The 922,746-nt window shown below is 34.1% G+C and carries 830 protein-coding genes, 4 tRNA genes, 1 other RNA gene, 2 pseudogenes and 2 riboswitches (2 of these 839 cut by a window edge); of the genes and pseudogenes, 483 read left to right on the top strand and 354 right to left on the bottom strand.

From position 1 onward, the window contains the following. Positions 1-876, top strand: partial view of an alpha/beta fold hydrolase gene (locus JHL15_RS19410; protein WP_200248452.1) — the 3' portion only. It extends 768 nt beyond the left edge of the window; the window shows 876 of its 1,644 coding nt (coding positions 769-1,644); its start codon lies off the left edge, out of view; the stop codon is at positions 874-876. Here the strand turns inward: JHL15_RS19410 and JHL15_RS19405 are convergent, their stop codons facing one another. Further along, positions 877-1,737: a glycoside hydrolase family 25 protein gene (locus JHL15_RS19405; RefSeq protein WP_200248450.1), complete on the bottom strand. Its 861-nt coding sequence runs from the start codon at positions 1,735-1,737 to the stop codon at positions 877-879. A 68-nt stretch (positions 1,738-1,805) separates the two neighbouring features. Between JHL15_RS19405 and JHL15_RS19400 the strand changes: the two genes are divergently transcribed. The 5 genes from JHL15_RS19400 (at position 1,806) to deoC (ending at position 6,278) form a co-directional block, all read left to right on the top strand. Continuing rightward, complete coding sequence (locus JHL15_RS19400) at positions 1,806-3,065, top strand: NAD(P)/FAD-dependent oxidoreductase (RefSeq protein ID WP_200248447.1); 1,260 nt, start codon at positions 1,806-1,808, stop codon at positions 3,063-3,065. Beyond that, positions 3,062-3,733 (top strand): tRNA (guanosine(37)-N1)-methyltransferase TrmD, encoded by a 672-nt coding sequence (gene trmD / locus JHL15_RS19395; RefSeq protein WP_200248445.1) that lies wholly within the window; start codon positions 3,062-3,064, stop codon positions 3,731-3,733. Before JHL15_RS19400 ends, trmD begins: the two co-directional genes overlap by 4 nt. Before the next feature lie 340 nt (positions 3,734-4,073). Then, positions 4,074-5,009, top strand: a complete 936-nt coding sequence (locus JHL15_RS19390) for an endonuclease/exonuclease/phosphatase family protein (RefSeq protein WP_200248443.1) — start codon at positions 4,074-4,076, stop codon at positions 5,007-5,009. Between the two features lie 48 nt (positions 5,010-5,057). Next, on the top strand, positions 5,058-5,528 hold the full coding sequence (locus tag JHL15_RS19385) for an Lrp/AsnC ligand binding domain-containing protein (RefSeq protein ID WP_089027712.1): 471 nt from the start codon (positions 5,058-5,060) through the stop codon (positions 5,526-5,528). Positions 5,529-5,534: 6 nt separating this feature from the next. Further along, a complete protein-coding gene (gene deoC, locus JHL15_RS19380) occupies positions 5,535-6,278 on the top strand; it encodes a deoxyribose-phosphate aldolase (RefSeq protein WP_200248440.1) in 744 nt (247 codons plus the stop codon). A gap of 57 nt (positions 6,279-6,335) precedes the next feature. On the opposite strand, the gene dusB is transcribed toward deoC, so the two are convergent. Together dusB and JHL15_RS19370 are read right to left on the bottom strand one after the other, a co-directional pair. Continuing rightward, positions 6,336-7,331, bottom strand: a complete 996-nt coding sequence (gene dusB, locus JHL15_RS19375) for a tRNA dihydrouridine synthase DusB (protein ID WP_200248438.1) — start codon at positions 7,329-7,331, stop codon at positions 6,336-6,338. Between the two features lie 103 nt (positions 7,332-7,434). Continuing rightward, positions 7,435-10,632, bottom strand: a complete 3,198-nt coding sequence (locus tag JHL15_RS19370) for a hypothetical protein (protein WP_200249222.1) — start codon at positions 10,630-10,632, stop codon at positions 7,435-7,437. Positions 10,633-10,810: 178 nt separating this feature from the next. On the opposite strand from JHL15_RS19370, the gene JHL15_RS19365 reads away from it, so the two are divergent. The 4 genes from JHL15_RS19365 to JHL15_RS19355 all read left to right on the top strand — a co-directional run bounded on the left by JHL15_RS19365 (position 10,811) and on the right by JHL15_RS19355 (position 13,524). Then, positions 10,811-11,653, top strand: a complete 843-nt coding sequence (locus JHL15_RS19365) for a T9SS type A sorting domain-containing protein (protein WP_200248435.1) — start codon at positions 10,811-10,813, stop codon at positions 11,651-11,653. 110 nt (positions 11,654-11,763) lie between these two features. Continuing rightward, entirely contained in the window at positions 11,764-11,955 is a 192-nt protein-coding gene (locus tag JHL15_RS21380; protein ID WP_394369205.1) for a DUF5993 family protein, read from the top strand. Positions 11,956-11,961: 6 nt separating this feature from the next. After that, complete coding sequence (locus JHL15_RS19360) at positions 11,962-12,531, top strand: disulfide bond formation protein B (protein WP_200248434.1); 570 nt, start codon at positions 11,962-11,964, stop codon at positions 12,529-12,531. Positions 12,532-12,753: 222 nt separating this feature from the next. Further along, complete coding sequence (locus JHL15_RS19355) at positions 12,754-13,524, top strand: carbohydrate binding domain-containing protein (RefSeq protein WP_200248432.1); 771 nt, start codon at positions 12,754-12,756, stop codon at positions 13,522-13,524. Positions 13,525-13,618: 94 nt separating this feature from the next. On the opposite strand, the gene JHL15_RS19350 is transcribed toward JHL15_RS19355, so the two are convergent. The 11 genes from JHL15_RS19350 to JHL15_RS19300 form a co-directional block, all read right to left on the bottom strand. Beyond that, positions 13,619-16,411 (bottom strand): aminopeptidase, encoded by a 2,793-nt coding sequence (locus JHL15_RS19350; protein WP_200249221.1) that lies wholly within the window; start codon positions 16,409-16,411, stop codon positions 13,619-13,621. An 83-nt stretch (positions 16,412-16,494) separates the two neighbouring features. Further along, entirely contained in the window at positions 16,495-17,862 is a 1,368-nt protein-coding gene (gene pyrF / locus JHL15_RS19345) for an orotidine-5'-phosphate decarboxylase (RefSeq protein ID WP_200248431.1), read from the bottom strand. A gap of 123 nt (positions 17,863-17,985) precedes the next feature. Then, complete coding sequence (locus JHL15_RS19340) at positions 17,986-18,333, bottom strand: YkvA family protein (RefSeq protein WP_200248429.1); 348 nt, start codon at positions 18,331-18,333, stop codon at positions 17,986-17,988. Positions 18,334-18,416: 83 nt separating this feature from the next. Continuing rightward, complete coding sequence (locus tag JHL15_RS19335; RefSeq protein ID WP_200248427.1) at positions 18,417-18,956, bottom strand: TlpA family protein disulfide reductase; 540 nt, start codon at positions 18,954-18,956, stop codon at positions 18,417-18,419. 29 nt (positions 18,957-18,985) lie between these two features. Beyond that, entirely contained in the window at positions 18,986-19,549 is a 564-nt protein-coding gene (locus JHL15_RS19330; protein WP_200248426.1) for a thioredoxin family protein, read from the bottom strand. A gap of 16 nt (positions 19,550-19,565) precedes the next feature. Continuing rightward, on the bottom strand, positions 19,566-20,636 hold the full coding sequence (aroC, locus tag JHL15_RS19325) for a chorismate synthase (protein ID WP_200248424.1): 1,071 nt from the start codon (positions 20,634-20,636) through the stop codon (positions 19,566-19,568). A gap of 127 nt (positions 20,637-20,763) precedes the next feature. After that, entirely contained in the window at positions 20,764-20,967 is a 204-nt protein-coding gene (locus JHL15_RS19320) for a hypothetical protein (protein WP_200248423.1), read from the bottom strand. Positions 20,968-21,505: 538 nt separating this feature from the next. Further along, positions 21,506-22,966, bottom strand: a complete 1,461-nt coding sequence (locus tag JHL15_RS19315) for a tetratricopeptide repeat protein (protein WP_200248421.1) — start codon at positions 22,964-22,966, stop codon at positions 21,506-21,508. A 412-nt stretch (positions 22,967-23,378) separates the two neighbouring features. Further along, entirely contained in the window at positions 23,379-25,010 is a 1,632-nt protein-coding gene (locus JHL15_RS19310) for an LIC_10190 family membrane protein (RefSeq protein WP_234047814.1), read from the bottom strand. Positions 25,011-25,063: 53 nt separating this feature from the next. Beyond that, the gene (locus JHL15_RS19305; RefSeq protein WP_200248418.1) at positions 25,064-25,621 is read right to left on the bottom strand and encodes a YMGG-like glycine zipper-containing protein; all 558 of its coding nucleotides are present in this window, start codon (positions 25,619-25,621) and stop codon (positions 25,064-25,066) included. Positions 25,622-26,623: 1,002 nt separating this feature from the next. Continuing rightward, a complete protein-coding gene (locus JHL15_RS19300; RefSeq protein ID WP_200248417.1) occupies positions 26,624-27,484 on the bottom strand; it encodes a DMT family transporter in 861 nt (286 codons plus the stop codon). A gap of 96 nt (positions 27,485-27,580) precedes the next feature. Here JHL15_RS19300 and JHL15_RS19295 point away from each other — a divergent pair, with 96 nt between their 5' ends. The 3 genes from JHL15_RS19295 (at position 27,581) to JHL15_RS19285 (ending at position 33,437) form a co-directional block, all read left to right on the top strand. Then, positions 27,581-28,027: an Lrp/AsnC family transcriptional regulator gene (locus JHL15_RS19295; protein ID WP_200248415.1), complete on the top strand. Its 447-nt coding sequence runs from the start codon at positions 27,581-27,583 to the stop codon at positions 28,025-28,027. A gap of 301 nt (positions 28,028-28,328) precedes the next feature. After that, positions 28,329-32,099: a fibronectin type III domain-containing protein gene (locus JHL15_RS19290; RefSeq protein WP_200248413.1), complete on the top strand. Its 3,771-nt coding sequence runs from the start codon at positions 28,329-28,331 to the stop codon at positions 32,097-32,099. Positions 32,100-32,354: 255 nt separating this feature from the next. Beyond that, positions 32,355-33,437, top strand: coding sequence for a hypothetical protein (locus JHL15_RS19285; RefSeq protein ID WP_200248411.1), 1,083 nt, complete (start codon positions 32,355-32,357; stop codon positions 33,435-33,437). 692 nt (positions 33,438-34,129) lie between these two features. On the opposite strand, the gene JHL15_RS19280 is transcribed toward JHL15_RS19285, so the two are convergent. The 7 genes from JHL15_RS19280 to thrA form a co-directional block, all read right to left on the bottom strand. Continuing rightward, a tRNA-Cys gene (locus tag JHL15_RS19280) sits at positions 34,130-34,200 on the bottom strand. Positions 34,201-34,250: 50 nt separating this feature from the next. After that, entirely contained in the window at positions 34,251-34,766 is a 516-nt protein-coding gene (locus tag JHL15_RS19275; RefSeq protein WP_200248410.1) for an RDD family protein, read from the bottom strand. Positions 34,767-34,794: 28 nt separating this feature from the next. Then, entirely contained in the window at positions 34,795-36,159 is a 1,365-nt protein-coding gene (locus JHL15_RS19270; protein ID WP_200248408.1) for a DUF4403 family protein, read from the bottom strand. Positions 36,160-36,192: 33 nt separating this feature from the next. Beyond that, positions 36,193-36,561 (bottom strand): dihydroneopterin aldolase, encoded by a 369-nt coding sequence (gene folB / locus JHL15_RS19265; RefSeq protein WP_200248406.1) that lies wholly within the window; start codon positions 36,559-36,561, stop codon positions 36,193-36,195. After that, positions 36,558-37,871, bottom strand: a complete 1,314-nt coding sequence (gene thrC / locus JHL15_RS19260) for a threonine synthase (protein ID WP_200248404.1) — start codon at positions 37,869-37,871, stop codon at positions 36,558-36,560. The genes folB and thrC overlap by 4 nt, the downstream gene beginning before the upstream one ends. Positions 37,872-37,886: 15 nt before the next feature. Further along, positions 37,887-38,816, bottom strand: coding sequence for a homoserine kinase (locus JHL15_RS19255; protein ID WP_200248403.1), 930 nt, complete (start codon positions 38,814-38,816; stop codon positions 37,887-37,889). Positions 38,817-38,827: 11 nt separating this feature from the next. After that, the gene (gene thrA, locus JHL15_RS19250; RefSeq protein ID WP_200248401.1) at positions 38,828-41,284 is read right to left on the bottom strand and encodes a bifunctional aspartate kinase/homoserine dehydrogenase I; all 2,457 of its coding nucleotides are present in this window, start codon (positions 41,282-41,284) and stop codon (positions 38,828-38,830) included. A 550-nt stretch (positions 41,285-41,834) separates the two neighbouring features. Here thrA and JHL15_RS19245 point away from each other — a divergent pair. From JHL15_RS19245 to JHL15_RS19225, 6 genes are all read left to right on the top strand, one after another. Further along, the gene (locus JHL15_RS19245; protein ID WP_200248400.1) at positions 41,835-41,993 is read left to right on the top strand and encodes a bacteriocin-like protein; all 159 of its coding nucleotides are present in this window, start codon (positions 41,835-41,837) and stop codon (positions 41,991-41,993) included. Between the two features lie 45 nt (positions 41,994-42,038). Beyond that, positions 42,039-42,233: a bacteriocin-like protein gene (locus tag JHL15_RS19240; RefSeq protein WP_200248398.1), complete on the top strand. Its 195-nt coding sequence runs from the start codon at positions 42,039-42,041 to the stop codon at positions 42,231-42,233. A 131-nt stretch (positions 42,234-42,364) separates the two neighbouring features. Continuing rightward, positions 42,365-42,550, top strand: a complete 186-nt coding sequence (locus tag JHL15_RS19235; protein ID WP_200248396.1) for a hypothetical protein — start codon at positions 42,365-42,367, stop codon at positions 42,548-42,550. 13 nt (positions 42,551-42,563) lie between these two features. Then, entirely contained in the window at positions 42,564-42,758 is a 195-nt protein-coding gene (locus JHL15_RS21405) for a bacteriocin-like protein (protein WP_449508520.1), read from the top strand. Positions 42,759-42,880: 122 nt separating this feature from the next. Beyond that, the gene (locus JHL15_RS19230; RefSeq protein WP_200248394.1) at positions 42,881-43,033 is read left to right on the top strand and encodes a hypothetical protein; all 153 of its coding nucleotides are present in this window, start codon (positions 42,881-42,883) and stop codon (positions 43,031-43,033) included. 221 nt (positions 43,034-43,254) lie between these two features. Further along, positions 43,255-43,434, top strand: coding sequence for a hypothetical protein (locus JHL15_RS19225; RefSeq protein ID WP_200248392.1), 180 nt, complete (start codon positions 43,255-43,257; stop codon positions 43,432-43,434). 40 nt (positions 43,435-43,474) lie between these two features. Here JHL15_RS19225 and nadA read toward each other — a convergent pair whose 3' ends face one another. The 3 genes from nadA to JHL15_RS19210 all read right to left on the bottom strand — a co-directional run bounded on the left by nadA (position 43,475) and on the right by JHL15_RS19210 (position 46,109). After that, entirely contained in the window at positions 43,475-44,494 is a 1,020-nt protein-coding gene (gene nadA, locus JHL15_RS19220) for a quinolinate synthase NadA (RefSeq protein WP_200248391.1), read from the bottom strand. A 104-nt stretch (positions 44,495-44,598) separates the two neighbouring features. After that, complete coding sequence (gene gmk / locus JHL15_RS19215; protein WP_200248389.1) at positions 44,599-45,162, bottom strand: guanylate kinase; 564 nt, start codon at positions 45,160-45,162, stop codon at positions 44,599-44,601. Between the two features lie 89 nt (positions 45,163-45,251). Next, on the bottom strand, positions 45,252-46,109 hold the full coding sequence (locus JHL15_RS19210; RefSeq protein ID WP_200248387.1) for a YicC family protein: 858 nt from the start codon (positions 46,107-46,109) through the stop codon (positions 45,252-45,254). 93 nt (positions 46,110-46,202) lie between these two features. On the opposite strand from JHL15_RS19210, the gene miaA reads away from it, so the two are divergent. After that, positions 46,203-47,117, top strand: coding sequence for a tRNA (adenosine(37)-N6)-dimethylallyltransferase MiaA (miaA, locus tag JHL15_RS19205; protein ID WP_200248385.1), 915 nt, complete (start codon positions 46,203-46,205; stop codon positions 47,115-47,117). A gap of 345 nt (positions 47,118-47,462) precedes the next feature. Here miaA and JHL15_RS19200 read toward each other — a convergent pair whose 3' ends face one another. The 4 genes from JHL15_RS19200 to JHL15_RS19185 all read right to left on the bottom strand — a co-directional run bounded on the left by JHL15_RS19200 (position 47,463) and on the right by JHL15_RS19185 (position 54,221). Next, positions 47,463-48,875: an efflux transporter outer membrane subunit gene (locus tag JHL15_RS19200; protein WP_200248383.1), complete on the bottom strand. Its 1,413-nt coding sequence runs from the start codon at positions 48,873-48,875 to the stop codon at positions 47,463-47,465. Between the two features lie 21 nt (positions 48,876-48,896). Next, the gene (locus tag JHL15_RS19195) at positions 48,897-52,073 is read right to left on the bottom strand and encodes an efflux RND transporter permease subunit (protein ID WP_200248381.1); all 3,177 of its coding nucleotides are present in this window, start codon (positions 52,071-52,073) and stop codon (positions 48,897-48,899) included. A gap of 41 nt (positions 52,074-52,114) precedes the next feature. Beyond that, positions 52,115-53,275: an efflux RND transporter periplasmic adaptor subunit gene (locus JHL15_RS19190; protein WP_200248379.1), complete on the bottom strand. Its 1,161-nt coding sequence runs from the start codon at positions 53,273-53,275 to the stop codon at positions 52,115-52,117. A 349-nt stretch (positions 53,276-53,624) separates the two neighbouring features. After that, on the bottom strand, positions 53,625-54,221 hold the full coding sequence (locus tag JHL15_RS19185; RefSeq protein ID WP_200248377.1) for a TetR/AcrR family transcriptional regulator: 597 nt from the start codon (positions 54,219-54,221) through the stop codon (positions 53,625-53,627). 166 nt (positions 54,222-54,387) lie between these two features. On the opposite strand from JHL15_RS19185, the gene JHL15_RS19180 reads away from it, so the two are divergent. Further along, positions 54,388-54,942 (top strand): thioredoxin family protein, encoded by a 555-nt coding sequence (locus tag JHL15_RS19180; protein ID WP_200248375.1) that lies wholly within the window; start codon positions 54,388-54,390, stop codon positions 54,940-54,942. Positions 54,943-55,283: 341 nt separating this feature from the next. On the opposite strand, the gene JHL15_RS19175 is transcribed toward JHL15_RS19180, so the two are convergent. Next, positions 55,284-56,183 (bottom strand): AraC family transcriptional regulator, encoded by a 900-nt coding sequence (locus tag JHL15_RS19175; RefSeq protein ID WP_200248373.1) that lies wholly within the window; start codon positions 56,181-56,183, stop codon positions 55,284-55,286. Positions 56,184-56,306: 123 nt separating this feature from the next. Between JHL15_RS19175 and JHL15_RS19170 the strand changes: the two genes are divergently transcribed. From JHL15_RS19170 to JHL15_RS19160, 3 genes are read left to right on the top strand one after another with little or no spacing between them, the layout of a single operon-like run. Beyond that, positions 56,307-57,536, top strand: a complete 1,230-nt coding sequence (locus tag JHL15_RS19170; protein ID WP_200248371.1) for an MFS transporter — start codon at positions 56,307-56,309, stop codon at positions 57,534-57,536. A 1-nt stretch (position 57,537) separates the two neighbouring features. Then, positions 57,538-59,016: a trehalase family glycosidase gene (locus tag JHL15_RS19165; protein ID WP_200248369.1), complete on the top strand. Its 1,479-nt coding sequence runs from the start codon at positions 57,538-57,540 to the stop codon at positions 59,014-59,016. Positions 59,017-59,032: 16 nt separating this feature from the next. Next, positions 59,033-61,477, top strand: a complete 2,445-nt coding sequence (locus JHL15_RS19160; protein WP_200248367.1) for a TonB-dependent receptor — start codon at positions 59,033-59,035, stop codon at positions 61,475-61,477. Between the two features lie 367 nt (positions 61,478-61,844). Here JHL15_RS19160 and JHL15_RS19155 read toward each other — a convergent pair whose 3' ends face one another. Then, on the bottom strand, positions 61,845-62,483 hold the full coding sequence (locus tag JHL15_RS19155; RefSeq protein ID WP_200248365.1) for an MBL fold metallo-hydrolase: 639 nt from the start codon (positions 62,481-62,483) through the stop codon (positions 61,845-61,847). 71 nt (positions 62,484-62,554) lie between these two features. Between JHL15_RS19155 and JHL15_RS19150 the strand changes: the two genes are divergently transcribed. Both JHL15_RS19150 and JHL15_RS19145 read left to right on the top strand, forming a co-directional pair. After that, the gene (locus JHL15_RS19150; RefSeq protein WP_200248363.1) at positions 62,555-63,766 is read left to right on the top strand and encodes a type IX secretion system plug protein; all 1,212 of its coding nucleotides are present in this window, start codon (positions 62,555-62,557) and stop codon (positions 63,764-63,766) included. Between the two features lie 390 nt (positions 63,767-64,156). After that, positions 64,157-66,136: a M4 family metallopeptidase gene (locus JHL15_RS19145; protein ID WP_200248361.1), complete on the top strand. Its 1,980-nt coding sequence runs from the start codon at positions 64,157-64,159 to the stop codon at positions 66,134-66,136. A 72-nt stretch (positions 66,137-66,208) separates the two neighbouring features. Here the strand turns inward: JHL15_RS19145 and hemH are convergent, their stop codons facing one another. Genes hemH through JHL15_RS19130 form a run of 3 tightly spaced genes read right to left on the bottom strand, consistent with a single transcriptional unit; the run spans position 66,209 to position 68,668 of the window. Beyond that, positions 66,209-67,243, bottom strand: coding sequence for a ferrochelatase (gene hemH, locus JHL15_RS19140; RefSeq protein ID WP_200248359.1), 1,035 nt, complete (start codon positions 67,241-67,243; stop codon positions 66,209-66,211). A gap of 15 nt (positions 67,244-67,258) precedes the next feature. After that, on the bottom strand, positions 67,259-67,786 hold the full coding sequence (locus JHL15_RS19135; protein ID WP_200248357.1) for an NADPH-dependent FMN reductase: 528 nt from the start codon (positions 67,784-67,786) through the stop codon (positions 67,259-67,261). A 3-nt stretch (positions 67,787-67,789) separates the two neighbouring features. Further along, a complete protein-coding gene (locus JHL15_RS19130) occupies positions 67,790-68,668 on the bottom strand; it encodes a NifU family protein (RefSeq protein ID WP_200248355.1) in 879 nt (292 codons plus the stop codon). Between the two features lie 153 nt (positions 68,669-68,821). Here JHL15_RS19130 and JHL15_RS19125 point away from each other — a divergent pair, with 153 nt between their 5' ends. After that, complete coding sequence (locus JHL15_RS19125; RefSeq protein WP_200248353.1) at positions 68,822-69,337, top strand: gamma carbonic anhydrase family protein; 516 nt, start codon at positions 68,822-68,824, stop codon at positions 69,335-69,337. Between the two features lie 107 nt (positions 69,338-69,444). On the opposite strand, the gene JHL15_RS19120 is transcribed toward JHL15_RS19125, so the two are convergent. Continuing rightward, entirely contained in the window at positions 69,445-69,891 is a 447-nt protein-coding gene (locus tag JHL15_RS19120; protein WP_200248351.1) for a hypothetical protein, read from the bottom strand. 83 nt (positions 69,892-69,974) lie between these two features. On the opposite strand from JHL15_RS19120, the gene JHL15_RS19115 reads away from it, so the two are divergent. After that, positions 69,975-72,101 carry a helix-turn-helix domain-containing protein gene (locus JHL15_RS19115; RefSeq protein WP_200248349.1) on the top strand — a complete coding sequence of 709 codons (2,127 nt, stop codon included), beginning with the start codon at positions 69,975-69,977 and terminating at the stop codon, positions 72,099-72,101. Positions 72,102-72,140: 39 nt separating this feature from the next. On the opposite strand, the gene JHL15_RS19110 is transcribed toward JHL15_RS19115, so the two are convergent. Then, positions 72,141-72,983, bottom strand: coding sequence for a M12 family metallopeptidase (locus JHL15_RS19110; protein ID WP_200248348.1), 843 nt, complete (start codon positions 72,981-72,983; stop codon positions 72,141-72,143). Between the two features lie 385 nt (positions 72,984-73,368). On the opposite strand from JHL15_RS19110, the gene JHL15_RS19105 reads away from it, so the two are divergent. Both JHL15_RS19105 and ribB read left to right on the top strand, forming a co-directional pair. Beyond that, entirely contained in the window at positions 73,369-74,373 is a 1,005-nt protein-coding gene (locus tag JHL15_RS19105; protein ID WP_200248346.1) for an LLM class flavin-dependent oxidoreductase, read from the top strand. A 67-nt stretch (positions 74,374-74,440) separates the two neighbouring features. After that, entirely contained in the window at positions 74,441-75,562 is a 1,122-nt protein-coding gene (gene ribB / locus JHL15_RS19100; RefSeq protein WP_200248345.1) for a 3,4-dihydroxy-2-butanone-4-phosphate synthase, read from the top strand. A 39-nt stretch (positions 75,563-75,601) separates the two neighbouring features. On the opposite strand, the gene fmt is transcribed toward ribB, so the two are convergent. The 5 genes from fmt to folK all read right to left on the bottom strand — a co-directional run bounded on the left by fmt (position 75,602) and on the right by folK (position 81,899). Further along, the gene (gene fmt / locus JHL15_RS19095; RefSeq protein ID WP_200248343.1) at positions 75,602-76,549 is read right to left on the bottom strand and encodes a methionyl-tRNA formyltransferase; all 948 of its coding nucleotides are present in this window, start codon (positions 76,547-76,549) and stop codon (positions 75,602-75,604) included. A 319-nt stretch (positions 76,550-76,868) separates the two neighbouring features. Continuing rightward, entirely contained in the window at positions 76,869-78,770 is a 1,902-nt protein-coding gene (locus JHL15_RS19090) for a RecQ family ATP-dependent DNA helicase (RefSeq protein ID WP_200248341.1), read from the bottom strand. 78 nt (positions 78,771-78,848) lie between these two features. Further along, on the bottom strand, positions 78,849-80,300 hold the full coding sequence (locus tag JHL15_RS19085; RefSeq protein WP_200248340.1) for an OmpA family protein: 1,452 nt from the start codon (positions 80,298-80,300) through the stop codon (positions 78,849-78,851). Between the two features lie 49 nt (positions 80,301-80,349). Further along, positions 80,350-81,462, bottom strand: a complete 1,113-nt coding sequence (locus tag JHL15_RS19080) for an OmpA family protein (RefSeq protein ID WP_200248338.1) — start codon at positions 81,460-81,462, stop codon at positions 80,350-80,352. A 17-nt stretch (positions 81,463-81,479) separates the two neighbouring features. Then, a complete protein-coding gene (gene folK, locus JHL15_RS19075) occupies positions 81,480-81,899 on the bottom strand; it encodes a 2-amino-4-hydroxy-6-hydroxymethyldihydropteridine diphosphokinase (RefSeq protein ID WP_200249220.1) in 420 nt (139 codons plus the stop codon). Between the two features lie 19 nt (positions 81,900-81,918). On the opposite strand from folK, the gene sppA reads away from it, so the two are divergent. Continuing rightward, the gene (gene sppA, locus JHL15_RS19070) at positions 81,919-83,673 is read left to right on the top strand and encodes a signal peptide peptidase SppA (RefSeq protein ID WP_200248336.1); all 1,755 of its coding nucleotides are present in this window, start codon (positions 81,919-81,921) and stop codon (positions 83,671-83,673) included. A 72-nt stretch (positions 83,674-83,745) separates the two neighbouring features. Here sppA and JHL15_RS19065 read toward each other — a convergent pair whose 3' ends face one another. From JHL15_RS19065 to rpmB, 7 genes are all read right to left on the bottom strand, one after another. Beyond that, entirely contained in the window at positions 83,746-84,000 is a 255-nt protein-coding gene (locus JHL15_RS19065) for a GlsB/YeaQ/YmgE family stress response membrane protein (RefSeq protein WP_089027653.1), read from the bottom strand. 68 nt (positions 84,001-84,068) lie between these two features. Next, positions 84,069-85,022 (bottom strand): signal recognition particle-docking protein FtsY, encoded by a 954-nt coding sequence (ftsY, locus tag JHL15_RS19060; protein WP_200248334.1) that lies wholly within the window; start codon positions 85,020-85,022, stop codon positions 84,069-84,071. A gap of 10 nt (positions 85,023-85,032) precedes the next feature. After that, positions 85,033-85,506, bottom strand: coding sequence for a RidA family protein (locus JHL15_RS19055; RefSeq protein WP_200248333.1), 474 nt, complete (start codon positions 85,504-85,506; stop codon positions 85,033-85,035). Positions 85,507-85,616: 110 nt separating this feature from the next. Continuing rightward, on the bottom strand, positions 85,617-86,561 hold the full coding sequence (locus JHL15_RS19050) for an MBL fold metallo-hydrolase (RefSeq protein WP_200248331.1): 945 nt from the start codon (positions 86,559-86,561) through the stop codon (positions 85,617-85,619). 104 nt (positions 86,562-86,665) lie between these two features. After that, positions 86,666-86,818, bottom strand: coding sequence for a DUF4295 domain-containing protein (locus JHL15_RS19045; protein WP_002976755.1), 153 nt, complete (start codon positions 86,816-86,818; stop codon positions 86,666-86,668). A 20-nt stretch (positions 86,819-86,838) separates the two neighbouring features. Next, entirely contained in the window at positions 86,839-87,021 is a 183-nt protein-coding gene (gene rpmG, locus JHL15_RS19040) for a 50S ribosomal protein L33 (RefSeq protein WP_200248329.1), read from the bottom strand. A gap of 7 nt (positions 87,022-87,028) precedes the next feature. Then, a complete protein-coding gene (gene rpmB, locus JHL15_RS19035) occupies positions 87,029-87,268 on the bottom strand; it encodes a 50S ribosomal protein L28 (RefSeq protein ID WP_007841810.1) in 240 nt (79 codons plus the stop codon). 238 nt (positions 87,269-87,506) lie between these two features. On the opposite strand from rpmB, the gene JHL15_RS19030 reads away from it, so the two are divergent. Next, positions 87,507-89,216, top strand: coding sequence for a T9SS type A sorting domain-containing protein (locus JHL15_RS19030; protein WP_200248328.1), 1,710 nt, complete (start codon positions 87,507-87,509; stop codon positions 89,214-89,216). A 142-nt stretch (positions 89,217-89,358) separates the two neighbouring features. Here the strand turns inward: JHL15_RS19030 and lnt are convergent, their stop codons facing one another. Beyond that, positions 89,359-90,999, bottom strand: a complete 1,641-nt coding sequence (gene lnt / locus JHL15_RS19025) for an apolipoprotein N-acyltransferase (protein ID WP_200248326.1) — start codon at positions 90,997-90,999, stop codon at positions 89,359-89,361. 55 nt (positions 91,000-91,054) lie between these two features. On the opposite strand from lnt, the gene JHL15_RS19020 reads away from it, so the two are divergent. Further along, on the top strand, positions 91,055-91,477 hold the full coding sequence (locus JHL15_RS19020; RefSeq protein WP_200248324.1) for a VanZ family protein: 423 nt from the start codon (positions 91,055-91,057) through the stop codon (positions 91,475-91,477). 141 nt (positions 91,478-91,618) lie between these two features. Here JHL15_RS19020 and proC read toward each other — a convergent pair whose 3' ends face one another. The 4 genes from proC to JHL15_RS19000 all read right to left on the bottom strand — a co-directional run bounded on the left by proC (position 91,619) and on the right by JHL15_RS19000 (position 95,227). Continuing rightward, positions 91,619-92,422 carry a pyrroline-5-carboxylate reductase gene (gene proC, locus JHL15_RS19015; RefSeq protein WP_200248322.1) on the bottom strand — a complete coding sequence of 268 codons (804 nt, stop codon included), beginning with the start codon at positions 92,420-92,422 and terminating at the stop codon, positions 91,619-91,621. A gap of 89 nt (positions 92,423-92,511) precedes the next feature. Beyond that, entirely contained in the window at positions 92,512-93,525 is a 1,014-nt protein-coding gene (gene murB, locus JHL15_RS19010) for a UDP-N-acetylmuramate dehydrogenase (RefSeq protein WP_200248320.1), read from the bottom strand. After that, positions 93,515-94,012 (bottom strand): hypothetical protein, encoded by a 498-nt coding sequence (locus JHL15_RS19005; RefSeq protein ID WP_200248318.1) that lies wholly within the window; start codon positions 94,010-94,012, stop codon positions 93,515-93,517. The genes murB and JHL15_RS19005 overlap by 11 nt, the downstream gene beginning before the upstream one ends. A 9-nt stretch (positions 94,013-94,021) precedes the next feature. Beyond that, positions 94,022-95,227 (bottom strand): pyridoxal phosphate-dependent aminotransferase, encoded by a 1,206-nt coding sequence (locus JHL15_RS19000; protein ID WP_200248316.1) that lies wholly within the window; start codon positions 95,225-95,227, stop codon positions 94,022-94,024. A 295-nt stretch (positions 95,228-95,522) separates the two neighbouring features. Between JHL15_RS19000 and JHL15_RS18995 the strand changes: the two genes are divergently transcribed. The 6 genes from JHL15_RS18995 (at position 95,523) to JHL15_RS18970 (ending at position 101,599) form a co-directional block, all read left to right on the top strand. Further along, positions 95,523-97,310: a T9SS type A sorting domain-containing protein gene (locus JHL15_RS18995; protein WP_200248314.1), complete on the top strand. Its 1,788-nt coding sequence runs from the start codon at positions 95,523-95,525 to the stop codon at positions 97,308-97,310. Positions 97,311-97,435: 125 nt separating this feature from the next. Beyond that, positions 97,436-97,891: a DUF1801 domain-containing protein gene (locus tag JHL15_RS18990; protein ID WP_200248313.1), complete on the top strand. Its 456-nt coding sequence runs from the start codon at positions 97,436-97,438 to the stop codon at positions 97,889-97,891. Further along, positions 97,869-98,525 carry a YiiX/YebB-like N1pC/P60 family cysteine hydrolase gene (locus tag JHL15_RS18985; protein WP_200248311.1) on the top strand — a complete coding sequence of 219 codons (657 nt, stop codon included), beginning with the start codon at positions 97,869-97,871 and terminating at the stop codon, positions 98,523-98,525. Before JHL15_RS18990 ends, JHL15_RS18985 begins: the two co-directional genes overlap by 23 nt. 160 nt (positions 98,526-98,685) lie before the next feature. Next, positions 98,686-98,997 carry an NIL domain-containing protein gene (locus JHL15_RS18980; RefSeq protein WP_200248309.1) on the top strand — a complete coding sequence of 104 codons (312 nt, stop codon included), beginning with the start codon at positions 98,686-98,688 and terminating at the stop codon, positions 98,995-98,997. Between the two features lie 115 nt (positions 98,998-99,112). Further along, positions 99,113-99,667: a LemA family protein gene (locus JHL15_RS18975; RefSeq protein WP_200248307.1), complete on the top strand. Its 555-nt coding sequence runs from the start codon at positions 99,113-99,115 to the stop codon at positions 99,665-99,667. 3 nt (positions 99,668-99,670) lie between these two features. Next, positions 99,671-101,599, top strand: coding sequence for a DUF2207 domain-containing protein (locus JHL15_RS18970; RefSeq protein ID WP_200248305.1), 1,929 nt, complete (start codon positions 99,671-99,673; stop codon positions 101,597-101,599). Positions 101,600-101,675: 76 nt separating this feature from the next. Here the strand turns inward: JHL15_RS18970 and murA are convergent, their stop codons facing one another. Next, positions 101,676-102,983 carry a UDP-N-acetylglucosamine 1-carboxyvinyltransferase gene (gene murA, locus JHL15_RS18965; RefSeq protein WP_200248303.1) on the bottom strand — a complete coding sequence of 436 codons (1,308 nt, stop codon included), beginning with the start codon at positions 102,981-102,983 and terminating at the stop codon, positions 101,676-101,678. Next, positions 102,984-103,646 carry a DUF4290 domain-containing protein gene (locus JHL15_RS18960; RefSeq protein ID WP_200248302.1) on the bottom strand — a complete coding sequence of 221 codons (663 nt, stop codon included), beginning with the start codon at positions 103,644-103,646 and terminating at the stop codon, positions 102,984-102,986. It lies immediately after the preceding gene. A gap of 189 nt (positions 103,647-103,835) precedes the next feature. Between JHL15_RS18960 and JHL15_RS18955 the strand changes: the two genes are divergently transcribed. Then, the gene (locus JHL15_RS18955) at positions 103,836-105,269 is read left to right on the top strand and encodes an alpha-amylase (protein ID WP_200248300.1); all 1,434 of its coding nucleotides are present in this window, start codon (positions 103,836-103,838) and stop codon (positions 105,267-105,269) included. A gap of 223 nt (positions 105,270-105,492) precedes the next feature. Here JHL15_RS18955 and JHL15_RS18950 read toward each other — a convergent pair whose 3' ends face one another. After that, entirely contained in the window at positions 105,493-105,906 is a 414-nt protein-coding gene (locus JHL15_RS18950; protein ID WP_200248299.1) for a thiol-disulfide oxidoreductase DCC family protein, read from the bottom strand. Between the two features lie 12 nt (positions 105,907-105,918). Then, complete coding sequence (locus JHL15_RS18945; RefSeq protein ID WP_200248297.1) at positions 105,919-106,380, bottom strand: heme-binding domain-containing protein; 462 nt, start codon at positions 106,378-106,380, stop codon at positions 105,919-105,921. 286 nt (positions 106,381-106,666) lie between these two features. Here JHL15_RS18945 and katG point away from each other — a divergent pair, with 286 nt between their 5' ends. After that, positions 106,667-108,943, top strand: coding sequence for a catalase/peroxidase HPI (katG, locus tag JHL15_RS18940; protein ID WP_200248296.1), 2,277 nt, complete (start codon positions 106,667-106,669; stop codon positions 108,941-108,943). 268 nt (positions 108,944-109,211) lie between these two features. After that, positions 109,212-110,522 carry a ribosome biogenesis GTPase Der gene (gene der, locus JHL15_RS18935; RefSeq protein WP_200248294.1) on the top strand — a complete coding sequence of 437 codons (1,311 nt, stop codon included), beginning with the start codon at positions 109,212-109,214 and terminating at the stop codon, positions 110,520-110,522. 145 nt (positions 110,523-110,667) lie between these two features. Here the strand turns inward: der and JHL15_RS18930 are convergent, their stop codons facing one another. Together JHL15_RS18930 and JHL15_RS18925 are read right to left on the bottom strand one after the other, a co-directional pair. Beyond that, positions 110,668-111,156, bottom strand: a complete 489-nt coding sequence (locus tag JHL15_RS18930; RefSeq protein WP_200248293.1) for a GNAT family N-acetyltransferase — start codon at positions 111,154-111,156, stop codon at positions 110,668-110,670. A 14-nt stretch (positions 111,157-111,170) separates the two neighbouring features. Further along, positions 111,171-115,091: a Pls/PosA family non-ribosomal peptide synthetase gene (locus tag JHL15_RS18925; RefSeq protein WP_200248291.1), complete on the bottom strand. Its 3,921-nt coding sequence runs from the start codon at positions 115,089-115,091 to the stop codon at positions 111,171-111,173. Positions 115,092-115,234: 143 nt separating this feature from the next. On the opposite strand from JHL15_RS18925, the gene upp reads away from it, so the two are divergent. After that, positions 115,235-115,885 (top strand): uracil phosphoribosyltransferase, encoded by a 651-nt coding sequence (gene upp / locus JHL15_RS18920; RefSeq protein WP_200248289.1) that lies wholly within the window; start codon positions 115,235-115,237, stop codon positions 115,883-115,885. A gap of 1 nt (position 115,886) precedes the next feature. On the opposite strand, the gene JHL15_RS18915 is transcribed toward upp, so the two are convergent. The 3 genes from JHL15_RS18915 to JHL15_RS18905 all read right to left on the bottom strand — a co-directional run bounded on the left by JHL15_RS18915 (position 115,887) and on the right by JHL15_RS18905 (position 119,013). Further along, positions 115,887-116,576: an alpha/beta fold hydrolase gene (locus tag JHL15_RS18915; protein WP_200248288.1), complete on the bottom strand. Its 690-nt coding sequence runs from the start codon at positions 116,574-116,576 to the stop codon at positions 115,887-115,889. Between the two features lie 200 nt (positions 116,577-116,776). After that, complete coding sequence (locus tag JHL15_RS18910; RefSeq protein WP_200248286.1) at positions 116,777-117,430, bottom strand: ComF family protein; 654 nt, start codon at positions 117,428-117,430, stop codon at positions 116,777-116,779. Positions 117,431-117,528: 98 nt separating this feature from the next. After that, complete coding sequence (locus JHL15_RS18905) at positions 117,529-119,013, bottom strand: helix-turn-helix domain-containing protein (protein ID WP_200248284.1); 1,485 nt, start codon at positions 119,011-119,013, stop codon at positions 117,529-117,531. Between the two features lie 126 nt (positions 119,014-119,139). On the opposite strand from JHL15_RS18905, the gene aceB reads away from it, so the two are divergent. The 8 genes from aceB (at position 119,140) to JHL15_RS18865 (ending at position 127,284) form a co-directional block, all read left to right on the top strand. Next, positions 119,140-120,714, top strand: coding sequence for a malate synthase A (aceB, locus tag JHL15_RS18900; RefSeq protein ID WP_200248282.1), 1,575 nt, complete (start codon positions 119,140-119,142; stop codon positions 120,712-120,714). Between the two features lie 431 nt (positions 120,715-121,145). Further along, entirely contained in the window at positions 121,146-122,426 is a 1,281-nt protein-coding gene (gene aceA, locus JHL15_RS18895) for an isocitrate lyase (protein ID WP_234047813.1), read from the top strand. 184 nt (positions 122,427-122,610) lie between these two features. Continuing rightward, a complete protein-coding gene (locus JHL15_RS18890) occupies positions 122,611-123,189 on the top strand; it encodes an OmpH family outer membrane protein (RefSeq protein ID WP_200248280.1) in 579 nt (192 codons plus the stop codon). A 147-nt stretch (positions 123,190-123,336) separates the two neighbouring features. Beyond that, positions 123,337-123,720 carry an acyl-CoA thioesterase gene (locus JHL15_RS18885; RefSeq protein ID WP_200248278.1) on the top strand — a complete coding sequence of 128 codons (384 nt, stop codon included), beginning with the start codon at positions 123,337-123,339 and terminating at the stop codon, positions 123,718-123,720. A gap of 169 nt (positions 123,721-123,889) precedes the next feature. Next, positions 123,890-124,336: a 6-pyruvoyl trahydropterin synthase family protein gene (locus JHL15_RS18880; protein WP_200248276.1), complete on the top strand. Its 447-nt coding sequence runs from the start codon at positions 123,890-123,892 to the stop codon at positions 124,334-124,336. 25 nt (positions 124,337-124,361) lie between these two features. Next, a complete protein-coding gene (locus JHL15_RS18875) occupies positions 124,362-125,153 on the top strand; it encodes a UDP-2,3-diacylglucosamine diphosphatase (RefSeq protein WP_200248274.1) in 792 nt (263 codons plus the stop codon). A gap of 171 nt (positions 125,154-125,324) precedes the next feature. Further along, positions 125,325-126,314, top strand: coding sequence for a LuxE/PaaK family acyltransferase (locus JHL15_RS18870; protein WP_200248272.1), 990 nt, complete (start codon positions 125,325-125,327; stop codon positions 126,312-126,314). Between the two features lie 424 nt (positions 126,315-126,738). Then, positions 126,739-127,284 (top strand): hypothetical protein, encoded by a 546-nt coding sequence (locus JHL15_RS18865; protein WP_200248270.1) that lies wholly within the window; start codon positions 126,739-126,741, stop codon positions 127,282-127,284. A gap of 47 nt (positions 127,285-127,331) precedes the next feature. Here JHL15_RS18865 and aqpZ read toward each other — a convergent pair whose 3' ends face one another. Next, positions 127,332-128,048, bottom strand: coding sequence for an aquaporin Z (gene aqpZ, locus JHL15_RS18860; RefSeq protein WP_200249218.1), 717 nt, complete (start codon positions 128,046-128,048; stop codon positions 127,332-127,334). Positions 128,049-128,264: 216 nt separating this feature from the next. Here aqpZ and JHL15_RS18855 point away from each other — a divergent pair, with 216 nt between their 5' ends. The 12 genes from JHL15_RS18855 to JHL15_RS18800 all read left to right on the top strand — a co-directional run bounded on the left by JHL15_RS18855 (position 128,265) and on the right by JHL15_RS18800 (position 141,364). Next, complete coding sequence (locus JHL15_RS18855; RefSeq protein WP_200248268.1) at positions 128,265-128,885, top strand: DUF5715 family protein; 621 nt, start codon at positions 128,265-128,267, stop codon at positions 128,883-128,885. A 200-nt stretch (positions 128,886-129,085) separates the two neighbouring features. Beyond that, a complete protein-coding gene (locus tag JHL15_RS18850; RefSeq protein WP_200248266.1) occupies positions 129,086-129,814 on the top strand; it encodes a hypothetical protein in 729 nt (242 codons plus the stop codon). A gap of 6 nt (positions 129,815-129,820) precedes the next feature. Beyond that, positions 129,821-130,444: a hypothetical protein gene (locus JHL15_RS18845; protein ID WP_200248264.1), complete on the top strand. Its 624-nt coding sequence runs from the start codon at positions 129,821-129,823 to the stop codon at positions 130,442-130,444. Between the two features lie 62 nt (positions 130,445-130,506). Next, positions 130,507-131,208 (top strand): sensor histidine kinase, encoded by a 702-nt coding sequence (locus tag JHL15_RS18840; protein WP_234047811.1) that lies wholly within the window; start codon positions 130,507-130,509, stop codon positions 131,206-131,208. After that, on the top strand, positions 131,192-131,869 hold the full coding sequence (locus JHL15_RS18835; protein ID WP_200248262.1) for a response regulator transcription factor: 678 nt from the start codon (positions 131,192-131,194) through the stop codon (positions 131,867-131,869). The genes JHL15_RS18840 and JHL15_RS18835 overlap by 17 nt, the downstream gene beginning before the upstream one ends. Before the next feature lie 146 nt (positions 131,870-132,015). Then, on the top strand, positions 132,016-133,320 hold the full coding sequence (locus tag JHL15_RS18830) for a T6SS phospholipase effector Tle1-like catalytic domain-containing protein (protein WP_200248260.1): 1,305 nt from the start codon (positions 132,016-132,018) through the stop codon (positions 133,318-133,320). A gap of 159 nt (positions 133,321-133,479) precedes the next feature. Then, a complete protein-coding gene (locus tag JHL15_RS18825; RefSeq protein WP_200248258.1) occupies positions 133,480-135,417 on the top strand; it encodes an ABC-F family ATP-binding cassette domain-containing protein in 1,938 nt (645 codons plus the stop codon). An 82-nt stretch (positions 135,418-135,499) separates the two neighbouring features. After that, positions 135,500-135,856 carry a hypothetical protein gene (locus JHL15_RS18820; protein ID WP_200248256.1) on the top strand — a complete coding sequence of 119 codons (357 nt, stop codon included), beginning with the start codon at positions 135,500-135,502 and terminating at the stop codon, positions 135,854-135,856. 241 nt (positions 135,857-136,097) lie between these two features. Next, positions 136,098-138,491, top strand: coding sequence for a TonB-dependent receptor (locus JHL15_RS18815; protein WP_200248254.1), 2,394 nt, complete (start codon positions 136,098-136,100; stop codon positions 138,489-138,491). 18 nt (positions 138,492-138,509) lie between these two features. After that, the gene (locus JHL15_RS18810) at positions 138,510-139,091 is read left to right on the top strand and encodes a hypothetical protein (RefSeq protein WP_200248253.1); all 582 of its coding nucleotides are present in this window, start codon (positions 138,510-138,512) and stop codon (positions 139,089-139,091) included. A gap of 140 nt (positions 139,092-139,231) precedes the next feature. After that, positions 139,232-140,566, top strand: coding sequence for a trigger factor (locus JHL15_RS18805; RefSeq protein ID WP_200248251.1), 1,335 nt, complete (start codon positions 139,232-139,234; stop codon positions 140,564-140,566). A 114-nt stretch (positions 140,567-140,680) separates the two neighbouring features. Then, a complete protein-coding gene (locus tag JHL15_RS18800) occupies positions 140,681-141,364 on the top strand; it encodes a hypothetical protein (protein ID WP_200248250.1) in 684 nt (227 codons plus the stop codon). A 63-nt stretch (positions 141,365-141,427) separates the two neighbouring features. Here JHL15_RS18800 and JHL15_RS18795 read toward each other — a convergent pair whose 3' ends face one another. After that, positions 141,428-142,012, bottom strand: coding sequence for a DUF3109 family protein (locus JHL15_RS18795; RefSeq protein WP_200248249.1), 585 nt, complete (start codon positions 142,010-142,012; stop codon positions 141,428-141,430). An 8-nt stretch (positions 142,013-142,020) separates the two neighbouring features. Next, on the bottom strand, positions 142,021-142,926 hold the full coding sequence (locus JHL15_RS18790) for a DUF6427 family protein (RefSeq protein ID WP_200248248.1): 906 nt from the start codon (positions 142,924-142,926) through the stop codon (positions 142,021-142,023). A 42-nt stretch (positions 142,927-142,968) separates the two neighbouring features. On the opposite strand from JHL15_RS18790, the gene JHL15_RS18785 reads away from it, so the two are divergent. Continuing rightward, positions 142,969-143,202 carry a DUF6341 family protein gene (locus JHL15_RS18785; RefSeq protein WP_200248247.1) on the top strand — a complete coding sequence of 78 codons (234 nt, stop codon included), beginning with the start codon at positions 142,969-142,971 and terminating at the stop codon, positions 143,200-143,202. A gap of 79 nt (positions 143,203-143,281) precedes the next feature. Here the strand turns inward: JHL15_RS18785 and JHL15_RS18780 are convergent, their stop codons facing one another. The 5 genes from JHL15_RS18780 to JHL15_RS18760 form a co-directional block, all read right to left on the bottom strand. After that, on the bottom strand, positions 143,282-143,719 hold the full coding sequence (locus JHL15_RS18780) for a universal stress protein (RefSeq protein WP_200248246.1): 438 nt from the start codon (positions 143,717-143,719) through the stop codon (positions 143,282-143,284). A 59-nt stretch (positions 143,720-143,778) separates the two neighbouring features. Beyond that, a complete protein-coding gene (locus tag JHL15_RS18775; RefSeq protein ID WP_200248245.1) occupies positions 143,779-144,384 on the bottom strand; it encodes a fumarylacetoacetate hydrolase family protein in 606 nt (201 codons plus the stop codon). Between the two features lie 72 nt (positions 144,385-144,456). Continuing rightward, the gene (locus JHL15_RS18770) at positions 144,457-144,855 is read right to left on the bottom strand and encodes a putative signal transducing protein (RefSeq protein ID WP_200248244.1); all 399 of its coding nucleotides are present in this window, start codon (positions 144,853-144,855) and stop codon (positions 144,457-144,459) included. A gap of 3 nt (positions 144,856-144,858) precedes the next feature. Next, positions 144,859-145,623 carry a 3'-5' exonuclease gene (locus JHL15_RS18765; RefSeq protein ID WP_200248242.1) on the bottom strand — a complete coding sequence of 255 codons (765 nt, stop codon included), beginning with the start codon at positions 145,621-145,623 and terminating at the stop codon, positions 144,859-144,861. A gap of 90 nt (positions 145,624-145,713) precedes the next feature. Next, positions 145,714-146,412 carry a CDP-alcohol phosphatidyltransferase family protein gene (locus tag JHL15_RS18760; RefSeq protein ID WP_200248241.1) on the bottom strand — a complete coding sequence of 233 codons (699 nt, stop codon included), beginning with the start codon at positions 146,410-146,412 and terminating at the stop codon, positions 145,714-145,716. 88 nt (positions 146,413-146,500) lie between these two features. Here JHL15_RS18760 and JHL15_RS18755 point away from each other — a divergent pair, with 88 nt between their 5' ends. From JHL15_RS18755 to JHL15_RS18715, 9 genes are all read left to right on the top strand, one after another. Beyond that, positions 146,501-148,429: an LTA synthase family protein gene (locus tag JHL15_RS18755; RefSeq protein ID WP_200248240.1), complete on the top strand. Its 1,929-nt coding sequence runs from the start codon at positions 146,501-146,503 to the stop codon at positions 148,427-148,429. 150 nt (positions 148,430-148,579) lie between these two features. Next, positions 148,580-148,999, top strand: coding sequence for a DUF2147 domain-containing protein (locus JHL15_RS18750; RefSeq protein WP_200248239.1), 420 nt, complete (start codon positions 148,580-148,582; stop codon positions 148,997-148,999). Positions 149,000-149,109: 110 nt separating this feature from the next. Further along, a complete protein-coding gene (locus JHL15_RS18745) occupies positions 149,110-150,093 on the top strand; it encodes a pyruvate dehydrogenase complex E1 component subunit beta (protein WP_200248238.1) in 984 nt (327 codons plus the stop codon). Positions 150,094-150,196: 103 nt separating this feature from the next. Continuing rightward, entirely contained in the window at positions 150,197-152,188 is a 1,992-nt protein-coding gene (locus tag JHL15_RS18740) for a KUP/HAK/KT family potassium transporter (RefSeq protein ID WP_200248237.1), read from the top strand. Positions 152,189-152,253: 65 nt separating this feature from the next. After that, on the top strand, positions 152,254-152,727 hold the full coding sequence (locus tag JHL15_RS18735; protein ID WP_089027587.1) for a Fur family transcriptional regulator: 474 nt from the start codon (positions 152,254-152,256) through the stop codon (positions 152,725-152,727). 3 nt (positions 152,728-152,730) lie between these two features. Then, positions 152,731-154,476: an OstA-like protein gene (locus JHL15_RS18730; protein ID WP_200248236.1), complete on the top strand. Its 1,746-nt coding sequence runs from the start codon at positions 152,731-152,733 to the stop codon at positions 154,474-154,476. A gap of 105 nt (positions 154,477-154,581) precedes the next feature. Beyond that, entirely contained in the window at positions 154,582-155,763 is a 1,182-nt protein-coding gene (locus JHL15_RS18725; RefSeq protein WP_394369202.1) for an aspartate aminotransferase family protein, read from the top strand. A 189-nt stretch (positions 155,764-155,952) separates the two neighbouring features. Then, positions 155,953-156,339, top strand: a complete 387-nt coding sequence (locus JHL15_RS18720; RefSeq protein ID WP_172280173.1) for an START-like domain-containing protein — start codon at positions 155,953-155,955, stop codon at positions 156,337-156,339. Between the two features lie 73 nt (positions 156,340-156,412). Further along, positions 156,413-157,222, top strand: a complete 810-nt coding sequence (locus tag JHL15_RS18715) for an aminotransferase class IV (protein WP_200248235.1) — start codon at positions 156,413-156,415, stop codon at positions 157,220-157,222. A 321-nt stretch (positions 157,223-157,543) separates the two neighbouring features. Here the strand turns inward: JHL15_RS18715 and JHL15_RS18710 are convergent, their stop codons facing one another. Beyond that, the gene (locus JHL15_RS18710; protein ID WP_200248234.1) at positions 157,544-158,092 is read right to left on the bottom strand and encodes a YqgE/AlgH family protein; all 549 of its coding nucleotides are present in this window, start codon (positions 158,090-158,092) and stop codon (positions 157,544-157,546) included. A 24-nt stretch (positions 158,093-158,116) separates the two neighbouring features. Here JHL15_RS18710 and pdxH point away from each other — a divergent pair, with 24 nt between their 5' ends. Continuing rightward, entirely contained in the window at positions 158,117-158,758 is a 642-nt protein-coding gene (pdxH, locus tag JHL15_RS18705) for a pyridoxamine 5'-phosphate oxidase (protein ID WP_200248233.1), read from the top strand. 208 nt (positions 158,759-158,966) lie between these two features. Here the strand turns inward: pdxH and JHL15_RS18700 are convergent, their stop codons facing one another. Next, positions 158,967-159,257, bottom strand: a complete 291-nt coding sequence (locus JHL15_RS18700; protein ID WP_034682524.1) for an HU family DNA-binding protein — start codon at positions 159,255-159,257, stop codon at positions 158,967-158,969. Positions 159,258-159,654: 397 nt separating this feature from the next. Here JHL15_RS18700 and panD point away from each other — a divergent pair, with 397 nt between their 5' ends. From panD to JHL15_RS18685, 3 genes are all read left to right on the top strand, one after another. Then, positions 159,655-160,005: an aspartate 1-decarboxylase gene (panD, locus tag JHL15_RS18695; protein WP_172280165.1), complete on the top strand. Its 351-nt coding sequence runs from the start codon at positions 159,655-159,657 to the stop codon at positions 160,003-160,005. Positions 160,006-160,008: 3 nt separating this feature from the next. After that, the gene (locus tag JHL15_RS18690; RefSeq protein ID WP_200248232.1) at positions 160,009-161,037 is read left to right on the top strand and encodes a lysylphosphatidylglycerol synthase transmembrane domain-containing protein; all 1,029 of its coding nucleotides are present in this window, start codon (positions 160,009-160,011) and stop codon (positions 161,035-161,037) included. Between the two features lie 114 nt (positions 161,038-161,151). Then, entirely contained in the window at positions 161,152-161,727 is a 576-nt protein-coding gene (locus JHL15_RS18685) for a TerD family protein (RefSeq protein ID WP_200248231.1), read from the top strand. A 66-nt stretch (positions 161,728-161,793) separates the two neighbouring features. Here the strand turns inward: JHL15_RS18685 and JHL15_RS18680 are convergent, their stop codons facing one another. Continuing rightward, positions 161,794-162,231 (bottom strand): GNAT family N-acetyltransferase, encoded by a 438-nt coding sequence (locus JHL15_RS18680; protein WP_200248230.1) that lies wholly within the window; start codon positions 162,229-162,231, stop codon positions 161,794-161,796. 66 nt (positions 162,232-162,297) lie between these two features. Further along, positions 162,298-163,305 carry a zinc-dependent alcohol dehydrogenase family protein gene (locus tag JHL15_RS18675; RefSeq protein WP_200248229.1) on the bottom strand — a complete coding sequence of 336 codons (1,008 nt, stop codon included), beginning with the start codon at positions 163,303-163,305 and terminating at the stop codon, positions 162,298-162,300. A gap of 89 nt (positions 163,306-163,394) precedes the next feature. On the opposite strand from JHL15_RS18675, the gene JHL15_RS18670 reads away from it, so the two are divergent. Continuing rightward, positions 163,395-164,249: an AraC family transcriptional regulator gene (locus JHL15_RS18670; protein WP_200248227.1), complete on the top strand. Its 855-nt coding sequence runs from the start codon at positions 163,395-163,397 to the stop codon at positions 164,247-164,249. 26 nt (positions 164,250-164,275) lie between these two features. Here the strand turns inward: JHL15_RS18670 and JHL15_RS18665 are convergent, their stop codons facing one another. From JHL15_RS18665 to JHL15_RS18650, 4 genes are all read right to left on the bottom strand, one after another. Continuing rightward, the gene (locus tag JHL15_RS18665; RefSeq protein WP_200248225.1) at positions 164,276-166,654 is read right to left on the bottom strand and encodes an outer membrane beta-barrel family protein; all 2,379 of its coding nucleotides are present in this window, start codon (positions 166,652-166,654) and stop codon (positions 164,276-164,278) included. Positions 166,655-166,895: 241 nt separating this feature from the next. Beyond that, complete coding sequence (locus JHL15_RS18660; protein WP_200248224.1) at positions 166,896-167,549, bottom strand: NAD(P)H-dependent oxidoreductase; 654 nt, start codon at positions 167,547-167,549, stop codon at positions 166,896-166,898. A gap of 79 nt (positions 167,550-167,628) precedes the next feature. After that, positions 167,629-168,453, bottom strand: coding sequence for a helix-turn-helix transcriptional regulator (locus JHL15_RS18655; protein ID WP_200248222.1), 825 nt, complete (start codon positions 168,451-168,453; stop codon positions 167,629-167,631). A 39-nt stretch (positions 168,454-168,492) separates the two neighbouring features. After that, on the bottom strand, positions 168,493-169,113 hold the full coding sequence (locus tag JHL15_RS18650; RefSeq protein ID WP_200248220.1) for a TetR/AcrR family transcriptional regulator: 621 nt from the start codon (positions 169,111-169,113) through the stop codon (positions 168,493-168,495). 92 nt (positions 169,114-169,205) lie between these two features. On the opposite strand from JHL15_RS18650, the gene JHL15_RS21330 reads away from it, so the two are divergent. Together JHL15_RS21330 and JHL15_RS18645 are read left to right on the top strand one after the other, a co-directional pair. Then, positions 169,206-169,337 (top strand): hypothetical protein, encoded by a 132-nt coding sequence (locus JHL15_RS21330; protein ID WP_262895642.1) that lies wholly within the window; start codon positions 169,206-169,208, stop codon positions 169,335-169,337. 154 nt (positions 169,338-169,491) lie between these two features. After that, positions 169,492-169,701 (top strand): hypothetical protein, encoded by a 210-nt coding sequence (locus tag JHL15_RS18645; protein WP_200248218.1) that lies wholly within the window; start codon positions 169,492-169,494, stop codon positions 169,699-169,701. Here the strand turns inward: JHL15_RS18645 and JHL15_RS18640 are convergent. From JHL15_RS18640 to JHL15_RS18630, 3 genes are all read right to left on the bottom strand, one after another. Further along, positions 169,698-169,838 carry a hypothetical protein gene (locus JHL15_RS18640; RefSeq protein ID WP_200248217.1) on the bottom strand — a complete coding sequence of 47 codons (141 nt, stop codon included), beginning with the start codon at positions 169,836-169,838 and terminating at the stop codon, positions 169,698-169,700. The genes JHL15_RS18645 and JHL15_RS18640 overlap by 4 nt on opposite strands. A gap of 151 nt (positions 169,839-169,989) precedes the next feature. Then, the gene (locus JHL15_RS18635) at positions 169,990-170,655 is read right to left on the bottom strand and encodes a hypothetical protein (RefSeq protein ID WP_200248215.1); all 666 of its coding nucleotides are present in this window, start codon (positions 170,653-170,655) and stop codon (positions 169,990-169,992) included. Between the two features lie 104 nt (positions 170,656-170,759). Then, positions 170,760-171,149, bottom strand: coding sequence for a VOC family protein (locus tag JHL15_RS18630; RefSeq protein WP_200248213.1), 390 nt, complete (start codon positions 171,147-171,149; stop codon positions 170,760-170,762). 270 nt (positions 171,150-171,419) lie between these two features. Here JHL15_RS18630 and JHL15_RS18625 point away from each other — a divergent pair, with 270 nt between their 5' ends. Beyond that, a complete protein-coding gene (locus tag JHL15_RS18625; RefSeq protein ID WP_200248211.1) occupies positions 171,420-171,983 on the top strand; it encodes a TetR/AcrR family transcriptional regulator in 564 nt (187 codons plus the stop codon). A gap of 39 nt (positions 171,984-172,022) precedes the next feature. Continuing rightward, the gene (locus JHL15_RS18620) at positions 172,023-173,420 is read left to right on the top strand and encodes an MFS transporter (protein ID WP_200248209.1); all 1,398 of its coding nucleotides are present in this window, start codon (positions 172,023-172,025) and stop codon (positions 173,418-173,420) included. Positions 173,421-173,442: 22 nt separating this feature from the next. Here the strand turns inward: JHL15_RS18620 and JHL15_RS18615 are convergent, their stop codons facing one another. The 3 genes from JHL15_RS18615 to JHL15_RS18605 all read right to left on the bottom strand — a co-directional run bounded on the left by JHL15_RS18615 (position 173,443) and on the right by JHL15_RS18605 (position 176,650). Continuing rightward, on the bottom strand, positions 173,443-174,549 hold the full coding sequence (locus tag JHL15_RS18615) for a TlpA family protein disulfide reductase (RefSeq protein ID WP_200248207.1): 1,107 nt from the start codon (positions 174,547-174,549) through the stop codon (positions 173,443-173,445). A 118-nt stretch (positions 174,550-174,667) separates the two neighbouring features. After that, positions 174,668-175,468 carry a 4-hydroxy-tetrahydrodipicolinate reductase gene (gene dapB, locus JHL15_RS18610; protein ID WP_200248206.1) on the bottom strand — a complete coding sequence of 267 codons (801 nt, stop codon included), beginning with the start codon at positions 175,466-175,468 and terminating at the stop codon, positions 174,668-174,670. Positions 175,469-175,498: 30 nt separating this feature from the next. Beyond that, a complete protein-coding gene (locus JHL15_RS18605; protein ID WP_200248204.1) occupies positions 175,499-176,650 on the bottom strand; it encodes an Atu1372/SO_1960 family protein in 1,152 nt (383 codons plus the stop codon). 68 nt (positions 176,651-176,718) lie between these two features. Between JHL15_RS18605 and JHL15_RS18600 the strand changes: the two genes are divergently transcribed. Further along, positions 176,719-177,531 carry an AraC family transcriptional regulator gene (locus tag JHL15_RS18600; protein WP_200248202.1) on the top strand — a complete coding sequence of 271 codons (813 nt, stop codon included), beginning with the start codon at positions 176,719-176,721 and terminating at the stop codon, positions 177,529-177,531. 1 nt (position 177,532) lies between these two features. On the opposite strand, the gene JHL15_RS21275 is transcribed toward JHL15_RS18600, so the two are convergent. From JHL15_RS21275 to JHL15_RS18570, 7 genes are all read right to left on the bottom strand, one after another. Then, the gene (locus tag JHL15_RS21275; RefSeq protein WP_234047810.1) at positions 177,533-177,733 is read right to left on the bottom strand and encodes a YqaE/Pmp3 family membrane protein; all 201 of its coding nucleotides are present in this window, start codon (positions 177,731-177,733) and stop codon (positions 177,533-177,535) included. Positions 177,734-177,766: 33 nt separating this feature from the next. Continuing rightward, positions 177,767-178,849, bottom strand: a complete 1,083-nt coding sequence (locus JHL15_RS18595) for a serine hydrolase domain-containing protein (protein WP_200248201.1) — start codon at positions 178,847-178,849, stop codon at positions 177,767-177,769. A gap of 130 nt (positions 178,850-178,979) precedes the next feature. Next, on the bottom strand, positions 178,980-179,363 hold the full coding sequence (locus JHL15_RS18590) for a tetratricopeptide repeat protein (RefSeq protein ID WP_200248200.1): 384 nt from the start codon (positions 179,361-179,363) through the stop codon (positions 178,980-178,982). A 69-nt stretch (positions 179,364-179,432) separates the two neighbouring features. Further along, on the bottom strand, positions 179,433-180,329 hold the full coding sequence (locus tag JHL15_RS18585; RefSeq protein WP_200248199.1) for a hypothetical protein: 897 nt from the start codon (positions 180,327-180,329) through the stop codon (positions 179,433-179,435). A gap of 92 nt (positions 180,330-180,421) precedes the next feature. Then, on the bottom strand, positions 180,422-181,153 hold the full coding sequence (locus JHL15_RS18580) for a class I SAM-dependent methyltransferase (protein ID WP_200248198.1): 732 nt from the start codon (positions 181,151-181,153) through the stop codon (positions 180,422-180,424). Between the two features lie 213 nt (positions 181,154-181,366). Further along, positions 181,367-181,888 carry a hypothetical protein gene (locus JHL15_RS18575; RefSeq protein ID WP_200248197.1) on the bottom strand — a complete coding sequence of 174 codons (522 nt, stop codon included), beginning with the start codon at positions 181,886-181,888 and terminating at the stop codon, positions 181,367-181,369. A 280-nt stretch (positions 181,889-182,168) separates the two neighbouring features. Next, complete coding sequence (locus JHL15_RS18570; RefSeq protein WP_200248196.1) at positions 182,169-184,187, bottom strand: M3 family metallopeptidase; 2,019 nt, start codon at positions 184,185-184,187, stop codon at positions 182,169-182,171. A 185-nt stretch (positions 184,188-184,372) separates the two neighbouring features. Between JHL15_RS18570 and JHL15_RS18565 the strand changes: the two genes are divergently transcribed. Continuing rightward, a complete protein-coding gene (locus tag JHL15_RS18565) occupies positions 184,373-184,903 on the top strand; it encodes an SRPBCC family protein (RefSeq protein WP_200248194.1) in 531 nt (176 codons plus the stop codon). 34 nt (positions 184,904-184,937) lie between these two features. On the opposite strand, the gene JHL15_RS18560 is transcribed toward JHL15_RS18565, so the two are convergent. Then, a complete protein-coding gene (locus JHL15_RS18560; protein ID WP_200248192.1) occupies positions 184,938-185,294 on the bottom strand; it encodes a DUF805 domain-containing protein in 357 nt (118 codons plus the stop codon). Positions 185,295-185,363: 69 nt separating this feature from the next. Between JHL15_RS18560 and JHL15_RS18555 the strand changes: the two genes are divergently transcribed. Then, on the top strand, positions 185,364-185,813 hold the full coding sequence (locus tag JHL15_RS18555) for a hypothetical protein (RefSeq protein WP_200248191.1): 450 nt from the start codon (positions 185,364-185,366) through the stop codon (positions 185,811-185,813). A gap of 171 nt (positions 185,814-185,984) precedes the next feature. Beyond that, the gene (locus JHL15_RS18550; protein WP_200248189.1) at positions 185,985-186,497 is read left to right on the top strand and encodes a nitroreductase family protein; all 513 of its coding nucleotides are present in this window, start codon (positions 185,985-185,987) and stop codon (positions 186,495-186,497) included. A 38-nt stretch (positions 186,498-186,535) separates the two neighbouring features. Here the strand turns inward: JHL15_RS18550 and JHL15_RS18545 are convergent, their stop codons facing one another. Continuing rightward, on the bottom strand, positions 186,536-188,155 hold the full coding sequence (locus JHL15_RS18545; RefSeq protein WP_200248187.1) for a serine hydrolase: 1,620 nt from the start codon (positions 188,153-188,155) through the stop codon (positions 186,536-186,538). Between the two features lie 228 nt (positions 188,156-188,383). Here JHL15_RS18545 and JHL15_RS18540 point away from each other — a divergent pair, with 228 nt between their 5' ends. Together JHL15_RS18540 and rimM are read left to right on the top strand one after the other, a co-directional pair. Continuing rightward, the gene (locus tag JHL15_RS18540; protein WP_200248186.1) at positions 188,384-188,956 is read left to right on the top strand and encodes a 30S ribosomal protein S16; all 573 of its coding nucleotides are present in this window, start codon (positions 188,384-188,386) and stop codon (positions 188,954-188,956) included. A 12-nt stretch (positions 188,957-188,968) separates the two neighbouring features. Then, positions 188,969-189,511, top strand: a complete 543-nt coding sequence (gene rimM, locus JHL15_RS18535; RefSeq protein ID WP_200248184.1) for a ribosome maturation factor RimM — start codon at positions 188,969-188,971, stop codon at positions 189,509-189,511. 31 nt (positions 189,512-189,542) lie between these two features. Here rimM and JHL15_RS18530 read toward each other — a convergent pair whose 3' ends face one another. Continuing rightward, positions 189,543-190,346 carry a helix-turn-helix domain-containing protein gene (locus JHL15_RS18530; protein ID WP_200248182.1) on the bottom strand — a complete coding sequence of 268 codons (804 nt, stop codon included), beginning with the start codon at positions 190,344-190,346 and terminating at the stop codon, positions 189,543-189,545. Beyond that, positions 190,346-191,272 carry a helix-turn-helix domain-containing protein gene (locus tag JHL15_RS18525; protein ID WP_200248181.1) on the bottom strand — a complete coding sequence of 309 codons (927 nt, stop codon included), beginning with the start codon at positions 191,270-191,272 and terminating at the stop codon, positions 190,346-190,348. Before JHL15_RS18525 ends, JHL15_RS18530 begins: the two co-directional genes overlap by 1 nt. Before the next feature lie 104 nt (positions 191,273-191,376). On the opposite strand from JHL15_RS18525, the gene JHL15_RS18520 reads away from it, so the two are divergent. From JHL15_RS18520 to rpoN, 5 genes are all read left to right on the top strand, one after another. Beyond that, complete coding sequence (locus tag JHL15_RS18520; protein ID WP_200248180.1) at positions 191,377-192,042, top strand: LA_2272 family surface repeat-containing protein; 666 nt, start codon at positions 191,377-191,379, stop codon at positions 192,040-192,042. 9 nt (positions 192,043-192,051) lie between these two features. After that, a complete protein-coding gene (locus tag JHL15_RS18515; RefSeq protein ID WP_200248179.1) occupies positions 192,052-192,681 on the top strand; it encodes a hypothetical protein in 630 nt (209 codons plus the stop codon). A gap of 12 nt (positions 192,682-192,693) precedes the next feature. Next, positions 192,694-193,293 carry a CDP-alcohol phosphatidyltransferase family protein gene (locus JHL15_RS18510; RefSeq protein WP_200248178.1) on the top strand — a complete coding sequence of 200 codons (600 nt, stop codon included), beginning with the start codon at positions 192,694-192,696 and terminating at the stop codon, positions 193,291-193,293. A gap of 136 nt (positions 193,294-193,429) precedes the next feature. Beyond that, the gene (gene asnS / locus JHL15_RS18505; RefSeq protein ID WP_200248177.1) at positions 193,430-194,878 is read left to right on the top strand and encodes an asparagine--tRNA ligase; all 1,449 of its coding nucleotides are present in this window, start codon (positions 193,430-193,432) and stop codon (positions 194,876-194,878) included. A gap of 158 nt (positions 194,879-195,036) precedes the next feature. Continuing rightward, a complete protein-coding gene (rpoN, locus tag JHL15_RS18500; RefSeq protein ID WP_200248176.1) occupies positions 195,037-196,500 on the top strand; it encodes an RNA polymerase factor sigma-54 in 1,464 nt (487 codons plus the stop codon). Between the two features lie 57 nt (positions 196,501-196,557). On the opposite strand, the gene JHL15_RS18495 is transcribed toward rpoN, so the two are convergent. From JHL15_RS18495 to JHL15_RS18485, 3 genes are all read right to left on the bottom strand, one after another. Beyond that, positions 196,558-198,183, bottom strand: coding sequence for an AMP-binding protein (locus JHL15_RS18495; RefSeq protein WP_200248175.1), 1,626 nt, complete (start codon positions 198,181-198,183; stop codon positions 196,558-196,560). Positions 198,184-198,244: 61 nt separating this feature from the next. Beyond that, positions 198,245-198,919 carry a beta-carotene 15,15'-monooxygenase gene (locus JHL15_RS18490; RefSeq protein ID WP_200248174.1) on the bottom strand — a complete coding sequence of 225 codons (675 nt, stop codon included), beginning with the start codon at positions 198,917-198,919 and terminating at the stop codon, positions 198,245-198,247. Continuing rightward, positions 198,912-199,403 (bottom strand): RNA polymerase sigma factor, encoded by a 492-nt coding sequence (locus tag JHL15_RS18485; RefSeq protein WP_172280093.1) that lies wholly within the window; start codon positions 199,401-199,403, stop codon positions 198,912-198,914. Before JHL15_RS18485 ends, JHL15_RS18490 begins: the two co-directional genes overlap by 8 nt. Positions 199,404-199,641: 238 nt before the next feature. On the opposite strand from JHL15_RS18485, the gene rnpB reads away from it, so the two are divergent. Continuing rightward, an RNA gene (gene rnpB, locus JHL15_RS18480) (RNase P RNA component class A) lies at positions 199,642-199,964 on the top strand. 50 nt (positions 199,965-200,014) lie between these two features. Here the strand turns inward: rnpB and JHL15_RS18475 are convergent. Continuing rightward, on the bottom strand, positions 200,015-200,884 hold the full coding sequence (locus JHL15_RS18475) for a PPK2 family polyphosphate kinase (protein WP_200248173.1): 870 nt from the start codon (positions 200,882-200,884) through the stop codon (positions 200,015-200,017). A gap of 78 nt (positions 200,885-200,962) precedes the next feature. After that, the gene (locus tag JHL15_RS18470) at positions 200,963-201,433 is read right to left on the bottom strand and encodes a DUF1573 domain-containing protein (protein ID WP_200248172.1); all 471 of its coding nucleotides are present in this window, start codon (positions 201,431-201,433) and stop codon (positions 200,963-200,965) included. A gap of 128 nt (positions 201,434-201,561) precedes the next feature. Between JHL15_RS18470 and JHL15_RS18465 the strand changes: the two genes are divergently transcribed. The 5 genes from JHL15_RS18465 (at position 201,562) to JHL15_RS18445 (ending at position 207,597) form a co-directional block, all read left to right on the top strand. After that, positions 201,562-204,177: a valine--tRNA ligase gene (locus tag JHL15_RS18465; RefSeq protein WP_200248171.1), complete on the top strand. Its 2,616-nt coding sequence runs from the start codon at positions 201,562-201,564 to the stop codon at positions 204,175-204,177. A gap of 257 nt (positions 204,178-204,434) precedes the next feature. After that, entirely contained in the window at positions 204,435-205,070 is a 636-nt protein-coding gene (locus JHL15_RS18460) for a DUF4241 domain-containing protein (RefSeq protein ID WP_200248169.1), read from the top strand. A gap of 57 nt (positions 205,071-205,127) precedes the next feature. Then, entirely contained in the window at positions 205,128-206,021 is an 894-nt protein-coding gene (locus tag JHL15_RS18455; protein WP_200248167.1) for a ribokinase, read from the top strand. Between the two features lie 90 nt (positions 206,022-206,111). Further along, positions 206,112-206,960, top strand: coding sequence for an alpha/beta hydrolase family protein (locus JHL15_RS18450; protein ID WP_200248165.1), 849 nt, complete (start codon positions 206,112-206,114; stop codon positions 206,958-206,960). Further along, entirely contained in the window at positions 206,953-207,597 is a 645-nt protein-coding gene (locus tag JHL15_RS18445; RefSeq protein WP_200248163.1) for an HD domain-containing protein, read from the top strand. Before JHL15_RS18450 ends, JHL15_RS18445 begins: the two co-directional genes overlap by 8 nt. Here JHL15_RS18445 and JHL15_RS18440 read toward each other — a convergent pair. Then, a complete protein-coding gene (locus JHL15_RS18440; RefSeq protein WP_200248161.1) occupies positions 207,594-208,829 on the bottom strand; it encodes a hypothetical protein in 1,236 nt (411 codons plus the stop codon). The genes JHL15_RS18445 and JHL15_RS18440 overlap by 4 nt on opposite strands. Before the next feature lie 59 nt (positions 208,830-208,888). Between JHL15_RS18440 and JHL15_RS18435 the strand changes: the two genes are divergently transcribed. Continuing rightward, positions 208,889-209,482 (top strand): hypothetical protein, encoded by a 594-nt coding sequence (locus JHL15_RS18435; protein WP_200248159.1) that lies wholly within the window; start codon positions 208,889-208,891, stop codon positions 209,480-209,482. Positions 209,483-209,581: 99 nt separating this feature from the next. Here the strand turns inward: JHL15_RS18435 and JHL15_RS18430 are convergent, their stop codons facing one another. From JHL15_RS18430 to JHL15_RS18420, 3 genes are all read right to left on the bottom strand, one after another. Further along, on the bottom strand, positions 209,582-209,812 hold the full coding sequence (locus JHL15_RS18430; RefSeq protein WP_200248157.1) for a hypothetical protein: 231 nt from the start codon (positions 209,810-209,812) through the stop codon (positions 209,582-209,584). 189 nt (positions 209,813-210,001) lie between these two features. Continuing rightward, entirely contained in the window at positions 210,002-210,892 is an 891-nt protein-coding gene (locus tag JHL15_RS18425) for a DUF72 domain-containing protein (RefSeq protein ID WP_200248155.1), read from the bottom strand. Between the two features lie 96 nt (positions 210,893-210,988). Then, positions 210,989-213,025, bottom strand: a complete 2,037-nt coding sequence (locus JHL15_RS18420; protein ID WP_200248153.1) for a T9SS type A sorting domain-containing protein — start codon at positions 213,023-213,025, stop codon at positions 210,989-210,991. A gap of 427 nt (positions 213,026-213,452) precedes the next feature. On the opposite strand from JHL15_RS18420, the gene JHL15_RS18415 reads away from it, so the two are divergent. Further along, the gene (locus JHL15_RS18415; protein ID WP_200248151.1) at positions 213,453-216,638 is read left to right on the top strand and encodes a TonB-dependent receptor; all 3,186 of its coding nucleotides are present in this window, start codon (positions 213,453-213,455) and stop codon (positions 216,636-216,638) included. 146 nt (positions 216,639-216,784) lie between these two features. Here JHL15_RS18415 and JHL15_RS18410 read toward each other — a convergent pair whose 3' ends face one another. The 3 genes from JHL15_RS18410 to JHL15_RS18400 form a co-directional block, all read right to left on the bottom strand. Continuing rightward, complete coding sequence (locus tag JHL15_RS18410; protein ID WP_262895641.1) at positions 216,785-218,476, bottom strand: ribonucleoside-diphosphate reductase subunit alpha; 1,692 nt, start codon at positions 218,474-218,476, stop codon at positions 216,785-216,787. Between the two features lie 26 nt (positions 218,477-218,502). After that, entirely contained in the window at positions 218,503-218,790 is a 288-nt protein-coding gene (locus tag JHL15_RS18405) for an antibiotic biosynthesis monooxygenase (protein ID WP_200248147.1), read from the bottom strand. A gap of 94 nt (positions 218,791-218,884) precedes the next feature. Further along, positions 218,885-219,859 (bottom strand): ribonucleotide-diphosphate reductase subunit beta, encoded by a 975-nt coding sequence (locus tag JHL15_RS18400; RefSeq protein WP_200248145.1) that lies wholly within the window; start codon positions 219,857-219,859, stop codon positions 218,885-218,887. Between the two features lie 426 nt (positions 219,860-220,285). Between JHL15_RS18400 and JHL15_RS18395 the strand changes: the two genes are divergently transcribed. The 47 genes from JHL15_RS18395 (at position 220,286) to JHL15_RS18165 (ending at position 272,471) form a co-directional block, all read left to right on the top strand. After that, positions 220,286-220,975 (top strand): ABC transporter ATP-binding protein, encoded by a 690-nt coding sequence (locus tag JHL15_RS18395; RefSeq protein ID WP_200248143.1) that lies wholly within the window; start codon positions 220,286-220,288, stop codon positions 220,973-220,975. A gap of 45 nt (positions 220,976-221,020) precedes the next feature. After that, positions 221,021-222,250, top strand: a complete 1,230-nt coding sequence (locus JHL15_RS18390; RefSeq protein ID WP_200248141.1) for an ABC transporter permease — start codon at positions 221,021-221,023, stop codon at positions 222,248-222,250. A 59-nt stretch (positions 222,251-222,309) separates the two neighbouring features. Further along, positions 222,310-223,581 carry an ABC transporter permease gene (locus JHL15_RS18385; protein WP_200248139.1) on the top strand — a complete coding sequence of 424 codons (1,272 nt, stop codon included), beginning with the start codon at positions 222,310-222,312 and terminating at the stop codon, positions 223,579-223,581. Between the two features lie 31 nt (positions 223,582-223,612). Continuing rightward, positions 223,613-224,806 (top strand): efflux RND transporter periplasmic adaptor subunit, encoded by a 1,194-nt coding sequence (locus JHL15_RS18380; protein ID WP_200248136.1) that lies wholly within the window; start codon positions 223,613-223,615, stop codon positions 224,804-224,806. Positions 224,807-224,967: 161 nt separating this feature from the next. Beyond that, a complete protein-coding gene (locus JHL15_RS18375) occupies positions 224,968-226,488 on the top strand; it encodes a glycosyltransferase family 39 protein (RefSeq protein WP_200248134.1) in 1,521 nt (506 codons plus the stop codon). Between the two features lie 25 nt (positions 226,489-226,513). Next, complete coding sequence (bla, locus tag JHL15_RS18370) at positions 226,514-227,269, top strand: subclass B1 metallo-beta-lactamase (protein ID WP_200248132.1); 756 nt, start codon at positions 226,514-226,516, stop codon at positions 227,267-227,269. Between the two features lie 146 nt (positions 227,270-227,415). After that, a complete protein-coding gene (locus JHL15_RS18365) occupies positions 227,416-228,321 on the top strand; it encodes an NAD(P)/FAD-dependent oxidoreductase (RefSeq protein ID WP_200248130.1) in 906 nt (301 codons plus the stop codon). A gap of 258 nt (positions 228,322-228,579) precedes the next feature. Continuing rightward, positions 228,580-229,845: a serine hydroxymethyltransferase gene (glyA, locus tag JHL15_RS18360; protein WP_200248128.1), complete on the top strand. Its 1,266-nt coding sequence runs from the start codon at positions 228,580-228,582 to the stop codon at positions 229,843-229,845. A 59-nt stretch (positions 229,846-229,904) separates the two neighbouring features. Next, positions 229,905-230,366 (top strand): regulatory protein RecX, encoded by a 462-nt coding sequence (locus JHL15_RS18355; RefSeq protein WP_200248126.1) that lies wholly within the window; start codon positions 229,905-229,907, stop codon positions 230,364-230,366. 476 nt (positions 230,367-230,842) lie between these two features. Continuing rightward, on the top strand, positions 230,843-232,792 hold the full coding sequence (locus tag JHL15_RS18350) for a polysaccharide biosynthesis protein (protein ID WP_200248124.1): 1,950 nt from the start codon (positions 230,843-230,845) through the stop codon (positions 232,790-232,792). Positions 232,793-232,896: 104 nt separating this feature from the next. Further along, positions 232,897-233,703 (top strand): polysaccharide biosynthesis/export family protein, encoded by an 807-nt coding sequence (locus tag JHL15_RS18345; protein WP_200248122.1) that lies wholly within the window; start codon positions 232,897-232,899, stop codon positions 233,701-233,703. 137 nt (positions 233,704-233,840) lie between these two features. Continuing rightward, positions 233,841-234,632 (top strand): polysaccharide biosynthesis/export family protein, encoded by a 792-nt coding sequence (locus JHL15_RS18340; protein ID WP_234047809.1) that lies wholly within the window; start codon positions 233,841-233,843, stop codon positions 234,630-234,632. Positions 234,633-234,640: 8 nt separating this feature from the next. Beyond that, complete coding sequence (locus JHL15_RS18335; RefSeq protein ID WP_200248121.1) at positions 234,641-236,983, top strand: GumC family protein; 2,343 nt, start codon at positions 234,641-234,643, stop codon at positions 236,981-236,983. 2 nt (positions 236,984-236,985) lie between these two features. Further along, positions 236,986-237,954 (top strand): SDR family oxidoreductase, encoded by a 969-nt coding sequence (locus tag JHL15_RS18330; protein ID WP_200248119.1) that lies wholly within the window; start codon positions 236,986-236,988, stop codon positions 237,952-237,954. Between the two features lie 15 nt (positions 237,955-237,969). After that, the gene (locus JHL15_RS18325; protein WP_200248118.1) at positions 237,970-239,808 is read left to right on the top strand and encodes an acyltransferase family protein; all 1,839 of its coding nucleotides are present in this window, start codon (positions 237,970-237,972) and stop codon (positions 239,806-239,808) included. Beyond that, entirely contained in the window at positions 239,808-241,100 is a 1,293-nt protein-coding gene (locus JHL15_RS18320; RefSeq protein ID WP_200248117.1) for a nucleotide sugar dehydrogenase, read from the top strand. Before JHL15_RS18325 ends, JHL15_RS18320 begins: the two co-directional genes overlap by 1 nt. 3 nt (positions 241,101-241,103) lie before the next feature. Continuing rightward, positions 241,104-242,153 (top strand): dTDP-glucose 4,6-dehydratase, encoded by a 1,050-nt coding sequence (gene rfbB / locus JHL15_RS18315; RefSeq protein WP_200248115.1) that lies wholly within the window; start codon positions 241,104-241,106, stop codon positions 242,151-242,153. Next, positions 242,153-242,710, top strand: coding sequence for a dTDP-4-dehydrorhamnose 3,5-epimerase (gene rfbC, locus JHL15_RS18310; protein WP_200248114.1), 558 nt, complete (start codon positions 242,153-242,155; stop codon positions 242,708-242,710). Before rfbB ends, rfbC begins: the two co-directional genes overlap by 1 nt. 16 nt (positions 242,711-242,726) lie before the next feature. Then, on the top strand, positions 242,727-243,584 hold the full coding sequence (rfbA, locus tag JHL15_RS18305) for a glucose-1-phosphate thymidylyltransferase RfbA (RefSeq protein ID WP_200248112.1): 858 nt from the start codon (positions 242,727-242,729) through the stop codon (positions 243,582-243,584). A 5-nt stretch (positions 243,585-243,589) separates the two neighbouring features. Further along, on the top strand, positions 243,590-244,024 hold the full coding sequence (locus JHL15_RS18300) for a serine O-acetyltransferase (RefSeq protein ID WP_200248111.1): 435 nt from the start codon (positions 243,590-243,592) through the stop codon (positions 244,022-244,024). After that, positions 244,014-244,916 (top strand): hypothetical protein, encoded by a 903-nt coding sequence (locus JHL15_RS18295; protein ID WP_200248109.1) that lies wholly within the window; start codon positions 244,014-244,016, stop codon positions 244,914-244,916. The genes JHL15_RS18300 and JHL15_RS18295 overlap by 11 nt, the downstream gene beginning before the upstream one ends. After that, on the top strand, positions 244,909-246,309 hold the full coding sequence (locus JHL15_RS18290; protein ID WP_200248107.1) for a lipopolysaccharide biosynthesis protein: 1,401 nt from the start codon (positions 244,909-244,911) through the stop codon (positions 246,307-246,309). Before JHL15_RS18295 ends, JHL15_RS18290 begins: the two co-directional genes overlap by 8 nt. Beyond that, the gene (locus tag JHL15_RS18285) at positions 246,306-247,496 is read left to right on the top strand and encodes an EpsG family protein (RefSeq protein ID WP_200248106.1); all 1,191 of its coding nucleotides are present in this window, start codon (positions 246,306-246,308) and stop codon (positions 247,494-247,496) included. Before JHL15_RS18290 ends, JHL15_RS18285 begins: the two co-directional genes overlap by 4 nt. After that, positions 247,496-248,602 carry a glycosyltransferase gene (locus JHL15_RS18280; RefSeq protein WP_234047807.1) on the top strand — a complete coding sequence of 369 codons (1,107 nt, stop codon included), beginning with the start codon at positions 247,496-247,498 and terminating at the stop codon, positions 248,600-248,602. The genes JHL15_RS18285 and JHL15_RS18280 overlap by 1 nt, the downstream gene beginning before the upstream one ends. Then, complete coding sequence (locus JHL15_RS18275) at positions 248,599-249,483, top strand: glycosyltransferase family 2 protein (protein WP_200248104.1); 885 nt, start codon at positions 248,599-248,601, stop codon at positions 249,481-249,483. The genes JHL15_RS18280 and JHL15_RS18275 overlap by 4 nt, the downstream gene beginning before the upstream one ends. 167 nt (positions 249,484-249,650) lie before the next feature. Then, entirely contained in the window at positions 249,651-250,085 is a 435-nt protein-coding gene (locus JHL15_RS21355) for an LbetaH domain-containing protein (RefSeq protein WP_317193054.1), read from the top strand. Then, on the top strand, positions 250,057-250,890 hold the full coding sequence (locus tag JHL15_RS18265; RefSeq protein WP_234047806.1) for a glycosyltransferase: 834 nt from the start codon (positions 250,057-250,059) through the stop codon (positions 250,888-250,890). The genes JHL15_RS21355 and JHL15_RS18265 overlap by 29 nt, the downstream gene beginning before the upstream one ends. Then, a complete protein-coding gene (locus JHL15_RS18260) occupies positions 250,887-251,969 on the top strand; it encodes a right-handed parallel beta-helix repeat-containing protein (RefSeq protein WP_200248100.1) in 1,083 nt (360 codons plus the stop codon). Before JHL15_RS18265 ends, JHL15_RS18260 begins: the two co-directional genes overlap by 4 nt. Further along, positions 251,966-252,868: an NAD-dependent epimerase/dehydratase family protein gene (locus JHL15_RS18255; RefSeq protein WP_200248098.1), complete on the top strand. Its 903-nt coding sequence runs from the start codon at positions 251,966-251,968 to the stop codon at positions 252,866-252,868. The genes JHL15_RS18260 and JHL15_RS18255 overlap by 4 nt, the downstream gene beginning before the upstream one ends. Before the next feature lie 28 nt (positions 252,869-252,896). Continuing rightward, positions 252,897-253,448 (top strand): sugar transferase, encoded by a 552-nt coding sequence (locus JHL15_RS18250; protein ID WP_200248096.1) that lies wholly within the window; start codon positions 252,897-252,899, stop codon positions 253,446-253,448. Positions 253,449-253,545: 97 nt separating this feature from the next. Beyond that, positions 253,546-254,682 (top strand): DegT/DnrJ/EryC1/StrS family aminotransferase, encoded by a 1,137-nt coding sequence (locus JHL15_RS18245; protein ID WP_200248094.1) that lies wholly within the window; start codon positions 253,546-253,548, stop codon positions 254,680-254,682. Between the two features lie 215 nt (positions 254,683-254,897). Then, a complete protein-coding gene (locus JHL15_RS18240; RefSeq protein WP_200248092.1) occupies positions 254,898-255,437 on the top strand; it encodes a sugar transferase in 540 nt (179 codons plus the stop codon). A 29-nt stretch (positions 255,438-255,466) separates the two neighbouring features. Continuing rightward, a complete protein-coding gene (locus JHL15_RS18235; RefSeq protein ID WP_200248090.1) occupies positions 255,467-256,093 on the top strand; it encodes a DUF3575 domain-containing protein in 627 nt (208 codons plus the stop codon). A 137-nt stretch (positions 256,094-256,230) separates the two neighbouring features. Next, positions 256,231-258,648, top strand: coding sequence for a GumC family protein (locus tag JHL15_RS18230; RefSeq protein WP_234047805.1), 2,418 nt, complete (start codon positions 256,231-256,233; stop codon positions 258,646-258,648). Beyond that, positions 258,648-259,679: a polysaccharide biosynthesis protein gene (locus JHL15_RS18225; RefSeq protein WP_200248088.1), complete on the top strand. Its 1,032-nt coding sequence runs from the start codon at positions 258,648-258,650 to the stop codon at positions 259,677-259,679. Before JHL15_RS18230 ends, JHL15_RS18225 begins: the two co-directional genes overlap by 1 nt. After that, positions 259,676-260,527 carry a dTDP-4-dehydrorhamnose reductase family protein gene (locus JHL15_RS18220; RefSeq protein WP_200248086.1) on the top strand — a complete coding sequence of 284 codons (852 nt, stop codon included), beginning with the start codon at positions 259,676-259,678 and terminating at the stop codon, positions 260,525-260,527. Before JHL15_RS18225 ends, JHL15_RS18220 begins: the two co-directional genes overlap by 4 nt. Before the next feature lie 5 nt (positions 260,528-260,532). Continuing rightward, complete coding sequence (locus JHL15_RS18215; protein ID WP_200248085.1) at positions 260,533-262,053, top strand: oligosaccharide flippase family protein; 1,521 nt, start codon at positions 260,533-260,535, stop codon at positions 262,051-262,053. A gap of 6 nt (positions 262,054-262,059) precedes the next feature. Then, positions 262,060-263,211, top strand: a complete 1,152-nt coding sequence (locus JHL15_RS18210; RefSeq protein WP_200248083.1) for a glycosyltransferase family 2 protein — start codon at positions 262,060-262,062, stop codon at positions 263,209-263,211. Beyond that, entirely contained in the window at positions 263,211-264,251 is a 1,041-nt protein-coding gene (locus tag JHL15_RS18205; RefSeq protein ID WP_200248081.1) for an EpsG family protein, read from the top strand. The genes JHL15_RS18210 and JHL15_RS18205 overlap by 1 nt, the downstream gene beginning before the upstream one ends. Next, entirely contained in the window at positions 264,226-265,038 is an 813-nt protein-coding gene (locus JHL15_RS18200; RefSeq protein WP_200248079.1) for a glycosyltransferase family 2 protein, read from the top strand. The genes JHL15_RS18205 and JHL15_RS18200 overlap by 26 nt, the downstream gene beginning before the upstream one ends. Further along, a complete protein-coding gene (locus JHL15_RS18195) occupies positions 265,011-266,249 on the top strand; it encodes a hypothetical protein (RefSeq protein ID WP_200248077.1) in 1,239 nt (412 codons plus the stop codon). The genes JHL15_RS18200 and JHL15_RS18195 overlap by 28 nt, the downstream gene beginning before the upstream one ends. 12 nt (positions 266,250-266,261) lie before the next feature. Beyond that, positions 266,262-267,290: a glycosyltransferase gene (locus JHL15_RS18190; RefSeq protein WP_200248075.1), complete on the top strand. Its 1,029-nt coding sequence runs from the start codon at positions 266,262-266,264 to the stop codon at positions 267,288-267,290. A gap of 296 nt (positions 267,291-267,586) precedes the next feature. Continuing rightward, the gene (locus JHL15_RS18185) at positions 267,587-268,531 is read left to right on the top strand and encodes a sugar transferase (RefSeq protein ID WP_234047804.1); all 945 of its coding nucleotides are present in this window, start codon (positions 267,587-267,589) and stop codon (positions 268,529-268,531) included. A gap of 140 nt (positions 268,532-268,671) precedes the next feature. Then, complete coding sequence (gene rimO / locus JHL15_RS18180; protein ID WP_200248073.1) at positions 268,672-269,973, top strand: 30S ribosomal protein S12 methylthiotransferase RimO; 1,302 nt, start codon at positions 268,672-268,674, stop codon at positions 269,971-269,973. A 408-nt stretch (positions 269,974-270,381) separates the two neighbouring features. Beyond that, complete coding sequence (locus JHL15_RS18175) at positions 270,382-271,032, top strand: hypothetical protein (protein WP_200248071.1); 651 nt, start codon at positions 270,382-270,384, stop codon at positions 271,030-271,032. 20 nt (positions 271,033-271,052) lie between these two features. Continuing rightward, a complete protein-coding gene (locus JHL15_RS18170; RefSeq protein WP_200248069.1) occupies positions 271,053-271,766 on the top strand; it encodes a hypothetical protein in 714 nt (237 codons plus the stop codon). 333 nt (positions 271,767-272,099) lie between these two features. Further along, positions 272,100-272,471: a septal ring lytic transglycosylase RlpA family protein gene (locus tag JHL15_RS18165; protein ID WP_200248067.1), complete on the top strand. Its 372-nt coding sequence runs from the start codon at positions 272,100-272,102 to the stop codon at positions 272,469-272,471. A gap of 52 nt (positions 272,472-272,523) precedes the next feature. Here JHL15_RS18165 and JHL15_RS18160 read toward each other — a convergent pair whose 3' ends face one another. The 4 genes from JHL15_RS18160 to JHL15_RS18145 form a co-directional block, all read right to left on the bottom strand. Beyond that, entirely contained in the window at positions 272,524-273,288 is a 765-nt protein-coding gene (locus tag JHL15_RS18160; protein ID WP_200248065.1) for an exodeoxyribonuclease III, read from the bottom strand. 87 nt (positions 273,289-273,375) lie between these two features. Then, entirely contained in the window at positions 273,376-273,753 is a 378-nt protein-coding gene (locus JHL15_RS18155) for an MliC family protein (RefSeq protein WP_200248063.1), read from the bottom strand. A gap of 117 nt (positions 273,754-273,870) precedes the next feature. After that, positions 273,871-275,415 carry a T9SS response regulator signal transducer PorX gene (gene porX / locus JHL15_RS18150; protein ID WP_200248061.1) on the bottom strand — a complete coding sequence of 515 codons (1,545 nt, stop codon included), beginning with the start codon at positions 275,413-275,415 and terminating at the stop codon, positions 273,871-273,873. A gap of 134 nt (positions 275,416-275,549) precedes the next feature. Next, on the bottom strand, positions 275,550-276,956 hold the full coding sequence (locus JHL15_RS18145) for a S41 family peptidase (protein WP_200248059.1): 1,407 nt from the start codon (positions 276,954-276,956) through the stop codon (positions 275,550-275,552). Between the two features lie 319 nt (positions 276,957-277,275). Between JHL15_RS18145 and JHL15_RS18140 the strand changes: the two genes are divergently transcribed. From JHL15_RS18140 to JHL15_RS18105, 8 genes are all read left to right on the top strand, one after another. Beyond that, positions 277,276-278,502, top strand: a complete 1,227-nt coding sequence (locus tag JHL15_RS18140) for an HD domain-containing protein (protein ID WP_200248057.1) — start codon at positions 277,276-277,278, stop codon at positions 278,500-278,502. A 72-nt stretch (positions 278,503-278,574) separates the two neighbouring features. Beyond that, positions 278,575-279,606 carry a UDP-3-O-(3-hydroxymyristoyl)glucosamine N-acyltransferase gene (gene lpxD / locus JHL15_RS18135; RefSeq protein ID WP_200248055.1) on the top strand — a complete coding sequence of 344 codons (1,032 nt, stop codon included), beginning with the start codon at positions 278,575-278,577 and terminating at the stop codon, positions 279,604-279,606. Further along, a complete protein-coding gene (locus tag JHL15_RS18130; RefSeq protein WP_200248053.1) occupies positions 279,599-280,996 on the top strand; it encodes a bifunctional UDP-3-O-[3-hydroxymyristoyl] N-acetylglucosamine deacetylase/3-hydroxyacyl-ACP dehydratase in 1,398 nt (465 codons plus the stop codon). Before lpxD ends, JHL15_RS18130 begins: the two co-directional genes overlap by 8 nt. Further along, complete coding sequence (lpxA, locus tag JHL15_RS18125) at positions 280,997-281,785, top strand: acyl-ACP--UDP-N-acetylglucosamine O-acyltransferase (protein WP_200248051.1); 789 nt, start codon at positions 280,997-280,999, stop codon at positions 281,783-281,785. A 32-nt stretch (positions 281,786-281,817) separates the two neighbouring features. After that, a complete protein-coding gene (gene efp, locus JHL15_RS18120) occupies positions 281,818-282,381 on the top strand; it encodes an elongation factor P (RefSeq protein WP_089027479.1) in 564 nt (187 codons plus the stop codon). Positions 282,382-282,449: 68 nt separating this feature from the next. Next, the gene (locus JHL15_RS18115) at positions 282,450-283,352 is read left to right on the top strand and encodes a UDP-3-O-(3-hydroxymyristoyl)glucosamine N-acyltransferase (protein WP_200248049.1); all 903 of its coding nucleotides are present in this window, start codon (positions 282,450-282,452) and stop codon (positions 283,350-283,352) included. 90 nt (positions 283,353-283,442) lie between these two features. Further along, positions 283,443-284,315: a succinate--CoA ligase subunit alpha gene (sucD, locus tag JHL15_RS18110; protein ID WP_089027477.1), complete on the top strand. Its 873-nt coding sequence runs from the start codon at positions 283,443-283,445 to the stop codon at positions 284,313-284,315. A gap of 16 nt (positions 284,316-284,331) precedes the next feature. Then, on the top strand, positions 284,332-285,000 hold the full coding sequence (locus JHL15_RS18105) for a porin family protein (RefSeq protein ID WP_200248047.1): 669 nt from the start codon (positions 284,332-284,334) through the stop codon (positions 284,998-285,000). Between the two features lie 76 nt (positions 285,001-285,076). On the opposite strand, the gene JHL15_RS18100 is transcribed toward JHL15_RS18105, so the two are convergent. The 3 genes from JHL15_RS18100 to JHL15_RS18090 form a co-directional block, all read right to left on the bottom strand. After that, entirely contained in the window at positions 285,077-286,387 is a 1,311-nt protein-coding gene (locus JHL15_RS18100) for an ABC transporter permease (RefSeq protein WP_200248045.1), read from the bottom strand. 4 nt (positions 286,388-286,391) lie between these two features. Continuing rightward, complete coding sequence (locus JHL15_RS18095) at positions 286,392-287,303, bottom strand: ABC transporter ATP-binding protein (protein WP_200248043.1); 912 nt, start codon at positions 287,301-287,303, stop codon at positions 286,392-286,394. A 105-nt stretch (positions 287,304-287,408) separates the two neighbouring features. Continuing rightward, positions 287,409-287,759: a T9SS type A sorting domain-containing protein gene (locus tag JHL15_RS18090; protein ID WP_200248042.1), complete on the bottom strand. Its 351-nt coding sequence runs from the start codon at positions 287,757-287,759 to the stop codon at positions 287,409-287,411. A 119-nt stretch (positions 287,760-287,878) separates the two neighbouring features. Between JHL15_RS18090 and hemB the strand changes: the two genes are divergently transcribed. Continuing rightward, positions 287,879-288,868, top strand: coding sequence for a porphobilinogen synthase (gene hemB / locus JHL15_RS18085; protein WP_200248040.1), 990 nt, complete (start codon positions 287,879-287,881; stop codon positions 288,866-288,868). A gap of 85 nt (positions 288,869-288,953) precedes the next feature. Here the strand turns inward: hemB and JHL15_RS18080 are convergent, their stop codons facing one another. Both JHL15_RS18080 and JHL15_RS18075 read right to left on the bottom strand, forming a co-directional pair. Next, entirely contained in the window at positions 288,954-289,682 is a 729-nt protein-coding gene (locus JHL15_RS18080) for a hypothetical protein (RefSeq protein ID WP_200248039.1), read from the bottom strand. 67 nt (positions 289,683-289,749) lie between these two features. Continuing rightward, positions 289,750-290,043, bottom strand: coding sequence for a TM2 domain-containing protein (locus JHL15_RS18075; RefSeq protein WP_200248038.1), 294 nt, complete (start codon positions 290,041-290,043; stop codon positions 289,750-289,752). A 104-nt stretch (positions 290,044-290,147) separates the two neighbouring features. Here JHL15_RS18075 and lptB point away from each other — a divergent pair. Next, a pseudogene (lptB, locus tag JHL15_RS18070) lies at positions 290,148-290,873 on the top strand (LPS export ABC transporter ATP-binding protein); the annotation flags it as partial. A gap of 347 nt (positions 290,874-291,220) precedes the next feature. Here lptB and JHL15_RS18065 read toward each other — a convergent pair. Continuing rightward, positions 291,221-291,670 carry an Rrf2 family transcriptional regulator gene (locus JHL15_RS18065; protein WP_200248034.1) on the bottom strand — a complete coding sequence of 150 codons (450 nt, stop codon included), beginning with the start codon at positions 291,668-291,670 and terminating at the stop codon, positions 291,221-291,223. A 6-nt stretch (positions 291,671-291,676) separates the two neighbouring features. After that, positions 291,677-292,879: an NO-inducible flavohemoprotein gene (hmpA, locus tag JHL15_RS18060; RefSeq protein WP_200248032.1), complete on the bottom strand. Its 1,203-nt coding sequence runs from the start codon at positions 292,877-292,879 to the stop codon at positions 291,677-291,679. 347 nt (positions 292,880-293,226) lie between these two features. Between hmpA and JHL15_RS18055 the strand changes: the two genes are divergently transcribed. After that, positions 293,227-294,306, top strand: coding sequence for a baeRF3 domain-containing protein (locus JHL15_RS18055; RefSeq protein WP_200248029.1), 1,080 nt, complete (start codon positions 293,227-293,229; stop codon positions 294,304-294,306). Between the two features lie 180 nt (positions 294,307-294,486). Next, positions 294,487-296,214: an ABC transporter ATP-binding protein gene (locus JHL15_RS18050; RefSeq protein ID WP_200249207.1), complete on the top strand. Its 1,728-nt coding sequence runs from the start codon at positions 294,487-294,489 to the stop codon at positions 296,212-296,214. 57 nt (positions 296,215-296,271) lie between these two features. Here the strand turns inward: JHL15_RS18050 and JHL15_RS18045 are convergent, their stop codons facing one another. Both JHL15_RS18045 and JHL15_RS18040 read right to left on the bottom strand, forming a co-directional pair. Next, positions 296,272-296,733: a carboxymuconolactone decarboxylase family protein gene (locus tag JHL15_RS18045; RefSeq protein WP_200248027.1), complete on the bottom strand. Its 462-nt coding sequence runs from the start codon at positions 296,731-296,733 to the stop codon at positions 296,272-296,274. A 78-nt stretch (positions 296,734-296,811) separates the two neighbouring features. Further along, positions 296,812-297,381: a Crp/Fnr family transcriptional regulator gene (locus JHL15_RS18040; RefSeq protein ID WP_200248025.1), complete on the bottom strand. Its 570-nt coding sequence runs from the start codon at positions 297,379-297,381 to the stop codon at positions 296,812-296,814. A gap of 99 nt (positions 297,382-297,480) precedes the next feature. Between JHL15_RS18040 and JHL15_RS18035 the strand changes: the two genes are divergently transcribed. Both JHL15_RS18035 and JHL15_RS18030 read left to right on the top strand, forming a co-directional pair. After that, on the top strand, positions 297,481-298,455 hold the full coding sequence (locus JHL15_RS18035; RefSeq protein ID WP_200248024.1) for a helix-turn-helix transcriptional regulator: 975 nt from the start codon (positions 297,481-297,483) through the stop codon (positions 298,453-298,455). Further along, on the top strand, positions 298,452-299,552 hold the full coding sequence (locus tag JHL15_RS18030) for a linear amide C-N hydrolase (RefSeq protein ID WP_200248022.1): 1,101 nt from the start codon (positions 298,452-298,454) through the stop codon (positions 299,550-299,552). Before JHL15_RS18035 ends, JHL15_RS18030 begins: the two co-directional genes overlap by 4 nt. A 115-nt stretch (positions 299,553-299,667) precedes the next feature. Here the strand turns inward: JHL15_RS18030 and JHL15_RS18025 are convergent, their stop codons facing one another. Continuing rightward, positions 299,668-300,165: a DinB family protein gene (locus JHL15_RS18025; RefSeq protein WP_200248021.1), complete on the bottom strand. Its 498-nt coding sequence runs from the start codon at positions 300,163-300,165 to the stop codon at positions 299,668-299,670. A 184-nt stretch (positions 300,166-300,349) separates the two neighbouring features. Between JHL15_RS18025 and JHL15_RS18020 the strand changes: the two genes are divergently transcribed. From JHL15_RS18020 to JHL15_RS18000, 5 genes are all read left to right on the top strand, one after another. After that, complete coding sequence (locus tag JHL15_RS18020; RefSeq protein WP_200248019.1) at positions 300,350-300,931, top strand: hypothetical protein; 582 nt, start codon at positions 300,350-300,352, stop codon at positions 300,929-300,931. 122 nt (positions 300,932-301,053) lie between these two features. Then, positions 301,054-301,623, top strand: coding sequence for a cob(I)yrinic acid a,c-diamide adenosyltransferase (locus tag JHL15_RS18015; RefSeq protein WP_200248018.1), 570 nt, complete (start codon positions 301,054-301,056; stop codon positions 301,621-301,623). Continuing rightward, on the top strand, positions 301,613-302,260 hold the full coding sequence (locus JHL15_RS18010) for a thiamine diphosphokinase (RefSeq protein WP_200249206.1): 648 nt from the start codon (positions 301,613-301,615) through the stop codon (positions 302,258-302,260). Before JHL15_RS18015 ends, JHL15_RS18010 begins: the two co-directional genes overlap by 11 nt. A 147-nt stretch (positions 302,261-302,407) precedes the next feature. Further along, positions 302,408-303,280: a tyrosine-protein phosphatase gene (locus JHL15_RS18005; RefSeq protein WP_200248016.1), complete on the top strand. Its 873-nt coding sequence runs from the start codon at positions 302,408-302,410 to the stop codon at positions 303,278-303,280. Positions 303,281-303,410: 130 nt separating this feature from the next. Continuing rightward, a complete protein-coding gene (locus tag JHL15_RS18000; protein WP_200248015.1) occupies positions 303,411-304,802 on the top strand; it encodes a type III PLP-dependent enzyme domain-containing protein in 1,392 nt (463 codons plus the stop codon). A 69-nt stretch (positions 304,803-304,871) separates the two neighbouring features. Here the strand turns inward: JHL15_RS18000 and JHL15_RS17995 are convergent, their stop codons facing one another. After that, complete coding sequence (locus JHL15_RS17995; RefSeq protein ID WP_200248013.1) at positions 304,872-305,534, bottom strand: HAD family hydrolase; 663 nt, start codon at positions 305,532-305,534, stop codon at positions 304,872-304,874. A gap of 233 nt (positions 305,535-305,767) precedes the next feature. Between JHL15_RS17995 and speB the strand changes: the two genes are divergently transcribed. From speB to JHL15_RS17980, 3 genes are all read left to right on the top strand, one after another. After that, entirely contained in the window at positions 305,768-306,622 is an 855-nt protein-coding gene (speB, locus tag JHL15_RS17990; protein ID WP_200248011.1) for an agmatinase, read from the top strand. Between the two features lie 68 nt (positions 306,623-306,690). Then, entirely contained in the window at positions 306,691-307,530 is an 840-nt protein-coding gene (locus tag JHL15_RS17985) for a bifunctional helix-turn-helix domain-containing protein/methylated-DNA--[protein]-cysteine S-methyltransferase (protein WP_200248010.1), read from the top strand. Positions 307,531-307,902: 372 nt separating this feature from the next. After that, entirely contained in the window at positions 307,903-308,511 is a 609-nt protein-coding gene (locus tag JHL15_RS17980; RefSeq protein WP_200249205.1) for an alpha-ketoglutarate-dependent dioxygenase AlkB family protein, read from the top strand. 90 nt (positions 308,512-308,601) lie between these two features. Here JHL15_RS17980 and JHL15_RS17975 read toward each other — a convergent pair whose 3' ends face one another. The 4 genes from JHL15_RS17975 to JHL15_RS17960 form a co-directional block, all read right to left on the bottom strand. Further along, on the bottom strand, positions 308,602-310,461 hold the full coding sequence (locus tag JHL15_RS17975; RefSeq protein WP_200248008.1) for a CocE/NonD family hydrolase: 1,860 nt from the start codon (positions 310,459-310,461) through the stop codon (positions 308,602-308,604). A 128-nt stretch (positions 310,462-310,589) separates the two neighbouring features. After that, a complete protein-coding gene (locus tag JHL15_RS17970) occupies positions 310,590-313,370 on the bottom strand; it encodes a TonB-dependent receptor (RefSeq protein ID WP_200248007.1) in 2,781 nt (926 codons plus the stop codon). A gap of 75 nt (positions 313,371-313,445) precedes the next feature. Then, positions 313,446-313,865: an SH3 domain-containing protein gene (locus tag JHL15_RS17965; RefSeq protein WP_200248005.1), complete on the bottom strand. Its 420-nt coding sequence runs from the start codon at positions 313,863-313,865 to the stop codon at positions 313,446-313,448. A gap of 6 nt (positions 313,866-313,871) precedes the next feature. Next, positions 313,872-314,354 carry a BON domain-containing protein gene (locus JHL15_RS17960; protein WP_200248004.1) on the bottom strand — a complete coding sequence of 161 codons (483 nt, stop codon included), beginning with the start codon at positions 314,352-314,354 and terminating at the stop codon, positions 313,872-313,874. A gap of 199 nt (positions 314,355-314,553) precedes the next feature. Between JHL15_RS17960 and JHL15_RS17955 the strand changes: the two genes are divergently transcribed. After that, positions 314,554-315,804 carry a dicarboxylate/amino acid:cation symporter gene (locus tag JHL15_RS17955; RefSeq protein WP_200248002.1) on the top strand — a complete coding sequence of 417 codons (1,251 nt, stop codon included), beginning with the start codon at positions 314,554-314,556 and terminating at the stop codon, positions 315,802-315,804. Positions 315,805-315,814: 10 nt separating this feature from the next. Further along, on the top strand, positions 315,815-316,543 hold the full coding sequence (locus tag JHL15_RS17950; protein WP_200248001.1) for a phytanoyl-CoA dioxygenase family protein: 729 nt from the start codon (positions 315,815-315,817) through the stop codon (positions 316,541-316,543). Positions 316,544-316,692: 149 nt separating this feature from the next. On the opposite strand, the gene JHL15_RS17945 is transcribed toward JHL15_RS17950, so the two are convergent. Continuing rightward, positions 316,693-319,494, bottom strand: a complete 2,802-nt coding sequence (locus JHL15_RS17945) for a GH92 family glycosyl hydrolase (RefSeq protein ID WP_200248000.1) — start codon at positions 319,492-319,494, stop codon at positions 316,693-316,695. Between the two features lie 94 nt (positions 319,495-319,588). Between JHL15_RS17945 and JHL15_RS17940 the strand changes: the two genes are divergently transcribed. After that, positions 319,589-321,931 carry a TonB-dependent receptor family protein gene (locus JHL15_RS17940; RefSeq protein ID WP_200247997.1) on the top strand — a complete coding sequence of 781 codons (2,343 nt, stop codon included), beginning with the start codon at positions 319,589-319,591 and terminating at the stop codon, positions 321,929-321,931. 38 nt (positions 321,932-321,969) lie between these two features. Here JHL15_RS17940 and JHL15_RS17935 read toward each other — a convergent pair whose 3' ends face one another. Then, positions 321,970-322,431, bottom strand: a complete 462-nt coding sequence (locus JHL15_RS17935) for a hypothetical protein (protein ID WP_200247996.1) — start codon at positions 322,429-322,431, stop codon at positions 321,970-321,972. Between the two features lie 158 nt (positions 322,432-322,589). Between JHL15_RS17935 and JHL15_RS17930 the strand changes: the two genes are divergently transcribed. The 5 genes from JHL15_RS17930 (at position 322,590) to JHL15_RS17910 (ending at position 327,624) form a co-directional block, all read left to right on the top strand. Beyond that, positions 322,590-323,699, top strand: a complete 1,110-nt coding sequence (locus JHL15_RS17930; RefSeq protein WP_089027444.1) for an Mrp/NBP35 family ATP-binding protein — start codon at positions 322,590-322,592, stop codon at positions 323,697-323,699. Positions 323,700-323,743: 44 nt separating this feature from the next. Then, positions 323,744-323,992: a NifU family protein gene (locus JHL15_RS17925; RefSeq protein WP_200247994.1), complete on the top strand. Its 249-nt coding sequence runs from the start codon at positions 323,744-323,746 to the stop codon at positions 323,990-323,992. 111 nt (positions 323,993-324,103) lie between these two features. Continuing rightward, complete coding sequence (locus JHL15_RS17920; protein ID WP_200247992.1) at positions 324,104-324,673, top strand: NfeD family protein; 570 nt, start codon at positions 324,104-324,106, stop codon at positions 324,671-324,673. A gap of 28 nt (positions 324,674-324,701) precedes the next feature. Further along, positions 324,702-326,285 (top strand): flotillin family protein, encoded by a 1,584-nt coding sequence (locus JHL15_RS17915; protein WP_200247990.1) that lies wholly within the window; start codon positions 324,702-324,704, stop codon positions 326,283-326,285. Positions 326,286-327,009: 724 nt separating this feature from the next. Then, positions 327,010-327,624 (top strand): response regulator transcription factor, encoded by a 615-nt coding sequence (locus JHL15_RS17910; RefSeq protein ID WP_200247988.1) that lies wholly within the window; start codon positions 327,010-327,012, stop codon positions 327,622-327,624. A gap of 96 nt (positions 327,625-327,720) precedes the next feature. On the opposite strand, the gene JHL15_RS17905 is transcribed toward JHL15_RS17910, so the two are convergent. From JHL15_RS17905 to JHL15_RS17885, 5 genes are all read right to left on the bottom strand, one after another. Further along, positions 327,721-330,762, bottom strand: coding sequence for a choice-of-anchor I family protein (locus JHL15_RS17905; RefSeq protein WP_200247986.1), 3,042 nt, complete (start codon positions 330,760-330,762; stop codon positions 327,721-327,723). A 272-nt stretch (positions 330,763-331,034) separates the two neighbouring features. Then, positions 331,035-331,694 carry an NAD-dependent epimerase/dehydratase family protein gene (locus tag JHL15_RS17900; RefSeq protein WP_200247984.1) on the bottom strand — a complete coding sequence of 220 codons (660 nt, stop codon included), beginning with the start codon at positions 331,692-331,694 and terminating at the stop codon, positions 331,035-331,037. 299 nt (positions 331,695-331,993) lie between these two features. Further along, positions 331,994-332,878 (bottom strand): Ppx/GppA phosphatase family protein, encoded by an 885-nt coding sequence (locus JHL15_RS17895; protein ID WP_200247982.1) that lies wholly within the window; start codon positions 332,876-332,878, stop codon positions 331,994-331,996. Next, positions 332,875-334,947 carry a polyphosphate kinase 1 gene (ppk1, locus tag JHL15_RS17890; RefSeq protein ID WP_200247981.1) on the bottom strand — a complete coding sequence of 691 codons (2,073 nt, stop codon included), beginning with the start codon at positions 334,945-334,947 and terminating at the stop codon, positions 332,875-332,877. The genes JHL15_RS17895 and ppk1 overlap by 4 nt, the downstream gene beginning before the upstream one ends. Before the next feature lie 204 nt (positions 334,948-335,151). Further along, positions 335,152-336,783 carry an autotransporter outer membrane beta-barrel domain-containing protein gene (locus JHL15_RS17885; protein ID WP_200247979.1) on the bottom strand — a complete coding sequence of 544 codons (1,632 nt, stop codon included), beginning with the start codon at positions 336,781-336,783 and terminating at the stop codon, positions 335,152-335,154. Positions 336,784-337,346: 563 nt separating this feature from the next. Between JHL15_RS17885 and dnaK the strand changes: the two genes are divergently transcribed. After that, entirely contained in the window at positions 337,347-339,242 is a 1,896-nt protein-coding gene (gene dnaK, locus JHL15_RS17880; RefSeq protein ID WP_200247977.1) for a molecular chaperone DnaK, read from the top strand. Between the two features lie 86 nt (positions 339,243-339,328). On the opposite strand, the gene JHL15_RS17875 is transcribed toward dnaK, so the two are convergent. From JHL15_RS17875 to JHL15_RS17865, 3 genes are all read right to left on the bottom strand, one after another. After that, the gene (locus JHL15_RS17875; RefSeq protein ID WP_200247975.1) at positions 339,329-339,682 is read right to left on the bottom strand and encodes a cupin domain-containing protein; all 354 of its coding nucleotides are present in this window, start codon (positions 339,680-339,682) and stop codon (positions 339,329-339,331) included. Positions 339,683-339,700: 18 nt separating this feature from the next. After that, entirely contained in the window at positions 339,701-340,120 is a 420-nt protein-coding gene (locus JHL15_RS17870) for a DoxX protein (RefSeq protein ID WP_200247974.1), read from the bottom strand. Between the two features lie 272 nt (positions 340,121-340,392). Further along, positions 340,393-341,181 carry an AraC family transcriptional regulator gene (locus tag JHL15_RS17865; RefSeq protein WP_200247973.1) on the bottom strand — a complete coding sequence of 263 codons (789 nt, stop codon included), beginning with the start codon at positions 341,179-341,181 and terminating at the stop codon, positions 340,393-340,395. A 425-nt stretch (positions 341,182-341,606) separates the two neighbouring features. Between JHL15_RS17865 and JHL15_RS17860 the strand changes: the two genes are divergently transcribed. Next, a complete protein-coding gene (locus tag JHL15_RS17860) occupies positions 341,607-342,716 on the top strand; it encodes a heparan-alpha-glucosaminide N-acetyltransferase domain-containing protein (RefSeq protein WP_200247971.1) in 1,110 nt (369 codons plus the stop codon). A gap of 146 nt (positions 342,717-342,862) precedes the next feature. On the opposite strand, the gene JHL15_RS17855 is transcribed toward JHL15_RS17860, so the two are convergent. Next, positions 342,863-343,426: a hypothetical protein gene (locus JHL15_RS17855; RefSeq protein ID WP_200247970.1), complete on the bottom strand. Its 564-nt coding sequence runs from the start codon at positions 343,424-343,426 to the stop codon at positions 342,863-342,865. Between the two features lie 135 nt (positions 343,427-343,561). Between JHL15_RS17855 and JHL15_RS17850 the strand changes: the two genes are divergently transcribed. Then, positions 343,562-344,083 carry a thioredoxin family protein gene (locus tag JHL15_RS17850; protein WP_200247969.1) on the top strand — a complete coding sequence of 174 codons (522 nt, stop codon included), beginning with the start codon at positions 343,562-343,564 and terminating at the stop codon, positions 344,081-344,083. Between the two features lie 64 nt (positions 344,084-344,147). Here JHL15_RS17850 and JHL15_RS17845 read toward each other — a convergent pair whose 3' ends face one another. From JHL15_RS17845 to JHL15_RS17835, 4 genes are all read right to left on the bottom strand, one after another. Continuing rightward, complete coding sequence (locus JHL15_RS17845; RefSeq protein ID WP_200247967.1) at positions 344,148-344,546, bottom strand: DUF7674 family protein; 399 nt, start codon at positions 344,544-344,546, stop codon at positions 344,148-344,150. A 53-nt stretch (positions 344,547-344,599) separates the two neighbouring features. Beyond that, positions 344,600-344,731, bottom strand: coding sequence for a hypothetical protein (locus JHL15_RS21325; protein WP_262895640.1), 132 nt, complete (start codon positions 344,729-344,731; stop codon positions 344,600-344,602). A 136-nt stretch (positions 344,732-344,867) separates the two neighbouring features. Continuing rightward, the gene (locus JHL15_RS17840; protein ID WP_200247965.1) at positions 344,868-345,224 is read right to left on the bottom strand and encodes a DUF7674 family protein; all 357 of its coding nucleotides are present in this window, start codon (positions 345,222-345,224) and stop codon (positions 344,868-344,870) included. 1 nt (position 345,225) lies between these two features. After that, complete coding sequence (locus tag JHL15_RS17835) at positions 345,226-345,390, bottom strand: hypothetical protein (protein WP_234047802.1); 165 nt, start codon at positions 345,388-345,390, stop codon at positions 345,226-345,228. 203 nt (positions 345,391-345,593) lie between these two features. Between JHL15_RS17835 and JHL15_RS17830 the strand changes: the two genes are divergently transcribed. Further along, complete coding sequence (locus JHL15_RS17830) at positions 345,594-346,607, top strand: nucleoid-associated protein (RefSeq protein ID WP_200247963.1); 1,014 nt, start codon at positions 345,594-345,596, stop codon at positions 346,605-346,607. A gap of 176 nt (positions 346,608-346,783) precedes the next feature. Here the strand turns inward: JHL15_RS17830 and JHL15_RS17825 are convergent, their stop codons facing one another. From JHL15_RS17825 to JHL15_RS17805, 5 genes are read right to left on the bottom strand one after another with little or no spacing between them, the layout of a single operon-like run. After that, on the bottom strand, positions 346,784-347,533 hold the full coding sequence (locus JHL15_RS17825) for a succinate dehydrogenase/fumarate reductase iron-sulfur subunit (protein ID WP_200247961.1): 750 nt from the start codon (positions 347,531-347,533) through the stop codon (positions 346,784-346,786). Between the two features lie 12 nt (positions 347,534-347,545). Continuing rightward, the gene (locus tag JHL15_RS17820; protein WP_200249204.1) at positions 347,546-349,462 is read right to left on the bottom strand and encodes a fumarate reductase/succinate dehydrogenase flavoprotein subunit; all 1,917 of its coding nucleotides are present in this window, start codon (positions 349,460-349,462) and stop codon (positions 347,546-347,548) included. Positions 349,463-349,474: 12 nt separating this feature from the next. Further along, positions 349,475-350,131: a succinate dehydrogenase cytochrome b subunit gene (locus tag JHL15_RS17815; protein WP_200247959.1), complete on the bottom strand. Its 657-nt coding sequence runs from the start codon at positions 350,129-350,131 to the stop codon at positions 349,475-349,477. 20 nt (positions 350,132-350,151) lie between these two features. After that, on the bottom strand, positions 350,152-351,582 hold the full coding sequence (locus JHL15_RS17810; RefSeq protein WP_200247957.1) for an anion permease: 1,431 nt from the start codon (positions 351,580-351,582) through the stop codon (positions 350,152-350,154). A gap of 20 nt (positions 351,583-351,602) precedes the next feature. Next, a complete protein-coding gene (locus JHL15_RS17805) occupies positions 351,603-352,760 on the bottom strand; it encodes a porin (RefSeq protein ID WP_200247955.1) in 1,158 nt (385 codons plus the stop codon). Between the two features lie 532 nt (positions 352,761-353,292). Here JHL15_RS17805 and JHL15_RS17800 point away from each other — a divergent pair. From JHL15_RS17800 to JHL15_RS17790, 3 genes are all read left to right on the top strand, one after another. Then, a complete protein-coding gene (locus JHL15_RS17800; protein WP_200247953.1) occupies positions 353,293-355,485 on the top strand; it encodes an ATP-binding protein in 2,193 nt (730 codons plus the stop codon). A gap of 26 nt (positions 355,486-355,511) precedes the next feature. Next, positions 355,512-356,063: a biliverdin-producing heme oxygenase gene (locus JHL15_RS17795; RefSeq protein ID WP_200247952.1), complete on the top strand. Its 552-nt coding sequence runs from the start codon at positions 355,512-355,514 to the stop codon at positions 356,061-356,063. A 141-nt stretch (positions 356,064-356,204) separates the two neighbouring features. Continuing rightward, a complete protein-coding gene (locus tag JHL15_RS17790) occupies positions 356,205-357,131 on the top strand; it encodes a malate dehydrogenase (protein WP_200247950.1) in 927 nt (308 codons plus the stop codon). Between the two features lie 69 nt (positions 357,132-357,200). On the opposite strand, the gene JHL15_RS17785 is transcribed toward JHL15_RS17790, so the two are convergent. The 8 genes from JHL15_RS17785 to JHL15_RS17750 all read right to left on the bottom strand — a co-directional run bounded on the left by JHL15_RS17785 (position 357,201) and on the right by JHL15_RS17750 (position 366,893). After that, the gene (locus JHL15_RS17785) at positions 357,201-357,929 is read right to left on the bottom strand and encodes a DUF3108 domain-containing protein (protein ID WP_200247949.1); all 729 of its coding nucleotides are present in this window, start codon (positions 357,927-357,929) and stop codon (positions 357,201-357,203) included. Between the two features lie 83 nt (positions 357,930-358,012). Continuing rightward, positions 358,013-358,921, bottom strand: coding sequence for an alpha/beta fold hydrolase (locus tag JHL15_RS17780; RefSeq protein ID WP_200247947.1), 909 nt, complete (start codon positions 358,919-358,921; stop codon positions 358,013-358,015). Positions 358,922-359,040: 119 nt separating this feature from the next. Next, positions 359,041-359,559: a hypothetical protein gene (locus tag JHL15_RS17775; RefSeq protein WP_234047800.1), complete on the bottom strand. Its 519-nt coding sequence runs from the start codon at positions 359,557-359,559 to the stop codon at positions 359,041-359,043. A gap of 115 nt (positions 359,560-359,674) precedes the next feature. After that, entirely contained in the window at positions 359,675-360,595 is a 921-nt protein-coding gene (locus tag JHL15_RS17770; RefSeq protein ID WP_200249203.1) for a helix-turn-helix domain-containing protein, read from the bottom strand. Positions 360,596-360,608: 13 nt separating this feature from the next. After that, on the bottom strand, positions 360,609-361,508 hold the full coding sequence (locus JHL15_RS17765; protein ID WP_200247944.1) for an NmrA family NAD(P)-binding protein: 900 nt from the start codon (positions 361,506-361,508) through the stop codon (positions 360,609-360,611). A gap of 140 nt (positions 361,509-361,648) precedes the next feature. Beyond that, on the bottom strand, positions 361,649-362,830 hold the full coding sequence (locus tag JHL15_RS17760; RefSeq protein WP_200247943.1) for a phosphatidylinositol-specific phospholipase C domain-containing protein: 1,182 nt from the start codon (positions 362,828-362,830) through the stop codon (positions 361,649-361,651). A gap of 22 nt (positions 362,831-362,852) precedes the next feature. Further along, complete coding sequence (locus JHL15_RS17755; RefSeq protein WP_200247942.1) at positions 362,853-365,705, bottom strand: TonB-dependent receptor; 2,853 nt, start codon at positions 365,703-365,705, stop codon at positions 362,853-362,855. A 147-nt stretch (positions 365,706-365,852) separates the two neighbouring features. Beyond that, positions 365,853-366,893, bottom strand: coding sequence for an AraC family transcriptional regulator (locus tag JHL15_RS17750; protein ID WP_200247941.1), 1,041 nt, complete (start codon positions 366,891-366,893; stop codon positions 365,853-365,855). A 444-nt stretch (positions 366,894-367,337) separates the two neighbouring features. On the opposite strand from JHL15_RS17750, the gene JHL15_RS17745 reads away from it, so the two are divergent. Next, a complete protein-coding gene (locus tag JHL15_RS17745; protein ID WP_200247940.1) occupies positions 367,338-368,351 on the top strand; it encodes a DUF2268 domain-containing putative Zn-dependent protease in 1,014 nt (337 codons plus the stop codon). Positions 368,352-368,440: 89 nt separating this feature from the next. On the opposite strand, the gene JHL15_RS17740 is transcribed toward JHL15_RS17745, so the two are convergent. The 6 genes from JHL15_RS17740 to JHL15_RS17715 form a co-directional block, all read right to left on the bottom strand. Next, entirely contained in the window at positions 368,441-368,686 is a 246-nt protein-coding gene (locus JHL15_RS17740) for a hypothetical protein (RefSeq protein ID WP_200247938.1), read from the bottom strand. A 219-nt stretch (positions 368,687-368,905) separates the two neighbouring features. Beyond that, positions 368,906-369,958: an aldo/keto reductase gene (locus JHL15_RS17735; RefSeq protein ID WP_200247936.1), complete on the bottom strand. Its 1,053-nt coding sequence runs from the start codon at positions 369,956-369,958 to the stop codon at positions 368,906-368,908. 7 nt (positions 369,959-369,965) lie between these two features. Further along, a complete protein-coding gene (locus JHL15_RS17730) occupies positions 369,966-370,703 on the bottom strand; it encodes an SDR family oxidoreductase (RefSeq protein WP_200247934.1) in 738 nt (245 codons plus the stop codon). 67 nt (positions 370,704-370,770) lie between these two features. Continuing rightward, complete coding sequence (locus JHL15_RS17725) at positions 370,771-371,355, bottom strand: TetR/AcrR family transcriptional regulator (RefSeq protein WP_200247932.1); 585 nt, start codon at positions 371,353-371,355, stop codon at positions 370,771-370,773. Between the two features lie 131 nt (positions 371,356-371,486). Further along, positions 371,487-372,026 (bottom strand): GNAT family N-acetyltransferase, encoded by a 540-nt coding sequence (locus JHL15_RS17720; RefSeq protein WP_200247930.1) that lies wholly within the window; start codon positions 372,024-372,026, stop codon positions 371,487-371,489. 25 nt (positions 372,027-372,051) lie between these two features. Further along, positions 372,052-372,873: a DUF6896 domain-containing protein gene (locus JHL15_RS17715; protein WP_200247928.1), complete on the bottom strand. Its 822-nt coding sequence runs from the start codon at positions 372,871-372,873 to the stop codon at positions 372,052-372,054. 51 nt (positions 372,874-372,924) lie between these two features. Between JHL15_RS17715 and pafA the strand changes: the two genes are divergently transcribed. Then, positions 372,925-374,571, top strand: coding sequence for an alkaline phosphatase PafA (gene pafA, locus JHL15_RS17710; RefSeq protein WP_200247926.1), 1,647 nt, complete (start codon positions 372,925-372,927; stop codon positions 374,569-374,571). Between the two features lie 71 nt (positions 374,572-374,642). On the opposite strand, the gene JHL15_RS17705 is transcribed toward pafA, so the two are convergent. The 6 genes from JHL15_RS17705 to JHL15_RS17680 all read right to left on the bottom strand — a co-directional run bounded on the left by JHL15_RS17705 (position 374,643) and on the right by JHL15_RS17680 (position 377,985). After that, on the bottom strand, positions 374,643-374,951 hold the full coding sequence (locus JHL15_RS17705) for a barstar family protein (RefSeq protein WP_200247924.1): 309 nt from the start codon (positions 374,949-374,951) through the stop codon (positions 374,643-374,645). Further along, a complete protein-coding gene (locus tag JHL15_RS17700; protein WP_234047798.1) occupies positions 374,948-375,595 on the bottom strand; it encodes a matrixin family metalloprotease in 648 nt (215 codons plus the stop codon). Before JHL15_RS17700 ends, JHL15_RS17705 begins: the two co-directional genes overlap by 4 nt. Further along, complete coding sequence (locus tag JHL15_RS17695; protein WP_200247922.1) at positions 375,549-376,034, bottom strand: ribonuclease domain-containing protein; 486 nt, start codon at positions 376,032-376,034, stop codon at positions 375,549-375,551. Before JHL15_RS17695 ends, JHL15_RS17700 begins: the two co-directional genes overlap by 47 nt. Before the next feature lie 89 nt (positions 376,035-376,123). Then, the gene (gene nadE / locus JHL15_RS17690) at positions 376,124-376,915 is read right to left on the bottom strand and encodes an NAD(+) synthase (RefSeq protein ID WP_200247920.1); all 792 of its coding nucleotides are present in this window, start codon (positions 376,913-376,915) and stop codon (positions 376,124-376,126) included. 12 nt (positions 376,916-376,927) lie between these two features. Then, positions 376,928-377,455 (bottom strand): GNAT family N-acetyltransferase, encoded by a 528-nt coding sequence (locus JHL15_RS17685; protein ID WP_200247918.1) that lies wholly within the window; start codon positions 377,453-377,455, stop codon positions 376,928-376,930. Then, positions 377,452-377,985, bottom strand: a complete 534-nt coding sequence (locus tag JHL15_RS17680) for a GNAT family N-acetyltransferase (protein ID WP_200247916.1) — start codon at positions 377,983-377,985, stop codon at positions 377,452-377,454. The genes JHL15_RS17685 and JHL15_RS17680 overlap by 4 nt, the downstream gene beginning before the upstream one ends. 162 nt (positions 377,986-378,147) lie before the next feature. On the opposite strand from JHL15_RS17680, the gene gldB reads away from it, so the two are divergent. The 11 genes from gldB to JHL15_RS17625 all read left to right on the top strand — a co-directional run bounded on the left by gldB (position 378,148) and on the right by JHL15_RS17625 (position 388,117). After that, complete coding sequence (gene gldB, locus JHL15_RS17675; protein WP_200247914.1) at positions 378,148-379,134, top strand: gliding motility lipoprotein GldB; 987 nt, start codon at positions 378,148-378,150, stop codon at positions 379,132-379,134. 80 nt (positions 379,135-379,214) lie between these two features. Next, a complete protein-coding gene (locus JHL15_RS17670) occupies positions 379,215-380,117 on the top strand; it encodes an ABC transporter ATP-binding protein (protein ID WP_200247912.1) in 903 nt (300 codons plus the stop codon). 10 nt (positions 380,118-380,127) lie between these two features. Continuing rightward, positions 380,128-382,326 carry a thioredoxin-like domain-containing protein gene (locus JHL15_RS17665; RefSeq protein WP_200247910.1) on the top strand — a complete coding sequence of 733 codons (2,199 nt, stop codon included), beginning with the start codon at positions 380,128-380,130 and terminating at the stop codon, positions 382,324-382,326. Between the two features lie 24 nt (positions 382,327-382,350). Further along, positions 382,351-382,677 (top strand): gliding motility protein GldC, encoded by a 327-nt coding sequence (gene gldC / locus JHL15_RS17660; protein ID WP_089027369.1) that lies wholly within the window; start codon positions 382,351-382,353, stop codon positions 382,675-382,677. A gap of 83 nt (positions 382,678-382,760) precedes the next feature. Then, the gene (locus JHL15_RS17655) at positions 382,761-383,900 is read left to right on the top strand and encodes a cystathionine gamma-synthase (protein WP_200247909.1); all 1,140 of its coding nucleotides are present in this window, start codon (positions 382,761-382,763) and stop codon (positions 383,898-383,900) included. A 16-nt stretch (positions 383,901-383,916) separates the two neighbouring features. Beyond that, positions 383,917-384,396: a DUF4440 domain-containing protein gene (locus tag JHL15_RS17650; protein ID WP_200247907.1), complete on the top strand. Its 480-nt coding sequence runs from the start codon at positions 383,917-383,919 to the stop codon at positions 384,394-384,396. Between the two features lie 17 nt (positions 384,397-384,413). After that, complete coding sequence (locus tag JHL15_RS17645; protein WP_200247905.1) at positions 384,414-384,866, top strand: GNAT family N-acetyltransferase; 453 nt, start codon at positions 384,414-384,416, stop codon at positions 384,864-384,866. An 85-nt stretch (positions 384,867-384,951) separates the two neighbouring features. Further along, positions 384,952-385,458 (top strand): DinB family protein, encoded by a 507-nt coding sequence (locus tag JHL15_RS17640; protein ID WP_200247904.1) that lies wholly within the window; start codon positions 384,952-384,954, stop codon positions 385,456-385,458. Positions 385,459-385,494: 36 nt separating this feature from the next. Beyond that, the gene (locus JHL15_RS17635) at positions 385,495-385,923 is read left to right on the top strand and encodes a hypothetical protein (RefSeq protein ID WP_200247902.1); all 429 of its coding nucleotides are present in this window, start codon (positions 385,495-385,497) and stop codon (positions 385,921-385,923) included. A 141-nt stretch (positions 385,924-386,064) separates the two neighbouring features. Further along, a complete protein-coding gene (locus JHL15_RS17630; RefSeq protein WP_200247901.1) occupies positions 386,065-386,613 on the top strand; it encodes an L-threonylcarbamoyladenylate synthase in 549 nt (182 codons plus the stop codon). Positions 386,614-386,698: 85 nt separating this feature from the next. Beyond that, entirely contained in the window at positions 386,699-388,117 is a 1,419-nt protein-coding gene (locus tag JHL15_RS17625) for a CCA tRNA nucleotidyltransferase (RefSeq protein ID WP_200247899.1), read from the top strand. A 381-nt stretch (positions 388,118-388,498) separates the two neighbouring features. Here the strand turns inward: JHL15_RS17625 and JHL15_RS17620 are convergent, their stop codons facing one another. From JHL15_RS17620 to JHL15_RS17610, 3 genes are all read right to left on the bottom strand, one after another. After that, positions 388,499-389,572, bottom strand: coding sequence for a hypothetical protein (locus JHL15_RS17620; protein WP_200247897.1), 1,074 nt, complete (start codon positions 389,570-389,572; stop codon positions 388,499-388,501). 13 nt (positions 389,573-389,585) lie between these two features. Continuing rightward, positions 389,586-391,415, bottom strand: a complete 1,830-nt coding sequence (locus JHL15_RS17615) for a TonB-dependent receptor plug domain-containing protein (protein WP_200247896.1) — start codon at positions 391,413-391,415, stop codon at positions 389,586-389,588. Between the two features lie 34 nt (positions 391,416-391,449). Then, positions 391,450-391,626: riboswitch (cobalamin riboswitch) on the bottom strand. A gap of 135 nt (positions 391,627-391,761) precedes the next feature. After that, positions 391,762-392,244 (bottom strand): cytidine deaminase, encoded by a 483-nt coding sequence (locus JHL15_RS17610; RefSeq protein ID WP_200247894.1) that lies wholly within the window; start codon positions 392,242-392,244, stop codon positions 391,762-391,764. 102 nt (positions 392,245-392,346) lie between these two features. On the opposite strand from JHL15_RS17610, the gene namA reads away from it, so the two are divergent. The 3 genes from namA to JHL15_RS17595 are packed head-to-tail and all read left to right on the top strand — an operon-like array spanning position 392,347 to position 394,056. Continuing rightward, complete coding sequence (namA, locus tag JHL15_RS17605; protein WP_200247893.1) at positions 392,347-393,399, top strand: NADPH dehydrogenase NamA; 1,053 nt, start codon at positions 392,347-392,349, stop codon at positions 393,397-393,399. 24 nt (positions 393,400-393,423) lie between these two features. Further along, the gene (locus tag JHL15_RS17600) at positions 393,424-393,714 is read left to right on the top strand and encodes a DUF2752 domain-containing protein (RefSeq protein WP_200247891.1); all 291 of its coding nucleotides are present in this window, start codon (positions 393,424-393,426) and stop codon (positions 393,712-393,714) included. Between the two features lie 21 nt (positions 393,715-393,735). Next, the gene (locus JHL15_RS17595; RefSeq protein WP_200247888.1) at positions 393,736-394,056 is read left to right on the top strand and encodes a CCC motif membrane protein; all 321 of its coding nucleotides are present in this window, start codon (positions 393,736-393,738) and stop codon (positions 394,054-394,056) included. A gap of 133 nt (positions 394,057-394,189) precedes the next feature. Here the strand turns inward: JHL15_RS17595 and JHL15_RS17590 are convergent, their stop codons facing one another. The 3 genes from JHL15_RS17590 to JHL15_RS17580 form a co-directional block, all read right to left on the bottom strand. Then, positions 394,190-395,992 carry an endonuclease gene (locus JHL15_RS17590; protein ID WP_200247886.1) on the bottom strand — a complete coding sequence of 601 codons (1,803 nt, stop codon included), beginning with the start codon at positions 395,990-395,992 and terminating at the stop codon, positions 394,190-394,192. Between the two features lie 192 nt (positions 395,993-396,184). Then, entirely contained in the window at positions 396,185-396,712 is a 528-nt protein-coding gene (locus JHL15_RS17585; RefSeq protein ID WP_200247884.1) for a DUF4136 domain-containing protein, read from the bottom strand. 1 nt (position 396,713) lies between these two features. Continuing rightward, on the bottom strand, positions 396,714-396,896 hold the full coding sequence (locus JHL15_RS17580; RefSeq protein WP_089027353.1) for a DUF5522 domain-containing protein: 183 nt from the start codon (positions 396,894-396,896) through the stop codon (positions 396,714-396,716). Between the two features lie 38 nt (positions 396,897-396,934). On the opposite strand from JHL15_RS17580, the gene JHL15_RS21265 reads away from it, so the two are divergent. The 11 genes from JHL15_RS21265 to JHL15_RS17530 all read left to right on the top strand — a co-directional run bounded on the left by JHL15_RS21265 (position 396,935) and on the right by JHL15_RS17530 (position 407,208). Next, on the top strand, positions 396,935-397,261 hold the full coding sequence (locus JHL15_RS21265) for a hypothetical protein (RefSeq protein ID WP_234047797.1): 327 nt from the start codon (positions 396,935-396,937) through the stop codon (positions 397,259-397,261). 73 nt (positions 397,262-397,334) lie between these two features. After that, positions 397,335-398,243, top strand: a complete 909-nt coding sequence (locus tag JHL15_RS17575) for a 1-aminocyclopropane-1-carboxylate deaminase/D-cysteine desulfhydrase (RefSeq protein ID WP_200247882.1) — start codon at positions 397,335-397,337, stop codon at positions 398,241-398,243. 17 nt (positions 398,244-398,260) lie between these two features. After that, positions 398,261-399,313, top strand: coding sequence for a glucosaminidase domain-containing protein (locus JHL15_RS17570; protein ID WP_200247881.1), 1,053 nt, complete (start codon positions 398,261-398,263; stop codon positions 399,311-399,313). Between the two features lie 14 nt (positions 399,314-399,327). Next, positions 399,328-400,299 (top strand): WG repeat-containing protein, encoded by a 972-nt coding sequence (locus JHL15_RS17565; RefSeq protein WP_200247880.1) that lies wholly within the window; start codon positions 399,328-399,330, stop codon positions 400,297-400,299. 21 nt (positions 400,300-400,320) lie between these two features. Further along, positions 400,321-401,604, top strand: a complete 1,284-nt coding sequence (gene hemL / locus JHL15_RS17560; RefSeq protein WP_200247879.1) for a glutamate-1-semialdehyde 2,1-aminomutase — start codon at positions 400,321-400,323, stop codon at positions 401,602-401,604. Between the two features lie 160 nt (positions 401,605-401,764). Beyond that, a complete protein-coding gene (locus JHL15_RS17555; RefSeq protein WP_200247878.1) occupies positions 401,765-403,099 on the top strand; it encodes an amidohydrolase in 1,335 nt (444 codons plus the stop codon). A 62-nt stretch (positions 403,100-403,161) separates the two neighbouring features. After that, positions 403,162-404,007, top strand: coding sequence for an AraC family transcriptional regulator (locus JHL15_RS17550; RefSeq protein WP_200247877.1), 846 nt, complete (start codon positions 403,162-403,164; stop codon positions 404,005-404,007). A 79-nt stretch (positions 404,008-404,086) separates the two neighbouring features. Next, entirely contained in the window at positions 404,087-405,331 is a 1,245-nt protein-coding gene (locus tag JHL15_RS17545) for an amidohydrolase (protein ID WP_200247876.1), read from the top strand. Positions 405,332-405,623: 292 nt separating this feature from the next. Then, positions 405,624-406,151: a hypothetical protein gene (locus JHL15_RS17540; RefSeq protein ID WP_200247875.1), complete on the top strand. Its 528-nt coding sequence runs from the start codon at positions 405,624-405,626 to the stop codon at positions 406,149-406,151. Between the two features lie 155 nt (positions 406,152-406,306). Next, positions 406,307-406,726, top strand: coding sequence for a hypothetical protein (locus JHL15_RS17535; protein WP_200247873.1), 420 nt, complete (start codon positions 406,307-406,309; stop codon positions 406,724-406,726). 44 nt (positions 406,727-406,770) lie between these two features. Continuing rightward, positions 406,771-407,208, top strand: a complete 438-nt coding sequence (locus JHL15_RS17530) for a hypothetical protein (RefSeq protein WP_200247872.1) — start codon at positions 406,771-406,773, stop codon at positions 407,206-407,208. An 84-nt stretch (positions 407,209-407,292) separates the two neighbouring features. Here JHL15_RS17530 and JHL15_RS17525 read toward each other — a convergent pair whose 3' ends face one another. Both JHL15_RS17525 and JHL15_RS17520 read right to left on the bottom strand, forming a co-directional pair. Next, positions 407,293-408,516 (bottom strand): hypothetical protein, encoded by a 1,224-nt coding sequence (locus tag JHL15_RS17525; protein ID WP_200247870.1) that lies wholly within the window; start codon positions 408,514-408,516, stop codon positions 407,293-407,295. 30 nt (positions 408,517-408,546) lie between these two features. Continuing rightward, entirely contained in the window at positions 408,547-411,159 is a 2,613-nt protein-coding gene (locus tag JHL15_RS17520; protein ID WP_200247868.1) for an outer membrane beta-barrel protein, read from the bottom strand. Positions 411,160-411,346: 187 nt separating this feature from the next. Between JHL15_RS17520 and JHL15_RS17515 the strand changes: the two genes are divergently transcribed. The 14 genes from JHL15_RS17515 to JHL15_RS17450 all read left to right on the top strand — a co-directional run bounded on the left by JHL15_RS17515 (position 411,347) and on the right by JHL15_RS17450 (position 429,008). Continuing rightward, complete coding sequence (locus tag JHL15_RS17515; RefSeq protein ID WP_200247866.1) at positions 411,347-412,024, top strand: response regulator; 678 nt, start codon at positions 411,347-411,349, stop codon at positions 412,022-412,024. A gap of 52 nt (positions 412,025-412,076) precedes the next feature. Next, on the top strand, positions 412,077-413,108 hold the full coding sequence (locus JHL15_RS17510; protein WP_200247864.1) for a sensor histidine kinase: 1,032 nt from the start codon (positions 412,077-412,079) through the stop codon (positions 413,106-413,108). A 133-nt stretch (positions 413,109-413,241) separates the two neighbouring features. Then, positions 413,242-413,838, top strand: coding sequence for an IS1096 element passenger TnpR family protein (locus JHL15_RS17505; protein WP_200247862.1), 597 nt, complete (start codon positions 413,242-413,244; stop codon positions 413,836-413,838). A gap of 233 nt (positions 413,839-414,071) precedes the next feature. After that, entirely contained in the window at positions 414,072-415,418 is a 1,347-nt protein-coding gene (locus JHL15_RS17500) for an alpha-amylase family glycosyl hydrolase (RefSeq protein WP_200247860.1), read from the top strand. Between the two features lie 130 nt (positions 415,419-415,548). Then, positions 415,549-415,989, top strand: coding sequence for a hypothetical protein (locus JHL15_RS17495; protein ID WP_200247858.1), 441 nt, complete (start codon positions 415,549-415,551; stop codon positions 415,987-415,989). Next, on the top strand, positions 415,990-416,631 hold the full coding sequence (locus JHL15_RS17490; protein ID WP_200247857.1) for a hypothetical protein: 642 nt from the start codon (positions 415,990-415,992) through the stop codon (positions 416,629-416,631). Between the two features lie 171 nt (positions 416,632-416,802). Then, a complete protein-coding gene (locus JHL15_RS17485) occupies positions 416,803-417,597 on the top strand; it encodes a thymidylate synthase (protein ID WP_200247855.1) in 795 nt (264 codons plus the stop codon). A gap of 89 nt (positions 417,598-417,686) precedes the next feature. Beyond that, the gene (locus JHL15_RS17480; RefSeq protein ID WP_200247854.1) at positions 417,687-418,514 is read left to right on the top strand and encodes a hypothetical protein; all 828 of its coding nucleotides are present in this window, start codon (positions 417,687-417,689) and stop codon (positions 418,512-418,514) included. 59 nt (positions 418,515-418,573) lie between these two features. Next, positions 418,574-419,893, top strand: a complete 1,320-nt coding sequence (locus tag JHL15_RS17475) for a serine hydrolase domain-containing protein (protein WP_200247852.1) — start codon at positions 418,574-418,576, stop codon at positions 419,891-419,893. Positions 419,894-419,896: 3 nt separating this feature from the next. After that, positions 419,897-420,124: a hypothetical protein gene (locus tag JHL15_RS17470; RefSeq protein ID WP_200247850.1), complete on the top strand. Its 228-nt coding sequence runs from the start codon at positions 419,897-419,899 to the stop codon at positions 420,122-420,124. A gap of 17 nt (positions 420,125-420,141) precedes the next feature. Further along, positions 420,142-422,652: a M1 family metallopeptidase gene (locus tag JHL15_RS17465; RefSeq protein ID WP_200247849.1), complete on the top strand. Its 2,511-nt coding sequence runs from the start codon at positions 420,142-420,144 to the stop codon at positions 422,650-422,652. A 149-nt stretch (positions 422,653-422,801) separates the two neighbouring features. After that, positions 422,802-424,130: a hydroxymethylglutaryl-CoA synthase family protein gene (locus JHL15_RS17460; protein WP_200247847.1), complete on the top strand. Its 1,329-nt coding sequence runs from the start codon at positions 422,802-422,804 to the stop codon at positions 424,128-424,130. A 429-nt stretch (positions 424,131-424,559) separates the two neighbouring features. Further along, on the top strand, positions 424,560-427,460 hold the full coding sequence (locus JHL15_RS17455; RefSeq protein WP_200247846.1) for a SusC/RagA family TonB-linked outer membrane protein: 2,901 nt from the start codon (positions 424,560-424,562) through the stop codon (positions 427,458-427,460). 18 nt (positions 427,461-427,478) lie between these two features. Next, on the top strand, positions 427,479-429,008 hold the full coding sequence (locus tag JHL15_RS17450; protein ID WP_200247844.1) for a RagB/SusD family nutrient uptake outer membrane protein: 1,530 nt from the start codon (positions 427,479-427,481) through the stop codon (positions 429,006-429,008). A 54-nt stretch (positions 429,009-429,062) separates the two neighbouring features. Here the strand turns inward: JHL15_RS17450 and JHL15_RS17445 are convergent, their stop codons facing one another. Together JHL15_RS17445 and JHL15_RS17440 are read right to left on the bottom strand one after the other, a co-directional pair. Beyond that, on the bottom strand, positions 429,063-430,007 hold the full coding sequence (locus JHL15_RS17445) for an alpha/beta hydrolase (RefSeq protein ID WP_200247843.1): 945 nt from the start codon (positions 430,005-430,007) through the stop codon (positions 429,063-429,065). A 23-nt stretch (positions 430,008-430,030) separates the two neighbouring features. After that, positions 430,031-430,954 carry an AraC family transcriptional regulator gene (locus JHL15_RS17440; RefSeq protein WP_200247841.1) on the bottom strand — a complete coding sequence of 308 codons (924 nt, stop codon included), beginning with the start codon at positions 430,952-430,954 and terminating at the stop codon, positions 430,031-430,033. 178 nt (positions 430,955-431,132) lie between these two features. Between JHL15_RS17440 and JHL15_RS17435 the strand changes: the two genes are divergently transcribed. Further along, a complete protein-coding gene (locus JHL15_RS17435) occupies positions 431,133-432,662 on the top strand; it encodes an aldehyde dehydrogenase family protein (RefSeq protein ID WP_200247838.1) in 1,530 nt (509 codons plus the stop codon). Between the two features lie 248 nt (positions 432,663-432,910). Further along, on the top strand, positions 432,911-433,294 hold the full coding sequence (locus JHL15_RS17430) for a DUF779 domain-containing protein (RefSeq protein ID WP_200247836.1): 384 nt from the start codon (positions 432,911-432,913) through the stop codon (positions 433,292-433,294). A gap of 209 nt (positions 433,295-433,503) precedes the next feature. On the opposite strand, the gene JHL15_RS17425 is transcribed toward JHL15_RS17430, so the two are convergent. Further along, positions 433,504-434,709 carry a dicarboxylate/amino acid:cation symporter gene (locus JHL15_RS17425; RefSeq protein WP_200247834.1) on the bottom strand — a complete coding sequence of 402 codons (1,206 nt, stop codon included), beginning with the start codon at positions 434,707-434,709 and terminating at the stop codon, positions 433,504-433,506. Between the two features lie 94 nt (positions 434,710-434,803). Between JHL15_RS17425 and JHL15_RS17420 the strand changes: the two genes are divergently transcribed. Genes JHL15_RS17420 through JHL15_RS17410 form a run of 3 tightly spaced genes read left to right on the top strand, consistent with a single transcriptional unit; the run spans position 434,804 to position 436,594 of the window. Then, positions 434,804-435,721, top strand: coding sequence for a DnaJ C-terminal domain-containing protein (locus tag JHL15_RS17420; protein ID WP_200247832.1), 918 nt, complete (start codon positions 434,804-434,806; stop codon positions 435,719-435,721). Positions 435,722-435,724: 3 nt separating this feature from the next. Continuing rightward, positions 435,725-436,027, top strand: coding sequence for a chaperone modulator CbpM (locus JHL15_RS17415; protein ID WP_200247830.1), 303 nt, complete (start codon positions 435,725-435,727; stop codon positions 436,025-436,027). A gap of 42 nt (positions 436,028-436,069) precedes the next feature. After that, a complete protein-coding gene (locus JHL15_RS17410; protein ID WP_200247828.1) occupies positions 436,070-436,594 on the top strand; it encodes a hypothetical protein in 525 nt (174 codons plus the stop codon). Positions 436,595-436,631: 37 nt separating this feature from the next. Here the strand turns inward: JHL15_RS17410 and JHL15_RS17405 are convergent, their stop codons facing one another. Beyond that, positions 436,632-437,615 carry a PLP-dependent cysteine synthase family protein gene (locus tag JHL15_RS17405; protein ID WP_200247826.1) on the bottom strand — a complete coding sequence of 328 codons (984 nt, stop codon included), beginning with the start codon at positions 437,613-437,615 and terminating at the stop codon, positions 436,632-436,634. A 132-nt stretch (positions 437,616-437,747) separates the two neighbouring features. Beyond that, entirely contained in the window at positions 437,748-438,977 is a 1,230-nt protein-coding gene (locus tag JHL15_RS17400) for an ABC transporter permease (protein WP_200247824.1), read from the bottom strand. Between the two features lie 4 nt (positions 438,978-438,981). On the opposite strand from JHL15_RS17400, the gene JHL15_RS17395 reads away from it, so the two are divergent. Further along, entirely contained in the window at positions 438,982-440,178 is a 1,197-nt protein-coding gene (locus JHL15_RS17395; RefSeq protein ID WP_200247822.1) for an exo-beta-N-acetylmuramidase NamZ family protein, read from the top strand. Here JHL15_RS17395 and JHL15_RS17390 read toward each other — a convergent pair. Genes JHL15_RS17390 through JHL15_RS17380 form a run of 3 tightly spaced genes read right to left on the bottom strand, consistent with a single transcriptional unit; the run spans position 440,175 to position 442,201 of the window. Next, positions 440,175-440,381, bottom strand: coding sequence for a hypothetical protein (locus tag JHL15_RS17390; RefSeq protein WP_200247820.1), 207 nt, complete (start codon positions 440,379-440,381; stop codon positions 440,175-440,177). The two genes, JHL15_RS17395 and JHL15_RS17390, sit on opposite strands and share 4 nt — an antisense overlap. 4 nt (positions 440,382-440,385) lie before the next feature. Beyond that, positions 440,386-441,018: a DUF3575 domain-containing protein gene (locus tag JHL15_RS17385; protein ID WP_200247818.1), complete on the bottom strand. Its 633-nt coding sequence runs from the start codon at positions 441,016-441,018 to the stop codon at positions 440,386-440,388. A gap of 7 nt (positions 441,019-441,025) precedes the next feature. Then, positions 441,026-442,201 carry a thioredoxin family protein gene (locus JHL15_RS17380; protein WP_200247816.1) on the bottom strand — a complete coding sequence of 392 codons (1,176 nt, stop codon included), beginning with the start codon at positions 442,199-442,201 and terminating at the stop codon, positions 441,026-441,028. A 749-nt stretch (positions 442,202-442,950) separates the two neighbouring features. Between JHL15_RS17380 and JHL15_RS17375 the strand changes: the two genes are divergently transcribed. From JHL15_RS17375 to JHL15_RS17365, 3 genes are all read left to right on the top strand, one after another. Continuing rightward, the gene (locus JHL15_RS17375; RefSeq protein ID WP_200247814.1) at positions 442,951-443,541 is read left to right on the top strand and encodes a helix-turn-helix domain-containing protein; all 591 of its coding nucleotides are present in this window, start codon (positions 442,951-442,953) and stop codon (positions 443,539-443,541) included. Between the two features lie 167 nt (positions 443,542-443,708). After that, positions 443,709-444,728 carry an alpha/beta hydrolase gene (locus tag JHL15_RS17370; RefSeq protein WP_200247812.1) on the top strand — a complete coding sequence of 340 codons (1,020 nt, stop codon included), beginning with the start codon at positions 443,709-443,711 and terminating at the stop codon, positions 444,726-444,728. 3 nt (positions 444,729-444,731) lie between these two features. Further along, entirely contained in the window at positions 444,732-445,412 is a 681-nt protein-coding gene (locus JHL15_RS17365) for a hypothetical protein (protein WP_200247810.1), read from the top strand. Positions 445,413-445,471: 59 nt separating this feature from the next. Here the strand turns inward: JHL15_RS17365 and JHL15_RS17360 are convergent, their stop codons facing one another. From JHL15_RS17360 to JHL15_RS17320, 9 genes are all read right to left on the bottom strand, one after another. Beyond that, positions 445,472-447,676 carry a peptidase domain-containing ABC transporter gene (locus tag JHL15_RS17360; RefSeq protein WP_200247808.1) on the bottom strand — a complete coding sequence of 735 codons (2,205 nt, stop codon included), beginning with the start codon at positions 447,674-447,676 and terminating at the stop codon, positions 445,472-445,474. Continuing rightward, complete coding sequence (locus JHL15_RS17355; protein WP_200247806.1) at positions 447,673-450,741, bottom strand: lantibiotic dehydratase; 3,069 nt, start codon at positions 450,739-450,741, stop codon at positions 447,673-447,675. Before JHL15_RS17355 ends, JHL15_RS17360 begins: the two co-directional genes overlap by 4 nt. Next, complete coding sequence (locus JHL15_RS17350; RefSeq protein ID WP_200247804.1) at positions 450,719-451,705, bottom strand: LLM class flavin-dependent oxidoreductase; 987 nt, start codon at positions 451,703-451,705, stop codon at positions 450,719-450,721. The genes JHL15_RS17355 and JHL15_RS17350 overlap by 23 nt, the downstream gene beginning before the upstream one ends. Next, positions 451,702-452,877, bottom strand: a complete 1,176-nt coding sequence (locus JHL15_RS17345; RefSeq protein ID WP_200247802.1) for a lanthionine synthetase LanC family protein — start codon at positions 452,875-452,877, stop codon at positions 451,702-451,704. The genes JHL15_RS17350 and JHL15_RS17345 overlap by 4 nt, the downstream gene beginning before the upstream one ends. Next, on the bottom strand, positions 452,867-454,030 hold the full coding sequence (locus tag JHL15_RS17340) for a lanthionine synthetase LanC family protein (protein WP_200247800.1): 1,164 nt from the start codon (positions 454,028-454,030) through the stop codon (positions 452,867-452,869). Before JHL15_RS17340 ends, JHL15_RS17345 begins: the two co-directional genes overlap by 11 nt. Before the next feature lie 87 nt (positions 454,031-454,117). Continuing rightward, entirely contained in the window at positions 454,118-454,291 is a 174-nt protein-coding gene (locus JHL15_RS17335) for a class I lanthipeptide (protein WP_200247799.1), read from the bottom strand. Positions 454,292-454,375: 84 nt separating this feature from the next. Beyond that, on the bottom strand, positions 454,376-454,549 hold the full coding sequence (locus JHL15_RS17330; protein ID WP_200247797.1) for a class I lanthipeptide: 174 nt from the start codon (positions 454,547-454,549) through the stop codon (positions 454,376-454,378). An 83-nt stretch (positions 454,550-454,632) separates the two neighbouring features. Further along, on the bottom strand, positions 454,633-454,806 hold the full coding sequence (locus tag JHL15_RS17325) for a class I lanthipeptide (protein ID WP_200247795.1): 174 nt from the start codon (positions 454,804-454,806) through the stop codon (positions 454,633-454,635). Between the two features lie 140 nt (positions 454,807-454,946). Further along, the gene (locus JHL15_RS17320; protein WP_200247794.1) at positions 454,947-457,343 is read right to left on the bottom strand and encodes a TonB-dependent receptor; all 2,397 of its coding nucleotides are present in this window, start codon (positions 457,341-457,343) and stop codon (positions 454,947-454,949) included. Between the two features lie 346 nt (positions 457,344-457,689). Here JHL15_RS17320 and JHL15_RS17315 point away from each other — a divergent pair, with 346 nt between their 5' ends. Next, entirely contained in the window at positions 457,690-458,445 is a 756-nt protein-coding gene (locus tag JHL15_RS17315) for a response regulator transcription factor (RefSeq protein WP_200247792.1), read from the top strand. Between the two features lie 113 nt (positions 458,446-458,558). Here JHL15_RS17315 and JHL15_RS17310 read toward each other — a convergent pair. The 5 genes from JHL15_RS17310 to JHL15_RS17290 form a co-directional block, all read right to left on the bottom strand. Continuing rightward, positions 458,559-458,631 (bottom strand) — tRNA-Phe (locus JHL15_RS17310). A gap of 144 nt (positions 458,632-458,775) precedes the next feature. Further along, entirely contained in the window at positions 458,776-460,122 is a 1,347-nt protein-coding gene (locus tag JHL15_RS17305) for a DUF3472 domain-containing protein (protein WP_200247790.1), read from the bottom strand. Positions 460,123-460,382: 260 nt separating this feature from the next. Then, a tRNA-Phe gene (locus JHL15_RS17300) sits at positions 460,383-460,455 on the bottom strand. Positions 460,456-460,562: 107 nt separating this feature from the next. Beyond that, on the bottom strand, positions 460,563-462,404 hold the full coding sequence (locus JHL15_RS17295) for a lysophospholipid acyltransferase family protein (RefSeq protein ID WP_200247789.1): 1,842 nt from the start codon (positions 462,402-462,404) through the stop codon (positions 460,563-460,565). A 22-nt stretch (positions 462,405-462,426) separates the two neighbouring features. Beyond that, positions 462,427-463,665, bottom strand: a complete 1,239-nt coding sequence (locus JHL15_RS17290) for an aspartate kinase (protein ID WP_200247787.1) — start codon at positions 463,663-463,665, stop codon at positions 462,427-462,429. A gap of 393 nt (positions 463,666-464,058) precedes the next feature. Between JHL15_RS17290 and fbp the strand changes: the two genes are divergently transcribed. Next, a complete protein-coding gene (gene fbp / locus JHL15_RS17285; protein WP_200247786.1) occupies positions 464,059-465,075 on the top strand; it encodes a class 1 fructose-bisphosphatase in 1,017 nt (338 codons plus the stop codon). Then, positions 465,076-466,080, top strand: a complete 1,005-nt coding sequence (locus JHL15_RS17280) for an o-succinylbenzoate synthase (protein WP_200247784.1) — start codon at positions 465,076-465,078, stop codon at positions 466,078-466,080. A 234-nt stretch (positions 466,081-466,314) separates the two neighbouring features. On the opposite strand, the gene JHL15_RS17275 is transcribed toward JHL15_RS17280, so the two are convergent. Continuing rightward, on the bottom strand, positions 466,315-467,448 hold the full coding sequence (locus JHL15_RS17275; RefSeq protein ID WP_200247783.1) for an alpha/beta hydrolase: 1,134 nt from the start codon (positions 467,446-467,448) through the stop codon (positions 466,315-466,317). Positions 467,449-467,611: 163 nt separating this feature from the next. On the opposite strand from JHL15_RS17275, the gene JHL15_RS17270 reads away from it, so the two are divergent. Then, entirely contained in the window at positions 467,612-469,285 is a 1,674-nt protein-coding gene (locus JHL15_RS17270) for a glutamine--tRNA ligase/YqeY domain fusion protein (RefSeq protein WP_200247781.1), read from the top strand. 56 nt (positions 469,286-469,341) lie between these two features. Here JHL15_RS17270 and JHL15_RS17265 read toward each other — a convergent pair whose 3' ends face one another. Next, on the bottom strand, positions 469,342-470,238 hold the full coding sequence (locus tag JHL15_RS17265; RefSeq protein ID WP_200247780.1) for a 3-hydroxyacyl-CoA dehydrogenase: 897 nt from the start codon (positions 470,236-470,238) through the stop codon (positions 469,342-469,344). Positions 470,239-470,573: 335 nt separating this feature from the next. On the opposite strand from JHL15_RS17265, the gene JHL15_RS17260 reads away from it, so the two are divergent. Together JHL15_RS17260 and JHL15_RS17255 are read left to right on the top strand one after the other, a co-directional pair. Next, entirely contained in the window at positions 470,574-471,752 is a 1,179-nt protein-coding gene (locus tag JHL15_RS17260; RefSeq protein ID WP_200249200.1) for an MFS transporter, read from the top strand. 23 nt (positions 471,753-471,775) lie between these two features. After that, positions 471,776-473,806, top strand: coding sequence for a TonB-dependent receptor (locus JHL15_RS17255; protein WP_200247778.1), 2,031 nt, complete (start codon positions 471,776-471,778; stop codon positions 473,804-473,806). Between the two features lie 181 nt (positions 473,807-473,987). On the opposite strand, the gene JHL15_RS17250 is transcribed toward JHL15_RS17255, so the two are convergent. Further along, positions 473,988-474,959 (bottom strand): YpdA family putative bacillithiol disulfide reductase, encoded by a 972-nt coding sequence (locus JHL15_RS17250; RefSeq protein WP_200247777.1) that lies wholly within the window; start codon positions 474,957-474,959, stop codon positions 473,988-473,990. 66 nt (positions 474,960-475,025) lie between these two features. Between JHL15_RS17250 and JHL15_RS17245 the strand changes: the two genes are divergently transcribed. Next, complete coding sequence (locus JHL15_RS17245) at positions 475,026-475,667, top strand: hypothetical protein (protein ID WP_200247775.1); 642 nt, start codon at positions 475,026-475,028, stop codon at positions 475,665-475,667. On the opposite strand, the gene JHL15_RS17240 is transcribed toward JHL15_RS17245, so the two are convergent. From JHL15_RS17240 to JHL15_RS17205, 8 genes are all read right to left on the bottom strand, one after another. Then, the gene (locus JHL15_RS17240) at positions 475,664-477,043 is read right to left on the bottom strand and encodes a glycosyltransferase family protein (protein ID WP_200247774.1); all 1,380 of its coding nucleotides are present in this window, start codon (positions 477,041-477,043) and stop codon (positions 475,664-475,666) included. The two genes, JHL15_RS17245 and JHL15_RS17240, sit on opposite strands and share 4 nt — an antisense overlap. Before the next feature lie 18 nt (positions 477,044-477,061). Then, a complete protein-coding gene (locus JHL15_RS17235) occupies positions 477,062-479,599 on the bottom strand; it encodes a YfhO family protein (RefSeq protein WP_200247772.1) in 2,538 nt (845 codons plus the stop codon). 31 nt (positions 479,600-479,630) lie between these two features. After that, positions 479,631-479,858 (bottom strand): hypothetical protein, encoded by a 228-nt coding sequence (locus JHL15_RS17230; protein WP_200247771.1) that lies wholly within the window; start codon positions 479,856-479,858, stop codon positions 479,631-479,633. Positions 479,859-479,883: 25 nt separating this feature from the next. Then, positions 479,884-480,930 carry a DUF6263 family protein gene (locus JHL15_RS17225; protein ID WP_200247769.1) on the bottom strand — a complete coding sequence of 349 codons (1,047 nt, stop codon included), beginning with the start codon at positions 480,928-480,930 and terminating at the stop codon, positions 479,884-479,886. A gap of 10 nt (positions 480,931-480,940) precedes the next feature. Beyond that, positions 480,941-482,059, bottom strand: a complete 1,119-nt coding sequence (locus JHL15_RS17220; protein ID WP_200247767.1) for a serine hydrolase domain-containing protein — start codon at positions 482,057-482,059, stop codon at positions 480,941-480,943. Positions 482,060-482,062: 3 nt separating this feature from the next. Further along, positions 482,063-482,812: a 23S rRNA (guanosine(2251)-2'-O)-methyltransferase RlmB gene (gene rlmB / locus JHL15_RS17215; protein WP_200247765.1), complete on the bottom strand. Its 750-nt coding sequence runs from the start codon at positions 482,810-482,812 to the stop codon at positions 482,063-482,065. 69 nt (positions 482,813-482,881) lie between these two features. Then, positions 482,882-483,274, bottom strand: coding sequence for a four helix bundle protein (locus JHL15_RS17210; protein WP_200247763.1), 393 nt, complete (start codon positions 483,272-483,274; stop codon positions 482,882-482,884). A 34-nt stretch (positions 483,275-483,308) separates the two neighbouring features. Further along, positions 483,309-483,779: a DinB family protein gene (locus JHL15_RS17205; RefSeq protein ID WP_200247761.1), complete on the bottom strand. Its 471-nt coding sequence runs from the start codon at positions 483,777-483,779 to the stop codon at positions 483,309-483,311. 331 nt (positions 483,780-484,110) lie between these two features. Here JHL15_RS17205 and JHL15_RS17200 point away from each other — a divergent pair, with 331 nt between their 5' ends. From JHL15_RS17200 to JHL15_RS17120, 17 genes are all read left to right on the top strand, one after another. Beyond that, the gene (locus JHL15_RS17200) at positions 484,111-485,784 is read left to right on the top strand and encodes a T9SS type A sorting domain-containing protein (protein WP_200247759.1); all 1,674 of its coding nucleotides are present in this window, start codon (positions 484,111-484,113) and stop codon (positions 485,782-485,784) included. Positions 485,785-485,786: 2 nt separating this feature from the next. After that, positions 485,787-488,606, top strand: a complete 2,820-nt coding sequence (locus JHL15_RS17195) for a hypothetical protein (RefSeq protein ID WP_200247757.1) — start codon at positions 485,787-485,789, stop codon at positions 488,604-488,606. Positions 488,607-488,685: 79 nt separating this feature from the next. Then, positions 488,686-492,375, top strand: a complete 3,690-nt coding sequence (locus JHL15_RS17190; protein ID WP_200247755.1) for a DUF6443 domain-containing protein — start codon at positions 488,686-488,688, stop codon at positions 492,373-492,375. A 14-nt stretch (positions 492,376-492,389) separates the two neighbouring features. Then, positions 492,390-492,743 carry an enoyl-CoA hydratase gene (locus tag JHL15_RS17185; RefSeq protein WP_200247753.1) on the top strand — a complete coding sequence of 118 codons (354 nt, stop codon included), beginning with the start codon at positions 492,390-492,392 and terminating at the stop codon, positions 492,741-492,743. Between the two features lie 426 nt (positions 492,744-493,169). Continuing rightward, on the top strand, positions 493,170-493,409 hold the full coding sequence (locus tag JHL15_RS17180; RefSeq protein ID WP_200247751.1) for a hypothetical protein: 240 nt from the start codon (positions 493,170-493,172) through the stop codon (positions 493,407-493,409). Positions 493,410-493,428: 19 nt separating this feature from the next. Continuing rightward, on the top strand, positions 493,429-493,728 hold the full coding sequence (locus JHL15_RS17175; RefSeq protein ID WP_200247749.1) for an NTF2 fold immunity protein: 300 nt from the start codon (positions 493,429-493,431) through the stop codon (positions 493,726-493,728). 495 nt (positions 493,729-494,223) lie between these two features. Next, entirely contained in the window at positions 494,224-494,610 is a 387-nt protein-coding gene (locus tag JHL15_RS17170; RefSeq protein WP_200247747.1) for a hypothetical protein, read from the top strand. A gap of 235 nt (positions 494,611-494,845) precedes the next feature. Next, a complete protein-coding gene (locus tag JHL15_RS17165; protein WP_200247745.1) occupies positions 494,846-495,850 on the top strand; it encodes an AAA family ATPase in 1,005 nt (334 codons plus the stop codon). Positions 495,851-495,854: 4 nt separating this feature from the next. Beyond that, positions 495,855-496,313 (top strand): GNAT family N-acetyltransferase, encoded by a 459-nt coding sequence (locus tag JHL15_RS17160; RefSeq protein WP_200247743.1) that lies wholly within the window; start codon positions 495,855-495,857, stop codon positions 496,311-496,313. A 100-nt stretch (positions 496,314-496,413) separates the two neighbouring features. Continuing rightward, entirely contained in the window at positions 496,414-497,277 is an 864-nt protein-coding gene (locus JHL15_RS17155; RefSeq protein ID WP_200247741.1) for a DUF58 domain-containing protein, read from the top strand. A 71-nt stretch (positions 497,278-497,348) separates the two neighbouring features. Then, positions 497,349-498,245: a BatD family protein gene (locus JHL15_RS17150; protein WP_394369198.1), complete on the top strand. Its 897-nt coding sequence runs from the start codon at positions 497,349-497,351 to the stop codon at positions 498,243-498,245. Continuing rightward, positions 498,238-499,230 carry a vWA domain-containing protein gene (locus JHL15_RS17145; protein WP_200247739.1) on the top strand — a complete coding sequence of 331 codons (993 nt, stop codon included), beginning with the start codon at positions 498,238-498,240 and terminating at the stop codon, positions 499,228-499,230. Before JHL15_RS17150 ends, JHL15_RS17145 begins: the two co-directional genes overlap by 8 nt. Further along, positions 499,230-500,237, top strand: a complete 1,008-nt coding sequence (locus JHL15_RS17140) for a vWA domain-containing protein (RefSeq protein WP_200247737.1) — start codon at positions 499,230-499,232, stop codon at positions 500,235-500,237. The genes JHL15_RS17145 and JHL15_RS17140 overlap by 1 nt, the downstream gene beginning before the upstream one ends. Positions 500,238-500,335: 98 nt before the next feature. Beyond that, the gene (locus JHL15_RS17135; RefSeq protein WP_200247735.1) at positions 500,336-501,082 is read left to right on the top strand and encodes a tetratricopeptide repeat protein; all 747 of its coding nucleotides are present in this window, start codon (positions 500,336-500,338) and stop codon (positions 501,080-501,082) included. Next, positions 501,082-502,815: a BatD family protein gene (locus JHL15_RS17130; RefSeq protein ID WP_200247733.1), complete on the top strand. Its 1,734-nt coding sequence runs from the start codon at positions 501,082-501,084 to the stop codon at positions 502,813-502,815. Before JHL15_RS17135 ends, JHL15_RS17130 begins: the two co-directional genes overlap by 1 nt. 43 nt (positions 502,816-502,858) lie before the next feature. Next, the gene (locus JHL15_RS17125; RefSeq protein WP_200247731.1) at positions 502,859-503,461 is read left to right on the top strand and encodes a MarC family protein; all 603 of its coding nucleotides are present in this window, start codon (positions 502,859-502,861) and stop codon (positions 503,459-503,461) included. Positions 503,462-503,466: 5 nt separating this feature from the next. Next, entirely contained in the window at positions 503,467-503,661 is a 195-nt protein-coding gene (locus JHL15_RS17120; RefSeq protein ID WP_200247730.1) for a hypothetical protein, read from the top strand. Between the two features lie 89 nt (positions 503,662-503,750). Here JHL15_RS17120 and JHL15_RS21320 read toward each other — a convergent pair whose 3' ends face one another. From JHL15_RS21320 to JHL15_RS17075, 11 genes are all read right to left on the bottom strand, one after another. Then, complete coding sequence (locus JHL15_RS21320; RefSeq protein ID WP_262895639.1) at positions 503,751-503,885, bottom strand: hypothetical protein; 135 nt, start codon at positions 503,883-503,885, stop codon at positions 503,751-503,753. A 96-nt stretch (positions 503,886-503,981) separates the two neighbouring features. Then, positions 503,982-504,113 carry a hypothetical protein gene (locus JHL15_RS21315; RefSeq protein ID WP_262895638.1) on the bottom strand — a complete coding sequence of 44 codons (132 nt, stop codon included), beginning with the start codon at positions 504,111-504,113 and terminating at the stop codon, positions 503,982-503,984. Positions 504,114-504,363: 250 nt separating this feature from the next. Continuing rightward, positions 504,364-504,570, bottom strand: coding sequence for a hypothetical protein (locus JHL15_RS17115; protein ID WP_200247728.1), 207 nt, complete (start codon positions 504,568-504,570; stop codon positions 504,364-504,366). Positions 504,571-504,710: 140 nt separating this feature from the next. Next, entirely contained in the window at positions 504,711-505,685 is a 975-nt protein-coding gene (locus tag JHL15_RS17110) for a chorismate-binding protein (protein ID WP_200247727.1), read from the bottom strand. Between the two features lie 23 nt (positions 505,686-505,708). After that, on the bottom strand, positions 505,709-506,596 hold the full coding sequence (locus tag JHL15_RS17105) for a hypothetical protein (protein ID WP_200247725.1): 888 nt from the start codon (positions 506,594-506,596) through the stop codon (positions 505,709-505,711). A gap of 20 nt (positions 506,597-506,616) precedes the next feature. Further along, entirely contained in the window at positions 506,617-507,714 is a 1,098-nt protein-coding gene (locus JHL15_RS17100; protein ID WP_200247723.1) for an RNA polymerase sigma factor, read from the bottom strand. A 2-nt stretch (positions 507,715-507,716) separates the two neighbouring features. After that, positions 507,717-508,679, bottom strand: coding sequence for a hypothetical protein (locus JHL15_RS17095; protein ID WP_200247721.1), 963 nt, complete (start codon positions 508,677-508,679; stop codon positions 507,717-507,719). 103 nt (positions 508,680-508,782) lie between these two features. Further along, on the bottom strand, positions 508,783-509,214 hold the full coding sequence (locus JHL15_RS17090; RefSeq protein ID WP_200247720.1) for a PaaI family thioesterase: 432 nt from the start codon (positions 509,212-509,214) through the stop codon (positions 508,783-508,785). A gap of 62 nt (positions 509,215-509,276) precedes the next feature. Next, a complete protein-coding gene (locus JHL15_RS17085) occupies positions 509,277-509,876 on the bottom strand; it encodes a 1-acyl-sn-glycerol-3-phosphate acyltransferase (protein ID WP_200247718.1) in 600 nt (199 codons plus the stop codon). 311 nt (positions 509,877-510,187) lie between these two features. Next, positions 510,188-511,906, bottom strand: coding sequence for a PspC domain-containing protein (locus JHL15_RS17080; protein WP_200247717.1), 1,719 nt, complete (start codon positions 511,904-511,906; stop codon positions 510,188-510,190). Between the two features lie 11 nt (positions 511,907-511,917). Next, positions 511,918-512,247, bottom strand: coding sequence for a PadR family transcriptional regulator (locus JHL15_RS17075; RefSeq protein ID WP_200247715.1), 330 nt, complete (start codon positions 512,245-512,247; stop codon positions 511,918-511,920). Positions 512,248-512,541: 294 nt separating this feature from the next. Between JHL15_RS17075 and JHL15_RS17070 the strand changes: the two genes are divergently transcribed. Both JHL15_RS17070 and JHL15_RS17065 read left to right on the top strand, forming a co-directional pair. Continuing rightward, the gene (locus JHL15_RS17070) at positions 512,542-513,228 is read left to right on the top strand and encodes an FG-GAP repeat protein (protein WP_200247714.1); all 687 of its coding nucleotides are present in this window, start codon (positions 512,542-512,544) and stop codon (positions 513,226-513,228) included. Between the two features lie 4 nt (positions 513,229-513,232). Next, positions 513,233-513,823, top strand: a complete 591-nt coding sequence (locus JHL15_RS17065; RefSeq protein WP_200247713.1) for an HD domain-containing protein — start codon at positions 513,233-513,235, stop codon at positions 513,821-513,823. 213 nt (positions 513,824-514,036) lie between these two features. Here JHL15_RS17065 and JHL15_RS17060 read toward each other — a convergent pair whose 3' ends face one another. Beyond that, positions 514,037-514,420 carry an acyl-CoA thioesterase gene (locus JHL15_RS17060; protein ID WP_089027276.1) on the bottom strand — a complete coding sequence of 128 codons (384 nt, stop codon included), beginning with the start codon at positions 514,418-514,420 and terminating at the stop codon, positions 514,037-514,039. 114 nt (positions 514,421-514,534) lie between these two features. Further along, positions 514,535-514,714, bottom strand: a riboswitch (cobalamin riboswitch). A gap of 53 nt (positions 514,715-514,767) precedes the next feature. Then, the gene (locus tag JHL15_RS17055; protein WP_200247711.1) at positions 514,768-515,568 is read right to left on the bottom strand and encodes a hypothetical protein; all 801 of its coding nucleotides are present in this window, start codon (positions 515,566-515,568) and stop codon (positions 514,768-514,770) included. A gap of 252 nt (positions 515,569-515,820) precedes the next feature. On the opposite strand from JHL15_RS17055, the gene JHL15_RS17050 reads away from it, so the two are divergent. After that, the gene (locus tag JHL15_RS17050) at positions 515,821-516,924 is read left to right on the top strand and encodes a GEVED domain-containing protein (protein ID WP_200247710.1); all 1,104 of its coding nucleotides are present in this window, start codon (positions 515,821-515,823) and stop codon (positions 516,922-516,924) included. Between the two features lie 48 nt (positions 516,925-516,972). On the opposite strand, the gene JHL15_RS17045 is transcribed toward JHL15_RS17050, so the two are convergent. After that, positions 516,973-519,120, bottom strand: a complete 2,148-nt coding sequence (locus JHL15_RS17045) for an endonuclease MutS2 (RefSeq protein WP_200247708.1) — start codon at positions 519,118-519,120, stop codon at positions 516,973-516,975. Between the two features lie 107 nt (positions 519,121-519,227). Between JHL15_RS17045 and JHL15_RS17040 the strand changes: the two genes are divergently transcribed. Together JHL15_RS17040 and JHL15_RS17035 are read left to right on the top strand one after the other, a co-directional pair. Then, positions 519,228-519,731 carry a GNAT family N-acetyltransferase gene (locus JHL15_RS17040; RefSeq protein ID WP_200247707.1) on the top strand — a complete coding sequence of 168 codons (504 nt, stop codon included), beginning with the start codon at positions 519,228-519,230 and terminating at the stop codon, positions 519,729-519,731. A gap of 183 nt (positions 519,732-519,914) precedes the next feature. Beyond that, positions 519,915-520,556: a uracil-DNA glycosylase gene (locus JHL15_RS17035; RefSeq protein ID WP_200247705.1), complete on the top strand. Its 642-nt coding sequence runs from the start codon at positions 519,915-519,917 to the stop codon at positions 520,554-520,556. On the opposite strand, the gene JHL15_RS17030 is transcribed toward JHL15_RS17035, so the two are convergent. From JHL15_RS17030 to JHL15_RS17020, 3 genes are all read right to left on the bottom strand, one after another. Beyond that, positions 520,543-521,040 carry a hypothetical protein gene (locus JHL15_RS17030; protein ID WP_200247703.1) on the bottom strand — a complete coding sequence of 166 codons (498 nt, stop codon included), beginning with the start codon at positions 521,038-521,040 and terminating at the stop codon, positions 520,543-520,545. The genes JHL15_RS17035 and JHL15_RS17030 overlap by 14 nt on opposite strands. 12 nt (positions 521,041-521,052) lie before the next feature. After that, entirely contained in the window at positions 521,053-521,547 is a 495-nt protein-coding gene (locus JHL15_RS17025) for a DUF456 domain-containing protein (RefSeq protein WP_200247702.1), read from the bottom strand. Positions 521,548-521,621: 74 nt separating this feature from the next. Beyond that, positions 521,622-522,812: a carboxypeptidase-like regulatory domain-containing protein gene (locus JHL15_RS17020; RefSeq protein ID WP_200247700.1), complete on the bottom strand. Its 1,191-nt coding sequence runs from the start codon at positions 522,810-522,812 to the stop codon at positions 521,622-521,624. A gap of 271 nt (positions 522,813-523,083) precedes the next feature. On the opposite strand from JHL15_RS17020, the gene JHL15_RS17015 reads away from it, so the two are divergent. The 11 genes from JHL15_RS17015 to JHL15_RS16965 all read left to right on the top strand — a co-directional run bounded on the left by JHL15_RS17015 (position 523,084) and on the right by JHL15_RS16965 (position 533,386). Further along, entirely contained in the window at positions 523,084-523,452 is a 369-nt protein-coding gene (locus JHL15_RS17015; protein ID WP_200247699.1) for a hypothetical protein, read from the top strand. Between the two features lie 285 nt (positions 523,453-523,737). Continuing rightward, positions 523,738-524,781, top strand: a complete 1,044-nt coding sequence (locus JHL15_RS17010; RefSeq protein WP_317193052.1) for a mechanosensitive ion channel domain-containing protein — start codon at positions 523,738-523,740, stop codon at positions 524,779-524,781. Between the two features lie 185 nt (positions 524,782-524,966). Then, positions 524,967-525,686: a pyridoxine 5'-phosphate synthase gene (locus tag JHL15_RS17005; RefSeq protein WP_200247695.1), complete on the top strand. Its 720-nt coding sequence runs from the start codon at positions 524,967-524,969 to the stop codon at positions 525,684-525,686. Positions 525,687-525,812: 126 nt separating this feature from the next. Continuing rightward, positions 525,813-526,592 carry an alpha/beta fold hydrolase gene (locus JHL15_RS17000; protein WP_200247693.1) on the top strand — a complete coding sequence of 260 codons (780 nt, stop codon included), beginning with the start codon at positions 525,813-525,815 and terminating at the stop codon, positions 526,590-526,592. A gap of 113 nt (positions 526,593-526,705) precedes the next feature. Beyond that, positions 526,706-526,981, top strand: a complete 276-nt coding sequence (locus JHL15_RS16995) for a microviridin/marinostatin family tricyclic proteinase inhibitor (RefSeq protein ID WP_200247691.1) — start codon at positions 526,706-526,708, stop codon at positions 526,979-526,981. A gap of 40 nt (positions 526,982-527,021) precedes the next feature. Further along, entirely contained in the window at positions 527,022-527,225 is a 204-nt protein-coding gene (locus JHL15_RS16990) for a microviridin/marinostatin family tricyclic proteinase inhibitor (RefSeq protein ID WP_200247689.1), read from the top strand. Positions 527,226-527,315: 90 nt separating this feature from the next. After that, positions 527,316-528,266 (top strand): MvdC/MvdD family ATP grasp protein, encoded by a 951-nt coding sequence (locus tag JHL15_RS16985; protein WP_200247687.1) that lies wholly within the window; start codon positions 527,316-527,318, stop codon positions 528,264-528,266. Then, positions 528,266-529,273: an MvdC/MvdD family ATP grasp protein gene (locus tag JHL15_RS16980; RefSeq protein ID WP_200247685.1), complete on the top strand. Its 1,008-nt coding sequence runs from the start codon at positions 528,266-528,268 to the stop codon at positions 529,271-529,273. The genes JHL15_RS16985 and JHL15_RS16980 overlap by 1 nt, the downstream gene beginning before the upstream one ends. Positions 529,274-529,483: 210 nt before the next feature. Then, positions 529,484-530,497, top strand: a complete 1,014-nt coding sequence (locus JHL15_RS16975; RefSeq protein WP_200247683.1) for an NAD-dependent epimerase/dehydratase family protein — start codon at positions 529,484-529,486, stop codon at positions 530,495-530,497. Next, on the top strand, positions 530,497-532,260 hold the full coding sequence (locus JHL15_RS16970; protein WP_200247681.1) for an AMP-dependent synthetase/ligase: 1,764 nt from the start codon (positions 530,497-530,499) through the stop codon (positions 532,258-532,260). Before JHL15_RS16975 ends, JHL15_RS16970 begins: the two co-directional genes overlap by 1 nt. Before the next feature lie 67 nt (positions 532,261-532,327). Further along, on the top strand, positions 532,328-533,386 hold the full coding sequence (locus JHL15_RS16965; RefSeq protein WP_200247679.1) for a diphosphomevalonate/mevalonate 3,5-bisphosphate decarboxylase family protein: 1,059 nt from the start codon (positions 532,328-532,330) through the stop codon (positions 533,384-533,386). 424 nt (positions 533,387-533,810) lie between these two features. Here JHL15_RS16965 and JHL15_RS16960 read toward each other — a convergent pair whose 3' ends face one another. Continuing rightward, positions 533,811-534,893: an endonuclease/exonuclease/phosphatase family protein gene (locus JHL15_RS16960; RefSeq protein ID WP_200247677.1), complete on the bottom strand. Its 1,083-nt coding sequence runs from the start codon at positions 534,891-534,893 to the stop codon at positions 533,811-533,813. A 479-nt stretch (positions 534,894-535,372) separates the two neighbouring features. On the opposite strand from JHL15_RS16960, the gene JHL15_RS16955 reads away from it, so the two are divergent. Both JHL15_RS16955 and gloA2 read left to right on the top strand, forming a co-directional pair. After that, complete coding sequence (locus JHL15_RS16955) at positions 535,373-535,819, top strand: nuclear transport factor 2 family protein (protein WP_200247675.1); 447 nt, start codon at positions 535,373-535,375, stop codon at positions 535,817-535,819. Between the two features lie 7 nt (positions 535,820-535,826). Further along, positions 535,827-536,204 carry an SMU1112c/YaeR family gloxylase I-like metalloprotein gene (gloA2, locus tag JHL15_RS16950; RefSeq protein ID WP_200249196.1) on the top strand — a complete coding sequence of 126 codons (378 nt, stop codon included), beginning with the start codon at positions 535,827-535,829 and terminating at the stop codon, positions 536,202-536,204. 7 nt (positions 536,205-536,211) lie between these two features. On the opposite strand, the gene JHL15_RS16945 is transcribed toward gloA2, so the two are convergent. Next, positions 536,212-536,595, bottom strand: a complete 384-nt coding sequence (locus JHL15_RS16945) for a DUF1634 domain-containing protein (protein ID WP_200247673.1) — start codon at positions 536,593-536,595, stop codon at positions 536,212-536,214. Further along, on the bottom strand, positions 536,592-537,422 hold the full coding sequence (locus JHL15_RS16940) for a sulfite exporter TauE/SafE family protein (protein ID WP_200247671.1): 831 nt from the start codon (positions 537,420-537,422) through the stop codon (positions 536,592-536,594). The genes JHL15_RS16945 and JHL15_RS16940 overlap by 4 nt, the downstream gene beginning before the upstream one ends. Positions 537,423-537,510: 88 nt before the next feature. On the opposite strand from JHL15_RS16940, the gene JHL15_RS16935 reads away from it, so the two are divergent. Beyond that, positions 537,511-538,059 carry a DUF1543 domain-containing protein gene (locus JHL15_RS16935; protein ID WP_200247669.1) on the top strand — a complete coding sequence of 183 codons (549 nt, stop codon included), beginning with the start codon at positions 537,511-537,513 and terminating at the stop codon, positions 538,057-538,059. A 229-nt stretch (positions 538,060-538,288) separates the two neighbouring features. After that, complete coding sequence (locus JHL15_RS16930) at positions 538,289-539,401, top strand: 5-(carboxyamino)imidazole ribonucleotide synthase (protein WP_200247667.1); 1,113 nt, start codon at positions 538,289-538,291, stop codon at positions 539,399-539,401. A 46-nt stretch (positions 539,402-539,447) separates the two neighbouring features. On the opposite strand, the gene JHL15_RS16925 is transcribed toward JHL15_RS16930, so the two are convergent. From JHL15_RS16925 to JHL15_RS16910, 4 genes are all read right to left on the bottom strand, one after another. Then, positions 539,448-540,080, bottom strand: coding sequence for an HdeD family acid-resistance protein (locus JHL15_RS16925; protein ID WP_200247665.1), 633 nt, complete (start codon positions 540,078-540,080; stop codon positions 539,448-539,450). Positions 540,081-540,244: 164 nt separating this feature from the next. Then, positions 540,245-542,368 carry a cation:proton antiporter gene (locus JHL15_RS16920; RefSeq protein WP_200247663.1) on the bottom strand — a complete coding sequence of 708 codons (2,124 nt, stop codon included), beginning with the start codon at positions 542,366-542,368 and terminating at the stop codon, positions 540,245-540,247. A gap of 7 nt (positions 542,369-542,375) precedes the next feature. After that, positions 542,376-542,942, bottom strand: a complete 567-nt coding sequence (locus JHL15_RS16915) for a hypothetical protein (RefSeq protein ID WP_200247661.1) — start codon at positions 542,940-542,942, stop codon at positions 542,376-542,378. A 117-nt stretch (positions 542,943-543,059) separates the two neighbouring features. Then, positions 543,060-543,965, bottom strand: coding sequence for a DMT family transporter (locus JHL15_RS16910; protein ID WP_200247660.1), 906 nt, complete (start codon positions 543,963-543,965; stop codon positions 543,060-543,062). 198 nt (positions 543,966-544,163) lie between these two features. Between JHL15_RS16910 and purE the strand changes: the two genes are divergently transcribed. Next, positions 544,164-544,667 carry a 5-(carboxyamino)imidazole ribonucleotide mutase gene (gene purE / locus JHL15_RS16905; protein ID WP_200247658.1) on the top strand — a complete coding sequence of 168 codons (504 nt, stop codon included), beginning with the start codon at positions 544,164-544,166 and terminating at the stop codon, positions 544,665-544,667. A 50-nt stretch (positions 544,668-544,717) separates the two neighbouring features. On the opposite strand, the gene JHL15_RS16900 is transcribed toward purE, so the two are convergent. From JHL15_RS16900 to ahcY, 6 genes are all read right to left on the bottom strand, one after another. Beyond that, a complete protein-coding gene (locus JHL15_RS16900) occupies positions 544,718-546,046 on the bottom strand; it encodes a BspA family leucine-rich repeat surface protein (protein WP_200247656.1) in 1,329 nt (442 codons plus the stop codon). A 21-nt stretch (positions 546,047-546,067) separates the two neighbouring features. After that, positions 546,068-547,822 carry a BspA family leucine-rich repeat surface protein gene (locus JHL15_RS16895; RefSeq protein WP_200247654.1) on the bottom strand — a complete coding sequence of 585 codons (1,755 nt, stop codon included), beginning with the start codon at positions 547,820-547,822 and terminating at the stop codon, positions 546,068-546,070. A gap of 8 nt (positions 547,823-547,830) precedes the next feature. Further along, positions 547,831-549,471 carry a BspA family leucine-rich repeat surface protein gene (locus JHL15_RS16890; RefSeq protein WP_200247652.1) on the bottom strand — a complete coding sequence of 547 codons (1,641 nt, stop codon included), beginning with the start codon at positions 549,469-549,471 and terminating at the stop codon, positions 547,831-547,833. A 148-nt stretch (positions 549,472-549,619) separates the two neighbouring features. Further along, positions 549,620-550,012 carry an inner membrane protein YiaA gene (yiaA, locus tag JHL15_RS16885; RefSeq protein ID WP_200247650.1) on the bottom strand — a complete coding sequence of 131 codons (393 nt, stop codon included), beginning with the start codon at positions 550,010-550,012 and terminating at the stop codon, positions 549,620-549,622. 263 nt (positions 550,013-550,275) lie between these two features. Beyond that, positions 550,276-551,070 (bottom strand): hypothetical protein, encoded by a 795-nt coding sequence (locus JHL15_RS16880; RefSeq protein WP_200247649.1) that lies wholly within the window; start codon positions 551,068-551,070, stop codon positions 550,276-550,278. A gap of 111 nt (positions 551,071-551,181) precedes the next feature. After that, positions 551,182-552,498, bottom strand: coding sequence for an adenosylhomocysteinase (gene ahcY, locus JHL15_RS16875; protein ID WP_200247646.1), 1,317 nt, complete (start codon positions 552,496-552,498; stop codon positions 551,182-551,184). 166 nt (positions 552,499-552,664) lie between these two features. Here ahcY and JHL15_RS16870 point away from each other — a divergent pair, with 166 nt between their 5' ends. Continuing rightward, positions 552,665-553,195, top strand: a complete 531-nt coding sequence (locus tag JHL15_RS16870) for a pyridoxamine 5'-phosphate oxidase family protein (RefSeq protein WP_200247645.1) — start codon at positions 552,665-552,667, stop codon at positions 553,193-553,195. 188 nt (positions 553,196-553,383) lie between these two features. Next, positions 553,384-553,998, top strand: a complete 615-nt coding sequence (locus JHL15_RS16865; RefSeq protein ID WP_200247643.1) for a 4'-phosphopantetheinyl transferase family protein — start codon at positions 553,384-553,386, stop codon at positions 553,996-553,998. Here JHL15_RS16865 and JHL15_RS16860 read toward each other — a convergent pair. From JHL15_RS16860 to porU, 3 genes are all read right to left on the bottom strand, one after another. Continuing rightward, positions 553,979-556,243, bottom strand: coding sequence for an FUSC family protein (locus tag JHL15_RS16860; protein WP_200247641.1), 2,265 nt, complete (start codon positions 556,241-556,243; stop codon positions 553,979-553,981). The two genes, JHL15_RS16865 and JHL15_RS16860, sit on opposite strands and share 20 nt — an antisense overlap. 77 nt (positions 556,244-556,320) lie before the next feature. Further along, positions 556,321-557,484, bottom strand: coding sequence for a type IX secretion system outer membrane channel protein PorV (gene porV / locus JHL15_RS16855; protein WP_200247639.1), 1,164 nt, complete (start codon positions 557,482-557,484; stop codon positions 556,321-556,323). Positions 557,485-557,544: 60 nt separating this feature from the next. Then, positions 557,545-561,429: a type IX secretion system sortase PorU gene (gene porU / locus JHL15_RS16850; protein WP_200247637.1), complete on the bottom strand. Its 3,885-nt coding sequence runs from the start codon at positions 561,427-561,429 to the stop codon at positions 557,545-557,547. Between the two features lie 164 nt (positions 561,430-561,593). Here porU and gldJ point away from each other — a divergent pair, with 164 nt between their 5' ends. Then, the gene (gene gldJ, locus JHL15_RS16845; RefSeq protein ID WP_200247635.1) at positions 561,594-563,195 is read left to right on the top strand and encodes a gliding motility lipoprotein GldJ; all 1,602 of its coding nucleotides are present in this window, start codon (positions 561,594-561,596) and stop codon (positions 563,193-563,195) included. A gap of 65 nt (positions 563,196-563,260) precedes the next feature. Next, on the top strand, positions 563,261-564,532 hold the full coding sequence (locus tag JHL15_RS16840; RefSeq protein WP_200247633.1) for a UDP-N-acetylmuramoyl-tripeptide--D-alanyl-D-alanine ligase: 1,272 nt from the start codon (positions 563,261-563,263) through the stop codon (positions 564,530-564,532). On the opposite strand, the gene JHL15_RS16835 is transcribed toward JHL15_RS16840, so the two are convergent. Then, on the bottom strand, positions 564,525-565,136 hold the full coding sequence (locus JHL15_RS16835; RefSeq protein ID WP_200247631.1) for an NUDIX hydrolase: 612 nt from the start codon (positions 565,134-565,136) through the stop codon (positions 564,525-564,527). The two genes, JHL15_RS16840 and JHL15_RS16835, sit on opposite strands and share 8 nt — an antisense overlap. Positions 565,137-565,165: 29 nt before the next feature. Here JHL15_RS16835 and JHL15_RS16830 point away from each other — a divergent pair, with 29 nt between their 5' ends. After that, positions 565,166-565,555 carry an orotate phosphoribosyltransferase gene (locus tag JHL15_RS16830; RefSeq protein ID WP_089027236.1) on the top strand — a complete coding sequence of 130 codons (390 nt, stop codon included), beginning with the start codon at positions 565,166-565,168 and terminating at the stop codon, positions 565,553-565,555. A gap of 30 nt (positions 565,556-565,585) precedes the next feature. Here the strand turns inward: JHL15_RS16830 and JHL15_RS16825 are convergent, their stop codons facing one another. The 5 genes from JHL15_RS16825 to JHL15_RS16805 all read right to left on the bottom strand — a co-directional run bounded on the left by JHL15_RS16825 (position 565,586) and on the right by JHL15_RS16805 (position 570,691). Further along, on the bottom strand, positions 565,586-566,629 hold the full coding sequence (locus tag JHL15_RS16825; protein WP_200247629.1) for an anhydro-N-acetylmuramic acid kinase: 1,044 nt from the start codon (positions 566,627-566,629) through the stop codon (positions 565,586-565,588). Between the two features lie 6 nt (positions 566,630-566,635). Further along, entirely contained in the window at positions 566,636-567,226 is a 591-nt protein-coding gene (gene lptC / locus JHL15_RS16820) for an LPS export ABC transporter periplasmic protein LptC (RefSeq protein ID WP_200247628.1), read from the bottom strand. Between the two features lies 1 nt (position 567,227). Continuing rightward, complete coding sequence (locus JHL15_RS16815) at positions 567,228-568,502, bottom strand: hypothetical protein (protein ID WP_200247626.1); 1,275 nt, start codon at positions 568,500-568,502, stop codon at positions 567,228-567,230. Between the two features lie 334 nt (positions 568,503-568,836). Then, positions 568,837-570,156, bottom strand: a complete 1,320-nt coding sequence (gene mdlD, locus JHL15_RS16810) for an NAD(P)-dependent benzaldehyde dehydrogenase MdlD (RefSeq protein ID WP_200247624.1) — start codon at positions 570,154-570,156, stop codon at positions 568,837-568,839. 100 nt (positions 570,157-570,256) lie between these two features. Next, positions 570,257-570,691 (bottom strand): organic hydroperoxide resistance protein, encoded by a 435-nt coding sequence (locus tag JHL15_RS16805; RefSeq protein WP_200247622.1) that lies wholly within the window; start codon positions 570,689-570,691, stop codon positions 570,257-570,259. A 209-nt stretch (positions 570,692-570,900) separates the two neighbouring features. On the opposite strand from JHL15_RS16805, the gene JHL15_RS16800 reads away from it, so the two are divergent. The 6 genes from JHL15_RS16800 to JHL15_RS16775 all read left to right on the top strand — a co-directional run bounded on the left by JHL15_RS16800 (position 570,901) and on the right by JHL15_RS16775 (position 578,605). Next, positions 570,901-572,019, top strand: coding sequence for a DNA polymerase III subunit (locus JHL15_RS16800; protein WP_200247620.1), 1,119 nt, complete (start codon positions 570,901-570,903; stop codon positions 572,017-572,019). A 203-nt stretch (positions 572,020-572,222) separates the two neighbouring features. Beyond that, positions 572,223-573,440 carry a tail fiber domain-containing protein gene (locus JHL15_RS16795; RefSeq protein ID WP_200247618.1) on the top strand — a complete coding sequence of 406 codons (1,218 nt, stop codon included), beginning with the start codon at positions 572,223-572,225 and terminating at the stop codon, positions 573,438-573,440. Positions 573,441-573,790: 350 nt separating this feature from the next. Further along, positions 573,791-574,417, top strand: a complete 627-nt coding sequence (locus tag JHL15_RS16790) for a TetR/AcrR family transcriptional regulator (protein WP_200247616.1) — start codon at positions 573,791-573,793, stop codon at positions 574,415-574,417. Further along, complete coding sequence (locus JHL15_RS16785; protein ID WP_200247614.1) at positions 574,401-575,723, top strand: TolC family protein; 1,323 nt, start codon at positions 574,401-574,403, stop codon at positions 575,721-575,723. The genes JHL15_RS16790 and JHL15_RS16785 overlap by 17 nt, the downstream gene beginning before the upstream one ends. 15 nt (positions 575,724-575,738) lie before the next feature. Then, positions 575,739-576,851 carry an HlyD family secretion protein gene (locus tag JHL15_RS16780; protein ID WP_200247612.1) on the top strand — a complete coding sequence of 371 codons (1,113 nt, stop codon included), beginning with the start codon at positions 575,739-575,741 and terminating at the stop codon, positions 576,849-576,851. Between the two features lie 176 nt (positions 576,852-577,027). After that, complete coding sequence (locus JHL15_RS16775) at positions 577,028-578,605, top strand: DHA2 family efflux MFS transporter permease subunit (protein WP_200247610.1); 1,578 nt, start codon at positions 577,028-577,030, stop codon at positions 578,603-578,605. 48 nt (positions 578,606-578,653) lie between these two features. Here the strand turns inward: JHL15_RS16775 and JHL15_RS16770 are convergent, their stop codons facing one another. The 3 genes from JHL15_RS16770 to JHL15_RS16760 are packed head-to-tail and all read right to left on the bottom strand — an operon-like array spanning position 578,654 to position 581,054. After that, positions 578,654-579,664, bottom strand: a complete 1,011-nt coding sequence (locus tag JHL15_RS16770; protein ID WP_200247608.1) for a TQO small subunit DoxD — start codon at positions 579,662-579,664, stop codon at positions 578,654-578,656. Between the two features lie 55 nt (positions 579,665-579,719). After that, positions 579,720-580,079, bottom strand: coding sequence for a hypothetical protein (locus JHL15_RS16765; protein WP_200247606.1), 360 nt, complete (start codon positions 580,077-580,079; stop codon positions 579,720-579,722). 60 nt (positions 580,080-580,139) lie between these two features. After that, positions 580,140-581,054 carry an alpha/beta hydrolase gene (locus tag JHL15_RS16760; RefSeq protein ID WP_200247604.1) on the bottom strand — a complete coding sequence of 305 codons (915 nt, stop codon included), beginning with the start codon at positions 581,052-581,054 and terminating at the stop codon, positions 580,140-580,142. 206 nt (positions 581,055-581,260) lie between these two features. Here JHL15_RS16760 and JHL15_RS16755 point away from each other — a divergent pair, with 206 nt between their 5' ends. The 4 genes from JHL15_RS16755 (at position 581,261) to JHL15_RS16740 (ending at position 584,170) form a co-directional block, all read left to right on the top strand. Then, entirely contained in the window at positions 581,261-582,076 is an 816-nt protein-coding gene (locus tag JHL15_RS16755) for an SDR family oxidoreductase (protein WP_200247602.1), read from the top strand. A 307-nt stretch (positions 582,077-582,383) separates the two neighbouring features. Continuing rightward, positions 582,384-583,298: a helix-turn-helix domain-containing protein gene (locus JHL15_RS16750; RefSeq protein WP_200247600.1), complete on the top strand. Its 915-nt coding sequence runs from the start codon at positions 582,384-582,386 to the stop codon at positions 583,296-583,298. Positions 583,299-583,301: 3 nt separating this feature from the next. Then, complete coding sequence (locus JHL15_RS16745; RefSeq protein WP_200247598.1) at positions 583,302-583,619, top strand: nucleoside triphosphate pyrophosphohydrolase family protein; 318 nt, start codon at positions 583,302-583,304, stop codon at positions 583,617-583,619. Next, positions 583,619-584,170, top strand: coding sequence for a DNA-3-methyladenine glycosylase I (locus JHL15_RS16740; RefSeq protein WP_200247596.1), 552 nt, complete (start codon positions 583,619-583,621; stop codon positions 584,168-584,170). Before JHL15_RS16745 ends, JHL15_RS16740 begins: the two co-directional genes overlap by 1 nt. Positions 584,171-585,900: 1,730 nt before the next feature. Here JHL15_RS16740 and JHL15_RS16735 read toward each other — a convergent pair. Then, positions 585,901-586,269: a winged helix-turn-helix transcriptional regulator gene (locus JHL15_RS16735; protein ID WP_200247594.1), complete on the bottom strand. Its 369-nt coding sequence runs from the start codon at positions 586,267-586,269 to the stop codon at positions 585,901-585,903. Between the two features lie 92 nt (positions 586,270-586,361). On the opposite strand from JHL15_RS16735, the gene JHL15_RS16730 reads away from it, so the two are divergent. Both JHL15_RS16730 and JHL15_RS16725 read left to right on the top strand, forming a co-directional pair. Next, positions 586,362-586,892 (top strand): NAD(P)H-dependent oxidoreductase, encoded by a 531-nt coding sequence (locus JHL15_RS16730; protein WP_200247592.1) that lies wholly within the window; start codon positions 586,362-586,364, stop codon positions 586,890-586,892. A 78-nt stretch (positions 586,893-586,970) separates the two neighbouring features. Further along, complete coding sequence (locus tag JHL15_RS16725; protein WP_200247591.1) at positions 586,971-587,501, top strand: NAD(P)H-dependent oxidoreductase; 531 nt, start codon at positions 586,971-586,973, stop codon at positions 587,499-587,501. 141 nt (positions 587,502-587,642) lie between these two features. Here the strand turns inward: JHL15_RS16725 and JHL15_RS16720 are convergent, their stop codons facing one another. Further along, positions 587,643-589,229, bottom strand: a complete 1,587-nt coding sequence (locus JHL15_RS16720; RefSeq protein WP_200247589.1) for a patatin-like phospholipase family protein — start codon at positions 589,227-589,229, stop codon at positions 587,643-587,645. A 216-nt stretch (positions 589,230-589,445) separates the two neighbouring features. Beyond that, positions 589,446-590,345: a magnesium transporter CorA family protein gene (locus tag JHL15_RS16715; protein WP_200247587.1), complete on the bottom strand. Its 900-nt coding sequence runs from the start codon at positions 590,343-590,345 to the stop codon at positions 589,446-589,448. A 72-nt stretch (positions 590,346-590,417) separates the two neighbouring features. On the opposite strand from JHL15_RS16715, the gene JHL15_RS16710 reads away from it, so the two are divergent. Then, positions 590,418-591,440 (top strand): 3-oxoacyl-ACP synthase III family protein, encoded by a 1,023-nt coding sequence (locus JHL15_RS16710; protein WP_200247585.1) that lies wholly within the window; start codon positions 590,418-590,420, stop codon positions 591,438-591,440. Between the two features lie 65 nt (positions 591,441-591,505). Here the strand turns inward: JHL15_RS16710 and JHL15_RS16705 are convergent, their stop codons facing one another. Together JHL15_RS16705 and JHL15_RS16700 are read right to left on the bottom strand one after the other, a co-directional pair. Then, complete coding sequence (locus JHL15_RS16705) at positions 591,506-592,666, bottom strand: thioredoxin family protein (protein ID WP_200247583.1); 1,161 nt, start codon at positions 592,664-592,666, stop codon at positions 591,506-591,508. 200 nt (positions 592,667-592,866) lie between these two features. Further along, a complete protein-coding gene (locus tag JHL15_RS16700; protein ID WP_200247581.1) occupies positions 592,867-593,064 on the bottom strand; it encodes a hypothetical protein in 198 nt (65 codons plus the stop codon). Positions 593,065-593,216: 152 nt separating this feature from the next. Between JHL15_RS16700 and JHL15_RS16695 the strand changes: the two genes are divergently transcribed. After that, positions 593,217-594,029 (top strand): helix-turn-helix domain-containing protein, encoded by an 813-nt coding sequence (locus tag JHL15_RS16695; RefSeq protein WP_200247579.1) that lies wholly within the window; start codon positions 593,217-593,219, stop codon positions 594,027-594,029. Positions 594,030-594,267: 238 nt separating this feature from the next. Here the strand turns inward: JHL15_RS16695 and JHL15_RS16690 are convergent, their stop codons facing one another. Next, the gene (locus JHL15_RS16690; RefSeq protein ID WP_200247577.1) at positions 594,268-594,486 is read right to left on the bottom strand and encodes a cytochrome C551; all 219 of its coding nucleotides are present in this window, start codon (positions 594,484-594,486) and stop codon (positions 594,268-594,270) included. 1,226 nt (positions 594,487-595,712) lie between these two features. Beyond that, complete coding sequence (gene pruA / locus JHL15_RS16685) at positions 595,713-597,338, bottom strand: L-glutamate gamma-semialdehyde dehydrogenase (protein WP_200247575.1); 1,626 nt, start codon at positions 597,336-597,338, stop codon at positions 595,713-595,715. A gap of 392 nt (positions 597,339-597,730) precedes the next feature. Here pruA and JHL15_RS16680 point away from each other — a divergent pair, with 392 nt between their 5' ends. The 13 genes from JHL15_RS16680 (at position 597,731) to JHL15_RS16620 (ending at position 609,340) form a co-directional block, all read left to right on the top strand. After that, positions 597,731-598,093, top strand: coding sequence for a hypothetical protein (locus JHL15_RS16680; RefSeq protein WP_200247573.1), 363 nt, complete (start codon positions 597,731-597,733; stop codon positions 598,091-598,093). Positions 598,094-598,241: 148 nt separating this feature from the next. Beyond that, complete coding sequence (gene ureA / locus JHL15_RS16675) at positions 598,242-598,544, top strand: urease subunit gamma (RefSeq protein WP_200247571.1); 303 nt, start codon at positions 598,242-598,244, stop codon at positions 598,542-598,544. Between the two features lie 9 nt (positions 598,545-598,553). Beyond that, positions 598,554-598,922, top strand: a complete 369-nt coding sequence (ureB, locus tag JHL15_RS16670) for an urease subunit beta (protein ID WP_200247570.1) — start codon at positions 598,554-598,556, stop codon at positions 598,920-598,922. A 1-nt stretch (position 598,923) separates the two neighbouring features. Then, positions 598,924-600,645 carry an urease subunit alpha gene (gene ureC / locus JHL15_RS16665; protein WP_200247568.1) on the top strand — a complete coding sequence of 574 codons (1,722 nt, stop codon included), beginning with the start codon at positions 598,924-598,926 and terminating at the stop codon, positions 600,643-600,645. A gap of 71 nt (positions 600,646-600,716) precedes the next feature. Next, complete coding sequence (locus tag JHL15_RS16660; protein WP_200247566.1) at positions 600,717-601,376, top strand: hypothetical protein; 660 nt, start codon at positions 600,717-600,719, stop codon at positions 601,374-601,376. Beyond that, positions 601,373-601,885: an urease accessory protein UreE gene (gene ureE, locus JHL15_RS16655; protein ID WP_200247565.1), complete on the top strand. Its 513-nt coding sequence runs from the start codon at positions 601,373-601,375 to the stop codon at positions 601,883-601,885. The genes JHL15_RS16660 and ureE overlap by 4 nt, the downstream gene beginning before the upstream one ends. Before the next feature lies 1 nt (position 601,886). After that, on the top strand, positions 601,887-602,576 hold the full coding sequence (locus JHL15_RS16650; protein ID WP_200247563.1) for an urease accessory protein UreF: 690 nt from the start codon (positions 601,887-601,889) through the stop codon (positions 602,574-602,576). 160 nt (positions 602,577-602,736) lie between these two features. Continuing rightward, positions 602,737-603,375: an urease accessory protein UreG gene (gene ureG / locus JHL15_RS16645; protein WP_089027199.1), complete on the top strand. Its 639-nt coding sequence runs from the start codon at positions 602,737-602,739 to the stop codon at positions 603,373-603,375. After that, entirely contained in the window at positions 603,376-604,164 is a 789-nt protein-coding gene (locus JHL15_RS16640; protein ID WP_200247562.1) for an urease accessory protein UreD, read from the top strand. A 10-nt stretch (positions 604,165-604,174) separates the two neighbouring features. After that, a complete protein-coding gene (locus JHL15_RS16635; RefSeq protein ID WP_200247560.1) occupies positions 604,175-604,876 on the top strand; it encodes a hypothetical protein in 702 nt (233 codons plus the stop codon). 186 nt (positions 604,877-605,062) lie between these two features. Next, the gene (locus JHL15_RS16630) at positions 605,063-605,956 is read left to right on the top strand and encodes an urea transporter (RefSeq protein WP_200247558.1); all 894 of its coding nucleotides are present in this window, start codon (positions 605,063-605,065) and stop codon (positions 605,954-605,956) included. A 21-nt stretch (positions 605,957-605,977) separates the two neighbouring features. Beyond that, entirely contained in the window at positions 605,978-608,230 is a 2,253-nt protein-coding gene (locus JHL15_RS16625) for a TonB-dependent receptor (RefSeq protein WP_200247557.1), read from the top strand. 222 nt (positions 608,231-608,452) lie between these two features. Further along, positions 608,453-609,340, top strand: a complete 888-nt coding sequence (locus JHL15_RS16620) for a helix-turn-helix domain-containing protein (protein ID WP_200247555.1) — start codon at positions 608,453-608,455, stop codon at positions 609,338-609,340. A gap of 52 nt (positions 609,341-609,392) precedes the next feature. Here the strand turns inward: JHL15_RS16620 and JHL15_RS16615 are convergent, their stop codons facing one another. The 3 genes from JHL15_RS16615 to JHL15_RS16605 are packed head-to-tail and all read right to left on the bottom strand — an operon-like array spanning position 609,393 to position 611,135. Next, complete coding sequence (locus JHL15_RS16615) at positions 609,393-610,496, bottom strand: DNA topoisomerase IB (protein ID WP_200247553.1); 1,104 nt, start codon at positions 610,494-610,496, stop codon at positions 609,393-609,395. 12 nt (positions 610,497-610,508) lie between these two features. Continuing rightward, positions 610,509-610,676, bottom strand: coding sequence for a phosphatidate cytidylyltransferase (locus tag JHL15_RS16610; RefSeq protein ID WP_200247552.1), 168 nt, complete (start codon positions 610,674-610,676; stop codon positions 610,509-610,511). A gap of 21 nt (positions 610,677-610,697) precedes the next feature. Further along, a complete protein-coding gene (locus tag JHL15_RS16605; protein WP_200247550.1) occupies positions 610,698-611,135 on the bottom strand; it encodes a DUF6526 family protein in 438 nt (145 codons plus the stop codon). Positions 611,136-611,529: 394 nt separating this feature from the next. Between JHL15_RS16605 and JHL15_RS16600 the strand changes: the two genes are divergently transcribed. The 19 genes and pseudogenes from JHL15_RS16600 to JHL15_RS16515 all read left to right on the top strand — a co-directional run bounded on the left by JHL15_RS16600 (position 611,530) and on the right by JHL15_RS16515 (position 635,067). Next, positions 611,530-613,299, top strand: a complete 1,770-nt coding sequence (locus JHL15_RS16600) for an aminopeptidase P family protein (RefSeq protein ID WP_200247548.1) — start codon at positions 611,530-611,532, stop codon at positions 613,297-613,299. Between the two features lie 2,189 nt (positions 613,300-615,488). Continuing rightward, positions 615,489-616,055, top strand: coding sequence for a Crp/Fnr family transcriptional regulator (locus JHL15_RS16595; protein WP_200247546.1), 567 nt, complete (start codon positions 615,489-615,491; stop codon positions 616,053-616,055). A 56-nt stretch (positions 616,056-616,111) separates the two neighbouring features. Then, positions 616,112-617,128, top strand: coding sequence for an NAD-dependent epimerase/dehydratase family protein (locus tag JHL15_RS16590; RefSeq protein WP_200247544.1), 1,017 nt, complete (start codon positions 616,112-616,114; stop codon positions 617,126-617,128). Beyond that, positions 617,125-617,703, top strand: a complete 579-nt coding sequence (locus JHL15_RS16585; protein WP_200247541.1) for an NAD(P)H-dependent oxidoreductase — start codon at positions 617,125-617,127, stop codon at positions 617,701-617,703. Before JHL15_RS16590 ends, JHL15_RS16585 begins: the two co-directional genes overlap by 4 nt. Positions 617,704-617,886: 183 nt before the next feature. Continuing rightward, the gene (locus tag JHL15_RS16580) at positions 617,887-618,807 is read left to right on the top strand and encodes a DUF4421 family protein (protein ID WP_200247540.1); all 921 of its coding nucleotides are present in this window, start codon (positions 617,887-617,889) and stop codon (positions 618,805-618,807) included. A gap of 99 nt (positions 618,808-618,906) precedes the next feature. After that, positions 618,907-620,292, top strand: coding sequence for a tRNA uridine-5-carboxymethylaminomethyl(34) synthesis GTPase MnmE (gene mnmE / locus JHL15_RS16575; protein WP_200247538.1), 1,386 nt, complete (start codon positions 618,907-618,909; stop codon positions 620,290-620,292). A gap of 435 nt (positions 620,293-620,727) precedes the next feature. After that, positions 620,728-622,347 (top strand): T9SS type A sorting domain-containing protein, encoded by a 1,620-nt coding sequence (locus tag JHL15_RS16570; protein WP_200247536.1) that lies wholly within the window; start codon positions 620,728-620,730, stop codon positions 622,345-622,347. A gap of 5 nt (positions 622,348-622,352) precedes the next feature. Then, entirely contained in the window at positions 622,353-625,160 is a 2,808-nt protein-coding gene (locus JHL15_RS16565; protein WP_200247534.1) for a hypothetical protein, read from the top strand. A gap of 7 nt (positions 625,161-625,167) precedes the next feature. After that, entirely contained in the window at positions 625,168-629,244 is a 4,077-nt protein-coding gene (locus JHL15_RS16560; protein ID WP_200247532.1) for a DUF6443 domain-containing protein, read from the top strand. 2 nt (positions 629,245-629,246) lie between these two features. Beyond that, on the top strand, positions 629,247-629,852 hold the full coding sequence (locus JHL15_RS16555) for a hypothetical protein (protein WP_200247530.1): 606 nt from the start codon (positions 629,247-629,249) through the stop codon (positions 629,850-629,852). Between the two features lie 70 nt (positions 629,853-629,922). Next, positions 629,923-630,021 (top strand): annotated as a pseudogene (locus JHL15_RS21375) (hypothetical protein); the annotation flags it as partial. A gap of 12 nt (positions 630,022-630,033) precedes the next feature. Next, complete coding sequence (locus JHL15_RS16550; protein WP_234047796.1) at positions 630,034-630,345, top strand: hypothetical protein; 312 nt, start codon at positions 630,034-630,036, stop codon at positions 630,343-630,345. 5 nt (positions 630,346-630,350) lie between these two features. Continuing rightward, positions 630,351-630,677, top strand: a complete 327-nt coding sequence (locus tag JHL15_RS16545) for a hypothetical protein (RefSeq protein ID WP_200247528.1) — start codon at positions 630,351-630,353, stop codon at positions 630,675-630,677. A 171-nt stretch (positions 630,678-630,848) separates the two neighbouring features. Further along, positions 630,849-631,208, top strand: coding sequence for a helix-turn-helix domain-containing protein (locus tag JHL15_RS16540; RefSeq protein ID WP_200247526.1), 360 nt, complete (start codon positions 630,849-630,851; stop codon positions 631,206-631,208). A 784-nt stretch (positions 631,209-631,992) separates the two neighbouring features. Next, positions 631,993-632,292, top strand: coding sequence for a hypothetical protein (locus JHL15_RS16535; protein ID WP_200247524.1), 300 nt, complete (start codon positions 631,993-631,995; stop codon positions 632,290-632,292). A 242-nt stretch (positions 632,293-632,534) separates the two neighbouring features. Then, positions 632,535-632,759: a hypothetical protein gene (locus JHL15_RS16530; RefSeq protein ID WP_200247522.1), complete on the top strand. Its 225-nt coding sequence runs from the start codon at positions 632,535-632,537 to the stop codon at positions 632,757-632,759. Positions 632,760-632,765: 6 nt separating this feature from the next. Beyond that, positions 632,766-633,254 (top strand): hypothetical protein, encoded by a 489-nt coding sequence (locus JHL15_RS16525; protein WP_200247520.1) that lies wholly within the window; start codon positions 632,766-632,768, stop codon positions 633,252-633,254. 561 nt (positions 633,255-633,815) lie between these two features. Continuing rightward, positions 633,816-634,289, top strand: coding sequence for a CPCC family cysteine-rich protein (locus JHL15_RS16520; protein WP_200247518.1), 474 nt, complete (start codon positions 633,816-633,818; stop codon positions 634,287-634,289). A gap of 295 nt (positions 634,290-634,584) precedes the next feature. Then, positions 634,585-635,067: a DUF6896 domain-containing protein gene (locus JHL15_RS16515; protein ID WP_200247517.1), complete on the top strand. Its 483-nt coding sequence runs from the start codon at positions 634,585-634,587 to the stop codon at positions 635,065-635,067. A gap of 607 nt (positions 635,068-635,674) precedes the next feature. On the opposite strand, the gene JHL15_RS16510 is transcribed toward JHL15_RS16515, so the two are convergent. The 4 genes from JHL15_RS16510 to JHL15_RS16495 all read right to left on the bottom strand — a co-directional run bounded on the left by JHL15_RS16510 (position 635,675) and on the right by JHL15_RS16495 (position 639,417). Beyond that, on the bottom strand, positions 635,675-637,102 hold the full coding sequence (locus JHL15_RS16510) for a T9SS type A sorting domain-containing protein (protein ID WP_200247515.1): 1,428 nt from the start codon (positions 637,100-637,102) through the stop codon (positions 635,675-635,677). Between the two features lie 443 nt (positions 637,103-637,545). Next, positions 637,546-638,031 (bottom strand): hypothetical protein, encoded by a 486-nt coding sequence (locus tag JHL15_RS16505; protein ID WP_200247513.1) that lies wholly within the window; start codon positions 638,029-638,031, stop codon positions 637,546-637,548. A gap of 127 nt (positions 638,032-638,158) precedes the next feature. Further along, entirely contained in the window at positions 638,159-638,626 is a 468-nt protein-coding gene (locus JHL15_RS16500; RefSeq protein WP_200247511.1) for a cupin domain-containing protein, read from the bottom strand. 92 nt (positions 638,627-638,718) lie between these two features. After that, complete coding sequence (locus JHL15_RS16495) at positions 638,719-639,417, bottom strand: DUF1826 domain-containing protein (RefSeq protein ID WP_200247509.1); 699 nt, start codon at positions 639,415-639,417, stop codon at positions 638,719-638,721. A 240-nt stretch (positions 639,418-639,657) separates the two neighbouring features. Between JHL15_RS16495 and JHL15_RS16490 the strand changes: the two genes are divergently transcribed. From JHL15_RS16490 to JHL15_RS16475, 4 genes are all read left to right on the top strand, one after another. Further along, positions 639,658-640,641, top strand: a complete 984-nt coding sequence (locus JHL15_RS16490) for an alpha/beta fold hydrolase (protein ID WP_200247507.1) — start codon at positions 639,658-639,660, stop codon at positions 640,639-640,641. A gap of 243 nt (positions 640,642-640,884) precedes the next feature. Beyond that, the gene (locus tag JHL15_RS16485; RefSeq protein WP_200247505.1) at positions 640,885-641,769 is read left to right on the top strand and encodes a helix-turn-helix domain-containing protein; all 885 of its coding nucleotides are present in this window, start codon (positions 640,885-640,887) and stop codon (positions 641,767-641,769) included. A gap of 108 nt (positions 641,770-641,877) precedes the next feature. Then, positions 641,878-642,549, top strand: coding sequence for a DsbA family protein (locus JHL15_RS16480; protein ID WP_200247503.1), 672 nt, complete (start codon positions 641,878-641,880; stop codon positions 642,547-642,549). Positions 642,550-642,702: 153 nt separating this feature from the next. Continuing rightward, positions 642,703-643,359: an NUDIX hydrolase gene (locus JHL15_RS16475; RefSeq protein ID WP_200247501.1), complete on the top strand. Its 657-nt coding sequence runs from the start codon at positions 642,703-642,705 to the stop codon at positions 643,357-643,359. Between the two features lie 105 nt (positions 643,360-643,464). On the opposite strand, the gene JHL15_RS16470 is transcribed toward JHL15_RS16475, so the two are convergent. From JHL15_RS16470 to JHL15_RS16450, 5 genes are all read right to left on the bottom strand, one after another. Then, positions 643,465-643,941 carry a nucleoside deaminase gene (locus tag JHL15_RS16470; protein ID WP_200247499.1) on the bottom strand — a complete coding sequence of 159 codons (477 nt, stop codon included), beginning with the start codon at positions 643,939-643,941 and terminating at the stop codon, positions 643,465-643,467. 70 nt (positions 643,942-644,011) lie between these two features. Next, on the bottom strand, positions 644,012-644,887 hold the full coding sequence (locus JHL15_RS16465) for a helix-turn-helix domain-containing protein (RefSeq protein ID WP_200247497.1): 876 nt from the start codon (positions 644,885-644,887) through the stop codon (positions 644,012-644,014). A 111-nt stretch (positions 644,888-644,998) separates the two neighbouring features. Next, complete coding sequence (locus JHL15_RS16460; protein ID WP_200247495.1) at positions 644,999-645,364, bottom strand: DsrE family protein; 366 nt, start codon at positions 645,362-645,364, stop codon at positions 644,999-645,001. Positions 645,365-645,614: 250 nt separating this feature from the next. Further along, complete coding sequence (locus JHL15_RS16455) at positions 645,615-646,703, bottom strand: NADH:flavin oxidoreductase (protein WP_200247493.1); 1,089 nt, start codon at positions 646,701-646,703, stop codon at positions 645,615-645,617. A gap of 256 nt (positions 646,704-646,959) precedes the next feature. Next, positions 646,960-647,376 carry a thioesterase family protein gene (locus JHL15_RS16450; RefSeq protein ID WP_200247491.1) on the bottom strand — a complete coding sequence of 139 codons (417 nt, stop codon included), beginning with the start codon at positions 647,374-647,376 and terminating at the stop codon, positions 646,960-646,962. Positions 647,377-647,741: 365 nt separating this feature from the next. Between JHL15_RS16450 and JHL15_RS16445 the strand changes: the two genes are divergently transcribed. The 3 genes from JHL15_RS16445 to JHL15_RS16435 all read left to right on the top strand — a co-directional run bounded on the left by JHL15_RS16445 (position 647,742) and on the right by JHL15_RS16435 (position 652,156). After that, on the top strand, positions 647,742-648,359 hold the full coding sequence (locus tag JHL15_RS16445; protein ID WP_200247489.1) for a phosphatase domain-containing putative toxin: 618 nt from the start codon (positions 647,742-647,744) through the stop codon (positions 648,357-648,359). 338 nt (positions 648,360-648,697) lie between these two features. Next, positions 648,698-651,571: a glycosyl hydrolase gene (locus JHL15_RS16440; RefSeq protein ID WP_200247487.1), complete on the top strand. Its 2,874-nt coding sequence runs from the start codon at positions 648,698-648,700 to the stop codon at positions 651,569-651,571. Positions 651,572-651,661: 90 nt separating this feature from the next. Further along, complete coding sequence (locus tag JHL15_RS16435; RefSeq protein ID WP_234047795.1) at positions 651,662-652,156, top strand: nuclear transport factor 2 family protein; 495 nt, start codon at positions 651,662-651,664, stop codon at positions 652,154-652,156. 86 nt (positions 652,157-652,242) lie between these two features. Here the strand turns inward: JHL15_RS16435 and JHL15_RS16430 are convergent, their stop codons facing one another. Together JHL15_RS16430 and JHL15_RS16425 are read right to left on the bottom strand one after the other, a co-directional pair. Continuing rightward, positions 652,243-653,697 (bottom strand): sigma 54-interacting transcriptional regulator, encoded by a 1,455-nt coding sequence (locus JHL15_RS16430; protein ID WP_200247485.1) that lies wholly within the window; start codon positions 653,695-653,697, stop codon positions 652,243-652,245. A gap of 109 nt (positions 653,698-653,806) precedes the next feature. Beyond that, a complete protein-coding gene (locus tag JHL15_RS16425) occupies positions 653,807-654,949 on the bottom strand; it encodes a vWA domain-containing protein (protein ID WP_200247483.1) in 1,143 nt (380 codons plus the stop codon). Between the two features lie 382 nt (positions 654,950-655,331). Between JHL15_RS16425 and JHL15_RS16420 the strand changes: the two genes are divergently transcribed. The 7 genes from JHL15_RS16420 to JHL15_RS16390 all read left to right on the top strand — a co-directional run bounded on the left by JHL15_RS16420 (position 655,332) and on the right by JHL15_RS16390 (position 662,828). Continuing rightward, positions 655,332-656,162, top strand: coding sequence for a helix-turn-helix domain-containing protein (locus tag JHL15_RS16420; RefSeq protein WP_200247481.1), 831 nt, complete (start codon positions 655,332-655,334; stop codon positions 656,160-656,162). 79 nt (positions 656,163-656,241) lie between these two features. Next, positions 656,242-656,652 carry a hypothetical protein gene (locus tag JHL15_RS16415; protein ID WP_200247479.1) on the top strand — a complete coding sequence of 137 codons (411 nt, stop codon included), beginning with the start codon at positions 656,242-656,244 and terminating at the stop codon, positions 656,650-656,652. A 319-nt stretch (positions 656,653-656,971) separates the two neighbouring features. Further along, on the top strand, positions 656,972-657,496 hold the full coding sequence (locus tag JHL15_RS16410; RefSeq protein ID WP_200247477.1) for a hypothetical protein: 525 nt from the start codon (positions 656,972-656,974) through the stop codon (positions 657,494-657,496). Positions 657,497-657,577: 81 nt separating this feature from the next. Then, positions 657,578-658,381 carry a fimbrial biogenesis chaperone gene (locus JHL15_RS16405; protein WP_200247475.1) on the top strand — a complete coding sequence of 268 codons (804 nt, stop codon included), beginning with the start codon at positions 657,578-657,580 and terminating at the stop codon, positions 658,379-658,381. Then, complete coding sequence (locus tag JHL15_RS16400; protein ID WP_200247473.1) at positions 658,374-659,402, top strand: hypothetical protein; 1,029 nt, start codon at positions 658,374-658,376, stop codon at positions 659,400-659,402. Before JHL15_RS16405 ends, JHL15_RS16400 begins: the two co-directional genes overlap by 8 nt. 63 nt (positions 659,403-659,465) lie before the next feature. Next, positions 659,466-662,201, top strand: coding sequence for a COG1470 family protein (locus JHL15_RS16395; protein WP_200247471.1), 2,736 nt, complete (start codon positions 659,466-659,468; stop codon positions 662,199-662,201). Positions 662,202-662,279: 78 nt separating this feature from the next. Further along, on the top strand, positions 662,280-662,828 hold the full coding sequence (locus JHL15_RS16390) for a hypothetical protein (RefSeq protein WP_200247469.1): 549 nt from the start codon (positions 662,280-662,282) through the stop codon (positions 662,826-662,828). Positions 662,829-662,942: 114 nt separating this feature from the next. Here the strand turns inward: JHL15_RS16390 and JHL15_RS16385 are convergent, their stop codons facing one another. Further along, positions 662,943-663,359 (bottom strand): hypothetical protein, encoded by a 417-nt coding sequence (locus JHL15_RS16385; protein ID WP_200247467.1) that lies wholly within the window; start codon positions 663,357-663,359, stop codon positions 662,943-662,945. A gap of 226 nt (positions 663,360-663,585) precedes the next feature. Here JHL15_RS16385 and glsA point away from each other — a divergent pair, with 226 nt between their 5' ends. Further along, a complete protein-coding gene (glsA, locus tag JHL15_RS16380) occupies positions 663,586-664,599 on the top strand; it encodes a glutaminase A (RefSeq protein ID WP_200247465.1) in 1,014 nt (337 codons plus the stop codon). Between the two features lie 245 nt (positions 664,600-664,844). Here the strand turns inward: glsA and JHL15_RS16375 are convergent, their stop codons facing one another. Further along, complete coding sequence (locus tag JHL15_RS16375; protein WP_200247463.1) at positions 664,845-666,332, bottom strand: serine hydrolase; 1,488 nt, start codon at positions 666,330-666,332, stop codon at positions 664,845-664,847. An 87-nt stretch (positions 666,333-666,419) separates the two neighbouring features. Then, complete coding sequence (locus JHL15_RS16370) at positions 666,420-666,989, bottom strand: helix-turn-helix transcriptional regulator (protein WP_200247461.1); 570 nt, start codon at positions 666,987-666,989, stop codon at positions 666,420-666,422. Between the two features lie 212 nt (positions 666,990-667,201). On the opposite strand from JHL15_RS16370, the gene JHL15_RS16365 reads away from it, so the two are divergent. Continuing rightward, positions 667,202-668,098: a CPBP family intramembrane glutamic endopeptidase gene (locus tag JHL15_RS16365; RefSeq protein ID WP_200247459.1), complete on the top strand. Its 897-nt coding sequence runs from the start codon at positions 667,202-667,204 to the stop codon at positions 668,096-668,098. Positions 668,099-668,148: 50 nt separating this feature from the next. Here the strand turns inward: JHL15_RS16365 and JHL15_RS16360 are convergent, their stop codons facing one another. The 4 genes from JHL15_RS16360 to JHL15_RS16345 form a co-directional block, all read right to left on the bottom strand. Then, a complete protein-coding gene (locus JHL15_RS16360; RefSeq protein ID WP_200247457.1) occupies positions 668,149-668,370 on the bottom strand; it encodes a hypothetical protein in 222 nt (73 codons plus the stop codon). 396 nt (positions 668,371-668,766) lie between these two features. Then, positions 668,767-669,297: a hypothetical protein gene (locus tag JHL15_RS16355; RefSeq protein WP_200247455.1), complete on the bottom strand. Its 531-nt coding sequence runs from the start codon at positions 669,295-669,297 to the stop codon at positions 668,767-668,769. A 271-nt stretch (positions 669,298-669,568) separates the two neighbouring features. After that, positions 669,569-670,588, bottom strand: a complete 1,020-nt coding sequence (locus JHL15_RS16350; RefSeq protein WP_200247453.1) for a chymotrypsin family serine protease — start codon at positions 670,586-670,588, stop codon at positions 669,569-669,571. A 128-nt stretch (positions 670,589-670,716) separates the two neighbouring features. Further along, positions 670,717-671,370 (bottom strand): hypothetical protein, encoded by a 654-nt coding sequence (locus JHL15_RS16345; RefSeq protein ID WP_200247451.1) that lies wholly within the window; start codon positions 671,368-671,370, stop codon positions 670,717-670,719. A 439-nt stretch (positions 671,371-671,809) separates the two neighbouring features. Here JHL15_RS16345 and JHL15_RS16340 point away from each other — a divergent pair, with 439 nt between their 5' ends. The 3 genes from JHL15_RS16340 (at position 671,810) to JHL15_RS16330 (ending at position 674,374) form a co-directional block, all read left to right on the top strand. Continuing rightward, positions 671,810-672,580 (top strand): 4-hydroxy-tetrahydrodipicolinate reductase, encoded by a 771-nt coding sequence (locus JHL15_RS16340; RefSeq protein ID WP_200247449.1) that lies wholly within the window; start codon positions 671,810-671,812, stop codon positions 672,578-672,580. 117 nt (positions 672,581-672,697) lie between these two features. Continuing rightward, positions 672,698-673,564 carry a helix-turn-helix domain-containing protein gene (locus JHL15_RS16335; protein ID WP_200247447.1) on the top strand — a complete coding sequence of 289 codons (867 nt, stop codon included), beginning with the start codon at positions 672,698-672,700 and terminating at the stop codon, positions 673,562-673,564. A gap of 87 nt (positions 673,565-673,651) precedes the next feature. Next, complete coding sequence (locus tag JHL15_RS16330) at positions 673,652-674,374, top strand: FAD-binding oxidoreductase (protein WP_200247445.1); 723 nt, start codon at positions 673,652-673,654, stop codon at positions 674,372-674,374. 30 nt (positions 674,375-674,404) lie between these two features. Here the strand turns inward: JHL15_RS16330 and JHL15_RS16325 are convergent, their stop codons facing one another. The 5 genes from JHL15_RS16325 to JHL15_RS16305 form a co-directional block, all read right to left on the bottom strand. Then, positions 674,405-674,815 (bottom strand): hypothetical protein, encoded by a 411-nt coding sequence (locus tag JHL15_RS16325; protein ID WP_200247443.1) that lies wholly within the window; start codon positions 674,813-674,815, stop codon positions 674,405-674,407. 390 nt (positions 674,816-675,205) lie between these two features. Further along, positions 675,206-676,045, bottom strand: coding sequence for a helix-turn-helix domain-containing protein (locus JHL15_RS16320; RefSeq protein WP_200247441.1), 840 nt, complete (start codon positions 676,043-676,045; stop codon positions 675,206-675,208). Between the two features lie 477 nt (positions 676,046-676,522). After that, positions 676,523-676,990, bottom strand: a complete 468-nt coding sequence (locus tag JHL15_RS16315; RefSeq protein WP_200247440.1) for a thioredoxin family protein — start codon at positions 676,988-676,990, stop codon at positions 676,523-676,525. 9 nt (positions 676,991-676,999) lie between these two features. Beyond that, positions 677,000-677,701: a peroxiredoxin-like family protein gene (locus tag JHL15_RS16310; protein ID WP_200247438.1), complete on the bottom strand. Its 702-nt coding sequence runs from the start codon at positions 677,699-677,701 to the stop codon at positions 677,000-677,002. Positions 677,702-677,786: 85 nt separating this feature from the next. Next, positions 677,787-679,091: a spondin domain-containing protein gene (locus tag JHL15_RS16305; RefSeq protein ID WP_200247437.1), complete on the bottom strand. Its 1,305-nt coding sequence runs from the start codon at positions 679,089-679,091 to the stop codon at positions 677,787-677,789. Positions 679,092-679,675: 584 nt separating this feature from the next. Between JHL15_RS16305 and JHL15_RS16300 the strand changes: the two genes are divergently transcribed. From JHL15_RS16300 to JHL15_RS16245, 12 genes are all read left to right on the top strand, one after another. Beyond that, positions 679,676-679,891: a RebB family R body protein gene (locus tag JHL15_RS16300; RefSeq protein WP_034684366.1), complete on the top strand. Its 216-nt coding sequence runs from the start codon at positions 679,676-679,678 to the stop codon at positions 679,889-679,891. An 18-nt stretch (positions 679,892-679,909) separates the two neighbouring features. After that, positions 679,910-680,443, top strand: a complete 534-nt coding sequence (locus JHL15_RS16295) for a hypothetical protein (protein ID WP_200247435.1) — start codon at positions 679,910-679,912, stop codon at positions 680,441-680,443. Beyond that, the gene (locus tag JHL15_RS16290; protein ID WP_200247433.1) at positions 680,443-680,685 is read left to right on the top strand and encodes a hypothetical protein; all 243 of its coding nucleotides are present in this window, start codon (positions 680,443-680,445) and stop codon (positions 680,683-680,685) included. The genes JHL15_RS16295 and JHL15_RS16290 overlap by 1 nt, the downstream gene beginning before the upstream one ends. Beyond that, a complete protein-coding gene (locus JHL15_RS16285; RefSeq protein WP_200247431.1) occupies positions 680,669-681,478 on the top strand; it encodes a hypothetical protein in 810 nt (269 codons plus the stop codon). The genes JHL15_RS16290 and JHL15_RS16285 overlap by 17 nt, the downstream gene beginning before the upstream one ends. Before the next feature lie 54 nt (positions 681,479-681,532). After that, positions 681,533-681,973 (top strand): hypothetical protein, encoded by a 441-nt coding sequence (locus JHL15_RS16280; RefSeq protein WP_200247429.1) that lies wholly within the window; start codon positions 681,533-681,535, stop codon positions 681,971-681,973. 27 nt (positions 681,974-682,000) lie between these two features. Continuing rightward, the gene (locus JHL15_RS16275; protein ID WP_200247427.1) at positions 682,001-682,243 is read left to right on the top strand and encodes a RebB family R body protein; all 243 of its coding nucleotides are present in this window, start codon (positions 682,001-682,003) and stop codon (positions 682,241-682,243) included. A 1,597-nt stretch (positions 682,244-683,840) separates the two neighbouring features. Further along, a complete protein-coding gene (locus JHL15_RS16270; RefSeq protein WP_034684380.1) occupies positions 683,841-684,110 on the top strand; it encodes a RebB family R body protein in 270 nt (89 codons plus the stop codon). Positions 684,111-684,196: 86 nt separating this feature from the next. After that, positions 684,197-684,460: a RebB family R body protein gene (locus JHL15_RS16265; RefSeq protein WP_200247425.1), complete on the top strand. Its 264-nt coding sequence runs from the start codon at positions 684,197-684,199 to the stop codon at positions 684,458-684,460. Positions 684,461-684,542: 82 nt separating this feature from the next. Continuing rightward, the gene (locus tag JHL15_RS16260; protein ID WP_172279382.1) at positions 684,543-684,812 is read left to right on the top strand and encodes a RebB family R body protein; all 270 of its coding nucleotides are present in this window, start codon (positions 684,543-684,545) and stop codon (positions 684,810-684,812) included. A gap of 60 nt (positions 684,813-684,872) precedes the next feature. Then, the gene (locus JHL15_RS16255; RefSeq protein ID WP_089027138.1) at positions 684,873-685,142 is read left to right on the top strand and encodes a RebB family R body protein; all 270 of its coding nucleotides are present in this window, start codon (positions 684,873-684,875) and stop codon (positions 685,140-685,142) included. 86 nt (positions 685,143-685,228) lie between these two features. Next, a complete protein-coding gene (locus JHL15_RS16250) occupies positions 685,229-685,495 on the top strand; it encodes a RebB family R body protein (protein ID WP_034684388.1) in 267 nt (88 codons plus the stop codon). Between the two features lie 103 nt (positions 685,496-685,598). Next, positions 685,599-686,285, top strand: coding sequence for a hypothetical protein (locus tag JHL15_RS16245; RefSeq protein ID WP_200247423.1), 687 nt, complete (start codon positions 685,599-685,601; stop codon positions 686,283-686,285). A 249-nt stretch (positions 686,286-686,534) separates the two neighbouring features. Here JHL15_RS16245 and JHL15_RS16240 read toward each other — a convergent pair whose 3' ends face one another. The 4 genes from JHL15_RS16240 to JHL15_RS16225 form a co-directional block, all read right to left on the bottom strand. Beyond that, positions 686,535-687,215, bottom strand: a complete 681-nt coding sequence (locus JHL15_RS16240; protein ID WP_200247421.1) for a response regulator transcription factor — start codon at positions 687,213-687,215, stop codon at positions 686,535-686,537. Between the two features lie 366 nt (positions 687,216-687,581). Then, positions 687,582-688,334, bottom strand: a complete 753-nt coding sequence (locus tag JHL15_RS16235; RefSeq protein ID WP_200247419.1) for a sensor histidine kinase — start codon at positions 688,332-688,334, stop codon at positions 687,582-687,584. Then, positions 688,304-688,951 carry a hypothetical protein gene (locus tag JHL15_RS16230; RefSeq protein ID WP_234047794.1) on the bottom strand — a complete coding sequence of 216 codons (648 nt, stop codon included), beginning with the start codon at positions 688,949-688,951 and terminating at the stop codon, positions 688,304-688,306. Before JHL15_RS16230 ends, JHL15_RS16235 begins: the two co-directional genes overlap by 31 nt. Continuing rightward, positions 688,935-689,642 carry a hypothetical protein gene (locus JHL15_RS16225; RefSeq protein WP_200247415.1) on the bottom strand — a complete coding sequence of 236 codons (708 nt, stop codon included), beginning with the start codon at positions 689,640-689,642 and terminating at the stop codon, positions 688,935-688,937. The genes JHL15_RS16230 and JHL15_RS16225 overlap by 17 nt, the downstream gene beginning before the upstream one ends. Positions 689,643-690,066: 424 nt before the next feature. Here JHL15_RS16225 and JHL15_RS21260 point away from each other — a divergent pair, with 424 nt between their 5' ends. From JHL15_RS21260 to JHL15_RS16175, 10 genes are all read left to right on the top strand, one after another. Next, on the top strand, positions 690,067-690,972 hold the full coding sequence (locus JHL15_RS21260; protein ID WP_234047793.1) for a RebB family R body protein: 906 nt from the start codon (positions 690,067-690,069) through the stop codon (positions 690,970-690,972). Between the two features lie 244 nt (positions 690,973-691,216). Continuing rightward, positions 691,217-691,543, top strand: a complete 327-nt coding sequence (locus tag JHL15_RS16215) for a nucleotide pyrophosphohydrolase (RefSeq protein WP_200247413.1) — start codon at positions 691,217-691,219, stop codon at positions 691,541-691,543. 10 nt (positions 691,544-691,553) lie between these two features. Continuing rightward, complete coding sequence (locus JHL15_RS16210; RefSeq protein WP_200247411.1) at positions 691,554-693,734, top strand: DNA/RNA helicase domain-containing protein; 2,181 nt, start codon at positions 691,554-691,556, stop codon at positions 693,732-693,734. 184 nt (positions 693,735-693,918) lie between these two features. Continuing rightward, positions 693,919-696,888 (top strand): RNA-dependent RNA polymerase family protein, encoded by a 2,970-nt coding sequence (locus JHL15_RS16205; protein ID WP_200247409.1) that lies wholly within the window; start codon positions 693,919-693,921, stop codon positions 696,886-696,888. A gap of 54 nt (positions 696,889-696,942) precedes the next feature. Further along, positions 696,943-697,578: an immunity protein Imm33 domain-containing protein gene (locus JHL15_RS16200; RefSeq protein ID WP_200247407.1), complete on the top strand. Its 636-nt coding sequence runs from the start codon at positions 696,943-696,945 to the stop codon at positions 697,576-697,578. Further along, positions 697,571-698,281 carry a hypothetical protein gene (locus JHL15_RS16195; RefSeq protein ID WP_200247405.1) on the top strand — a complete coding sequence of 237 codons (711 nt, stop codon included), beginning with the start codon at positions 697,571-697,573 and terminating at the stop codon, positions 698,279-698,281. The genes JHL15_RS16200 and JHL15_RS16195 overlap by 8 nt, the downstream gene beginning before the upstream one ends. A gap of 9 nt (positions 698,282-698,290) precedes the next feature. Beyond that, on the top strand, positions 698,291-698,617 hold the full coding sequence (locus tag JHL15_RS16190; RefSeq protein ID WP_200247403.1) for a hypothetical protein: 327 nt from the start codon (positions 698,291-698,293) through the stop codon (positions 698,615-698,617). Positions 698,618-698,848: 231 nt separating this feature from the next. Continuing rightward, positions 698,849-700,015, top strand: a complete 1,167-nt coding sequence (locus tag JHL15_RS16185) for an NUMOD4 domain-containing protein (RefSeq protein ID WP_200247401.1) — start codon at positions 698,849-698,851, stop codon at positions 700,013-700,015. Between the two features lie 624 nt (positions 700,016-700,639). Then, positions 700,640-701,071 (top strand): MarR family transcriptional regulator, encoded by a 432-nt coding sequence (locus tag JHL15_RS16180; protein WP_200247399.1) that lies wholly within the window; start codon positions 700,640-700,642, stop codon positions 701,069-701,071. Positions 701,072-701,124: 53 nt separating this feature from the next. Further along, a complete protein-coding gene (locus JHL15_RS16175) occupies positions 701,125-703,335 on the top strand; it encodes a S9 family peptidase (protein ID WP_200247397.1) in 2,211 nt (736 codons plus the stop codon). 63 nt (positions 703,336-703,398) lie between these two features. Here the strand turns inward: JHL15_RS16175 and JHL15_RS16170 are convergent, their stop codons facing one another. The 5 genes from JHL15_RS16170 to JHL15_RS16150 form a co-directional block, all read right to left on the bottom strand. Next, a complete protein-coding gene (locus JHL15_RS16170) occupies positions 703,399-704,571 on the bottom strand; it encodes a T9SS type A sorting domain-containing protein (RefSeq protein ID WP_200247396.1) in 1,173 nt (390 codons plus the stop codon). A gap of 386 nt (positions 704,572-704,957) precedes the next feature. Next, a complete protein-coding gene (locus JHL15_RS16165; RefSeq protein WP_200247394.1) occupies positions 704,958-705,299 on the bottom strand; it encodes a hypothetical protein in 342 nt (113 codons plus the stop codon). A 239-nt stretch (positions 705,300-705,538) separates the two neighbouring features. Continuing rightward, the gene (locus JHL15_RS16160) at positions 705,539-706,012 is read right to left on the bottom strand and encodes a GNAT family N-acetyltransferase (protein ID WP_200247392.1); all 474 of its coding nucleotides are present in this window, start codon (positions 706,010-706,012) and stop codon (positions 705,539-705,541) included. Further along, positions 705,996-706,763: a methyltransferase domain-containing protein gene (locus tag JHL15_RS16155; protein ID WP_200247390.1), complete on the bottom strand. Its 768-nt coding sequence runs from the start codon at positions 706,761-706,763 to the stop codon at positions 705,996-705,998. The genes JHL15_RS16160 and JHL15_RS16155 overlap by 17 nt, the downstream gene beginning before the upstream one ends. Positions 706,764-708,369: 1,606 nt before the next feature. Then, complete coding sequence (locus tag JHL15_RS16150; protein ID WP_200247389.1) at positions 708,370-708,840, bottom strand: Lrp/AsnC family transcriptional regulator; 471 nt, start codon at positions 708,838-708,840, stop codon at positions 708,370-708,372. A 143-nt stretch (positions 708,841-708,983) separates the two neighbouring features. Here JHL15_RS16150 and JHL15_RS16145 point away from each other — a divergent pair, with 143 nt between their 5' ends. Together JHL15_RS16145 and JHL15_RS16140 are read left to right on the top strand one after the other, a co-directional pair. Beyond that, a complete protein-coding gene (locus JHL15_RS16145; protein ID WP_200247387.1) occupies positions 708,984-710,372 on the top strand; it encodes an MFS transporter in 1,389 nt (462 codons plus the stop codon). A 42-nt stretch (positions 710,373-710,414) separates the two neighbouring features. Further along, positions 710,415-710,999, top strand: coding sequence for an LOG family protein (locus tag JHL15_RS16140; RefSeq protein ID WP_200247386.1), 585 nt, complete (start codon positions 710,415-710,417; stop codon positions 710,997-710,999). On the opposite strand, the gene JHL15_RS16135 is transcribed toward JHL15_RS16140, so the two are convergent. Continuing rightward, positions 711,000-711,758 carry an AraC family transcriptional regulator gene (locus JHL15_RS16135; RefSeq protein ID WP_234047792.1) on the bottom strand — a complete coding sequence of 253 codons (759 nt, stop codon included), beginning with the start codon at positions 711,756-711,758 and terminating at the stop codon, positions 711,000-711,002. A 106-nt stretch (positions 711,759-711,864) separates the two neighbouring features. On the opposite strand from JHL15_RS16135, the gene JHL15_RS16130 reads away from it, so the two are divergent. Further along, complete coding sequence (locus tag JHL15_RS16130) at positions 711,865-713,067, top strand: CynX/NimT family MFS transporter (protein ID WP_200247381.1); 1,203 nt, start codon at positions 711,865-711,867, stop codon at positions 713,065-713,067. Positions 713,068-713,252: 185 nt separating this feature from the next. Here the strand turns inward: JHL15_RS16130 and JHL15_RS16125 are convergent, their stop codons facing one another. Further along, positions 713,253-713,891: an alpha/beta hydrolase gene (locus JHL15_RS16125; RefSeq protein WP_200247379.1), complete on the bottom strand. Its 639-nt coding sequence runs from the start codon at positions 713,889-713,891 to the stop codon at positions 713,253-713,255. 217 nt (positions 713,892-714,108) lie between these two features. Between JHL15_RS16125 and JHL15_RS16120 the strand changes: the two genes are divergently transcribed. From JHL15_RS16120 to JHL15_RS16100, 5 genes are all read left to right on the top strand, one after another. Beyond that, complete coding sequence (locus JHL15_RS16120) at positions 714,109-715,026, top strand: helix-turn-helix domain-containing protein (protein WP_200247377.1); 918 nt, start codon at positions 714,109-714,111, stop codon at positions 715,024-715,026. Between the two features lie 230 nt (positions 715,027-715,256). Beyond that, positions 715,257-716,402 carry an efflux RND transporter periplasmic adaptor subunit gene (locus JHL15_RS16115; protein WP_200247375.1) on the top strand — a complete coding sequence of 382 codons (1,146 nt, stop codon included), beginning with the start codon at positions 715,257-715,259 and terminating at the stop codon, positions 716,400-716,402. A 9-nt stretch (positions 716,403-716,411) separates the two neighbouring features. After that, the gene (locus JHL15_RS16110) at positions 716,412-719,552 is read left to right on the top strand and encodes an efflux RND transporter permease subunit (RefSeq protein WP_200247373.1); all 3,141 of its coding nucleotides are present in this window, start codon (positions 716,412-716,414) and stop codon (positions 719,550-719,552) included. Positions 719,553-719,569: 17 nt separating this feature from the next. Next, positions 719,570-720,991, top strand: coding sequence for an efflux transporter outer membrane subunit (locus JHL15_RS16105; RefSeq protein WP_200247372.1), 1,422 nt, complete (start codon positions 719,570-719,572; stop codon positions 720,989-720,991). 55 nt (positions 720,992-721,046) lie between these two features. Beyond that, complete coding sequence (locus JHL15_RS16100) at positions 721,047-721,607, top strand: DUF2652 domain-containing protein (protein WP_200247370.1); 561 nt, start codon at positions 721,047-721,049, stop codon at positions 721,605-721,607. A 162-nt stretch (positions 721,608-721,769) separates the two neighbouring features. Here the strand turns inward: JHL15_RS16100 and JHL15_RS16095 are convergent, their stop codons facing one another. The 5 genes from JHL15_RS16095 to JHL15_RS16075 all read right to left on the bottom strand — a co-directional run bounded on the left by JHL15_RS16095 (position 721,770) and on the right by JHL15_RS16075 (position 728,211). Next, positions 721,770-724,031 (bottom strand): glycoside hydrolase family 3 C-terminal domain-containing protein, encoded by a 2,262-nt coding sequence (locus JHL15_RS16095; RefSeq protein ID WP_200247368.1) that lies wholly within the window; start codon positions 724,029-724,031, stop codon positions 721,770-721,772. 357 nt (positions 724,032-724,388) lie between these two features. After that, positions 724,389-725,198 (bottom strand): methionine ABC transporter substrate-binding lipoprotein MetQ, encoded by an 810-nt coding sequence (gene metQ, locus JHL15_RS16090; RefSeq protein ID WP_200247366.1) that lies wholly within the window; start codon positions 725,196-725,198, stop codon positions 724,389-724,391. A 312-nt stretch (positions 725,199-725,510) separates the two neighbouring features. After that, positions 725,511-726,167: a methionine ABC transporter permease MetI gene (metI, locus tag JHL15_RS16085; RefSeq protein WP_200247364.1), complete on the bottom strand. Its 657-nt coding sequence runs from the start codon at positions 726,165-726,167 to the stop codon at positions 725,511-725,513. After that, on the bottom strand, positions 726,160-727,188 hold the full coding sequence (locus tag JHL15_RS16080; protein WP_200247363.1) for a methionine ABC transporter ATP-binding protein: 1,029 nt from the start codon (positions 727,186-727,188) through the stop codon (positions 726,160-726,162). Before JHL15_RS16080 ends, metI begins: the two co-directional genes overlap by 8 nt. Before the next feature lie 21 nt (positions 727,189-727,209). Continuing rightward, positions 727,210-728,211 (bottom strand): EamA family transporter, encoded by a 1,002-nt coding sequence (locus JHL15_RS16075; RefSeq protein ID WP_200247360.1) that lies wholly within the window; start codon positions 728,209-728,211, stop codon positions 727,210-727,212. A gap of 481 nt (positions 728,212-728,692) precedes the next feature. Here JHL15_RS16075 and JHL15_RS16070 point away from each other — a divergent pair, with 481 nt between their 5' ends. From JHL15_RS16070 to JHL15_RS16010, 13 genes are all read left to right on the top strand, one after another. Continuing rightward, on the top strand, positions 728,693-730,150 hold the full coding sequence (locus JHL15_RS16070) for a hypothetical protein (protein WP_200247358.1): 1,458 nt from the start codon (positions 728,693-728,695) through the stop codon (positions 730,148-730,150). A 304-nt stretch (positions 730,151-730,454) separates the two neighbouring features. After that, entirely contained in the window at positions 730,455-730,961 is a 507-nt protein-coding gene (locus JHL15_RS16065) for a M15 family metallopeptidase (RefSeq protein ID WP_200247357.1), read from the top strand. 331 nt (positions 730,962-731,292) lie between these two features. Further along, entirely contained in the window at positions 731,293-733,470 is a 2,178-nt protein-coding gene (locus JHL15_RS16060) for a hypothetical protein (RefSeq protein ID WP_200247355.1), read from the top strand. A 9-nt stretch (positions 733,471-733,479) separates the two neighbouring features. Next, positions 733,480-735,384, top strand: coding sequence for a hypothetical protein (locus JHL15_RS16055; protein WP_200247353.1), 1,905 nt, complete (start codon positions 733,480-733,482; stop codon positions 735,382-735,384). 11 nt (positions 735,385-735,395) lie between these two features. Then, positions 735,396-736,538 (top strand): hypothetical protein, encoded by a 1,143-nt coding sequence (locus JHL15_RS16050; protein ID WP_200247351.1) that lies wholly within the window; start codon positions 735,396-735,398, stop codon positions 736,536-736,538. Positions 736,539-736,548: 10 nt separating this feature from the next. Further along, positions 736,549-737,172, top strand: coding sequence for a hypothetical protein (locus JHL15_RS16045; RefSeq protein WP_200247350.1), 624 nt, complete (start codon positions 736,549-736,551; stop codon positions 737,170-737,172). Positions 737,173-737,330: 158 nt separating this feature from the next. After that, positions 737,331-744,245: a hypothetical protein gene (locus tag JHL15_RS16040; protein WP_200247348.1), complete on the top strand. Its 6,915-nt coding sequence runs from the start codon at positions 737,331-737,333 to the stop codon at positions 744,243-744,245. An 11-nt stretch (positions 744,246-744,256) separates the two neighbouring features. Then, entirely contained in the window at positions 744,257-750,436 is a 6,180-nt protein-coding gene (locus JHL15_RS16035; RefSeq protein WP_200247346.1) for a PQQ-binding-like beta-propeller repeat protein, read from the top strand. An 81-nt stretch (positions 750,437-750,517) separates the two neighbouring features. Continuing rightward, the gene (locus tag JHL15_RS16030; RefSeq protein ID WP_200247345.1) at positions 750,518-751,978 is read left to right on the top strand and encodes a hypothetical protein; all 1,461 of its coding nucleotides are present in this window, start codon (positions 750,518-750,520) and stop codon (positions 751,976-751,978) included. Positions 751,979-751,980: 2 nt separating this feature from the next. Beyond that, on the top strand, positions 751,981-753,438 hold the full coding sequence (locus JHL15_RS16025) for a hypothetical protein (protein ID WP_200247343.1): 1,458 nt from the start codon (positions 751,981-751,983) through the stop codon (positions 753,436-753,438). A gap of 5 nt (positions 753,439-753,443) precedes the next feature. Next, positions 753,444-753,977, top strand: a complete 534-nt coding sequence (locus JHL15_RS16020) for a hypothetical protein (RefSeq protein WP_200247341.1) — start codon at positions 753,444-753,446, stop codon at positions 753,975-753,977. Between the two features lie 181 nt (positions 753,978-754,158). Next, positions 754,159-754,452 carry a GNAT family N-acetyltransferase gene (locus tag JHL15_RS16015; protein ID WP_200247340.1) on the top strand — a complete coding sequence of 98 codons (294 nt, stop codon included), beginning with the start codon at positions 754,159-754,161 and terminating at the stop codon, positions 754,450-754,452. A gap of 175 nt (positions 754,453-754,627) precedes the next feature. Next, a complete protein-coding gene (locus JHL15_RS16010; protein ID WP_200247338.1) occupies positions 754,628-755,593 on the top strand; it encodes a sterol desaturase family protein in 966 nt (321 codons plus the stop codon). Here the strand turns inward: JHL15_RS16010 and JHL15_RS16005 are convergent. Together JHL15_RS16005 and JHL15_RS16000 are read right to left on the bottom strand one after the other, a co-directional pair. Next, on the bottom strand, positions 755,575-756,285 hold the full coding sequence (locus tag JHL15_RS16005; protein WP_200247336.1) for a LytR/AlgR family response regulator transcription factor: 711 nt from the start codon (positions 756,283-756,285) through the stop codon (positions 755,575-755,577). The genes JHL15_RS16010 and JHL15_RS16005 overlap by 19 nt on opposite strands. Then, complete coding sequence (locus JHL15_RS16000; RefSeq protein WP_200247335.1) at positions 756,282-757,379, bottom strand: sensor histidine kinase; 1,098 nt, start codon at positions 757,377-757,379, stop codon at positions 756,282-756,284. Before JHL15_RS16000 ends, JHL15_RS16005 begins: the two co-directional genes overlap by 4 nt. A gap of 200 nt (positions 757,380-757,579) precedes the next feature. On the opposite strand from JHL15_RS16000, the gene JHL15_RS15995 reads away from it, so the two are divergent. Then, complete coding sequence (locus JHL15_RS15995) at positions 757,580-759,697, top strand: type IA DNA topoisomerase (RefSeq protein WP_200247333.1); 2,118 nt, start codon at positions 757,580-757,582, stop codon at positions 759,695-759,697. Positions 759,698-760,137: 440 nt separating this feature from the next. Further along, the gene (locus tag JHL15_RS15990; protein ID WP_200247331.1) at positions 760,138-760,560 is read left to right on the top strand and encodes a PaaI family thioesterase; all 423 of its coding nucleotides are present in this window, start codon (positions 760,138-760,140) and stop codon (positions 760,558-760,560) included. 179 nt (positions 760,561-760,739) lie between these two features. Here JHL15_RS15990 and JHL15_RS15985 read toward each other — a convergent pair whose 3' ends face one another. The 3 genes from JHL15_RS15985 to JHL15_RS15975 all read right to left on the bottom strand — a co-directional run bounded on the left by JHL15_RS15985 (position 760,740) and on the right by JHL15_RS15975 (position 764,347). Further along, positions 760,740-761,474 (bottom strand): hypothetical protein, encoded by a 735-nt coding sequence (locus tag JHL15_RS15985; protein ID WP_200247329.1) that lies wholly within the window; start codon positions 761,472-761,474, stop codon positions 760,740-760,742. Between the two features lie 83 nt (positions 761,475-761,557). Beyond that, positions 761,558-762,904, bottom strand: coding sequence for an MFS transporter (locus JHL15_RS15980; RefSeq protein WP_234047791.1), 1,347 nt, complete (start codon positions 762,902-762,904; stop codon positions 761,558-761,560). 6 nt (positions 762,905-762,910) lie between these two features. Next, positions 762,911-764,347 (bottom strand): mannitol dehydrogenase family protein, encoded by a 1,437-nt coding sequence (locus tag JHL15_RS15975; RefSeq protein WP_200247327.1) that lies wholly within the window; start codon positions 764,345-764,347, stop codon positions 762,911-762,913. 165 nt (positions 764,348-764,512) lie between these two features. On the opposite strand from JHL15_RS15975, the gene JHL15_RS15970 reads away from it, so the two are divergent. Next, the gene (locus JHL15_RS15970) at positions 764,513-765,523 is read left to right on the top strand and encodes a LacI family DNA-binding transcriptional regulator (RefSeq protein WP_200247325.1); all 1,011 of its coding nucleotides are present in this window, start codon (positions 764,513-764,515) and stop codon (positions 765,521-765,523) included. A 383-nt stretch (positions 765,524-765,906) separates the two neighbouring features. Here JHL15_RS15970 and JHL15_RS15965 read toward each other — a convergent pair whose 3' ends face one another. Continuing rightward, entirely contained in the window at positions 765,907-766,158 is a 252-nt protein-coding gene (locus tag JHL15_RS15965; protein WP_200247323.1) for a hypothetical protein, read from the bottom strand. Between the two features lie 220 nt (positions 766,159-766,378). Between JHL15_RS15965 and JHL15_RS15960 the strand changes: the two genes are divergently transcribed. From JHL15_RS15960 to JHL15_RS15950, 3 genes are all read left to right on the top strand, one after another. Continuing rightward, positions 766,379-766,723 (top strand): phage holin family protein, encoded by a 345-nt coding sequence (locus tag JHL15_RS15960; protein ID WP_200247320.1) that lies wholly within the window; start codon positions 766,379-766,381, stop codon positions 766,721-766,723. Positions 766,724-767,676: 953 nt separating this feature from the next. Then, positions 767,677-769,671: a S9 family peptidase gene (locus JHL15_RS15955; protein ID WP_200247318.1), complete on the top strand. Its 1,995-nt coding sequence runs from the start codon at positions 767,677-767,679 to the stop codon at positions 769,669-769,671. 89 nt (positions 769,672-769,760) lie between these two features. Beyond that, positions 769,761-770,252, top strand: a complete 492-nt coding sequence (locus JHL15_RS15950; protein WP_200247316.1) for a DNA-deoxyinosine glycosylase — start codon at positions 769,761-769,763, stop codon at positions 770,250-770,252. Positions 770,253-770,688: 436 nt separating this feature from the next. On the opposite strand, the gene JHL15_RS15945 is transcribed toward JHL15_RS15950, so the two are convergent. From JHL15_RS15945 to JHL15_RS15920, 6 genes are all read right to left on the bottom strand, one after another. Next, positions 770,689-771,723 carry a phosphotransferase enzyme family protein gene (locus JHL15_RS15945; RefSeq protein WP_200247314.1) on the bottom strand — a complete coding sequence of 345 codons (1,035 nt, stop codon included), beginning with the start codon at positions 771,721-771,723 and terminating at the stop codon, positions 770,689-770,691. Further along, positions 771,699-772,625, bottom strand: a complete 927-nt coding sequence (locus tag JHL15_RS15940) for a nucleotidyltransferase family protein (protein WP_200247312.1) — start codon at positions 772,623-772,625, stop codon at positions 771,699-771,701. The genes JHL15_RS15945 and JHL15_RS15940 overlap by 25 nt, the downstream gene beginning before the upstream one ends. After that, on the bottom strand, positions 772,615-774,006 hold the full coding sequence (locus JHL15_RS15935) for a Gfo/Idh/MocA family protein (RefSeq protein ID WP_200247310.1): 1,392 nt from the start codon (positions 774,004-774,006) through the stop codon (positions 772,615-772,617). The genes JHL15_RS15940 and JHL15_RS15935 overlap by 11 nt, the downstream gene beginning before the upstream one ends. A 97-nt stretch (positions 774,007-774,103) precedes the next feature. After that, positions 774,104-775,177 (bottom strand): serine hydrolase domain-containing protein, encoded by a 1,074-nt coding sequence (locus JHL15_RS15930; RefSeq protein WP_200247308.1) that lies wholly within the window; start codon positions 775,175-775,177, stop codon positions 774,104-774,106. 103 nt (positions 775,178-775,280) lie between these two features. Next, positions 775,281-776,816 carry a M61 family metallopeptidase gene (locus tag JHL15_RS15925; RefSeq protein ID WP_200247306.1) on the bottom strand — a complete coding sequence of 512 codons (1,536 nt, stop codon included), beginning with the start codon at positions 776,814-776,816 and terminating at the stop codon, positions 775,281-775,283. Positions 776,817-776,884: 68 nt separating this feature from the next. Beyond that, positions 776,885-777,577 (bottom strand): AIM24 family protein, encoded by a 693-nt coding sequence (locus tag JHL15_RS15920; protein WP_200247304.1) that lies wholly within the window; start codon positions 777,575-777,577, stop codon positions 776,885-776,887. 179 nt (positions 777,578-777,756) lie between these two features. On the opposite strand from JHL15_RS15920, the gene queA reads away from it, so the two are divergent. The 5 genes from queA to JHL15_RS15895 all read left to right on the top strand — a co-directional run bounded on the left by queA (position 777,757) and on the right by JHL15_RS15895 (position 782,996). Next, positions 777,757-778,806 carry a tRNA preQ1(34) S-adenosylmethionine ribosyltransferase-isomerase QueA gene (gene queA, locus JHL15_RS15915; protein WP_200247302.1) on the top strand — a complete coding sequence of 350 codons (1,050 nt, stop codon included), beginning with the start codon at positions 777,757-777,759 and terminating at the stop codon, positions 778,804-778,806. Positions 778,807-778,883: 77 nt separating this feature from the next. Then, complete coding sequence (gene rlmN, locus JHL15_RS15910; RefSeq protein ID WP_200247300.1) at positions 778,884-779,918, top strand: 23S rRNA (adenine(2503)-C(2))-methyltransferase RlmN; 1,035 nt, start codon at positions 778,884-778,886, stop codon at positions 779,916-779,918. A gap of 75 nt (positions 779,919-779,993) precedes the next feature. After that, entirely contained in the window at positions 779,994-780,920 is a 927-nt protein-coding gene (locus JHL15_RS15905) for a sterol desaturase family protein (protein WP_200247298.1), read from the top strand. 145 nt (positions 780,921-781,065) lie between these two features. Further along, on the top strand, positions 781,066-781,944 hold the full coding sequence (locus tag JHL15_RS15900; protein ID WP_200247296.1) for a hypothetical protein: 879 nt from the start codon (positions 781,066-781,068) through the stop codon (positions 781,942-781,944). 74 nt (positions 781,945-782,018) lie between these two features. Then, positions 782,019-782,996 carry a polyprenyl synthetase family protein gene (locus tag JHL15_RS15895; protein WP_200247294.1) on the top strand — a complete coding sequence of 326 codons (978 nt, stop codon included), beginning with the start codon at positions 782,019-782,021 and terminating at the stop codon, positions 782,994-782,996. 196 nt (positions 782,997-783,192) lie between these two features. Here JHL15_RS15895 and JHL15_RS15890 read toward each other — a convergent pair whose 3' ends face one another. Further along, positions 783,193-783,486: a hypothetical protein gene (locus JHL15_RS15890; protein ID WP_200247292.1), complete on the bottom strand. Its 294-nt coding sequence runs from the start codon at positions 783,484-783,486 to the stop codon at positions 783,193-783,195. Between the two features lie 137 nt (positions 783,487-783,623). On the opposite strand from JHL15_RS15890, the gene JHL15_RS15885 reads away from it, so the two are divergent. Beyond that, positions 783,624-786,056, top strand: coding sequence for an alpha-ketoacid dehydrogenase subunit alpha/beta (locus JHL15_RS15885; RefSeq protein WP_200247290.1), 2,433 nt, complete (start codon positions 783,624-783,626; stop codon positions 786,054-786,056). 72 nt (positions 786,057-786,128) lie between these two features. On the opposite strand, the gene JHL15_RS15880 is transcribed toward JHL15_RS15885, so the two are convergent. Then, on the bottom strand, positions 786,129-786,290 hold the full coding sequence (locus JHL15_RS15880; protein ID WP_200247288.1) for a bacteriocin-like protein: 162 nt from the start codon (positions 786,288-786,290) through the stop codon (positions 786,129-786,131). Between the two features lie 127 nt (positions 786,291-786,417). Here JHL15_RS15880 and JHL15_RS15875 point away from each other — a divergent pair, with 127 nt between their 5' ends. Then, positions 786,418-786,897, top strand: a complete 480-nt coding sequence (locus tag JHL15_RS15875; protein ID WP_200247286.1) for an ASCH domain-containing protein — start codon at positions 786,418-786,420, stop codon at positions 786,895-786,897. Between the two features lie 102 nt (positions 786,898-786,999). On the opposite strand, the gene JHL15_RS15870 is transcribed toward JHL15_RS15875, so the two are convergent. Next, on the bottom strand, positions 787,000-788,202 hold the full coding sequence (locus JHL15_RS15870; protein WP_200247284.1) for a C1 family peptidase: 1,203 nt from the start codon (positions 788,200-788,202) through the stop codon (positions 787,000-787,002). A 211-nt stretch (positions 788,203-788,413) separates the two neighbouring features. Here JHL15_RS15870 and JHL15_RS15865 point away from each other — a divergent pair, with 211 nt between their 5' ends. From JHL15_RS15865 to JHL15_RS15830, 8 genes are all read left to right on the top strand, one after another. Then, the gene (locus JHL15_RS15865; protein ID WP_200247282.1) at positions 788,414-788,917 is read left to right on the top strand and encodes a GbsR/MarR family transcriptional regulator; all 504 of its coding nucleotides are present in this window, start codon (positions 788,414-788,416) and stop codon (positions 788,915-788,917) included. A 7-nt stretch (positions 788,918-788,924) separates the two neighbouring features. Beyond that, the gene (locus tag JHL15_RS15860; protein WP_200247280.1) at positions 788,925-789,614 is read left to right on the top strand and encodes a hypothetical protein; all 690 of its coding nucleotides are present in this window, start codon (positions 788,925-788,927) and stop codon (positions 789,612-789,614) included. Positions 789,615-790,151: 537 nt separating this feature from the next. After that, complete coding sequence (locus tag JHL15_RS15855; protein WP_200247278.1) at positions 790,152-790,964, top strand: thiol-disulfide oxidoreductase DCC family protein; 813 nt, start codon at positions 790,152-790,154, stop codon at positions 790,962-790,964. Next, positions 790,957-791,406: an SRPBCC family protein gene (locus tag JHL15_RS15850; protein ID WP_200247276.1), complete on the top strand. Its 450-nt coding sequence runs from the start codon at positions 790,957-790,959 to the stop codon at positions 791,404-791,406. The genes JHL15_RS15855 and JHL15_RS15850 overlap by 8 nt, the downstream gene beginning before the upstream one ends. Beyond that, a complete protein-coding gene (locus tag JHL15_RS15845) occupies positions 791,403-792,107 on the top strand; it encodes a YqjF family protein (protein ID WP_200247274.1) in 705 nt (234 codons plus the stop codon). The genes JHL15_RS15850 and JHL15_RS15845 overlap by 4 nt, the downstream gene beginning before the upstream one ends. A gap of 48 nt (positions 792,108-792,155) precedes the next feature. Then, positions 792,156-793,049, top strand: a complete 894-nt coding sequence (locus tag JHL15_RS15840; RefSeq protein WP_200247273.1) for a TIGR01777 family oxidoreductase — start codon at positions 792,156-792,158, stop codon at positions 793,047-793,049. 541 nt (positions 793,050-793,590) lie between these two features. Continuing rightward, complete coding sequence (locus tag JHL15_RS15835; protein ID WP_200247271.1) at positions 793,591-795,033, top strand: alpha-L-fucosidase; 1,443 nt, start codon at positions 793,591-793,593, stop codon at positions 795,031-795,033. 149 nt (positions 795,034-795,182) lie between these two features. Next, positions 795,183-795,443, top strand: coding sequence for a hypothetical protein (locus JHL15_RS15830; protein ID WP_200247269.1), 261 nt, complete (start codon positions 795,183-795,185; stop codon positions 795,441-795,443). 196 nt (positions 795,444-795,639) lie between these two features. On the opposite strand, the gene JHL15_RS15825 is transcribed toward JHL15_RS15830, so the two are convergent. Continuing rightward, positions 795,640-796,014 (bottom strand): hypothetical protein, encoded by a 375-nt coding sequence (locus JHL15_RS15825; protein WP_200247268.1) that lies wholly within the window; start codon positions 796,012-796,014, stop codon positions 795,640-795,642. Positions 796,015-796,417: 403 nt separating this feature from the next. Here JHL15_RS15825 and lpdA point away from each other — a divergent pair, with 403 nt between their 5' ends. From lpdA to JHL15_RS15810, 3 genes are all read left to right on the top strand, one after another. Next, positions 796,418-797,806 carry a dihydrolipoyl dehydrogenase gene (gene lpdA, locus JHL15_RS15820; protein WP_200247266.1) on the top strand — a complete coding sequence of 463 codons (1,389 nt, stop codon included), beginning with the start codon at positions 796,418-796,420 and terminating at the stop codon, positions 797,804-797,806. 64 nt (positions 797,807-797,870) lie between these two features. Next, a complete protein-coding gene (locus tag JHL15_RS15815) occupies positions 797,871-798,470 on the top strand; it encodes a hypothetical protein (RefSeq protein WP_200247264.1) in 600 nt (199 codons plus the stop codon). 158 nt (positions 798,471-798,628) lie between these two features. Next, positions 798,629-799,429, top strand: a complete 801-nt coding sequence (locus JHL15_RS15810; protein WP_200247263.1) for a patatin-like phospholipase family protein — start codon at positions 798,629-798,631, stop codon at positions 799,427-799,429. A 35-nt stretch (positions 799,430-799,464) separates the two neighbouring features. Here the strand turns inward: JHL15_RS15810 and JHL15_RS15805 are convergent, their stop codons facing one another. The 12 genes from JHL15_RS15805 to JHL15_RS15750 form a co-directional block, all read right to left on the bottom strand. Continuing rightward, a complete protein-coding gene (locus JHL15_RS15805) occupies positions 799,465-799,902 on the bottom strand; it encodes a hypothetical protein (protein WP_200247261.1) in 438 nt (145 codons plus the stop codon). A 100-nt stretch (positions 799,903-800,002) separates the two neighbouring features. Further along, a complete protein-coding gene (locus JHL15_RS15800) occupies positions 800,003-800,698 on the bottom strand; it encodes an ABC transporter ATP-binding protein (RefSeq protein WP_200247260.1) in 696 nt (231 codons plus the stop codon). An 82-nt stretch (positions 800,699-800,780) separates the two neighbouring features. Continuing rightward, positions 800,781-801,335: a hypothetical protein gene (locus JHL15_RS15795; RefSeq protein ID WP_200247259.1), complete on the bottom strand. Its 555-nt coding sequence runs from the start codon at positions 801,333-801,335 to the stop codon at positions 800,781-800,783. 397 nt (positions 801,336-801,732) lie between these two features. Further along, positions 801,733-802,266: a hypothetical protein gene (locus tag JHL15_RS15790; protein WP_200247258.1), complete on the bottom strand. Its 534-nt coding sequence runs from the start codon at positions 802,264-802,266 to the stop codon at positions 801,733-801,735. Between the two features lie 7 nt (positions 802,267-802,273). Then, positions 802,274-803,527, bottom strand: coding sequence for a condensation domain-containing protein (locus JHL15_RS15785; RefSeq protein WP_200247257.1), 1,254 nt, complete (start codon positions 803,525-803,527; stop codon positions 802,274-802,276). After that, a complete protein-coding gene (locus JHL15_RS15780; RefSeq protein ID WP_200247255.1) occupies positions 803,524-804,795 on the bottom strand; it encodes a condensation domain-containing protein in 1,272 nt (423 codons plus the stop codon). The genes JHL15_RS15785 and JHL15_RS15780 overlap by 4 nt, the downstream gene beginning before the upstream one ends. A gap of 56 nt (positions 804,796-804,851) precedes the next feature. Further along, positions 804,852-806,126: a condensation domain-containing protein gene (locus JHL15_RS15775; RefSeq protein ID WP_200247253.1), complete on the bottom strand. Its 1,275-nt coding sequence runs from the start codon at positions 806,124-806,126 to the stop codon at positions 804,852-804,854. 4 nt (positions 806,127-806,130) lie between these two features. Continuing rightward, positions 806,131-808,536, bottom strand: a complete 2,406-nt coding sequence (locus JHL15_RS15770) for a glycosyltransferase (RefSeq protein WP_200247252.1) — start codon at positions 808,534-808,536, stop codon at positions 806,131-806,133. After that, a complete protein-coding gene (locus JHL15_RS15765) occupies positions 808,529-809,329 on the bottom strand; it encodes an alpha/beta fold hydrolase (RefSeq protein WP_200247250.1) in 801 nt (266 codons plus the stop codon). The genes JHL15_RS15770 and JHL15_RS15765 overlap by 8 nt, the downstream gene beginning before the upstream one ends. Then, complete coding sequence (locus tag JHL15_RS15760) at positions 809,320-809,592, bottom strand: acyl carrier protein (protein WP_228409819.1); 273 nt, start codon at positions 809,590-809,592, stop codon at positions 809,320-809,322. Before JHL15_RS15760 ends, JHL15_RS15765 begins: the two co-directional genes overlap by 10 nt. A gap of 14 nt (positions 809,593-809,606) precedes the next feature. Then, positions 809,607-813,839: a type I polyketide synthase gene (locus tag JHL15_RS15755; RefSeq protein ID WP_200247248.1), complete on the bottom strand. Its 4,233-nt coding sequence runs from the start codon at positions 813,837-813,839 to the stop codon at positions 809,607-809,609. Positions 813,840-813,858: 19 nt separating this feature from the next. Beyond that, positions 813,859-820,887 (bottom strand): type I polyketide synthase, encoded by a 7,029-nt coding sequence (locus tag JHL15_RS15750; protein WP_200247246.1) that lies wholly within the window; start codon positions 820,885-820,887, stop codon positions 813,859-813,861. Positions 820,888-821,748: 861 nt separating this feature from the next. Here JHL15_RS15750 and JHL15_RS15745 point away from each other — a divergent pair. The 3 genes from JHL15_RS15745 (at position 821,749) to JHL15_RS15735 (ending at position 824,308) form a co-directional block, all read left to right on the top strand. Then, positions 821,749-823,074, top strand: coding sequence for a retropepsin-like aspartic protease (locus JHL15_RS15745; protein WP_200247245.1), 1,326 nt, complete (start codon positions 821,749-821,751; stop codon positions 823,072-823,074). Between the two features lie 126 nt (positions 823,075-823,200). Next, positions 823,201-823,701: an RNA polymerase sigma factor gene (locus JHL15_RS15740; protein WP_200247243.1), complete on the top strand. Its 501-nt coding sequence runs from the start codon at positions 823,201-823,203 to the stop codon at positions 823,699-823,701. Position 823,702: 1 nt separating this feature from the next. Further along, on the top strand, positions 823,703-824,308 hold the full coding sequence (locus JHL15_RS15735; protein ID WP_200247241.1) for a hypothetical protein: 606 nt from the start codon (positions 823,703-823,705) through the stop codon (positions 824,306-824,308). 50 nt (positions 824,309-824,358) lie between these two features. Here the strand turns inward: JHL15_RS15735 and JHL15_RS15730 are convergent, their stop codons facing one another. The 3 genes from JHL15_RS15730 to JHL15_RS15720 form a co-directional block, all read right to left on the bottom strand. Next, positions 824,359-824,598, bottom strand: a complete 240-nt coding sequence (locus JHL15_RS15730) for a hexameric tyrosine-coordinated heme protein (protein WP_200247240.1) — start codon at positions 824,596-824,598, stop codon at positions 824,359-824,361. A gap of 68 nt (positions 824,599-824,666) precedes the next feature. After that, on the bottom strand, positions 824,667-825,296 hold the full coding sequence (locus JHL15_RS15725; RefSeq protein WP_200247238.1) for a Crp/Fnr family transcriptional regulator: 630 nt from the start codon (positions 825,294-825,296) through the stop codon (positions 824,667-824,669). Between the two features lie 30 nt (positions 825,297-825,326). Further along, positions 825,327-825,968, bottom strand: coding sequence for a FadR/GntR family transcriptional regulator (locus JHL15_RS15720; protein ID WP_200247236.1), 642 nt, complete (start codon positions 825,966-825,968; stop codon positions 825,327-825,329). A 242-nt stretch (positions 825,969-826,210) separates the two neighbouring features. On the opposite strand from JHL15_RS15720, the gene JHL15_RS15715 reads away from it, so the two are divergent. The 3 genes from JHL15_RS15715 (at position 826,211) to JHL15_RS15705 (ending at position 829,764) form a co-directional block, all read left to right on the top strand. Next, a complete protein-coding gene (locus JHL15_RS15715; protein ID WP_200247235.1) occupies positions 826,211-827,377 on the top strand; it encodes a cupin domain-containing protein in 1,167 nt (388 codons plus the stop codon). Positions 827,378-827,676: 299 nt separating this feature from the next. Continuing rightward, positions 827,677-829,185, top strand: coding sequence for an amidohydrolase family protein (locus JHL15_RS15710; RefSeq protein WP_200247233.1), 1,509 nt, complete (start codon positions 827,677-827,679; stop codon positions 829,183-829,185). Positions 829,186-829,407: 222 nt separating this feature from the next. Further along, complete coding sequence (locus tag JHL15_RS15705) at positions 829,408-829,764, top strand: hypothetical protein (protein WP_200247231.1); 357 nt, start codon at positions 829,408-829,410, stop codon at positions 829,762-829,764. A gap of 157 nt (positions 829,765-829,921) precedes the next feature. On the opposite strand, the gene JHL15_RS15700 is transcribed toward JHL15_RS15705, so the two are convergent. Beyond that, positions 829,922-830,098, bottom strand: coding sequence for a hypothetical protein (locus JHL15_RS15700; RefSeq protein ID WP_200247229.1), 177 nt, complete (start codon positions 830,096-830,098; stop codon positions 829,922-829,924). Between the two features lie 350 nt (positions 830,099-830,448). Here JHL15_RS15700 and JHL15_RS15695 point away from each other — a divergent pair, with 350 nt between their 5' ends. Then, positions 830,449-831,201 carry a hypothetical protein gene (locus tag JHL15_RS15695; protein WP_200247228.1) on the top strand — a complete coding sequence of 251 codons (753 nt, stop codon included), beginning with the start codon at positions 830,449-830,451 and terminating at the stop codon, positions 831,199-831,201. Between the two features lie 374 nt (positions 831,202-831,575). On the opposite strand, the gene JHL15_RS15690 is transcribed toward JHL15_RS15695, so the two are convergent. The 5 genes from JHL15_RS15690 to JHL15_RS15670 form a co-directional block, all read right to left on the bottom strand. After that, the gene (locus JHL15_RS15690) at positions 831,576-831,836 is read right to left on the bottom strand and encodes an Ada metal-binding domain-containing protein (RefSeq protein WP_200247226.1); all 261 of its coding nucleotides are present in this window, start codon (positions 831,834-831,836) and stop codon (positions 831,576-831,578) included. A 76-nt stretch (positions 831,837-831,912) separates the two neighbouring features. Beyond that, positions 831,913-832,626, bottom strand: a complete 714-nt coding sequence (locus JHL15_RS15685) for a 2OG-Fe(II) oxygenase (protein WP_200247224.1) — start codon at positions 832,624-832,626, stop codon at positions 831,913-831,915. 137 nt (positions 832,627-832,763) lie between these two features. Further along, positions 832,764-834,533: a hypothetical protein gene (locus tag JHL15_RS15680; protein ID WP_200247223.1), complete on the bottom strand. Its 1,770-nt coding sequence runs from the start codon at positions 834,531-834,533 to the stop codon at positions 832,764-832,766. A gap of 508 nt (positions 834,534-835,041) precedes the next feature. After that, positions 835,042-836,118 carry an alpha/beta hydrolase family protein gene (locus JHL15_RS15675; RefSeq protein WP_200247221.1) on the bottom strand — a complete coding sequence of 359 codons (1,077 nt, stop codon included), beginning with the start codon at positions 836,116-836,118 and terminating at the stop codon, positions 835,042-835,044. Positions 836,119-836,258: 140 nt separating this feature from the next. Further along, positions 836,259-838,661: a hypothetical protein gene (locus JHL15_RS15670; protein ID WP_200247220.1), complete on the bottom strand. Its 2,403-nt coding sequence runs from the start codon at positions 838,659-838,661 to the stop codon at positions 836,259-836,261. Positions 838,662-839,210: 549 nt separating this feature from the next. Here JHL15_RS15670 and JHL15_RS15665 point away from each other — a divergent pair. From JHL15_RS15665 to JHL15_RS15635, 8 genes are all read left to right on the top strand, one after another. Continuing rightward, positions 839,211-839,372 carry a class IIb bacteriocin, lactobin A/cerein 7B family gene (locus JHL15_RS15665; protein ID WP_200247218.1) on the top strand — a complete coding sequence of 54 codons (162 nt, stop codon included), beginning with the start codon at positions 839,211-839,213 and terminating at the stop codon, positions 839,370-839,372. 23 nt (positions 839,373-839,395) lie between these two features. Continuing rightward, positions 839,396-839,557: a bacteriocin gene (locus JHL15_RS15660; protein ID WP_200247217.1), complete on the top strand. Its 162-nt coding sequence runs from the start codon at positions 839,396-839,398 to the stop codon at positions 839,555-839,557. A gap of 183 nt (positions 839,558-839,740) precedes the next feature. Continuing rightward, on the top strand, positions 839,741-840,205 hold the full coding sequence (locus tag JHL15_RS15655) for a CPBP family intramembrane glutamic endopeptidase (protein ID WP_200247215.1): 465 nt from the start codon (positions 839,741-839,743) through the stop codon (positions 840,203-840,205). 787 nt (positions 840,206-840,992) lie between these two features. Then, the gene (locus tag JHL15_RS21370; protein WP_200247213.1) at positions 840,993-841,499 is read left to right on the top strand and encodes a CPBP family glutamic-type intramembrane protease; all 507 of its coding nucleotides are present in this window, start codon (positions 840,993-840,995) and stop codon (positions 841,497-841,499) included. A 184-nt stretch (positions 841,500-841,683) separates the two neighbouring features. Further along, the gene (locus JHL15_RS21310) at positions 841,684-841,815 is read left to right on the top strand and encodes a hypothetical protein (protein ID WP_262895637.1); all 132 of its coding nucleotides are present in this window, start codon (positions 841,684-841,686) and stop codon (positions 841,813-841,815) included. Between the two features lie 433 nt (positions 841,816-842,248). Further along, on the top strand, positions 842,249-842,419 hold the full coding sequence (locus JHL15_RS15645; RefSeq protein WP_200247211.1) for a hypothetical protein: 171 nt from the start codon (positions 842,249-842,251) through the stop codon (positions 842,417-842,419). A 598-nt stretch (positions 842,420-843,017) separates the two neighbouring features. Next, positions 843,018-844,100, top strand: a complete 1,083-nt coding sequence (locus JHL15_RS15640) for an HlyD family secretion protein (protein WP_200247209.1) — start codon at positions 843,018-843,020, stop codon at positions 844,098-844,100. Positions 844,101-844,145: 45 nt separating this feature from the next. Then, entirely contained in the window at positions 844,146-846,308 is a 2,163-nt protein-coding gene (locus JHL15_RS15635; protein WP_200247207.1) for a peptidase domain-containing ABC transporter, read from the top strand. A gap of 72 nt (positions 846,309-846,380) precedes the next feature. Here the strand turns inward: JHL15_RS15635 and JHL15_RS21305 are convergent, their stop codons facing one another. From JHL15_RS21305 to JHL15_RS15620, 4 genes are all read right to left on the bottom strand, one after another. Beyond that, positions 846,381-847,037: a serine hydrolase domain-containing protein gene (locus JHL15_RS21305; protein ID WP_317193069.1), complete on the bottom strand. Its 657-nt coding sequence runs from the start codon at positions 847,035-847,037 to the stop codon at positions 846,381-846,383. 35 nt (positions 847,038-847,072) lie between these two features. Next, complete coding sequence (locus JHL15_RS21300; RefSeq protein ID WP_262895636.1) at positions 847,073-847,432, bottom strand: serine hydrolase; 360 nt, start codon at positions 847,430-847,432, stop codon at positions 847,073-847,075. Positions 847,433-847,471: 39 nt separating this feature from the next. Continuing rightward, complete coding sequence (locus tag JHL15_RS15625) at positions 847,472-848,407, bottom strand: alpha/beta fold hydrolase (RefSeq protein WP_200247205.1); 936 nt, start codon at positions 848,405-848,407, stop codon at positions 847,472-847,474. Positions 848,408-848,566: 159 nt separating this feature from the next. Further along, positions 848,567-849,691: a helix-turn-helix domain-containing protein gene (locus tag JHL15_RS15620; protein ID WP_200247203.1), complete on the bottom strand. Its 1,125-nt coding sequence runs from the start codon at positions 849,689-849,691 to the stop codon at positions 848,567-848,569. Between the two features lie 188 nt (positions 849,692-849,879). Here JHL15_RS15620 and JHL15_RS15615 point away from each other — a divergent pair, with 188 nt between their 5' ends. From JHL15_RS15615 to JHL15_RS15600, 4 genes are all read left to right on the top strand, one after another. After that, positions 849,880-851,208 carry an ATP-binding protein gene (locus JHL15_RS15615; protein WP_200247201.1) on the top strand — a complete coding sequence of 443 codons (1,329 nt, stop codon included), beginning with the start codon at positions 849,880-849,882 and terminating at the stop codon, positions 851,206-851,208. A 29-nt stretch (positions 851,209-851,237) separates the two neighbouring features. Beyond that, positions 851,238-851,933 (top strand): ATP-dependent endonuclease, encoded by a 696-nt coding sequence (locus tag JHL15_RS15610; protein ID WP_317193068.1) that lies wholly within the window; start codon positions 851,238-851,240, stop codon positions 851,931-851,933. Between the two features lies 1 nt (position 851,934). Then, complete coding sequence (locus JHL15_RS15605) at positions 851,935-853,818, top strand: UvrD-helicase domain-containing protein (protein ID WP_200247198.1); 1,884 nt, start codon at positions 851,935-851,937, stop codon at positions 853,816-853,818. A gap of 63 nt (positions 853,819-853,881) precedes the next feature. Then, entirely contained in the window at positions 853,882-854,274 is a 393-nt protein-coding gene (locus JHL15_RS15600; RefSeq protein ID WP_200247196.1) for a hypothetical protein, read from the top strand. Positions 854,275-854,323: 49 nt separating this feature from the next. On the opposite strand, the gene JHL15_RS15595 is transcribed toward JHL15_RS15600, so the two are convergent. Continuing rightward, positions 854,324-854,635: a helix-turn-helix domain-containing protein gene (locus JHL15_RS15595; RefSeq protein ID WP_200247194.1), complete on the bottom strand. Its 312-nt coding sequence runs from the start codon at positions 854,633-854,635 to the stop codon at positions 854,324-854,326. Between the two features lie 90 nt (positions 854,636-854,725). Between JHL15_RS15595 and JHL15_RS15590 the strand changes: the two genes are divergently transcribed. Further along, positions 854,726-855,271 (top strand): hypothetical protein, encoded by a 546-nt coding sequence (locus JHL15_RS15590; RefSeq protein WP_200247193.1) that lies wholly within the window; start codon positions 854,726-854,728, stop codon positions 855,269-855,271. Positions 855,272-855,560: 289 nt separating this feature from the next. Here JHL15_RS15590 and JHL15_RS15585 read toward each other — a convergent pair whose 3' ends face one another. Then, positions 855,561-856,778: a hypothetical protein gene (locus JHL15_RS15585; RefSeq protein ID WP_200247192.1), complete on the bottom strand. Its 1,218-nt coding sequence runs from the start codon at positions 856,776-856,778 to the stop codon at positions 855,561-855,563. Between the two features lie 610 nt (positions 856,779-857,388). Here JHL15_RS15585 and JHL15_RS15580 point away from each other — a divergent pair. Further along, positions 857,389-859,302 (top strand): amidohydrolase, encoded by a 1,914-nt coding sequence (locus JHL15_RS15580; protein ID WP_200247191.1) that lies wholly within the window; start codon positions 857,389-857,391, stop codon positions 859,300-859,302. A gap of 171 nt (positions 859,303-859,473) precedes the next feature. Here the strand turns inward: JHL15_RS15580 and JHL15_RS15575 are convergent, their stop codons facing one another. Continuing rightward, complete coding sequence (locus tag JHL15_RS15575) at positions 859,474-859,986, bottom strand: AAA family ATPase (protein WP_200247190.1); 513 nt, start codon at positions 859,984-859,986, stop codon at positions 859,474-859,476. 158 nt (positions 859,987-860,144) lie between these two features. Between JHL15_RS15575 and JHL15_RS15570 the strand changes: the two genes are divergently transcribed. From JHL15_RS15570 to JHL15_RS15555, 4 genes are all read left to right on the top strand, one after another. After that, entirely contained in the window at positions 860,145-860,816 is a 672-nt protein-coding gene (locus JHL15_RS15570) for a hypothetical protein (protein WP_200247189.1), read from the top strand. Positions 860,817-861,770: 954 nt separating this feature from the next. Further along, a complete protein-coding gene (locus JHL15_RS15565) occupies positions 861,771-864,275 on the top strand; it encodes a PIG-L family deacetylase (RefSeq protein WP_200247188.1) in 2,505 nt (834 codons plus the stop codon). 100 nt (positions 864,276-864,375) lie between these two features. Then, on the top strand, positions 864,376-866,067 hold the full coding sequence (locus JHL15_RS15560; RefSeq protein ID WP_200247187.1) for a sodium:solute symporter: 1,692 nt from the start codon (positions 864,376-864,378) through the stop codon (positions 866,065-866,067). A gap of 22 nt (positions 866,068-866,089) precedes the next feature. Then, positions 866,090-866,608: a DUF2911 domain-containing protein gene (locus JHL15_RS15555; RefSeq protein WP_200247186.1), complete on the top strand. Its 519-nt coding sequence runs from the start codon at positions 866,090-866,092 to the stop codon at positions 866,606-866,608. Between the two features lie 123 nt (positions 866,609-866,731). Here JHL15_RS15555 and JHL15_RS15550 read toward each other — a convergent pair. Continuing rightward, positions 866,732-866,805 (bottom strand) — tRNA-Arg (locus JHL15_RS15550). Between the two features lie 59 nt (positions 866,806-866,864). On the opposite strand from JHL15_RS15550, the gene JHL15_RS15545 reads away from it, so the two are divergent. Genes JHL15_RS15545 through JHL15_RS15535 form a run of 3 tightly spaced genes read left to right on the top strand, consistent with a single transcriptional unit; the run spans position 866,865 to position 870,642 of the window. Beyond that, positions 866,865-867,911, top strand: a complete 1,047-nt coding sequence (locus JHL15_RS15545) for an ABC transporter substrate-binding protein (protein WP_200247184.1) — start codon at positions 866,865-866,867, stop codon at positions 867,909-867,911. Positions 867,912-867,953: 42 nt separating this feature from the next. After that, positions 867,954-868,598, top strand: coding sequence for a monofunctional biosynthetic peptidoglycan transglycosylase (gene mtgA, locus JHL15_RS15540; RefSeq protein WP_200247183.1), 645 nt, complete (start codon positions 867,954-867,956; stop codon positions 868,596-868,598). Positions 868,599-868,611: 13 nt separating this feature from the next. Then, on the top strand, positions 868,612-870,642 hold the full coding sequence (locus JHL15_RS15535) for a recombinase (protein WP_200247181.1): 2,031 nt from the start codon (positions 868,612-868,614) through the stop codon (positions 870,640-870,642). Here JHL15_RS15535 and JHL15_RS15530 read toward each other — a convergent pair. From JHL15_RS15530 to JHL15_RS15515, 4 genes are all read right to left on the bottom strand, one after another. Further along, positions 870,620-870,913 carry a hypothetical protein gene (locus JHL15_RS15530; RefSeq protein ID WP_200247179.1) on the bottom strand — a complete coding sequence of 98 codons (294 nt, stop codon included), beginning with the start codon at positions 870,911-870,913 and terminating at the stop codon, positions 870,620-870,622. The two genes, JHL15_RS15535 and JHL15_RS15530, sit on opposite strands and share 23 nt — an antisense overlap. A gap of 112 nt (positions 870,914-871,025) precedes the next feature. Further along, positions 871,026-871,400, bottom strand: coding sequence for a four helix bundle protein (locus tag JHL15_RS15525; protein WP_200247178.1), 375 nt, complete (start codon positions 871,398-871,400; stop codon positions 871,026-871,028). 145 nt (positions 871,401-871,545) lie between these two features. Further along, positions 871,546-872,625 (bottom strand): DNA replication/repair protein RecF, encoded by a 1,080-nt coding sequence (recF, locus tag JHL15_RS15520; protein WP_200247176.1) that lies wholly within the window; start codon positions 872,623-872,625, stop codon positions 871,546-871,548. A 3-nt stretch (positions 872,626-872,628) separates the two neighbouring features. Next, complete coding sequence (locus tag JHL15_RS15515) at positions 872,629-873,384, bottom strand: UbiA prenyltransferase family protein (protein WP_200247174.1); 756 nt, start codon at positions 873,382-873,384, stop codon at positions 872,629-872,631. An 18-nt stretch (positions 873,385-873,402) separates the two neighbouring features. Here JHL15_RS15515 and JHL15_RS15510 point away from each other — a divergent pair, with 18 nt between their 5' ends. Beyond that, positions 873,403-879,306, top strand: coding sequence for an alpha-2-macroglobulin family protein (locus tag JHL15_RS15510; protein WP_200247172.1), 5,904 nt, complete (start codon positions 873,403-873,405; stop codon positions 879,304-879,306). A 41-nt stretch (positions 879,307-879,347) separates the two neighbouring features. Further along, complete coding sequence (locus JHL15_RS15505; protein WP_200247170.1) at positions 879,348-879,836, top strand: ecotin family protein; 489 nt, start codon at positions 879,348-879,350, stop codon at positions 879,834-879,836. A gap of 107 nt (positions 879,837-879,943) precedes the next feature. Here the strand turns inward: JHL15_RS15505 and JHL15_RS15500 are convergent, their stop codons facing one another. The 5 genes from JHL15_RS15500 to JHL15_RS15485 all read right to left on the bottom strand — a co-directional run bounded on the left by JHL15_RS15500 (position 879,944) and on the right by JHL15_RS15485 (position 883,864). Continuing rightward, a complete protein-coding gene (locus tag JHL15_RS15500; protein ID WP_200247168.1) occupies positions 879,944-882,043 on the bottom strand; it encodes a peptidase domain-containing ABC transporter in 2,100 nt (699 codons plus the stop codon). Beyond that, positions 882,030-882,551, bottom strand: coding sequence for a redoxin domain-containing protein (locus JHL15_RS15495; RefSeq protein WP_200247166.1), 522 nt, complete (start codon positions 882,549-882,551; stop codon positions 882,030-882,032). The genes JHL15_RS15500 and JHL15_RS15495 overlap by 14 nt, the downstream gene beginning before the upstream one ends. 88 nt (positions 882,552-882,639) lie before the next feature. After that, positions 882,640-883,302: a hypothetical protein gene (locus JHL15_RS15490; RefSeq protein WP_200247164.1), complete on the bottom strand. Its 663-nt coding sequence runs from the start codon at positions 883,300-883,302 to the stop codon at positions 882,640-882,642. Between the two features lie 206 nt (positions 883,303-883,508). Next, positions 883,509-883,643, bottom strand: coding sequence for a hypothetical protein (locus JHL15_RS21295; protein WP_262895635.1), 135 nt, complete (start codon positions 883,641-883,643; stop codon positions 883,509-883,511). A gap of 56 nt (positions 883,644-883,699) precedes the next feature. Further along, on the bottom strand, positions 883,700-883,864 hold the full coding sequence (locus JHL15_RS15485; protein ID WP_200247162.1) for a hypothetical protein: 165 nt from the start codon (positions 883,862-883,864) through the stop codon (positions 883,700-883,702). A gap of 497 nt (positions 883,865-884,361) precedes the next feature. Between JHL15_RS15485 and JHL15_RS15480 the strand changes: the two genes are divergently transcribed. The 22 genes from JHL15_RS15480 (at position 884,362) to JHL15_RS15375 (ending at position 901,359) form a co-directional block, all read left to right on the top strand. Beyond that, positions 884,362-884,937: a GNAT family N-acetyltransferase gene (locus JHL15_RS15480; RefSeq protein ID WP_200247160.1), complete on the top strand. Its 576-nt coding sequence runs from the start codon at positions 884,362-884,364 to the stop codon at positions 884,935-884,937. 2 nt (positions 884,938-884,939) lie between these two features. Beyond that, positions 884,940-885,812 carry a helix-turn-helix domain-containing protein gene (locus JHL15_RS15475; protein ID WP_200247159.1) on the top strand — a complete coding sequence of 291 codons (873 nt, stop codon included), beginning with the start codon at positions 884,940-884,942 and terminating at the stop codon, positions 885,810-885,812. Between the two features lie 330 nt (positions 885,813-886,142). Continuing rightward, entirely contained in the window at positions 886,143-887,552 is a 1,410-nt protein-coding gene (locus JHL15_RS15470; RefSeq protein WP_200247157.1) for a TolC family protein, read from the top strand. A gap of 20 nt (positions 887,553-887,572) precedes the next feature. Continuing rightward, a complete protein-coding gene (locus JHL15_RS15465; RefSeq protein WP_200247155.1) occupies positions 887,573-888,529 on the top strand; it encodes an HlyD family secretion protein in 957 nt (318 codons plus the stop codon). 10 nt (positions 888,530-888,539) lie between these two features. After that, complete coding sequence (locus JHL15_RS15460) at positions 888,540-889,745, top strand: ABC transporter permease (RefSeq protein ID WP_200247153.1); 1,206 nt, start codon at positions 888,540-888,542, stop codon at positions 889,743-889,745. A 210-nt stretch (positions 889,746-889,955) separates the two neighbouring features. After that, on the top strand, positions 889,956-890,411 hold the full coding sequence (locus tag JHL15_RS15455; RefSeq protein WP_200247151.1) for a DUF1569 domain-containing protein: 456 nt from the start codon (positions 889,956-889,958) through the stop codon (positions 890,409-890,411). 118 nt (positions 890,412-890,529) lie between these two features. Further along, positions 890,530-891,000, top strand: a complete 471-nt coding sequence (locus JHL15_RS15450; RefSeq protein WP_200247149.1) for a hypothetical protein — start codon at positions 890,530-890,532, stop codon at positions 890,998-891,000. Positions 891,001-891,057: 57 nt separating this feature from the next. Beyond that, entirely contained in the window at positions 891,058-891,429 is a 372-nt protein-coding gene (locus tag JHL15_RS15445; RefSeq protein ID WP_200247148.1) for a VOC family protein, read from the top strand. Positions 891,430-891,437: 8 nt separating this feature from the next. Further along, positions 891,438-891,980, top strand: coding sequence for an SRPBCC family protein (locus JHL15_RS15440; protein WP_200247147.1), 543 nt, complete (start codon positions 891,438-891,440; stop codon positions 891,978-891,980). Positions 891,981-892,016: 36 nt separating this feature from the next. Beyond that, complete coding sequence (locus tag JHL15_RS15435; RefSeq protein WP_200247146.1) at positions 892,017-892,466, top strand: VOC family protein; 450 nt, start codon at positions 892,017-892,019, stop codon at positions 892,464-892,466. Positions 892,467-892,630: 164 nt separating this feature from the next. After that, the gene (locus JHL15_RS15430) at positions 892,631-893,029 is read left to right on the top strand and encodes a DUF1398 domain-containing protein (protein ID WP_234047790.1); all 399 of its coding nucleotides are present in this window, start codon (positions 892,631-892,633) and stop codon (positions 893,027-893,029) included. A gap of 25 nt (positions 893,030-893,054) precedes the next feature. Further along, entirely contained in the window at positions 893,055-893,405 is a 351-nt protein-coding gene (locus JHL15_RS15425; protein ID WP_200247145.1) for a hypothetical protein, read from the top strand. Then, positions 893,402-893,827 carry a nuclear transport factor 2-like protein gene (locus JHL15_RS15420; protein ID WP_200247144.1) on the top strand — a complete coding sequence of 142 codons (426 nt, stop codon included), beginning with the start codon at positions 893,402-893,404 and terminating at the stop codon, positions 893,825-893,827. The genes JHL15_RS15425 and JHL15_RS15420 overlap by 4 nt, the downstream gene beginning before the upstream one ends. A 32-nt stretch (positions 893,828-893,859) precedes the next feature. Next, entirely contained in the window at positions 893,860-894,534 is a 675-nt protein-coding gene (locus tag JHL15_RS15415; protein ID WP_200247143.1) for a DUF2490 domain-containing protein, read from the top strand. An 18-nt stretch (positions 894,535-894,552) separates the two neighbouring features. Further along, entirely contained in the window at positions 894,553-895,557 is a 1,005-nt protein-coding gene (locus JHL15_RS15410) for a bestrophin family protein (protein ID WP_200247142.1), read from the top strand. Between the two features lie 75 nt (positions 895,558-895,632). Further along, positions 895,633-897,246, top strand: a complete 1,614-nt coding sequence (locus JHL15_RS15405; RefSeq protein WP_200247141.1) for a Na+/H+ antiporter — start codon at positions 895,633-895,635, stop codon at positions 897,244-897,246. 26 nt (positions 897,247-897,272) lie between these two features. Then, positions 897,273-897,701, top strand: coding sequence for an SRPBCC family protein (locus tag JHL15_RS15400; protein WP_200247139.1), 429 nt, complete (start codon positions 897,273-897,275; stop codon positions 897,699-897,701). A 58-nt stretch (positions 897,702-897,759) separates the two neighbouring features. After that, positions 897,760-898,143: a VOC family protein gene (locus tag JHL15_RS15395; RefSeq protein WP_200247138.1), complete on the top strand. Its 384-nt coding sequence runs from the start codon at positions 897,760-897,762 to the stop codon at positions 898,141-898,143. A gap of 35 nt (positions 898,144-898,178) precedes the next feature. Next, positions 898,179-899,201 carry a glutaminyl-peptide cyclotransferase gene (locus JHL15_RS15390; RefSeq protein WP_200247136.1) on the top strand — a complete coding sequence of 341 codons (1,023 nt, stop codon included), beginning with the start codon at positions 898,179-898,181 and terminating at the stop codon, positions 899,199-899,201. 74 nt (positions 899,202-899,275) lie between these two features. After that, positions 899,276-900,259, top strand: coding sequence for a hypothetical protein (locus tag JHL15_RS15385; RefSeq protein WP_200247135.1), 984 nt, complete (start codon positions 899,276-899,278; stop codon positions 900,257-900,259). A gap of 41 nt (positions 900,260-900,300) precedes the next feature. After that, positions 900,301-900,915, top strand: coding sequence for a deoxynucleoside kinase (locus tag JHL15_RS15380; protein ID WP_200247133.1), 615 nt, complete (start codon positions 900,301-900,303; stop codon positions 900,913-900,915). A 93-nt stretch (positions 900,916-901,008) separates the two neighbouring features. Further along, positions 901,009-901,359, top strand: a complete 351-nt coding sequence (locus JHL15_RS15375; RefSeq protein WP_200247131.1) for an ArsC/Spx/MgsR family protein — start codon at positions 901,009-901,011, stop codon at positions 901,357-901,359. Between the two features lie 51 nt (positions 901,360-901,410). On the opposite strand, the gene JHL15_RS15370 is transcribed toward JHL15_RS15375, so the two are convergent. Next, positions 901,411-901,716 (bottom strand): DUF493 family protein, encoded by a 306-nt coding sequence (locus tag JHL15_RS15370; RefSeq protein ID WP_200247130.1) that lies wholly within the window; start codon positions 901,714-901,716, stop codon positions 901,411-901,413. A gap of 41 nt (positions 901,717-901,757) precedes the next feature. Continuing rightward, positions 901,758-902,435 carry a DUF4197 family protein gene (locus tag JHL15_RS15365; protein WP_200247128.1) on the bottom strand — a complete coding sequence of 226 codons (678 nt, stop codon included), beginning with the start codon at positions 902,433-902,435 and terminating at the stop codon, positions 901,758-901,760. A gap of 376 nt (positions 902,436-902,811) precedes the next feature. On the opposite strand from JHL15_RS15365, the gene JHL15_RS15360 reads away from it, so the two are divergent. From JHL15_RS15360 to JHL15_RS15305, 12 genes are all read left to right on the top strand, one after another. Beyond that, positions 902,812-905,628 carry a SusC/RagA family TonB-linked outer membrane protein gene (locus JHL15_RS15360; RefSeq protein WP_200247126.1) on the top strand — a complete coding sequence of 939 codons (2,817 nt, stop codon included), beginning with the start codon at positions 902,812-902,814 and terminating at the stop codon, positions 905,626-905,628. Between the two features lie 12 nt (positions 905,629-905,640). Next, positions 905,641-907,059: a RagB/SusD family nutrient uptake outer membrane protein gene (locus tag JHL15_RS15355; RefSeq protein ID WP_200247125.1), complete on the top strand. Its 1,419-nt coding sequence runs from the start codon at positions 905,641-905,643 to the stop codon at positions 907,057-907,059. Positions 907,060-907,132: 73 nt separating this feature from the next. After that, entirely contained in the window at positions 907,133-908,515 is a 1,383-nt protein-coding gene (locus JHL15_RS15350) for a glucoamylase family protein (protein WP_200247123.1), read from the top strand. 99 nt (positions 908,516-908,614) lie between these two features. Continuing rightward, a complete protein-coding gene (locus JHL15_RS15345; protein ID WP_200247121.1) occupies positions 908,615-909,325 on the top strand; it encodes a carboxylesterase family protein in 711 nt (236 codons plus the stop codon). Positions 909,326-909,515: 190 nt separating this feature from the next. Further along, complete coding sequence (gene bglX / locus JHL15_RS15340; RefSeq protein ID WP_200247119.1) at positions 909,516-911,846, top strand: beta-glucosidase BglX; 2,331 nt, start codon at positions 909,516-909,518, stop codon at positions 911,844-911,846. Between the two features lie 112 nt (positions 911,847-911,958). Beyond that, positions 911,959-912,372, top strand: coding sequence for a hypothetical protein (locus tag JHL15_RS15335; protein WP_200247118.1), 414 nt, complete (start codon positions 911,959-911,961; stop codon positions 912,370-912,372). A 194-nt stretch (positions 912,373-912,566) separates the two neighbouring features. Beyond that, positions 912,567-913,994: an adenylosuccinate lyase gene (gene purB, locus JHL15_RS15330; protein WP_089026996.1), complete on the top strand. Its 1,428-nt coding sequence runs from the start codon at positions 912,567-912,569 to the stop codon at positions 913,992-913,994. Between the two features lie 46 nt (positions 913,995-914,040). Beyond that, positions 914,041-915,003: a WG repeat-containing protein gene (locus JHL15_RS15325; RefSeq protein ID WP_200247116.1), complete on the top strand. Its 963-nt coding sequence runs from the start codon at positions 914,041-914,043 to the stop codon at positions 915,001-915,003. 29 nt (positions 915,004-915,032) lie between these two features. After that, positions 915,033-918,728, top strand: a complete 3,696-nt coding sequence (locus JHL15_RS15320; protein ID WP_200247114.1) for a phosphoribosylformylglycinamidine synthase — start codon at positions 915,033-915,035, stop codon at positions 918,726-918,728. Next, the gene (locus JHL15_RS15315; RefSeq protein WP_200247112.1) at positions 918,706-919,122 is read left to right on the top strand and encodes a ribonuclease inhibitor; all 417 of its coding nucleotides are present in this window, start codon (positions 918,706-918,708) and stop codon (positions 919,120-919,122) included. Before JHL15_RS15320 ends, JHL15_RS15315 begins: the two co-directional genes overlap by 23 nt. Positions 919,123-919,135: 13 nt before the next feature. After that, entirely contained in the window at positions 919,136-919,762 is a 627-nt protein-coding gene (locus tag JHL15_RS15310) for an SGNH/GDSL hydrolase family protein (protein ID WP_200247110.1), read from the top strand. Then, complete coding sequence (locus JHL15_RS15305) at positions 919,763-920,095, top strand: gamma-glutamylcyclotransferase family protein (RefSeq protein ID WP_200247108.1); 333 nt, start codon at positions 919,763-919,765, stop codon at positions 920,093-920,095. It begins immediately after the preceding gene. Between the two features lie 240 nt (positions 920,096-920,335). Here the strand turns inward: JHL15_RS15305 and JHL15_RS15300 are convergent, their stop codons facing one another. Then, the gene (locus tag JHL15_RS15300) at positions 920,336-920,692 is read right to left on the bottom strand and encodes a diacylglycerol kinase family protein (protein WP_200247106.1); all 357 of its coding nucleotides are present in this window, start codon (positions 920,690-920,692) and stop codon (positions 920,336-920,338) included. Between the two features lie 200 nt (positions 920,693-920,892). Between JHL15_RS15300 and dnaN the strand changes: the two genes are divergently transcribed. Together dnaN and pheT are read left to right on the top strand one after the other, a co-directional pair. Next, a complete protein-coding gene (dnaN, locus tag JHL15_RS15295) occupies positions 920,893-922,023 on the top strand; it encodes a DNA polymerase III subunit beta (protein WP_200247104.1) in 1,131 nt (376 codons plus the stop codon). Between the two features lie 208 nt (positions 922,024-922,231). After that, on the top strand, positions 922,232-922,746 hold the beginning of the coding sequence (gene pheT, locus JHL15_RS15290) for a phenylalanine--tRNA ligase subunit beta (protein WP_200247102.1). 1,888 nt of this gene lie beyond the right edge of the window; 515 of the gene's 2,403 nt are visible here — the first part of the coding sequence; the start codon lies at positions 922,232-922,234; the stop codon falls past the right edge of the window.

The raw sequence follows: 922,746 nt of genomic DNA, 5'->3' as shown, positions 1-922,746 counted from the left end.
TGGCAAAAAGTGACGTTAGCTGCACCTGCTATAAATATCGATGTAAAAGTGGACAAGAATGGAAAAAATATGAAAGATGAATCCGAAGTCTCCGATGAAAGCCTTGCTGATCTTATTCCTGATCTGAGTCCTTATAAAATAGCATCGGAAAATTCAATATATGGAAAGAATACTTCTGCAGGAAAATTCCTGAAAGGAAACCATGCAGATCTGTATTATGAGACTTATGGTGAAGGCGAACCCTTAGTTTTGCTTCATGGAAACAGCGGGAGTATTAAAGATTTTTATCAACAGATTCCTGTGCTTTCTCAACACTATAAAGTAATTGCTTTAGACACCAGAGGGCAAGGGAAGAGTACTGATACTTCCAAAAATGATCTAACTTATTCTATTTTCGCGGATGATGTCAAAAAATTGATTGATGAGCTGGGAATTAAAAAGATCAATATAGTGGGCTGGAGTGATGGTGGAAACACCGGATTAGAATTTGTTTTAAAGTATCCGGAAAATGTTAATAAACTTATTACTATTGGAGCAAACAGCAAACCTGATGGAGTAGACGTACGTCTTTTCAATAGTATGAAAACAGAACTTCAGGTTTTAGAGCTTGAAAATAAACCAGAAAAATTCAATCAGACCAGAATTTTAAAAATCATGATTAAGGAACCTAATATTAGCAAAAGTTCTTTACGTAAAATTCAAAAACCAGTTTTGGTCATAGCAGGCGAAAATGACGTGATAAAAAAAGAAGAGACTGAATTTATTGCTAAACAGATTCCTAATGCTAAACTTAAGATCTATAAAAAAGCCACACACTTTATCCCCTTTGAAAATCCAGATCAGCTGAATAATGATATCCTGGAATTTTTTAAATAATTAATCTAAAGTAAGCCGTTTCAAAGACCAGGAACTACCATTATAAATATCAAGATCAACCTTGGTATTAATTCCATGTACGATCCCGTTTTCTGTAAATTGCCAAAAATCCCATTCATCATCTGGAGAAGGGGTAGGGACATCATTGTAATTAGCCAACCACAGCGTGTATCCGTCAAACTCCCCTTTCAGAAAATCTTTATAATAATGGTAATAGGTGTAAATGATAGGTTTTTTTCCATACGTTTCCTCTATGATTTTACACCAAACCTTTAAATCTTCAATCAGCTTTTTATTTGTTTTGCGTTTCGGGATTTTTTCGATATCCAAAATAGGAGGAAGATCGCCGCTTTCTAATTTTACATTAGCTAAGAAGTTATTTGCCTGTATAATTGGATCTTCATCTGCTCTGTAGAAATGGTAGGCGCCTCGCACGAGTTCATGTTTTTTTGCCTGTGTCCAGAATTCATCGAAATGTTTATCCGCATTTTTATTTCCCATAGTTGCCCTCATGACAACAAATTCTAAAGGAATCGTTTTATTTCCAATACTTAAGCTATCCCATTTAATATCTTCTCTGTTTTGATAATGCGAAACATCAAAGCCATAGGTTTTATCCAGATTGTCTGTAAGGATCTTTTGAATTCTCAAAGTCTCCTTTTCATTGTTATGAAGTTTTTTATGAGTGAATTTATTAAAGTATAAAGCGTAGTAATAGCTGATAGATTGCTTTAGATAAAACCCTGTTCCAATAAGAGTCAGGATAAGAATAGCAAGTACGACTTTTCGACGAAAAAAATAGTTTTTCCGTCTTTTCTTATGAACGTTTTTGGCAGCTTTTTTGGTGTACTTTTTTCTCATTATAAAGTTTTGCAAAACTAACTTTTTAACAAGTAAAATGCTAAATAAAATCAGTAAATTTGTATACTATGGAAACACGCGAAAAGATCATCATTATCGGAGGAGGTTTTGCGGGACTACAACTTGCGAAAACATTGAACAATAAAAATAAAAAAGTAATTGTTCTTGATCGGGTAAATCATCATATGTTTCAACCGCTTTTTTATCAGGTAGCGTGTGGGAGGATAGAACCTTCCAATATTTCCTTTCCATTCAGGAAAATTTTTCAACAATCACGGAATATTCAGTTTCGATTAACTGATGTAAAAGAAATTGACCCTTCTCAGAATAGGGTGATTACTGATGAAGCAGAGTTCCGGTATGATAAATTAATTATTGCAACTGGATGTAAAACCAATTTTTTTGGAAATAAAGATCTTGAAGGCAAAGCCTTTGGAATGAAAAATACTCAGGAAGCCATAGGTATCAGAAATCATGTTTTGATGACTTTTGAGAAATTAATTCTTGAAAAAAGCAGAAGTGATGATGGAAACTGGAATATTGTTATTGTAGGAAGTGGTCCAACAGGGGTTGAACTGGCTGGAGCTTTCGCGGAAATGAAGAAGGAAATCCTGCCTAGGGATTATCCTTATATGAACTTCGATCACCTTAAAATTATCCTGGTAAGTTCTACCGATAAACCTCTTGCAGTGATGAGTACTGAAGCTCAGGAGAAATCAGAGAAATATCTTAAAGATTTAGGGGTGACGTTTTTAAGCGGAGAGATTGTTACCGATTATGATGGTGACAAGGTGATTATGAAGAGTGGAAAAGAAATTCCTTCCAATAATGTAATATGGGCCGCAGGTGTAACAGGAAATGTCGTAGACGGATTTCCGGAAGAAAAATTAATTAGAAACAGATATATAGTAGATCGATATAACAGAATAATAGGTTACAATAATATTTTTGCCATAGGAGACATTGCCTACATGGAAACTCCCAAATATCCGCAAGGTCACCCTCAGGTTGCTAATGTGGCTATTAATCAGGCAAAGAATTTAGGTAGAAACCTGTTACGAAATGATAATAATTGGAAAGAATATGAATATAAAGATCAGGGCTCTTTAGCAACTATTGGAAAACACAGAGCAGTTGTAGATTTACCTTTTATAAAGTTTCAGGGCTTTTTAGCATGGTATTTCTGGATGTTTTTGCACTTGATGCTTATTTTAAGTGTCAGAAATAAACTTGCTGTGTTCTTCAACTGGATGTGGAGCTATTTCAATAAAGATTCATCTTTACGATTAATTATCTCTCCTACTAAGAAAAATGGAACATTACAATGAGAATTGATATTATAAGCGTACTTCCTGAGCTGATGGAAAGTCCTTTCAAAACTTCTATTTTGAAAAGAGCAATGGATAAAGGATTGGTAGAAGTACATTTTCACCATTTAAGAGAATGGGCAATAAATAAACATAGGCAGATCGACGATGAGCCTTATGGAGGCGGAGCTGGAATGGTGATGATGGTTGAACCTCTGGATAATTGTATCTCAGAGCTCAAAGCACAGAGGACATATGATGAGGTTATTTATCTTACACCAGACGGTGTCACATTGAATCAGAAAATTGCTAATTCTCTTTCAATAAAAAATAATCTGATCTTTCTATGTGGACATTACAAAGGAATAGATCAAAGAGTAAGGGATCTGCATATTACTAAAGAAATTTCAATCGGAGATTATGTTCTTACAGGTGGAGAGCTTGCTGCATGCGTATTGGCAGATTCTATAATCAGATTAATTCCTGGTGTTCTCAATGATGAGCAAAGTGCTCTTACAGACAGCTTTCAGGATGATCTTCTTTCCCCCCCTATTTATACAAGACCTGAAAACTATAAAGGATTAGAGGTTCCTAAAATTCTATTGAGTGGGAATTTCAAACAGATTGAAGAATGGCGTCACGATGAAGCCGTAAGGATAACAAAAGAGAAACGTCCTGATTTACTGTGATTTATTGATGGTGCATTCTTATTGATATGTTGTTTTTTTTCTTTTTTTGAATTTTTATATAAAATGGAATAATAATTGTAATAAAAAGCGAAATAATAAAATAAAAACAATTATCTTTTGATGTTGTTTTTAATAAAGTAAATATTATTTGTCGTTTTGATTTTGTTTTGAACAATTTGAAAGCGAATTTGTTAAGGGTTTTCATGTATTGTATTTATTAAAATGTCCTTAAAATATTATTTTTAGTACAAAATCAAAAACAATATTTCGTAATTTGCCCCACGAAAAATTTGCAATCTCAGAATCAAGGCTATTTTATTATGAATAGAAATATGTGTAGATGGAGCTTTTCACTTTTTATAATGTAGAAAATTTATTTTTACCGGATGTAAAACCTGTCCATAAATTTGATCCAACGAAATCTGGTTTAAGGAACTGGGATGAAAGGAAATATAATAATAAGCTTTCGAAAATTGCACATGTTTTTCAATTAATAAAAGAAGAAAATGGGGTATTACCATTTTTAATTGGTTTATCTGAAGTTTCTGGAAAGAAAGTTTTAGAAGAGCTTGTAGCAATGGAACCTTTTAATTCACAATTTGGAATTGTACATTACAATTCTATGGATGAAAGAAAAGTAGATGTTGCCTTATTATATGATAAAAGTAAAATAGAAGTGATAGATTCAGAAGCTATTACATTCTTTTTTGAAATTAAAAATAAAAACACAGAATATTACGATACAACTAGAGATGTACTCTATTCAAAATTGAAATATAAAGAGGAGATTATTAATGTTTTTATCGCTCACCTCCCCTCAAAGAGAGAAAAAGACGTTAATAAACCCAAAAGAGACTTTATATTGCAGGAGGTTCATAACAGAATTTCGAACATTGTGAATAGTAATAAAGAACATGTCATTTTGTGTGGTGATTTTAATGAAAATCCGGATGATGAAAATCTTACTAATATTCTTTATGATAGCAATCATAATAAAATACTAGAAAATCCGTTTAATGAATTGTTTTCTTCAGGAAATTTTTCTACTTTTCATTATAAATCTGGCTTATTGTTTGATCAGATTATATTATCGAAATCATTTTTTAATGATCAGATTAACGTAGGATTATCATTTCAAAGTGCCGAAGTATTCAAATCTGAAAAGATTAGTAGCCGAAATAAGCAATTTGCAGGAAGACCATTCAGGACTTATGCAGGTACGCGTTATTTGGGAGGCTACAGTGATCATTTTCCGGTTTTTGTGAAATTTAAATAATAAAAAAAGCATAAAGAACAAAAAAAACATAAATTAAAAAATTACAAGATGAAAAATTCAACAAATGCTAGCTATCATTTAGACTCAATCGACAAAGAAATTATCTACATGCTAATGGATAATGCAAAGACTTCTTTGGCACACATTTCAAAACATGTAGGGATTTCTACTACAGCTGTACACCAGCGAATTAAGAAACTTGAGCATGCAGGGGTTATTGAGAATTCAATTTCCTTTTTGAATCCTAAAAAAATAGGATACAAAGTAATATCTTATATTGGTATCTTCTTAGATCAGCCTAGCCACTATCCTGATGTAGTGAAATCTTTAAAAGACGTTAATGAAGTTGTAGAAGCTCATTATACCACAGGAAATTATACTATTTTCCTAAAAGTTCTTTGTAAAGACAATGATCACTTGATGCAGATCCTTAGTAAACTTCAAAAATTAAAAGGAGTAACAAGAACAGAAACCTTCATCTCTTTAGAGCAAGGTATAAGCAGACAATTGAAAGTATAATTAGTTATGAATATTGCCCAATATTTGGATTCCACTTATTTGAAAACGCCTTTACAATCAGGGCTTTCAGAAAGTGAAACTTTACAAAAAGATATAGATCTTACTCAGGAAGCTATTGATAATGGTATTTTTGCAGTAATGATCCGTCCGGATTACGTATCCGAAATTAAAAAATATATCAACGAAAAGAATTCAAATGTTGTAATAGGTACTGTAATTGGTTTTCATGAAGGAAATTATTCTATCGAAGAGAAGATTACAGAAGCTACTAAAGCAATAGAAGACGGAGCTGATGAGTTAGATTTTGTTATTAATTATAATGCTTACCTAAACGGAGATCTGGAACTAATAAAAGAAGAGTTTGTAAAATGTACTTCTTTATGTGTACAAAATCATAAAGTTGCTAAATGGATTATTGAAATTGCAGCTTTAACCGATATTCAAATTGCTGATCTTACTAAATATATTTCTGAATGGGCAGAAGAGAACTTTCTTGAAAAGGATTTAGCTTCTATCTTTGTGAAATCTTCTACAGGATTTTATGAAACCACAGATGGAAAACCCAATGGTGCTACATTTGAAGGCATACAGATTATGCTTGATAATGCCGGAAAACTTTCCGTAAAAGCTGCTGGTGGAGTAAGAACTCCTGACGATGCTGAAAAAATGATCAGTATGGGAGTGAAAAGAATAGGAACTTCTTCTGCATTATCTTTAATTAAAAATCAATCTGCTACGGGAGGTTATTAAAATAAAATCAATTGAATAATAATAAAAAAACCATCAATAATTTGATGGTTTTTTTATTTATACTTGTTCCTGATATTCTTCGTAGAATTGTTGGGTTTCTTTTATTAAAGCATCCATTTCAACTAATGTGAAAACTTCAAGAAACTTTTTTCTGAATTCCTTGAAATGAGGAACTCCTCTGAAATAATTGCTGTAATGCTGTCTCATTTCAATAAGACCCAGTTTTTCACCTTTCCATTCAGCACTCCATTCAGCATGTTGACGTACTGCTAATAATCTGTCTGAAATGGTAGGTTCAGGAAGATGTTCACCCGTTTTGAAAAAATGCTTGATTTCATTAAAGATCCATGGATAACCAATGGCTGCACGGCCGATCATGATCCCATCACAGGCGTATTTCTGTCTGTATTCCAATGCCTTTTCAGGTGAATCTATATCACCATTTCCAAAAATAGGGATTTCAATATTAGGGTTTTGCTTAATTCTGGAAATATGTTCCCAATCTGCTTCTCCTTTATACATCTGCCCTCTGGTTCTCGCGTGTATGGTTAAGGCTTTGATGCCTGTTTCCTGTAAACGTTCTGCAACTTCATCAATATTAATAGATGTACTGTCCCACCCCAAACGGGTTTTTACAGTTACTGGTAAATGAGTAGAACTTACAACAGCTTTTGTCAGGCGTACCATCAGATCAATATCTTTTAATACACCAGCTCCTGCTCCCTTACAAACTACTTTTTTCACTGGGCAGCCAAAATTAATATCAACTAAATCCGGGTTTACAGTCTCCACAATTCTTGCAGACATCGCCATAGCCTCTTCATCACCTCCAAAAATCTGAATTCCAACTGGTCTTTCATAATCGAAAATATCCAGTTTTTTTCTGCTTTTTATGGCATCACGAATAAGGCCTTCAGAAGAAATAAACTCTGAATACATCATATCTGCACCATGCATTTTGCACAGACGTCTGAATGGAGGATCACTTACATCTTCCATCGGTGCCAGTAAAAGCGGAAATTCCGGCAGTTCTATATTGCCTATTTTTATCATGGTGCAAATTTACGAAATTCTAAACTTTCATAGAGACTGATATTTTCTATGAAAATTATTAGTGTGGAATTGATATGCAAATGGAGCTTACATCTTCTCTAAATTAAAAGCTTGCTTTCACCTGCATACTTCCGATGTGTATCGTTCTATCACCTGAATTTCGACCTTCGTAATTTAAATTCAATTGTAAGAATGAATTGATGGCCTGCTGTATAAATACACTCCAAACCTGATTCTTTCCAGGCTTTAATCCATCCAGCATCTGGTTTCCTACAATACTGAAGTTATTTCCTGTAAAATTGTTATTGATAAAAGAGAAGTTACCTCTGATAGATGTCTTTTTACGTTCCCACTGTATGGTTCCGGTAATATCAAAAGCCTTTAATAATTCTTCACCATCAATTCTCTGTTTTTGTCGGAAAGCAGAAGAAAGTTCAGCTTGTATCGCATCTGTAAATTTATAAGTCGCCTTTGGCTTGGTTTCGAAATTATTTAATCTGTAATCTCTTGTTGAGAATAGCTGCGAAGAGTTTTTAATATCATGAATAGAGTTCTCCCAATCCACCCTGAATTCTTTATTGAACCAATATCCTAGATTTATGAAATGAGAGGTTTGCTCTCGTTCCTCATTACTAAAGTTTGCGTTGATGAGATTGTCATTGGATATAAATCGATAATTTCCGTTCCAACCAGATTTTTCCGTAGGATTAAATTGTACAGAGGTCAGAACATTCTGATTCTTTAAGATCTGATCAGCATTTTTTTCAAATGGATTGATCACCAGAACCTTATCTTTTTTATAGAAGGAATTTTGAGAGTTTAGTGAGATATTAAAATTCCATCGTTTTAAAAATGCATTTTCCGAATTAAAGACAATAGCCGGATTGACGAATAGAGCGAGCTGTAGTTTGTTTTTATTAGAAGGGATATAGCGGACTGAATTAGTGTATACCCTAATATATTTGGCTAAATCAGAATACTCTGCAATTTCAAACTCATCCAGCTGCTGGACACCATCACCATTATAATCCGTCCATTTATAAATTCCCTGGCCATCTGTTACCTTTATATACTGAAACTCTCTCTGAGCCTCCTGTCCGTTTCCAAGTTCATAGAAAGCCTGTAAGCGCATCCCATTTCTGAAAAGCTGTTGATTGTACAGGATGTTTCCAACAACGAAATCATTGTTTCTGGCTGCAGCCATATCTGGAGTCTGATAGAAAAATTTTCTATAATGTATTAAAGCATTTAAAGTCGTCTTTTCTGTTTTTATCAGTTGACTTTCAGCCATGATCCCCAAAATATTATTCATATTCTGAAGTCTGTTGTCACGTACTGAGTCATTGTCTCTCATGTATACTTTTGCCAATAATTTTGTTCTCGTACTATCACCGATCTTCTTTTGAACAAATAGTTCCTTCCAGCTGAAACTTGTGACATCCATAAGTTGAGAGTCATTGTATTTCTTTTCATTGTGCTCCATGCTTCCTCCGAAAGCCCAACTTCCTTTTTTACCCGTATACTCTGTAGATGCTCCACCTCTGATAAACTTGGTGTCTTGTGAAATAGCATTAGTGCTCAGGTAAGATAAGTTTCCTTTTGTGAAAAACTTGCCTTTGATCCATCCAAAATCCAGATCATTTTTAAAACCTTTATAAGAATTCTGCTCATCCAGATAGTTAAGACGATAATTAAGCGTAGACTTATTATTCCATTTATTGAGGAAGCTAAAAATAAATCTGTTTTGGGTTTTCTGGCTGAATTCCTGAGTTAAGTTGAAATCTCTGGAGAACTCCACATCATTTATTCTGTCAAGAATATGAAACTGTTTATCAATATATTGATATTCAAAACTTGGTGTTCCTTTCCAGTTGTTTTTCGTAAATGTTTTGTTCCCGTAAATACGACCAGCATATCCGATATTCTGATCGGAATCTTTAGAAGAAAATAAATTGAGGTCATAATTACTTAAAGAAATGTCTGCACCGATTTTTCCCTCTTTCAGCAGGAATTCTGAATTCACTGAAAATACCTGGGATTTTTGTGGAGAAGGTAGTTTTCGTACTGCTCTGTAATCTCCTGAGTTAGGTCCTACATATTCAAAAACACGTCCGTTATTAGTGGTCTGTGATAATTTATAGTCTCCAAGATTGGGTCCAAAATAGGTGAAAGAAACCTGGTAAAGGGTTTCAGTCGAATTGGTAGAAAACTCATAATGATTACCTCCTCCGGCTTGAACTAATCGGTATAAGATTTTATTGACATCATATTCGGTAATAACACCGGAAGGGGCGTACATCAGATCGGTATTGTTTCCTGCGTTTGCTAAAATCTGTTCATCCTCTTTAGATAAATTTAAAGCAAGTGGGGCATTTTTATTATCATTCTCCATGAACCAGCTTAAGCCCACTTTCATTTTCTCTCTTCGATGTTCTACCTTTCCGGTAAAAAGATATCTGGAATAATTTCTATTCGTATAATTATAAGAGATGGTAATGAAATTCTGTTGGAAAATAGGTCTGAAACTGGTAAAAGTAACTTCCCCTGTGTTATAATTAATAATATAATCCTGGTTTTCACCACGCTTCATTAAAATACCATCGATAAATACCTGTTCAGATCCTGAGATTAATGTTATAAACTGTTCCCCATTTTTACCTGTTAAACGATAAGGACCCTGATTACCTTCGACTCCCTGAAAACGGATTCTGTGAAATTCACTTCTTGCAACACCCATGGAAACATCAACGAAAGTCTTGTTTTCTGTTCCAAATTCGGTCTGAAATTGAAGACCCATACTTCGTCTTTGATATTTTGCAAAATAATTTTTGGCTTCAACCAAATCCAAATGCCCCGCTCTAAGGATCGACTTATCCTTAATATTAAGCTGCATGTAAATTTTATCAAATTCTTCCAGGGTCTGTGTATAACCGTCTGCCTGAATGGGAAGGTTGTGATCTGAAATACTCGCTAAAATAGTAACATCTTTTGAAAGCCTTCCTGAGATTTGAAGATCCATTGAACTTTGTACGGATTGCCCCTGATTATTACCAAATGTAATTCCACGGATAATAGAACCCTTAGAATTTAATTCCCCTAAGAATCTCTTTTTATCATTTTTGGCAAGAACAGCTTCGTCTACTATAACTCTGTTTCTTGTTCTTACAAAATCCAGGGTGTCTTTAGCAAAAATATCCTGTTCAAATCTTGCGGCGAGAATACTATCCTTCTTGATAGAGTCCTGTTGAAGATTGGGATTCTTCCATGAGAAAATCTGAGCATTTGTTGCCAATGTGCCCATGAAAAGAAACAGGAGTAGTAGAATAAAATTCCGCAAATTTTCCAAAATAATTGGTAAAAATACTTAAAAAATGTTAAAGGTGGATGGTTTAGCTTTATTAACAAAAAATTCCCATAATTATTGTTATTCGTCAGAAAATACACTTAGATTTACTATGAAAAATTATTAAAACACAATTATGAAAAAGATTTATTCTCTATTGGTTGCTATGGCAACCACTACAGTCATGTATGCACAAACGACTATTACACAATGGAATTTTGACGGAAACACCAATGATGCCACAACGGGCTCTGGAACAGCTGAGATAGTGGGGGCTACGGGTACTCCAACTTTTCAGGCTGGAAATCCGAGCTCTGGTAGGTCATGGCGGGTGTCCGGATTTCCCGCTCAGGGATCTGGTTCCGGAACAGCAGGGTTTATGTTTGCTGCAAGTACAGAAAGTTATACAGGAATAATGGTATCTGCGGATATTACAGGAACCAATACAGGATCCAGATATTTTCAGATGCAATATACTGTAAACGGATCCACATGGAATGATGTGGGGGACGTAATTGTAATTGGGCCAACTTCAACTTCCGGGTGGACTTCCGTTAATAATTCGATTCCACAAGAAGCAAATAACAATACTAACTTTGCGATGAGATTAGTATCTGTATTTGATCCTGAAAATAATAATGCATTTAAAGCAATCGGTACTACTTCTACTTATTCTGTAGGAGGGGCCATAAGAGTTGATAACATTACAATATCAGGAACGCGACCTACATTATCAATTTCTGATATTAACAATGAAAAACCTAGTTTTATAAAAAATACTTTTGTTAAGAATGGAGAGATTATTTTCGGAGTTCAGGCCAAAGATGTTAAGGTTTATAATATGTATGGGCAGGTTGTAAAAAAAGCGTCTGTGAAAATTAATGAAACTTTAGATGTGTCCGAACTTCAGAAAGGAAATTATATTGTTACAGGAATAGTTAACAATATTCCTGTTTTCAAGAAAATTCTGAAGGATTAATTTTTGCGAATGTACCAAAAATTGATTCAGTATTAAGATGATATTTTATGTTATTGATGATTACTACTTATAAGTAAGCTGAAATTATATAAGATTATGATTTGTCTTAAATGATTTTAGAATACTCAACTATTAAAACACAAAAAATGATGTCTCTATGTTTTTTATCGGCTGCAATTTCTTATTGGTTTATTTGGAAAAAGAAAAGAAAATATGCTATAATCATGTTTGTAGTAACCACTTTATTAATTATACTGGTTGCGAAGTATCATATCGTAGATGAAATTAACTTACAATTTTAACTTATTATGAAAAATCAAATTATAAGATACATTAACATTTTAGGAATCTTTATTGTTTCTTTTATTTTAATGGGAGCTTATTACTTTCAATTTGCACTTAATGAATACCCTTGCCCTCTTTGCTTATTACAACGATTATGTTTCTTTGGTGTAATTTTCGGATTACTTCTCAATTTAAAATTCGAATTCAAATCAACCCATTATGGATTGTCCATCATAAGTGCATTGCTAGGTATCGCAATTTCTTTTCGTCAAGTATTATTACATATTTGTCCTACACCTAATGATGAGGGTTATGGTACTCCTGTTTTGGGAATGCATCTTTATAGTTGGGCCTTAGTAGCTTTTATTATAAGCATCTTAGTCATTAGTTTTTTATTACTTTTTTCCAGGCAATTTGATGCTAATGATAAAAAGGATCAACCATATTGGATGATTGTGTTGGTTAATGTATCATTTTTTGCGGCATTTATATTGGTAACAAGCAATGCCGTTTTTACCTTTATGGAATGTGGATTTGGATTTTGCCCGGATGATCCTGTCAAATATATGATTTTGCATGGAGAATGGTGGTAACAAAGATGTTTTGATTGTATAAAATATGAATTGGAATAAAAAAATGTAATAAAGATTGTATTGCAAAAATAGAAATTGATGATTTAGATCTTCTGATTAGAAATCGAATAAAGTGTCATTGATTATTAATAGAAAGTTAATCTGTTCGTAATTTTCTCGTTTTGAAATAAATGTAATTTTGTCATGGAAATGTCAAAAAGACAAAAAGGAAAAACAAGAATTATGAGAAAAATCTTTACAATTTTAAGCATTACTAGTTCATTAGTTTTTGCTAACGCACAAAATTTGGTTCAAAATCCAGGTTTTGAAACAGGGACTTTGTCACCATGGGCTGCAGGTTGGAATTCAAATTATACAGCACCAAATGTTATAGCGGATGCTCATACCGGTGGTTTTGGAGCTAATTATGCAGCAACAGCTACTACTGGTTTTTTTCAAAATGTAAATGTTACAGCTGGACAACAGTATACATTAAGCTTTTGGTACAAGATAAGCGGAACTGGTAATGGAGGTAGAATATGGAGCAATTTCTTAGATGCAGGAGATAATCCGATTTATCTTGTTACAGATTCCGCAAATGATCCATTGAGAAATAATAATCAGTTTCTAACGAAAAGTACGACATGGCAACAAAAAGTAATTACATTTACTGTTCCGGCTAATGCTACAAGATTACAATTACACCTACGTGCATACAGCAGTTCAAATGTTAGTTTTGATGATTTTTCATTAACAACCGGGACGCTGGCAGTTGGAGAAGTTGCCGCATCTAAATATAGACTTGTTAAAAATACTTTCATTAAGGATAACGGAATTACTTTCGGAGCAAATGTTAAAGATGTAAAGGTTTACAATATGTATGGACAGGTTGTAAAAACAGCTTCTGTAAAAGAAAATGAAATTTTAAATGTTTCTGAATTACAGAAAGGAAATTATATCGTTACAGGTTTGGTTAACAATGAGCCGGTTTCTCAAAAAATACTGAAAGATTAATTTTATTTTTTTAGATAGAAAGCGGTCACTTATACAAGTGACCGCTTTTGTTTTGTTATGATTTAATTAATATAAAATATCAGATTACGAATTTTTAATACCAACCTCTTCTTGCTGCATTAATAATGGAACCCAGATTAAGCACTAAAGTATATCTGATTCGTCTTCCATAATCTTTAAACGCTGGTTCAAAACCCAAAGAAGATTGGATAGGAAAATAAACTTCCAGGAAGTCAGGAACTATTTTGATCTTTATTCCACTATCCCAGATAAATTTGGTAGGGTAGTTCTTGTTTTTATAGATCCCTCCATCAGCATAAATATGGAATATTTTCCATACGCTGGTGTCTACATTTATGGAAGTTATCCATTGATTGACGGTTCCGGGGATAAAAGATTTAAAACCTCCATCTGCTAGAATAAACTGTTGAGATAAAAGCCCACTATTCGCACTTTCTCCTAAAAGATTGTAAGAAAAAGAATAATTTGAAACTCTTGATATCCCATAATTAAATGTATTGTTTCGGGTTTCATTTCTCGCAAAATAACCAGCAAATACCCTTAGACTTAACTTTTGCCTTGGTGCAAATTCCCATCTGTAAAATCCTTCTGCCGTTATTTTGTTGAAATCTTCCATTCCCTGAGTACTAATGCTGAAGCTCTTTTCATGGATCATCTGGCTATCCGTATACCCATATCCTACACTCCACAAATTGTATTTATCATAATCTCCATTGGCTGCCCGTAAAGGACTAAGATCTCTTTCAAAATAATTATATGATGCACTGATTCCTCTGCTTACCGTACTTCTGGGATTTTTTCTGAAATTGATATTTGAGAATATAGAACCCTTTCTATAAGCAAGATTATAATCGTAGTGGAAATAAGCCGCTGAAACACCAAAAGTAAGACTTCGGATAATACTTTCTGCTGGAAGAAAAGAATAAGATACAGCTCCTGATCCGGTCAGTTTTCCTGTTCCTGTACTATAAGTAGGAGTAAAGGAGTAGAGAAATTTCTGATCAAAGAATGACTGGTTCTTCAGATTAAAACCTAAAAGAAATTTATCATACGTATTATTAAAGCGAATTCTCGGGCTGATATAAATTTCATTAAACTCCGGATTTGGAATATCTTTTATCAGTTTTAATTTAATTTTTTTTGCATTTGAGAACAAACCTTTTGAATACAGGAAATTATCCCTGTATGTTGACTCCGGAAAAATATAATCATTATTAAGTGTGATCTTATAAATATCAAGAGCTGGAATTGAAACTGTTTTTGTCATTTCACTTCCATCAGTTTCTACCCAATATTCTTTCTTTTCTTCCTCAGTTGTTTTGGTTTCTAATTTAACAGGAATAGGAGATAAGGTATTTTTATTGATCTTAATATGCAATGAATCATCCTGTTTTTTAAATTTCTGCAATTTAAAATTAACTCTGTTTTTCTGTTTTAAGAAGTCTGTTAAGTAGCTTGTCCTATTATCTCTATCGGCAAGATTTTTTAAAAAGTCTTTTGGATCTACTTGTCGATCGGTGTTTTTAGCTATATAACTTTTCAGTAGGTCGTTGAAATTTTCATATCCCATTTTATCAGCAGAGTAGTTGAAGAGACTTCCTGTTTCAAAACTACTTATAGCCATTACATTGAAATTACTCAATACGGCAAACTTTTCTCCGATTTTCTGATCGAGATTTTGAGACATGATATATTGATAGGCTAGACCATATCGATCAATCAGTTTTACATTGGATGCATGAAATAGCTTCAATGGTTTTATTCCCAGGATTCTTGCTTCAGGAAGTTTTCCTAAAAGTTTTGTTTCTCCATAGAACTTTTTTAGATATTGAATTTCTATGTAAGATTTCAATCCGTTTTTAAACCAGTGATTATCCTGTTTATCGGTAATGATGCTTTCATCAAGAACTTTTTTTGCGATAATCCCCAAATAGTCAAGATCTACTTTTTCTGCATCACTAAATAATTGAAATTTGAATTTCCAAAAGGTAATATCATTGTTTCCAAAAAAATCTTCATCAGCTCTGAATTTTTCGGAAATAAATAATCGTTCAGGAAGATGACCAACCTGCTCTTTGATAAATTTTAAATGTAATGGAAGATAGAACTCTAAGTTCTCTTTTTCCTGTGGTGTTAAAGGGTATCCAAACTGGATCTCAGTATTGATTTCACCTGTTTGTACTTTTATGGAAGGATATTCATTCTGTGAAATTAAAAACTCAGGATCTGAATCTAAATATCCTTTAAAAGAATTGTTTTCTGTTTTATGAAGATTACTTTCAATAAAAGTAGTAGGCGGAAGGTCAAAATTAACTGTCCAATAAGTATTGAAGCTAATAGACTCTTCAATATCATGATAATTTCTTTTTACAATATTGTCCGGATCAAAATGATCCGGAACAATAAAGAAATATTTTAAGGCTATATTTTTACCAGATGTCCCGTATCCTGTAAATCTCTTGTCAGGAAGCTGCATCTGATATTGCAATTTTAATCTGATACTTTTGCCAGGCTGTAATGGCTCATCCAGAGGAATAAAAAGATTTTCTGAAGATATATTGTCACTTAAAACAATAGCATTATCGTTATCTTTTATAGTAAGCTGGAGAAGCTTGCCCAGCTGCTCCGGTTTTGCAAAATGCAGATCAGTATTTCTGTCTTCCAGTTTTCTGTATACTAATGAAGTTCCTCTTCTTTGATAGGCAGAAACCCAGTTCAAGAGTTTTATTGTACGTAATTCCTTGCTAGAATTATTATAATAAACCACTTCCTGGCTGACATCCAGTATCTTTTTGTCTGAAGATAATTTCGCTTCTATGTAGATGCTGTCTTTTTGTGCAGAAACCTGCACAATTCCAAAAAACAAAATAAGACAAATGCTGATCTTTCCCAATACTGTGATAAAGCATCAAATATAACTCATTTTATACAGACTTTGGAAATTTACTGTTAAGCTTTTTTTAAAGAATTTACATAAGCTTTCCATCCTTCATTTTTGTATGTCACTGCAGCTTGTTCTGGGTTTTCAGATTTATAAATACCTCTTCCTACAATAATGAAATCGGAATGAAGGTTTTTGAAAACGTGCTCTGGAGTATTGTATTGCTGTCCTTTTCCGTCTCCTGAATCTGCTAAATTAACCCCTGGAGTAAATAATAAAAGATCTTCTGGAATTTCATTTTGAGAGACACCTCCGATCACATTAGGGTGGGACAATGATATTTTAAGAGCTTCTTCACGGTAGCTGTTAGTTGTTAATGTTCCTTTAGAAGACATTCCTATAATGGCAACAACACCTACATTTTTAAAACAGTCCAGAGATTCAAAACCTCCGATAACCTGTGATGTCACAAAGTCTGCCCAATCTGTGATTTTAAAAACTCCACTTGTAAATTGTAATTCCTGCGTATTTCCGATATCTGCAAATTTTCGATCTTCCATTAATAAAAACTGATGCTTTGCAGCCAATTCTTTTAGTGGAGTGATGGTTTTTTTGTAATCAAAATCAGAAATGATATCAATGTGCGTTTTTAATGCGATAATATGTGGTCCTACTTTTTCAGCGAATTCCAGCAATTCGTTTGTTGTGGTAACATCTGCTGAAGCAATAAGATTGGATTGTTTATTAATAGCTGTTTCTAATAATTTTTTTGAAACAGAATGTTGAGCTGTCTTTAATTTCTGCTCATAAGAGCTTCTTGTTTTTTCTTCAAATTGAATATGGTTTCCAAGAAGGAAATCCTGAATTCTTTTTACTTCTTCATCTGAAAGTTCACCATTTTCCTGTAGAATGCTGCAAACCTCTGAAATGTTGAATAAAGTATGAACTCTGAATCCTTTGTTTTCTAAAAGCTGTTTTCCTCCCTGCTCTCTGTCAAGTACTACAACGATATCTGCTACTTTTAGATCTTCCTGTTCAACTTCAGCGATGGTTTCTAATAAAGATTTCCCGGAAGTGATCACATCTTCTACCAAAAGGCAGTTTTGTCCTTTCTGGTAAATCCCTTCGATCATTTTTTTTGTACCATAATCTTTTGCTTCTTTTCTTTTAATAATAAGTGGAATGTAGCTTTCCAATGACATTGCAGTCGCCATAGGAAGGGCAGCATAAGGAACTCCACAGATTAAATCAAAATTATCCAAAGGAAGCATTTCCAGTAAATAATTAGCAAGATTTTTTAAAATTTTAGGATCAGAAGCTAAAGGTCTCAGATCTACATAAAACGGACTTTCTATACCGCTTTTTAAAGTGAACCTCCCGAATTTAATGATGCCTAGCTTATAACATTCCAAAAAGAATTCTTTTTTACTTTCCATTATTTTTTATTAGATGTTGCAAATTTAAGGATTTGAAATAAGGCTTAAAAATTTATAATTAAATTATAAACAAAAAGCCATCCCAAAAATATCGGATGGCTTTACATTATATTGTTCTGCAAATTATTCTACGATTTGCGCATTGATTACTTTCGTATTTCCAGCATTTAATTTCTGCTCAGCTTCCCAAAGTAAAAACTTATCGACTTCTTTGATCAGCTTAGGGATAACTAAATATAAAACAGCTAAGTCATCTAAGACTCCCAGTACCGGTACGGCAACTTCAGGAATTAAATCAATTGGAGAAATGATATAAAGAATACCCAGCATTGGTAAGATGATATCGATGGACCTCATAGGGTAAATCCCTTTTTTCCAATATTTAACCATTCTGAAAATGTCAGGTATTTTTTTGACAAAACCTTTATGGTTGATGGCCTCTTTAGCCAAATTTAATTTAGAATATTTCATTTTGTGTTTGGTTTAAATAAATTCTTGACTTTACAAAATTCGCAAATTCTATACCAAATAATTATAAAAATTCGTTAAAAGATTTATTTAATAATATTGTCAATAAACTGATGAACAGATTCCGTATTCCAGTCTCTGTAAGCATCTTCTTTTATAAGGATCCTTCCTGATTTATCTAATAAGAATGTAGTGGGGAAGGCCTTTGGTAATAACTTTTCAGAAATTGGGCTTTGTGCAATATAGACTGGAACTGAGTAGTTATTTTCTTTAAGAAACTTACGTACTGCAGATTCTTCATCTTTCATCGCAATAAGTACAAAATCCACATTTCCTTTTCTTGTATCATAAAGTTTCTGGATAGTAGGCCATTCCTTTCTGCAAGGAGGACACCATGTTCCCCAGAAGTTTAGAAAGATGGGCTTATCTGTAAAATTCTTAAGATTAGTACTTGGAACATTGATTCCCTGAAGGTCAATATTATAATCTTCCTTATTGATAGTAACTGCATTCTCGATTGTTGCAATCGGGAAAAACAGATCCTTAAGGGAATTTCTTATCCCCGGAACGAAAGCTATGATTCCGATGATAGCAATAAGTACAATGTAGACTATATTTTTTTTCATCCTGTTTTTTTATTGTTTGGGTAGATGTTTTATAACAATTCAAGCATTTCCTGAACTGCATCCTTTCCTCTGTTTTTAGCATAGTAAATCTGCAGATCATTATAAAACTGATCTTTGGGATATCCTTCAGGATCTGCTTTATATTTTAACAATAATTCTTTGCCATATTTAGGACGTGGTCCCCAAGAATTTTTTACCGTAAAATCATCATTTAGGATAATAACTTTCGGTATTGATTCTGTTCCATTGGTCAGAAACTGATTGATTAAAGTTTTATCACCGTCTCTAAGAAAAATTCTAACTTCATTGTGACCTTCAAAAAACTTAACAAAAGCAGGAACAGATGCACTTGCGTCTCCGCACCATACTTCGGAAATAATTAAAATTTTGCCATTGAAGTTTTTAGATTGTAATGCATTGAGCTGTTCTTCATCCGGAACATACTTTTTTAAAGTTCTGTCCATTCTTTGAAGCCCCAGTTCATAATATTGTTTATAATCAATGTCATGTTGGTTGTCAGGTGTTTCCAGTCTTTGTCTTCCAATATGAACATATTCCTCAAAAGTGATTCCTTTATCCCAATAATCTTTCATTGCTAAATTATTTGTGTTAAAATTGATTTAGGTTTCTTGTTTTGTTAATTAAAAACAAATCAGCCAATACAAATGCTGCTAAACTTTCCACAACAGGTACTGCTCTTGGAACTACACAAGGATCGTGTCTTCCTTTTCCTTCCACAATAACAGGATTTCCATCTCTATCGATGCTGTCCTGAGGCCTTAAAATAGTAGCTACCGGTTTGAAGGCTACACGGAAATAGATATCCATACCATTGGAAATTCCACCTTGAATCCCACCAGAAAGATTTGATTTTGTGGTGAAATCAGGGTTGAAAGCATCATTATGTTCCTTACCTGTCATTTTAGCTCCACAGAATCCACTTCCATATTCAAAACCTTTACAGGCATTGATGTTAAGCATTGCTTTGGCAAGCTCGGCTTGTAATTTAGAAAATACAGGCTCACCAATTCCAACAGGAACATTTTTTATAACACAAGTGATGGTTCCTCCGATTGTGTTTCCTTCTTTTTTAATTTCTTTGATCCTTGCGATCATTTTTTCAGCAGTCTCTGTATCCGGACAACGTACATCATTGCTTTCTGTTTTTGAAAAATCTAAATCCTGATAAGGTTTTTCACAGAAAATGTCCCCTACAGACGAAACATAAGCATTAATTTCTATGTTCGATAAAAGCTGCTTGGAAAGTGCGCCAGCTACTACCCAGTTCATTGTTTCTCTTGCTGAAGATTTTCCTCCGCCACGATAATCTCTTATCCCGAATTTTTGATCATAAGTAAAGTCTGCATGACTCGGGCGGTATGCACTTGCAATATGATCATAATCTTTTGATTTTTGATTTTCATTTTCGATGATAAAGCCAATAGGAGTACCTGTTGTCTTTCCTTCAAATATTCCTGAAAGAAATTTCACTGTATCACTTTCCTTGCGCTGAGTAACAATAGCTGACTGGCCAGGCTTGCGACGATCCAATTCATATTGAATTTTATCAAAATCTACTGTTAAACCTGCCGGAAAGTTATTGATTATTCCACCATAAGCCACACCGTGACTTTCTCCAAATGTTGTAAGACTGAGAAGATTACCTAAAGTATTGAACATAGGTACAAATTTACAGCTTTTTCTTAATATAATAGTGTCTTTGTATATTGTTCTGTTAATCGATGTTAGTGATAGAATTGATGACGTATTTTCTTTTGCTTTTGGTAGAATGAAATGCTATTCTATACTAACTTACAATATCATTTAAATTTTTATTGAGAGACATTTGTATGGACTGTATATTTTTGTCTGATAAATACGGAAGAGAGAAGTATAAGGTAATTACCTGATTATTATGTCTTCTTATTTTGACAATAAGATATCTTAGAAGTACAATTTTTTTGATTTCACTGCTGATGATTTTATCTAAAGGCAGTTCCATTTTCTCCATAAAATACGGGTTAAAAAGGAAATGCAAAAAATTATAATTACTTATGATAACTACCTCACCTGAATTTTCGAAATTAAAAATTTGCAGTTGAAAATTGAAAATGAAAATTGCAAAAAGAATAATTGAGCCTGATATGTACAGGATTGATCTGGTTTCAGGAAAGAATGTATACATAAGCGTCAGAATCGCAAGAGTAATAATTGAGAAAACTATGCTGCTTATCCAGATGAAAATGATGGAGGGATGATTGGTTATTTTTCGGATGCTCATAATGTGTGTAATTAGTTGGGATCATTATGATTATCCTATAGAATAAATTTTTCTCATAGTGCAAATAGTACATGGTTATTAAAAAAAGAATCAGGCAACTCGAAAATGTATTCTGATTTGTGCTTTTAAATGGGTCATTTCCTTTGTCAGCCTGTTTCTTTTGCTGGCAAATATATAAAGAGAGCTGATAAATTCGGCTATCACATAAGTATCTCAATGACTACAAATCGTCTTTTGTAGAGGATCGTAAAAAAGCAGACTAGTAGTATTATGAGAGATTTTTCATCCATAAATAGATATCTTCATCAGAAGATATATTGAGTCTTTTCCTTAATCTATTTTTACGGAGCTGAACGGCTCTTGGGGTTACAAAAGTATACTGGGCAATATCTTTGGAAGAAAAATTTAAGTATAAATAGGCACAGAATGTAAGTTCACTGGTTAATAATTTAGGATTATTTTTTAACAGCGCAGAAATAAAATTGGGGTAAACTTCTCTAAATCGTGTAAGGAATTCAGGATTGTTTTCTTTAGCCAATTGAATAACAATTTCGAAGGCTTCATTTACTTTTTGTTCCAGGAGATAAGCCTTTTGATTTTTATTGGCAATAATTTCCTCTTGGGAGTTGATCGTTTTTCTTGCTGTACGGTGTTTGATGAAAAAATAGTATAAAAAAAATAGTGTCAGAGAAACAATAATGATTATAAGAATAATGATGTTCCTGTTTGTTGTTTTTTGTGTATTGTTTTCCTGCTCATCAAGGAGGGTGTTAAGAGTTGTTTTTGGAAAATCTATATATTCCTGACTGAATTTTTCTCTTAGTTCATTTGTCTTTGTTTTATATTCGTTTGATTTTTTTATGTCTCCAAGAGCTAGATAGGTTTCCGATATACAATGACTTGCCCACGGAATGAGACTTGAATAGTGTAATTCTTCCATAACATTCAGAGCTTTCATGAAATGAATGAGAGCAGAATCATTTTTTTTTCTTTGAAATTCAGAAAGACCCCATGCCATTTCGGTCATTGCAGTGTTCTTATAATGATATTTTTTTCCAATGTTTAGAGATTTTTCAAAATAATAGTTGGCGGAATCATATTGTTTTTTTACTGCATGAGAAAATCCCAAAAGTGAATAGAAGTTCGTGAGTTGTTGTGGAGGCGTATTTTCTTCTTTTAATGAATGTAGTACATGGTTCGCTTCCATTAAATAATAAGATAATGAATCTATATCGTTTTTACCCATGTAAAAAGCAGCAAGATTTGTATAAGCTTTTACTTCAGTTATAGCTTTATCCTGCTTATTGGTAATCTTGTTTAAAAATAGAAATCCTTTTTTTTGTTCTTTTAAAGAGTAGTCTGGTGAGATCATTGAATACAGCCTGCTTCTTACTACAAATATTTCGGCCATAAGCAAAGGGTCTGTTTTTGTATAATCTTCTTTCTCTGCTAATGATAAGCATTTTAATGATGTATTTAATTTTCCCAGATCACACAATGCCTGGCCAATATAAAAATTACTATACGCAATTCCGTATGAATAATTGATTTTTGTACTTGCATCAAGTGCTTTTTCTGCATATGCATTGCTGGATTCCAGATCTGCTTTAAGAAAGGCATTATGAGATGATTCTATAAGTTGTATAATCTCCTTTTCCTGCAACAATCTTTGAGACTGCAAGGTTAGTGGAAGAAAGAATGCAACAAATAAGTAGAGGATGTGTTTCATTTTACAAGATTATAATAACCTTTTATTTAAGCTGAATTGTTTACAGATTATAATTAGTTCGTTAAAAAAAATAATTATAACCTTTTAAAATTACATATTTTATTCTTCGAATTTTAAACAATATAGGTTGTTTTTAAACTTTGCAAATGTATTGAGTCTTGCGAATAAAATAGCCTGTTTATAATGGCTTTTCCATGATGTGATATCTGTGTGATATCTTTTTTTGCCAGTGAATAAGTGAGATTTTTATATATCCTTATTATTTTTCCCTTTTGTGAGAAGTGTAGGATAAGAAGTGAGCTGCTTTGAAATCTCTTTAGGTTTTGATTTTATAGTAGTGCTGAAAGTACAAATGTTCTTTTTATCATTTTATAATAAAAGTTTAGAGAATTAACAAAAGTGTTAAGCTGTTTTAATTGTTTTTGGTTATGATATCAGAAACCCGATCAGCTTCTTTTTTCCCCGGGCTATCCAGTCGTTTCCAGATAAATCCCTTCCCCAAATTATTTTTGTCAATTGGTTGTGGAAAAATATTAGCTTTTATATCATCAAGAATATAACTGTGAGATATCGCAGGAACGGGTGTCTTAAAATTATAAGGATAGTTTTTGGAAACATTGAATTTTAAATCTCCAATCTTGAAAGTTTCAAAGGCTGTGGATGGGTATTGAGAGGGCTCGTAAATTTGTTGTTTTTCAAAATTACCCATGAAACCTGCCATTTTATAACTAGGCAGGTGAGTGGCAACAAATGATGGGAATGATAAAAAAGCAATGATGCAAATGCTTCCTGCTAAAAATGTAATCACAGATCTTTTACGATTAAAATACTGATAGAATAGAATGAAAAATATCACAAAAAATACATCCATAAAAAACCGATACTGAGCAGAAAATGAAAGAACCAGAATTACCTTTACTAGTAATGAAATAACAATTAAGTAGATCGTTGTATTTTTCTTTTTGATTGAGTATACAATAAGAACAAGAAGGCTAAGAATGAATAAAATATTGATCTTCGATTTAATTCCATTAAGAAATAACCAATTTTTTATATAATCCAGAGATGAGAACTTTTGAATTTCTTCAAAAGTATATTGCATATCATAGGTTTTTTGAATGGCGAATTGTGATGATTTTTTTAATATTTCCGGATTGGGTTTCCAGTATACTCCAAGGTCAGCTATGGGAACAGGAAAAACCGGATATCCAAAAGTCCAGATATTTTTGATGAAAAATAGAATGAGCAGTGAGAAGCCAAATATCAGATTTTTTATGTTCGATTTTACAATAAGGACAGAATAGAGCAAACTCAAAACAGGAAGCCATATCATGGTCGGCTTTATCGTAAAAACAAACATCGAAAAAGCAAACAGTAGAGATACATTCTTATTGGCTGAAATTATTTCATTTAAAATGATTAACGAAAAAATAAATACGGGCAGATCAGGACTTGGTGATTGAGAGAACAAAAACATAATTGGAAGAAACGCTAGCTGAACCCATGATTTTTTCTCAACAATATAAATGGTATATACAATTAGAATAATAGCATTGATTCTTAAAAATGGATCTGCAAAATTAGAAAACCCAGCCTGGAATATATGCCAGACAGACATCTGTCCCAATGTAAGATCCAAATTAGAAATACCTTTTACTAGACCATATTCTGTTAGCCATTTGATAGAAGGGACATAATATCCAAAATGATCTAGTATATAGGGGTAATAAGAGCTACAGAAAAGTATAATTAATGATATGGCAATAATCAGTATTGTATCTTTCTTTGAAAAGGTATACAACTCATGATACAATTTTTCTTTAAAAAAGAAGAAAAGACCAATGATTATAGTGAATATCTCTACATATAAGTTGATGGGAATAAAAAAAGCCAGAAGAGTCCATGCTATGCTTGTTAGTAATACTCCGGCAAAAATTTTTCCTGATAATCCCGGAAGTAGATTTCCAAAACAGTATTCCATAATTCTTCCAACACCCAACAGGGTTGAAACAATGATAATGAAAGAAAATAGAATTAAGATCATAAAAAAAGATTGCCTAAAAATAAGCAATCTTTTATTCTTTTATAGTATAATTCTTAATTACGAGGTTGCACTCTTCCATCTTTTCTATCCCCAGATCGTCCAATTGCGTATCCGGTTGCTCCACCTACAACACCTCCAATTACTGCACCCAAACCTCTGTTGTTTTTACTGATAATGGCACCAGCGGCAGCACCACCCACGGTACCAATAATGGTTCCTTTGGCTGCTTTACTCATCCCTTTCTTCTTAGTAGTTCCCTGGCTGGTTCCTTGTGAAGAATTATTATCATTATTAGCATATGATCCATTATTGTTGGATTGAGATTCTCTGTCTCTATATACTGTTCTTGTTTTTGTAATTACTCTTGGTTCAGAATTTCTTGAAGCTGTTGCTTTTGATTTACTTGCTTCAACAATGCTGTCTGCTTTTTTCTGAGATTCATAGACCATTTTTTCCTTTTCTATGGCTAACTTCTGTTTCTCTATATCAAGCTGTTTTGCTTGAAATTCAATTTTCTGCTGTTCTAATGACTTTTCAGCCACCTGATCATCTTTCTTACAAGCTGTCATCAAAAATACTGACAATAAACCTGTTAATACAATATTCTTCATAATTCAAATTTTATTAGGTTGCCAAATCAAAACGATTACAGCTTTATAGTTGTTTTCAATTATGAAGCCAAATTTTAGTTAAGTGATGTTAAAAAATCAAAAAGAAATCAAAAAAAATGAATAATTACTTTAAAAATTTCTGTGAATATCTTCTTTTCATATGATAAACGATTGATTTACTTGTGAATAGAATTATTTTAGTTATAATTAATTCCTAAGAAAGTTAATTTATGGGTTGAGTTGTTAAATTATAATATCTCAGGCATGGAAATTGCGGCAGTATTAATAAGCTTTTAGTAGTAGAAAAGTTTATAGTCTTCTAAAATATTATTCATCAAGATCCCCGGTTATTCTGGGGATCTTTAATTAATAATGTAACCTTCATTTAATTGTGGGTTCTAATTAAATTCATAGAAAAGAATTATTTTTGATTAACAAAATGTTGATCATTGTTTTTTTATAATCAAAATACATTCAGCCCATCTTTAATGTTCGGTGTAATAATAACATTCATTTAAAAACTTTACCTTTTAATGATCGAATGAAAATAATTAGGAAGATGATCAATAATTTATTTGAATAAGATGCGAATAGAATTCCTTTATAACAGGTGTTTGATGGTGTATTTATTCACTTATATTAGAAATAAATAATGTTTTTTAATTTTTAAAAACTATATTTATAGAAATTTTTGATTATTCGTTTATTTTTGATTAAGTTATTGTATTTCTTTGGGTAATATTTATAGTTCATCTTTTTGTGATTGTTAGAAAAAGATTTAAATCGGGATTATGATTTACCACATTTCAAAGGAATATTTAAAAAGATAATAGTAATATTAAAGATATTCTATTTCAATTCTAGAAATAGATTTTTTTCATCATTTGTGTTTTTTGCGGCCTCTCAGGAGGCCGTTTGTTATTTTTAAAATATTATTAAATGTAACTTTTAGTTATTAAGTGTTATTTTTTGAGGAATTACTAAAATAAATAATATTTTAACTTAAATAGCTTCCTTTCTTCTTTTAGCATAATATATCCCAGTTAGAATAATGATAATTCCTAAGACTTCCTTTAAAGACAATGTTTCTTCAAAAAGAAAATAAGCATAAACAGCCGCAAATACTGGTTGGCTAAGAATAATAACCGAAGAAAGCATAATGCTTATTTTCCCTAAACAATAGCTTAGTAATCCTTGTCCAAGTAATTGGGATAATAATGCTAATCCCAATAATATAGAGATTTCTTTAGGTGTTACAGGATATTGTAGTCCTTCAAATAGTATTGTGCCAAGTAGTAATACAGGAATCGATCCTAGCCCACTGATAAACATAATGGTAGGGGCATCAACTTTTAATCGTACTTTATATACACTGAGAAGAAATAAACCATAAAAAATAGACGCACTAAATGCCAGAAGATCCCCTTTATAATTTCCACTGTTTGTAATACTAAATTTTCCAGACATTAAAATAATAATGCCTATGATACAGATCACAAGACCTAATAAAAAATTTTTGCTTGGTTTTTCCTTGAAAATAAAATAAGATAAAGGAATGGTAGTGAAAGGGACTAGATTTACAAAAAGATTTGCATTCGCTACTGATGTAAATTGGAAAGAAGTATTCCAAAGGATCAGATCTACAGCAAGGAAAACACCACTGAACAAAATTATAATCCATGATTTCCTGTCTACCATTCGTATTTTCTTATGAATAAACGGAATTAAAAAAATTAAGGAGAAGATAACTCTGTATAAGGCTGTATTTATTGGAAGCAAACTGCTCAATTTTACAAAAATTCCACCAGTTGCAAGACTCATTACTGCCAGAAAAGCTAAAAGAATATTGATTTTAAATTTCATCAGATTGTTTTATATAGCAAATTTCAATATTTGATCAAAAGGAATAACTTTTGTAATTAAAGATTTTAATTACAAAACTTTAATTTCTAAATAATTATGCAATTAGATCAACTTCATTACGCTATTTTAAACGAATTACAAAGAAATTCCCGTTTATCCAACGTAGAAATAGGACGCAAAATTGGATTAACATCGCCTGCTGTTGCAGAAAGGATAAGAAAATTGGAAGAGGCAAAAATTATAAAGTCATTTACTGTAAATTTAGATTATGAAAAACTAGGGTTTAATGAAAATGTTATAATAGGAATTGATATTCCCTATTGTGACATTCCTCCATTTTTAAAGGAAATTGAAAATATAAACGGTATTTTGAAAGTTATGAAGTCTACCGGAGAATTTTGTCTAATCATACATTTAGTTACTAGGAGAATTTTTCAACTGGAAGAAATCATAACTCGTTTCAGTAAACATGGAAGAACCTCAACATTTCGTATACTAGCTTTTCCTTTAGAAAGGGATTTTGTTCAAATTGAGGGAAGTTAATTTACCATTCCTTTCTTCCCAAACTAAATTTTTCACTATAAATTTTTCTACAATTTTCTTTCTCATTTACCTAGCCCCCAAATGATTAAATGAAAAAATTGAGGTTCTTTTCTTGTTTACTATGATTAGCATTCTGCATTTTAATGTATTAGGCTTTTGAAATGTATTTGATGTTAGTCGTTTTTATAATTTAAAATGAAGTTAGGCTTTTGAAAAATCTCATAAAAAATATCCATCTGCATAATAAATGTTATGAAAAAACGATTTAGATTTGTAGGATTAATATTAATAATGACAACTTATGAAGAGATTTTCTATTTTTTTAATACTTCTTCTGTGTTTGATCGATGTGGGACTTTATGCACAGGCACCCGCAACATTGCCATATGCTCAGGATTTTTCGACGGCAAACGATCTTACACTGGTTAATGGAAGTCAAGTTAATAAGTGGGAATACGGCTCAGCTACTGGAAATGCGGGCAGTTCCATTTATATTTCGAACACCAATGGGACAACCAATGCATATAACACAGGGACAACCAGCTATGTTCATGCCTACAGAGATGTTATCATTCCGGCAGGAACTAGTGTTGCTACCTTCTCATTTGATTGGAAGGCAGATGGAGAAAGCACGTGGGATTTTTTAAGAGTCTGGCTAGTTCCATCATCTTATGCCCCAACTGCAGGAAGTCAGATTACTACTGGTGGAGGAAGAATCCAGGTAGGTGGTAATTATAACCAACAAACGAGCTGGCAGACTTACTTTAATACCAATTTAGATTTAAGCAGTTTTGCGGGTACTACAATGCGTTTGGTTTTTGAATGGACAAATGACAGTAGTGGAGGAACTCAACCTCCTGTAGCTATAGATAATATTAACCTGGCTATCCCGACATGTATTGTTCCTTCAGCTATGGTAGTGAACGGAATAACTTCTTCAGCCGCAACATTAAGCTGGACTGCACCAACTCCGGTGCCAGCGAATGGATATGCTTATTATCTAACCACAACGAATACTCCTCCTGTTGCAGGAACTCCTCCAACGGGGACAAGTACTACAACGTCAGTAAACTTACCTACTCTTACGCCCAATACTACGTATTATTGGTGGGTGAAGTCTGTTTGTAGCTCAACGGATAGTAGTTTCTGGGTAGGTGGACCTACTTTTAGTACCACACAGATACCGGCAACACTTCCATATAGTCAGAATTTCTCTGCAGGTAATGATTTAGGATTTACTAGTGGAACTCAGGTCAATAAATGGGCTTATGGTTCTGCTACAGGTAATCCGGCTAATTCTATTTATATTTCCAATACTAATGGAACGACTAATGAATATGCGACAGGTTCAACCAGTTATGTTCATGCGTACAGAGATGTTATCATTCCGGCTGGGACTACTGCTGCTACTTTATCTTTTGATTGGAAAGCAGATGGAGAAAGCAATTGGGATTTTTTAAGAGTATGGTTAGTTCCATCATCTTATATGCCAGTTGCAGGAAGTCAGATTACAGCTGGTGGAGGAAGAATTCAATTAGGTGGTAATTACAATCAACAAACAAGTTGGCAAACCTATTTTAATACCAATTTAAACTTAAGCAGTTTTGCGGGTACTACAATGCGTTTGGTTTTCGAGTGGACAAATGATAGTAGTGGAGGAACTCAACCTCCTGTAGCTATAGATAATATTAATCTGGCTATTCCTACATGTATTGTTCCTTCAGCGATGTTGGTAAATGGTGTAACAGCTACTGCAGCAACATTAAGCTGGACAGCACCAACTCCGGCACCAGCAAATGGATATGCTTATTATCTTACCACAACGAATATGCCTCCTGTTGCAGGAACTCCTCCAACAGGAACAAGTACTACAACATCAGTAAACTTGACAACTCTTGCCCCAAATACAACTTATTATTGGTGGGTAAAGTCTGTTTGTAGTTCAGCGGATAGTAGTTTCTGGATTGGCGGTCCAACTTTTACCACAACTCAGATACCTGCAACTATTCCATATAATCAGAATTTCTCTGCAAGTAATGATTTTGGATTTACAAGTGGAACTCAAGTTAATAAATGGGCTTATGGTAATGCTACAGGTAATCCTGCTAATTCCATTTATATTTCCAATACCAATGGAACAACAAATGCTTATAACACAGGTTCTACCAGTGTAACACAGGCATATAGAGATATTGCTGTTCCTGCGGGAGCTTCTATTGCTACTTTATCTTTTGATTGGAAAGCAGACGGAGAAAGTACTTACGATTATTTAAGAGTATGGCTGGTTCCGGCATCTTTTATGCCTACAGCGGGAGTTCAGATTGCTGCAGGAGCTGGAAGAATTCAGCTAGGAGCCAATTACAATCAACAGACTACATGGCAATCATACCTTAACTCTACATTAAATATTAGTAGTTTTGCGGGTACTACAATGCGTCTGGTTTTTGAATGGAGAAATGATAGTAGTGGAGGTACTCAACCCCCTGCTGCTATAGATAATATAAAACTATTGATCTGTAGTACTGCAACACCTGTAGTTGCAGTGAGTGCTATTACGCATAATACGGCAACTTTAACATGGCCACAAGATAGTGGAGGTGCTTCTTACAATATAAGATACAGACCTGTAGGTTCTACTACATGGTTATTGGCAAGTGTAGCTGCTGTAGCTGCTCCTGCAACAAATAATACTTATAACTTAGCAGGATTGTTACCGGCAACTTTATATGAGGTGGAAGTAGCAGCGGTTTGTAATAGTGTTCCGGGAGTATATTCGCACAATCAGTTTACGACAAGATGTGATCCTACACCTCCGAATGTTACAGTAAGTAACATAACAACTACGTCTGCATTGATTACTTGGGGACCGCTTGCTGTTAGTTCAACATATAAAATGAGGTATAGAATTGTAGGTAGTGGTGCAGGAGGATGGAGTGCCGATATTCCATTACCAGCAGCGCCAACCAATACTTATCTGTTGTCAGGATTGAATGTTTATACTACTTATGAAGTTCAGATTGCTAATAAGTGTGACAATGAAACTACATTCAACGGATGGTCTAGTCCAAAAGTCTTTACAACGGAGAGAACTTGTGATCTGCCTCCTCCGGGACTAACGATAACTCAATTAACAACCACTACAGCTACAGTAATCTGGGATCCTTTCCCTGGAGCTACCTATGTGTTGAGATACAGAAAAGTAGGTATTCCAAGTTGGACAACTGTTACGGTAACGAACAATAACTATATCATTACAGGGTTATTGGAATTGACGAAGTATGAAATGGAAGTGGCTAACATTTGTAATGGAACACCAGGAACATATACGCTTCCTTACTATTTCACGACACCAACAGTGGTTTATTGTCCAATGGCATCTACAAGCTCAGCATCTGAATTTATTTCAAAAGTTACTGTGAAGCCTACGAATAAACCAACTATGGAGAGTAGTACAGGTGCAAGTACCTATTCAGACTTTACAGCGGATGATACTAAATTTATACAGCTGATTCAAGGATCAACAGGTAATGAGATCTCTATTGAGAAGTCATGGACAGGAACTACCTATGATGAAGGTATTGCCGTATGGATTGACTTTAACAGAAACGGATCTTTTGATATTAATGAAAGAATTCTCGTTTCTTCACAAAATACTACAACTCCAATTAAGGGAACATTCAGTGTACCTACTGATGCATTTGTGAGTACAACAGACTACAAATATGTTGTGATGAGAGTAGCAATGCAGAGAGAAGGAATTCCTGTAAATTGTACAGGTTTTGCTAACGGTGAGGTAGAAGATTATACAGTGAAAATTTCTAAAAATCCTGTACCTAACCCAACTAATCAAACGGAAATCCTTATTTTCCCTAATCCGGTTAGTTCGATATTGAATGTTAAAAATATTAGCAAAAGAGCTAATTACAAAATATACAATGCTGCAGGTCAGCTTATCACCAGCGGAATTATTTTAAATAATAAAGTTGATGTAAGCAGTCTGATCCACGGAGTATATGTTATAGATATTGATGATGTTCAGGGTACAGCCCAAAAGAAATTTATCAAAGAATAATATTAAAATAATTGTTAAATAAAAATAAGCTCTCAGAAATGAGGGCTTATTTTTTTTCTCTTATTTATTATTTTATTAAAAATAAATCAATAATATTAGAATTATTTAAAAATAAAATATTATCTTTAATGTAGTGGTAATCAGTTGATTATTTTGCTGTTTTACAAGGGTGTTTTGATTGTTTTCGTTTGCTTATTTTATAATTGGCCATTAAAATTCAATTTTACATTAAAGTATAACATAAAAACTATTCAAATGAAAAACAAAATTATTCTATTGGGAATCTTTGGGTGTATTACCTTATTTAAGGCGCAGGTTGGTGTAAATACGACTGTTCCTGCTGCTACTTTAGATGTTGTTGCAAAAAATATATCAGCAACAAGCGTTGATGGCATTATTGCACCTAGAATTGATAGGTTAAGAGCTTTTACCATGTCTGGGGTTCCAAATGGAACATTAATTTATATCAATGATATTTCAACGGGGGCTGCAACGGGACAAACTGCTAATATTAATGCAACAGGCTATTATTATTTTGAAGGGACTGCATGGCAGAAATTTGCAGGGAGTGGGGGTGGAGGAAATAATATCTATGATAGTGATGGAACCCTTGCGGGAAATAGAAATGTAAACTTGGGAGGTAATAGTTTGGGATTTACAGGTACCGGAAATGTTGGAATTGGTATTGCAGTTCCAAATAGTGATGCTATATTAGAAACTTCAGCAACAAATAAAGGACTTCTAATGCCAAGAGTAGCCCTTACAAGTACCACTTCTCCTATTCCTTTAACCTCGCATACTGCGGGAATGCTTGTATATAATACAGCTTCTGCCGGAATATCGCCCAATGATGTAACTCCCGGCATATACTATAATGATGGGTCAAAATGGTACAAAACGAATCAGTCATCAGGAACCCAAAGTGGGTCAAGTGTGAATTATCAGGGATTCATTAATGCGAATACGGTTACCAATTCTGTTGTTCAGCTGGGAGACCTTCAAGTGAGGTATAACGGTACGAATACCGCGGGCACGATCTCGTTTAGAAATATGACCAATCATCCAATTTATGCTTACTATTTTGCCGTTTGGGGGCATACAAGTAATTCCAGTACAACTTACAATGGTCCCTATACACTACAACCAAACACGTGGATAGAAACCTATAGTTATGGAGCTCAAAATTCTGAGGGTACTATAATGCAGTTTGATACTTATGATCCAGCTCCTATTGATGGTACCACGGTAAAATCTTATAATCTTTCTACAAGGATGTTTTATGCTTCCGAAGTAGGAGCAGTGGGTGATTATATGTTTATGAGATTCTTTAGAAATTAATAATTTTAATTTCAAATGAGATAATGTATAAATGATATGAAATAAAAGTTTGAATTGTATAAAACCTCTTGTAGCAATACCTGGGGTTTTATTTTTGATCAGAAGTTTGAATAAATGATTAATATATTAAGAGATGTGTGTTGAAAAATAAAACTTTCTATAATATGTATTTCTGGTCTAATGATGCTGGAAAAGATAGAATTTTTATGCACTATTTCATCTTTTCTCTTAAAATAAAGTTAAAATAGTCAGGAATAGAATTATTGGCACGATATTTCAATGTACAACGCAACTCATGTTTAATTTGAGTTTTCATGGTTATTAGTTTTTATCCTCAACTTCGGTTGGGGATTTTTTATTTACAAAAAAAGGAGCCCTTTAATAAAGGACTCCAGAGGTATATTATTTAAAAAGTGTTTCATATAAAGCTTCCCTAATCGGGAAGCGATAAAATATAAATGACGGGTTACTAGTTTATTTCAAATTTAGTAAGTATTTGAATATCAATTGTATGATCGTAGTCATAAGTACTACAGTAACGTTTAAAGAAAAAAGGGATGAGATAAGAAACCCTTGGTATCGTTCTTTTTTAAGTGTTTTGTATAATAAAAGCTTGTTGGAATTATGTTGAAATTCATAAAAACAAAAAATCCCTAATTAGCTTGTTGTAAAGCCCTTAGGGATTTTAAGTGAGGTACCTAGCGGATTCGAACCGCTGTAGATGGTGTTGCAGACCACTGCCTAGCCGCTCGGCCAAAGTACCATTTTTGAGGTGTGCAAATATAAAAATTTTTCTGAATGAAACAAAGTTTTTTAGATAATTTCTTTCGTTCCCAAGGTGTTTATATCGCTTTTCAGCTGTAACTCAGCCTCATAATCTTTCTTTACAATAACGCAGGTTTGGCTCCATTTATCGTGAAGTCCGCTTTTATCAGCCAAAAATGATAAAGGATCTACAAATGGGATTCCTCGGATAATATTTCTTAATAGAAAATTGCCTACTGAAGGGGAGGTTCCGTCAATCATAATTACTTTGGTTCCTGTAATCAATTTACCAAGGCTTCGTCCTTTCGAAATGGTTTCAGTGAGAAACATCACAAAAAGATAAGCTGATAAGGTAATTAACCGATCCAGCATTGGATTCATGTTTTCCATTCTATAGCCTATTTCTTCTACGGTACTGCCTGTAATAAACGCATAGGTAATACCTGACAATCCTAACAATATAAGTACGAAGATATAACTAACAATGAAATCTATAATGTAATTAGCCAGTCTAAGACCTTGCGAGGCTCTGTGCCTGTCAACAATTTGTAAATATTTTCTCATGGTTATAGTTTAGTTTTGGTTTTATTATTTAGATTCCATTGATGATTAATTTTAATGAGGCGTTGGTATCAATGACAGCGGTAATTCCAGAAGTTCCTAAAAGGATTTGGCTAGGTTTCAGGTTGAAAACTCTTCCATTCATTTTTAGCCCTTTGTAATATTCCTTATTAAAAGCGGCTTCAATACTTTTTTTAGAAGTATCCACCAACTCCTGTGTTGGAATGCCATATTCTTCTTCGATCATCCTTACAATTTTTCCCTGGAACAGTAAACTTGCTGTTTTTTGAAGAATGTTCATTGTTTTCAGCTTGAATTTGGTATCTGATAAGACAATTTTTTTCTTAGCATCATCATAAACAGGAATTCCTGAAATGAGAGCTGTCCCTTTTATATATCCTTCCGTTTGAGCTTCAATCATAATTCTGTTTTCAATCCCGTATACTCTGATATCAGTAATCTTTACCTTTGAGTCCCGAACATCATATTCTTTCCCAAGAAACATTTTTCTGGCAATATTGGAGGCTTCTGTAAAAGGAACATTAGCCGTAGTCTGAAGAGAAAACTGATCCCCAAGAACCGGTATGAAATTAAAATTACCAGCCGTTTTTATAGGCAGTGAAGCCGCAGGTTTATTCCCTGTAAACGTTTCAGAATAAATATCAATCCCGATATTCGCATCAATCTGATTCCCATAAAATTTCAATGGAGTAATATTTACATTTACTGGTGTTACTTTTAACCATGTATTATATTCTTCAGAAATATTAAAAGGTTGAGAAAAAACATTCCATGCCATTACAGCGTATTGTTGAAAATTCAGCTGAGTGCCCATTTGCTGGTCTATTGTTTTACAGAATTTCTCCTGTTGTTCTTTCAGGCTCTTCTCCACAAGAGGTGTGATAGGAATTTGAATTTTTCCATAATCCAAAACAGGTTTTGTTACCCATTTGAATCCCATTGGCTGAGTATTGGTGACAATCGTCCAGTTATTTTTGAAGTTTAAGGTGGTGTTGAAATACATTACCGTTTCAAAAGTAGTATTCTGATACGAATAGATTCCCAGAGTACCAATCCCTTTCTCTGCCCATATTTTCAAAGGAACTTCGATCAGAAGATTTTGATTAGTTCCTCCTACCAATCTTATTGGACGGGTTTTCCAAACCTTTACTTTAAATTGATCATTATTATTATCCGTATAGGAGTCATCCTGGTAGATCAGCTCTTTTACAGAAGCATTGACCATATTTCCAATTTCAGAAAGAGGAATTGTTACCGGCATCGTAATGCTGGATTTTATCTTCGGAAAATTGTAATCTGCTAATTGATTATCAACTTTTGTTTGTCCAAAAGCATTGATGCAAAGCAGTATAAATAATATTTTGATGGATTTCAATTCTTTAAATTTTAGAGAGTGAAATTAAGAATTTTAATTATTTAGGTTGAAATTTTTTTCAAGTTCAATACTTGCCCCCTTCATTTCTCCCTTCATAGGAGGTGCTGTTTTGGTAATTTTTAGCTTAATATAAGAAATTTCAGGAAAATTTTCATGAACTTTTAAGATGATTCTCCCTGCAACATGTTCTAAAAGTTTAGATTTAATTTTCATCTCATTATGGATAATCTCATTGATATCCACATAACTAATGGTATCATTCAGATCATCAGATTCAGAAGCCTTCCATAAATTTGTATGGATTTCAGCATTGATTATATAATAAGTACCAATGATGTTTTCTTCAGGTAAAACACCATGGTACGCATATATTTTGACATCTTCTAAAAAGATTTTGCTCATAAATTTGAATTTTTATTCAGCAAAAATCGTTTTAATTCTTCAAAATCAGAATTAATTTCAACTGTTTTTTTCTCCCTGCTCATTAAATCAGCTAACGACTCTGGAATATTGATTTTTTCACCAATGGCTTTTTCTACAGATTCGGGAAATTTTACAGGATGAGCTGTCTCTAAAATAAATCCTTTTTTACTTGGATTTTCCTTAAGATAATCCTTAAGTGCCACATAAGCAACTGCTCCATGAGGCTCGAGAAGATAATGATCCCTTTCATAAACTCTTTTAATGATGTTTAAAGTATTTTCATCGCTTACAGAATATCCTGAAAGATGGGCACTGAGATTTTCAAACTGATGTTGGAATAATTCTAAAATCCGAACAAAGTTGCTGGGATTACCTACGTCCATTGCATTGGAAAGGGTAGCTATTGTCTCTTTGGGTTTTAAAATCTTTGTCTTTAAATAATTTGGAACTACATCGTTTGTGTTACAGGCCGCAATAAAATGTTCAACAGGTAATCCTCTAAAATGAGCAAGAATTCCAGCACAAATATTTCCGAAATTTCCGCTTGGAACGCAAATGACAGGATTTCCTGTCTCAGTTTTCTGCCACTGTTTCAGAGCCAGCAGATAATAGATCTGTTGAGGTAACCATCGTGCAATATTGATGGAATTGGCTGAGGTAAGGAAAAGGCTTGAAGTAATCTCTATATCTGAAAAAGCCTGTTTTATGAGATTCTGACAATCATCGAAACTGCCATCCACTTCCAATGCTGTGATATTTTCTCCCAAAGCTGTAAGTTGTTTTTCCTGTACTGCACTCACCCTGTTTTTAGGATAAAGAATCACGACATCAATTCCATTGACTTTGTAAAAACCATGAGCAACCGCACCTCCGGTATCTCCTGAAGTGGCAACAAGAACAGTCACTTTTTTATTTTCATCTTTTAAAAAATAGGATAAGCAGCGGCTCATGAAACGTGCTCCAATATCCTTGAAAGCTAAAGTGGGACCATGAAATAATTCTAATACTGAAATGGTATCATTGATTTTTTTTAAAGGAATTTCAAAAGAGATGGTCTCTGAAATGATACGACGAAGATCCTCTTCCGGAATCTCATCACCCACAAAATCTTTCATGCAACGAAAGGCAATCTCTTCATCTGAAAACTGATTCAGATTCTCAATAAAATTTTTGTCAAATAGAGGAATCCTTTCTGGAAAGAATAAACCTTTTTCTTTTCCCTGCCCTTTAATGGATGCAGTTTTAAAATTGACCTGTTCTTCTTTATCTTTTAAATTATAATAATTCATTTTACTTAATTATGATTAAAAATTTTGTTCTTCAATGCTAATTCCTGTTTTATTAACATCAGACACATATACGAAGCTGTCTATATCAATTTGATCATAAACTGATTTCATCATATGGGCAAGTTTTTGTGCAGTTTCTTTCTTTTCTGCAAGCATAAAAATAGATGGACCGGATCCTGAAATTCCACCTCCCAATGCTCCGAGTTCCAAACTTTTTCTTTTGATCGTTTCAAATTCAGGGATCAGAATACTACGAACAGGCTCTACAATCACATCATTCAGACTTCTTCCAATTAAGGACAGATCATTTTTCTCAATACCGGCGATGAGCCCTGCAATATTGCCCCACTGCGTAATGGCATCTTTAAGTTGAATATTTTTTTTCAATATCTGTCTGGCATCTGAAGTTTTCACTTCCACTTGTGGATGAACTGCTGCAACAAATAAAGCAGGAGCATTTAAAGAAATAATATCGATGGGATCAGAAGATTTCACGAGTGTTATTCCCCCATAAATACAGGGTGCAATATTATCGGCATGTCTGACTCCGGAAGCCAGCTCTTCTCCAAACATAGCAAAATGAACGACCTCTTCTTTGGTTAAAATATTTCCCAGCAAAGCATTCGCTGCGAAAGCTGCTCCTGCAGCACTTGCAGCACTTGAACCCAGTCCACTTCCCGGTTTGATGTGTTTATGAATAGTAAGTTCAAATCCATTTTTTATATTCAGATGTTCCTGAATTTTCATAAGTACAATGCCGGCTACGTTCTTTGAAGCTTCTACTGGAAGACCGAAATCATCTGTGTGATGTATAATAATATCTGATGTTTTCAATAACTTTACTTCCATTTTGTCATAAGGTTCATTGATAGCCATTCCAAGGATATCAAAACCACAAACCAGATTGGCGATAGTTGCCGGGACTTTAATTTTTATATTTTTCATATTTCTTTTTTTTACACAGAGCGTACAATATCTGCAAAAACACCACTCGCAGTGACCTCAGCACCAGCACCAGCTCCTTTTACTACGAGCGGTTGCTCAGAATACCTCAAAGTTTTGAAAATAACGATATTGTCCTTTCCATAGAGATGATAAAGGTCGCTGTCAGGAGCTATATGTTGTAATCCTACTTTTGCTTTCCCATTATTAAACTCGGCAACGTATTTTAAAATTTTGCCATCCCTCTTAGCCTGATCAAATAAGTTTTTAAAGTGGTCATCATATTTAACAAGCATTTTGTAGAAATGTTTTACATCTCCCTGCATGCATTCTTCCGGTAGAAATCCAATATTTTCAATTTCATTGAAGTCTAATGGAAAACCTGCCTCACGGGCAAGGATTAATATTTTTCGTGCCACATCTGTTCCTGCTAAATCAAGTCTTGGATCGGGTTCTGTGAATCCTTCTTTTTGGGCCTGTGCTACAACTTCAGAGAATAGTTGAGTGCCATCATAATGATTAAAAACAAAATTCAAAGTACCGCTGAGCACTGCCTGAATAGAGGTAATAGCATCACCACTTCTTACCAGGTCATTAATTGTTCCTATTATGGGGAGTCCGGCGCCCACATTTGTTTCAAAAAAGAATTTGCAGTTGTGGTTTTTGGCCAGGCTTTTCAACTTTTTATAATTTTCATAATCTGAGGCGGCAGCAATTTTATTACAGGCAACGATATTGACACTCTTCTTTAAAAGATCTTCATAGATTTCCGGGACTTCTGCATTTGCAGTGAGATCAACAAAGACCGAATTTCTTAGGTTTCGGGTTCTGATTTCATTGCTAAACTTATGTGCCGACGCTATTTCTCCGTTTTCAAGAAGATCAGCATATTCATTTTCTGAAATTCCCTGATTAGAAAGAACCATTTTTCGGCTGTTAGATAATCCCACAATTCTAAGATTCATGGAAAGGTGCTCCTTCAGATATTTGTTCTGAGCGTAAACCTGTTGGATTAATTTAGTACCCACATTACCAGTTCCGCAAATGTAGAGATGAATCTGTTTTACTTCTGATTCAAAAAATTCTTCATGAAGGATATTAACTGCTTTTTTAGTGTCGTTTTCTGAAATGACAATGCTTATGTTTTTTTCCGAAGAGCCTTGTGCAATAGCCCGGATATTAATCCCATTATTTCCAAGACAACCAAACATTTTTGCACTTACACCGCTTCTGCTTTTCATATTTTCTCCAACAAGTGCTACAATAGAAAGCCTGTTTTCAATTTGTACAGGTTCTATTCTTTTTAGTCTCAAATCATCTTCGAATGCAGAATTAATTGCATTTTCAGCGTGGAAAACCTCCTTCTGATCAATTGCGATGGTGATGGAATGTTCTGATGAGCTTTGGGTAATAAGGATCACATTTATTTTTTCATGACTTAAGCATTGGAATAATTTTGCTGAGATACCGGGAACACCTACCATACCACTTCCCTGTAAAGTAAGAAGTGCAATATTATTCATGTTGGAAATACCAACAGCTATTTGTTGCTGTTCCTGATCTTTACCATAAGATGGTAAGCAGTGTGTAACTAAAGTTCCGGAAGCTTCATCATCAAATGTATTTTTAATCCGTAGATCTATATTTTTGATCATGACCGGCTGAATAGTTGGAGGATAGAGGACTTTAGCTCCAAAATGGGAAAGTTCCATCGCTTCCTGATAAGATATTTCAGGAATGATTTTGGCCTGGGATACAAGTCTTGGATCAGCAGTCATCATCCCACTTACATCAGTCCATATCTGAAGTTCCTGAGCATCAATTGCTGACGCAATAATAGAAGCGGAATAATCTGAACCCCCTCTTCCCAAAGTTGTTCTGTTGCCATTCTCATCACTTGCTATAAATCCGGGAGCAAGAAAAATCTGATTATGATTCTTTTCAAAATAATTTTTTAGATTCTTTTCAGAAGTGATAAAATCAACCTTCGCATGTGTATAGTTGCTATTTGTCTTTATATGATCAGCAGAATTCATCCATACAACATCCAATCCTGCAAGTTGTAATCTTGCTGCAATAATATTTGAGGACAGAAACTCCCCATAAGAGGTTAACTTATCTTTTGTTCTGGGAGTCAGCTCACCCAGAATAAAGATACCATTGCACAGATCCTCAATATCGTTGAAATGTTTTTTTACAAAACTTAACCATGAACTCTGCCCGGAAATAGGGAAAAGTTCTTTTACGATTGCTATATGTTTTTCTTCTAGATCTTTTAAGTGTTGTAGATAATTTTCATCACTTTGAGAAGCGAGTTCTGCTGTGTTAATCAGTACATCAGTAACTCCATGTAAGGCAGAAACAATAACGACGATCCGTTGATTAGCAGATTCTTTTTTAATGATTTTTTCGACTTGTAGAACTGCCTGTGCATTTGCTACGGAAGTTCCACCAAATTTTAAGACTTTCATCATTTATTTTTTAAGGTTATGAAAAATTAAAAGAGCTACTCTTAAAAAAAGAGTACCAGGTACCTGAAATTATATGTGAAAATCTACCCCGTTATGGGGTTGTAGATGTAGAAATAATTGTAATAGATGATGCAGCCGGAATAGAAAACTCCGGGTAAATAGTTACAGATATGTTTTGTACTAATTGCATCTTTTGAAGTGACAAATGTAGAGGTTATTTTGAGAAATAAAAATTTTTTTATTCCTTTATTGTATTTTTTTTCAGGAACAGATTATATAAAATACGCTGTATTTATTTGGTATCCAGTATTACGAGAAATAAGAGACTGGTTTTTTGCTGACCATCTTTAGACAATAAAAATTATAGCTTTTGTTTCTTTTTAATCATTGAAAATACAAAAACTATAAAAATATTGACACTTATTCGTTGATTGTCTACAGATATTAAGTCTTGCTTTGTTTTGTCATTTTTGTGTCTCACTTTTGAGTGATAAAGTAAGAGAGTGTAGATCGATCATCCTCTATATATTAACAATAGAAAATCAGAATTATGAAAAAACTTTCGAGACAAGAACAGAAAAAAGTAAATGGTGGATTTACCCAATTTCAAATAGATACATGTGGTGGAGCAGCTTATGTATGCTTTCGACAAGGAGGTTGGGGGTGCTGGCGTACACCAGGAGGAACTTGTTATCCACCAATGGTGTAGTTTTTAGAAATAAAGAATTTAAATCGTTTAATACATATTTTTAGTATGAAAAAATTATCAAGAACAAATTTAAAAGCAATTAATGGAGGTGCATGTCCTGGTGGTTGCCCGGCAGGAAATACCTATGGACCTCCAGGCACAGGCGCAGCTCATTCATGTGCAGCATACCAATTATTATCACAATGCTGTAAAAATCAAGCATTTCTCAATCCCGCATGTGTCGGGCCGGTTATATCATAAAAATAAAATGAAGGCTGTTCAAAATTAGACAGCCTTTGTTGTGTTTTTTTCATATTATTTAATATTTGTTTAAATTTTATTCAGAATCGAATGGAATTATTATATTTATAATTCAAACTAAATTGATATATATGAAAAAATCAAACAAACTAAACAGAGAAAATTTAAAGTCAATTAATGGAGGAGCAACTTGTAATTTTGCTTGTCCTCCAGGACCCTATGGACCAGGATTCCCAAGATCTTGTGCTGATTATGATGCATTACCAGCATGTTGCAAGCCTAAAGTTTTATTAAGCTTTGAATGCGCTCCTGATTAATTTAAACTTCTAAATGACAAATAATGTTATGATGAAAAATTTAAAAAAATTAAACAGAGAAGGTCTAAAAATGATTAATGGTGGTAGCACTTGTAATCATAATTGTCCTCCAGGACCTTATGGGCCAGATCCTCAATCATGTGCTGCTTTTGATGCTCTACCTGCGTGCTGCAAAGCAAGAGTAATTGAACTTCCCGATTGTTTATAATAAAAGTACTGTTTTACAGTACTTTTTATGTATAGAGACTTCATAAAGGATCTTAAGGTATATTTTTAAACTAAACAAAAATGAACGATATGAAAAACTTAAAAAACTTACGTAGGGAAAATTTGAAGCTAATTAATGGGGGAACAGGCTGCGATGAAAATTGCCCGGTTGGACCTTATGGTCTTGGGTTTCCAAGGTCTTGTGCAGACTTTCAGGCATTACCTAAATGTTGTGAAATTTATGTAAAGGTAAGCATGGATTGTTTTCCTCAATAGGGAATTAAAAGTCCTGCGAAAGCAGACTCTTATTTCTCATTTTAGACGTCTTAAGATTAAATGGTGGAGGAGCACTCTTAGATGAGTGTCAGGTAGATCTTAGTTGTGGACCGACTGGTTGTGCCTGGTGTACAGATTTAAGTGGTAGTAAGATTTGTCTTTACTTAACAACGAACCCTTTAGGTTGCCCCCTGATGTTAATTAATAAATAATAAAATACTATGAAAAAATTATCAAGATTAAAATTGAAAGAAATTAAAGGTTCCCTGACTTGTGGAGGATGTCCGGTTAATAATAGTTATGGACCAGGTCCTGAGTACACGAATACCTGCGACCATTATTTTGCTTTATCTGAAAATTGCAAGCCTTGCGTTGATATAAGCGCATATTGCTTCGAATAATGATACATAAAAAAAGCACTGTGAAAACAGTGCTTTTTTATTATTTTATACTTTTTGATAGATCCAACATCGCCTCAATCGGCTTCAATGCTCTCAAACGAAGTTCTTCGTCGATAAGGATTTCCGGAAGTTCGTATTTCATACACAAATACAATTTTTCCATTGTATTGCGTTTCATATAAAAACATTCAGAACAGTTGCAGCTTTCATCAAAAACCAAAGCAGGAATCAGTTCTTTATGAGGAGCACGTTTTCTCATTTCGTGAAGAATTCCTTCTTCAGTTGCAATAATGAATTTTTGACAGTCATCTTTTTCTACATAATTTAATAATGCAGATGTAGAACCGATGAAGTGTGCTAGTTTTAAAACAGCTTCTTCACTTTCAGGGTGCGCAATTAATTTTGCATCCGGATTGTCTGCCAGCTGTTGTGCAATTCTTTCCATAGAGAAGGCCTCATGAACGATACAGCTTCCATCCCAAAGGATCATATCACGCCCTGTTTTCTTTGAAAGATATCTTCCCAGGTTTTTATCAGGTGCGAAAATGATAGGTCTGTCAGTTGGTAAAGCTTCAATTACTGTTTCAGCATTTGAGCTTGTTACAATAATGTCACTTTCTGCCTTCGTTTCTGCATTACAGTTGATATAGGTTGCAATTAAAGCATTCGGATGTTGCTCACGCATCTTTCTCAATCCTTCACCACTACAGCCATCAGCTAAAGAACATCCTGCCATAGTATCTGGAAGAACTACTTTTTTCGTCGGATTTAAAATTTTTGCTGCTTCGGCCATGAAATGGACACCACAGAAAACGATCATGTCAGCGTTTGTATCCTTTGCCTGTCTTGCCAACTGTAAAGAATCTCCGAGAAAATCAGCAATATCCTGAATTTCTCCTGGCTGATAATAATGCGCTAAAATAACCGCATTTTTTTCTTCTTTAAGCTTAAGAATAGCTTTCACTAATTCTTCTCCTTGAGGAATAGCTATATCTTTTAGATCTAAAAATCCCCTTACAGGAATTGCAGATTTAGCTCTTTCTAATGTTTCGGTACTCATATCAACCTCAATTTTTTTATTATCAGAAGCTAGCGGTTAGAAATTAGAAGTTGGATTTTGAGTGCATTATAATACTCCCATCTTCTTGCTTCATCTTCCAGCCATTAATTACCGATAAAACTTTTTATTAAACTTTCTATTTCTATTTTTGCTTCGTCAAGATCCGTGTTGATCACAATTTTATCAAATTCATTAGCGTAAGCCATTTCTTCTTCTGCCTTTTCTACACGGGTTTTAATGGTTTCAGCATCATCTGTATCTCTTGAAATCAATCTTCGTTCCAATTCTTCAATGGAAGGCGGTTCGATAAAGATGGATAATGCTTTTTCACCAAAATATTTTTTCAGGGAAATTCCTCCCTTTACATCTACATCAAAGATAACTACTTTACCTTGATTCCAGATCTTTTCTACTTCGGATTTTAATGTACCGTAATATTTATCTGTATAAACCTCTTCATACTCCACAAAAGCTCCTTCACTGATTTTTTGTCTGAATTCATCCGGAGTTAAAAAATGATAATCTACCGCATGAACTTCTGTTCCCCTGGGCTGTCTCGTAGTACAGGAAATGGAGAACTTAAGTTCGGGAAATATATCTAAAGAATGTTTTACTAATGTTGTTTTTCCGCTCCCCGATGGTGCTGAAAATATGATAACTTTTTCCATGTTTGATGGGTTTCGTGTTGCGGGTTCCGAGTTTTAGAGTTGGGTTTTAATGTGTACCGATTATCTCGTCTCTCGTACCTCGAAACTACCTATAATACATTTAACGTTTGTTCTTTAATTTTTTCCAGATCATCCTTCATCATTACCACTAATTTCTGAATTTCAGCATGGTTGGCCTTTGAACCTAATGTATTGATCTCTCTTCCGATTTCCTGAGAAATGAAACCTAATTTCTTTCCATTGAAATCTTCATTATCCATAACCTCTTTATAATATTTCAAGTGTTGGGCCAGTCTTACTTTTTCTTCAGAAATATCCAGTTTTTCAGTAAAATATGCCATTTCCTGATAGAAGCGGGTTTCATCTACGTTTTCGAATTCTTTTAAAGTTTTTTGATAACGCTCTTTTACGCTATTAACTCTCACTTCTTCAAAAGGAATAACTTCAGATAGATATTTATCAATATTCTGGATGTTTTTCTCTAATTCAAGATGCAAGGTTTTACCTTCTGTCTTTCTGAATTCTTCAAATTTGTCAACAGAACTATTAACGATTTTTGCCAGATTCTCCCATTCACCTTCCACCAATTCATCAGGTCTTGATGTAATAGCATCAGGAAGTCTTACGGCCATTTTAAGATATTCAAAGTCGGGTCCGTCTGACGCAATGGTACGAAGCTCGTTCATATAAGAATCAATAAGATTTTTATTGATCTTTACATCGTTGGTTTCTTCAAGATTCTCCACTGAAATGTAGCAGTCTACTTTTCCACGAATAATTCTATCATTAAGAATTTTTCTGATTTCGAATTCTTTTTCCTTATAGCGTAACGGTATTTTGATATTTAAATCGAAGCTCTTGCTGTTCAGCGATTTAATATCTACGCATATTTTTTTTCCTTCAAAAACATCTTCGGCTCTACCGAAGCCAGTCATTGATAAAATCATAGTTTTTTATTGTCGTACAAAGATAAACATTTAAATTAGCACTGTGAAATCTCTAAAGATTCCATCTGACCGATAAAAAATGAAAGTGAACTGATGAAAAATTTGATTTCTGTAGTAGGACCCACCGGAATTGGAAAAACAAGATTGGCAATTGATTTGGCAAAGCGATTCAATACGGAAATTATTTCCTGTGACTCCCGTCAGTTTTTTAGAGAAATGAAAATAGGTACAGCCTCACCTTCAGCAGATGAACTGGCAGAAGCTCCTCATCATTTTATAGGAAATCTTTCTGTTAAAGAATATTATTCTATCGGGCAATATGAAGAAGATGCCTTGAAAAAGATCAACAAACTTTTTGAAAAATATGATACGGTGATTCTTGTGGGTGGAAGTATGATGTATGAAAAAGCTGTTATTGAAGGATTGAATGATTTACCAGAAGCGAATGTAGAGAACCAACAGAAATTACAGGAAATCCTCGATACTGAGGGGATTGAAAAGCTTCAGGAAATTTTGAAAGAATTGGATCCGGAATATTATGCTGTGGTAGATTTTCACAATCACAGAAGGCTTTTGAGGGCTATTGATATTATTTGGCAGACTAATAAAAAGTATTCAGAACTCATTGCAATTTCACAGGACTCCAGAGATTTTAATGTAACCAGAATCGGAATTGAAGCTCCGAGGGAAGAGCTATATGACAAGATCAATAGGAGAGTGGATATAATGATGGAGAAAGGTTTACTGGAAGAAGCAAAAGGTTTGGAAAAATTTAAAGATCTTACAGCTTTGAATACGGTTGGCTACGCCGAATTATTTAAATATTTTGAAGGGATCTGGAGTTTGGATTTTGCTGTTGAAGAAATCAAAAAGAATAGCCGCAGATATGCAAAGCGACAATTAACCTGGTATAGAAAAGCTGATGATATTCATTATGTGAAGGTGGGGTATTCACAAGAGGATTTTGGGAATTTAATTGAGTATATTAATAAGAATATCCTACAATAATTTCTTTTTAAACCATTAAAATCTTATTAAGCTTTTAAGAGCGTGAAGTTTAGCTATGCTTTATGCTAAAAAATCTATGTGATTTCCTTAATGAAGCTTAATTTCTCAACTATTCTTAACGGTTTAATTATATATAGCTTTTAAAAGAACAATATATTTAAACCGTTAAGAGTTAATTAAGTTTTTAAGGGTATTAAGTTTAGTTTTGCTTTGAGTTTTAAATCTATTTGATTTTTCTTTATAAAGCGTAATTTCTTCAATATCCTTAATGGTTTCATCTAAAATGTAACAATAAAAAAGTGCGATCCCGAAAGACCGCACTTCAACAATATTAAATTTAATTGACTACTTCCATCCCCCGCCTAAGGCTCTATACAAATCAACAATACTGCTTAATCTTTGTCTTTTTACAGACGCCAGGTTTAATTCTGCCTGAAGAGAGTTGGCTTGTGCCGTAATCACTTCAAGGTAATTGGCTAAACCTCCTTTATATAACATTTGAGCACTTTTGATTCCATCTTTCAATGTTGTTACCTGCTCAGTTGCTTTTTGTTCCTGAACTTTCAGACTCTCATTGGAAACCAATGCATCAGAAACTTCACCCATCGCATTTAAAACTGACTGGCGGAATGCCAATACATTTTTCTCTCTTTGAATTTTAGCAACTGCTAAATCAGTTTTCAACTGTCTCTTTTGGAAAATAGGCTGAGTAATTCCTCCTAAAACCGATCCGAATAATGAAGCTGGAATCTGAAACCAGTTGTCAAATTTGAATGAATTTATTCCTCCATTCGCGGTAATTTTAAGAGAAGGATACATGTTAGCCTGAGCAATTCCTACCAATGAGTTGGATTCAAGTAAAACCAATTCCTGCTGACGTACATCAGGGCGACGGCTTACCATTTTTGCAGGAAGTCCTGCAGATAGATCCTGAGATAATGATGTATCAGATAACTCAATTCCTCTGGTTACTTTATTAGGTGCCTCACCAACTAAAATACTCAACGCATTTTCCTGAATTGCAATATTTTGTTCTAATTGAGAAATTAAAAGTTCTGTAGATTGCTTCTGCGCAGTTGCCTGTTGAACTCCCAGGGAAGTGGTATCTCCACTTTCCCACATTTTCTCTGTAATAGATAAAGTATTACTGCTTAATTCTAGATTAGATTTAGCAATATCCATTTGCTTATCAAGCATCAGGAGATTATAATATCCCTGAGCGATAGCTGCTACTACCTGGGTTTGAATAGCCTTGGTTGCTTCATAAGTTTGCAGATATTGCATTCTTGAAACTTCCTGTTGATTTTTTATTTTTCCCCAGATATCTGCCTCCCATGAAAGATTGAATGCTGCATTATAATCTTCTACGTGGTTTTTTCCTATAAATAAATTAAGGCTTTGTCCATTCATGCTATTCTTCGAAGGTCTTGAGATCTGTCCTGAAACTGTAAAACCAACATCCGGATATTGAAGATATTTAGCCTGTAGTAATTTTTCCTGTGATGATGCTACTTGCTTTAAAGCAATTTGCAGATCAAGGTTATTAGCAATTCCTTTTTCTATCAATCCCTGTAATATGGGATCTTTAAAAAAATCTTTCCATTGTAAATTCGCAACACTGGCTGTATCAGCCGTCGCAGTGAAGCGAAAGTCTTCCGGAAGCTGTAAGTCTGGTTTCGTGTAAGCAACCTTAGTTACACACGAAACCGCTATTACAGCCAATATAAAAGTTAGAAAAATATTCTTTATTAATTTCATTGTTTTTCTTTTAAGTAGACCTTAATGACCAGTTGTTAAAGCCTGTTCATGAATTTGTTTCTGAAGTCTTCGGTTTTTTCTGCTTGGCATTTTTTCATGCAGATATTGGAAAATCACATACATTACCGGGATAATGAAGATTCCGAATATAACTCCTGTTAACATTCCCCCTACAGTACTGATACCGATAGAGTGGTTACCTTTTGCAGAAGCTCCTTGTGTCCAAACCAACGGAAGCATACCAATGATAAAGGCAAATGACGTCATCAAAATAGGTCTTAGACGTAATCTTGAAGCCTGAAGGGCAGATTCTATTAATGTTTTACCTGCTTTTCTTCTCTGAACAGCAAACTCTACAATCAAAATCGCATTCTTCGCTAACAATCCGACAAGCATGATCAATCCCACCTGTACATAAATGTTATTGTCAATTCCTGCTAATCCAGTGAAGGCAAATACTCCAAATATCCCTGTTGGAACCGTCAGAATAATAGCAAAAGGAAGAATATAGCTTTCATACTGAGCAGCCAATAAGAAGTAAACAAACAAGATACTTAACATGAAGATGAAAGCAGTTTGTCCACTTGTCTTAATTTCCTCACGGGTAATACCTGTCCACTCATAACCGTATCCACGAGGAAGGGATTGTTTTGCTACCTCTTCCACAGCTTTAATTGCATCTCCGGTACTGTATCCAGGTTTTGGAGTTCCATTGATCGTTACTGCATTAAACAAGTTGTTTCTTGTTACTGTTTCAGGTCCAAAAGTTCTTTTCAACTTCACCAACGTTTTTGTTGGAACCATTTCTCCTTGCTTGTTTTTAACATAAATTCCTTCAAGAGAATTAGTGTCTGTACGGTAAGGAATGTCCGCCTGAGCCATTACTCTGTAGTACTTCCCGAATCTGTTGAAATCTGAAACGAAGCTACTACCATAGTAGATCTGCATTGTTTGCATTAAGTCTGTAACAGATACTCCAAGCTGATTGGCTTTATCCGCATCTACCTCAATGGTATATTGTGGATTTCCCGCAGCATAAGTGGTGAAAGCGAATGCAATTTCCTTACGCTTCATCAATTCACCGATGAAGGCTTGCGTATTAGCTCCCAATTGTTCAAAAGATCCATTAGTCTTATCCTGCAACATAAATTCAAATCCACTTACGTTACCGAAACCTTGAATAGTAGGGAAGTTAAAGAAGAATGCACTCGCATCTTTTACCTGACTTACTTTTCCTGTTAAACCAGCCGCTATCTGATCAGGATCCTTAACGTCTCCTCGTTTGTCGATATCTTTTAATTTAATAAACCCGGCAGAATAAGGAGAAGCATTGGCATTACTGATGAAGTTTACCCCATCTGCTACCCACAAGTGGTTGGTTGCTTTTTCTCCGTTTACGATTTTATCGATTTGTTTTGTTGCACGTTGTGTTCTTTCTAATGAACTTCCCGGAGGAGTATTTACCGCATATAAAACGAAACCTTGATCTTCAGTTGGAATAAATCCTGATGGTGCTTTTTTAATTAAGATAACACTTGCAGCAATTAATATCGCTAAACCACCTACAGCAACCCATTTATTTTTAATTAAAAATTTAAGGCTATAGATATACTTTTGCGTCATATTATTAAAGCTGGTATTGAATGCATTGAAAAATTTAGCACCAAATCCTTTTTTCTCATGACCATGCTCTCCATCCTGAGGATCTTTTAAGAAAAGAGCACATAAAGCAGGACTCAACGTTAATGCATTTACTGCTGAAATCAAAATTGCAATAACCAATGTGAAGGCAAACTGTCTGTAGAATACCCCGGCAGGACCTTGCATGAAACCAACAGGGATAAATACCGCACACATTACCAAAGTAATGGAAATAATCGCTCCTGAAATTTCACTCATAGAGTTTACAGTTGCATTCTCTACCGGCATTCCTGTACGTTCCATTTTTGAATGGACGGCTTCTACTACCACAATGGCATCATCCACTACAATACCAATGGCCAGAATCAATGCAAATAATGTAAGCATGTTGATACTGAATCCAAATAACTGGAGGAAGAAGAATGTACCGATGATCGCTACCGGAACTGCAATGGCAGGAATTAATGTAGATCTGAAATCCTGAAGGAAAATATATACTACAATAAATACCAGGATAAATGCAATCACTAAAGTTTCTACTACCTGATCAATAGAAGCATCCAGGAAGTCTTTAGAGTTATACATGATGATCGGATTTACTCCTTTTGGCAGGGTAGTCTTCATCTCATCAACCTGCTTTTCAATTTCAGTCAGAATCTCATTAGCATTGGAACCTGCTGTTTGCAGGATAGCAAAACCTGCTACTGGTTTTCCATCTACTCTGTTCGTTGCCGTATAGGTATAAGAACCAAATTCTACTCTTGCAACATCTTTTAATCTAAGGAATGAACCATCCGTATTAGCTTTAATAGCAATGTTTTCGTAGTCCGCATTCTTATTCAGTTTTCCTTTATATTTAAGGATATATTCATAAGTTTCCTTACTTCCCTGACCAAGACGTCCGGGAGCAGCTTCAAGGTTATGGTCTTTGATAGCTGCCATTACCTCCTGTGGAGATAAATTATTGGCTGCCAAACGGTCCGGTTTTAGCCAGATACGCATTGAATAATCCTGTGTACCAAATACCTGAGCCTGTGCAACACCAGGAATACGTTGGATTTGTGGAATTACGTTGATCTTAAGATAGTTTTGTAAAAACAGTTCGTCATATTGTTTTGGATCCTCACTGGACAATCCCATAAACATAATCATACTGTTTTGTACTTTCTGGGTTGATATTCCGGCCTGTACAACCTCCTGCGGAAGTTGGCTCATTGCCTTTGATACCCTGTTCTGAACGTTTACAGCTGCATTATCGGGATCAGCTCCCTGCTTAAAGTAAACACTCAAAGTCATCGAACCATCGTTACTTGAGTTGGAAGTCATGTAAGTCATGTTTTCAACCCCGTTCACTGCTTCTTCAATAGGAACAGCTACTGAACGTGCCACCACTTCCGCATTAGCTCCTGGATAAAATGCCGTTACCTGAACGGTAGGAGGAGCAATATCGGGAAATAACGTAATCGGAAGATTGAAAACCGAGAGTATTCCCAATAATAGGAGTATGATGGAGATGACCGTAGAGAGTACGGGTCTTTCTATAAATTGTTTTAACATAAGAAGTTTATTTTTTTAAGTCTTCTGTATTGGAAAATAGTTTATAAAGGTCTTGCTTTGAAGATGCTATCAGAAGATACCGCTTTAGGCTGTATTGTAGCACCGTCTTTTAAATTACCAAGCCCCTGATATACGATTTTATCGCCTACAGAAAGTCCGCTGGAAATAAAGTAATAGCTTTCTGTTTTTCCAGAAATAGTTATTGGTTTGCTTGTTACCTTTTTATCCTTTCCTAGGACATATACATATGTTTTATCTTGAATCTCAAAAGTAGATTCCTGTGGAATAACCAAAATATTGTTAAGAAGCTGAGGCATACGAACTCTTCCTGTATTTCCTGTTCTTAATGCTCCCTGAGCATTTGGGAATACAGCACGAACGCTGATTGCTCCGGTACTTTTATCAAACTGACCATCCACAATACTCATTTTTCCTTTCTCAGGATAAATGCTGTTGTCTGCAATTACCAATTCTACCATTGGCATATTTTTCAGTTTCTCTTCTAAAGAAGCTCCAGGATATTTATTTTGAAAAGCAATAAAATCCAATTCGCTTAGAGAGAAGTAAGCATATATTTCGCTGATATCAGATAATAAAGTCAAAGGATTTGGATCCGTTCTTGAAATTAAGCTTCCCTTTTTAAAAGGAATTCTTCCAATATAACCACTTACTGGTGCTGTAATAGTTGTAAATCCTACATTGATTCTTGCACTTCCAACAGAAGCCTGTGCTTGTGATGCTGCTGCAACTGCTGCTGCGTAATTGGCTTTTGCCGTTTTAAGTTGTACATCAGAAACTACTTTTGCAGCTACCAATGGCTGAAGTCTGTCAACCTCTACTTTGGCTTTCTGAATATTAGCGTTGGCAGCTTGTAAATTCGCCTGAGCCATATTCACTTGTTCACCATAAGCTCTCGAGTCAATTTTGAATAAAGGTTGTCCCGCTCTTACAAAAGCTCCTTCTTCTACATATATTTTATCCAGGTACCCATCTACCTGAGATCTGATTTCTACATTGTTTTTTCCTTCCAATGCAGTAGGGAATTCCTGATATGTTGTAGCTGGAGATGTAATTACAGTATAAACCGGTAATTCTGGTGCAGGAGGGGCCTGATTCGTATTTTCTGCGGCCTTACTGCAGTTCTGTAAAAGGATAATACTTGTTATAAGTAATAGAATCCTAATTGTTCCAGGTATTTTCATTAAAATTTAATTTGTTTTGTTAAGTTTTGAAAATTTAATAATGTTGTTTTTTTTAATAATTCATGTTATTTTTTCTAACGGTGTTAATGGTAAGTTCAAAAAAAATTACAGAATTATTAATAATAGAATTAGATCGTCATTTCCATAATCATAGATTTTTTTAATGTTGTTTTGAATATATAAAGGTGAGGTGTGTCGCGTTAAATTTACTAACAGTGTTAATGGCTTAAGTTGATGTTATGATACTAATTTGTAAAGCCTTTGAAATTCTTATTGGTTATTCTATTTAAAATGTTGGTTTAGACTTGCTATTTTTCCTAACAGTGTTAACATCTGGTTCAAAAAAAATTTACAAAGATTTAATAAAAGCCGAAACCGTTTCGTCCAATGTCGTTTTATTCATTGTTGCAGGAATATCAGAATTACGCATCATCATAATAGATATTAAACCATGTACTGCAGAGAATAATGCATGTGACATATGGCAGGCATTATCTGGATTAGAACCGTTTTTTATAATAATATTGTAGGTGCATTCGTAGATCATATCCTGAAATGATGAAAATTCTTCTTTCATTTGACCTTTACCACTACATTGCATTCCTAATCCAAACATTAATTGGTAATATTCCTTATTTTTAAAAGCAAATTTCCAATACGTATCTACAATAGCAGTCAATTGTTCTTCTGGAGTGTCATATTTCTTTTGAGCTTTTAATAATTCTTTGTGTAAAAGATTGAATCCATTTATAGAAATTTCAAATAAAATGGCTTCTTTATTTTCAAAGTAATCATAAACAACTGGTGCACTGTATTCAATCGCGTCGGCTATCTTCCTAATGGAAAGTGAAGCCCAACCCTCTGTTTTAGCCAAAGTGAAAGCCTCCTGCAAAATGTTTGCACGGATAGACTCCTTTTCTCTTTGACAACGTTCATGTAATCCCATGATATTTTTTTACTAACAGCGTTAGCAAAACTACGAAGATTAACTTATATCTTCCAAATAATTTCAAATAATATTTTAATTTTAACATTTAACGCAACTTTATAAAAGCGTAAATTGGACAATGATAAAAGAAACTTTATCTTTGTAGTCAAAGAAAATAAAGGATATGAATACTCCCTCAAATATGTTGGCATTAGGAACAAGAGCTCCTTTTTTTGAGCTTCCTAACCCGTCAAAAAGTAACGAAATTCAATCATTGGATGATCTGAAAGGAGAAAAAGGAACGTTGGTCATTTTTATGTGCAACCATTGTCCGTTTGTTCTTCATGTGATTGATAAGATTAATGAATTGTATGAAGATTATCAGGAAAAGGGAATTGAATTCATTGCAATCAATGCAAACAATATTGAAAAATATCCGGCAGACTCTCCTGAAAAGATGATCGAATTTCAGATTGAAAGAAACTTCGACTTTCCTTATTTATATGATGAGAGCCAAAGTATTGCAAGAGCTTATGATGCCGCATGTACTCCGGATTTTTATTTCTTCGATGATAAACTGGATCTTATTTACAGAGGGCAAATGGATGATTCAAGACCAGGAAATCATAAGGATGTAACAGGTGAAGATTTAATTATTGCATTTGAAAACCTTTTGTTGGGAGAACCACAGGAAGAGATTCAGAGACCGAGTATGGGTTGTAATATTAAATGGAAATAGTTTTTGAGTTGAAAATGGAAAATTGAAAATGTTTTTGGATATTTTTCTTTTTCAATAAATAATAGAATTATAGGGCTGTTCTTTTTTTTAGGACAGCTTTTTTTGTACTTCTAATTCTCTCGCAGATTGAGCAGATCTTTTTAAATGATTTAATGAATTGTGAATATAAAGAGGTTAGTATTAGCAATGTCATACAGAGCGAAGCGAAGTATCTTTTTTATACCTATATATTATATAATGATATATTTTGCTTGAAATTATTTGATTAAAAGAACCAAATTTTAAAACACCATCATCTGCTCAGCCAAATCATCGAGATCATAATATATCCATTTAAATATCTAAAAAGATTTCTGAACGACCTTTATCGGTGAATCCACACTTTCAATCTTATCATGTGATGCATTCTTAATAAACTCTGAAGGGGTCTTTTCAGTATATTTTTTAAACATCCTGTTAAAGTAAGTCACATTATTAAAACCACAACTGTAGCAGCATTCGGAGATACTTGTATCCTGAACCATTAATAGGCAGGCTTTATTAATCCGATAACGGTTGACAAATTCTGTAAAAGTGATTTGAGTTGCTTTTTTAAAAAAGTTGCAAAATGCTGGTAAAGTAAGATTGGCAAGTTTAGCAACATCTTCGATATTAATATCTTTATCATAGTTGTGCTCAACATAGGTGAATATATTTTCCAATCTTGCCTTATTTTTTGAAATAATGGTATAAGGCATAATCTCCTTATTTAAAAGATCATAATCTTTACGTGTTGAAAGTTCAAAAAGAATATCCAGTAATAACAGATACCTCTTGTAACCTTCGGATTCCAGCATTTTTTTGAGCTTGGGGAGCATGGCTTTTTTAGTGACTGCGCTGAAGTGAATTCCATATTTTGAAAGTTCCAGAAGGTTTTTAATAGACCGGGCTTCTATTTCTTGTTCAGGAAATTGCAGGATTTCTTCCCGAAACTGAAGCACTATTTCTTCATGCGGATCTATAGAGTTCAGACCAAATCCTGAATGAGGAATATTTGAGCCAATAAGAACAAGATCCCCATTAGTATAATTGCTTTTGTGATAGCCCACATGGCGGGTCCCACTTCCTGATACTACACATACCAATTCAATTTCTGGATGGTAATGATATTCCCATTTGAATTCAGAAATAGGGGAGTTATTGTGCAATGTTCGAAAGGAACTTTTCTCGCTAGGCATCACTCTTTCAAAACTAACTTTCATTAGATTAATGATATTTATAGTATAAAAATAATAATTATATTAATATAGTTCAAATATTTGTTTACTATGTTAAATTAACGTTAAGGCAAATGCTTCTATCTTAGCCACCAAGAAATTAATTTAATGCGAAATTTCAATATAAAAGCCATTCTATTTTTAAACTATTTTGTTTTTGCAATTCTTTTGAATTCGGTAGGAACAGTTATTCTACAGGTTCAGCAGAATTTCGGGATTTCAAAATCTTCTGCAAGTGTGCTGGAAGGATTTAAAGATCTTCCGATTGCAATATGTTCATTTATTCTGGCTTCATTTTTACCAAAAATTGGAATTAAAAATTCTATGCTAATTGCCCTTTTTCTGGTAAGCTGTATGTGTTTCGTGATGCCGTTTTCAAATGATTTCTGGTTCTTTAAATTGTTATTTGCTATTGTAGGAATTTCATTTGCGTTAATTAAGATCTCAGTTTTTACCTCTATTGGGCTTGTGACAAATACTGATAAGGAGCATTCCAGTTTTATGGGATTTCTGGAAGGGTTTTTTATGATTGGAGTATTAGCTGGAAACGTGCTTTTCAGTTTGTTTATAGATGACCATAATCCAAAATCTACCCATTGGCTGAATGTATATTGGGTATTAGGAGGTTTATCGACTCTGTCTTTTTTGTTTTTGTTTTTTTCTAAATTGAATGAGAAAGAAGCAAAAAGTGAAGCAACCGATCTTATAGGAGATATTAAAAACAGTGTAAGTTTATTCAGTTATAAAAAAGTATTATTCTTTTTAGTGTGTGCTTTTCTTTTTGTTTTGGTGGAGCAAAGTTTCCAAACCTGGACACCTACATTTTATAAAGAAATTCTGAAGTTACCCACTTCGATGAGTATACAGGCCGGAGCTGTTTTAGCCGGAGCTTTTGCATTGGGTAGGTTTTTATCCGGATTCTTTTCTAAGAAATTCAGTTGGATCTATGTAGTCTCTTTTTGTGTGATCGGTTTTGCTGTAAGCCTGTTGTTTGTTTTACCGTTGACTCATAATATTAGTATCAATACAAATACTACGTGGCTTAACGCTCCGATTGTGGTGTATTTATTTCCATTAATGGGAGGATTGTTAGCACCGATTTACCCAAGTATTAATTCCGTTATCCTGGCCTCGATACCAAAGTATCTGCACAGTGCGATGTCTGGATTGATCGTGGTTTTCTCAGCAATAGGCGGAACTATCGGTTCAATAATTACGGGTTTCGTATTTCAGGAATTCAGCGGACAACGCGCTTTTTATCTTTCGCTGATACCGCTTTCATTGCTTATTGTATCAGCGATCATTATGAATAAATTAAAAATAAACCCTAAAAAATAAAATGAATACACAACTCTATATTAAAGATATTCAGGCTCTTTTTGATGATGTTCAGAGATCTCAGATTTTCGAGGATCAAAAGATGATGACGGATGCTGTTCCTTTATTTTCAATAGCTGACATCAATGAAAAGTATGAAAGGGAAAAAGCTGCTGCAGGTTTTGATTTGAAAGCATTTGTGCTTGAGCATTTTGATTTTTTAGGAGCTAAAATTTCGATTCAAAGAGAACATCATTTACCAATTGGAGAGCATATAGAAAAGCTATGGGATGAACTTACCAGAACTTCATATGAAGAAAAAGGAACACTTTTAAAACTCCCAAAACCGTATGTCGTTCCTGGTGGGCGTTTCAATGAGTTTTTCTATTGGGATAGTTATTTCATCATGCTTGGATTACAGGTTTCAGGGAGAATTGAGATGATGAAGAATATTGTCGAAAACTGCTCATACCTTATTCAAAATGTCGGGTTTGTTCCGAATGCAAGCAGAACCCATTTTCTAAGCCGCTCACAACCCCCTTATTTTTCGTTGATGCTTGAATTGCTTGTAGAGACTACAGGTGATGAAAATCTTTACAGGGAATATCATGATACATTAGAAAAAGAATATCATTTCTGGATGAATGGGGAAGATGAACTGGATAATGATACGCAAAGTAAAAGGGTATTGAAAACTATTAACGGAGATATCCTGAACAGGTATTATGATGCTGAAAATACACCACGTCCGGAAAGTTATCTGATCGATATTGAGGATCATGAAAATGCTTCAGGGGAAGAATTTTATAGAAATATCAGAAGTGGATGTGAATCTGGCTGGGATTTTTCCAGTAGATGGTTTTCAGACGGAGAAACGATACAAACAATAGAAACCCTGAATATTGCTCAGGTTGATGTCAATTGCCTTTTATGGCATCTGGAAAAAACCTTAGCTACATCTTCAGGTCTCCAAAATCTTAAAGAAAAAGAAAATTATTTCAGTGAAAGAGCAGCGAAAAGGAGAAAGGTAATCGATATCTATTTTTGGGATAAAGAATCCAAAACATACAAAGATTATCATATTAAAAAACATAAAAATACAGCATCTGAACATATTGCTGCTCTTTATCCACTGTTTTTAGGTTTGGCTAATGAGGAACAGGCAAAGGCAGTTTCAGAAATTATTGCTGAAAAGTTTCTTTACAAAGGTGGACTTGTTACCACAACGAAGAAATCAGGTCAACAATGGGATCTGCCTAATGCATGGGCTCCCTATCAATGGCTTGGATTTATTTCCATGAAAAACTATGGCTTTACACAATTAGCTGATGAAATAAAAAATAACTGGTGCTCTAATGTCGAGAGAGTTTATAATAACACGGGCAAACTAATGGAAAAATACAATGCATTAGATAATGAAGCAATTGCCGGAGGGGGAGAGTACCCTAACCAGGATGGATTCGGTTGGACAAACGGAGTTTATTTAAAATTAAAACAATAATTAAAACTATAAGGGTATGAAAAACAAATCAATCTTTTTACTCGCGGGCGTTGCTACGCTATATTTTAATAATGCGTATGCACAGGAAACTGTTCAGGATTCTACCAGAACAGCATCCATTGATCAGGTTGTTATTACGGGTAACTCAAACCCGAAAAAGAAAATAGAGTCCAGTACAGCAATTTCTACGTTTAGTGCAAAAGAAATTCAGAAGCAGAATCCTATCAGTGCAGCTGCTTTATTACAAAGAGTTCCCGGTTTTGCGGTTGAAACTTCTGGTGGTGAGGTAGGAAATAACCTTTTTGCAAGAGGGATTCCGTCTGCCGGTGCTTACGAATTTGTACAGGTGCAGGAGGATGGTTTGCCGGTTTTTGAAGATGGAGCGTTGCAGTTTGCCAATGCGGACAATTTCTTCCGCGTTGATAATTCTGTAAGTAGATTAGAAGCGTTGAGAGGAGGTTCAGGATCTATTTATGCCAATAACTCTCCTGGTGGACTTATCAATTTTATTACAAAAGAAGGAAGTAATACTTTCAGAGGAACTGCTAAATTGGAAACCAGTACATATGGACTTATGCGTACGGATGTGAATGTAGGTGGAGCTCTGGTTCAGGACAAATTGTTTTTTAATGTAGGAGGTTTTTACAGAACTGATAACGGAATTAGAAAAACTGGATTTAATGCTAATAATGGCGGTCAGATCAGAATGAATTTAAAGTATGTCTTTGATAAAGGTTATGCTAAAGTATATTACAAAAAGCTGGATGACAGAAATACCTTTTTCCTGCCCATTCCTTTATTGCAAGATGGGAATAAGCTAAAAGAATTCCCTGGATTCAATGCTAACTACGGAACGTATAGTTACAGAACAATAGGACAACTTAATATCCCTCAGGCCGGAGGAGGATTCTTCAGCAGAAATCTTGAAGATGGTATTCATCCAAAGGTTGACGTTGTAGGGGCAGAATTTAAATATGATCTTGGAAATAACTTTACTGTTTTAAATAAAACAAGGTATACCAATATCAATATGAACTATACTGGTATTTTCCCGGCGGGTGGGCCACAATTATCCAGTGCTTTTGCAAATAGTAATGGTATAGCAGGAAACAATTACCAATATTCTTTGGTGAGTAATGGTGCTATTGTAAATCCACAATATGTACAGAAATTAGGATTCTGGGCTATTGATAAACAGATGAATAATTTCGTTAATGATTTACAATTCAATTATAAATTTGATAAAGGAAATGTAACAGCTGGGTTTTATAAATCCAACTGGAAATCACATCAATACTGGAACTGGAGTAATATTTTAACGACAGCTACAGACAGACCTCAACTTCTTAATTTAGTAGATACCTCATTAAGCCCAACCGATGTTGGATATTCTAAAACCTATAATGGAGTTACAAATATGTCCTTCCTGACCAGAGATTCTCAGATTCAGGGAAGCTTAAATGACGTTTATTTAAATCTGGATTATAATATTACCGATGACCTAAGTTTTAATGGAGGGATTCGTTACAGCCGCGATTATTATAAAGGATATGGTGTAAATACAACTACCGGCAATCTTAATAATTCAGGGCTAACAACAGATGGAACCCACAGTTTTGCAACGACTACTGCTGATGACAATATGTCTGTGCTAGGGAACAAATACACTTACTGGTATTACGATATTAATAAAGTATCGTTTACGGTTGCCTCCAATTATAAGATCAATAGTGAGAATGCAGTGTATGCTCGTTTTTCTAATGGTTTCAGATCTCCTAACGAAGAATCGTACTATAATAATATGGCAGATTTAAGCCAAATCAAACCGGTACAAACTAATCAGCTGGAAATCGGTTACAAGTATTATACACGAACATTTGATATTGGAATAATTCCTTTTTATTCAACGCTTAAAAACCTTTCATTTACTGATGTATATTCCGATGGAACTTCTGAAAATAAATTTGCAAACACAACCAATATGGGGGTGGAGCTTGAAGGGTTTGCAAGATTATTTAATAATTTATTGGAGCTGTCATTTAATGGTACTTTCCAGAATCCGAAATATAAAGATTTCACAGGTCGAAATGGTGATGGAACAACATTCGATTATGATGGTAACCAGGTAAGAAGAATCCCTAAATTCTATTTTAATATTTCACCTGCTGTCAATATTACCAAACAATGGAGAGCATACGTAAGTTATAATTATTACGGAAAACGATTCCAGGATGAGGCGAATAGTGATAAAAACATTTTACCTTCATTCAGTGAGGTGGGTGCAGGAACTTCTTATCAGCTAGGAAAAATACGTTTTGCTATCGATGGAACCAATATCTTCAATACTATTGGTATTACTGAAGGAGATCCAAGATCACCACTATCAGGAACAGGAGATATAAGAATGGCAAGACCAATTATGGGTGCTGCTGTGAGAGGATCTATTACTCTGGATTTCTAAAAGCTATTTCTTTAAAAAAAACCGTCAGAATCTTCTGACGGTTTTTTTATTTTTTGACTATCATCTCTGTCATTCAGAATGCAACGAAGTGGAATGAAGAATCTACAAGAGAACAAGAGATTTCTCCTATCGTCGAAATGACATGACTGTTATTTTGGTGTTATGAAACATTACGTTCAATAGGTTTAGATTCTTGCAGAATGACAAAAGTTGTAGATCATTTGATCCCTCATCTCAAACCTCGAACCTCGCATCTCGCAACTCGAACCCCGCAACTCGCAACCCGAATCTTATAACTATCATCCAGTAAACTAATAACTAATAACTAATAACTAATAACTAGCAACCGCAACCCGAATCTCTACTCTTACCTCAGAAACGGATTATACTGCTTCTCAAAACCTATACTCGTTGGATTTCCATGCCCCGAGAAGACCTGAGTTTCATCATCCAGTACGAAAAGCTTAGTTTTAATTCCATTAATTAATTGATCGTAATTTCCTTTATATAAATCAGTTCTTCCAATACTTCCTTCGAATAGAACGTCTCCTGAAATCATGAATTTTTGATTCTCGTTGTGGAAAATAATACTTCCGGGAGAATGGCCGGGAACATGATATATTTTGAATTTCTCACCATCAAAATCTAATTCATCGCCTTCATTGATGTATTCAACATCTACTTTTACAGGATCGATGTTTATCCCGAATCTCATTCCGCTCATTTGGAGCATATCCAGTATTTCCTGATCTGCCTGATGCATATGGATGGGAAGCTTAAAAGTATCATGAGCCCATTGTAGACCGAAAACGTGATCAATATGAGCGTGGGTAAGAAGTATTTTCTGGATTTTTAATTCATTGTCTTTGATGAAATTGCTGATCAGGTTAGTCTCTTGCTCATTCATATTTCCTGGATCGATTAGCCAGGCGTTTTTATTTTCGTTGTAGAGGATATAGGTATTTTCGCTTGCAAAATTGAATACGAAAGCTTGAATCTGAAGCATATTCTGATTGTTTTTTTGCCAAAAATACGATATTCTTAAGAAAGTGATGATTTTTCGTTACCTTCGTCATAATGAAAACTTTGCGAATATTATTACTTTCTCTAGGTGGATTGGTTTTTGGACAAAACATCCAAAGCATCCAGCTATTCAATCCACAAACGAATGATGAAACTCCGGTGATCAACTTTAATCAGACATTGGTTTTAAGTTTTGATGACCTTACGAATGCAAGTGAGATTTATCGTTATACCATAAAGCACTACGACCGAAACTGGAATGATGACAATCTTTTCTTTACAGAAATAGCGAATGGAAGCTTAAATGCCTTATTGGATAAATTCGAATATTCATTTAATACACTTCAGGCTTATACACATTATAAGTTGGTATTTCCCAATGAGAAAATACAACCCAAAATTTCAGGGAATTTTGAGATTATTGTGTATAAAGATTCTGCAGAAAAGCCACTTTTCAAAAGGAGATTTTATGTAGTTGAAGATAATATTTCTTTGGCTCTTAATGTATCCAGAATAACAGACAAAAATCCTAATATTAATCAAAGAGTAGAGGTGCAGGCTGTAGCGAAAGGAAATGATTTATCATCTAATGTCAATTCAATAAGTTTGAATGTGATGCAGAATAATAATTTCAATGTGTCTGTTAACAATTTAAAGGCAAGCTCTACCCTTGGAAATAAGCTACTTTTTCAACAAATGAATCTGGCATTTCCGGGAAATAATGAGTTTTATTATTTTGATAATAAGAACATGAATATGGCTGCTGATATGGTTCGTGCAACAGAAGTGAAAGATGGGGTAAACCAAACATATTTGCATCCTGTATGGGCTTTTCCTTTGAATTATCAATATCAACCCGATGTAAATGGAGCTTATTATTTCAGAAGAAATGATTTGGGACTTGAAAGGAATGCGGAAAGGGAAGCTGATTATTCGTGGGTATATTTTTCTCTGGATTCAGATCCGGTGGATAAAGAAATTTATGTTTTGGGAGGGTTTAATAATTTTATTCCAAGCAAAGAAAATCAGATGCAATACGATGCGGCTGCTAAAAAGTATGTTGCTAAAATATTTTTAAAACAAGGATTCTACAACTATATTCTCGCTACTAAAGAAAGTAACGGAACATTAAATTTTGGCGAAGTGAATGGGAACTTCTGGCAAACAGAAAATTTGTATCAGGCCTTTTTATATTATACTCCTTTTGGGAGAAATTATGATGGTCTGATGGGCTACGGAGAGTTCAGAACTCCCATCGGAAAATAGAAAACATAGGATTTTTATTAAAAATTCAATAAAAGAAGATAAAATTACATTTACGTAAAAAATATGCAAAGCTATCTCATCGAGATGGCTTTTTGCTTTGTAAGGCTTATAAATAAAGAGATATTCGATTATTTTCATTTGTTTAGTCTACTAAAATAGTATGCTATACATAATGAAAGAATTTAATTCACTATAACATGAATTTCAGTGAAATTTATTAATTAAAAAGTAGTTGTGTGATTAAATAATGGTTAAATAATTTCTTTTATTTCGAAATAATCATTGTATTTTATTTACCATTTCAATGTATAAATTGAATAATATTTACATAATTAATCTTTTTATTGTGAAAAGTTTATAAATTTGTTTCCACATCAAACAAATATTTTTATGAAAACAAAATTTATCTTAGTGGCAAGTGTTGCCGCTTGCTCTTTCGTTTTTGGGCAAGACAAACCATCAAAACTAATTTCCGGTAAAGACGGATTACACGCAGAATTTTTGAGATTTGATAAAAATGGACCTTCTTTCCAGGAAAGTCCCCTTTTATTCGATGAGGTTTCTCAAAGATATGTTCCGGGTGAGGCCCGTAAATTAGGTGTTGAAAAAGACCAATTGGGTTTTGAGACTCATAGATTCCAGCAGACAGTGAATAATATTCCTGTAGAATATGGAATGATGGCTGTTCAAACTAAAGGAGGTAAGGTGGTAGGAGAAACCGGAAAATGGATTCTTAAAGTTCCTGAAAAGGTTGAGAAGCAAGCTAATATTTCTGAAAGTATAGCGCTTCAAAATGCCCTGTCTTTTGTTGGGGCAGATTCATATAAATGGCAAAATAAGCAAGAAGAGGATTTCATTAAGAGAGAATCTAATGATCCTAATGCAAGCTTTACTCCAAAAGGAGAGCTTGTGTATTTCTCAGACCCTACGGACGATAAACTTCGGGATCTGCAATTGGCTTATAAATTTGATATTTATGCTGAAAAACCACTAAGCAGACAATACGTTTTTGTAGATGCTAAGAGTGGAAAAATATTGGGAACAAATGCTATCATTCATGATGTAAATGCTCCTGGAACGGCCACTACGGGTTACAGTGGAAACAGAAGTATTGTGGCAGACTCATATAACGGAAGTTATAGATTGAGAGAAACCGGAAGAAATGCCGGAACAGGTTCAGGAACTGCTGTGGAAACCTATAATTTGAAAAAAGGAACCAGTTATTCATCTGCTGTAGATTTTACGGATACGGATAACAATTGGAATAACGTCAATTCAAATAAAGATCAATATGCTACAGATGCCCATTGGGGTGCAGAAATGACGTTGGATTATTACTATGCAAAATTTAACAGAAAGAGTATTGATAATAATAATTTTGCTATAAAATCTTATGTTCATTATTCTACTAATTACACCAATGCATTTTGGGATGGCTCCAGAATGACATATGGTGATGGTGCATCTACTACTACTGGTGGATTGCCACTAACTGCCTTGGATGTTTGTGGACATGAAATTACTCACGGGATGACTTCTAAAACGGCTAATCTTGCTTACCAAAGGGAGTCAGGAGCATTGAATGAAGGCTTCTCTGATGTATTTGGAAATTCAATAGAACTTTGGGCGAGACCTTCACAGGCAAGCTGGAAATTAGGAGAAGACTTTAATTATGTAATAAGAGATATGTCTAACCCTAATGCGTATCGTCAGCCGGATACTTATAAAGGAACATATTGGAAAGATGCAAGCAGCTCTTGTACTCCTCAGGGAAATCCTAATTTACCTGGATATAATGATTCTTGTGGGGTTCATACCAATTCAGGAGTTCTTAATTTCTGGTATTATTTATTGGTAGCAGGTGGAACAGGAACCAATGATAATGGTTTTGCCTACAATGTTTCCGCAATAGGCCTGGATAAAGCAGGAGCTATTGCTTACAGAACATTGACTTCTTATCTTACTTCTTCGTCTAATTATGCCAATGCAAGAACTTCTTCTTTACAGGCAGCAGCAGATCTTTACGGTACGGGTAGTAATGAAGTAACACAGGTAACCAATGCATGGAATGCTGTAGGTGTTGGTGGAGGTACATCTTCTGCCGGACGTGTGGCTACTGAACCAAGTGCTACTCTATTTACGATCAGTCCAAATCCGGCAACAGACAGATTCACTGTAACATTTGAAGGAAAAGCAGGAAATGGAGTAGTAGAAGTGGTAAGCTTAACAGGTAAAAGAGAAATCTCTGAAAAAGTTGAACTTACAGATGGGGTAAATAAACTTGGGTTACAACTTCCATCTACAATGCTTCCTGGAGTATATGTGATTGTAGTAAACGGACAGAAAGCAGGAAACTTAATTAAAAAATAATTCTTTAATATATTTATATTAGAAAGGACACAAGTATTTCTTGTGTCCTTTCCTTATTTATTTGAGAAGATTTTATACGAAATAAAATTCATTCAGTTTTTCTTCACATAGCGTTTTTACAACTTCAATCCATCGATCTTCATCATTTAAACATGGGATATAATGGAAATTCTCACCACCTCCGTGTAAAAACTGCTCTTTACCTTCCACTGAAATTTCTTCTAAAGTTTCAAGGCAATCTGAAACGAAAGCGGGACAAACGATGGCTAAATTTTTTATTCCTTTTTTAGGAATTGTTTCCAATGTTTCATCGGTGTATGGTTCTATCCATTTATCCTTTCCTAATCTGGATTGGAAAGAAACAATGGTTTTTTCTTTAGGTAATCCCATTTTTGCAATCACCGTTTCTGTTGTTTTGTAACACTGATGTCTGTAGCATCGGGCATTATGTGCTTCTATCTTGCTGTTGATACAATTGGCATCATCTATTTTACATGTGTTGGATGGATCCGTTTTGTAGATATGTCTTTCCGGAACACCATGATAAGAGAATTGTAGGGCATCAAAATTTTCAGGAAGTTTTTCTTTGATGCTTTCAGCTAAACAATTGATATAAATTTCTCTATCGTAAAAAGGCTGAATATAATTGATTTTTACAGTCGGGAATTTTTTCTTTCTTACCTCTTCAGCTTTCTCAATGACCGTCTCCGTTGTACTCATTGCATATTGTGGATACAATGGGAAAAGAACAATTTCAGTAACTCCCTGATCAACTAGTTTTTGAATCCCTGCTTCAATACTCGGTTGCGCATAACGCATTCCGATTTCTACAGGAACATCTACCAGTTTTTGTAATTTCTTCTGGATTTTTTCAGTAATGACAACCAATGGCGAACCTTCATCGGTCCATACTGTTTTATAGGCTTCAGCAGATTTTGCTGGTCTTGTATTGAGAATGATACCACGAACCAAAAGGGCTCTGAAAATCCATCGATAATCAATTACCTTCTCATCCATTAAAAACTCATCAAGATATTCCTTTACATCTTTTACCTCCGTAGATTTGGGTGAACCAAGATTTACCAGTAAAATTCCTTTATTAGCCAATATTTTAAATTTTAATTATGAAATAGAATTTTCGAAATTCAGTATCAAGTTTTTTACTTTAACAAAGGTATTACTTTCAATAATACCATCATGATCAACTTTGCCTTTTATTCCTTTTATAAGCAATTGATGATCATCTTTCACAGAGGCTCCGAGAGTTTTTAAAATTAATAATAACTCTTCATGGCCTTTTTCTCCATTGGCTGCTGCAGTAATTACAGCAGTAGGTTTTTCAGAGAAAACCGTAGTGGAGACACACCATTCCAGGATGTTTTTTAATCCACTGGGAATGCTGAAAATATATTCTGGTGTGGAAAATATAACACCTGCTGAGGTTTTAATATCTTCTCGGATGTTTAAAATTTCAGCAGGTGTATTGTGGTCTGTTAATTCTGTATTGAAATGTGGGAAAATAGAAAGATCATCATATATTTTGAAATCAATATTATCATTAACTTCTATGGCCTGCTGTATCAATCTCCCGTTACTGGAGTTTCTTGTAGCACTACCAATGATTATTACGATGCTCTTTCTTAGGGACATTTATTATCCGTTTACAGCTTCCACTCTTTCTACTAAATCAGGAACGAATTGTTTTAAAATATTTTCGATCCCATTCTTCAATGTAGCTGTAGAACTTGGACATCCCGAACAAGCACCTTGTAAAAGCATTTTAGCTGTTTTACTGGACTCATCATATTCCATTAAAGAAATTTTTCCACCATCGTTTTCTACTGCAGGAGCTACATATTCATTTAATATATCAGAAATCTTTTGCTCATCATCCGTATAATCTCTATTGATGATTTTTTCCACAGGATTTTCATGTTTCTGTGGTTCAATAGTAGAGATCTCTCCACCATTTTGAAGGTATTCAGCAATAAATCCACGTACTACCATCATTACCTGATGCCATTCTACAGAATCATTTCTTGTTACAGCAACGAAATTATCTGAGATAAATACCTCCTTCGCAAAATCAAACTCTTTAAAAATAGCTTCTGCTAAAGGAACTCCATCCGCTTCAGTTCTTGATTTTACTTCTACAAAACCTTCCAATAATAATTTACTGGAAACAAACTTCATTACATTTGGATTGGGAGTCATTTCTGCATAGATCTGATACATTTCCTTTTTCTTCTGAAGGTAAATTCTTGGATTAGCAAGTAATTCGTCTTCAATTACATTTTTCAGACTTTCAGCAACATGTTCCCATTCAATGGTATCTTGTTTTGCTACAGCAACAAAATTAGCTGTAACAAAAATTCTTTCTACAAACGGATAATTAAAAAGTTCCTGAGCAAGAGGAATTTCTGAAATATCTGAACTTCTGTCCAACTCAAGAGAACCTGGAATCAAGTTGTAGTCAGCAACAAATTTCATCACTTTTGGGTTTTCTGTTGGCTCTATAAGTATCTTACGCATTTTTTCGTTAAATTTGAGATACAAAAATACGCAATTAGAAGTTAGAAGTTGAATCGAAGCAGTTAGATTTTTGCTATCGCTGTAATTTAAAAATAGTGACTGAACTTATTTACTTTTCGAATTAGCTCATTTTCAAAATATCAAATTAAAAATATGGCACTTATAAAAGAACTTTTAGGCAAAACACCACAAATCGGAGAGAATACTTTTCTTGCAGAAACGGCTACCATCATTGGAGATGTTACAATGGGAAAAGAATGCAGTGTTTGGTATAACGCAGTAATAAGAGGGGATGTGAATTACATCAAAATGGGTGATAAAGTAAATGTACAGGATAATGTTATGTTGCACTGTACGTATGAGAAGTTTCCTTTAGTAATCGGAAATAATGTTTCCATCGGGCATAATGCAATTGTACATGGATGTACAGTTGAGGATAATGTTTTAATTGGAATGGGGGCTATTGTTATGGATGATTGCCTCGTTGAAGAAAATTCAATCATTGGGGCGGGTTCTGTTGTTACTCAGGGAACTCACATCAAATCGGGAGAAGTTTGGGGTGGTGTTCCTGCAAGAAAGATCAAGGATATTTCATCACAGCTGTTAGAAGGAGAAGTGAACAGAATTGCAGATAATTATGTGAAATACTCTTCGTGGTATAAAGAATAATGTTCTATTGTTTATAAATAAAAAAGTTCTGTCAGTCGGCAGAACTTTTTTTTAAGAATCCTTAGTGATAAACTCCTGGTCGAGTTTAGTGTATTATATAGGTTTATTTATTGTCCGGCATATATGAGTTCTGCCTTTCCATTATTACATTGTATTCCTTGGGGTTCTGCAATCACAGAACAATCTGAAGTTATGCCATATTTGGTGTTGAAATCAGCCTCCCTTTTATTGTAATCTTCTATTTTGGGTAAGATTTGATCTTCCATTGTTTTAGGATAGGCAATGTAGGATTTTGGACCACCACATGCTTTAGATCCTATTGGTGCTGATTTCCAATCATCAGGATTAGTACATTTTTCTTTTGCGATTTCAGATTCTATGGCAGATTTTATTTTTTCCAATTGAACTTCATCATACTTCTTGCTGTTTTCATCAGCTGGTCTTTCTGAAATATCTTTTGGTAAATTATCGGTGACATTTTTTGTTCCACAAGAAACTAAAGCCAGTGTTAAGCATAGTGTTATCGCAGAAATTTGCGTTTGTACTTTTCTCATATTAGTTTTTCCCTTTAAAAAACGGACTCAAAAGTTATGCCATAAGACGGTTTTCAAATTCATTTTCCGTAATTTTGGCAGCGATGAACAATCATTTTTTTGACATAATAGAACATACCAACAGAAGTGTTTTCCTTACAGGAAAAGCAGGGACAGGTAAAACGACTTTTCTTAACGATTTTGTAAAAAGAACAAAGAAAAAATACATTGTAATTGCACCTACAGGAATTGCTGCCATAAATGCTGGGGGAGTGACCATTCATTCGATGTTTGGTTTACCACTTCGGACTTTTCTGCCAACTACTGACAGAATAGATGGAAGCTTAGCGAATAATATTGCTGACCTGATGCATCATTTTAAATATCGGAAAGATAAGCTTAAGCTTTTAAGAGAGGTAGAGATCATCATCATTGATGAGGTTTCTATGTTAAGAGCTGATGTTTTGGATATGATGGATTTTTCCTTACGGTTTGTGAGGAGAAATAATCAGAGATTTGGTGGTGTTCAGATGTTGTTCATTGGAGATCTTTATCAGCTTCCGCCTGTAGTGAGAGATGAGCATGTTTTAAAGCAATATTATCAGTCTCCTTTCTTTTTTGACAGTCTTGCCATTAAGGAAATCCCTTTGATCACCATTGAATTAACAAAGGTGTATAGGCAGTCTGACCAGGAGTTTTTAGAAATTTTGAATGCTATCCGGGATGGAGATGTTGCTAATATTGATTTTGATCATCTCAATGAACGATATGATCCTGATTTTGAAACAGGGCAGGATTCTTATGTCTATTTATGTTCTCATAATAAGATGGCAGATGAGATCAATCAGCAGAAACTTGGAGAAATAAAAGTGGATGCCAATACCTATGAAGCTAAACTTTTCGGAGAATTTAAAGAAAATCAATTTCCCAATGAGCAGTTTTTGGAATTAAAAATTGGAGCTCAGGTGATGTTTATCAGAAATGATATTTCTCCGGAGAAAAAGTATTTTAATGGAAAGCTTGCTGAAATTATTGGATTGGATGAAAACGAGATCCGTGTTGTTTTAGAAGGAAGTGAAAGAGAGATCACAGTAAAAAGAGAAGTCTGGGAACAGAAGAAGTATTTTCTTGATACCGATAAAAATATTAAAGAGGAAGTTCTGGGAAGCTTTGAACAGTTTCCGATTAAGCTGGCGTGGGCCGTGACTATTCACAAAAGTCAGGGATTAACTTTCGATAAGGTAATTATTGACGCAGGAAAAAGTTTTACTGCAGGGCAGGTATATGTTGCATTATCCCGTTGCAGAACGTTGGAAGGAATTATTTTGAAATCTAAAATAACTCCTGAAGTAATATTTAAGGATAATAGAATTCTTCAGTTCCAGGGTGATACTTTTGCTAATGATCATGTTGAAGATATTTTAAATAAAGAAAAATACGATTACAGCATCAAAAAAGTACTTCGTACTTTGGATAGTCTTTGGTTCTTAAAAGAAGTTGAAGATTGGAATAATCTTTCTATCACGACAAAAAGCATCGATCATGTAAAAACCAAGCAGCTTTATATTCAATTAAAACATGAGATCGTACAGCTTGGAAAGATCTTTGGGAAATTAGAGCGGATCCTGACTCAGAAAATAGGATTTTTTGTTGATAAGAAAGAGGAATGGTCTGAAATTGAAAGCAAAGCAAAAGGAGCAGTTAATTTCTTTTTCACAGAAATTCGGGATAAAGTTTTCAATCCTTTAAAAGAATTTTATGCTGAAATAAAGGGAGCAAAGGGATTAAAACAATATAACGAAGAATTTAAAAGCTGGCTGGAAGATATCGAAGAATATTTAAATGGATTGAAAGATGTACACTTGCTGGAAACTAAGCTTTTAGATGAAAAAAATGATAAGGAAGTTAATTTGAAAATAGCCAAAGTTCCTTCTCAGGTGCTTACTTTTCAATTATTTGAACAGGGGAAAACAATCGGAGAAATCTCCTTGGAAAGAGGACTGGTGAAAGAAACCGTAATCGGTCACTTAGCAAAATTTGCAGAACAAGGATTGTTGGATATTTCAAGAGTGATTACCTCTGATAAGATCAAAGCTTTTGAAACAGAGTTTTATAAAAATCCTCATGAAACCCTTACGGAATGGAAGAGTGCTTTACCAAATGATTTTGAGTTTAATGAAATTAGGATCTTGATCAATCATTATAATTATAAAAAAGGAAAGAATTCTTAAAAATTCTTTCCTTAAATTATATGATAAACCTTTTATAAATTAAGGATACATAGAATTGATCGTATTCAGATCCCCAGTTGTAAAGCCGGTTCTGTTATAGGTAAAATTAGTGCCATTTGCTCTTTTGATAGTGGGTTGCCCATTTTTAGAGTAGGAATTTGGCCAATACATCATTACGGAATTGATATTGAAAGGACCTATATCTGTTCCCGAATTATAAATATCGAAATTATAGGCCTGTCCATTTTGAATATTATTCCACTGGATACTTACATATTGATCTCTGTCTTTACGGCAATGTTCGTGGTAAAGTCCCACAGTATGGCCCATTTCATGAATGACAGACGCTAAATCGATATTTTGATCCAAAGAAATATTCTGTTTTCCACCTTGATATCCTATATGAGCCCATCCATCATATCCTGATGAGCTTCCAAAAATAAATTCCACATAATTAGTTTGATTAGTTCGGGGAATCCACTGGGTATTGGTTTTATTATTATATTCATTAACGGCATTGGTAATTTTATTTGCATTAATAGAACCCATGTTGCTGGCAACGGTATAATAGATTTTACCTGATGGCCATCTTGAAAGAGTAGCTCCTCCTTTATTATGAGATTCATTTCCTGCTAACTGTTCATCAGAAAGTACAATATCTCCCTGGAAAAAATTCATTCCATTTTTTCTTTCGTAGGTAATGGCTTGGCCTCCCAATTGTCCCTTTTTAATGTTTTGAGAATTGATGGAATTAGTTTGTGCTTCCTCCATAATTCCTTCGTTCTTATCACAAGAAGCCAGGGTAAGGACTGTTATAAAACTCAAAAGAATTTTTTTTTGTGGCCATACTTTCTGGAGTAAGCCATTTAGGTTTTTGTTCATAATAATACTTTTTGGTGTTGAAATTTAAGTTCTTATACAAATATAACATTTTATTTCTCTTATATATGAATTATTAATAATGAAAATCTAAAATTTTTGATAATTAGTTGTTTTGTTTCAGTGATTTAAAAAAGAGACTGATGATGCAATGAAAAACTTAGAGCAAATTCTTTTTTATATATCTCTGCTTACTTACAAAAGATATCTTTAAGATTTAAAATTTTTCAATAGTTTTTGCCTGAAATAGGCAATCAGACTTATCAATTACAAAAAGTAACTAATACAATTTTTATGTATTAAATTTGTTTGATTTTTTAGAACTTAAATTCATAATATGAAATCTGTAAGTAAGCTTTCATATTACCTAAAAAAATAATTTCTCAATATGAAAAATTTTGAAATATCTGTTTTAGATCTTGCTCCAGTAAAGCAAGGGAAAAGCATTCATGATACCTTTCAGGACAGTTTGTCCTTAGCAAACCATGCAGAAAATCTTGATTATAAAAGATTTTGGCTTGCAGAACATCATAATATGGCTAGCATTGCCAGCTCTGCGACGTCCGTTCTTATCGGTTTTATCGCCAATGGAACTAAGAAAATAAGAGTAGGTTCAGGAGGGGTTATGCTTCCAAACCATAGTTCTTTGGTTATCGCTGAGCAATTTGGAACCTTGGAATCTCTTTTTCCCGGAAGGATCGATCTTGGTTTGGGAAGAGCTCCCGGAACAGATGGTATTACTGCGCAAGCATTAGGAAGAAATCCTGCTATTATTAATGAGCAGTTTCCAAGACAGATTTTAGAATTACAAAAATATTTTTCTAAAGAAAATTCTGAATCTCTGGTTCGTGCTATTCCCGGTGAAGGACTGGATATTCCATTATACATTCTTGGATCAAGTACAGATAGTGCTTGGCTTGCTGCAGAATTAGGACTTCCTTATGCTTTTGCCGGACATTTTGCTCCGGAGCAAATGGAAATGGCTTTTAATATTTACAGAGAACATTTCGAGCCTTCAAAACATTTAGATAAACCTTATATTTTAGCCTGTGTAAATGGAACAGCAGCTGAAACTTCGGAAGAAGCCCATCAACTATCCACCACATTATTTCAGGCATTTCTTAATATTATCAGAAACGATAGAAAGCCATTTGCTCCACCAGTTGCTGATATGGATGATATATGGTCTCCAATGGAAAGATCTGCTGTTTTACAAAAACTGAGATATAGTTTTATTGGCAATCAATCTGAGGTAGAGGAAAAGATGAAAAGTTTTCAGGAGAAGTTTAATGTAGACGAACTGATCATCAATTCTCATATTTATGATCATCAGAAAAGACTTGATTCTTATAAGATTTTCAGAAAAGCTAAAGACTCTTTAATCAAAGCATAACAAACCATTTATATTAATTGGCAGATGCCTATTTTTATAAGTATCTTTGCAAAAATTTAAAGTAAAAATGTCTGATATTAAATTAAATACTATTCCTGAGGCTATTGATGACCTTAAAAATGGTAAAATAATCATAGTAGTAGATGATGAGAACAGAGAGAATGAAGGTGATTTTCTTTGTGCTGCTGAGCTTACGACTCCTGAACTGATCAATTTTATGGCTGTTCATGGTAGAGGGCTTATCTGTATGCCTCTTCCTGAGAAGAGATGTGATGAGCTAGGCCTGGATATTATGGTAAGCAGAAGCAGTGATCCAAAAGAAACAGCTTTTACAGTTTCTGTTGACCTTTTAGGAAACGGAACTTCTACTGGTATTTCTGCTGGTGACAGAGCTAAAACAATTCTTGCTTTGATGGATGATAAATCCAAACCAACTGACTTCATGAGACCAGGACATATTTTTCCGCTTCGTGCAAAAAAGGGAGGAGTATTAAAAAGAGCAGGACATACTGAAGCAGCTATAGATCTTACCCATTTAGCAGGATTAAAAGAGGGTGGTGTTATTTGTGAAATCATGAACGAAGATGGAACAATGTCTCGTCTTCCTGATTTATATGCATTTGCTCAAAAGCATGATATGAAGATTGTTTCTATTGAGGATCTTATTCATTATCAGCTTAAAAAAGGAAATCTTGTTGACAGAATTGAAGAGAGAAAAGTAAAAACTCATTATGGAGAATTTGATTTTTATGCTTTCAGAGAGACTTCTAATGAGCAGATTCATTTTGTATTGACAAAAGGAGCATGGACTGTAGATGAGCCTGTATTGGTGAGAGTTCAGTCTTCTGATTCTTATTTTGATGTATTGACAAGGCTAAATAATGGTGAAACTCCTTTATTGGAGAAAGTAACTAAAATGATCAATGAAGAAGGAAAAGGGGTTATTATCTTTATTAATAACGTTTCCAATTCTGAAAATACATTAAAGAAATTACAACAATTTTTGGACTACCAGGCTGGTCAGCAACAGCATCCTACTTTAGCTTATAACTATAGAGACTATGGTATCGGGACTCAGATTTTGAAAAATTTAGGAATCAATAAATTTAAAGTATTGACTCAAAATCCAGATGTAAAACCTCAGGTGGGTGGTTACGATGTAGAAGTTACAGAAATGGTTCAGTTATAGAATCATGAATTTAATAATATAAAAAATGGCTTGAGTATATCAAGCCATTTTTATTTCGTCAAAATTTCTGAAACCATTCAGGAAATCTTTAATATTCATTCTTTTTTTGCCTTCCAACTGGAGTTCTAATGGCTCGTAGATTCCGTCTTCGGTATATATTTTAAAAGTATTTTTAGATATTTCTAATGTTCCTGTTGCTTTGTCGTGATTTAAAATTTCGAATTTACCTCCGAATATTTTTAGTCCTTTATCTTCTTCTCCAATTTTCAAAGTTGTAAAAGCTGCTGGGTAAGGAGACATTCCAAGTATGAACTGATGAATTGTTTTCGATGGAGCATTCCAGTTGATTTTAGTATCCTCTTTAAAGATTTTAAAAGCATTTTTAGGATGTTCAACGTTTGGCTGCGGTCTTTCTTTAATAGAATCTTCAGCAAGCCCATCAAGAGTGCTTACAATGAGTTCAGAACCAATATTCATTAACCGGTCATGAAGACTTCCGACATTTTCGTCAGGTAAGATCTCTAATTCCTTCTGAAGTAAAATATTTCCTTCATCTATTTTCTCATTAATGAAAAATGTAGTCACTCCTGTTTTCTCTTCACCGTTGATTACAGCATAATTAATAGGTGCTGCACCTCTGTAATCGGGAAGGAGAGAAGCATGAAGGTTGAATGTTCCTATTTTAGGCATTTCAAAGAGAACTTTAGGCATCATTCTAAAGGCAACCACCACAAAAACATCTGCATCGAGCTCTTTTATCTGCTGTAGAAATTCCGGATTTCTTAATTTTTCTGGTTGAAAAACAGCAAGATTATTTTCATCTGCATATATTTTTACAGGAGATTGGTGGATTTTCTGGCCACGTCCGCTTGCTTTATCAGCAACTGTTATCACGCCTACCACTTCATGATGAGATTGATGGATAGCTTCTAATGCAGTTTTTGCAAACTCAGGAGTACCCAGGAAAACGACTTTCAATGATTTCATAATACAAAGATAGGGTTTTAGGTGAAAGTTGAAAATGGAAAGAGTACAGTTGATAGTTGATAGTTGATAGTTGATAGTTGATAGTTGATAGTTGAAAATTGAAAGTTGAAAGTGGGAAGTTTAAGTCCTTAGTAAATATTAATAGCTTAACTATGAATTATGAATTATTTTTGCTAAACCCTAAACCCTAAACCCTAAACCCTAAACCCTAAACCCTAAACCCTAAACCCTAAACCCTAAACCCTAAACCCTAAACCCTATTTCCATAATCCATTTTCAATTTTCCACTTTTCACTTTCCACTTTTCACTTTCAAAGAACTATGCTAAAGTATACGTCCTAAAGTTCAGCATTTTTACCTTTCCGGAATCCAGAAGGAAAATAAGATTTTCCAAAATGTTCTCTTTTGAATGATAGCTTAGTTGTATAGAAAGTTCTTCAATAGTTGAAGGCTTCTTACCCAGTAATGAGATAAGGTGTGCAGAAATATTTTTTCCAAAAATGGTTTGTTTGTTTTTTTCGCATACAGAACATTGTCCACAGGTTTTGGAATTTTTTTCTCCAAAGTAAGAAAGAATGAGTTTCATTTTACAGTAGTCTTTATTCTCGACATAAAACTTCATTTCTTCCCATTTCTGAATTTTATTTCTCTGAATATGTTCAAAAAGTTTCCAGTAGGTTCCATTAATTGTTCTTTCATCTCTGGGTTTTAAAAATTTAATACTTGATAAAGCTCCGTCTACATATTCGAGATAATTCTTTTGTTGTAGTTCTTTAAGGCGTTCTTTGATTAATGGGATTCCTACTCCGATTTTGTTGCTTACATTTTGTTCGCTAAACATTACTTTATGTGTTGTAATCCCCGAAATGGTACGGAGCATTAACTCAATGAAATAAGCATCTTTTTTGGGTAGCTGTTCTATTTCATCTGCCTGCATTAATAATTCCAGAGAAGACAGGCTTTTGTTATCGTTGTAATAGATTATCTCCTGGTTATGCAGGAAATTAAGAACATTTTTAATTTTTGCTATTGATAATTTTGTGAAATTCTGAATACCATTGATGTTCAATTGGAATACTTTTTCAGGAAGCTCATATTCTGCAACCTGGAAAATGGAATATAGATAGGTTATGATTTTCAGAAATTCCACCTTGTTAGGAATCTGATTTTTCAAGATCTGTTCAAAATTGGCAATCTCTTGCTTATTCCAAAGTAGAAAAGCAAAACTATCTTGTCCATCTCTTCCAGCTCGTCCTATTTCCTGATAATAATTTTCTAATGATGGAGAAGGAGAGTAGTGGATGACAAAGCGAACATTATCTTTATCGATCCCCATACCGAAGGCATTCGTTGATATCAAAACATAATTATTACGGGTATTCCATAAATTTTGTTTTGCATTTTTTTCTTTTGTTGTTAGCCCTGCATGGAAGTAGTCTACATTTTTCAGTTGATTTTTATGTAAAAACTCAGTGAGTAGTTCTGCTTCTTTTCGGGTACGAACATAGATGATTCCTGAGCTGTTATTATATTTTAAAATATTATAAACACGCTGATATTTATCAGAAACTTCTTCGGTAAAGATTCTGATATTATCTCTTTTAAAACTCTTTTGGAAGACAACTGGATTTTTCAGTTCCAGTTTATTCTTTATCTCTTCTAAAACTTTTGGAGTTGCAGTAGCTGTAAGCGCCAGACATGGAATATCAGGATTGTTTTTTCTGAACTCTTTTATATTCTGATAACTGGGACGGAAATCCTGACCCCACTCTGAAATACAGTGAGCCTCATCTACAGCGATAAAAGAAAGCTGTATTTCCTCCATATTTTGAAGGAACTGCCTGTTGGTTAATCTTTCGGGAGATATGTAAAGTAATTTAGTTAAACCATCTTTACATCTGTTGAAGATTACTTCTGCATCATAATCATCGAGCTCAGAAGATAGGTACTCTGCTTCAATACCTCTAAATTTAAGCTGGTTTACCTGATCTTTCATCAGAGCAAGTAAAGGAGAAATTACGAGACATACTCCTTCTTTAAATAAAGCAGGAAGCTGATAACACAGAGATTTTCCTGCTCCTGTAGGAAGCAGAACCAATGTGTCCTTTTCGTTGATGATAGAATTAATAATTTCTTCCTGAGAATCTCTGAAATTATCGTACCCCCAAAAATATTTCAGGGTTTTATATTTTAACTGGTCAAAATCGCTGGAAGAAATCATGGTATAAAAATAAGGAAAGTATCATAACAAAAAAAGTCACGCACTGCGTGACTTTTATATAATTGAATAAATAGCTTATTATTTAGCCTCGAAGTAAACTCTTCTGTTAGCTCTGTTTTTCCATTCAGGGCATTTAGTAGCTGGTTCACATTCAGGATATTTAAGATCTTTTTCTCCTTTACCTACAGCACTTAATTTACCTGTTTGAACACCATTTTTGATTAAGTAGTTCTTAACGTTATTAGCTCTTCTTTCAGATAATTTTTTGTTGTAAGCATCAGTTCCTCTTGTATCAGTTGCTCCAACTACAGTATAAGAACCAGTAGATGAATTGATATAAGTAACTGCATTGTTAAGGATAGGTGTATTTGAAGGTAGGATTCTATCAGAATTTAAATCAAATTCAATTCCTTCTAAAGTTCTTTCCTCTTCTTTTACCGGTCCGGTAGTTGCCGTAGGACAACCGTTGTTTTCAACAGGTCCAGGAACAGTAACACACTTATCGTAAAGGTCGATTACACCATCTAAGTCAGTGTCAAGGGCTACACCAGCACCGTCAACTCTTGCACCAGCAGGAGTATCAAGCTGTCTGTCCCAATCGTCACAAACTCCATCGTTATCAGCATCTCCTTTTTTACAAACTTCAATATCCTGGTTTTTATTAGCCAAAACATCTAATTTATAATAGATCTCCTGTAATGGGTCATGCCACATTAAGTGAGATTCGTGTTTTCCTAATTTTAAAGAAACCCCTAAAGTAGCGTTGAAGAAGTTATCAGATGTATTTTCCTCACGTTGGTTAATTGCACTGTATGGTGCACCTCCACCGTCGAATGAATCATCACCTGTAACTACATACATTACTCTACCTTCGATATCAAGACTTCTGTTTACTTTGAACTTAAGACCTGCACCCGCCTGACCGAATAAAGAGTTAAATTTGAAAGGTTTAACTTCAGTCATTAATCTTTGAGTATTCGAAGCGTCTTTCAAATATGCTCTGTACGCTAAAGTACCGATACCAGCATATCCGTGAAGTGCCCATCTATAAGTTGAATGATTATCTACTCTTCTTAATAGATTAGAGAAATTTACATCCCCTAAGATAGAGATCGCATCATATTGAGTTCTTGCACCAAGTCTGTCTGCTACAGCTAAATCTGTAGGAGCAGAATTTTTGGAGTTGAAGAATCCTTGTCTGGTTTCTCCCCTGTCATACTGCAAGTTAATACCAAAAGCGTGAGTAATTGCTTTGTCAATACTTACATATGCAGAATATCCGAAAAGATTTTTACCATTACCATTTTTGATAGATGTTAAATCTGCTGACTGCATCAATGGTACACCAGCACCAAATGAAATTGCCCAGTCATTAAATCTCTTAGACTTTTGCGTAAAAGGGGAAACATTAGCAGAACCTGAAGAAAATGTATTTGGATACTCTCCTTTTGAAACTGCCGTTGAGTCTTGCGCAAAGGAAGCTGTTGGTACAGCTAATGCTAATGCTACAATTGCTAAACTTAATTTCATAGTGTATTTTTTTATTTAGTTAATTAAATGATTTATTTATTCAGAATGATTACTTTCCAGTTGGACATCCATTGTTTTCAGGAGGTCCTGGAACTGTAACACATTTATCATACAAGTCAATAACTCCGTCAAGGTCCATGTCTAATGCAACACCAGCACCATCTACTCTTGCACCAGCAGGAGTATTAAGCTCTCTGTCCCAATCGTCACAAACTCCGTCATTATCGTTATCACCTTTTTCACAAACTACAAAGTCTGTTGTTTTGCTTTCAAGTACACCTGTTCTGTAGTAAGCTTCTTGCAAAGGATCATGCCAAGCTAAGTGAGACATATGTTTTCCTAATTTGAAAGATACCCCTAAGTTTACAGTCCACATATTATCAGATCTTGATTTGTTGATCATGTTATATTTGGAAACTTTAGAAGCTGGATCGTAATCTGCAGGACCTGCATTACCTCCACCATCAAATTCATCATCACCACTTAAGATATACATTGTTCTTGCTTCAATATCAATAAGTCTTGAAACATTATATTTCACACCAAATCCAAACTGGTAGAAAATAGAATTAATATCAAAGTCTTGTTTAATAAACAATGGAACTCTTCTTGGAGCATTACTCCATCTGAATTCATTGTTATCATGTAAGGATGTTTTATATCCCATAACACCTACTCCAGCATAACCGTGGAATGCCCATCTGTAAGGAGAATGGTTGTCAACTCTTCTTAATAGATTTGAGAAATTAACATCTCCCAATAAAGCCAGCTGGTCGTATCTTGTGTTGGCAACACCTACGCCTGCAGCTACACCGGCAGCACCGTCTAATTTTGCTTTTTGATTAGTTTCCCCTCTCTGGTAGATAAGGCTTACACCGAAAACGTGAGAGATCTGTTTGTCCAAACTGATATATGCATTGTATCCCCAATTGATCTTTCCATCATAAAATGAGGTAAGGTCAGCATGTGGCATAAATGCAGCACCACCACCGATTGAAATAGACCAATCGTTAAATCTTCTTGCCTTATTATCAAAAGGCTGAACATTAGCGGAACCCGAGGAGAATGTATTAGGGTACTTGTCCGACATCTTTACTGTAGTACTGTCCTGTGCATAAGTAGCAATAGGCAGCGCGGCCAATAATAATAAACCTAATTTCATACAATATGTTTTATGTTTTATTTGATAAAATCATTTAATAATACTCTGGAAAATTCCCTTTCAAAAAGATGTTTTTTATGAGGGATTTCCAACCTTTCTGATATAAAATTTAAATCATCATATTTAACAATATCAATATCTATGATGCGGTCACTATAACCTCCTGAGACTTTTGAATCGTTAATTCTTCCCATTTCAAATTCAATACTTTTAACAAAATCAAGCAGTTGAATAGGAGAAAGATGTGTACGTATTATTGTTGCAATATTACAAAAAATATTAGAACTAACAAACTCTACGGGCTCAGATGTTAAAAAAACGCTAAATTTTAACATTTCGTTTCCACCCTCTTTTATCTTTTCCAGAGCCTCCTCTATATTTTTTTTTCCATCTCCAAGGTTACTCCCTAGTAACAAAATGACCTCATGCTGCGACATATTAAAAAATGATTGATATATGAAAAGTTTTTTTAAAAATGTTTTAGCAAATATAGTGGCAATTGTCATACTATGTGCTGTATTTTTCTTCTTTTTTATCATAATGCTGGTGTTTAGTTCTATGAGTAGTGATAAATCCGTAACGGTAAAGAAGAACTCTGTTTTAACCATAAATTTAAAAACTATTATTATTGATAGTCCCACAGAAGAGCAAACAGGGATATTTAATATCAATAACCAGAATAAGAGCATATTAATATATGATGCGTTAGAAGCTATAGAAAAAGCAAAGACGGATGATAATATTAAAGGAATCAGTATTGAGGCTGATGATCTGAATGCAGGTATTACGCAAATCGATGATTTAAGAAATGCGATACAGGATTTTAAGAAGAGTGGAAAGTTTGTATACGCGTATGGAAATGCTGCATCACAGATATCATATTACTTGGGGTCTGTAGCCGATCAATATTTTCTTAACCCATCAGGAATGATTGAATTGAAGGGATTAGCTACTGAAGTTACTTTCTTCAAGGATTTCGCAGATAAGTATGGAATTGGAATTGAAGTAATCCGTCATGGTAAATTTAAATCTGCAGTTGAGCCATTTTTGAGAAATGATATTTCTCCTGAAAACAAAGAGCAATTAAGTACTCTTTTAAATGATATCTGGAAAAACACGTCAACGAAGATTGCAACTTCCAGAAAAATTGACTCAACCCAATTCAGAACGATCGTAGATAGTTTGTATGGAATGATTCCTGAGCAAAGCTTAAAATATAAATTAGCTGATAAACTTATTCAGAAGACAGAATATGATGAACTTATTAAATCTAAATTAAGTTTAAAGGAAAAAGACAAATTGAATAAGATCTCATTGGGTAAATACATCAATTCTTATTCTGAGGACGATAAATCAGGTGATAAAATTGCGGTATTATATGCGTCAGGATCTATTAATAACGGAGATGGATACAATGAGATTTATTCTGAGAAGTATATTAAGTATATCAAAGAGCTTCAGGAGAATGATAAAGTAAAGGCTGTTGTATTCAGAATTAATTCTCCGGGAGGAAGTGCGAATGCTTCAGACGAAATTCTATTTGAGCTTCAGCAGTTAAAAAAGAAAAAACCTCTTGTAGTTTCTTTTGGTGATTATGCTGCGTCAGGTGGTTATTACATTGCGATGGCTGCGGATAAAATTTATTCGGAACCAAATACTTTAACCGGATCTATTGGTGTTTTTGGTGTAATACCATATTATAAAGATATTGCTAATAAAAACGGAATTCGCTCAGACATTGTTGCTACGAATGCGAACTCGCAGTATTATTCCGGATTAAATGGTGTAACACCATATGGAGTTAGTATGATTACAAGAAGTGTAGAAGGAACTTATAAAAGATTTGTACATTTCGTTACTCAAAACAGAAAACAAAGTTTTGAACAGATTGACAGCATAGGAGGGGGAAGAGTATGGAGTGGTACCCGTGCTAAACAAATAGGTTTGGTAGATGAACTTGGAACATTAAATGATGCGGTGAAATTTGCTGCGCAAAAAGCAAGACTGAAAAACTACAATGTAGCTTCTTACCCTAAGAAGATGTCTCCGTTCGAACAAATCTTTAAAGACCTTAATGAAGATGATATCTCTGCGCGAGTGATAAAGAGTAAAATAGGAAAGGCTAATTATGAAATCCTGCAACAGATCACTGATGAAAAATTAAGATCTGAAGTGAAGATGGAAATGCCTTATCAAATAAAGATCAACTAAATTATATATTGTTTTAAAAAAAGACCGGCTTGATTTTCAAGTCGGTCTTTTAATTTTAATAAGAATATTTTTTTAGCTCTTCTTCGAGGCCATTCCAAAAATCCAAAGGACTATAAGTGAACCTCCAACAGCTAATAGCATGCTTCTAAAATCAAAGTTCTCAACTGTTCCCCAGCCGATTAAACTTCCAACAAATCCACCTACGAAAGCTCCAACGATTCCTAATATGATAGTCATCAACCAACCACCACCTTGTGTTCCAGGCATAATAAGTTTTGCAATTGCACCTGCGATAAGACCAAAAATGATCCAAGTTAAAATTCCCATAGTTCTAAATTTTAATTGTTAATATGTATGAAATGTGTTTTGCGAATTTCAAGACAATATGATATAAATCATCTTTTCTTGAAGAATGAGTCAACAAATTCCGTACCATTAAACAATTGCAAATCCTGCATTTTCTCTCCAACCCCTATATATTTCACGGGAATTTGGAACTGATCAGAGATGCCAATAACGACTCCTCCCTTAGCAGTTCCGTCTAATTTTGTAACAGCTAAAGCATTTACTTCAGTGGCTGCTGTAAACTGTTTTGCCTGCTCAAAAGCATTTTGTCCTGTAGAGCCATCAAGAACCAATAAGATCTCATGAGGAGCATCAGGAATCACCTTTTGCATTACTCTTTTAATCTTTGAAAGTTCATTCATTAAATTAACTTTATTGTGAAGCCTACCTGCAGTATCTATGATTACTACATCAGCTCCCTGTGCAACCGCACTCTGAACAGTATCAAAAGCAACAGAGGCTGGATCGGATCCCATATCCTGTTTAACAATGGGTACACCAACTCTTTCACTCCAGATGGTTAACTGATCTACTGCCGCTGCTCTAAAGGTATCGCCGGCACCAAGTACGACTTTTTTACCTTCAGATTTAAACTGATGAGCCAACTTTCCGATAGTGGTTGTTTTTCCCACTCCATTTACTCCTACCACCATAATGACATATGGTTTTTTAGAAGTATCTATATTACCTGTCCCTGCGTGAGGATTCTCCAGCAGTAGGTTTGAAATTTCATCTCTGAGTATTTTATCGAGTTCACCTACGTTTACGTATTTGTCTTTCGCAACACGATCTTCAATTCTTTGAATAATTTTAATCGTTGTAGAAGCGCCTACATCCGAAGCAATAAGTATTTCTTCAAGATCATCCAGTACTTCGTCATCTACTGTGCTTTTACCGACTACGGCTTTTGTTATTTTTTCAAAGAAACCCTGGCTGGATTTTTCTAATCCCTTATCTAAAGTTTCTTTTTCTTCTTTTTTGAAAATATTTTTAAACCAACTCATAGTTCCGTTCTTATTTGCTTTTTTTAATAACTGCAGTGGCTTCTACTTCAATAAGTACATCGTCTCGAAAGAGTCTACTTACTTCTATAAGACTGCTTACGGGAGGGTTTTGGAGATTGATATATAGATCTCTGACTTTTCTGAAGTCAGGGGTTTTGGAAATGTCGGTAATGAATATTCCAAGCTTTATAATATCTTTTCCTGTTCCTCCATATTCTTTTAAAATAATCTCAATATTTTTAAAGATCTGTTCTGTTTGTTTTTCAACACTATTGCTCCCCACTAAATTTCCTTTTGCATCCAGAGGAACCTGTCCTGACAGAAGGATCATTTTTGTAGTTCCACAGTCTACACTTACAGATTGTGAAAGTCCTTTGATCGTAAAAACTTGGTCTGAGTTTTTATATTCTATACTATTCATTGTGTTTTGACTGAATGAAAACAGGAACATTGATGTAAAAACCAGAACGACAATCTTTTTCATATCCGATTGATTAAATTATCTGGTGAACAAAGATAACAAAAAAACTTCCTGAAAGCTGTCTTTTTTGGCTAAGCTTATTACAACCATTCTAAAAGACAATGTATATAAAATTATAACTCTACAATATCACCCATTCTTGCAATATTGTATCCGTTTTTAATAACAGTTTTGCTTTCTTTGCTATCCGGATTTAATAACCTATTGGTATGATTAAAATGAATGAAATAGACCCTTTTCTTATACTCCGGACTTAAATTGTTAAACAATTGCATACTTTCTTCAACCAATGGATGAGGAATCGTTGAGATATCCCGGTTATCAAGTTCTTTAACATTATAAAATGTTGCGTCAATAAAAGCATAATCTACCTTTTTTATAAAGTCAGTAATGCTGTATTTCCACTTCCCCCATTTATCTATATCAGGGATAAATAAAGCTTTTTTCTCAGGACCCTCTATCAAAAAGCCAACGGTTTCTGAAAATTCGTCACGATGAGGAACCTGAATAGGAGTGATCTTTAGATTAGGGCTTAAGATAACAGGTTTTTCATTTTCCACTTCATTAATTACAATGTTTTTTTGAGTCACCAATTGTGACCATGGTCCATTGTTACTTAAAAAGTGTGCTAATTTGGGCATTGAATATACAGGAGTATTTTGCGTAGATGCTGCTTCTTTTCCCAGGTACATTAGTCCTGTATAATGTCCTATGTGAGCATGTGTAATAAATACACCGTCAATTATTTTTGAAGTTTTGTTTTCTTGCTGCAACAATTGTAACTGATAAGAAATATCAGGACTTGCATCAAGAAGATAGTTCTTTTGATTTTGATGATCCATCACTCCCAATGAAATGATCTTTCTTTTTAGATCAGGATTTTTCCAGAGGTCTTTACAGCACTCTTTGTTGCATCCTAATTGAGGAGAGCCTGCATCCTGAACATTTCCTAATACAATGAGCTGTACTCCTGTTGTATTTTTGGTTGCGGTAGGTGCTTTTCTACTATTGCAACTCATTGTAAGCAGGAGGGATGCATATAAAATGAAATTTTTCATCGGTATTTTTTTACTAAAATAAAGTGTTCTGGCTTAGATGTGATAAGAAGCAAAAAAACTACTCATATTCTGAGTAGTTTTTATATTGTAAATAAAGTAGGGGATTATTTTTTCAAATAACCATCAACTTCGTCTGCATTCATTACTTTTTCTTCGAAAACGTAAGCACCTGATTTAGATGACTTCACCATTTTCACAACTTTAGTCATTTTTTTTGACTGACCGCTTTGTAGGGTTGCTACTACTTTTTTTGCCATGGTAAATTATATTTTATAAATTACTTGATTTCTTTATGAAGAGTATATTTCTTAAGAACCGGATTGAACTTCTTAAGCTCTAATCTTTCTGTAGTGTTCTTTTTATTTTTAGTAGAAATGTATCTAGACATTCCCGGCATACCGCTTTCTTTGTGCTCTGTACATTCAAGAATTACTTGAACTCTATTTCCTTTTTTTGCCATGATTTAATTACTTTTTAATCAATCCGTTTCTTACAGCTCTTTCTAGAGCTTCTTCGATTCCAATCTTGTTAATCACTCTCAATCCATGAGCTGATACTTTCAGTGTTACGTGCTTATCTTGCTCCGGAAGGTAAAACTTCTTCTCCAATAAGTTAATTTCAAAACGACGCTTCGTTTTGTTATTAGCGTGAGAAACGTTGTTACCAACCATTGCACGCTTTCCTGTTATTTGGCAAATTCTTGACATATCTCGATGTTCTTATTTGTATAATATTTGAGGTTGCAAAATAACGAAGAATTTTTTAGATAGACAAATCTTTTGCAAAATATTTACAAATAACATCTTGATTAATAATATTGAAGATCGCCCATATATTATGCTATTCCTGACAGGGAGCGGGAACTGATAAATTTCATATAAATATAGTGGAGAACGAGAAATTAATCTTATATCTTTGTTTTTAATTAATCTAAATAAAAATAACATGAAGAAGGTCTATGTTTTATTATCTATGTTACCTGTTGGCCTAATGGCACAAACTTTTTCTGAAGTTCAGACGGATATGAAGAATTTTTATTATTCTGCAAGTGATATAGGGAATATAAATAATGACGGATTTCAGGATATAGTTGTAAATGGTGCTATAGATACTGATGGAGATGGAAGTGCTGATACATCATTTAATGAAGTTTATAAGAACAATGGGAGTACATTAACTCCTTATGCTAACTTGGGAACAGATGCGACTCATTTGGGGGATATAAAATTTATAGATTATAATAATGATGGTCTTGCAGATATTATTTCTACGGGATTGAGTTATATGGATATCGTTAATTATAAACATTACCGATTTAGAAATACAGGTTCAGGGTTTGTGAAAGATGCTGAGCTCCCGGGAAAAATTTATGGTTCTATGGAAGTTTTTGATTTTAATCATGATGGATTGCAGGATTATGCAATTAATGGAACCCAGTATATCGATGGAATAGGCTTCGTTAATAAATTGGATTATTACCAGAATTCGGGAAGTGGATTCCAACTTTTTCCAGGTTGGATGGAAGGAACTCAAAATAGTAGCTTTAAAATGGTAGATCTGAATAATGATCACCTTCTTGATATGATAATTTTAGGATATGATATTAATACTAATCCTATTTTTAGAGTTTATTTGAATAATGCTGGTACGCTTACATTATCGCAAACATTACTTCCTCTTGCGAGTGGAAAACTTGAATTTGCGGATTTCAATGCGGATGGTTATCAGGATGTGGTTGTGGCTGCTCAGGATGAAAATTATGCAGGATATCTTGGTGTTTTGATGAATGACGGAACCGGACATTTGAACATCCAACAGCTTACTGTTCCTGAAATTGCAGAACCTTCTCTGGCGACAGGGGATATGAATAACGATGGTTATTATGACTTTATAGTGTCTGGAAATGACGAGGATAATAATGCACTTGCGAAAGTGTTTTTATTTAACCCGGCCAATCAGGCATTTACTGAAAATACAACTACAGGTTTGCATACTTTAGGAGGCCCTGGCTTTGTGCATTTACTTGACTATAACAATGATCATCACTTAGATGTTCTATTGTCCGGATTTGATTGGGCAGATCCGGGAATGCCTTCATTAACTAAAATCTTCAAAAATGTTTCTACAGAAACAAATTTAAAGCCTTTGCCTCCTACAAACCTAAGTCTTACCAAGACAGGAAACCGATTTAATTTCTCGTGGACGGGAGCTGGTGATGATAAGACACCAACTAATGCTTTGCGATATGAAATTACGGTCGGAAAGACCCCGGGAGCCCATGATATTGCGAAATATGTGGTTACAACACCTTCCTGGTTTTTAGATCTTCCTGCTGTGCAAAATGTATATTGGAGTGTAAGATCTATAGATGCCTCTAAAGTGTATTCTGATATTTCCTCAGAAGGTACTTTGGGAGTTCAGGATATTATTAAAGAACAGGGCTTCCAAATATACCCAAACCCGGCGTCTGAAAAAGTATTTATTAAGGGACAAAAAGTTACGGATGTAGAACTGTATTCGATGGACGGTAAAAAACTATCTATTGTTATAAATCCTGATCAGTCTGTTAATGTATCTCATCTTATAAAAGGAGCTTATCTCTTGAAAGTAAAAATAAAAGACCAATGGACCACTAAAAAACTCATCATTAAATAATTGAACGTTTTATCAATAGAAAAACCAGACGTCCAGCTGGTTTTTCTTTTTATTGTTTGTATTTGTTTGTATCGGAACTTCGGGTAATGATCGAAGTAACGAATATCGGGAAGCTTTTAAAGCTTCCCGTTTTTATTCATAATTAACTTTTATTCTTTTGAAATCTGCTCTGTAATCTTTTAATTAGAAAATAAAACAATAAAAAGCCCAAAGCGAAAATTGAGAATCTTGACAAGAGGTCTCCAGCTCTGGTGTAGAAAGTTTGTTGATCATAAAGATTTACTTTAGCAAATAGGGCAGTTTGATCTCCGTAAAGAGTATCCTCAACAATTTCCCCTTTTGCATCGATATGAGCTGATATTCCACTGTTGGCTGCACGGGCAATCTCTCTTCTTGTTTCAATGGCTCTTAGTTTAGCGTAGGAAAGTAATTGTTTATGTCCTTCCGTAACACCCCACCATGAATCATTCGTCACAATAGCTAAGAAATTAGCTCCTTTCTTTACATAGTCGGTTACGAATTCTCCATAAATACTTTCATAGCAAATAATAGGTGCAATTTTTCCTTTGTTATAAGGATTTGAAAAAGCGACCCTTTCTTTATCTGTTCCTAATGAAACTACTGATCCTCCCAGATTAAGCATGGCATCCCCTAAAAGAGGTTTTAAAACACTCATGTAAGGAAAGATTTCAACGCCAGGAACCAGCTTTCCTTTATGGTAGACTTCTACTTTTTGATTGGGAACAACCTGAATGGCCGAATTATAGCTGGCAACCCAAAGTCCAGGATTGATCTGATATGCTTCTTTAGGAATATTATTTTGATTTAAATAAAACCGATGTGAGGAAATTCCTGTAGTAAATACAGAGCCTGGATGTTTTGAGAGAAATCCTTTGATATTATTTAAAAGTAAACTTTTCTCAAATGCAGTCTCGGAAATAGAACCTCTTCCTGGAAGTGCTGTCTCCGGAGCAATATAATAATCAATCTTTCCTGTGGAATTTTTTTCTGCAAGATTTAATAGATCATTCTCGATTATTAAGCTGTCTTTTGAATATTTTTCAGCGTAAGGATCAAGGTCAGGTTGAAGCATTAAGGTATTAACCTGGCCAATAGGTTTTTCATCAAAATTATTATACTTAATAACAGAAATGATCATTGGTGCAATAATTAATACTGCAACAATTGATGTATTTCTGATCAGGTCTTTTCTTTTTCGTCCCGCTTCCCATGTTCTTATAGTATAGAAAATGAAAATGTTTATAATCAGTATCCAGAAACTACCTCCGGTTGCTCCCAGTGTATCATACCACTGAATTAATTTTGGATAGTCGGCAAATACATTTCCAAGGTTTAACCATGGCCATGTCAACTCCCAACTCATATGAAATTTCTCAAAGCCCATCCAGATGGCAACAAGAAAAGCTAGTCCCCAATAAGTTCCCTGTGCGTTTTTATACCAATGATAGCATTGAAATACCAAAGAATATAAAAGAGAGTTTACCAGAACCGGAAATACTACAGCCATTAATGAGTGGCTTCCGTCCGGATTTTTTGATCCATACAACCATCCGGTTGTTACGATATTCCAGATTACAAAACATAGATAGGAAAGTCCAAAAACTACCCAACTCTTTCTTTTGAAACTTGAAAACTTAGAAACTCCATGTTCCATCATCAAAAGTGGAACAAGGGCAAAGAAGATAAAGAACGGGATCCCGTAAGTTGGCCATGAGATGGACAACAGCATCGCTGAAATGAGCGTAAGTAAAACGTATTTCATTCAATTAGATTAACACACAAATTTAATGTTTTTGAAATGAATAAATTTGCAATTGATGTTAAAGAAATTTTATAAAATTATTATTCTCCCTTATACTTTAGTTTTACTCTATCTTATGTTTTTAGGAATGGGTCGGGTTCAGTATGAAGACAATGTGGTAAGGATCGAACCTGTTTTATCAACAATATGGTATATTAAAGAAACGATCCGGTGGGAAGATATTATAAGAGTCGTATTAGGAAATGTAGTGATGTTTATTCCATTTGGATTTTTAGGTTGGCTTTTCCCTAAATTTAATGATCTTAAAACATTGCTTTTTGCCTTTATTTCAGCAATAACAATTGCAGAAGCACTTCAATATTTTACAAGAATGGGGATTTTTGAAGTGGATGATATTCTCATGAATACTTTCGGAGTGATTTTAGGATTTTTCATGCGAAAGTTTGTTGAGAAACGATTCAGGAATTGGGTATTTTAAATAACCTAATCACACCATAGATTGTGGCCCAGAGGGCTTGTCATTCTGCAGGAATCTATGTGCAGTATTAGAGGTTTAATTAAAAAATAATTGCTTAGATTTCTGCAGAATGATAACTACCCGTTGAAAAAGGTTTGATTATTACCCATTCAATTCCTTCGCACGTTTTTCTGCATTCAGGATTCCTTTCTTTAAAACTTCTTTAAAATTATTTTCATCAAAGGTATGTAACGCAGCTTCGGTAGTTCCTCCTTTTGAGGCAACATCTTTTATGAGTTCTTCTAAATTTCTTTCTGAATTATTCATCAAATGATAAGCTCCAAGCATCGTTTGTTTAACGAAGAGTTTAGATAAATTTTCTTCGATTCCCATTTCAACACCTGCTTTTATCATAGCATCAACTATATAATAGAAATAAGCGGGACCGCTTCCTGAAAGAGCCGTTACTCCATCCAGTAATTCCTCGTCCTCTAAATACACGGATCTGCCTGTGCTGTTGAGTAATCTTTCTATATTAATAAGCTGACTGAAAGAAATGCCATCCGCTGCCGTATATCCTGTAATCCCCATCCCTAAAAGAGTAGGTGAGTTAGGCATAGCTCTTACCACCATTGGATGGTTTAGTAATTTTTGGATTTTCTCGATTTTAATACCCGCCATAATGGATAAGACCATCTGATTTTCCTTTAAAGAGAACTGGATTTTATCAACAACATGCTGAAAATCCTGTGGTTTTACAGCAATGATGATGAGATCTGCATCTAATTCTTTAACATCTGCGAAAGTTGAAACTTGAGAGCGTGGAAATTCTTCTGAAATTTTAGAAAATTTAGAATCATTTCTTGTGATCAAATGAAGGTTTTCAGCTTTTATTAATTCATATTTCAAAAAAGATTTTGAAAATGATAATCCCATATTGCCTGCTCCCAGAATAGCTATTTTCATATTGTGTCTTCTAATTTTCAAACGAAAATAGTGTTTTTATCGTAAAATAATGATAAAAATGAGAGTTATTATGAACTGTCTTTATTATACTATATGATATTGACTTCCCTTTCCAGCTCTATTCCAAATTTCTCTTTCACAGAATCAATGATCTGTGTTGAAAAATCAAATATCTCTTTTCCGGTAGCATTTCCGGTAGCATTAATGATAACAAGGGATTGTAACGCATGAGAAGCTACATTTCCAATTTGCTTGCCTTTCCAGCCACATTGTTCGATAAGCCATCCTGCGGGAACTTTTACCATATCTTCATTTGGATAACCTTGGATTGTTGGGAATTTAATTTTCAGATCTTCAAATTGAATTATAGGAATTGTTGGGTTTTTGAAAAAGCTGCCTGCATTTCCAATGACCTTAGGATCCGGAAGTTTGCTTTGTCTGATATGAATCACTGCTTTAGAGACGTCCTGAATCGTAGGTTTTTCAATATGTAATTTCTCTAATTCGGTTTTGATAGCTCCATATTCGGTTTTAATCATATGATCTCTTCTGGTTAACCTGAATGTAACATCCAGAATCACATATTTGCCTTTTCCTTCCTGTTTAAAAATAGAATCTCTGTATCCGAACCTGCATGTCTCTAAATCAAAGATCTCAATTTCCAATGTCTCTAAATTCAGAACTGTACAGCTCACGAAAATATCTTTTATTTCCGTACCATAAGCACCAATATTTTGCATAGGTGATGTACCGACATTGCCTGGTATAAGCGATAAATTTTCTAACCCGCCATAATTTTTATTTAAAGAATACATCACGAACTCATGCCAGTTTTCGCCGGAATTCGCTGTTACCAGAATATGGTTCTCATCTACAACTTCCTCAGTAATTCCTTTTAAATTGATCTGAATAGCTAAGCCTTCGAATTCTTTTGTAAGCAACACATTGCTTCCACCACCCAAAAAAAGAATAGGTAAAGAATGAGAAGTGGCAAAGCGAATAGCTTCTTTTAGCTCTTCAATGGTAGCGATTTCCGTGAAATATTTTGCTGTAGCCTCAACACCAAAAGTGTTGTAAGGTTTTAGAGAAAAATTACTTTGCATAGGTTTGTTGGTATTCTTTCGGGAGTGTTTCTTCGATTCTGTTTTTAAGAGTTTGCAGTTGACCATAGTGAATGGTATCCTGGTAGGAATTCACATAGACATGGGATCTTTTGGGTGTTCTGATTTGAAACGTTTCATCCACGCCATCTACTGATTGGGCACTTGGTGAGCTTTTGATTGCATTCAGGGTCTTTACATCAATAGCAGAAACCAATTGCTTCCATTTTTCTTTGCTGATCGAAGAGCTCCAATATTTATGTGTTTTTTTGGCTGTGACGCCTTGCTCTAACGAAATAGAGTCTTTAGAAATTTTGATGATCCTGTAATTTCCAAGAATTCCACCAATATTGGATACACTGATAAAGGTAATTTCATTTGGATTTTTTGGGACAGAAACTTTTTCTTGCTTTTTGTGACAGGAAAAAAATGCCAGCAATAAAAACATTGAAAATGGAATTTTCAAACCAAAGTTTCTTATTGCTGACATCTTTATATTTTATAGATTGAATTCTAATTTGTATTGTTTCAATGCCTCTTTAAGGATTTCAACACTTCTTCTTAGATCCTGCTCCTTCAATACGTAGGCAATTCTTACCTGTTTTTTACCTAATTCAGGGTTGCTGTAGAAACCACCTGCTGGTGCTACCATAATGGTCTCATTATTAAGAGAGTATTTTTCCAATAACCACTGAGCAAATTTTTCTGTATCATCTACAGGAAGCTGTGCTACACAATAAAAAGCACCTTTTGGTTTAGGACAAATCACTCCTGGAATAGCATTTAATAAATCTACCAGCACATTTCTTCTGTGAGTATATTCCTCTCTTACGGCACGGATATAAGCTCCATCATTCTGATGTGCTGCTGTTGCTGCAATTTGTCCTAAAAGAACCGGGCTTAATCTTGCCTGGGCAAAAAGCATTGCTGCATCATGAATTTTCTTAGAACGTGTAATCATGCATCCGATTCTTACACCACACATAGAATAACGCTTGGATTCAGAATCGATAATAATACAGTTTTCTTTTAATTCTGGAAAAGCAAGCATTGAAATCTGCTGTTTTCCATCATATACATACTCTCTGTATACTTCATCAGAAATCACAACGATATCATATTTTAAAGCAATTTCGGCTAATTTCTGAAGCTCCTCACGAGTGTAAAGATATCCTGTAGGATTTCCAGGGTTACAAATAACAATAGCCCTTGTTTTCTCAGTGATCTTTTTCTCGAACTCTTCAATAGGAGGCAAAGCAAAACCTGTTTCTATCGTAGATGGAACTGCGACTACATTCACATTAAACGTGCTTGCAAATCCATTATAATTGGCATAATAAGGTTCAGGAATAATAACTTCATCCCCATCATCACATAAAGTAGAAATGGCAAAGTTTAAAGCTTCAGAACCTCCATTGGTTACAATGAAATTATCAGGAGTAAGATCATTAAAATCTAAAGAATGGTAATATTCTGTCAGTGCTTTTCTGTATTCCAGATTTCCTTCAGAAAGTGCATATTCCAATACTTTTAAATCAATGTTTTTTAAAGCATTTAATGCCGTTTCCGGAGTTTCAATATCCGGCTGTCCGATATTAAGGTGATATACTTTTATTCCTTTCTGTTTTGCTTGAAGGGAAAAAGGAACCAGTTTTCTTACCGGCGACGGCGGCATATGTTGTGCTCTGTTTGAAATGTTCGGCATTGTTTAAAAATTTGTATGGCAAAAATAAGATTTAATTTTTCAATATTAAAATTATGGAGAATACTATGCTCTTATATTTGTTGTTTTAACTTTTTTTCTGATTTAAGATGGTATAATAATCTGATTGTCTTTTACATGTTGATATATCTCCATTAAAATTAGTGTCTCCTTTTATTTTTTTACTTTTATTATTGTTGATTATATACTGTATGATATTAAATTGTTATATATTGTTTATATAAAGTTGTTTTGTGTTGATTTTTTTATAAATTTACCATACTAATGTTAAAATACTATGAAAATAAATCGACTTTTTGGAGCTTTCGGTACGGTTGCTCTGTTTTTTGCGTCTAATGTAGCAGCGCAAAATTTTCAAACGATGCCTGTTCAGTCAGGTTATACAGCAGATGTTATTGCTAATGGGATAGGTTCTTCCATGACTTCTACAAGTACAGATGTAGATGGGGTGTCTTTTGCTTTTGTTGCACGGGATTTTCAATTAACTTCTACAAGTTCACCACTTACGTACGGGATTCCCACTAATGGAACTATTAATTCAGTAGCCAGTGCTACGCCTGGATTGAGTTTTCAATTAGGGAATCTAAGTGGTAACAATTCATTGAGGCTTGTTACAACAGGGGAGACGGGAACATTGGTGTTTGGTACTCCAAAAGCAGCTTTTAAATTATACCTGCTTTCTACCAGTGGAAGTGGAACATCTACAGTAAGTGCTACCATAACATTTACAGATAATACAACACAGGTGCTTTCCAGCATCAGTCTTTCAGATTGGTATGGAGGTTCTAATTTTGCTATACAGGGAATTGGAAGGATTAACAGAACCAATGATGTTCTTGAACCTAATAGTACTAATCCCAGATTATATCAATCTGTTTTGAATATTGATGCAGCCAATGTAACAAAACCTATACAAAGCATTACAATTGCGAAAAGCGGAGGAACGGGAATTTCAAATATTTTTGCCATATCAGCTGATGCTTTTACAGATTGTTCAGCTCCGACTCTAAGTCCTGTGGGTACACTTTCTTCTAATTCAGCTCAGGTATCCTGGACGATCCCTCCAACTACTACCGCAGCAAGTTATGATGTGTATTACAGTACAAGCAATACACCTCCTACAAGTACAACTACCCCTAATATGACCGGAATTACCGGAACATCAACAACGATTGGAAGCTTATCATCTTCAACTACTTATTATTATTGGGTAAGAACCAATTGTACTACAGCGACAAGTCAGAGCGGATGGTCAGTTGGTGGTTCTTTTACGACTTTATGTGGTGCAATGATACCAGCATATACCAATACATTTAGCCCTTTCCCAGGAAACTGCTGGGTGAATAACCTTTCAGGAGGAACTCCTGCAACAGGACCATCAGGGACTTCAACATATTGGACTGAAGATGGATTTTTAAATGTTACCACTACAGGATCTGCAAGAATTAATCTTTATTCTTCCAATCGTGCAGGGTGGTTGAAAACGGTTCCGTTTGATCTTTCAGCTGGTGGATATAGAGTGAAATTTGATTATGGAGCAACAACGTATTCAGGAACTGCTGCTTCTCCGATGGGATCTGACGATGTAATATACTTTATGGTTTCTAATGATGGTGGAAGCACATGGGATATATTGAAAACATGGGATGTTAATAATGCTGCATCTAATGTATCTACGACATATTCTTATGATTTAGCCAACAATACGGGTGCAAATACTGTATTTGCATTTTATGGAAATGACGGACCGGTAGATGATGCTCCGGATTATAATTTCTATGTTGATAACTTTACAGTAGAAGCTGCTCAGTTAAGTACCTCTGAAGTTAATGGAAATAAGAAAGCAGTTACTGTTCATCCAAATCCATTCAAAGATGTACTGTATATTTCAGATACCAGAGAAGTGAAATCTGTAAACGTTACTGATGTTTCAGGAAGGTTATTAAAAACAATCGAAAATCCAACAAAGGAAATCAACCTGAGTACATTAAACGCTGGATTGTATTTCGTGAATATTCAATTCAAAGACGGTTCAAAAACAACTGTTAAGGCGATCAAACAATAGGATTGCATTACCTCATAAAAAAAGAGACAGTTATATTTGTATAGCTGTCTCTTTTATTTTGCACATAATCATATAAAATTGTTTTTAAATTTTGTTAATTTGAAAACCAATAAAACTAAACTAAAATGCAAATCCATACCCATTCTATAGAAGATTATATTTCACAAATTCCTGAGGAGAGAAAAGAGGTTTTCAGAAAGCTTTTTGATACCGTTCAGGATAATCTACCCAAAGGATTTATAAGCAATACAAGCTATGGGATGGTAGGCTGGGCGGTGCCCCTGGAGATCTATCCGGCGGGTTATCACTGTAGCCCAGGATCTCCATTGCCATTTATAAGTCTGGCTTCCCAAAAGAATTTTATTGCATTGTATCATATGGGAATATATGCAAAACCAGATCTTCTTGATTGGTTTGTGAATGAATTTCCAAAACATTCAAAAAGAAAACTGGATATGGGGAAATCTTGTATCCGATTTAAAAAGATGGATGAAATTCCGTTTGATTTAATTGCTGAAGTAAGTAAGAAAATGACCGTTGAAGACTGGATTGAATGTTATGAATCAAATTTTAAAAGATAAGTCGATGAGGTCGATTATGTTTGTTGTCCTTCTGTTTTTGATAGTAGGATGTAAAAGTAAGAGTTTATATACTGATGATCTTAAAAATGGAGATCTGCTTTTTGTGACCGCAAAAGAAGAAGGGCTTTCAGGAGCTATTAATAATGTGACACAAAAAGAAAAAAATGCTTCATTTGATCATATTGGTATTTTAAAGAAAGAAGGGAAATCATTTTTTGTACTTCATGCTGCTCCGAAAGGAGGGTCGCAAAAGCAAACGTTAAAAGATTTTGTTAAAGATCAGGCTGAAGATAAACAAAATATTGTCATATACCGACTAAAGGCAAATTTTCGGAATTCGATTCCTTCTGCACTTGCAAAAGCAGAATTGATGGTAGGAAAGCCCTACAATTTTAATTACATTCTGGATGATAATTCCTATTACTGCTCAGACTTCATTGAAAGGGCATTTAGAGAAGATCATATTTTTAAATTGGAGCCAATGACATTTATTGATCCGAAAACAGGAAAAACAAATGTATTCTGGGAAGAATTTTATAAGAAGAAAAAGCTGAAAGTCCCTGAAGGAGAGCTTGGTTGTAATCCAAATGGATTGGCTACTTCAGATAAATTAGAAAGAATAAAAGAACTATAAATAGTAAAGAGAAGCAAGTTGCTTCTCTTTTTTTTCAAAAAAAATAAAAAATATTAGTCTACTAATTTGGTGGACTAATATTTTTTTATATTTTTGTCAAAGATTTAACGCAATAAGAAAATGTAAAATCAAGAATAGTCTAACCAAAAAAAAATTAGTGATGATTACAACCACTCCGAACCCGCAGGTTTTGCAAAATAAAATAGGCCTGCCAAAAAAAGAATTGATATTAGAAATAGAATTGAACGGAAAAATGAAGTTTGAGAATATTTTGAATGTCATGTACAATCAGTTCGGAATTTATCACAGAGTGCTTTCTGCCAATATAGAATATATTGAGGGTCGCAGTTTTGGTTCTGTTCAGTTATATATCAATGCCAATTCAGATGATTGCCGACAGCTGGAGCTTTATCTGAATAAAAATAAACTTTTGAGTACCAGTGTAGAGTATATCTGCAGGAAGTATTCTTAGGGGAGATTCATATAGTTTTAATTACGAAAGTGTTCAGTTTACTGAGCGCTTTTTTTTATATGGTAAGTAGTATCTGAAAAAATAGTATTTTTAGCCTAATTAAAACCAATAATTTATGATCACAATTATTATCATTGTTGCAGTAGTTGTTCTTTTTCTTTTATATGGAGTTTCTATCTATAACCGTTTGGTGAAATTAAGAAACCTTGTACAGGAAGGATGGAGTAGTATAGATGTGATGTTGAAAAAGCGTCATGATCTTATTCCCAACCTTGTTGAGACTGTAAAAGGATATGCTACCCATGAACGTGAAACTCTGGATAGTGTTACAAGAGCGAGAACCCAGGCAGTAGGAGCTAATTCTGTTGAATCCAAAGAAGCTGCAGAGAAAAATCTTAATCAGGCAATGATGAACCTTTTTGCTGTAGCTGAACAGTATCCGGATCTTAAGGCAAATGCTAATTTTCAGCAGTTACAATCTGAATTAACCTCTATCGAAAATGATATTGAAAAATCCAGAAGATATTACAATGGAACTGTTCGTGAAAACAATACATTGGTAGAATCTTTTCCAAGTAATATCATTGCAAATATGTATAAATTTGAGAAATCTCCTTTCTTTGAATTGCAAAATATAGCTGAGAGAGAAGTTCCAACTGTGAAGTTTTAAGCAATGAAAAAGTTTTTGCTGCTTTTTAGCCTCCTCTTTTTCATTGCAGGTTTTGCCCAGGAAGAAGCTCGTCGTGTAGATCAGATGACGATTGTAGAAAGCCCTGAGAAAATTCTTTCTTTTCATTCTGATATTGATGTCGATAAAAATTCTGGAATTACAGTAACAGAGAATATTAAAGTACATAGTCTCGGTGAGAATATTAAAAGAGGCATTTATCGTGCATTACCACTCTCAAGGAATCTGAATAATAGAACTCAAAAAGTCAAGTATACTATTGTTTCCATAAAGAAAAATGGATCAGATGAAGATTATCATGAAAAAATAGAAGATGGTTTTCTAAAGATTTATGTTGGAAATAAAGATATTATCCTGGATCCTGGAGATTATGAATATGAAGTCAGGTACACGGCAAAGAACCAGATAGGTTTCTTTGATAAATATGATGAGCTGTACTGGAATGTAAATGGTACCTATTGGGATTTTGATGTAGATTCTGTTTCTGCAAAGATTACTCTTCCTGAAGGAGCAAAGATCCTTCAAAATTCTTGCTACACTGGAGCTTATGGAAGTAATTCGCAGAATTGTAAAGTAAGTGTATTGTCAGATCGATCAATAGAGTGGAGTGCTGCCAATCTTAAAGCAAATGAAGGTCTTACTGTAGCGGTAGGTTTTAACAAAGGAGTTATGATTCCGCCACCACCTCCAACTTTTCTGGAGAAATTTGGAATTTTAATTGGTGGATTTATTATTTTCCTCGGTCTGATTTTTTATTACTATTCCACATGGAGGAAATATGGTGTTGACCCTGAAAAACCAATAGTTTATCCACAGTTTAATGTTCCGGAAGGACTTTCCCCTGCTTCTATTGGATATATAAAGACTGAGGATTTTAAAAACAAATATTTAACAGCTGCTGTTGTAAATCTTGCTGTAAAAGGATATGTTCAGATAATTGAAGGAGAAGATTCCGGGATTCTGGGGTTATTTAGCACCAAGACCTTTACTTTGAAAAAATTAAAAGAGGCTAACGAAGCTTTACCGAAAGAAGAGATCAATTTAATGAATACTCTTTTTTCTGATGGATCCGGTTCTGTGAAATTCGATGGAAAATATGACTCCAAGATTGAAAGAGTGGTTAATAACTTTAAGCAAACTTTGGCCTTTCAGTATGATAAGTTCTTAAACGAAGGAAATAATAGAGGCAAGCTTATATTACCTACTTTATTAATTATGGTAGTATATGGAATAGGATTGTTTTTAAGCTATTCCATATATCCTGAAGCCGAAAAAGTAGCTATTGGGATAGCGATATTCGGTGTTCTTCTGGTAGCATTTGTGCTTGTGACTTTCTTATTTAAAAATCTTTCCTGGAAATTTCTGATACCTATTCCTTTTTGTTTGTTGATTGGTATGGGAAGTTTAATAAACAACAGTCATGAGGTTGTGGAAAGTAATAATTTTAATGTTTGTTATATTTTTATTGTGCTGGCATTTACTTCATTAATGATTTATCAATATCTCATCAAAAAACCTTCCGAAGAAAAACTGAAGAAAAAATCTTTAATAGAGGGTTTTAAAATGTATATGGGTGCCGCTGAAAATGAACAATTGAAGTTTCACAATCCACCACAGATGACACCACAGGTTTTTGAAGCTCTGCTTCCTTTTGCTATGGTATTAGGTGTAGATGACATCTGGGGGAAAAAGTTTGATGACCTATTGAAAAAAATGGCCACAGGAACAGAATATGTTCATACGTGGTATGTAGGTAATTCAATCAATCATTTAAGTTTCGCAAATACGCTGAACTCAAGCCTTACCAATTCCATTAAGTCTGCAGCTACACAGCCTTCCAGTTCCAGTAGTGGATCTGGGGGTGGTGGATTCTCCGGCGGAGGTGGCGGCGGAGGCGGTGGAGGCGGCTGGTAAGTCGAAATGTTTATAAAATAAAAAAGCGTTCAGATTATTGAACGCTTTTTATATTTTTTTGAATTTTGATTGAATATTAAATTCTTTCAATATCAGCACCGATTGCTTTTAATCTTCCATCAATATTTTCATAACCTCTGTCGATCTGCTCAATATTGTGGATAATCGATTTTCCTTCTGCAGAAAGAGCTGCAATTAGAAGAGCATTACCAGCTCTGATATCCGGAGAAACCATCGTTGTTCCACGAAGTGGAGCCTCTTGATTCAAACCAATTACCGTAGCTCTGTGCGGATCACATAAAATGATCTGAGCACCCATATCAATTAATTTATCTACAAAGAATAATCTTGATTCGAACATCTTCTGATGAACAAGAATACTCCCTTTTGCCTGAGTAGCCACTACCAAAATAATAGATAATAAGTCAGGCGTAAAACCTGGCCACGGAGCATCCGAGATCGTAAGAATAGATCCGTCAATAAACTTTTGGATTTTATAATTTTCCTGAGCCGGAATGAAAATATCATCATTGCTTTGCTCGAGTTGGATTCCAAGTTTTCTGAAAGTATTAGGAATAACTCCTAATTGATTCCAGTTTACATTTTTTATCGTAAGCTCAGATTTGGTCATGGCAGCAAGACCAATCCATGATCCTATTTCTACCATATCAGGAAGCATTGTATGCTCTGTTCCTCGTAAATGGCTAACCCCTTCAATAGTTAAAAGGTTGGAGCCTATTCCTGAAATATTAGCTCCCATTCTGTTCAGCATCTTACAAAGTTGCTGAAGATAAGGCTCACAAGCTGCATTGTAAATCCTTGTTTTACCTTTTGCTAAAGCAGCAGCCATTACAATATTAGCAGTACCTGTTACGGAAGCCTCTTCCAATAAGATGAATTTACCGTTAAGTTCTTTTGCCTTTAGAGAATAGAAATACTCCTCTTCATCATAGTGAAATTCAGCACCTAATTCTACCAATCCCTGGAAATGCGTGTCCAGTCTTCTTCTTCCTATCTTGTCACCGCCTGGTGTAGGCATGTAAGCTTCACCATATCTCGCCAACATGGGTCCCATAAGCATAATCGAACCGCGAAGCTTTGCGCCATCCTTTTTAAACTCGTTAGACTTTACATAATCAAAATTGACATGATCAGCTTTAAAAGTATAATCTCCCTGTCCATTTTTGGTGATTTTTACCCCAAAGTCGCCTAAAATTTCAATTAACCTATTAACATCGTGAATATCGGGAATGTTCTTAATTCTTACCTCCTCATCCGTTAATAAAACTGCACATAAAATTTGTAAAGCTTCATTCTTTGCTCCCTGTGGAGTAATTTCACCTTGCAGTCTTTTTCCTCCTCTTATTTGAAACGTTCCACTCATTTACTTTCTGTTTTTATGGTTGTTGTTATTGTTATGTCTTCTTTTGTTGGTTTGGTTTTTATTATTGCTGTTGCGATTATTGTTGTTATTGTTATTGCGATTATTGTTGGTCGTATAGTAAATCTTGCTTTTTTCCAAAGATTCTATACCCGTAAGATCAAGCCTGTTTTCAGATAGCTCTTTCAAGTGACGGAAAATCACATCATCAGTAACATGTTCTTTATTATAAACATTATAAGATTTCTTCATATTGTTGGCAATAACTTCTATCAGAGCCTCTTTTTCGTCTCCGGCTTCAAGCTCTATTGCCTTTTCAATTAATTGAAGAATACTTTTTCCATAAAATTTAAAATCACCCTGAAGTTTTGGATATTCCATTCTTTTAGGTTTTTCTTCAAGCTGCTCTTTTGTAGGAAAAGGATAAGGAGAATCCACATCCAAATCATGATTAGCTAAAATATATAAATGATCCCAAAGTTTATGTTTATAATTCTCTTCATCACGAAGTTGTGGGTTTCTTTGTCCCATAAAATCAATGATTGCCATCGCCATTTCGTTTCTCTCCTCTTTAGAAGGAAGCTCTTTGCAACGCTCAACCAACTGTTGTATAATTCTGCCGTATTCCGGCATATTAAGTTGCGTTTTTTGGGTGTTATATTCCATAATATGCAAATATATGGATTAAAAGAAAAATTGTCTTGATAATCTTAAAAGTTTATGATTTTTTAATGAAAATTTATGATAGGATTTTTGAGTAAATCTTTAATGTTGAATAAATTTATTCACATTGTATAGAATTTATTTTAATAAAAGTGTATTTTAGTTATTATATTAATAATTAAAATGCCGGCTATGAAAAAAACATATTTATTATTTTCATTAATTACTTTAGGAGTAATGAGCTCTTGTGAGACCAGTGATGAAAGAGTGGGTAAAAGTTCAAAAGAATCGGAAGTTCATTCCAAAACGGTACAGGTTACCCATCATGATGGGAGGCCTTTCAGTACAGGGAAAGAATCTGTTAATGGTAAATTCGTTGCTGGCCCAGGTGGAGGAGTTTTGATGCAAGGGTTTTATTGGGATGTTCCGGATGGTGGCAACTGGTGGAATACCGTTAAAGATAAATTGACGAACTGGTCAAATGCCGGGATCAGTGCAGTATGGCTACCTCCTGCTTCAAAGGCACAGAATGGCGCGTTCTCAATGGGGTATGATCCTACCGATTACTATGATTTTGGAAACTTTAATCAAAATGGGAGTGTGGAAACCCGTTTTGGTTCAAGAACAGAATTAGAAGCATTAATCACAAAAGCACATGCTGAAAATATGCAGGTCTATGCAGACATTGTGATCAATCACAACAGTGGTGGGCAATCGGAAGCCAATCCTTATACAGGAACCAATACCTGGACTAATTTTTCCGGAGTTGCCTCGGGAAAGTTTACCAGAAATTACAATGATTTTTATAAGAATGCGTACGGAAATAATGATGAAGGAGCTTTTGGTGGTTTCCCTGATTTGTGTCACGCGAATCCCCATGTACAGGATTGGTTGTGGGGAAGAGATGATTCTGTAGGAAAATACTACAAAAACGTAATGAAGTTTGACGGATGGAGATTCGACTATGTAAAAGGTTTTGGAGCCTGGGTGGTTAATAACTGGAATTCCAAGGTAGGCGGTTTTTCTGTTGGAGAATTATGGGATTCCAACGTAAATATATTGGAGTCCTGGGCTAATAATGCCAATAGTTCTGTATTTGATTTTGCAGCTTACTATAAAATGGATGAAGCTTTTGATAATGGAAATCTCAACGTTTTGAACGATGATATGATGTGGAAAAGAAATCCATATAAGGCTGTTACGTTTGTAGCCAATCACGATACTGATATTATTTATAATAAAATGCCTGCGTACGCCTATATCCTGACTCACGAAGGTTATCCGACTATATTTTACAGAGATTACGAAGAGTGGTTGAATAAAGAAAGGTTAAATAATCTGATCTGGATCCATAATAATAAAGCAACAGGAACTACTTCTATTCTATATACAGATAATGATGAATATATCGCAAGACGAAACGGCTATAATGGTAACCCGGGACTGGTCGTTTATATTAATACTTCTTCAAACTGGCAGGAAAGATGGGTAGATACGAACTGGAGTAATCAACAAATCAAAGATTTTACAGGAGCATCGAGCTGGTATCCTACCACACAAGCGGATAAGAGGGTGAAAATTCAATGTCCTCCAAATAGTTATTCTGTTTGGTCGTTGAATCAATAGTTTTTTTGGCGGAAGGGCTGAATTGCAAAATCGCGGATTTGTGAAATCGTAAAACTGTGGATTTGTGAAATTGTTTAATATTGCCTTGTCATTCAGAACGGAGCAACGCGAAGTGAAGAATCTCAGTAATTCCACGTGAAAAATAAACAGAGATTAATCAATGACAAGTATTGTGAAAACCATCATGATGCTTGTCATTTCTGATTTAGTAACAAAACAAGTTCTAAACCTCTATAAACTTTCTTTTCTGATTCTGATCAGGGAGAAAACATTTTTGAGCAGCTAATTTCATTCTGTTTCTTGAGATTAGATCATATACCTGATCACTTAAAAATGTAGGAATAATTTTCCCTGCGGCTATTAATTGATAAACACCACCGAGTAAGTGTGCAATGTGAAGTACTGCTCGGGATTTTACCAAATAATATTCATTGGGTTTCCATAGATACATGGTATTGAATACAGTTGTTTCCAATCCTCTTTCGGAAAGAAACTTCTGGCCAAAATCGGATTGTAAAGAAGCAAATAAGAATTTGTTTTTTGTGTCGCGTTCAAGGATCCATTGTACCCAGAAGTTACAAACCCCACAATCTCCATCAAAGAAGACAATATATTTATCTTGCCAATTTTCCTGCATAACGGTTTTATTTTAAAATACCATTGATCTTTCGGTTTCTCCTTTTACTTTCTTAAAGTACTCTATCAGCTGTTTTCTTTGTTCAGTTGTTAATTTTGCATCCTGATGACCAACGATATAAGATTCCAAAGGCATTTCCTCTTTTTCGATCATTTCAATACATTCCTGCAATTTGTGTGCCTGCCTTTTAGTTTCGTACATTGCAAAGGTAGAGAAATTTAGATGTTTTCTTCCTTCTGTAATGTGATTTTTTAAAAACCACGAAGAAGGGGCAATACTTGAATACCATGGATACTTTGTTTCATTAGAGTGACAGTCGTAACAGGAAGTATTGATCATCTTCGCAATTTCGGGTGGTGTGTTTTTTATTTTTAAAAAATCCATGCCCGGATTTAAGGGTGGGTTCGTCTTGTCAATTGGGAAAAACTGAATCATTATAAAAGCTACCAAAAGAACGATCAATACTTTTTTCATACCACAGAATTTAAGTGTTTGTAGGATAAATGTAGTCATTTTTTTTCTTATCATAAAAGCTAGAATCATTCTAAATAAAGCACTTATGTTCGTTTTTCAATTTATTTCTAATGAAATATAACTAACTTATTGCAGTTAACGAGACAAGAATTACCAGGATTAAATTATAGTTTTTAACTATTGTAAAAATATTATCAATAGATCAAATTTATTGGAAAGGTTATTGTAAGTTTGTCTTGTTCAGATCAAGTAAACTGTATTTATCAATAATAAAATTTAAACAACAATGGAAAAAGATTCAAATGACATCAGTAAATGTCCGTTTCATAATGGAACGATGAAACAAAGTGTAGCTGGTGGAGGAACTCAAAATCAGGAATGGTGGCCCAATCAGCTAAGAGTTGATATTCTACGTCAGCATTCTTCTTTATCAGACCCTATGGATAAGGATTTTGATTATGCTGAGGCATTTAAAAATTTAGATCTTGAAGCAGTAAAAAGAGATCTTCATGCATTAATGACAGATTCACAAGATTGGTGGCCGGCAGATTTTGGACATTATGGTCCTTTATTTATCCGTATGGCATGGCATAGTGCTGGAACTTATCGTGTAGGAGATGGAAGAGGAGGTGCCGGAGCTGGGCAGCAACGCTTTGCACCATTAAATAGCTGGCCAGATAATGTAAGTTTAGATAAAGCCAGAAGACTACTTTGGCCGATTAAACAAAAATATGGTAAAAATATATCTTGGGCGGATCTTTTGATCCTTACCGGTAACATCGCTTTAGAGTCTATGGGCTTTAAAACATTTGGATATGCCGGAGGGCGTGAGGATGTTTGGGAACCGGATATGGATGTATATTGGGGCTCTGAAACAACCTGGTTAGGAGGAGATTTGCGTTATGCTCATGGATCACCAGGAGTAGTGGAAGGCCATGGTGTACTTCCTACAGATGATGATGCAGATGGTGATGTTCATTCCCGTAATCTTGAAAAACCATTGGCAGCTGTGCAAATGGGACTTATTTATGTAAACCCCGAAGGACCGGACGGAAACCCTGATCCAATTTTGGCAGCTAAAGATATCCGTGACACGTTTGGACGTATGGCGATGAATGACGAAGAAACAGTAGCACTTATTGCGGGTGGACATACTTTTGGTAAAACTCATGGTGCAGGTCCCGCTGATCATGTAGGCAAAGAGCCGGAGGCGGCTGGAATCGAACAACAAGGACTAGGCTGGAACAGCAGTTTTCGCAGCGGAAGCGGAAAAGACGCAATCAGTAGTGGCTTGGAAGTAACATGGACTGAGACGCCTACACAATGGAGTAATTATTTCTTTAAAAACCTTTTTGAAAACGAATGGGAACTTACCAAGAGTCCGGCAGGTGCACACCAATGGGTTGCAAAAGGAGGTGATGAAATTATTCCTGATGCATTCGATTCTTCGAAAAAACACAAGCCAACAATGCTTACAACGGATCTTTCTTTGAGATTTGATCCGGTTTATGAAAAGATATCCAGACACTTTTATGAAAACCCCGATGCTCTTGCTGATGCTTTTTCACGTGCGTGGTTTAAACTGACCCATAGAGATATGGGACCTCGTGCCCGTTATTTGGGTCCTGACGTTCCTGCTGAAGTATTAATTTGGCAAGATCCTATTCCTGCTGTAGATCATGCATTAATTGACAATGCTGATATTGAAACTTTAAAAGCAAAGATTCTAGATTCAGGATTGAGTTCGTCAGAGTTGGTAATGACTGCCTGGGCTTCCGCTTCAACCTTTAGAGGAAGTGATAAACGTGGGGGAGCTAATGGAGCAAGAATTCGTTTGGCCCCACAAAAAGATTGGCAGGTAAATAACCCGGCTCAGTTACAAAAAGTACTCAATGTGCTTGAAAATATTCAATCTGAATTTAATGCTTCACAGGCTTCAGGTAAAAAAGTTTCTTTGGCCGATCTTATTGTATTGGCAGGAACAGCCGCAGTAGAAAAAGCAGCGAAAAATGCCGGTCACGATATTTCAGTTTCTTTCACTCCTGGCCGTATGGATGCTTCACAAGAGCAGACTGATGTTGAATCTATGGGATATCTTGAGCCTGCAGCTGATGGTTTCCGTAATTATTTAAAAAGAAAATATACCGTTTCTACAGAAGCATTATTAATAGATAAAGCACAATTATTGACGCTTACTGCTCCGGAGCTTACCGTATTAATTGGTGGAATGAGAGCTTTGGATGCTAATTTTGATGGTTCTAAAAATGGAGTATTGACACAGCGCCCGGGATCGCTTACGAATGATTTCTTTGTAAATCTTTTAGACATGGGAACTCAATGGAAAGCTACTTCAGGAGATAATGAACTGTATCTTGGTACAGATCGTAAAAGTGGACAACCAAAATGGACAGCGAGCCGTGCTGATTTGGTATTTGGTTCCAATTCAGAACTGAGAGCTATTGCCGAGGTGTATGCAAGTGCAGATGCACAGAGTAAATTTGTAAAAGATTTTGCAGCAGCATGGACTAAAGTAATGAATCTGGATAGATTTGATTTAGTTTAAATTTTGATAATATATAAATGGAAAACCATCCCGATAAAGGGTGGTTTTTTTGTGGATTCTAAATGAATTTAGACTCTATATGATATGTTTGCTTGTGATTATGAATTGATATACAGGGTTTTAATAATACTTAGGATAGCTGTTGTGGCTTTGTTTTTTTATTACTAAATAATAAAGCCTTATCTTTGCAAAAAATTGAGCTCCAAAAGTTGGAGTAACTCATTAATAACATATCCTGAGCGAGCCGAAGGATTATTAAACATTTTTTATGTCAAACATTGTTGCCATCGTTGGGCGTCCTAACGTAGGAAAATCCACATTATTTAACCGTTTTCTGGAAAGAAGAGAAGCTATCGTAGATTCTACTGCCGGAGTTACTAGAGACCGTCATTACGGAAAATCAGATTGGAATGGAGTAGACTTCACCGTAATTGATACCGGAGGATATGATGTAGGTACTGAAGATATTTTCGAGGAAGAAATCCGTAAACAAGTACAATTAGCTGTAGACGAGGCTACTTCTATCATTTTTATGTTGAATGTAGAAGAAGGCCTTACTGATACAGACCTTGAGATTCACGAGCTTTTAAGAAGATCGAATAAGCCGGTTTATATTGTAGTTAATAAAGTAGACTCTTCAAAAGAAGAGTTGGCAGCTACAGAATTTTACCAGTTAGGAATAGAAAAATATTACACACTTTCTTCAGCTACAGGTTCAGGAACTGGAGATCTATTGGACGATATCGTTAAAGATTTCCCGACTACAGATTATCAGGATCCTTTTGAAGGATTACCTAAAATTACAATTGCCGGTCGTCCGAATGTAGGGAAATCTACTTTAACGAATGCATTGTTAGATGTTGAGAGAAATATTGTAACTGATGTTGCGGGTACCACAAGAGATAGTATTCAGACTCTTTATAATAAATTCGGACACGAGTTTGTATTAGTAGATACAGCAGGAATGCGTCGTAAGGCTAAAGTCTCTGAAGATCTGGAATTTTACTCTGTAATGAGATCAATCCGTTCAATTGAATATTCAGATGTAGTGATCATTATGGTAGATGCTACACAAGGATGGGAATCTCAGGATATGAATATTTTCGGTTTAGCACAGAAGAACAGAAAAGGAATTGTGATCCTAGTTAATAAGTGGGATTTGATCGAAGATAAGCAAACCAATACAATTCGTGATTTTGAAAAAGCGATTAAAGATAAGATAGGACAGTTTCAGGATATTCCAATTTTGTTCGTATCTGCCTTGACGAAACAGAGAATTTTAAAAGCTGTAGATGTTGCAATGGAGGTTTATGAAGACCGTAAGAAGAAAATCAAAACTTCAAAATTAAATGAAGTGATGCTTCCTATTTTTGAACAAACTCCACCACCTGCAACCAAAGGAAAATATATTAAAATTAAATATTGCGTTCAGCTTCCTACACCTTCTCCGCAGTTTGTATTTTTCTGCAACCTGCCACAATATGTGAAGGAGCCGTACAAGAGATTTACTGAGAACCAATTGAGAAAAGAATTCGGATTTACCGGAGTTCCTATTGAAGTTTATTTCAGACAAAAATAATCACTTTGTTTCAGGTATCAGTATACGAATGATACCTTAGAAAGCGAAGTATTAAAATTCTGGTAGAGATCATTTCTTTACCAGAATTTTTTTTGAAATCTATATTACAGTTTTTAAAACAATTTTACGATTCTGCAATTTTTCATCAGTAATTTCGCCATTTCTCATACAACAACCTTACAGGCTTATATCCTTGCTTGTCAAGCCAGCTTTGCATGGTATAATTGTTACATAATGTAAACCTGTATATCTTTCGGATATTGAAATCTTTATAGGTTTCTTCAAATGCTTTATTAAGCGCTGAATATACTCCTTGTTTCCTGTACTCCTGTTTTACATATCCCTCAGAAACATAGAGGTCGTCAGCATCTCCCAATTCAAAATTACTGTCATCTTTTTCATCAATATATCCAAACAGGAAGCCTATTGCTTTTCCATTGACGTCTGCGATGAGAAATGTTCCATCATTCTCTTCTTCACAATCAGACATAAAGCGTAAATAGTGCTTTTTAATCTTACTCCAGTCTGCAGTCTTTTCGTTCATTTCTTTTTCAGAAATATGAAGTTCGCCTACCAATTCATCAACAATAGGAAGATGGTCTGATATTTTTATTTTTCTGATGGTAAAATTCATGATGTATGTTTTAGTTATTTTCCGCGTATCGGGCTTCCATGCCATGATGTATTATCAGAGAGAGCTTCACCTTTCATAATCAGGGAAAGTGCATCAATGTTCACATCATTGCCAATCTCGGTATCATATAGAATAATGGTTCTTGAATTAATAGTGGTTCGTTTACCAATTTTTACACCTCCTATTTTCATAATCCTGTCTTCAAAAAGATGGGTTTGTGGGCCGCAATCTTCATTGAGCATGGCTTCGTCATCTATGCTTACCATATCATATTCTGTGATATCAGTGGTGTTAAGCCATACTCTTTTACCAATTTTTACTCCCAGGAATCTCATAAAAAAAGGAAGCCATATAGTACCACGTAAGAAGTCCAGAAAAAATATGACTGGAAGGGCTTCATATATTGTGGTAATTCCTTCACTCAACCAAACCTTCAGGCTGTACATAGGCATTTCTGTCTTTTTGTATTTTCCAACCAGAATCCATTTAAGTAATACCATAAAGAAAAAGGAGGGAAGAGCTACAATCCCAAGATAATAAAATGGTGAGAACAATAATAGAAGGTGAATTTTTCCTTCCAGGTAATTACTGGTATAAGCAATAAACAATACACTGCAAATGATAATTACGGTTTGTGGAAGAATAATTCTTATTCCTTCAACAATACCTCTTGCCAGCTTAAGACCAAAAGAGGGATTGTAAGTAAGGCTGTCTTCAAAGCCATCGGATTTTTGTCTGGTAGGAAGCCCTATTGGAGGAGATCCGAACCAATCTTTTTCTGAAGAGTTTTTTAATTGCTCTTCAGTAGGAGCTTTGCTTAATACGCCGATCAGCATATTGTCATTTAATTCATATCCTTGAGGGATGAGACCACTATTTCCTACAAAGCTGTTATTTCCGATTTTCGTTTTTGCAAGGATCAATTTCTCATTTCTTACATCATGTTCACCAAGGATTACGGCATCAGCAATAAATGAACCTTCGCCAATTTCAAGAAGATTGTGAGAGACATCACTGGCTGTAGAAATCTCAGAGTTTTTTCCAACCTTAGCCCCCATCATTCTGTAAAATTTACTGATATAAATAGAGGCAAAAAGAGGATGTACAACAGTAAGAGCAAGATTAAATATTTGATCTTTCACCCATTTTCTATAATACATAAAACTGTAAACAGGATATATTCCGGGTTTCATATTGTACTGTAAAAATCTTGTAATAATACTTACAACACTAATGAATATAAGAATATATACAGTGGAGAGAATAGGAGCTTGCCACAGGTAATAAAAGCTGTAATCCGCTGAACGATCATCCAGGTAGTAAAGTGTATATAAGGTAGGGGCTAAAGGTAAAACGATCAATAAAGGAAAGAAAAATAATGAACAGGCATATAAAACAGCATATTTATTTCTCTTTGAGGAAGAAACTAATGTTGGATTTTTCACCTCTTCTTCACTTTTTACACGTAATTTCTCAGCTGGGCTGCCGTCCCATACTTCACCAAATCCAATTGTTTTTCCCTCATTCAGACAGCTTAGATCCTGTAGTTCTCCAAATTCTTCAATAACAGTGTCTCCGCATACTATTGCTGAAGAGCCAAGATAAGCATGAGCCTTAATGTGTACTTTTCTTATTTTAAGAAGACCATTCTCAACGGATGCGTTGTCAATGCTGCATCCGGAGCTGGTCGTCACATTTTTATCTATCGTTACCAGATCTTCAGCAGCAATAGGTAAAAGACTGAGCTGTGCACTGGGATGAACATTTACACCTAATAATTTCAAATACTTCGGATATAAAGGAGTTTCAACAATGAATTCCGAAGGCAGCAGTCTTTTCACTGTTTTCCAAAGCCACCATCTGAAATAATACCAACCCCAAAGCGGATAATCTCCTTCTTTTATTTTTCCAATAACTAACCATTTTGTAAATAGAATAATAATGGAATAAACGGGTGGAATCAATGTGTATAAAAGTACGGCACTGAGCAGCGCAAGACCAGTTCCATAGCCATTAAGCTGAAAATAATAATAGCTTAAATAAGGGAAAAATATCTGAATACTCAATAAGGCAAAAACAGCAAATAAAGCAAGAGTTTGGGCAACATTACAGGCATAATATTGAAAAGTTGAAACCCTTGTAAAAGGTTCCTGATCTGATGTTTTCGTTGTTTGTTTATTCTTAAGACAATCTGCATAGGCAGAAAGCGGACGATTTTCATAAATGTCTTTTAAAGAAGCGTAAGGAATTCCTGCCTTTTGTCGAAGGTGGGAAACTAGAGTGGCTGCTAGCAAAGAATGCCCCCCTAAATCAGTAAAGAAATCCTGACTAAGATCGATGTCTTTAGCTGGAAAAACCCATTGAAGAGTTTGCAGAAGTTTCTCTTCTACCGAAGCTTTAGGATTTATTTCTATATTTTCATTTTCTTCATGACTGGTAAAACTTTCTGGAACAGGGAGTTTTTTTCGATCGATTTTTCCGCTGGGCATTCTGGGCATTTCTTTCATTTTGATGATCGAAATCGGAACCATATACGGAGCGAGAAATTTTGCCAGTTCTTTTCGCATTGTATTCTCATCGAATGATGAATCATTTTTCATCATAGCGTATCCTACAAGCTGGCCTTGCCCGTTTGCGTCTTCTTTTACTGCTACGGCTGCCGAAGAAACATCAGGAAGCTGATTCAGGCGGGTCTCAATTTCACCCAGTTCAATCCTGTAACCTCGAAGTTTGATCTGATCATCTATTCTTCCCTGGAAATCTATAAATCCATTTTCCCTGATAATAACTGCATCCCCTGTTTTATATATAGTGTCTCCGGGAAATTCCGGGAAAGGATTTTTCAGGAATTTTTGTTCCGTCAATTCAGGTAAATTAAAATACCCGCTACTTACTCCAGGTCCTGAAATGATCATTTCACCACGTTCGCCTCGGGGAACAATATTTAAATGCTCATCTATAACAGCAATATGGTAATTGGGTAAGGGGTGTCCGATGGTAAGTTCTTCTTTGCTCGTTAACTTAGCCATATTTGAAGATACAGTTGTTTCTGTCGGACCGTAGCTATTGATAAATGTTCTGTAGGGTTGTGCCCATTTTTCCTGTACCTGTTTGGTACATGCTTCACCACCTGTGTTGATAATTCTTATGGAAGGAACTTCATCAATAATTGCTAAAATGCTCGGAACAGCATGGAGAACAGAAATTTTATTCCGAATCAAAACATCACTGAGTTCATCAATAGCTTTTACTGTAATGGCATCGGCAATCCAAATAGTTGCTCCCGAAAAAAGGCTGATCCATACTTCTTCGCACCACATATCGAAAGAAACTGAAAAGCCCTGATAAACAATATCAGTATCTTTTATTCCGATAAAATCCTCTTCAGATCTTATAAGATGACAGATGTTTCTGTGTGAAATTGGAATTCCCTTAGGGTTTCCAGTACTTCCAGAGGTAAATAAGACATACGTCCACTGGTCTGGCGTAATATGGTTAATAGATACTGATACCGTGCCTGATGGCTGGGGATCGATATTTAAAGGAGAGCAGTGGATTCCGGCGTCCGTATCTGAAAAATAGGTTTTCACATGAATATCTGTGAAAACTTTTTTTATCCGGTCTTCAGGCATTTCTCTGTCCAGCGGAATGTAAGAAGCTCCTGCTTTTAATATTCCCAAAATAGCAACCGGAAGTTCCATACTTCTGGGGTACCATACCCCGACACGATCACCGGGTTCTACTCCCTCACGCTGAAGCTGTAAAGCAATTGCATTACTCCAGTTATCGAGTTCTTCATAGGATATTTTTTTTTCATTAAATATAAACGCTGTTTTGTCTTTATATTTAATGAAAATAGGTGCTAGTAGCTCTGGTAGTGTTTCTTCTTTTAAGAATTCAGGAGCTATTTTGCCTAAAATTAAGCTTTTCATCATCTAATATATTTTATTACGGAAACGGATAGGGAAACTTTCATAAATATACTTTATTTCTACTTACGTTGCATCTATCATTTAGTTTTTTAATTGTAATTTTGCTGGAATTAAAGCTGACTCACTCTAATTAAAATTTAAAATTCATGCTTACTATTTTATCAGAAAATTTTTCTCTTGTTAATGAATGGATAAACGAACTTCGTAATGTAGAGGTTCAACATGACCGATTGAGGTTTCGTCGGAATATGGAACGTATTGGAGAAATTGCAGCTTTTGAGATCAGTAAGGATTTAGAGCAAAGAGAAGTTGAAATTCAGACTCCTTTAGATACAATAAAAGTTAGAGAGATTGCTGTTCAGCCTGTTATTACTACAATACTAAGAGCTGGAGTTCCTTTGTTTCAGGGGATTTTAAACTATTTAGACAAGGCAGATTGTGGATTTGTAGCTGCTTACCGAAAGCATGATGCAAACGATTATTTTTCAATCAAACAAGATTACCTGACATGTCCAAGTATTGAGGGCAGACCATTGATTGTTGGAGATCCCATGTTGGCAACCGGGGCATCGTTAATTGAGGCGATCAAAGACTTATTAACCCACGGAACACCTACTCAATTGCACATCGTAGCAGCAATTGCTTCCAGACAAGGGGTGGAAACAATTGAAAAAGCCTATCCTCAGGCTAAAATCTGGGTAGGGGCAATTGATGACCAGTTAACCTCCAAAGGGTATATCACTCCCGGACTTGGAGATGCCGGAGATTTGAGCTATGGTGAAAAACTACAACGATAATCTAGGATAAATTCCAGAAATCTTTCATGATATCAAGTACCAATGTTGGACGGGTTCTGTCCATCGGGTGCTTTGTGTCCGGAAGTACAGCTAGTCTTGCATTAGGAATGTCCCGATGGGTTTGCATACTTTCTTCTATGGTAACCATATTGTCTTTATCACCTACCATAATCTGAACAGGGATTGTAAGGTTGGCTAATGTAATCTGATTTAAAGGAGAATTTTTTCCTAAAGAGATCATCATATTGGCAACAGCCGGAAGGAGTTTTTTCCATTGAGTACCATGTTGTGTCTCCAATTGTTCAGCATATTTGGGGATTTTTGCAAGGATAACTTCGGGATCCAGCATTTTACTTTCCTTTATGGCTTGCTCCTCTGTCCAGTCAAATTTTGTTCCCAGTGTTAAAACAGAATTTACATTACCGGGTTGCTGTAAAGCGTAGCAAAGGCCCACATAACCACCCATGCTGTGTCCGAAAATATAGACATCTTCTAATTTTTCCTGTTGACAATATTCAGTCAGCTCTTGAGTATATTTTTCAATACTGATCCCTTTTTCTGAAATTTCAGTATTTCCATGTCCTGAAAACAATGGGGTATGTATATTAAAATGTTTTGATAATACTTGCTTGTAAGGTTTGAAAAGGTCACTATGTCCTAAAGCACCATGCAACAAAAGCAGGTTTTTCATAAATATTAGTTTGGTGGGAAATTATGAAAAAAATTGAAATTAAAAGTTATGAATTATGAATTATGAATTATGAATTATGAATTATGAATTATGAATTATTTTTGCTAAACCCTAAACCCTAAACCCTAAACCCTAAACCCTAAACCCTAAACCCTAAACCCCATTTCTCTCTTTTTTAACTTTCCTCTTTCAATTTTCAATTAATAATCCACTGCCATCACCAAAACACTCACCTTATTTTCTCCAGCATTCAAAATCTCCCATGCAATAGTCGAAATTGTATTTCCAGTCGTAAACACATCATCAATTAATAGAATATGTTTTTCTGAAATTTTTCGTGTGAGTGAAAATGTATTTTCATTTTTTAAACGGTGTTTTTTATCTTGTAAAGCCTGAGCTTTCGAATAATGATTTCTTTTGATTAGATGATGATCAAATGGAATATCATAAAATTGGGATAGTGTCTCAGTGAAAAGATGGAGTTGATTATATCCTCTTTCTTTTTCTTTTTTAATATGAAGTGGAACGCTTACTAAAAGATCTGGTTTTTTATCATCAAAACTGAGTTTTTCAGTCACCCATTTTGCGATTATTTTTCCTGTTTTCTCCCGATTTCTGTATTTCAGTTCATGAATGACTTTACGGCTGAGGTTTTTTTCTTCAAATTGCATGAGTGCATAGGTGTTTTCCACTGGAAATAAGAGTTTACATTTCTCTTTAATAATATTTTCCTCAAAATAATCGAAATGAGTAAAATGGATGTGTTCAAAACAAATTTCACATATCAATAGATCGGAATGAATGATCCGGTTGCAATGGATGCAACGGTTGGGGAAGAGAAGATCGAGAATCATTTGTGTGCTTTTTTACTAAGATAGTTTTATTAGTTGAAAATTGAAAATTGAAAGTGGAAAGTTGAAAATGAAAACTGAGAAGAAAGAAGTTGGGAGTTTTAATTTTCGGATTCGATTTCTTTTCGGATTTTTTCAATGGAGCTTTTCATGCTTTGGTTGAAATATTCCTTTTCCAGTCGTACCGGCGGTGCTTGTCGTACTTCACAGTCGGCAATACTGCAAGATTCACAGGTTACACCTACATTGATGGTAGGTAAGCTGGGAGATTTTATGAAGTTTATTTTCTTTATTGTTTGAGAATTGAGTAGAATTCCCAGACAATAACTTCTATTGCTGCCATCAGAAAATGGATTTTTCTGGGATGTAGAAATAACCAGATAACTTATTCCCTGATCTTTATAATGAGAAATCTGGGCGTCGGTTAATGTTTCGTTTTCTCTTAGATCCTGAAGGTTTTTAACAGCGATCCATCTTCTGCAATAATGTTCATTCATTGCATTGGCATGTGGAGCTTGCTGATGATTCAGATGTAACTCTTTTAAAATTTGGATTTTGTCTGAGTTCTTCTTTTTAACTAAACACAAATAAAACAGATCTTTAATTCCTAATTCTGATGACAGAACATTCGTAAGCCTGTAATAAAAGGTTTCAGGAGAGTTGGTGAAACTTTCAATAAGTTGGATGAAATTTTTAGGTTTCCAACTGTTTTGCAAAAAGAAATCAGAAGTGTTTTCGATGATCTGATCTTTTGAGATCAGTAACGCACCTGCGAAATAAGATGCATAAAAATTATTCAGTATTTCCTCGAAGCTTCCAAAGTCCAACCATGAATAAGTATTCGGTCGGTTTTTTAACTCCAATACATTAAAGGCAATCTCTTTAGCCAGGATAAAAGTCTTTTGGTCCTTTTCTAATTTGATATTGAGAAGTAAAAGTTTTTTCTCAGGAATAAATAATGAGCGTAAATGGGTTGAGGTTCCATAAGGTTCAAAATCCCTTGACTGAATGATGTAATTGAACTTTTCAACTAGGATGTTTTGTAGAATTTCGGGATTAAGATTTTTGTTGAGCTTTAGCTGATGTTCCTTTGCAAATAATTGAACTTTTTCTTCGATCTCTGGGAAGTAATTATCATAGAGTTCCTGAAAAGATCTCAATACGGCAAAATAAAAACGTTCTTTTCCTAAGTTGTAATTCTGTGATATTTCAATCAATGCATTGATGAAAGCTGTTACTTTTTTTGGGGCATCGCTGATGATACTTATAAGATTATTTTTATTGATTCCGAAAAGATCTAATGGAACCTCTTTAAAAAAATCTGACTGTAAAATTTCGTTGAATGGAGCCAGGCTTTTATCAAGTTTTGTAGATACCAGATCATCAAAAGTACAGTTCAGGGATTCTGAAAGCTGAATGATCTTATCATGCTTGGGGTATTTCTTCCCATTTTCAATTTCATTAAGATAAGATTTTGATAAACCGGTTTTTACAGCAAGATCTTGTAGAGACCAATTTTTCTTTTGTCTCTGCTGTTTTAGTTTTAGCCCAAAAACTGTTTTAATAAAGTCGCTCTCTGCATTCATTACTCAAATATAAATAATTGATTGCGATTATTCGCATAATAATTTTTAAAAATAATTAGCGAACGTTCGCTGTTTGTGAAAATTTTTATTTATGTTTGTAATATCAAATCACAAAATCAAGGAGTTATGGAAACCACAACCCAATTAAAAATAAAGGCACAAAGCCAGTTTGAAGAAATCTTCAGTCCTGAATTGGTAGAATTTCTGGTTGAGCTTCATCAGAATTTTAATAGCAAAAGATTAGATCTTTTAGAGGAGAGAAAAGAAACTCAATTGGATTTGGACAGGAGGCATCTTCCTAAGTTTTTACCACAAACGGAAGAAATAAGAAATGGAAACTGGGTGTGCTCACCGCTTCCAAAAGATCTGTTGGATCGTAGAGTTGAAATTACAGGACCTGTAGATCGTAAAATGATCATTAATGCTCTTAACTCAGGAGCTTCTACCTTTATGGCGGATTTTGAGGATAGCAATTCGCCTACCTGGAAAAATTGCATGGAAGGGCAGATTAACCTTACTGATGCGATTAACAGAAAAATAGATTTTACGAATGAACAAGGGAAATCTTATCAACTGAATGATAAAACGGCTGTTCTGCTTATCCGTCCCAGAGGTTTGCATCTTTCTGAAAAACATATAGAGATCAATGGTGAGGAAGCTTCCGGTTCTTTGATTGATTTTGGAATGTACTTTTTTAGAAATGCCAATCAATTGTTGGCAAATGGTAGTGGACCCTATTTCTATCTTCCAAAATTGGAACATTATAAAGAGGCTCGTTGGTGGAATGAAGTTTTTGATTTTGCTCAAAATTATCTTCAGATCCCAAGAGGAACCATTAAAGCAACGGTTTTAATAGAAACGATCACCGCATCATTTCAAATCGATGAAATTTTATATGAATTAAAAGATCACAGTTCAGGATTAAACTGCGGCCGATGGGATTATATTTTCTCATTTATTAAAAAATTCAGAAACCTTCCTGAGTTTATTATTCCGGATAGAGATCAGGTGACCATGACTTCACCATTTATGACAGCTTATTCCAAAAAGGTAATTGAAATCTGTCACAAAAGGAATGTTCATGCGATAGGGGGAATGGCTGCGCAGATTCCTATAAAAAATGATGATCAGGCAAATGATATTGCATTTGGAAAAGTAAAAGCGGATAAAGAACGTGAGGTGAAAAATGGTCATGACGGAACCTGGGTGGCACACCCGGCCTTAGTTCCAGTAGCAAAAGATATTTTTGACCAATATATGCCCTCAGCCAACCAAATTGATAAAAAAGTTGATTATCAGATCAAAGAAAGTGACTTACTGGAAATTCCAAAAGGAGAGATTAGTGAAAAAGGTGTTCGCAAAAACATCAATGTTGGGATTTTATATCTCGAAAGCTGGTTGATGGGTGTAGGTGCTGCCGCCATTTATAATTTAATGGAAGACGCTGCAACCGCAGAAATTTCAAGAACGCAGATCTGGCAATGGCTGAAAAATGAGGCAGTACTGATAGATGACCGGGTATTAACGCGAGAAATGGTTCTTCAATGGGAAAAAGAAGAAATGGATACTATTGAAAAATATGTAGGTGAAGAGCGTTTTAAAAATGGCAAATTTAATTTGGCTAAAGAGCTTTTCAACGAATTGATTTTCTCTGAGAAGTTTGAGGAGTTTCTGACGTTGAAAGCGTATCCTTTTATTTAAGAGATTTTTTGAGTTCGGGAGTTGTAGGGTTTGATAGTTTGAGTGTAATAGAGTTTGAGAGCCTTAATGTTTTTGGCAATAATTACAATAAGGTCGTCACTTCGAGTAGATTTTGAAAAAATCGTATCGAGAAGTTGTCGATATATGTGAAATTTTAACCATTAATGTCTATTAAGAAGGCAAGTTTAGTTAAGGAAAATCATGAATGATTTTTAAGTTTTGTATTAAAGATCTTATTAGCGAAGCTGAACTTATTATTCTTAAAACCTTAATGGTTCAAATAAAAAAAAGTTCTCGATACAAAATGACTCTCCATTGCATTACAAATCATTTCACTCAAACTGGCGGAAAATCATTTTAACTCGCGTCCTGAACCTCGAACCTCGTATCTCGATCCCCAAACCCCAAAACAAATACAAAATCAAAATATTATGAAAACAAGACAAGAAAAAATTCAGGCTATAGAGCAGGATTGGCTAAACAATCCGCGCTGGAAGGGAGTGCAAAGACCTTACACTGCGGAGGAGGTATTAAAACTCAGAGGGTCTTATACGATCGATTATACGATCGCTACAGAAATGTCTAAAAAGTTCTGGGAGAAATTGACGACTCAGGATTTCGTAGCCGGATTAGGAGCATTAACTGGAAATCAGGCTGTACAGGAAGTAGATGCAGGTTTGGAGGCTATTTATCTTTCAGGATGGCAGGTAGCGGCTGATGCCAATTTATCTGGTGAAATGTATCCGGACCAATCTCTATATCCTGCCAATTCTGTCCCATCAGTAGTGAAAAAAATCAATAATGCTTTGTTGAGAGCAGATCAGATACAATCTGTAAGTGGAAACGGAGATAAGGAATATCTGGTTCCTATTATTGCTGATGCAGAGGCTGGTTTTGGAGGTAACCTGAACGCTTTTGAACTGATGAAACAGATGATTGAAGCCGGAGCAGCAGCGGTACATTTTGAAGATCAGTTGTCTTCTGCAAAGAAATGTGGGCATTTAGGTGGTAAAGTATTGGTACCTACCCAGGAAGCGATCAATAAATTAATTGCAGCTCGTTTGGCATCGGATGTAACCGGAGTTCCAAGTGTGATCATTGCAAGAACAGATGCCGATGCAGCAGATCTTTTGACTTCTGATATCGATGACAGAGATAAAAAATTTGTAACCGGTGAAAGAACTTCCGAAGGCTTTTATGTGGTGAAGAATGGAGTAGAACAGGGAATAGATAGAGGTTTGTCTTATGCACCATATGCTGACCTGATCTGGATGGAAACTTCCAATCCGGATCTGGAGCAGGCCAGAAAATTTGCAGAAGGAATCCATGCTAAATTTCCCGGGAAAATGTTGGCTTACAATTGTTCCCCCTCTTTCAACTGGGCAGCAAAATTGAGTGTTGAAGAAATGAAAACTTTCCGTGAGGAATTAGCAAAAATGGGATATAAATTCCAATTCATCACATTAGCAGGTTTCCATGCTCTGAATACGGCGATGTTCGAATTGGCTTTAGCTTATAAAGAAAAAGGAATGGCAGGATATTCTGAGTTGCAGGAACGTGAATTTGCTTTACAGCAAAAAGGATTCAGAGCGGTAAAACATCAGTCCTTTGTTGGGACAGGTTATTTTGATGAGGTGCAAAATGTAGTAACAGGTGGTTCTTCAGCTACGGTAGCGATGAAGGATTCTACTGAAATAGCACAGTTCCATTAAAATTCATTTTTTACATTATACATATTGTTTGAAAGCCTCCTCTTTTTTGAAGAGGCTTTTTTACGGTTTGCAGTCTAATCTATGATCTAATGAGATCAGGTTTTACAGTGATCATGATGATCAAAATTTGTATTATATTTGAACACGAAAAAAACAAAAGTTTTTAAAATAATTATTAAAGAAAATGAAGTTAATTAAAGTACTATGTATTGCAGCGGGATTAACCCTTACTGCTAACGCCGCAAATGCTCAACAGAAGATAGGTCATGTAAACTCAGATGATATTTTTGCAAGTATGTCTGAAGTGAAAACAGTAACCGCGACGATTGAAACTCTTACAAAAGGAAAACAAGCTGAAATAGAAAAACTGATTGGGGAATATCAAACCAAACTAAAGGCAGCTCAGGATAAAGAAAAAACATTGAGTGAAGCTAATAAAGAGGCTGTAACTAAAGAACTAATCGCTGCGCAAACAGAATTACAAGGATTAGGCAAAAAAATAGAAGATGCAAGAGGACAGGCTGCTAAGGAAGTTTCTGCTAAACAGACTGAATTGTTCACCCCTTTACAGCAAAAAATACAAAATGCTATTTCTGCTGTGGCTAAAGAGAGAAGTTTAAGCTATGTATTTGATACTTCATCAGCACAGGGAGCTAATAATCTTGTATATACAGACGGGAGCGAAGATATCACGCCTGCTGTAAAGACAAAATTAGGAGCTACAGCAACACCTGCTGCTAAGCCGACAGGAAAATCTAAATAGTAAAAAATAAAATACATTAAACGGAATCGGATCAAAATCTGATTCCGTTTTTTTACGAACATAGTTGATGAAGGTATTTAAAAAGGATTTGTAGTTTCTTTGAGATTTTATTTTTAAGCCCTATTTTTGAACAAATTTTGCAGTGGGATGAGTTTAGTTTATCAAAAAGAAATAAAGGTAACAGAAGAGAATATCGATCAGAATAAGCACGTGAACAATGTCCAGTATGTAAGCTGGGTAGAAGAAATTGCAACCGAGCATTGGGATTCTGTAAAACATCTGACCGAATATCCTGAAGATATATGGATGCTGCTCGATCACCACATTCAATATAAAAAGCAAGTCTATCTTGGCGACATCATCACTGTAAAAACATATCCTAAAAATCCGGAAGGAATCAGGCAACCCAGAAAAGTAGAGTTTTACTGTAATGGTCAGTTGGTTGTAGATTCATTAACTCTTTGGGTATTGATTGATTCTAAAACGCAGAGGGTTCAAAGATTGAAAAGTGATTGGCTGGAGAAGATATAGATAAAATATTTGGTGTCTGTCTTATTGATTGTAGTAGATATTAAATTAGATTTCATACTTATTTTTCTGTATTTTAATTAATGAAGATTGTCATCTCATTGGATTGTGATCATATCGAAAGATGTTTTCGTATATCCCATACTCACCCCAAATTGCTTATCTTTGCACCATGATACGTATTACAAAGATTTTTACATTCGAAACAGCGCATGTGCTGTATAATTACGATGGAAAGTGTAAAAATATGCATGGACATTCCTATAAGCTGTTTGTAACAGTGAAAGGAAAGCCTGTTAATGATTTGGAGAACCCTAAAAATGGGATGGTAGTGGATTTTGGTGATATCAAAAGTATCGTAAAATCGGAAATTGTAGATGTTTGGGATCATGCTGTTTTAATTAACGGATTGTCTCCACATAAAGAATTGGGTGAAGAGCTGGAAGGAAGAGGTCATAAAGTGATCTATTGTAATTTCCAGCCGACTTGTGAGAATATGTTGTATGCTATCGCTGCCAAAATAAAATCTAAGCTTCCGGCAGATGTTTCTCTTGCTTATCTTAAACTTCATGAAACCGAAAACTCTTACGGAGAATGGTTTGCTGAAGATAATGTATAATTGTATCCCATAAAAAACTCAGCCGGTGTTAAAGACGACTATTAATTTACAGCCTGGAAAAAAAGTATATTTTGCTTCCGATCAGCATTTTGGAGCTCCTAATCCTAAGGAAAGTAAAGTGCGTGAGGAAAAGTTCATCCGATGGATGGACGAAATAAAAGAAGATGCGCAGGTGTTGTTTTTGATGGGAGATCTTTTTGATTTCTGGCATGAGTGGAAATATGTTATTCCTAAAGGATATGTTCGTGTGCTTGGAAAAATTGCTGAGTTAAAAGACAGAGGGATTCATGTCTATTTTTTTGTGGGTAATCACGATTTATGGATGAAAGATTACCTGGAAGAGGAAATAGGCTGTACCGTATTTTACAAAAAGCAATATTTTGAAATGGGTGGGAAGCAATTCTTACTGGCACACGGGGATGGGTTAGGTCCTGGAGACAAAGGGTATAAAAGGATGAAAAAATTATTCACCAATCCTATTGCACAATGGGCTTTCAAATGGCTTCATCCTGATATAGCGATGAAAATTGCCTTATATCTTTCTCAGAAAAACAAAATGATTTCCGGAGAAGAAGATAAAGCGTTTTTAGGAGAAGATAAAGAGTTTCTGATCATCTATTCAAAAGAGAAGCTGAAGACTGAGAAGATTGATTATTTTATCTATGGACATCGTCACCTTCCTATGGTTTTAGATTTGGAGCAGAAAGCAAAATATATTAACCTTGGTGACTGGATTTCCTACTTTACCTATGGTGTGTTTCAGGAGGATTTTGAATTAAAAACTTTTGAGGAAAAGACAAAAAAAAATTACCTCTAAAAGAGGTAATCTTCGAGCAAATAAATTTACTCTGTTTTTAATCCATATTCCGAAAATATTATTGCAAGAATTTGACCAAAAAATTCAATTTATATTAAAAAAATATTAAAAAGATAGGGTGTTGAGGTAATCGACTAAAAATGAGATCGTAAGACTTTTAAAAACTAAAAATTGGAAAATATATTCAACATACGGACCGAGCAGGATTTTTTAAATGCTTCATTGAAAACATTTCGTTATCAATACGATAACGTTGATATATACAGGAAATTTGTAGATTATCTTAATATTGATCCAAATACCATTGATACAATAGCAAAAATCCCATTTTTGCCTATTGAGATGTTTAAGAATCATCAGATTTTAGACAAAAAAGTGGTTGCAGATCTCTACTTCCAAAGTTCAGGAACTACTCAGATGAACCTGTCCAAGCATTTTATTGCTAATGAAAATCTTTACCGGGAAAGTATTTATAAAAGTTTTGAACAGTTTATAGGAAAACCGGATGATTTTATTTTTCTGGGCTTACTTCCAAGTTACCTGGAGAAGAAAAACTCATCATTGATCTACATGGTGGACTATTTAATGAATGTTTCTGCTAAGCCTGAAAACGGATACTTTCTTTATAATCATTCAGACCTATTTGAACTTCTGAAAACCCTAAAACATAAAAAGGTTATTCTTTTTGGTGTTTCTTTTGCGCTTTTGGACTTTCTTGATTATTGTCAATCAGAAAGAAGTGACGAATCACTTGATTTTTCTGAAAATCTGGTGGTTATCGAAACAGGTGGAATGAAAGGAAGAAAAGAAGAAATGACAAAAGATGAATTGCTAATCATTTTGCAAAGAGGTTTTAAAACGAATGCCATATATTCCGAATATTCAATGACGGAACTTCTTTCACAAGCATACTCTCTTGGAAACAATGAATATGAATGTCCAAAATGGATGCGGATTTTAGTGCGAAATGCAGAAGATCCGTTGACTTATGAGAAAGAGGGGAGAACCGGAGCGGTTAATATCATTGATCTGGCCAACTTTTATTCGTGTTCTTTTATTGCGACACAGGATTTAGGAAAAACACTTCCAGGAGGTAAATTTCAAGTCTTAGGAAGGATTGATCATTCTGATATCCGGGGATGTAGTTTGTTAGTGAGTTGATTGGAGAGGGGTTCGAGATTCGAGATACGAGGTTTGGAATGTGAGATTAGAGATTCAGGATTCGAGTTGTATTGGTTTTGTAAAATGGGTATTTCCGTCAGTTCGAGTGAAATAATTCGTAATGCAATGGAGAATTATTTTGTATCGAGAACCTTTTTATTTGAACCATTAAGATTTTAAGAATATTAAGTTTAGCTTCGCTAATAAGACTTTAATACAAAACTTAAAAATCATTCTTGATTTTCCTTAACTAAACTTACTTTCTTAATAAACCTTAATGGTTAAAATTTTACATATATCAACAACTTCTCAATACGATTTTTTCAAAATCTACTCGAAGTGACGACATCATTGCAAACTTAGTTTTTAGATTAAAAGGGTTTCACTCTTTCTAACTTTAAAATACTCAAACTCTTATAAGATTATGCTAAAAATAGAAGAACTGGTTCACGCATTTATTCATTCTCATTGTGATTTTGAGAAAGAAATTGTCTTGACCAATCATTTTCATTCTGATTGGGAGGCTGATGTATTGATCATTGATGCAATGGGGCTGAGCCATGAAATTGAAATTAAATTATCTAAAAGTGATTTTAAGAATGATTTTAAAAAATCCTATCTCAATGCAGCTACCGGGGAGAAATTTTTAAAACACGATAAGGTCTCATCTGGTGATTATGTTTGCAATGCATTTAGCTTTTTGCTTCCTATGGGAATGATTGAGCATAAAATGATTCCTGAGCATTGCGGCATTATTGAATTCTATCATAATGTAGACACCTGGGAAACTGAATTTTATCTCATAAGAAAACCGGTTCGGGTGCATGAAGATTCATATTGGAAGCTTAATGACAAAGATCTATTTATTCGGAAAATGGCTTTGAATTTACTTCAACGAAAAATGGAGATCAAAGGAAAGCACGAAGAACTTATCTTTAAAAACCCTTTTGAGATTAAAAAAAGAAAATAAAAAAATCCTGTCAGCAATGACAGGATTTCTTGTGTATATATTTTTCATTAGGCAGCTACCTCGTTATCCGATCGCTGAAGTAAAAATTTGTAAATTAATCCGCCTGCAACTCCACCGAGGATTGGAGCTACCCAGAATAACCAAAGTTGAGACATCGCAGCACCTCCTACGAAAAGAGCCTGGGAAAGTGATCTTGCCGGATTTACAGAAGTGTTGGTAATAGGAATAGAAATTAAATGGATAAGCGTTAAAGCAAAACCGATAGCAATTCCAGCAAATTTTCCGTTAGCCCACTTATCTGTAGCTCCCATAATAATGATAAGGAAGAATGCGGTCAATAGAAATTCTGCTAAGAAAGCTGCCTGCATGGAATAACTTCTGTTATGATAGCCTGGCATATCATAAAAATTCGTGGCAAAGGCGCCAGGTCCTTCAGCGGTAAATGCTCCGGCACCATTCAGGATGATGTAAAGACAACCTGCTGCTGCAATCGCTCCTAAACATTGTGCTACAATGTATGAAATCAAATCTTTGAATGGGAATCTTCCTCCGGCTAAAAGCCCAAAGGTAACTGCGGGATTGAAGTGCCCTCCTGAGATATGGCCTACAGCATAAGCCATTGTAAGAACAGTTAAACCAAATGCTAAAGCAACACCTAAAAGTCCGATTCCGATATCGGGAACTCCGGCAGCAAAAACTGCGCTTCCGCAACCTCCAAAAACAAGCCAAAATGTGCCGAAAAATTCAGCAAAAAATTTTTTTATCATAATGTTTATTTTTATATTGAACCAAATTTATAGTTTAAATTTCAAATTTTCAAATTAATTTTTAAAAAGAATTAAATTAATTTGATCAACAAGTGTGAATGTGTTAATTTAATTGAGGATTTGATGAATAATATGTTTTAATGATACATCTCCTAGCGTTGAATTGTATCACATAAATGGTTATTTTCGTTTTTAAATTAAAAAGCTCTGCGAATGAAAAAGTTTCTGTGTCTAATTTTTGGATGTTTTATGTGCTGTTTTCACCATGCGCAATCATCGAAAAAGATAGGATCTTGTTATGATCTTACAGAAGTTCTGAAAGTAGAACCTACTGCTTTATACAAACCCCATCTCGATGCATCCAAAAGCTTTGGTGTTAAATTGCTGAAGGATTCTAAAACGGTTCAGAAATACATCAGCAACGGAAAATTCCATAAAATAAAGAAGGCGGGAAAAGGATATCGTGTTCAGAAACTGGATTACAGCAGGCCATATATGGTTTCCAAAGCTAAAACAACGCTTGAAAAAATGGGTGCTAAATTTAGCAAAGAAACGAAAGGACATACCTTCACAGTTTCATCAATAACAAGAACGCTGGAAGATCAGTGCAGATTGAGAAGGGTGAATTCTAATGCCTCTTTAGGAATCAGTTCTCATAATTATGGAAACTCTTTTGATATCTCTTACGTAAGATTTAATGATGTTCTCAAATATAATCCTAAAATGGAGATTGCTTTAGAAAAAGTCTTAAGGTATTACGCTAATGCCGGAAGAATCTATTACATAAAAGAAAGACAACAAAGTTGCTATCACGTCACTGTAAGAAATTATTGATCATTATTTTTTATAGAATTGAAGGTGTGAAGAATGCAATATCCATATGCGTATGTTATAGATAAATTGTGGTATTGATGAAAAATTCAGAGTGGATATTGTTTTATTTTAAATAGCATTAATAAATCTTCAATTATTAGTGAGGTATTTGCATACGTTGTTTAGTTTGTATAATTTTATGCAACTAAAACCATGTAAATATGACAATTTTAAACAGAGAAGAGTATGCCGCTGCGATCGCTGCCTGGGATACCAGTTCTAAGGATTATTCAACAATACAAAAACTGATTCCTCCCAATTATGTTTTTACCCTTTCACTAGACCAGATCGAGTGGGTGAAAAAAAATAATAAATGCAAAGATTTCTGTTCTGAAATGGGGGTTTATAAGAGTCAACTAGTGCTTATTCTTTGCCCTCTTGAAGCAAACGGACAGAAAATTTCTGTAAATGAATATCCTTATAGTATCCTTGCAGAGCTGACTACAAATCTTACATTGGTAGAAACAAAGGGATACACCTTAGTAAAAAATGCTGTTCTTTCTAAAGATCTGCAAAGAGTAGATCAAACTGCAGATATGTATTTTCCTGTAGCAAATATGCCTATCATGGAACAGGACAAAGCAGTGGCCGCTATAGAGCTTTGGAGAGATGAAGGATCTACCTGGTTTTACAGAGAATGTGACGAATTTAAAGGAACAAGAATTTTTAAAAGATTTTATGTTCCTTCCGAAGATTTAAACCCACCAAAAGAAGGACTTAGCTATATTGTGTGTTCTTTTGGAATTAAATTTTCAGAAATCTATCAAAGAACATTGGTAACATTGATTTTTATCTCTTTTTACCAGGATCTACAAAATACAGGAAGCGTGGAAGTGATCTCCAATACTTACGATTGGTCAAGACCATGTCCTCCTATTTGTCAATTATAAAATAAAATGCACAGCTATTTCATCACTACCTGGGGGATCACAAATTTTTTACTTCTTATTTCTTTTATTTTTGGAATTGCAAAATATTCTGCTTTAAGAAAGGAAGAAAAACAATATGTATTCTATATTGGATTTTTATTACTGATAGAAGCTGCTACCAATTTTTTAACAGTTGTCCTTCATTATAAAGATACCTCATTTCTGTATCCGATTTATATAGCTGGCGAATTTTTCCTGTTGACAAGTTTATTCATTAGGAAGTTAGGGATATCAAAATATGGACTGATTCCCTTAGCGATATTGGCACTTGGCTTTTTAATAATGAATAAGGTTTCTAAAACTTATTTTAATGATGATGTTGTAAAAGTAACTTCCAACATCATCATTGTCTGTTTTGCAGGATATACTTTATTACAGCAGATTAAGAACAGTAAAGTGATCAATCGGTTTACACTGGTAGATGCCTGCATCTTTTTTTATTATTCCGTTTCTGTTTTTATTTTTATTATCCAGCATCAGATAGCCTCTTTATCAGAGGATAATTACTATGCAATTTTAGGAACCAACAACATACTGTCAAGTATTCTGTATGGTTCATTTATATATACTTTTATCAAATTAAAGAAATAACCTTACATATTGATTTTTTAATACTGATAATTGTTACCATAGCAGTTATTGTATTATTTATTTTGCTTGCTTACAAAACTTTTGTAAACAGGATTATAAAAGAACAAAATGTACAACATGAAGCAGAAGTTCTTTATCAGAAAAACCTTGTACTGGAGAATATCAAGGCACAGGAAGAGGAGCGAAAGAGAATTGCAGTAATGATTCACGATGACATGGGGAATCGTCTCAACATACTTTCCTTATGGTTAAATAATCTGGATACCAAAGGAGATGAGCTGATCAAAAAAAATATTTACGGACAGATGTCTGCATTAATAGATTCTGCAAGAACAATATCTCATTCCTTATACCCGGTGAATCTGGAGTCAGTAGGGCTTGTCCTGTATATAGAAGAATTAATTGCAAACCTGTCTCATAAAATTAATATCTCGTTACACGTAGCTCCGGGTTATAAAAAGAAAGATATATTCATAGAAGTTCAATTGTATAGAATTATACAAGAATTTACTACCAATGTTATCAAGCATTCTGAAGCTACTCAACTTTGGATTTATCTTAAAGATTATCCAAACAGTACAGTAGCGATTATTTCAGATAACGGACAGGGGTTTGATTATGAACTGGTGAAAAAAGGGATGGGGATTAAAAATATTGAGTCCCGGGTAAAATCCATCAATGCAATGCATAAATGGAAAAATGTACTGAATAAAAGAAGTCGTTTAATCATTAAAATTCCATGTAATAATGAGCTCCAAGATTAAAATAGCGCTAATAGATGATGAACAGTTAATTCTGGAAGGGGTAAAACTATTATTATCTAATGAACAAAATATACTCGTCAACCTTACAGCAGATAACGGACCCGATTTTATAAAAAGTTTAGAAGATTTTTCAATAAATGATTTTCCGGATATTGCATTGGTTGATGTACAGATGCAACCGATGAACGGTTTTGAGCTGGTAGGAATTCTAAAAGAAAAATACCCTGATCTTAAAATAATCATTCTTTCTTCCCACTATAAAAGTTCTATTTTGGGATATATGGTAAAACTTGGAGTGTCTGCTTTTCTTCCGAAGAATTCAAACAAGAAAACATTTATTGATGCCATTACGATGGTATTCAAAAATGGTGTTTACTTTACAGCTGAAGACCATCAGATGCTGTTTACCTATATGAATAGTTCCAGTAAAAAGAAATCTTTATTCGAAATGGAGGATGAGCTTTCTGAACGGGAAAAAGATGTGGTAAAGCTTATCTGTCAGGAATATACCAATAATGAGATTGCAGAAAAACTTTTTATCAGTCCCCGAACCGTGGAAAGCCACAGGCAACGGGTACTGGAAAAGATCGGTGCCAAAAATACAGTTGGTATTGTAATCTATGCTATTATCAACAATATTTATTCGCTTGAAAAAATATAATTCCGTAGAAATACGGAATTTTTAATTTGGTAGCTTTTACTCTACTAATCTTAGTTTTTTCATGGTTACTTTGAGATGTTATCTGATCAGATAGTTGGGTTTGCAACCCATTAGAAGAGATCGATAATGACATAAAAATTGTTACCATGGAAAATAATATTATATCTATTGGCATTTTTTTCGATGGAACTGGAAATAACGGAATTAATGCAACTTCAGGGAAAGAGATATTAACCGACTATGAAAGCTATCATGCTGTACCTACCAATATTTATAAACTTTTTGAATTATTCAGCGGGAATGAAAAAATATATATTGAAGGAATAGGGACGGTAACCGGCGCTGAGGATAGTGACTTTGCCAAAGCGACCTGTAAAAACCCTGCCGGATGTTCGGGATATTCCTCGGATGATAAACTTCGAAAGGCTTATGTTTTTATTGATGAAAAAATGAAGGATAAGACGAATGAATATCAGTTTTATGTATATGGTTTTGGTAGAGGAGCTATGTTGGCAAGAAATTTTTGTCATGAATTACTAAAAGCAGGTTCATTAATATCAGGAAAAATAAAAGTAAGATTTCTGGGAGCTTTTGATACTGTAGAATCTGCCCCCTTCAATAATTATAATGTAAACTTACTGCCGGGTATAGAAAATGCCCTTCAAATATGTGCAGTAAATGAATGCCGATATTTTTTCCCGCTAACCGGTTTCTTTGAAGAATCCAGGAGTAAAATAGATTCAGAGTTGATCATTGGAAATTCTGTATGGAAAGAAATTTTTGTTCCGGGCGTTCATGCTGACATTGGCGGCGGATATCTGGATAGTTCGCAGTCTGTATATGTTTCCAATAGTTATTTTGATGTTTCGGATGTCAATGATTATGTTTCCAATATTGAGGATACTGCAAAGGATTCTGAGGGAAATGAAATTTGGGATCCTGTGCTGCGAAATTTTCATATAGATAAAGGGGAGGTTCTTTCTCAGGGATATGTAGAAAGAGAAATGGTATACAATGATCTGTCGAAAGTCTACGGAAAGTTAATGGTAATGCAAACGAATGCTATACATCCGATTTTTAATACAGATTTTAGTGAAACCAATTTCAAAATTGATGACAAGCATTCCTTCTTGGGGACGTTTTACCTGTCTCTGGCAAAATATATCAGTAATCTAACTCCACAAACGAAGCCTTTTTATGATTATAAAAAACTGGCTGACTACACTCATATCTCTGCCAACTTTGGTTTGTATAAAAAAGGAAATCTTCAAAAATCCACAGACTCGATGCATGCAGAGATGATCAATAACAGTTTAAATGTTCCGAGTAAATCATTAGTCAATAATCCTCATCCCGAAATGCATATACTGGATGATGTGGTGATTACAGATTTTGCCTACGGAAGTAATATTCCAAATAATGATGATTGGTCCCGTTCTATATTAATTTAATAATCTTATATATTAAATATTTGTATTTTTTTTCAGTTTTCTCTTATGTAATATAGCTTCTCAAATGAGGAGCTTTTTTATTTCTGGTCTATTCATTTCTTTTTCCGTATTTTTGCACCCGAAAAATATTCAGTATTAATTCTTAAATTATATCATTAAATGCTTTCGGTTCAAGGTCTAGGGTTACATCATTCGGGAAACTATTTGTTTCAAAATGTGAATTTCACCATTAAAAGGGATGATAAAATTGGTTTGGTAGGTAAAAATGGAGCAGGAAAATCCACTTTATTGAAGATGCTTTCCGGAGAAATTACATTCTACGAAGGAAATGTTGTGCCTGATGGAAATATTACAATCGGTTTTCTAAAGCAGGATCTGGATTTTGTAAAAGGAAGAACTGTCTGGGATGAAACCATGCAGGCTTTTGAACAAATCAATGCATGGAAAAATGAGCTTGAAGAAGTAAATCACCAGATGACTGTAAGAACAGATTATGAAAGTGATGCGTATACTGATCTAATCAATAGAATGACTGAGCTGAATGATCTTTTAATGCACCATGATGCCTACAACTTGGAAGGTGATATGGAGAAAGTATTATTTGGATTAGGATTCAAAGCTGATGATTTTAAGAAAATTACGGATGAGTTTTCCGGAGGTTGGAGAATGAGAATTGAATTGGCAAAACTGCTTCTTCAAAAAAATGATGTTATGCTTCTCGATGAGCCTACCAACCACCTTGATATGGAATCTATCATATGGCTGGAAAGCTTCCTTAAAGATTATCCGGGAGCTATTGTATTGGTAAGTCACGATAAGCAGTTTATGACGGCTGTTTGTAACAGAACCTTTGACGTTAACAACAAGAAAGTAGATGATTACAAAGCTGATTATACCAAATATCTTGAATTAAGAAAAGATAGAAAAGAAAAACTGATCCAGGCTAAAAAGAACCAGGATGCTGAAATAAAACATACCGAAGAATTAATTAATAAATTCCGTGCAAGTGCCTCTAAAGCAGCTTTTGCTCAGTCCTTGATAAAAAAACTGGATAAAGTAGAGCGTATTGAAGTAGAAAACGATGACGTTTCCAAGTTCAATATCCGATTTGTGCAGTCTGTTGTTCCTGGGAAAGTTAATTTTGAAGCTGAAAAATTAGGAAAAGCATACGGAAATAAGCAGATCTTCAATGATGTGGATTTTATTGTTCAACGTGGAGACAGGATTGCTCTTTTAGGCCAAAACGGACAAGGTAAAACGACTTTAGCAAAAATTCTTGCCGGAGAAATTAAAGATTATACCGGAACCTGGAATTTAGGTCACAATGTAAATATCGGATACTTTGCCCAAAATCAGGAAGAAGTATTAACACCAAACAAAACTGTTTTGGAAGAGGCAGAGGATGCTGCGACAGAAGAAACAAGACCAAGAGTAAGAGATCTTTTAGGATCGTTCTTGTTTCAGGGAGAGGCTGTTACAAAGAAAACCAAAGTACTTTCAGGAGGGGAGAGAAACCGTCTTGCGCTTTGTAAATTATTGTTGCGTCCTTTCAATACCTTGATTATGGATGAGCCAACCAATCACCTTGACATCCAGTCTAAGGAGATTATCAAACTTGCATTGCAGAAGTTTGAAGGTACGTTGATCGTAATTTCTCACGACAGGGAATTCCTACAAGGACTTTGTGATAAGATTTTTGAATTCCGTGATGGGAAAATGAAGGAGTTTTTAGGAGATATCAACGAATATCTTGAATACAGACAGAAAGAAACGATTAGGGAGATATCTGCAGAGAAAGCAAAGCTTCATGATGATGTAAAGGTAGAAGTAAAGCCTAAAGCAGAGGTAGTAGAAAAAGTAGAAACAGTATCTCAATCAAAATCTGGTTTTGTAAGTAAAGAGCAGAAGAATATCCAGAATAAAATAAAAAAAGTAGAGGAGAGAATTTCAGAACTGGAAACAAAGTCTGAAGAAATGGAAACCTCTTTTGCGAAAGAAAACCCTTCTGATGATACATTGGAACAATACAATAAAGTAAAAGCCGATCTTGAACTTGCCTTACAGGAATGGGAGCATTTGGCTTCTCAGTTGGAGTAAACTGTAACATGCAGTCACATGATTTAATGTAGGCTATTATTTTTTATTGAATAATTACAATTATTATTGTTATTTTTGATGCATGATTTTTAGAGAAAGTAGACAATTTAAGAATTTTATCTCAAGACTTTTGTTTGGGATTTATTTTCTTGCCCTGTTTTCTCAGAGTTTTCACCACCATGATCCGGTAGATAACTTTAAAATTTTCAATCTTAAAAAATCAGACAATACCATTACAAAAAATGTAGCTAAGGAAAAAGCCGGCGATTGTTTGGCTTGTCATTTCTTAGCTACTGGTAATACCTTAGTGCCCGAAGAATTTAGTTTCTCTTTTGAAGGGTATACTCAGGAAATAAAACAGATTATTACAGTTCAGGAGATCATCTGGTCTCAGACTAAATTTACTTTTCAACTTCGGGGACCGCCCACAATTTCATAATTCATAGATTTTATCGGATTTGTCTTATGCTTATAAAGCTTACATGACTTCTTAATAGAAAATTGAACTATTAGGATCATTAAGTTGATTGAGAATAATGCTGCCGGATGTATTCGTAGAAATGTACTAACATTAATACATGATACATTTTACTTTGTACAATTTTAAACTGTACAAAAAATAAAGCAACAAACTTTTTACGAAAACGTACTTTTTGAAGTACTCAATCTATCTATTTACAATGAAATTGATATATAGCTTATTACTAATCTTTTGTGGATTGGTATTAACAAACGCACAAAAAACTTACACAGTTGAAGGAACTGTTCAGGATTTTCATGATAAAAGCATGCTGGAAAATGCTGTTGTGAAAATAGGGAACTTTACTGCTAAAACAGATGCAAAGGGTAAGTTTTTATTCAACAAAATTCCTGCGGGATCCTATAATCTCATTGCTAAACATCCTGATTGTAATGATTATACTGAAAATATAGGAGTTAATCAGGATCTTCACTTAACTATTATTCTGGAACATCATATTCAGGATATTGAAACGGTGACTATTCATGGGAGCCATAAGAATAATGGCAGCATGGTAGTGAAAACACTGGATAAAGTGGTGTTAGCAAGAAATGCTACTGAGAATTTAGGAAACCTGCTTACTAATATTTCCGGGGTTAATGTCCTTAAAACAGGAAATAATATTGCAAAACCGGTTATTCATGGCCTTTATGGCAGTCGGGTTGCTATCTTAAATGATGGAGTAAAGTTGGCAGAACAGGAATGGGGAGTAGAACATGCTCCAAATGTAGATGTTAACAACTTTGAACATATTGATGTGATCAAAGGGGCTTCAGCTCTAAAATACGGAAGTGGTGCTATAGGAGGCGTAGTAGTTTTACAACCACAGATTTTACCTAAGAAAGATACATTAATGGGAGCAGTTTCTCTTTCGGGAATATCCAATGGAAGGGGTGCGAACCTTAACGTTAAATTGGCTAAGACCTGGGAAAATGGTTGGGCAGTTAAAACGAATGGAAGCTTTAAAAAATTAGGTGATCTCGATGCTCCTGGTTACGGATTAATGAATACTGGCGTTCAGAATTCCGGATTTAACTTTGGTGTTCAGAAACTCACTTTTAATAGGGGAATTTCATTTGACTATTATTTAACGAATAGTTCTATTGGAATTTTGAGAAGTTCACATGTAGGATCTGCTGAAGATTTATATGAAGCGCTTTCCAGTCAGGAACCTATTTATAAAAGAGCTTTCAGTTATGATATTGATAATCCCCGACAGGATATAGAACATCATATTGCTAAAATTTCTGCTTATCAGAGGTTCAAGGATTTTGGGAAGATTACGGCTACTTATAGTTTTCAGTATAATCATAGAAAGGAATATGATATCCGACGAACTGAAGAATTAAGCAAAAAACCAGGATTGGATTTAGAGCTGATCACCAATGATTTAAATATTAACCATCTTATTGAAAGGTCAAAATGGAATCTTGAGACCGGAATTAATGGCGGTTATCAAAACAATTATTCTAATCCTGATACAGAAGCCAGACGTCTTGTTCCTAATTATGATAGATTTTATGCGGGGATATATTCTGTATTCAAATATAAAGTCTTGCCAAAATTGGATTTAGAAGCAGGTGCCAGATATGATTTTGATCGTTATGAAGTGACTAAATGGTATGACCTTAGTGACTGGAATAAATTATACGCGGCAGATTATTCTAGCTTTGTTGTAAGAATTAATCAAAACAGGATTCTTACAAAGCCAGAGTTAAATTACAATAATGTCTCTGCTAATGTTGGGGTTACTTTTCATCCATCAGATAATTTTAACCTGAGATTTAATTATGCGAGAGTTGCAAGATCTCCTAATGTTGCTGAACTTTTTTCAGACGGTCTTCACCACTCAGCAGCAATTATAGAAGAAGGGGATATGAGAATTAAAAGTGAGACTGGGAATCAATTCAATTTAATTGCTGATGCAAAATTGAATGTTCTTGGTGGATTAAATCTTTCAGTAAATCCTTATTTCTTTTATACTAAAAATTTCATTAATGAGGTGCCTACCGGTTACCGTAATACGCAATGGGGTGGAGATTTTGTGGTGTATGGGTATCAACAGATCGATGCCAGAATGTATGGTGTAGATGTAGATGTAGCACTCAAAATCAATAATAATTTAGGATATAAAGGAAGTGCTTCATATGTATATGGACAGGATCTAACGCATGATGTTCCGTTGATTATGATGATGCCTCCTAATTTCAATAATTCATTGGAATTCAATAAAAAAGAATGGAATAACTTTTATTTTAATGTAAGTAATAATACTGTTTTAAAACAAACAAGATTTCCAATTTACAATATTCTAATTACCAGATATGATACAGATGGAAATGCTTACAAACAAGAAGTAGATATTTCTACTCCGCCAAAAGCGTATTCTCTGTGGAATCTGCAAGCAGGTGTTAACCTGTCTAAAAACTTCGGAGTTGACTTCTCCGTTCGAAATGTATTCGATAGCGCTTATAGAGACTATTTAAATAGGTTGCGCTATTTCTCCAACGAAATGGGGAGAAATTTTATACTAACTCTTAGATATCAATTTTAATTATTCAAAATCAAAAAAATGAAAAATATTTTTAAAAATACAACATTAATTTTAGGACTTTTAATAATCGCTTTTTCTTTAAGCGTAACTTCTTGTAACCGTAGCGATGATGAATCTGATGATCTTCCTCAGGAAGAGCTTTCAGATGTATTGCTAAAAGTAACAGATGTAGCTACTGGTGTTCCGGTAATTTATGATTATCAGGTAAATAGTACAACTAATCCAAATGTTAAGCTAATAGACACGCATACTTATAATGTTGAAGTTATTTTCAAAAATGGAGAAGAGGATGCTACACAGGAAATTAAAGATGCAATAGATGCACACTTTTTAGTGTTTAATTTTCCGAACTCTGATATCGCATTAACGCGTACTGATGCGGAGACAAGAAAAGATGGAAAACGCGTAGGTCTCAAAACTAAATGGGTGGTAAATAAAGCGGTAAAAAATGCATCCACAGAAAGTCAGCTTGTTTTGACTTTATATCATGAGGCAGTATCTGTTTCCGAAGCTTCTTCAGTAAGTGGAAATGGAGTTGTATTCGGATCCCACACAGGAGGAGAAACTGATGCTCAGGCTACTTATAAAATTAGCAACTAGTAATAATAAAGTCTCAATAAAAAACCACTGAAATTTTCAGTGGTTTTTTATTTATAAATATTTGATGCCGAAGAATTGATCTTTAGTAGTTTATTTTGATAAAAATTTCATATTTTTGCAACCTAAAATTTTAATCAATAATGAAGGTTACCGCACAAAACCATGATGACGTAAGTGCATTACTTACTGTAACATTGGAAAAATCTGACTACAAAGACAAAGTAGAGAAGCAGTTGATTAATTATGCTAAAAATGCGCAAGTTCCTGGATTCAGAAAAGGAAAAGTGCCTTTAAGTATGGTTAGAAAACAATATGAAGCAGGTATTGCATTCGAAGAGATCAACAAGCAAGTTTCTGAAGCTTTAAATAACTATGTAAACGAAAGCAAGTTAAGATTAGTTGGCCAGCCTGTTCCTCAGCCTGTAAATGATTTCAATCATAATGCAGATCAACTGGAAGTTGCTTTTGAAGTAGGGTATGAGCCTGAATTCACAATAGATTTAACTAAATATGAAGCTCCTCACTATAAAGTAGAAGCTTCTGATAAAGAAATCACTAAGAGCATTGAAAACATGCAAAAGCGTTTCGCTGAGCAAGTTCCTCAAGATAAGATCACTAAAGATTCTTATGTTGCTTTAGAAATTTCTCAGGTAGTGGAAGAGGATGCTGAAGGAGAACACCACCACCACCCAAAGAATGCTACTATTACTGCTGAAAACAAAGAAGCTTTCAAATTAGTTAAAGCTTTGAAAATGGATGGATCTGTAAAAGTTTCTAAAGAAACTCTTGCTGGTGATGAAGAATTAGCTAAAGAATTAGGATTTACTAAAGAAGAAGTTGAGCATCTACACCATGCTGAAGTTGAAGTTAAAGTAAAAGATTTCTATAGCTTAAACTTAGCAGAACTTAATCAGGATTTATTTGATAAAGTATACGGAGAAGGAAACATCAAGTCTGAAGAAGAGCTTAAAGATAAAGTGAAGACTGAATTAGATGAGTATTTCCAACAAAATGCTGATGTTCACTTTGTAAACAAAGTACTTGAGCAAATTACAGAAAAAGAAGAAGTAAAACTTCCTGAAACTTTCTTAGTAAAATGGTTATTATTCTCTAATCAGAATATCCAATCTGAAGAGCAGGCAAAAGAAATCTTAGAAGCTGAGAAAAAACAATTGAGCTACCAGATCATCGAAGGTAAATTGATGAATGATAATGATATCAAGTTGGATTACGCTGATGTTCTTGCACAAGCTGAGCAGTTAGTAAGAAACCAATTGGCTATCTATGGAATTCACCATTTAGGAGATGAGGAAGTTCAGAAATATGCTGTTGAAATGTTGAAAGACCAGGAGCAGGTAAGACAAATTTCTTCTGAAGTAGCTATGACTAAACTAAAAGATGTAATTCTTGAAAAAGCTAGCAAAAAAGAAACTGCAATTTCTCACGACGAATTTTTAGAAGAACTTAAAAAGTAATTTCTTTTTAAGATATAAATATTTAAAACCACCAATTTTTGGTGGTTTTTTGTTGCGAAAATCATAGATTCTATATCAATCAATATTCCTATATTTACGTATTAAATTAAATATATGAAAAAGATAATCATTCCATTTTTCTGTGCCGTACTTTTTTCCACTTCAGTAGCAGCACAGCAAAAAACAACTGCTGTAAAAACAGAAGCAACCAAGTCGAAATTAACACCTAAAGATGTAATTGATAATTATCTTAAAGCCTTAGGAGGTAGAGATAAATTAGAGGCGATAAAAACTACTATCATCGATAATTCATTAACTGTTCAGGGAATGGATATTTCTATGAGTACAAAAAAGATGGGTAATAAATTCAAATCTGTACAAACTGTAATGGGGCAACAGATGACGCAGGTTTTTGATGGTGAAAAAGGAACTTTTGACCAGATGGGCCAAAAAATGGATATCCCTGCTGATAAAATTGCTGATCTTAAGAAAAGCAAAACAGTTGATGCATTAGGATATGATCCTGCTAGTTTTCAAACTGTAAATGTTGAAAAAATAGATGGGAAGGATTATAATGTATTGTCTTCTGATAAAGGGAAATACTTTTTTGATGCAAGCACAGGTTTATTATATAAATCAGAATCAAAAGAAGGGACTGCTATTGTAAAAAGCTACATGACAGTAGATGGATTAAAATTCCCAGGAGAAATAGATGCAGAAGGGAATGGACAGAAAGTAATTATTAAAACAACTAAAATTGTACTTAACTCAGGAGTAACAGATGCTGATTTTAAGTAATCTGTTAATTGTTAAAGTATCAACTATTTAAAAAAAAACCGCAGATCGATCTGCGGTTTTTTTTTAATTTCCATATTCTTTTTTCCATACTTCAGCGGCATCACTTAAAACATTATAGAATTCATCGCCGTATTTTCTTATCAGTGGTGTTTTTAAGAACTTATAAACAGGAACCTGTAATTCTTTTCCAAGAGTACATGCGTCACTGCATACAGACCATTCGTGGTAGTTTAAAGCTGTAAAGGACGAGTATTCTGTAATACGGATAGGATACAGATGGCATGAGATCGGTTTTTGCCAATCAACAGCTCCATCTTCATAAGCTTTTTCAATTCCACATTTTGTAATCCCTTTTTCATCAAAGGTAACATAAGCACATTCTCGGTCTTCTACCATTGGTGTTACATACATGTTATCAGAAGGGTCTGTTGTCCATGTTCCCTGCTCTTCAAGGGCCTTTATCCCCTCTTTTGTAAGGTAGGGCTTTATTTTGTCAAAAATGCGGTCTAAAATTTCCAGCTCATTTTTATCTAATGGAGCTCCTACATCTCCTTCTACACAACATGCACCCTTACATTTTGTAAGGTTACAAACGAAATCTTCGGAAAATATTTCCTCAGAAATTAATTTATCGTCTATCTGAATCATAATCTTTTTTAAAATAAATTAAAATATGTACCTATTTTAAAGGTAACCAAACTAATAATAATCAGCCATAAGCCGACTTCCTGCATCCAGTATTTGGGTAAAAAACGCATCATCCTGCTCAGTATAATACTTGAAGGAAATGCCAGGAGCAGTAAATATTCGTAACTCTTATTCATATAGAGAATAATAGTAACCAGCTGAGCCAGGGAAAAGACAAGCAGGAATGTATATTTATATCTGCTTATCGGGCTCTTTTTATTGTAATTTTTGAAATGATCATACACTGCATAGATCAACATCAATGCGATCGGTATTAAAGGAATTATGCCTGTGTAGTCTGTTATCAATTTCATCTTTCCAAATGGGAAATAATCGAGATTCCAGGTCGTGAAATCTAAGAAAAACATCACAGAGAAGTAAGCAAAAACGATCAGGACAATCCCCAGTAAAAATCTGAAAATATTTAAACTGATTCTTTCAGAAGTTGCAATAACGTGTACAACTACAAAAACAGCCATGGGCCAGGTTGTCGGTAGAAAAATAAAATTTAAAGCAACGATGGCTCCTACTAATACATATGATTTTTTCCGTGTGTCTTCATTTGCACTCGTAAGAAGTAACAAAAGAAAGGAATTGGTAAGAAGAGAAACCGCAATTCCAATATCTAAATTTCCGGGATAAAGTCCGAAAACGAAAAAAGAATACAGAAATAAAGGAAGGTGGGTTTGATAATTAAGCGCAATGCTGTGGAAGCAAAAATATCCCAGAGCAATTCCTAAAAATGTAATCCCTGCAACAATTGCTTCATAAGTGTTGAAATTCAGTATGTTAAATATTATTACTATTAAAAGAAGAAAACCAATATAAACAGGAATTGAAAAAATATTGCTTTCTTTTGAAAGTAATTTAAACATTTTTTATAAATTTGTACAAAGTTAATTTAAAAAAGGAAAATAATGACGTCTTTCTTTCTATTCTTAAGCAAAGTTTTCAAATGGTCTTTTGGTTTTTTTGATACCTTTGGAAATGTATTAAACTGGATTCTATTTGTTGTTTGCTGCGTGCTATTCACCTATTGGTGTTACGTTCTAGTGGTGACACTAGGGGGTGATAAAGATAAAGACTATTATTCTCCTACAGAGGGTAAACATCCTTACTACGATCCTAGTATCTATAAAAAAGAAGGTTAATTAATTGGTTATATAGTAAAAAGCCGATCAAATAAAATATTTGATCGGCTTTTTTATAACGATTAAAATTTACTTTTTACTATTCATGAATAGGAAGTACCAAGACAGGAATGGTCGAGCTCTTTGTTATGCCCTTTGTCAGACTTCCTACAAAAACATCATAAATTCCACTTCTTCCGTGGGAACCCATTACAATGTAATTGGCATTTTTTTCTTTAGCATATTCCAGGATGATATCTTTGGCAATGCCCTGCTTTAAAAGATGTTCACATTCTACATCATGGGAGATGATCCTTTGTTCAAGCTTGTTGAGCTGTACCAATTCTTCTCTTATTTCATTTTCTTCAACTTCAGGAAAATACTGGAATCCCATATCTCCAATGGCAAAGCCAATGTCTGTAGGTGCGATATGGATAAGATGGATCTTACCATTTACCTCTTTGGCAAATTTTATGGCACCATCTACAAGTTGTTCCGTTTTATCCCCAAAATCTACGGGCAATACAATGTTTATCATAACCTTTAAATTTGTTAACTAAAGATAACGAAAAAAATGTAAAATAGGCTGTTAAATACTTATAATATTCGGATATCCAGTATTTTTTCTTCTTCAAGGAACGCCTCCATGATGTCATTTTCTTCTACTTTACCAACCCCTTTTGGAGTTCCTGTGAAAATAAGATCACCTACCCTTAATGTGAAGTATTGAGAAGCAAATGCAATGATATCATCAAAAGTGAAAATCATATCTTTTGTGTTTCCATCCTGAACTTTTGCTTTATTCTGTAATAATGAAAACTGCAGATTTTCAAGATCGTAATTTTCCTTTTTAAAGAAGTTTCCCACTACTGCAGATCCATCAAAACCTTTAGCAAGCTCCCATGGAAGACCTTTTGATTTAAGCTCAGACTGAAGGTCTCTGGCTGTAAAATCTATTCCTAAACTGATTTCGTCATAATGTTTATTTGCAGATTCTTTTTGAATATACTTTCCTCCTTTTGAAATCTTCAAAACAACCTCCAGTTCATAATGCACATCCTTAGAGAATTCCGGCAGATAAAAATCATTACCCTTTAAAACGGCAGTATCAGGTTTGATAAAAATAACTGGTTTTTCGGGAATTTCATTTCCTAATTCCTTAGCATGCTCACTATAATTTCTTCCGATGCAGATAATTTTCATATTCTTTTTATTTTGTCATTACGTGGGATGAAACAGTCTATTATTAATCCCTTTTATTTAATTGAATCTTTTTTAATGCATAAACTCATTTTCACAATAATAACAAACAAACTTATGACTTGTTAAAATTGAAACGCCAAAAAAGCTGGTAGCACTATCATCTCTATAAATGTGATTTGAACCACATTTCGGACATACGAAATCAAACTCTGGATCTTCTATAGTATGTTCTACTTCTAAAGAGTATTTTTCATTTTCCTTATAATCCTCTAATGCCTGTTTTGCTTTTTCTATATCTTCTTCAAAGACCTGTAACTGGATTCCACCTACGGCCTGAGAGAGTAACCAATCCGATTGAATAAGTTGCTCATTAGCAATAAAACTCTGAATGCCTCTTTCTGCTAAGATTTGTTTGTCTCTGTTAGCTTCTAGGGCATTTTCATAAAACTTAAAACGAGTCAGGTTTGACATATTTTAGAATCTACTTGATAATTGAATTTTTGTAAAGACTTTCTTTGTGTATAATGGAAAATCAGCATTTTGCAACCAACCGTAATATCCTAAGTCCTTTTGGAAAACAGCTTTTACGCCCTGTCCTTTGTATTTACCGAAGTTGAATACTTCTTCCATTTTTTCATTGAACCCAATAAACCCTGCTAAATCTGCATTTTTATTATGGAATGTGAACTCGCTTAGAGCTGCAATTTCATTCGGAACATCATCATATTTTCCAACCTGGGCATCCAAAACTTCGAAAGTAGCCATTACATCTGCTTCAGCTGAATGGGCGTTTTCCAAAGTTTTACCACAATAGAATTGGTATGCTGCTCCCAGGTTTCTCGGTTCTTTTTTGTGGAAAACAGTTTGTGCATCCACCAGTTTGAATTTATTAAGGTCAAAGTCAATTTCTGAACGCAATAATTCTTCTGCTAAAAGAGGAACATCGAAACGATTAGAATTGAAACCACCTAGGTCTGAACCGGAAATCATTTCCATCACTTTAGAAGCGATTGATTTGAAAGTAGGAGCATCTTTAACATCTTCATCATAGATCCCATGAATTTGGCTGGATTCCAGAGGGATAGGCATTTCAGGATTGATGCGCCATGTTTTGCTTTCTCTTGATGCATCAGGATTTACTTTTAAAATACAGATTTCAACAATTCTGTCTTTTCCGATATTCGTTCCTGTTGTTTCAAGGTCAAAAATACATAGAGGTTTATATAGTTTTAAATTCATGTAGTAAAGTTATAAGTTGAAAGTTATGAATTATGAGTTGATTTAATTTAATGCTATCATTGCATATAACTGATCACTCAAAAATTATATCTATTTAAGTTGTTTTTGAAATAATAATGATACTAAGATATAGTAAATAATGACTATCGGAATTCCAATAGTTTTAAATATTATTAAAATTATAATCGCCCCGATCAATAAAACAAGTTTTGGATAATTGTCCTCTAATTTCATTGATTTGAATTTCATCGCGATCATTTTTATTGGGCTTACTAAGAACCATGAGAAGATGACGGTTAAAGCGATCATCATATAATAATTGCTGAATATAAAATCAAAGCTTTGAGTTTCTTTGAAAGCATAGTATAATCCAAAAATTAAAATGGTATTGGACGGTGTATTAAGTCCTTTGAAATAATACTTCTGATCTTCGTCGAGATTAAATATAGCTAATCTCAGGCATGAAAATGCTGTAATTAAAAATCCCAGATAAGCATACCACGGAATATCGGTGTATACATTATTCGAAAGTGCAACAAACATTGTTAATCCAGGAATAAAACCAAAACTTACCATGTCTGCAAGTGAATCAAGCTGAACTCCAAGATTAGAATTAGCCTTTAGAGCCCTGGCAACAAAACCGTCGAAAAAGTCCAGAACCAAAGAAAGAATAAGACAAATAGCAGTAGTGTGGTAATCACCTAAAACAAGATGAACCGCGCCCACGCAGCCGGAAAACAAATTTCCTAGAGTTAATGCGTTGGCAAGATTGTTTTTGATAAAATTCATAGACACAAAATTACATTTTTAAAAATTCTGTATCAAAATATTCCTGACTAAAAAATACAGTAATACGAATTTGATGTAAATTTGCCGAATGAAATTTTTTAAAGAATTTAGAAAACAAGAAGTTCTGGTACTATTATACAGAATTTTTTTGGCATATGTTTTTTATCAGATCGCCAGATTTCTATTCTGGTATTTTAATAAAGATCTCATTAAAGTAGAATCTGTTTCAGACTATTTCAGCCTATCCTTTCATGGGATCGCCTTTGATACGACTGCAATTTTGTATGTAAATTCTTTGTTTATTTTGTTAAGCCTTATTCCTATTATTATCAATACAAAGAAGGTATATCAGAAAGTCTTATTCTGGCTTTACTTTATTACAAATGGAATTGCTTATGCAATGAATTTTGGTGACTTTATATACTTTAAATTTGCGCAAACAAGACTGACATCTGCTGCATTTCAGGTTGCAGAACATGAATCTAATATTGGTAAAGTATTTATGGCTTCTATTGCACAGAACCCATTTGTTTTAATATGGTTTGTGGTTTTAATGGCGTTATGGATTTTTCTTTATAAAAGGGTAAAAGTTACAGAACGTAAGCCAGTAAAACTGATCCCTTACTTTATTTTATCTATCCTTTCTCTTTGTGGTATTACTGTATTGGTAGTAGGAGGTATTCGTGGGGATTTTAAGCACAGCACAAGACCGATTAATCTCGTGGATGCTAATCGCTTTGTGAAAGTTCCATCTCAGGGAAATCTGGTCTTGAACAGTACATTTTCATTTTTCAGAACATTGGGAACCAATAGTTTTAAAGAAGTTCATTTTGTTGATGAAAAATTTATCAATGAGAATATCCAACCCTACAAGCAGTATGACCGGAAGGTTGCCAATCGTCCCAATATTGTTATTTTTATTGTTGAGTCTTTCAGTAGAGAATATTCAGGAGCATTTAATAGAGGTAAAAATATAAAAGATTATGTTTCTTACACTCCGTTTATTGATAGTCTTGCGGATCAAAGTTTGATCTTTCCTAACACTTTTGCGAATGGAAGACAATCTATTCATGGGATGAGTAGTGTTCTGGCAGGGATTCCAAGTCTTACAGATGCTTTTACAAGCTCTCCTTATTCTAATCAGAAAATACAATCTATTGTTTCTATTTGTAATGATTTAGGGTATGATACTTCCTTCTATCACGGAGCTCCAAATGGATCAATGGGATTCCTTGGTTTCGGGAATATTTTAGGATTTAAACATTATTTTGGTAAAACTGAATATAATAACGATGCCGATTTTGATGGAATGTGGGCGATCTGGGATGAGCCTTTTTTACAATATTTTGCTAAAAATGTGGGGAAGACACAACCTTTTATGGCCACTGTTTTTACAGCCTCTTCTCACCATCCATTTAAAATTCCTGAAAAGTATCAGGGGAAATTTAAAAAAGGCAAGAATCAAATGCATGAGCCTATACAGTATACAGATTATTCCATAAAGAAATATTTCGAGACAGCTAAAAAACAGCCTTGGTACAATAATACTATTTTTGTTTTCACAGGTGACCATACGAACGAGATCTATTATCCGGAATATCAAAAAAGTATGAACCGTTTTTCAGTTCCGATTATTTTATATTCTCCTAATCCTGAATATCAATTGAAAGGAGTGAATCAGGAGGTCGCACAGCAAATTGATATCTATCCAACTTTGGCTGATTTGATAGGTTATAATAAAAGAATAAGAAGCTGGGGGAGAAGCCTGGTAAGTGAGAAACAATATCCTGCTATCATTGCTAACTCAGATGGAGGTGTAGAGCAGTTTATCATCGGGAACTATATCTATCGTTTTGATGGCAAAAATGTAGTTGGCATTTATGATAAAACAGATTTAGGATTAGAAAAAAACCTTGTAGATCATTTAAATACTCCTGAAACCGAAAAAGGAAAAGAAATTGCAAAAGCATGGTATCAGGATTATATGGATAGAGTGATCAACCGTAAACTCAATTAAAATTTAACAAGTGTTTAATTTTCAGAATTGGTATGTCTCTTGTTATATATGCCTAGGATAACAAATATTTTTGTTTGTTTAAAATTAATTTATATTTTTAACAGAGAATAGATAACGAAAATATTGTATCAAAATTAAAATAACAAGCATATGAGAAAATTATTATTTACCCTGGCACTTTCTTTAGCAAGTGTAATGTCTTTTGCACAAATAGAAGGCAAATGGAGAACAATAGACGATGAAACTGGAAAACCTAAATCCATTGTAGAGATTTTTAAAAAGACTGATGGAAAGTATTACGGTAAGGTAATTCAGTTATTGATAAAGCCTCAGAATCCGAATTGTGTAGATTGTAAGGATGATAGAAAAGATAAGCCTATTTTAGGAATGGAAGTAATCAGAGGTCTTAAAAAAGATGGGGATGAGTTCAATGGTGGTACAATTACCAATCCTAAAAATGGTAAGACTTACAAATGTTTTGCTACCAGAAATGGAGACAAGCTTACAGTAAAAGGATATATTGGAATATCACTGATCGGAAAAACCCAAACTTGGGAAAAAGTAGACTAATCAGTTTTAAATAAAATTAATTAACGGCATTTCATTTAAATGAGATGTCGTTTTTATTATGTGTGTAATAAAAAAACACTATTTTTGTACTCTAAATTTTTCAAAGAAATATGGCAGAATATACTTTTCGTGAGGTAATTGCACAGGCAATGAGTGAGGAAATGCGTAAAGACGAATCCATTTACTTAATGGGGGAGGAAGTTGCAGAATACAACGGTGCTTATAAGGCTTCAAAAGGAATGCTGGATGAATTTGGTCCTAAAAGAATAATCGATACACCAATTGCTGAACTTGGTTTCACTGGAATATCAGTAGGTGCAGCAATGAATGGGAACAGACCCATCGTAGAATTTATGACATTCAATTTCTCTTTGGTAGGAATTGATCAGATTATTAACAATGCGGCAAAAATCCGTCAGATGAGTGGAGGACAATGGAACTGTCCAATTGTTTTCCGTGGTCCTACTGCTTCTGCAGGACAATTAGGAGCTACACACTCTCAGGCTTTTGAAAGCTGGTACGCAAACTGTCCGGGACTTAAGGTAATTGTACCTTCTAATCCTTATGATGCGAAAGGATTGTTGAAATCAGCAATTCAGGATAATGATCCGGTAATTTTTATGGAATCTGAGCAGATGTATGGCGATAAGATGGAGGTTCCTGAAGAAGAATACTACATACCTATCGGAAAAGCAGATATCAAAAAAGAAGGGAAAGATGTTACTTTAGTTTCTTTTGGTAAAATTATGAAAGTGGCTATTCAGGCTGCTGAAGATTTAGCTAAAGAAGGTATATCTGTAGAAGTGATCGATCTTAGAACGATTCGTCCATTAGATTACGATGCTATTTTAAATTCTGTTAAGAAAACAAACAGACTGGTTATTTTAGAAGAAGCTTGGCCATTTGCGTCTATCTCTTCTGAAATTGCATATATGGTTCAGCAAAAAGCTTTCGATTATTTGGATGCACCTATCAAGAGAATTACTACTCCTGATACTCCTGCTCCTTATTCAGCGGCTTTATTTGCAGAATGGTTCCCTAAACTTGAGAAAGTAAAAGAGGAAATTAAAAATGCGATGTATATTAAATCATAGAGAAAAACTTCCGAAAGGAAGTTTTTTCATTTATTCTATGCATGAAGAAAAGTTCATGACGTCATAAAATTAGTGTAGATTTGCGCTTTTAAAATTAGCTGATATGTCAGAAGTTACAGAGGGTGGTCATCATTTTGACCTAAAGAAACTTTCATTTGTAGGGGTTATTGTATCCCTCGGAATTGTTTTTGGGGATATTGGAACGTCACCATTGTACGTAATGAAAGCAATTGTGAATGCCCGAAAAGATGGTGCAGCAATGCCATTCGATGAATATATTGAAGGTGCATTATCATGTATCATCTGGACATTGACCCTTCAAACTACTATAAAGTATGTGATTATTGCTTTAAGAGCAGATAATAAAGGAGAGGGAGGAATCCTTGCACTTTATTCACTGGTAAAGAAGCTCAAGAAGAAATGGCTCTATGTGGTCGCCATTATAGGAGCGGCAACACTAGTTGCAGATAGTGTAATTACTCCTTCACTAACGGTTATGTCTGCTATTGAAGGGTTGAAAATATATAATCCCGAGACACCCGTAGTTCTTATTACCCTGGTCATCCTGTTTGTAGTTTTTGTGGTACAACAGTTTGGAACTGCCTCTATCGGGAAATTCTTCGGACCGGTTATGGTAACCTGGTTCCTGGCTTTAGGAGTTTTCGGATCAATCCATCTTTTTGATCACATCGAAATTGTAAGAGCATTTAACCCGATATATGCCTACAATCTTATTACACACTCTCCAAGTGCTATTGTAATCATGGGAGCTGTTTTTCTTTGTACAACCGGAGCTGAAGCCTTATATTCCGATTTAGGACACTGTGGGGCTAAAAATATTAGAATAAGTTGGGTTTTTGTTAAGCTGATGCTTATTCTTAATTATTTAGGACAGGGAGCTTGGTTATTAGATAATTATCATCAGGTATTCAATGGAGTGAATCCATTCTTTGGAATTATGCCGCAATGGGCTGTTCTACCTGGTGTTATTCTTGCAACAGCAGCGGCAATTATTGCCAGCCAGGCTGTAATTACCGGATCATTTACGATGTTCTCAGAAGCGATGTCTGTTTCATTCTGGCCTAATCAACATATCGAATACCCCTCAGGGATAAAAGGACAAATGTATATTCCTGGTGTAAACTGGGGATTGATGGCATTCTGTTTTGTAGTAGTGATATTCTTCAAGAAATCTGAACGAATGGAGGCGGCTTATGGTTTAACGATAACCATAACGATGTTGATGACAACTATCTTGCTACTGTTCTGGCTCAGTCGAACACGGGTTAGTAAATTCTTTATCATAGGATTTGGTGCGGTGTATCTTTTCCTTGAATCAGGGTTCTTCTATGCGAATGTAATCAAGTTTGTTGATGGAGGTTGGTTAACAATGGTATTGGGTGGATTTATAATGGTTTGTATGTACGCCTGGTATAACGGAAGATTAATCAAGGCCAATTTTATACAATACGTCAAGATCGATAAATATGTGTCGATTATTAAAGACATGAAGCTGGATGAAAGTATTCCTAAGTATGCTACTAATCTTGCTTACTTAAGCCGAGCCAAAAGAAATGACGAAGTAGAATCTAAAATCATTTATTCAATTATTAAAAAGCAGCCAAAACGAGCTGACCACTACTTTGTTTTAAGTATCGTCAATCAGGAAGATCCATATACTTTCAAATATACTGTAGACGAAATATTACCGGGAACCGTTTTTAAAGTTAATTTCCTTTTAGGGTTTAAAGTAGACCGCAGAATCAATGATTATTTTGGTATGGTCTTAAAAGATCTTATGGCAGACGGAACCATTCCATCAAGAAGCAGTCACCCATCGCTTAGAGCTCATAATATTCCGCCAGATCTTAAGTATGTGATTATAGATAATACGTATATCAACGATATACTTTTAACTGTGAAACAGAAGATTATACTTAATATTTACAATTTTGTGAAGTATATCGGAAGTGATGACTTTAAGGCATGGGGAGTTACTTCTCACAATGTTGTAGTAGAATCTGCACCGATTACTGAGGAAACATTATATGATAAAAAAATAGAACAAGCCGGATTTTTGCGTCATAACTTCTAAGCTTCACTCAGTAAGCATACTATCTATTTAAATAAAAATTAATAAATTTGTAGATAATTATTTTAATGGATACTATACAAAAAGAAAAAAATATAGCTCTTATCAAAGATGTTTTGAGAAACTACTTATTAGAAAAAGGTTTCCGAAACACTCCTGAGAGATACACCATATTGGAAGAGATCTATAATATGGATCATCATTTCAATGTGGACGATCTATATCTTTTAATGATGCAGAAGAAATATCATGTTTCTAAAGCAACGATTTACAATACAATCGAGATTTTTCTTGATGCCGGGCTGATTCGTAAACATCAGTTTGGAGAAAAAACATTAACGTCTTCATCTTATGAGAAGTCTTATTTTGATAAGCAACATGATCATTTGGTGATCTATAAAAAAGATTCTGATAAAGAGATCGAAGAAATTATCGAGTTTTGTGACCCTAGAATTCAAGGGATCAAAGAAGCAATTGAAGACGCTTTTGGCGTAAAAATTGATTCTCATTCGCTATATTTTTATGGCATTAAGAATGACTAATCAATGAGACTGATTCTTTTTCTGGTATTTTTTGTTTCTACATTTAGTTTTGCGCAAGATCAACAAAAACCTGCGCAAAGGGATCCTTATCTAAAAGTCCCTGTAAAAAATGCACCCCCACAGCAAGCGAGACCCGAGGATAAAATAAAAATTATCCATGCAGATTTTGTCAAAAAAGACCCAGCAAAATATGATGGGAACCAATATCTTGAAGGTAATGTGAAAATTGAGAATCAAGGCTCTATTCTTACTGCTGACGAAGTAGTGCTATACAGTGAAGAAAACTTTGCAAAGGCAATAGGGAATACCAGACTTCAAAATACAGATGGTTCTGTCATTACAGCTGGAGAGATGGAGTATGATGGTAATACTCAGAAGGGAGTTGCCAGAAAGAATGTGGTACTTACAGATCCCAAGCAGACAATCAGAACGGATATCCTGTACTATGATAAGCTTGCTAATCTTGCCTATTTTAATACCGGAGGAACGATTTCTGATGGTCAGAATGTAATGTATACGAAATCTGCCACCTACTTTCTTGATACCAAATTGATCGACTTTGTAGGTAACGTAAAGATAGATACACCGGATTATGTAATTGAAGGTCCCAATATCAAACAAAATCAAAATACGAAAGTTGCAGAATTCTTTGGCCCAACTACCATAACAAATCGTGTCAATCCTAAAAATTATATTTATACCGAACGTGGTACTTATAAAATGAATTCTAAAGAGGCTTATCTTAATAAGAATTCAAGGATACACTATAATGATAAGATACTTACCGGCGACGACATGTACTTTAACCAGCTAACTGGTTTTGGTACTGCTACAGGAAATGTGAAGCTGGATGATCCCAAAGAAAAAAGATATGTGATAGGAGGTTATGGAGAAATTTTTCAAAAGAAAGATTCTTCTATGATTACTAAAGGTCCGTATGCTGTAAAAATTCTTGAGAAAGATTCTATCTATTTTGCTGCGGAAAAAATTGTTTCTTATCAGAAACCTGATGAAACAGATGTTACTAAGAAAAAGAGCTTTTTAAGAGCTTTCAGAAAAGGAAGATTTTATAAATCCAATGCTCAGGGAAGAGCAGATTCCATTGCATTTAATGAAACGGATGGAATCATGCATATGTATACAGCACCTATTCTATGGAGCGGAGAAAAACAGGTAACAGGAGATAAGATTGAAGCTTATTTTAATACAACCACAGAAGATCTGGATTCTTTAAAAGTAATAGGAAATGCATTCGCAATCAGCAAAGTTGATTCATTGAATCTTAAAGATGAATTCAATCAGGTGAAAGGAAAGCTGATGACCGTCTATTATGAAAAGAGTGAAGTCAGAGAAACGAAGGTAATAGGAAATGCCCAGTCTATAAGTTATGCAGATGATTTTAATGAAAAGACGAAACAAAATGAAAGGATTGGGATTACACTTACTTCATGTGGAATTATTGATGCCATGTTTGAAAACAGAGTGCTTCAGATTGTTTCCTGTAATATTGGAGCAAATTCAGATACTTATCCGATGAGTAAAATTGAACCTGCCAGGCGAAAGTTTGCAGACTTTAACTGGAATACAAAAGACAGGATTCGGAAATGGCAGGATATACTTGTAGATACACCAGGATATGAAGAGATCAAGTATGAAGCTGATAATAAATTGTATGACCAGGCAAAAGAGGCTATTGATAAAGAAAAGGCAAAAGAGGAAGCTAAAAAGCCGAAAAGAGTAAGAAAATAATCTTTAGATAAAATAAAAGACCAACCAGAAAGTTGGTCTTTTTTGTGTCTTGATAATTTCGGTGTTTACTGAATGTTTTTTAGCTTTGCTAAAATTTTTATTGAAATGGAATTGCAGAAAGATTTCTTTACTTATCAGGCACAGACTACTCAATTTGCTGCAGGATTCGAAGTAGAAAGAGCAGAGGGTAGTTATATTTTCGGAACAGATGGGAAGAAATACCTTGATTTTGTAGCAGGGGTTTCTGCTAATACATTAGGGCACTCTCATCCGAAAATAGTAAGTGCAATCAAAGAACAGGCTGATAAATATCTTCATGTCATGGTATATGGAGAATATGCACAGGATAAACCTGTAGCCTTATGTAAATTACTGGCAGAAGCTACTCCGAATCCTCTAGAAATTACTTATTTAGTTAATAGTGGAGCAGAAGCTATCGATGGAAGTTTGAAATTAGCTAAAAGATACACAGGACGAGAGGAGATCATTTCTTTTAAAGATTCTTATCATGGAAATACCCATGGAGCTTTGAGTGTTTCTGGGAATGAATATCATAAAAGGGAATTTCGTCCCTTGTTACCTATGGTGTCATTTATAGAATTCAATAATGAAAAAGAATTAGATAAAATCACGGAAAAAACAGCTTGTGTTATTCTTGAAACCATTCAGGGAGCGGCTGGATTTTTAGTTCCGCAAAATGACTATTTGAGGAATCTGAAAAAAAGATGTGAGGAAGTCGGAGCTTTGCTTATTCTGGATGAGATCCAGCCTGGATTTGGAAGAACAGGAAAGTTGTTTTCATTTGAGCACTATGGAATTGTTCCGGATATTCTGGTTATGGGAAAAGGAATGGGAGGAGGAGTTCCCGTAGGGGCTTTTATGAGCTCTAAGGAAATTATGAGTTCTTTGTCTCATTCACCAAAATTAGGACATATTACTACTTTCGGAGGAAACCCATTGATTGCTGCTGCCAGTTATGCCACATTGAAAGAAGTTTTAGAAAGTGGTTTGATGGACGAGGTTGATGAGAAAGAAAAGCTTTTTAGGGAGCTATTGGTGCATCCTAAGATCAAAAATGTAAATGGACGAGGATTGATGCTTGCAGTGAACTTAGGAAGTCCGGAATATACCTTAAATGTCGCCAAAAAATGTATGGAAAAGGGGCTTGTGGTATTTTGGCAATTATACAGAAATGAGTATTTGAGAATTTCACCACCATTAACGTTATCTCTTGATGAAATTAGAGAAGGATGCCAGATTATTCTTGAAGTTTTGAACGAAAATTAAATATAAATCTCTTCTTAAAAAGAAGAGATTTTTTTATGCTCAGCATCACATATTTTGCTTTTAAAACTCTGTTTGATTTTGAGAAGTGATCAGTGACAAATATCATGCAGATTGTATAAAAAAGTAAATACATTTTTGTGTAATAAAAAAATTAATTTATATATTGCGGGACGATAAAACAAAGATTATATGGCGAAACTTAAAGTCCATTACGAATTTCCAATGCACTGTCTTTCAGAGATTTTATATGAGTATCTGGCGACTGCAGAAGGATTATCTGAATGGTTTGCGGATGAGGTAGTAGAGAAAGGAGATGACTTCTTTTTTAGCTGGGGTGGAGGCCCTGCTGAAAAGGCCACTTTGATTAGATATAAGCCAGAAGGTTTCGTGCGTTTCAGATGGGAAGAAGATGAAGGGACAAAGAATTTCTTTGAGATGACGATCACAATTGATGATATTACTGAAGATTTAGCTTTAAATATTACAGACTTTTGTGAAGAAGGAGATGAAGAGGAAAATGCAATGTATTGGGAGAATCTTATAGAAAATCTAAGAATAAAACTAGGTGCAGCTTAATGATAGGCTGTATAAAATGGTAAAACTGATGAACGATTTATCGTTCATTATTTTTTTATAAATAAATCAGACATTGGAAAATCAATATTTTACATCAGACGAATTGAATGTGAAGAACAGAGCATTTCTGATAGGAGATGCTGTAAAGGTTTCTTTTTTTATACGGAAAGCTCAACTTATCATGGATGAAGAATGCTATTTCTTTTTAATGGCATCTATGAGAAAGATGAGAATGAACATTCCTCTGACTTATACCCTTGAATTTTTTCAATCCCTTTTTCAAAGAGAGGTGATTGAAGGAAAAGGCATAGAAAATGGGATCATTAATTTTCAGGTTTTTAGAAATTCAGATGGAGTGACATTGTCAAAATCATCAATCTCCTATTTTTACGAAGTGGATGAAAAGGATGATGTATTGGCTCTTCATACAAGACCTCTTGAATTGGACCTGACCAAAGAAATCAATGTAAACAACAATTTATTAAGCAACATCAGAGTTCATTGCCCTGAGAATATCTATGGACAAATTTACGCTCAGGAAAATGATTTAGATGATGTTATCCTGCTTAATCCTAATAAAAGGATCGCAAGATCCACTTCTGGAAATCTTTTGTTTTTAGAAGGCAATGTGATTAAAATTCCAAAACAATCTGAAGGTGCTTACATCTCTCCTTTGATGGAAAATTTTGTTACTTTTTTACATAAAAATAACCTTGCAGATATTCAGGAACATGAAATTATTGCTTTTGAATCTCAAAAAGCTGAAGAAATTTTAATGATTTCAGATGAAAAAGGCATGTTTTCTGTAGGAAAGATAAGAAATAAGACTTTTGAAAGTTCCCGCTTTTTAGAACTGGTGGGAAAATGGAAAGAAAGTTTTTAAATTGACAAACCCGGTAAACAACAAAAGTTCCAAAGTCCTTTACCGGGTTTTATTCTGAATAAATCAGAAATTGTATTTTTTAAAATTTGTTGAGATAAACTCGAAAATTTACTACAATATTTATTTCTTGTCTCGTTTCACCTTTATAGGTTTCAGAGTTAAAAATACATCCGGAAAGAAAAATAAGATAAGTTGATTTAAGACTTTCATTTCAGTAACTTTTTAGTTATTCAAAGAACGTGAATTCTTTGTTAAAAATTGGTTAAAGCATGCTTAAAATTTGTTAATTTTTTTGATGCTATGGTTTTGAATAATAAGGGATTAGTTTAGAGAAATGTCTTCCGGGGAATTGGCCCAAAGTAAATATTCACCTCCAAGATTCTGCATGATGGATTTCCATAATGTCTGATCGTTTGGTAAAGTGTAGTCCAGGTTATAAATATCTACTACGGTCCACATTTTTCTCTGTACTTCATCATCTAATTGATTAGCTGTCCAGCCAGAATATCCTGAAAAGATTTTTACATTATCGATAAGAAGTTCACCACTGAGAACAGAGCTGATGATATTTTCAATATCCTCTGTCAGATAAAATCCTTCAGAAATATCAGTATAGATCTCTGTCACCTTCTTACCTTTTACAATAAAGAATATCTTTTCGTTTTCTACGGGACCGCCGTCATATACTTCAATTTTAAAATCGAAGAAATTTTTGAACTTGCCACTCATCTGATTATTCTTCTTGTTTAATATTAAACCAAATGCGCCACTTTCGTTATGTTCTACGATGAGGACTACTGATCTGGAAAAAATATCTCCGGAAATATCAGGTGTGGAAATTAATATTTTACCTTTGTATGAGTAATGCATACTCAAATTTAATAAAAAATATTTATGGAAAACCTTCACGATAAGAGAAAAGTGTATGAGAAATCCCAACTTATTGAAAGTGAGATAAAACAAAATCCTATTGAACAATTTAGAGATTGGTTTTTGGAAGCATCAGAGAATCCAGGTATTTCTGAGGCAAATGCCATGGCAATTTCAACACTGGAAGAAGATGGTTGCCCCAGAACAAGAATGGTCTTATTAAAGGCGTATACGCACGAGGGATTTATTTTTTATACCAACTACGACAGTAGAAAAGGAAAGGCTATTGAAAAGAATCATAAAGCCTGTCTTCATTTTTTCTGGCCTATGCTCGAAAGACAAATCATCATAAAAGCAGATTTAGAAAAGATTGCTGGTAATTTGAGCGACGGGTATTTTCATTCAAGACCAAAAGGAAGCCAGCTTGGAGCTGTGGTTTCTCCACAAAGTCAGGTAATTCCCAATAGAGAATTTCTGGAAGAAAAATTAAAAGAGCTGGAAAAGCAATTTGAATCCGATGAAATCCCAAGACCTGAAAACTGGGGTGGATATATTGCAAAGCCTTACGAAATAGAATTCTGGCAAGGCAGGCCCAATAGGCTTCATGACAGGCTTATTTATCAATTAGAAGATCTTGATTGGAAAATATCTCGTCTTGCTCCATAGGAAAGAATAAAATCAACTCATAATGGTTTATTGTTAAAAAAACGAGAATGTTAAATTGGCTGCAATTAGGTTTTATGAATTAGAATAATTTATGCTATTTCTTATGAACCTTTAGTGTGGAAATTGTAAGGATTAATGGCGGCTTTTAAAGTATAGATATAAAAAAACCTCATCAAAAGATGAGGTTTGAATTTTGTAATCTGAATGATTATTTTTTCTTAGCTCCAGAAACTGCAGTAGATAGATCAGCTCCAGCTTTGAATTTAGCAACTTTTTTAGCAGCAATTTTAATTGGTTTTTTAGTTGCAGGGTTGATACCTTGTCTAGCAGCTCTCTCAGCTACTGAGAAAGTACCGAATCCTACTAAAGAAACTTTTCCGTCTTTTTTCTTTAAAGTAGTTGTTACGTTAGAAATAAAAGATTCAAGAGCAGACTTTGCTGCAACTTTTGTAATTCCTGCATCTTTTGCGATTGCGTCGATTAATTCAGACTTGTTCATAATTTTTAATATTAAAGTTGGTTCGTAATTATAGCAAATATAATACTATTTTCTAATTGTGCAATTTTTTAATTAAATATTGTGTTATTTTTTTGATTTTGATGAAAAAACATCAAAATATGATAATTCACTTTTTCACCAAAAATCTACGTTACCCGTTACTAAAATCATGCCAAATGCTTATGTGTATTGACTTTAGCTAAAATCAAATATTATTTTCTATATTTATTAAATCCTAAATTCGTATTAAGTATTAATGTATTTAGCGATATGATTGTAGATTTAGTAAGTAAAATCCAAATATTTTAATTTTAAAAAAATTAAATACCTGTGTATCTGATGCTTTTAAAATACTTTTAAACTTCAAATTATAAATTTTTATTAATAAATTTGCAACATGTTAATAGAAGTTTTCAAGTCAAAGATTCATAGGGTAAGAGTTACAGCCTCGGACCTTAATTATATTGGAAGTATAACGATAGATGAAGATCTTATAGAAGCTGCCGGATTGGTAGTAGGTGAGAGAGTTTATATCGTTAACGTAAATAATGGTGAGCGTTTCGATACGTATATCATAAAAGGTAAGAGAAAGTCTGGTGAAGTTTGTTTAAATGGGCCTGCCGCAAGAAAGGTTCAGAAAGATGATATCATTATCATTATCGCTTATGCACAGATGACTCCAGAAGAAGCAAAGAGTTTCCAGCCGAAAATAGTTTTCCCGGATGAAAAAACAAACCTTCTTACCTAATTCATGGAGAAAAAACAAACGAATCCTTTAAAGTCAATAATTACGATCGTAATTTCGCTTGCTTTTGCAGGCTTTTTTCTATGGCTCGCTTTAAGAGGGCTTGATTTTAAAGTAATACAAAAATCATTGGCTAAAGCAAATTACCTGTGGGTTTTGTTTGCTTCTGTTTTCGGAATGCTGGCGTATTGGTTCCGTGCTATCCGCTGGAATCTTTTATTAGAACCAATGGGACATCAGATCTCAAACTCCAACTCACTATGGTCTATTTCTTTTGGATACCTGATGAATCTTACGATTCCAAGGAGTGGTGAAGTGGCAAGAGCTACGGCATTATATGGAGTAGAAGGAGTTCCTGTAGATAAATCCTTTGGAACTATTATTTTGGAAAGAGTAGTAGATCTTATCTGTATGTTAGGGTTTTTAGGATTAACGCTGATTTTTAAGTATAAAGCTATTTTATCTTTTTATGAAAACTCTGGAGTTAATATCAATCCTAATAAGATTCTGATAGGTTTTCTAATACTTGCAATAGGGACAATACTTTTTTTTGCACTTAAAAAGAAATTAATTGCTGTTCCATTTTTAGGGAAAGTTATTGGATTTATTGATGGGATATTTTTAGGGATTACGTCAATTTTTAAACTAAAGCAAAAAGGCAAGTTCATCATATATACAATAGGAATATGGATATCCTATTATTTTGCAGCCTATCTTGTATGTTTTGCACTTCCGGAAACTTCAGATTTTACAATAGCAGATGGTTTTTTCATTATCGTTGTAGGAACATTGGGTATGATTATTCCTGCAAGTGGAGGGATAGGAGCCTTTAATTTAGCAATGAAATTTGGTTTTATGGCCTTGTTTATCTCTATGGGTAAAAGCGCGGAATTAGGAGGTGAAATGGGGCTTACTTATTCCTTTATTTCCTTACCACTTCAGATTGTTATTATGCTTGTAATGGGATTGATTTCTATTCCTATGCTTGCAAAAGCAAGAAATAACAGGATGAGCCACGGTGAGATTAAAAGTTAGAAAAAGACCTACCTTTAGTTAATATATGCCTGATCGAATTTGATCAGGCTTTTTTATTAAAATATTTGGATAATTCAGAAATCGAATTTATCTTTAGATATATAAGAAATTACTATGGCAATTAACCTACAGAAAGGACAGAGAATAGATTTAGGACTTACGAAAATGACCATCGGTTTAGGATGGGATCCTAATGATGGGAGAGGATATGATTTTGATCTTGATGCCTCTGCAATTATGATTGATTTAGAGAGAAAGCTGGTTAGTGAGGACTATTTTGTATTTTATAATAACCTTAATTCTCCGGATGGAGCGCTGACTCATACAGGAGATGATCCGAGTGGTAAGAACAGTGATGGTGACGATGATGAATCTATTATCATTGATCTGGAAAAAGTAGATGAAAGAGTAGAAGAAATTCTTTTTGTTGTAACTATTGAGGATTTTGAAAGGAGAAAACAGAACTTTGGACAGGTAAGAAATTCTTATATAAGGATTATCGATAATAACAGCAATCAGGAAATAGCTAAATATGAACTGGATGAAGATTTCTCCATAGAAACAGGAATAGAGTTTGGAAGATTGTATAAACGAAATGGAAGCTGGAAATTTGAAGCTTCAGGAATAGGATACAGGGCGGATCTATCTTTCTTTTTGGAAAAATATTATAAAGGACAGATCATTAAATGATAATTGCTTTCATGCATTTTCATCTTCGACTAATAAATAAAAAGTATGCTGCAAAGCATACTTTTTCTATTTAGAAAATTTCATCATGAAAGAATTTTGGTCTTCATCAATAATTTTAAAACCTAAGGTGGTATAAAGTTTCTGTGCTCTATTGACTTTTAATACACTTAAAGAGACTGTTTTCTGAGCTGCTTTGGCTTCATGAATGATATCTTCCAAAATAGATTTTCCAATTCCTCTACCTTGTTGATCTGGGTTGATCTGAAGCTGCAGCACATCTATATTTTCATCTGTTCTGTCTATTTTTAATAATCCAATAGGTTGATCACCTACAATTATAATATGAGCTTTTTCAAATTGATACAGCACCCTTTGTAATGCAGACTCTTCTGTTATAGGGAGATTAGAATTGATATAATGTTCGGTCATAGTTCTTATCCTTAGATCGAGTAAGAAATCAATATCATTTTCCTGAGCTTGTCTGTATTGTAATTTAAAGTTCATTATATAGTAATCCTTTTCATAAACTAATATATTAAATTAAATATGGAAAGAACACGTTGTTTGACTTTACTTGATATGAACAACCACTTTACCTTTTGCTTTACCTTGTCTTACTATTGAATGAGCTTCGTCGATATTGTCAAAATTGTAATCTCCCGGATGAAGACGTACATTAAGTTTTCCACTTTCAACAAGTCTGGTAGCTTCACTGAGAATATCTCCATGGTGCGCTTTACCTTTTCCAGTAATTAAAGGGAGTAAGGTAAATACACCGGAATAAGTTGCTCCTCTAAATGAGAGAGGGGCTAATGCGTGGGTTCCCCATCCTAAAGAGGTTACCACATGCCCGGTGTAAATTTTAACAGCCTTAAATGCTGCATCAAGGAAGGTTCCACCAAGTGTATCAAATACAATGTCAAAACCCTTACCATTCGTATAGGTATCTATGTAAGATCCTGATTCCATTTCAGCAAAAGAAATTGGGGTGGCGCCATAACTGCGTATTAAATCATAATCTTTTTCAAATGCGGTTGCATATACAGTTGCTCTAAATGCTTTCGCAATTTGTATAGCCATGTGGCCAACTCCTCCTGCTCCTGCCTGTATAAAAACGGTTTTATTTTGATCCACCTTCGCCCGATCTACCAAACCTTCCCAGGCAGTAATGAAAATTAATGGTAACGCTGCAGTCTCTACCATATTCATATTAATAGGTTTTTTGGCTAAGAGATCCTCATCTACCACTATAAACCGGGCAAGTGTCCCCTGGTTGCCACCTACGCCACCTGCAAGCCCGAAAACTTCATCTCCAATCTCAAATCTTGTCACGTTATTTCCTTTTTCAACAACCTTTCCAGCCAGATCCATACCTAAAACGGCAGGTAAAAGTTGTTTTGCATGTTCTGCCTGACCCAACCATATTTTGGTATCTAAAGGATTGATCCCGCTGGCATAAATCTCTATTTTAACCTGATTGGATTCTATGGTAGGAAGATCAATTGTTTTCTTGATAAAGTTTCCTCCAATCTGTTCTAAAACCATAGCGGTAGTTGTCTGTATTTTTTCTGTAGTCATTTTTTCTTTTTTTTAATGATAGACAAAATTATACATCTGTATGATTTGTTTTAGTGTATAATATTTACAATTAGTTGTACCTTTGCTCCATGAAAACGGACAATCTATATGAGCCTTATGAGCTTGCAATAACTGATATGATTGATGAGTGCCCGCGAGGTATTCATACGCATACTTTTTTTGAATTTGTCTATGTGATGAAAGGCAGTGGATTTCAGAATATAAATGGAGACCGATTTGATTATAAGCCAGGACATCTTTTTCTATTGGCTCCTCAGGATCATCATACTTTTGAAATCAAAGCAATAAGCCAGTTCTTTTTTATCCGGTTCAATGCTGCTTACTTGAAAACCAATACTGCTACGAAAGATTTGATCAACAGACTTGAAATGATCCTGCGAAATGTGAGTAAACAATCTGGCTGTATTTTAAAACGGGAAGATGATAAGCATATCATTCAGTCGTTAATGCATTTTATTATCAATGAACATGAAAGAAAAGATTTGTTTCATAAGGAAGTGATTGACCAATATATCAATACCTTATTGGTTATTGTATCGAGGAATATTTCACTTACTTTACCAGAGAAGATGGATGAGAATAGTGATAGTAAAGCTCTTGATATCTTAAATTACATTCAAAGGAATATTTCAGATCCGGATAAACTTAAAGCTGAACATATCGGTAATACCTTTGGGATAGCAGAAGCTTATCTTGGTCGGTATTTCAAGCATCATACAGGAGTGGGGTTTCAGGATTATATAATGGATTATAAACTCAAACAGGTTGAAAATAAACTTCTTCATAGTACAATGCGTATTTCTGAAATTGCTTATGAATTCGGTTTTACAGATAAAAGTCATTTGAGCAAGGCCTTTAAAAAGCATACCGGAAATAATCCAACTGAATTTCGCAAAAACTATGTGAATACAACAAAGGCGTAGGATAAATGTTTTGTTGAAAGAAATTTTTAATTCCCCCCATTTTCACCAGCTCTTTTTGATTCCTCAAAATTGACTTGCTTTGTTGTTCCTTTTACATTATTATTTCCGAACTTATATGTTACAGAAAGGTACATATTTCGGGAAGTTCCTTTGGTGTAATATTCTACATTATAATCAGGATAGTATTCTGTTCCTTTGTTACGATCAATGTTTAGAATATCATTCATATACAACGTGATCATAAGATTTTTCTGCATCAGGTTAAGCTTCACCCCTGAATATACAGAAGAATTTCCTTTAAAATAGGTATTCCCTTTTCTGTAGGGAATGCTGCTCCACATACCAAGGATGAAAGTGAATGTTTTTTCTTTGTTCAGGAAAAAGTTATTGTCGAAATTGAGATTACCACCAAATCCTGCAGGTGCGGCCATCGCTTCCGGAAGAAATGATTTGGATTTAGCGTAAAATCCATTTACAAAAACATTGGATTCAAGCCATTTTAGTTTGTTGTAATTATAGCTGATATTGATTCCGGCCTGGTCTTCATTATAAAAGTTTTTAACAACACTGTATTTAAGATTGTCCTGCACCATCTGAATCCTATCCCAATCATCTTTATTATAGTTGTAATATAAGGTGACATTAAAATTATTTTTCAACACATATCCGAATTCAAAATTATCTGAGAATGAAGGAAGGAGATATGGATTACCGGTAGTATATTCAAATTCTGAAGTATAATTTTTGAATGGATTTAGATTCCCAAAATAAGGACGGGTAATTCTTCTTGAGTAGTTCAAAGAGAGCGTATTATTTTCGTCAGCTTTATAGCTTAAATAGGCAGTTGGGAAAAATTTTCCATATTTGATCTTTGCAGAAGAATTATCATTTAGTGAGATTCCTTCTAAAGAAGTATACTCATATCGGAGCCCTGCTTTGGCATCCCACTTATCATTAATTTTAAAACTGGTAGATGCATAGATGGCATAATTCTGCTCCTTGTAATTGAAAGAGTTTGTTCTATCCCTGTTTACGATATATTGTCCATTTTCAATATCAAAAAAATTGAAATCGGAATTGTTTCTGATCGTGGTGTATTTCAGACCGTATTCGGTTTTTATTTTAGCAAAGTTCTTTTCTAAATCTGCCTGTCCGGAATAGATTCTGTATTTATTAACAGGATTGCTAAAGGTAGAAATTGTTTTGTCAGTAACTGTATTATAAAAATTTCGGGCATCCGAATTATTGATCAGCAAATTAGCAGACAAGCTCAATTTACTTCCCATTGTATCAAGTTTTAAATCATAGAATGCGGTTGTATTGTGAACGTTTCTGTGATCTTTAGTTTTACTGTCTGAAAATAGATTGAGGTTCCTCTTTTCATTAAAAATAGAAGTATAGTTTGAAGACTGATCCAAAGGGTTACCAAAAGAATAGTTGTAATTGAAGCCAACGAGGCTTTTTTCATTAATCTTATATTCTCCCTTGAGATTTCCTCCTTTATATTTGTTATTATTTACCTCTTTAGAATCCGTATTCCAGTAGTTTGAATTGGTTGTTCCGGTTAAGTAATTATAAGCAGTAGTTGCCCAATAATTATCACCTGAAGATAAATTAGCAGTCAGGGATATTTTTTTTCCCTGATAATTAAAACCTGCTCCATTTCGTGTACTCACAGTAGTTCGTCCATAGAAATAACTTCCAGAGGTCTGTAAAGAGCCATTCCATCCCAGATTCGTATTCTTCTTATGGATAATATTGATCAATCCACTTTTTCCCTCGGCTTCATATTTTGCCGGGGGAGTGGTAATCACTTCAATTTTAGAAATATCATCGGAACGAAGTGTTTTTAAATAATTAATAAGTTCCTGTCCTGATAAATTTAAGAGACGGTCATCTATCATTACAGCCACATTATTTTTTCCTGCAATGCTAATGGCATCATCAGTTGCACGTACCATTGGTGTTTTTGATAATGCTTCCATCACATCTGTTCCCTGAGCCGCCACCGAATTTTCAACATTGAAAACCAATCGGTCTATTTTTCTCTCAAATAGTTTTTTCTTTACCTCAACAACTACTCCTTCTATCTTTTGTTCTACAGGAGATATTTTTTTTAATCGAAAATGTTTATTTATATCTCCTGTAACAGATAGCTTTTCACTTTCTACTTTTACACCATCTTCTATAATTTCCAGTAAATAATCTCCGTTCTCTTTTAGGGCTATTTTAAATACTCCGTTTCCATCGGTTATAGCAGAGTATTTTTCTTTGTCTTTTGTAACAAGTACTTCAACTTCTGAAACAGATTTATCTTCTTTACCAGTAACAACCCCTTGAATGCTTTGAGCAAAAATAAAGGGAGATGATACCATGCATAAGAAGATAATAATGTTTCTGTTCATATCAAATGATTACTTGTGCGACAATTCAACAAATAGTGATATTATATATGTGGTAAATATAGAAATATTTTATTCAGTTATTAGTGAATTGTTTTGTGTTTAATTGGTTTTTTTAATATTTAACGTATAATTACAAGTATATTACATTTTTTTGCATAAAAAAAGTCCGGACAAATTTGTCCGGACTCCATATATTGTATTACTATTTCTTTATTGAAGTTAACATCCACGAAGTTTCTGCTTAGGATAGATGAATAGATCCCAGCTCACCATTTACTTTTTCAACTTCATTTTGAGCGAAATTTTCAAAACGAACTGAAATTTCCATATAGGTATTTATGATCTGTTCTTTCCAGATTTCAAGTTCTTCAGGAGTAACTCTGTCAGCTTTATCAAAGAAAAAATGTTGATTGATCTCAAATCCACAGTACGTAAAGATTCCTTTATCAGAAGTAAGAGAAAGGGCTTTATCCATTCCAATACGTTCATATTCTTCGTGAGACTTGCCGTGGGTATTGATAATTACCGTTTGCTTGCCGGTTAATAGCCCTTTTTGTACTCCCTGATCATAACGATAAGCGTAACCATAGCTGAAAACCCTGTCTATATATCCTTTCATGATAGCTGGCATTCCCGTCCACCATATAGGATAAATAAAGGTAACGTGTTCTGCCCAGGAAATGAATTCTTGTTCATGTTTAATGTCATCGGCTAGAATTCCCTTTCTTTGTTCCTGTATATCTTTAAGAGAGGAAACGGGGTCAAAATTAATGGCGTACAGATCTCTGATAACTACTTCATGATTTTGAGAAGTAAGACTTTCAACTACAGTTTGTAAAAGATTATGATTTAAACTGTTTTCGTTATAATGTGCGTAAATAATTAAGTGTCTCATTTTTTCTACTTTTTAATTTGTTATAGGACAAAGGTAGAAGAGCAGAGCATGTGAAAATTGTAAGAAAACGAAACGAGGATTATTCTGATTTTGGATTACAGATGTCCTGTTGGAATTTCAGGTACTGAGAAGGGGATAGATGAATAAAATGTTTAAAATCATGGATAAGTTGACTTTGATCGTAATAATTACATTCATCAATAATGGTAAACCACTCCACTTTATTTTGATTGGCAATCTTCTTTTCAATGAGTTGAATCGCCTTCGAAAAGCGGTTATAACGATTGATCTCTTTAGATGAATATCCAAACTGTTGTTTTTGCTTTAGCTGAATATTCCGCTCACTTTGATTGGTTTTCTCAGCAATCGTTTTGATTGGATTTAAATTATCATAGGTAAAGTTACTGAGCAGTTGGCTTGTGGTATCACGACTTTGCAAATAAGGTTTACAGAATTCCAGAATGTGATCTACCTGTTTCTGTGTAGAATTTAATGCTGAAATTTGGTACCATAAATTAGTAAAACAGTTTTCGTCGAGAAGGTCATCCGGATTCATCGCTGCATTATATGAAATGCATGCTTTTCCAAAAAAACGATAAAAAGCATCATCCTTAAAATTAGCTACTAAAATAGAGGTCTTAGCTGGTAATGTATAATCAAAGGAATTTCTGATAGGACCAAATACAATACATTTATCAACCGTTATCTTTGTTTTTTCTTTAGTGACCATTGAGGCGCTTTCTCCAAAACAAAATAATAAAATGGTCTGATAAGTAGGTAATAATGTTTTGGTAACCGCCTCCTCAGACATGTTTTCTGCAAAATAAAAATGGGAAAATATGGTTTCAAATTCCGGAGGAACTGAGATTCTGTAACCGTTATATTCTGGAAGCTTTTCTTGCATAAAATTATGATTGTTTGCTTGCTTTCTAAGTTGATGATTTTACTGGATGTAATTTAATTGATACAGCTCCTGTTGTTCAACGCTTAGTAAAGGATAAAATAAGTTCATCTGGATGAGACTATAATGTTGTATAGCTTCTTCTTTTGGCAACTTTAAAGTTAAGCTATTATACGAAATCCAGTTGTCAGCAATAATAAATATTTGGGTGCTGAGGTTTTCAATGATAAAATCAGGTATGTTATCCTGGAATATTTTATTCTTTTGGAAGTCAGAGAATATGGATTGAAACTCAATTTTCCTTTCCATATTGATCTTTTCATAGAGGACTTCTATCTCAGGAATCTTTTTTAAAATATCCACAAAATTGAGAAAGAGGAAACGATAGGAATAGAATATCTCATAGGTATGAAAGGTAAAGTGGTATAGACTTTCTAAAGTTTTAGCCTTAGTTTCATAAAGTTTGTTCATCATTTCATCCATCTCAATAATTAATTCAGAGAAAATGGCCTTTACAATGTCTTCTGAATGTTTAAAATGGTAATGCAAATTTCCAGGGCTTATATTCATTTCAGCAGCAATGTGTCTTGTTGTAATGGTATTGTAGCCTTGATCGTTGAAAAGCTGAAGAGCTGTTGCTGTAATCCTTTCCTTGGTTTTCATGAATCAAATATAAGGGAGATTTTTTAAATATTTAAAAAATTAGAACAATTGTTCTAATTTTTGTATATTTGCATTATTCAAATCAAAATGTAATGGAAGGGAAACAAAAATTTGATTACGAAAAAGCGGCGGAGATAGGAGAGAATAAAAATGATTTCCAGGAAGTGATGGTCAAAGTACTTCAGGTTATCCTGGGAATTATCATGGCAATCTTACATGCTTAGAGAATATAAAATTTCGAATTGGTTTTTACTTGGCTTACTATCCTGGTTAGGCATAATCATTCTTCGGAAAAACGGGATAATTATTCCTTTTATAAATGCCTATTTTACGGATCTTATCACCATCCCGATGTATTGCTATCTCATACAGTATGTGATGAACAAAATATTAGGCTTCCATTGGAAACCTAATTTGAAATTTATCATTACATCAATTGTATACCTGTCAATTTTGTTTGAAGTTCTTTGCCCTTCTATTTCGGATAAATTTATAGGAGATATCTTTGATGTTGTGGCTTATTTTATGGGTGGAATAGGATATTATTTTTTTCAAATCCACCCTCAGAAATCTAAACTGTTTTTTTAATTTCCACCATTTCCACCAGCTCTATTTGATTCTTCAAACTTTACCTGTTTTGTTGCTCCTTTTACATCATTATTTCCAAATTTATAGGTTACAGAAAGATATACATTGCGTGTAATTCCTTTGGTGTAATACTCCACGTTATAATTTGGATAATATTCAACTCCTCTGTCACGATTGGTATTGTGATATTTTACTCTTAAGACAACTTTAAAGAAAGTTATATTACATAGTAAAATGCAGAAAATGTGTATAATACATTTAGAAGATGTAAAAATAAAGAGCGGATCGCTAGTCCTGCAGTTTAATAATAGGATCCTTATAATATCGGGTAAGATCATATAGCTCTCCAAAATGTACAGAAAGCATAGATTCGGATCCATACAGATATTCATTTCCCGAATTTTTGGACCCGGAGTTGAATTCTTCCTCAGCGAATGAGTATAAAGTGGTGAAATCAGGCTTTAAAAAATCCATTAGGAGCATTTGACTGTTTTCCTTTCCATGAGACTGATTGATCAATCCGGTAAAAAATATTCCATAAATGAGAAAGGGGCTAAGAGTGTCCGCACTGAATTTATAATCTAAAATACTTTGGGAATGTTTTTGATAGTCTGAGATAATTTGATTAAAACTCGGAGTGTCTGTTGATGGAATTTGATAAAACTGATCGATACCGTTAATAAAAAGCTGGTTAATAATTTCTTCTTTACAAGCAATAGGATCTGTTTTTTTATCATCATATTCGGTCTGAAACCAATGAAAAATACTTCGCAGCTCTTCAGGGCTGAGATTTTCAACACTATCTTTCACCTTTGCTTTGATAATTTCCAGACTTGTTTTCTTATCCTCGTCCAGATATTGAAGTACAGCATTTTCTTCAGAACAAAGTTTATTGTACAAATTAATTTTGGCAATAGTGGGATTGGTTTTTATGAAATAAATTTCTTCTGCCATAATTTTGTATCAAAAAATTAACAATAAAGGTTTAGTTGTACTTTAAAGATACAAATATGTAGGGATATAAATTAAATATATTTTAGTGTTTTGTATGCTGTACTTTATTCTCTATTCTTCAAAGTTTGATGAAGCGCAATTCTATTCCCTTCAGAATCTTCAAATTCAGCTACTGCACAGCCGTATTTTTCGTTAAATGTTTTTGGATATAAAACCTTACCGCCATTTTCTAAAACTTTTTCTAAAGTAAGATCAATATCTGCTGTAGTAAAGTAGATGATAACTCCATCCTTGGTTGGTTTGTAAACATCACCTTTGGCTAAGGCTCCAGTTATTCCACTGTTTTTTTCCTCAAAAGGAAATATAGACATTTCATAATGATCAATGATTTCTTTTTCAAAACTAAAATGGAATACGGAAGTATAGAATTTCTCTGCACGCTCTATATTGTTCACAGGAATTTCAAAATAGACAACGGGATTACTGATGCTCATAGTTTTAGTTTATTTTTCTGTAGGTTGGCATAATGCAAAAAGAAGTATGAAAATTAATAAAAATAAATTTATCCGGATTGTGTTCATAAATAAGATTTTTAATTCAGCAACTCAAAAATTTTATATGTAGTGAGTATTTATTAGGAAGATAGATAAATACAGCTGCCTGTTACAACAAAATAAACTTAATTAGCTTTATTTTAATTTTTATAAAAATTAAAATAGATAGGTCTATCTATTTTTTTATTTAACTTTGTGAAAATTTTTGAAATGGAAAAGGAAAAAGTAAAAGACAGAATTATCAGAGTTGCTTCAGATCTTTTTTATAAGCAGGGTTTTAATTCTACGGGGATTAATCAAATTATTGCTGAAGCAGATATTGCCATTGGGTCCTTGTACAATCATTTTTCATCTAAAAATGAACTGCTGAAGGTGTATTTAATCAAAGAAGAATTAAAATGGTTCGATGGATTTGAAAAACATTCTTCAAAACTTATAAAGGCAAAGGACAAAATTTTTACTTTGGTTGATTATCGTAAGGAATTGCAGAATTCTTCAGGATTTTCCGGATGTCATTTCATTAAGATTAATGCTGAACTGGGAGACAGCAATCCTGTGATTTCTGAATTTGTTATGAAGCATAAAGAAAAACAGAAAATAATGATCAAAGAATTGATTACTGAATATAACAAAGAAGACGGTTCAGTGAATGCAGATGCGATAACTGAGAATATATTTTTGCTTTTGGAAGGAGCTGTGGTTATTTCTACAATTAATAAAAATGCAGATGCATTCGATCAGACAAAAAAAATAATTAAGGGCTTGCTGCCTTAATTTTTTTATGGATTTAAAAATAGATATATCTATATAAAAATGAAAAATAATGCAATACAATTAATTGTGATCCTTTTTGCACAATTACTTACGATCATGGACATTTTTATTATTAATGTTTCCATTCCTTCTATCCAAAAAGATATTCATATCACCAATAGTGAAATGCAACTGATCATTGCTTCTTATCTTATAGGTTTTGCTTCTTTTCTGATAACCGGAGGAAGAATGGGAGATCTGTATGGAAGAAAAAGGATCTTCATTATAGGGTTGGTTTTCTTTATGATAAGCTCAATAGCTTGTGGATTATCTTCCAATTCTGTTTTTCTTATGGTTTCGAGGTTTGTACAAGGTATCAGTGCGGCATTAATGTCACCTCAGGTTTTATCCATGATCCAGATTCTATTTCCGGAACAGGAAGACAGAACCAAAGCGATGGGATGGTATGGAATTACAATTGGTATTGGAACACTTTCGGGGCAATTTCTTGGAGGTTATTTTTCATCACTGACTTTTATGCCGGAATCATGGCGATTGATTTTTCTGATCAATATTCCTATTTGTTTATTAGCCATTTTTTTTGGGTGGAAAGTCCTTGATGAATCTAAAAATGATAACAATAATCGGTTTGATTTTTACGGTGTTCTTTTATTGGCGAGTGCTCTTTTTTGTTTTACTTATGCCTTGACCATGATGGAGCATAATGGGGAAAGGGTCAAAAATATATTTTTGCTTGTTATTTCCTTGGTAGTCCTATTTCTTTTCATTAAAAATCAAAAATCCAGAATACAACATGGGAAACCTTATCTGATTGATCTTAACCTTTTTAAATTTAAAAATTTTAACATAGGAATTATTGCTGTTTCTTTTTTCTTTATCATGCTTGATTCTTATTTTTATATTTTATCGCTGTTTTTTCAGGATGGCTTGAAGATCAGTCCTCTGCATGCTGGGGAAATTATTGTTTTTCAGGGGTTGGGATTTATTCTAGCATCAATAATATCACCCAAACTTATATTATGTTATGGAAAAAAAGTCCTGATAGTTGGGCTACTTGTAATCATCAGTGTATTGATTGCACAAGGGTATTTATTTTCAAAACAATCTTCATCTTTGCTGCTGTATGCGTTATTGTTTATTCACGGAATAGGCGTTGGCTCTATCATTCCTTCGCTGGCTAATATTGCTTTATCAGGTATTCCAGAGAAATTGGCTGGAAATGCTTCTGGTGTATATATTACATTTCAACAATCAGCCGCTATTGTAGGAATCATTGTTATTGGGAGTGTGTTCTATTATTATCTGGGAACACATCCTGGCTTTATTGATTACCAAAAAGCATTTGTTGCTGCTTTATTGGCCAATATTTTATGCCTGATCATAGTGATTATTTGTATTTGGAAAACTCCGGCGGATGTTCTTATTAAAAGAAAATGACAGCAAAAGGCTGTCATTTTTATTATTGAATATGTTTTTCTATTTCTGCTGCAATCTGATCAAGCTCTCCGAATTTTCTGGCTATGATTTTTCCATTCTGATCTACAAGAATTTGTAGTGGATAACCTGTGGCATGTAATTTTGCGGGAAATTCTTTATTCAGATCAAAATAATTTTTCCACGTCACTTTATTTTCGCCCAATATTTTATTAGCCCGGTCCATTCTATCTTTCACAGTATCATCGGCAACACTTATAAATTGGACCCCTTTAGATTTATAATTTTCATGTAAACTTACCAACTTAGGCAAATCTTTAATGCATGGTTTACACGTAGTCGCCCAATAATCTATTAATGTGAGCTTATAGTCTGAAAAGCTTGATTTACTTATTTTATCAGTGGAATTGAGTTTTAGATCCGGAAAAGTTGCCCCTACATTCGTGGAATTTTCCAGTTTCAATATTTTATCAAATTCCTGATAACTGAATGTTTCCTTTATCTTTTTTGAGAATAATGGCATATTCTCAACATAACTTCTATTGAATCCATACTTCGAATAATCACTCACTATTTCCCAAAATGCAACATAAGAGTTCTTATTTTTTAAAATATAATTTCGTAATAACTTCTCTTTATATTCAATATTGATGGGATTGTTATCTACAAAAGGCTTCAGTTTTTTATCAGCTATTTCAAGCTGCTTTTTCAATTTTTTGTATTCTATATTTGTAGGTGTATCAGAATCTGGAGTAAAGTCCATATTCTTGTTATTGATCTTAATCTTATAATTTCCACTTTCAATAAAGAAAACATCAGATCCATAAGCTCCATTTTCAACAGTATTAAAATAACTAAATAATATAGGCTGTGGATAATCTATTTGGCCGGTCATTACATTTTGATCATTGATTCTTATGAAAGCACTGTTGAAACTTTTCATAAACCTGACATTCTTATCCTGATTTACAACAAATTTGTATAAGGTGTGAATACCTCCCATACCCATTATTGGTCCAATGGATATTGAATCCTTTTCAAAATCCGGAGCACTGATCTCCATCTTAAAATTGGTTTGAGAATAAGCAAGACTAAATGATAAAAGGAGTACAATCTGTGAAATTCTTTTCATGTATATTTTTTAATTCCGAAAATTAAATATAAGATTATTGATGATAATATCTCCTATTTTTTTGAATAAAAAAAGAGACTGAAAAGCCTCTTAATTGTAGTTTTATTCGGGGAAATACTTAGAAATCCATTACGGTATCTAAACCTCTTCTAAGACCCTTAAACGTTCCTATTTTTTCGATAGCCAACAGACCTCCTTTTACATAAGGCTCAGCACTGGTTCCGGAATCGTGTCTTATCGTTAGCCTTTCATCTTTTAATCCAAAGATTGTTTCTACAGCGATAACGTATCCGGGGAGTCTTACAGAGTGAACATGCACTCCTTCCATATCAGCTCCTCTTGTTTCCTTTTCACCCACTAATTGATCAGTAGGAATGTGAACAGTTGGCTTTTGAACCTGGGCAAGGCGGTGTGCTAATTCTCTTACAGTACCACTTGGAGTGTCTATTTTATGTTCATGAGCATAGTCGATGATTTCATAGTTGGGAATGTATTTTGCAGCAATCTCTGCAAACTTTTGCAATAGAACAACCGTAATAGCAAAATTTCCTACAGCCAATACAGAAGTATTATTTGCAAGTGCTACTTTTTCTATTTCTGAATAATCTTCAGAAGTTAATCCAGAAGTTCCAACGATTACTTTTTTCCCTTTTTTCAAAGCTGCAAGAATGTTGGTCTTGGCAATATCTGGTTTTGTATAATCAAATAATACATCAAAATCAATCGTTTCCAATGCCTTTTCAATGGTGTCAAAAACAGGAATATCTCCGTCACCTAAATTAAGGATCTCAGCCAGATTCTTTCCATTGTTGGATCGGGACAGTCCACCCACCAATTCCATTCCTTCTTGTTTAAATACTCCTTTGCTCAATTCGGAGCCAGCCCATCCTGTTGCTCCTGCTATAAATACTTTGATCATGATTTTTTTGTTTAAATTAAATAATAATTGTTATTCCACTTCAAATACCGCCTGTATTTCTACAGAAGAATTAACAGGAATTGAGGATGCTCCAAATGTTGCTCTAGCATGTTTTCCTTTTTCACCAAAAACATCAACAGCAAGATTGGAAGCCACATTCATAAGATCAGCATGTTTGGTATAATCATCTTTTGTATTGAAAATTCCTGTAAGTTGTACACAACGTTTTACACGATTAAGATCACCCCCGACAGCTTCATTTAAAACCGCAATAACATTCAGCATCGTTACTTTTGTTGCTTCTTTTACTTCTTCCTCAGAAATTCCAGCTCCCAATTTCCCTGGATTTAGAATCTTACCATCTTTCAGCGCTACCTGATTAATGAACACAAGATTTCCTGAACGTACATAAGGTTGATAATTTCCAGCCGGTTTGGGCACTTGAGGAAGAATGATTTGTTTTTGTTTTAAAACTGTATTGATGTCGGCCGATTTTTCAATGACAGAACCGTTAGCAGTGGTCTTATTCGAGAAAGTACCTTTTAAAGCGAATGCTATCTTTGCAAAGTTTTCTCCTTGTAATCTAGCCATGTAGCGCTCACTTTTACTGGGACGTTCTACATTTTTTACAGAGGCAAGACTTGTTACCCCCAAAACAGTGTTTCCCTGAGGTGTATTTTTATCTATGTTTTCAACGCCACGAATACCATTGGATACCAAAACCATCCCATGAACCGCTAAACTGTTCCAAAAAGACTGGATGGCCAATTCTTTTCCCACGCCACTGCCAGCGGACATAAATACAGTAGCAGGCATTCCTTCCAGGGAATGATTGGTCCACAAACTGACAGTTTTGGATAAAAATTCACTCATTCCGGTGCTGATATTTCCAAAATAAATAGGTGAGCCAAAAGCTATTCCATCATAAGACGAAAGTTCGTCAACGGTTGCAACCGGAATATCTTTGAGCTTAGGATTTGATGAGGTTTTCACCTGCTTGATGATAGCCTGTGCATTTCCCTTACTTTCAATTCCTTTTGATATTTCTTTTGCCAGCTCATAGGTTCCACCATTATCAGAATAAAAGAGCACCAATACTTTGGCTTTATGTTCTTGTGCTGTCATAAATTGGGTCATTATAAGTAATAAAAAGATAGGGATTATCTTGTTTAATTTTTTCATAATTTTTAAATCTAAAATTCAAATACAAAATTAATAATGTCGTTTTTATTAAATTTGCCAAAAACAATATGCAAAGCGCCAAATTAAAATGCGGACTGATTGAAGAGAAAAAAGGCTTTTATAATGATGCTATTTCAAAAGATGCGTATGTGTGGTATGAAAAGAATTGGCAACACGACGAATATGAGCATATACACGAAAGGGCTCAGCTGACTTATGTAGAAGAAGGGTATCAATATTTGCATATTGAACAAAAAATTTATCTGGTTCCTAAAAATCATGTGATCTGGATTCCTTCCGGAGTTAAGCACCGTACAACATCTGAGGCAAGCACGGTTAATTTAATGGTGGTTCTTTTTAAATCGGAGATACAATCAGATTTTTTTAGAGAAGTACATGTCTTCGCAGCACCTCCGGTTTTAAAAGAGATGCTTTTATATGCTTCAAAATGGAATAAACTGGCTGACGAAGATGAAGAGCAGACTTTATTTCTGAAAGCTTTACTAAATAGCTTACCGAATTTTTGTAATGAAAGCAGGTTTTTAGAAATTCCGGTTCCTGAAGATCATCGCCTGATTCCTGTCTGCGATTATATCAATACTCATTTTCAGGAAAACCTGAATATTGATGATATGGCTGATCTCGCAAAAATGTCCGTCAGAAGTCTGCAAAGAATATTTAAAGATGCTACGGGTATTACACTACAAAAGTATGGACAGCTGATCAGGATCCTGAAAAGTGTAGAACTCATAGATACCCGGCAATATACATTGAGTGAGATTGCTTTTAAAGTGGGGTATAAGAGCTTGTCAGCTTTTACTTCTTCCTATACTTCTATTATGAAAGAAGGTCCGAAAGTGAAGAGAGAAAATAATTTTTAATCTATCTTTGACTTTCTCGTACTGCTCTTATGAGTTCTCGATTTCGTTTATCTGCTCTTTCATTATTTAATGATAAAGCGGCCCAAATTGCTGCCGGGATCCAACCAATCAACGTGATTTGTAAGATCAGGCATAAAATTCCTGTTAAGACTTTTCCACGAACAATGAAAGATAGAAAAGGTAATAAAATAGCTAGTAACATGATGTTTGGGTTTAAATGTTGATAATTTTTATATTAATTTCGTTTAGTGTTTTCCAGAGCCAGTTTGGCTATATTTCTGATGATCTCTGTTGGTGAATGACAATCACAGTTGCTAAATCCAATGACATAAATATCCTTTGAAGGAATATATACACCCATGGATTTAAATCCAAAAATACTTCCACCATGTTCTCTCGTACTGATTCCATTGATGTCCTTAAGATGCCATCCATAGCCATAAGTGAACTCTTCTCCGTTATTCAGTTTGTATTTTTGAAATGCTTTTTTAGTCTCTTGTGAATTTAGTAAAATATTTTTGTTTAAAGCATTCTGCCATTTTAGCATGTCTTCTGCTGTTGACATTAATGAACCAGATGAAAAAGGAACACTAAAACTAATTGCAGTTTTATTTACATACCCGTATTCTTTCTTATGATATCCATAAGCTCTTTTAGGGATGATTTTCCTGTCAGTAGCATAATAGGAGTGAATCATTCCTGCTTTATCAAAAATATTATTTTTAATAAAGTTTTCATAAGTATCTCCTGAAACCAATTCTATCAAATATCCTAATAACACATATCCTGAATTGTTATAGTCAAACTTTTCTCCGGGAGCAAAATCAACAGGCTCGTTTTTGAAAAAATCAACCATCATTTCAGGTTTCATATCTTTTTGAGCAATTGTTGAGATTGATTTCATTTTTGTGAAATCTTTGATTCCTGAAGTATGAGTGAGTAAATGATGAATGGTTATTTTGTCTCCATTCGGGTAATCTTTGATATACTTGGAAATAGGATCGTTGACATTAAGTTTTCCCTGTTGTTCAAGCATTAAAATGGCTACAGCCGTAAATTGCTTGGTCATAGAGCCAATTTGAAAAACATTTTCCGGATTTAGGTTAACATCAAGTTCCAGATTAGCTTTTCCAAAAGCCTTTTGATATAAAGTTTTTCCCTTTTGAGTAACTGTAAATACGCCACCGGGACCTTTAGGGTCATTAAATTCTTTAAGAATTAAACTATCGATTCTCCTTTCTAGACCTTGTGCAAAAAACATACTGGAAAAGAATAAAAGTAGGAGGGTAAGCCAAAGAAAAGTTCTATTTGAGTTCATAGTTATATATTGTGTTATGCAAAGATATAATTAATTATTATTACTATGTAATACAATGTAGTGATTTGTAAAAATATTTTTTATATGAACGAAAACAAAAGAAATTACGGAGCTATATGAATAGGGAACCTTAATGAGATTGGGGATCAAAATAAGCCTTAAAAGTAAGCGGATCTTCAATTTTATCTTCAGCATCCTCAAGATATTCAAGATACTCCGCCTGATGTTTTTCCATGTAGATCATGACAATGGCCAGATTTACAAATAAGTTTTTATCCTCGGAACCTAATGCTAATGCGGTCTTCAAATATCGTACTGCCTCTTCATTTTCACCCATATCAGAATAAATCGCTCCTATATTAATTAAAGCTGAAGTATTTTCAGGTTCAATAAGTAAAATTTCTTCTAATTCTTTGATTAAAAGCTCATTGATTGCGTCCCAATGATCTTCATTTTCCCATCTTTTGGCTTGAAGTTTTTTTACGTTTTCTAATCTTTGAGTTATGTTATTCATTTTAAAATTAATGAAGGCTTTATTTAATTCAAAGTTCGGAATAAAAATGGGATTATTTTAATATAGTTTTTAAGAGGGTTGTAAGATCCATTGTATTAGACTTTCGCGTTCTACAATATTCCAGGAGTGAGGGTGTTTTTGCCCATTAGCTCTTATTCCACGGTTCTTTGTTTTTATAAATTCCACGTTTTGGCTTCCCATATCTAGTAAAGAATGGTATGCTTTTTCCAGTTTATAGGCATTGAGATCTTTGTATTGTCGCTTCTTATTTTTCAATTGCCATTCCAGATCGGGCTCACAATACAATCTTACTTTACTATTTTTTAAATATTTAATATGGTCTGTGGAATTGGATGAAATGAGATAAGGTGAGAAGATTTTATATTTTTCGATATCTTTTTGAGGGGTTCCTATTTCTTTTTCCAGAAGGTCGATTAGGAATTTCCCTTCAGCTACAGCCTCTGCATCTTTATTTTTTTGAACATCACTTTTCGCTCCTTTGTATAATTCTTCAAGATCAATAGGAGAGTCCACCACCAGAATTCCTTTGGGCTGAATGGAATTTTCTGTTTTTATAAGATAACTCGAGAGTAAAATGGCGACATTACCACCACTGGAAAACCCACCAATAAAAATATTTTCTTTTTTGATATTATTTTCAGTGAAAATAGTATGTAGCTCCTCTGTGTATTCTTTCTTTTTGGCTTCTGTTAAATAGAGTTTTTGGTTATAATCCAACAGTAAAGTACTGATACCTTTCTTTTCAATATCTTTTAAAAACTTTGCTTCTGTCTGAGTATGTTCGATGTTACAAGGATAACATGGAAATAGGATGAGTATTGCTTTTTGCTGAGGGGCCAATTTCAGTTCAAAATGGTCTCCTTTAATCGTTTTTATTTCCTGACTTTTTACTAGACTAGATATAAGAAGACATAATAGAAATATAATAAGGGTGTTTTTGAGCATAACAGTTCTTATAATTTAGATGGGACCTAAAATAGAAAAAGCTTTTGAACTTCAAAAGCTTTACTATCATTTTAGAGTTGATAAAAATAGTGTCATTTTTCTACCGAAATCAACAACATCATGGGTCGGCGTAATTCATCTTTCATTTCTGAAAATTGCTTCAGCATTTCTTCGCTAGGTTCTGCTTCAGTTACTTCTTTAATTTTGAATCCCTGTTTTAAAAGAGTATTTAAATAAGAAGTTAAAGTTCTATGGTATTTTATGACGTTTTCGCCTAAAAACGTAGTATTTCGTTTCCCTTGGATAAAATAATTATCTACAGGCCAGTGTTGTTTTTCACCATGTGTTCCATAAGCCCAATCCTGAGTTCCTTCAGCGGTAAATACAGGATGCTCTACTGAAAATACAAAATGACCTTTAGGTTTTAGCCATTTGTAAATATGTTCAGCCATCATATCAAATGATTCTACATAATGGAAAGTCAAAGAGCTTAAGACCACATCAAAACTTTCATCTGTGTACTCGACATCTTCAAGAGCTTTTCTTATATATTCAATGCCTTCCAGATTGTTGATTTCTCTGGCTTTTTCAAGCATTTTTTCTGAAAGATCAATTCCAACAACGGATTTTGCGCCTTGTTCAATAGCATACCGGCAATGCCAACCGAATCCACAACCCAGATCCAAAACCGTTTTCCCTATAAAATCGGGTAACATCTTTTGTAATATGTACCATTCTCCTGCTCCCTCTAATCCTTGTTGGGAACGAAGCATTTTTCCATATTGTTCGAAAAAGGAATTATTGTCGTATTTGTTTTCTTTCATAACAAAAAATTTATTCTTTAAAATGTTGTTTTTTGGTTTTCTCTGAATAAAATTACAAAAAAGAGAGATAGCTGGAGAGGTGGCACTTTTCCCTAAGTTCTGGTTGATGCAATTTAAAAACCTAAATAATTAATATAGATTATTTTAACAGAGTATTACATTATTAGTATTGTTGTTTAGGACATATTCATAATGTTCTTTTCGTTCAATTGATCACTTTTTTCTGGCTCCAGTTGTTTTTTTAGAAAAGATAAGAATAATAATTACGAGCCCTAAAACAACAAATATAAGTGCAGCTATGCTTGTTATCATATTATAAAATAGTGATCCCTGAAAGTAAAAATAGTCAGTAGATAAAAACAATTGAGTCTCTTCGGGGTGGCTTGTATTCTTGAGAATAATGTAATCCTTATTTTTAATTTTTTCTGCTACTGATTTTGAAAATTCATTGACCAAATCCTCAGTTTTTCTTGTATCCCAGATGGCGTAATATTTTTTTAGGGCTTCAGTTTCTGATTTTTTATATAGTTTTCCGGTGCTTTGATACTCATAATAAACAGTGACATAAGAATTTCCTCTCCGTTTATACCCTGTATCCCAGAACGAAGCCGATTTAATTAATGAAGGATTTATAATCTCCCATTTGATATGAGATAATTTAAATTCTTGAATTTTTAGAAACGGGGAAACTGATAATAGAGTAATCAAAGATAAATATACGATACTGAATACCATTAAAAGTTTAGTTGAAAATTTTTTAAAATCAATTCTTAAATATCGAAAGCTTTTAAAATTTATAAAGACTGTTATGAATAAAGCATAGCAAAAGTACCTAACTGGATTTTCTACAAAAACGAGAAACAATATCAACGTAGCGATCCCCACAAATCCTAAAAAACTCAAAAAGAGATTAGTGATTTTTTTGACTTTATCAATCATAAATAGGGTTGTTAGTTATATTATTAAAGAAAAAATAGTCCCCAGAGATTTAAAATCAGGGGACTATTATTATTTTTTATCCAAAAGCTCTTTTCAATAAGCTCTCTACTTTCGGTTCGCTTCCTCTGAAACTTTTATACAGTTCCATTGGATCTTTTGTTCCTCCTGATGAAAGAAGGATTTTATATTTTGCTGCAATTTCAGGATTGAAAATTCCGTTTTCCTTAAAATATTGGAATGCATCTGCATCTAAGACTTCTGCCCATTTATACGAATAATATCCCGCAGAATATCCACCCTGGAAAATGTGAGAGAAACTTGGGCTCATCGCTGTTTCAGGGTTAGTTGGATAGAGCTGTGTAGCTTTTGTATATTCATCTTCAAACTCCTTTACACTCTTACTCTCTAATTCTCCAACCTTAGTATGGTACATCATATCCATGATTCCGAAACCTAATTGTCTCATCGTCTGATAACCTTCCATGAAATTTTTAGACTGTTCTATTCTTTGGATTTTTTCATCCGGAAGCACTTCACCGGTTTTATAATGTTTAGCGAAAGTCTTTAAGAACTCAGGTTCGTAGCAGAAGTTTTCCAAAAACTGAGAAGGTAATTCCACAAAATCCCATTTCACAGAAGTTCCTGAAAGACCTGGATATTGAGTATTGGCTAACATTCCGTGTAATGCGTGGCCAAATTCATGAAATAAAGTGGTAACCTCCTGGAATGTCAATAAACTTGGAGTGTCTTTTGTAGGTTTGCTAAAGTTGCAAACAATGGAAATATGTGGACGTGAATTTTCACCGTCTTTTTTGTATTGATTTTTGTAGCTGGTCATCCACGCTCCGGCCCTTTTCCCTTTTCTTGGAAAATAGTCTACATACAACAAGGATTTGTACTCCCCGTTTTCTTTTACTTCATAGGTTTTTACATCTTCATGGTATTTTGGAATATCATTTCTTTCTTCAAAAGTTAATCCGAATAACTGCTTAGCCAATCCAAATACGGCATCCTGAACCTGATTCAATGGAAAGTAGGGTTTCAGTTCTTCATCATTCAAATCAAATTTAGCTTTACGAAGTTTTTCAGCGTAAAATGGATGATCATAGCCCTGCATTTCTTCAATACCATCAGTTTTTGCTAAAGTTTTCAATTCTTCGATTTCTTTAGCTGCATAAGGTTTTGCCTTCGTTAAAAGTTCATTTAGAAAATCCAACACTTTTGTTGGAGACTTCGCCATTCTTTCTTCCAATACAAAATCCGCATAATTTTTATAACCAAGTAATCCTGCTTTTTGTTGTTTTAAATTTAGAATTTCTTTAATAAGGTTTTGATTGTCAAATTCGCCACCGTCAAAAGATTTCTTACCGTTAGCAAGAGCCAGTTCTTTTCGTAACTCGCGGTTTTCTGCATAGGTAATAAATGGAACATAGCTTGGATATTGTAATGTTAAAACCCAACCTTCAAGATTTCTTTCTTTTGCTTCTTCAGCATATTGTTCAAGAATGGCATCAGGAATTCCGGCCAGATCTTCCTTGTTAGTGATGTGTTTAAAATATGCATTAGTTGATGCAAGTACATTTTGTCCGAATTTCAGGGATTTTAAAGACAAATCCATATTGATATTCTTTAATTTTTCTTTGTCTTCATCATTGAGCAAAGCTCCACTTCGTACAAAACCTTTATAAGTTTCCTCTAAAAGCATTTGTTGCTCTTGATTGAGGGTATATTTTTCTTTGTCCTCGTATACTTTTTTGATCTTATTGAATAGAGGCTCATTTTGAGATATTTTTGAAGAATATTCGCTTAAAATAGGAGAAACATCCTCAGCAATTTGTTGTAATTCATCATTCGTCTCTGCAGAATTTACATTGAAAAAAATATTGGATAGAATATCTAATTTTTCACCTGAGTAGGCTAAAGCTTCAATAACGTTCTGAAATGTTGGTGCTTCAGTATTCGCAACAATCGAATTGATTTCTTCTTCAGATTGCTGAATTAATTCTTTAAAAGCAGGAAGATAATCTTCATTTTTTATACGGTCGAATGGTGCGGTATGGTATGGTGTATTGAAATTTTCTGTTAAAATATTCATTTTTCTATTTTTTATTGATGTAAATTTAATTGATGTGAAAATTGATAAAGCATGAAATCCTCAAAAATAATGCCTTAATGATCGGTTGTGACAAAAAAGTAACGTAATATACTAATCTTGTCATAGGAAAAGAAGGATTATAATCGGAATCTATAATTTTGGCTTAACATTAAAATATAAAAACTATGAAAACAATTTTGAAAATTTTAGGAATCATTATCGTACTTGTGCTCTTATACGCAGTATTTGCCATGTTGGCTTTCAGTAAAGATTATCATTTTGAAAGATCTGTGGTTATTAATGCACCAAAAGAGAAAGTGTGGGAGCATGTAGGGTCTACAAAAGCTTTCAATACATGGAACCCTTTTGCGAAAATGGATAAAAATATTGTCATTACGTATTCCGGAACAAGTGGTGAAGTTGGCGATTCTTATACATGGAAGGGAAATAAAGATGTAGGTGAGGGTGTTCAGACAGTGACTGCGATAGTGCCAAATGAAAAAATGACCAGTGATCTCCATTTTATACAGCCTTTTGATGGTAAGGCAGTTGCTAATTTCATTCTGACTCCTGAAGGAAATGGGACTAAAGTAACCTGGACTATGGATAATGAACTCAATACCATGATGAAGTTGATGAAGCCTATGATGGATAGCCAGATGGGTAAAACATTTGATGAGGGACTTGGTGAGCTTAAGAAGTTATCGGAAAAATAAAAGTAAAAGCCCTGCGTCAGCAGGGCTTTTTTATTTAGTATTCTTTTTTGCCAATTTCGTTGATGGATTGATAGTTTCCAACTCCTTTTGGGTTGGGTCCATATTCATTTGGACCAGGATCGCTGTCAGCAAAAAGCATCCATAGACTGTAAAAAGGGATAATCTGATACCATCCCGAATTTCCTCTGTCGTGACATCTTTTAGCTCCTTGAGCAATCATGAACCATATAACAGGTAGGAGAAGAGCTAAAAAGATAATAGCTACAGCTAGAGAATCGGTAATTTCTCCCAATATTCTAAATGGTAATGCAATAGCGACATAAATAAGATAAGATAATCCATACTCCGTACGTCTTATCCTTCCTTCAAATGAGAATGGATTTTTAAACATGGTTTTTAATTTTTTCGAAGGCAAATATATTATTTAAAAAAATATTATCTTTATGTAAAGATTAGATTTATGGAGAAGATCGTATTTGAGAAAAGTGACATAAGAAATTATGTTAAAAACGTGATCGCCGAAAAAATTGAGAAACTAAAAAACTTTATAGAATTCACTTTAGATGCGAGCCGCGATATTAAGAAGACACCAAAATATGATAGTATGCGAGAGGAAATGCAGGAAGAAATTTATCAGATGCAAAAACAACTGGGTGCCCTTAATGACCTTAAGAGAAACATGTCAAAAGTTTTAAATAATACCACTGAAAGAGTACAGTTAGGCTCTTTAGTTATTACTAATAAAGCAAGGTTCTATATTTCAGTTTCGTTGGGCGAGTTCTTTTTTGAAGGAGACCGTTTTTATGCCATTTCACCGGAAAGCCCAATGGCTAAGAAAATGATGGGGATGAAACCAGGCGACGCTTTTACTCTGAATAATATTCATCAGGAAATTGTAGAAGTACTGTGATGTTGTAAAATGTGATAAAATGTAAAATGTACAATGTATTCATGTATTCATGATTACAAACGAGCGCTCAATCTCCTGTGATTATTGAATAAGAGAAATCAATAATTATAATTGAAAAGAAACTGCTTATTATCAATCGTCCCACATCAACTTTTTCGTAATTTTGCCTCTATGAACAAAGCAGAAATTCTAAAAGAAATCATAGAACAAAGAAGAAGTATTTTCCCTAAAGATTATACCGAAACAGAAATCTCTCAGGACATCCTTGATGAGATTTTGCATTCCGCAACATTAGCTCCTAACCATAAACGTACAAAACCCTGGCGTTTTAAAACCTTCAAAGGAGAAGATAAGGCTCAGCTAGCTGTAGAAATGCAGAGTATTTATAAAGTAACCCAACCCGAACAAACATTCTTACAGAAAAAATATGATGATATAGGCTTTAAAATCAATAAAGCTGATGTTGTCGTTTCCATAGTGGTCAACTTCAGTGGAATGGTTCCGGAATGGGAGGAAATAGCAGCTGTTTCAATGGCTGTACAGAATATGTATCTTACTTGTACAGCCAATGAAATAGGGTGTTATTGGAGTTCTCCGGGAATTGTCAATCACCTGAAAGATTCTTTAACCATAGAAGAAAACCAAAGATGTTTAGGGCTTTTTTATATGGGAAGACAGGATTAAGTTAATAATGCCTGTGAAATTAATTCTACTGCAGGAAGTTATTTTTTAATCACCTGATAGGTAGGATTAATTTCATTGGTCATATCCAAAATTATATCATAAGTTCCGGCTTGTACTTGTATGTTATTACCACGTTCTACAAGGTATCCATTTTCGTTGATACCCATATCCAGAGCCCACTCGTCATTACTTCTGAACTTTATTTCACCTGATTTCAAAAGGATATTTTGAGCTTTCAAAACAGTATTGTTCCCATTTTCAGAAATTAATTTTATATCTGGTCCTTCCCATCCGTTTGGAGTAGCACTTCCCGTAATTCCCCAAGAAAAAGAATCACTAATCTTTTTAGCTTCTGTGATTTTCCCATCTGGAGAGGTTATTTTTAATAAATTGACTTTTCCGTCTTTATCAGATTCAAATTCAAATCGAATTTTGTCCCCATCATTATTTTCAGTATAAAACTTCCTATCATTTTCCGGAAAAAAAATCTTAAAGTTTCTTGTACTAGATTCAACAAGATTAACTATACCATCATTAACAGAAATATAAAAATTAGAATCCGGGGTATTGTAAATTCCTTTTAATTGATTTAGCTTGTTGGTATCAATTTTAATATGGGTAGGAACCTCATAGGGCAGGTTATAAAAAATAGAGACTATTTTGTTTGGCATTGGATAAAGGCTTTCATCCCGCAGATTACTTAATACGATAATGCTAATGTTGTCTTGTGGAATTGTAAAGAATCTCGAAACGAATCCAGGGCCGGCGCCATCATGCCCAACAGTTTCTTTTCCTTTTATCGGAGACATATCCCAACCATAACCATAATTGTAATTATGAAATGGTTTTTGTGCTTTTTCTAAAGTTTCTTTTTTCAGAATTTTATAACTCTTAAGTCCTTCCTCGTATTTATACAAATCCTCTACCGTAGAGTACATTGCTCCTGCAGCATGAGGATGATCATACTTGTTATAGGCTACACCTTCTTTAAAATTGTTTTTTGATAAAAATTCATACCCTGTTGTTTTGTTTTTATTTTTTAATTCGTTAAAACCAAAACCTGTATTGGACATTTTCAAAGGATTGAGAATGTACTTTTGAATAGCTTTCTGGTAAGACATTCCAGCAGTCTTGTTGATGATATATCCTAATAAATAATAGTTGGAATTACTGTAATTCCATTGGCTGCCAGGAGAAAAATCCAGGGGTTGAGCTTTTATAAAATTTAGAAATGTTTTCTCATCTTTTGTATCTTCAGGATTGGTATTATTCTGAATTCCGGAGGTGTGGGTTAATAATTGTTCAATAGTAATGCTGTCTCCTTTTGGAAAGTTAGGAAAATACTTTGTTAATTTATCGTGTAAGGATAATTTTCCCATGTCATTTAATAGTAAAATTGTAGTGGCAGTAAATGACTTTGTTGTAGAGTATATTCTGTAGATACTTTGATTAGTGTTTTTTTCCTGTGTTTGGAAGTTTTTGATACCATAGCTTTTCTCAAATAATATTTTCCCTTTTTGTGCAACTAAAACACTACCATTAAAACGGGTTTGTTGGTTATAAGAATTAATTAATTGACTTATTTTCTCTTCTTTAGTTTGTGCGAATGCCTGAAAGCAAAAGAAAATTGCTATAATTACGAATACATTTTTCATCATATGGAGATTTTTAAGGCCCAAATATCTTAAAAAATATTAGAAATAATTGATATAAAAAAATAGTCGTTCAACTGGTTGTTTAGCTTACTATAATATCTGTCTTTTTTTGTCATTGTTCCATAACTATCTTGATAAATTATAACATTTTTATTGATACATTGGAAATTTTATTTATCTTTGCACACTTAAATATTTAACTGGGACGAGTTCCCTTAAAATTCAAACATTATGTCAGTAAAAATCAGATTACAAAGACACGGTAAAAAAGGAAAACCTTTTTTCCACATCGTGGTTGCAGATGCTAGAGCTAGAAGAGATGGTAGATTCATCGAGAAACTAGGTACTTACAACCCAATTACTAACCCTGCAACTATTGATTTGAACGTTGATTCTGCTGTGAAGTGGTTAAACAACGGTGCTCAACCAACTGATACTGCAAGAGCTATCCTTTCTTACAAAGGTGCACTTTACAAAAAACACTTACAAGGTGGTGTTGCTAAAGGAGCTTTTGATGAGGCTGAGGCTGAAAAAAGATTTGCTGCTTGGGTAGATGCTAAAGAACAAAAAGTACAAGGGAAAGTAGAAGGTTTATCTAAAGCTCAGGCTGATGCTAAAAAAGCTGCTTTAGAAGCTGAAGTAAAAGTAAACGAAGCTAGACTTGCTGCTGCTGCACAAGCTGAGGCTGATGCTAAAGCTGCTGAAGAGGCTGCTAACGCACCAGTTGCTGAGGAAGTTGTTGCTGAAGAAACTACAGAAGGAGAAGCTCCTGCTGCTGAAACTGAAGAAAACACTGAAGCTTAAGAAACAACCGGTATGCGTAAAGAAGATTGCTACTTTTTAGGTAAAATCACACGCAGACACGGCCTTGCGGGAAATGTTATCCTTAAATTGGATACCGATCAACCCGAACTTTACAATAAACTGGAATCAATATTCGTTGAAATCAACGGATTATTGGTTCCTTTTTTTATTGCAAAATCATCCTGGAGTAAATTAGATGCTTTGAATATTGCATTTAAAAATTCTTCCGAAGCGCTGGTAGATCAATCTTTAGGGAAAAGTGTCTATCTGCCGTTGGCTTCATTGCCAAAACTTTCCGGAAAACAATTTTATTACCACGAAGTAGTAGGTTTTGATATTCTTGATGAAAATGATAATAACTGTGGTGTTATCAGATCCATTAATGATCAGACTGCTCAGAACTATTTTGTAACCAATTTAGATGGGAAGGAAGTGGTAATTCCTATTATCAAAGACTGGATTATTGAAGTGAATAGAGACGAAAGATTCATTAAAATGCAATTGCCTGAAGGTCTTATTGATGTCTTTTTAGTTCCTTCTAAAAAAGACGAATAATAAAGAGTTTACTTCTCTTTTTATTACTATACTATTTTAGCAAATTTCTATATTTTAAAGGTGTAATGCCTATATTTTCTCTGAAACAACGGATGAAATGACTTTGGTCAGAAAATCCACATTCCAGTGCTATATCTGTTAGAGATTCATTGTTGTTATGAAGAAAATCAAGTGATTTATTGACTTTCAATTTTCTGATATATTCTCCCAGATTGCATTGGAAATACTTATGAAAATCCCTGCTAAGATGCATTGGATGGATATCTAAAATTTGGGCAAGTTGTGTAAGATTTAGCTTTTCAGTAAAACTTTCATGTAATAATTCATTGATCCTTCGAACCCAAACCGGATTTTTTTCCGGATTTTGAGAGTGTTTATTTGTTTGATTGAAAATACACAATAATAACTGGTGAACTGATAATTCAGTATGAAAGTCGTTTAGCTTTGTTTCTTTAAAGATCTGATAAGTAAGAAGCTTTATAGCGGGATCTTTAATATTAATGCTTCCTTCAATACTGTCCTTTAAAATTTCATGATTCTCAAACCAATCTTTTGAAACTTCAATGTGAAAACCTCGAGTAAATACATCTGGTTTTATATTGTAGTGAGAATCTTCCCAACAATGGTATAAAAGTGTTCCTGGAGTGCATTCATAGACCTCTTTTTTATTTCCTTCGGTAACATTTCCTTGAAGAAGAAATGTAAAATAGGCATTTTCATGATAATGCCAATCCACATAAGAATGAGTGTACTCTGTATCCGTAAAGGTGAGCCCTCCGAAATCAAGGGTTTCATTGGTTTGTCCAAAAAATTCACCATTACGAAGTGGGTCCATTATAATTTTTCCTTTAAATTTTCAATTTGCTGATACATCGTATTAAAGAACATTTTTCTATCTCTGTTTCCTGAAGTGTTCAGTGATCTGGAATTTTTAATCTGATGCTCAAAGTAACTTAATGAGTCCTGGCAAGTCATCTTGTCATTGGTCATCATATATCCAAACATACTGAACGGAACAAAGAAAGAGCACTGTTGATCATTCTTAAATAAAATACTATTGTTTAAAATTACTAAATCATTAGCAAATATTTGGAAATTTGATTTTTGAAGGGTTTTGTTTTCTAAATCTTCTAAGAGTTTTTTGAGGTCTTCCAGGATCAGAATAGCTTCTTCTTTTTTTAATAATCCAATTTCGGAGTAAAAAGAAATTTGTCTTAAAGCGCTCATGATTGTGGTGTCATTCCAGATTTCTGTGACATTTTGTTTTTCATACAATTCGATCAGCATCTCATTTTTGGGAGAATGGTACTCCATTTTGAATTCATTAAACGGGCTCAGAAACTGATCCTGATTTAATAAATTCATCCATACATAAAATTTAAAGCGGGATAAAATAGAATCTGAAATCGTATAGAAAAATGGGATGTCCTTTGCAGAATAAAAAACCTGGGAATTGGTAATGTTGTGGAAAACATCGAGAATCTTAAGCGAGTTTTCAAAATAGTTTAACAAATCTTCTGTGGTTCGTACCGGCTGTGTTCTTCTTACGACCAGTTGGTTCTCAGTTCCTAAAAACTGGTCCAAAGAAATCTGATAGTGCTTAGCCAGTTCCAATGCCTCCTCAAAACTAAATTTAGCTTTTAAAGAAGTTCTCCTATGAGCTGCATCATAACTTATATTCAGAATATTGGCGATCTCATCATTCAATGAGCGATCGCCTATTTTTCTTCGGATCTCCTTTAGTAATGCTTCCTGATGCATAATTTGTGATTTTCACAAATGTAGTATTTTTTTTAATTCCTTTTCACATTGAGACTAGACTGTTCTGCTGATAATTTTGAATTGTAATTTTAAAGTAATCAGCTATGAAAACAATCATTTTTTTTATAATCAGTGCTTTTACAAGTAGCGTATTATACGCTCAGGATAGCATTGCAGTTTTAGAAACGAAAACGAAAATAATTGCATTTACTCCCTTGAAAAAAGATATCAAAGAAGTAGATGGAATTGCTATCGGAATGGGCGATGCTTTTGATGATCATAAAGGAGGGGTGAGGAAGATCAATGGAATTAATTTAGAACCTAACCCAGTGGGTGTTTTGATCTGGATGTTATTTGACCCTTCAAAATCTACGAATGCAATGCCCCATCTTGTGGTAAATGGTCTTACTATTTCCGGTGCCGGATATGGAAGAGGTACAAGCCATAATGGGATTACTATTTCATTATATAATTATGGGCATACTATGAAAGGCCTTTCAATAGGAGGTTTGTCTACTGATATTGATAAAGGAAGTGGAATACTGATTTCTGGTCTGGGAGTAAGCAGTGGAGAACTAAATGGGATAAGTGTTTCAGCATTCAACGATGCGAATCAGCTAAAAGGAGTACAGATTGGCATTTACAATAAAGCTCATGATGCAAGAGGGATGCAGGTTGGTTTGTTTAATAAATCCCGTAAGATGAAAGGATTGCAGATAGGTTTTTGGAACAAGAACGGTAAACGAAGTCTGCCTTTTATCAACTTTTAAATCTGTACTATGAAAGTTTTAGCTCTTTGTGCATTAATGGTAGTCAATCTACATGCACAGGTACTTACGGAATCGACAAAGAAGGAGAGGAGATCAATGGTCGAAGCGGGGAGTTTTCTTAGTTTTTCATCTTATAAAGAGAGCCAGATGCCTGGTGTATATGTAGGTTACTGGCATAGGTTTCCTATTGATGAAAATAAAGCTCATCTTGAATTCGGGTTAAATTTTTATCATAGTACAAGCATATACGATTTTGATTATGGTAAAAACGGAGAACTTTATCATGTCAGATCTAAAGAATTTTTATTGAACATAGGATTAAGAATGGTAAAAGAATATCCGGTCCGGAGTAACAGCTTAGAATGGGTGAGTGAACTTAGTATGCATAACCTTTTCTTTAGTGGTAACGGTATTCCTGGTGATAAGCCAGAAAAAGACAATGGAAATACGATATATGTCGATACAAACACAAGAAGTATTGCATCCATAAGGATGGGTCAAGGGATAAGATTTTGGAAGAATAATTTTGGACTGGGGATACAAGGATCTTATATGCCTTTTAGGCTTTTACAGAAAAATGCAGTTCCATCTGGTTTTAATTCCTTTTCAATAGAAACAAGTATATATTTTAAATTTTAAAAACATTAGATCATGAAAAAGTTACCATACATACTTATCACAATACGGTTTTTTATAGCTCCAACTGTTCTCTTATTCAGTTATTTGAAAGGTGAGGAATCCAGGTCTTTAATCTTAGTATTGATGTATATTGGATTATTAACAGATATTTTTGACGGAATTGTTGCCCGAAAGACAGGTGTTTCCTCTGAAAAACTGAGAAGGTTGGATAGCCAGACGGATCTTATTTTTTGGCTTTCTTTAGGATTCTCATCTTATATTCTGAATCCTGAACTGATAAAAAATGAATGGACTGGTATTCTTCTGATTTTCATTATGGAGGCTCTGTGTTATATAATTAGCATCTGGAAATTTGGAAAAGAAACCTGCACACATGCTTTTCTTGCAAAAATGTGGGGGCTTAGTTTGCTGATTGCTTTTACTTATCTGATTGGATTTCAGGAAATTGGTTGGGCATTTTATCTGGCCATCGGTTTAGGATTGATTTCCCATATCGATGTGATCCTAATCATTTTACTGCTTCCAAAATGGGAATATGATGTTCCAAGCTCCTACCATGCCTGGAAAATAAGAAGAGGTAAACAGAGGAAAAAAACGATATTCTTTAACTAAATTAAACATGAACCGTAGATTTTTTTATTAAATAATTGATTAATGATTTTTTTAAAGGCAGCGCAATCATCAACTTGCGCTGTTTTTTTGTAACTTTGCAGACGTTAATTTTTATACGAAAATTTATAATCAACAAATGAAAAAGCAGACGATTAAAGAAATCCTACAGGATTACAAAAAAGTACTACATCATGACATTACCGTATACGGCTGGGTGAAATCCTTCCGTGCAAACCGCTTTATAGCGCTTAATGATGGATCTACAATAAATAATTTGCAAATAGTTGTTGATTTTGAAAATTTTGATAAAGAGATTATTAATAAAATAAGCACGGCTTCTTCTCTTAAAGTGATTGGTGAGGTTGTAGAAAGTCAGGGAGCAGGGCAAACGGTAGAAATTATCGCTAAAAAGATAATTATTTTAGGAGATAACTTTACAGAAGAATTGCAAAATACAATTCTTCAGCCCAAGAAACACAGTTTAGAAAAGCTTCGTGAGCAAGCGCATTTAAGATTCAGAACCAATTTGTTTGGAGCTGTATTCAGAGTGCGTCATGCAGTAACTTTTGCGATTCACTCATTCTTTACCAAAAATCATTTTTTCAACATTCATACACCAATTATTACAGGTGCTGATGCAGAAGGAGCGGGTGAGATGTTTGGACTTACGAGCTTTGATCTTAATAATGTTCCAAAAACTGAAGATGGCCAAGTAGATTACAGCCAGGACTTCTTTGGTAAGCAAACAAACCTTACCGTTTCAGGTCAGCTGGAAGGAGAGACCGCGGCTATGGGATTAGGGAGAATTTATACATTCGGTCCTACTTTCCGTGCTGAAAACTCTAATACAACACGTCACCTTGCTGAGTTCTGGATGGTAGAACCTGAGGTTGCATTCAACAACCTTGAGGATAACATTGATCTTGCAGAAGACTTCCTGAAATATGTGATCCAGTATGTATTGGATAACTGTAAGGATGATCTTGAATTTTTAGATAAAAGATTTGCTGAAGAGCAAAAATCTAAGCCAGAAAAAGAAAGAGCAAAAGAAGGTCTTATAGAGAAATTACAAAATGTAGTAGCTAAACGTTTTATGCGTGTGAGCTATACAGAGGCTATTGATATATTATTAAACTCTAAAGAAAACAAAAAAGGCAAATTCCAATTCCCGATTGAAAGTTGGGGAGCTGATCTTCAGTCTGAGCACGAAAGGTTCCTTGTAGAGAAGCATTTTGAGAGCCCGGTAGTTTTATTTGACTATCCAAAAGATATCAAAGCATTCTATATGCGTTTGAATGATGATAATAAAACAGTGAGAGCAATGGATGTTCTTTTCCCTGGAATTGGAGAGATCATTGGAGGTTCTGAAAGAGAAGAGCGTATAGAAGTTCTAAGACAGAAAATGAAAGAAATGCATGTGGAAGAGGAAGAACTTTGGTGGTATATGGATACAAGAAAATTTGGTTCAGTACCTCATGCTGGTTTCGGATTAGGTTTGGAAAGACTTATTCTTTTTGTAACCGGAATGACGAATATCAGAGATGTAATTCCTTTCCCTAGGACACCGAAAAGTGCCGAATTCTAGATACAAAAAAAGCCTTAAATTAATTTTAAGGCTTTTTTATTTTAATAATAGCTTATTATGTTAAATTATATAATGCAAAAATCGTGCTAAATAGAGATTTTGTAAAAAAAATTCATTAATTTCGTGGAATATCTTATGTTAAAACACAAAGAGTAAATATGCTTAAACAACACTTACAACTCAAGTTAGGGCAAAAGTTGGCTCCGCAGCAGATTCAATTGATGAAGCTGATTCAACTTCATACTTTGGAATTTGAAGAGGAATTGGAAAGAGAATTAGAAGAAAACCCTGCCTTGGAAATTGCTAAAGAAGAATCTAAGGAAGATGATTATGCATCTCTTGAGGATTCCTATGAGAATGAAGGAAATGAAAGCATTGAAACGGATTTTGATGTGAATGAATATATCTATGATGATGAACCAAGCTATAAAACGGCTTCCAGTAATTATTCAGCTGATGATGAGGAATTTGATAATGAAAGCTTACTGACTGAAGGTCAGTCTCTATATGACTATTTATTAGAGCAGATACATTTGGCTAATATTAATCCTGAGGATATAAAAATTGCAGAATATATTATAGGAAACCTGGATACGGATGGCTATCTGAGAAGAGAGATCAAATCGATCGTTGATGATTTAGCTTTCTCTCAGGGAATTTATACCACGATAGAAAAGGCAGAAGATATTTTAGAAAATTATGTTCAGAAGCTTGATCCACCAGGAGTTGGAGCAAGAGGTCTTCAGGAATGTCTTTTATTACAAATCGAAAAGAAGGTGAGTTCTGATAAAGCTGTTTCTTTAGCAGCTAATATTCTTAGACACCAGTTTGATGCATTGACCAATAAGCATTATAATAAAATCATCCAGAAATACGATATCGAAGAAGAAGACCTTAAAGATGCTTTGGAAGAAATCTCCAAATTATCTCCGAAGGTAGGTGGTAACTTTGATACTCAAACCATTACCATTAATCAGGAAATTATTCCAGATTTTGTAATTCAGGTAAAAGATGGAGCAGTTATTCCAATGCTTAACAGTAAAAATGCACCGACATTAAGGGTTTCTGAGGAATATAAAGATATTTTGACAACCTATTCTCACGATAAAAACTCTTCTGAGCACAAACAGGCTGCTTTATTTATCAAGCAAAAACTGGATGCGGCAAAATGGTATATTGATGCGATTAATCAACGTCAGAATACTTTATTGCAGACCATTACAGCTATTGTTAAATTCCAGAAAGAGTATTTTATTACGGGAGATGAAAAATCTTTAAAACCAATGATCCTTAAGGATATTGCGGATATTACTGGTTTTGATATTTCTACAATTTCCAGAGTAGTAAAAAGTAAATATGCAGATACCCCAAATGGTATTGTATATCTTAAAGACCTGTTTTCCGATAGTTTGACGAATGATGATGGGGAAGAGGTTTCTACGAAGGAGATCAAAACACATCTTCAGGAAGTGATCAGTAAAGAAAACAAAAGAAAGCCATTGACAGATGATGCATTGGTCGTGATCCTGAAAGAACAGGGATATAACATCGCCCGAAGAACAATCGCAAAATACAGAGAACAACTTAATATTCCTGTAGCTAGATTAAGAAAAGAGCTTTAATTCAGCTTAACATATTGAAAATGCCCGGACCATCCGGGCGTTTTTTATGATTAAAAATTAGTTATTTTTTAAATGATTGAGATTTAATTCTTTGACTGAAATTTCCCGCATTTCCACTTTTCGGATCTTTCCTGAAATGGTCATCGGGAACTCATCTACAAACTTCCAGTATTTTGGAATCTTATAATGAGATATTTTTGACTTACAGTAATCGAGAAGTTCTTCTTCAGATACTTGGAATCCGTTTCTTACTTTGATCCATGCCATTACTTCCTCTCCAAATTTTTCACTGGGAACTCCTATTATCTGTACATCCAGAATATTCGGATAAGTGTACAAAAAGTCCTCGATTTCTTTTGGGGAGATATTTTCCCCTCCACGGATAATAAGATCTTTTATTCTACCGGAAATGGTAATATAACCTTCAGCATCCATTACTGCCAAATCACCTGTATGCATCCATCGTGCATCATCAAGGACTTTGCGCGTATTTTCAGGATCATTCCAGTATTTTAACATAACAGAATATCCTCTGGTACAAAGCTCGCCATGCTCACCACGTTCTACAATTTTTCCATGCTCATCTATGATTTTTATTTCAAGATGATCCTGAACGGTTCCAACCGTACTGACTTGCTTTTCCAAAGATGTTCCGATTAATGTCTGAGTGGAAACAGGAGAGGTTTCTGTCATTCCATAGCAAATACTCATTTCCTTTATATTCATAAGGCTTTCTACCTTCTTCATGATTTCCGGTGGACATACAGATCCTGCCATAACTCCTGTTCTAAGGTTTGAGAAATCATAAGTGTCAAAGTTCTTTACAGCCAGTTCGGCAATAAACATGGTCGGCACTCCATATAAAGAAGTACATTTTTCATCAGAAACCACTTTCAGGGTAATGTCTGGATCGAAACTTTCATTGGGAATGACGATACACGCACCATGAGCGGTACAGCAAATATTTCCAATGACCATTCCAAAGCAATGATAAAATGGGACAGGAATACAAACCCTGTCTTTCTCGGTATAATGTAATCGTACTCCTATGAAGTAACCGTTGTTTAAAATATTGTGATGAGAGAGTGTAACTCCCTTAGGAAATCCTGTTGTTCCTGACGTATATTGAATATTAACAGGATCATCGAATTCAATATTTTCTTCAAAACTTTGTAAAAGTTCATCAGAGACAGATGTGCCGTTTTTCAAAAACTGATCCCAGCTTTCATCAAAGAATATAGCTTCATCTAAAGTTGGACATACTTCCTTGGCATATTCTACCATTTCCTTGTAATTACTGGTTTTAAAGGACAGAGAAGAAAAAATAAAACGAACTTCCGACTGATTGAGTACATAGGTAAGTTCATGGGTTCTGTAAGCCGGATTGATATTGACTAAAATGGTTCCTATTCTGGCAGTGGCATATTGTAACAATACCCATTCATATCGGTTGGCTGACCAGATTCCTATCCTGTCTCCAGATTTTGCACCTAAATGGATGAGTGCTTTGGCAACTGATGTTGTCTGATCATAAAACTCTTTATAGCTTGCACGATAGTTCTGTTGCACAGAAACCATTGCTTCATGATCAGCATATTTTTCAACCGTTTTCTTTAGATTGCTGCCAATCGTTTCCCCTAATAAAGGAATATTCGAAGCTCCGGATACATAAGATAAAGCCATATCAAAAGATTTATTTAATTAAAAATAACAAATAAATTTTAAGATAGCTGCCTGTGAATAGTTAATTTTCCTGGGAATCTATATCTCGTAGCTGTGTAAGGTTTTTATCCAGCTTTCTCATAATAATTCCATACACCAATCGATAATATAGCCAGATCAATAATACACATAATCCTGTACTAAGGACAGTTCCTATGATAAAAATGGTAAGTGCTGAATTGGCAGGTTCAATATTTTGAGAGTTTAGGGCATAAAATATAAAAACAGTAAAAATAGAAGTAAACGCAACCAATAATACAATGCTTATTAGAATAAATGCATTGACTGTTTTCTTGAATTTAATAATTCTTGTAATTAAACCCTTGAGGTTTTCCTCGATTTTTATTTTACGGTAATTTTGATAGAATTTATAAACAAAATAAGCTGTAACCAGTAAGCTTAAAACTTTAAGAATAAGATAGATCGTATCGAAGGTATTTTCTACTTCAGGGGTTTTTCTGGCTCCCAATTTTTCGAGAACATTCAGGAAGCCATTGGTTTCCTCTCCCTGAAAGAAATAAAATAATCCCATTACTGAGAACAGTAAAAACTCAAAAACACTGATCCAGAAAATATATTTCACGTAATTACGTGACTTTCTGTTTAGCATTTTAAGAATTTCGCTATTATCGTATTTTTGCTGAACAGGCTGCTCCTGCCATGTTTTCTTAAAGCTGTCTAAATCAAAATCAGGCATATTTTTCCATTTGTTCTTTAAGGGTTTTCTTTAATCTGTTCATCTTCACACGTGCATTTACTTCAGTTATCCCGAGGTTTTCTGCGATATCCTTATAAGGCAAATCATCTAAATACATCATTACAATAGCTCTTTCTACATTAGGTAATGTTTTGATTACGGTATATAGAAGAGAAATTTGTTGTTGTTTTTCATCATCATCTTCAATAAAATCTTTATGGTTGATGTCCAACTCATTAGTGGGCAGGCTTTTGCTTTTTTTTCTAAAAAGAGTGATGGCTGTATTAAGGGCTACACGGTACATCCATGTAGAAATTTTTGAATTTCCTTTAAAGGAATCGTAGCTTCTCCAAAGCTGTAAAACAATTTCCTGAAAAAGATCCTCTTCATCTTCCAAAGAATTGGTATAAAGACGCGAAACTTTAATAATCAGTCCCTGATTATCTTTTATAAGTTGTGCGAATTCTTTTTCTCTGGAAATCAAAATTAGATGTATAACGGCACGAAGATAGTAATAATGTGTTAATTAGTGAAGAGTTATGAATTATTAATTATAAGTTTTAAAAATTTTGGTTTTTCAGAATCAATGTTGACTATATTTTACTTTTTACAACATTTAAAAACTTCAATAAACTGTTTATCTTCAAGTTAAAAAAAAGTGCCTGGCAACTCATCATTTATAACTCACAACTTATAACTCATAATGTGTATCTTTGCACCCACGAGAAAGTCGGCTTGTTGATCTCTGCTTCGGCAGGGGTAGGAAAGTCCGGACACCATAGAGCAGCAAAGCGGATAACATCCGTCACCCGTGAGGGTAGGACAAGTGCAACAGAAAGCAAGTACAGTTCGGCTGTAGTGAAACCAGGTAAACTCTTTGCGGTGCAATGATAAGTATATCGGTTCTTTTCAGTAATGAAAATAGGAGTAGCTCGCTCTGAAAGCCGAGGGGTAATCAGCAAAAGTTTTGCAGCAATGTAAAACGCAGATAAATAACAGGCACTTCTTAGAAGTACAAAATCCGGCTTATAGATTTTCTCGTGATTTTTTCTTTAAGCTACATTGCTGTTATAAAACCTCTGATTTTTCCTGTTTTTATTCTTTTTCTAGCGTTTTTTTTGATTCTTCTAAAGCTTTCAGGTCTTTAGCGGAGAGTTGAGGATATTTAAGATTCATTTTCTCCAATGTGTCTATAATAATCTGAATCGCAGCTACTCTTGCAAACCATTTGTTATCGGCAGGAAGTACATACCAGGGTGCATAATCCTTTGATGTTTCATTAATCGCTGTTTCGTAAGCTGTCATATACTGATCAAACAAAGCTCTTTCAGGAAGATCGGCAGATGAGAATTTCCAGTTTTTTTCCGGTTCATTTATTCTATCCAGAAGTCTTTGCTTTTGCTCTTTCTTTGAAACATTTAAGAATATTTTGATAATCTTTGTCCCGTTTTGAGAGAGGTGCTTTTCGAAATTTCGTATACTCTCATATCGGTTTTCCCAGAATTTATTGTCAAAATCTTTTACGGAGCTCCATGTCTTTTCACTCAGATTGTATTCGGGATGTACTTTACACACCAAAACACTTTCATAGTGGGATCTATTAAAAATACCAATCATTCCTTTTTGTGGCAATGCAAGATACTGTCTCCATAAAAAGTCGTGTGAATATTCTCTTGAACTAGGTGTTTTAAAACTTGTAACATTACACCCCTGAGGGTTTACTCCACCGAATACATGCTCAATAAGGCTGTCTTTTCCGGCTGCATCCATTGCCTGTAAAACTACAAGAAGAGATTGGCTGCCATCTGCATATAGTTTTTCCTGAAGATTACGAAGTTTTTCCTTTTCTACAACCAGCAGTGCTTGTCCTTCCTGTTTAGTGAGTGGCCCCTGGTATTCTGTAGAAGCTTTTTTCATTGAAAACTTACCCTTTATTTCAAAATCATCCGAGAAATTGGTGTCCATAATTTATTTATTTAAAATAAATGTAATAAAAAAAACCGTCTCCACGAAGACGGTTTTTTATTTTTTTCTGAGTAAAGCTTATTTCGCAGCAGCTACTTTTTTAGCAGCCTTAGCAGCTTTCTTAGCAGCTTTAGCATCAGCTGGAGTTTCTACTTTAGCAGCTACAGCAGCTACTTCAGGAGCGTTAGCTTGTACATCACCTTTAATGTAGATTACACTTCTGCTGTTTGCAGGGTCATTAGAAAATACTTCGATCATTTTGTTGAACGGCCCATTAAGAGTAGTGTTATATCCAACTTTGATTTTAGCAGATTTTCCAGGCATAACAGGATCTGTACTGAATTCTGGAGTTGTACATCCGCAAGAAGGTTTTACATTAGAAATAACCAAAGGCTTATCACCAGTGTTAGTTACTGTAAAAAATCTAGTACCATCAGCACCCGGCTTAATAGTACCATAATCGAAAGTAGTTTTATCAAAAGTAATTGTTTGTGCAGATGCAAGAGCAAATGTTCCAAATAGTGCAATTCCTGCAATTAATTTTTTCATATTCTTGAATGTTAATACGTTTGTTAGATAAATTTTGAAAAACAAAGTTAAAAATTATTTTAATTCATACTTAATTTTTTTTTTCTTTAAGCTATTTTTGCAAATTGTAAGCTAAAGAAATAGAATTTATGCAGATTTCAGAAAAGTATAATCCACAGGAAACAGAACAAAAATGGTACAACTTCTGGTTGGAAAACAAATTTTTCCATTCAGAGCCTAATGACAAGCCACCATATACGATAGTAATCCCTCCTCCAAACGTTACGGGGATACTGCACATGGGGCATATGTTGAATAACACCATTCAGGATGTTCTGGTCCGCCGTGCAAGAATGCAGGGCTTTAATGCCTGTTGGGTTCCGGGAACAGATCACGCTTCAATTGCTACTGAAGCTAAAGTTGTTGCTAAATTGAAGTCTGAAGGGGTCAATAAATCAGATATTACCCGTGAAGAATTTTTAAAGCATGCGTGGGAATGGACCAACAAATATGGAGGAACTATTCTTGACCAGTTAAAAAAACTGGGCTGTTCTTGTGATTGGGACAGAACGAGATTTACATTAGAAGACAAACTGTCTGCTCAGGTTATCAAAAGTTTTGTTGATCTTTATAACAAAGGTTTGATCTACAGAGGATATAGAATGGTCAATTGGGATCCTGAAGCAAAGACCAATATTTCTGATGAAGAAGTAATATTTAAAGAACAAAATGGAAAACTTTATTTCCTGAAATATAAAATAGAAGGTTCAGAAGAGTTTCTTTCTGTAGCTACTACACGTCCTGAAACGATTTTTGGTGATACTGCTGTATGTATCAATCCGAATGATGAGAGATATGCTCATTTGAAAGGGAAGAACGTAATTGTACCTATCGTAGACAGAGTAGTTCCAATTATTGAAGACGAGTATGTTGATATCGAATTTGGAACGGGAGCATTAAAAATTACTCCTGCTCATGATACGAATGACTATGAAATTGGGCAAAAACATCAATTAAAAATGATTGATGCGTTAGATGACGACGGAAATCTTAACGAGCATGGATTACATTATGCCGGAAAAAATAGATTTGAAGTTAGAAAGCTAATTGCAAAAGAACTGCAGGAAAAAGATCTTCTTTTAAAAGCCGAAGATTATGTAAATAAAGTAGGAACTTCTGAAAGAACTGGTGCTGTAATTGAACCTAAAGTTTCAGTTCAATGGTTCTTAAAAATGTCTGAGATTGCTCAACCCGCTTTGGATGTAGTAATGGATGATGAGATTAAATTCTACCCTGAAAAGTTTAAGAATACCTACAAACACTGGATGGAAAACATCCGTGACTGGAATATTTCCCGTCAGTTGTGGTGGGGACAGCAAATTCCAGCTTATTATTATGGAGAAGGAGACGAAGAGTTTGTTGTTGCTGAAACCAAAGAAGAAGCTTTAGAGTTAGCAAAACAAAAGACAGGAAATCAAAATCTGACGGCTGATAGTTTAAGACAAGATCAGGATGCTCTAGATACATGGTTCTCTTCTTGGTTATGGCCAATGTCAGTATTTGATGGGTTGCTTGATCCTGACAATAAAGATATTCAATATTATTATCCTACTGCTGACCTGGTTACCGGACCGGATATTATTTTCTTCTGGGTGGCCAGAATGATCATGGCAGGATTGGAATATAAGAAAACAGTTCCGTTCAAGAATGTTTATTTTACAGGAATTGTAAGAGATAAGCAAAGAAGAAAAATGTCTAAGTCTTTAGGAAATTCACCGGATCCTTTAGAACTAATCGATAAATATGGTGCTGATGGTGTTCGTGTTGGAATTTTATTAAGTGCTGCTGCGGGTAATGATTTACTTTTTGATGAAGATCTAATGCTTCAGGGAAGGAATTTCATGACGAAAATCTGGAGTGCTTTCCGATTGATTAACATGTGGAATCATGAAGATAAACCAGCTAATGCAACAGAAAATCAGACTATAGAGTGGTTTGAAAATAAATTAAATAAAGCGATTGCTGAAATTAATGATCAGTTTGAAAAGTTCAGAATTTCTGATGCTTTACATTTACTCTATAAATTAATTTGGGACGATTTCTGTGGATGGTACCTAGAAGCGATAAAACCTAATTATGGAGAAGGTATCTCTAAAGAAGTTTACTTGAAAACAGTTTATTTCTTTGAAGAATTAATGAAGCTTCTACATCCGTTTATGCCATTCCAGTCAGAAGAGATATGGCAATTAATTTCTGAACGAAGTATAGATGAAGCTTTAGTAATTGCTCAGCAGAAAAAAGAAGAAGAATTTAATGAAACTATTATTAAGAACTTCGAAATAGCTCAGGAATTAATTTCAGGAGTTAGAAACTACCGTCAGACAAAAGGAATTTCACCTAAAGAAGCAGCTGAAATTTATACAAATGCGTCCGAATTTGCTAATGAAGCAGTAGTTAGAAAACTTGCTAATATTTCAGAAATTCATTTTGGCGAAAAAACAGATAAACCAAGTTTTACCTTCCTTGTTGGTGCGACAGAAGTTTCCATTCCTCTAAGTGAAAATCTGGATCTTGGAGAAGAGAAAACGAAAACAGAAGAGGAGGTTAAATACCTGAAAGGATTCTTAATTTCTGTAGAAAAGAAGCTTTCTAATGAAAAGTTCGTTGCCAATGCTAAACCTGAAGTAGTAGAAGCAGAGCGCAAAAAACAGAAAGATGCTCAGGATAAAATTGCCATTTTAGAAGAGAAACTGAAGAGTTTATAAATCTTTTGGCACTTATCTTGAAATAAGACTTATATCAATCCGGAAAAATTCCGGAAAACAATATCCATAAAAGAAGACTTGTTGAACTTGTCTTCTTTTGTGAGTTTAATGAGATAGTTCAAATGATAACATTTGAAAAACAATTGAAAGGTTGGAGCCAATAGAAAAAGAAGCGATTATTAATGATAACCGGAAGAGATTTGTCAAGATAATAGTCATTCAGCAAATGCCTGACAATAAAATAACAATTAAAGAAAATGACACACATAGAAAATATAAAGAAACTATTCTCAAGAGACTTTGTAGAAAGTCCTTTGTTAGAAAGTTTTGAAGTTGGAAAGATTTATCTTTCCAGTGGAAGATTGGTGGCTTGTGATCCTTTGATCACAAATGATATGCAGCCTTTTTCGACAGAATTTCCAAAAGGAGATTTTTCCGTTTTACTACACAAAGAAAGGGAGAGTAATTGTGTGGCATATGCTGAGATCATTTTCAGCAATTCTGAGATATCCGAATGGAAATTGGCAACCACTGCAGGTCAGAATATAAAAGATCTTGCTGAAGAAGAGATTTTTGGTTACCCTGTAGAAAGTGGGATGGGATGTTTTATGGATGTAGATACTCAGGAAAAGCTTAACGACCTTGAAAAAAGATTATACCATAGCAAAGGGGTTGATTTTATGGGAATTTATGAAGAGTTCTTTCATGAATATTTTTTTGATGAAAATGGAGCTATCGACCAATATGCATTTTTAAAACCGGCTGATGAACATCCGGGAACTATCTTTGCTTTTGAGACTGGATATGGGGAAGGTTTCTATGCCAGTTACATCGCATATGATAAAAATAATACACCGGTAAAGGTGGTTACAGAATTTATTGAAATAAGTTAATTATTCTTATATTAGTATTCCTATTTTAATATTTTTATATAAATCAATTTTACGACAATGAACTTCTCCTCAGTACAACCCAAAATAATAGTTGTTGGCAGCTCTTCAATAGATTTAGTCTTAGAAACTGAAAAACTTCCTGCTCCTAATGACACTGTTCTGGCCATTAATTCGGATAGTTATTTTGGTGGAAAAGGAGCCAATCAGGCTGTAGGAACTGCCAGATTGGGAGCAAGTGTTTATTTCATTGGATGCGTTGGTATGGATCCCTTAGGACAGCAGATCATGAGGAATCTGGTCAATGAGAACGTAAATGTTGGATTTGTGGCAGAAACAGATAGAGAGGCAACAGGAACTGCTTATGTAACGAGTTCTGATGGTAATGCTGCTATTGTAGTGGTACCAGCAGCTAATAAACTTTTAAGTACAAAACATATTGAGGATGCAGACAGATACTTTCAGACCGTAGACCTTATTCTTGTTCAGCTGGAGGTTTCTTTGGAAGTGGTAGAATATACTATTAGAAAAGCAAAGAAGTACGGAAAGAAAGTTGGATTGTATGCTTCACCCGCTATGAAATTGAACGAAGAGATTTTAGAAAACGTTGACTTTGTAGTGGCCAAAAGCAGTGAACTTTATATTGTTTTTGGAGAAGAAGAAAAAGAACAGGTTCTTGAAAAGTATTTCAATAAAGTGTTTGTAAGAGATGATACCAATTCCACCATTTATTTTGATGGTACAGAAATGAAATATTTCAGAAATCATAATGATAATAAAACAGTACACAAAATGGGAATGGGCGATGCTTTTACTTCTGGATTTGCTATTGCTTTTTGTCACAATAATTCTATTGAGGAATGTGTAAAATTCGGGAATGAGGTTTCTTTAAAAGTTTCTACAAAAAAAGGATCACAAACAGGATTACCAAGAATGTCAGATTATACTGCTTAAAGCTATTTACTGCATATCGAAAGTATTTCAATTAACATAAAATGAACAGTAAAATTTCCACTTTTGAGTGGATTTTTTTCTTTTTAAAATATGGAAGAACTAACGCTTACAACAACGGATCAGGTCTCTATTATTGCACATCTATTCTTGCCTGAGCATAGTAATAACAAATTGTTGTTGATTAATTCGGCAACAGGAGTGAAGCAGCAAGTTTACTTTTCTTTTGCTAAATATTTTTCAGAGAAGGGGTTTACTGTGATCACTTACGACTATCGTGGTATTGGGTTGTCGAAACCGGAGCATATGAAAGGTTTTAATGCATCCATGAGGATTTGGGGAACCAGAGATTACAAAGCAATAACGACCTACGTTAGAACGCGTTTTGCTGGATATGAAAAATATTGCCTTGGACATTCTGTAGGTGCTTTGATTCTAGGAATGAATGAAGATTCTGAAATTTTCAAAGAATTCTTTTTTGTTGGAACACAAAATGCTTTTGTTGGAAATCTAAAATTTAAAACTAAAATAGAAGCTTATCTTGGTTTTGGAATTGCACAGCCATTGACTACACAGCTGTTGGGATATTTTCCTGCTCATTGGTTTGGACTAGGAGAAAGTCTCCCTAAAAATTGCGCTTATGACTGGAGAACCTTAATTTTGAATAAAAAATCAACCAACGGTTTATTGGAGAAAATTGATGATTATTCTAAAGAATTAACACAGAAAGTTTTTGTAATAAGAGCTGAAGATGATGTCTGGCTGACTGATAAGGGAGTTAAGAGTTTATTAAATGGTACTTATCCCAATCTTAAGCCTACTTATCGCCTGGTAAAGACCTCCGAATCAGAAAAAGGGGAAATAGGACATGTTAATTTTTTTAGAAGCTATAACAAGAAGCTTTGGAATATTATTTTAAACGAATTAATGCATAATGAGTAGTACAATTGAAAAGACAATAGAGTTTGTAAAAGAGAAGTTAGAAGGAGCAGAAGCCGGACATGACTGGTTTCATATCGAAAGGGTCTGGAAGCTTTCAAAAAAGATTGCTGAAAATGAAAATGGTAATAAAGAAGTAGTAGAACTTGCAGCGTTACTTCATGATATTGCAGATCCTAAATTTCATAATGGTGATGAAACAATTGCCTTAAAAGTTTCCCGTGAGTTTTTGGAGCAACAAGAGGTTTCAGAGGAAATTATTGAACAGGTCCTTTTTATTATTAAAAATATTTCATTCAAAAATAGGGGAGAGGTTCCTCAGAATTTGCCGATCGAACTGAAAATCGTTCAGGATGCTGATCGACTGGATGCAATTGGAGCCATTGGTATCGCCAGAACATTTAATTTTGGAGGGTTCAAAAATAATCTGATGTACCATCCGGATATTGAGCCCAAACTGAATATGTCTAAGGAAGAATATAAAAAATCCAATGGAACTACGATCAATCATTTTTATGAAAAACTATTACTTTTAAAAGATTTAATGAATACTGAAAAAGGAAAAAAAATAGCCGAGGAAAGGCATAAATATATGTTACTTTTCCTCGACCAGTTTTATAAAGAATGGAATGTAGATTAGAAAATATTATATCCGAATATTATAGATACATATTTTATATCTGCAGTTTGAACTTCTGAATTATCAACAATATTATTATTGGTATTGTATTTAATTTCAATGCTGTATTTGTTATTATAAGTATATCCTATACCAAAAGAACAACTATTAAAACTTTGAGTTGAAGATAATTTTATATTATCATAAATATAGTTATTATAGTCTAAGTCGAAACTTTTAGCCTTACCTGATTTAAACGTAAGAGCATTAACTTGAGCATTAATAAAAATTTTAGACTTATTATTTAAGTACATATAATGGCGTACTCCTATTGGAAGATTAATAAATGAATATCCATCCATACTTATATTATAAAGTTTATCATTGCTTGGTATAGTCATTTTTTTACTCGAGTAAAAAGAATACGTAGGTTCAAAAATAATGCTCCATTTATTTTTATTAAAAGGTAAAACTAATTCGGCTTCAATACCTATTCTAAGTCCTGACTTGGATTCGAATCCTTCATTTGCAGGGCTTCCCTGCATTTCTAATGGTGAATACAAATTAATACCTGGTCTGATGCTTAGGTTGAATTTTGGATTTACTTTTGTAGCTTGAAGTTCTTTTGTAGAAAGCGTTGGGGATTTTTCGTTATGAAGCTGAAATATTTTTGTCAGGCTGGTTGCAGTATATTTTGTTTGGGTAACTAATGATTCTACATCAGAATCATCTTTAAAAATATTTTTTAGCTGATTGAGATATGTATCATTTGTTGCAACAAGAAGCGTGTTTCCTTCAGGATTATATTTTTTATAAACTAAAGGTTTGATGTCAGAAGATATATCTGAGTAGAAATATTTATTAGTATTTTGTGCTGTATAGGCATATAAATTTTTATCTCCAGATACAAGGATTTTTAAAAAAACATTTGCTTGTTTAAATTCAGGTTCATAGGTATTGGATAGATCCGAAAGCTTTTCCGGAGAATATTCTATAGGACCTTTATAAGCAATATATTTTGAGTATCCGTAAACTCCGAATTCTTTTATGTCATTAATTGTTCCTATTGATTCTGAAGATTGTTCATCGACTTTGTAACTAAAATTTTCCACGTTATTGATCCAATCCAGATTTTTAATCAACACTTCTTTTCGTTCATTATTAGTCATTATTATATAACCCTTTTCAAATCTAGATTGGGCGCTGATAATTATAGCTGTTAATAATGCAACAAGTGAAAGAATTTTTTTCATAGTTAAAGATTTAAAAATTTGAGTGCAAATATATATAAAAAAGTATCTTTGTAGACTGTATGACATTTGTAATAGTTATTATATTTTTTGCATCTATCCTTTCTCTTATTTTATCCAAAGTAAAATCGGGAAAAGGTGCCGAATGGGCAAAATTATTCCGTATTGCAACACTTATTTTTTCAATATCTGTTTTTACTTACTGGTTCATCAAAAAAAGTGCAGTTGGGGTTGTAAACAATTCTGTCGGATTACAGGTTGTTAATAAGCTTCCTCAGACACTTGATTTTTATGTTATCAATGTAAATAACCCGGATAAAAATGAAAGACATGAGGCAAAACATATAGGGAAAATACGACCGGAATATTATCGGATAGAGTACCTGAAAATGGATAAGTCCGATGAGTATTGGGTGATAGGATATTTAGGTAAAAAGAATTTGGTGTATTTTTCTCAGCATTCGGTTCCCAACAAGAATATAGATCAGATCGTAGAGGTTAATAATTACATCAATCAGAGTGCAAAGCTATCAGAAATTGCTAAAAAACAGATTGAAGCCTATAACTACGATAATGTAAAACTTGGAATTTGGGTGACATTGGACTTTCTGTTGTTATTTCTCAACCTGGTCTTAATATTGAGAATAAGAAAATAAGATTGTGTTTTCAATCCAATTAATAGAAAGATGATTTGTTGATTTCAACAAACCATCTGTTCTCTTTAGTTAAATATAGTTTTCATGGTTTTTAAAAGATCAGGGATAATTTAGAATGATCATGATTTTTTCTTTAAGTTCTTCAGGGCAATTTCTAATAAGTTTATCTTTACTCTGACTGCTTATCTGGTCATTCTTAAGCCATTCGGTTACATCTGAATGGAGACTGTCACTATCATAATTTCTTTTTATAGTTTGGTCTTCATAAAACGTGTAATTGTCACCAAACGAATCGCTTGTAATACTGATTGTACATATTTCCTTTTCCATAACTTTAATGTATTTATTGTTTGATATAAGGGTTTTGTACTTCCTAATATATCATTTATTAGTGAAAAAAATAATCTATTGTGAATAAAAATATTTTTACACCGAACGGTGATATATTTACTGTTAAAAACAAAAAAATAGCTATAAAATCCTAAAGAAAACGATTAAATAGCTAAAAATTTTTTTACACTAAAATAAAGATTGAGTACCTTCTGTTGCCATTTTTGGGACATGAAGGTTAGTTTTCCACTCTTCATTCATTTTTTTTATCATATAAGCTGATAGTAAAGGAGATGCTTTTTCAATGTTTTGGTGAACGAAAAAGTAAAGATTTTGAAGACCTTCTTTTTTCCACTGTGCAGCACGTGTCAGCCAATCGTCTAACCTTTCGTAATCACTTTCTGCATTAGCACCTACATAACGAATAAAGGCATTTGGCGTGGTAAGCCGCATATGGAGCATATCTCTTCTTCCTGCAGTATCTACAATAATGTTGGTAATGTTATGGGCTTCAAAAAGATCACATGTTGTGTTGAAGATATCTTCATCCGTAAACCATTCTGTATTTCTAAGTTCTATGGCCAAAGGAGCTTCTTTCGGCCATTCTTTAACGAATTTTTCCAGTCTGTCGTAATCCTTCGGTTTGAAATTATCATGTAACTGTAAAAACGCCATACCCAGTTTTTCATCAAAATTAAGAATTGAAGATGCAAATTGCGTGACAGGTTCAGTAACATCAATCAGTCTTCTGAAATGAGAAACAGTATTGGTGATTTTCGGGAAGAATTTAAAATCTGCCGGAGTTTTTTCTTTCCATGTTAATACCTGGTCGGGAGTAGGCATTCCGTAGAATGTAGCATTGAGTTCAATAGAATTGAATTGAGTTGCATAGTAAGTCAATTCATCCTTAGTTCCTTTTGGGTAAAATCCTTTAAGGTCGGTTTTGTTCCATTTTGCACATCCAATAGAAATATTTTCTAAACCTTTTTTATTTTGTTTTAAAATTTCTTTAGTTCTGGAGTGGTCTTTAGGTAATGTAAAATCTATTTTTGAAGGATCTTCTACTTGTCCGAATTTCATATTTGAAGTTTTTAAGAATTAACTGTATAACAAATATAAAATAAAAACCATAGAAATTTCTATGGTTTTCTTGTTTTATAGTGATGTACAAAAAGATCAATCTTTCAGCAGTTTTTTAGAAATTTCTGATGTATTTGTTTTTATTTTTACGGTATAAATTCCCTGGGCATAATCTGAAATATCTATTTTCAGTACAGTTTTATTAAAATCCTGATTCAGTAAAACCCTGCCCGTAGAATCAAATATTTTTACATTTTTAATGGGCTCGTCAAATTTTAATTGGAAGAAATCTTTTACAGGATTAGGGAAAATATGTAAATCTCTATTTATGGTGTTTACCTTAGAATCCCTCGTCCTTAAAACGTTGTTACAGTTTGTGGTGAAATTAATATCCGGATATGCTGTTTGCATATCAGTTAGCTGATTGGCATCTACACAGACTGCCAGATTTTGATTGTATCTTGAGAGTTCATAATACTCTTCTAGGGAACCATTTTTGATGTTCAGATAGGTTAATCCGGGCATATTATCAAAACTAAAACCTTGCAGATTGGAGCTATTAGATAAGTCTAGGCTTGTAATAAGTGGATTAGAATTGAGTGTTACATTCTTAAGATGGGTACTTTGCGAAGTATTTATCGAAGCTAATAAAGAATTGTTGCTAATTTCTATCAGTTCCAATAACGGGCATTGTGAGAGATCCAAAGAGGCAATTTTTGTGAAGCTAAAGCCAAGTTCCTTAAGTCCTGTACATTGATTAATATTCAAAGTATTGAGTTCCGGACATGAAATATTTCCGGGTAAATAATTGCCAAAATACAAAGTTTCTATGCTTGAACAGTTTTGCAGATTCACATTTTTCAAGTTTTGATTTCCTCCTATTTTTAAGTTAGCTAAGGCGGTACAGTTTTGTGCATTGATCTGTTGCAGATTGAGAGGAATGTTTGAAGAATTTAAACTATTGGGAATATCCGCTTTTAGAGTATGAAGATTGGGAAGATTGCTTATGTTCAAAACAGTTGCATATCCACAGGAGTTAGTTATATCTATATTTTCTAATGTATTCGCAACACTGAAATTCATGGTTCCGATAATAGGTTGATTGAAAACCTTTACTACTTTTAGCTTTGGAAGGCCTGATAGGTTTAAAGAGGTTACATTACCAAAGCTAACTCCAGAAGTTGTATAATAATCATATCTATTATAGAATGATGCATCCAGTTCTTCCAGATTTATTAATCCTGAATTGGAAAAATTAATAGAAGGAGAATTGAGGCCTTTAATTCTTTTTAATGAAACACAGCCATTAAGGTTAGCTGATGTAAAATAGGCACCGGATGAATTGTAATGATCAGTATCGGCAATAACTTCTTCTAAATTTGTACAATCATTTGCGATAAGCTCTATGTTTTGATTATCACTGCTCAGTCCCGTTATGTTCGTTCCCAAAACTTCTATTTTTGTTAATACACCTGTATTTGGGATACTTATTTTTTCTAAATACTTACAGGAAATGAAGGTCAATGTTTTCACATTGCAATTTTCGATGTAAAGGGCTTTTATTCTTTTATTGTCTAAAGTGATGTTGTCTTTGATCAGAGGACAGTTTTTATACCTTAGAATCGGGGATGGATTGTAAGGGCTCGCATTAATATCTGTAACAAAGTCATTGATGTTTTGTACTGAAGAGCAATGATCAAATGAAAAGTCTATTGGTGTGCTATTATATGTCCCTGAAATATCAGTAAATCCACCAGAACCCATGTAAACTACTTTTTTAATAACATTATTATTGACAAAGCTGATTATTGCAGATTTTGAATCCACAACATACAGCTCTTCCAGATTGGGGAAAAGAGTTGCATCTGTAATTGAGTCAGGAAGATTATTGTAGGTTGGAGTTCCTATTGATTGAATATTCAGGACTTTTACCTGTTGTGCTTCGGATAATTGTATCTGGCCATCACCATTCGAATCTATTGCGATAAAATTTCCGTTAAGGTCTTTTGCTATATTATTGCTTGTAGAGGAACCGAGCAATAAAGCTTTGAATTTCGAATCTGTAAAATTAAGATTCTGAGCGTAAGCTATACAAGAAAAGCTTACACAAAAAGTAAATAACAGTTTGTACATATTGTGTTTTTAAGGGGTTATTTTTAAGCCAGATTCTATAAAGGGAATTGTAAAACCTGATGCTACAAAAATACTATAATTTTAGAGCTGATAACCTAGAAATAATACTATAGTGATTGTACTATATTTTTAATCGTATTAATACGTAATGCTTCGTTTAAGTATCTTCCTGTTTTTAGAAAGAAGACTTAATTTAATAAAACTAAAGCCGTTCATATTGCGTTCATTTATGATTAAAAGATTTTAATTTATTAAAGCATTTGTATTTAATGGATTATTATAAATTGAAATAGTGAATTATGTAAAAGTCTTTAAGTTTTTTTTAAGGAAATGTTAAACATTATGTTATATAATGTTAACTGTATGTTACCACAATTCCTGTTTGTTGCTTCTAATTTTGCCGTACAATTTAGAAGTATAAAAAAATATGAAGAGAAAAATAATCTGTGCTTTTGCTCTCTTGTCATTTGGCTTAGCATTTTCGCAGGAAACCAGCTCTAAAATTTTCGGGAGATTAAAAGGAATTAATTCTGAAGTTACTGTAAAAGTAGTTCACGTTCCCACCAACAGTACCTTTGAAACTAAAAGTAACAACAAGGGACAGTTCAGTTTGGATAATCTACAACCCGGAGGACCTTATACGATAGAGATTTCTGATGGTTCAAACGTTATCTATTCGAATACCAATGTACAGCTTTCATTAGGAAGTAATGATTTGCCAGTAGTGGAAGTTAAGAACAGAGAAAAAGTAATCGATGAGGTAAAACTTACTTCTAAGAGAACCGTGGTGAAAAATGGAACAGGCATCAGCCAGGCTCAGATTTCAGGACTCCCTAATATCAACAGAGGGATTCAGGATGTTACTAAGTTGGTTCCTCAAAGTGCCAACAACTCTTTCAACGGAACGAACTTTCGTTATAATAACGTAACGATTGACGGATCAATTAACAATGATGCTATTGGTTTCAGTCCATCTTTAGGAGGTCAAACCGGAACATCAGGGATGCCAGGAAGTAGTACCCGTTCTAACTCCATAAGTTTGGATGCTATTCAGGATGTACAGGTTTACATCGCTCCTTATGATGTTAAATTAGGAAACTTCTTAGGGGGAAGTATCAACGCAGTTACCCGTAGTGGTAGTAATAATGTAGAGGGGTCTTTTTATGTTTACGGGCGTAATGCTTCTATTACCGGAAGAAACAGGGTAGGTGATAATTCAAAGATGCCAAGCTCTTTCCAGGATTTTATTTATGGAGGTAGAGTGGGATTACCTATTATAAAAGATAAAGTGTTTTTATTCACTAACCTTGAATATACAAAGAGAAAAGATCCTGTTTTTTATAATGCCGATGATCCTAACGGATTAGTAAATACTGGAGTTGCTCAGCAAATTTCTGATTTTGTTCGTAACAAGTATGGCTTTAATGTGGGAAGCTTCAATCAGTACACCAACTTCTCAGAAAGTGCTAAACTTTTTAATAAGTTAGATTGGAAGATCAATGATAAGCATACCTTATCCATTAAGAATAATACTGTGTTTTCGCAAGCTTCAAATTTGGAAAGAGATGGTGCTAACTTTAGATTTTCCAGCATGGACTATATCCAAAAGAATAATGCTTCAACCACCACTTTGGAATTAAAAAGCCGCTTTAATGATAAATGGAATAATAACTTAGTATTAGGATATTCTTCTATTAATGATTACAGAGATCCTACTTCTTCTAATGCTATGTTTCCACAAGTGGAAATAGGATATAATGGAGGAACTATTTTATTAGGAAATGATAGAGAGGCAACGGTTTTCAATATGAAGCAGAAAACTTTTGAGATCACTGATAATTTAACATATAAGACAGGAAATCATACTTTCTTATTAGGAACGCACAATGAATTATACAATATCGATTATGGTTTTGTAAATGCATTGAACGGAAGAATCTCTTATAAGAATCTTGATGATTTCTATAACTCAAAACCAGCAAGGATAAGAGGAACTTATCCATTTAATGGAGAAAACAGAGAAACGCTTTTCAACAATCCATATGCTTCGTATAAAGTAAATCTACTTTCATTATACTTGCAGGATGAGATCAATTGGGGAAGATTACGTTTGTCACCAGGAGTAAGAGTAGATTATACAGATTTGCCAAACAAACCTCTTTTAAGTTCGCAGGTTAATAATTCTCCTGTGGATCCAAATATGGGGAATACGTACAGTTATACACCTCTAAATCAACTAACCAACAAATATCTTAATAAGCCAACAATATCTCCGAGATTAGGATTTAGTTTAGATCTTACAGAAAACAGATCGGTTGTACTAAGAGGAGGTTCTGGTATTTTTGTAGGAAGAATACCTTTTGCATGGCTAGGTTATGCTTATTATAACGATGGAGTCGGTTTCGGAAGTTATGATTACAATGGTCCAACAGCAGCTCAAATGGCAGCTAACGGAGATCCATTGGTAAGCGGAAACTTTGCTAACTGGCAAAACTCTTCCAAAGTACAGGTAGACCTTATTGACAACAACTTTAAAATGCCTAAAGTTTGGAGAAGTTCATTAGGAGTAGATTATACTGTTGGAGGATATAAACTGACATTAGAAGGTATTTACACTAAAGTACTTTATGACCTGAAATTCCAACAGGTTAATAAGACTGATAATGTAACGTATTTTAGCTATGACGTAAACCACGAAATGCCTATTTATACGACTAACATCAATAGTAATTTCTCCAATGCTTATATGTTATCCAATACTAAACAGGGATACAGATATAATGTAACTGCACAGATCTCTAAAGCCTATAATTTTGGATTTAACTTCTTCGCAGCATATACCTATGGAGATGCTAAAGATATCACGAATGGTATCAGGAATTCTATGGAAAGTAACTGGCAGATGAACCAGTCTTTGACTCCTAACAATCCTCAATTAACAACTTCTAACTTTGCGATCAAAAATAGAATTGTAGCTAATCTGGGATATGGTTTCAATGTTTCACAATCGAATAGATTATCTGCGAATGTATATTTCAATGCACAATCAGGAAATCCTTTTTCTTGGGGCTTTATCAACAGTACAATTGCTAATACGGGACAAGCAGCAGGATTGGCTTATATCTTCAAAGATGCCGCAGAAGCAGCTAAGTATATAGTTCCAATAAAAGATGGGGCGGGTAATATTTTAGTAACGGCTCAACAACAGGTTGCTGATTACGAAAGCTTCGTTAATAACAATAAGTATCTAAGCAGTAGAAGAGGAACATTCACTCAAAGAAATGGTGATGTTACACCATGGAACATTCAGGCTGATATCAGAATTATGGATGAAATCAGATTAAGTGAGAAGTCTAAAAATACGTTACAGATTTCTTTAAGCATCATTAACTTCACGAACCTCTTAAATAAGGATTGGGGTAAAGTATATTTTGTACCTAACACCTTCAACTCAACAGCGAGCGTAGGATTAACGAAAGTTGGAAATGTTGCTACCGGACAACCTGGGGCAGGAGATCCAACCTATAACTTCAAATCTCCTGGTTTACCATATACAATTGATCAGTTTGCATCAAGATTCCAGGCGCAGATTGGAGTTCGATATAATTTTTAATTTTTACTTTATATATTCTTTCAAGAGTCCGGATTTTCTTTCCGGGCTTTTTTGTTTTATATAATCAGACAATGTATTGGATTTAATGAAACAAAAAAAGCACGTTTAAAACGTGCTCAATATATAAATTGTTTATTATTTGCTGTCTAAGCTTCGCAGCTTGAACAAGATACAAAGTTCACCATCATTTCTTTAGATACTGATGAGCTTCTTTGATAATATAAAGTTTTTACTCCTTTTTTCCATGCTTCGATGTAAAGGTAATTAACATCTTTTACTGGCATAGTAGATGGAATCTGTAAGTTTAATGATTGTGCCTGATCAATATACTGTTGTCTTTGAGCAGCCTGAGAAATAATCTCCATTGGAGAGATCTCTTTGAATGTTTTGAATACTGCTTTTTCTTCTTCAGTTAACTCAGTCAAATGCTGAACAGAACCGTGATTCAACATGATCGTTCTCCACGTTTCTTCATTATCTAATCCTTTCTCTTCTAATAGTTTTGCTAAATATTTGTTCTTACGCATAAAGTTTCCTTTAGCCAAACCAGCTTTGTAATAATTAGATGCAAAAGGCTCAATTCCAGGAGAAGTCTGTCCTAAAATGGCTGAACTTGAAGTCGTAGGAGCAATAGCCATTACTGTGGTATTTCTTAATCCGTAACCTTTCAATAATTCAGGTTCTCCATAGATATTCGCTAATTCTCTTGATGCTTGTTCTGCCTGTTCTTTGATGTGTCTGAAAGCTCTTGCATTAAACTGAGTAGCCTCGAAGCTTTCAAACGGAATCATGTTTTTCTGTAAATAAGAATGATATCCTAAAGCACCTAGTCCAAGAGCTCTGTGACGCATAGCGAAATTTCTGGCTCCTTGCAGGTAATAGTTTCCTTCTGTTTTATCAATAAATTCAGTTAGAACGGCATCTAAGAAATAAACAGCTAATTTTACAGCATCTGTATCCTTCCATTCGTCATACAATTCTAAGTTCATGGAAGACAGACAGCAGATAAATGATTCTTCTCTTGTAGAAGGAAGCATAATTTCAGAACAAAGATTACTTGCATTTACAGTTAATCCCAAATCCTTATAAACTTGTGGCTTATTTCTGTTTACGTTGTCTGTAAAGAAGATATAAGGAAGACCTTTTTGCTGACGGCTTTCTAAAACCCTTGCCCAGATCTTACGCTTATCCATATCACCATCTATCATATCCTGCATCCAGTAATCAGGAACACAGATTCCTGTAAACAAATTCTGGATCGGGCTTCCGATATCTTTGATTGATAAAAATTCTTCAATATCTCCGTGGTCGATATCTAAATATGCAGCAAAAGCACCTCTTCTTACCCCTCCTTGTGAAACCACATCCATTGCAGTATCAAACAATTTCATGAAAGAAACAGCTCCTGAAGATTTTCCATTATCAGTTACCGCAGTACCTCTGTTACGAAGCTCTCCGAAATATCCTGAAGTTCCACCTCCAATTTTTGTCTGCATGATTACCTCACCCATTTTGTGGGTAATACCCTCAATACTATCCGGAATGTGAACGTTGAAACAAGAGATAGGAAGACCTCTTTGAGTTCCCATATTTGCCCAAACCGGAGAAGAGAAACTGATCCACCCTTTAGTGATCATTTCCTTGAAAGCTGGTTGTAATTCTGGTTTATATAATTTTTTGGCAGCAGCGGTGGTAATTCTGTCGATTGCTCCGTCTACAGTTTCCCCTTTTAACAGATATCCTCTGTTTAGCATTTGCTCAGACTCCTCGTTGAGCCACCATATATTAGTATTTTGTTCCTCCATAGTTGTTATATTTTCAAATTCCCGGATATCCATGTCGCATATCCAGGAATTTTGTGTTATTAAATTGATTCTAAAAATTCTACCTTGTGGGAACCGTTAAGTCCACTCTCATCTCTCAGTCTCTGAAATTCTTTGAAAGACGGTGTATTCAAAACTTCATGTTGTACCTCCTCATTCCTGTAATTAGAGTAATGTAAAAATGTAATACCATCCTCTTTTGCATACACTTTATATTCAAATGTAGATTGATCCAATTGCTTGAAGTCATTCAAAAACTTTTGAATATTTGCTTTGTTTTCTGAAACAAATTCGGGTTTTACAGTATAGGTTACAATTACGTTGATCATCTTTGTGTTTGGAATTTATTATCATTTCCAGAAAAAAGGATCTTTTTCCGGAATGACAGATCATTATTCAATTACTTGTCAGAAATTGTTTTAATTAAAACAAATCGTTCGCTGTAATACTCTTATCGTGTTTTGTATAGTCTACAGGTCTTTTAGCAAAGAAATCATCCATAGAGTTTGCAAATACTTCTTCTTCAAACCATTTCATAGGACGGTATTGTTCCGGAGAAATGTTGTAACGGGTTTGCATATTGATTTTCTTTAAACTGTCATCAACACGGTATTTCATGAAGTTTAATAAATCTTCTTTTGAGAATACGCTTATTTCTCCTAATTCGAATATCCAGTCCAAAATTTCACCTTCTAATTCTACAGATTGATCTACCAATGTGTAGATATCTTCAATATCAGAATCAGTTAATAACTCAGGCTGTTCTTCACGAATTTTATTGATTAAATAAATTCCTGCGTTAGCATGAATTTGCTCATCCACAGAAGTCCAGGCAATAATATTAGAAACGTTTTTCATATATCCTTTAAATCTGGTGAAAGAAAGGATGATTGCAAATTGTGAGAAAAGAGATACATTCTCAATCAGAATACTGAATAATAATAATGAAGAAACATATTCTTTAGGTGTAGAAGAATTAGCATGTTTAAGAACATTTGACAAAAAGTCAATTCTCTTTTTCACAGCCGGAACTTCTATTACATTACTAAATTCCTCATTATATCCTAATACCTCTAATAAACGGGAATACGCTTCTGAGTGGCGAAATTCACATTCTGCAAAAGTTGCTCCCAAACCATTAAGTTCAGGTTTTGGCATATGATTATATAGGTTTCCCCAGAATGTCTTTACAGACACCTCGATCTGTGCAATAGCAAGTAATGCATTTTTCACAGCATTTTTTTCGTGCGGTTCTAACTGCGAATGAAAATCCTGAATGTCTGCAGTAAAATCCACTTCTGAATGTACCCAGAACGACTTATTAATCGCTTCTACAAATTGAAGAACCTCAGGGTATTCAAAAGGCTTGTAACTTACTCTCTTATCAAAAATTCCCATATTAAAAATGTGTTTAAATTAAAATAATTAGATCACTGTGGATAAAACTCAAAGAATAAATAACGGCTTGATTTGTTGGAACTTATATTTAAAAGTTTTTCACAAGAAAAGTGTTTTTATTATTTGTTAGTGCGAAGCACAAAGTTCGAAAAAAAGAAACGATTTTGAAAGAGGTAAACACTAATTGGTTGACTTTTAACCGTAAAAGTTTTCCACATTTACATGAAACAAGCACTGATATTGGTTTAACTCCACTAATACACAGTAAATAAATATTTTTGATAAGTTACAGTTAAACAAAAGTTTTTAAATGTCTATTAATAAAGGTTTAATATGTTAAACAGTAAAAAATTGCAATAAATTTTTATTCTTGTAACAAATTGAAAGTATATACTACTTATAGGAGTATAAAACATAGATCACTTAATGTTAGTAATTCAGGATTTAAATAAATCATACGATACAGGGAAAAGTAAACTGCACGTTCTCAAGGGAATTAATCTTAATATTTCCGAAGGTGAGTTTGTTTCTATCATGGGAAGTTCCGGTTCGGGAAAGTCTACGCTTCTTAATATTATAGGTATTCTGGATGAAAAAGATTCAGGGACTTATGAGCTGGATGGCGTTCCTATTGAACATTTATCCGAAGTAAAGGCTGCTGAGTACAGAAGTAAATTTTTAGGATTTATTTTCCAGTCTTTTAATCTTATAGGATATAAAACCGCTTTAGAAAATGTAGCTCTTCCTTTATACTATCAGAATGTACCCCGAAAAGAACGTAATCAGATCGCAATGGAATATCTGGAGAAAGTGGGGCTTGCTCAGTGGGCGACCCACCTTCCTAATGAACTTTCAGGTGGACAGAAGCAAAGAGTAGCTATTGCAAGAGCTTTGATCACCAATCCTAAAGTTGTATTAGCTGATGAACCTACCGGAGCTTTGGATTCAAAGACGACTCATGATATTATGAAATTGCTGCAGGATATTAATAATGAAGGGAAAACGATCATAGTAGTAACTCACGAACCTGATGTTGCAGCACAGACAAAAAGAAATGTGATTTTAAAGGATGGAGTTATCGAAAGTGATGAATTTATCAAGCAGGTTGTTCTGTAAATAGTGAACCATACATTGACTTTAAAAAAGTAAAAAAATAAAATTATGTTTGACCTGGATCGTTGGCAGGAAATATTCAGTTCTATTCGCAGTAATGTATTGCGAACGGTACTTTCCGGTTTTACTGTAGCACTGGGGTTATTTATCTTTATCGTTCTTTTTGGAATTGGTAAAGGTCTTCAAAATGCTTTTACAGAAGGTTTTGCAAGAGATGCCCAAAATTTGATTTCCATTTTTACAGGGAAAACAACACTGGCTTATAAAGGATTACAGTCGGATCGTAATGTGACCATGAATAATGCTGATTATGATTTTTTGGTTAAAGCAGATAAAGAAAAAGTAGGGTATTCTACTCCAAGATATCAAACCAGTTTGCTGGTAAAATATGGAAAGGAAAGTGGTAACTACCAGGTCAACGGAGGAGATCCCGAAGAAAAGTTTATAGAGAACAGGAAAATTCTTGAAGGCCGATACATCAATCCTTCCGATCTTGAAAGGAAGCAAAATGTTGCTGTGATCGGACGAATGGTTCAGAGGGATTTGATCAAGAATGGAAGTCCTGTAGGAAAAGAACTTAATATCAACGGAACAATGTTCAAGGTCGTGGGAGTATTTTCCGATGATGGGGGAGACTGGGATGAAAGACATATTACTGTTCCTATCACTACTTTACAACAAATGAAAAAAGGCTCAGATACGGTAACTACGGTATATATAGCCTACAACGAAAAGCTGACGCCCCAGGAAGCTATAAAATATGGGAATGAGCTAAAAGATAGATTAAAAGCCAGGAAAAATGTTTCTCCCGACGATGAAAACGGGGTCCGGGTATGGAATAATGCTGAAAATATGAATGATACATTTATGTTTATGGCAGTACTTACCGGTATTGTTGGGTTTATCGGAATGGGAACTCTGATCGCAGGGATCATTGGGATCAGTAACATTATGGTTTATATTGTTAAAGAGAGAACAAAGGAAATCGGTGTCAGAAAAGCTATTGGTGCAAAACCTAGAAGTATTGTAGCACTTATTGTACAAGAGAGTGTTGTCATTACAGTGATTTCAGGTCTGATCGGAGTAGGTTTGGGTGTTTTAGCCCTTAGCCTTATGGGAGACAGGCTTGAGGAGTTTTTTATAAAGAACCCTAGTGTGGGCTGGGCGGAGATCTTTATGGCATTTCTTGCATTGGTTTTTTCAGGACTTATTGCCGGTTTTGTTCCTGCTTACAGAGCGTCGAAAATTAAGCCTATAGAAGCATTACGAACAGAATAAATGTTGCTGCTCATTAATAATAATTTAAAAAGTATAAATCAACCTCATAACTAACACCAATGAACATCTTATTTAAAAAGGATACCTGGCAGGAAATTTATTATTCATTGAGAAATAATAAACTTCGGACATTCCTTACCATGATCGGGGTAGGTTGGGGTATGTTTTTATATGTAAGTTTGCTGGGAGCAGCAAAAGGAATGGAGAACGGTTTTGATAAATTATTCTCGGGTTTTGCAACAAATTCTATTTTTTTGTGGGCTCAGAAAACTTCAATTCCTTATGAAGGTTTTCCAAAAGGAAGAGAGATGAAGCTACATCTTCCCGATATGGAAATGTTGAAAAGAAAGGTTCCTGAAATAGACTACATTTCGCCGCAAAATGCTCGGGGAAGTTTTACAGGAACACCGGGAGAATCCATGTCAAAAAATGGAAAAAGTGCCACTTATTCTCTTACCGGAGATTATCCTGTGGGAAATAAAATTTCAGAGAAGAAACTTATTTTCGGACGCTATATTAATGATGCAGATTTATCAGGAAATAAAAATGTGGCTGTGATAGGAGAAGAAGTTTATAAAAACTTTTTTGATTCTAAAAAGAAAGAAAATCCTATTGGAAAATCTATCAATATAAAAGGTCTCTTTTTTAATGTTATTGGTGTTTTCAGAGTGAAAAAAGGCGGCGGTTTTGAAAATGACCGTACTGTTTTCATTCCTCTTTCTACATACACGAAAATGTATAATGCGGGAGATAATATCGATATGTTTGCTATTGTCAGCAGGCCTGATGCCGATTTAAAGATTGTAGAAGAAAAAGTAAAACAGGTACTGAAGCTTAAGAATAAAGTTTCACCCGAAGATACGAACGCATTCGGGAGTTTCAACCTGGGAAAAGAATTCGGAAAATTGACAGGATTTTTAACCGGAATGCAGCTCTTAACAATTATCGTGGGAACACTTACGATCCTTGCCGGAGTTATTGCCATCTCAAATATCTTATTGATTACGGTAAAGGAAAGAACAAAAGAAATCGGAATCAGAAGAGCCTTAGGAGCGAAGCCTTCGGAAGTTAGAAATCAGATCCTCCTGGAAAGTGTTGTTATTACATTATCTTCAGGATTATTAGGATTCATGTCGGGAATATTTGTCCTCATGATTCTTAATATGGCAACACAGAATCAGGATGCCTTTCCATTTTATAATCCTACGGTAAACTATGGGAATGTATTTGCTGCCATGGCAGTAATGGTAATTTTAGGATTGATTATCGGAATGATTCCAGCTCAGAGAGCAGTGAAAATTAGACCTATTGAAGCATTAAGAACTGAATAAAAACCATTTAAATAAAAAATAAACTAGATATATGAAAAAGAAATTCACTTGGAAAAAAGCCATTTATATACTGTTGGGGCTTTTATTTGCAGTGGCATTATTCTCGGGAATTGGTTACTTGATCAAATCCAACTCTAAAGAGAGTGAGGCGTTCCTTACGCGAAAACCAACGGTCCAAAACATGGATGATAAAGTCATGGCGACAGGAAAAATTATACCAAAAGAAGAAATAGAAATCAAACCTAACATTGCAGGTATCATTGATAAAATTTTAGTGGATGAAGGAGATAAAGTGGTTGCAGGGCAATTGGTTGCGACTGTTAGAATTATCCCGAATATTGCTGATGTAAACAACGCACAGCAGGAAGTTCAGAATGCGGAGCTTCAGATCAGTAATGCCAAACTGAATGTGGATAATATGCAGAAACAATTTGATATGCAACAGAAATTATATAGTCAGGGAGTTATTTCCAAGCAAGATTATTTAAATTCTCAGCAGCAGTTATATTCCCAGCAACAAACTCTTAAAAATGCAAATCAGCAGTTCCAGACAGCACAAAAGAGATTACAGATCGTGAAAACCGGAGCAACTCCTGAGTTACAGGGTTTTGCTACTACCCAAATCCGTTCTAAAGCTGCAGGAACCGTACTTGATGTCCCTGTAAAAGTGGGAAGCCAGGTAATTGAAGCTAACTCCTTCAATGCAGGAACAACAATTTGTTCTATTGCAGATCTTAACTCATTGATTTTTCAGGGAGAAATTGATGAAGCTCAGGCTGGAAAACTGAAACAAGGGATGCCAATGAATATTGTAATCGGTGCTTTACAAAATAAGACTTTCCCTGGGAAATTAACAATGATTGCCCCTAAAGGAAAAGATAATTTAGGAACGATTAAATTCCCGGTTGAAGGTGATGTGAGTAATCCTAACAATGAATACATCAGAGCTGGATTTTCGGCAAATGGAGAGATCGTATTAAATTCTCAAAAGAATGCTTTGTTATTGGATGAATCACTTGTTCAATATGAAAAGAGCAATGGAAAGGATAAATCTTTTGTTGAAGTGAAACAAAAAGACGGGAAGTTCAAGAAAGTATATGTGAAATTAGGAGCCAGTGATGGTATCAATGTTCAGGTGCTTTCAGGGATCGATAAGAATTCTGAAGTGAAAGTCTGGAACCCTTCTGATAAAGATAAAGAAGAGCTTAAAGAAAAGAAAAAATAATAAACTAACCAGATACATTTATCTAAGATCCCGGAAAGTAATTTCCGGGATTTTTTGTTGACTGATTAAAGTTGCTGTTCTATTCTGTTAAATTAAACTGTTCAAAGATGTAATGAAAAAGAAGTTTAAAATGTCTTAATTTTAATTCCAAACTTTAACCTATGAAGAAAAGTTATCTGATTCTTTTTGTTTTTATCATTGCGAAATTTATTCTTCAATATATACTGATTAGTCCTGAATACGAATTGCACCGGGATGAGTTTCTGCATATTGATCAGGGAAATCATCTTGCATGGGGCTATTTGTCAGTTCCCCCTTTTAGCTCATGGTTTGCATGGCTAATTCAGATATTGGGTGGATCTGTATTCTGGGTTAAATTTTTTCCTGCTTTATTTGGAGCATTAACGATAGTTGTAGTCTGGAAAATCATTGAAGAATTAAAAGGAGGGTTGTTTGCTCAGGTTCTCGCTTCTCTTGGATTGCTGTTTTCTGTGCTTTTACGATTAAATATGCTTTTTCAACCTAACTCCTCAGAGGTATTTTTATGGACTTTGTTTTTTTATATTTTAATTAAATATATGAATACAGAAAAAGTAAAATGGCTTTATTTCGGAGGGATAATTTTTGGTCTGGGCATTTTAAATAAATACAATATTGCTTTTCTTGCATTGGGTTTTATCCCTGCACTTTTGTTAACAAAACAAAGAAAGATCTTTAAAAACAAACATACATATTGGTCTGGACTTATAACTTTAGTTATTATTTTTCCTAATTTATTATGGCAGTATAATAACAACTTTCCGATTATTCACCATATGAAGGTGCTTTCAGAAAACCAATTGGTGAATGTGAACAGATTTGATTTTTTTAAGTCTCAGTTATTATTCTTTATAGGTGTTACGTTTGTTATATTAATTAGTTTCTACGCCTTGTTATTTTATAAACCATTTGAAAAGTTCAGATTCTTTTTCTGGGGATATGTAATTGCAATATCACTGTTTGTATTTTTTAAGGCTAAAGATTATTATGCGATAGGTCTTTATCCTGTGTATGTAGCTTTTGGATCGGTTTATTTGGATCACATTTTGGAAAACGGCTGGAAACGATTTCTCAAACCAATCTGTATTCTGCACCCTATCATATTATTTATCCCTATGTATCGTATTTCATTTCCTAATAAGAGTCCAGAGTTTATTGTGAATAATCCGGAGCGGTATAAGAAATTTGGATTGTTACGGTGGGAAGATGGAAAAGATCATTCATTGCCTCAGGATTTTGCAGATATGCTAGGGTGGAAAGAATTAGCTCAAAAAGTAGATAAAGAATATTCCAAATTATCGAAGACTGGGAAAACACTCGTTCTATGTGATAATTATGGGCAGGCTGGAGCCATTAACTACTATTCAAAGATGGGAATAAAAGCTGTCTCATTTAATGCCGATTACATCAATTGGTTTGATCTTAAAGACAAATATTTTAACTTGATAAGAATAAAAAACGATGATAATGACGATGAGCTAAAAGAGACTGGGCCTTACTTTGAAATTTCAAGAAAAGCTGATTCTATTACCAATCCTTTTGCCAGAGAAAAAGGGACTCTTATTTTTAGTTTCAGTCGGGCAAAAATAGATGTGAGAGCAAAAATAAAGAGTGAGATTGATGAGGGCGAAAGTGAGTTTTAGAATATTTTTATTAAAAGAATAAAGAATGAAATCATTATTTAAAATTTTGAGCGTGTTGTTGACGATAGTTTTTTTTGGGTGTATTTCTCAGAAATCTTCATCTGTTAATTCTAAGGTGGTTTATAAATCCCATGATCTCATTATTAAAAAGTTGTCAGCAAGCGTTTACCAGCATATTTCCTATATAGATACAGAAACATTTGGACGGGTTCCCTGTAATGGAATGATTGTAAAAGATGGTGATGAAACGGTAATTTTTGACACTCCAACTAATGATAAGAGTTCAGGTGAATTAATTAAATGGATCAATAACAATCTGAATGCAAAGATTAATGCCGTTATCGCCACCCATTTTCATAATGATTGTGTAGGTGGATTAAAAGAGTTTACTAAAAGTGGTATTCCATGTTACGCTACTTACAAAACCATAGCATTAGCAAAAGAAAATAAATTCAATGTTCCTGACCATGGATTTGATAATAGTTTGACTTTAAATGTTGGTAAGCAGAAAGTATATGCGACATTCTTTGGTGAAGGCCATACCAGAGATAATGTTGTGGGCTACTTTCCGGGTGAAAATGTGATGTTTGGTGGCTGTCTGATTAAAGAAGTTGATGCCAGTAAAGGATACCTTGAAGATTCAAACGTTAAAGCATGGGTCGGAACCGTAGAAAAAGTTAAAAATACATATCCTAATGCGAAAATAGTTATTCCGGGGCATGGAGAAGTTGGTGGTCAGGAATTATTGGATTATACGATAAAGTTATTTAAAACAGAATAGATAATAAAGGTCTTTGTCTTGAAGTATCAAAGGTTGTTTAAATATGGCTGATTGTTTTTGATCAGCTTTTTTATTATTTTATTATCGCAATAGTGTTGCGTTATTGAAAAAATATTGTATCTTTGTCTTATATTTTATTTTAAACCATGGGAGGAAATCTTTTTGATGTCATAATAATTGGAGGAAGTTATGCCGGGCTTTCCGCGGCAATGGCTTTAGGGAGATCTTTAAGGAATGTATTGATCATTGATGGAGGAAAACCTTGCAATGCGCAAACACCTTATTCTCATAATTTTCTGACACAAGATGGCAAAACCCCTAAAGAAATTAGCAATGAGGCTACATCTCAGGTGAAAAAATATAGTTCTGTAGAATTCTATGATGGTCTGGCTATAAAGCTTTTGAAGACTGACAGCGGATTTGAAGTCGAAACACAATCAGGACAAAGATTCAAATCTAAGAAACTGATCATAGCTACAGGAATTAAGGATATAAAACCGGATATTTCAGGATTCGATGAATGTTGGGGAATTTCTGTTTTACATTGTCCTTACTGTCATGGATACGAGGTTAAAAATGAAAAAACAGGAATTATAGGAGATGGAGATTTTGCTTTTGAATTTTCCAAAATGATTTCGCACTGGACAAAGGATCTTACCCTGTTCACCAATGGGAAATCAACATTATTAGAAGATCAGATAAAAAGGTTGAAGGAAAAAAATATTTATCTTGACGAAAATGAAATTAGCAGTATTGAACATATCAATGGAAAGGTCGAGAATATAATTTTCAAGAATGGAAATCAACATCCTGTAAAAGCTATTTACGCAAAAGTTCCTTTTGAACAGAATCTGAATATTTCTGGAGATTTGGGAATTGAAATAGCTGAATCTGGTCATATAAAAACAGATGCTTTTTATAAAACCAATGTGTATGGAGCTTATGCATGTGGTGATAGCTCCTCAATGATGCGATCGGTAGCAAATGCTGTGGGATCGGGAAATTTTGCTGGAGCTATGGTTAATAAAGAGCTTATTGAAGAAGAATTTTAATTAAATTTTAAGTGTTTTAGTGTTCCCTGCCGTACTTGTACAAAAGGGAACTTTTTTATTATAAGATAAACGAAGATCTTTCTGCTGGTCACTTTAAAAATAAGTAGACAAATTATTTTCAGATTATAGCACTAGATAGGGATTGAGAATAAAGAAGATTTCTTGAAATTTTATTCCAAAAATCATAGGTAAGGTTACTGAAATCTTGCAGGAAATTCCGTACATTTGGACTGAAAAATCTTAAAAACTTAAAGTAAAATGGATATTATTTTCGACCTGATTGAAAAGGAAAAACAAAGACAGACTCATGGCTTGGAGCTCATAGCATCAGAGAATTTTGTTTCTGATAATGTAATGAAAGCAATGGGAAGTGTATTGACTAACAAATATGCAGAAGGGTACCCCGGTAAGAGGTATTATGGTGGATGTGAAGTAGTAGATGAGGTCGAAACTTTAGCAATAAACAGAGCAAAAGAACTTTTTGGAGTTGATTATGTAAACGTTCAGCCTCACTCAGGTTCTCAGGCAAATGCAGCTATTTATCTTGCAGTTTTAAAGCCAGGAGATAAAATTATGGGAATGGACCTTTCTATGGGAGGGCACTTGACTCATGGTTCTGCGGTTAATTTTTCAGGAATTCAATATAATGTGGTTTCTTACGGAGTACAACAGGAAACTGGTTTGATCGATTATGATCAAATGAGAGAAGTTGCTTTAAGAGAAAAACCAAAAATGCTTATTGCTGGTTTTTCAGCATATTCAAGAGATTTAGATTATGCAAAATTTAGAGAAGTCGCTGATGAAGTAGGAGCTACTCTTTGGGCAGACATTGCACATCCTGCAGGTCTTGTAGCAAAAGGATTATTGAATTCTCCTTTTGAACATTGCCATGTAGTAACCACTACTACTCATAAAACATTAAGAGGTCCGAGAGGAGGAATGATCATGATGGGTAAAGATTTTGAAAATACTTACGGACACAAGACTCCAAAAGGTGAGATCAAAATGATGAGCCAAGTTCTGGATGGTGCTGTTTTTCCAGGAATCCAGGGAGGTCCGCTGGAGCATGTTATTGCTGGTAAGGCAATTGCTTTTGGAGAGGCTTTGGATGTTCAGTTTGAAACCTATGCTAAACAAGTTAAATCTAATGCTCAGGCTTTAGCAAAAGCTATGATCAATAGAGGTTTTGATATTGTAAGTGGAGGTACGGATAATCACCTGATGCTTGTAGATCTTAGAAATAAAGGAGTAAATGGAAAAGAAACAGAAAAAGCATTAGTATTAGCTGATATTACATGTAATAAAAACATGGTTCCTTTCGATGATAAGTCACCGTTTACGACATCTGGTATAAGATTAGGAACTGCTGCAATTACAACCAGAGGATTGAAAGAACAGGATATGGAAACTATTTCAGAATTGATCTCTGAAGTTGTTGATAATATTAAAAATGAAGAAGTTCTTTCATCTGTAAGAAAGAAAGTGAATGAATTAATGGAAGGGAAAGCTTTGTTTAATTACTAATTTTTACCTAAATTAAAATATAAAGAATGAGCATATGCTCATTCTTTTTTTATAAATATATGGATAAGAAATCTTATACTTTTATCGAAATCAAGCAAAAATTGGTTAACTATTGTGTTTACCAGGATCGTTGTCATGCTGAAGTAGAGCAGAAGATGAGGGAATTTACATTAATCCCTGAAGCCAAAGAGGAGATTCTTTTATACCTGCTACAGGAAAATTATTTAAATGAAGAAAGATTCGTAAGAAGCTATATTAGAGGAAAGTTTTATATAAAACATTGGGGGCGAAATAAAATTCGAATCAATTTAAAGCAAAAACAGATTTCCGAAAAACTGATTAATGCATGCTTTGATGAGATAGATGAAGATGATTATTTTAAGACAATTTCAAAAATTTTTGAGGATTATTATTCTAAACAAAGCGGATTGAAAGAATATCAAAAAAAATCAAAAGCTATCAAATATTTAATGGGAAAAGGTTTTGAATATGAAATTATTTTACAAATAATGGAAAGTTAACATATATATAATTTTACCACTGATTGTTTTAGATTAAAAAAAAATAGTTTTGCTTAAACTTAAATGTACCGTAAATAGTTTTTTGAAAATGTGGATTCTTCCCATGATTATTTTATTGCTTTGTTCCCAAACTGTATAATTTTTATAATATAAGCCATTTATATGTAATGTCTTATATGATTTTATTAAAAAAAAATTAAAGTTTAGACTTGTAATGCAATAAGTGGCACGAAAAATGCATGTGGTTTGCAATATTTATATTTCGAATTTATATCTAAAAAAGGGTAAAAATACGGTGGTAATTGCGAAAAAAATATGTGAATTTTGTACTATATTTTTGTTATTAACAATAATATAAATTAGAAAGATAAACCTGTAAGAAATAGATAACATAGAAAAAGAAATTAATTTTTGCATTTAAAAGTATGAGTTTTATCTATTACCTTTGCCAAGCTAATAAAATCACCTGATGTTGAATGAAAAAGTTGCATGAAGCTTTTAATGCTCTTTACAATGGCGATAACATTGTGAAAATCACCAAGTTGAGATATATACCAAGATGGTTAGTTATTGTTATTGATATTCTTATTATATTATTCTCTATATTGCTTTCACGTCTGTTTTTAAGAAATTTAGATGTTAAGGTTAATTTTCCAGAATACACTTTCCAAAAAAGAATTTTACTTATTGGAACAAATATTATATTTATGTATGTCTTTAAAACCTATGCGGGGATTATAAGACATTCTACCTTTTTTGATTTTTTCAAGATTATATTATCATCCGGAAGTACCCTGGTAACACTTTTAATAGTAAACTATTTTTCGCAGCTGGCAATGGGTACGTCATTGTATTTATACCCTAACCTTTTTTTATATTTTCTTATTTCAGTATCCATAATGTTCTTCTTTAGAATGATCACTAAGCAGTTCTTTAATATTCTTATTGATATCAAAGGAGCTTCTTCTAAGGTTAGAATTGCTGTTGTAGGAGTAGGTGAGGCATCAGTAGCATTGGCACGGGCTATTATGCATAATCCAAATTATCCCTATCGATTACAGGGATTTCTTACAGGAAGATCCGATTCTAATAGAGCATTATTATTAGGATATAAAATCTATAATAAAAATCAGTTTTTTGCAAGTGAAAAATTAATAAAGCAATTTGATGCTGTATTATTAATTAAAGAAATCATGACAAAGCAGGAAATCGAAGAATGGATGACCTTGGCTTTGGATAAGGGATTGCGAGTTTTGAAAGCTCCAACTCTTAGTAAAATGAGAGATAGTGATCTGGTAGGAGGAATTAGTCAGCTTCAGATTGAAGATTTACTTAACCGTAAACCTATTAAGATCGAAAGTGAGGATGTTACAAAAAGACATTTTGAAAAGAATGTTTTGGTAACAGGCGGTGCTGGGTCTATCGGAAGTGAGATTGTAAGACAGGTTGCACAGTTCAGCCCTTCGTTAATTGTTGTACTTGATCAGGCAGAATCTCCTTTGTATGAACTTGAGTTGGAGCTTATTGAAAAGTTTCCTCATCAGAAATTTAAATTTGTACTGGCTGATATCTCGAATAGTTATAGGTTAGAAAAAGTATTTGAAGATTATCAATTTTCAATGGTTTATCATGCAGCAGCTTATAAGCATGTTCCATTAATAGAAGAGAATCCTCATGAAGCAATTTTTGTAAATATTTTAGGAACAAAGAACCTAGCCTTATTATCAAAGAAATATAAAGTCAATAGATTCGTAATGGTATCTACAGATAAAGCTGTAAACCCAACTAATGTAATGGGTGCATCCAAAAGAGCAGCTGAATTATTTGTACAATCATTACAGAATTCACCTGGAAATACTACAAAATTTATTACAACACGATTTGGTAATGTATTAGGTTCCAATGGTTCGGTTATTCCACATTTCAGAAAACAGATAGAAAAAGGTGGACCGGTAACTATTACACATCCGGATATCATAAGATACTTTATGACTATTCCTGAAGCGTGCGAACTCGTGCTTCAGGCAGGTACAATGGGTAATGGTGGAGAGATCTATGTATTTGATATGGGTGAACCAGTTAAAATCCTGGATCTGGCAAAAAGAATGATCAAATTATCAGGTTATACACCTGATGTAGATATCAAAATTACATTCATAGGACTTAGACCTGGTGAAAAACTATATGAAGAACTTCTAAGTAATAATACTGTTACAATTCCTACTCATCATGAGAAGATTCTTATCTCAAGAGATCCTTTAATGGAGTTTGAAGAGGTGGATATTTTATGTAAGCAGATTATCTTGGCGGCTGTGAAGAGAGATAAGTTGCAGGTTGTTAGGATATTAAAAACGATAGTTCAGGAATTTATTAGTAATAATTCTGAATTTGAGATTTTAGATAGAGAGCCTTTAGTAGAAGAATAAAGTAAATGATACTTGATGTATCAATAAAGTAATAAGTAAGTATAAACCATCGCATTTTTTGCGGAAAAATTAATTATCCTATTTTTGTGGAAAAATTATCAGGAATGAGTTTGAAATATATTATTTATGGGGCTATAAGTCTGGCTATGTTTTCTTGTGCTACGAAGCAGGATATTAATTACATGAAAGATATTGATGGTATAGCATTAGAAAATTCTATTAAGAATAGCAGAGTTGATTTTCAACCTGGAGATCAATTGATTATTACCGTCTCAGCAAAAGATATGGATGTAGTTAAGCCATTTAACCAAAACTATGCTTCAAGTACTACCATTACACAATATTCAATACCAAGTTCTAATAATCTTCCCCAGCAAACTCCTCTATCAGGACCAACATATAATATAGATACAAACGGGGATATTATTTTCCCCCAAATTGGAAAAGTAAGTACAAAGAACGAAAATATTGAGACATTAAGAGCTAAACTAACTGGACTGCTATCAGAATATGTGAAAGCCCCTATTGTAGATATAAAGCTTATTAATTTTAAAGTTTCTGTACTTGGAGAAGTTACTAAACCTGGAACTTATGTAATTCCTGATGGAAATACGACCTTATTCGGAGCTCTTGGTTTAGCTGGAGATTTGACCGCATTTGGTGTTAGAAATAATGTTTTAATTGTTAGAAATATAGATGGACAGATTAGTAAGGAAAGAATAGATCTTACCAGTGCAAATTTTATTAATTCTCCTTATTACTATCTTAAGCAAAATGATGTGATTTATGTTCAGCCAAATGCTAATAGAGAAAAAGCGGCAAGAGTAGATCCAAACACAGGATTATACATTTCTGTAGCTTCAGTAATAGCTTCGATCACTGTTGGGATCTTAGCTTTAATTAAAAATTAAGATTTATAATAGAAATATTTTATAAATGCTCGCACTTTGGTGAGTGTTATGTTACAAATTAATTGAAAAAAGGAGTTGGTTCAAAATATAATATTCATTTATGATATATTGAACTAATACTTACAGTAGACTTAAATATGATGAATAAAACAATTATCAAATATCTTTTAATTCTGTCGGTAGTTTTGGTATCATGTAAACCAAAGCAGAATATGGTATATATGTCGCAGCATAATATGGAGGAAGAAGTTGCCAAAGCTAAATTTCAAGGATTACATATTCAAGAAAGTGATGTGCTTTTGATTCTCGTTTCTGCACTTGACGAAAATGCAGTCAAACCTTTTAACCTTAACACAGTAAACAAGGTAGGAAGTGAGTCTACGACTGGTGTAAATCAATATGTACAGCCGAGCGAGTATTTAGTTAATGAAGAAGGATATATTAATTTTCCAGTATTAGGGAATGTATATACTAAAGGTATGACACAAGTACAATTAAAACAGGATCTTGAAACTCGGTTAAAGAGATATCTTACAGATCCTTTAGTGACAATTACTTTAAAGAATTTTAATGTAAGCGTTTTAGGAGAAGTTAAAGTTCCTGGCCAAAAAGAAAGCAGCACACAGAAACTTAATATTTTCCAGGCATTAAGTTTGGCTGGAGATATGACGGATTTTGGGGATCGTACAAAAGTGAAATTAATACGTCCTGGTGATGATGGGGTAGATCAGATTGTTAATTTGGATTTGTCCAGATCAGATATTGTGAATTCACCTTATTATTATATGAAACAGAATGATGTACTTTATGTAGAACCTGACAAGAACAAGCAGGTTCAAGCTAATTCCAATCCAAACAGAGCCCTTACTTTCCAGATCATTGCTTCTGCATTGGCAGCAGCAACTCTTGTTATTTCTTTAACCCGATAAATAAAAACATGCAACAGATAGAACTTCAGGAGAGTGAAGAAACATTGAATTTGAGGAAGATTATTGGAAAATACCTTAGTAAGTGGCCATGGTTTGTTGGGTTTATTTTTTTATTCCTAATTGTGGCATATATCTATCTCAGATATTCAGTGCCTCAGTATCAGTCAACTACTACTCTTAAATTTGATAAGAAACAAAATGATATAACTGGTGCACTTGCAGACTTGGATAATCTTGGGTTAGGCTTGGGGAACGCTGACGAACTGAAAAGCGAAGTCGCAGTAGTTACTTCAAGACCAATACTTATGAAAGTTGTAGAGAACCTTAACCTTAATGTACAGTATTATAATTCAGGAGAAATTAAGGATTCGGAATTATTTACAAAAATACCAATTACTGCTAAAGTTATTTCTTATAATGATGATAAAAAGTTTATATCTTCTGAATATATTGTAAAAGAAGTAAACGGAAACAATTTTATTCTTGAGACTGAGGAAAAAACGGATGTTAAAGGAAGTTTTGATAAAGTTTTGAAATTGAATTTTGGAACTGTAATTTTACAAAAGACACCAGGACTTTCTTTTCGTTCAAAATATAAGATTGTTTTTTGGAATCCTTTAGAGAAGGTTAAAAAATTAGAAAAGAAAATACAAGTTAACTTACCAGATCAAAAAGCAATGTTGATGAACATCAGCCTGGTGGGTACTGTTTCTGAAAAATCAGAAGCTATTCTTAATGAAGTAACAAAGCAATATAATCTTGATGGTCTTAAGGATAAAAATTTACAGGCACAGAATACACAAGAGTTTATAGATAAACGATTAGAGGTTATCACTCGCGATCTTTCCGGAGTAGAGAATCAAAAAGAAGATTTTCAAAATCGCAATCGTATTGTTGATTTGCAAGCCCAAGCGCAATTAGCTCTTCAAAATACAAGTGATAATACAAAGGCGCTTCTTCTTCAGCAAACTCAACTTGATCTTTTAAACTCTCTCCAAACAGAGGCGTCTAAAGGAGGAAATCAAATTATGCCTTCTAACTTAGGTCTTAATCCATCATTAGAGCAGGCTATTTCGCAGTACAATACACTTCTTATCAGTAGAAATAAGACATTGAAACAAGCAACTATGGAAAACCCTGCTGTAGTTGAAATGAATAAAGAGATCACTTCATTGAAAGAAATTGTTCGAGATAATATTCGTCAACAAAAGGCAACAATGGAGGCTTCAATAGCTCAGTTAAATGGACAAATATCAACAAGTACAGGAATGATAGAGAAAGTCCCTGGACAATCAAAGGTCTACAGAGGTATAGAACGTCAACAAAACCTTAAGGAACAACTTTTTCTTTTTCTTTTACAGAAAAGAGAGGAAAATGCAATTAATCTTTCAGTCAATGTTCCTAAGGCTAAAATTGTAAACCCTGCATTTACAGAGGATATTCCTGTTTCACCTAAGAAAAGTTTAGTTCTTTTGGGAGCTATTGTGTTAGGAGTATTAATTCCTTTTGCAATATTTTATTTCTTCTTTATGTGGGATGATAAGATTTACAGCCGATATGATATTACAGATCGAACATCACTTGGAGTTCTTGCTGATATTCCATCATTGAAAGATGAAGAAAATCACCTGGTTCAAAAAAATGATTTTTCTGAACTTGCAGAAGCTTTTAGAGTACTGGTCTCTAATTTGAAATTTGTTTTACCTTCTAAGGATTTAGCAAAAGTTGTCATGGTAACCTCTTCAGTAAAAGGAGAAGGTAAGACCTTAGTTTCTGTTAATCTGGCACTTACATTGGGGAATAAAAATGGAAGATCTCTTCTTATAGGTTCGGATATTAGAAATCCGCAGATTCAACGATATGATAATGAACCTATAAAAAGAAAAGGATTAACAGAATATTTATATGATGAGTCAATCAACATTGAGGACCTTATCCTTACATCTGATACGAATCCAAATTGTGATGTAATTTATGCGGGAAGTATTCCTCCGAATCCCCAAGAGCTTTTATCAAACGGCAGATATAAGAAGTTGATAGATCAAGTTCGACCAAACTACGCTTATATTGTGATAGATTCAGCACCATTAATGCTTGTTTCAGATACGCTCAACATTGCTGATACTGCCGATGCAACGCTTTATGTAGTAAGGTCTGGAGTCTCAAGAAATATATTAATTGATTTTGCTAATGGATTAGTAAAAGAATCAAAATTATCTAACGTCTCATTTGTAATTAATGATGTTTCTAAAAATGCTGGAGGTTATGGCTACGGATACAACTACGGTTACGGTTATGGCTATTCGAGTGAAAAGAAGAAAACATGGTGGCAAAAAATATTTAAATCATAAACATGTATAAAGTTTTAATTACAGGTGGAGCAGGTTTTATCGGTTCTAATTTAACAGAGTATTTTTTAAGTAAAAATTACAAGGTTGTTTGTCTAGATAATTTTGCAACTGGGCATCGTCATAATATTGAACCATTCTTTCAGAATCCTAATTATACTTTAATAGAAGGTGATATTCGTGATTTGGAAGTTTGCAAAAAGGCTGTAGATGGAGTGGATTATATTTTACATCAGGCTGCTTTAGGTTCTGTACCACGTTCTATTAAAGATCCTATTACAAGCAATGATGTTAATGTTTCAGGTTTTTTAAATATGCTAATTGCTGCACGTGATGCAAAGGTTAAACGTTTTGTGTATGCAGCTTCATCTTCTACATATGGAGACTCAGAATCTTTGCCAAAAATTGAAGAAGTTATTGGTAAACCATTATCTCCTTATGCTGTTACAAAATATGTAAATGAGTTATATGCAGATGTATTTAGTAAAACTTATGGAATGCAATGTATTGGATTACGATATTTTAATGTTTTTGGGCGACGTCAAGATCCAAATGGTGCCTATGCAGCAGTTATTCCTTTGTTTGTAAAACAGCTTATGAATCATGAAGCTCCTAAAATTAATGGTGAAGGAAATTATTCTCGAGATTTCACCTATATAGATAATGTCATTCAAATGAATGAATTAGCAATGCTGACAAATGATGCTGAAGCCATCAATACAGTATATAATACAGCAGTTGGTGATCGAACTACTCTAAATGATTTAATTAAATATTTAAAAGAATACTTAAGTGAATTTGACATTGAAATTAGTCAAGTTCAACCTATTCATGGTCCAAATCGGGTAGGAGATATTCCACATTCTTTAGCGTCAATAGAAAAAGCTAAAGCATTATTAGGATACAAGCCTACTCATACAATTGATAAAGGATTAAAAGAAGCTGTACAATGGTATTGGGAAAACTTAAAATAGATATGATTATTTAAAATGCAATTTAGAAATGATATTCAGGGATTAAGAGCTGTAGCTGTTGTATTGGTTTTTCTATTTCATTTAAATACTAATATACTAACAGGGGGATTTATAGGAGTTGATGTTTTTTTCGTAATATCAGGATATTTAGTATCTAATATAATCCTACACAAAATTGAATCAGGAAAATTTAATTTAATAGAATTTTATATCGGAAGATTTAAACGACTTCTTCCTGTTTATTTATTTTTTTTGATTTCGATCTTATTAGTAGGGGGGATTGTTTATTTAAATTTAGACATCAACGGATTAAAAAATAATGTATTTCATTCATTACTGTTTAATTCAAACAATTACTTAGCAAGCCTAGATAACTATTTTGGAGCAAAAAGCAGTGAGAATCCATTATTGCATACTTGGACATTGTCAATCGAGATGCAATTTTATTTTCTACTTCCTTTGTTTCTGTTGTTAATTAGAAATAAGAGATACCTGTTTATCATAACAGTTTTAATTGTATTAGGTTTGTTAGGGTATTCATATTTTAATAGTACCTATTTGAATAATAAAAATTTGATGTATTTTTCTTTTATTTCTAGATTTCCAGAATTTTTAATAGGATTGATTTTTGGACTTAAAGAAAATGAAATAAAAAAAATAATAGGTAATTATAAAAGTGTAATTGGCATAATTTGTTTGATGTTGATTATTGGTTCAGGATTTTTTATATCCGAATCTTCTAATTTTCCAGGATTTCTAGTTTTAGTTCCCTGTCTTTCAACTGGTACTTTGTTAGTTTTAAATGAAAATGTGGTTAACCAAAAAATTTTAAATAACAAGGTATTAGTTCACATAGGAGAAATTTCTTATTCTGTTTATTTATGGCATTGGTCTATAATGGCACTTATAAGGTATTATAATGCCGACTATAATTTTAATTTGATAGAGAGTATTGCAATTATAACTATTACCTATTTTCTTTCCCTTTTTAGTTATTCCTTTATTGAAAGTAAATTTAGAAAATTTAGTAATAAAAAATTCTTTATTACTACTTTGATAAGTATTTTACTCCTAATGTTTTTCTACGTAAATATTACAAAAGTTAATAATTATTTTAGTGCTATTCCAATTAAATATTCAAAACCAAGCTTTGGTATGAACTCACACGCCTCCTCTTTTAAAAATGTTGAAGTCATAGGAAGTGGACATTTAGATAAAGAGCAATCTTTCCTATTAATAGGTGATAGTCATGCATTGGTTTACAAAAGCTTTTTTGACGAAATAGGTAAGAAGAGAAATTTTTCTCTTAAAACAATAACCAATAATACCTATCCAAATATACAGGGAATTAATAGGAGTGATTTTCCTAATGAGGAATTATACAATCAGTATACTAAACTGGCCGATGTGACTAATATAGAAATTAAAAATTCTAAATATATCATTTTAGCAAGTTCTTGGTCTGATAAAATCACCTCTTTACCTTCTGCTTTAGAAAATTTTGTAAGTAAACTACCAAAAGATAAAAAACTAATCATTTTATCTGATTTTCCTGTTCTTGACAGAAATCCAATAAAAGTAAATAGAGATTATATTAAGGATAAGACTAAGAATAACACTTATAAGGTTGAAATAAATAAACTACCAAATTATGTTTCTAGTTTATCAAAAAGGTATCCAAATGTTTCCATTATAGATATTGATTATAGTGATTTAATTAGTCAGATTCCTTTTCATAATAATATAGTAATGTATTATGATGAGGGGCACTTAAATGATTATGGAGCTAGAATCATAGCAAATAAAGAAGAAAGTCAAATCATATATGAATTTAATAAAATATTAGAACAGTAATGAGTACACATAAAATTGCCATTATAGGGCTGGGTTACGTAGGACTACCATTAGCACGATTGTTTGCTACAAAATATCCCGTGGTAGGTTTTGATATCAATCAAAAACGTATTGAAGAATTAAACCAGGGAAGTGATCATACATTAGAGCTGGAAGATGAAGTTCTTCAGGCTGTATTAGTAAAAGAAGTTCCTTTTGGAGATTCTGTACATGGATTATATTGTTCATCAAATTTGGATGATATTAAAGATGCAAATGTTTATGTTATAACAGTTCCTACTCCAGTAGATAAACACAACCGTCCAGATTTAACTCCATTATACAAATCATCAGAGACTGTTGGAAAAGTTTTATCGAAAGGAGATATCGTTATTTATGAATCTACAGTATATCCAGGTGTTACTGAGGATGAATGTATTCCTGTATTAGAAAAAATTTCAGGGCTTAAATTTAATGAGGACTTTTATGCTGGATATTCGCCAGAACGAATTAATCCAGGAGATAAAGAGCATACTGTTGAGAAGATTTTAAAAGTTACTTCAGGTTCTACTCCTGAAATAGGAACTGTTGTTAATGATCTTTACAAATCTGTTATTACAGCAGGGACTCATTTAGCACCAACAATTAAAGTTGCAGAAGCAGCAAAGGTTATTGAAAACTCTCAAAGAGATATAAATATTGCTTTCGTAAATGAATTAGCAAAAATTTTTAATTTATTAGAAATTGATACTCATGCAGTTTTAGAAGCAGCCGGAACAAAATGGAACTTTTTGCCATTTAAACCAGGATTAGTAGGAGGACATTGTATTGGAGTAGACCCTTATTATTTAGCTCAAAAAGCACAAGAAAAAGGGTATCATCCAGAGATTATCCTAGCAGGAAGACGCCTTAATGATTCTATGGGACAATATGTAGCATCTCAAGTTGTCAAAACAATGATTAAGAAAAACATCAAGGTTAATGGTGGTAAAGTGTTAAACTTGGGAATTACATTTAAAGAAAATTGCCCAGATGTACGTAATACCAAAGCAGTTGATGTTATTAAAGCTTTAGAAGATTATTCATTAGAGGTTACCACTTATGATCCTTGGGCAAATGAAGGTGAAGTGGAGCATGAATATGGTATAAATTCTATAAGCACTATCGATGGAGTAGTAGAAAAATATGATGCTATTGTTCTTACTGTTGCTCATAAGGAATTTTTAGACTTGGATTTAACACAGTTTTTAAAAGAAAATAGTGTTATTTACGATGTTAAAGGGATTTTAGAGGAGTGTGATTCAAGACTATAGATTATGGCAAAGAAAATAGTAATCACAGGAGGTGCTGGTTTTATCGGTTCCCATGTTGTAAGACAGTTTGTTATTAATTATCCTGATATCAAAATCATCAATGTTGATAATCTTACCTACGCAGGTAATCTAGAGAATTTAAAGGATATTGAAGAGGAACCTAATTATCAATTTATTAAGGCAGACATAACTGATTCTAAACATATTTTGGAAATTTTCGAAGAATTTCAGCCAGATGGAGTTATTCATCTTGCAGCAGAATCTCATGTGGATCGTTCAATTACCAATCCACTGGACTTTGTAATGACCAATGTAGTAGGAACCGTGAATTTATTAAATGCAGCAAAGCATATTTGGAAAGATAACTTTGAAGGTAAGCGGTTTCACCATGTTTCAACTGATGAAGTTTTTGGAGCTCTTGGAGATAAAGGCTTTTTTACAGAAGAAACAAGCTATGATCCGCATTCACCATACTCAGCATCCAAAGCATCTTCAGACCATTTTGTGAGAGCCTATGCAGATACATATGGATTACCCATTATAGTGACAAATTGTTCAAATAATTATGGACCTAATCATTTTCCAGAAAAATTAATTCCATTATGTATTCATAACATTATCAATAACCGACCCCTACCAATCTATGGTGATGGTAAATACACCCGTGACTGGTTATTTGTTATTGACCATGCAATAGCAATTGATTTGGTTTTTCATGAAGGTAGAACTGGAGAGTCATATAATGTAGGAGGCTTTAATGAATGGAAAAATATTGATTTGGTAAAGGAGCTTTGTAAACAGATGGACGAAAAACTTGGGCGAGAAACAGGTACTTCTGAGCAATTAATTACTTTTGTGAAAGACCGTCCCGGGCATGATTTACGTTATGCTATCGATGCAACAAAAATTAATAAAGAGTTAGGCTGGAAGCCTTCAGTTAAATTTGAACAAGGATTATCAAAAACAATTGACTGGTTTTTAAATAATGAAACATGGTTAAATAATGTTACTTCTGGAGATTATCAAAATTACTATCAAAAACAATATAAATAATGAATGCTATCGAAACAAAACTGAAAGGATGTTTTATATTAGAACCTACTGTTTTTGAAGATGAAAGAGGTTATTTTTTTGAATCATACAATAGTGGTAAATTAGAACAAATTTTAGGATATAAACCTAACTTCGTACAAGATAATCAGTCAAGATCGTCTTATGGTGTTGTGCGTGGTTTACATATGCAAGAAGGAGAGCATTCACAGGCAAAATTGGTGCGAGTTATAGAAGGCTCTGTTATAGATGTTGTAGTTGATGTAAGATCTGAATCGCCAACATATGGAGAATCTGTTGCTGTAGAACTAACGGCAGAGAATAAAAAACAATTGTTTATCCCAAGAGGCTTTTTGCATGGTTTTTCTGTGATTTCAGAAAATGCAATTTTTTTCTACAAATGTGATAACGGGTACAATAAAGCCTCTGAAGATGGAATTAATCCTTTAGATATTGAGCTAAATATAGATTGGAAAATTCCTATAGAGCAAATGATTATTTCCGATAAAGATAAAGAAGCTCAGATGTTTCGTGACTTTAAAATTAAGAATTTAAAATAATTTAAATCGAAATAAAGTGAAAGGAATTATTTTAGCAGGTGGCTCAGGTACACGCTTACATCCGTTAACTTTGGCAGTTTCTAAACAATTAATGCCAGTTTATGATAAGCCAATGATATATTATCCATTATCGACTCTTATGTTAGCTGGTATTAATGAAATATTAATTATTTCAACACCTCATGACCTACCTCATTTTGAAAAATTACTAGGCGATGGTTCACAAATGGGTTGTAAGTTTTCATACAAAGAGCAGCCTAGTCCAGATGGTTTAGCACAAGCTTTTATTTTAGGAGAAGAGTTTATTGGTGATGATAAAGTAGCCTTAATTTTAGGAGATAATATTTTTTATGGAAGTGGGATGTCTCGTTTGCTACAAGATTCTGCTAACCCTGATGGAGGAATTGTTTTTGCCTACCAGGTAAATGATCCGGAACGTTACGGAGTAGTTGAATTTAATGAACAAAATGAAGTGGTATCAATAGAGGAAAAACCAAGTGATCCTAAATCGAATTTTGCTGTTCCTGGTCTATATTTTTATGACAATGATGTCATTGAAATTGCAAAAAATATTAAGCCCTCATCTCGTGGGGAGCTGGAAATTACTGATATCAATGCAGAATATCTCCGAAGAGGTAAACTAAAAGTAGGTGTTTTTGATCGGGGTACTGCTTGGTTAGATACTGGTACTATAAAATCACTGATACAGGCTGGACAGTTTATGGAAGTAATTGAAGAACGTCAGGGATTGAAAATAGGAGCAATAGAAGAAGTTGCATATCGTATGGGTTATATCGATAAAGAACAATTGATAAAAATTGCTGAGCCTTTACGCAAAAGTGGATATGGTGAATATTTAATGAAATTAAAGTAGCTTTTATGAGTGAACCTAATCTGATAATGAAGAGTATACGGCTAATGCAGTTTCTTTATAATAAAAAGATTCCATTATTGCCTAAAATAGTACAATGGTTTATTAGAATAACATGTTCAGCAGATATTCCAGTTAATATTTCAATTGGTAAAGGAACAGTTTTAAAACATAATGGTTTAGGAGTCGTTTTCCACGAAAAAGCTTTAATAGGTAGTAATGTCACTATTATGCAAAATGTTACATTAGGAGGGAGAAATGGGAGAGGAGCGCCTGTTATAGGTGATAATGTGTTCATAGGAACAGGAGCTTGTGTATTAGGTGGAATAATAATAGGGAAGGATGCTATGATTGGAGCCAATGCGGTTGTAATAAATGATGTTCCTGATAAGGCGGTTGTAGGAGGTATTCCTGCTAAAATTATTAGAATTGATGATAGATAAAAAAGGAAAAAAACTGATTATTTACGATTCGTTAGATTTCTTTATTCCATATATGGAATCTGAAAATATTGATGTTTTTAGGTTGTATAGAAAAAGGGATTTTTTAGTAAGTAGTCTGAAGAAGATTTTTCTGAAATTGGATTTATTTGCTCCTTTTTGGTATGAGAAGTGGATAAGAAATATTGTCTTATATAATGAGATAATAATTTTTGCAACCAAAGATTATACTTTTATTAGAAAAATAAAGAAAAGAAATCCCAATATCAAGATTGTTTTTTGGTATTGGAATCCAGCATTTAGAATGGGAATTCCTAGAAAAGAAATTTATTCCCTCACTGATCTATGGTCTTTCGATGAAAAAGATTGTGAACAGTATAAGATGAAGTTTAATACAACCTTTTACTTTAATAGTATTGTTTTACCAACAAAACAAATTAAGTACGATTGTATATTCCTAGGCATTAATAAGGGAAGAAGAAGATATCTTGAGGAAGTAAATGCAACGTTAAATAATTTAAATATTAAAAGCTTCTTTCATATAGTGCCTGATAAAGGAGAAAATAATCCGAATAATATTAAAACAATTCCTTATAAAGATTATTTGGAGTTGGTGTCAGAATCAAAGTGTATAATTGATATTTTGCCAGAAGGGCAAACCGGTCAAACACTTAGGCCTATGGAATCTATTTTTTTTGAAAAGAAACTGATTACAAATGATCGTTCCATTCGTGACGAATTATTTTTTGATGAACAAAATATTTTTATTTTAGGAGAAAACAATATCTCGGAAATTGTAGCTTTTATAGAATCTCCGTATAAAAAAATAGAATCCGATGTAGTAAATTATTACGATTTTACAAATTGGTTAAAAAGATTCGAATCTAATGAATAATTTTTTAAAAGCATTTCTTTCATTTGGATTGGCAACCTCAATTGAAAAATTATTAGGATTTATTATTTTGCCGATTTATACCAAATATTTTAATACTACGGAATATGGTATTATAGATATGGTAGGTACTATTCTACAGGTGGCTTGCATTTTTGGTTTGCTACAATTGGAAACTTCTTTACAGAGGTATTACTATGAATATAGCTCTTTAAAAAGAAAATTACTGGTTTCAACGATCTATTATTGGATCGGGTTGTCTTCAATTGTAATTGGAGTTATTATATTTTTCCTTTCAGATTTCTTATCGCAAAAGCTTTTTGGAAGCTCTGAATATGCAATACTAATTAAAACAGTATCCATTCAGCTTCCTCTAACCAATATTAGTATGTTGGGTCTTGTTTTATTGCGTTTTGAAAAAGAGAATATTAAGTTCTTAACTGTTGTTATAACAAAAGTAGCATCCACTTTACTTTTTGTTTATGTATTTGTTATTTACCTAAAGCTTGGATTAAAAGGGGTTTTTATAGCACAGGTTAGTGCCATTTTTTGTTCCACCTCTTTAGTTACTTTTTATGTGCGTAAGCAATTTGTCACTAAACTATCTAAAATAATGTCGCGGAAAAATTTACAATATGCCTTGCCACAGTTTCCTGCAAGAATTGGAAGTATGCTTCTGGCACAAGCTAACCGATTTTTTATGCTGGGTTATTTGTCTTTGGCGGCAATTGGAATATATTCTGTATCTCTAAAACTAGCTTCATCTATACAGCTTGTAAATACTGCTTTTATTATGGCATGGACTCCGTTTATGCATGAGCAGTTCAAGAAAGAAAATAATAAAGTGATTTTCGCAAATGTATTTCCTATAGTTGTTGGAGTTACATTGCTATTTGTATGTTTGATCAGTTTATATTCTGTGGAGATGATTAAATTATTGGCAACAGGAGAATATGTATCTGGAGCTAAATATATTGGTGGTTTATCATTTTTCTTTGCTTTTTATATTATTAAAGAAACTATTGACATTGGCCCAAAGATAAGGGAGAAAACCAAATATTTATCATTAACATTTTTTCTTTCTGTCATAGTTAATATTGCAAGTCTATTTATATTGATTAGATACTTAGAAATAAAAGGTGTTGTTATATCAATGATGATAACCAATTCTTTTTTGGTTGGATTTTCTTGGTATATTTCAAACAAGCTTTATTATATTCCTTTTAGTATCTTTAAATTTTTAATTTTCCTAATTCCAAGTTTAATAATTATTATAGTATCAATGTATTATGATTTAAGCTTTTTAGTTAGGTTGTTAATAAGTGTAGTAGTTTTAATTTATTTTGGATTTCTAATTTATTTCGATTTTTGTAAAATTAAACTCATTCTTAAATGATTTACTATATACTATTAGGTTTGTTGTTTATATTGGCTTTCTTTTTTGATTATGTATACATTAAAGGAAACCGTAAATTATTCTATTTACTTTGCCTGTTGTTTTTTATATTACTGTCAGGATTAAGGTGGAAAGTAGGAGGTGATACCTATAGCTATCAATTTAGTTTTGAAAATGACGTTCCTACATTAGCAAATATTGATAAAAAGTATTTATTTGAGTACAAATGGGAACCATTATTTAAACTCTTAATGTCTTTTTGTAAAACCATTTCAAAAAATTTCTTTGTATTTCAATTAGCTCATTCTTTAATTTTAAATATTCTATTATTTAGATTTTTCAAAAAATATACTAAGAATATTTTCACAAGTCTTCTTATATATGCTTTTTTTTCCTATTTATATTTTAATACTGAAATCTTAAGAGAGTCTTTGGCAATAGCCATTTTTACCTTGATGTATGATTATTATAATAAGAAGAATTGGAAAATTTATTATATACTAGGAATCATTGCCTTAGGATTTCATACCTCTGCTTTAATTACACTTTTATTTCCATTATTTAGAAATCAAAAACTAAATCAAAAAGGAATAATTGCATTAGTTGCCGTGTTCGCTTCTTTTGTTATATTGCAAACCTTATTACCAATTAATCAGGTTTTAGCTTTATTAGGAAGCTCTGTTGCAGATAAATATGAATTTTATTCTTCGGTCTTAATGAATATTAATGGAATGATTTATAAAGCATTTCTCTTTATTATTTGTCCTTTACTCATTCTTAAAATTAGAAATAGAATTTCCTTTAATAATACAAACACTTTTGAAAATATTTTATTTATTTATTTTCTTTTGGCAATACTTTATGTTGCAATTTCTGGTTTTGGACGTTTTCAAAATTATCTGGTTCCAATGATGACTGTCTATTATGCAGATTCTTTAATTTTAATTCTAAAACATAAAAAATTAAAACCGTATGCATTTATGCTGGTGCCATTAGTTTTAATAATCCCTTTCTATTATAAGTTAACTTATTATACTACTTCTACTGATAAGTATTATCAGGGAACAACTAATTTTTCACGTTATTACCCTTATTCTACCGTTATAGAGAAAAAAGAATATGATTTTAGAGAGATTATATACAGACAAGGGATGAGTGATGCATATCAAAATTCTTTAAACAGGTAATGAAAAAGATACTAACAGTAAACAATACAATCTTCTACGAAGAGAATAATAAATTGTTTTTAAATAAAGAGACTGGAGGGTTCTTTGTAAAATTGGCAGGATTGGGTAATCACGTAAGTGCATTTCAGATTAGTCAAAAAAAAACAGATAAGGACACTTTCGCTAATTTTTCGCTATCCGATACCAATATTAGAATTCATGATGTAAAAAGGAGAGGTAGTCGTTTTCTGCCTTTTTTAAAATCGTTTTTTGTTATTCAAAAAGTGATCATGAAAAATGATTTTGTTTATATATTTTATCCGGGTCCAATTTGCCAAATTATAGCTTTGTTGTGTATTTTTTATCGAAAGCCTTATGGTCTTTATATAAGAGGTGAACAGGGAATAGAATCTAAGTTATCGCAAATTATTCTTAAAAAGGCAAAAACGATTTTTACAATTTCCCCAAGTTTCACTCAAAAAATATTAAGTTATAATAAACATACTCAAACTATCCGCCCAATGATTGGTTTTGAAGAATCTGATATCATTGCTCATAGAAAGATAGATTTTAATAAAAAAATAGAATTACTATATGTAGGAAGATTGGTTTTTGATAAAGGACTTTTTGAGTTATTGGAGGCGTTAGAAGTTTTAAAAGCAAAAAATTACAATGTTCATTTGAAATTAGTAGGCGGAGGGACAGACCATGATGCTTTGGTAAGTTATGTTGAACAAAAGAAATTAGAAGAAAACGTAACATTCTTTGGAATGATTTCTGATAAAGATAAGCTGATTACTATATATCAAGAGAGTGATATTTTTGTATTACCTACCTATCATGAAGGGTTTCCTAGGGTTTTATATGAAGCAATGATGATGCATATGCCAATTATAACAACATTTGTTGGGACAATTAATTACTTGATGAAAGATAATTCTAATTGTTTAGAACTGATTCCTAAGGATAGTAAGAGCATTGTAGATCAAACAGAAAAATTAATAAATGACTCCGATTTAGCACAAAATCTGGCAGATAATGGATTAAAAACAATTATTTCCTACCTGAACGATAAAAAAATGAATCATGCTGAGCAGTTAGATCAATTTATACAGAAATTTTTATGAAAGTTAGTGTGATTATACCATTTTATTCAAATGTTGGATGGCTAGAAGAAGCAGTAGAAAGTGTTTTGGACCAAACCTTTTCTGACTATGAAATAATTATAGTTAATGATGGTTCGCCGGAAGATGACAATGACTTCACAAAAAAGTACGGTGGTCATATTAAAGTCGAATACTTTAAAACAGAAAATAAAGGACCGGCACATGCAAGAAATTATGGAATTAGCAAATCGAAAGGAGAGTATTTGGCTTTTTTAGACTCAGATGACCTTTGGTTGAATGAGAAATTAGAAAAACAGGTTAAGCTGATGGAGGATTCTAATTTGAATTGGTCTCATACTAAGTATTCCGTTTTTGATGAAGTTTCCAATAAAGAAGAAAGAGTGTATACCGAAATCGAGAATGAAGATTTCAAAGGAGTGGTATATCCAAAATGTTTAACAAAACTTCATATTGGAACGCCATGTGTTATGATTAGAAAGGCCTATATTTTAGAAAATGATTTTATACGATTTTCAGAAAAAATGAGATTTGGGCAGGATGGATATTTTTGGATTTTAATGGGTGTTAAGAACGAATTAGGATACCTCAATGAAAATTTAACTTTGGTTAGAAGAGCAGGCACGAATGCAGTACAAAGAGCAAGAGTTCACTTAAATGTAAGAGGTAATTTAAATAAGAATTTAATAAAAAGACTAAATGCTTTCTATCCTGATATAAAGGTGAGTGGATTAACGAAAATAACATACAGTTATTGTGAAGCAATGAATAACCTCATTGATCAATTATTTGGAACAAAAAATTTAAAACGAAGATCTGCTGAATTAGTTTCGAAAATGGCGTATTTACCAGCTTATGTAATGTTTAAAAATATAATTAAATAAAGATGCTTAAAACATATGGCTTACTAGGGTTAATACAATTACTATATTTTAAGGTAAGGACTAAATTTGTTTTTAGTAAGGCTAGAATAATAAGATTTCCTTTCCGGATAAGAGGGAAGCAGTGTATTACAGTAGGTGATGGTTTTACTACTGGTTTTAATTGCAGATTGGATGCCTTTAACATTAATAACAGATCAGAGCCACTTATTACGATTGGTAAGAACGTTCAAATTAATGATGATGTTCATATAGGAGCAACTGAAAAAATAGAAATTCATGATAATGTATTAATAGCCAGTAAAGTTTTTATTACTGACCATAATCATGGTAAATACTCTGGCCCAGGTGCTGACTCACCAAAGACCATACCAGATGACAGACCTATCTATTCTAGTCCGGTTGTTATTGAAAAGAATGTTTGGATAGGGGAGTTTGTTTCTATTTTACCAGGAGTGACGATTGGAGAGGGGTCCGTTGTAGGAACAATGTCGGTAGTTAACAAAAGTGTTCCTCCCTTTTGTATTGTGGTTGGATCACCAGCGAGAATTGTGAAAAAATTTGATTTTGATAAAAATGAATGGATATCCGTTAAAAATGATTAATCTATCAATTGTCTTATATAACACTTCAGAAGAAGATATTCAGAATATATTCAAGTCACTAGAAGCGGTAAAATCTCAGTATAAATTATATATAGTAGATAACTCACCTACTGATACTTTGATATCTTTCTTTGAGAATAGGGACGAGATTGAATATATACATAATCCATCAAACCCAGGTTTTGGTGCTTCTCATAATATAGCCTTAAAGAAAACATTAGAAGATAATATATCTTATCATTTTGTAATCAATCCTGATGTATATTTTACCAGTGACATTATTACTCCAATGGTAGAATATATGGCTAGTAATCATGAGATAGGTATGATGATGCCGCAGATCTTAAATTTAGATGGCACTGCACAACACCTTCCTAAGTTATTGCCTTCTCCAATAAGTCTTTTGCTTAGAAAAATAAAACAACCGAAGTTTATATATGATACTTTTATTGAAAAGTATGAGTTGAGGAATATACCAGAAGAACAGATATATACGGCGCCGATTCTCTCAGGATGCTTTACATTATTTAATGTAAAAGCCCTACAAGAAGTAGGTTTATATGATGATCGTTTCTTTATGTATTTTGAAGATTGGGATATCTCTCGAAGAATGAATCAAAAATTTAAGACTATTTATTTTCCAATAGTCTCAGTCTATCACGGATATGAATCAGGTGCAAATAAGAATAAAAGATTATTTAAAATATTTATAAAATCTGCAAAGTCTTATTTTAACAAATGGGGCTGGATTTTTGATATGGAAAGAAGAAGAATAAACAAAATCACATTAAACCAATTCAAATGAAAAATAAGACTTTTTTACTTATCATGTTGTTTGCAAGTTTATTTGTTAACGCTCAGAATTTCGCTGTAAAAAAAATCAGTCCTGAGACCGTTAATACTTACCTTAATAAAACAGCATTCAGTAGTGATTATAATCAGTATGTAAAGCAAGCTTATTCAGTAGTAAGCAATTTACCACAGAATTTTCAGAAGGATACCTCTATGGATGGCACCTCTTATATACAGGATGCTTTAGATAAACATAATGTTGTTTTACTCCCTAACTTTACTGTTAAAATCAATGATAAAGGATTAAATTTAAATAGTAATCAGGTTCTGCTATTTCAACCAAATTCTAAATTGGTGTTGATACCAACTGCCAAAAACAGCTATAACATGCTAAAAATCTCTAGTGTAAATAATATCAAGATTTTTTATGCTAATTTAGAAGGAGATCGGGATGGCCATCTTGGGACTGATGGACAATGGGGTTTTGGGATTGGAATTAAAGGATCAGATAATATAAGACTCTATTCACCTTACATAAAAAATACGTGGGGTGATGGTATTTACTTAGGACAGGCAGGAAATAAAGCATCTAGTAATATTTATATCAGCAATGCTGTTATAGATAATGTAAGGAGAAATGGTATTTCTATTATTTCAGCAAAAAAAGTCGACATTCTAAATAGTTATATCGCTAATACTAATGGGAACAGTCCACAAAGCGGTATTGATATTGAACCAAATACAATTGAAGACGATTTGGATACAGTTAATATTAAAAATTTAACAACCTTTAATAATAAATGGGCAGGAATTCTTTTAGTGTTTGAACAATATAAGTCTAGCCAGAAGAAAACGGTATCAATTAATATTGATGGTCATACTGATTCTTATTCTACTTATGGGATAGCCTTTCACGGCTTTAAAAATGATACCCAAGCAAGCAATCTGGATGGTCTGATTAATCTTACGAATACAAAATATGGCAACAATAAAGATAAGTTCTATTTTTATAAATCAAACCTATCAAAACTTAATTTAAATACGAGTGATTCGACACTAAAAACTAAGTTTAATAATTTAAAAATTAAATGAAAGTCATTATCACAGGAGCCTCAGGATTTGTAGGTAAAAATTTAAGTCAATATCTTATTTCTAATTCTGCTGAAGTAGAAGCTTTATCATTAAGAGAACAGGGTTGGAAAGCTAAAGTAAATTTTCAGGCCGACGCTATCATCCATTTAGCTGGTAAAGCACATGATACATCTAACACTTCTGAAGATAAAGAGTATTTTAAGATAAATAGAGATATTACGATAGAATTATTTAACGAATTCTTAAACTCGGACATTCAGCAATTTTTTTATTTTAGCTCTGTAAAAGCAGTGGCTGATATAGTGGAAAGTGTTTTAACAGAAGAAACTGAGTCAAAGCCCTATACTCCATATGGTAAGTCTAAGAGAGAAGCTGAAGAGTATATTCTTAATCAGTCATTACCTGCAGATAAAAAAGTATATATAATTCGGCCATGTATGATTCATGGACCTGGTAATAAAGGGAATCTAAATTTGCTTTATAAAATTGTTAGTAAAGGATTGCCATGGCCATTAGCTGCTTTTGAAAATAAAAGATCATTTTTAGGCATTGATAATTTAAATTTTCTAGTTGATCAAATGCTTAATTATGAAAATTTACCATCTGGGATCTATAATTTTGCTGATGATAAAGCTATATCTACTAATGAACTCATTGAGACGATTAACTATGCTTTAGGCAAAAAAGCTAAGCTTTGGAATATATCGAAGAGTATGATTGAAAATGTTGCAAAATTTGGAGATAAATTACATTTACCATTAAACTCAGAAAGATTAAAGAAATTAACAGAATCTTACGTAGTTTCAAATAAAAAAATAAAAACTGGATTAAAAATAGAGTCTCTACCTGTAACAGCTCAGGAAGGATTGATTAAAACTATACAAAGCTTTACTATTTAATTAAACTCAAAACCTTAAACAACTTACAATGATACGCATACTTGACTTCTTATTCTCCTTTTTTGGGATTCTTTTTTTATGGCCAATAGGACTAATTTTATATATAATTGGTTTATTTGATACAGGATCTCCTATTTTTATTCAGGAAAGGGTTGGTAAGCAAAAAAAACCATTTAAATTGATGAAATTCAGGACAATGTATGTTGATACAAAATCTGTTGCGACACATCTTTCCAGTACATCATCAGTAACAAAATTTGGAGGTTTTTTAAGGAAATCGAAGTTGGATGAGCTACCTCAATTAATCAATGTTTTAATGGGAGATATGAGCTTGGTTGGACCAAGACCTAATCTTTTTAATCAAACAGATTTAATTGCTGAGAGAGAAAAAAGAGGGGTATATAATTTTCTTCCAGGAATTACAGGATTAGGGCAAATAAGTGAAATTGACATGTCTACTCCAGTTGAATTGGCTGAAAAAGATGCAGAGATGCTTAGAAATTTAACGGTGTCTGATTATTTAAAGTATATTTTCGCTACTGTAGGAGGAAAGGGTCAGGGGGATAGGATAAAAAAATAAATGGAAATTATCCCTTTAAAATTATTCATTACTAATGCACCTGCATAAATTGAAAAATTCATTAGGAAAAGTTATATTTGCTTCTCAATAACACAAGATGCAAGATAAAATTTGGCTTTCTTCCCCTCATCTTTCTGGAAACGAATTGCAATTCATTGAAGATGCTTTTCAAAAAAATTGGATAACATCAATAGGGGATAACATTGATGAATTTGAATTTAGCCTGAAAAACTTTCTTAATAATGATACAGAAGTTTGTGTCCTGAATTCTGCAACCTCAGCTATACATTTAGCATTAATATTATTGGGGATTACTAAAGGAGATGAGGTACTCACATCTACGTTCTCATTTATTGCCTCAGCAAATCCAATTGTATATTGTGGAGCAGCTCCTATTTTTATTGATAGTGAGCCTGAAACATGGAATATGTGTCCCATTGCATTAGAAGAAGCTATCAAAGATCGAATTTCTAAAGGAAAAAAGCCTAAAGCTATTCTTTTAATTCATCTCTATGGCATGCCTGCTAAAATGGATGAAATCTTAGCTATTGGTTCAAAATATGGAATACCTATAATCGAAGATGCTGCTGAATCTCTAGGATCAAAATACAAAGGAAAGCCTTGTGGTGTTTTTGGGCAGTTTGGCATTCTATCATTTAATGGAAATAAAATTATTACAACTTCCGGGGGTGGAGCATTAGTGTGTCATTCTAAAGAAGATAAAGAAAAAGCTATATTTCTTTCTACACAAGCAAGAGATCTAGCTCCTCACTATCAACACTCAAATATTGGGTATAATTATAGAATGAGTAACATTATTGCTGGAATAGGGAGGGGGCAAATGGAGGTTTTAGCAGAAAGGGTACAGGCACGTCGGAAAATGCATGATTTTTATTTTACACTATGTAAAGATATAGATGGAATAGAAGTGTTTTCTGAACCTAATAATGACTTTTATTCTAATCATTGGTTATCCGCAATTATAATAGATGTAAAAAAGACAGGAAAAACACGTGAAGATTTACGTCTTGCATTACTTGATGAGAATATAGAATCAAGACCATTGTGGAAACCTCTGCATATACAACCTGTTTTTTCAAATACTTCTTATTATGGGAATAAAGTAGCTGAAACCCTCTTTGATAATGGATTGTGTTTGCCTTCGGGTTCCAATCTTACAGATAATGACAGAAATAGAATTGCAAACGTATTTAAGAATGTTTTCTCAAATTAAAAATGATATTCTTTGAGGATTTTTATGAAGGTTATAACTATCAAATGTCAAAATAAACTTCATGATTGAATTTTTCGAATACCTTTAATTAAGCTTAATGTTTATTAAGAAAAAGCGGTTATTCAAAGTTTATATTTATTTCTTTTTTAAACATATTTTATATATTTGCGGTCAATACAAATATTTTGAAAAAATACCCTTTTTGGAAAATGCTGATGGACTACAGTATCGCAATTTTTGCTATCATAATACTGTTGCCTTTATTTCTTTTTTTATTAATTATAACCTCTTGGGATACAGGATTTCCTGGTATTTTTACTCAAGAGAGAATTGGCCTTCAGGGAAATGTTTTTACCATTTACAAATTCAGAACCTTAGATCCCAAAACCTTTAAAAAATCATCTGTAGGTGCCTGGATGAGGAAAACCAAATTAGATGAGCTTCCACAATTATTTAATATCTTAAAAGGGGATATGTCATTGGTAGGTCCTCGTCCAGATATTTCAGGATACTATGACAGACTTGAAGGAGAAGAGTGCCTAATTCTTCAACTTAAGCCCGGGCTCACAAGTGAGGCTGGAGTTAAATATAGAAATGAGGAAGAACTATTAGATAAGCAAAAGAATCCTTTAGCATATAATGACCAAGTACTCTTTCCTGAAAAAGTAAAAATGAATCTTGATTACTACTATAATCTTTCATTTAAAAATGATTTTTCCATTTTAATAAAGACTTTCTCAGTTCTAACAAAATAATACCACACAAAATAAAAATAATATTGAAAATGAAATCTTTGTATAAAAATCTATTCCTGCCAGGAAGTTTGTTTTTTATTAATTTATTCAATGCCCAAACAGAGGTTAAGATAAATACTCTTTTCGTGCCATTAGGTATGTATAATATAGCAGTTGAAAGACCTATTAGTAGTAAAATTACTCTTCAAGCTGAAGCTTTCGTATCGCCCTGGAAATCTTTTGCGGGTAGAAATTTGCAGATTTATATGGGAACAATCGAAGGAAGGTACTACTTTGGGGAAAAAATGAAAAAATGGTATGTTGGACCCTATGTTTCTATGGCATCATTTAATCTACAAAAATGGAATTATTGGAATGATAAACCCGTAAAGGATGAATTTGGACATCCTGAAATACTTCCTGACGGAAGTGTACGTGTTACGGGTAAATATCAAAAGGGACTTGCGTTTATTTTTGGAATAAGTGGAGGGTATCACTTTACAATCAATGAAAGTTGGGGATTGGATGTATATGCAGGAATAGGGACTACTCAATCATTTTATAAAGGCTACTTCAAAGACAATAATCAGAGATATGAAGGTGCTACGAAATTTAATAAAAGCGGGGAGCTAATTCCTACACGAGGAGGTTTGATGTTGACATATAAGTTGAAGTAAAAAACACTAATAATTATTTGAATTTTATTGTATTTTAAATAATGATAAACTTTTAATGATTAATATAACTTAAAAAAGAAACCCCCGTTAATATATTAGATAAATTCCTGCACTGGATTTATAAAATATAAATATATTTGCAAGGTTTATTTATAGATTCTAAATTATTCACTTCTTTAAAAAAAAGTATGGAGAAAGCCAATAGCGTTGATTTAAATGTCCGAGAAATTTTGAAACCTTATTTACAGAAATGGCTTTTGTTTCTTATCAGTATATTTTTAATGTTAATACTGGCGGTATATATAATTAAATCATCAGTTCCAGTTTATAAAACGAGATCGACAGTTCTTATCAAGGATTCACAAAAAATGTCATCAGCTTCTGGAGATTTTGGAATCTTACAAAGCTTGGGGGCAATGCCAGGTATGGGAACCAGCAGTATCGAAAATGAGATGGATATTTTTAGATCAAAATCTATTATAGAGGATGTTTTAAAAAATGTTAATTTTCAAACCCCTGTTTATGCAAAACATTTATTGTATAATACAGAGCTTTACGCAGAAGATCTTCCAATAATTATAAGAATTGTTAATGAAAAAATAGATACCGAGTTTTCTGGGGAGCCTATTGATATTAAAATTCAAGGTAATAATGTAATGCTTCATTCAAAGGATTTTAAAAAAGACTTTGTTTCACCATTTAATAAAATAATTCATCTCCCGTTTGCAGATGTAATCATTTCTAAGAATAAAGATTTTAAAAGCACTAAAAAGAATTTAAAGAACTTATCAAACTTGTTTTTCACATATAGTGATTTTGATAGTACAGTAGATTCGTTTCAGAAAGCTCTGATGGTTAGTCTGTCAAATAAAGAAGGAACAATCATAGAATTGTCTTTAGATTATCCTGAAAAAGAAAAGGCTAGGATCTTTTTAAACAAAATTGTCCAACAATACAATCTATATGCTATTGAGGATAAAAATATTCAATCAAAACGCAGCAAAGATTTTATTGATGAGCGTATTAATTTGATTTCAAGAGAATTAGGGGATGTTGAAACAAAAAAAGAAACTTTTAAATCAACAAATAATATTGTGGACCTTGCCACTGAAGCGAAAATGAGCCTTCAGGTGAAAGAAAGTACAAAGGCAAGATTATTAGATATTGATACTCAATTGGAGCTTAATCAAGATTTACAGAATTTTTTGGGTAAGAAAAGTGTTTCTGATGTATTGCCTGTAAATATTGGTCTTAACAATGATGCAGCAGCAAAAGGAATTATGGATTATAATGAATTGGTGATCCAACGAAATAAGCTTCTTGAAAATGCGACTCATGAAAACCCGTTGGTGAAAGAAATTGAAAAGCAATTGGAAATGCTTAAATCATCTGTCAACCAGAGTCTTTCTAAAAATAAAGTATCATTGGAATTTGCTCGTCAAAGAGTATTTACAGAGATGGGATACTCAGAAAACAAAATTAGTCAGATTCCCTTTCAAGAAAAGCTTTTTAGAAATATTGAACGTCAGCAACAGATAAAGGAAAATTTATACTTAATCTTATTGCAAAAAAGAGAAGAAGCAGCAATAACAATGGCAGTAACCTCTGAAAAGGCAAGAATTGTAGATCAGGCTTATGCATTAAAGAAACCAGTATCTCCTAAAAAGATTTGGATTTTAGGAATAGCATTAGCACTTGGCTTAGTTCTTCCATTCCTTTATATCTTCTCTAAAATTCTGTTAAAGAATAAAATTGAAAAAGGCAGTGAATTAACTAAAAACTCGCAAATACCATTATTGGCTGAAATACCAAGGTTAGCCAGAAAGGAAAAAGAGTATATTGAGACAAATGATACTTCTCAAATGGCGGAGGCGTTCCGAATTTTAGTTACTAATCTAAAGTATATGCTTCCAACGAAAGATTCAGCGAAAGTTGTTCTCGTTACTTCATCCGTTAAAGGGGAAGGGAAAACATTTGTATCAGTAAACCTTGCTTTAGCATTATCATCTGGTTTAAATAAAGTTTTAGTAATTGGCTCTGATATAAGAAATCCACAATTACAGAGATTTAATGTAAATATGAAAAGCGCAAGAGGGCTTAGTGAATATTTACATGGAGAAATTCAGGATGTAGATTCCATTATTCATCCAAGTAATTTTCATTCAAACTGTGATTTCATTTATTCAGGTAGTATTCCTCCCAATCCAGCTGAGCTTCTTGAGAATGGAAGATATCAAAAGCTTGTAAATGAAGTTTCTAACCGTTATAGTTACATTATTCTTGATACGGCGCCTTTAATGTTAGTTACAGATACATTATTGATTTCACAAATTGCAGATGCTACAGTCTATGTTGTAAGATCTGAGTTTTCTGAAAAAGAGTTTTTACATTTTGCAGAAGGAAAAATCAATAGTGAAAAAATTAAAAAAGCAGCATTTGTTCTTAATGATGTTCATGCTTCTAATCTGGGTTATGGTAATAAATATGGATATGGCTATCATGCAGAGGTTGAAAAATGGTGGCAACGATTATTTAACTTTAAAAGAAATAACTAATGTATAAGGGTAAAGTTTTAATGATTACTGGTGGTACAGGATCTTTTGGAAACGCTGTTTTAAAAGGTTTTTTGCAATCTGATTTGAAAGAAATACGTATTTTCAGTCGAGATGAAAAGAAACAGGAGGATATGCGTCTTGAATATAAAAATGAAAAGATTAATTTTGTTTTAGGTGATATTCGTAATTTTGATGATGTTAATCATGCTATGGCGGGGGTTGATTACGTTTTCCATGCTGCTGCACTTAAGCAAGTTCCTTCCTGTGAATTTTACCCAATGCAGGCGGTTCAGACTAATATTTTAGGTGCAGAGAATGTTTTAGAAGCAGCGTCTCGGAACAAGGTTTCCAGAGTAGTTGTACTTAGTACTGACAAGGCTGTGTATCCTATTAATACAATGGGGATGTCCAAAGCGATCATGGAGAAATTAGCTATTTCTAAGGCTAGGGATCCTAGAGTGAAAGACATTGATGCAGTGTATACAGCTACAAGATATGGGAATGTAATGTACTCTAGGGGATCTATTATTCCATTGTTTATCAAGCAAATAAAAGAAGGTAAGCCTCTTACAATTACCAACCCAACAATGACGCGATTCATGATGTCATTAGATGATTCTGTAAATTTGGTAATGTTTGCTTTTGTTCATGGGAAACCAGGTGATATTTTCGTTCAAAAATCGCCCGCTGCAACAGTTGCTATTTTAGCACAGGCCTTAAAAGAATTATTTAAAGTTGATAATGAAATAAAAATAATAGGGGCAAGGCATGGTGAAAAAATTTACGAAACACTTTGTTCTACTGAAGAAATGTCTAAAGCTGAAGATTTAGGTGAGTTTTACAGAATACCTGCAGATTTGAGAGATTTAAATTACACAAAATATGTAGAAAATAACTCAAATGTTATGCTGGATGATGAATATAATTCAAATAATACACGTCTTCTAAATGTTGAGGAAATGAAAGAGCTTCTATTAACATTAGAAGAGGTTAGAACTGAATTAGACCAATTTCATAACTCTACCAAATGAAAAAGATTTTAATACTTGGTGCAGCTGGTATGGCTGGACATGTAATTTATAATTATTTTAGATCTAAAGGCGAATATGAAGTTTTTGGAAGTGTCAATAGAGAACCATTTGATGATATTAAATTAAAAATTGATATTTCAAATATAGATCAGGTACGAAATGCAATACAGGACATAAAACCAGATATTGTAATAAACTGTATAGGTATGCTTATAAAAAGCTCAAAAACAAATCCTGATAAAACGATTTATGCAAATTCCTATTTCCCTCACTATCTAGCAAAATTAAGTAGTGAGCTTTCATTTAAATTGATTCATATTTCTACTGATTGTGTATTTTCAGGTAAATCTGGAGGCTATGTTGAAGACTCTTTCAAGGATGCTTCAGATATATATGGCCTTTCCAAGTCGTTAGGTGAAATAGATGACCAGCATAACTTAACAATACGAACATCAATAATAGGCCCGGAAATTAAAAAAGAGGGAGAAGGGCTATTTGATTGGTTTATGAATCAAACAGGAGAAATTAGTGGTTATAAGAGCAATTTTTGGTCTGGTGTAACCACCTTGGAATTGGCCAAATTTATTGATTGGCAAATAAAGAACCCTAAAACTGGTCTTTTACATCTGACAAATAGTATAAAAATATCAAAATATCAGTTATTACAATTGATCAATCAGATATATCATAAGGATATTGTAATTAACTCTGATAAAGATTATGTATGTGATAAGTCTTTTTTAAACACAAAGATAAAAGGATATGAAGTTCCTTCTTATGAGAAGATGTTAGAAGAGCAAAAAGCATTTATAGAGAAAAATTCGGTACTATATTCATATCTATTTTAAGATTAATGGAATCTAACTTTTTAAGAATTTTATCAAATTATGGTGCTAAAATATTAAATATTTTCTCGGTATTTATTTTTATACCTATTTATATAAAGTTTCTTGGAATTGAAAATTTTTCTGTTATAAGCTTTTATACTTTAATTTTAGGAATTGTAAGTTTTGCCGACTCTGGAATTTCTTCTGCTGTTATAAAAGAATTTTCATTAGATAATACACCTAATTATAAGTATACTCTATTTCGTAATGTTGAAAGACTTTATATTCTAATTTGTATTGCTTTATTGACTATACTTATTCTCAGCTCAAAATTAATTGCGGTAAACTGGCTTAATACAAAGACAATTCCAGTGGATGATCTCGCATATTATATTAGACTTATTTCTTTAGGAGTAACACTTCAGCTCTTTTCGTCAGTTTATTTTGGGGCATTATTTGGTCTCGGAAATCAGATAATTACAAATACTTTTCAAATTGTATGGAACTTAGCTAAAAGTGGCTTGGTTATCTTGATGTTTATTTTTTATAAGAATACTCTAGAGGTGTATTTTGTATGGCAAATCGTTGTAAATATTATTTATTTGATCTTGTTAAGATATATCTTAATTGTAAAATTAAAAAAGAAAAGTAATGAAAAGCTGTTTATTACTGAAAGAAAAATTCCAAAGCATGTTTTATCTTATATCAGTGGAATGTCTTTAATAGCAATTATTTCTGCTTTCAATATTCAGATAGATAAAATTGTTGTCAGTTCATATTTTACGTTGGATATGCTAGGGTATTATTCAATTTCCTCCATTTTATCACAGACACCGGTGATGGCTTGTACCCCACTGGTTTTTTTTATTTTCCCTGTATTTTCCAAACTTTCTTTTGATCAAAATCATAATTTTTTGAAATTGCGAATCGTCTTTAAAAAAATTACCTATTTTTTATTGATTTTATCCATTCCAATTTTAATAACTATTTTACTTTATGCAAAAGAATTGCTGCTTTTGTGGATTGGGCATAAAACTATTACAAGTAACCTGGATGATATTGTAGTTGTTACAAGACTATTAATTACAGGTTCTTTTTTTATGGTATTACAGCTACCTCTTTTTTATTTTTTGTTATCAAAGAATAAGACAAGATATATGATGATGCAAGGTATCGCTCAAATTATAATTGAAGTTCCAATTTTAATTTTGTGTATCAAATATTTTGGAATAAAAGGAGTGGGAGTTCCATGGATCATTATTAATGTTTTCGCATTAATCTACTTGATGTATATTGTTTTTAATAAATATCTTCCTAAGGATATTTTTATATTTTCTTTAAGATCTTTTTTTAAGATTTTGAGCCTAGCTATAATTGCTTTTGTTCCATTGTATTATAGTTATATTTATAATAATTACTATTTTATTTATAATATTTTAATTTCATCTTTTGTATTTGTTTTAGGAATTTGTTATTTGGACAAGAAATTTCTACGAAGTAAGAATAAAAAAGACATTTTTAGAAAGATTTTTGAATTTCCAAATTAATTTCTCATGACAAAATTATTAAGCATAATTATAGCTACAAGAAACAGAGAATATTACTGTATTGAAGCAATTAAATCAATCTTAGCCCTAAACAGTGATTGTATAGAAATATGTGTTGCAGACAATAGTGAGTCTGATGAAGTAGAAGATTTTGTAAAAGATCTCAATTCAGATATAATAAGATATATACACAATCGAGAGAAATTAACTTTTATAGAAAATTTTAATTTTGCAGTTGGACTTGCACAAGGTACTTATCTTGTAAACATTGGTGATGATGACAGCATACTTCCGGAAATCATCAATGTAGTTCAGTGGGCTAATGAAAACAATGTTGACACTATTACACCAAAAAATACTATAGCTTATTATTGGCCAAATGCAGATAAAAATTTTCCTTTGGGATATATGACAATTCCTTTCTATGAAAAAAAATTAAGAAAAGCTGACAGTAAAGGCGCTTTAAAAAAGTTATTAGAAAATGGGATCGTAAATTATATGTTTTATGATGTTCCAAAAATATATCATGGTATTGTTAAGCGTGATATTATGGAAAAGATAAAAAATATTACTGGGTCATATTTTGGAGGATTAAGCCCTGATATATTCTCTGTGATATGTATTGCTTTGATTACCAGTAACCACTATGTTATGGATTCTCCACTTACTATTGCAGGAGTTTGTCCTTCAAGTGGATCCGCGGACCAACTTAAAGGAAAACACTGTGGAGAGCTATCAGATATGCCGCATATTCAGAATCGTAAAGAACCATACCAATGGGATAAAGATATACCTGAATTTTATAGTGTGACAACAATATGGGGAGATAGCGGATTAAATGCTATTGACTCTATGAAATTTAGTGAATTTAGAAAATATTTTAATGTATACCCTTTAATTGCACAAGCTTTATTGATGAATAGAAATCAGATATTGCAATTAATGTTGAAAAAAGCAGAGAAGTTACGAACAGGAAAAGGTATAGGTAAATTGTCTTTCTGGAGTGGGGTGATTTTTAATATTATTAAGCAAATTATCAATAAAATTCAACGTGTTTATACAGAGAAAATGATTAAACGCACTACTTTTGTCAATGAAGTAAATGATATTCACAAAGCCATCAGTATTTTTGAAAAATCCGTTCAAAAGAACAAATAATGGATGTAGCTATATATTTAATACCTTTTTTGATTCTATCTCTGGTTTCCAGTGTAGTGTATCTTTCGCGTTTTGAACTGAAAAACTATTGGCTCATTTTATTTGTTGCGCTTTTTCCTGCTATATTAGTTGCCATATTAAGCGGGGATAGTGGAACCGATAAGGCTTATTATTATGTGTGGATTGAAAATACATATAATGGTAACTTTGACGAAGTAATTTACGAGCCAGGATTTAAATATTTAACATATTTCATATCCTTAATAAAGCCTAGTGAATATTTTATTATTCCCGTAGTAGCTTTTATTACAACCCTATTTCTTATATTTTCCTTTTCGGAAAATAAGTGGCAATTACTTGTATTTACATTTATCCTTTTTCCTTTTTTTTATTTTGATATGACGATGAATGGATTGCGATATGGACTGAGCTTCGCAATGTGTGCATTTGCTGCAAAAAAACAGGCTGAAAAGAATACACTTCTCTTTTTTTTATTTGGAATTCTAGCTGTTAGCATGCAGTATTCGTCTGTTATTATTGTTATCATTGTATATTTTTCTCAGGTCCAATTGAAGAAAATACATCTATTACTTTTATTAGTCTTAGGCTATGTAATTTTCCAATTATTAGATTTTTCATATTTTGATAATAAGGTTGATGTTTATAAAGATTTATCCCGGCCATCTGGTATTTCAGGATTATCACCATTAGTATTGTTTTTAATTATTTTTGGAATTAATTGGTATTTAAATAAAAAAGTAAAAACTATATTTTTTATTATTTTAATTTTAGAAGTACTATCATTCCTTATATCATTAAAGTCCTATTCAGGGCTTCGGTTCCAAAATCTTATTATTTTTACTTTAATAATTTTTATATCTTTCTTTCAAGAAATTCAGCCATTTAGAAAGCGAAATATAATGTTGTTTTTTCTTATAGGCTTTTTAAGTTTTGGATTGAAAATTCGTAATTTTATGAACGAAGATGAGGGAGCAGTAACTCCATTTTTACCATATGAATTCTATTGGGAAAGAAAATAAAGTATCTATTGTCCTTCCTCTGTACAATGCAGAGTCTACAATAGCATTTTCAGTGGGTTCGGTTCTAGAACAAACCTATAAAAATTGGGAACTTATCATTATTAATGATGGATCTATAGATAACAGCTCTGATGTTTTAACTGATTTTATCAATAAACAGACAACCGAGATTAAAGATAAAATTATCTTTATATCCCAAGAAAATAAAGGACCTTCCTATACACGTAATAAAGGGATCAAATTGGCTACGGGTGATTTCATCGCTTTTCTAGATTCAGATGATTTGTGGGTAAATGAAAAATTACATTGGCAGATAGATTATCTTAATAAATTCAAAGATATAGGAATCATAGGTGGAGGTTTTAATACAGCTCATTTTTCAAAACAGGGGGATTTTATAAAAGTATCTTATCACAAATTATTGTTTAGGAATTTTTTTCTAACACCTACTGTTATGATTAGAAAAGATTTTTTGGATCAAGAAGATTATTATTTTAATGTTAATAAAAAATTTTGTGAAGACCAGGATTTATGGTTGCGCCTTACATACAAAAGAGAAGGTATTTGTTTGAATAGAATTTTAGCTAAGAATATTGTTGGAAAGGCTAATTTTGGAGAAAGCGGATTATCAGCAAACCTTGATCTCATGCATAAGGGAGAAATCGAAAATTTTATTTCTCAGTATAAGCAAAAACATATTTCTATTATTACTTTATTGATCATAAGTGGTTTTTCATATTTAAAATACTATAGAAGAAAATGGATTACAAGAAAAAGAAATTTTTAACTTTTATAATGTTGTGCTTGGCATTTTTAGTATATGGAATTCCTCATTGTGAGAACCATACTATAAAAAGACTGTCAAAAGATGATACTGGAGAATTACAAAACAGGATAAATCAACTGAAAAAAGGAGGTATTCTGGATGGCGGAAATAGAACTTATTATGTTACGTCACTTTGGTTAAAGTCAAATATGGTAATTCAGAATATGAAATTAGTGTCTATTCCTACAGATGTTTCTGATGTCAGTGTACTTAATATTGGGAATGATTTACTGACAAATATTTATAACTCTTCAAAGGAAGGAAAAGAACATTACGAAATTTCAAGAACCTATCCTGGATTCAGTAATATTTCTATTAAAAATATTGAAATAGATGGGAATAGAGCTAATCAAAAAAATTTAGACATAAGAGATGGAGGAAAACATGGAATTAATATTAAAGGGTTTGCAAACCATATTAAATTAGAGAATCTCAATATACATGATTGCGCTACAGATGGGATAGCAATTTATAGAGGTCTTCACACTAATCTTTTAAGTAATACAGAAATTTTTGCAGCAAAAAATATAGAACTATACAATGTAACCTCAACTAAAAATAGACGTCATGGGGGCTCAGGCGATTCTATTTCTGATTTTAAATGTTCTGATTCTAAATTTACGGAAAATGGAAAGTCTTATGGAGCTAATCTGAAAGAAGGCCATGGCTTAGAAGGAGCTAGATATAATGGTAATTTATATGGAAATGGTTGGGATATGGAAGGCTATGGACTTGGGTCAGCAATTAGTAATATGCATTTTAAAAATACAAGTTTTACAAATAATATGGGAGGAGGTGTTGTGTTTTATGATACTACAAATAGTAATGAACGGCAATTCGTACCTAGAAAGAATATTGTAATTGAAAATTGTATTATAGACGCTGGAGAAAATAATCCTTCAGGATACTTTTCATTGGTTTTTTCAAGTACCATAGAAAGTAAAAAAAATACAACAAAATTATACTCTGATTTGAGAATTATAAATACAAAATTGTACGGGAAAATATTGTTGAGATCAGTAAATAATATTTATCTAGAAAACACGACAATATTTAGTAAGGATAAATACAGTGGATTGTTAGATAATGTTAGTAATCTTTCCTATACGTTTTCTGGAAAATTAAAAACTAATTTTTTGTGGGAAAAGTATGATTTTGTTAATGTAAAATAGATTCAAGTTATAATGAAAATCTTACACGTTATTACTCGTTCTGATTTAGGAGGTGCTCAATCAGTTGTTATTAATCTTGCTAATTCTATGTGTGTCAACCATGATATAACTGTTGTTGCAGGAGAAGATGGCCCAATGTGGGATGCATTAGATGCTAGAATAAAGAAAATAAAGGTATACGAAATAGTAAGGCCAATTTCTATTTTCAAAGATCTAAAAGCTTTATTTAAATTAAAAAAGCTATACTCATCAGTTAAGCCTGATGTTATTCATCTTCATTCTTCAAAAATTGGTGTATTAGGTAGATTAGCATTTCCAAAAAGTAAAATTGTATATTCCGTTCATGGGTTTGATTCTATTAGGTTAGCTTATAGAAAATATCTTCCATTAGAAAGATTACTTAAAAACCGTTGTAAAGCTATTGTTTTGGCGAGTAATTATGATAAACAGAATATTATAAATGAAGGAATTACTAATAACTTACACGTGGTATACAATGGTGTGCATACTCCCAAAATAGAGTCGGAATTATCTATTAAAGGAATAGAAAACTACAGAAAAGTTATCATGTGTATTGCACGAATTTCACCCCAGAAACGTTTTGAAAGCTATATTGAGATCGCTAAAAAACTTCCACAGTACGCTTTCGTGTGGATAGGAGCAGAAAAAGAGTATGAGGGTCTCCCTAGTAATGTTTTTTGTTTGATGGGGGTTTCTAATGCCAAAAAATATATACAACTCGCAGATCTTTTTGTTCTTCCAACCAATTATGAGGGAGTTCCTATTGTTGTGATTGATGCTTTGAGCTATGGCAAGCCCATTGTCTCCTCTGATGTTGGTGGTATATCGGAAGTCGTTCTAAATGATGTAAATGGATTTGTTGTTGAAAATAATGATGCTATTTTTGTTGAAAAAATAAATTATATTTTAACAAATGATAATGTCTATAATAGATTTTCAGATAAATCTTTGAAAATATTTCATGAAAATTTATCAATAGAAAAAATGGTCAATGAATATAAAAATGTATACAAGTTATAAATTCGATAAAATGAATAGCTGCATGCAAGATTTCATATTATTATGGATTTATAGATAAGAATGAATTATTTTTTGGTGTTATATTTTTTGTTTATCTTCATGTGGAAAATAAGAGTGAGGAAAAATCAAAAAATAAATATCCCGATAAATAAAAAATATTGAAGAAGTTGCGATAAATTAACACACTTTAGGTGTACTATCAAAAAAAACTTCTTAGATTCGCAGGAATTTTTTAAATACACGTACGATTAGAAAATGTATAAGAGATATATAGATTTGTACTTGCTTAACACAAAATGATGAAGATTTCAAAATTATCAACTCCAAAAAGGCTCCTTTTTGTAAATGTTAGTGATATTACATACAAACTTATAAAAGAGGCGCATTTTGTTGAAAATAATAAATTTATTTTCTTTAATACTGAAACAGAGAAAAGAAGTATTTCAGAATATATTTTAAAACTAAAAATTAAAACTGTAATCATAGAAACTTCAAACATTAATCATATTTCAGAAAAAGTTACTAATGAGATAATTGAAAGCAGAATTAAAGGGGTTAAAGTTTATGATGCCCAAGAATTTTATGAAATTGTAAATAAACGAATCCCGCTTGTTAAATTTGAAAGTAATGAATATTTTGCTGATAATGTTTTTTCAATTGGGCTTAAACGAAATTCTGAAATATTTAAACGTATATTTGATATATTGGTAAGTTTAATAATTTTACCATTTGCTTTACCATTGGTTATAATTGGGTGTATTTTGGTTTTCTTTAGCTCCCCTGGGAATATGTTTTTTACGCAAAAAAGAGTAGGGAAGAACTCTACACCTTTTAGAATTTTTAAAATCAGGACAATGAAAATTAATCATCATGGGGATTTTACAAAGAAAAATGATGATAGACTTCTAAAGGTTGGAAAATTCTTAAGAATTACCAAAATAGATGAGTTGCCACAATTGTATAATGTTTTAAATGGAGATATGAGCTTAATTGGTCCAAGACCAGAAAGGCCAAAGTTTGTAGAGGAATCTGTAAAAGAAAATGCTTATTTTGATCTAAGGCATTTGGTTAAGCCAGGCGTTACGGGTTGGGCCCAAGTTCATTTACCTAAGGCTACACCAAAAGATAATTTAAAAAAACTAGAATACGACCTTTATTATATTAAACATTATAGTTTTGGATTAGACATACATACTCTTCTGAAAACAGTAAAAGTTGTATTAACAATGAACAGTCATTAGCAATTAGCAATTTATTTCAATGTTTAATAGAGTATCTTAAGAAGAAGATAATATATTAAAAACCACTTTACTAAAGTGGTTTTATTTTTTGATTTAAACTTTTTATTATTTCGTATCTTTGCAAACTCAAAATCAAAAAGATGCGCACAAAATCTGTAGGTAAAAAGAAAATCAATATCGTAACACTTGGTTGCTCTAAAAATGTTTATGACTCAGAAGTTCTGATGAGCCAGTTGAAAGCAAACGGTAAAGAGGTAGTACATGAAGATAGAGGAGATATTGTGGTCATCAATACATGTGGTTTTATAGACAATGCAAAAGAGGAGTCTATTAATACTATTCTGGATTATGTAGATGCAAAGAATAGAGGAGAAGTAGAAAAAGTTTTTGTTACCGGATGTCTTTCTGAAAGATATAAACCAGATTTAGTTAAAGAGATTCCTGATGTAGATCAATATTTTGGAACGAGAGATCTACCTATCTTATTAAAACATTTAGGTGCAGATTATAAGCATGAACTGGTAGGGGAGAGATTAACTACAACACCCAAACATTATGCTTATCTTAAAATATCTGAAGGTTGCGATAGGCCATGCTCTTTTTGTGCAATCCCTTTAATGAGAGGAGGGCATGTTTCTACACCGATCGAAAAATTAGTTCGTGAAGCTGAGAAATTGGCTAAAGTGGGAACAAAGGAATTAATTTTAATTGCGCAGGATCTTACTTATTATGGATTAGATATTTATAAAAAACGTGCACTTGGTGAGCTTTTAAAAGAATTGGTAAAAGTTGAAGGAATTGAATGGATTCGACTTCATTATGCTTTTCCTAGTGGTTTTCCTGAGGATGTTTTAGATATTATTCGTGAAGAGCCTAAAGTTTGTAATTATATTGATATTCCTCTTCAGCATATTAATTCTGATTTGCTGAAATCTATGAAAAGAGGGACGACTCATGAGAAAACAGATGCTCTTTTAGCGAAATTTAGAGAAAAGGTGCCAGATATGGCTATCAGAACAACCTTAATTGTAGGATATCCTGGGGAAACAGAAGAAAGATTTCAAGAATTAAAAGATTGGGTAAAAGAGCAAAGATTTGATAGATTAGGATGTTTCACTTACTCTCATGAAGAGAATACAACTGCTCATGTTTTGGAAGATGACATCCCTCAGGAAGTGAAAGAAGCACGCGTAGAAGAGATCATGGAACTCCAATCTCAAATTTCTTGGGAAAAGAACCAGGAAAGAATAGGGGAAGTGTATAAATGTGTATTTGATAGAAAAGAAGGAAACTATTTTATCGGTAGAACAGAATATGATTCGCCAGATGTTGATAATACAGTTTTAGTTTCTGCTGACAATACCTATATTTCCATTGGAGAATTTGCTATGGTAAAAATAACTTCTGCTGAAGAATTTGACCTTTATGGAGAGCTTATTTAAAAAAAATACAAATAATTATATTTTTTGTAAGAAAGATGTAGAGTCAATAGATTTTACATCTTTTTTTTTACCAATTAGTTTATAATTAATTTTTTAGTGTGAAATTTACTATTTTGTGTTTAATGGCGTATTTTTTTTAACTTGTTTTTAATGAGTTGGTTATGTCTTAAAAAAGCATTGCTTTTATTCCCGTTTTTGAGGACGGTTATGAATTTTAAATAATTAAACCTTAACTTTGTCTCTAGAATAATCCCTACCAATCTGTATCATTAAATCGCAAAATAATTTGGAAATACAAATAATATTGCTGTTTATTTTAGATTTTATATTGATTAGGTTGGGATTGGTTTAATTCATTTTTATATTAAAAGATATTGATGAAAAAGTATTAAAAAAATTCAAACATTTATGAAAAGAAATTTATTAACAGCAACAATGCTTGTTTCCTTTGGAATATTTTCACAGGCACAACAAAGAGGGGTTGGTATTAACACAACCAAACCAGCAGCTACCTTAGATGTAGTAGCTGATATCAGAGAGAATGCTATGCCAGATGCTATTTTAGCACCACGTATGACCGCAGCTCAATTGCTAGCAAAAGACAATACTTCTGGTACCTATGGTGCTCCCCAAAATGGTGCTATTGTATATATTACCTCTGGTTCAGGTAATACGGACAGAACAAGTAAGATAAGAGGTGCAGGGTTTTATTATTTTGATAGCACTGTTCCTGAATGGAAAAATTTAGGTGGAGGATCGGCAGTTACATCCAGTTCTTTTAGATTAAATTTAGCACAAGCTGCTTCTCCATCCTATAATTGGGATAATTCCGATTTTGATTTTTGGGAGTTTACCTCAGGAACTCAATTGACTTTACCAACTCCAGCTTCTTATAATGGAAGAACTATTCATATAAGAAACCAAACAGGAGGGACTGTACAATTTTCAGGAACAGATGGAATTGGTACTCCTAAAGGAATAGGATCTTTTACTGGAACATCAGCTCTTCAGATTCACAGTAATGGTACAAATTGGTATATGGTTTCAGGAAGAAGTTAATAATTAAAAACACAATTAAAATGAAGAATATTTTATTAAACCTAATGGGCGCTTTCTTATTGTTTTTAGGAGAAACAACTTATGCTCAACTTAATAGCAATGGAAATATAAGTTCAACATTATCTAACACCAACTATTTTATGGATGCCAGTAACTTTGAAGGGCTGGCTAATAAAAACTATGGTAGAGGACTGGGATTTCCCAGAACCGACTTAACGAATTTTATATTCAATAAGGATGCAATGGATAATGAAGTAATTGTCTCTGATTTTGATGGTATGGTAGTTTATAATAATGCTACGGGAAATACTGCTCCAGGGCAAGGGCTAACAACAGCAGTAGCTCCAGGATTCTATTACTTTTCAAATCCAGGAAATCCAGGAAATCTTACAAAGGGAAAATGGATAGCTATTGGTGGTAACTCTGATAAAACTAATATAACGACTACTGAAACTGCTACTCATACTTTAATAAATAATGAACAAGTGTATGCGGTTAAGGGAACATTTTCTACTAATGGAACATCAACTGCTGTTAATATTCCTTCACCTTCCGGAATGACAGGTATGTATGGAATTACAATCTACAAGGCTGGTTCAGGAAACGTTTATTCTAGAGACTTATATTCATATACATTAGGAAGTAATGGAGGAAATGCAGTTACTGGATCTCAAAGTATGTCTGTGGTATATCCGGCAGGTACATATGATTATGTATTAGAATATTTAAAATAAACGAATAATTACTTACCTATTTATGAAAAAGCCAATGAAGATTTCATTGGCTTTTTTGGTAGATTTTATAGAAAATTTGTATTTTTAACATATTGGTTTTCAGGTGTTTTTAAATGTAATCAGAGACTGGTGAAAAGAAATACGTTAATTATGTTAACTTTTAAGGTTTATTTTTAACACTTTTTAACAGTGTGCTCTAAAAGCCCTGTTTGTAAAGGGTTACAAGTGTCGTTAACTTTAAATTGATTTTTTGTTAACACTTTTTAACATTTGAGCTATGGTGCTAAAAAGTTTCATGATACATTTGCCAAGTCAAAACCAATAAAATTCAAAATGATGAAAAGATTCATTCTCGTAATCATAATGATGATTTCAACCTTTGGTATTTATTCTTTCAAGAATAATGCCATAGATGCGAAAAAAACAAGTTATGCATCGTTCTACCACGATAAGTTTAATGGTAGGAAAACCGCAAACGGAGAAATTTTTGATAATTCAAAATTCACCGCTGCAAATAGAACGCTTCCATTTGGAACTAAAATTAGAGTTACCAATTTAAGCAATGGAAAAGAGGTTACAGTAAGGATAAATGATAGAGGACCTTTCCATTCATCAAGAGCACTAGATATTTCTAGAGCCGCGTTCAATGAAATCGGAAATACCAATCTTGGTACCATTCCGGTGGAATATGAAATTGTCGATTAAATTTATGATTTATTAAATTTTAAAGCCAACTGATTCAGTTGGCTTTTTCTTTTTAAACATCCAATTCCAATAAAGCGGGACAATGATCGGAATGTACTGCTTCTTTTAAAATGACAGCTCTTGAAAGCTTATCTTTTAAGGCATAGGAAGTGAAATTATAATCCAATCTCCACCCTTTATTATTAGCTCTGGAATTCTGCCTATAGCTCCACCATGTATAATTGCCAGGATCATTATTAAAGAATCTGAAACTATCAATTAATTCGCATTCCTCAATAAAATTGGTCATCCATTCTCTTTCCATAGGTAGAAAACCGGAAACATTTTTTAATCTGATAGGATCATGAATATCAATAGCCTCATGGCAAATATTAAAATCTCCGGAAATAATAAGATGGGGAATCTCATTTTTAAGATTTTTAATATAGTTCAGAAAATCGTGACAGAATTGCATTTTAAAATCCAGTCTTTCTATATTGGACGCAGATGGAACATATACAGAAATTACAGAATAACCATCAAAGTCTGCACGTATGATTCTTCCTTCATTATCATAACTTTCAATTCCGCAACCATATTCTATATGATTAGGCTTTATTTTAGAAGCTATTCCGACGCCACTATATCCTTTTCTTATTGCAGAGTGCCAATAACTATGATAGCCCAGTTTTTGAAGACTATCGATGTCTATTTGATCGTTTCCTGCCTTACTCTCCTGAATGCATATAACATCTGGATCTGCAATCTTTAACCAACCCAAGAAATCCTTGGTAAAAGCGGCTCTAATCCCATTGACATTGTAAGTGATTAATTTCATAAACAAAAATAAATTTTTTCAAATGTAGCGAAATAAAAAAGTCAGCTTTGAATTTCAAAACCGACTTTTATCATTTAATAACGACTTTTATTTTTTAAAAACTGTTTTACCGTCTTTTGTAAGCTCTATTTCTTCACCTTTTCCTCTTAGTTCATAATGATCATTCTTATACCAGATTCCTGATGCTGGTTTTTGCCCTTGTAATTCAATTGTTTCTTTGTCAAAGACTACTGTTGCCGTATTTTTAGTGTTATTGAAACTCATTTCCAATGTTTTTCCCTTACTGTCTTTTGCTGTACTTGTAACGATTTCATCCTTATTAGACGAAACAGTAGCGGAATCAGATGGCTTTGAAGAAAGGGTGTCTGTAATTGCAGATGAAGTATCTGTAGTACTCTTTTCTTTAGTGCACGACGTTAAAAATAATGCTACTAATGCTGTAGCAACGAAAATGTTTCTTTTCATAATATTATAGTATATGTGTGTTTCTTAGTATACAAAATGAATGCCTCAATAAAAAAGGCGGAAAAAATCAATTAATTTTTTCCGCCTTGAACCCGAATTAATAAACTATGAAAAAAACTATTTGGGTTCTAAAATGCTGATTGGAATAATACATTCTTCTAATGATATTCCTCCATGTTGGTAAGTTTCTTTATAATAGTTTACAAAATGATTATAATTCTTTGGATAAGCCAGGAAGATATTATTCTTCGCAAAAATATACTTTGAACTTAAATTTCCTTTTGGTAAAAATAATTTCTCAGGATTGGTAATAGCCCATACATCTCTGTCATCATAGGTTAAACTTTTCCCTGTTTTGTATCGGATATTAGTAGATGTTTCTCTATCACCAACAACCTTGCTTGGTTTTTTTACATAAACAGTTCCATGATCGGTCGTAATAACTAATTTGTAACCATTTTCAGCTGCTAGTTTAATGATTTTTACAATAGATGAATTTTCAAACCAGTTATACGTTAGGGATCTGAAAGTTTTATCGTCACGAATCAACTGATCCACAATATGGTTGTCTGTTTTTGCATGAGATAAAATATCAATGAAATTGTAAACAATTACGAGTAGGTCATTATTTTTGTGCTGATTGAAGTCATCATAGATTTTTCTTTCAAAATCAGCATTTAAAACTTTTAAATACTTCATTGACTTTGAACCTAGACCTATTCTCTTCATCTGATCTTCAAGAAAATCACGTTCGAATTCATTTTTATTACCATCTTCATTATCATTAAACCATTTATCTGGAAAACGTTTTTCTATTTCTGAAGGTAAAAGTCCTGCAAAAAACGAATTTCTTGCATATTGAGTTGCAGTTGGAAGGATACTATAGTAATAATCTTCAGATACCTTATTATAATACTTGGTGAATAGAGGTTCTACCACTTTCCATTGATCATATCTGAGATTATCCACCATCAATAGAAGGACTTTACTTTTTTCCACTTCAGGTTTTACTTTATCTTTAAAAAGAGTGTGACTCATCACTGGTTTATCACTTCCTCCTAACCATTCTTCATAATTATTTTCAATAAATTTTGCGAATTGGATGTTAGCTTCTTCTTTTTGAGATTGTAGAAGATCAGCAAACTCATTATCTGTGACTTTATCAAATTTAATTTCCCAGTTTAAAATTTTCTTATAATATTCTGCCCATTCCTGATAAGACTTTAAATAAGAAAGTTCCATAGATAGGTTTCTAAATTCCTGTTGATATTGTAGGATTGTTTTTTGCTCAACCAAATTGTCCTCTTGTAGGTTCTTCTTAAGAGAAAGAAGGATCTGATTAGGGTTTACTGGCTTAAGGATATAATCTGCAATTTGAGAACCAATTGCTTCTTCCATAATATGTTCCTCTTCACTCTTAGTTACCATAACTATTTTTAAAGAGTTATCTCTTTCTTTAATCATAGGAATAGCCTCTAATCCTGAGATGCCCGGCATGTTTTCATCAATTAATGTCAATGCAAATTTCTCGGAATCTATTAACTCTAGCGCTTCATTTACATTATTAACGGGGGTTACGTGGTAACCCTTTTTTTCTAAAAATACAATATGAGGTTTAAGTAAATCTATTTCATCATCTATCCATAATATTTTTTCCGACATAATATTTATTTTTTACATGGTTATCGTATCAAAAGTGTGACCAAATCATTATAAAATCTCTCAAAATGAAAGGCTTAAAAGTTAAATTATAGTTAAATGAAAGCCCTTTATTTTTTTTAAGCTAGAGATTTAGTCTAATGGCCTGTTTTTATATATTCTAAGGCTCTTTCAAGAACCTCATCTTTTCCCGATTTTATTCCTTCTAAAGTTGGTTTTATAATAATGTCAGGGATAATTCCAATTCTTTGAGTCTCTCTTCCATCCGGATAATAAGCACCAAGACCGGTAAAGCTGGTTTCTAAACCTGCAATTTTAAACCTGATAACATCTCCGTTGGCTCCCGAAGAATAACTTCCAATAGTTTTAGCCTTTGGATGTTGCTTCAACATCATTGCTGTTGTTTCCGCCTGGCTTTGCGTATTCTCATCTATCAAAACTACTACATTTCCTTTATAATATTCACTATTTTTTCTTCCAATACTGTTTTTTCTACTATAAAATAAACCGGGGTAGGTAGTCTCAGGAAAATTAAACTCATAATAAATTGCTGTTTCAGGAAGAAATAGCAGGCTTAAAGGTCTTATAGTTTGTCTAGGGTAATTTCTAAGATCGAAAATAATAGATTCTGTTGTTTTCAGATTTTGGTACATTTCATCTAAATCTTCTCTTTCAATAATTCCCATATTGACATATCCAATTTTTTTCTCCTGATCGTAGTATTTCCATTTTTCCGGAGCTTTTTGTCTTTCATACATGATGTCTCTTGGAAGATATGTTTTCAGTTTAAATACCATATTTTGCCCGTCTCTTTGTACTTTAACTTCTATGCTGTCATTATTTGAAAAAAGAAAAAGGTTTTTTACTTTTTTAATCTTCCCCCAGGAGTTTGAAGCTGGAATGTATTTTGAAAATCCATTGACCATTTGAGGAATAGTTTTATTATTGATATCATAAATGATATCTCCTGTTTTTAAAGTAGATTCTTGCTTATCAATAGTGGAATTAATTTTAGTAACAATCAATTTGCCTTCTGCATAGGAATAGTCTGCTGGTACTTTTCTTCTCCCATACTGATTTAAACTAATTAAAGGTGAAAAGAGAAAAGCGTGAGAATCATCAATTTTTGTCACTAGCTCGGCCAATGTTAAATGATAATTTGTATCATTGTTTATATTGATAAATTTAGGGATCATTTCTTTCAAAACATCATTCCAGTTCTGATCTGTTTCATATTTATAGGGAAAGAAATATTCAACGAAATTCCAATATCTAAATAATTCTAAAAGAGCAATTTGTTTAGAAATAAATTTTGAGCCATAAGAATCATCATTTCTGAAAAATATTTTCCTTCCTCCTTTCCCGAAATAGTAAGGTTCATCAATGTATCTGTTTTCTTCAATAAATTGAAGCCTTTTAATCACATCTGTTGTAAATACCTTTTCATCTTTGATCCAGTTCAGATCAAAATTTTTACGAAAATATACTTTCCCCAAGACTATCAAGCCATTCTGAATATAGAATGTTGAGTTGATTTTTATCATGAATATTTTCAAGCTCATCTATTTTTTGAAGTAATTGTTTATCCCAGTCAAATGAGCCTTTCGCAACATTTGGGTGATAATACTTTAGGAAGCCCCAAACTTTACAAAGAGATTCCAGCTTTTGAATTTCGGAGACCGTTTGAGCAGAAAATAAAGATGTACTTAAAAAAAAGATTAAAACAGAAATTGCTCTCATTAAACTTGTCCATTAATTATGTTTTCAAAGATATAAATCTCTGCCTTATGAGGTATTGTTTCCGGAGTGAAAACCTAAGATTAAATTTCCCTAACTTTGTTTGCTAATACTTTCAGTCTTCAAATGCAAAATAAGCTAAAAATTATCAACGATCCCGTTCATGGATTTATTAAGATCCCACACGAAATTTTATTTGATATTATTGAACATCCCTATTTTCAAAGGTTAAGAAGAATTTCGCAAACGGGGCTTCTCAATCTAATCTTTCCAGGTGCTACCCATACAAGATTCCATCATGCTATCGGTGCGATGCATTTAATGTTCACCGCTCTTGAGACTTTAAAACAAAAAGGAGTTAAAATATCAGACGAAGAAGAGAAGGGTGCTATGTTAGCCATCTTAATGCATGATATTGGTCATGGTCCATTTTCTCACGCATTGGAAAGTATGCTGATGGATGACTGGCATCACGAGAATCTTTCATTATTATTAATGAATAGATTGAATGAACAGTTTGACGGCCAATTGTCGACTGCAATTGAAATGTTTCAGGGGAAATATCACAGAAAATTTTTCAACCAGCTGATTTCTTCCCAATTAGATGTAGATCGTTTAGACTATTTAAAAAGAGATAGTTTTTTCACAGGAGTTTCTGAAGGAAATATTAATACACAACGAATCATCTCTATGATGAATGTTTGTGAAGAAGGTGAATTGGTAATAGATGCGAAAGGGATCTATTCAATAGAAAATTTTTTAACCGCCAGAATGTTTATGTACTGGCAGGTGTATTATCATAAGACATCGGCATTAGCAGAATTTATTTTGGTGAAAATTTTAGAAAGAGCAAAATACTTAGTTTCACATGGAATAGATTTGCCGGCGACTGAGAATTTAAAATACTTTTTATACAGAGGAAAGAGTACTGCAACAGATGAAGATGTGGAAAGATTTACCCAGTTGGATGATAATGATGTGATTCAGGCAATGAAACTTTGGCAGAATTCCGATGATTTTATATTGGCATATTGGTGTAAATGTGTGATAAAGAGAGATCTTCCTAAAACAATTATTTCATCTCATCCTTTCGAAAAAGCTTTTGTTGAAGAAAAAATAAAAAATACCAATGAGTTTTTTGGAATTGATAATGGTGCTGAACTTGTTCATGAAATTAAGAGAAAACTTTTGCCATACAATACCAAAATGCAGCCCATTTATTTATTACAGAAAAATGGAGAAAAAATAAGGCTGGATGAGTCGGAAGATCAGCTTTTGTCGGGACTTATTGTCAATAAAACGACCAGATATATTTTAACATTCCCCAGAGATTTTTCTAAAATAATTTCTTAAAGAATATTAAAATTATCGATCCGAAAACTAAAAAATGTTTACGAATAATAGAATTTCTTATCTTTGCAGAATATGGAATTTACAGCTTCGCAAATTGCAAGTTTTATTGACGGAAAAATAATAGGTGATGAAAATGCACTTATTAATGGCGTTTCACCAATTGAAAATGGGGAATCAGGACATCTTTCTTTTATAGCTCAAGATCGATTTTCTCATTATTTGGATACTTCAAAGTGCTCCGTAATTATTGCTTCTGAAAAACTTATTGTAAAAGATAGTTACAATCCCACTATTATTGCCGTAAAAGATGCTTATTTATCTTTTCAGGTTCTGATGAATTTATATCAGGAAATGCAAGGGAAAAAGGAAGGTATCGAAGACGGTGCATCTATTCACGATACTGCTGTAATTGCTGAAAAAGTATATATTGGAGCTTTTACGTATGTTTCAGAAAAAGCTAAGATTGGAGAAGGAACACAAATTTATCCACAGGTTTACATTGGAAAAGGTGTGAAAATTGGAAAAAACTGTAAAATCGATAGCGGAGCAAGAATATATGATTACTGCATAATTGGAGATAATTGTGTGATTCACTCCAATACTGTTGTAGGTGGAGACGGATTTGGATTCCAGCCAACAGCAGAGGGCTTTAAGAAAATTCCTCAGCTTGGAAATGTTATTATTGAAGATGATGTGGAAATTGGTTCGAATTGTAGTATAGACAGAGCTACTATCGGTTCTACCATAATCGGAAAAGGAACTAAAATAGATAACCTGATCCAGATAGCACATAATGTAAAGATTGGTCAGAATAATGTAATTGCAGCTCAGGCAGGAATTGCAGGATCTACAACTATAGGAGACTGGAACCAGATTGGAGGTCAGGTAGGAGTAGTTGGCCATATCAAAATAGGCAACCAGGTGAAAATTCAGGCGCAGAGTGGAGTGAATTCCAGCGTTAGTGATAAAGAAACATTGTACGGCTCTCCGGCAATCAGTTACAATGACTACCTTAGAAATTATGTTCATTTCAGAAACTTTACTGAAATCGTAGGACGAATAAATAATCTTGAGAATACCTCAAAAGATCATACTAATGAGTGATATGCAAAAAACACTTCAGCAAGAGGTTACTCTTTCTGGAATTGGCCTTCATACTGGTAAAGAAGTAAAACTTACCATTAAACCTGCTAAAGAAAATACAGGTTTTGTTTTTGTAAGAACCGATTTAGAGGGGCACCCTCAGGTTGAAGCAGATGTAAACTATGTTGTAGCAACTGAAAGAGGAACAACCTTAGAAAAACTTGGAGTAAAAATCAATACTTGTGAACACCTTCTTGCTGCTTTGGTAGGATGTGATGTAGACAATGCTATATTAGAGATGGATGCTTCAGAACCTCCTATTTTGGATGGATCTTCAAAGTTTTTTGTTGAAGCTATCGAAAGTGTAGGAGTAATAGAGCAGGCAATTGCCAGAGAATACCTGGTAGTGAAAGAAGTTCTTAGTTATACAGATCCTGCCACAGGTTCAGAAATCACAATTATTCCATCTGATAATTACGAGATCACAACAATGGTAGATTTTGGAACCAAAGTATTGGGTACCCAAAATGCTACTCTTAAAAATATTTCAGAATTTAAAGAAGAGATTTCATCAGCAAGAACTTTCAGTTTTTTACATGAGTTGGAAATGCTTTTGGATCACGGCTTAATTAAAGGAGGCGATATTTCTAATGCCATTGTATATGTTGATAAAGATCTTACACCAGATACCACTGAAAAATTAAAGAAAGCATTTGGAAAAGATAATGTTTCCATCAGACCAAATGGTATCCTTGATAATCTTACTCTAAACTACCCTAACGAGGCTGCAAGACACAAATTACTTGATGTGATTGGTGACTTGGCTTTAGCAGGTGTTAAAATAAAAGGGAAAGTAATTGCTAATAAACCAGGACATTTTGTAAATACTCAGTTTGCAAAGAAACTAAACCGTCAGTGGAAACTGCAAAAAAAGAAAAATGTTCCTGACTTTGATCTGACAAAAGAACCCGTTTTTGATATCAATGGAATTATGAAATTGATGCCACACAGACCTCCGTTCTTATTGATAGATAAAGTTCTTGAGCTTTCTGATTCTCACGTTGTAGGGCTGAAGAATGTTACCATGAACGAACCTTTCTTCGTTGGACACTTTCCGAAAGAACCTGTAATGCCAGGAGTTTTGCAAGTGGAAGCTTTAGCACAAACAGGAGGGATATTAGTATTAGCAAGCGTTCCGGATCCAGAAAATTATTCTACTTATTTCATTAAAATGGATAAAGTAAAATTTAAGAGAAAAGTAGTTCCCGGTGATACTATGATTTTCAAAATTGAGTTGATAGAGCCTATCAGAAGAGGTATCGTTCATATGCAAGGATACGGATATGTAGGAGATACTGTAGCTGTAGAAGCTGAGTTAATGGCTCAAGTTGCAAAAAATAAAGTTGACTAAATGGTTCATCAATTAGCTGCCGTAGATAAGCGTGCAAAAATCAGCAAAAATGTAATTGTAGAACCTTTCACTACCATTGCAGGGGATGTAGAAATTGGAGAAGGTAGTTGGATTGGTCCCAATGTTACTATTATGGATGGTGCCAGAATAGGAAAGAACTGTCGGATTTTTCCCGGGACTGTAATTTCTGCAATTCCACAGGATTTAAAATTTGATGGTGAAGATACTCAGGTAATTATCGGAGACGAGACTACTATCAGAGAATGTGTTACAGTAAACAGAGGTACCAAAGCTCTTGGATATACCAAAATCGGTAAAAACTGTCTTATTATGGCAACTTCTCACATTGCTCACGACTGTGTTATCGGTGATCATGTTATCATTGTAAATGGTTGTGGTATTGCTGGTCACGTAGAAATTGGCGATTATACTGTAATGGGAGGATTAAGTGCTGTACATCAATTTGGAAAAATTGGAAAACATGTGATGATTTCCGGTGGAACCCTGGTAAGAAAAGACATCCCGCCTTACGTAAAAGTAGCAAGAGAGCCAATGTCTTATGCAGGTATCAACTCGGTAGGTTTAAGAAGAAGAGGTTTTACCAATGAGAAGATTTTTGAGATTCAAAAAATATACAGAGCCATTTTCCAAATGAAAATGAATGTTTCTCAGGCAATCACCCACATTGAAAAAGAAATGCTTCCAACCGCTGAAAGAGATGAAATTCTTCAATTTATCCAAAACTCTCCTAGAGGTATTGTAAAAGGATACGGAACAGGAAAGGAATAATGTAATAAAATAAAAAGATAATATAAAAATTAATGGCAACAAGTAACGATATTAGAAAGGGACTTTGCATTGAATATAGCAACGATATTTTCAAAGTAATTGAATTTTTACACGTAAAACCAGGAAAAGGACCTGCTTTTGTAAGAACAAAATTAAAATCAGTAACGAATGGGAAGGTAATTGATAATACTTTTTCAGCTGGTCACAAAATAGATGAAGTAAAAGTAATCACAAGAAAGTTTCAATATCTTTATGATGATGAAAATGGATTTCACTTCATGAACAATGATGATTTCTCTCAATTGTATATCAATAAAGAAATGATCGAAAATGCTCAGTTTATGAAAGCAGGAGAAGAAGTGACAATCATCTTGAAAGAAGCTGATGAAACTCCACTTTCTGCAGAACTTCCTCAGTCTGTATTTTTAGATGTCATCGAAGCAGATCCTGGAGTAAAAGGAAATACAGCTACGAATGCTCTTAAAAATGCAATTGTTGAAACAGGAGCAAGAGTAATGGTTCCACTGTTTATAGAGCCAGGAGACAAAATCAAAGTAAGCACTGAAGATGGTTCTTACTTAGAAAGAGTAAAATAATAATACAAATTACATAGATTCGGTCTGCACCAGCAGTCCGAATTTTGTTTTATAAGAAATACATTTTTATGAGATTCCATTCTCCACAAAAATTGAAAACAATTGCTGAATTAATTTCAGCAAAATTTGTTGGTGCCGAAGATTTTGAAGTATTGGGAACCAATGAGATTCATATGGTAAAGCCGGGAGAGATTGTGTTTGTCAATCATCCGAAGTACTATGATAAAGCTTTGAATTCTGCTGCGACAATTATTCTGATTGATAAAGAAGTTGATTGCCCGGAAGGGAAAGCTCTTTTAATTTCAGAAGATCCATTCAGAGATTTCAATGCTATTAATACTCACTTTACAAGAATATATAATTTTACTGAAGAATTGCATGATGTAGAAATTGGTGAAGGCACTAAAATTCACTCTACAGCAGTGATTGGTAACAATGTAAAAATTGGAAAGAATACCCTTATTTTTCCAAATGTTGTGATCGGAGACAGAATAGTAATCGGAGATAATGTAGTTATCCAATCTGGGACAGTATTAGGAGGAGATGCTTTTTATTACAGAAAACTGAACGGTAATTTTGACCGTCTTATTTCTGTAGGTAATGTGGTCATTGAAAATAATGTAGAGATAGGAAATAATTGCACAATCGACAGAGGGGTTACAGATTCAACGATTATCGGTGAGGGTTCTGTATTAGATAACCAGATTCAGATCGGTCATGATACCATAATCGGTAAAAAATGTCTTATAGCTTCTCAGGTAGGTATTGCAGGTTGTTGTGTGATCGGTGATGAGGTTACATTATGGGGACAAGTGGGTATTGCTTCAGGAAACAAAATTGAAAGTGGATCTGTCTTACTGGGAAAAACGGGAGTGAACAGAGATCTGGAAAAAGGAACCTATATTGGTATGTTTGCGGAAGACTTTAAAACCTATCTGAAAAAAGAAGTTAAGCTGAGAAATCTCAAATAAACAAATTGAAAGTTTTGTCTGAAATCAAAGAAATTTAAGTAAATTTGTGAGCATTAATAAAATAGTAAATAAATTAAAAACAACAATAAAATGTCAATTTTAGTAAACAAAGATTCTAAAGTAATTGTACAAGGATTTACAGGGAACGAAGGTACTTTCCATGCAGGTCAGATGATTGAATACGGAACAAATGTAGTAGGTGGAGTTACCCCAGGAAAAGGAGGAAGCGAGCACTTAGGAAAGCCTGTATTTAATACTGTAGCTGATGCTGTTCAAAAAGCTGGAGCTAACGTAAGTATTATTTTCGTACCACCTGCATTTGCTGCTGATGCTATTATGGAAGCTGCTGAAGCTGGAATTAAAGTTATCGTATGTATTACTGAAGGAATCCCTGTAGCGGATATGGTAAAAGTAAAATCTTACATTGCAGACAGAGACTGTAGATTGATCGGTCCAAACTGCCCTGGAATTATTACTTCAGACGAAGCTAAAATTGGTATTATGCCAGGTTTTGTTTTCAAAAAAGGTAAAGTAGGTATCGTTTCTAAATCTGGTACTCTTACTTACGAAGCTGCAGATCAGGTTGTAAGAGCTGGTTTCGGTATTTCTACTGCTATTGGTATTGGTGGAGATCCAATCATTGGAACTACAACAAGAGAAGCATTAGAATTGTTTATCAATGATCCTGAAACAGAAGCTGTAGTAATGATCGGTGAAATTGGTGGAGGATTAGAAGCTGAAGCTGCAAGATGGTATAAAGCAAGTGGTTCTACTAAACCAGTAGTTGGTTTCATCGCTGGACAAACTGCACCTAAAGGAAGAACAATGGGACATGCAGGAGCTATCGTAGGTGGAGCAGAAGATACTGCACAGGCAAAAATGGAAATCATGAGAGAAAACGGAATTAACGTTGTAGATTCTCCTGCTGACATTGGCGCTACTGTTGCTAAAGTGTTAGCTTAATCATAAAACAAAACATATGAAAAAACTTTTATTAGCCTCTGCTTTGGCTTTTTCTACCTTATCTTTTGCACAGATTAATTTCAAGAACACAAGATTTGGTATTACGGCTGGAGGCAATTATTCCCGAGTGCAAAATGCACACAACCCTTCCGGACCCAGATATACTGTACAGGCTGGTGCTCTAGCGCTGATACCTGTTGGAAAAGGAAATCAGTTTTATATTCAGCCGGAAGTATTATACTATGGTGCTGGAGAAACTGGAAAAGATAAAGACGTTAAAGGAAGAGATGGTTACGATGCAGTATATGCAAATAATTATCTTAGTGTTCCTCTTTATTTCAAAGGATACTTTTCAGAGGCAGAATCTGAGTTCTTTGGAATGATAGGACCTCGATTTAACTTTTTGCTGAACCAAAATGTTAAAAACGCTCCTGTAAGCAGACCTTATTATGATCCTGATGTAACTGATCCTAAATATCCTGGAGTTAATGGAAAGGCAAATAGCTTTAACTTTGGATTAGGTGTAGGTGTGGGATATAGCTATAAAAGACAGTTGGAATTAGCTGTAAAATATGACTATGGATTTTCCAATACATATCCTAATCTCGGAAAAGAACCTGGGGGGACTAGCAAAGGAAAGTCTGAACAAGTTCTTAGCGTAAGTTTAAGTTATATCTTTCAATAAGAATCTTTCATTCAAATAAAAAATAAACCCTGAAACTAAGTTTCAGGGTTTATTTTTTATTTGAATACTTCAAGTGTTAATTTCTTATCCACTTCCAAAGTTCTTTTAAAGTAGCTTTATTTCCATACATTAAGATACCTACCCGGTAGATTTTTCCCGCTAAAAATATCATAAAAATAGTCGTCAGGACTAATAGTGTTATAGACAATGCTATTTGCCATGCTGGCACACCGAAAGGAATTCTTGCAATCATGGCCACAGGAGAGGTAAAAGGTATCATAGATAACCAAAAGCCCAGAGGACCATCAGGATTGTTCATTAATGAAAAACTACCATACATTCCTAAAGTCAGTGGTAATATAGCAAATAAAGTAAACTGTTGTGTTTCTGTTTCATTGTCAACAGCAGAACCAATAGCGGCGTAAACAGAGCTGTAAAAGATATAACCAAGAAGGAAAAATACAATAAATACAAAAATGATTAATGGAAAATTAAGTTCCAGTAAACTGTGAGAAACTTGTGTTGCGATCTGGGCTACATCCAATTTGCTTGTAATTGCCTCACTTCCTCCAGGGATATTTTTCTGAATGGAGGAAAAACCTGTATTCAGTACCAATGCTCCCACCACAGACATGGTGATCCATATAATAAACTGAGTTAAAGCTACCATTGTTACTCCTAAGATCTTCCCCATCATCAGTTCAAATGGCTTTACAGAAGAAATAATAATTTCCACAACGCGGTTATTCTTTTCTTCCAGAACACTTCTCATTACCCTAACCCCATAAATAATGATAAACATAAAGGTAACATACATCAGGACCATGCTTAATCCTGTTTTTACTCCAAAAGTTAAGTCTGAATCCTCTTTATTATCTTCCGAGACATTAATTGTCTTTAAAGTGAAATTTTTATCCAGATCACTAAGCTGAGTTTCGGCTATACCTAATTGTTTAATTTTTTCTTTTTTAATAACATTACTGATGTCAGAAATGATGCGTTGCTTTGTATCAAATCCAATTTTGCTATTAATAACCAGTCTTGTATTTTTTTCCAGGTCATCATAATTTTGGCCGTTCAGCTCGGGTAGAATTAGAATCCCATCTAAAGATTCATTGCCTTTTAACTTGCTTACTTTGGTTTTCTCTTCCGCGGATGGTATAAAGGTATAGTTCAGTTTGGAATCTGAATGTAATTGATTTTTGAACAATCCACTTTTATCAACGACTTCAATAACACTGTGAGACTCATTAGCCTTAAACATAAGCCCGATAACTGCACCAAAGGCAATAATCATAACCGGAGCCAGTAAAGTGAGTATAATAAAGGATTTTTTCTTTACCTGTGTAAGGAATTCCCTTTTTGTAATTAAAAAAATATTGTTCATAAAATTAAGAATGATTACCTACTGCGTTAATAAATACTTCATTCATGCTCGGAATTCTCTCGTCAAATGATCTTACCTTTCCTACATGCACTAAATCTAAAAGAATGTTATTTTGATCACTTTCATTCTTCAGATCAAAAGATACCAGATCATTTTCATTGGAAAAATTAAAAAGTTCATATTTATCTTTGAAAGTTTCAAAATTGGGATGGTTTACTTCGGAGAGAGTGATTCCAAAAATATTTTTCTTAAACTTTTCTCTTACGTCGAACACTCTGCCATCCAATATTTTTTTAGAATTATCAATAAGGGCAACATAGTCACACATTTCTTCTACACTTTCCATTCTATGTGTTGACAGGATGATCGTGGTACCATTATTTTTAAGATCAATAATCTGATCTTTGATCAGGTTGGCGTTCACAGGATCAAACCCAGAGAAAGGTTCATCCAGAATCAATAAATGAGGTCTGTGAAGCACTGTAACTACAAACTGGATCTTTTGAGCCATACCTTTTGAGAGTTCAGATAACTTTTTCTTCCACCATTGATCAATATTAAGTTTTTCAAACCACTTCTTTGCCTCGCTTAATGCATCATTCTTGCTCATCCCCTTTAATTCAGCGAAATATAGGATTTGATCTCCAACGTTCATGTTTTTATACAATCCTCTTTCTTCCGGCATGTACCCGATATTCTTAATATGATCTGGATTGAGCTTTTCCCCATTGATGAATATATTTCCGGAGTCAGCCTGGGTAATTTGATTGATGATACGGATGAATGAGGTTTTCCCTGCTCCGTTTGGTCCTAGAAGACCATAGATACTCCCTTTTGGGACATGTATGCTAAAATCATCCAATGCTATCTTTTTTCCTGCATTGTAGGTTTTAGTAATATGTTCAGCTTTTAGCATTAAATTGTTTTTTACAATTAGTATGAAAATGTCTCGAAAGTTACGGAATAATTAAAAGAGAACTCATGCAAAAGAAAAAATCCTGATGATTATCAGGATTTAATTTTATTGTTTTACTATTTGGGTAACTTTTTGTGTGTTGTCACTTAATATGTAGCGGATTAAATATTTACCGGGTTTTAATTTTTCGATATTTATTTCTCCTGAATTCATATTAACTGCATAAGTGGCAACCTGTGTACCTAATATAGAGTAGAATGTAACATTTTTGACCTTTAAAGAAGGATCCTTTGCCCTAATGATAAGGAAATCCTTTGCAGGATTGGGATAGGCAATAAAAACTCCATCATCAGATTTTTGTGAGATGGAACCAGGCTCTCTAAGTTGAGCTTTTACATTGCTGGAAAATCCAACAAAAGTGCCTACGAAAAGAATTAAAAGTAAAAGTTTTTTCATCAAAATATAATTTCTCAAGTATTTAAAAACAAAAATATAAAAAATCTACCACTCTGCGATATATTTTTTCATATAACTTGTAGTAAATTTGCATAAACTTATTCAAAAAGTATTCCAAAATGATACATTCAAGAAATAGAAGGCTAAGAGTTAATGAATCAATGAGAAGTTTAGTAAGAGAAAATAACCTTACAACTAATGATTTCGTAATGCCAATCTTCGTAATGGAGGGTGAAAACAAGGAAGAACCAATTGCATCAATGCCAGGTATATTCAGGCGCAGCATAGATTTGACAGTAAAGGAGTGTAAAGAATTATTTTCACTGGGAATAAAATCTGTCAATTTGTACATGAAAGTTTCTGACCATTTAAAGGATAATACAGGAAAAGAAGCATGGAATAAAGATGGTCTTATGCAAAACACCATCAAAGCAATAAAAGATGCTCTTCCGGAAATGATCGTAATGCCTGATGTTGCTTTGGATCCATATTCTATTTATGGACATGATGGGATTATCGAAAACGGTAAGATTGTGAATGATGCGACTGTCGATGCATTGGCAAGAATGTCTGTATCTCACGCAGAGGCTGGAGCTGACATCGTGGCACCCAGTGATATGATGGATGGCCGAGTTTTAGGTATTCGTGAAGCTTTAGAAGAAAGTGGTTTTACAGACGTTGGTATTTTAAGCTATTCTGCGAAATATGCCAGCTCTTTCTATGGTCCTTTTAGAAGTGCGTTGGATAGTGCTCCTAAAGACAATATGGAAATTCCAAAAGATAAAAAAACATATCAGATGGATTTTCACAATTCAAGAGAAGCATTGAATGAAGTATTTAAAGATATTGATGAAGGAGCTGATATTATTATGATAAAACCAGGACTTCCTTATCTGGATATTGTATCCAAGATTCGTGAAGCTGTAGACCTTCCGATTGCAGTATATAACGTAAGTGGAGAATATGCGATGGTAAAAGCAGCAGCACAAAATGGCTGGCTGGATAATGATAAAACAATTATTGAAAGCTTAACGTGTTTCAAAAGAGCAGGAGCTGATATGATCTTTACATATTTTGCGAAGGAAGCTGCAATTCTTTTAAATAAATAATTAATAGTTACATATAATAAAAACACCTCTGATTCAGAGGTGTTTTTACTTTTATAGGATATAAGATATTGGCTCAATGTTATTTTTACATAATATTAAAATCCTTTCCCTTTGTAAACTTAGCTGCGAAAGGAGCCTGATTTCCGGAATATTTTAAAACAAAATGTTTTTTAGTATCCGTATCCAATTTTGCATCTACTTCCACATCTTGAGTCTGAAAACTTACATCCAGACCAACTGAAGATTCTTTTTCCAGATAGATTTCTACACTTTCAGCATAAAACAATGAAGTGCTTAAATAATTGAATTTAATATTTCTTCTGTACGTCTTGGTTTGATCATCAGTAAAAATTGAATAATTTTTTAAAATTTCAATTCCCGGAGAATCAATATTCGTAATTCTGGATTTGGTAACTCCATTTACTCTGACGGAAAAGCTCTTCGCATCTTTAATATTACCATTGACTCCAATATTAAATAATGATGGTAAAGAAAGACCATATTCGATCATACTGTCTTTGGTAAATTCAAAATCAGGAATTAAAGCCGGATGTTTTGGGGTATTGATCAATTGGTTTTTGACCGTATTTAATTTCTCTTCAGAAAATAGATATCCAATGAGATTATTACCTGTTGTTCTCCAGTTTCTACCATCCCATTCGAAGATTTCACATAGTAAAGTGTCTGTTGACGAATGGGGAAGGAGATCCATATCCTGCCATTTAAAAACTTCCTTCGCATATGGTCTTCGGTCAACGAGGTTGATTCCCAGGTCTAATGCTAGAAGTTCTGTCAGTTCCTTATTGTTTTCCATAAAAATTTAATTGTTGATTGGTGCTATAAATGTATTGAAATAAAGTAGATTATTATTTTATAAATTTTTATAGCCAGCCTTTTTTGCTATATACATAAGTATCGTCAAATTGCTTATCACTCATGAACAAATACAAGATACCTTCTATAAAAGGAATGATGGATGCTGCTCCAAATGTGAAAATATTTAAGATGATCTGAATAATTCCTTCTTTTGTGTATCCCAGATAAAATTTATTTAAACCAAGCCATCCTACAAGAATTCCCAATAATGCTGCAGGGATTTTTTTCTCAGAACGATAAGACGTTGTGGCCTGCTGGTTTTGATTGTTTTCTGTTTTTGTGTAACCGTAATTTTCCATTTTAGTATTTTTTATGATAATGTGAATTGTTTTTAACATAAGTCGAAGAAAAATATGAGTAGTTACAAAATCATAACTTAAAACAAATTTATATCTTTGCCACTATGATTTTACGAGGAGAAAACTTAATCAAAGAATACGGTCCGAAAAAAGTTGTAAAAGGCGTTTCTGTACAGGTTCAACAGGGAGAAATTGTTGGTTTGCTGGGTCCTAACGGGGCAGGTAAAACTACTTCATTCTACATGATCGTAGGGCTGGTTAAGCCTACTTCCGGTAAAATTTTCCTCGATAAACAGGAAATTACTACTGATGCGATGTATCGCAGAGCACAAAAGGGAATAGGTTACCTTGCTCAGGAAGCTTCTGTTTTCAGAAAACTTTCAGTAGAAGAAAACATTATGGGAGTTCTACAGCTCACTAATCTTTCAAAACGTGAACAACAAATAAAATGTGATGAGCTCGTAGAAGAGTTCTCATTACAACATGTGCGTAAGAACAGAGGAGACCTTCTTTCAGGGGGGGAAAGACGTAGAACAGAAATTGCACGATGTTTAGCAACTAATCCCAATTTTATTCTTCTGGATGAGCCTTTTGCCGGGGTTGACCCAATTGCGGTTGAAGACATTCAAAAAATTGTAAGAAGTTTAGTTGATAAAAACATTGGAATCCTGATTACCGACCACAACGTTCAGCAGACACTTGCTATTACGAATAAAACATACATTATGTTTGAAGGAAGAATCCTGAAAGAAGGTCTTCCTGAAGAACTGGCCAATGACCCACAGGTAAGAGAAGCTTATCTGGGTGAGAATTTCGTTTATCAAAGTATTTTAGATAAACCAAAAAAGAAAAAATACGCTTACAATATCTGGGCAGGGAATTTTGATTCCAAATCGCAGCTTCAAAGTTTTGTAGACCATCAGTTTTCGCAGTTTGATGACTTGAGATTGATGTATGGCTTTGAAGATATTAGTTTCGCATCCCTGGCGAATTCAGAAATCGAGCATATCTTTAACGATATAGTTGATAAGAATGCTAATAATTCATTTGTTTTTCAGAGAAAGGAAATCACTTCGCAGTATTCTTTAGAACAGGCCGAGGCTGAATCTAAAGAAGGAAGCAAACCAGAGTTGCATTATCTTACTACTTACATATACGAAGGTTAGGAACGAAAGGACTAAGCAGATGGTTTCGTTGTATTGTGCTGACTGCTGAAAATAATTTCCCAATTATTAAAAACCAGATCCGATAGATAATGCTGATTCATACTGGTGATGAAGGCCTGATAAGCAATATCTAAAAATGATTTTAGCTTACAGTTAAAGGACATAAATATACATGGTTTTGAATGGCAATTTATAATTGGGCTGTCATCCTGTTCTAATAAATGTATAAGATCTCCTAATCCGGTTGTATTGGCTTTTTCGGAGATAAGAATTCCTCCGTTTTTTCCTCGTTTAGTTACAACCAATTCTTTTTGAGAGAGAAACTGAACCACTTTAATGAGGTGATTACGCAGTATATTTAGTTTTTCGGATAGTTCATCCAAAGAACATGATTTTGGGTTACTTTGATTTAAATAAATAAGAACCCGTAAGCTGTAATCGGTAAAGTGGTTCAGTTTCATTGATTGTTAATTTAAATGAAGAAGTTGCGGCCCGAATTCCTCGTAAAGAATATTTTCTTTAGCAATACCCAGTTGCATCAGTGAATCATATTGCACTTTTATAAATGCTTCGGGACCACAAATATAATATTTTGCTTTATCAATAAGAATTTCTTCTTTAATTTCATGAAGGTTAATTCTTCCCTTTTTTACAAGATTGTTTTCTTCCTTTTCTATATTTTCATAGAAGATATGGGTAGTAAGCCAATTATTATTTTGATCCAAGTGATTCACGTGGTCTTTAAATGCATGAACTTTTTCATCCCGGCAGCTATGTAGCCATACGACAGTATTTTTCTGAAGATTATTTTTGTTTGTTTCCAGCATGCTGAGAAGGGGAGTGGCTCCGACACCGCCACTTATGAGTACCAATGGATCTTCTGTGACAAGATCCGCATGGAATATCCCTGAAGGAGCGGTTGCCTCTATTTCATCACCTATAGATTTTTGATGTAAAAGATTGGATACAATACCATCCGGGGAATGCTGATTTTTTTCCCTTTTTACGGATATTCTATAGTATTTAGGATTGAATGCTGATGACAGACTGTATTGCCTAGGTTGTTCATACCCTAAAAGCGGAACAAATGTTTTCACAGAAATGTATTGTCCTGGAAGATAATCTGCAATGGGCTTAGAATCCTTTGGTGTAAGGTAAAATGATTTGATTTCACTGCTTTCTTCTATAATATCAGCAATAACAAATGTTCTCCAGCCTTTCCATCCACCTACTTTTTTTAAAGTAGATTCATACATCTTGTCCTCCAGCGATATCATTATTTTAGCCAGTTCGTTGTATGCAATAGTCCAGGCTTCTATCAAATCTGTACTGGCAGCATCTCCAAGTACTTCTTTTATGGAGGAGATTAAATGCAATCCTACAATATCATATTGTTCAGGACTTATATGTAAGCTTACATGTTTGTTGCCAATAGACTGTAATGCATTGATAAGGACTCCAGGATTTTCGATATGCTCAGCGTAAGCTAGTACAGCACCAGCGAGAGCGTTTTGTTGTTTACCACTTGCCTGATTACTCATATTGAAAAGGTTTTTGAGTTCAGGATTGTGTGTAAACATTCTTGAATAAAAATGTTTTGTCAGATCAGTACCATTCGTTTTTAAAACAGGAACGGTGGCTTTTACCAAAGCTTTTTGTTTGTCATCCATCTTATTGTTTTTTAAGGTTGAAACAAATGTACAAAAAAATCATATTGTCGTATTTTAAATACAACAATTAAAAAATGACATTTATCAATTCAAAGAAAATGGGTTTTAAAAATGTTCCTGGGTAAAAGTTCTACAATAGAGTAATAGGAAATGTTTTCTATCTAATTTATCATTACATTAAAATAATGCTGACATTCTATCAAAATAGTGTAATATTTAAAATTCAATTTTAAATATTTGATATTTAAATGAGCGTTTAATTATTTTTAAGGTCTGGTTTTTGTATTTAATACAGCTAAAGTGATAAAATAATTCACTAAATTTCATTATTAATTAAAAATACAAATATGTCATTACAAGAAAAATTACAAAAACTAGCCAATGAAAGAAATGAACCTTGTGTAAGTATTTCATTAAATACACATCGGACTTTTCCGGAAAACCAACAAGATGAAATTATTTTAAAAAACCTCATCAAAGAAGCTGAAAACAGAGTTATTGATGAATATGGAAAAAGACCCGCGGCAGAAGTTCTGGAAAAATTAGAGAATATTGCAGGTAAAATAGATCATCAGTACAACCTTGATAGTCTGCATATTTTTTTATCCAAGGATACGGAAGAAATTATCAAATCTACATGGTCATCAAGAGGAAATGTAGCTGAAATAGACGAAAAATTTGCAGTAAGACCTCTTATCAAGGCGGCAGTGAGAGCGCAGGAATATCTTATTTTATTATTGACACAAAGTGGAACAAAGTTGTATGAGGCCTTAAATGATTCTATTATAAAGGAAGTTCGTGAAGAAGGATTTCCATTTCCTCAAAATCCGTTCTATATCACACACTCTGATGTGAGAAGCGATTCAAAACAGGTAGATAACCAAATCAAAGAATATTTTAACAGAGTTGATAAATCTGTTGTTGAAATTTACAAGAAAACAAATCTGAATGTTGTGGTTATCAGTACAGCGGATAATTACAGTAAACTTCTTGAAGTTGCTGATGTTCCTAAAATTTATATAGGACATGATAATAAAAATTATGTTTCTGCTGAAGAGCATCACATTGTTGAACAAGCCTATGAAATTATCAAAGCTAAGCAAAAAGAAAATCGTGCTTTGGCCATTGAAGAAATTAAAGAAGCTGTTCCCCATGGAACTGTTCTTACTGACTTACAGGAAATTTATCAGGCGGCGCTGGACGGAAGAGGGGATCTGCTGATCGTTCATCAGGATTATGAGCAACCTGTGAAAATGATAGATGACCGTACATTTGAATATATAGATGATTCCAAAGAGCAAGGTGTTGTCGATGATATTGTGTCTATTATTGCATGGGAAGTATTTTCTAAAAAAGGCAGAGTTCATTTTACCCATCAGGATGAACTTTTGGATCTTGGAAAGATCGTTTTAAAAACGAGATATTAAAAATAAATTATCCTCGATAAAATATAAGCTGGCATTAGTCCAGCTTTTTTTATGGATTGTTTTAAAAAAGCTTTAATTTTACTAAAGATCTTAGTAAGAATGGCGAAACCCTTTAACAGAACAATTACCTTATTCGGAATATATAAACAACTTATTCCGTTTATAAGGCCTTATCGTTTAATGATCTATGGAACATTGTTTCTTACTTTTTTAGGAGCACTGGCTGCACAGGTCAATCCGTTGGTTTTAAAATATACAGTAGATGAGGTCACACAGCTTACCCATCTTCCACATCCTATGACCGAGGGGATTCATGTGTTGGTTGTGATTTCTATTATTTTATTAGGAAAAGAATTATTGAATATTTTCATCAATTTCGGACAGAAATTCTATGGAGAGAAGATCAGGATTAATGTAAGTTCAGTCCTGGCGCAATCAGCGATTGATAAGATACTGACCTATAGGGTTGCTTATTTTAATGATGAGAATCATGAATCAGGAAAGTTGCAGATAAGGATCGATCGTGGAATTGAAAGCTTAACAAAACTGGTCCAAAACTTTTTCATCGATATTTTACCACTTTTCTCGAATGCTATTATAGCATTGATCATCATGTATATGCAGAATGTGTATGTAGGAATAGTGTCTACGATAATTGTTCCCATTTATTTTTACATCAGTTCGCTACAGGCCGGTAAGTTGGGAGGAGTTCGGCGCCAATTGAGAAATCAGCGGGAGCAGAAAACTTCTGGATTGCTCAACCTGATCAATTCTATTATGGTCATTAAAAGTTTTGTTCGTGAGAAATTTGAGGGTAAAAAGCAATACGACCTGCAAATGCAATTAATGGAAAGCCAGATGTTCACAAGGAAAACCAATTTTATTTATGATGGACTGAAGACTTTTATAGAACAATTCGGAGTGGTTCTCATTATTTTATTAACTGTTTATCTGGTTCTGGATCAGCAAATGACGATTGGAGCTATTATGCTTCATATTATGCTTTTCAATAATGTTTCTTCACCGATTCGTCAGCTTCATCGTATTTATGATGATATGAATGATGCTATGATCTATGCAGAAGGTTATTTTGACATTTTAAATGCAGATGATGAAAAAGAACAAAACGGAACATTTGTAGAAAAAGAAATTAAAGGAACATTCGAACTTAAAAATATAGATTTTACTTACCCTAACGGGACTAAAGCTTTGCATGATGTTTCTATGAAGATTGAGAATGGAAAAACGACAGCCTTAGTAGGATTAAGTGGTGCCGGAAAATCAACAATTATCAACCTTTTATGTAAGTTTTATCTTCCGGATTCTGGTGAGATTCTATTGGATAATGTTGATTTAAATAATTATGATAATACTTTTTTAAGAAACGATATAGGATTGGTGTTGCAGAGGAATCATATTTTTCAGGGAAGTATTGAAGACAATATCCGTTATGGAAATATGAATGCCAGCTTTGATGAAATTCAGGATGCTGCGAAAAAGGCGTATCTGCACGATCAGATCCTGGATTTGCCGGATCAATATCGTCACGATGCAACTCAGCTTTCCGGAGGTCAACAGCAGAGAATAGCTATTGCAAGATTGTTTCTAAAGAATCCGCCCATTATATTCCTCGATGAACCTACCGCAAGTCTTGATGCAATTGCAACAGAACAGATCAAAAATTCGTTAGATGCAATTAAAGAGGGACGAACAGTGATCATTATATCGCATTCCCTATCCCAGATCCTGGATTCTGATAAGATCTATGTCATGAAAAAAGGAAGGGTAGTTGAAAGTGGAACCCATACTGAGTTGGTTCTGCAAAATGGAACATACAGAGAGATTTTTGATGCCGCGGCAAGAAGTCTTAATCTTGATAAATTGGTGAACACATTTAAAGAAAACTAAAAAAAATAAGCCCGTTAAGGAAAATTATCGGGCTTGTTTTTTCTGGTGAATATTGATTTAGTTTTTTTCAGGAACCTGATAGGTACCGACTTCTGCACCGAATGCTATATTTACCCTGTTATAACTGTTAATAGCAATAACAGCCATTGTAAGATCTACCATTTCAGTTTCTGAAAAATGAGCGCTTACTTCCGTATATATTTCATCTGAAATTTCTTTTCCATTTAAAGCAGTAAGCTTTTCCGCCCATAGTAAAGCTGCTTTTTCTTTTTCAGTGTAAAAAGGGCATTCTCTCCATGCGCTTACTAAAAATATTCTCTGTTCTGTTTCGCCTTTTGCTCTTAATTGTTTAGAGTGCATATCCAGACAAAAAGCACAGCCGTTCATCTGTGAAACACGAAAATAAAGAAGTTCCAGAAAGGAATTATCCAATGATGAATTTTCTACATGGTATCCCATTGTGTGAAGTGCATTTACAGCTTTGTTTCCCATAGCGAATGCGTTGATTCTTTGTGACATAATTTTGTTTTTTATTGATTAATTATGTAGCAAATGTAGATGGGTTTTAATTCAGATTTTTTTACAAATGATAAAAAATCATTTTTGTGCACGAATTCTGCTTAATGATACCTGAGTAATTCCAATATAGTCTGCCAAGTCCCCAAGACTGATCCGCTGAATAAGCTCAGGCTTTTGTTTTAAAAAGTTATGGTATCTTTTTTTGCCGTCGTCTTCCAGCATTTCACTTATTCTTCCCATCATATTAACAGGAGCTTTTGAATACAATTTGCTGAAAAGAGTTTCTGCCGAATGATACTTTTTACAGAGGGTATCGACAATATTTTTACGGATAGAGTAGACCTGAACTGGTTCTAAAGCTACAAACATATATTTTGAAGGTTTGCCTGTCAGAAATCCACTGAGTTCTGTGAAAAACGAATTTTCAGAGAAAAAAGTCATAATAAAATCTTTATCCCCATTATCAAAGAATAGTTTCACTAGTCCTTTTTCTAAAAAATAAAAATGTTTACAGGTTTCATCAGATTTTAGTAAAAAATCACCTTTTCTATAATTTTTTAATTCTAAATTTGAAATTAATTCATCAATGACCTCCTGTTCGAGGTTGGAAATTTTTTCAATAGTCTGTAGGAAATTGGTGTAACTCATTATTAATACAATAGGATTCTTGGATAGCTAAATATAAGTAAAATTGTTGTTTACTTTTATCTGGAATTCTTATCAAAATTTCAAGAATGATCGGATACAATGAATGACCATTATCTAAAGAAGCTCGATAGAGTAACAGCAATTCTTACCCAATTACAGTCCAGACCACTGGTAAGAGCTCAGGATCTGGCTGAAAAATTTGAAGTAAGCATCAGAACTATTTATCGTGATGTGAAAACATTGGAGAATGCCGGAATCCCTATTTTAGGTGAAGCGGGAAGCGGTTATTCTTTAATGGATGGTTATAAGCTTCCACCAATAATGTTTACCAAGGAGGAAGTTTTAAGTTTTATCACCGCTGAAAAGCTCATGCAAAGATATTCGCATCAGAGTTTGGGATCCCATTATCAGACCGCAATGGAAAAAGTGCGTTCGGTTTTGAAAAATTCTGATAAGAATTTAATTCAAACGGTCGAAAAGCAGGTTGATATCTTTAATTATCATGCGCCAACCACCGATAGTATTAAAAACATAATTCCTACTATTCTTGAGAGCATTGCAGAAAAGACTCAGCTATCAATAGAATACAAGAGTATTGATTCTAAGGTTTCTAATAGAATGATTGAAGCCGTGGGGGTTTTTCTGGAGTTTAATTACTGGTACATTATGGCTTTTTGTACATTAAGAAAAGATTTCAGACAATTCAGGGTTGATCGTATTTTGCAGGTTGCCAAGACCCATAATCCTTTTTCGCAGGAATATGGCGGGATTAATGACTATCGTAGAAATTCGAAAAATGAGGTCACAAAAGTGAAATTATTGGTAGAAAAGAAAATAATGAATCACCTGGCCAATGCAAAAAAATATTATGGATTAATAGAAGAAGTAGAAACAGATGAAGGGATGTTATTAACTTTTGAAACCGAATGGATTAAGGATGGTTTTCCACGATGGCTGATTACATTTGCCGATTATGCTGTGATTTTGGAGCCTGAAATACTTAAAGTGAGACTCAGAGATCTTATTAATGATATCTCTGAAAGATATAAAGACATTCAAACGAAAAGATTATGAAATTTTTATTTTCACGCTGTTTACTTTTGTTTACCATTACATATGGTACATTGGCTTCTGCCTGTTCAGCATTTTTATTAAAAGGAAATGATTATTGTGTAGTAGGTTTCAATGAAAACTGGAAAACGATGCCGGGAATGATCGTTGTGAACAAACGTGGTGTCACCAAAAGGAATATCAGTTGGGAGAATCTTACGACAAACAATTTGGATGCAGCGAACAAATGGAATTCTCAATATGGTTCCGTTACCTTCAATCTTCTTGGGTACGATTTTCCATGTTATGGAGTCAATGAAAAAGGTCTTTTTTTGGTTGAGCTTTCCCTGGATGAAACCACAAAAGTATATAATCCGAAACAGCCCAATATGTTTTGGGCACAATGGATACAATATCAATTAGACAATTACAAATCTGTAAAGGAGGTCGTAGATCATTTGAATGAAGGACCTAATATAGATTGGTGGCCGAGTGCAGGAGGAAGTCATTTTTTTCTGAGTGATGCCAAAGGGAATACAGCCAATATTGCATTGCTGAATGGGAAATATAGAGTAATCGGAGGTAAAGATATGCCGATGCCTCTTTTGTGCAATAACCAATATAAAAAGGATTTTGATAATATTCAGAAATTCGATTTTTTAGGAGGGAAGGAAAAGTTTGACCTTACTCAGCAAAATAAATGGGAGGACCGATATAACAAGGCTTATTACATGCTGAATAATTACAAGTATGATAAAAAGCCTGTTGATTATGCCTGGAACATTCTTAATTCTGTATATGCAGGAGAGTGGCAGACGGTAATCAACGTGAAGAGTATGAATCTCTATTTTCGATCAGATCTGAAGAAAGAAATTAAAACCATTGATCTTAATAAACTTGATTTTTCTAAACAGGCATCCGTGAAGTTTTTGGATATTCATACGGATGAATTGGGTAGTGTAAATGATAATTTTCAGACCCTAACTTTACAGAAAAATAATGAGTATGTGGAAAAAGGATTTCCTATCGGATATGACAATAAGGAATTCGGAACTTCAGAAAGTTTTTCTAAGCTTAAAGACAATATTGTTCAGTTTTTTAAAAATATTTTACCAGACTAAATAAAAACAAAACTTTCAGAGATTGCTCTGAAAGTTTTTTATTGGCAAATGACTGAAGAATTGGTCGCCTTATGCTGAATAAGCATTTTTAGTTTTAGCAAAGGCATTAATGGTGCTAAAATCTCTCCCAAAAAAAAGGGGGCTCAATTCCTAAAGATCGTAAATAAACATAACCTTGTCCACGGTGGTGAATTTCGTTATCGATGAAATACAGGATGTTCTGATAAACCGGAAATTCATACTGACCGAATAAATTAAAATTTTCCTGCATACGTTCTTCAGAAATCTGATTGAAATAATGATTGATCACTTCAGTTTCTTCATCCCATTTTTTTAGAATATCTTCTTTTGTGGTAGGATTAAAGCCTTCCTCGTTGTAAGCATCCATATTTTTTTCAGTGATTCCTTTTAAAGCAGGTCCTGCAATGCTGATTAATTCTACTGCTAATTTTGCAAATGGTCTCATTCCTGCAACAGAAAATTCGAATAGTTCTTTTTCAGGGAAAGCATCGATAACTCGTCTTGTCAGATTTCTGTGTCCCTGCCAGTGTTCTAATAATTGTGCTGAAGACATAAATTGCTTTGTTGCCGGGGTTGTTGCTGTAGTTGTCATAATATTTTTGTTTTTAGTTTGTTATTGTTGATACAAAGATAAGAGCGAGTTATGACAACAGTTTGTCAGTAGGATTTTGTAGATTGAAAAATATTTATTTTTATTTCAAAATATCATTCAATTTTTTCCGTTTATAAAAGAGAAGTATCGTTCAAAACGGATCATTATTCATAATTTCAGAGAAATGAAGAAGTCAATTTTAATCGTTACAAGTGCCTTATCATTACTAGCTTGTAATAAAATCAATGAGAAAATAGATCAGACTGTTCAGGAAACTACCGAAACAGTAAAACAAAAAACTCAGGCAGCCGTAGAAGAAAGAGTAAAAAAGACGGTGAATGAATCTATAAAATCGCTTACCAATTCCGAAGATATTCAGTTCAATCAGGTTTTTCCTAATTCAGGAGGGTTTATTTCTGCTGAAAGTGGAAAAAAGTTTGTGTTTCCTAATGGAACAAAAGGATACATTTTTAAATATAAGGCAGATAAGGCAGAGCTGATCCCTTTTTTGGAAAGTCAGCCTACTACCGACGAAGCTCGTTCTGATAAAAAAGCGCGTAAAGTAGATGGACAGAACATTGTTGACAAAATAAGTTTTATAGAAAAATTTCTTCCTGAAAATACCATTGATCAAAGTATACTAGACGATATAAAAAATGACGAAAGTATTGAATATTATAAATTGAAGAGATTTCCCAATAACAGTACGATCATTTATAATTCTAAAAACAGGACGGTGCTGCAATATGTAGAAGTAAATAAATAATTTGTGAGTGGTCGGTTTTTATCGGCCATTTTTTATGGAATCAACACCACCTTTTAAAAGATCTAAAGAAAACAAAACTTCAAAGTCTTGTAGAGATAATTTTAAAAAAGTAATTTAGTACTATGAAAATTTATACTAAAACAGGAGATAAAGGACAAACTGCTCTTTATGGTGGAAACAGAGTTTCAAAAGCCAGCGCAAGAGTAGAAAGTTATGGAAATATTGATGAATTGAACTCTTTCATTGGCATTGCAAAAAGCCATATTGAGGATAGTGAAGTTTTACATCAACTAAAGAAAATTCAGTTTGATCTATTTACAGTTGGTTCTGAAGCTGCAACACCCGTTGATAAATTAATGCTTGCTAACGGAAAATCCCGTCTTCCTCTAATCATTTCTGAAACTGAAATCGAAGAGCTTGAGCAGTGGATGGATAATTTTGATACAGAATTGGAACCGCTTCAGTACTTTATACTTCCTGGTGGAGGTAGAGCTGCTACTTTTTTACATGCTGCGAGAACTATTTGCAGAAGAGCAGAACGTTCTTTAGTGTTTTTAAACGAAGCAGAAGAAGTACGTCCTGAACTGATCAAATACCTCAACAGGCTTTCAGATTATCTTTTTGTTTTGGCACGTTATGTTTCAAAACTAAATAATGAACCGGAAGAATATTGGAATCCGAATGAAAGATAAAGCACTTCTTTTCATCAACGGAGATCCTCCGAAATCTTTTCCAACTTTACATGATTATGGTTTAATTGCCTGTACTGATGGAGCCTTTCATTATTTAAAAAGATTAGGCTTTCCTTTGGATCAATTAGACTTTATTTCCGGTGATTTTGATTCGCATACAGGATCTGATGAAAATGTATATCAGGAAAAATTCATTCTTACCTTAGATCAGGATAAAACAGATTTTCATAAGGCTCTTGAAATTATTTTGGAGAGAGGATTTCACACGATAGATGTTTTCGGTGCAAGTGGAGGAGAGCAGGATCATTTCCTGGGAAATCTTACGGTTGCTTATTCTTTTAAAGACCGACTGAATCTTAAATTTTATGATGAATTTTCAGAATATTATTTTATACCTAAAAGCTTTAAAGTAAATCAGGTTAAAAATAAAATGATTTCTCTTTATCCATTTCCTTCTGTAGAAAATATTACTACGAAAGGATTGAACTGGCCTTTAACAAATGGAAGTTTAAATATTACTTCAAGAATAGGAACCCGAAATTTTGCAATCGAAGATGAAGTTTCTATTGAATATGAATCCGGAGATTTATTATTTTTTGCAGGGCTTGAAGAAATAGAATATCCATCAATATATTAAAAAGCTGAACGAAGTTCATACGATTAATAGGAACGGGCTTTAGCCCGTTTATAATTTATAATAGGTTCCAACCGGCTTTAGCCAAAACCTAGGCATTAAATAATCTCCAAAAACTTTTGTACCTTTTGTGGACAAACTTTTATCATATTGAAAAAACTACTCAAAATATCCTTTCTAGTCATCATATCACTATGTGTTTTCTCCTGTAAAACACAAAGTTTCACGGTACCTGAATATGGTAAAAACGAAACGGAAAAATTACATATAAAGAAGGTGCATAATTTCAGAACGGTAGGAGATATTAAAAATGCTGATGGAAAAACATTGCGGAAGGGAGTATTTTACAGAAGTGGACATCTTAATAATCTTAAGAGAAAATCCTTTGATAAATTTCAACGATTAGGAATTAAAGAGGTTATTGACCTTAGAAACGAAAGAGAAATTACCGCAAATCCGGATCACCTTCCCGAAAACCTTATGTATAAAAAATATTCCGCTTTTGAAGATCAGGGAGACCAGTTATCACAAGCTAAAAAATTAGTTTTAAAAGGAAAGGTAAATGCTAATGATGCCGATAAAAGGATGATTGATTTTTATCGCGAGTATGTGACGGAAAATCCGGAAACCATAAAAAAGATCATCACAGAAATTTTAGATTCAGACCAGCCTGTTTTATATCATTGTACTGCCGGTAAAGACAGGACAGGAATTATTACAGCCCTTATTCTGAGCATACTGAAATTTGATAAAGCCACAATTTACAATGATTACCTGTTATCAAATAATTTTAGACAAAAGCTCGTGATGAAGAGGCTTCGCCTTGCTCATAATTTACATTTTCTATATCCTAAAATGGATGTGAAGGTATTAGAAAAATTAAGTTGGATAGAAAGTGATTATCTGGATGCGGCATTTAATGAAATTGATAATAAATATGGTTCTATTGATGTTTATATTCAAAAGGTATTGGGAATATCTGAGGATAAAAGAGAATCCTATATTCGTAAGTTTACGTATTGATAAATGAGGAGATTGCCGTTCCGGTTTTGATGAGAGGCTTTCATAAAGATGCACGAAAATTATAATAATTTTAACATCAAAAAATCAAACTTTTTTAGCAATTTTGCATTCTTAATTCACTTGTTAAAAAATGAAAATAAAATACTCGGAACTTATTGATCAGACATTATATTTTCCAACGGAAGAATTTAATGTTTCTGAGAACAATTTGTTGTTTCACGATATTCCATTAATGGATGTTGTTGAAAAGTTTGGAACACCTTTAAAGGTTAGTTACCTCCCGAAGATTTCTCAAAATATTCAAAAAGCAAAAGGCTGGTTCAAAGAGGCTTTTGAGAAAATCGAATATAAGAAAAATTACAGATACTGCTACTGTACGAAATCCAGTCATTTCAATTTTGTGATAGAAGAAGCTTTGAAGAACGATATTTCAATCGAAACATCTTCAGCTTATGATATGGACATTGTAAGATCTCTTTACAAAAAAGGGAAAGTAGATAAAAATATTGAGGTGATCTGTAATGGATTTAAAACCGATGATTATCTGGCGAAAATTTCAGAAATGATCAATAATGGTTTTGAAAATATTACTCCGATTCTGGATAACTACAGAGAGCTTGATAAGCTTACAGAGAGCATAGACAGTACTTTTGATATTGGTATCAGAATCGCTTCCGAGGAAGAACCTAAATTCGAATTTTATACCTCAAGATTGGGGATCGGATATAAAGACATTATTCCTTATTATAGTCAGAAAATTGCCGAGCACCCGAATGCACGATTGAAGATGCTTCACTTTTTCATCAATACAGGGATAAAAGATACAGCCTACTATTGGAACGAATTATATAAATGTCTTCGTGTATATGCACGTTTGAAAAAAATTGCTCCGGAAGTTGATTCATTGAATATCGGTGGTGGTTTTCCTATTAAGACTTCTTTAAACTTCGATTACGATTATCAATATATGGTTGAAGAGATCGTTTCCCAGATTAAGAAATTCTGTGAAGAAGAAGGAGTTGAAGAACCTAATATTTACACTGAGTTTGGAAGTTTCACTGTTGGTGAAAGTGGGGCCAATTTATATAAAATTATCTCTCAAAAACGTCAGAATGACAGAGAAAAGTGGAATATGATCGATTCATCGTTCATGACTACACTTCCTGATACCTGGGCGATCTCAAGACACTTTATCATGCTTCCATTGAACAGATGGGAAGATACTTATGAAAGAGTTTTCCTTGGAGGATTAACATGCGATTCAGATGATTATTACAACTCTGAGCAACATACCAATGCAATCTATTTACCTGTTTTCAGTGATACGAAGCCTCTTTATATTGGTTTCTTCCACACCGGAGCTTACCAGGAGACCATCGGGGGTTACGGAGGAGTGCATCATTGTTTAATGCCTCAGCCAAGACATATCTTGATTCAGAAAGATGAAAATGGAGAATTCCAATACGAAATATTTCGTGAAAGACAAGAGCCAGAAGATGTTCTTAAGCTTTTAGGGTATTAAAATAATATCGACTGTCATTTTTATATGAGACCATATAAATAAAAAAGGTTCTCAATTGAGAATCTTTTTTTATTTAAAATAATTTGAAATTTTATCTAATTCCAGTTCAGTGTAATCTGAAACAGTAATATTGGCTAAAGTGTAATCCTGATTAAACGAATGTTCACTTTTATAAGCCGCACAAAAGATCTCTGCATTATGAGCTGCTAAAATTCCATTAGTCGAGTCTTCAATTACCATGCAGTTCTGTTTAGGCACATTAGCCTTTTCCGCAGCTAAAAGAAAAACTTCAGGATGAGGTTTTGATTCCTTAAGCTCAGCGCCACTCACTTTTCCATTAAAATATTTCTCTAGTTCAAACTTTTCAAAAACCATATTAATGGTAACCATACTTGCAGATGATGCTACAATTAATTGGATTTGATTTTCATAATAATGGTTAATGAGTTTTCTTACTCCCGGTATCAGATCGAAATCGGGATCATGATAAAAATAATCCTTAAAATAATTCCTTTTTATATCGATAAGTTCCTGATAATTATAATTGAGTCCGTATGTCTGAATTAATATTTCACAAACTTTTTTGGTGGAATATCCGGTGAATGAAGTGTAAAGGTCTTCGGAAACTTCAATTTTAAGATCTTCAAACATTTTGAAATAAGCTTTTCTGTGCAGCGGTTCTGTATCTACAATCACCCCATCCATATCGAAAAGCACTGCTTTTAAGGACATATTTTTTGTTTGTGCAAAGGTAATCAATTTTAGGTAGAAGGTGAGAGTAGCCATTTGAAAGTTAGGAGTTGAAAATTTAGATTTGAAAGTTGAAAGTTTGAAATGTGTTTTTATCTTCTGATACCTGATCCTTCTTTCAAAAACTTCCAGCCTCTTGCTTCCGACTTCCAACTTCTTTGTATCTTTGCCACAAGTATTACATTTTATAAATCATTTAATTTTTAAATAAAAGCATGAAAACATACGCGGGAATTCCTGAAGAAAATGCATCATTAGAAAACTCAAAAGTAATGTTGGTAACTGTTCCTTACGATGGAACTTCTACATGGGGAAAAGGAGCTGATAAAGGTCCTGAATTATTCCTTAATGCCTCTGAAAATATGGAGCTTTATGATATTGAAACAGGAACTGAACCTTATTTGGATGGTGTTTATCTTGCTGGAGAAGTTTCAGAAGATTCTACACCGGAAGCAATGACAGAAGCTGTTTATCAAAAAACAAAAGAGCTTTTACAAAATGATGGTAAATTATTTACACTTTTTGGAGGTGAGCACTCTGTTTCTATTGGTTCTATTCGTGCAGTTGGAGAAAAATATGAGAATTTAACAGTATTACAATTAGATGCTCATACCGATCTACGTCCTGAATTCCATGGTTCTACCTCTAATCATGCGTGTGCAGTGTATGAAGCTAGCCAGAAACATAATCTGGTTCAGGTGGGAATCCGTTCAATGGATATTGAGGAATATCAATATTTACCGGAGGGACAAGTGTTTTTTGCGCATGAGATTGCAGTAAATGAAAACTGGATCAATGATGTATTGGAAAAGGTATCCGGAAATGTGTATATTACTATTGATCTTGATGCTTTTGATCCTTCCATCTGTCCTTCTACAGGAACTCCGGAACCAGGAGGATTACAATGGTATCCAACATTAGAATTACTAAGAAAGGTATTTGAAAAATGTAATGTAGTTGCTTTTGATATTGTAGAATTAATGGATTCTCCAATGGCTAAGCCAAGTGCTTTTCTTGCAGCTAAATTATACTATAAAATGTTAGCTTATTATCACATCAGCCAAGATTAGAATTCCACAAGAATCGGATTTTTTCTGCGGAATTTTCTTTGGAAATTTGTGAGATAAAATACAAAGATATGTCTACACAAAGTCAAATAGATTATAACAGAATTGCGAAAGCGATCGAGTATATTCAAAGCAATTTTAAACTTCAGCCAAGCTTGGAAGAAGTTGCAGAAAAAATACATTTGAGTCCTACCCATTTTCAGAAGATTTTTACAGATTGGGCAGGAACAAGTCCGAAAAAGTTTTTACAGTTCATTAGTCTTGAACATGCTAAAAACTTGTTGAAAGAAGAAAAATTAAGCGTATTTGATACAGCTTATGAGACAGGATTTTCCAGTACAAGCAGACTTCATGATCTGTTTGTAAAAATAGAGGGAATGTCTCCAGCAGAATATAAAAATGGCGGAAAAAGTCTGGCTATCAATTACAGCTTTTCAGAAAGTCCTTTTGGAAATATCATTGTAGCTTCCACTGAGAAAGGGATTTGCCATTTGGCTTTCGAAAACGATAAAGAAACAGCATTAGGGAATTTGAAAATTCAGTTTCCTAATGCTTCTTTTTTTGAAAGACAAGATGAACTTCAGAAAAATGCCTTATCTATTTTTGATAAAGACTGGAATAGTCTAAATACTATAAAACTTCACCTAAAAGGAACAGACTTTCAACTTAAAGTCTGGGAGAGTCTTCTTACCATTCCATTGGGGAAATTATCTACTTATGGCAATCTTGCTCAAAAAATTGGTAATGCCAAAGCTTCCAGAGCTGTAGGAACTGCAATAGGAAGTAATCCTGTAGCATTTCTCATTCCATGTCATCGTGTGATTCAGTCTTCCGGAAATATGGGCGGCTATCGTTGGGGAAGTGAAAGAAAGCAACTGATTATTGGTTGGGAAGGCTCGCAAATTTATTAACAAAATGAATTTGGTAATTGAGATTCTAAAAATCTAAGATTTTTATCTTTAGTGGGATTTATGCTTTCAATCTTATTAAATTTAAAAGTAGCTGAAAGTATGAAAGCTTTTGTGACTTTTTCCCACAGATTTCTCAGATTTGCACAGATTATTTGTAGCTATTTTTTAGGATTGGACTTTAAATTATCATTGGGAAAAATCTCAGATTTTTACAGAACTTATGTGTGCTTTTTATGCATCATGATGTAACTTAAGATACTAAAGTGTTAAAAACTTTTGTGACTTTTGTGGTTTAAAATTAGAAAACCCTTTTAGTTTTCAACTTTGTACAAATATTTTTTATTAAAAACATTCATTTAAAAAATTAATATGATGAATCTGTTTGAAGAAATATCAGATTTTCCGATCAATATCCTTCCCGGTGATGGAATCGTTAATTATTATGGCGCAATTTTTTCCCAGAAAGAATCAGATTTTTATTATGATTATTTATTCAATCAGATTCCATGGGAAAACGATGAAGCGATCATTTATGGTAAATTAATTGTAACCAAGAGAAAAGTAGCGTGGTTTGGAGAAAAAGCATTCGAATACACGTATTCCAACAGAACAAAGTATGCGAAACTATGGACTCCTGAGCTATTGGAATTAAAGCAAAAATGCGAAGAAGTTTCTGGAGAAACCTATAATTCATGTCTTCTTAATTTGTATCATGACGGAAGTGAAGGTATGGCCTATCACAGTGATAGTGAAAAAGATCTGAAAAAGCATGGAGCAATTGCTTCCGTAACTTTTGGAGCAGAAAGAAAATTTCTGTTTAAGCACAAAGTGACCAAAGAGAAAGTAGAGATCTTTTTAGAAAAAGGGAGTTTATTGGTAATGAAAGGAACAACCCAGGATAATTGGCTTCACCGGCTTCCTCCAACAACTAAAGTAAAAACTCCGAGAGTCAATTTGACATTTAGAACTATAGAGGAATAAAAAAAAGTGGCTGAGATTTTCAGAGCCACTTTTTTTGTAAATAAATTTATGAAAACATGGTGATTGAGGTTCTCGAAATCACCAGTTTATCTATTTTATAACATCCGCTTCAATTGCACTATCGTTATAGATTTTAATAAAAGCTTTCGTGTAATCTTCTTTCGTTGCCATATTCGGGTTATCCATAAATTTCTGTGGATTTACAGAGAAAAGAGGGAACCACGTACTGCTGATCTGAATTTGGATTTTATGTCCTTTTTTAAAGGTATGAACCACATCCTGTAGTCTAAAGTTAACTGCTGTTTTCTGATTAGGAACTAAAGCTTCAGCTTTCTCTCTTGAATTTCTAAACCTTGCAGGCATTATCTCGCTTCTTACCATCTGATGGTAATTGTTATAAATTACACCACCTTTTTTCTCTGCAGGTTTAAAATCTTCAGGATATACATCAATTAATTTTACTGCAAAATCAGCGTCTGTAGATGTTGATGCAATATTTAATTTTGCCATAATTTCACCGGCAAACGCCATATCTTCTGTTAAAACATCAGTTGTAAAAGTAACTACATCAGGTCGCCCTTCTGCGAATCGCTGATCCTCCGACATATAATTTCTTGGTGTAAAACCATTGAAATCTTTCAGGCTGGAAGAACTTAATACTGGATTATTTGGATCGCTGTAATATTCTGAGAAACCCTGGTCTGAAACATTCTTCAATGTTCCGTTTGCAAGATAAAAATTTACTTTTTTAGCCTCTTTTGGTGGATAAGTTGCAAATTCTTTCCATTGCTTTGCTCCTGTATCATACATTGTTGCTTCAGGAAGACCTGCATCCTGTTTGGTATTTCCTTTTAGATAATGGTTGAAAAATTTAGTTTCAATATTTTTCTGATAGTAGGTTGCAATACTATCTCCGAAATAGATCTCATTATGGAAATGTTTTCCCTGTTCCTGAGACCATCCACCATGAGAGAAAGGTCCCATAACAATTGTATTTTTTGCTTTTGGGCTTGTCTTTTCAATAGTTTTATAAATATTAAGCGGACCGGATAAATCTTCTGCGTCGAACCATCCACCTACTGTCATTACAGCATGGTTTACATTTTTAAGATGAGGTAGAAGACTTCTTTTCTGCCAGTAATCATCATAGTTAGGATGATTCATTATTTCCGTCATAAAGAAGTTGTTTTTATAATATTTGTCGTAACCATCTTTTACAGTTCCCATGTCTCTATAAAACTTTAAACCATCTTCAGATGTAGGCTTTATAAAAGAATCCATATACCAGGCTTGTTTTTCAGCTTTGGTTTTCTGTACTCCAAACACGGGGAATGTTCTGAAATAACCAAGCATAAATTTTCCGTTGTGAAGAAAATCATCATTCCAGAAATCTGAAATAGGAGCCTGAGGTGATGAAGCAACCAAAGCGGGATGATCAGCAAGTATTCCTACTGCTGTATAAAAACCAGGATATGAAGTTCCGAATTGCCCTACCTTTCCATTGTTATTTTTAACGTTTTTCAATAGCCATTCTATCGTGTCATAGGTATCTGTACTTTCATCTACATCTTTTTTTGTTTTGCGTTCTACCTGTGGTGTCATATTGGTGAATGTACCTTCACTCATATATCTTCCACGTACATCCTGATATACAAAAATGTATTTGTCCTGCATCAGGTATTGATTAGGACCAACCTTTACCTTATATTCATTTTCACCATAAGGTGCAATGCTGTAACAGGTTCTCTGCATTAAGAATGGATATTTGTTCTTATTCGAAATGTCTTTGGGAATGTATACTGCTGTAAAAAGCTTAACACCATCACGCATAGGAATGTAAAATTCCTGTTTTGTAAAATTATCTTTCACAAAAGTGTCCTTTTGTGTTGCATTTTGGGCGTTCCCAAGAATAAAAAAGAAAATAAACAAAATTGAAATATGGATCTTCATAAATAAAATTTGGAGCTAATTTAAAAATAAAAACGCGTTTATGGTGATAAATATTACTAATCAAGGGCGATTAATAAAAAAAAATGACCGGAATCTATCCGGTCATTTTAAATTTATTTTCTAAAAAGCTATTTAGCCTGTACTTTTTTTCCTGCAAATTTGTTGAGTTTCATACTCAAAGAAAACATCACATAGCGTTTCAGAATAAGATCATCGCGATCCTCGAAATAAGAATTGGTGATTGTTCTTCTTACACTTTGATTTTGATTAAGTACGTCATATACTTTAACCTTTGCTGTAAGCTGTTTGTTAAAAAAAGAATATCCTAGACTGGCATTCCAGAAATAGAAATCTCTTTTAAACCCGGGAGCAATATTAGAGCTCGTATTATATTCGAAGTCATTTCCTATCACCAGATTACTTTTGAAAACATAATTAGTCAGCTGCAGTTTTAATGCCTGATTGGTCGTTTCAACTCTTTCAATACTGTAATTGGTATAATTGGAAAAGTTATATCCGATCGAATAGGAAGGTTTTATGGTGAACTTGTCTTTAACTTCATAGGTAAGATTTAAGCCGGGATTGATACTATAAGATCCGCTACTGAACTGCTGCCCATTGATAAATCCTCTGTTATAGCCATAGTTCATATTGAATCGTGGACTGATGATAAATTTCTTGTCTTTCCATTTGAAGTTTTTACTGAAACCACCTCCTGCATTAATACTTTTATTTCCACTTACATTGGCATATGTAACAAACTGTTTTCCGGAATTATCGTAATAAGAATAATTGGTAACATCATTATTGCCATAAGTAAAGCCTATGTTTACATAATAACTAATATCCTTTACCATATTGAAATTATTGAAATATAGATAGGTTCTGTTTGTCCAAGTGTTTTTTAGATCCGGATTTCCCTGATAAGTAATTAGTGGATTTGAAAGATCTTCATAAGGGGTCAGCTGTTGTGCTCCCGGAATATTAAAATCTGCATAATTGTATAAACTCAACCTTTTATTTTGAGAAAACTCATATTGTAGATTGATATTATAATTGGGAAGAACAAAGTTTTTTTGGAGATCATACTGTTTGCCGTTAAATACAGAACCTACTTTCATATCAGAGATTTGTAAAGTAGCAGATGACCAGATGTTGATTTTCTTTTTGTTAAGTTCAAAATTCAATTCAGGAGAAATCTGGTTGATTCTTTGATCCATACTGTTGGAGAGAACGGTGTTGTATTTAGAATAGTCTCCTGTATTGATATCGAAATCATTAACGTTTCTCAGATTTTTTGAAAATTTTGAGTCATAATTTACACTCAGACTGATGTTGATGGAATCAGAAATTGGCTCAGTATATCCAACACTGAAATTATAATTATTATTTTGGGTTTTATTTTTTGCAAGCTGATTTCTATTATCAGTGGTGTCGATAGTACCATTGTTTTTATAGAAAGTATTCTGTGATTTATTCAGATCATCATTTTTAGACTCAGAGATTGAGCTGTTCATATTTGTATAAACAACACGACCTTTCTTCTTGAATTTTTTGGTAAAGTAGATGTTGGGATTAAATGAATTGCTCTCAGAGTTGGTGCTCATATAAGAATCGCTTTCATTAAGCAGGGTGTTATTCTTTAAAGTGGATGATTTTGAATTATTAAAACTAAAGCCTTCTGATCTTGAAAATGAAGGAGAGATATAAATACTCGTTAAAGAATCCAATTTGATGTTTGCAGCAGTATCAAAATTGTATTGTTTCGTTTCGCTTTCGCCATTACTTTCAGAGTTGGTTTTTAGCGTATAGTCTGGTAATAAAGTCGTTCTTGAAACTTTAGATCGTGTTTCCAAATTGTTATCAGAATGCATCACGCTAAAAGTATCAAGATCCGCATCTTTCCCAAATTTATCACTGTAATTCATTCCAATCGTCGTCGACCTCTGAATACCTTTGGTATTATTTCCTCCTGATGAATAATAAGTATTTCCACCACTTGTCGTTACACTTCCTCCCTGCATCATCCATGAGTTTCTTCCATTTCCCATGCTATCAAAAACCTCATCATTAGAAAACCCCTGAGAATTGATATTATTAGAGGAGGCTAAAAGACTGATTTTCGTATCTTTTTTAAAATAACTAATCAATCCACTTCCTTCATATCTTTTATCAGAACCATAACCCAGGGTTAATCTTGAGATGAGCCCTTTATTTTTCTTTTCATCGATCGTAAAATTTATTGTGGTATTTTTTGACTTTGCTGTTTTTCCGCTCAGTTCCTCTTCTTTGGTCTTTGTCGTTGTAAATTGGATATTTTTTATAATATCGGCCGGAAGGTTTTGTAAAGCGATTTTGCCATCTTTATCAAAGAAAGGTTTTCCGTTAATCATAATCTGATCTACATCTTTACCATTTACTGTAATTTTTCCCTCGTTGCTGATCTCAACACCTGGAATTTGTTTAAGTAGTTCTTCGATTTTACTATCAGGACGCACTTTGATCGATGCTGCATTGAATTCGATGGTGTCTTTCTTGATTTTAACAGGAGAAACAGTAAGCTTTATTTCTTCAATATTAAAAACGGAATTTTTCTCTAATTCTATGGAGCCTAAAGATAGAGATTGATCAATTTTTTCGAAATTTTTAGAGTATGATGTAAGTTTGTCAGCATCGATCTTTAGAACAGTTGGTTCATTAATCTCATCTGCTTTTAAAGAAAATTTACCCTCTTTATTTGTGGGTGTATAATTTATTATAGAAGAGTCTTTTTGTTTGAGAAGATAAACGGTCGCATTTTCTACAGGTTTCTTTTCAAAATTCATCACTTTACCATCGATGGCAAGTTTTTGACCATTCAGGATCGCGATATTGATTAAAATTATCAATACCAACAATATTTTCTTCATCTTATATTTTTTCAGCTCAAAAGTAAAAAAAATCCCTGAAAGAAATTTCAGGGATTCAATATTTATTATAATGAATTAAGCTCTCAAATATCTTGAATAAGCATATCCTTCTTGTCCATCAGCAGTTTTTACTTTCCACCAATCATCTGAAGTTTGTTCAATTAAAGTTACAGAAGATCCTTTTGAAGCTTTACCTACTACAGCAGCTTCAGTAGAAGGCTCTTGTCTGATGTTTAAGTTTGAATCCTCAGTAGCTACTGTAAGTGATGCTCCTGAAGCAAGACCTGCAACCTGCACATCAACATTGATGTCTGAAGCTGAATAAGTAGAATCAATAGTTCCTAAAGCATTCCAAACTGCATCTTTTGCTGCAGTATTAGCAGCAGCTCCTGAAATATATAAAATTCCATCCTGCTCCTGAACCTGAAGATTTGAAATTCCTGCAGACTGAGCTGCTGAAATTACTCCTGAATATTTATCTTGTAATGTACTCATTTTAAATTATTTTACAGTATAGTTATAATTTACTTTTCCAGCTTTTAAAGCATCTACAGACTGCTTGATTTTTCTAGCTTGTTCTTTAGATACATTTCCTGTAAGGGTTAATTCGCCGTTTACAACCTCAACTTTTACAGAAGGGAAATCTTTAACAGCGTCCTGAACTTTTTTCTGCACAGCCGGATCTACTGCAGAAGTAGTCGCAACCGGAGCCGGAGCTTCAGCAATAGTTGACATATCCATTACATCTTTTACTCCGTTTACAGCTTTAAGTTGCTTGATCATTGCATCTTTAGAAGCCTGATCTGGGAATGTTCCGCTTAAATGTGCTACACCATCTTTTACTTCAACAGAAGCACTTGGGTTAGATGTTACAATTGTAGTTGCTTGAGTCTGAAGATCAGCATCAGAAACTTTCTTTTTACAAGAAATAGCTCCGAAAGATACTGCCAGAGCAAGGGCAGCCATTGCGATTGTTTTTTTCATAGTTGTATATTTAATTAATGTATTGATACTATAAATGTAACAATAAAATTTATACCAAATGATTAAAAATTGACTAAATGTTTCTTAATTTTTTTACAAAGTTTTTAAAATCAATATTTTAGTTTTAGCAATGTTCGAATTTAATAAGTGCGGATACACAATTTAAAAACTATTATATTTGCGAAGTTGAATTATTTATATGAAAGGACAAAATAAGCTGTTTATAGCAATTATTATTGCATTGATCTTGGGTGTAGGAATTGGAGGAGTTGTTCACGTGCAGTATCCAGAGAGTGCAGAACCTTTTTCTAAAAATATTAAATTACTAGGAACTATTTTCATTAGACTTGTTCAAATGATTATTGCTCCATTGGTATTTACCACATTAGTAGTTGGTATTGCTAAAATGAGTGATATCAAAATGATCGGGAGAGTTGGAACAAAGGCGATGTTGTGGTTTATTTCTGCATCCTTGATGTCTCTTTTCATTGGATTAATGTTAGTGAACTGGCTTGAACCAGGACATGTAACCAAGCTGCCTATTCAAGATGCTGCTTCTGCAGAAGAACTTTTGAAGAGTAGTAAAGGATTTTCTCTTGAAGATTTCGTAAAACACGTAATTCCTAAAAGTTTATTTGAAGCTTTTGCAACGAATGAGGTTCTTCAGATCGTTGTATTCTCAATTATGTTTGGGGTTGCATTAGCTAATTTAGGTGAAGAATATTCAAAGCCGGTTGTCAAACTATTTGATATCGTAGCTCATGCTATTTTAAAAATGGTAGGATATATCATGTGGTTTGCACCATTCGGAGTACTTGGTGCTATTGCAGCGGTGGTCGCAACCAATGGTTTTGAGATCTTTAAAGTATATGCAGTTTATCTTAGAGACTTCTTCTTTGCCTTAGCCGTTCTTTGGCTGGTTCTTTTATTAGCAGGTTATCTTATTTTAGGAAACCGTCTTTTTGAATTATTGAGAAGAATTAAAGCTCCTTTATTAATTGCTTTTTCAACTACAAGTTCTGAGGCTGTATTTCCAAAATTAGTTGAGGAACTGGAAGCTTTTGGATGTAACAGCAGAGTAGTATCCTTCATTTTACCACTAGGATATTCATTCAACCTGGATGGAAGTATGATGTATATGACTTTTGCTTCAATCTTTATTGCTCAGATCTACGGTATTGAAATGACATTGGGACAGCAGATCACAATGCTTTTGGTTTTAATGCTTACATCAAAAGGAATTGCCGGAGTACCAAGAGCCTCTTTGGTAATTATTGTAGCAACCTGTTCAATGTTTGGAATTCCACCAGAAGGTATTGCCTTAATTTTACCTATTGACCATTTCTGTGATATGGGAAGAAGTATGACCAATGTTTTAGGAAATGCTTTAGCTACTTCAGCTGTTTCTAAGTGGGAAGGACAATTGGAAGATCCTGTGGTTAAGGCGTAAACAAGTTCTGATGAGAACATATAACTTGGAGAGCCATCAAAATGAGGTTCTGGAAAAAGGTTTTACTATAATTAATGCTGTTTTTTCTGAGAAAGAGATTGAAGGTATAATCCATACTATTGAAAATATTGATACTTCAAAAGATACTTTCAGGAAGTCTGAAGATTTGTTTGCGATAAGACAGTTTTTAAAAGAAGCTCCTGAGTCAGTAGATTCTATTTTCATTGATCGTATTAAGGAAATCATAAAAGATATTTTTGGTGAAAAATACTTTGTAGTGAAAAGTATTTATTTTGATAAACCAGAGAAATCCAATTGGTATGTAGCTTATCACCAGGATCTGACGATTTCTGTAGATAAAAAAGTGGATTTACCTGATTTCGGACCCTGGACTACAAAGCAAAATCAATTTGCCGTGCAACCACCATTAGATGTACTTGAAAATATTTATACACTTAGAATTCATTTGGATCATACTGATGAAGAGAATGGAGCCCTAAAAGTAATTTCAAATTCCCATGCTAAAGGAATCTACAGACCGGAAACAATTGATTGGACAATAGAAAAAGAAGAGATTTGTAAAGTGGAAAGAGGAGGAGTTATGATTATGAAACCCCTGCTTCTTCACGGTTCAAATAGAACAACTAACGGAAAGAAAAGACGCGTGATTCATATTGAATTCTCGGATATAGAGCTTCCTGAAGAGTTACAGTGGTCTGAAAGAATGCATATAATGTAATGAGTGTCATTCAGAACGAAGTGAAGAATCTGATTTTTAAAATAATAAGAATCATAAAAATAACAAGGAAATTTCTCCTGTTGTCGAAATTACAAAAATAAAAGCATCCTTCAATTTGAAGGATGCTTTTATTTTAAACTAAGGAAAAACTACTTTGCAGAAATCTCATCGACAAAAATATAAGAATCTCCACCGGCACCCTGATGCCATTCCGGAAGTTTTCCAAAGTGATATGCTTTTACTTTGATGTAGCGGGTTTCCGTAGGTAAAATATCAGCTTCAAAATCTTTGATCTGAACTTTTTCATCTTTTGGATCAACCGTATTGTCAACCGTTTTCAGTAGTATGAAATCTTTACCATTCATAGAGGCGTAGTATTCTACTTTTTTAGGCATTAAGACCCACGCCCGGCTGTCCTGAAGATAGGTAGAAGATAACTTTGTAAATTGTTGAGGAGATTTAAAATCCAGAACGGCCTCAAAAGTCTGGCCTTGATAGCCCTGCCATTCTCCTTTTCTCCAATTTATATCTCCATTAATTCCATCAATAAGAGCAAGTTTTCCACCTGCCATATATTGTGGATTTACTTTTGAATTTATTGTAATATCCCAATGGTTGGGTCTTCTGTTGAAATTTGCGGTAGTAACAGAACTTTTTATTCCCTTTCTTTCAGCGTATGCAGAAATCTGAGTGGTCTTATTGATTGTAAAAGGTCCTTTATAAGCTGTGAAGGCTTTCCTTGCATTTTTATCATTGTCATCCAAAGTCATATAATAAACTTTGTCTTTTTCATTGAGTGGAGTGATTTCTACTTTTGTAGAGAAATCAAAAAGCCTGTCCGCAGCAATTACAGGTGCAGCAGTTTGTTCAATATAGTTAAATTCTTTTGCAGGCTTAACGTTTTCAAACCCTAACTTCTTAAGCTCATCTTTGCTTGTAGCTTTTGTGATTGTTTTGGTTGTTCCATCTTCCAAATGAATTTTAACTTCATCAAAATAAGGAGTTACCGTTTCCCATTCAGGCTTCCCCGGAGTTACAGAATAGATACCCAGAGAGCTTAAAACATACCAGGCACTCATTTGCCCACAATCTTCATTTCCAATCAATCCGTCTGGAGCATTTTTGTAGAAATGATCAAGGATATACTTTATTTTTTCTTCAGTTTTTTGTGGCTTGTCGACAAAATTATACAAATAGGCAATGTGGTGGCTTGGTTCATTTCCCTGCGCGTATTGTCCTATAAGACCAGTGATGTCTACCTGCTCCCTTCCTGTTGTTGTATTAGGTGCCGAGAAAATTGCATCAATAAACTGCTCAAACTTTTCTTTACCACCATGAGCCTGAATTAAGCCTGGAATATCCTGGGGAACAAAATAAGAATAATGCCACGAGTTTCCTTCTGTATAATTGTTGTTAACCTCTCTTGGTTCAAAAGGCTCATACCAGTTTCCGTTTTTTCTGGCCTGCATAAAACCATTTTTCGGATTATACAGATTTTTCCAGTTTTGAGAGCGTTTCATGAAATATTGGTACTCTTCTTTTTTGTTTAAAATTTTAGCCATTTGTGCTATACACCAATCGTCATAAGCATATTCCAATGTTTTCGAAACACTTTCATGTTCATCATCAATACTGATATAGTTGTTTTGTTTATAGGCATTCAGTCCAAAAATATCCTGCATCGCTGAATTTTTAGAAGCTTCATATGCCTTTTCGTAATCAAAGCCTGTAATTCCTTTTGCCATTGCATCGGCAATTACGGAAACCGAATGATAACCAATCATACATTCTGTTTCATTGGAAGCCAATTCCCAAACCGGAAGTTTTCCACCCTGCTCGTATTGTTTAATAAATGTATTGATAAAATCAGTTGTTCTTTTTCTGTCGAGTAGTGTCATTAAAGGATGAGCAGCTCTGAAAGTATCCCAGAGTGAAAAGACAGAATAATAATCAAATCCTTTTGCTGTATACAATTTGTTATCCCGCCCTCTGTATTTTCCGTCAACATCCATATTGATATTAGGTTGAGTGAACACATGATACATAGCAGTATAGAAAATACTAAGTTTGTTTTTATCATCGGATTTTACTTCAATTTTTGACAACTCTTTATTCCAATCACCATCCGCTTGCTTTCTTATCATTTCAAAATTATTGGACTGACCTTCAGCGATCATATTTTTTTCTACTCCCTCATAACCTGTAGGAGAAATTGCAACCTTCACATTTATTTTTTCTCCCTTTTTTACGGAAGTTGAAAATGCCAGCGCTAATTTTGTTCCCGTATAAAGACGATCTTCCTGCTTTCCGTTAGTTTCCTTTTTTGAAATTTTCATAGGTTTTGAAAACTCAATTCTCGCATAGATATATTGATTTGTTGCCCAGGCTTCACTTCTTCTGAAAACTTCAATGGTTTTATCATCAATGATCTTTACTTCACCTTCAAGCAACTTGTCCCTATGATTTAAATCTAAAATAATATTGGCATTGCCACCATTATTAAAAGTGTATTCATGATATCCAACTCTCTTTGTTGTTGTCAGACGGACATCAATATTATTCTTATCCAATTTTACAGCATAGAATCCTGCTGTTGCTTTTTCATTTTTATGAGAAAATTTTGAAGAGTAATCCTGGTTATTAAGGCTAGGATTTCCCAGGGTTGGCATCAGCATAATATCTCCATAATCTGAAACGCCTGTCCCATTAAGATGGGTATGAGAGAAACCATAAATTACTGAATCGGAATAATGATAACCGCTACAGCCATCCCAGCTGCCATCCACTCTTGTATCGGGTGATAACTGTACCATTCCAAAAGGAACAATAGCGCCCGGAAAAGTATGTCCATGACCTCCGGTTCCTATAAAAGGATTCACATACTGAGAGAAGTTTTGGGAATATATAATTTGGGTGACAAGTAGTGAGAATAATGCTAAGCTTTTTTTCATATCATAATTTTATACAGGCGAATATATTGAAAAACTATAGAATGAGAGGTAATAAATGAGGGGGTTGTATTGTCTTATTAAAAACTATTATTATATGAAGAAAACATTACTTTCACTGATTATGCTATTTCCGGTTCTTGCTTTATCACAGAACATATCAGGGAAAATAAGTCAGAATGGGAATATCGTTTCAGAGATAGAAATTGTTGCAATCAAAGATCAGAAAAAGCAGGCTACGGTCTCGGATGAAAAAGGGAACTATTCTTTGAAACTTTTTGAGAATGGCAATTACAGAATCAAATTTATTCAGGATGGAGAAGAAATATGGGCTACAAACCTTGATGTAAATGGGAATGTGAAGCAAGACTTTTTCATTGAGAAAAAACGTGAGAAACAAATTGAAGAAGTTACTCTCACTAAAAAGAAAAAATTAATTGAAAGGAAGGCTGATAGACTTGTTTTCAATGTTTCTAATTCTGTTGCATCACAAGGAATGGATGGTACGGAAGCACTGACAACAACTCCTCTTGTAAAAGTAGATGAAAATTCAGGAGTGTCAATTGTAGGAAAAAGCGGAGTTGCCGTAATGATCAATGAGAGAATACTGAACCTTTCAGGAAGCGAATTGGTGAACTACCTTAGAAGCTTAAGATCCGAAAATATAGAAAAAATAGAAGTGATTACTACTCCTCCTGCAAAATATGAAGCTCAGGGGAATAGTGGTCTTATCAATATTGTTCTGAAAAAAAATCTAAACCTTGGATGGAGTGGAAGTCTTACGACAAGTCTTCAGCAACAAACTTATACCGGATATTCAAATAACGTCACAGTTAATTATCAGAATGAAAAGCTTCGTTCTTCATTGAAGTTGAGACATTATGATTACGAAAAACATTCTTATGAAAATTATAGAATAGAAGGAGCAGATGGTCTTAAAAGTTCAGATGACAGAAGAGATTTCGGAAATGGATTGGGAGCTAATTTAAGTGTTGATTATCTGTTTAATGATAAATCCAATGCCGGGTTTATCTATGATTATGGTTTTGCACATTCCAATATGGATATTGTAAACACTTCAGACTACTTCCAGAACGGCAATTATACCAATACTTTATCCACCAATGCTGAACATAGGGGAAAGAGCAAGCAGCAAACAATAAGCGCTTATTATGATCTTAAATTTGGTAAAAAAGATAATAAACTAAGTATCACAGGAAATTATTTTTCCAATGTTCCAGATTCTAATATTGATTTTACTACAATCGGAAATTCAGGAACCCCTTCAGTGGTAAAGACTCCTTCGGTGGTTGATTATAAAATATATTCAGGACAGGCTGATCTTACTTTACCTTATGAGTTTGCAAAAACTGAGATGGGAGTAAAATTCACGAATTTTGATAATAATTCTGATATATCGTATCAAAACCTGATCAATGGTGTGTATATTATCGATCCTGCCAAAAGTAATGTTTTTGAGTATAACGAAAAAAATTATGCTGCTTATGTCAGTTTTGAAAAATCATTCAACGAAAAGTGGTCAGCCAAAGCAGGACTTAGATATGAGTATTCTACCGTGAACGGGAACTCTGTTACATCTGGCCAGCAGACAGAAAATTCATATGGAAAATTTTTCCCAACTGCTTATATTTCCTATAAAGCCAATGATAATAATACATTTAATATCAACTACTCCAAGAGAATTAATAGACCCGGATTTAGGGCGATCAATCCTTACAGATGGTACATCAATATCAATTCTTACTTTACAGGAAATCCTCTCTTAACACCTTCTGTTAATCATAATTTTGAACTTTCGTATGTATATAAAGGGAAGTTATCTGTATCCTCTTATTTTCAGAGAACCGTGGATGCATTTGACCAGCTGGTGAACCTTGAGGGAGAAAACAGGATCAGTACGTTTGCCAATTTTTATAATCAAAACAGTATGGGATTTTCACTGAATTATTCAGATACTTTCTTTAAAGCCTGGGAAGCTAATTATTCAGCGGATCTTTCTTACATGGAAACTAAAGTTTTTTTAACTGATGCCGCATCGAGAAAAGGGAATAGCTATGATTTTAATTTACAGAACAATGTGTCACTTAATAAAAGTAAGACCATTCAGTTGATTTTTAATTACTGGTTCCGCCTACCGTCAAACTCTGGAAATGTTTATATGGAATATGCCGGGAATTTTACCTCAGGACTTAAGCTAAGTTTAATGGAGAAAAAATTACAAATGAATCTTATTGTATCAGATATATTCAAGCAGTCAAGAAGCCGGGGACAGATTTACTATACAACGGGTACTCATTTTTATAATAACTATTATGATGCAAGAAGACTTACACTTTCTGCGACTTATACTTTTGGAAATAAAAAAGTGAAAGGAACAGATCGTGATGTGAAATTTGATGAAAAAAACAGAGCTAACTGATACAGTTATTAATGTCTTTGTTTACAAAGTCAATATTTTTATACTTCTCCTTCAAAAAAGGATTGTAAATAATCCTCTTTATCACTTTCTTCCTTCAATGATCCAAGATACCTTTTCCAAGCCTGGGATTCATAATATACAATTCCCATTTCCCATACGCAGTAGGTTGGGAGATGGGTTTTATTTCTGTCCCAGATTTCAAATTTTCCTGAGCCGTCATAATACACACTTTCCCATAATTCATTTTCACTTCTCCATGTACATACCAGGAGTAGATAATTTTCACCACAACGGTGAAGAATGACAAAACCCAAATCATCAATATCCTGAAATTTTTCCTCTGCATTTTCTATACATGCTTTAGCATCGATGATGTCTTTAGAAGAGACATTTTCGAGATTATCTGCCAGATTATACCATTTGAAATTTGTTTTTCCAACTTTAAAAACACCCTGTGAATAGGCAAATTTAGATGGATATGGAGCTAGTTTTGTGTTCATTTTTCTATGGTTGAGTTTTTTGTTTTTTGTATTTCAAGGCTAAAAAAATTACATAAGCTATTTTTAGTCATGCGATTTATCACCTTGAGTTATAGATTTTATTCATTCTAAATTATAGAAAAAATCCGTAAATTTGTAGACAATTTTATAGCAATTTTATGTTGACGAAAGAAAAGGTTCAAGATTTCCTTAAAGAAATAGAAGTAGATGATTTAGTAAGTAATCTTCAGATTGTAGGGAATGATGTATATATAGACATGACAGCTCACTCACCGGCTATGCATGAAAAGAAAAAATTAGAAGCTGCGATGAAGCAGGCTTTTGCCAGTGAGTTCGGAGAAGAAGTTCATTTAAAACTTAAAATTGTTTCTCCAGAGCCAAGCGAAATTCAGCAAAGCCAGATCAAAGGAAAACAAATTTCAGGAATTCAAAATATTATTGCAATTGCTTCCGGAAAAGGAGGAGTAGGTAAATCTACTGTTTCAGCAAATATGGCTGTTACTTTAGCTAAAATGGGCTTTAAGGTGGGTTTACTAGATGCTGATATTTATGGACCATCTGTTCCTACCATGTTTGATACTGAAGGACAGAAGCCTATTTCTGTAGAAGTAAATGGAAAAAACCTGATGAAGCCTGTAGAGAACTATGGTGTGAAAATGCTTTCAATAGGCTATTTCTCAGGAGCTAACCAGGCCGTAGTTTGGAGAGGTCCGATGGCTTCAAAAGCACTTAATCAAATGATCAGAGATGCTGACTGGGGAGAACTGGACTTTTTATTAATTGATTTACCTCCGGGAACAGGTGATATTCACTTGTCAATTATTCAAGAAGTACCTGTAACGGGTGCTGTAATTGTAAGTACACCTCAGCATGTTGCTTTGGCAGATGTAAGAAAAGGAATTGCAATGTTCCAGATGGAAAGCATCAATATTCCGGTTCTTGGATTAATCGAAAATATGGCGTATTTTACACCAGAAGAATTACCTGACAATAAATATTATATCTTTGGAAACCAAGGAGCACAATATTTAGCTGATGATCTGGGAATTCCTGTACTGGGAGAAATTCCGTTGATCCAGAGTATCAGAGAGGCGGGAGATGTTGGAAGACCAGCAGCACTACAGGAAAATTCTAAAATTGCAGATATTTATACTGAGACAGCACGTAAAATGGTAGAAAGTCTTGTAGAAAGAAATAAAAGCCTTCCACCTACTGAAGCTGTAAAAATTACAACAATGGCCGGATGCTCACCAAAGGCAAAAAAATAATATTTCAAATTAAATTTTGAAACAACCGAATTGAATTGAAAAATATGGAAACAAACGTAGCACACGAAGATACTGTAACGAGAGTAATGGAAGCTTTAGAAAGTATTCGTCCGTTTTTAAATAAAGACGGGGGAGATATCGAGCTTATTGATGTGAAAGACAATGTGGTTTATGTCAAACTTTTGGGAAACTGTTCCGGATGTTCTTTGAATTTCTCAACGCTGAAATTAGGTGTTGAAAATACAATCAAGCAACATGCTCCGGAAATCCAAAAAGTAATAAGCGTAGAGTAATACAACGATTTATAGATATTAAAGACAGGCTTAAAAAAGCCTGTCTTTTTTGTTGGGGCTCTCCTTGAAATTGTAAAATAGTTTCGTTATATTTGTGAGAAACACACACTTATGTTTGGATTTTTAGAGAATTTAGAACCCCTTAACCAAGGCTTTTGGTATATTGCTTTAGGTGCCAGTTTAATATTTTTAATTCAGACAGTTCTTACTTTTATAGGGGGTGGTCATTCTGATGGACTTCATACGGATTTCACAGGTGATGTTAGCCATGGAGATACTCCTTTTCAGTTATTCTCGTTTCGAAATTTAGTTAACTTCCTTCTGGGATTCGGATGGAGTGGTGTAGCATTTTATAATTCTATAGGAAGTAAGGTATTGCTCTTTTTTGTGGCCATTCTCGTTGGAACAGGTTTCTTGGTTTTATTTTTTATTCTTATTCTTCAGATTTTAAAATTAACGGAGGACAATACTTTTAAAATGGAAAATCTCATCGGAAGAACTGGGGAGGTTTACCTAACAATTCCTGCAAAAATGAGTGGAAAAGGAAAAATCTTAATCTCTGTAAATGGTGCCAATCACGAACTTCCTGCAATGACAGAAGCCGAAGAAAGTATCCCATCCAGTCATTCAGTAAGAGTGATATACATTTATGACAAAATCCTTGTCGTTGCAAAAGTCTAATTGATGATCAATAATTTATAAACTATATATGGAAATTCCCGGAACTCTTATTTTAACAGTTGTAATAGTAGTCGTACTATTCGTTACTTTTCTTGCGCTTATTTCGCGATACAAAAGGTGTCCTTCAGATAAAATTCTGGTTATTTATGGTAAAACAGGAGGGAGCTCTGCAAAATGTATTCACGGAGGTGGAGCTTTTGTATGGCCTGTAATTCAGGATTTTGCTTATCTGGATCTGAAACCAATTTCTATCGAAGCTAATCTTACCAATGCGCTTTCGCGTCAGAACATTCGTGTCGATGTACCATGTCGTTTTACCATTGCTATTTCTACCGAGCCGGATTCTATGGGAAATGCCGCAGAACGTTTGCTAGGATTATCTCCTGAGCAAATTCAGGAACTTTCCAAAGATATATTATTCGGTCAGTTGCGTTTGGTGATTGCTACGATGACTATTGAAGAAATTAACTCTGACAGAGATAAATTTTTAGATAACATTTCTAAAAACGTTGATACCGAATTAAAGAAAATTGGTTTAAAGCTTATTAACGTTAACGTAACGGATATCAGAGATGAATCCGGATATATTGAAGCATTAGGTAAAGAAGCGGCGGCTAAAGCTATCAATGAAGCTATTATTAGTGTAGCAGAACAAACTAAAATTGGTGAAACAGGAAAAGCAATTGCCGACCGTGAAAAAGATACACAGATTGCTGAAACCCAGAGAGACCGTGATGTTAAAATCGCGATCACACAAAAAGACAGAGAAGTAAGTATTGCTGCTGCTGGAAAAGATGAAGCAATTGGTAAAGCCGAAGCTGCAAAGGAATCACGTATTGCAACTTCCCTGGCTAACTCCATTGCTGTAAAAGGGGAAAATGAGGCAAAAATTACGATTGCCAATTCTGATGCCGAAAGGAGAGAAAGAGAAGCTGAAGCTTTAAGAATAGCTACTGCTGCAGAAAAAGTACAGGCTGCAAGATCCTTAGAAGAATCCTATGTTGCAGAGCAAAAAGCCGAAGCGGCAAGAGCAGAAAGAGAACGCTCCACACAACTGGCAAACATCGTAGTTCCTGCTGAGATTTCTAAACAGAAAATGATTATTGATGCGCAGGCCGAAGCTGAAAAAATAAGATTACAGGCAAAAGGAGAAGCTGATGCTATATTTGCAAAAATGGAAGCCGAAGCAAAAGGACTTTATGAAATCCTGACAAAACAAGCTGAAGGGTACGATCAGGTAGTAAAAGCAGCAGGAGGTGATGCAAATAGTGCATTCCAGTTGTTACTACTTGAAAAGCTTCCTGAGTTGGTTAGAACGCAAGTGGATGCTGTTAAAAACATTAAGATCGACAAGGTTACTGTATGGGATAGTGGTAATGGTAAAGATGGAGCTAATTCCACTGCAAACTTTGTTTCCGGAATGATGAAAACGGTTCCGCCATTAAATGATCTGTTCAATATGGCCGGACTTAACTTACCAGATTATTTAAAAGGAAAGCCGGAAGAGGTTCAAAAGGAGATCATTAAGATCGTTGAGAAAAAAGAAAAGAAGAATTTTGATGATATGACCTTGGAAAATGAACCTCCAAAAGAGGGTTCTTCAGAGGCATAAAAATGGAGTTCATATTTGTATATATTTAAATATTTATAGTGAATTATTATTTTTAATAAATTATTCTATTAAAATAATGTAATATGTTTAAAGACAGGTTTTTAAGACCTGTCTTTTTTTATGTGTTTTAGCCTGTTATTTTGGGTATGTAAAGTAGAATTAATATTAAATTCATATAGAAATAATTCTATGTTTTTGTGAGTTTTATTAATGCTACTTTTGTAAAAAATTTATTTACAACACTATATGAGGTTCTTTTTGCTTCTGTTATGTTTTTTCTTTTCCTATTTTAATGTACAGTACTCCTTAATGCGGTTTCTGGTTCATCACAGATTTACAGAAAAAAGACTGAAAATCATTAAAGAAGACAAATCTGGCTTTATACAGTTCGTAAATATAAATGCTGTTTCCATGAATCGTGATCTATATTAATTGGCAATACAACCAAAAACCGTGTACTGAATAATTTTTTATACAGATAGAAGTTTGAATGCATTTAGGGAATAGTAGAGTTACCAATTAGAGTTATAAATCTTCTCAAAAACTAAATAAATTATTAGAAAATAGTGTGTAAAACCTTTATTATAAAGAAATTTATTTTTAAAAGATCGTATCGGCCTACAAGTTGTATAGCATTTTATTGCTAAAAATCGGAAGAGGAAATACTTTCCAAAAAGTCAAATAACAGATCCCTTTTGGAAATTATGATCAAAAACTAAGAACTATGAAAAAAATACTCATTGCGGATGACCATTATATTGTGAGAACGGGTACTGCGCTGCTGTTGGAATCGAAACTTCAATATCCTTGTGTGATAGATTTTGCAGAAAACTATATTGAAACCAAGGAAAAAGTCTCTAAAGAACAATATGATCTGGTTATACTTGATATAGATATGCCAGATGGCGTTTTTAAAGCAATGGTAAAGGAACTAAAAGAGAAACAGGATCATCTTAAAATCATGATATTTTCTACTTATGATGAAAGTATAGGGATTCAGTATATTGAGGAGGGAGCGGAAGGTTTTCTTAATAAAGGAGCATCAGAATCCGAAATATTAAGAGGAATTACCGCAATATTTGAAGAAGGCTATTATTATCCCTCTAAAATGGTTAATAAGTTACTGTCCCATTCTAAAGATAGCCGTACTGTAGAGAAGCTTTCAAAAAGAGAGTTTCAGATATTTAAATTATTAGCAGAAGGAAACGGAAACATAGAAATTTCTAATATCCTCGATCTTAAAATGTCGACCATCAGTACGTATAAAAAGAAAATTTTTGATAAACTGAAAGTCAAAAATATTGTAGATCTTGTTCGTATATATGATGATATGCATTGATAGATAAAGCGGATATTCATTCAAGTTGTCTCATATAGAAAATTAAAAAAGCTCCGGACAATCCGGAGCTTTTTTGAATCAACTAAATAATATATTCTACTTTACAATTATTCTTTTTATAGTGCCTTCTGAGGTTTTTACCAGATATACTCCGGTAGACAGTCTGGAAGTATCTATTGTTAAAGCATTCTTTTCTTTTCCAATTAATTTTCCGGACATATCATACAATTCATAATCCTGTGCTCTGTTGAAGTATAGTGTATTTCCTTTCGCAACAGGATTCGGGAAGATATTGAAAGTGGCTTTTTCAGTTTTCACTTCGCCTGTTCCTAGCGTTGGTGATTGTGCAACCTCATACATGGATAAAGTTCCGCTGATCTCATTGGCGATCACGACATATCCTTTTCCTGTGGTTGTATTTTGAGGAGCGATGTAAATAATACCCTCCGGTCCATTATCCCCTCCATAAGCAGAAGTAGATCGGGAGTTCTTATAATCCGTAAATGTTACGTTATTAGGATCCGTAATATTATAAACCATAACACCACCGGTTCTTTCTAAAGTGATAAAAGCAAAAGTTTGTCCGTTGATCGTTCCCAATGCTACACCTTCAGGTTCAGGACCTTTTGCACGGCTTCTGTTTTTAGCACCATTGGTTTCATTATCAGCATTAAATATCAACGGGTGATTAGCAGCAATATATCTTTCGAATTTGTCACCACTGTCATAGACAATCTGTTTTGTATCAGCATTAAAAATAGAGAAAGAACGAGCTCCCATTGCATTGATTTCTTCATACTCAGCATCACCGTCTGTATTTCCATTTACGTTCGTCACTCTGAATCTTCCTAGATTATGAGAAGCTTTTAATATCGATGAATTTGGGAAGATGGTTGCATCTAAAGCATAACCATTAGCTCCTACAGTAGTTCTTTCACTAAAGCCGGAAAGATCCTTTTCATCTCCTTCATTAGCCGTTACAATGTAATTGATACCACCTACTTTATAGTTTTGCACAGCATCCGGAGTATAGAATGTTTTTACCGGCCAGTTGGCAATTAAAATTTCACCATTATTGTCTGAAGCATCAAATCCATTTCCTGGCAGGCTCATATCTTTTTTGCCTAATCCCCAAATACTTGTTATCGTTTTTGTTGCGAGGTTTACTTCAGCAATTGCATTATTTTCCTGAAGAGTAACCCATGCTTTTTGACTGTCTGAACTTACCGTAACATATTCAGGCTCTAAGTCCTGAGCTAGTGTACTTGTAGCCTTTACTTTTCTCAACCCGGTTGCAAAAAGTGCAGCCTCCTGATTGTTGAAATTGGTGAAATTAAGAGTGGTAACGTTAGCCTGAGTGACATTGTTTACACCTCCTGAAATATCGATAATACTAATTGAACCTTCCGGATCTACAGTATAAGCATCATTCGGTTCTCCCTCATTTGCCGTGATTACTTTTGTTCCATCAGGAGTGAAAGTGATCATATCAGGTAAAGCACCTACCGTTACTTGTTTAAGGAAGTTTCCGTTGATATCAAAAAATATCACAGAGCCATTTTGTTGAGGATTGGCATTTGGAGAGGAAACTGCTAAAATTCCATTCTTTACAGCTATACTTGTGATTCCTCCATAAGGAGCCATATTTACTGTGTTTGTAACTACAGGAGTCGTTGGATTACTGAAATCAATAATATCAAAAACATCTGTCAAAGAACTGATGGTAAATAATTTATGACTTGTAGGATCATGAACTACAATTTCTGTAGAACTGTTGTTATTACCCGACGGATCGAAGCTTCCAATATAGTTTAATTGGATCTGATTAGAAGGAACCGGAGCTGCTTTGTCATTATCTATAATGTATATCGTTGCTGAATTGTCTCCGATGATGGTTGCCCCAACTGGATTTTCAAGGCTTACTACAAAATATTCTGCCTGCTGCTCCTCTAGTGTATCGTCAATAATTGGAATGTTTACAATATAACTGGTCGTGGAAGGAGTGATGTTGATCGTCTGATTACTTAATGTAAAATCATTATTTCCAGCCGTGCTGAAGGGTGCGGGTTTTACAACAAGATTGACCGTCGAAGTGGATGGATTATTAACATTAATTTTAAAACTTAAGTTCCCTGCATTTTCATTTACTTTGATGAAATTCTTCTCCAATGAAATACTCGTACCTGCAGTCGTAAAAACAGTTGATGTTGTAGTCGTAACAGCGTTATCACTAAAATCTTCGACTGTATTTGGTTTTAATGCTAAATAATAGGTTTGGTTAGGAATTAAACCGGCAGTTGGGATTACAGTAATCTTATTATTATTGAAAGTTGTTGTAAAAGGAACCTGCGTTCCTGAAGCATTTCCTAAACGAAGTTCAACAAGATTTTGAGCATTTGTATCAGTGATCGTAGAATTGTCGATCAATCTTACGTTTTCGTTAAAAGAAATCGTAGGATTTACTGTTGTAGAAGCATTATTTGTATTGTTGGTTGGAAGATAAGCTACGGAAGGTGGAGTCGTATCAGTACCAGTTACAGCTGTTGCGTCAACTGTAAAATTATCAAAACGATTGTTACCAACATTTCCTCCTGTTCCGGTAGAAAACTCAACCTTTAATTTAAAATTGGGATTGTTGGAAACTCCTGCAATAGCTGAAAAATCAAAAGTAACTAATTGAGGATTTCCATCCTGAGGACTTACCGTTTGATAAGATGTAAAAGTCGTACCGTCAAGTGAATAAGACCAGGTCTGTGTTCCTGCTCCGGAACCTGACCTTCTTGTTGTGAACTTGACAACAACATTATTATATCCCGTAGTTGGTAATGAAAACTGAAGAGCTCCTCCAATAGGATTATTAAATCTTAAATGAGTTCCTGCCGGATCATTATTTCTGGTATTTAGATTATCAACATTGAAGTTTTGCCCAGTTCCTCCGGCAAAATCAATAAGACTTGTTCCACCTGCAATAGCAACGAGTGAAGTACCGTTTACTAAAGATGAAGTAGGAGTGGTGATAGAAGTTTCTGAAGCATTGTTATTGAAATTCCAATAATGAATCAATGATTGTCCAAAAAGGCTGCCCTGAAACAAAACAGCGATAGGGAGGAAACCTCTAAAAAAGTAGTTTTTAGTCATTTTTACTTTAAATTTTGATTAATGCAAAAATGGACTTTATCCTTTGTAAATATTTTAATAGAATTTTAAGAAATGATTAATAATATGTAATAATATTAATATAATCATCAATCAATTAGGGGGCAGCTATTTTTGGGTTTTATTTTGTTGTATCCATGGTTTTTCATTTGAGATTTTTTCTAACGGATGTTTCTGGGTGTATAAAAACCCAGAAATTGCAGTCAGAACCAAAAGGATGAAAATAACAAGGATAATTCTTTTTAGCATTTCTCTCATATCGCAAGTTTTTTAATGTCTCGAATTTCTAAAGCTGAAGTCGGGTATCCTTTGTTCACCACATTGATCATCGCTTTTCCGACCTCATGCAGTGTCAAAGATTGAGAAGGCAACAGGACAGGGAATAGCCATATAAACGGTTTGAAAAACCATCGTACATTGACCTGTCCATCCACTGGTTTCATAAATCCCGGGCGAAAGTTGTATGCTGCCCGAAATCCTAATTTCTTCAAAGAGTTTTCTGTTTTTCCTTTTACTCTTGCCCACATGGTTTTTCCACTTTCTGTGCTGTCAGTATGTGAACCGGAAACATAATTGAAAACCATATTGGGGTTTTGATCCATAACAGCTTTGGCAAAATGAAGGGTCGTCTCATAGGTTATTTTAGTATAGTCTTCTTCATTCATACCAATACTACTGATCCCTGCACAGAAAAAACAGGCATCATAGCCTTTCAGGTTTTCATCATTTGAGTCAATATTCATAAAGTCAGAAACAATATATTCCTTTAGCTTAGCATGTTTTTTTCCCGAAGGTTTTCTACTCACACTTAAAATTTCCGATACAGCAGGATTTTCAAGACACTCCATCAAGACGCCTTCTCCTACCATTCCTGTTGCTCCTGTGATGATTATTTTAATTGGATTTGAACTCATGTTATTGCGATTATACTTTTATAACGATTGGGCATTTAAATTTACTTTAAAAAAAATTAAGTTTTTAAAATATTTTTAAACGTTAATGTATATTTTAGTTTATTACAGAAGAGAAAGACTTTGTAAGTCAGGAAAATATTCTGTTTTTGCGAAAAATGAATTTATTAAACATAACATTATTTTAAGTAAATTTTAATAAATTTTGTTTCAAAAAATAAACTATTAAACATTTATACCTGAAAATAAAAAACCAGTTGTAGGTACAACTGGTTATATTATCGGTGATTTTCAAAATAAAATCATTTTTTCTCATGCAGCTGAGCGTAGATATTATGGATAAGACCATCAGCTACCGAAATTTTTGGAACAAAGATCCTATTGATATCAGACCATGCCATCACACTATTGAAAATTTTTAAAGCATGAGCCAGAACGTCTGCTCTGTCTTCTCTCAGATTGTGTTTCGTCATTCGTTCATCTATGCTCATCTGATCGAATTCTTTATGAACTTTTTTGAGATGGGCCAATGACATCGGTTTTCCGTCTTTAGTTTTACTCATAGAGAACACTTTATTAATGTTTCCTCCTGATCCGATCGCAACGATTGGCTTTTTACTAATGATATTTTTCTTTACCTCCTGCTTCATTTCATACCAATTATCTGCGGTAACAAGATTATTGAGTAAACGGATCGTTCCAATATTAAAAGATTTCTCGTACACCATTTTATCATTTTCATAGAAAGTAAGCTCTGTAGAACCTCCTCCTACGTCGATGTATAAATACGCGAATTCTTTATCAAGACCTTCTGCAACATGGTTTTCGTAAACTAAAGTGGCTTCTTCATCTCCGGAAATAATTTCGATATTGATTCCTGATGTCTTCTGTACCTGTTCAATGATATCGTGTCCGTTTTTTGCATCACGCATCGCGCTTGTTGCACATGCTCTGTAATGGTCGACCTTATAGATTTTCATAAGGTCACTGAAAATTTTCATTGAATCGATGACCATCTTCTCTCTTTCCGGGCCGATTTCGCCACGGGTAAATACATCCATTCCTAATCTCAAAGGAATTCTAAGAAGATTAAGTTTTATAAATTCCGGATGCTTACCATTGGTTTTTACTTCATTTATTAATAGTCTGGCGGCGTTACTTCCTATATCTATTGCTGCAATCTTCATTTGGTTTTGGTTTTAGCTTTTAAATATTTATAAGTTTCTATTTGAGAACGACATTCTTCCTTATCATTCCTTACATATTCGTTGCTCAGTTTTTTATCTAAAATTCTGGCCTTTACATTATCTCTCAATTGTATATCCAGAATATCTTTCAATTCCTTCTTTAATTCTTTGTCTGTAATTTTAGCTGCTGCTTCAATCCTATAGTCAAGATTTCGGGTCATCCAGTCCGCGGATGAGATATACATATCTTCTGCACCTTTATTATAAAAATACATAACTCTGGCATGTTCCAGATATTCGTCAACGATACTTACTCCTTTTATTTTTTCTTTAAACTCTTTTTGATTTACAGCACAGTAGATTCCTCTCACGATTGTTTTAACAACAACTCCTGCCATGGCTGCCTCATATAATTTTGTAATTAAAATCCGGTCGCTTACGGAATTGGCTTTAACAATAATTTCTGCTCTTCTCCCTGCTTTTGCTTCATCAATTTCTTTGTCAATATGATGTAAGATCCTTTCACGCATAAACTGAGGACAAACCACCAGACTTTTGCAGGTTTTTAAAACTGCTATATAATCTTCTTTTGGCTTTTTCAGAACATTAAAAACTTTATTGATGTCCGCCATAACACCTCTGTCAGCTGTCATAAGAAGATGGTCTCCATAAATTCTGGCTGTTTTTTCATTAAAATTTCCTGTACTGATAAAACCGTATTGGATGGTTTTGTTATGTGCTCTCTTTTTAATAACACAAAGTTTAGCATGCACTTTTTTATCCGGAATACCTACTAGTACGGTGATACCTTCAGGCTCCAGCATTTCTTTCCATTCAAGATTGGATTCTTCATCGAATCTTGCCTGAAGCTCAAGCATTACCGTAACTTCCTTACCGTTTCTTGCGGCATAGATCAATGCATTAATGATCTTTGAGCTGCTTGCCAGACGATAGGCTGTAATCTGTATGGATTTTACATCCGGATCCATTGCTGCCTCACGAAGAAGGTCAATGACAGGATTGTATTTGTGATAAGGGAAGGTAAGAAGCACATCATTTTTTAGAATAACATCAGTTACTCTTTCACCATGCTCAAATGCAGGGTGGGTGAATGAAGTTCTTTCTATTGGTCTTGCATAGGCTTCAAAAACATCTGGGAAATCCATGAAATGTTTGAAATTATGGATTTTTCCTCCCGGTATGATACTGTCTTTTTTGGTCAGATTAAGCTTGCGGATCAATAATTCCAATAATGCCTTATCCATATCTTTATCAAAGACAAATCTCGTTGGTTTTCCTTTTCTACGGTTTTTAAGGCCTTTTTCTATTTTTTCCGCAAAATTGGTTTTGATATCATTATCCAAATCCATTTCAGCGTCTTTCGTTACTTTAAAAGCATTAGCCGCAAATTCATCATATCCAAAGTAAGAAAAAATGTGGGGTAAGTTGAAAGTGATAACATCTTCCAACAGCATTACATTTTTTTCCTGTGGATCTTCAGTAGGAAGCAGAACAAATCTGCCTACAAACCTGGATGGAATTTCTATAATGGCATAATTACTTTGGTATTGCCAGTCTTTTTTCCTCATAGCAACCCCCAGATAAAGACTTTTGTCTCTTAAATAAGGCATTGATGTGTTTTCGTGAAGAAGAATAGGAATTACATTGGATTCTACGACTTCATCGAAGTATTTTCTTACAAACTCCTTTTGTAATGCGGTTAAGTTCTTTGCATTTTTAATAAAAACATTCTGGTCGGCCATTTCACTCTGAATCTTCTTCCAGGTTTTATCAAAATTCTGTTGCTGTCTGATTACAATTTCGTTGATCCGCTGCAGAATTTTTGAAGGTGGCTGATAAAAAGATTCGGCAATTACTTTTTCTTTAAAATCCATTGCTCTCTTTAATCCGGCAACACGTACTCTGAAAAATTCATCTAAGTTGTTGGAGAAAATTCCCAGAAAACGTATTCTTAAATGCAATGGTACATTCTCGTCCATTGCTTCTTGTAAAACCCTTTCATTAAAAGCCAGCCAGGTAATATCCCTCGGATTAAAGTGTATTGACATATTTGTGCATAAAATTTATCAAAAATAAGGATTAATACATATCAAAAGTCTATAAACAAGGTTAAACTTTGATTAAGAATATATTTTTGTAGAAAATTTTAATGCGACTTTAAAATTATAGTTTTCTTTGAAAGTTTTTTTAATAAAAAAGACCGTCATTTATAGACAGCCTTTTTATTAATTCTTTGGATATTGGATTATGATTTAATGGGTTAAAACGTATTCCACAGCTTTTTCTAAAATATTACAGAATAATCTGGAGTTATTGTTTTCTGTACAACTGCTGCTTCCTCCTGTGAATCCATCTGGACGATCTCTATTGATGTACCAGTTGATATCTCCAATAATAATAAGATTGTCATTTATGATTCCAGTAGTTCTTCCTCCCTCAGTATTCATAAAAGGAGATGCAGAAGATGGATGAGAGATAGCTCCTATGTATCTGTTCAAGAATATTGTAGATCCTGTTGGGATATTTCCAAAGATACCACTTGTTGGGCCTACATTTGAAGCAGATGTTTTTGCATTTCTTCTGTTATTAGGAGTGCTTTGAAATGAATATCCTGCAAAACTGGTAAATGGAAAAAATGAATTATGACCATCGGCTCCGAGGTAAAAGAATTTTTTCTTTTCAGCAATCTTTTGAGCAAGAATATTTCTTTTAGATTGAGGGAAGTTTCTATTGGTTATATAACCAACCCATATAATATCGGCATTATCAATAGCATCACGGAACGCCTGATCACTACTATTGGAAACATTTACTGTTCTATAATTAAAACCTTCAATTTTTACCGTTCCAGAAGGACCAAAGTTTGAGCTGTTGTTCAATTTGGATCTGGCAACACTTGTATACGAATCTGAAGATAAATTAGATCTCCAGTTATCAGGTGTAAGGGATAAGATGGTTATTCTACGGGCAGTTTTTGGCTGAACTGTAATACTGAATGTACAGCTTTGTCCTCCAAAATTCACTGTAAAGTTAGCGGTTCCACTATTGGATGGAGTTCCGTTAATAGTTAATGTAATGCTTCCGTTTGCATTGGTTAATGTTCCTGCAGGTGATGTAGCGGTAAGTCCTGTCACTCCTGTAGAATTAATACTTATCGCTCCGTAAGGACGACCGTTTCCTCCGGTATAGTTAATTACTTTAGTCTCATTGCTTACTAGTGTTCCCTGGGTATAGGTTCCTGTTAATGCTCCATTTGTACAGTTTAATGTTGCTACTACAGGACCGTTGTTTCCTACATTGATTGTAAAAGTACATGACTTTCCTCCTAAGTTTATTGTAAAGCTGGCAGTACCTGACGTATTTGGTGTACCTTCAATTTGTAGAGTGATACTTCCATTGCCATTAGCGAAAGTACCTGCAGGTGCTGTGGCTGTAAGACCTGTTACGCCAGTAGATGAAACATTGATAGCTCCATAAGCTTGTCCACTTCCTCCAGTATAGTTAATGACCTTGGTTCCATTGCTTGTTGTTCCTTGTGTATAAGTTCCGGCTAATGCACCATTTGTACAATCCAGCGAAGTGATCGGGACTACAGTAGTGCCATCACAACTGTCGCATAGACAGTTTGACCAGCCTGTAGATTTATAAACTTTTACACAATCTGCCGTGGAATCATATATAATAGTTCCGATAGCTACATTTCCTCCTTGTGGATTGGCTATGTTTCCCGTACTTGAATTAGTTGGAAGAACCAGACCATGAATATTAGTGGTAGGCTTATTAATATCAAGGGCTCCTCTGGGATTAGGAGTTCCTATCCCTATTTGTGCATATGTCGTTTCAAATAATGCAATTAACAGTAGAAATAGAGTTTTTGTTTTCATTTGTGTGTATTTATAAGTTATTGTACAATAGTGTACTAAAATGTTGACATAGAAAAGAACATTACAAAATAAATATAGCTAGAGTAGGGCACCCTTGCGATATATTTTAATTTGAAATGTTGCAGATCTGAATACGTGTATACTATTAAATATAAAAGAGAGGGAACTATTTATACTTAATAATGGATTAAATCGGATTCAGAATTTAGATGATCAATAATTATAGTAATTGGATAATCGATCTGGATGATGGTTTGGGTGATTATGAGAATGGGAATAATTAATTGTATTTTTCATCGTGTGTGTTTGTGTTAGAATATCCGTCATTTATTATCAATTGGTATGCCAAAATAAGCAAATTCGACATTAAAATAGATTAAGTGAAAATTTTCATAAACTATTGATATATAGGTTAATATTTTATTTTTTAATTCTAATGATCTCCGTCTGAGTCTTTGTTTTCAAAGGTCGTGTGTCAATTTGTCATATAATTTTGAATGGTACGAATATTGAGAAATGTAGAGTGTAAATCAAATTAAAAATTAGAAAAAATTAAAAATATTATGAGTAAAATAATTGGAATTGACTTAGGAACGACCAACTCTTGTGTTGCTGTAATGGAGGGTAAAGACCCTGTTGTTATTCCTAACGCAGAAGGTAAAAGAACGACTCCTTCTATCGTAGCGTTTACAGAAGATGGTGAAAGAAAAGTAGGAGATCCTGCAAAAAGACAGGCTGTAACGAATCCAAAAAAGACAGTATACTCTATCAAAAGATTTATTGGAACTCATTTTAAAGATGATGGAAGTGAAATTTCAAGAGTACCTTACGAAGTTGTAAAAGGTCCGAATGACACTGTAAAAGTTAAAATTGACGATAGAGAATATACTCCACAGGAAATTTCTGCAATGATCCTTCAGAAAATGAAGAAAACTGCTGAAGATTATCTTGGACAAGAGGTAACAAGAGCGGTAATTACTGTTCCGGCTTACTTTAATGATGCACAAAGACAAGCTACTAAAGAAGCTGGAGAAATCGCAGGTCTTAAAGTAGAAAGAATTATCAACGAACCTACCGCTGCTGCATTGGCATATGGTATGGATAAAAACCACAAAGATCAAAAGATCGCAGTATATGATTTAGGTGGTGGTACTTTTGACGTTTCAATCCTTGATTTAGGAGATGGAGTATTTGAGGTATTATCTACTAACGGAGATACACACTTAGGAGGTGATGACTTTGATGATGTGATCATCAACTGGATGGCAGATGAGTTTAAAGCTGAAGAAGGAGTAGATTTAAAATCTGATGCAATTGCATTACAAAGATTAAAAGAAGCTGCTGAAAAAGCAAAAATCGAATTGTCTTCTTCTCCTCAAACTGAAATCAACTTACCTTATATTACAGCTACTGCTACAGGTCCTAAACACTTAGTAAAGACTTTAACAAAAGCTAAATTCGAGCAGTTATCTGCTGACCTGGTAAGAAGATCTATGGAGCCTTGTAAAAAAGCTTTATCTGATGCAGGTCTTTCGATCTCTGATATTGATGAGGTAATCTTAGTAGGTGGTTCTACAAGAATCCCTATTATCCAGGAAGAAGTTGAAAAATTCTTTGGTAAAAAACCATCTAAAGGAGTAAACCCGGATGAAGTTGTAGCTATTGGTGCAGCGATCCAGGGAGGAGTTTTAACAGGAGATGTAAAAGATGTTTTACTTCTTGACGTTACCCCACTTTCTTTAGGTATTGAAACAATGGGTTCAGTATTCACTAAATTAATTGATGCGAATACTACAATCCCAACAAAAAAATCTGAAACATTCTCGACAGCTTCTGATAACCAACCAGCAGTAAGCATCAGAGTAGGACAGGGAGAAAGACCGATGTTCAACGATAATAAAGAGATTGGTAGATTTGACTTAACAGATATTCCACCAGCACCAAGAGGAACTCCTCAGATCGAAGTAACTTTCGATATTGATGCGAATGGTATCCTTAGTGTTTCTGCAAAAGATAAAGGAACTGGTAAAGAGCAGTCTATTAAAATCCAGGCTTCTTCAGGTCTTTCTGACGAAGAAATCGAAAGAATGAAAAAAGAAGCTCAGGAAAATTCTGCAGCAGATGCTAAGAAAAAAGAAGAAGTTGAAATCTTCAATAAAGCTGACGGATTGATCTTCCAGACTGAAAAGCAATTGAAAGAATTTGGTGATAAATTATCAGCTGATAAGAAAGCAGCAGTAGAAGCGGCAGCAGCTGAATTGAAAACAGCATTCGAATCTAAAAATTCTGATGAGATAAAAGCTAAAACAGAAGCTTTAGATGCAGCTTGGATGGCAGCTTCAGAAGAAATGTATGCAGCAGGACAACAAGCTCAGGGTGCAGATGCAGGTGCTCAGAATCCTGGTGGAAATGCAGGAGGTGAAGATGTACAGGATGCAGACTTCGAAGAAGTAAAATAAATAGTTGTAAGTAATACTTACACTTCATATACAACCGCAGTGAAACAATTTTGTTTCACTGCGGTTTTTTGTTGGAAATTGATCTGTTAAAGAATTTCTACTTCTTCCGGGATCATAAAATAAATGAGACATCCATTTTCAGACTTTACTGAATGTTTAAAATTAGGTGGAGTATAAAGATAATCTCCTTTTTCTAAGCGAGCCCCAGCTATAATTGCTTCCCCTTCCATAATAAATAACTCTTCTCCTGCAGGATGATTGTGGTAAGGATAACTTGCTCCGGGTTCAAATTTTAAAAGAATCGTTGTAGATCTGTTTTTCTCTGGATCAAATTTCAGAGATTTTACGAATATTCCTTCGTAGTGAATTCCTTTTTCAATTAAAGGTTGCCATTCTTTTTGTTCTGTTTTTACGATGTAATCGTGAATGTTTGTGTTCATGATATTGTATTTTAATTGTTATTGATTTAAAAAATTTTGTAAAGTCCATTTATAATTAGGGAAGGTGCTAAGTAAAAATGCTCCGGCACTGAAAGCAAAGACTGAATAATCTAAAGGCTCTTTACAACCAAAAGAGACCACCATTGCTACTGCAAATGATAAAGTGAGAATGGATGCTAATAAAGCCATTTTACTTACCTGATAACCAATAAGCAATGAAATGCCAATTGATACTTCCAAAATGGTTGATACTATTGCAATAGAGGGAGCAAAGGATTTAGGTAAAAAAGAATTGGTTTCAGCAGTATAACTGACAAAGTTTTTCCAACCAGAAGACCTGGTTCCCCAAAGTCCAAACCTACTTGCTGTAGCGGATAAAAAACCAGTTGCCAAAGCGATGCGTAGGAGAAAAACAGCTATATCTTGTTTAGTTTTCATACTTATAATTTTTATCTCTTTAATTACAAGTACAAAGTTCGGTTAAGAGCAGGGCTTAAAGAATAGACAATTCCGGGAAAAGCATATAATATTTGGAAGGGTGGGAAGATGGAAAATGGAAGATGGAGGAGGGAAGATGGAGGAGGGAAGAGAGAAGTTTTTTTAGTCGGATAGGTGCTGGAATTCATTTGATAGAAATGAATTTGGTTAAAGTAAAATGGACTGATTTATTTGTTTGAGACTTTTGGATGATTGCTTGTTCAGGTTTTATTTTAATTTTTCACTGTTTTCTGGTAATCTTTTGGGGATAAGGAAGTGTGCTTTTTAAAGAAATTAGAAAAATAAAAAGGATCATTGAATCCTAATTGGTATGCAATTTCTTTTACACTCAGTTTTTCATATAGTAATAAACGCTTGGCTTCAGAAACAATAAGGCTATAGATAACATTCATAGCCGTTTTATTGGTGTGTAATTTTGAAACTTCATTCAATTTTGCCTCTGTTGTTCCCAGCATATCTGCAAAATGAGATACAGGGTAGTTGTCTGCAAAATGAGTCCGCACACTTTCCAGGAATTTTAAGAATAAAGCATCAGGTTTCCATATTTCGTCTCCGTTTGCTATTTTACTGCGATTGATTTCTATTAATAATAATTCAACAAGTGAATGGGTTGAAATTAAATACTGATAAGATTTCTCCTGAAGTTCATTTTCAATTAAGCTTAGTGTTTCTGTAAAAAATGTTGGACGGCTAACAGTAATCATTTCATTCATTCCGAAATGGCAGAAAAGTCCATTATGGAAAATAAGCTCAATATCGCTGTCACTTTTACTAAAAAAATCAAGGGTAAATTCCAATGCCGTCAATTCACCTTGCACATTGATCAGTTGATGAAACTGTCCCGATGTAATGGTTACAGTTTGACCGGCCTTTAAAATGAAAATATTTTCGTCAATCAGGATTTCAGAAGTTCCACTATTGCACCAAAACAGCGTATACTTAATTACACGTCTTGGCTCGGAATGTCCTGCCTGATCTGAGTATTTTTTTATTTCAATCATTTTTTAAATGCATTAGGGTAGTATACTTTATTAATCATGAATCCATTTCATGTTATGGATGTAAGCTTTACTAAAATCTAAATTACAAAAAAAGCTAATGTAAAATATTGTGTACATGCGATTTCAGAAATATTCAATCAATAGAATTATTACTTTATTCCCACTGAAGATATTATAACGCTCTCATTAACTCTTGTTTTGAATGAAATACTATAATAATTAAAAAGGATGAATATGTGGTTAGGAAATTTTTTAAACTAATTAAATTATTTGTTTTTAATCTGTATATTTGTTTTTATTTATTCTAAATAAGAATATTATTAATTTTAAAACTTATTCATCCTATTAACATTATGATTATCGGGTAATTACAATCATTTAATTATAAATATAATTTGTAGCCCACTTATAAAAACTGAAAAATTATGGAACAACAAAGTAGAAGAATTCTGGCACTCGACATAATAAAAGGAATGAGTGTTATAGGTATGATCATTATACATACCTTACTCATATATGCCAATGTAAAATCACAATATGAAACGGCAGTTGGTAGTTTTATTGTCTTTTTAGGAAGAGGTACTTCTATTTTTATGATTTGTATGGGGTTTACATTTATGACCTCCAGTCATCAAAGCCTTAAAAGTTCGATAAAACGAGGAGGCTTACTCTTATTAGCTGCCTTTTTTATGAATTTTATGAAGTTCATGATTCCTGTAATTTTTGGTTTTGCTCCGGATAATTTTATTCAAAAATATGGCTGGCATGCGCCAATAGAGCAACAATATGTATATCTGGTGCAGCTTGGGGATATTTTACAATTAGCGGGAATGTCCTTACTGGTTATTGGGTTTATCAGAAAATATGTGAAAAATAAATATGGGATTCTGGCTATAGGATTATTTGTGGCATTAGTATCCAGAGAGGTGAATGGAATTAATACTGATGTTCCGGTCATCAATTATGTTTTAGATCTTATTTTTAATAATGATTATCCTGCCTATGTCTATTTTTCTGTTTTCCCTTGGATGTCCTTTATTATCATCGGGATGTTTTTCGGGAAATGGTTTCAGGAACTTAACTACGACAGTAAACAATTGTTTAAGAAAATGTTATATGTCGGACTTTTGTTTGTAGCGGTTGGTGCCCCATTGGTTTTTCTATATGGTGACTATAATTACAATGGTTTTTATCACATGGGACCTGGAGGCGTTATTTATTTTGCAGGATGGACATTGATTTTTCTTTGGGCTATTTTCAATATTTCTTCGAGGATTAAAGAAAATAATTTTATGAAAATTCTAAAGTATTGCAGCAGAAATCTAACATCGATGTATATGATACAGTGGATATTAATATCCTGGGGGAAAGGTATCTTTGGCTACAGACAACATGGAATACCATTCGTTTTACTACTCATCGTACTTTATATTATTCTAACATTTTTAGTTCAGAACCTGTTGGATATCTTAAGAAAGAAAGAGCCTCTGTTTTTCTTTAGACGGATCTCAACTGATGAAACTGTTCTGAAATAAATATTACTATTCAAAATAAAAATATTTTTATCAATCAGGGTTTCAAGAGCAATAGCTAGGTCAAAATAATAAATTTGATGGCTATTTTGGTTTGGAGGTTCTGATTGATTTAAATTTTTTATCTGATTTTTATTAACGTAATTCCGTCATCGGTAATCCCGATCTATTTTTTCCATTTCCCTTTGATAAAATTTTAAATCCTTTCGTGTAAGATTTCTATAATTTTCTTCTAATTCTAGTAAGGTTTCCTTCATTAGATTTTCAAGTTTCCTATTTTTATTCTGTTTTGTTAACTCATCTCTCATTGTAAGTATTTCATCAGTGCCATATACTTCATCATTCAAAAATTGTGTGATATGCTTTTTTGATTTTGTGCAGCCTGCTTGATAGTTAATTAACATTGGATTTTCAGAATAGAAGCGATATAATTCCAGAAATCTTTTATCATTTCTTTTGAATAATTCCTGACTTGAATAAATTTTTAATGAGTTACTTCCATGTTTGGCAAAAAAATAAAGTTCATCATTATTAGCTACTTTCGATAATTTTTTAAAATAATTATAAATTTTACTTTCTCGACCATCTATATCAATATGTGGTGATTCAGCATAAGAAATCGTATCTAAACTCTTTGATAATTCTCTTACATTATCTGAAATTTGAGCATTACAAAGAGGAAATAGAAGAATAAAAACTATTTTTAGTCTCATAGTATTGATTCATAATGAACCAAATCTACTACTTAATTATTATTTCTAAATATTAATTATAGAAAAGAATTTGTCCATAGAATAAAAAGAAAAAATAAGTACATTCGTTTAGTTAAATTTTAAAACAACATTCAAATGAAGTATTCTAAAATTATTGTAATATTTACCTTATTCTTATTCCAATTCGGATTTGCACAGGAAAAAGCAGATGTGGTACTGAATAAAGCGCTTACTGAAGCTAAAAAAAATAATAAAAATGTTCTTTTGGTATTTCATGCTTCGTGGTGTCAATGGTGCAAATTGATGGAGAAAAATATGAACCTTCCGGAAACAAAACCTTTATTTGATAAAAACTATGTTACCGCTTATCTTGATGTGCAGGAAAGAGGTGAAAAGAAGGCACTTGAAAATCCAGGTGGAGAGGCAATGATGAATAAATACAAAGGAGAAAATGCAGGTCTTCCTTTTTGGCTGGTACTCAATCCTAAAGGTGAAGTTCTTGCAGATTCTTTTAATGACAAAGGAGAAAATATGGGATCCCCTGCAACTCCTGAAGAAGTGGATGTATTTTTAGCAAAACTGGAAAAGACAACGAAATTGAATAAGCAGGAACTTGAAACTATTCAGAAAGTCTTCGTAAAGAAGAAAACTCAATAGAAAAGCTCTGCAAAGTATTAATTATAAAACGCCCCGGAATCGAAAGATTCCGGGGCGTTTCTTATTATTTTTTACCAAAAAATATTTGATCCTTTTTTTGTTGTTCCAGATAGATCTCCTGGAAATTGACAGGCATGTATTGGAAAATGGCATTCCAGTGCTGTATTTTAGTATGCTTCTTAAAGCTTTCAAAAGATCTTACGAAAAGATTTTCGATAATGTCTTTTACATAGGCATCTGCATTCCGATAGATCCCTTCCATCAGTTTGATGTGATGGCCGATAATATTAATTTTAGATTCCCGTAAAAGGTTCTTTAAGTAGTTAACTGTTGATTGGATAATACCTGCAAAGTTTTTTTGCACCGATAATTGAGTGATCTCTCTTCTAAGTGTCGGATAGAAAAATTTTAAATACTCCACAGCTGTCTCTTCATTAATAGTTTGCATTGGCTCGTTCATCATAAATAATATTTTATTTTTCAAACTCTTTTACAGCCGCCAAAACTGTACCAAACTTATAAACATGCAGCAAAAATAAATACGCCAATAATCAATGCGATATGAGTAGCCATGATTTCAATATTGTGTCTGGAATTCGACTCTTTCCACTGTTTCCAGTCGAATTGTTTTCTGATTTTTGTTCTCATAATAATGATAATTTTGTAATGAAATAGTTGAAAAATGTAATAAAAAATTCATGTGTCAGTTTTTCAGAATCTTCTTTTACCGGAAAGTCTGACTTTTATGACGGAATGTTTGATTTTTTCTTCTCGATTACTGCCATTATATACCATGGGTATAAATCTGCTTGGCATAAATTTTCTGCAAATCTTTAGACATATGATTAAAAATAGCCTTTCGGTATTCCTCACTGCAGTAGCTGGTAACATTGTCCAGTGAATAGATGAAAGTACATTCTATCGCATTTTTGAGTACGACATCGCCATTTTTGTAAATGTTGCCCATCTTTTTTAAACATTTAAATAATAAAGTTCTATCATTATGTCGGATCATCTTTCTGATATGATCTGTAAAAGTTTTCATGACACTGTAAGAACTTTGTGTCTTAGCTTCATCTAATTCATACTGTATACTAGGAATTACTTCTGTAATTTCCTGAACGGCTTGTAAATAATTCATATTAATAATGATTTTGTTCTAAAAATTTTATAAATCCTCCAAAAATAAAAAGCACTAAGAATGCGATAAACAGCAGGTGATATGGTTTCATCCATTTCGGAGTTTGTGGTCCTCTGCTTTTTAATCTTCTTAATCTGTCGATTCTGTTTAAAGTCTTTAAGTCCATTTTTTATGTTTTGAGAATGATGATGCCAATTGTATTCCTTTGAATTTGAATTTGATTTAAAGTGTTTTAAATCAAATTGTTGCGAATTTCCGTTTAAATTTTTTGTGTTAAAAACCTATTCAAAATGATAAGGTTATTATCAAAACGAAATGCTGCCCGATGTTTGAGATTATTAATATCTTTGCAATCCATAAAAATCAAAAATGTTTTCAAAAATTATAGTACACAGAGTAGGAAATAAAATCAATGGTGAATCATTAACGCTTTCCCAGGAAGAGTTACAGCTGGAAGAGGGAATGGCAGAAATGCTTGAAGAATATTTTTTAGGCTCTTTTAAAACAGAGGAAACCTACCAGTTTTATAGTGATACTTATTTAGTAAATAATCCTGTTTACAGCTCGGTATCTGAGATTTTTGAGGATAAAGCCAAATTCCTTTGGGAAGCAGAAAATATTGCTAAACATCTTTTTGAAGCTGCTGAAAATCCGAGGGTTCAGGGAGGTGAACTATTTATCGTTTTCTTTGAAGATGAAAGAGAGGGAGATGAAAAAGTGGATAAGATCGGAATTTTTAAAACTGAAAAAAGAGAATCTTTCTTAAAAATATTCCCTCAGGATGAGACCTTTGGATTAGAAAAAGATCAAGGAATTGGGTTGTCAAAAATTGATAAAGCTGCTTTGATCTACAATAATCATAAAGAAAATGGATATGTATTATCTGTAGTTGATAACAACAAAAACGGAGATATGTATTACTGGTTCGAGGATTTCTTGAAAGTAAAACAGCGTGATGATGAATATTTCCATACTCAGGAAGCGCTGATGGTGTATAAAGATTACATCACAAAACAACTTCCTCAGGAGTTTGAGGTTTCAAAAGCGGATCAGGCTGACTTTCTAAATAAATCCATTAATTTCTTCAAAGAAAAAGAAGAATTCAAATTGGATGATTTTGCAGCTGAAGTTTTAGGAGATGAACACGTGATTGAAAGTTTTAATAATTTTAAAACAGATTACGAACAAGACATGCAAATCAATATTGCTGAAGAATTTCCGATCAGTGAAGCAGCTGTTAAAAAGACACAGAGACACTTCAAAAGCATTATTAAATTAGACAAGAATTTCCACATCTATATCCACGGAGACAGAAAAATGCTGGAACAGGGACAGGATGAGAAAGGGAAGTTCTATATGCTGTATTTTGATAAAGAGGTGTAGGAGATGAAAGGCAAAAAGGCGAAATCGCTGAAAGGCAAAATCGCGGATTTGTAAAATTGTAAGACAGTCGGAAGATAGTTGGTAAGAGAAATATAAGTAAAAAGGGTAAAAGCAATTTTGCCCTTTTGCCTTTTCGCTATTTAACGATTTTACAAATCCGCTAATTAACTTTTTGCCTACTTTTTGCCGAAAAATAAAGCTCTGCTGTATTCATAATTCATTCTGGCAATATTGAGAACGGAGATTCCTTGCGGGCATTCTACCTCACAGGCTTCTGTATTAGAACAGTGTCCGAATAATTCTTTGTCCATTTGTGTAACCATATTGATAACGCGGGTGCTTCTTTCTTCTTTTCCTTGCGGAAGCAATGCCATGTGTGTAATTTTAGCAGATGTAAACAAGGCAGCACTTGCATTTTTGCAGGTCGCTACACAAGCTCCGCATCCAATACATGCAGCAGAATCAAAAGCTTCTTCAGCAGTTTGATGAGTAATAGCAATTGCCGTTGCATCAGGAGCTTGCCCCGTATTTATAGAAACGAAACCTCCTGAAGAAATAATTCTGTCAAATGCTGAACGGTCTACTTTTAAATCTCTTTTTATAGGAAATGCTTCTGCACGAAACGGTTCTATAACAATCGTTTCTCCATCTTTGAAGGAACGAAGATGCAGTTGGCAGGTTGTGGTATGTTCCAAAGGACCATGAGCTAGCCCATTGATCATCATTCCACATTGCCCACAGATTCCTTCACGGCAGTCATGATCGAACTCTACAGGTTCTTCACCCTCCACAATGAGTTTTTCATTTAAAGTGTCAAGCATTTCAAGAAAAGACATATGGGAATTCAATTCTTTTAAATCATAATTTACCAGCTTCCCCTCACTTTCTTTATCTTTCTGTCTCCATATTTTAAGATGTAAATCCATAATTTTTGTTTTTTATTTATAACTTCTTACCGTTGGCTGTATTTCTTCAAATACAAGCGGTTCTTTAATTAATTCAGGTTCATTGTTTTCTCCTTTCCATGCCCATGCAGAAATAAATTGAAATTCATTATCATTTCTTAATGCTTCTCCATCAGCAGTTTGATATTCCTCCCGGAAATGAGCGCCACATGATTCATTTCTGGTTAGGGCATCATAGCACATCAGTTCACCGATTTCAAAATAATCAGCTACGCGGCCTGCTTTTTCTAATTCGGTATTCATATTATTTCCGTGTCCGGAAACTCTTACGTTCTGATAAAATTCTGATTTTAGCTTTTGTATTTCTTCAATAGCGTATTTCAGTCCTTTCTCATTTCTTGCTAAACCACAATAGTCATATAGCAACTTTCCTAAAGTTTTATGATAATGATCAACGGTTTTTGTTCCTTTGATATTTATAAGATCTTCTATCTGTTTTTTTACATCACCTTCAGCTCGTTCAAATGCAGGATCTTCCGTTGGTATTTTTCCAGTATGAATCTCATTAGATAAATAATTGGCAATGGTGTAGGGCGCAATAAAATAGCCATCCACTGAAGCCTGAAGAAGAGAATTAGCCCCAAGTCTGTTAGCTCCATGATCGGCAAAGTTCGCTTCTCCTAAAGCAAATAATCCGGGAATAGTAGTCATCAGTTCATAATCCACCCATAAACCACCCATTGAAAAGTGAGCAGAAGGAGAGATCATCATCGGCTCTTTATAAGCATCATAACCTGTAATTTTAAGGTACATGTCAAATAAATTTCCATACTTCTCCTGGATCTTCTCTTTTCCCTGTTCTTTAATAGCTTTGGAAAAATCCAGATAAACGGCATTTTTTAAAGGACCAATTCCAAATCCGGCATCGATTCTTTCTTTAGCGGCTCTGGATGAGATATCTCTCGGAGCCAGATTTCCAAAAGCCGGATATCTTCTTTCAAGATAGTAATCCCGTTCATTTTCAGGAATATCATTGGGATTCCTGGATTCATTTTCTTTTAAAGGAACCCATATTCGGCCGTCATTACGGAGCGATTCAGACATCAAAGTTAATTTCGATTGATAATCTCCTGATTGGGGTAGTGAAGTAGGGTGTACCTGAATCCAGCTTGGAGATGCCATCAAAGCTCCTTTTTTATGGGCTCTCCAGATGGCAGAACCATTACATCCCATGGCTAGTGTAGACAGATAATAGATCTTACCATATCCTCCAGTTGCTAATACTACAGCATGAGCGGAGTGTCTTTCAATTTCTCCTGTGTCTAAATTTCTTACAATAATTCCTCTTGCCTTTCCATCAATAACCACGAGATCCAGCATTTCATGTCGGGAAAATAGTTGTACTGTATTTTTACCAACCTGTCTCATCAAAGCTTGGTAAGCCCCCAACAGGAGTTGCTGACCAGTTTGTCCTCTTGCATAAAATGTCCGGCTGACCTGAACCCCTCCAAAGGAACGGTTGTTGAGATAGCCTCCATATTCTCTTCCAAAAGGTACTCCTTGTGCGACAGCTTGATCGATGAGGTTTAACGAACATTCTGCCATACGGTATACATTGGCTTCACGGGCTCTGAAGTCTCCGCCTTTTAATGTGTCAACAAACATTCTGTAGACACTATCCCCATCATTTTTATAGTTTTTAGCTGCATTCACTCCTCCTTGGGCTGCAACAGAATGGGCTCTTCTGGGGCTATCCTGAAAACAGAATGATTTGACATTGTACCCCATTTCTCCCAAAGATGCTGCGATAGAGCTACCTGCCAGTCCGGTTCCAACTACAATAATGTCCAGTTTTTTGCGGTTGGCGGGATTAACCAGTTTAGCGGTTTTTTTGTAATTGGACCATTTTTTTTCTAATGGTCCCTGTGGTATTTTAGAATCTAACATCATCATCATTTTATTTTAATTAGCGGTAAAGAATATATAAATCGGCATAATTGCGAAACCGATGCTTATAATAACTGAATAAGCTATTCCTATCGTTTTAAACCATTTTACAAACTTAGGATGGTATAATCCTAATGTTCTGATCGCACTGTATATCCCATGGATAAGGTGATAGCATAAAACAGCCATGGAAATTACATAGATGATGACATACCACCATTCTTTAAAAACAGTGACCACCAAAATATAAAGGTCTTTATTTCCATTATTGTCCAATGGTGGGCTGCCAAATTTATAGACATACCAGAAGTTTTGAAAATGGATCACCAGGAAGATCAGAAGTAAAGTTCCTAATATTCCCATATTACGGGAATACCATTTACTTGCTCTTCCACGTCTGTCGGTTTTGTATTGACCTCCTGTTTTTTTATTCTTTAAAGTAATGATCAAACCATCTATTGCATGAAGAATAATGCTTGTATACAAGACATAGGAAACTATTTTAATTACAATGTTGCCTGAAAGAAAATGCGAATAGGCATTGAATTGTAAATGAGCCTGTTCCTGAGGAAGGAATAGCTGAAGATTTCCCAGGAAATGAATAAGCAAAAAGAAGCTTAGAAAAAGTCCTGTAAGACACATCAGCATTTTTCTTGACAATGTAGACAGCATAATTTTTTGGTTTTTATTATTTAATAATATCCTAAGACTTTCATCCAAAGACCTCCTACGACCATATATATAATAAGCAATACAATTCCTATTTCAAGGCCACGAAGCCACCAGGCTTTCAATTCTACATATCCGCTTCCGAAAAATACAGGAGCCGGACCATGACCGTAATGGGTAAGTACTCCGTATATAGAACCCAGGAAACCTAGCATCATCGCCAATAGCATTGGTGGAATTCCTACAGCAACTCCTACTCCCAATAATGCAGCATACATGGCGGCAACATGAGCAGTAGCGCTGGCAAAAATATAATGACTGAAAAAGTAAACGACAATAATTACCGGAAAGGCTATCTGCCAACTTAATCCACCAATTTTAACCTTGATGAGGTCACTGAACCATCCGATGAAACCTAGTTCATTCAATGAGCTGGCCATCATCACCAATACGGCAAACCAAACAATGGTATCCCATGCACCTTTCTCTGATTTTACATCTTCCCAGGTCAATACAGAAGTTAATAACAGCATAGTTAATCCTATGAAAGCAGTAGTAGTTGCATCTATTGAAAGGGCACCCCCAAATATCCAAAGAGCTAATAAAATGAAGAATGCCAATAACATCAACCATTCATTTCTGGAAATTGGACCCATTTCTTTTAATTTTTGAGCGGCCATTTTAGGAGCATCACCTGTTTTTTTCAATTCTGGCGGATATAATTTATACAGTACCAATGGCACAACAAAGAATGCGACCAGACCTGGTAGGAAACCTGCTGCTGCCCACGACATCCATGTGATATTGATGCCAAGGTTAGCGGCAAATTTTTGACACATGGGGTTACTGGCCGTCCCTGTTAGAAACATAGAAGAAGCAATCAGATTCATATAATAACTGTTTAATGTTAAAAATGAACCAAGCTTTCTATGGGTTTCAGGTTTTTCCGGAACAGAATCAAAACTGATTGCCATTGATTTCATGATAGGATAAATGATTCCACCACCCCTTGCGGTGTTACTAGGAATAGCCGGAGCAAGACAAACATCTGCCAGTCCCAAACCATAAGCGAGTCCAAGGGAACTTTTACCAAAAATCCTGATGAATAAAAAGGCAATACGGTTTCCTAACCCTGTTTTAATGAATCCACGGGCAATAAAAAATGAAATTCCAATGAGCCAGATCACTTTATCTCCGAAACCGGAAAGTGCTTTGGTAATAGATTTTCCTGCATCTCCGGGAGCTATGACCTGTGTTAATGCTGTGAATGCAATCGCCATCATACACATGGTTCCCATAGGCGCTGCTTTAAGGATAATTCCTAAAATTGTAGCCGCAAAAATAGCGAAGAGATGCCATGCATCGGCAGTAACACCATCAGGCTCAGGAATAAACCAGATGATAAGGGCAACAGCAAAAGTTATTGCTGTATTCTTGATATTAATTTCTTTCATAATAGTAATGATATTAATGATTAAAATCTACTTTGTACCTGAACAATAAATAGATTACTGTTGTATTGAGATGTATTTATAATTTGTTTTTTATACCGGTCGAATTGTACCCCCAGTTGAATTCTGGCACCATAGTTTTTCAGAAACTCTAATCCAAACATCGGTGTAATGGTTTGCCTTGGGTTAGAATTCATTCGGAAATTGGTGTCGAGGTATTCGTAGCGGCATGATAGTTCGAAAGCACTTAGGTTTCTGTGATTGACTTCATATCGCAGGTTCGGAAGGAAATAAATTCCACGGATGAGATAATTGTCCGGATTAGAAGGTCTCTGCTCCGGATCTATAGAGTTGTATAAAACGTGGTTGGTTGCCTGTTTGGCTTCCAACTGCATATCGAGGCTCCATTTTGGATCAAAATTCACCAACGAGCTGAGGTCAACGCCCAGTGCATATACTTTTTTACCAAAAACTTCACCAGTACCACCGTTAAGGCCTACATTAAAATTATACTTTTTAGAAAGACCAAATACCAGCCGGGTTGAATACTGTTTCCCATTATCATTATCGTTGACCTGATTTTTTCCATTTCCGTTTACAATGGAAACTCCATATTGAAAAGGGATTTCACCCAATTGAAGTTGTCCGGTGGCGGAAAGCCCAATTTGAAAACTTGTCCATCCTAATTTTCCAAATTCTGTATACTGGTTGGACCAATCCAAAGATTTGATAATATCAATAGGATAGGTCTCTTCAATACCAAACCAGGGACGGAACTGTCCGACAGTAATAGCAAGTTTGGGATTGAAAGTGTATTTTAAATAGGCATTTTCAAGAACCCGGCTTTTAGGATCATTTTTAAAATCTGCAAGGTTGGCAAGTACGACAACTTCTGTCCGTTTGCTGATCTGCGCACGAACCTGAACCCTCATATACTTGACCATAAAGTTATTATCAGTTCCTGATCCATCCTCATGATGAAGTCCATTTACATCAACATCTTTGGTCATCCCTACAAGATATCTGGCCTGGAAAAGTCCCTTGATCTGAAGTTGTGGGTATTTTACATTATCCTCTTCCTGTTTTACCTGAGCAGTGTCTTTTACCTGCGCATTCATAGATAATGAGAAGAGTAACATGCAAAATAATTGCTTTCTTTTTTTAATTGAAAAAAAAGTCATAGTGTTTTATATTGGTTAGTAATAAATTGAATAGATATTAGATTCTTAAAAATCTAAAAATGAAATTTTATTATTCCTTCTGTTGGATAAGATTAAATAAGGTGATCGAATTGGTGAAGAAACTTTTACATTTCCCTAAATACGGGGAGTTTATATTCGATTGAATAAATGGGATTATTGAGGGCTTTTTCATACTGATGTATTTGATTGTTAGAAAAATAAATAATTAAATTTTTGATAGTAATATTTAATTATTTATTCATGTTTTCGTGTTTTGGTGATATGAAATTACTAAATTTTGTTTAATTAAGAGAATTATTTTATTTTAATATAGTATTAGTGTTAATAATCACTTTTCATTTATTTTAATAGAAAAATTGTGATTTTGTTAACGTAATTTAGTATATTATAGCATATGAAAGTTCGTATTAAAACGTTTAACTATAGACTATTAATGTGGTTATCAGTTTAGATACCACAAACTATTAGATCCCCAAAATAAAATACTATATTTGATAGATTTTAGAATACTATGAATTTTGTAGAATGTCATGAAGAACCCATCCATATTCCTGGGTATATACAAAGTTTTGGATACCTGATTGGCATTGATGCAGAATCTTATATCATTACTTTTTTTAGTGAAAATATTAGGGATATATTTGCTGTCGAAAAGCTGGAAGTCCTTTTCGATAAAAAGATTACAGACTTTCCTGAAAATTTTCAGAGCATTATAGATTCCGATATTTACAGCTCATTAGATACCTTTACAAGACGGGAAAATGAAACTTATTTTGATAAGATCTTTATTGATCAAAAAGAATATCACTTTTCTGTTTTCCGAAATGGGGGACATATTTTTTTAGAATTTGAAGAAGTCCTGGAAAATCCTGATAAACGGATATCAAATAAGTATGATAATTTCTATATCATAGATAGTGCACAGGAGATTTGGGATCACCTTTTAAGTACACTTTCTAAAATTGTGAATTATGACCGGATGATGATCTATAAGTTTATGGCAGATGGTTCGGGAAAAGTAATTGCAGAAAAAAAGAGAAATAAAGATATACGTAGCTATCTTGGGCTGCATTATCCGGAATCAGATATTCCCCGACAAGCACGGGAACTATACATGAAGAAAAGAAAAAGAATCTTTAGCAATGTATATTCTGAAACAGTTCCGGTTTTAAGCAATAAGAAAGAAGATATTGATCTTACTTTTACAGCTTCGAGAGGAATGTCTCCTATTCATGGTCAATACATTAAAAATTCGGGATCTTCTTCAAGTTTCAGTATTTCGATTATTCTTGATGATCAACTCTGGGGGTTAGTGACCTGTCAGAATTCAGAAGCTAAACATATTGATCTTGAAGATAGAGTTCAGGCAGGGATTTTTACTGCTTTGGCATCAAATGCCTATTCATCATTTAAGAATAAAAAAGAACTTGAATATCGTTTAGATCTTAATGAAAAATCATCATTTCTAAAAACAGAGTTTCTTAAAGAAAATTCTTTGTTTGATTCTCTGGTTCAAAACAGGAATGAAATAATGGATTTGGCTGAAGCTGATGGTCTGGTTATTATTTCAGATGAAAACATTGTGACGGCCGGAGCCACTCCTTCCCGTGAAGTTATCGGAAAAATAGCAAACTGGGCATATGAAAATACAGACAAAAGTATTTATATAAACCGAAGTTTCTTAAAGCACCAAGGTGAGGAGTTAGGTCTTGATAAAGATTCGGCAGGTATTATTATTTATTTTATTGACCGGACTAAAAATGAAATGTTGATATGGTTCCGTAAAGAATTTGATGAACACATTCAATGGGCGGGAAATCCGGAAAAGAAAATTGAGACTTTCGTTCAGAATGGTGAAGAAAGACATCAGGTTTCTCCAAGGACATCATTTGAAATATTTAAAGAGAATATCAAAGGAAATTCTAAACGATGGAGTTCAAGAAATATAATTGGAGTACAGGCAATCAGAGATGTGATTTTGGAGACCTCCCACAAACAATATAATACGATAAAACAGCTCAATGATCAGCTTAAAAAAGTAAATGAAGAACTGGACAGTTTTTCTTACACCATTTCTCATGACTTAGGAACTCCGCTTACGGTAATGAAACTGAATGCTCAAATGCTTTTAGCCAATTTTGATAAATCTGAAAAGGAAAAAAATAAATTGAAATCCATCATCGAAGAAATTGATAATATGGCTGAGATGATGCATGATGTTTTACAATTAAGCCGCGCAAAGCATAGTGAAATAAAATTGGAAGGTCTGCAGACGATGAGCACCATTCAAAAAATCTCTGAAAATGCCATCATTACATTTGATAGTCATAAAAGCGAGATCATTATTAAAGATTGTCCTGAAGTATTGGCGGATAAAACGATGCTTCATCAGGTGTTTTTAAACGTCATCAATAATGCAGTAAAATATTCATCTCATAAAGATCAGCCAATAATTGAAATTGAAGGAAGTGAGGATGGAGAATTGGTTTTTTATAAAATTTCCGATAATGGAATAGGAATTCCTGAAGAAGAGAAACATAAGATGTTTAAAATTTTCAACAGGATGGATAATGCAAAGAATTTTAAAGGAAATGGGATTGGTTTATCCATTGTTCATAGAATTATGAAAAGAATAGGGGGGAATGTAAAATATGATAGCAATAAAGAGGGTACTTCTTTCATTTTAACGTTCAAAAAACCTTAAATTTGGGGAACTTATAAATACTTATTATGGTTTCTGAATATCTTAAACAAAATACAGCAGAATATCACGATGCTGCTGAGAAACTTTTTAACTCAGAAAAGATTTTTAACAAGACTTTCACTTTAGACGATTACAAAAAAATCATCAATACCAATTATTTAATGCTTTTGCATTCTGAAGATAAAATTTTCAACAGCCTTAACGGAAACTTTGCTGAAAAACTTCAATTGGACCAAAGAAAGAAACTTCCATTAATTGAAAAAGATCTTGCAAGCCTTGCATTGAAAAATCAGGCTGCAACGCATACCCTTGAAGTCAATAACGAGCACGAAGCATTGGGAATGATGTATGTGATTGAGGGTTCTACTTTAGGGGGAAATGTAATTGCTAAACAACTTTCTAAAACTGAAGGTTTTGATGAGATAACATTTAATTTCTTTGGATGTTATCAGGAGAATACAGGACCAATGTGGAAAAACTTCAAAGAGGTTTTAGATACGGAAGTTGCAGAAGATAATTACAATGAAGTATTATCGGGAGCTAAGAAATTATATACGTTTTTACTGAACGTGAATTAATTTTCCCATTCAAAATCTAAATATATCCTTTGCAGATAATTAACTTCCTGAAAGATTGCTCAATTTTTCAGGAATTGTTAAATTTGGGAGTCAAAATTTTTAGACTGAACTAAAAATAAATAATTTTAAAAAGTATACATTATGAAAGTAACTGTGGTAGGTGCAGGCGCTGTAGGTGCAAGCTGTGCTGAATACATCGCTATGAAAAACTTCTGTTCAGAGGTAGTTTTAGTAGACATTAAAGAAGGTTTTGCTGAAGGTAAGGCAATGGATTTGATGCAGACAGCGTCGCTTAATGGTTTTGATACCAAAATTACGGGAACAACAGGAGACTATAGCAAAACTGCAGGTTCTCATGTAGCAGTAATCACTTCAGGGATTCCAAGAAAACCTGGAATGACAAGAGAAGAGTTGATCGGTATCAACGCTGGAATTGTAAAAGATGTTACTGCTAATCTGGTAAAACATTCTCCGGAAGTTATTATCATCGTAGTTTCTAATCCAATGGATACAATGGCATATTTAGTACACAAAACTTCTGGTCTTCCGAAACACAAAATTATCGGAATGGGAGGTGCGCTGGATTCTGCAAGATTTAAATACAGATTGGCTGAAGCATTGGAAAGCCCAATTTCTGACGTTGATGGAATGGTAATCGCTGCTCACAGTGATACCGGAATGCTTCCTTTATTAAGCAAAGCAACAAGAAATGGAGTTCCTGTAACTGAATTCCTTGATGATGAGCAACAAAAATATGTAATCGAAGAAACTAAAGTAGGTGGAGCTACATTAACTAAATTATTAGGAACTTCTGCTTGGTATGCACCAGGTGCAGCGGTTTCTGTAATGGTTCAGGCAATTGCTTGTGATCAAAAGAAAATGATTCCTTGTTCTTTAATGCTTGAAGGTGAATACAACCAAAGTGATATCTGTTTAGGAGTTCCTGCTATTATCGGTAAAAACGGTGTAGAGAAAATCGTAAACATTACACTTACTGTAGAAGAACAATTGAAATTTGCTGAAGCTGCTAAGGCAGTAAGAGAAGTAAATGGAGATTTGAAGTTTTAATTAGATTAAACTTTATATACTGAAAACGCGCCCGAAGGGCGCGTTTTTATTTTTCTTTAATATCTATTCTCATTCGATTCTTTCCATTATCATTTTTCTTCCACCCGCATCCATTTCCTGTTTCAACATCTGGTTAGATTTCGTATCGATGTAAAAAGCCATCTTTACTGCATTGTTGGAAATATCATCTGTTACACTAATGATCCAGACTTCTTTATTTTGAAAAGTTCCCTTTTGGGTATCAATAACATGAGCTTTCATAGCTCCAATACTTGCTTTAGGATTATAATCAAAAATAGCAATATCGGTTTTGTAGCCTTCTTTTAACGGTAACCACCGAATGATTTGAGGGTATAGATTACTATCGAAAAAGCTTCCTTCTACTTTTTCATTAATCTCTGTCTTGGTATTGGTTGTTTTGTCTGTATAATATCCGGTAACTGTTTTTCCAAAATTTAAGACCATATCCCTTTGTGTATTGAAAGAGGTATGTTTTACAGGTTTTAATTGGGGAAGTTCGGCAATGGTTTCATCAATCCAGTCGGGTTTATCAGCCATTTTTACTGTAGTTTTTACATTAACAGTCTTATTATTCCGAGTAATCTCCGTGCTTATTTTTCCAATTTCAATTTTGGTATCACCTTTTAAAGCATACCAAATCATTGTTTCTTGCCCATTCTTTATTTGACTGGAAATAATCTCGTTCTTTTCAGGAGTCTGAACTTGAATTTGGGCATTCAATAAAGAGCTGCACAAGGTGATCATGAAAACAGAACATAAAAAGGATATTGACTTCATAGTATAGTGATTTTGTTGATTATATATTATTAAGTCATTGAAAATGAGTAATTGTTACATGCTAATGATAAGATTGGAATAAATTATTCTTTCTTCCTTACAAAACTCCATACTGCATTGATGAATTCCGGATTCTTTTCATAATACAAAAGGTGTCCGCCATCAATGGAAACGATTTCTTTATTAGGGAATTTAAAGGTTTGATAATGTTTTGTACCCACAGCTTTGTCCTTTTTTCCTGTAATGATCAATGTTGGAACCTTAATGTCTTTTGTAATCGGGGCATAATCTTCATAGTATTCGGGAAATTCTTTAGGCTTAGTAATCACTGCCATCCCAAAGTCAATGATTCTTGGATGTAATGAATCAATCTTATCCATTTCTTTGATTGTTTCAATATCATCCGTAAGGAATCTGAATCCCATTCTTTTGGATCTTAAAGACTTGCTTAATTTGGAAAGTTCAGAAGAAAGACTGTCTTTTTCAATCTTTTGGTTTTTTAAATGAAGAAGCTCATTGGCATATTCAATCTGTTCTTTAACAGATTCATTATTTAAGAAATGTAAAGTCACATTGGCTAAAATAATGCCTTTTACGTTTTGAGGATATTTCTTAGCATAGCTTACGGCAATAATTCCTCCAAAGGAATGAGCCATTAAGAAGACCTTATTCAATTTTAGATGCTGTCTTAATTCTTCAATATCCTGTACCATTTTATCCAAATGATAATTATCTGACTGTGCAGATTTTCCAGATCCTCTCTGGTCCATGTAGACCATTTTAAGATTTTTCTCGAGATGGTTTCCTCCCATTAATTCAAATGAAGGATAACCTTGTCCCGGTCCTCCAGGAATATAGATACAGGCTTCTCCATTTCCGGAAACTTTGTAATGGATCTGTACTTGATCACCTGTCTGAAAAAAATCCTCAGATTTGGATTGAGCTGATATAGTATTAATGAATAATAGCAGAGTAAAGAAAATAAATTTCATGTATTCAATTTTATACTAATATAACATTTTATAACAGGTATTTATTACACCTCTTTTATCTTAAGAGATAGAAGATAGGTCTCTGTACTTTTAAAATAATCCAGCCAAATCTTGTAGGATTACACTTTTACAGTTTTCGGTACCTTAAATAACAAAACAACAGCCCATATTTGCAGGATTGTTTGAACAATATTTATGATTCCAAGAACAGGATCTGCTAAAAAATTCATTATTACAATTGGGAATGCAAGAATTCCTAAAATTAAAAGAACCAAAAGGACATATTTTATCCATTCTGTACCTTTTCCTGCTAAATAGCCAATTCCAAAAATGATTGCTATTGTTACCACAGCTGTAAGTATTGCAGAACCTGAACTAAGAGATTCATAGGTCCAGATCATATTACCGACTCCTAACGCAGCTGAAAGATAAATTAAGTTAGCTGCTTCCTTATGATTAGAGTGGGGAATGACCTCTGCTTTTTCTTTTTCTGTTGTGATCAAAGAATTCCTTAGTTCAATTTCTTCAGAACTGAATTCTTTCCCCCTGGATTCTAATATATCAAATGCATATAGAATAGCTTGAGGTACCACCTTAGTATCTGGTTTTATATATTTTTCAAGCTCCTGGCTTGACATTTTTTCTAAGACATTTTTATTGACACTCATTTTAAATCAGATCGTAGTTTTTTAAGAGCGCAAATTTAATAAAACCTTCCTCTTAAAATAAAACTTTCTGAGTAATAAATTGATTTCAGTTAAAGGACTGTCTGAAAGCCAATGGAGATACTTTGGTTTTGCTTTTAAATAATTTACTGAAAGACTGTGGATGCTCAAATCCTAACTCATAGGCAATTTCACTTACAGACAGTTGAGTCGTGGAGAGTTTTTCTTTGGCTTTTTCAATGAGCTTTTCATGAATGTGCTGCTGGGTATTCAGTCCTGTAAGGACTTTTAATAATCCCGTTAAATAGCTTGGAGATATATTCAAAGCATTAGCAATATCATGTACTGTTGGGAGCCCTTTACTGATGAGGTCTTCCTTATCAAAGTATTCCGAAAGCAATGATTCGAGGGAATCCAGAATTTTATGATTGGCTATTTTCCGGGTAATGAATTGCCGTTGATAATAACGTTCTGAATAATTCAAAAGCGTTTCAATCTGTGAAACAATGATGTTCTGACTAAACTGGTCAATATTAGAGTGATACTCCTGCCGGATGTTTTGGATAATATTATCTAGCACTTTTTCTTCTTTTTCTGAAAGAAATAAAGCCTCACTCACTGAATAATCAAAATATTCATATTGTCTGATTCTTTTGGTAAGAGATGAATTCCATAAAAAATCGGGATGAATAAGCAACATCCACCCCGAATGTTTTGTTGTTAAATTGGGATCAATAGTAATACTAAACACCTGTCCCGGAGACATAAAAAACATTACCCCTTCATCAAAATCATATTCCTGCTGGCCATATTTTATGGTAGCATTAGAAGTGCGTTTTACGGAAATAGAATAAAAATCCAATATCCAACTCGTTTCCAATTGGTCATTGGAATGTTTGATATCACTGTAATCTATTACACTGATCAGCGGATGCTCAGGTTTTGCCAAACCTCTTACCTGATGGAATTCAGTAATGGATTTTATTCTTTGAGGTTGCTTGTTCACAATACAAATGTAAATATTATTGATGATACGTGATTGCAAACTCTTTCGCGAAATCCTTCACTTTTATTTTACCCAAAGCAGGTTGGTGAGCATAATAGTCTTCAGACAAAGTTCCATTGTTCATTGCAGCATTCATCTCAATAAAACCCTTTGCCGTTTGTGGATTCATTCCTGTATGTATTAAATTATCAAGCATTTGTTCATCCGGAATAATTTCCCATTTCAACTCATTGTTTCCAATGGCTTCTCCTAAAATACCGGCTATTTCGTTAGGGGCTATTTCCTCACTGGCAATATATCTGATTTCCCTGCCATTAAATGGTTTTTCGATCTCCTCAGCAATCACTTCTGCAATATCCAAAGGAGAAACCCATGGTTCCTTCTGATCACCACCATAGTTCTGAATGATCTTCCCTTGTGCTTTTATATCTGGAATAAAAGCATACATATTATAATAAAATGCTACAGGGCGCATGAATTTGATGGATACGTCTTCGGGAAGCTCTTTTAGAATACTTTCTACATTATGATGAAATGCAAGGATCCCATTTCCCTGACTCATATGAGCCCCAATACTGCTAAGATGAACAATGCGTTTGACACCTGATCTTTCAAATGCTTCTTTATAGTTTTTGCCAATTTGAGTATTGGCTGCTATAAAATCTACATTATGATCAAAAAAACAGCCAGCGTTTAAAGCTTCCATAGCATACACAATGTCTGCTCCTTTGAAAGTTTCAGAAAGAAAATCAACATCTTCCATTGTTCCAATTGCCGGCTGAGCACCTAAATTTTCAATTTCTGCTTTTCTTTCAGGATTGGTACTGACCACGGTTACTGAATGTCCTTTACTAACTAATAATTGTGTCAGCGGCTTACTGATATTTCCTAAAGAGCCTGTTACTACTATTTTCATTGTATTTATTTTATACAAACAAAGTTCAGAAATGAGCATTCAGGCGATGTATCTGAATCTACTTTTCTTGTAGCCGAAAAAGAGTGAGGTAGGTATCAAAATGAAAACAGCCTCTTGAATAGAGGCTGCCTGCTGTTTACTTATTGACAATTACCATTAATGGGATTTAAAAAATAATCTTTATCCTGAGGTGGTTTTACAAAATACGGCGTTCCATACGTGTTTCCAGATCGAAAAAAATCAGTTGAAACAACCTGGGCTCCACTGCTGAATGCTTTTTTCGCCCGGGTAAGATCATTGACCTTCGCTTCATAAGTTTCAATATCTGCTCTTGTTCTTACCATAAAACCTTGCTTTACCATTTTTTGAATCTCCTCCTGGCGCACAATAGCGTTATCTTTTAAAATAAAAGCTGCAAAGTTATCTTCCGGCTCACTTTCCATAAACATCAGTCTTTTTTCCAAAGAACCATCGATCAGATAAGGATTGTTTTTAGTGGATTTTGTTCCGGCACTTCCCGGTAATAGCATGAAGATAAATTTACCCTTGCTATTTTCCACTTTTGGCCAGTTGTTATTGAGTACAGCCTCTCGAAGTGTTCCAAATTTACCCTGTATTTCTTTAGGGGTGATGATCTTATCCTTTCCAAGATATTGAGCAATTTCCTGATCGAGTTCATCGTACGCTTTTTGAGTGAATGGCAAAACCTGAGTGCTGTTAGGAAAAATAGGGAACCCTGAATCTTTAGCTTCTACCATGATGAAAATAGTAGTGTGCTCAGGATGCTGGTCAGACCATTCCCGAAGTTCTGTCAAAGCATCTTTTAATGTTGGATAATGAGATCTGAAGTCTATATCAGCCATATGAAGGACCTTAAAACCTGGTTTATCCAATCCTTTTGTATTATGTGGTGCAAGATCTTTTATTCCTTTTTCTTTTAGCACACGGTAAGAGGCTGGATTGGTGAAACGATTACCATCCGGGTCATAATAAATATCCAGCTCTAAACCACGAAGATTGGCATTCAATTGCTGTTTGAAGTCTGGGTGATTGTAATTCAATGCCTCATGAAAATCCATTCCATTCGGGTGGTATTCCTGAAATTTTGCTTTTTGCTCCGGAGACATCCCTGAATCATATTTTGTCATCATATTTTTGATGATCGGAGCAGCAAGCTCTAGTACTTTTGGATCAACTGGTTCAGCATATGAATTATGCGTTCCGAGAACCTGTAGCTGATTAATTTTAATGTCTTTGCATTTTTCCTGCGCATGGAATAATGCTGCAACAGCGATTGCTGCTGTGCTTATATATTTTTTCATAAAATTGAAATTGATTGTTTAATTAAAAATTGAAGTTTACACCAAGCTGCCCTCTGATCCCTGAATAAGAAATGTTTTCCACCCTTGATTTTATTCCCATATAATAGCGATTGGGCTCATTGAAAATATTATTCAGCTCAACAAAAAGTCTTATGTTTTTATTAATGCTGTATGAAGTAGAAGCATCGACCGTGAAGTTTTTATCAAAATGCTGATAATGATCCGGACCTGCAGCACTTCTTATTTCACTCACATAATCTCCTTTGTAATTCCCTGCCAATCGGAGCATAAACTTGTTGGTTTCATAGAATACTATCGTATTGAAAATATGCTTAGCCTGATTAGGAATAGTGGTTTTCATCGTTCCGGTTTGTTGGCCATTTGTATAAACAGGCATCTTCATTTCAGAAGCGATGTAGGTGTAATTTCCTTCAAATCCGATGTGTTTCAGAAATCCGGGGAGGTTTTCAAAACGTTTGGAAATTCCTACTTCAAAACCGTATAGCCTGGCACCCTCTAAATTCTTTGGAGTGGTGAATGTATAAGGAAGTCCGTTAACGCTTACTATAGATTGATCTTTATATATCAGATCAGTAATATTCTTGTAGAAAGCACCAGCAGTGATCATATCGAGTTTTCCAAAATAATTCTCAAACATCAAATCAAAATTATTAGAGAATGTAGGATTCAGTTGAGTATTTCCCTGTGTGATTGTATTGGATAGATCATTAACAATAGTTCCAGGATTCAGATCATTAAAATCTGGTCTTGCAAAAGATCTTGTATAGGCTGCTCTTATAATCTGATCTTTTGTAAGGTTCCATTTCATATTGATCATAGGAAGGAAGACATTGTATTTTTTACCATCTTTGATATCTTCCACTTTGGATCCTGCTTTATCAGAAATTACTTTTTTACCATAGAAAGAAATATCATTGTATTCATTTCGCACTCCACCCAGGAATTGTAGATTTTCATTGAGTTTCCATGTTCCCATCAGATACGTTCCCCAAACATTTTCCTGTCCATGGTAAGAACTGGTGACATTCGAATTACTGTTTTTACCGCTTACCTGAGAAAGGCCTAAGCTATTTTGAGTATCTGTATTGTAAAACTGATCAATTTGCCCATTAGTGATCTGATTGATGATGACTGAATTATATGGATTTCCAATCGGGTTCATAAAACCTCCATTGAAAGGGAAGGCAGTTTGTTCAAACTGACTCATGTAACTTATCGGAGCTCCTGGAATTCCTAATGCTGATTTGGGCATCCAAACCAATACTGCTGCATCCACAATTTTTTCTTTATTATTGAATTTGGTTCCGAATTGCAATTTGAAATTTTCTGCTACCTTATATATCAGATCAACCTGTCCGCGAAGATCCGTTTCACTGTTTCTGTTTTGGTTCAAAATGACCTGATTCAATTTTAATTGATTTCCCGAAATTGGATTTTGATTGTAAGGTAAAGTATAGTCATTTTGATCACCAACACCATTAGGAGCATCCATTGCAAAATATTTCCGGCCATCCGAAGATAAATTTCCATAGGTCATTGGTTGTATAAAATTAACGATAGGGTAACCTCTTTCATGCTCTTCCAGTTGTTTGGGAGAATTAAATTTGAAGGTTGATCTTGCTTTTGATAAAGACCAGTCCATTTCCAAACGTTGACCGACCTGATGATTTCCTCCAAATTGTATAGAATAGAGATCGGTAAGGTAATCAGCATGTCTGGCTTGCAGTGTGACATTTTTATTATCAAAATTAAAATAGGTTTCTCTTACCGATTGACCATCCTTGTATTGGCTATACAGACCCTTGAAATACAGTTTGTTTTTACTATTGATCTCATAATCCATCGCATGATTAAAGCCTAATGTTCTTCTGTTAGCCACATAGTCACGTAGCTGTAACTGGTTAATGGAATAGGATGCTATAGGATCGGGAAGTCCGTAATTGAAAATATTCCGCATCTGGTCTATTGCTCCCGATCTTTCCCATATTACAGCAGATGAAATGAATTTCAATTTGTCTGTAATTTTATTCCCATATACAATAGAAGAATTAAAAGTAGGGGATTTAGACATATTCACATATCCGGTAGATGTACTGATGGCTAAGGTCTCTTTGTTGGGTGATGTTTTGGTAATGAAATCTACATTTCCACCTATCGCATCACCATCAAGATCAGGGGTAAGCGCTTTTGATAGACGCACATTTTGTATCAATTCTGAAGGGAAAATATCCATCTGAACTCCTCTGTTGGCATTATCACCACTGGCACTGGGCATTCTGTTGCCATTTAAAGTAGAAGCGGTCCATTGTACAGGAGTTCCACGGACAGCCACAAAACGCCCTTCACCCATATCTCTCTCGATGGATACCCCTTGCATACGTTGTACAGCATCAGCAGCATTACGGTCTGGCAGTTTACCAATAGCATCGGCACTCAAAACTTCTGTAATTGTATTAGAATTTCTCTTCATGGTAATAGCCCGTGCCTGAGAAGCTTTATATACGCTGGCAACCACTACTTCCTGAATACTATTTTCTTTGATCTTCTTTTCCGCGATTTTTACGGTTCCCAGGTCAACCGGTATTTTATTAACAATACTAAAAGGAAAATAGGCGTTTTCATATCCTGTATATTCCACTACCAATCTGTAGTTTCCATCAGGAACATTACTTAAAGTAAATGAGCCATCTGTATCGGAGGTTATTTTTTCATTGCTATTCTCCAGATACACTAAAGCATTAGGCAGATTGCCCTGATGATCTACAACTATACCATGTACTGTAGTTTGAGCAATTGCAAACCCACCCAATAAAAAACATGCTGCAGTTGTTAAAAAAAATCTTCTACGTAACATCTTATAAATTTTCCGCAAAGATGTTTGCTCTGAAAAAAAGTGGAGTTCATTTAAGTTTTAACAAACCAATATAAGTTTTACTGTAGTTTAAATCGCTGGTTATGTGTTATTTATGAATATTAAATAATTGTAATATAAGATTGTTAACTATAAAGCATACTCTGTTGGGAGGCAGTTGAATTCTTTTTTAAAGTACTTATAGAATGTAGATTTGGATTTGAATCCACACTGGAAAGCAAGATCGGTTACATTCACGTCCGGTTCCTCCTGATGCATACGCCTAAACTGTAAAACCCTGTTTCGATTTGTATATTCATGAAAATTAGAGGTCAAGTATTGATTGAAAGTGATGGTAAGATCAGTTCTTGAAACGGACAGATTCTGGGAAAGGTTTTCCAGGGTGAAATTTTCATCCAGATACAAAGTGCTGTTCTTATAAAAATCTTCAATAGAAACCTGTATTTTATCGAAATCTATTTTAGAAAGATCTTTGTACTGGTATTTTTCTTTGATATTAACTTCTATCATGGGAACTGGCACATCTCTCTTAAGCTGTTCCTGGTACGTTAAAATATAAACGTACAAAATCCAAGCGAATTGAATCAAGAATAGAAGAAGGTATACTTTTTGAAACAGAAGAATATCTATTCCAAATTCATAACTAAACCGAAATGCAATCACTCCCAAAAAAATAAACAAGAGAAACAATCGGAATTGTTTAAAAAATGGATTTTTAATCTTGTACTGATACTTATACAGCAAGAAGATACAGATCACAAGACTAGCTGACCAATAATAAACGTAATAATTGACCAAATAGGTTTTGTAAAAATGAATAAGGGTATCTGCTTCTTTGTAACCAAATAGCTTCGCAGAAAGAGCAAGAGTATGGAACAAGACAATAAAACAAAAGGGAAATAGCAGATATTTTAATTTATCCCGCCACTTGAATTCTATAAAATTCAAAGTAATAGATAAGAATATGAGGCCTTTAAATATTCTCAGGCTACCCGGTATTTCATAGAGGATAGATTCATAGCCAAACCTTTTAATGATAAAATACTCATAACCCATATCCAGGACAACAGTCAAAATATACAATAACAACATATTGTGAAAAGACTTCCTGTTTTGAGCCAGGAAAAGTAAAACAGCAAGCGTAATAATTGCCTGTAGTATTACAACCATTAAAATATACAACATATACAATTAGATCTGGCCAAAATTATTAATAAAGCAGAAGTCTATTTTTAACAAATTATTAATTTTTTGATACAATTTTCTTTTTGTAAAATTGATAGATGTGAAAAATTATTTCCTATATTTCTGAACTTATGCTTAAAAAATTATTAAAAAATTAGGTAATTATTTATTTCAGCTGTAATAAAAATTACCTTTGGATTGTCTAATAGATGTACAAGATACCCATCCAAAAGAATTTTATTTTTTCGATTTTATATAACTGATAATATTTTGAAAACTATATGTTTAGAATGAAATTTTTTTACTAAAATAAAGAATTCTAAATATGAGCCTAATTATAGAATGGATTTTTTAAAGTATCGCAACAGAATTTAAACACCATACCTTTTGTAAAATTGAAATAGAAAGAAAATTAAGCTTAAACCAGAGATGAAAAGAACTGCCTTATTGATTTTTAGTGTTGTTACTGTATATTTTTGTTCAACGAACCAAAAATTAAATCCTGAAAACTCTTTTGAAAAAGATGTTGAAAAAGTGGCTGACAGTATTAAAGTAAATGACATTGTTATTAAAAATCTTTTTAAGTACCAGATATTGGCGCATCACAATAATTTATTTAATGAAAAAATGATTGTTGAAAAGGTATATCGTCCTCATCAGAAGCTTTGGGATAATTGCTATGCAACGATCTTTGGTGAGAAAAATGCTGGTTTGTACAATAATCCGGAAGGAATGGTACAATGGAATAAAACCTTTTATCCAAAACATAAAGCCAAATTAGATAATAAAACAAAAGAACTTTTAAAATTGAATCTCAATAGGGTACTGGCAACAAATTTAAAGAGGTTCAGCAGATTGGTTCCTTATCAGCCTAAAGCAACCATAAGTATTCTCTTTACACCCTTGACAGGAATTGGGTTTGGTGGTTGCAATGCTGAACAATTTGCCCTTGAACTTAATAATGAAAATACAGATCCTGAATATACACTGGAAAAGGGATTACCTCATGAGCTCAATCATTTGGTTTATGAAAAGTTCAGAAATATGGATGTTGATAAAAATTCTGCATTAAGCCAGACTATTGATGAAGGATTTGCGTGCTATTTTACCTGGGTGTTTTTTGAAGGAAAGATGGAAAGACATAACGCTGTAGAGAATATGTCACAAGAAAATTGGTCATGGTATCTTAGAAACGAAAAGAAGATCTTTACAAGTGTTAAACCTTATTTTTCAGATACTTCCGGGGATAATCCATTACTGAGAAATGATAAGAAAAAGCTTTTCCCTCAAGCTCCCAAAACTTTAAACTACTGGCTTGGCTTCCGAATTGTGGAAAAATATGTGGAGAAACATGGACCTGATTCATGGAAGGATATTTACAAGCTTACCCCAAAGCAGGTGTTAGAAAAGAGTGGTTACGAAAATTATATTAATTCGTTGTAGAATAGACTTTATGTTTTGAATACTATTGAATAGTAAAAAAATAAAACGCATCTTTTTGATACGTTTTACTATTACTTACATATCTATTTTTAATTAAAATAAACACACCCACATCCGGTTTCCCATTCCTGACAGAAACGTTTTGGTTCATGACATCCGCCACCTGGATTACCTCCACCTGTTTTAGGTGTTTTATAACACTTATCACCATCACAATAGGTATTGTAACCAGGTCCTGCCGGAGGACAAACTCCATCAAGGCAAAATGCATAGGCTGTGTCTCCACCGCTGATCAATACTAAATTTTTTCTCGTGAGTTTCATTAAATTTTTCATAGTACAGTATTTAATTTATTGATTACTAATATAATAAAATTATTAATACACTTTAATGTGATTAAATATATTAAAAATGGTGAGAAACTATAGTAATTTGTCATTGCGAGGAACGAAGCAATCTATACAATATCCTGTATTTAATAGACTATTAAACATAAAAAAATACTGGTACTCGAATTCAGTATCAGCATTATATATTTAATTTGCAATAAACTATTAAGCTACAGGATGATTCTGCATCACCATATTAGAACTTGCACCAAATAATATAGGTTGACTATTATTAATTACTTCATGTGGAGAACCTAAAGAAATAGCACTTATTTCATTAAGCTGCTGGATTTCTTCATTAGTCAGTATTACAGAGAGCGAGTCTAGATTGTCTTCTAATTGAGTTACATTTTTAGCCCCAAGAATTGTAACAGTAGATATTGAGTTTTGATCCTTTTGACGCAGCCATGCAAGAGCAACCTGGCCGACTTTTGCTCCTTTGTCTCGAGCAATTTTTTCAAGAGCATCAAGAATGGCGGTTTCACGTGGACTTACTTCATCCCTAACCAAATAGCCGTTCCATTCTTTTTTACGTGAATTTTCTTCTGATTCAGGATTGCGGTATTTTCCGGTCAATAAACCACCCGCTAGTGGTGACCAAAAGGCTACTCCCAAACCCAGAGCTTCTGCCATGGGTAAAAGTTCACGATCTGGAGTTCGTTCAATTAAATTATATTCAATCTGAATACCTGCAATGGGTGACCAACCACGCAAGTCAGCTAATAGGGAAGCATTTGCAATTCTCCATGCAGGAAAGTTAGAAAGACCAGCATATAAAATTTTTCCATCCCTGACCAGATCATCAAAACCACGAACAATTTCTTCAATAGGAGTCTGGCCATCTGAAAGGTGAGCCCAATAAAGATCTATATAATCTGTTTTCAGTCTTTTCAGACTTGCTTCTACAGAGTAGATAAGATTTTTGCGACTATTTCCAGATGTTAGTAATTCGCGACCACCCATTGTATATTTTGTAGCTAATACCAGATTTTGGCGCTTATCTGCAATCATTGTACTCAATAACTCTTCAGATTCACCCATTTGATAACCATCTGCGGTGTCTATAAAATTTCCACCTGCTTCAATATATTGGTCAAAAACCCTTTTGGCTTCGTCTGCTTGTGAACCATATCCTCGGCGTGTGCCGAAGGTTCCGGTTCCTAAAGCTAATTCTGAAACCCTAAGTCCGGTTTTATTTCCAAAAATTTTATATTTCATCTTATGATTATTTATTCAGAACACCAAAGGCGCCTTCTGAGTTAGCGAAGAAGTTGCTATAAACGACCTCGGTATCTCCAACACGTACTTCGTAATGATCTTGCTGAAATGCTTGTATCAAATCTGCAGCAACCTGAGAAGCCGGAATACCATTTTCACGACCTCCAATTTCTACTGAGAAATCAGTATCTACAAGGGGTGGCATTAATTCAAAAACCTTTATGCCGGTATCTTTGGCTAATTCATATCTCAGTAATCTTGTGTATGAACGCAAAGCAGCTTTGGAATCTGAATAGGTTGGTACATGGGAACCTGGGATTAAAGCTACGATAGAAGATACATTAACGATAGCCGCTTCGTTTTGTTGCTTTAGTAATGGAAGTAATTTTTCCGTTAAGCGGATAGGAGCGAAGTAATTGGTCGTAAATTCTGCTATCGCTTTGGTATAAGTATCAGAAGAATCTGATAATGTATATGCGTAGGCATTACCTGCATTGTTGATGAGAATATTTAATCCTCCAAAATTGGTTTTTATATCCTCCACTAATCTATTTACATCATTTTCATTGGTGATATCAGCCTGAATGGTAAAGACATTCTCTAAATCTTTTGCTGCGCTATCCAGCTTTTCTTTATTTCTTCCGACAATAATGATTTTGTTGGTTGAGTTTAATGCCTTTGCAATTTCTAAACCGATTCCTGAACCTCCTCCTGTAATAAGGACTGTGTTGTTTGTAATGTTCATAACGTTTGTTTTAAATATATTAAATTTTATTATTGTACTATTTAGTACAAAATTGTTTAAAAAAATTTTATTCGAGTATTTTCAAATTGAGTTCAATGATAGATCGAAGTATTTCGGATGAGTTTTCCATCCGTCTTGTCACATGAAGTCCATTCCATAGATTGGTAAGATGCCAGGCAATGATACCAGCACTTTCAGTGTTTTTTATTTGAACATTTTCTTGCGCTTTTTTCACTGCTTTTTCAAAAATGTGTTGGAGTTTTTTTAATAAATGAGCTGACATGTGCTTCGCTTCAATATCTTTTTCGGATAATTGTACCAAAGCATTACCAAGATAACATCCGGTTTCTTTATCACAATCAGGCGTTTTGGAAAGTTGTAAAAAGAATGTTTTAATCCATTCGATTTCGTTATCTGCTTTTGAAAGCTGGTCTTCAAGTCTTTTAATAAAACCTTCTGAAAACTGTTCAATAGACCGAACATACAGTTCCTGCTTTCCACCTTTAAATGCATGATAAAAACTGCCTTTTCCTATTCCCATGGCACTTAGCAATTCATCTGCGGAAGATGCATCATATCCTTTTGCCCTGAAAACTTCAGTGGCTTTATCAATAGCCTGTTGCTCGTCGAATATTTTAGGTCTTCCTGCCATGGTTTCTCTATTTTGATGAAGCAAAGGTAAATAATTGTACCGTTCAGTACAAAATGAAAATATAAATTTCTTTTATTGATTTTGTCGATGAAGTTTAAGAGCGTAATTGTTATTGCAGAAGTCCGTACAGTTTATAAAACATCAAAGCTCATGAATAAGGCAGTTTCTGTAGAGTCATTATATAATTTGGTGTTGATTCCGGTCAGATTAAACCCAGCTCTTTGATAGAATTTTATAGCAGGGTAGTTGGTGTTTTGAGTTTCCAGTTCTACTATTCTACAATTCAAATCGCGGGCTTCTCTGCTTGCCTTTTTGATGAGTTGTTTTCCAATATCCTGTCCACGCAGTTTTTCACTAATTAGAATATTTTCGATATAAAAACTGTTGTTCCATTCTCTAAATTCAGCAATAAGCCAACCTATTAATTCATCTTCTTGAAAAGCTCCAAAAGAATGCCCTTGTTCAATGATCTTGTTAAGTTCAGTAATATCATCAGAATCGGTTTTCCAGATTTTACGATAATGCTGTTTTTTCTCCCTCAGTGAAAACTCAAAACTATTATTCATTTCAATAGCAGAAACTACAAATATGGTGTCTGTTTCATATCCGTTAAGCCCCCAGTTCATGGTAGGATTGTCTGGAAGCTTTTCTAATTTTTTGATTTCTATCATAGAGAGATTTATAAAATATTAATTTCTACTTTTTAAGGCCTAAAAATTTTAATAAATTAAATTTAGGATGATAGTATTCTTCATTATCATTAAAAAGGGCAATTTCAACTTTGTCCCTGTCGGTTACTACAACCCCAGTATGCTCTTTAAAATTCGAAGTAATTTTTTCAAATAAGCCAAGATTTAACATAACTTCAATAATTCTTGCTCCATCTGCATAATCCTCATATATGTTTACAGGTAAAGGATGATAATTTGTAGAAGACTTTATAAATTGCATAAAGAAATAAGGGTCTAAGTCTCCAAATTCCATCCCGAACATAAAAGGAACTTCAATCTTTTGTTTTGTTTTAATATTTCCAAAATGGCAATGAAAGCCATGAATGAAATACTTCCAATCTCCTATTTTTCCTTTTTGTTCTTTTCCTTTAAGCTGATTAAACATTATAGAAGGAAACTTATGATTGAATTTTATTTTTTTCTTTTGAGCGAACATGAAAACTAATTCTTCACCTAGTTTTCGGTAATCCTTTGCACAGCTTTCAAAAAACAGTTGATTTGTAATAATCTCCTCATCACTAATTAGCTTGACAATATTGATTTCAGGTTCAATAGTATGTATAGTAATTTGAAAATTTGAAAGGTTGTTTCTTAAATCTATTACAATATCCTCTCTTAAATGTTGAATGGATTTGTCGAACAATATTTTAAGTTTTTTATTTCGAGGAATATTTTTAATATAAGTAAATGGGGGGAATTTATCAATTGACTGAAGTTTTATTATTTCTGTTGTTCTTTCCAATAGTTCTAAATATGTAACCAATTTCAAATTTAAATAAAATTTCATATTCTAAAACTTTGAAAACCCTTAAATTTGCTTTCAATAAAAATTTACTAGATGCTTAGGAAAATTTCAATTGCGGCACTTACCATGTTGTCCGTAGTTACAATTGATGCTCAGAAAAACAAAAATTCTCAATTAGAAAGACCCAAATTAGTAGTCGGACTTGTAGTAGATCAGATGAGGTGGGATTACTTGTATCGCTTTTATAGCAAATATGGGAATGATGGTTTCAAAAGACTATTGAATACCGGTTACGCTTTAAATAATGTTCATATTCCATATGTTCCTACAATTACAGCCTTAGGACATACTTGTATTTATACAGGTTCTGTTCCGGCGATTCACGGAATTGCAGGAAACGACTGGACAGATAAAGAAACAGGAAAGAATGTTTATTGTACTACAGATGAGAGCGTACAACCTGTTGGAACAACAAATGCTAAAATCGGAAGTCATTCTCCAAAGAATCTTTGGTCAACAACCGTTACTGATGAGTTAAAACTGGCAACGAATTTCCAGGCAAAAGTAGTTGGGGTATCTTTAAAAGACCGTGCTTCGATACTTCCTGCAGGACATACTCCGAACGGAGCATTTTGGTTTGATGATTCTACAGGAAACTTTATTACCAGCACGTGGTATATGAATGATTTGCCACAATGGGTGAAATCTTTCAACTCACAGAATTTACCTGAGAAATTGGTAGCTAATGGGTGGAATACTTTATTACCGATCAACCAATACACAGAAAGTTCACCTGATAATTCTGCATGGGAAGGTCTTTTAGGAAGCTCAAAAACACCTACTTTTCCATACAGCAATTTAGCAAAGGATTACAAAGACAAAAAAGATAATATCCGTTATACCCCTTTCGGAAATACATTAACCTTAAAACTGGCTGAAGCTTCTGTAGAAGGTGAAAAGTTGGGAGGTGATGATATCACAGATTTCCTTGCTATCAATCTTGCATCCACAGATTATGCAGGTCATAAATTCGGACCTAACTCGATTGAAGTAGAGGATGTGTATTTAAGACTAGACAAGGATCTTGCAGAGTTCTTCAACTATCTGGATACTAAAGTTGGAAAAGGAGAGTACACTGTTTTCTTATCAGCGGATCATGGTGGAGCACATTCTGTAGGTTTCTTACAGGAGCATAAAATCCCAACAGGCTTCTTTGGTGAAAACAGTCAGAAAGACATTAACCAGAAGTTAAAAGAAAAATTTGGTGTAGATAAACTGATCAATGCGGTAGATAATTATCAAATTTATTTTGATAGAAAGTTATTAAAAGACAACAAAATTGAATTGGATGCAGTAGTAGATTTTGCGGTTAAAGAATTAGAAAATGATCCAACGGTTTTATATGCTGTTTCTGTAACCAAAGTACAGGAATCAACAATTCCAGAGCCTATCAAACAGAGAATTATCAATGGAATCAACAGACAGAGAAGTGGGGATATTCAATTGATCTCTCATGATTCTATGTTACCTCCTTATGCAAAGACAGGGACAACGCATAGTGTATGGAACTCTTATGATTCTCACATTCCTTTATTATTTATGGGATGGGGAGTTCAACATGGAGAAAGCAATAAACCATATTTTATGACGGATATTGCTCCTACCGTTTCTTCTTTATTGAAAATTCAGTTCCCAAGCGGAAGTGTTGGAAATCCTATCACAGAAGTGATCGGAAAATAATCCATCAGAAATATAAAAAAAGACTGTCTCTTAAGAGACAGTCTTTTTTTATGATTAGATTTTTTATTGCATTAGTCTGCAAGTTCATCATCATCCTCATCGTCTTCATATTGTTCAAGGTAATAGCTGAAAGTGAAATCTTCCAATTCTTCTTCCGCATCTTCTAAAGTAGTCAATAGGTCTTCAAATAATTCCAACTGATCTACTGTTAAATTTACAAACTCGAGATGAAGTGGCATTTCTAATCCGCCGGTAATTACATCATAAAGAGCATCAAGATTATCACCAAAATCTTCTGGCAATGTAATCTTTTCTTTTAATTGAGTATAGAAATCCTCATAATCTCCTATATCCGTAAAATCTATATATATTGTTTTCATATTGAATTGAATTTCCAATTTTTATTAATTAAAAAAGTTTTGCATTTTTTGCAGAAATCGATCTCTTCGTCAGTAGGGTTTTTACCTTCCGCACTTCTCATAAAACATGTCTTTTCTGGGCAATGTTCTAATCCTTGTGTGTGGCCAAGTTCATGAATGGCAATTTTAAAAAGCTGTTCGTTAATTTTTTCTTTATTCAATCTGAAGCTCGATGCTACGCATGCTTTTCCGGGTCTATATCCCAGTCCCATTATTCCAAAATCTTTTATTTTACCCTTTGTGGTACTTATATCGTTTGAAGTTAGACCAATTGTTACAAAACCATCTTTTGTTGTTTTGCTTAAAACCTTAATAATAGAATCAGCTTTATAACGTTTCCTTTCATTGTAATAAGCATTTTCTGGTAAATCAATGGGATTCAGAACTTTTACATTTGGATAAACTTTCTTTATCTCACTGGTCACGAATTTTACACTTTCAGGCTTTAGATCATTAAACGGTTGAACTAATATTACCATCCCTTTATTTTCCTTTATCAACTTTTGTGGTTGATCTGAACAGGAAAATGTAAGTAATGATAGTATGCTTATCAGAAAGCTACTGTTTCTCAAAACTCTTGTAATGATTTTTAGTAAGGTAAACATCTCCGTCCTTTGTAAAAATAATACGATCTGCATTTCTACTTCCACAGCTGTAGTTAACGTCTGCTTCGAAATACTGATTTCCATTTGGTAAACTTCCTTCTCTGTTTCCAAAACGGTCTCCTCCAATTGCACGTCCGGGTAGAACATCACAAAGGTTTCCCTTTGAAGGATTCCAGCCCTGTTTTCTGGCTTCATTTTTTGTAATGTAATATCCAGGAAGCTGGTGATTCTGTTTTACATAGCTGATTACCGTTTTTTCGGCAGTAAGCTGATCGATAGATTGCTGATCTGTCGTGTTAGCTGAGCTACTGCTATATTCAACTTTTGGATTCTGAGCGTCTTTTTTTGTATCAGAAAATTTATTGAAGATATACATCACGGACATTCCGAACAGAAGACCGAGACAGGCAAAAAATAAAGGTCTCATTTTATTATTCATACTATTATATAATTTACCAAAATACCAATATATCGGTTTATCAATGTTGAAGTTACTACATTGTTATATGGATACATTGTACACTATTTTTATGATCTCCATTCTTCAGGAATGTCACAAACCGGGATAGGATTTATTTTATGTTGAGCTGCTTTATGCATTCTGTCAAATATTAAAAATACTTCCCGATCACGGCCTTCATAATCTTCCACCGTTTTTGTTCCGTATTCTTTCTGTATTTTTTCCAGTTCAGGATAGGTTGCACCAATCTGTTGCTCATCCGTTCTTTCTGCATCCCAAAGCCCATCTGTAGGAATGGCTTCCTGAATATTTTTAACAAGATTTAAAGCTCTTGCAAGGGTGTAAACTTCAGTTTTATACAAATCAGCAATAGGAGATACATCCACACCACCATCTCCATATTTTGTATAAAAACCTATTCCGAAATCTTCTACTTTGTTTCCTGTTCCGCAAACTAATAAACCATTTATCTGGCCGTAATAATACAAAGTAAGCATTCTTAAACGTGCTCTTGTATTGGCAAATGCTAGTTTTTCATTAGGATAGAGATCGTCTTTCACATCGAAAGTAGTATATAGTTCTTCAAAAGCAGGTGTCAAATTGACAGACATCGTTTCCACATTAGAGAATTTATACTTAAGATCATTCATGTGCTCCCATGCACGGTTAACCTGATCTTCTTTCTGACGGATAGGCATCTCAATTAACAATGTTTTCAGCCCTGTCATAGCAGCCAGTGTAGAAACTACTCCGGAATCAACTCCTCCGGAAACACCAATTACATATCCGTTTACTTTAGATTTTTCTGCATAATCCTTCAGCCAGCTTACAATATGATCGATTACTTTTTGTGTTTGCATTATTTATTTTTTTTAATCTATTCCAAATTCTTTAGGATATTTTACAACCCCATTTACATTTTTTAAACCATCGGTTACCAGTTCTAAAGCCATCCCGTTTTCTTCAGGAAGTTCAAAAGGAAACGAAATTCCAAAATTACTTGTTTTTTGATATCCAAACCTAGGATAATAATGTTCATGGCCTATTAAAATAACCGATTCGTAGCCTAGATCTTTAGCTATTTTATGGCCATAATTGATCAGTTGACCACCTATTCCTTGTCCCTGATATTCAGGCTTTACTGAAACAGGTGCCAGTGCTAAAGAGCTAAAGCTATCTGAATTATTTTTAACAGACAATTTTGTGAAAAGGATATGACCGACAATCTCATTATTGATTTCGGCAACTATAGATAATTCGGGAATGAAAGCATCAGAGTTTCTCAGTTTTTCAACTAAAAACTGTTCCTGATGATCACTGTGTTCTGCATATTTAAAAGCATCTTCCACAACCTTAAAGACCTGTGAATGATCTTTTTCTTGTTCCTGTCTTAAAATCATTTTTTTGAATTGTATTTTTCACGTTTTAATTCATACCAAAAACAAAGCCCATCGGGTTCTTCAAACTCTCCGGTTTTTTCAAATCCGAGTTTTTTCAGAATATGATTGGAGCCATCATTTTCATTGTGAGCGCAGGCATAAATTATTTCTCTGTTAAGATCATTAAAACCAAAATCTAAAGTAGCTCTTGCAGATTCTATAGCATAACCTTTACCCCAAAACTCGGGCATGAAACGATACCCTAATTCGTAAATATTGTTATAACCGTTTATCTCTTTAGTAATGAACTTTAATCCACTCCATCCAATTAATAAATTGCTTTCTTTTTCAATGACAGCAAGTCTTCCAACACCATTATCTGTGTATTGCTGCTGGATCATTTTAATTACATTTTCAGATTCCTTAATATCCGTTTGTGGAGGAGTACCTACATACTTCACCACCTCCGGATTAGAGTCCAGAAGAAAAAGACGTTCAGCATCACTTTCTTCAAGCTTTCTTAAAATAAGTCTTTCAGTTTCCAGTCGCATTTGTTATTTTTTTATAAAATTGCAGGTTTAGAAATATAAGAGAATGTTCTATTTCATGAAAAAATGTAAATATTGTAGCGAAACAAGTCGTTTATTTTATTTTTCATCATGATATTATGTTTAAATCCGTATTTTCGTACCCTTAAATTTCATGTAAAAATAATGAAGATTTTTAGAACTATAGCGCTTTCTTCAATTTTAGTTTTGGGACTGTATTCTTGTAAAAAAGAATCTGACAATCCATGGAAAGTTGAATTGAAAACACCTGTTGAAAAGGTAGAACTGACTGATATTTCCAAACAGTTTTATGACCAGAATATTCCTTTGGATCAATTTAAAGCTGAATTTCCCTGGTTTCAGGGAACAGTTTCTGATCAGGATTTTGGGAAAAGAAGAAGTGATGCGGGGGAAATAAAGATTTATAAAGAAGCAGTTTCTAAAATTGATCAAGAGAAACTTCAGAAAGAACTTCAGGAGCTATTTTCACATATTAAATATTACTTTCCGAAATTTAAAAGCCCGAAAGTATATCTTTTTTCATCAGCATTACAGATGATTCAGGATCCTATTTTTTATGACGAGAAAGGGAATCTTCTGTTTATAGATATCACTGGATTTATGGGGGATAAAAATCCTAATTATAAAGGATTGGAATTGTATTTTCAGAAATCAATGAATCCTAATAATATTGTTCCTAAGGTGTCAAGAATGTTTGCTGAAAATATTGTCCCTTTTTCTACGGACCATCAGAAATTCATTGATCTTTTGATGTATAATGGAAAAGTAATGATCCTTCAGGATGCATTTTTGCCAGACACACCGGATTATTTGAAAATGAATTACACCAAACCACAATATGATTGGGCGGTTGCTAATGAAGGGAATATCTGGAATTATTTTGTGGAAAGTAATTTATTATTTGGAGATGATCATAGATTAGAAGAGCGTTTTATCTCACCGGGACCCTTTTCTAAATTTTATACGGAAATTGATAATGAATCTTCACCTCAGATAGGAATTTTTACAGGATGGCAGATTGGGAAAAAATATCTCAAGGAAAAACCCGAAGTAAAACTCACAGACTTCCTCAAAATGGATGGGACTGAAATCTTTAATCAGTCTGGTTATAAACCAAGTGTAACAAAATAGATAACCTCACATACCTATATAAGACCTTTTGTAAATACAGAAGGTCTTTTTTAATTTTCACACATTTCAAAACATTATGCATGGAAAAATTAATTAATATCCAGAACTTAAGTTATGGATTTTCCCAAAATAAGCTCATCCTCAAAAACGTGAGCCTCTCAGTTCCAAAAGGAAGTATTTTTGGATTTTTGGGTGCTAACGGAGCTGGTAAATCGACAACGATGAAAGTAATGTTAGGAAATCTTCCTGACGAAAATAATACTGTTGAAATTTTTAATCAAAAGTTGTCTGAACTTTATCCGCATGGGTTTCAGAAAATTGGAAGTCTTATAGATAGTCCTGCTTTTTATGATCATTTATCCGGATGGGATAACCTGATTATTCTTTCCAGATTGAGGGATCTGCCAGATTCTGAATGTGAAAGAGTTTTGAATTTGGTAGACCTTTGGGAAAGCAGAAAAATGAAGACGAAAAAATATTCATTAGGGATGAAGCAAAGATTGGCAATTGCTATGACTCTTCTTGGAAATCCTGAGCTTTTAATTCTTGATGAACCTGTAAATGGGCTTGACCCAAACGGGATGTTGGAAATTAGAGAGCTATTGCTTAAGCTGAATAAAGAGCAGGGGATTACCATATTTATTTCAAGTCATTTGTTACAGGAAGTTGAAAAAATGGTTACTCATCTTGCCATTATTTCTCATGGTGTTATTAAATTTTCAGGAAGTGTAGAGGAATTAAATAAGCATTACCGACATAATCATATTAGAGTAGGTTTAAACAATGCCTCTCTTTTTACACAACATATTCCAGAATATTATTCTGCTAAAATAATAGATGAAAATACCTTGGAAGTAACGGTTCAGTCCAAAGAAGATATCATTAAACTGACCAAATTGCTAGTGACAAATAATGCTGAGATTTTTGAAATCAGAAACAGTGCCGGACTGGAAGATTGGTTTATGGAAATAACAAAAAATTAAACAAACACAAATGAAAAAATTAATAATATTAATCAAAACTGAGTGGTTAAAAATAAAAGGTCTTGGGTTAGTTTATCTGGCATTAGCACTAGGTATTTTAGTCCCCTTGCTTGATTTTGTCACCAAAACTTTTAACCCGTCATTTATTACAGGAGAAGAATTGCCTGGTTCTGTTTTTGAAAGTTCTATAACGGATAATTTTAAAGCATTCTCCATGTTTTTACTTTTGCTGTATATTGTAATTGCTGGGAATAGAATAGCGCAGGTTGATCACAAAAACAATGGTTGGCAGCTTATGGAAACTCAGCCAATCAGTAAATTCCAATTATATCTATCAAAATATGTCATATTGTTGATATTGAGTTTTTTATGTATTGCTACTTATTTTTTATTTAATATCTTATTCTCATTTCTGGATTATTTTATTCACCCTAGCGACACAAAACTGCTAACCTTCGATCTACTTTGGATCCTAAAAATGTTTGTTAGATTGTGTGTAGGAGTTTTGGGAATTGCAGCAGTTCAGCTGTGTATATCAGTGGTTTTTCCTGGTTTTATTTGGGCTTTTTTAGTTGGTGTTTTAGGGCTGATTGTCAATACTTATTCATTAGTCGAAAGAGTTACTTTGCCGTTTAGTCCTTATAATTCTATCTATGTTTTGTGCAAAACTCCTAATGTAAAAAGCCTGAATCATTTTATTACATACAGCGAATATTTAAGTATTTTCTGGGCAATTGTATTTTTTATTATAGGATATTTCTGGTATCGAGGAAAAGGATTTAAACCTGCATTTCTGAAGAATAAAAAACAAATTCTTTTTTCATCTGCTTTTGTAGTAATAGCTGCAGGTGCATTTTTTATTTTACAAAAGCCCAGGGCTTATAAAAGTGAAGGAGAAGGAGTTGTAATCAAAGGAAGCTTGCAGACTAACCTTAAAATAGATTCTATCAGGATATTCTCAAAAGATTTTCACAAAAAAATAGGAAGTGCATCCGTGAAAAATGGAATATTTTCGTGGGAAACCAAAGATAAGATTCCATTTGATGAATACAGTCTTGAATTTGGAACTAAGAAAATCGACTTTATGATGGGAAGCGGAGATCAATTTAATTTTGATATTCGTTGTAACGCGATGAATATCAAATATTTTTTAAATTCTAATAGATCAGCAGAACAGGATTACAAGAATGAAGAAGATGGATTTGGATATGAATTTTCCTATGCTGTTCAGGAACAAAAATATAATGATAATCCGACAGGATTTTATGAGTTGGCACAATCCGATTGGAAAAAGAATATAAAAAGGCTTGAAAAGTTTACAGATGCCGAGAACAATGCCCTTTCTGACGAATTTAGATCATATAGAAAACAATTACTGGCAATTCAATACCTGAATGAAATTAATAATTACAGAAAAATGACGTCATGGGATGATCCTAAATTTGCTGCTCCAAAATCATTCTTAAATGAGTTGAATTCAAGGATTAAAAACCCAACTGTTTTGTTAAGTAAGAATGATGATTATATCCAATATAAACTGGATGAAATGATCACAGATAAAGACCGCTTGTCAAATTCTGACAGTATTCTTTTTGTCAAATTAAATGCGTTACCAAATGGTATAGAGAAAGATCGTTTATTGACAAAGCATCTTGTGAAAAGCATGGAGCTGGAATCAGATAGTACTTCAAGAACGCAGCTTTTTGCCAGAGAATTTAAAGTTTTAGGAAATAATGATTTTAAGAAACTGGCGCAATCTAAGTTTGAGCAGATCAGTCTTTCACAAAAAGGAGCTCCGTTTTCAGATTTGAAATTTCTTGATAATAAAGGAAAATCGCATCAGCTATCACAATACAGAGGAAAGTATGTAGTTGTAGATTTATGGGCAACCTGGTGTGGACCATGTAAACAAATCCGTCCCATATTTGATACACGAAGTAATCAGTATCGTTATTATAGTAATATTCAATTTATCTCCATTAGTCTGGATCAGGACAAAACCAAATGGCTGAATTATTTGAAAACAAAACCATCAAAAGTACCGCAATATTGGTTATCTGATGCAATGGAGTTCATGAATAAATATAAAATTCAAACGATCCCAAGGTTTATTATCATAGATCCCGAAGGAAAAGTTTTCAATCTAAATACCCCATTTCCTGATGAAGATAACTTCGTAGAAATTTTGGATAAGCTCAAGAAGTATTAACTTTGTGAAAAATTTAAAATTGATATGAGAAAGACTCAGATAACGATAGACGTTGAATTAGATGAAAACCACATTCCTGAATTAATAACCTGGAATGCTCAGGATGGGGGTGTTGAAAAAGAAGAAACTAAGGCAACGATGATTTCTGTTTGGGATGAAAAAGCAATGGAAGCTTTAAGGATCGATCTTTGGACAAAAGAAATGCCTGTTGATCAGATGAAGATGTTCATCCACCAGATTTTAGTTTCATTAGGAAATACCTATCAAAGAGCAACAGGAGAAGAAGATGTGGCACAATGGATCGAACAAATGGCAGAAGAATTTGCCATAAAATCAGCAATAAAAATGTAAACCAATTTACCAATCTAACAGTTTACCAATAAGATAATTGTTAAATTGTTACACTGTTAGATTGCTACATTAAAAAATATATTATGAATTTTAATACAAAAGTTATACACGGTGGTCAACACCATGAATCTGCAACAGGTTCTGTGAACGTTCCTGTATTTTTAACTTCTACTTTTGCACAAAAAAGTCCCGGAGTACATTCCGGTTACGAATACTCAAGAGCAGCCAATCCTACAAGACAGGCATTGGAAGATTCTTTAGCAAGTATTGAAAACGGAGCAAGAGGTCTTGCTTTTGGATCAGGTCTTGCGGCCATCGACTGTGTTTTGAAATTATTAAACCCAGGTGATGAGGTCGTTGCTGTAGATGATTTATATGGTGGGACGTATAGAATGTTTACCAGACTTTTTGAAAAATACCAATTGAAGTTTACTTTCGTAAATTTTGATGATGTTTCTAAAATTGCTGATGTCATTACAGATAAGACAAAGCTGATCTGGGTAGAAACGCCTACGAATCCTTTGATGAAGTTGGTAGATATCAAAGCAGTGGTAGAAATTGCTAAAGGAAAAGATATTTTAGTAGCAGTTGACAATACTTTCGCTACGCCTTATATTCAAAGACCGATCGATTTAGGAGCTAATATTGTAATGCACTCCGCTACAAAATACTTAGGAGGACACTCTGATGTTATTGCTGGTGCTCTTATTGCTAAAGATGCTGAACTAGGAGAAAAACTACACTTCATTCAGTTTGCAAGCGGAGGTATTTTAGGCCCTCATGATTCTTATTTGGTTTTAAGAGGAATTAAAACTTTAGCCCTAAGAATGCAAAGACATTCTGATAACGGATTAGCAGTAGCAAAATATCTTGAAACCCATCCGGCAGTAGATAAAGTGATTTATCCTGGATTAGAATCTCATCCACAATATGAATTGGCAAAATCTCAGATGAAAGAAGCTGGAGGGATGGTTTCATTTACTTTCAAATCAGGGAAAAAAGAAGATGCAATCAAATTCTTAGAGAAAGTGAAAGTTTTCACGCTTGCTGAATCTTTAGGAGGTGTAGAATCTTTAGCCAACCACCCTGCACTAATGACTCACGCTTCTATTCCTGCTGAAAAGAGAGCTGAACTAGGTATCACAGATGATCTGGTTCGTTTAAGTGTTGGAATTGAAGATGCTGAAGATCTTATCGCTGATTTAGAAAGAGCTTTTTCTTAATTAAAATAATACAGTAATGAGAAGGATTAAAATTATTTTTATCCTGAGTCTTTTTAGTCAGCTAATATTTGCTCAGGTTAAAACCACTGATGAACTTTACCAAACTGCTAAGAAATTGGATAGCTTGGTTTTCAACGAGGGATTCAACAAGTGTAATCCTTCTCATTATAATGATATCATAAGTAACGATCTTGAGTTTTATCATGATATTGGAGGAGTTACCAATGGTAAAGAAGCATTTATAGCATCTGTAAAAAATAATATTTGCAGTGTTCCCGGAAAAGTAAAACGAGAGCTTGTTCCCGGAAGTATGAAAGTATATCCTTTATATAGCAATAAAACCTTATACGGTTTTATACAGGAAGGTGATCATCAGTTCTTCGAAAACAATAAAGGGAAATGGAATAAAACCGGACAGGCAAAATTTACCCATTTATGGATTTCCGATCATAACCAATGGAAGCTTAAGAGAGTACTAAGCTATGATCACCACTAAGCATCACACATCATAATATGAAAAATACAAGAAAAGCCAATACTTCGGATATACAACAACTGTCTGAGTTGTTTGACCAATACAGAGTTTTTTACCATAAAGAATCTGATATTCCCAGTGCTGAAAATTTTTTAAAGGAAAGAATCGAAAATAAAGAATCCGAAATTTTTGTTGCTGAAGATGAAGGAAAACTCGTAGGATTTGTTCAGTTATATCCTCTGTTTTCTTCTACCAGAATGAAACGATATTGGATATTGAATGATCTTTATGTGAATGATTCTTACAGAGGAAAAGGGTATTCTAAAGAGTTAATTGAAGAAGCCAAAGAACTGTGTAAATCTTCAAATGCAAGCGGAGTATTATTGGAAACCGGAAAGAGCAACGATGTAGGGAATCGACTATACCCAGCCTGTGGTTTTGAATTATATGATTCTGTTAACTTCTACGAATGGAGCAATCCTGAACAATAAAAAAACAAACAGCCAAAAAAGATAAATAATCAATGACTATTTGAGAACTTCATTACTCATAATTTATAACTCATAACTAACAATCATGTCAGATTTCCAAAAATACATTCAAAGATATTTAGACCAGATCCCTTCTGAGGATTGGATTGGGGAATTGAAAAAGTCGGGAGAAAAAACAATTGAAATTTATTCCGGCCTTACAGAGGAACAATCTCAATTTGCGTATGCAGATGCAAAATGGACCTTAAAAGAACTTTTACTACATCTGTCCGATACCGAAAGAGTTTTTCAGTATAGAGTTCTGGCTTTTGCAAGAGGAGAACAAGCTCCATTACCAGGATTTGACGAAAACGATTATGCCAATCGTTCTTTTGCCAACGAAAGAAGTTTGGAATCCTTGCTAGAGGAATACAAAACAGTGAGAAGATCTTCTCAAATATTAATTGAAACCCTTAATCCCAGTGTTTTGACGAACAAAGGAAAAGCCAGCGGAAATGAGGTTTCTGTAGAAACCGTTGGAAGATTGATTGTTGGGCACAATTATCATCATTTGCATATTATTGAAGAAAGGTATTTGCCGAACTTGGTTTAAAAAAATAAGAATTAATGCCAGTTGTAACCGAATTCAATGAAATCACATAAAATATTTTTAATATTACCTTTACTAACTTTTCTTATTTCTCTCTTTTTCACTGCTTTTAGCGTTGTTGATATGGGTAAGACCATAGATTATAAATCCGGGGAGCTTTTGTTTTTTGGATCAATTAGTTTTCTGGGAGGTGGGATATTAGAGTTTTTTATTTGGACAGCTAATGTTTGGCTTTTATTAGCTATTTTGTTTTTATACAAAAAAGAATATGTAATTGCTATTTTATTGAGCTTATTGGCTTTAATTATATCTTTATCATTTGTTTTTTGGAACGAAATTTTGGTTTCTGAAAATGGGAGAATGGGAGAGATCTATGGTTTAAAGACAGGATATTTCTTATGGGTTCTTTCCATTTTTTTTATGATGGGTTCTTCTATTTATTTAAGAATAAAATTTAGACATAATTGAGTCTTAATGTTGATCGTTGTTTTAATCACCTTCCAATGGCTTTAGCCAAAACATAACAGAAAATCCCTATTTTTGCTAAATAAATTTCAATTTGAAAGAGTACATAGAGACAAGTCTTTCTCTTTCATTTAAATATTAAAAATGGAAAACATTATCAATATATTAAAATCTGGTGGAACCATTCTTTATCCAACAGATACCATCTGGGGCATTGGTTGCGATGCTACTAATGTAGAAGCCATCAATAAAATCTTTGAGATTAAAAAACGTGAGAAGAACAAATCCATGATCATTTTAGTAGAGTCTGAAAAAAGACTTCAGGATTTGGTAGACGTTCCTCAGATGGCATGGGAAATTATTGATCTGAGTGAAAAACCAGTAACGATTGTTTATGAAAATCCCAGAGGACTGCCTAAAGAACTATTAGCAGAAGATGGAAGTGTAGGAATTCGTTTGGTGAAAAATGATTTCTGTAAAAAGCTTATTACTAAATTAAATAAACCATTAGTTTCTACCTCTGCCAATTTTAGTGGGGATAAAAGTCCGTTGAAATTTTCAGATATATCTCCGGAAATAATCAGTTTGGTTGATTATGCGGTGGAAGAAGATAGGGAGAAAGTTTCCAAATACTCAGGATCTTCAGTAATAAAAATCTGGAGCGATAATAGAATAAAGGTTCTTAGAGAATAGAAAACAAGATTTTAATTATCTTTGCAAAATCATTTTAACCATTAGGAAACTTAGTTTCTTAATGGTTTTACATTAAATAATAAATATGTTCATTAATCTCAATCAAAATAAAAATCTTAAACTTTTCAAAATAATTTCGGAAGTTGCTGCCAGAAATAATCAGTCAGTATATATTGTTGGTGGATATGTTCGGGACTTATTGATGAAAAGAAAAGCATCTACAGATATTGATTTTGTTACTGAACAAAGTGGAATAGAATTAGCCCAAAGTGTAGCTGGCGAAATTGACCCTAAGTTGAAGGTATCAGTTTTTAAGACCTACGGAACAGCGATGATCAAATATAAAGATCTTGAGCTTGAATTTGTGGGAGCAAGAAAAGAAAGTTATACTGAAAATAGCCGTAAGCCTGAAGTAGAAGGTGGGACTTTGGAAGATGACCAGAAGAGGAGGGATTTCACGATTAATGCAATGGCTATTTCTTTGAATAAAGACAATTTCGGAGAACTTATTGATCCGTTCAATGGAATAGAAGATCTGGAAAAAGGAATTTTAAGAACTCCATTAGAACCAGCTCAAACGTATTCTGATGATCCTTTGAGAATGATGCGTGCGGTTCGTTTTGCTTCAACCTTACAATTTACGATAGAGGAAAATTCCCTGGCAGCAATCAGTAAGGAAGTAGAAAGAATTAAAATTGTTTCAATGGAGAGGATCATGGTGGAATTTAATAAGATCATGCTTTCTGAAAAGCCATCTATTGGATTGAGCTTGCTTGAAAGGACAGGTCTTTTAAAATATATCATTCCTGAATTAATAGAACTAAAAGGAGTAGAAGAAGTCGAAGGTCAGACTCATAAAGATAATTTTTACCATACTTTAGAAGTTGTTGATAATATATCAGTCAATACAGATAAACTTTGGTTGCGTTGGGCTGCATTGCTTCATGATATTGGAAAAGCACCTACGAAAAAGTTTGTGGAGGGAACAGGATGGACTTTCCATGGACATGAATTTTTAGGTTCAAAAATGGTTAAAACCCTTTTCCAAAAACTTAAATTACCATTGGGGCCGGATATGAAGTATGTACAGAAAATGGTGAAACTTTCATCCCGCCCAATTGCATTGATTACAGATGATGCTTCTGATTCTGCATTGAGACGACTGCTGTTTGATGCTGGCGAGGATATGGAAGATCTATTTACCCTTTGTAAGGCTGATATAACGACCAAAAATTCCAAAAAGCAGGATAAGTTCAAACGTAATTTTGAATATGTTGCTGTGAAAATAAAAGAGGTTGAAGAGAAAGATCAGGTAAGAAATTTTCAGCCACCCATTTCTGGAGAGGAAATTATGGAGATGTTTGCCCTTAAACCAGGCCGTGAGATTGGAATTTTAAAAGAAAAAGTAAAAGAAGCGATTCTGGAAGGTGAAATTCTAAATGATCATGATGAGGCGAAGAAATTTGTTATTGTTGAAGCTGAAAAGTTGGGATTAAAAATATAAAATAATATGCTTTTTGGAGTTTTTGACTCATGCGTGTTGCTTCTTATTTTCATTTTTAATTATGGAATCTGGAAGTACAAAATAATTAAAAAATGTAACTGGAAAATTTATCTAGTTGCATTTTTATTTTTTGGTGGAGTAATCCCTATTTTATCTGTAGATTTTGAAATTCAAAAGGCTACATCGAAAACTGAGAATGTAGATAGTTTTAATCTTTTATATACTTATTTTAGATTTCCTATTTGGTGGTTTATTGGGATTTTGGAACTGGTCTTTATTTATCTTCAGACAAAGAAATCCGGGCTGCCCTAGGGCAGCCCGGAAAAAAACACAAATGATGAAAAAAAATAAAATTTATAAAGTACGCTTTATGCGTATTTTTTAGTTTTTGTAGAATCCGTTTGTTGCGATTCCTGTATTAAATGATTTTAATACTGAACCATTAGCAGCATTATAAATGTAAACTTTGCTATCAGCTGTATAACTTGCATCAGAAGCAAAAATCTTACCGTCGATTACATTAAAGCCATAAAGATTGCCTGGTGTTGTCACAATTGCTGTAGAAGGAGTGGAAGAATCCAGATTCATTGAATAAATTTTATTACTGCTATCTGCAAAATAGAATTTATTAGCATCAATTCTTAACTTTAATACCTTTGGAATTCCAGTAATTGATGTTGTTGTAAAGGTACCAGCTGATGCATTAATTTTATAAATGTATGAATTTGTGCTGCTTGAAGCAAGAACATAAGCACTTCCATTGTATGAAATCAGATCTCTGATGATCCCGTTACTTGGCAAAGTAACTACTTTATCTACAGTATTTGTTGAAGGCTTTACAATAGTTATAGTATATCCTGTTGGTAATTCGTTGTATGGGGGAGTCGTTTCATAAGTTATACCATCAGTTTGTACAACAATACTTCCGTTAGCTTCCACCACTTTTTCTGCTAACCTGTCAAAATTAATACTCTTTACAAAAGAATTGTTGTTGGTATTATAAACATTAAGCTTCTTCACCATCGTTCCAAAATTATTATTGGTCACATAATATTGATTTCCTGAAAATGTAATATACCTTGGATTATCAAGATTACTTGTTACTGTAGCTTGTTTCTTAAAAGAGTAACGATTTACAATGTCAATTTTGTTAGGAACATTTGATACCAAATAAGCATTGTCTCCACTAAAGCCTATTGTTTGTAGAACACTACCCAAAATTTCATTATTATTGTTTCGGGAATAAAGTTTATTTTCTACTGTTCCAAAATCATTACTAACAAAGGAAACCTCAGACGTAGGTGATGAAAAACCACCTTCATTACTAATAAGAACTCCGTTCTCATAAGCTCCTTTTGGTGGGTTATCGATGACAATGTCATTATCATCACTACAAGCAACATTAAAAAGTAATGTCGATGCAAAAGCAAGAGATAAGATCTTTCTGATTTTCATTTTGTTATATGTTTTAAAAATTAATATTTAAATTCAGACTGTAATTTCTTTTTGGTAGAGGATAAGATGCCATTGTATAATAGATCTGATCAAATATATTATTGACTTTAACTCCTACAGTATAATTCTTAAGAAATGTTGCAGATAATCCAGCATTCATGACAAAATAGGACTTCAAAGCATCGCTTCTTTTTTCATTCGTATCAATATAAGTAAGTCCATTAAACAATCCCTGGACATATAGTCTTATAAAGTCGTATTGATAATCAATATTTCCAAAGAATTTATGATAAGGAACATACATCAGTTGTTTCTGAGTTTCGAGATTTGTAGACTTGGTATATGAATATCCAAGATTCGTTTTTAAGGTATGCTTTTCAAAAGTCTTTTCATATTCAACTTGAGATTCAAGTCCGTAAGATTCAACTTTATTGGTATTTGTTGCCATATAGTAACCTAAAGAAGAGGGTAACCAATTGATCATATCATGAATCTTTAGGTAATAGGGCGTTAATGAAATTTTTATACCGGCTAATTTAAATTGATTTCTCAATTCAAACTGATAAGAAGTTTCAGGCTTTAAATCAATGTTTCCACCAGGCTGCCAATACAGATCGTTGAATGATGGGAAACGGAAATTTCTTGAAACACTAAGACTTGCATTATACCAGCGTAAAGCATCCCACTTCCCGGAAAATGAAAACTGGACAGGAGAACTAATGTCTTCAACAAAATCTTTCTTTATTCCAGCTTCGAAACGAAGATCTTTTGTTGTAAAGTAACGAAGTAATCCTGCTATAGAACCTACATTTCGGCTTACTTTCTTAATTTGTGAATCACCAACACCTTCTGCTTTATTCACCTGAAATTCGGTGATGAGATTAAAATTTAATTTTGGAATAATGAAATAGTTGAAATCATTTTTCAAAATATAATTTTTCCCTATGCCACCACTTGTTTCAGGTCTGTCAATATCGCCGAAGTACTGAAAGTTTTCTTCTGTATAAGCAGCTTTAAATGAATTACTGAATTTCGCCTGATTCCAGTCCCATGAAATCAAACTTCTGATATTTTGAGTTTCATATTTTGTTTTGGTCTGACTATCAAAAAAAACAGGATAGTGCTGATTTCCGTTAAAAAATTCTGATATCCAGGAAATCTGTTGGTGCGGGGCTATTTTATATGCTGCCGCAAAATTGAAATTAGAGTTATTATACGCTCCATTTCTATTGATATAATTTCGGGCTTCCTTTACTTCATAGTCATTTTCACTAATACTATGATGGGCTGAAGCTTTAAAACTGAACTTATCGTTGCTGAAAGAAGCTCTTCCAAAGTTATTGTAGGTGTTGAAAGAGGATGCCTCAGAAAATAGAGAAGCGTGAAACCCCTTATTAAAACTTAAATCATTATTTAGATGAATACTGCCTCCAATTGCGCCACTTCCATATTGTACACTGCCGCCACCGGCTTTTATATCAATCTGATCAAAACCCCAGAACGAAATGTTGTTTACATCACCTTGGCCAAGAAAATTAGAATTGATATTAATCCCATTCCATACAAAAGCAGTCTGTTGTGCAGTTGTTCCTCTAAATGAAGGAGATGAAACAGCACCACGACCATTTTCCTTAATATAAACACTGGATTGAAAACGTAAAAGCTCCGAAAGGTTGGTGGAATTTTTTTCTACATCCTGAGGAGTGATTGTATTAACCTTATGAAAAAGCTTTACTTTATTCATTTGGTTATCGAAAATATAAACGGTGTCAATTGCTTTCTCTTGTCCCAGACAAAGAAAATATGCAGATGATGATAAAAGTAGTACTAATGTTTTTTTCATACTATTTTACTTTTCCTCCGAAAGCAATATATTTTTGATATTATTAATTTTGGCAGGTCTCCTGACTTTCGCTTTTCTACACCTTCCCGTTTACACAGTGGTTTGTTATAGAAATTAAAATTGCGATCTACAGTTGCGGGGACAGTTTGGGATTTTCACCCAATTCCCTATTATTTTCAATAAGCTGAAAACCAAAATTTTTGCAAAGATAAGTTTTTAAAAAGAAATGCCAATTAAGTCTAATAATTTGTAATCAAATCAAGCATCTGGCAGAAGTTTATCACCTCGCAATTTTACAATTTTACAATTTCACGATTTAACAATTCCACAGTTTCACAATTTCACCCTATAAAAACGTTGCATCAAAAGTAAAAGGTAAAAGATCTTTAATCGAATTTACTTTTACAATCTCATCATTCATGCTTGAGAAATAAAGATCAATGTCTTCATTCTGTTTCGTTTCATATTCGATTAAGCTTTGTCTGCATGCTCCGCATGGAGGGATGGGAGGATTCTTTTCAGAGAATTCTTTAGGGCCTCCGACAATAAAGATCTTTTTAATCTTTTGATCCGGAAAATTGGCACCAATCCAGAATAAAGCTGTTCTCTCGGCACAAAGTCCGGAAGGGAAGGCTGCATTTTCCTGATTATTACCTGAGTATATTTCACCATTTTCTAGTAATACGGAGCAACCAACTAAAAACTCAGAGTAGGGAGCATAAGCATTTTCCCGAGCTACTTTTGCTCTTTCGAAAAGTTTTTTTTCTATATCGTTCAGTTCGCTACTATTTTTAAAATATTCGTAGCTGATCTGTATGTCTTTTTTCATATATTGGAGCCTAAAAAGGGGGGATAAAATTAGTTCTTTTTCGCCACGTAGGCAACCCTATTTCATCCCTCTCTTATAGCTAAAATTCAAAAACAGACAAACATGTTATATACTCCTATACAATTTAGAAATGTAGAACTTAAGAATCGTTGGGTAATGTCTCCAATGTGTATGTATTCTTGTGAAAACGGATTGGCAAATGATTTTCATTTTGTCCATTATGGGAGCAGATCTCAGGGAGGAACGGGCTTAATAATGATTGAAGCAACTGGTGTGGAACCTCGTGGAAGGATTACCAATAAATGTATGGGAATCTGGAATGATGAACAGGCAGAAAAACTTCAGAAAATTGTAGAATTCGTGCACTCAAATTCCGAAAGTAAAATAGGGATCCAATTAGCTCATGCCGGAAGAAAGGGGTCTACATGGAATAATATTCAGATTCCTGTTGAAGAAGGTTGGGAAACTGTGGCTCCGAGTCCGATTCCTTATCACCCTACGGAAAGAATTCCACATGTTTTAACGATTGAGGAAATTAAAACACAGGTTCAAAACTTTAAAGAGGCAGCAAGAAGAGCTGTAAAAGCAGGATTCAATATTATTGAAATTCATGGTGCTCATGGGTATTTGATTCATCAGTTTTTATCTCCCCTTTCCAATATAAGAACAGATGAGTATGGTGGTAGTTTTGAAAACAGAATAAGATTTTTATTAGAAATCGTAGATGCAGTTAACGAAGAACTCAATGAAAATGTAGCATTGTTTGTAAGGATTTCAGGAACTGAGTATGCTGAAAATGGATGGGATGTAAATGGCAGTGTAGAATTAGCAAAAGTATTAAAAGAGCACAAAGTTGATTTAATCGATGTTTCTAGTGGGGGGAATATCCATGGAGCAAAAATTTCTGTATTTGATGGTTATCAGGTTCCTCTTTCTTCACAAGTAAAAAATGAGGCCAATGTAAAAACCGGAGCAGTAGGCTTAATTACTAAAATAGAACACGCTGAAAGTATTTTACAAAAGGGAGAAGCAGATTTGATATTTATTGCCAGGGAGATTCTTAGAAATCCGTATATTGCTGTTCAGGGATCGTTTGAAATGAAAGAAAATTGTTTTTTCCCTCATCAATATCTGAGAGCTAAAATTTCTTCTTAATTTTAAAAAGTAAAAATATAGGAAATGAAAATTGAAGATTTTATGCTGCCTTGTCCAAGCAAGAAATTTCTAGGAATTGAATGTTTTGGCTGTGGCACACAGAGAGCGATTGTTTTGGTTTTTGAAGGTAAATTTTCTGAAGCCTTTCATATGTTTCCGGCAGTGTATACTTTACTTCTGTTTTTGTTTACTGTGGGACTTAATTTTATTGATAAAAAAAGAAGTTATGGTAATATATTGGTTTTTTTAGCAATTATTAATTCAATTATCATGGTAGTTTCCTATTTTTACAGACATCCATTACCAATAAATTAAAATTAAACAAAATAAATAACTATGAATCAAAAATTGCCAAATGCAACAACAGTATTAGTATTAGGGATTGTTGCGATCCTGGGAAGCTGCTGCTGTAACGGGATTGTCGGAGTAATCTGTGGACTAATCGGAATGAATCTTTATAACAAAGACAATGCTCTATATCAGGCCAACCCAAGTCTCTATTCAGATTTTGATAATTTAAAAGTCGGGAGAATATTGTGTATCATTGGTCTTATTATAGGAGTTTTAAGCCTAATATATATGATCTTTGTACTTTCAACAGTGGGTTGGAGTGGTTATATGGATCAAATTAATCAACTTAAAAACATGGGTAAATAAATATCCGATACATAATAAATCAAAAAGCTGTAATGAAAATTGCAGCTTTTTTTATATAGAATAAAGAAGTGCTAAACATAAAAGAAGCCTTCTCTTGATCAAGAGAAGGCTTTTTCTTTATTAAATGAGATTCTTATTTAATAATAAATTTCAGACTGGAGTTATCTAATTTTAAAATATAGATTCCCTGTGTAAGACTTTTGATTTTAATTGAACCTTTGCTATTTTTAAAAGGATCATTGATCGTTTGCATTACTTTTCCTTGTAAATTATAGATCTCAGCTTTTTTGATATTTTGAGTTTCTCCTTTTACAAATATTTCCTGATTTGAAATTGGGTTAGGATAAATCTGTAAATCTTTAGATTCTGCTTGTACTGCAGATGGAGCACTTTTACTTTGCTTTCCTGTTCCTGAGTAACAAGTCCAGCTTAGATTATCAATAGCCACTCTGTTGCTTGAAGAGTTGTTCTCTAATGTGATGATCACATTACCGGAAACATTAATATTATTAATCGTAGTGGTTGCTGCTGTTGTGCTATAAGGAATCGTTCCTGCCTGTACTCCGTTTACAAGAACATTAAATGTCCCGTTGCTTCCGCTAAATTTTAATTGAGTAGTTACTGTTAATGATCCTATACCATTAGCTGAACTGCTTGATTTTAAAGAACCATCACGTACTGTTATTGCCTTATTAGAAATAGTCTGATCCGTTCTTGCATCCGTTGCAGTCCATGTAATTCCACTATTAGTCCACGTTCTTGTAGAATAACTGGATGAACTTCCTGTTGGAATAGTTTCAAAAGTTTCACTTACACAATCAGTACCTGGATTGGTAGTCCCTCCGGATTCTGTAGTTGCAGAAACAGTAGAACTGTTTGAAGAAACGTTTCCTGCTGCATCTTTAGCTACTACATAGAAAGTATACGAAGTAGAAGGACTAAGACCTGATACAGTTGCTGAAGTTGAGCTTACATTGGTTTTTAGACTTCCGTTCATATAAACATCATATGAAGAAACTCCAATATTATCAGTTGATGCAGTCCAGGAAAGAGAAACGCTGCTTGATGTTTTTCCTGAAACGCTAAGACCCGTAACTGTAGTAGGAGCCTGAGTGTCATTTGAAGGTTGTTGTGATCCCCAGATTTGATTTACATATGCAGGGTTATCAATAAATGGATTTCTATTTCCCTGATAAGCATAAGATGCATTATTTCTAACAATTTCTGCCTGAGAAACAGGGTCTTGATTATGCCATGCTAACAAAACATTTAGCTCCCAGGTCTGTAATCCAGGGAAAGTTGTATTTCCAAGCATATTACCTGAAGAGAAAGTAGAAAGTTTACTTTGGTAACGTGTAACAAAATAGAAGATCATACGGGCAATATCACCTTTGAATTCATCAATTGGTTCGAAAACCGTTCCTCCATATCCTGAAGAAACAGAATTACCTAATTTTGAACCATTTTTAGAAGTGAAAGTTGCTGTTCCTACTTTTCCGTACGGGTAGTTAGATCTCATCCCGTTTACTTTTCCATCTGTTGCGCGGATAAAGTTAACATCAGCTACCATTGGTGAAGCTTCATTGAATAAACTCTGTGGTACAACGTGCTCACGGTTGTAACAGTTTCCTTCTACAGAATAAGTACCACACTGATTAGTAACTACAGTATAGTTGTAAGGATCTGCACCATTTGGTTTTTCAGAATAGATGTCCATAATAGAACCATCATTCTCATATGTTTTATCAATGTCGGTTGTTTTATACGCTGTCCAAAGCCCTCCATAGCCTTTGTCCTGATGACCATTTGTGATAATAGAGCTTAGCTCAGTTTTTAGAGCTGCTCCTGCTAATCCATTTGCAGAAGAATAATATCCTGCGGGAGCCTGAGCATTGGCAAGACCTGCAAAAGCAAGAAATAAGATAATTTTTTTCATATTAATAAAATTTTTAGGGTGTAAGATTACTACAATTTTACGAAAAGATAAATTACATTATTGTTAATTTTGAATGCTATGCATTACGTGGTTACAGTCGACCTTTTTTAGATAACTATTGCTTAAAATAAAAAAGCCAATACAAAAATAATGTACTGGCTTTATATACTGTATATAATTGAATTATATCATTTATTTTCTCTGTGGAGGATAATTTTTCATGATTTCCGCCATGATTTCCGGAATTTGTCTTTGTTTGGATTTTGGAGAATCTACAGATATTCCACTTCCGATACCTTGCCAAACAAGTTTGTTACTTTTCGTGTCAACAAGGTCAACAATTAAAGCTCCTTCATTATAGTTGCTTGTCCATGTTCTGTTCATTCCAACACCCCATCCGAAAGGGCCTCCCCATCCCCACATTCCGTAAGGAGAAGAACTGTTGATATCTGTTATTTTTTTATGATTGGCCTTTACATTAACAATTAAATCCGGATTTTCTCCTGATGTAAGACCTTTGCTTTGCAATTGTCTTGACAACTCATTCAAAACTCTGTCTTTATCAATATCATTCAGTTTCAAGTCATCAATTCTTATTTTGTAAGTTTTATAAGAAGTGAAATTAGCTGTTTCTGCATAGTCAGAACGTACCTGGAAAGGACTACAAGAAGTTAAGCCCAAAGTAGCCACGGCTAACAAAATAAAAATATATTTTTTCATTTTATTTATTTTTTTTATCGTTTTTAATAAAAGTATCGGTCTTTTTATCGTATCCGTAAGGACAATGTCTACAGCCACTCTTACAACAATATCCTCGCTTCAGATGAAACTTTTCTGTGAAGACTTTATATCCTTGTTCATTATAGTAAAAGTCTTCGTGTTCTTTGATGTCAAAATGAGCCATAAGTTAAATCTTGATCAAAAACATTTATATTTGTTATCATGATAATTGTGTGCCAAAAACCATTAAAAAAATTAAAAATTAATGGCATCGCTCTGTTTCCTTTTATCTTCGTAAGAAAACCCGAAGATAAGGAAAATAATGTATTGATTAATCACGAAAAAATTCATTTAAGACAACAATTAGAATTGTTGATTATTTTCTTTTATATTTTCTATGTGATAGAATATTATTATCATTTTTTTAAATTGAAAGATGCTTACCTGGCTTATCGAAATATATCGTTTGAGAAAGAGGCTTATGCAATGGAAGATGATTTTAGTTATCTTAAAAAAAGAAAACTATGGAACTTTCGAAAATATTTATAGGAGTATATATATTATTAAAAAGATAATACTGTTTTAAAATGGTAATTTTGCTGCATTAGTCCCATCAGAATAAATGATATTACAGATTCCTACTGATCCTGTTCCCATTCAGGAAATATCCGTTGATAAAAATATTAAGCTTTTCATGAAGAGAGAAGACCTTGTGCATCCTCTTATTTCCGGAAATAAATATTGGAAACTTTTTCATAATGTAAATGCTTATCTGGAAAAAGAAATTGAAAATCCAATGATCATTACATTTGGTGGTGCTTATTCCAATCATATTTCTGCGGTGTCTGCGGTAGGAAAATTATCAGGTGTTCGAACAGTAGGAATTATAAGAGGTGAGGAACTCCATGAAAAATGGCGGGACAATCCAACTTTAGTTTTTGCATTTAGAAACGGAATGAATTTAAAATTTGTGTCCCGTGAAGAATATCGTAATAAAGAGAAATTGTCCGAGTTTTTACAACAGGAATTCCCTAATGCTTTAATTGTTCCTGAAGGTGGAACTAATGAAGATGCCGTTCAGGGGATAAAAATGATGCTCAATAATGAAACAAAAGATTTTGATTATCTTTGCACCGCAGTTGGAACTGGAGGAACAATTGCAGGTATTTCGAAATTTTGTGAAGAGAATCAGAAAGTTATAGGTTTTAAAGCAGTAGACGATTCTTCTTTAGAAAATACAATCGATCAATTAACCTTAAAGAAAAACTACAATCTAATAAATTCTAGTTTCGGAGGTTATGGTAAAATAAAGAATGACAACATCCGTTTTATTAATGATTTTAAAGAGAAATATGATATTCCTCTTGAACCGATTTATACGGGAAAGATGATGCAAAGGGTTTTCGAACTAATAGATGAAGGGTATTTTCCAGAAGAGAGCAAAATTTTGTGCTTCCACACCGGAGGATTACAAGGGATTGAAGGAGCTAATATGCTCTTAGAAAAACAGAATAGAAAATTAATTATATAAAGTAAAAATTGAAAAACATGAAAAGACTTTTCTTACTAATAAGCCTTTTAGTTTTATCAAAATTCTCAGCTCAGACCTGGGCTACTGAAGACCAATACATTCAAAAATTCGCTCAATATGCAGTAGAAGAAATGGAAAAGTATAAGATTCCTGCTTCTATTACTCTTGCTCAGGGACTTCTGGAAACCGGAGGGGGGCAAAGCAGATTGGCTCAGGAAGGGAAAAATCACTTTGGGATAAAATGTAAAGAAGATTGGACGGGTAAAACCATGAAGCATACTGATGATGCACCTAATGAATGCTTCAGAGTATATGATGATCCGAGACAATCTTATGAAGATCACTCCATATTTTTATCAACAAGAAAATACTATACAAACCTCTTCAATCTGGACATGAAGGATTACAGAGCCTGGGCATATGGTCTTAAAAAGGCTGGATATGCAACCAATCCTCGCTATGCATCTATTCTTATTGGTAAAATTGAAAGATATAAATTGTATGAATTTGATAATACCAATTCCAGAGAAGTTCTTTATGCTGTATTAAGTTTATATCCTGATTTAAAAGATGACAGAACTTTTATGGCACAGCTGGAGCCATCAAAGGTTACAAAGAAAGATCCTGTTACTGTAAGTGTTCCTTATAAGCAAACTTCTTACGCACAACAGCAGAAAAGGGTAGAGAGGATTAAAACAAAAGCTGAAATTTTAAATTCAATTTTAATAAAAAGTCATCCTAATGATGGTCTGAAATATATCGTTATTCCTGAAGATACTGATGTGAAATACATTGCCAATAAATTCAAGGTAAGTGAAGGTAGGTTGATCAAATGGAATGAGCTGGAAGGTACTACGTTGAGGAAAAACGAAATTGTATTTCTGGAATCGAAAAACTCAACCGGAAATACAGCTATTTATAAAGCCGAATCGGGAGAAGATATGCATGACATTGCACAAAAATTCGGAATCAAGTTGCATAAACTATATGCGAAAAACAGAATGGATGAAGGGCAGCAGCCTTCTCCGGGACAGTTGATTTATCTGATCGATAAAAAGCCTAGAAATTAATATTCAATCAATCCATGAAGGTACTCCATGTGAATTTTAAATATCTCGCGGTATTTTTATTATTCATATCATGTAAAATTTTTTCGCAAGAACTGGATTATATTCCTTATAGAAGAGGAAAGATGTGGGGATTATGTGATTCGTCTAAGCGGATAATAGTTCAGCCGCAATATTACAGTATTAGTTCCTATGATCATTCAGTTGGTGGATTTCATGCAGAGCAAAATGGTAAATTCGGGATCATTGACAAAAATGGAATTCAGATAATGCCTTTTATATCAGAAGGGACACCGATTATTATACAAGGAGAAAATTACATTGTATTTGATGGATGGGATCGTTATTATTATTCGGTCAAGACAAAGATGAAGCTGGATAAGTACATAGAATCGGCACGAGCACCAATAGGCGATAGTTGGGGAGGATCAAGATTACAAGAAGGTAAGCAGAAAGAAGTGAAGATGAGCTGGGAGGATTTGGATGATGAGGATCTTACAATGTTGAAACCATATGATAATGAAGATACCTATTTTCTAGATTTTAAAAGGAATTTTATTGAGATTCAGGCAAAAGATAATTTTGTGGGTATTTATATTCCTCAGATCAAGAAAATATTTTTAAATACAACAGAAGTAGCGCATGTTGGCTGGCAATTTTATAATAAAAAGCCTTATGTATTTACAACAAACTCTACACACCTTTTTGGATTGGTAGATGAGAATTCCAAAGAAGTTTATCCGATTAAGTATCATTCAATTGCTCTATTTGATGGATACAGATTAGTGGTCCTTTCTGAGCCAGATCCAACTAATCCAAATAGTTTATTGTATAAAACGATCTTGCCAAATAGTAAACTTTTGGATGGGCAGTATAATGTGGGTGAAGAAATATTTAAAAATGGATATCCTTTTCAACTATATTATAAAATAGTTGATGGACAAAAAAATTATGCGGGAGAAGATGGAACCCTTTATTTTGAGGGTTAAATAATAAAGAAAAAATAGAAAATGAAATATCAAAGAAGTTCAGCTTTATTTGAAGAAGCTTACAAATACATTCCAGGTGGAGTAAATTCTCCGGTTCGTGCATTCAAATCAGTGGGAGGAGTTCCTGTTTTTATGAAATCTGCAAAAGGTGCCTATCTTACAGATGAAGATAATAATACCTATGTTGACTATATCAATTCATGGGGTCCTGCTATTCTTGGACATACGCATCCTGAGGTTTTAGAGGAATTAAAATTGCAAGCTGAAAAGGGGTTCTCCTTTGGTGCGCCAACAGAACTGGAAACGGAAATTGCAAAATTCATTGTAGAAAATGTTCCTAATATTGATCAGATCAGAATGGTTTCTTCAGGAACTGAGGCTTGTATGAGTGCAATCAGATTGGCAAGAGGATATACAGGAAGAGATAAGATTGTGAAGTTTGAAGGATGCTATCATGGCCATTCAGATTCATTTTTAATCAAAGCAGGAAGTGGTGCTGCAACTTTTGGAAATCCAAATTCTCCGGGAGTAACTCAAGGAACGGCAAAGGATACCCTTTTAGCAAGATACAATGATTTTGAACAAGTAGAAGACTTGTTCCGTCACAATCAGGGAGAGATTGCTGCAATAATTATTGAACCGGTTGCCGGAAATATGGGTTGTGTTCTTCCTGAAAATAACTTTCTACAAAACTTAAGAAAAATCTGTGATGAGAATGGTGCTTTATTAATTTTTGATGAGGTAATGACTGGTTTCAGATTGGCTTTTGGAGGAGCTCAGGAATTATACAACGTAAAGGCTGATTTGGTAACTTATGGGAAAGTAATTGGAGGTGGTCTTCCGGTAGGAGCTTTTGCAGGACGAAATGAAATTATGGATCATCTGGCTCCAAAAGGTGGAGTGTATCAGGCGGGAACGTTAAGTGGTAATCCATTAGCAATGAGAGCAGGGTTAAAAACACTTCAATTGATCAAAAGCGACCAGAACTTCTTCGAAGGAATTAATAAGACAACAGAAACTTTGGATTTTGAAATTGGAAAAATTTTAAATGAAAAAGGGATTGCTCATAAAATCAACAGAAAAGGATCTATGATGTCTGTTTTCTTTCATATCAATAGAGTTTCGAATTTTGATGAAGCTCAAGAGGCTAATCATTCTTTATTCAATAATTTTTTCCATCAAATGCTAAGCAATGGAATTTATCTTCCACCAAGTGGTTATGAAACCTATTTCATCAGTGATGCTATTAAAGATAGAGAAATTGATATGACCTTGGAAGCAGTAAGGAAATTTGAATATTCTTAATTGTATTTAAAAGTAAAAATAAAAAGGACCAGGTTTTTAATCTGGTCCTTTTTTATTACAAAGAGAAAACCATAATTCAAATAAATCATACTGATGTTGTTATAATCGATACCCATTCTTTATATGAGTTCTTTCTAATTTTGTAATAAATAAATTAGGCATGAACATTTCAAACGACATATCACGTAAAGACTTCATCAAGACTTCTGCTTTGGCAATGGCAGGATTAACTTTAGCTTCAGGTTCAATGAAAGCTGCAAGTTTATTTTCCGAGACTAATCCTCATTTGGTAAAAGGGAAACTGGGTCTGAAAAATGTACGTTTGGAAACCGGCTTTGAATATGAAGAAGGTGAGGCCATTTCAACAAAAACGGATTTGTTCTTCATTGAAATAGAAAATGGAAAAATAAGTACAATATCTCCCAATCAACCAAATGCTAAAGCAATTGATGCTAAAGGGTTCCTAATGCTTCCTGCTTTTAAGGATATGCATATTCATTTAGATAAAACCTTTTATGGCGACCATTGGCAGGCTATTAAAAAAAGAACTGGTGGGGTAAAAGGGATGATTGCTTTAGAACAGAAGATACTTCCGGAAATGTTGAAAAATTCAACTTTTAAAGCGGAAAAAATGATAGAACTACTGCAGTCTAAAGGAACTTCTTTTGCACGAAGTCATGTGAATATAGAACCTACTTCAAAGTTGGATTCTCTGAAAAATCTGCAAAAAGCACTGGAGAACAAAAAGAAAACTTTTGGAGCAGAATTGGTTGCTTTTCCTCAGCATGGAGTTTTTTATACAGATTCAGTACCTTATCTGAAAGAGGCTGCAGCTATGGATATTGATTTTATTGGTGGAGTAGATCCCTTTACAATCGATGGTAATATTGAAAAAACAATTGACTTTACGGTTCAGCTTGCATTGGATCATCAAAAAGGAATTGATATTCATTTGCATGAATTGGGAGAATCCGGTTTGAAAACCGTTGAATACCTTATTGATAAAGTTACTGAAAATCCTTCCCTTAAAGGAAAAACTTACCTAAGCCATTGTTTTATATTAGGAAAACTTGATAAACCTAAACAGGAAGAGGTCGCTGAAAAGTTAGCAAATGCCCAAATAGGAATCGTTTCCACCATTCCTTTTGGAAGTCTTATTATGCCGATTCCTACTTTGTATAAACATAATGTAACTGTTTTAACGGGTAATGACAGTATTGTTGATCACTGGAATACTTTTGGAACAGGAAGCGTGCTACAGAAAGCGAATTTAATGGCTCAATTGTACGGATATTCAACAGAGTTTTTATTATCAAGAAGTTTGAAGCTGGCAACAGGAAATATTCTTCCATTGGACGACAAAGGAAATCAGCAATGGCCTAAAAAAGGAGATGATGCTAATCTTGTATTTCTCAATGCAAGCTGTTCTGCGGAGGCTGTTTCAAGGATATCTCAAGTAGAATCTCTGATTCATCAGGGGAATGTTGTTTTTTAATAAGGTTCATCATTCACTCTCATAAAATTTACTTATTTTAGGAAGTAAATTATAAGAATAGAATGAATCAGCAATCAGATTACTTTCCCGTTTTAGGTCTTCAGGAGTTTAGTGAAGATCAATCTTTGGGTTGTAATCTGCTGTTTAATGAACTTCATGGAGAAAGATCAATTGATGAGCCGCATAAACATGATTTTTTTATTATTAATCTTTTTGAAAAGGGGAAAGGCTCACATACCATTGATTTTATAGAATATGAGGTTGAAAACAATCACATCCATCTTGTTTTTCCGGGACAGGTCCACCAATGGATCATCGAAAAAGAGACAGTTGGATATCAGCTCATGATCAGTCGTCAGTGGTTTGAAAGTTTTCTCCCGGCACTGAGGTTCTCAATTTCCTATTATCAAAGCCATCCCGTTATTACAATTTCCGAAGCAATGCATCAATTGCTTCTGTATGAATTTAAAGCTATCCAAAGTGCATTGAGTGGGGAAAATATATTTTGGGAACTGATACAAAAAAGGGGCGAAGTTATTGGTTTGCTTATCAGTAAATCTGTAGAAGGAACATTTAATGATTTTGAAACTTTTAATTCAAATCCTATTATTTCAAAATTTTTGCATCTTATAGATGAATACTATAAAGAAGAACGCTCTGTTTCTTTTTACGCTGAAAAACTGAGTATTTCGGCTAATTATTTAAATATTGTAAGCCGAAAGAATCTAAACGCATCAGCCTCTTCTCTGATTCAGGATCGGATTTTACTTGAAGCAAAACGTTTGCTAAAGGTCTCAGAAATGTCTGTGAAAGATATTGTTTATGATCTGGGTTTTTATGACCATGCAAGTTTTTCTAAGTTTTTCAAAGCTCAGACGGGAATGACTCCGTCACAATTCAAAGAGTAATAATTGATACAAAGCATCATATGATTGATACACTTCTTTTTAAATGAGGTGCGGTAACTTTGTGATATAAAATCAAAGTATGCAGTCAGAATATAAGTCAATTGCCAATGGAATCTACACATTAAAAAATGTGCGTTTGGAAACCGGTTTTGAATACGATGGCAAAGATGTGATAAAAACAAAAACAGATCTGTTTTGTATTGAAATTGAAGAAGGGAAAATAAAAGCAATTAAACCCAATAGTGATATACAATCGAATGGGATTGATGTAAAAGGAAAGCTAATGCTTCCTGCATTCAAAGACATGCATGTTCATTTAGATAAAACCTTATATGGACTACCATGGCAGGCTCTTTCTCCTAAAAGGAAAACCGTGAAAGATATGATTGCTTATGAGCAGCAAATTATTCCCGAGCTTCTGAAGACTTCGGTTGAAAGGGCAGAACAACTGATCTCTTTACTGCAAAACTATGGAACAACATATGCAAGAACTCATTTTAATGTGGATCCTACTTCTGGGCTAAAGTCATTAGAAAATTTAGAAAAGGCATTGCAACACAAAGAAGATTCTTTTAAAGCCGAATTAGTGGCTTTTCCACAACATGGATTGTATTATACTGATTCTGCTTCTATCATGAAAGAAGTCGCAGCATTTAAGAGCGTTGATTTCATAGGAGGGCTGGATCCTTACAGTATTGATGGGAATATTGAAAAAGTAATCGATTTTACTGTCCAACTGGCGATTGACCATCACAAGGGAATCGACATTCATTTACATGAATCCGGCGAATCGGGAATGAAAACGATCAATTATTTAATTGATAAAGTGATTGAGAACCCACGACTTCAGGGAAAAACTTTTATCAGTCATGCTTTTGCTTTAGGGCATCTTTCACCCAATGAAACAGAACATATTGCAGAAAGATTAGCTGCTGCCAAGGTTGGAATTGCTTCTTCAGTTCCTTTCAGGGGAACAATTATGCCCATTCCCACATTAAAAAAATATGGTGTCAATGTTTTAATTGGAAACGATAACGTACAGGACTACTGGAGTACTTTCGGATCTGGAAACATGTTGCAGAAAGCCAATTTAATTGCAGAACTGTATGGCTATGAAACAGAATGGGAGCTTTCTCGTACTTTGGCATTTGCCACTCAAAATATTCTCCCACTAGATGAAAAAGGAAATCAACAATGGCCACAAAAAGGAGACCTGGCCAATGCTGTTTTTATAGATGCAAGCTGTTCTGCAGAGGCTGTCTCACGAATGTCTAAAGTCGAGGGTTTAATTACAGAAGATCATTTACTCTGTAAAGAGTTCTAATATAGTTTTTTAATACTTGTTTTTGTAATCGAAACACCATTGTAAATTAATTTATGATGGTGTTTTTTGTTTTATTTTGAATAAAATTTGGTTAATATAATTTTAATATTAATTTTACATAATAATATATGTTTATTATTTAATAATAAAATAAATTCGCAGTATTATTTGCTAAGCACGATGCATCGGGCAATATAGGCTACAATCACACAAATATTTTTACGAAAAATCATTTTTTTATTTTCCCAAAATTGCAACCAATATTGGGATTGCTAATAAATTATTTAATATTATGAACTATTTAGAAGTAGATTACAAACAAATTCTCTTCTTTTATGCTTTTTTGAGGCAGGTGGATTTGTCTCTGGATAGAAGTAGATGGACTTCTTTAAAAGAACTTCACGACTACTACCAGGACAGAATTTCCCCTGAACAGATGATTAGCTATCTGAAGATAAGATTAAATGTTCCCGATGGGAATTTTAACGACCTCGCTGCACAAGTTGAGAACAAGAAAAACAGTAAAAGTAAATTTAAATTATTTGCTAAAAAAACTGTTCTTTCTGAAGAAGAACTGATCAATTTACATCATCTTTTAGAATTGTTTGATGGATGTCTTAAATCGGGTAAAGAACAGTACACCATAGAGACTGAGGGACTTAGGGTAGATATTGCAAAATATTACTCATTACTGTTGGAACCGAAAATTACTAGAAGTGATTTAAAAAAGGTGATCTCAATAGAACATTATGGACAAAACAGATTACTCAAAACTAAAGAATTGAAAGACGTGGTTCCAAAAGATTTTCTCGTGACCTAAGTTGCTTACTAATCTATGAAAAAACAAACTATGACCAAACTATACTAATTAAACATGTTAAGATCAAATTTTATCTATATTTTATAAAACTGAAGGAAAAATAAAAAGGGTATTGAATAATTATTCAGTACCTTTTATTTTTTAATCTATTAACGATGGAAGAGAAAATAGTTAATATTCCGGAATTACAATTTGAATGTTATTTTCTTGGAAATAGCTGGAAAGTTGTTCGGGAGAATAATATACAAAATATTAATAGTAATTTATTTTATGGATATCCTTTTTATATAATTTTTGAGCATATAAAAATAGTTACTGAACAATTGGGAATAGTAATTAGTAAGTATGGCAAATCACTTTCGGATTTTTTTCCTATAGAACTAATATTGAAAGATATGATTAGAAATAAACAAGGCTATTGGTTGAATTTGGGCATTGATTTTATTATTGAAATGGATTATTTGAATGAAAGTATTGTGGAAATTTTGGTCGAAACTAAAAATGATAGATATTTCACTCAAGAACTCAGACACAAAATAAGAAAAATAGTGCTTCTTAATAATTATGAGTATTAAAGTTAATTAAATAAAAAAGGATATTTTGTATTCAGCATAGAATAATGAGTAGAAAAGTAAATGAGATACAAAAAGTTTGTAAAGAATTGAAAATAGATTTTAAAGTGCTTTCTAAAAGTGAGTCTATTAATATAATTAATAAGGTTTTTGATAAATACAAAATATCTAAAAAATCAGGTCATCTTGCAATTTATAGTGATAAATCATTTTCAATTTCTACTGAAGACAATGAGTTCACTTATTCTATTAACTTAGATGATGAACCTGTTTATGTTTTTTTTGATCAGGACAATTATGAAAGAGATCAGGTCACTTTAATAGGAAATGGTCAAAAATTAGGAATGATAATGGAAAATTCCTTTGGAATAGAATATTTTGTTACAAATACAGATTTCACGTATGTATTATCTGTTAATTGGTATGTTATTGAAGGTATAGGGAGTGTGGTGAGTTGGATGAAAAATTTAGTCAGGGAAAAATAATTAAAGATATTATACAATAAAATGCCATCAGAAAATCATTTTCTGATGGCATTTTCAATTTGATATGAGAAACTAATTACTTAATTATTGTAATCCAGCTAAAAGGTTAACACCATCTACAGTAGCCCAAGCTCCTGGAACTAGAGATACCTTTGTAACTGTTGTTGCATTTGTGAAAGTTTTTCCACCATTTGGAGTATATGCATATCCCCAAACTCCAGCGTTATCAGAGTTAAGATAAGTCATAGGTGCAACTACTACTTTACCTGTATTTACTTGATTTGTTTCAGTTGCAGCATCTTGTATAAGAACTGAGTAAGCACTTTTACCACCTAAGTTTTTGTATCCGCTAATATAAACGTTAGAGAAAATACCAGTTCCTTGTCTCTTAAACTGGATAGCAGAAATTTCTACTGAACCTGCAACCTCTGGATTTGTATTTGCATCTCTGATTAAAGTTATATTAGAGATTTTTGGTGCAATATTATCAACGTTTGCAGAAGCTTCAATCTCCATTCCGAAATTTCCTGTACCTGTTTGGAAAGCATACCAGTTTGTATTGTTTTGTCCGCTCCATGCATCCTGCCAGTCAAATGAATCATCATAATTACCATAAGAAACAATATTTTTTGCACTTACAGTTCCACCAAAGAATTCATACCCATCATCAGTACCTTTATAAGAAACAAGGTTTTCTAATGTAGTTCCAGCTCCTACAGCATAGAATGTCATAGAATTGGTTTCTGAGGTACCATCATTAATTTTCTTTCCTCCGTATTCTACACGAACGAATTTCATTGTTCCAGAATTATGGTTTGCATCGTTTCCTCCATAATAAACACTATTTCCGTCTTCAGATAATGCTTGAGATAACCCATTAACTGCTTTAATTGGTGCATTTCCATATAATGTAATTCCACCCCAATCCCCTGGCTGCTTATTTGTAGTTGTAAATACAATTGGCTCACTTGCAGTTCCTACAGCATTTATTTTTCCATCTTGTAATACTACCAAGCTGCTTGATTTTGTGGTTACAGCATTGAAAACAGCACCAGGCTCAATGGTAATAGTTGCACCATTTGTTATTTTCACAACACCATCAAGAATATAAGTTCCTTTCTTAATTAATATATCTTTTGTAATTGTACCTGAAAGGGTTCCGCTACCACTTAGTACACTTTCAGTGGTACCAGGATTTGTTATTGTTCCGTTACCGTTGTCTCCATCGTTAATATCTATGGTACATGAAGTCAATGTTACACTCAAAGCTATAGCTAAGGAAAATAAAGTTAAAAGATTCTTTTTCATTTTATAGTAAGATTTAATTTTTATAATTTTTTAAAATGTGTAGCCAACTGTAAAGTTAAAATTGACTCCGTTGAAATAATTGTTTAGAGAATAGTTATCGTTTGTTCTTAGAGTGTAGTAATTATCATCTCCTAACTCAACACGATATTTACTGTTTAGGATATTTTGAACTCGGAATTTTATATTCCAGTTTTTATCAATTTGATTTTGGTAAACAAAATCCAGCTGATTAAACGGTTTTTCATAATAATTATCAGTTCCAGACCCACCTACAGCATAAATTTTTGATCCTGAAACATTGTATACTAGAGAAAGTGTACTGCTAAGATTTTTGGAATTCTTATACTCATACTTTAAATCAGCATTTATAGTATAAGGTGCAGCACCCTGTAAGCCTCTTTTATGAAGCTGATCGTCTGTAAATCCAGCAATATTCGGTCGTTCTGTTTTTAATTGTTCTTCACTCCTTTTTACGTCAGAATACATAAATGTTGCATTGGCACCAAACGTAAACTTATCAAGTGCATCAGAAATTCTACCTAAACTTAATATACCTTCTAACTCTATTCCAGCAAGCGTTGCTTTCTTGGAGTTGTAATAAGTAATAACTACACCACTTGCATTTCCTGATGGAGCGATAGACTTTTCAATTGCATTATCAATTCTTTTAGCAAATAGATTTACTGCAAACATTTCTTTATTAGATGGGAAATACTCCCATTTCAAATCAATATTATAGTTTTCACTATTTTTAATATTTTCGTTACCTCTCACAGTTGTGTTATCCGGATTGATATATTCAATCGGCATTGTTTCAATTAAGATAGGACGAGTAACCGTTTTACTTAATGATAATCTTAAGTTGTTTTTACTATCTAAAGCTTTCTTTATGGAAAGGGAAGGAAGAAAATAATTTTTATTCGTGGTAAGGTTAATTCTATCAGAAACCCCCGGTTTGTTGTAACGAATAATTCTCATGTCATTTTCGAATCTTCCTCCAATTAAAATATCCCAACTCTCAGTAGGCTTGTAATCAAAATTTAGATATCCTGCATTTACGAACTGATAAATATTTGATAAATATGAATATGCATCAGAGTCTTCTTTATAAAATAGTTTATCATTTTTAATTGAATTTTCTAAGGTAGACTGAGGACTGTCAATATCTATGAAGACAGGGGTGTTAGTACCTTTAGGCGTACCAAAAATAAAGCGATAAGAGTTTTTTCTGATATCAGAAAAGCCATTATATCCAACAGACAATTGCATGGGGAACTCTTTTTTTTCACCCTTTTCTCCAAGGAAAACAGAATATTCACCAAAAGCAGATGCATAGAATTTTCCATCAACATCTAGATATTGTCTGATTAAATTGTTACCACCATAAGAAAATGCAGCATGACTAAAATCTTGAGGATAAGTAAGTTCAAATATTTTTCTATCTGGTTGGCTGTAATTATTAAGAACGTAGCTACCTCCTGCTTTAAATAAATGGCGTTCTCCGATTTTTTGAGAAGCTGTTAATTGTAAATTTAGAAATTTGGAAATATCTTGTTGATTGGTTCTAAAAAAACGATTGTCCTCCACACTGAAGTTCTTGTAACCTTTAAAATCTTCAATAATATTAGCAGAGTTTTGTAAATAGATAGCGTTTAAGTTAATATTTGTTCCCTTATTCTTATATGCTGCTCCCAACAATGCTGAAGACTCAAGTTCATAGATATAACTTTTCTTGTTGAGTAGATTACTTACCTCTATAATTTGTCCGTTATCTCTAAACTGATTATTATCTCCTTCTTTATATGAATATTTAGAGCCTTGATTCAAAGAAAATAAAATTCCAATATTTCCCGTTTCACCCGCTTTTACCTTTTGTACTGTGGTAAAACCTATACTTGTATTTGGTAGAGTTTTAATATTATTTACATTCCATGAATCCTTAAATGAATTTAATGATTCATCTTTAGTAAAATTATGAGTGTTTGGCCTATAATCTCTTACTTCATTTGGAAGTCTTCTATCTCTGGAATTTAAACCCAAATACCCTTTCATCCCATCTGCACCTTCAGCTACTTTAAAGTTATCTCTGAATGTACTTAATGTATTCACACCAACACTAAACTCAATTTTAGAGAATGACTTGTCAATTGTCAAAGTTTCGATGTCAAAAGTAGCTCCGGCAAAATCTCCGTAAAGGTTAGAGTTGAATGTTTTGTAGATATTTAGTTTACCTACCACATCAGTTGGGAATTGCTTTAACGCAATAATTTTTTGGAAAGGGTTGTTGGAAGGAGAGCCAAGACCGTTAATTAAAAGATAGTTATATCTTTCTTCTAAACCTCTTACGAAAAGTCCTCGTCCTTCAACTGTAGTGATTCCGGTTACTTTTGTAAGACCTTGTTCTACGTTAGAGATTCCCTTTCTGGAAATTTCCTCAGCGCTTACAGCTTGCTTCTGGATAATTGCCTTTTTCTGTTCTCCTAATACAGCAGTTTCAGTTTTTTTATTGCTACTTCCCTGGATGACAACACCTTCGATCTTTTTTTCTTTCTTGATGGTATCTTGCCTGGTATCTTGAGCATAAAATGCAGTCGATGAGGCGGTTAAAAATATAACCGCTATACTAACTTTTGTAAAATTCATTTTATTTTTACTATATTCTTTCGGTGCAAAGGAATAAAAGTTTATTGGGCTTAATGGTTTAGTTTAATTTAATTTTTTCTTAACTAAACATTAACAAAACGATATAATTGTTAACTTTATATGAACGATAGGTGATTTGTTAATCTGTCGTATAAAAATTATTAACTTTGACCCGTAAAAATTGAAAATGAACCAAAAGAAAATACTCTTAATAGACGATGAACTCGATATTTTAGAGATTCTGTCTTACAACTTGGAAAAGGAAGGCTACGATATTTATACAGCTACTAATGGTAACGAAGGTATAGAAAAAGCCAAAGAAATTATTCCGGATCTAATTTTACTAGACGTAATGATGCCTGAAAAAGATGGTATCGAAACTTGTCAGGAACTTCGTAAAGTGAAAGAACTTCAAAAATCATTGATTGTTTTTCTTTCTGCAAGAAGTGAAGAGTTTTCTCAATTAGCCGGTTTTCAGGCAGGAGCAAATGATTATATTGTTAAATTAATCAAACCAAAAATCCTTATTTCTAAGGTAAATGCCCTGTTACAGTTAACATCTCAGGTGTCGGACAATGCTAAATTAATTGAAATTGGAGACTTGGTTATTGATAAAGATAACTTCAGAGTTTCTAAAAGTGGACAGCAGTTTTTACTTCCAAAGAAGGAATTTGATCTGCTTTATCTTCTGGCATCTAACACGGAAAAAGTTTTTAAAAGAGAAGAAATTCTTGAGAAAGTTTGGGGTAATGACGTAATTGTTGGTGAAAGAACAATTGATGTTCATATCAGAAGATTAAGAGAAAAATTAGGGATTAATACGATCCAGACTTTAAAAGGAATAGGATATAAACTGATCGTTTAATAAACGAAATAGCCTACCTTTACCTTATTATAACCCATAAAAAATTGTAAAATTGAAATTTTACAGGCTTACTCTTGTCGCATCATGTCTTATAACATTGGTGATGTTCTTATTAGTGATCATCTTCGATTCGCTAAAAGATATTTATTATAAGACTCCATTTTTCAAAATAGGGCTCATGCTCTGCCTTATCATTATCTTCATTATTAATTATGCAGTGTTAGAGCTTCTGTTTAATTATTATGGTAAAAAGCAGGTTCGCGGACTTTCACAGATCTTACCGCAGGAGATTGTGAATAACAACGATGAGAATATTACTATTAAAGAATTAGGAGAAAGATTCTCAGATCTCAATCAACAGAAAGTTACTGAAATTGATATGATGAAAGAAATGGAAAGCTATCGTAAGGAATATATTGGAAATGTTTCTCATGAGCTTAAGACCCCATTGTTTTCTATTCAAGGATACGTAGAGACTTTAAGAGATGGTGGTGTAGATAATCTTACCATCAGAGATAAATATTTGGAAAGAATAGATATTTCTGTGGAAAGACTCATTGCTATTGTTACTGATCTGGATATGATCAACAGACTTGAGGCAGGTGAGATCAATCTTACAGTTTCAAAATTTGATGTGAATCTTTTAATAAAAGAGATTTTCGATCTGCTTGATCTTGAAGCTGAAAAGCACAATACAACATTACAAATTCAAACACTGCATCCTCAGATTTTTGTAGAAGCTGATAAGCAGAAAATGTCACAGGTTTTTATCAATTTAATTTCTAATGCGATCCATTATGCTAACAGACAGGAAGCAAAGGTTGTCGTAAAAACAAGCGTTCTGAAAAATAAAGTTTTAATTGAGGTTATTGATAATGGAATGGGTATAAAATCTGAGATTTTACCTAGAATTTTCGAGAGATTTTATCGTGTAGAAACAAGTAGAAGCCGTAGAGAAGGAGGTTCAGGGCTTGGGCTCGCTATTGTAAAACACATTCTTGAAGCTCATAAAGAAAATATTACCGTAGAAAGTGTGTATCTTGAAGGAACGAAATTTAGTTTTATGCTTGAAAAAAGTAAATAATCTGAGCAAAATGTAAGGAAAAAAAATATTTTAAAAAATCATGAAATATTTTTTTGTGACATGTCATTTATTATATATTTGCAACAGAAATTTATCATAATAAATAAAGGCAAAAAGTAATTTAAAGACTGATATGGTTTACAAAATCCGCGTAATATTAGATGCGAAAGAAGATATTTTCCGTGATATCGAAGTAAAAGGAAAACAGACACTATGGAATTTACATCTGGGAATTAAGAGTGCATTCAGCCTGCAGGGTGATGAGCTTTCAACTTTTAATTTGCTGGAAGAAGATGGTACGATAGTAAAAAGTGTTCCATTAGAAGATATGAGTGATGATGGTGATGGCGAAATTATGTCAGATGTATATATTGATGAAGCTTTTGCAAGCGCTGGAGATAAGGCTCAGTTTCAATACGGACTTTTAGATCTTTGGGAATTCTTCTGTGAGCTTGTTGAAGTAATCGAAGAAACTAAGGGAGTAAATTATCCAATTACTGTATATAGATTTGGAAATGTTCCTTTAAAAGCACCAAGCAAAAGTGGAAACGGAGGAGGTTCTAAAAAGAAATCAGCGATGCCTCTTATGGATGACGAATTTAATTTTGATGATGACTTTGGAGGTGGAGATAATTTCTCTGATGAAGATGACAGTTTTGATGATGAGGAAGAAGAAGACTACAATGATGATGTTTTCGATGAGGAAGAGGATAATGATGATGAAAGATAATCGTAACACAATATAGAATATACTGCCCTGGATTAATATCCGGGGCTTTTTTTGTAATGTATGTTAGGCTGAAATGCTGAAAGGCAAATTTGCTTTTTTTGCTTTTTTACTAATATATTTTACTTTGACAACTTTTTAGCGATTTTACGATTCTGCGATTTCGCAATTCCGCTATTTTGCCTTTTCGCCCTTAATCATAAAAACAATCCTTACTTTTGTTAAAACGAGGATTAGTGAAAAAAATAATTTTATTGACAATAATTGGCTTGGGAATTGTTTCCTGTGCTGTAAAAAATACAAATAAGACTATGGATTTACCCAAAGATTGGAAGCATTCTACTAATATATATGAAGTAAACGTAAGGCAATATACTAAGGAAGGAACCTTTAGGGCATTTGAAAAAGAAATGCCTCGATTAAAATCTATGGGAGTCAAAGTACTTTGGTTTATGCCTATTACCCCAATTGCTCAGCAACATAAAAAAGGAAGTTTGGGAAGTCAATACGCAGCGGCTGATTATACATCCATCAATCCAGAATTTGGGACACTGGCTGATTTTCAACATATGGTAAATGAAGCTCACCGATTGGGTTTTAAAGTCATTATTGATTGGGTCGCCAATCATACCGGCTGGGATCATATCTGGACAAAAACCCACCCTGAGTTTTATTTAAAAGATCCGGATGGTCAATTTCATATTGCTTCAGGCATGGATGATATTATTGAGCTTGACTACAAAAACCAGGATATGCGGAAGGCGATGATCGATGCTATGAGGTTTTGGGTTAAAGAAACCAATATAGATGGATTCAGATGTGACCTTGCTTCATGGGTAGAAGTAGACTTCTGGCAACAGGCGCGTCCGGAAGTAGAGACCATAAAGCCTCTTTTTTGGTTAGGGGAATTTGATGAATTGGAAAGCCCTGAGTATGGAAAGGTTTTCGATGCTAGCTACTCATGGAAATGGATGCATCTCTCTGAAGATTACTATAAGAAAGACCTTCCATTGCAGGATTTGAAAGATCTATTGTTGAAATATTCTAAGGTAGGAGATGCTTCACAGAGAGCATGGTTTACGAGCAATCACGATGAAAATTCCTGGAATGGGACAGAGTATGAAAAATATGGTGTAATTACAAAACCAATGGCTGTATTTTCTGCAACATGGAACGGTATTCCTTTATTATACTCAGGCCAGGAACTTCCCAACATGAAACGATTGGAATTTTTTGAAAAAGATGTAATAGAATGGACTCACAACTACCAGGTTGCTGATTTTTACAAAACCCTATTGGATTTAAAATCTTCAAACTCTGCTTTACGAGGTGGAGATTCTAATGTTACAACCTATCTTTTGAATACCACTGCTAATGACAAAATTTTGGCCTATCTGAGAAGAAATGGGAATGAAGAAGTTTTGGTTCTTTTAAATATGTCCAAAGAAGATGTTAATTTTAGCATTCAGGATGAAAATGTTTCCGGAGTATTTAAAAATGTATTTGATGGAGTTAAAATGGATTTCAATGGAAATAAAGATTTTGATTTTAAAGTTTCTGATTACAAAGTATTTGAAAAATGAAGACTAAAGTCATTGAAATTTTGGCTTAGAATATAAAATTATTTTCTATATTTAAAATAATAATAACAATGTAAGCGGGCTTTAGCCCGCTTTTTAATTCGAATACATACCTACATTGAGTGACTGTAAAATGAATAAGGAAGAAATATTAAATATCATAAAAACAAAACTTTCGGAGAGAATTCAAAAATTTGAAAACTTAATTGCTGAAACGAGAGCGGCCAATAATGAAACGAAGAGCTCGATGGGAGATAAATATGAAACCAGTCGTGAAATGGTTCAGCAGGAGATTAATAATCTTCAAAGACAACTTAATGAAACTTTAAATCAACAAGTTCTTGTTCAAAAAATAAGTCCGGAAAAATCTTCTAAAGTCCAGAATGGAGCATTAGTGAAAACTGATAAAGGACTATTTTATATTGCAGCATCTATTGGAGAAATTGTATTTGAAAATCAGAAGGTCATGACGGTTTCTGTGGAGTCACCACTGGTAAAAGCAATGTTTGGCAAGAAAATAGCAGAGAAGTTTATGATTAATAATAATCATCAAACAATTGAAAATATCTGGTAAATGATAAAATTGAAATACGCTCTTTGTACTCTTCTTTTTTTAGTTGTCAACTCTTTAATGCTAGCTCAGATAAAGGCGAATGTTTCACATGAATCCTATGATTTGGAATCTGTTGATATTACTATAGGAGACATAATTATTACAATTGATGATCAGGGATCAATTGCCGGATTTAATTCTATTTCAAACGGAGAAATTGACTATTACGATGATCAATACTTTGATCGTGATAAATTGGGCAAAATAAAGAAGATAGGCAATCTAACAGTGGACTACTTCGACCGGTTTGATACAGATAAGGATGGTAAAGTGAAGAATATTGGAAATATCTCTATAGATTATTGGGATCGTTTTGACAGAGAAAAAAGCGGTAAGGTAAAAAAGATTGGAGAGGTATCTGTAGATTATTGGGAAAAGGACATAATGGATAACAGCAAATTTGGAAAACTGAAATCAATTGGAAATATTTCAATCGATTATGGAATGAAAGATATTATGGATAAAAGTAAATACAAAAAGTTGATAAAATTCGGACCCGTTAACCTTGATTACTGGAATGATACTATTATGAATAAAAATAAATTCGGAAGAATAAAATCAATAGAAGGAAACTCTCCTGAAGTGGGAGTTGTCGTAAGGTAATTTAAATTTGAAATCACCGGAAATTAATCAATGATTTATTAAAAGGCTTTGCCGAATTATTCCAAACAAAATAAAGTTAAACAGCTTTGAAATTATTTTTCACAGCTGTTTTTTTATTAACTTTGAAGTCTATTATCATTTATTAAAAAACACACTAATTAATTTTTCAAAATGCAAAACTACTTAGACCTTTTACAGCATATTCTAGACAATGGAACAGATAAAACGGATAGAACAGGAACAGGAACAAGAAGCGTTTTTGGATATCAGTTGAGGTATGATTTATCGAAAGGTTTCCCTTTGGTGACTACCAAAAAGGTGCATTTGAAATCTATTATTTATGAGTTACTTTGGTTCTTGAAAGGAGATACTAACATACAATACTTGAATGATAATGGAGTAAGTATCTGGGATGAATGGGCTAATGAAAATGGAGACTTAGGTCCCGTTTATGGTGCACAATGGAGAAGTTGGAAAGGAGCAGATAACAAAGTGGTTGATCAAATTTCAGATGTGATTGATCAGATCAAAAAAAATCCAGACTCCAGAAGACTGATTGTTTCTGCATGGAATGTAGCCGAAATTCCAAATATGGCATTAGCACCTTGCCATGCACTATTTCAATTTTATGTTGCTGATGGTAAATTATCTTTACAATTATATCAGAGAAGTGCTGATGTATTCCTTGGCGTTCCTTTTAATATTGCAAGCTATGCACTGCTACTTATGATGGTAGCTCAGGTTTGTGATCTTGAAGTTGGAGATTATGTTCACAGCTTTGGAGATGTTCATATTTATAATAATCATTTCGAACAGGTTAACAGACAATTGTCCAGAGATCCTAGACCTCTTCCGACCATGAAATTAAATCCTGAAATCAAAGACATTTTCAATTTTAATTTTGAAGATTTTATTCTTGAAAATTACGATCCACATCCAGGAATTAAGGCACCTGTGGCGATTTAATGCCTGTTTCTAAGATTTTTATTATCATAATTTCTGCGATTTTTCTTTTTAGTTGTAAAAAAGAGAAAGAGCCTGTATATTCTGACCTTTTGATAGATACTTGGGATAATTCTAAAGATGCTATTTTTGATACATTACGAGTACCTCAACATTTAAGAAATATTGTGACACGAATTTCCCGCATAAATACTTACCAGACTGATGTGATGGGAAAGAGTGTAGAGAAACCAGCCAATGCAGAGAACTTCAAAAAGTTGGTTCAACTGGCTTCAGAGGATGAGCTTTTATCACTTATTAATAATAGAAACAAGACAGTAGCTGTTTATGCATCTGTAGGACTTTTGGAAAGAAAACCAGAGCTGATTGATAAGGTATTTTCAAATTTTTTAAATTTAAAAACCACAATTCATACACAGAACGGTTGTTTGGTAGGAGATCTAAACCCTGCTGAACCTTTGTATCATAAATATTGTTATTCTTTGCCTGCTAAGAACAGACAATCAGATCAGTTGTTGAAAAAGCTTGACAGCATTATTATTTTTAATCCAAATTCACCAAAAAGCCTTTTATTAGAGGTATTTAGATATAAAAATTTTCCTAAAAATTATCGAAAAAGAATTGAGACTTTAGCTTTTAAGAATCATGAAATTTTCGCAGCTATTTACTTAAGTCATTGGCATAAGAGTGACTATATTGATGCCTTACAAAAAGAATTCATCTCAATCATTAAAAATGATACTTTAGTTGGTATTTCAAAGCGCATATATCTCAAAGAACTACTGTCTTTAAGAAATCCTGCAAACAAAGAATTTATTCTTAATTATCTTAAAAAAGATACTCTTTTCAGTGATGAAATTGAAATCACAAGAGAATTGGAGACCAATGATATTTTTCCTGATGAATATCCGACCAGATAAAGGTTTAGATATGTAACAAGTCTCTTATTTTCACTACCTATTAATGAAATCTCATTAGTATGTTTAAAAAAATATTTTTTTGTGTTTCCATAGGAGCTTTTAACCTTAGTTTTAGTCAAAATATTGATAAGGAAAAACTGGATAATTATTTTAAAGTCCTGGATAACGAACATAAGGTGATGGGTAGCTTTGCTATTGCAGATCATGGAAAAGTAATTTATTCCAATGCAATTGGATTTTCCGACGTAGAAAACCAGAAAAAAGCTGATATCAGTACAATTTACAGAATCGGTTCCATCTCAAAAACTTTCACTGCAGTTTTGATCATGAAGGCTGTTGAGAGTAAAAAATTAACCCTCGATACTAATTTAAGCCAGTTTTTTCCACAAATAAAAAATGCAGAAAAGATCAAAATAGAATATCTTTTGAATCACAGAAGTGGAATTCATAATTTTACTGATGATGGTTTGTATAGTACATATTATCAACTGCCTATTTCAGAGGAAAAGCTTATAGATATTATTCAAAAAGCAGGTTCCGATTTTGAGCCGGATGCCAAATTCAGTTACAGCAATTCAAATTATTCTTTATTGGGTTTTATTTTAGAGAAAATTTACAAAAAACCTTACGCTCAAATAATCGAGGAATATATTGGTAAGCCACTACAATTAAAATACACAAAAGTGGGAGGGAAGATAGATCCTTCAAAAAATATGGCTAACTCATATACTTATGCCGATAGTAAATATGTAAAAAGTTCTGAAACAGATATGTCTGTTCCTATAGGTGCAGGAAATCTGGTTTCTACCCCTTCTGAATTGATTATATTTATGAATGGGCTGACTTCCGGGAAACTAATCTCAAAGGAAAGTCTGGAAAAAATGCTTACATTTAAAGAGCATTATGGTTTTGGATTGGCAGAAGTTCCTTTTGCGGGAAAAAAAGGGTTTGGGCATAATGGAGGAATTGATCATTTCAGTTCGGTACTGTATTACTTTCCAGATGGGGAAAGGACTTTCGCGATGATTACCAATCAAAGTAATTTTGAAAACAACAATATTTCTATTGCAGCTCTAAGTGCAGCCTATGGAAGGGATTTTGAAATTCCGAGTTTTACAGTTATCCATCTTTCTGAAAGTGAACTTCAGCAATTTACAGGGACATATGCTACAGCAAAAATGCCTATGAAAATCAGTGTTTTTGTTAAAGATAAAGTATTAATGGCCCAGGCAACAGGCCAGGGAGCTTTTCCTTTAGAAGCAACTTCTAAAACAAGTTTTAAATTTGATACAGCAGGAATTGTTATTAACTTTAACCCAACGAAAAAAGAACTTGTTCTTTTACAAGGAGGTAATAATATCTTATTTACAAAAGAGTAAAAAATGAAATATTTAAAAATACATACTGATCAAAAAGTAGATCTCGAATTATTGCAAAATGCCATTCTGCAATTAAAGGGAGTTATTTCTGTGGAGATCATAGACGAAGAAAACCCGGAAAGTGAATTGAAAAAAGCCTTTGCGAAAACAAAAGAGCAACTTAAAAAGGGCGATTATGAAACACTAGTCAATGATATTTTTGAGATTTTAACAAAAAATAATTCTAAATAATAATAAATTAAATAAGGATGAAAAAGGCCATTTTATCGATTGCGGTACTAGCAATTTTCTTTTCTGGAAACCTATCTGCACAAACTGAAACTTCAGGCAGGGAAAAGGTGTACAGAGCCACACATACTAAAGTAACAGAACTAAAGCACACAAAACTAAAAGTAAATTTTGATTATCAGAAAGAGCAAATGGGTGGTGAGGAATGGCTGACTGCTTCTCCTTATTTTTATCCAACCAACCAATTGGTGCTTGATGCAAAAAGTATGTTGATCCATGAGGTTGCTTTAGATAATAATGGTAAAAGGTCTCCTTTAAAATATGAATATAAAGATGATGTTTTAACGATTAATTTAGATAAAACATATCAGAAAGATCAGGATTATACAGTATACATCAAATACACCTCTCGTCCTAATGAAGTAAAACAGGAAGGAAGTATTGCGATTAATGATGCAAAAGGATTGTATTTCATTAATGCCCAGGGAAAAGATTCTGACAAACCAACCCAGATCTGGACACAGGGAGAAACTGAATCTTCTTCCGCATGGTTCCCAACAATTGATAAACCGAATCAAAAAACTACTCAGGAAATTTACATGACTGTTCCTGACAAATATGTTACCCTTTCTAATGGAGTTTTAAAAGATTCTCAGAAAGAGTCAAATGGACTGAGGACCGATCATTGGGTAATGGATAAGAGACACTCAACCTATCTTTTCTTTATGGGAGTAGGAGATTATGCTATCGTTAAGGATAAATGGAGAAATGTTCCAGTAGATTATTATATAGAAAAGGAATACGAGCCTTACGCAAAACAGATCTATGGAAATACTCCTGAAATGATCGAGTTTTTCTCTAAGAAAATGGGCTATGATTATCCTTGGGCAAAGTATGCACAGATCTCAGGAAGAGATTATGTGAGTGGCGCTATGGAAAATACAACAGCAACACTTCACGGAAGTGATATTTTACAAAAGCCCGGACAGCTAATCGATGAGAACAAATGGGAGGATACGATTGCCCATGAGTTGTTCCATCATTGGTTTGGAGATTTGGTGACAGCAGAAAGCTGGAGTAACCTTACAGTTAATGAGTCATTCGCCAACTATTCAGAATATTTGTGGAATGAGTATAAATATGGTAAAGATCAGGCAGATTATCATCAGATGAGTGATGTGAGTATGTACATACATAATCCTACCGATTTTAATAAAAACCTTGTGCGATTCAATTATGATTCCCGTGAGGATGTTTTTGACCTGGTAACCTATCAAAAAGGAGGAGGTATCCTTCATATGCTGAGAAACTATTTAGGTGATGATGCTTTCTTTGCCGGAATGAATGATTATTTGAAAACTAATGAATATAAGAACGGAGAAGCTCATCAGCTAAGACTTTCTTTTGAAAAGGTTTCAGGAAAAGATTTGAACTGGTTCTTTAATCAATGGTATTTTGGAAGCGGAAATCCAAAATTGAATTATTCCTATACTTTCGAACCTGTTAAAAAACAAGTTACTTTAGTGATTAACCAAAGCCAGGAACAACCTTTCCAATTTCCATTGGCAATAGATGTTTATGATAACGGGAAACCGAAAAGATATAATGTTTGGGTAAATGCTGAAGCTAAAAATACTTTTAATTTTGATGTTTCCAAAACTCCGGATTTGATCAATATCAATGCGGATGGGATATTGGTATCAGAAATTACTGAAACAAAAACGCCTGAACAAAGCTTCATGCAGTTCACAAATTCAAAAGAATTTAAGAGCAGATATACAGCATTGAAAGCAATTAAAGATCAGGTTGGCAAGAATCCAACTGCGACAAAGTTATTATCCGCTGCTTTAAAAGATCCTTACTTCAGAGTGAGAATGAAAGCACTGGAATTAATGGATTTATCCAATCCTGAGCAAGCAAAAGCTTTAGCTGCCGATGTAGAAAAACTGGTAGCAAACGATCCTAAAACTTTGGTTCAGGGTGCTGCTATTGCTGCTTTAGCAAAAACGAAAGATAAAAAATATCTTCCTATTTTTGAGAAGGGAGTTAATGCTGTTTCCAATTCTGTAAGAGGAAACTCTTTATCTGCAATAGTTACTGTAGATCCTTCTAAAGCTAACGCGCTAGCGGATAAAATTGATTTAAAAGGAGCTTCTGATGATTTATTAGCGCAGTTATTACCCATAGTTGTAAAAAATAAAGTCACTTCTCAAATGGCAAATATTGCTTCTATAGCGGCATTTTATCCATTTATTAAATTCCAGAATCCGGAATTAGGAAAATCTGCTGAAGATGGTTTCAATTGGATCATGACTTCAGACAATCTTGAAGCTACCGAAAGTATCACTAAAATGATGGATCGGGCGAAAGGTCAGGTAGCTCAGAATCCTCAGGCTAAAATGATGATCTCCCAAATTTTAAAAGATGGTCTCAGCAAAAAAATGGAGTTGCTGAAGCAAAATCCCCAGAACACAGCAAGCATCAATAAACAAATAGATGCATTGAATAAAGCGATTGAGAGTTACAAATAATTGTAATAGTATTATACATTAAGAAGCACTTTCACAATGGAAGTGCTTCTTTCTTTTCCCCAATTATGAAAATGAATTTTTAAAAACTAGATCATATTGCGAAGGTTAAACGTTTACTTTTTTTTAAATTCGTATAAAATTTAGATAATATGAGTTTTGGAATAGAGGCAGCAAGTTATTATGTGCCTTCTTTGTATTTGGAAATAAAAGATTTAGCGGAAGTAAGGGGGATTGAACCTGCAAAATTAGAAAAAGGGTTAGGGTTACATAAAATGGGTTTTCCCGATGTTCATGAAGATGCGGCTACTTTCGCAGCAGAAGCATTATTAAGATTAATAAAAGATTATAATATCAATCCTGGAGAGGTCGCTAGAATTTATCTGGGAACCGAAAGTGCATTGGATGCCGCAAAACCTACAGCCTCTTATGCGATGCAAATGGTTGAAAAAGTATTGGAAAAAGAATATGGAGAGCGATGTTTTAAAAATTGTGATGTTGTAGATATGACATTTGCTTGTGTCGGAGCTGTTGACGCCTTGCATAACTCTCTCGATTTTGTAAGAGTGAATCCTGGTAAAAAAGCAATTGTCATTGCAAGTGATTACGCAAAATATGAATTAGCATCTTCAGGTGAATATACGCAAGGGGGTGGAGCAGTGGCTTTATTAATTTCCTCTCAACCTGATTTATTAGAAATTGAAAATCAGTGGGGAGTGGCTACCGAAAGTGTTTTCGATTTTTTCAAACCAAGACGTCAATATTTAAAAACTGATTTAGCAGATGCTCCGGTATCTTTCCCTGATAAAATAGAAGTGTTTACGGATGAACCGGTTTTTGATGGTCAATATTCTAATCAATGTTATCAGGACCGTATCAGAGAAGCATATATTCATTATAAAGAGATCACTGGCAGGGATAAACCGTATGAAGACTGGAGATATTTAATCTTTCACCTTCCGTACGCTTTTCACGGAAAAAGAGTATTTACTGAAATTTACAGTTTGGAAAATGGATTGAGCTACGAAACTCCCGAGGAACAGAAGATTGTAGCTAAGTCTGAAGATTATCTTCAATTTATAAATAGTAAAATTGAAAGAACGCAGAGAGCATCTTCCGAAATAGGGAATATGTATACGGCCTCTATATTTATGGCATTACTTTCAGCATTGCAGATTTCATACAATGAAGGTGAAGATCTAGCTGGAAAGGAAATAGGATTTCTAGGATACGGAAGTGGGTCAAAATCTAAAGTTTTTGCTGGGAAAATTTCTTCAAACTGGAAGAGTGTAGTCTCAAAATGGGATTTATTCGAAAATCTGAAAAACAGAACAGCTATAAGTTTTGACATTTATGAAAGACTTCATAGAAAACAATTAGTTGAATCTGTAAATCGAGATCATGTGGGATTTGGATTGGATTCTATTGAATTTGAAAATCCTTTATCAAAAGGAGCAAGATATTATACTTATAAGTACTAAAAAAGCTATTAATTAAATGTTAATTTTTTGTAGAACATCTCTAAAAAGAGATGTTTTTTGCTTTTTAATGGCCAATAAAGGGCATCAAATTGTAGAAAAACCTTCCTGGAAGCAGTGTTTCTGTTTAAAATTGAATTTATTTTATTTAATTATATGGAGTTTTGAATTTAATTTATTAATATGATTAGCTTATTTATGTAATGATTGTGATATTTTTATTTTTTACCAATTATTTAAAAATATTTTACCAAATACATTTTTGGTTGGATTTTTTTAATTCTTACAAAAAATACTAAGACAAATTTATTTTAATTGTTTTTACATTAATGAATTTTATTTTTATTAAAGTGTTGTTTTTCAATATATTATATATTGTTTGTGTTAATATTAATTAACATATTTACAACCATAATACTAAATAAAAAAAACATGAATGTAAAATTATGCATGATAACCACTGCAGCTTTATTCTTTACAGGGCAAGTTGTGCATGCTCAAAAAGTGTTAAAAGATACAGCCACCAAAGAGCAGAAAATAGAAGAGGTAGTGATGGTTGGATATGGAACTCAGAAGAAAAGTGAAGTTACTGCATCTGTTTCGCAGGTTAAAGCCAGTGAAATAGCAGGTTTGGTTACTCCAAGTTTTGAATCCCAATTAGCTGGAAGAGCAGCTGGTGTTAATGTTACCACTAATACAGGTATTGTAGGAGCAGCACCTAACATTAGTATTCGTGGAGTTAATTCGATTAACTCGGGTACATATCCGTTAATCATCTTAGATGGGATGCCAATTTTTACTGGAGATACCGGGGGATATGCACCTAATAACGCTCTTGCAGATATTAATCCTTCAGATATTGAAAGTATTGAAATACTAAAAGATGGTGCAGCAGCAGCAATCTATGGATCAAGGGCGGCAAACGGAGTAATGATTATTACTACAAAGAAAGGAAAAAAAGGTAGGTTTCAACTAGATTATAACACTTATACCGGTTTTGCAGATGCTGCGAAGCGATTCAATCTACTACAAACACCAGATTTTCTTGCAATTTCTAATGAGAAACGTAGTAATAGAGGGTTAGCTCCATGGGCTGTGGGGAATACTTTAAACACAGATTGGCAAAAAGCGGTTTTAAGAACAGCTACTCAAACGGATCATAATATTTCTCTTCAAGGAGGAATGGCAAAGGGATCTTATTTCGCTTCGGTTGGATATACGAAACAAGATGGTATTATCTTAAGTAATGGTATGGAAAGGTTTTCAGCTCGTTTTAATGTGAATCAAGAAGTAAATAATTGGTTGAAGGTTGGTGTTAACTTAGGAGTGACCCGGACAGCTTATGAAGGATTAAATAATACTACAAATGGACTTTCAGGAGCTATTTCAAATGCTGTAAAACAGCTTCCTAATACTGCTATTTACGATTCTAATGGTCCATTTGGCTATAATATTGATGTTGTAGGAAGTAATACTATTGTAGGGAAAGGACAAAATACAGAGTATATCGCCAATAATTTGCCTAACATCCTTTATGTTTTAAAAACTAATAGATTTGAATCTAAAGTATTAAGAGTTTTGGGAGATATCTATGCAGATGCAAAGATTTTACCATATCTTAATTATAGACTTCAGATAAGTGCTGATAGATCCCAAAATGAAGGATTACTTTATTATAATGCTTTTCATGGTGATGGAGTAGGAAGTAAGGGTAGAATACAAAATAATAATTCAACTTTTGAAAGATATAATTTCCAAAATGTTCTAACTTTTGATAAAACCTTTGGTCAACACAAAGTAGGAGTTACCTTAGTTAATGAGTATCAAAAAGAAGTTCTAAGTTCATTTTTTGGAGGAGGAACAGATTTAGCCAATTCTTTTTTTAATAGTAATGTCATTAGTGGTTCTTATGGTACTCCTATTTCGGGAGGGGGTAAAACAGATTTTGCATTAATTTCTTATGCTGCAAGATTTAATTATGACTTTGGGAAAAGATATTTTTTCCAAGGGATAATAAGAAGAGATGATCTTTCGTCTCTTCCAGTTGGAGGACGTGTTGGTTATTTTCCAGGTGCTTCGTTAGGCTGGAATGTCAGCAATGAGAATTTCTTTAAAGGAGCCAAAGATGTTATTAACGATCTTAAATTGCGAGCTTCTTATGGTAGAGTAGGTAATAGCAATATCGGAAATTATCCTTATTTATCTTTATATGGAACATCTAAGTATGGGGATTTAAACGGTATTGGATATTCTCAAATGGGAAATGATAATTTGAGATGGGAGAGAAGTGAAAAGTTTGATTATGGTGTAGATTTCGGATTGTTTAAAAATAAAGTGAGGATAAATGTTGATTACTTTATTAATAATATTGACGAGATGATTCAGAAAGTATCGGTGGACCCCTCTTTAGGTATTCCGGATAACGAATACAGTGCTAATATAGGAGCTGCGAAAAATAAAGGATGGGAATTTTCAGTAAACTATTCGCCAATAAAGAATGATAATTTTGAAATTAATATTAATGCTAACCTTTCTTTAATTAATAACAGAATTACTAGGCTGAATGATGGAAAAGATATATTTCCAACTAATCCAGACTGGAATAATATAGATCTAAATTATAGGATACATAAGGAAGGCTACACTATGAATCAATTATATGGAGTAAAATATTGGGGAGTAAACCCGACTAATGGTAATCCCGTTTATCATCGTTTAGACGGTTCGTTAGTACAATTAAATATTCCAAATAATTCTTATTTTGTGTTTGATCCTAATAACCCTTCTAAAATGGATGAAGTAGGTGCTGCACCCCAAAATCAACTCTTAGGAAATACTATTCCTAAATATTTTGGAGCTTTTAACCTTTCAATGAGATATCGTGATTTTGATTTTGGTACTCTTGTAAGGTTTAGTGGTGGAAATTATATAATGAATATTACAAGAAGAGAGATGTTAAGCCAATTTTTTGTAAACAATTCAACTGAAATTCTTGGTAGGTGGCAGAGTCCGGATAATCCGGGAGATGGATGGACACCTAGATTATGGTCCTCCAATGATCCTGGGGTAAATGGGCCTTCAGTATCAAACAGTAGATTTATTGAAAAAGGTGATTTTATCAAATTTGACAATATTACCCTAGGGTATAGCTTAAATAAGGACTTTCTGAATAAACTAAATATTCAAAAGCTAAGACTGTATATTCAGGCACAAAATGCTGTTATTATTACTAAATATTCGGGAGCAGATCCCGAAATGCAAATTAATGGAATAGATTATAACGGAGTTCCAAGGCAGAGAGTATTTTCAGTAGGTTTAAATGTTACATTATAAAATTCAAATACAAATACAATGAAAAAATTAAATATATATATAATACTGGTTATTGGAGTACTCGGGCTTAACTCTTGCTCACAGGAAATATTAGATACAAAACCCTTTAATAGTGTTGATGCAACTAGTGCTTTTTCAACCCCTGAGTTAATACAACTTTCTGTAAATGGAGTGTATAATGCAGCACAAATTGGCAGATTCTCAGGTCTTGCAAGAGGATATGTATTTGGAGCAGCTTATTTTCAACAAAATGAAGCAAGAGGGGAGGACGTAGTCAACACCCAGGCTTTTTATCAGCTGACATATGAATCAAATTATGATGTAACAACAGCTAATAATGTTTATTATTGGGTTGATGGATACCGGTTAATTAATAGGGCTAATCTTGTCAATGATGGTGTAGAGAAAGCTGTAACTAATGGAGTAATTTCTAAGGAACAAGGAAATATTTATAAAGGTGAGGTCTTGTTTTTTAGAGCACTCACTCATTTTGAATTTCTCAAACATTTTTCAAGACCTTACCAATTAGATAATGGAGCTTCAATGGGAGTTCCTTACAGGACAATAGGAATAGAAACTGAAGGTGCAATAGAGCAACAGGTGAATTTAGGAAGAGAAACGGTTGCTGAAGATTATAATAAATTATTGGCTGATTTGAATTTTGCAGAAGAGAGCTTACCTACTAATGCACAAAGAGTAGGAATAGATAAAATTTCCAAAGTGACAAAAGGTGCTGCTATTGCTATAAAAATAAGGATATACCTAAGTATGAGAGACTGGCAAAAGGTCACAGAAGAATATAAAAAATTGGAATCGATGTATACTTTAGAAGCTAATCCTTTTGCCGTATTTAATAACAATCTGGGGAACAGAGAATCTATATTTTCATTAAATAATACCGCAGTTAATAACCCTGGGGTTAATGGAGCTTTGGCTTCTCAGTTTAATCAGAGATCATTGATTGCTATAAGCCCTATCCTATGGAATAACGCTGCTTGGTTAGCAACAGATAAAAGAAGAGATGAGACAGCCGTAGTGTCTGGGGCAAGATTTACAAGAAAGTATAAAGATGTTACTAATTATACAGATGCTTCACCTATTGTTCGCTTTGCTGAGATGAAATTAGCGGCAGCTGAGGCCTATGCAAGACTTAATAATAAGGAAGCAGCACTTAAACTTCTCAATGATGTTAGAGACAGGTCATTGGCTAATCCAGGTAGTGAAGCATATATTGCATCTTCTTTTGCTACTTCTGCCGATCTGGTAAAAGGAATTTTAATAGAGAGAAGAATTGAATTGAGTTGTGAAGGGGTGAGATGGTCAGATATTCACAGGCTTATTAATGATGATATAGCACCTACTATTGGAATTCCAGCCAAGGTTCCAAATGGATTTCCTCCTAGTGCTAGCTATACGGCTGGAGTACCTTATGGTGGATCTTTAACACAGGCGATACCTTATACAGATAGAAGATTTCTTTGGCCAATTCCTTTGGTAACAACCAATGTAAACCCTACATTAGCAGCTCAGCAAAACCCAGGATACTAATTTTTTAATATTTATTAAGCCATGTTCAAAACATGGCTATTTTATTTATTGTAATTATTTCCAAAATCCATTATTCTCTCCCCAGACTTTAAAAATCCCCGGCCACACCGCAACCTCACTCCCTTTCTTTCCCATTCCCCAACCATGCCCACCAGTCTGAAACAGATGCATTTCAACAGGAACATTCACTTTCTTTAATGCATTATCCATTAATATACTATTCTCCACAGGAGAAATAGGATCATCCATTGCTTGAGCTAAAAAGGTTGGTGGTGTATGAGCATTCGCTTGCCTTTCTACAGAAAATTCTATCTCCTCGGAAGTTGATGGATTGACTCCAAGAATACTTTTAAAAGCATGGGTTTTATTATTCGGTGGAAGCATTGAAATCACCGGATAAATCAATCCTACAAAATCTGGTCTTGCAGATAATGAATCTTTGGAATCGATAGGTTTATAAAACTTCTTATTAGGTTGTGTGGCAATCATTCCAGCCAAATGCCCGCCAGCTGAGAAACCTAAAATTCCTATTTTGTGTGGATCAATTCCATAATTTTTGGCTGAACTTCTGATCATCCGCATAGCTCTTTGAGCATCTTCAAAAGGGACATTGGTAGTCTTCCAACCTTCTTGTGGTAATCTATAAATTAGTTCAAACGCAGTGACTCCCTCTGATTGTAACCAATTTGCAGTTGGTGTACTTTCTTTTCCTAATTCGATATGGGCGTATCCACCGCCACTAACAACCAGGATAGCCGTACCATTCGGTTTTTTAGGACGATGAATAATTAATCTTGGGTTTGATACATTAGTAACAGATCCTTTATCAGTTATTATTTCCGCTTTTCTAGTACCCAATTGATCAGGCATATTGTTTTTTGTCCATAAGGAAATTTGCTCCAGATCGGATGAGAACTCAAATTTGTTTATAGAAGTTTGAGAAGTATAGTTATTACTTATGAAAAGTAATATTATGATAAAGACAAATAACCGTTTCATTTGATATTTCTAAAGGAAGGTTGTTATTCAAAGAATATAACCTTATTTTGATAGCTCTTTGGTGTTACCCCCACTAATTGCTTAAATACCCTTGTAAAGTAATTCGTATCTGAAAAACCAGTCTGGTATGCTGTCTCTTTAATACTGTTCTGACTAGCCAATAATTCTTTGGCCCTGTTGATTCGTTCCTGTAAAATAAAATCATTAGGTGAGGTCCCTAATTCGTCTTTAAACATTTTAAAGAAATTAGATTTGCTGACATAAGCAAGTTTAGCAATGCTGTCAATGGATAGCTTCTGGTGAAGATTCTTTTTAATGTAATCCACCGCGAAACCTATTCTTGATTTATTCTTTACAATATTTTTCTCTACCATGCTTCTAGCTTGGGTTTGCATCAATCGTATCAAAAGTTCTTTCAATGCAAAGTCCGCCATAATATCCTTTTGGGAGTTATCATCCATAGCGATTCGCATAATATTGTTAGTTGCAGAAGCAAGCGATTGATTATTAAAAAGAAAGTATTCATCAAGTTGAAGATTCCATTGGGAAGTTTCATCAACTTTAGGTAAGGTGTAATTTAAATGATTAAGAGAATCTTCTATAAAATCAGGATTCAGGCTTAAAGAAATACATTGTGAAGGTGTTTCATCTGCTTCAGGAAAATCAATCACCATTGTTTCTCCGGGAGCAACCAATATGCTTTGTCCGGGAAAATAATCAAAATATCCTGTTTTGTTTTCCAACTTCATGTGCTTTTTGCCCTGTAGCATCGCTGTGAAAGCAATCGTGTCAAAATGGAGTTTGACATCAAAAGCAGTTTTATGGGTTTCATAGATGCTGAATTCACAGTTGTTAAGATTGAATTTTGTTTGATTTTCAACCAGACTCATTAACTGATTTTCTTTTTTCAGTTCAGGAGTATTTAATAAAAACTTACTATCATTCATTTCTAAACATTTTTAAACCCATTCTATCAAATATAAGAAAATATAAAATGGAGGTATTGTTAAAAAATAATAAAATTATTTTCGAATACTATTTTGAAGTTTTTTTATAGGATTGTGCTATTCGTTATTACTGTGGAAGTGTAATTTGGCTGGATAGAAAAATTAAAACAAAATAGATATGAGCACAATTACAGAACAAAAAACAGAAACCACCTTACAGTGGCCTGAATTTAAAGATAAATATGATAATTATATTAACGGGCAGTTTACGGCTCCTGTTAATGGACAATATTTCGATGTAGTATCACCTGTAAATGGGAAAAATTTTACCAAAGCGGCTCATTCATCCAAAGAAGATTTAGAATTGGCAGTAGATGCCGCTCATAAAGCATTTCAAACCTGGAAAGATACTTCTTCAACAGAAAGAAGTATTATACTCAATAAGATTGCTGACCGGATAGAACAAAATCTTGAATATCTTGCGACAGTAGAGACAATTGATAATGGTAAGGCAGTCAGAGAAACTTTAGCTGCTGATTTACCTTTGGCAATAGACCATTTCAGATATTTTGCTTCAGTAGTCCGTGCAGAAGAGGGTTCTCATAATGAACTGGATAAAGATACCGTTTCTTTAATCGTTCATGAACCTTTGGGGGTAATTGCGCAGATCATTCCATGGAATTTTCCTCTCTTGATGGCTATTTGGAAATTAGCTCCGGCATTGGCCGCCGGAAACTGTGTGGTTTTAAAACCAGCAGAAAGTACTCCGATTTCTATTATGGTTTTAATGGAGATTATCGGTGATCTTTTACCGGCAGGGGTGGTGAATATTGTAAACGGTTTCGGTGCAGAGTTAGGAAGAGCTTTGGTAACAAATCCAAAAGTCTCAAAAGCAGCTTTTACCGGTTCTACAGCTACAGGACGTTTGGTAATGCAGTATGCAACAGAGAATATTATCCCGGTTACTTTAGAGCTGGGTGGGAAATCACCGAACGTTTTCTTCAGTTCTGTAATGGATGCAGACGATGAATTTTTAGATAAAGCGATTGAAGGGGCTGTTCTTTTTGCCCTCAATCAGGGGGAAATATGTACCTGCCCTTCCAGATTATTGGTTCAGGAAGATATTGCAGATGAATTCATAGCAAAAGTAATTGAAAGAGTAAAAGCTATTAAAGTTGGTAATCCTTTAGATAAAACAGTGATGATGGGTGCTCAGGCATCTCAGATCCAGAAAGATAAGATCTTATCCTATATTAAATTAGGAAAAGAAGAAGGTGCTGAAGTTCTTGTGGGTGGGGATGTAAATAATGTAGGGGAAGGTTTAGAAAGTGGATATTACATCCAACCCACAATTTTTAAAGGAAATAATAGGATGAGAATCTTCCAGGAAGAAATTTTTGGACCTGTATTGGCTTTCACGACTTTCAAAGATGAAGAAGAAGCAATTAAAATTGCAAATGATACCATTTATGGTCTTGGAGCTGGGGTTTGGACAAGAGATGCTCATCAGTTATACAATGTTCCACGCCAGATTCAGGCAGGAAGAGTTTGGGTAAACCAATATCATTCCTATCCGGCAGGCGCACCTTTTGGAGGATACAAACAGTCAGGAATTGGTAGAGAAAACCACAAAATGATGTTGGATCATTATCGTCAGACTAAAAATATGTTGATCTCGTACAACAAAAGCAAATTAGGGTTCTTCTAATTTTTTTAACACCATGGTGTGCCGACTTGTCCTGCTTCAACAGTGGGGCAAAGCGGTCACCTTTTAGAGTGATTCGATGAGATGGTTAAATGATTGATACTACAACCCTTGATTAATATTTTAAGTTTAATGCAGCCTGACACAATTGTTTTGTCAGGTTTTTTTAAATGATAAGAAGTCTTTTTTAATTCTCTTCTATTTTAAAAACATAAGAGAATTACATCTTTGATTAACTAAAACTAAATGAAATGGAAACAAAAATATCCAGACTATCTGCTACCGAAAAAGCATTAGAAGTGATCTGGGAGTTGGAAAAAAAATATGGCGATTTGATGTTCTATCAAGCTGGAGGATGTTGTGAAGGAACCCAACCACAGTGTTTTGAAAAAGGGGGATTCTTTCCAAGAATGAATGATGCTATGATTGGGACAATCAATGGACATGAATTCTGGATTGATCGTGATCTGTTTGAATATTGGAAATATTCCCATTTTACTTTAGATGTGACAGATGGTTTTGGTCCAGGTGGTTTTTCTCTTGAAACCCCATTAGGAAAAACATTTAAAGTTCATTATAAACTCTTCACTGCGGAAGAATATGAAAACCTGCAACCCGTAAAGCGGAGTGAATAGGCTTTATTGATACTCAAATTTATACTGATTAATAAAGTCTTTGAATTCTCGCAGATTTAGGGGATTGCGCAGATGATTGCGTATACTCTTTATTTTCAAAGATGAAGCTATTAAAAACACAATCACTGGAATCTTGTAACAAAAATAAAGATCTGCTCAATCTGCAAAATCCGCGAGACTAAAAAAAATTTTCATTGCGTTATAATTTCTCAGTTGTCTACCTTCACGAACCGATTGACAAACATCGCCGCGACGACGTTTCCTACTGCATTTAAAACGGTAGCTAAAGGATCAACCAATGTTCCAATAATCATCACTGCAGGAATAGCTTCATGAGGTAATTTATAAACAGAGATCATTAGAAGTTCACCAATATAACCTCCATTTGGAATTCCCCCTTCTACAATACTTACAAAAACAGTAATTCCTAATGCTAAAATCAGATTGGATGGCTCAAAAAAGTCTTTTCCAATAATTAAAAAAGCCACATAAATTTTAATGATCGAAGATATAGAAGAACCATTTTTATGTAAGGTAGTACCGATCGGAATGACCAGATTAGCTATCGAGCTGGGAATACCAATTTTAGAAGCAGCCTGTAAGTTGGCAGGCATTGTAGCAAAACTACTGCAAGTACTCAATGCAGTGAGCGTTGGATAGGGAGCATTCGTCCAGAAACTTTTAACACCTTTTCTGCCATTAGCCATAAAAGTATATAATGAGAAAAATACAAAGAAATAAATAGTACCTACAACATAATATATACCCAATGGCCTGCCATAAAAGCCAAAAAGCTGTGGTCCCACTGTGGCAACCTGATAAGCAAAATAGGCTCCAAGACCTATTGGTGCAAGCTTCATAACAAGCAAAAGGAGTTCTTTCATTACTTCATATCCTGAAGCAAGAAAAAGCCTGAAAGGCTGACCAACTTCTCCTGTTTTTCTAGCAGCAAAGCCTGTTAAGAAAGCAAATATTAAAAGCGCGAGCATATTTTTTCGGGAAAACAGTTCAGTGAACTCACCTACAGTAAAGAAACTGACTATTCTATTGCCCCATGTTTCATTATGAGCTTCCTCAGATATGATTTGTGAACTTCCTGAAATAGGAGCCATAGGAAAAAGGTAAACGGCAATAATTGTAAAAACAGCTGCAGTCAATATGAAAAATAGAAATGTAAATGACATCACAGCGATGATCTTTCCAAATTTGGACTGTTGCTCTAATGATGCTATTGAATTGGAAACCGCAAAAAATACGAGTGGAACTACACTTACAAAAAGTAGATTGAGGAAGATATCTCCTAGGGGTTTAATATAGTCAACTATACCAGGTGTAGTGATGCCGATAATACTTCCTATAATGATCCCAAAAAGTAAAAAAATAATTCCTGAGTAGTTTTTAAAAACCTCTTTCATGCGCTGCTTTTTATCAAAGATAGACTTATTTTTAACATATTATTGTATAATTTTCAGGCTTAATTTTTTTAAATTTGAGTAAACAAACGTTTCTATGGCTTATATAGACTACTATAAAATTCTGGGCGTAGATAAAAATGCAACTCAGGACGATATCAAAAAAGCATACCGAAAGCAAGCTAGAAAACTGCACCCCGACCTTAATCCCGACGATAAAGAAGCTGAACGAAAATTCAAAGAGTTGAATGAAGCGAATGAGGTTCTTAGCAATCCGGAAAACAGAAGCAAATATGATAAGTATGGCGAGAACTGGAAGCATGGTGAGGAGTATGAAAAAGCACAGCAACAGCAAAGACAATATCAAAGCCAGAATCAAAATTATGGTGGTGGATACTCAGGTGCTGATTTTGGAGAAGGTGAAGATTTTTCAGATTTTTTCCAAAGCATGTTTGGACAAGGTGGAGGAGGCTTTGGAAGAAGTTCACGTGGAAGCGCTTCTGGAAAATTTAAAGGTCAGGATGTTCAGGCCGAACTTAATTTGCATTTAAAAGATGCTGCAAAAACACATCCGCAAACTTTTGAGATCAATGGTAAAAAGGTTCGGATTACAATTCCTGCCGGAGTCTATGATGGGCAACAGATTAAACTAAAAGGTCATGGAGATCCTGGAGCGAATGGGGGCCCTTCCGGTGATTTATACATTACATTCAATATTTCAGCCGATCCTGATTTTGAAAGGGTAGGAGATGATCTTAAAACTAAAGTTGTTGTGGACCTTTATACAGCTGTTTTGGGAGGAGATGTAAAAGTAAATACATTAGATGGGAGCGTTAATCTAAAAGTAAAACCTGAAACTCAAAGCGGGGCTACGGTAAGGCTAAAAGGGAAAGGTTTTCCTGTATATAAAAAAGAGGGACATTTTGGAGATCTGTTTGTAACCTATGAAGTCAAATTACCAACCAACCTTACCGAGAAGCAGAAGGAACTTTTTGAACAACTTAAAAATTCTTAGATCATGGAAGAAAGAATATCACGCGAAGAACTTGTAAAAATATACAATATAGAGATCACTTTTTTTGATGACCTGGTTGAATATGGATTACTGCAGGTACAGACAGAAAATAATATCCGTTATTTAATGTATGAGGATTTGCCTACTTTTGAGAGATTTACGAATTGGCATTATGATCTTGAAATTAATCTGCCCGGCCTCGAGGTTATCCACGAAATGCTTCAAAAAATGTCAGATCTTAAACAAAAAAACAGAGACCTGTTAACTAAACTTTCTGCAATAAATGCCCGATATGAAGATATTTAATTTAGTTTTGCAATCTTTAAACAAATTAAATTTTTTATAAAAATGAGCGAAGATAAAGTGATCAGACTAAATGTAAACAGAAAGGATTTTGAAGAGATTTACTTTAGGGGTACTCAGGGAAGCTTATTTTTTTCTCCCACTACCAAAAGTAAAACGATTATTACGATTGTGGTTGTACTTCTTTTGCTGATAACATTTTTTATAAAGGATAGCTTGAGCAAGGAAAGTTTTGGAGTTTTGTATTTTATCAGTTTTGTATTCCTTCTTTGTGCGGTTTATCTTTCAGTAGGAATCAATAAAGTATCAAGATGGAAAAAAGAAGTAAACAGGTATCTTAAGTCACTTGAAACATCCAATGTGTATGAAATAAGATTTAATAATGAAACCTTTAACGTTAATCTTAATGATCAACACGAATTGAGTGTCTGGAAGGATTTTGAAGTAGCTGATGTCTATGATGATTATATTTCGTTGGAAGGGAAATATAATTATATGTTTCCTGAAAAATCAATGAGTAAACAAGATTATAACATCCTGAAACAGGCAGTGAAAAAGAATATTAAATAAAAAAATCAGAGCTATTTGCTCTGATTTTTATTTATTGCTAGTCTAACCAACCCATTTCTTTCATCCATTCATCATTGTAGATTTTTCCTACATATCTTGAACCATGGTCATGAAGTAAAACGACAACAACATCATCTTTTGTAAACTGATCTTTCATTTGTACCAATGCAGCCATTGCACTTCCTGCAGAATAACCGCAGAAAATTCCCTCTTCTTTAGCCAGTTTTCTTGCATAAATAGCTCCGTCTTTGTCAGTTACTTTCTCAAAATGATCAATCACAGACATATCATAATTCTCAGGAATGATATCTTCTCCAATTCCCTCTGTAATGTATGTGTAAGCATGGTCATAATGAAGTTCACCAGTTTCATGAAACTCCTTTAAAATAGAACCATAGGTATCAATACCAATTACTTTTATGTTTGGATTTTTTTCTTTGAAAAACGTTCCACATCCTGTAATAGTCCCTCCTGTTCCTGCTCCTACCACAAAATGAGTAAGGTTTCCTTCTGTCTGTTCCCAGATTTCAGGTGCGGTAGATTCATAATGAGCTGCTCTGTTGGATAAATTATCATATTGATTAACATACCATCCGTTTTCGGTTTCTTTAGCTAATCTTTTTGAAACTGAATAATATGAACGAGGGTCAGTAGGTTTCACGTCTGTTGGACAAACAATAACTTCTGCTCCTACGGCACGAAGAATATCACATTTTTCTTTAGATTGTTTGGAATTGGTTACAAAAATACATTTGTATCCTTTGATGATAGCTGCAAGAGCTAATCCCATTCCTGTATTTCCGGAAGTACCTTCAATAATAGTTCCTCCGGGTTTTAATCTGCCGTCTTTCTCAGCATCTTCGATCATTTTAAGAGCCATTCTGTCTTTTACAGAATTTCCAGGGTTGAAAGTTTCAACTTTGGCTAAAACTAATGCTGGAAAATCTTCACCTAAAACTTTGTTAAGCTTTACTAGTGGTGTGTTTCCGATAGTTTCAAGAATATTTTTTGCGTATTTCATACATAATTTATAAGCCCTGCAAAGATACGGCTTTAAAATTATTTACGAAGTTTGCATCGTGGTAAAATGAACCAAATATAATATACCTTCGGCTTTTAGATAAATTCTGTTTATATATAAATTGCCTTGAGTCTAGTTATATTTTATGGCTTTAACAGGTGAAATTTTACTGATCAAATAACTTGGAACAATCAATGCTAGTGCAGAAATAATCAAAATTCCGACTGAAATCGAAATGATTGCAATAGGATTAAGGTCTACCGGAACAGTACTTACATAATAATTCTCAGGATTCAGTTTTATAATTCCAAATAGCTTCTGCAACAATAATAGGCCAAGTCCTATGATATTTCCATAAAGCAATCCGGGAACCATAATGATCAATGTATAATTAATGAAGGTTGCTCTTATCTGGGAATTGCTTGCTCCTAAGGTTTTTAACAGACCAATCGAGTTTGTTCTTTCAATAATAAGGATCAAAAGAACCATGATAATATTAATGATAACAACGATAAGCATTATGATAATGATCAAAGCAATATTAGTGTCAAATATGCTGATCCAATCTGTGATTTGAGGGAATTTTTCAGTTGCTTTTTCAGCATAGTTTTTATATCCTATTAACTTTTCAATTTTTGGAAAATCACTGTCAATATCGTTTACATTTTTAAAGAAAATGTCCAATCCTCCGATGTCATCAGGCTTCATATCCTGAATTTTTCTCACATGATTGATCCCACCAATTACAAATTGTTCATCGATCATTTTGATGTCGGTTTTGTAAATCCCAACAACTTCGAATTTTCTATAAATAGGTTTTTGATCTGCTTTTGAAAATATAGTAACGATGCTATCCTTAACTTTTAAATGAAGGTCATTAGCGATCTTTTGTGAGATCGTAACCCCATGGTTATAGCCTTCTTCCGTCACTCTTGGAGTTCGGCCTGCGATTAAAAATTTTTTAAAACGGGCGCTGTCAAAGTCTTTGCCCACACCTTTAAATATGATTCCTGCAAAATTATGTTCATTACGCATAATTCCTGTAACCATAGCATACTTCTGAACACTTTCAACATCCGGGAGTGCTTTTATTTTTTGAATATTCAGACCTTGTTTATCAAGAACAGAAGTATTGTATGAAGAATTGGACCGTGTTGATTTTACAGTAACGTGTCCGCTGAAATCCGCAAGTCTCTCTTTGATTGCTTTTTTTGAACCGAAACCTGTTGAAACCGTAATTAATGAAACAATGATTCCTAAAGCTACAGAAAGCCTGCCTATGAAGATGATAACCCTTGAAAGATTATTTTTGTTATCTTTGGAAAACGCTATTTTTCTAGAGAAATATAAAGGAAAGTTCAAGCTTATGAATTTAGATTTCAAAATTAAAAATTTACTTCTTATTTGCCTAATTTTTTTAGGAGTATTCAATCAATATTATTCTCAGAATCAAACGAAAGGTGATTTTAAGACCGGTGCAGACAGGCCTGAAGTCTATTTACCGTTGTTAAAAGGCAAAACCATTGGTGTTGTTACCAATCAAACGGGCTTAATGAAAGATCGTACGCATTTGGTTGACTTTCTGGTGAAGAATGGGATTAAAATAAAAGCTATTTTTGCCCCTGAACATGGTTTCAGAGGAAATGCTGATGCAGGAGAGACTGTGAAAAATGGGATTGATGCAAAAACAGGTATCTCTATCGTTTCTCTATATGGAAGCAATAAAAAGCCAAAGCCGGAACAACTTAAAGGAATTGATATTGTTGTTTTTGATATTCAGGATGTTGGTGTTCGATTCTATACCTACATTTCGACATTAACCTATCTTATGGAAGCAGCAGCTGAAAACAATGTTGAGGTTATGGTTTTTGATCGTCCAAATCCCCATGATGGATATACAGATGGTCCTGTTTTAAGAAAAAAGTGGACAAGTTTTGTCGGGATGCATGAAGTTCCTGTAGTGTATGGCTTAACGATCGGTGAATATGGAAAAATGGTTAATGGTGAAAAATGGCTGAAGAATGGAGTACAGGCAAAATATACTTTGATTCCTATGCAGAATTATCATAAGAAGCAACGTTATTCTATTTCTGATAAACCATCTCCTAACTTACCCAATGATAAAGCAATCAATTTATATCCGAGTTTATGTTTTTTTGAAGGAACTCAGGTTTCTGTAGGAAGAGGAACGAATACTCCGTTTCAGGTATACGGTTCACCATGGACAAAGAATCTTCCTTATCAATTTACACCAAAACCTAACTATGGTGCAAAAGATCCCTTTCTGAACGGACAATTATGCTATGGTGAAAATCTATCAAATTATTCTACTGACTTAAGGGAGCTTAATTTAGAGTGGGTTATTAAAGCCTATCAAAATTATAAAAATCCACAACAGGATTTCTTCCTTAAAAATCTATGGTTTGATACTTTAGCGGGAACTGATGAATTGAGAAAACAGATTATAGCTGGTCAATCAATTCATGAAATCAGAAACTCCTGGAAAGCGGATCTGGAAAAATTCGGAAAGCTAAGGGCTCAGTATGTAGTATACGAAGACTAATCAAAGTCTTGCGGTGGATTCTTATCATTTTTACCCTTATTAAGGATAAAAAGTCCTATTGTTAAACCTACAACTCCTGCAAATGCAGTCATAACTGCTCTCTGTAATTTATCCGGGGCATCATTTCCAATGTAATTCATAAGAAAAAGAATCACAAAGGTGATTGCAAGTATGATAAGGTGGTTTTTACCAAATAGTTTCATTGTGTTATTTTAATTTATAAGAAATCATTATACCACCTCTGTAAGGCAGTACCTCTCCACTTTTATTGAAATCCTTTGCCATATCATATCTTTTTCCGGTGGTACGGTCATAACCTTTATAGAAATCCTGAGAAGTGCCCACGGTTGCATATACATCCAGATTCCAGTTTTCCGAAAGCTGGAACTGATAACCTGCAGTTACACCGACTATAACGGAAAGTCCTTTTTGATAAAGATTAGATTTTACAAATTTTTCACCGCGATCATTGGTATAGGTACCAGATCCCCAATAATTCCATTTTTGTAATACAAAAGAAGCTGCTGAAAGATTAGCACCCACGTACCAATGTTTATAAGCTTCATCAAAATAATATCTACCTTCTAAAGAAACAGAATAGTATTGGAGTTCATGGCCACCAAAAGACTTCCATGGAGAAACAAGAACATCACCCTGTAAAGTATATCTCTTATTAAGTTGATATTCCAATCCTGCGTTCAGAATTCCTATTGGAAGAAGAAGAGCATTGCCTTTTACATACAGGCTTTTTTCTTTCTCTGTTGTTTGCTGTTGATCCTGAGCATGTAAATTCCCTAGCGAAAATATGCTAAGTACACCTGCTAAAACTTTGTATTTCATACCGAAATTATTTGATTTGGTTAAGTAATCCTACTGCTAAAGTGGCGTCTTTGCCAGCTTGAGTAGCCATGTTTTTTGACATTTCAGCATATGTCTTTGCCATGTCGTTATTACCTGTTAAAAAATAAAGTTTTGCCAGTATAAATGTATTTTCAGATGTTTCTCCTCTCATAACTGATTTTTCTGCCCATTCAACCGCCTTTTTTAATGATGAAGTGTTTTTCACATGCTCAGAAAATATCCAGGCTGCTTTTAATAATTGATTGGGTTCAAAGGAATCAGAATTTTTATAATATTCCAAAGCAGCTTTTTCGTACTCAGGGAAATTTTCATTTTGTTCGTAATAACTTATTTTAGTTTGGTTAAGCTTTACTAAAGCTTCATATTTTCCAACTAAAGGCTCAGCGGTTTTTAGGAAATAATCATCATTGATTCTTTTATTTTTATCATCAATAGACTGAGTAACAACCTTTGATAATACAAGTTGATGATCAAATTCTTTATACGTTTCCTCTGGCAGGTATTTGATAATATCTGTTTTTCTGGCAGTGAAAACTTTATAGTTAGGATCTTCCACAGATTTTAAAAAGAATAATAAAAACCCTATATCATCCTTGGACAACTCTTCAGTTTTCTTTTTATTTTCAAAATATCTTTCAGATGCTTTTTTAGCAAATTCAAAATCTGAAGTCGAATTCAGTTTCATAATATTGATCAAAAACTCAGGGTCTTTTTCACCCTGGGCAAAACGATCTTTTAAAGAGCCTTTTTTATTATTTGGGGAATTTATATCCTGTGCCATTGCAAGGAAAACACTTTCCTCCATATAACCAAGATTCTGCGAAACCAATTCACCATCTCCGTTTAGGAATAAATAAGTCGGATAGGAACGAACACCATACTTAGCAGCAATTTCCCTTCCTTCCCCTTTTTCCATATCGAATCGTGCATTCACAAAATTGGCATTATAATAATTTCCAACGGATTTTTTTGTAAATACATTTTTTTCCATCAATTTGCATGGACCACACCAAGAGGCATAAGCATCTATGAAAACGATTTTATTTTCTTTCTTGGCTTTGGCAATAAGATCTTTAAAAGGTGCATCCTGAAACTGGATAGATTCTTGTGCAAAAAGAATTACAGTGAAAAAAACAAATAATCCGGAGACGATCTTCTTCATTCGATTAAAATTTGTAGGCGAAGATAGGTAATTTCCAAGAGATAAAATTCGAATGCAAGCCTTGATGATCGTATATTAACTAATTTTAAGAACTAAGAATTAATTTTTATAAGGATATGATTATGTAAACCTTTATTTTGGTTTTTATCCATTACATGAAAGTTATTCTTTATTTTTGTGAATTATAAGATTAAAATTTACTAGCTCATAACCAATATTAAAAGCTCTCTATGCTTTATCTTTCCGGGATTTTTATTGCTTTTTTTTTGACTTTCCTTTTATTAACTAAGAAAGGTAAAAGTTTTGCAGATCTTATTTTGGGTAGCTGGCTTCTGGTTATTGGAATAAACTTATTAACTCATTACTTATTCTTAACTCATCAATATACCCAATATCCTTCTTCTGTTTTTTTAGGCTTTACACTACCATTACTTTATGGACCTTTTTTGTATTTGTATGTAAAAAAGCAAACCTCTCCTAAACCTTTTTCATGGTTACTACTATTGCATTTTTTGCCTTTTTTGCTATGTAATATTTTATTTTTTCCATTCTATATGGCCTCCCTTAATGAAAGGGTTAATATTTTTAGGCATGAAGGAAGAGAGTTCAATACGGAATTAGATATTAGATTATATGGTATATACATTTCTGGTATTGTTTATGTGGCGTTCTCCTTTTTTATTTTATATAGGTTTCGCCAAAATTTGGTCCAACAGTTTTCAAATACTGAAAAAATAAATTTTAACTGGTTGCTATATCTTATAATTTGGATTGGACTTATTTGGGTCTTGGTTCTCTTTAACGAAAATGCCAATATTATTTATGGAGCGGTTGCTATTTTTATTATGTGGTTAGGGTATTTTGGAATTAAACAGGTTCAGGTTTTTAATCAGTCTCATACATTTTTCACTGCTACAGAAACTCAGCAAGAGGATGAAGTGATTGCACTACCATTAATCCCTGAAGATAAAAAGTATCAAAAATCTGGACTAACAGACGGAAGTATTGAAGATATTCATAGAAGGCTATTAACAGTTTTAAATGAAGAAAAACCCTTTATAAATCCCAATCTTACTTTAAATGAATTAGCTGAATTGCTTACAGTTCATCCTAATTATCTTTCTCAGGTCATTAATTCTAAGGAAAATAAAAACTTCTATGAACTCATTAATCAAAGAAGGATAGAAGAATTTTTGAATAAAATTGTAGAACCTGAAAGTAAACAATATACTTTTTTGGCCATTGCATTTGACTGTGGTTTTAATTCTAAAACGTCTTTTAATAGAAATTTCAAAAAATACACAGGAGTTACTCCAACTGAATATCAAAAAACATTATAATTCTCCTCTTTTTTGAAGTTTCAATCTTCATGGGATAGTTTCAACTTACATAACTATTTGTTAATCAATTGTTTTGTATTTGCTTTTTTAGCGAGTCAACTTTCCTATTGGGGCGCTTAGCTTTCGGATTTGATGAATCTTTGCATCAATATTTTTAAACCGAAACTATGACAACATTAAAAAAGAGAAATGCCCTAGTAGCTTCTTTTACAATTTTTACATTACTATTTTCCTGCACGGATGGTAGGACAATAGATGAACCTGGGAATTTGGTCCCAAAAACAGTAGATCAGGATTCTTCTTTACCTGCAATCAGAGCCAATGGAGCTTTACTTCATTCTGAAGCTTTTGGTCCTGAAAGCGGAACTCTTATTATTGCGCTTCACGGCGGACCTGGTGGAGATTATAGATATCTTTTGAACTGTAAAGATTTTGCCGCCCAGGGATATCGTGTTGTATTTTATGATCAACGAGGCTCTGGATTATCACAGCGCTTTTCCAAAAATTCTTATACATCACAGGGTGCAGAAGCTATCAACATCATGTATGAGGAACTGAAATCGGTAATTGCGTATTATAAGAAAACTCCAAATCAAAAAGTCATTTTACTAGGGCATTCCTGGGGAGCTATGTTAGCTTCAGGATATGCTGGAAAATATCCAAATACGATCCAGGGATTAATTGTATGTGAACCTGGAGGATTGAAATGGGATGACGTTGAAGATTATGTAAAGGAATCAAGGTCTTTTAAATTATGGAGTGAAATCCTTAATGATGCAACATACATTGATCAATTTATTTCGGGGAAAGAAGATCAACACGAAATATTAGATTACAAGATGTCTATGCTAGCTTCTAAAAACGATATTACGGGTGAAGGAGATTTTGACCCAAGTATGAGCTGGAGAAGTGGAGCTGTGATTATGGATGCTTTGTTTGAAGTAGGAGATAAATACAAATCCGATTTTTCAGCAGGTCTGCAAAACTTCAATGCCCCAGTACTATTTTTTTTCAGTGAAAGAAATAAAGCTTATCCTGATTCCTGGGCACAAAAGATTACCTCGTCTTATAATCATGTGGAGCGTGTGAAAATTTCAGGGGTAGGACATGATGGTATTGTTACCAACCAGAATGCATGGAACTCTCAAACAAAGCCCAAAATTACCAATTTTATCAATAGCCTTTAAGAAATGAAAAATAATAAATTATATGTAACAGTAGCTTTTTTAAGCTTGGTATTTAATAAAGTAAATTCGCAAACGGTGAACTGGGGTGGGCTTGCTGACCGGGAGAGGCATATACTTAATGTTAATGTAGGTGCTGAGTATGGGGCTATTGTTGGTCTTGGCTATGGATACAAATTTAATAGCAAATTATTTCCTACCATCATAAATATTGAAGCGTCTGTACCTATGGGTGAGCGTTTATTTGATGATTTTAAAACCAAAGCAGGGGCAAATGTAAGGTGGCTGAAAATTCAAAACTTACAGCTTTCAACTAAGGCTCAGGGGATTTTCCGAAAGTATGAAAATGAGAATGTACAACTTATGAATTTTGGTTTAGACATGTCCGGGACTGTCGGCTATTATCGTCCAAAATGGTTTGCAGCCGTTGAAATTGGATTTGATAAAGCTATCGTTACGCATTTTAAACATTCAGATCATTATAGAGAAATTTATCCTGAAGTAAAAGATGGATGGTATGAGCCTTCTACAGGAGGGAATTTTTATGGTGCCGTGCAAGGAGGATACTCGTTCAGCAATCAGGAAATATATTTTAAAGTGGGAGGAATTGTATCACAGGATTTAAAAACGAAACCACAATTACCTTATCTTTTACAGGTTGGCTATAATTACAAACTGCCTTTTTAATGGCAAATGCCGGGTTTGAAATACCCGGCATTTTATTTTTAATAGTGATTGTGGTAGTTTTATGTACCAAGCTCAAGTTGGTTTTTAACGAGATTGTAGTAGTCGGATTTTTTTTCTACCAGTGACTGGTGATCTCCTTGCTCTATGATTTTTCCTTGTTTTAACACAATGATTTGATCGGCATTTTTAACGGTGGAAAGACGGTGGGCAATAATAACAACCGTTTTCCCTTTAAAAAATTCCTGTAGATTATCGTGAATTACCTTTTCATTTTCCGCATCCAAAGCAGAAGTCGCTTCATCAAAGAAAATAAAATGAGGTTCTTTATAAACTGCTCTTGCAATAAGAATACGTTGCTTTTGTCCTCCTGAAATGCCATTCCCAGAAGCGCCGATTTTTGTATTTAGACCTAATGGTAATTCATTTACAAAGGAATCTATATTGGCTATTTGGAGGGATTTTTTTAATTTTTCATAATCAATGTCTTCCTCACTCGTTGCAATATTTCTTTCAATGGAATCTGAAAAAATATAACCATCCTGCATTACTACACCGCAGTTTTTTCTTAAATCTTTAGGGGAAATTTCTTTTGCATTAGCATGATTGAAAAAAATATCGCCTTCTGCGGGATCATAAAATTTAAGCAACATTTTCATTAAAGTAGTTTTTCCACTACCACTGGCTCCCACAATGGCAGTAACTTTTCCCTCTGGAATAAAAAGATTAATATCTTTCAGGACGTAAGGTGATTGCGGTCCCTCATATTGAAATGATACATTTTTAAAATATATTCCTCGTTCTATACCGTTTTTTTTAACATATTTTTCATGAGTAAGTGGTATAAAATCGTCAGATTCTTCTTCGGGATGATCATGTACCTCATTAAGACGGGCCAGACTAAGTTTGGCGTCCTGAAGGGATCTAAAAAAATCAACAAGCTGCCCTATTGGAGAATTCATTTGTCCGATGATATAAGATACACTGAGCAAAGCTCCTAAAGTCATATCTCCTTTTACAACAAACGATGCCGCTAAAAACGTAACAATAATATTTTTTAACTGATTGATAAATTCAAATCCGGAAAGCTGGATTTGATCAATTTTAAGATATCTGATGTTAATCTTATATAGTTTTTGTTGGATTTTTTCCCATTCTTTACGTTTGAAATCTTCAAACTGATTAATTTTCATTTCGGAAACCCCGTTAATCATTTCGTAAATAACTTCCTGGTTTTCTCCTTTTTTCTGGAAGCGGTAATAGTCGAGCATCTTTCTTTTATTAAGCCAAATGACTGACCATAAAACTGAGAGAATTGTTAGTGATAAATAGACCAACAATATTTTATAATCATAATAAAATAATACTCCGAAAAATACTGAAAAAGTAATGATAGAGAAGAAAGTGAGTAAACTATTTGATGTCAGAAACTGTTCTATTCTTTCATTATCAGCAATCCTCTGGGAAAAATCACCAATCATTTTACTGTCGAAAAAGTTGATTGGAAGTTTTAATACTTTTTTGAGAAATTCTGAAATAATATTGATGCTTAAATGAGTACCTATATAAAGCATCAGCCAGTTTCTAAAGATATTGATGATAATTGAACCTAAAAAAAGTCCTAACTGGGCAAGCAAAATAATGAAAATGAAATTCATATTTTTTGCATTAACTCCTCTATCAATGAGTGCCTGGGTCAAAAAGGGAAAAATTAAAGTAAGTGCACTTCCGCCAAGAAGTAACAAAAACATTGTAAAAAGCTGTTTTTTGTATGGCTTTATATAGCTGAACATATATTTCATGGTTAGCTCATCTACAGAAGGAGGAGCAAGGTCATAAAATTTTTGTGAAGGATTTACAAATAGTGCCACCCCTTCATTCTCATCGGAATACCATAGTTTTTTAAATTCTTCTTCATGAAGATTGATCAATCCATATGCGGGATCGGCTACTTTATAAGTTCTTTTTTTATTCCAAAAAGATACTTTTACATCATGGAGAACCACAAAATGTTTCTTTTTCCAGTGTAGAATACAAGGTAAAGTCCCATGATTGTTTAAGGTGTCTATACTTATTTTTGAAGCAATTGTTTCAACACCTAATTCATTCGCAGCCTGTTGGATACTAAGTAATGACACTCCTTCTTTAGAAATGTAAGATATTTTTCTGAGATACTGAATCGGATAGTTTTTCCCAAGTATGTTAAAAATCATTTTTAAACATGCCGGTCCGCAATCCATTCTGTCATGTTGTGGTGTGAATTTCATACATTATTAAATTTCATTTTTCCAACTCTTTCTTTATAAAATTTATGCAGGATGTTATAGATAAGCAATTCGTGCGCTCTTGCATTAGCTCTGATATAACGGTTGATATGCATATGGATAATGCTGTTGATCAGTTCTTCTTTCTTTATTTTTAATTCGGAAAACACAATATCTATTTTTTTGAAATTTTCTTCAATTATTTTTTGAAGATCCACATCTGGATTTTCTATTACAGATGACAAAAAGCTTTGATTATCTCGGAATTTTCTGTCAATCTGTTTTTTTACATTCTTATCTACATAGAATTCTTCATTAAACTGAGCAGAAAGCCTTTCAAGGATATTTAGTTTTTCCCCATCATCAAATTCAAAAATACTCAGGTACTGATGAATTGTAGAAGATATCAACATCCATAAAGGTATGTTATTTTCTCCTGAATTATACTGTAAAATATCGGTTACCAGCTCACTATCATGATAAAACAATTGTTCGACTTTGTTAATCAGTGTATAACCATATCTTTCAAGTTCTCGTTCATAGGTTCCTAATTCTATTTTCCATATTATTCCACTTTCTATATCATCTTTAAAACAAGTGTTCAGAAGAGACATGATTTTACCAATATCATATGTTGAATTTATTTTTAATCTGAGTCGTAAATGAAAATCAGGATCATTATATCGTATGAAAAACCATTCGGAAATTAATTTTTGTTCCTTAAAACTATCGGCTAAAGGTCTTATTTTGTTCATGAGAATATCATCTGCAACCTTCACTCCTGTATATATTCTATAATATAACCAATCTTGCCCAGGAATGAATTTTTCAGGCGTGTTTTTGTCAACGACGGTATGATATGAATGATTTATCTTGGCAACATTATTTTTTACAGATAAAATAATTTCATTCGCAAATTCATGTTCATCCATATTATAAATACATTCTCTTAAATAAATCTGACTGCTTTTCTTCATTTCTTCCAATAATACAGACATCAAAATTTCATTGTTGGAATCCATCAAAAACTCATTTTCTCCACCGGAAAAATAAAAATATCTTGGGATTTTATGGTCTTTCAGATATTGTAAAAGAGATTGGATGTTCAGATCAATGAAGTCGTTACGTTTTATTTTCCAGGATGCAGGCGACAGAATAAGATTTTCGCCGTAAGTAATCCTTGGGAAGAAACGAAATGATGCCTGATTGGCATGTCCGAAATTTAAAGACAAATGAGAGATCATATCCTGATGTCTGATATCATTCAAAAACTGATAGATAGGCAAAGAATTATAATGATAATTATGCGCTGATGAATTATAAATTTTTAATTCCTTATTGTGCTTTTTATCGATAAGGATAATCTTATTATTCCATATTTTTATGTAAATATCCTGAATGCTGACCTGTTTGGAATCCGCGGAACCTGTAGTAAGAAAAGGAACTTCATATTCTCTGTCTACATTTCTAATCAATAAATTTCCATCCCGGTCATCCTGAACATGAAGCAATTCACAATGCAGTTTATCGTCTACTGAGCTTTCAATATTGGCAATATGGGAAACGAAATGATGAACATCATCATCCGAATTGGAAAATCTTCCTAATAAATTAGTCGCACTTGTATTTCCTATATTTCCGATTATAATTTTTTCTCCGCATTTGCTATACATAACAGAAAATGTGTGTGGCATTTCAGTTAAAACGTTCTGATGGATTTCAGGAAAGTCAGACGTTGTCAGGTCAATGATGAAATCTCCATTTTTGTGAGCTTTCAGAAGCTTTTTGCTCCAGAATTCCTGTGTTTTTTTATCATAGCTGATTCTTATAGCAGAACCTTCAGGGTAATTCCAGTCGATATCATCTATAAGGTCAGAAAATGAGCTGAAGTCCTTATTTCCCTGTTTATAACCAATGCCTATTTCATTATCAAGAGCAATAACTAAAGGTATTGCCTTGTCTTCATACCTTTCATAAAAAGCTTTTTTAAAATCTTCTATATTGGATTGATAGAAAGGGTCGTCTTCATCCTTTCTGGAAAAAAAAGAGAAAATTTCGATAGCTTTATATATTTTTTTCTGATCTTCAGTGATGGAATTTACAGAACTGGATTTTCTTTTGAGGTTTGAGCTCACGACATATTTTTTATCATAGCCGCTTTCGAGAATTTCATCCAGATATGAATATATTTTATGATAATTTCCTGTGTTCTGGTTGAATATATTATTATCAATATCCTTGAGCTCTTTTTCAATATGACCAAGTATATTATGGATGTGTTTTATTTTCTGATCCTTCTCCAGTAATTCTGAATTTTCTGTTAAAAAAGATTTTAGCTGATGCATTGGCTCAGGTTTGTTTAAACAAACATCAAGATTGCTTATAAGGATTTGCTCGTCTATAAGTCCGGAAACGTAGGCGTATATTTCCTCTTGGTTTACATCTTCTACATTTTCATAAATATAATCTGAAATTTCCTGTATTGATTTTGAGTGGTCACAGAATGAAAAAATAAGCTCTAAAACCTCATCTGCTTCTAATGAAATTAATACATGTTCTCTTTTCTGACTTAATTTTATTTCAATATATCTGTAATCATTACCTACTTTATATAATGAGGGATTAGGTTTAAATATTAACAGATTTCTCACAGAAGGAAGCTGATTGATGAGTCTTAGTAACTTGTAAACAATTGAAAAGTCTAAGGTACTTTTCCTGATGTATTGATCTTCTATATCTTCATTTTCCGTATTGATCTGTTGTAGAGAATATGTGGAAAACAATCCGAATGGAGTAGATTTTGATACGGCTCTTATGTAATATTTTAATAATGAAATACTGAGTTTTTTAGTGTTTTTATCTGTTAGGTTTGTAGAAACAGAGAATTTTTCCCATTCCATATACAGTTCAGGAGAAGAAAGGTATACCGCATCTCTAAATTGTATATCATTCCATAAATTTTTTACAAATTGTTGAAGTTCAGTATAATTATCAGGAATGTCTTTATATTTTCCCAGAGAAAAAAGAGGGGTCCTGATAAATGCTTTATCGAGAAAGTTCAGTTTCATAGGCGTGGATTAGAGAAAATTTCTCACTAATATTTTTTAAATTATTAATTTTTTCATCATTAGTTGGTGCTAGGTCGTAGATCACAAATTCATCAATCCCGAATTTCTCTTTCCAGTTTGTCAGCAATTCATATAAAGAATCTATTGTACACGGAATCATAATGAAAGTATCCTTGAAATTTTCTGAGGCAAGCTCTACGAGATCCTGCTGCTTTTTAATAGCTGCTTCAAGAGTATGATCCATTATGATGGCTAATGAGATGATAAGTTTAGGATATTTATGATGGATTTTATAAAATTCTTCTTTGTTTTTCTCTATATCCTCTTTATTGAAGGGGAGATTATTAATATCCTGTCCAAAATTGTGAAATACCGAAATACAGTGGTTAAGATCATGAGATAGTGTACTGAAAAATGCATTGAAGTTAGTCGATAAATGCCATAATTCGGGTTTCAATCCCTTATAAGGTGGAATTAATATTGATTTTGATTTTAAATTTTCTTCTTCATTTTCAATTAAATCAATAATTTCTTTAAAGTTTTCTTGAAATTTTTCATAGTTATTGTGAATTCCTACGCCGGAGGCATTTTGTATATACTGGCTATCCGGAAGTCCTTTGGATAAGCCCAAAGCTATACGGTCATGGAACAGGTTATTCAATAATTTGTAGGTGGTTACAGTTGCATAAGGTGTATACAAGTTAATTGAAGTACCTGCGGATGCTATTTTTATTCTTTCCGTAGATCCCGCGATCAAAGAAATAAGAATATCTGGATTTGTATAAGGATGATTCTGTATATGGGTATAGTGATGCTCAGCCAGCCAAAATCTTGAATAATTATATTCTTCTGCTTTCACAGCGTAATCAATAATACTGCTGAAACTGGAGAGGGAATCTTCATTTTCCCTGTATCCTAAATCGATAATACCTAAGTTTATGTTTTGTGATTCTTTGTTTTTCATATGAGTAGTTTAAAAAGGGTGTTATTATTATGCATTCCGTTTAAAACAAGTAAGGCACCTAGTTTTCCGCCATATAACCACGAGAGATCATTAGCCGAGATGTCTTTATAGAGATCCAATATAAGATACTCCCTGGTTCTTTTAATCCAGTATTGTGATGCTTCATTGTATTCTGATCTGTTATCTATTTTATATAAAGAATCATATAAAAAGGCAAGTCCTGAACTTCCGTGGCAGAAGTGATGACTTTCAATACCGGTGGTTTCAAAGGTGGTTCTTTTTACAGTTTCCAGAGCAATTTTTTCTGCGAGGCTAATGTAATTTTGGTTTTTAAGAAGCTTTCCTGCTTTTAATAAATAATATGAAAATGTAAGATCACTGTTGCACCATGAAAGCCTATTGTTCTGACGTTTAATGATATTATCATTTTCTTCATAGATATTATAATACTTGAAAATGTGGATTTTATCTATTGTATAGTTAAAATCAAGTACGTTAATTATATTTTGAAGAAGCCGGTCTATGGTTTCGACTATGTATTGATTTTCACCATATTTGTTCAGATAATCAAGATATGTTTTTACAATTCCCAAATGGCCATGTTTAAGTCCGAAATTATAACCCTGAACAAATATATTTTCAGATTGAGTATAAAACTCTTTCCCATTTTTACTGCTTCTTTCAAGATGCTTCAGAATGAGACTTACATCATGGTCTCCAGATGAATTCAGAAAATATTGCAGATTCCCAATGGGGCCACTCAAATAATCATAGTATTCTTGTGAAATAAATTTTAAAGTATTTTCGAATATGATTTCATCAACGATTCTAAGTTGTTCTGCAAAATCATCTTCATCTAGAAGTTCTTTCTTAATAAAATCTTTTAAAATAAATCCTAAGCCTGCAGCTCCTGAAAGCAGAGTAGAATTTTTAAGTAAATTATTATCCGTTTTATTTTCGATATTTAATAAAACACTTTCTAAAAGTTCTGAAATCTTGGCAATGTACCTTTCATCACCTGTAGCTTCATAAAATGAAGATAAATAATTCACGACACCTAATCTTCCTTTAAACAAATCATCATCCCTCATTTCTGAAAAATCGAAATTCAGAATTTTTTCATTGTATTCGGAAGTGAGCGCCGAAGTGCTCTGCTCTGTACTATATATCATATTTTAGAAAGTTTAAAAATAATTCTGAATCATTTGTCAAGTGCGAAAGCAATGCAATACCAATTCCTGAAATTCCTTGTGAAAAACTCAGATGAGCGTAATCCTGATCACTATTGAAATAAGAGGAATATCCGGCCCATTTAGAGTTTTCGGAATTGAATTCTGCAGTTTTTTTATACCAGTAGAGGTGAGCATCCCTGAATGATGCTATTTCATAATTTCTGGAAAGATGATAAAAGAAGGAGCTCAATCCGATTGTACCATAAATAAGATTTGCATCTTTAATATATTTAGGTTGCTCTTCTCGGTATTTTGCCCAATGATCCAAAACCTTTAGACCCTCGGTTACCATTCTCTCGTCATTGATATTTTCTCCAGCTTTAATCAAGATATATCCTATTCCGATATCTCCATAACTCAAGTTGCTGTATTCTGAAAAATCATTTTGAAAGGCAAATTGAGGAAACCAGTTATTGTTGCTTATCTGCTTTTGGGAAAGAATAAAGCGAACACCTGAAAGTATAAGTTGTCTACATCTTTTTGTTTCAATTCCGGCTTTATATAATTTAATTAAAAATGATAAAATACCTGCAATACCATGATTGAGATTAGTTTCAACACAGTTTACTCCTCTGAAATCAAATTCCCAGTATATTTCTTGATCACTTTTTGTAATTTTTTTCTCTTCTATAACCTGTAAAATATCTTTCAGTATACTTTCTCTTTTTGTGAAAGAATGTCTTTTTAAAAAATAAGTTCCACCAGAAAGTGCACCAGTAATATTGTGCAGATTTTTTTTATCTATTTCTTCATTTGTAATTTCCAGAATTATTTCATCCAGATCATTAAGCAAACTATCCTCTGTATCTAGGATATTATGATCTGTTAAAAACTGTATGTAAAGCCCGAGCTCGATAATATCTGTTTTTGTGGTATAGCTACTATAATTTTCATCAAGTTGTTCTATACAATTCTCAAGAATTTCAAGGGAAAAATCAAGATCTTCTTCCTGATTGAAATATTTAAAACTATAATAATGGAATAGAGAGAGACCTAAAAGTCCATTAGATAGTCCGATACCATTAAATTTATCTTTGTTGTCAGATAGGACATTTTTAATCTGACAAATCTTTTCTACATTATCAAAATCCATATGATAGTCGGGATGATTAGTTTTTTTTTATTGTCTAAAAGAAAGAAGTACACACTCCCTCTTTCAGTATATAAAACGTATGAAAATTTAAGAAGTGGTGATTGTTTTTGAAGGTGGATCCACCAAGCTCTTACAAGTTGTCCATGCACATGAACCTGCTGCAGCCGCACCTCCTTTAATACTATTGATTTGTGCATCTTGTAATTTACTGATAGCTTCTTTGTTGATTTGAAGTCCCTGGTTTAATTTTAATTTTTTCATGGTTTTGAAATTTGGTTATTAATGGTTTTATAAGAAAGAGACTGAAAAACAGTCTCTTTCCATGATGAAAAGGTTGTAAGTTGACTAAGATGCAACTATAGTTTTTGTAGGAGGAGTAACAACAGTAGTGTTGCAAGATTTCCATCCACAAGATCCTGCCGCAGCACCCCCCTTGATGTTTTTGATTTGTTCATCCTGTAATTTGCTGATTGCTTCTTTATTAATTTGAAGCCCCTTATTTAGTTTTAATTTTTTCATGATTTTTAAAATTATTGTTGATAAATAGTTTTTATTAGAAAGAGACTCATGAAAATGGTCTCTTTCTTTAAAGTTTAAGTTGATTAAGAAGCAACTATAGTTTTTGTAGGAGGAGTAACAACTGTAGTGTTGCAAGAACTCCATCCGCAAGAACCTGCCGCAGCACCCCCTTTGATGTTTTTGATTTGTTCGTCTTGTAATTTGCTGATTGCTTCTTTGTTAATTTGAAGCCCCTTGTTTAGTTTTAGCTTTTTCATGATGTTTAAAATTAATATTTTGTAATTACGAGTTACATTTTATGGTCATACAACTCTTTACTGGACCCTATTTGCAAATAATATATTGATACTTTTCTCTCCTATTGCGCACTAAGAAATAATAAGTAAATCAATCTGTTTTAATTTGAAGCTCTCGCTTTTTCCTCTTCGTTTCCGAAATTCTTCTGTTGTACGGATATTTTACTGTTTCCGAACTTATAGCTAATGGATAACCTCACGTTGCGGGTATCATAATAATTTCTGAAAGATACTTTTATATCATTAGAATATGCAGTGTATGTACTTCTTTGGCCACTCAGTAAATCATCACCGACCAACACTATTCTTAATTTATTACTTAGGAGATTGCAAACCACTCCTACATTCAGATTAGATCTTGAAGTGGTTTTATAAATATCCTGTACTCCAGCAAAACTGTAATCATAACTCAGTGCAATCTGTAAGGTCTTGCTTTTATTAATACTGATCGCATTGTAAATTGACAGATTGGAATTCCACCCATTCCTACTAGGATTGGTAAAACTCACAAGAGATTTTGAGTCTGAATAAAATAGGTCTCCAGTAGCTACTGTTTCTATCCAGCTTAAAGGATTGAATGTGTAAGATTCGTTAAGTCCCCATGTATTAGTTTCGAAATAATTCTCAGGCCGGATGATCTGGATATTGGTAACAGGATCTATAGAAGGAAGTTGTTGGAAACCGTTGCTCAACCGTGAAAAATATATTTTACTAATCCAATTTTTATAAGAATAGTTTAATTCAAAATTATCCGTATATGAGGGCTGTAAAAAAGGATTTCCCTCTACATATGTATATTGATTTGAAACTATTCTGAAAGGATTAAGGGATTCGAATGAAGGTCTGTTGATTCTCCTGCTGTAATTAGCTGAAATATTATTGTCTTTATTGATTGCATACATAATGTATGCTGTAGGAAAAAGCTTGGTGTAATTTCTATTGAAGTTTTCATTTGCAATAGCATTATTCCCTTTAATTTGAGTGTTTTCAAGTCTTAGACCCAATTGGAAAGTCCATTTTTCAACACTTTTTTCTGCTGAAATATAACCTGCCTGAGTATTTTCTTTATATTTAAAATTATTAGTTTGTTGATATCCTTGCTCTGTTTCATCAACATTTAAATTATACCATCTTAGATCATTCCCTGTATCTGAAAAGGAAAATTTAGCTCCCATACTTAATTTTATTCCTTTGAGCGGTAATTCTAGATCAGTTTTTAGTGAAGTATTGTTGAGATTTAAATTACCATAATTTGCACCACTTTGTTTTGTTGAAATATCTTCATTGTCATTATAAAGGTTGACCGATGTAAATGCATAATCTGATTTTTCTTTATAATTAAAATAATCTACATCAAGCGATAATTTAGTACCTAAAGTATCAATCTTATATATCGAATGGAAGTTTAGAGAATTTGACGGAGATTTTGAATTTGAAAGTGCATTGGTTACAATATCATATTTTTTATTTGAGCCCCATTTATTAAACACAGTAATAAGATTATTGCTGTTGTCAATTTTCATGTTGTTAGTCTGTGTTAAAAAAATAACTCCCATCGAAAATTTATCAGAAAAATCATAATCTGCTCCAGCTCTGAAGCTAAAGGAGGGATCGTAATGTATCTTTCGGGGTTGATAACCAACCCAAGTTTCGTTAGGGAAATTCATTGTATTCTGATCAATATTTCTTTGTGAACCTGTTAAATAGTTAATGTTAGTGCTTAGGGATAATTTATCTTTTTTGATCATAAAATTCCCTCCCACTGAACCTAAGGCATACGTCTTTTGTATATATGAACTTCGTATGGTAGTATTCCATGTGTTATTTTTACCGTTTTTATATCTTATATTAATAAGACCACTATTTCCCTGAGCATCATACTTTGCTGGTGGAGTAGTGATGACTTCAATAGATTTGATATCGTCGGAAGAAATTGATTTTAAATAATTACTCAATTCGTTGCCATTCAGCTGTACTATTCTGTCATCTATCATTACAGAAACGCCACTTTTTCCAATGATAGATATTTCGTCATTTTTTATCTGAACTCCCGGAATAACTTTCAGGGCATCTAAAACATCTCCTCCTGCTGCTGAAACAGACTTTTCTACATTGAAAACAAGTCGATCTATCTTTCTTTCTATTAATTTTTTTTCAGATCTTATGATGACACCTTCTATGTTTTGTACAGTTTCTACTTGATATTTTCTTTTAACATCTTCATTGATATCAATTGATTCGCTTATTAAGCGTTCATTATTTTGTATTACTTCCAGCAAATACTTTCCTTTCTGTGGTAACTGGATTTTAAATTCTCCATGTTCATTGGTAATTGTTGAAAATTTTTGTTTATTTTCTATAGTGGCTATAACTTCCACATCTTGTATTGGTATGTTATTAGTATTCGATACCAAACCTGAAATGCTTTGTGCAGTAACGTAGCCTCCAGAACAAAAAATGACTAAATAGATAAATAACCTTAATAATATATTCTTCATACTTTAATTAAACAAATAAATAATTGTCTTAGGGAAAGAGTTGATTTTTTAAATGTTTTAATCACCATATTTCACCTATGATTTTTTCTCAATAGTAAATCTATTAAAAGTTATTTAGCTTATAAATTTTTATGATAGCTCAAATGGCTTATTAATAATGTTTTGTATAGTAGTATTTATGATGGACTTCAAATAATGGTGAATTGATTTTTGTATTAATCTCTTGCTCATGGGAATTATTTTTCATAAATTTAGACGGATTGATTTAACTAAAAGCTACACTTTAGTGTAGAATCATCATTTAAATTGATTGTGTATTGAAAAAACTGTAACCAAATTTGAATTTATGAGTGAAAATTTTAATGGCTCTTTTTTTCCTGAAAGAGGGAAGAAAGGCGTATTAAGTGAAGAGAATGAACAGTCGAATTATCTGGAAATAACGGATGCATTTTCCAGAGCAATTTACATGAGTGTGTATATTATCGATTATCAAAAAAGGCATTTTGAGTATGTTTCAGAGAATCCTTTATTCCTTTGTGGGAATACGGCTGATGAAGTAAAAGAGATGGGGTACGACTTTTACTTTAAATATGTTCAGAAAAGTGATGCTGATTTGTTGCAGAAAATTGATAAGATAAGATCTGAGTTTTATGAAACAATTCCGGTGAATGAAAGGAAATATTACACCCTTTCTTATGATATCCATTTAGTGAATAACAATAAAGCTATTCTGGTTAATCAAAAATTAACCCCTCTTTTTCTTACAGAAAAGGGGAAAATATGGAAAGCAATGGGGGTTGTTTCCCTTTCTACCAATACGAATTCTGGAAATATTACTATTTCAAAACAAGGGACAAATGATTATTGGTGGTATGATACGCAGGATGAGGTATGGAGGAATGAACAAAAAATAAAATTAAGCGAGAGAGAATTGGATGTATTACGTTATTATGCACAAGGATATACCATTAATAAGATCGCGGAGAAGATTTTTGTTTCACCAGATACGATTAAATTTCATCGAAGGAAATTATTTGAGAAAATGCAGGTCAGTAATATCTCTGAAGCATTGGCTTTTGTTACAAATAATAAACTGCTTTAGAACGTTTTAAGGAATAGTGAAAATTTTTATTGATAGATTGACTGTGATCAATATTAATTATAAGTGTAAAGTTTCATAAAAAACAAAAAACCACCTTATATAAGGTGGTTTTGTGGTTTCTCCAGGAATCGAACCAGGGACACATGGATTTTCAATCCATTGCTCTACCAACTGAGCTAAGAAACCAATATGATTGTTGTGTTACTTCGTTGTTTAAAGTGGGTGCAAAAATAGTAATTTTTATTATATCATGCAATAAAAACTTTGAAATAGGCGAAAATAAAAAGCCAGTTATTTATTTTTATAAAATAACTGGCTGATTGTTTGATGTTAAGGGAGATTTGAAAAATCGATGTTTGGAGACTGGGTTGGTGCAGTCACTGAAAATTGGGTGCCTGGAGCTACAATAGAGTTGAAAAATCCTCCGTTTTGTAAAAAGAAAGCATTACCATTTGTTCCACCCATAGCATCTATTCTCTGTTGAGCATTATAGGTGTTATCCACACTAAACTTTGCCCCTGAAACAGCAAGCCAGTTTCCATCTGATGTTCTCACCCATTGATTTTTAAATTCTACTTTTCTCCCCTGATATCCATTCTCGGGATTAAAATTTTCTACAAAACTGTAAAAATTCTTTAGATAAGTAGAGGTTTGTGGTCTTTTCCAACTGGCAATAAGCTTCCATGTGGTAGTTTCTGGTGAAAGAAACCATGCAGTATAATCTGTTTTACCATTCCCGTCTGGTTCTCCCTTTAATAAAAATTTATAAGTCTGTCCAGCGGTCCAGTTGTATTTATAATAACTCTGTCCCCCTGAACCTTCATTACCAAATTCACCAGTTGTAACTCCACTTCCTGCTCTATTGAGTATTATCTTGTGGTCGGGAGGGATATTATTGGGGTCATCTGTATCAAATGGGCTCCAGACAGAAAATAAAATTCTTCTTTCTGTAGCAGAGTTAACCTGCATACCAAAATAGCCTTCTTTAAAGCCGTTAGCCATAAAATATGAACCAATTTTATCTTCCCCTGTTGGGACGGTTACTTCGTTATAATAATAACTTACATTATTGGTGGTAGGAATTGTATAATTAAGATGGCAGGAAGGTCCTCGACGAGCCCAATAATAATATGATGAATCATTACTGAATATGTTAGTTCCTGTGGAGGCTGCACCACTGAAGGTAACATCTGTAACATCTGCGAAATAACCACCAGTCTTAGAAACACCCTGAAGGTCAACTTTTACATAACCTGGAGTAGAAATAGGAAAATCTCCCACACTATAGTCTGTATATGCAGATCCTGTTAATGTAACATTTTTTGATATACTGCCAATTGTTACTTTTACTACACTGGTTCCGGAAGGAACAGACGCCTTTAACCCAATATTTAAAGTTCCGGAGTTACTAACTCTGAAATAAGTGCTGATAACTGTATTAGAGCTGGTCCAATTAGCTAGTTTAGTAGAAGTGATCACCTCATTAGCTCCAGAAGATTTTACAGTTAAAAATGAGTTTCCGGCGACGGGAACACTGAAAGAAGAATTATCCAATGAAGAAGATGTCTTTCCTTGTTTGGAAATAGTATCGTCGTTTGAGATATTAGTCTCTGCGCACGATTGAAAAATAAGTAGAGCAATACCTAAAAAGGTATTTGTTAATATTTTTGTCCTCATAATATGTTTGTAATTTGGTTTACAGCTACTAATTTAATTTTTTTATGGATATAACAAAAATTTATTTCACATATTGTAGATTAAATAAAAGTCTAAGTGTATTATGAGTACAAAAAGTTGCTGATGAAGTAATGTCTTTTAAGGATTTTGTAATTGCTCTTTTTCTGAATCAGGTATATATAAAGAAGATTAGAGTATAAGGAGAGTAGAAGTCGTACACGAAATAAAAACAAAAAACCACCTTGTATAAGGTGGTTTTGTGGTTTCTCCAGGAATCGAACCAGGGACACATGGATTTTCAATCCATTGCTCTACCAACTGAGCTAAGAAACCAATATGTTTGTTTGACTTACTTCGTTGTTTTAAAGTGATGCAAAAGTAGTAAGTTTTCGTATATGACGCAAGTATTAACGCTACTTTTTTTCTTTAAAATTAAAAACCTACTGATTCTCAGTCGGATTATTTTCCTGTTCCTTTCTGATTTGCTCACTCATTTCCTCTAATACTGGTTTAATCGTACTTTCAGGAAGGTCGCTAATACGGATATACATAAGTCCGTCAATCGCATCATTGAAGTTGGGATCTACATTAAATGCGATTACCTTTGCGTTCTGCTTGATGTACTTTTTGATCAAAACAGGTAATCTTAATTCCGGTTCAAGATCATCAATAATTTTGTCAAGTTTATTAAGATCGGATTCCATTTCTTCGAAAAAGATATTTTTATCACGATCTCTAAGCTTCACTTTATATTCATTTCTGGGAGTGATGTATTGAGCAACTGCACCATCATAATAATTAGAGCGCATGAACTCTATCATCAAAGATTTTGAAAATTCTGAGAATTTGTTCGAAATACTTACTCCTCCCATTAAAAATTTATGGTCTGGATTTCTCAGGCATACATGAACAATTCCTCGCCATAATAAAAATAGAGGAAGTGGCTTTTGCTGATATTCCTGGCAAATATAGGCTCTTCCCATTTCAATAACTTTTTTAAAGAAAGGGTGGATGTCCTGTTCGAATTCAAAAAGGGAGCTGGTGTAAAATCCTTTGATCCCAAATTTTTTCATAACCTCTTTCCCTAAAGCCATTCTATAAGCACCTACCAGCATTTCTGCCGTGCTGTCCCAAAGGAAAAGATGATGATAGTGTTTGTCATATTCGTCCAGATCAAAAGGCAAATTACTTCCCTCACCAACAGCACGGAAAGTAAGTTCTCTTTGTCTGCCTATTTCTCTCATTACAGAAGGAATCTCTTCATATGTAGTGAAATAGATTTCATAATTACCATTGCTGAAAAGCATTTTGTCTGTGCCTTTCAATTTATTGATATCATTGATAATGCTCTCTTTAGGAGTTTCATCTATGATGTTCTGTACAATATTCTCCTCCTTAAGCAAAGGAAACTTTAAGGAAAGATTTTGAAGATTAATAACCTGTGCAAGGGATTTTCTCTTTTCGTAGTAAGATTTCATCATATACACCTTACGTTTCAGAAATTCACCTAGCTCTTCAATGTTCTCCATCTCTTCCATTGCTTTTACAGCGATAGGTTTACCAATTCTGATACGAATAGGTTTTTCCCTGTCGTTCATCATCTCTGACGGCAACATTAAAGTCTGCAGGCTAGGATGTATTTTAGCGACCTGATAAAATAAAGTGCTGTTTTTAGCATGAAAGTACATCGGAACGACAGGTACTTTAGCCATTTTAATTAACTTCAAAGCTGGCTTTTCCCATTCTCTGTCTAAGATCTCGCTGTATGGGTTGTTCTTATTAGAAACCTCTCCAGCTGGAAAGATACCAACGCAACCTCCATTTTGCAGATGCTTTAAAGTCTCCCGCATTCCGGAAGAACTGTTATATGCACCTTTTCTGTTTTCAAATGGATTTACCGAAATTACAAAAGGTTCCATTGGTTTTATTTTCTCCAGTAGAAAATTACCCATTACTTTAAAATCCGGACGTACTTCAGTTAAAATTTTACACATTAATATGCCATCAATAGCTCCAAGTGGGTGATTGGAAACCAAAATAAATGGACCTGTTTTAGGGATTTTAGCCAAATCCTCTTCAAAAGCGATATAGCTTAAATTTCTTTCCCTTACAAATGAATCGAAAAAGTCTTTACCTTCCTTGTCTTTTAGTTTATCATATAGTTTGTTAACTTCATTTATTTTAGCAACACTCATAATAGCAGATGCTACAGGGTTTTTTAAAAACCCTATTTTATGTAGGCCGGAAGCTTGGATTAAATCGTTTTTCGAAATTAGGCTCATATGTGTTTAGTCGCAATTATATTTATTGTGTTACCATTTGAAGCGTGTTCTTTGAAATTTGTTCCAATAATACACTTTTTTCCTGGTAAAATTTATCAATGTTGTCCATATTCGCATTTCTTACTGTGAATAAGGATACATTCTTAACTACTTCGGTTTTGAAACCTTTTTGTAATTCTTCATTAAGTTCGTCAATGGTCTTGAATTTATCTTCCAAACATAAAGCTAGTGAAATTGCTGAATTCTGCATCAAAGAAACTTTAATTTTATGCCTTGATAAAAGACTGAAAATTTGGCTCATGTGATCTTCAGCAATAAATGAAAAGTCTCTTGTAGATATTTTTAAAAGATCTTGATTTTCCTTTAAAATATAGGACTCCTCATGCTGGTTCTTTTCCGAAGCTCCTACCTTTGTTCCTTCTTTTGTTGGGTCAACAAAAGATTTTACATAAAACGGAATACTTTTTTGTTGTAAAGGCTGCAACGTTTTTGGGTGAATTACGCTTGCTCCATAGTAAGCCATCTCAATGGCTTCCTCATAAGATATATTGGAAAGAAGAGTAACATCCTTAAATTTTCTTGGATCACCTGTCATAACACCAGGAACATCTTTCCATATAGTCATTGCTTCTGCATTGGTGCAATACGCGAAAATAGCGGCAGAATAATCTGAACCTTCTCTTCCTAATGTCACCGTGAAATTATTTTCATCTGAACCAATAAAACCTTGTGTTACATAACAGATTTCAGAATTTAAAGTAGAAATAAATTCTTCTGTTTTTTTCCAGTCTACATTACCATCCCTGTAAGAATTATCAGTTTTTATATAATCTCTTGCATCGAGCCATTGGTTAATAAACTGTATTTCGTTCAGATATTCACTTACAATTTTTGTAGAAATCATTTCTCCACAACTCACTACCTGATCGTATACAAAATTGTAATTTGGAGATTTATTTCTTCTTAAGAAAGAATCCAAATCATCAAAAAATAAATTTATTTCTGCAAACACCGGATGATTTTCCTGAAAAAGCCCTTGAGCAATCTCAATGTGCTTCTGTTTAATAATCTTAATTTCAGTTTGATAGTTTTCCTTCTTGAAATAAAGTTCTACAACCTTTTCCAATTCATTAGTCGTTTTGCCCATTGCTGAGATTACCAGCAAACATTTAGCAAATCCCTGGCTTTTTAAAACCATCGACACGTTTTTTACACTTTCAGCATCTTTGACAGACGCTCCACCAAACTTGAAAATTTTCATTAAATTATTAAAAATAAAATTGTTAGATAAAAAATAGTTGAGTTTTTTACGGACGTCAAAATTATAAATTTACAATGAGATATGAAATAGTAAAAGGGCAGGATGAGATAAAGATTTTTATGATAAATTGATCATATTGCTGTGATTTATATAATAATTGGTTGGTATGTGTGCTATTTTTTTATTTAATGGAGTTATATGCTTGAAAATTATGAGAATCGGTAAAATTTGTTCACGACGGAAAATGGGGAATGATAATGGTCTGTTAAAGATTGCTTTCTTGTAAAGTAAGGGTGTATATACCTGATAAACAGCCATTAAAGTGTTTTGAAAGAATTTCTTTTAGATTGCAATAAATTTTACGAAATTTGGGCAAATCGTAAAAAGTAAAATATGTCAGATCAATCGTTGCAGACTTTAGGAGAATTTATTATAGATAAACAAGAAGATTTTCAGTATTCTACTGGGGAGCTTTCCCGACTTCTAAGTGCTATAAGATTGGCTTCGAAAGTTGTAAACAGAGAAGTAAACAAAGCAGGAATTGCCGATATCATTGGAAAAGCGGGTAATGAAAATATTCAGGGTGAAGAACAGCAGAAATTAGATGTTCTTGCGAATGAGATATTTATCACTGCTTTATCACAAAGAGAGGTGGTTTGCGGTATTGCTTCAGAAGAAAATGATGATTTTATAGATATTAAATGTGTCGGAAACGGACATCTTAGTAAATATGTAGTTTTAATTGATCCTCTTGATGGTTCTTCAAATATCGATGTAAATGTTTCTGTTGGAACCATCTTCTCTATTTATAGAAGAGTGTCAGAACCGGGAACACCAGTTCAGCTTGAAGACTTCTTGCAAAAAGGAGTAAACCAGATTGCTGCCGGATATGTGATCTATGGATCTTCTACAATGATCGTATATACAACAGGAAACGGAGTGAATGGATTTACTCTTGATCCGTCTTTAGGAACATACTACCTTTCTCACCCTAATATGAAATTCCCGGCAAGTGGAAAGATTTACTCCATCAATGAAGGGAACTATATTAAATTTCCTCAGGGAGTTAAAAATTATTTGAAATATTGTCAGATGGAAGAAGGTGACCGTCCTTATACATCCAGATATATTGGTTCTCTTGTAGCTGATTTTCACAGAAATATGTTAAAAGGAGGTATTTACATTTATCCGTCATATTCTCAAGCTCCTAATGGTAAATTGAGATTGTTATATGAATGTAATCCTATGGCGTTCCTTGCAGAACAGGCAGGTGGAAAAGCCACAGATGGATTCAGAAGAATCCTGGACGTTGAACCAACTGAACTTCATCAGAGAATTCCATTCTTCTGCGGAAGTGTGGCTATGGTGGAAAAAGCCGAAGAATTTATGCGAATAGATAGCGTAAAGTAAATGATTGCAAAATATTCCAGATATTTATTAGAATTCAAACGCCCGAGTGGAACATCTCGCGGCGTTTTGCATGAAAAAGAAACTTTTATCCTTGAGATCTCAAAAGATGATAAGAAAGGAATAGGAGAGTGTGCTGTTTTTAGAGGGCTCAGCTTCGATGACAGACCTGATTATGAAGAAAAGCTACAGTGGCTTTGTGAAAATATTCAGAAAGATGCTCAATTTTTGAAAGAGCAGTTATTAGAGTTTCCTTCCATTTGGATTGGATATGAACAGGCGATTTTGAATTTAAAGAACGGAGATCATCTGTACTTTCCCAGTGAATTCACAAAAGGGCAGGTTCCGATTATTATCAATGGTCTGATTTGGATGGGAGATGTTGATTATATGCAAGAGCAGATTCAGGATAAACTTGAAAAAGGTTTCCATTGTATTAAATTGAAGATTGGGGTAGATTGGGATTCTGAACACGAAGTACTACAAAAACTAAGAAAGAAATTTTCAAAGGATACCTTAGAATTGCGTGTTGATGCCAATGGAGGGTTTTCTATGGGAAATGCTAAAAAAGTATTACAACAGCTTTCAGATCTTAATATCCATTCTATTGAACAGCCCATAAAGGCAGGAGACTTGAGTGATATGGCTTTATTATGTGCAGAAACTCCAATACCTATTGCTTTGGATGAAGAGTTGATTGGTATAAGTGATAGTAATAAAAAGAAGGAGCTTTTAAATACAATAAAACCACAATACATTATTCTTAAGCCCTCATTGATTGGTGGTTTTTCCGGATCTGACGAGTGGATTTCTCTTGCAGAGGAACATAATATTGGATGGTGGATAACTTCCGCATTGGAAAGTAACATTGGATTAAATGCAATTGCACAGTACACTTTTACAAAACATAGTAAAATGCCTCAAGGCTTAGGCACAGGAGGCTTATTTACTAATAATTTTGATAATCATATGGAACTAATTGGGGAACGCTTGCTTTTTAAAGCATGATTTCAACATAAACTGTGTTGTGATTTCTGTTGGTGTACATCTTGCTAAATCTCATCATTTATGAAAATCGTTTTTTTGATGTTTTCTATCAAAATAGAAACCTTTTCTTTAAACTTTTTCATGACCGGAAATTTTAATTAATTCTCTATCGCTAGATATAAGCAATCTCCATGCCATTTTGTATTTTTTACAAATTTTAATACATTATTTTATTGTTAATCATATATTAAGTCACTATTTAGACATAATTGTGAAAACATTTTCAGAATTGTTTATTCGGTTGATAATGAGGTTTCTGTCAACTCCATTTAGGGTCTGGAAAATGTCGTTTTGAACCTGAGAACTTGAAAGATAGCCCCAATGATTTCCAAGCTCAAACTTCAGAGTGTTTTTTAAATCATTCTCAATAAAAGTACAATCGATAATGGAAACTATATCCTTGAATTTTTGAATATCACTCGGCCCGTTTTTACCCAATCTTGGCGTAAGAATATTTTTTGTGAATTGTGAAATGGCAAGAACTGTATCTTTTCGGTTTAAATAAATCGAAACCCGATTGGCAAGTAAAGGGAGTTTATTAAATGAATCTTCAGAATCATCAAAAACTTTGTATGTGACATCTGCATTCAGGAGCAAGACCTGATCGATCACTCTCAGAATATTTTCACTTTTCAAACTATAGAGCATACTTTGGAGTACCCTGTTTCCTAATGAATGAGCCATCAGATGAATTCGTTGATTGCATGGAGCCAAATCACGATTTGAGAAAATATCCTTGAGAAACTGTGTGTAGAAATAAAACAATCTCATTAAGGATGTTCCAGAATTAATACTTGATGCTTTGTCATCAAAATACGTTAAGGGAACGAGACTGCTTGAAGCAGGCCAGCTTACAAATAGTATATGCTCAACCGGAGATTCAGGATTGTCTATAAAAAGCTTTTTCAAATCGATAATTGCTTTCAACTCATCGTCAAAATCATACGCATAACCATGAATAAATATGAGAACATCGCTTCTTAATTTTGTAGAAGACATATTCTTGTAGAGCTCATAAAACATTCTTTGAGTTCCACCTAGATTATCAGCTGTGAGTTTTGATTTTTTTATCTTCTTTTCACTTAAAAGCACTTCTAAAACATCTTCGTATCCTTGCTTTTCCGGTTCAGAAAAGAGCTTATAGTTTAAAATATTTCTATTGGTATAGTCCTTTTTCTTTTTTGCCTGGCTGGTGGGTTCTATGTAATTATCAAAATCACATTTTGCAATTCTAAAATTAGGAATAGAGTATTCGTCATTGGAAAATGAGTCAATTGTTTCGTTTTTATGACGGATGATTTTCCGATTACTTAAGATATAAACGGCCATAGTGAATGATTTTGTGATGGTTTTTTGATTATATAAATTTCGGAAAAAATATTGGATTATAAGTTAAAATGCTTTTGAATCAGCACTTTCATAAACCCTAAATTTTCGCTAAATTTGCATGAAGTTCGTGAACTGTTCACGAACTTTTATAAAGTTAATTTTAATGGAAGAAGAAAAAAAATCGCTCAATTTTATTGAACAAATTATAGAAGATGATTTGGCAAACGGTTTGAACAGAGATCAAATCCGTTTCCGTTTTCCCCCTGAACCCAATGGATACCTGCATGTAGGACATACAAAAGCTATATGTATCAACTTTGGATTGGGAGAAAAGTACAATGCTCCCGTAAACCTTCGTTTCGACGATACAAACCCTGAAAAAGAAGAACAGGAGTTTGTGGATTCCATCAAACAGGATGTTGAATGGTTAGGTTTCAAATGGGATAAAGAATTGTATGCATCTGACTACTTCCAGCAGCTTTATGATTGGGCTGTAAGATTAATTAAAGAAGGAAAAGCATATGTAGATGAACAACCTTCCGAAGTAATTACAGAACAAAGAAAGAATCCAACAGAACCAGGAGTAGAATCTCCGTTCAGAAACAGACCCGTTGAAGAATCTTTGGATTTATTCGAGAGAATGAAAAATGGAGAATTTGAAGAAGGTACGATGTCTCTTCGTGCTAAAATTGATATGATTTCTCCTAATATGAATATGCGTGATCCTGTCATGTACAGAATCCTGAAAAGACCTCACCATAGAACCGGAACGGATTGGAAAATCTATCCGATGTATGATTGGGCTCATGGAGAATCTGATTATCTGGAGCAGGTTTCACATTCATTATGTTCTTTGGAATTTGAGAATCACAGACCACTGTATAACTGGTATCTGGATCAGGTATATGAAGAACCTAAAGTAGCACCTAAGCAAAGGGAATTTGCAAGGATGAATGTTACTTATATGATTACTTCTAAAAGAAAGCTACAAAGATTGGTTGCTGAAAATGTGGTGACAGGATGGGATGATCCCAGAATGCCTACTATTTCAGGAATGCGTAGAAAAGGATATACCCCAACATCTATCAGAAATTTTATTGATAAAGTAGGAGTTGCAAAAAGAGAAAACCTTATTGAAATTCAATTACTGGATTTCTGTGTTCGTGAGGATTTGAATAAAGTTGCTAAACGTGTCATGGCTGTTGTAGATCCTGTAAAATTAGTGATCGAAAACTATCCTGAAGGCAAGGAAGAATGGTTAGAGACTGAAAATAATCCGGAACAAGAGAATGCGGGAACAAGAGAAGTTCCTTTTTCGAGAGAATTGTATATCGAGCGTGAAGACTTTAAAGAAGAGGCTAATAATAAGTTCTTCAGATTGAAACTTGGAGGAGAGGTTCGTTTAAAATCTGCTTATATCATCAAAGCTGAAAGAGTAGAGAAAGATGAGAATGGAGAAATTACAACGATCTACGCTACTTATGATGAAAAGAGTAAGTCCGGAAGTGGAACTGAAGAAAGTTTAAGAAAAGTAAAAGGTACTTTACATTGGGTATCTGCAACTCATGCTATTCCGGTAGAAGTAAGGATCTATGATCAGTTATTTACGGTAGAGCAACCTGATGCAGAAAAAGATGTAGATTTCCTTGACTTTGTAAATCCTGAATCAGTATCTACCATTCAAGGTTTTGCTGAGCCAAGCTTGAAAGATGTCGCAGTGGGAGAGCCACTTCAATTCCAGAGAATAGGATACTTTACAAAAGATAAAGATTCTACAGAATCCAATTTAGTGTTCAATCGTACGGTGACATTAAAAGACTCTTATAAACCAGAGTAATTTATTTACCATATAAAATAAAAACAGGACTTATGAGTCCTGTTTTTTTTGTGTTATTATTTTAAAAATCCTTTTTTCTTATAATCCGGATCAGGATAGGTATAAAATCCTTTACCAGTGGAAATACCTAACTTTCCTTTGTCGATATAATCCTTTTTCAGTCTTTCAGATACCTTGATCTTATCTGGGCTTTTTGATGAGTCTGCTGCTATTTTATTAATATTATATACTGTGGTAATTCCTACGACATCTAAAATTCCAAACGGTCCCATTGGTGCTCCTGTTGCTACCATCCATGTTTTGTCGATGGTTTCTATATCTGAGATATCATTTACCCATAATTCCAGGGCAGAGCCTAATAAAGGCATCAGTAATGAATTAACAATATACCCGGGCTGTTCTTTGTAAATTGGCAGGGCAACCATTCCAATTGCATTAGCAAAATCCATAACATCATCAAAAACCCTGTTTGAGGTCTTTGGGTGTCTCATCACTTCTCCGGTATTATGTTTCCATATTTCATTAGCGAAGTGCAAAGCAATAAATTTTTCGGGTCTTCCTGTTACTTTAGCTAATTTACTGGGGAGCAATGAAGAAGAATTGGTCGCAAATATGGTCTTTTTGGGAGCAACTTTGGCTAATTTCTTATAGAAATCTATTTTGATCTTAAGATTTTCAGGAACCGCTTCGATCAGTAGATCGGCACCTTTTAGAGCTGCTGCGAGATCAGATGTATATTTTAAATTTTTAGAAGTGGCATCGAGTTGCTTCTTAGTTGCATTCATATCTTGTTTAAATGCTTCGCTAAGTATTTTAAATTTTTCTTTAGCTTTCTCTAACGCATCCTCATTGATATCGTAGACGGTTACGTTGAACCCATGAAAGGCCGTTTGAAAGGCAATTTGAAATCCAAGAACACCACTGCCTGCTACTGTTATATTTTTAAAATTCATAAGATCTGGTACTATTTATGTCAATAGGAATTAGAATTGAACAAAACACTTTTCTTTTTTCAAAAATTATACCCTTAAAGATATGTGAATAATCAACATTGCGTATTGGCAATTTACGAATTATATGAAGGCGCTAAAGAATTGATCAGAAAAATATCCTTGTCTTTTGAATGCTTTGCCGCTATTTATTTTTCAAAGAAAAGAGATTTAACTGCATCCCTCTGAGTTTATTTCCCTAATTTTGTCTCTTCGAAATTTCCCCAAAGAATTTAACTCCCGTGAAATTAATTAAGATCTACACAAGTTCTTTTAAAGGACTTTCTCAGGAAAGCTGGATGCTGGCATTGGTGATGCTCATCAATCGTGCCGGATCGATGGTACTTCCATTTTTGGGAGTATACATGACTGCTCATTTACATTTCAGTATTGAAAATTCTGGAGTTGTATTGAGCTTTTTCGGGATAGGTTCTGTATTGGGATCTTGGTTAGGAGGACTAATTACGGATAAGATAGGGGAGTATAAAGTACAAAGCTTGAGTTTGCTTTTAAGTGTTCCTTTGTTTTGCATGATTCCGCTTTTCACCACAGAAGTGGGACTGGCTGGGATTATTCTAGCACAGAGTGTTGTAAGTGAAACATTCCGTCCTGCCAACTCTGTAGCAATTACTAAGTATGCAAGACCGGAAAATATTACAAGAGCATTTTCATTAAACAGAATGGCAGTGAATTTAGGCTTTTCCATCGGACCTGCTTTGGGAGGGATTTTATCGGCTATTTCTTATGAATTTCTGTTTTATAGTAATGCTTTGGCTGCATTAATAGCAGGGATCACTTACATAGTGTTTTTTAAAAAGAGAAATCAATTAGCCATTACAAAAGCTAAAAAGGTAAAAGATACCGCTGTTGATACTAAAGAAGGATCACCTTATCGGGATGGCAAGTTTCTACTATACTGCTTCTTTTGTATGTTGTTTGCAATTTGTTTTTTCCAACTCTTCAGCACACTGACAATCTTCTATAAAGATACAGCACATCTTAGCCAGGAACATATCGGATATTTATTAGGATATAGTGGATTTTTGATCGTATTGCTTGAAATGGCCTTTGTTCAGATTGCAGAAAAGTATTTTACATTGGGAATTACTATGCTTTTGGGGACTTTCCTTTGTGGTCTGGCATATGCAATGATGGCATTTGATTACACGCTTATTACGTTGATTATTTCAATGACGATACTTTGTGTTGGTGAGATATGGACATTGCCTTTTATGTCTACGATTACCGCTCTCCGATCGGGAGCTCACAATAAGGGTTCTTATATGGGATTAAATGGAATCTCTTTTTCTATTGCTTTTATTGTGACGCCATACGTAGGGACTTTAATCGCTGAAAAATTTGGATTTACCGCTTTGTGGTTAGGAACCGGGATTTTTGCTATTCTAATTGCTGTTGCTTTTTATTTTATTGTTCCATGGATGTTAGGTAATAAAGTTTCAAAAGAGGAAGTACTTTAAAAATCATTTATTAGTTTTGTTAAATGGTGAGGATCTGTTTTCTACTCTTTATCATTTGCTGTTCATTTTTCTCTTCTCAAAAAAGAGATTCCGCCGAACTGATCTCGGAAGTGAAAATAGATGCTTATAGAAAACCAACCTCTTATATTCATTCTACAAAATCTGTTTCTGTTGTTTCTCAAGGCCTTTTGAATCAGAATACACCAGAACGAATGCTTGAATCTATCAATCAGATTGCAGGAGCACGAATGGAAGAACGTTCCCCGGGAAGTTATAGAATTTCTGTTCGTGGAAGTACTTTGAGGTCACCATTTGGCGTTCGCAATATAAAAGTATATCTGGATGATTTTATACTTTCCGATGCATCAGGAAATACCTACTTAAATCTTATTTCTCCTGAACTTATAGATCGAATGGAAATATATAAAGGACCGGAAAGTGGAGATTACGGCGCTGTCACCGGAGGAACACTTCTTCTTCAGACCAGATCTTCAGAAAATACTTCAGCTCATCTTTCTATTGGAAGTTATGGAACTTTTAATCAAAGTTTTGATCTGTCAAGAAATGTGGGGAAACATTTTTTTGAGGTTTTTCAAAATTATTACAGAACTGATTCTTATCGAAAGCAATCAGCTGTTGAAAGGAAACAGATTTTTTTGAAAGATCATTTTCAATATACTCACAAAGCATCTGTAAATGCCATGCTTCTATTTTCTGATCTTGATTACCAAACACCAGGAGGGCTTACCTTGGAACAGATGCAAGCGGATAGAAAGCAGGCAAGACCTGCTACATCTGCTCTTCCAGGGGCAGAAGAACAAAATGCTGGTATACGAAACAAAATGATATTAGCTGGAATCTCTCATCAGATCAGTCTCAGCCCTAAATTTTCTCATTTTGTAATGCTGCAGGGATCGTATGTGGATTTTGAAAATCCTTTTATCACCAACTATGAAAATAGATTTGAACGGAATTTTGCATTGAGAACTCATATTAATTATGAAGATCAGTGGGACCGGGTTACCGCTGAATGGCGATTCGGGTTTGAAGGTGGTATTAATTCTATTGTAGTTAAAAATTATGATAATAGTAAAGGAGCAAAAGGAAATCCTCAGAATTTTGATGATCTTAAAAATACCTCTGGATTTTATTTTTTATCACAAAAACTAAATTTTAATGAAAAGCTATTCACAGATATTTCAATAAGTTTAAATTCAAATTCATACCGGTGGGAAAGACTTTTTCCCGGAAATGAAAATGAGAAGGTGCATTTTAAAAATCAATGGCTTCCAAATGTTGGATTAACTTATCTTTTTGAAAAGGGATTTTCTATAAGAGCGAAAATAGGGAAAGGAAATTCAGCACCCACCAATGAAGAAATACGTTCTTCCAATCAGGAATTTAATCAGAATCTTGTTCCGGAGTATGGCTGGAATAAAGAAATAGGTATTCGTAAAGAGGTTGGTGGTATTCTATTTTTGGAGGGAAGCTATTTTGATTTCCGCATGAAAGATGCAATAGTAAGAAGACAAAATGAAAAAGGGCAGGAGTATTTTGTTAATCAGGGAAGTACGGTTCAAAAAGGAGTTGAAGTCTTGCTGGAATCCAGGAACTTTAACCTTGCGAATACGGTATTTAATAACTTTAAATTTAGATTTTCAGGAAGCTTTTATCGGTTTAGATTTGATAATTATACTCAGGGGAATAATGATTTTTCAGGAAATAATGTAACAGGGGTTCCTTCAACTACAATAAATAGTCTGTTCAATTTCATTGTTCTTAAAAAGCTCTCGATAGACTATTCCCATTTTTACACGTCGAAGATTCCTTTAAATGATGCTAATTCCACTTGGTCAGAATCTAATATTGTGGGAAATATTCAATTTAGATTTCCGCTTCAATTTGATAAGGCTCAACTGAATTTATATCTTCAGATTCAAAATCTCTACAATACAGATTATATTTTAGGATTTGATATCAATGCTTTTGGTAACCGTTTTTATAATCCTGCTGCAAAAAGAAATTTTGTTTTGGGGGTAAAAGCTGATTTTTGATCTTTTTAACTCTGATAATATTAGAATTTAATTAGCTTTTTTGAATTTGTGCTGGAATGGAGCTTATAGTACTATTGTCATTCCGTAGGAATCTAAACAGTTAATATAAAGTTTGGATTCCTACAGAATAATAAAGTTGAGATATAAATAGTAGAGACTATAAAATGTTCTTAATGTCTGATTAAAAATATTTCATTTTAAGAATATTCTTAATAATCATATCCGCATGAATTCTGGAGTTTTCAATGAACCATAAACGGGTGTCTTTTCCACCACATACAACACCGGCTAAATAAAGATTTTTAATATTGGTTTCCATTGTTTCTGTGTTGTAAACTGGGTTTAAACAATCTCCCTGTAATTCAATTCCAGAGTTTCTTAGAAAGTCAAAATCGGGAAGGTATCCTGTCATGGCCAAAACAAAATCATTTTCAATTTCATTAATGTTGCCATTCTCGTCTTTGAATACAATGCTATGCTCTTTAATTTCAATGAGTTCAGAATTAAAATGAGCTTTGATGTTGCCTTCAGCAATTCTGTTTTCTATATCCGGTTTGACCCAATATTTTACACTTTTTGATATTTCAGAATGGCGGATGATCATCGTTACTTCAGCCCCCTTTCGATAAGTTTCCAGAGCTGCATCTACGGCTGAATTACTTGAACCAACCACTACAATCTTCTGCTTAGCATATGGATAGGGCTCTGAATAATAATGTTTAACCTTAGGCAAATTTTCTCCGGGAATGTTCATCATATTCGGAATGTCGTAGAACCCTGTAGCGATAACTACATTTCTGGAATAATACGTTGATTTAGACGATTCAATTTCAAATAGGCCATTTGTTTTTGAGATCTTAATAACCTTTTCATAAAGATGAATGTTGAGGTTTTTATGACGGGTGATGCCTTGGTAATATTCTAAAGCTTCTTGTCTTCCAGGTTTGGGAGCTGTTGATATAAAAGGTATTTCGGCAATTTCTAATTTCTCGGCAGTAGAAAAGAAACGCATGTATAGAGGATAATTATACAATGAGTTAACGATAGTTCCTTTTTCTATAATTAAATAGGATAGATTGTTTTTCTGAGCTTCGAGTGCACAATTCAAACCAATAGGTCCACCACCGATAATGAGAATATCTAAAACTTCCATGTAACAAATTTACTTATTTTTCTGGCATTAGTTTTGGTGATTTTCTTTAATTAACATTAAAAAAAGATGAAAAAACTATTCATTTCAATATTGATATTAAGCGTTATTGCTTGTAAAAAGAATACAGTAAATCCTACGATAAATACCACAGACTCTACCAATCAGGCGAAGACCGATAGTATTGCTGCTCCAAAAATGACTGAAGCTGAGAAAAAGGATGTTATAAAGAAAACGAATGATGAAATCTTACAAGCTTTAAAAAATAAGGATTATCAAAAATTTTCAGAATTTATTCACCCTCAGAAAGGGATTCGTTTCTCAATGTATGCTTTTATAGATCTTAAGGATGATAAGCATTTTTCTAAGGCTGATTTTGAAAAATATGTTCAGACTCAAACTCAGTTTACCTGGGGTTCTCAGGATGGTTCTGGAGATCTGTATAAAGAAACGATCAAGAATTATCTTGCAAAATGGGTTTTCTCAAAAGATTATACAACTTCATCCTATTCTTTTAATGAGTTTCAGAAGGGGGGGAATTCGTTGAATAATCTACAGGAGATTTATCCAAAACACGATTTTACTGAAAACTATATCAAAGGAACAGAAAAATATGGCGAAATGGACTGGAAAACGCTTCGTTTTGTGTATGAAGAGTTCCAGGGAAAATATTATTTAATAGCAGTCGTTAATGACCAGTGGACGATTTAATCTAAAATTTCTGCTAGTTGTTGAGTAAGATTTCTTCTTGAAAATTGTTCTATGTTTTGAGCATTTTCAAGAAGATTTCCATTTTTCCAAAGCTCGAATTTTTCCAAAATAAAAGATTGGATGGTTTCAAAATCTTCATAATTGAAATGCTTTCCCGCATGGGTATCATCTAAGATCTTAGAAACGTCAGCCTTATCAGGGCCAAATGAAATAATCTGTTTTCCTGTAGCCAAGTATTCGAAAATCTTTCCAGGGATAATTCCTTTAGAAGACTCACTGGGGAAATTGGTGATTAAAAGCATATCAGAAGTTTGCATTTCTTCAATTGCTTTCTCATGAGAAAGATATCCTAAATCCAGAATATGTTCTTTTAAACTTGAATGATTTAAAGACTGTACTATTTTATCATCCACTCTACCAGCAAACTTCAGTGAAAAATGTTGTGCAAAATCCGAATTTGTTTGCACCAGCTCTTCCAAGGCTTTCCATAAATTTTCAGGATTACGAAGCTGTTCCAGAACACCGATATAGCTTAAAGTGAAATGGGCTTTAGAGTTTGAGGGTTTGAGAGGTTTAGGGTTATCAATTTGGCAATTTTGCGATTTTGCGATTTCACCATCCTGCCATTCAGCCTTTTCGCCTTTTTGCCCTTTTACTTTTTCAGAAGAATCACTTTCATCAAAACCATTCGTAATACAAACCGCATTCGCTCCATTTTTACGGAAATTCTCAGCATCTGTATAGCTTGTTGCTAAAGTAATATCAGCATTTTTAAAGACTTCACTTTCCAACTGCCGATGTTTGCGATCCGAGTTTTTGGTTAACTTTAAATGTTTATAATAGGAAATCTCTGTCCATGGATCTCTAAAATCCGCGATCCATTTTAATGCAGGAAGTTTCTTTTTAAGTTGTAACCCGATAAGATGTAGAGAATGGGGTGGACCGGAGGTAACCACTACATCTATTTTATTTTCTTTTAAATATCGCTCAAGGAATTTCACCGAAGGTTTTACCCAAAAAACTCTTGCATCCGGAATAAAGAAATTTCCTCTTACCCAAATGGAAAGTTTTGATTTCCAGCTCTGGTTTTTACCTACATCAAACTGTCCGGCTTTGAATTTTTTATTGCTTTTATTTAATTTTTCTGCCAATTGATAGGGCTCCCATATTGTTGTTTTTACAATCTTTAGATCATTTGGGACATCGTTTAACAGGCTTTCATCTAATAGCGGATAACTAGGGTTTTCAGGAGTATAAATGATAGGCTCCCATCCGAATTCCGGTAAATACTTTGCGAATTTTAACCATCTCTGAACACCAGGACCTCCTGCTGGAGGCCAGTAATAGGTGATGATCAATATTTTCTTCCTTTCCATTGAATGAACTTAAAAAACTTAAACTGTTGGTTCAGTAAGCTCCTCCTTTTTCTTTTTATTCATCCAGAAAATACCCAATGCACTTAATATGATAAATAATCCGAATGAGAATAACGAGAACCATTTCCCTTTTTCAATTACTGCTGGTTCAAACACCATTCTGATATGATGTTCTCCTGCTGGAACCTGAACGGCACGAAGTAGGTAATCAGCCTTAATGTAAGGAACTTCTTTTTCATCGATAAACATCTTCCATCCATGCGGATAGTAAATTTCGGAGAATACAGCTAGTTGCGAAGTTTTTGATTTAGATCTAAACTCCAACTCATTAGGTTGGTATTTTGTTAAATTAATAAAGGCTGTAGAGTCTGCCTGAATTTGTTTATTATTAAAATAGGATTTATCTTCACTAGCTACAACCGCAGTTCTTTTACTGTTTATGATTCCAATTGACTTGATCTCCTCATTTGGAGTATTGGCAAATTGTATGTCGCTTACAAACCATGCATTACCATTAGCCTTTGTATTAGGCATTGTTTGAGGCTTTTCAGGACCTCCTACAACCCAGTATTTTGCATTAAGCAGGTTAAGAACATTGGGAACCTTTACTGAATCCATTGTCTGAAAATATTCATTGATAACATCATCATATCGTCTTAGTTTTACGGCATGATAACCCCCAATTGAAGATTTAAAATAGGAAGTATTTGTTTCGCTAAACGTTCCAAGAATATTGTTGAAAATTCTATAATGTGTTTTGTCTTTTTCAGCGATTGTTTCTAATGTTTTATTGACATTAACGTTAGCTAAAATAGACCCAAGATTTGGATTTGCCTGTACTTTTTCAGCTAAAAGATCAGAGCTTTCAGTTTGGAAAGGATTTTCAGCAAAGATTTTATCTACATAATTTTCATCGTTTAGGTAACGCTTATTTACGGTCCATAAGTCAAATAAACTAACCGCACCTATAATGATCAATGCAATATTCTGGCTTAGTTTTTTCTTCATAGTCATGAACAAAACAAAGGCCGTTATTGCTACATAAATAAAGGCTTTAATCGCATCAATTTTGAATAATTTAAATCTCTCATCCACAAGGTAATCCAATAGGAATGGTGGGAAGTATAATTTTTCATTATCTGTAGCAAAACCTAATAGGCTTTTTCCAAAAATCAAAAGAATGAGTACGAGACCTAATGTTCCGCCACTTACATAAAGAAGTATTTTCTTTTTATATTCTTCGGTTAATTTTTCATCCGTAAAGAATCGATAGAGACCAATAATAGCAATAAGTGGGAATAAGAGTTCAACCACCACTAAAATGGAAGAAGGGGCTCTAAACTTATTGTAAAATGGTATAAAATCAATAAAGAAATCTGATAAAGGCATAAAGTTGCTTCCCCATGCCAATAAAATAGTGAGAATAGAAGCTCCTAAAATCCAATATCGGTATTTTTTTGATGCAAAAAAGAATCCTAAAAGTGCAAGAAAACAAACAACAGCTCCCTGATAAGCAGGTCCTGAAGTTCCTGGTTGATCTCCCCAATAGGTTACTCCGGCAAAACCTTTCGAAATTCTATCCATTTCAGCCTGAGAAGAGACATTTTCCTGAACCATTTCCTGAATATGATTCATCATGTCTTTAGCTTCCGGTTCCTGGGTTCCACCTCCCATTAATCTTGGGATGAATAGGTTAAGGGTCTCCAGTCTTCCATAGCTCCACATCAGCATGCTTTCTTTATCCATTCCGGATTTTCCTGATGTATGGCTTTCCGTGTTTAAAATTTGTTTTCCACGAACAGTTTCTTTGATATATTCAGAATTGGCCATGATTCTTTGAGAATTCATCCCGACACCGATAATACATGAAACAGCAATGATAGCCGATGAAATAACAAAATGTTTCATTGGAGTCTTCTTTTGAATAACTCTGATCAGTTCAGAGATAAATAAAAAGCCCAATGCAAGGAATAAGTAATACGTCATCTGTGGGTGGTTAGCTGCAATCTGCAATCCCATAAACAACGTAGTAACTATAAATCCTGTAATATATTTTTTTCGGATATAAACCAATAATATCCCGGCCAGTAATGGCGCAAAGTATTCAATCGTATTTACTTTACCATTATGACCTGCTGCGATGATAATATAGAAATAGGTAGAAAGGCCAAAGAACGTAGCACCTAATAATGCATATTTCCAGTTTCTTACCACAACCATTCCTAAAAGGAAAAATCCGGCAAAAAGTAAAAACAGATAATTAACAGGTCTTGGTAAGAAATTCAGATTACTATCAATTTTTTTAATAATATCTCCTTTAAACTGACTTCCCATCTGGTAAGTAGGCATTCCACCAAACATGGAATCACTCCAATAGGTTTCTTTCTCATTATTCGCTCTGTAATCAAGAAGTTCTTTTGCTCCTCCCCGGTACTGAACAATATCATGTTGGAAAAGTTGCTTCCCTGTAAAAACAGGAGTGGAATATAAAAATGCTAAAACTATAAATACAACTAATGAAATTGCAATATAAATTAAGTTTTTATTTTTCGCCATGCTGGTTATTATCTTTATTTTTCTAGGAATTTTACCTTTTGTCCTTACTTTCTTTTACTTCCTCATAGTCCACAGTTTCTGCGTCCCAATTGATTTTCTGATTCGTATTCTTATTCGAGTTTTGTATATCCTGCTGCTTATTATTGTTGTTATTGTTGAATCGATAACTGTAAAAAGTCTTAAAGAAAAGCCTTTTAAGGATATTCCAGACAAAGAAAAGAATAATAGCTGTGAGTACTAGCTCAAGAATCCACTTCATATTTTTAAAATTTTATAAACCTCAATTATTTAGCAGAAGGGTTTACCATTACAGAAGAATTAGAAACACTCTTCATAGACTGAGATTGTTTTCCGTCCGAAATAGTTTCTATCTGAGTAGTTTTTACTGTAATATTCTGGTTGGTAATCCATCCTGTATTTTCATCAAACTTAATAGTACCATTTTGTACCAGCTCACTGCTGATGCTGTGAGTCATAGCTCCCTGTGCCTGTTTGTCAGTTTTTTTAGGAATTCCTCCGGATACACCAATTTCAGCCACACCATTACCAACACTTTTAAGAACATAATTTGATGTCACTTTTATCTTGCCGTTTGGATCTGCATTTTCAGTATTGGTCCATTTTTCTCCAATTTTTGCTCCTTTTTTAGGAATAATTGTAAGGTTTTTGCTGAACTGGTCTTTTAAAACTTTTTCATTAAAGCTTTCTTTAAGGCTTGCTACCACACTAGCTTTTTGATTGGCATCTTTCACTAGAGTACCTACTGCAGTGGAAACTTTTGTATACACAGGTTCAAAACCTGTAATGGAAATTACATTTCCTTTAGTATCCATTTTCATGTTCAGCTTATTGCTTGTCAATGCTCTGTTGATGTTCCAGATCATTTTAAGATCATCTTCTTTAGGAAGAGGTTGCTTCGTGTCCACAACAATCGTTTTTCCTTCAGCCGTCTGAGAATTTCTCTTTGAAATAAGGTTAAGTGTGATGTCATAAACATTGTTCTTGATGTCATTTACAGTGAAACTCATTTCATCTGTTGCTTCACTTGTACCATTCAATGTTTTCCCCTGAGGATCCGTCATTGTTTTTACATCTCTTTGATAAGTTGTCAACGGATAAGTTTTTCCTTTTTCAAGCTTAAAAGTTTGAGTGTAGATACCTGCAGAATCTTTAATAGCAGCATTTTCTGCTACTTTTGCTATTGAATCAGCGGGAACTTCCACTGTAATGGTCTTTCCTGTCTTAGGATCTACTTTTGTAATTTTTGCAGTTTCTTTTTTACATGAAACTAATGCTATAGATATAAGCGCTATTGCTGCTATGTTCTTCATTTTCTTTATTTTAATTTTTACTACTATTATATATATTTTCTGCAATATCCTGCAGTTTGCCCTGTGAAGACATGTCGGACTCATTTGAGAGTATAACTATTCCCATGTTTTTTGAAGGGTAGATTTGACAGACACTCGAAAAACCGGTTGTTCCACCTGTATGCCAAAAAGATTGACTTCCGTCTTTATATTTATGAATTCTCCAGAATAATCCGATTTCGTCACCTTCGCTTTTTACAACAGCCGTATGGGAAGCCAGGACATATTTGTCATTTTTATTCAGATGATACTGGATATATTTTACCATATCTCCAGTACTTGAATAGATCCCACCTGCAGGTGCCATAATGCTTGTTGTATTTCTTGGCATTATTTTTCCTTTTTCATTATAACCGGTTAATAGTTCAGCAGAGTTCGTGCCAACTAGGGTTTGTTTCATGTTTAGAGGCCCGGTAATATATTCTTTAAGAAGATCCTGAAAGCTTTTATGATATGCTTTTTCTAGAATATCACCTACGATCTGAGTACCTGCGTTAGAGTATTTATAGGTTGTTCCCGGAATCGTGTCAATTACAATTGCATGTAGGTCTTCTGCAAATTTCTTTTTTGAATAATTCTTATAAATCCTTGCCAATATAAACGGAATAGAATCCATTGGTTTTTTAAACGTTGCAGACTGATCTGGCACAAACTGTGGTAATCCCGACGAATGATTCGTCAGATTAGCCACTTTTATGGGATGCTTTTTAAATTCCAGATTGGGATAACTTCCATCCAGATATTTTCTGATATCATCATCCAGACTTACTTTTTTGTCTACAACTGCATGAGCTAAAAGAGTTCCTGTGAAAGTTTTGCTGATTGATGCCAGTTCATAAATATCTTTAGAAGTCGGAAGTTTAGATTTCCCTTTTTCTGTGGTTCCATAATTATAAAAATAACTTTTACCATCTTTGATGATACCAATGGAAATTCCAACGCGTGCCGGATCTTCCATGTATGCAGAAGCTTCTTTGTGAACAAGCCGATCAAAATCATTGCTCAAAGGGTTATCTGTTGGTATACCTTTAGTTTGTGCATTCCCTACGAATGACAAAAAAAATAAGGGTAAAAGAAATTGTATTTTCATGGATTAAGGATTTGGAGAGATAGACATCTTCTGTCTTACCGCTTCATATAAAATCGCTCCACATGCAACAGAAACATTTAAAGATTGGGTTTTACCTTCGATAGGCAATTTTATTTTTTCGTCAGAATGGTGTAATACTTCTTTAGAGATTCCTGTTTCCTCGTTACCCATTACGATAGCACAAGGTGCAGCGAAGTTTACATCATAGATCAGCTTTTGCGCTTTTTCTGTAGCTGAGTATACTGCTATTCCACTTTGTTGAAGGAAATCAACAGTATGAGCCAAATTAGCTTCTTTACAAATTTTCACATTGTAAATAGCACCTGCCGAAGTTTTGATAGCATCTGAATTAATTGGAGATGCACCTTTTTCAGGGATGATCACAGCATCAATTCCAACACATTCTGCAGTTCTGCAAATAGCTCCAAAGTTTCTTACATCAGTCAGTCGATCCAAAATTAATAAAAAAGGTGTTTTTCCTTCTTCAAATAACTGTGGAACAATGTCTTCTACTTTATGAAACGGAACATCCGAAATAAAAGCGACAACACCCTGATGATTTTTTCTCGTAAAACGGTTAAGCTTCTCGATCGGAACATAATTGGGACGTATTTTATTTTGAGCTAAAACTGCTTTAAGTTCAGCATAAATAGGACCTTGTAATGCATTTTGCAAAAAGATCTTGTCAATAGTTTTTCCCGCTTCAATAGCTTCTATTACGGGGCGTAGCCCGAAAATAAAGTCGTCTTTCATTTAATTGTTTAAAGTTTTATGTTTAGGGTTCAAAGTTCAAACTTTGAATTTCAAAATTTACATCAAAAATCATAATCTGTACTTTGTTCCTTTTAAATCTGTTAAATTTAAATATTTAATAAATGAGCTAATTTTTCTACTTAATACTTCGGTTTGTTCTCGTAACGTTTCAAATTTTTCTAATGACACTAAGCTTCTGTCAAAAACCCGGTACAACTGTGACCTTGTTTCACCACATGAAGCTTTTGCAATCGAAAGAAATTGTATAAATTCCCTATTCCCATTTCTTTCAAATCCTTCAGCAATATTATCCATGATAGAACCTGAAGAACCGTCAATTTGATTACGAAGTTTAAAATTGTTTTTAAGTTCCGTTGATTCAGAAATAGTATAAATGTCATTACACAACCTACGTGATAATTGCCAAATTTCTAAATCTTCAAACTTTTTAACGCTTGCCATAACTTTAAACTTTAAACACTGAACTTTAAACCATCTAGTATTTTTCTCCTAAAATTGCTCTCTTTTGTGCCATGATGTAGCCATAGTGTAGGCTTTCATGCATATTGTTAAAGATGATGGCATCCTGAATACTTTTTAGATCCATACCAAAACTTGTAGTGTAAGGTGTATAATCTGGAAAGAAATCACTGTCATAATCTTTCATTAAAATCTTTGAAGTTTCGGTTAATAAAAACTCTAAATCTTCTACTTCAGACTTCTGAACATTTAAGTTAGGTAAGGTTCCTTTTTTGTACGTTTCGATCCAATATTTATCGATTCGAAAAGGATTACCACTCAGGTAATAATGCAAAAGCTGTTGTGTAGCAACAGTATGTGCGATATTCCAATACATATTGTTGTTGAAGCCATCCGGAATGAGCAAAAGATCTTCGTGGGAGGTATTTTGCAATATATCCAAAAGGTTTCTTCGTACCTGTCTGTGAGCTTGAAAATGATAATTCATTTTACAAAAATTTTAATCACCAAAAATAGTTTAATAAACTGGAAATGACAATTTTTTGGTTGGAGGATTAAGCTAAATGTTGTTAAATTTAAATAAGCAGCATTTTTTTTAAGAAGTCTATTTACTCAACTGTCAGAAATTTCCGACCTGTAATTTATTATTTGCATCTATAATTATTATAAAACGACATATTGTGTCATATGTGAGAAGTAACTTTTTAATAATGAAAAAGATGAGAGAAAATATCTTTTATAAATCTTTCCGTTGTGAGATAAAAAAGATTATTTTTGCGGCAATTTTAAAATTATACTTATTTAATTAAACACAAGGTATGAGAAAACTTTACTTAAGTGCACTTTCAATGTGTATTATTTCTGGTATGCTATCTGCCCAGGAAGTGGTTTGGCAAAAAGATATCAAGTCCAACACTCAGGATTTTCTAAGCCAGGTGACAACGACTATTGATCAGCAGTATTTGATAACAGGAAGTGCTATACAAGCTGGAAGTCAGAAGCTGGAAGCTGGAAGTAATGCCAGGCAAAATAACGGCTATGATTTTCATTTGGTGAAATTGAATCAACAAGGTGATCAGGTTTGGGAGAAATATTTTGCGGGACGAAATCATGATTATTTATCAGCTACAGTGACTACTCAGGATGGTGGATCGCTTCTGGGAGGAACTTCGTACTCCGGAAAAGGGCTTGATAAAAAAGAAGATTCTAAAGGAGGATCAGATATCTGGCTTATCAGAATCAATGAATTTGGCGATGAATTATGGCAAAAAACTTTAGGTACAAATGCTGATGAAGAAGCTAGGGCTGTTATTCAAACTACAGACTTAGGATTTTTTGTAGCTGGGAATATGCAAAGTTCTCTTCGAGACCCTCAAGGAACTTCGACACAAAAGACACAAACAATATCTGGTTATGGTTCGAAAGATGTTTGGATCACCAGGCTTGATAAAAACGGAAAAGAATTATCACAACTTATTTTAGGCGGTTTTGGTTTAGATGAAGTAGAGAAAATGATTCCAACGAAGGATGGTGGAGCTTTATTAGGAATCTATTCGAGGAGTTCCGAGTTTCGGGGTTCGTGTTCCATGAATGAAAGTCCATCTAAAGAAACCTCGAATCCCGTATCTCGTTACCCAAAGACCACCATCAATGAGGGAGAAGGTGACTACTGGATCGTAAAACTAAACAAAGACGGAAAAGTAGAATGGGAAAAGAACTATGGAGGAAAAGGTGATGATCATTTAAGAACACTGGCTTTGACTTCAAATGGCTATATCATCGGAGGGGAATCAAGAAGTGAGAGATCAGGAAATAAGACTGTCGGAATTGAAGAGGGCACTGACTTATGGCTAATCTCTTTGAATGAAAGAGGTGATGAACAATGGCAAAAATCCTACAACTTTAAGAACAGGGATATTTTGATGGGAATGAGTGTGATACAGAGCCAAGATACAAGAGCCAAGAACCAAGAGGTTACCAAAGGAATATTGTTGGGTGGATATACTCAGGCTGAGGGAAGAATAGAAACAGATGATGAAACATTCTGGATGTTGTATCTGAATCAGGATGGAAATGAACAGTGGAGAAAATATGTAAAAGGAGAATCGAGAAAGAGAGAGGAAAGATTGTCTGATATCAAACTCAACAGAGACGGCTCGATCATTTTAGCAGGAACGAGTGCAGAAGAACTTGGAAAAGAGAACTGGAAGATTATTAAACTGGGAGATAAACAACTGGATCAATTGATTGAAAAACAAGATATCAAGATTTATCCGAATCCGGTATCAGATTACGCTTATGTAGAAATAGGGTTTGAATTTAAAGATGCGGATATTACTTTGTACGATATGGGTGGTAGACAACTCCAAAATTTAAAAACGAAGAATAAAGTTACAAAGATTAATACTCAACCATTAATCCAAGGAGCTTATCTGGTGGTGATCAAAACAGATACAAACAAAACGGCTAATGCTAAACTGATTAAGAAATAGGAATGAATACACTCAAAAAAATAATAACAATTTTAAGTACTGGCATTATAGGATTGTATGGTGCACAAACCCCTAATCCAAGCTATAGTACAGGTGTTACAAGGCCAGTTCCAACTATTTCTTCTTTAGCTACTTATAATAATGTACCGATTTCTCTCCAAACGGGAATTCCTGATATCTCTTATGATTTATTCAATGTTCCTTCAAATAGCGGGTATTTTAGCTTAAATATAGGAATGAACTATCATCCTGCAAATGCTGCGAATGATCAATGGATTGGAGATCTGGGAACAGGATGGTCTTTGTTTGGACAGGGAGTCATTTCAAGGGAAATCTTATTTGATTTTGATGAACGTGCAACTAATGGAGATAGTTATCTGAAAAATGAATTTGATGATGTTTATAATTACACTATTCCCGGAGAATCAGGGAAATTCAGGTTCATAAGAGATATTACTAGCAATACTTTTGAATTGGTAAAACTTACTCCTACTACTTCCCAAATACAGTATCAGCGGTCGCCTGCAAATACTTCCACCCTGATTGTTGATTCTTTTACAGTTATCACAGATAAGGGCATACAATATAAATTTGAAATCTATAATACTTCCAGAGCAAGAGTAGTAGTATTTTCTTATCCTAATGGCGGCTTAATATATGGTGATCAAAATTATCGGAGTGCTTTTTTTCTGACCTCTGTGTCAGATGAGAATAGTAATGTCCTTGCAACATATAACTATATGAAAGAGACGACCTATGTATTAGGAAGTGGAAATAGTATTATTGAGTCTGTGGAGAATAAGCTTAATCATATTGAAGTAAAAGACAGAGGAGTAATTGATCTGGAATATGATAGAGTAGATTCATCGATAAAATCTGATAAGTTCAGACTGAAAAATACCTCTCTTAAAACAGCTGGAGGTCAGTTTGTATCAAAATACACTTTTCAGACAGGGCTTGAGTCCTTCACAAAAGTTGATGCTTACGGAGTTGAACTTGAAAAAACAAAATTCTCTTATGGAGCAGCTTCTTATACAACCCCGCAAGGATTTGAGATCAATCCTGAGCTTGTTGTACCAAACGTATTAACAAAAGTTCAACCACTAACAGGAGGTGTTATTCAGTACGATTTTGATTTTATTCCATTTAGTACTATTGAAGAAAAGAAACACATCACTCCAGAAGAAGATTTTGGAAATGTTTCTTTTGCAAAAATTAATAATCCCGCTAAAAAATATTTTTTCACGGTACCTGTTAATAATGGAGGGATATTTCCTAATCCCCCTTATTATATAGCTATAGACATCAGTGCGGGCCAACTGGCTAATAATTACTGGTCACTTGCCTTTTATAAAAAGGTAGGAAGTACTTATCAACCAGCGCCAATTAGCCTAGGGCCTGCTGTGGAACCTAATCCTGATTATCCTACCAGACAACTTATCCCTTTTTTGAATACAGATGCAGGAGAATATTATGTATCTCTTTTAAGTGCTGAACCAGGTATCACAATACCATATGGGGAAGTGACTTTTTCGGCTAAACACATAATGGATCCGGTAGAAGTTACGATACAGAAACATAGTAAAGAGGGACTTCCCCGGGTCAAAAAAGTAAAGTATTTTAACCAGGAAGCATCAACGGTGTACGCAGATTCTACCCCTGCTAAGATTGAAGAATATAATTATGATAAATTTGATGCTCCCGGGAAATCCAGTGGATATTATGTAGCAGGAGGTACACTGGATGGAATGAATGCAGTAGCTCCAAGTATGATTTATAAAAATGTAAAAGTTTCTCAAGGGAACAACACCGGATATACAAAATATTACTTCAAAGCACCAGATGATTATCCCTTACAAACTGCGACCAATATCTGGCCTAATTATAATCTGACCCGTAGCGGGCTTATCAATAAAAAAGAGGTCTATAACTTTTTAAACCAAAAATTATCTGAAGATGTGTTTGATTATACATTCATGGAGTATGACAGCCCTAAATATCTGGTTGCCCCAAGTACAGTTGGAACAAATTTCTATCTAAAAACAAGCTGGGTTAAAGAGAATAGGGTTGTTTCTAAGAACTATTTTGATTCGGGAGTCGCAGAAACCAAAAAAGAGGTTTTTAAAAATATAAATAATTATTTGCCAGCCTTGGAAAGGGCAACCTCTTTTGATGGAACCGTTCAGGAGACAACCTATCAATATGCTTTAGATAAAAACAATCAGAAACTCATCGGCGCAAGTATGAAAGGTATTCCTTTGGAAACAGCTTCTGTTGTGAAAAAAACAGCTTCTGATATAGGAAAACTGGTCTTAAAATCAGAGGTGAAATATGACAATACCACTAATAAGTTTCCATCTTCTACCGTTTCTTTTGATTCTCAAAATAGTTTAGTTTCAGAAGTAATTTTCAATCAATATGATGCAAAGGGCAATCTGGAACAATATACAACCAAAGATGGAATCCCTGTTTCGGTAGTTTGGGGGTATAATAAAACAGAGCCTATTGCTAAGATTGAAGGTGCCCTCTATAGTCAGATTGCTCCTTACATTGCAGATATTGTTGCTAAATCCGATGCCGATAAAGATGATATTTCTGAACAAAGTCTTCAGAACGCTCTGAGTCTTTTCAGAAATAATTCCAATCTCGCAAATTACCAGATCACAACTTATGTTTATGATCCTCTGATTGGTATGAAAAGTATGACCCCTCCTTCAGGAATCCGTGAGATTTACAAATATGATAATGCCAATAGGCTGGATCAGGTTGTTGATGAAAACGGAAAAGTATTAAAAAAATATAAATATAACTACAAACATTAAATGTAAAATGTACTAGCGTAAAATGTATTAACGAATGATAAATCAGTACAGATTACACGAGTACAAAAAACAAAATTTCATGAGAAAAAGAATAATATTATATATATCATTGTTTGTAGCAGGATTTTCATATGCGCAGACAAGTACGGAAAACTATATACAGAGTACAACATGTTTAGATGCAGACTGTATAAAAAAGGCAGAAACTGTACAGTATTTTGATTATTTAGGAAGACCAAAACAAACAATAGAGATAAAAGCTACCCCGAAAGGAAGGGACTTGGTAACCCCCATTGTATATGACGAGTTGGGAAGGCAAACCAGAAGCTATCTTCCAGTTCCACAATCATCCACTACTAATGGAAATATTTATCCTCAAACTGCGGGAATGATTCCTTATCCGGTAGCGGATGCTACCAATTTTTATGGAGGAGAAAAAACGTATACTGAGAAAACACTTGAAAAATCTCCTTTAGAAAGGGTTCTGGATCAAAAGCAGGTCGGAAATGCATGGAATAACAAACCAATTACTTTTGGATATGACCTAAACAGTTTAGCCGATCACGTAAAACAATATGAAGTTGTCACAACTTGGAATACTATAGAAAAGGTATACAAAAATGAACTGAAATATACCGTTTCAGAGTATGCTGTTGGGAAACTGACAAAGAATACTGTTGCTGATGAAGATGGAAATAAAACCATAGAATTTAAAGACGGCTCTGGGCAGACGATATTGATAAGAAAAGTAATAAGTACATCACAAAATGCTGATACCTATTATCTTTACAATGACTATAAGCAGCTAGCTTATGTTATTCCACCAATGGCTTCTGCAGGAACTCTCAATGAAACTGCAGCAAACAATTTTTGTTACCAGTATAAATACGACAGTAAAAACAGGTTGGTTGAAAAGAAGCTTCCTGGAAAAGGATGGGAGTATTTCATCTACGACAAACAGAATAGACTCATAATGACCCAGGATGCCAAAATGGGATCCTCCACGCAATGGTTTTTTTCCAAATATGACCAATTTGGAAGAATTGCTTATACTGGAATTTATACATCAACGCAAGCCTACGGAACAGCAGGAAGAGTTGCTGAACAGGCATTGGTAGATGCTAAAGGAAGTAATAATGTAGTAAGAACTGCTTCTGTAGGATTTATTGTAGGTGGTCGTGGAGCATATTATAGTAATACTACTACTAGCTATCCTAATTCAATCACTGCACTTTTGAGTATTAATTATTATGATACCTATCCGGTGTATAGTTTTAATCCAACATTTCCAACTGATGTTTTAGGAAGTCCTGTACTTACAGATAATTCTACAGGAAATCCCATAAGTACTAAAGGTCTTTCAGTAATGAGTTTGATTAAAAATATAGAGGATGATAATTGGACAAGTAATTATAATTATTTTGACAGTAAGGGACGGGTAATCAGCACATACTCTGTCAATCACCTCGGAGGATATACTGTACTTAGGCATTTGCTTGACTTTTCTGGTACAGTGCTTCAAACAAATACTTATCATAAAAGATTAGCTGGTGATACAGAAATAATTACAAGAGAAAGGTTTACTTATGATGATCAGAATCGCTTATTAACAATTACTCACCAGGTCAATAATAATTCTATTGAGATTTTAGCACAGAATGATTATAATGAATTGTCACAGTTAAAAAATAAGAAAGTAGGTGGAACGAGTATCACATCACCACTTCAAAGTATTGATTATACTTATAATATCCAGGGATGGCTGACCAAAATCAATGATCCTGCAAATCTTAATGGTAAACTTTTCGGGTATGAAATGAGGTATAACAATCCTGTTAATGCCAATATTGCACCAGGACGGTTTAATGGAAATATAACGGAAGTAGACTGGAAAAATGGGTCAGAGAATATCTTAAAAAGATATAATTATGGATACGACAATCTCAACAGATTGCAGGATGCAATTTATTCTGAACCTAATTCAACAATACCGTTTAATAATAATTTTAATGAAAATCTGACTTATGATTTAAATGGTAATATCAAAACCTTAAAAAGAAATGCTTTTCCAACATTTGGAGGAACAACTTCAACTATGGTAGATGATCTAATATATCAATATACTGGAAATCGTCTGGACAAAATAGTTGAAAATGCATTGAATGATACGGGATACGAGGGTGGAAACAATCTAATTGATTATGATCTTAATGGGAATATGGTCAGTATGAGAGATAAGGGAATCAATCCCATTAGCTACAATTATCTTAATTTACCTAACAAGATGTCCATTACTCCGGTTGGTATAATCGGAGGTCTTAACTTTCAATTAGATTTTCTTTATCGTGCGGATGGAACAAAGCTAAGGAAGATCTATACTAGTGCTGGACGAAGAGGAGCGCCTGGTACTACCCGCATGACCGATTACCTTGACGGATTCCAGTATAATTATGATCAGGGTTTAGGTGTCTGTCTGACTTGCAAAACAGAAGTGGCCTATGAACAGGAAGCATATAAAGCAATTGGAAATGTACTTCCTGGATCTGCTAATCCTGAATGGAAGCTGGATTTTGTAATTACGGCAGAAGGGTTTTACAGTTTTACAGAAAACCGCTATATTTACCAATATAGTGACCATCTAGGAAATACGAGAGTAAGCTTTGCCAAAAACAACGCAGGAGTTCTTGAAGTTACGGATACCAACAACTATTATCCATTTGGATTAAACCATATTGGAGGAATTGGCTCTATGTCTCAATTTGGGAGTTATTATGGCTATAAGTATAATGGCAAGGAGTTGCAGGAGACTGGAATGTATGATTATGGGGCAAGATTCTATATGCCAGATTTAGGAAGATGGGGAGTAATGGATGCAATGTCTGAAAAGTACAGAAGACACAGTCCTTACAATTATGCAGTAAATAATCCTGTTATGTATACTGATCCAGATGGAAATGATGTACAGAATTTTACAGGACAGGATGCAGTTAATGCCTTTAATCAAATTAGAGATAATATGTCTTCCGGTGGTGGATATTTCTCGGGAATTAATTTCCATCAGTTTGAAGGTGGAGATAACCCGAATAATCCAAAACCTAATTTTTTTGAACGTGTAGGGAATTTTTTCGGTAGAATGTTCGGAAATAATAATGGAGCCCAAATTTCTTCATTTGCAGCCGGAGCTACAGTTTCAAGAGCATGGACTTTGAAAGTTGGAGAATTGATTGCAGAAGGAAGAGTACTGGGGCAAGCGACTTATACAGCGATGGGAACAGCAGCACTTCGTACTCTATGGGCAGTCCCATTGATACTAAATGGTGATAGTTCTCATGCTCGTGGCTATGATGTCCCTCTTACAGGAGTAACAGACGTACCAGCAGATGAACCAGAACAAACAATAATATTATATAGAGGGGTTTCATCAAAAGCAAAAGGTTCAATGTATTTTGAAGCAATGCAGGGAACTGCAATACCAGGTGGATTTAGACAAGTAGCAACAACATGGGGTGCACATAGTGATATGGAATTGCATGCTGGAGGAGATAATCTTAGTATTTGGACCAGTTGGACTAGTGATATAAATGTTGCTAGAGATTTTGCTACTGGCAAGGCATTTTATAAAAATGGGATACCGGGAATTATTATGTCTAAAACATTTACTGTAGGACAAGCTGTTCCTAACCCTTTTACGCTTGGAGAAACTGAATGGCTTGTACCGGGAGTTACATACGGGGCTAAAGTTCAATACGTTTTACCAAGATCAAAATAAAAAAATAATCTATTATGTTAACATCAGAATATATTTTTAAATTAATTAAAAAAGAAAGGAATTCCCTAGGCAATATTCAAGATTATAAAATTAAAATAAGTGATAGTAATAATTTTAAAAGGGAAAACTTAATAGGAGTGTATAAAATTAGGCAATATACTGCTATAAGAGAAGGTAACAATAAATTATCACAACAAATGGGTGCTTTAATATCAAGTTTAGAAAATTATTCTAAAGAACAACTAAGATTTGTAAGTCTATTAGGTCAAAAATACTATGGTATCTTCTATTTAAATGAAGATTGTGATAAAGTAATTGGATACCTAGAAAGTAAAGTTGATGAAATAGGAAATATTATAAATGAATAATTGTAATATACTGAAATTGCCTTTAATAATGAATGAGAATAATTAATTTGCCCCCTGCTGGCGCGAGCGTCACGCTCGTGTCTGAATAGGTAGGCGGGTAACTTATAAATAAATCCGAGAAAGTATTAATTTCTCGGATTTTTATTTCAATATTTGAAAGACTGAAAGTATTTTTTTTGGGAAATCTTATAATTGAAATTTAATACTACAAAAAATTACTATAAAGATGATCAGGGAATTTTGCAAATTCGTTTAAATTTGTAATGTATGAATGGGCAACGAGCGTGACGCTCGCGCCAGCGGGGGGAGGATGGAGATAAAGGCTATTCACGATCTTTAAAACTAGATGCTTTTCTTGTTACACCCGACGGCTCATTAAAATATTATGATTTAAGTTCTGATACGGAAAGAACATTAAGAACAGATATGCCAAGTGATCCAAATAATGAGACTCCTCGAAAAAACACTATAGATCCAACATTAAATCCTAATCCTTCTTCGGGAGATTACAGACCTAAGCCTAAACCTTTTCCTAAATTGGATCCTATTTCTAATGATCGCCCTAAATCAGTTTTAGATGGTGGTTTAAAATCAATAGAAAATTTGAACAGAAGAAAAGAACAAATACCATTAATAGATCGAACACATTTACCAATTCAACGATAACTTATATTAAAATGTCAACATGAAATATTATATTTTTACATTAGCTGCTTTATTCTCTTGTACTAAACATGGGATATCTAACAAAGAAACAAGTAGCATTACTGATAAAGAGATTGCACTTACGGTAGCAGAAAAAAAATGGAATGAAGTTTATGGAAAAACAGCAATAAATAAACAAAAACCATTTATTGCTGAAAAAAAGAATGATAGTACTTGGGTAGTTCATGGAACATTCCCTAAGCCAACAATAGGAGGAGTTGCTTATGCGGAAGTAAATATAAAAACGCAAAAGGTTGTTTCATATACACACGGGGAATAAGTCTTAAATAATTAGATGATGAAGAGGGGTAAATAAACCCAATGAATGAAGAATATACTTTTTCTTATCAATTTTTCATCCACCAATTCATTCATCAATGAGAACTTGAAGGTTTGAGAGAAGAAGGGACCTGCTGTGCAAAGTCTCAGACTTTGAGCCGAAAAATAAATAAAGTCAATTCTTAAGAGTTGACTTTATTGTATGTCAAGGTTTCCTTAAGATCCATACATTTAAAATAAAAATATCTAAGATGAAAGAAGGTTAAATCGTAATAGATCAAGAGAAAATTCATTTATAAAAGTAATGGCTCAAAGTTTGAGACTTTGCACAGCGGGCATGCCAGAAGTAGGTGCTTATAACCAATCTTAAAATAAATGAGCAACTGGATATAATCAAGGTTGGCCATTCTATGGGGAACATACATATTCAGGGTCATATATCTTTCATGGTTTTTATGGAAGATTCCCTTATAGAACAGATATAAAATATTAAAAAATGAGAGTATTATTTTTTATAATCTTAACTTGCTTATTATATAGCTGTAAGAAGGAAAATACAGAAGAGCAAGAAAAAAACAATAGAATTATCGTTAAAACCATCAATAACGGAAACTTTAAGGCAACGCTTTTTAAAAAAAGTACAATATCAAATATTACAAGTCATGTCTCTTTAGTTAAAAACAACAAAGAATGCTTAGTTTTTTCTGGAAATTTTGGTACTGTGATTGATATTTATTTTAAAGGAAAAGACACTCTATATTTAAAATGTTATAAGCCATCATCCAATATAATATATGAATATAAAAAGGATGTAAATGGAATAAAAGTATTGAAGGATACTTTAATTACAGAAGAAGAATATAATGAAAAAACCCATAACTAGTAAAAGCCCACCAGTTTTGGTGGGTTTTTAATTTGCAAAATATTTCAATGACAATAAATCTTTGTTTTTTTATTCAAGAGCTTAAAATGTACCTTATAAAAATAATACTTATTATAAACGTACTATTCAGTTGAACCCCGAAAATATTTAACAAACTTTAACTCAAAAATGGCATTCATTGTGTTGATTAATGCAAGTATTTATTAGAAATTTACCAACTATTTTAAATTAAGCTATGTCAGATACATACCAAGCAGAAGATATTCGCCAGTTAACGGAGAAAGTAAAAGAAAAGAATTACTTGTTTTCTCTTCTAAGGCAGGAAATCAACAAAGTTATTATTGGACAGGAATATATGATAGACCGCCTTTTGGTAGGTCTTTTAGGGAATGGCCATGTACTGCTGGAGGGAGTCCCGGGGTTAGCTAAAACTTTAGCGATAAAAACTTTGGCTGATGCTGTTCATGGGGATTTTTCAAGAATTCAGTTTACGCCTGATTTACTTCCTGCTGATGTTGTGGGAACAATGATCTTTAATATTAAAGACAATGATTTTTCGATAAAAAAAGGTCCTGTATTTGCCAATTTTGTGCTGGCGGATGAGATCAACCGTGCACCAGCAAAAGTGCAATCAGCTCTTTTGGAAGTGATGCAGGAAAAGCAAGTGACGATTGGGGATGAAACCATGAAGCTTCCAAAGCCATTTTTGGTATTGGCAACGCAAAACCCGATTGATCAGGAGGGAACTTATTTATTACCTGAAGCGCAAAGCGATCGTTTTATGCTGAAATGTAAAATAGATTATCCTGAATTTGAAGATGAAAGAAAAGTAATGAGAATGGTTTCTACTTCTCATCAACCGTCTGTACAGGCTGTAATTACTCTACAGGATATTGTAGATGCAAAAGAATTGATCAATCAGATTTATCTTGATGAAAAGATTGAAAAGTATATTCTGGATATGGTTTTTGCAACACGTTTTCCTGAGAACTATGGACTTTCAGAACTTAAAAATTATATCAGTTTTGGAGCATCACCAAGAGCATCAATTAATTTAGCGATTGCTTCAAGAGCTTATGCATTTCTAAAAGGAAGAGCATTTGTAATTCCTGAAGATGTAAAAGAATTAGCTAAAGATGTGTTGAGACATAGAATTGGTTTAACGTTCGAGGCTGAAGCGGAAGAAGTATCATCTGAGGAAATTGTTAATAGAATTTTAGCGAAAATCCAGGCACCTTAGTATTATGGATGAAGTTGTAATCAGAAGAGCTGTTAAAGAAGATTGTGTTCCTATGCTGGATCTTATCAAAGAGTTGGCTGAATATGAAAAGGCTTTGCATGAAGTGACTGTGACTTTAGATGAGTTTGTGGATGCAGGATTTGGAAACTCAGCGGTTTGGGGAGCTTTTGTTGCTGAAGTGGATCACGAAATTGTTGGGATTTCTTTATATTATAACAGATATTCAACTTGGAAAGGAAGGAGGTTATACCTCGAAGATCTGGTAGTAACTGAAAGAATGAGGGGGAAACAGATCGGTAAAAAACTATTTGATGCTACCCTGGAATTTGGAAAAGCCAATAACTATAGTGGAATGATGTTCCAGGTATTAAACTGGAATGAACCTGCTATTAATTTCTATAAAAAATACGAACCAAAATTCGACGATGAATGGCTTAATGTATCAATTGAATTTAAGAATTAAAACTTGAATCGAGAAGTTGAAAGTGGAAAGGGGAAAGTTGAAAATTATGAATTAAAAATTTTCAACTTTCAATTTTAAATTTTCAATTACCAATTAATCTATGCAGATAAAAGATATTGTAAAAAAAGTAAAACAAATAGAAATCCGTACTCGAAAGAAGACGGAAGCTACTTTGATGGGACAGTATCACAGTGCTTTTAAAGGACAGGGGATGACTTTTTCTGAAGTTAGACCTTATCAATTCGGAGATGAAATACGTAGAATCGACTGGAATAAAACGGCTCGTTTCCGTGAACCCTTCGTAAAAGTAATGGAGGAGGAGAGAGAGTTGACCATGATGATCTTAGTTGATATCTCAGCATCTATGGATTACGGAACAAAAACTCAGTTAAAAAGAGAATATGTTGCGGAGATTGCAGCAAGCCTGGGATTTTCAGCAGCTGGAAATAATGATAAGGTAGGATTGATCTTGTTTGCAGATAAAGTATATAAAGTGATTCCACCTCAAAAGGGAAGAAAACATATCCTTTCAATAATTAGTAATATTTTAACTGCGGATTATGTTCCTGCAGTTTCTAAAGTTGATAAAGCCCTCGAATATATGATGGGGATTTTCAAAAGGAAATCTCTTGTTTTTCTCTTTTCAGACTTTGAAGATGAGTATGATTCTAAAATGTTGAGAGTAACTTCAAAAAAACATCAGTTATTAGGAATGAGGATTTATGATGAAAAAGATAATCAGATTCCCGATGTAGGATATGCTTTGTTTTATGATTCGGAAACAGGGAAGCAGGTTTGGGCTAATACCTCAAGTGCAAGATGGAGGTATGATTTTGCCGAAGCTCAAAAGCAAAAAGTAAGAGCGATAGAGGAGGATTTTGCAAACAGCTCAGCCAGTTTTATGAATGTAGCTGCCGGTGAAGATTATTCAAAATTATTGTATAACTATTTCCAAAAAAAATAATTGCTTTTTACAGATACAGTTTTCTTTGTATCATTGTAAAATAGCTGGCTTTGGCCAAAATTGAATTGAAATTGAAAAAAATACTATTTATATTATGTTCTTTGGTCTGTGTGAATACTTTTTCACAGATCCTTTCCTCACATTTAGATAAGCAGACTCTCGCTTTAGGAGAGGTTAATCATTTTGTGATCAAAATTGATAATCTGAATAATCAGCCTGTTACTGCAGCAGCTAAAAATGAGCTATTGCCTTTTCATTTCGAAGAAGTGAAAGACAGTATCGGAACTCAACCTAACTCTTATGAAAGGAAAATAGAATTTGCTGTGTATGAAGAAGGGAAGTTTACAATTCCTGTACTTGAATTTAAAGTAGGAGACAAGATATTAAAAACCATTCCCTACGAAATAGATGTTATTAATACGGCTCAAAAAGGAGATCAGATTAATGATATCATGAAGAATAAGGAAGTGAAATTGGGAGCCAAAGATTATTGGGAGCTTTATAAATGGTATATTTTAGCCGCTTTGGGAGTAATCGCATTCATAGTTGCTCTGATCATGTATCTGAAATGGGGACGAAAATCAAAAGCCAGTCCAGTTGTTGCAACCAATCAAACGCTGAAAGAACTGGATTCACTTAAAAAGAAAAAATACATAGAAGAAGGAAACTATCGTTCCTTTTATGTAGAATTAATCGATATTTCAAGGAAGTTTATTACCAAGCAGTATCACTTACCGGCAGATGTATTGCTTACAGATGATCTGGTTCATTTGATGAAGAAGAATAATACAATTTCTCTTGAAAATGAAAAGGTGGTCGAAGAGGTATTTCTGAGAGGAGACTTAGTGAAGTTTGCTAAGACATTCCCGGATCAGCAAACCATGGAAAATGATTTTGCAGATATCAGAGAATTTGTAAAAAGATCTTCTAAAGATCTTGAATTTGAAAACTTAAGAAAGGATGTTTAATTTCGAGTTTTATAGTCCCTGGTTTTTACTGTTTTTTGCATTATTTATTCCTCTTTTTTTTAGAGATGTAAGTAAACAGAAAAAGAAAGGTATAAAGGTTCCTACTGTAAAAAATATGAATAATAGCAGTGGGATTCAGGCTGTACTTTTTTTGCTTAAGATATCCAAGTACATCATATTGTCTGCGCTTATTATTGCTATGGCAAGACCAAGAACATTTACCATTTCGCAGGATAGGGATGATACAAAAGGAATTGATATCATGTTATCTGTAGACGTGTCCTTGAGTATGTTAGCGAAAGATCTAACGCCTGATCGTTTAACGGCACTTAAAAATATAGCTATAAAGTTTGTAGAAAAACGTCCCAATGACAGATTAGGGTTGGTTACCTATTCAGGAGAAGCATTTACTAAAGTTCCTGTAACTTCTGATCATCAGGTTGTGATCGATGAATTGAAAAATCTTAATCCATTAGAGTTACAGCCGGGAACTGCAATTGGTGAGGGTTTATCTGTAGCAGTAAACCACTTGAAAAACAGTAAGGCAAAAAGTAAGATTATTATTCTGATGACAGATGGGGTCAACACCATTGAAAATGCAATGCCTACACAGGTGGGAGCAGAGCTGGCAAAGAATAACAACATAAAAGTATATTCGATAGGAATTGGAACGAATGGATATGCTTTGATGCCAACACAAACTGATATTTTTGGGGATCTTGTTTTTACGGAGACAGAAGTTAAAATCGATGAACCTATTTTAAGAGAAATTGCTCAGACAACAGGAGGGAAATACTTCAGAGCAACCTCAAATAGTAGTTTAGAGGAAGTGTATGATGAAATAAACCAATTAGAAAAATCTGATGTAAAGGTTTCTAAACTATATAATTATCAGGAATATTTTAAAATATTTCTTTGGATAGCATTAGGTATGCTCGTTATGGATGCATTGCTAAGATGGGTTTTTTATAAATTTTTGAGCTGATGGATTGGTATTTAGGGAATTATTGGTATTTATTATTGCTGTTGCTTTTGCCGCTGTTGGGGTATATGTTGGTTCGTTATCTGAAGTGGAAGAATAAAAGAAAGATCATCTTTGCGGATAGTCAGTTTCATGAAGATTTGTTTGAAAAAAGATCCGGATTTACAAAAGTATTTCCTACTTTATATTTGCTTGGAACTTTATTTTTAATATTTGCTATTATCGATCTTTTAAATGGTTCTGAAGAAATTAAGACCAACCAAAAATTGAATAATGTCATTTTTATGCTTGATGTTTCCAATTCAATGAATGCGGAGGATATTAATCCCAACCGATTAAGTGAAGCAAAAAATATCATGATCAACACCATGCAGAAAATGAAAAGCGATAAAATCGGCATCGTAATTTTTGCTGGTGAAGCAACTTCTATCATGCCTTTGACAACAGATTATACCTCTGCTGAAACCTATATCAATGCCATTGAGACCAGTTCTATGCAGATCCAGGGAACCGATTTTCTGAAAGCAATGCAGGCTGCTGTAAACAAATTTAAAAATGTAAGCAAAGGAGCCCGTAAAATTGTTTTGTTAAGTGATGGAGAAGATAATGAAGGAAATGATAATGCTGCCATAAAATTGGCTAATAAAGAAGGTATCATGGTGACTTCTGTAGGAATAGGATCCGATGAAGGAGCACCTGTTCCTGAATATGTATTTGGACAATTGATGGGGTACAAGGCAGATGGGGCTGGTGAAACTGTAATTTCTAAAAGACAAACTCAAGCACTAAAAAAATTAGCTGGATCTACAGGTGGATCTTATATTGATGGAAATAATATCAATGAGGCTCCAGATCGGATTATTGATGCTTTAAATAAGAAAATGTCATCATCTGAAACTCTTGTGAAATCTCAAAATGCCAATCACTATTATCAGTATTTTCTGGTAGTCTCTTTGCTGTTTTTCTTCCTGATTTACATTTTTAATCCAAAACGTGATTTTAATGTGTAATTTTCTCGTTTTTTTCCTGTATTTTTAAAGACACTTTAACCGAATTTTAACAAATAAAAGCCTGTTTATTAACATTTAAACGAATAATTTTGCATATAATGAATACTAAAATCATTTTTTTATCGTTTATAATTGCTTTTCTAACGTCTGGTTCTTTGTTTGCTCAGGAAAATTACAAGACTTTAGTGTATGAAGGCAATCAAAAATTTAATGGTAAAAACTATGATGGCGCATCTTCCAAATACATGGAAGCTATTAAATCCAATGAAAAAGATTTTACGGCACATTACAATTTAGGAAATGCTTTGTATAAAAATAAAAAATATGAAGAGGCAAGGGGAGAATTTGAAAAGGCACAGAAATTGTCTCAGACCTTGCCAGATAAAGCGGCGGCTCTTTATAATTTAGGGAACACTTATATGCAAATGAATCAGCCTGATAAAGCAGCCGATTTTTATAAGCAGTCCTTAAAACAGGATCCCTATAACGAAGCTACTAGAAAGAATTACGAAATTGCGAAGTTGAAGGAAAAGGAAAGCCAACAAAAGAAAAGCCAACAGAATAAATCTGGAAAGGGCGGTGGTGGAAAGGACCAACAACAAAATGATGATCAAAAAGGAAATCCAAAAGATCAAAAACAAGATCAGGGAAAAGGCCAACAGAATCAAGGGGAAAGTCAGCAAGGCAATAATCCTGATCAAAACCCGAAGAATGAAGGTAAAATGCCAAAGGATCTTGAAAACGCAATATTAAATAAAGTAAGCGAAAAAGAAAAAGAAACCGCCAGAAGAATTTTAAATAAAGATTCTTACTCGATGCCCCAAAGCAACGAGAAAGATTGGTGATGCAATATAGACTGATTTACATACTGTTTATTCTTACTTCCGTAATTTCTTACGGACAGGTTAATATTTCCGTAACTCCAGATAAAACAGACTATAGCAGCAAGGATATCGTAAATCTTACCATTATCCTTGAACTGAATGGGAGTGAATATAACCAGCAAACACCACTTCGTTTACCTGATTTATCAAAATTCAATATGGTAGGTAGCGGATCTGTAAGCAGTGGCTATATGGATCCTGAAACAAATACTGTCATTACCCAATACATAACACGTGTTGCTCTTGAACCTAAGCAAAAAGGAAAGGTAAAAATAGGTTCAGTGCTGGTTACGATCAATAATAAAATTTACAAAACCGAACCTTTCGATATTTTTGTAAAGGATGTTGAGAAAAAATCGGTAGCGAGTAATTCAAATGATGTGTACCTCAATATGGAGATTGAGGATAGAGAGGTGTATCAGGATCAGCCGACCATTGCTGTTTTAAAAGTCTATTCCAGAAATATTGATAATTTTAGAAAAGTTAAAAATATTCATCTTCCGAATCAGGATAATATGAATGTTCATCCTATTAATTTCAATAGATCAGAGATTGATCCATCTGATTATGGAAATATGGCTTCGCAGGTTTTAGCAATGTTTATGATATTTCCTAATGAAGCAGGTTATGTTGAGGTTCCTTCTGTGTCAGCTTCTCTAAGCAGCTATGCCAGTAAGAATAAAATCCTTTCCAATAAGGTAAAGCTTAATGTCAAAAAACTTCCTGAAGGGTCTCCTGAATGTTTTAAAAATGCAGTAGGAAACTTCAATGTAAGTATTTTCAATGCTTCAAACGAAAAGGTGGAAGTTAAAAAGCCACTGAATGTAGTAATAAAAGTTTCAGGTGAAGGTAATTTAACAGATATGAATTTACCTAAGATTGCCGAATCTCCTGATTACGAATTTTTTACCCCAAAGATTACTTCTAAAGTTGTTCCGGGAACAGCAGGGATAAAAGGTGAGGTTCTTGCCAATTATGTGATCATTCCGAAAAAGGCAGGTCTTATTTCTATTAAAACAGAACCATTTGCATTTTTTAATCCGGCTAATAAAGAATACGTAAATCTTGGACAGGAAACATTGGCACTTAATGCTTTTTCTCATGATGAGATCATGGAAGCACGTTCTACAGTTGAAAGAGTGAATGAATATACCAATAGTCTTTTGGAAACGGTAAATACACCTGTGCTTAAAACAACAACATTTAAAGTTAAAGAAAAGAACAAGTTTCATTGGAATATTCTTTTGACAAATATTGCTATTCTTTTAGGTTTATTTGTACTTTATCTTCTTTTCAAGACTTGGCAAAAAAAGCGCAAATTGATTAAAGAAACCGTACCATCAAAACCTCTTGGATCAGTTGCAGAAACAGAAAATGAAATAAGACAAAGATTAAAAACTGATATTAATGATTATTTCAGTTATTTAGAAAATCTTAAAGATGGTGGTGATTATCAAAAATTCTTTCAGACCGTTGATGAATTGGATGAAGAAGTGAGAAAAGAGTACTTCCAGGGCTCCACAAAAGATTTTGTAAAATTTTTGGAAAGTTATAAAGGTGTTGCGGTCGCTGAGGAATACAGAACACTTTCACAAAAGATCGAGATAGAAAAGTTCTCTCCTGTGAAATCTGCAGAAGGAATAGATGAACTTTTAGTTGCTATTGTTAATTTGTATTCAAAGATTAGCAAATAGTCATTTATTTTTCATATTTTTGCGAAATTATTAAATACAAAAGATGGAAATTTTTGATCATTTTTCTTTAAAGGAAGTTCTAACCTGTTTTATGGTTCTTTTTGCGGTGATAGATATTATAGGATCTATTCCTATTGTCGTTAGTTTGCAACAGAAATTTGGACAAATTGAAGCAGGAAGAGCATCGATAACAGCAGGGATTATCATGATGGTTTTTTTGTTTGTAGGAAACAAAATATTAAAATTCATCGGAGTGGATGTTAATTCTTTTGCTATTGCCGGAGCATTTGTAATTTTTGTTATTGCATTGGAAATGATTCTGGGAATTGAAATCAATAAGACTACCGAAGCTAAATCAGCATCTATTGTTCCTATTGCCTTTCCTTTGGTTGCCGGAGCGGGAACTTTAACAACTACTTTATCGTTGAGAGCTGAATTTCATGATATTAATATCATTTGTGGAATTATTCTCAATACAATTTTCGTATATTTGGTGCTGAAATCAGCTAAATGGCTGGAGAAGAAAATGGGCGAGGCTACATTGGCAGTTTTGCAGAAAGTTTTTGGAATTATCCTATTAGCAATTTCAATTAAATTATTCACCGCTAACTTTGCCCAATTGGTGCAGAATTATTTTAATTTTTAAGAATCATGCAGAAGTTTTATAAAGTATTTTTAGTACTATTTATCATTTTTATCGCAATTAATCTTTATGCGTTAGACTGGCAGTCAGAAGTTTTATCTGAAGATAATCTAAAGTTTGTTTTTTCAATTGCTTCAGCGGCAATCGGACTCATTTTACTTTTTGTATTGAATACATGGAGTAAGATAGGAGTGAAGAAATAATCTTTATTTTAAATAATATAAAAGACCACTTTCAAATTGAATTGAAAGTGGTTTTTTTATTTCCTATAATTTTAAAATTGTATTGGAATTTATTTTTCCTGATTGATCACAGTAAATATGGGCTTTAAAATGAAAGGAGAAAACTGTATTGCATAACCTGCTAGTACTACAAGCATTAGAAATACCATAGTTTTGATAATTTTACTATTTTTTTTTAACATCATTTTGTTTTTTTATTTGTGTCATTTAATAATTTACATGTGAACTCATGACAAGTAAAGCTACTATCGTTTGTTTTGAGAGCACATCTTCTTACTCAATCAATTATAGATATAGACTGAGTTGGTGGTTTCTGAATTTTCTGTAATATTTCTGGAAGTAAGGAAGAAAGTATTGAGTAGGCTGAGGGTATCAGGAACCTTCCTCCTATAATAATAGGTAGATTTTTTCATTCATTTGTTTTATGCAAAATTACGAAAAAAAAATTAAACGAAAGGTGTGTTTTGTATTGATTTTCAATCGTTTATATTTTTATTTGTAGATCGATTTTTTAAGGCAAATTTTCAATAAATCATGCAATTGAGTAGTGGTTTTTAATTTTACCTAACCACTTGTGATAAATTTATTTGATTTTCAATGACTGACTCAGTGAAAAAAAGCTAATTCTACAATGCTTAACAGGTCTTTTACTCGGGTAAATGATTACTTAATATTCTTATTTTTCGTCTTGATCGAATCTTTATTAGCAGAGGAATGATGCATGGTATCAGAAGGGAAAGTATCTTTTTGGTACCCTTCAGGATTGGGAACGAGCTCCCGGCTTTCATCATATTTTTGGGATGAACTATTATTCTTGTTATTATTGCAGGAAATAACAAGAAACAAACAAATCAGAAACAGAGTTTTCATCGTTATTTTTTTTTTGTTAATAGTATAGTGAACTGTTATTACCACCAGTTAATTGAATAATGGTGAATTTAATCATTTAAAATAATACGAAAGCTAATTATTAAATGAAATGTTTCTTAAATGGTAGGGAGTGTTTGAATCTATGAAATCACAAGGTTTTTCAAAACAGCCTCAGATTTAAGTTCAGTTTCCTGCCATTCTTTTTCAGGATTGCTTTGTGCGGTGATTCCTCCTCCAACAAACAAATGGACAGAGTCCTTATAAAGCTTGGCACATCTCAAATTAACGAAGTATTGAACAGTATCTTCTGTTTCGATTTTGATATAACCAGCATAATATTCCCTTGGAAATTTCTCAAACTCCTGAATTTTTTCTTTGCAGAATTCTTTTGGGATTCCACAAACAGCAGGGGTTGGGTGTAATTCTTTAATGATATGATCTACATCTTCAGGTTTGATCTTTGCCCTAAAATCCGTTCTAAGATGTTTAATATTACCCGAAATGTGATCATAAGTGGGTGACTTTTCAATATTTCCTAAAATAGCATATTTTTCAAAGATATTTTGAATGTATATGGACACCGGTTTCTGTTCTTCGATTTCTTTTTCAGACCAGCTTTCTGAAACAGGTAACGTACCTGCAAGGCTCATGGTTTCGAATTGGTGAGTCTTCTTATCGAATTTCCCTAAAACTTCTGAAAAAGCACCCATCCAAGAGTTTTCGCCATCAATGAAAATATATCTGAAAGCATTAGGATAGGAATTACACAGATTTGTAAAGCTTTCTTTTAGATCAATGAAATTGAAATTTTTGATAATTTTTCTTCTTGAAAGGACCAATTTGGGTAAATTATTTTCCTTGATTACCTTGATTACATCATCCAGCTTTTCCAGATATTCTTTTTCGGTTTCGCCGGTAAAGTGATCTTTATCTTGTGAGAGTAATTGATTTGTGATTTCTATCGCTGCAAACTCTTCTGTATTTACCTCTCTGATATTACCTTTAAAACGAAGGCGATCAGTACTATCGAATGGATAAAAAGTAACTGAATTTTTAAAAGATTCTTCGGTTGTGGTATATAGTTTTTCGTTAAAAGGAAGTTTAAAGTAAATCATTAGTCTGCTGCTTTTAGAAAATATTACTTAGAAATAATATAGGACAATCCTAAGTTAATCTTTCGTTCTGCAAAGGTATTATTAGTCTTAAAAATGTCAAAATCAAATGATGAGTTTTTTAATGAAATATTCTTCATTTGATACCATTGATAATCCAAAGACAATAAAAACCTTTTCATCAATCGATACTGCACCCCAAAAGTAAATCCATAGTTATTTTTAGAGGTTTTAAAATCATCTAATTTATCCAAAACATTGTTTTCAGGAACTAGAAATTGCATCTTGTAGACATTTCTATTAGCCAAGAACCCGATGAATGGGCGGATATTTTTCCATTCGTAGAATAATTGTAACTGAAGCGCATATTCAAAATGTTTGTTATTAAATCTTTGGAAAAGCAAGGGTTGAAGGTCTTCTGTAAAATAAAATCCATTTAAATAAGTATCTTCTTTATTGGCATCCAAATCAAAAGTTGAATTCCAATAATAGACATTGGCTGAGAGCATTAATGATAATCTCGGGGTAATAATGCTTTTTGAGATCCATGCTCCAATATTTTCTCCAAACTGCTGTTTTTTATTTGAAAGTTCTTTTGCCCAACTGCTGTTTTTTAGACCAATTCCAAAGGTTATACCATATTGGAAGTTTGTGGGTAATAGACTTTGTTTTGAAGGTTCAGTTTTATTGTCAACAATATTTGCTCGATTGATATCTTTAATTTCTGTTTCCACTAAGTTTAATGAGGGAATAGAAATACCATTTAACTTTAATTTAATTGGTTTTTCTAGATAAATAGTATCATGTACAATCACCTTTTCATATACATAAACCGTATCAATTTTCTTTTTTTGAGCTTGTGAAAAATGCAATACGATAATTGAAAATAGAAAAAGTACTTTTTTAAGAAACATAGTTTTTAGATTGTTAGTTTTTATCTTTCTACAAATATCGTATCTCTTTGGATAATTTTTTTTACAACGATTATTTTTTCAGGAACATTTTGGACAGAATCTTTCAAAAGAATTTTCTTTGATTTTTCTTTACTGTCTGCGCTTTTTCCTTTTGACATAGATTGAGCTTTTACATCTGGAACTTGATTATTGTTCTGATCTAAAGTTTTATCAAATGATTGGTCAATTGGGGTTGTACTTGTTGTAAGCTTTTGAGAAGTAATTTCTGCTGTTTTACGGCCTTGAATTTTATCAGATGTAATTGTTGGTGTTTCTTTTGAAAGATGACTCTTTTTAGATGTAATTATAAATATAGAAGCTATAATAATTAATAAAATTATTGAGCTAATGGTCACTTTCTTTTTCCATATTTGTGATGGAACCAATGGAGGTGGAGTGGTATTAGTCTTAGTACTTTCAGAGATTTCGAATATTTTGGAAGGAGTAATACTAAAATCTGAAAATTTACTTCTGAAAGTTTGTGCCCATACCAAGCTTCCCAACCCAAAGAAAACAAGTAATTGTGTCATTTTCTTTTTATTCTTTGTTGTATTTTGATCTATACCACTCAGCAAGTAGTTTTGAATGGACTTCTTTGCTCTTAATAAATGAGATTTTGAGGTGTTAACCGTAATTCCGAGTAAACGGGAAATCTCTGAGTGAGAATATTTTTCAATAAAATACAAATTGAAAACTGATTTATGATGTGAAGGAAGGTTGTCAATAGATGATAACAATTCTTCTCTGGTGAAATCATATATAAAAATGTGTTTTTTGTCTTCTGAAACAGGATCGCTCATCTCTGAAAGGGTATCTGGGATTTCTGAAGGTTCAGTTGTAATGAAAGTTTCTTTACTGCTCTTTCTCAAATATTGTAAAGCATTATTCACTACGATTTTTTTTAACCATGCAAATAGTAATTTTTCATCTCTAAGCTGGTGCTTATTTTGTAATGCTGCAATAAAACTATCTTGAACAATATCTTCAGCAGCATAAATATCCTGTATATATCTACGACAAATCCCCAAGAGTTTTGGGGAATTTTCCTGATATATTTTTTGCCAGTCGGTGTTTGACATATTTATAGTTTTACCACTGTAATATTATTAAAAGCTGAGTCAAAATTGGTATTCTGAATGGCCTGAGTTTCTACATTATTAATATAAATTTTAAATTCAGTATTATTAAGAGTAGATCTTACCATATAAATATTTTGGTCGGTAACTTTTAAATCTCTAATGATAGGAGAAGGGCTTGAGGAGTAAATTAAATTTGAATTTTTATAATAGATTCCAGTTCTTCCATTAATATAAACATCATTAAGATCTAATGCAGGCAGATAACCACCTGTTGTCGGAGTAGGGGTAAAACTGGTTTGTACGCCAGTAATTAAATTTTTGTAAAAATTAAATGAAGTAAAATATACATTATTTTCATTAGATATTATTTCTGTGAAATTCTGACTGGATGTTGTTATCGGATAAAAAGTTGTGTTTTTAAAATATCCCTGATTAGTATTTCCACTTAGTTTTTTTTGCGCACCTACATACACATCAGAATTAAATTCAGTAATCGTGCAATTGTCATTGTATGTGAAGGTATCTTTAAATAAAAGTGTTTTAACCCCATTTTTCCAAAAGCAAAATTCATATTTATCAGGAGCGGGATTCGTGGGCTGCCAGGTATAACCAACGAAATAAATATTTCCGCCTTTTACATAAAAATCAAAAATATCAATTACATCTGAGCTTGTCATCCCTGCAGCCTGGTAGTACGTTGTATAATTTCCGTTTTTCCAGTATCCGTATCTTCCTTTAATATAAACTTCATTTCCGGAGACAAATACTTTTGATGGATTGGATTCTGAAGAATTGGTGGCTATATTGTGTTTTATCCCATTTTTCCAATAGCAGAATTGGTTGTTTTCTTTGCCTGAAACATAAACATCATAAGAGTTTGTTTTTTGTTCTAGCATTTCAGCATCATCACTCTTACAAGAAATGAAAAATCCGAGTATCAATAAAAAAGGTAAAAATATTCTCATAGTTCTTTTTTCTTATAAGATGAAAAAAAGTAAAAAGGTTGCAGCAAGTATATAAAAAAAGACTCATAAAAATGAGTCTTGTATGTAATTATCACTAAAGAGATTACTTATTAATGATATTATTCGTCATTGTTGTGTGGTTGATCAGCTGTCCTTTTTCGTCACGAATTTCGATTTCTGAAACATGCATCGTTCTTCCTTTTCTTATAAAGCGTGCAGTTCCTGTTATAATTCCATCTTTTTTACTTCTTAAATGATTGGAATTAATATTAGTCCCTACACCATAATATTTGTCACCATCAATGAAAATATTAGACAGGCTTGAACCTAATGTTTCAGCTAAAACACAACTTGCGCCACCATGTAAAATTCCAAATGGCTGATGAACTCTTGGAAGTACCGGCATTGTTGCTGTCAGTATTTCATTCTCCTGATCAATATCAATGAATTTTATTTCTAATGCTTTGGCCATTGTTTCTCCTCCTCCCCAGTTATTAAGGAATTGTAATAGCTCTTCTTTGGTCATGTTTTTCATATAGCAGTAATAAGAAATTATAAATAATAGATGAATTGATAGTCGGTATTACCCAATATACATTAGTTTGCTGGATGTTCGTTTTCTGTACCCATTATGTTAGGATTCCAGTTTTCCGGAACTTTTGGAGTAATATCATTTTTGATATAATAATTTTGGATCTCATTCATAATATCGGAAAAAGAAGCCGTGGCAATTCTTTCATATGGAATAGTGTATCCAAGATAAATAATATTTCTTTTAAAATCACCTGCCGCCAATACAATAGGTACTTTTGCAGCTAGAGCCATATGATAGAAACCCTTTCTCCACTTCGGAACCCAGCTTCTCGTTCCTTCAGGAGTAATTACAAGGCTGAAATCTTCTTTTGCAAATTGTTTGGCAACGAAATTCACCAAGTCATTTTTTTGACTTCTGTCAATTCCTATTCCACCCAATCCTCTTACGATTCCTCCATACCATCCTTTGGTATGAGCATCCTTGATGATTATTTTTAATGGTTTTTGCAAAGACCAATAAGCAAAATTTCCCAATATATATTCCATATTGTGGGTATGAGGTGCTACTACAAGGATGCACCTGTTGAGACTGTTGACATCGCCTTGAAGAACGACTTTCCAGCCCATAAGTTTCAACATTAATTTGCCGATTAGTTTTTTCATATATTTTCGTATTAAAACAAAAAAGTATAACCAAACAGGTTATACTTTACAAATATATTGAAATATTATCGCTCTTAAAATAAACCGCTGATTAAATCTACGATTTTCATTATGATTTCTAGTGCTACTTGTACCATGGTTAAGGTGTTTGTTAAAGATTTGGTTATGATTTATATAACTACACGAAGGTATAACATTTTTTTAGAATAAAGAACTAAATAATACTATTTTTTTGTTTTACGGAGAGAAGAAGAGTGTGAATTTCAAACGGTTGTCTTCCATTCACACCTTCTGCCACTCTCTGCAGTTTATTATTTGGTTTTTATAGATATTTCGTCTTTTCCGTCTTTTATCTGGATATCTACCTTGCCTTTCATTTTTTTAATGTCAGACTTTACAGAGTCCATGATCTTTTCTGCTTTAGAATTAGGAACTTTCTTTCCATTGATGATGATGCTGTCTTTATCATCAGAATTGTATTCAATTGTAGATCCGTTCACAGAAATCTTATTTTTTTCAATTCTGATATTTCCATCTTCGTCATCATTGTACTGATCATCATCATCGATTCCGTCACCATTTAGGTCTCCGTCAAAATCAATTCCGTCTTTCTTTAAAGAGATTACGACTGCTTTTTGTGGAACTACCAATTCATAGTCAATGTGATAATCTCTGAAACGGTGATCATATGGATATTTAATGTAATTAGGAAGAATTACTTTGTTATTCACTATTTCTACCGGCACACTTACGCTCAATGGAATATTATAACCTTTTGCTTCTTTTCTAATGATTAAATAAGGTGTCTTTATATCAGCTTTTCTTGTTACTTGTACATCAACCCAATCTTTTTTAAAGACTGATACTTTATCAGAATAAAGATCATCATCGTATCCTACAAAGTTCTGAGGGATCGTTATCTGCTTTAGATCAACATAAATACTATCTGATGTTGTATTAATTGATACCTCTTCAGTGTCTTCTTTATGACCTTTCAGGAACATGTCTTTTTTAGCCATGCTGATACCGAAGTAAGTAGATACTGCAATTAATCCAAGAACCAATGCTCCTAACACCCAACCCGTATTTCTTAGTTTTGTTTTTGGAGAGATCAGTTTAATACTTAATAATGCGAATAGCATTGCTGGAATTAAACTTCCTAAAACAATCATTGCCATTAAGATGTATCTCATTCCATCACTATCAAAGTAGAAATTCATTTCATTCATCGGAGGGAAATCATTACTTCCCATAAATCCGAAAACTACGAATACTCCGATCAGACATGAAAATGATATTAATGCAAAGATACCACCTAAGACATAACGTACTACATTCCAGATTCCACTACCTGCGTTGTTGATATAAGGTTTGTTTTCGATGTATATTTCTCCGACTCTCTGAGTAGATTCATTGGCAAATTGTACCAGTTTGTTAGACTCATTCTTAAGATTGTCGAAGTTCATAGGCTTTCCCTTCATTTTCAGGAAATCTGCTGCTGTTTCTGCTTTGGGAAGTACGATCCAAAGGATGATATATAACAATGCAATTAATGAAGAAGAAATAGCTGCAGTAAATATTCCTAAGATAAATACTCCTAACCAGATTGCTCTCATAGCAGTAATATCCATTCCTACATAATGAGCTAAACCTGCGCAAACTCCTGCTATCTTTTGTCTTTCAGGGTCACGGAATAGTTGTTTTTTATCAGAATATTCTGCTCCGGAATTGCTTGTTCTCTTAGAGTTCTTTTCAGAATAATAAGCTTCTTCCTGTTCTTCAATTTTTTCTGGTGTACCGATTTGTGCAATTACCCCTTCTACATCTGTGTCGTTGATTACTTCTCTTTTTCCTAAAGAATCTCTGAAGATTTCAACCATTCTAATTTCTATGTCATGCATTACCTCGTCTACTTCTGAAGCATCTAATGAGCTTCTAAGAGCATTAAGGTAATCGCTAAGCTTTATGTATGCGTGTTCCTCTATTGTAAAAGAAAAACCTGCGAGTCCTATTGAGAGTGTCTTGTTCATAGCTTTGTTTTTTAAATTTTTTGAGTAATTTGATTTACTGAATCTGTTAATTCGTTCCAGGTATTTAAAAGTTCACTTAAAAACAGTTTCCCTTTTTCTGTAATCTGGTAGTATTTTCTCGGAGGTCCTCCAGTTGATTCTTCCCATCTGTAAGAAAGAAACTCGCCATTTTTTAATCTTGTTAAAAGAGGGTAGAGTGTGCCTTCTACAACGTCCAGTTTTCCTTTTTTTAGTTCATCTATAAGGTCGGAAACATACATTTCACGATGATTGATAAGACTTAAAATACAGAATTCCAGAATCCCTTTTCGCATTTGCGCTTTGGTATTTTCAGTATTCATCTTAATAAGGTTTTTAATTAGTTATATTTAGAAATCAGTTCCTAGCTAGTTGAACCTATTCTTATTTTACATTACAAAGATATGTAATTAAAATGGTATTATGCAATACAAAGTAGTGAAATTTTTATTTATTTATATATAATTAATTGATTATCAAATAAATAAATTTTAATTAATTTTTTATGAAAAATCAAAATCAGTTAAAAGCAGATGCAAATGACGAATATTTTAATAGCTATTCTTATTTTTGTTAAGAAATTTTAAGGGTATTTTGAACAAATAAAAAAGTATATTTTGGATAAATATAAAATATTGATCATTTTTATCTTATATGGTTCTTTCTGTTTTGGGCAACATCATTTTGAACTCAAATCAGGATCAGACAAATATATTGCTTATATAACAGTTGCAGATTGTGATGGCGAAAAATGCAGCGGAAATGGGATTATATTATTAAGAGATAAGAAAACCTCTCATGTTGTACAGACCTTAACTTCAGATGATTTGTATTTTTATTTGAACAAAGACCAGCAACCAAGTGTCAATGTTATTCAGCTGTATAATGAACAAAGTCCTTTGATCTTTAATGATTTTAATTTTGATGGTTTTGAAGATATTGCAATACGCAATGGAAATGAAAGCAGTTATGGCGGGCCATCATACGATGTATATGTTTACAATTCTACAAAAAGACAGTTTGTTATCAGTGATGAACTAACCAGCCTAGCTTTTGAAAATTTAGGGATGTTCCAGACAGATTTAAAAAGGAAAAGAATTATTACATTTTCTAAATCCGGTTGCTGCTGGCATTTAACGACGGAATATCAGGTTATTCCACGAAAAGGTCTTGATAAAGTGTATGAACTTGAGGAAGATGCTATGGGCGGTGAGTTTGTAAAAGTGACAAAACGCGAAAAGGTCAAAAATAAATGGATAGTAAAAACAAAACAATATCCGATCAAAGAATATTATAAAGAATAGTACAATGAAAATACAAAAGGAAATCGATTTTATTTTAGCAGTTGATGCTTTAAAAAATGTACAGAGAAGAAATTATAATGCTGATGATTCACGAAGAGAAAATACGGCAGAGCATTCATGGCAGATCATCATTTTAGCACAGGTTCTTTTTCCGTATGCTAAAAACAGAACTGATATCGATTTATTAAGGGTAATAAGAATGCTGTCTATTCATGATCTGGTAGAAATTGAGGCTGGAGATACCTTTTTATTTGATGAAAAAGCAATGGTAGGTAAATTTGAAAGAGAGAAATTATCTGCTCAGAATATTTTTGGAATTCTTGATGAACCTTTACGTTCAGAATTTTTTAATCTTTGGCTGGAGTTTGAAGAAGAACAAACCCCGGATGCTATTTTTGCGTGTGCAATAGATAGGATCATGCCGTTTATTCTTAATTCCCATACTTCAGGAAAGAGTTGGACAGAAGCCAGAGTTACTGAAGGACAAATCAGAAATATGTTGGAAAACGCAATAAGTCGTGCTTCTGATGAAATGGGAGAAGCATTCCAGTTTTTATTAAATAAAAGTTTAGAAACAGAAAAAGTTTTAAAATAAGCTGGATTCGAGGTGATTGATATCGTCAGATCGAGTGTTTTTCGGAATGAAATGGAGAAAAATGTATCGAGATCTACCTGGTTTGGATTTCTTGATAGAACCTTTATCAAAAGACTTCGAAAACCCCTGCTATCATTACATATTTCTTACTGAGCTCAAATTCATGTTGAAATAAAAAACGCAAGTCAATCCGACTTGCGTTTTCTTTTCTAATTATAGTATTTGAACTGGTTTTTTGAACTCGTCAATTGCTACAAATGTGAAATCTCCAACAATGGCTCTTTCTCTTTCATAAGAATACATTTGTTCAGTATAGATTTCTACATTTACTTTCATACTGGTAGTTCCAACATGAGAAACGGTTCCTATTAATTCCACAATTGTTCCTGCAGGAATGGGCTTTTTGAAATCAATTTTGTCGCTGCTCACCGTTACCACTCTTTTTCTTGCAAATCGGGTCGCAGTAATAAATGCCACTTCATCCATCAATTGCATCGCCGTTCCTCCAAAAAGGGTATCGTAATGATTGGTTGTGTTAGGGAAAACCGCTTTAAAGATTCTGGTTTCGGATGCTTGAATTCTTTCTTCTGTAGTCATATTTCATTATTAAATTAAAGCGAAATGAAATCAATTGAAACAAACAGAATAATACAGGAATGCTCATATTCCTGAAAAATCCATCAGATCAATAAACTTCAAGTCGCGAAAGTTTTTTGTTTATAGAAAAAGGCAGGTCTCCTGACTTGTAACATCTTTATTTCCTTCCCATGCTATGCACAGTGGATTCTTTACAAAGACTTTAGTTACTTTACAGTTGCGCGACAGTTCGTGATTCTCACACGATTCCCTATTAATCTGCGGTTAAGCAGAACCGATTCCTGTGATGAATAAGTGTAAAACTTTTTCAAATGCAAAAATAAGAATAATACAGAGAAATAAGTGAATTATTCCGGACTTTTATAAATAATCTGGTGAGCCACCCTCCCTTCCCGGATTGTCCAAAGTGTGGTGTATCTGTTTTCACCGGAACCATTGACCATATAAATGAAAATATGATCATTGTCAATAGCCGCCACACTAATGTTATTGAAATCCATGGTAGGCTGGAACATATTTTTAATGGCTTCTCTCACAAAAACAGAACCTCTTCCCACTTGCTGTACTCGTATAGACTTGATTTCGGTCATTCCTTCCGGAAGCTCCTTGCTTATTCCGTAAGGTTTCACCTTATCAATGGTAAGAATAGTTCCATCAGCATCTTTTTCCATCTTACGGTAACTTGCATTGGAAGGATATACATCAATGATTACCTTATTTCTTTGGGCTGTGGGTATTTTAGGATTGTTGTTATCTGTGAAGATAAGAGATCTTCCGTTTTTAGATTTTGAAGGAGTATACTGTGGTAGTTGATCAATAAAGGCTACACGCTCTTTGTTTACCATACCTTCTTTATCCAGATTTTCATATCTCACGAATGGTTTTTCGGTATCCTGCTTTTCAGGATATTTGATCCATAACCATTCTGTTTCTCCGGGAGCAGGTTTTACATAAAGAAAAACATCTCCTTTACGCATCCTTATTTTATCTACAATTTTTCTATAATTATCTTTAGGAACACGGACATTGGCATAACCTTCTTCGGCTTTTACAACCCCGAAAGGGATTTTTTGCTGACCTTTTACAAAAGCTAATGAAAATAAGCTAATAGCAGATAAATAGAACGCTTTGTTTACCGAAATCATCATGAAAAATTTTTGATGCTCCAAATATATAAATTAAATGCTTTTCTGAAGATAATTATATAATTCTAAATCTATAATATTCTTAAATAGAAGTAAGAGGTAAAGAAATACCTTGGCAATGAATCAAGGTATCATGATAGGTTTATATATAAAATTGAAATTAATTAAAAATTTGAACAAATTGGAATAGATAACATAAGTGATATTTTAATATATTAGTATAATTTTCATTAAAATGTTAAAAACTAATAAAACATGACAAAAAATTTACTCTATGTATTTCTATTCTTAATAGGAATTTCCTTTTTTAATGGTAAAAATCAAGATAACATTTATTCTTCCAGTGCGCTATTTTGTGATACCAATGCACCTGCCAATGTTCAGGTTTCAAACATTACTGCTACTTCTGCTGTTATTACATGGACTTTTGATCCTACTACACCCGATTACCTGATAAGATTTAGGCCAGTGGGAGGGACTGTGTCTCCATGGACTACGGTTACTATTTCTACCTTGGCATCGTTCACCCTAACCGGGTTAATACCTTGTTCTCAATATGAGGTTCAGGTTGCTAAAATATGTTCTGGCGTAGTTGGAACCTGGTCAGGATCAATCATTTTTGTTTCTACCCTTAATTATTGTTTATCTGGTTCTACAGATTCCGGATTGATGCATATTTCTAATGTTATGGTAAGTCCCGGCAGTGGAGGCTTTTTACCTATGGTAAGCAATTCTGGAGCATCGAATTATACTGACTACAGAAACGATCCTTCAAGAAAAGTAAATTTATTGGTTGGTAGTACTGGAAATATGATTTCAGTAACCAAAGCATGGAGTGGGGTTCCTTCTGCTGCATCAATAAGTGTCTGGATTGACTTAAATGGAAATGGGGTTTTTGAAGCTACTGAGAAAATTGTGTTTTCTGGTTCAAATACAAGTGCTTCTCCTTCTGCTACATTTTCCATTCCATCTACAGCCTTTCAGACAGCAGGAACTTGTGGTGTAACTATGAGAGTGATGATGACGCAGGCTCTGGCAAATTCTGCCTGTGGAACATTTGTTTATGGAGAGGTTGAGGATTATGGTGTGGCACTTTTAACAAGTGGAAGTTTGTCAACTGTAGAAAATCAAAAAAGTAAAGAAATCAATATATACCCAAATCCGGTTTCAAATGTCGTTACGATTGATGGGATTGTCTCTGATTTGGATTATGAAATATATAATACTGCGGGGCAAAAAATAAAAACTGGAAAATCAGCTGATCGCAAAGTTAATGTTCATGATCTTATAAGAGGTGTTTATTTTATTCAATTGAAGGAGAAAGAAAAGGTTACAAGGTTAAAGTTTATTAAAAATTAAAAAAAGCGCTGAATTATCAGCGCTTACTTTTTTATTATAATCTTATATTTAAATTCTTTCTAACTCATCAGCATTAATGGTCGTTTTGAAAGTTCCATAATTAACGATCACTTTGTTTCTGGAAATTTTTTCAATAGTCCCTACACTGGTACTACCCGTAATACGAACCCGTTGTCCTATTTTCATCCAAACTTCACGATCGATCTTACGTTTTTCTTCTATCTTTTCATTTGTTTCAGCTATTTTTTCAATAACCTCTTCTTTCTTCAATTGCTGAGTGATCTTTCTTTTAACGACCTGAAGACGCTTTGTTTCATCTTTATCAGCCCCGATTTTTCTAAATTTCTCCTGCTCTAAGATTTTCACAAAATCTTTAACCACGTCTTTTCGGGATTTGCCTTTTACATAACTTTCAATAAAAGCTTCTACTTTCCCACCGAATTGAAGTTTACGGTGCTCATCTTCGTATAGTTTTTGGAAATTGAACAATTTTTGCTGAAGCTGCTCATTCAGTTTTTGCAGATTGTCACGCTTGTCCTCAACAGATTCTTTTCTCTCAGCAAGATCAGTTTTAAGTTTTTCGACTTCAAATTTTTCCTGCTGTAGCTTAACAATTGTCTTGTCAAGATTTACAATATCATGTTCTACTTTTTTCTTGGCAGCATGAATGATAAATCTTGGAATCTTATTTTTCTCGGCAACTTCGAAAGTAAATGAACTCCCTGCTTGTCCAACTTCCAATTTATACATTGGCTCTAAAGTTTCTTCATTAAACAACATAGCTGCATTTTCAGCATTGGGTAGTTGTTCAATAACCAATTTGATATTAGTATAGTGGGTTGTTATAATAGCAAAGCTCTTTTTATCATAGAAGAACTCCAGAAAACTTTCAGCTAATGCGCCTCCGAGTTCCGGGTCTGAACCGGTTCCAAATTCGTCAATCAATAAAAGGGTGTTAGCATCGGATTCACGAATGATACCAGCCATTTTCTTTAACCTTGATGAATACGTAGAAAGATGGTTTTCGATCGATTGATTGTCACCAATATCCGTCATGATCTTATCAAAGAAAAACATTTCAGATTTTGGATGAACAGGAACCAGAATTCCACTCTGGATCATCAACTGAAGCAGTCCTACTGTTTTCAGTGTAATTGATTTTCCACCAGCATTAGGTCCGGAAATACAGATGATTCTGTTGTGTTCTGTCAGGCTTAACGTCTGCGAATGAATTTTTTTATTTTCTGCCTTATTTCTTAACCATAGGAGAGGGTGAAAAGCTTCCCTTAATTTCAGCGTTTTGTGACGGTTGATTTTGGGTAAAACTCCATTGATCATTTCTGAAAACTTTGCTTTCGCTCTTGTAAGGTCCAAGTCAAAAATATACTTCTGATAACGCCAAAGCTGAGGTTGGAATTCTGCTAATTCTGCGGTCAGCTTTCTTAGAATTTTATCAATTTCCTTTTTTTCTTCCTCTTCATTTTCACGAAGTTTGAAATAATGGCTGACCACACTGTCCGGTTGGATATAGGTGATAGATCCTGTTTTGGAAAGTCCTAAAACTCTTCCTGAAACTCTTTTCTTATAAGCCGATTTTACAGCTAAAACCCTTTGGTCATCAATAATACTTTCGCGGATATCATCCAGAAAGTCACTTTGTCCGTAATTGAATAATGCACGGTTGAAATTCTCCTGAATCGCTTTTTTAGCATGTTGGATTTCAGTCCGTAAAGCCTTTAGGATTGGAGAGGCTTCACTTTTTACTTCTCCAAAACGATTAAAAACTTTATCAACTTTATCAATGATCTCTTTTTTAAATTCCAGAACTGAAGCATCTTCCATCAGATTGGGAAAGGTGTCCGGCATAGTAGGAAAGAACTTTTGCAGTTTTCCAATTTGTTCCGTTAACGTTTTTATTTTGATGAAGGCACTATTTTCAAGTCGGTAATTTTCAATCAGCATTAATTTTAACTCAGCCTCAATATCCTCATATTCATCGAACGGAATAGCATTTGAACTTTCAAAACTTGACAGATATTCTGAAGTTTTTTTCAAAGACAGTTCTGCTTCCTCAATTTCCATTGGAAGAAGGTGAAGGATTTTTTCTCTCGTTTTCGGAGAATACGCAAAAGGAGAAATTTCCGCGAGCAATTGCGGAAACTCTAATTCGTCTAAATCTTCTTTATTTATATACACACTGCAAATTTAGTGAGAAATTGTGAATTTGATGATGTGATAATTTGAAAATGAGTTAATTTAGAAACCAGATAACTTTTGAATAATAGTCTTAATACATTTGAATTATGAAACTAGAAACCGAACGATTAATTTTAAAGAACATTGATGAAAACAATGTTGACGATATTCTTAGAATTCGTAGTAATGACGTGATCAATAAATTTGTGACGAGAAATTCACCGAAAACGAATCACGATGCATTAGATTTTATTCTAACGATTAAAAAGAATACAAAAAATAACCAAACGGTTTACTTGGGTATTTCTTATAAAGATCAACCCAAACTTATTGGAACTATTTGCTTGTGGAATTTTTCGGAAGACAGAAGCGTTGCGGAAGTAGGTTACGAATTATTACCAGATTATCATAGAAAAGGAATTATGTCGGAATCGTTGGATGCGGTTTTAAATTATGGTTTTAATGAGCTAAATTTGCGGGAAATAGTAGCGATCACTCACAAGGACAATGAAAACTCAATAGGACTTCTTTTAAAACATCATTTTATTTTGGAAGAAGGTAAAGAAGATGAGGGTTTTCCTGAGAACATTATTTTTAGCTTAAAGAAATAAAGTTTTCTTTTGTCATTTCGACGACGGAGAAATCTACGTTTCTAATTTAATCATTAAATTTGTGTGGATTCTTCACTACGCTTTGCTTCGTTCTGAAATCGAAGATTCGACGTAGTCAATGACAGCATGGCGTAAAAATGGAATCTTCAAATTAATTAATTCTCAAATTTTCAAATCGAATAGATGACCTGGACAGAAATTTTAGCACCGATAAAAAGTACACCATATTTTACCAATCTTTGGGAAAAAGTAAAACAAGAATATGCAACAACAAAGGTTTTTCCTCCAAAAAATCAAATTTTCCGAGCATTAGAAATTACTCCTTTTGACGATATTGAAGTGGTAATTATTGGTCAGGATCCGTATCATAATGATTATCAGGCAAACGGTCTGTGTTTTTCTGTTTCAGAACAAGTGGCAGCTCCACCTTCGTTGAAAAATATTTTTATTGAATTAAAGGATGATCTTGGAATTGTTAGGACTTCTAAAGAATTAGACGTTTGGGGGAAGCAGGGTGTTTTGTTATTAAATGCTACATTAACGGTTCGTGCTCATACACCCAATTCTCATAAAGACCTAGGTTGGGAGAAGTTTACAGATTTTATTATCAAAGAAATTTCTGATAAAAAGGAAAATGTGGTTTTTGTTTTATGGGGAGCTTTTGCACAAAAAAAAGCCGAACTCATAGATCCGGCTAAGCATTTTATTTTGAAATCTGCGCATCCATCACCTTTTTCTGTTTACAGAGGTTTTTTTGGAAGCAAACCTTTTTCAAAGATTAATGAATATCTTGTTTCAAAAGGAAAGAAGCCTATTTCATGGTAGATTTTTCACCTGTTTTTTGGATAGCGATTCCTATTTTGTATTTTCCGGCAAGACCTTGTGTTCCATCCTTCGAAGTAGGAAAGGGGGTAACTTCCTTCAATGAAATTGTATAACCGTTGAATTCTGCAGAAGTAGAATAATTTCTTCCTTCATTATCTGTTGTGGCCAAAGTTAAGGTCACTGGTCTTGTTGTGGTTCCCATTACGGTTACATTAGCAACAGCTACACCTGCCCAAATACAATTCACCCCTTCCGGACAACGGCTGTCTTCAGAGATTTTGTTGAAAGTGACATTCATTTGATATTCTTTAAGGAATTTATTTTCTCCCTCAGTAAAATAAATAATGTTTCCTTCTTTGTTCATTGTTTTTTCTTTTGTACTAGCTGTCCCGGTCGATTGGGTAGATGATCGCGTCTCTTTTTGAGCGTTGCAATTAGTAAGAGCTAGCATTCCTACGCTGAATAAAATGGTTTTATATAACATGGTAAATTTTTTTTAAATGTAATCAAGCATATCTAGTACTACTACCAAAAACATTGCCACACCCACCACAAAGCTAAATCCTGTTCCATATATAAATCCAATAAAGGCTCCCTTTGTTGATTTCAGGGCCTTATTCATGTCTTTGCTGTCATGAAGTAATTCGCCAATAAATACTCCTGCAAACATTCCTATTAAAAACCCTAACGGGATAGGAATAAATAGCATTCCTGCAATGGTACCAATCACTGAACCTATGCTTCCCCATCTTGTTCCCCCATATTTTTTATTGGTTTTTGCCGGGATTACATAATTTAAAACGGCAGAAGCAACAGTCAGGATTCCAAAGATCCAAATATAAAACATGGGTAAGTCGGCATCAGTTCCAAATTTATAAATTAATAAACCACACAGACTTAACAATAATCCGGGTAATACAGGAAGGAAAGTTCCAAGCATTCCCAGAACTAACAAAATCAGACAAAAAATATTAATTAATGTTGTGTCCATTCTTAAAATTATAGATGCAAGATAAAAAAAGTGGCCTTAAAAAAAGCCACCTTTTAGTATAAGTTAGAAAATTACTATAAGTTTAAGATTACATACTGTAGAATTACACCGGCATTTCCAATGTTACCTGAAGCATGATTATGGAAAGTGGTATAATAAATGTACCCACTGTTTGAAGATCCTGAGCAAGGTCCTACTGTTGCACCTAATGCTACCAAATAAGGAACTAATACCTGAGGAACTGAAATACTGATCTGGATATTTCCCGGAAGAGTAATACAAACTGTTACAAATGTTGAATTTGAAGCGTTTCCTATTGAAATAGTTGGTATGTTCGTTGCCGTGAAATGATTGGTTCTGATCATTAAAGCATCATTTGATGATGTTTCTTTAACCAAAACTTCCCAATATGTAGGATCGTAATTAATTATTTTTTGCCATACGCCTAAATCATAATTAATATCAAGTGTATTGAATCCTAAAGCTGTTGTGAGTCCAGGATTAGTCACTGTAGCGGCTACTGTACCAGAGTTCCCTATATTTTTAGAACATAATTTTGTGTCAGGAATAAATCCTCCTGGAAGGGAACAGTTGTTCGTATTGCTTGTTCCACCCACTAAGTAGGAAACGTCCCAATCTGAAGCATAAATACTTCCTCCATTAGCAACAAAGGCGGCTAAATTGTTTTCAATTACAGTATAGAGCCCCGGATTATTTGAAGAGTAATTGTTCCTTGAACCACAATTAAGAAATATGATGTCGTACTGTGCAATATTCGTTAGGTTGACAAGATCGGCATTAGTAATTTCCGTAGCTGTATAGCCTAAAGTCTGAATAATATCTTCGATTTTATCATATGCCCCTTTTACGTAAGCAATTTTTGCAACCTGATTCAGTTTGGTTTGACTGGCATCAAGGTTTACAGTTTCGCTATCCTTTACAGTGGCGGAAATTTCCGTACGGAAATTAGTACCATTACCTGTTTGAATGTGAATAGTACGACTTCCGGCTGGTGCTACCAATGTAAAGTTACCATCTGCATCTGAAGTGGTGTAATAGATTTTGTACTTGTCATCAAAAGTAAAAACTGAAGCACCTCCAACAGGTTTGGTTCCATTTTGTGACATCACTTTTCCGGTAAGTTTTCCGGTTTTTACAACCGCTGGTCCGACGTTTTCGGAAGCTATTGCAGGATCGTCTCCTCCTGCACAATTCGTTAAAAGTGTGAATACACACAATAAAATAAATAAGTAGTGTTTTCTCATATCTAGTTGATTTTGATTGGTTTAGTTTTTATCAAATGTAATAAATAATTAAATATAAAATCATAAAATATGATAAATTTTAAGTATTATTTATTTTTAATTATGTTTTTTAATGAATTTTTTACATATTAATCGTAGTTTGATAGTATTTAATAATTTTTTAAATAATGATTAAGACTATAATATATAAAATGAATAGTTATTCATATCATAGTTATTTAAATTGCGCAAAAATTTTTAACTTTGAGATACAAATCTAAATTAATATATTATGAAAAATTTAACTTTTAAGTTGATAGCTTTTACTATGCTATTCTCTTTTGCCTATGCAAAAACAGGAGTTTTAGATCATAAAACTATTGGTGTTTTTTCGAACAATGTTAATATAAAGCAACCAAAGGTTGATAGCTTTAAAATTATTGGAGAAAGTTATGATGAAGTAAATAAGAGATGTAGTATCACTGTTAATTATTATAATCAAGGACAGTATGTTGGACAACAAACCTACTCTGGAAATACAGCAACGCTTTGTGGAGTTACAACATGCGGGCAATGGCGTGATAATATGATGAGCGCAATAAATTCGTGGGTAAATGCTAACGAAACTATGTATCCAAGTTGTAATGATTGTGCCTGTTAGTATTAAAAAATATCTTGAAAATGCAGCTTAAATATAAGCTGCATTTTTGTATTTTTGTTATCAATGAAAAACGAAATACAAGATACCAAAAGTTTTTTGCAAGATATCAGTGATGAGCTATATGTTTATATAAGTCGTATATCACCTCCTGGCTTAGATTGGGTGTTTCATATTATTGTAAAATTAGTATTACTTGTTGCCATTTTTTTGATAATTGATTTTATTCTAAAATTTTTCATCAACTATAGTTTCCGTATTTTTCATAACAAGGAAAGATATCCTATTATGAATTCTATTAAGAATTCAAAGATTACAAATTCGCTAGCACATTTTGTTGCATTGATTATTGTTGGAGGGTTACACGAGTCCATATTTACAGGCGCTTTGCCACAAACCACTATTTTTATTATTAGATCTGTTAATTTAGGGCTTGTTTTAATTCTAGCAGGAATGTTCTACAGATCATTAACAGCATTCAGGAATTATTTTGTAATAAAACAAGATTTTTACAACATTATGGCGCTTAATGCTATATCTGAAACAGTTAAAATCCTAGGGATTTTTATCTTTTCAGTGGTAGGGATTTGTGTTATTTTTGGTATAAAAGGAACAACAATCGTTGGAAGTTTGGGAGCAATAACTGCTGTTTTGGTTCTTGTTTTCAGAGATACCATTTTAGGTTTTGTAACCGGGATTCACGTAGCAACCTCTAAAAGTCTGAAAGTAGGAGATTGGGTAGGTATTCCAAAATATAATATTGAGGGGAATATTGCCGATATCAGCCTCTTAACTACAAAAATCACCAATTTTGATAAAACAGTTTCGACCATTCCTACTTACGATTTACTGACTACAGAAATCAAGAACCTTCAGATCATGTCTGAATCAAATACCCGAAGAATAAAAAAATCGATCTATTTCAATATCAATTCTTTTAAATTTTTGAGTGATGAGGAGATCGAGCGTTTAAAAGATATCAATCTGATTTCTGAATACCTTGAAGGAAAAAGCATAGAGCTTAGAAAAGAGAAAGAAACGCTCGCTCATAATGATAAAATCGTTAACGGAAGACAATTGACGAATATCGGTGTTTTCCGTCATTATGCTCAGAAATACATTGAAAACGATCCTGATGTGGATAAAAAAGGGGTAGTAATGGTTCGTCAGTTGGATATTACTCCACAAGGACTTCCATTAGAAATTTACTGTTTTGCCAATGACTCGAAATGGGAGCGTTTCGAACAGATCCAGGCAGATATTTTTGATCACCTTTTAGTCGCTTCCAAAGAATTTGATCTGCAGGTGATGCAGGTTGCTGTGAAAGTTTAAAGAAGGGAAAATTGAAAGTTGAAAATTGAGAGTTGAAAGGGGCGGGTAAATAATAGAACTTGAAAAGAATAATTTAATATTAATGGTAAATGAGATGATAGACTAATAGGTGTTTTTTGGATAAGTAACTTCCATCTTCAACCTTCTAGCTTCCACCTCAGTTATCCAACATCTACTTATAAAGAATGACAAAACTAAGTGTAAACATTAATAAAATTGCGACTTTAAGAAATGCAAGAGGAGGCGAAACGCCTAGTGTAACAGAAGCTGCAATCAAAATTCAGGAATTTGGCGGACAGGGAATTACGATTCATCCACGACCTGATGAAAGGCATATCACCAGAAAAGATGTTTATGATCTTAAGCCTTTAGTAACTACAGAATATAATATTGAAGGGAATCCACATCGTGCTTTTATCGATATGGTATTACAAGTAAAACCCGAACAGGTAACGCTTGTTCCTGATGCTGATGACGCGATCACTTCCAATGCTGGCTGGGATACAAAGAAGCATTTGGACTTTCTAAAAGAGATCATCGCTGAATTTAAAAATGCAGGAATCCGTACCTCGATATTTCTTGATCCTACTCCGGAATTGGTAGAATACGCTGCGAAAACAGGTGCTGATAGAATTGAATTATATACAGAAGCCTACGCTAAAGAGTATTTTGCTAATAAAGAGCAAGCTGTAAAGCCTTATCTTGAAACAGCTATTGTTGCTGGTGATTTTGGTTTAGGAGTAAATGCTGGACATGATTTGAGTCTTGATAATTTAAAATATTTTGCTGATACCATCCCTAATTTGTTAGAAGTATCTATCGGACATGCATTGGTTTCCGAGGCTTTGTATATGGGTATGGAGAATACAGTTCGGGCTTATCTGAAGAGATTAGCGAAGTGGTAAATCTGATGAGGGTTTGAGAGTTTTAGTTTACGAGTGTTTTAGAGTCTGACTGTTGGAGTTATTAATAAATTACCACTGAACTATCTGCTACCTACCACCTAAGACCTAACCCCTAATAAAAAAACTATGGAAATTTTACATTCAAAAATATTTGGCGAAGAGAAATCGTCTACACCTTTATTAGTATTTCATGGATTGTTTGGAATGCTTGACAACTGGGGAAGTTTCGGAAAGGATCTGGGAGAATATCTTCCGGTTCACTTATTAGACTTAAGAAATCATGGAAGAAGTTTCCATTCTGAAAGTATGTCACACGATGATCTGGCAGATGATATTGCCAACTATATGGATCATTACGGGATTAAAAAAGCGCATGTTCTTGGCCATTCTCTAGGTGGAAAGGCGGTAATGCAATTTGCTATCAAGTATCCTGAAAAAGTAGAAAAACTTATTGTGGTGGATATCTCTCCTAAAGCATATCCTCCTCATCACCAGGGAATTATTAAAGCCCTTGAGACAGTTGATTTCAATACTGTAAAATCAAGAAATGAAGTCGAAGCAGTTCTAACTCAATATATTCCGGAAAAATCTACCATACAGTTTTTGGCTAAGAACCTCTATTGGGATGATGATAAAAAGCTGAATTGGAGATTTAATCTTAAAACATTATCTGAAAAATATAATGAGTTTGTTTCAAATGCAATCAAATTTGGTGTTTTTGAAGGCGATACTCTATTTATTGCGGGAGAGAAATCCAATTATATTCTTCCGCAGGATGAATTTGCAATTAAGCAACAATTTCCCAAAGCAAAAATTGTTATCGTCAAAAATGCTGCTCACTGGGTTCAGGCTGATAATCCTGTTGAGTTTAGTCTCGTTGTTAAGAAATTTTTAGGCGTAGAGTAATTTGATTCTCTGATTCTTATATTGTTAAAATTTTCTTAAAAGGGTGATTTAATTTTTTTGAAAGTGAAAATTTTGTACTTTAGATTGATCAAAAAAGTTAAAAATATTTACTTATGAATCCAAAAAAACTAAAAAAACCATTCTTTGCTTCTTTTTTAGAGAAACAAATTCAAGAACCTGAGAAAGTAACTGGTGGAGGTGGAGGAGTTATCACTTCCATTAATGGAGATGATATTACAATCCCTTCAAAAGACAATATCACTTCTGTCTTAGTTGATAATGTCACTACCGTAAGAAATGATAATGTAACATTGAAGTATCCTTCTGATAATGACGAAGGTGGACCTCTTCATCCGATGGATCCAAACTTACCAATCGATCATTTATAGAATTTCAACAAAATATTAAATCAAACCAAATTAAAACGTTATGAAAAACAAGAGTTCAAAGAAAAAACCATTTTTCGCAGCATTCCTTGAAAAGCAATTGAAAGATCCTCAAACTGTAACAGGTGGTGGACCAGATATTACAATTCCGGAAAGAGATGTGGTGACAAAGCCAACTTTAGATATGGCTCACACAATGAAATATCCATCTGATGGAGATGATGATGCTCCTACAGTACCATTATAGTATATTGCTTTTACAGAAATAAAATATACTAATAATCATAATGAAAGGAAACTTACACTCTAAGTTTCCTTTTTTAATAAAAAATAACTAATGATTCTTTGCATCACTCACTCCAACGATTATTATAACATTGATATTTTCTTTGAATATCTTACCTCTAAAAATATTCCTTACTTCAGACTGAATTCGGATCATGTGAATCATTTGCAGGAAATCAGTATTAACGAAAATTCGTTTGAATTAACAGATGAGTCTGGAAATACAGTTCGTTCCGAGGATATCAAGGCAGTATGGCACAGAAAGGGCTGGCGAATCACTATTCCGGAAGAATTGGATAGTGATTATGTGAAAGTTTTTCTCAATGAATATGGAAGCCTTCGATATAATCTTTATACTGCTTTAGAGGATATTCCATGGATCAATCCTTTTGAAAAAGAGACAAAAGTGGATGGAAATAAAGTGTATCAATTAAAGATTGCGAAGAAAAATAATCTAACGATCCCTAAAACATTGTTTTCAAACGATGAAGAAAAAATAACTGCTTTTTTTCATGAGTATTGTAATGGAAAAGCGGTAGCAAAACTTCATGGAGTTATTTCCAAATCCATGAGTGGGGAAGATTTGCTTTCTACAACAATAATTGATGAAGATAATCTGGAGTCTATTGCTGATATTGCTTACTGTCCAATGATCTTTCAGCCTTATATTGAAAAGGAATATGAGCTCAGAATCATGTATGTAGATGGTGATTTTTTCACAGGAAAGATCAATAACAGTGAACATGCTGACTGGCGTGTTAATCAAGGAAATTATTTTTGGTCAGCTTATGAATTGCCCGAAGATATTAAATCTCATCTTTCCGGAATGATGAAGGAAATGGGACTTTATATGGGTGCTATTGATATGATCAAAGGAAGAGATGGAAATTACTATTTCCTGGAGGTAAATCCACAGGGAGAGTGGGGAATGCTACAAAAAGAATTAAATTTTCCTATTGCGGAAAGAATTGCTGATAACCTTATAAAAAGAATGAAAAACTAATGAACAATAAAATTTTAATCATCACTCATACTGGAGATAATTTTTCAATCCAGAAAGTAACAGAATATATCGGAAAGAATGACTTTGAAGTAATCCGTTTTGATGTAGATTTATATCCTCTAAAAAATAAATTATCAACCACTTTTCAGGATGGAAAATGGATCAGTATTCTTGAAACCCCCGATGTAAAACATCGTTTAGATGATATTGCTGCTGTATGGTACAGAAGAGCATACAATATGGGAGAAGGTTTAAAAGAAGAAATAGATATAAAATTCTATGGTGCTGCAATGGGTGAGATAAGAACTACTCTTTTTGGATTTTTAGAATCCATTGATGTGTATGCGTTGGGTAAACCAAGTGTTTACAGAAGATTAGACAGTAAAGAAGAGCAGCTGAAAATTGCAGATAAAATAGGGTTTAAAATTCCTGAAACCTGTATTACCAACAATCCTGAAGAAGCAAAAAAATTTATTATTGAACATCAGAACGTGGTTGGAAAGATGCAATCAGGTTTTGCTATTTATGAAGATGGTGTAGAAAGTGTGGTATTTACCAATGTAATTAGCGAAGATAAATTGGAAGATTTAGATTCATTATTATACTGTCCAATGCAATTCCAGAAGAAAATTGAAAAGAAAAGAGAATTAAGAGTAACTGCAGTAGGTCATGATGTATATGCTTTTGAAATCGATTCCCAACAGTTTGAAGATGCAAAAGTGGATTGGAGAAAAGATGGTGTGAATCTCATCGATAAATGGGTAAGAACTGATCTTCCAAAAGATATTGAAAATAAAGTTCTCGAACTTCTGGATGTGTATAACGTTGATTATGGGGCACTGGATATTATTGTATCTCCTGATGACGAATATTATTTCATTGAAATAAATGGTGCTGGTGAATTTTTCTGGCTGGATAATCTTACAGAGGAAAATCTTATTTCAAAAAGTATTGCAGATGTTTTGTGTGACAAAGCACCGAGAAGAAATAATATGGTTTTAGCTTAAAAAGCTAACTATCTACCAACCGGATTTCCGTTACAATAACTATTCTAAGAATAGATTTAAACTGATAATAGTGATGAAATTAAGCTGAATTGTGCTTTAAAAATCGCAAATTTGCAAAAGCTATTTTCTACATTTTAACAATAGAACAGAGAATTGCTGAATCAGAAATATTATCATAATTTAGTCAACAACCAAGTAGGAATATAATTGATGGTTTTTGTAACGGGAGCAACCGGAATTTTGGGTCGTGTGATCATTTTAGAACTTCTTAAAAAAGGTAAAAATGTACGTGGCGCCAAAAGACCAACAAGTAATTTAAACGAAGTACAGCATTCGTATCAGTTCTATACGGAAAATCCTGATGATTTTTTTAATAGGATTGAATGGGTAGATGTAGATTTTGACGATATCAATTCTTTGCAGGATGCTTTGAAAGGAGTCGAGGAAGTTTATCATTGTGCCGCAAAAGTAAGTTTTCATCCCCAGGATGAAAAAGAAATGTATCATACCAATATAAAAGGTACAGAAAACCTCTTGTTTGCTTGTGAAGGCTCTGGAGTTACTAAATTTCTACACGTAAGTTCCGTAGCTGTTTTAGATGGTTTCAATGAAAAAGGTGAGCTTGATGAAGGTTCTGATTTTAATCCAAAAATTGACCATCCCGCTTACGCAATATCTAAACATTTATCCGAGATGGAAGTCTGGAGGGCTTCAGCTGAAGGCTTGAATACTGTCATTATTAATCCGGCAATCATTATAGGAAGTGGAAACTGGAGCCAAAGCAGTGGCGAACTTTTTTCAACTTTTGAGAAAAATAACTTTACTTTTTCCGGAGGTTCATCCTATGTGGACGTTCGGGATGTTGCAAAAATTTCTCTGGAGCTTATGGAGAATAATATTTTCGGAGAACGTTTTATTTTGGTCTCTGAAAATAAAAGATATGCAGAAGCCGGCAATTACATACGAAAAAAACTAGGTTTAAAGGATGCCAGAATCTTGTCTCAGACCGTGCTTAATGCCGGAAGACTTGCCAATATACTCTTTGGATGGTTGATCCCTAAACTAAAAATGGTTACAAAATCCAATATTGAATCTATTACATCATTCAATACCATTTCCAATCAAAAAATTAAAGAAAAGTTGAACTATCAGTTTATTCCTGTACAGGAAAGTATTGATTTTCATATCAACAATTATATTAACGACAAAAAGCCGAATAAATAATGAATCTTGCAGAGGCTATAATCAGTAAAAATGTAGAAAAACACCCTTTAAAATCGGCAATTGGTTTTAAAAATAAAGAGGTTTGGAAAGAACTGAGCTGGAAGAAATTCAGTGAAATGATTTTTAAAACTGCGAATGCTCTTAAGAATGCAGGAATTCAGGAAGGTGATAGAGTCGCTATTTATTCTGATAATTCTGCAGAATGGATGATCTTCGATTTGGCTTCATTGTCCATTGGAGCGATTACGGTTCCAATTTATTCAACCAATAACGCAGAACAGGCAGAATATATCATTAAGGATTCTCAGGCTAGAGCTGTCTTAGTAGGAAATCAGGCTCAGTATGATGCTTGTTTTGAACTGTTACATAAAGAAGGAATTGATCTTCAAACGATTGTTGTTACTAAGAAGGCTGTTTGGATCAAAAAAGAAGAAGCCTTTTATTTAGAGGATTTTATAGCAAAAGCTTCTCCAAAACTGGAAATCTACAAGAAAGAGTTTGAAGATGTTGCTACATTAATTTATACTTCAGGAACAACCGGTACTCCTAAAGGAGTTATGCTTACGCATGGTAATTTTGTAAAAGCTTTTGATGCTCATTTTGAATTTTTTAAGTTTAAAAATTTCGAAGAAGAACTTTCATTGGCCTTTTTACCACTCAGTCACGTTTTTGAAAGAAGCTGGAGCTTACTTTCATTGTACGGAGGGGCAAGAGTTTATTTTTTAGAAGACCCTAAAAATATTGCTAAAGCTTTGGAGGAGGTCAAGCCAACAATGATGTGTGCAGTTCCAAGGTTTTTCCAGAAGATCTATGCCGGAGTCCATGATATGGCTGAAGCGAGCTCATCATTAAAGAAAAAGATCTTCAATTGGGCTTTAGAAGTAGGACGAGAAACTGCTGAATTAAGAAGAAATGATCGTCAGGCTCCATTTGGATTAAAAATAAAAGAATCTATTGCAAATATGCTGGTCTTTAGTAAGATCAAAGAAAAAATGGGTGGTAGATTGTGGTTTTTACCTTGTGGAGGAGCTTCTCTGTCCCCGGAAGTAACGAAGTTCTTTGAATCCGTAGGAATCCATGTAACAGTGGGGTATGGTCTTACAGAAACGACAGCTACTTTAACGCTGTTTCCTTTAACTCATTTCGAACATGCAACCAGTGGAAAGCCTTTACCGGGAGTAGAAATCCGAATTGGTGAGAATGATGAAATTCAAGCCCGGGGAAATGGTATTATGAAAGGTTATTATAATAAACCTGAAGAAACAAAAGCTGTATTCACTGAAGATGGCTGGTTTAAGACGGGGGATGCTGGGAAATTTGATGAGAGTGGTAATCTGATTATTACAGATAGAATCAAAGACCTGATGAAAACTTCTAATGGAAAATATATTGCTCCACAGCAGATTGAGAATCTGTTAACCAACAATAATTATATTCAGCAGATCGTATTGATTGCAGAAGGAAGACAATTTGTTTCAGCCTTAATTGTCCCGAACTTTGAGTTTCTGGAAGATTATATCAAGAAGAATAATATTGCTTTTACAAGTTGGAGCGAAATTGTAAAGAAAGAGGAAATTATCAATTTATATAAAAATAAGATCAAAGAACTACAGGAACATCTGGCTGACTTTGAAAAAGTGAAAAAGTTTACACTCATGCCTGCTGAATTTGATATCAACACCGGAGAAATCACTCCTACATTGAAAATCAAAAGAAATGTAGTGTTAAAAAGATACGAGGATCTTATTGAAAAGATGTACTAGCAGCCATCATTCCACTCTGTTTCGTTCGGAGATAGAGTCGATGATATAGGCCCATTTAATTTAAATTATGACAACACAAGAATTTTTAGGAAAGGAAAATTATACAATAACTTCACAGACAGTTTCGGAAAGCTGTCCATCCAATATTGCTTTGATTAAATATTGGGGGAAATATGCTGATCAGATTCCTGCCAACCCAAGTATTAGTTATACACTCAACCATTGTAAAACAAATACAACAATGGAGTTTCTGGCTGATGAGCCTTTTTCAGTACAAACTTATTTGGCCGGAAATGAGGAAGTGAAATTTGCTGAAAAGATAGAAAAGTACTTTAAGAATATAGAAAAATATTTACCCTGGATCTTAAAAGGAAAATATATTATTACAACAGAGAATACCTTCCCTCATAGTTCAGGGATTGCAAGTTCAGCTTCAGGTTTTGGAGCTATTGCAAAATGCTTAATGAACTTAGATGGGATATTTTCTGGAAAGGTATCCGAACAAGAGTCTTTGCAAAAAGCTTCTTTTTTAGCAAGACTTGGCAGCGGTAGTGCATGCCGAAGCCTATATAATGGATTGGTTGTTTGGGGGGCGTCTGATGAGGTATCAGGAAGTTCTGATCTATTTGCTGTGCCATATCCTAATGAGGAAGTTCATGATATTTTCAAGGATTTTAATGATTGGGTATTATTGATTCACGAAGGGCAGAAAAGTGTTTCTTCTACAGTAGGACACGGTTTGATGAAAACAAATCCTTACGCAGAAAGAAGATTTCAGGAAGCTAAAGAGAATTTTGTTCCGATGAAGGAAATCCTTAAAAATGGTGATCTTGATAGCTTTATTAAATTGGTGGAACACGAAGCGCTGACCCTCCATGCGATGATGATGATGAGTGATCCTGCATTTATTTTAATGAAGGTAGGCACCCTGGAAGTAATTAATAAGATTTGGGATTTTAGGAGGGAAACACAATTGCCTTTATTCTTTACATTGGATGCCGGGGCAAATGTTCACCTTCTTTTTCCTAATAATGGCTCTGAAGAAAAAATCAAAAATTTTATTGAATCTGAATTATTACAACATACCCAGAAGAATGGAGTTGTGAAGGATATCATGAAATTTTAAAATGCATACACAATTTGAAACGGGCTTTAACCCGTTTTTTTATATGATAAGTTCCGAACTTAATCACTAAAATTTTATCAGGTTTTGTCATCCCATTTTTTATAACTTTTTTTTAGTCATTTACAAAATTCTTATAGTATAGAATAACAGTTTGAAATATATAAATGCAATTTTGTCATTTCGTAGGAATCTAAATGAAGCAAGACCAAGTTTAGAAAATGAGCGCCTTTACATGTGATTGACAGGGAAAAAGAAATTAAAAATTTAATGAGAAATAAAAAACTCGAATTGATCAGATCGACCAACCCTAATCTAGATTTTTTAAACTATTTATTTGAAATAAGTCAATGATTTTTTGATTGGATAGATTCCTACGGAATGACAATGACTGATAATGGACTAAGCATATTTGCCTGGAAACACTTCAACCTTCAGTAACTATAGCATCACGTTCACCATCTTCCATTTTTCCTTCCTGTATCATTTTTTCAGCTTCAGCTTTTTCTTCGGAATTAGCGACTTCAATTCTTTCTTCCTGCTCCTCATTATGATGATCAATAAAAAACTCACAATATACCGGAAGGTGATCAGAGCCGAAGTTCTCTAAGGTTGTAAGCTTCTTGATAAAGATATCTTCACTGTGGAACATCAGGTCAATAGGGAACCTTAATAATTGATATTTTGCATGAAAAGTAGATACAAAAGCACGTCCTATTCTTGGATCAATGAGGAGGCTGGTCTTTCTAAATAATATGGAAGATTTTGACCATGCTACATTATTAAAATCACCCACTACCATTACAGGTTTATGAATATCTTTTACTCGCTTTGCAATGCTTAGCAAATCACCATCTCTTTCCTTTGAAGTTTGCTCTTCTGTGGGACTCGGTGGTGGTGGATGAACTCCAAAAAATACGAAAGAAAAACCATCTTCAGTCTCTAAGTGAATTTCTATACTTGGAATATCATCGGCGACGAAATAGTGTGTTATCGCATTTTTAATCTGGATTTTAGAATAAAAGTGCATTCCATACGTATTTTCCAAAGTTATCTTATGACTGTAAGGGTAGTCATTTTCAAGAACTCTTAATGCTTTTTCCCAATCACTATTACTTTCCATTGTAAGAAACATTTCAGGTTTGCATTTTTCAATGAGTCTGATAAACCTGTTGTACTCGGTATTGAATTGGTAAACATTAGCAGAGACAAAATGTAATTTTTGGGATGACTGATTACGTTGATGATGCTTTTTTACACGATACAGTGGAGTGTATTTTACAAGAATTGCCCCATGATGGACAAATAAAATCAATAAAATACCTTGATAGTACCAAAAACCTTCGGAAGGTTGTGTGAAAAAACCTAGAAAAAAGGTAATAACAATGAAGTAGGTAATTTGGATTTTTCCAAATTCCGGAACACGGAATATCCAATGCTGATTTTGAATTTTAGGTAATAGTGTTAACAGGATCAGTAAACCCATTAAAATCAGATAAGCACTCCACATATTTCTTAAAATAGAGGGTTAAAAGTAATTTATTTTTATAACAATTCAAATTAAATCATCTTTTTTATGATCACTGAATTGCTATAATTCATACAGAAAAATAGAGTTGTAAGAGATATTCTGAGATTTTATCAAGTTTTGCCATTCCATTTTTTATAATCGTTTTTTAGTTAAGTATATAATAACAGACTGGAATATATGAACGCAATTTTGTCATTCCGTAGGAATCTAAATGAAGCATAACTAAATTTAGAAAATGAGAGCTTTTATTTTGATTAGATTCTTTCAGAATGACAATCACTGTGGATTATAATTCTTCAAGTAACTATACTTTGCTATATAAATATCAATAGGAATGAGATCGAGCCCGTTTCCCACATATTTTTAAGATCATTTCCAAAATAACATTTTTGCTTTGGTTTAACATAGTTTAAAGGGGAATTTCTTATTTTTATATGATCATATTTCGAAAATATATTATGAAAAAACTTGCTATAATTGCTTTGCTTTTTGGCTCTTTCTGCTTTGGACAGGAATCTAAAAATCAGGATATTGAAAAGCCAATTCGCGATTTGTTTTTGGCAATGAAAAATTCAGATGCTGAATTACTAAAATCTTCTTTTGCTGAAACAGCTATTCTTCAAACTATTAAAAAAGATGGGTTAGTGAAAACGGAAAGTATTTCTGATTTTGCAGCTTCAATTTCAAAGGCTTCAAAAGGCGATCTTGATGAGAGAATAAGCATAGAATCTATTCATGTTGACGGAGATTTAGCGAGTGTTTTTACTCCTTATCAATTTTATTATAAAGGTAATTTCTCCCACTGTGGAGCAAATAGTTTTCAATTGGTGAAGCAAAACGGGAGCTGGAAAATTCAATACATTATAGATACAAGAAGAAAGGAAAACTGTGCAAATGTCAAATAATTTAAAAATGAAAATCCATCATATAGCCATTATTGGTTCCAACTACGAAGTTTCAAAAAAATTCTATACAGAAACCTTAGGGCTGAATATTATTCGTGAAGTATACCGTGAAGAAAGACAATCATATAAATTAGATCTGGCAATTGGAGATCATTATGTAATAGAGCTGTTTTCATTTCCTGATCCTCCTAAAAGACCCTCTAGACCTGAATCATGCGGATTGAGGCATCTTGCATTCTCTGTTGAAAATGTTAGTGAAAAGCGTCAGGAACTCATTGAAAAAGGTTTGGATTGTGAAGAAATCCGTATCGATGAATTTACGGGTAAAGAATTTTTCTTTACACAAGATCCTGATCAACTTCCTTTAGAGTTTTATGAAATGTAAAATTGATTTAGTGAGCGTACCCTGTAAAAAAGCTGATGGCCATAATTGCTAAAACGATAGAAGAGATTACGACATACACGTAATCTTTTTCTTTAAGATACCCTATCAATGCAAAAACAATTCTCATTAAAGGAGTAAAGATCAGGACAAGAATTCCGAGTTGGATAATTGCCATTCCCTCTCCCTTGCATAAAGAGTCCCAAAATTGTCCCCATACTTTTTCTGAAGAACTACCTACCTCCAATGAAGTGTAATTTTTAGGCATTTTAAAGCCTTCTAAAAATAACTTTATGAAACCTGCAATTGATATGACTACGGACAGAATAACCCCCATTCTCAAAAGGTTTCCTACTGAACGATTTAAATCAACGTCTGTGAAATTCTTTTTCATCGGAAACTTTGATTTATACCGTTATACATCATATATACTGAAAGGATTGTGATTACAATCGCAAAAAATACTTTTAATTTTTTTGTTTTAGAAACCATTAATGTTTTGGATCCTATAAAGCTTCCAACTACAACCCCTACCAATACAGGAGCTACAATAACCGGAATGATTTCACCTCTTTGAAAATAGATTAATGAACTGGCTACAGCAGTTACTCCAATCATAAAGTTACTGGTAGTAGTAGAAACTTTGAAAGGGAGTTTCATCATATTATCCATTGCTAAAACCTTTAAAGCTCCTGAACCAATTCCCAGAAGCCCGGACATAGCACCGGCGAACATCATCATAAAAAATCCAGGAATCGTATTTCTCGCTGAATAATTTTTGATTACTCCTTTATCAGGAAAAGTTCCATATAATTTTAATTTATCTTCGAGACTTCCTTTAATTAAAGGTTCCTGGTGATCAGGTTTTCCTTTAAGGTTTAAAATAACAGTAAGAAGTAGAATACTGGCGAAAATAATTCCAATGGTATTGGGATTAAGAATTCCGGAAACCAAAGCACCTGCAATGGCTCCTGCTGTAGTCGCAATTTCTAGAAACATTCCTATTCTCATATTGGTAAAGCCTTCTTTAACAAATGCTACAGCGGCACCTGAAGAAGTACCTACTACGGAAATTAAAGAAGCTCCAATTGCGTAATGCATAGGGACGCCAAACCCAAGCGTCAATAAAGGGATAATGATAACTCCTCCTCCTAACCCGGTAAGCGAACCGAGTAGTCCGGCCGAGATTGCTCCAAGAAAGAGTATAATGATTTCTGACATGGATACAAATATAAAACTATTGCAGTTTTCTGCCAAACTTTTCAAAAAGATAAATTTGCCGTATTTTTGTGTGAATAAAAAAATGAAAATGAAATTATTTTATATTATTCTCGGTGCAACTCCTCCAGGGAGAAATATTGAACAACATGATGTATTCTTTGGTATTGCAGAAAACCTGAGCGATCTTGTTCCGGACATGAAAGATTTCTGGAAAGAAGCGGATGGTAAAATTCATTTAGATTGTCATCAGGAGGTAAGGTTTGCGGATGGTTATGAAGTGAAAATTGTAGAAAAAACAGATAAGTTTTCTGAAAACCAATTGTATTTTATTAATCTTGGTGGTTATAAAAGAGGATATTTTGAAGAATTTCACGAGCAACATCTTATGGTTGGGCAATCAATGGGGGAGATTATAAAAAGAGTGAAGGAAACGGAATTCTATCAGACGATGGGATTTGAAGGAGCGGTAAGCCATGTGGATGATAAACATGGGGTGGATATTGATGATATTTTCAATGTTAATGATATTCTTCCTCAAAAAATGAAGGAGAAATATTCTATTATTTTGGAGAAATCAAATGTAGAAAATCAAGAGAACCCTATTGGACTTGGGTATCTTAAAATAGATAAAGTATAAACTTACGATAATCAGAACGCCGGCTTTTAAGCCGGCGTTCTGATTATAGAGTTATTAAAAAAGAGAGAATACCTGAAGCACCTGAAAGTTTGGGCAATAGGGTATAAAATTTTTATCTTTGCACGATCTTAGATAATTGGTTAAGTATGATGCTTCTATATTAAAAATGAAAAGATAATTACTGATTAATTTAAGTGATGCTAATTGAATATATCTAATAAAAAATAGAATGAAAATAGGAATTTTAGGAGGTGGGCAGCTGGGAAGAATGTTGATACAGAGTGCATTGAAATATGATGATGAGTTTTATACTCTTGATCCTGCTTCTGATGCTCCTTGTAACAGTATCTCTAATTTTACACAAGGAAACTTCAATGATTATGAAACGGTTCTGAACTTTGGAAAAGATAAGGATGTTGTAACCATTGAAATTGAGCACGTCAATGCTGATGCATTGGCAGAACTTGAAAACCAGGGAGTAAAAGTGGTTCCTAATTCTAAGATCATTAAAACCATTCAACAAAAAATCCTTCAAAAGGAATTTTATAAAGCTCACGATATACCAAGCCCTGAATTTCAGGTAGTCTGGAACAGTGATGAAAAAATAGTGATGCCTTTGCCTTTCGTTCAAAAAATGAATACCGGAGGATATGATGGAAAAGGAGTTCAGGTGGTTAAAACAGAAGCTGATTATCAAAATTTATGGAAGGAAGCTTCTGTCATAGAAAATCTGGTGGATATTGAAAAAGAGCTATCTGTAATTGTTGCCAGAAATGAAGATGGAGAAACTAAAAAATTTCCGGTTACAGAAATGGTAGCTGATCCGAAATTGAATTTACTGGATTTCAATATTTGCCCTGTTTTCCTAAATGAAGAAACGCAGAAGCAAATTGATATAATCACTGAAAAGTTTTTAAATGCAATTAATTCTCCCGGACTTTTTGCTATAGAACTGTTTTTAGATAAAGAAGGAAAAGTATGGGTAAACGAAACAGCACCCAGATTACATAACTCGGGACATCAGAGTCAGGAAGGAAATGCCAATTCACAATTTGAACAAATGTATCGGGTGGTTAAAAACCTACCATTAGCTGATACTGATGTTTTAGGATACAGTGGTATGCTTAATCTGGTAGGAGCAGAAGGCTTTGCCGGGAAAGTAATATATGAGGGTATGGAAGAAGTATTGAAACTTCCCAAGACTTACGTTCATCTCTATGGAAAAACAGAAACTAAACCAGGGAGAAAGATGGGGCACATCAATGTTCTTGCAGATTCCAGAGAAGAATTGATGGAAAAACTGATCAAAGTAAAAGAAATGGTTAGAGTAATAGCTCAATAGATAAAGAAAAAGACTGCCGAAAAGCAGTCTTTTTTTATGGTAATTTTTATTTCATCCTGTCGTTAAGCTCATTATGAAGATTTTCTATTTTATCTTTTAGTTCACTGTCCAGCTTAGCAGGATAGTCTTTTATTTTTTTAAGATTGAATGCCAGAATTACAGATGCAACTCCTACAAAAATAAAGGATAAACCTGTAAGAACAACAAGTGACATTCCTGAAAATATAGGATTGGCTAATAACATAAATGATAATATAATACCCAGGACACTGAATATGGCAAGATTACCCCAGTTGAGTATATGAGCATCCTTTAGATCAAAGGAAATACCCAATAATTGAAATGATCGGAACATTACAGTAAATCCTACAATAAAGGGAAGAATAGCCATTGAAATCTGAGGATAGGACACCAGGTAAATTCCCATCACTAAAGAGAGTAATCCCGTTACAAGATATAAGCCCCATCCATTTAATACTTTAGCATTATTGATAGAGAAAAATATATCAAAAATTCCCGAGACAATAAAGGATACGCTAAAGAGAAGAGATAGCGTTAAATAGGTTTCGAGAGGGGATGAAAATACATATATTCCACAACCTACAAAGAGGATTCCTAATATGAGCGGAATATACCAGTGTTTCACAGAATTTCTGAATGATTTTAATAGATTTGGCATAATTAAAAGTATTTTGTTGCCTACTTTGAAATACATTGTTCGGCGAGTCCGTTTATTAATGGGAACAATTATAAATTTCGAATTTTCTTATGACCTAATTTACTGAAAATAAAAGAATAAGGAAATTCAAGATTAATTGAAACTATTCTATTAATACGCGGTTGCTACTTGAAAATTTTCTGAATTACATTGCCGATTTCTATAAAATCCCTATGGTTTCCAACTGATCGTTTTTCAGGATTATTTTTATCATATTCAGAGAAAGGAAAGATTAAGAGGTAATTGTTTTCCTTTAAATTTTTGTTTAGAAGTTCCGGCATTAGTCGCATTTGAGGGATGTAAGATACCATTCCTCTTTTCGCCATAAATACAATGAGAGCTTCATCTTGTTTTAGCTGAGCTGCCGTTTTCTCTCCATCATGCCAGGTATTCATAATAATAAATTCGGCTTCTATATTGGCTTTCTTAATGATCCTTTGTAGAATATCTACTATACTTTCCGGAGCATAAAACGCGAGGGTTGCACCTGAATTCCTTGCAATGTTCCACACCCGTAAAAGTGCATGGAAAAACCCAGCTTCTTTATCAGAATTTTCAGGAATCATCACCGCATATTTCTTGATGGTAGAAATAGGCTGTGCCGCATGATATACCAATACATTTACATCATCATTCTGCAAATAGCCATTGTAAAGGTTATAAACAAACGATGGTGAGAATCCTTTTTCATCTTCAAGCCCAATGATAAGATCTGTTACTTCCTGTTCTTTAATTACATTATTTACTCCATTTACCACATCATTATCATACCTTTTCAATGCCTGTAATTTGACATCTGCAGCAGCAGCAGTATCGACGGCCTGATGAAGCAATTTCTCTGCATTTTTTACAGACGATTCATTTTTATCTTCATTAATAACATTAAGTGCGAAGAAATCTTCAGTATTGGAATGTGCTTTTATCAAAATACCCAGATTTACCATTCGTTCCACAGTTTCCATATGGTTAACAGCTAAAAGCAAACTTTCCTCTTCATGGCTGTCTCCCGATACGGTATCTTCATTATCAATATCTGCAATTTTCTGTGCACTGGACATTGAAACGAATGATGAAATGGTACAGGAAATCAGGATTAATAAGATACTCCCGTTTAATACATGTTCATTCAATAATCTAATGGGCTCTCCGGTTTCAGTTTCAGAAATAATAATATTATATCCTACCATTACCGTGGCTAACGTTGCAGCCGCAGAAGCTGAACTTAATCCGAAAATAAGCCTTCCTTCTTCTTTTGTGAATTTAAATGTTTTTTGAGTAATAACAGCTGAAATATATTTCCCACCGATAGAAGCTACCAGCATAATACCCGCCACTTTTAGCGTTTCAAAACTTTTAAAAAATACGGTGAAATCAATAAGCATTCCCACACTGATCAAAAAGAAAGGAATGAATATCGCATTTCCTACAAATTCAACCCGGTTCATGAGGGAAGAGGCATGAGGGATCAGTCTGTTCAATGCGAGTCCTGCAAAGAATGCTCCAATAATAGCTTCAATTCCTGCCAGTTCTGCCAATAAAGCAGCCAGATAAATCATGACTAAAACAAAGATGTATTGCGAAATTTTATCATTTACTTTCTTGAAAAACCAGCGTCCGATTATCGGAAACAGAAGCAACACAATTAAACTGAAAATAATAACTGAAGCTGAAAGCTTAATCCAGAATGAAGTTCCTACATCTCCCTGTACCATACCAACAACTACGGCCAGAACCAATAGTGTTGCAATATCGGTAATCATCGTTCCTCCTACAGTTATATTGACTGCCCGATTTTTAGCGATCCCAAGTTTGCTTATTAAAGGATAGGTGATGAGTGTCTGTGAAGAAAATAAACTTGCAAATAAGACTGAAGTTAATGTTGAAAATCCTAATAAATAGTATGCTCCTAAATATCCTAATATAAAAGGAAAAATAAAAGCATAACCTCCATATCCAAGACTTTTCCATTTGTTTTTCTTAAAATCCCCCATGTCAATTTCCAGACCTGCAAGGAACATTATATATAAAAGTCCTGTAGTTCCGGTAACAACAATGCTGCTGTCTCTGGACAAAACATTAAACCCATTTGGGCCAATGACAGCTCCTGCAATAATAAGTCCTAAAAGATGAGGTACTTTAATTTTATTGAGAAGAAGGGGAGCTGCCAGAATAATAATCAGGACTAATAAAAATTTTAATACAGGATCTTCTATCGGGAAACTCAGATTGTGTATACTCAGTAAACTCATAAGTGTTTTATTTTGGCGAACGGGTTAATTCGACAGAAAATTTTGCCGTACAATTATTATCTGTTGTGACTGTTCTGGTGCCTCTGATCTTTGTATCAGAGATGTCGTTAAGTAAAATATTCATATCTACCTTCTTTTTAGCGGTAGAATCTGTTTTGAAATTCAGTTTAATCTCGTTGTTTTCAAATTTTCCGGAATATATTCTTATGAGATTGTTGTTGTTAATGATCTTACTTACCAATTGTGTTGAATCACTATCAAATTCCCAGGTATCTGTACGTTGGTCTCCCACAACATAATCACTGCAATTGGATTCTGTACAAATGACTTTTCCATTCCATGATCCGGAAATTTCATTTGGCCATGCTATAATTTGAACAGAATCTTTTTTTGTAAAGATACTGTCCCTCATTTTTATTAAAGCTTGGTAGTCAGATTCTTTATGGGCAAATAGTTTTTCTTTTTCAAGAAGTTGCTGTTCTCTTTCAAGCAGGTCTTTCTCCTTTGTATGATTATTACAGGCTATAAAAAGAGGCGGAATGATCAATAGAATAAGTAGAGTGTTTTTTAGCATAAGATGGGAATTGATGTAAACAATATAGACATAAAATGCAAAAACAAAGCCACTACATGGATAAAGTAGGGGATACAATCCTTATTTAAAGAATAAAATTAGTATTTCCCCTATGGATTATTCAATTTTTTGTTTTTTAAACATTGCAGGATTGTAATTGATAATAAAGACTCCAAGAATGATCAATACAGAGGCAATAATGAATTTAACTGAAATGCTTTCATCAAGAATCAGCCAACTTAAGAAGATAGATATGATGGTGTTGATATATGCAAGAATAGAAACCTGAACAGGTGAAACTTTTGTCAACGCGTAATGATAAGCGAAAAAAGCTGCAACAGAACCAAAAACAGCAAGATAAAACATTGCTGAAATACTTTTTAGACTCCAGTTCGCAAAATTATAATCATCAGAAAACAGAAAAGCGAAAATAATCTGAATGATTCCGGCAAAAGCAAATTGATAGAAGAGATTTAATGAAATGTTTCCCTTTTGGATATTTAATTTTTTAGTGAAAATGGTACCTGATGCCCAACCGGCAATTGCAATAACCAGAAATATGATTCCCATTGCGTAGTCAGGATTGGCTAAATCTTTTATCCCATCCCAGAAAATAAAAAGAACGCCACCAAAGGACATTAAAATACCTATAACCGCTCTCATACTAAATTTCTGCAATCCAATGGCTACACTTCCAAGAAAGACCAAAATAGGCGAGCAGGCGCTTATAAGTGATGCCAAACTGCTTGTAACGGTTTCTTCAGCAACGGTTGTCATACCATTTGCGATGATCAGCATGAGTGAGGAAAAAACAATCTGATATTTTAGATTTTTCCATCCGATCCATTTTAATTCCTTTCGGTAGGAGAGGATAAAAAGCATAATTAAGGCAGCAAGAGACTGTCTTATTCCTGCTACAAACCATGCAGGGATAGTTTGTACTGCAACACGAATTGATAAAAATGTAGTTCCCCAAACAATTGCAACTGTAAGAACCGCGAAGGTGAGTTTATAATCTTTCAAAATACGAATGAAATGCTATACAAATATATCTTATTTAAACCTATTTATAATAGGTCATTTCTGTTATATATTATCACACGGGTAGTAGATAATAAAATTCAATAAATGGAGATGGCCATAAAGTTATCTTGTTTTAAAATAAGGTAATTTTAAAAAACAGATTTTAATTTTTATCTTTGAAAATCTAATAAATTGAAGATGGTAGGAATTATCATGGGAAGTCAAAGCGACTTGCCAATTATGGAACAAGCTGCAAATTTTTTGAAAATGCTGGAAATCCCTTACGAGCTAACTGTAGTTTCTGCTCACAGAACACCAGAGAGGATGTTTGATTACGCTAAAACAGCAAAAGAAAGAGGATTACAAGTGATCGTAGCTGGAGCTGGAGGAGCTGCTCACCTTCCAGGAATGGTAGCAAGCTGTACGACTCTTCCTGTAATTGGGGTTCCTATTTTGTCCAGTAATTCTATAGACGGGTGGGATTCTGTATTATCAATTCTTCAGATGCCCGGAGGAATTCCTGTTGCTACGATGGCATTAAACGGTGCTTTAAATGCTGGAATTTTAGCTGCAAAAATTATTGGAAGCGGCAACTCCGAAGTAGCTGAGGAATTACAAAAATATCAGGATTCTTTAAAAGACAAAGTGCTAGGAACTGTTGATGATATTAAAGCTCAGCATCCTAATCAGTATGATCAATAAAATGTAAATCATAAAGAAAAAATCCTCACTTTAGAAAGTGAGGATTTTTTTTATTTTTTAATGAACTTTAATGTTTCTGTTTTATTTTTTGATATGATCTGAAGGATATAATTTCCTTTCGTTAATGAGCTTATATTGATTTTATCATCATGTAATGAGCTCTGAAGAACAATTCTTCCACTCATATCAAATATCTTGTAGTTATCGAATCCTTTAGCATTTTTGATATAAATAAAATCGGTTGCCGGGTTTGGATAGATACTGATTTCATTATGAACCAACACATCTGATGTCGAAAGGAAAGATTGGCATTCACCATTGTAAGCATCTCCGGTGATAGTCCATGTCTTATTTGTGATGAGATTATTTCTTGCATTTACTGCCAAGGGATTTGAGTAAATCAAAGGAGAAGCGCTTCCCATGTTAATACCGTTGGGAGTAACTGTATTCATGTTCCAACCAAAAATTATATGATCATAGTTCTGACAATTTAAGCCTGAGTCTAAAAACATATCTTTTGCATTGGTAAGGGCACTTAAGTTCCAATTACCAATATTTTGATTAAAACTGGTTGCAGAATGAAACATTTCCTCCATATCAATAACGTTTGATGTATCCCAGCTGCTAATGTCTTGGTTGAATGCAACTGCACCGTGAAACATATGATCCATTTTAGTCACATTTGAAGTATTCCAATTTTCCAGGGACTGATTAAACTTTCTTGAATTATCAAAAACCCCATACATATCAGTCACATTTGAAACATTCCAGTTTCCAATGGGTTGGTTGAAATTTTCAGCATCTGCAAACATATTATACATTGTAGTAACCGATGAAGTGTTCCACGTGCTAAAGCTTGGATTTCCAACCATCGACCCACATATATAAAACATCTGTCTTAAACTTGTTACAGAATTGAGATTAGGAATATCTGTTGCTGTAACATTCAGATTTGTACAAAGTACAAAAGCATCTTCAAAGGATTGCCATTGAATGTTTCCCCATTGCGAAACATCCAATAGTTTTATATAATCAGTATTATTGTAAATAGGTATTAATGTATTGTCAAAAAATCTTATTTGTGTAAACGCACCATTTCCGTTAGATATTTTAACCCGGTATGTTGCATTTGTCGGAACAGGATTTAAAGAGGTGCCAAAATTAATAATGAATTCGGTTACAGAGGTGACATTATTTATAATGCCATTGTGTTGGGTATATCCAATCTCTTCCCAGTAGACATTAAAATTGGTTCCTCTTCCCGGAAATTTAATTTGCTGTGACGATCCGGGCTTCCATATGGTTATGAATTCGTTTTGAGCATTAGAGAGCTGATATAAGGATAAGAAAAAAATGAAAAATAAAAGTTTCTTTAACATGTAATTAGATTTTGAATGATTTTAGTTTTTGATCAACTTTAAAGATTGTATTTTATCCTTTGATATGATCTTTAGGATATAATTTCCTTTTGTTAATGAACTTATATTGATTTTCTCATCATTTAATGAGTTTTGAAGTACAATTCTCCCACTTACATCAAATATCTTATAACTACCGAATCCTTTCGCATTTTTGATATAGATAAAATCGGTTGCCGGGTTTGGATAGATACTGATTTCATTATGAGTCAATACATCTGATGTCGAAAGGAAAGATTGGCATTCACCATTGTAAGCATCTCCGGTAATAGTCCATGTCTTATTTGTAATGAGGTTATTTCTTGCATTTACTGCCAAAGCGTTAGAATATATCAGTGGAGCTGCGCTTCCTAGGTTAATATTGTTTGGAGTTGTTGGTTTTAGATTCCAGCCATATAGAGTATTGTCATAATTTTGACAATTCAGCCCTGAATTCAATAGCATGTTTGATGCGGAAACCAATGAACTCAGGTTCCATTGCCCTAAACTCTGATTAAATTGAGTTGCTCCATTAAACATACTGGTCATATTGGTTACAAGGCTTACATTCCAATTTCCGATATTTTGATTAAAATCTTTCGCATCTTTAAACATATTATGCATCCATATTACTTTACTTACATCCCAGTTTCCTATGTTCTGATTAAATTGGGATGCTCCGTTAAACATTTCACTGGTATAGAGAACTTTGCTGAGATCCCAGTTCCCAATGTTATGATTAAAAGTGGATGCTCCTGCAAACATTCCCTCCATGTTGGTTGCACTTGAGGTATCCCAATTACTGATATCCTGATTGAATGCTTTAGCCTGATTAAACATGCGATCCATTTCAATTACGTTGGAGGTGTTCCAGTTTCCAATAGGTTGGTTAAATTTTTTAGCATTAGAAAACATAAATTCGCAATCTATGTTACTGGAAAGGTCCCAGTTTCCGATAGGTTGGTTAAATTCCTCTGCACCACTAAACATTGCCGTCATATGGGTAACTTTAGAAGTGTTCCAATTGGAAATAGGTTGATTAAATTTTTTAGCAACATTAAATGTTATACCCATCATGGTCACTTTAGAAGTATCCCAATTTCCAACAGGCTGGTTAAAAACAAAACAACCCGCAAAAGTTGCCAATAAGTTGGTTATATGAGAAGTGTCCCAGTCATTAAAAGTAGGATTTCCTATTAAGGTATAATTGTTTAAGAACATATTGGACATATCCGTAACGCCTGAAAGATCCGGGATGTCTGTAGCAGTCACATCAAAATCTCTGCAAGCCTGAAACGCCTGTCCCATGGAAGACCAATGGATGTTTCCCCACTGTTCCAATTTTACTATTTTATGTACATCTCCTACAAGACCATCTCCATTGATAAATAAATCCCAGTTGGAAAATCTTATTCTATGAAAGTTTCCGTTGCCATTACTGATCTTGACGCGGTACGTTGCATCTGAAGGGTTGGGATTCATAGGAGAACCAAAATCAATAAGAATCTGATATGTTGAATTGAGGTTGGTTAGAGTAGCATGGTTCGACGGAAAACCAATTTCTTCCCAATACACCTGAAAATCCGTACCTACGGCTGGAAGCCAGATTTGCGTACTGGTTGAGGGAACGGAAATTCCACTGTATGGACCGGCATAACGAGGTAGGCTGGGTTTCCAAACAGTAATGAATTCATTTTGGGCATTTCCGAAATGAAAGAAGAAAAGAAAAAGAATGAAAGGTATTAGTTTTTTATACATAGTATTTATTATTTTTTAATGAATTTTAAGGATTGGATTTTATCTTTTGAAGTGATTTGTAAAATGTAATTTCCTTTCGTTAAGGAACTTATATCGACTTCTTCATTGTTTAATAGATTCTGAATCAGAATTCTTCCTGACATGTCTACTACTTTATAACTTCCAGGGGCTTTTATATTTTTAATATAAATAAAGTCTTTAGCGGGATTTGGGTAAATAGAAAGATTATTGAATTGATTTTCCGAAACTCCTAATAGCCTGCACTCTCCTCCGAGAGTGTCACCATTGAAAATCCATCCTTTACTGATGAGTATATTTCTTTCATTGACAACATCTGGAGAATATACCAATGGTGCAGTAGATACCAGATTGATATTGTTAGGAGTACTTGGATTATTGGCCCATCCGGAAATTGTTTTGCTGTAATTTTCACATTTTAAACCAGAGTTTTTGATCATTTGATCGCCAATAGTTAAAGAAGAGAGATTCCAGTTTTCCAGAGACTGATCGAAACTTATGGCATCGAGAAAAGTGAAAAGCATTGTTCCTACCAGACTGGTATTCCAATTACCCAAGGGTTGATTAAATGAAGAAGCGCCTGTAAATAACATTTCCATTGTCGTTCCTTTACTGGTGTCCCAGTTGTCAAGCGGTTGATTAAAAGCAATACAATTATGGAACATATGACTGAAATTGGTGACATTAGATGTATCCCAATTGCCGATAGGTTGGTTAAATTCAGGAATGAAATGAAATAAATAAGTCATATTAGTAACCTTTGAAGTATTCCAGTTATCAAGAGGTTGATTGAATGTATAGCAATTTTCAAATGTATGAGCCATTGTGGTGACCTTGGAAGTATTCCAGTTGTTTATATTTTGGTTAAATGATCTTCTGTGGAAAAACATATAGCTGATATCTTCGGCAGAGGACATATCCCATGATCCGATAGGCAAATTGAAATTATCAACGGCTGCAGAAGCAGAGTTAGAAACATGGCCAAACATGTATGTGAATTTTTTTATATGAGATGTATTCCATGCTGTCATAGATAGATTGCCATTAAATGCGGAATTTCCATAAAACATGAATGAAGCATCCTCTACATTGGATAGCTTGGGGCTGTCAGTAGCCGTAACCTGAAGATTCCTGCAATTACTAAAGGCATTATTCATCGATGTCCAATTAATATTTCCCCATTGAGAAATTTCTGTAATCTTATCGATGCTTCCTCTGCAATGCCAGAAGATGACCAAATATGGAGAGGGAACATTAAGAATTTCAGGATCACCGAATCGGATTTGCTTAAAAGTACCATTTCCATTGGTTACTTTTACTTTATAAGTCGCGTTAGCCTGATCAGGATTTAGTGAGGTTCCGAAATCTATAAAAACCTGACTGGTTGAGGTTACGTTAGGCATTGTTCCGTTATGCTGAGGATAACCAACTTCTTCCCAGTTGATCGTATAGTTTTCTCCAATTCCGGGGAACCATATCTGATTATTACCGGCTAGATTGGGAGCAATAAGATCGATCGGTGGAGTAATAGCCGGAACATTAGGTTTCCAGATGGTAATAAATTCGTCTTGAGCGAGTGCAGATTGAAAAAAGAAAATGGCTAGAATAAAAGATAAAAATTTTCTATGCATATCAATATTTTGTGAAATAAAGATAATGAAAATAAGAAACTCTCCAAATTTTTGAAGAGTTTATTGTTATAATTGATTTATTTTATTCTTTTTCTATATTTTAGAATAAATATTTGAATTTATCTTTAATTTGTGAAATATTTGCATATTACTCCTGAGACATATTATCTCTTGTGTTTTTCTGAACAGAAATAGCTCCAAAAAGCGCCAGTAAAAATGCAAAGGCATAAAATCCTTTTTCACTTGGGAGAATAGTAGCATTCCAGAGACCTATTGCAAGTAAAACAATAGAAGATAGAGTAGCAAACCAACAGATTCCATAATAAATATCGGTTACGGGAATGTTTTCCAATTTGTCACGAACAGCCTTCTGCAAAGAAACTACTGCAAATAATCCATATAAAAGGATCGTAAAATAATATCCTTTTTCATTGAGCTGCATCTCAGCTCTTGCAAGTCCAACAATAAAGCCGATCATTCCTGCTCCCAATGCGATCCAAGACGCTGCTACGAATGCATTTGATACTTTTTGTTTTTTCATTAATTATAATGTTTTGTTTAGGATGCCAAATATATACTTTTTTTATCTATAATTGGAGGTAAGGTATTGTGGATGCTGATCTTTAGCCCCGATAATAGCGGTTACCCCGCAGCAAGAGTAAGGGAGAAGGTTGGCGCGAGGAGTATTAGCGGATAGCGGGAAATAGCTCCTGAAAAATAAATACATCTCAATTGGGCTTGCCAGATATTTTCTAAAATAAAAAACTCTCTAAAAATTGGAGAGTTTCTATAAAGGTGTAAGTTTTACTGTGTAATATATTCATAGTTGTATCGCACAGAAGTTGTCCCATCAGCTTCCTTTCCAATAACCTGTACAGGTAAATGAGAGCTATTGTATTGTGTACTATAAGTAATCGTTTGATTTTGAATCCATGCACCATCACTATTTTTGTAGCTTACTTTTTCAATAGTATAATTGTTTTTACTTAAGTTATAGGCTCCTTCCATCATGATTTTTAAATACTTGTTAGTATTTGTGAAAGGGTTTAATTGATCATCATAAGAAAATTCTCTTTTAGTGGAAAAGGCAATTGTTCCTCCCATTACGTAAGTTTCCGTTAAAACATTGTCTCCATTATATGTGAATGAATTTGAACTAGGATTAGAACAGTCTTCTGACTGACAAAGAGTGGAAGATGTAAGTTGACCGTTTGCATTATAAGTATAAGTACTTTTTCTGTTGGAATTTGGATTTGTGTAAATGGCTTTGATATTGACCAATTTATCTGCATTATAGTAAAAAACAGTATAATATTCCAACGTCTGATGATTGTTGTAGTAATTTACTTTTGTTGGTTTTCCATTACTATATTCAAAAGTGGAAACTCTTCCGTCAGATAGCGTTTTTATAAGTTCTCCCTGAGTATTATATTCCAGTGTTGATACATTAGTTTCAGGATTAGCAGGATTATCATAATAAGTTGTAGTGATCTTACTTAATAATAATTTTTTTTCACTAATGTTATTATCATCATTACTACTACAGCTAGTGAAAATTGCAGCTGAGCCCATTAATCCTAGAAATAAATACTTTTTCATTCTCTTTTTTTTGCTGGCAAAAGTATAGAATACTTATCAGGTTTAAAAATATTATCAATAAAAAATCCCACTATTTTGAATAATGGGATTGTATATTGTTTTAATTTAAATCTAGTATCTGTAGTATTCCGGTTTGAATGGACCTTTTACATCTACACCGATATACTCAGCTTGTTCAGGAGAAAGAGTTTCAAGCTCAACACTTAATTTCTTAAGGTGTAAAGCGGCTACTTTTTCATCTAAATGTTTTGGTAACATATATACTTCGTTTCCATAAGCTGCAGAATTATTCCATAATTCGATTTGAGCCAATGTCTGGTTAGAGAAAGAGTTTGACATTACAAAACTTGGGTGTCCGGTTGCACATCCAAGGTTTACAAGTCTACCTTCTGCAAGGATAATAACCTCTTTACCTCCCTCCAATGTATAGATGTCTACTTGTGGTTTAACTTCAGATTTTGTAGAACCGTAGTTTTCGTTTAACCAAGCCATGTCAATTTCGTTATCGAAGTGACCGATATTACAAACTACAGCTTTATCTTTCATTTTAAGGAAATGCTCTCCTCTTACAATGTTGAAGTTACCAGTAGTGGTGATGATGATATCTGCATTATCAACTACAGTATCTAATCTTTTTACTTCGTAACCATCCATTGCAGCTTGTAAAGCACAAATTGGATCGATCTCTGTAACAGTAACGATAGAACCAGCTCCTCTGAAAGAAGCAGCAGTACCTTTACCTACATCTCCATAACCACAAACTACCACTCTTTTACCAGCCAACATTAAGTCTGTAGCTCTTCTTACAGCATCTACTGCAGATTCTTTACAACCATATTTATTGTCAAATTTAGATTTAGTAACTGAATCATTTACGTTGATTGCAGGCATTACTAAAGTTCCGTTCTTCATTCTTTCGTACAATCTGTGTACTCCGGTAGTTGTTTCTTCAGAAAGTCCTTTAATATCTTTTGTAAACTGAGGATATTTATCAAATACCATGTTTGTAAGATCTCCACCATCGTCAAGGATCATATTCAATGGTTTTCTGTCTTCACCAAAGAATAAAGTCTGCTCTATACACCAGTCGAATTCTTCTTCATTTAAACCTTTCCAGGCGTAAACAGGAATTCCTGCAGCAGCAATAGCAGCAGCAGCATGATCTTGTGTAGAGAAAATATTACAAGAAGACCAGGTAACTTCAGCACCTAAAGCTACTAATGTCTCGATAAGCACGGCAGTCTGGATTGTCATGTGAAGACATCCGGCAATTCTTGCTCCTTTTAGGGGTTGAGACGGGCCATATTCTTCACGAATAGACATCAAACCAGGCATCTCTGCCTCAGCAAGAGTAATTTCTTTTCTTCCCCATTCTGCTAGAGAAATATCCTTAACTTTATAAGGAACGTATTGTGTTGTAGTACTCATATGTTAATGAATAAGTTTAAATTCGATTGATAATGAAGTGCAAAATTACGATTAATAATTAAGATATAAAAACGACACAGGAAGTTCAGTTGATGAGATTATACATGGTTTTAAATTATTTTTATTTACTCTAAATAAACTATTTTTGCGTTGTAAATTTTATACAATGGATCATACGAATACGCCTGACGATGCTCAGAAAAAAGCAAAACCGCTAGCACCAAAAGTAAAAGAATTGATAGCAAGTACTAAAAGTGTAATTTTAGCTACTGTAGATGCTGATGGAAATCCAAACTCCAGTTATGCACCTTTTGTACAAGTAGACAATACCTTCTATATTCTGGTCTCTTTTATGGCCAGACATACCAAGAATCTTGCTGAAGGAAGAAAAACTTCAATGATGTTTATTGAGGATGAATCTGCTACCAAACAGATCTATGCGCGTGAGCGTTTAACAATTGAAGCCACAACTTCCCAGATAGAAAGAGATTCTGATAACTGGAATAATGTCATTGCAAAACTTAAAGAAACTCACGGAAAAGTGGTGGATGTTATTTCTGAAATGAAAGATTTTATTCTTATTGCTTTACACCCAACAAAAGGTTCCTATGTTAACGGATTTGGAAGTGCTTATTTTGTAGATGAAAATCTGGAAATTCTGGAGCATCGAAATGATGTTAACCACCAGTCAAAATAAATAAGATATGGGGCAGGAAGCGGGAAGATAGAAGTGTATAGAGGTTAAGAATAAAAATTTTTTGTTTATAATCACAATTTAGAAAGCTGTTTTAAAATGCTTTCATTATCTTCTTTCTCCCTGCTTTCTTCTTCTCATATTACATTTTTATTAATTTTCTTTTTACTACTTTTATCCAATAAAAAACAATGCCCCTTTACCGAGATTTTTCAGATGATACCGCTACAATTCTTGTTTGGAAACATGATGAGAGTGAAGAGTTAGATATTAACGATCTTTTGGAACCTGAAAATGCAGAAAAAGTAAAAGACTACCACCCTAAGAAACTATTGGAAGTCTTAATGGTTCGTAAACTTTTAAAAGGATTAAAGCCCAATTCAAAAATACTTTACAATGAGAGGGAACCTTTTCTTTCTCCAAAAGATGCAGAAATTTCCATTACCCATTCTTTTCCTTTTGCCGCTATTGCTATCTCAAAAAAGAAAATAGGAATTGACATTGAAAAGTTCAATCCTAAAATAATGCGGGTTATTGATAAGTTTACTTATGAAAATGAGAGAGGTTTTATCCCCAACGATATAGCAAGTACGTATTATACTATTATCTGGAGTGTGAAGGAAAGTATGTATAAAATTCACCATTCTAAGTACTGGTCTTTAAAAAAGAACTACGAGGTGAAACCCTTCGAATTAAAGAATCTTCATAAAATAAGCTGTCGTGTATATGATGATCAGTTTTCGGATGAATTCAAAGCCCGGGTAGAGTTTTTTGATGATTACTGCTTTACGATTGTGGAGGAGTAGGCTCAGACTCATTTCTATACTTTTCAATCACCTTTCTCTGTTCTTTGGCAACGTCATAAATAAGTTCCAATACATCATGAATATTTTTCAGTTCAGTGAGGTGGGATATTTTGTTCGGGTCATTAAGATTTAACGGCTCGTTTTCCTCGAGTTCGGTTCTTCTTTTAAGCATCAAATCATCAATGGAAGAGTCTTCGGGTTCAAGACGGCTTTCCATTTTCAATACTTCATTGATCTTTTCACCTTTGAGGAGAACAGAAGTTTGTTGCATTTCCGATTCGATTTTTCGGCTCCAGCTTTCTGCATCTATTTCAGGATATTTTTCCTCATTTTTTGAATACTGGGAGAGCGAAGCAGTGTATGCTGTAATAAGATGAGAAGTCGCCACAAACTGATGAACGACCTCGAGTTTCTTTTGTTGGTTTTTAGGTTCGGAAATCATCCTCTGGAAATTATCTGAAAGATTGGCCAATGAAATGATTGCATTTTTACGCTTTACCTTATAATCTTCCAGATCGAAACTTTCGAGTAGAAATTTTGACATTACACTTTGGAAGTAGATGAGGTTGCTTTCGGATGATTTTTTCATTAAGTCAAGATTCTGCGTGTGTTCCCAAACCGGAAGCACAATATAACTTACAAGGAATGCAATAATCCCGGCAATCACAGTATCTACAATTCTATCTTTAAAAATAATATCTACTTTTCCGGGGCTCAGGAAATTGAAACTCATAAAGACATAGATGGTCATAAATAAGACTGCCCAAAAGTACCTTCCTTTTAATAAACTAAAGCAAAGGATCATGCTTATTAGAAGCGTTGCAAATAATATGGCATTGATTTGAACAAAATGCAATATGATATACGCTATAGTCGCCCCTACAATAGTTCCGTACAAACGAAGTCCATTCCGTTGCTTTGTAATAGAATAGGCGGGTTTTAATATAGCAGTAATGGTAATCAATATCCAATAGGTATGACCAATGCCTAAAAATTGAAAAAGCGAAAAAAGATAGCCTATCAATAGAGCCGTGGTGATACGGATTGCATGGCGGAACTGAGAAGATGAAAGAGATATATTATTTCTTAATACTCTAAAATTAAGTTTTTCCTCGTTAGGCATAAACTTTCTCAGATCTAATCCAGTCGAAAGACTCTTTGCTAATTTTATGTTTTGTGAGAAAACTTTATAAATCTCATTGATTTCCTTAGTGATTTCGCTGATACGCATCAGGATCTGACGAAGGATCATGAAATTTTCCAGCGTTTCAGGCGTGATTTTTTTATTCCTTACGTCGAAATACTGGGTATTTAGTTTTCTTAATTCAACATCCAGATCGAAAATAGGTTTTGCCCTGGTGCCTAGCTGTAGTGAGATTCCAATATTGGTGATTTCCTCAGCGAGCAGATTAAGATAGTCATGAATATTAACCAGAATCATACTATCTTTAAAACTTTCCTGAAGCTTTTGGTAATCACTTTCAGAAGTCATTAATTTTTCATGAAGGTCCATCGAGTTCAAAAACATCAACATCAATAATCTGCTGGTGGTGGTAGATTCATTAACGATGGTTCTTGTCTTAAAAACAGTTTCCCTTGTTTCCTCCTGAAGATTTTTAATTCCCACCTGTTTAGCGATAACCTGAATGGTTAATTTATCAAAATCAGGATTTTTCTGGTAATAATTGGCTTTTATTTTTAAAAACTCTGCCAGCTGAAGATAGTTTTCACCGATCATCTGGCTAGCCAGTTTATAAGGTTGTATCGTAGTTACAATAAGGAAGATCAATAAAAACCATATGCAACCTGAAGCAAAAATGAGCAAACTTTTAAAAATATTTTCTCCTGTCAGATGCCCATCAATGAAGATGGCCAATACCACCAAAGATAATGACCCTACTGCAGCTAACCTTTGGCCATAAACACCAATTAATGAAAAGAACATTGCAAAAACAATGATTTCAAGAATGACAAGAACCTTGATATTCATGACAAGACTGGCTATAAGCGCTACTAGTACAAAACAGAAGATAGCAAATGTTAATGCATTTCTTCTTCGTATAAACGGTCCTGGTTGATCGGTAAGTGCTACGAAACTGGTTCCCAAAGGGAAGAGGAAGTATTCTTTTAAAATTCCAAAGTGGGCGAGAACCAAACATGGCAATACAGTAGCTAATGTTATTCTGATAGCAGAATATACATATTGACTGGTTACAAATTTTTTTAGTTCCGCCGAATAGTTCATATTACAAAAATAATTATTGGAAAACAAAAAAGCCTCATAAATATGAGACTTTTCTAAACATAATTGTTATATTTCTTTTAATAATCAACATTGGAAGTTTCATCTCCTATATTCCAGGTTAAACCGAAACGAAGAGTGTTATCTAAAGCTGTATTGATTTTAGACATATTGATCAGATAAGAAATGTCTAATCCGAAAGAACGGTATTTCAAACCAATACCTGCTGTTGCAAATTGTCTTGCTCCCTGTTCTTCACTTTCACGGAAATAACCTGTTCTCACAGCGAAAGCATTATCATATGAATATTCTAAAGCACCACTATACATGATACTGTTTTTGTTTTTGAATGATTTCCCGATTCCTGCAATAGGACCTACGTTAGGTACCGCATACATTGGTTGTCTCGTATTTGGATCCATTCCAATGAATTCTGAACCTGGAACTAAGATTTTAGATCCCTCTACACTAAGTCCGATTTTATTGACATCATCCAGGTACATATCATAACCAACCCCTAATCTTGCCATAGTAGGAAGATAAGATCTTGATTCTTCATTTCCGGTATAGTCTAGTTTAGGACCTAAGTTTTGAATTGCAAAACCAGCATTTAATTTACCGTCATATCCTCCGAAACTGGAGAATCTTGGAGATGAATAGTATCCTGAAACGTCTACCGCAAAAGAGTTTGCAGGTTTAAGAGTTGTATCTGTGTTGAAACCTCCGGCTAAGTCTGAACGAATAAATCTACCAGTTACAGCCATTGAGTAAGAATCTGAAAGTTTTAGTGCGTAGGCAACATCAATTGAGAATTCATTTGGTTTTGAGGTACCCATCGAAGCAACTTCCGTACCTACCAATTGAGTAAGGTCTACCTGTCCCATATTGAAATAATAGATACTCGCCGAGATCGTAGATCTTTCATCCTGATCTAAGAATTTATGGAAAGCACCATATAATAAGAACACATCATTTGTCAGTTTTCCCATATAAGGGGTGTAGTTAAGGCCTACAGAAGAACTAGTTCTGCTAAAAGGATATTTCGCCGCATTCCAGAATTGAGAGAATGCATCAGGAGAGGTAACCACACCTTGATCTCCCATACCTCCAGATCTTGCATCTGGTGCAATTCTTAGAAAAGGAGCTCCGGTTAGTACAGGTCTTACCTGACTCAAATCTTGCGAATAGCCTAAAAAACCAGCACTAAAACCAATTCCTAAAAGCAGTTTAGTAGTTAAATTCATATGTTGTCTTTTATATATTATCAGTTTTTTATTAATATTATTATTTATATTTATTTTATTTTACTTCAAAAGTACCATTTTTTCTACAGCTGTGGCACTTCCTTTGCATTTTTCTTGGTTTTGACTTTTTGCAAATATCTTAAAAATATATGTTCCCTTCCCAACAGTTGCCCCAAAATCATCTCTTCCGTCCCATTCAATTGCTTGTCTTGGCGTTCTAAAGCCCTGTAAGAAAGGTTCTGCAACCACAGTCTGTGCAATGGTTTTTACCAATTTTCCTGTAATTGTATAGATTTGAACATGTACATCCAGTATATCATCACAATTATGTTCAAATTGTACATAAGTCTTATTCGTAAATGGATTTGGCCAGTTAAGCGGCCTGTTAATCACCAGGTGTTGATCAGCTTCATCCTTTACTTCAAAGTTTAACGTAGCAGAGGTCGAATTATTGTTTATATCCCAAACTTTAAATGATAATTGATGCTGCCCTACTGATAAATTCCTGAAAGGGTAGGTTACATTCCCTTTTTGGTAATCTGCAAGGCTTGGACTTAGACATCCGTTTCCTTCTCCTGAAGCATAAAAATCATTTAAAACTATCGTATTTATAATTTGCCCGTCCAAATATACAGTAATATCGTGTCCGATACCAGATCCCGTAGAATTTATTCCGGTATCATCAGTAATACATGCAAGCAACATCGGATTTTGGTCTGTAATTCCTCCATCAGCAAAATTGGTATTGTTCATATACAGTTTTACTTTTGGTGGCTGGCTGTCATTGATTCCGTTCGGATTGATATCTCCGACACGCACAACCTGATTGTTGAATACATCGGTTGATTTATTATCAGCATATCCTAAGATCCTTCCTTCACCTACTGCATAATTGATATCCTTCGGTACATAGAATTCTACGGTAAATACTCCATTTACTGCCATTCCTGATGCTTTCACGATAGCACTTCCTTCTTCAGTGTATTCAAGGACAGGAGTTAGGCCACCGTCATTGTTAAGGGTTTTCTTATTTAATCTTTTATCGAAAATATTAATAACCACTCTTCCGTTGAATGTGGTATTAAGTGTTCCGTTTGTATTATTAATATGTCCTTTTACTTTTACAAAATCTAAACCTCTGATCAACCCAGGTACTGGAGTGTCGATATTATCGATCACCAACAATCTTTTAGGTCTGCTCAGTTTCATGGCAGGATCTCCAAGAAGGTTTACCTTTAAATGATCAGTTTGTGGTCCTTTTTGCTTTTTAGCGTTCAAATGAGCTATTCCTAGCGTTTCAAAATCATCATTAACCAATTTGAAAATATCCTGAGTGTATAAGTCCGTAAAATCACGACCATAATCTACACCGATTGCACGGCTTGATGTAATCATTGCTGCAGGTCCTCCTTGTTTCATTTTAAGGAAACGCTCTCCGGCTGAAAATGTTTCAGGTTCATCCCATAGTGTAAATTCGCATGTTATGGTAGATACAAATGGAAATCTGCTGTATACATTGGAGAAATTATTGGCATTGTTGATCTCGTCAAGAGTTAAAACCCTTTCCTGTGCCCAACCACTGATTCCTCCGTGTCCGAAATAAAACAGATACATACTATTTCCAATATCATTAGAGATGGCCTGGTTCACTTGTGGATATCGCTGTCCACCGGCTGTACTTTGAGCCTGAAATGCATCAAGGTATAATTTTCTTACGTTGTATTCTTTAAGATTTGTAGATGCTGGTTGTTCAAAAACTGTAGCCAGGGTACTATTCATTACATCATGGAATGGGCTTCCTCCATCATTATCATCATCAACTACGAAATCAAGTTTCATACGCCATTCTCCAAAAGGTGTTGACTGTCCAGGTAATGAATTGTAGTAAGCAAGTGTTTTATCCATCATTACTCCAGCTTCAGTTGCATTAGCTGCAGGAAGTCTTCCTACCGGAAGGTCCGGTAAGTTACTTGCAATCGCAGCAGAAGTCTGTGGCTTTGTCATTACGATATAGTCATCCGTAACATAAGAGGTTATAAAATCCGAAGATTGTTCACTTTGATAACTTGATACCACATTAGAATTATTAGGAACTCTGTTTTTATAGTCATATGAAGTATCTCCCAGGATAAAAACATATTTTAAACGTCCTAGTGGAGTGTTTAATTTGGTTACGAAGTCACGGATAGCAGTAAGATCTTTACTTCCGCTTCCAAATTCATTATAAATTTTATTAGCGTCTACGATCTGTACATTAAAATTATTCTTCGTCTGATGATAATTGGCCAGTCTTTGAGCCTGAGACATCAATTGAGGAACTGTGATAATAAGATAATCTACATTTTGGAGTCCGGATAAATCCTGATTGCCAATTCTTTCTACAAACTGTGGCGAATAAGCCGCATCGGCTTTAAATGCTACAAACTCATTATTAAAATTTAAATCAGCAGTAATATATCCAAAGTTAAAGCTAGCACTTCCCGCTGCTTTATTTACTCTTCTGTTAGCATTGGTGATATCTGTAACATCCCAGATTTGTTCCAACCCGGCAATATTATTAACACTGAATCCATAATTCGTATTGGTTCCGCTGGTAAGAGAAAAGTCTCTGAAGTTCATTTGAGAACCATTATATTTTAGGTCATCCTTATATTGTACCTCTGCGTAGTCAAAATAGAATGTTCCGTTAGGATTGGTCGTAATACTTGGCTTAATATTAAAAGTGATTTGATTACCACTTAAATTTGTAATATCCCCACCATAAGCAAACGGAATATAATCAGGATCAGTAGGGTTCGATGAATACACCTGTGCATTCTGATTGTTGATATCAAAAGCTATACTATTTCCCTGCGTTTTGTATCCGATGACCCTTGCTTTATACTTTACAGCATCTCCACCCTGGATAGGAGAGGTAAGGTTAAATGTTACTGTTTTATCAGTAGTGAATGGTGCTTCTTCTGTCCACACCCTTCCTACTTTCATAATGTTTTTCTGATCAATATTAATTACCTGATAGTTATCAAATTTTGTAATTAAAGCTGCCGGAAGATTAGCATCTATAGTCTGAACCCTTTTTCCTTCACCTTTGTCAAAGTTGATAAAATAATAAGAGAAATCCTCGTAGATGTTTTTTACATTCTCACTTTTGTCAATTCTTTCATCAGCTCTTTTGAAGCCGTTACCATTTGATTTATTGTAAAGATTATATCCGTTGGGACCCTGTGCATAGAACAAAGCATAATCCTGATCATTCCAAACACCATCATCTTCTCCTACTACCTGGATTGCATTTTCCTGTAAGGCATTATATTTTACATCCTGATTGAATTCAGGAAGCATGATTCCTCCATTTCCATATATCCTGAAGTTTTTTGGATTTATAGAAGAAGGATTAATACCATTATCTTTTAGAAATTGAGATGTAATTTTGAAAATACCGGATTTGTCAACCTTTATCTTATAGAAGGCGCCACTGCCCAAAGGGTTATTACTAGTACCTACTTTGGCAGCATTCATCATTTGATTGGATCCATTTCCTTCTGAAATTTCAAATGATGAAAGTCTCTGGATCCTTCCTTTTACATTTTTAAACAAACCAACTCTCACGCTGGCGTACTGCTCTCCTTCAAAATAGTAATAAGAAATATTACTTATATCGTAATCGGGGATTCCGTTTTTACTTAATTCAAATAATTCTCTGTTTGAAACGGTTGCCCAGGTTAAATTAGAAACTTTTAATTGCTTTTCTCCTATTTTTTGTTGGGTTGTAATAAAAATGTTATTTTGGTCGTAAGAAAAACCTCTATTTTTAAAATTAGGAAGATTGATTTTTGTGTCGCCAAAATCTTGAATTTTTGATCCATCCCATTCGATGTTGATTTTTTGAGCATAAAGCGTTGATACAGAACTTAATAGAAGTAAAAACGTAATTATTTGTTTCATGTTTGTTTTTGAAATTTCTAAATTACAAAATAAATGAAAATTTTATAATTAAATTGCGATACAATAAAATTAATTTGTTAACGTTTTTCAAAAAAATCAAATGTTTACTTGATTTATTGAATAATTTATTTTTTCTTTGTACTTTGAAAATATTTATATCGACTATGAAAAAACTAAAGTTGTTTTCATTAATAGCATTAAGTTCTACACTTGCATTAACCAGTTGTGGTGGATCGGGTACCAACAAAGGTGGAGGTACTAAAAAATTTATCAGTAAGACGGGTTGGAAACCAAACGAAAAACAAGGTTGGTTTTTTGCAGGAAAGCAACAAAAACAGAAAGGTTGGCCGGGGATGGTATATGTAGAAGGTGGAACTTTTACAATGGGATTAGTGAAAGATGATGTCATGCACGATTGGAATAATTCACCTCGCAGAATGCAGGTAAGTTCTTTCTTTATCGGTGAAACAGAGATTACTAACTATGAATACCGCGAATACCTGACATGGTTGAAGTATGTATTCCCACCTAGTGATCCAAGTTTTAAGGAAATCTATAATGGTGCTTTACCAGATACCTTATTATGGGATAACAAACTATCTAGAAATGATTACAACGAGACGTATTTCCGTTCTCCAGAATTTGATTACTATCCGGTAGTAGGTGTTTCATGGACTCAGGCAAATAGATATTGCGAATGGTTAACAGACAGAGCGAATGAAAAAGCTTTAATGTCTGCTGGAATCATTGCTAAAGATTTGTATATCAACGAATCCAATAATCAAGGAGGAACTGCATTTAACATGGATAAATTCAAAGCGAATGATCCTGAAATGCAAGGGTATATTAACGAACAAAGAATGCAGCAAAAATCAGGTTTGAAAACAACAAACCAAAGATTACTTTCTGCTAACAGAGCTCCAAACTCTGCAATGGTTCAGAAATTCAGACTTCCTACAGAAGTTGAATGGGAATATGCAGCGCTTGGTATGGCTAAAAATAGAGAATACAACCAATACTTAGGTAAAAAACCTGAAATTGAAAGATTGAGAGGGACTAAAGGAAGAGATCGAGGTATGTTCCTTGAAAACTTCAAAATGGGTAGGGGAGATTATTCAGGTATTGCAGGTTGGAAAAATGATGGTTCTGCAAGAACTTCAGATGTAAGACAGTATCCATCTAACGATCTTGGAATCTATGGTATGTATGGAAACGTGTCTGAATGGACAGCTGACGTTTACAGACCAATTATTGATGAAGATTTCAGTGATTTCAATTACTATAGAGGAAATATGCCTCAGGCTGTTGTAAAGAACGGAGACGGGACTTACAAAATGGTAGATGAAGGCAGTATTAAATATGATACTTTAGCTGATGGTAGATTAGTTTACAGAAACTTACCAGGACAGTTTGAAAGAGAAACGATCGCAGATTACAGAAACTACAGAGATGGTGATAAGCAGTCTTCTTTAGAATATCGTAAAGAGGGAGACTCTACAGCAGCTTTCGATATGTACAATTCTCCAAAACAGAGATTTGTTGTAGACGGAAAAGGAAGAGTAATCATGCAAAAAGATACCAAGGACAGAACTTCTGCAATGTCTAACGACATCAGAGTAGTTAAAGGTGGTTCTTGGCAAGATACAGCATACTGGTTGGATCCGGGACAAAGAAGATATAAAGATCAGAACAGAGCTTTTGGTTGGGTTGGATTCCGTGTTGCTCAGGATGCTAGAGTAGCTGACAAGAATAGAACTAGAAGATAATATTTATCAAAAAAATAATTGAAAAAACCTTCCTAAATACTGGAAGGTTTTTTTATTTTTGACCTATGAATATAGAACAGTTTTATCCTTTATTTTTGCAGGCCAATAAAGTTACAATTGACAGCAGAAAAATTGAAAAGAATGATATTTTCTTTGCATTTTCCGGAGATAATTTCAATGCAGCAACACTGGCAGAAAAAGCTGTTACAGATGGGGCACTTTCTGTAATTGTTGAGGATAAAGATTTCGAGGATACTACAAAAAATATTTTCCATGTTCCTTCTACATTAGAGTTTTTACAAACTCTTGCGATATACCACAGAAATCAGTTGAGTATTCCTATCATTGGGCTTACAGGAAGTAACGGAAAAACAACTACAAAAGAATTGATCCATGCTGTTCTATCTGAAAAGTATAACATACAATATACCTTCGGTAATTTAAATAATCATATCGGGGTTCCATTAACGATTTTATCCATAAAGCCTGATCATGAAATGGCTGTTATAGAAATGGGAGCTAACCATCAGAAGGAAATTGAACTTTTATGCTCTATATCAAAACCCGATTACGGTTATATAACCAATTTCGGGAAAGCTCATTTAGAAGGTTTTGGAGGTTTTGAAGGGGTTATTAAAGGAAAATCTGAACTCTATGATTATTTGAAAGCATTCAATAAGACCATTGTTGTTAATGAGAATGATGAGATTCAAGTGAGTAAAACTGAAAACTACAAAGAGAGGATCACTTTTGGAAAAACAAATTCAGATTATTATTTTGAAGCATATTCTCAGGATCATTGTGTTGGATTGGTGTATCAAAATACGCATGCATTATCTAAACTTACAGGAAACTATAACTTCACGAATCTTTGTGCAGCCGTAAGCCTTGGTCTTCATTTTGGAATTGATGTAGAAAAAATAAAACATGCTATTGAAGAGTATACCCCTACTAATATGCGATCTCAAATTGTAAAGAAAGAAGGGCGGACCCTGGTTTTGGATACCTACAATGCTAACCCGAGTTCAATGATAGCTTCCTTACATAATTTTATAACATTTGAAGGAAGTAAATCTATTATAATTGGTGACATGCTCGAATTAGGAGAAGAGAGCGAAGCTGAGCATCAGAATATTTTAAAACAGGCAATAGATCTTGGTTTTGATGAAATTATTACAGTAGGAGGAAACTTTAAAAAGATCAATGAATCAACATTGGCTTTTGAAAATACCCAACAGCTAATAGAACATCTAAAACAGAATAAGATTCAATTCGAAAATATTCTGTTAAAAGCATCAAGAGGCATATCTTTAGAAAAGGCCCTGGACTTTATTTAGTCTGGCCTTTTCTGAATTCTTTAACGATAAGTTTAATATTTTTGAAGGTGTTTGGGAAAACTTCATTTTCTATTTGAGAAGCATTTTTCCAGGCTACCTCTGTAATACCTTCTTCAATCTGAGGTTTTGAAGTATCCTCTCCATTGAAGTTCATTTCAAACCAGTGCGTGCATTTGAGAATTTTATCTCCATTTCTTTCTACATAAATATGGTAGGTAGTATTGATGAATTTTAATAGTTCTACATCTTTCAGGCCTGTTTCTTCCTCAATTTCCCTTACGGCAGATTCTTCACGTGATTCCCCTTTTTCCATTTTACCTTTAGGCAGATCCCATTTTCCAAGCCTTTTAATGAAAAGCATTTCCCCTTTACTATTATTTACTAGCCCCCCAGCTGCTTCTATAATTCTGAAAAGGCTTTGAAATTCTTTCCAAATGGTATCGATATCATCTCCGAATACATTTAATTCTTTTACAGATGTATTTTCAAGAAGATCTAATGCGATTTCAAAAGTTGTAAAGTTTTCATACCTAACTTTTTTTTCTAGGTTTTCAGACTGTTTAGACAGTAATAATTTTTTTTCGTTCACAAAAACTTTATACATTTGTAGGAATTTAAATACAAAAATAAAAAATGAATTTAGAAGGACGAAAAATTATTGTCAATAAATCATCTAAAGAGTTGGCGGAACTACTAAAAACACCAGACAACTATAAAGAATTTATGCCGGACGGACTTCAAAAGTTTGAAAGCAGAGAAGATGGATTTAAATTTGGATTGCAGGGAATGCCGGAAATCGCTTTGAAAATAGATGAAGTTACAGATGAAAAGGCTGTATTGAAGTCAGCAAGTTCAAGTCTGGATTTTTCATTAACGGCAACTTTGAATCCTCTCAACGAAAACCAGACAGAAGTACAAATGCTTTTTGAAGGTAAATTCAATCCATTTATAAAAATGATGGTAGAAAAGCCACTGCAGAATTTTATCAATACCTTGACGGATAAAATAGAAGCTTATAAATAATAAACTAAACCTTCAGAAATGGAGGTTTTTTTATGCAATAATCCCAGAGCTGTGGTTTTTAAAACTACCCGTAGCTGAAGACAATACATTAATTTCATTATTGCATCTTAATATACCCATAAAAGCAAAGATCAACGCTTCTTTATAGTCGATGATCACTTTTTCGGGAATAACGATTTCTCCTTTTGTTTTTGCCTTTATTTTTTCGATAAGATAAGTGTTGTGAGTACCACCACCCGTAAACAAGATGTTTTTTAATTGATTGTCGTTAATGACCTGTGAGATCTGTTGTGCTATATGCTCTGTAAAGGTTGCTAATAAGTCAAGATCTTCTATATTTTGAAATGAAGGAAAGATATTTTCGTTACACCATTCGATACCAAGGGATTTTGGATGGGGAAGTCTGTAAAAATGAAGTGAACTCAGGTGACTCAGCAGTTGATCATTTATTTTACCCTCTTTTGCTAGCTCTCCATTTTCATCATAATCTTTACCAAACTTTTGGACAAGCTGATTGAGTATGATATTAACAGGGACTATATCAAACGCAATTCTTTTATTATTGCTTTTTAATGATATGTTTGAAAATCCTCCGAGATTAAGGCACGCATCGTATTGAGAAAAAAGAAGTTCATCTCCTATAGGAACAAGTGGAGCACCATTACCACCCATTAATACATCCTGAGTTCTGAAATCATAAATTACAGGTAAACCTGTTTCGATTTTAATTGCTCTGCCGTCTCCGATTTGTAAAGTGAATTTTCTTTGTGGCTGATGAAAAACGGTATGGCCATGAGAAGCAATAACGTCAATATTTTTTAGTTGATTGGATTCTATAAAACGCTGAACTGCCTGCCCTAAATAAAAACCATAATCAGTATTGAGCTCTAATAACTCTTCTGAGGAGAGATGAATGGAGTTTCTAAGTCGATCTTTCCATATTTTTGGATAAGGAATTGTTTCTGCCTTTAAAATTTGAAAGCTCCAGTGATCCTGCTTTTCAAACTGTGCGAAGCAAATGTCCAACCCATCCAGGCTGGTTCCAGACATTAAACCCAGTGCTCGAAGAATCATGAAAGTTTATTTTTTAGAGTCGGATATCTTTTTTTGGCTGATATCTCCGGAACTGTTGAAAAAAGTATATTCGGAGAAGTCATCTTTAGCGGTCATTCCATTGGCTCCTACAAGAGTGGAACCATCATCCATGGTTACATAGACGGTGTCTTTAGTATAAATGCGGTTTTTTCTCTGATCCCAATAAATACTTTGCATGGCGAATTTTTGCCCTTCATTGGTCGTTATTCTTACATCGCCCTTGGCTTCATAGAATTTTTTATACTCAAAGATTCGTGCATATTTGGCAGTGAGTTTCCCGGGAACCTTAGGTTTTTTCTTATCAAAGAATTGAATATTAATTCCTTTTCTGGCTACAACATATGGACTGTCTATAAGTTCATATTTTTCAATAATGGGAGCTATTGCCTTTAGTGTGACAAATCCGGAGTCCCTCTGTATGATATTAGCGTTGTTGATGATTTGTGAAGGAAAGTTCTTACTTTGATTACCATTTCTTTTAGTAAGGTCCTCTTCACAGGATGTCAATATAAAAAATATAGCACAACTAAAAAGGCATGCTATATTTTTTTTATATGATAAGTTTTTAAACTTCATTTTAGTTATACAAACTCTTTCTGAACCACTTGTCAGCAAAATTGAATCCTACCCTCAGGTTGATAAAATTCTGATTGATCAGGTTGTTATCTAAAGTTCCACGTTTACCAAGTTCTATACCAAGTTCAAGTCCACTCATTCTAGTTATACTACTGGTCTTGAATGGAAGCATTACCCCTGCAGAAATTCCAAACTTGTTAATGTTGTTACTTCCAATTTTTAAACCTCCTCTTTCATAGAATGCACCATATCGGTATACCACTCTTGAGAAATAGTTTCTGAAATTGTTATAATTAGGTAAGTACCAACCTCCTGCAGAGATTCTGTACGTATCATCAAAATCTATGGTTTTTCCAAAATAAGAGATGCTTTCTCCTTTTTTATAATCTAACTGACCAGATACGAACCATTGATTTTCACTTCCATATCCAACCCCTAGAGATGCCTGTAAAGGTAAAAGATTTTTAGAGCTAGTGCTCTTTTGGTCAATAATAGATTCGGCATTTTTAACATCTCCGGCAGTATAAAAATAAGTACTGTTTTTGTAATCAGTCATCATGTCACCTGTGTTTCCAAAAGTAGTGGTTGCCCCAATAGTCCACTTTTTGTCAGTACGAGTATTTAGATGCTGATAACTTGCTCCTAATGTAAAATTGAAGTTTTTAATGTTATTTTTTGTTTCATAACCATTAATAAGTTCGCTATTAGAAGCCGTAATTTCATTTACATCATACAGATTACCAAAATAATAATTGGCTCGTAAACCTAAAGCAAACTCATTGTTTACCTTATATGATGCTGCTATCTGAGCTGTATTTAAGGTTCCAGTCCCTCTAAATCGGTTTGCAAAAGTGGTACCATCTACCGTGTTAGAATTTACAATATCATAGCTTTTTGAGCTATACGGCTGATAAGAAAGTCCCATTTTTACTCTTGAAGAAATAGGGAAAGCTAATGAAATATTTGATAGATACGTAGAATGTTTAGTAGACTTCGTATTATTATAATTCGATTTGAAATAGTTGTTTTCGTTAGTAGCTTCAAGCTTTATACTCGTAAGTTCGAAATTCGTATTGTTTGCTGGATTGGCAAAATTGAAATTACTTGTAAAGTCACTTATAAAAGCCGTTGAAATACCACCCATTGAAGTAGTTTCAATCGTATTATCATATTTTACATCTCCGATTCCGTAAGTTGCATATGGTGAATTACTTATACTCTGCGCATTAAGGAAATATCCAACAGAAATGAATGATAGTACAAAGATTTTTTTCATTCTTTATTTTTAAAATAATGCGCAAATATCTTAAATATTAATGAATTGTAAAAATTTCATGAGGTTAAAGTTTGTTAAGGGGCACTATGTTTAAATCTAAATAGAAATTTTTATTATATAAATAAATACAAAAGGAATCTAACTGATATTTTTAACAATAGTTTTATTGAATTCAATTATAAATATTCATCATTCACGGTCATAGTTGTTTAAGACAATTATTATTCATTTATGTGGGATGATTTTCCCTCAATTTAGTATTAATAATAAAAAATTCAAGACTGCTTTGAATATTCAAAGCAGTCTTGAATTTTTATAAAGTAAGGATGAAATTTTATTTTACCTGTAAAACGGATCTTGTATGGCTGAATGCTTCAAAACTAAATTTTCCATGGTATTTTCCCATTCCGGAAGTTCCAACTCCTCCAAAAGGTAAGAAATGTGAACCTACATGGATAATAGCACTGTTAATTTCAGCGTCACCACTCGTCGTACGATTGAGAACATCATTTGCAAATTCCTGACTTTCAGAAAAAACATATAAAGCCAGGGGCTTCGGACGGTTATTAATCTCTTCTAATGCAACATTAATATCTGTATAAGTCATAATAGGTAATATAGGCCCAAAAATTTCCTGCTGCATTACCTGATCTTCCCAGGTTATATTATCCATTAAAGTGGCTTCAAAGTGTCGGGTCTCAAGATTATATCGACCACCATAAATTACTTTTTCATGGGCAGCTTCAAGATAACCTGCAAGATGCTTGATTTGATTTGGGCTCACAATCTTTCCGATTTTTCCCAGAGATCCATCAGGATATGTACTTTTTAAATAAGCAATAAACTTACTTACAAAAGCATCTTTTATAGATTCATGAATATATATATAATCCGGAGCTACACAAGTTTGACCACAGTTGATCCATTTCCCATAAGAAATTCTTGCCACTGCTTTATCCAGATCAGCATCCTGATGGACAATTGTTGGTGATTTACCCCCTAGTTCAAGAGTTAGCGGAATCAATTGTTCTGCAGCAGCTTTCATTACAATTTTACCTACATTAGGACTTCCTGTAAAGAATATATAATCAAAAGGAAGGCTTAATAACAAAGTATTTTCTTCAATAGCACCTTGGAAAACCTTTACATAAGCTTCATCAAAAGATTTCTCTATGATTTCCTCAATTACTTTTGCAACATGGGGTGTATTTTCAGAAGGTTTGATGATTGCTGTGTTTCCTGCAATCAATGCACCGATCAAAGGGCTAAACGTGAGTTGAACAGGATAGTTGAATGGACCAATGATATAATTAACACCATAGGGTTCATGCATTATTTTGCTTACAATGTCCGCTCCTGATGGATGCGGTTTGGATTCTACAAAAGTAGGTTTTGCCCATTCATCAATATTTTCCAGGAGATAATCGAGTTCACTGGATACAATTTGAATTTCTACATATTCTGCTTCCTTTCTGCTTTTCCCTAAATCAATATCCAGGGCTTCACATAAAGCATCTGTATGGGACAAAAACACATCTCGAAACTTAGTTAATTGTGCTTTTCTGAATTCAATATTTTTAGTTTGATTGGTTTTGAAAAATGCTTTTTGTTTTTCAAAAACCGTCTTGATTTTTTGTTCTAATTCTGGTGTCATTTTCTTTCGTGTTAATATTATTAAGTCTTTGTGTAATCTTTACTGAAAGTTTGATCTAAATTATTGATTTTTAATTGATATTTAGATGTTTGTTTCTGTATTAATTATGTGACTCATTATTACTTACACTTAAATTGACTTCAATGTTCCCTCTGGTTGCATTAGAATAAGGACAAACCTGATGTGCTTTTTCCACTAAAGAATGTGCTTCTTCAAGAGAAACTTCAGGAACATTAGCATGTAAATCTACTGCCAAGCCAAAGCCACCATTTTCCAATTGACCAAGACTAACTTTTGCAGTCACTGTTGTTTCCCCGGTCTTTATTTTACTTTGTTTGATAACCAAATTTAATGCGCTGTCAAAGCAAGCAGAATATCCTGCAGCAAATAACATCTCTGGATTTGCATAATCTTCATTTGCTCCACCAAGGCCCTTTGGCATTCTTACTTCAAGGTCTAACACTCCGTTTTCACTTTTTACATGTCCATTTCTTCCTCCTTTTGCCGTGGCGCTAGTACTGTATAATAGTTTCATAACATTAAAATTTATTTGTTTAATTATAGAGCAAATGTATTGTTAAAAATTAAATTGTATACAACTTAAATAAAGAATTATATAAAATAAATTATTGATACAGACTATAATCACTACTCATACCTCTATAAGTCCTGTTTTGAAATTATTTTTAGCAATAGAGTGTATTAAATTTCTTGGAATCAAAAGAAGATTTTTATCTTTGAGGCATGAATTGGGAGAACATTGCCGGACAAGAAAATCTGAAAAAACTTCTTAAAGACAGCATCACGGAAAACAGAGTGAGCCATGCCCAGCTTTTCATTGGAAAAGAAGGATATGGAACATTTCCTCTAACCCTGGCTTATGCTAAAGAAATACTACAAAAAGAAAATGAACATGCTGCTTCAAAAGTGGAGCACCTCAATCATTTAGATCTTCATCTTAGCTTTCCGGTATATACAGACAATAAGAACTCCTTAAGCAAAAATAAGTTTGATGATTTCAGAGAAATGATTCTGACTTCTCCATATTCCAGCTATGATGACTGGACTGCTTTTCTGGATTCAGAAAATAAACAGCTTTTTATTTCAGCCGATGAAGTAGATGATCAAAATCAAAAGTTTTCTCTTAAGAGCTTTGAAGGAGGAACTAAAATTTTAATTGTTTGGAGAGCTGATAAAATGAATGTTGCTGCCTCCAATAAATTTCTGAAATTTCTGGAAGAACCACCTGCTAAAACAGTTATTCTCCTCACGGCAGAAAACTCCAACGATATTTTACCTACTATACTTTCCAGAACACAGATTGTAGATGTTCCAAGGCTTAATGATCAGGACATTGAGAATTATTTGAAAAATAATTTTTCTGTTTCAGAAGAACAATCCAGGGAAATAGTTCACGAGGCTCAGGGAAATCTTAATGATGCGTTGAAGCTTTTGAATTCGGGAAATAAAAATGAAGAATTTGAAAAACTTTTTATTCAATGGGTGAGGGATGCTTTTCAGGTAAAAAAGAAACCGGAATATCTAAAAAATATAATTCTCTGGGCCAGAGAAATTGCAGGTTGGAATAGAGAGAAACAGAAGAACTTTTTAAACTATTGTTCTGAAATATTCAGATTGGCTTTGTTACAGAATTATCAGTCCGAAAATCTGGTTTACAAAAAGATTAATGCCAATGGATTTAATTGGGCCGGTTTTTCCAAATTTATTAGTGGAGCGAATATTGAAAGTATTTTAGAAGAGATCAGTACTGCAGACTTACATTTAACAAGAAACGGAAATCCTAAGATTATCTGGACCGATCTTGGAATTAAATTGTCAAGATATATCCATAAGACATCGTAGATAAAATTATTAAATAATCACATAAAAAGTTCGGTAAAATGCCGGACTTTTTTAATCTAGAAATAAATCTGAACACTTATTTTTAAAGTAAATACACTTACTAAAAATACAGCAACACTTGTTTATTCTGAAGAAAATGAAGGCCTTATTTCATAGTATATTTATTGACAAAGAAAAAAAATTCAATCAATAAAATTAATATTATGAAAAAAATTACAACTTCTTTATGTTTACTTCTTTTAGGGGTAACCCTATCTGTTTCTGCACAAACTAATGTTTGGACCGGTACAACTACACCTACCACAACCAGCGGAAATGTAGGTATTGCTGTTGCCACGCCTGCTGCACGGTTAGACATAAGTTCAAACAATACGATCTCTGCATTGAAGATCAACCATGGATATAGAATATTAAATGGATCTAATGTTCCTAATATTATAGAAGTATACAATCAGGCAAGCAATCTGATCGGATCGGTGCCCACACTAATTAACTGGTTAAGCTACGGTGGAGTTTTTGGACTGGTGTCTTTATCTAATACGGCAAATGAAAGCCGGATGATGTACAATGATAATCTTGGAAATGTAAGATCTTCAGGAATTGCAATGTATTCCAGCCCTAGCTTTGGAAATGGGACTATAATTAATTCTATAAGAGGAATAGCTTATTTAAATTTTTTAAACGGTGGTAATGGCTCTCCAACAGGAGGGGTTACGCTTTTAGGAAATGGGAATAATGAACTTTATGTGGATGGACGTTTTCAGGCAGCTCTTGAAGTGAGGGCTCAGTCTTTTATCAGTACTTCAGACAGAAGGCTAAAGGATAATATTAAACCTTTGAAAGAAACCTCGGGTAATCTATTCAACCTAAATACCTATTCTTATACTTTTAAACCCAAGAAAGATAGCGAGACAAAGGCAGATTCTAAATTACATTTTGGTCTTATTGCACAAGAAGTAGAAAAAGAGTTTCCAAATCTGGTGAGTGTAGATGAAAAAGGAAATTATGCACTTAATTATATTGAAATAATTCCATTATTGCTCAATGAGCTAAAAGAGCAGAAGAATGAAATCAAAGACCTGAAATCTAAAATGGATGCAATGGAAGCAAAGATCAGTGCGATTACCGGTGGTAAAAATGTTTCTTCTGAGATGTCAGCTACAGCAACATCTTATATTCTGGAACAGAATGTTCCCAATCCATTTAATCAGGAAGCTGTAATCAGGTTTAATGTAAATGATAATAATGCTGCTATTGGAGTGTATGATCTGAGTGGAAGACAAATGCAGTTAATTCCTGTAAAAAAAGGAGAAAAACAAATTAGTATATCTGCACGAACACTATCACCTGGTACTTATATTTATAATCTTGTTACAAATGGTAAAATAATAGATTCTAAAAAGATGATCGTGACGAATTAACAGTATTAAACAAATACCATTTATCATAACAACTTCGAGCATAGCTCGAAGTTTTCTTTTTATAGAACTCTATAGAATATTTTTAGTTACTTATTCTTTCATATAGAAATTCTTCAACTGTTTAGCAGTGTAATTTTCGTAATTTTTACTTTAAAAAATTAAATGTTATAAATGTATCATGGTTTAAATGTAAACTATTTCGTAATATTTTGTAATTTTATTTAACTAAAATGTATTAATTTTCAGTAAGTTATATTTAAGGGAAATTAAAAATATATTAAATAATCAATCAATCGTTTGATTTGTATTGAAACTTGTGTAAATTTGCAGCCTGAAAAATTAACAGTGACATGATTTCAAAAGAAGAAAATATATTATTTGCTGCTGAAAAGCTTTTTGCAGAAAAGGGTTTTGATGGAACTTCGACAAGAGAAATTTCTAAGGCAGCGAATGTAAATATTTCTATGATTTCCTACTATTTCGGTTCAAAAGAGAAATTGTATGAGAAATTGGTAGAATACAGAATGAATGAAGGACAGTTTTTTTCTAAAGATATTCTTGAAAGAACAGATATCAATGAATGGGAGAAAATTGAAAAAATAGTAGACGAATTTTCAGCGAAGGTAAAAAATAATAAATGTTTTTATAGAATTATGCAACGGGAGCAGCTTCATGCTGAGAATCCCCAGATTGTAGAATTCTTAAAGCAAACAAAAATGGGCTTTCTTTCTATGTATTCACAGATATTGAAAAGCGGGTTAGAAAAAGGTGTTTTCACTAAGAACCCTCTTATTTATTTATTACATACAACAGTAAGCGGGACCCTGTTTTATGCATCTAATGCTAAAGAAATGTATAAAGAATTCCTGAACGATACCGATGATGAGGATACTTTTGATGAGAAATATTACACAGAACTTAATAAACATATAAAATATTTACTAAAAGACCTTTTGGGTTATGAAGAAAATAAATAATTCAATTATTGCTCTTTCTCTATTTGTAGGAATTGCAAACACAAATGCTCAGGAGAAAAAACAACTCAGCCTTGACGAAGCTGTTCAGTTGGGAATCCAAAACAGCAAGAATCTTAAGATCGATGCCGCCAAAATTGAAGAGGCAACAGCAGATCTTTTGGAAGCAAAGAATAAACAACTTCCTGATTTTAAACTTTCAGGACAGTACATGCGTTTAACGAATGCAAAAGTAGATGTAAAGTTTTTAAATGAATCAGGATCTGGAGGAGGTGGATCTATGGCATCACCAAAATCTGTATTTCTGGGTCAGGCAAACCTTTCAATGCCAATATATGCTGGTGGAAGGATCAGATATGGAATTGAATCTGCAAAATATCTTGTGGAAGCATCAAAACTAAGTACTGAAAATGATAAGATTGCCATTGCTTATAATGTTGCACAAGCGTATAACAACCTTTTCAAAGCAAACCAATCCATCAAGGTTTTAGAAGAAAACCTTACTGCTTCTGAAAAAAGAGATGAAACGTTTCTTAAATTGGAAAACAATGGGGTGATCGCAAGAAATGACCGTTTAAAAGCAAACCTTCAGACTTCAGATATAGAACTGCAATTATTGGATGCGAAGAATAATTATAATATTGCGAACATCAATATGGATTTATTGTTAGGTCTTCCGGAAACAACAGCGATAGAGGTAGATCCTAATTATATTGATGAAATTCAGGATGCTAAACCAGTAGATTATTATATGAATGAAGCTCAGCAAAATCGTAAAGACTTGCAGGCTTTAAGTCAACAAAGAAGAGCCGCCCAATTAGGAACTAAAGCAGCAAAAGCTGAGTATTATCCTACAGTTGCTTTAACAGGAGGGTATATTGCCGTTGATGCACCAAAATTTTTAACCGTATATAATGCTGTAAATGTTGGATTGGGAATTCAGTATAACCTGGCCAACCTTTGGAAACAAAATTCATCTTTGAGACAGTCTCAGGCGAGAGAAAAGCAATTGGAAGCTAGTAATGAGTTACTAAATGACAATATTAAACTTGACGTCAACAGAGAGTTTCAAAACACGAACTATTCTAAGCAAAGAATTGCCGTTTTTGAAAAGTCTGCAATTCAGGCAAATGAAAACTATAGAATTACAAAAAACAAGTTTGATAATGGTTTAGCGACAATGACAGAACTTTTAGATGCAGATGCAGCACAGATTTCTGCGAATGTCGGAGTGATCAATGCTAAAGCAGATGCAGCATTAGCTTACAGAAAATTATTACAAACTACAGGAACTTTAACAATTAAATAAAAGAATAATACCACAATGGAAAATAATAAAACAGAACAAATAGAGAACATAGAACCAAAAAAGAAAAAAAGTTTAGTTTTTCCTATCATTTTAGCCGTAGTATTGATCGGTGGTGGAATTTACGGATATAGAACATATTCTTACGGACAGGTTCACGAAGAAACAGATGATGCACAAATTGCATCTAACCTTAGCCCGGTTATCTCTAAAGTTTCAGGATATGTAACCCAGGTAAAAGTAAAAGATAACCAGCTGGTAAAAAAAGGTGATACCTTGGTTATTTTAGATAACAGAGATCAGAAAATGGCTTTGGAGCAAGCACAAGCTGCTTTATCTACAGCAAAAAGTAATATTACCACTGCACAGGCATCTACTACAGCTTCTTCTAAAAATATCGGAAGTTCAGAGGCAGCAGTAGCTACGGCTAATGCTCAGATAGAAGCAGCAAAAGTAAATGTTTGGAAAACAGGTCAGGATTTAAAAAGATATAGCGTTCTTGTAAAAGACCATTCAATCACTGAACAACAATACGAACAAGCGTTGGCGGCAAAACAATCTGCTGACAGACAATTACAGGTATTGGTAGACCAAAGAAATCAGATTGCTAAGCAAACTGGTATCGCTTCTTCTCAGACTGAAGCTACTTCTCAACAAATAGGTGTTGCTAATTCTGTTGCTAAACAAAGAGAAGTGGATGTTGAAAATGCGAAATTAAATCTTTCATATACCGTAATCACAGCTTCTGAGGATGGATTTGTTGGAAAAGTTCCTATTCAGGTTGGACAATATTTACAAGCAGGAGCTCAGTTATTCAGCTTAGTGAAAAATGATCAAAAGTGGGTGGTAGCTAACTTTAAAGAAACTCAGGTTGATAAAATGGTAGAGGGACAAAAAGTGAAAATTGAGATTGATGCTTTCCCTGACCAGGATTTTGAAGGCGTAGTGAGCTCTTTCTCTCCTGCAACTGGTGCTACATTCTCTATCCTGCCTCCAGATAATGCAAGTGGTAACTTCGTAAAAGTGGTACAAAGACTTCCTGTGAAAATTGATTTTGTAAAACTGGATCCGAATATTGCTAAAAAGCTGAGAACAGGAATGAATGTGAAAGCAGAAGTTTCATTAAAATAAAAATATGTAAAATGTATTTATGTATAATGTATTCATGATTTAGATTATGGCCAAAGCCATTGATTAACTGACTTTGTATTGATAATAAATCTCAAAATCTTTTAATCTTTAAATTTTTTAAATCTTTAAATCAATCATTTTACGTAAATACAATTGTACATCACACAAAATTAACTATGCAAGATTCATTAGTAGAATATGGAGCACGGAGAGTAATCATTACGATTACAGCTATTCTTTGTGCTCTGCTTGAAATTGTGGATTCCACGATTGTGAACGTTGCCTTGAACGAAATGAAAGGTAACCTGGGATCTACACTTTCTGAAGTGGGTTGGGTAATTACCGCCTATGCGATAGGTAACGTAATTATCGTTCCGATGACGAGCTGGCTTTCGCAACAGTTCGGGCGTAGAAATTATTTTGCAGCCTCTATTATTATATTTACCATATTTTCATTTTTATGCGGGAATGCTACCAACATCTGGGAACTGGTATTTTTCAGATTATGCCAGGGTATCGGTGGAGGAGCATTATTGGTAACCTCGCAGACGATCATCACGGAATCATATCCGGTTGAAAAAAGAAGTATGGCTCAGGCAATTTATGGGTTGGGAGTAATTATTGGTCCGACTTTAGGTCCGCCACTTGGAGGATATATCGTTGATAACTTTAGCTGGCCGTATATTTTCTATATCAATATTCCAATTGGTATTGCAGCTACATTGATGACATTACAATTCGTAAAAAGTCCGAAATATGCTGAAAAAAGGAAAGTCTCCGATGTCGACTGGCTGGGAATTGCTTTATTAGCAGTTACTGTAGGATCATTGCAGTTTATTCTGGAAAGGGGACATGAAGAAGATTGGTTTGCCAGTGGAATGATTGTAGCCTTTACGGTATCTGCAATATTAGGATTTATACTCTTTCTCTGGAGGGAGCTTACCTTTAAATATCCCATTGTGGAACTGCGGGTTTTAAAGAACAGTAATTTAAGAATCGGAACCGCTATGTCCTTTGTATTAGGATTTGGTTTATATGGTTCCACCTTTATTGTTCCATTATATACACAGAGTATTTTAGGATGGACGGCTTTACAGTCTGGAGCTTTAATGATTCCGGCTGCATTAACGACAGCCTTTATGATGCCTATTATCGGTAGATTACTTTCAAAAGGAGCTAAGCAACAGATTCTTGTTTCTTTGGGATTGTTTATTTTCTTTGTGTACAGTTTCTGGGGATATAAGATCCTTACACCAGATACCAGTAAAGAAGCATTTTTCTGGATGTTGATTGTGAGAGGGGCCGGATTAGGACTCTTATTTATACCAATTACATCCTTATCCCTAAGTACATTGAAAGGTCAGGAAATTGGTCAGGGAGCTGCGTTTACAGGGATGATGAGACAATTAGGCGGATCTTTTGGGATCGCTGCGATTACTACATTCATCGCTAATGCCAGCCAGAAATACAGGGTCAATCTTATTACCCATCTCGATGGTAACAGTTTTGAGGTACAGCAGAGATTAGCTGCCCTGAAAGCAAGTTTTATATCTAAAGGAATGACTCCTGATAATGCACTAAACGCAGCCTACAAAATGCTGGATCTCTCAGTAACCAAGCAGGCAACTGTATTATCTTATATGGATGTTTTCCTTTATTTAGGAGTAGCTTTCTTAATTTGTATACCATTTATCTTATTCGTCAAAGAACGGAAAAGTAAAGAAAAAATAGATTTGAGTGAAGCCATGCACTAAATTTTAAAAAAAACCTCCGAAAATTTTCGGAGGTTTTTTTATATAATTCTACAGTTTTGAAATCCATTCAATTCCACTGATATCGATCAGTTTTATACTATGGATTTTATCCCTTTGATTAATGATGTCCTTAATGTCTAGGTGCAAGTCTGCCTTAGCTCCTAAAGGAATGATCAGGCTGTGTTTTCCTGGTTTTACTTTAGCAACATAATGATTTTTGATATTTTCTGATGTCAATTTCGATAGTTCATTTTGATCAAATACTTTTAATACATCTCCATTTTGATCCATGATATGAATTCCAATCAGAAATGAACCATATACATCAGCACCCTCGGTTCTGTACACTTCAAAATTAATATGAGAACCGGTGAGGGAAAGATTAGAAATTTCAATCTTTGGCTTGACTGATTTATTATGTAAAGTTCCCCAGACCCCTCCATGGAAATATTGATTGGTGAATAAAGTAAGTCCAAAAATAAATATGGAGATCACCAATACTAAAGGTTGGGGATTTTGGATAGGCAAGGTACCTGAACCCAGCCATCGAAACCATTTTTTATATGTAAAACTCAATTTCTTTTTCATAAAATAATGATCCAGAGAATAAGCATCACTACCCGTAAGAAACAACGTAAATCCACCCGCAATTCCTAAAACACCGATTTGCCACTCATCAAGACAGGTGGTACCCAGCCAACCTGAGCCTAATAGAATTCCAAGAGCTAATCCAAAAATTCCAATACTCATTAGTCTTGTGAATAGTCCCAGGATAATAAATAACCCGACAATAGCTTCAATGACTGTGAAGGTGATCATAGAAGTATGCAAAGTGTCAGGATGAGTAACCAGATATTCTATAATAGGTTTGATTCCAAGTGCATTGGGAAGGAAGTGATTGAATTTTTCTCCGATATAGCCAGCTTCATCGAGGATAAATTTATTTTCAAGGACAAGGCGACGCCAAAAAGCTGAGAAATAGGTCCAGCCGATAACCATCCGGAGAGATAATGTATATAAACCAGCTCTATCAGTAGGCTGATTGATTATGTTTTTCATTTGAATGTTATTTTATTTAAATAATTGAATACCAATAATGATTGCAGAATCTGGATTAGATCATGCTTAGTTTCAATTGCTTAAATAAAATATATTTTGGAGGGCTATTTCCGGAAGTTGTTTTGGAATAGCTGTTAAAAAGTAAAGTATTCTTTTTAGGAAAAAGTGGAACAGAGTTCATTTGGATAGAAAGATCATCTCCTGATTTGGAGAATTCTTTTGATACTATAATTCTCCTGGATGAGTTTTCTGTTGAACTTTCACAGCTGAAAGTCTGTCCGGATGTAATTTTAACTTTATTTAAAGTACTGATGTATTGAATATCAAAAATACCAAGCAAATCTCTCTTTACAGAACATGGAGATAAAGAAAATACCAATATCAGCATTGTGATAATTGTTTTGGAAATTTTCATATGTATTCTTTGATTGGGCATCCTTTACAAAACTAGGCTTTTTATCCTTTAATGAAGAATTTAATGCAGATGTTGAACCATAAATTTGAGAAATTCATCCTGCTGATCAACGAATAAGTAGTGTGAACAATTATTCACAAGCGTAAAGTTTTCTTTTCCTGTGATCTTTATCAGATCATTGATTTGTTTGTCTGAGAATATTTTATCATCTTTTCCATAAATGGCAAACACAGGGACACCTTTCTTTTTTATGCGCTCTAAAATACTTTTATTATCAAGATTATTTTGAGATTCGTTTTTATAGAATTTTAAGGGAGAAGCAGGATTTCTATAATTGGTTTTAAAGAAGATGCTGGCATTATACTCGTTTCGTAATTGTTGGCTCTTTGGAGTTGGATCGGGCATTGTGAAAAAATTCATATCACCGGCTATATCATAACAGCTTTTTCTATACTCTGCCGAGTTTTTAGCTAAATTTTCAATATCCGAAATCTGCTTTAGCTTTGTCGGATCATCTTTGAATTTCTCCTTTGCTGAACTTAGAATATGATCATACGTTTCCTGTTGCGAAAACAAGGCACCCGCAAGTGTTAAAGAACTGACTTTTTGAGAATACTGATCAGTAAACAAAGTCGCGATAATTCCCCCGAAGCTATGTCCCAGTATATTGGCTTTTTTGAGATTATACGTTTTATAAATTTGCAACAGATCCTCAAAACTTTCCTTAAAAGTCATTGTTGCCTGATTATCTTTTGATCGTCCTTCACCACGTCTGTCATATACAATTACATAAAATCCTTTATTAGCTAATGCCTCAGCAGTCGTAGATTCAAATAATGTAGCATTTCCACTTGGTCCGCCATGAATAAAAATAACGGGTGGATTGTCTTTATTTCCGTAATCTTTAGAATAAATTGTTTGTGCTTTTATAGCGCTGAAGAATATGGTAAAAAAAAGTAAGAAAATTGATTTCATGATGATATTTTGGTTTATAACAAAATTATAAGCGGTTTCTAAATATAAGACAATGAAGTAAAAAGATATATTACAAATTTGAGTAATAATTTTTTGGAAAACTATTTTATTTTCTTCATTTCGTCAAAATAGCTACAAGGATACTCAATATGGCTACTTTTGGTTTTCGATTTCTGAAGACCTTTGCGGTATAAATAATTAATACAATGCAAAAGACAATTTTTATCACTGGAGCATCATCAGGATTAGGAAAAGCTACCGCAAAGTTATTTCAAAATCATGGGTGGAATGTAATTGCTACCATGAGAAATCCTGAAAATGAAACAGAACTTACAAGGTTAGAAAATGTATCTGTTATTAAACTGGATGTTACGAATAAAGAAGAGCTTGAAGAAACGATTACACAAATTCTTACAGAAACCGAAATACATGTTGTAGTTAATAATGCAGGTTATGGTTTGGTCGGTCCGTTGGAAGCTTTTACTGATGAGCAAATTAAAAAACAGATTGAAACCAATCTGATGGGAGTGATTCGTATTACAAAAACGTTTACACCTTATTTCAGGGAAAGGAAAGAAGGGGTTTTGATCAATATTACCTCGAGCTTTGGATTGATAGGCTTTCCGACATGTTCCATATATAGTGCTACAAAGTTTGCTGTAGATGGTTTTTCAGAGAGCATGGGTTATGAATTGGCTCAGTTTGGAGTTCATGTAAAAGTAGTTGCTCCTGGAGGAATACAGACTGATTTTGCAGGAAGATCACTGGACGGAGCTCAACATAAAGCTTATCAACAGCTTACTGAAAAGGTACAGGAAGGCTACAGTCCTGAACAGATGGCTAATTACTCAAAATCTGAAGATATTGCCCATGTTATTTATGAAGCCGCAACAGATGGTAAAGACCAGTTGCGATATGTTGCAGGAAAAGACGCCATAGCACTTTACAATGAACGAAATACGATTGGAGTGGAAAACCACGTTCAGAAAATAAAATCGGCTTTTATAAAAATGGAAAATTGAAAGTGGAAAGTTGAAAATGATGGGGGTATTTTGGGATTTTGATTTGTTTCGAGGTTTGAGATACGGGGTACGGGTTTCGAGATACGGGGTACGGGTTTCGAGGTGCGGGATTCGGGTTTTGAGATTTGAGTTTCTGGTATCTGTTTAAAGTTTATAATTTCTAACTTTGTTTTGTAAGAAAAAAAATTTCAGACCATTTTCAAATATTCCCAACCATTAGCCATCAACTTTCAACTTTCCACTTTCCACTAATTAAAAAAGATCCTACTGACTAACAGTTGTCACAAACCAACCATATCTTTGTATTATGAAAACCAATCACTCACCCGTTCATTTCCGTACTTTATCAGCTTTACGTGAAGCGATGGGATTGTCAGCACCATCACATCCTCTGATCACTATTGTTGATTATAAAGAAGTCAATTTCGATCCGAAAACTTTTGAACATGGAACGAAATCAGATTTTTATAAGATATCTTTTAAAACGAAATTTAATGGTAAAATTCGGTATGGACAGGGATATTATGATTTTGAAGAAGGGGGGATGTCCTTTGTAGCACCTGGTCAGGTTCTTATATTTGAGCAGGAAGATAGAGCTTATGAAGGGATGTCTTTGCACATTCATCCGGACTTTATAAGACCATATCCTTTATTAAAGAAAATTAAAAACTATGGATTCTTTTCATATGCCGCTTCAGAAGCATTGTATCTTTCAGAGAAAGAGAAGAAAACGATCCAGGATATTTTTGAAAATATTCAGAGTGAACTGAATGAAAGGATTGATCATTTCAGCCAGGATGTTATTATTTCTCAAATAGAATTGTTACTCACTTACAGCAATCGTTTTTATAATCGTCAGTTTATTACCAGGAAAGCGGTAAACAATGATTTTATAACGAAGATGGAAGATTTCTTAGAAGATTTTTTTGACAAAGAAAGAGGAATTAAAGGCTTGCCAACAGTAGAGTATATTGCGTCCCAATTAAATCTGACTCCGAGGTATCTGAGCGACATGCTTAGACATCATACCGGGCAGAATGCACAACAGCATATTCATGAAAAACTCATTGAAAAAGCTAAAGAATATTTATCGGAAGCTCATCTGTCAGTTTCTGAAACGGCTTACCAGTTGGGTTTTGAGCATCCACAGTCATTCTGTAAATTATTTAAAAATAAAACCACACAGACACCTAACCAGTACAAACAATCCTTTAAAAATTAAATAATGGATCAGAATAATTTTGATACAATCATACAACGTTCTTTAGATATCAGAGAAAAATATCATCAATTGGAAAAGCAGAATAACGGCAGCGAATGGACGTTGGAACAAGACGCATTAGGCTATCTTAGTGATGCTGGACTTATCGGAAGAGATATTATGTCCCATGAAAAAACCTGGCTGAAAAAAGATTCAGCAGCAGAATTGGAGCATAAATTAGGAGAAAATATCTGGTGGTTGATTGTTTTAGCAGATCGCACAGGTATTGACATTAAAAATGCTTTAGAGAAATTTTTAACCAAAACAGAAAATCTATTGTAATGAGTTATTGTTCGGCCATAGAAAGAATGCAACCCGAAAGCAGAAAAGCGCTTCACCAAAATTATCACGATTATCATTACGGATTTCCTATTCATGATGACAATGAGTTATTCGGACGTTTGGTGATGGAAATCAATCAGGCAGGATTAAGCTGGGAAACCATTCTGAAAAAAGAAGAAAGTTTTAGAAATGCTTATGATAATTTTAATGTTCAAAAAGTAGCAGGTTATACGGAAGAGGATCGCGAGAGGCTATTGAGTGATCCTGGAATTATCAGAAATAGATTAAAGGTCAATGCAGCTATTGAAAATGCTAAAACGATTATTGAAATACAGAAAGAGTTTGGATCTTTTGAAAAGTGGTTGGAGCATCACCATCCTAAAACATTACAGGAATGGATGAAACTATTTAAAAAGACCTTCAAATTCACAGGTGGTGAGATTGTGAATGAATTTCTGATGAGTATTGGTTATCTGAAAGGAGCTCATGGAGAAAGCTGTTCTGTATATGCAACGATCTTAGAACAAAAACCAATGTGGCAAAAAGAATAAAAACAGACAATTATTACCTTCCCATCAGTTCGAATGTTTTTCGTAATAGATGATGTAATCCAGCGAACGTAGTTCAGAAGAAAAATGTATCGACAACTTTTTGATAATAAAAACCATAAAAGTCACAAAAGTTTTCAAACACTTTAGCTAGTTAAGTTTGATGTATGCTGCATAATGAAGAACACGTAAGTCTCTGAAAAATCTTTGATTTTTTCTATTTATTGAACTTTATAAGCGAACTGTTCTTTGCTATCTATTACAAAATGTAACATTGGAACGCAAAACAATCTTCTTAATCAAATCAATTATACATAATCCTCTGTGCAAATCAGTGTAATCTGTGGGAAAAACCACAAACCGAAGGTTTGATGTAGTCAAAAGTCACAAAAGTTTTCAAACACTTTAGCTAGTTAAGTTTGATGTATGCTGCATAATGAAGAACACATAAGTCTCTGAAAAATCTTTGATTTTTTCTATGAATCTAGCTTAATAAGCGAAGCCATCTTTGCTATCTTAAAGTAAACCATATGATGATGTAATCTTTGCGTTAAAAAAGAAATTATAGTTATTAGTTTAACAGTGTATCAATGTAATAGTGTAACAATTGACTGTATTGAGATCTGCGTAATCTGTACGATCAGCGAGAAGCAAACTATTCATAAACCTCTGTGTAAATTTAAGTAATCTGTGAGAAAAACCACAAACCGAAGGTTCGACGTAGTCAAAAGCCACAAAAGTTTTCAAACACTTTAGCTAGTTAAGTTTGATGTATGCTGCATAATGAAGAACACGTAAGTCTCTGAAAAATCTTTGATTTTTTCTATGAATCTAGCTTAATAAGCGAAGCTATCTTTGCTATCTTAAAATAAACCATATGATGATGTAATCTTTGCGTTAAAAAAGAAATTATAGTTATTAGTTTAACAGTGTATCAATGTAATAGTGTAACAATTGACTGTATTGAAATCTGCGTAATCTGCACAATCAGCGAGAAGCAAACTATTCATAAACCTCTGTGTAAATCTGAGTAATCTGTGGGAAAAACTAAAAACCGAAGGTTCGACGTAGTCAAAAGTCACAAATGTTTTCAAACACTTTAGCTAGTTAAGTTTGATGTATGCTGCATAATGAAGAACACATAAGTCTCTGAAAAATCTTTGATTTTTTCTATGAATCTAGCTTAATAAGCGAAGCCATCTTTGCTATCTTAAAGTAAACCATATGATGATGTAATCTTTGCGTTAAAAAAGAAATTATAGTTATTAGTTTAACAGTGTATCAATGTAATAGTGTAACAATTGACTGTATTGAGATCTGCGTAATCTGCACAATCAGCGAGAACCAAAATATTCATAAACCTCTGTGTAAATCTAAGTAATCTGTGGGAAAAGATTCAATCACAAACCGAAGGTTCGACCTAGTCAAAAGTCACAAAAGTTTTAGAAACTTTAGCTAATTTAGCTTAATGTATGCTGTTTAATAAGAGCACATAAGTTTCTGAAAAATCTTTGATTTTTTCTACTCATTCAGCTTTATCAGCGAAGCTCTTCTTTGCTATCTTTATGTAAACGCTATCAATATTAATCTTTGCGTTGAAAAGATTGCTTCATCACTTCGCTCTTCGCAATGACAAGGTCTGCTCAATTTGAGGGAACTAAAATACATCCAAGCATCTTCGTAAATCTGAGTTATCTGCGGTTAAAAATTAGCTGCAGAAGTGAGATGTCATCCTAATCTCCGGTACCCACAATCTCCTTATGCTCCTTTCCCCATTGTTCAAGCTCAGTAATAATGGGTTTCAATTTATAGCCAATTTCCGTAAGCTCATATTCTACACGAGGCGGAACTTCAGCAAAAACGGTTCGGGTAATTATTTTACTTTCCTCCAGTCTTCTAAGCTGTAAAGTAAGCATACGTTCCGTAATGTTGGGAAGAAGTTTTCTTAATTCTCCAAATCTCAATTTTCCATTGATCAGCCAGCTGCATATCGCCAACGACCACTGCCCGCCGATGATATTAGAAGCGTAAACTTCAGAACATTCATCGGATAATATCTTTTTATTCTCAAAATTTGTTGAAGATTCCTTTATTTTACTCATTACTTACATTTTTTATAGTACCATACAATTGGTTGCTAATGTACGAAATGTAAGATACATCTATTATTTTTGTACTCACAAATTTAGATGAAATGAAAACATTAGTAATTGTAACACACCCAACAATGAAAGATTCTTTAGTTAATAAAAGATGGGTGGAGGAATTGGCAAAGTATCCGGAAAAATATACTATTCATGAATTACATAAAGTGTATTCGGATGAAAAAATTGATGTTGCCAAGGAGCAGAAATTAGTAGAGTCGTATGATAAAATTATTTTTCAATTTCCCTTTTATTGGTATAGTAGTCCGCCTCTTTTGAAAAAATGGATTGATGAAGTGTTTCTTCATGGTTGGGCATACGGCAGTAAAAGTGGACACAAAGTGGCTGGAAAGAAAATTGGTTTGGCAATTACGGCAGGAGGAGATGAGGAAGGGTATTCAGAATCAGGAAGTGAACAACATACCATGACAGAATATACAAGACCTTTCAAACGTACTTTTGATTTTATAAAGGCAGATTATAAAGGATTATTTGTACAATATGGAATTGAATACAATACTTCTGAAGAATTTATTGAAGAAGGTGTTCCTAAGTACTTGGAATTTATTGATAATATATAATAATAAATACAGGTTAAAAGCTATTAGAAATTTGATAGATGTAACCTGTACTTTACAACATATGAAAAGCAAAAAAAAATGAAAACATTGGTTATTGTTGCTCATCCTACAATGGAAGAGTCTGTGATTAATAAAAGATGGATTGAAGAATTAAATCAATATCCGGAAAAATATACCATTCACGAATTATACAAAATGTATCCTGATGAAAAAATTAATGTGGCTAAGGAGCAGGAACTCATTGAAAGCTATGAAAAAATTGTCTTTCAGTTCCCTTTCTACTGGTTTAGCAGTCCGCCACTTCTGAAAAAATGGTTTGATGAGGTATTGACTTATGGTTGGGCTTATGGAAGTAAAAGTGGATTTAAAGTGGGGGGAAAGAAGATTGCTTTAGCGATTACAGCAGGAATTGATAAAGAAGGTTATTCAGCATTAGGTAAATATAAATATACGATGAATGAATTGACAAAACCCTTTGAACTCACTTTCGAATACATAAAGGCAGATTATAAAGACGTATTTACCTATTATGGAATGGAAATCAATACTTCGCAAGAATGGATTGAGAAAAGTGTTCCTGAATATCTGGAGTTTATTGATAGTCTATAGACTATTTAAAATAGTAGCATCTTCGATTCTGTTCAGTAAATTTATTGTACTTCCTTAAAACAGTTAGTATTAGAAATGTCATCCTGAGCGGAGTCGAAGGATCTACTACAAAGGTATATATAGGAAATTGATATAATTCCCTCACCCCACCGTTTTCGTATCCTCCTCTTTCAATATTTTTTTCTCCTTCATCGAGATCATCATTCTTTCCTTTTTATATTTTTTCCAGTCAAATGCGTTAAGGAAATCAAGAGCGGCTAAAAAACCGGCATTGAAAAGCTGTTCTTTTTCTTCTCTTTTCATAAAGAAATTAAGCCAGCTGCTTGTTCCGCAATCTACTGTTTGTATACTGTACAATCGATAAAAAGTATGTTTGGTGAGAAATGACTTATCATTAAATCCTTTTAATGTATCTATTATATTTCCTGCATAAGAAAAGGGTGTTTTTAAAATTTGCTCACTCGTTTTTCCTTTTTCAGAATCCACTTCAGATTTACTGGTCAACTGTACCCCAAACAGAGGCATTCGTGGATAGAATACATCATTGGCATGAAAGAGATCTATTGGAAAGTTTGAAATACTTCCTCCATCTATAAAAACGCCAACAGGATAAATGTTTTCTGGCTTAGTGTTCATCCAGAATCTCCAGGCGTACTTTACAGAATCATCATCTTTATCAATTCTTTTCTGGAAAGGTTCAAAAAAGAAAGGAACAGACATGGAAGCTCGTACAAACTCTGCAGGACTGCTGTGTTTTAATTCTTCTTCTGACCAATATAAATTAGCCATTGAAGGCAATTCAACTTTTATTTTGGCGTTGATATCAGTGGCAACAACCACATATTCTGATCTTAACTGATAAAAAGGATTTTCTTTGTAATGATCATTGCTAACAGCACTATCATAGAATATTTTATACTGGGTCTGGTCAATATGTTCTTTGTTATTGTTTTTAATTTCCTCGATGCTTTTTAGTGCAATGCTGTAATATTCCTGATTATTTCCATAACGATAATTGAGGTTAAGATCTCTTTCTTTGGCTGAAAATTTTTGATTAAGTTCAGCTACTGTTTTTACCCCAAAACTATCCAGAGCATCTTTCATAGTATTCAGAAAGGTATTTCCTGGATTAAGTCCGCTGTTTTGTTTTCTGAAATCATTATAAAACTTCTTTAGGCAGAAAAATATAATAAGGAGAGGAATAATAGGAATTAGGAAAATGATTTTTGCCCGCCATACGGTTTCAGAGGAAACGGCAAATGGAGTGATAACTAATAATAGTAAAATAACAACTGCAATAATGGTATTTATTTTCAGAAAGTTTTTATTATTGAGCATTGCATGGATGGTTGTTCTCACATAAGGTTTACCATCCATAAAGTCTGCAAAATTCCAATTGAACAAAATTTCTTTGATCACCTCACTTTTTGCTTCTTCTTTTGTTTTGTATGCTGCGATCAGCATGGTATTGATGGCTCCGGCGCTCGTTCCGGCCATTTTGAGAAAACGCACCCCAAAGATTTCAAGGCCATACAGGTAACCCACCAATGCACTGCCCCAAACACCACCTCCTTCCTGTACAAATTCAACATATTGATTGCCCTCAGCATCTAGGAGATCAGAGAACTCTTTAGTCGAGATATTCTCGTGCAATGCAATAAGTTTATCCTTCGACTCTTTTGAAAGAGTGCCATCATCCAGAATTTTGTTTAGAAGGTCAGGTTTCATGGTAGTTGGGTGTTTTTAATAACTAAGTATAGTTTGTCATTGCGAACCGTAGGTGAAGCAATCTCTTAATAATATCATCAATTGATAAAAAGATTGCTTCGTCGCTTTGCTCCTCGCAATGACAGACAGCTAATATTGGTCATAGATTTACCTTATAAAAATAATGATAATTGAGATCCAAATGGGAAGTATTTTCCCCCTAATTCTTCCGTAAAACTACCATTGTTTTCTTCTTGCATAGATAAATGTTACAATAACGATCAGAGCCATTAATCCTAATGTAAAATAATATCCATGCTTATGGTGAAGTTCCGGCATATTGTCAAAGTTCATTCCGTAGACTCCGGCAATAAATGTGATCGGTAGAAAGTAGACTGAATAAATAGCCAATACCTTCATCACCTGATTGGCTTTTTGATCAGATAATGCAAGAAACATTGAAATAAGGTTGGTAATCTGGATATTCAGGTGATCAAAATCGGCAACTACATCTTTATGCTTATCTTTCAGGTCTACAAATTCGGAGTCCTGTAAGTTTAATAATTTAAATTTATCGACTGCATCTGTAGAAATAATAAGTACCCTGGAATTTAATCCTGATTTTCTTTTTAATTTATAAAGCCTGCGGATCTGTGTGGTATGATTGGTATTTTTCAGGAAGATTTCGTTTTCAATATTATCCATGGTTTCCAGCAAGCTTATGGATTCATCATCAAAACTTTTCATGATCAGCAGGGCGATCATCAATGCCACATTTTGAGGGGATATATCTGTTTTACTGGCGGAAAGCTGTTTTTTGGTTTCAGAAATACTTCTTGTTTTCATTCTGTGAACAGTAATAATGGTATTTCCCAAAAGAAAAATACCAATCTTCGTGCTGATGTCACTTATCGTATTCAGATTCTTTCTTTCCAGTTCTGTACTTTCCCGTAACAAAAAGAATTTAACGTTTCCATCCTCTTCATACTTAGGTAAGTGATTGGGATCCAATGTATCTTCCAATAGAAGATTGTTGATCTCGTATCTTTCATGAAGGAATTGTAAATCTTCAGCTGTAGGAGCTTCTACATCTACCCATTCGCAGTGGGAATTTCTGTATATCGTATCAATTGGCATAAAGTAAAAATACTAATATTTTGAAATACTATGGATTAAATAAGTTTATCTTTGCCAAAATTATAAAACTATATGATTAAAAGTACAATAAAAGGAATCGGATTTTATGTTCCGGATAATGTTGTAACCAATGATGATTTAGCTAAATTAATGACCACCAATGATGAATGGATCACAGAGAGGACCGGCATCAAAGAGAGAAGACACAGAAAAAACAGAAACGATTCGCAGGAAACAACTGCTTATTTAGCTTTTAAAGCTTCTGAAAAAGCCCTTGAAAAAGCTGGCCTAACAGCCAAGGATATCGACTATATTGTTTTTGCTACACTTTCTCCCGACTATTACTTTCCAGGGTGTGGGGTCTTGCTTCAGGATATGTTAGGATGTGATACTATTGGAGCATTGGATGTAAGGAATCAATGTTCCGGATTTGTATACGCAATGAGTGTTGCCAATGCTTTTATTAAAACAGGAGCCTATAAAAATATTTTAGTGGTAGGAGCTGAGGTTCACTCTTTTGGGTTGGATTTTTCTGATGAAGGAAGGGGAGTTTCTGTAATTTTTGGAGATGGGGCAGGAGCAGTTATTCTTTCTGCAACTGAAGATGAGAATGCTGGAGATATTTTAGCATTCAATATGCATTCTGAGGGGAAATTTGCAGATGAATTGTGTACTCAATTTCCAGGGTCTAAATATGGCTGGAGTGACAGAATGAGAAAAGAACCGGAAAATGTGACCAATAAGGAAGTATATCCGATTATGAATGGAAACTTTGTATTCAAAAATGCAGTAACAAGATTTCCTGAAACCATGTTGGAAGCTTTAGATAAAGCTGGAAAAACAATTGAAGATCTTGATATGTTTATTCCACACCAAGCGAATTTGAGAATCGCTCAGTTTGTACAACAGAAGTTTGGATTACCAGATGATAAGATTTACAACAATATCCAGAAATATGGAAATACAACGGCAGCATCCATTCCAATTGCTTTAAGTGAAGCTATTGAAGGAGGTAAGATAAAAAGAGGAGATTTGGTTCTTCTTTCCGCTTTCGGAAGTGGATTTACCTGGGGAAGTGTGCTGTTTGAATATTAATTTAATTTGTGATAAAGCATAAAAAAACCGCAGCAAAGCTGCGGTTTTTTTTTATGATCATCTGATTAAAGACTTTTTAATAATTTTTCAGTATCAGAAGCATCTTCACCTTTACTTTTCGCAAGTGCGATTGCCTTTTCAGCCCAAAGTTTCGCATTTTTCTTATCTCCAGCTTTATTATAAAGATTAGCCAGAGTATCTGTATTGGCAGAATTTTCATCTTTTTTCACTGATTCCTGAGCCCAAAGAATAGCTTTTTCAAGAGATGATTTAGTCGTTACATTCTCAAAGAAATTCCATGCAATAGCATTCAATTCTTCAGAAGATAGTGCTGCATAATCTTTGTATAGATCTAGAGTTAATTTCTCATACGTAGCAATATCTTTATTTTTCAATGCACGGTTGGCCTTAGCTCTTTTTAATATTTTTTCAGATTCTTCTTTGCTTAAGAATTTTTGAGTTTCAGCTAAGAAATAGTTGTCATCCCAGGTTTTAGTATCCGGATTATATGCTTTTTTAACAATAGTATTCATTTTGATATTCTTATCGAACATTTCGTACCTGTCAGCAGGAAGGATCTTAACAATATCAGCTTTTTTATCTTTAAATATTTTATATAAAGGACCTTCAGTACTTTGAGTTCCCTGAAGAAGCATTTGAACATCTTCTTGATCCAGATTTGGTTTTCCTTGGAAATAACGGTCTAAAACCTTACCCGCAAATTCAGCATCATTATAAATGGTAAGTCCTGCCAGATTCTTTAGGAATTCAGGGTCTTTTTCTCCATTTTCGAATTTTTGCCTCAAAGCAGTCAGTCTCTTGTTAGGATCTTCTGCATCTTTAGCAAACTGAATGAAATCCTTTTCTTCAACATAGCCTAATGTTCTGTGAACTTCTTCTCCATTTCCATTAATAAATAAATACGTTGGAAAGGCTTTTACATTATATTTTTTTGCTAAATCTATTCCTTCACCTTTTTCCATATCAATTTTAGCATTGATAAAATGAGAATTATAATAATCTCCAACATCTTTCAATGGGAAAATATTTTTTACCATCAGTTTACATGGTCCACACCAGGAAGCATAAGCGTCGATAAAGATCAGTTTGTTTTCTTTTTTCGCTTTGGCAACTACGCTAGCGAAGCTGGTGTCTTCAAATTTGATACCTTGACCAAAGGCAGCTATTCCAATAAGAATGGAAGAGAATATGGCTAACTTTTTCATAATACTTTTTTATTGATTGCAAATTTAATAATTATGTCAATGCATAAGTCGTATTACAGTGAAAATTGTTACGAAATTTTTTCTTTTGTTGAATATTTATTAATGCCTGTTATCTATAAGGTTCAAAAATTAAAATAAGAGTTATGAATTGTATTCATGAATAAAAAAATCCGTAATTACCATTACGGATTTTAGTGGTATTATTTAGCTTTTATAGTGTCTGTCTTTACTTTTACTGTATCAGCTGGTTCTGAATTTGCAACAGCGGAGTCTCCCATGCTATTTCTCATTGCATTTTTGTCATGCTCATCTTTAAACTCTTCCCGCTTTTCTTTATTTTGAGCACAGCTTCCTAAAAAAAGTAAACCAAAAATTGCTCCTATCCATAATTTTTTCATAGTAATTTATTTTATTGTTTGTAAATTCAAATATAGAGAAATATTACTATCAATAGCGTATACAGGCATTAATTGAAAAAAATAAAGTACTCTGTAATTTTTAAGCTATTTTAGAGACTCATTATATATCCAATTATTATATTGAAAAAAAAATGGAACTCCAATTAATGAAGCCAAAAAACGAAACATTGGCAAAATATATGGAAGGATATTATTTCCTCAATAAGGAACGTCGTTCTCAGGATATTGAGTACCTTACTTTTCCTAATAATTATGCCATCATATCCATATCACAAAATGTAGAATTTGGATTTAATGGAAGCCAGATAAAAGCAATTGAAAGTACCAACGGAAAATTTTCGTCAAATCTGATTTGCCATTACAAAAAACCTATAAAAGTTTCCATACAGGGTCAGCTCAATGAAATTACCTTTTATTTTAAACCTTTAGGATTGAATGCCTTTCTTGTAAGACCTCTGAAGGAGTACATTATGAATTCTTCCTCTGATTTTTTGCCGTATGAGAATTATGAAACATCCATGATCTCTATATTACAGGAAAAGGATCCGGAAAAGAGGATAGAAATGATTGAAGAATTCTGGATGTCAAAATATGTGGGATTTAATCATTCTTATCTGGCAGATTTATTAAGTGATGTAATGATGGATCTTGATGTATTGCTGGAGCATCATGCAGCTAAATATAAGACCAGCAGGCAAACCATCAACAAACTTTTCGATCTTCATTTATGTAAGAGTCCGTCCGATTTTCGAAAAATTCAACGCTTTAGGGAGACATTGATCCAGAGTGTTGACAAAAAAACGCTTACCGAATTGAGTTATGATCACTTATTTTATGATCAGTCCCATCTTATAAAAGACTTCAAATCATTAACAGGTTTTACTCCTAAAAAATTTTTTGAAAAAGTATATAGCGAAGGTAAAGTGAAGTGGCTGTTTTTATAATTCACTTTACGATTTTACAATTTTTTGAATTTTCTGATCAGTATTTTTGATAAATAAAAACACTACTGATCCTGAAAACTCAAATGAATATTATCTGTTTTATCGTGGTTGACTTATGGTATTTGAAGTAAGTTAAAAAACTAAAAAGGATCGAATATGGCAAAAGATCCGGTTCCATGAAGTCATAAAAAATCCGCAGCGTTTCAACTGCGGATTTACCATATTTAGTTTAAAATTATCATCGAGTAGCGGGAGCTTTTACGGTATCAGTTTTCATCCTGATGCTGTCAGGTTTTGTCATCTTCGTATTCATTGTATCAGTAGTAGAAGGTGTCGTTTTTACTGACTGTTCTACCGACGTTGAATCCTTTTTATCCGATGACATTTGTGCTTCCTTGGTCCCACAACTCACTGCAAATATCCCTAAACCCAGGGTTAGCAATATCAACTTTTTCATAATATTCTGTTTTGGTGTATCATGAAAAGTTCAATAATTGTTCCTAACAGGGTAGTGCTTATATTAAAAAAACGATAAAAAATAAAAATTATGTTAATTAAAACCAGTTATTTGCTATTGTAGATGAAAACATTTAATGGTTTAGTCGAAAAAGCATCTTCATTATATAAAAGCACACACCAATTAAAAGAAGCCAAGATCCTAGTTCCATAAATCAATAAAATCTGCGTAATCTGCCCAATCAGCGAGAACCAAAATTTTCATAAACCTCTGTGTAAATCTGAGCAATCTGTGGGAAAAGACCAACCACAAACCGAAGGTTCGACGGAGTCAAAAGTCACAAAAAGTTTTTAAACACCTTGTCATTGCGAACGAATGTGAAGCAATCTCAACATACAACAAGAGTTACAAACTTTTAAACACTTTAGCTATTTTAAGTTTAAAGTATACTGCATAAGAAGAGCACATAAGCTTTGAAAAATCAAAGATTTTATTTAATCTACATTATTGTCATTGAATCTGTCTAGCCTTGTCATTCAGACCGAAGCGAAGGAATCTCAACATAGAAATCTAATCAAAAGAATTACCCGTATAAGATCTCTAATAATAGGAGTCTAGATTCTTTCAGAATAACAAAAGGAGTGTTTAAAATAGATAGCGAATAGGAAATATGAAATATACATAAACTCTATAAAAATCTGCGTAATCTGCCTAATCAGCGAGAACCAAAATATTCATAAACCTCCGTGTAAATCTGAGCAATCTGTGGGAAAAGACCAACCACAAACCGAAGGTTCGACGGAGTCAAAAGTCACAAAAGTTTTTAAACACTTTGTCATTGCGAACGAATGGTGCTTGTGCTGAGCCTGTCAAAGTAAAGCAATCTCAGTTTACAACATTAATTACAAAAAAATTAAACACTTTAGCTATTTTTAAGTTTAAAGTATCCTGCATAAGAAGTACACCTAAGCCTTAAAAAATCTTTGATTTTTTCTATGAATCCAGCTTAATAAGCGAAGCCATCTTTGCTATCTTAAAAACACTATGAATATTTAATCTTTGCGTTAAAAAATATAGAGTAAGTTTTTATAAAAGATTGCTTCGTCGTTTCACTCCTCGCAATGACAGGGGGAAATCAGAAATCTTTGAAAAATAGGCACAAAAAAGCTCCGGAAGGAAAACTCCGGAGCTTATCAATGATCATTGACCAACAATCATTTATAATCTTATCCCAAATACGGGTATTTATAATCTTTAGGAGAAACAAAAGTTTCTTTGATACTTCTTACGGAAGTCCATCTAAGAAGGTTCATTTTAGAACCAGCTTTATCATTTGTTCCTGATGCTCTACCACCACCAAAAGGCTGTTGTCCAACTACAGCACCTGTCGGCTTATCGTTGATATAGAAGTTTCCTGAAGCATTTTCTAACGCTTTGAAAGCTTCATTTATTGCATAACGGTCTTGTGCAAAAACAGAACCTGTTAATGAATATGGAGAAGAAGAATCCACTACCTGTAGCGTTTCTTTCCAATCTTTATCCTCATATATGTAGATACTTAAAATAGGACCGAAGATTTCTTCAACCATACTTTCATATTGAGGGTTTGTAGTTTCGATCACTGTAGGGCTTACAAACCATCCTTTAGAATCATCACATTTTCCACCGATTGCAATTTTAGCTTCTCCAGAGTTTTGAGCTCTTTCGATATAGCCTTTACACTTTTCGAAAGAATTTTTATCAATTACTGCATTCACAAAGTTGGATGGATCTTCAGGAGAACCAATCTTGATCGTACTCATCTGAGCCTCCATTACTTTTTTCACATCTTCCCAAAGAGATTTAGGAATATATGCTCTTGAAGCTGCAGAACATTTTTGTCCCTGATATTCGAAAGCACCTCTTACCAAACCTGTAGCTACTGCTTCAACATTTGCAGAAGGGTGAGCAATAACGAAATCCTTACCACCAGTTTCTCCAACAATTCTTGGATACGTTCTGTAATTGTGGATGTTATCTCCGATCATTTTCCACATTCCCTGGAAAACTTTAGTTGAACCTGTGAAGTGAAGTCCAGCAAAATCGCGGTGTGCCAATACTTTTTCAGCAGTATCTTTTCCATCTGTAAAGATCATATTGATAACTCCGGCAGGAAGACCTGCTTCCGTTAATACATCCATGATCACTTTAGCAGAATAAACTTGCTTATCAGAAGGTTTCCAAACTACTACGTTTCCAAGCATTGCCATACAAGTTGGCAGGTTTCCTGAAATAGCAGTAAAGTTAAATGGAGTTACTGCAAAACAGAATCCTTCCAATGGTCTGTATTCTACGCGGTTCCAGATCCCGTTATCAGAAACTGGCTGCTCAGAATACATTTCTGTCATAAATTCAACATTGAATCTTAAGAAATCTATGAATTCACAAGCTGAATCAATTTCAGCCTGGTGTACGTTTTTAGACTGTCCGATCATAGTTGCAGCATTGATCACATCTCTGTATGGTCCTGCCAATAGATCAGCAGCTTTTAAGAAGATCGCAGCACGCTGTTCCCATCCAAGCTCATTCCATTCCTTTTTAGCAGCAAGCGCAGCGTTGATCGCATCATCCACATGTTGCATTGTTCCTTTGTAATAAAATCCAAAATCATGAGCATGATCCTGTGGAGACTGAAGCTGAACTTTTTCGTCAGTTTTTACTTCTTTTCCATTAATGACCATTGGGATTTCTATCTTTTCAGCCCACATTTTTTTGTATGTGGCAATAAGGCTTTTTACTTCAGCTGAACCTGGTTCATAAGAGTTTACGGGCTCATTTACTGCAAGTGGAACTTGCGAAATTGCTTTTGACATATATTTAAATTGTTTTTAATTAAGTCTGTACCACAAATTTACGATAATTCATGCAAAGAAAAAATAAACCATTGTTTTTATAAAATATCATTTACATCCATATAGTCTATAATAAATGAGCAGCTTTTTCAATGAAAATAAATCGTTTGAGTTATTTTTATTTAGATTTTGCAATACATGTATGGATGTATGTAATTTGAATATTTATTAATATCATCTTGAAAATATCTTGTCCTACTTTAAAATTGAACGGGATCCCTGTCAATAAAAGACTTATAAAGAAATTAAAAATAGAAATCAATTCCATTTGTCACGATTTTGAACATTTTAAATGATGTTTTTGATAGGCGAAGAGTTTTCATTGATCTAATTTTACACCGTCAATAATGGATATGAATAAAAAGATTGTACTCTTCTCATTCGTGGTATTCTTCACCACCCTATGTGCCTTTTTTTATGGGTACAGAGGAGAAATTCAATCTTCTTCAGAATCGATTGCCAAAAATAATCTTTCACAGAAGTACGACCATCATAATTCTGATCAGGGCTATACTTTGTCCGACAATCAGGAGGAGCCTGATCTCGATGATATTGAGAAAGTAAAATTTGATTATTCTGTAATTGTACAACAGTGGATCAGTCTTTTCTTTGGGACTGACTTTCATGAAACCGAATCTTTGGCTATTCATGATCCTGTTTTTACAACCACACCCCGATATATTCTATATCATTCTCTGCAGATTGATTTCTGCTAATTTTTCCTCCTATTTAATAAGTTAATAACCTATATCTGAGTATAGGTTCATAAAACTCATTCTTAATTTTTCGATATAAAAAACATTTTGATTTGTCTTTTCAAAAGGCAGACAGGATAGCGCATGTTCAATTTTAAATAACATACAAATGCACTTAACACCTAGAGAAACAGAGAAACTTATGCTGCATATGGCAGGTGAGCTGGCTCTAAAAAGAAAAGCCAGAGGGCTTAAGCTTAATTACCCGGAATCTATTGCTATCATCAGTCATTTTTTGCTGGAAGGAGCAAGAGATGGTAAAAAGGTAGCAGAACTGATGCAGGAAGGAGCACAGATCCTTACCAAGGATGATGTGATGCCGGGAGTGGCAGAAATGATCCATGATGTTCAGATCGAAGCAACTTTTCCAGATGGAACCAAGTTGGTAACCGTACATAATCCAATCCGTTAATTCATACCTATGATACCAGGAGAAATTTTTGTAAAAGAAGGTACAATAATCTGCAATGAAGGCAGAGAAACTGTAAAAATAAAAGTGGTAAACACAGGAGACCGCCCGATTCAGGTGGGATCTCACTTTCATTTCTTTGAAGTAAATAAAGCGATGAGCTTTGACCGTGAAAAAGCTTTTGGAAAGCGATTGAATATAGTAGCAAGTACTGCTGTTCGATTTGAACCGGGTGAGGAAAAAGAAGTGGAATTAGTAGAAATCGGGGGTGATAAAAAAGCAATGGGCTTTAATAATCTGGTAGACGGATCTGTGGATTCAGAGGTACAGAAAGCGGAAAGCCTTGCAAAAGCAATTCAATTAAATTTTAAAAATCTGTAACATGAGTTTACACGTAGACAGAAAACAATACGCCAATATATTAGGCCCTACTGCCGGAGACAGAATCCGTTTAGGGGATACTGAAATGATTATAGAGATCGAAAAGGACTTCACGCATTATGGTGATGAAGCCGTTTTTGGAGGAGGTAAGACAGTGCGTGACGGAATGGGGCAAAATGTAACCCGCAAAAGAGACGAAGGAGTACTGGACCTTTGTATAACCGGAGCTGTGATCATTGATCACTGGGGAATTGTAAAAGCAGATATTGGGATTAAAGATGGAAAGATCGTAGGAATTGGAAAAGCCGGAAATCCAGATACGATGGACGGAGTTTCTCCCAATATGATCATCGGAGCATCTACAGAAATCCATGGCGGAAAAGGACATATTGTAACTGCCGGGGGAATTGATACCCATATTCATTACATCTGTCCACAGCAAATTGATACTTCTTTATATAGTGGTATTACGACAATGATTGGTGGAGGTACCGGACCTAATGATGGAACAAACGCAACAACCGTTACTCCGGGAAGATTCAATATGCAGAGAATGCTTGAGGCTGCTGAAGAATATCCGATGAACCTTGGATTCTTTGGGAAAGGAAACTGTTCGGCTGAAGAACCGATCGAGGAGCAGGTAGAAGCGGGAGCTTTGGGTGTAAAGATTCATGAAGACTGGGGAGCAACACCTGCAACAATTGATGCAGCATTGAAAGTAGCAGATAAATATGACGTTCAGGTGGCTATCCATACGGATACTTTAAATGAAGGAGGGTTTCTTGAAGATACCATGCGTGCTATTAACGGAAGAGTGATCCACACCTTCCATACAGAAGGAGCAGGAGGAGGCCATGCACCAGATATCATCAAAGCTGCGATGTATCCGAATGTACTTCCCGCATCTACTAATCCTACACGTCCTTATACCATCAATACCATTGATGAGCATTTGGATATGTTGATGGTTTGCCATCATTTGAGTAAAAATATTCCTGAAGATGTAGCGTTTGCAGATTCCCGTATCCGTCCTGAAACCATTGCTGCTGAGGATATTTTACACGATATGGGGGTGTTCAGCATCATGAGTTCTGACTCTCAGGCGATGGGAAGACCAGGTGAAGTGATTACAAGAACATGGCAGACTGCGAGTAAGATGAAGGATCAGCGTGGACAGCTTGAAGAAGATAAAGGAACTGAGCATGATAATTATCGGGCAAAAAGATATGTAGCAAAATATACGATCAATCCAGCTATTGCTCATGGAATTTCAGAATACGTAGGCTCTATTGAAGAAGGTAAACTGGCAGATTTGGTGATTTGGAAACCTGCTCTGTTTGGAGTGAAACCAGAAATGATCTATAAAGGTGGAATGGTGATCGCAAGTAAAATGGGTGATCCGAATGCCTCTATTCCTACACCACAACCTGTTATTTACAGAAATATGTTTGGTGCTCATGGAAGAGCAAAATATGGAACATGTGCTACTTTCGTTTCACAGGTTTCTATTGACAATGGATCTATAGCTGAATTCAAACTTGAGAAAATGATTCTTCCGGTAAAAAACTGTAGAAATATTTCCAAAGCAGACCTCATCCATAATGACAAGACTCCACTTATAGAAGTTAATCCGGAAAATTATAAAGTAACGGTTGATGGTGAATACATCACTTGTGAGCCCGCGGAAAAACTTCCTTTAACACAATTGTATTATCTGTTCTAAGAATAGACTTTTATAAAGCCCGGTGAAATTCCGGGTCTTTTCAAAGAATATAAATTAAATACTAAGATCAGATGAAATACTTTAATAAAAAAGCGCTGTCGTGGGCAGTTGCCGGAACCTCTTTGATTTCTGTTCAGATGCATGCACAGTTTCTTGGCGGAAGAAGGCTAAAAAATGATGAAGAGGGTCCGAAAGGGCAGTTTATGGTGTATGGTTCTTTTGATTACTCTAAGACGAATGCGCCTTCCAGTAGTACTAGTTCTGTAGGGACGAGTGCTAATGCAGGAGTACCCATTGGGATAGGATATTTTTTCAACAACAATGATGTTGCCGGGATCAATTATGCATATGCTCAGAATGTTTCAGATCATCGCACAATTTATAAACAGAATGAAGTAGGGATCTGGTACAGTCCATCAGTAACGCTGGGAAAATATTTTGCTTTAATCGGTCAGATTGATGCCCATTATGTTTGGGGGCAACAGTTGTCAACGACTTCCGATGAAATGAACAATTTTAATGGTTATCGTCTGCGTGCCTATCCTTTATTTGCCATTTTTTTGGGCGGCGGATGGGCTCTTAAGTTCAAATTTGCTGAACTTTCGATGTTACAGACAAAAACAAAACAGGAAGGATGGACGAAAACGTATGTAGCGGGAATTAGTGCTTCCACGTTTGGAGTGGGGATTTCTAAAAATATCGATTTCAGAAAAAAGAAAAGAGAAGAATGATTATTAATGAAACCTTAGGAAATATCGCGGATTATCCTGTAGAAGGAAAAAACGTTGATTATCTGGATCTTGAATGGTTTGAAACCACTAAAAGAATTCAGCGGAAGAAAACGAGACAAGGGACGGATCTTGCAATCAAATTCCTGAGAGAAGGTCAGCGTTTGCGTGAAGGAGATATCCTTTATAAGGATGAGGAAAAGGTGATTGTAGTGAATGTACTGGAAACAGAAGCTATTGTAATGAAACCGCAATCTATGCTGGAAATGGGAACGGTATGCTATGAGATCGGAAACAAACATATTCCTTTATTCATTCAAAATGATGAGGTACTGCTACCTTTTGAAATGCCGATGTACAGATGGCTGGAAGCCAGTGGATTTAATCCTGAAAGACAAAGTGTAAAGCTTCTGAATCTTCTTAAATCCAATGTAGAACCTCACGGGCACGGAAGTTTAGGATCAACTTTATTTACTAAAATATTAAAAATGGCAGCGCCAAAAGATGAATAATATGAACTTACATTTTCTGGCGGGCTTGCTGCATATTGCTGATCCAACACTGCCGATAGGAGGGTATAGCCATTCTAACGGATTAGAAACTTATGTTCAGAAAAGGATTGTAAATAATACAAAGACTGCCAAAGAATTTGTAGAAAATATGCTGATCTACAATCTGAAATACAACGATGGAGCGCTAATGAAACTCGCGTATGAAGCTACTCAGCAGGAAGATTTAGAGTTGATCATACAATTGGATAATGAGTGCAATGCTTTAAAATGTCCAAAAGAGATCCGTCAGGCCAGTCAGAAGCTAGGATTGCGACTGATCAAGATTTTTAAAAGAAGAGAACATTTTTCTTTTATGGAAAAGTATGAAGAGGTAATCAGAAAGGGTGAAGTCAATTCTCATTACTGTATCGTGTTTGGTATTTATACAGCCCTGATGAAAATCCCTCTGTATGAAGCACTTTTGGGGTTTTACTACACATCAGTTGCCGGAATGATTACCAATGCTGTAAAGTTAGTACCCCTCGGACAACTTGATGGACAGGATATCTTATTTGATCTGTATTCTGTAATGGAGCAAACAGCAAAAGAAACAATGGAAATAGACCGTGATCTTGTAGGAATATGCAATACCTCGTTTGATATTCACTGTATGCAGCATGAGAGATTGTATTCGAGGCTGTATATGTCGTGAGGGGGGAATCACTGAAAGGCGAAAAAGCGAAAAAGCGAAAAGGCAAAATCGCTGAATTGTAAAATTGCGAAAAGGCTGAATGGCTAAAAGCAAATGGGCAAATAAGCAGATTCGCCTTTTTGCCCTTTAGCCAAAAAAATAAAAAATAAAATTAAAAAAAATGGAAAATAGAAAGTATATAAAAGTTGGAGTAGCGGGGCCGGTAGGTTCTGGTAAAACCGCTCTATTGGAACGTTTGAGCAGAAAGATGTTCGGAACTTATGATCTTGGTGTTATTACCAATGATATTTACACTAAAGAAGATGCAGAGTTCATGGCTAAAAACAGTCTTTTACCTCATGAAAGAATTATTGGTGTAGAAACTGGAGGCTGTCCTCATACAGCAATCAGAGAAGATGCAAGTATGAATCTGGAAGCGGTGGATGAATTAGCAGCACGCTTCCCTGATATTGAATTGGTACTTATTGAAAGTGGAGGAGATAATCTATCAGCAACCTTCAGTCCGGATCTTGCAGATGTTACTATTTTTATTATCGATGTAGCAGAAGGAGAGAAAATCCCAAGAAAAGGAGGACCTGGAATTACCCGTTCAGATCTTTTAATTATCAATAAAATAGATTTAGCACCTCACGTTGGAGCAAGTCTTGAGGTGATGGAAAGGGATGCGAGAAGAATGAGAAACGGAAGTCCTTTTGTTTTTACCAATCTTAAAACTGATGAAGGGCTGGAAAAAGTGATCGGGTGGATTAAAAAGTATGCATTGCTAGAGGAATGTGAGGAACCGAATCTTGTACGATAGATGAATAGCCGTTTAGAATTGGTTGCAGGATATAAGGATGGGAAATCTTATGTAAAAGATCTTTACGTTTCCCTTCCCTTTAGAGTTGTATCTGTAGGGCAACGTAAAAATGACACCAAACTCTATCAGATGGTGATGAGTTCTTCGCCAGGAATTTTGGATGGAGATCGTTACCATTTGGAAGTCTCATTGGAGAAGGGAGCTTCATTACAGCTGCAGTCACAATCTTACCAGAGACTATTCAATATGGAAGATAAAGCAACTCAACTGCTGAATGTTTCCATGGAAGATAATACTTCGTTTGCTTATGTTCCTCATCCGATCGTTCCTCACGAAAGTTCAAATTTCAAAAGTGAGGCTCAGATCCATATGGGCAAGAACAGTCAGATCATCATCAGTGAGATCATTACCTGTGGAAGGAAACATTATGGAGAAGTTTTTAAGCTGAAGCGTTTTCAGAACCTGATGGAAATCTATCATGAGAATAAGCTAATGATCAAAGATAATGTACTGATCCAGCCGGATATGATTCCTATTCATGGTATAGGTAATCTGGAACAGTTTACCCATCAGGGAACCTTGATCTTTTACAGCACAAAGGAAAATGTAGATAAAGATGCTTTAATAGAATCTATATTAAATGCTGATGAGGCAAACAATGCAGATATGGAAATTGGAATTTCGGCAATGGAAAATAATGGGTTTATTATTAGAGCCCTTGGACACGGAGGGGAAATGATGTATAATTTCTTTCTCTATGTTCAGGAAAAGCTTTGGTCATTGCCATAAAAATTAATTAATGGATACAACGATTTGGGCACTTTTAATCAGTGCAATCTCTATAAGTTTTATACACACTGCGTCCGGACCGGATCATTATCTACCGTTTATTGTCCTTTCAAAATCTAAAGGATGGAGCGGGATGAGAACAACAATTCTGACTATTGTCTGTGGATTTGGACATGTGATGAGCTCTTTGGTTTTAGGTTTTATCGGAGTTGTCTTGGGTTGGCAACTCAATAAAATTTCCTGGTTTCAGGATCTGAGAGGCAATTTTTCAGGATGGGCTTTACTCATTGTTGGAGGGATTTATCTGATCTATGGATTAATCCAGGCCATTCGAAACAAACCTCATAAGCATTTTGATGTGATGGGAGATGACGTCTATGTGTATGAACACAATCATACTGAAATGGTGATGCCACAAAAAAGAATTAAAGTGACTCCACTTGTCTTATTTATGATTTTTGTGATGGGACCAAGTGAGCCATTAATACCACTTCTGTTTTACTCTGGAGTGAAGCATTCAACCTATGAAATTTTTGTGTTGGTTACCTCTTTTACCATAACCACTGTTTTAACGATGCTTGGAATGGTATTGTTGGGACGCTATGGATATTCAACGTTATTCAACACCGAAAAACTGGAACGGTATATGGGAGCGATAAGTGGCGCTGTAGTTACAGTATGTGGAATCGGAATGGTATTTCTGGGGTGGTAGGTGAGTTTTGGGGTTCGAGATGCGAGTTTCGGGTTATAAGTTTCGGGATACGGGATTCGGGTTGTAGAATTTTTGAAATGTAATTCGTTTTATTTAATGGAAATTGAACATCTGAAAATCAAAACGTATTAATTTTAACCCGCACCTCGGACCCCATATCTCGCACCAAAAAAAAATAAAAAAACTATGAACAAATTTTTTGAAAAATTCCCTTTTATCGATCATGTTTTAAAAGGAATCGGGCAGATCATGCTGCAGGAAAACAGGTGGACAGGACTTTTATTTCTGGTCGGAATTTTTTTAGGAAGCTGGCAGGGTGGTGTCGCAGTTTTGCTCTCCACAGCTGTTGGTACATTGACGGCAATGAAATTACGCTATGCTCAATCTGAAATCAATGCAGGTTTGTATGGATTTAGTGCGGCTTTAGTAGGAGTAGCGTTGTCATTTGTATTTCAGGCTACTTTACTGATCTGGATTCTTATTGCGGTAGGTGGGGCATTGGCTGCTATAATTCAGCATTTTTTTATACAAAAAAAGATTCCGGTATTTACATTTCCGTTTATTGTAGTAACCTGGATCTGTATTTGTCTGCTCCATCATTTTACACAGATTCCACCATCGGAAATGATGTCTGCTAAATTGGGGCCTGTAGATTATGATGATTTCTTAACATGTACGAATGGATTTGGTGAGGTAATCTTCCAGGGAGGCATACTTTCGGGGATTATTTTCTTCATCGCTGTTTTTATCAGTTCTCCAGCTGCTGCATTATATGGTTTGGCAGGTTCCGTAATAGGTGCATATCTTTCCCATTTAAATGGAGAACCTATTGACAAAATCCACATGGGACTATTCGGATTCAATGCTGTTCTTTCTGCTATTGCCTTTTCAGGTTTTAAGAAAACAGACGGGTTGTGGGTACTGATCGCAGTATTCCTTACGGTAGTGATCGATGATTTACTGATCGATTACAATGTCCTTAATGAAGTAGGTGGAGTTCTTACATTTCCATTTGTAGTCGGAACATGGTTGACTTTGCTGATCCAGAAAATTTTTCTAAAAAAGCAAAAAAATAATTAAAAAAAATAACAATTTTAATCAATGAAAGTAACAAAAGTAATGATCATCCTTTTGGCCGTGTTGATGAATGCAAAAGTAGCAGCACAAGAGGCAGGATCACAAAAACAATTGTTAATTAAAGACTTTGATGATCATTTTCCAATTTCAGAAGCTCTGGTAGCATTTGACCACGGAAATAATCATGCGCATTCCGGGACCGATGGAACGGTTAAATTAAATATTGCTTCATTTCCTGATACTCTTGTGATCAGCCATAAAGGATATGATGACGTAAAATGGGTAATTACCAATGATGATGAAAAGAATAAGGTGGTTTTTATGCAACACAAGCCTTTTCAGATTTCGGAAGTAGCGATTAATCACAGCTCATTTTTATCTGCTATTACCAAAGTAGATCTTAATAAATTTCCCGTGAATTCAGCTCAGGATCTGTTACGTAAAGTACCAGGACTTTTTATAGCGCAACATGCTGGAGGAGGAAAGGCGGAACAGCTCTTTCTACGAGGATTTGATTCTGATCATGGAACGGATGTAAGCGTAAATGTGGATGGAATGCCAGTGAATATTGTGTCACATGCTCATGGACAAGGGTATTCTGATCTGCATTTTGTGATTCCTGAGACAGTAAATAATATCGATTTTGGAAAAGGAGCTTACTATATGGATCGTGGAGATTTTAATACTTCAGGATATGTAGATTTTAAAACCTATGATCGCTTAAGTAACAGTATGATCAAACTGGAAGGTGGTTCTTTTAACAGCAAAAGAGTTTTAGGAATGTTTAATATCCTGAATGATGCCGCCGGAAGGAAAAGCGCTTATCTGGCTGCAGAATATAATTATACTGATGGTCCTTTCGATGTAAAACAAAACTTTAACAGGGTTAATATTTTTGGTAAATACAATCAGTGGCTGACGGATAAGGATTACTTTAATATTCAGTTTTCAACATTTAATTCTTCATGGAATGCATCGGGACAAATTCCTGAGCGTGCAGTGAATGAAGGAATTATCGGAAGATGGGGAAGTATAGATCCAACAGAAGGAGGAAGCACTTCAAGAACGAATCTTCAGATGAATTATAAACACATTATTTCTCCATCTGAACAAATTGATGCCATGGCGTGGTATTCCAAATATGATTTTAACCTTTATTCGGATTTTACTTTTTATTTAAAAGATAAAGATCATGGAGATGAAATTCAGCAAAAGGATGGAAGAAATATCTATGGAACAGAAATAAAGTATACCAAAAACTTTTCATTGCCTAATGGATCATTGGATTGGATATCAGGAGTAGGATTCAGAAATGATGATATCAATACCCTTCAGTTGAATCATGTGTACCACAGAGATCTCCTTTTAAACAAGCTTTCTGATGTCAACGGAACAGAAACTAATCTTCATGCCTATACAGGTTTGGTTTGGAAGACCGGAAAATGGACCATTAATCCGGGATTGAGGGTAGATCATTTTATTTTTAACATGCATAACCTTTTAGATGTTGAACAGCTCCCTTCCGGTCAATCTTCAGAAGGAACAAGAGTGAGTCCAAAACTTAATTTCTCTTATGCTGCCAGTGATAATGTGATGTGGTTTTTAAAAACCGGAATGGGATTCCATTCCAATGATATGAGGGTAGTAATCGAGCAGCAAGGACAGAAAACGCTTCCTTATTCGGTAGGTGGAGATTTCGGGTTACGGCTACATCCTTTTAAATCATTGATCATTACGCCAACAGTTTGGTATTTATTTTTGCAACAGGAATTTGTATACGTAGGAGACGATGCAGTAGTTGAACCTTCAGGAAAATCTCAGCGTATGGGAGCTGATCTTGGAATTCGTTTCCAACCGCTACAGAATTTCTATCTGAATGCAGATATCAATTATGCACATGCGAGATTTACCGAAGAGGAAAAAGGCAAGGATTATGTACCATTAGCTCCGGTAATTACCAGTACAGGTTCCGTAAACTGGGACTTTTTACATGGTTTTTCTTTAGGACTTCAGTACCGTTATCTGGGAGCCAGACCAGCTGTTGAGGATAACAGCATACGAACAAAAGCTTACTTCGTAAATGATCTGATGCTTTCTTATAACCAACCAAAATGGGGTGCCAACATCCAGGTAAATAATCTTTTCAATGTGAAATGGAATGAAGCTCAGTTTGCAACGGAAACCCAATTGAAAAATGAAACAGAATCAACTACTGATCTTACATATACTCCAGGAAGTCCGTTTGGAGTGAAGGTTGGGGTTTATTATAAATTTTAGGGAGTTGAGAGTTAAGAGTTGAGAGTTGAAAGTTGAAAATGGAGAGTTGAAAGTGTGAGTGTTTGAGAGTATTAGAGTATTAGAGTATTAGAGTGGCGGTAAATTTTGGATTGAGCGAGGCACAATCATATTGTTACACTGCTAGACTGATACATTGTTACATTAATATTCATTGTTTCGTTATTTTATTTGTTTAATTTTAATTAATATATAATCAAGGATATGGAAGTATTATCCAATTTTCAGTACAAAAAACTTTTTCTCCCTAACATTACCGAGAAAATATTGGCTAATAATGCGGATGTACAGCTTTACCGGCTTGAGAGTTACCTTAAAGGGATTCTCATGCCGGTGATCCCATACCGGACGACTTTCAATTTTATCATTTTTATTACCAACGGGCATATCAAACAATACCTTGAAAATAAAGAGTATCAGGCAGAACGCGGAGGTGTTATTTTTATCAAACAAGGTACTATTACAGCTACCATAGAATTGTCCGACGATGCTGAAGGTTTTTTTCTTGCTTATGAAAACAGTATTTTATCAGAACAGGAATTGCCAAAACATAAGACGAGTATTTTTTTTATGACCCCATTTCTTAAACTGGATAATCTGACCTATGGGACCATAACTCAGCTTCTTCCGATTATGGAACAGGAATTATGGTTGAATAACTTAAATGTAAATGAGGTAGTGGTTACAATGCTTCATCTTATTTTGGTTAAAATGCTAAGCACAGATTCAGATAGCCACCAACGGCTTGGTACCCGGTCTATGGAAATTTCGTTACAATTCCGGGATCTTTTGTTCAAATATCATGTAGGAGAGAAAAGAGTGGCTTTTTATGCTGATAAACTATCGGTGACAGAAAATTACCTTAATAAATGTGTGAAAAATGTAACCCAGATATCTCCTAAGCAGTGGATCAATGAGATTGATATTAATTATAGCAAAGCATTATTACACTCGAGTAAGGATATTGCAGAAATAGCCTATGAGCTTAATTTTCATACAGCCTCTCACTTTACTCAGCTTTTTAAAAAGATCACAGGTATTACTCCTAAAGAGTACAGAGTACAGTTTTTACAAAAGGATAAATCTTTATAAACACCACAAAATTTGTGAGATATTCACCCGCTATTTTTGTTTCTAGATAGCTTTACATTTTTTCATTTTCGAGGATCTTTAAAACCAGCTTTTCTTCCTGCGTAAGATCTGCCCTCCCATCATTTACCTCAATATCTTCCAATTCATCAAGGTATTTCTTGATTGAATTATTTTCATACAAATTAATAACAAGGGGATGAACGTAGTATTTTCTACAAACCGTACTGGTATTCCCCAGATGCGAAGCTACAATTTCCAGGGCTTCTTTTACTTTCTTTTTATATTCCGTATTGTTTTCGGCGTAGCCAATTTCTTTAAAAGCAATCAAAGCACTCACGGTACCCGACCAGGTTCTGAAATCTTTGGCGGTAAAATCTTCCCCGCTTATTTCTTTAATATAATCATTCACCATTCCCGAATCTATGGAATGTCTGTTTCCTTCATCATCATAAAACTGAAAAAGTTCCTTTCCCGGAATATCCTTACATTTCTGAACGAGTCTTGCGAGTTTTTTACTTTTAAGATCTACATTATGCATGATCCCTTTCTTTCCTTTAAAAGAAAAAGTCATTTTTTGTCCATTGATCTTAACGTGTTTATCTTTTAATGTGGTCAATCCAAAAGAACCATATAGCTTTTCATAGGCATTATTTCCAATCCGGATATTGGTACGCTGCATAAGGCTCACAATCAGGGCAAGGATTTTTCTTTTTTCAAAATTCCTTAGTGCCAGATCTTTTTCCACATTCAGACGGATTTCTGGCAGAGCATATCCAAACTGGAGCATCCTGTAAAATTTGGTGTGGTTTCTTAATGCACTCCACAGAGGGTGGTACTTGTACTGTTTTCTTTTCTTTACATCAAATCCGGTGGCCTGTAAATGGCCATTATCCAAAGCACATATCCATACATTTTCCCATGCTGGAGGAATCACCAGTTTATTGATTCTGGTAATTTCGTCCTGATCTTTAAGGCGTTCACCATCTTTAAAATAAGAGTATTTCTTTCCTTTCTTCTTACGAATAATTCCGGCGGTTTCCGCATCAGAAGTGTAAATAAGATTTACAGCCTTTGCGGAAGCCACCGGATCTTTCATGATCTTAACGATCTTTGAGGGCTTAAGGTGGGAGATCAATTCAAAATTGTCATTATCCATCGTGAAAAATGGTTACGAGTTTTTACCCTTCGAAAAAATTAATAATAGAATAACGACAACGGCTACTACCAGAAGAATTCCCCACCACATTCCAGCCTTAAAGATGGTCTCGACGGCTTCACAACTTGTTAATAGTAATACACTTAATATTGCAACACTATATAAGGGTAACTTTTTCATATTGATTTATTTTGGTGTTTATTAAATTCTATGGTGATCAGGTCTCCAGTTTTTAATTGATCTTTTAATCTGATCTCCGGAAATCTGATCATTCAATGCTTTATATAAAAGCTCCTTAAATTCATCATCATCAGCAAATCTCAAAGCAGCAATCTGATCAAATTTCAATTTCTCACAAACCTCATCAGATCTTTTATTGAATATCTCAAAATACCGCTGCCTGAATTCCAGTCTCACAATACGGTTTTGGTTTCCCAATGCATAATGCTGCCGTACCATGATCGCTAAATATAGGATCAGAAAAATAACAATCGAAAATAAGATCCAGCTCAATTTATTTTCAGAATCATTCCAGATATTATAAATTCCTATTCCTTCTAATATGAGCAAAAGTGGAAGGTAAATAAAATGGTGAGGTGGATAAAATTTCCTGTGATTTTTATAATTCTGTTTTCCCATAGAATTCTAATGTAGCAAGAATCTTTCCAAAGCTGTATATTTTTAATAATAATTACATATTTTGTTAATTTAAAGTATTTAATTTTTGGTTAAACGATTAAATTGTTGTATAATTCTTAAAAATGTCTTTTGAGATAATGAGACAAATTACACAGATGATCATAAAACGGGTGAGTTTGACAATCGGAAAAACTGAATCCACACAAATTTTTGGTTTTCATAGTATAAGCTTTTGGATCCAAACAAATTTCCACGATAAGAATCCCTTGTCATACAACTCTTCGCGATTACCATTGAAACGAAAAAATAACCACCAATTCTCAAAAAATCGATGAATAATTTGAATATGAAACCTCAAAATTTTTGTAACTTTCGGTTTTAAAAAATTTAAAAAATGACTTCAAAGGAAAAAGTGGCTGCGCTTCGTGAAGAAATGCAGAAAAATAATGTTGATGCATTTATAGTATATTCTGCGGATCCGCATATGAGTGAATATTTACCGGAAGAATGGAGAGAAAGAGCGTGGCTTTCGGGTTTTCTGGGATCAGCGGGTTTTGTAGTTGTTACGAAAGATAAAGCCGGACTTTGGACCGACGGAAGATATTTTACACAAGCTGCGCTGGAATTAGAGGGCTCAGGAATCGATCTTTTTAAAGATGGAATAGAAGGAACTCCTAACTATATCGACTGGATTATTTCTGAAATTCCAGTGAATGGAAAAGTAGCTGTCAATGCTATTGCAACATCTCATGCTAATTGGGAGCTGCTTTCTCAAAAATTAAATAATAAAAATATCACTCTTGTAGATGCTCCATTACTGAAAGAAGTATGGAAAGAAAGAGGAGCTCCTTCTCAAAATCCTATTTATACACAACCGGTAGAAAGAGCCGGAAAATCTGTAACAGACAAGCTTTCTGCTATCCGTCAGAAAATGGAAGAGCAGGAGGTGACCTATCATATTATTTCAAGTCTTGATGATGTTGCCTGGACATTGAATCTTAGAGGAAGTGATGTAGAAAGTAATCCTGTATTTTTGGGATATATCATTATTACAAAGAACGATGCCATCTTATTTACCGGTCTTGAAAAACTACAAGTAGAAGCAAGAAAACAACTGGATGATGCTTTTGTGAAAATGATGCCTTATGAAGAGTTTTATAATCATCTGAAAACAATTAAAAGTGAAAAAGTTTTAATTTCTCCAACCAGCAATCAATCTATTTTTGAGACCTTAAAAACAGATAACAAGTTTGTAAAGGCTCCGGTTCCTGGAAACTTGATGAAAGCTCAGAAAAATGAAACTGAATTGGAGGGTTTTAGAACTGTAATGGTGAGAGATGGAGTAGCCATGGTAAAATTCCTTTATTGGCTGACTCACAATGCTGGAAAGGAGGCTATGACAGAGTATTCTATCGGTGAAAAGTTATTAGGATTCCGTGCAGCAGGAGAGAATTTTGTAGGTGAAAGTTTTGGAAGTATTGTTGGATATAAAGATAATGGTGCTATTATGCACTATTCTGCAAAAAGTGAAGGGAGTAAAGAGGTAACGAATGATGGAAGTATATTAGTAGATTCAGGGGGGCAGTACCTGGAAGGAACTACTGATATTACAAGAACTTTTGCATTAGGAACAGTTTCTGAGGAATTCAAAAGAAACTCTACTCTTGTCTTACAGGGACTGATCTGTTTATCAATGGTGAAATTTCCTAAAGGAACAAAAGGTGTTCATTTGGATGCTATTGCAAGACTTCCGCTTTGGATGGAAGGCAAAGATTTCAATCATGGAACAGGACACGGAGTGGGAAGCTTTATGAATGTACATGAAGGACCTCAAAATATCAGAAAAGATCTGAATCCGCAAGATCTTCTTCCTGGAATGGTTTGTTCAAATGAACCGGGATATTATCTGGAAGGTGATTATGGAATCCGCCATGAAAACCTTATTGCAGTAAAAGAAGCTGAAAAAACAGGTTCAGGAACTTTCTATGAATTTGAAACCCTTACATTCTGTCCTTTCTTTAAAGATACTATTGTAAAAGAAATTCTTTCTGAAAAAGAAATAGAATGGCTTAACCAATATCACAATACCTGTGAACAAAAATTGTCCCCTTATTTAGAAGGTGACGTTAAAGAATGGTTCTTACAATTGGTAAGCCCGCTTTAATTTAAAAATTGTTAGATAAATTGAAAGCCTTGTAAGTTGTACTTATGGGGCTTTTTTGATTTAATATAAAATATGATAATATAACAATGTATCAATCTAACAGTGTAACAATAGAATAATGCATAACCCTCGGTGCAAATTTGTGCAATCCGTGAGAAAGAAATTAACCAATCAGCGAGAGTAAAATATGCATAACCTTCTGTGCAAATCTGTGGAATCTGTGGGAAAAAATTAACCACAAAAGCCACAAAAGCTTTTTAAACAGTTTGTCATTGCGAACGAATGGTGCTTGTGCTGAGCCTGTCGAAGTAAAGCAATCTCAGTGTACAACATTAATTACAAAATTTTTAACGCTTAAGCTGCTTTAAGTTAGTATAAGCTGCCCAAGAAGTACACTTAAGCTTAAAAAAATCTTTGATTTTTTTTTTGACGGTGGGGTAAATCTGCGTTATCTACCGAATCTGCGCGAAAAAAAATTACCATAAACATCCGTGAAAATCTATGATTTTTCTATTCATTAAATTTCATAAGCGAAGCTACTCTTTGTTGTCTATCATAACAATGTAGCAATAGACTGCAATAGAAATCTGCCTGATCAGCACAATCAGCGAGAGCAAAATATGCATAACCCTCTGTGCAAATCTGTGGAATCCGTGGGAAAAAATTAACCACAAAAGTCACAAAAGTTTTTTAAACAGTTTGTCATTGCGAACGAATGGTGCTTGTGCTGAGCCTGTCGAAGTAAAGCAATCTCAGTTTACAACATTAATTACAAAATTTTTAACACTTAAGCTGCTTTAAGTTAGTATAAGCTGCCCAAGAAGTACACTTAAGATTAAAAAAAATCTTTGATTTTTTTGTGACGATGAGATAAATCAGCGCGAAAAAAAAAATTACCATAAACATCCGTGAAAATCTATGTTTTTTTTACTCATTACATTTCATAAGCGATGCTATTTTTTTACTATCTATTCCAACAATATAAAGATAGAATTAAATAAAAATCTGCTTAATCAGCACAATCAGCGAGAGTAAAATATGCATAACCCTCTGTGCAAATTTGTGGAATCTGTGGGAAAAAATTAACCACAAAAGTCACAAAAGTTTTTTAAACAGTTTGTCATTGCGAACGAATGGTGCTTGTGCTGAGCCTGTCGAAGTAAAGCAATCTCAGTTTACAACATTAATTACAAAATTTTTAACACTTAAGCTGCTTTAAGTTAGTATAAGCTGCCCAAGAAGTACACTTAAGATTAAAAAAAATCTTTGATTTTTTTGTGACGATGAGATAAATCAGCGCGAAAAAAAAAATTACCATAAACATCCGTGAAAATCTATGATTTTTCTATTCATTACATTTCATAAGAGATGCTATTTTTTAACATCTATTCCGACAATATAAAGATAGAATTAAATAAAAATCTGCTTAATCAGCACAATCAGCGAGAGCAAAATATGCATAACCTTCTGTGCAAATCTGTGGAATCTGTGGGAAAAAAATTAACCACAAGTCACAAAAGTTTTTTAAACACTTTAGCTATTTTTAAGTTTAATTCATACTGCATAACAAGAACACATAAGTTTTTTAAAATCAAAGATTTTTGAGTTCAGACACTGATAAATAATGATTTGGATAGATTAATGGCGGGATGGCGATACACAGTTTTACGATTTAACAATTCAACTAAAAACCATCTCCGTATTTTCCCGGGTGTATTTCTAGGGATTACCCTGATTGCAAAATATACCTGGCCATCTATCTTTGTGTCAATAAAAATAGACACCACTTCATTTTATATATTTTCAAAACACAAACAGTTGAATCATCTCAGTATTGGGATGATTTTTTTATAATAAGATGGAACTAAAAGCCGTAGTATAAGGACTTTCGATGATTAGTATGTGGAAGCTAAACAGTGTAACGATTTAGCAATTTAATAAATCGGCAATTACGCTTATAAAATAATTTTTGAATTACACCACCGTATTTTCCCGGATATATTTTTAGGGATTTTACTGGAAGATTTAAAAATAATGGATTCTATATTTGTATCAACAAGAGCGACACATCATTTCATATCTTCATACACATTTAATAAATTTAAACGGTAAAATCATCTCAGCAATGGGATGATTTTTTTTATTTGTTTAACTTCGCTTTTCAATAGAAGATACTTATTAATATCACCATGATACAGGAATACTTTCGAAGTTTTAATATATTCTCTGAAGAGGAAATTGAAAATATTCTGCAACTTTTTGAGAGTAGAAAATTAAATAAGAACGATTATTTTGTACATGAAGGAGATTCATGTAAAGAGATCGCTTTTATAGAATCGGGCATTTTCAGATCTTATTATACATCCAGTGAAGGAAAAGATAATACCTACTGTTTTAGATTTCCCAATGTCTGGATTGCTTCTTATTCTTCCTTTATCTCAGGAAATCCTGGTGTTGAAAGTATGCAGGCCATTTCTGAAGCTCATCTGTTAGTTTTAAGAAAAGAGAAAATAGAAAGATTGGTCAATGAAAACCATAAATGGGTTTTATTCTTAAAAATGATTGCAGAACAAGAGTATCTCGAACTTGAAAAACGGTTTTTTGAACTGCAAAGAGATAATGCCAAACAAAGATATCTTTCTCTACTGAAAAACCACCCTCATTACATCCAGGATATTCCCCTCCAATATTTATCTTCTTATCTTGGAATCACACAGAGACATCTGAGCCGCATTAGAAAAGAAATTTCTTTTTAGACATTTGTCCTGTTAATTGATATCTGGGCGCTCTAGTTTTGTCAAAAAAATTAGAGATGCAGTCAAATATTGTAATTATTGGTGGAACAGGAATGGTTGGCAAAACCATTGCGAGAATTTTTAAATCAAGAAATCCTCAACAGCAGGTTTTTATCGGAAGCCGTAAAGCTGGAAAAACAGAAAAAGATTTGGTGATCGATGTAACCGATCCTAAGACTTTTCAAACGATCCTTGATCATCATATTGATCTCATTATCCTTTCTGTGAATGATAAAGAGGATTATATTCTTCGTTTTGCTATAGAAAATAATATCGATTACCTGGATATTACCAAACCTACTCCTGATTTGGTCCGTGCCTATGAATTGGCAAAAAGCCAAAAGATCAACAGTAAAATTGTTTTTAGCTCAGGCTGGATGGGTGGTATTGTAGGAGGATTGGTTAATACATTTTCGGATCAGATCAAGGAAGTCAGTCTTTTTGTGTATTATTCTGTAAAGGATCTTGCAGGAGAAAGCTCTGCTCATTTTATGGCGGAAAATGTAGCCAAACCATTTTCAATGTATAAAAACAATAAACCTGTTTCTGTAAAACACTTCTTAAATTCTGAAGTATTTGAGTACTCTTTTGGAATAGGTAAGAGGACAGCTTATAATTTTGATGTACCTGATTTATATATTTTAAATCAGATTGAAAGAGTCCCTGATGTAACAGTAAAAATGACCTATAATTCAAAGTTCATTACCTGGCTGCTGGGAGCTTTTCAATCCCTAAGGATTTTCAATATTTTATCTTTAAAAGAACGCAAAATGATCTTTGGGTCAAGTGGTAAAGGAGATCAGTCTGTTTTTGATATTGTGATCACGGGTCATAAGAATAGCAAAACGATCAGCCTTAAAAGTGCAAAAGGTCAGGCAGAACTAACGGCATTGTCTGCTGTTTTGCATGCTGAAGAAATGCTGAAAAATAGACTTGATCATCGTATTTATTTTAGTCATCAGCTGCATCATCCAAATAAGTTATTGGATGCATTAAACGCTTATGAAAGTATTACTATACAAACGATAGAATGAAGAAAATAGCAATCATTAACGGACATCCCAATAAGAATTCATTCAATTTTGGATTGGCTAAAGCGTATAAAGATGGAGCTCTAAATTCAGGAGCTGAAGTGAAAGAGATTGTTGTTGCGGACTTGCAATTTAATCCCAATCTGCAATTTGGATATCAAAAAAGAACAGAGCTGGAACCTGATCTTCTTAAAGCCTGGGAGATCATACAGTGGGCTGATCATCTGGTTTGGATGCATCCTGTGTGGTGGGGTGGTTTACCTGCTACTACAAAAGGGTTTATTGATCGGCTTTTTCTACCTGGAATGGCTTTTAAATACCGTGAGAATTCTGTCTGGTGGGATAAGCTTTTAAAGGGAAAAACAGCCCATATCATAACAACTTTAGATCAGCCGGGTTGGTATTATTGGCTATTCTATGGTCGCCCCAGTGTTAATCAGCTTAGGAAATCAACGTTGGGGTTTTGTGGAGTGAAACCTGTTAGGGTTACATATGTTGGAATTATAAAGACCTCTAATGAAGGACAACGGTCTCAATGGCTTCATAAAATACAGGTGTTGGGACGACAACAAAAGTGATTATTTAACCAGAGAAGTTGTAGAAAATAATAGAAGGTAGTGTGTTGCGGATTTTTTTTATAAGTTTTAGTTTTTATGTTATTTTTATTCAATAGAAATGGAAATAATACTTAAATTGCTTTCGATTTAAGAAAGTCATAGAGAGCAATGATTACATATAATGGCGTTATTTAATTCATGGATATGAAGAAGCTTTTACTCGGTTTAATAATCGTATTATCCGTTTCATGTATTCGTGCTCAGAAAATAGATACTACATATATTCGACCCTATCCACAGAAATACAGAATATCGGGATACCTCTCTACAAGCTCTCTGGAAATAGACGACACAGAGAGGCATTATACTCCTAATTATCCATTGAACACGGGGATAGGTTTCGCAATTAAAAATACAATTGTAGGAGTACAGTTAGGTTATGGCTTTATTCCCTTAACAGATAAAAAGAAATATGGGAAAACGAAGACCCGCGATTTCCAGATCCACCATTATGGCAGGAAAATGATATTCGATATATTCTTTCAGGATTATAGAGGTTTCTATGTTGATAAAGGTAAAGATCAGGATCCGGAAATGTTCAGGAGTATGTCGGTGAAACAGATTGGTATGGAAGCTACTTACCTTTTTAATGGAAAGCGGTTTTCATCTAAAGCGGCATTTGATCTTGATGAAATACAAGTGCATTCTACTGGAAGCTGGCTGGTAGGAAGTGGAGGGTATTATTACCAATTGAAAGGGATGGAAAGAAGTGGCATGGATGGCACCTATGGACTAGAAAATTTTCAATTAGGAATCAATGGAGGCTATGCCTATTCCTGGGTTGTGAGCAAACGTTGGATGATGACGGGTACCATTCAGGCTGGTGCTAATTTTGGGAATGCCCCCAAATTACTGAAAAAAGGAAAGGTTGAAGTGTATCCAACAGCCTTTGCCCGGATAGCTGGAAATTATCATAAAAATAATTGGGGTATTTCTTTTGCGATTCTGATTAACAATAAGATTGTTTATCCGGTGAAAAGAGAGGAACTTAACCTTACAGCGATTACTATGCAGCTTTCCTATGTTAAACATCTGGATGATCTTTTTAAATCTAAAAAGAAATAGAAACTCAACCTATTTTCATACTGATCGCAATCGGTATTATAGACAATCCGTATTGCCTTTTACTATAAAAATTACCATTAAAAAGCGTAAATTTGCACCATGAATAACGATACCATTTGTGCACTGGCTACGGCCAATGGAGTAGGAGCTTTAGGCATTATCAGAGTTTCGGGTAACGATGCTTTATCCGTCGTTCAGAAATCTTTTCCGGGTAAAAATCTCGAAAAGCAAAAATCCCATACCATTCATTATGGGTATTTCATGGATGGCAATGAAGCTATTGATGAAGTCATGTTATCTATATTTTTAGCTCCCAAAAGTTTTACGACTGAGAACTCTGTGGAAATTGCGTTTCACGGATCTCCACATATTGGTAAACGTATTCTTGAGACCCTAACCAAAAATGGAGCAAGAATGGCAAAAGCGGGAGAATTTACTCTTCGTGCCTTTATTAATGGCAGAATCGATCTTTCTCAGGCAGAAGCAATTGCGGATGTTATTGCTTCTGAAAATGAAGCTTCCAGAAAAGTAGCCATTAATCAATTGAAAGGGGGCATCACGAATGAAATATCAATTCTAAGAACTGATCTATTAAATTTTGTTTCATTGATTGAGCTGGAGCTGGATTTTGCTGAAGAAGATGTAGAGTTCGCAGACCGTTCAGCATTGAATCAGTTGCTCAATAAAATAGAACTCAAATTAAATTCCTTAATCGAAAGCTTTCAATACGGAAATGCTATTAAAAATGGTACAGCTGTTGCCATCATTGGTAAACCGAACGCAGGGAAATCAACATTACTGAATGCTCTTCTAAAAGAGGAGAGAGCGATTGTCAGCAGTATTGCGGGAACTACAAGAGACACCATTGAAGAAGTTTTACATATCAAGGGACACGCATTCCGATTGATTGATACTGCGGGATTACGTGAAACAGCTGATGAAATTGAAGCAATCGGTGTTAAAAAAGCAAAGGAGAAAGTTGAGAACGCTAATATTCTGGTGTACCTGGCAGATGCTGCTACTGAAAACTTTACTGAGGATATTGAGATGATTCAATCATTGGTGAGAGACGATTTAAAGCTGATCATCTGTGCGACTAAAATTGATGAAGTAATCCCAACTAAATATGAAAATGTTGAAAGTGTTTTCAGAAATGCAATCACGCATGAATTCGACTTTATTACTATCTCAGCAGTCGAAAATCAAAATATCCAGGATTTAAAAAATGAATTGTCCTCCTACGTGGAACAAATGAAATCCCAGGAAAGTAATGTTGTCATCACCAATCAACGACATTTTGAATCATTACACAAATCTTTAAACGCTGTACATAAAGTAAATGAAGCCATTAACTTCCGAATTTCTACAGAATTATTAGCTTATGAACTTCGTAATGCATTGGAGCATTTAGGAGAGATTTCTGGAGAAGTTACGAATGATGAGGTGTTGGGGAATATTTTTTCTAAGTTTTGTATCGGGAAATAATAGACATTGCGAACCGAAAGGAGAAGCAGTCTCATAAGTAGTTTTTTTATTATCACTTAGAACATATCAAAGTTTTTATAAAAATTAAGGCGAGCTAGTAACTCGCTTTTTTTGTGTTATATATTGTAATAGAACAATGGGTAACAAGAGATGACGTATTTGAATTGAATGATATTTCGAAAGTATCAAAGCCGATTTTAATGAAAATGACTTATTTTATCCAACAATTCTAAAATAAATTACCAATAAAAATAATACGACATATTCTGTCGTATAGCTGCAATACCTTTGTAGTAAGTAAAGCGTAAAAGTTTAAAAATGAGAAAGTAAAAACATGATGTAATTCATATTAAATCTTTTTAAAGTGAAATTAATGAATGCTAAAAAATGTTAAATTTGCACGATTTTAAATTAACATAAGGAAACTAAAAAATAATGATAAAACTCTACATAAGTGTATTTTCGATATGCACAATGCTGAGCCTTTCAGCTCAGGAAGTAATCTGGCAGAAGGATATCAAGTCCAATACTCAGGATTTTCTAAGCCAGGTGACAACGACTATTGATCAGCAGTATTTGATTACGGGGAGTGTTATACAAGCTGGAAGTGAGAAGATGGATGCTGGAAGTAATGCCAGGCAAAATAACGGATATGATTTCCATTTGGTAAAACTGAATCAGCAAGGTGACCAGGTTTGGGAGAAATATTTTACGGGACAGAATCATGATTATTTATCTGCTACAGTAACTACTCAAGATGGTGGATTTCTATTAGCAGGAACTTCGTACTCAGGAAAGGGTCTTGATAAAAAAGATGATTCCAAAGGAGGATCCGATATTTGGCTAATCAGAATCAATGAATTTGGAGATGAATTATGGCAAAAAACGTTAGGAACTTCTGCTGATGAGGAGGCTCGAGCTGTTATTCAAACTACAGACTTAGGATTTTTTGTTGCTGGAAACACAATTAAAGGCTATGGTTCAAAAGACTCGTGGATCACTAGGCTTGATAAAAACGGAAAAGAATTATCACAACTAATTTTAGGAGGAAGAGGCCTAGACGAAGTAGAGAAAATGATTCCAACGAAGGATGGTGGAGCTTTATTAGGAATCTATTCGAGGAGTTCCGAGGTTCGGGGTTCGAGTTCCATGAGTGAAAGTCCAACAAAAGAAACCTCAAATCCCGTATCTCGCTACCCAAAAAATAGTAACAATGAAGGCGAAGGTGACTACTGGATTGTAAAGCTAAGCAAAGATGGTAAAGTAGAATGGGAAAAGAACTTTGGAGGTACAGGTGATGATCATCTAAGAACACTTACATTAACTTCAACTGGATACGTCATAGGTGGTGAGTCAAGATCAGAAAGATCAGGAAATAAGACTGTTGGTATTGAAGAAGGAACAGATTTATGGCTAATCTCATTAAACGAAAGAGGAGAAGAACAGTGGCAAAAATCCTATAATTTCAAAAATAGAGATATTTTGATGGGAATAAGTGTGATACAGAGCCAAGATACAAGAGCCAAGAACCAAGAGGTTACCAAAGGAATATTGTTGGGTGGATATACTCAGGCTGAGGGAAGAATAGAAACAGACGATGAAACTTTTTGGATGCTATACCTGGATAGGGATGGAAACGAGCAATGGAGAAAATATGTAAAAGGAGAATCCAAAAAGAGAGAGGAGAGATTATCGGATATCAAATTGAATAGAGACGGTTCGATCGTTTTAGCTGGAACCAGTGCCGATGAATTAGGAAAAGAAAACTGGAAGATTATTAAACTGGGAGATAAACAGCTTGATCAATTGATTGAAAAACAAGATATCAAGATCTATCCAAATCCTGTATCTGATTATGCTTATGTTGAAATAGGATTTGATTTCAAAGATGCAGATATTACTGTCTATGATATGGGAGGAAGACAATTACAGAATTTGAAAACAAAGAATAAAGTGACGAAGATCAATACTCAGTCATTAATTCAAGGAGCTTATCTGATTGTAATAAAAACTGATACGAATAAAACAGCTAACGCTAAATTGATTAAAAAATAAAAAATATGATAAAGAATTTTCGTATCTCTATAAAGTGTATTTCTCTTTTTTTCTTATTCTTTAGTGTTTCTTTATTCTCGCAATTTTTTGAGTATCAAAAAGATTCATTCCTGAGAAATTATGAAACAGACTACTCAAAGGGAAAATTAGACATTAATATACCCTTACTGACTGCCCCAACGGCTAAAAGTAATTTAAAAATAAATATAGGATTATCATATTATACAGATAATGTTGCACATCAGAATTTTTATACAGATGGAGGAATGGGATGGGTTTTTATTAATGGGGGGGGAGCTATTTACAGGTATATGGACTTTGGCTTAGCAGATAATGCGCAAATTTATCAATATGATATCTTAGGAAAAACAGGAAGATTTTATATAAAAAATGACAGTACTTTAGGAGATATTAGAGCGGTACAGTCTTATCCTTCTAAAAATAAAATAGAAATCATTAAACAATCTAATGCCAGTTTTACAGCTTTTAAAGTGACAGATGAAAATGGATTTAAATACATTTTTGATAAAAAAAATATCTCTTATCAATATGAGTATCCTCAAATATATACTCCAGGGCATGGAGTAATTCCCACACCTAAAAAAGAGTTGTACACAAGTGCTTTCTTACTATCAAAAATATTAGATGAAAAGGATAATGTTTTGGTCACTTATGAATTTTCAACTGAGACAAAAACCATTGCTACCGGTAAGGCAACAGTTGAAAATACTGTCAATAAAATCTTGATCAATAATATTGGAATAGTTGATTTCACTTATAATGGGAAAGGTATTTTTAAAATTTTAATGAAAAACAAAAGCAATCAGATCATTAATCAATATACCTTTTGGAGTGACAAGACCCTAAATAAAATTGTGCAGCAGGATAAAAATGGGAATGATATTGCACGATATAAATTTACCTACCATTATCCTGAGCAGGAACTTTATAATGGGGTTGAATCACGAGACATGTACGGATTTGTCAATTCATTCTCTCCTTGCTATCTGGATTATAGTAATTTTTATCAAGTCAAAAGTATCAATCCTTATCAATTTAAAACAGGTTTTTTGAAATCTATCACCTACCCAACAGGAGGAAGAGTTGAATATGATTATGATCCCAATGTGATCCCAATTACTCCATATGCCTATAATGATTCTGCTGATAAGTATAGCCCTGATCTTGCTGATTTTGCAGTAGATAAATTAGCTGACGTAGATTTTGATAAAGTAAACACTAATGTATATCCTTTCACTATTTCTAATCCAGGAAATTATTCCCGTTTGATTATGAAAATCGATCATGATTTTCATGATCAAACCAATGTTTTTAGACCTAATTATCAGTTTTACTATAAATTAGAAAAGCCAGGTACCCCGACAGATACTTTATATTTAATGAATTATAAAGCTGGCATTGATCTAAACTGCAATTATACAAAGGAGTTTAGATTAAAAAATTCCAACAGTTTGGTTTTTAGAATAATTGGTGGTCCTGTTTTTGGTAAAATGCGTGTTTTTGGAGTTAGAAACCTAAGCAAGGATTATAGATATGCAAAAGGAGGGAGAATAAAAGAGGTAAGAACTTTTGAAAAGGACTCTGTAGCTCCTTCAAGTGTTATAAAGTTCGAATATAACCTTTTCAATAACCCTACAAAAAGTAGTGGTTATTCTTATATGGATATTCCGGGCTACTCATCTCCAGCACCCTATATAGATGGAACAGATTATGATGTACGGACAGGTCAGGAAATGATTATGTATAAAAACGTAAAAATTACGGATTCAATCAAAAATACATCGATAAAATATACTTTTATGATGCCTGAAAAAATTGATTCTCTGTTTGGAGATAATACCGGAGCTCCTTTGTCTTTTGACCTCAATCATACTATAAAAAAAATGGGTTTAGTAGAGAAATTAGAAAAGTATGATTCGAATAACAATCTTATTGAGAAAATCGAAAATAGAAATAATATTGAATATGTAGTACAGAATGGGGTAAAAGACGAATGGAATAATCCTCTTAAATTGTTATTTGTAAGGTCTGTAAATGGCAATAATCAGACTAGGGTAGAAAATAGTTCTGGTATAATTCAATCTTCCAACCAAAAGTTTTTTGAGTCAGATAATAATTTATTAACCAAAGAAATATCAACAGATTTTACCGGATCTGTTACGGAGACCAATATTTATTATCCAAAAGATCTGAGCAATCAGAAGCTACTCAATGCAAATCTTTTGGGAACTCCTCTAAAATCTGAGGTAACGCAAAATGGAAAACTCATTGGTAAATCTGAGACAAAATTTGATGATCCGGCAACCATTTATCCCACTTCACAATTAATATACAATAATCAAACACAAGTTGCTAAAAGTATGGGTAGTATTGAAAGCTATGATGAACTGGGAAATATCAGGGAAATAAAATCTAAAAACGGTGTCTCTACTGTGACGATTTGGGGATATAATAAGACATTACCTATTGCTGTAATTGTAGGTGCAACTTATACGCAAGTTGCCAATCTTGCTACTGTGAAAGCAGCAGTAGATGCCTCAGACTCAGATAATAGTAATTCAGCTACTGAGCCAGCTCTCATTCAGGCTTTAGATAACCTTAGAAAAGATGCTGCTTTGAAAAACTTCCAGATAACTACCTCTACTTATGACCCTTTGATAGGGATAACTTCCAGTACATCACCTTCAGGCTTCAGAGAAATTAATATTTACGATAATGCCAACAGGCTTCTTAAAGTAACTGATGCCCAGGGAAAAACAATTAAAGAATTTAAATATAACTACAAACCTTAGGCAATCAATGAAAAGATTTTTAAATATAGTAAGTATATTTTTTGTAGTAGGATGGTCTTACGCACAAACAAATTCAGAGAACTATGTATGGTCTACGACATGCCTTGATGCGGATTGTGTAAAAAAATCTGAAACGGTTCAGTATTTTGATGGACTTGGCAGACTTAAACAGATTGTAGATATTAAAGCCTCTTCAGGTCAAAAAGATATTGTCACTCATATGGCATATGATCAGTATGGAAGACCTTCCAAATCTTACTTACCAATTCCTCAGCCTGGGACACAAAATGGAAATATCTATGATCATCCTCTTGATAATGCAGCAGCTGTATATGGAACAGAAAAAATATATTCTGAACAGATTATAGAAAATTCTCCACTAGAAAGAATAAAGCAGAGTTTTGGGACAGGAAGTGCGTGGGCCAATAAACCTATTACCTATAATTATAATGTTAATGCGGCTAATGAAGTAAAAAAATACAGTGTTTCTACAACCTGGAAAGAAGGACGGACAGAATCCCCATTGAGTATTTTGGGATATTATAATGAAAAGACATTATTGAAAAACTCGGTCATAGATGAAGATGGAAATACTGCTGTAGAGTATAAAAATGGTAAAGGACAAACATTGTTAATTAGAAAGAATGATGGCAGCAAAAACTTGGACACATATTACGTATATGATGAGTTTAACCAATTAGCTTATGTGATACCACCATTAGCTTCAGCCTTAGGAACTCTTTCATTAACGAATGTTGCTAATCTATGTTATCAATATCGTTATGATGGATTAGGGAGATTGGTAGAAAAAAGAGTTCCCGGAAAAGGTTGGGAATTTATGGTATATAATAAAGCCGACCAGATCATTATGTCAAGAGATGCTAATCTTGAACAAAAGAAACAATGGTTATTAACCAAATATGATCAATATGGAAGAGTTGTCTATACTGGTATATCCAACAATACCAATGGTAGGGCAGCCTTACAGACGATTATTGATGCTAATAATGTTTTATATGAAACCAGGAGTACCACGTCTTTTACTTTAAGTGGGATGTCTGTTTATTATTCCAATACAGCATCCCCTACAAGTATAGCTCAAATTTTAAGTGTTAATTATTATGATACTTATCCACCACTTCCTACAGATGTTGTAGTGCCTGCGTACATTCTTGTTCCAGAGCAAACGGTTTTATCAGATGTCCAAAATGCAGCGGTTAATACCAAAAGTTTACCGTTAGCTAGTTATGTGAAAAATATTGAAAATGATAACTGGACCAAGAACTATACCTGGTATGATACAAAGGGAAGAATGATAGGAACCTATTCGATTAATCATTTAGGAGGTTTTACCAAAACAGAAGCAGAACTCGATTTCATTGGAGTAGTTAAAAGAAGCAATATCAGCCACCAAAGAAAGCCTGGTGAAAATGGAGTGAGGATACAGGAGCGTTTTGTATATGATCCTCAATATAGATTAAAACAACATTTTCATCAGATTAATGACAGGACTGAAGAATTACTGGCTGAAAATTCCTATAATGAGCTTTCACAGTTGATTAATAAAAAAGTCGGAAACAATCTTCAAAGTATAGACTATACCTATAATATAAGAGGCTGGTTAACTGATATAAATAAAAACCAGATGTCTGTTTCTGATCTTGGTGGGAAGCTATTTGCTTATAAAATCAAATACAATCAGAAAGAAGGAATTACCAATCCTGATACAGTTCTATTTTCAGGGAAAAATGTAACTGCAAAATACAATGGAAATATTGCCGAAGTAGACTGGAGATCCGTGGAAAATATAGGTGTTAATCCTTCATTGACTCCGAAACGTTATGGCTATTCTTATGATGGGGTTAATAGATTAACAGCAGGATATTATCAGAATCCTGTTAATCCAAACAGTAAAGAAAATACGGAATCTATTGACTATGACCCCAATGGTAACATTACAAAATTGTATCGTTCTTCTGTTATTGAAAATGGAAATATTGCTACGGTTATCGATAGACTGCGTTATAATTATGCCGGTGCGGATAATAAACTGACAAGCATCAATGATGATTCCTCAAACTCAACAGGCTATGAGGGCGGGGCGGCGACCATTGGATATGATCTCAATGGTAATATGGTCAATATGGCTGATAAAGGGATTGCTGCTATTAATTATAATTATCTTAATCTTCCTGATCAGGTGGATTATAGTAGGAAACCGACTGAAAATGTTACCATTATTACTACATACGGCGCAGACGGAGCTAAACTACAAAAAGGAAATACAACTGTAGTTTCCGGATTGAAGGGATCGGTGACTACAGTAAAAACAACAGATTATCTTGATGGATTTCAATATCTAAAAACAGATACTGTTGGCCTTACAGAAGCAGGGTCTCTAGCCAACCTTGAAACGAGTAGGGCTCTCGAAATGGAGGCATATTCTGTTGCTGATCCCATCGATTTTCCAAGTATGGAAGCTTTAACTCCGGATTTACAGTTTTTTCCAACGTCAGAAGGCTTTTATGACTATGTAAAAGGACAGTATGTCTATCAGTATACAGACCACTTGGGGAATGTAAGAATAAGTTTTGCAAGAAATAGTACAGGAGCTCTGGAAATTACAGATGCTAACGACTATTATCCGTTTGGAATGAATCATCTAAAGACTGGGAATTCTTTCTTTGGATCGGGTACATATAAAAATTATAAATTTGGAACCAAAGAATTACAGGAAATAGGATTCTATGATTTTGGAGCCCGCCACTATATGTCGGATATTGGACGCTGGTTCTCAGTGGATCCAATGGCAGCAAGCAATCCAGATCTTACACCATATCGCTATGGTTTTAATAATCCGATTATGTTTACGGATCCCACCGGAATGATAGAAGCTTCTTTGATAGAAAAAGCATTTAATTTAGGTGGAAGTTGGAGTAATAAAGGCAATGGATTTGAAAGTGATAGTTTTATTAAATTAGGATATAATGGAGATTATATGAGCCTTAACACCAAGTTAGATCAGATAACCCTTGATGAAGGAGTAGCAGGCGAAGAACTTCTGGAAGGAATATCATTTGATGGTAAGGGAAATTCCAAGACCTGGAATAAAGGATATAATTTAAATTATAACTATTTCATGATGCGAAGTAAAATAAGTGGAGCATTGGGTACGATGAGTTATAATAATGCAGAAAGTTTTTTACAGTATCAAATAGAAACGACTAAGGTTGGGCAATCTGTGTCTGCCGCCGAGAAATTTTTATTCCTTGAGTTACCTGGATCCATGGTGGGAGGTGAACTCGTTTCAGCAGCCTGGAGAGCGGCAGGATTAAGCCGGTATATCTGTGGGCCTTTAGGCAGATTAACCAACGGATTAATAAAAATTTGTTTTACAGAAGGAACACTAGTAGCCGTAGAAAATGGCACTAAAAAAATAGAGGATATTAAAGAAGGTGACCGAGTATGGAGCTATAACGAGGAAACGGGAAAGAAAGAACTTAAAAAAGTGGTAGAATTATCCCATAATACTTCTTCTTCATTAGTTAAGGTTTTAGTAAATGGTACTGAAATTACCTGTACACCAGAGCACCCATTTTATGTAAACGGAATTTGGATAGAAGCTAAAAGCCTTATGGAAGGAATGCTTTTGACCACTCTGGATGGAGGGACTTCTCCAGTAGAATCTATTAAGTTTTTGGATAGTAAAGTAAAAGTCTATAACTTTGAAGTAGAAGGCAACCATAATTATTATGTTTCTGACAAAAGGATTTTGGTACATAACACATGTTGGACAGAAAGAATGGCTCAATTTTTAGAATATGCAGCAAACATTGAAACAAAATCTCTCACTTCTCAAGAAGCAACCTTAAAACATCTAGAAGGTGTACTTAAGTTTCTAGATAAAACTAGAACTGACGATAGGGTAATTAAATTAGTAGGAGAGATGGGAAAAAATGTAGATATAGTAGATGGTAAAATGATAATTAAACAATTTAAAGCTGGGAACTCAACAGTTATTAATCCAGATGGAGGATTCGGAATTTATAGAAATGGGAAGCTTGTAATAGATAAATTTAAATAATTATGCTAGAAGAAATAAAATATTCATTATTTGATTTTGATGATTATAATCTTAATAGAAACTTTGAACAAAGTGACAATTACGTAAAATATGTTTATAAAAATGTTATTGTATTTGGAACTGAAGAAAATATTTCCGTTTACTATGATGTTGAAGATATGAGAACTACTAAGAAACTGCAGTTTATTAATAAATACAATACTTTAAAAAAATTTAATAATACCTATGCAGCAATTAGTTACACAAAATATCTTTCAAATGTAACAACAGATATTCGATATGAAATGTATCATTATTTTATGTATCAATTGAAAGAATCAGAGATTGAATATAAGACACTATTATTCAATCCTGTGAATAATTATACAATAGAGGATATGATGCTTCGTTGTGATATAAGTGATTTATCAATAAAAGGCAGAAAAGTTAAATACAATTTTATAATTATATTAAAGAAAGACGGTAAATGTAACTTATCTTTTTATCCTGAAAACCCTGTATGGGATGAAGGAAAAGATTGTCCAGAAACTGATGTAGATAAAATTATAGAATATATTCTAAATTTGAATATTGATAATTATGATGATATTCCATTAATAGAATCATAAATAAAAAAAGAGTAGCTAAAAACTACTCTTTTTTTATCTACATAACACATTAGATGGAACGGCTTCTCTTATAGAATCTATTAAACTGTTTGATGAGAAAGTAAAAGTCTATAACTTTGAAGTAGAAGGCAACCATAATTATTATGTTTCTGAGAAAGGAGTTTTGGTGCATAATAATTGTTTGGAATGGCTAAGTAAAGCAAGAAGTTTAAATGTAATAAGAAATGGAGGCGAGGTTGTGTCAGACAGAGCTGTAGAAGCATTAGGGAAAGGAGCTGAATATTTGCAAATAACACCTAGGCTTGGAAATCAACTGGGGAATGTAGCAGGAGAAAACTCTGGCTGGAGTTGGCATGTTGCAGCAACTAAAAATGGAATGGTGTATGATAGATTAACTGGCTCTGCAGGAATGACTATGGAAAAATACATACAACTATTTGAATATCATTCAGATTTAATGTTTGAAATTGTTTCAAAAAGAACAGTAAAATAGTACAAATGGAAACGAAAATTATAGAATTAATACATATTATTAAGAGACGACCAGGTATGGTATTTTTTGATGGAACAAATGCTGTTTTAAAAGACTATATTCATTTTTTTGAAGGTTTTTTTTACAGCTTAGAATTCACTCTTAATATGAATTTTGAAAGAGAAATCTCAAAATGGTATCAGAAACGCACTGATTTTATCGCTCCAAATATGAATTGGTTTGCTCAATTTGAACATATAAATAAAGACTTGATTGAGAAAGAGAAAATAGAAAAATTATTAAATACCTTGGAGGACTTTTTTAATTATTATAATACCAGTTCTCTTACATAAATAAGCTCTTAAAGATAGCTTTTTATAAAGAATATATAATTATTAGAAAGATACAGAGATTATTTCAAAATACATTGTAATATTTCTGAAATGTCTACATAAGATATGATCAACAATAAACAATAAACAACAAATTTCTTTATATTTGTACAAAGCACATATACAAACATTATGGAAAAGCTAAGAAGTCTAAGAAAGCAAAGGGGATACACTCAGGAATATATGTCAAAAATCTTGTCCACGGATGTTTCTAATTATTGTAGAAAAGAAAGTGGGGATGTAAGGATATATGACGATGAATGGGAGAAGCTTGCCAAGGCTCTGGAGGTTCCAGTGGAAGAAATCAAAGAAGAAAGAGTTGCTAATGTTGTTAACTTTAACGACACCTCAACCAATTCAGGAGCTTTCCTTAATAATTACTATAATATTCCCAATCAGGTAATGGATAACCTACAGGATTATATTAAGATATTAAAAGAGCAGGTTGAATTCCTAAAACAGGAATTGGAGAAATCCAGATCTGAGAAATAATATTTTATTAGAATAACTGATCATAAAAATAAATACTGCTTCATTATGAAGTAGTATTTTTGTTGAAAGAACTTTCTATTCTGGTGAAGAAGTAATGATGATAGTAATGGTATATTTTTAAAAGAAGCTTTTAAAATTAAATTATGACGATACGCGAAATATTACCTCATATTGAGCGAAGACCTTTAATGTATTTAAAAACAAAAGATATTTATCTTTTAGATTCATTTATCGGGGGATATTTATCTTGTCAACAAATTCATGATAAGAACTTTAATGATATAAATTTTCAATCTAATTTTCATGAATAGTTAAGAATAAAGTTTAATCTTGATTTAGGTTTTACTTGGGCTGATTATATATTTAAAATAAGTCAAAATGAAAAATTAAATTCTGTAGATGTATTTTTTAGAGAATATAATTTATTCAAAGAAAAAGATAAATAAAAATTAAGGAATATTCCCCCGCTGGCGCGAGCGTCACGCTCGTGTCCGAAAAAAGTAAAATCAATAATTTATAAATAAATCCGAGAAAGTACTAATTTTTCGGATTTTTATTTTAGTATTTGAAAGACTGAAAGTATTTTTTTGTGAAATCTTATAATTGAAATTTAATAGTACAAAAAATTACTATAAAGATGATCAGAGGAGTTTTGGAAATAGGTTTAAATTTGTAATGTATGAATAGGCAACGAGCGTGATGCTCGAGCCAGCGAGGGGTATTTAGGAGTAGGTTTTCCTGGAATGCGTCCACCTGTAATAAAACCTTTTTAAATTGAATTAATATGAATATAGAAGAATTGTTATTACATATAGAAAAAAGACCCCAAATGTACTTTCGTGAGAAAAATGTGTACTTCTTGGAAACTTTTTTAGGAGGCTTTTTTGTAAATGAGTATCTTAAAAATAAAGATTTTAAAAATGATTTTCGATCTGGTTTTTATTATTGGTTAAAAAATAAGTTTAATTTAGAAGAGAATACGACTTGGGCTGATTATATTGATATAATTAGTCAAAAAGAAGAGTTAAATTCTTTTGATGTTTTCTTTAGAGAATATTATATCTACAAAAACGAAAGTAAATAAAGATACTCTGCACATAGTCTATGATTTTGAGATGAAATATCAATCTCTATGAAGCAGCGCCTTGTGTGTCCAAAATAAGTTATAAATAAATCCGAGAAAGTACTAATTTCTCGGATTTTTATTTTTAGTATTTGAAAGACTGAAAATTTTTTTGTGAAATCTTATAATTGAAATTTAATAGTACAAAAAATTACTATAAAGATGATCAGGGAATTTTGGAAATAGGTTTAAATTTGTAATGTATGAATGGGCAACGAGCGTCACGCTCGCGTCAGCGGGGGGTATTTAAAGCATTAACAGAAGGATTCGAAGCAATGGCTAAAAAGTATGGGATGAATGAAGTTAGAATACAATTTAATATGGTTTTTAACCAAAACCTAAAGCACAATTCTCTTTGGGCTAAAGAATATGGATATTTTTTTAGTAGAGAAGGAGACACTGTTGTTTGGGAGAAAATTTTACGTTAGTAATTTATGGAAGCAAAAGAATTTAAAAATTTAGTACTTGAAGTTACATTGAAATCTGTAGATAGAAAACCTACTGACTGGATTACTTTTAATGACAAAATGAATACTCAACTTGTTAATGATAGTTATGAAGCTGAAAAGGTTAGATTATGTAAAAAAGAATTACCTATAATTGAATGTAATTTAGATAATTCATATTTTCTAGTGACTACTGATAGAATTATTTCAATAATTAATAATGAATTTGATGAAATGAATATAATAAACATGGTTGATTATTGCAATGAATATGAGAGATTAAATTACAAACAGCCTAACGGAGAATATCCAAAAGTTAATTTTTTATGTATAGAGAAAAAAGATGGAACTAAGTTTATAGCGAAAATAGATTCTCACTATCCTGCCTTTTTTACCAGAATTCTTATTTATAATATTTTTTTATATAAAACAGAAGGAAGATGGTTTTTAAATCCCCCCAAAAAAAATTATGAATAGATTTTGATAAAGTAGTAAGTGATGTAAAAATAACAGACTCCTCGCTGTCGTACGAATCTCACCCTGCTGGCGCGAGCGTCACGCTCGTGTCCGAAAAAAGTAAAATCAATAATTTATAAATAAATCCGAGAAAGTACTAATTTCTCGGATTTTTATTTTAGTATTTGAAAGACTGAAAGTATTTTTTTTGTGAAATCTTATAATTGAAATTTAATATTACAAAAAATTACTATAATGATGATCAGGAAATTTTGGAAATAGATTTAAATTTGTAATTAGTGAATGGGCAATGAGCGTGACGCTCGCGCCAGCGAGGGGAAATTACACAAGGACAATATTTAAAATTAGCTAAAAGCTTTGCTGCAGAAACGGGTGAGCATATTCAAGAAAAGACAGTTAAAAATTTTTTAATAAAATTTAATACTAATACTCAGGAGGTTTTTGTAGGGAGAATGGATATAAGAGAGATCAGAACATTTTATAAAGCAAATCCTGCGATGACTAAAACAACACCATTTCAAGATGCTCTCGATTATGCAGCAACTTTAATAAAATAAAATTATGATAGAATTAGATTTAAATTCAACTATAAATATATTATCATTAGATGAATATGCAAAGATGACAATCGAAAACCGTGAAAAGATAATCGATGATGAAGGATTTGATAAAGAAGAGCTATTTGAATATATAACAGATAAATATATTGGAGTAAAATTATCATATATACAGGAAAAGATTAAGAACTTGTATCAATTACCAATTAATGTTAATGGTATTCCGAAAGAATTATTTACATGTTCTTGCTGTAGCTATAAAACAATTCTTGAAAAAGGGAATTATCAGATTTGTAAGGTGTGTTTTTGGGAAGATGACGGAGGTAATGATGGATCTAAGTATAGCCATGTAAATCATATGACACTAAATGAAGCAAAAGATAATTTTAAAAATAAGGGAGCTATTTTAGAGAGATTTTTAAAATTTGTTGACAGCGAAGGTAAACTGAAATATTATAAAGATAGTACTTTAAAATAATCAATAAGATGCTACCATTTAGTATCTTATTCGTGCCTAAGTAAAAAAGAAAGTTATCGATAGATCCGAGAAAGTACTAATTTCTCGGATTTTTATTTTAGTATTTGAAAGACTGAAAATTTTTTTGTGGAATTTTTTAATTGAAATTTAGTAGTACAAAAAATGACTATAAAGATGATCAGGGAATTTGGATTTGTAATGTATGAATGGGCAACGAGCGTGACGCTCGCGCCAGCGTGGGGGGCTTTTCAAATATAGAAGAGATAATACATTTATTTGGTAAATAATTTTTATAATGAATAATTTAAAACTATACAATCTAATTAAAGAATATGCGGCGAATTGTGCTAGATTTAATAACCTTTTAATATTAAAGTTTAATTTAAACAATAGATCAGAATTAGAAAATATTAATCATTTTATTTTACCATTGCGTGCAGCTAAGTTAAAGATAATTGAAGCTAAGAAAAGTTTAGTAATAGACAATAATAAAGAATTAGAATATCATATACATGGAACCGGAATTACTTTTAAATTTAATGGATTAAATTACTCTTTTGATTATTTTCCTGTAATAAATGAACAGTACAAAATGAACTTTTCTATTTCAGCAATTTATGATTTTATAAATACTATATCTGAAAATATTGAAGAAAGTAGTTTTATGGGCTTAATAAATCAATTAATTGATAAGGGACTAATTACAAAAATTTATGGCAACGGTTTTTCCTTTTACATTTCGGATATAGAGCTATCAGAAAATATTGTTATAGAATAGATCCTCAATATACCTATTACTGCAAAAATCTATGACATTGATTTGAAATTCTACTAAAAGATTATTTCAATTTATAAAATACTAAGAAATCAAATAAGGTTAGGTAATATTATTAAAATGAAAGAGTTCGGTATTTTACCGGACTCTTTGTATTTTAGGATGAAAAATAAATAAAAAATACTAAGATTTATGATGCAAATTTGTAAGTATTAACAAATGAGTAATTACTAAATATTAAAGCAGATGCACGGCTTATAATTTTACATTTCACATTATTGATGATCAGGAGGTATTTTTTTTCTTCCTGTTTTTTTGTGATCACTTGGAAATCTTTTACTAATCATGCCACTACTTTTCTGCAAATAATCATAAACAGGTAGTAATTTACTTTCTGTATCGAGAAATAATAGTCATTGTGATCCGAAAGGAGAAGCAATCTCATCAGTAACTTAGTGGTTGGTCTTTTATTATAAATTAGAAGATGTCAAAGTTTTTGTAAAAATTAAGGCGAGTTGCTAGCTCGCCTTTTTTTATATTTTATGGTTCCAACAACTTCTTGTCCAGTAATTTGAGTTTGATCCAAACATCATCTACTATAATAGAATTATTATTCCTTCACAATTTTATTGGAAATCATTTTTCCGGAATTTGTAGTTGCTGTAACAAAATAAATACCTTTTACAAGGTTGGATACATTGACAGATTTTGTTTTAGCAGAAACTTCGTTGATCACTTTTCCTGAACTATCTGTTATTTTGATATTAGAAACCTCTTCTGAAAAGTTAAGAACATCATTGATGGGATTCGGATAAAAAACAATTGCTTTTTTACTGACATCAGCCACAGACAATGCCCCTGTTCCATTCAGACGTGCGATTTGCTCTTGAGCCAATCCTTTATACTTTGAAAAGTAGCCAGCTACCAAAATTTTTCCATCAGACTGTATTGAAATTGATGAGACAGGATTATCAAACCCTATTCCGGTATTAAAAGACGCATCAATACTACCGCTGCTGGTAAGGCGCACGATCCTGTTTTGGCTGATTCCATTATAGTTGGTAAAGCCACCACCCAAGAGGATTTTTCCATCAGGCTGTAAAGCGATTGTCTCAACATAAAAATTAGCAATACCCGTCCCTATAATAAAGGAGGGATCTACATTTCCGGTTGTGTTGAGACGTACAATCCGGTTTTGTGCTATCCCTTTATAGGTTGTAAAATAGCCGCCCACCAGAATTTTTCCGTCAGTCTGTAATGCAATTGAACGAACAGCACTTCCACTAAGACTCCCACCAAACCCTGTCCCCATATTAAATGAGGTATCAAGAGTTCCATTTGTATTCAGACGGGTGATATAATTTCGGTTAATACCACCATAGTTGGTAAAACTACCGCCTACCAAAATTTTCCCGTCAGTTTGTAAAGCAATAACGTTAACATCAAAATCAGCTCTTGGCCCATTGTAAAAAGATGTATCTGCACTTCCGTCTGCATTCAAGCGTGCAATATTTTGTTGATTGGTACCGTTATATTTCGCAAATCGGCCTCCTACTAAAATTTTTCCATCAGATTGTAGGGCAATCGTCAGAAGAAATGACATGCCACCAGGTGTGCTAAATCCATCTTCCGTAGTAAAAGATGTATCCAGGCTTCCGTCTGTATTCAGACGTACAATACGATTCTTAGCAATATCATTATAAGATGTAAAATTACCTCCTACCAAAATCTTTCCATCAGGTTGTAAATCAATCGTGTAAACAGTACTGTCGAATCCTGTTCCGATCATAAAAGAAGTATCAACACTTCCATCCTGGTTCAAACGAATAATACGGTTTCGGTCAATACCATTATAATTGGAAAACGAACCTCCTAAGAGGATTTTTCCATCTGGTTGTATGACAGTAGTTACAGGCGCACTGTTAAAGCCTGTCCCAACGACAAAGGAAGTATCTAGTGTTCCGTCTGTCTGTGCTTGTGCATTTCCACTCAACAAAAGCAAGACAAAGGCAAGGGTAAAAAGTAAAGCTTTTTTCATTATAATAGGTTATCAGTTTAGTAATTAAAAGGAAATTGCAATTCCAATAAATGTGAGGCAAATATAAAAAAAGGTAAGGATATCCATTAATGTATCGAGTAAAGAATCATGGAAACGGGTGAGTAAAATATTTAAAAGAAAAAAAGGAGATAAGATATAATGCTCACAAAGAATCAGATATTATTTGTGGATATTTTTATGAAAATAGATAAACAGCTAAATTGAAAAGAGACAGCCAAAGGCCGGCAGTTGATAGTTGGTGGTAAACAGATATTCAGTAGATACAATTACTTGAGTCCACTTAGAACCTTTTAAACATTATTAAACATATGATATTCAGCAGTTCTGGATTGATGAAATCATAGTTAACGAAGTGATTAAAAAAAAATAAATCCCCGGTTTAACAAAACCGGGGATTTTTAATATCATGTATTTTTATCTTCTTATTTTTTTGGCGTCAAAGAAAAATTATCCATGTATACGGCCTGATGTACTCCATTCAGCATCACTTTTAGCCCCAAATTCATATCTTTTTTTAACGAGATCGTATAGGTTTTTTTATCTCCTGTTATTTTTGAGGGTTTTGCTATGGATACATATGATTTAGTATCGGATGCATTACCTATTGAGAATAGTTCCAGTGTAGTTTCTCCACCATTGTCCGAAGCATCCAGTGACAAGGTATAGGTACCAGCTTTAATTTTGGGTGTAATCAAATACATATTCTCTCTCGGATCGCTCATTGAATAGAAAACGATTTTCTTATCACTACTGTAAAGCATTGCTTTTCCTTGCTGGGCAGTCCAACATTTGTTAATATCTTTCCAGGTGTCGAAATTTTCTATAAGTGTGGATACCGTTTTACACTGTGCGTTTGCGGTTAGAAATCCTCCCAAAGCCACTATTCCTGAAAATACAATCTTTTTCATATATTATTTACATATTATCAGGTAAAAATAATTAAAAAAAGCCAGTGGTGGAAAGGTATTCTTTAATAATTCTAAATTAACTTTAGTCTTTCTTTATTATTTGTGTTCTAAACTTACAATTTACTTACTATCGATTATTAGTCGTAATCACAAACATAATTAATGGCTCATCTCCTTTATTTTCAATAGAATGATAACCAATGGAACTGATCGCCGTAATATCTCCTTTTTGAAGTATTTTTTTTCGTTCGGGTCCTTGTGTTCCGGTTCTTTCACGATATTCTCCGGTTCCATGTACGACAACATATAGTTCTTCTTCATTTCTTTGATTATGGGTGTGAAACCCGGATTCATCACCTTTATTCAATAAAACCATATAAGCAGCCAGGCGATTATTGGTTAGCTCGTTGTGATCGAACATTTGTATCATGTATACAGTTCCTTTTCCACCATACATATTTTCACGTTTATCTATGCGCGTAAGAGTCCGTTCCTCCTTTTCAAATGCCATTACATAAAGATGAATGTATTTTGAAACCTCCTGTATAACGTGATCAAATTCTGCTCCTTCAGATAATATAACTGTATCAGCCATGTGAGTTAAATTTTAATTGATAATAATGAAGATCAATGTACCAAAAATTATAGGGTAACGCAAGGAAAATAACATATCATATCAAATCATTATTAACAGATAAGAAGCAATCGATATTCACCATCGTTTTCAATGGGGGCTCTATGAACACAAGGTAAGACTTTCTGCTCGGGATGATCTACTGCTAATCGCCAAAGATGCCCCAGCCCTAAATTGATAGGCTCTGCATTAGGTTTTGGTTGATAATGCAGATCGAAAAAATAGTCTTTCAGAAAGTCTTCAAATTCCTCTTCCGGACCATCATGCAATTCTTTAAGTTGTGCCCGGATTTCGGGAATCAAAATTTTTTGTTCAACCTGATTATTGGGCAGCATTTCGCTGGCAGCACCATGATAGGTACATAAAAAAGTATCCGTCAGAACAGGGGAGCGATCAACATGATAAGAATATACATCGGTTGAAAAGAAATCGAGCTCCTCATCGCGATCATAAAATTGAATTAAATTAAGTGAAGGTAATGCTCCAAGATCAGTTAATAACTGTAAATCATTCAAGATCACTTCCCTGGCTATATTCCCCTTTTCTGAGAGTTGGAGAGCTACAAGATCTTCAGCGGAAACTTCTGTAATATTCTCCAGTAATTGAAGTTTTGATACAATTTCTTTAAAATCCCCATCTAATTTTCTGTTCCAGCAAATAGCATTCATAACTCCATGAAAACGGGTATTTACAAGTTCAGAAAAAGTAGAAACTACGCCAATTTGATCGTTGTCAGAAAATGTATGGTCCATATTTTAGAATAAACAATTAAACTGTTTAATTCTTTACAAAAATAAGGAATAGGTAAGAAGAAGTTATGACCAAAACTAATTTTTTTATAATGACTTCTTAAGCTATTTATTTTTGGATTGTTATTTAAACGAAAAAAAACAGATTGTTTATTAATCATTTATAGTGATATTATGTATCATTATTAATCGTTATTTTTAATCGTAAATTGATTGTAATTTTGTCTCATCAAAAAAAGAAAAATGGAAATAAAAAAAGCAATCAAAACTTTCGTACTTGGGGCTTCTATATTGAGCTTATCTACAGGAAGTTCATTCGCACAATCTTCCAATCAATTAAAATTAAAAAATCAAATGGAAACGAATCAAATTCACTATCGTAACGTGAAAGCTGATGGTTTAAATGTCTTTTACAGAGAAGCGGGACCTAAAAATGGACCGGTAGTCCTTCTTTTACATGGATTCCCAACCTCTTCTTTTATGTATAGAAACCTCATTCCAATTTTGAGTACAAAATATCACGTAATTGCGCCTGATATGCCCGGTTTTGGTTTTACTGATGCACCTGGTACAAATGATTATCAGTATACATTTGAAAACCTGACAAAAACGATGCAGGCTTTTATAAACGAATTAAGACTTAAACGTTTTGCTGTTTATATTTTCGATTATGGGGCTCCGGTAGGATTACGATTAGCATTGGCTAACCCTGAAAAAATTACTGGAATTATTTCCCAAAACGGAAATGCATATGAAGAAGGGATGAGCCGGGGTTGGAACGGGTTGAAAGAATATTGGAAGAGCCGAACACCTGAAATGAAAGAAAAGATAATAAAACCGGCAATGTCATTTAAAACTACCAAATGGCAATATGAAACAGGAGTAAGCGATTTGTCCTTACTTGAGCCTGAAACTTATACTTTGGATCAGTATTTTCTGGATCGTCCGGGAATGGCTGATAAGCAAATGGATCTAATGGCAGATTATGAATCCAATATAAAATTATATCCTGCTTTCCATGCTTATTTTAGAGAGTATAAGCCCATGCTTTTAGCAGTTTGGGGAAATAAGGATCCATACTTTATACCACCAGGTGCTGAAGCGTTTAAGAAAGATCTTCCGAATGCCAAAGTAAAATTATATGATACCGGACATTTTGCGTTAGAAACGCATTTAAAAGAAATCAGTACTGAAATTCTTGAGTTTTTGGAAAAACTTCCTAAATAGAAAAACGGGTTAAATTTTACAATTTAACCCGTTTTTCATTTACTTCAAGCTTTCATCATTATAATACCTTATTCGTCTCAACGATGAAATTCTTTATCCTCAAATTGAAAAAATGATCCATGATAATACCGAATTTGTCCATTCCTCAATAGTGTTTATTCATGCAAATTTACTTTGTCTGATTCACGATTTGAAATCTAATACAAAGGGAAAACAGTTTTAATATACAATCAATTAAAAATAATGAATGATCTTAACTGCAGTAAAATTATAAAGGAAAGTCCGGAAACCATATCCTGGAATGAGGATATCTATCTGATGCATTATGTATCTGAGAAGGAAATACTAAAAGCCAATATGTGTGTGCATATGAATATGATCAGTATTGTAGTACAGGGGACAAAAGAAATTATTGCCTGCGGTGGCAAAACAATAGTATCTGCAGGTTCTGGATTTTTTATGAGAAAAGGATCTTATTTGGTCTCTGATAAAATTCAAGAGCAAGACAAAGGTTATGAATCTCTTATTCTGTTTTTTTCTGATCAATGGTTGCAATCTCAGATAAACACAATATTTGATGGTACAAATAGGAATAGACAAGAGAATGTAGATCAAACGAATGAAGATATTGTCTTGCTGGCAGAAGATCATTTCATGACGGCATTTTTTGTGCATCTTACATCTTATTTTACCCCAAATATTGATCAGGAACGTTTGGGACCTCTGTTACCAATCAAGATTCGGGAATTGTTCCAACTTTTAATTTCTGCACCTGGAGGGCATTATTTTGAAAAGCAACTCCGAAGACTGGATACCCATTTGCATCCTGACTTAGTGGTATTAATGCAAAGCCACTACAAAGAAAATATTTCACTTGAACAGTATGCATTTCTTGCCAATTGTAGCTTGTCAACATTTAAAAGAAAGTTCTATCAAACTTTTAAAATGAATCCTGGAAAATGGATCTTACAACATAGATTGGAAACGGCTTATGAATTATTGAAGAGCTCAGAAAAAAATATTACAGAAATTGCTTATGAGGTCGGTTTTGAAACGCCAGCGCACTTTATAACTTCCTTTAAGCAGAAATATAGAAATACACCCAAACAACTACAGCAACAACTGTAAACGCACTAAGTATTCTAAACTTTATCCGATAGTTTTTGAACTTTTGATGAAATAGCTCCGTTAGATAACATGCTAATTTTGTTATACAAACTTTTAAAATGTAGAGTTATGAAAATGTATTATTTTACAGATCCGATGTGTTCATGGTGTTATGGTTTTAGTCCAGTGGTAAAAAAATTGAAAGAAAGCTATCCGGAAATTGATCTTCAGATTATTTCCGGTGGATTTTCACCCGGAAGCACACAGGCAATCACAGATGAATACAGGAGCTTTCTTGAATATCATTGGAGAAATGTAAATCTGTGTAGTGGTCAATACTTCGATCATTCAATGAAATTTGCTACCGAAAATTTTTATTATGATACAGAACCATCGAGTCGTGCACTGGTAGTCATGAACAAATTTTTACCCAATCGGGATTTCGAATTTTTAAGCCTTGTCCAAAAGTCATTCTACGCCGAAGGAAAAGACATTACCAATGATGTGATATTGGCTGAGTTGGCTGCAGAAATAGGTGTTGAAAAGAATGTCTTTCTGGAAACTTTTCATTCTGAAGAAATAAAACAAAAAACACTTGAAGGATTTCAGTTGAGCAGAAAATTGGGCGTTAAAGGTTTTCCAACTTTGCTTACTATGGAAAATGGCATTGTAGAAGTATTGGCCAATGGTTTTCAGCCTTACGACAGATTAAAACCAATTATTGACGATTGGCTGAAAAGTTTGGCTGTGGCAGCAATGAAAAATGAACAATCCTGTACCGGAGGTACTTGTGGATGTTAAAATGAGGAAGAGGTGACTTTAAAAAAGGACCTCTTCCGATTTTAAACTTATAGTTTTAATCGTTTGATAATTTGATATATACAGATCAATTGTATGACGATTTGAAATTGTAAAAAATCAAATATTGAAAAATTGAACCCACATTTATAAACAATGGATTCATCATACCTCCTTCCTTTACCTGTTAAACAACTTTGTAACGGATTGAAAAAAACGCTTCCAGGTAAAAATGCCCATGATCAAATGGAAGCATTATCTGCAAAATATCTTGGATTAAAACCAAATAAAAATACCAGAAAGAGTGCTGTTTTAATTCTTTTATATCCTTCAGCGAATGAAATCTGTTTCCCTTTGATTTTACGAAATTCATATGATGGATTTCATTCCGGAGAAATAGGATTTCCAGGTGGTGCGTATGAGGGAAGTGACAAAGATTTGATTCGCACGGCACTCCGTGAAGCCCAGGAGGAAATTGGGATAAACCGGGATAAAATAACAATATTAGGGACGCTTACCGAGATTTTTATCGGTCCAAGCAATTTCCTCGTCCTGCCAGTGGTTGGATATATTTCTCAACAGCCTGATTTCATGCTTGATCCGCGCGAAGTTAAACAGATCTTTGAAGTGAGTATGGATTATTTTACTCACCCAAAAGTTAAGGGATACAGTGAGATCCATATTCCAGGTGATAAGGTTTTGACACCTTACTATGAGCTGGACGGTCATAAAGTTTGGGGAGCTACTGCCAAAGTAATAATCGAATTGCTATCAGTTACAAATGGAAATTTCTCAAATACAGTTCAGGAATAACATGATCATTAAATCCTATATAGCGAATGAGGATCTGATCTTGATAGGCTTTGTAATTTTTGGACATGAAAAAGCCTTTCAAATTTGAAAGGCTTACATGATATTCTAATTTATATTTTTTTGATTGGCAAGTTGAACAGTGAACTGCTCATTTAAGAGTTCACATTCATGTTGTAACAAGCCAGATTCAATTTCAGGTTTCTTTCCCCATTTGGGAATCGTTTCTGTTTCAAGAATTTTAAACTCTGAAGATTGTCCACCAACCAACGGAACAGAAACCCCAAAAACAATTTTTGCGATTCTATGATGTCTGATCAGGTAAGAACACATAATGCAGGGTTCATGAGTGGTAAACATGACAGATTGATGCAAGACATCTTTATAACCTTGATTCAGAGCATCTTTTACAGCCAGAATTTCTGCATGTTGAGTGATGTCACCTGTCGATTTTCCGGATTCGATTCCTTTACCTATAATTTTATCTTCAAAAACCAATAGGGATCCTACCGGAGGATTGCCTTTTTTTAATGCCAGTTTAGCGAGTTCAATGCATTCAAGCATGTATTTATGATAGGATTCCATGGTTATTTTGTTTTTTTTTAATTCATCTCAAGAAACTGGCTGAAAGTTTTTAAAAAGATTGTAATTGGTATTAGCCTTTGTTGAATCCAATGGTATTCCGATAGACTTGAGGTGAGATATCTGTTTTAATTTTAAAGACTCTGCTGAAATAGTATTCATCTTCATATCCGAGTTCATAAGCTATTTCTTTAATTGTTTTATCTGTAAGGTACAATTCCCTTTTTGCTTCAATGATAATCCGTTCGGTGATCAGATCAGAAAGAGTTTTATTAAAATGATTTTTTGTGATCCGTGCCAGAGAAGTTGGCGTTTGATTCAGCATGTCGGCGTAATCACTTGCAGAATGCTTAATCCGGAAATTATTTTCTATTGCATTTTTCAGACTCTGGATAATAAATTGTTGTTTTGCATTGCGCTCTCCTTCGTTCTGAACAGATTGCTGGTCAAGTTTTATCCTTGTAGCCATTACCAGTAAAATTTTAAGGTATGAAACAAGCACCTCATCCTTCCTGAAACCTTCTGATTTTAATTCACTTGTAATTCCTTGGATGAGATTCAATATGTTGCTTTTACAGCTTTCATTCAGATGAATAAAGGGCTGTTCATAGATGTTATTAAATAAAATGCCGTTAGCTGCTATTTCCTTTTGATGACGATATATACAAAAGAAATCATGATGGAACTGTATTGAAATGCCCATTAATGGTTTTGGGGAATACAACATAAAGGGCTGATAAGGATAGAATGCAAACAGGGTATTCTCTTTAAATGCATAATCACATAGATCCACTTTTGCGTGCCCTTCTCCAGAAGTGATGAGTATAAGGGTGAAATAATTATTACGCTGCATATGATCAAAATAACTATTGTTATCAAACTCAAACAGCTTGAAGGCCAAATTTCCATTCTGTTGATTAGCGAGCGTATATACAGATTGTGATAGCATGATGCTTGCAATTTAATTAATATTTTTTAAACTTTTTATTCAGAGGTATAACGGACCACTTTTATTTAAAACTACCCTCATACGGAATTTGAGGGCAGTTTCAACACCTGGTTAGAAAGTCAAAACATCATAACCTTCATTTCTCAGGTTAAGAAAACTTGGTAGGCCAGGAGTTCCCGGTACTTCATTATCGTTTAACAGATCATAACCGGAAACTTCTGTTCCAAATACTGCAACGCAACCTTTAGAAAGACCATGTACATGATCCTTTACTTCCTTATAAAGTCCATATACCGGATGTTCGGGCTTTTCAAGTTGTTCAGGCCATCTGATACCTGCTCCCTGAAAAATAATCTTTACATCTTCTCCTGCATGCTTGAACTCATATGCTGATGCTAAAGCGTTAAATACTCTTCCCAGTGCTTCTTCTGAACTAGCTTTGGGATCAGAAAGAATAATAATAGCTGTTTTTTTCATATAAAAGAATTTATTTACACTGCAAAGATGTGGCAATAAGGGCTTTTATAAAATGGATGATTTTTACTTTATAATGGAGATTTTTTCACATGATCGGATGTGTCATAAAATAATAGATTATATCGCCTCTGAACAAATAGTTTATAACAAAGAAAAGCGAGCTTTCTCATGATAGCCCGCTTATTTCCGGATGTAATTTTTATTGATTATTTTCAGATTGTCGTTTTGCAGTCCAATGCTATAATCTTGATCATTTTGAACCCGGATAGACAAAGGTCTGCCATCCCCGCATCGTATCAATGAAACGTTCGCTCAATCCTCCCTGGCGCAGATACTCTGCTGTTACGGGTAATTTGGGACTGTCATACATAGGATTTGCCTTTACCTGAAGAGGGAAATCCCGCTGAAGAATGCCAGCTCTTGCAATAAGTACAAAATCACAACCTTCATCCAGCAGTTCTCCGGCACGTTGTGCACTCATGATTTTTCCTGCTGCACCTAAACGCACACCTTTTCTGGGAAGTTCCGTAAATACACTGAGCATTGTTTTTCCCTGAAAACTTCCTTCTCTGACAATTTGAGCTGAATCCCAAAGGGCAAGATCGAGATAATCGATCAGTTCACGATCAAAAATTTCAGCAGTGATTTCCCGCAATTCTTCAAGAAGTAACCCATAACGTTCTATTGATAATCGCCAACCTATCTGGAAGTGAGGACCACAAGCCTTACGAATACCCTCTATAACCTCAATCGTAAAACGGGCTCTATTTTCCAGGCTACCTCCATATTTATCCTTGCGGTCGTTCAGGTTTGGAGACAGAAATTCTGAAAGAATCCATCCAAAAGCGCCATGTACTGAGACGCCATCGAAACCTGCGAGTTGTGCTCTTTTTGCCGCAGAGATAAAACTATCCCGAATTCGTTCCACTTCTTCGGTTGTGATTGCGTTAATCCCTGGAACCGTTTTGCTGGAGGCAGGAGCAGGTATTCCTCCAAACTGAGGTTGAGCACGATGTCCGGCGTGGTGTAGCTGGACTGCAGACAAACCGCCGCCCTCACGAATTGTCGTAGCCATTTTAGCCAGACCATGTAAATGTAGATCACTATGAATTCCCAACTGTCGCTCAAATGCAATACCGCCTGCTTCTACAGTAGCAGCACTGGTTTGGATTAATCCGTAATTGCTTTGAGCCAGTTGTTCAATCCAGGATTGGTCGTATTGGGATGCTGTGCCATCATGAGCACTTTGCTGACTGGTCAGTGGAGCCAACATGAAACGATTTCTCATTGCCGGGCCATGCAGCAAAGTGAGTGGCTTGAATAAATCAGAAACAGACATTTTTATTTAAATTTTTGTTGTTGTATTGAGATAGATTATAATCTATTGCAAAGATGCCCTGATAGTTGTTTCTGAAAAATGGACGTTTTTTACTATATGATGGATGTTTTTGGATTTGATCCCTGAATACAATGCAGTTATGTCTTTACTGCATATCTCATTTAATAGGATTGTCTTAAAATAAAATTTCCTCCAGCCGTGGAGGAAATTTATTGATTCTTTGCTGATCGCTTTTAAGCTTTTCTTATGAAAGATGTTAGTCCTCCAAAATCGGAGCATCTTCAATAAGTGCTTGTAAGGATTCCGGAAGATAGGGTCTGCCACCGGTAGCAGGAACACATGTGCCCGTGAAAGTAGCTTTTGTAGTGACCTTGCCATTCAGGATAATGGATTGCTTAAAGTGTATTTTGGGAGCATCGTTCTTATCGCGGAACAATTCACAGGTTACCGTGAAGGTATCTCCTTTTTTTAAAGATCTTAGAAAACTGATCGTATATCCGGATAAAACCATATTGACTCCATTTTTTGCTTCGTTTTCGAGATTGAAGCCCAAAACCTCATCAATATATTGGTGTCTGCAGTATTCCATGTAAAAAGGATAGTATAAACCATCCATAATTCCCTGTACATCGATGTGCTCATCTTGAGTCATATATTCTTTTGAATATTTCATAATGATAATTCTAATTGATTATATAAAGCTAATTATAAATTTCACTAAATCAAAATAGAATCGACGTATCTACGGGTGGTATATTAAATTTAATGAAATTTTAATATCTGTTATATCTCTATTTGTTGAAATATGTGATTTTATCCATACATTTGTTGCTTATTTCCAAATAATTATAAAAGCTTGTAATTATTTTGCATCAATTGTATCGGTTTATGTGTAAAAAATATAATGTACCTATTTTTAATAGTTATATAGATAGGCATTTGCATTAATTTACAGAGGATGACAAAGAGAAAGCAGAGGCCCGATAACTATGATAATGTTAATGAGTAAAAACATTCTTTTAAACTAAAATAAAAAACATGAAAAGAACAATTTTTATCATTTTGGCTTTGAGCACACTGGCTTGTGCTGCTGAAAATTCTGAAGATTCATTAGCTCAATCGGCTTACAATTCCAAGAATTCTGAGCTGGTTGCTAAATCTACCACTTCCCGCCCTCAGAACTGGGCTCAAAAAGTTACAGGATCACCTTTTGATAATCTGTATAAAGTCAATAATGATATTTATCGAAGTGAACAGCCTGATAGTGATGGTTATGACTATCTTGAACAAAAGAATATTGCCTCAATTCTCAATCTGAGGTCAGGACATATAGATAATGTTTCAGGAACTGATTTTACCGGAAATTTATATAATGTACCTATGACTGCTTCATCTGTTTCAGATGTAGAAATTATTAAGGCTTTAAAAATTATAAAAAATGCTCCCAAGCCAATCGATGTACATTGTGCCCATGGAAGTGACAGAACCGGAGTTACTATGGCAATGTACCGTATTGTTTTCCAGAATTGGAGTAAGCAGGATGCTACCAAAGAGATGACAGATGGCGGATATAATTTCCATCCACAATATACCAATCTGATTAATTATATCACAGATGTAGATGTGAATTACATTAAAACACAGGTATTTAATTAATCCAGATTCAGAAATATTAAAAGTCCAATATCATCATGATATTGGACTTTTAATTCTTATAACTTACCATTTCAGTTTACAATAGTACTAGTCATTTGGGGAGTTATTATATTGCTAAATCAAAGAAATATCTTACCTTATCCATTAAAACATGAATTAATCCAGAACAATAAAATTTCTGGATTTTTTTAGCTTTAATAATCCTTTCGTATTATTTATTCCAACAAAAGTGTATTATTACAGGCAAATCCATTAAATTTGGTTCACTCGTTAACCTGGTTTCTATAACGATGGAACCTGTTAGGTGACCGTTATAAATTTTAATACATATACCATTCATGGAAAGAAGAGACTTTTTGAAACAATGTTCAGTGGCAGCATCAGGCTTAGTTTTAGCGAATATATTGCCTTCTTATGCAAACGCAATGTTGAGAGAAGAACATGTATCAAAATCTAAGTCACTATTTGACCTGTTCACTAATCCTGAAAATCATTACCGGCCATTTGTTCGCTGGTGGTGGAATGGTGATAAAATAGAAAAGACAGAGCTGGCTCGTGAACTCAGAATTTTAAAAGAAGCTGGAATAGGAGGTGTGGAGATCAATCCCATATCATTTCCTTTACGAACGGATGATATGAATAAACCCAGTGTAGATTGGTTAAGTGATGAGTGGATTGAATTATTAAACTTCACTTTGGAAGAAGCAAAATCATTAGATATGACCTGTGATCTACTTGTCGGTACCGGATTTCCGATGGGAGGTGCTTTTCTGGAAAAGGAGGAATGTTCACAAATTGTGGTAATAGCTGCTAAAAAACTGAAAGGACCGCTAATAACAGAATTTTCCCTTTTTGATCTTTATAAAGAAGCAGATCCGGCAATTACCAGTCCCTATACGGGAAGAACGATGGAAATGCTCGAGGTAAAGCTCGTACCTGATCCATTGAATAGGCTGGATGAAGTGATCAACTTGTCAGATCAGATTAAAAATGGAATGATCAAGGTTTCAATACCCAAAGGTGATTATGCCATCTACGGACTGGTGAAAATAGAACGCTTTATGAGTGTCATCCAAGGTGCTCCCGGAGGGATGGGACCCGTATTGAATCATTATGATACTGCCGCTGTCAAAAAGTACCTCAACAGGATGAGTGATACCATTCAGCAAAAAATAGGACCACTTGCTCCTAAAGTCCGGTCCTTCTTTGTTGACAGTCTAGAGACGGAAGGAACCAACTGGAATAGCGATATGATGAGCGAATTTCAAAAAAGGAGAGGCTATGATCTGTATCCTTATTTACCTTTTGTTTTATTTAAAATCGGAGGTATGGGAAATACGACGGGACAGAATATCCTTTATCCGGTAAAAATGGGTCACGAGTTCAAAAAGACGATAGACCGGATGCGGTATGATTTTGAACTGACAAAAGCAGAAATATTTGAAGAAAGATTCCTTCATACTTTTACAGAATGGTGTAAGGATAATAAGATAAAATCAAGAGCACAGGCATATGGACGCGGTTATTTTCCTTTGGAAGGAAGTTTCGATATTGATATCCCCGAATGTGAAACCTGGCTGAAATATGGCATCGGAGAAGATATAAGTGAAGAAAAAATGATGCAATATCCATGGCATTTGGGTAGGGGGAATACAATGATCAATAAATTCGTATCCTCAGCTGCTCATTTAAAGGATAAAAAACTGATCAGTTCTGAAGAACTCACCAATACAGACATGGTTTTTAATGAATCATTAGAAATATTTAAAATCGCAGGTGATCAGAGTACGATATCGGGAGTTACCCATCCTGTTTTTCACGGTTTTAATTACTCGCCACCTGATGCAGCTTTCCCAGGCTGGATAACGTATGGAGGGTATTTTAGTGAGAAAAATACGATGTGGCCATACTTTAAACACTATACAGATTACCGTGCACGATTGTCAGCGGTACTGCAGCAAGCGACTATGTTTGCCGACATCGCCCTTTTAGCACCTTTTGCAGATCAATGGTCGGAGTATGGTGCACAAAATGAACCTTTCCCGGTTATGGTTTCCCCGGCGTACCAGGCTTTGATATGGGAATCTATTCATCAGAACGGTAATGCATGTGATTATGTTTCAGAGCGTGTGATCAATGACTCGGAGGTCAGTAAAGGTTTTCTTACTTATGGAAAGAGGAAATATCATACTTTGTTTTTACTGGCAGTACATAGTTTAGATACGGCTACAGCTGGTAAATTACACGAGTTTGTAAGTGGAGGCGGAAGGATCTTTTGCATAGAAGCCATACCGGATCGATCTACAGGTTGGGCTCATTATGAGAAAAGAGATCAGGAAGTACAGGAATGGGTTAAAAAAATGCAAACTTTTCCTGATCGTTTTATTTTCTTACCTAAACCAACAACGGATTTCCTGGGCTGGTATAAAACAATTCAGGAGAAATATGATTTTAAACCCTATCTAAAAATAAAGGAACCAAAAACATTTATAACACAGGTACGCTACCAAACGAATAGAGCTGAACTTTTTATGCTGACCAACTCCAGCAGTAAGCACAGCGTATTGCTTGATATTACGTTTGACAAAGATATACTTAAAAATAAACAACCCTGGTTATGGGATGCTGTAACAGGTAAGCGGTTCAAGCTGGATATGATGGAAGGACGTTTATATATCGATTTAGGTCCGGCAGATTCAAAATTGATCGTTTTTGATCATGATAAAAAAGGGAACATCTGGAAAGCAAGTCCATTGAATGGAAACAATGCAAAAGAGTTAGAAGGTACATGGGATGTTGAATTCAGACATTACGATGGAACTATTAAAAAAGAAGAGTTAAGTAAACTTATTGATCTAAAAGAAATGCCTGTCTATGCTAATTTTGCAGGAACAGCGGTTTATCGAAATACTTTTCAATTAAAAGAGGGTGATAAAATGGGCTATATAAATCTGGGAAATGTGTACGGGATCTGTGAAATAAGGATTAATGGAGTAGAAGCTGGAACCCAATGGTATGGCCGCAGGATTTATCCTTTAGAAGGTTTAGTTCGAAAAGGAAATAATGAAATTGAAATTAAAGTAGTAACCGTTATGGTCAACTATATGAAGACCCTTAAGGATAATGTAGTTGCACAATACTGGACGAATCAGAAAAAGAAAGAACAACCATTGCAATCTATGGGCTTGGTAGGACCGGTAACTATTTACTAATAAAGATTAAAGGATCGCGTAAAGTGCATATACTAGTTGCTTACATTATTGTTAGTATCTTACATTAAGCGTTTGATAAAACGAATTCATATGGTCTGTTATACATTTGTGTATATATTTTGGGATACAGATATGAAAATAGTAACAATTATAGTAATAATAATGACTTCTGTTGGGTTCTTGGCCAATGCACAGGTATCAGAACGGTTAACAAAAAATACCATTAAAAACAGTTTGAATATGAATAATAAAGCAATACTGGAAAAAGCAAATTTGGCGATCAGTAAAGGAGATTACGAAGGATTTCTGAAATTCTGTACCGACAATACCAAATGGACATTTGTGGGTGATCAAATCCTTGAAGGAAAGGAGCAGGTTCGGCAATATATGGCAACAGCGTATTTGGAACCTCCTAAATTTAAGGTAGAAAAGCTGATCGCAGAAGGTGATTTTGTAACAGCGATTGGGGAAATCAGTATGAAGAATAAAGAAGGAAAAATGATTAATTACTCATATTGTGATGTGTGGCAATTTCATAAGGGGAAGATGGCAGAATTAACTGCTTTTGTTATTGAAATTAATTAGACCAGAACTGATGTATAATTTAATTCTGTATATCTTATAAACAAAATCCCTCGATAAGCCGAGGGATTTTTTTAGTATATGTAGTATCAATTTCGGAAAAACTGACCTACATCTGCAGAATCAAAACTGAAAGCATTTTGGTTTTCTGTTTTATCTAATTTTTTGCTGATCGTTAATGCCCATAAAACTAATTCTTTACAGAAATTCTGATCTTCAGCACTTAGCCCCGAAGTATTTTCTTCAACTACTGTTGCTAAGGGAGCTATGCTGTTAAGCTTACTATAGAATTCCTTGTCCGTATCGCCGTAATTGAGTTCAAGGTGGTTTTTATTAAACCATTGTATTAAATCAGTGTATGGGGTTTTTATACTTTCTCTTTCCAGTTTAGAAATGCGTGGGAATAAACTTTCAAACTGGATCATGATCGCTTTGTCAATTAAAATTTTTGCGACATAGTCTGCGCCTTCCTGCTCACCTTCATAAACCAGTTCTATTTTACCTGTAATCGATGGAATAATCGACATGAAATCGAGAAGACGAACAGTCGTCTTTTTAGCACCGGATTCGATCAGGCGCAACTTGGCTGCTGCAACTAAATTCTCCATGGCGCTGATCGTAAGTCGGGCACTTACGCCACTCTTTGCGTCTACATATTCACTATCACGGGCAGCGAAAGCTACTTCTTCTAAAAGATCTTTAGCAAGATTTGGAATCTGTATGTTCGATCTGTCTTCTGGTGAAACTTTAGCTTCTTGTTCTGTAATTTGTCTTGCAAGGGAAATAGTTTGCGGATAATGAGTGAAAATTTGAGATCCGATTCTATCCTTTAAAGGAGTTACTATACTTCCACGATTGGTATAATCTTCCGGGTTAGCGGTAAAAACGAATTGGATATCAAGAGGCATTCTCAACTGAAACCCACGAATCTGAACATCACCTTCCTGTAAGATATTAAATAAGGAAACCTGGATTCGTGCCTGTAAATCAGGAAGCTCATTCAATACAAATATCGAACGGTTGGCACGTGGAATCATTCCATAATGCAAAACACGTTCATCGGAATAAGGTAATTTCAGGGTTGCTGCTTTGATCGGATCTATATCACCAATTAAATCGGCAACATTCACATCCGGTGTTGCCAGTTTTTCAAAGAAACGATTGGAACGGTGTACCCATGAAATAGGGGTTTCATCACCAAGTTCCGCAATAAGGTCTCTTGCAAATTTTGATATAGGCTGAAAAGGACTGTCATTAATCTCAGATCCTTTTACAATAGGCATATATTCATCCAGCAGATTGACCATGCTTCTTGCAATTCTGGTTTTTGCTTGTCCACGTAGACCTAATAGATTAATATGATGACCGGCAAGAATAGCTTTTTTCAATTGAGGAACTACAGTATCTTCATAACCTAAGAGCCCTTCAAATACGGGTTCTTTAGCTTTGATTCTGGCAATTAAATTAGCCTGAATTTCTTCATTGATTGTTTTATCTGTATAACCGGAATTCTTTAATTCCTTGAATGTAATATCGTTTTTCATTTTCTTGTAAGTAATAACAATTATTTAATGATATATATTTTAAATATAACGTCGTAATCATAATTTTGGCAACTGGCAACTGGCAACTGGCAACTGGCAACTGGCAAACCTATATTCTCCTGATCCTATTCTTTTCATAATCTTCAAAAATCATTTGTCCCAGACCTGATAACCCGGTTAAAAAGGCTTTCCCTTTATTTTGTGCGGTAAATGCATCTACAAACTTACGCAGATAAGGATCCTGAGCAATCATAAAGGTGGTAATAGGAATTTTTAGTTTTCTGGCTTGTGCAGCTCTGTTGAGACACTGGGAAACGATCATTTCATCCAGACCATTACTGTTCATATAAAATTCTCCGGTGGGTAATTGTATACAACTTGGCTTTCCATCAGTAATCATAAAGATCTGCTTGTTGGTATTTCTTTTTCTTCGGAGGATATCCATTGCCAGTTCCAGCCCGGCAACAGTATTGGTATGGTAAGGTCCGACTTTTAGATACGGTAGATCTTTAACTTTGATCGGCCAGGCTTCATTTCCAAAGACAATAATATCAATAGAGTCTTTAGGATATTTACGGTTAATTAATTCTACCAAAGCCATAGCTACCTTTTTGGCTGGAGTAATACGGTCTTCACCATATAAAATCATAGAGTGGCTGATGTCAATCATCAACACGGTACTCATCTGTGCTTTATGCTTGGTTTCTTCTACAATAAGATCGTCTTCGGTAAGGTGTAAATCTGAAATCCCATTATTGATCTGGGCATTTTTTAAGCTTTCCGTCATGTTCACCGTGGATAGATCATCTCCGTATTGATGCGAACGGTTTTCTCCATCCCGCTCATCACCAATGCCTGTTTTTGTTGTACGGTGGTTTCCAATACCTGTCTTTTTCAGTTTTCCGAAAATCTGGTCTAATGCATATTCCCGTAAGGCAGACTCTAATTTAGCGGTCAGTATATTCTTGCCTTTCCCTGATCCTGAATTTCCATCTTCAGGGTCATCTTCTTTTTTAATATATCCACGCTTTCTCAGATCCTCTTCAAAATCCTCGACGGTATAACCCTCGTCGAAAATATCATATTCTTTATCAAGCATATCAAGCCATTCAAAGGCTTCTTCGAGATCTCCGGAAGTATGGGTAAGCAAATCTTTGAAAACATCAAAGACCCGGTCAAAATTTGACATCTCTTCCGGAATATGCTTACTGAATGTGAAACCTTTTTGAAAATTAAAATTTTTGTTAGTCATAACATGTTACTGTTTTTCTACTAATTGCTAATAAATGTTTGGGTAATTATTTGAAATTAAATGAATTAATGAATTGTTGCTGTTATTAAATGTAAGCAAATTTACCTGTAGGTATTTTATATTATTTTCCTTAGTTGAAACATACAAGTTATGAAAATATCTCATCCGGAAAAATAGAAAATACGAATGACTGTGATATGAAATGAGAATATATATTGATGTACAAGATGCAGGTATATTATAAGTAATCTGGATTTAATTAATGATATAAAATCTCTTATTTTGAATGTATTTTCCTTTATTAAAGCAATATTTGGTAAAATTTTTATATTTATAAAACGTTTATTTAAAAAGGGTTTTTTTTCATAGAATTAGCAGAAGTATGTATACAATAACGGAGCAGTTAAAAGATAATGGTTTTAGTATCAATCGATTAGATTATATTATGAAAAGAAATAATAACAGAAGAGAGCTCAATACGCTGGAATACTTCTGTATATATATTATTTTAGAAGATATCAAATTAACAGTTGAGGATGTTCCGTATGACATTACAGCAGGAAATATAGCTTTTGTTGGTCCTCAGAAGAAAATTGTTTTTGGGAAAACCAAAAGATCCGATATTTTTGTGATTGCCTTTTCATCAAGCTTCTACGAAAGATCAACAAAAGATAGTTTGTTCATCAACTCCCAGCTTTTCTTTAATTATGATTCAGATGTTTTTGTTGCTCCCTTTACAAACATAGAGCAGATGAGGGTGATTTTTATGGAGAGAATGGAGAGCTTTCAGCTTAAAGATAAAAGCCTGTACATTTCTGCAGCCCACAATGCAATCGAAAGATTGATCCTTGATGCTTTCCTGCATATTCCAACAGAAGAGATCAGGAAAGACTTTAAATTCGATTATATGTATTACGTAAACCGATTTAAAGTTATTCTTCAAAGAGATTATAAAAAAGAAAAGAAGGTTTCTTACTATGCCAATGAGCTGAATATTTCTTCCAGAAGGTTGACCGAAATGACCGAGTATGTGTTGGGAAAGAAGGCTAAGCATATTATTATCGAAAAGCTGGTCAATGAATGTAAAAAAGCTCTTGTTTTTTCTAACTGTACCATTTCCGAAGTCTCTTATGAGCTGGGTTTCAGCAATGAAGGAAATTTTAGCAACTTTATAAAAAAGCATACCGGAAAAAATCCCTCCGAATTGAAATAATTATAGAACTTATTGTATAAACTTATAGAATTAATTGTATATTTACCTAAGTAACCAGTTGGTGAAAAATCTAGGCTATATGCTTTTTACAAGGTTTTTATTGATTGTTTTATTTTTTGCCAGTGCAACATCTTTTGCTCAGATGTCTGATGCTTTGAGGTTAAATGTCCGTTTATATCCGGTACAGATACTCTCAATTAATCATAACGATTCTGATGTTGGTAAAAAAGATACGCGGATACCTGAAATTAAATCCATAACGGTATCGAGTCCCTCAGGTTTTGAGGTAAAAGCACATCATGAAAGAACCAGTGATACAAAAGCAGTTAATAGTAATTGCAATAAAGAGTATAACCTGATAGGACATCAAAAAGGAGTGGTTCAAGAAGTGTATAAAATAAACGAGGATATAGATAAAGTACTAAAAAAAATTGGTTGTGACTCCGGTATTCAACAAGATCATTTAGTATTAACACTAATTTCTCAGTAAAAAATTAATATAAAGAATAAAAAATTACCAATTTTAATAGGTGATTTTTCAAAATAATTGTTTTGCCGATACTTATGTAAAAGTGAATTATTTAACGATAACTTATCATCGCTTTTCTTTGTAAAGGTTTTATCTTCCTAAAATACAAGGCTTTTTATGATTGTTTTCATAAAAGGCTATCTCTGTATGTAAATAATTCACTACATAAAATTACAAATGATAAGTGTTTTTTCACAAAAGCTGTGACTATCTTTCTCTCTACATTTGCGCCTGATTTTAAAAATTAATAATTCTTAATACGAAAACAGTACTTTAAATTATGAAGAAATGTATCTTAGCTTCTTTTGCTCTTGTAGCATTTGTAACATTGAAAGCACAACAAAATGTAACCTTAAATGTAAGATTGAAGCCCATCCAGACCCTTGTTGTAAATAACGCTCAAAAAGTGGTTAACTTAGACTACGTTACCAAAGATGATTATGTGAACGGGGTTTCCTCTGTGAATGCAGATCATCTAAGTATCTATAGTACAGGTGGATTCCAGGTAAAAGTAAAAAGTGCTAATGCTGCTTTACAAAATGCCGGTAAAAATATTCAGGCGAACACCATACAGATTAAAGCAAGTGCAGGATCTGAAGCTGTAAATGGAGCACAATATGCACAAAATGTACAATTATCCGCTAACGAAACTACATTGGTAACTTCTTCCAATGGAGGGGTAGATAAGAAAATTAATATTGAATATAAAGGAGCAGGAGCTAATGCTTACCTGGATAACTATATTGCTGGCCAGGATCCTACTGTATATACAACAGAATTAACGTATACTATTATTTCTCAATAAAATAATTCAAATACCATTTAAAGATAAAGTGCTGCAAATCTGTGTTGCACTTTATCTATACTTTAATGCGAAGTATTTCTAATGAAAAAACTAATTTTCTTGTTTTCTTCTTTAATCTGTTGTCTATTTTCATGGGGATATGCACAGACAGGGGTTTCTGTTTCTCCTCCCAGATTGTATTTCGAATCAGACCTGGGGAATAGTAATACCCAAAAAGTAACGGTGACCAACGTAAGTGCGAAGAACTCTCTGGATCTGGCAATAAGTTTAGGAGATTGGGAGTATGATGAGAAAGGGGAGAATATGACGTACGGAGCCAATACCCGACCTACATCCTGTGCAAGCTGGGTGTCTGTAAAGAAAGAAGATAATTATTTCACATTGGCACCAGGTGAAAAAAAAGACATTGACATTACCATAACGGCACCCACTACCTTATCAGATCATTTATCAGCTCATACCGCAGTTCTTTATGTAAGCCAGATGAACCCTGTAGACGATGTGGATAGCAAAGGAGCTCATATAAAAGTGAGTATACGTTCCGGAATCAAACTTTTCCACAAATTACCCGTAACCAAAAGTAAAAAGATTGAAATTCAAAATCTTGCTTATGGAAAATCTAAAAACAGACTTGATTTGTTTTTTGAGAACCAGGGAGATGTTTGGGTTGACGGAAAAGTATACACAGATCTTGTGAATATGCAAAACGGAAAAAAGACAGTTCTTGATCCTGTTATTTTTTATACGATGCCGGGAAACAAAAGAGAAATGAATATTCCTTTATCTTCAACACTCGAAAAAGGAAAATATACCGCTTCTGTAATGATCGACTATGGCGACAGTAACAACCTTGAATTGGGAGAGTTAAATTTCACCTATGAATAGTAAAAGGTTCCTCTTTATCATCCTGATTATTTCCTCGAATTGTTTTTCACAAGTAACTTATACCTCGTGGATAAACAGTTATTTACAGATTAATTCTTACAGCGGTAATACCAATCCGGATGCCTATACTTTTACTTTAGCGGGAAATGGCAAATTTAATATTCCACGATGGAGAGTCTCTATGAGGTTAAAGCAGCCTATTACCTCTAACGATGGTAAGTACACGATGCCTGCTAATAAAATTTCTTTTCAACCGGTTTCGTCTTCAGGACAGGCGTACCCGGATCCTGTACCTACCATTCCGCAGATCGGGATGCCTCTCAATGTTTTTCTTCAGGAAGGGCAGGAGGTTTTTTTAGTTCCTCAGTCGAATGCACCATTGAATAACCAACCGATTCAGCCCAACGGATATTACAACCTTCAGCTGAAATACAGTCTGAATGTTGCGGGAGGATCCTATCTTGGCAACTATCCTTCATGGATTACTTTTACTGCTCCAATACAATTCACAGCCTACGACCAGTATAATAATATCATTGGAAGAATGGATCATAATTTTCAGTTTCAGATCGGTACACTTTCGGGAACTCCAACAGAAGTTCCGGAACTTTCTTTGAAATTTTCTGCGAATGCAACCAATGGATCATTGGAGTTTAAAAGCATGGAAGATTATGTAAAAGGAGTGCGTGTAATCTATGCCAATGCATTAATTGTAAGCAGCAATACAAATTATCAGATCAAATTAAAATCCCTTCAGGGTCAGTTTAATTCTCCGACCGGCAATTCGATTCCTTTAGAAACAGTTAAAATGATTCTTTCCCCTGTTGCAGAAAACAAAGCAAATGTTTATCCGGTTTCATTAAGCGCTTCTCCACAACTTATTGCTACCGGAGGTTCTACTAAAGGAACTAATGTTTATTATGATATCAAATATTCCACAAATGCTAATGATGAAAGGTTGATTAATGCCAGAATGGAAGAATATACCACCACACTTCAATACGAGATAATCCCTCAATAATCTATGCTATACGATTTTTTCAGAAAAGCACTTTTTGTTTTTTTGATATCCATTGTTATTTTGATGCCCGCGCAAAACAGCGCAGGTATTACGTTGGAAATTCGTAATGAATCCAGAGTAGATAAAGGAAATATCATAGATCTTATCTTAGTATTGAAAAACGAAAGCAATAGTCACTTTAAAGGAAAAGTGGAAATAAATATACCCTCAGGTTTCAGAAATATTTCAGGAAACAAGACTGAAGTGGATATGAAATCAGGTGACCATTTGTTTTTACCGGTTAAAATACTGATCAATAATAATGCGGTTGCCGGAGCGTCTTCTATTGCTTTTAAACTTACCGATGCACAAAATGCTCTAATCGTAAAAAAAGAGATCACATACACCGTAGCCGAAAATAATTCGATGCGGATCATCCCGGAAAATCCTGTTATTTATACGAATAATGTAAATGATTCTGTTGAGATCAGAGCGAGGGTTTCCAACCTGGGGAACAAAAAGCAGAACGTTACACTTGTATTTAAAATCCCTGAGATTACCCACGGAACCATTTTTACAGAAAAAACGGGGACTGTTGGAGTGCAAAAAGACTCGGTATTTGTATTTCGTTTTTTGCCTTCTAAACTACTTATGCGGAGTTCGCAGTTTACGGTCAATATTGCAGGTTTCAGAGAACCGGATAAAGAAATATTTGGCAATGCACCGGTTTCAGTTCAGAATATATCGTCTACTCAGCGTTACCAGGACAGAGAAACGGATATATTTTCAAATGTCAGTAAAAACACCGTTACAGCAAGTTACAGACATGTGGGTGAGAACCTGGATATGTACCAATTGATAGGATCGGGAGGGTTTAATCTTCCTTCAGGATATATTTTTGTAAGAGGGAATATCTACGCGATGAACAATAACAGCGATCCCGTTATCAATAACACCTATATCTCTTATCGCCGGGAAAATAGTGAATTTACGTTGGGGAATATCAGTAAACTGCTAGAGCTTTCACTCTTTGGTCGTGGAGTCGATTATACTTTCACATCTTCTGATAAAGACAAAAAAATAGAAGTAGGTTTTGTAGATCAGAGTTTCAGCCTAATTGAAAGGAATTCGTTTTTAAAGAACGGCTATGGCTTTTATGCTAAAGGAATCTTAGGAGCGCAAAACGCATCCCGTAGTATTTCGGGGACATACATTTTTAGAAATGATCCTTACGATAAAGCAAAACATAACCTGTTGGGTACGGATATGCAGTATTCTCTTAATAAAGACTGGAAAATGAATACTAAAATATACAGCGGGCTTAGTTTTTATGAAAGAATCAACGTTACAAAACCCTCCCTGGCTTTAGAATCTCAGTATTCAGGAATCATAAAGAAAGTCAACCTGAATGGAAATTATTTTTATAGTACGGATTACTATCCCGGAAACCGCAGGGGAATGCTGCAGATTCAGCAAAATTTTTCTAGCCGCATTTTTAAAGATCATTACGTATATGCTAATGTGACTGTTTCAAACCTTTCACCGAAGTTCTATTTTTATGATAATGCTATGCAGTCAGATAATATCAGATTGGATACAGGAATCAATTTTCCAAGAAAAGGTAATTTTGGATTAGGTGTTGGGTATCAATATCAGGAAGAAAACTCTAATACCTATAATAATTTCTTTACTATTCCGGGAAATCAGGAACCAAAACAGTTGAAAGCGCAAAGATTCACGCAATATGTAACGTGGTCGAGTCCTGATAAAAAGCATTCTTCGATCATAGGAATAGAAACAGGACTTGTTAATTATCCCAACGTGGATCATCCGGATTATCAGATGAAACTCAGTGGAAATTATAATTACAAGTGGCTTAATGTAAACTGTACCTATCAGTATGGAAGTTATTTCCTTTCAGAATATGCCTTTTCAAGAATGCTTGATGTGAATAATGCTTATGAAAAGCTCTCTCTTTCCGCCTTCATCAATAAAAGCTTTTTTAGTGAAAAAGTAAATGTAAGTTCAGGATTGTCTTACACTAATGATGTCTTATACGGAAAATCGCCTTCTGGTTTTATCAACCTGAAATATTCGAGGGAATGGTATGGGATATACCTTAACTCTTCGTGGTTTAATTATTCTACCAATCATTTCAATAATAATCTTTTTACTGTTGAAGCCGGTGTTACGGTCAACTTTCAGGCTACCACGCTTAACCCTGGAAAAAAAGGAGAGATACAGGCTTTTGTATACTATGATCGCAACAATAATAATATCTATGATAATGGAGATCAGGAAGCTGCAGGTTATCTAATTATGCTTAATACCATTTCATTTAAAGCTAATAAAGACGGAAACATTATGTATAAGTCTATTCCTTTCGGGAAATATGCTTTAAAACAAATTATTCAGCAAGGCTGGTACTATGATGAAGTAGAATTTGAAGTGAATAAACACCATCATTTTTTAGAAATTCCTCTTCATCAAAATGGTACTTCTAAAGGAAAGGTGATTTATGAATTTGATGCGAAAAAAGTCATGGATTTCACGCCAAAGTTGGGAGGGATTATTTTTAATGTTTTCAGAAATGACCATTTTTTACAGCGTGTGATTACTGACGATAATGGTGAATTTATTTCTTTTCTTGAATCCGGAGATTACAGGATTGAACTTAGTGTAAATTCATTACCTGCTAACACCTATTGTGAACGTATCACTTCTGATTTTAAAGTGGAAGCTGGAAAAATAATCAATTTAGAACCTTTCATGATCAAAGTGAAGGAAAAAAATATCAGGGTTAAAAAATTTGGTAATTAATTGACTCATAACCCTGCCGGAAATTTTTCGAATAATCTTTTTTCAAAAATAGTATCTTTGTCAACTATAAAATAAATGATGAAAAAGTTAATATTTCTGGCTTCGGCTGTTTTGGTTTTAAACTCTTGCGTGGTAACCACTGCTGCAAAAGTAGTAAAGGGAGCTGTAAATGTAAGCTACAAAGCTGTAAAAGGAACTGTAAATGGGATCAGCTGGGCAGTAAGCAAGGCCAAAGGAAAGATCGATGAAGATCGTCTGGATGGCACTTGGAAGATAGTAGGGGTGTACAAAGGTTCTTTTGAAGATTTTTCAAAAGATCAAAATCCTGATGGTTCATTTACTTCAGAGTGTGCAGACGGTTTTGATCAAATTGTTTTTAAAGCTAAAAAATCTAAATTCAAACCAGCACATTGCAATTCTGATAAAGATATAGACTGGGTGAAATATTCCATGGAGTTTGGGAAAAATCCTTTGACTAAAGAAAAGGAAAACTACATTGAATATAACAAGAATAATTACATCTCCGTGATTGATGTCAATAACAAAACGATGGTTCTGGAGGGGAATGTGATGCCTAAATTAGCATTTTCAGGAGCTAAATTATATCTTTTAGAAAAGGTTAAGTAATATCAAAAAGCAATTACCCATCTTATTTTTTGCAGAATGTAAACACATGTATGCTTAAAAAAATAAGATGGGTAATTTATGAATAAGGATTTACGTTTTTATCCTTTTTCTATTCTATTGGGTCTTACACATGGCATCCCATGTAGTCCAAAAATGCGCATTGATAGCACCTGGGAAAGGATTGATACTGTCCGCAACGATACCGACCATTGAAGCACAGTTTGAATTACAGCCTATTTCATTATAGCTTCCCTGTTGAGGAGGTATTTGTCTCCATGTTCCGGTTGAACCACTTAGCAACTCTACTGTAATGTTAAAAATACCTGACAGGTTAGGGGTTTGAATTTGTTTCGTTGGATTTTCGCTTGAAATCGAATCGCTCCAACTACCCTGTGAAAAGGTGACACGCCATGTTGAAATCATTTTCTGAGTATTATTCTGAGGGGATAGATAAACCCAGAACTGAGCTCCTCCACCCAATTGAAGTTGACCGGATGAGTTTGCGTTTGCGCTTACGTTTGCTGTTTCCATAACGATTTTATTTTGATTGGTTATTTAATTTCTATTTCAAAGTAACAAAGAAGAACGCATTTTTTCTAGAGTAGAAATGACCAATTATTATTCTGAGTAGAAATACTTACTTCATAGTAATGAGTAGGGTGGTTACATATTTTCAGGGAGAATTTCGAATAGAAGATGAAATGTTTTATATTTGTTTTTTGGGTTAATGATAAGATATTGGCCAAAAAATACCTATATGAATAAAAACGGATTTTTACTTTCTGCAAAGGGAATTTGTGTTGCAGCTTTTCTCTCTTTAAATACAATAATCTACGCTCAGAAAACTGTAGATATGTCTACGATTTCTGAAAAAACGCTAAGCACTATTCTCGAAAAAAACAAAACATATTATTCGCAAGGCAAAGTAGCTGATTATATTCCTGAATTAGGGAAAATGGATGCTAAAGCTATAGCTTTCTCTGTTGTAGATAAAAATGGTAAAGTGGTGAATGTAGGTGATGTCAGCAAAAAATTTACAATGCAGAGTATTTCTAAGATCGTTGCTTTAATGGTTGCTGTAAATGAAAAAGGGGAAAAGAATATTTTTGATAAAATGGGATATTTCGGAAGCGATAAACCGTTTAATCATTTTTCCAATCTTGAAACTACAGGGAAGCCTCTTAATCCTATGATGAATGCAGGCGCTATTCTTACGACTTCATTAATTTCCGGCGATGGCGAAAAACCATTCCTGAAAATTTTAGATATGGTAAGGTATATTACCAAAAATCAGGAAATTGATTATAGCAAATCCGTTTATGAATCTGAGAAATCCACAGGAAATCGTAACCGTGGGATGTTTTATCTGATGAAAAATAATGGATTGATTTCAGGGAATGAAGATCAGCTGGATAATTATTTCAAACAATGTTCTATTGAGCTAACCGCTGAAGATTTAGCTAAAATAGGTTATTTTTTCGCAAATCAATGTGTTCGGTTTGATGGGGATTCTAAATATAAAAATAAGGAAATCGCAAAACTCATAGAATCACAAATGCTTACAGCTGGAATGTATGAATTCAGTGGAGAATATTCCCGAACCGTTGGTTTGCCTAGCAAGTCGGGTGTTGGAGGCGGAATTACAGTAAGTGTTCCCGGAAAAATGGGAATTGGAGTTTTCAGTCCTGCTTTGGATCAGCATGGGAATTCATTGGCTGGGTACCATATGATCCTTGATTTCGTAAAGCAATATGATTTAAGTGTATTTTAAAAAACTTCACTATATTTTGTGACGATCTATTATTTTTAACGCAAAGAATAAGTTAGATAATGCTTATTTAAGACAGCAAAGACTTCAATCAACTTCATTGATTGTATTAAGCGAACGCTTTATCCGTATACTTCTTCAGTGACTTTGTCGCATTCTTTGCTCTCTTAGACTACATATTGTGATTATAAATCTTTGCGTTAAAAAATAAAGCTTACCTATTTAAAGTTTTCTTTAAATGCTTCAATTTATTTACCCGTTTCTATTTCAACAATCTTTTTCCCATCTTCTCCAAGGTAATGAACGATCAGTTTTTCAAATACTTTATATCCATCGTCCACATTGGTAAATATCAAAATACCTTTTCCGGATTGGGGCAATATAAAAGCGATACATTGTGATCCCTGATCACTTCCACCATGAGATAAAGCATAATTACCATTTCCCAGATCATAGATTTCGAATCCTAATCCAAAGTATTTATTTTCTTTTGTTTTTACCTGTCTTTCGATCATTTCCCTGAATATTTCCGGATTAAGATTTTTACCTTTCATAACACTGGTCATAAAGTCTCCATAATCTTTTATTGTGGTGTGAAGATCATCAGCTGCATTGGCTGTTGTCTTTTTTTCTGTTGGATAGGGGACTTCTTCCTTGTTGTATCCAATAGCGAATCTTGATTCATCGGTGTTTGGATTCCAGATATAGCTGGTGTCATCCATTTTCAGGGGTTGAAAAATCAATTCCTGAGCGAGTTGTTCAAGTGTTTTCTTGAATTTATTTTCCAATGCTTTCCTTAAATACTCAAATCCTTCTCCGGAATACTGGTATTTTGTTCCCGGATCAAACAGGAAGTTTAACTTTTTATCAGCATTCATCCATCTCCAATTGGGGAAGCCTGTCTGATGGCTCAGGATTATCCGGGTGGTCAGTTTTTTATATCTCAGATCATGTACAAGATCTGGATCTATCCAATATTGGTCGAGGGGTTCGTCCAATTTCCATTTTCCCAGACTTATCAGGCGAAGCGCAATCATTGCTGTTACAGGTTTGGTAAGGGAAGCAACATTGAAATAGGTATTGAGAGGTGCTTTAACCCCTTTTTTTATTTCGCCCAAAACCTTTACCTGTTTTAATTCATTGTCTTCAATAATACCGATACCCAGAGTGGGTATTTTATTTTCTTTTAACCAGTTTTCAATCGCTTGATCATTATCAAAAACCTCATCCTTTTTACTTTCCTTTGCCTGATGATTAAAGCTCAATGATCGGGTTAATTTCCATTCACCATTCTCTAATGACCAAAGGTTAGTAAACTGAGCGGAACCTACCAGCTTTTCAGGTTCATTGACTTCCTTCTCATAAAACAAATGATCACCATTTTGGATAGCAGCATACAGTTTCCCATGTTGATACATTGGATAGATTTGGATGCTGTTAGGAACCAGAACTCTTTTAGCCTGACGGATGTCTGGTGCTTTGCATAATCCTTTTTTAAAATCAATAACAAATTTCTTTTTATCGGAAATGCCATCTTTATCGTGGTAAAATTCGAAATGATCACTTAATAGTTTTTCCACTTGTCCAACATTACAGGTATTAAAGCCAACCGAAAAAAACAGACTGTCTCTGGACATAATTGTTTTGTAAAGATCATCTGTTTTTTCTATTTGCGCAGAGGTATTACCAAAAAGAAATAGTAAAAAAAAGAGGATAGCTTGAGCGTGCTTTGTCATTATTAAGATTTTGACAAAGATTATATTTTCAGAAGTTATTTTATTAAAAATGACCCCGACAAAAACCCGACAATAGCCCGAAGGTTATTATATCATATTGAAATTCAGTTTGTAATATAGTTTTCTTTTCCGGTCTATTTCAGCTGCGTTGCGAAGGATGATGAAGACATTGGAGAGTATAATCAGGATGATCAGGATCAAAGTAAACTGTCGTCCAAGCTTTAAAAAGATTCCCAGCATAAAAATAATAGGTGCCATTATCGTCCATAAGATTTGAATGGAAATGATCTGCTTGCTGGTCTTATTTCTTTGTTTCATTTTAAACATCAACAGAAGTGGAACCAGAATATTGAATGGAGGAATTACAATAAAAGGTAATGAAGAAAGATTAATTATTTTAATAAGAGCATAATTTACGGCAGGTTGTTCTTCTTTTGTTTCTGTTTTTACCTCATCACTGGTCAGAGCTGGAATCATTATATTTTGTAAAGCACTTTCCTGTATTTCTAATGCTTGTGCCAATGCACGAAGGGTATGTCCTTTAGGTTCTGTCCCTGATTCTATTCGCTGAATGGTTCTTACAGAAATTTTAGACTTTTCTGCTAATTCTTCCTGAGTTAGATTTTTCTGTTCTCTTTCTGTTTTTAATTTTGACATGGCATCACGTATTCTGAGAGGATCTTTTTTGTCGGTTCCGTAGGCTAATTTACATCTTTTTCACCACTAAAAAAGAGTGAATAATGGTAAGTGATATAATTTTCAAAACCGATCAGTGTATTAAAATTAAGTGTAATTTTATTGTATTAACTGTATAATCTGTTAGTAACCAGTAATTTTAAAATTAATAAACCAAAACACCAAATCTATTTATGGGAAATACTTCAACTTCTGACATTAGGAAGAATGTAGCCACATACCTTGGGCTCACTTTGCTTTTCTGCCTTCCAGTTTATTATATGTGTATCCATACCGGAAAATTGGGTGGAGGTGTGATCTCTTATGCTACCATTGTGATGTGGTGTCCTGCTATTGCAGCTTTGCTTACCTGTCGATTGAGAGGAATTCCTATTTCTTCTTTGGGCTGGAAATGGGGGCTTACGAAATACCAATTATTAGCATATTGTGTTCCTCTCCTGTATTCACTGATTCCTTATATCATCATTTGGATCAGTGGTGTCGGAGGTTTTTACAACCATGAGTTTATAACAGACGTGGGTAAAGGAATGGGATGGGATTTGTCTGACGGAGCAACACTGGTGTTGTATATCATATTGATGAGCAGTTTTGGTATGGTGCGTTCTGTAGGTTCTGCCTTAGGTGAAGAGATTGGATGGCGGGGATTTCTTACTCCCCAGCTAGCAAAGATGAGCTCATATACTGTTACATCTTTATGGATGGGTCTCATCTGGTCTTTTTATCATTATCCTCTTCTGCTTTTTTCCAATTATAATACAGGAGGTCCTAAGTGGTTGGCGCTTACTTGCTTTACGGTTATGATATTTGCGAGCTGCTTCATATTTACATGGTTGCGTTTAAAGTCGGGGAGCCTCTGGACGGGTGCTATTATGCATGCCAGTCATAATCTTTTTATCCAGTCTATTCTTACTCCTCTTACGGTGGATAATGGAAATACCAATTATTACATTGACGAATTTGGAATTGCATTGCCCATTGCTACAGTGATTGTTGCTTACTTCTTCTGGAGAAGGCGAAAGGAACTACCGGAACAGAAAATTGATGAAGTAACTAGAGTTGTAGGGGAATAAAAAGATGTAATCAGAACACTTATTATTGTAAGTGTTTTTTATAATTTACCCTAAAGACTTTTTTTAATGTTTCTGTAAACATATCGGATATAAAAACGAACAGCGACCTCTTCTTCAAATTCTACAAATAAAACTTCTTTACCTGCTAAAAACTTTTTTCTAATGATATAATACCATGTATTGGCTGAATACGAATTTTCCCCGATACCATTGTCTTCCAACACATCCTGCTTTGACATACCTATATGGTATTGCTTGCCATTTACTGTCATAGTTTATTTTTTTCGCCTTAGTGATAAGTTATGTACGAGTATTAAAAAATAATGCCAGAAATTGATTGAAAAATTTAATCAATTTTTTTATTGGGGATAATGTATATGATTTTTTACTATTCATGGGCTAATAGGAAGAAATGATGATTATTATTTAATAAATAATTAACGCTCAGTATCTAAAATTGAAATGCTGTATGAAGCTTTCATCAAGTCCGTTATTATGGGTAGTGGAAGATGAAAGGAGTTGTTGGAGCAAGAAAATAAGATCTTAACGATTGAAGAAAAACGGTAATCCTTAATGAATAAAAAACAGCGCTGAGTATTATACATAGCGCTGTTTTTATATGATATAATGTTTCTTTACTATGAAAGATAATATTGCTTGTGGAAATATTATCCTATCAAATTATAAATTGGTTCACCAATTTTTCTGGCAAAGTAGGTCAGTGAACCTCTCGTTCGCGTTCCTCCCATGATAGCTTGCTGTAGAGCTAATTCAAATTCTTCGCTAGTTACATGATCTCTTCCAGGAGCTATGATTGCCAGGTTCCTTGCAATAAGAGCATCAATATCTGAGTGGCCTTCTCTTAAGTATCTTGATAATAATCTTCCCAGGGGTGAAAGATTAGCACGGACAGTATCTTGTCGCTGATTTCTTAGATCATTGATTTGCCTGAATGTATCAAAGTGTTGTTCAATATTAATGTCTGAGTTGTTTGTCAGACCATGAATTCCACCTTCTCTTAAAAATGAAGCACTTCTATCTGCAGGAAGAACATAGCTTTTATAGCGTTGATATAAATCGTGAATTATGGGAACTCCTACGGTTGCAAATAGAGTCGTTCCTATTGTTGCTGCCCAACCCAACCAGGACGTTGGCAAGTAGGATGAAGCTGTTTCTAAAAGTTGTCTGTAATTTGGCATAATATAATATTTAATTTGTAATAGGTTTGTTTGATAATTTTAGCAGTTCAAATTTTTGATCGTATAAGTACTTAAATCACTTAGATCATTCACAAATTTCAAATTAAAGGATAAGGTATAAAAGAGAGTAAACACCCAATTTTATAAATTAGGGGTTTCCCCTTATGAAAAAAAGAAATGAAAAAAAGTGTCAGGTATTTTACATACAAAAAGATGGACTGGTAAGCCCATCTTCGATGTAGAAATGATATGATTGAAAAGAATTTTAATTCTAGAAACTTAGGTCTGACCATTTGCTTAGAATAGCGTCAGCAGGAGAAGCGAAGGTAAGGTCAGCAGAAGCTGTTGAGCCACCAAGTATACCTACCAATAGAGAACCATTGGTTGTGAAAATAGCAGATCCCGAATCTCCAGAATTGGAAAAACGCCCTGATTTGCCTCTTATCATAGTGAGATTATTGCCAATTACCTCTGTTCCATCAAAATTATCAAGTCTGAGTGAAGTTGTAATGCTGGTTATATTTCCTGTGGTAATTTCTGTGGTAATTCCACTTTTAGTTACTTCGCTACCAATGATTGAGGCGTCAATAGCTGCAAATCCTTTGATGACATTTTCAATACCATATACTTTTCCTATTGTGGCATTTCTGAACCAGCCTTTTCTTGCAATAGCACAGTCCAGCCATGCATCGATTGTTGATGAGCCTCTTTGAAAATAAACGTTCTCATGGTAATAACTCTTTAACGCAGCACAATCATGGCAATACTCTAAAGTGGTTTCCCATTTTGACTGTTGACATACATCTGAATCAAGTTTTGTGGTTGTACCTACCAATACATGAGCACAGGTCATCATATAGGGGTTATCATCATTCTTTTTATTGACCATTACTCCTAAAGTACCATTTCCTCTTACTTCTTTTCCACCATGCATAAGTCCGCCATTTGCTGAAATACTGACTCCTCCGATTAATGGATCGGTTTTTTCATGACGTGTTGCTTCAATGACAGGATTAGGCTCAGCTAAAGTATTGGGTTGAACTTCAAGTTCAATAACATCTGTAGGGTATCCTGAAATAGTGGCTGGAATAGGGTTGGATACTTTTGATAAGGGTAGTTTCTTGGTTACTCCAAAAGTATAGCTAAGCTTATTGGTTAATTCATCATTAACGGTTTTTAAGGAAACGCCAACAGAAGTGATTTCAGGTCTTTTGAAGTATTCTTCAATAAGTTCGGGTAATTTTTTGGCCATTACATCGTGAAGGGCCAATTCTTCATTACTTAGTTTCATGATTTTGGTTTTTAGAGGGAACAACAGGATGATTAATACCTGATATCTTATTCATTATGATCAATACTAAAACCCGGAACAGCATAGAAAAGACTGTTCCGAATTTTGAGATCTTCACTAAAATAGTGTTAGTTCAATTTAATAGTTCCTGAAGAAGGAGCTCCACCACCTGATGGAGGAGGGCCACCTGCTGAAGCCTGATCTGCTAGCATACGGTATTGTGATGTACCTTTTTCGGTACTGATCGATCCGGAAACTGTATATAAATAAAGGTCACCAGATACAGAATAGTCGTTCGCAGAATTATTAACGTAGAAGTCAATTTTTACGGATGACATATTTTTTGCTTTTTCAAGAAACGCATTCATTAAGGTAGTGATTTGCCCTTCAGTAAGGCCCTTAGACTTCATGGTGTTCTTTGTTTTTTCATAAGAAGCAGAAGCTCCTCCGCCTCCGAAAAACCAGGTCCAAACGGATAGGTTAGCACTGGCTGAAGTTTTTTCATACTCTTTTACCTCTTCTTTATAGGAAGCATTCAACATTCCTATTGCCAGATCATTAAGGTCTTTTACATCCTGACTCGATAAGGCCGATATCTGAAGCGTAGCTGTAATTCTTCCTTCCGTGTGTGCAGGTATTGTGTAAGAAAGTCCGGTAAGCTGTCCCTGACCAGATACTTCGATTGAATAAGACTCTTTTGCTTCTCCTTTTAGATCTGAAATGATAGGTTCAAACGGGTCATTGAAACCTACTCCGGTTTTGATAATTTCAATAGTGTCCATGGTGTTGTTTTTTTTGGTAATTCTTACTCTTTTTGTATAGAGGCTTTTCAGATTCCGCCTTTGGGTTTTTATGCTGATTGATAACTCAAAGTAATGAACAAAAAGAGAAAGATTTTAGAGTATAAATGACCAAATGAAATATACCGTATAAATACTTATATCATTTTTGAGGTACCAAAATACAGTTGAATATTTGAAATAAGAACTTTTTGACGATTATTTTTTTTGGCTAAATTAAAATCGTTATTAGCAATAAATCGTCTGTTGGTCGTTGTTTGTGTTATGAAGGGGCATCATTTCTCTGGGTTGAAGTAAATAATTTTTCGTACATTACCTATCTCGCATTGATAAAATGTGTTCTTTAAATTTTTATTATTTATAATACATATGCTTTCTGAAAAATCAAAATGATTGTTACGTATATCAAAAAAAATATAATATGAAAATAGGGTTAATAGGATTTGGAAAAGCCGGAAAGGCAGTCGCGAATGTTGTATTACAGCATAAGGAATATACGCTTGAATGGGTGGTACGAAATAGTAAAATGATGGAACATGCATCTGCGAAAGAATTTCTGGGAGTTGATTGTACAGATCCGGCCCTGATTGTTTCGAAGCAGGGATTAGATATAAAAGATCTATTGGATGCATATCCGGTAGATGTTATTATTGATTTTTCCACAGAAGAAGGTATTTATCTCTATGGAAAAGTAGCAGCCGAAAAGAAGATTAAAATCATATCTGCTGTTTCGCATTACAGTGAAAAAGAAAAAGCATTTTTAAAACAACTCTCTGCGAACGCAGTCGTTTTCTGGTCTCCCAATATTACTTTAGGGGTCAATTACTTATTGTTTGCGGCTTCACTTTTGAAAAATATAGCTCCGGAAGTAGATATCGAAGTCATTGAAGAGCATTTTAAAGCCAAGTCCGGGATTTCAGGAACAGCAGTTAAAATTGCCGAGGCGTTGGATATAGAGACTGAAAGTATAAATTCTGTGAGAGTAGGAGGTATTGTGGGGAAGCATGAGGTGATTTTTGGGTTTCCTTATCAAACTGTAAGGCTTGTTCATGAATCTATATCCAGGGAAGCTTTTGGAAATGGAGCCTTGTTTGTCGCAAAGAATCTTACAGATAAACTCAATGGGCTTTATAATTTCGAAGATATTCTGAGGCCTTATTTTTTTAATGAATCTCGGAACAATCTGTCCTGATCTATGATGTCGTTTCTGATATAATCGTACACCTGGATAAGCTATTCTTATGTATGATAATTTAAAATAGCGGGTTGGAAAAATATTATTTATAAATTTGTTTCCTGATTTCGAAAGATGAAAAAAACAATTCCTACCTATGACTTAAACGATGTTTCTCAACATGGTATTGTCGTGGAAAGAGTTGAAAAGCGGATTGTAGGGATTGAAGATAATCTTCTTGATAAAGGAGTTCATCGGGACAGTCATTACATATTTATGTTTCTGGAAACAGGATATGCAAAAATGATGGTTGATTTTTCGGTTATTGAAGCTAATGAACCCTCTATTTTCTTTCTATTGCCGGGACAGGTACATCAGGGATTAGTGATGGATGAGGTTTCAGGATGGTTTCTCGCAGTGAAAACAGATCTGTTGTCTGAATCCGTGCGTTCTGTTTTTGAAGAATCTCTGGTTGAAGCAAAACCATTAGCGATTGGTCCCGACTGGATCGGAAAATTAAACAGTTGTGCTGCTGTACTTCAATCTTTCTGTACGGATGAAATGCTTTGTGCAAAGGAAGGATTTTCTGTTGTTCAGTCTTTAGTGAATGCTTATACCGGAATGTTTGCGTATAACTTTTTACATGATATAAAATCTGAAATACTAAAAGAAAGCCGGGCTCTACAATTGACACGGCAATTCAGGATCCAGATAAGGAAAGAATTTAAAACCCTAAAAAGTCCATCCTTATACGCCGAGGTACTGAATATTTCTCCGGGGTATTTAACAGAAGTGGTTCATGAGGCAACCGGAAAATCTGCTTTATACTGGATTCATCAGGAGATTTTAGTGGAAGCAAAGAGGTTATTGATCTTTACACATCTTACGGTAAAGGAAATAGCCCATGAATTGGGATATAATGATCACGCCTACTTTACCCGCTTGTTTACAAAGCTGGAAGGACGCTCACCATCTGGTTTTCGGGATCACAGCAAGAGATAGTATAAAACCACAAATTGTCCAATCAATTCCTTGAAATGGCTATCGACCTACTTTAGTTTTGTTGCTTCCTTTGCAATAAAATTTTTTATGCCAAGTTTACCAAAATGGATCAACGACACCGTGGAAAGCATGATGTCATCCAAATTTAAAGATTGCACGATTATATCAACCGAGAATATTTCAAATAACCTGCGTAGAATTCGTTTTGAAGCTGATTTGAACGGAGTGGAATTCGCACCGACCTACGCCATTGGGATCCGGATCAATGACAGGGACTTCCGAAACTATTCACCTTTCAATTTTGACAAGGAGAATGGAACTTTTGATATTCTTTTTCATCTTCATGATGCGACAGCGGTGGGTTGCAATTACATTAGCCAGTTAGCAGTAGGTGATTCAATGAAGATTTTATTGCCAAGAGGGAAGAAACTTTTTGATCCGAAGGCAAAGATTCATTTTTCTGTAGGAGATGAAACATCACTCGGAAATTCACTTTCTATAAAGGAGGCGGCTGAAAATTCAGAGCGTTCTTTTCTTTGCCTCCATGAGTTGGAAGAGCCGGAAGCATTAGAAGCTTTGGATCTATATGGCTATTATATCCCTAAAAACAGTACGATGAGAACCATAGAAGCGCTGACTTGTTTTTTGAATGAAGAACGAAAAGCTGTGGATAGTGGAGATGTTCATTTTTACCTTACTGGTAATGGAAAAAAAATGACATTGATCCGTAAATTCCTTAAAGCGGGAGGTGTGATGCCTAATCAGATTAAGTCACAAGCATACTGGATAGAAGGAAAAAAGGGATTATAAAGTCTTTGTATACTTCTATGAAGTGCAGGATTAAACGAAAGAATTGATCATACGTACATAATCTTTATCACTGATGCTTGAAGCTTTTACTTTAATACGGAGTGGAGTTTCTTTTTGCTGACTATTCACTTCGATAATGACAATTTTTGCCATCATAGATCTTTTCATCTTAAGTGCTCTTAATCTGTTTACCGGATAATCGATATGTGGACGCACAACTCCTGTTTTAATGGGATGATAAGATTTGATTGAAAAAACAGCTCCTGTATTTTCAAAGTGGAATACCCGTAACCGGATAATATTGTTTAAGATCAATAAAAATATGATGATGGAAATAGATAATAATGGCCATTCAATGTTTTCATGAATATAAGATTTCAGAATACATCCTGCTATGACTAATAAAACATCAATTACTAAAAGAGCCATAAGAATTCTCATTCTGAACACAATTTTGCCTTTATTAGTGATAACCATAGATATTATATTAATTAGTCTTAAATTATTATTTATTCGATAAAAATAACAATATTATTTTATATTTAATATGTTAAATTCTATTTTTTTAATAAAAAATAATTTTGCGTGTGGTAGCTGATCAGCTAAAACAATGTTTATCAGTAATAATAGCCGTATGTTTTTGTATATTAATTCACATTGGTTTGAGAAAAAAATATTATTGGGAAAATTCTGAAGGTAAATTGCTGGAATGCAATAAAAAGGGAATGAATTGACATCATTTTTTTATTGTATTGGTAGAGATGTAGTTGTTTGATTGCCCTATCAGTCGGCCATTCGGAAGAATTGATGAAAAAATAATAGGTACAAATGTTAAGAATTTCTGAACTCCGAAGCATTGCCTCCGGAATACATTTTAAAAAAACGACTGAAATGTGCTGAACTTTCAAATCCGAGTTCATAAGCAATTTCTTTTACAGACTTATCGGTATAATGAAGATAGCGTTTAGCTTCCAGAATAATTCTGCTTTGAATTATTTTAGATGGAGCCGGTTGTTTTAAAATGGCGAAGATGTTACTGAGTGTTTTTGGTGATTTATTGAGTGCTGCTGCATAGAAGTTTACACCATGCTCTTTTTTAAAGTTTCCCTCGATCACCAGCATGAATCTTCTCACCAGATCCATTTTTTCATCGGAAAAGTGCTGATAGCTCTCGCTTTGCTGTTTGGCAATCCGGGTTGTTTTAATGATCAGTTGTTTCAGCAAAGTCCGCAGCATTTCTCCCTGGAAATTATCGGTTGACTCCCATTCATCATAGAATAGTTTTTCAAGCTGGAGCATTGCTTTTTTTTCACTTGGGCTTAATTTAATAAACATCGGATGCTGGATGCCGTAAAAGAGAAATCCTACACAACCCACTTCTGCGTCGTGATCTACAATACAGTAGAACTCACGATTGAACTGCCATGCAATAAGTTGATCCGGACGTTCAAAAACAAAGTGGAGACTTGCTACCAATGGTAAAATACAACCTTCCGGCAGTGTATATTCAATTTCGTCTATGGTTACCGATTGTGCCTCTCCTTTATTATAAACAAAAGTATTGATGGGAACGGGTGAGCCATTCCGTAATCCGATTCCCTTTAATTCATCACTATTAATATGCATGATAAAACGGGCGAGGGTAGACTTCTCTTCGTATTTCCGGATCATAATCTCTCTTTTTTATATTGCTGACTTTTTTATATTAAAGTAGAAGCTTGCGATTAAAGAATAGTAATTTTATTTCAACTTTTGTTTTCCGATAAAAGATTTCTCACTATGTTCGAAATGACAAATCCGTTTAAATTTCAAATGGTCAATTTTACAAATATGCGATTTCGCAATTCAGCCTTTTCGCTATTTTACTTTTTATTTTATAGACTATTAACAATAGATTTCTCATTATGTTCGAAATGACAAATCCCTTTAAATTTAAAACGGTCAATTTTACAAATATGCGATTTCGCAATTCAGCCTTTTCGCTATTTTACTTTTTATTTTATAGACTATTTAACAATAGATTTCTCACTATGTTCGAAATGACAAATCCTTTTAAATTTCAAATGGTCAATTTTACAAATATGCGATTTCGCAATTCAGCCTTTCCGCCTTTCCGCAATTTCACTTCGAACACAAACCTAAAGGTACCTATTTTTTTGCTATTGCCTGTTGTCCCAGTTCAATCAGGTTTTTACCATCCAGGTAGCCTATTTGTTTTAAAGTCATCTTTCCGTCAGGACTGAAAAAAAGCAATGAAGGGTAGGAGTTGACCTTCCAATCTTTGGCCAGCTGAATCCCTTCACCTTTTTCCATATCCACCGTATAATTGATGAAGTTTTTATTAAAATAAGCAGCAGCGGCTTTATCTTTAAATGTTGTCGATTTTAATAACTTACAAGGACCACACCAGCTGGTGTAGGCATCTACAAAAATAGTTTTGCCACTTCTTTTTGCTTCAGCAGTCACTTCCTTCCAGCTGTTGGTTTTGAAATGAATTTCTTCTCCGGACATGCTGTTTTTACTTGCTTTTTGTTGGGCTGCTGTAAAGTTTGTAGCCAATAATACAACCATCAGGTTGAATAAAAAGCGTAATTTTTTGTTTGTGTAGGTAATCATTGTTTCTAATTATAGATCGTTTATAATGTTTTGAGCTACTGATTTCAATAACTCTGGATTAAGTCTTTGTTTAAAATCAGGGTTGATGTATTCAAAATGAATCGTCCCTTTTTTATCTAAAATAAATACTGAAGGAACAGGTAATAATAGGTCAATATTTTTTCCTCCTGTAGTTTTTGGAAGCATTTCCCAATATCCTTTTGGCGCTTTAAAAGCAATACCGAATTGTTTTGAAACCACCAGATCAGCGTCTGATAGTAAAGTGTAGCTTAATTTTTCTTTAGTTGCAGACTGCATAAGTCCTTCAGGTTGATCCGTACTAATCGCGATGATCTGATAACCCAACTTTTCCAAATCAGGAGCTATATCCTGTAATCCTGAAAGCTGTTTTGAGCAATAAGGACACCAGCCTCCCCGATAGAATATCAGGACTGTTGGTTTTTCAGCAACAGCTTTGTTGAGATTGAAACTTTTTCCCGTTGCATCTAATATATTGACCGTAGGAATCTTTTCTCCAATTAACAATGGGCTGATATCTTCGGGCTTTTGAGGAATAGTGTAGGATACCTGTTTCATTTCTTGCCCTGTTGTTTTCACACCATCCATTTTCATTTGACTTTGTTGAGCCTGAACTGTCAATGACAGGGAAATAAAGAAAAGAGATGCGACCGTCGATCGGGTGGAGATTATTTTTTGTGCTAAATTTTTCATTGAGAATTAATTTTTTAATCAATCAGGTAAAAATTGGACACTCAAAAAGTGCCCAATTATTTATATTTTTTTCTAAAATGTCCCGTTATTGAAGGGTTACTTTGATCATATTGGAGATAGCGGGTAATGTGGTAAATGCATTTGGATTGGGAACCTCCTGTATGGGTTTACTTTCCGTCAACGGTGTACCTGCTAAATTAAACTGAGTAATTCCTGCTCCAGGAAACTGATTTAGTGCTGTTCCATTATCATATAAAGCAATTGATGTGGAGATATCACCTTTTTGTGTGGCATCTATACCATTTCCTTTTGTTGCAAAGAACCAGTCATTAGAGAAGCCATACATGGTAGCGATTGCAATTTTATCACCAGCTTGTACATTCAATTGTTGAGAAACTTTGCCTCCGGATTGTCCTGCAATTTTTGGTAATAAGACCGTTGAGCCTGCAGCGGGTAAAACATACACCTGTTTAACTCCTTGAACTTGTTTTAAGTAGGCTGCTAATACTGAAGCATCTCCTTTTTGAGCCAGTTCCTTTAATCCTTTTCCTCTGTCAGCTTCTCCGGTTTTGTATAGTGGATTGTCTATTCCATTGTAAACCACTACCAATATTGGAGAAAGAGGGGTAAAGATTCCGGTTTGTCCTTTGATGTAATTCCCAAGATCCATAGTATCACCTGCTTCTGCAATTTTTGTCAGGCCATTCATAGAAGGCTTTCCTTTTTCATAAAGTGGATTAGGATTAAGAAGGTTTCCTCCTGCTATATAAGAAATAGCCCATACTCCCGGACTGAAGGGTGTAGGATTGGAGGTAGTACCCGATGTATTTGTAATCGTTAAAGTAAACATTGAATTTCCATCATAATGAAGACTTGCTTTCATTAATGAAGAAGCTGCTGCATAGGTATTACCCTGTGCATCGGTTCCTGAAACCTCAGTAATATTTTTAGCAGTTGTTTCCGCTGTTCCGGGATGCATTACTGTAGCTCCTGGAGTCTGGTTAATTCTTGTTCCGTTATCCCATAATTTGATTTGGGAAGAAACATCTCCCTCAATAGGAGTCCCATTATCCTGATATAATTTGATCCCAGGGTTTTCCGGTGCAAAGAAAAGGTCATTGGACCAGCCGTACATAGTGGCGAAACTTAAAGCCTGGCCTTTTGCCGCTGAAAACTGAATCGTTGTAGATTCTCCGGGCATAATAACAGGAGAAGCTCCATTGTTTTTAAAAGTGCCGGATTCCACCAAAGGTTTAGAATCAAGTACATTTTCTACGGTTATTGTTGATGGCATTCCACTTTCCATCGTGTTGTCATCATTATCATCACATGCTAATAAAAAGAAGGGTATAGCAGCTAATGCGAACCAACTCGATTTTAATTTATTCATTTTCATCTGTTTAGATATTTAAATTACAAAACAAAGGTATCAGAATACCTGCCTATGACAGATACCTGCATTTCCCGTCGTGTTGACGATATTTCCCGAATGTATATAAGAGGTGTTTGAATGAATAAGTGGAGAATACTGATCTTTTTTAATACAGATCCAATACCTACAACTTGTTGTTGACGAAATACAACGATCACATTATCGGGAATTTTTGATTCAGAATAAAAAAAAGAATGAGATAATAATAGCACAGAAATTTATCAAATTAAACTTTTTTTTGATTATTCTGGTATAATATAAAAGCTTGAAAATACTTCTAATAAGGAGTTTTTACGAATAATTGGATCACGTGTTTTTCTTTGAATTTCACTTTTGGGAGAATTCCCTAGTTTTTGAAAATCAGTTTTTTCCCTGAACGATGACATGTTTTAGTTTATGAAATTTGTATCAGACAAAAGAGAGAAAGTAACAAAGTACTTACGATTCCAATCGCAATATAAAACAAAAGATGGAATTGAGATGAGAGAAATCTTAGAGAATGTCAAAAAAACTAAAACTAAATAACCATTTAAACGAAAAATATGGCAGACACAGTAAACAACCAGACTACAGATGCAGTTACGCAGACCAACGTTACCGTGCTCGGTGAGTCTCCGGCACAGGCCATGAGTATGCTTTATCAGATGGCTACGCATGCCAGTGGAATTTCCATTCAGAATTCGGTATCCAATCAGCAAAACCTGAATCAACTTAACCCTGCGATTGTTGCGGATGCCATTAAGATTTTAAAAGGATAACCCTAAAACCTTATAACCATGGCTGACAAAGATGCAACGAAAAAAGCAAAAGCCGATCCTACCACTCCGGAGGAGAAAGCAGTAGTGTTTGTAAATACGGAAGTATTATCGCCACCCACGGCCGATCCGATGCTGGGAGCTGCGAAAATAATGATTGATCAGTCGACCGGAATGATGGTACAGGATTTACAGTCATTTTTAAAAGGATTTGAACAGGTGGGTCTTGTCGCCTTGACTAAACTAGCTAACAATTATTTAACCTACGGGAATTATTTTCCTCCACAGAACGCCGCAGGCGGGGGCGGAGGAGGTAGCTCTACGGAAAAAGGTGAAGAAGGTACTGCTCAGGATCCTACAGGTGGACACGGAAATGCAATGATGAAGGATCTGTTCAAGATCGTAAGTGATTATGCTGAGGCAAAGACGAAACTTTCCGGTACGATTTTCAACAATAATATCACTCCATATTCAAGCGGAATTCCAAACCTTCCCCCATTAGCAGATATTTCCGAGGAATATGAAGAGGAAGATCCTGAAAAAAAAAACGAGTAGTGTCACCGGTTACGGAAGAAACCTCGGAACACAAGGATCCTATGAAAAGAAACTTTACCGTGGCCGATCACGGAGGGGGAGTCGTACTAAAATCCATAAAATTAGAAGAGCCTTTGGTAAAGCCAGAGATTAAAGAAGCAGTAGTTCCTGTAGAACAACACATCAGTGAACATGTCAAAAAGACAATAACAACAAAACTAATCGAAAAACTTAAAAAAATAAGAGATGAATTATTCAATTGAAGCAAAACCGGCTAAGGTTTTAAACCTGCGTACCCTCAGGGAACTGAATGAAAGCCTTTATCTTACCAGAACAGATGATAATGCCTATTTCAGTGTAAAGAAAACAGAAAATAACGGTGACCGTGATGTATTTGGCCTGCAAACATCCAATGTCACGATCCAGCCTACTGTAAGGCCTGTGATCAGTATGAAAGGCAAAAGAACCAATAATTACCAGTCCTTTGTCGTCGAACCTAAAGATAGAGCTACAGGAATAGCGGTAATTATGGTCAAACTGGAAGAGAATCAGACTTTTTTCTGTAATGTAAGGATACTGCCTTTGAGCACCCTGTCAGATATTGCTGAACCGGAGATCGATTCCAAGCTTCTCACTATTAATCTTGAAAAATCCAAATGTGTTCTCAAGACAGACATTACGATTACAGCATCCAATACGGGAGAAGCTCTTTATTCAGTGCATGATGTAGATGTAAATGCTATTGCCAATTTGGTTACTCCGGAGGAAATCATAGAATTAAAACGGGAACTGGAATTCCAGGGGTCGAAACTGATGGCTCATTATTTCCAGGAGATCCTTGATATCATTCTCAATGAAACCGTTCCGGTACATGGCAAGCTGCCGGTGATTCCGGATGATTATATCCTAAGCCTTCCAAACGATCAGATCAAGGAGATGATGTCTGCATGTGCGATCACGGGTTGTATTGCTCTGGAGATCATAGGAGCTAATGTAATACAGGACCTTAACAGGGACTGGACTACTGCAGGTGCTTTTATAGGCTATTTGCTGTAGGATCACATTTCTGCAAAGCCATTTCTTTTTCACCCACCCTTAAAAATACTACCCATGCGAAGACGAATACATCACAGGGCTTCCAAGCCTGCGCGTACCTCAGAACAGGATCCGATTCCATCAATAATGGAACCTGTGGAATCTGTTGAGTACATTGAATCTATTGAAACGATCGAGCCGGAAATAGTGGAAGAAGACTTGATGCCTTTCGTTATCAATAATGAAGATGAGATCATTAATTATATCAAGGAAAAAGCAACCAAAGAGACCTTGAAATCTCTAGCTCCTTTGCTTGAGAAACTTGAAGAAGCAGTGAAGCAACAACAGGCTTATCAGGCAGCAGCGCCTGTGACGGGTAATCCTGTTGCCATGAGCTACGAAGAACAATTACAAAAGCTTCAGGAAACTTCCAGGGGAAGGATAAAGGAAAAAGAAATGAAGATTACAGAAAGAATGAACAAACTGCAGGCAAGATTTGCCAACATCCGTAAATAATCAAAATAACCAAAAAAATTAATAGTTATGGTACACAATCAAAATGAAATCAATTTAGAAGTGGTAGGAATGTCTCCCGCTGTACCTACTGCAATTTCTATGCAGGTAAATGCGCACTCTACAGGATTAATGTATGAACAGTCCGTGTCGCATCAACACAGGGATTCCCTTATCGGTTTGAGTAATTCTGTTATGGGAATTAAAAAAATGGGCTCCCGAAAATTAAAAAGAGAGCTGTCGAATTTTAGAAAAGGACGTTTTAATTTCTAGTTAGTACGGATGCGGTTTTCTTCCCTGTGGAAATGGAAGCGGGTGCCCTCAACATATATTAGGTCAAAATTTTTCATCCTCCCACCCGCTTTCAGAATGTTGTAGATGCCCCCAAACGAGCAAATGTCATGTGGAAATGCAATCTCTCGCTCAAAACGTAAACTCTATACAGCAGCCTGCAGGAGAAGAATGGTTTCTTTCAGATAGAGGTAGAAACCAGGAAGGGACCGCATCCTTTTATTAAAAGATCAACCGTTTATATATATACTATCTGCGCGTCCGCCTGATCCGCGAGAAAAAATAAAAGTAACATATCAAACACACAATGCCCGTGATGGTTAGTGGCCAAAAGTGTTTATCAAGCCTACACAGAATTTTTATTCTTGCCGGTTTCGCGGATAATGCAGATACAGATTCCTCTCCAATGATCAGTCGAATTGGAACAGTATGAGATCTGATCGGTTTGAATGATCTGAGAGAATCACAAAAAATGAAGAGGTTAATTTCTCGCTGATTTAGCAGATACCGCAGATAATTATGCTAAAAGAAAATTATTACAGCAATATGAAAAAAAATCTGTGTTCTCTGTGTCATCTGTGGGCAAAAGAAAAGAGTAAAGCTCCCACAGATCCCACAAATATCACAGATGATGATGCTAAAAAATAGATAAAGCAGTATGAAAAAAATCTGTGTTCTCTGTGTCATCTGTGGGCAAAAGAAAAAAGTAAAGCTCCCACAAATATCACAGATGATGATGCTAAAAAATAGATAAAGCAGGATAAAAAGATCTGCGCAATCTGCCTGATCTGCGGGAGATAAAAAGAAGAGATTAATTTCTCGCTGATTTAGCAGATACCGCAGATGATAATGCTAAGAAAAATTAATTACAGCAATATGAAAAAAAATCTCTGTTCTCCGTGTCATCTGTGGGCTAAAGAAAAGAGTAAAGTTCCCACAGATCCCGCAAATATCACAGATGATGATGCTAAAAAATAGATAAAGCAGTATGAAAAAAATCTGTGTTCTCCGTGTCATCTGTGGGCTAAAGAAAAGAGTAAAGTTCCCACAGATCCCGCAAATATCACAGATGATGATGCTAAAAAATAGATAAAGCAGTATGAAAAAAATCTGTGTTCTCTGTGTCATCTGTGGGCTAAAGAAAAGAGTAAAGTTCCCACAGATCTCACAAATATCACGGATGATGATGCTAAAAAATAGATAAAGCAGTATGAAAAAAATCTGTATTCTCTGTGTCATCTGTGGGCAAAAGAAAAGAGTAAAGTTCCCACAGATCTCACAAATATCACAGATGATTATGCTAAAAGAAATCAAATAAAGCAGTATGAAAAAAATCTGTGTTCTCTGTGTCATCTGTGGGCAAAAGAAAAGAGTAAAGTTCCCACAGATCCCACAAATATCACAGATGATTATGCTAAAAGAAATTAAATAAAGCAGTATAAAAAAGATCTGCGCAATCTGCCTAATCTGCGAGAGATAAAAAAAACAAGATCGTAAGATCAAAAAAAACAGAAAACTAGTTTAACAATCAAATAATTATTAACCGGGATGTAAATCTCAAAAAAAACAAATTACAATTATGGCAACAACAGTTAATTCACAAATTACAGATGCAGTTACTCAATCGAATGTAAAAGTAGTAGGAGAAGCTCCTGCAATGGCTTTAGGAAACGTTTACCAAACTGCGGCACACTCTACGGGAATCATGTTTGAAAATGCAGTAAACACGCAAAACCAACAGAACATTCTAGGTCAGGCAGCTACTACTCAGGGAGTAATGCAGATCTATAGCCTGGATACTGTAGCAGATGCGATCTCTATTGCAAGAATGTTAAATCCTAATTCTTAAGAGCCTGTTTTTTCTGCTTTGGCAGGAAACCGATAACCATGACCGGAATATCAGGTTAAGAAAACTCTAATTAACAATTTATCATTATGGCAACAGTAGTTAATGAACAGATTACAGATGCCGTTACCCAGACCAATGTAAAGGTGGTAGCAGAAGCTCCGGCAGTCGCTTTGGGTAATGTGTATCAAACTGCCGCTCACTCAACGGGAATTATGTTTGAAAATGCGGTAAACACGCAGAATCAACAAAACATTTTAGGACAGGCGGCCAATACGCAGGGAGTGATGAGAATCTATAGTATAGATACTATTGCAGATGCTCTTTCTATTGCGAAGATGCTGAATCCTTAAAAATTCATTGCGTAAAGCAAACATTATCTTTTAACAACCGGATCATCCGGTTGTTATTCAAACCTAATCAAAAATTAATAATATGGCAACAGTAGTTAATGAACAAATTACAGACGCAGTAACTCAGACGAACGTAAAAGTAGTAGCAGAAGCTCCGGCAATTGCTTTAGGAAATGTATACCAGACAGCGGCGCATTCAACCGGGATCATGTTCGAAAATGCGGTGAATAACCAAAATCAACAAAACATTTTAGGACAGGCTGCAACCACTCAGGGAGTAATGCAGATCTATAGCCTGGATACTGTAGCAGATGCGATCTCTATTGCAAGAATGCTTAATCCGAACTCTTAAAAAATAATAACCATGATCGGATCGTCTGATCATTTTAAACTCTAATCAACAATAATCATTATGGCAACAGTAGTTAATGAACAAATCACAGACGCGGTAACGCAGTCCAACGTAAAAGTAGTAGCAGAAGCTCCGGCAATCGCTTTAGGAAATGTATACCAGACAGCGGCACATTCAACCGGAATCATGTTCGAAAATGCGGTGAATAACCAAAACCAACAAAACATTTTAGGACAGGCTGCAACCACTCAGGGAGTAATGCAGATCTATAGCATGGATACCGTAGCAGATGCGATCTCTATTGCTCAAATGCTTAACGCAGGGTCTTAATAACTCATTTCTGTAAACCGCAGAAAACACAATAAACCACGGCCGGAAGGTCCGGCCGTTTTTAAAATCTAATAACAATAATCATTATGGCAACAGTAGTTAATGAACAAATCACAGATGCTGTAACGCAGTCCAATGTAAAAGTAGTAGCAGAAGCTCCGGCTATCGCTTTAGGGAATGTGTATCAGACAGCAGCGCATTCTACCGGGATTATGTTTGAAAATGCAGTAAATACGCAAAATCAACAGAATATCCTAGGTCAGGCAGCCACTACACAAGGCGTGATGCAGATCTATAGCGTAGATACCGTAGCAGATGCTATTTCTATCGCTAAGATGCTAAATCCATCTTAATAAGAGCGTGTTTTTAGAATTATATTGTTCAGGGAGAATGCTTTTGGGTTCTCCCTGATTTTTTTAATAATGATAAACCTTAATAACCTAAAACAAAATTAATATGGGATTTTTAAAAGAGCGAGTGAAATTGGTAACAAGAGCTCTACGCCCCCGTTGGGATAATAGTGAACCTATTTACAGACACTTCATACGATTTGCACAATATGCACCTCAGCTTCGTATCGTTGATCATATACTCTCCCCAACAGGTAGAGTAGGATCTCCCTTTATGGAACCTTTTCGGATCATTGGAAGATATCTGCAATGGAAGATATGCTACGACGGACATGATTTTACATTTAAAATACTTGCCGGACCTACTACTCCCCAGCATAATGCACGGTCGTTCTTTGAATTCTCGAAGAATAATATAGGTCAGACCGTACCCGGTGCCATGAGAGGTGGAGATGGTGAGTTGATGGGAAGAAGAACTAATGGTGGATTAACTACAGCAATGTTCGGAGGACAGGTAAGGACAACCCATGATGATGAGAAGATGACCATGTTAAATTATGCAGAACCAGGGCATGTTTTCAGTGGAGGGCACCTGGGCCTTCAATTTATAGATGAAACAGACGGAAATACCTACCTTATAATGGCAGGAGGTGGATCTAATAATTTTTCCTCTATTAATCAGCTTTTTGGAAGCTGGGTATTTCCGAACATGGGAAGAGCGACTCTGGAAGCATACACAAGATATTATAATCTCCCTCGTAGAAAGCATACCGTTGAAGAAATCAGTAATTAGTCATCCGGTAATCTAATTTCATAGGATAAATTACGGAATGAATTTTCAAAACATACCATACTGAGAAAGAATACAAATTTTATAACCCGGAAAAACACCACCGTCATAAATTTGTATTCTATTCAGTATCCATTTCCACCAGTCAATAGTTACTCTCAACTATTAACTCTCAACCGTCAACTGTCAACTCTCCACTCACCATTTCCATTTTCAACTTTCAACTTTCCACTTTCAATTTTCCACTCTCAACTACTTATCCAACAGCACAATCTCATGCGCGTTCACAATACCATTCTGCACCGCATAGATCACCAATCCCGCCATATTTTTCACGCAGGTTTTGATCATCAGATTGGTTTTATGGGTTTCCACCGTTTTTGGGGAAATGAATAAATGATCTGCAATTTCTTTCGTGCTCATTTGTTGGCAAACCAGTTTGAGAACATCAATTTCCCTTTCTGTAAGATCATCTTTCGAGTAGGCATGAAACTCAGGGAGCTTATTGGAAAGTTGTCCCCGCATCACCTCAACCTGTTCATCGGAAAAATAATGCCCGTGATGATAGACCGCATGCATGACATTCAAAAGTTCTTCCAGTTCGATTTCTTTGGACAGGAAAGCATGAGCACCCATTTTTAGCATTTGTCCCATAAAAGAACGCCGATAAAAACTGGAGAGTACAATGATTTTGGTCTCCGTTTCTTTTTGAGATAGGGCAGACATTACTTCAAGCCCATCACCATTAGCCATTCTCAGGTCTAATATCAAAACATCTAGAGATTCATTTTTTGTTTCATTCAGGAAATGCTGACCACTTGTTGAGGTCAATACCACTTCATACCGTTCATCCTGATCAATATAATTTTTTAAAAGTTGTACAAACAACAGGTCATCATCTACGATACCAATTTTAATTTTTAAGTTTTTCATTTTTTATTTTAATTTTTTTGGCAAATAGGCAAAAGGGCGAATAGGCGAATTTGCTTTTTCGCCATTCAGCTTTTTTTCTTTTCAGCTAGTTAGTCATTTAGCCTTTTCGCCCTTTTGCTTTTCAGCCGTTTTGCCATTTTACGATTTCACAATTTCACAATTCCACGTTTCCGCAGTTTAGCCTTTCAGCCCTTCAGCAATTCCGCCTTTTCACAATTTTCCACTTTCAATTTTCAATTTTCCATTTTCCTCACTCTCTCACCACCCCATCTCCAATTTTCCAACCCATCCCTCAAACTCTCAAACCCTCAAACCCTCGAACTCTCTAACCCCGAAACTCGTACCCCGCATCTCTCACCCACCCCCTCAACTCTCAATAACCACACACGCAATAAACTTCGTCCCCCTTTCCGGCTTTGACTTCAACTTATACGCTGCCCGGATCTTTTGAGCTCTGGTCTGGATATTCCTTAATCCGATTCCGTGGTGACTGGTTCCTTGCTTAAAGCCACTACCGTTATCTTCTATAGTTAGCATCAGATACTCCAGGGATATTCTTAGGGAGACATCGATTTTGGTGGCATTGGCGTGCTTTAAAATATTGGTTACCAATTCCTGTACGATCCTGAAGATATTTAATTTTACGGGGCTGCTGATCAGCGTGTCTGTAATCATATGACGGAAATCAACGTGGATGGTCTTGCTGATCTGATCAAGATAATCCGCGATCAGATCCGTGAGTTCAATTTCACCCAGATCGGGAGGTGTCAGATTATGGGATAATTCCCGGATCTGCTGCATTGATTTTTTCAGGTCCAGATTCAGTTCTTCTGTATTTTTATGGTTAATATTCAGACGGATGACGTTGAGGTGTGAGATGATATTATCATGAAGCTCTTCTGCTAACCGTTCCCGATCTCTCTCTTGTAAATGCAGTGTGTTTTCCCAACATTCCGTTTGGGTATTGCGGACAAGCTGCATTACTTTCTGTTTGTTTTTTCTGATGCTTTTCAGATAGTTGATGATCAATACTGTGATCAATAGTGTCGTTAAAAAAAATAGCCCTATACCAATCCATATCCATTCAACTACCAAGCCCGGATTTTCCCACTGCGACATCCCAGATTAATAAAAGCGAGATAAAAACACCACAACAAAACCCCTCTGAAAAGCCAGATCGGTGCTACCCATTCCAGATGGTTTGTGACCAGAAAATTAAAAGTCGTGGAGATCAGGCATTCAACAGAGAAAAAAAGAAAGACGAAGATATTAACGATAAACAGGCTTTTTTCAACCTTTCCCTTTTGCAGTATTTTTATACAATAGGTCGCTGCAAAACTACAAATGATGATACTGCTGATGATATTGGAATAAAAAGTAACGGCTCTTCCGTGGTATATATTCAGTATATTGATCACCAGAAATATCATGGCATATCCGGAAATGATCCACTTGACGAAAGCCGGAACCTTGAGGAAATACCGGCTGTATATTTCCGTAAGGAGCACGAGCCCCAAAAACTGGCTTAGTGCATAATTGTAGGTATTCAATGTGTTTAGTTTCAGCAGCCGATCCACCAGATCTGTTAGTTCCAGGGCGAATTCTCCAGAGAGGAATAGCATGATCACCTCCATTGTTTTTATCCCGTTCCTGACCAGCAAGATCAACCCTGTAAGCAATGTCAGGTTGATGACTACTTGTAAATAGAGGGATAAGCTGTTATAAGAAAGCACCACTTTTTATCAAAAGTTGGTAGTTTTCAAGAGGGTCAGCAGCGGTAAAAGGAGGTCGGGGTGTAGAATAGTTTTCCGCCGTTTTACTCATTTCATTGATCGTTAGATCTTTCACTGTAATGATTTCAATATGATAGGCAAAAACCGAAGCTCCGTTTTCGGAATCATCTGTCAATCCGAAGAAACTCGTGCAGGATTGGCTGTCGTCCAGACCTAATCGCTCATAATCTGCAAAAGGAATGCAGATCACCTGTACAAAAGGTTCTGTTTTCTGTGCTTTTAACCAGGTAGTGCCATACATATTCCATCGGAAGTTGCGGTTGATCGCCGACTCTGAAGTGATGGGAGGATCAACTTCAAGGTTGGTGGTATTTTGTACAGTAACATTGGGGGAATCACGGGTGAATTCTTTCACTACAATAGTATTGAAATCACCTTTTTTATCACTTTCGGAATCGATCAGGAAGAATTTAAGCTTGTCCTCGTCAATACCCAGATAAGCATGAATTCTTTTATTGTCTGAAGTCCCAAGATTAATCTTCCATTGGTTGATCTCTTTTCCCGAAACAGAAAAGTGAGTTCCCTGGTTTAAATAACTGAGAATCTCAGACTCACTTCCGTCATTTCCGCTCTTATAAGCGTCAATCAATACGCGCCATTTTTTAATGGATTGGTAAATACTTTCAGTTGTCATGGTATTAGTTTTTTGTGAATGATAATAAATTATTTTTGAAATTTACAAAAAAAATGGTTTTTAAATCACGTGGATAAGAAATAGGAGTAATTGTGTTGTTAGACTGTTCATTACTACCATTTTAGCAGATGTTTTAAAAAGTTGATCAGGTTGGTAATGTGCTGAATTTTAGTTTTTTATGGGTTTTTTAATACGTTGTTCCGATGTGGTTCTCTTGTGTAGCTTTTAACCGTTTTCCTCTTATGCTGTTTGTTTTTTTTCTTAAAAATCAGTTTTTCTACTGATTCGTGATCGTATTTTGTTGAATAAATTTGTGCAGAATATCCTGGAATGAACAACCATACTATGAAATCTTGTACATGACAACTAGAATTTTCATGTGAAAGAGCATCATAAAAACTAATAAACATCTAACACCAGAAACATGAATCACGCTAACCAACCTCAACCCGCAAAAATGCCCAACCTGCGATCTTTACAGGAATTAAACAAAAATTTTTCTTTTAAAAAGGAAAAAGACACAGCTTATTTCAGCAAGAACAACGCTGACAATAGCAGCAACCGTTTTGTGTATTACTTACAAGCGGCTGAGATTGAAGCAATGCCAACCATAAGACTGGTTCATTGCATAAATGGCAATAATGCATCCAACGAATACCAATCATTTGTCGTAGAGCCTAAAGATCAATGCACAGGAATTTCTATCGTAAGAATTAAATTGGATAATCTAAAAAACCTGCATTGTCATATCGATATTCTTCCTTTTACTGCTCTTAAAGATATTGCTGAACCGGAGAATGATTCGAAAGTTCTTAGTATCAATACCGAAAAATCCAAATTTGTTCTAAAAATGAATATCGCGATCAGTCAATCTGACACCGATGAACCTATGTACACGGTTCATAATGTCGATGTCAACAGCCTGGAAGATTTTATAACTTCTGATGAGATTATTGAACTGAAAAGAATATTAGAATTCCATGCCGCTAAGTTAATTGCACACTATATTCTGGAAGGACATTATATCATACATGGCAATTATCAAAATAATACGGTTTCTTTGGTTTCTGAAAATGATCTTCCACAGATTCCTAGAGATCAAATGAATGAGCTGCTTTCTGCCAATATTGCTGCAGGAAGTATTGCTTTGGGGAGTATGTATCAAAGTCTGGCACATTCTACAGGAATTCTATTTGAAAATGCCGTGAGCAATCAGAATCAACAAAATTCGTTGGCACAGGCGGCGGCTAATCAAGGGATTATGCAGATTTATAGTTTGGATACGGTGGCGGATGCGGTGGGTATTGCGATGATGTTGGGGATGGTGTAAGATTATGTAATATAATAGGATAAGTATGATCTTTCCAAATTAAGGCTAATCTTGTGGAAATTTTAAATATTGGATTGAACTATAAAAGTGTACAAAATACTTTATAAATCTAATGTTTCATTGAGATGATATGAGCATAGTATTTTTGGAAAATATTTATAAAAACGGATATTTTTAAGATGATTATGCTTAAGATTTATTATTTTTAATGTTAAATAAGATTTCACTTTATTAAACAATGTTTATGATAGATCAGAGTACAGTAGAAAAGCTTTTGAAATTTCGTGATGAAAGGGACTGGCAACAGTTTCATAATTCAAAGGATTTGGCACTAGCTTTATCGATTGAAGCGTCCGAACTTTTAGAAGTATTCTTATGGAAGAAAAATGAGGATTTTAATAGAGATAAACTGGAAGAAGAACTAGCTGATGTATTGATGTATGGGCTGCTTCTTGCAGACAAAAACAATATAGACATCAATAGTATCATTTTAAAAAAATTGCAGAAAAACGGTGAGAAATATCCGGTAGACAAGGCAAAAGGGAAGTCGGATAAATATGATGAATTGTAGATTTTAAAAAATGAAAAATTTTACAATTACTGAGGAATACAGCTTTGACCACCTCGCAGAAACTAATATTAATACCCATCATAAAGATTATACATCTTGGCCAATAGTTTACCTCTTAAAGAATAAACAGAATAAATCTGCTTATGTTGGCGAAACAACAGATGTATTAACCAGAATAAATACTCATTTAAAATCAGAGGAAAAGAAAAAATTATCGACGGTAAATCTTATTTTAAGTGATCTCTTTCACAAATCTGCTACATTAGATTTGGAAGCTAACCTGATTAAGTACATTTCAGCGGATGGACAATATACGCTGCAGAATGGTAACCTGGGAATTTCAAATCACCAGTATCATGAAAAGAAAGTATACTGGGAGTTATTTAAAGATATTTGGGATGAACTTAGACAATTAGGTATTGCTCGACATTCACTAGACCATATCAACAATTCTGATCTTTTCAAATACTCACCGTATAAATCACTTTCTAAAGAACAGATTAAAAGTTTGAAAACAATCTTTAGCTGTTTGTTGGATGAAGGAGCTAAAGTTAGTCTCATTCATGGCGGAGCAGGGACAGGTAAATCTATTTTAGCTATTTTTTTATTCAAGCTCCTCAAAACTAATTTAGAAGATTTTAATTTCGCAGATTTTGATGAAGAAGATGAAGAACTTTTTTCTTTATTACAAAAAGTAAAAGACAAGTTTTCTGATTTGAATATGGCATTGGTAATTCCTATGGCCTCGTTTAGAAAAACTATTTCTAATGTGTTTAAGAATGTGAATGGTTTATCTAGTAAAATGGTCATCGGACCTTCAGAACTAGCAAAAAATAAATATGACCTCATCATTGTTGATGAAGGACACCGCTTAAGAAGGAGAGTGAATTTGGGTTCTTATTTTGGGACATTTGATGTTAATAGTGAGAAATTAGGATTAGATAAATTTACTACTTCAGAACTGGATTGGGTCATTATACAAAGCGAGAAATCAATCATTTTCTACGACCAATATCAATCTATAAAACCATCGGACACCCTTAAAGAAAGCTTTAAAAAATTAGAATTAGAATCTTACACCAGGGTTGAAAAATTAAAAACGCAGCTTCGTGTTCGTGGTGGGAATAATTATATAACACTGGTTCACAAACTTTTTGATGAGCCTTCAGTACTTCCTGTAGAAAAATATAGGACTGATGATTACGAATTTTATCTTTTTGATGATCTGGGAGAGATGGTTGACCGGATAAAAAAGAAAAATGAAATTCATAGTTTGTCAAGAATGGTTGCGGGATATGCCTGGGAGTGGATTTCAAATAAAAATCCAGAAGCGCACGATATCATTATTGGTGAAAACAAATTAAAATGGAACAGCACTTCTATAGATTGGGTTAACTCTGTAAACTCTATCAATGAAGTAGGATGCATTCATACAACCCAAGGCTATGATCTGAACTATACCGGAGTTATTATCGGTCCAGAATTGGATTATGATTTTGAACTTGGAAAGTTAATTGTAGAAAAGCAAAAATACAAGGATAAGAATGGAAAAAACTCCATCAAGAATGAAGATGAGCTATTAGATTTTATCATCAACATTTATAAAACAATATTACTTCGGGGAATTGAGGGGACTTATATTTATGTTTGCAATGATAATTTAAGACGTTTCTTTAGTCAGTTTATTCAGTCTTTTAATTCTGCACCAAAAGAGGAGAACCCAATACAATTTCTAGATAATCCAACTGAAATTTCAATACCTTTTTATGATCTCAATATAGCAGCAGGATCTTTTTCTGAATTGCAAGAATTAGAAAATGTAAAGTTCATTGAAGTGGATGGAATAAGTGGAAAAGATGATTATTTCGCTTGTAAAGTAGTAGGTGAATCGATGAATAAAATTATACCAAACGGGAGTATTTGTCTCTTTAAAAAGTATGTCGGAGGCTCACGAAATGGATTGATTACTTTAGTTGAAGGGAGAAGTATTACTGATATAGAATTTGGGAGTAATTATACAATAAAGGAATATTCTAGTAAGAAATCAATTGATGAAGAAGGCTGGCATCATGAAGAAATAGTTTTACTACCGAAATCAAATGATTCCAATTTTGAACCTATTATTCTGAGAGATGAGGAGACGGTTGATTTTAATGTGGTGGGGATATTTGTGAAAGTGTTAAAAAAATAAATGCTCTATTTTTTCGATATTAATAAATTAAATATTCATATGTGTATTAAGAAAAGTATGTGTTCTTAAGATAGGTGTTTTAATATATGTAATTGGAAATAAGTGGCTTATTCAGTTGAGGCGAAAGTTATATTGATAAGCTGTGCACTAAATAAAACTAATAACAATAAAATATAATAATATAGTGGCTAAAGAATTTTTTTTTGGATCAGATCAAGTGACTAAAGAGGAGCTTCTATTTACATACCGAAAGGTTAAAAGGGAACTCTATTATGAGCGAGATTATCATTACCTCGAGAAGGTAGTTGCATTTGAGGAAAACTTAGTTAAAAATATAAATTTTCTTTATAAAAACATAAATAGTAAAGCAATTAGATCTTTTTTACAAAAAGATCTAATTGGAGAGGCCAATTTTGTCTTCAAAAGTATAAAATCTGAAGCTGCCAATTCTAAACTAAAGGTAAAGGGAACAATTAGTAATATAGATCGAGGTTTGATAAATGTTGATGATGTTGATTTTAGATTTCTGGGTGAAGTATCTATTTATTTTCAAGTTATTGGCGGGTTATGGTTAAATAGAATAGGTTATAAACTTGATGAAAATTTTCCCTCTAACCTATATGGATGTAGATTAAAGAGAAAAGATAAATCATTAAGCTTTCCATATTACAAGCAGAACCATACTTTATATAAACCCTATTTTTCTAATTACCAAAAATGGCAAAATGACCTATTTGATTCTATAGATTTGAGAGCTAATAAGGATATATTGGTGCTTACAGCAGATTTTAGTAAATATTATCACTCCATTAAAGTAGATTTGCTTAAAAAGAAAGCAGAAAAGCTATTAACAAAATTAAATATTAAGTTAAATAGAGTTGATAAGTTTATTCATGAGCTATTATTTAGTATGATTAGTTTTTTCAATAAAGAAAATAATCTAAAGTATTCATGGTTTAAAGAAAATGATCTGCTTTATTCAGAGTTTGGTCTTCCCTTGACTTTAAATGCAAGTAAACTATTATCTAATTTATATCTATTAGACTTTGATAGGGACATAATAAATAATTTGAAACCAATATATTATGGTAGGTACGTTGACGATATTATCTTAGCAATCGAACTAGGTGATGAAAGAACTGATGATCTATGCATTAGTAAAGTCTTAAATAAAAGACTCGATAATTTTTCGATAAAGGAAAATAACCTAAAAGAAAATGAGCATAGAGATTTTAATCTTAAGTTTAATATAGAGAAAGAATCAGTTTTTATATTAAATAATTCAAAAGATAGAGTCGAGCTAAATAATCTAAGAAGAGCAATCAATAAGAATTCTAGCGAGTGGAATCTACTACCTGTAACACAAGAATATGATAAGATAGATAATATTGATTTATCTTATAGCATTAATGAGAAATGCGATGAAACTACTGGAATCAGAAAATCAAGTAGCCTGGTAATCAAAAGGAATAAATTTGTTAGAGAAATAATTAGCTTTGAGACAAGTATAAGAAATTATGAGCATAGAATATGGAAAAAAAGACTAAATAACTTCTTAAGTGTTACTTTTGACTACATTTTTGAAATAAAAAATTTTATAGACTTAATCAAATACGTGCCTAGAGTTTTTGGATTATTAGTACATAGTAGTGATGAGGAATTATCTCGAAGATTTTATTTTACATTACTAACAGTTCTTGAAAAAATTGACAGTTCAAAAAATATAGATAAGACACAGTTTAGTATTGCTAAAATGTTCTTAATGAAGAAAATAGAGGAGAATATAATTTACAGTAATTCAATAACGAATGTTGATAATGAATTTCTGGTTAAGTGCTTTTCTACTTTTTCAATTAGTTTTAAAGAAAATGTTATTAGGTATTTCCGGTCAGATTTGCATATGATTCCTTATAAGACATGTTATTTTAAGTATGATTTTTTAAGGAGAAATTTAGAATGTAAATTGGATGAAAAGGAAATTAAACTTTATACGAAGACCTTTTTTAATAGAAATATCATTGATTTTGTTAATGAAGAATTAAAATTAGTAAATGAAAAACATGATGAAAATACAACTTGTTATAAAATTTCGTCAAATACGGGATTTTACTTTTTTACTAGGAGAATAACGCTTCTTGAACTGTCAATTTCTTTTAAAAATTGTATTGTTAAAAAGAATAAAGAATTCACCAAATTAGCAGAAAAGTACTATCATAAGTATAATTTGAAAATTAGACAAGGAGATGGAGTAGATATACCTAAAGGGTATGATTATATTCAGTTTCCTGAAACAAAAAAAACAATCTTACCTCGAATTTGTAATACACACTTTAAAACCATAGATCAATCATATGATGCTCATGTGCGAAGTCTAACAGAGCCTGATATTACGAGAAATGATAGGTTTTTTAACATAATAAATGATATTATTAAAAGGAGACATGAAGTTGACTATGTTATATTTCATGAGTTAAGCTTGCCACGCCATTTATACGTACAAGTTGCTGAGAAACTAGGAAGAATAAACATAAATTTGATTGCTGGATTAGAATATAAAATAGATAGGATTCAAAATCGAGCTGATAATCAATTATTCTATTCTTTAACTGTAGATGATTCAATGACAGGATCAATTGGGCTTTTTCAATCTAAACTAATACCTGCTATTCATGAAGGTAGTGAACTTTATAATAGAGCCGCTTTAAATTTGTATCCTGATTTTAATAATAAATTCATCATAAAACATAAAAATTTTGTTTTTTCAGGTTTAGTTTGTAATGATCTTTTAGATATTAATAATAGATCCGCATTAAGGGGGAAAATTGATTCATTATTTATTGTGGCATGGAACCAAGATATTGAAACTTATCATCATTTAGTAAAATCCTCAACTTTAGATATCCATTGTTACATTGCATTATGTAACAATAAGATATATGGTGATGTAAAAATAAGTGCACCATATAAGAAATCTTGGAAAAGAGACTTACATATAATACATGGGGGGAAGTTTGATAATTTTATGATTTCAGATTTAGATATTGGCTCATTACGAAATTATCAGAATAATAAGGTTCCTCCGGCAGAACCATTTAAACCATTTCCAACAGGTTTTGAATTGTGGGAAGAAAGAAAAGACAATATTAAAAAATAAGATCATTTCAGGACTATTTATGAGGATATAAAGCTCATTTTGAAAATTATATGAATGATAGAATATAAAGAAATAACCATAAAATCCGACAAAAAATATTTTTATACCAATGGATTAGTTTCCTTTATCAATAAAGAAATTAGATTATCGATTGGAAAGTATGGCGAGGATGAATATGTATCTGTTATCAAATATATAATCGACTATATTGTGACTGAGAGTCCATCCATTTCTGAAGATCAAACGATTGCTTATTATTCATGGGTATTGCAGTTTAAATCAGAAAATGAAAGTTATTATGATTTATATGAAGTGGAATTTGATGGGGAAGGCTTTCATAAAGGATGTGATTTGTCTATTTCTATTATTAAAAGTCAATCAGAATTATGTTTTCAATATGGAGTAGTTCCACAATTTCCAAGTTTTAGCCAAAGTATAGTCATATCAAAAGGAGTGTATGAAGGAAAGGATATTGAAGCGATACGATATGAATCTCCACAAGATATGTGTGGATGGTGGCTAATTACAGATGATTATGATAATAATATTCAGTCTTTAATGACTGTTCATTATTACCATGTTGCATTTAAACGTCCTGATATTTTGAAATACTTAGCAGTACCTTTTGGATATCGATTTTTAATGGAAAATGGGGAAGTTAAAATAACTAAAGATGAAGAGGGTGAATAAAAAAGAAGCACTTACCAAGGATTTAGAAGAAAAAATTTCTAGAGCTATTTCCAAAATAGGAGATGTACCTTTTCATTTAATTCCTAAGATAAATGAATCTAATGATAATGCTTCTCCTTATGTAGATATTGGTGAAGATGGAGTAATTTATATCGTGATTCGGGAAAGAGGAGTTGAATATGAAAGAAATTTTTGTAGAGATACTGATGATGCTCTTTTAAAACTTTTTAGATATAATTCATCTGAGATAGCAAGAACAAAAGAAAAGAATAATCCAGATTATCCATTGAAAACATTATACGCATCCAACAGAACTTTCAAATTATGGGCTTATACGGTAAGTCATAGTTCTTTACTTTTAAGGAGTGAAATGAAATATCCAGATTTAGAAGGCTACTCAAAAGAAACCTCATATAATATAGATTTTGAATTTTGGGCAGTGAGTTATATTGATATTCCAATGAAGCTTGACCAAGTACTTGTTAAGAAAATTACTGAACAAGAGTTACCAGCACATATTGATAGGAATTTATTAAAATATGATATGAAAATATTTCAATTACAATCAAAGGAGCAAGCTTATCATATCATTGCAGGTGGACTTTTAATTGGTGAAAATAGATGGGAAAATGAAGACAGGATTTTTAATTATCATTCTAACTTGGAACACGATAAAATAATTTTCTGTACAAATGAGAAATAAAAAAACAACATGAATTTACAAGAATTAATCAACTACTTCCGCAATGGCGGAACATATAAAGACTTTTGCCATAATCAATCATTAGATCAGACCTCTGAAGCCATTGAAGTCTACATGGAGCAACCATTAGAGCTAAACAACAACTTAGCATTTTTCGAAATTGAGACCACAGAAGGCAGCCTTGAGTTTGTTAAAGACGGGATTAGATATTATAGCTTATTTGGTTTTCCTTATTTTATCAATGTACTGGAGCAGATCAAAAATTCGGATCATGGTGATCTGACCGATAAAGATATTGCTGAGCTTTTGTATAATCATGCAATTAGTAAAGAATAGATTGAAGTAAGAAAATTGGTTTGAACATTTATAAAAAATAATATAACATTTTCTGTTTTCTAAAAGCTTGCAAATCAGAAAAATAAATGATCTTCATATACAGAAATGATCATTAATGCAGCATACTGTTTCAACAATGAGACTGTATTTTTTTGTGGGTGAAGTTTCTATTTCTTATTTTCGGTTGATCTCACACATAACAACTGATAAATTGTACCATATTTCAAGCGTATGAAAGACACTTTTGACATAAAGGATGAATACCTTCATGAAGTTTTATGCAATAGGTCTTTAAAGGATCTTCCGGGAGAAGAATGGAAGGTTATTGAAGGTTTTGAAAACTATATGATCTCAAACTATGGGCGGTTGAAAAGTCTGGAGCGTATCACTCAGATGCCTCACGGAGGTGAAAACAGAGAACCGGAAATGATCATGAAACTTATTCTGGTCAAGCAATTCAATAAGTATTTGAATCGTTATCATTATAATATACATTGCTCTTTATCATCAGAAGGAAAAAAATATGCAAGAGCTGTAGCGCGATTGGTGTATTATCATTTTGTTGAAAAGTTTGACACCAAAGACCGTAAGATCCTCATTTCTTGTAAAGACGGAAATAGATTTCATTTGCATAGCAGTAATTTAGAAACCATTTCTGCCAGTGAAAAACAAACGAAGGTCTTTTTGGAGGATAGAGGGAGAAATGTAAGGGTTGATTATGAAAAAGCTGTAAACCAATATAGCATTGAAGGAGATTTGATTGCTTCTTTTGAAAGCATTTATTCTGCAGATGAAGCACTAGGTATTGCCTGCGAAAGTATTATGGACGTAATCAATAAAAGATTTCTGACTGCTGGAGGATTCCGATGGTTTCTCAAAAGTGATCATGTAAAAAAAGAGGATTTTTTAGTTCCTCCAAAACCTGCCACAGATAGACTACTGAATCAATCTCTTTGGAAAAAACTGGGTAAGCCACCAATTGATAAAAAAAATCCGCCTGCCTGTATGAATCTCTCTATTAAAGATCTACCAGGTGAGCAGTGGAAACCAATACCAGATTTTGAAGAACAATATCTGATTTCTGATAAAGGAAGGGTAAAAAGATTGGCTAACTGGACTTTGAAAGGACGAAGAGTTTTTTTAAAAGAACAAATCCTATCTCTCATTATGAGTGTTCATAAGAATAGTGATTTTTATTCTCTTTATGCCATATTGAGGCATAATGAAAGGAAAGCTGTTGTAACCATTACCAGGCAGCTTTACTATAGTTTTGTAGAAGAATTTGATATAAAAGGTAAAACATTAGTAGTTGTTAATCATAATAAACCGCTATGGGATATCAATATTGAAAAACTTTCACTGCGACCCATCCATTCGGTGTTAAAAAAGAAAGAATAAAAAAATAGACTGGGATCAGATAAACGTTAAGACACCTGGAAAAAAGAAAAAAAATATCATGGTCCACAAGTGAACCATGATATCAAAAAGTTTCGAAACGATTTTTCCTGGTAATTGGGTTTTATGTTTGTTGTCAATTCATATTCAATAATTTTATCTTCCTTTTTCAAGGATGAGATATTTTTTATTTAATCTCGCAGATTTTGCAGATTGCGCAGATTTCTAAAACACAAACATCTGCGAGATCAGCCAGATCAGCGAGAGATTATTTTTTTTAACGCAAAGGATTTTAAGTATCCATTCCGTTTCAGATAGCAAAGACAGATCAACCTGCTGCGCAAAGCTGCATGCTTCATCAGATCAACTTGTTGATCCTTCTTTGCTCCTTAAAATCAGCTGCATTATTAATAAACCTTTGCGTTAAAGATTTTACAGTTTACATATTCAATCACGCAGATTTTGCAGATTATACAGATTCTTAAAGCACAAAGGCTGGCTTGATCCATGAAGTTTATTGAAGACGAAAATTTTTAATATTAATTTTTTGGTGATAAAGTTTTGGAAATTAAATTTATTTATATATTTGATATATCAATTATATGTATATCAATTAAAATTTTTATCATGGCAAAACCAGAACAAACTATTTTCTACAGCATCGAAGAATCTATTAAATCTTACCGTCAGTTTGCCCAGAAACAGATCAACGATAAAGGTTTTGATATTACGATCGATCAGGGATTAATTCTGAGTATTATTAACGAAAATCCTGGGATTGCTCAAAAAGAGATTGCCAGAAGAGCTTTTAAAGATCATGCTTCGGTTACTCGTATCATTGAGCTTTTAGTCAAGAGAAATTTTTTAAAAAGAGATTCTTTTGAAGAGGATAGACGGAGATTCAATCTTAATGTAACGAAAGAAGGGCAAACTATTTTATCCGATATTCAACCGATTGTTGATATCAACAGAAAGACTGCAATTGAAGGGATTTCTGAAGAAGAGATTGAACTGCTGAGAAAGCTGGTTAATAAGATTACTGCTAACTGCAGAAGCTAACACCTCTGAACCTATTTTCTATCCCAATTTTTTTAGACCTAAAAACCAATACCATGAAAGTCTATTGCAAACATTTCATTTTAAAAATAAGCGTGATGATGACCTTTATGACCTCTTTTGTTGATGGGCAGATCAGCGATACGATGACCAGTAAAGGGCGATATGAAAGCTATCTGAATTTTAGAAGCCTGATTCGGAATGCTTATGTCAGACCTCATTGGTACGCAGATGGAAGTCGTTTTTGGTTTGCCGAGGGAACTCCTGAAAATACTGTAATCTATGAGGTAGATCCAAAGCATAATGTAAAACGGGTATTTTTTAACAAAGATCGTTTAATGAAAGTGCTAAGACCATTGCTTGAAAAGGAACCGGCGGCTAAAGGAATTCCATTTAGTGATTTTACTTTTTTTGAAGATAAAAATGCAGTAGAGTTTTTTGTTGAAAATAAGAAATTCCGGCTAAGTTTAAAAGATTATCAGATCCTTCAGATTGAAGGAAAAGAAGAAGCTCCATTACCATTTTTGGGTGTTCTTTCTCCCGATAAACATACGTTTGTTGTTACAAAAGATAATAACATAGAACTGGTCGATAGGATTACTCAAAAAGCCACACCTCTTACTCAAGATGGTGCAGATGATTATCCATGGAATGTCACAGATGGATGTTGGTCGAAGGACGGAAAGAAACTTTTGGTCAAAAGACCTGATGGAAGAAAAGTTCATCATATTCCTGTAGTGGATTATTCGACACCTGAAGAGAAAGTAAAGTATAGCGTGTATGCTAAAACCGGGGGAGTTATTGAAACACCTGAGCTATATGTATTGGATGTCGCTTCCGGGAAAACAATTACAATGGATGTTGGTTCAAATGCCCAACAATATGTGTTCCCGATAGGATGGAGACAGGATGACTCAGAGGTGCTTTTTATGCGCGTAGACCGGCTTGGGAAAAAACTGGAATTGCTGGCTGCGAATCCCGATACGGGAGTGAGTAGGGTAATTCTGACAGAAGACAGCAAAACTTTTGTCGCTGGATTGGATTTTATCATTGATGTCTGGAAAAGGCAATTCAGGTTATTAAAAGACAATAACAGATTTATCTGGCTGTCTGAAAGGGATGGTTGGCGACATCTCTATCTTTATGATATGAATGGAAAGTTGATTCGAAGGTTGACATCAGGAGATTTTCCTGTTACGGGAGTGATTCGTGTGGATGAAGCTAAAGGTTGGGTTTACTTCACAGCTAATGCAGAAAAAAATCTGTATTCAACAAATATATACAGGGTTGATCTGAAAGGAAAGGACTTTAAGAAAATCACCTCAGCAGAAGGAATACATACCTATTCTCAATTCTCACCTTCGGGTCAATATTTTCTGGATACATACTCAAGTATGAAGCAGCCTCAGTCGGTTGAATTGCGAACGACTGATGGAAAATTAATACAACTCCTGAAAACGTCAGATATCAGTAGGTTACAAAAAATTGGATTTCATCCTCCGGAAGGCTTCATTGCTAAAGCTGCTGACGGAACCACGGATGTGTATGGAATTATGTACAAGCCCTATGATTTCGATCCGACAAAAAAATATCCGGTGATTGAATTTATTTATGCCGGACCATTTATGAATGTGGTACCTTATGGGTTTGGACCTAATTCTGCACCTAATGCCATGGCACAGGCATTGGCGCAGCTAGGTTATATCACGATCATCATGGACACCAGGGGAACCGTCGAGAGAAGCAAGGCGTTTCAGGATACCATTTATGGAAATATAGGGACATATGAAATCGCTGACCGTAAGGCAATCCTAAAACAGCTCGGAGAAAAATACCCGTTTATGGATATGAAACGTGTTGGTATTTATGGGCATTCCTGGGGTGGATATTTTGCGGTTCGTGCTATGCTGATGGCACCTGATGTGTATCGCGTAGGCATTGCGTCAGCACAGGGTGAGCTAACGGAAGGAGCTGAAATCAATGAGCCTTATATGGGATTACCGGAAGATAATAAGAAAGGGTATGAATGGGGAACGAATACCAATCATGCCGGAAACCTGAAAGGGAAGTTACTGTTTATCCATGGAACAAGCGATGTCAATGCACCACTTTCCACGACGATAAGAATGATCGATGCATTGACCAAAGCTGGAAAGACCTATGACCTCATCTTACTTCCAGGTAAAGATCACTTTATAGATAATGACAAATATGTAAGTAATGCCATACGGAGGTATTTTGAAGAGAATCTGAAAAATGTAAAATGATAAAAAAAGCCGCTGAAGAAATAATCTTAGCGGCCACTTTTTTGAAAAAAATATATCAAGAATTTAATCCTGCATGATTAGTTTTTTAGCATCAGTCACTTTTCCATCAGCCACCATTTTGTATACATAAGTGCCGGATTGAAGATCAGAGCCTGAAATTCTGATAGTACCATTTCCTTTCTCGCGTAGAGGAACTGATTTTACCAATTGACCGGAGATGCTATAAATTTCAAGCGACGCTGTTTTTATATCTTTTGGAAGATAATAACGGATGTTTGTTTCATTTTTTGTCGGATTAGGAACGTTTTGCCCCAGAGTAGGGACATCCGATAAAGAGATGTCAGTAACCGTATTTTTGTTTAAAAGAAGTTGTTTCAGTTCTTCAACTGTATTTTCAAGAGTTTTGATACGGTCTTCCAGTTTTTGTACAGTTTCATCTGAAGGGGCCGTTTTGGATAATATGGAGCTGGATACCATTACATTGCCATTAGAATCCACTACTAAAGCTCGCCCGCTTCCTACGGGCAGGTCCTGATGCCGAACGGTTCCAACGGTATGGAAATTAGCTGTAGGGGCATTCGTACGAACTCCTACACTTTGGTCTTTGATCAACATGGTTGAAGTACCAGACATTCCCATCATGATTGAATAAGGAATCGTATTGGTAAGCTTAGCTCCTCCACCTCCGGCTCCGATCACAAATGAACGGTTTCCGGTAGCTGCCAGGTCAATACCAAATCCTCCGGAATATTCTTCAGTAAGGTCGATACCTACTCCTAATGCAAACTCATTATGGTTTCGGATGATATTTTTCCACCCCAATGCTACTGATTTGCTGGCATTGTTCAATACTGCATTGTCCTGCCCGGCCACCATATTGGCTCCTCCGGCATTATTCAGGTTGTTGGTCCATCCGCCAACAATAGAGCTTGCAGCCTGACCTCCCAATGTATTGGATACTCCGGCAATGATGCTTCCTTTTGCTTTGGAAGCATTAGAATTATTCGTTGTCTCGACGATAAATGAACCGAATTCATTCAAAAGAGCCTGATTGGGGTTGGAAGTAGCGCCGTTCGTTCTCATGTAAAGAATTCTGCCGTCTACAGTACCTACATAATTGTTGGGAGTGATCCCGGGGTTTCCATTGACCAGCCATTGTTGAGCATTAGCCATGCCCGTTAAAAATACCATAGCCGCTGCTATGCTATTTTTCATGCATAATAGTGATGTTCTCATAGTTTTGAGTTTTAATGGTTGATTAGTTATCACTAAGTTATGAAATATTATGAGTTAAATGATATTTACTCACTGATTTGGGATATTGTAAGAATGCTTGGTTATGAGAAACTTAGTGGGGAGCGGGAGTTTGGAATTATATTTAATATCTATAGTTTTTATTTATAAGATCTAAATATTCATCAATTCATGACCGTATCAGAGTTCATATACTATTTTGAAATGAATTGATCTTAATACAGTAATTTGTACGTCTTGTATACTTTAATCTTTAATAGTATCATTTGATACTATCATGGTAAGATTTTTCACTGATCTCAAAAAAATATCCTTCAAATATTTTTTGAAGGATATCAAGGATAGAGAATTATTAAAAAAATGGTTTTTTATTGCTTAAGTTGCTCAGCTTTGATGTAAACCTTCCCTTGCTCATCTTTCCATGAAGGCCCTTTTACATAAATGGAATCACCTACTTCATAACGTTTGAAAGTGCTCCCACTTTTCTGAAGATTAATGAAACTGATGGTTGTAACATATTCTTTTCCGTTGGCATCCTGAATCGTGGCCATATAGCCATCTTTTCCGTTTTCAATCTTTGTTATTTTTCCACTTGCTTCAATGGTCATATCTTTTCCCTTATCTTCTGATTGAGCTGATTGCTTTGCAGTACAACTTGTCATATTAAATATGCCTAATGTTAAAATTGCTAATGCTAGTATTTTTTTCATTGTAGTAATTATTTGTTGTTGATTTTGGTTTTTAGCCCTTTTTTATTGTAATATTTTCTGTTGTCCAAAGCCTGTACCAAAGCCAGTTTGCAGTTTAACATTAGTTTCTTTATATCTTAAATCCATTAAAATGAAAATCTTGCATGCATTTTAATTAATTTTTGTCTTTTGGGATCAATTAATTTTTAAATGAAATGTATCCGACATATATACAGTAACTTAAGAGCTGTATTTTTTTGTTAAATTTTCATTTTAAACCCTTCATGGGATGCTGTAAATCCAAGTTTTTGATAAAATTTTAATGCTTCAGTCCTGGTTTTGTCTGAAGTCAGCTGTATCGTATCAGCTCCATTTTCCTTGGCTCGTATAATGGCAAGCTGAAACATCTTTTCGCCCAGTCCTTGACCGCGCACAGAAGAATGGATCCGTACTGATTCTACTAATGCACGTTTACTGCCTTTATGATTCAGGTATTGCAGGTAGGTAAGCTGTAAAGTTCCAAGGATCTGATCATTGTCATTGACCATGACCAATAAATCCTGGTTGGGATCCTGTTCAATGGCTTTAAAAGCTTTGACATAACGTTCATCCAGAGGATCGGAAACCTCTTCCCGGCTTTGTCCTAACACGTCATCTGCAAGCATTTCTATGATCTTCATTAAGTCTGCAGAAGTTACCTTCCTTAAGCGAAGATCTTTATTTTTTTCTTCCATACATTAGAATTCTCTTAAATGCATAAATAGCCGGGAGTTTAGGATAGTTGGCTGCAATGCGGTTTTTAAATTCTGTAGTAAACTCTTTTTGTTGACCTTCATTGAGCCTTTCGAGATAAGGAATTAATGCAGAACCGGATATGAAATTGAATAAAGTGTCATGATCTTCGGCGATGATAGGATATACTTTTTGTGATAGATTTAATTCCTCAATTCCATTTTCAAATAAAATCTGAGCATATTCATCTATGGTAAGAACTGCAGAAGGTCGGTTCCATCCTTTTAAATAACTTTTAAATGGTTCTTCCTCAGCAAGACCGGATAAGATTATATTCAGTGTATTTCCAGGTTGGTAAGGCATTTGGATGGCCAACTGCCCATTTGTTTTGAGTTTTGAAATCAGTTGAGGAAATAGTTTGGGATGATCATCAGACCATTGTAAAGCTGCATTACTGAAAATAAGATCCCAGTTTTCATCGTTATTAAGCATTTCCTCTGTGGTAGCCATTCTGAAATGAAGGCGTTCATTCTCCAATGCTTTTGATTTTTCAAGCATTTCCGGAGAAGAATCGATTCCGATAAACTCAGCCTGTGGGAATTTTTCTGTAAGGATAGCAGTTTGTTCTCCTGTTCCGCAACCCAAGTCGATTGCCTTCATAGAGGGTTCTTCAATGATCAGATCAGAAAGATCAAAAAAAGGTTTGAACCGGATATTTTTAAATTGATTGTAGACGTCGGGATTCCAGGGCATAGCAAATGTTTTTAATTGATAACCTGAATTTAGTTATTCTCAATTACATGTAAAGCATAAATTTGATTAAAACTGCTGTTGTGGGTTGAAATGGCTTTATTTCGACGTACTCTGCACAATCTTATTTGCTGCATTGATAATGTTTTAGGGACTTGTGACTATGTCGGATCTTCGGTTTGTGATTGATTTTTTCCCACAGATTGCACAGATTTGTACAGAGGTTTATGTTTATTTTTTTCTCGCAGATTATGCGGATTTCGCAGATTTTTGAATTTTTATCTTTGATAAAAATCTTAGCGCCTTAAAAACGTTATACTTATAAAAAATTAGTGTCTTTGCGTTTAACTATTATCCTTTTGTTTAACGCAAAGATTGATGATGATACAGTATAAATTAAGATAGCAAAGATGAGCTTCGCTTATTAAGCTTGTGGATATAAAAATCTTTGATTTTAAAGAGCTTAAGTGTACTCCTTGTACAGCTTGTATTAACTTAAAGAAGCTTAAGTGTTAAAATTTTTGCTGTAAGGCGAGATTGCTTTACTTCAACAGGCTCAGCACAAGCACCATTCGTTCGTAATGGCAAGGCTGCTTTAGAAACACAATACACTAACAACTTTTTACGCCTTTGCGTTTAACTATATTTTTATGACCTAAAGATAAGAAGAATTGAATAGAAATCTGACTCATTCATCATCCTCAGAAATGACATGAATGGATGAGTATTGTTATTTAATCAAATATTTTGACCTACTTGATTGTACCTTTTTTGATGACGATGAGCCAGATATTCTACTTCATGAATTGACTTATGAAAACTTTTTGATGATGCTAAAGTAATAGGAGGTGATCAATTATCAATTGGTTTTTATACGAAACCATGTTTTTTCTATACTTATAATTGATTTCTAATGTTGTTGTCATTCCGACGAAGGGGGATCTGCTGTTTACTTGCTTGTTTGGATTTCTTTCTTTTTTTATTTTGGATAGAGTATCAGATGTAACCAATGTCAATGATAATGTAAGGTCTCTCGCAGATTCGGCAGATAGCGCAGATTTTTGAATTTTTATCTTTGATAAAAACTTAGCGCCTTAAAAACGTAATACTTATAAAAATTTAGCGTCTTTGAGTTTAACTATTATCCTTTTGTTTAATGCAAAGATTGATGATGATACAGTATAAATTAAGATAGCAAAGAAGGAGCTTCGCTTATTAAGCTTGTGGATATAAAAATCAAAGATTTTTTTAAGCTTAAGTGTACTTCTTGTGCAGCTTGTATTAACTTAAAAAAGCTTAAGTGTTAAAGTTTTGTAATTAATGCTGTAAATTGAGATTGCTTTACTTCGACAGGCTCAGCACAAGCACCATTCGGTCGCAATTGCAAGATGTTTAAAAGCTTATGTGACTTTTTGATTCCGTCGAACCTTCGGTTTGTGATTAATTTTTTCCCACAGATTCCTCAGATTTACACATAGGTTTATGGTTATTTTTTTCTCGCAGATTCTGCAGATTCCGCAGATTTTTAAATTTTTATCTTTGATAAAAATCCTAGCGCCTTAAAAACGCAATACTTTAAAAAAATTAGCGCCTTCGCGTTTAACCAATTCTAAAGAATCTGAGTACTCTCTTTAATACTATTCATCACAAAAATACTTTTCGTCTGCCCAATACCTTCAATCTCCGAAAGTTTATTCACAAAAAAATCGTGAAACTCATCCATATTGGGCGCCAGGATTTTTAGCATGAAATCAAAATCACCGCTGATATTATAAAACTCCACGACCTCTTTTAATTTGCTGACCTGTTCAATGAATTTTGTTGCCATTTTCTTATTGTGAGCGTTCAGAGCAATCATGCAAACCACCATCATTCCCTTATTGACTTTCTTCCGGTCTAGAACAGCAGTATATTCTTTAATGATTCCTGACTTTTCCATTCTTTTTATACGTTCATGGGTTGGTGTCGGGCTCAGATTGATGCGTGTGGAAATATCCCTTACACTTAGCTTGGCATCTTTTTGCAGTAGGCGTAAGATAGAAAGGTCTTTTTCGTCAAGATTATAATTTTCGGTTGGCATTTGTTCTGTTTTTTTATTTTAAAACTAACTTAAAAGTATATTTGTTCTTTTTTATGTTTTATAATATTATTTGTGTTCCAAATTTAAAGTTAAATTTTCACATATGTTCTAATAATTTTAATTTTGCAGGAAATTTGAATGGTATGGGAACAAGAAAGAATTTAATATTAATACTGGCATCAATCGGAACATTTGTTGAGGCTTTGGACATTGCTATTATTAACCTGACAATTCCTGCTATTCAGAAACAATTCAATATTGGTGCGGAAACCGTTCAGTGGCTTCAGACGTTGTATGTTTTATTCTTTGGTGGTTTTCTGATCATCGGAGGAAAGTTATCTGATCAGATCGGGCGTAAAAAAATGTTCTTATTAGGAGCGCTTATCTTTATGCTGACATCATTAGGAGCTGGGTTATCAACCAATTTTGAAATGCTGGCTATATTCAGAGCATTGCAGGGACTTGGGGCTGCATTTATTATGCCTTCTGCATTGTCTATCGTTACCAATACTTTTACTGAGAATCATGAACGGAATAAAGCACTAGGTGTTTTCAGCTCTTTTGCTGCAATCGGATCAGGAAGTGGATTGTCGATAGGGGGAATCATCAGTACTTATCTAAGCTGGCATTGGGTGTTCCTGATCAATGTACCCATCCTTTTGTTAACGCTTATTTTTGCATACCAGTATTTACCTGCGGATGAGAAATCTGAAAATACACAGAAGACAGATGCTGTTTCAGGAATATTATTGGTTTTAGGACTTTTGAGCCTGACCTATGGAGCACACGAACTGATTCAGATTATGGAACAACCTTTCTTAGTCATAGGATCAATTGTCGTTGCGATTATACTCTTAGGAAGTGTAGTTTATCGTTTAAAAACCGTATCACAGCCATTGATTGATCTTAAACTCTTTAAGTACAGATCACTCATGACTTCAAATATTGCATTTTTTGCATTAGGTGCATTTTTCATAGGATTTTTATTCCTGATCTCGTTAATGCTTCAGAAAGATATGGGACACAGTGCTGCTTCAGCAGGATTGATGTTGGTTCCTTTCAGTGTCATGTCTGCTTTAGTTGCTAAATTTGTACTACCTGCTGTTTCCAAAAAACTGAATCCTGCACAAATGGGAATTTTTGGTTGGGTTTTTATGCTTGCAGGAGCTTTATCTCTGCTCATATCGATTTACCTAGGTCATCCATTAACCATTGTACTATTAGGAGCAGCATGTATTTCAGGGATTGGAATGACTTTCTGTTTTACAAGTCTGTCGATTCTGGGAATCAGGGATGTGGATGCGTCACACTATGGGGTAGCTTCAAGCTTAACAAGTACCAACTACTTTCTGGGAGCTGGAATCGGTCTGTCATTTATGACTTTGATGGGGCAGCTGTTTCCTTCGGATCTGGCAGTTGGAAGTTTGAGTATCATTATTTTGGCAGGGTATGCATTATGTGCTATCGGAATCTTGGTATATTTGATCATCAAAGAACTGAAAGTAAAAAGAGAGCAGATTGCTGTTTTGTAAGAGATGTTCTCAGAGGTATTAATTATTTAAAAAGAAAAAATCATGATAAAAAGACTAACCGTATTTTGTGGATCAAGCTTTGGAAATGAATCCATTTATGAAGAGCAGGCTTATGCTTTAGGAAAGAAGCTTGCTGAAGAGCAGATAGGTTTGGTATATGGTGGTGCGATCAGTGGATTGATGGGAACGGTTGCTAATGGAGTAATGGAGAATAAGGGTGAAGCGATTGGAGTACTTCCTCATTTTCTGGAGGGGAAAGAAATTGCCCACCTTGGGCTAAGCGATCTGATCCTGGTAGAAACCATGCATGAACGTAAAACGAAAATGAATGAGTTATCCGATGGAGTTATTGCTCTGCCGGGAGGATATGGAACATTGGAAGAACTTTTTGAAATGATGACTTGGGCACATCTTGGCTTACATCAAAAACCAATTGCTGTTCTTAATGTTAATGGGTTCTACAATGATTTATTGCAGATGGCTCAGACTATGGTTGATAAAGGTTTTCTGAAAGCAGTCAATCAAAAGATGCTGATTGTGGATGACAATATTGATTCTCTTTTAACCAAAATGAAGAATTACGAAGCGCCAAAAATTGAGAAATGGATTTCTAAAGGAGAAGTCTGATCATAAACTTTTTACAAAATCACTGGGCCTGTATTGCATGACCGACTGAAAACTGTTGGTATAAGCTTGCAGGCTTTTGTATCCAACCTGAAAGGCGATTTCAGAAATAGTCCATTCATTGGCACTTAATAACTCCAGGCTTTTGATGATTCTTAGCATCTGCTGATATTTGATCAGGGTAAGTCCGGTTTCTTTTTTAAAAATTCTTTCTAGTGAACGGAGGGATAGTGAGGCGATATCACTTAGATCTTCCATTTTAAGATCTTCATTATAATGGGTGTTCAGATAATTGATTGCCTGGGTCAATCTCTTGTCTTGTGGAAGGCTGATATGCAGCTGAATAGAATCGGCAACAAAATTGGGGAGTTCGTTATATAATGCTTTTAAAAATATATTTTCATCATTGTTTTCGGTAGTATTCATCGACCATTTCTCAGCATATCTGATCATTTCTTTCAATACCGGAGGTACTGAAAATACATGAATCTGATGATAAAAGGTATCTTCTGTATCGACATTAAAAAACATGATCATGAGGCGGATCCTTTCAGAATGGGAATTGGTTTTATGCAAAGCGTGGGGTGGAATCCAGGCTGCATGGTTTTGGGGTAAAAGATACATTTTCCCTTCTACTGTCAAATATTGAAATCCGCTTTCCACATACACAAGCTGTCCCTTTTTCTCATGAAGATGAAGAACGTCATCATGTCTCCAGTTGTCTTCAAACCATACAAAATAGGGTTTGTTAACTTCATCCATATTCAGGATTTTTTTTGGATTACCCATGTCGTTTTAGATTAATATTATGGCAAATGTATGTAAAATAACATAGGTAATTTTGCTGTAACAATTTTTTATCTCTATTATGAAAAACGAAACGAGAAAAGAGGCATCATATATTCTGTTGTTGATCAATGTATTGGTTGTGATTCTGGTATCGAGTAACCTTCGTTCACCGATTACTTCTGTAGGACCAGTACTGAACCAGATCAGTCAGTCTTTACATCTGGATAATTTTCAAAGCAGCTTGCTGACTTCAATACCCTTGCTGATGTTTGCGAGTTGCTCCGTATTGGTAAGTAGGTTTTCACATCGGTTCAGCATCAATAGGTTTTTATTGTATGCATTGGTTATTCTGAGTTTTGGACTATTCTTAAGGGTATTCGGGTCAGTTTGGACCCTGTTTACAGGATCTATATTTATCGGTTTAGGAATCTGTGTAGGGAATGTAATTACTCCCGGATATATCAAAAACAATTTCCCCAAACAAATTGGGTTAATGACCGGTATTTTTGCAGTGGCCATGAACCTTACCGCTGCTTTAGCTTCAGGATATAGTGTGAGCTTGGGAGAGTGGACAGGTTATGGATGGCGAGGTTCCCTTGGAATATGGCTTGTAATTGCGCTTCTAGCACTATTGGTTGTGGTTTTGGAATTGTTACTGAATAAAAACAACAGTCGACAGACCAATAACTCGATGGCAAAGTCAGATTTTAATATGTTTAAATCTGCTCAGGCATGGAATATCAGCATTTTTATGGGATTACAGTCTCTGGTATATTACTCTTTAATTTCATGGCTGCCTGCTGTTCTCAATGATTATGGAATGAATGGAAATGCTCCGGGTTGGGTATTGTTTGTGATTCAGATTTCCATGATTCCGATCACTTTCGTGGGGCCTATCATTGCCAATAAAATGAAAGACCAAAGGGTAATGATCGTCTTCCTGTGCATCCTGATGTTCGCGAGTATTGTGATGTTTGCATTGCTGAAGTCACAATGGATCTATGCAACTGCAATTTTATTAGGTTTATCGAATGGTTTATCTTTCAGTTTATCGATCTTATTTTTCTCTTTGCGAACACAATCAAGTGCCAATGCAATTAAAATATCGGGAATGGCTCAGTCAGTAGGATATTTGATAGCCGCATTCGGACCTGCCATTTTTGGAAAGCTGCACGATTGGGATACGTCATGGAAATACTCATTTGCCTTTCTTGGAATTTCCGTGATTTTTATGTTTTTCTTTGGGATGAGGGCGGCAACGAGAAAATTTGTGGAGAGTTGAGAATTTAAAGTTGAAAATGGAAAGTTGAAAGTTGAAAGTGGAGAGTTATGAGTTTTTGTTTGTTGGTAGATATGACGTAATCTTGCTATCTGGTAATTCTTATATTGAACCGCGAACCTCGTAACGCGTACCTCGCAACCCGTACCTCGAATCTCTCACCCCGAACCTCGGAACTCGAATCCCACTCAAAACTTCTTATAAATCCAATCTTTGGTAGGATTGAGCCATATGTCCAATGCTTTAAATAAAAAACCATGCTTCATTCCAGTGTTCAATTCTATTTCTTTGAATGTTTTTAATTTTGAGTTTTGTAATCTTTTCTGGGAAGATAGCGGAACATGTCCTTCATCAGATTTTTCCGTGATAGAAAGTATATTACCGTACAATTTGAAATCAGCATCTTTATTTAAAGAATCATCTTTGAAACTCGAACCGATGATCACAAATTTCAAATCTGGATTTTTAGCGTGATAAGAAACATATTGGGCGATATAGCCGCCTTGTGATGTGCCGACTATGCTGATGCTATGGGAAGAAACTCCTTTGCGCTGTAGACTATCAATCTGAGCAATGACCTTTAGGGCATAGACTTCAGGATCTGTCTGATCAGGTCTTTTTTCTGAAATTATTACGGCGTTTTTACCTTTCAGCTTATTCAGGATCGGAGTATATTCCGCAATACCATATTGCGGATGCTTTTCTGTCAATGAATGACCTTCGAGAAATTTATTATGCAGAAAGAAAATATATTGTTTTTGTTGAGCGGTCAAAAGATTTGACATAAGAAGAAAAAAAGCAAAAAGAAAGGTGACAACTGTTTTCATGAGATACCCCGCATTAAAAGGATAAAGATAGATATAGTTTTTGATATTGTAGTATTTTTGTCGATTGGTATTGGAGATTAAAAGCTAGTTATTAGTTGCAAGTTGCTAGACCTGAAAAACAAGAACTTGAAACTGGCAACCAGAAAACCAGAAACTAGTAACCTGCCACTAACAAATAAAGATTATTCCTTAATTTCGTGTATTATTCCATTTCAAAATGCCACGTAAAAGCGATAAGATTTCCACAGAGTACATTGAAAACTTTACCTTTGAAGAGCTTCTGAAGGAGGTTGAATTTGATCTTCGGATCAAGGAATTCGTGGTCATGACGATCGATAGTACCAACTATTCTATTAAACTTAATGTTCCTCACCGGTCGGAATATTTCTGTATGATTCTCATACAAAGGGGAGGTGTTAATTTTAAGATTGATGAAAAAAGTTACCATTCTTCAAAAGGGGATGTGGTATTCTGTCCAATGGCAGAAACATTTTTAATAGAAGAAATTTCTGAAGATTATATTGGAAAGTATATTTTCTTTTCGGTTGATTTTATTTCCAATGCAGGATTTAATTACAAATCAAATGATGTATTGAGGAGTCTTTCCGAAGATCCTGCCAATGTCATTAAAAATGAGCCTGATTTATTTCGTAGATTAGAATTTCACTTGGATGAGCTTAAAGTTTTAAACAATACAGAAAAAGAAGATTATTATTATAAAGAAATGATCTGGCATCATTTCTCCCTGGTCGTATATGAAGTGGATAATTACTTTAAAAAAACTGAAAAAGGCAATCCTGTTACTTACCGGGAAGATGAGATTACAACAAGCTTTTTTATTCTGGTACGGGAACATTTCAAAGAAGAGCATAATGTTCAGTTTTATGCAGATAAGCTCTGTATCAGCCGTAAATACCTGACCAAAGTGATCAATAAAACAATGTATAAGTCCCCAAGAGATATTATCCATCAAGTACTGGGTGTCGAGGCAAGACTGTTGTTAAAAAATTCCAGTGCTAATGTTAATGAAGTGGCAGCACAGCTTAGTTTTTCTGATCAGGCATCTTTCAGTAAGTTTTTTAAGAAACAAACCGGAATATCTCCACTCATTTATAAAAGAACCGATTTGTATTAAAATTCCTAAGAGCATTATTTGTTTTGATGTCTTTTTGCAATATTTTGATCATTTTATAATGGATAGAAACAAATAGTATTATTTATGCTTTCTATTGTTGTAATTAAATGACATTTATCATGTTTTGATCAATGAGGAGTCTTTTTGACAAATTGCGGAGTTTTTTGAATATTTCCATGGAATTTTTTTAGGCCGAATTTTGCCTGGTGAAATTTAAAGGAAATATTACTATGCAGAGATTTTTTATTCAGAAATCAACAATACTATTCCTCTCGCTCGTCTTTCTGACAGGGTGTAAGAAGAATAATCAAAACCAGTCTTATCAGCAACAGGCACCTCAGCTTCCCGTAGAAACAGTGAAGCAGGGAGATGCTTCTGTTTCAAGGGAATATGCTGCTTCTATCGAAGGGGTTTCCAATGTTGAAATAAGACCTCAGGTAACAGGATATTTAACCAAAATATTTGTAGATGAAGGAGACTATGTAAGAGCAGGTCAGCCTTTGTTTAAAATAGAAGACCAGATCTTCCGTGAACAGCTTAAAAGTGCTCAGGCAGCATTGATCACAGCGCAGGCCAACCTTGCAACATCTAAAATAGATGTAGACCGCAAGAAAGAGTTGCTAAGAAATAAGATGGTATCTGACATTCAACTAAAGGAAGCAGAAGCATCTTATAATGCAGCAAGAGGAGCGGTAAGCCAATCCCTTTCCTCTATAGAATCGGCTAAGATCAACCTTAACTTTTCTACGATTAAAGCTCCGGTAAGCGGATACATCGGAAGATTCAACTACCGTTTAGGAAGTTTATTGACTCCTACGAATCAGAATCCCATTACGCTATTATCTGATATCCATGAGGTGTATACTTATTTCAGCTTAAGCGAAAACGATTTTAATCAGTTTCAAAAACAAAATGCAGGAAGTAGCGTTGATGAGGTCATCAAAAATACACCTGCTGTTTCACTGTTATTATCAGGAGGTGAAAAATATGCTGAGCAGGGAAGAATTGATGCTGTAGACGGTCAGTTCAACAAAACAACGGGTTCTATCACGCTTCGTGCAAAATTCAATAATCCCAATAACCTTTTAAGAAGCGGCAATACCGGGAAAGTGGTTCTGGATCAGTTCTATTCTAATGTTATTTTACTTCCGGTTGCTTCTACGAGATCTATTCAGGATAAAGTATTTGTATTTACCATTAAAGATGGAAAAGCGGTTCAGCTTCCTATTGAAATCGGTGGAAAAGCCGGAGATAACTTTATTGTATCAAAAGGACTGAAAGCCGGAGATCAGTATATCGTTACCGGATTCGACAGATTACAGCCGGGAACTCCTGTTGTAGCTCAAAAACAAAATGCTCAACCGAAAAAATCTTAAGAAGAAATTATGTTAAAAAAGATTATAAAAAGGCCGGTATTGGCAACAGTTATTTCTGTACTGTTGGTGATACTGGGAATCGTCGGCATGATTAATTTGCCGATCACGAAATTCCCGGATATTGCTCCACCTACGGTTGTGGTTTCAGCAGTTTATCCTGGTGCCAATGCGGAAACGATTGCAAGATCAGTGGCACCACCTTTGGAAAACGCGATCAATGGTGTGGAGAATATGGATTATATTACTTCTACAGCGAGTAATGATGGTACCTTAAGTATCACTGTGATTTTTAAGCTGGGAACGGATCCCGATCAGGCTGCAATTAATGTTCAGAACAGAGTAGCCCAGGTTACCAACCAGCTTCCTGCAGAAGTAATACAGGCAGGGATTACCACTCTGAAAAGACAAAATAGTATGATTGCTATGGTTTCTTTGACGAGTAAAGATGGTAAGATGGATGATCTTTTCCTTGAAAACTATGCAAAGATCAATATCGTACCGGAACTGAAAAGGGTAAAAGGAGTGGGAGATGCTATGGTATACGGAAACAAGGATTACTCGATGAGGGTATGGCTTGACCCGAATAAGCTGACTTCGTATAATCTTACGCCTTCTGATGTTTCACGAGCTATCCAGTCTCAAAATTTAGAAGCTGCTCCAGGTAGATTCGGAGAAAGAAGTAAAGAGACCATGGAATATGTACTTCGCTATAAAGGAAAATTTACCGAACCTCAGCAATATGAAAATATAACCATTAAGGCACTGAGTGACGGTTCTGTTTTAAAATTAAAAGATGTTGCTAAAGTAGAATTCGGGGCATACAGTTATACTGTATCTTCTAATTTCAATAAAAAAGCATCGGTTACAATGGCAATTTTCCAGATGGCAGGTTCGAATGCCAATGAAGTACAGATTGCTCTTCAGGAAAGAATGAAAGAACTTGAAAAATCTTTTCCGGAAGGAATGGCTTACGAAATGCCTTATGCTACAAAAGAAGCGCTGGATCAGTCTATTGAACAGGTGATTCATACTTTGATCGAAGCTTTTATTCTGGTATTTATTGTGGTGTATATTTTCCTTCAGGATTTCCGTTCAACATTGATTCCGGCCATTGCGGTTCCTGTTTCTATTGTGGGAACGTTCTTCTTTATGAATGTATTTGGCTTTTCAATTAATATTCTGACCCTATTTGCATTGGTATTAGCGATCGGAATTGTGGTGGATGATGCTATTGTTGTTGTGGAAGCCGTCCATGCTAAAATGGAACATAAAAAGCTTAATCCGAGAGCCGCAACGATGTCGGCGATGAGTGAGATTACGGGAGCGATTATTTCCATAACGTTGATCATGTCTGCGGTATTCGTTCCGGTTGCCTTTATGAGTGGATCTACAGGACTGTTTTATCAACAGTTTGCATTAACATTAGCGATTGCGATTGTAATCTCTGCGGTAAATGCGTTGACGCTAAGTCCTGCCCTGTGTGCAATATTTTTAAAGCAACATCATCCGGAAACGCATGAGAAGATGAATTTTAAAGAACGATTCTTTAGTGCTTTCAATACCAACTTTAATAAGCTTACTTTCCGTTATGGAAAAGCAATTCTGTTCCTTTTAAAAAGAAAATGGATTGCCCTGTTGATTATTGTAGCTTTTGGTGGATTATTTACGTGGATGTCGATGACCACTCCAAAAGGATTTATCCCTGACGAAGACCAGAGTTTCATTATCGTGACGGCTAATCTTGCTCCGGGAGCTTCGAAAGACAGAACTTCAAAGATTATTTCAGATACAGAGGATCTGTTGATGAAAAATCCGGCTGTTGACAAAGTGATTTCAGTAGATGGGTTGAATTTGTTCAGTGGTTCTATGTCATCTTCTGCAGGTTCGATTTTCGTTAAATTGAAAAAAGGTGGTGAAAGAGGTCCTGTTAACAATATTAATGATATCATCGGACAGGTTCAGGGAACATTGTCTCAGGATAAAAGAGCTAATTTCTTAGTAATTAATACACCAACCGTAGACGGATTTGGTAATACCAGTGGAATGGAACTTGTTCTTCAGGATCGTACCAATGGTGATCTTCAGAGCTTGGGAAATATTTCTTACGGAATGATGGGAGCCTTAATGCAAAGACCGGAAGTAGCAGTGGCTTTTACGACCTTTGATGTGACCTATCCGCAATATGAAGTATTGGTAGATGAGGTTAAAACAGCACAGCTTGGAGTAACCGTTTCTGATGTGTTAGGTGTAATGCAGGGGTATTATGGAAGTATCCAGTCTTCAGATTTCAACAGATTCGGAAAGTATTACAGAGTTTTGGTTCAGACGACTCCTGAAACAAGAGAGGATAAAGAGTCTCTGAACGGAATTTTTGTTAAAAATAATCAGAATCAAATGGTTCCTGTAAATACTTTGGTTACTTTAAAACAGGTAACCGGAGCAGAAGTAGTGGATCGTTTCAATTTATTTAATTCTTCTAATTTAACGGTAATGGCGGCGCCTGGATACAGTTCAGGACAAGCAATGGCAGCAGTTGAAGAGGTCAGCAAACAGGTTCTTCCTCCGGGATATACTTATGATTATAAGGGAATGAGTAGGGAAGAAGCAACATCAAGCTCTCAATCGGTAATGATCTTTGGTTTGTGTATCATCTTTGTTTTCTTCCTTTTATCTGCACAGTATGAAAGTTATATTCTTCCATTCGCTGTACTGATTGCAATTCCTGTTGGTTTATCCGGAGTCTTTGTAGGAATTACGCTGGCAGAGTTATCTAACAATATTTATGTTCAGATTGCCCTGGTGATGCTGATCGGGTTATTGGCAAAGAATGGTATTCTTATCGTAGAATTTGCGGTTCAGCGTCGTAGAGCGGGGAAGAGCTTGATTGCGGCTGCAGTAGAAGGAGCAAAGGCACGTTTAAGACCTATTCTGATGACATCCCTGGCATTTATTACAGGTTTGATTCCTTTGATTTTTGTAGTAGGACCTTCAGCGTTAGGAAACCACTCAATTGGTTATGCTGCGATTTCAGGGATGCTTTTCGGAACTATTTTAGGGATTTTTGTGGTTCCTGTTCTTTTTGTGGTATTCCAGGCTTTGCATGAAAGAATCAATGGAAAAGTAGTAACCGAAGCAGACTGGGAATATTAATTCAAATGATTTTAAAAATGAATTCAATTAAAAATATAGCATATATAGCATTGGTTTCCGGGGCGGCTGTTTCCTGTAAAGTTCAGAAATATGAACGACCGGAAATCAAAATGCCGGAAGCTTTCAGAAATGATTCCATTGTAGTTGACAATCAGGATCAGAATATAGCAAAGATCAGTTATAAAGATTTTTTCAAAGATCCGGTTTTGGTGGGATTGATCGATAAGGCCATTGTTCAGAATAATAATCTTCAGGTGGCTTTAAAACAAATCGAATTTGCTTCTTTAGCTTATAATCAAAGCAAATGGGCAAATGTACCGACCGTAAGCGCAACAATTGGAAACGCAAGCATTAGTCGTCCCTCGGATAACAGTATGAATGGAATGATGGCTGGACAGTTTATGGGAAGAAAATATACAGAAGATTATACGAGTTCTGTAAATATTTCCTGGGAAGCAGATATCTGGGGTAAGATCAGAGGTCGGAAAGAACAGGCTTTAACAGAATATCTTAAAACCCAGGAAGCAGCAAAAGCTGTGAGAACAGGATTGGTTGCTTCAGTGGTTCAGGGGTATTATAATTTGCTCATGCTGGATACTCAACTGGAAATTACAAAATCTAATCTAACGTATTCTGATACCACACTGAAGTTTTTAACCAAACAGCAGGAACTGGGTTTGACAACAGCTCTAGCAGTACAGCAGCAGGAGATTGTAAAAGATCAGATCCTGAAAACGATTCCAGCTATTGAAAGTTCCATAGCAACTCAGGAAAATGCATTAAGCTTACTTACTGGTTCAATGCCTGATAAAATTGAAAGAAAAGAAAGTCTGAATACAGTGCTGTCTCCGGATCATATTGCGGCTGGAATTCCTTCAGAACTATTGAGCTACAGACCGGATATTAAAAATGCCGAGCTTGAGGTGAGAAAAAGTGTGGCTGCTATTCATGTTGCAAAAATGAGCATGTATCCGTCTTTAACCATTACAGCCCAGGGTGGTATTAATGCTTTTCAGGCGAGTAAATGGTTCAGTATCCCGGGATCTCTTTTCGGAATGGCGGCAGGAGCAATAGCTCAACCTATCCTGAATGGGAAACAGCTGAAAACACAGTATGAACAATCTAAAGTATTGTCAGAGCAGGCAGAGATCAACTTCAAACAATCTGTATTAAAAGCGGTGGGAGAAGTTTCTGATGCTTTGGTACAGATCCAAAAACTGGAAGAGCAGCAAAAGGTTGCAGAAGGTTTGGTGACGAAATCTAATGAAGCGGTTAAAAAAGCGGATATATTATTTAAATATAATTCAGCAACTTATGTAGAAGTAATTTTAGCACAGACGAACAAACTTCAGGCGGAGCTTGATCTGGCATCCCTGAAAGCACAACGATTAAATGCCATTACTGCCCTTTACCGGTCGGTAGGTGGCGGATGGCAATAAAGTAAAATGAAACCTGTTGCGTCTTTAGAAACAACAGGTTTTTAAACTAAACATCATGGATGCAAATATACAAGAGGGTATTATACTGATTCCGGATTTCAATGGATTTACCGAATTTGTGTTTAATACAAAACTATATACCGGAGAGTATATTGTGAGACAGCTATTATCAATCCTGATAGATGTCAATAATAGGTATTTTGAAATTTCTGAAATTGAAGGGGATGCCATTTTATTTTTCAGGTATGATAAAAATCCATCTTTTAAAAAAGTCTCCAATATGCTTCGGAATATGCAGAACGCATTTACCAGAAAAGTGGCTGAGCTTAATGAAGCATTAAGCATTTCCATTGACCTGTCATTAAAGTTTATTGTTCATTACGGGAAATTTTCCCAATATAAGATTGGAAATTTTAGAAAATTATATGGTGCACCGGTAGTAGAGGCTCATCAGCTGTTGAAGAATGATTTCGCGAAACAGCCTTCTTATGCCTTATTCAGTAATTCCTTCCTTGAAAGTACTGAGAGCACCAATGCTTTTTGTAATGATGAGAAACAGGATCTACCTGATGTTGGGGTGATTCATTATTTTGAAGAAATAGAACAGCATATTTAATTTTTTCCTTGTAAATTGCTATTGCTGTGCCCGGAGTAATCCGGGCATTTTTTTGTTTAATGAAAGGGTAGAATAACTTCCCGATACGAAAATTTCCGTCTTGTATCAAAAAGAAAACCTCCCTTTCGGGAGGTCAAAAAACACAAATGATGAAAAAAATATCTACTTTAGAATGAATTTCACTTTCGTTTTAATAGCATCTGAAGAGTTTCCGATCAATGCTTCGAAATCTCCAGGCTCAGCTACCCAATCATGTTTATTAGCATCGAAATAGCTTAGAGCTGTTTTATCGATCGTAAAGCTAACTTCTTTCTGTTCTCCAGGATTTAAAAATACTTTTTCAAAACCTTTCAATTCTTTTGCAGGACGAGGAACAGACGATTTAGGATCACTGATATACAATTGCGCTACCTCAGCACCAGCCTTAGTTCCTGTATTTTTTACAGTTACTGTAAAGGTAATTTTGTCATCCTGAGACATCGTTGTTTTATCCGCTTTTGCTTTTCCAAATTCAAAAGTGGTATAGCTTAATCCATGTCCGAAGCTGAATAAAGGTTTGATGTTTTTTGTATCATGCCAACGGTATCCTACAAAAATTCCTTCGTTATATGTAATGTTGATTGGGTTCTTTTGATCTTTTCCTTTTCCGGCAGCCAATTGATCTTTTTGACCTGGGTATTCTCCTAATTGATGTGCTGAGTTATCTTCCAGTTTAACTGGGAATGTGAAAGGCAGTTTTCCTGAAGGATTAGCATCTCCTGCTAAAATAGAGGCGATAGAATTCCCTGCTTCAGAACCTAAATACCAGGATTGAACAATTGATGGTACTTCTTTGATCCAAGGCATTGCTACTGCATTTCCTGATACCAAAACAACAGCAAGATTTTTATTGGCTTTTGCCAATGCAGAAATTACATGATCCTGATTATATGGAAGGCCATAACTTTTACGATCATTTCCTTCGCTGTCCTGGAAATCACTTTTATTTAATCCTCCAACAAAGATTACGAAATCAGATTTCTTGGCAAGCTCTACAGCTTCATTGATCAATTCAGCTTCAGAGCGGGTATCTTTCAGATCCTGTCCTGATTTTACTCCATTATACTCACCACCAATATCTCCTACATATCCTCTTGCATACTGTACATCAGCTTGCTTTCCGAATCTTTTTTTGATTCCATCTAAAGGAAGTGTTTCATATTTCACTTTTAATGAAGATGAGCCTCCTCCAACGGTCATGATCTTGATCGCGTTCTCACCGATAACAGCAATTTTTTTGGTCTTGTTGATGTCGATAGGTAATATATTTCCTTGATTTTTCAGTAAAACAATTCCTTCTTCACCTATTTCTTTTGCCACGGCCTGATGTTCGGCAGAAGCAATGTTTCCGAAAGGTTTATTTCGGTTCATTGTTGTTTTATAAGCCAGGTTTAATAGTCTGGTTACTTTATCATCCAGCTCTTTAGTTCCTACTTTTCCGGATTTAATAAGATCCAGATAAGGTTTTGCTAAATAATAGTTGTCGTATGCATTCTTCGTTCCTGCAGATAAACCGTTGGTCCAGCTTCCAAATTCAAGGTCCAATCCATTATGGATAGCTTGCTCTGTATTGTTTACTGCTCCCCAGTCTGAAACGACTACACCCTTGTATTTCCATTCTCCTTTTAGAATGTCATTTAAAAGATATTGGTTCTGGCTTGCGTATTGATTTTTATACATGTCATAAGCGCCCATGATCGTCCATGAACCACCTTCTGTTACTGCTGCTTTAAATGCAGGTAAGTAGATCTCATATAAAGTCCTGTCATCTACGGTCACATTGCTGGTATGACGGAACATTTCCTGATTGTTCAGAGCAAAATGCTTTACACTGGTTGCCACTCCATTGGATTGTACTCCCTGAATATAAGGAACTACCATTTTAGAAGTCAGATAAGGATCTTCCCCCATATATTCAAAGTTCCTACCATTCAATGGAGTCCTATAAATATTTACTCCAGGTCCCAGAAGAATGTCTTTCTTTCTGTAACGGGCTTCTTCTCCTAAAGCTTTACCGTAGTTCCATGACATCTTTTTATTCCATGTCGCAGATAAGGCAGTTAAAGCCGGATAAGCAATAATAGAATCATTGGTCCAGCCTGCCTGGTTCCATTCGTCCCACATTACTTCAGGGCGTACTCCGTGAGGTCCGTCAGTAGTCCAGAATTCAGGAATTCCCAATCTTGGAACACCCGGTGAACTGAATTTGGACTGTGCATGAAGCATTGCCACCTTTTCTTCCAGTGTCATTCTGGAAAGAGCATCCTGAACACGCTGTTCAACAGGTTTTGTTTCGTCTAAATAGACCGGAAGGGTAGTATTTTGAGCCATTGAAGAAATTGAAATGAGTGTGAATAAACTTACTATGGCAGTTTTCTTTAGCATAAAAACCTTTTTTTGATTCGTAACAAAAATAGGAAATTTATTTATTATCTCAAATTGAGATAATGTATTTTTTCAACAAAATGGTTATATATAACCATTCAGGATTAAAAATCCGTAATCGTTACGTTTGAAATTTGCTGTTGTGAAGGGAGAAAGGAGGGGAATGTTTTGAAATTAAAAATTGAAAATTTTTAATTATTAAGATTAATTATTTTGAAAGATTTCCTATTGAATTTTTCTACTCTAAATAATCACTGAAAGAAAGAAGAATAGGTGAGAATGAAGTTGGTAAAATAAAAAAGCAGTGTTTCAATAGTTGTTATATTGTTACACTGCTCTATTGTTATATGTTAGAATTTACCATCCTTTTACAACTCCACCTTTGAAAATAGATTGAGCTTTCTTTAATACTTCATCGGACTGATAAGCTTTTACAAAATTTTTCACTTTTTCTGCATCTTTATTGTCTTGTCTTGCAACAACAAGATTAACATATGGAGAATCTTTATCTTCTTTAAAAATTCCAAATTTTTCTTCATCTAATCCAGCTTGAGCTGCAAAATTATTGTTAATGATCGCAATAACGACTTCCTTATCATCCAAAACTCTTGGTAATTGAGGAGCTTCTATTTCAACGATTTTCAATTGCTTTGGGTTACTCACAATATCAGTGACTTTTGGTAATAAACCGATCCCGTCTTTTAGTTTTAATAAACCAGTCTTCTGTAAAAGAAGAAGTGAACGACCTCCGTTTGTAGGATCATTAGGAATAACAACTGTGCTTCCATTTTGAAGTTGGCTGATATTTTTGATCTTTTTTGAGTAGGCTACGATAGGATATAGAAAAGTATTACCAACTACAGCTAATTTATAACCTCTTTGTTTGGATTGCTCGTTGAGATAAGGAGCATGCTGAAATGCATTCGCATCAATATCCCCATTATTCAATGCTTCATTAGGAACAACATAATCATTAAAAGCTACCAATTCTACTTCAAGATTATATTTTTCTTTGGCTACTTTTTTAGCGGTTTCAGCAATTTCTTGTTCAGGCCCTGCTGTTATTCCCACTTTGATATAATTAGGATCATCCTTCTTTGATGAATTACAGGCATTGAATACTAACAAACCCGCTGCTAATAATCCTAGAATTTTTGCTTTTTTCATTATATACATTATTTATTTTTTTAAGGCGAAATCACTGAATTGCAAAATTGCTAAATCGCGAAAGTGCAAAATTGCTGAATTTTGTTGAATATATTGCTATTGTCGGCCAAATTGAACTTATATACGCTTCAACGCTTATACGCTCAAACTCTCCAACTTTTTAAAGGCTGAATCGCTGAATCGCTGAATCGCGAAACTGCAAAATCGCTTATTTATGTTGAATATATTGCGATTGTCGGCCAAATTGAACTCATATACGCTCAAACACTCATACTCTCAAACCCACACTCTTCAACAAGACTCTCCAACTTTTTATCGATGATCAAATCTTTTAGCCAATCGATCTCCAGAGAACTGGATGATAAAAACCAAAGCGACCAAAAGCCCTAAAACAAGGTTCATGATTACAGCATCATAACCGATGTATCCATACTGATAACCGATTTGTCCCAATCCACCAGCACCAACAGCTCCTCCCATTGCTGAGTAACCAACCAATGTGATCAATGTAATGGTTGCATTGTTGATCAAAGAAGGAAGTGCTTCTGGCAACAAAACTTTTTTAATGATCTGCAATGGAGTTGCTCCTAATGCTCTTGCTGTTTCAATAAGTCCATGAGGAATTTCCAACAGGCTGTTTTCAACCAATCTGGCAATAAAAGGAGCGGCCCCAATACTCAAAGGAACTAAAGCAGCATTAACACCAATAGAAGTTCCAACCAAAGCCCTTGTAAAAGGGATCATCCATACAATCAAAATAATGAATGGAATGGAACGGAAGATATTCACGAGAATGGATAGAATTCTATTGTAAATTGTATTCTCTAAAAGCTGTCCTTTTCTGGTCAGAAATAAAAGAATACCTACCGGAAGTCCTAAAACAAAACCAAAAAATCCGGAAACAAATGTCATATAAACTGTTTCCCAAATTCCCTTTGATAAAAGAGAGATTACTGTATCACTAAGCATAACCTTTTACTGTATTTTGAATTTTGTTTTGATTAAAATAATAGATTGCCTTTTGATTTTCTTCAGCTTCACCCTTTAACTGTAGAAGTAATTTTCCAAAATTGGAATCTCCTAAATACTCTACATCCGCTTTCAACAGTTTATAGGGGATTTTATATTCATCGTGTATTTTTGACAGTAGTGTTTCAACTGTAATGTTTTCATTAAGTTCTATTTCCACCAGCGGGAATAAGCCATCTTTGGGCTCTTTCTGTAGCTTTTTATTAAGCTCTTGAGGGATCGTCATGACGCCTGGGTTTATAAATTGTTTAATAACCGGATGTTCTTTATCCGAAATAATTTCCTGTAATGTACCTTTGGTAAGGAGTTTTCCTTTATCAATGACAGCCACGTGATTACAGATTGCTTTAATAACATCCATTTCGTGAGTAATCAATAAAATAGTAATTCCTAATCGTTGATTAATATCACGCAATAATTGCAGGATAGATTGTGTAGTAGCTGGATCTAATGCACTGGTAGCCTCATCACAAAGAAGGAGATATGGATCATTGGCTAGAGCCCTGGCAATAGCTACCCTTTGTTTTTGACCTCCTGAAAGGCTTTTTGGATAATCATTGGCTTTATCTTCCAGACCTACAATTTTCAATAATTCATTTACTTTTCTTTTGATTTCTGATGAACCTACATGATCCAGCTCTAATGGTAGTGCTACATTATCAAAAACAGTTCTTGAAGAGAGTAAATTGAAATGTTGGAAGATCATTCCAATCTTTTTACGTTCTCTGGCAAGTTCCTTGGATTTTAATTGGACGAAATCTTTTCCATTGATGATAATCTGTCCCTTATCAGGCCTTTCTAATAAATTGACTGTTCGTATTAATGTACTTTTTCCAGCCCCGGAGAATCCAATGATTCCAACAATATCTCCCTGTTCAATACTCAGGCTGACATCATCCAGTGCCTTGAAAGACTGTTTCTTTTGATGAAAGGTTTTTGAAATGTTCTTGATTTCTATCATTATAGTTTAATTACTTTTATTTTATACCGGTTGATAAGGTCTGTTGTTTCTTTTTACCAACCGTACTGCTCTTCTTATTTTTACTTTTGATCTTTTGGAAAGTTTAAAATACTTGGTGATATTCGTAAGGAGAACCCCAATTAATATCACAGACAAGCCATATAATTGATTTCCGTTGATCGTTTGATTAGCAATAATCCAGCCAGCAATCACAGTTACAATAGGATTGATGTAAGTGTGGGTACTGACTAAAGCTGCCGGTTTTACAGATAATAGCCAAATGTATGAAAGATAGGCGATAATTGATCCAAAAAAGATCAAAAATAACACACCCAACCATGCAGATATTGGAATTGCAATTATAGAAAAAGTATTCCATTCATTTCTAAAAAAAGCAATAATAAAAGAGGTAACTCCTGCAATAATTAATTGTTGCGCAATATTCATTAGTGTAGAATGACTGGAAGGATTTTTCTTTGAATATAAAGAACCTAAAACCCAGGCTATTGAACTTATTGCTAAAACAATAAATGCAGTAACCCTCAGAGATCCACTTACAACGTGATGGGTATTTGAATTCACACTTCCTTTCAGAAATAGAATAAGTCCAATGAAACCTATGATCAATCCAATCGGAATGAATTTGTCTGAAAGATAGTATTTCCAGTTCTTTTTATCAATGGCAATGAACCAGAAAGGGCCGGTTGCTATCGTTATAGCTGCTTCAGAAGCGGTGATATACTGTTCACCCCAGGCAACAAGTCCTGTTCCCCCCGTAAGGATAAGAATTCCGGTAATCCCATTTTTTTTCCAGTTAATCAGAGAATTGGCTTTTTCTCCTTTGGTTAAGAGATAACCAAGCATTAATATTCCAGCTATTAAAAATCTGAAACCTGATAATATAAAAGGAGGAAATCCTTTTAATCCGAATGAAATGGCTAAAAAAGTAATTCCCCAGATGACATAGATATTGGTAAATGCTATGGGGATCAGCCAATTATTTTTAGTGTGAGTAGTACTCATTGTATATATTTTTAATGTTGTTCATGTAAATAAAAAAGGCTCTACAACGTGGTAGAGCCTTTAGAATATAATATATCTATAAAAGTAAGGTCAACCACAGCAATGTCGGAACATAGGCATACAATAATGCATCATCATTTTGTTGATCATCTGTTTATTAATTAAGGCTGTATGTTTAAATTCCGGTTTCATTTTTTTATTTCCTGAATACGGTTGCAAATATAAAACATATATTTTTAAAAGTCTACTAAAAAAGTAGACTTTTTGTAAAATTAATTTTGATTAATGTTTATCTGGTTGATTATTAGTTATTTGTTGATTTTGTATGTTGTTTTTTATGATGATAATCATCTTATCTCTATTTTGATAATACCATATTTTAGTTCTGCTATTTCTTTGTGTAGGCTTTTAAATTCTACCCTTGAACACAAAAAAAATCGTATTTTACGTCGTTAAAAAACAAAATTAATATCCAAATCCTATGAGAACATTTTTATGTTTTGCCTTGCTATTTCCATGTTTTATTTTCTCTCAAAAGATCCAGCTAAAGAAAGACAAACTCTTGTTTAATGAAAAAGAAGTGGGAATTCTAAAATCTCCTTATCGTGATCATTTTGAATTTTATGATTTAAATAATGAAAAAGTTTTCGATCTAGATTTAAAAGGAGTCACATTAGCCAAGGAGGAGTTTATGTATTATCTGGATATGAAATCGGCAGATGGAAAGACAACCCAGATTCCTTATGAAATTCTCATTACCTCGTTTAAACCGGATCGTATTATTGCCCATCAATTGGCGGTAAAATATAAATTATTTAATGAACAAGGATTCGATAAAAATGAACTGGAAACCTTTTTTAATACTCCTCGCGAAAACCTGGCGGATAAATATCTTCAGATAAAAGCTAACAGTATTGCTGGAGAAGGAGAGAAAAAAAGCAAATTGGATAATATCAGAAGACTTTACAATCCACGATTGGGATCTCAGGGAGAGATCTTTATTAATAACGGATCCTATCCTGCAAAACTCATTGGTTATGCGAAATCCTATAATTGTGTGGGTTTTAATAGTGGACCTTGCCTGGAAGTACGTGATCTTGATGGGGTAAAAGTGGGGACGCTTTATCAATCCAGTAAAGGAATTAAAAAATATGATGTAGAGACTTATGACAATAATAAATTTACAATGGATGCTACCCGAAGCTATGCACAATCGGATTATGCTTTCGTAAATGAATTTATAGTCAATTTGTTCTTAGAGGGGTATACTCTGGAGCATCAGGCATATTATAAAAATCATGAACAACAGCAAGCGAAAGTAAATGATGCTATCAACAGAAGTATTAATCTATATGATGTTCCCGGATATCTGGTTGAGAAATCGGGTAAGAAAACCGAAGGAATGATCACGATCTGGTTTGAAATGCTGGATACCGAAAGGACTGGCCAAAAGCTTCCAGAGGGAGGTGCTGATAAGTTTGGGCAGCGTGTGACCCTAAAAAAGCAATTGCCGGGAATGAGAAGTATGGCAACAAAGATCTATGATGCAGATTCAGGTATACATTTCTGTGTTTCTCCCAATGGAAGTGAAGAATGTTATTATGGATTGGATGTGAAGGGAGAGTTCATGAAAAAGATGCAGAACTATGGCAGTTTATATGGTAATAATTCATACTTCTATAGACTTATTGCAAAAGAAAATAAAATAATGTTACTTCAGGACCCTGTTGAGACACAAAAGTATGTGATAAAGACAGACCTTCAGCCAAAAGGGCAAATGCTGGATAACAGATCTAACTACAAGCTCTCAGAAAAACTGGCTGAATATCTGAAAGATTGTAAAGTGGTCTATGAAACGCTGAAAAAAGAAAGTTTTGATCTTAAAAATGAAGAGAACCTGAGAAGTATTATCTCTGAATACGATAAGTGTAAAAAGTAATATATATTAATATAAGGGCAAAGAATCCGGCAACAGTTTATGACCTGTTGTCGGTTTTTTTTTGAGATTAAAAATTATTAAAAAAAGAAATTAAAACGTCAAGTTTTGACGTTTTGGGCCTGTACTTTTGTTTCAGAATAAAAGAACAAGCTATAATTATGAAAAGAAAGATTACCCATATAAATTTTGAAAATCTTTCACCTTTTTTATTTCATAATTAATATAATACGTCAGGTTTTGGCGTTACGTGATAATAGCTTTGTCTTATCATTAAACACCCAATCACAAAATATTAAAATCAATCATGGACACACCAAGTCAAAATAAAATAAAAAAGCTCCATCCATTGGTAAGGGAAGAAGTCACACAAATCATAAAAGAATGTGATGAAGCCCTTACTGGAAGAGCAAAGGTAAGGATTACCCAGGGATTAAGAACTTTTAAAGAACAGGATGCGCTTTATGAACAGGGAAGAACAAAAGCCGGAAAAAAAGTTACCAATGCCAAAGCCGGGCAAAGCATTCATAATTACGGATTAGCAGTAGACATCTGCCTGATTATCGACGGAAAAGTAGCAAGCTGGGACACTGCGAAAGACTGGGATAACGACGGTGTCGCCGACTGGTACGAATGTGTAAAGATCTTTGCAAAATACGGCTGGAATTGGGGCGGAAACTGGAAAACTTTTAAAGATCTGCCACACTTTGAGCGCAGATCCATTTGGAAAGGAGCGCGTAAGATCAACGCTACCTGGAGAAACTTACAAAATTTACCAAAGGATAAAGACGGATATGTAGTTTTCACCAAATAATTCCGGAATTATTTCAAAGTGAAAATCAATAATGCAATCATCAAAATGATTGTACAGGAAGAGGTATGTCTTTTCCGGAGAAGTAAAAACCTTTTCCTTTCGGTCAGATGGTAAAATCTGAAAATAAAATTTGAACAATGAAAGTATTGAAGAAGCTAAGAAATGTGAAGAAAAATCATGATATATGCTAAGGAAATAACCTTACATAATTCCACGGCTTACTATTCTTAAAGCCTTAAGCAATCTTAATGGTTCAGAGTGCTTTTCAGTTTCTATTATTTTGACCATCAGTCATCCACTTTATCTTTTATTAACACCAAAAATTACAAAAATGCCACAAAATATTCCATCGGGAAGTTTATCAACATCTCCCGACAGTAAAGGGCTTAATGTACGACCGGACCTGCTGCCGGAGTCTTTCTTCTTTCTTGAGAAGGGGCAGACTTTTAATCAGGACGCGAACGGAAAATTTGGAGCTAACGGTACCGTATTCAGGACCACCTCCAAAGTAAGCTTTACCGGCAAAGTATATACGATTTGCCAGGGGCAGGTATTTTTACAACCTTGTGGAAGCGATTCCACTAAAGTAAATGCGATCCTGAAGCCTTTTAATCAGCCGATTAAAGGACTTGCGATCAAATATATCGTGTACAGAGGTTTGAACAGATCAGACTTCTTTCAAGGAGATCTGATCACATCGGCAACACCAACGGGCTTTGTAGATGTCATCAAAAAAGAGTTTACAGGCCTCTATAATATGCTGGGAATTACTGTTCCTCCATTTACTGCACAGCATATCGGATATCCGGTAGGCAATTCTCAATTAGAAACTGACCTTATTGATGATTATTTCCTTAAGATTTCTAAAGTTCAAACTACTGGAACTACCACCACAGAAGTAGAGCCCAAAAAAGCTTTTGAACTGCCCATGATCCCAAGGGGAACCCATCTTGGAAATGCTACAGGAAGCATAGGAATTGATATCGTATTGAACGAAGGAGACTATACAGTTGCGAACGATCCTAATCCATTTCAATTGAATCTGGCTTTTGCCCGTACCCCTGATCATATTTTAGATCAGTCAACGGGAACTACTGCTTTTAAAAAGAAGCTGATCAGGGAGACAGCTACCCAATTTCTTGATATTGCAGCATTTTATGGTTTGCATGCTCAGGGAAAAGGTAAAATCTATATGAGTGATAATTCTGTTTTGCAAACCGTAGAACAAATAGCCAGTCAGATTTCTGGTTTTGCTACAGCTGAGACAACATATTTATATATCCAGGGAAGCAGACAGAGGTCTTATAATTTTTACGGAAATCAAAATCTTGAAGGAAGTACTAATAACATAAGAATTGGAACTACTGTTAACAATATGTCTTCATATCAGTTTGAATCAGGTTGGCCGGTAAGAGAATTCAATGGGTATCCATCGTTAGTGATCCAACCAACCACTGATAATTATTCAGGAGCAGGTATGTATGTTAAGATGGGGAAACTCTTATCAGAAAATCAAAACTATTTTGTAAGAAATAGCAATCTTTTACAAGCTCCATCATCAAGTAATGATTTGAATTATACTAAACCAATTCTATTTGACATTATCAAAACCAGTACTCAGAAAAGTGTTTCTGGAATAATACAAATTATTTATGAAGGAAAAGAACTTAATGTTGAAGAGGATATAGTTCCATCAGATCCTGCTTTGCCTATTGAGGTCCGAAAGTTAATATTAAAAGATATTGACGATGTATTTGGGATGATCAATGTAAAATCTAAATTAAAGATTAATCCCTATGAGCTTGATTATGTAATTGATCAGAATTTGCTTCTTATCGATTTTAACAATAAAACTGGGGGGAAAGATGTTGCTACAATAACAACTAAAAGGGTTACTGATATTATTGTAAAGAATGAAACAGAGAGTTTACAAAGGGTATCTTATGAAACATTATTAAATAATATCTACCAAAATACGGGATCTTTTTTTCAAAGTCGTACTGCATATTTGGATAATAGTAATTCAGGAACTGTATCTTATAATAAAGAAAGGAATAATTACTATCAACCTGAACAACCCTATTATCTGAAAACAGAAGTTTTCACCGATAATAAATTAAATACTATAACAGGACTTTCATTACATATAGAAAATGAAAATTTGCCTAGTAAAAAATTATTAGGTATATCTTCAGATGAGAATGATATTTTAATAAATCTCACTACCCAGGCACAATTGAATAATCCCAAATTTTTCTTTAAAAATTTATTGGCCAATGAAGATACGACATATTCATCTTTAGAGAACATAAAATACAAAAAATATAGTTTATCAGTAATTGGAGAAGATCAGACAGGGAAACTTAAACTTGTTTCTCCAAGTTCAAACAATAGTATTTATGTGACAACAATTGATGATTTGATATACTCTTCTGATAAATATGCAAGGTGGATACCTAGGCCAGACGATAATTACAGCAATTTAAAAAGAAACGATTTAACTACTTAAACTAAAAAAATGAATGCGTATATATTAAGAAATGGTAATGCTATACGAGAATCAAAGATAACAAATGTTACCTTAACTGTAGATGGTTTTTTGAGTTCATTTGTTGTAATTGAAACAGGTAAAAAATACTCATACTATAGAAAAGATGATAAAAGTGGGGTTGAAGAAGGATATTATGATGAATATAAGTTATCAGAATATATATCCAAAAATTTAAAAACAGATAATGTTTTACAAAGACCCAAATCATTTGCTAGTTTTGATTATGCCCAAACAGGAGATATGGTAAATGTAAGAACGGCAGATCTTTCATCTAATGTTTTTTACACGCAAAAAGAATATGTATTTTCACATACAGTTGGAAAAAATTATTTATTATCTTATGAAAAATTAAATTTTTCTATGATGGGTAATGCTACTATAAATCAAACTCATTATAGTCCATTAGTAAATAAATTTTATAGCAAGCATATTGCGAAGCTATCACAAATAGAAGAAAGCAAAAAAAATAAATATCTTGAATATACTATTTATTCTGCTCTTCGAATTAATCAGATAATAGATGAGGTTTTTCCAACTATTACTGCAAATCCCAATAATATTTCATTAAATAATTTAAACCAATTAATTAATGATCTTAAGGCAGCTTGGGAAAATGATCAGTTAAATTATGGAAGTATTTCTTCAGAAAGTTGTATAAGTTATTATAGTGATCTAACCTCATTTTATATAACAGCAAAAAAATACTTTGTTGAAATACAAAATTATTCTGAAAGAGATAGAATTAGTTTACTTATCAATATTCTTAAATCAGTTATTAACAATACAACCGTACAGTTTAAGATACAATATTTAAAAGATATTTTAGATAAAGAATTGTCAGAAAATGATGTTAATTCTATTGTGTATCTAGCAATGTCTTTCTCCGAGACACAACAAAACGAAATTGATGCATTTTTAGGACAGCTTGTAGGTGGTAGCAATTATGTGTGTGTTAACGAAGAACTTTTTCAAAATGATGCTGAAAAATATAGACATCAGCGATTTAATATTACATTGTATGAAGCTATCGTAAGAAAATTGGATGGACTGCAAAATAAGTTATGGTATTATTCTCCACTCTATAAATATGTCCATGCGAAATTTGTACAAGATGAAGGAAGAGAATCAACACCGCTTCATATGTTTGTAATGAGTATTTATGCATTGTGGACTTATAGTAAGTATAATCCTTATAGGAACAATACATATAATGATAATGTTGTTGGATTTAAAGGTAATCAGGATGATGTCAATAAATTATTCAAATATACCCGAAATACTGCGACTACATTGAAGGTAGAGGGAAGATATACATATCCATCTATTGATTTTGATGCATCACCATTAATTATAAATGTTTCGGAGTATTTCATTTACGCTGCTTCAAAACATTTTACAAGTATGAGGACAAGCTTTTGCTTTGCTGATAAAATTGTGGTGGAATGTAATGACTATAAACAATTCAAATTTACGGGAGGTTGGATGACCCCTGCTCAATATGAATATAAGCGTGATTTTTATTCATATGGTTATTATCATTTATTTCAACCAATACAAGTCCTTAATATATCAGATAATAAAGTTGATGTTCCTGTCCATGAATGGGATATTAATAATGTTGTAAATAAAACTACTTTTATTCCAGCATTTTTGTATCATCACATGGAATCAACAAAATATGATGAATTATATTATTCTATCTATTGGTTACCTGTAGTTGCGGCTTGGAAAGCAGCTAGAGAGATTATACCTCTTGTAGGTAAAGTAGCAGATAAACTAGATGATCTATTAGATGTAACTGAAGACATATATGACTCTATGCACCCTAAAGCTGCATTAGAGTTTATACACGATTATGCATTAACCCACTAAAACTATTTAAAATGTTGGAATTTAATAAACTTATTGATCAATTAGATTTTTGGTTGATAAATTATTCTACAAATAAGACAAAAACTATTGATGATCAATTATTTAATATAGCAAAAGATATTACAGACTGGGTTGCTGCACATGGCTGGCCCAGTGAGTTTGATAATAATGATGCAAAAAACTTAATACAACAATTATCAAATAAAAAAGATCCTGCAAAAAGAGGTGAGGAAATAAGGTTGAAGATTAAAACACGTGTAATTAGAGAAGAACCGACTGAAGAAATTGCACAAAGAGGCCTTTCTCAGTACGTCTGGAATGATATTGGTGAGGATGGATTTAAGAAGACGCCAAATCTTCGCTTTACTGATACAGAAATTAATAATATGATTAAATTTGGTTTGGAAAAAGGAAATTTACCAGATGCTTGGATTGAAGGTATTATTACAAAGGCATTTAGGGTTCCAAAAGCTCAGACAATTGCTGAAACAGAAATGTACTTAACAAATGCATCTAATTTGTTGAAGCCCGCATCACTGCAGGATGGAAGAGGTGGTCTTCTGTACTGTTTTAAAAGTGAAAACCAAAAATTAATTTTCCAAAACAAATTAAAAGCATTTTTTATTGAAAAATATGGTTTAACAAATTATATTTCTGAAAATCAACAGTTAATAAATTCTTTTTATGGAGGCTCAGTACATACTAAAATATTGCCACCAGATGTAGATACAGTGACTTATTTATCTGATTATCAAATGTTAGCTTTATTTGCTTTTGCATTAGATACTCTTAAGAATGCAAAAGATAAGGGAGCAATTGATTTTGAAGAATATAAAAAATTAAGGAATGCGGCTTTAAAAAATATGAGCGGAGATGCTGATAGCAAAAGAGTAACAATAAATAGCTTTGTATTACCAGAATTTATTCGTCCAGCAGATCCATCAAATAATATTCCGAGAGATATTTATAAATTACATCGTATGAAAGACGAAATTTTTCAGTCAAGTATGAATGTTAATGGGATTAATATTTTTAAAGACTTAAATTTAGATCCAAAAAGTTCATTAGGAAAAAGATTAGATTTTACATTTTTCACTAAAAAAGCTGCTAAAAATGGTAGAAGTATTCCACCTGAAACACAAATTGAATTTTAAATAAAAAATTATGATTAAACAATATAATAATCTGTCAGGGAAAGAAATTACGGAACAGCAAGCCCTTCAATCGAATGAGTTTGTAATTAATTTCGTAGATAATTTATCTAACAATTTAGTAAAGGAAGAGCATCATATTATTAATAATCAAGTAAGTTTTATTAAATATTTAATTTACGATAATGAAAGTGAATCCGTTATATTCGATTATCTAAGTAATAAATCAGAACAATTTCAAATAAAAAAAAGAGTAATTATAGGAAATTTTGTTGTTGACACAAATAAAAACTATTCGCTTCAAGTTGGAAATGGGCCACTAATTTCAAAGTTGGTTTATAATATTAATGATCTTGAGCCTGAGCATTTTATTTGTATATATGTTCTCGATTGGCAGACGAATTTACCTATACCAGATAGAACTAAAAAGTATTGGTATGGTATAGATAAAGATGGAGAGAAATACGAGGCAATTGAATTTTCTTATAAAGAAGATGGCTCATTATTAGAAGCAATAGATAAAACTCCTAATCATTCGGACGAACAAGATTGGAAATATTATGATAATTTTCAGGAATTACAAAGCAAAAAACAGGTGGATTTGAGTTATTACGTTAATTCAAACTTAACTTCTTAATAAATGGAAATAAAATATTATAAATTTTTGTTCTAGTAAAGATAGAAATTATTACATGATTTAACACCACGGGAAATTAAGTAAATCCATTACTTAATAAGGCTTTTGTTTGCCTAAAACGGAAGCCTTCCATTCACCCCAAACACAAAATTATTTTTATGTCAAATCAAACACCGGTAACACACAGGTATTACCCGAGGTTATCCTCTGTGGTTACACAAGACGACATCCCCGATATTCTGGGATTCTTAAAACCGGGGATTACAAACCTCCTCGATAAAATCTATTATAAAGATTTACAATATAGTAAAGGGCCGAAAGGAGATTCGGCTTTTTACAGCTTATCTGTCGTTTCAAAAAGAATCGATATTGAAATTCCGGGGACCGGGATTTCATTAGTCCTGAACGGAACAGATGACACTGCCATCTCCGCATTTCCCATTACCGTTGAATACCAATGGAAAATCCTTGCATATTTACGTTATTTCAGCTTAGGAAATTTCTCCTTTGAACCTCAGCAAATCTTCGAGGTAGCACTAAGAGTACTCAACGTAACGGAAGAACAGGCCATTGCGCATTTTGTGAACACATTTGTCACTCCTTCCAATCAGAATCTCACTCCTCTGATGCAGTTTGCGACTGATATTAATGCTAAACATAATTTAGGACTGGTAGTAAACGAAGCAACTACAATAACAAAAATTGTACAAGATATCTACCAGAACTCAAATCAAAAATATGCGTCCCTTGTTGCTTTTGCAACGTATTTGCTTTCCGACAACCTACAGGATACCGCAGAAAAGGTAAAAACCTTTTTTAAAGCTTTAATGCCACAGGATATTGATGAGTTTATTAAAGAAGTAGCAATTCCTAAGTTTAAGGCAACCTTGATGCTTTCTGCAGCTATTGAATTTCCTAGGAGTATTTTAAAGCCGGTATATCCATTAAATCACCCTACAACTCCCCTGGAAGTAATACCCGAGGATGGTAATGGCGATCCTAAAGTGAGTATCAGTTTCGGAGAAGCGTTATTCTATGCAGATACTGAAAAAGGGTTCGGATATAATATGGACCTGGTCCTGAATATGAGCTATCCTGCCCAGATTGGAAATACAGGTTTTGTGATTGATATTCACAATCTTAAAATTGACCTCAGCAAAACGGAAAACATCGCAGAAGCGGATGCAGATGGCAGACCTAAAGAATTTATGGGAGTGTACATGGAGTACACTGAAATTTTCCTTCCGAAAAAATGGTTTAAAAAGAAAAACCCTGATTTAGATACCCAACAAACGATCGGTATTTCAGCCAACCATATGCTTATTGGAACCGGAGGACTTTCAGGAAACATTTCCATTAAGCCTACTTATGCTGTTAAAACTGTTGGAAATCAAACAACAGTAGTAGACTATTTTAGTAAGTTTTTCACACTTGAGTATCAAAATCTGAAGGTGAAATCAATGAGCAGTACAACTGAGACTGATGTTCATAACATGAGCGAGTTGATGACCTTTATGAATGGTTTAGACTCACCATCTCAGCTTAAGTTTGTATATCCTATTGCACTAAGAACGGTAGCTGGTGATTACAGGGAATTCCAGAAGGAAGAAGATTATTATAAATTTTTAAGCAGTCTTTCCATTGATAGTCTTGAAGAAAAGAACCGTACTCTATGGTTCGACCTTGGAAAAGATCCTGAAAAAGCCTGGGCATTAGGGTTCAGCCATTTTGATATTGATTTCCATCAGGGCCAGGTGGTACGTTCTTCATTACATGCAGGATTAAAGATCAGAAAGTTCAAGGGATACAATGGAGGAGATCTGATCATTGATGTCATTGGAGAATGGGAAAGCAAAGAGAATTTCAAGCTGGCTGCCGCATTCTTGCCACTTGGTTTACCAATGAACCTTTTCAATATCCTTACATTCAATCTTCAAAGGATAGAAATAGGTAAGAAGAATGATAACTTCTACATCGAAGCAGATACTAAAATCAGCTTCCCTGCAGGATCATTCGGAGAAAAGCTATTAGGTAAGGAAGGAATCGATTTACCGGCTATCCGTTATTATGCAAGCGGTAAATTTGAAATTGCTGGTGGAAGCTCTATTATTCCTGTGAATCTTCATCTGAATTTAGGACCGGTACGTATGGCAGTTAGTGCTATTCATATGGGTACTATTCAGAGAATGTATAAGGACAAAATGCGTACCTATAATTATATTGGATTTGATGGTGGTATCAATATCAACCCATTAGGTCTTGATGTAAGAGGAAACGGGGTTAAGTTCTACTATACTGCTGATAATGATGAGATGGTAAAAGAACATGGAGGAACTGAAGAAGAATACAAAGATTCGTACTTCCATATTTCAACCTTAGAAGTTGACCTTGTGATTCCTGGATCGGCAAGCGCTAGCGCTGCAGTAGCGATTATTAAAGGAGCGCTTACGATCCCTGAGCCGGGCGTTTCAACAGAATACAGAGGGAAAGTTTCCCTTCAGTTACCGAAAATGAATATTTCGGGTTCTGCAGAAATGGCTTTTGATCCTAAATATCCGGGCTTTCTGGTGGATGCAAGTGTCGAACTTCCGTTTGTTATTCCATTAGGTTCATTTGGTATTTTCGGATTCCGAGGACTTATCGGATACCGATATGTTGCCCATAAGAAGGCCATAGGAATGACTGAAGATGATACCTGGTACGATTATTATGTCCATCCGCAGCGGGGGATCAATACGGATAAATTTATTGGACCTCAATATACAAAGGAGTATAGTGCGCCATTCTCCTTTGGAGCAGGTGCTTCCCTAGCAACCTTAGACGGACGTCTGGCATCCTTACGTGCAATGGTGCTACTTTCAGTACCTAGCATGTTTGCTATTGATGCAGGATTAACTATTATTAGTGAGCGTCTCGGGCTGACTGAGGATGACCCTAAAGTTCCACCATTCTATGCATTTGTTATCGTAGGGGACAATTCATTGGAAATCGGAGCCGGAGGTAACTTCCAGCTTAATAAAAACAACGGATCATTCATTGATATTAAGGCCGAAGTTCAAATGGGCTTCTTCTTTAAAAATCAAAGACCATGGTATGTTAATTTTGGTACACGGGACAAGCCAATCCGAGCCAGCTTATTTAAAGATTCAGTGAACATTAAGGCAGAATCTTATCTGATGATTGCGGCAAAAGGAATTGAAGCAGGCGCCCGGGTAGACTTTAACCTGAACCTGATCATTGTAAAAGTATATGCTGCAATTGAGGTAGGTGCTCACATCAGTTTTGAAAGGCCGCAGGTAGGAGGGTATATTTATGTAGAGGGAGGAGCAGAAATCAACCTTTTCATCGTAAGTGTAGCTTTATTTATCTCGATTTATTTTAGAGTAGAGTTAATCCTTCCATTCCTGATTCTTGCGGAATTTAAATTCGAGCTCAAGATCAAACTGGCTATTTTTAAAATTAAACTTAAAGTTCATTTAAGTATCAAATGGGAGAAAAATGATAAGGTAGATACGAGTGCTGTACCACCACTTACCTACGAATCAGACCCTCCTGAAATTGATTATCCAAAAGAAGAACGATTGAATAATGCCGTAAAAGGTGTGAACATGCTGACGAATGAAACTTTTGATCTTCCAGTCGTACAGATTGATAAAATTCCACTGGTATCTATTAAGGATGACCCTAAATTACCGATTGTTCCATTGGATACCTATATTGATATTAAAATTGAAAAAGGGCTGATTCCTACTCCAATTGCTGGAGAGAAAATCGGAGGTCATACGAGCGGAGCAACTGAATTTACAGATCTTATTCCACCTCAGAAAACTCAGCCGGGAGGACACGTACTTCGCCAGGTAAAACACCAATACTCTATTGAAGATGTGGAGATCAAAATTCTTAATAAAGAAGAAACTGCCTGGAACAAATATAATCCATACAGAGCTGTACTGACTGAAGACGAAGCCAATAGCATTGCCAATATTGATAAATTCAAATTAGGATTCTGGCAGAAAATAAATGGTAAATATGATACGATCAGGATTTTAGCATCCACACCATTCTCATTCTTGGATTCTGCGCAGCCGGGATGGTTTATTCCTGAACAGTATGGAATTACACCTTCATCATTATTCTGTACTCAATCTGAAGATGTATGGCATGAGTCTAATGTACAAGATAAAACAGTAGGAACTGTATACTATTCACCTACAGGGGCGCCATATAATTTAATTAATGGAGCGTACTACAATCTTTTAGGAACAGTATCAGATGCTACAGATTACCTGATGGTTTCCAATGCATCCAATCCTCATAATTATCCGAAATCATTAAAGATGACCAATGGAAATACTATGGTAGTTTTACTTCCTGAAGCATCAGCAAGGCTAAAATTATTACTTTCTACAATGGCGAGCTCAGTGACGATCAGATATTATAAAGATGTATTCTCGAATGCTATTTATCAAAATTATGCTTTGATCGATGAAGTAACAAAGACAAAAGCAGAACTGGGAACAGAACTGATTTATGAGGCGGCTGATTATGGCGGACAATATGTGAGTAAGATTGAAATTATTCCATATAATGCTAATCAGCAGGACATTGATGATATCAATGCACAGATAGATCTGATCTGGGCCAATGCGACAGCCAATGCAACCGGTGAGGTAACAAGCGTTATTCTTTCTCCTACAGAGCAGGCAGAATATGATGCCCTTGTTAGTAAGTTAAAAGATTTGAAAACCGGAGGATGTACCACTTCCCAATGCAATGAGCTTGACTTTAATGTTATGCACGTTGAAAACGGATACAACGGAATGTTTGGAAATGGATTAGTGAATTTTGATATGTCTAATGTAGCTAATAAATGGATAGATTACGAAACACAATATATGATGATCACAGGAGGAAATACTCCACCATATGTTGACTTCAATACGCATTCCGTAATCTTCTTATTTTTACCGAATACGCCTACTGCGGATTTTATTAAATATAATAGTGTTATTACAAAAATAACCGATAAGGCAAATGGTATCGATATCTGTTATTCAAATGAGTATCCAAAAGAAAAGATCAATAAAGCGGTTATTATTAAGGTTAATAAAACAACCGAAAAGCCACTTAACCTGAAGTTTACTCCTAATTGTGGTTGTGAATCCGAAACAGAACCTTGTATTAAGGACACCAAACTTTGTGATTTCCTTTCACTGCTTATGTACAACCTCAATAAGTGTATTGTGTATATGGGAGTAGATGAAGTAACTCAGTTGAGATACAGCATGAAGTGTTTTTTTGCTTTTATCGACACTATTTATGCTTTTGATAAGGAGAACCCTGACTACTGTTTGATTGAGAAGGATCCTGGATATGTAAGAGATCTTTTGGAAAAACTGAATAAATACCTGACTGCGGAAGGATCTACAATATCCGGAGCATTGCAGCTGACCAAAGAAATCAGCGATATCATCTTTAATCTTGGGAACTGTGGATGTACCGATGATAACAACGGAAATACAGTCACAAATTGTTATACTTTATTCCATAGAGTAAAGTGGATGACTGTTACAGATTATGAATATCAACAGACTATTCCAGGCCAACCAGCCGTACAGGCAGATATGCAACTGATGCAGGAAGCGATGAGTAAAGTAGTACAGCCAGTTTGGAGACCAAACAGTGTATACTACATCAATCTTAAACTGAAAGATAATGTGAATGGAGATACACCACACATCATTGACTATTATTTTGCATTTAAAACTGCAGGGCCAATCGGACACTTTGAAAAGAAAAATGAGGATTATATCAAAAACCTTGAAGATGCCAATGGAAATCCGATACCAAATAAGAAGAGAAATGCAGATGAATATCCGATTACTTCTCTGAAATCCTATATCGATATGAAGAAATCATATCCGAACGCAGATGGAGATCTTTTAATGTCGAAACCACTATTCTATGGTAATGAGCAATGTAAAATAGAGTTTTTCTTTACGAAACCTTACATCTATAACATGCTTAAAGAATGGCCGGCTCATCCGGTGATGGGAGTTAAGGAAATTAAAGGAAGTATCAATATCCTCATTAAAGATCCTATAACAAAGACTATTATCCCTTATCCTTTACCTATAGACTGGCAAACAAGTGAAACAGTACCTGGAGCTACACCAAGCTGGACAAGCGATACGGATCCGAATCTGCCTTTAGGAATTCAGCAGATGGTTAATTATGTAAATCATGTGAATCACGGAAATACCGGCATGGCTTGTAGCATTACCCTTGGAGATGCGGTTAAACCAAAAGCTTTTACCTATTCTGTAAAACTTACAGATCTGCAGCCTGAAAAACTGTATACGGCGATGGTTTTCAATGCTTTTGATGATGATGGAGATAATGCGTTTGAACCACAGATTACACCAGTACCAGGAAAACCTGACAAGGTGTATGAAGAAAACCAGAAGATCCATGAATTTGTATTTAAGACTTCGAGATATAAAGACTTTAAAGAACAAGTAGAAAGTTATAAACTGAAGGATTACGATGATAAGGGTACTGTAATAGGACAGAAGGATGCAATATATGAAGTGATAGCTGACCTTAAACAACAGCAGCTTGATGATCTTTATACATTAGTTTCGGGAGGTGTTGAAAATCCATATTTAAAAGGACTTGCCAATACCTACTCAGAATTATTTGACCGTGCTTTTGAAGGAGTGATGGGATTAAAACCATTAAATCCACCTACGAATACAGAGTTTGTCAAGATTGTAAACGCCAATAATGATGTGGTCGCATTACTAATCAGAAATCCGGAACCATTCAATGATCCGAAAATTCCATTGAACGAGATGGTGGAATGCTTTAAAGTTCTTAATGCTGCAGGTAATGCTAATGATGATTTCAAAGTAATCTATGCTAAAGATTATTCTCAGATTTTAGTAATGCACACCAGCAAAAAGATCAAAGATTCAAAACTAAAATTCAGATTCAAATACAAATCATGGAGCGGAAATCAATATGATGTAAAATCCGAAGTAACAATCAACGAATTACAAATAAACAATTAATTAAATCTAAAATGAGTTTTTTTAAATATCATAATTATAATACTTCAAATGCTAAAATCAACTTTACCCATAGAGATAATGGTAACGTTTTTCATGCAGGAGGGATAGAAAAGTCAGGAGTTGTTACAGTTCTTAAAGAAAACGGAAAACTTTTGTGGAGTAAAAGATACTCTAATCCGGACAGAGAAGTAAGCTTTAAAAAAATCATTTCAGTCTCAGGTAACTATGTTATCCTGGGGCTGGAAGATGAAGTAATACCTTTTCTATTATGCATCAATATAAAGGGTGATGTGATCTGGTATAGGAATTTTCCTGCAAATCCGACACAGGAGGATGCCCTGCTTGTAGAAACATATGGAGGGCTTATCTATCTTGCCTTTTTTGATCTTAAATACCAGAATAATTACATTATAGCTGTGAATGATACAGGAGATATTGTAGTAAGCAAAAATATCATAGATACTTTTCGTGGAAAAAATATTCAGATTTCAGGTTTAGCAATTTATAATGGCAATATTTACATTTGTGGTAATGAAGATGGATTGGGTGTAGTTATCAGCACAAACCTGGACTTTAACGCTACAACATCGAGGTATACTTACCATTCCAACGGGGCAACAGTTTCCCTGGACGGAATATATTATCAAAATAATAGAATCTACGCATCCGGAGTATGGAATAACGGACCTGCTCTTGTTCTTCCGAATCAGAATGTAGGGTATTTTTATAAGCCTAATACAGGTTTGAAAACACGTTTTTCATTCGGACAAAATAATTTCTATATATGCAATGAAAAAAGCCAGATTGCCTGCTCCAATTATAGTCATTCAATAGAATTTATTAAGCAGCTATCCGTGACAACTTCTGTAATTGATAAAGTGGATGGTGATACGTTATTAATCCATGGAACCGACGATTCACATGAATATTCAGGTTTTATTCAGGGTGATATTACAAATTGTAAATCATTCCCTATGCAAGTGTGGCAGCCTGATCTTAAGGAAATGAATATGAAAGGGGCTAGCTATGATTTCAAGGATATTAATTTGGATATGAATACCAGTGATTTAAAGGTCGCTACGACTTCCTATACCAATATGAGCATTTGTGATGATGGCGATGGAAGCGGAATTGATTTTGATGAATTTTCCGGACTTCAAACCCCTAATTTTTATCTTCAGGCTGCCGGATCTAAAGGAGATGACAGTACGAAAGGGATTCACCTGAGATGGGGTTTTGGTGGTAAGCTAGGCGAAAACCATCTTCCTAAAGGAAATTTAGCATCCTCAGATTATAATTTTAATAAACCTGAAGATTTTGTCAAAATTTATAGAACAGCGTATAAAAAAGCTGTTTTTACACTAGACTTTCATACTCCTCCTCAATTGGTTGATGATAATCAGAAGATGTGGGTGTATAAGTTTAACAACAATAAAAGGATTTTTTATGTTTATTTTAAAAATAAAACCAGATATGCTCAGGTAAGACAGTCGGTTGATCCGCTTGTTGATCCTCTTAAATTTATAAATGTTTATGGATATGAGCTGATAGAAATTCTTTGTAAAACAGATATTTTCTTTGCTGCAGAACTGGAAGTAAACGATCAGCAGCAGGATGCTGTGATTGAAATGGAGGCACTTGCTGTAGCGGAACAAAACATTCCTTCTCAGCAGCATCTTGCTTACAGAAATGCTTTGTATGGAAATGAGGTCCTGGCTTCTTATTTTAATGCAGAGAATGCAAAAACACTACGTTTGAAAGCTAATAAATGTCTTGTTTCAGCAATTAAATTTGAGTTTTATTCAGACTTTATCATCAGCAGAAATCAGGTGAATGCCTGGACGGAATTAGGCCAGTTTTCACTGACAGCAGATCAGGATGAAGCATTTAGCAGATTGGATCCATTACCTGCAGACAATCCGGTGCATGGTGCATGGTTAAGATACAATGACGGAGCTTATGTAAATACGGAAAACTATAAAAAGAAATGGGAACATCAGTCTCAAGGGCCATTAGATCGAGATATCCAGACCGTTATCAAGCAATATGTTGGTTTGAGTGATGACCAGTCGAATCCTAAGGGAAATGAAACCATTTCAATTAACCTTTCACCCACAGGTTCACAACAAGTGGTTGATATCAGTACTAACCCTCCTGAGCAGGGAGATATGCAGGTTTCCAATCTTGATATTTTAAATATTGCAGCACTTGATTACCACGTTGCCAGAATATTGGGACTTGGACATCTTGATATCAATAGTGATGTGTTCGGAAATGAATTTATCTACATTGCAGAATATTATACCAATCAGAATCTGGATATGAATACTTCTGATAAGACGTATCAGTTGCTTTCAATGTCTCTGCCTGTTTCAACAGAAATTGAAAGGCTTTCACTTCCTGTAAAATTGATGAAACTTAATAAGGGAATGGATTCTGATAATCCACAATCTGCAGGCTTGTATGACAGTGAAGGATATTCTCATAATGGGAAATATCGTTATATCAGTATTTATAATCAGCAGATTCCTGAGCTTGAAATAAATCCTGCATTTATGGGGATATATCAGAAATTTGATGCTTCCTCATTCACATTTCCTGTATATGCAGGTCTTGAATATCGTGTTGTAGAACCAGGAAAAACAGATGATTATATCTGGATCAAACCAGAGCTGTGTCATGATACTAAATACACAAATATTGATAATGCGGCGAACTCTTTTGAAACATTGCCTATACAGATTCCGGATACCTATGCTCCATTGTATATGCATAAGCAGGATAAGAGTGGAACGTATTTTTATAAAGGCTATGGGATCAACTGGTTCTCAAGAGCTCAGATAGGAGGGGAGGAATTGTCGATTGATACGAAGATTAAGCCTAATAACAGATTATTGCCTCCAACCGCCACAACTGCTTTCCTTATTCAGAAAGAATATCCTGTGACATTGACTTCTCAGAACGAGCAGGATCGTAGACAAGCCATCACAGATAATGATAAAACATTGGTAAGATTAGGGTTTGACCATCATATTTATCAGGATGAAATTGTGTATCCTATTTCATTTGATTCCACATTGCCGGATGATTATTATCTGGACCCGAATACGATCTTCCCTGATGATAAAGAAGTCATGGCAGACGAAGTGGAGATCTTTTACAGAAACTATACGATGAAGGAGATTTCTGCAAAAGTGGTAAATATTGATCACCATCAAAATAATCAGCTTCTGGCAGTTATTAAAACGGAGGATTATATTCTTCCAAGCTCAGGAGGAACGTTTGTTTCAAATCCAAATGCTCCGGCACCTCAACCTTCGATTCCACAAAATACGCTGAAATCGGAAATTCCGGCAGGAACAACTATCAATGATTTTATTGGAGGAATTTTCCTGTTGGATGGTGAAAGTTATATTATCAACGGGATTGAAGTAGAACCTTCGGGATTAAAATTTACCGTGTTCAAAAAAGTACCAAGTGCAGCTATTATTTCTGGAACTAATCCGGTAATTGATCAGAGTAGCCTAGTACTTCCTACATTCAGTCCTGGTACTGAAGGGTTGTTCAATGCTACTGAAAATATGCAGAATACGTCAACCTGGGGACCTAAAAATCCAAACTCACTGAAAGTGAAGATCGGAACCAATGATTGGGGAATCCACAGAGAAGTAATCAGTACACAACAGTCAGATGGATCTGTTCAGAGATTTGTGGAAAAGAGTAGAGGCTTCTGGAAAAATGCTCAAGTACATAGACATTATGAGAAAATAGCAAAGTATCAAAATAGCCTGGGCGCTGTTATTGATGATCCTGCCCAAGGTAAAAAAGTACATCAGGGTGTCTACAAAATTACTTTCCCAGGATTTAAGCTTGGACATCATCCGCAATTTTGGGATAATTCAAACTCTGTAGATTGGTTCAATGGAATTGTCAGAATGTTTACTTATGAACATTTTGGTGCAGCACCAAGTGATTCAAGATCTATTTTCAAAGTTGTACGCACAGAGAATATAGGAACCAATAACGATCTGGTACTTTATGTTTATGATGAGAGTTTTAGAATAAATGAAGACAGCCAAACCCATGAACCGTTGTTCGTGTTTGATGATGGCAATGATTTTCCAATGAAGATGTCTGATCCTTTAATGGGAAATGATGTTAAAATTAATTATTATCCTTCTTATAGAGTATATTTATATAAGAATGAAGCCAATAACTTAATTGAAGATGCCATTTTACCATCTGTAAATGAGGATGTGAAGTATTCCATCTTTGGATTTAAGAGCGTGGATCATGATAACGTGGATATGCAGGGTGCTCCCTACAAATCTAAATTCAGTGTTCCTGCTGTAATGTTTGCCAATAGAATTGTAGAACCTGAACAGCCTGAACGGCCAATAGGTTCTACCTATGCAACAAGACCTGATAAATTTGGAAAGTCTACATACAGTTTTATTACAAAATATAAGCATAAACCTTATTCTGTACAGTTTTTCAGAGCGAATAATACGGTCTTACTGGCGGCGTTGTACGAACCGGAAACGATCAAGAGCATTAAAATAGGTCTTGACTATGTTGGGGGTACTGAAGAGGCGTTTTTCAATAACAGATGGATGAATTTTGTAGATTTTGATTTCTTAACGAGTAAAACGAGTGAATACTATCCGTTGCTTCCACCAAAAGGACTTGCAAAATTTAGAATGCCTACGCCTAATAGCACGATTTTCTTTGATGCAATTAATCTGTTTATTGAAGCTCATAATGATCATTATGGCTTAGTAGATGGTCAGACAAATTATTGTCAGCCACTTATTGATACTGACAGAGGAAATAAAAAATTCAATGACATCATCATTAAGGAAATTCCAGGAGTTTCAGGTGAATTACGTTTCGGACACTTTATTAAAGAAGCGATTACCAACTGTTTCCTGCCACTTACGGAAGTTCCGATTATCTATCAGCAGATTGAAAAATTTGATTTCAGCAGCCTTGCAGGACACAGACCTAAAAATAAAAAACAGAACATCCGTGATGCTTCAGGATACTTATTGCCTACAACGCATCCTGATTTTGATATGGCTCCAATGGCAGCAATCTACAGCGATAATCCTGAGCATTCTACATTGTTCACTGATTTTACCCTTGATGGAGCTTCAGATAACTTTTATTTCTACGGAGTAAGAGAATTAGGAAATCAAATGCAGATGGGAGAATTCAGTAAATTCCAGGGACCAATCAAATTAGTTAATACCAATCCTGCTGAGTCACCAAAGATTTTGAGTCTACTTCCGGTTGTAGAAAATGCAACGTTAGGAATCTCTACAAAAGTGAGAATTGAAGTCAATTCCTATACTGCTGTACACAAAATCAATGAGATTTCGATTTACAGAGCAACCAATAAACTGAATGCAGATTCAATACTAAGTATGAAGCATATTAAGACAGTAAATATTGCTGATGTAGAAGTTAATCCTGAAAACGGATCATGGACTGTATATGATGAATTTGAAGATCTGGATGAAAAACCTTATGGAGATGCTCTTTTCTATCGTGTCGTTGCATCAAGAAAAGTGCAATATTCTACAACAGATTATAACGTTGTTCCTCCTGCGATTAAAGAAGTACAAGAACAAGCTCCTTCGTTGCCATCAAAAACCATAGTTACGATGTTGGTAGAAAATTATAACCCGCCGGCACCTGTATTGAGATATCACTCTGAGCCAGTAGATTCTGATATGATCAACTGGGTGATTTTATCCTGGGATCAGATTTGCTACAAAGGAAAATATCATCTTTATAAAATGAGTCCTCTAGGCAACTGGAAAGAAATTGCAAGAATAGATACGGATGAAAAAGATACCTCAAAAGCGAAACTATATGTCTTTGGCAATAATCCGGCAACTAATACTGAAGAATGGTTCTTTAAAGAAACATTTGATATGACCGGAAATGAGTTTTTCCTTCCTGTAGAAAAATTAGGACTGGATCCAATGAAGATCAAAGATGAAGAAGGAAGAGTACTTTATCATCACTTTAAAATGGTATCCCAGAATACATCGAATATGTTCAGTACGGAAGAAAAAATTCTGACGATTTACAAGGAAGAAACCTGGACAGATATTGGTGGAATCTCACATGATGGGACAGATGGAATGATCTTACAGGGAACTTTTATTGTAAGACCTAACTAAACCAATAATTATAATTAATAGAAATGAATCAGTTCCTCCCAACTTTATGGGAGGAGGGACTGATCATGAAAAACAAAAATTATGGCAAAAAAAACAATAGCAGTTTTAAAAGAATATTTTAAAGTAGGAAAGAGACCAACAGAAAGTCAGTTTAGTGATCTTATAGATAGCTATGCCAATTTAGATGATAAAAATATTTTCCCTGATAACTATAAATATAAAAATTTGTATTTCGAATTTCCCAATCAACAAGCCGATATGGCTGTGGATATCCTTTTGGGAAATAATTATCTGAATGGAAGTTTGGAAATCGAAATTACAGGCACATTCTCGCATCAGACAAGTGTTGGTATTATAAAAAAACAATTTGAGATTGGGCTTAATCCTGATGGAAATGTTTGGTATCCTACTACGGCCAGAATTGTAGAAGCGGCAGGAACCATTTTAGATAGTATTTACATTGGAGATATTGTATGGGATTCAGCTATAAATGAATATAAGCTAACTATTTACCATACAAGCAGTAGTCAGAACCCATATGCTATAAGAATCAAGCAGTTTTCTTATGACAAAGCATTTGTAGACCAGGCCAGACTTTCGGACATCTATATTAAACCAATTGTTGGGCAAAGAAAACATTCAGTACATTATGATGGAAATATAGGAATTGGAACAAGCAATCCAAGATCTAAACTGGATGTCTGGGGTAATGTTCAGGCTGGCAGAAGTGATGCTACAGAAGGAATCAATGCTTTTTCCATTCGCTATGAAAATGGATCTGTCAATAACTGGGGCTCATTAAGAAGCGGTGCGGAAACTTATATGGGTTATGGCGTTAAAGCTGATAATCAGACAGCTTATGGCTGGTTGTCAGGTAATGGATCTTATGCTGGTTATAAGACGGCAGTAACTGTTGGTGGTGAAGGAATTAAATTTTTATCCTCTAATTATGTGCAAGCTGCCCAGGATTCTCCTGTTGCGATGTCAGAACTTATGCGAATAGTCCCGAATGGAAATGTCGGAATCGGTACAGATAACCCACAACAAAAACTTGATGTACGAGGATATATTGTATCACAAGTAAACGGTAATGAAGGGGGAGCTCTCTTTTTACAAAATCCAACCAAAACAGCGTCAGGTACTGCTCACCAATGGGCAATTTATAATATGACAGGAGGTTATGGTAATGGATTGCAGTTCTGGAGCTACTCTACGGACGGATCATATGGACCAAGGTTATTTTTATCAGATGCTGGTAATATGGCCTTGTATGGTAAAATTGAAGCAAAAGATGTCGTAATTACTGCATCACCTACTGCGGATCATGTCTTTGCATCGGATTATAATTTGAGAGAGATCTGTGATCTTGAAAAATTTATCTCTGAAAAAAGTCATCTTCCGGAAATTCCTTCTGCAAAAGAGATGATAGATAGTGGACTTTCAGTAGGAGACTTCCAAATTAAATTACTACAGAAAATAGAAGAATTAACACTATACATGATCTCAATGAAAAAAGAGATTGATGTTTTAAAATCCAATTAATCATGGCTAAAAAGACAATTACAGAATTAAAAGAATACTTTATAGCAGGAAAGAGACCTACAGAAGGACAATTTGGTGATGTTATGGATAGCTTTGCTAACCTGGAAGATCCACAACTGTTTCCAAAGAATTACATTAAAAAAAGACTAGCTGTTGACTTTCCTAATGATGTATTTGATCAGGCTGTGGATATTCTTTTGGGAAACAGAGGAATGTCAGGGTCTCTTGAAATAGAAATCGTGGGAACATGGATGTACACAAATACTGTTGGAAATATTAAAAAACTCTTTCAGGTGGGATTCAACCCGGATAATGCAGTGTGGTATACCCCAACATCAAGAATCGTGGAGGCAGGAGGTCCTATTATTAATCATATTTATATCGGAGATGTAGTGTGGGATGCTCATATTAATCAATATAAGATAACTATTTATCACACGCACCATTCGGGGAATATATATGATGTCAGAATTACTTATCACTGCCCTTTTGATACACAGGATTTTAGTGAGGTGAAACTTTCAGATGTCTATACCAGTCCTCTTGCAGGGCAGAAAATACATTATACTCATTATAATGATTATCTGGGAATTGGGACACTATTACCAGAAGCAAAACTTCACGTAAAGGCTCCTCTCGGTCTGGGAGATGCCAATTACAGTTCAGGCTTGTTTGATAGGAATGAAGCAGCGGGAGGAAGTAATAAACTAACCATACGATATCATTCAACTGCTGATCTGGAAGTTAATTCAGGATTTACAGGATCGGGCTTCAGATATGGAACGTATAGTGACTTTAATATTGTGAATAATGGTTTGAGTGATACGTTTGGTGCTATTAATTTTGTAACAAATGCAGCAGTAAGACTATCTGTACAACCTAATGGAAACGTAGGAGTCGGAACTTCAGCTCCACAGGCAAAAATGAATATAGTATCATCTCCGAAGAATCCTGATCAAGAAGGAACATTAATATTAGGAGATGTTGGTCAGGTAAATATGAGGTTCGGAAGTAACGAGCAATATAACTGGATACAAAGCCATGCATCCTCACCACTTAATATTAATCCTCTTGGGAATGATCTGATCTTGAATAGAGATGCGGGAAATGTAGGAATCGGAACAAAAAATCCTGATCAAAAACTTACTGTAAAAGGAAAAATTCATGCTGAAGATGTAATTGTGGATACCAATGTTCCTGCTGACTATGTATTTCAAAAATATTTTGACAATGATTCCCCTATCAGGCCAGAGTATCAGATGCCAACAATCAATGAGCTGGAATCTTTTGTAAGAGAAAATAAACATCTTCCTGAAATTCCATCCGGTGAAACGATGATGAAAAATGGGATAACAATGGGGGATTTTCAAATGAAGCTGCTTCAAAAGATTGAAGAATTGACATTGTATATGATTTCTCAAAATAGAGAAATCGAACATTTAAAAACTTTAATCAATTAACCATCATGCCAAAAAGAATAATTACAGAATTAAAAAGTTTCTTCAAAGCAGGGAAAAGGCCAACACAAAACCAATTTGAAGATTTTCTGGACAGTTATGTCCATTTAGATAATCCGGAATTTGTAAAAACAGAAGATGTTGGAAGTACAAGGCAAGGAATTGCCAAGTTTTTTACAAGTTCAGCCGGTACAGATATCTTTCATATAAAACTACCTTATAAAGTAGATACAAATAGTGCAATGTTCCACATTAAGGCACTAGGATATGCCTATCATTCCGGAGATCCTATTGATATTACCTGGGTGGGGTATTGCTATAGAGCATCAACATCATTGCTCAACTATAAAACATTTGTTAATGGCTCTACTTCAATAACGGCAGGACAATATGTAGGAACTGATAAACATATTTATTTATGGTTTAAATTGTCGAGTATCTATTTTTCTTCTTTTAAATTAGATTCAATGCGAGTAGGCAATGGAACTTTATTAAAGCAAGGTGATGTGGAGATCATTTTAAGTACTCAATCACAATTATAAAGACTATTATAACCTAAATTAATTAGAAACTAAGGTACAATCCCTTTTAAGCGAAAGTTTAAAAGGGATTTACATTTACAAGGTAAAAAATAAACAATGGGAGAGAAGTTATCATAGGATATGTATCAGTAAAAACAATCACTTTATCTTTACTCCATTAAAATAAATAAAAAATTACAGAATGGAAAGAACAGAAGTTGTTATTAATACACACAACAGAGGAGAAATACAATTGTTTTCGAATGATCAGAAAGTAGGAAAAATGGACATTTCAGTGATCGGACCAAAATTAACAGTTTACCATACCGAAGTAGATCCCGAATATCAAGGGGAAGGTTTTGCTAAAATATTACTGGACAGATTGGTTTCCTATGCCAGAGAAAATGATCTGAAAATCGTTCCTTTATGTCCCTATGTTTTTGCTCAGTTCAAGCATCATCCGGAAGAATATAATGATGTATGGTTTAAAGATTAATGAAGTAAATAAAGAACTCAACATCTTTAAAGTATACTTGATGTATAAGTGGTTTGTTTTCAGCTTTTTTTATTTAATTATTTTTCATCGATTGGAGTCTATAGGTGTACAAAAAACATTATTTTTGTGTTAAAATGATTTTCAATTTTAGTACTCATTAATTTTTTAGAAAAAAATGTTTGATTTTGATAAAACTTTTGGAACTCACGGGCAGGAAGTTATATGGCAATGGACTGTCCCCGTATTCATAGTGGTTATTTTCATAGAGATGGGTTATAGCCATTTCAATAAAGAAAAATTATACGAGACCAAAGACTTAGCTACCAATATCTTTTTTGCTCTCCTGAACTATGGACTGGACATTATAATGAAAGGTTTTTCGATGTTCGTTATGATGTTTTTTTATCATCATCGCATTTTTAATTGGGAGTTTGGAATCTGGTATTGGATTGCAGTATTCCTTGCCCAGGATTTTGCTTATTATGTTCACCATTATGTAGATCATCATTCCCGTGTCTTCTGGGCGGTGCACATAACCCATCATAATTCAGATTATTTCAATATTACAACTGGTTTTAGAAGTCCGGTATTTCAGCCATTATACAGATACCTGTTTTTTTCTCCCTTAGCATTTTTAGGATTCAATCCATGGCATGTTATGATTGCTTATTCTTTAATTCAGATTTATGGTACGTTTATTCATACACAAACCATTAAAAGCATGGGATTTTTAGAACACATTTTGGTAACACCTTCTCATCATCGGGTACACCATGCTTGCAATATCAAGTATCTGGATCGTAATATGGGGATGGGATTAATTATCTGGGATAAAATATTCGGGACATTTGAAAAGGAGGATCCTGAAGTACCTGTTAAATATGGAGTATATCCTAAAATTAAATCTAAAGATCCAGCTACAGTACTTTTCTACGAGTGGAGAAGGATAGGGAAAGATATCAGGCAACCTGGAATATCTTTTAAAAACCGATTGAAATATTTGTTTTACTCACCAGGCTGGAGACATGATGGAACCGGAAAAACGGTGAAACAATTTCAAAAAGAATATTACGAAAAACAAAAGAATATTGAACATTCTGACCAGCCAACTAATTTAGTGAATCAGGATTTTCCTTTATAAATTTCCATAAAGTATTTTCTATAGCTTGTCCCAAGAGGTAATTCTATATCATTAATGAATATGGTATGGTTGGCTACGGCTGTAATATGTGAGATATTCACGATATATGATTTACTGATCCGTACAAATATATCTTCAGGAATCTTTGAATGTGCTGTTTTAAGATTCATTGCCGTGATCAGTTTTCCTGAACCAAGATTGATGATAACATAATCTTTCATGCCCTCGATATAAAGAATATCACCATAAAGGATTTTGTAGTCACGACGATCTGCCCGTATGAGAATGCTGTTTTCTCCAGATGTTTTGTATTGTCCTTTTTCATTAGAATCTGATAAAAGATAACTATACTCCAAAGCTTTATGTACAGCTTTGAAAAAACGTTCTTCCCGAATTGGTTTTACCAGATAATCTATAGCATCTACTTCATAACTGTCCAGGGCATACTGAATATGTGCCGTTGTGAAGATGACTAGAGTATTTTTAGAAAGTGTTTTGGCAAATTCGACCCCATTAATACCAGGCATCTGAATATCTAAAAATATAAGATTAATTTGATGAGTATCCAAAATCCCTTTAGCATCATGAACATTTTTAAAAACCCCTTTAAGAATCAATTCAGGGATTTTACCAATAAACTTTAACATGCCTTGCCTTGCAATAGGTTCATCGTCGATAATAATACAATTCATAGTTCTACAATTAAATCTACAAAAAATGATGATGGTTTATTCTCAATAATAAGTTGGTATTTGTCGGGATAAAGCAGTTCAAGTCTTTTTCTGATGTTTGTAAGCCCAATACCTCCTTTAAGAGTTGTCGATTCAATTGGTGCTTTAGAGTTCATACAAGTAAAATGCAAAATAGTATTCTCCAGGTGGAAATGAACTTTTACAAAAGCTTTTTCATAATTGTTGTTATGTTTTACTGCATTTTCGATAAAAGGAATAAAAAGCAATGGAGGTACCAATATATCCGGCTTTTCTCCGGTCACTAAAATCTCATATTCAAAATCATCTCTTCGGGAAGATTCTATTGAAAGAAAATTTTCAAAAAATTGGATATCCGAACGGAGTATGATGGATTCTTCTGAACAATCATAAATTTGATACCTAAGAAGCTCGGAAAGATTTACAATTAAAGAAGAAGCTAGTTTGGGATTATCTTCGATCAGAATATTAGCATTATTTAATGTATTAAACAAGAAATGAGGTGAAATCTGATTCTTTAAAAGTGCGAGTTCATTTTGAAAATTAATTTCCCTCATCTTATAAAAATTCTCACGGGTCCTCAACCAATTTTGGAAAAGTTTTATAGCGGTAGTGGATGCCAGTATGATATTAAGAGAAAGGGTAAAATGAAGAAGGCTTACAAGAGAAAAGGCAGGTTTACCATTTTTTACAACCTTATATTCATAAAATATCTGATCAAAAATCATGATTATAATGAACGTGAAAACAGCTAAAAAAATGAGACTGAGAATATAAAGAAATATTTTACTTTTGGCTAATAATTTCGGAATTAGAATATAGACATTCAAGTAAATTAAAAGTAAAAGATAGAGCACAAATGCCATATTGAGGTAAATGTCCATATTCCCAATATATTCTTTTTCTTTTGAGGTCAGGAATAGAAGACCAAAAAGCAGAAGTAAAGCTATGCGTCTATGCCAGCGGTATTGTGAGGAGACGATGAAATCATACCAAAATGCTTGCTTACCCATCTCACTGTGAGTGAAGCTATCATTTTTATCTTGTGAAAGATCCATAAAAAACTTCTTATCCAAAACTACAAAATTTAATTGATAATAATTTGTAAGTCAATGGATCAAACGGTTTTGTTACATATAATTCTTAATAAAATATAATTATGAGTTATTATTTAAAAATGATTCCATGCTCTCCAATAAACCTGGTTCATAACTTTTTCATTAAAAGTCAAAAAAAATCCCGAATTTTGCAGCCCTTTCATTAATCCCGAATATTCATGAAGCTTTGTATTGCCGAGAAACCCAGTGTTGCCAGAGATATCGCCAAAGTATTAGGTGCTACCACGCCTAAACAAGGCTATATGGAAGGAAATGGCTATTGCGTAACATGGACATTCGGACATCTCTGTACCCTTAAAGAGCCTCACGATTATGGGCCACAATACAAATCTTGGAATCTGTTTCTATTGCCCATTATCCCCAATAATTTTGGAATAAAATTAATTCCCAATAAAGGCGTTGAAAATCAGTTCAAAGTAATCGAAAAGTTAGTTGAAGAATGCGATGAGGTGATTAATTGTGGTGATGCCGGGCAGGAAGGAGAATTGATACAACGTTGGGTATTGCAGAAAGCAAAATGCAATAAACCTATCCAACGTCTGTGGATTTCATCACTTACCGAAGAAGCTATTAAAGAAGGTTTTGAGAAATTAAGACCGGCTGATGATTATAAAAATCTTTATTTGGCAGGAAACGCCAGGGCAATAGGGGATTGGCTATTGGGAATCAATGCAACACGTCTTTTTACTAAGAAATTTGGTAACAATAAAGTTGTTTTATCCATCGGAAGAGTTCAAACGCCTACATTAGCAATGTTGGTTCAGCGACAAAAAGAAATCGACAGTTTTAATACCGAAGAATATTGGGAACTGAAAACCAAATACCGCGATGTTATTTTCAACGCTGCGATTGACAGGCTTAAAACTTTAGATCGTGCAGAAAAAGGATTGGAATATCTTAAAGTCAATCCTTTTGAAATTGTATCCTTTGAAATTAAAGAAGGAAAAGAGAAAAATCCAAGACTCTTCGACTTGACGGGTCTTCAGGTAGAAGCCAATAAAAAATATGGATACTCCGCAGACAATACCTTGAAATATATTCAGAGTCTTTACGAGAAAAAGCATGTAACCTATCCACGTGTAGATACAACATATCTATCAGATAGTCTTTATCCTAAAATAGAAGGAATTCTTCGGAAAATGTATTTTTATCAGGAATTGATCTCTCCATTATTAGAGCAGCCCATTCCTAAATCTAAAGCAGTTTTTGATGATGCAAAAGTGACTGATCACCATGCAATCATCCCCACCGAAGTTACACCTTCTCAAAATCTGAGCAGAGAAGAGAAATTGGTGTATGACCTTATTGCCAAACGATTTATTTCTGTTTTTTATCCTGAATGTAAAATTTCCAATACGCTGGTAGAGGGAAAGGTAGGAACAATTCCTTTTAAAACCAGTGGAAGACAGATTCTTGAGCCTGGTTGGAGAGCAGTATATGCTAAAGATGCCAAAGAAGAACCCACAGATAAAGAAAAAGATAAAGAAGAAGAACAGACCATTCCTGAATTCACTGTTGGAGAAACAGGGCCCCATGATCCGATGATCCATCAGGGAAAAACCTCGCCACCAAAGCCTTATACAGAAGCAACGCTTTTGAGGGCGATGGAGACTGCCGGAAAACAGGTCGAGGATGAAGAACTTCGCGAATTATTGAAAAACAATGGTATCGGTAGGCCTTCTACACGAGCAAATATTATAGAAACTCTTTTCAAAAGACAATATATCGAAAAGAAAAGAAAGAATCTTATTGCTACTCAAACCGGAATTCAATTGATTGATACCATTGAAGATGAATTGCTAAAGAGCCCTGAATTAACAGGTGAATGGGAACTAAAACTTCGCAAAATTGAAAGCGGTGAATATGAAGCCAATCAGTTTAAAGAAGAATTGATTCAAATGGTTTCTGAGTTGACTAGAAAAGTTGTTGACGGTAAAGGAAAAGTGATCACTTTGCAAGAAGAAAAAACGGTTGAAAAGAAAAAGAGAGAACCTGCTCCTAAAAAAGAACTTCAATCCTTTGAAGAAATGAAATGCCCGAAATGTAAAGAACACAATTTGGTCAAAGGAAAAACAGCAGTTGGATGCTCTGATTTCAAAAATTGTGGATTTAAAATACCATTTGAACTCTTCGGAAAAAAACTATCGGAAAAACAACTTCTGGATCTCCTCCTTAAAGGAAAAACCTCAAAATTGAAAGGCTTTACTACTCATCCAGATTCTCTGACAGAAGGTATTCTTTCGTTATCTGATGATTTCACCGCACAGTTAGGATAGTGTCCTGTCATTGCGAACGAATGTGAAGCAATCTCAGCATATCATCTACAAATAGTTTGTGCTAAACACGATGATACAAAACCTTTGATGCTTTTTTAGGTGCAAAAAGGTATTTGTTACTTTTAAAAAATCTTTGATTTTTTTGAAACTTATGTGTACTTCATATGCAGTATGTATTAAACTTAAAACAGCTTAAGTGTTTAAAGCTTTTGTGACTTTTGTGGTTTAATTTTTTGCTCTCGCAGATTTTGCGGATTGAGCAGATTTTAAATTTTTATCTTCGATAAAAATGCTTGCGCCTTAAAAACGTAATGCTTTTAAAATTTTTGCGCCTTTGCGATTAACTTTTTTCTCTCTGAACTTAAAAAAAATTTGTGCTTAAAAAGTACAGATAAAATTTCAATCCTTTCACTACATTTGTAAGAATCATATTTCAATCCATGACACCAGAGAAAAAACAACTTATAACAGACAGTTTCAACCGTTCCGAAACATTAAAATTTTACAAAGCAGAACTTCTCGAAGTGGAAACTGATTTTATTTCCATAAAAATTCCAAAAATGGAGATGATGACCCGAAAAGCGGGGATGTTCAATGGAGCGATGATTGCTTCTTTAGTAGATGTTTCTTCTGGTTACGCTGCAGTAAGCAATTACAGTGACGATTGCTATGTGGTGACAATTGAGCTTAAAGTCAATTATTTGCGACCAGCAATGGGCGATGCTTTGGTTTCAAAATCATATGTGGTAAAAGGAGGAGGAAAAATAAGTGTTATCAGAACCGAAATCTATACAGTGGATGAAAATGGTTCTTCTGAAACTCATGTTGCTACTTCACTGGTTACTATGATGAGACTTAAATAAGCTTTTCATCAAACGCAAAGATTTTTATCTTCAATAAAAATTTAAAATCTGCTCAATCCGCAAAATCTGTGAGAACAAAAATGCTCGCAAAAATCTGTGTGATCTGCGAAATCTGTGGGAAATTAAAACTAAACCACAAAAGTATATTAATTCATGATGAGACTCAAACAAAGAAAGATCTAAAAAGAGTAGGCCTGAACCGAAAACTGCAGATAAGCATTATTTCCAACAGGATTAAACATACCCCAAATACCAACCGGAAGTTGATAACCTGCAATGGTGAACGTTTTAGTAATGATAAGGCTTATTTCATTAAAACCTGCTTCTTTAGCAAAGAAATTTCCTTTTTCTCCGTGGGTGTTATTTAGGGCAAAACCATATCCGATCCTGCCACGTACTTCAAGATTTTCTTTTTTATAAACAGGATATTCCGTTGAAACAAAAGAAGAATACTTATTCTGCGTATTATCTTTATTTCGGTCTCTCCCAAAAATGACGGTGTTCCAGCTTAAAACCAATGGAAACTTTTCACTGATTGTGTAGTATGATCTGAAATCCCAGAAGCGTCCTGTTTCGCTTGCATTATAATTAAAAAACTCCTTATTGTTGTAGGTAGCACCTGGTGAAAAGTTATAAATATCCCAAAGCTCTACTGTAAGGTGTTTGTTTTTATAGCCGATGTAATTATCAAATTCTTTGTAGGAACCATCAAAATTTCCACCTGCCCAAAATCCTCCGTAAAAATTTTCACCATCCAAATGAACATCACCTGTATAGACCAATCCCGAGGAAACTTCCTGGCCTCTCCATAAGTGACTGTTTCTAAGCTGTAGCGCTGAATGTAATTTCTGGCTATAAACCCATGAGGTTCCAATGATGATGGAAGCAATCATCAATATTTTAATTTTGATCATAATGGTATGCGTTTTTGATTATAACATTCCCATATCCGGTAAATTAATACCGGAAAACAGGAATGAGCTATAGAAATAAATGATTAGTTAATTAGATCTTTCTCTCTTATTTTAGACCCGAAAAGAGCATAAGAAAGCATGAGTAATTCACAAATGACCGTCAACATCCATGTCCATCTCCATGAGCCGAATATATCAGCTAATCCTCCTTGAAGCAATGTAAATACAGCGCCACCAAATACAGCAGAAATGAATACTCCGGAGGCCTTTGAGGTATATTTATTCAATCCTTTTATAGAAAGGGAATAAATGCAGCTCCACATCGAAGAGTGCAAAAGCCCAATCGCAACAAGGAACCAAAGATTTTGAGTGATCATCGAGGTAATGGCTAATATAGTCGCAAGAATAGTGGTAGTAGCTAATTGGGTTCTGGCTGAAATTTTACTGAAAAAACTTGAGATAGAACGTCCTACAAGGAATCCACCCCAGTATAAAGTTGATAATAAAGCATGTATTCCCAGATCCATTCCGCCAATAATAATATCTGTTTTTCCGAAAAAGGTGATCGGATGGCCAGATTCCATCAACTCAAAAGCATTAAGGTTGATATTGGCTCCGATGGCTACTTCAGTTCCTACATAAAAGAAAATAGCAAGTACTCCCAAAGCAAAATGACGGAATGACCAGATACTTCTTTCCAATTTTTCTCCGGCAACTGCTCTTGTATTTTCGATATCCGGAAGATGAAGTCTTTTTGTAATGATCATTACGGTTACAATACAAATAATCAATACAGAAAGGGGTAATAACAATTGTTTGATCTCAATATTTTCAATAGAAATACCACTGAACATAACGATCGTAACAAAAAAAGGAGCTGAGGTCGTACCAATCGAGTTGATAGCAGTTAAAATATTCAGACGTTGTACGGGTTGCGTTCCTTTTAAAGGATAAGAAGCAGCGTATGGATTCACAACCACCTGAATGATCGCAGCAGAAGTTCCCATCAAATAAGATCCAGCCACAAAAATGATAAATCCAAAAGGAATAACAGCATCACTGATTGTAAAATCCATGGTCGGAAACTGATAGCCCACCCACGAAGAGCATACATACATCAGTAAGCCTGAAATCATAAAAAACAAACCCCTGAGGATTGTATTTTTATATCCGAAAGCATTGACCCATTTGCTCCCTAAGGTTCCATTTAATAAATACCCTAAAAAGAAAAAGAAGGAAATTAATGTCGTAAATGTATTTTTCAAACCTCCTGCATGGGCCAGAAAGGTAAACTTTAAAGGAGCTTGCAACTGTTCATTAACAGTAGTTAAAAAACCAACAATAAAGTAAATAAAGGTAATAATAGCGAAAGGTAAGATACTGCTATTAGAGCCTGTTTTCAGCGTTTTTATTTCGGAATTTGTTTGCATGATACATTAGTTTACGATAGATTCTAAAACAGGGGTAATACCATTATCCTTTATATCATCGACAAACTGCTTGTACAATGTGACGAATGCATTTACTTTTTCTAGCTCAATGCTTTTAAACGCAGAAAGACTTAAAAAATCAACAGGGTTATCACTTTGTATTAAAGTCCCATCCTCGGAAGTTATCCATGGTTCGCCGATCTCATATGAAGAACCTTTATCATCCGCTTTATATTTTAAATAATGCCTGTAAGAAGCTATAAGAAAGGCTATTCGGGTGAGGTCCTTATCATCATCAATCATTTTTGCAAGATTGGGCATAATATATACCGGAAACTTTGAAATTCCATCAAAACATAATCTGCTAACCTGATCACTTACACTGTGATTGGAAAATCTTTCAATTAATGTTTGTTTATAGAGATCTAAGTCAGTATGAGCTGGGGCAGGGACGTAAGGAGTGATATCAATATTCATAAAATCCCGAATCAGTCTGACGATACTTTGATCTTCCATAGCCTGATCAACTTTACGATGACCTTTTAAAAAAGAAGGGTAAGATAATAAGGTGTGGGAAGCATTAAGGAGGCTTAGTTTCATATTCTCAAAAGCAGTAACATCATCGGTAAATTCTACCCCTGTTTTTTCCCACTCAGGTCTTCCTGCAATAAAGTTATCTTCAATGACCCATTGGATGAAATCTTCGCAATAAACAGGAGCTTTATCGTTCCAGTCACTTTTTTCATTAAGTCTTTCAATATCCTGAGGAGTCGTGGCAGGTGTAATTCTGTCGACCATACTGTTTGGAAAAGTCACATTGTTTTTTATCCAGTTTCCCAGCTCTTTATCCTGAGCCTCTATAAAAGTGGTGAACGCTCTTTTAGCTGTATTTCCATTATGCTGAAGATTATCACATGAAAGGATGGTAACCCCTACTGCACCATTGTCTTTACGGAGTCGAAGCCCTTCGGCGATGAAGCCAAAAACTGTTTTAGGAGCACTTTGATTTTTTAGATCATATTGGATCTGCGGATCATTTAAATTGAATTCATTAGTCTCCTTATCCAGGTTATAGCCTCCTTCTGTAATTGTTAAACTGATTATTTTTACTGCCGGATCAGCAATTTTAGCAATCACAGCCTCAGGATTTTCTATTCCCCAAATCAATTCAGTCAGAGAACCTATCTTATACATTTCATCTTTTCCATTTCTTCCGCAAACAGTGAGGGTATAGTCCAGATTTTGAGATCTCAGGTCCTTTACTATTTTTTCATCAGAAGGAAGCAGTGCTATTCCGCAAATTCCCCATTGCTGCTGATTTTTGTTCTCTAGCAGAAGATTGGTGTAATACTGCTGGTGAGCTCTGTGAAAATTTCCGACACCAATATGTACAATACCGGTTTTGATATCTTCACGTTGATATGGATAAGAAATAGGAGTCATATACTATAGTTTTTAAATTGAATGTTAATTGTTTGCTAAACTTATATTAATAAATCTATTGCCTGTTGTTTTTCGTTGTGAAATTGATAATGGGAACGTTCCCAGAATTTGGGAACGTTCCCATTTGCTTATTTTTTTGTTATTTTTGACAAAAAAGACCCCTTGATGAAGCGTGTAACCATTAAAGATCTGTCGAAATTTTTGTCATTATCTACCTCTACCATCTCCAGAGCACTGCTTAATGATAAAAATATCAACCCGGAGACCCAGAAAAGAGTAGTAGAAGCTGCAGAGAAATTAGGCTATAAACCTAATTCTACAGCTTTGAATTTAAAGTATGGAAAATCCAAAAATATAGGATTGGTCGTACCGGAAATGATCACTCCTTTTTCGTCTAAAGTTCTCAGAGGAATTCAGAATGTTTTAGATCCGCTAGGTTATAGGGTAATAATAACCCAGTCGGATGAGAATCCATTGATCGAAAGAGAGAATCTTAAGCTTTTAGAAGAGTTTAATGTAGATGGTATTATCATTAATCTTTGTCATGAAAGTCTTAATGAAGAAGTCTATAAAAAACTTATCGAGAATGATATTCCAATAGTCTTTTTCGACAGGATACCAGGGAAATCATTACAGGCTTCCAGGGTGATCGTTGATGATCAGATCAAAGCATCATTGGTTGTAGAGCACCTGATCAATACCGGAAGAAAGAGGATTGCTCATATTATGGGGCCATTAACGATAAGAAACGTGACAGAAAGAGCGAATGGATACAAACGTATTGTAGCGAAATATAATCTTACCGATCCGGATCTGATTGTTTCTACAGAAGGAATGACCTTTGAAGATGGTAGAAAAGCTGTACAGAAACTATTGGATAAAAATATTCATTTTGACAGTATTTTTGCTTTTTCCGATACATTAGCTATTGGAGCAATGAACTACCTCCATGAGCAGAATATAAAGATCCCTGAGGAAGTAGCAATTGCGAGCTTTTCAGGAACAGAGCTGGCCACTATTGTACATCCTCAGCTGACAACAGTTCAGCAACCGCTGGAGAAAATGGGTGAAGCAGCTGCCCAATTAATACTGGAAAAAATAAAGGATATATCATCTTCGGATCAGACCATTATTATGGAAACAGAACTCATTTACAGGGCATCTACAGCTACTTAAATTTATTCTCTTTTATTAATTACAATAATAAAGGATAAAATGAAAAGCAGTGAAAGTGCACTTATAACAAACAGGTTCACCTGTATGATCATCGATATGATTAGCAGTACAATAGAAGTAATCATAAGATACTTGAAATAATTGGTGTATCCTTTTTTCATGGTAAGATTATTAGCAATTGCAAAATTAGAAAAAAGACAAATATATTTGCTTTCAATTTTGAATTTCGTAAAGCTTTTGAAAAATTAGTACAATATTTCTCCAAGATAAATCTATAAAACCTTTCTACTCCAGTACAGTCATCTATTATATTCACTAATAGCACTACTAAAAAACAATTGCCTAAGGATTCCTTAGGCAATTTGTCCATTTTAAAAAATAGATTAATCATAATTCTCTTCAATCCATCTAAGACATTCCTGATAGTATCGGTTTTGATCCTCAGATTGTAGATAGGGTGCATTAATAAATGCATTATCAGCAATTTTTTGCATGATTTTTTCAAGGGTTCTACCACTGAAATCAACTCTTGTTTTTTGAATTGAACCATACTTCAAATGATCTTTGTGGATATGCCATGAAGAATCTTTTCCTGCATCTACTCTGGTGAGATTACTAATGTGTGTGCTGTCCATGATTTTAATTTTTAGGGGTTGTGAGAATAAAATTCAGGAATAAAACAGGAATGACTCAAAGGGAAAATACCCATTTTTGAAAAATAGGTGTTTTCCCTTATTGAATTGAAAATCGAAACTTTAGCAATCCCCATGAATAAAGACTTTTATTAATCACTCACGCGGCTCTCCTATGGAATGAGTTTTGATACTCCTATACAAACTATTAAAATATTAACATATGAACTTAATTATCCGTTTACTCATTACTGCGGTTGTTGCGTTTCTTTTAACAAAAATTTTACCAGGAGTACATTTTGAAGGTTTTTCATCCGCGATTATTTTTGCTATCGTTCTGGGACTTTTAAATTTATTCGTAAAACCTATTTTAAGTCTTTTTGGACTTCCTTTAACGATCATCACCTTAGGATTATTTGCTTTAGTAATTAATGCATTGATCATTCTTCTTGCAGATTATTTCATAGACAGCATGGTTGTAGATGGCTTCTGGTGGGCATTTATTTTCAGTATTGCACTGTCCCTGATTACCTCTCTGGCTAATTCTATGTTCTCAGATGGTGACTAATCCAATAGAACGATACAATATCAAAATACAATCCGTTAAGTAATCTGACGGATTTTTATTTTATATGAACAAAGACTTTGTCATTGCGAACGAATAGTGCCTGTGCTGAGCCTGTCGAAGTAAAGCAATCTCATTTCATAATAATAATCAAAGTATCTGTGAAAATCTGAACTATCTGTGGTTAAAAATGAAACCACTAAGGTCATAAAAGCTTTTAAACAGGTAAGGAAGTGTAAAATTGTATTGTACAAAAGAACAGATAATATGAAAATCAAAAAAATTAAATTCACTGTGTGGATAGCAATAGTCTAGATTCCTACAGAATGACAACTTTGCGCATAGGCTAAAACACCATATCATTCCGCAGTGATCTAAACAAAGTAAATTGTAAAAAGGATATAACAAATCTATGTGATCTGCTAGCAAAAAATTAAACCACAAACCTAAGGTTCGACGTAGTCAAAAGTCACAAAAGTTTTTATATACGCTGTCATTGCGAACGAATGATGCTTGTACTGAGCCTGTCGAAGTAAAGCAATCTCAACCCACAACAGTCTTAACACTTAAGCTACTTTAGGTTTAGTATATATTACATAAGAAGAATACATAATTTTCAAAAAATCAAAGATTTTATTTTACAATATAGAGAATCTGTGTAATTTGTGAAATCTGTGGGAATCAAAATAACCACAAAAGCTTTAAACACGTAAGCTGTTTTTAAGTTTAATATGTGATGTATAAAAAGTACACTTAAGTTTCTTAAAAATCAAAGATTTTTAGAGTACCCAAACCATTTTTATCGAAGATAAAAATCCTTGCGCCTTAAAAGCATATAAATAATAAAGAAAATTTAGCGCCTCTGCGTCTAACAAAACACAAGATAATTGTTAATTCCTTCGCTTATTTTTATTATAAGTACTAAATTTGGCAATCTTTGAATTAAACAGCAATTTATGAAACTTAAGTATAGCCTGCTGGCTTTAGCAGCCCCACTTTTAATGAATGCACAACAGTTAATGACGCCTGAAATTCTTTGGACTTTGAAAAAAGTGGGAGTACAGGCCGTTTCACCCGATCAGTCTTCTCTTATTTATAAAGTAGGACAAGTAGATCTGAAAACAGAAAAAACAAAAAACGAGAACTATTTTCTGAATGTTCTTAATAATCAGTCTTCAAAATTAGATCTAGGTAAAAAATCTCTTATTCAATGGGATAAAAATGGGATCTATGCACAGGAAGGAGATAAAATTTTCCTTTCTAAAGATAATGGTAAAAACTGGGCAGAATTTTATACCATTGGTGAAGTTGATAATATTGTAATTTCTCCTGACGGAAAGAAGATCGCTTTCAGTAAGCAGGTTTTAGTTGAGAAATTGATGGGGAAAGATAAATACAATGATACTCCAAAAACAACAGCACAGGTATACACTGATTTGAACCACAGACACTGGGATTACTACAATGAAGGAAAATATAACCATGTGTTTGTAGTCAATACTTCAGATAAAGTAGAATCATCAAAAGATCTACTGGAAGGGAAAACCTGGGATTCTCCACAGAGACCATTTGGAGGAACAGAGGATTTCATTTGGAGCCCCGATTCTTCTCAACTTTTATATGTTACTAAGCCGAAAAGTGGGAAAGAATACTCTACAAGTACCAATACAGATATTTTTGCTTACGATCTGGCTTCTGGTGCTACAAAGAACCTTACAGAATCAAATAAAGGATATGATGTGAATCCTAAATTCAGCCCTGATGGTAAATCATTAGTATGGCAGAGTATGGAAAGAGATGGTTATGAGGCAGATAAAAATGATGTGAAAATCATGGACTGGAAGTCTGGAAAAACGGAGAATCTTACAAAAGGTTGGGACGAAAGCGTTTCAGGAGATGTATTCTGGAGTGGCGACTCTAAAGCAATCTATTTTACGGCAGCGTTCAGAGGAACAAAGCAATTATTTTCTTTAGATCCTAAAAATGCAAAAGTTCAGCAGATCACAAGAGGTGATTTTGATGTTAATGAAATTTTCACAGATAATAAAAACACTCTGTTAGTTGGTAGAACAGATATAAATCATGCGACAGACCTATTCTCCGTAAACATTAAAAACGGTGAAATAAAGCAGGTAACTGAAGCTAATAAAGATGCATACGCAAAATTAGCTCAAGGAAAATCTGAATTAAAAATGGTAAAAACCACGGATGGAAAAGAAATGGGAGTATGGTTCCATTATCCACCGAATTTCGATCCTAATAAAAAATACCCAACTTTAGTATACTGTCAGGGGGGACCTCAATCTGCATTGACTCAGTTTTTCAGTGTAAGATGGAATTTTGCCTTAATGACAGCCAACGGATATATCGTTGTAGCTCCAAACCGTAGAGGGATGCCAGGATGGGGAACAAAATGGAATGAGGAAATTTCTAAAGATTGGGGTGGACAACCCATGAGAGATTATCTTGCAGCTACCGATTATGCAAAAACTTTACCTTATGTAGATGGGGAAAGAGTAGCGGCTGTAGGAGCAAGTTATGGTGGATATAGCGTGTTTATGTTAGCGGGAATTCATGATAACAGATTCAAAACGTTTATTGCTCATGACGGATTATTCGATATGAAATCCTGGTACTTGACAACAGAAGAACTTTGGTTTGCGAATTGGGATTTAGGTTCTCCTTGGGAAAAACCGCTTCCAAAGGCATATACAGAGTTTAACCCTAGTAATTTTGTTGAAAAATGGAATAAGCCAATTATGATCTTCCAGGGAGGGATAGATTACCGCGTTCCTTATGAGCAAGGTCAGGAAGCTTTCCAAGCTGCGAAATTAAGAGGGTTGAAAACAAAATTAGTGTATTTCCCTAACGAAAACCACTGGGTGCTTCATCCTCAAAATGGTTTGGTGTGGCAAAGAGAATTCTTTGACTGGTTGAAAGAAACATTATAACATACAATATCAATAGAAACGGGCTTTAGCCCGTTTTTTTATTTATAAAACATTCAAATGGCTTTAGCCAAATTTTATATATTCGAATCATGCAAAACCGGATTTCCTCATTTCCTCCTATTATTGACGCTCAATCTAAAATTTTAATTTTAGGTTCTATTCCAGGAGTAAAGTCTTTAGAAATGCAACAATACTATGCTCATCCACAGAATAAATTCTGGAAGATCATTTTTACTTTGCTCAATGAGAACTTTACAGAAGATTATTTGGAAAGAGTAAGTGTTTTAAAGAAACATCATATTGCTCTTTGGGATGTTATCGATACCTGTGAAAGAAAAGGAAGCCTGGATTCAGAGATCAGAAACGAAGAAGCCAATCACATTGAAGAACTTTTGGAGCGATATCCTAATATTAAAGCGCTTTACTCTAATGGTGGAAAATCCTATAAAAACTTACAGAAGGTTTTAGGAAAAAATTATAAGCTCCCAGTTATTTTACTTCCTTCAACAAGTCCCCTTCATACCGTTTCATTTGAAAAGAAATTAGAAGAATGGGTGAAGATTTTGGACTTTTTGAAGTAGGTTATTAACTACTTGCAGATTGAACAGATTTTGAATTTAACATTCATTTATAAGGCCAGTGAAATTCAGTCACTTCTCGATACGATTTTTTCAAAATCTACTCGAAGTGACGAGAGCTATTTCAATATTTATTTACCGTGAATTCGAGTATTTTTAGTAATATAGGATGTAATCCTTCGAACGTAGTTTAATAGATAAATGTATCGAGAACTTTTTGAGAAGAAACCAAAATTTTCAAACAACTTAGTTTCTCGCGAATCATACGGATTACGCAGATTTGCTGTATTCTTTTTTACATTTATTTTGTTTAGATTCCTACGGAATGACAACTTTGCGCATACGAGCTAAAATACGATATTTGTCATTCCGTAGGAATCTAAGCTATTATTATAATTAAACTCAATAAGTTGATGTTCAAAGCTAAATACTTAAAGGGCTAATCAACCTTCAGATAACTTCTCAAACCTTTCAGCAACTCCAATTGGTTCTTCGTTCGGTCAAGGTTATGCTCCGGATAGGTTGTAGAGTAATAAGTGCTTCCATTTACATAATCGGTAAGAAAACGAAGACCTTGAATATAGATTGCTACCTGTGCTGCATAATCAAGATTTTTAAACTCTTCAGGAGTCAATTGATCCTTAAGATGAAATAAAAAACCTTCCTTTACCGATTCGAAAATTTCTGAATTGAAATTATTATGAGCGGTTCCATCATCCTCATTAGTAGTATTGGTGTAAGATTGAATCATGGTTCCAAAATCATAGAGAATTGTGGAAATCATTATCGTATCTAAGTCAATTATCGCCATTGGATCATAATTCTGATCAAAAAGAATATTGCTGATCTTAGCATCAGCATGAACAATTCTTTTAGGGAGTTGGCCATTATTTTGCATTTTGATCCATTCATCAGGCAACCACAACAATTGATTCATCAGTTCTATTTCAGCTTTTGCATTTTCTTTTAAAGAAGATGATCCACTTTCTAATGAGATTTTATAGTCTCTAAGTCTCTTTTCAAAATTGAGAAAATCCGGTAAAGGATCTTCAATAATTGGAAGAGTTTGAGTATTAATGATACTAAGAAAATATCCCACTGCTTTTGCTGCCTTAAAAGCTGTTTCCGGTGAAGGAACTGTAAGAAAGGTAATGCTGTTATCAATGAAGCTGGTCATTCGCCATGAATCTCCATTTCCATCTTTGATTAAAAATTCCTCTGAAGAGGACGAAATCGGTTGTGTAATGTGGAGATGATATTGGCCCTCCTGAAGGATTTTGTTTATTTCCAGATGGTTATTGACGATGAATTCTGGGTTTTTAAATACCTGTGTATTGATTTTTTGTAAAATATATTTTTCCTGGGTTTCATTATTTTCTACACAATAAGTAGTATTAATCAATCCGTTGTTGATCGGAGTAACTGTACAATTATCAGTGCCAATAAATTTTAGGATAATGCTATTGAGTTCCATAAATTTTTTGGATATCGATGGTTTTGGATTTCTGTTTCAAGATAATTTTTTAAAATAATCTTATCATCGGGATAGGTCATTCCTAACCAATGCGACGGTGAGGTTCTGACTAATATTTTGATTTCCTTCTCCTCATTCATCTTCTGTAAGGCAGTAGGAATATAAAACTCCTCTTTGGGTTGTGGATCTGACTTTATAAAATCATTAAAATAAATTTCTAATGAATCGAATATAGTAGGATGGAAAATAAAATAATTCATCGAAACCAAAGTATCCGGATCTACTTCTATTTCTTTTCCATTTTCTTCGGTGTAGACAATTGTATCATTTTCTTTTCGAATAGAAGTCTGCTCTTCTACTTTTAGCAAAAAGTGATCATCATCTACTGTGCATATACCTCTGGCTACTGTACCATTATTACTTAGTGTGGTAGAAAGAGGATAGGCAATGAGTTCAAATTGAGATTCGGAAATATTTTGATGATCGATCTCCTTTGATGCCAGCTGATATATTTCCTTGCCATAAAAATCGTCTGCATTAATCATTACAAAAGGTTCAGTAATATACTCTTTTGCACAAAGTACTGCATGTCCCGTACCCCAGGGTTTTTCACGGGATGAATAATCATACCCTGCAGGAATATATTTGTCCATATCCTGATATACCCAATGCAACTCAAAGTTATTGGCTTTGGAAATATCTTCCAGTCTTTCTATGTAGCTTTCAGGGATAAAACGATTGATAATAATCACAATTTTATTGAAGCCAACCTTTACGGCATCATAAATGGAATATTCCAGAATAGGAGAACCATTGCTCAATATTCCATCTACTTGTTTAAGGCCTTTATAGCGGGAGCCTAAGCCACCGGCTACTATGAGAAGTGTTTTTTTAGAATTCATCAGTCATTCCGAATATAGGTTTGCGGCTTTTCCATTGTCCTTTTGTAAAATCAGGGATCTCAACTACTTGTCCTCCTTTGGCAATAGATTTTTCACTAAGTGGTGTTATTGAATACCAGGTTGCTAAATCGTAAACATCCATAGGAAATTCTATATTTCGTTTTATACATTCAATAAAAGTGTTCATCACAAAGAAATCCATACCTCCATGTCCTGCTCCTGATGCCTTGCCTTCAAATTTTTTCCACATCGGATGGTCATAATCTTTGATCCATTTTTCAGTATTATCCCATTTATGGGTATGATTCATTGTTTTTTCAAAATAGATATGTCCCTGATCAGCTCCTCCGGAACCGAAATCCTGCCATATTCCATCAGTTCCCTGTACCCTGAATCCAAGGTCATAAGGTCTTTGTAAACTTGTATCATGGGTCAGAAGGATCGTTTCTCCATTAGCGCAAGCTATCTGCGTAGTTACAACGTCTCCTTGATTAAATTTCACTTTAGCACTTGGATGATTTTCACCCCCTTTAGGATGCTCTACAATGTATTTGTGCAAGCCGAGAGATTTTGAAGAAAATGATGATAAATGGGTTAATCTGTTTCCACGGTTGACATCCATCATCATAGAGATAGGACCTAATCCATGAGTAGGGTAGAGCTCTCCATTTCTTTTGACATAATGCTCTGTTCTCCACTTCGCTTCACTAAAACCTTTTTCTCCAAATTCTGCTCCGGAATTGTATGGTGTAACACCGTCATTGAATAAAACACCACGCAGGTCATGCTGATAACCACCTCTTCCGTGAACCAATTCTCCAAACATTCCTTTACGGACCATATTCAGAATGGCCATTATATCTCTTCGGTAGCATACATTCTCCATCATAAAAATGGGAACTTTTGTCTCTTCGTAAGTTTTTACAAACTCCCAGCAATCTTCCAGTTTGATAGCTCCGGAAACTTCCATTCCAACAATCTTCTTCGCCTTCATAGCTTCAACACCTTGCGTAAGGTGCCATTCCCAAGGAGTAGCAATAACCACTGCATCGATATTGTTAAGTTTCAGAAGGTTTCTGTAATCATATTCACCATTTGAGAACTCTTTGGCCTCTGGCTTATTATTGTCTTTTAAGATTTTCTGACTGGCAGATAACATGATTTTACTTGGATCTGCAAAAGCAACAATTTCAACATCATCTCTTTTCGCCAGTAATTTTACATGTTCTTGTCCCCGTAATCCGACTCCTATAAAACCAACCCTCACTTTTTTATCGGTTGTAAAACCTTTTGAATAGGCAAATAAAGAATGGGGTAATACAAGTGCTCCAAAGGATGCCAATGCTGTTGTTTTAATGAAGTTTCTACGGGAATTACTCATAAATGGTATTTTTGATTAAAGATATTATTTTAATTTAAAGATATTAAAATATCAATAACCAGTGAATCATTTTATCTTAAAATTGATTTTATCTCTATTATTGTCCGTAGTAGGCACTTATTAGCCTTTCTCTCATCTTATTCAGATACTTGATATCCTTAGTGTTGGATAGTATGATCACCGTTAGATTTTTTTCCGGTAGATGAACCCAATTGGCACTATGTCCATAACCCTCACCCTGACGTTCTACGAATAATGTCGTCATATTCCCAAATTGCTTAGGATATACCCAAAACCCCAAAGCAGTATCTTCAAGCTCCTTTGAAGAAGTAAGCATAGTGTCTAAAGTTGCCTTTTTTAATAATACATGGTTGAAAACCGCCTGATCAAAAATCAGAAGATCTTTCGGACTTGAATACATCCCTCCCGCAGTATACAGATTATCGATGTATGTATTCGTAGGAGTGTGGAGAGCAAACGGATCCGAATCTGTCTCAGAATATCCATCATCAATATTCTGAACAATATCATTATGGTGAAGAAGGCCTGTGTTATTCATTTTGAGAGGTACTAGAATCTGTTCTTTTAAAACTTCTTCAAAAGATTTACCATATATATTTTCAATGATTTTCCCAAGCAGGATATAATCTCCATTGTTGTAGCTGAATTTTGTACCTGGCTTATTAATGAGTTTTTCAGATAAAAAGGTCTTGATAAAATCATCAAGATTCCAGATGGTACTGTCATAAGCCTTATGAATCAACTCTGGAGTACTGATATCTTTATTAAATCTTCCACTGCTATAAGTTAGCAGATTTCTTACAGTTGCCTTCTTTGCTGCTTCACCTTTGTAGTCGGGTAAATAAGTAGCAATAGGAGCATCCAGATTGATTTTTCCTCTTTCATAAAGCTGCATGATCAGCACAGCAGTAAATGATTTGGTTAGGGAAAAAATATGAAATTTGGTGTCGTCTGAAAAATTGATATTGTAATGTCTGTTAGATAACCCTTTATAGGTAAGCAATTCGGTCTTGCCATTTTGAGCTATTAATACAGCTCCGTTGAAGTTATCATTTTTAACACTGGAATCGATTACTTTTTCCACATTTGAAATCTGAGCATGAGCCACACTTGTTGCTATTAAAAGAAGGGTGGCAAGAATATTTTTCATAGTAAACAGTTTTATTAAAGGTGATTGTTGAAAATAAATTGCAATTTTTTTATAGAGCGCAACATATGGCAAATAACATCTATCCTATGTTGATATTTAAAATCTACTGATTGATCCACGCCTTCCTCAAGGCTATTTGTTTTGAATCGGGATTAGCTAATGTACTTACCTTTCCAGTCATTTCATCATAATCAAAACCTACTTTGGAAAGATATTCTTTCAAAGGAACAGGCTTCGTACCTTCTATATAATCTCTGAAAAATGAACGGATTTGTGGAAAAGTCATTTTTGTAATTTCATCGAATAGATCATCATCGTTAAAATATTTATCCTCTCCATATTTTTGCATAAGCCGTTGCATTAGATCCTGGGTGCCCATTTTTCCACCTGAAAGTTCACGCAGTCTTATATCTAAACATAAACTGAGTAATGGTCCTTTCTGGTAAAAATTCATGTATTGATCCTGTCTTTCTATGGCATTCTTACTTATTTCTGTAAAAGGTAAATGATTGTCAAACTCCTTCATACCCTTTATCTTTTCTTCCAGCTTTTTTTCAAAATCTACCAGGCTGATCATTTTTTGTTTGATAGGCATGTGTATGGTTGCATATTCTGTCATCCCTTCATAAAGCCAAAGGTGTTTGGACATGGTAGGATTTAAAAAATTATAATGCTGAATGTCTCCCGAATGAATATGGAGTGGAGTTATAATATGAAAGAATTCGTGTGATGCAACCCTGTTCAAAGCATCTGGTAGAAAGGCCATACTTTTAGAGCGATATAAACAAACTGTTGATCGTGAGTGTTCTAGTCCATCACCTATCGATCCTTTTTCATTTGAGGATTCAAAATAAATAAGAAAAGCATATTTATTTACGGGCAATTTTCCACCCAGATAAGCTTGTTGATTTTTTAGAATATTTTCTATGTCATCAGCTATTTTTTTTGAATAATGACGTTCCTTTTTATTATAAAATGATACAAGTACTTCGGTAGTGCCAATCTTTAACCACGTCGTATCGGGAACACAATAAAGTACTGGAGAATCAACTAATTGCCTGTAATCTTTTGCCCAGACAATATCTGTACTGTCATTTTTTCTTTTATAATCCAAAGCTGAAGAAGCATAAAAGTCTTTATTTTTCTTGATATTGATTTCATAAGGAGTATCCTTCAATTCTTCAAAGTATCCTACCAAAGAATTGTAATTGATTACAGAGACCGAATCTTTTATGAATAGGCTACCCGCTGATTTGGGACCATCGGTACTTTGCTGTAAAGAGTTCCACCCGTTAGTAACTTTGTATGATATCTTATCCACCTTCTTAAGGTCATTTACTTTCCAGCTATTTTTATCCAAACGCTCTGAAGCTATTTTTTTTCCGTTTTTATCGGTTGCGCTGAAATCAGAAATGTACTGTCCAAAATTCATAGCCTGATAAATTCCAGGGATCATTTTTGGAATGACAAATTTCCCTTGTTTCAGACTGTTTTTAGGTGGAGTAAAAGAGACTCTAACTTCATTATTCGATATATGGATCAGATCTATATTGTATTCATAGTTTTTCTTTGGTGATTGTGCTGTAATCACACTCGGGAAAAGAATCAGAATGAGAAATACTTTTACAAGGCTATTCATTTTCTTTTGTTTTAATGCTTAACAAAAATAAGGAGTTTAGCTATATCAATTACCTGTATTAGACCCTATTATTTTTCTACGGCATATACTTCCTCATAAGGTTGGATAAGAACCCATCCGTTTCCTGAAAACTTCATCTGGAACTCTTCACCACTTCCTCTACCCATTAAGCTTTTAAAAGAAACATTGGTTTTTAATTCAGGTGTTAAATTTCCAGACCATGCAACGGTTGCATTGGGATCTGTAAAAACCGGATTATCCGGAGTTATCATAAGAGTTAATGGTTCTCCATGAGTAGTAATAGCAACATGTCCGGTTCCTGAAAGCTTCACCTGGAATAGTCCACCGGATAGCATGCCTGCAATACTTTTTAGCATGGTAATATCGCTCTTTATACTTTGCTCATGCGCCAGAACATCATTGCCATTTACACACAACGCTTCATTATTTAGATAAAGGATACGAACTTTTTTTCCTGAATCAGCCACATACAGCTTTCCGGTACCTTCTGCTTTCATCAATCTCGTTCCTTCACCACTAATCGCTTTTTTCAAAAGATTTCCAATGCCTCCGGCTAACATACCCTGTCTTTCAAAATTGATATTTCCAATGTAGCCAACCATACTGCCTCTTTTGGTCCAAACCGATTGGTTATTAAGATTGATCTCTAAAAGCTGAGGTTTTTCAAGTTCAAAATAATCTCTCTCCTGCGGATTTTCTTTTGTTTCATTTATGAATGATTCCAATGAATACTTGCTCATAATTAGTAATTTTTTAGGAAGCCAAATTACATCTTTTTTACATTGAATTGGATGGTGATTATTAACCATTTGATAGCTTTATAAAATAATACTTGACAAAGGGGTATTCAATGTCGTATATTTGCACTCCGAAAATTACACTTGTAATTTCAATAATTTTTAAACCGTAATTTAAAAAAATGAAAACATCCGATTTTAATTTTGACCTTCCTGATGAGTTATTGGCAGAACACCCATCTGAGCACAGAGATGATGCCAGACTAATGGTTCTTGATAGAAAAACTCAAACTATAGAACACAAGTTGTTTAAAGATGTAGTAGATTATTTCGATGAGAATGACTTATTTATTTTCAATAATACAAAAGTTTTTCCTGCACGTCTTTATGGAAATAAAGAAAAGACAGGTGCTAAGATTGAAGTATTCCTTTTAAGAGAACTAGACAAAGAAACTCGTGTTTGGGATGTATTGGTAGATCCTGCAAGAAAAATAAGAATTGGGAATAAATTATTCTTTACTGAAGATGAATCTTTAGTAGCTGAGGTTATTGATAATACAACTTCAAGAGGAAGAACTTTAAGATTCTTATTTGACGGTTCTTATGATGAGTTCAGAACAAAATTAAAAGAATTGGGAGAAACTCCACTTCCAAAATATATCAAAAGAGCAGTAGAGCCTGAAGATGCAGAAAGATACCAAACGATCTATGCAAAAATTGAAGGAGCTGTAGCAGCACCTACTGCAGGGTTACACTTCTCAAAGCACTTGATGAAGAGATTGGAAATCAAAGGAATTGATTTTGCTGAGGTTACCCTTCATGTTGGTTTAGGAACTTTTAACCCAATTGAAGTTGAAGATCTTTCTAAACATAAAATGGAATCTGAAGAGATTATCATCGATGAGAAAAATGCTGAGATCATTAACAGAGCAGTAGATGCGCACAGAAGAGTTTGTGCTGTAGGTACTACAACAATGAGAGCATTGGAAACTTCAGTTTCTTCAAACAAAAAAATCTCTGCATTCAACGGTTGGACAAATAAATTCATTTATCCACCTCACGATTTTGGAGTTGCTAACTCAATGATCACTAACTTCCACACACCGAAATCTACATTAATTATGATGATTGCAGCATTTGCAGGAAGAGATTTCGTAATGCATGCCTATGAAGAAGCCGTAAAAGAAAAGTATAAATTCTATTCTTACGGTGATGCAATGTTAATACTTTAATAAGATATTAGATATCAGGTAGCAGGTAAAAGTTCTCTTACCACCTGCTACCTACTATCTACCACCTATTACCTATCATGAAAGATATTCGAACTTTATCACTAGATCAGCTTAAAGACTATTTTTTGACTTTAGGCGAAAAGCCGTTTCGTGCGAAACAGGTCTATGACTGGTTGTGGAGTAAAAACCTCCATTCTATTGATGAAATGACGAATCTTTCAAAACAGCTTCGTGATAAAATTTCAGCAGAATATACCATCAATCCCGTATCCGTCGACCTGCTTCAAAAAAGTACAGACGGAACCATTAAAAATGGGGTTAAGCTTCACGATGGTTTAATGGTAGAATCAGTTTTGATTCCTACAGAAACAAGAACGACTGCTTGTGTTTCTTCACAAGTTGGATGTTCATTAAACTGCGAGTTCTGTGCTACAGCAAGACTGAAGAGAATGAGGAATCTTGAAGTTGCTGAAATCGTAGATCAGGTCGCTCTTATCGACAATCAAAGTAAAATGTACTTTGACAGACCTCTTACCAATATTGTTTTTATGGGAATGGGGGAGCCGATGATGAATTACAAAAATGTAGTTGAGGCGATCCGAAAAATTACCCAACCAGAAGGTTTAGGAATGTCTCCAAGAAGAATCACAGTTTCGACATCTGGAATTCCAAAAATGATCAAGATGTTGGCAGATGATGAATTGAGGGTAAAACTAGCTTTATCTCTGCATTCAGCTATAGAATCCAAACGTAATGAGATTATGCCGTTTTCTGATAAGTTTCCATTAACTGATATCATGGAAGCGCTTCAATATTGGTATAAAAAAACAGGTAACACAATTACTTTTGAGTACTGCGTATGGAAAGGTATTAACGATGGCGATGAAGATATTAAAGCCCTAATCAAATATTGTAAGCAGGTCCCTTCTAAAGTTAATCTTATCCAATATAATCCAATTGGGGATGGTAAATATGACCAATGCAACAAACAAGCAGAGGATAATTATGTTCGTCAACTTGAAAATGCCGGTATTACGGTAATGATCAGAAAAAGCCGTGGTGGAGATATAGATGCTGCATGCGGACAATTAGCCAATAAAGTTACCGATTAAAATTTCCTTAAAAAATTAGCAAAAATAGATTTCTGATTTTTATAATACCCTACCTTTGCACAAAACTAGTAAATAATGAACTACTTTTTGGGTGAAGATGGATTAGAAAATGTCTATGCCTGGGCAATTCCCTTTCATGCTACCGTTATTTTAGCCGAAATGATCTATAGCCACGTTTCTGAGGCTAAACTCTATGATAAAAAAGATGTAGCAACAAGCGTTTTTTTAGCATTGCTGAACTTTGGTTTGGATCTGATCATGAAGGTTTTTGCAATGGGAGTGATGTTTTTCTTTTACAATCACCGTCTTTTTTCATGGGATTTTACAATCTGGTATTGGCTGATCTGTTTCGTCATTACTGACTTCGCATATTATGTACTTCACTATGTCGATCATCATTCGAGAGCTTTTTGGGCGGTTCATATTACTCACCATAATTCGGAATACTTTAATCTTACCACCGGATTCAGAAGTCCGGTATTACAGCCCCTTTATAGGTATTTATATTTTTCTCCGCTTGCCTTTTTAGGTTTTAATCCATGGCATATTATGGTTGTGTATGCTATTGGCCAGGTATATGGGACATGGGTTCATACTCAAACTGTAAAAAAGATGGGATTCTTAGAGCATATTTTAGTAACGCCTTCCCACCATCGGGTACATCATGCCTGTAATATTAAATATCTGGATAGAAATATGGGAATGTGCCTGATCATCTGGGATAAAATGTTTGGAACTTTTGAAAAAGAAGATCCCAATATCCCGGTTAAATATGGTATCTATCCTAAAATGCCGGACAATAAACCTGATACTGTTTTGTTTTACGAATGGAGAAAAATATGGAAAGATATTAAACAGCCCGGTTTGAAATTTTCAGACAGGATCAATTATATTTTCAACTCACCAGGGTGGAGGCATGATGGTACCGGAAAAACGGTAAGACAGTATCAAAAAGATTATTTTGCAAGGAAAGCTCGTAGACAACATAGAAAGTCAGCATAGACCTTATCAAATTAAGGTCAATCAATAGGAACGGGCTTTAGCCCGTTTTTTTGTGAAATAAAATCCATCGGCTTTAGCCAAAACCTATGATTCAATTTTTATTTCAAAAAACGATCAATTGTAACGAAAATCGTATTTTTATAGTATGAAAAAGGTTATCCTCATTTTTGCAGTGCTTGTTTTTCAGGCAGGTTTTTCTCAACAGGCTGATTTCTTTAAAATAAAAAAATACAGAATAGCTTTTCTTGAAGATCAGATTCAGGAAACTTCAGGGTTGAATTTCTTTAATGGAAAGCTCTATACTTTTAATGATAGTGGCAATAGTCCTGAGCTTTTTGAGATAGATAAAAAATCCGGAAATGTTGTAAATGTTTTTAAAATTAAAGCTAAAAATAAGGATTGGGAAGCCCTGACAAATGATGGGAATAATTTTTATATAGGCGATTTCGGAAATAATACGGGCACCCGAAAAGATCTTGAAATTTACAAAGTCCCTTTCTCTAATGATAGTTTAAGGAATGATCTGATCAAAACAATTTCTTTTTATTATCCCGAACAGAAGGAATTTATTTCAAAAAATACCAATAATGACTTTGATGCAGAAGCTATGATCTATCTGAATGGGAAACTCCATATTTTCACTAAAGAATGGGCGTCGAAAGCAACTTCACATTATACTATTGATCCGGAGATTTTCAAACAGCAAAAAGCTGAAAAAGTAGAAACCTTTAAAACTGATTTTGTTGTAACGGATGCCTCTTATTTTGATAAAAAACTTTATTTAGTCGGCTATACAAAGAAGACGGAAGTTTTCCTGGATGTATTTAATGAGACTGAGCCTGGGATTTTTTTTAAAGAAAGATCAAAACATTATTATTTAGGAAGTTCTACCTCAATTGGACAGATTGAAGGGATCGCAGTGGATGATAAAGGGCTCTATATTTCGGGTGAAAAATTCAGATATCCATTGGGAACTGTAAAACAGAGCCTGTACTTTATTCCAAAAGAAGAATTCAAAGATTGAATTTTCTACTAAAATTACCCGAAAAAAATTATCTTTGTGCATATTAATAATTATTTATCCATCACTCATAGATTTTGGCAAATATTGTAGAAGAAATCAAGCATCCGATTAATGAGGAAATGAAACTTTTCGAAGAGAAGTTTTATGAATCAATGCAGAGTAAAGTTCCCTTATTAGATAAAGTAACCCGTTTCATTGTTACTACTAAAGGAAAACAGATGCGCCCAATGTTTGTATTTCTGTGTGCCAAGCTCGTTGGAGATGTCAATGAAAAGACCTACCGTGGAGCTTCCATGATCGAATTGATCCATACGGCGACATTAGTTCATGATGATGTCGTAGATGAAAGCTTTAAGAGACGAAACTTTTTTTCCATTAATGCATTATGGAAAAATAAAATTGCAGTTTTGGTAGGAGATTATTTATTATCAAAATCAGTTCTACTTTCTACAGATCATAAAGACTACGATTTACTTTCAGTAATTTCCAGAACCATCAGAGAAATGTCTGAAGGAGAACTTCTTCAATTGGAAAAAGCCAGAAAGCTTGATATTACAGAAGACGTTTACTATGAGATCATCCGTCAGAAAACAGCAACATTGATTGCTGCTTGTTGTGAGGTCGGAGTGTTATCTAACAGTGTAGACGAAAAGCTTGCCAAAAGAATGCAGGATTTCGGAACTTACACAGGAATGGCATTTCAGATTAAAGATGATTTATTCGATTATTTGAGTTCTAATGTTATAGGAAAACCGGTTGGTATAGATATTAAAGAACAAAAGATGACGCTACCTCTGATTCACGCCTTAAAAATTGCGGGTGAAAAAGACAGAAAGTATTTTTTCAATACCATAAAACGGTATAACAACGATCAAAAACGTGTAAAAGAACTCATTGCTTTTGTGAAAAGTTCAGGTGGTTTAGATTATGCTATCTCTGTGATGAAAGATTTTCAACAAAAAGCGAAAGATCTTCTCAATGAATTTCCGGACTCAGAAGCTAAAAGATCATTACACAGTATGCTGGATTATGTGATTGAGAGGAAATTTTAAAACTCATTATCTGCCCCTTCAACATCATCACTTTTATAATTTGCATAATTCTATATTGTATTCATTTACCAGTATAGGATGTGTAAATGTCTGTTTCTTCAAATTATCCTCAAATAAAGCGAATTCGATTATAAAGATACATTGAAGTTTCCTACTAATTGTTTTTGATGTTTATAGTAGATTTACGAATAAATACTTACATTATTCTTATTGTCACGATTACAACAGCTAAGACTATGCAAAATAAGGCAATTAAAAATAAATAATCTGCAATATTTTCAAACTTGGTTTCCCGTTTTTCGTTGTGTGTTCTTATGGCAAGAAAGGAAAAGAAACAACTGCATGCAAAAAGAATACATGCCACTCCGGCAAATTCGTCCAGATACGTACTGCCACTGATTTTAGTGATTTTCAATGAAGTGATTATAATCAGAGAAAACCCTAAAAGATTGCTGGATGCATTTAATATATGGGGTGACTTTTTTTCCATTTATACAAATTTATTCAAAATAAAACACAATTTCTGTTATTATCAAATTTTTAAAAAAGATTATTAAAAATTAAAATTAATTTAAAAAGTGTATATTAGCAAAATACTTCTAGAACTAAAAATTTTTATATTTGGCTATGCAAACAACCTATATTGAAACACAGAAGATTTCCTTTCAAGATTTTAAAAATCAAATACTTGAAGACTATAAATTAGGGAGAATTTCTCGTGAAATGTCTTACCTGGGTAGAAGAGAAGTTCTTACAGGAAAAGCTAAATTTGGGATCTTCGGTGATGGTAAAGAATTACCACAGCTGGCAATGGCGAAAGTTTTCAGAAATGGAGACTTCCGTTCAGGATACTACAGAGACCAGACTTTTGCCTTATCTGTAGATGCTTTAACGGTTGAAAGCTTTTTTGCACAGTTATACGCAGATACCAGCGTAGAGAGAGAGCCTGCATCAGCGGGAAGACAGATGAACGGTCACTTCGCGACAAGAAGTTTAAATGAAGATGGAAGCTGGAAAGATTTGATGGCTCAGAAAAATATTTCTTCTGATATTTCTCCTACAGCAGGACAAATGCCGAGATTATTAGGATTGGCACAAGCTTCTAAAATATACAAGTCCGTAAAATTTGATGGTTCAGAAAAATTCTCAAAAGACGGAAACGAAATTGCTTTTGGAACTATTGGGGATGCTTCTACTGCAGAAGGTCATTTCTGGGAAACACTGAACGCAGCATGTGCTCTTCAGGTTCCGATGATTGTTTCAATCTGGGATGATGGATATGGAATATCTGTTCCTACGAAAAACCAGAGAGCTAAAGCAGATATTTCTGAAATGCTAAGTGGCTTTCAAAGAAAAGAAGGAGAAAATCAGGGCTGTGAGATTATTCAGGTAAAAGCTTGGGATTATCCTGCTTTATTGGATGCTTACGCAAGAGCAGAACATTTTGCAAGAACTGAAAGTGTTCCTGTGGTAGTACATGTAATTGAAGTTACCCAACCACAAGGTCACTCTACTTCAGGTTCTCACGAAAGATATAAGAATGAAGAGCGTCTTTCATGGGAAGCAGATTTTGATGGATTGATAAAATTCAAAGAATGGATTTTAAACTATTCAATTGAAATTGAAGGAAAAGAAGAGGTTATTGCAACAGCAGAAGAATTAGAGGCAATTGATGAAGAGGCTAAAAAAATGGTAAAAGCAGGTCAGAAAGTGGCTTGGGAAAATTACCAGAATACCATTTCAGATTTGTCGAAGTCTGTTTTACCTTTAGTGGAAAATCTTAAAGGACAAAATGCAGAAATTGAAAACTATATTGCTCAGTTTAATAAATTAATCTCTAAAGCTAAGAAAGATATTTTCCATTTGGTTAGAAAATCTCTGTTAGCGACAAGAGGATCAAATACTGCAGAAAGAAACCAATTGATACAAAAGTATAATGAGGTTTTTGAAGTAGAAAAAGACAATTATTCTTCTCATCTTTATTCTCAGTCTCAATGGAAAGCTGAAAATATTAAAGAGGTTAAACCTGTGTATTCTGACAGCTCAGAAGATGTAGATGGTAGAGTAGTGGTAAGAAACAATTTTGATAAAATATTCGAAAAATATCCTGAAACACTTGTCTTTGGTGAGGACGCCGGAAATATCGGTGATGTAAACCAAGGGTTGGAAGGGATGCAGGAGAAATATGGTGAAGTTCGTGTTGCAGATACAGGTATCCGTGAAGCTACTATTTTAGGTCAGGGAATTGGTATGGCAATGAGAGGGCTAAGACCTATCGCTGAAATCCAGTACCTTGATTACATTTTATATTGTATTCAGGGGATGAGTGATGATTTGGCAACGGTTCAGTACAGAACGAAAGGAGGACAGAAAGCTCCTGTAATTATCAGAACAAGAGGACATAGATTAGAAGGTGTTTGGCATTCAGGTTCTCCTATGGCTGGAATTCTTAACCTTTCAAAAGGAATTCTTGTACTTGTTCCTAGAAACCTTACAAAAGCAGCCGGATTCTATAATACCATGCTTCAAAGTGATGATCCGGCAGTTATTGTTGAATGTCTGAACGGATATCGATTAAAAGAAAAACAGCCAGATAACTTAGGTGAATTTACAGTTCCTGTAGGGAAAATTGAAGTAACGAAAGAAGGAAAGGATGTTACATTAGTAACGTATGGTTCTACATGGAGAATCGTTATGGAAGCTGCAGAAGAATTGGAAAAATTAGGAATCTCTTCAGAGGTTATTGATGTTCAGTCTTTAATTCCTTTTGATTTAACAAATGAGATTGCTGAGAGTGTAAAGAAAACAAACAGATTGGTTGTTATCGATGAAGATGTGGAAGGAGGAACTTCAGCATTTATTCTTCAGCAGATTTTGGAGAAGCAGAAAGCTTTCAGATATTTAGATTCTGATCCGTTGACTATTGCAGCAAATGATCATCGTCCTGCTTACGCTAGTGATGGAGATTATTTCAGCAAGCCATCCTCAGATGATATGGTAGAAAAGATCTACGCAATGTTCAATGAAACAAATCCTCAAAAGTATCCTGCGATATTTTAAATAAGGATAAGCAATAAAAAAAAATCGCTTTCAGAATTTCTGAAAGCGATTTTTTATTGTAGCTATGATTGATTAGTCTTCAGGGCATTCAGTCAATCCTACATTGCACGTCCAATAACCAGGCATACCATTTTTACGTGGATGATAGCAAGTAATTCCTTCTGTGCAATCTGGTGGATTCCCTCCGTTAAGTCCCTTTAAATCATCTTTAGATAATTTTTTTAGATTTTTCATATTTCTTTAATTTGTTGATTAAGCTACAAATATAATATTTTTGACTTCACTGGAATTGCCTTTTTAATATTTTATTAATTCTTACATAAGGGATTTAATTCTTAAATTTGCGGTTTAAATTAACATTATGCCTTTAGATTACATAGCATCTTACTGGAATCAGTTTATAGATAGTTTAAAAGAAAAATCTTCTCCGGATTTAGAATTGTGTGGTTCTTTTCATTTTGGTGGAAAAGAGGATGCTTCATCTATCGCAAAGCTTGTTACAGCCGGAATTAAAACTGCAACAGGTTCGCTTTTGTGGGTATATGAATCAGAAAATAATCCAATCCCTTCTATCGGAGAATTTAATATCATAACAGACTCCAATGAGATGCCGGTTTGTGTAATTCAAACAAAAGAAATATCAATTGTTCCATTCAAGGAAGTGGGAACCAAGTTTGCTTTTGACAGTGGGGAGGGAGATAGAACGTTAGAGAGCTGGCGTGAAATATATTGGGAATATATACAGTCGGAATGTGAGCGCATTAACAAGGAACCTACAATGGAAACTCCATTGGTATGCGAATATTTCAAAGTAGTATATGCAGAGCCTTTTCAATTCTGATGAGTTTACAAAATAAAAGCTGCTCTTAGAAATTCTGAGAGCAGCTTTTTTTAACAGATTTAAATATCTAAAATTGTCATATCAAATGACAAAAGTGATTTTCTATAAACCAATATTTTTAGAAGGCTTTAATTGCTTTAAAATATTTTTTGGGATTGCATTTTTATGAACTAAAATAGCAGTTGACTTATATTCTACATATGGTCTTGTTACATAAATGTATCCTTCAAAATCATTGGTTACACCCCAGGAGTTTTTAACCATATAATATTCTTTTCCACTCTGATCTTTGGCCAATCCAACAATGTGCATACCGTGATCATCTGTTGTAGAAAGATTATTAAGAGCTTTCTGACGCATATCTTCAGTGATCGTTTTGTCTTTTTTCGGCTCTGTAAACAGTTCTTTTTTTACTTCAGGAGTAATTTGATCCAAATCTACATCTGGAACATAAGCAACCCCATTTTTGTATGAAAAATAAGGTTCAGAAACATCCGTTGCCCAACCCACAGAATATCCTTTAGATACAGCGTTGTCTACAATAGCAGTCAAATCTGTCATTGGAATATTCCAATCAGAATCATGGCTCCAGTTATCTGGAATTGGATTTACAAATTTCTGAAAATAAGGATAATCTTTGTATGAAGATAGTTCTACATAATCTTCAGGGTTAATTCCTACGACTTCATTAGCAAATGTTTTTGGAGTGTAAGATTTCCCATTATAGGTAAAGTTAGTTGGAACTTTTCCAAGATATTCATCTAAAATAGCATCTACTGAAGACATCCAGTTGTCAGAAAGCTTACCTTTTGATGAAGCCTGTACCAAACTATCCAATACAGTCTTTAGTTTATCTTGCATTTCTTTGAAGTTGTTGACAGTTTGTCCAGCTTTAAGACCTGTGTAAACTTCTTGTGGAACAGCACCATACTTTTTATACATGTTGATTACATCATGTAATTCTCCTCCGTCTCCCCAGCTGATTGCTCCATTGTTCAGAACAAACAATTTAGCTTTATCATGATAAGAATTTCTTGCAGTGAAAATTTCAGCAAGATCAACTGGCTTTTTACCCATACGCTGCATTTCAGACTCTAAGAAAGAGTTTCCTGAATAGCTCCAACATGTTCCTGAAGATCCCTGATTCTTTACCGAAGTGGCACCAACATCTTTTAGTGTGGTAAATTTAAAATTGGCATTTTGTGATTGATTGTTTTTTAACTTGTTGATCAAGTCATCTTGTGCGAACATCATACTTCCTGCAGACAAAACAAAAAGTAATGATGCAATTTTGTTATATTTCATTACTATAAAGATTATTATTTTAGTAGTCGTTGTAATTAGAGATTTGTTACAGGGGAAAAGGTTAAATTTATTAATAAATAAAAGTATAATATTAAAGAAAAAAAAATTTAAGAATTGAAATAATTTCCATGGTTTAAAATTAATTTTCAAAAATTATTGAAAGTTCAAAAATTATTATTACATTTGTAATAGAAATTCAAAAGAAAACAAAATGCAACTTTCAGAAGCTAAAGAAAAATACATTCAGACATGGGGAACGTTTGCTACCAATTGGGGGATCAACCGTACTATGGCGCAGGTTCATGCATTACTTCTGGCAAGTGGCAAACCTTTATCTACTGATGAGGTAATGGAGCAACTTGAAATTTCAAGAGGAAATGCCAATATGAATTTACGAGCTTTAATAGATTGGGGAATCGTAAAGAAAGAATTTGTAAAAGGAGATAGAAAGGAGTACTTCACTGCAGAAAAAGATGTTTGGTTTTTGTTTAAACAAATTACTAAAGAGCGTAGAAAGAGAGAAATAGAACCTGTGATATCTTTTTTAGAGGAACTCAAAAATATTGAAGATAATGATTCAGACGAGGCTAAAGAGTTTATCAAATTGATGCAGGATTTTAGCTCAGTAACTGGAAAGATCAATAATATTATGGATCTGGCGATTAAAAGTGATGATCACTGGCTGGTTGGGAAGATCACTAATTTATTAAAGTAACAAAAGAATGAAAAAGAGTATTCTATTACTTTTATTAGCAAGTGTGACAAGCTGTCAAAAAGAGGTGTCTGCAAGTTTTGATATAAATATAGAAAGCGTAGACGAATCAGATAAGAGGTTCTATAATCTTTCTGAAATTAAAATTCTGAAAAATAATAAAGTTTTTAAGATTTTGAAGACAGATAAATATGCTTTCAGCTTAAATCAAAGAATTAAAATTGATAGTATTGAAGAGGGAAAGTACACGTTTGTTTACACTAATCTTTTTGGAGATAAAATGAAAGAAGAACAGGTTGTTGATGAGGCAAAAAATTATAGAGTAAGCATTAATCCTGATAAGTCAATTAAAAAGATTGCAAATTTGGCATTTGAGAGTTTGCGTGACTCTAAAGTAAAGTTAATCTATAATTCGAATGGCTGTTTTCACCATAATTCAGATTCTGTGATTCTTGAAAATATAGGGGATGATTATTTTGTACGAAGAGGTCAAAGATCAAAGAAATTAGACAAAGATGAGCTTGCTTATTTCATTAGTATCGAAAACAGAATACGTCAGGTACCTCAAGATGGAGGGTGCACAACATCCGATAGGTATGTTTTTGAAAACAGAGGGAAGGCGGATACAATTATTGATGGAACTTGTAATTTTCATTTGTATAATAAAATATCAAATTATCTAAAGAAGAATAATTTGTAATAAGAGAAAGGATGCATATCCTTTTTTATTTCAAATAAACTTTCAAAAATTATTGAAAATATAATAATTATGAAAAATTTAATCATTCATTTATTTCTGATTTTCTATTTCAGAAAAAATAAAAAGACAACATTTTAAAATCCATTAACATGACAAATTTCTTTAAATATGATTTCTATGTACAACTTATAGTTTTTATTATTACTTCAAGTGTCGTATTAATTGGGTTAATAAATAATAATGAAAAAATTATTTATCTATTTTATTTTATAGTAGGAATATCACAATCAATAAGCTACCTCGTTAGATATTTTTATGTATACAACAAATCACTATTATTTAAGGTTTATGGCTATTTAATTTTGCCCATATTTCCATCAATCTTGGGTTTAGCTGTTTTTGGAAGCATAAACTTTATTGCTTTCATTTTTATTGTAATTATAGTATTGTCTTTTTTCTACAGTCCAATAATGGCGATTCTTTATTTAGTAGATAGTTATCTAGTTTTTAAAAATAAAAATCTAAAAATTAACAGTTATGAAAACGCTAAAAAACCACACGCTCATCTACGATAATGAATGCCCAATGTGTAATATCTATTCTAAAGGTTTTACAAAATGCGGAATGCTTGATTATAATGGGAGAGAAGCCTTTAGTGAAATGACTTCTAAGAACAAATCAATTATTGATTTTAACCGTGCAAAAAATGAAATTGCTTTGGTTGATCATAATAAAAATGAAGTGGTTTATGGTTTGGATAGTTTACTTATCATCATAGGGAATTCATTTCCGGCATTGGAAAAGATAGCGAGAATAAAGCCTTTGTACTGGTTTTTTAAAAAGCTATATTCTTTTGTTTCTTATAATAGAAAACAAATTATCCCATCCCCAATTGATGATAAAAAACAATCATGTATTCCTGATTTTAATCTAGGCTATAGATTGAGCTATATTGGATTCGTTGTATTCTTCTCAGCCTTTGTTTTAAGTGTTTTTACGGCTAAATTAGGTCTGAATTTAGAACATCATTTTCTAAGAGAATTTCTGATTTGTTTAGGTCAGATTGGATGGCAAATTATATTTTTAAAGACTTATTTAAAAGACAAAACCTGGGATTACATCGGGAATATGATGACTGTTTCTTTGATTGGAACACTGCTTTTAATACCTGTATTGTTCATGAACCTCAGCTCAGCTTTTTGTATTATCTATTTTGGAATTGTTGTTTCTGTTATGCTTTTAGAACACTGGAGAAGATGTAAAATATTAAGATTAAACGCTTTGCCAACCGTAAGCTGGATCATTTACAGAACAGTTGTTTTAATTACTTTAATATACTGGTATGTCTAGAATTTATTTAGAAACAATCATCAAGGCAGATATCCATATAGTTTTTGATTTAGCACGAGATATTGACCTCCATCAGAGGTCAACATTCAAATCTCAGGAAAAAGCTATTGCAGGACATACAAGCGGATTAATTGGTTTGAATGAGACTGTAACCTGGAGAGCAAAGCATTTAGGATTCGATCAAACCCATACCTCAAAAATCATTAGTATGGAAAGACCCTCTGAATTTACTGATATTATGTTGAAAGGAACTTTTGCATCTTTTAGACATCAGCACATTTTTAAAAAGGATGATAAAAACACAATAATGATAGATATACTCGAATTTGAATCTCCACTTGGAATTGTTGGAAAACTTTTCAATAGGGTATTTCTAAAAAATTATCTCACAAGGTTTTTATTGGAGAGAAATAGGATCATTAAAAAAACAGCAGAATTATGAACTTTCTAAAAGCAGAATGGCGTAAGCTTGCCATTATCAATTACGAAACAGATCCAAAGATCTTATTAAAATACCTTCCAGAAGGTACTGAACTCGATTTCTATAATGGAAGATGTTATGTAAGCTTGGTTGGCTTTATGTTTTTAAATACTAAACTATTAGGATTTCCAATTCCTTTTCACCGCGACTTCGAAGAGGTTAATCTTAGGTTTTACGTTAGAAAGAGAGAAAAAAATGGATGGAAGAGAGGTGTCGTTTTTATAAAAGAGATCGTTCCGAAACCAGCCTTAAGTTTTGTGGCAAACTCTATTTACAAAGAGAATTATGAGACGATGCAGATGAAAAATAAGATTCAACAAAAAGATAATAAATTATTAATTAAATATTCATGGAAAGATAAAAACTGGCATTCTATTGAGCTTACAGCAGGCAATGATGCTCTACCAATGAAAAGTAATTCTGAATTTGAATTTATTACGGAGCATTATTATGGTTTTACCAAAAGAGGAAATAGAACGTCTGAATATAAAGTCTCTCATCCACAATGGAATTATCATATTGTTGAAAACTATCAACTTGAAATTGACTTTTATAGAGTCTATGGAAAAGAATTTGAATTTTTAAAAGACCAGAAACCCATTTCAGTGATGCTTGCAGAAGGCTCTGAAATTGAAGTGAAAGTTAAAAAATATATAGTTTAAATCATTAATGTTTCCAAAAAAACGGAAACTTCCCTAAACCCTAAACCAATGAAAATAATAATAGCAGCTGGAACTGGCTTTCTCGGAAAAAACTTGAAAAAGTATTTCGAAGAAAAAGGAAATCAGGTTTATATTCTAACCCGAAATGCAAAGCGAGAAAGTGATATTTATTGGGATGCAAAAAATCTTGGTGAATGGAGCAATGTTCTCGAAAATGCAGATGTTCTCATTAATCTTGCAGGCAAATCTGTAGATTGTCGCTATTCTGACAGAAATAAGCAGGAAATTTATTCTTCAAGAATTGAAAGCACAAAAGTACTTCAGGAAGCTCTTGACCAATGCATACATAAACCTAAAGTTTGGCTCAATGCAAGTTCAGCAACCATTTATGTGCATTCCGAAAAGCATTTGAATACTGAAGAAAATGGAATTATCGGAGATGATTTTTCTATGAATATTTGTAAAAGTTGGGAAAAAGAGTTCTTTACAGTAGAAAACAATGGTGTAAGAAAAGTTGCTTTACGAACATCAATTGTTCTGGGTAAAAATGGTGGTGCTTTTCCAAAACTTTATCAGGTAACAAAATTAGGTTTGGGCGGGAAACAGGGAAATGGAAATCAAAATGTAAGTTGGATTCATATTGATGATTTTTGTCGTGCGGTAGAATGGATCATTGAAAATGAAAATATTTCAGGTCCAATTAACATAACAGCACCCAATCCTTTGACGAATATAGAACTAATGAAAAAATTAAGAGCTCGTTTAAGAATGCCATTTGGAATGAATGCTCCAGTTTGGCAATTAGAGCTGGCTTCTATATTTCTAAAAACAGAAACAGAATTACTATTAAAGAGCAGAAATGTATATCCTGAAATATTGATGAAAAACAACTTCCAGTTTACTTATCCAGATATGGATACTGCATTACAAGATTTGATCTAACCACAAACCGAAGGTTCGAAGTAGTCAAAAGTCATAAAAGTTTTTAAAAATTCTGTCATTGCGAACCAGTGGTGCTTGTGCTGAGCCTGTCGAAGTAAAGCAATCTCAAATTGTAGTATTAATGTCAGAAATTTTAAACACGTAAGCTGTTTTTAAGTTTAATGTATAATGCTGAATAAAAGTACACTTAAGCTTTTCAAAAATCTTTGATTTTTATCCACAAGCTTAATAAGCGAAGCTCCTCTTTGCTATCTTGATTTATATTGTATCATCATCAATCTTTGCGTTAAAAAACAAATGACTGATAGTTAAACGCAAAGACGCTACATTTTTATAAGTATTGCGTTTATAAGGCGCTAAGATTTTTATCAAAGATAAAAATTAAAAAATCTGCTCTATTAGCAAAATCTGCAAGTGAAAAAAGAACACAATCATCAGCGCAAATCTGATTAATCTGTGGTTAAATAATCACAAGTTCAATCAAAAACTATTTTTTGTGAGTTCATAGAATGATGATTACATTAGCGAAAAGTATTTCTTTATGTCCATCCATCAAAAAACTAAAGCTCTTATTCTTTCATCACTTTTTCTTTCTAATGCCTTTTTTTCACAGGCACACAATGTTTCAAAAGGATACGAAAAGCCTACTGATCCTTTGGTTGTACAAAATCTGGAGGAATGGCAGGATTTGAAATTTGGACTTTTCATGCATTGGGGAACTTATAGTCAATGGGGAATTGTTGAAAGCTGGAGTTTATGTCCTGAAGATGAATCATGGACCCAACGCAAACCAGAACATGGCGAAACATACAATGAATATGTAAAGAATTATGAAAACCTTCAAACTACTTTTAATCCAAGCCAATTCAATCCTCAGAAGTGGGCAGATGCGACCAAACGAGCTGGAATGAAATACGTTGTTTTTACTACAAAACATCACGATGGCTTTAGTATGTTTGACACACAGCAGACAGATTATAAAATAACCTCTTCAAAAACTCCATTTTCCAAAAGTCCAAAAGCGGATGTTACAAAAGAGATTTTTAATACTTTTCGCAAAGATGGTTTTAAAATAGGGGCTTATTTTTCAAAGCCTGACTGGCATTCCAATGATTACTGGTGGTCTTATTTTCCTCCAAAAGACAGAAATGTAAATTATGATCCCAAAAAATATCCGGAGAGGTGGGCGAATTTTAAGAAATTTACATTGAATCAGCTTAATGAAATCACTTCAAATTATGGTAAAATAGATATTCTCTGGTTAGATGGAGGTTGGGTTCGGCCTTTTAACACTATTGATCCGGGTGTAGAATGGCAAAGAACAATTAAAGTGGAACAGGATATTGATATGGATAAGATCGGTGCCATGGCGCGTAACAATCAACCGGGAATCATCATTGTAGATAGAACAGTTCCCGGAAAATGGGAAAATTATGTTACCCCTGAGCAGGCAGTTCCTGAACAGCCTCTTTCAATTCCATGGGAGAGCTGTATAACAATGGGAGATTCTTTTTCATATGTACCCAATGACAACTATAAATCTTCCCAGAAAATTATAGAAACCTTAATTAAAATTATTTCCAGAGGGGGGAACTATCTCATGAATATTGCTCCCGGGCCCAACGGAGATTATGATGCTGTAGTGTATGAAAGGCTAAAAGAAATATCCGGATGGATGGAGAAAAATCAATCCGCTGTTTTTGCAACAAGAACTGTTGCTCCTTTTCACGAAGGAGATCTTTATTACACTAAAAGCAAAGATGGAAAAACTATTAATGTTTTTCATATTGATGAACAGTCAAATTATCAGTCTCCTTCTGATCTCAGTTTTTCAATACCTGAGGATTTTAAACCAAGATCAGTGAAAATCTTAGGATTGTCCTCAAAGGTTCAATGGAAACAGAAAGGAAACCGGATTCAGGTTCAAATTCCTGATGAACGTCGACAGCTAAAATATTCAACAGTTATTCAGATAAAGCAATAATGAAAAGTGATCATTAAAAAAAAGAGTAGTGAAGTTCATTACATTCCTTATTCATATGTTGGTATGATATGTGCAAGATTTATGATAAACCTGAATGAATTTAATTGATGATAAACATTTGATTGAAGTTATTCATAAAAGTACATATCATGAACAAGTTTTTTATATCAGCAATCTTAATGGTTGGATTATCAATGAATGTTGTAGCGCAAAAGCATCCATCACCTCCGCCGCACCCTTCGAAAAGTGAATTGATTGCCATTAAATCCCGTGAGCTGGACAAGAGATATAACCAGGAAAAAAAACTTATTTTGAATCATCCATTGGCGACCAAAAAGATGAAACAAGACCAGCTAAGGGCTCTAAATGCAAAGTACAGAAGTCAGAAAAAATTACTCAAAGAAATGTAGAGCTTTAGATTTCTTAGTAGAGTTGAAATATTTTACAATAATCAATTGGAGAAATTCCAGATTAAAAATAAATACAAAAAGAGCAGGAAATTCCTGCTCTTTTAAGTTATATAATAATTGCTTCTTCCAAAGCATCTATCTCGTTATCGTTGTTGGAGTCGTTTGCATTAATAAAATCAATATGGGCCTTCTATTTTTATACTAATCTGCAAGGAACCTCCAAATCTTCAGTAAGATAATAGCTACAGCATAAACGATGATAGCCATCGGCAATGATCAATTCATGTTCTCCTCTTACAAGTAATATCGGGGAGAGCTTTTTATTCTTTTGTACCTTTTTCAGATTTTCCCTTACATGGATATTGGTTTCAGGAAGGAGAGCAAGTTTACTGGCTCTTAAAATATCTTTAGATTTTTTTGTAATGGTAGGTGCCTTTTTTAGTTTTTCAACTATACCTTTTGCCTCATCAGGCTCGAAAAGAAGTTCAAGGTAATCCTGGGCTGCAGGAAAATCGTGATCTTCCGGTTCTTTTATCCAAATATTATCTTTGGTAAGGGTGCTTTTTTTCATAGATATTTGTTCGATGTTTATAGAAGAATTGTTTTTATGGTTTAATTCTTCCTCAATTACAAATCTGCATAAAAATCATATATAAAGATACGTATTCATTTTAGTAAAAAAGAACGATTTCAAGCATTATCATCAGACCGTAAAATCAGATTTAATTACCTAAAAAATTGAAATAATATGAATTTTTTAAGATTATTAAAATTGAAATTGATTGATTATGCAGATTTTATTTTAAAGAGTTTTTAATTTAAATTAAAATTTAATAAAAAAATGATGCTTTTAGTGTCCTTTTTTTTATTTAAAATTAAATGAAATTGTCTTAATGATGCATTGTAAGATGAATTTGAAGAAACATGAAGCATCCCATATTTTTTCCTTAAATTCGCATAAAAATTTTAAGCTAATGAATTACGATATTATTGTCATCGGAAGTGGTCCTGGTGGATATGTTACAGCAATCAGAGCTGCACAGTTGGGTTTCAAAACTGCAATTATCGAAAAAGAAAACTTAGGCGGAATTTGTCTTAATTGGGGATGTATACCGACTAAAGCTTTATTGAAGTCTGCTCAGGTTTTTCATTATATTAATCATGCAGAAGATTACGGTTTGAATAAAGTGGAACCAAGTTTTGAGTTTCCCAATGTAATTCAGAGAAGCCGTGGTGTTGCAAACAAAATGAGCAAAGGAATTGAGTTCCTGATGAAAAAAAATAAGATCGATGTTATACTAGGAACAGCAAAGATTTTAAAAGATAAAAAAGTTTCCGTTACAGATAAAGATGGTAAAATAACTGAATACGCTGGAAGCAATATTATTATTGCAACAGGTGCACGTTCAAGAGAATTACCAAACTTACCTCAGGATGGTAAAAAAGTAATCGGATACAGACAAGCATTATCTCTTCCTGAGCAACCAAAATCTATGATCGTAGTAGGTTCTGGAGCGATCGGAGTAGAGTTTGCTGATTTCTATAATACAATGGGAACAAAAGTAACTGTTGTTGAGTTCATGCCAAACATCGTTCCTGTAGAAGATGAGGAAATTTCTAAGCACTTAGAAAAATCTTTGAAAAAATCTGGAATCGAAATTATGACAAATGCTTCTGTAGAGAGCGTAGATACGAGTGGAGAAGGTGTGAAAGCAAACGTGAAAACGGCAAACGGAAACATTACTTTAGAAGCTGATATCTTACTTTCAGCAGTTGGTATCGCTGCTAATATCGAAAACATCGGTTTAGAAGAAGTAGGAATCCAAACAGATAAAGGAAGAGTTTTAGTAAACGAATGGTACGAAACTTCAGTTCCTGGATATTATGCAATCGGAGATCTTATCCCAACTCAGGCTTTAGCTCACGTTGCTTCTGCAGAAGGAATCACTTGTGTTGAAAAGATCAAAGGATTACATGTAGAGAAAATCGACTATGGCAATATCCCTGGATGTACGTATTGTCACCCTGAAGTTGCTTCTGTAGGTCTTACAGAAAAGCAGGCTAAAGAAAAAGGATACGAGATCAAAGTTGGTAAATTCCCTCTTTCTGCAAGTGGTAAAGCTACAGCAAACGGAAATACAGATGGTTTCATCAAAGTTATTTTTGATGCTAAATATGGAGAGTGGTTAGGATGTCATATGATCGGTGAAGGAGTAACGGATATGGTTGCTGAGGCTGTTGTAGCTAGAAAACTAGAAACTACAGGTCATGAGATCATTAAGTCTATTCACCCGCACCCAACTGTTTCTGAAGCAATCATGGAAGCAGCAGCAGCAGCTTACGGTGAGGTAATCCACATTTAATACAATATTAAATATCAAACAATATAAAGCCCAGATACTCTCTGGGCTTTTTTAAACACTTATTATGAGGACAAAATTCATTTTATTATTTTCTCTATTCTCCATTATAATATTTTCTCAGGAAAAGGAGAATAAAGGTTTTTTTCCTGTTGAATACATTTTAAAAAGCTCTAGTGATACGATTAAAGCCGAAGTCAGAAATGTAGGTAAATTCACTAATAAGAAATATTATTTTGCTACTATTTTATTTAAAATGAAAATGAAGGATGGTCAAGGAAATGAAACATGGGTAGAACCCGGTGATCTTAAGTACATAAAGATTACGGATGAAAATAATATCGGGCACGAATATTTTGCTTCATCAGAAAGGTTACCACAAGAAGAAGGTTTGATTGAGGTTATTTATGAAGGGAAAAATATCAATTGGTACAAAGGATATCATAATCCACTTCTGAGAGCCCAGCTCGATATCAAAGGATATATTACTGATAAAGATAAAAAATTACTTTATTCAGGTTTTTTTAATGATTTTAAAGGCAGAATGAAGAGGTTGCTCAAAGACTATCCCGATCTTGAGGAGAAGTTTAAGAAGGCTAAAACAGAAGAAGAGTATGTTGACATCTTCCGATTGTATGATGCTAAAATTGATAAGGCTTCGTTCTGATCGCTTCCTCAATACAAATCATGACGTTAGGGTTTTAAATTCCATTACGATCGCCCAATAGGGTATTTATTAAAATAATTTTAAAATTTACGTATTTCGGAAAAATAATAAGTTTTTTTCATCTTGTTTTATTAATTTTATTCTATGAATTTTATTCTATGAATTTGGAAAAAATAGGCCTCGTTCTATCAGGAGGAGGTACCAAAGGGATTGCACATGCAGGAGCTTTAAAGTTCTTGATTGAAAATAATATAGATATTGATGTATTGTCATGTTGCAGTGCAGGCTCCATTGTAGGATGTTTGTATGCAGTAGGTAAAACACCGGAAGAAATTCTGGAGTTTTTCAATTCTGTTTATTTTTTTAACTGGAAACATTTCACATTCAATCAGCCTGGATTGGTTTCTTCGGTTATTTTTACCAACTATCTGAAGCCAATTTTTCAAGATATGAAATTGAAAGATTTAAGCAAAGAAGTTAAAATTGTTGCTACAGAGCTGGTCGCAGGAACACAAAAGATATTTGACGAAAACTTTAAAGTGACTGATGCTATTATTGCTTCATGTTCTATTCCCGGGATTACAACACCTTACATTATTGGTGAAGAAATGTTCTGCGATGGAGGAGTCTTGAATAATTTCCCGGCAGATATTATCAGAGATGAATGCGACAAGCTAATTGGAGTTTTTGTATCTCCGCCACATGAAATAGATATTAAAGATTTAAAATCAATTAAAGCCATTGTTTCGCGTTCTTATGACCTTCTTTCCTATAGGATTGAGAAAGGGAAGTTTGATTATTGTGATTGGTTTATCACCTCTCAGGATCTATCGAATTATGGAACTTTTGAAAGGAAAAAAGACCGATTGGAGGAAATCTTCAATATAGGTTATAAAGCAGCAAAAGAAAGCTTTGCAGAAAGCAATTTCTATACACAGATTAAACAATTAGGTTCATAAATAGAAACTCTCACTGTAATAGTGAGAGTTTTATTTTATTTTTTAACGACCTGTCCGTCCTGTTCTACTATCGTCTTACCTGTTTCATCGCTTACCACAAGTGTATAAGGTGCTTTATTAGCTGAATCTGTTAGGTAATTTCTCCAGATCTGGTAATGATACCCTTTATTGGTAAAATCATAGTAATAATTACCACCAGAACCATCAGGAGTCAGTTCTCCGTCACTAATGATCATATTAGGCTTTGAGGTTATCTTTGAATTAGCACCCCATGCCTGATAAAGATACTTTCCATTCGGTTGCAGATCAATTCTTATCTTGAATTTTTTAGTTTTGATAATAACTGTCTTAGGCACCTTCTGGAACTTTTCTGAAGTATTGATCCTTTCCGTCGGCTTTTCATTAAAACTGGTGGCGCTGATAAGAGAAAACTGTGCGATACAAAGTGTTCCTATTAGAATTTTTTTGATCATGGCGATTATGTTTTAAAATTAATCTGTTTGAAACTTATCAAATATAAAGCCATTAAGATACAGACAGCGTTTGATTGATATACTTCTCCTAAGATGATTATCAGTTGGTATAGCTAGCAAAAGCTTCTTCTAAGCTTTCAAATTTTCCTTTAAACTCATCGATAGGGCAGTCCTGAAGAATATTTCCTTTGTGAATAAGAATAACACGCGAGCATAATGCTTCTACCTCCTGCATAATATGTGTTGATAGCAGGACTGTTTTTTCTTTACCAATCTCCTTTACCACATTTCTTATTTCGATAATCTGATTGGGATCCAATCCATTGGTAGGTTCATCCAGAATTAGTAAATCAGGTTGATGAAGAATCGCCTGCGCTAAGCCCACTCTTTGCTTGTACCCTTTTGAAAGCTGTCCTATCTTTTTAGACTTTTCAGGAGTGATCCCTACAAGCTCTATCACGTCATTGACTCTCGTCTCGGGTATTTTATGAATATTGGCTACGAATTGCAGATATTCTTTCACATACATTTCAAGATAGAGAGGATTGTTCTCAGGAAGAAATCCTATGTTTTTCTTGCTTTCTATTTCGTGTTCTGAAATGTTTTTATCATTAAAAATTATCTGTCCTTCATCAATCTTTAATGCACCTACGATAGATTTCATTAGCGTTGATTTTCCTGCACCGTTCGGCCCAAGAAGACCTATGATTTCAGTTTTATTGATAGAGATGTTGATATCGTTAAGAGCAGTTTGGTCACCAAATTTTTTGGTTAGATTGATTATTTGAAGCGACATAATAGGTAATGATCTTTTTGCAAAAGTAAAAATAAAAAACTCATTCTTGTGAATGAGTTCTGTTATATTGTAAAATAATGAATTATTTTCTGGATTTTTTATACTTATTTCCTGGATTGGATGTTGAGGTTGAATTCTCCGGTTTGTTTGTCCGGGCATTATTCATAGCAGCAGATTTATCATATAGAGCAGACTTTCCATTGGTCTTTCCAAAGATCTTGTCAACCTGTTTCCTGTTTAAGAATTGAGACTTCCCGACATACTTCCTGTTTTTGTTAATATACTGGATAAACTGTACGGTAGGTTGCCCGTAATTTTTTTCGTAATGAAGTTCTATAATATCATTAGGAAGTTCTAAAGTAATATTGCTTTCAGGAAGAGAGATGAATCCGTCCGTAATCAGTTTATAAAAATCAGTAACATCCCCATTTAAGTTTTGAAAAGAGAAAGATCTGATGGTATTAAGATTACTGGTATTAAGATCTTGATAATTTACAGTGAATTTATCCTCCTTTTTATATAAACCAACAGAGTTATCTTTACCAATTTCCACTAAACTTTCGTTTTTTAACACTTTAATTTGTGCAAAACTCGAGAAACCGAACAGACAAGTAAATAGTAAAATTATTTTCCTCATTGGATTGATTTTTAACATTTTATAGTATGGCGTTCTTACAATTCAGGTATGAAATAGTATTGAAAAACTTCGTACCTAAAGCAAAAGTAACACTTTTTTTTGATATTTATTTTTGAAATATAAGCTTTGTTATTCATGAAACTGAACTCTTTTATTATGGAGTCCATATTAAATCACTCACTTTTACTTCATATCAAAAAAGGTGCAAACTTAGTATGGTTTTGGAAAAGAGTATGTTGATGTGGATGAAGAGTTCTGGAGAGAGACCTCCGAAAGAAAGGGTAAAATAAATTTTTCATGTCTTTTGATTGTGTTAGAGAGACAAATTTAGGATATTAAATTTAATTAATCGAAAAAAATGTGAATAGCAGTCTTCTATCCAAAACTAGATGCCATTTCAATCAAAAGATACTGTTGAGGTAGGTTTATATAAATATTTTCTGAGCTTCCTGATGGGAAGGTAGGTAAATAAGAGAGAAAGCAAGCCCGCAAGAACTCCGACAACGATAGCCATTGCGGTTGCATTCAGTTTATAATCTTTTGAAAGGCTAAATTGTGCGAAAAATAGAATAGATAACACAAGCAGCCCGGTAATGAGACCATGTAAAATACTCAGTCTGGTCATTAATTTTTTTAAATTAAGCTGATCATCAACCACGAATTCAATACTGCCTTCTTCAGCAGCAACAGCAACTCTTTTAATAATGTCGATCGTGAGAATTACCGGTAAAAATGTAGCCATGGGTAAAGTAAGTCTGGCGAGGTTTTGTGTTCCGGCAAAAAAATGGGTATATCCCAATTCCCTGAAACTTGCGTACGCTATAATAAAATTCAGGAATATATTGGGAAGGACATAGTAAAGGGCACGCTTTGATAAAAAGCGTTTGAGCGTGGTTTTTTTTATTATTTTCTTGGGTTGATCAGGCTTCATTTTAATTTTATATGGACGATGTCAATAGTTCAAGGGCTTTATCTTTAATTTCAGTGGCTTTTTGTCGGGAAAGGAAATCCTCATTTGACATCAAAGTAAAGTCCATTTGTTGATTATAGGTAGTTGTAACAAGCGTATTCGAATTAAGCCAAGGGAAGGCGACTGTTGGGCTTATAATCGTTTCCAATCTAAAATTCTGGTACTTACTCGGAATGTTGATTTTACCCATATTAGAGAGGGTAATATCGTGTCCGCCATTACTTGACTTTAGCATTTTGATCATACGATCAACGATTGGGTGCATCTGTTCACCCATCCATAAAAGTTCCCGGGCTTCTATTTTATTTATTTTTTCTCCAAGCTCTTTCTTGATTTGTCCTGCATGATCAAACAGATCGTGAATATCTTTTTTTAAAGAAAGTTCAATAGTAGGAGCAAAAGCAAATACATGATCCTGCTTAATTTCCGGAATAAAATGACGGACATCTACTGGACTGATGACTTTTCTCTTAGCCTTGGATCCTTGTACATCCTGAAATGCCTGCATAAATGAAGCACACAACAGGGAATGTACAGAAACACCATGAGCTTTACATTTATCCGTAATTTGCGTAGTTGTTTCCGGGTTCAGTTTCCAGTGAATAACATAGTTTTTCCCAAGATTTCTTATCTTGCTTTTCCGTTGCATCAGAAAAAATAGCTTGGCCATCAGTAAATAAAACCTTGCTTTGCGGACCTTCTTTTTGGTATTAAAATCCGAAGGAAGAAAATCACTAACCGAAGTGAATGCCTGGTAAGAGTCTAATTCCAAAGAAGGGTCATCCAGCAAAGAAAGTAGCTCCCGCATCAGGGTTACCAGTGAAGTTCCATCACAAATACAATGAGGGAGTACCCAAAGAATTTCTGAAACATCCTGACCTTTTACCCACACTACTTGTCCCAACGGTTTTTTATCATCATCAAAAAGACGGAACCACTCTTTTTCAGATTCCTTCAGCCAGTCTTCATCAGTGTGTCGCTCAATAATACGGAGAGGAATAGAGGTCATTTCTTTCTCTTCTATAAAAAAGGGATATTGTTCACTACTGGTATCAATCCTGGATCTTAGCAAAGCGTGTTTTCGCTGAATTTTTTCTAAAGCGAGTTTAAAGTTCTCTTCCTGAAGAACTCCACTAATTTTTGCAGTAAATACACAGTTTAAAGGTGTCTTGGAATCAACATACATGATTCTTTCCACCATCATTAATTTTCTCTTCATCATGATACCGCTAAATATTCCAGTTTTAGTTTAATTGATTGAACAACTTCCTCGCGGATGGCCATTGCTTCCGATTGCTTTAAATATCCTTCGCTTCCTATAAAAGTAAAATCCATTTCTCCCTGGAATGTTGAAACAACAAATCCTGTCGTCTGGCCTAAAGGTCCAAGCGCTGAGGGGCTGAAAACAGTATCTAATTTAAACTCTTTATACTCATGAGGAACATTAATCAGTCCCAGGTTGGAAAGCATGCAATCATTCGTTGATTTACCATTCCTTAATATCTTTGTGAAATTATTAAGGGCGTAATGCCAGGACTCTATTACCATCATCTTAGTGTAAGGGTCAAGTTTGGCCGTTTTACGTTTCACATTCTTTTGCATCTGGCGTACGTTGTCCAGAAAATTCATTTTTTCATTGATCGATACTTCAACCATCAATCCGAAAGCAAAAATATGATCATGCTTGATTTGCGTGGTAAGACGTCGGATATCTACAGGACAACAGATTTTATTTAAAGCAGCTTTTCCTCTTATCTTTTTAAATGCGTTGAGCACTATTGCACATAAAAAAGTATTAACGGTAAATTCATTGGCCTTACAATAAGAAATCACCTGTTGAGTGGTTTCCTTGTCAAATTTCCAATGGATCATATAATCCTTTTCTCTTTCAACTGCTTTTTTGCCAACTGGAGCATATTTGATGATGGTAGATGCTACCCGTCCTATGAATTTTGCTTTCAGTTGCTGTCTGCGACTGTTAAGAATAGCTGGAGGAACAATATCCTGAAGTCCCAATATAGGTTTTTCAATACCAATATCAGTGGCCGGATCATCCAATACCTGCAAAAATTCATATAAAAGAGTCATTGCAGAACCACCATCGCATAAGCAATGGTGAAATGAGAAAAACATATCTGATAATTCTTCTCCTTTAATCCATACAAATCTTATGAGGGGTAATTTTTTGTGATCAAAAGGCATATACCATTCTTTCATCGATTCTTCCTGCCAATCATCTTCTCCTTTTCGGATCACTATTCTTATAGGAATAGATACCGTCTTTTCCGGAACCTGAAACCATGGAATATTTTCTTCATCATGGTTGATATGAGCTCTTAACCAGGGATGTTTATGCTGAAGCTGAGCCAAAGCTCGTTGGATCTTTTCTAATGTAAATGTACCACGTAGTCTGAACGGAATAACGCCATTAAAAGCCTCTGTCCCGTCTCCTAATATCATACGTTCACCAAATAATAATTTTCTTTTCATAGGTTATATAGAAATTAGTGTTTATTCTCTGTTTTTATAACATTCTTCATTTTTGCTTATGATGATATGGCTACATATTCCACTTGTAATTTGATGGATTCGATCATTTCATCTCGAACAGCAAGGGCCTCTGAATAGGGTAGGTAACCTTCGCTTCCTACGAAAGAAAAATCCATTTCTCCTCTGAATGTTGAGGTAACCATAGTAGTCGTATTACCCAAAGGACCAATTACTGAAGGACTGAAAATGGTGTCCAGCGTAAACTCCTTATACTCATGTGGGATCTGAATACGTCCAAGGTTCGAAAACATACAATCATTAGCTGATTTGGCGCGCTTTAATAATTTGGTGAAATTTTTCAACGCATCATGTCCGGACTCCATTACCATCATCGTAGTGTATGGATTTAGCTTGGATGTTTCACGATCTACAGTTTCCTGCATCAAGGGTAAGTTTTCTAAAAAACTCAATTTTTCGTTAGCTGAAATCACGATCATCAGGCCAAAAGCGAAAATGTGGTCTTCCTTTATTTGAGTAGCAAAGCGTCTGATATCTACCGGACAGGAAACTTTATTCAATGCAGATGTTCCTCTTACTTTTTTAAACGCCTGAAGCACGGTTGCGCTCAAAAAGGTATTCACTGTAACTTCCATGGATTTGCAGTAAGAGATCAATTGTTTGCTCATCTTTTGATCAAACTTCCAATGGATCAGATAGTCGTTTTGTCGTTCAATAATTTTTTTATTTACAGGGATATATTTGATAGCGGTTGCTGCCACCCTGCCAATAAATTTTGCTTTCAATTGTTTTCTGCGGTTCGTTAAGATTGAAGATGGAACGATATCTTCAATCCCCATGATTGGTTTCTCAATTCCGATATCAGCTGCAGGATGATCCAATACCTTCAAAAACTCATATAAAAAAGCCATTGCAGAACCACCATCACATAAACAATGGTGGAACGCAAAAAGCATATCTGATACTCCTTCTCCTTTGATCCATACGAATCGGATAAGAGGAAGATTTTCATAATCGAAGATGGTTTGCCATTCCTTTCTGGACTCTTCCTGCCAATCATTTTCTCCTTTTCGATTAACGAGTCGTATAGGAATAGGGATGGTCAGCTGAGGTACTTCAAACCAGGGCAGATTTTTTTCATCATAGGTAATGAGGGCTCTCAGCCAGGGATGTTTGCTCTGGATCTGATTCAGGGCATGCTGGATATCTCCTTCTTTGAAGTCTCCCTTTAATCTGAAAGGGATCACTGCATTGAAGGGTTCTGTTCCATCCCCTAATAGCATACGCTCACCAAATAACAATCTTCTTTTCATAAGTCTATATAGAAACTAGTGCTGACTGTTCTTGTTGTACAAAATTTTCTAACAATTCCACAGCTTTATCATTGCCACCCGCAGTAAGGAAGGTTGTTTGAACCTCTTTAGCTGCATTTCGGTAGGTTGGATTTTCCAGCAATTCAAATACTGTTTCACGAAGCGATTCTATACGTAATCGTTTATATCGTATACTTTTTCCACAACCTGCCTGTTCAATTAATTTTGCAATATGGAAATGATCATAAGCGATAGGAGTGATCAACATCGGTAATCCATTACGGAATGTATCATTTACCGTATTGAAACCCCCATGACAAATCACCATATCCATATGAGGCATCAATGCTGATTGTGGAACAAAGCTATTCACAATAAAATTAGATGGCCATTCCTCAAAAATATCAGGTGGAGTAGCGGCAACAATAGTAACCGGCTGGTCTGCAAATGCAGCAATGATTTTTTCAAAGAATGCTTTTCGGATATCCACCAATAATGTTCCTAAGGATACAAATATCTTTGGTGTAGTTGAAGCATGTAATCGATCCCAATCAAAAGGGGCATCATTTGGACGTCCTTTTACAGGACCTACAAATTTCATGTGAGATGGTACGGTTTCAAAACCTGCAAATGCCTGTGATGTAAACACAAGATTCAATTTATGGGAATGAATGAAAATACCATCATCATCGATTCCCACTTCTTTTTGAAGATCTTTGATCAGGTTTTGTTGCCATTCAAATATTTTAGGTGAACTTTTTTCGGTGTCTCCCATAACATCTGGTGGAACCGGAGTAGTCGTTACACAAGGAATATTGTTTTTATGAGCAAATAACGCCCCTCCGAAAGTGATACAGTCATTGACAATAACATCAGGTTTCCAGTTTTCTGTAAGTCGGCTTAGTCCTGGCATCATCATTTTAGCGAAAGGAACGTATGTTTCCTCCAATGCAAGTTTCATCACTTCCGGTCCGGAACAGGCTGGCCCATCATCCTGTCTCTTCAGGATACGTTTGATTTCATCCTGATATGGAATAAGATCTTCTTCCGGATAGAAATAAGAACCCCCTTCAGGAATATGTTCATCTGAAAGTGGAGTAATCCCAAACCACTTAACCTCGTGACCTCTTGCAATTAAGCTTACCCCTACACTTAGTGTTGGGCTGATATGTCCGAAGAAAGGAGGAATAACAAACAAAAATTTAGAGCGGGGTCTTTCCGGTTCTGATGCAGTAACAATTGCTTTTTCAAGTAAATTGGCTGCTGTTGCTGTACCTCCGGCATCAATGAAGGACTGACGGATAACTTGGGCAGCTTCACGGTATTCAGGATTATGTAAGATCTGCTGTACAGCCTCTTTTAAATGATTTGATTTGAATCGGTTGAAATTAAGACGTTCACCAGCTCCTGTACGTACGACACGTCCTGCAACATGGGATTGGTCATAAGCAATTGGAATAACCACCAATGGCAATCCATTTGAAAGTGTTTCGGATACGGTATTGTGCCCTCCATGACATACGACACCATCCAGATGAGGTAGCAAATCCAATTGAGGAACCTGTTGGTATACCATAAAATTTTCCGGCCAGCTATCAAAAAGCTGTGGATCTGAAACGACGACTACCGTTAAGTCTTCATCCTTAAAAGCATCAATCACTTTTTGGAAGAAAGCTTTTTTATGATCATGATCGAAAGTGGTTCCGATGCTTACAAGAATTTTTTTCTGAGTACTGCTGTTTAATCTGTCCCAATCAAATTCACAAGAAACGCGACGTTCCATAAGAACAGGGCCTGTAAACTGATAATTGGAAGGCAGTTCCATTTCACCAAAGAAATACCTGGATGTTAAAACCATGGTCAGCAGGTCTGAAGAAGCTAAAGAATGGTTTTCTGTAATGCCCAATTCTTTTTGTAATTCAACAATTTTATTGACTTCCCATTCATGCACTTTTGGTAGTTCATCCATGATTTTGATGGCAGCCGGTGCAGTAACGGTCGTGCTATATGGAAAACCTAGTGTTTTTGCTGCAATAGCGGCTGCAAATAACTGATGATCTCCAATGACAAGATCAGGTTGAAAACTATTAAGTAGATTAACAATGCCGTTGTAGCAGTGTCTGTTTAAAGGGATCAGGACATCATCATAAAGAAATTTTATGCTGTCAATCCCATACACTACCTTTTTAGAGATAATATCGAGATATTTTTCACTTTCTTTTTTTTCTTCGTCCGTTTGATCGTATTGAATAAGTAAAAGCTCCCCTCCGACAGGAAGTTTTGTATGTAAATTTTCGTCAAGACTGATCCACGCCACTTCATGTCCTCTTTCCAATAATTCGGCCCCGATGCTCAGGGTTGGATTGACATGGCCTGTCAACGGTGGAACAACAAATACAAATTTAGCCATGATTTTGTGTTAGTGAGTTAGAGTTAAATAATGATTGCGATAAAAAATGAACAATAGCTTCTGCAATCAGAGCAGGTTCCTGAATAGGGATATTATGGTCCCCGGGAATAAGTTCTAATTCTGCATTATTGATCTCTGTCTGAAGCCATTCTCCTGTAAGTTTGCAATTGGATTGAGCCCCGTACAGTAATAATGTTGAAACTTCCAATCCTGCCAGGTTGGTTTCAGTAAGAAAATCCGTTTCCTTTATCATATCTGCTTTGATGCTTGTTTGCTCAAACAGGAATTCATACATACGGTGGTTCTTCTCCATTTGTCTTTTACCCATTTGTACCTTTGTTGTATCTGTAAAATTGGCGACATAATGTTCGAGGAACTCCTTGCTGTATTGATCAATAATATCCCGGGTTTTGTCATCTCTGGGGTCAGGAGCTTCCATAACCACCAGCTGATCTACACGGTCTGGAGCCCTAAGTGCTGTTTTCAAAGCTATAAGGCCACCAAAACTATAGCCTACCAAATGGACTTTTTTAAGTTCTAAAAAATCCATCAGGCCCAGCAGATCAGAAGACATGTTTTCCAGGTCATATCCATTCAAAATACGCTCACTCATACCATGACTTTTTAAATCATACATCACCACATGGTAATGCTGCGCAAGAATGGGTGCTATATTAAAATAATAAATGGACAGGTTGCTAAACATACCGTGGATAAGCACCACTGTTTGTTCAGCACCTTTATTGAGTTCCTGAATATGAACTTTCCTGTTATCAACTGTAATTATTGGCATTCGTAGATATAATTGATGATCATACGGAGGTCAAGGTTGATCAGTTGGTCCAGGTCCATAGAAGACAACCAACCAGTAAAATCAATCTGATCGCCAAAATGTGCTTTGATTTTCTCGGAAAAAGAAACAATTTCTATACTGTCCATTTCCAGGTCCTTAGTGAATGAGCTATCGGGGGTAATGTCCATCTCTTCTACAAATTCTTCGCCTATGACTTCAGTAATAAAGCCTTTTAAAAGAGTGAATAGTTCCTCGTGATTCATTTTTAGTGTGTTGTTTATAGTGTCCATCCGATAATATAATTTTGATGTTTTATGGTTTTTATTTCAGTTTGGTTGATCCATAAATGATCCCCTTGTATATGTTCTACTTCGAAGTTTTTTGGATTTCCTTTCAGCCCGGTGCCCAGAAACTTTGCATAAGCTTCTTTAGCTACCCAAAACCGTGTGGTCCATTCTGCCTGATCCCGGTCTTTTAATAAAGCTAATTCTGCATTAGTAAATACCAGGTCATAAAATCCTGAACTGCGCTCTTCAATAGTTTCCATGTCAATTCCAACAGGGTTTCCATGACGGGCAATCGCTACAGCTTCTTTTCCTTTGTGGGCTAACGATACATGAATATCTTTTGTAATATCTCCGATCAGATAAGGTTTGCCGACATCATTTGAACCTATTTCAAATGTAATAGGGAAGCAGGCGTGATCTTTTTTCTGACGAAGAAGATTTCGTACAGCATCTTTCACCGCTACACGGCTCACCATCCAGCTCTTTTTCTTGTTGGGCAATAGCTGCTGCTGATATTGTTTTTCAGTCTGATTAAAATAACGTTTCAGAATAAAATCCCATGAAGCTACTCTGGTATAGGCCTGATGAAAGAAAAATACCTCAGGAGCAATTTCTTCAGAAAGACGGTTATGCAAAGGCGACATAGAAACACTCCATAATGCTGCATCGATTTCCAATCTTCTGTTTTGCCAACCTGTAATAGCACACCATACTTTTCCATCTCTTTTAAGTATGATGTTTGCTATAGCAAATTCGTCGTTAAGTTCCGTAAGCATACATGTACATTCAAAAATACTTTCCTGATCGTGCATGTCTTCAAAGAATTCAATATCTCTTATTTTTACAGGGAAGGCAATACGGTCTTTTGTTAATGTAAGCTGTAACCAAAGGCCGAATAATTGTCCTGCATTATCCAGTAAAGAGCCTTTACCACCATTTCCTTTGATTTTTCCGACAATACCTTTGGTTCCAACTGCTGAAACTTCAGTGATTCCCTGGTATTTCTCGCCATGGAACATATGCATATCGTAGATTTCTTCAGGGGTTCTCTCAATAGGTAAAAGATCACCGATTGAAAGATTGAAGACTGGTGTAGGAACAGGAGCTGATTTTAATACAACTTCTGCATTCACAAAGTTTTCAATATCCAAATAAGCATGATGATACGATCGCCATTCTCCTTTTACTGTTTTCTCAAAAGGTTTGGCCACATTCATCCATTGGAATACACTTACGTTCATAATTTTATGCACCTGTGTTCCCGGTATTTCTGCTTCAGCGATTTCTGCTAACTGCTCGAAAATCATTGTCATGGGAATAACGGGCTCCATGTCAGCTACATGTTCCCATCCTTTAGGTTGTCTTAGCAAGCTATGATCAATAAGGTAAGGGTGGGTATTCAGGTTGACATGCAGAGATTTTGAAAAGTTTGTACTTGCAGGTACTTTAGGTACCGCAGATTTCAGCGTCGTGATTTGTGGGCGATTTTGGAAAAGCGTTAATACTTCTTCCTGCATGCGCATGATATCTGCAACATTTTCCTGAAATGCCTGAACAAGAGGATGACCTGTTTTAGTTGCAATAGCGGAAATGTTGTGTTGTCTTGGTGCTTCAAAAGATTGCGCTAAGGTCTTTATTTCTTTAAAATCACGGATAATTGGTGATCCTAATTGCAATTTTATGCCCTTCCCGGAAGATTTCTTCGAAGGGGTATGAATATTCAAAAAGTCAAGTGCAACTATTTTACCTTCAGCAAATAGTGCCGCGACTACACGTTGTAACTGAGCTAATGCAGATCGGGTAGGTACACTGGAAGCAATGGTACTGAAAGCTTTTCCTTTCAAAGTATCATCGATGAAGCCAATTAGCCCTCCGGTTCCAACCTGAATAAAGAATCTTGCTCCCTCTTCATACAATGTATCTGTAAGTTCACGGAAACGAACAGGTTGAACCAGATGTTCCGCACTTAGTTTTTCGATAGCCCCCTGATCATTCGGATATGGCGCAAGCGTTGTTGCAGACCATAATGGGATCTTTGTCTGTTGAAATTTAGCTTTTTCCATTCCTGCTAAAATCACATCAATTTTATCTGCGATAAAAGGAGAGTGAAAGCCTGACTGGAATGGTAAAATCTGATGAAAGATCTGTTTTGATTTTAATATTGGAACCAATTCATCCAGAGCAGTATTACTACCACAAAGAATGACCTGATTAGGACAGTTATCATTAGAAATATATACGTTTGGAATTTCAGCAATGATAGGGGTGATGATATCTATGCCCGCACCTATAGCTATGAATTTTGAATCCTTTAATTCAAATGTTTCAGGATTAAGCACATCGATCAAAGCTTTTACAGAATTGACTTCCGCTAATTCAGAAGAGTAACCCGCGAGCCATTCTCCTAAGCTATGTCCTGCATTCATATCAGGTATGATTCCCAGCTTTTTTAAAGAACCATCGAGTATGCTGCATCTGTTGAATGTAGCAAGTGCATCGGTTAATAGACCTTCGCCTTCCATTTCGATGGGTTCCGTTAATCCGAAATAACGGCTTACACTTTCTACTTCACCTTTTGCAAGGCCATCCAGTCCCGGAAATACAAAAGCTACTTTCCCACCATCCTGTAATAATGGAGTTGAGGTATACCAAATATCTTGTTTGTTGCGCCAAGGTCTGTCCTTGGAAGCAATTTTAATGGCTTTTTCTATTCTTTCTGGTGTAGGATCAAATAAAGCAATCCTATAATTTCCTTCACCTATTGTGGTTTCATGATTGTGTAATGCAGAAAGTAATTCTTCATGTGTTGGTCTTGCCAGTAGTAAGACATTGTCTTTTTTAGGCATATCATATCCTTCAAGAACCACATGTGCATTAATACCTCCGAATCCGAAAGCATTCACTGCTGCTACCTTCGGTAAACCTGTTTTTGACCAGCTTTTAGCTTCCTGTACAGGAGCAAAACGAGTGTGTTGCATGTCAGCGACAGGATTTTCGCAGTATAATGTTGGAGGTAGTGTATCATGATGTAATGCCAGACAGGTTTTTATTAAACCTGCGATACCTGCTGCCGGCATTGCATGTCCTATATTCGATTTTACAGATCCGATACCAGCTACAGGATCAGTTTCTTCTTTACCAAAAAACTGAGCGAGTGTCTGAAGTTCTGTTTTATCTCCAAGTGGTGTTCCTGTGCCATGAGCCTCAAGATAACCAATCTGTTTTTCATCCAGATCTGCATTGATCCAGGCTTGTTTCAAGGCTTTTAGCTGACCTTTAACGGACGGGCTCATAACGCTGGTGCCATTACCATCACTACTTACACCCACTCCTTTAATGACAGCATAGATTTTATCCTGATCTCTTACAGCATCTTCTAATCGCTTTAGAACAACAAAACCACAGCCTTCTCCGATTAAGAGTCCGTCTGCATCCATACTGAATGGCTTGATCTGCTCCTGATGAGACATGGCTCCTAACTGGGCAAAAATACTCCAGAAAGCAGCATTTTGTCCCGTATGTACACCTCCTGCTATTACCATATCACAACGCTCACGATGAAGTTCCTGTACAGCATGATCTACTGCAAGCAGAGCACTGGCGCAAGCAGCATCTACAGTAAAGGCGGCGCCTCCCAAATTGAATCGGTTAGCCACCAAAGAAGCTACGAGGTTAGGAATTAGTCCCATTGCAGTATCGGCTGCGAAACGTCCTTTACGTTCCTGAAAAGCATGCTTTACCTTTTCAATATCTGCTGAAGATACTTCTGGTAAGAGCTCTTGAAGTAGTGAAGAAATTTGCTCACCGGTTCTCACAATTTCGATAGCACGGGTAGCTCCCGGTCCGGTATAGTTTCCTTTACCAATAATGATCCCGGTTTTTTCAAGAGAAGTATTCTTTTGAAATACACCTGCATCTTCCAGGGCTTTTTGTACCAGATCAAGAGTAAGCAAATGATCAGGTTCTGTCCCTTCAACAGCCAGAGGTAAAATACCAAAAGCAGTAGGGTCAAATTCATAGTCAGGGATAAATCCACCGCGTTTGCAATAAAAACGATCAACAGGGCTTGTAGCATCACTAAAGTGGACCGGATCTATCCTGTCAGCAGGAGCTAACTGAGTAGAGTCAACTTTATTGATGATATTCTGCCAGAAAGTGTTGGCATCTTGTGCCCCGGGAAAGACACAAGATAATCCAATTACAGCAACATCTGTTTTTTTCATAATTAATTAATACAGAGGTTTACCAATTACTTCCTGACATGATCAGCACCTGGCTTTCCTTGCCATACTTGATCTCATTAAGGAAAATTTCTTTTCCCTGATCCAATGGAATTAAAGAAATACCACGACGCTCATATTCTGTTTCCAATGTAGATGAAACCATTCCTGCTCCTTTCCATGGACCCCAATTGATGGAAATTACTTTTCCTTTTAACTTTTTGTCCAACGCATTAGCATAATCATCCAGAACACTGTTTGCTGCTGCATAATCGGTCTGGCCTTTATTACCATATACGGATGCTATACTTGAGAAAAGAACAACAAACTGGCAATCCTGACGTAGCTGTTCAGCTAATACACGAAGCGGTTTTACCTTAGTATCGAATACGCGTCCAAAAGAACTGGTTGTTTTCTGCTTAAATAATTTGTCTTCCAATAGACCTGCCCCATGGATTACACCATCCAGACGATCGTATTGTTTATAAATAGTATTGATCAGTTCACTTAATCCATCCTCGTCGCATAGATCTAGTGATTGATATACTATTGTATTTCCAAGAATTTCCATATCACGGATTGTACGTAGGATTTGGTTGTTCTTAAAAACTTTTATGGTTTCTTTTTCTATTTCAGCAGGAGAAGTAAATTTTCCTGTTTTAATAAGGTAACTTCTTATTTCATCCTTGGTCTTCATCGCCTCAAATTCTCTCAGGTTTGCTTCCTCCTTTCTCGGATCTGCAGACCTTCCCACAAGAATATAAGTACATGGATAAGCTTCAGACATATGCTTAACGAGTTCCGAAGTAATTCCCTGTGCACCTCCAAGAACCAGGACAACTGATTTTTGATCCAATTGAATATTGGCTTCTCCGAGACTTGTTGATAATGGAGACGGGATGATATCTACTTTGTGTCGTTGATCATTTTTATAAATAACTTCAGCAGATTTATCAGTGCTTAAAATTTCTTTTAAAGCAATTTCTGCAATTTGATCAAGATCTTGAGGAGTACTCAGGTTGATCAATCTACATGAAGTATCTTCATATTCTCTGGCAAGACTTTTGAAAAAACCAGGATAGCCTTGATAATGACGTAATACCCGAGTGTCAGTTAACTCCTGAAGATGTGCCGGAATATCAGATATCAGATACACCCATTTAGCTTTATCAAAATCCAGTTTTTTGATCAGGTCAACATACTCAATAATGCTGTTTTTTACTTCAGATGAGAAGATATCAAGAATAATAAGACCATCGAAATTTTTAAGATCGTCTTCCATTTCGATCACTTCTCCGATAGCTCCACATTTTTCAAGTATATTTTTGATTGCTAATGTTTCTATAATGGTAGCTGGAGTAATGGCAAAACGTTTTCCTTTTATGAGTTCAGTATTCTGTATTGCAGAAACGTCGCTTGGCATTAAATCAAAACGGAGACGTGATAACATACCTTGAGTTGGCTCAGTACTATTGATTTCATTAGTAGTTGTAGTATTGTTCTCACTCACTTCACCATTCATTTCATGGATCCAGGTTGCTAATCCGTTCAGGGTTTTGATAGCCGCTAATTTTTCCATAAGGTCATCGGCTTGCTCCAGATCTCCTCCAAAACCGATTTTGGTTTTAAGATCTCCGATAATTTCCATACGCTTGATAGAATCGATACTTAGATCTGCTTCCAAATCTAAATCTAATCCTAGCATTTCTTTTGGATAGCCTGTTTTTTCACTTACAATATCCAGAATGGCTGTTTGAAGTTCTTGAAGAGAAAATGCAGATGAATTGCCTGGTTGTGAACTTGGAGTTTCAGCTGATACGCTTTTTTCAGATGAAACAGCAGCTCCTGAATTTTCCGTAAGCCATGATACTAAACCATTTAAAGTTTTTATCGCAGCCAATTGCTCCATGATCGTGTCTTCATTAGCTTGATTAGTGGAAAGGGTTCCTAATTCATTTCGAAGTGTTCCTATGATTTCAACTCTTTTGATAGAGTCAATACTAAGATCAGCTTCAAGGTCCATTTCCATTCCAAGCATTTCATGAGGATATCCTGTTTTCTCGCTAACTACTTGTAGCAATACAGATTTAATATCTTTTGCAGGGGCTTGTACGGTTTGGGTAATAGCAGCAGGTTTTTCCTGGTGAATCGTTTGAGCAGGAATCGTTGCTAAACGTTCGTTTGCAGGTGCTGCTACCGGTGAAGTATAGACAGGTGCAGGGTTGAGTTGAGGATTCTGTCCCATAAAGGAAAGCATCACATCCCGTTGCGCCTGTATCATTAGTTTCATACTATTTAAATATTCCTGCAACATGCGTTCAGCCGTAGATTGGGCTTCAGTGGATGTTGCCTGGTGATTGGTAAAATTGTTCATGTGAAGAGGAGTTAAAATTGGTAATGCACCATTGGCCGGAAGCGAACCTGTCGTTGGATGGGCAGCTTGTCCGTTAACACGCCAAATGGCAGGATTTTTCTTATAGAGATCAGGCTGATCAATATGGATAAATCTGGTGTTACGACCGTCGAATAGTTTATCGATATCAAAGTTGCGGCCTGTACCCAGATATTGAGCAAGCATACAAAGGAGATGGGTAATTTTGTTACGGTTGCTGTCTTCTACAAACAACGATAAATGATCATTGTTTAAACAAGCGTCAGTCAATCCTGTAAGTACTTTTCCTGGTCCTACCTCGATGAATATTCTTGCCCCATCGTTATACATAGCCTGGATCTCTTCTACAAATCTTACTGGCTGTACCAGATGATTGGTAAGTCTTTCTTTTATTTCCGATGGAATTGTCGGATATGGAGTTGCAGTAGTATTCGACCAAACCGGAATTTGCATTTCCCCAAAAGGAACGTCTTCTAATACTGCGTTATATAAGTTTTTAGATTTCGCAAGTAACGGACTGTGGAATGCGCAGGCAACCTCCAGTTTTTTTGCAGAAATTCCTTCCTGTCTAAGGACTTCCATGAGTTTGTTAATCGATTCAGTACCCCCTGCAATAACGCATTGATTAGGTGTATTAAAATTAACAGGATAGCATCCTTCTACTTTTTCAAGAATAGGTTGTAAGCGTTCTTTGGTTGCACTTGCAGCTAGCATAGTTCCAGGATCGCCTCCTTCTACTGAATCCAAAATAGCGTGAGCACGTTGGATACTCAGGTCAACTAATTTTTCTTCCCCAAATACACCTGAGAAACATAAGGCTGGTAATTCACCATAACTATGACCTGCCAGCATATCAGGAACGATACCCAGTGACTGTAAAAGTTTAGCTAAAGCAAGATCAACGATACCTAAAATAGGTTGTGCTAATCGGGTATCTTTAATGGTTTCCTTTTGTTTTTTTAGAGAATCATTATCAAAAGTCGTTGATGGGAACACTACTTTTTCAAGTTCAGGATAATCATCAATTAACTTACGCATGGCTGGAAAAACGACAAATAAGTCACGAGCCATATTGATTCTTTGGCTCCCTTGTCCCGGGAATGTAAAGGCTACTTTACCTTCGCGTTTATTAACGGTGAAAGTATCTTTGGTTTCAATACCGGACAGCAATAATTCGATTTTCATCATCAGATCTTCTGCTGTGTCAGCAACAATGCTAAGCTGAATAGGCTTTTCTGATCCCGTAGTTAAACTGTATGCGATATCTTTTAAAGGAATTCCGTCATTTACTTCTAGTAAAGATTTGATTTGACCCACTTGCTTTTCAGCTTCTTCATAAGTGTCTCCACGGAACACAAATAGTTCCGATGGCCAGGATTGTAAAGTAACCGCCTCTTTTTCTGTAGGATGGTTGGCAATAACTGTATGGAAATTCGTTCCACCAAAACCAAAAGCACTGATTCCCGCATAACGGTTTTTATCACCCCAAAGTCCACTTTCAGCATAAAATGCGAATGGGCTTGTTTGCGAGTTATAATAAGCGTTAGGTTTTTGAAGATGAAGAGTAGGAGGTTTTACACCGTGGTATACTGCTAATGATGCTTTGATAAGTCCAGCTAATCCAGCCGCACATTTGGTATGTCCGATCTGCGTCTTTACAGATCCTAAGTGAGTCTGACCTGGCAAAGCACCTGAACGGCTAAATAAATTGGTAAGTGCGCTCAATTCTGTTTTATCTCCAACTACTGTTCCTGTTCCGTGGGCTTCTACTAAACCAACAGCTGCAGGACTAATACCAGCTTGGGCATAGGCACGTTCTAATGCACGTACCTGACCTATTTTTCGAGGAGCAGTAAGTCCCAGTGCTTTTCCATCACTGGATCCACCCACGCCTTTGATAACAGAATAAATACGGTCACCATCGTTTACAGCATCCTCATATCGTTTTAAAACAAGGATTGCGATACCTTCGCCAAGGGCAATACCATCAGCTTCATTATCGAATGTAGCACATCTGCCTTTTCGGGAAAGTGCATGAGTACTGGAAAACATCAGGTAATCATTAATCCCATTATGTAAATCTGCTCCACCGGCAAGTACCATATCTGATTTACCTAAGACAAGTTCCTGACAAGCCAGGTCGATAGCGGCCAGAGAAGAAGCACAAGCAGCATCTACAGTAAAGTTTCTTCCACCAAGATCCAGACGGTTTGTAATTCGTCCGGCAATAACATTAGCTAAAATACCAGGGAAAGAATCTTCCGTCGTGTGCGGAAATGCCTCTTTTACTTCTTCGTGAAGTTCTCCGAAAACTTGTTTGTAATATCCTCTGAAGCTATAGCTGTTGGCCAGGTCATTACCTCCTTCAGCACCTATAATTACAGAGATGTTTTCTCTATTGACACGTTTTTCAGCGTATCCCGCATCCTCCATTGCACGTTTGGCCACCAATAAAGTTAGCAACTGGGTTGGTTCAATCGCGGCAAGGGACTGCGGAGGGATCCCGAATGTAAGGGGATCGAAATCTATTTTCGGAATAAATCCTCCCCATTTGGAGTGGGATACGTCCGGTCCATCTGAATCCGGATGGTAGTAAAGGTCTTTATTCCAACGTTCATCAGGAACTTCGGTTACACTATCTTTTCCAAGAATAATGTTACGCCAGTATTCTTCCAGGTTCTTAGCTCCAGGGAAGATACATTCCATACCAATGATGGCAACGTCTATTGGTTTTTCGGCTGATACCGGTTCTTCCGGTAATGCTGCCTGTTGAATATATTCGTAATTATCTACTGCTACATCGTGGTGAAGATCCTCAATAGAGATCACGCGGTCATGCATTGTGGCAATCTGCCCGATCATGTACATACCCAGATCAAGTTGCTCATTTTTAGGGATGCTGACAAGTTTGTCACCTTGACGTTCTACCCCCTTAGCGGCAATCCTTAAACGGCCCACATTTAATTTTTCAAGTTCTTCCCAAACTTCTTTTTTATCTTTTCCGGCTGCCAGAAGCTTTGCTTTCTCACTATTAAAGTGCTTGGCAAATACTGTATTTAAACAACGGGTCTCGTGTCCTGGTGCTGTTTCTAATAAAACAGTATCTTTTGCCTGTAGGGCTTGCAATTGGAATTCCTCCTGAATGGCTCCGTTAATTACTGCTTCGTGAGTGTAGAGATAAGCAGTTCCCATTAATACACCAACTTTTACTCCTCTGGCTGCAAGTGGCGCTGCCATGATGGAAACGAAAGCTGTTGAAAATGCATTATGAATTCCACCAGCAAAAAATACGCTGATATTTTCAGGATGATCTTCTTTTAAAATACGTTCAATTTGTTTCTCCCATAGTACCATGCTGGAAAGCGGTCCTACGTGACCACCGCATTCACGACCTTCAAAGATGAAGTTTCTGGCTCCTTCTTTTAAGAAGATGTCGAGTAGAGCAGGAGATGGAACGTGTAAGAAGGTTTTTATACCTGCCTTTTCAAATACTTTGGCTTGTGCTGGTCTTCCTCCTGCTATCAGAACTACCGGAGGTTTTGCTTCTAATATATATGATGTTTGTTCTTCTCTGAGTTCCTGAGGAGCAAATCCTAAAATACCAACACCCCATGTTTTTTCGCCAGCAAGTTTTTTACTGTCCATTACCAGGGCTTTGGCTTGCTCACCTTTAAGTAGAGATAAAGCTACGAATGGTAAAGCTCCTGCTTCAGCTACGGCATTGGCAAAGGCCGGAACATCGCTTACGCGGGTCATTGGTCCTTGTGCGATAGGGTAGCGTAATCCAAGATCTTTAGCCAGAATATTATCCTGATCGATCACCTGAAGAGCTTTGGCTTGTTTCAGGTGTCCGTACATGGCTTCCTTGAATCCAAAGACCATCTTTTTAAGCGTTTTGAAATCTTCATATAGATCCACCGCTAGCGAAATGTCTTGTCCCATCGGGATGTAGCTTTTGCTGAGGTCCAGATCATTAAAATACTGTCTGAGTTCTTCAGCGCCGACATTTTCCGGTAAGGAAGGTGAATTGGGCCTTACCAGTACACGGTGGTTAGCTATAATTTTGGTCTCCGTTCCATTAAGTTTTGAGCATAGCTCTTTAATTTCTTTTGGAACAGCGCTTTCAGGAAAGAGTGCTAATTGGCTGTCTAATACAATGCCGGTAGCTCCCAGCGCTTTTACTGCTGCTGCTGTATGAAGTCCAATTCCTCCCTGTACCCAAACAGGTATTGTATTTATTTCCTTGATTACACGTTGGAATAATACAAATGTTGATTCGTAGCCTACTGATCCACCAGCTTCATTTCCTTTGATAATGATGCCTTTAGCTCCCAATTGTTCAGCTTGTCTGGCTTCTTCTAAAGTGCTTATCTGATAGATTACAGGCAGATTTGAAAAAAGATTGATTGAAACTCCAAACGGCAGAATAACAAAATTTACTTTTTCAGGGATCCGGAGTGATATAAATGTGTCGTCAGACAGACAAATACCGCAAGAGGGAATGTTGGTCTGTTCGAGTTGATTCAACGCTTCCTGAGCGATTGTCAAGCTATCTCCTAAACTCAAAATAGGAAATGCACCAGCTTGATGCAATTTGGACATAAGGGCGACATCAGGCTTTTCAAAAGGCGTTAGTCCAAAAATAGTTATGTTTTTCATGGCATTTATGGTATTGAAGTAGTAAAAATAAATTCAATAATAAAACGCTAATATTAATATTAATAGCGATTGTTTTTATGGCGGAATAAAAGTAGTTAATTTATACTATATATTTAACAATAAATGCAATTTTTTAATAATTAATTCACAATAATATGTTAATTGGCTAATTATCATTAAAATATATGATTTATTTTTCTTGTTTTTGTAAACAATAGGGCATGGGTGGTCTGGTTAACTATAAATGATTATAATTAAGTATTGTTTAACAAATATAAGAATAAAAAGTATAATATTTCATCGGTAGGAGATATGTTCTTTAATATTACAAAATCATAATATAAAAATAGGAGCATATCAGGGGAAAATGGACTTGCTGAAGATGAAATAATTAGTTGTTTTTAGTATAAAGATGGACACATCACTCCACTTAATTTAGTATCTAAATAATACTAATTATCTGTTATTCACATTTTATTCTTCGGAAAAATCTGGTACAATCTGATAATTCACAATTATAAATGATTATAATTATGAAGAATATTGTGCAAATATACAAATAAAAATTATATATTTCAACAAATAGGGATTTGTTTTTAGTGTTACAAAAACATAACATACTTACAAGGGTATATTGATGAAAATTAAGTCCATCCATTTTGTCCCAAGCTGGTCATGTTAAGCACATTTAATTCAACAATAATCTTTCAACAAAAATTTTCAATTTAAATAATAGAAAAAATGATTTATAACTCTTTAGAAATATGCTGATCTTTTATGTAATAGATGTACGTACTGTTTCCGGATTTAATAAATTAGCAGATTGACTTATTAAGAAAATCAGATAACTAATAATAAACTATGGAAGATTACAAAATTATAACCATAATCAGGCTACAGCATAATAGGTTTTTTTGGAGAGTAGGGAGTGCATACAAATTAATATTAGCATTTTTGTTGTTGGTGTCAGTTCCTATTTTTGGTCAGACGAATCATTCGATATTTAATGATCTGTATAGCCAGATCAAAGAAAAGAATTTTTTCAAAGCCCGTGAAATCTTTGGCAAGGCTGAGAAAAAGTTACCAATGGAATACCAGTATTTTACAGAAGCTGTGCTTTACAATGCGTTTAATAAACCTAAAGAATCCAATGAAAAAATACTGAAACTGGAATCATTAAAAAGAGTCCTTCCTGATTCGCTGATGCTTAAGATCTGGAATATTAAGGAAGATAATTATATGAAACAATATGATTATGCACAGGCAAAGAAAGCAGTAGAATTTGTTTTAGAGAAATATAATCATTTGCTTACTCAAGATGAAAAAGAGGATCTGATGAATAATCTCAAGATTTGGACTGCGTTGGAGGCTCAACCTAAGCAGCGGGTCACTATAACTGATAATACCCGACTCAAGATGGAAAGGGATGTTGCAACCCTAAAAAATCTGAAAGTAAGCGTAGGGGAGCAAACGATGAATTTTATTTTTGATACAGGGGCAAACATTTCTACAATTTCTGCAACAGCTGCCAAAAATCTGAAGATGAAAATTATTCCCGCGGGTATTGATGTAGACGCGATTACGGGTGTGTCCGTAAAAGCTGATCTGGCAATCTGTGAAAAACTGACACTTGGAAATGTTATTGTGGAGAATGCTGTTTTTCTGGTATTTGCGGATAATGCACTCAGCTTTCCACAGATCAATTACCAGATCAACGGTATTCTGGGTTTTCCTGTTATTGAAGCAATGAAAGAGATACAAATAACGCAGGATGATTATTTTATGGTCCCCAACCAGGAAACGAAAATAAATACACAATCAAATATGGCTATTGATGGGTTGTCACCTCTTATTTTTATAGATGGGATGCATTTTACTTTTGATACCGGTGCTGATAGGACAATGTTATATGCTCCTTTTTATCAGAAGAATAAAAAAGATATAGATAAGCAATACAAGATAACTAAGATCAGTATGGGAGGTGCAGGAGGAAAGGTGGAACGGGACGGGTTTAATCTCAGTCATACTTTTAATATATTGGGAAAGAAAGTTGTTCTTAAGGATGTGAGTGTATTAAAAGATAGAATTAATAAGGAAACGGTATATGGAAATATAGGGCAGGATGTGATTCGTCAGTTTAATAAAATGACAATGAACTTTGATCATATGTTTATTAAATTTGATTAATACCATGAGTAAATAATTTAAAAATAATCCTTCCATATCTATTTCGGAGGGATTATTTTTTTAATGGATCAAAATATTTCGTAACATTTTTTTACAACACATAACAAATAGCTAAAATCTAAAGATTTGAAAAAGACAGATTTAGAAATAGAGTTTGAGTTAAAGTTGAAAGAGTACAAGCTTTTAATTTATAAAGTTTGCAGAATGTACACTAACGACCCCAATAATATTCAGGAATTGTATCAGGATATTATTATTCAGTTATGGAAGTCCTATCCGAAATTCAGAGGAGAGTCAAAGTTTAGTACATGGCTGTACAGGATTGCTATCAATACAGTTCTTGTAAGTCTTTCTAAACCTAAAAGGTCTCTTCAGATGAGTGAAGTAGAACTGCATAACATACAGGTGCCTTATGAAGAGGATATTGGACTCAAAGAAGAGCAGCATCAGCAGTTGTATGCTGCAATACAACAATTGAATGATGTAGAAAAATCAGTTGTAATGCTTTATCTCGAAGATAAATCCTATGAAGAAATGGAAGATATTTTAGGGATCAGCAATGCAACGTTGAGAGTAAAAATGAACAGAATTAAAGACAAATTAAGAACCTTAACAAACAACAAATAAGATGGAACTAGATGTATTAAAAAACAGCTGGAAGACTATTTCGGTAGATATAGACCAGAAAGAATTTGATGTTATTTCCGCTACAAGAAAGGAAATGGCATCTCCATTGGAGGCACTGAAAAAAAGAACAAAAAAGCAATTGATGGTCCTGCCCGCCCTTCTTGTTTTTTTAATTATTGTAGGAGTTACTGCAAAAGAAACGAATAAAAGCTTTTTTATATGGTTGGCTGCGGCTATTCTGCCCATATTGATCATTTATCATTATTTCAATTTAAAACTCATCAATGAACTGGAAATGATTAATGGTCCGGTGAAAAATGATATTGAAATCAAGATCACGAAGCTTATTAAAAGCAATGCTCATTATCTTATGGCAACGCGGATCCTTTTTCTGTTGCTGATTATTGCCTCTGAGATATTACTGAGGTATCACAGGATAGATTGGATTCAAGGGCTTGGCGTGCTGGCAAAAATTAACTTTCCTCTCCGGTTATGTATCTATGCGGGTATATTTGGACTTCACTATCTGATCAGTGAGTATACTTTTAACCTGTATTTCGGTAAATACTTAAAAAAACTGAAAGCGTTATTAGCTGAAATGCAATAAAACAATCCCTCTGTATTCCAGAGGGATTGTTATTTTCTTGAAGAATGGAATTATCTCCAATAATTATTCGCGGCAGCAATCGTTGCAAACTCGGTGGCGACTACCTGGCCAATAGCGATCAGCATTTCAGGGCTTTCGGCATATACGGGTCGTAGTTTCTCTCTTACTGCTACATCAGGCTGTGTTGCTTTAATGATAAGTCTTGCCATTTTTACTGCCAGTTGACGACCTTCTTCAGGTGAAGCAGTCAGTAATGAATTGTTTGGGATCAATTGAATAGGTTCTGACATTAGATATTGTTTTTATGTGTATACAAAGCTAGCAGACATAAATACTAAAAACAGTAACAAATGTTACATTATCTTATTTTTATTTTTCTTCCCTCCTGGAAGATTTTGTTGTCCAGCTCCAGTTTTCTCATCACTCTTGAAATAACTTCACGTGATGTTCCCAGGTCATCGGCAATGTTTTTATGGGTGATACTCAATTCTCCTGAGCCTGTATTTTCATTTTTTGTCTTCAGGTAATTCCAAAGCCGGTCTTCGAGTTTATAGCAAATGATCTGTTTTGTGGTTTCCAGTAGGTCATTATAATGCTTCTGAAACCCGTTAATGATCATATTGTTAAATGAAGGGTACTTGAGTGTCCATTCTTTTGCTTTTTCAATCGGTATCAGTAAGATTTTCGTTTCTTCTTCGGGAACCGCAGAAAAATCGATGGGCTGCTGACTGAATAAGTGTACGAAACTAAAAATGCATGATTCTTTTGGGGTAATGTAATATAATAAAAACTGTAAGCCATCTTCATTGCTGTATGCTTTTACATGGCCTTCTAAAACAATGGGTAAGTAGCGGGCCAATTGACCTTGTTTAACAATGAAATCATCAACAGCAAAAGTCTTTACAGTACTGAATTTTTCAATCTCTATTAAAAGTTCTTTACCAAAATCAGGTAAACAATTTTGCAATATATGGATATCTGTTTCCATTTCTGAAGAAGTTACAGAATAAAGATAAGATTAATAATTATTATCCAAAATTCTTTGAAGAACCGATTGAGACTGGCTGGGCTTTTGATTCTTAATCGCTTTAAACAATTGTTCATGTAAATGATGATTCATTGCAAAACGGCTGATTCCCTGTTTTTCTCTCGCAAGAAAAAAATTACGCATGATCAAGGTGAAGCTGTAATATAAATCAGATAATACAGTATTTAAAGAAGCTTTGGCAATCGCTGTATGAAAAGCAATATCGGCGTCAGCACAGAGCTGAGGATCTTCATTCTGAATGGCCAGCTTACGATTCTCTAAACATTGTTCGATCTCCTGAAGATGTTCCTCTGTGCGATTTTGTGCGGCCAATTTCACAATTTCCTTCTCCAGTAATCTCCTTACTGCATTGACGTCATCGAAATCCGCACGTCTTAAACGCTGCTCAATGCTGACCTCCTGGAAACTATTGTTGATAAAAGTTCCTGATCCCTGCTGCACCTTAAGAATCCCTGAAATAGCCATTGTTTTAATCGCTTCTCTGATACTTGAACGGCCTACACCATATAATTTCATCAGTTCAGGCTCGGAAGGTATCTTTTCCCCCGCTTTATATTTCCCTTGAGAAATATCTTTCTTTATCAGACTAATTACCTTTTCGTAAAGTTTCATGATTTGATTGAAATAACTGCTTTGCGCAAACATACGACATTTATAATAAACATCATTAAAATACATCGTAATTCTATTGTTTGTTAATTCGTTGAAAATATTATTTAGATGTAATATGTTGATTATCAATGTTTATTAGTGTTAATCATAAACATATGATGTTTAATAAAAACATATGATGTTTTGCTTTGAAATATCATATTTAAATTTTACATTTGTCTTAAATATTAATATAAAAAGATATGGCAACAACAAGACGTGGATTTCTTTCCGCAGCATCTTTATCAACCTTTGGTTTGATAACTGCATCAACAGGCCTAAATGCATTAGTTCCTAAAAAGGCTGAAACACCGATCAAAAAAGGGACATACGATCCCGAGATAGAAGAATTGGAAGATTTTGTATACGACATTGAAAATGGAAGCAAGGGCTGGGTAGGTCCCGGTGGTACTGCCAAAGAAGCCACTGTAGAGGAATTTCCTGTATCGCAAAGTATTGCAGGGGTAATTATGCGGTTGAACCCGGGCAGCTTCCGTGAATTGCACTGGCATTCTATAGCAGCAGAATGGGCATATGTATTAGAAGGAAGTGTACGTACAACTGTTGTTGCTCCGGATGGAACTACAGCAACAGATGATTTTGAAAAAGGTGATATCTGGTATTTCCCTAAAGGCCACGGGCATTGCTTACAGTGTATTGGAGATCAATCATGCCTGTTCTTATTGGTCTTTGACAATGGTCACTTTTCTGAATTTGGAACCTTCAGTTCCACAGACTGGATCAATCATCTCTCTCCTGAGATACTGGCACGCAATTCGGGGTTACCAGCAAATGCATTTGCATCTTCCCCTCATAAGGAACTTTATATTGGTACTGGTAAAATAGCTACAGCTAAAAAACCACAAAACATAGATCCCAATATACCTCCAAGTTATGCTGCCCATAAATTCCGCATGGAGACTGATGGTGTTTATGAAAAATATCCTGGCGGTTCTACCATAAAAGTATCTGCTCAGGAATTCCCTATTCAAAAGACTTTAACTGCTTTACGGATGGATATTGAACCAGGAGCAATCCGTGAATTGCACTGGCATCCTAATGCCGACGAATGGCAATACGTTATGAGCGGACAGGGAAATTTGAGTATTTTTGGTTCACATGGACGGGTAAAAACAATGCCTTATAAAAAAGGTATGGTTTCGTTTATCAAGCAAGGTTTTGGCCACTATATAGAAAACACCGGTACTGAAACCCTTAAATTGATTATTGTTTTCAACTCTGACGAATATCAGGATATATCACTGAATGACTGGTTGGCCTCCAATCCGGCTCAGCTTGTTGAAGATCATTTTGGAATTACACCAGCCCAGACGGCTAAAATAGCAAATCACAAAAAAGGAATTTTTTAGTTTTGCAAAGTATGTAAAAAAATATAAGGCTTCTGAGATCATATTTCAGAAGCCTTATTTAATGACAGCCCTTTTTAGATTCCACTCAGATTTAATTAGTTTCTAAGTTTCTAAAAGAATAAAATAAGAAATAGAAATATAAAAATAAAGTCATTGAGGCTCAGTTCGTACCGATAGTATTACCTTATTTTATGTGCTATTCTCTTAGTTTGAAATTGTTTTAGTCAAAAAAATAATTATATTTTTGATAATAATTAATTCTTAGACATGTGCAATTGTGCCGTGTAACCCTCCATATTATGATGAAAAAATATATTACTTATCTATTGCTTTTTGGATTTCCTTTATTTGGGTGCCAAAGCAAAGTAGCTGAAAACTCTACCTATCAACAAAACTGGATGCAATTAGAGAAAGAGAATAAAGCTTTAGCTTTTGATGCTGATATTCAGTTGTCTGAATCTGAAATAACGCTGGATAAAAAATTATTTCAGATAAGAAAAGATTTCCTTGCAAACACAGAGAAACAGAAAATATCTTTATATAACAGTTCTTTCGATCAATTAAAACCATTGATAGAGGGTAGTACGTTATTCGAAATCCTTCAATTGATGCCGAAAGGAGGGCTATTGCACACCCATAGTGGTGGGATCACGGACGCAAAATGGGTGATTGCAACAGCCAGAAAATATAAAGAATGTTATGTCTATGATCAGGCTGATACGAAAGACTTTATTTTTGGACAGTTGGGTTTTTTTGAAGAGGGGAAAGTTCCAAGAGGTTTTGTCAGCCTCAATAAAAAGCTTAGTTCACAGCCCGGTTTTGAAAAACAGTTGACAGAACTTCTCCTGTTGAAGCGTGAGTCCCTGTGTACCTATTCAGATTACTGGATTGAATTTGAGAAACGTTTTACAAGGATTAGCCTGCTGTTGCCTTATCGTCCTTTTTTCAAAGAATATTATAAGAAAGGATTTGAGGACTTAGTGGAAAACAAAGTACAGCATGTAGAAATAAGATATGTTTTTGATGAGCTTTATGACTTTAAGCATGGAAAATACCCACTGGAGACTTCTGTTACTGATTTACAGGATGTGGTGAAAGAAATCCAAAAACAGCATCCGGAATTCAGTCTGAAGTTAATTTATTCAAGTTTTAAGTTTTTGGATCCAAAGAGTATTGAAAAACAACTTGAAATAGCTTTTAAACTTAAAAAAGAATTCCCAAATGTGATTTCAGGTTTTGATCTTGTGGCGGATGAGGCTGCAGGAAATAGTATTTATTCCTTCAGGGAAGATTGGGCAAAACTTGATGAGCTGAGTAAAAAGTATGGAGTAAAGATGCCTCTTTTTCTTCACGCCGGGGAAAGCGTATCTGTTTTTAATAAAAATATCATCGATATTTCCTCACTGGATAACCCAAGAATTGGACATGGGCTGAATCTGATTTATTTTCCAAAAACAATGGAACTGATCAGAAAACAAAATAAACTCGTTGAGGTAAGTCCGATCAGTAACCAGGTTTTAGGATATGTCAGTGATCTGCGGAATCACCCTGCAAGAATTTTATTAAGTAACGGAGTGCAGTGTTCCATTAACAGTGATGATCCAAGTGTTTACGGATACAATGGCCTTGGTTATGATTTTTGGGTAGCTTTTGTGTACTGGGAACTGGATGTAAAAGCACTGAAGAAGCTGGTTTTTAATTCAATTCATTATTCTTCCCTGAATGAAAATGAAAAGAAACAATCATTGGTGTATTTGAATAAGGAATGGGATGGTTTTGTTCAGAAAATGAATGGAAAGCTAAAATAATAGTATATTAGATTGAATCTATAGAAAGCATCATTTTTTAAATGGTGCTTTTATTTTTGTGGATTTGTCAGTTCAACTATAATTTTGTTAGGGATGATTTGAAGTGTATTTTTAAAGTCGGGAGATTTCTGTAATCCTGTTAGATACTTATTTTTATAAATTTAATATCAAAAAAGAGAAAATCTCAAAGACTAACTGTAATTTTAAAGTGATAAAGAAAGTATGAGCTACGATATACACTTATTCAGAACCGAGACGAAGATTCGGGAACGCGAACTTAATGACGAAAGTTTTTTCGATAATGATGAAAATCTTGAATTGTTTACGGCAGTTCAGATAGAAGAATTAAAAGCACGTCTCACAAAGTATAAATACGTTTTACAGGAGAAAAGCAAATATGGATTCCATTTCGAACATCCTGAATACGGACAAGCGTTACTGACTGATGGAGCCCTCTACTTTTCAACAAGCTTTAACGAGGAAAACATTTTTGAAGTCGGAATGACAGCCTCTGAATTCACTGATACGGGTGAGTACCAAAAATACGATCCTCAAAATGGGGAATGGGAAGAGTATTAAAGATAATCATAAGAAAATTTAATTGTGTAAGTATCTACAAAAATCACCTTATGGACTTTGCCTTAAAGGTGGTATTACATTTCGGTTTATCTCATAAAAATATTCACAAATACGATCTGATATTTGTGAGCAATATATTTCTCGTGAGAGTTCTATTTTAGTCAGGATCAGGGTATACTGGTGGACAGCTGTTAACACGGTCACATTTGGTATAAAAAGTATCGCATTGTGCTGGTGTGCACATCGGATATGATAGATCCGGATCATTTCCTCCAAAAATATCTTTCAATTCTTTTTTGGTGAGCTTGTGGGATAGTTTTTTTAAGTTTTTCATAAAATAAGGTATTTAGTTTTTTGATATTTTTTGATAAAAAAATACATATCCAATATACACAAATAAGCAATATCAAAATATAATGTTCGTGGTTTATGTAAATGAGAGAGAAAAGTTTTAAATAATAACTGAAAAACTCAAATTTATTGAAATATGTTGTCTTTAATTTTATAAAAAATAATCAGAAAAAAGAAATTTATAAATTATAAAAATGATTAATAAATGACTTATACTACAAAATAGAAAAGTTTTAGAAAGTAATAAAATCTGTACAATTGAATGAAAAAATAATAGTATAATTGATATAATTCGACTAAGAGATAATTATTAATTTCAAAAAACACAATTTTATGAAAAGATTATTCCTATTACCAATTCTTTTGGTATTAACATTCTTTGTTACAAATTCATGTAATGCATCAAATGATGATTATGTCATTCAACAAGAAAATAGTACGAACAATCGTTCTGGCAATGAAAAAAGACGAAACTCTGATTTAGGCTTTTTACATAACACAGCTTTAGACTTATACTATGAAAATAATCAGACTAATAGTTCTAAAATTGAATATCGTAACGCTATATCAAGTATTACTTCATATATGAAAAAATACGATGAGTTCTATTTTTTAGAAGTAGATTCTAAAAAATTAATTGGCAGATATAACAATTTTGTATCATATAAGAAAAAGACAGGAAATGTTAATGAGAAAGATGAAGATTATTCTGAAATGCATGATACAGTAGATTATTTAAAATCAATTAAAGAAATCTCAGAAGCGAACTATCGTTTTTTAGTAAAAAATTTATTGAAAGATGGAGATTATGAAACCTCATTAAAAGAAATAGATTTATATCTTACTAACAATAAGTTAGGTACATATGATAAAGAGCAAATAGAAACAGTTAGATCAATATATATTTCTTCAAATGAATACTGGAAAACATCAAAGACCTTCAAGAGTCGTGCTGTAAGAAGAGGAGACCCAAAATCACGAGCAGTTATTATTGCTGATGCAGTAGGTGGATTGCTTTGGGCTTCTACCGGACCTTTTGCTGTCGTTGGTGCAGCGGCTTGTTCTCTAATAGCAAATGAAGCTTAAAATAAATAAAATAATATGATAAGTACTATAATAATTGCAGTTCTAAGTTTTTCTATATGTCTTTTTATTTGGAATGAGAAAAAAAGTGAATTTTTAAAAGAAATTTCATGGTACTTTATTTCCGCTCTTTTCCCTTTTTTATTTGTAATATCTATGTTTTTTGTAATATTTAAAGATCTAGACAAAGAAACGTTAGATTTTGATCTATTTTCAATTATTCTATTAGTTTTTGCTGTTTTTTCTATTATATATATAAAAGTCAAAAATAAATTTAAAAAGCATTAATAGGTTTTATAAATAAAAATACAATATTGAATGATATATTAGTTTTAGCCCTCTTTTGAAGGGCTTTTTTATTTAGATCAATAAAATATCTACTTTTTCTTTTTCCATTCCTCATATTTTTCCTTCATGCAATGTCCACATGGTCTGTATCCATGGCCTAATGCTTCTACTTCATTCTTAAAGAAAACACGGTTTTCAGGCTTCATTCTTTTACCGGATGAGCATGAAAGCAAACCATAGATTTTTGCTTTTACATAACCAGCGAGTGCCACATCACCTTTTCGGATTAAAGAACGGAGTGTCTTTTCTCTCTTTTCAGGGGTTTCACCCAGATCAGTATGCTTTATCATTTGGGGAGTTTTACTATTAGTTTTTAGATTGAAAATATGACATAGAATTATCTTTTAATTTCTGTCTATTTTGTAGCTAACTCAATCCATCATGGAAAATAATACCAAGACTATGTCTGTGTCCACTATGAAGAGGACTTACCCCATGTTTCATATTAACCCGGTAATAGCCTTTAGATCCTTTCACGGAACGGAAATTGGTTGTCAGTATCAGCATGTCGCCCCGGTTGGGTTTTAATACATTGGCTTTGGATTGCGCACGAGGAATCTGCTCTGTTATGACAAATTCCCCACCCTTATAATCTTCTTCTATCTGATCCAGCATAAAAACGATCTGCATCGGAAAGTAAATTTCACCATACAGATCCTGATGCAAGGTATTAAAACCTCCTTTACCGTATTTTAATATCAGAACGGTTGGCTTTTCCTGGCTATGTTCCTGACAGAGCTTTTTCATGGCTTTATGTGTCGAAGGAAACTTTTTATCGATATTAAGTTCTTGCATCCATTGATTCGCCACTGGTGCTATTTCAGCATATATCTGTTCGCGTATTTTGGTAATCAATTCAGGCAATGGATATTGAAAGTATTTATACTCTCCCAGACCAAACCGGTACCGTTCCATATTGATGGTTTTGCGGTAGGTATTGTCTGCATTGTAAGTGGCAATTAGATTATCACATTCCATTTTGCTTAATACATCCCTGACTATCACAAACCCTTTGTCATGCAGTTCTCCCGTAATCTTCTGCCAATCCCTTGAAGCCAGTCTCTTTTCTATATCTTTCATATTATGATTTTTATGAGGATAAAATTAGTTTTATATGAAGAAGTAAGAAATCCGAAACTTGCGGTATTGTACTAGAATTAATCTGACTTGTTTCAGATCTATTTCATTGATATAGCCAATTGTATATCCGGATATTTTTATTGCAGTATATAATCTTCAGTTGCTTCCTTGATACTCTGGCTTATCATGAGTCTAATTGTGATATCCATGGCAACTTGCTCGTGACCACGTTTTACGTGTCCAAAACCATGTCCCTGATTGCGAAGAACTGTACGTGTTATAGCATCAGACTTATTACTATAAGGGTGGGCCTGCTTCTCCTTGTCCTTTATCTTCTTCTTGTCATGATTATAAATTAAACCGGCCGATAATATATGATCGCTTACCAGGGAAGATCTGTTACTCTGCAGGCGCATGTCGGTAAGTCTTTGTCCATATGAACTATCGTCAGGAGACATAAAGGCAGGCTCTGATAGGGCACATCTGGTACAGGTATATTTGAGTAAAAGTTTCCCTTCAGACAAATAACCTTCAAAAGGTACAGACAGATAAATATCGGCCGGTCGGCTATACATTTGGTAAATAGCGGTCATAATAGCCGGTTCGGCACAGTTACTGGGCATCCAGCTTTCAAGCATACCGATCTTGTTTTGTTTCGCCTGGCAAATTAATTGATCTTCTGCTCTCTGAGACTCTATATCAATCACGTTTTGTGTTATTTGATTAATCGGGCGATTCTTTATTATCTTAGGTTGCTGCATTTCGCTTATTTTTTTATTGGCCCTATACTCGGGAGTTTGAAGAAAGTATAAACCAGACTGCATAGAAGGAGGTTTTATGCCAAGGCGCTGCATGATATCCACGTGTTTACGTAAGCTTTCAGCAGTTTTTTCATAAGAAATATCGGATATATCCATGGGATTTGGTACTCCCATGCTGGTGTAGCTATTTCTTTCTATCTCTGTTTTTTGTAAACTTTGTGTGCCATAAGGTGTAATATCGGATGCACCAAACACAGGCCTGAAAGTTGCGCCACTTTTGTCTTTCATATGTCCTTCTTTAATATACATAATACAAATACATCCTTTTCTGCTGCTGGGTAATATACCTGTTCTATCCTTAGATTTTCCTGTAAAAAGGTTATTATTCAACAAAAGTTTTCGGGCATGTCGGTGCATGATCTTGTGTCTGTTTATTTTGTTGGAACTGTTAAAGGTGAGCCACTGATTTTTCGGAAAAATGGCAGCCAGGCGTGAGTCACTCGGCAGTAACATAGTACCGGATTTTATAAGAGGTATATAACGTTCATCAATGTTCAGGAACCGGGTAACTTCTTTGATCAAGTCTTTTTCTTCCTGTTTTATCCTGGTGGTTGTTTCCTTTTTCTCTTCTTCGAGGTTTGTTTTTGTTTTCTTTATTTTTTGATCATATGATCGCTCGGACTTTCTGATTATTTTCCTCTTGTATCCTTCATGGGTACGCTGCCTGAAATGCATTGGTTGGGAACGTTCATATTCCAACTGGCGAATTTCATCTGAATATCTTTTTTCAAGTTTTGCCAATTCAATCTTAGGTTTATCCTCCATATCTTTCAAATGGGACATAATAGTCAGATAATTGATCTTATAATTGTACATTTTTTCCATTCTGTTCAACTCGGCCTCTAACATTTCTTGATCCTTAATATCGGTTACTGGCGAATTGTAATTTTGCCTTAGGCGGTCTATGTAGGTCAAGTCATCTTTCAGATTGAAATCCACATCTTTTTTAATAAGGTTCAAATCATACTCCTGATCCTGTACGAATGTTTGTGAGCCCCATTGAAATCTTTCATCAATTGTAATTCGTTGTAAAATAGCTCGTATCTGAGATAGGTCTTCCTGTTGCTTTACCTGTTTTTCTTTCATGATTATTATTTTTTAAGCAATATTTACGATTTCATTTTTTCACCTTTTTATCTGGAGGTGATTTTACCCATCCAGCTGAACTTTGTGGATATGAAATTCCACGGAGCAGGGTTCAAAAGAATATCAATTAGCCATTGTTTATATGGCTAATTTCTTTCGAAAATTGAACATATAGGTCAGGGTAAACACCTAGTTTTTATAAATCAGGTATTTTATTTTTGAATCATTGTTTTGTTATGGTTGATTAATTATAAAACAGAATGATGTATTGTATAAATTAAGAAGATGTTGTTTGGTGATACCAAATGTCATTAGGTATGTTTTAAAAATAGAATGCTGCTTTGGGAAATATAAAAAAGCCTATTGAATCGTGAAGTAACGAGATAATAGGCTGGAAAATTGACTATTTATATCTGGGATGGGTATCGCTCGCCGGAAGATAATGACAATGTATCGGCAAGGAATATCACTGTCGCAACTTCCATCTTCCGGCTTCAAATCCTCTTCATTATTTCGTCCTTATGCTCCTGAATATTTTATACTGTGTATCCACCACTGACTGATTAAAACCGTGTGCTGCTTTGGGTAATAAGAAATATTCTTTTTTAGGAGCTTTTAATGCTTCGAAGTACTTTTTCGACATATCTTTTGGAGTCAGGATATCCTCTTCTCCCTGAATAAGATAAAAAGGGATTTTAAAATCCAGGTTATCTTTCATCATGTCAATGGATGCTCCCATTGATTGTACTCCCAATTTTTCATCACCAACAAAATTCACAAATGAGTAGTCGTCGCCGTCTTCTCTGTCTTTATTATCCTTTTCATTATTGTAAGCCGGATCTAGTATAAACCAGTTTTCAGGAGCGGGAGTAGAGTTTGCCTTTTCATATTTTTTGATCACTCTATAAAGCATTCCCGAATTTTTTGCACTGGAATAGGGTGGTTGCCCTATTGTGTTTAATATTTTCAGGGCATCATCGTCTTTTCTATCTTCTGCTATTTTGTAAAGTTTTGAATATCTTTCTTTGGTGAAGTTTGGATTGACGATTTGAGAATGTCCTATATAGGCATAAAAAAGATGGGGAGATTGGGTCGCTATTTTTACTCCGAGAGCGGATCCCCAGGATGTACCGGAAAGAATGATCTTTTGCTTTCGAAGATGTTTTAAAAGATATTTAGAAAGTGCAACACCATCATTGGTCATTTGTTTCAGAGTTAGAGGGTGAGCTTTCAGATAATCGGGAGACAGTTCTTCAGGTGGATTATTGTGACCATACGTTCTTCCGGAACCACGCTGATCCCATTGAACAACAATAAAATCCTTTTCCAGGCCTTTGTATAAAACATCAATATAAGGAGTTATTGGGCTTCCCGGACCACCGTGGAGAAACAAAATAATGGGTTTCGAAGGATTTCCTTTAATGGTTACCCATTGTTCAATACCATTGATGGGAATGTATTGTTCTTCATGTATCTGATTTTCTTGAACCTTATCAGTTTTGTTTTGTATTGTTTGAGAATAGGTTAACGATGAAAAAAGGAATGAAAATAAGAGGACAGATGCTTTAACTTTCTTAGTGATCATGGGTATGTAATAGTTTAATTTGAAGTGGCTCAAATGTATGTATAAATTCAAAATCTGTGTCGAATTTATGTAAGCTTTTTCGAATATAGAAAAGAAAACATCAGATACTTGTAAATGGTCAAAAAGTTATAAAAGTAATATTATTTAAAAACCTCATTCTCATACAATAAATTATCATCTTCATCAAAACTTATGATCAGTACCTTATATTGTTTGGCAGTGTCATTATTGAAAAACTTAATTCTTGGCGGGATATTGTCACTGTCAAATAAATTAGGGTTCCAATAGAGTGTTTCCCTGGTATCGTTTTCGATCTTCTTTGTGGGATCATCAGTATCTAATGTTTCAATAAGGAATTCTGAAGGTTTATCATATCCTTTTATGACAGATACGTTGTTCTTTTGGGTTGCCTTTTCATTATTTTTAGATTTCATATTACCTCTCATCGTATAGATGGCTACAGCATCACCTATTAATCCGGATCCTTTGATGATTTTTACCATCGCAATATTGTTTATAGGAAGGCTTGAGATCATGCTCGCATCAGTAGGTGTTTCATCCAGATAAAGCTTAGCCTGCTGACCCCGAATATAAGGAACGTTGATTCCTGAATTATTTCTTTGAAATGTTAAGCCGGCCGCTCTTCCCTGTAACCAGTCTAATATGTTGGTTGATCCTGCAGCATGCTGATCTTCATTAACGAAATCGAATATCGTAGAATTGACAGAACTAAACATTCCTGTGGATAATTGTTTGTCAAGCTCTTCTTTTGGATCTTTCTTTTTTCCTACTAATTGTACTTCTTCAATCTGAACATCAACATGTTCCAGTTTTTTACTATTTTTCTGAGTATTGATAGCTCTCGAAATGGCTGGAGAAAGTTTTTTATTTTCAGTAGCTGTTACCAATGTGTATTTTGTAGTTGGAAAGTTACCTTTAAATGGTGTAGGAGTAACCAGAGGTTCTACTGTGACAAATAAATTGTCATTGTTTGACTCCTTACCATTCTCTGAATTTACAAATACGGAAACATTCAAAGGTTCATCAAAACTAAGATTGTTTAAATAAACGTACCCCATTTGATCTGTCCTGAACTGATTAATGGTAGGCTCTGTTTCTCCTAATCTTAATACCAAATTGACATTAGTGTCTTTCATCAGGGCATTGTCTTTAAGTGGTTTTACCCGATAAGAAAGAAATTTTTGAGAATTGGGTTTAAGTGTTGGTGTGGTTCCACTAAGAACTGAGTTCCAGTCAAATCTTTTCCAGTTTTCAGAAATTAGCAAGGCGTCCAGTGCTTCAGCATTGGCTGTTTTAGAGAAATATTGTGCTGGATTATCTATTTTTGAAGAAAGGTCCCCCGTTAACCAAAGACTGCTTAGTATATTTTCTTCGTCAGTTTTGTTGCTACTATCATCATCACTTACCAAAACGGTATAGTTTTTAAAATAAGACTCAGGGGAAAGGTCGATACTGTTGAAGGATCTTGGTGTTTGTTTTAAGTTCTGACCGATAATTTCTGCTTTCTCAACCTTTAAATTATTAGGTTTTATAAAGCAAAGCCTTTTTGCAATGAGATTGTCTTGTTCATCAAAAATAGCTAACTGTAAAACCCCATTGGCTCCATTGCTGATCTTTGTAGGAATAAGGCTTGAAGCCTCGTTCATTAACTGAGTGATATTGGCTTTATAAGCAAGATGATTATTGATGGTTCCTACAATTTTATAATTTTGGAGTTGTTGTTTTAAATTGACTCCTTTTAAACTGTATTTAATGCCTTCTTTTGAGCTGGAAACTTCTAAATGGAGACCACTATCTGCAACTTCCGGTAAATTGATGGTCTGCTTTTTTCCTGTATTATCCTCAATAATAGCCTGGTATTTTTTTCCTAAAGCTGGGGTTATTGTAAAAGAAGCAACATTTTTATCGAAAGAGGTAAAGGTCGTTATAGGTACATTGGGATTTTGCATCTCTATTATTTTCCCACTCCATTTTTCAGGCAAAGAAGTATTGCTTAACAATCTTACGGCAAATTTTGTAAGGATGCCATTAATGAAAGCTCCGCCTTCAGGAAAGGCTTTGGCAGACCAATCGGAAGTTTTGGAAACCTCTAATGTTTGCGTTGAATTAGGATTGTAAATAGGAATGACTTTAACAATCTGGTCATCTTCGTTAAAATTGGTCATGTAAGGAGTGTAGGCTCTTACAAAGTAGACTTGCTCGGGAAGATCTCCTTTCAATTTAAAATCTCCACTGCCTTCACCATTGGTAAGAAGTATGGTTTTCCAGTCTATTAATTTCTTATCAGCGTTGTACAATTCCACAAATAGAGTCGTAGACAGGGGGGAACGGTTGTAACCGTCAAATACGAAACTTTTAAACCAGATCTGATCACCAGCGGCATATTGTGATTTGTCGGTAAGGATGTATACCTTTTCCTGTTCGTAATTATTCTCAAGATTTGTTATTGCTTTTTCTAATTTAGTTTGTGACAGTACAGGCTGTACAGTGGAAATAAGTAATAGAAAGAAAATATTTTTCATAGAAATCTCAGCGCATTTTTAGTCCAGTGCTAAATTACTCAATTAAAGATTCCAAAATTGATATTTGTCTTTTAACTTGAAAAATTAATAAGATTTTAACTAATTATCAGTGTTCGATGAAAAAATAACGCTATTTATTGTAAGGTAGTGATTTTGGTATCCTTGGTAGATTTATCTGAAAGTGTAGATATCAAAAGAGAAGATACATCAGGAATAGATATTTCCGTTGTTTTGCCACCTAAAAACAGGTTGCTTGTTACATTAATACTTTTTACATTAAAAAATACTTTTATTTTGGATTCAAAATTTCATTACGATTAAGAATTGAAAGGATAAGGATGTGTAAATTATTAATACATTATAGACTTGTAATGAGTAAAATAAGTTAATGAATTATAAAATTTAAGCATTAACTATAAATCTATTGTATGGGAACTATTTTATTTGGAGTTCTCTATAGGGATATATATTTTAGTGAAAATAAGAAACACAAGTGCACAAGATGTTTTTTAATATTTAAATAGAATATTAATTTAAAAACGTTGAAAAATGAATTTATCTAAATTAAATGTACAAGAATTAAGTACAAAAGAAATGAGAAAAACCGAGGGAGGTTGGTGGCAAGCTGGTCTAGCAATCGCAGGAGCTATTATATATCTTTATAATGAAGGAGGTGATTTTATAAAAGGATATAGAGAGGGCCGTAATTAATAAACAGTAAAATATGTTAAAATATGAAAAATATTAAAAAAATCAAAGTTCAAGAGTTGAATGATAAAGAGCTAAGGAAAGTAAATGGTGGGGATCAATTCATGCATGACCTAGGTATGCATGTAGGTAGTCTTGTTAAAAGTATTATGAATGGAGGAACCTCCCAAACTTGGCAACGTTGGTAATATATAACCAGTAATTCTAATTATTATATGGAAAATAAAAGAATGTCAACAGGTAATATATTATTAACAATATTTATAGTAATGGCAATTTTGATATACCTGTATAATAAATATTCTAAGTAATAAATACATTTTAATAACTCCCATTTCTTTTAGAAAATGGGAGTTTCGTAAAAGATAAAAATGAAATCTCAATTGACTTTCATACTAAAAAACATTTTTTTGTTTGTTTTTTTTCTAATACTTTCAATTTTAAATTTTCACTTATTTAATTATTTAAATAATAATTTTTTTCATTTAGAAACAAGTTATCATGATGATCTTTCTAAAAAACAAATGTTTTATGTTGCTGTTTTTGTAGCGCCATTGATAGAAACTGTAATTTTTCAAACAGGACTTTACCTAATTCTTGATGAACTTTTTAAAATTAAAAATAGTTTAACTTGTATTATAATAATGAGCGTAGCATTTGCAGCTCAGCACTATTATAATTGGTTATACATTGTAGCAACTTTTTTTGGGGGACTTATTTTGAATACTTTTTATGTCATTTTTAATAAAAAAGTTCCTGGTTACTCCTATTGTTTTACGGTCCTACTTCATGCGCTTTATAATCTTTATGGAATATTATTTATAGATTCTCCTTAATTATACAGGATTTCCTGTGTACAATTCTAATTTAAAAAATGAGATCTAAACTTTTTAAAATAATTATTAATATACTTCCTACATAGTCAGCAATGTTTAAAAACTTTACTTAGAGGAACTTCCTAATTCTGGAATAAAAAAATGAAAACTTAATAAATAATTTTGAACAAATAATGTCTCAGTATATTATTCTGGACGAAATGTTAAAATGAACAAACTCTAAAGATAAATTAATTGGATCCAAATTATTTTTAAGAAAATAATGAAATTTGATGTTCCATTCAACTGTCTCATCGCTGCATATGATTTAGAACTAACCCAAATGGCACAGCAATACCCCAATTAAAAAAAAGGTTTGAATTGAAGGATTTAAAACCTGACTATAAATTAATACCAGAGATTACTAGAACAATGAATGTTATATAATTAATGAAGGAATATAAAATTATATGATAAAGAACATTATATAAAAATAAACTGGATAGGAATATAGTTTTCTTGTTTAGAAAATGTCTAGCTCAATTCTGCAGCTAATAATAGATTATAAAAAACACATTAGAAAAGAATAATTAATTTTTAAGACAAGAATATATATATTGTTTGTTATGCTTGTCGAGCAGTAAAAGTATTTCCTTTTTTAATTCAATTAATACAAATCATATGGTGAAAAAAAAAACTATTGGTCTTATCATTTTATACATTATCTGTATATTTTATTCTTACACTATTGGTTGTATTTATTTTCACTCAATTTTTTGATAATATAAAATTTAGAACAATCGACGAAATGGTCGAAAAAAGCGGAATACTATATTCATTAATTATTGCAATTTTTATAGGCCCGTTAATTGAAGAATTTATCTTTAGGTGGCCTTTAAAAGATGTGCGAAAAAGAATTTATTTGTCAACTATTTTAGGGGTAGTATTTACATTTAATAAGGTTTTCATGCTTGATTTTAAAACAGAGAAGATAATCTTATCTCTTTTTATTATTATACTGATAGTGCTGTTACTATATTTTTGGGGAGCAAGTTTTTTAGAGAAAATCAGTGTAAATAGTTTATCAATACTTTCTGCTGTAATGTTTGGTTTATATCATTTAAGCTTGATTAAAGAAGCGTCTAATATTATAATTGTTTCTACGCTGTTTATAATCCCTAAAATAATTTTAGGATTGTTTTTAAATAAAATTCGGTTAAGATATGGTATGTTATACAATATTATTCTTCATGTAATTATCAATTTTATAGGAAGCCTTAGCTTATTGAATAAATCGATCGTGGATTATTTGTAGCGTTTTCTCATTTATCTCCATTTAAATGTGCAGAAATAATGACAAAATAGTTTATAAAAGTTGAGGGAGAATTCAATTTGGAAAATTTTAAAGAACTTAATGTTACTTTGCTGAACTTATGTAATAAGGAACCAAAGGAATAAAAGGTGGGTTTTGATATCAATACGCAAAAAATATTTAGAGAATGGAAACTAGAAAAAAGACATATATGGTTTTAATTATCAGTACTTTATCCCTTGCTGTTCTTTATAACTGGGGAAAGAATTATGCGGAAAGACATTTGGAAAAGATCAATATAAGTGAGCAAAATCGTTAATATTTTACTCAGCTAATATTGGCTTTATTTCATTAACTATAAAATGAAGTCTTTTATTGTTCAAAGAAGCCAATAACGTCTTATGAATATATCTGCTCCAAAAGAAGGTTTTCTAATAAAGGCACTGTTTTTTCAGTGCTTGTTTTTACAATTTTTATAGGGATGTTTTCTTTATTTAATGGTAATTATGTGGGTTTTTTAAAACGGCCAGCAAATGATGTTTATGTAAATTATTAATACAATATAGATTTGTAATGGGGTAAAATAAGTTAATGAATTATAAAATTTAAGTATTAAGTATAAATCCATTATTTAGGGACTATTTTATTTGGAATTCTCTATAGGTAAATATATTTTAGTAAAAATGAAAAACACAAGTGCACAAGATGTTTTTTAATATTTAAATAGAATATTAATTTTAAAACGAAAAAAAATGAACTTATCTAAATTAAATGTACAAGAATTAAGTACAAAAGAAATGAAGAAAACAGAAGGAGGCTTTTTTGGTCCTTTTAGAGCCGGATTGACACTTGCTTATAGAAACTGGTTAGCGCAGAATAGTACTTTTACTGCTAATGATTATGGTATGGGAGGTATACATTAATTTTTTGTATACTAACATTATTTTTTAAAACTTAATATTATGATTGATATTATATTCGCAATATTTTTTATTGCAACAGATCTAATTATATATATATACCTTGCAAGAAAATATAAAACATATAATCCTTTTAAAATATCTAAATTTTGGATCAAGGAATATATGTAAAACGAAAATTGTAAAAAATAATGAAATTTAAAAACAAGGCTGTATATTGATGCAGCCTTGTGATTTTTAATTAACAAATCATATTTTCAATGTTAAATTTTTTAAATAAGAGTAGAATAATAGTTACTCTAATTGGTGTTATTGTCTTTAGTTTGTTAATTCTTTTTTTGTATTTAACTCTAGGTGTGCAAAAAGAAGTTAAAAGAGAATTCAACATAAAAATATATGCAAAAAAATAAAAGAAAATAACACTTAAAATAGTTGCAATGTATAAACACAAAAAAGAAAGTTTAAACGATAATGAATATAACATTGGTGTGGCAATAGCTATTGCTCTAATGGTTTTCATAGTAATTCTGTCTATATAAAGTTTGCATTTTTAAAATCAATAAATTTTGTTTACTGAAAACTATATAACTAGATTAAAAAGATGCTTAAAAACCTCACTTATCTGGGTATTTTATTATTGGTGATCTTAATTTTGGCTTCTTTGCCTATGATTAATGTACCCATTTCCTCATCATCGAAAGGTGTCGTTCGTTCTATATCGGAAAATACCCAACTCAATTCTGTGGTCAATGGTAGAATTATAAAAACTACCCTGAAAAAGAACAATCAATTTTTACAACAAGGAGATACATTGCTTGTTATAACTGCAGAGCAGTTAGACACTCAAAAGCACCTGCAAAATAGCCAGAGTGATGATTATGCTGCACAACTGAGAGATTTAACACAATTAACTAAAGGTCAATATGCTCACTTGGAGACAGGACAATATCAAAAAGAGCTTTCTGCCATGCAGGAAAAAATTGCACAAGTTCAAACTCAACTCTCCTTAGCCCAAAAAAATTTAGATAGAGCTGTTACTCTGTACAAGCAAGGTGTAATTCCCAAAGCAGAATATGACAAGAACTACTATGACCATCTGGGTTTTGTAAAGCAAGTTGCCAATATAAGAGAGCAGCAAATTGCCCAATGGCAGGCACAGAAACGGGAAGTTGAAAGACAATTACGTTCATTTGGCTCTGAAATACAACGTATTAATCAGGAACAAAATAACTATATCATTATTGCCCCTATTTCAGGAAGACTGGTTAATTTTTCAGGAATACAAAAAGGAAATTTCTTAGTTCAGGGACAAACAGTAGGAGAAATTTCTCCTGAGCAATCTTTGGTTGTAGAATGTCTGGTGTCTCCAAAGGATATTGGGTTTATCCAAATAGGACAAAAGGTGAAATTTCAGGTAGATACTTATAACTATAATCAATGGGGATTGTTGGATGGCAGAGTGCAGGAAATAGACCAGAATATCAAAGTAAACCAACAAACTGGTGAAGCTTTTTTCAGGGTTCTCTGTAAAATGGATAGGAATTATTTGAAGTTAAAAAACGGATATAAAGGAGAAATCGGAAAAGGAATGACGCTTACAGCTCGTTTTCATATGATAGACCGTACTTTGTGGCAATTGTTATTTGACAAAGCTGATAATTGGTTTAATCCGAAGCTGAAATGATGAAATCGATAGGTTGAAATGTAGCTCTGAAAATATAAACAATACATGAAAAAAGACATATTGATTAAGCAACATGATTTAAAAGATTGTGGTGCGGCTTGTTTGGCTTCCGTTTCTGCTCATTATGGACTGAGAATGCCGATTGCCAAAATCAGACAACTAAGTCATACTGATACAAGAGGAACCAATGTATTAGGTTTAGTACAGGGATTAGAAGCGATGGGTTTTAATGCCAAAGGAGTAAAAGGAGCAGCAGATGTGTTGCCCGATATTCCATTACCGGCCATTGCCCATATCATAAGCAAAGAGCAGTATCATCATTATGTTGTTATCTACAAAGTAAGCAAAGGGAAAATTGAAGTGATGGATCCAGCTTTTGGTAAAATTGAAGAATATACTATTGAAGAATTTTCCAAAATATGGACTGGAGTTTTGATTTTATTAGAGCCCAATGAATACTTTGAGCAAAAAAATGAAAAAACCAGTATATACAAGAGATTCTGGAATCTGATACAGCCTCATAAAAGCATTTTAATTCAAGCTTTGCTAGGGGCTTTGGTCTATACTATTCTAGGATTGTCAACATCAATTTATATAGAAAAAATTACAGATTATGTTCTGATAGACGGCAATAAACGGCTTTTGAACTTACTCTCCATGGGAATGATTGTCATTTTATTGTTCCAGATTTTTATAGGGGCTATGAAAAGTATTCTTGTCCTCCAAACGGGGCAGAAAATGGATAAGTATCTTATCTTAGGTTATTATAAACATTTGCTGAAGCTTCCTCAACGTTTTTTTGATACTATGAAAGTGGGAGAGATTATTTCAAGGGTAAATGATGCAGTGAAAATAAGAACATTCATCAATGATGTAGCGATCCAGATATTTGTCAATATTTTTATTGTTGCTTTTTCATTTGCTGTAATGTTTACGTATTATTGGAAGCTGGCACTCATTACTGCTTTAGTTATTCCACTGTATTTCTTGGTCTATTTGATTACCAATAAACTGAATAAAAAGGTAGAAAGAAGACTAATGGAAAATAGTGCAGAATTGGAATCCCATTTAGTAGAATCTCTCAATTCTGTCCGAACGATTAAGCAGTTTGGAATAGAAACTTTTGCCAATAGCAAGACAGATAATGCATTTACTCAACTTCTTAAAACGATATACAAATCGGTATTAAACACTCTATTTTCTGGGAATTCATCAGAATTCTTATCCAGAATATTCACCATTCTTCTTCTTTGGATAGGTTCAGGGTATGTTATCGATAGAATTATTACTCCTGGAGAATTGTTGTCGTTTTATGCTTTAATAGGTTATTTTACAAGTCCTGTTGCTCAACTGATAGGAATGAATAAGACGATACAAAATGCTTTAATTGCATCAGACCGTTTATTTGAAATAATGGATTTGGAACGGGAGGAAACTACTGAAAAAATAGACCTTTCAGCTGAACATATTGGGGATATTCAGTTTAAAGATGTTGATTTTAGTTATGGGAGTAGAGTTGATGTTTTTATTGATTTTAACTGCATATTAAAGAAGGGACAGACAACTGCTATTGTAGGGGAGAGTGGAAGTGGTAAAACCACTTTAGCGGCTTTAATTCAAAATTTATACTCATTAAAATCAGGTAAAATCCTTATTGGGGATTATGATATTAAATATATTTCAAATTATTCATTGAGAAGTTTAATTTCAGTTGTACCACAACAAATAGATTTATTTTCAGGAAATGTTATTGAAAATATTGCCTTAGGAGAAGATTTTCCTGATATGCAAAAAATCCTCACGATCACTAAGAATATAGGAGTAAGGAATTTTGTAGAAAAGCTGCCAAATGGTTTTCAAACGTACTTGGGAGAAAACGGGGCATTGTTATCTGGAGGACAAAAACAGCGGATTGCCATTGCAAGAGCACTCTATAAGGATCCTGAGATTTTGATTTTAGACGAGGCTACTTCCTCGTTGGATACAGAAGCAGAACTTATTATACAAAAGACGCTTCAGGAGTTTAAAAGTCAAGGTAAAACAATGATTGTTATTGCTCATCGCCTGAGTACGGTTGCTAATGCTGATATCATTCTTGTAATGAAAGAGGGACAAATTATAGAACAAGGAAGCCATGAAGAACTTATTTCAAAAGATTCTACATATAAATCTATGTGGGAAAAGCAAGGAACGAGACTGAAGGTCTAATCCGCTGATATGTATTATTCGAACAGGATGATTATAAAATTTTATAAACTGCTGATATATGACATTTATTATCTACTTTACTTTTATGTCATCATACAAGTTTTCAACCACCTTTTCTAAAATCTCTCCTGTTTCATTAAAGCTGGTGTTTGTCAATATCGATATTCCTATATTTTGTTTAGGATAAATTACAAACCAATTTTGCATTCCATATATCCCTCCGTGATGTCTATATATTAATTCATTGTTGTTTTCTATGATGTACCAATGATAACCTTCCCAAAAATCAGAACCTTCTTTATATAATTTTTTATGAGATTCGTTGACGATAGGATTTGATTGGTCAAGTTGCAATTTCATGTATTTCACTAAATCCGTGGTTGTTGAGTGCAATCCTGAGATTCCACCCCATAAAGTTCTGTTGAAATTAGGCATTAACTCGTTTTTATCATTATAGCCTTTTACCAATCTTGCTGTGTCATTTTTATTAAGTGTAAACTTAGTTTGAGTCATGGTATTGGGTTCCAAAACAAATTCGCTCACCAATTCCTCAAAAGGTTTTTGATACACTTTTTCAAGGATATAGGCGGTCAGCTCCGGAGCTGTGTTTGAATAGGAATAGACTTCTCCGGGTTTCGTTTCAATATTGATGAGTTTTAATCCTTCCAAAAAAGCCTTTTTATTTTCGCTTTTTATAGGGAAATTAGGAAATCCACTGGTATGGGTAATGAGATGCTTTATTTTGATAGGTTCACCTTTACATTCTAAATTGGGATAAGAATCATTAGATACATTCTGATGTCATCTTCTAAACTGAGTTTTTTATCAAGTACTGCTTTAGCCGCTATATATCCTGTAAAGGTTTTCGTTACAGAAGCTAATTCATAAAGGGTAGAATCGTTGGGCTTGTTTCCCTTTCCAATCGTTAATTCTCCAAAATGTTTGATGGTAGATTTTCCATCTTTCAACACAGCAATGGAAACAGAATGAAATCTTTTGTCCTTTAATAGCTGAAGCGCATTTTTTGTAATCGCATTTTCAACATTTTGTGTATGGGTTGGATGAGTACTTTTACACCCAAGTAGGGCAAAAAATAAAATAGAGGTTACATATTTTAGTGTCATAATGTATAGTTTGATTTTTCGAGATGCAACTGACGTCTATTAATCTATTGTCTTAACGATCGTATTTTGGAATTTTTCAGATTCATCTTTGTGAATTTGATGCCCTGAATTTTCAAATAAGAACAAATCTTTTTTGGGAGCTTTTACTTGTTCGTAATATTCTTTTGTAATGGAAGTTAATGTTTGGATGTCATTTTTACCAACAAGAAAATAAATGGGACAATTGACTTTCTTTAAAGTTTTTGGTAAATCAATTTTCATAACTTCATTCCAAGCGGGTGACCAGGTTTTTGACCATTGAAGAAAGCCCTTTTTGAAATTATCGGAAGTAACATATTCTTTACCGTCTTTGTAAAAAAGCCATTTTCTTAAATAAAATAGGTCTTCGTCATTGGTAAAAGGAAAATGTACTTTAGACAACTCTTCCATAGCAACAGGGTTTTCTTTAAAATGAATTTTTAAGGTTGTAAGCAATTCTTTCTCACTTTTCAGCTGGCTGATGACCGGATTAACGGCATAATAAGCATGTAATAATTCGGGATGATTTTTAACAATATAAAAGCCTAAAGCATTTCCCCAGGAGCTGCCTAATAAGTAAAGTTTTTTCTGTTTCAGGGTCTTGAGTAGAAAATTAATAACTTCATACGTGTCTTTTCTCATAAGTTCTACTGATGGTTGGATAGGGGAAGGATTTAGCTCTAATGTTTTTCCGGCATCTCTTTGATCCCATTGAACAATTGTAAATGTATTCTTCAAAATATTCGTAAAAGAATCTGCATTTTTCATCATTGAACTTCCCGGGCCACCTGACAAAAACAGCAGGATAGGTTTATTGGTATCATCCGTTTTAATTTCTATTGCTTGCTTTATTCCACCAATTTCTACTGTTACAAGCGTATCCATTTTTGCGGGATGTAATTGCGCAACACAAAATATTGATAATAGAGTTAGGATAAAAAGACTTACTTTTTTCATGATTTCTAAGTTTTAATTTGATTTTAAATAGGTTGATGCAAATTTGCTGTAGAGAATCTTGAAAAAAGTCCGTGTAAAAAAAGTCGGACTCATTTTATTCATTAAAATGAGTCCGATTATCTGCAATATAAAGTTCGAGTATTTACAATTGATTAATTATCAGGTATTTCTGTATGCTGTTGGTGTTTGGTTCGTATATTTTTTAAAAGAGGTATGAAAAGAAGATTTTGAATTAAAACCCACTTCATATAAAATTTCCAGCACCGTATATTCTTTTTTTGTAGGATCCTTCAGAATGGTCATTGCTTTTTTAACACGGTATTCATTTACAAAATCAAAAAAGTGTTGATTGATATGATGGTTAATTAATACAGACAACTCGCGAACAGGAATGTTCACCTGATCCGCTAGTTCCTGGATCGTTAACGAGGGTTCTAAAAAGGGCTCTTTTTCAATCATGAAATTTCTAAGCTGTTCAATCTGAATATTTTTTGTTTCATCGGGTTTGATTTCAGTTTCCAGTGTTTCAGCAAAATCTTTTGTCGGTTGTAGGGTAGAATCAATTCTGCGAAAAAGTTCAGGATAATTTAATGCCTTTAATATAAACCAACAGGCAGCCAATAAAAATACCGTTCCCGCAACAATGTTCAGCCAGATAAACAGATCTCTGTGCTGGGTGTATCTTACGATGTTTTTGAAAATAATACATAGATGGATGACTAAGAAAATCATGGTAAGCTGAGACAGCCATCTGTATAATAATGTGTTGGGATTCGTGTAGTTTTCAAGATAAATCTTCTTGTATTTTTTTAGAATGATGAATACACCAATGATATAAAAGAAAAACTGCAATTCCGCAATGAGCTGATAAAAAAACATTTCAGGGGAGTGCCACAAGCTTTTAAAGAACTCTTCTTTAACAGCACCTTCCGCCAGATAAAGTCTTGGAACTAAAATTAAGTTAGCAACAATGAAAGGAAGAAGATGTAGTAAATGTTTTCTTTTTAAAGTAAAATCAGAATAACAAGCGGCATTAACGTACAAATAGAAAAGTGGCATTACCAATAAGTAAGCAGATATTTTGAATGTTTTCAGATTGTAACTATCCACAAAAAGGTGCATAAAAAGCCCGCTGATATCAATGGCATTAATAATAAGGAACGTTGCAAATAATCTGTTTTCCAGTTTTCTTTCTGTTTTTACCGTTAATAAAAATACGGCAAGCAGCAGCGATACAAAAACGGCAATCGCAGCAATAACTTCCAGAAAACTTAATTTGTCCATATAATCTTTTTGTAAAAATAAGACAAAATATTGTGCTTTGCTGTGCAAAGTGGGGAGACTTAGGAGATTTGAGATATATAGTAAGCTTACGGAAAACCGTAAAAAGAATATAAAAAATATCTTTATTATTGCTTAAATTATTTATGAATCTAATATATTAGCTTCTAAACTAATTAACTGATGAAGAGATGAGAATTAAACAAATACAAGTGAGAAACTTTAGGCTTCTCGATAATTTTTCTGTCAATATTGAAGATGATATTACCCTTATAGTTGGTAAAAACAATACTGGTAAAACTTCACTATTTGAAGCGATTAATATTTTTACAAAAGCTTCTCAGGAAATTTCCTTTGAGGATTTTTCTTTAAGTAGTTATTTGAAATTTAAAAAGATAGTTAATTTTATTAATAGAGTTGACTTTAACGAAATTTCAGAGAGAAGAAAGGAAATTTTTCAAAAAATAATTCAAAATCAAACTCCCAAGGTTCAATTATTTATTGAATTTGAATATGATATAGAAACAGATTGCCTTATTAATTTAAGTGAATTTATAACAGATTTGAATGAAAAAAGAAATGATGCAACTGTTTTAATAAGTTTTGAATCTATTAATTCATTAGGTTTATTCTCTTCTTTTTTAAATAGAGAAAGAAAAGAAATAGAATTAATTTCTTGGTTAAAAGAGAATCTGAAAAAATATTATCAACTTACATGTTATGCCATTGACAAAGATTCAAATTTTAAAAAAGACATTGGTTTAAATTTTAAATCTAAAATTGAAAAAGTTGTTTCATTTGAAGATATCAAAGCCTCCAGAACTTTAGATGATACAAAATCGGATAAAAATAAGACATTAGCTACTGGGTTTTCTCATTACTATCGAGAAAGAGATAAAACTAAAGAAGATGTTAAAAGGCTCGAAGATACTTTAACAAAAGTATCTGTTGACTTAAAAAATGAATATGAAAAAGTTCTTAAAGATGTAATACGTGATTTGAATCATTTTGGAGCTTCAACACCAATATCGATTCCTAAAATAGAAATCGATTCACAGTTTAATTCAGAGGCTGTAATAAAAAACAATATTAAATATTATTATAAACATGATGATATTAACCTGCCTGAAAGTTATAATGGATTAGGTTATAGTAATCTTATTTTCATGGTATTAGAGTTGACGAGTTTTATTGAAAGATTTAAAAATTCAAGTGAAGAAAAAAAATCTGAGTTTTTGACTATTTTGATTGAGGAACCTGAAGCACATATGCATCCTCAAATGCAACAGGTCTTTATTAAACAGATTACAAATAAAATTAATAAGGCTAAGTCGGATGGTATCAATATTCAGCTTATAATTACGACACATTCATCTCATATTATAGCGGAAGCAGGGATTGATCTAAAAAAAGGCTTTGATAGAATTAGATATTTTAATAAAATTAATGGCAATCTTGAGGTAAATGATTTTAACAACTTCAAACATAAAAAAGTGATACTGAAACATTTCGCTTTTTAAAACAATATCTTAATCTTCATAAATGTGATATTTTTTTTGCTGATAAAGTTATTATGGTAGAAGGTATTACTGAGAAAATGCTTTTACCTCTCATGATTAATAAAGTAGCACCTGAACTAAATAAGAAGTACATATCAATTTTAGAAGTAGGTGGAGCATATACTCATAAATTTAAAGAGTTACTAAATTTTATAAAAGTTAAAACTTTAGTCATAACAGATATTGACTCTGTCCAATTGGATAATAATAGAAAAGCTTGTAGAGTAAATACACCAAATTCCGTTACATCAAATAGTACTTTAAAAAATTGGATACCTAAAAAAGATACAATTGTGGATTTAATTTCAACAAGAGTAGAAGAGAAATTTGATGGAAAGTTTATTCGGGTCTGTTATCAAATTGCTGAAAATACTGAAAATCAATATACAGCTAGAAGTTTAGAAGAAGCTATAATTAATCGAAATTTAATTTTTTTTAAAAGTAAATATAATGACCTGAATGAAGAAAATACAGTAATTGAGATTCAAGTGAAATCGAAATTTGAGTTATTAAAAAATATAAACTTTGAAGAAACATTGGATTTATATAATTTATCTCCTCAAAAAGGGGAGAAATCACAATTTGCATTTGATCTGATGACTTTTAAAGCTGGAATTGAAGACTTAAGTTGGGATGTTCCTAAATATATAGGCGAAGGTTTAGAATGGTTAGAAAAAGATAAATGAAATGACAGCAATAGAACAAATTATAGAGAATATTGATAATAAAAAAAGTTTTGTACTAGAAGCTGGCGCAGGTTCAGGAAAAACTTATACTCTAATTCAAACACTGAATTATTTACTTGAAAATAAAGGTGAAGATTTAAAATATAATCATCAAAAAATAGTTTGTATAACCTACACTAATGTTGCTAAGAATGAGATCATTGAACGTTTAGAGAATCATCCATTAGTAATAGTTTCAACTATTCATGAATTTTTATGGGATTGTATAAAGTCATATGAAAAGCAACTGAAAATTGAATTATGTAAGTTAAATGAAATTAGGTATCAAACAGATATAGATTCAGGTGTAGATGAGTCACGGTATATCCCTAATTTAATAGATAGACTAAATAAAATTGATTCAGTTTTTTATAATGATACAGCATTTAGAGACTTTGAAAATGGTCAACTTCATCATGATGACGTTATTGTTTTATCAAAAATGATGTTTTGTGCTTATCCACTACTCACTAATATTTTATCACAAAAATTTCCTTATTTACTAATTGATGAATATCAGGATACCGCAAAAGAAACGATTAACGCATTAGTAGACTCATTGCTCGAAAATAATAAAGATAAAATTACTTTAGGCTTCTATGGGGATTCTCATCAAAAGATTTACAATAATGGTGTTGGTGATCTAACAAATTATATTCATAGTGATTCTCAAAAGCTACATTTGGTAAAAAAGGAAGAAAATTATCGTTCATCTATAGCAGTGGTAAATCTATTAAATAAATTCAGAACCAATATAGAACAAAAGGCTCAAACTGATGTTGGAGGAAGTGCAAAATTTATTTATTGCGAATATAGGCCAATTAAAACCAGAATAAATAGGAATAAAAGGGAAGTAGATGATGAAAGTCGATCTGCTTACAATGCTGAGATTGATTTACAAAAAAAAGAAAATTTTGATAAAGTTGTGGATTTATTAGTAACTAGAGAAAATTGGATTTTTGATAAACTAGATAATAAAAAACATGATAAAATACTAGTATTAGTCAATAGTGCTGTTGCTAAACGAAATGGTTTTTCTAATTTATACAGAATTTATAGTAGAAGATATACAAGAAGTGTTGGAGATGAATTAAATAAAAGGAGAAATGCCTTAATTCAATATTTCGTAGGTTATACTGATAAAAAAATATCTCAGGAAAGAGAAACTGGAATTGAGCATTTGGTGAAGTTTTGGAAAGAGTGTAATTATAATGAAGTGTTGCGCTTTCTTAAAAGATATAGCTCTTTATTTGTTGAAGGGTATTTAGAACATAAACATAAGAAAATCATAACTGATATTTTAGATGAGTTAATAGTAATTAGAAAAACTAAATCTGTAAAAGAAATTATGGAATTTGTTGAAAGTAGAAAATTGATAAGAAGATCTGACGCTGTTAAAAAATTTATCGAACAAGTCGGGTTTGATTTTGATAAATTAGAAGATGGACCTGAGAAGAATAGATTTGTGAATAATAAAATTTTATATGATTCATTGTTAGGCCTATCTTATAAGGAAATAATCAACTTTTTTGAATTTACACAAAATCATACTGTTTTTTCTACAAAACATGGAACAAAAGGTGAGGAGTATAGAAATGTATTGACAGTTATTGATGATAAAGAATGGGTAAATGAAGCTGAAGGATATAATTTTGAAGGTTTTTTCGATAATACCGATGTTAATGAAGAAAGGAAGCTGAGAACTAGAAACCTTTTTTATGTTGAATGTTCAAGAGCAAAAGAAAACTTAGTTGTTTTAGCACTTTCTCCCATGGGAGAATTAGCACTAAATAATATTGAAAAATGGTTTGGTAAAAATAATGTTATCAAGCTAGATAAGTTTTAAATTGTTTACAAACAACTTATTTATTAAAATTAAAATAATTTAAGCCGATTATTAATATAAAAAATGGAAAATATGTTTAATGAATATCCTATTAAAATTCAAACAACTTCTATGAGTGAAAAAGATTTGTATGAGCAAATAAACGAAATCAAAAAACTAAATGATAGTGGATTGTATTTATCTCATTTCTTTAATTTACTTGACAATGCTCACAATAGGACCACACAATTTGAAAAAAATGCTTTTACTATTGATGAATGGATTAAACATTATGAAGGTTATGGAATAATTACTAATTCTGGACAGCTCATTGTATTTTTTTCATATTTACAGAGATTTCACTCGTTTTTAATTTCTAAATCAGATAAAAAATATACATTTAAAAGCACCCTTCAGAAAGAAAATTTTGGATTGGAATTAATTGTTTTAAAGACAATGGAAAATAGTTTGAATTAGTCAATACTAAAACTATAAACAAATTTGTAGACAAATAAAATCCCAATAATTATTGGGATTTTCTCTTATTTTGATTTTTAAATTCTTTTTGAAGCTGATCGATTTCAGTTTCAATCTTCTTTAATTCTTTTTCATTCAGTCTTGTGAATAAATGTAATAGATCAATTTCAAGAAAATTACAGAATGTAACGAGACTTTCAATGGTTGGATTGGTTTCAGCTCTTTCAATCCTACCAACATGGTTACTTGAAATATTGAGCTCATTTCCAAGTTGAAACTGTGAAAGCCCCCTTTTTAACCTATATAATTGAATAAGCTTTCCAATTTGAAATTTTAATTCCTCTATTTGCCATTTATACATTTAGTAAAGTTTGAGCTTTCTAAAATTTTTCATCAACACATATATGTGTTTTTATTGTTTTTTTCATTACATTTATAAAAAATACAAACAATGAAAAAGATAAAAACAAATTTTAATCCCCGGCTTCGGGCAAGTAAGAAATACTCCGGATTGCAGCTGATGGAAACTTTCTTTCAGTTTAATGAGCTTGATGTTTCGAAAGAAAGGCTCAGCAACATTATGAATTATGCAGTAAAGAGGAATAATTGGATCAATGAAGATCCGGCGGTTATGTTCCAGTTTCATCAGTTGATGAAATTGTTGATTCGGGCAGGATATCTCATCATGCTGAAGGAAAAGAAATGGACTGTTGATGCCCGGCCGGAAAAAATTTCTCCGTTGGTTCTTGGGCTGCTTTCGGAGGAGGAATACCGGAATCCTATACTGGTTTTCAAAAACGCATTCAAGGAATACAGCATCAAAGAATTTGATTATTTTATGTCCGGAATCGTTCATTTTTCAATGGGTGTCTATGAAAATCTACCGGAAAGGAATATTGTTATGCCTTACATTCATATAGTTAAAATGCTGGATGCTGCACATCTTATACTTCAAAGAAGGAGAGAAAGGAAGATGGCTCACGCCAATTCAGGATAAGAGGGTAGTGTGTAAATTATTGATTCAGATGATTAATGTGCTAATGATGTGTTTTTTAGGCGCAAAGGTTTCATTTTTGAAACTGTTGATGGTAAGAGAGCAAAGAATAGAATCAACGAAGTTGATTCATTGAAGTGTATGGATAAGCCTACTGCTTCATCAGCGACAAAGTCGCATCACTTTGCGTTAATCTTTTTATTAAAAAAAGTATAAATTCCTGAAATGTAACGTAAAGAAATAGGCTGTCTTAAAAGCAAAACTATTTGACTTTCTAGACAGCCTCATTATATTATTGTGCTTTTACTTGCTCTATCTTTATGAATATTTTAGTAAGGTTGGGTTGGGCATTGCCTGAAGTGGGGGCTCCTGCCATAATGGTTGCGGTATAAGCGGTTTTTGAAGAAGGGTTACTGTCTATCCAGGTATATCTTCTATGCTCAGGTCCACCACCGGCTCCATCTATAATCCCTATGTTCCCCCAATAAGAACTTCCTAATGCTCCGGTACCTTGAGGATACCAGGTAGCTGATGAATCTGCCATACCACCCCATACTCCTGAAGTAATATTGTTTGTTGTTACAGCTGAACCAATATAACCACCATATTCGGTATTATAATTCCAATACAGATTAACGGTAGAACCTGTATTATTAAACAACTGTACATTAGGATTGGCTAGGGTAGTACCACTTGTCGTATCAAATATTACCCTGATCGAATACTTACCATCCGGGGTAGCAAGAGGGAAAGTATACGCTTGTTTTCCATTGGAATCGGCTGTTAGGGTAGGGTAGCCCATCACAGCGACAGACGCAATGTCTGCACGGCTGCTATTTCCTACAGTAGCGGTACAGTTCTGTCCTGATGTTAAGAAAGGAATTGCAGTGCTGTTCAGAGAAAGAGTCATATCATTAGCAGTGGTAGGTGTTCCCGTTACTGAGAATACCAATTCGCCGTCACCAAACTCTAAAGTTCCGGGTCTTAGCTGGAAGGTTAATCCATTTACAGTAAAAGGAGCTCCTGAATTATAGGTGCCACCGTTTCCCTGGCTATAGGTAACTTTTAGGTTTCCGGTGAAAGGTGTACCGGCAGTATAAGTAGAAGGGCTTAAGTAAGCTGAAGTACATTGTAATGCAGAAATTACTGGAGAGATGGCGTTTGTGGCTTGTGTAAGTCTTTGCCATACAGATCCGTCAAAATAATAATAGCCCATAGCTGTAACATTGACACGTTGTCCTGCGGTATCTCCACCAGTAATATCCGTAATGTAAATTAATGCTCCACTCTGATCGCTGCTATAAGTTGCCGTATTGGCTGTAAGCTCAGTTCTTGTAAGCCTCGGAGCCTGTAGTCCTAATGTTTGTGTGTTATCCGTAATCAATCCTGAAGTATCTCTTTTAGCAGATACATCCATCGTTGTTTTTGGTAAAGTTGTATTTATGCCTACTTGGGCAAAGGAGAATCCAGAAATAAGAATAGCACTGAATTGTGTAAATTTTTTTTTCATGTTAAGGTGATTTATGTGTAAATCAAATATAGCTCTTTATTATGAAAAAATAAAAAGAACACCTTTGTATTTGATAAAAATAATTAATTCGTAATATTTTATTAAAATATGAGAATTTTAAATGGGCTTGTAATGTTTAATTTTTATTTGAAATACTAAGAGCCTATTGCAAGTGAGTAAAGTGTGGGTTGTTTTTGTATAAACCATTAAGAAAAATGAAGGTTTTAAGGAAAGTTAAGATTTATCAAAGATGCATTAAGCATTGCGCTTAAAAAATAGCTTCAGCTATGTTCTTAATAGCTCTTAAACCCTTAAAAAATCTTAATGGTTAAGAAAAAAATAATCAATATAGAGTGAAAAATGGCGGGTGAAAGAATATTTTTATTACTTTTATAAAATAAACTAATAACCGCAAATAAATTAAAATTATTCATTAATAAGTATTTATTTCAATATAGTATACTTTAAATAATCCTTTTTTATTTTAATTGCGCAATTATATCTTGTCTGATGATGAGATGATTTTTCTATGCAGTTAAATATGATGGATAACTAAATAAAATACGGATAGAATAAAACTTAACCATACCCTTAAAACCAAATTATTCCTATGGAAAAATTACATGAACACACGCATGGCTGCACCCACTGTGCATGCAACAATCCCGTTTTGAAGATTCTTAAAGAAGAACTTTTCAGTCCGGAAAATCTGGAAAAAATGAAACCTTATCCCGGAAAAACGAATACTCAAAAGCCCGGACCTCTGATGGTCAGCGGAGGGATTATCCGTCCTATGATTGGTGGATCTACAGAAACTGTTAAAGCTATTGGATTCGCTGATGGAAAAGTGGTGATAACCGGTGAGATAAAAGATGTCGCGGAATATATGCATCAACATTATCCGGAACATGATATAAAAGAATTAAAAGAAACACAGACATTACTTCCCGGCCTTATTGAACCCCACGTCCATATGGTTCCTACAGCTATGATGTCCGATTGGCTGGATGTAAGCCCTTTTAACGGACAGGATTTACAGCCTCTATACGACTTGACTTCTGTAGGAGCTGTGATCAATAAAAACATTCACGATATTCCCGGATATGTTATCCTTGGAAGAGGATTGGATCCATCTCTTATGCCTTTTGTTGTAAAAGCGGATGGTGCCAAAGAACTACAGACTATTAATAATACAGTGTTGGACAGTATCAATAATGAAAAGCCTGTCATGCTGTTGAGTGCTTCCATGCATACCCTTTACCTGAACACCAAAGCATTAGAGCATGTATACAAACATAGTGAAACGGTACAGAAACAATATGATTCAGCGGAAGATTATATCTTGAAAACCAAAGGGCAACTGCAGGAAAGTCCGGAAATGACCCCGGCACTGAAAGTCGTAATGGTACAAATCGTTGCGATGAGTATACATATTAACAAATACCTTACTGAGCTTTTTCAGCTGGCTAATTCCAGAGGGGTTACTTTTATGTATGATGCAGGACTGAATAAAGGGTTTGATACATTATTGAAACTGTATTCTGATACCCATCCCGAATTGGTAAGAACAGGAGGTGCTTTTATTTGTTCCAGCCAGGAAGATGCCAATAAACTGGATACGTATCAAGAGCCTGACAAATACAAACCTGGCTATTATGGGCATGTTAAAGTAGTTTCAGATGGCTCTAACCAAGGGTTGACAGGCTATCAGAGCACTCCGTATTTATGTGATCCTGTTGATAATACGGGAATATTTAATTTTCCGCAGTCTGGTATTCCTGCACATACCATTCCGCCAAGCTACAACACGCTAATCAATACAGTGGTGGCTGGAAAAGGCTGGCCGCTAATGATTCATGCCAATGGTGATCAGGCGGTAACATTTGCTATTAATGCTTATCAGCGCACTCTTGCTCAATATAGAGGTCCTGAACTTCGGAACCGTATAGAGCACTGCTCACTTCTGACGGCAGATCAAATTACGAATATGCTGCAAATGGGTGTTTCGCCAAGCTTCCTGATCGGTCACGTGGGGTACTGGGGGTATGCTTTTAAGAAAGTGATATTCGGTGAAAAAGCGCAAATGCTTGACCTCTGTGGTTCAACCCTTGCAGCCGGCATGAGAATTACCCTTCATAGTGATAATGAAGTAAGTCCATTGGGACCTTTAAGAATGATGGAGCAATCAATCACAAGAATCATGGAAAAGAAGACCACGGATATTGAGGTTTTAAACAGCGCAGAATGCCTTACGCCTGAGCAGGCTTTAATTGCTGTTACCTATGATGCGGCGTGGCAGTGTTATGCAGATAAATGGGTGGGTTCTCTTGATGAAGGTTATTTTGCTGATTTTGTTATATTAGAACAGGATCCTCTTTCATTAACGACTCAATCCACACAATATATGAAGATGCGAAATATTCCAGTATTAGAAACTTGGGTAGGAGGTGTACCTGTTTATGTAAATGATAAGACAACAAAGGCAGTCACTGAAAAAGATATGCTCTTTTCAAATAATTCATAATCTGTCCGGAAAAGAATTCAAAAATTATTAATCCAATATCAATCAGAGCAGATTATTTCTGCTCTGATTTTTTTGAGGTTTGATAGCTATCAATAGTTGTCTCTTAAAGTACCCTCTATAGAATTCAAACCTTTAACCTTTTAAAGTCTTAGAAATTACCCACTTCATATTCTAGGATAAAATTCCGGTCAATACCTGATCTTTTCGGTTCGATGAAGTTCCGCTTACTTTAATGACCTTTATTCCAAGATCCTCAATCCAGTCATAAAGTAAATCATTAACCTTCTGTCTGAGTTTTGGCAGCTCTATCTGATGGTTGAGTATCAGATCGGGTTCTTCAATAGGGACAAAAACAAAAACATCAATTTCATCGATGATGGTTTGAACTTTTTCAAAGAGAAACTGGATATTTCGACCTGGATCAAGAACATGAAGATAAGCTAAGATATCAATAACACATCTGTCAAATATGACATCATCTCCGCTTTTCGATATCAGTTTGGCTGAATAATTAAATTGTTCAAGAAAATCGTCAGGATGAGGTTCTTCTGAGAATTCATACCCCGAAGATTCCATCTGATAGTAGGGTTCTATCTCAAGTGTATATCCGGGAAGGTTCTCCAGAAGTTCTTCTGCCAATGTGGTTTTGCCAACTTTGTGAGCGCCGATTATTGCAATTCTCATATTTCAGTTTATATTGTGATCCAAAAGTCTGGTACGGGATTTTCGTGCCTGTTTTTTGAGTGTTCATTGTATAGAGTTTTGTCGATCTATTTAATACCATAATTTTTCTATATTTAGAACAAGTATATCAGTATATAAATATAATATAAAAAAAGACAATGCCAGTAAACCCAATACCTCCAGACGGAGGCATGTTATATAAAGAAACAGACATGGCTCACTTTTTTCCAGAGCCATTCAATGCAATAACTGCCGCATTTTTTTTAGCTATAGCCATTTTTTGGACTATAAAAATTAAAGATAATTTCAAGGATTATCCTTTTTTAACCTACTGTCTGGTTTTATTATATATTGGTGCCATCGGGGGAACTATTTACCATTCATTCAGACAATGGCCGGTATTTATCATGATGGATTGGCTGCCCATTATGTTGCTCTGTTTGTCTGCCGGATTTTATTTTGTAGCTCAGAGCACCAGATGGTATTATGCTATTGTAATGGTTCTGGTATATCTGATATTGATGTTGGGTTTAAGAAATTGGATTTTGGTAGATAACACTTCTCTCTTTATCAATGTAAATTATGCAATCATGGCTTCATTTGTGCTTTTTTCGGTATTACGCTATTTAATCTATACCCAATGGAAAGCTGGCAAATGGGTAGGTTTTGCTTTATTGTCGTTTGCTTTTGCACTCACTTTCCGCATCATTGATAAACAGGAATGGTTGAGTTTCGGGACGCACTTTTTATGGCATACATTTGGAGCGGTAGCGACATTTTGCATGTTTAATTATATCTATCTTACGCGAAATACGATTAGAAAAATATAAATCGGTCTTATTTTCTTTGAACTCTAATTGCCATAATAAAGTCTGTTTAAATTTAACCACAAAAGTCACAAAAGATTTTTAAACACTTAAGCTGCTTTAAGTTTAGTACAAGCTAAATGCTGAGAAGAGCACTTAAGTTTTAAAAAAAATCTTTGATTTTTTTGTTTTAATGTTGATCAGCTAGTAAAAATCATTCTCAATCATCTGTGCATATCTGTGTAATCTGTGGGAAAATCTTAAACATAGTTTTTATTTTAAACACTTTAGTACATTTTAGAAAGTTTAAAAAAATACCGCACAATTAAGTTCACATAAGATGAAAATCTTTGATTTTCGATAAAACTCAAGTGTATTTCTTCTACACCAATTATAACTTAAAATAGCTTAAGTGTCAAATAGCTTTTGTATCTCCTTTGTGGTTGAATAAAAGACTTAAGTTAACCAAGAAATTTTTTACTTTTTAAACACATTGGGACACTTTAGAAGTTTAAAAAAAATACCGCACAATTAAGTTCACATAAGATGAAATCTTTGATTTTCGATAAAACTCAAGTGTACTTCTTATCCACAAAGTATAAAACTTAAAATAGCTTAAGTGTTTACAAAGCTTTTGTGACTTTTGTGGTTGAATAAAAGACTTAAGTTAACCAAGAAATTTTTTACTTTTTAAACACGTTAGTACACTTTAGAAGTTTAAAAAAAATACCGCACAATTAAGCTCACATAAGATGAAAATCTTTGATTTTAGATAAAACTTAAGTGTACTTCTTATACACAAAGTATAAAACTTAAAATAGCTTAAGTGTTAGAAAAAACTTTTGTGACTTTTGTGGTTTAATAAAAAAGTTAATGTAATGAGCCACCATATTTATTTAATTTCATGAAATTCACAGTTTAATTCTTTTAAGGTTGAAAGAAACGATTTACTTATATTTGCTCGCAAAGCAAATCTAAATGTTCAAAAAAGTAATCACTGTATTTATCCTTGGCTTTTATGCGGTTTTTTGTTCGGCTCAACAGGTTCGGCCTTCAAAATCTTCTGAAATTTACCGCGAAATCAAAACCCTTAAACAGCTGCCTAAAGTTTTATACCTTGCAGCTCATCCTGATGACGAAAATACAGGATTGCTTTCCTGGTTAATCAATAACCAAAATGTAGAAACGGGCTATCTGTCTTTAACCAGAGGCGATGGTGGTCAGAATTTATTGGGCACAGAGCAGGGTGCCGCATTGGGTTTAATCAGAACGCATGAGCTTTTAGAAGCGAGAAAATTAGACGGTGCCCAACAGTTTTTTACCCGGGCAATTGATTTCGGGTTCTCTAAAAATACAACCGATACCTTTAAACAATGGGATGAAAATAGCATTATAGCAGATGTAGTTTGGGTAATTCGCAAATTCCGTCCGGATGTGATCATTTGTCGTTTTCCTCCTACTGCTGCGGCAGGCCACGGACAACATGCGGCTTCGGCTGTGGTTGCGGAAAAAGCTTTTAAACTGGCAGGCGATAAAACGGCTTTCCCAGATCAATTAAAATATGTTCATGTATGGCAACCCAAACGCGTATTGTGGAACACTTTCCGCTTTGGTGGGGTGAATACGACCGCTGAAAATCAACTAAAAGTTACCGTTGGGCAATACGATGCGCAATTGGGAATGGGCTACGGTGAATTGGCAGGATTAAGCAGAAGTTTACATAAAAGTCAGGGTGCAGGAACACAATCTGTAGCCGGCATCAGAACTGAATATTTCTCCCACGTTATCGGCGAGCCTGCAAAAACATCACTTTTTGATGGAGTCGTTAAAACCTGGAATGCAAAAGGTAACGCTGATATTGACCAGTCATTAGATAAAATAATTTCCTCTTTCAATTTTAATAATCCTGACTTGAGTTTACCTGCTTTGCTTGCTTTGCGAAAAAAAATTGTGGCACTACAGGATGGAGACCTAAAAAGGGATAAAATCAAATCTCTTGACAATATCATTTTAAGTTGTGCCGGATTTATGGGCGAGGCAGTTACCAATCAGGCTGAAGCTGTTGCCGGGGATCATTACAATTTCAGATTGAATTTGATTTCAAGAGCTTCGGATCCTGTTGTTGTAGAAAATGTAAAATGGTTAAATCAATCGGAAAGCCTCAATAGAAAACTATCAAAAGATTCTTTAATTACCATTCAGCATGACATTCAGATTCCTGCAGATGCAGCACTCACAGAACCTTACTGGTTGGCAAAATCTCCCACAAACGCAGCAACTTTCTCTGTTCCAAATGATACTTTAATCGGTTTGCCCGAAGCAGAATCACCATTGAATGTTTTGGTTGGGTTAAGAATCAGTTCAGAAAAGTTTCAGGTTCAACTTCCTTTATCTTTCAAGAAATTAGATCCCGTGCGTGGTGATGTAGTAGAAGCTTTACGCATTGTTCCTGCATTGGAATTGAAATTTACACAACCGCTTTATGTGGTCAAAGAAAATGAAGATTTACATTTGAGTTTAAACTTTAAGGTTAATTCAAGCAAACAGTTCACTAATGGTAAAGTAAACCTGATGTATAACGGAGAACGATTGGGTGGCACTGATGTAAATTCGCTTAGTGGGAAAGATTTTACCGTGGATTACGTTATTCCAAAAACTAAGCTTGCATCAATCCAATCATCTCGCTTGCCATTGGATGCCAATTTTGTTGCAGATGGAGTCACTTATAATAAAAAACAAGTATTAATTCAGTACCCCCATTTACCTTCCTTACAATATTTTGCGCCTGCCACTGCTGTCATAATGAAAGGCGATATTCAGGCGAAGATTAAAAAAGTAGGTTACATAGAAGGTGCAGGCGATTTCATTCCTGAGTTTCTGCGCATTGCAGGTATTCAGGTAGATGTCTTGAAAGACGAAGATTTTTACGGCAACTTAGATGAATCTGGCGCAAACGGTAGCCAAAACAAGCTATCACAATACGATGCCATTGTATTGGGTGTTCGTGCCAATAACACAGAGAAAAAGCTGGGTCGGTGGATGCCTTTTTTATGGTCTTATGTAAAGGCTGGCGGTAATTTGGTGATGCAGTATAACACCAACCAGGATACCACCGTTGACCAATTGGGAATTTACAATTTCAGTATTGCCAATAAACGGGTTACCGAAGAAAATGCTGCAGTTAAGTTTTTAAATCCCAATCATAAATTACTGAACTTTCCGAATAAAATTACGGCGGATGATTTTAAAGGTTGGGTACAGGAGCGTGGTGCTTATTTTCCTGCTCAATGGGATGCGTCATATGAACCGCTTTTTGAAATGCACGATACCGATGAAGAGCCTCTTCAAGGATCCACTTTATATGCCAAATACGGAAAGGGTAATTTTATCTATACACCGTTGGCTTTTTTCAGACAGTTGCCTGCGGGGAATGTGGGTGCGGCACGTTTATTTTTTAACTTTTTATCTGCACAGAAAAACTGATGAACAATAAACTTAAAAATTGGAATATCTGGTACCTATTACTAGCAGTTGCATTAGTAGTTCAGATTGTATTTTATTATTGGTTTACTAAATTCTGGGCATGAGTAATATAGATTGGACAGTTCTTATTTTTACACTTTTTGCAGTGGTTGTTTACGGCGTATTGATCGGTCGTGGTCAAAAAAGCAACGAATCCTACCTGAAAGCAGATAATAAAATGCCTTGGTACATTGTGCTTTTGGGCATTATGGCTACCCAGGCAAGTGCCATTACATTTCTTTCAGCCCCGGGTCAGGCTTATACAGATGGTATGCGTTTCGTTCAGTACTATTTTGGTTTGCCTTTGGCGATGATTGTTATATGCATTACATTCATTCCGATTTTTCAGCGCTTAAATGTGTACACGGCTTATGAATACTTAGAAAACCGTTTTGATAAAAAAACACGAGTACTTACTTCTCTGCTTTTTCTTTTTTCCAGAGGCTTATCAACAGGAATAAGCATTTACGCTCCGAGTATTATCTTGTCAAGCGTTTTAAACTGGAATATTTATTTAACCAATGTTTTAACGGGTGGCATTCTGTTGATTTATACCTATGTTGGAGGAGCAAAAGCGATTGCTCACACCCAAAAATTACAGTTTCTCATTATTCTCGGAACAATGGCTTTTGCCGGTTATCTGCTTATCCAAAATATGCCGAATGGAATTGGCTTTAGCGATGCGCTGTATCTGGCTGGAAAATCGGGAAAGCTCAATGTAATCACCACAGAATTTGATTGGAAAGATAAATACAATATCTGGAGTGGATTAATTGGTGGTTTTTTTCTGGCACTTTCTTACTTCGGTACGGACCAGAGTCAGGTTGGGAGGTATATTACAGCGAAGGACAATACCAATGCAAAAATGGGCTTGCTCTTGAATGGATTGGTTAAAATTCCAATGCAGTTTTCTATTTTATTGATCGGTGCCTTGCTTTTTGCTTTCTTTTCTCTAAAACCGGCTCCGATTTATTTTAACGAACGGTCCTATCAATATTTAAAGGAATCACAGCCTGAACAGGCAGCGGTTTTTGAGAAAGAACATCAGGATTTACAACTCAAATTTAATGCAGAATCGAAAGAAATTTTAAAGTTGAAAGAAACCCATTCTCCTCAACTCAACAAAACAATTCAGGATTTTAAAAACACACAAACTCAAGTAAAAGCACTGCATGGCAGGGTGGAGGAAGCGATCAATCAATCAAACTATAATGCTGAGAAAACGGATACGAATTACATTTTCCTGTATTTCGTGAAAAATACATTGCCTGCGGGAATGATCGGTTTACTGTTTGCTGTCATTTTTCTGGCCAGCTGGGGTTCAATTTCTGCAGCGCTGAATTCCCTTGCCGCCTGTTCATTAAAAGATGTTCATTTAATATTTAGTAAAGAAATTCCCGATGATGCAACCGAATTGAAGTATAGTCGCCTGCATACTTTAGCCTGGGGTATTTTCTCAATTGGTGTTGCCATGTTTGCTACGCAGATGGGCTCCCTTATTGAGGCTGTGAATGTATTAGGTTCTCTTTTCTACGGTCCAATATTGGGGATTTTCCTTGTTGCTTTTTATTATAAAAAAATCGACGGCCCCAATGTATTTATTGCTGCCATTTTATCAGAAATTGCGGTGATTGCCGTTTATCAGTTCGATATCGTTTCTTTCCTTTGGCTTAATGTAATCGGGGCAGCAGCAGTAATTATATTTTCTGCAATCGGGTTATTGTTTTATAAGCCGAAAGCAGTAAATTCGTAAACCAATAACAAAAAAGAATATTATGAAAACAATGATTAAATCTGCTACCGTACTTTTCGCTGCAGTTACGCTTTCAGTGAATGCTTTTGCACAGGATACTAAAAAACCTGCCAGCCCTCCAGCTACAGCTACGGGAAAAATTAAAGATGCAACCATTACAATTGCCTATAGCAGTCCATCTGTAAAAGGACGTACAATCTGGGGTGGCCTAGAAGCTTATGATAAAGTTTGGCGTGCAGGTGCCAATGAAGCAACAACTTTTGAAACTGATAAAGACATTACCGTTCAGGGTAAAAAACTGGCTGCAGGTAAATACAGCTTCTTCCTGATCCCTAAACAAAGTGGAACATGGACTGCAATTTTTAACAAAGAGCCAAAACAATGGGGCGCTTATAAGTACGAAGAAGCAAAAGATGCTTTACGTGTTGATGTGAAAACAAAAGCTTTACCAGCAACACAGGAAACTTTAGTATATAAAATAAACAGTAATGGATTCACAATGGATTGGGATAAAATCTCAGTTCCTGTAGAGATCAAATAAATGTAAATACATATGAAAAATTAAAATCCCGCTGAGTCGGGATTTTTTTTGTTTAAAATTTTGATAAAAATCTATTTATGGGCATAAAAAAAGAGACAACTATTTAATAGTTATCTCTTAAAGTGACCTCGACAGGATTCAAACCTGTAACCTTCTGAGCCGTAATCAGATGCGCTATTCAGTTGCGCCACGAGGCCATTGTTTCCTTATCATTTAAAGGTTTGCAAATATAGCACTTTTTTCTTTTCTTTGAAATATGAAACTAAGAATTTTACTACTATTTGTGTTTTGTACTCTAATCTCCTGTAAAAGAGAACAAAAAATTTCATCCAATGACTGGACAGTAATCTCAAAAAAGCTTCAATATAAGAATGAAGCCACTGGTTTGAATATCAAATCGGGGAATAATACCTATGATTTTAAAACCAATCAGGTTCCTTTTAAAAAAGTGATCCTGTTAAATGCCAGTCTGATGGGATATGTTTCAGCTTTAAATGCTGAAAATCTAGTGGTAGGAATTTCCAGTCCTGAATATATTTATTCAGAAAAGGTTCAGGCATTGATCAAAGACGGGAAAATTCAGAATGTAGGAAATGAGCAGAAATATGATGTGGAAAAAATTATTTCTTTACAACCTGATGCCATATTCACTAATTATATTGCAAGTTTTGAAAACACCTATCAATTATTGAAAAATAATGGGATACAGGTTATCTTTTTTGATGAATATCTTGAACAGAAAGCACTTGAAAAGGCAGCCTACATAAAGGTTTTCGGAAAACTCTTTGGGAAAGAGAAAGAAGCAGAAGCCAAATATGCTGAAATTGAAAAGAACTATAACGAATTAAAAAAACTTGCCTTAACCGCTAAGGATAAGCCGGTAGTCCTTGCCAATGAGATGTACGGGGATGTTTGGTATTTACCCGGAGGAAAAACGTCTGTAGCGAACTTTATTTCAGATGCCAATGCAGAATATATCCTGAAAAATAACAATGAGGAGAAAGCTGTGACCATGAGTTTTGAAGAAGTTTTCTCAAAAGCAGATAAAGTTCAGTACTGGGTAAATGCCGGAAATCATACTTCCAAAAAAGAAATGCTGAGTATCAATCCTTTTTATGGTAAGCTTGGAGTATTCTCTAAAGGAAAAATATATGGAATTTCTGGAAGAGAAAATAAGAAGGCAAACGACTTTTTCGAAAGTGGTGTTGTAAGAGCAGACTGGGTACTTAAAGACTATATCAAGATTTTCCACCCTGAACTTCTGACGAATTATCAGTTGGTATATATGAAAGAATTACAATAACTCAGAGGATTTGTTTATTTTTGTAGTGCTTTTTTAACAGGTATGTGGAAAAAAATAAAACAACTGCTGTTTATCATTCTGATTTTGAATGTGGTGTTCATTATATGGGGTAGATTCTTCAACCCACCTATAACCATTACCCAAATTGGAGGACTCTTTGAATATGGCAAATTACAGAGGGATTACATTTCCTATGATGAAATGGGTAACAATGTAAAAAAAGCTGTTATTGCTTCTGAGGATCAGAAATTCTTTACTCATAATGGTTTCGATTATGTTGCTATTGAGAAAGCAATGAAAAGTAATGAAAAAGGGAAAAAAGTAAGAGGTGGAAGTACTATTTCTCAGCAAACTGCCAAAAATATCTTTCTTTGGCAAGGAAGAAGCTGGATAAGAAAAGGTTTGGAGGCTGTTTATACTTTTATCATAGAGAAAGTGTGGGGGAAAGATATTATTTTGGAAAGATATCTTAATTCCATAGAAATGGGTAGAGGAGTATTTGGTATAGAGGCTGCTTCTGAATACTATTTTGGAAAATCTTCTAAGGACCTTACCAGTTCTGAAGCTGCATGGATAGCTGCTGTTTTACCTAATCCTAAAGAATATGATCCTAAGAACCCATCCGCATATTTGAACAGGAAACACAACTGGATTTTAAGACAAATGAGAAATGTAAGTTTGAAATAGTATCTTTGTACTAATGAAATTCTTCAATTCCAGCACAAATTTTGAATCTGTTCTTAAAAAATATTTTTCTTTTAAGAACGAAACGCTTTCTCTAGAGCCGTTTGCCGAGTTTTTAGAAAGTATTAAAAGAGCTGATTTTACAGATGTTCTTAATTTCTTTAGAAGCAATCCGGATTTCGTAGTCAATTTTAAATACTACATTCATACTATTTTTGAGGGAAGACCTTTTAATTTGTCCCTTACGGAAGCCAATATTCTTTCTGAAAATGCTTTCTTTCCTGAACTTAAAAAAAGAATTCTTAATAAAGTTCTGCCTCCTGTAGAGAAAGAAAAAACAGTGTGGTACCTGATTGATAACATCAGCATGCGACCTAAAAAAGATCTGGAATATCTGCATAATCTTCCTGAAAATGAGGTTAATGAATTTTTGACCATTCTAGGAATTTCAGACTTTATCACTAAAAATAATGTCAAAAAAGAACTGGTATTTTCCATGAATATACTTTCATGGCGTGTTACCGGAATGGCGATGGAAGTGGAGGTTGTAAGAATGGCTCCCGAATACAGAAATTTTGATAATCCATTTCTTGCATTACAAAATGAGCTGGAAGGATTGGCTGAAGAACTGGAAGCTAACCCTGACCTTCAGTTACACTCAAAAGACAGTCGTTACAAGCAGATTAAGATCTATACCCAACAATGCCAGGAGTTTGTAAATATAGCCTTTAAAAACTCCTCCAAATATGGAATTTCAGGAAAGATCAACCAGTCTCTTCTTAAAATCAGACAACAAATTGAAAGGATTTACGAAATTGTAAAACTTCTGGTCATTAACAATGAAGAGGATGTTATCATTAAATCCAAACAGCTAATCTTTAATATTCTCAGCTACAAGTCTCATAAGAACAATATTTCTGAACTTATTAATGACAGCACAAGGCTGATCTCTCACCTTATCACAAATCATACAGCGGAAGCCGGATCTCATTATATTACTTCTACCAGAAAGGAATATATGAAAATGTTCTATAAAGCGAGTGGTGGTGGAATTATCGTAGGAGCGCTCTGTGTTTTAAAAATGTTGTACGGTTACATCCCCGGAAGTGATTTCTCTCATGCATTCTTGTATTCGATGAATTATGCGATGGGATTTGTTATGATTTATCTGATGAGCTTTACATTGGCGACCAAACAGCCGGCAATGACTGCTGCAACCATGACGAAAGTATTATCAGAAGAAGGAAATAGTCAACGAAATAATACAGAATTTGCTCATCTTGTCTCCAAGTTATTCAGAAGTCAGTTTATTGCTTTCGTAGGAAATGTGGCATTATCATTTCCGATTGCTTTGGCGATCATTTATGGATTGGATGTATTTTTCTCTCAAAACCTTGCAGTTGAAAGATCAGATAAATTGCTTAAAGATTTAGATCCATTTCAATCAAAGGCTATTTTACATGCAAGTATAGCAGGTTTCTATCTTTTTATTTCAGGAATTATCTCAGGAAATATTGGTAATAATTCTGTATTCTACCAGATTCCGGAAAGGATTGCAAAAAATATCTCGATCAGAAAGTTGTTTGGAGTTAAATTTGCCAAAAACCTGTCAAAATATTATGCTAAAAACTGGCCCGGTATTGTTTCTAATTTCTGGTTTGGGGTTTTCCTTGGAGCTACGGCACCTGTAGGCTTGTTCTTTGGACTGGATCTGGATATCCGTCACATTACTTTTGCCGCTGGAAATTTTGCTATTGGATTGTATGGGAAAGATTTTTCCGTTGATTCTTATACTTTTTGGATCTCTTTTTTCACGGTATTCTTAATCGGGTTCTTTAACTTTTTAGTAAGCTTTGGTTTATCCATGTTTTTAGCATTCCGTTCAAGAAAGTTGAATTTTGGACAAGTGAGTGAAATTTATAAAGAAATATTCAGATACTTCCTTAATCATCCATTCAAATTCTTCTTCCCATTACGTTCTGGATTGGATAAAAAAGCAGATGATTTGATGAATAGCACTTTGTCTACAAAATCTGAAGATCATTAAATTTATCATCTCCAAATTTATCATGGAACTTTTTAAGATAGAAAGTTCTCCGCATTTTAAAATCATTCTTTAAAAGGGGAGAATCGATTTTGATGATGATACACTTATCCTGAATACCTACACTTCTGATTTCATTAAAGAGGCTTTCATCAAGATAATCTTCCAGAAAATCTTTAATTTCAAATGCAATTAATTTATCCTCAAAGCCATGAATTCTGGCAAAGGATTTTACAAGGTCGGAAGATTGGAATTCTCTTTTTTTTCTTTTCATGGTGGGAGGTTCGGAGGGGCGGGGTTCGAGTTTCAGGATGCGAGTTTTGAGGTTCGAGGTTCGAGTTATGGGCTAGAAATTATGAATTGATTTTTTTATTCTTAGAGTTAATTTATGGTTTATTTTTATTCCAGTTTTCTTTAACCCATTTTTTATAGTTGCTTATTTTTCCTCCTAATAAATTATATTCTTTGCTTAGTGTTTCAAATTCTAACGCTAATTCAGGGTATAGTATTGTGATTTTTTCTAAATGATTTATGGTTTCATCATTACTGGCATGGCTGAAAACTAAAAAACGGATATAATCATTTTTGTAACAGGATCTTCCATAGCCTTCTACGATGTTTGTAAGAACAGAATCTGAAGATCTTCTTAATTGACTTCCTAATTCGTATAGTTCATGCTTGGGAAGGAGAAGTGAGGCTTTATGTGTTTTTAAGAACAAATCAAAAGCAATTTTATAAATATCTAAATTTCTGTAACTCATTACTTATTATCATTTGTGTTTATCATCTATATCAAAAGTAGCTTATCTCATGCCTCGCCCCTTGTATCTCGAAACACGTAACCCGCATCTCGCATCTAAACCTCAAACATCCTCACATCTCGAACCTCATATCCCGCACCCCGCATCAAATCTCAAAAATTATACTTTCCTCGTTTATTTTCTTAACTACACTTTCAGTCCTTTCCCTATGTGTATCAGTGATGAATATCTGTCCAAAATTTTCTTGATTCACCAACTCAATAAGTTGTGCTACACGATGGTCATCCAGCTTGTCAAAAATGTCGTCTAGCAAAAGAATAGGGGTTTTTCCTGTCAGCTCTTTCACAAGACTCATTTGAGCTAGTTTTAATGAAATAAGAAAAGATTTTTGCTGGCCCTGGGATCCCACTTTTTTAATCAGTACAGTATCCATCTCAAACAACAAATCGTCTTTATGAATTCCTTTTGAGGTATAGGTCAGCATTCTATCTCTTTCCAGACTTTCTTTTAATAAAATTTCAAATGGATTTTCTATTAAATGAGATTCATAGATTACAGAAACCGTTTCTTTTCCACCAGAGATGATCTGATAAAAGTTCTGTATAATCGGATTGAGCTGAGAAACGAATTCTTGTCTTTTTTGATAGATTTTAGTTCCGAATGTCGTGATCGGATCATCATAGATTTCTAACGAATCTTTTTCAAAAACCCTGTTTTTAGCAAAATATTTTAATAAAGCATTTCTTTGCTGAATAATTTTCTGATACTGAATAAGGTCGAAAAGATATCCTGAATCGGTCTGGCAGATCATAGAATCTAAAAACTTCCTTCTGCTTTCTCCGGAATCCGAGATGAGGTTAGAGTCATAAGGAGAGATCATAACGCTGGGCAGATATCCGATATGGTCAGACATCCGGTCATAGCTTTTATCATTTTTTTTAATGATCTTTTTCGCCTCTTTTGGTTGGGATATTTTTAAAGTATCTTCACTTTCCTCGTTCTGAACTTCAGCATCTATGGTGAAAAAATCTTCTTCTTTTTTAATGTTATTAAGATCAGTATTCCCTAAAAAACTTTTTCCCACAGAGAGATAATGAAGAGCGTCCAGAATGTTGGTTTTTCCTACACCATTGTTACCTACAAAACAGTTGATTTGAGGAGAGAATTCAAATTTTTTCTCAGCATGGTTTTTGAAATTGTACAGAGAAAGTTTCTTAATAATCATTTGTCAAAAATACTTCATTATTCCTAAAAATAAAAAAGGAAGTGCAGAACAAGTTTCTACCCCAAAAGAAAAATAAGCATCATCTCTTTTATTTTCAGAATAATAGATCAGAATATAGGTTATAATACTTGTCAGAAAAAAAGAAAGTGCATATTGATGATCCAAATAAAAAGAAGCCAAAATACTGCTTATAAAAACCAGGATATAGGCAAGATATTTTGTATTCTGGATGCCAATTATTTGTGGGAAGGTTTTTACAGTATCACTTTTCATATCTCTGATGTCAAAAGGCAAGACTAAGGCTGTAATGAAAAAAAAGCTCGTCAGAAAGATCGAAAAGCTGAATTCAGGTAGCGTTAGCCAGCAGTTGACCAAAGCCCATACCAATCCTACATAAAAGACTTTCAATAGAGGGATTTTTCTAATGTAAACATCTAGGAAAAAGCTATTGTACAGTAATCCTAGTACAACAATAATAAACCATTTTAATAATCTTATTTCATTGTGATTATGAATGATTAGAAATGCACAAATTACTCCTGCTATAGCATTTAATATTAATATTTTAAAGAAATGTTTAGTGTACTGATACTTAGTGTAAAGGTAGCCACTGAAATAGGTTATGAAAATTAAAAAAACAGAAGGAAAACGGAATGTGTTTTGCTCTTTCATGAAAAATACTGCGAAAAGAGTTCCCATTAGGGAGACATAAATTTGAGTATCTATGACATATTTTTTCAGTATTTTTAAGAAATTCATTTATCAAAAATAACATTTATGAAAAGATTTTCCAAGGTTTTTATGCTTTTGCTTTTAATGCTGAATTTTTCAGCTGTTTTTGCACAGAAATACTACGATGATCAGTGGAAAAAAATTGCTGATAACAGTCAAAAAGGAGCTTATAAATCAAATCTTCCCATTGTTTTAGATATACAAAAACAAGCTATGAAAGAAAATAATACACTGCAGTTGATTCGTTCCCTCAAGGCAGAGTTCAGTATTGTAAACCAAACAACAGATGATGACCAGAATAATTCTGCATCCAAATTTTTTACTAAATTACAGGATACCCAAAAGAGTCTGAAAGGAGACGAACGGGTTGTTTATGATGTACTTCTGAGTGGTTTCTTTTTAGATTATTATAATCAGAATTCATGGAAAATAAATGGAAGAACAAACCTGAATTCGCAAGATGTTTCTCAAATAGAAACATGGAGTAAACTCGATTTCAAAAACTATCTTAATAAAAACTTCAAAGATCTGGATCAGCAGAAACAGGAAATGAAGAAAATAGGGTTAGAGAAATATAAGAGTGCTTTTTCTGGTACCAAAGATATTAGCTATTTCCCAACGCTATGGGATTGGTATTCTATAAGAAAAACAAATTTCCTAGCTGATAATGGTCTGTTTACAAAAAATGAATTATCCGATAACAGAACTCAGATCAATGCTATTTTTGATGATTTAATTGCTCAGAACTCTGGAAATGCAAAGTTGTATTTTATGCATCAGAAGCTCAATGAAAATTGCAGCTTCAATCAGTGCAAAGATAAACTGGCTCAACTTCAAAATCTTTTACAATCCAATGCAGAAGGAGATTATAAAGTATTGATCATCGAAGATATCATGAATGAATATCTTGCCAAAAAACAGGCAAAAGAAGCATTAGCGATTGCTCAGCAGGCAAAAAGTCAATATCCTAAATCTCCCTTCCTTGAAAATATAAAAAATAAAGAAGATCAGATTCTTAATCCTAATCTTACGATCAAATTTGAAGAACAGACTCAGGCTAATCTTCCCATCCATTTGGTAGCAGAATATAAAAATGTCTCTGAATTTTCTATAAACATCTATGAAATGAAAGATGATTTTACTTCATTGATGCAATACATCAAGAACTCTTACGGAAATACCTACAGGCAATTGAAAAAAACATTAGTAAGAAAAGAAAATTATCAGCTTCCTGAAGCTAAAGATTATCAGTCACATAAAACATCTTTAGAAATTCAACCTCTTCCATCCGGGATTTATGTTGGTGAGTACATTGTAGCAGGAGCAGACATGAAAGATGCAGACTCAAAACAGAATTTCTACTTTTTAGTTTCAAATAATAAGGTGATCTATCAAAGCAAAACAGATAGAAGCCAATTACTGAATGAACTAAAATTAGTAAACAGCGAAAATGGTAAACCGATAACAAATGAAAATCTTACGTTCTACGAGTTTGTAGCCAATAAGACTTTAAATAAAATAGATGGTAAAACCAATGATAAAGGTGTTTTTAAATTTCCATCTACAACAAGCAAGGAATATTATAGAACATTTTTAATTCAACAGCCTAAAACCAAAGATTATCAGGTTATGCAGGTGTATGGTTATGATGGCTATTCTGATAATGATCCTAATAAACAAATCCGTTCAAAAGCCCAGATATTCACAGATCGTGCTATCTACAGACCTGGACAGACCGTATATTTTAAAGTAATCAATACAAAAATTGATAAAGAAATAGAAGGAGTTATTTCTGGACTGAAACAAAAGATAACATTGGTAGACGCCAACGGACAGGAAACTGGGGTACAGAATTTTACAACCAATGAATTCGGGTCGTATCATGGAAGTTTTATTTTACCAAAAGGAAAATTAAACGGAATGTTCTATCTGAATACGGATGGTAATTCTCAAGGATATAAAGAAATCAGAGTAGAGGAATATAAGAGACCAAAATTTGAGGTGACTTTTGATCCTGTAAAAGATGAATACAAATATGGTCAAACTATAGAATTAAAAGGGAAGGCCGTCATGTTTTCAGGAGTTGTTTTAAACAATACCACGGTGAGTTATGAAATCAAAAAACATAACATCCGATGGAGGTATTTCTGGTGGTATCCTCAGACCAATGATAATGAAAACTCTATCCTGGGAGAAGCAAAAACAAATGAAAAAGGTGAGTTTGTTATTCGTTTAGATCTTAAAAAAGATGAAAAACTGGAAGGTATTCAGATTGATAATTATGAGATCAATGCTTCAGTAACGGATATTAATGGGGAAACACAGACTGCTAATACCCAATTGAAAGTAGCATCGGTTTCTCATTACATTAAAGCAGATGAAATCAAAAATGTTTTTGCAGATGAAAATGTAAAATTAAAAGTAGAAACAAAAAACTACAACGAACAAAACCTTAAAAAAGCATATCAGGTTAAACTATCCAGACTACAGAGTCCTGATAGAATTTTCAGAAGCAACTTCCAGGCAGAAGTTCAAAACTTACCAAAGCTGAGCAAGGATGAGTTCATTAAAAAATTCCCTCATGATTTATTTGATAAGAATGACGAATTGAAGAATTGGAAAGAGTCTGCTGTCATTCTGAATGGAGTAAAACGAAATGAAGAATCTCTTGATTTAGGAAAACTGGAAACTGGAGATTATCAGTTGGAATTGTATAATATTGAAGGTAAAGACACTATAAAATCTTTGCAAAATTTCAGTGTTTGGGATAAAGGTTCTTTAAAACCGAATCAAAAAGCATTCTTAAAAGTTTTGGAACCTAAAAACGAATTCACAAGAGGTGAAAAAGCAAAAATTTATGTGTATTCGGCAGTTCCTGATGCGTTAGTAAATGTTTTTGTACAGAATGGTTCCGGAAATACAGTTTCCGAAAGTTATAAGCTGAAAAACGGAGTCTTAGAATATATGGTAGATGTTCCTAAGGATAAGAGTGTATCTGTTTTAAATATTCAATTTCAGGTGATAGCATTTAACGATGTACAAACGGAATCGGTTAATTTAAAAATAAAAGATTCTGAACAGCCTCTGAAAATCGAAACCGTTACGTTCAGAGATAAATTAGAACCTAATTCTAAAGAAAAATGGTCAGTAAAAGTTTTAGGAAACGATAAAGAAAAGATTAATGCTGAGGTATTGGCTAATATGTACGATATGTCCCTTGATCAGTTTGCTGCAAACAGCTTCAATTGGGAAAATCTATATATTCCTTATACTGTTATAACCTCTTATGATATCAGACAGAATCTTTTACAAAAATACTATCAGAAGAGGTTGAAATATTTAAATGGGGCTTATGTGGATGTTCCACAGTTCAACTGGTTTGATAATTCAATTTATTATGACGATGCTATGCCTAAGAAATTGCAAGGAAGAGCGGGTGGAGTAAGAATTCGTGGTAATGTGGCTTATAACAAAGCATTACCAGCTCCTGCTGTTGCAGCTGATACAGCTAAAACACAAAGTATTGAGGAAGTTGTAGTTACAGGATATGCGGTACAAAATAAATCAATGGAAACTAAAGCGGAAGTGGCATTGGCTGATGAAGATGGTAGCGCTGATGCAGAATCTTTAGAAAAAGTACCCGTTCGTCAAAATCTTAATGAAACCGCATTCTTCTATCCAGACCTAAAAACAGATGCACAAGGTAATGTAAGTTTTGAATTTACTTCTCCGGAAGCATTGACGAAATGGAAACTGATGTTCCTTGCTCATACAAAAGATGCAAGAGCTGCAACCTTAGAAAAACAAGTAGTTACTCAAAAAGAATTTTCAGTAACTCCAAATTATCCGAGATTCTTAAGAGAAGGAGATGAACTGAATCTTCAGTCAAAACTTTCTAACTTAACTGCTAAACGTTTAAACGGTTCCGCAATTTTACAAATCCTGGATGCCTTTACCAACGAAGACGTTTCGACAAAATTTGGTTTGAATTCAAATACTCAGAACTTTGATTTGGCTGAAAACGGAAATTCGGTGGTAACATGGAAAGTAAAAGTTCCAAATAATGTTTCTTCTATCATTTTAAAAGTCGTGGCAAAAGCGGGTACTTATTCTGATGGGGAACAGCAGGCGATTGCTATTTTACCAAATAGAATGCTGGTTACAGACGCTGTTCCTGTTTTCGTAAAAGAAGGAGAAACCAAGACCTTTATTCTTGATAACCTTAAAGATGCTACATCAACAAGTATTGGGAATGTTTCAAATACGTTGGAATTAACAACCAATCCGATTTGGGAAATTATGTTTGCGCTGCCAAGTCTTAAAAATGATGCAAACAATTCTGCCGATGTGGTCTTCAATAAATGGTTTGCTGATGTTTTAGCTTCTGAAATTTTCAAAGCGAATCCAAAAATGAAAACAATATTTGAAGAGTATCAGAGTAAAGGATTATTGAACTCTAATCTTGAGAAAAATCAGGAATTAAAACAATTGTTATTAGAGGAAACACCGTGGGTACTGGAAAGTAAAAACGAGCAGGAACAAATGCAAAAATTAGCATTGCTGTTTGATGCCAATACAATGAAAAACTCAATCAATCAGGATTGGGATGATTTCAAAAAGCTGCAAAACCCTGATGGTGGTTTCTCATGGTACTCAGGTTATCCAAGCTCTTATGGAGTTTCATTGTATATTCTTAAAAACTTAGGAAAGATCAATTTATGGTTAAAAGATAATGTGAAAGATTACCAGAGTTCAGCTCAAAATGAAATGGTTGCCCAATTGGTAAATTATGTAGATAATGAAATTAACAAATATGCAGATGTGAAAGAGAATGTCTGGAATAACTGGGCATTGGATTATTTGGATACCCGAAATTATTGGGAAAAACAATACCCTCTCAAAGGAAAAGGGGCAACTCTGAAATCTTTGGTGAAACAAAAAGCAAAAACGGCAAAAATCACCGACTTTACATTCTTTGGACTTCACCGTGCTGCTTTATTGATGAATGATTATGGAATGAAGGAAACTTCTGATAAATTAATGACTTATCTTAAAGAAACTTCTACAGATACTAAAACACAAGGGATATACTGGAAACAGAACCTTAATGATTGGGGTTGGTTCAGTTCAAAAGTAGTGAACCATGCAGGAGCATTAGAAGCCTTTAATAAACTTAAACCCAACGATCAGAAGTTCATCGAGGACATGAAGATCTGGTTGGTAACTCAAAAAGAGGTCAATTCATGGGGAAGTTCAAGAGGAACTTCGGAAGTGATTTTCACGATATTAAATTCAGGAAAATCCTGGACAGGCGCTGAAAGCGATAAAGCAAAAATCGTTTGGGGTGGAAAAGAATTAACTCCACAAACACAGGCAACAGGATATGTAAAATCAACGGTGAAAACAGATGTTGTGGATAAAAACCTAAGTACAGTTACCATAACAAAACCTGGTCCCGGGATTGTTCAGGGTGGATTATTCTGGCAGTATTATGAGGATCTGGATAAAATAAAATCATCTGAAAATTATATCTCTATTACAAAAGAGCTGTATAAAAAAGTGAAAACAGCAAATGGTGAAGAGTTGCAGAAAATTTCTGCTGATACCCCATTAAAAGTTGGAGATAAAGTGACAGTAAGAATGATTCTGAATACTGATCGTGCAATGGAATACATTCACATTAAAGATATGAGAGCAGCTGGATTTGAACCTGTAGATGTAATTTCTTCATACCAATGGAAAAATAATTTAGGATATTATCAATCTACTAAAGATGCGTCTACAAATTTCTATATTCAATATATGCCAAAAGGTAAATATGTGTTTGAATATGATTATGTTGCTAATGCATCCGGAAAGTTCTCAAATGGCATTACCACAATGCAGAATTACTATGCACCGCAGATGAATGCTCATACGAAAGGAAATAATGTTCAGATTTTGGAATGATTTTTGGCTTTAGAGAATCAGTAAAAATTAAATAGAAAAATATGAAATTTTCAAAAACATTAATCGCAGGATTAGTTATGATGATTGGAGTAAATACTTTTGCTCAAAAGAAAGTAGAAAAGTTTGAAAAATTGGAAATTGAAATGTTCCCTAAGGCAAAAGATGGATACAAGCAAGTTTATATTCAGCTTCCTGTTGCAAAAAACGAACAGGATTTAAAAGTTGAATATTTTGTAGGAACAGAAAAGATGTTGGATTGTAATAATTATTTTTTAATGGGTAGTGTAAAGTCTCAGGATCTTCAGGGATGGGGTTACAATTATTATGAAGTAGAATCCAATGGAGAAACTGCGGGAACTTTAATGGGTTGTATGAATAAAAAAGCAACAAAAAAGTTCGTTTATATCAAACCTGACATTGTAAGATACAACAGTAAATTACCATTGGTATTTTATGTGCCAAAAGACTTAGAAGTACGTTATAGAGTTTTACGTCCGGATGCTGGAATGAAGAAAGCAGTTCAGAAGTAATTTCACTTTATTCTTATAAATACAAACTCCTCAGATTTCTGAGGAGTTTTTTGATTGATGGATTTGCTTGTTATTTAGTCACGAATGTTCGAATGATCTTTCTGACATTAAACTTTGAAGATTTGCTTATTTTTTATAAATAAAATTTCATCAGAAATTTCTTTTATTTCATTTACATAGTGACTTATAATGAAAATCATTTTTTCTGATTTCAGTTTTTGTATTAAATCCTGAATGAACTTTTTGTTTTCTTGATCAAGTGAAGAAGTTGGTTCGTCTAAAATTAAAAATTGTGGATTGTGATATAATGCACGCATCCAACCAAGTAACTGTTTTTGACCACCAGATAAATTAACTCCTTCTTCCCCAACTACAGTTGAAAAACCTTGGGGAAGTGAGACAATAAATCTATCAAAACCAAGTGAAAGTAGCTCTTGCAGTTTCAGTTCATTAACCTGCTTATCAAGAATAATGTTTTCTAAGACATTTCCATTAAACAGCTGTACATTTTGTGGGACAACTGCAGTTAAGCTTCGCCAGCTAATTATAGAAATATCTTTTAAATGAATGTTTTTATTGACTATTATTTCTCCATTTTCGGGGAGGTAATTTTTTTGCAAAATTTCTGTCAAAGTTGTTTTACCATTTCCGCTTTCTCCTAGAAGGCAGGTTATCTTTCCTTTCTGTAGAAAAAAGGATATTTGATTGAGCAGCTTACTTCTTCCATTAAATCTAAAATCAATATTTTTGAGATTAATATCTAGAATATCAGTGATTTCTAAACCATCTGTTTTTTCTTTTTCCAAAGAAGAATACTCAAACATTCTTTCAAAGGCTACTTTGGCCTCTTGTATAGGAATAAATATCAAAGCTAGATTCGTAATTGAAGAAAGTAAGGAACTGGAAATACCTAAAATTGCTATTAACTCACCTACCTTAATTGTATTATTTAAAACCTGATAAGAGGAAAAAATAACAATGAATAAAAGGAAAAAAACTAAAATTATTCCAGAATACATTGAAATGGTTAGATTAAGTTTTCCAAGTTCAAAAATTTTTATTTGGAAAAGACCAAAAATAGTCTCATTTCTTCTAATGAAGACATCTTGTTTAGAGAATCCTTTAATTACTTCTATCCCTCTGATACTGTCTATGTAATTAGCCTCATTAGTACTGTAAGATTGCATTACAGCTCTCTGAGCATCAATGATTTTTTTATTAAAACGGAAGATGAGGTAGAAAATTAACGGTGAGAAAACAAGACAAACTAAAGCAAGTTTCCAAGAGTAAAAGAAAAGAAATATTATTGCTATTAAAATACCTAAAACATCAACAGCTGTATTAGTAATTAACTGCTTAATAACCGTTTGAATTCTTTGCGTATCATTAAGCCTTGCAACAAAATCTCCAATCTTTCGACTATCAAAAAATAGCTTTGGGAGATGGAGTAAGGAGGCATAAAATTTATTATTAATCCTTTTATTAAATGATTGATTTTGTTTAATAATGTAAAGCTCCCTAAGGGTATGAATAATTACTTTAGCAAAAAGAAGCAATCCAAGGAATAAAATGTTCAATAATAAGACCGATGTTTTATTCTTTGGGAGAATGTCATCGATCAATTTCTGTGAAAAAATGGACATCGTCATTCCTAACAAAGTAAAAATAACTCCAAGAAAGATAATAGTATAAATAACTTCCTTATCTTCTTTAACCAGACTTTTAAGCCATTTCTTTTTCTCTGTATTTGTTTGTTTTCTTTTCTGAAACTGATCATTAGGTTGAAGAATAAGACAGGCTTTGGACTTCCATACTTCCTCCAAATATTCCTTCGTCCAATGTTCTAGACCTTTTGCAGGATCTCCGATAAGAAACAGATGATTTCCATCATGATTGTAAGAATAGCATATAACATAATGTTCAAGTTTTTGATCTATAATAATATGTAAGATGACTGGTTTTTTATGTTCAATAAGTGCATTGAGATCAGCTTGACATCCTTCTGCATCAAAACCGATTGAATTAGCGCATTGATGTAATCCCAAAAGAGTGGTGCCTGCTTTAGTGGTTCCACTTTTTTCACGCAAAGTTTCTAGTGAGATAGCCCCGCCATAATAGCGTACCAAAGACTGAAGACAACCAACTCCACAATCAGTTAAGTCCTTCTGAAGCGAAAATGTTTTTTTTATAATTTTATTTTCTTTCATCAATAGAATGTGTGATTTTTTCTAACTTTATAGCTCCTGAATTTCTTTTAATTAATTGGTTGTTTTTATTATAAACTAAAAAATAAGGAACAGAGTTCATTCCCAATTTTTGATAGAGCGTTGCCATTTCGTCATAGCACCAATAGACATTAGGAATTTTATCCAGATTGTATTTTTGTGCAAACTGCTTGATGTTCTCTATAGGCTCACTGGCAATCCATATCCATTGAATATTTTGATACTTATGAATGTTTTTTGATAATTCCTTTGCTTCTACTTGACAGAAATGACAGGCAGGGTTAAAATAAACTATAATTTTAGTCTTATCTCGGATTAAATCATCTTGTGTAAAAGAACTCTTATTAATTGTCTTAAGATAAAATGTAGGGAGGTTTTTTAATGCATCTATTTTTTCTTTTTTTTCTTGGAAGTTTAAGAATAAATAAACGATTAAGGTTATTAATAGAATAGGAATAGTGATGGCAAATACTTTTAAAATTTTCATCATTTTTCATTTTTAAGATTAGTAACAGATTGTGGAAGAGTTTTAGAAATTATTATATAAGCTCTAAATCCTGAAGTCTGAATTTTAGATTTTAATACTGTGCGGTTAGTATAAAAAAAGAAACTACAACTACCCAAAAGAATAGAGCAGCGCCATAAGTAATGGATATTAAACCTAAGGATTTTGGAAAGCTGATTTTATTTTCTGAAAGTTCCCAAATCCCCCAAGCTAGAATCCCCCAATAAAATAATTCAAAGAGGTTGACTAGTTGTAAAGGGTAGGCCAACCACTTTTCCGTTGATATATATTCTCGGATGTTTATTAAAGAAATCGGATAATACATTTGCAGTGTTTCCATTGTGTAATCTGTATCTATCCAATAAAAGTTGGCAAACTTATAGAAACCGGCAATAACGAATACAACCTCTGCAATTAAAACCAAACTTAGTAAATCTGAAAATTTTATATTTTCTAAACCAGGTAAATCTAATAGTTTAATAAAGTTTAAACAAAAAACAACCATTGAAATTTTGATACTAATAAATAATGGAGTGATTATATAGTTGATCCACCTCCATTTTTTCTGACCTTCTATATAGTTTTGTATTACCTCATTAGGATAGTCTTTAGCAAGAAAGTCTATTATTTTTGAACTTGTAGTAATAAAACTCCTATCCAGATATAAAAGCAGAAAATAGCATGCAAGTATACTTATGAAAAGTATAAAATTTTCATTTTTTCTTTTTGCTTTCATTAATAAAGTGCATAATAGATAAAACTAAAAAACCAATACCACTTATCCAATTAGAAATCTTAATTGGCTTTTCTGATAATTGGAGAATGATATTAATAATAGATACAGCTAAAAAAATGTATTTTGTATAAAATTTGTTAATCATAATTTGTGATTTTTAACGAAAATTTTAAACTGAGACTATATTTAATATAGTCTCAGTTTGATTATAAGAAAAATGCGGTACAAGAAACTATGGCAATTCCAACGCCTATACCTGTTGCGGCAGTAGCTAAACCATAACCGCATCCAACTCCAGAGAGAAAGGCTCCCCAGCCTCCTTCTCCTTGAATATATTCCATTGAATCTAAACTTAATGTTTTCATTTAATATAATTTAAAAGTTAATAATAATTATCTTAAAATACACAGCTGTATAATAAGGCTGCTCCAGCAGCTGTTCCAATTCCTGAGCCAGCTAAAGCTGCACCAACCCCAATTCCTAAAAAAAATAGTGCTGAGTTTTGATTACACCATCCTTTTCCCTGGAGACCTTCCATTTGTGAAATTTCTAATTTTTTCATTTTGTGAATTTTTAAAGTTTAATAATTTTTTTGTCATATGACTTTGACATTGGTTTTTTGCTGATCAACTTTATATTTATTTTTTATATTGTACACATACAAAAAATAGAATATTTGTATTTTCTCCTTCACAAACATACTATGATAGATAGCATTAATTAGAAAACGTTATCCTTAAATTAGTACTTAAATTTACTAAGGGTAGTTTCTAAGGGTTGTACTTGTTTGGTTTTTAGATGTTTGTAAATTTAGAACGCTATTGTGTTTTACTTCCAAATTTTGTATTTAGACTAGCTAATTAATAGCTTGACCAATGATTTTATTATTTCTTACACTTTTTCTCAAACAAATTGTCATTGCGTAGTAATATTCTCATCTATTTTTGTAAATTACATTTCTAAATTACATTGTAAGTATCTGTAAATTAAACTTTTAATGTAATTTTTCATAGATATAATTTGTTTTATTTTATAACATATTGTGTAAATTGATTTTAAATGAAAAATATTAAAAAAGAAGAAGTCAGTATTGCAAATGAAATATTAAGTAATGCTTTTTTCGATAACAAATCTGTTAATTATATTCTTAAAAGAAAACATGATACATTACTAATTTCGAGGCTTATGACATATTCCATTAAGAAAGCCCAGTTATGTGGCTCTATTTGGCTAGATGATAAGAATAATGCTTGTTGTATTTTAATAGATCCTTTACAACCTAAAGTAAAAACTTTATATTCTTTATGGCTTGATGTTTTACTTATTTTGCAGGTTGTAGGTATAAGTAATATAAAAAAAGTAATGCATAAGGAGCGGGTTACTGAACAATTCTTACCAAAAAGCCTAAATTATATACATCTTTGGTTTATTGGTGTTGACATTAAAATGCAGGGAAGAGGGATAGGTTATAATTTTCTGAATGAAATTATTAATTATTATAAGGGAAAGAAAGATGCAATTTGCTTAGAAACCTCGACACTTGTCAATCTACGATTTTATAAAAAATTAGGTTTTGAAATTTATCATAAAGAAGACTTTGGTTTTGACTTTTATTTTTTAATAAAACATCTATAAATATGTTTGGAACAGAAATTCATTTTATTACTTTTATATTTATATGCTTGCTTTCTCTTATATTATTGTTTGTAAGTATAAGTATGTATGGTAAAAAAAATGTTCTGACTTTTGATATTCATTTTTTACTTTTGACTTTTGGCGTACTTTCTAATAATGTTAGTTCGGGACTTTTACCTGATGAAAATTTAAATATAAATATTCTTTCTCAGAACATTATTGCTTACACTATTGGCTTCATTACTATTGGATATTATGTGTATTATCTAACTCAATATTACAAACTTACTTTTCGTAAGTATATACATTTAAATTATGTTTTTATTTTCCTTTCAGTAAATTTAGTAGTAGGATTTATTATTCCTTATGCAATTACAAATGATTTAGAAATCTCACGGAAAGTCTTTCTCGTTTTACCTATTTCCTTTATAGTGTTACTGATTTATCGATTGTGTAAAACTAATGGGAAGGATTATTTGAAGGCTAATGATAAATATGAAAGGTTTCATATTTTTGCTGGATTTATGGGGCTTTTTAGTGTTATTTCGGTTCCGTTTACAATGTTGTTTTTAGGGGATAATCAGTCTGTAGAACAAACTTTCTTTACTGTTGGATATTTAGGGATTTGTATCGAGTATTTTTTTAGTAAGAATAATGTTCAAGAGAAAAAATCAATTTTTTCTTCTGCTTTAACTGAAAGGGAAAAAGAAATATTTAATCTTATTACTAGTGATAAAAGCATAAAATATAATGAAATCAGTGATAAATTAAACATCTCTGAAAAGACCGTATCAGCACACTTATCCAACATATATAAAAAAGTAAATGTAAAAAGCAAAAAAGAACTTGTTGAAAAAATGAATGGTTATATGTAATTTCTTATTTATTTGCTCAGATATTAATTATAAAATACTTTATTATATATGATGATATTGTTGTTCTGATATCAAAGTCAAATTAAGTATTAAACTCCTCACTTTAATAAGAAGTTTTTTGTTCGATATACATGAGAAAAAATAAGTGTAGGGATTTAATAAATCCATATAATATCAAATTATTTTACAATTAAACCATATTTAAACGATTGTTTAAAAAACACTATTAAAGGCTGATCAACATTGAACATCTTTTAAATTCACAGCTTCGTAGAATTATCTTAGACTATTTAACATTTTTTTGCATTATATTTGTTGTAAACATGAACCATGAAAAACAATTTATTGATTTTTACCCTTGGTTTTTTTGTACTTCCAGCTTTTGGTTGGGCACAATCGGCGCCGGACTTTAAGGAGCTTCTGGACAGTGCAATGGTTCGGAATTCCGATCTCAAAATGCAGGTCACCCAAAATAAACTCACTGATCTTGACGAGCATAAACTGAAGGATATCTTTCTTCCTACTTTAGAATTAAGCGGGCAAGTGGGATACGTAAATGCAACAGCTCGCCTGACCTCTCCTGAAATTAATCTTCAGCCTTTTATACAGATTCCTGAAGGAAGGTATAACAACAATCTGAATATTTCAGGTTTCTCAGGTATTGCAAAAGCGGATGCGAAGATGTTGGTGTATTCCGGAGGTAAAGTAAAATACCTGAAAAAGGCGAATGAAGAAAAGAAAGTATCTGAAAATATTCTTCTTGAAAAAACAAGAGATGAAGTCGTAGCGAGTGTTTCCAAAGCATATGATCAGCTGGCTTTGATCCATCAGTCTAAAAATGTTCTGGATGAAAGTAAAAAAAGACTGGACATCAACAGGAAAACAGCAGATAAAGCGTTGGGGTATGGATTAATTACGCCTTATGACCATAAAAAGATTGAGCTGGCTCAAGCTACATTAGATGCTAAAATTGTAGAGTATGAAGGTAAAAAAGAATTGCTTCTCACTCAGCTTTACATACTGACAGGAATTAATAAAGAACGACTTCGTTTAATAGAGCCTGTTTTATCTCCGGTTGAAATGCTTTCACAGGAAAAAGGAATCGAGCAAAGAGCTGAAATCCGTGCATTGGAACATGGGATTGTAGCCGCAGATTATAAAATAAAAGCAGAAAGAACATGGATGATCCCAAAGGTTCAACTGATGGCATCAGCATATTACATCGGATTGTATGGAAGCAGGGTTAAAACATCGGAAAATGTAATACCGGCAATTCCAGCCCTTGGATACGAAGGAGCAAGGCTGGATTGGAGACCTACAAATATTAATATTCTTCCTTTGTTTACTGCGGGGGTTGGTTTTAAATGGGAAATCTTTGACGGAAAAGAAGGTAAGCATGCAGAAGAAACAGCCAGGATTGGAAAAGAGATCTTACAGAATAAAAAGGAAGATGCTCTAAAAAAACTGACACTGAATCTGGCTAATAATCAAACCAATTATGATATTGCTACTGCACAGATAGCCTTGAAAAGTAAAGAAAAAGAATTGGCTAAAAATGCTCTTGTACAAGCTGAAAAAGAATTCAGATATGGAATGAGCAAATCATCCCAGTTGATAGAAGCTGAAAGTGATCTTGAAGTCGTAGAACTGGAATACCAGAATGCTATTTTTAATCAGCGAAGAGCCGGAATAGAATTGATGAGGTCTACTCAAGAACTGGATATTGCGAAACTTTATTAAACCCAACTAAAATTAAAATGATGCAAAAAAATATCTCTATACTATTTGGTTTTCTGATTTTATTGGGAAGTTGTGCTCAAAAGAAAGAAAATCTTAATGATTCAGAAGGAAAAACAAAAAAAGATGTTGTTTCCTTTGCTCCAAAAGTAACCGGAAGAATCTTGAAAATATATGTATCAGAGGGACAGACTGTAAAAAAAGGGGATACCCTTGCTTTGCTTGATGTTCCCGAAGTTTCAGCTAAAATAGCTCAGGCACAAGGTGCTGTAAACGCAGCAAGCGCTCAGGAACAAATGGCCAAAAATGGAGCAACTGCTGATCAACTGAGACAATTGCAGGCAAAATATAAAGGACTAAAAGAACAATATGATTTTGCGCAAAAATCTTTTACAAGAGCATCCAATATGTATCGTGACAGTCTGATGTCACCTCAGGCCTATGATGAGGTATATGCTAAAATGCAGGGTGCAAAAGCACAGTATGAGGCTGTAGTAGCTGAGCTTGACGATGTGAAGAGAGGAACCCGTTTTGAGAAAGTGGAAATGGCTGCCGGACAAGCCTCCCAAGCAAAAGGAGCTTTACAGGAAGCTAATGTAGCCTATTCAGAACGTTATATCATCGCAACCAATGATATGGAAATAGAAACCATAAGTCTTAATGCAGGAGAGCTGGCTACAGCAGGTTTTGCATTATTCAATGGGTATATCCCGGAAAGCACTTATTTCAGGTTCACCGTTCCGGAAAGTGAAATATCAAAATATAAAAAAGGACAGACAGTCGGATTGCAGGTGGTTTATAATAAAGAAACCTTGGAAGGGACTATTTTATATATTAAACAATTAACAAGATATGCAGATATTACGACTGCATATCCTGACTACCAATTACAAGATGCGATTTATGAGATCAAGGTAAAGCCAAAAGATATGAATAAAGCCAAAAATATCCTGGTTAATGCCAATGTGATCCTGAAATAGAAATAAATTAATGAAAGAATTTTTCCGCCTTTTAAAACGTGAGTTTATCATGTTTACTAAAAACTCAACCCTAAGAACCGTATTTTTTGTGGCTCCGCTTTTCTATGCCACTTTATTGGGGTTTGTTTATAAGAGCGGAAAAGTAGAACATACTCCAGTTATTGTAATTGACAGGGATAATACTCCTTTATCTAATCAATTGGTGGAGATGCTTCAGGATAATAAAGGGATCAGGGCTCTGAAATATATTCAGGAGCCTTTAAGCATCAAAGATGAGGTCATCAAAAACGAAGCTGCAGCAGTAGTGATTATCCCATCCAAATTTGAGGCGGGGATGCTTCAGAAAAAATATCCGGAACTCAATGTATATATCAATACCGGGAATGTTCTGACGGCTAATTTTGCTACAAAAGCTCTTCAGCTTACCATAGGAACTTTTTCGGCCGGAGCATCAATAAAAGCACTTCAAAAGGCTGGAATGCCTGCAACCCGTGCTGCAACCCAATTTGAACCTTTTAAAACCAATTATATTACGCTTTTCAATACCACAAGTAATTACCTTATTTTCATGTGGCCAGCGATGTTGGCTGTGGTTTTACAACAGGTGATTTTGCTGGCGATGGCAGTAAGTTTTGCTGCCGAATTTAAAGGGGGTTCTTTCGTAAAAGAGTATTATGGAATGAGAAAATGGGCGTTCCCAACCATGCTGATCAAAGTAATTCCTATTTGGGTATTTTCTATTTTGATAGTGGGGATGTATTACTTTATGCATATGATCTTTAAAGTTCCAATGCCTCAGGGAATTTTTAATTTTATTGTTCTCACTGCGGTTTTTGTGGGATCAGCATCTTTTTTAGGTGTCTTTATCAGTATTTTAATTCCGGATGCATTGAAGGCAACACAGATCTTAATGGTTATCGCTTCTCCTGCATTTATAATCAGTGGATTTACGTGGCCTTTGAATGCGATGCCTGCCTTTGTGCAGTTTATTGCGAATATTATTCCTCTTACACCATTCCTACAGGCTTTCAAAATTTTATTGATCCAAAAAGGTTCCGTAGAGCTTACTTTTCCTTATCTTAAGCATTTAAGTATTCTCGTATTGATCTACGCTTTTTTAGGGTGGATTGCTCTAAAAATAAAGTTATGGTTGGTCTTCAGGTATGTAAAACCTGAAAATCCAAAAGAAGAAGATTCCTTCGAAGAAATAGGATAAACAAAATGTAAACTCACCCAATAACTCCACCTCATAACCCGCAACGCTCATCTCGCACCTAGTACCTCGCATCCCACACCTCGTACCCCGCACCCCGTACCTCACACCCCGTACCCACCTATCACCGCCGTGTTTTTACGGTTTTTTCAAAAGGTTATAAAATCATGAGAAAAAACTGATATCTTTGTTTTTCGAACAATTAAACAGACAATGGAAAACGTATTTGATGCAAAAGTTGCTCAGAATTATATCAATAGAATAAATAATCTTATTGAAGATACTCACGGTATTTGGGGGAAAATGATGGTGGATCAGATGTTGGCTCACTGTTGCGTTTCTTACGAAATGGTATATGAACCTGAGAAGCATAAAAAGCCGGGCACAATCGCAAAATTCATTTTGAAGAATTTTGTAAAGCCTAAAGTGGTAAGTGAAAAAGCTTATCCAAGAGATTCTCCTACAGCACCACAATTTATGGTTGTAGGAAGAAGAGATTTCGAAGAAGAAAAGAAACGGTTAATAGGATTTATTCAAAAAACTCAACAATTGGGAGCGGAAGCTTTCGACGGAAAAGAATCTTTTTCTTTTGGGAAATTAAAATCTCATGAGTGGAGCAATATGTTTGCAAAGCATTTGAATCACCACCTTGCTCAATTTGGAGTATAACTCTGAAAATAGGCTTATACTTAAAAAGCTTGATTAGTAAACTGATCCCAATAATAGTTTACAAAATCTGCCCTATTGAAATTGCTATTGTAATATTCAATTAAAATCAAAAAACAATATGAAAAAACTTTTATTACTCCTTATTCTCATCTCTAATTGTGTCTTCTCTCAAATGCCTAATATATCCAGTGTCTGGCTCAATAACAGCAAAGGGTATACAGGTACCATTGGAAGTAATAGGGAGGCCATAAAACTGAAGATTAATATTTCTGAGCAAAACAGGAAGAACGATCAGGAATATTTTGTTTCAGGGTATTCTCTTGTAGATAAAAATTACACAAAATTTGAAGGTAACCTGATCATTACCAAGTATAAGGATACTAAGAGAAAAGGAACGGTTTATGGCGAATATGAATTGGCAGAAGAGAATAAAGGCAAGCATTCCGGTCTTTTCAAAGGTAAATTTGTATATACTTTTAAGTGGAATAAAACCAATGAAAAAATAGAAGGACAATATATTGAGTTGATAGGCAACTGGAAAAGTTATGATGGAAGTCTTGACCTTAAAACACGCTTAACCAATCAATAGTATACACAAGGAGAATTGTTTGGTAGGTGTAAATCAGCTTTAAATAAAAAAATAAATATGAAATTAGGAGTATTTTCAATCAGCTTGAGTGTAAAAGACCTTCAGAAGTCTAAAGATTTTTATGAGAAATTAGGTTTCAGTTCTATGGGAGGAAATATAGAGCAGAATTACCTGATCATGAAAAACGGAACTACGCTCATTGGTTTATTTCAAGCCATGTTTGATGGAAACATGCTTACTTTCAATCCTGGATGGGACGAGAATGCCCAGAACCTTGAATCTTTCGATGATGTTCGTGACATTCAAAAGCATTTGAAGGAAAATAATATTCAACTTGAAAAAGAAGCGGATGAAACAACTTCCGGACCTGAGCATATTTTTCTTAAAGATCCGGACGGAAATATGATTTTAATAGATCAACACAGATAAGAATTCATATGAAGATTTTAAAAGGGATAATGATCGTATTGGCAGCAATACTTATTCTCTGGCTTGCTGTTGCGGCTTTAGTTTCAGGGGACTTCAAATATGAAAAATCTATTAGCATTAATGCACCTGCTGAAAAAGTATGGCAGAATACCAATACACTGAAAGCAATGGATCGATGGAGCCCATGGAACCAACTGGATGCAGGAATGAAAAAAGACTGGACCGGAGTTGAAGGACAGCCAGGCGAAAAGATGTGCTGGAGCAGTAAGAACAAGAAAGCAGGTGAGGGATGCCAGGAAATTAAAAAAATAGATGCTGTAGGTAAGAGAATAGATACTTCAATTCGATTTCTGACTCCTTATGAAAGTGAGGCTGATACTTATGTTATTGTGATCCCACAAGGAAACAATACTAAAGTAACCTGGGGATTCACTTCAAAAATTCCATATCCTTTTACCATTATGAAGTTGTTTATGAATATGGAGGGTGCTATTGGTAAAGATTATGAAAAAGGGCTTTCGGCATTGAAAGAGCTTTCTGAAAAACCTTAAGTACGTACAAATTAAACTAACTAAACTTAAAAAAATATGGCATCAGTAAACGTTTATTTAACATTCAACGGAAACTGCAGAGAAGCATTTGATTTTTACAAATCGGTTTTTGGCGGTGAATATCCTTACATAGGAACTTTTGGAGAAATGCCTCCAATGGAAGGAAAAGAAACCCCTGAAGCAGACAAAGATAAAATTATGCATGTATCTCTTCCTATTTCTAAGGAAACAGTATTGATGGGAAGTGATACCGGTGAAGAGTGGGCTTCTCAGTTCAAAGCAGGAAATAATATGTCAATTTCGATCAATGCAGAATCAAAAGATGAGGCTACCAAATTATTCAACGGATTATCAGCAGGTGGTCATGTGACTATGGCTTTGGCTGATACTTTCTGGGGAGCATATTTTGGAATGTTTACGGATCAATTCGGAATCAATTGGATGGTAAATTATGATGATCCTGCAAAAGCTCAGGTTCATCCATAATATTCATATTTTGTATACGAAATATAGGTAAAAAAAACCGGCAGGCTATCCTGTCGGTTTTCATTTTATTATACATTTGCACTCCTGGTTTTTTTAATTTAAATAGAATTGATTTCTAGAAAGTAAAATTTGAAATTCTTATTTTAGTAAAATAATAAAAATACATGATGAAATTTACGATCGATGAAATTAAAGCAGAGCACCAAAAAGTAAAAAGCGGTGCCGATTTTCCCAAGTATATTCAAGCAATTAAAGAAAAAGGAGTTTCTCATTATACGGCTTATGTTTCCGATGGAAATACAGAATATTTCGATAAGGAGAATCAGTCGGTTCAAACGGGAAGTAAATACAATACTTTGTCTATTTCTGAAACTTTAAATCTGGATCTTTTTAAAACAAGATTGAAACTGCATCAGCAAGGAGGAACAGATTACCTTACTTTTTGTAAGGATTGCGCCGAAAATGGAATTAGAGGTTGGGAAATGGATTTAAACGAGATGACTTGTACTTATTTTGACAATAAAAAGAATAATATTTTGGTAGAACATATTCCTTCTCAATAAATTGTAATAATAAAAAACACACTTTATGATTGTAAAAATACTAACCATTGCATTGATTGTTATAGCAGTGTACATGGGTTTTAAACAAGGCTTAGCCATGATTTCCGGAAAGCTGGAAATGATACAAATGCTAGGGAAATTAGGAATGAGTAATACCGCAATTATGATTTTAGGAATAGTAACCTTGGTCAGTGCGGTAATGATTGTAATTCCACAGACTTTCGTCTGGGGAAATTTTTTGATGGCGGGAACAATATTGTTAATTATGTGCCTTGAGCTTTTTCATGGAGATATAAAAGGGGCATTAATAGAACTTCCTTTCATGGGTTTGAATCTTCTTATTATTTTCTTAAATTATCCATTTAAATTCTCATGAGAAAAATCCCTTATTTGCTGATCATATTTTCAATGTGTTCAGCATGCGCACAAAAAAATGATTCTAAAAAATTAACTGAAACTCAACAACAGACAAAAAATAATATGGATACAACAAAGCTAAACGAAACGGTTAAAAAAGCTTTTGATGCCTGGCAGAGTGGTGATGCAGAAACTTTTACTTCTTTCTTTACCGGAGATGCTAAATTATATGACGACGGAAATCCAAGAGATTTTAAAAAGTTCATCAAAGATGCCTGTGGACATGAAAAGTTTACCTCAATCGATAAGATTGAAAATGATGGAAAGACAATTTACGGGCAGTTTCATACGGAAAGCTGGGGGGACTTTAAAACATTTTTTAAATTTAATATCAACAGTGAAGGGAAGTTTGACACTTTGGAAATTGGTCAGGCAAATTAAAATCTAATAACAAGTAAACGAAGAAGATTAATATGGAGATTGTAAGGTCGGTGGCTTTAGTCATTTTTATTTTAGCAACAACATTTTCATTTGCTCAGAAAAATGACTTAGGAGCCTGGTATATGTATTTTGGAAATAATAAAATCAATAAAAAATGGAACTGGCATAATGAGATCCAGTATCGTAATTTCGATGCAGTAGGAGATCTGGAGCAACTTCTGATACGGACAGGGATTGGATATGACCTATCCGAAAATAATAACAATGTTTTATTAGGTTATGGATTTGTTTTGAGTCAGCCTTATGTAAACGGTGAGAAAAAGGAAAATATCGAACACAGGATTTTCCAGCAGTTTATTACTAAACAGCAGTTTGGAAGGATCTATCTTCAGCATCGTTATCGATTGGAGGAGCGTTTTCTGCAAGATGATTTCAGAATGAGATTCCGATATTTTCTGGGGCTTAATATTCCGATCAATAACAAGGAAATGCTTCCGAAGACCTTTTATGCTTCAGTTTATAATGAGATATTCCTTAACTTCAATAGCCCGACCTTTGATAGAAACAGGGTATATGGAGCATTAGGATATGTCATCAATAAAAATCTGAGGATCGAAGCCGGTTATATGAATCAGATTCAGGAAAACAAGAATCGCGGGCAAATCCAGATTGGTTTTTATAATAATATACCATTTAATAAAAAGTAAAATAAACACAAAACACTTATGCACTCAGGAAAAAGATTTGGAGCACGCGAATTTATAATGTGGACAAGAAGAAGCATCTATGTCCTTGCGATTTTGGCTGCGATTCCTACTACACTTTATCATTTCGGATTAACGTTTGTTTCGTTTCCGTGGCAACCTATCGCTATTATGGGGACAGCAGTAGCATTTATTGTTGGATTTAAAAATAACGCCAGCTATAGCAGACTTTGGGAAGCAAGACAGATTTATGGTTCTATCATTAATAATAGCCGTAGTTTTGGATATATTCTGAGAGATTCGCTTTCAGAAAAAGACCCCGCTAAAGTAAAAGAGATGTTCCTGCGTCATTATGCATGGTTAACAGCACTACGTTTTCAGCTTAGAGAACCCAGAACATGGGAGAATATGAATACGGTACAATTTGATGAGTATTCAAAAAAGTATGATATTCCGGAAAGGCTTTCCAAATTGGATGATGAACTGAAAAAATATCTTTCTGACAACGAACTTCAATATATTCTAAGCAAGAAAAACAGAGCAACTCAGTTGATGGCCGAGCAAAGTAAACAGCTGTCTGATGCTTATGCTAAAGGAGAAATCAATGATTTTCAATGGACGCAAGTGAATCAACAGCTGGTCAAGTTTACGGATGATCAGGGAAAAGCAGAGAGAATTAAGAACTTTCCTTATCCCCGGAATTTCTCTTCTATTACTACTTATTTGTTATTATTGTTCATCATCTTTGTGCCTTTTGGATTGCTGAAAGAATTTGATAAATTAGGAGAGGGGACTTTGCTGCAAGGGATTACCATATGGTTTAATATTCCGTTTTCACTTTTGGTAACCTGGTGTTTTCATACATTGGATAATGTAGGGGAAGCATCTGTAAATCCTTTTGAAGGAAGCGCAAACGATGTTCCTATCACGCAGATCAGTCGTACAATAGAGATTGATATGAGAGATATGCTGGATGAATCTGATCTTCCGCCAGCAATTACCCCAAAGAACAATATTGTTCTTTAAAATAATAAACACACAATGACAAAGAAAATTTATTTAGATTTCTAACTTAATATTAATACATAAAATCATAAATAAATGATTCACAATTACGTAATAATATCAATCGCAGTGTTGTTGTCTGTGATGATATTGGTAATGATCGGGCAGAAGCTCAAAGTCGCTTATCCTATTTTTCTTGTCATCGCAGGACTATTGATAAGTTTTATTCCGGGAATGCCTCATATTGAAATAGAACCTGATTTGGTTTTTCTTATTTTTCTTCCTCCTATTTTATTTGAAGCCGCATGGTTTACCTCCTGGCAGGATTTTCATAAATGGAGAAAACAAATTTTTTCTATGGCCTTCGGATTGGTTTTTCTCACCTCAATAGTGGTGGCATATTTATCATCATCTATTATTCCAGGGCTTACTGTAGCAATGGGCTTCTTATTGGGTGGCGTGAATTCTCCTCCCGATGCAGTCGCTGCAACTTCAGTATTGAGAAATATGAAGATCCCTAAAAAGATCACCAGTATCCTTGAGGGAGAAAGTCTCATTAATGATGCGTCGAGTTTAATTGTTTTCAAATTTGCATTGGCGGCTGTCATTTCCGGACAGTTTATTTTCAGAGATGCTGTTCAGGACTTTTTCATGATGGCTGTTGGTGGAATTGCGATTGGAATTGCTGTAGGTTTCCTTTTCGGAGCTTTACTTCGCATTATACCTTCCAATTCTAATATTGATACAATCATTACACTGATTGTTCCTTATATCATGTATGTCGGGGCAGAGCATTTTCATTTTTCAGGAGTTCTATCTGTTGTGGCAGGGGGATTATTGATGTCGTATAATTCGCATTGCTATCTTAGTCATACCTCACGAATCCAATCAGGTAATGTATGGAGTGTATTGATCTTTTTGATGAATACCATTATTTTCATACTTATTGGTCTTGAATTACCTATAGTGGTAGCAGCAATGAGTGAATATACGATCTCAGAAGGTATTTTATATAGTGTAGTGATTGGAGGAGCAATTATTCTTACTAGAATTATCTATAGTTACGTTTTGATGTATTTTCCAAGGCTATGCTCAAAAGAGCTAAGGTTAAAAGTCCCCAAACCGGATTGGAGGGAACCTTTTATTATAAGTTTTGCAGCAATGAGAGGAGTGGTTTCTTTAGCGGCGGCATTATCTATTCCTGCATTTTTGCCAAATGGTGATGCGTTTCCACACCGTAATATTATTTTATTCGTAACTTTTGTCATTATTTTGATCACATTGGTAGGACAGGGGTTATTGCTATCTCCTATTCTTAAGCTATTAAAAATAGACGATGCAGGAAGCGAAATACCGGAGGAAAAACAGGAAGTGATTTTAATGAGGAAATTAAAAGAAACAGCCTTACAGAAATTAGACAGTGATTTCTCGGAATTGGCTGAAAAAAATAGTTTGGTCCGTCATCAAAAACATAAACTGGAAAACGAAATGATGATGATGGCAGATAAAGCCCAGTGTATGGCTTCTACAGGAGATTATGTGTCGGCCATGAATGAGAATAAAGATGTTTTAAGACAAGTGATTCAGGCACAACGAAATGAACTTCACCGTATGAAAAGGGAAAAGATATTTGATGATCATGTGATGCGCACAATAGAAATGCAACTGGATTTTGATGAAGCGAAAATTACCGGATTTACCCACGGATAAAATTGATAACAAACAAAATACGTAAAATGAGCAGTCCAATTATTGTCGAACAGAAAGTAGAAGCATCAGTTGATGAAGTTTGGGAAGCACTTACTGATAAAGAAAAAATGAAATCCTGGTATTTCGATATATCCGATTTTGAATTGGAACCTGAAAAGCAGTTTAATTTCTATGAACCTGGAGATGAGAAAAAATATCATCATCACGGACATATTTTAGACTTTCGTATCAATGAAAAATTAAAGCATACATGGTCGTATCCCGGGTTTTCTGATGCTGAAACTATTGTTACCTGGGAACTTCATCCCAAAGAAGGGGGAACGGTCATTAAACTGACTCATGAATATGTTGATCGTTTCAAAGATCTGGGAGAAGGATTCTCGGAAGAAAATTTTACAGAAGGTTGGAATGTTATCATCAGACAAAGCCTGAAATCATATGTAGAAAATAAATAATAAAACGCAAAGACATAAATTGAGTGTCTTTGCGTTTTTATTTTATAAATTAAAAGTTATGGTAAAATACAATTCTCTTCGTCCTATACTTTGGACGCAAAATCTTGATGAAACTATAGGTTTTTACCTTCATACTCTGGGATTTATTTTAATTGAAAGAAATGATGAATGGGAGTGGGCAACGATTCGCAAAGATGATGTAGAGTTCATGCTTTCAAAACCTAATGAGCATGAAAAATTTAATGGAATAGGGTTTACCGGTTCATTTTATTTTAATGTTGATCATGTAGATGACCTATGGGAAGAATTACAGGATAAGGCAGAAATTTGCTATGAAATAGAAACCTTTGAATGGGATATGCGGGAGTTTGCTATTTATGATAACAATGGGTATATATTACAATTTGGTCAACCCGCTAATGAAATTAGTACAACGGAATAAAATTTGCTATTTTTGGGGAAATATTTAGAAATTCAATGAAAAAAAATATAATAGTTGGTTTTGCAGCGGTCTTGATGTTGGCGTCTTGTAACAATGATAAAAAAGTATTGAATAGTTTAAACGATTATAACAATTCAATGGAAAGTAAGGGGTATCATTTCGGTGATAAGCTGGAGCTTCCTAAAGAGGTTTCAGACAATGCGGCAAGTGTAACCATCAGTTTTGGTGATAAGGAGACCTCAAATTTAGTTATAGATCCAAAATTTTTCACACTAGGAGATAATGCAGTTACTTTTAACATCAAAACTAAAGGAGGTCAAACTTTAAATCAGGATGCAACCATTAATGTGTTCGCAAAAAATCCTGAAAAAAATATTTCCTACCAAATAATTGCGGAATATCCACATAATCCTGCCAATTTCGTTCAGGGATTCCAGATAGAAGGAAATACCATCTATGAAAGTGACGGGCAAAACGGATCTTCACAAATTCTAAAATATACTTTGGGTACCACAACTCCTCTGGCTTCAACAAAACAGGCTCAGGAGGATTTTTCTGAAGGGAGTACCATTGTTGGTGATAAAGTATATCAGTTAACCTGGCAAAGTAAAAAAGGATATATCTATGATAAAAGTTCTTTAAAGCTTTTGTCCGAGTTTGCTTATCCTAATGTGTTAGGAGAAGGATGGGGCCTTACTTATGATGGGAAAAATCTTATTGCTTCAGATGGAAGTAAATTATTGTATTTCCTTGATCCAAAAGATCCATCAAAGCTGGTTAGATATATTGCAGTAGCAGGAAGTGCTCAAGCTTATGATCAACTGAATGAACTTGAATATCATAATGGGTTTATTTATGCAAACGTTTGGCAAAAACCTATTATTCTTAAAATCAATCCAGCTAATGGAGAAGTTGTAGGAACATTTGATTTTACCGATATAGCGAAACAAAATACCAAAGGAAGTGATGATGTATTAAATGGAATCGCTTTTAAAGGAGACAATATGTTGGTGACAGGTAAGAATTGGGCTAAAATTTATGAAGTTGCCATTAAATAACAAGGCACTGTCTTTTAAAATAAAGTATTAAATTGGTAGCGTTCCTTCGGGACGCTATCTTAGTAAAACGAACTTTGAAATTATTACTATTAATATTCGCTTTCATTTTCTGCTCATTTTCTGCGCAGAAAGCTGTGGCATTGGATACTTTAAAATTAAAAGAAGCAAAAGACCTGTTTGCCGATGATTATGGAAACCTCTATATCTACAAAAACAAGGATTTTAGTTTAACCAAATATGATTCTCTGGGAAAGCAAATTGGTAAAATGATGCTTACTGTTCCTTTCAAAATCCAAGGTGTTCAAAACCCTCTAACAGTTCCGTTATTTTCAGAAAATGCCCAGGAATTGAAATTTGTTGATCAGAATCTTAATGAGATCCAAAGGATAGATTTTAAACAGAAATTTGCATTTATAAAAATAGCGTATGCAGAAGATCTTCAACAAATATGGTTGTTGGATGAAAGTTCCAAACGTCTTATTCAGTATAATTTCAGGAATGATACAACGATAAATTCCTATCCTTTTGACGCCAGTTTCGATGATCTTACTGATCTTTTGGTTTATGAAAATAAAGTGTATATCTTAACGCGAAAGCACTTTAGGATTTACAGCTTAAAATTTGAAAAACTTATTGAAATTCCTGTAGAAAATGGGAAACGCTTCAGAAGAGAGAATGAATATATTTTAGCTATCACCAAGAATTCAATTCTTAAATATATTCCTGAGAAAGGTTTGGTGAAAATTTTTGAAGATCCTGATGCACAAATTGTGGATAAAAACACACTTTCTTATTTTGAAATCAAAGCGAACAACCTTTATCTTTACAACCTGGAAAAAATTAAAGAAGCCAAACAGCAGGCTGAGCCTGAATCTGAACCTAAAAAAATTGATGAACCAGCACAGAAGCCAGTAGAACAGTCTACTGAGCCAAAGGATAAATCATTAGAAAAGGTTCAGGATAAGTTTATCAAAGATCAAAACGTAGAGAAACCTGCAGAAGATACTCTAAAAAAGCTTATTGAAGAGACTTCAGAAGTTCAGACTGTTGGTATTTAATTATTTTCATAGATATTATTAAACTTAAGGGGAAATAGAATATGCACATTGCGGTTACAGGAAATATCGGAGCAGGAAAAACTACACTTACTACCATGCTTTCTAAGCATTATGGATGGGATGCACAATTTGAAGATGTGGATCATAATCCTTACTTGGAAGACTTTTATGCAGACATGAGCAAGTGGAGCTTTGCTTTGCAGATCTACTTTTTAGGAAGCAGATTTCGTCAGGTAAAGGAAATAAGAGAAAGTGGAAAAAACATTATTCAGGATCGTACCATTTATGAGGATGCACATATTTTTGCAGAAAACTTAAATGATATGAATCTTCTTTCTGACAGGGATTTTAAAAATTATCAAGATGTTTTTAATTTGATGAAATCTTTTGTTTCAGCTCCGGATCTCTTGATCTATCTAAAATCCGATGTCCCTAATCTTGTGAAAAAAATCTACAAAAGAGGGAGAGAATACGAAGCATCAATCAGCATTGAGTATCTTTCAAAATTAAATCAAAAGTATGAAAAGTGGATTTCCAATTATACAGAAGGGAAGTTGCTCGTTATTGAAGTTGATGATTTAGATTTTGTAGAAAAGCCCGAAGATTTCGGATTTATTCTGGAAAAAATTGAAGTCGAACTGAATGGTTTGTTTTAATTAACAATTATTTATTATCTCTTAAGATTTTTGTAACTTCATTTCTTTCTAAATTTGTTATGAAGCAAGTTTAATTTTTTAATATAATTAAATATGTTAGTTAAGGTTTTACATAATGGAAGTTGTTCAAAATCAAATGCTGTTTTAGAGTATTTGGATGAGAATGGTGTGCCGTTTGAGATCATCAATATTGTAGAAGACCCACTAAGTATTTTAGAGATAAAAACAGTATTGAAAAAATTAAATCAAAGTGTTTTTCACCTGATCAGAAAGACGGAAAAACTATATCTTGAGAAGTTTGCCAGTAAGAATTACTCAGAAGAAGAATGGGTAGAAATTTTATCTAAAAACCCTTCTTTGATACAAAGGCCAATTTTGATAAAAGGTTCAGTCGCAATGTTAGGAAGACCTATCGAAAATGTGAAATTTTTTATTGAGAAATAAACGAAAATACGATATACAATAAAAGTCAGCTTTAGGCTGACTTTTTATTTTTTATAAAAGAATTACTCCTTCTATCTTTCCAACTTCTTTATAAATCTTTACCACCTGATCGGCATCTAAAACAAAGGCATTGATATTACAGGCTGTATATTTTCCATTTTTACTTTCCCTGTTTCCAAGAGTAAATTTAATACCATCAAAAACTTTATATATTTCTGTAAGCTTTGCCTGATCTGTAGGAATTATAAATTTAAATAAGTAATCTTCAGGAAAGTCATGATGACCTTCCAGTTTTTCCCTTAAAGAATTATAAAATTCTTCCGGGCTTGCGTGTTGATTTCCTTGAATGATATCCATCTAACAATTTTAAATTATATATAAATTTAACGAAAATTTTTCTATTTTCCAAGCGGTCCCAAAAGCGCTTTAGAGTTCTTTACTTCGTAATCTTCAATGATATTAAACAATCCATTAACCAATTGTTCAGAAGCTAATTTACTTAATCCTCCTGCGTTAACCGTGTTGTTGTTTCCGCCCAACAGATTTCCCAGAAAATTACTTCCAGCCAAAGCGGTATTGATTGTTTTAACAATACCATATCGGTTTAACTGTTCATCTACTTTTGGAGCAATAGCGGCCACTAATTGATCAGATGTTTTTTCTTTCAAAATTAAAGTTGCTGTTCCCTTTTCTCCCTGGATAATTCTTGTTACATCCTGTGCATTCAAACTATTGACTGCATTCTGAAGGATGGGCTTTGAAATATTTACCGTATAAGAAGCCGCCTCTGCAACATATTCTCTTTCCTTGGCAACCAATGAAGGAGATATTTTTTCCAACATGGTGTTGATATCTCTTAGTTCTTTAGGTAACGCTTTATCAACCAAATTATTTTGCAGGAAGGCATCTTTATTACCATAAACATTCATTCCCTTATCAATTCCGTTCAATAAAAACTTTTTGATAATAGATAATCCCAGGTCACTTGTTGCAAGACTCGTGCAGGATTGTACAGAAGTAGTGATCACCGCCGCAGTTCCTGTTATTAAAGCTATAGCTAAAATGTATTTTTTCATTGATTTTTATTAATGGTTGTAATTTTCAAATACTGCGCCAAAGGTAAACAGGAAAATCTGTTTAACAAAATATTAAATTAATGTTAGTGATTTGGGGAGTTATCTTGTAAAAACATCGTAATATTCATTGTAAATTAAATGTTAAACTAATTTTATTTTTGGTGATAATACGTTAAAAAATATACTTTTCACATATGCTGCATGAAGTATCGTGCTAATTTTAGAATTATTACGATATATTAACAATGTCTCATATATTTTTATAATTTTGGTTAATGTCTTTTTTTGAGAAATACAATATTTATTTAATCAAAGACAGCTTGAAGGTTTAAAAACCGGTCTCGAAATTTGATTGTACGAAATAAAATTGAACTATATGAAGCAAAGTGATTTAAAGTATTCATCGCTCATTGCTGTTTTATACTTTGGTATGAACGTCAATGCGCAGGTGACACCGAAAGATACTGTTCCAAAAGAGCATAAGATCGAAGAGGTGGTTATGATTGGATATGGATCCCAGAAAAAAGAAAATATTACTGGGAGTATAGGACTAGTAACAGCAAAAGATCTTGCAGACAAGCCAAATGCTAATCCTATAAGCTCTATTCAGGGAAAATTAGCTGGAGTACAGATTTTAAATTCAGGTGCGCCGGGAGGATCTCCGAGAGTGGATATCAGGGGAATAAGTTCCCTCACTGGTAAAACAGTCTTTATTGTTGACGGAATGATTACTGACGATATTTCATTTTTGAGCCCCCAGGATATTGAATCGATGAGTGTATTGAAAGATCCCTCAAGTTTAGCAATCTACGGAGCAAGAGCATCAAATGGAGCAGTTATTATTAAAACAAAAAGTGGAAGAGGCAAAAAGCCTGTTTTTAACTTTAATTCTTATTTAGGAATCAAGACAGTGACGAATATTCCTAAAATGGTCAATTCTGATCAATACATCGAATTGTTTAACGAAAAGTTACGCAATGAAGGAGTAACTGATCCTACAAAATTTCTAAACAGATCCAATTACCCTGCTGACACAGATTGGTTTAAAGAAATCCTCAGACCAAGTATTATCAATTCTAATGATATATCTGCGTCCGGAAATGCTGGGAAATTAAATTATTATTTAAGTGCAGGATATTTACAGGACGAAGGAAATCTGGCTGCAGGACAGGGCATTAATTCAGGAAGTGGCTTTAACAGATTTAATTCTAAAGTCAACCTTACCTATAAGATTACGGATAATATAACGATCGGAAATAATTTTACATTTTCTAAAATGCGTACCGATCAGGCACAGACTCCTTTGCAGGATGCTTATGCAGCGCCACCGGTATATGCTCCTATTAATCCTGGTACAGGAGGATATCAGTATTTTTCTCTTGTTAATATTTCAAATCCAAGAGCTAAACTTGATCTGTACAGATCCCAGACAAGAGAAGAAAGATTATTGAATAATATCTGGGGAGAGTATAAATTTTTAAAAGATTTTACTTTAAGAATTAGTTATACCTCTGATAATATTAATTCGAATAAATACGAATTTACACCATCATTTACATATGCTCCGGATCCCAAACCTACAAAACTCATAACAAGAGATTCCAGAACCAGAAACTATGTGTGGGATAATACACTAAGCTGGAAAAAGAGTCTTGGAAAACATAATATAGAATTACTTGCTGGTTTTTCCAGAACAAGAAGCTCTTATTCCCAGGAGTATGCGGATGCTCTAAATGTAAATTACAACGGAACAAACACTTCATTGAATATTGATAGTGGAACAGATATCGTTAGAACTACTTTTGATGAAAAACGTACTGTGGTTCCATATCAGGACAGAATAGAATCATTTTTTGGTAGGGTGAATTATGATTATGAAGGGAAATATCTGGTAAATGCATCTATTCGTAGAGACGGAACTTCCAAATATTCAAGTAATGACAGATATCGGGTATTCCCTGCTGTAAGTGCTGGGTGGGTTATCTCCAAGGAAAGCTTTATGAGTGAACAAAATGTTTTTAATCTTTTAAAATTAAGAGCAAGCTGGGGAAAACTTGGGAATCCGGATGTACAAAGAGCTTATACCCTAAATACAACGATTATTAATGGAGGAGCTTATTATGGTAATACAGGTTCTCCAGCACAGACCATAGACCAGATTATAGATCCAAATATTGGTTGGGAAACTACTACGGGTAGAGACTTGGGATTAGAGATGGCATTATTCAACAACAAATTAAAAATTGATGCTACCTATTTTGATAAGGACACCAAAGATGTTGTATACGGTATTGTTCAGGGAACGGTATCGGGTGCAGGTAACTGGAATAATTATATTACCAATGCCTATTCGTTTAATAACCGAGGGTTTGAGGCTTCTGTAAATTATGATACAAAGATCAATGACAACATAAAGTTGGGAGTATATGGTAATATCACCACATTGAAAAATAAAATTACTGCTGTTGCCAATGGATCTTATTTACAGACAGGGGCTAATTTGTATGGTAATGCAATCATACGATTACAAGAAGGACAGCCCGTTGGCTCATATTATGGTTACCAGGTAGAGGGAATTTTCCAGAGTCAGGCAGAAGCAGATGCATGGGCTACACAAAATGGAGCTAAAGCTGGAGGGTTTAAATTTAAAGATATTGATGGGAACGGTGTAATTGATGCAAGGGATAAAACTTTCCTTGGAAGCCCAATCCCAAAAGGGACCTATGGATTCGGTGTAAACTTAAATATTTATGATTTTGATTTTGCTATCGATTTCCAGGGAGTATTTGGTAATAAAATATATAATTTTAACAGGGAGCAGCGCTTTGGAAATGAAAGCTGGGATCTGGATTTTTATAACAACAGATGGCATGGTGCCGGAACATCGGACTATTATCCGATGGCTACCAATGACCAGGCTATTATTTTACCAAACAGTTTTTATGTAGAAGATGGAAGCTATATCAGGATCAGAAACATCCAGATAGGATATAATTTACCTAAAGCATTTACAAATTCGATGTCCATTACAAGGCTGAGATTATACGTGAGTGCTCAAAACCCTTGGACAAGTTTCAAATATCATGGATTTTCTCCCGAGATTTTGAATACGGATAAAGTACAAATGGGTATTGATAATAACATCTATCCGATTTCAGCAATTTATACCATTGGTATGAACCTAACATTTTAATAAGAAACCATTATGAAAAAGATATTTTTATCGATCGCTTTATTTTCGCTTGTAGTAAGTTGTAAAGACGATTATTTAGATATAAAACAGGAGGGACAAACAGAAGCATCTTCTTTTTTTAAGACACAAGAGGATGCAATGCAGGCAACCAGTGCTATTTACAGTTTTCTAAGAAGTTGGGAGAACTCTGCTTTTCCTTATCAATTTGTTTTTGGAGTGCCGGCTGACGATGTAGTGAAAGGTTCCAATCCAGGAGATTCAGCTTTTATTAATGTATATGATAACTTTACCTATACAGTAAGTGATGAAGGAGTAAGAGGATATTGGATAGGACAATGGCAAGCTGTAAATAGAACCAATCAGGTCATTACCCATGTTCCTGCAATACAAATGGACACGACTTTAAAGAATCGTTTGATTGCAGAATCCAGAATGTTGAGAGCCTATTTTTATTTTAATTTAGTTAGAATCTATGGTGGTGTTCCAATCTATGATAAAGTAGAGGCGGTGTATGAAAAGCCTAGAAATTCCGTAGAGGAGGTTTATAATTTTATCATTTCTGATCTTATTGCTGCTGCTGAAGTACTTCCTCAGACTTACCCTTCATCGGATCTTGGAAGAGTAACAAAGGGAGCCGCGTTAGGGTTACTTTCAAAAGTTTATCTTTACAAAAAAGACTGGCAGAAGGCATATGAAACCTCTAATCAGGTAATTGCTATGGGATATAATCTGGATCCGGATTTTAATCATTTATTTAGACCAGCAGGTGAATTTGGGAGTGAATCTGTATTTGAAGTAAACTGCCAGTGTTCATCTCAATATGGTGGAAGTCAATATGCCCAGGTTCAGGGTGTACGAAATCAATTTGGATGGGGGTTTTTCACACCTTCCAATGCGCTTGAAAATGCATTTGAAGCGGGTGACATAAGAAAGGAACTTACCATACTCAGAAATGGAGAAACAACACCTGAAGGTGATTTGATTGCTATGGGAGATCCCTTATCTGTAACCACATTTAATCAAAAAGTATATGTTCCAAAAGCATTGAATAACAGTGCTTGTGACTACGGTTCTATTCAGAATATCAGAATATTAAGATTTGCCGAAATTTTATTAATCAATGCAGAAGCAGCCAATGAACTGGGAAATACATCAACTGCTACTACAAATTTGAATAAAGTAAGAACCAGAGCAACTTTACCGGGAACCACGGCTACAACTCAAGCTACGTTAAGAACCGCAATCTGGCATGAAAGAAGAGTAGAATTAGCGTTGGAAGGGGATAGGTTTGTCGACTTGGTTAGAACAGGACAAGCTGCTACAGTTTTAGCGCCTTATGGATTTAAAGCAGGGAAAAATGAAGTATTCCCTATTCCTTTAGATGCGATGGATCAAAGCCATGGTGCTTTTACTCAAAACCCAGGTTATTAATCTATAATTATATAAAATAGCCAAAGTTCAGCTTTGGCTATTTTTTAATTAATCCAATGTAAATGTATATTTTATGAAGTTAGGATTTATTTCTATTCTCACAGTTGCCTCATTTTTTTCTTGCCATGCTCAGGTTAAGAATCAAGAGGTTGTTAAAAAAGTACCCGTAAAAAATAATATTACGGATAAACAGTTGATGGATAAAGTCCAGAAAGATGCTTTAAAGTATTTCTGGGAGTATGCAGAACCGCACTCTATGTTGGGAAGAGAACGTTACCATGAAGATGACATTTATCCACATAATGATAAACACGTAGTAACGACTGGTGGATCTGGATTTGGCTTAGCAACCATTTTAGTCGGAGTGGAAAGAGGTTTTGTTTCAAGAAAGGAAGCCGTGAAAAGATTGACGACTATGATGGATTTTCTTGCGAAAGCTGACCGTTTTAAAGGAGCATGGTCGCACTGGATCAATGGGGAAACTGGAAAAACAGTTCCATTTGGGAAAAAAGATAATGGAGGAGACTTAGTGGAAACAGCATTTTTAACGTCAGGAATTTTAATGGTTCGTGAGTATTTTAAAAATGGAAATGCAGAGGAAAAAGCTTTAGCTAAAAAATGCGATGAGCTATGGAAAGGGATTCAATGGAATTGGTATACCAAAGGGAGTGAAAAAGTACTGTATTGGCACTGGTCACCAGAATATCAATGGGAAATGAATTTTCCTTTGCAGGGATATAATGAATGTATGATTACTTATATTTTAGCGGCTTCATCACCGACATATTCTATTGATGCAGAAACTTATTACAAAGGATGGACAAGAAGCGGTACTTTCCTTTCAGATAAAACAAAATATGATCTTCCCATGTATGTGAAACACAATTTTGCTGAAGAATATGGAGGTCCGTTGTTTTGGGCGCATTATTCATACATAGGTTTAGATCCTACAGGATTGTCGGATAAATTGATTAAAAATTATTTTGACCTTAATAAAAATCAAGTTTTGATCGATTACAAATATTGCGTAGAAAATCCAAAACAATGGAAAGGCTATGGTCCGAACTATTGGGGACTTACGGCAAGCTATTCAAGAAATGAAGATGGAACTACAGGGTACAATGCTCATTTTCCTCAAAATGATCAAGGTATAATTTCTCCGACAGCGGCTTTAAGTAGCTTTCCATATTCGCCAAAAGAATCCATGGAATTTTTAAAATTTATATATACACAAAAACCTGAATTCATTGGATCAGCAGGGCCTTATGATGCGACATCGATCAATTATAATAATTGGTTTACTCCAAGATATTTGGCAATAGATCAGGGAACAATTGCTCCGATGATCGAAAACTACAGAACAGGGTTTTTATGGAAGCTATTTATGAATGCACCTGAAATTCAGCAAGGGCTCAAGAAATTAAGTTTCCAGTCAACAAAATATGGAATTAAATAATTTGAATTTATTACAGACCTAATCATCAATAGAAACGGGCTTTAGCCCGTTTAAAATAAGGATAAATCAAATGGCTTTAGCCAAAACCTAAATAACAATATGAAATTAAAACTAAGACATGTACTCCTTTTGCTTCCTGTTCTTTCATTACAATTGAACGGGCAAGAAATCAAAGCTGAGTTAAATAAGGAAATCAAACGTACGGAAAAGGTATCTTATATTCTGGACTACCCACAAAAAGTAAAAGGAAATGTTCCTTTAATTGTATTTCTGCATGGATCCGGAGAAAGAGGGACGGATCTGGAAATGGTAAAAGTTCATAGTCCTTTTACCTATAAGAATCTGATTAAGGAACCTGTAGCGATTTTAGCGCCTCAATGTCCTGCCGATAGCTGGTGGGATACAGTCACTATCTACAATCTGATTAAAGAGATTCAGAAAAAGTATAAAATTGATGCATCCAGAATCTACCTGACTGGGCTTTCACTAGGAGGATGGGGAACCTTAAAGCTTGCTATGGAACATCCTGAAATATTTGCTGCGGTAGTACCGGTTTGTGCTCCTACCGATCAGATCATGACGGCAAATATCAATCGATATAAAGATTTGAATATGAAAATCTTTCATGGAGGAATGGATGACATTGTTTTACCTGAAAATGCATTTAAATTTTATCAAAAGCTACATCCTGTAAATCCAACAGCTGAATTAATAATTTTCCCTAATGATAATCATAATTCCTGGGACTCCGCTTATTCAGATCCCAAACTGTATGAATGGATGTTGTCTAAGAAAAAAGGAGATAAATAACCATAATCAAAAAAGCAAAGTATAAAATTCTTGCTAAGTGAAGCGCCTTTGCGCCTTAAAAACATAAAGTTCGGAAAGAGCATTACGTCTTTGCGTTTAACAAAAATAGAAACAAAAAATAGCACTATAATTTAAGAAGATAGATTTATGAAATCTAAGATTCACGAATACAATAAAAAATGAAGATAAAATGAGTAAAAAGTTAATTGTACTCGCAGCTTTAGCACTCTCACCAGTGTTCTCAGCTCAGGAAATGGTGACGAAGCCAGTTCAGTCTTACCAGACAGCTCAATATCAAGCGAAGAAAAAAGCCTTTGTAGATCAGCTTTTGTCAAAAATGACTTTAGACGAAAAAATAGGACAGCTTAATTTGCCCAGTTCAGGAGATTTTACGACAGGGTTGGCCCAAAGTTCCAATATAGGTAAAAAAGTAGAACAAGGTCTGGTGGGTGGACTATTCAATATAAAAGGAGCTGATAAAATTAAAGCAGTTCAAAAAGTTGCAGTAGAAAAAAGTCGCTTAAAAATTCCATTGATCTTTGGAATGGATGTGATCCACGGTTATGAAACAACTTTTCCTATTCCATTAGGGTTGGCTGCTTCTTGGGATATGAACCTCATTCAGCAATCTGCGAGAGTGGCGGCCAGAGAAGCATCTTCTGATGGAATCAACTGGACCTTTTCTCCCATGGTTGATATTTCTCGTGAGCCCAGATGGGGAAGGGTTTCCGAAGGTTCTGGCGAAGATCCGTATCTGGGAAGTGAGATTGCTAAAAATATGGTATATGGCTATCAGGGGAAAGACCTGGCAAATGGGACGAATATTCTGGCATGTGTAAAGCATTTTGCATTATATGGTGCTGGTGAAGCAGGTCGGGATTATAACACAGTGGACATGAGCCACATCAGAATGTTCAATGAATATTTTCCACCTTATAAAGCTGCTGTAGATGCAGGTGTTGCTTCTGTCATGGCTTCTTTTAATGAAGTAGATGGAGTTCCGGCTACAGGAAACAGATGGCTACAAACTGAAGTTTTAAGGAATCAATGGAAGTTTAAAGGTTTTGTAGTAACAGACTATACCGGAATCAATGAAATGGTTGATCATGGAATGGGAGATCTTCAACAGGTTTCAGCATTAGCTTTAAAAGCTGGAGTCGATATGGATATGGTAGGGGAAGGTTTTTTAACCACTTTAAAAAAATCTTTATCAGAAGGAAAAGTTACCCAGTCTGAAATTGACATGGCTGCGAAAAGAATTCTTGAAGCTAAATACGATTTAGGTTTATTTGATAATCCATATAAACACGGTGATGCAAAACTAGCAGCAAAAGAAGTGTATAGTCTTGAAAATCGTACGATTGCCAGAAATGTTGCTGCTCAATCGATGGTATTGATGAAAAATGACAATCAGGTTTTACCTTTGAAAAAATCTGGAACAGTAGCGATAATTGGACCTTTGGTAAATAATTCTTTGAATATGGCGGGAACATGGAGTGTGGCTGCCAAACATGCAAGTGCTGTTAACTTAATGCAGGGTCTTCAGGATAATTTTGGAAAAGAGGTAAAGTTTATTTCTGCAAAGGGAGCTAACATTGATTACAGCGAAAAATTAGAAAATATTTATGCAGCTCATGGAAAGAAAACAGACAGAGATACCCGATCAAAAGAAGTACTTTTAAAAGAAGCGGTGGATGTTGCCAATAAAGCAGATGTAATTGTTTTAGCTATTGGAGAGTCTGCAGAAATGAGTGGAGAATCCTCTTCCAGAACAGAAATCACGATTCCTCAGTCTCAGGTCGACCTGCTGAATGAATTGAAAAAAACAGGAAAGCCAATTGCAATGGTTCTTTTCACGGGACGTCCATTAGCATTAACGAATGTAAAAGATACGCCTGATGCCATCCTGAATGTTTGGTTCTCAGGCTCAGAAGCAGGAAACGCCATTTCAGATGTTCTGTTTGGAAAAGTAAATCCTTCAGGGAAATTACCAATGACTTTCCCAAGAAGTCTGGGGCAGGTTCCTATTTATTACAATGCTAAAAATACAGGTCGTCCGTTAGATCAAAAATTGGTTGATAAATGTGAATATCAGAGATTCCGTTCCAACTATATGGATGAGTGTAATACACCTCTTTATCCATTTGGATATGGACTGAGCTATACGAAATTCAATTATTCTGATCTTAGTGTTTCTAATTCTAATCCAAAAGGAAATCAGACCGTTCAGGCTTCAGTTACTGTTACCAACTCAGGAAATTATGATGGAGCAGAAGTAGTGCAATTGTATATCAGAGATATGGTTGGAAGTATTACCAGACCAGTAAAAGAGCTAAAAGGATTCCAGAAAGTTTTCCTTAAGAAAGGTGAATCTAAAAAAGTAACTTTTGATATTACTCCGGAAAGTCTTAAATTCTACAATGGAGATTTAAAATTTGATTGGGAACCGGGAGAATTTGATATTATGATCGGAACCAATTCCGAGGATGTGAAACATTCAAAAATTAACTGGACAAAATAAGATAGATAAGCTACTCAATATGAGTGGCTTTTTTTGTAACTTAGAATTAAATTAACTAATACCAATTTTTTGGCATACTTTTTACCAAAGTGAAAACATTAATAATTTAAATATGAAAAAAACAATTTTATTTAGCGCGATGTTCCTGGGTTCTTTAGCTTTTGCACAAAAACAAGCTCCTGTTGTAGGAGGCGACAGAGATGTCCATGGCTGTAAAGGCTCTGCAGGCTATACCTATTCACAAATCAAAAATGATTGTGTGAGAGTTTTCGAACAGAAAATTAAATTGAAAGAAGTAGGTTCTGATAAAAGTTATACTACGATGACAGCTGTTATTTTTAGTAAAGACATGAAGCGAGCTGAAATTTTCATCCCGGATGGAAATGCAAAAAGCATTATCCTTAACAGGGAAGGAAAAGGTAAGATCTGGAAAAGTGGAAGCCATATCAAAGAAAGTTATGTTTTGGTTCCTTACAAGAAAGCAGGTTACCAGATTAAGAAAGATGATGTAGTCATTTATCAATAAAAAAGAGGCCATTCGAAAGAATGGCTTTTTTAGTGTAAGTATTAACAACACTTTAATGAAGAACAGATGAATACAAAAAGCTAAATAATAGGAAACAAATATTTGGTATTAATCAAACTTGAAAACCACGGTAACAATTTTCATCTCTCACCGAAAATCCGTATTTTTGTGCATCTAAAAAGTAATAAGAAAGAATGAATTCCTACAAAAATCCATTGGAAGAGCGCTACTCCAGCGAAGAGATGTTATTTAATTTCTCACATAATAATAAATTCCGTACTTGGAGACAGCTTTGGATCGCTCTTGCTGAAATCGAAAAAGACCTTGGACTTGAAATTTCTGACGAGCAAATTGCAGAGTTGAAAGCTCACGCTGAAAATATCGATTTTGATAAAGCAGCAGAGTATGAGAAAAAATTCCGTCATGATGTAATGGCTCACGTTCATACATATGGTGATGTAGCACCTTCAGCAAAAGGAATTATACATTTAGGAGCTACTTCTGCTTTTGTAGGTGATAATACAGACTTAATTCAAATCCGTGACGGGCTTTTGATCTTAAAGAAAAAGCTTGTTAACGTAATGAAAAATCTTGCTGATTTTTCTATTCAATATAAAGATCTTCCTACTTTAGGATTTACTCATTTCCAACCAGCTCAGTTAACAACGGTAGGTAAAAGAGCAACACTTTGGTTACAAAGTTTGGTTCTTGATATCGAAGAGCTTGATTTCTTCTTAGAAACATTACGTTTCAGAGGAGTAAAAGGAACGACAGGAACTGCTGCAAGTTTCTTAGAGCTTTTCAATGGTGATTACTCTAAAGTAAAACATTTGGATAAAGAGCTTTCGAAAAGATTTGGTTTCGAAAAGGTTTTTGGGGTTTCAGGACAAACGTATGACAGAAAAATTGATGCTAAAGTGGTTGCCTTATTAGGAAACATTGCTCAATCTGCTCATAAATTTACAAACGATTTACGTCTTCTTCAGAATCTTAAAGAAATTGAAGAGCCGTTTGAGAAAAACCAGATCGGTTCATCTGCAATGGCTTACAAACGTAACCCAATGAGAAGTGAAAGAATCGGAGCATTGGCAAAATATGTGATGTCTTTAACGACAAGTTCTGCCATGGTAGCTTCTACACAGTGGTTTGAAAGAACATTGGACGATTCTGCAAACAAAAGATTAACGATTCCTCAGGCTTTCTTAGCAGTAGATGCTATCTTACTGATCTGGAATAATATCATGAACGGTATCGTGGTATATCCAAACAGAATCAATAAGCATATCGAAGAAGAATTACCTTTCATGGCTACTGAATACATCATCATGGAAGAAGTAAAAGCAGGAGGTGACCGTCAGGAAATCCACGAAGTGATCAGAGTTCACTCAATGGAAGCTTCTAAAAAGGTAAAAGAAGAAGGAAAAGAAAACGACCTGATCGAAAGAATCTTAAATGATGATTCTTTAAAATTAGATAAATCAAAATTAAAAGAAGTTTTAGATCCTAAAAATTTCATAGGTTTTGCACCGATTCAAACGGAGGAATTCATTAAAAATGAAGTTCAGCCGATTCTCGACCAAAACAAAGATTTAATAGGACTGGAAGCTGATCTTAAAGTATAACATCATATGCAGTCTTTTCGGCTGCATATTTTATTTCATCCAAAGAATGAGTAAAATATCGTTTTTACTTTTGTTAATACCTATAATTTCCTTTTCACAAAAAAAGGATGTCTTAAGGTATTTTAAATCAAAAGATTCTTTGGTTGGAGTAAAAGATCAAAATGGGAATATTGTTATTCCTGCACAATTCAGGGTATATTCCATTCTTGAAGATGGTGAACCTGTAAAAGGCGAAACCATTGAATTTGATGGTTCTAAAAAAGATGAAGTTAAAGAGAAAAATGCGTGGGGATATGTCTACGATAGAAAAGGAAATTTTTTATACAGACCTTTTTTGTATGACAATGGAGCTGATTATTTCTCAGAGGGTGTAAGAAGATTTGTAAAAAATGGAAAAGTAGGTTTTGCAGATAGAAATGGTACAACCATTATTGAAGCACAGCATGATTTTGTTTCTCCTTTTAATTATGGTTATGCAGCATTTTGTGACGGATGTGATTGGGAGAAAACAGAAGATGAACATAAAGCGATAGTAGGTGGAGTCTGGGGAGTAATGAATGCTAAAGGAGAGATTGTTCAGCCTGTCTCAACACCTAAAAACACTGTTGAAGTTAATGGGAAATTTTATCCGAATCCATTCAAATACAATGAAAAAGAGAAGGATATTCTTCAATTTTTCGAAAAACAAAATAATAAACTTTCGGAAATTTATTATGTGAACTGGTCCAATAAATTATCCAAAGAGGAAAAAAAACTATTCTTTGAAATCGTAGAAAGACCAAAAGAGAATTTTCCCTATTATCAGGTAAATACATATGATTACAGAAAAGTAGATGGAGGGTTAACATATGATTTCAAATTTTTAGTCTCAGAAGATGGCAAGAAAATCTTTGCAGTAGACTATGATGTGGAAAAGCTTCCTTTTGACCAATGGCTCAAAAGAGAAATAAAAGAAGCACATGAATACCAGAAGGAGCACCCGGATAATCCGAATAAATTAAGTAAATAAGTCTAATAATATTTAATATCTGACATCTAATGTCTAATAACAAAAGAATTTTCGTAGAAAAAAGAGGTATTTTCGATGTAGAAAGTCCAAAGATCTTTGATGAGGTAAAAGCGGTTGTTCCGTCAGTCAAAAATGTAAAAGTATACAATGTGTACGATATATTTAATTTGAATGATGGTGAATTTGAGAAAGTGGTTAACAGCACTTTCGTAGACCCAGTTACTGATATTTTACACACAGAAAATCCTGCTGAAACGATCCATTTTGCGATGGAGTTTTTACCAGGCCAGTTTGATCAGCGTGCAGACTCTGCACAACAGTGTATTGCTTTGCTGACTGAAAATGAAAAGTCTAAAGTAAGAAGTGGAAAGCTGATCGAATTTGAGGGAGTTTCAGAAGCTGATTTGGTTACAATAAAAGATCTTTTGATCAACAAGGTAGAATCTCAGGTAAAAGACCTGACGGTTTTAAACATTCCTGCAGACGAAATACCAACGAAAGTTTTGATCCACGAAAATTTCATCAATTTCAATGATGCTGAGTTGGAGAATTTTTACAACCAGCATGGATTTGCATTAGGATTAGATGATTTAAAATTCATTCAGGAATACTTTAAGTCAGAAGAAAGAAATCCAACTGAAACTGAACTTAAAGTTTTAGATACCTACTGGAGTGACCACTGTCGTCATACCACATTTGAAACAGAATTGTCTGATATTCAGTTTGAAGGACAATTTAAGCGTACATTGGAAACTATTTTCAATGACTATATCGAGAAAAGAAAATTCTTAGGCCGTGAATTGAAACCGATCTCATTAATGGATCTGGCAACAGTTTGTGGCAGATATTTCCATAAAACGGGTAATCTGGAGAACCTTGTGGTTTCTGATGAGATCAACGCTTGTACGATTCAGATTGAAGCTGAATACGATGGCAAGAAGGAGCCTTGGTATTTATTATTCAAAAACGAAACCCATAATCACCCAACAGAAATTGAACCTTTTGGTGGTGCCTCGACTTGTTTAGGAGGAGCAATCAGAGATCCATTATCTGGAAGATCTTTTGTTTTCCAGGCGATGAGATTGACCGGTGCTGCTGATGTTTTAGAATCAGTTGACAAGACATTACCAGGTAAATTACCTCAAAAAACAATTACAAAACAAGCAGCTAACGGATATTCATCTTATGGAAACCAGATTGGTCTTGCGACTACTATGGTTTCTGAAATTTACGATGAAGGTTACAAAGCAAAAAGAATGGAAGTTGGCTTCGTTACGGGAGCTGTTCCTGTAGATTGGGTAAGACGTGAAAAACCTGCAAATGGAGACTCTATTATCATTTTAGGAGGTGCAACAGGACGTGATGGAGTGGGTGGAGCAAGCGGAAGTTCGAAAGAACAAGACGAAACTTCTATTCATACGATGAGTTCTGAAGTTCAGAAAGGAAATGCAGTTGAAGAACGTAAAATTCAGAGACTATTCAGAAAACCGGAAGTAACAAAATTGGTTAAAAAATCAAATGACTTTGGTGCCGGAGGTGTTTCTGTAGCGATTGGAGAAATTGCTGACTCATTAGAAGTAAATTTGGATGTATTACCATTAAAATATGAAGGACTCAATGGAACAGAGCTGGCTATTTCTGAATCTCAGGAAAGAATGGCAGTGGTTGTTGATCCAAAAGATAAAGAACAATTCATCAAATACTGTGAAGCTGAAAACATTGTTGCTGTAGAGGTAGCAAAAGTTACAGATTCAGGAAGGATGCAGATGTTCTGGAAAGGAGATAAGATCGTTGACCTTTCAAGAGCGTTTTTAGATACCAATGGATGTGCTAAAAGCCAGGAGGTGAAAATTACCCATCTTGAAGAAGTAAAACTTGATTCTAAAACTTTCTCTGAAGAAGAATTATTAAAAGTTTTAGCGGATAAAAATGTAGCTTCCCAAAAAGGGTTGTTAGAAATGTTTGATGCTTCAATTGGTGCTACTACAGTAGCAATGCCGGTTGGAGGTAAGTATCAGCAGACTTTAATGGAAGGAAGTGCTCAGACACTGCCTATCCTTGGAGCTAAAAATATTGAAACCGTTTCTTTTGCAAGCTGGGGATTTGATGCTGAAATTTCTAAGCAAAACTCATTATTGGGGGCATCTTATGCAGTGGTAGAAAGTGTGGCTAAGATCGTTGCGATGGGCGGCGATTATAAAAATATAAGATTAAGCTTCCAGGAATACTTTGAGAAATTAGGGCAAAACCCTGAGAAATGGGGTAAGCCTTTGGCTTCTCTTTTAGGAGCTTATGATGCTCAAATTAACCTTGGGTTAGCCGCGATCGGAGGAAAGGACTCAATGAGTGGAACCTATCAGGATCTGAATGTTCCGCCAACATTGATTTCTTTTGCTTGTGCTGATGGACAAAAGAAAAATGTAATCTCTCCGGAATTTAAAACAGCAGGAAATAAACTGTATTTCTATAACCATATTCCTCAGGAAAACGGTCTTCCAGATTATAACAGTTTAAAGACAGTATATGATTTCATTTTTGAAAATATTAAAGCTGGAAAAATTGTTTCTGTAAAAACGGTTAAAGATGGTGGTGTTGCAGTAGCTATTGCAAAGATGAGTTTCGGAAACAGACTTGGAGCTGATATCAATGTTGAAGAAAGTACTTTATTAGCTAAAAATATCGGAAGCCTGATCATCGAATCAAAAGAAGAATTAAGTTCAACGACTATTCAACTGATCGGAGAAGTAAAAGATTCAGGTACTTTGAAAATAAATAATCTTGAATCTCAAATCTCAAATCTTGAATCTGCTTATACAGGAACATTCGAAAAGCTTTTCCCAACAGTTGAAAAAGAAAAGATCATTGTTGAATTAGATGAAAAATTAAATTCAACGACACCAAGAAATATCATTATTAAAAGTCACGGAATTGCTCAGCCTAGAGTATTCGCTCCTTTGTTCCCGGGAACAAATTGTGAGTACGAAACACTCAATGTGTTCCAGAAAGAAGGAGCTATTGTCAATAGTCTGCCTCTTAAAAATATCAATCACCAATTGCTTGATGAAAGCATCGATGCATGGGTGGAGGAAATTAAACAATCTCAGATCTTAGCATTTTCAGGAGGATTCTCAGCAGGAGATGAGCCAGACGGATCAGCTAAATTTATTGTGAATGTTCTGAAGAATGAAAAAATGAAACAGGCGGTTCACGATTTGTTAGATAGAGACGGAATGATCATTGGAATTTGTAATGGATTCCAGGCATTGATCAAATCAGGTTTGTTGCCTTACGGACAGATTAAAGATCTTGATGAAAACTCTCCAACACTTGCTCATAATGCGATCAGAAGACACATTTCTCAGATGGTTACAGTAAAAGTAATCAATGACGAAAGCCCATGGTTGAAAGGAATGAAAGATCAGACATTTACCATTCCGATTTCTCATGGTGAAGGTCGTTTTATGGCTTCTGAAGCTGAAATTGAGAAGTTGTATAAAAATGGTCAGATCGCAACCCAATACATAGACTTTGAAGGAAACATTGCTCATGGTATGCCATTCAATCCAAATAATTCATTATTCGGAATTGAAGGAGTTACCAGTCCAAATGGGAAAATATTTGGTCGAATGGGGCATCCTGAACGTTTTGCAGAAGGGTTGATGAAGAATATTCCAACTGCGAATTATCACAACATCTTTAAAAATGGAGTCGAATACTTCAAATAAAAATAACAAGAAAATGATCGTCATTAATGGCGATCATTTTTCTAATCTACCTGAATTCTACGAAGAAGCTTCCAGGGTTTTCATGAAAAATGTAGATTGGAAAGTGGGGACATTGGACGGATTTAATGACATCCTTTATGGAGGTTTTGGAGTTTTTGAAAACAAAGATCAGATTGAATTGACATGGAAAAAATCTGAAAAATCAAAAGGTGATTTAGGTTTAGAGGCTACTCGTGAATTTTACGAAAGAAAAATTAAACAAGGTCATCCGTTTAATGTAGAACTGATTCAGAAAAATCTGGATGAGCTTATTTCTGGAGAAGGACAAACATTATTTGATATTCTGATAGAAATTATTGAATCACACAAAAATATTAATCTCATTTTAGATTAAGCTAAGACTTATAATGAAGAAAATGATTTATGCACTGTTCTTCGGAGACAGTATTACCTATGGAGAATATGATGGGGTATTTGGAGGATGGGTAGATATTTTAAAAAGATATGCTTTACAAAAATTCCACGAGGGAAGCAATGAAGTCATTGTTTACAATCTAGGAATAGGAGGTGAGACAACAGAAGGTCTGATAAAAAGAATGCCACACGAATTAGATGCGCGGAACTCTGCAGAAGGAAACGTTGTTTTTATAGCATATGGAGCTAATGATTTAGCTATAAAAAATGGAAGTCAGATGGTAGCTCCTGATCAGTTCAGGGAAAATATTTTGACCGCAATTCAATATGCAAAACAATTCACGAATGATGTTTATCTCATTAGCATTTTACCATTTTCTAAAAATGTAGATGGGGTTCAGGTAGCTTCCGGAAAACTAAGAACCAACAGTGAGGTTTTGGTGTACAATAAAATTCTTCAGGATATCGCTCTTGAAAACTCATTCATGTACATTGATTTTTATACTGCATTTTTAGAAGATAAAGAAATTTTACTTTCTCAAGATGGGGTTCATCCTAACGAAAAAGGATATGGAATGATGGCGGAAATCGCAATACCAATCATTGAAAAATATTTATAAATGCCTTATCTATTTTCATACGGAACCTTACAGAATGAAAAAGTTCAGATCGAAACATTTGGAAGATTGTTGAAAGGTCAAAAGGATATTCTTACCAATTACATTCTAAAAATGTTGGAGATTACTGATCCCGAAGTACTCAGGAAAAGCAATCAGAAGTATCACCCGATTTTACAGTTTTCAGAAAATATTGAAGATGAAGTGGAAGGGATTCTTTTTGAGGTGACAGAAGAAGAAATCCTTCAGGCGGATGAATACGAAGTAGATGATTATAAAAGAATTGAAACCACTTTCAAATCTGGAAAGAAAGGATTTATTTACGTTGGTCAATAGGTTTTTTAAACACAAATAGCACTAATTGTTCTTCACGAATAACACAAAAAGAAGATTTGGGAGATTTAGGAAATTTTGTAACCAGAACAACCTTGTCATTCAGAGCGAAACGAAGTGAAGCGTGGAATCTCTGCAACCTAGAATAAACAGATTTTTTATTTTTATAGATTCTTCACTACACTGCGTTTCGTTCTGAATGACAGATAACAGCCTAATCTGAGGAAGAATAAAACAAGAATTCTAGCCGAAAATATATTTCCAATACACTAAAATTCCAACAATCACGGAAACAGTAGCCATAAGAATTACGGCGCCTGCCGAAACATCTTTAATAAACCCTATTCTCCGGTCAAATTCAGGCTGAACAATATCACAGATCCTTTCAATAGCCGTATTGAAAATTTCAGCACCTAAAACCCCAAAAGACACGATAAGAATTAAGGCAGCATCTATACTGGATAAATGCAAATAAAAAATGAGAAAAAGGTTAATAAGAAGGGCTACAAACTCAATTTGGAAGTTTCTTTCCGTTTTTATCATCAAAAAAACACCTCGAAAAGCATTCAGGAAACTTCTATGAATAGGTGGTTTGCGCATGATAGAAAAGATTATGTACAAATATAATTAATTGCTTAAAGAAAATGCCTATCTTTAGTCCTTTATGATGGTTTTATCATCAAAAAAAGTGTACCGGAAGTAGTTATAAAAATCTTTTACTCGTTGTTAATAACTCTCAGAATTATATTTTTTAATCTATTTTCTATTTATTATATTTGTAAAAATTTATTTTTAAATCTATGAAATTTATTATTTCAAGTGGTGAACTGCAGAAGGCTTTGCAAACTGTAAGTGGCGTAATATCAAGCTCTCAATCGAGACCGATTTTAGAAAACTATCTTATCGAACTAAACGAAAATCAAGTTACCATTACGGCATCTGATGGCGAAACAACGCTTGTTACTTCTTTAGAAGTGAAGTCTGATGATTCGGGTAAATTTGCCGTTCCTGCTAAAATTTTTCAAGATTTTATCAAAACTTATGGTGAACAACCTCTTACATTGTCTGTAAAAGATAATGCAGAAGGAACGGGAAGCCAGCTAGAGATCTTAGATGAAAAGGATAATTTTGCGGTAGCATTGGATAATGCAGATGATTATCCGGAATTACCGGAATTTGATGCTTCCCAAAGTGTAACCATGTCTGCGGGAGTTTTGTCCGAAGCACTTACCAATACGCTTTTTGCAACAAGTAATGATTCTCTTCGTCCTGTAATGACAGGAGTTCTTTTCCAGTTTGGAGAAAATGAAACGAATTTTGTTTCTACAGATTCTCACAGATTGGTTGTTTACAAGAGAATGGATCTGATGAATGCTGAACCCATGGAATTCATCATGCCTAAAAAACCTTTAAATATTTTCAAAAATATCTTAGCAAGTTCGAACGAAGATGTTACCATCGATTTCAATGAGAATATGGCTAAGTTTACTTTTGGTAAGCATATCTGGATCTGTAGATTGATCGATGGAAAATACCCTAACTATACTGCGGTAATTCCAAAAGAAAATCCAAATGTATTGACGATCAACAGAAACCTTTTGTTAGGAGCAATCAAAAGAGCATCGATCATGTCTAACAAATCAACAAATCAGGTTAGATTTAAATTGTCAGCAAACATTCTTCACCTTCATGCAGAAGATACAGAATATGCTAACAAGGCAGATATGCAGATTCCTTGTGATTATAACGGAGAGGACATCAACATCGGATTTAGCTCTAAATTTTTAACTGAAATGTTGACGATTCTTGGTTCTGACGATATCACAATGAAAATGTCTCAACCTAACAGACCAGGAATTATTGAGCCTCTTGATGGTCTTGAAGAAAACGAAAATATCTTAATGTTGTCAATGCCGGTAATTGGATTGTAAGATTAAGTTAAATTAATATACAAGAGGTTTTGAGTTTTCAAGACCTCTTTTTTTTGTTTTTATGGTCAGTTGTGAAGTTAAAAATTTCGTTATTTCTTAAAAAAACACGACCTTTGTAAACGCAAAATTCGAAGTAAAATTTTTCAAAATAAAGTGGATGAAACCGTGTAATGGGGACATTTAACCGATAAAAAATAGATTTAAGCAGATGAAAATATCAAATAACTGGCTAAGAGATTATATAAAAACGGAATTGAAGACTGAAAGAATCGGTGAATTCCTTACTGATATTGGTCTTGAAGTTGAAGGTATAGATAAATTTGAAAGTGTAAAAGGGAGTTTGGAAGGAATTGTTGTAGGTAAAGTTTTAACCTGCGAAAAGCATCCTAATGCAGACAAACTGAAGAAAACAACCGTAGACATTGGAAATGGTAAAGTACTTAACATTGTTTGTGGTGCTCCTAATGTAGAAGCAGGGCAAACAGTTCCTGTAGCAGTTGTTGGAACCAAGATCTACGATAAAACCGGTAACTTTTTTGAAATCAAAGAAGCAAAGATCAGAAGTGAAGTTTCACAAGGGATGATCTGTGCTGAAGACGAATTAGGACTTAGCGATGACCATGGTGGAATCATGGTTTTGGATGAAACGAAATATGAAGTCGGGAAGAATTTTGCAGAGTATTTTGAATTGGAAAATGATGAGGTAATTGAAATTGGTTTAAC

Source organism: Chryseobacterium paridis, from assembly GCF_016595215.1.
Lineage (GTDB): Bacteria > Bacteroidota > Bacteroidia > Flavobacteriales > Weeksellaceae > Chryseobacterium > Chryseobacterium paridis.
This window is presented reverse-complemented; position numbering and strand designations above follow the sequence as displayed.

Bases quoted from the DNA above. Each gene is read 5' to 3' on its own strand.
- JHL15_RS19405 (WP_200248450.1), bottom strand. From the start codon at position 1,737: ATGAGAAAAAAGTACACCAAAAAAGCTGCCAAAAACGTTCATAAGAAA.
- JHL15_RS19400 (WP_200248447.1), top strand. From the start codon at position 1,806: ATGGAAACACGCGAAAAGATCATCATTATCGGAGGAGGTTTTGCGGGA.
- trmD (WP_200248445.1), top strand. From the start codon at position 3,062: ATGAGAATTGATATTATAAGCGTACTTCCTGAGCTGATGGAAAGTCCT.
- JHL15_RS19390 (WP_200248443.1), top strand. From the start codon at position 4,074: ATGGAGCTTTTCACTTTTTATAATGTAGAAAATTTATTTTTACCGGAT.
- JHL15_RS19385 (WP_089027712.1), top strand. From the start codon at position 5,058: ATGAAAAATTCAACAAATGCTAGCTATCATTTAGACTCAATCGACAAA.
- deoC (WP_200248440.1), top strand. From the start codon at position 5,535: ATGAATATTGCCCAATATTTGGATTCCACTTATTTGAAAACGCCTTTA.
- dusB (WP_200248438.1), bottom strand. From the start codon at position 7,331: ATGATAAAAATAGGCAATATAGAACTGCCGGAATTTCCGCTTTTACTG.
- JHL15_RS19370 (WP_200249222.1), bottom strand. From the start codon at position 10,632: ATGGGCACATTGGCAACAAATGCTCAGATTTTCTCATGGAAGAATCCC.
- JHL15_RS19365 (WP_200248435.1), top strand. From the start codon at position 10,811: ATGAAAAAGATTTATTCTCTATTGGTTGCTATGGCAACCACTACAGTC.
- JHL15_RS21380 (WP_394369205.1), top strand. From the start codon at position 11,764: ATGATTTTAGAATACTCAACTATTAAAACACAAAAAATGATGTCTCTA.
- JHL15_RS19360 (WP_200248434.1), top strand. From the start codon at position 11,962: ATGAAAAATCAAATTATAAGATACATTAACATTTTAGGAATCTTTATT.
- JHL15_RS19355 (WP_200248432.1), top strand. From the start codon at position 12,754: ATGAGAAAAATCTTTACAATTTTAAGCATTACTAGTTCATTAGTTTTT.
- pyrF (WP_200248431.1), bottom strand. From the start codon at position 17,862: ATGGAAAGTAAAAAAGAATTCTTTTTGGAATGTTATAAGCTAGGCATC.
- JHL15_RS19340 (WP_200248429.1), bottom strand. From the start codon at position 18,333: ATGAAATATTCTAAATTAAATTTGGCTAAAGAGGCCATCAACCATAAA.
- JHL15_RS19335 (WP_200248427.1), bottom strand. From the start codon at position 18,956: ATGAAAAAAAATATAGTCTACATTGTACTTATTGCTATCATCGGAATC.
- JHL15_RS19330 (WP_200248426.1), bottom strand. From the start codon at position 19,549: ATGAAAGATTATTGGGATAAAGGAATCACTTTTGAGGAATATGTTCAT.
- aroC (WP_200248424.1), bottom strand. From the start codon at position 20,636: ATGTTCAATACTTTAGGTAATCTTCTCAGTCTTACAACATTTGGAGAA.
- JHL15_RS19320 (WP_200248423.1), bottom strand. From the start codon at position 20,967: ATGGAGAAAATGGAACTGCCTTTAGATAAAATCATCAGCAGTGAAATC.
- JHL15_RS19315 (WP_200248421.1), bottom strand. From the start codon at position 22,966: ATGAAACACATCCTCTACTTATTTGTTGCATTCTTTCTTCCACTAACC.
- JHL15_RS19310 (WP_234047814.1), bottom strand. From the start codon at position 25,010: ATGATCTTAATTCTATTTTCTTTCATTATCATTGTTTCAACCCTGTTG.
- JHL15_RS19305 (WP_200248418.1), bottom strand. From the start codon at position 25,621: ATGAAGAATATTGTATTAACAGGTTTATTGTCAGTATTTTTGATGACA.
- JHL15_RS19300 (WP_200248417.1), bottom strand. From the start codon at position 27,484: ATGAAATTTAAAATCAATATTCTTTTAGCTTTTCTGGCAGTAATGAGT.
- JHL15_RS19295 (WP_200248415.1), top strand. From the start codon at position 27,581: ATGCAATTAGATCAACTTCATTACGCTATTTTAAACGAATTACAAAGA.
- JHL15_RS19290 (WP_200248413.1), top strand. From the start codon at position 28,329: ATGAAGAGATTTTCTATTTTTTTAATACTTCTTCTGTGTTTGATCGAT.
- JHL15_RS19285 (WP_200248411.1), top strand. From the start codon at position 32,355: ATGAAAAACAAAATTATTCTATTGGGAATCTTTGGGTGTATTACCTTA.
- JHL15_RS19275 (WP_200248410.1), bottom strand. From the start codon at position 34,766: ATGAGAAAATATTTACAAATTGTTGACAGGCACAGAGCCTCGCAAGGT.
- folB (WP_200248406.1), bottom strand. From the start codon at position 36,561: ATGAGCAAAATCTTTTTAGAAGATGTCAAAATATATGCGTACCATGGT.
- thrC (WP_200248404.1), bottom strand. From the start codon at position 37,871: ATGAATTATTATAATTTAAAAGATAAAGAAGAACAGGTCAATTTTAAA.
- JHL15_RS19255 (WP_200248403.1), bottom strand. From the start codon at position 38,816: ATGAAAAATATAAAAATTAAAGTCCCGGCAACTATCGCCAATCTGGTT.
- thrA (WP_200248401.1), bottom strand. From the start codon at position 41,284: ATGAAAGTCTTAAAATTTGGTGGAACTTCCGTAGCAAATGCACAGGCA.
- JHL15_RS19245 (WP_200248400.1), top strand. From the start codon at position 41,835: ATGAAAAAACTTTCGAGACAAGAACAGAAAAAAGTAAATGGTGGATTT.
- JHL15_RS19240 (WP_200248398.1), top strand. From the start codon at position 42,039: ATGAAAAAATTATCAAGAACAAATTTAAAAGCAATTAATGGAGGTGCA.
- JHL15_RS19235 (WP_200248396.1), top strand. From the start codon at position 42,365: ATGAAAAAATCAAACAAACTAAACAGAGAAAATTTAAAGTCAATTAAT.
- JHL15_RS21405 (WP_449508520.1), top strand. From the start codon at position 42,564: ATGACAAATAATGTTATGATGAAAAATTTAAAAAAATTAAACAGAGAA.
- JHL15_RS19225 (WP_200248392.1), top strand. From the start codon at position 43,255: ATGAAAAAATTATCAAGATTAAAATTGAAAGAAATTAAAGGTTCCCTG.
- nadA (WP_200248391.1), bottom strand. From the start codon at position 44,494: ATGAGTACCGAAACATTAGAAAGAGCTAAATCTGCAATTCCTGTAAGG.
- gmk (WP_200248389.1), bottom strand. From the start codon at position 45,162: ATGGAAAAAGTTATCATATTTTCAGCACCATCGGGGAGCGGAAAAACA.
- JHL15_RS19210 (WP_200248387.1), bottom strand. From the start codon at position 46,109: ATGATTTTATCAATGACTGGCTTCGGTAGAGCCGAAGATGTTTTTGAA.
- miaA (WP_200248385.1), top strand. From the start codon at position 46,203: ATGAAAAATTTGATTTCTGTAGTAGGACCCACCGGAATTGGAAAAACA.
- JHL15_RS19200 (WP_200248383.1), bottom strand. From the start codon at position 48,875: ATGAAATTAATAAAGAATATTTTTCTAACTTTTATATTGGCTGTAATA.
- JHL15_RS19195 (WP_200248381.1), bottom strand. From the start codon at position 52,073: ATGTTAAAACAATTTATAGAAAGACCCGTACTCTCTACGGTCATCTCC.
- JHL15_RS19190 (WP_200248379.1), bottom strand. From the start codon at position 53,275: ATGAAAATACCTGGAACAATTAGGATTCTATTACTTATAACAAGTATT.
- JHL15_RS19185 (WP_200248377.1), bottom strand. From the start codon at position 54,221: ATGGGATTACATGAACGTTGTCAAAGAGAAAAGGAGTCTATCCGTGCA.
- JHL15_RS19180 (WP_200248375.1), top strand. From the start codon at position 54,388: ATGAATACTCCCTCAAATATGTTGGCATTAGGAACAAGAGCTCCTTTT.
- JHL15_RS19175 (WP_200248373.1), bottom strand. From the start codon at position 56,183: ATGAAAGTTAGTTTTGAAAGAGTGATGCCTAGCGAGAAAAGTTCCTTT.
- JHL15_RS19170 (WP_200248371.1), top strand. From the start codon at position 56,307: ATGCGAAATTTCAATATAAAAGCCATTCTATTTTTAAACTATTTTGTT.
- JHL15_RS19165 (WP_200248369.1), top strand. From the start codon at position 57,538: ATGAATACACAACTCTATATTAAAGATATTCAGGCTCTTTTTGATGAT.
- JHL15_RS19160 (WP_200248367.1), top strand. From the start codon at position 59,033: ATGAAAAACAAATCAATCTTTTTACTCGCGGGCGTTGCTACGCTATAT.
- JHL15_RS19155 (WP_200248365.1), bottom strand. From the start codon at position 62,483: ATGCTTCAGATTCAAGCTTTCGTATTCAATTTTGCAAGCGAAAATACC.
- JHL15_RS19150 (WP_200248363.1), top strand. From the start codon at position 62,555: ATGAAAACTTTGCGAATATTATTACTTTCTCTAGGTGGATTGGTTTTT.
- JHL15_RS19145 (WP_200248361.1), top strand. From the start codon at position 64,157: ATGAAAACAAAATTTATCTTAGTGGCAAGTGTTGCCGCTTGCTCTTTC.
- JHL15_RS19135 (WP_200248357.1), bottom strand. From the start codon at position 67,786: ATGTCCCTAAGAAAGAGCATCGTAATAATCATTGGTAGTGCTACAAGA.
- JHL15_RS19130 (WP_200248355.1), bottom strand. From the start codon at position 68,668: ATGCGTAAGATACTTATAGAGCCAACAGAAAACCCAAAAGTGATGAAA.
- JHL15_RS19125 (WP_200248353.1), top strand. From the start codon at position 68,822: ATGGCACTTATAAAAGAACTTTTAGGCAAAACACCACAAATCGGAGAG.
- JHL15_RS19120 (WP_200248351.1), bottom strand. From the start codon at position 69,891: ATGAGAAAAGTACAAACGCAAATTTCTGCGATAACACTATGCTTAACA.
- JHL15_RS19115 (WP_200248349.1), top strand. From the start codon at position 69,975: ATGAACAATCATTTTTTTGACATAATAGAACATACCAACAGAAGTGTT.
- JHL15_RS19110 (WP_200248348.1), bottom strand. From the start codon at position 72,983: ATGAACAAAAACCTAAATGGCTTACTCCAGAAAGTATGGCCACAAAAA.
- JHL15_RS19105 (WP_200248346.1), top strand. From the start codon at position 73,369: ATGAAAAATTTTGAAATATCTGTTTTAGATCTTGCTCCAGTAAAGCAA.
- ribB (WP_200248345.1), top strand. From the start codon at position 74,441: ATGTCTGATATTAAATTAAATACTATTCCTGAGGCTATTGATGACCTT.
- fmt (WP_200248343.1), bottom strand. From the start codon at position 76,549: ATGAAATCATTGAAAGTCGTTTTCCTGGGTACTCCTGAGTTTGCAAAA.
- JHL15_RS19090 (WP_200248341.1), bottom strand. From the start codon at position 78,770: ATGATTTCTTCCAGCGATTTTGACCAGTTAAAATATAAAACCCTGAAA.
- JHL15_RS19085 (WP_200248340.1), bottom strand. From the start codon at position 80,300: ATGAAATTAAGTTTAGCAATTGTAGCATTAGCATTAGCTGTACCAACA.
- JHL15_RS19080 (WP_200248338.1), bottom strand. From the start codon at position 81,462: ATGAAATTAGGTTTATTATTATTGGCCGCGCTGCCTATTGCTACTTAT.
- folK (WP_200249220.1), bottom strand. From the start codon at position 81,899: ATGTCGCAGCATGAGGTCATTTTGTTACTAGGGAGTAACCTTGGAGAT.
- sppA (WP_200248336.1), top strand. From the start codon at position 81,919: ATGAAAAGTTTTTTTAAAAATGTTTTAGCAAATATAGTGGCAATTGTC.
- JHL15_RS19065 (WP_089027653.1), bottom strand. From the start codon at position 84,000: ATGGGAATTTTAACTTGGATCATTTTTGGTCTTATCGCAGGTGCAATT.
- ftsY (WP_200248334.1), bottom strand. From the start codon at position 85,022: ATGAGTTGGTTTAAAAATATTTTCAAAAAAGAAGAAAAAGAAACTTTA.
- JHL15_RS19055 (WP_200248333.1), bottom strand. From the start codon at position 85,506: ATGAAAAAGATTGTCGTTCTGGTTTTTACATCAATGTTCCTGTTTTCA.
- JHL15_RS19050 (WP_200248331.1), bottom strand. From the start codon at position 86,561: ATGAAAAATTTCATTTTATATGCATCCCTCCTGCTTACAATGAGTTGC.
- JHL15_RS19045 (WP_002976755.1), bottom strand. From the start codon at position 86,818: ATGGCAAAAAAAGTAGTAGCAACCCTACAAAGCGGTCAGTCAAAAAAA.
- rpmG (WP_200248329.1), bottom strand. From the start codon at position 87,021: ATGGCAAAAAAAGGAAATAGAGTTCAAGTAATTCTTGAATGTACAGAG.
- rpmB (WP_007841810.1), bottom strand. From the start codon at position 87,268: ATGTCAAGAATTTGCCAAATAACAGGAAAGCGTGCAATGGTTGGTAAC.
- JHL15_RS19030 (WP_200248328.1), top strand. From the start codon at position 87,507: ATGAAGAAGGTCTATGTTTTATTATCTATGTTACCTGTTGGCCTAATG.
- lnt (WP_200248326.1), bottom strand. From the start codon at position 90,999: ATGAAATACGTTTTACTTACGCTCATTTCAGCGATGCTGTTGTCCATC.
- JHL15_RS19020 (WP_200248324.1), top strand. From the start codon at position 91,055: ATGTTAAAGAAATTTTATAAAATTATTATTCTCCCTTATACTTTAGTT.
- proC (WP_200248322.1), bottom strand. From the start codon at position 92,422: ATGAAAATAGCTATTCTGGGAGCAGGCAATATGGGATTATCATTTTCA.
- murB (WP_200248320.1), bottom strand. From the start codon at position 93,525: ATGCAAAGTAATTTTTCTCTAAAACCTTACAACACTTTTGGTGTTGAG.
- JHL15_RS19005 (WP_200248318.1), bottom strand. From the start codon at position 94,012: ATGTCAGCAATAAGAAACTTTGGTTTGAAAATTCCATTTTCAATGTTT.
- JHL15_RS19000 (WP_200248316.1), bottom strand. From the start codon at position 95,227: ATGCCGAACATTTCAAACAGAGCACAACATATGCCGCCGTCGCCGGTA.
- JHL15_RS18995 (WP_200248314.1), top strand. From the start codon at position 95,523: ATGAAAATAAATCGACTTTTTGGAGCTTTCGGTACGGTTGCTCTGTTT.
- JHL15_RS18990 (WP_200248313.1), top strand. From the start codon at position 97,436: ATGCAAATCCATACCCATTCTATAGAAGATTATATTTCACAAATTCCT.
- JHL15_RS18985 (WP_200248311.1), top strand. From the start codon at position 97,869: ATGAATCAAATTTTAAAAGATAAGTCGATGAGGTCGATTATGTTTGTT.
- JHL15_RS18980 (WP_200248309.1), top strand. From the start codon at position 98,686: ATGATTACAACCACTCCGAACCCGCAGGTTTTGCAAAATAAAATAGGC.
- JHL15_RS18975 (WP_200248307.1), top strand. From the start codon at position 99,113: ATGATCACAATTATTATCATTGTTGCAGTAGTTGTTCTTTTTCTTTTA.
- JHL15_RS18970 (WP_200248305.1), top strand. From the start codon at position 99,671: ATGAAAAAGTTTTTGCTGCTTTTTAGCCTCCTCTTTTTCATTGCAGGT.
- murA (WP_200248303.1), bottom strand. From the start codon at position 102,983: ATGAGTGGAACGTTTCAAATAAGAGGAGGAAAAAGACTGCAAGGTGAA.
- JHL15_RS18960 (WP_200248302.1), bottom strand. From the start codon at position 103,646: ATGGAATATAACACCCAAAAAACGCAACTTAATATGCCGGAATACGGC.
- JHL15_RS18955 (WP_200248300.1), top strand. From the start codon at position 103,836: ATGAAAAAAACATATTTATTATTTTCATTAATTACTTTAGGAGTAATG.
- JHL15_RS18950 (WP_200248299.1), bottom strand. From the start codon at position 105,906: ATGCAGGAAAATTGGCAAGATAAATATATTGTCTTCTTTGATGGAGAT.
- JHL15_RS18945 (WP_200248297.1), bottom strand. From the start codon at position 106,380: ATGAAAAAAGTATTGATCGTTCTTTTGGTAGCTTTTATAATGATTCAG.
- katG (WP_200248296.1), top strand. From the start codon at position 106,667: ATGGAAAAAGATTCAAATGACATCAGTAAATGTCCGTTTCATAATGGA.
- der (WP_200248294.1), top strand. From the start codon at position 109,212: ATGTCAAACATTGTTGCCATCGTTGGGCGTCCTAACGTAGGAAAATCC.
- JHL15_RS18930 (WP_200248293.1), bottom strand. From the start codon at position 111,156: ATGAATTTTACCATCAGAAAAATAAAAATATCAGACCATCTTCCTATT.
- JHL15_RS18925 (WP_200248291.1), bottom strand. From the start codon at position 115,091: ATGATGAAAAGCTTAATTTTAGGCAAAATAGCTCCTGAATTCTTAAAA.
- upp (WP_200248289.1), top strand. From the start codon at position 115,235: ATGCTTACTATTTTATCAGAAAATTTTTCTCTTGTTAATGAATGGATA.
- JHL15_RS18915 (WP_200248288.1), bottom strand. From the start codon at position 116,576: ATGAAAAACCTGCTTTTGTTGCATGGTGCTTTAGGACATAGTGACCTT.
- JHL15_RS18910 (WP_200248286.1), bottom strand. From the start codon at position 117,430: ATGATTCTCGATCTTCTCTTCCCCAACCGTTGCATCCATTGCAACCGG.
- JHL15_RS18905 (WP_200248284.1), bottom strand. From the start codon at position 119,013: ATGAATGCAGAGAGCGACTTTATTAAAACAGTTTTTGGGCTAAAACTA.
- aceB (WP_200248282.1), top strand. From the start codon at position 119,140: ATGGAAACCACAACCCAATTAAAAATAAAGGCACAAAGCCAGTTTGAA.
- aceA (WP_234047813.1), top strand. From the start codon at position 121,146: ATGAAAACAAGACAAGAAAAAATTCAGGCTATAGAGCAGGATTGGCTA.
- JHL15_RS18890 (WP_200248280.1), top strand. From the start codon at position 122,611: ATGAAGTTAATTAAAGTACTATGTATTGCAGCGGGATTAACCCTTACT.
- JHL15_RS18885 (WP_200248278.1), top strand. From the start codon at position 123,337: ATGAGTTTAGTTTATCAAAAAGAAATAAAGGTAACAGAAGAGAATATC.
- JHL15_RS18880 (WP_200248276.1), top strand. From the start codon at position 123,890: ATGATACGTATTACAAAGATTTTTACATTCGAAACAGCGCATGTGCTG.
- JHL15_RS18865 (WP_200248270.1), top strand. From the start codon at position 126,739: ATGCTAAAAATAGAAGAACTGGTTCACGCATTTATTCATTCTCATTGT.
- JHL15_RS18855 (WP_200248268.1), top strand. From the start codon at position 128,265: ATGAAAAAGTTTCTGTGTCTAATTTTTGGATGTTTTATGTGCTGTTTT.
- JHL15_RS18850 (WP_200248266.1), top strand. From the start codon at position 129,086: ATGACAATTTTAAACAGAGAAGAGTATGCCGCTGCGATCGCTGCCTGG.
- JHL15_RS18845 (WP_200248264.1), top strand. From the start codon at position 129,821: ATGCACAGCTATTTCATCACTACCTGGGGGATCACAAATTTTTTACTT.
- JHL15_RS18835 (WP_200248262.1), top strand. From the start codon at position 131,192: ATGAGCTCCAAGATTAAAATAGCGCTAATAGATGATGAACAGTTAATT.
- JHL15_RS18830 (WP_200248260.1), top strand. From the start codon at position 132,016: ATGGAAAATAATATTATATCTATTGGCATTTTTTTCGATGGAACTGGA.
- JHL15_RS18825 (WP_200248258.1), top strand. From the start codon at position 133,480: ATGCTTTCGGTTCAAGGTCTAGGGTTACATCATTCGGGAAACTATTTG.
- JHL15_RS18820 (WP_200248256.1), top strand. From the start codon at position 135,500: ATGATTTTTAGAGAAAGTAGACAATTTAAGAATTTTATCTCAAGACTT.
- JHL15_RS18815 (WP_200248254.1), top strand. From the start codon at position 136,098: ATGAAATTGATATATAGCTTATTACTAATCTTTTGTGGATTGGTATTA.
- JHL15_RS18810 (WP_200248253.1), top strand. From the start codon at position 138,510: ATGAAAAATATTTTTAAAAATACAACATTAATTTTAGGACTTTTAATA.
- JHL15_RS18805 (WP_200248251.1), top strand. From the start codon at position 139,232: ATGAAGGTTACCGCACAAAACCATGATGACGTAAGTGCATTACTTACT.
- JHL15_RS18800 (WP_200248250.1), top strand. From the start codon at position 140,681: ATGAAAAAGATAATCATTCCATTTTTCTGTGCCGTACTTTTTTCCACT.
- JHL15_RS18795 (WP_200248249.1), bottom strand. From the start codon at position 142,012: ATGATTCAGATAGACGATAAATTAATTTCTGAGGAAATATTTTCCGAA.
- JHL15_RS18790 (WP_200248248.1), bottom strand. From the start codon at position 142,926: ATGTTTAAATTACTTTCAAAAGAAAGCAATATTTTTTCAATTCCTGTT.
- JHL15_RS18785 (WP_200248247.1), top strand. From the start codon at position 142,969: ATGACGTCTTTCTTTCTATTCTTAAGCAAAGTTTTCAAATGGTCTTTT.
- JHL15_RS18780 (WP_200248246.1), bottom strand. From the start codon at position 143,719: ATGATAAACATTGTATTGCCCGTAGATTTTGGGGATAAAACGGAACAA.
- JHL15_RS18775 (WP_200248245.1), bottom strand. From the start codon at position 144,384: ATGAAAATTATCTGCATCGGAAGAAATTATAGTGAGCATGCTAAGGAA.
- JHL15_RS18770 (WP_200248244.1), bottom strand. From the start codon at position 144,855: ATGTCAAACCTGACTCGTTTTAAGTTTTATGAAAATGCCCTAGAAGCT.
- JHL15_RS18765 (WP_200248242.1), bottom strand. From the start codon at position 145,623: ATGAATTTAAAACTATATAAACCTCTATGTATTTTTGACCTTGAAACA.
- JHL15_RS18760 (WP_200248241.1), bottom strand. From the start codon at position 146,412: ATGAATTTTATCAAAAACAATCTTGCCAACGCATTAACTCTAGGAAAT.
- JHL15_RS18755 (WP_200248240.1), top strand. From the start codon at position 146,501: ATGAAATTTTTTAAAGAATTTAGAAAACAAGAAGTTCTGGTACTATTA.
- JHL15_RS18750 (WP_200248239.1), top strand. From the start codon at position 148,580: ATGAGAAAATTATTATTTACCCTGGCACTTTCTTTAGCAAGTGTAATG.
- JHL15_RS18745 (WP_200248238.1), top strand. From the start codon at position 149,110: ATGGCAGAATATACTTTTCGTGAGGTAATTGCACAGGCAATGAGTGAG.
- JHL15_RS18740 (WP_200248237.1), top strand. From the start codon at position 150,197: ATGTCAGAAGTTACAGAGGGTGGTCATCATTTTGACCTAAAGAAACTT.
- JHL15_RS18735 (WP_089027587.1), top strand. From the start codon at position 152,254: ATGGATACTATACAAAAAGAAAAAAATATAGCTCTTATCAAAGATGTT.
- JHL15_RS18730 (WP_200248236.1), top strand. From the start codon at position 152,731: ATGAGACTGATTCTTTTTCTGGTATTTTTTGTTTCTACATTTAGTTTT.
- JHL15_RS18725 (WP_394369202.1), top strand. From the start codon at position 154,582: ATGGAATTGCAGAAAGATTTCTTTACTTATCAGGCACAGACTACTCAA.
- JHL15_RS18720 (WP_172280173.1), top strand. From the start codon at position 155,953: ATGGCGAAACTTAAAGTCCATTACGAATTTCCAATGCACTGTCTTTCA.
- JHL15_RS18710 (WP_200248234.1), bottom strand. From the start codon at position 158,092: ATGCATTACTCATACAAAGGTAAAATATTAATTTCCACACCTGATATT.
- pdxH (WP_200248233.1), top strand. From the start codon at position 158,117: ATGGAAAACCTTCACGATAAGAGAAAAGTGTATGAGAAATCCCAACTT.
- JHL15_RS18700 (WP_034682524.1), bottom strand. From the start codon at position 159,257: ATGAACAAGTCTGAATTAATCGACGCAATCGCAAAAGATGCAGGAATT.
- panD (WP_172280165.1), top strand. From the start codon at position 159,655: ATGTTAATAGAAGTTTTCAAGTCAAAGATTCATAGGGTAAGAGTTACA.
- JHL15_RS18690 (WP_200248232.1), top strand. From the start codon at position 160,009: ATGGAGAAAAAACAAACGAATCCTTTAAAGTCAATAATTACGATCGTA.
- JHL15_RS18685 (WP_200248231.1), top strand. From the start codon at position 161,152: ATGGCAATTAACCTACAGAAAGGACAGAGAATAGATTTAGGACTTACG.
- JHL15_RS18680 (WP_200248230.1), bottom strand. From the start codon at position 162,231: ATGAACTTTAAATTACAATACAGACAAGCTCAGGAAAATGATATTGAT.
- JHL15_RS18675 (WP_200248229.1), bottom strand. From the start codon at position 163,305: ATGACTACAGAAAAAATACAGACAACTACCGCTATGGTTTTAGAACAG.
- JHL15_RS18670 (WP_200248227.1), top strand. From the start codon at position 163,395: ATGAAAACGGACAATCTATATGAGCCTTATGAGCTTGCAATAACTGAT.
- JHL15_RS18665 (WP_200248225.1), bottom strand. From the start codon at position 166,654: ATGAACAGAAACATTATTATCTTCTTATGCATGGTATCATCTCCCTTT.
- JHL15_RS18660 (WP_200248224.1), bottom strand. From the start codon at position 167,549: ATGAGACACTTAATTATTTACGCACATTATAACGAAAACAGTTTAAAT.
- JHL15_RS18655 (WP_200248222.1), bottom strand. From the start codon at position 168,453: ATGCAAGAAAAGCTTCCAGAATATAACGGTTACAGAATCTCAGTTCCT.
- JHL15_RS18650 (WP_200248220.1), bottom strand. From the start codon at position 169,113: ATGAAAACCAAGGAAAGGATTACAGCAACAGCTCTTCAGCTTTTCAAC.
- JHL15_RS21330 (WP_262895642.1), top strand. From the start codon at position 169,206: ATGGAAGGGAAACAAAAATTTGATTACGAAAAAGCGGCGGAGATAGGA.
- JHL15_RS18645 (WP_200248218.1), top strand. From the start codon at position 169,492: ATGAACAAAATATTAGGCTTCCATTGGAAACCTAATTTGAAATTTATC.
- JHL15_RS18635 (WP_200248215.1), bottom strand. From the start codon at position 170,655: ATGGCAGAAGAAATTTATTTCATAAAAACCAATCCCACTATTGCCAAA.
- JHL15_RS18630 (WP_200248213.1), bottom strand. From the start codon at position 171,149: ATGAGCATCAGTAATCCCGTTGTCTATTTTGAAATTCCTGTGAACAAT.
- JHL15_RS18625 (WP_200248211.1), top strand. From the start codon at position 171,420: ATGGAAAAGGAAAAAGTAAAAGACAGAATTATCAGAGTTGCTTCAGAT.
- JHL15_RS18620 (WP_200248209.1), top strand. From the start codon at position 172,023: ATGAAAAATAATGCAATACAATTAATTGTGATCCTTTTTGCACAATTA.
- JHL15_RS18615 (WP_200248207.1), bottom strand. From the start codon at position 174,549: ATGAAAAGAATTTCACAGATTGTACTCCTTTTATCATTTAGTCTTGCT.
- dapB (WP_200248206.1), bottom strand. From the start codon at position 175,468: ATGATCAAAGTATTTATAGCAGGAGCAACAGGATGGGCTGGCTCCGAA.
- JHL15_RS18605 (WP_200248204.1), bottom strand. From the start codon at position 176,650: ATGAAAAAATTAAACAAGATAATCCCTATCTTTTTATTACTTATAATG.
- JHL15_RS18600 (WP_200248202.1), top strand. From the start codon at position 176,719: ATGCAAAGCGCCAAATTAAAATGCGGACTGATTGAAGAGAAAAAAGGC.
- JHL15_RS21275 (WP_234047810.1), bottom strand. From the start codon at position 177,733: ATGTTACTAGCTATTTTATTACCTTTTCTATCTTTCATTGTTCGTGGA.
- JHL15_RS18595 (WP_200248201.1), bottom strand. From the start codon at position 178,849: ATGAACTCAAATAGAACTTTTCTTTGGCTTACCCTCCTACTTTTATTC.
- JHL15_RS18590 (WP_200248200.1), bottom strand. From the start codon at position 179,363: ATGAATAACATAACTCAAAGATTAGAAAACGTAAAAAAACTTCAAGCC.
- JHL15_RS18585 (WP_200248199.1), bottom strand. From the start codon at position 180,329: ATGCTCAAAAACACCCTTATTATATTTCTATTATGTCTTCTTATATCT.
- JHL15_RS18580 (WP_200248198.1), bottom strand. From the start codon at position 181,153: ATGAAAGAAAACAAATACGACAATAATTCCTTTTTCGAACAATATGGA.
- JHL15_RS18575 (WP_200248197.1), bottom strand. From the start codon at position 181,888: ATGGTATTCAGTATCGTATATTTATCTTTGATTACTCTATTATCAGTT.
- JHL15_RS18570 (WP_200248196.1), bottom strand. From the start codon at position 184,187: ATGAATATTTTAACAGAAAATTTCAATACACCATACCATACCGCACCA.
- JHL15_RS18565 (WP_200248194.1), top strand. From the start codon at position 184,373: ATGAAAACAATTTTGAAAATTTTAGGAATCATTATCGTACTTGTGCTC.
- JHL15_RS18560 (WP_200248192.1), bottom strand. From the start codon at position 185,294: ATGTTTAAAAATCCATTCTCATTTGAAGGAAGGATAAGACGTACGGAG.
- JHL15_RS18555 (WP_200248191.1), top strand. From the start codon at position 185,364: ATGGAGAAGATCGTATTTGAGAAAAGTGACATAAGAAATTATGTTAAA.
- JHL15_RS18550 (WP_200248189.1), top strand. From the start codon at position 185,985: ATGAACAAAGCAGAAATTCTAAAAGAAATCATAGAACAAAGAAGAAGT.
- JHL15_RS18545 (WP_200248187.1), bottom strand. From the start codon at position 188,155: ATGATGAAAAATGTATTCGTAATTATAGCAATTTTCTTTTGCTTTCAG.
- JHL15_RS18540 (WP_200248186.1), top strand. From the start codon at position 188,384: ATGTCAGTAAAAATCAGATTACAAAGACACGGTAAAAAAGGAAAACCT.
- rimM (WP_200248184.1), top strand. From the start codon at position 188,969: ATGCGTAAAGAAGATTGCTACTTTTTAGGTAAAATCACACGCAGACAC.
- JHL15_RS18530 (WP_200248182.1), bottom strand. From the start codon at position 190,346: ATGGACCCACTTCGTAATGGTGAATTTTTTGGACAAACCAATGAAACC.
- JHL15_RS18525 (WP_200248181.1), bottom strand. From the start codon at position 191,272: ATGCATCAGGAAGCATTACTAAAGGAGATCCGAAGAAAAATAGGCGAT.
- JHL15_RS18520 (WP_200248180.1), top strand. From the start codon at position 191,377: ATGAAAACAATCATTTTTTTTATAATCAGTGCTTTTACAAGTAGCGTA.
- JHL15_RS18515 (WP_200248179.1), top strand. From the start codon at position 192,052: ATGAAAGTTTTAGCTCTTTGTGCATTAATGGTAGTCAATCTACATGCA.
- JHL15_RS18510 (WP_200248178.1), top strand. From the start codon at position 192,694: ATGAAAAAGTTACCATACATACTTATCACAATACGGTTTTTTATAGCT.
- asnS (WP_200248177.1), top strand. From the start codon at position 193,430: ATGAAAAAGCAGACGATTAAAGAAATCCTACAGGATTACAAAAAAGTA.
- rpoN (WP_200248176.1), top strand. From the start codon at position 195,037: ATGCTTAAACAACACTTACAACTCAAGTTAGGGCAAAAGTTGGCTCCG.
- JHL15_RS18495 (WP_200248175.1), bottom strand. From the start codon at position 198,183: ATGGCTTTATCTTATGTATCCGGAGCTTCGAATATTCCTTTATTAGGG.
- JHL15_RS18490 (WP_200248174.1), bottom strand. From the start codon at position 198,919: ATGCCTGATTTTGATTTAGACAGCTTTAAGAAAACATGGCAGGAGCAG.
- JHL15_RS18475 (WP_200248173.1), bottom strand. From the start codon at position 200,884: ATGGACACCAATTTCTCGGATGATTTTGAAATAAAGGGTAAGTTTTCA.
- JHL15_RS18470 (WP_200248172.1), bottom strand. From the start codon at position 201,433: ATGAAAAAATTAATTGCAGGAATTGCACTATTTGGAACATTTGCTCTT.
- JHL15_RS18465 (WP_200248171.1), top strand. From the start codon at position 201,562: ATGCAGATTTCAGAAAAGTATAATCCACAGGAAACAGAACAAAAATGG.
- JHL15_RS18460 (WP_200248169.1), top strand. From the start codon at position 204,435: ATGACACACATAGAAAATATAAAGAAACTATTCTCAAGAGACTTTGTA.
- JHL15_RS18455 (WP_200248167.1), top strand. From the start codon at position 205,128: ATGAACTTCTCCTCAGTACAACCCAAAATAATAGTTGTTGGCAGCTCT.
- JHL15_RS18450 (WP_200248165.1), top strand. From the start codon at position 206,112: ATGGAAGAACTAACGCTTACAACAACGGATCAGGTCTCTATTATTGCA.
- JHL15_RS18445 (WP_200248163.1), top strand. From the start codon at position 206,953: ATGAGTAGTACAATTGAAAAGACAATAGAGTTTGTAAAAGAGAAGTTA.
- JHL15_RS18440 (WP_200248161.1), bottom strand. From the start codon at position 208,829: ATGAAAAAAATTCTTTCACTTGTTGCATTATTAACAGCTATAATTATC.
- JHL15_RS18435 (WP_200248159.1), top strand. From the start codon at position 208,889: ATGACATTTGTAATAGTTATTATATTTTTTGCATCTATCCTTTCTCTT.
- JHL15_RS18430 (WP_200248157.1), bottom strand. From the start codon at position 209,812: ATGGAAAAGGAAATATGTACAATCAGTATTACAAGCGATTCGTTTGGT.
- JHL15_RS18425 (WP_200248155.1), bottom strand. From the start codon at position 210,892: ATGAAATTCGGACAAGTAGAAGATCCTTCAAAAATAGATTTTACATTA.
- JHL15_RS18420 (WP_200248153.1), bottom strand. From the start codon at position 213,025: ATGTACAAACTGTTATTTACTTTTTGTGTAAGCTTTTCTTGTATAGCT.
- JHL15_RS18415 (WP_200248151.1), top strand. From the start codon at position 213,453: ATGAAGAGAAAAATAATCTGTGCTTTTGCTCTCTTGTCATTTGGCTTA.
- JHL15_RS18410 (WP_262895641.1), bottom strand. From the start codon at position 218,476: ATGGATATCCGGGAATTTGAAAATATAACAACTATGGAGGAACAAAAT.
- JHL15_RS18405 (WP_200248147.1), bottom strand. From the start codon at position 218,790: ATGATCAACGTAATTGTAACCTATACTGTAAAACCCGAATTTGTTTCA.
- JHL15_RS18400 (WP_200248145.1), bottom strand. From the start codon at position 219,859: ATGGGAATTTTTGATAAGAGAGTAAGTTACAAGCCTTTTGAATACCCT.
- JHL15_RS18395 (WP_200248143.1), top strand. From the start codon at position 220,286: ATGTTAGTAATTCAGGATTTAAATAAATCATACGATACAGGGAAAAGT.
- JHL15_RS18390 (WP_200248141.1), top strand. From the start codon at position 221,021: ATGTTTGACCTGGATCGTTGGCAGGAAATATTCAGTTCTATTCGCAGT.
- JHL15_RS18385 (WP_200248139.1), top strand. From the start codon at position 222,310: ATGAACATCTTATTTAAAAAGGATACCTGGCAGGAAATTTATTATTCA.
- JHL15_RS18380 (WP_200248136.1), top strand. From the start codon at position 223,613: ATGAAAAAGAAATTCACTTGGAAAAAAGCCATTTATATACTGTTGGGG.
- JHL15_RS18375 (WP_200248134.1), top strand. From the start codon at position 224,968: ATGAAGAAAAGTTATCTGATTCTTTTTGTTTTTATCATTGCGAAATTT.
- bla (WP_200248132.1), top strand. From the start codon at position 226,514: ATGAAATCATTATTTAAAATTTTGAGCGTGTTGTTGACGATAGTTTTT.
- JHL15_RS18365 (WP_200248130.1), top strand. From the start codon at position 227,416: ATGGGAGGAAATCTTTTTGATGTCATAATAATTGGAGGAAGTTATGCC.
- glyA (WP_200248128.1), top strand. From the start codon at position 228,580: ATGGATATTATTTTCGACCTGATTGAAAAGGAAAAACAAAGACAGACT.
- JHL15_RS18355 (WP_200248126.1), top strand. From the start codon at position 229,905: ATGGATAAGAAATCTTATACTTTTATCGAAATCAAGCAAAAATTGGTT.
- JHL15_RS18350 (WP_200248124.1), top strand. From the start codon at position 230,843: ATGAAAAAGTTGCATGAAGCTTTTAATGCTCTTTACAATGGCGATAAC.
- JHL15_RS18345 (WP_200248122.1), top strand. From the start codon at position 232,897: ATGAGTTTGAAATATATTATTTATGGGGCTATAAGTCTGGCTATGTTT.
- JHL15_RS18340 (WP_234047809.1), top strand. From the start codon at position 233,841: ATGATGAATAAAACAATTATCAAATATCTTTTAATTCTGTCGGTAGTT.
- JHL15_RS18335 (WP_200248121.1), top strand. From the start codon at position 234,641: ATGCAACAGATAGAACTTCAGGAGAGTGAAGAAACATTGAATTTGAGG.
- JHL15_RS18330 (WP_200248119.1), top strand. From the start codon at position 236,986: ATGTATAAAGTTTTAATTACAGGTGGAGCAGGTTTTATCGGTTCTAAT.
- JHL15_RS18325 (WP_200248118.1), top strand. From the start codon at position 237,970: ATGCAATTTAGAAATGATATTCAGGGATTAAGAGCTGTAGCTGTTGTA.
- JHL15_RS18320 (WP_200248117.1), top strand. From the start codon at position 239,808: ATGAGTACACATAAAATTGCCATTATAGGGCTGGGTTACGTAGGACTA.
- rfbB (WP_200248115.1), top strand. From the start codon at position 241,104: ATGGCAAAGAAAATAGTAATCACAGGAGGTGCTGGTTTTATCGGTTCC.
- rfbC (WP_200248114.1), top strand. From the start codon at position 242,153: ATGAATGCTATCGAAACAAAACTGAAAGGATGTTTTATATTAGAACCT.
- JHL15_RS18300 (WP_200248111.1), top strand. From the start codon at position 243,590: ATGAGTGAACCTAATCTGATAATGAAGAGTATACGGCTAATGCAGTTT.
- JHL15_RS18295 (WP_200248109.1), top strand. From the start codon at position 244,014: ATGATAGATAAAAAAGGAAAAAAACTGATTATTTACGATTCGTTAGAT.
- JHL15_RS18290 (WP_200248107.1), top strand. From the start codon at position 244,909: ATGAATAATTTTTTAAAAGCATTTCTTTCATTTGGATTGGCAACCTCA.
- JHL15_RS18285 (WP_200248106.1), top strand. From the start codon at position 246,306: ATGATTTACTATATACTATTAGGTTTGTTGTTTATATTGGCTTTCTTT.
- JHL15_RS18280 (WP_234047807.1), top strand. From the start codon at position 247,496: ATGAAAAAGATACTAACAGTAAACAATACAATCTTCTACGAAGAGAAT.
- JHL15_RS18275 (WP_200248104.1), top strand. From the start codon at position 248,599: ATGAAAGTTAGTGTGATTATACCATTTTATTCAAATGTTGGATGGCTA.
- JHL15_RS18265 (WP_234047806.1), top strand. From the start codon at position 250,057: ATGAATGGATATCCGTTAAAAATGATTAATCTATCAATTGTCTTATAT.
- JHL15_RS18260 (WP_200248100.1), top strand. From the start codon at position 250,887: ATGAAAAATAAGACTTTTTTACTTATCATGTTGTTTGCAAGTTTATTT.
- JHL15_RS18255 (WP_200248098.1), top strand. From the start codon at position 251,966: ATGAAAGTCATTATCACAGGAGCCTCAGGATTTGTAGGTAAAAATTTA.
- JHL15_RS18250 (WP_200248096.1), top strand. From the start codon at position 252,897: ATGATACGCATACTTGACTTCTTATTCTCCTTTTTTGGGATTCTTTTT.
- JHL15_RS18245 (WP_200248094.1), top strand. From the start codon at position 253,546: ATGCAAGATAAAATTTGGCTTTCTTCCCCTCATCTTTCTGGAAACGAA.
- JHL15_RS18240 (WP_200248092.1), top strand. From the start codon at position 254,898: ATGGACTACAGTATCGCAATTTTTGCTATCATAATACTGTTGCCTTTA.
- JHL15_RS18235 (WP_200248090.1), top strand. From the start codon at position 255,467: ATGAAATCTTTGTATAAAAATCTATTCCTGCCAGGAAGTTTGTTTTTT.
- JHL15_RS18225 (WP_200248088.1), top strand. From the start codon at position 258,648: ATGTATAAGGGTAAAGTTTTAATGATTACTGGTGGTACAGGATCTTTT.
- JHL15_RS18220 (WP_200248086.1), top strand. From the start codon at position 259,676: ATGAAAAAGATTTTAATACTTGGTGCAGCTGGTATGGCTGGACATGTA.
- JHL15_RS18215 (WP_200248085.1), top strand. From the start codon at position 260,533: ATGGAATCTAACTTTTTAAGAATTTTATCAAATTATGGTGCTAAAATA.
- JHL15_RS18210 (WP_200248083.1), top strand. From the start codon at position 262,060: ATGACAAAATTATTAAGCATAATTATAGCTACAAGAAACAGAGAATAT.
- JHL15_RS18205 (WP_200248081.1), top strand. From the start codon at position 263,211: ATGGATGTAGCTATATATTTAATACCTTTTTTGATTCTATCTCTGGTT.
- JHL15_RS18200 (WP_200248079.1), top strand. From the start codon at position 264,226: ATGAATTCTATTGGGAAAGAAAATAAAGTATCTATTGTCCTTCCTCTG.
- JHL15_RS18195 (WP_200248077.1), top strand. From the start codon at position 265,011: ATGGATTACAAGAAAAAGAAATTTTTAACTTTTATAATGTTGTGCTTG.
- JHL15_RS18190 (WP_200248075.1), top strand. From the start codon at position 266,262: ATGAAAATCTTACACGTTATTACTCGTTCTGATTTAGGAGGTGCTCAA.
- JHL15_RS18185 (WP_234047804.1), top strand. From the start codon at position 267,587: ATGATGAAGATTTCAAAATTATCAACTCCAAAAAGGCTCCTTTTTGTA.
- rimO (WP_200248073.1), top strand. From the start codon at position 268,672: ATGCGCACAAAATCTGTAGGTAAAAAGAAAATCAATATCGTAACACTT.
- JHL15_RS18175 (WP_200248071.1), top strand. From the start codon at position 270,382: ATGAAAAGAAATTTATTAACAGCAACAATGCTTGTTTCCTTTGGAATA.
- JHL15_RS18170 (WP_200248069.1), top strand. From the start codon at position 271,053: ATGAAGAATATTTTATTAAACCTAATGGGCGCTTTCTTATTGTTTTTA.
- JHL15_RS18165 (WP_200248067.1), top strand. From the start codon at position 272,100: ATGATGAAAAGATTCATTCTCGTAATCATAATGATGATTTCAACCTTT.
- JHL15_RS18160 (WP_200248065.1), bottom strand. From the start codon at position 273,288: ATGAAATTAATCACTTACAATGTCAATGGGATTAGAGCCGCTTTTACC.
- JHL15_RS18155 (WP_200248063.1), bottom strand. From the start codon at position 273,753: ATGAAAAGAAACATTTTCGTTGCTACAGCATTAGTAGCATTATTTTTA.
- porX (WP_200248061.1), bottom strand. From the start codon at position 275,415: ATGTCGGAAAAAATATTATGGATAGATGATGAAATAGATTTACTTAAA.
- JHL15_RS18145 (WP_200248059.1), bottom strand. From the start codon at position 276,956: ATGATAAAAATCAACTCAACATTCTATATTCAGAATGGCTTGATAGTC.
- JHL15_RS18140 (WP_200248057.1), top strand. From the start codon at position 277,276: ATGCAAAATAAGCTAAAAATTATCAACGATCCCGTTCATGGATTTATT.
- lpxD (WP_200248055.1), top strand. From the start codon at position 278,575: ATGGAATTTACAGCTTCGCAAATTGCAAGTTTTATTGACGGAAAAATA.
- JHL15_RS18130 (WP_200248053.1), top strand. From the start codon at position 279,599: ATGAGTGATATGCAAAAAACACTTCAGCAAGAGGTTACTCTTTCTGGA.
- lpxA (WP_200248051.1), top strand. From the start codon at position 280,997: ATGGTTCATCAATTAGCTGCCGTAGATAAGCGTGCAAAAATCAGCAAA.
- efp (WP_089027479.1), top strand. From the start codon at position 281,818: ATGGCAACAAGTAACGATATTAGAAAGGGACTTTGCATTGAATATAGC.
- JHL15_RS18115 (WP_200248049.1), top strand. From the start codon at position 282,450: ATGAGATTCCATTCTCCACAAAAATTGAAAACAATTGCTGAATTAATT.
- sucD (WP_089027477.1), top strand. From the start codon at position 283,443: ATGTCAATTTTAGTAAACAAAGATTCTAAAGTAATTGTACAAGGATTT.
- JHL15_RS18105 (WP_200248047.1), top strand. From the start codon at position 284,332: ATGAAAAAACTTTTATTAGCCTCTGCTTTGGCTTTTTCTACCTTATCT.
- JHL15_RS18100 (WP_200248045.1), bottom strand. From the start codon at position 286,387: ATGAACAATATTTTTTTAATTACAAAAAGGGAATTCCTTACACAGGTA.
- JHL15_RS18095 (WP_200248043.1), bottom strand. From the start codon at position 287,303: ATGCTAAAAGCTGAACATATTACTAAAACCTACAATGCAGGAAAAAAG.
- JHL15_RS18090 (WP_200248042.1), bottom strand. From the start codon at position 287,759: ATGAAAAAACTTTTACTTTTAATTCTTTTCGTAGGCACTTTTGTTGGA.
- hemB (WP_200248040.1), top strand. From the start codon at position 287,879: ATGATACATTCAAGAAATAGAAGGCTAAGAGTTAATGAATCAATGAGA.
- JHL15_RS18080 (WP_200248039.1), bottom strand. From the start codon at position 289,682: ATGGAAAACAATAAGGAACTGACAGAACTTCTAGCATTAGACCTGGGA.
- JHL15_RS18075 (WP_200248038.1), bottom strand. From the start codon at position 290,043: ATGGAAAATTACGGTTACACAAAAACAGAAAACAATCAAAACCAGCAG.
- JHL15_RS18065 (WP_200248034.1), bottom strand. From the start codon at position 291,670: ATGAAACTGAACCACTTTACCGATTACAGCTTACGGGTTCTTATTTAT.
- hmpA (WP_200248032.1), bottom strand. From the start codon at position 292,879: ATGGATGACAAACAAAAAGCTTTGGTAAAAGCCACCGTTCCTGTTTTA.
- JHL15_RS18055 (WP_200248029.1), top strand. From the start codon at position 293,227: ATGTCATTACAAGAAAAATTACAAAAACTAGCCAATGAAAGAAATGAA.
- JHL15_RS18050 (WP_200249207.1), top strand. From the start codon at position 294,487: ATGATCTATGGAACATTGTTTCTTACTTTTTTAGGAGCACTGGCTGCA.
- JHL15_RS18045 (WP_200248027.1), bottom strand. From the start codon at position 296,733: ATGTCACAAAGAATCAACGCATTCGCTATGGGAAACAAAGCTGTAAAT.
- JHL15_RS18040 (WP_200248025.1), bottom strand. From the start codon at position 297,381: ATGAGTTACACCAATTTCCTACAGACTATTGAAAAAATTTCCAACCTC.
- JHL15_RS18035 (WP_200248024.1), top strand. From the start codon at position 297,481: ATGAATGACCATTATCTAAAGAAGCTCGATAGAGTAACAGCAATTCTT.
- JHL15_RS18030 (WP_200248022.1), top strand. From the start codon at position 298,452: ATGAAATTTTTATTTTCACGCTGTTTACTTTTGTTTACCATTACATAT.
- JHL15_RS18025 (WP_200248021.1), bottom strand. From the start codon at position 300,165: ATGACAACTACAGCAACAACCCCGGCAACAAAGCAATTTATGTCTTCA.
- JHL15_RS18020 (WP_200248019.1), top strand. From the start codon at position 300,350: ATGAAGAAGTCAATTTTAATCGTTACAAGTGCCTTATCATTACTAGCT.
- JHL15_RS18015 (WP_200248018.1), top strand. From the start codon at position 301,054: ATGAAAATTTATACTAAAACAGGAGATAAAGGACAAACTGCTCTTTAT.
- JHL15_RS18010 (WP_200249206.1), top strand. From the start codon at position 301,613: ATGAAAGATAAAGCACTTCTTTTCATCAACGGAGATCCTCCGAAATCT.
- JHL15_RS18000 (WP_200248015.1), top strand. From the start codon at position 303,411: ATGAAAATAAAATACTCGGAACTTATTGATCAGACATTATATTTTCCA.
- JHL15_RS17995 (WP_200248013.1), bottom strand. From the start codon at position 305,534: ATGTCCTTAAAAGCAGTGCTTTTCGATATGGATGGGGTGATTGTAGAT.
- speB (WP_200248011.1), top strand. From the start codon at position 305,768: ATGAAAACATACGCGGGAATTCCTGAAGAAAATGCATCATTAGAAAAC.
- JHL15_RS17985 (WP_200248010.1), top strand. From the start codon at position 306,691: ATGTCTACACAAAGTCAAATAGATTATAACAGAATTGCGAAAGCGATC.
- JHL15_RS17980 (WP_200249205.1), top strand. From the start codon at position 307,903: ATGAATCTGTTTGAAGAAATATCAGATTTTCCGATCAATATCCTTCCC.
- JHL15_RS17975 (WP_200248008.1), bottom strand. From the start codon at position 310,461: ATGAAGATCCATATTTCAATTTTGTTTATTTTCTTTTTTATTCTTGGG.
- JHL15_RS17970 (WP_200248007.1), bottom strand. From the start codon at position 313,370: ATGAAGAAAATATTGTTGGTATTGATAATTTTAATCAATATCGCGATC.
- JHL15_RS17965 (WP_200248005.1), bottom strand. From the start codon at position 313,865: ATGAGTACATTACAAGATAAATATTCAGGAGTAATTTCAGCAGCTCAG.
- JHL15_RS17960 (WP_200248004.1), bottom strand. From the start codon at position 314,354: ATGAAAAAAACAATCGCAATGGCTGCCCTTGCTCTGGCAGTATCTTTC.
- JHL15_RS17955 (WP_200248002.1), top strand. From the start codon at position 314,554: ATGAAAGGACAAAATAAGCTGTTTATAGCAATTATTATTGCATTGATC.
- JHL15_RS17950 (WP_200248001.1), top strand. From the start codon at position 315,815: ATGAGAACATATAACTTGGAGAGCCATCAAAATGAGGTTCTGGAAAAA.
- JHL15_RS17945 (WP_200248000.1), bottom strand. From the start codon at position 319,494: ATGAAAAAAAGCTTAGCATTATTCTCACTACTTGTCACCCAAATTATA.
- JHL15_RS17940 (WP_200247997.1), top strand. From the start codon at position 319,589: ATGAAGAAAACATTACTTTCACTGATTATGCTATTTCCGGTTCTTGCT.
- JHL15_RS17935 (WP_200247996.1), bottom strand. From the start codon at position 322,431: ATGAACACAAAACTAGCTCCATATCCATCTAAATTTGCCTATTCACAG.
- JHL15_RS17930 (WP_089027444.1), top strand. From the start codon at position 322,590: ATGTTGACGAAAGAAAAGGTTCAAGATTTCCTTAAAGAAATAGAAGTA.
- JHL15_RS17925 (WP_200247994.1), top strand. From the start codon at position 323,744: ATGGAAACAAACGTAGCACACGAAGATACTGTAACGAGAGTAATGGAA.
- JHL15_RS17920 (WP_200247992.1), top strand. From the start codon at position 324,104: ATGTTTGGATTTTTAGAGAATTTAGAACCCCTTAACCAAGGCTTTTGG.
- JHL15_RS17915 (WP_200247990.1), top strand. From the start codon at position 324,702: ATGGAAATTCCCGGAACTCTTATTTTAACAGTTGTAATAGTAGTCGTA.
- JHL15_RS17910 (WP_200247988.1), top strand. From the start codon at position 327,010: ATGAAAAAAATACTCATTGCGGATGACCATTATATTGTGAGAACGGGT.
- JHL15_RS17905 (WP_200247986.1), bottom strand. From the start codon at position 330,762: ATGACTAAAAACTACTTTTTTAGAGGTTTCCTCCCTATCGCTGTTTTG.
- JHL15_RS17900 (WP_200247984.1), bottom strand. From the start codon at position 331,694: ATGAGTTCAAATCCAATTAAAATAATCATCACAGGAGCAACAGGAATG.
- JHL15_RS17895 (WP_200247982.1), bottom strand. From the start codon at position 332,878: ATGAAGATTGCAGCAATAGATATAGGAAGTAACGCCGCCAGACTATTA.
- ppk1 (WP_200247981.1), bottom strand. From the start codon at position 334,947: ATGTCAATACACTTTAATCCGAGGGATATTACCTGGCTGGCTTTTAAT.
- JHL15_RS17885 (WP_200247979.1), bottom strand. From the start codon at position 336,783: ATGAAAACAAAAACTCTATTTCTACTGTTAATTGCATTATTTGAAACG.
- dnaK (WP_200247977.1), top strand. From the start codon at position 337,347: ATGAGTAAAATAATTGGAATTGACTTAGGAACGACCAACTCTTGTGTT.
- JHL15_RS17875 (WP_200247975.1), bottom strand. From the start codon at position 339,682: ATGAACACAAACATTCACGATTACATCGTAAAAACAGAACAAAAAGAA.
- JHL15_RS17870 (WP_200247974.1), bottom strand. From the start codon at position 340,120: ATGAAAACTAAACAAGATATAGCTGTTTTTCTCCTACGCATCGCTTTG.
- JHL15_RS17865 (WP_200247973.1), bottom strand. From the start codon at position 341,181: ATGATTGAAATAAAAAAATACTCAGATCAGGCAGGACATTCCGAGCCA.
- JHL15_RS17860 (WP_200247971.1), top strand. From the start codon at position 341,607: ATGGAACAACAAAGTAGAAGAATTCTGGCACTCGACATAATAAAAGGA.
- JHL15_RS17855 (WP_200247970.1), bottom strand. From the start codon at position 343,426: ATGAGACTAAAAATAGTTTTTATTCTTCTATTTCCTCTTTGTAATGCT.
- JHL15_RS17850 (WP_200247969.1), top strand. From the start codon at position 343,562: ATGAAGTATTCTAAAATTATTGTAATATTTACCTTATTCTTATTCCAA.
- JHL15_RS17845 (WP_200247967.1), bottom strand. From the start codon at position 344,546: ATGATGAACGAGCCAATGCAAACTATTAATGAAGAGACAGCTGTGGAG.
- JHL15_RS21325 (WP_262895640.1), bottom strand. From the start codon at position 344,731: ATGAGAACAAAAATCAGAAAACAATTCGACTGGAAACAGTGGAAAGAG.
- JHL15_RS17840 (WP_200247965.1), bottom strand. From the start codon at position 345,224: ATGAATTATTTACAAGCCGTTCAGGAAATTACAGAAGTAATTCCTAGT.
- JHL15_RS17835 (WP_234047802.1), bottom strand. From the start codon at position 345,390: ATGGACTTAAAGACTTTAAACAGAATCGACAGATTAAGAAGATTAAAA.
- JHL15_RS17830 (WP_200247963.1), top strand. From the start codon at position 345,594: ATGTTTTCAAAAATTATAGTACACAGAGTAGGAAATAAAATCAATGGT.
- JHL15_RS17825 (WP_200247961.1), bottom strand. From the start codon at position 347,533: ATGGATTTACATCTTAAAATATGGAGACAGAAAGATAAAGAAAGTGAG.
- JHL15_RS17820 (WP_200249204.1), bottom strand. From the start codon at position 349,462: ATGATGTTAGATTCTAAAATACCACAGGGACCATTAGAAAAAAAATGG.
- JHL15_RS17815 (WP_200247959.1), bottom strand. From the start codon at position 350,131: ATGCTGTCTACATTGTCAAGAAAAATGCTGATGTGTCTTACAGGACTT.
- JHL15_RS17810 (WP_200247957.1), bottom strand. From the start codon at position 351,582: ATGAAAGAAATTAATATCAAGAATACAGCAATAACTTTTGCTGTTGCC.
- JHL15_RS17805 (WP_200247955.1), bottom strand. From the start codon at position 352,760: ATGACTTTTTTTTCAATTAAAAAAAGAAAGCAATTATTTTGCATGTTA.
- JHL15_RS17800 (WP_200247953.1), top strand. From the start codon at position 353,293: ATGAATTTTGTAGAATGTCATGAAGAACCCATCCATATTCCTGGGTAT.
- JHL15_RS17795 (WP_200247952.1), top strand. From the start codon at position 355,512: ATGGTTTCTGAATATCTTAAACAAAATACAGCAGAATATCACGATGCT.
- JHL15_RS17790 (WP_200247950.1), top strand. From the start codon at position 356,205: ATGAAAGTAACTGTGGTAGGTGCAGGCGCTGTAGGTGCAAGCTGTGCT.
- JHL15_RS17785 (WP_200247949.1), bottom strand. From the start codon at position 357,929: ATGAAGTCAATATCCTTTTTATGTTCTGTTTTCATGATCACCTTGTGC.
- JHL15_RS17780 (WP_200247947.1), bottom strand. From the start codon at position 358,921: ATGAAATTTATTTTCTTTACTCTGCTATTATTCATTAATACTATATCA.
- JHL15_RS17775 (WP_234047800.1), bottom strand. From the start codon at position 359,559: ATGTCAAGCCAGGAGCTTGAAAAATATATAAAACCAGATACTAAGGTG.
- JHL15_RS17765 (WP_200247944.1), bottom strand. From the start codon at position 361,508: ATGAAAATAGTAGTAACAGGCTCTTTAGGAAATATCAGTAAGCCGCTG.
- JHL15_RS17760 (WP_200247943.1), bottom strand. From the start codon at position 362,830: ATGAAAAAATATATAAGCACAGCAGCAATCGCTGTTGCAGCATTATTC.
- JHL15_RS17755 (WP_200247942.1), bottom strand. From the start codon at position 365,705: ATGTTACGTAGAAGATTTTTTTTAACAACTGCAGCATGTTTTTTATTG.
- JHL15_RS17750 (WP_200247941.1), bottom strand. From the start codon at position 366,893: ATGGTTGTAATACTACAGGCAATTATTACGCTTGCTGTTTTACTTTTC.
- JHL15_RS17745 (WP_200247940.1), top strand. From the start codon at position 367,338: ATGAAAAGAACTGCCTTATTGATTTTTAGTGTTGTTACTGTATATTTT.
- JHL15_RS17740 (WP_200247938.1), bottom strand. From the start codon at position 368,686: ATGAAAAATTTAATGAAACTCACGAGAAAAAATTTAGTATTGATCAGC.
- JHL15_RS17735 (WP_200247936.1), bottom strand. From the start codon at position 369,958: ATGAAATATAAAATTTTTGGAAATAAAACCGGACTTAGGGTTTCAGAA.
- JHL15_RS17730 (WP_200247934.1), bottom strand. From the start codon at position 370,703: ATGAACATTACAAACAACACAGTCCTTATTACAGGAGGAGGTTCAGGA.
- JHL15_RS17725 (WP_200247932.1), bottom strand. From the start codon at position 371,355: ATGGCAGGAAGACCTAAAATATTCGACGAGCAACAGGCTATTGATAAA.
- JHL15_RS17720 (WP_200247930.1), bottom strand. From the start codon at position 372,026: ATGATAGAAATCAAAAAATTAGAAAAGCTTCCAGACAATCCTACCATG.
- JHL15_RS17715 (WP_200247928.1), bottom strand. From the start codon at position 372,873: ATGAAATTTTATTTAAATTTGAAATTGGTTACATATTTAGAACTATTG.
- pafA (WP_200247926.1), top strand. From the start codon at position 372,925: ATGCTTAGGAAAATTTCAATTGCGGCACTTACCATGTTGTCCGTAGTT.
- JHL15_RS17705 (WP_200247924.1), bottom strand. From the start codon at position 374,951: ATGAAAACAATATATATAGATTTTACGGATATAGGAGATTATGAGGAT.
- JHL15_RS17700 (WP_234047798.1), bottom strand. From the start codon at position 375,595: ATGTTTACCTTACTAAAAATCATTACAAGAGTTTTGAGAAACAGTAGC.
- JHL15_RS17695 (WP_200247922.1), bottom strand. From the start codon at position 376,034: ATGAATAATAAAATGAGACCTTTATTTTTTGCCTGTCTCGGTCTTCTG.
- nadE (WP_200247920.1), bottom strand. From the start codon at position 376,915: ATGCAAACACAAAAAGTAATCGATCATATTGTAAGCTGGCTGAAGGAT.
- JHL15_RS17685 (WP_200247918.1), bottom strand. From the start codon at position 377,455: ATGATTTTAAGACAGGAACAAGAAAAAGATCATTCACAGGTCTTTAAG.
- JHL15_RS17680 (WP_200247916.1), bottom strand. From the start codon at position 377,985: ATGCGACTGGAAACTGAAAGACTTATTTTAAGAAAGCTTGAAGAAAGT.
- gldB (WP_200247914.1), top strand. From the start codon at position 378,148: ATGAAGATTTTTAGAACTATAGCGCTTTCTTCAATTTTAGTTTTGGGA.
- JHL15_RS17670 (WP_200247912.1), top strand. From the start codon at position 379,215: ATGGAAAAATTAATTAATATCCAGAACTTAAGTTATGGATTTTCCCAA.
- JHL15_RS17665 (WP_200247910.1), top strand. From the start codon at position 380,128: ATGAAAAAATTAATAATATTAATCAAAACTGAGTGGTTAAAAATAAAA.
- gldC (WP_089027369.1), top strand. From the start codon at position 382,351: ATGAGAAAGACTCAGATAACGATAGACGTTGAATTAGATGAAAACCAC.
- JHL15_RS17655 (WP_200247909.1), top strand. From the start codon at position 382,761: ATGAATTTTAATACAAAAGTTATACACGGTGGTCAACACCATGAATCT.
- JHL15_RS17650 (WP_200247907.1), top strand. From the start codon at position 383,917: ATGAGAAGGATTAAAATTATTTTTATCCTGAGTCTTTTTAGTCAGCTA.
- JHL15_RS17645 (WP_200247905.1), top strand. From the start codon at position 384,414: ATGAAAAATACAAGAAAAGCCAATACTTCGGATATACAACAACTGTCT.
- JHL15_RS17640 (WP_200247904.1), top strand. From the start codon at position 384,952: ATGTCAGATTTCCAAAAATACATTCAAAGATATTTAGACCAGATCCCT.
- JHL15_RS17635 (WP_200247902.1), top strand. From the start codon at position 385,495: ATGAAATCACATAAAATATTTTTAATATTACCTTTACTAACTTTTCTT.
- JHL15_RS17630 (WP_200247901.1), top strand. From the start codon at position 386,065: ATGGAAAACATTATCAATATATTAAAATCTGGTGGAACCATTCTTTAT.
- JHL15_RS17625 (WP_200247899.1), top strand. From the start codon at position 386,699: ATGTTCATTAATCTCAATCAAAATAAAAATCTTAAACTTTTCAAAATA.
- JHL15_RS17620 (WP_200247897.1), bottom strand. From the start codon at position 389,572: ATGAAAATCAGAAAGATCTTATCTCTTGCTTTTGCATCGACATTACTT.
- JHL15_RS17615 (WP_200247896.1), bottom strand. From the start codon at position 391,415: ATGAAAAAAACATTAGTACTACTTTTATCATCATCTGCATATTTTCTT.
- JHL15_RS17610 (WP_200247894.1), bottom strand. From the start codon at position 392,244: ATGAAAAAAGACATACAGATCAGCTACGAATATTTTAAAAATAGTAGC.
- namA (WP_200247893.1), top strand. From the start codon at position 392,347: ATGTTATATACTCCTATACAATTTAGAAATGTAGAACTTAAGAATCGT.
- JHL15_RS17600 (WP_200247891.1), top strand. From the start codon at position 393,424: ATGAAAATTGAAGATTTTATGCTGCCTTGTCCAAGCAAGAAATTTCTA.
- JHL15_RS17595 (WP_200247888.1), top strand. From the start codon at position 393,736: ATGAATCAAAAATTGCCAAATGCAACAACAGTATTAGTATTAGGGATT.
- JHL15_RS17590 (WP_200247886.1), bottom strand. From the start codon at position 395,992: ATGAAAAAAATTATCTTATTTCTTGCTTTTGCAGGTCTTGCCAATGCT.
- JHL15_RS17585 (WP_200247884.1), bottom strand. From the start codon at position 396,712: ATGAAAAAATATATTTTTATTTTGTTAGCCGTGGCTACTTTGGGCTTA.
- JHL15_RS17580 (WP_089027353.1), bottom strand. From the start codon at position 396,896: ATGGCTCATTTTGACATCAAAGAACACGAAGACTTTTACTATAATGAA.
- JHL15_RS21265 (WP_234047797.1), top strand. From the start codon at position 396,935: ATGATAATTGTGTGCCAAAAACCATTAAAAAAATTAAAAATTAATGGC.
- JHL15_RS17575 (WP_200247882.1), top strand. From the start codon at position 397,335: ATGATATTACAGATTCCTACTGATCCTGTTCCCATTCAGGAAATATCC.
- JHL15_RS17570 (WP_200247881.1), top strand. From the start codon at position 398,261: ATGAAAAGACTTTTCTTACTAATAAGCCTTTTAGTTTTATCAAAATTC.
- JHL15_RS17565 (WP_200247880.1), top strand. From the start codon at position 399,328: ATGAAGGTACTCCATGTGAATTTTAAATATCTCGCGGTATTTTTATTA.
- hemL (WP_200247879.1), top strand. From the start codon at position 400,321: ATGAAATATCAAAGAAGTTCAGCTTTATTTGAAGAAGCTTACAAATAC.
- JHL15_RS17555 (WP_200247878.1), top strand. From the start codon at position 401,765: ATGAACATTTCAAACGACATATCACGTAAAGACTTCATCAAGACTTCT.
- JHL15_RS17550 (WP_200247877.1), top strand. From the start codon at position 403,162: ATGAATCAGCAATCAGATTACTTTCCCGTTTTAGGTCTTCAGGAGTTT.
- JHL15_RS17545 (WP_200247876.1), top strand. From the start codon at position 404,087: ATGCAGTCAGAATATAAGTCAATTGCCAATGGAATCTACACATTAAAA.
- JHL15_RS17540 (WP_200247875.1), top strand. From the start codon at position 405,624: ATGAACTATTTAGAAGTAGATTACAAACAAATTCTCTTCTTTTATGCT.
- JHL15_RS17535 (WP_200247873.1), top strand. From the start codon at position 406,307: ATGGAAGAGAAAATAGTTAATATTCCGGAATTACAATTTGAATGTTAT.
- JHL15_RS17530 (WP_200247872.1), top strand. From the start codon at position 406,771: ATGAGTAGAAAAGTAAATGAGATACAAAAAGTTTGTAAAGAATTGAAA.
- JHL15_RS17525 (WP_200247870.1), bottom strand. From the start codon at position 408,516: ATGAAAAAGAATCTTTTAACTTTATTTTCCTTAGCTATAGCTTTGAGT.
- JHL15_RS17520 (WP_200247868.1), bottom strand. From the start codon at position 411,159: ATGAATTTTACAAAAGTTAGTATAGCGGTTATATTTTTAACCGCCTCA.
- JHL15_RS17515 (WP_200247866.1), top strand. From the start codon at position 411,347: ATGAACCAAAAGAAAATACTCTTAATAGACGATGAACTCGATATTTTA.
- JHL15_RS17505 (WP_200247862.1), top strand. From the start codon at position 413,242: ATGGTTTACAAAATCCGCGTAATATTAGATGCGAAAGAAGATATTTTC.
- JHL15_RS17495 (WP_200247858.1), top strand. From the start codon at position 415,549: ATGAATAAGGAAGAAATATTAAATATCATAAAAACAAAACTTTCGGAG.
- JHL15_RS17490 (WP_200247857.1), top strand. From the start codon at position 415,990: ATGATAAAATTGAAATACGCTCTTTGTACTCTTCTTTTTTTAGTTGTC.
- JHL15_RS17485 (WP_200247855.1), top strand. From the start codon at position 416,803: ATGCAAAACTACTTAGACCTTTTACAGCATATTCTAGACAATGGAACA.
- JHL15_RS17475 (WP_200247852.1), top strand. From the start codon at position 418,574: ATGTTTAAAAAAATATTTTTTTGTGTTTCCATAGGAGCTTTTAACCTT.
- JHL15_RS17470 (WP_200247850.1), top strand. From the start codon at position 419,897: ATGAAATATTTAAAAATACATACTGATCAAAAAGTAGATCTCGAATTA.
- JHL15_RS17465 (WP_200247849.1), top strand. From the start codon at position 420,142: ATGAAAAAGGCCATTTTATCGATTGCGGTACTAGCAATTTTCTTTTCT.
- JHL15_RS17460 (WP_200247847.1), top strand. From the start codon at position 422,802: ATGAGTTTTGGAATAGAGGCAGCAAGTTATTATGTGCCTTCTTTGTAT.
- JHL15_RS17455 (WP_200247846.1), top strand. From the start codon at position 424,560: ATGAATGTAAAATTATGCATGATAACCACTGCAGCTTTATTCTTTACA.
- JHL15_RS17450 (WP_200247844.1), top strand. From the start codon at position 427,479: ATGAAAAAATTAAATATATATATAATACTGGTTATTGGAGTACTCGGG.
- JHL15_RS17445 (WP_200247843.1), bottom strand. From the start codon at position 430,007: ATGAAACGGTTATTTGTCTTTATCATAATATTACTTTTCATAAGTAAT.
- JHL15_RS17440 (WP_200247841.1), bottom strand. From the start codon at position 430,954: ATGAATGATAGTAAGTTTTTATTAAATACTCCTGAACTGAAAAAAGAA.
- JHL15_RS17435 (WP_200247838.1), top strand. From the start codon at position 431,133: ATGAGCACAATTACAGAACAAAAAACAGAAACCACCTTACAGTGGCCT.
- JHL15_RS17430 (WP_200247836.1), top strand. From the start codon at position 432,911: ATGGAAACAAAAATATCCAGACTATCTGCTACCGAAAAAGCATTAGAA.
- JHL15_RS17425 (WP_200247834.1), bottom strand. From the start codon at position 434,709: ATGAAAGAGGTTTTTAAAAACTACTCAGGAATTATTTTTTTACTTTTT.
- JHL15_RS17420 (WP_200247832.1), top strand. From the start codon at position 434,804: ATGGCTTATATAGACTACTATAAAATTCTGGGCGTAGATAAAAATGCA.
- JHL15_RS17415 (WP_200247830.1), top strand. From the start codon at position 435,725: ATGGAAGAAAGAATATCACGCGAAGAACTTGTAAAAATATACAATATA.
- JHL15_RS17410 (WP_200247828.1), top strand. From the start codon at position 436,070: ATGAGCGAAGATAAAGTGATCAGACTAAATGTAAACAGAAAGGATTTT.
- JHL15_RS17405 (WP_200247826.1), bottom strand. From the start codon at position 437,615: ATGAAATACGCAAAAAATATTCTTGAAACTATCGGAAACACACCACTA.
- JHL15_RS17395 (WP_200247822.1), top strand. From the start codon at position 438,982: ATGAATTTAGATTTCAAAATTAAAAATTTACTTCTTATTTGCCTAATT.
- JHL15_RS17390 (WP_200247820.1), bottom strand. From the start codon at position 440,381: ATGAAACTATTTGGTAAAAACCACCTTATCATACTTGCAATCACCTTT.
- JHL15_RS17385 (WP_200247818.1), bottom strand. From the start codon at position 441,018: ATGAAATACAAAGTTTTAGCAGGTGTACTTAGCATATTTTCGCTAGGG.
- JHL15_RS17380 (WP_200247816.1), bottom strand. From the start codon at position 442,201: ATGAAGAAGATCGTCTCCGGATTATTTGTTTTTTTCACTGTAATTCTT.
- JHL15_RS17370 (WP_200247812.1), top strand. From the start codon at position 443,709: ATGACAACATTAAAAAAGAGAAATGCCCTAGTAGCTTCTTTTACAATT.
- JHL15_RS17365 (WP_200247810.1), top strand. From the start codon at position 444,732: ATGAAAAATAATAAATTATATGTAACAGTAGCTTTTTTAAGCTTGGTA.
- JHL15_RS17360 (WP_200247808.1), bottom strand. From the start codon at position 447,676: ATGAAATTCACACCACAACATGACAGAATGGATTGCGGACCGGCATGT.
- JHL15_RS17355 (WP_200247806.1), bottom strand. From the start codon at position 450,741: ATGAAACTGAACTTTCTCGATAAAGCATTTATCAGGACCCCTCTTTTT.
- JHL15_RS17350 (WP_200247804.1), bottom strand. From the start codon at position 451,705: ATGAAAAACAAAGAATCACAAAACATAAACTTAGGTATTATCGATTTA.
- JHL15_RS17345 (WP_200247802.1), bottom strand. From the start codon at position 452,877: ATGATATATAGTACAGAGCAGAGCACTTCGGCGCTCACTTCCGAATAC.
- JHL15_RS17340 (WP_200247800.1), bottom strand. From the start codon at position 454,030: ATGGATTTTGATAATGTAGAAAAGATTTGTCAGATTAAAAATGTCCTA.
- JHL15_RS17335 (WP_200247799.1), bottom strand. From the start codon at position 454,291: ATGAAAAAATTAAAATTAAACCAGGGACTTCAAATCAACAAAGAAGCT.
- JHL15_RS17330 (WP_200247797.1), bottom strand. From the start codon at position 454,549: ATGAAAAAATTAAAACTAAATAAGGGGCTTCAAATTAATAAAGAAGCA.
- JHL15_RS17325 (WP_200247795.1), bottom strand. From the start codon at position 454,806: ATGAAAAAGCTAAAACTAAACAAGGGGCTTCAAATTAACAAAGAAGCA.
- JHL15_RS17320 (WP_200247794.1), bottom strand. From the start codon at position 457,343: ATGAAGAATATATTATTAAGGTTATTTATCTATTTAGTCATTTTTTGT.
- JHL15_RS17315 (WP_200247792.1), top strand. From the start codon at position 457,690: ATGAGTGAAAATTTTAATGGCTCTTTTTTTCCTGAAAGAGGGAAGAAA.
- JHL15_RS17305 (WP_200247790.1), bottom strand. From the start codon at position 460,122: ATGAGGACAAAAATATTAACAAATACCTTTTTAGGTATTGCTCTACTT.
- JHL15_RS17295 (WP_200247789.1), bottom strand. From the start codon at position 462,404: ATGAGCCTAATTTCGAAAAACGATTTAATCCAAGCTTCCGGCCTACAT.
- JHL15_RS17290 (WP_200247787.1), bottom strand. From the start codon at position 463,665: ATGAAAATTTTCAAGTTTGGTGGAGCGTCTGTCAAAGATGCTGAAAGT.
- fbp (WP_200247786.1), top strand. From the start codon at position 464,059: ATGTCAGATCAATCGTTGCAGACTTTAGGAGAATTTATTATAGATAAA.
- JHL15_RS17280 (WP_200247784.1), top strand. From the start codon at position 465,076: ATGATTGCAAAATATTCCAGATATTTATTAGAATTCAAACGCCCGAGT.
- JHL15_RS17275 (WP_200247783.1), bottom strand. From the start codon at position 467,448: ATGGCCGTTTATATCTTAAGTAATCGGAAAATCATCCGTCATAAAAAC.
- JHL15_RS17270 (WP_200247781.1), top strand. From the start codon at position 467,612: ATGGAAGAAGAAAAAAAATCGCTCAATTTTATTGAACAAATTATAGAA.
- JHL15_RS17265 (WP_200247780.1), bottom strand. From the start codon at position 470,238: ATGAATTTTAAAAATATAACAGTAGCAGGCAGTGGTGTTCTTGGATTT.
- JHL15_RS17260 (WP_200249200.1), top strand. From the start codon at position 470,574: ATGCTGGCATTGGTGATGCTCATCAATCGTGCCGGATCGATGGTACTT.
- JHL15_RS17255 (WP_200247778.1), top strand. From the start codon at position 471,776: ATGGTGAGGATCTGTTTTCTACTCTTTATCATTTGCTGTTCATTTTTC.
- JHL15_RS17250 (WP_200247777.1), bottom strand. From the start codon at position 474,959: ATGGAAGTTTTAGATATTCTCATTATCGGTGGTGGACCTATTGGTTTG.
- JHL15_RS17245 (WP_200247775.1), top strand. From the start codon at position 475,026: ATGAAAAAACTATTCATTTCAATATTGATATTAAGCGTTATTGCTTGT.
- JHL15_RS17240 (WP_200247774.1), bottom strand. From the start codon at position 477,043: ATGGAAAGGAAGAAAATATTGATCATCACCTATTACTGGCCTCCAGCA.
- JHL15_RS17235 (WP_200247772.1), bottom strand. From the start codon at position 479,599: ATGGCGAAAAATAAAAACTTAATTTATATTGCAATTTCATTAGTTGTA.
- JHL15_RS17230 (WP_200247771.1), bottom strand. From the start codon at position 479,858: ATGAAGTGGATTCTTGAGCTAGTACTCACAGCTATTATTCTTTTCTTT.
- JHL15_RS17225 (WP_200247769.1), bottom strand. From the start codon at position 480,930: ATGAAGAACATAGCAGCAATAGCGCTTATATCTATAGCATTAGTTTCA.
- JHL15_RS17220 (WP_200247767.1), bottom strand. From the start codon at position 482,059: ATGAAAATACAATTTCTTTTACCCTTATTTTTTTTGTCATTCGTAGGG.
- rlmB (WP_200247765.1), bottom strand. From the start codon at position 482,812: ATGAAAGACGACTTTATTTTCGGGCTACGCCCCGTAATAGAAGCTATT.
- JHL15_RS17210 (WP_200247763.1), bottom strand. From the start codon at position 483,274: ATGGCAAGCGTTAAAAAGTTTGAAGATTTAGAAATTTGGCAATTATCA.
- JHL15_RS17205 (WP_200247761.1), bottom strand. From the start codon at position 483,779: ATGAATTATCATTTTCAAGCTCACAGACAGGTACGAAGAAACCTTTTG.
- JHL15_RS17200 (WP_200247759.1), top strand. From the start codon at position 484,111: ATGAGAAAACTTTACTTAAGTGCACTTTCAATGTGTATTATTTCTGGT.
- JHL15_RS17195 (WP_200247757.1), top strand. From the start codon at position 485,787: ATGAATACACTCAAAAAAATAATAACAATTTTAAGTACTGGCATTATA.
- JHL15_RS17190 (WP_200247755.1), top strand. From the start codon at position 488,686: ATGAGAAAAAGAATAATATTATATATATCATTGTTTGTAGCAGGATTT.
- JHL15_RS17185 (WP_200247753.1), top strand. From the start codon at position 492,390: ATGTTAACATCAGAATATATTTTTAAATTAATTAAAAAAGAAAGGAAT.
- JHL15_RS17180 (WP_200247751.1), top strand. From the start codon at position 493,170: ATGCCAAGTGATCCAAATAATGAGACTCCTCGAAAAAACACTATAGAT.
- JHL15_RS17175 (WP_200247749.1), top strand. From the start codon at position 493,429: ATGAAATATTATATTTTTACATTAGCTGCTTTATTCTCTTGTACTAAA.
- JHL15_RS17170 (WP_200247747.1), top strand. From the start codon at position 494,224: ATGAGAGTATTATTTTTTATAATCTTAACTTGCTTATTATATAGCTGT.
- JHL15_RS17165 (WP_200247745.1), top strand. From the start codon at position 494,846: ATGTCAGATACATACCAAGCAGAAGATATTCGCCAGTTAACGGAGAAA.
- JHL15_RS17160 (WP_200247743.1), top strand. From the start codon at position 495,855: ATGGATGAAGTTGTAATCAGAAGAGCTGTTAAAGAAGATTGTGTTCCT.
- JHL15_RS17155 (WP_200247741.1), top strand. From the start codon at position 496,414: ATGCAGATAAAAGATATTGTAAAAAAAGTAAAACAAATAGAAATCCGT.
- JHL15_RS17145 (WP_200247739.1), top strand. From the start codon at position 498,238: ATGTTTAATTTCGAGTTTTATAGTCCCTGGTTTTTACTGTTTTTTGCA.
- JHL15_RS17140 (WP_200247737.1), top strand. From the start codon at position 499,230: ATGGATTGGTATTTAGGGAATTATTGGTATTTATTATTGCTGTTGCTT.
- JHL15_RS17135 (WP_200247735.1), top strand. From the start codon at position 500,336: ATGAATACTAAAATCATTTTTTTATCGTTTATAATTGCTTTTCTAACG.
- JHL15_RS17130 (WP_200247733.1), top strand. From the start codon at position 501,082: ATGCAATATAGACTGATTTACATACTGTTTATTCTTACTTCCGTAATT.
- JHL15_RS17125 (WP_200247731.1), top strand. From the start codon at position 502,859: ATGGAAATTTTTGATCATTTTTCTTTAAAGGAAGTTCTAACCTGTTTT.
- JHL15_RS17120 (WP_200247730.1), top strand. From the start codon at position 503,467: ATGCAGAAGTTTTATAAAGTATTTTTAGTACTATTTATCATTTTTATC.
- JHL15_RS21320 (WP_262895639.1), bottom strand. From the start codon at position 503,885: ATGATGTTAAAAAAAAATAGTAAAATTATCAAAACTATGGTATTTCTA.
- JHL15_RS21315 (WP_262895638.1), bottom strand. From the start codon at position 504,113: ATGAAAAAATCTACCTATTATTATAGGAGGAAGGTTCCTGATACCCTC.
- JHL15_RS17115 (WP_200247728.1), bottom strand. From the start codon at position 504,570: ATGAAAACTCTGTTTCTGATTTGTTTGTTTCTTGTTATTTCCTGCAAT.
- JHL15_RS17110 (WP_200247727.1), bottom strand. From the start codon at position 505,685: ATGATTTACTTTAAACTTCCTTTTAACGAAAAACTATATACCACAACC.
- JHL15_RS17105 (WP_200247725.1), bottom strand. From the start codon at position 506,596: ATGTTTCTTAAAAAAGTACTTTTTCTATTTTCAATTATCGTATTGCAT.
- JHL15_RS17100 (WP_200247723.1), bottom strand. From the start codon at position 507,714: ATGTCAAACACCGACTGGCAAAAAATATATCAGGAAAATTCCCCAAAA.
- JHL15_RS17095 (WP_200247721.1), bottom strand. From the start codon at position 508,679: ATGAGAATATTTTTACCTTTTTTATTGATACTCGGATTTTTCATTTCT.
- JHL15_RS17090 (WP_200247720.1), bottom strand. From the start codon at position 509,214: ATGAAAAACATGACCAAAGAAGAGCTATTACAATTCCTTAATAACTGG.
- JHL15_RS17085 (WP_200247718.1), bottom strand. From the start codon at position 509,876: ATGAAAAAACTAATCGGCAAATTAATGTTGAAACTTATGGGCTGGAAA.
- JHL15_RS17080 (WP_200247717.1), bottom strand. From the start codon at position 511,906: ATGAACAAGACACTCTCAATAGGACTCGCAGGTTTTTCTTTTACAATA.
- JHL15_RS17075 (WP_200247715.1), bottom strand. From the start codon at position 512,247: ATGAATACTGAAAATACCAAAGCGCAAATGCGAAAAGGGATTCTGGAA.
- JHL15_RS17065 (WP_200247713.1), top strand. From the start codon at position 513,233: ATGAAAATACAAAAGGAAATCGATTTTATTTTAGCAGTTGATGCTTTA.
- JHL15_RS17060 (WP_089027276.1), bottom strand. From the start codon at position 514,420: ATGACTACAGAAGAAAGAATTCAAGCATCCGAAACCAGAATCTTTAAA.
- JHL15_RS17055 (WP_200247711.1), bottom strand. From the start codon at position 515,568: ATGATGATTTCGGTAAACAAAGCGTTCTATTTATCTGCTATTAGCTTA.
- JHL15_RS17050 (WP_200247710.1), top strand. From the start codon at position 515,821: ATGACAAAAAATTTACTCTATGTATTTCTATTCTTAATAGGAATTTCC.
- JHL15_RS17040 (WP_200247707.1), top strand. From the start codon at position 519,228: ATGAAACTAGAAACCGAACGATTAATTTTAAAGAACATTGATGAAAAC.
- JHL15_RS17035 (WP_200247705.1), top strand. From the start codon at position 519,915: ATGACCTGGACAGAAATTTTAGCACCGATAAAAAGTACACCATATTTT.
- JHL15_RS17030 (WP_200247703.1), bottom strand. From the start codon at position 521,040: ATGTTATATAAAACCATTTTATTCAGCGTAGGAATGCTAGCTCTTACT.
- JHL15_RS17025 (WP_200247702.1), bottom strand. From the start codon at position 521,547: ATGGACACAACATTAATTAATATTTTTTGTCTGATTTTGTTAGTTCTG.
- JHL15_RS17020 (WP_200247700.1), bottom strand. From the start codon at position 522,812: ATGAGAAAACACTACTTATTTATTTTATTGTGTGTATTCACACTTTTA.
- JHL15_RS17015 (WP_200247699.1), top strand. From the start codon at position 523,084: ATGAAAAATTTAACTTTTAAGTTGATAGCTTTTACTATGCTATTCTCT.
- JHL15_RS17010 (WP_317193052.1), top strand. From the start codon at position 523,738: ATGAATTCTATTAAGAATTCAAAGATTACAAATTCGCTAGCACATTTT.
- JHL15_RS17005 (WP_200247695.1), top strand. From the start codon at position 524,967: ATGACAAAACTAAGTGTAAACATTAATAAAATTGCGACTTTAAGAAAT.
- JHL15_RS17000 (WP_200247693.1), top strand. From the start codon at position 525,813: ATGGAAATTTTACATTCAAAAATATTTGGCGAAGAGAAATCGTCTACA.
- JHL15_RS16995 (WP_200247691.1), top strand. From the start codon at position 526,706: ATGAATCCAAAAAAACTAAAAAAACCATTCTTTGCTTCTTTTTTAGAG.
- JHL15_RS16990 (WP_200247689.1), top strand. From the start codon at position 527,022: ATGAAAAACAAGAGTTCAAAGAAAAAACCATTTTTCGCAGCATTCCTT.
- JHL15_RS16985 (WP_200247687.1), top strand. From the start codon at position 527,316: ATGATTCTTTGCATCACTCACTCCAACGATTATTATAACATTGATATT.
- JHL15_RS16980 (WP_200247685.1), top strand. From the start codon at position 528,266: ATGAACAATAAAATTTTAATCATCACTCATACTGGAGATAATTTTTCA.
- JHL15_RS16975 (WP_200247683.1), top strand. From the start codon at position 529,484: ATGGTTTTTGTAACGGGAGCAACCGGAATTTTGGGTCGTGTGATCATT.
- JHL15_RS16970 (WP_200247681.1), top strand. From the start codon at position 530,497: ATGAATCTTGCAGAGGCTATAATCAGTAAAAATGTAGAAAAACACCCT.
- JHL15_RS16965 (WP_200247679.1), top strand. From the start codon at position 532,328: ATGACAACACAAGAATTTTTAGGAAAGGAAAATTATACAATAACTTCA.
- JHL15_RS16960 (WP_200247677.1), bottom strand. From the start codon at position 534,893: ATGTGGAGTGCTTATCTGATTTTAATGGGTTTACTGATCCTGTTAACA.
- JHL15_RS16955 (WP_200247675.1), top strand. From the start codon at position 535,373: ATGAAAAAACTTGCTATAATTGCTTTGCTTTTTGGCTCTTTCTGCTTT.
- gloA2 (WP_200249196.1), top strand. From the start codon at position 535,827: ATGAAAATCCATCATATAGCCATTATTGGTTCCAACTACGAAGTTTCA.
- JHL15_RS16945 (WP_200247673.1), bottom strand. From the start codon at position 536,595: ATGAAAAAGAATTTCACAGACGTTGATTTAAATCGTTCAGTAGGAAAC.
- JHL15_RS16940 (WP_200247671.1), bottom strand. From the start codon at position 537,422: ATGTCAGAAATCATTATACTCTTTCTTGGAGCAATCTCGGCCGGACTA.
- JHL15_RS16935 (WP_200247669.1), top strand. From the start codon at position 537,511: ATGAAATTATTTTATATTATTCTCGGTGCAACTCCTCCAGGGAGAAAT.
- JHL15_RS16930 (WP_200247667.1), top strand. From the start codon at position 538,289: ATGAAAATAGGAATTTTAGGAGGTGGGCAGCTGGGAAGAATGTTGATA.
- JHL15_RS16925 (WP_200247665.1), bottom strand. From the start codon at position 540,080: ATGCCAAATCTATTAAAATCATTCAGAAATTCTGTGAAACACTGGTAT.
- JHL15_RS16920 (WP_200247663.1), bottom strand. From the start codon at position 542,368: ATGAGTTTACTGAGTATACACAATCTGAGTTTCCCGATAGAAGATCCT.
- JHL15_RS16915 (WP_200247661.1), bottom strand. From the start codon at position 542,942: ATGCTAAAAAACACTCTACTTATTCTATTGATCATTCCGCCTCTTTTT.
- purE (WP_200247658.1), top strand. From the start codon at position 544,164: ATGGTAGGAATTATCATGGGAAGTCAAAGCGACTTGCCAATTATGGAA.
- JHL15_RS16900 (WP_200247656.1), bottom strand. From the start codon at position 546,046: ATGTTAAAGAAACTTTTATTTTTCATTTTTTTCTTATCCTTATATCAG.
- JHL15_RS16895 (WP_200247654.1), bottom strand. From the start codon at position 547,822: ATGTATAAAAAACTAATACCTTTCATTCTTTTTCTTTTCTTCTTTCAT.
- JHL15_RS16890 (WP_200247652.1), bottom strand. From the start codon at position 549,471: ATGCATAGAAAATTTTTATCTTTTATTCTAGCCATTTTCTTTTTTCAA.
- yiaA (WP_200247650.1), bottom strand. From the start codon at position 550,012: ATGAAAAAACAAAAAGTATCAAATGCATTCGTAGCAGCGTCTTGGATC.
- JHL15_RS16880 (WP_200247649.1), bottom strand. From the start codon at position 551,070: ATGAAAAAGTATTTATTTCTAGGATTAATGGGCTCAGCTGCAATTTTC.
- ahcY (WP_200247646.1), bottom strand. From the start codon at position 552,498: ATGAGTACTACAACACAATACGTTCCTTATAAAGTTAAGGATATTTCT.
- JHL15_RS16870 (WP_200247645.1), top strand. From the start codon at position 552,665: ATGGATCATACGAATACGCCTGACGATGCTCAGAAAAAAGCAAAACCG.
- JHL15_RS16865 (WP_200247643.1), top strand. From the start codon at position 553,384: ATGCCCCTTTACCGAGATTTTTCAGATGATACCGCTACAATTCTTGTT.
- JHL15_RS16860 (WP_200247641.1), bottom strand. From the start codon at position 556,243: ATGAACTATTCGGCGGAACTAAAAAAATTTGTAACCAGTCAATATGTA.
- porV (WP_200247639.1), bottom strand. From the start codon at position 557,484: ATGAATTTAACTACTAAACTGCTTTTAGGAATTGGTTTTAGTGCTGGT.
- porU (WP_200247637.1), bottom strand. From the start codon at position 561,429: ATGAAACAAATAATTACGTTTTTACTTCTATTAAGTTCTGTATCAACG.
- gldJ (WP_200247635.1), top strand. From the start codon at position 561,594: ATGAAAAAACTAAAGTTGTTTTCATTAATAGCATTAAGTTCTACACTT.
- JHL15_RS16840 (WP_200247633.1), top strand. From the start codon at position 563,261: ATGAATATAGAACAGTTTTATCCTTTATTTTTGCAGGCCAATAAAGTT.
- JHL15_RS16835 (WP_200247631.1), bottom strand. From the start codon at position 565,136: ATGTATAAAGTTTTTGTGAACGAAAAAAAATTATTACTGTCTAAACAG.
- JHL15_RS16830 (WP_089027236.1), top strand. From the start codon at position 565,166: ATGAATTTAGAAGGACGAAAAATTATTGTCAATAAATCATCTAAAGAG.
- JHL15_RS16825 (WP_200247629.1), bottom strand. From the start codon at position 566,629: ATGATTCTTCGAGCACTGGGTTTAATGTCTGGAACCAGCCTGGATGGG.
- lptC (WP_200247628.1), bottom strand. From the start codon at position 567,226: ATGAAGTTTAAAAACTTATCATATAAAAAAAATATAGCATGCCTTTTT.
- JHL15_RS16815 (WP_200247626.1), bottom strand. From the start codon at position 568,502: ATGAAAAAAATCTTTGTACTATCATTCATTTCTGTTGGATATTTCCTT.
- mdlD (WP_200247624.1), bottom strand. From the start codon at position 570,156: ATGACACCAGAATTAGAACAAAAAATCAAGACGGTTTTTGAAAAACAA.
- JHL15_RS16805 (WP_200247622.1), bottom strand. From the start codon at position 570,691: ATGAAACTATTATACAGTACTAGCGCCACGGCAAAAGGAGGAAGAAAT.
- JHL15_RS16800 (WP_200247620.1), top strand. From the start codon at position 570,901: ATGAATTGGGAGAACATTGCCGGACAAGAAAATCTGAAAAAACTTCTT.
- JHL15_RS16795 (WP_200247618.1), top strand. From the start codon at position 572,223: ATGAAAAAAATTACAACTTCTTTATGTTTACTTCTTTTAGGGGTAACC.
- JHL15_RS16790 (WP_200247616.1), top strand. From the start codon at position 573,791: ATGATTTCAAAAGAAGAAAATATATTATTTGCTGCTGAAAAGCTTTTT.
- JHL15_RS16785 (WP_200247614.1), top strand. From the start codon at position 574,401: ATGAAGAAAATAAATAATTCAATTATTGCTCTTTCTCTATTTGTAGGA.
- JHL15_RS16780 (WP_200247612.1), top strand. From the start codon at position 575,739: ATGGAAAATAATAAAACAGAACAAATAGAGAACATAGAACCAAAAAAG.
- JHL15_RS16775 (WP_200247610.1), top strand. From the start codon at position 577,028: ATGCAAGATTCATTAGTAGAATATGGAGCACGGAGAGTAATCATTACG.
- JHL15_RS16770 (WP_200247608.1), bottom strand. From the start codon at position 579,664: ATGAAAAACATAATCAATCAGCCTACTGATAGAGCTGGTTTATATACA.
- JHL15_RS16765 (WP_200247606.1), bottom strand. From the start codon at position 580,079: ATGAAAATTTCCAAAACAATTATCACAATGCTGATATTGGTATTTTCT.
- JHL15_RS16760 (WP_200247604.1), bottom strand. From the start codon at position 581,054: ATGAAATCAATTTTCTTACTTTTTTTTACCATATTCTTCAGCGCTATA.
- JHL15_RS16755 (WP_200247602.1), top strand. From the start codon at position 581,261: ATGCAAAAGACAATTTTTATCACTGGAGCATCATCAGGATTAGGAAAA.
- JHL15_RS16750 (WP_200247600.1), top strand. From the start codon at position 582,384: ATGAAAACCAATCACTCACCCGTTCATTTCCGTACTTTATCAGCTTTA.
- JHL15_RS16745 (WP_200247598.1), top strand. From the start codon at position 583,302: ATGGATCAGAATAATTTTGATACAATCATACAACGTTCTTTAGATATC.
- JHL15_RS16740 (WP_200247596.1), top strand. From the start codon at position 583,619: ATGAGTTATTGTTCGGCCATAGAAAGAATGCAACCCGAAAGCAGAAAA.
- JHL15_RS16735 (WP_200247594.1), bottom strand. From the start codon at position 586,269: ATGAGTAAAATAAAGGAATCTTCAACAAATTTTGAGAATAAAAAGATA.
- JHL15_RS16730 (WP_200247592.1), top strand. From the start codon at position 586,362: ATGAAAACATTAGTAATTGTAACACACCCAACAATGAAAGATTCTTTA.
- JHL15_RS16725 (WP_200247591.1), top strand. From the start codon at position 586,971: ATGAAAACATTGGTTATTGTTGCTCATCCTACAATGGAAGAGTCTGTG.
- JHL15_RS16720 (WP_200247589.1), bottom strand. From the start codon at position 589,229: ATGAAACCTGACCTTCTAAACAAAATTCTGGATGATGGCACTCTTTCA.
- JHL15_RS16715 (WP_200247587.1), bottom strand. From the start codon at position 590,345: ATGCCAATTGATACGATATACAGAAATTCCCACTGCGAATGGGTAGAT.
- JHL15_RS16710 (WP_200247585.1), top strand. From the start codon at position 590,418: ATGATTAAAAGTACAATAAAAGGAATCGGATTTTATGTTCCGGATAAT.
- JHL15_RS16705 (WP_200247583.1), bottom strand. From the start codon at position 592,666: ATGAAAAAGTTAGCCATATTCTCTTCCATTCTTATTGGAATAGCTGCC.
- JHL15_RS16700 (WP_200247581.1), bottom strand. From the start codon at position 593,064: ATGAAAAAATTATGGATAGGAGCAATTTTTGGTTTACTTTTTTTAGGA.
- JHL15_RS16695 (WP_200247579.1), top strand. From the start codon at position 593,217: ATGGAACTCCAATTAATGAAGCCAAAAAACGAAACATTGGCAAAATAT.
- JHL15_RS16690 (WP_200247577.1), bottom strand. From the start codon at position 594,486: ATGAAAAAGTTGATATTGCTAACCCTGGGTTTAGGGATATTTGCAGTG.
- pruA (WP_200247575.1), bottom strand. From the start codon at position 597,338: ATGTCAAAAGCAATTTCGCAAGTTCCACTTGCAGTAAATGAGCCCGTA.
- JHL15_RS16680 (WP_200247573.1), top strand. From the start codon at position 597,731: ATGAATAAAAAGATTGTACTCTTCTCATTCGTGGTATTCTTCACCACC.
- ureA (WP_200247571.1), top strand. From the start codon at position 598,242: ATGCACTTAACACCTAGAGAAACAGAGAAACTTATGCTGCATATGGCA.
- ureB (WP_200247570.1), top strand. From the start codon at position 598,554: ATGATACCAGGAGAAATTTTTGTAAAAGAAGGTACAATAATCTGCAAT.
- ureC (WP_200247568.1), top strand. From the start codon at position 598,924: ATGAGTTTACACGTAGACAGAAAACAATACGCCAATATATTAGGCCCT.
- JHL15_RS16660 (WP_200247566.1), top strand. From the start codon at position 600,717: ATGAAATACTTTAATAAAAAAGCGCTGTCGTGGGCAGTTGCCGGAACC.
- ureE (WP_200247565.1), top strand. From the start codon at position 601,373: ATGATTATTAATGAAACCTTAGGAAATATCGCGGATTATCCTGTAGAA.
- JHL15_RS16650 (WP_200247563.1), top strand. From the start codon at position 601,887: ATGAACTTACATTTTCTGGCGGGCTTGCTGCATATTGCTGATCCAACA.
- ureG (WP_089027199.1), top strand. From the start codon at position 602,737: ATGGAAAATAGAAAGTATATAAAAGTTGGAGTAGCGGGGCCGGTAGGT.
- JHL15_RS16640 (WP_200247562.1), top strand. From the start codon at position 603,376: ATGAATAGCCGTTTAGAATTGGTTGCAGGATATAAGGATGGGAAATCT.
- JHL15_RS16635 (WP_200247560.1), top strand. From the start codon at position 604,175: ATGGATACAACGATTTGGGCACTTTTAATCAGTGCAATCTCTATAAGT.
- JHL15_RS16630 (WP_200247558.1), top strand. From the start codon at position 605,063: ATGAACAAATTTTTTGAAAAATTCCCTTTTATCGATCATGTTTTAAAA.
- JHL15_RS16625 (WP_200247557.1), top strand. From the start codon at position 605,978: ATGAAAGTAACAAAAGTAATGATCATCCTTTTGGCCGTGTTGATGAAT.
- JHL15_RS16620 (WP_200247555.1), top strand. From the start codon at position 608,453: ATGGAAGTATTATCCAATTTTCAGTACAAAAAACTTTTTCTCCCTAAC.
- JHL15_RS16615 (WP_200247553.1), bottom strand. From the start codon at position 610,496: ATGGATAATGACAATTTTGAATTGATCTCCCACCTTAAGCCCTCAAAG.
- JHL15_RS16610 (WP_200247552.1), bottom strand. From the start codon at position 610,676: ATGAAAAAGTTACCCTTATATAGTGTTGCAATATTAAGTGTATTACTA.
- JHL15_RS16605 (WP_200247550.1), bottom strand. From the start codon at position 611,135: ATGGGAAAACAGAATTATAAAAATCACAGGAAATTTTATCCACCTCAC.
- JHL15_RS16600 (WP_200247548.1), top strand. From the start codon at position 611,530: ATGACTTCAAAGGAAAAAGTGGCTGCGCTTCGTGAAGAAATGCAGAAA.
- JHL15_RS16595 (WP_200247546.1), top strand. From the start codon at position 615,489: ATGATACAGGAATACTTTCGAAGTTTTAATATATTCTCTGAAGAGGAA.
- JHL15_RS16590 (WP_200247544.1), top strand. From the start codon at position 616,112: ATGCAGTCAAATATTGTAATTATTGGTGGAACAGGAATGGTTGGCAAA.
- JHL15_RS16585 (WP_200247541.1), top strand. From the start codon at position 617,125: ATGAAGAAAATAGCAATCATTAACGGACATCCCAATAAGAATTCATTC.
- JHL15_RS16580 (WP_200247540.1), top strand. From the start codon at position 617,887: ATGAAGAAGCTTTTACTCGGTTTAATAATCGTATTATCCGTTTCATGT.
- mnmE (WP_200247538.1), top strand. From the start codon at position 618,907: ATGAATAACGATACCATTTGTGCACTGGCTACGGCCAATGGAGTAGGA.
- JHL15_RS16570 (WP_200247536.1), top strand. From the start codon at position 620,728: ATGATAAAACTCTACATAAGTGTATTTTCGATATGCACAATGCTGAGC.
- JHL15_RS16565 (WP_200247534.1), top strand. From the start codon at position 622,353: ATGATAAAGAATTTTCGTATCTCTATAAAGTGTATTTCTCTTTTTTTC.
- JHL15_RS16560 (WP_200247532.1), top strand. From the start codon at position 625,168: ATGAAAAGATTTTTAAATATAGTAAGTATATTTTTTGTAGTAGGATGG.
- JHL15_RS16555 (WP_200247530.1), top strand. From the start codon at position 629,247: ATGCTAGAAGAAATAAAATATTCATTATTTGATTTTGATGATTATAAT.
- JHL15_RS16545 (WP_200247528.1), top strand. From the start codon at position 630,351: ATGGAAACGAAAATTATAGAATTAATACATATTATTAAGAGACGACCA.
- JHL15_RS16540 (WP_200247526.1), top strand. From the start codon at position 630,849: ATGGAAAAGCTAAGAAGTCTAAGAAAGCAAAGGGGATACACTCAGGAA.
- JHL15_RS16535 (WP_200247524.1), top strand. From the start codon at position 631,993: ATGAATATAGAAGAATTGTTATTACATATAGAAAAAAGACCCCAAATG.
- JHL15_RS16530 (WP_200247522.1), top strand. From the start codon at position 632,535: ATGAATGGGCAACGAGCGTCACGCTCGCGTCAGCGGGGGGTATTTAAA.
- JHL15_RS16525 (WP_200247520.1), top strand. From the start codon at position 632,766: ATGGAAGCAAAAGAATTTAAAAATTTAGTACTTGAAGTTACATTGAAA.
- JHL15_RS16520 (WP_200247518.1), top strand. From the start codon at position 633,816: ATGATAGAATTAGATTTAAATTCAACTATAAATATATTATCATTAGAT.
- JHL15_RS16515 (WP_200247517.1), top strand. From the start codon at position 634,585: ATGAATAATTTAAAACTATACAATCTAATTAAAGAATATGCGGCGAAT.
- JHL15_RS16510 (WP_200247515.1), bottom strand. From the start codon at position 637,102: ATGAAAAAAGCTTTACTTTTTACCCTTGCCTTTGTCTTGCTTTTGTTG.
- JHL15_RS16505 (WP_200247513.1), bottom strand. From the start codon at position 638,031: ATGAAAAAGATTGTATTTTCAGGAATAGTGGCTTTGGGAGGATTTCTA.
- JHL15_RS16500 (WP_200247511.1), bottom strand. From the start codon at position 638,626: ATGGCTGATACAGTTATATTATCTGAAGGAGCAGAATTTGATCACGTT.
- JHL15_RS16495 (WP_200247509.1), bottom strand. From the start codon at position 639,417: ATGGACCATACATTTTCTGACAACGATCAAATTGGCGTAGTTTCTACT.
- JHL15_RS16490 (WP_200247507.1), top strand. From the start codon at position 639,658: ATGGAAATAAAAAAAGCAATCAAAACTTTCGTACTTGGGGCTTCTATA.
- JHL15_RS16485 (WP_200247505.1), top strand. From the start codon at position 640,885: ATGAATGATCTTAACTGCAGTAAAATTATAAAGGAAAGTCCGGAAACC.
- JHL15_RS16480 (WP_200247503.1), top strand. From the start codon at position 641,878: ATGAAAATGTATTATTTTACAGATCCGATGTGTTCATGGTGTTATGGT.
- JHL15_RS16475 (WP_200247501.1), top strand. From the start codon at position 642,703: ATGGATTCATCATACCTCCTTCCTTTACCTGTTAAACAACTTTGTAAC.
- JHL15_RS16470 (WP_200247499.1), bottom strand. From the start codon at position 643,941: ATGGAATCCTATCATAAATACATGCTTGAATGCATTGAACTCGCTAAA.
- JHL15_RS16465 (WP_200247497.1), bottom strand. From the start codon at position 644,887: ATGCTATCACAATCTGTATATACGCTCGCTAATCAACAGAATGGAAAT.
- JHL15_RS16460 (WP_200247495.1), bottom strand. From the start codon at position 645,364: ATGAAAAAAACAGCTATTATTATTCTTTCTGATCCCAAAGCTAGTTCA.
- JHL15_RS16455 (WP_200247493.1), bottom strand. From the start codon at position 646,703: ATGTCTGTTTCTGATTTATTCAAGCCACTCACTTTGCTGCATGGCCCG.
- JHL15_RS16450 (WP_200247491.1), bottom strand. From the start codon at position 647,376: ATGAAATATTCAAAAGAATATATGACTCAAGATGAGCACATCGATGTA.
- JHL15_RS16445 (WP_200247489.1), top strand. From the start codon at position 647,742: ATGAAAAGAACAATTTTTATCATTTTGGCTTTGAGCACACTGGCTTGT.
- JHL15_RS16440 (WP_200247487.1), top strand. From the start codon at position 648,698: ATGGAAAGAAGAGACTTTTTGAAACAATGTTCAGTGGCAGCATCAGGC.
- JHL15_RS16435 (WP_234047795.1), top strand. From the start codon at position 651,662: ATGGTCTGTTATACATTTGTGTATATATTTTGGGATACAGATATGAAA.
- JHL15_RS16430 (WP_200247485.1), bottom strand. From the start codon at position 653,697: ATGAAAAACGATATTACATTCAAGGAATTAAAGAATTCCGGTTATACA.
- JHL15_RS16425 (WP_200247483.1), bottom strand. From the start codon at position 654,949: ATGACTAACAAAAATTTTAATTTTCAAAAAGGTTTCACATTCAGTAAG.
- JHL15_RS16420 (WP_200247481.1), top strand. From the start codon at position 655,332: ATGTATACAATAACGGAGCAGTTAAAAGATAATGGTTTTAGTATCAAT.
- JHL15_RS16415 (WP_200247479.1), top strand. From the start codon at position 656,242: ATGCTTTTTACAAGGTTTTTATTGATTGTTTTATTTTTTGCCAGTGCA.
- JHL15_RS16410 (WP_200247477.1), top strand. From the start codon at position 656,972: ATGAAGAAATGTATCTTAGCTTCTTTTGCTCTTGTAGCATTTGTAACA.
- JHL15_RS16405 (WP_200247475.1), top strand. From the start codon at position 657,578: ATGAAAAAACTAATTTTCTTGTTTTCTTCTTTAATCTGTTGTCTATTT.
- JHL15_RS16400 (WP_200247473.1), top strand. From the start codon at position 658,374: ATGAATAGTAAAAGGTTCCTCTTTATCATCCTGATTATTTCCTCGAAT.
- JHL15_RS16395 (WP_200247471.1), top strand. From the start codon at position 659,466: ATGCCCGCGCAAAACAGCGCAGGTATTACGTTGGAAATTCGTAATGAA.
- JHL15_RS16390 (WP_200247469.1), top strand. From the start codon at position 662,280: ATGAAAAAGTTAATATTTCTGGCTTCGGCTGTTTTGGTTTTAAACTCT.
- JHL15_RS16385 (WP_200247467.1), bottom strand. From the start codon at position 663,359: ATGGAAACAGCAAACGTAAGCGCAAACGCAAACTCATCCGGTCAACTT.
- glsA (WP_200247465.1), top strand. From the start codon at position 663,586: ATGAATAAAAACGGATTTTTACTTTCTGCAAAGGGAATTTGTGTTGCA.
- JHL15_RS16375 (WP_200247463.1), bottom strand. From the start codon at position 666,332: ATGACAAAGCACGCTCAAGCTATCCTCTTTTTTTTACTATTTCTTTTT.
- JHL15_RS16370 (WP_200247461.1), bottom strand. From the start codon at position 666,989: ATGTCAAAATTAAAAACAGAAAGAGAACAGAAAAATCTAACTCAGGAA.
- JHL15_RS16365 (WP_200247459.1), top strand. From the start codon at position 667,202: ATGGGAAATACTTCAACTTCTGACATTAGGAAGAATGTAGCCACATAC.
- JHL15_RS16360 (WP_200247457.1), bottom strand. From the start codon at position 668,370: ATGACAGTAAATGGCAAGCAATACCATATAGGTATGTCAAAGCAGGAT.
- JHL15_RS16355 (WP_200247455.1), bottom strand. From the start codon at position 669,297: ATGCCAAATTACAGACAACTTTTAGAAACAGCTTCATCCTACTTGCCA.
- JHL15_RS16350 (WP_200247453.1), bottom strand. From the start codon at position 670,588: ATGAAACTAAGTAATGAAGAATTGGCCCTTCACGATGTAATGGCCAAA.
- JHL15_RS16345 (WP_200247451.1), bottom strand. From the start codon at position 671,370: ATGGACACTATTGAAATTATCAAAACCGGAGTAGGTTTCAATGACCCG.
- JHL15_RS16340 (WP_200247449.1), top strand. From the start codon at position 671,810: ATGAAAATAGGGTTAATAGGATTTGGAAAAGCCGGAAAGGCAGTCGCG.
- JHL15_RS16335 (WP_200247447.1), top strand. From the start codon at position 672,698: ATGAAAAAAACAATTCCTACCTATGACTTAAACGATGTTTCTCAACAT.
- JHL15_RS16330 (WP_200247445.1), top strand. From the start codon at position 673,652: ATGCCAAGTTTACCAAAATGGATCAACGACACCGTGGAAAGCATGATG.
- JHL15_RS16325 (WP_200247443.1), bottom strand. From the start codon at position 674,815: ATGAGAATTCTTATGGCTCTTTTAGTAATTGATGTTTTATTAGTCATA.
- JHL15_RS16320 (WP_200247441.1), bottom strand. From the start codon at position 676,045: ATGATCCGGAAATACGAAGAGAAGTCTACCCTCGCCCGTTTTATCATG.
- JHL15_RS16315 (WP_200247440.1), bottom strand. From the start codon at position 676,990: ATGATTACCTACACAAACAAAAAATTACGCTTTTTATTCAACCTGATG.
- JHL15_RS16310 (WP_200247438.1), bottom strand. From the start codon at position 677,701: ATGAAAAATTTAGCACAAAAAATAATCTCCACCCGATCGACGGTCGCA.
- JHL15_RS16305 (WP_200247437.1), bottom strand. From the start codon at position 679,091: ATGAATAAATTAAAATCGAGTTGGTTCGCATTAGCTGCTATACCCTTC.
- JHL15_RS16300 (WP_034684366.1), top strand. From the start codon at position 679,676: ATGGCAGACACAGTAAACAACCAGACTACAGATGCAGTTACGCAGACC.
- JHL15_RS16295 (WP_200247435.1), top strand. From the start codon at position 679,910: ATGGCTGACAAAGATGCAACGAAAAAAGCAAAAGCCGATCCTACCACT.
- JHL15_RS16285 (WP_200247431.1), top strand. From the start codon at position 680,669: ATGAATTATTCAATTGAAGCAAAACCGGCTAAGGTTTTAAACCTGCGT.
- JHL15_RS16280 (WP_200247429.1), top strand. From the start codon at position 681,533: ATGCGAAGACGAATACATCACAGGGCTTCCAAGCCTGCGCGTACCTCA.
- JHL15_RS16275 (WP_200247427.1), top strand. From the start codon at position 682,001: ATGGTACACAATCAAAATGAAATCAATTTAGAAGTGGTAGGAATGTCT.
- JHL15_RS16270 (WP_034684380.1), top strand. From the start codon at position 683,841: ATGGCAACAACAGTTAATTCACAAATTACAGATGCAGTTACTCAATCG.
- JHL15_RS16265 (WP_200247425.1), top strand. From the start codon at position 684,197: ATGGCAACAGTAGTTAATGAACAGATTACAGATGCCGTTACCCAGACC.
- JHL15_RS16260 (WP_172279382.1), top strand. From the start codon at position 684,543: ATGGCAACAGTAGTTAATGAACAAATTACAGACGCAGTAACTCAGACG.
- JHL15_RS16255 (WP_089027138.1), top strand. From the start codon at position 684,873: ATGGCAACAGTAGTTAATGAACAAATCACAGACGCGGTAACGCAGTCC.
- JHL15_RS16250 (WP_034684388.1), top strand. From the start codon at position 685,229: ATGGCAACAGTAGTTAATGAACAAATCACAGATGCTGTAACGCAGTCC.
- JHL15_RS16245 (WP_200247423.1), top strand. From the start codon at position 685,599: ATGGGATTTTTAAAAGAGCGAGTGAAATTGGTAACAAGAGCTCTACGC.
- JHL15_RS16240 (WP_200247421.1), bottom strand. From the start codon at position 687,215: ATGAAAAACTTAAAAATTAAAATTGGTATCGTAGATGATGACCTGTTG.
- JHL15_RS16235 (WP_200247419.1), bottom strand. From the start codon at position 688,334: ATGTCGCAGTGGGAAAATCCGGGCTTGGTAGTTGAATGGATATGGATT.
- JHL15_RS16225 (WP_200247415.1), bottom strand. From the start codon at position 689,642: ATGACAACTGAAAGTATTTACCAATCCATTAAAAAATGGCGCGTATTG.
- JHL15_RS21260 (WP_234047793.1), top strand. From the start codon at position 690,067: ATGAATCACGCTAACCAACCTCAACCCGCAAAAATGCCCAACCTGCGA.
- JHL15_RS16215 (WP_200247413.1), top strand. From the start codon at position 691,217: ATGATAGATCAGAGTACAGTAGAAAAGCTTTTGAAATTTCGTGATGAA.
- JHL15_RS16210 (WP_200247411.1), top strand. From the start codon at position 691,554: ATGAAAAATTTTACAATTACTGAGGAATACAGCTTTGACCACCTCGCA.
- JHL15_RS16200 (WP_200247407.1), top strand. From the start codon at position 696,943: ATGATAGAATATAAAGAAATAACCATAAAATCCGACAAAAAATATTTT.
- JHL15_RS16190 (WP_200247403.1), top strand. From the start codon at position 698,291: ATGAATTTACAAGAATTAATCAACTACTTCCGCAATGGCGGAACATAT.
- JHL15_RS16185 (WP_200247401.1), top strand. From the start codon at position 698,849: ATGAAAGACACTTTTGACATAAAGGATGAATACCTTCATGAAGTTTTA.
- JHL15_RS16180 (WP_200247399.1), top strand. From the start codon at position 700,640: ATGGCAAAACCAGAACAAACTATTTTCTACAGCATCGAAGAATCTATT.
- JHL15_RS16175 (WP_200247397.1), top strand. From the start codon at position 701,125: ATGAAAGTCTATTGCAAACATTTCATTTTAAAAATAAGCGTGATGATG.
- JHL15_RS16170 (WP_200247396.1), bottom strand. From the start codon at position 704,571: ATGAGAACATCACTATTATGCATGAAAAATAGCATAGCAGCGGCTATG.
- JHL15_RS16165 (WP_200247394.1), bottom strand. From the start codon at position 705,299: ATGAAAAAAATACTAGCATTAGCAATTTTAACATTAGGCATATTTAAT.
- JHL15_RS16160 (WP_200247392.1), bottom strand. From the start codon at position 706,012: ATGGAAGAAAAAAATAAAGATCTTCGCTTAAGGAAGGTAACTTCTGCA.
- JHL15_RS16155 (WP_200247390.1), bottom strand. From the start codon at position 706,763: ATGCCCTGGAATCCCGACGTCTACAATCAATTTAAAAATATCCGGTTC.
- JHL15_RS16150 (WP_200247389.1), bottom strand. From the start codon at position 708,840: ATGCCAACCGAAAATTATAATCTTGACGAAAAAGACCTTTCTATCTTA.
- JHL15_RS16145 (WP_200247387.1), top strand. From the start codon at position 708,984: ATGGGAACAAGAAAGAATTTAATATTAATACTGGCATCAATCGGAACA.
- JHL15_RS16140 (WP_200247386.1), top strand. From the start codon at position 710,415: ATGATAAAAAGACTAACCGTATTTTGTGGATCAAGCTTTGGAAATGAA.
- JHL15_RS16135 (WP_234047792.1), bottom strand. From the start codon at position 711,758: ATGGATGAAGTTAACAAACCCTATTTTGTATGGTTTGAAGACAACTGG.
- JHL15_RS16130 (WP_200247381.1), top strand. From the start codon at position 711,865: ATGAAAAACGAAACGAGAAAAGAGGCATCATATATTCTGTTGTTGATC.
- JHL15_RS16125 (WP_200247379.1), bottom strand. From the start codon at position 713,891: ATGAAAACAGTTGTCACCTTTCTTTTTGCTTTTTTTCTTCTTATGTCA.
- JHL15_RS16120 (WP_200247377.1), top strand. From the start codon at position 714,109: ATGCCACGTAAAAGCGATAAGATTTCCACAGAGTACATTGAAAACTTT.
- JHL15_RS16115 (WP_200247375.1), top strand. From the start codon at position 715,257: ATGCAGAGATTTTTTATTCAGAAATCAACAATACTATTCCTCTCGCTC.
- JHL15_RS16110 (WP_200247373.1), top strand. From the start codon at position 716,412: ATGTTAAAAAAGATTATAAAAAGGCCGGTATTGGCAACAGTTATTTCT.
- JHL15_RS16105 (WP_200247372.1), top strand. From the start codon at position 719,570: ATGAATTCAATTAAAAATATAGCATATATAGCATTGGTTTCCGGGGCG.
- JHL15_RS16100 (WP_200247370.1), top strand. From the start codon at position 721,047: ATGGATGCAAATATACAAGAGGGTATTATACTGATTCCGGATTTCAAT.
- JHL15_RS16095 (WP_200247368.1), bottom strand. From the start codon at position 724,031: ATGCTAAAGAAAACTGCCATAGTAAGTTTATTCACACTCATTTCAATT.
- metQ (WP_200247366.1), bottom strand. From the start codon at position 725,198: ATGAAAAAAGCAAAAATTCTAGGATTATTAGCAGCGGGTTTGTTAGTA.
- metI (WP_200247364.1), bottom strand. From the start codon at position 726,167: ATGCTTAGTGATACAGTAATCTCTCTTTTATCAAAGGGAATTTGGGAA.
- JHL15_RS16080 (WP_200247363.1), bottom strand. From the start codon at position 727,188: ATGATAGAAATCAAGAACATTTCAAAAACCTTTCATCAAAAGAAACAG.
- JHL15_RS16075 (WP_200247360.1), bottom strand. From the start codon at position 728,211: ATGAGTACTACTCACACTAAAAATAATTGGCTGATCCCCATAGCATTT.
- JHL15_RS16070 (WP_200247358.1), top strand. From the start codon at position 728,693: ATGAGAACATTTTTATGTTTTGCCTTGCTATTTCCATGTTTTATTTTC.
- JHL15_RS16065 (WP_200247357.1), top strand. From the start codon at position 730,455: ATGGACACACCAAGTCAAAATAAAATAAAAAAGCTCCATCCATTGGTA.
- JHL15_RS16060 (WP_200247355.1), top strand. From the start codon at position 731,293: ATGCCACAAAATATTCCATCGGGAAGTTTATCAACATCTCCCGACAGT.
- JHL15_RS16055 (WP_200247353.1), top strand. From the start codon at position 733,480: ATGAATGCGTATATATTAAGAAATGGTAATGCTATACGAGAATCAAAG.
- JHL15_RS16050 (WP_200247351.1), top strand. From the start codon at position 735,396: ATGTTGGAATTTAATAAACTTATTGATCAATTAGATTTTTGGTTGATA.
- JHL15_RS16045 (WP_200247350.1), top strand. From the start codon at position 736,549: ATGATTAAACAATATAATAATCTGTCAGGGAAAGAAATTACGGAACAG.
- JHL15_RS16040 (WP_200247348.1), top strand. From the start codon at position 737,331: ATGTCAAATCAAACACCGGTAACACACAGGTATTACCCGAGGTTATCC.
- JHL15_RS16035 (WP_200247346.1), top strand. From the start codon at position 744,257: ATGAGTTTTTTTAAATATCATAATTATAATACTTCAAATGCTAAAATC.
- JHL15_RS16030 (WP_200247345.1), top strand. From the start codon at position 750,518: ATGGCAAAAAAAACAATAGCAGTTTTAAAAGAATATTTTAAAGTAGGA.
- JHL15_RS16025 (WP_200247343.1), top strand. From the start codon at position 751,981: ATGGCTAAAAAGACAATTACAGAATTAAAAGAATACTTTATAGCAGGA.
- JHL15_RS16020 (WP_200247341.1), top strand. From the start codon at position 753,444: ATGCCAAAAAGAATAATTACAGAATTAAAAAGTTTCTTCAAAGCAGGG.
- JHL15_RS16015 (WP_200247340.1), top strand. From the start codon at position 754,159: ATGGAAAGAACAGAAGTTGTTATTAATACACACAACAGAGGAGAAATA.
- JHL15_RS16010 (WP_200247338.1), top strand. From the start codon at position 754,628: ATGTTTGATTTTGATAAAACTTTTGGAACTCACGGGCAGGAAGTTATA.
- JHL15_RS16005 (WP_200247336.1), bottom strand. From the start codon at position 756,285: ATGAATTGTATTATTATCGACGATGAACCTATTGCAAGGCAAGGCATG.
- JHL15_RS15995 (WP_200247333.1), top strand. From the start codon at position 757,580: ATGAAGCTTTGTATTGCCGAGAAACCCAGTGTTGCCAGAGATATCGCC.
- JHL15_RS15990 (WP_200247331.1), top strand. From the start codon at position 760,138: ATGACACCAGAGAAAAAACAACTTATAACAGACAGTTTCAACCGTTCC.
- JHL15_RS15985 (WP_200247329.1), bottom strand. From the start codon at position 761,474: ATGATCAAAATTAAAATATTGATGATTGCTTCCATCATCATTGGAACC.
- JHL15_RS15980 (WP_234047791.1), bottom strand. From the start codon at position 762,904: ATGCAAACAAATTCCGAAATAAAAACGCTGAAAACAGGCTCTAATAGC.
- JHL15_RS15975 (WP_200247327.1), bottom strand. From the start codon at position 764,347: ATGACTCCTATTTCTTATCCATATCAACGTGAAGATATCAAAACCGGT.
- JHL15_RS15970 (WP_200247325.1), top strand. From the start codon at position 764,513: ATGAAGCGTGTAACCATTAAAGATCTGTCGAAATTTTTGTCATTATCT.
- JHL15_RS15965 (WP_200247323.1), bottom strand. From the start codon at position 766,158: ATGGACAGCACACACATTAGTAATCTCACCAGAGTAGATGCAGGAAAA.
- JHL15_RS15960 (WP_200247320.1), top strand. From the start codon at position 766,379: ATGAACTTAATTATCCGTTTACTCATTACTGCGGTTGTTGCGTTTCTT.
- JHL15_RS15955 (WP_200247318.1), top strand. From the start codon at position 767,677: ATGAAACTTAAGTATAGCCTGCTGGCTTTAGCAGCCCCACTTTTAATG.
- JHL15_RS15950 (WP_200247316.1), top strand. From the start codon at position 769,761: ATGCAAAACCGGATTTCCTCATTTCCTCCTATTATTGACGCTCAATCT.
- JHL15_RS15945 (WP_200247314.1), bottom strand. From the start codon at position 771,723: ATGGAACTCAATAGCATTATCCTAAAATTTATTGGCACTGATAATTGT.
- JHL15_RS15940 (WP_200247312.1), bottom strand. From the start codon at position 772,625: ATGAATTCTAAAAAAACACTTCTCATAGTAGCCGGTGGCTTAGGCTCC.
- JHL15_RS15935 (WP_200247310.1), bottom strand. From the start codon at position 774,006: ATGAGTAATTCCCGTAGAAACTTCATTAAAACAACAGCATTGGCATCC.
- JHL15_RS15930 (WP_200247308.1), bottom strand. From the start codon at position 775,177: ATGAAAAATATTCTTGCCACCCTTCTTTTAATAGCAACAAGTGTGGCT.
- JHL15_RS15925 (WP_200247306.1), bottom strand. From the start codon at position 776,816: ATGAATAGCCTTGTAAAAGTATTTCTCATTCTGATTCTTTTCCCGAGT.
- JHL15_RS15920 (WP_200247304.1), bottom strand. From the start codon at position 777,577: ATGAGCAAGTATTCATTGGAATCATTCATAAATGAAACAAAAGAAAAT.
- queA (WP_200247302.1), top strand. From the start codon at position 777,757: ATGAAAACATCCGATTTTAATTTTGACCTTCCTGATGAGTTATTGGCA.
- rlmN (WP_200247300.1), top strand. From the start codon at position 778,884: ATGAAAGATATTCGAACTTTATCACTAGATCAGCTTAAAGACTATTTT.
- JHL15_RS15905 (WP_200247298.1), top strand. From the start codon at position 779,994: ATGAACTACTTTTTGGGTGAAGATGGATTAGAAAATGTCTATGCCTGG.
- JHL15_RS15900 (WP_200247296.1), top strand. From the start codon at position 781,066: ATGAAAAAGGTTATCCTCATTTTTGCAGTGCTTGTTTTTCAGGCAGGT.
- JHL15_RS15890 (WP_200247292.1), bottom strand. From the start codon at position 783,486: ATGGAAAAAAAGTCACCCCATATATTAAATGCATCCAGCAATCTTTTA.
- JHL15_RS15885 (WP_200247290.1), top strand. From the start codon at position 783,624: ATGCAAACAACCTATATTGAAACACAGAAGATTTCCTTTCAAGATTTT.
- JHL15_RS15880 (WP_200247288.1), bottom strand. From the start codon at position 786,290: ATGAAAAATCTAAAAAAATTATCTAAAGATGATTTAAAGGGACTTAAC.
- JHL15_RS15875 (WP_200247286.1), top strand. From the start codon at position 786,418: ATGCCTTTAGATTACATAGCATCTTACTGGAATCAGTTTATAGATAGT.
- JHL15_RS15870 (WP_200247284.1), bottom strand. From the start codon at position 788,202: ATGAAATATAACAAAATTGCATCATTACTTTTTGTTTTGTCTGCAGGA.
- JHL15_RS15865 (WP_200247282.1), top strand. From the start codon at position 788,414: ATGCAACTTTCAGAAGCTAAAGAAAAATACATTCAGACATGGGGAACG.
- JHL15_RS15860 (WP_200247280.1), top strand. From the start codon at position 788,925: ATGAAAAAGAGTATTCTATTACTTTTATTAGCAAGTGTGACAAGCTGT.
- JHL15_RS15855 (WP_200247278.1), top strand. From the start codon at position 790,152: ATGAAAACGCTAAAAAACCACACGCTCATCTACGATAATGAATGCCCA.
- JHL15_RS15850 (WP_200247276.1), top strand. From the start codon at position 790,957: ATGTCTAGAATTTATTTAGAAACAATCATCAAGGCAGATATCCATATA.
- JHL15_RS15845 (WP_200247274.1), top strand. From the start codon at position 791,403: ATGAACTTTCTAAAAGCAGAATGGCGTAAGCTTGCCATTATCAATTAC.
- JHL15_RS15840 (WP_200247273.1), top strand. From the start codon at position 792,156: ATGAAAATAATAATAGCAGCTGGAACTGGCTTTCTCGGAAAAAACTTG.
- JHL15_RS15835 (WP_200247271.1), top strand. From the start codon at position 793,591: ATGTCCATCCATCAAAAAACTAAAGCTCTTATTCTTTCATCACTTTTT.
- JHL15_RS15830 (WP_200247269.1), top strand. From the start codon at position 795,183: ATGAACAAGTTTTTTATATCAGCAATCTTAATGGTTGGATTATCAATG.
- JHL15_RS15825 (WP_200247268.1), bottom strand. From the start codon at position 796,014: ATGAAAAAAAGCACCCTTACCAAAGATAATATTTGGATAAAAGAACCG.
- lpdA (WP_200247266.1), top strand. From the start codon at position 796,418: ATGAATTACGATATTATTGTCATCGGAAGTGGTCCTGGTGGATATGTT.
- JHL15_RS15815 (WP_200247264.1), top strand. From the start codon at position 797,871: ATGAGGACAAAATTCATTTTATTATTTTCTCTATTCTCCATTATAATA.
- JHL15_RS15810 (WP_200247263.1), top strand. From the start codon at position 798,629: ATGAATTTGGAAAAAATAGGCCTCGTTCTATCAGGAGGAGGTACCAAA.
- JHL15_RS15805 (WP_200247261.1), bottom strand. From the start codon at position 799,902: ATGATCAAAAAAATTCTAATAGGAACACTTTGTATCGCACAGTTTTCT.
- JHL15_RS15800 (WP_200247260.1), bottom strand. From the start codon at position 800,698: ATGTCGCTTCAAATAATCAATCTAACCAAAAAATTTGGTGACCAAACT.
- JHL15_RS15795 (WP_200247259.1), bottom strand. From the start codon at position 801,335: ATGAGGAAAATAATTTTACTATTTACTTGTCTGTTCGGTTTCTCGAGT.
- JHL15_RS15790 (WP_200247258.1), bottom strand. From the start codon at position 802,266: ATGAAGCCTGATCAACCCAAGAAAATAATAAAAAAAACCACGCTCAAA.
- JHL15_RS15785 (WP_200247257.1), bottom strand. From the start codon at position 803,527: ATGATGAAGAGAAAATTAATGATGGTGGAAAGAATCATGTATGTTGAT.
- JHL15_RS15780 (WP_200247255.1), bottom strand. From the start codon at position 804,795: ATGAAAAGAAAATTATTATTTGGTGAACGTATGATATTAGGAGACGGG.
- JHL15_RS15775 (WP_200247253.1), bottom strand. From the start codon at position 806,126: ATGAAAAGAAGATTGTTATTTGGTGAGCGTATGCTATTAGGGGATGGA.
- JHL15_RS15770 (WP_200247252.1), bottom strand. From the start codon at position 808,536: ATGGCTAAATTTGTATTTGTTGTTCCACCGTTGACAGGCCATGTCAAT.
- JHL15_RS15765 (WP_200247250.1), bottom strand. From the start codon at position 809,329: ATGCCAATAATTACAGTTGATAACAGGAAAGTTCATATTCAGGAACTC.
- JHL15_RS15760 (WP_228409819.1), bottom strand. From the start codon at position 809,592: ATGAATCACGAGGAACTATTCACTCTTTTAAAAGGCTTTATTACTGAA.
- JHL15_RS15755 (WP_200247248.1), bottom strand. From the start codon at position 813,839: ATGAAAAAAACAGATGTTGCTGTAATTGGATTATCTTGTGTCTTTCCC.
- JHL15_RS15750 (WP_200247246.1), bottom strand. From the start codon at position 820,887: ATGAAAAACATAACTATTTTTGGACTAACGCCTTTTGAAAAGCCTGAT.
- JHL15_RS15745 (WP_200247245.1), top strand. From the start codon at position 821,749: ATGGAAGATTACAAAATTATAACCATAATCAGGCTACAGCATAATAGG.
- JHL15_RS15735 (WP_200247241.1), top strand. From the start codon at position 823,703: ATGGAACTAGATGTATTAAAAAACAGCTGGAAGACTATTTCGGTAGAT.
- JHL15_RS15730 (WP_200247240.1), bottom strand. From the start codon at position 824,598: ATGTCAGAACCTATTCAATTGATCCCAAACAATTCATTACTGACTGCT.
- JHL15_RS15725 (WP_200247238.1), bottom strand. From the start codon at position 825,296: ATGGAAACAGATATCCATATATTGCAAAATTGTTTACCTGATTTTGGT.
- JHL15_RS15720 (WP_200247236.1), bottom strand. From the start codon at position 825,968: ATGAAACTTTACGAAAAGGTAATTAGTCTGATAAAGAAAGATATTTCT.
- JHL15_RS15715 (WP_200247235.1), top strand. From the start codon at position 826,211: ATGGCAACAACAAGACGTGGATTTCTTTCCGCAGCATCTTTATCAACC.
- JHL15_RS15710 (WP_200247233.1), top strand. From the start codon at position 827,677: ATGATGAAAAAATATATTACTTATCTATTGCTTTTTGGATTTCCTTTA.
- JHL15_RS15705 (WP_200247231.1), top strand. From the start codon at position 829,408: ATGAGCTACGATATACACTTATTCAGAACCGAGACGAAGATTCGGGAA.
- JHL15_RS15700 (WP_200247229.1), bottom strand. From the start codon at position 830,098: ATGAAAAACTTAAAAAAACTATCCCACAAGCTCACCAAAAAAGAATTG.
- JHL15_RS15695 (WP_200247228.1), top strand. From the start codon at position 830,449: ATGAAAAGATTATTCCTATTACCAATTCTTTTGGTATTAACATTCTTT.
- JHL15_RS15690 (WP_200247226.1), bottom strand. From the start codon at position 831,836: ATGATAAAGCATACTGATCTGGGTGAAACCCCTGAAAAGAGAGAAAAG.
- JHL15_RS15685 (WP_200247224.1), bottom strand. From the start codon at position 832,626: ATGAAAGATATAGAAAAGAGACTGGCTTCAAGGGATTGGCAGAAGATT.
- JHL15_RS15680 (WP_200247223.1), bottom strand. From the start codon at position 834,533: ATGAAAGAAAAACAGGTAAAGCAACAGGAAGACCTATCTCAGATACGA.
- JHL15_RS15675 (WP_200247221.1), bottom strand. From the start codon at position 836,118: ATGATCACTAAGAAAGTTAAAGCATCTGTCCTCTTATTTTCATTCCTT.
- JHL15_RS15670 (WP_200247220.1), bottom strand. From the start codon at position 838,661: ATGAAAAATATTTTCTTTCTATTACTTATTTCCACTGTACAGCCTGTA.
- JHL15_RS15665 (WP_200247218.1), top strand. From the start codon at position 839,211: ATGAATTTATCTAAATTAAATGTACAAGAATTAAGTACAAAAGAAATG.
- JHL15_RS15660 (WP_200247217.1), top strand. From the start codon at position 839,396: ATGAAAAATATTAAAAAAATCAAAGTTCAAGAGTTGAATGATAAAGAG.
- JHL15_RS15655 (WP_200247215.1), top strand. From the start codon at position 839,741: ATGAAATCTCAATTGACTTTCATACTAAAAAACATTTTTTTGTTTGTT.
- JHL15_RS21370 (WP_200247213.1), top strand. From the start codon at position 840,993: ATGGTCGAAAAAAGCGGAATACTATATTCATTAATTATTGCAATTTTT.
- JHL15_RS21310 (WP_262895637.1), top strand. From the start codon at position 841,684: ATGGAAACTAGAAAAAAGACATATATGGTTTTAATTATCAGTACTTTA.
- JHL15_RS15645 (WP_200247211.1), top strand. From the start codon at position 842,249: ATGAACTTATCTAAATTAAATGTACAAGAATTAAGTACAAAAGAAATG.
- JHL15_RS15640 (WP_200247209.1), top strand. From the start codon at position 843,018: ATGCTTAAAAACCTCACTTATCTGGGTATTTTATTATTGGTGATCTTA.
- JHL15_RS15635 (WP_200247207.1), top strand. From the start codon at position 844,146: ATGAAAAAAGACATATTGATTAAGCAACATGATTTAAAAGATTGTGGT.
- JHL15_RS21300 (WP_262895636.1), bottom strand. From the start codon at position 847,432: ATGACACTAAAATATGTAACCTCTATTTTATTTTTTGCCCTACTTGGG.
- JHL15_RS15625 (WP_200247205.1), bottom strand. From the start codon at position 848,407: ATGAAAAAAGTAAGTCTTTTTATCCTAACTCTATTATCAATATTTTGT.
- JHL15_RS15620 (WP_200247203.1), bottom strand. From the start codon at position 849,691: ATGGACAAATTAAGTTTTCTGGAAGTTATTGCTGCGATTGCCGTTTTT.
- JHL15_RS15615 (WP_200247201.1), top strand. From the start codon at position 849,880: ATGAGAATTAAACAAATACAAGTGAGAAACTTTAGGCTTCTCGATAAT.
- JHL15_RS15605 (WP_200247198.1), top strand. From the start codon at position 851,935: ATGACAGCAATAGAACAAATTATAGAGAATATTGATAATAAAAAAAGT.
- JHL15_RS15600 (WP_200247196.1), top strand. From the start codon at position 853,882: ATGGAAAATATGTTTAATGAATATCCTATTAAAATTCAAACAACTTCT.
- JHL15_RS15595 (WP_200247194.1), bottom strand. From the start codon at position 854,635: ATGTATAAATGGCAAATAGAGGAATTAAAATTTCAAATTGGAAAGCTT.
- JHL15_RS15590 (WP_200247193.1), top strand. From the start codon at position 854,726: ATGAAAAAGATAAAAACAAATTTTAATCCCCGGCTTCGGGCAAGTAAG.
- JHL15_RS15585 (WP_200247192.1), bottom strand. From the start codon at position 856,778: ATGAAAAAAAAATTTACACAATTCAGTGCTATTCTTATTTCTGGATTC.
- JHL15_RS15580 (WP_200247191.1), top strand. From the start codon at position 857,389: ATGGAAAAATTACATGAACACACGCATGGCTGCACCCACTGTGCATGC.
- JHL15_RS15575 (WP_200247190.1), bottom strand. From the start codon at position 859,986: ATGAGAATTGCAATAATCGGCGCTCACAAAGTTGGCAAAACCACATTG.
- JHL15_RS15570 (WP_200247189.1), top strand. From the start codon at position 860,145: ATGCCAGTAAACCCAATACCTCCAGACGGAGGCATGTTATATAAAGAA.
- JHL15_RS15565 (WP_200247188.1), top strand. From the start codon at position 861,771: ATGTTCAAAAAAGTAATCACTGTATTTATCCTTGGCTTTTATGCGGTT.
- JHL15_RS15560 (WP_200247187.1), top strand. From the start codon at position 864,376: ATGAGTAATATAGATTGGACAGTTCTTATTTTTACACTTTTTGCAGTG.
- JHL15_RS15555 (WP_200247186.1), top strand. From the start codon at position 866,090: ATGAAAACAATGATTAAATCTGCTACCGTACTTTTCGCTGCAGTTACG.
- JHL15_RS15545 (WP_200247184.1), top strand. From the start codon at position 866,865: ATGAAACTAAGAATTTTACTACTATTTGTGTTTTGTACTCTAATCTCC.
- mtgA (WP_200247183.1), top strand. From the start codon at position 867,954: ATGTGGAAAAAAATAAAACAACTGCTGTTTATCATTCTGATTTTGAAT.
- JHL15_RS15535 (WP_200247181.1), top strand. From the start codon at position 868,612: ATGAAATTCTTCAATTCCAGCACAAATTTTGAATCTGTTCTTAAAAAA.
- JHL15_RS15530 (WP_200247179.1), bottom strand. From the start codon at position 870,913: ATGAAAAGAAAAAAAAGAGAATTCCAATCTTCCGACCTTGTAAAATCC.
- JHL15_RS15525 (WP_200247178.1), bottom strand. From the start codon at position 871,400: ATGAGTTACAGAAATTTAGATATTTATAAAATTGCTTTTGATTTGTTC.
- recF (WP_200247176.1), bottom strand. From the start codon at position 872,625: ATGATTATTAAGAAACTTTCTCTGTACAATTTCAAAAACCATGCTGAG.
- JHL15_RS15515 (WP_200247174.1), bottom strand. From the start codon at position 873,384: ATGAATTTCTTAAAAATACTGAAAAAATATGTCATAGATACTCAAATT.
- JHL15_RS15510 (WP_200247172.1), top strand. From the start codon at position 873,403: ATGAAAAGATTTTCCAAGGTTTTTATGCTTTTGCTTTTAATGCTGAAT.
- JHL15_RS15505 (WP_200247170.1), top strand. From the start codon at position 879,348: ATGAAATTTTCAAAAACATTAATCGCAGGATTAGTTATGATGATTGGA.
- JHL15_RS15500 (WP_200247168.1), bottom strand. From the start codon at position 882,043: ATGAAAGAAAATAAAATTATAAAAAAAACATTTTCGCTTCAGAAGGAC.
- JHL15_RS15495 (WP_200247166.1), bottom strand. From the start codon at position 882,551: ATGATGAAAATTTTAAAAGTATTTGCCATCACTATTCCTATTCTATTA.
- JHL15_RS15490 (WP_200247164.1), bottom strand. From the start codon at position 883,302: ATGAAAGCAAAAAGAAAAAATGAAAATTTTATACTTTTCATAAGTATA.
- JHL15_RS21295 (WP_262895635.1), bottom strand. From the start codon at position 883,643: ATGGAATATATTCAAGGAGAAGGAGGCTGGGGAGCCTTTCTCTCTGGA.
- JHL15_RS15485 (WP_200247162.1), bottom strand. From the start codon at position 883,864: ATGAAAAAATTAGAAATTTCACAAATGGAAGGTCTCCAGGGAAAAGGA.
- JHL15_RS15480 (WP_200247160.1), top strand. From the start codon at position 884,362: ATGAAAAATATTAAAAAAGAAGAAGTCAGTATTGCAAATGAAATATTA.
- JHL15_RS15475 (WP_200247159.1), top strand. From the start codon at position 884,940: ATGTTTGGAACAGAAATTCATTTTATTACTTTTATATTTATATGCTTG.
- JHL15_RS15470 (WP_200247157.1), top strand. From the start codon at position 886,143: ATGAAAAACAATTTATTGATTTTTACCCTTGGTTTTTTTGTACTTCCA.
- JHL15_RS15465 (WP_200247155.1), top strand. From the start codon at position 887,573: ATGCAAAAAAATATCTCTATACTATTTGGTTTTCTGATTTTATTGGGA.
- JHL15_RS15460 (WP_200247153.1), top strand. From the start codon at position 888,540: ATGAAAGAATTTTTCCGCCTTTTAAAACGTGAGTTTATCATGTTTACT.
- JHL15_RS15455 (WP_200247151.1), top strand. From the start codon at position 889,956: ATGGAAAACGTATTTGATGCAAAAGTTGCTCAGAATTATATCAATAGA.
- JHL15_RS15450 (WP_200247149.1), top strand. From the start codon at position 890,530: ATGAAAAAACTTTTATTACTCCTTATTCTCATCTCTAATTGTGTCTTC.
- JHL15_RS15445 (WP_200247148.1), top strand. From the start codon at position 891,058: ATGAAATTAGGAGTATTTTCAATCAGCTTGAGTGTAAAAGACCTTCAG.
- JHL15_RS15440 (WP_200247147.1), top strand. From the start codon at position 891,438: ATGAAGATTTTAAAAGGGATAATGATCGTATTGGCAGCAATACTTATT.
- JHL15_RS15435 (WP_200247146.1), top strand. From the start codon at position 892,017: ATGGCATCAGTAAACGTTTATTTAACATTCAACGGAAACTGCAGAGAA.
- JHL15_RS15430 (WP_234047790.1), top strand. From the start codon at position 892,631: ATGATGAAATTTACGATCGATGAAATTAAAGCAGAGCACCAAAAAGTA.
- JHL15_RS15425 (WP_200247145.1), top strand. From the start codon at position 893,055: ATGATTGTAAAAATACTAACCATTGCATTGATTGTTATAGCAGTGTAC.
- JHL15_RS15420 (WP_200247144.1), top strand. From the start codon at position 893,402: ATGAGAAAAATCCCTTATTTGCTGATCATATTTTCAATGTGTTCAGCA.
- JHL15_RS15415 (WP_200247143.1), top strand. From the start codon at position 893,860: ATGGAGATTGTAAGGTCGGTGGCTTTAGTCATTTTTATTTTAGCAACA.
- JHL15_RS15410 (WP_200247142.1), top strand. From the start codon at position 894,553: ATGCACTCAGGAAAAAGATTTGGAGCACGCGAATTTATAATGTGGACA.
- JHL15_RS15405 (WP_200247141.1), top strand. From the start codon at position 895,633: ATGATTCACAATTACGTAATAATATCAATCGCAGTGTTGTTGTCTGTG.
- JHL15_RS15400 (WP_200247139.1), top strand. From the start codon at position 897,273: ATGAGCAGTCCAATTATTGTCGAACAGAAAGTAGAAGCATCAGTTGAT.
- JHL15_RS15395 (WP_200247138.1), top strand. From the start codon at position 897,760: ATGGTAAAATACAATTCTCTTCGTCCTATACTTTGGACGCAAAATCTT.
- JHL15_RS15390 (WP_200247136.1), top strand. From the start codon at position 898,179: ATGAAAAAAAATATAATAGTTGGTTTTGCAGCGGTCTTGATGTTGGCG.
- JHL15_RS15380 (WP_200247133.1), top strand. From the start codon at position 900,301: ATGCACATTGCGGTTACAGGAAATATCGGAGCAGGAAAAACTACACTT.
- JHL15_RS15375 (WP_200247131.1), top strand. From the start codon at position 901,009: ATGTTAGTTAAGGTTTTACATAATGGAAGTTGTTCAAAATCAAATGCT.
- JHL15_RS15370 (WP_200247130.1), bottom strand. From the start codon at position 901,716: ATGGATATCATTCAAGGAAATCAACACGCAAGCCCGGAAGAATTTTAT.
- JHL15_RS15365 (WP_200247128.1), bottom strand. From the start codon at position 902,435: ATGAAAAAATACATTTTAGCTATAGCTTTAATAACAGGAACTGCGGCG.
- JHL15_RS15360 (WP_200247126.1), top strand. From the start codon at position 902,812: ATGAAGCAAAGTGATTTAAAGTATTCATCGCTCATTGCTGTTTTATAC.
- JHL15_RS15355 (WP_200247125.1), top strand. From the start codon at position 905,641: ATGAAAAAGATATTTTTATCGATCGCTTTATTTTCGCTTGTAGTAAGT.
- JHL15_RS15350 (WP_200247123.1), top strand. From the start codon at position 907,133: ATGAAGTTAGGATTTATTTCTATTCTCACAGTTGCCTCATTTTTTTCT.
- JHL15_RS15345 (WP_200247121.1), top strand. From the start codon at position 908,615: ATGAAATTAAAACTAAGACATGTACTCCTTTTGCTTCCTGTTCTTTCA.
- bglX (WP_200247119.1), top strand. From the start codon at position 909,516: ATGAGTAAAAAGTTAATTGTACTCGCAGCTTTAGCACTCTCACCAGTG.
- JHL15_RS15335 (WP_200247118.1), top strand. From the start codon at position 911,959: ATGAAAAAAACAATTTTATTTAGCGCGATGTTCCTGGGTTCTTTAGCT.
- purB (WP_089026996.1), top strand. From the start codon at position 912,567: ATGAATTCCTACAAAAATCCATTGGAAGAGCGCTACTCCAGCGAAGAG.
- JHL15_RS15325 (WP_200247116.1), top strand. From the start codon at position 914,041: ATGAGTAAAATATCGTTTTTACTTTTGTTAATACCTATAATTTCCTTT.
- JHL15_RS15320 (WP_200247114.1), top strand. From the start codon at position 915,033: ATGTCTAATAACAAAAGAATTTTCGTAGAAAAAAGAGGTATTTTCGAT.
- JHL15_RS15315 (WP_200247112.1), top strand. From the start codon at position 918,706: ATGGAGTCGAATACTTCAAATAAAAATAACAAGAAAATGATCGTCATT.
- JHL15_RS15310 (WP_200247110.1), top strand. From the start codon at position 919,136: ATGAAGAAAATGATTTATGCACTGTTCTTCGGAGACAGTATTACCTAT.
- JHL15_RS15305 (WP_200247108.1), top strand. From the start codon at position 919,763: ATGCCTTATCTATTTTCATACGGAACCTTACAGAATGAAAAAGTTCAG.
- JHL15_RS15300 (WP_200247106.1), bottom strand. From the start codon at position 920,692: ATGCGCAAACCACCTATTCATAGAAGTTTCCTGAATGCTTTTCGAGGT.
- dnaN (WP_200247104.1), top strand. From the start codon at position 920,893: ATGAAATTTATTATTTCAAGTGGTGAACTGCAGAAGGCTTTGCAAACT.